Origin of the sequence: Xanthocytophaga agilis (assembly GCF_030068605.1) — a bacterium.
Taxonomy (GTDB): Bacteria; Bacteroidota; Bacteroidia; order Cytophagales; family 172606-1; genus Xanthocytophaga; species Xanthocytophaga agilis.
On the sequence record NZ_JASJOU010000001.1, the window covers coordinates 346,028 to 1,268,773 of the forward strand.

The 922,746-nt window shown below is 38.2% G+C and carries 791 protein-coding genes, 6 tRNA genes, 1 other RNA gene, 3 pseudogenes and 1 riboswitch (1 of these 802 running past the window's edge); of the genes and pseudogenes, 382 read left to right on the top strand and 419 right to left on the bottom strand.

What is annotated here, in order from left to right:
• Window positions 1–282 precede the first annotated feature (282 nt).
• From QNI22_RS01300 to QNI22_RS01310, 3 genes are all read right to left on the bottom strand, one after another.
• Window positions 283–3,087: a leucine-rich repeat domain-containing protein gene (locus QNI22_RS01300; RefSeq protein WP_314508790.1), complete on the bottom strand. Its 2,805-nt coding sequence runs from the start codon at window positions 3,085–3,087 to the stop codon at window positions 283–285.
• A gap of 238 nt (window positions 3,088–3,325) precedes the next feature.
• The gene (locus tag QNI22_RS01305; RefSeq protein WP_314508791.1) at window positions 3,326–3,949 is read right to left on the bottom strand and encodes a thioredoxin family protein; all 624 of its coding nucleotides are present in this window, start codon (window positions 3,947–3,949) and stop codon (window positions 3,326–3,328) included.
• Window positions 3,950–3,970: 21 nt separating this feature from the next.
• Complete coding sequence (locus QNI22_RS01310) at window positions 3,971–4,471, bottom strand: TlpA family protein disulfide reductase (RefSeq protein ID WP_314508792.1); 501 nt, start codon at window positions 4,469–4,471, stop codon at window positions 3,971–3,973.
• Between the two features lie 201 nt (window positions 4,472–4,672).
• Between QNI22_RS01310 and QNI22_RS01315 the strand changes: the two genes are divergently transcribed.
• Window positions 4,673–5,080, top strand: coding sequence for a response regulator (locus QNI22_RS01315; RefSeq protein WP_314508793.1), 408 nt, complete (start codon window positions 4,673–4,675; stop codon window positions 5,078–5,080).
• 450 nt (window positions 5,081–5,530) lie between these two features.
• On the opposite strand, the gene QNI22_RS01320 is transcribed toward QNI22_RS01315, so the two are convergent.
• Window positions 5,531–7,480 carry an SPFH domain-containing protein gene (locus QNI22_RS01320; protein WP_314508794.1) on the bottom strand — a complete coding sequence of 650 codons (1,950 nt, stop codon included), beginning with the start codon at window positions 7,478–7,480 and terminating at the stop codon, window positions 5,531–5,533.
• A gap of 419 nt (window positions 7,481–7,899) precedes the next feature.
• Between QNI22_RS01320 and QNI22_RS01325 the strand changes: the two genes are divergently transcribed.
• Entirely contained in the window at window positions 7,900–8,355 is a 456-nt protein-coding gene (locus QNI22_RS01325) for a GatB/YqeY domain-containing protein (RefSeq protein ID WP_314508795.1), read from the top strand.
• Between the two features lie 580 nt (window positions 8,356–8,935).
• Here QNI22_RS01325 and QNI22_RS01330 read toward each other — a convergent pair.
• Entirely contained in the window at window positions 8,936–9,829 is an 894-nt protein-coding gene (locus QNI22_RS01330; RefSeq protein ID WP_314508796.1) for an ATP-grasp domain-containing protein, read from the bottom strand.
• Window positions 9,830–10,023: 194 nt separating this feature from the next.
• Here QNI22_RS01330 and QNI22_RS01335 point away from each other — a divergent pair, with 194 nt between their 5' ends.
• Window positions 10,024–10,899: an RpnC/YadD family protein gene (locus QNI22_RS01335; RefSeq protein ID WP_314508798.1), complete on the top strand. Its 876-nt coding sequence runs from the start codon at window positions 10,024–10,026 to the stop codon at window positions 10,897–10,899.
• Between the two features lie 100 nt (window positions 10,900–10,999).
• Here the strand turns inward: QNI22_RS01335 and QNI22_RS01340 are convergent, their stop codons facing one another.
• On the bottom strand, window positions 11,000–12,628 hold the full coding sequence (locus QNI22_RS01340) for an NADP-dependent glyceraldehyde-3-phosphate dehydrogenase (RefSeq protein WP_314508799.1): 1,629 nt from the start codon (window positions 12,626–12,628) through the stop codon (window positions 11,000–11,002).
• A 290-nt stretch (window positions 12,629–12,918) separates the two neighbouring features.
• On the opposite strand from QNI22_RS01340, the gene QNI22_RS01345 reads away from it, so the two are divergent.
• The 3 genes from QNI22_RS01345 (at window position 12,919) to QNI22_RS01355 (ending at window position 15,318) form a co-directional block, all read left to right on the top strand.
• Entirely contained in the window at window positions 12,919–13,764 is an 846-nt protein-coding gene (locus tag QNI22_RS01345; protein WP_314508800.1) for a universal stress protein, read from the top strand.
• 360 nt (window positions 13,765–14,124) lie between these two features.
• Window positions 14,125–14,388 (top strand): hypothetical protein, encoded by a 264-nt coding sequence (locus tag QNI22_RS01350; RefSeq protein ID WP_314508801.1) that lies wholly within the window; start codon window positions 14,125–14,127, stop codon window positions 14,386–14,388.
• Between the two features lie 33 nt (window positions 14,389–14,421).
• Window positions 14,422–15,318: a diacylglycerol/lipid kinase family protein gene (locus QNI22_RS01355; protein ID WP_314508802.1), complete on the top strand. Its 897-nt coding sequence runs from the start codon at window positions 14,422–14,424 to the stop codon at window positions 15,316–15,318.
• A 250-nt stretch (window positions 15,319–15,568) separates the two neighbouring features.
• On the opposite strand, the gene QNI22_RS01360 is transcribed toward QNI22_RS01355, so the two are convergent.
• The 3 genes from QNI22_RS01360 to QNI22_RS01370 form a co-directional block, all read right to left on the bottom strand.
• Entirely contained in the window at window positions 15,569–16,093 is a 525-nt protein-coding gene (locus QNI22_RS01360) for a peroxiredoxin-like family protein (RefSeq protein ID WP_314508803.1), read from the bottom strand.
• A gap of 315 nt (window positions 16,094–16,408) precedes the next feature.
• Window positions 16,409–17,050: an RNA polymerase sigma factor gene (locus QNI22_RS01365; RefSeq protein ID WP_314508804.1), complete on the bottom strand. Its 642-nt coding sequence runs from the start codon at window positions 17,048–17,050 to the stop codon at window positions 16,409–16,411.
• A 16-nt stretch (window positions 17,051–17,066) separates the two neighbouring features.
• Complete coding sequence (locus QNI22_RS01370) at window positions 17,067–18,185, bottom strand: redoxin family protein (protein ID WP_313984097.1); 1,119 nt, start codon at window positions 18,183–18,185, stop codon at window positions 17,067–17,069.
• A gap of 149 nt (window positions 18,186–18,334) precedes the next feature.
• Here QNI22_RS01370 and QNI22_RS01375 point away from each other — a divergent pair, with 149 nt between their 5' ends.
• Both QNI22_RS01375 and QNI22_RS01380 read left to right on the top strand, forming a co-directional pair.
• On the top strand, window positions 18,335–18,673 hold the full coding sequence (locus tag QNI22_RS01375) for a translation initiation factor (protein WP_314508805.1): 339 nt from the start codon (window positions 18,335–18,337) through the stop codon (window positions 18,671–18,673).
• An 18-nt stretch (window positions 18,674–18,691) separates the two neighbouring features.
• Entirely contained in the window at window positions 18,692–19,237 is a 546-nt protein-coding gene (locus QNI22_RS01380; RefSeq protein WP_313984092.1) for a CopD family protein, read from the top strand.
• A 15-nt stretch (window positions 19,238–19,252) separates the two neighbouring features.
• On the opposite strand, the gene QNI22_RS01385 is transcribed toward QNI22_RS01380, so the two are convergent.
• From QNI22_RS01385 to QNI22_RS01395, 3 genes are all read right to left on the bottom strand, one after another.
• A complete protein-coding gene (locus QNI22_RS01385) occupies window positions 19,253–19,579 on the bottom strand; it encodes a cupin domain-containing protein (RefSeq protein WP_313997010.1) in 327 nt (108 codons plus the stop codon).
• Between the two features lie 127 nt (window positions 19,580–19,706).
• Entirely contained in the window at window positions 19,707–20,387 is a 681-nt protein-coding gene (locus tag QNI22_RS01390) for a metal-dependent hydrolase (RefSeq protein WP_314508806.1), read from the bottom strand.
• A gap of 143 nt (window positions 20,388–20,530) precedes the next feature.
• The gene (locus QNI22_RS01395) at window positions 20,531–21,589 is read right to left on the bottom strand and encodes an alpha/beta hydrolase-fold protein (protein WP_314508807.1); all 1,059 of its coding nucleotides are present in this window, start codon (window positions 21,587–21,589) and stop codon (window positions 20,531–20,533) included.
• Window positions 21,590–21,845: 256 nt separating this feature from the next.
• Here QNI22_RS01395 and QNI22_RS01400 point away from each other — a divergent pair, with 256 nt between their 5' ends.
• Together QNI22_RS01400 and QNI22_RS01405 are read left to right on the top strand one after the other, a co-directional pair.
• On the top strand, window positions 21,846–22,331 hold the full coding sequence (locus QNI22_RS01400) for a DUF4112 domain-containing protein (protein WP_314508808.1): 486 nt from the start codon (window positions 21,846–21,848) through the stop codon (window positions 22,329–22,331).
• A gap of 441 nt (window positions 22,332–22,772) precedes the next feature.
• The gene (locus QNI22_RS01405) at window positions 22,773–23,507 is read left to right on the top strand and encodes an SRPBCC family protein (protein WP_314508809.1); all 735 of its coding nucleotides are present in this window, start codon (window positions 22,773–22,775) and stop codon (window positions 23,505–23,507) included.
• Window positions 23,508–23,509: 2 nt separating this feature from the next.
• Here the strand turns inward: QNI22_RS01405 and QNI22_RS01410 are convergent, their stop codons facing one another.
• The 11 genes from QNI22_RS01410 to QNI22_RS01460 all read right to left on the bottom strand — a co-directional run bounded on the left by QNI22_RS01410 (window position 23,510) and on the right by QNI22_RS01460 (window position 33,943).
• On the bottom strand, window positions 23,510–24,934 hold the full coding sequence (locus QNI22_RS01410; RefSeq protein WP_314508810.1) for a DUF4932 domain-containing protein: 1,425 nt from the start codon (window positions 24,932–24,934) through the stop codon (window positions 23,510–23,512).
• Window positions 24,935–25,038: 104 nt separating this feature from the next.
• Window positions 25,039–25,785 carry a LytR/AlgR family response regulator transcription factor gene (locus QNI22_RS01415; RefSeq protein ID WP_314508811.1) on the bottom strand — a complete coding sequence of 249 codons (747 nt, stop codon included), beginning with the start codon at window positions 25,783–25,785 and terminating at the stop codon, window positions 25,039–25,041.
• 2 nt (window positions 25,786–25,787) lie between these two features.
• Complete coding sequence (locus QNI22_RS01420) at window positions 25,788–27,422, bottom strand: sensor histidine kinase (protein ID WP_314508812.1); 1,635 nt, start codon at window positions 27,420–27,422, stop codon at window positions 25,788–25,790.
• A 94-nt stretch (window positions 27,423–27,516) separates the two neighbouring features.
• Window positions 27,517–27,999: a hypothetical protein gene (locus QNI22_RS01425; RefSeq protein WP_314508813.1), complete on the bottom strand. Its 483-nt coding sequence runs from the start codon at window positions 27,997–27,999 to the stop codon at window positions 27,517–27,519.
• 39 nt (window positions 28,000–28,038) lie between these two features.
• A complete protein-coding gene (locus QNI22_RS01430) occupies window positions 28,039–28,686 on the bottom strand; it encodes a metallophosphoesterase family protein (protein WP_314508814.1) in 648 nt (215 codons plus the stop codon).
• A gap of 227 nt (window positions 28,687–28,913) precedes the next feature.
• Entirely contained in the window at window positions 28,914–29,330 is a 417-nt protein-coding gene (locus QNI22_RS01435; RefSeq protein WP_313984068.1) for a DUF2262 domain-containing protein, read from the bottom strand.
• 39 nt (window positions 29,331–29,369) lie between these two features.
• Window positions 29,370–29,771 (bottom strand): hypothetical protein, encoded by a 402-nt coding sequence (locus QNI22_RS01440; protein WP_314508815.1) that lies wholly within the window; start codon window positions 29,769–29,771, stop codon window positions 29,370–29,372.
• A 108-nt stretch (window positions 29,772–29,879) separates the two neighbouring features.
• Window positions 29,880–30,476 (bottom strand): NADPH-dependent F420 reductase, encoded by a 597-nt coding sequence (locus QNI22_RS01445; protein WP_314508816.1) that lies wholly within the window; start codon window positions 30,474–30,476, stop codon window positions 29,880–29,882.
• Between the two features lie 70 nt (window positions 30,477–30,546).
• Window positions 30,547–31,422: a pirin family protein gene (locus tag QNI22_RS01450; RefSeq protein WP_314508817.1), complete on the bottom strand. Its 876-nt coding sequence runs from the start codon at window positions 31,420–31,422 to the stop codon at window positions 30,547–30,549.
• 141 nt (window positions 31,423–31,563) lie between these two features.
• Complete coding sequence (locus tag QNI22_RS01455) at window positions 31,564–32,148, bottom strand: Crp/Fnr family transcriptional regulator (protein ID WP_314508818.1); 585 nt, start codon at window positions 32,146–32,148, stop codon at window positions 31,564–31,566.
• A 205-nt stretch (window positions 32,149–32,353) separates the two neighbouring features.
• Window positions 32,354–33,943, bottom strand: coding sequence for a hydrolase (locus tag QNI22_RS01460; RefSeq protein WP_314508819.1), 1,590 nt, complete (start codon window positions 33,941–33,943; stop codon window positions 32,354–32,356).
• 502 nt (window positions 33,944–34,445) lie between these two features.
• On the opposite strand from QNI22_RS01460, the gene QNI22_RS01465 reads away from it, so the two are divergent.
• The 3 genes from QNI22_RS01465 to QNI22_RS01475 all read left to right on the top strand — a co-directional run bounded on the left by QNI22_RS01465 (window position 34,446) and on the right by QNI22_RS01475 (window position 39,974).
• Complete coding sequence (locus QNI22_RS01465; RefSeq protein ID WP_314508820.1) at window positions 34,446–36,680, top strand: PAS domain S-box protein; 2,235 nt, start codon at window positions 34,446–34,448, stop codon at window positions 36,678–36,680.
• Window positions 36,681–36,803: 123 nt separating this feature from the next.
• On the top strand, window positions 36,804–38,957 hold the full coding sequence (locus tag QNI22_RS01470) for an alpha-L-fucosidase (RefSeq protein WP_314508821.1): 2,154 nt from the start codon (window positions 36,804–36,806) through the stop codon (window positions 38,955–38,957).
• Window positions 38,958–39,191: 234 nt separating this feature from the next.
• The gene (locus tag QNI22_RS01475; protein WP_313997152.1) at window positions 39,192–39,974 is read left to right on the top strand and encodes an MBL fold metallo-hydrolase; all 783 of its coding nucleotides are present in this window, start codon (window positions 39,192–39,194) and stop codon (window positions 39,972–39,974) included.
• A gap of 6 nt (window positions 39,975–39,980) precedes the next feature.
• Here QNI22_RS01475 and QNI22_RS01480 read toward each other — a convergent pair whose 3' ends face one another.
• Window positions 39,981–41,063 (bottom strand): winged helix DNA-binding domain-containing protein, encoded by a 1,083-nt coding sequence (locus tag QNI22_RS01480; protein ID WP_314508822.1) that lies wholly within the window; start codon window positions 41,061–41,063, stop codon window positions 39,981–39,983.
• A 226-nt stretch (window positions 41,064–41,289) separates the two neighbouring features.
• On the opposite strand from QNI22_RS01480, the gene QNI22_RS01485 reads away from it, so the two are divergent.
• Window positions 41,290–43,590 (top strand): GH92 family glycosyl hydrolase, encoded by a 2,301-nt coding sequence (locus QNI22_RS01485; protein ID WP_314508823.1) that lies wholly within the window; start codon window positions 41,290–41,292, stop codon window positions 43,588–43,590.
• Between the two features lie 72 nt (window positions 43,591–43,662).
• On the opposite strand, the gene QNI22_RS01490 is transcribed toward QNI22_RS01485, so the two are convergent.
• From QNI22_RS01490 to QNI22_RS01500, 3 genes are all read right to left on the bottom strand, one after another.
• On the bottom strand, window positions 43,663–44,916 hold the full coding sequence (locus QNI22_RS01490; protein WP_314508824.1) for a DUF4097 family beta strand repeat-containing protein: 1,254 nt from the start codon (window positions 44,914–44,916) through the stop codon (window positions 43,663–43,665).
• A 171-nt stretch (window positions 44,917–45,087) separates the two neighbouring features.
• Window positions 45,088–45,669, bottom strand: coding sequence for a hypothetical protein (locus QNI22_RS01495; RefSeq protein WP_314508825.1), 582 nt, complete (start codon window positions 45,667–45,669; stop codon window positions 45,088–45,090).
• Window positions 45,670–45,737: 68 nt separating this feature from the next.
• On the bottom strand, window positions 45,738–46,280 hold the full coding sequence (locus QNI22_RS01500; RefSeq protein ID WP_314508826.1) for an RNA polymerase sigma factor: 543 nt from the start codon (window positions 46,278–46,280) through the stop codon (window positions 45,738–45,740).
• A 198-nt stretch (window positions 46,281–46,478) separates the two neighbouring features.
• Between QNI22_RS01500 and QNI22_RS01505 the strand changes: the two genes are divergently transcribed.
• Complete coding sequence (locus QNI22_RS01505; protein WP_314508827.1) at window positions 46,479–47,360, top strand: sugar phosphate isomerase/epimerase family protein; 882 nt, start codon at window positions 46,479–46,481, stop codon at window positions 47,358–47,360.
• A 93-nt stretch (window positions 47,361–47,453) separates the two neighbouring features.
• Here QNI22_RS01505 and QNI22_RS01510 read toward each other — a convergent pair whose 3' ends face one another.
• On the bottom strand, window positions 47,454–48,302 hold the full coding sequence (locus tag QNI22_RS01510) for a sugar phosphate isomerase/epimerase family protein (RefSeq protein ID WP_314508828.1): 849 nt from the start codon (window positions 48,300–48,302) through the stop codon (window positions 47,454–47,456).
• 48 nt (window positions 48,303–48,350) lie between these two features.
• Window positions 48,351–49,151, bottom strand: coding sequence for a lysophospholipid acyltransferase family protein (locus QNI22_RS01515; protein ID WP_314508829.1), 801 nt, complete (start codon window positions 49,149–49,151; stop codon window positions 48,351–48,353).
• Window positions 49,152–49,487: 336 nt separating this feature from the next.
• Between QNI22_RS01515 and QNI22_RS01520 the strand changes: the two genes are divergently transcribed.
• Window positions 49,488–50,714 (top strand): 3-phosphoshikimate 1-carboxyvinyltransferase, encoded by a 1,227-nt coding sequence (locus tag QNI22_RS01520; protein ID WP_314508830.1) that lies wholly within the window; start codon window positions 49,488–49,490, stop codon window positions 50,712–50,714.
• 116 nt (window positions 50,715–50,830) lie between these two features.
• On the opposite strand, the gene QNI22_RS01525 is transcribed toward QNI22_RS01520, so the two are convergent.
• Complete coding sequence (locus QNI22_RS01525; protein ID WP_314508831.1) at window positions 50,831–52,105, bottom strand: sugar MFS transporter; 1,275 nt, start codon at window positions 52,103–52,105, stop codon at window positions 50,831–50,833.
• A 262-nt stretch (window positions 52,106–52,367) separates the two neighbouring features.
• Between QNI22_RS01525 and QNI22_RS01530 the strand changes: the two genes are divergently transcribed.
• The 5 genes from QNI22_RS01530 (at window position 52,368) to QNI22_RS01550 (ending at window position 63,937) form a co-directional block, all read left to right on the top strand.
• Window positions 52,368–55,691: a VCBS repeat-containing protein gene (locus QNI22_RS01530; RefSeq protein WP_314508832.1), complete on the top strand. Its 3,324-nt coding sequence runs from the start codon at window positions 52,368–52,370 to the stop codon at window positions 55,689–55,691.
• On the top strand, window positions 55,688–57,007 hold the full coding sequence (locus QNI22_RS01535) for a vanadium-dependent haloperoxidase (RefSeq protein WP_314508833.1): 1,320 nt from the start codon (window positions 55,688–55,690) through the stop codon (window positions 57,005–57,007). The genes QNI22_RS01530 and QNI22_RS01535 overlap by 4 nt, the downstream gene beginning before the upstream one ends.
• A 691-nt stretch (window positions 57,008–57,698) precedes the next feature.
• Window positions 57,699–60,776, top strand: coding sequence for a SusC/RagA family TonB-linked outer membrane protein (locus QNI22_RS01540; protein ID WP_314508834.1), 3,078 nt, complete (start codon window positions 57,699–57,701; stop codon window positions 60,774–60,776).
• Window positions 60,777–60,781: 5 nt separating this feature from the next.
• Window positions 60,782–62,407: a SusD/RagB family nutrient-binding outer membrane lipoprotein gene (locus QNI22_RS01545; RefSeq protein ID WP_314508835.1), complete on the top strand. Its 1,626-nt coding sequence runs from the start codon at window positions 60,782–60,784 to the stop codon at window positions 62,405–62,407.
• Between the two features lie 177 nt (window positions 62,408–62,584).
• Entirely contained in the window at window positions 62,585–63,937 is a 1,353-nt protein-coding gene (locus tag QNI22_RS01550; protein WP_314508836.1) for a Gfo/Idh/MocA family protein, read from the top strand.
• A gap of 49 nt (window positions 63,938–63,986) precedes the next feature.
• On the opposite strand, the gene QNI22_RS01555 is transcribed toward QNI22_RS01550, so the two are convergent.
• From QNI22_RS01555 to QNI22_RS01575, 5 genes are all read right to left on the bottom strand, one after another.
• Complete coding sequence (locus QNI22_RS01555) at window positions 63,987–64,700, bottom strand: RluA family pseudouridine synthase (protein WP_313984004.1); 714 nt, start codon at window positions 64,698–64,700, stop codon at window positions 63,987–63,989.
• Window positions 64,701–64,820: 120 nt separating this feature from the next.
• Window positions 64,821–65,681, bottom strand: coding sequence for a metallophosphoesterase family protein (locus QNI22_RS01560; RefSeq protein ID WP_314508837.1), 861 nt, complete (start codon window positions 65,679–65,681; stop codon window positions 64,821–64,823).
• Between the two features lie 226 nt (window positions 65,682–65,907).
• Window positions 65,908–66,792, bottom strand: a complete 885-nt coding sequence (gene cysM / locus QNI22_RS01565) for a cysteine synthase CysM (RefSeq protein ID WP_314509848.1) — start codon at window positions 66,790–66,792, stop codon at window positions 65,908–65,910.
• Window positions 66,793–66,963: 171 nt separating this feature from the next.
• Window positions 66,964–67,707 carry a GTP cyclohydrolase I FolE gene (folE, locus tag QNI22_RS01570; RefSeq protein WP_313983997.1) on the bottom strand — a complete coding sequence of 248 codons (744 nt, stop codon included), beginning with the start codon at window positions 67,705–67,707 and terminating at the stop codon, window positions 66,964–66,966.
• Entirely contained in the window at window positions 67,670–68,077 is a 408-nt protein-coding gene (locus QNI22_RS01575) for a 6-pyruvoyl trahydropterin synthase family protein (protein ID WP_314508838.1), read from the bottom strand. Before QNI22_RS01575 ends, folE begins: the two co-directional genes overlap by 38 nt.
• Before the next feature lie 335 nt (window positions 68,078–68,412).
• Here QNI22_RS01575 and QNI22_RS01580 point away from each other — a divergent pair, with 335 nt between their 5' ends.
• The gene (locus QNI22_RS01580; protein WP_314508839.1) at window positions 68,413–69,435 is read left to right on the top strand and encodes an adenylyltransferase/cytidyltransferase family protein; all 1,023 of its coding nucleotides are present in this window, start codon (window positions 68,413–68,415) and stop codon (window positions 69,433–69,435) included.
• Window positions 69,436–69,520: 85 nt separating this feature from the next.
• Here QNI22_RS01580 and QNI22_RS01585 read toward each other — a convergent pair whose 3' ends face one another.
• Complete coding sequence (locus tag QNI22_RS01585; RefSeq protein ID WP_419836218.1) at window positions 69,521–70,102, bottom strand: fasciclin domain-containing protein; 582 nt, start codon at window positions 70,100–70,102, stop codon at window positions 69,521–69,523.
• Between the two features lie 431 nt (window positions 70,103–70,533).
• On the opposite strand from QNI22_RS01585, the gene QNI22_RS01590 reads away from it, so the two are divergent.
• From QNI22_RS01590 to QNI22_RS01600, 3 genes are read left to right on the top strand one after another with little or no spacing between them, the layout of a single operon-like run.
• Window positions 70,534–71,928 carry a Gfo/Idh/MocA family protein gene (locus QNI22_RS01590; protein WP_314508840.1) on the top strand — a complete coding sequence of 465 codons (1,395 nt, stop codon included), beginning with the start codon at window positions 70,534–70,536 and terminating at the stop codon, window positions 71,926–71,928.
• 58 nt (window positions 71,929–71,986) lie between these two features.
• A complete protein-coding gene (locus QNI22_RS01595) occupies window positions 71,987–73,408 on the top strand; it encodes a putative oxidoreductase C-terminal domain-containing protein (RefSeq protein WP_314508841.1) in 1,422 nt (473 codons plus the stop codon).
• A gap of 12 nt (window positions 73,409–73,420) precedes the next feature.
• Window positions 73,421–74,593, top strand: coding sequence for a Gfo/Idh/MocA family protein (locus tag QNI22_RS01600; protein WP_314508842.1), 1,173 nt, complete (start codon window positions 73,421–73,423; stop codon window positions 74,591–74,593).
• 26 nt (window positions 74,594–74,619) lie between these two features.
• Here QNI22_RS01600 and QNI22_RS01605 read toward each other — a convergent pair whose 3' ends face one another.
• From QNI22_RS01605 to QNI22_RS01625, 5 genes are all read right to left on the bottom strand, one after another.
• Window positions 74,620–75,429 (bottom strand): hypothetical protein, encoded by an 810-nt coding sequence (locus QNI22_RS01605; protein ID WP_314508843.1) that lies wholly within the window; start codon window positions 75,427–75,429, stop codon window positions 74,620–74,622.
• Between the two features lie 27 nt (window positions 75,430–75,456).
• A complete protein-coding gene (locus QNI22_RS01610; RefSeq protein WP_314508844.1) occupies window positions 75,457–75,723 on the bottom strand; it encodes an osmoprotectant transporter permease in 267 nt (88 codons plus the stop codon).
• Between the two features lie 111 nt (window positions 75,724–75,834).
• Window positions 75,835–76,959 (bottom strand): hypothetical protein, encoded by a 1,125-nt coding sequence (locus tag QNI22_RS01615; protein WP_314508845.1) that lies wholly within the window; start codon window positions 76,957–76,959, stop codon window positions 75,835–75,837.
• Window positions 76,943–78,034, bottom strand: coding sequence for an ATP-grasp domain-containing protein (locus QNI22_RS01620; RefSeq protein ID WP_314508846.1), 1,092 nt, complete (start codon window positions 78,032–78,034; stop codon window positions 76,943–76,945). Before QNI22_RS01620 ends, QNI22_RS01615 begins: the two co-directional genes overlap by 17 nt.
• A gap of 77 nt (window positions 78,035–78,111) precedes the next feature.
• The gene (locus QNI22_RS01625; protein ID WP_314508847.1) at window positions 78,112–78,702 is read right to left on the bottom strand and encodes an LURP-one-related family protein; all 591 of its coding nucleotides are present in this window, start codon (window positions 78,700–78,702) and stop codon (window positions 78,112–78,114) included.
• Window positions 78,703–78,966: 264 nt separating this feature from the next.
• Between QNI22_RS01625 and QNI22_RS01630 the strand changes: the two genes are divergently transcribed.
• A complete protein-coding gene (locus QNI22_RS01630; RefSeq protein ID WP_314508848.1) occupies window positions 78,967–79,950 on the top strand; it encodes an alpha/beta fold hydrolase in 984 nt (327 codons plus the stop codon).
• Window positions 79,951–80,007: 57 nt separating this feature from the next.
• Here the strand turns inward: QNI22_RS01630 and QNI22_RS01635 are convergent, their stop codons facing one another.
• From QNI22_RS01635 to sucC, 4 genes are all read right to left on the bottom strand, one after another.
• Window positions 80,008–80,580, bottom strand: a complete 573-nt coding sequence (locus QNI22_RS01635; protein ID WP_314508849.1) for an AraC family transcriptional regulator — start codon at window positions 80,578–80,580, stop codon at window positions 80,008–80,010.
• 755 nt (window positions 80,581–81,335) lie between these two features.
• Window positions 81,336–82,925: a PepSY-associated TM helix domain-containing protein gene (locus QNI22_RS01640; protein WP_314508850.1), complete on the bottom strand. Its 1,590-nt coding sequence runs from the start codon at window positions 82,923–82,925 to the stop codon at window positions 81,336–81,338.
• Window positions 82,926–82,928: 3 nt separating this feature from the next.
• Entirely contained in the window at window positions 82,929–83,210 is a 282-nt protein-coding gene (locus QNI22_RS01645; RefSeq protein WP_314003599.1) for a hypothetical protein, read from the bottom strand.
• 917 nt (window positions 83,211–84,127) lie between these two features.
• The gene (gene sucC, locus QNI22_RS01650; RefSeq protein ID WP_313983960.1) at window positions 84,128–85,324 is read right to left on the bottom strand and encodes an ADP-forming succinate--CoA ligase subunit beta; all 1,197 of its coding nucleotides are present in this window, start codon (window positions 85,322–85,324) and stop codon (window positions 84,128–84,130) included.
• 384 nt (window positions 85,325–85,708) lie between these two features.
• On the opposite strand from sucC, the gene QNI22_RS01655 reads away from it, so the two are divergent.
• The 4 genes from QNI22_RS01655 to QNI22_RS01670 all read left to right on the top strand — a co-directional run bounded on the left by QNI22_RS01655 (window position 85,709) and on the right by QNI22_RS01670 (window position 88,477).
• On the top strand, window positions 85,709–86,170 hold the full coding sequence (locus tag QNI22_RS01655) for a YbjN domain-containing protein (RefSeq protein ID WP_314508851.1): 462 nt from the start codon (window positions 85,709–85,711) through the stop codon (window positions 86,168–86,170).
• 116 nt (window positions 86,171–86,286) lie between these two features.
• Window positions 86,287–86,934, top strand: a complete 648-nt coding sequence (locus tag QNI22_RS01660) for a M949_RS01915 family surface polysaccharide biosynthesis protein (RefSeq protein ID WP_314508852.1) — start codon at window positions 86,287–86,289, stop codon at window positions 86,932–86,934.
• 68 nt (window positions 86,935–87,002) lie between these two features.
• Entirely contained in the window at window positions 87,003–88,100 is a 1,098-nt protein-coding gene (locus QNI22_RS01665) for a UbiA family prenyltransferase (protein ID WP_314508853.1), read from the top strand.
• A gap of 71 nt (window positions 88,101–88,171) precedes the next feature.
• Entirely contained in the window at window positions 88,172–88,477 is a 306-nt protein-coding gene (locus tag QNI22_RS01670) for a hypothetical protein (RefSeq protein WP_314508854.1), read from the top strand.
• A gap of 108 nt (window positions 88,478–88,585) precedes the next feature.
• On the opposite strand, the gene QNI22_RS01675 is transcribed toward QNI22_RS01670, so the two are convergent.
• The gene (locus tag QNI22_RS01675) at window positions 88,586–89,851 is read right to left on the bottom strand and encodes an aminotransferase class V-fold PLP-dependent enzyme (RefSeq protein ID WP_314508855.1); all 1,266 of its coding nucleotides are present in this window, start codon (window positions 89,849–89,851) and stop codon (window positions 88,586–88,588) included.
• A 398-nt stretch (window positions 89,852–90,249) separates the two neighbouring features.
• Here QNI22_RS01675 and QNI22_RS01680 point away from each other — a divergent pair, with 398 nt between their 5' ends.
• Complete coding sequence (locus QNI22_RS01680) at window positions 90,250–90,579, top strand: tRNA-binding protein (protein ID WP_314508856.1); 330 nt, start codon at window positions 90,250–90,252, stop codon at window positions 90,577–90,579.
• Window positions 90,580–90,747: 168 nt separating this feature from the next.
• On the top strand, window positions 90,748–92,940 hold the full coding sequence (locus QNI22_RS01685) for a sodium-translocating pyrophosphatase (RefSeq protein ID WP_314508857.1): 2,193 nt from the start codon (window positions 90,748–90,750) through the stop codon (window positions 92,938–92,940).
• A 122-nt stretch (window positions 92,941–93,062) separates the two neighbouring features.
• Here the strand turns inward: QNI22_RS01685 and QNI22_RS01690 are convergent, their stop codons facing one another.
• Window positions 93,063–94,172, bottom strand: a complete 1,110-nt coding sequence (locus QNI22_RS01690; protein ID WP_314508858.1) for an RCC1 domain-containing protein — start codon at window positions 94,170–94,172, stop codon at window positions 93,063–93,065.
• A 1,146-nt stretch (window positions 94,173–95,318) separates the two neighbouring features.
• Entirely contained in the window at window positions 95,319–95,762 is a 444-nt protein-coding gene (locus QNI22_RS01695) for an OsmC family protein (RefSeq protein WP_314508859.1), read from the bottom strand.
• Window positions 95,763–95,931: 169 nt separating this feature from the next.
• On the opposite strand from QNI22_RS01695, the gene QNI22_RS01700 reads away from it, so the two are divergent.
• The gene (locus QNI22_RS01700; protein ID WP_314508860.1) at window positions 95,932–97,164 is read left to right on the top strand and encodes a hypothetical protein; all 1,233 of its coding nucleotides are present in this window, start codon (window positions 95,932–95,934) and stop codon (window positions 97,162–97,164) included.
• 1 nt (window position 97,165) lies between these two features.
• Here the strand turns inward: QNI22_RS01700 and QNI22_RS01705 are convergent, their stop codons facing one another.
• The 6 genes from QNI22_RS01705 to QNI22_RS01730 form a co-directional block, all read right to left on the bottom strand.
• Window positions 97,166–98,128, bottom strand: a complete 963-nt coding sequence (locus QNI22_RS01705) for an acyltransferase family protein (protein WP_314508861.1) — start codon at window positions 98,126–98,128, stop codon at window positions 97,166–97,168.
• Between the two features lie 108 nt (window positions 98,129–98,236).
• The gene (locus tag QNI22_RS01710) at window positions 98,237–101,698 is read right to left on the bottom strand and encodes a hypothetical protein (protein ID WP_314508862.1); all 3,462 of its coding nucleotides are present in this window, start codon (window positions 101,696–101,698) and stop codon (window positions 98,237–98,239) included.
• 5 nt (window positions 101,699–101,703) lie between these two features.
• Window positions 101,704–103,323 (bottom strand): glycosyltransferase family 39 protein, encoded by a 1,620-nt coding sequence (locus QNI22_RS01715; RefSeq protein WP_314508863.1) that lies wholly within the window; start codon window positions 103,321–103,323, stop codon window positions 101,704–101,706.
• Window positions 103,324–103,381: 58 nt separating this feature from the next.
• Window positions 103,382–103,885, bottom strand: a complete 504-nt coding sequence (locus tag QNI22_RS01720; protein ID WP_314508864.1) for a hypothetical protein — start codon at window positions 103,883–103,885, stop codon at window positions 103,382–103,384.
• 56 nt (window positions 103,886–103,941) lie between these two features.
• Window positions 103,942–105,552, bottom strand: coding sequence for a hypothetical protein (locus QNI22_RS01725; protein WP_314508865.1), 1,611 nt, complete (start codon window positions 105,550–105,552; stop codon window positions 103,942–103,944).
• A 74-nt stretch (window positions 105,553–105,626) separates the two neighbouring features.
• Entirely contained in the window at window positions 105,627–107,201 is a 1,575-nt protein-coding gene (locus tag QNI22_RS01730; protein WP_314508866.1) for a hypothetical protein, read from the bottom strand.
• A gap of 449 nt (window positions 107,202–107,650) precedes the next feature.
• On the opposite strand from QNI22_RS01730, the gene serA reads away from it, so the two are divergent.
• From serA to QNI22_RS01755, 5 genes are all read left to right on the top strand, one after another.
• Window positions 107,651–109,558 (top strand): phosphoglycerate dehydrogenase, encoded by a 1,908-nt coding sequence (serA, locus tag QNI22_RS01735; RefSeq protein ID WP_314508867.1) that lies wholly within the window; start codon window positions 107,651–107,653, stop codon window positions 109,556–109,558.
• Window positions 109,559–109,680: 122 nt separating this feature from the next.
• Window positions 109,681–110,622: an EamA family transporter gene (locus QNI22_RS01740; protein ID WP_314508869.1), complete on the top strand. Its 942-nt coding sequence runs from the start codon at window positions 109,681–109,683 to the stop codon at window positions 110,620–110,622.
• A gap of 83 nt (window positions 110,623–110,705) precedes the next feature.
• A complete protein-coding gene (locus QNI22_RS01745) occupies window positions 110,706–111,770 on the top strand; it encodes an aminotransferase class V-fold PLP-dependent enzyme (RefSeq protein ID WP_314508870.1) in 1,065 nt (354 codons plus the stop codon).
• A 217-nt stretch (window positions 111,771–111,987) separates the two neighbouring features.
• On the top strand, window positions 111,988–112,701 hold the full coding sequence (locus QNI22_RS01750) for a hypothetical protein (RefSeq protein ID WP_314508871.1): 714 nt from the start codon (window positions 111,988–111,990) through the stop codon (window positions 112,699–112,701).
• 680 nt (window positions 112,702–113,381) lie between these two features.
• Complete coding sequence (locus QNI22_RS01755; RefSeq protein WP_314508872.1) at window positions 113,382–114,524, top strand: metallophosphoesterase; 1,143 nt, start codon at window positions 113,382–113,384, stop codon at window positions 114,522–114,524.
• Here QNI22_RS01755 and QNI22_RS01760 read toward each other — a convergent pair.
• Entirely contained in the window at window positions 114,521–115,408 is an 888-nt protein-coding gene (locus QNI22_RS01760; RefSeq protein ID WP_314508873.1) for a diacylglycerol/lipid kinase family protein, read from the bottom strand. The two genes, QNI22_RS01755 and QNI22_RS01760, sit on opposite strands and share 4 nt — an antisense overlap.
• A 6-nt stretch (window positions 115,409–115,414) precedes the next feature.
• The gene (locus QNI22_RS01765) at window positions 115,415–115,876 is read right to left on the bottom strand and encodes an acyl-CoA thioesterase (protein ID WP_314508874.1); all 462 of its coding nucleotides are present in this window, start codon (window positions 115,874–115,876) and stop codon (window positions 115,415–115,417) included.
• Window positions 115,877–116,109: 233 nt separating this feature from the next.
• Between QNI22_RS01765 and QNI22_RS01770 the strand changes: the two genes are divergently transcribed.
• The 6 genes from QNI22_RS01770 (at window position 116,110) to arfB (ending at window position 123,654) form a co-directional block, all read left to right on the top strand.
• Complete coding sequence (locus QNI22_RS01770; RefSeq protein WP_314035792.1) at window positions 116,110–117,540, top strand: circularly permuted type 2 ATP-grasp protein; 1,431 nt, start codon at window positions 116,110–116,112, stop codon at window positions 117,538–117,540.
• Between the two features lie 91 nt (window positions 117,541–117,631).
• Window positions 117,632–118,585, top strand: coding sequence for an alpha-E domain-containing protein (locus QNI22_RS01775; RefSeq protein WP_314508875.1), 954 nt, complete (start codon window positions 117,632–117,634; stop codon window positions 118,583–118,585).
• A gap of 102 nt (window positions 118,586–118,687) precedes the next feature.
• Complete coding sequence (locus tag QNI22_RS01780; protein WP_314508877.1) at window positions 118,688–119,428, top strand: proteasome-type protease; 741 nt, start codon at window positions 118,688–118,690, stop codon at window positions 119,426–119,428.
• Between the two features lie 67 nt (window positions 119,429–119,495).
• Window positions 119,496–120,338 (top strand): transglutaminase family protein, encoded by an 843-nt coding sequence (locus QNI22_RS01785; RefSeq protein ID WP_314508878.1) that lies wholly within the window; start codon window positions 119,496–119,498, stop codon window positions 120,336–120,338.
• 483 nt (window positions 120,339–120,821) lie between these two features.
• Window positions 120,822–123,146, top strand: coding sequence for an OmpA family protein (locus QNI22_RS01790; protein ID WP_314508879.1), 2,325 nt, complete (start codon window positions 120,822–120,824; stop codon window positions 123,144–123,146).
• 109 nt (window positions 123,147–123,255) lie between these two features.
• Complete coding sequence (gene arfB / locus QNI22_RS01795; protein ID WP_314508880.1) at window positions 123,256–123,654, top strand: alternative ribosome rescue aminoacyl-tRNA hydrolase ArfB; 399 nt, start codon at window positions 123,256–123,258, stop codon at window positions 123,652–123,654.
• Window positions 123,655–123,669: 15 nt separating this feature from the next.
• Here arfB and QNI22_RS01800 read toward each other — a convergent pair whose 3' ends face one another.
• Window positions 123,670–124,719 carry a tetratricopeptide repeat protein gene (locus tag QNI22_RS01800; protein ID WP_314508882.1) on the bottom strand — a complete coding sequence of 350 codons (1,050 nt, stop codon included), beginning with the start codon at window positions 124,717–124,719 and terminating at the stop codon, window positions 123,670–123,672.
• A 145-nt stretch (window positions 124,720–124,864) separates the two neighbouring features.
• Between QNI22_RS01800 and QNI22_RS01805 the strand changes: the two genes are divergently transcribed.
• From QNI22_RS01805 to QNI22_RS01820, 4 genes are all read left to right on the top strand, one after another.
• On the top strand, window positions 124,865–126,106 hold the full coding sequence (locus tag QNI22_RS01805; protein WP_314508883.1) for a 3-deoxy-D-manno-octulosonic acid transferase: 1,242 nt from the start codon (window positions 124,865–124,867) through the stop codon (window positions 126,104–126,106).
• 158 nt (window positions 126,107–126,264) lie between these two features.
• A complete protein-coding gene (locus QNI22_RS01810; RefSeq protein ID WP_314508884.1) occupies window positions 126,265–127,452 on the top strand; it encodes an acyltransferase family protein in 1,188 nt (395 codons plus the stop codon).
• A 94-nt stretch (window positions 127,453–127,546) separates the two neighbouring features.
• Window positions 127,547–128,470: a ribosome small subunit-dependent GTPase A gene (gene rsgA, locus QNI22_RS01815; RefSeq protein WP_314508886.1), complete on the top strand. Its 924-nt coding sequence runs from the start codon at window positions 127,547–127,549 to the stop codon at window positions 128,468–128,470.
• A gap of 129 nt (window positions 128,471–128,599) precedes the next feature.
• A complete protein-coding gene (locus QNI22_RS01820) occupies window positions 128,600–129,562 on the top strand; it encodes a glycosyltransferase family 2 protein (RefSeq protein ID WP_314508887.1) in 963 nt (320 codons plus the stop codon).
• A gap of 5 nt (window positions 129,563–129,567) precedes the next feature.
• Here the strand turns inward: QNI22_RS01820 and QNI22_RS01825 are convergent, their stop codons facing one another.
• Both QNI22_RS01825 and QNI22_RS01830 read right to left on the bottom strand, forming a co-directional pair.
• Window positions 129,568–131,991, bottom strand: coding sequence for a TonB-dependent receptor (locus QNI22_RS01825; protein ID WP_314508888.1), 2,424 nt, complete (start codon window positions 131,989–131,991; stop codon window positions 129,568–129,570).
• Between the two features lie 135 nt (window positions 131,992–132,126).
• Window positions 132,127–132,567 (bottom strand): hypothetical protein, encoded by a 441-nt coding sequence (locus QNI22_RS01830; RefSeq protein ID WP_314508889.1) that lies wholly within the window; start codon window positions 132,565–132,567, stop codon window positions 132,127–132,129.
• A gap of 212 nt (window positions 132,568–132,779) precedes the next feature.
• Between QNI22_RS01830 and dcd the strand changes: the two genes are divergently transcribed.
• Window positions 132,780–133,304: a dCTP deaminase gene (gene dcd / locus QNI22_RS01835; RefSeq protein WP_313983875.1), complete on the top strand. Its 525-nt coding sequence runs from the start codon at window positions 132,780–132,782 to the stop codon at window positions 133,302–133,304.
• Between the two features lie 62 nt (window positions 133,305–133,366).
• On the opposite strand, the gene QNI22_RS01840 is transcribed toward dcd, so the two are convergent.
• The 5 genes from QNI22_RS01840 to QNI22_RS01860 all read right to left on the bottom strand — a co-directional run bounded on the left by QNI22_RS01840 (window position 133,367) and on the right by QNI22_RS01860 (window position 137,919).
• On the bottom strand, window positions 133,367–134,134 hold the full coding sequence (locus QNI22_RS01840; RefSeq protein WP_314508890.1) for a BamJ family beta-barrel-assembly machinery protein: 768 nt from the start codon (window positions 134,132–134,134) through the stop codon (window positions 133,367–133,369).
• Between the two features lie 59 nt (window positions 134,135–134,193).
• Complete coding sequence (locus QNI22_RS01845; protein ID WP_314508891.1) at window positions 134,194–134,910, bottom strand: BamJ family beta-barrel-assembly machinery protein; 717 nt, start codon at window positions 134,908–134,910, stop codon at window positions 134,194–134,196.
• 209 nt (window positions 134,911–135,119) lie between these two features.
• Window positions 135,120–136,046, bottom strand: coding sequence for an aspartate carbamoyltransferase catalytic subunit (locus tag QNI22_RS01850; RefSeq protein WP_314508892.1), 927 nt, complete (start codon window positions 136,044–136,046; stop codon window positions 135,120–135,122).
• A gap of 74 nt (window positions 136,047–136,120) precedes the next feature.
• Window positions 136,121–136,675 carry a bifunctional pyr operon transcriptional regulator/uracil phosphoribosyltransferase PyrR gene (pyrR, locus tag QNI22_RS01855; RefSeq protein ID WP_314508893.1) on the bottom strand — a complete coding sequence of 185 codons (555 nt, stop codon included), beginning with the start codon at window positions 136,673–136,675 and terminating at the stop codon, window positions 136,121–136,123.
• A gap of 221 nt (window positions 136,676–136,896) precedes the next feature.
• The gene (locus QNI22_RS01860) at window positions 136,897–137,919 is read right to left on the bottom strand and encodes an XRE family transcriptional regulator (protein ID WP_314508894.1); all 1,023 of its coding nucleotides are present in this window, start codon (window positions 137,917–137,919) and stop codon (window positions 136,897–136,899) included.
• Between the two features lie 213 nt (window positions 137,920–138,132).
• Between QNI22_RS01860 and QNI22_RS01865 the strand changes: the two genes are divergently transcribed.
• From QNI22_RS01865 to QNI22_RS01900, 8 genes are all read left to right on the top strand, one after another.
• The gene (locus tag QNI22_RS01865) at window positions 138,133–138,930 is read left to right on the top strand and encodes a PD-(D/E)XK nuclease family protein (RefSeq protein ID WP_314508895.1); all 798 of its coding nucleotides are present in this window, start codon (window positions 138,133–138,135) and stop codon (window positions 138,928–138,930) included.
• A 261-nt stretch (window positions 138,931–139,191) separates the two neighbouring features.
• Window positions 139,192–139,860 (top strand): AAA family ATPase, encoded by a 669-nt coding sequence (locus tag QNI22_RS01870; RefSeq protein ID WP_313983855.1) that lies wholly within the window; start codon window positions 139,192–139,194, stop codon window positions 139,858–139,860.
• 112 nt (window positions 139,861–139,972) lie between these two features.
• On the top strand, window positions 139,973–140,836 hold the full coding sequence (locus QNI22_RS01875; RefSeq protein ID WP_314508896.1) for a hypothetical protein: 864 nt from the start codon (window positions 139,973–139,975) through the stop codon (window positions 140,834–140,836).
• A 101-nt stretch (window positions 140,837–140,937) separates the two neighbouring features.
• A complete protein-coding gene (locus QNI22_RS01880; protein ID WP_314508897.1) occupies window positions 140,938–141,246 on the top strand; it encodes a hypothetical protein in 309 nt (102 codons plus the stop codon).
• A gap of 69 nt (window positions 141,247–141,315) precedes the next feature.
• Entirely contained in the window at window positions 141,316–141,684 is a 369-nt protein-coding gene (locus QNI22_RS01885; RefSeq protein WP_313983846.1) for a hypothetical protein, read from the top strand.
• A gap of 71 nt (window positions 141,685–141,755) precedes the next feature.
• Window positions 141,756–142,019 (top strand): hypothetical protein, encoded by a 264-nt coding sequence (locus QNI22_RS01890; protein ID WP_313983843.1) that lies wholly within the window; start codon window positions 141,756–141,758, stop codon window positions 142,017–142,019.
• A 108-nt stretch (window positions 142,020–142,127) separates the two neighbouring features.
• The gene (locus QNI22_RS01895; RefSeq protein WP_313983840.1) at window positions 142,128–142,535 is read left to right on the top strand and encodes a hypothetical protein; all 408 of its coding nucleotides are present in this window, start codon (window positions 142,128–142,130) and stop codon (window positions 142,533–142,535) included.
• Between the two features lie 90 nt (window positions 142,536–142,625).
• A complete protein-coding gene (locus tag QNI22_RS01900; RefSeq protein ID WP_313983838.1) occupies window positions 142,626–142,994 on the top strand; it encodes a hypothetical protein in 369 nt (122 codons plus the stop codon).
• Window positions 142,995–143,201: 207 nt separating this feature from the next.
• Here the strand turns inward: QNI22_RS01900 and QNI22_RS01905 are convergent, their stop codons facing one another.
• The 9 genes from QNI22_RS01905 to QNI22_RS01945 all read right to left on the bottom strand — a co-directional run bounded on the left by QNI22_RS01905 (window position 143,202) and on the right by QNI22_RS01945 (window position 155,516).
• Window positions 143,202–144,650 (bottom strand): S41 family peptidase, encoded by a 1,449-nt coding sequence (locus tag QNI22_RS01905; RefSeq protein WP_314508898.1) that lies wholly within the window; start codon window positions 144,648–144,650, stop codon window positions 143,202–143,204.
• Window positions 144,651–144,727: 77 nt separating this feature from the next.
• Window positions 144,728–145,915, bottom strand: a complete 1,188-nt coding sequence (locus QNI22_RS01910; RefSeq protein WP_314508899.1) for a helix-turn-helix domain-containing protein — start codon at window positions 145,913–145,915, stop codon at window positions 144,728–144,730.
• A 177-nt stretch (window positions 145,916–146,092) separates the two neighbouring features.
• Window positions 146,093–147,634: a hypothetical protein gene (locus QNI22_RS01915; protein ID WP_313983832.1), complete on the bottom strand. Its 1,542-nt coding sequence runs from the start codon at window positions 147,632–147,634 to the stop codon at window positions 146,093–146,095.
• A gap of 192 nt (window positions 147,635–147,826) precedes the next feature.
• Window positions 147,827–149,143 carry an ABC1 kinase family protein gene (locus tag QNI22_RS01920; RefSeq protein WP_313983830.1) on the bottom strand — a complete coding sequence of 439 codons (1,317 nt, stop codon included), beginning with the start codon at window positions 149,141–149,143 and terminating at the stop codon, window positions 147,827–147,829.
• Between the two features lie 51 nt (window positions 149,144–149,194).
• The gene (locus tag QNI22_RS01925) at window positions 149,195–149,839 is read right to left on the bottom strand and encodes a TetR family transcriptional regulator C-terminal domain-containing protein (protein WP_314035766.1); all 645 of its coding nucleotides are present in this window, start codon (window positions 149,837–149,839) and stop codon (window positions 149,195–149,197) included.
• A 516-nt stretch (window positions 149,840–150,355) separates the two neighbouring features.
• The gene (locus tag QNI22_RS01930; protein ID WP_314508901.1) at window positions 150,356–151,153 is read right to left on the bottom strand and encodes a LytR/AlgR family response regulator transcription factor; all 798 of its coding nucleotides are present in this window, start codon (window positions 151,151–151,153) and stop codon (window positions 150,356–150,358) included.
• A gap of 3 nt (window positions 151,154–151,156) precedes the next feature.
• Window positions 151,157–152,356: a sensor histidine kinase gene (locus QNI22_RS01935; RefSeq protein WP_314508902.1), complete on the bottom strand. Its 1,200-nt coding sequence runs from the start codon at window positions 152,354–152,356 to the stop codon at window positions 151,157–151,159.
• Window positions 152,357–152,370: 14 nt separating this feature from the next.
• Window positions 152,371–153,873 (bottom strand): sensor histidine kinase, encoded by a 1,503-nt coding sequence (locus QNI22_RS01940; RefSeq protein WP_314508904.1) that lies wholly within the window; start codon window positions 153,871–153,873, stop codon window positions 152,371–152,373.
• Window positions 153,874–154,349: 476 nt separating this feature from the next.
• The gene (locus tag QNI22_RS01945; protein WP_314508905.1) at window positions 154,350–155,516 is read right to left on the bottom strand and encodes a fatty acid desaturase family protein; all 1,167 of its coding nucleotides are present in this window, start codon (window positions 155,514–155,516) and stop codon (window positions 154,350–154,352) included.
• 644 nt (window positions 155,517–156,160) lie between these two features.
• Here QNI22_RS01945 and QNI22_RS01950 point away from each other — a divergent pair.
• From QNI22_RS01950 to QNI22_RS01970, 5 genes are all read left to right on the top strand, one after another.
• Window positions 156,161–156,415, top strand: coding sequence for a hypothetical protein (locus QNI22_RS01950; RefSeq protein ID WP_314508906.1), 255 nt, complete (start codon window positions 156,161–156,163; stop codon window positions 156,413–156,415).
• 1,145 nt (window positions 156,416–157,560) lie between these two features.
• Entirely contained in the window at window positions 157,561–157,875 is a 315-nt protein-coding gene (locus QNI22_RS01955) for a hypothetical protein (RefSeq protein WP_314508908.1), read from the top strand.
• Between the two features lie 147 nt (window positions 157,876–158,022).
• A complete protein-coding gene (locus QNI22_RS01960) occupies window positions 158,023–159,396 on the top strand; it encodes a hypothetical protein (RefSeq protein WP_314508909.1) in 1,374 nt (457 codons plus the stop codon).
• A 64-nt stretch (window positions 159,397–159,460) separates the two neighbouring features.
• A complete protein-coding gene (locus QNI22_RS01965; RefSeq protein ID WP_314508910.1) occupies window positions 159,461–160,504 on the top strand; it encodes a hypothetical protein in 1,044 nt (347 codons plus the stop codon).
• Between the two features lie 222 nt (window positions 160,505–160,726).
• Window positions 160,727–160,912: a hypothetical protein gene (locus QNI22_RS01970; protein ID WP_314508911.1), complete on the top strand. Its 186-nt coding sequence runs from the start codon at window positions 160,727–160,729 to the stop codon at window positions 160,910–160,912.
• Here QNI22_RS01970 and QNI22_RS01975 read toward each other — a convergent pair.
• A complete protein-coding gene (locus tag QNI22_RS01975; RefSeq protein ID WP_314508912.1) occupies window positions 160,901–161,155 on the bottom strand; it encodes a hypothetical protein in 255 nt (84 codons plus the stop codon). The genes QNI22_RS01970 and QNI22_RS01975 overlap by 12 nt on opposite strands.
• A 379-nt stretch (window positions 161,156–161,534) precedes the next feature.
• Between QNI22_RS01975 and QNI22_RS01980 the strand changes: the two genes are divergently transcribed.
• The 5 genes from QNI22_RS01980 to QNI22_RS02000 all read left to right on the top strand — a co-directional run bounded on the left by QNI22_RS01980 (window position 161,535) and on the right by QNI22_RS02000 (window position 165,532).
• Window positions 161,535–161,771: a helix-turn-helix domain-containing protein gene (locus QNI22_RS01980; RefSeq protein ID WP_314508913.1), complete on the top strand. Its 237-nt coding sequence runs from the start codon at window positions 161,535–161,537 to the stop codon at window positions 161,769–161,771.
• A gap of 65 nt (window positions 161,772–161,836) precedes the next feature.
• On the top strand, window positions 161,837–162,397 hold the full coding sequence (locus QNI22_RS01985; RefSeq protein ID WP_314508914.1) for a hypothetical protein: 561 nt from the start codon (window positions 161,837–161,839) through the stop codon (window positions 162,395–162,397).
• Between the two features lie 217 nt (window positions 162,398–162,614).
• Window positions 162,615–163,481: a DUF7003 family protein gene (locus tag QNI22_RS01990; protein ID WP_314508915.1), complete on the top strand. Its 867-nt coding sequence runs from the start codon at window positions 162,615–162,617 to the stop codon at window positions 163,479–163,481.
• Window positions 163,482–163,740: 259 nt separating this feature from the next.
• Complete coding sequence (locus tag QNI22_RS01995) at window positions 163,741–164,553, top strand: hypothetical protein (protein ID WP_314508916.1); 813 nt, start codon at window positions 163,741–163,743, stop codon at window positions 164,551–164,553.
• A gap of 205 nt (window positions 164,554–164,758) precedes the next feature.
• A complete protein-coding gene (locus tag QNI22_RS02000) occupies window positions 164,759–165,532 on the top strand; it encodes a hypothetical protein (RefSeq protein ID WP_314508917.1) in 774 nt (257 codons plus the stop codon).
• Between the two features lie 21 nt (window positions 165,533–165,553).
• On the opposite strand, the gene QNI22_RS02005 is transcribed toward QNI22_RS02000, so the two are convergent.
• Together QNI22_RS02005 and QNI22_RS02010 are read right to left on the bottom strand one after the other, a co-directional pair.
• On the bottom strand, window positions 165,554–165,832 hold the full coding sequence (locus QNI22_RS02005) for a hypothetical protein (RefSeq protein WP_314508918.1): 279 nt from the start codon (window positions 165,830–165,832) through the stop codon (window positions 165,554–165,556).
• Between the two features lie 27 nt (window positions 165,833–165,859).
• Window positions 165,860–166,138 (bottom strand): hypothetical protein, encoded by a 279-nt coding sequence (locus QNI22_RS02010; RefSeq protein ID WP_314508919.1) that lies wholly within the window; start codon window positions 166,136–166,138, stop codon window positions 165,860–165,862.
• A gap of 362 nt (window positions 166,139–166,500) precedes the next feature.
• On the opposite strand from QNI22_RS02010, the gene QNI22_RS02015 reads away from it, so the two are divergent.
• The 4 genes from QNI22_RS02015 to QNI22_RS02030 all read left to right on the top strand — a co-directional run bounded on the left by QNI22_RS02015 (window position 166,501) and on the right by QNI22_RS02030 (window position 168,158).
• The gene (locus QNI22_RS02015; protein ID WP_314508920.1) at window positions 166,501–166,920 is read left to right on the top strand and encodes a hypothetical protein; all 420 of its coding nucleotides are present in this window, start codon (window positions 166,501–166,503) and stop codon (window positions 166,918–166,920) included.
• A 159-nt stretch (window positions 166,921–167,079) separates the two neighbouring features.
• The gene (locus tag QNI22_RS02020; protein WP_314508921.1) at window positions 167,080–167,334 is read left to right on the top strand and encodes a hypothetical protein; all 255 of its coding nucleotides are present in this window, start codon (window positions 167,080–167,082) and stop codon (window positions 167,332–167,334) included.
• A gap of 269 nt (window positions 167,335–167,603) precedes the next feature.
• On the top strand, window positions 167,604–167,789 hold the full coding sequence (locus QNI22_RS02025; RefSeq protein WP_313979795.1) for a hypothetical protein: 186 nt from the start codon (window positions 167,604–167,606) through the stop codon (window positions 167,787–167,789).
• A gap of 78 nt (window positions 167,790–167,867) precedes the next feature.
• Window positions 167,868–168,158 (top strand): hypothetical protein, encoded by a 291-nt coding sequence (locus QNI22_RS02030; protein ID WP_314508923.1) that lies wholly within the window; start codon window positions 167,868–167,870, stop codon window positions 168,156–168,158.
• Between the two features lie 244 nt (window positions 168,159–168,402).
• Here the strand turns inward: QNI22_RS02030 and QNI22_RS02035 are convergent, their stop codons facing one another.
• Window positions 168,403–168,540, bottom strand: a complete 138-nt coding sequence (locus QNI22_RS02035; RefSeq protein WP_314508924.1) for a hypothetical protein — start codon at window positions 168,538–168,540, stop codon at window positions 168,403–168,405.
• A gap of 42 nt (window positions 168,541–168,582) precedes the next feature.
• Here QNI22_RS02035 and QNI22_RS02040 point away from each other — a divergent pair, with 42 nt between their 5' ends.
• Complete coding sequence (locus tag QNI22_RS02040) at window positions 168,583–168,780, top strand: peptidoglycan recognition protein family protein (RefSeq protein ID WP_314508926.1); 198 nt, start codon at window positions 168,583–168,585, stop codon at window positions 168,778–168,780.
• A 266-nt stretch (window positions 168,781–169,046) separates the two neighbouring features.
• Here the strand turns inward: QNI22_RS02040 and QNI22_RS02045 are convergent, their stop codons facing one another.
• Window positions 169,047–169,730: a porin family protein gene (locus QNI22_RS02045; RefSeq protein WP_314035720.1), complete on the bottom strand. Its 684-nt coding sequence runs from the start codon at window positions 169,728–169,730 to the stop codon at window positions 169,047–169,049.
• 1,218 nt (window positions 169,731–170,948) lie between these two features.
• Between QNI22_RS02045 and QNI22_RS02050 the strand changes: the two genes are divergently transcribed.
• Window positions 170,949–171,839, top strand: coding sequence for a bestrophin family protein (locus QNI22_RS02050; protein ID WP_314508927.1), 891 nt, complete (start codon window positions 170,949–170,951; stop codon window positions 171,837–171,839).
• A gap of 507 nt (window positions 171,840–172,346) precedes the next feature.
• On the opposite strand, the gene QNI22_RS02055 is transcribed toward QNI22_RS02050, so the two are convergent.
• The 7 genes from QNI22_RS02055 to QNI22_RS02085 all read right to left on the bottom strand — a co-directional run bounded on the left by QNI22_RS02055 (window position 172,347) and on the right by QNI22_RS02085 (window position 181,928).
• On the bottom strand, window positions 172,347–172,682 hold the full coding sequence (locus QNI22_RS02055) for a hypothetical protein (RefSeq protein ID WP_314508928.1): 336 nt from the start codon (window positions 172,680–172,682) through the stop codon (window positions 172,347–172,349).
• A 274-nt stretch (window positions 172,683–172,956) separates the two neighbouring features.
• On the bottom strand, window positions 172,957–176,457 hold the full coding sequence (locus QNI22_RS02060) for a chemotaxis protein CheB (protein WP_314508929.1): 3,501 nt from the start codon (window positions 176,455–176,457) through the stop codon (window positions 172,957–172,959).
• 1,096 nt (window positions 176,458–177,553) lie between these two features.
• Window positions 177,554–177,994 carry a response regulator gene (locus QNI22_RS02065; RefSeq protein WP_314508930.1) on the bottom strand — a complete coding sequence of 147 codons (441 nt, stop codon included), beginning with the start codon at window positions 177,992–177,994 and terminating at the stop codon, window positions 177,554–177,556.
• A gap of 121 nt (window positions 177,995–178,115) precedes the next feature.
• Window positions 178,116–178,928, bottom strand: a complete 813-nt coding sequence (locus tag QNI22_RS02070; protein WP_314508931.1) for an alpha/beta hydrolase — start codon at window positions 178,926–178,928, stop codon at window positions 178,116–178,118.
• Window positions 178,929–179,062: 134 nt separating this feature from the next.
• Window positions 179,063–179,416, bottom strand: coding sequence for a hypothetical protein (locus QNI22_RS02075; RefSeq protein WP_314508932.1), 354 nt, complete (start codon window positions 179,414–179,416; stop codon window positions 179,063–179,065).
• Window positions 179,417–179,472: 56 nt separating this feature from the next.
• Window positions 179,473–180,627 carry a transaldolase gene (tal, locus tag QNI22_RS02080; protein ID WP_314508933.1) on the bottom strand — a complete coding sequence of 385 codons (1,155 nt, stop codon included), beginning with the start codon at window positions 180,625–180,627 and terminating at the stop codon, window positions 179,473–179,475.
• Between the two features lie 752 nt (window positions 180,628–181,379).
• Window positions 181,380–181,928, bottom strand: coding sequence for a hypothetical protein (locus QNI22_RS02085; RefSeq protein ID WP_313979811.1), 549 nt, complete (start codon window positions 181,926–181,928; stop codon window positions 181,380–181,382).
• Between the two features lie 189 nt (window positions 181,929–182,117).
• Here QNI22_RS02085 and QNI22_RS02090 point away from each other — a divergent pair, with 189 nt between their 5' ends.
• Window positions 182,118–183,794 carry a glycerol-3-phosphate dehydrogenase/oxidase gene (locus tag QNI22_RS02090; protein WP_314508934.1) on the top strand — a complete coding sequence of 559 codons (1,677 nt, stop codon included), beginning with the start codon at window positions 182,118–182,120 and terminating at the stop codon, window positions 183,792–183,794.
• A 38-nt stretch (window positions 183,795–183,832) separates the two neighbouring features.
• Here the strand turns inward: QNI22_RS02090 and QNI22_RS02095 are convergent, their stop codons facing one another.
• The 4 genes from QNI22_RS02095 to QNI22_RS02110 form a co-directional block, all read right to left on the bottom strand.
• The gene (locus QNI22_RS02095) at window positions 183,833–184,465 is read right to left on the bottom strand and encodes a porin family protein (RefSeq protein ID WP_313979816.1); all 633 of its coding nucleotides are present in this window, start codon (window positions 184,463–184,465) and stop codon (window positions 183,833–183,835) included.
• A gap of 235 nt (window positions 184,466–184,700) precedes the next feature.
• Window positions 184,701–185,225 (bottom strand): hypothetical protein, encoded by a 525-nt coding sequence (locus tag QNI22_RS02100; protein WP_313979818.1) that lies wholly within the window; start codon window positions 185,223–185,225, stop codon window positions 184,701–184,703.
• A 112-nt stretch (window positions 185,226–185,337) separates the two neighbouring features.
• The gene (locus QNI22_RS02105) at window positions 185,338–186,069 is read right to left on the bottom strand and encodes a tRNA threonylcarbamoyladenosine dehydratase (RefSeq protein ID WP_313979821.1); all 732 of its coding nucleotides are present in this window, start codon (window positions 186,067–186,069) and stop codon (window positions 185,338–185,340) included.
• A 43-nt stretch (window positions 186,070–186,112) separates the two neighbouring features.
• Complete coding sequence (locus QNI22_RS02110) at window positions 186,113–186,847, bottom strand: TatD family hydrolase (RefSeq protein WP_314508935.1); 735 nt, start codon at window positions 186,845–186,847, stop codon at window positions 186,113–186,115.
• Between the two features lie 50 nt (window positions 186,848–186,897).
• Between QNI22_RS02110 and rnpB the strand changes: the two genes are divergently transcribed.
• Window positions 186,898–187,298, top strand: an RNA gene (rnpB, locus tag QNI22_RS02115) — RNase P RNA component class A.
• Between the two features lie 53 nt (window positions 187,299–187,351).
• On the opposite strand, the pseudogene QNI22_RS40255 reads toward rnpB, so the two are convergent.
• Window positions 187,352–188,998: pseudogene (locus tag QNI22_RS40255) on the bottom strand (GAF domain-containing protein); the annotation flags it as partial.
• Window positions 188,999–189,335: 337 nt separating this feature from the next.
• Here QNI22_RS40255 and QNI22_RS02120 point away from each other — a divergent pair.
• Entirely contained in the window at window positions 189,336–190,493 is a 1,158-nt protein-coding gene (locus QNI22_RS02120; RefSeq protein ID WP_313979827.1) for a sigma-54-dependent transcriptional regulator, read from the top strand.
• Window positions 190,494–190,630: 137 nt separating this feature from the next.
• A complete protein-coding gene (locus QNI22_RS02125; protein WP_314508936.1) occupies window positions 190,631–191,455 on the top strand; it encodes an SGNH/GDSL hydrolase family protein in 825 nt (274 codons plus the stop codon).
• Between the two features lie 49 nt (window positions 191,456–191,504).
• Here QNI22_RS02125 and QNI22_RS02130 read toward each other — a convergent pair whose 3' ends face one another.
• Window positions 191,505–192,371: a hypothetical protein gene (locus QNI22_RS02130; RefSeq protein ID WP_314508937.1), complete on the bottom strand. Its 867-nt coding sequence runs from the start codon at window positions 192,369–192,371 to the stop codon at window positions 191,505–191,507.
• Between the two features lie 111 nt (window positions 192,372–192,482).
• Between QNI22_RS02130 and QNI22_RS02135 the strand changes: the two genes are divergently transcribed.
• From QNI22_RS02135 to QNI22_RS02150, 4 genes are all read left to right on the top strand, one after another.
• Window positions 192,483–193,271 carry a helix-turn-helix domain-containing protein gene (locus QNI22_RS02135; RefSeq protein ID WP_314508938.1) on the top strand — a complete coding sequence of 263 codons (789 nt, stop codon included), beginning with the start codon at window positions 192,483–192,485 and terminating at the stop codon, window positions 193,269–193,271.
• Window positions 193,272–193,362: 91 nt separating this feature from the next.
• On the top strand, window positions 193,363–193,779 hold the full coding sequence (locus QNI22_RS02140; protein WP_314508939.1) for a DoxX family membrane protein: 417 nt from the start codon (window positions 193,363–193,365) through the stop codon (window positions 193,777–193,779).
• A gap of 79 nt (window positions 193,780–193,858) precedes the next feature.
• Window positions 193,859–193,987 (top strand): cupin domain-containing protein, encoded by a 129-nt coding sequence (locus QNI22_RS02145; RefSeq protein ID WP_314508940.1) that lies wholly within the window; start codon window positions 193,859–193,861, stop codon window positions 193,985–193,987.
• 159 nt (window positions 193,988–194,146) lie between these two features.
• The gene (locus QNI22_RS02150) at window positions 194,147–195,052 is read left to right on the top strand and encodes a DUF6929 family protein (protein ID WP_314508942.1); all 906 of its coding nucleotides are present in this window, start codon (window positions 194,147–194,149) and stop codon (window positions 195,050–195,052) included.
• Window positions 195,053–195,169: 117 nt separating this feature from the next.
• On the opposite strand, the gene QNI22_RS02155 is transcribed toward QNI22_RS02150, so the two are convergent.
• Window positions 195,170–195,904 carry a DUF305 domain-containing protein gene (locus tag QNI22_RS02155; RefSeq protein ID WP_314508943.1) on the bottom strand — a complete coding sequence of 245 codons (735 nt, stop codon included), beginning with the start codon at window positions 195,902–195,904 and terminating at the stop codon, window positions 195,170–195,172.
• A gap of 506 nt (window positions 195,905–196,410) precedes the next feature.
• On the opposite strand from QNI22_RS02155, the gene QNI22_RS02160 reads away from it, so the two are divergent.
• Together QNI22_RS02160 and QNI22_RS02165 are read left to right on the top strand one after the other, a co-directional pair.
• Window positions 196,411–197,472, top strand: coding sequence for a hypothetical protein (locus tag QNI22_RS02160; RefSeq protein WP_314508945.1), 1,062 nt, complete (start codon window positions 196,411–196,413; stop codon window positions 197,470–197,472).
• Between the two features lie 336 nt (window positions 197,473–197,808).
• Complete coding sequence (locus QNI22_RS02165; protein ID WP_314508947.1) at window positions 197,809–198,291, top strand: carboxymuconolactone decarboxylase family protein; 483 nt, start codon at window positions 197,809–197,811, stop codon at window positions 198,289–198,291.
• Window positions 198,292–198,707: 416 nt separating this feature from the next.
• Here QNI22_RS02165 and QNI22_RS02170 read toward each other — a convergent pair whose 3' ends face one another.
• The 3 genes from QNI22_RS02170 to QNI22_RS02180 form a co-directional block, all read right to left on the bottom strand.
• Window positions 198,708–199,661, bottom strand: a complete 954-nt coding sequence (locus tag QNI22_RS02170) for a rod shape-determining protein (protein WP_314508948.1) — start codon at window positions 199,659–199,661, stop codon at window positions 198,708–198,710.
• Between the two features lie 29 nt (window positions 199,662–199,690).
• Complete coding sequence (locus QNI22_RS02175) at window positions 199,691–200,356, bottom strand: hypothetical protein (RefSeq protein ID WP_314508949.1); 666 nt, start codon at window positions 200,354–200,356, stop codon at window positions 199,691–199,693.
• A gap of 834 nt (window positions 200,357–201,190) precedes the next feature.
• Window positions 201,191–201,673: an SMI1/KNR4 family protein gene (locus tag QNI22_RS02180; protein ID WP_314508950.1), complete on the bottom strand. Its 483-nt coding sequence runs from the start codon at window positions 201,671–201,673 to the stop codon at window positions 201,191–201,193.
• Between the two features lie 110 nt (window positions 201,674–201,783).
• On the opposite strand from QNI22_RS02180, the gene QNI22_RS02185 reads away from it, so the two are divergent.
• The 5 genes from QNI22_RS02185 (at window position 201,784) to QNI22_RS02205 (ending at window position 208,230) form a co-directional block, all read left to right on the top strand.
• Entirely contained in the window at window positions 201,784–202,743 is a 960-nt protein-coding gene (locus tag QNI22_RS02185) for a TIGR03885 family FMN-dependent LLM class oxidoreductase (protein WP_314508951.1), read from the top strand.
• 10 nt (window positions 202,744–202,753) lie between these two features.
• On the top strand, window positions 202,754–204,379 hold the full coding sequence (locus QNI22_RS02190) for an alpha-amylase family protein (RefSeq protein WP_313979872.1): 1,626 nt from the start codon (window positions 202,754–202,756) through the stop codon (window positions 204,377–204,379).
• Between the two features lie 47 nt (window positions 204,380–204,426).
• Complete coding sequence (locus QNI22_RS02195) at window positions 204,427–205,308, top strand: helix-turn-helix domain-containing protein (RefSeq protein ID WP_314508953.1); 882 nt, start codon at window positions 204,427–204,429, stop codon at window positions 205,306–205,308.
• A gap of 131 nt (window positions 205,309–205,439) precedes the next feature.
• On the top strand, window positions 205,440–206,399 hold the full coding sequence (locus QNI22_RS02200; RefSeq protein ID WP_314508954.1) for an aldo/keto reductase: 960 nt from the start codon (window positions 205,440–205,442) through the stop codon (window positions 206,397–206,399).
• A 574-nt stretch (window positions 206,400–206,973) separates the two neighbouring features.
• The gene (locus QNI22_RS02205) at window positions 206,974–208,230 is read left to right on the top strand and encodes a T9SS type A sorting domain-containing protein (protein ID WP_314508955.1); all 1,257 of its coding nucleotides are present in this window, start codon (window positions 206,974–206,976) and stop codon (window positions 208,228–208,230) included.
• Window positions 208,231–208,522: 292 nt separating this feature from the next.
• Here QNI22_RS02205 and QNI22_RS02210 read toward each other — a convergent pair whose 3' ends face one another.
• Both QNI22_RS02210 and QNI22_RS02215 read right to left on the bottom strand, forming a co-directional pair.
• Window positions 208,523–209,440 carry a helix-turn-helix domain-containing protein gene (locus tag QNI22_RS02210; protein WP_314508956.1) on the bottom strand — a complete coding sequence of 306 codons (918 nt, stop codon included), beginning with the start codon at window positions 209,438–209,440 and terminating at the stop codon, window positions 208,523–208,525.
• A gap of 11 nt (window positions 209,441–209,451) precedes the next feature.
• Entirely contained in the window at window positions 209,452–210,246 is a 795-nt protein-coding gene (locus QNI22_RS02215) for an SDR family NAD(P)-dependent oxidoreductase (protein WP_314508957.1), read from the bottom strand.
• 629 nt (window positions 210,247–210,875) lie between these two features.
• Here QNI22_RS02215 and QNI22_RS02220 point away from each other — a divergent pair.
• The 3 genes from QNI22_RS02220 to QNI22_RS02230 are packed head-to-tail and all read left to right on the top strand — an operon-like array spanning window position 210,876 to window position 212,861.
• Window positions 210,876–211,712 carry a hypothetical protein gene (locus tag QNI22_RS02220; RefSeq protein ID WP_314508958.1) on the top strand — a complete coding sequence of 279 codons (837 nt, stop codon included), beginning with the start codon at window positions 210,876–210,878 and terminating at the stop codon, window positions 211,710–211,712.
• Between the two features lie 28 nt (window positions 211,713–211,740).
• A complete protein-coding gene (locus QNI22_RS02225) occupies window positions 211,741–212,217 on the top strand; it encodes a DUF6896 domain-containing protein (protein ID WP_314508960.1) in 477 nt (158 codons plus the stop codon).
• Window positions 212,214–212,861: a DUF4291 domain-containing protein gene (locus QNI22_RS02230; RefSeq protein WP_314508962.1), complete on the top strand. Its 648-nt coding sequence runs from the start codon at window positions 212,214–212,216 to the stop codon at window positions 212,859–212,861. The genes QNI22_RS02225 and QNI22_RS02230 overlap by 4 nt, the downstream gene beginning before the upstream one ends.
• A 161-nt stretch (window positions 212,862–213,022) precedes the next feature.
• Here the strand turns inward: QNI22_RS02230 and QNI22_RS02235 are convergent, their stop codons facing one another.
• Window positions 213,023–213,391 carry a winged helix-turn-helix transcriptional regulator gene (locus tag QNI22_RS02235; protein WP_313979893.1) on the bottom strand — a complete coding sequence of 123 codons (369 nt, stop codon included), beginning with the start codon at window positions 213,389–213,391 and terminating at the stop codon, window positions 213,023–213,025.
• 208 nt (window positions 213,392–213,599) lie between these two features.
• Here QNI22_RS02235 and QNI22_RS02240 point away from each other — a divergent pair, with 208 nt between their 5' ends.
• On the top strand, window positions 213,600–214,202 hold the full coding sequence (locus tag QNI22_RS02240; RefSeq protein WP_313979894.1) for an FMN-dependent NADH-azoreductase: 603 nt from the start codon (window positions 213,600–213,602) through the stop codon (window positions 214,200–214,202).
• Between the two features lie 289 nt (window positions 214,203–214,491).
• Window positions 214,492–215,547 (top strand): GTP pyrophosphokinase, encoded by a 1,056-nt coding sequence (locus tag QNI22_RS02245; RefSeq protein WP_314508963.1) that lies wholly within the window; start codon window positions 214,492–214,494, stop codon window positions 215,545–215,547.
• Between the two features lie 138 nt (window positions 215,548–215,685).
• Here the strand turns inward: QNI22_RS02245 and QNI22_RS02250 are convergent, their stop codons facing one another.
• Window positions 215,686–217,719 carry a beta-L-arabinofuranosidase domain-containing protein gene (locus QNI22_RS02250; RefSeq protein WP_314508964.1) on the bottom strand — a complete coding sequence of 678 codons (2,034 nt, stop codon included), beginning with the start codon at window positions 217,717–217,719 and terminating at the stop codon, window positions 215,686–215,688.
• A 1,764-nt stretch (window positions 217,720–219,483) separates the two neighbouring features.
• Between QNI22_RS02250 and QNI22_RS02255 the strand changes: the two genes are divergently transcribed.
• From QNI22_RS02255 to QNI22_RS02270, 4 genes are all read left to right on the top strand, one after another.
• Complete coding sequence (locus tag QNI22_RS02255) at window positions 219,484–219,969, top strand: LexA family protein (RefSeq protein ID WP_314508966.1); 486 nt, start codon at window positions 219,484–219,486, stop codon at window positions 219,967–219,969.
• Between the two features lie 55 nt (window positions 219,970–220,024).
• Window positions 220,025–221,290 carry a Y-family DNA polymerase gene (locus QNI22_RS02260; RefSeq protein ID WP_314508967.1) on the top strand — a complete coding sequence of 422 codons (1,266 nt, stop codon included), beginning with the start codon at window positions 220,025–220,027 and terminating at the stop codon, window positions 221,288–221,290.
• Between the two features lie 1,094 nt (window positions 221,291–222,384).
• Window positions 222,385–222,885, top strand: a complete 501-nt coding sequence (locus tag QNI22_RS02265) for a hypothetical protein (protein WP_314508968.1) — start codon at window positions 222,385–222,387, stop codon at window positions 222,883–222,885.
• Window positions 222,886–223,380: 495 nt separating this feature from the next.
• On the top strand, window positions 223,381–223,902 hold the full coding sequence (locus tag QNI22_RS02270; protein WP_314508969.1) for a hypothetical protein: 522 nt from the start codon (window positions 223,381–223,383) through the stop codon (window positions 223,900–223,902).
• A 249-nt stretch (window positions 223,903–224,151) separates the two neighbouring features.
• On the opposite strand, the gene QNI22_RS02275 is transcribed toward QNI22_RS02270, so the two are convergent.
• Window positions 224,152–224,904: an SDR family NAD(P)-dependent oxidoreductase gene (locus QNI22_RS02275; RefSeq protein WP_314508970.1), complete on the bottom strand. Its 753-nt coding sequence runs from the start codon at window positions 224,902–224,904 to the stop codon at window positions 224,152–224,154.
• A gap of 95 nt (window positions 224,905–224,999) precedes the next feature.
• Between QNI22_RS02275 and QNI22_RS02280 the strand changes: the two genes are divergently transcribed.
• The 4 genes from QNI22_RS02280 (at window position 225,000) to QNI22_RS02295 (ending at window position 227,517) form a co-directional block, all read left to right on the top strand.
• Window positions 225,000–225,380: a winged helix-turn-helix transcriptional regulator gene (locus QNI22_RS02280; RefSeq protein ID WP_314508971.1), complete on the top strand. Its 381-nt coding sequence runs from the start codon at window positions 225,000–225,002 to the stop codon at window positions 225,378–225,380.
• A gap of 315 nt (window positions 225,381–225,695) precedes the next feature.
• Window positions 225,696–226,127, top strand: a complete 432-nt coding sequence (locus tag QNI22_RS02285) for a hypothetical protein (RefSeq protein ID WP_314508972.1) — start codon at window positions 225,696–225,698, stop codon at window positions 226,125–226,127.
• A gap of 205 nt (window positions 226,128–226,332) precedes the next feature.
• Entirely contained in the window at window positions 226,333–226,932 is a 600-nt protein-coding gene (locus tag QNI22_RS02290; RefSeq protein ID WP_314508974.1) for a DUF6794 domain-containing protein, read from the top strand.
• Window positions 226,933–227,061: 129 nt separating this feature from the next.
• Complete coding sequence (locus tag QNI22_RS02295; RefSeq protein ID WP_314508975.1) at window positions 227,062–227,517, top strand: DUF7878 domain-containing protein; 456 nt, start codon at window positions 227,062–227,064, stop codon at window positions 227,515–227,517.
• A 129-nt stretch (window positions 227,518–227,646) separates the two neighbouring features.
• On the opposite strand, the gene QNI22_RS02300 is transcribed toward QNI22_RS02295, so the two are convergent.
• The gene (locus tag QNI22_RS02300; RefSeq protein ID WP_314508976.1) at window positions 227,647–228,063 is read right to left on the bottom strand and encodes a hypothetical protein; all 417 of its coding nucleotides are present in this window, start codon (window positions 228,061–228,063) and stop codon (window positions 227,647–227,649) included.
• 482 nt (window positions 228,064–228,545) lie between these two features.
• Here QNI22_RS02300 and QNI22_RS02305 point away from each other — a divergent pair, with 482 nt between their 5' ends.
• The 3 genes from QNI22_RS02305 (at window position 228,546) to QNI22_RS02315 (ending at window position 230,161) form a co-directional block, all read left to right on the top strand.
• A complete protein-coding gene (locus tag QNI22_RS02305; protein ID WP_314508977.1) occupies window positions 228,546–228,812 on the top strand; it encodes a hypothetical protein in 267 nt (88 codons plus the stop codon).
• A gap of 70 nt (window positions 228,813–228,882) precedes the next feature.
• Window positions 228,883–229,308 carry a hypothetical protein gene (locus QNI22_RS02310; protein ID WP_314508978.1) on the top strand — a complete coding sequence of 142 codons (426 nt, stop codon included), beginning with the start codon at window positions 228,883–228,885 and terminating at the stop codon, window positions 229,306–229,308.
• Window positions 229,309–229,561: 253 nt separating this feature from the next.
• Window positions 229,562–230,161, top strand: a complete 600-nt coding sequence (locus QNI22_RS02315; RefSeq protein WP_314508979.1) for a hypothetical protein — start codon at window positions 229,562–229,564, stop codon at window positions 230,159–230,161.
• 102 nt (window positions 230,162–230,263) lie between these two features.
• On the opposite strand, the gene QNI22_RS02320 is transcribed toward QNI22_RS02315, so the two are convergent.
• On the bottom strand, window positions 230,264–230,866 hold the full coding sequence (locus tag QNI22_RS02320) for a CGNR zinc finger domain-containing protein (RefSeq protein ID WP_314508980.1): 603 nt from the start codon (window positions 230,864–230,866) through the stop codon (window positions 230,264–230,266).
• A 309-nt stretch (window positions 230,867–231,175) separates the two neighbouring features.
• Here QNI22_RS02320 and QNI22_RS02325 point away from each other — a divergent pair, with 309 nt between their 5' ends.
• Window positions 231,176–232,162 carry a TolB family protein gene (locus QNI22_RS02325; protein ID WP_314508981.1) on the top strand — a complete coding sequence of 329 codons (987 nt, stop codon included), beginning with the start codon at window positions 231,176–231,178 and terminating at the stop codon, window positions 232,160–232,162.
• Between the two features lie 247 nt (window positions 232,163–232,409).
• Window positions 232,410–233,297, top strand: coding sequence for a hypothetical protein (locus tag QNI22_RS02330; RefSeq protein WP_314508982.1), 888 nt, complete (start codon window positions 232,410–232,412; stop codon window positions 233,295–233,297).
• A gap of 173 nt (window positions 233,298–233,470) precedes the next feature.
• On the opposite strand, the gene QNI22_RS02335 is transcribed toward QNI22_RS02330, so the two are convergent.
• Entirely contained in the window at window positions 233,471–234,442 is a 972-nt protein-coding gene (locus QNI22_RS02335; RefSeq protein ID WP_314508983.1) for an NmrA/HSCARG family protein, read from the bottom strand.
• Window positions 234,443–234,559: 117 nt separating this feature from the next.
• Here QNI22_RS02335 and QNI22_RS02340 point away from each other — a divergent pair, with 117 nt between their 5' ends.
• On the top strand, window positions 234,560–234,940 hold the full coding sequence (locus QNI22_RS02340; RefSeq protein ID WP_314508984.1) for a winged helix-turn-helix transcriptional regulator: 381 nt from the start codon (window positions 234,560–234,562) through the stop codon (window positions 234,938–234,940).
• Window positions 234,941–235,029: 89 nt separating this feature from the next.
• Here the strand turns inward: QNI22_RS02340 and QNI22_RS02345 are convergent, their stop codons facing one another.
• Window positions 235,030–235,719 (bottom strand): LytR/AlgR family response regulator transcription factor, encoded by a 690-nt coding sequence (locus QNI22_RS02345; protein WP_314508985.1) that lies wholly within the window; start codon window positions 235,717–235,719, stop codon window positions 235,030–235,032.
• Window positions 235,716–236,765: a sensor histidine kinase gene (locus QNI22_RS02350; protein WP_314508987.1), complete on the bottom strand. Its 1,050-nt coding sequence runs from the start codon at window positions 236,763–236,765 to the stop codon at window positions 235,716–235,718. The genes QNI22_RS02345 and QNI22_RS02350 overlap by 4 nt, the downstream gene beginning before the upstream one ends.
• 156 nt (window positions 236,766–236,921) lie before the next feature.
• On the opposite strand from QNI22_RS02350, the gene QNI22_RS02355 reads away from it, so the two are divergent.
• Both QNI22_RS02355 and QNI22_RS02360 read left to right on the top strand, forming a co-directional pair.
• Complete coding sequence (locus tag QNI22_RS02355; protein WP_314508988.1) at window positions 236,922–237,545, top strand: hypothetical protein; 624 nt, start codon at window positions 236,922–236,924, stop codon at window positions 237,543–237,545.
• A 551-nt stretch (window positions 237,546–238,096) separates the two neighbouring features.
• Window positions 238,097–238,627: a hypothetical protein gene (locus QNI22_RS02360; RefSeq protein WP_314508989.1), complete on the top strand. Its 531-nt coding sequence runs from the start codon at window positions 238,097–238,099 to the stop codon at window positions 238,625–238,627.
• 468 nt (window positions 238,628–239,095) lie between these two features.
• Here the strand turns inward: QNI22_RS02360 and QNI22_RS02365 are convergent, their stop codons facing one another.
• Window positions 239,096–239,443, bottom strand: coding sequence for a DUF6896 domain-containing protein (locus QNI22_RS02365; RefSeq protein WP_314508990.1), 348 nt, complete (start codon window positions 239,441–239,443; stop codon window positions 239,096–239,098).
• A 245-nt stretch (window positions 239,444–239,688) separates the two neighbouring features.
• On the opposite strand from QNI22_RS02365, the gene QNI22_RS02370 reads away from it, so the two are divergent.
• The 4 genes from QNI22_RS02370 to QNI22_RS02385 all read left to right on the top strand — a co-directional run bounded on the left by QNI22_RS02370 (window position 239,689) and on the right by QNI22_RS02385 (window position 245,085).
• A complete protein-coding gene (locus tag QNI22_RS02370) occupies window positions 239,689–243,480 on the top strand; it encodes a DUF7619 domain-containing protein (RefSeq protein ID WP_314508991.1) in 3,792 nt (1,263 codons plus the stop codon).
• Window positions 243,481–243,711: 231 nt separating this feature from the next.
• Window positions 243,712–244,164, top strand: coding sequence for a hypothetical protein (locus QNI22_RS02375; RefSeq protein ID WP_314508992.1), 453 nt, complete (start codon window positions 243,712–243,714; stop codon window positions 244,162–244,164).
• A gap of 62 nt (window positions 244,165–244,226) precedes the next feature.
• Window positions 244,227–244,784, top strand: coding sequence for an ankyrin repeat domain-containing protein (locus QNI22_RS02380; RefSeq protein ID WP_314508993.1), 558 nt, complete (start codon window positions 244,227–244,229; stop codon window positions 244,782–244,784).
• Window positions 244,785–244,884: 100 nt separating this feature from the next.
• The gene (locus tag QNI22_RS02385; protein ID WP_314508994.1) at window positions 244,885–245,085 is read left to right on the top strand and encodes a hypothetical protein; all 201 of its coding nucleotides are present in this window, start codon (window positions 244,885–244,887) and stop codon (window positions 245,083–245,085) included.
• A gap of 453 nt (window positions 245,086–245,538) precedes the next feature.
• Here QNI22_RS02385 and QNI22_RS02390 read toward each other — a convergent pair whose 3' ends face one another.
• The 14 genes from QNI22_RS02390 to QNI22_RS02455 all read right to left on the bottom strand — a co-directional run bounded on the left by QNI22_RS02390 (window position 245,539) and on the right by QNI22_RS02455 (window position 254,947).
• Complete coding sequence (locus tag QNI22_RS02390; RefSeq protein ID WP_314508995.1) at window positions 245,539–246,051, bottom strand: hypothetical protein; 513 nt, start codon at window positions 246,049–246,051, stop codon at window positions 245,539–245,541.
• Between the two features lie 90 nt (window positions 246,052–246,141).
• Entirely contained in the window at window positions 246,142–246,771 is a 630-nt protein-coding gene (locus tag QNI22_RS02395; protein WP_314508996.1) for a hypothetical protein, read from the bottom strand.
• Window positions 246,772–246,786: 15 nt separating this feature from the next.
• Complete coding sequence (locus tag QNI22_RS02400) at window positions 246,787–247,209, bottom strand: DUF3592 domain-containing protein (RefSeq protein ID WP_314508997.1); 423 nt, start codon at window positions 247,207–247,209, stop codon at window positions 246,787–246,789.
• A gap of 57 nt (window positions 247,210–247,266) precedes the next feature.
• Entirely contained in the window at window positions 247,267–247,854 is a 588-nt protein-coding gene (locus QNI22_RS02405) for a toxin-antitoxin system YwqK family antitoxin (RefSeq protein WP_314508998.1), read from the bottom strand.
• 556 nt (window positions 247,855–248,410) lie between these two features.
• The gene (locus tag QNI22_RS02410; protein WP_314508999.1) at window positions 248,411–249,244 is read right to left on the bottom strand and encodes a hypothetical protein; all 834 of its coding nucleotides are present in this window, start codon (window positions 249,242–249,244) and stop codon (window positions 248,411–248,413) included.
• 396 nt (window positions 249,245–249,640) lie between these two features.
• Window positions 249,641–249,964: an ester cyclase gene (locus QNI22_RS02415; RefSeq protein ID WP_314509000.1), complete on the bottom strand. Its 324-nt coding sequence runs from the start codon at window positions 249,962–249,964 to the stop codon at window positions 249,641–249,643.
• Window positions 249,965–250,260: 296 nt separating this feature from the next.
• Window positions 250,261–250,623: a helix-turn-helix transcriptional regulator gene (locus QNI22_RS02420; protein WP_314509001.1), complete on the bottom strand. Its 363-nt coding sequence runs from the start codon at window positions 250,621–250,623 to the stop codon at window positions 250,261–250,263.
• 65 nt (window positions 250,624–250,688) lie between these two features.
• Window positions 250,689–251,117, bottom strand: a complete 429-nt coding sequence (locus tag QNI22_RS02425) for a hypothetical protein (protein WP_314509002.1) — start codon at window positions 251,115–251,117, stop codon at window positions 250,689–250,691.
• Between the two features lie 102 nt (window positions 251,118–251,219).
• Window positions 251,220–251,591, bottom strand: a complete 372-nt coding sequence (locus QNI22_RS02430; RefSeq protein ID WP_314509849.1) for a PEP/pyruvate-binding domain-containing protein — start codon at window positions 251,589–251,591, stop codon at window positions 251,220–251,222.
• Complete coding sequence (locus QNI22_RS02435; RefSeq protein WP_314509003.1) at window positions 251,543–252,391, bottom strand: PEP/pyruvate-binding domain-containing protein; 849 nt, start codon at window positions 252,389–252,391, stop codon at window positions 251,543–251,545. The genes QNI22_RS02430 and QNI22_RS02435 overlap by 49 nt, the downstream gene beginning before the upstream one ends.
• A 70-nt stretch (window positions 252,392–252,461) precedes the next feature.
• On the bottom strand, window positions 252,462–252,617 hold the full coding sequence (locus tag QNI22_RS02440; RefSeq protein ID WP_314509004.1) for a hypothetical protein: 156 nt from the start codon (window positions 252,615–252,617) through the stop codon (window positions 252,462–252,464).
• Window positions 252,618–252,679: 62 nt separating this feature from the next.
• Entirely contained in the window at window positions 252,680–252,850 is a 171-nt protein-coding gene (locus tag QNI22_RS02445; RefSeq protein ID WP_314509005.1) for a helix-turn-helix domain-containing protein, read from the bottom strand.
• 299 nt (window positions 252,851–253,149) lie between these two features.
• Window positions 253,150–253,953: a helix-turn-helix domain-containing protein gene (locus QNI22_RS02450; protein WP_314509006.1), complete on the bottom strand. Its 804-nt coding sequence runs from the start codon at window positions 253,951–253,953 to the stop codon at window positions 253,150–253,152.
• Window positions 253,954–253,984: 31 nt separating this feature from the next.
• Window positions 253,985–254,947 (bottom strand): SDR family oxidoreductase, encoded by a 963-nt coding sequence (locus QNI22_RS02455; protein WP_314509007.1) that lies wholly within the window; start codon window positions 254,945–254,947, stop codon window positions 253,985–253,987.
• Between the two features lie 472 nt (window positions 254,948–255,419).
• Between QNI22_RS02455 and QNI22_RS02460 the strand changes: the two genes are divergently transcribed.
• The gene (locus QNI22_RS02460; RefSeq protein WP_314509008.1) at window positions 255,420–255,860 is read left to right on the top strand and encodes a hypothetical protein; all 441 of its coding nucleotides are present in this window, start codon (window positions 255,420–255,422) and stop codon (window positions 255,858–255,860) included.
• Window positions 255,861–256,039: 179 nt separating this feature from the next.
• Window positions 256,040–256,564: a hypothetical protein gene (locus QNI22_RS02465; RefSeq protein WP_314509009.1), complete on the top strand. Its 525-nt coding sequence runs from the start codon at window positions 256,040–256,042 to the stop codon at window positions 256,562–256,564.
• Between the two features lie 11 nt (window positions 256,565–256,575).
• Here the strand turns inward: QNI22_RS02465 and QNI22_RS02470 are convergent, their stop codons facing one another.
• From QNI22_RS02470 to QNI22_RS02490, 5 genes are all read right to left on the bottom strand, one after another.
• Window positions 256,576–257,526: a UbiA prenyltransferase family protein gene (locus QNI22_RS02470; RefSeq protein ID WP_314509011.1), complete on the bottom strand. Its 951-nt coding sequence runs from the start codon at window positions 257,524–257,526 to the stop codon at window positions 256,576–256,578.
• Between the two features lie 457 nt (window positions 257,527–257,983).
• A complete protein-coding gene (locus tag QNI22_RS02475) occupies window positions 257,984–258,373 on the bottom strand; it encodes a DUF1398 domain-containing protein (RefSeq protein WP_314509012.1) in 390 nt (129 codons plus the stop codon).
• Window positions 258,374–258,451: 78 nt separating this feature from the next.
• Window positions 258,452–259,216: a helix-turn-helix domain-containing protein gene (locus QNI22_RS02480; protein WP_314509013.1), complete on the bottom strand. Its 765-nt coding sequence runs from the start codon at window positions 259,214–259,216 to the stop codon at window positions 258,452–258,454.
• A 66-nt stretch (window positions 259,217–259,282) separates the two neighbouring features.
• Window positions 259,283–259,786: a transposase gene (locus QNI22_RS02485; RefSeq protein WP_336620941.1), complete on the bottom strand. Its 504-nt coding sequence runs from the start codon at window positions 259,784–259,786 to the stop codon at window positions 259,283–259,285.
• A gap of 17 nt (window positions 259,787–259,803) precedes the next feature.
• On the bottom strand, window positions 259,804–260,031 hold the full coding sequence (locus tag QNI22_RS02490; RefSeq protein ID WP_314509015.1) for a hypothetical protein: 228 nt from the start codon (window positions 260,029–260,031) through the stop codon (window positions 259,804–259,806).
• A gap of 405 nt (window positions 260,032–260,436) precedes the next feature.
• Here QNI22_RS02490 and QNI22_RS02495 point away from each other — a divergent pair, with 405 nt between their 5' ends.
• Both QNI22_RS02495 and QNI22_RS02500 read left to right on the top strand, forming a co-directional pair.
• On the top strand, window positions 260,437–260,958 hold the full coding sequence (locus QNI22_RS02495; RefSeq protein ID WP_314509016.1) for a hypothetical protein: 522 nt from the start codon (window positions 260,437–260,439) through the stop codon (window positions 260,956–260,958).
• 164 nt (window positions 260,959–261,122) lie between these two features.
• Window positions 261,123–262,040 carry a TonB family protein gene (locus QNI22_RS02500; RefSeq protein ID WP_314509017.1) on the top strand — a complete coding sequence of 306 codons (918 nt, stop codon included), beginning with the start codon at window positions 261,123–261,125 and terminating at the stop codon, window positions 262,038–262,040.
• A gap of 276 nt (window positions 262,041–262,316) precedes the next feature.
• Here QNI22_RS02500 and QNI22_RS02505 read toward each other — a convergent pair whose 3' ends face one another.
• Both QNI22_RS02505 and QNI22_RS02510 read right to left on the bottom strand, forming a co-directional pair.
• Window positions 262,317–262,781, bottom strand: a complete 465-nt coding sequence (locus QNI22_RS02505; RefSeq protein ID WP_314509018.1) for a DUF3805 domain-containing protein — start codon at window positions 262,779–262,781, stop codon at window positions 262,317–262,319.
• Window positions 262,782–263,344: 563 nt separating this feature from the next.
• A complete protein-coding gene (locus QNI22_RS02510; protein WP_314509019.1) occupies window positions 263,345–264,190 on the bottom strand; it encodes a chromate resistance protein ChrB domain-containing protein in 846 nt (281 codons plus the stop codon).
• Window positions 264,191–264,651: 461 nt separating this feature from the next.
• Between QNI22_RS02510 and QNI22_RS02515 the strand changes: the two genes are divergently transcribed.
• Together QNI22_RS02515 and QNI22_RS02520 are read left to right on the top strand one after the other, a co-directional pair.
• Complete coding sequence (locus QNI22_RS02515) at window positions 264,652–265,476, top strand: helix-turn-helix transcriptional regulator (protein WP_314509021.1); 825 nt, start codon at window positions 264,652–264,654, stop codon at window positions 265,474–265,476.
• Window positions 265,477–265,545: 69 nt separating this feature from the next.
• Window positions 265,546–267,006, top strand: a complete 1,461-nt coding sequence (locus tag QNI22_RS02520) for a nitrilase-related carbon-nitrogen hydrolase (protein WP_314509023.1) — start codon at window positions 265,546–265,548, stop codon at window positions 267,004–267,006.
• A gap of 357 nt (window positions 267,007–267,363) precedes the next feature.
• On the opposite strand, the gene QNI22_RS02525 is transcribed toward QNI22_RS02520, so the two are convergent.
• Window positions 267,364–269,937, bottom strand: coding sequence for an ABC transporter permease (locus QNI22_RS02525; protein WP_314509024.1), 2,574 nt, complete (start codon window positions 269,935–269,937; stop codon window positions 267,364–267,366).
• Window positions 269,938–270,150: 213 nt separating this feature from the next.
• On the opposite strand from QNI22_RS02525, the gene QNI22_RS02530 reads away from it, so the two are divergent.
• The 3 genes from QNI22_RS02530 (at window position 270,151) to QNI22_RS02540 (ending at window position 276,314) form a co-directional block, all read left to right on the top strand.
• On the top strand, window positions 270,151–272,607 hold the full coding sequence (locus tag QNI22_RS02530) for a glycoside hydrolase family 95 protein (RefSeq protein ID WP_314509025.1): 2,457 nt from the start codon (window positions 270,151–270,153) through the stop codon (window positions 272,605–272,607).
• Between the two features lie 148 nt (window positions 272,608–272,755).
• Window positions 272,756–274,732: an alpha-L-arabinofuranosidase C-terminal domain-containing protein gene (locus QNI22_RS02535; RefSeq protein ID WP_314509027.1), complete on the top strand. Its 1,977-nt coding sequence runs from the start codon at window positions 272,756–272,758 to the stop codon at window positions 274,730–274,732.
• A 16-nt stretch (window positions 274,733–274,748) separates the two neighbouring features.
• Window positions 274,749–276,314 (top strand): glycoside hydrolase family 43 protein, encoded by a 1,566-nt coding sequence (locus tag QNI22_RS02540; protein WP_419836219.1) that lies wholly within the window; start codon window positions 274,749–274,751, stop codon window positions 276,312–276,314.
• Between the two features lie 107 nt (window positions 276,315–276,421).
• Here QNI22_RS02540 and QNI22_RS02545 read toward each other — a convergent pair whose 3' ends face one another.
• On the bottom strand, window positions 276,422–276,937 hold the full coding sequence (locus QNI22_RS02545; protein WP_314509029.1) for a hypothetical protein: 516 nt from the start codon (window positions 276,935–276,937) through the stop codon (window positions 276,422–276,424).
• A gap of 23 nt (window positions 276,938–276,960) precedes the next feature.
• Window positions 276,961–277,830 (bottom strand): tetratricopeptide repeat protein, encoded by an 870-nt coding sequence (locus QNI22_RS02550; protein WP_314509030.1) that lies wholly within the window; start codon window positions 277,828–277,830, stop codon window positions 276,961–276,963.
• Window positions 277,831–278,290: 460 nt separating this feature from the next.
• Between QNI22_RS02550 and QNI22_RS02555 the strand changes: the two genes are divergently transcribed.
• A complete protein-coding gene (locus QNI22_RS02555; RefSeq protein WP_314509031.1) occupies window positions 278,291–279,106 on the top strand; it encodes an XAC2610-related protein in 816 nt (271 codons plus the stop codon).
• 77 nt (window positions 279,107–279,183) lie between these two features.
• On the opposite strand, the gene QNI22_RS02560 is transcribed toward QNI22_RS02555, so the two are convergent.
• Entirely contained in the window at window positions 279,184–280,608 is a 1,425-nt protein-coding gene (locus QNI22_RS02560) for a serine hydrolase domain-containing protein (protein WP_314509032.1), read from the bottom strand.
• Between the two features lie 224 nt (window positions 280,609–280,832).
• Here QNI22_RS02560 and QNI22_RS02565 point away from each other — a divergent pair, with 224 nt between their 5' ends.
• Complete coding sequence (locus QNI22_RS02565; RefSeq protein ID WP_314509033.1) at window positions 280,833–281,630, top strand: hypothetical protein; 798 nt, start codon at window positions 280,833–280,835, stop codon at window positions 281,628–281,630.
• A 62-nt stretch (window positions 281,631–281,692) separates the two neighbouring features.
• Here the strand turns inward: QNI22_RS02565 and QNI22_RS02570 are convergent, their stop codons facing one another.
• Window positions 281,693–282,673 carry a GlxA family transcriptional regulator gene (locus QNI22_RS02570; RefSeq protein WP_314509034.1) on the bottom strand — a complete coding sequence of 327 codons (981 nt, stop codon included), beginning with the start codon at window positions 282,671–282,673 and terminating at the stop codon, window positions 281,693–281,695.
• 189 nt (window positions 282,674–282,862) lie between these two features.
• On the opposite strand from QNI22_RS02570, the gene QNI22_RS02575 reads away from it, so the two are divergent.
• From QNI22_RS02575 to QNI22_RS02585, 3 genes are all read left to right on the top strand, one after another.
• Entirely contained in the window at window positions 282,863–283,333 is a 471-nt protein-coding gene (locus QNI22_RS02575) for an SRPBCC family protein (RefSeq protein WP_314509035.1), read from the top strand.
• A 47-nt stretch (window positions 283,334–283,380) separates the two neighbouring features.
• Window positions 283,381–283,758, top strand: coding sequence for a SnoaL-like domain-containing protein (locus tag QNI22_RS02580; protein ID WP_314509036.1), 378 nt, complete (start codon window positions 283,381–283,383; stop codon window positions 283,756–283,758).
• Window positions 283,759–284,073: 315 nt separating this feature from the next.
• Window positions 284,074–285,063 carry a hypothetical protein gene (locus QNI22_RS02585; protein WP_314509037.1) on the top strand — a complete coding sequence of 330 codons (990 nt, stop codon included), beginning with the start codon at window positions 284,074–284,076 and terminating at the stop codon, window positions 285,061–285,063.
• Between the two features lie 407 nt (window positions 285,064–285,470).
• Here QNI22_RS02585 and QNI22_RS02590 read toward each other — a convergent pair whose 3' ends face one another.
• On the bottom strand, window positions 285,471–285,845 hold the full coding sequence (locus QNI22_RS02590) for a YbbC/YhhH family protein (protein ID WP_314509038.1): 375 nt from the start codon (window positions 285,843–285,845) through the stop codon (window positions 285,471–285,473).
• Window positions 285,846–286,264: 419 nt separating this feature from the next.
• On the opposite strand from QNI22_RS02590, the gene QNI22_RS02595 reads away from it, so the two are divergent.
• Entirely contained in the window at window positions 286,265–288,952 is a 2,688-nt protein-coding gene (locus QNI22_RS02595; protein ID WP_314509040.1) for a T9SS type A sorting domain-containing protein, read from the top strand.
• 50 nt (window positions 288,953–289,002) lie between these two features.
• Here QNI22_RS02595 and QNI22_RS02600 read toward each other — a convergent pair whose 3' ends face one another.
• On the bottom strand, window positions 289,003–290,529 hold the full coding sequence (locus QNI22_RS02600; RefSeq protein ID WP_314509041.1) for an FAD-binding oxidoreductase: 1,527 nt from the start codon (window positions 290,527–290,529) through the stop codon (window positions 289,003–289,005).
• 114 nt (window positions 290,530–290,643) lie between these two features.
• Here QNI22_RS02600 and QNI22_RS02605 point away from each other — a divergent pair, with 114 nt between their 5' ends.
• Window positions 290,644–291,003, top strand: a complete 360-nt coding sequence (locus QNI22_RS02605) for a superinfection immunity protein (RefSeq protein WP_314509042.1) — start codon at window positions 290,644–290,646, stop codon at window positions 291,001–291,003.
• 128 nt (window positions 291,004–291,131) lie between these two features.
• Window positions 291,132–291,205 (top strand) — tRNA-His (locus tag QNI22_RS02610).
• 183 nt (window positions 291,206–291,388) lie between these two features.
• Here the strand turns inward: QNI22_RS02610 and QNI22_RS02615 are convergent.
• The 3 genes from QNI22_RS02615 to QNI22_RS02625 form a co-directional block, all read right to left on the bottom strand.
• Window positions 291,389–292,243, bottom strand: coding sequence for a sigma-70 family RNA polymerase sigma factor (locus tag QNI22_RS02615; RefSeq protein WP_314509043.1), 855 nt, complete (start codon window positions 292,241–292,243; stop codon window positions 291,389–291,391).
• A 95-nt stretch (window positions 292,244–292,338) separates the two neighbouring features.
• The gene (locus tag QNI22_RS02620; protein WP_314509044.1) at window positions 292,339–292,809 is read right to left on the bottom strand and encodes a carboxymuconolactone decarboxylase family protein; all 471 of its coding nucleotides are present in this window, start codon (window positions 292,807–292,809) and stop codon (window positions 292,339–292,341) included.
• A 119-nt stretch (window positions 292,810–292,928) separates the two neighbouring features.
• A complete protein-coding gene (locus QNI22_RS02625) occupies window positions 292,929–293,810 on the bottom strand; it encodes a DUF3667 domain-containing protein (protein WP_314509045.1) in 882 nt (293 codons plus the stop codon).
• 151 nt (window positions 293,811–293,961) lie between these two features.
• Between QNI22_RS02625 and QNI22_RS02630 the strand changes: the two genes are divergently transcribed.
• The 4 genes from QNI22_RS02630 to QNI22_RS02645 all read left to right on the top strand — a co-directional run bounded on the left by QNI22_RS02630 (window position 293,962) and on the right by QNI22_RS02645 (window position 297,288).
• Window positions 293,962–294,303 (top strand): hypothetical protein, encoded by a 342-nt coding sequence (locus QNI22_RS02630; protein WP_313980066.1) that lies wholly within the window; start codon window positions 293,962–293,964, stop codon window positions 294,301–294,303.
• 268 nt (window positions 294,304–294,571) lie between these two features.
• Window positions 294,572–295,270 (top strand): DUF2306 domain-containing protein, encoded by a 699-nt coding sequence (locus QNI22_RS02635; protein WP_314509047.1) that lies wholly within the window; start codon window positions 294,572–294,574, stop codon window positions 295,268–295,270.
• 67 nt (window positions 295,271–295,337) lie between these two features.
• Window positions 295,338–296,207, top strand: a complete 870-nt coding sequence (locus tag QNI22_RS02640) for a hypothetical protein (protein WP_314509048.1) — start codon at window positions 295,338–295,340, stop codon at window positions 296,205–296,207.
• 193 nt (window positions 296,208–296,400) lie between these two features.
• Entirely contained in the window at window positions 296,401–297,288 is an 888-nt protein-coding gene (locus QNI22_RS02645) for a hypothetical protein (RefSeq protein WP_314509049.1), read from the top strand.
• A gap of 72 nt (window positions 297,289–297,360) precedes the next feature.
• Here the strand turns inward: QNI22_RS02645 and QNI22_RS02650 are convergent, their stop codons facing one another.
• From QNI22_RS02650 to QNI22_RS02670, 5 genes are all read right to left on the bottom strand, one after another.
• The gene (locus QNI22_RS02650) at window positions 297,361–300,291 is read right to left on the bottom strand and encodes a TonB-dependent receptor (RefSeq protein WP_314509050.1); all 2,931 of its coding nucleotides are present in this window, start codon (window positions 300,289–300,291) and stop codon (window positions 297,361–297,363) included.
• A 324-nt stretch (window positions 300,292–300,615) separates the two neighbouring features.
• Entirely contained in the window at window positions 300,616–302,487 is a 1,872-nt protein-coding gene (locus QNI22_RS02655) for an alpha-amylase family protein (protein WP_314509051.1), read from the bottom strand.
• Between the two features lie 15 nt (window positions 302,488–302,502).
• A complete protein-coding gene (locus QNI22_RS02660) occupies window positions 302,503–304,446 on the bottom strand; it encodes an ATP-binding protein (RefSeq protein WP_314509052.1) in 1,944 nt (647 codons plus the stop codon).
• A gap of 172 nt (window positions 304,447–304,618) precedes the next feature.
• Complete coding sequence (locus tag QNI22_RS02665; RefSeq protein WP_314509053.1) at window positions 304,619–306,226, bottom strand: mucoidy inhibitor MuiA family protein; 1,608 nt, start codon at window positions 306,224–306,226, stop codon at window positions 304,619–304,621.
• Between the two features lie 310 nt (window positions 306,227–306,536).
• Complete coding sequence (locus tag QNI22_RS02670; RefSeq protein WP_314509055.1) at window positions 306,537–308,087, bottom strand: acyl-CoA carboxylase subunit beta; 1,551 nt, start codon at window positions 308,085–308,087, stop codon at window positions 306,537–306,539.
• Window positions 308,088–308,285: 198 nt separating this feature from the next.
• Here QNI22_RS02670 and QNI22_RS02675 point away from each other — a divergent pair, with 198 nt between their 5' ends.
• Window positions 308,286–309,218, top strand: a complete 933-nt coding sequence (locus QNI22_RS02675; protein ID WP_314509056.1) for a Ppx/GppA phosphatase family protein — start codon at window positions 308,286–308,288, stop codon at window positions 309,216–309,218.
• A 53-nt stretch (window positions 309,219–309,271) separates the two neighbouring features.
• On the opposite strand, the gene QNI22_RS02680 is transcribed toward QNI22_RS02675, so the two are convergent.
• The 4 genes from QNI22_RS02680 to QNI22_RS02695 form a co-directional block, all read right to left on the bottom strand.
• Window positions 309,272–309,946, bottom strand: a complete 675-nt coding sequence (locus QNI22_RS02680; RefSeq protein WP_314509057.1) for a DUF2071 domain-containing protein — start codon at window positions 309,944–309,946, stop codon at window positions 309,272–309,274.
• A 21-nt stretch (window positions 309,947–309,967) separates the two neighbouring features.
• Window positions 309,968–310,804, bottom strand: coding sequence for a DCC1-like thiol-disulfide oxidoreductase family protein (locus QNI22_RS02685; protein WP_314509058.1), 837 nt, complete (start codon window positions 310,802–310,804; stop codon window positions 309,968–309,970).
• 59 nt (window positions 310,805–310,863) lie between these two features.
• Window positions 310,864–311,250, bottom strand: a complete 387-nt coding sequence (locus QNI22_RS02690) for a hypothetical protein (RefSeq protein ID WP_314509059.1) — start codon at window positions 311,248–311,250, stop codon at window positions 310,864–310,866.
• Between the two features lie 74 nt (window positions 311,251–311,324).
• A complete protein-coding gene (locus tag QNI22_RS02695; protein ID WP_313980094.1) occupies window positions 311,325–311,831 on the bottom strand; it encodes a GbsR/MarR family transcriptional regulator in 507 nt (168 codons plus the stop codon).
• 202 nt (window positions 311,832–312,033) lie between these two features.
• On the opposite strand from QNI22_RS02695, the gene QNI22_RS02700 reads away from it, so the two are divergent.
• From QNI22_RS02700 to ffh, 5 genes are all read left to right on the top strand, one after another.
• A complete protein-coding gene (locus QNI22_RS02700) occupies window positions 312,034–313,125 on the top strand; it encodes a hypothetical protein (protein ID WP_314509061.1) in 1,092 nt (363 codons plus the stop codon).
• Between the two features lie 78 nt (window positions 313,126–313,203).
• On the top strand, window positions 313,204–314,466 hold the full coding sequence (locus QNI22_RS02705; protein ID WP_314509063.1) for an NAD(P)/FAD-dependent oxidoreductase: 1,263 nt from the start codon (window positions 313,204–313,206) through the stop codon (window positions 314,464–314,466).
• A 106-nt stretch (window positions 314,467–314,572) separates the two neighbouring features.
• Window positions 314,573–315,901, top strand: a complete 1,329-nt coding sequence (locus QNI22_RS02710; RefSeq protein ID WP_314509064.1) for an amidohydrolase — start codon at window positions 314,573–314,575, stop codon at window positions 315,899–315,901.
• Window positions 315,902–316,241: 340 nt separating this feature from the next.
• On the top strand, window positions 316,242–317,735 hold the full coding sequence (locus QNI22_RS02715) for a sensor histidine kinase (protein ID WP_314509066.1): 1,494 nt from the start codon (window positions 316,242–316,244) through the stop codon (window positions 317,733–317,735).
• A gap of 260 nt (window positions 317,736–317,995) precedes the next feature.
• Window positions 317,996–319,318, top strand: coding sequence for a signal recognition particle protein (gene ffh / locus QNI22_RS02720; RefSeq protein ID WP_314509067.1), 1,323 nt, complete (start codon window positions 317,996–317,998; stop codon window positions 319,316–319,318).
• A gap of 211 nt (window positions 319,319–319,529) precedes the next feature.
• Here the strand turns inward: ffh and QNI22_RS02725 are convergent, their stop codons facing one another.
• The 4 genes from QNI22_RS02725 to porV all read right to left on the bottom strand — a co-directional run bounded on the left by QNI22_RS02725 (window position 319,530) and on the right by porV (window position 325,106).
• Window positions 319,530–319,943, bottom strand: a complete 414-nt coding sequence (locus tag QNI22_RS02725; protein WP_314509068.1) for a hypothetical protein — start codon at window positions 319,941–319,943, stop codon at window positions 319,530–319,532.
• Window positions 319,944–320,411: 468 nt separating this feature from the next.
• Complete coding sequence (locus QNI22_RS02730) at window positions 320,412–323,174, bottom strand: tail fiber domain-containing protein (RefSeq protein ID WP_314509069.1); 2,763 nt, start codon at window positions 323,172–323,174, stop codon at window positions 320,412–320,414.
• 126 nt (window positions 323,175–323,300) lie between these two features.
• Window positions 323,301–323,762 carry a T9SS type A sorting domain-containing protein gene (locus tag QNI22_RS02735; RefSeq protein WP_314509070.1) on the bottom strand — a complete coding sequence of 154 codons (462 nt, stop codon included), beginning with the start codon at window positions 323,760–323,762 and terminating at the stop codon, window positions 323,301–323,303.
• 48 nt (window positions 323,763–323,810) lie between these two features.
• Entirely contained in the window at window positions 323,811–325,106 is a 1,296-nt protein-coding gene (gene porV / locus QNI22_RS02740) for a type IX secretion system outer membrane channel protein PorV (RefSeq protein ID WP_314509071.1), read from the bottom strand.
• Between the two features lie 519 nt (window positions 325,107–325,625).
• On the opposite strand from porV, the gene QNI22_RS02745 reads away from it, so the two are divergent.
• Window positions 325,626–325,952 carry a hypothetical protein gene (locus QNI22_RS02745; protein ID WP_314509072.1) on the top strand — a complete coding sequence of 109 codons (327 nt, stop codon included), beginning with the start codon at window positions 325,626–325,628 and terminating at the stop codon, window positions 325,950–325,952.
• 207 nt (window positions 325,953–326,159) lie between these two features.
• Here the strand turns inward: QNI22_RS02745 and QNI22_RS02750 are convergent, their stop codons facing one another.
• Window positions 326,160–326,408 carry a hypothetical protein gene (locus QNI22_RS02750; protein WP_314509073.1) on the bottom strand — a complete coding sequence of 83 codons (249 nt, stop codon included), beginning with the start codon at window positions 326,406–326,408 and terminating at the stop codon, window positions 326,160–326,162.
• A gap of 14 nt (window positions 326,409–326,422) precedes the next feature.
• Between QNI22_RS02750 and QNI22_RS02755 the strand changes: the two genes are divergently transcribed.
• Window positions 326,423–326,674, top strand: coding sequence for a helix-turn-helix transcriptional regulator (locus QNI22_RS02755; RefSeq protein ID WP_314509074.1), 252 nt, complete (start codon window positions 326,423–326,425; stop codon window positions 326,672–326,674).
• A 1-nt stretch (window position 326,675) separates the two neighbouring features.
• Here the strand turns inward: QNI22_RS02755 and QNI22_RS02760 are convergent, their stop codons facing one another.
• From QNI22_RS02760 to QNI22_RS02830, 15 genes are all read right to left on the bottom strand, one after another.
• Window positions 326,676–329,093, bottom strand: coding sequence for an ABC transporter permease (locus QNI22_RS02760; RefSeq protein WP_314509075.1), 2,418 nt, complete (start codon window positions 329,091–329,093; stop codon window positions 326,676–326,678).
• A gap of 66 nt (window positions 329,094–329,159) precedes the next feature.
• Window positions 329,160–329,714: a rhodanese-like domain-containing protein gene (locus tag QNI22_RS02765; protein ID WP_314509076.1), complete on the bottom strand. Its 555-nt coding sequence runs from the start codon at window positions 329,712–329,714 to the stop codon at window positions 329,160–329,162.
• 26 nt (window positions 329,715–329,740) lie between these two features.
• The gene (locus tag QNI22_RS02770; RefSeq protein ID WP_314509077.1) at window positions 329,741–332,152 is read right to left on the bottom strand and encodes an FtsX-like permease family protein; all 2,412 of its coding nucleotides are present in this window, start codon (window positions 332,150–332,152) and stop codon (window positions 329,741–329,743) included.
• A 74-nt stretch (window positions 332,153–332,226) separates the two neighbouring features.
• Entirely contained in the window at window positions 332,227–334,713 is a 2,487-nt protein-coding gene (locus QNI22_RS02775) for an ABC transporter permease (protein WP_314509078.1), read from the bottom strand.
• Between the two features lie 43 nt (window positions 334,714–334,756).
• The gene (locus QNI22_RS02780; protein ID WP_314509079.1) at window positions 334,757–337,147 is read right to left on the bottom strand and encodes an ABC transporter permease; all 2,391 of its coding nucleotides are present in this window, start codon (window positions 337,145–337,147) and stop codon (window positions 334,757–334,759) included.
• Window positions 337,148–337,200: 53 nt separating this feature from the next.
• Complete coding sequence (locus QNI22_RS02785; protein WP_314509080.1) at window positions 337,201–339,654, bottom strand: ABC transporter permease; 2,454 nt, start codon at window positions 339,652–339,654, stop codon at window positions 337,201–337,203.
• An 87-nt stretch (window positions 339,655–339,741) separates the two neighbouring features.
• Window positions 339,742–342,132, bottom strand: a complete 2,391-nt coding sequence (locus QNI22_RS02790) for an ABC transporter permease (RefSeq protein WP_314509082.1) — start codon at window positions 342,130–342,132, stop codon at window positions 339,742–339,744.
• 73 nt (window positions 342,133–342,205) lie between these two features.
• Entirely contained in the window at window positions 342,206–344,620 is a 2,415-nt protein-coding gene (locus QNI22_RS02795) for an ABC transporter permease (RefSeq protein ID WP_314509083.1), read from the bottom strand.
• Window positions 344,621–344,734: 114 nt separating this feature from the next.
• Window positions 344,735–345,028 carry a hypothetical protein gene (locus tag QNI22_RS02800; RefSeq protein WP_313992609.1) on the bottom strand — a complete coding sequence of 98 codons (294 nt, stop codon included), beginning with the start codon at window positions 345,026–345,028 and terminating at the stop codon, window positions 344,735–344,737.
• 128 nt (window positions 345,029–345,156) lie between these two features.
• Entirely contained in the window at window positions 345,157–347,592 is a 2,436-nt protein-coding gene (locus tag QNI22_RS02805) for an ABC transporter permease (RefSeq protein ID WP_314509084.1), read from the bottom strand.
• Between the two features lie 173 nt (window positions 347,593–347,765).
• A complete protein-coding gene (locus tag QNI22_RS02810; RefSeq protein WP_314509085.1) occupies window positions 347,766–348,860 on the bottom strand; it encodes an efflux RND transporter periplasmic adaptor subunit in 1,095 nt (364 codons plus the stop codon).
• Window positions 348,861–349,002: 142 nt separating this feature from the next.
• Window positions 349,003–350,277 carry an ABC transporter permease gene (locus QNI22_RS02815; protein WP_314509086.1) on the bottom strand — a complete coding sequence of 425 codons (1,275 nt, stop codon included), beginning with the start codon at window positions 350,275–350,277 and terminating at the stop codon, window positions 349,003–349,005.
• 83 nt (window positions 350,278–350,360) lie between these two features.
• Complete coding sequence (locus QNI22_RS02820) at window positions 350,361–351,701, bottom strand: ABC transporter permease (RefSeq protein ID WP_314509087.1); 1,341 nt, start codon at window positions 351,699–351,701, stop codon at window positions 350,361–350,363.
• A gap of 88 nt (window positions 351,702–351,789) precedes the next feature.
• A complete protein-coding gene (locus QNI22_RS02825; protein ID WP_314509088.1) occupies window positions 351,790–352,317 on the bottom strand; it encodes a hypothetical protein in 528 nt (175 codons plus the stop codon).
• Window positions 352,318–352,379: 62 nt separating this feature from the next.
• A complete protein-coding gene (locus tag QNI22_RS02830) occupies window positions 352,380–353,108 on the bottom strand; it encodes an ABC transporter ATP-binding protein (RefSeq protein WP_314509089.1) in 729 nt (242 codons plus the stop codon).
• 530 nt (window positions 353,109–353,638) lie between these two features.
• Here QNI22_RS02830 and QNI22_RS02835 point away from each other — a divergent pair.
• Window positions 353,639–354,019, top strand: coding sequence for a hypothetical protein (locus tag QNI22_RS02835; RefSeq protein WP_314509090.1), 381 nt, complete (start codon window positions 353,639–353,641; stop codon window positions 354,017–354,019).
• Window positions 354,020–354,189: 170 nt separating this feature from the next.
• Here QNI22_RS02835 and QNI22_RS02840 read toward each other — a convergent pair whose 3' ends face one another.
• The gene (locus QNI22_RS02840) at window positions 354,190–355,041 is read right to left on the bottom strand and encodes a DUF1206 domain-containing protein (RefSeq protein ID WP_314509091.1); all 852 of its coding nucleotides are present in this window, start codon (window positions 355,039–355,041) and stop codon (window positions 354,190–354,192) included.
• Between the two features lie 663 nt (window positions 355,042–355,704).
• On the bottom strand, window positions 355,705–356,184 hold the full coding sequence (locus QNI22_RS02845; protein WP_314509092.1) for a PepSY-like domain-containing protein: 480 nt from the start codon (window positions 356,182–356,184) through the stop codon (window positions 355,705–355,707).
• 155 nt (window positions 356,185–356,339) lie between these two features.
• On the opposite strand from QNI22_RS02845, the gene QNI22_RS02850 reads away from it, so the two are divergent.
• Complete coding sequence (locus QNI22_RS02850) at window positions 356,340–357,371, top strand: nucleoside hydrolase (protein ID WP_314509093.1); 1,032 nt, start codon at window positions 356,340–356,342, stop codon at window positions 357,369–357,371.
• A gap of 220 nt (window positions 357,372–357,591) precedes the next feature.
• Here QNI22_RS02850 and QNI22_RS02855 read toward each other — a convergent pair whose 3' ends face one another.
• Window positions 357,592–358,065 (bottom strand): DUF3995 domain-containing protein, encoded by a 474-nt coding sequence (locus QNI22_RS02855; protein ID WP_314509094.1) that lies wholly within the window; start codon window positions 358,063–358,065, stop codon window positions 357,592–357,594.
• Between the two features lie 283 nt (window positions 358,066–358,348).
• Between QNI22_RS02855 and QNI22_RS02860 the strand changes: the two genes are divergently transcribed.
• Window positions 358,349–359,686 carry a DUF2268 domain-containing putative Zn-dependent protease gene (locus QNI22_RS02860; RefSeq protein WP_314509095.1) on the top strand — a complete coding sequence of 446 codons (1,338 nt, stop codon included), beginning with the start codon at window positions 358,349–358,351 and terminating at the stop codon, window positions 359,684–359,686.
• Between the two features lie 50 nt (window positions 359,687–359,736).
• Here the strand turns inward: QNI22_RS02860 and QNI22_RS02865 are convergent, their stop codons facing one another.
• From QNI22_RS02865 to QNI22_RS02885, 5 genes are all read right to left on the bottom strand, one after another.
• Entirely contained in the window at window positions 359,737–360,309 is a 573-nt protein-coding gene (locus tag QNI22_RS02865; RefSeq protein WP_314509096.1) for a cysteine hydrolase family protein, read from the bottom strand.
• A 40-nt stretch (window positions 360,310–360,349) separates the two neighbouring features.
• Window positions 360,350–361,615 (bottom strand): MFS transporter, encoded by a 1,266-nt coding sequence (locus tag QNI22_RS02870; RefSeq protein WP_314509097.1) that lies wholly within the window; start codon window positions 361,613–361,615, stop codon window positions 360,350–360,352.
• A 41-nt stretch (window positions 361,616–361,656) separates the two neighbouring features.
• Complete coding sequence (locus QNI22_RS02875; protein WP_314509099.1) at window positions 361,657–362,106, bottom strand: MarR family winged helix-turn-helix transcriptional regulator; 450 nt, start codon at window positions 362,104–362,106, stop codon at window positions 361,657–361,659.
• A 168-nt stretch (window positions 362,107–362,274) separates the two neighbouring features.
• Window positions 362,275–364,449, bottom strand: coding sequence for a type IA DNA topoisomerase (locus QNI22_RS02880; RefSeq protein ID WP_314509100.1), 2,175 nt, complete (start codon window positions 364,447–364,449; stop codon window positions 362,275–362,277).
• A gap of 167 nt (window positions 364,450–364,616) precedes the next feature.
• Window positions 364,617–365,600 (bottom strand): MBL fold metallo-hydrolase, encoded by a 984-nt coding sequence (locus tag QNI22_RS02885; RefSeq protein WP_314509101.1) that lies wholly within the window; start codon window positions 365,598–365,600, stop codon window positions 364,617–364,619.
• A 120-nt stretch (window positions 365,601–365,720) separates the two neighbouring features.
• Here QNI22_RS02885 and QNI22_RS02890 point away from each other — a divergent pair, with 120 nt between their 5' ends.
• Window positions 365,721–366,077, top strand: a complete 357-nt coding sequence (locus QNI22_RS02890) for a winged helix-turn-helix transcriptional regulator (RefSeq protein WP_314032186.1) — start codon at window positions 365,721–365,723, stop codon at window positions 366,075–366,077.
• A gap of 38 nt (window positions 366,078–366,115) precedes the next feature.
• Here QNI22_RS02890 and QNI22_RS02895 read toward each other — a convergent pair whose 3' ends face one another.
• The 3 genes from QNI22_RS02895 to QNI22_RS02905 all read right to left on the bottom strand — a co-directional run bounded on the left by QNI22_RS02895 (window position 366,116) and on the right by QNI22_RS02905 (window position 369,008).
• Window positions 366,116–367,066: a quinone oxidoreductase family protein gene (locus QNI22_RS02895; protein ID WP_314509102.1), complete on the bottom strand. Its 951-nt coding sequence runs from the start codon at window positions 367,064–367,066 to the stop codon at window positions 366,116–366,118.
• A 53-nt stretch (window positions 367,067–367,119) separates the two neighbouring features.
• Window positions 367,120–367,887, bottom strand: coding sequence for an isocitrate lyase/PEP mutase family protein (locus QNI22_RS02900; RefSeq protein ID WP_314509103.1), 768 nt, complete (start codon window positions 367,885–367,887; stop codon window positions 367,120–367,122).
• A gap of 125 nt (window positions 367,888–368,012) precedes the next feature.
• Window positions 368,013–369,008, bottom strand: a complete 996-nt coding sequence (locus QNI22_RS02905; protein ID WP_314509104.1) for a glycosyl hydrolase family 18 protein — start codon at window positions 369,006–369,008, stop codon at window positions 368,013–368,015.
• 218 nt (window positions 369,009–369,226) lie between these two features.
• Between QNI22_RS02905 and QNI22_RS02910 the strand changes: the two genes are divergently transcribed.
• A complete protein-coding gene (locus tag QNI22_RS02910) occupies window positions 369,227–370,321 on the top strand; it encodes a DUF695 domain-containing protein (RefSeq protein WP_314509105.1) in 1,095 nt (364 codons plus the stop codon).
• 137 nt (window positions 370,322–370,458) lie between these two features.
• On the opposite strand, the gene QNI22_RS02915 is transcribed toward QNI22_RS02910, so the two are convergent.
• The 6 genes and pseudogenes from QNI22_RS02915 to QNI22_RS02940 all read right to left on the bottom strand — a co-directional run bounded on the left by QNI22_RS02915 (window position 370,459) and on the right by QNI22_RS02940 (window position 380,400).
• Entirely contained in the window at window positions 370,459–372,621 is a 2,163-nt protein-coding gene (locus QNI22_RS02915; protein WP_314509106.1) for a xanthine dehydrogenase family protein molybdopterin-binding subunit, read from the bottom strand.
• Window positions 372,618–373,094 (bottom strand): annotated as a pseudogene (locus QNI22_RS02920) ((2Fe-2S)-binding protein). The gene QNI22_RS02915 and the pseudogene QNI22_RS02920 overlap by 4 nt, the downstream one beginning before the upstream one ends.
• A 42-nt stretch (window positions 373,095–373,136) precedes the next feature.
• On the bottom strand, window positions 373,137–374,240 hold the full coding sequence (locus QNI22_RS02925; RefSeq protein WP_314509107.1) for an alpha/beta hydrolase: 1,104 nt from the start codon (window positions 374,238–374,240) through the stop codon (window positions 373,137–373,139).
• A gap of 367 nt (window positions 374,241–374,607) precedes the next feature.
• Window positions 374,608–375,225, bottom strand: a complete 618-nt coding sequence (locus QNI22_RS02930) for a hypothetical protein (protein ID WP_314509108.1) — start codon at window positions 375,223–375,225, stop codon at window positions 374,608–374,610.
• 226 nt (window positions 375,226–375,451) lie between these two features.
• The gene (locus tag QNI22_RS02935; RefSeq protein ID WP_314509109.1) at window positions 375,452–376,849 is read right to left on the bottom strand and encodes an OmpA family protein; all 1,398 of its coding nucleotides are present in this window, start codon (window positions 376,847–376,849) and stop codon (window positions 375,452–375,454) included.
• 35 nt (window positions 376,850–376,884) lie between these two features.
• Window positions 376,885–380,400, bottom strand: coding sequence for an MBG domain-containing protein (locus QNI22_RS02940; RefSeq protein ID WP_314509110.1), 3,516 nt, complete (start codon window positions 380,398–380,400; stop codon window positions 376,885–376,887).
• Window positions 380,401–381,090: 690 nt separating this feature from the next.
• On the opposite strand from QNI22_RS02940, the gene QNI22_RS02945 reads away from it, so the two are divergent.
• Complete coding sequence (locus tag QNI22_RS02945) at window positions 381,091–383,496, top strand: glycoside hydrolase family 95 protein (RefSeq protein ID WP_314509111.1); 2,406 nt, start codon at window positions 381,091–381,093, stop codon at window positions 383,494–383,496.
• Between the two features lie 155 nt (window positions 383,497–383,651).
• Window positions 383,652–385,577, top strand: coding sequence for an alpha-L-fucosidase (locus QNI22_RS02950; RefSeq protein WP_314509112.1), 1,926 nt, complete (start codon window positions 383,652–383,654; stop codon window positions 385,575–385,577).
• Window positions 385,578–385,681: 104 nt separating this feature from the next.
• Here QNI22_RS02950 and QNI22_RS02955 read toward each other — a convergent pair whose 3' ends face one another.
• From QNI22_RS02955 to QNI22_RS02970, 4 genes are all read right to left on the bottom strand, one after another.
• A complete protein-coding gene (locus tag QNI22_RS02955) occupies window positions 385,682–386,458 on the bottom strand; it encodes a MerR family transcriptional regulator (protein ID WP_314509113.1) in 777 nt (258 codons plus the stop codon).
• Window positions 386,459–386,524: 66 nt separating this feature from the next.
• Complete coding sequence (locus QNI22_RS02960) at window positions 386,525–387,466, bottom strand: ketopantoate reductase family protein (RefSeq protein WP_314509115.1); 942 nt, start codon at window positions 387,464–387,466, stop codon at window positions 386,525–386,527.
• A 10-nt stretch (window positions 387,467–387,476) separates the two neighbouring features.
• Window positions 387,477–387,968, bottom strand: coding sequence for a MarR family winged helix-turn-helix transcriptional regulator (locus QNI22_RS02965; RefSeq protein ID WP_314509116.1), 492 nt, complete (start codon window positions 387,966–387,968; stop codon window positions 387,477–387,479).
• 2 nt (window positions 387,969–387,970) lie between these two features.
• Complete coding sequence (locus tag QNI22_RS02970) at window positions 387,971–388,468, bottom strand: GNAT family N-acetyltransferase (RefSeq protein ID WP_314509117.1); 498 nt, start codon at window positions 388,466–388,468, stop codon at window positions 387,971–387,973.
• Window positions 388,469–388,622: 154 nt separating this feature from the next.
• On the opposite strand from QNI22_RS02970, the gene QNI22_RS02975 reads away from it, so the two are divergent.
• Entirely contained in the window at window positions 388,623–388,988 is a 366-nt protein-coding gene (locus QNI22_RS02975; RefSeq protein ID WP_314509118.1) for a hypothetical protein, read from the top strand.
• Between the two features lie 425 nt (window positions 388,989–389,413).
• Here QNI22_RS02975 and QNI22_RS02980 read toward each other — a convergent pair whose 3' ends face one another.
• The 10 genes from QNI22_RS02980 to QNI22_RS03025 form a co-directional block, all read right to left on the bottom strand.
• The gene (locus QNI22_RS02980) at window positions 389,414–390,385 is read right to left on the bottom strand and encodes a glycosyltransferase family 2 protein (protein ID WP_313980293.1); all 972 of its coding nucleotides are present in this window, start codon (window positions 390,383–390,385) and stop codon (window positions 389,414–389,416) included.
• A 74-nt stretch (window positions 390,386–390,459) separates the two neighbouring features.
• Window positions 390,460–391,005, bottom strand: coding sequence for a DUF4199 domain-containing protein (locus QNI22_RS02985; RefSeq protein ID WP_313980296.1), 546 nt, complete (start codon window positions 391,003–391,005; stop codon window positions 390,460–390,462).
• Between the two features lie 82 nt (window positions 391,006–391,087).
• Window positions 391,088–391,666, bottom strand: coding sequence for a DUF4199 domain-containing protein (locus QNI22_RS02990; protein ID WP_314509119.1), 579 nt, complete (start codon window positions 391,664–391,666; stop codon window positions 391,088–391,090).
• Window positions 391,667–392,962: a dihydroorotase gene (locus tag QNI22_RS02995; RefSeq protein WP_314509120.1), complete on the bottom strand. Its 1,296-nt coding sequence runs from the start codon at window positions 392,960–392,962 to the stop codon at window positions 391,667–391,669.
• Between the two features lie 241 nt (window positions 392,963–393,203).
• Window positions 393,204–394,343 carry a glutathionylspermidine synthase family protein gene (locus QNI22_RS03000; RefSeq protein ID WP_314509121.1) on the bottom strand — a complete coding sequence of 380 codons (1,140 nt, stop codon included), beginning with the start codon at window positions 394,341–394,343 and terminating at the stop codon, window positions 393,204–393,206.
• 39 nt (window positions 394,344–394,382) lie between these two features.
• Entirely contained in the window at window positions 394,383–394,715 is a 333-nt protein-coding gene (locus QNI22_RS03005; RefSeq protein WP_314509122.1) for a hypothetical protein, read from the bottom strand.
• A 28-nt stretch (window positions 394,716–394,743) separates the two neighbouring features.
• Entirely contained in the window at window positions 394,744–395,118 is a 375-nt protein-coding gene (locus QNI22_RS03010) for a hypothetical protein (protein WP_313992716.1), read from the bottom strand.
• 723 nt (window positions 395,119–395,841) lie between these two features.
• Complete coding sequence (locus QNI22_RS03015; RefSeq protein WP_314509123.1) at window positions 395,842–396,903, bottom strand: sialidase family protein; 1,062 nt, start codon at window positions 396,901–396,903, stop codon at window positions 395,842–395,844.
• Window positions 396,904–397,072: 169 nt separating this feature from the next.
• Window positions 397,073–399,136, bottom strand: coding sequence for a BatA domain-containing protein (locus tag QNI22_RS03020; protein ID WP_314509124.1), 2,064 nt, complete (start codon window positions 399,134–399,136; stop codon window positions 397,073–397,075).
• Between the two features lie 197 nt (window positions 399,137–399,333).
• On the bottom strand, window positions 399,334–400,077 hold the full coding sequence (locus QNI22_RS03025; RefSeq protein WP_314509125.1) for an SIMPL domain-containing protein: 744 nt from the start codon (window positions 400,075–400,077) through the stop codon (window positions 399,334–399,336).
• 179 nt (window positions 400,078–400,256) lie between these two features.
• On the opposite strand from QNI22_RS03025, the gene QNI22_RS03030 reads away from it, so the two are divergent.
• Window positions 400,257–400,340, top strand: a tRNA-Leu gene (locus tag QNI22_RS03030).
• A 205-nt stretch (window positions 400,341–400,545) separates the two neighbouring features.
• Window positions 400,546–401,415, top strand: coding sequence for a subclass B3 metallo-beta-lactamase (bla, locus tag QNI22_RS03035; protein WP_314509126.1), 870 nt, complete (start codon window positions 400,546–400,548; stop codon window positions 401,413–401,415).
• Window positions 401,416–401,582: 167 nt separating this feature from the next.
• On the opposite strand, the gene QNI22_RS03040 is transcribed toward bla, so the two are convergent.
• Window positions 401,583–401,888: a DUF1877 family protein gene (locus QNI22_RS03040; protein WP_314509127.1), complete on the bottom strand. Its 306-nt coding sequence runs from the start codon at window positions 401,886–401,888 to the stop codon at window positions 401,583–401,585.
• A 180-nt stretch (window positions 401,889–402,068) separates the two neighbouring features.
• Here QNI22_RS03040 and QNI22_RS03045 point away from each other — a divergent pair, with 180 nt between their 5' ends.
• The gene (locus tag QNI22_RS03045) at window positions 402,069–402,533 is read left to right on the top strand and encodes a hypothetical protein (RefSeq protein WP_314509128.1); all 465 of its coding nucleotides are present in this window, start codon (window positions 402,069–402,071) and stop codon (window positions 402,531–402,533) included.
• 192 nt (window positions 402,534–402,725) lie between these two features.
• Here QNI22_RS03045 and QNI22_RS03050 read toward each other — a convergent pair whose 3' ends face one another.
• The 3 genes from QNI22_RS03050 to QNI22_RS03060 form a co-directional block, all read right to left on the bottom strand.
• Window positions 402,726–403,814: an alpha/beta hydrolase gene (locus QNI22_RS03050; protein WP_314509129.1), complete on the bottom strand. Its 1,089-nt coding sequence runs from the start codon at window positions 403,812–403,814 to the stop codon at window positions 402,726–402,728.
• A gap of 271 nt (window positions 403,815–404,085) precedes the next feature.
• Entirely contained in the window at window positions 404,086–404,610 is a 525-nt protein-coding gene (locus QNI22_RS03055; RefSeq protein WP_314509131.1) for a hypothetical protein, read from the bottom strand.
• A 56-nt stretch (window positions 404,611–404,666) separates the two neighbouring features.
• The gene (locus QNI22_RS03060; RefSeq protein WP_314509132.1) at window positions 404,667–405,188 is read right to left on the bottom strand and encodes a hypothetical protein; all 522 of its coding nucleotides are present in this window, start codon (window positions 405,186–405,188) and stop codon (window positions 404,667–404,669) included.
• A gap of 957 nt (window positions 405,189–406,145) precedes the next feature.
• Here QNI22_RS03060 and QNI22_RS03065 point away from each other — a divergent pair.
• Window positions 406,146–406,292 carry a hypothetical protein gene (locus QNI22_RS03065; protein ID WP_314509133.1) on the top strand — a complete coding sequence of 49 codons (147 nt, stop codon included), beginning with the start codon at window positions 406,146–406,148 and terminating at the stop codon, window positions 406,290–406,292.
• Window positions 406,293–406,495: 203 nt separating this feature from the next.
• The gene (locus QNI22_RS03070; RefSeq protein WP_314509134.1) at window positions 406,496–407,035 is read left to right on the top strand and encodes a hypothetical protein; all 540 of its coding nucleotides are present in this window, start codon (window positions 406,496–406,498) and stop codon (window positions 407,033–407,035) included.
• 27 nt (window positions 407,036–407,062) lie between these two features.
• On the opposite strand, the gene QNI22_RS03075 is transcribed toward QNI22_RS03070, so the two are convergent.
• Entirely contained in the window at window positions 407,063–407,863 is an 801-nt protein-coding gene (locus QNI22_RS03075; protein ID WP_313992743.1) for a helix-turn-helix domain-containing protein, read from the bottom strand.
• A 70-nt stretch (window positions 407,864–407,933) separates the two neighbouring features.
• Entirely contained in the window at window positions 407,934–409,349 is a 1,416-nt protein-coding gene (locus QNI22_RS03080) for an aldehyde dehydrogenase family protein (RefSeq protein WP_314509135.1), read from the bottom strand.
• Window positions 409,350–409,972: 623 nt separating this feature from the next.
• Here QNI22_RS03080 and QNI22_RS03085 point away from each other — a divergent pair.
• Window positions 409,973–410,494 carry a DinB family protein gene (locus QNI22_RS03085; protein WP_314509138.1) on the top strand — a complete coding sequence of 174 codons (522 nt, stop codon included), beginning with the start codon at window positions 409,973–409,975 and terminating at the stop codon, window positions 410,492–410,494.
• Between the two features lie 146 nt (window positions 410,495–410,640).
• On the opposite strand, the gene QNI22_RS03090 is transcribed toward QNI22_RS03085, so the two are convergent.
• The 3 genes from QNI22_RS03090 to QNI22_RS03100 are packed head-to-tail and all read right to left on the bottom strand — an operon-like array spanning window position 410,641 to window position 412,315.
• Window positions 410,641–410,871 carry a thioredoxin family protein gene (locus QNI22_RS03090; protein WP_314509139.1) on the bottom strand — a complete coding sequence of 77 codons (231 nt, stop codon included), beginning with the start codon at window positions 410,869–410,871 and terminating at the stop codon, window positions 410,641–410,643.
• 5 nt (window positions 410,872–410,876) lie between these two features.
• Window positions 410,877–411,761: a dihydrodipicolinate synthase family protein gene (locus QNI22_RS03095; RefSeq protein WP_314509141.1), complete on the bottom strand. Its 885-nt coding sequence runs from the start codon at window positions 411,759–411,761 to the stop codon at window positions 410,877–410,879.
• Between the two features lie 56 nt (window positions 411,762–411,817).
• Window positions 411,818–412,315: a cupin domain-containing protein gene (locus QNI22_RS03100; protein ID WP_314509142.1), complete on the bottom strand. Its 498-nt coding sequence runs from the start codon at window positions 412,313–412,315 to the stop codon at window positions 411,818–411,820.
• A gap of 100 nt (window positions 412,316–412,415) precedes the next feature.
• Here QNI22_RS03100 and pdxR point away from each other — a divergent pair, with 100 nt between their 5' ends.
• Window positions 412,416–413,834, top strand: coding sequence for a MocR-like pyridoxine biosynthesis transcription factor PdxR (gene pdxR, locus QNI22_RS03105; RefSeq protein ID WP_314509143.1), 1,419 nt, complete (start codon window positions 412,416–412,418; stop codon window positions 413,832–413,834).
• 29 nt (window positions 413,835–413,863) lie between these two features.
• Here the strand turns inward: pdxR and QNI22_RS03110 are convergent, their stop codons facing one another.
• Complete coding sequence (locus tag QNI22_RS03110; RefSeq protein WP_314509144.1) at window positions 413,864–415,345, bottom strand: serine hydrolase domain-containing protein; 1,482 nt, start codon at window positions 415,343–415,345, stop codon at window positions 413,864–413,866.
• Between the two features lie 89 nt (window positions 415,346–415,434).
• On the bottom strand, window positions 415,435–416,007 hold the full coding sequence (locus QNI22_RS03115; RefSeq protein WP_314509145.1) for a Crp/Fnr family transcriptional regulator: 573 nt from the start codon (window positions 416,005–416,007) through the stop codon (window positions 415,435–415,437).
• Between the two features lie 309 nt (window positions 416,008–416,316).
• On the opposite strand from QNI22_RS03115, the gene QNI22_RS03120 reads away from it, so the two are divergent.
• Together QNI22_RS03120 and QNI22_RS03125 are read left to right on the top strand one after the other, a co-directional pair.
• Window positions 416,317–416,493, top strand: a complete 177-nt coding sequence (locus QNI22_RS03120; RefSeq protein WP_314509146.1) for a hypothetical protein — start codon at window positions 416,317–416,319, stop codon at window positions 416,491–416,493.
• A gap of 126 nt (window positions 416,494–416,619) precedes the next feature.
• Window positions 416,620–417,108: an alpha/beta hydrolase gene (locus QNI22_RS03125; protein WP_314509147.1), complete on the top strand. Its 489-nt coding sequence runs from the start codon at window positions 416,620–416,622 to the stop codon at window positions 417,106–417,108.
• A gap of 365 nt (window positions 417,109–417,473) precedes the next feature.
• On the opposite strand, the gene QNI22_RS03130 is transcribed toward QNI22_RS03125, so the two are convergent.
• Window positions 417,474–418,325 (bottom strand): AraC family transcriptional regulator, encoded by an 852-nt coding sequence (locus QNI22_RS03130; RefSeq protein ID WP_314509148.1) that lies wholly within the window; start codon window positions 418,323–418,325, stop codon window positions 417,474–417,476.
• A gap of 227 nt (window positions 418,326–418,552) precedes the next feature.
• Here QNI22_RS03130 and QNI22_RS03135 point away from each other — a divergent pair, with 227 nt between their 5' ends.
• The 3 genes from QNI22_RS03135 to QNI22_RS03145 all read left to right on the top strand — a co-directional run bounded on the left by QNI22_RS03135 (window position 418,553) and on the right by QNI22_RS03145 (window position 421,042).
• Entirely contained in the window at window positions 418,553–419,122 is a 570-nt protein-coding gene (locus QNI22_RS03135; protein WP_314509149.1) for a lipocalin-like domain-containing protein, read from the top strand.
• A 202-nt stretch (window positions 419,123–419,324) separates the two neighbouring features.
• Window positions 419,325–420,065, top strand: a complete 741-nt coding sequence (locus tag QNI22_RS03140) for an SDR family oxidoreductase (protein WP_314509150.1) — start codon at window positions 419,325–419,327, stop codon at window positions 420,063–420,065.
• Window positions 420,066–420,130: 65 nt separating this feature from the next.
• Window positions 420,131–421,042 carry a helix-turn-helix domain-containing protein gene (locus QNI22_RS03145; RefSeq protein WP_314509151.1) on the top strand — a complete coding sequence of 304 codons (912 nt, stop codon included), beginning with the start codon at window positions 420,131–420,133 and terminating at the stop codon, window positions 421,040–421,042.
• A 38-nt stretch (window positions 421,043–421,080) separates the two neighbouring features.
• Here the strand turns inward: QNI22_RS03145 and QNI22_RS03150 are convergent, their stop codons facing one another.
• Window positions 421,081–422,088, bottom strand: coding sequence for an LLM class flavin-dependent oxidoreductase (locus QNI22_RS03150; protein ID WP_314509152.1), 1,008 nt, complete (start codon window positions 422,086–422,088; stop codon window positions 421,081–421,083).
• A 115-nt stretch (window positions 422,089–422,203) separates the two neighbouring features.
• Between QNI22_RS03150 and QNI22_RS03155 the strand changes: the two genes are divergently transcribed.
• The 3 genes from QNI22_RS03155 (at window position 422,204) to QNI22_RS03165 (ending at window position 424,207) form a co-directional block, all read left to right on the top strand.
• Entirely contained in the window at window positions 422,204–422,587 is a 384-nt protein-coding gene (locus QNI22_RS03155) for a winged helix-turn-helix transcriptional regulator (RefSeq protein ID WP_314509153.1), read from the top strand.
• A 405-nt stretch (window positions 422,588–422,992) separates the two neighbouring features.
• Window positions 422,993–423,262 carry a GlsB/YeaQ/YmgE family stress response membrane protein gene (locus QNI22_RS03160; protein WP_314509154.1) on the top strand — a complete coding sequence of 90 codons (270 nt, stop codon included), beginning with the start codon at window positions 422,993–422,995 and terminating at the stop codon, window positions 423,260–423,262.
• 192 nt (window positions 423,263–423,454) lie between these two features.
• Entirely contained in the window at window positions 423,455–424,207 is a 753-nt protein-coding gene (locus QNI22_RS03165) for a DUF72 domain-containing protein (protein WP_314509155.1), read from the top strand.
• A 51-nt stretch (window positions 424,208–424,258) separates the two neighbouring features.
• Here QNI22_RS03165 and QNI22_RS03170 read toward each other — a convergent pair whose 3' ends face one another.
• Both QNI22_RS03170 and QNI22_RS03175 read right to left on the bottom strand, forming a co-directional pair.
• Complete coding sequence (locus QNI22_RS03170) at window positions 424,259–424,600, bottom strand: GNAT family N-acetyltransferase (RefSeq protein WP_314509156.1); 342 nt, start codon at window positions 424,598–424,600, stop codon at window positions 424,259–424,261.
• Window positions 424,584–424,850, bottom strand: a complete 267-nt coding sequence (locus tag QNI22_RS03175; RefSeq protein WP_314509158.1) for a hypothetical protein — start codon at window positions 424,848–424,850, stop codon at window positions 424,584–424,586. Before QNI22_RS03175 ends, QNI22_RS03170 begins: the two co-directional genes overlap by 17 nt.
• Before the next feature lie 768 nt (window positions 424,851–425,618).
• Here QNI22_RS03175 and QNI22_RS03180 point away from each other — a divergent pair.
• From QNI22_RS03180 to QNI22_RS03220, 9 genes are all read left to right on the top strand, one after another.
• Window positions 425,619–425,990, top strand: a complete 372-nt coding sequence (locus QNI22_RS03180) for a response regulator (RefSeq protein WP_314509159.1) — start codon at window positions 425,619–425,621, stop codon at window positions 425,988–425,990.
• Window positions 425,990–427,987, top strand: coding sequence for a chemotaxis protein CheA (locus QNI22_RS03185; RefSeq protein ID WP_314509161.1), 1,998 nt, complete (start codon window positions 425,990–425,992; stop codon window positions 427,985–427,987). The genes QNI22_RS03180 and QNI22_RS03185 overlap by 1 nt, the downstream gene beginning before the upstream one ends.
• A gap of 33 nt (window positions 427,988–428,020) precedes the next feature.
• Window positions 428,021–428,473, top strand: coding sequence for a chemotaxis protein CheW (locus QNI22_RS03190; protein WP_314509163.1), 453 nt, complete (start codon window positions 428,021–428,023; stop codon window positions 428,471–428,473).
• Window positions 428,474–428,579: 106 nt separating this feature from the next.
• Window positions 428,580–430,721 carry a HAMP domain-containing methyl-accepting chemotaxis protein gene (locus QNI22_RS03195; protein WP_314509164.1) on the top strand — a complete coding sequence of 714 codons (2,142 nt, stop codon included), beginning with the start codon at window positions 428,580–428,582 and terminating at the stop codon, window positions 430,719–430,721.
• 165 nt (window positions 430,722–430,886) lie between these two features.
• Complete coding sequence (locus tag QNI22_RS03200) at window positions 430,887–432,158, top strand: TolC family protein (RefSeq protein WP_314509165.1); 1,272 nt, start codon at window positions 430,887–430,889, stop codon at window positions 432,156–432,158.
• 47 nt (window positions 432,159–432,205) lie between these two features.
• Window positions 432,206–433,057, top strand: coding sequence for a CheR family methyltransferase (locus QNI22_RS03205; RefSeq protein ID WP_314509167.1), 852 nt, complete (start codon window positions 432,206–432,208; stop codon window positions 433,055–433,057).
• A gap of 53 nt (window positions 433,058–433,110) precedes the next feature.
• The gene (locus QNI22_RS03210) at window positions 433,111–434,238 is read left to right on the top strand and encodes a protein-glutamate methylesterase/protein-glutamine glutaminase (RefSeq protein WP_314509168.1); all 1,128 of its coding nucleotides are present in this window, start codon (window positions 433,111–433,113) and stop codon (window positions 434,236–434,238) included.
• A 485-nt stretch (window positions 434,239–434,723) separates the two neighbouring features.
• Window positions 434,724–435,371 (top strand): DUF2911 domain-containing protein, encoded by a 648-nt coding sequence (locus tag QNI22_RS03215; protein ID WP_314509170.1) that lies wholly within the window; start codon window positions 434,724–434,726, stop codon window positions 435,369–435,371.
• Window positions 435,372–435,779: 408 nt separating this feature from the next.
• Window positions 435,780–437,834 (top strand): glycoside hydrolase family 97 protein, encoded by a 2,055-nt coding sequence (locus QNI22_RS03220; protein ID WP_314509172.1) that lies wholly within the window; start codon window positions 435,780–435,782, stop codon window positions 437,832–437,834.
• A gap of 347 nt (window positions 437,835–438,181) precedes the next feature.
• Here the strand turns inward: QNI22_RS03220 and QNI22_RS03225 are convergent, their stop codons facing one another.
• The 6 genes from QNI22_RS03225 to QNI22_RS03250 all read right to left on the bottom strand — a co-directional run bounded on the left by QNI22_RS03225 (window position 438,182) and on the right by QNI22_RS03250 (window position 445,946).
• Window positions 438,182–438,607, bottom strand: coding sequence for a hypothetical protein (locus QNI22_RS03225; RefSeq protein WP_314509174.1), 426 nt, complete (start codon window positions 438,605–438,607; stop codon window positions 438,182–438,184).
• Between the two features lie 251 nt (window positions 438,608–438,858).
• Window positions 438,859–439,422, bottom strand: a complete 564-nt coding sequence (locus tag QNI22_RS03230) for a dihydrofolate reductase family protein (RefSeq protein WP_314509175.1) — start codon at window positions 439,420–439,422, stop codon at window positions 438,859–438,861.
• Window positions 439,423–439,690: 268 nt separating this feature from the next.
• The gene (locus QNI22_RS03235) at window positions 439,691–440,224 is read right to left on the bottom strand and encodes a DUF1877 family protein (RefSeq protein WP_314509176.1); all 534 of its coding nucleotides are present in this window, start codon (window positions 440,222–440,224) and stop codon (window positions 439,691–439,693) included.
• Between the two features lie 114 nt (window positions 440,225–440,338).
• Entirely contained in the window at window positions 440,339–441,136 is a 798-nt protein-coding gene (locus QNI22_RS03240; protein ID WP_314509177.1) for a hypothetical protein, read from the bottom strand.
• A 477-nt stretch (window positions 441,137–441,613) separates the two neighbouring features.
• Entirely contained in the window at window positions 441,614–441,961 is a 348-nt protein-coding gene (locus tag QNI22_RS03245; protein WP_314509178.1) for a hypothetical protein, read from the bottom strand.
• A gap of 919 nt (window positions 441,962–442,880) precedes the next feature.
• A complete protein-coding gene (locus QNI22_RS03250) occupies window positions 442,881–445,946 on the bottom strand; it encodes a beta-L-arabinofuranosidase domain-containing protein (RefSeq protein ID WP_314509180.1) in 3,066 nt (1,021 codons plus the stop codon).
• A 450-nt stretch (window positions 445,947–446,396) separates the two neighbouring features.
• Between QNI22_RS03250 and QNI22_RS03255 the strand changes: the two genes are divergently transcribed.
• Window positions 446,397–446,852, top strand: coding sequence for a hypothetical protein (locus tag QNI22_RS03255; protein WP_314509183.1), 456 nt, complete (start codon window positions 446,397–446,399; stop codon window positions 446,850–446,852).
• A gap of 486 nt (window positions 446,853–447,338) precedes the next feature.
• Here the strand turns inward: QNI22_RS03255 and QNI22_RS03260 are convergent, their stop codons facing one another.
• The gene (locus QNI22_RS03260; protein ID WP_314509185.1) at window positions 447,339–448,265 is read right to left on the bottom strand and encodes a DUF808 domain-containing protein; all 927 of its coding nucleotides are present in this window, start codon (window positions 448,263–448,265) and stop codon (window positions 447,339–447,341) included.
• 425 nt (window positions 448,266–448,690) lie between these two features.
• Between QNI22_RS03260 and QNI22_RS03265 the strand changes: the two genes are divergently transcribed.
• The 7 genes from QNI22_RS03265 to QNI22_RS03295 all read left to right on the top strand — a co-directional run bounded on the left by QNI22_RS03265 (window position 448,691) and on the right by QNI22_RS03295 (window position 457,632).
• Window positions 448,691–451,399: a c-type cytochrome gene (locus tag QNI22_RS03265; RefSeq protein WP_314509186.1), complete on the top strand. Its 2,709-nt coding sequence runs from the start codon at window positions 448,691–448,693 to the stop codon at window positions 451,397–451,399.
• A gap of 30 nt (window positions 451,400–451,429) precedes the next feature.
• Entirely contained in the window at window positions 451,430–452,230 is an 801-nt protein-coding gene (locus tag QNI22_RS03270; protein ID WP_314509187.1) for a 3-keto-disaccharide hydrolase, read from the top strand.
• Window positions 452,231–452,793: 563 nt separating this feature from the next.
• On the top strand, window positions 452,794–453,513 hold the full coding sequence (locus QNI22_RS03275) for a hypothetical protein (RefSeq protein WP_314509188.1): 720 nt from the start codon (window positions 452,794–452,796) through the stop codon (window positions 453,511–453,513).
• Window positions 453,514–453,536: 23 nt separating this feature from the next.
• Window positions 453,537–453,887, top strand: coding sequence for a peroxiredoxin family protein (locus QNI22_RS03280; RefSeq protein ID WP_314509190.1), 351 nt, complete (start codon window positions 453,537–453,539; stop codon window positions 453,885–453,887).
• A gap of 282 nt (window positions 453,888–454,169) precedes the next feature.
• The gene (locus tag QNI22_RS03285; protein WP_314509191.1) at window positions 454,170–456,017 is read left to right on the top strand and encodes a MutS-related protein; all 1,848 of its coding nucleotides are present in this window, start codon (window positions 454,170–454,172) and stop codon (window positions 456,015–456,017) included.
• Window positions 456,018–456,219: 202 nt separating this feature from the next.
• Window positions 456,220–456,927, top strand: a complete 708-nt coding sequence (locus QNI22_RS03290) for a hypothetical protein (RefSeq protein WP_314509192.1) — start codon at window positions 456,220–456,222, stop codon at window positions 456,925–456,927.
• Between the two features lie 222 nt (window positions 456,928–457,149).
• Window positions 457,150–457,632, top strand: a complete 483-nt coding sequence (locus QNI22_RS03295) for a GNAT family N-acetyltransferase (RefSeq protein WP_314509193.1) — start codon at window positions 457,150–457,152, stop codon at window positions 457,630–457,632.
• A gap of 95 nt (window positions 457,633–457,727) precedes the next feature.
• On the opposite strand, the gene QNI22_RS03300 is transcribed toward QNI22_RS03295, so the two are convergent.
• Window positions 457,728–457,943: a hypothetical protein gene (locus QNI22_RS03300; RefSeq protein WP_314509194.1), complete on the bottom strand. Its 216-nt coding sequence runs from the start codon at window positions 457,941–457,943 to the stop codon at window positions 457,728–457,730.
• Window positions 457,944–458,128: 185 nt separating this feature from the next.
• Here QNI22_RS03300 and QNI22_RS03305 point away from each other — a divergent pair, with 185 nt between their 5' ends.
• Complete coding sequence (locus tag QNI22_RS03305; RefSeq protein ID WP_314509195.1) at window positions 458,129–458,479, top strand: hypothetical protein; 351 nt, start codon at window positions 458,129–458,131, stop codon at window positions 458,477–458,479.
• Window positions 458,480–458,550: 71 nt separating this feature from the next.
• Here QNI22_RS03305 and QNI22_RS03310 read toward each other — a convergent pair whose 3' ends face one another.
• From QNI22_RS03310 to QNI22_RS03320, 3 genes are all read right to left on the bottom strand, one after another.
• The gene (locus QNI22_RS03310) at window positions 458,551–460,947 is read right to left on the bottom strand and encodes a GH92 family glycosyl hydrolase (RefSeq protein WP_314509196.1); all 2,397 of its coding nucleotides are present in this window, start codon (window positions 460,945–460,947) and stop codon (window positions 458,551–458,553) included.
• 416 nt (window positions 460,948–461,363) lie between these two features.
• Window positions 461,364–462,101 carry an SDR family oxidoreductase gene (locus tag QNI22_RS03315; RefSeq protein ID WP_314509197.1) on the bottom strand — a complete coding sequence of 246 codons (738 nt, stop codon included), beginning with the start codon at window positions 462,099–462,101 and terminating at the stop codon, window positions 461,364–461,366.
• A 74-nt stretch (window positions 462,102–462,175) separates the two neighbouring features.
• Entirely contained in the window at window positions 462,176–463,066 is an 891-nt protein-coding gene (locus QNI22_RS03320) for a helix-turn-helix transcriptional regulator (protein WP_313982203.1), read from the bottom strand.
• 82 nt (window positions 463,067–463,148) lie between these two features.
• Between QNI22_RS03320 and QNI22_RS03325 the strand changes: the two genes are divergently transcribed.
• Window positions 463,149–464,147 (top strand): leucine-rich repeat domain-containing protein, encoded by a 999-nt coding sequence (locus QNI22_RS03325; RefSeq protein WP_314509198.1) that lies wholly within the window; start codon window positions 463,149–463,151, stop codon window positions 464,145–464,147.
• 108 nt (window positions 464,148–464,255) lie between these two features.
• Here QNI22_RS03325 and QNI22_RS03330 read toward each other — a convergent pair whose 3' ends face one another.
• Both QNI22_RS03330 and QNI22_RS03335 read right to left on the bottom strand, forming a co-directional pair.
• On the bottom strand, window positions 464,256–465,245 hold the full coding sequence (locus QNI22_RS03330) for an aldo/keto reductase (protein WP_314509199.1): 990 nt from the start codon (window positions 465,243–465,245) through the stop codon (window positions 464,256–464,258).
• A gap of 66 nt (window positions 465,246–465,311) precedes the next feature.
• A complete protein-coding gene (locus QNI22_RS03335; protein WP_314509200.1) occupies window positions 465,312–466,172 on the bottom strand; it encodes an AraC family transcriptional regulator in 861 nt (286 codons plus the stop codon).
• Window positions 466,173–466,419: 247 nt separating this feature from the next.
• Here QNI22_RS03335 and QNI22_RS03340 point away from each other — a divergent pair, with 247 nt between their 5' ends.
• Window positions 466,420–466,977: a hypothetical protein gene (locus QNI22_RS03340; protein WP_314509201.1), complete on the top strand. Its 558-nt coding sequence runs from the start codon at window positions 466,420–466,422 to the stop codon at window positions 466,975–466,977.
• Window positions 466,978–467,083: 106 nt separating this feature from the next.
• On the opposite strand, the gene QNI22_RS03345 is transcribed toward QNI22_RS03340, so the two are convergent.
• The 6 genes from QNI22_RS03345 to QNI22_RS03370 all read right to left on the bottom strand — a co-directional run bounded on the left by QNI22_RS03345 (window position 467,084) and on the right by QNI22_RS03370 (window position 471,734).
• The gene (locus tag QNI22_RS03345; RefSeq protein WP_314509202.1) at window positions 467,084–468,364 is read right to left on the bottom strand and encodes a hemolysin family protein; all 1,281 of its coding nucleotides are present in this window, start codon (window positions 468,362–468,364) and stop codon (window positions 467,084–467,086) included.
• A 222-nt stretch (window positions 468,365–468,586) separates the two neighbouring features.
• On the bottom strand, window positions 468,587–469,000 hold the full coding sequence (locus QNI22_RS03350; protein ID WP_314509203.1) for a hypothetical protein: 414 nt from the start codon (window positions 468,998–469,000) through the stop codon (window positions 468,587–468,589).
• Between the two features lie 192 nt (window positions 469,001–469,192).
• On the bottom strand, window positions 469,193–469,570 hold the full coding sequence (locus QNI22_RS03355) for a hypothetical protein (RefSeq protein ID WP_314509204.1): 378 nt from the start codon (window positions 469,568–469,570) through the stop codon (window positions 469,193–469,195).
• Window positions 469,571–469,724: 154 nt separating this feature from the next.
• Window positions 469,725–470,306 (bottom strand): hypothetical protein, encoded by a 582-nt coding sequence (locus QNI22_RS03360; RefSeq protein ID WP_314509205.1) that lies wholly within the window; start codon window positions 470,304–470,306, stop codon window positions 469,725–469,727.
• Entirely contained in the window at window positions 470,296–470,808 is a 513-nt protein-coding gene (locus QNI22_RS03365; RefSeq protein ID WP_314509206.1) for an RNA polymerase sigma factor, read from the bottom strand. Before QNI22_RS03365 ends, QNI22_RS03360 begins: the two co-directional genes overlap by 11 nt.
• A 200-nt stretch (window positions 470,809–471,008) precedes the next feature.
• On the bottom strand, window positions 471,009–471,734 hold the full coding sequence (locus QNI22_RS03370; protein ID WP_314509207.1) for a hypothetical protein: 726 nt from the start codon (window positions 471,732–471,734) through the stop codon (window positions 471,009–471,011).
• A 408-nt stretch (window positions 471,735–472,142) separates the two neighbouring features.
• On the opposite strand from QNI22_RS03370, the gene QNI22_RS03375 reads away from it, so the two are divergent.
• The 8 genes from QNI22_RS03375 (at window position 472,143) to QNI22_RS03410 (ending at window position 480,816) form a co-directional block, all read left to right on the top strand.
• Window positions 472,143–474,872 carry a TonB-dependent receptor gene (locus QNI22_RS03375; protein WP_314509208.1) on the top strand — a complete coding sequence of 910 codons (2,730 nt, stop codon included), beginning with the start codon at window positions 472,143–472,145 and terminating at the stop codon, window positions 474,870–474,872.
• Between the two features lie 92 nt (window positions 474,873–474,964).
• The gene (locus tag QNI22_RS03380) at window positions 474,965–476,011 is read left to right on the top strand and encodes a hypothetical protein (protein ID WP_314509209.1); all 1,047 of its coding nucleotides are present in this window, start codon (window positions 474,965–474,967) and stop codon (window positions 476,009–476,011) included.
• A gap of 61 nt (window positions 476,012–476,072) precedes the next feature.
• The gene (locus QNI22_RS03385; RefSeq protein ID WP_314509210.1) at window positions 476,073–477,206 is read left to right on the top strand and encodes a phytase; all 1,134 of its coding nucleotides are present in this window, start codon (window positions 476,073–476,075) and stop codon (window positions 477,204–477,206) included.
• A 320-nt stretch (window positions 477,207–477,526) separates the two neighbouring features.
• A complete protein-coding gene (locus tag QNI22_RS03390) occupies window positions 477,527–478,144 on the top strand; it encodes a hypothetical protein (RefSeq protein WP_314509211.1) in 618 nt (205 codons plus the stop codon).
• A gap of 295 nt (window positions 478,145–478,439) precedes the next feature.
• Entirely contained in the window at window positions 478,440–478,736 is a 297-nt protein-coding gene (locus QNI22_RS03395; RefSeq protein WP_314509212.1) for a hypothetical protein, read from the top strand.
• Window positions 478,737–479,211: 475 nt separating this feature from the next.
• Window positions 479,212–479,700 carry a hypothetical protein gene (locus QNI22_RS03400; RefSeq protein WP_314509213.1) on the top strand — a complete coding sequence of 163 codons (489 nt, stop codon included), beginning with the start codon at window positions 479,212–479,214 and terminating at the stop codon, window positions 479,698–479,700.
• A 227-nt stretch (window positions 479,701–479,927) separates the two neighbouring features.
• Entirely contained in the window at window positions 479,928–480,452 is a 525-nt protein-coding gene (locus QNI22_RS03405; RefSeq protein ID WP_314509214.1) for a P-loop NTPase family protein, read from the top strand.
• A gap of 145 nt (window positions 480,453–480,597) precedes the next feature.
• Window positions 480,598–480,816 (top strand): hypothetical protein, encoded by a 219-nt coding sequence (locus QNI22_RS03410; RefSeq protein WP_314509215.1) that lies wholly within the window; start codon window positions 480,598–480,600, stop codon window positions 480,814–480,816.
• A gap of 660 nt (window positions 480,817–481,476) precedes the next feature.
• Here QNI22_RS03410 and QNI22_RS03415 read toward each other — a convergent pair.
• The 3 genes from QNI22_RS03415 to QNI22_RS03425 all read right to left on the bottom strand — a co-directional run bounded on the left by QNI22_RS03415 (window position 481,477) and on the right by QNI22_RS03425 (window position 484,798).
• Window positions 481,477–482,010 carry a DinB family protein gene (locus tag QNI22_RS03415; protein WP_314509216.1) on the bottom strand — a complete coding sequence of 178 codons (534 nt, stop codon included), beginning with the start codon at window positions 482,008–482,010 and terminating at the stop codon, window positions 481,477–481,479.
• Between the two features lie 76 nt (window positions 482,011–482,086).
• Window positions 482,087–482,758: a response regulator gene (locus QNI22_RS03420; RefSeq protein WP_314509217.1), complete on the bottom strand. Its 672-nt coding sequence runs from the start codon at window positions 482,756–482,758 to the stop codon at window positions 482,087–482,089.
• A gap of 90 nt (window positions 482,759–482,848) precedes the next feature.
• Complete coding sequence (locus tag QNI22_RS03425; protein WP_314509218.1) at window positions 482,849–484,798, bottom strand: sensor histidine kinase; 1,950 nt, start codon at window positions 484,796–484,798, stop codon at window positions 482,849–482,851.
• A 168-nt stretch (window positions 484,799–484,966) separates the two neighbouring features.
• Here QNI22_RS03425 and QNI22_RS03430 point away from each other — a divergent pair, with 168 nt between their 5' ends.
• Together QNI22_RS03430 and QNI22_RS03435 are read left to right on the top strand one after the other, a co-directional pair.
• Window positions 484,967–486,661 carry a hypothetical protein gene (locus tag QNI22_RS03430; RefSeq protein ID WP_314509219.1) on the top strand — a complete coding sequence of 565 codons (1,695 nt, stop codon included), beginning with the start codon at window positions 484,967–484,969 and terminating at the stop codon, window positions 486,659–486,661.
• Window positions 486,662–486,996: 335 nt separating this feature from the next.
• Entirely contained in the window at window positions 486,997–487,422 is a 426-nt protein-coding gene (locus QNI22_RS03435; RefSeq protein WP_314509220.1) for a DUF6157 family protein, read from the top strand.
• Window position 487,423: 1 nt separating this feature from the next.
• Here QNI22_RS03435 and QNI22_RS03440 read toward each other — a convergent pair whose 3' ends face one another.
• Complete coding sequence (locus QNI22_RS03440) at window positions 487,424–488,065, bottom strand: DsbA family protein (RefSeq protein ID WP_314509221.1); 642 nt, start codon at window positions 488,063–488,065, stop codon at window positions 487,424–487,426.
• Between the two features lie 121 nt (window positions 488,066–488,186).
• Between QNI22_RS03440 and QNI22_RS03445 the strand changes: the two genes are divergently transcribed.
• Window positions 488,187–488,717 carry a hypothetical protein gene (locus QNI22_RS03445; RefSeq protein WP_314509222.1) on the top strand — a complete coding sequence of 177 codons (531 nt, stop codon included), beginning with the start codon at window positions 488,187–488,189 and terminating at the stop codon, window positions 488,715–488,717.
• A gap of 16 nt (window positions 488,718–488,733) precedes the next feature.
• On the opposite strand, the gene QNI22_RS03450 is transcribed toward QNI22_RS03445, so the two are convergent.
• The 3 genes from QNI22_RS03450 to QNI22_RS03460 all read right to left on the bottom strand — a co-directional run bounded on the left by QNI22_RS03450 (window position 488,734) and on the right by QNI22_RS03460 (window position 492,063).
• Entirely contained in the window at window positions 488,734–489,705 is a 972-nt protein-coding gene (locus tag QNI22_RS03450; RefSeq protein ID WP_314509223.1) for a leucine-rich repeat domain-containing protein, read from the bottom strand.
• A gap of 222 nt (window positions 489,706–489,927) precedes the next feature.
• Complete coding sequence (locus tag QNI22_RS03455; RefSeq protein WP_314509224.1) at window positions 489,928–491,535, bottom strand: peptide chain release factor 3; 1,608 nt, start codon at window positions 491,533–491,535, stop codon at window positions 489,928–489,930.
• Window positions 491,536–491,757: 222 nt separating this feature from the next.
• Window positions 491,758–492,063: a hypothetical protein gene (locus tag QNI22_RS03460; RefSeq protein ID WP_314509225.1), complete on the bottom strand. Its 306-nt coding sequence runs from the start codon at window positions 492,061–492,063 to the stop codon at window positions 491,758–491,760.
• A gap of 246 nt (window positions 492,064–492,309) precedes the next feature.
• Here QNI22_RS03460 and QNI22_RS03465 point away from each other — a divergent pair, with 246 nt between their 5' ends.
• The 12 genes from QNI22_RS03465 to QNI22_RS03520 all read left to right on the top strand — a co-directional run bounded on the left by QNI22_RS03465 (window position 492,310) and on the right by QNI22_RS03520 (window position 505,001).
• Entirely contained in the window at window positions 492,310–493,311 is a 1,002-nt protein-coding gene (locus QNI22_RS03465) for an AAA family ATPase (protein WP_314509226.1), read from the top strand.
• 65 nt (window positions 493,312–493,376) lie between these two features.
• Complete coding sequence (locus tag QNI22_RS03470; RefSeq protein WP_314509227.1) at window positions 493,377–493,979, top strand: hypothetical protein; 603 nt, start codon at window positions 493,377–493,379, stop codon at window positions 493,977–493,979.
• Window positions 493,980–494,016: 37 nt separating this feature from the next.
• Window positions 494,017–494,880 carry a DUF58 domain-containing protein gene (locus QNI22_RS03475; protein ID WP_314509228.1) on the top strand — a complete coding sequence of 288 codons (864 nt, stop codon included), beginning with the start codon at window positions 494,017–494,019 and terminating at the stop codon, window positions 494,878–494,880.
• Window positions 494,877–495,806: a BatD family protein gene (locus tag QNI22_RS03480; protein ID WP_314509230.1), complete on the top strand. Its 930-nt coding sequence runs from the start codon at window positions 494,877–494,879 to the stop codon at window positions 495,804–495,806. The genes QNI22_RS03475 and QNI22_RS03480 overlap by 4 nt, the downstream gene beginning before the upstream one ends.
• Window positions 495,803–496,819 carry a vWA domain-containing protein gene (locus tag QNI22_RS03485; RefSeq protein ID WP_314509231.1) on the top strand — a complete coding sequence of 339 codons (1,017 nt, stop codon included), beginning with the start codon at window positions 495,803–495,805 and terminating at the stop codon, window positions 496,817–496,819. The genes QNI22_RS03480 and QNI22_RS03485 overlap by 4 nt, the downstream gene beginning before the upstream one ends.
• Window positions 496,820–497,084: 265 nt before the next feature.
• Window positions 497,085–498,311, top strand: a complete 1,227-nt coding sequence (locus QNI22_RS03490; protein WP_314509232.1) for an OmpP1/FadL family transporter — start codon at window positions 497,085–497,087, stop codon at window positions 498,309–498,311.
• A 60-nt stretch (window positions 498,312–498,371) separates the two neighbouring features.
• Window positions 498,372–499,844: an SGNH/GDSL hydrolase family protein gene (locus tag QNI22_RS03495; RefSeq protein ID WP_314509233.1), complete on the top strand. Its 1,473-nt coding sequence runs from the start codon at window positions 498,372–498,374 to the stop codon at window positions 499,842–499,844.
• A gap of 76 nt (window positions 499,845–499,920) precedes the next feature.
• Entirely contained in the window at window positions 499,921–500,952 is a 1,032-nt protein-coding gene (locus QNI22_RS03500) for a vWA domain-containing protein (protein ID WP_314509234.1), read from the top strand.
• Entirely contained in the window at window positions 500,949–501,698 is a 750-nt protein-coding gene (locus tag QNI22_RS03505) for a tetratricopeptide repeat protein (RefSeq protein WP_314509235.1), read from the top strand. The genes QNI22_RS03500 and QNI22_RS03505 overlap by 4 nt, the downstream gene beginning before the upstream one ends.
• A gap of 15 nt (window positions 501,699–501,713) precedes the next feature.
• Window positions 501,714–503,879, top strand: a complete 2,166-nt coding sequence (locus tag QNI22_RS03510) for a BatD family protein (protein WP_314509236.1) — start codon at window positions 501,714–501,716, stop codon at window positions 503,877–503,879.
• A gap of 17 nt (window positions 503,880–503,896) precedes the next feature.
• Window positions 503,897–504,454, top strand: coding sequence for a Crp/Fnr family transcriptional regulator (locus QNI22_RS03515; protein WP_314509237.1), 558 nt, complete (start codon window positions 503,897–503,899; stop codon window positions 504,452–504,454).
• A gap of 97 nt (window positions 504,455–504,551) precedes the next feature.
• Window positions 504,552–505,001 (top strand): DoxX family protein, encoded by a 450-nt coding sequence (locus QNI22_RS03520; RefSeq protein ID WP_314509239.1) that lies wholly within the window; start codon window positions 504,552–504,554, stop codon window positions 504,999–505,001.
• A 243-nt stretch (window positions 505,002–505,244) separates the two neighbouring features.
• On the opposite strand, the gene QNI22_RS03525 is transcribed toward QNI22_RS03520, so the two are convergent.
• From QNI22_RS03525 to QNI22_RS03550, 6 genes are all read right to left on the bottom strand, one after another.
• Window positions 505,245–506,612 carry a GH1 family beta-glucosidase gene (locus QNI22_RS03525; RefSeq protein WP_314509240.1) on the bottom strand — a complete coding sequence of 456 codons (1,368 nt, stop codon included), beginning with the start codon at window positions 506,610–506,612 and terminating at the stop codon, window positions 505,245–505,247.
• Between the two features lie 103 nt (window positions 506,613–506,715).
• On the bottom strand, window positions 506,716–507,705 hold the full coding sequence (locus QNI22_RS03530) for a glycosyltransferase family protein (RefSeq protein WP_313980503.1): 990 nt from the start codon (window positions 507,703–507,705) through the stop codon (window positions 506,716–506,718).
• Between the two features lie 415 nt (window positions 507,706–508,120).
• Complete coding sequence (locus tag QNI22_RS03535; protein ID WP_313980505.1) at window positions 508,121–508,675, bottom strand: DUF502 domain-containing protein; 555 nt, start codon at window positions 508,673–508,675, stop codon at window positions 508,121–508,123.
• A 106-nt stretch (window positions 508,676–508,781) separates the two neighbouring features.
• Window positions 508,782–509,675 (bottom strand): 4-hydroxy-3-methylbut-2-enyl diphosphate reductase, encoded by an 894-nt coding sequence (locus QNI22_RS03540; protein ID WP_314509241.1) that lies wholly within the window; start codon window positions 509,673–509,675, stop codon window positions 508,782–508,784.
• An 81-nt stretch (window positions 509,676–509,756) separates the two neighbouring features.
• Window positions 509,757–510,458 (bottom strand): (d)CMP kinase, encoded by a 702-nt coding sequence (cmk, locus tag QNI22_RS03545; protein ID WP_313980510.1) that lies wholly within the window; start codon window positions 510,456–510,458, stop codon window positions 509,757–509,759.
• Window positions 510,459–510,894: 436 nt separating this feature from the next.
• Window positions 510,895–511,026, bottom strand: a complete 132-nt coding sequence (locus QNI22_RS03550) for a hypothetical protein (RefSeq protein WP_314509242.1) — start codon at window positions 511,024–511,026, stop codon at window positions 510,895–510,897.
• 504 nt (window positions 511,027–511,530) lie between these two features.
• Here QNI22_RS03550 and ade point away from each other — a divergent pair.
• Both ade and QNI22_RS03560 read left to right on the top strand, forming a co-directional pair.
• The gene (gene ade / locus QNI22_RS03555) at window positions 511,531–513,159 is read left to right on the top strand and encodes an adenine deaminase (RefSeq protein WP_314509243.1); all 1,629 of its coding nucleotides are present in this window, start codon (window positions 511,531–511,533) and stop codon (window positions 513,157–513,159) included.
• Window positions 513,160–513,388: 229 nt separating this feature from the next.
• Complete coding sequence (locus QNI22_RS03560; RefSeq protein WP_314509244.1) at window positions 513,389–513,913, top strand: sll1863 family stress response protein; 525 nt, start codon at window positions 513,389–513,391, stop codon at window positions 513,911–513,913.
• Window positions 513,914–513,982: 69 nt separating this feature from the next.
• On the opposite strand, the gene QNI22_RS03565 is transcribed toward QNI22_RS03560, so the two are convergent.
• Window positions 513,983–514,795 (bottom strand): alpha/beta hydrolase, encoded by an 813-nt coding sequence (locus QNI22_RS03565; RefSeq protein WP_314509245.1) that lies wholly within the window; start codon window positions 514,793–514,795, stop codon window positions 513,983–513,985.
• A gap of 179 nt (window positions 514,796–514,974) precedes the next feature.
• Between QNI22_RS03565 and QNI22_RS03570 the strand changes: the two genes are divergently transcribed.
• Window positions 514,975–515,853, top strand: coding sequence for an ester cyclase (locus QNI22_RS03570; RefSeq protein WP_314509246.1), 879 nt, complete (start codon window positions 514,975–514,977; stop codon window positions 515,851–515,853).
• Window positions 515,854–516,338: 485 nt separating this feature from the next.
• Here QNI22_RS03570 and QNI22_RS03575 read toward each other — a convergent pair whose 3' ends face one another.
• On the bottom strand, window positions 516,339–517,133 hold the full coding sequence (locus tag QNI22_RS03575; RefSeq protein WP_314509247.1) for an outer membrane protein: 795 nt from the start codon (window positions 517,131–517,133) through the stop codon (window positions 516,339–516,341).
• Between the two features lie 199 nt (window positions 517,134–517,332).
• Here QNI22_RS03575 and QNI22_RS03580 point away from each other — a divergent pair, with 199 nt between their 5' ends.
• The 4 genes from QNI22_RS03580 (at window position 517,333) to QNI22_RS03595 (ending at window position 519,254) form a co-directional block, all read left to right on the top strand.
• Window positions 517,333–517,677, top strand: coding sequence for a DUF4442 domain-containing protein (locus QNI22_RS03580; RefSeq protein WP_314509248.1), 345 nt, complete (start codon window positions 517,333–517,335; stop codon window positions 517,675–517,677).
• Window positions 517,678–517,828: 151 nt separating this feature from the next.
• Window positions 517,829–518,269, top strand: coding sequence for a GNAT family N-acetyltransferase (locus tag QNI22_RS03585; protein WP_314509249.1), 441 nt, complete (start codon window positions 517,829–517,831; stop codon window positions 518,267–518,269).
• 23 nt (window positions 518,270–518,292) lie between these two features.
• Window positions 518,293–518,772, top strand: coding sequence for a nuclear transport factor 2 family protein (locus QNI22_RS03590; RefSeq protein WP_314509250.1), 480 nt, complete (start codon window positions 518,293–518,295; stop codon window positions 518,770–518,772).
• 32 nt (window positions 518,773–518,804) lie between these two features.
• Window positions 518,805–519,254 carry a nuclear transport factor 2 family protein gene (locus QNI22_RS03595; RefSeq protein ID WP_314509251.1) on the top strand — a complete coding sequence of 150 codons (450 nt, stop codon included), beginning with the start codon at window positions 518,805–518,807 and terminating at the stop codon, window positions 519,252–519,254.
• A gap of 64 nt (window positions 519,255–519,318) precedes the next feature.
• Here the strand turns inward: QNI22_RS03595 and QNI22_RS03600 are convergent, their stop codons facing one another.
• From QNI22_RS03600 to QNI22_RS03620, 5 genes are all read right to left on the bottom strand, one after another.
• On the bottom strand, window positions 519,319–520,710 hold the full coding sequence (locus QNI22_RS03600; RefSeq protein ID WP_314509252.1) for a hypothetical protein: 1,392 nt from the start codon (window positions 520,708–520,710) through the stop codon (window positions 519,319–519,321).
• Between the two features lie 107 nt (window positions 520,711–520,817).
• On the bottom strand, window positions 520,818–521,150 hold the full coding sequence (locus QNI22_RS03605) for a hypothetical protein (protein ID WP_314509253.1): 333 nt from the start codon (window positions 521,148–521,150) through the stop codon (window positions 520,818–520,820).
• 27 nt (window positions 521,151–521,177) lie between these two features.
• A complete protein-coding gene (locus tag QNI22_RS03610) occupies window positions 521,178–521,387 on the bottom strand; it encodes a heavy-metal-associated domain-containing protein (RefSeq protein ID WP_314509254.1) in 210 nt (69 codons plus the stop codon).
• Between the two features lie 102 nt (window positions 521,388–521,489).
• Window positions 521,490–522,425 carry a cation diffusion facilitator family transporter gene (locus QNI22_RS03615; protein WP_314509255.1) on the bottom strand — a complete coding sequence of 312 codons (936 nt, stop codon included), beginning with the start codon at window positions 522,423–522,425 and terminating at the stop codon, window positions 521,490–521,492.
• Between the two features lie 44 nt (window positions 522,426–522,469).
• On the bottom strand, window positions 522,470–524,899 hold the full coding sequence (locus QNI22_RS03620; RefSeq protein ID WP_314509256.1) for a heavy metal translocating P-type ATPase: 2,430 nt from the start codon (window positions 524,897–524,899) through the stop codon (window positions 522,470–522,472).
• Window positions 524,900–525,118: 219 nt separating this feature from the next.
• Here QNI22_RS03620 and QNI22_RS03625 point away from each other — a divergent pair, with 219 nt between their 5' ends.
• Window positions 525,119–525,997, top strand: a complete 879-nt coding sequence (locus QNI22_RS03625) for a LytR/AlgR family response regulator transcription factor (protein ID WP_314509257.1) — start codon at window positions 525,119–525,121, stop codon at window positions 525,995–525,997.
• A 106-nt stretch (window positions 525,998–526,103) separates the two neighbouring features.
• Entirely contained in the window at window positions 526,104–527,201 is a 1,098-nt protein-coding gene (locus QNI22_RS03630) for a serine hydrolase domain-containing protein (RefSeq protein WP_314509258.1), read from the top strand.
• 130 nt (window positions 527,202–527,331) lie between these two features.
• Here QNI22_RS03630 and QNI22_RS03635 read toward each other — a convergent pair whose 3' ends face one another.
• The gene (locus tag QNI22_RS03635) at window positions 527,332–527,853 is read right to left on the bottom strand and encodes a helix-turn-helix domain-containing protein (RefSeq protein WP_314509259.1); all 522 of its coding nucleotides are present in this window, start codon (window positions 527,851–527,853) and stop codon (window positions 527,332–527,334) included.
• Between the two features lie 318 nt (window positions 527,854–528,171).
• On the opposite strand from QNI22_RS03635, the gene QNI22_RS03640 reads away from it, so the two are divergent.
• A complete protein-coding gene (locus QNI22_RS03640; protein ID WP_314509260.1) occupies window positions 528,172–528,978 on the top strand; it encodes a 3-keto-disaccharide hydrolase in 807 nt (268 codons plus the stop codon).
• Between the two features lie 32 nt (window positions 528,979–529,010).
• Here QNI22_RS03640 and QNI22_RS03645 read toward each other — a convergent pair whose 3' ends face one another.
• Complete coding sequence (locus QNI22_RS03645; protein WP_314509261.1) at window positions 529,011–530,339, bottom strand: hypothetical protein; 1,329 nt, start codon at window positions 530,337–530,339, stop codon at window positions 529,011–529,013.
• 138 nt (window positions 530,340–530,477) lie between these two features.
• Here QNI22_RS03645 and QNI22_RS03650 point away from each other — a divergent pair, with 138 nt between their 5' ends.
• On the top strand, window positions 530,478–531,002 hold the full coding sequence (locus QNI22_RS03650) for a DUF2911 domain-containing protein (protein WP_313992929.1): 525 nt from the start codon (window positions 530,478–530,480) through the stop codon (window positions 531,000–531,002).
• Between the two features lie 87 nt (window positions 531,003–531,089).
• Entirely contained in the window at window positions 531,090–532,247 is a 1,158-nt protein-coding gene (locus tag QNI22_RS03655; protein ID WP_314509262.1) for a LamG domain-containing protein, read from the top strand.
• 86 nt (window positions 532,248–532,333) lie between these two features.
• Here the strand turns inward: QNI22_RS03655 and QNI22_RS03660 are convergent, their stop codons facing one another.
• A complete protein-coding gene (locus tag QNI22_RS03660) occupies window positions 532,334–533,971 on the bottom strand; it encodes a serine hydrolase domain-containing protein (RefSeq protein WP_314509263.1) in 1,638 nt (545 codons plus the stop codon).
• Between the two features lie 154 nt (window positions 533,972–534,125).
• Entirely contained in the window at window positions 534,126–535,169 is a 1,044-nt protein-coding gene (locus tag QNI22_RS03665; protein WP_314509264.1) for a helix-turn-helix domain-containing protein, read from the bottom strand.
• Window positions 535,170–535,362: 193 nt separating this feature from the next.
• Here QNI22_RS03665 and QNI22_RS03670 point away from each other — a divergent pair, with 193 nt between their 5' ends.
• Window positions 535,363–536,406, top strand: a complete 1,044-nt coding sequence (locus QNI22_RS03670) for a phosphotriesterase family protein (protein ID WP_314509265.1) — start codon at window positions 535,363–535,365, stop codon at window positions 536,404–536,406.
• Between the two features lie 15 nt (window positions 536,407–536,421).
• On the opposite strand, the gene QNI22_RS03675 is transcribed toward QNI22_RS03670, so the two are convergent.
• Both QNI22_RS03675 and QNI22_RS03680 read right to left on the bottom strand, forming a co-directional pair.
• Window positions 536,422–537,441 carry a VOC family protein gene (locus QNI22_RS03675; protein ID WP_314509266.1) on the bottom strand — a complete coding sequence of 340 codons (1,020 nt, stop codon included), beginning with the start codon at window positions 537,439–537,441 and terminating at the stop codon, window positions 536,422–536,424.
• A 214-nt stretch (window positions 537,442–537,655) separates the two neighbouring features.
• On the bottom strand, window positions 537,656–538,999 hold the full coding sequence (locus tag QNI22_RS03680) for a Gfo/Idh/MocA family protein (protein WP_314509267.1): 1,344 nt from the start codon (window positions 538,997–538,999) through the stop codon (window positions 537,656–537,658).
• A 304-nt stretch (window positions 539,000–539,303) separates the two neighbouring features.
• On the opposite strand from QNI22_RS03680, the gene QNI22_RS03685 reads away from it, so the two are divergent.
• Window positions 539,304–540,239, top strand: coding sequence for a CPBP family intramembrane glutamic endopeptidase (locus QNI22_RS03685; protein ID WP_314509268.1), 936 nt, complete (start codon window positions 539,304–539,306; stop codon window positions 540,237–540,239).
• Between the two features lie 43 nt (window positions 540,240–540,282).
• On the opposite strand, the gene glpK is transcribed toward QNI22_RS03685, so the two are convergent.
• Window positions 540,283–541,758 carry a glycerol kinase GlpK gene (gene glpK / locus QNI22_RS03690; RefSeq protein WP_314509269.1) on the bottom strand — a complete coding sequence of 492 codons (1,476 nt, stop codon included), beginning with the start codon at window positions 541,756–541,758 and terminating at the stop codon, window positions 540,283–540,285.
• Between the two features lie 303 nt (window positions 541,759–542,061).
• Between glpK and QNI22_RS03695 the strand changes: the two genes are divergently transcribed.
• On the top strand, window positions 542,062–543,054 hold the full coding sequence (locus QNI22_RS03695; protein WP_314509270.1) for a 2-hydroxyacid dehydrogenase: 993 nt from the start codon (window positions 542,062–542,064) through the stop codon (window positions 543,052–543,054).
• 19 nt (window positions 543,055–543,073) lie between these two features.
• On the opposite strand, the gene QNI22_RS03700 is transcribed toward QNI22_RS03695, so the two are convergent.
• The 5 genes from QNI22_RS03700 to QNI22_RS03720 all read right to left on the bottom strand — a co-directional run bounded on the left by QNI22_RS03700 (window position 543,074) and on the right by QNI22_RS03720 (window position 550,247).
• Entirely contained in the window at window positions 543,074–544,558 is a 1,485-nt protein-coding gene (locus QNI22_RS03700) for a glycosyltransferase family 39 protein (protein ID WP_314509271.1), read from the bottom strand.
• 146 nt (window positions 544,559–544,704) lie between these two features.
• The gene (locus QNI22_RS03705) at window positions 544,705–546,489 is read right to left on the bottom strand and encodes an ABC transporter ATP-binding protein (RefSeq protein ID WP_314509272.1); all 1,785 of its coding nucleotides are present in this window, start codon (window positions 546,487–546,489) and stop codon (window positions 544,705–544,707) included.
• Window positions 546,490–546,709: 220 nt separating this feature from the next.
• A complete protein-coding gene (locus QNI22_RS03710; RefSeq protein WP_314509274.1) occupies window positions 546,710–547,363 on the bottom strand; it encodes a DUF2461 domain-containing protein in 654 nt (217 codons plus the stop codon).
• Between the two features lie 69 nt (window positions 547,364–547,432).
• Window positions 547,433–549,442 (bottom strand): (E)-4-hydroxy-3-methylbut-2-enyl-diphosphate synthase, encoded by a 2,010-nt coding sequence (ispG, locus tag QNI22_RS03715; RefSeq protein ID WP_314509276.1) that lies wholly within the window; start codon window positions 549,440–549,442, stop codon window positions 547,433–547,435.
• A 94-nt stretch (window positions 549,443–549,536) separates the two neighbouring features.
• Entirely contained in the window at window positions 549,537–550,247 is a 711-nt protein-coding gene (locus QNI22_RS03720) for an SDR family NAD(P)-dependent oxidoreductase (RefSeq protein WP_314509278.1), read from the bottom strand.
• A gap of 292 nt (window positions 550,248–550,539) precedes the next feature.
• Between QNI22_RS03720 and QNI22_RS03725 the strand changes: the two genes are divergently transcribed.
• From QNI22_RS03725 to QNI22_RS03745, 5 genes are all read left to right on the top strand, one after another.
• The gene (locus QNI22_RS03725) at window positions 550,540–551,277 is read left to right on the top strand and encodes an MlaE family ABC transporter permease (RefSeq protein ID WP_314509281.1); all 738 of its coding nucleotides are present in this window, start codon (window positions 550,540–550,542) and stop codon (window positions 551,275–551,277) included.
• Window positions 551,278–551,332: 55 nt separating this feature from the next.
• Complete coding sequence (locus QNI22_RS03730) at window positions 551,333–552,097, top strand: ABC transporter ATP-binding protein (RefSeq protein ID WP_314509283.1); 765 nt, start codon at window positions 551,333–551,335, stop codon at window positions 552,095–552,097.
• A gap of 37 nt (window positions 552,098–552,134) precedes the next feature.
• Entirely contained in the window at window positions 552,135–553,508 is a 1,374-nt protein-coding gene (locus QNI22_RS03735) for an MATE family efflux transporter (protein ID WP_314509285.1), read from the top strand.
• A 144-nt stretch (window positions 553,509–553,652) separates the two neighbouring features.
• Window positions 553,653–553,829 (top strand): DUF6728 family protein, encoded by a 177-nt coding sequence (locus QNI22_RS03740; protein ID WP_314509288.1) that lies wholly within the window; start codon window positions 553,653–553,655, stop codon window positions 553,827–553,829.
• A 48-nt stretch (window positions 553,830–553,877) separates the two neighbouring features.
• Window positions 553,878–554,237, top strand: coding sequence for an MmcQ/YjbR family DNA-binding protein (locus QNI22_RS03745; protein WP_314509290.1), 360 nt, complete (start codon window positions 553,878–553,880; stop codon window positions 554,235–554,237).
• A 10-nt stretch (window positions 554,238–554,247) separates the two neighbouring features.
• Here the strand turns inward: QNI22_RS03745 and QNI22_RS03750 are convergent, their stop codons facing one another.
• From QNI22_RS03750 to QNI22_RS03765, 4 genes are all read right to left on the bottom strand, one after another.
• Window positions 554,248–554,550, bottom strand: a complete 303-nt coding sequence (locus tag QNI22_RS03750) for a hypothetical protein (protein WP_314509293.1) — start codon at window positions 554,548–554,550, stop codon at window positions 554,248–554,250.
• Between the two features lie 72 nt (window positions 554,551–554,622).
• Window positions 554,623–556,128: a Do family serine endopeptidase gene (locus QNI22_RS03755; RefSeq protein ID WP_314509295.1), complete on the bottom strand. Its 1,506-nt coding sequence runs from the start codon at window positions 556,126–556,128 to the stop codon at window positions 554,623–554,625.
• A gap of 325 nt (window positions 556,129–556,453) precedes the next feature.
• Window positions 556,454–556,882: an Hsp20/alpha crystallin family protein gene (locus QNI22_RS03760; protein WP_314509297.1), complete on the bottom strand. Its 429-nt coding sequence runs from the start codon at window positions 556,880–556,882 to the stop codon at window positions 556,454–556,456.
• A gap of 312 nt (window positions 556,883–557,194) precedes the next feature.
• A complete protein-coding gene (locus tag QNI22_RS03765; protein ID WP_314509299.1) occupies window positions 557,195–557,932 on the bottom strand; it encodes an SDR family oxidoreductase in 738 nt (245 codons plus the stop codon).
• Between the two features lie 372 nt (window positions 557,933–558,304).
• On the opposite strand from QNI22_RS03765, the gene QNI22_RS03770 reads away from it, so the two are divergent.
• The 3 genes from QNI22_RS03770 to QNI22_RS03780 all read left to right on the top strand — a co-directional run bounded on the left by QNI22_RS03770 (window position 558,305) and on the right by QNI22_RS03780 (window position 567,266).
• Window positions 558,305–561,574 carry an AAA family ATPase gene (locus tag QNI22_RS03770; protein ID WP_314509301.1) on the top strand — a complete coding sequence of 1,090 codons (3,270 nt, stop codon included), beginning with the start codon at window positions 558,305–558,307 and terminating at the stop codon, window positions 561,572–561,574.
• Window positions 561,575–561,613: 39 nt separating this feature from the next.
• Window positions 561,614–564,949, top strand: coding sequence for an AAA family ATPase (locus QNI22_RS03775; protein WP_314509303.1), 3,336 nt, complete (start codon window positions 561,614–561,616; stop codon window positions 564,947–564,949).
• 76 nt (window positions 564,950–565,025) lie between these two features.
• Complete coding sequence (locus QNI22_RS03780) at window positions 565,026–567,266, top strand: AAA family ATPase (protein ID WP_314509305.1); 2,241 nt, start codon at window positions 565,026–565,028, stop codon at window positions 567,264–567,266.
• Between the two features lie 50 nt (window positions 567,267–567,316).
• Here QNI22_RS03780 and QNI22_RS03785 read toward each other — a convergent pair whose 3' ends face one another.
• From QNI22_RS03785 to QNI22_RS03800, 4 genes are all read right to left on the bottom strand, one after another.
• Window positions 567,317–568,504 carry a DmpA family aminopeptidase gene (locus QNI22_RS03785; protein ID WP_419836221.1) on the bottom strand — a complete coding sequence of 396 codons (1,188 nt, stop codon included), beginning with the start codon at window positions 568,502–568,504 and terminating at the stop codon, window positions 567,317–567,319.
• A gap of 143 nt (window positions 568,505–568,647) precedes the next feature.
• Window positions 568,648–570,792, bottom strand: coding sequence for a xanthine dehydrogenase family protein molybdopterin-binding subunit (locus QNI22_RS03790; protein WP_314509306.1), 2,145 nt, complete (start codon window positions 570,790–570,792; stop codon window positions 568,648–568,650).
• 2 nt (window positions 570,793–570,794) lie between these two features.
• Complete coding sequence (locus QNI22_RS03795) at window positions 570,795–571,256, bottom strand: (2Fe-2S)-binding protein (RefSeq protein ID WP_313980625.1); 462 nt, start codon at window positions 571,254–571,256, stop codon at window positions 570,795–570,797.
• Window positions 571,257–571,905: 649 nt separating this feature from the next.
• A complete protein-coding gene (locus QNI22_RS03800; RefSeq protein WP_314509307.1) occupies window positions 571,906–573,765 on the bottom strand; it encodes a glycoside hydrolase family 13 protein in 1,860 nt (619 codons plus the stop codon).
• Between the two features lie 242 nt (window positions 573,766–574,007).
• Here QNI22_RS03800 and QNI22_RS03805 point away from each other — a divergent pair, with 242 nt between their 5' ends.
• Window positions 574,008–575,648: a VWA domain-containing protein gene (locus tag QNI22_RS03805; protein WP_314509308.1), complete on the top strand. Its 1,641-nt coding sequence runs from the start codon at window positions 574,008–574,010 to the stop codon at window positions 575,646–575,648.
• A 76-nt stretch (window positions 575,649–575,724) separates the two neighbouring features.
• Here QNI22_RS03805 and QNI22_RS03810 read toward each other — a convergent pair whose 3' ends face one another.
• From QNI22_RS03810 to QNI22_RS03820, 3 genes are all read right to left on the bottom strand, one after another.
• Window positions 575,725–576,840: a J domain-containing protein gene (locus tag QNI22_RS03810; RefSeq protein ID WP_314509309.1), complete on the bottom strand. Its 1,116-nt coding sequence runs from the start codon at window positions 576,838–576,840 to the stop codon at window positions 575,725–575,727.
• A 76-nt stretch (window positions 576,841–576,916) separates the two neighbouring features.
• Window positions 576,917–578,020, bottom strand: coding sequence for a serine hydrolase domain-containing protein (locus tag QNI22_RS03815; protein ID WP_314509310.1), 1,104 nt, complete (start codon window positions 578,018–578,020; stop codon window positions 576,917–576,919).
• 138 nt (window positions 578,021–578,158) lie between these two features.
• Window positions 578,159–580,606 carry a T9SS type A sorting domain-containing protein gene (locus QNI22_RS03820; RefSeq protein WP_314509311.1) on the bottom strand — a complete coding sequence of 816 codons (2,448 nt, stop codon included), beginning with the start codon at window positions 580,604–580,606 and terminating at the stop codon, window positions 578,159–578,161.
• A gap of 412 nt (window positions 580,607–581,018) precedes the next feature.
• Between QNI22_RS03820 and sucD the strand changes: the two genes are divergently transcribed.
• Entirely contained in the window at window positions 581,019–581,894 is an 876-nt protein-coding gene (sucD, locus tag QNI22_RS03825; RefSeq protein WP_313992978.1) for a succinate--CoA ligase subunit alpha, read from the top strand.
• A gap of 1,003 nt (window positions 581,895–582,897) precedes the next feature.
• Here sucD and QNI22_RS03830 read toward each other — a convergent pair.
• The gene (locus QNI22_RS03830; protein WP_314509312.1) at window positions 582,898–583,764 is read right to left on the bottom strand and encodes an SDR family oxidoreductase; all 867 of its coding nucleotides are present in this window, start codon (window positions 583,762–583,764) and stop codon (window positions 582,898–582,900) included.
• Between the two features lie 344 nt (window positions 583,765–584,108).
• On the opposite strand from QNI22_RS03830, the gene QNI22_RS03835 reads away from it, so the two are divergent.
• Window positions 584,109–584,294, top strand: a complete 186-nt coding sequence (locus QNI22_RS03835) for a CsbD family protein (protein ID WP_314509313.1) — start codon at window positions 584,109–584,111, stop codon at window positions 584,292–584,294.
• A gap of 861 nt (window positions 584,295–585,155) precedes the next feature.
• Here the strand turns inward: QNI22_RS03835 and QNI22_RS03840 are convergent.
• The gene (locus QNI22_RS03840; RefSeq protein WP_314509314.1) at window positions 585,156–585,851 is read right to left on the bottom strand and encodes a YiaD family glycine zipper/OmpA-like lipoprotein; all 696 of its coding nucleotides are present in this window, start codon (window positions 585,849–585,851) and stop codon (window positions 585,156–585,158) included.
• A 622-nt stretch (window positions 585,852–586,473) separates the two neighbouring features.
• Between QNI22_RS03840 and QNI22_RS03845 the strand changes: the two genes are divergently transcribed.
• Window positions 586,474–587,103: a porin family protein gene (locus QNI22_RS03845; protein WP_314509315.1), complete on the top strand. Its 630-nt coding sequence runs from the start codon at window positions 586,474–586,476 to the stop codon at window positions 587,101–587,103.
• A 569-nt stretch (window positions 587,104–587,672) separates the two neighbouring features.
• Here the strand turns inward: QNI22_RS03845 and tamL (QNI22_RS03850) are convergent.
• Genes tamL (QNI22_RS03850) through QNI22_RS03860 form a run of 3 tightly spaced genes read right to left on the bottom strand, consistent with a single transcriptional unit; the run spans window position 587,673 to window position 595,267 of the window.
• Window positions 587,673–590,054 carry a translocation and assembly module lipoprotein TamL gene (gene tamL / locus QNI22_RS03850; protein WP_314509316.1) on the bottom strand — a complete coding sequence of 794 codons (2,382 nt, stop codon included), beginning with the start codon at window positions 590,052–590,054 and terminating at the stop codon, window positions 587,673–587,675.
• A 4-nt stretch (window positions 590,055–590,058) separates the two neighbouring features.
• Window positions 590,059–595,074, bottom strand: coding sequence for a translocation/assembly module TamB domain-containing protein (locus QNI22_RS03855; RefSeq protein WP_314509317.1), 5,016 nt, complete (start codon window positions 595,072–595,074; stop codon window positions 590,059–590,061).
• Window positions 595,075–595,084: 10 nt separating this feature from the next.
• Complete coding sequence (locus tag QNI22_RS03860) at window positions 595,085–595,267, bottom strand: hypothetical protein (RefSeq protein ID WP_313980655.1); 183 nt, start codon at window positions 595,265–595,267, stop codon at window positions 595,085–595,087.
• A gap of 333 nt (window positions 595,268–595,600) precedes the next feature.
• Between QNI22_RS03860 and QNI22_RS03865 the strand changes: the two genes are divergently transcribed.
• The 3 genes from QNI22_RS03865 to QNI22_RS03875 all read left to right on the top strand — a co-directional run bounded on the left by QNI22_RS03865 (window position 595,601) and on the right by QNI22_RS03875 (window position 597,404).
• Window positions 595,601–596,119, top strand: coding sequence for a hypothetical protein (locus tag QNI22_RS03865; RefSeq protein WP_314509318.1), 519 nt, complete (start codon window positions 595,601–595,603; stop codon window positions 596,117–596,119).
• A gap of 87 nt (window positions 596,120–596,206) precedes the next feature.
• Entirely contained in the window at window positions 596,207–597,013 is an 807-nt protein-coding gene (locus QNI22_RS03870) for an SDR family oxidoreductase (protein ID WP_314509319.1), read from the top strand.
• Window positions 597,014–597,155: 142 nt separating this feature from the next.
• Window positions 597,156–597,404: a hypothetical protein gene (locus tag QNI22_RS03875; protein ID WP_314509320.1), complete on the top strand. Its 249-nt coding sequence runs from the start codon at window positions 597,156–597,158 to the stop codon at window positions 597,402–597,404.
• 92 nt (window positions 597,405–597,496) lie between these two features.
• On the opposite strand, the gene QNI22_RS03880 is transcribed toward QNI22_RS03875, so the two are convergent.
• Window positions 597,497–597,835, bottom strand: a complete 339-nt coding sequence (locus QNI22_RS03880; RefSeq protein ID WP_314509321.1) for a response regulator — start codon at window positions 597,833–597,835, stop codon at window positions 597,497–597,499.
• Window positions 597,836–598,283: 448 nt separating this feature from the next.
• Between QNI22_RS03880 and QNI22_RS03885 the strand changes: the two genes are divergently transcribed.
• From QNI22_RS03885 to QNI22_RS03895, 3 genes are read left to right on the top strand one after another with little or no spacing between them, the layout of a single operon-like run.
• Window positions 598,284–598,556 (top strand): YtxH domain-containing protein, encoded by a 273-nt coding sequence (locus QNI22_RS03885; RefSeq protein ID WP_314509322.1) that lies wholly within the window; start codon window positions 598,284–598,286, stop codon window positions 598,554–598,556.
• A gap of 12 nt (window positions 598,557–598,568) precedes the next feature.
• Window positions 598,569–598,919 carry a phage holin family protein gene (locus tag QNI22_RS03890; RefSeq protein ID WP_314509323.1) on the top strand — a complete coding sequence of 117 codons (351 nt, stop codon included), beginning with the start codon at window positions 598,569–598,571 and terminating at the stop codon, window positions 598,917–598,919.
• Window positions 598,903–599,298, top strand: a complete 396-nt coding sequence (locus tag QNI22_RS03895) for a hypothetical protein (RefSeq protein WP_313980670.1) — start codon at window positions 598,903–598,905, stop codon at window positions 599,296–599,298. Before QNI22_RS03890 ends, QNI22_RS03895 begins: the two co-directional genes overlap by 17 nt.
• Here QNI22_RS03895 and QNI22_RS03900 read toward each other — a convergent pair.
• Complete coding sequence (locus tag QNI22_RS03900) at window positions 599,286–599,729, bottom strand: response regulator (protein WP_314509325.1); 444 nt, start codon at window positions 599,727–599,729, stop codon at window positions 599,286–599,288. The two genes, QNI22_RS03895 and QNI22_RS03900, sit on opposite strands and share 13 nt — an antisense overlap.
• 469 nt (window positions 599,730–600,198) lie before the next feature.
• Here QNI22_RS03900 and rpoN point away from each other — a divergent pair, with 469 nt between their 5' ends.
• The 4 genes from rpoN (at window position 600,199) to QNI22_RS03920 (ending at window position 606,791) form a co-directional block, all read left to right on the top strand.
• A complete protein-coding gene (gene rpoN / locus QNI22_RS03905; protein WP_314509326.1) occupies window positions 600,199–601,668 on the top strand; it encodes an RNA polymerase factor sigma-54 in 1,470 nt (489 codons plus the stop codon).
• A 108-nt stretch (window positions 601,669–601,776) separates the two neighbouring features.
• Window positions 601,777–603,255 carry a sigma-54-dependent transcriptional regulator gene (locus QNI22_RS03910; protein WP_314509327.1) on the top strand — a complete coding sequence of 493 codons (1,479 nt, stop codon included), beginning with the start codon at window positions 601,777–601,779 and terminating at the stop codon, window positions 603,253–603,255.
• Between the two features lie 102 nt (window positions 603,256–603,357).
• Window positions 603,358–605,268 (top strand): PAS domain-containing sensor histidine kinase, encoded by a 1,911-nt coding sequence (locus tag QNI22_RS03915; RefSeq protein ID WP_314509328.1) that lies wholly within the window; start codon window positions 603,358–603,360, stop codon window positions 605,266–605,268.
• A gap of 83 nt (window positions 605,269–605,351) precedes the next feature.
• Window positions 605,352–606,791 (top strand): hybrid sensor histidine kinase/response regulator, encoded by a 1,440-nt coding sequence (locus tag QNI22_RS03920; protein ID WP_314509329.1) that lies wholly within the window; start codon window positions 605,352–605,354, stop codon window positions 606,789–606,791.
• Window positions 606,792–606,819: 28 nt separating this feature from the next.
• Here the strand turns inward: QNI22_RS03920 and QNI22_RS03925 are convergent, their stop codons facing one another.
• Window positions 606,820–607,791, bottom strand: a complete 972-nt coding sequence (locus QNI22_RS03925) for a YihY/virulence factor BrkB family protein (protein WP_313993012.1) — start codon at window positions 607,789–607,791, stop codon at window positions 606,820–606,822.
• A 230-nt stretch (window positions 607,792–608,021) separates the two neighbouring features.
• Between QNI22_RS03925 and QNI22_RS03930 the strand changes: the two genes are divergently transcribed.
• From QNI22_RS03930 to QNI22_RS03970, 10 genes are all read left to right on the top strand, one after another.
• Window positions 608,022–608,177, top strand: coding sequence for a lmo0937 family membrane protein (locus tag QNI22_RS03930; RefSeq protein WP_313980682.1), 156 nt, complete (start codon window positions 608,022–608,024; stop codon window positions 608,175–608,177).
• A gap of 215 nt (window positions 608,178–608,392) precedes the next feature.
• Window positions 608,393–609,742, top strand: a complete 1,350-nt coding sequence (locus tag QNI22_RS03935) for a sigma-54-dependent transcriptional regulator (RefSeq protein WP_314509330.1) — start codon at window positions 608,393–608,395, stop codon at window positions 609,740–609,742.
• A 724-nt stretch (window positions 609,743–610,466) separates the two neighbouring features.
• The gene (gene kdpF / locus QNI22_RS40260; protein WP_390902227.1) at window positions 610,467–610,544 is read left to right on the top strand and encodes a K(+)-transporting ATPase subunit F; all 78 of its coding nucleotides are present in this window, start codon (window positions 610,467–610,469) and stop codon (window positions 610,542–610,544) included.
• A 37-nt stretch (window positions 610,545–610,581) separates the two neighbouring features.
• The gene (gene kdpA, locus QNI22_RS03940) at window positions 610,582–612,294 is read left to right on the top strand and encodes a potassium-transporting ATPase subunit KdpA (RefSeq protein ID WP_314509332.1); all 1,713 of its coding nucleotides are present in this window, start codon (window positions 610,582–610,584) and stop codon (window positions 612,292–612,294) included.
• Window positions 612,295–612,356: 62 nt separating this feature from the next.
• Window positions 612,357–614,429 carry a potassium-transporting ATPase subunit KdpB gene (gene kdpB / locus QNI22_RS03945; protein WP_314509333.1) on the top strand — a complete coding sequence of 691 codons (2,073 nt, stop codon included), beginning with the start codon at window positions 612,357–612,359 and terminating at the stop codon, window positions 614,427–614,429.
• A 77-nt stretch (window positions 614,430–614,506) separates the two neighbouring features.
• On the top strand, window positions 614,507–615,076 hold the full coding sequence (kdpC, locus tag QNI22_RS03950; protein ID WP_314509334.1) for a potassium-transporting ATPase subunit KdpC: 570 nt from the start codon (window positions 614,507–614,509) through the stop codon (window positions 615,074–615,076).
• A gap of 46 nt (window positions 615,077–615,122) precedes the next feature.
• The gene (locus QNI22_RS03955; protein ID WP_314509335.1) at window positions 615,123–616,232 is read left to right on the top strand and encodes a porin; all 1,110 of its coding nucleotides are present in this window, start codon (window positions 615,123–615,125) and stop codon (window positions 616,230–616,232) included.
• Window positions 616,233–616,332: 100 nt separating this feature from the next.
• Window positions 616,333–617,463 (top strand): sensor protein KdpD, encoded by a 1,131-nt coding sequence (locus tag QNI22_RS03960; protein WP_314509336.1) that lies wholly within the window; start codon window positions 616,333–616,335, stop codon window positions 617,461–617,463.
• Window positions 617,464–619,314 carry an ATP-binding protein gene (locus tag QNI22_RS03965; protein WP_314509337.1) on the top strand — a complete coding sequence of 617 codons (1,851 nt, stop codon included), beginning with the start codon at window positions 617,464–617,466 and terminating at the stop codon, window positions 619,312–619,314. It begins immediately after the preceding gene.
• Window positions 619,315–619,986: a DUF4240 domain-containing protein gene (locus QNI22_RS03970; RefSeq protein ID WP_314509339.1), complete on the top strand. Its 672-nt coding sequence runs from the start codon at window positions 619,315–619,317 to the stop codon at window positions 619,984–619,986.
• 75 nt (window positions 619,987–620,061) lie between these two features.
• On the opposite strand, the gene QNI22_RS03975 is transcribed toward QNI22_RS03970, so the two are convergent.
• Both QNI22_RS03975 and QNI22_RS03980 read right to left on the bottom strand, forming a co-directional pair.
• Window positions 620,062–620,523 carry a ferritin-like domain-containing protein gene (locus tag QNI22_RS03975; RefSeq protein WP_313980700.1) on the bottom strand — a complete coding sequence of 154 codons (462 nt, stop codon included), beginning with the start codon at window positions 620,521–620,523 and terminating at the stop codon, window positions 620,062–620,064.
• Between the two features lie 159 nt (window positions 620,524–620,682).
• Window positions 620,683–621,252: a hypothetical protein gene (locus QNI22_RS03980; RefSeq protein ID WP_314509340.1), complete on the bottom strand. Its 570-nt coding sequence runs from the start codon at window positions 621,250–621,252 to the stop codon at window positions 620,683–620,685.
• Between the two features lie 522 nt (window positions 621,253–621,774).
• Between QNI22_RS03980 and QNI22_RS03985 the strand changes: the two genes are divergently transcribed.
• Window positions 621,775–622,767 carry a YheT family hydrolase gene (locus QNI22_RS03985; RefSeq protein ID WP_314509341.1) on the top strand — a complete coding sequence of 331 codons (993 nt, stop codon included), beginning with the start codon at window positions 621,775–621,777 and terminating at the stop codon, window positions 622,765–622,767.
• A gap of 15 nt (window positions 622,768–622,782) precedes the next feature.
• Here QNI22_RS03985 and QNI22_RS03990 read toward each other — a convergent pair whose 3' ends face one another.
• Window positions 622,783–623,535, bottom strand: a complete 753-nt coding sequence (locus QNI22_RS03990; protein WP_314509342.1) for a sterol desaturase family protein — start codon at window positions 623,533–623,535, stop codon at window positions 622,783–622,785.
• Window positions 623,536–623,804: 269 nt separating this feature from the next.
• On the opposite strand from QNI22_RS03990, the gene QNI22_RS03995 reads away from it, so the two are divergent.
• The 3 genes from QNI22_RS03995 (at window position 623,805) to QNI22_RS04005 (ending at window position 627,013) form a co-directional block, all read left to right on the top strand.
• Window positions 623,805–625,259: an exonuclease domain-containing protein gene (locus QNI22_RS03995; RefSeq protein ID WP_314509851.1), complete on the top strand. Its 1,455-nt coding sequence runs from the start codon at window positions 623,805–623,807 to the stop codon at window positions 625,257–625,259.
• Window positions 625,260–625,282: 23 nt separating this feature from the next.
• A complete protein-coding gene (locus QNI22_RS04000) occupies window positions 625,283–626,299 on the top strand; it encodes an ion channel (protein WP_314509343.1) in 1,017 nt (338 codons plus the stop codon).
• Window positions 626,300–626,434: 135 nt separating this feature from the next.
• Window positions 626,435–627,013, top strand: coding sequence for a TlpA family protein disulfide reductase (locus QNI22_RS04005; RefSeq protein ID WP_314509344.1), 579 nt, complete (start codon window positions 626,435–626,437; stop codon window positions 627,011–627,013).
• 81 nt (window positions 627,014–627,094) lie between these two features.
• On the opposite strand, the gene atpC is transcribed toward QNI22_RS04005, so the two are convergent.
• Complete coding sequence (gene atpC / locus QNI22_RS04010) at window positions 627,095–627,343, bottom strand: ATP synthase F1 subunit epsilon (RefSeq protein WP_314509345.1); 249 nt, start codon at window positions 627,341–627,343, stop codon at window positions 627,095–627,097.
• Between the two features lie 87 nt (window positions 627,344–627,430).
• The gene (gene atpD, locus QNI22_RS04015; RefSeq protein ID WP_314509346.1) at window positions 627,431–628,993 is read right to left on the bottom strand and encodes a F0F1 ATP synthase subunit beta; all 1,563 of its coding nucleotides are present in this window, start codon (window positions 628,991–628,993) and stop codon (window positions 627,431–627,433) included.
• A gap of 232 nt (window positions 628,994–629,225) precedes the next feature.
• Between atpD and QNI22_RS04020 the strand changes: the two genes are divergently transcribed.
• Window positions 629,226–629,597, top strand: a complete 372-nt coding sequence (locus QNI22_RS04020) for a DUF2141 domain-containing protein (RefSeq protein ID WP_314509347.1) — start codon at window positions 629,226–629,228, stop codon at window positions 629,595–629,597.
• 52 nt (window positions 629,598–629,649) lie between these two features.
• Here the strand turns inward: QNI22_RS04020 and QNI22_RS04025 are convergent, their stop codons facing one another.
• Window positions 629,650–630,165, bottom strand: a complete 516-nt coding sequence (locus tag QNI22_RS04025; protein ID WP_314509349.1) for a TlpA family protein disulfide reductase — start codon at window positions 630,163–630,165, stop codon at window positions 629,650–629,652.
• 78 nt (window positions 630,166–630,243) lie between these two features.
• Window positions 630,244–631,458: a sensor histidine kinase gene (locus QNI22_RS04030; RefSeq protein WP_314509350.1), complete on the bottom strand. Its 1,215-nt coding sequence runs from the start codon at window positions 631,456–631,458 to the stop codon at window positions 630,244–630,246.
• 333 nt (window positions 631,459–631,791) lie between these two features.
• Between QNI22_RS04030 and hemA the strand changes: the two genes are divergently transcribed.
• On the top strand, window positions 631,792–633,066 hold the full coding sequence (gene hemA, locus QNI22_RS04035; RefSeq protein WP_314509351.1) for a glutamyl-tRNA reductase: 1,275 nt from the start codon (window positions 631,792–631,794) through the stop codon (window positions 633,064–633,066).
• Between the two features lie 65 nt (window positions 633,067–633,131).
• On the opposite strand, the gene QNI22_RS04040 is transcribed toward hemA, so the two are convergent.
• Window positions 633,132–633,518 (bottom strand): DUF6249 domain-containing protein, encoded by a 387-nt coding sequence (locus tag QNI22_RS04040; RefSeq protein WP_314509352.1) that lies wholly within the window; start codon window positions 633,516–633,518, stop codon window positions 633,132–633,134.
• Between the two features lie 251 nt (window positions 633,519–633,769).
• Between QNI22_RS04040 and QNI22_RS04045 the strand changes: the two genes are divergently transcribed.
• From QNI22_RS04045 to QNI22_RS04055, 3 genes are all read left to right on the top strand, one after another.
• Window positions 633,770–634,336 (top strand): RNA polymerase sigma factor, encoded by a 567-nt coding sequence (locus QNI22_RS04045; RefSeq protein WP_314509353.1) that lies wholly within the window; start codon window positions 633,770–633,772, stop codon window positions 634,334–634,336.
• Entirely contained in the window at window positions 634,336–634,845 is a 510-nt protein-coding gene (locus tag QNI22_RS04050; protein WP_314509354.1) for an anti-sigma factor family protein, read from the top strand. Before QNI22_RS04045 ends, QNI22_RS04050 begins: the two co-directional genes overlap by 1 nt.
• Before the next feature lie 164 nt (window positions 634,846–635,009).
• Entirely contained in the window at window positions 635,010–635,900 is an 891-nt protein-coding gene (locus tag QNI22_RS04055) for a DMT family transporter (RefSeq protein ID WP_314509356.1), read from the top strand.
• A gap of 98 nt (window positions 635,901–635,998) precedes the next feature.
• Here QNI22_RS04055 and QNI22_RS04060 read toward each other — a convergent pair whose 3' ends face one another.
• Both QNI22_RS04060 and QNI22_RS04065 read right to left on the bottom strand, forming a co-directional pair.
• A complete protein-coding gene (locus tag QNI22_RS04060) occupies window positions 635,999–637,159 on the bottom strand; it encodes an MFS transporter (RefSeq protein WP_314509357.1) in 1,161 nt (386 codons plus the stop codon).
• Between the two features lie 53 nt (window positions 637,160–637,212).
• Complete coding sequence (locus QNI22_RS04065) at window positions 637,213–637,605, bottom strand: VOC family protein (protein ID WP_314509358.1); 393 nt, start codon at window positions 637,603–637,605, stop codon at window positions 637,213–637,215.
• Window positions 637,606–637,710: 105 nt separating this feature from the next.
• Between QNI22_RS04065 and QNI22_RS04070 the strand changes: the two genes are divergently transcribed.
• The 5 genes from QNI22_RS04070 to QNI22_RS04090 all read left to right on the top strand — a co-directional run bounded on the left by QNI22_RS04070 (window position 637,711) and on the right by QNI22_RS04090 (window position 645,850).
• The gene (locus tag QNI22_RS04070) at window positions 637,711–638,460 is read left to right on the top strand and encodes a DeoR/GlpR family DNA-binding transcription regulator (protein ID WP_314509359.1); all 750 of its coding nucleotides are present in this window, start codon (window positions 637,711–637,713) and stop codon (window positions 638,458–638,460) included.
• Window positions 638,461–638,766: 306 nt separating this feature from the next.
• A complete protein-coding gene (locus QNI22_RS04075) occupies window positions 638,767–639,483 on the top strand; it encodes a hypothetical protein (RefSeq protein WP_314509360.1) in 717 nt (238 codons plus the stop codon).
• Entirely contained in the window at window positions 639,480–642,248 is a 2,769-nt protein-coding gene (locus QNI22_RS04080; protein ID WP_314509361.1) for a TonB-dependent receptor, read from the top strand. The genes QNI22_RS04075 and QNI22_RS04080 overlap by 4 nt, the downstream gene beginning before the upstream one ends.
• Before the next feature lie 45 nt (window positions 642,249–642,293).
• Window positions 642,294–643,403, top strand: a complete 1,110-nt coding sequence (locus tag QNI22_RS04085; protein ID WP_314509362.1) for a DUF4249 domain-containing protein — start codon at window positions 642,294–642,296, stop codon at window positions 643,401–643,403.
• 65 nt (window positions 643,404–643,468) lie between these two features.
• Window positions 643,469–645,850, top strand: coding sequence for a hypothetical protein (locus tag QNI22_RS04090; protein WP_314509363.1), 2,382 nt, complete (start codon window positions 643,469–643,471; stop codon window positions 645,848–645,850).
• Window positions 645,851–645,928: 78 nt separating this feature from the next.
• Here the strand turns inward: QNI22_RS04090 and QNI22_RS04095 are convergent, their stop codons facing one another.
• The 3 genes from QNI22_RS04095 to QNI22_RS04105 form a co-directional block, all read right to left on the bottom strand.
• Window positions 645,929–646,651, bottom strand: a complete 723-nt coding sequence (locus QNI22_RS04095) for a DUF4197 domain-containing protein (protein WP_314509364.1) — start codon at window positions 646,649–646,651, stop codon at window positions 645,929–645,931.
• 270 nt (window positions 646,652–646,921) lie between these two features.
• On the bottom strand, window positions 646,922–648,085 hold the full coding sequence (locus tag QNI22_RS04100) for a monodechloroaminopyrrolnitrin synthase PrnB family protein (protein WP_314509365.1): 1,164 nt from the start codon (window positions 648,083–648,085) through the stop codon (window positions 646,922–646,924).
• Between the two features lie 36 nt (window positions 648,086–648,121).
• Entirely contained in the window at window positions 648,122–648,538 is a 417-nt protein-coding gene (locus tag QNI22_RS04105; protein WP_314509366.1) for a hypothetical protein, read from the bottom strand.
• Window positions 648,539–649,126: 588 nt separating this feature from the next.
• Between QNI22_RS04105 and QNI22_RS04110 the strand changes: the two genes are divergently transcribed.
• Complete coding sequence (locus tag QNI22_RS04110; RefSeq protein ID WP_314509367.1) at window positions 649,127–650,137, top strand: methyltransferase; 1,011 nt, start codon at window positions 649,127–649,129, stop codon at window positions 650,135–650,137.
• A 34-nt stretch (window positions 650,138–650,171) separates the two neighbouring features.
• Here QNI22_RS04110 and QNI22_RS04115 read toward each other — a convergent pair whose 3' ends face one another.
• Window positions 650,172–650,930: a DeoR/GlpR family DNA-binding transcription regulator gene (locus tag QNI22_RS04115; RefSeq protein WP_314509368.1), complete on the bottom strand. Its 759-nt coding sequence runs from the start codon at window positions 650,928–650,930 to the stop codon at window positions 650,172–650,174.
• Between the two features lie 625 nt (window positions 650,931–651,555).
• On the opposite strand from QNI22_RS04115, the gene QNI22_RS04120 reads away from it, so the two are divergent.
• From QNI22_RS04120 to QNI22_RS04170, 11 genes are all read left to right on the top strand, one after another.
• On the top strand, window positions 651,556–654,693 hold the full coding sequence (locus QNI22_RS04120) for a SusC/RagA family TonB-linked outer membrane protein (protein WP_314509369.1): 3,138 nt from the start codon (window positions 651,556–651,558) through the stop codon (window positions 654,691–654,693).
• 17 nt (window positions 654,694–654,710) lie between these two features.
• Window positions 654,711–656,258: a SusD/RagB family nutrient-binding outer membrane lipoprotein gene (locus tag QNI22_RS04125; RefSeq protein WP_314509370.1), complete on the top strand. Its 1,548-nt coding sequence runs from the start codon at window positions 654,711–654,713 to the stop codon at window positions 656,256–656,258.
• A 56-nt stretch (window positions 656,259–656,314) separates the two neighbouring features.
• Window positions 656,315–658,594, top strand: coding sequence for a glycoside hydrolase family 20 protein (locus QNI22_RS04130; RefSeq protein ID WP_314509371.1), 2,280 nt, complete (start codon window positions 656,315–656,317; stop codon window positions 658,592–658,594).
• Window positions 658,595–658,704: 110 nt separating this feature from the next.
• Window positions 658,705–660,351, top strand: a complete 1,647-nt coding sequence (locus QNI22_RS04135) for an alpha-L-fucosidase (protein WP_314509372.1) — start codon at window positions 658,705–658,707, stop codon at window positions 660,349–660,351.
• Between the two features lie 53 nt (window positions 660,352–660,404).
• On the top strand, window positions 660,405–661,718 hold the full coding sequence (locus QNI22_RS04140) for a gluconate:H+ symporter (RefSeq protein ID WP_314509373.1): 1,314 nt from the start codon (window positions 660,405–660,407) through the stop codon (window positions 661,716–661,718).
• 116 nt (window positions 661,719–661,834) lie between these two features.
• Window positions 661,835–662,320: a RidA family protein gene (locus tag QNI22_RS04145; RefSeq protein ID WP_314509374.1), complete on the top strand. Its 486-nt coding sequence runs from the start codon at window positions 661,835–661,837 to the stop codon at window positions 662,318–662,320.
• 3 nt (window positions 662,321–662,323) lie between these two features.
• The gene (locus tag QNI22_RS04150; RefSeq protein ID WP_314509375.1) at window positions 662,324–663,439 is read left to right on the top strand and encodes a D-TA family PLP-dependent enzyme; all 1,116 of its coding nucleotides are present in this window, start codon (window positions 662,324–662,326) and stop codon (window positions 663,437–663,439) included.
• Window positions 663,440–663,526: 87 nt separating this feature from the next.
• Window positions 663,527–664,600 (top strand): dipeptidase, encoded by a 1,074-nt coding sequence (locus QNI22_RS04155; RefSeq protein ID WP_314509376.1) that lies wholly within the window; start codon window positions 663,527–663,529, stop codon window positions 664,598–664,600.
• Window positions 664,601–664,710: 110 nt separating this feature from the next.
• Window positions 664,711–665,193 (top strand): GNAT family N-acetyltransferase, encoded by a 483-nt coding sequence (locus tag QNI22_RS04160; RefSeq protein ID WP_314509377.1) that lies wholly within the window; start codon window positions 664,711–664,713, stop codon window positions 665,191–665,193.
• Window positions 665,194–665,715: 522 nt separating this feature from the next.
• Complete coding sequence (locus QNI22_RS04165) at window positions 665,716–667,239, top strand: peptide MFS transporter (RefSeq protein WP_314509378.1); 1,524 nt, start codon at window positions 665,716–665,718, stop codon at window positions 667,237–667,239.
• Between the two features lie 72 nt (window positions 667,240–667,311).
• Window positions 667,312–668,328, top strand: coding sequence for an ADP-ribosylglycohydrolase family protein (locus tag QNI22_RS04170; protein WP_314509379.1), 1,017 nt, complete (start codon window positions 667,312–667,314; stop codon window positions 668,326–668,328).
• A gap of 118 nt (window positions 668,329–668,446) precedes the next feature.
• Here QNI22_RS04170 and groL read toward each other — a convergent pair whose 3' ends face one another.
• A complete protein-coding gene (gene groL / locus QNI22_RS04175) occupies window positions 668,447–670,078 on the bottom strand; it encodes a chaperonin GroEL (RefSeq protein ID WP_313984504.1) in 1,632 nt (543 codons plus the stop codon).
• Between the two features lie 100 nt (window positions 670,079–670,178).
• Window positions 670,179–670,457, bottom strand: coding sequence for a co-chaperone GroES (locus QNI22_RS04180; protein ID WP_313984507.1), 279 nt, complete (start codon window positions 670,455–670,457; stop codon window positions 670,179–670,181).
• A gap of 336 nt (window positions 670,458–670,793) precedes the next feature.
• Here QNI22_RS04180 and QNI22_RS04185 point away from each other — a divergent pair, with 336 nt between their 5' ends.
• Window positions 670,794–671,510, top strand: a complete 717-nt coding sequence (locus QNI22_RS04185) for a hypothetical protein (RefSeq protein WP_314509380.1) — start codon at window positions 670,794–670,796, stop codon at window positions 671,508–671,510.
• Window positions 671,511–671,577: 67 nt separating this feature from the next.
• On the opposite strand, the gene secG is transcribed toward QNI22_RS04185, so the two are convergent.
• The 6 genes from secG to tamL (QNI22_RS04215) form a co-directional block, all read right to left on the bottom strand.
• Window positions 671,578–671,916, bottom strand: coding sequence for a preprotein translocase subunit SecG (secG, locus tag QNI22_RS04190; RefSeq protein WP_314509381.1), 339 nt, complete (start codon window positions 671,914–671,916; stop codon window positions 671,578–671,580).
• A gap of 40 nt (window positions 671,917–671,956) precedes the next feature.
• Window positions 671,957–672,742 carry a tetratricopeptide repeat protein gene (locus tag QNI22_RS04195; protein WP_314509382.1) on the bottom strand — a complete coding sequence of 262 codons (786 nt, stop codon included), beginning with the start codon at window positions 672,740–672,742 and terminating at the stop codon, window positions 671,957–671,959.
• Between the two features lie 94 nt (window positions 672,743–672,836).
• Window positions 672,837–673,334 carry an LptE family protein gene (locus QNI22_RS04200; protein ID WP_314509383.1) on the bottom strand — a complete coding sequence of 166 codons (498 nt, stop codon included), beginning with the start codon at window positions 673,332–673,334 and terminating at the stop codon, window positions 672,837–672,839.
• Window positions 673,335–673,695: 361 nt separating this feature from the next.
• Window positions 673,696–674,952: a sigma-54 interaction domain-containing protein gene (locus QNI22_RS04205; protein WP_314509384.1), complete on the bottom strand. Its 1,257-nt coding sequence runs from the start codon at window positions 674,950–674,952 to the stop codon at window positions 673,696–673,698.
• Window positions 674,953–675,072: 120 nt separating this feature from the next.
• Window positions 675,073–676,503: a tRNA (N6-isopentenyl adenosine(37)-C2)-methylthiotransferase MiaB gene (gene miaB / locus QNI22_RS04210; RefSeq protein ID WP_314509385.1), complete on the bottom strand. Its 1,431-nt coding sequence runs from the start codon at window positions 676,501–676,503 to the stop codon at window positions 675,073–675,075.
• Between the two features lie 240 nt (window positions 676,504–676,743).
• Window positions 676,744–679,212: a translocation and assembly module lipoprotein TamL gene (tamL, locus tag QNI22_RS04215; protein ID WP_314509386.1), complete on the bottom strand. Its 2,469-nt coding sequence runs from the start codon at window positions 679,210–679,212 to the stop codon at window positions 676,744–676,746.
• Window positions 679,213–679,309: 97 nt separating this feature from the next.
• On the opposite strand from tamL (QNI22_RS04215), the gene QNI22_RS04220 reads away from it, so the two are divergent.
• The gene (locus tag QNI22_RS04220) at window positions 679,310–680,068 is read left to right on the top strand and encodes an RNA methyltransferase (protein WP_314509387.1); all 759 of its coding nucleotides are present in this window, start codon (window positions 679,310–679,312) and stop codon (window positions 680,066–680,068) included.
• Between the two features lie 375 nt (window positions 680,069–680,443).
• Here the strand turns inward: QNI22_RS04220 and QNI22_RS04225 are convergent, their stop codons facing one another.
• The 7 genes from QNI22_RS04225 to QNI22_RS04255 all read right to left on the bottom strand — a co-directional run bounded on the left by QNI22_RS04225 (window position 680,444) and on the right by QNI22_RS04255 (window position 686,876).
• Window positions 680,444–681,145 (bottom strand): queuosine precursor transporter, encoded by a 702-nt coding sequence (locus tag QNI22_RS04225; RefSeq protein WP_314509852.1) that lies wholly within the window; start codon window positions 681,143–681,145, stop codon window positions 680,444–680,446.
• A 135-nt stretch (window positions 681,146–681,280) separates the two neighbouring features.
• Window positions 681,281–682,219 (bottom strand): ribonuclease Z, encoded by a 939-nt coding sequence (locus QNI22_RS04230; protein ID WP_314509388.1) that lies wholly within the window; start codon window positions 682,217–682,219, stop codon window positions 681,281–681,283.
• Window positions 682,220–682,279: 60 nt separating this feature from the next.
• Complete coding sequence (locus tag QNI22_RS04235; protein ID WP_313984530.1) at window positions 682,280–682,660, bottom strand: STAS domain-containing protein; 381 nt, start codon at window positions 682,658–682,660, stop codon at window positions 682,280–682,282.
• A 134-nt stretch (window positions 682,661–682,794) separates the two neighbouring features.
• Window positions 682,795–683,736 (bottom strand): phosphoribosylaminoimidazolesuccinocarboxamide synthase, encoded by a 942-nt coding sequence (locus QNI22_RS04240; protein WP_314509389.1) that lies wholly within the window; start codon window positions 683,734–683,736, stop codon window positions 682,795–682,797.
• Between the two features lie 91 nt (window positions 683,737–683,827).
• Window positions 683,828–685,006 carry an acetyl-CoA C-acyltransferase gene (locus QNI22_RS04245; RefSeq protein WP_314509390.1) on the bottom strand — a complete coding sequence of 393 codons (1,179 nt, stop codon included), beginning with the start codon at window positions 685,004–685,006 and terminating at the stop codon, window positions 683,828–683,830.
• A gap of 128 nt (window positions 685,007–685,134) precedes the next feature.
• The gene (locus tag QNI22_RS04250) at window positions 685,135–685,818 is read right to left on the bottom strand and encodes a tetratricopeptide repeat protein (RefSeq protein ID WP_314509391.1); all 684 of its coding nucleotides are present in this window, start codon (window positions 685,816–685,818) and stop codon (window positions 685,135–685,137) included.
• Between the two features lie 89 nt (window positions 685,819–685,907).
• Window positions 685,908–686,876 (bottom strand): vWA domain-containing protein, encoded by a 969-nt coding sequence (locus QNI22_RS04255; protein ID WP_314509392.1) that lies wholly within the window; start codon window positions 686,874–686,876, stop codon window positions 685,908–685,910.
• Window positions 686,877–687,082: 206 nt separating this feature from the next.
• Between QNI22_RS04255 and QNI22_RS04260 the strand changes: the two genes are divergently transcribed.
• The 7 genes from QNI22_RS04260 (at window position 687,083) to QNI22_RS04290 (ending at window position 689,503) form a co-directional block, all read left to right on the top strand.
• Window positions 687,083–687,171: transfer RNA gene (locus QNI22_RS04260), tRNA-Ser, on the top strand.
• Between the two features lie 27 nt (window positions 687,172–687,198).
• Window positions 687,199–687,273: transfer RNA gene (locus tag QNI22_RS04265), tRNA-Pro, on the top strand.
• A 105-nt stretch (window positions 687,274–687,378) separates the two neighbouring features.
• Window positions 687,379–687,467 (top strand) — tRNA-Ser (locus QNI22_RS04270).
• Between the two features lie 27 nt (window positions 687,468–687,494).
• Window positions 687,495–687,569 (top strand) — tRNA-Pro (locus QNI22_RS04275).
• Window positions 687,570–687,768: 199 nt separating this feature from the next.
• Window positions 687,769–688,854, top strand: a complete 1,086-nt coding sequence (locus QNI22_RS04280; protein WP_314509393.1) for a leucine-rich repeat domain-containing protein — start codon at window positions 687,769–687,771, stop codon at window positions 688,852–688,854.
• A gap of 164 nt (window positions 688,855–689,018) precedes the next feature.
• On the top strand, window positions 689,019–689,213 hold the full coding sequence (locus QNI22_RS04285; protein WP_314509394.1) for a hypothetical protein: 195 nt from the start codon (window positions 689,019–689,021) through the stop codon (window positions 689,211–689,213).
• A gap of 5 nt (window positions 689,214–689,218) precedes the next feature.
• Entirely contained in the window at window positions 689,219–689,503 is a 285-nt protein-coding gene (locus QNI22_RS04290; RefSeq protein ID WP_314509395.1) for a hypothetical protein, read from the top strand.
• 94 nt (window positions 689,504–689,597) lie between these two features.
• On the opposite strand, the gene QNI22_RS04295 is transcribed toward QNI22_RS04290, so the two are convergent.
• On the bottom strand, window positions 689,598–689,801 hold the full coding sequence (locus tag QNI22_RS04295; RefSeq protein WP_314509396.1) for a hypothetical protein: 204 nt from the start codon (window positions 689,799–689,801) through the stop codon (window positions 689,598–689,600).
• A gap of 153 nt (window positions 689,802–689,954) precedes the next feature.
• Here QNI22_RS04295 and QNI22_RS04300 point away from each other — a divergent pair, with 153 nt between their 5' ends.
• Window positions 689,955–690,254: a hypothetical protein gene (locus tag QNI22_RS04300; protein ID WP_314509397.1), complete on the top strand. Its 300-nt coding sequence runs from the start codon at window positions 689,955–689,957 to the stop codon at window positions 690,252–690,254.
• A gap of 21 nt (window positions 690,255–690,275) precedes the next feature.
• Here QNI22_RS04300 and QNI22_RS04305 read toward each other — a convergent pair whose 3' ends face one another.
• The 4 genes from QNI22_RS04305 to QNI22_RS04320 all read right to left on the bottom strand — a co-directional run bounded on the left by QNI22_RS04305 (window position 690,276) and on the right by QNI22_RS04320 (window position 693,284).
• Window positions 690,276–690,902 (bottom strand): response regulator transcription factor, encoded by a 627-nt coding sequence (locus QNI22_RS04305; protein ID WP_314509398.1) that lies wholly within the window; start codon window positions 690,900–690,902, stop codon window positions 690,276–690,278.
• Window positions 690,903–691,281: 379 nt separating this feature from the next.
• A complete protein-coding gene (locus QNI22_RS04310; protein ID WP_314509399.1) occupies window positions 691,282–692,154 on the bottom strand; it encodes a sensor histidine kinase in 873 nt (290 codons plus the stop codon).
• Window positions 692,133–692,633, bottom strand: a complete 501-nt coding sequence (locus tag QNI22_RS04315) for a hypothetical protein (RefSeq protein ID WP_314509400.1) — start codon at window positions 692,631–692,633, stop codon at window positions 692,133–692,135. Before QNI22_RS04315 ends, QNI22_RS04310 begins: the two co-directional genes overlap by 22 nt.
• A gap of 237 nt (window positions 692,634–692,870) precedes the next feature.
• Complete coding sequence (locus QNI22_RS04320; RefSeq protein ID WP_314509401.1) at window positions 692,871–693,284, bottom strand: hypothetical protein; 414 nt, start codon at window positions 693,282–693,284, stop codon at window positions 692,871–692,873.
• Between the two features lie 738 nt (window positions 693,285–694,022).
• Here QNI22_RS04320 and QNI22_RS04325 point away from each other — a divergent pair.
• Window positions 694,023–694,529, top strand: a complete 507-nt coding sequence (locus QNI22_RS04325) for an ExbD/TolR family protein (protein ID WP_314509402.1) — start codon at window positions 694,023–694,025, stop codon at window positions 694,527–694,529.
• Window positions 694,530–694,599: 70 nt separating this feature from the next.
• On the opposite strand, the gene QNI22_RS04330 is transcribed toward QNI22_RS04325, so the two are convergent.
• From QNI22_RS04330 to lhgO, 5 genes are all read right to left on the bottom strand, one after another.
• On the bottom strand, window positions 694,600–695,934 hold the full coding sequence (locus QNI22_RS04330; protein WP_314509403.1) for an NAD(P)H-dependent oxidoreductase: 1,335 nt from the start codon (window positions 695,932–695,934) through the stop codon (window positions 694,600–694,602).
• Between the two features lie 51 nt (window positions 695,935–695,985).
• A complete protein-coding gene (rfbC, locus tag QNI22_RS04335) occupies window positions 695,986–696,537 on the bottom strand; it encodes a dTDP-4-dehydrorhamnose 3,5-epimerase (RefSeq protein ID WP_314509404.1) in 552 nt (183 codons plus the stop codon).
• Window positions 696,538–696,633: 96 nt separating this feature from the next.
• Window positions 696,634–697,680, bottom strand: a complete 1,047-nt coding sequence (locus QNI22_RS04340; protein ID WP_314509405.1) for an NAD-dependent epimerase/dehydratase family protein — start codon at window positions 697,678–697,680, stop codon at window positions 696,634–696,636.
• A 69-nt stretch (window positions 697,681–697,749) separates the two neighbouring features.
• On the bottom strand, window positions 697,750–698,532 hold the full coding sequence (gene rfbF / locus QNI22_RS04345; protein ID WP_313984576.1) for a glucose-1-phosphate cytidylyltransferase: 783 nt from the start codon (window positions 698,530–698,532) through the stop codon (window positions 697,750–697,752).
• Between the two features lie 144 nt (window positions 698,533–698,676).
• Window positions 698,677–699,903 carry an L-2-hydroxyglutarate oxidase gene (lhgO, locus tag QNI22_RS04350; RefSeq protein WP_313984578.1) on the bottom strand — a complete coding sequence of 409 codons (1,227 nt, stop codon included), beginning with the start codon at window positions 699,901–699,903 and terminating at the stop codon, window positions 698,677–698,679.
• Between the two features lie 877 nt (window positions 699,904–700,780).
• Between lhgO and QNI22_RS04355 the strand changes: the two genes are divergently transcribed.
• The 5 genes from QNI22_RS04355 to tenA all read left to right on the top strand — a co-directional run bounded on the left by QNI22_RS04355 (window position 700,781) and on the right by tenA (window position 704,834).
• Window positions 700,781–701,593 carry a glutamine amidotransferase-related protein gene (locus QNI22_RS04355; protein ID WP_313984580.1) on the top strand — a complete coding sequence of 271 codons (813 nt, stop codon included), beginning with the start codon at window positions 700,781–700,783 and terminating at the stop codon, window positions 701,591–701,593.
• Between the two features lie 52 nt (window positions 701,594–701,645).
• Window positions 701,646–701,743, top strand: a riboswitch (TPP riboswitch).
• Between the two features lie 44 nt (window positions 701,744–701,787).
• Complete coding sequence (thiM, locus tag QNI22_RS04360; protein ID WP_314509406.1) at window positions 701,788–702,591, top strand: hydroxyethylthiazole kinase; 804 nt, start codon at window positions 701,788–701,790, stop codon at window positions 702,589–702,591.
• Window positions 702,592–702,679: 88 nt separating this feature from the next.
• On the top strand, window positions 702,680–703,303 hold the full coding sequence (thiE, locus tag QNI22_RS04365; protein WP_314509407.1) for a thiamine phosphate synthase: 624 nt from the start codon (window positions 702,680–702,682) through the stop codon (window positions 703,301–703,303).
• Window positions 703,300–704,109, top strand: a complete 810-nt coding sequence (gene thiD / locus QNI22_RS04370; protein ID WP_314509408.1) for a bifunctional hydroxymethylpyrimidine kinase/phosphomethylpyrimidine kinase — start codon at window positions 703,300–703,302, stop codon at window positions 704,107–704,109. Before thiE ends, thiD begins: the two co-directional genes overlap by 4 nt.
• Before the next feature lie 68 nt (window positions 704,110–704,177).
• Complete coding sequence (tenA, locus tag QNI22_RS04375; protein ID WP_314509409.1) at window positions 704,178–704,834, top strand: thiaminase II; 657 nt, start codon at window positions 704,178–704,180, stop codon at window positions 704,832–704,834.
• Between the two features lie 1,058 nt (window positions 704,835–705,892).
• On the opposite strand, the gene QNI22_RS04380 is transcribed toward tenA, so the two are convergent.
• The gene (locus QNI22_RS04380; RefSeq protein ID WP_314509410.1) at window positions 705,893–707,335 is read right to left on the bottom strand and encodes a hypothetical protein; all 1,443 of its coding nucleotides are present in this window, start codon (window positions 707,333–707,335) and stop codon (window positions 705,893–705,895) included.
• A gap of 358 nt (window positions 707,336–707,693) precedes the next feature.
• On the opposite strand from QNI22_RS04380, the gene QNI22_RS04385 reads away from it, so the two are divergent.
• Window positions 707,694–709,208, top strand: coding sequence for an APC family permease (locus QNI22_RS04385; protein ID WP_314509412.1), 1,515 nt, complete (start codon window positions 707,694–707,696; stop codon window positions 709,206–709,208).
• A gap of 3 nt (window positions 709,209–709,211) precedes the next feature.
• On the opposite strand, the gene QNI22_RS04390 is transcribed toward QNI22_RS04385, so the two are convergent.
• The 5 genes from QNI22_RS04390 to QNI22_RS04410 all read right to left on the bottom strand — a co-directional run bounded on the left by QNI22_RS04390 (window position 709,212) and on the right by QNI22_RS04410 (window position 713,923).
• Window positions 709,212–709,661 (bottom strand): thiol-disulfide oxidoreductase DCC family protein, encoded by a 450-nt coding sequence (locus QNI22_RS04390; protein WP_314509413.1) that lies wholly within the window; start codon window positions 709,659–709,661, stop codon window positions 709,212–709,214.
• Between the two features lie 112 nt (window positions 709,662–709,773).
• Window positions 709,774–711,069 (bottom strand): citrate synthase, encoded by a 1,296-nt coding sequence (locus QNI22_RS04395; protein WP_314509414.1) that lies wholly within the window; start codon window positions 711,067–711,069, stop codon window positions 709,774–709,776.
• 310 nt (window positions 711,070–711,379) lie between these two features.
• Window positions 711,380–712,162 carry a response regulator transcription factor gene (locus tag QNI22_RS04400; RefSeq protein WP_314509415.1) on the bottom strand — a complete coding sequence of 261 codons (783 nt, stop codon included), beginning with the start codon at window positions 712,160–712,162 and terminating at the stop codon, window positions 711,380–711,382.
• Between the two features lie 343 nt (window positions 712,163–712,505).
• Window positions 712,506–713,360: a DNA damage-inducible protein D gene (gene dinD / locus QNI22_RS04405; RefSeq protein ID WP_314509416.1), complete on the bottom strand. Its 855-nt coding sequence runs from the start codon at window positions 713,358–713,360 to the stop codon at window positions 712,506–712,508.
• A 110-nt stretch (window positions 713,361–713,470) separates the two neighbouring features.
• The gene (locus QNI22_RS04410) at window positions 713,471–713,923 is read right to left on the bottom strand and encodes a hypothetical protein (RefSeq protein ID WP_314509417.1); all 453 of its coding nucleotides are present in this window, start codon (window positions 713,921–713,923) and stop codon (window positions 713,471–713,473) included.
• Window positions 713,924–714,097: 174 nt separating this feature from the next.
• On the opposite strand from QNI22_RS04410, the gene QNI22_RS04415 reads away from it, so the two are divergent.
• Together QNI22_RS04415 and QNI22_RS04420 are read left to right on the top strand one after the other, a co-directional pair.
• Window positions 714,098–715,237, top strand: a complete 1,140-nt coding sequence (locus QNI22_RS04415) for a hypothetical protein (RefSeq protein WP_314509418.1) — start codon at window positions 714,098–714,100, stop codon at window positions 715,235–715,237.
• An 82-nt stretch (window positions 715,238–715,319) separates the two neighbouring features.
• Window positions 715,320–716,459: an acyltransferase family protein gene (locus QNI22_RS04420; protein ID WP_314509419.1), complete on the top strand. Its 1,140-nt coding sequence runs from the start codon at window positions 715,320–715,322 to the stop codon at window positions 716,457–716,459.
• A 763-nt stretch (window positions 716,460–717,222) separates the two neighbouring features.
• On the opposite strand, the gene mnmE is transcribed toward QNI22_RS04420, so the two are convergent.
• Both mnmE and QNI22_RS04430 read right to left on the bottom strand, forming a co-directional pair.
• Window positions 717,223–718,566: a tRNA uridine-5-carboxymethylaminomethyl(34) synthesis GTPase MnmE gene (mnmE, locus tag QNI22_RS04425; protein WP_314509420.1), complete on the bottom strand. Its 1,344-nt coding sequence runs from the start codon at window positions 718,564–718,566 to the stop codon at window positions 717,223–717,225.
• Window positions 718,567–718,648: 82 nt separating this feature from the next.
• Window positions 718,649–719,746, bottom strand: a complete 1,098-nt coding sequence (locus QNI22_RS04430; RefSeq protein ID WP_314509421.1) for a glycosyltransferase family protein — start codon at window positions 719,744–719,746, stop codon at window positions 718,649–718,651.
• 150 nt (window positions 719,747–719,896) lie between these two features.
• On the opposite strand from QNI22_RS04430, the gene QNI22_RS04435 reads away from it, so the two are divergent.
• Window positions 719,897–720,712: a 2,3,4,5-tetrahydropyridine-2,6-dicarboxylate N-succinyltransferase gene (locus QNI22_RS04435; protein ID WP_313984620.1), complete on the top strand. Its 816-nt coding sequence runs from the start codon at window positions 719,897–719,899 to the stop codon at window positions 720,710–720,712.
• Window positions 720,713–720,761: 49 nt separating this feature from the next.
• Here the strand turns inward: QNI22_RS04435 and QNI22_RS04440 are convergent, their stop codons facing one another.
• Window positions 720,762–721,652, bottom strand: coding sequence for a 3-hydroxybutyryl-CoA dehydrogenase (locus QNI22_RS04440; protein ID WP_314509422.1), 891 nt, complete (start codon window positions 721,650–721,652; stop codon window positions 720,762–720,764).
• A 661-nt stretch (window positions 721,653–722,313) separates the two neighbouring features.
• Here QNI22_RS04440 and QNI22_RS04445 point away from each other — a divergent pair.
• From QNI22_RS04445 to cobC, 6 genes are all read left to right on the top strand, one after another.
• Window positions 722,314–722,820 (top strand): YkgJ family cysteine cluster protein, encoded by a 507-nt coding sequence (locus tag QNI22_RS04445; RefSeq protein ID WP_314509423.1) that lies wholly within the window; start codon window positions 722,314–722,316, stop codon window positions 722,818–722,820.
• Window positions 722,821–722,895: 75 nt separating this feature from the next.
• The gene (locus QNI22_RS04450; protein ID WP_314509424.1) at window positions 722,896–723,366 is read left to right on the top strand and encodes a helix-turn-helix transcriptional regulator; all 471 of its coding nucleotides are present in this window, start codon (window positions 722,896–722,898) and stop codon (window positions 723,364–723,366) included.
• Window positions 723,367–723,439: 73 nt separating this feature from the next.
• Window positions 723,440–723,946 (top strand): bifunctional adenosylcobinamide kinase/adenosylcobinamide-phosphate guanylyltransferase, encoded by a 507-nt coding sequence (gene cobU / locus QNI22_RS04455; RefSeq protein ID WP_314509425.1) that lies wholly within the window; start codon window positions 723,440–723,442, stop codon window positions 723,944–723,946.
• 36 nt (window positions 723,947–723,982) lie between these two features.
• A complete protein-coding gene (gene cobT / locus QNI22_RS04460; protein ID WP_314509426.1) occupies window positions 723,983–725,032 on the top strand; it encodes a nicotinate-nucleotide--dimethylbenzimidazole phosphoribosyltransferase in 1,050 nt (349 codons plus the stop codon).
• A gap of 32 nt (window positions 725,033–725,064) precedes the next feature.
• Window positions 725,065–725,865, top strand: a complete 801-nt coding sequence (locus QNI22_RS04465; protein ID WP_314509427.1) for an adenosylcobinamide-GDP ribazoletransferase — start codon at window positions 725,065–725,067, stop codon at window positions 725,863–725,865.
• Window positions 725,850–726,410 carry an alpha-ribazole phosphatase gene (gene cobC, locus QNI22_RS04470; RefSeq protein ID WP_314509429.1) on the top strand — a complete coding sequence of 187 codons (561 nt, stop codon included), beginning with the start codon at window positions 725,850–725,852 and terminating at the stop codon, window positions 726,408–726,410. Before QNI22_RS04465 ends, cobC begins: the two co-directional genes overlap by 16 nt.
• Before the next feature lie 51 nt (window positions 726,411–726,461).
• Here the strand turns inward: cobC and QNI22_RS04475 are convergent, their stop codons facing one another.
• Window positions 726,462–726,692 (bottom strand): hypothetical protein, encoded by a 231-nt coding sequence (locus QNI22_RS04475; protein ID WP_314509430.1) that lies wholly within the window; start codon window positions 726,690–726,692, stop codon window positions 726,462–726,464.
• A 251-nt stretch (window positions 726,693–726,943) separates the two neighbouring features.
• Entirely contained in the window at window positions 726,944–727,927 is a 984-nt protein-coding gene (locus tag QNI22_RS04480) for an NAD(P)H-quinone oxidoreductase (RefSeq protein WP_314509431.1), read from the bottom strand.
• A 74-nt stretch (window positions 727,928–728,001) separates the two neighbouring features.
• Here QNI22_RS04480 and rbsK point away from each other — a divergent pair, with 74 nt between their 5' ends.
• A complete protein-coding gene (gene rbsK, locus QNI22_RS04485; RefSeq protein WP_314509432.1) occupies window positions 728,002–728,919 on the top strand; it encodes a ribokinase in 918 nt (305 codons plus the stop codon).
• Window positions 728,920–728,983: 64 nt separating this feature from the next.
• Here the strand turns inward: rbsK and QNI22_RS04490 are convergent, their stop codons facing one another.
• Together QNI22_RS04490 and QNI22_RS04495 are read right to left on the bottom strand one after the other, a co-directional pair.
• Window positions 728,984–729,613, bottom strand: a complete 630-nt coding sequence (locus QNI22_RS04490; protein ID WP_314509433.1) for a DUF1684 domain-containing protein — start codon at window positions 729,611–729,613, stop codon at window positions 728,984–728,986.
• Between the two features lie 7 nt (window positions 729,614–729,620).
• Window positions 729,621–730,076 carry a nuclear transport factor 2 family protein gene (locus QNI22_RS04495; protein ID WP_314509434.1) on the bottom strand — a complete coding sequence of 152 codons (456 nt, stop codon included), beginning with the start codon at window positions 730,074–730,076 and terminating at the stop codon, window positions 729,621–729,623.
• A 198-nt stretch (window positions 730,077–730,274) separates the two neighbouring features.
• On the opposite strand from QNI22_RS04495, the gene QNI22_RS04500 reads away from it, so the two are divergent.
• Both QNI22_RS04500 and QNI22_RS04505 read left to right on the top strand, forming a co-directional pair.
• Entirely contained in the window at window positions 730,275–730,997 is a 723-nt protein-coding gene (locus QNI22_RS04500) for a LytR/AlgR family response regulator transcription factor (protein ID WP_313984656.1), read from the top strand.
• A 16-nt stretch (window positions 730,998–731,013) separates the two neighbouring features.
• Window positions 731,014–732,204, top strand: a complete 1,191-nt coding sequence (locus tag QNI22_RS04505) for an acetyltransferase domain-containing protein (RefSeq protein ID WP_314509435.1) — start codon at window positions 731,014–731,016, stop codon at window positions 732,202–732,204.
• A gap of 707 nt (window positions 732,205–732,911) precedes the next feature.
• Here the strand turns inward: QNI22_RS04505 and QNI22_RS04510 are convergent.
• The 7 genes from QNI22_RS04510 to QNI22_RS04540 all read right to left on the bottom strand — a co-directional run bounded on the left by QNI22_RS04510 (window position 732,912) and on the right by QNI22_RS04540 (window position 742,964).
• Window positions 732,912–736,022: an efflux RND transporter permease subunit gene (locus QNI22_RS04510; RefSeq protein WP_314509436.1), complete on the bottom strand. Its 3,111-nt coding sequence runs from the start codon at window positions 736,020–736,022 to the stop codon at window positions 732,912–732,914.
• A gap of 102 nt (window positions 736,023–736,124) precedes the next feature.
• Window positions 736,125–737,213 (bottom strand): efflux RND transporter periplasmic adaptor subunit, encoded by a 1,089-nt coding sequence (locus QNI22_RS04515; RefSeq protein ID WP_314509437.1) that lies wholly within the window; start codon window positions 737,211–737,213, stop codon window positions 736,125–736,127.
• A 51-nt stretch (window positions 737,214–737,264) separates the two neighbouring features.
• Window positions 737,265–738,551 (bottom strand): TolC family protein, encoded by a 1,287-nt coding sequence (locus QNI22_RS04520; protein ID WP_313993261.1) that lies wholly within the window; start codon window positions 738,549–738,551, stop codon window positions 737,265–737,267.
• A gap of 247 nt (window positions 738,552–738,798) precedes the next feature.
• Entirely contained in the window at window positions 738,799–740,190 is a 1,392-nt protein-coding gene (locus tag QNI22_RS04525; RefSeq protein WP_313993264.1) for an ATP-binding protein, read from the bottom strand.
• A complete protein-coding gene (locus tag QNI22_RS04530) occupies window positions 740,177–740,866 on the bottom strand; it encodes a response regulator transcription factor (RefSeq protein WP_314509438.1) in 690 nt (229 codons plus the stop codon). The genes QNI22_RS04525 and QNI22_RS04530 overlap by 14 nt, the downstream gene beginning before the upstream one ends.
• A gap of 170 nt (window positions 740,867–741,036) precedes the next feature.
• Window positions 741,037–741,804: a zinc ribbon domain-containing protein gene (locus QNI22_RS04535; RefSeq protein ID WP_314509439.1), complete on the bottom strand. Its 768-nt coding sequence runs from the start codon at window positions 741,802–741,804 to the stop codon at window positions 741,037–741,039.
• A gap of 62 nt (window positions 741,805–741,866) precedes the next feature.
• Window positions 741,867–742,964 carry a Nif3-like dinuclear metal center hexameric protein gene (locus QNI22_RS04540; RefSeq protein ID WP_314509441.1) on the bottom strand — a complete coding sequence of 366 codons (1,098 nt, stop codon included), beginning with the start codon at window positions 742,962–742,964 and terminating at the stop codon, window positions 741,867–741,869.
• A gap of 344 nt (window positions 742,965–743,308) precedes the next feature.
• On the opposite strand from QNI22_RS04540, the gene QNI22_RS04545 reads away from it, so the two are divergent.
• A complete protein-coding gene (locus QNI22_RS04545; protein WP_313984675.1) occupies window positions 743,309–744,124 on the top strand; it encodes a glycogen/starch synthase in 816 nt (271 codons plus the stop codon).
• Window positions 744,125–744,210: 86 nt separating this feature from the next.
• Here the strand turns inward: QNI22_RS04545 and QNI22_RS04550 are convergent, their stop codons facing one another.
• Together QNI22_RS04550 and QNI22_RS04555 are read right to left on the bottom strand one after the other, a co-directional pair.
• Window positions 744,211–744,660, bottom strand: a complete 450-nt coding sequence (locus tag QNI22_RS04550; RefSeq protein WP_313984677.1) for a peroxiredoxin — start codon at window positions 744,658–744,660, stop codon at window positions 744,211–744,213.
• Between the two features lie 246 nt (window positions 744,661–744,906).
• Window positions 744,907–749,403 carry a hypothetical protein gene (locus tag QNI22_RS04555; protein ID WP_314509443.1) on the bottom strand — a complete coding sequence of 1,499 codons (4,497 nt, stop codon included), beginning with the start codon at window positions 749,401–749,403 and terminating at the stop codon, window positions 744,907–744,909.
• Between the two features lie 329 nt (window positions 749,404–749,732).
• On the opposite strand from QNI22_RS04555, the gene QNI22_RS04560 reads away from it, so the two are divergent.
• The gene (locus tag QNI22_RS04560; protein WP_314509444.1) at window positions 749,733–750,569 is read left to right on the top strand and encodes a hypothetical protein; all 837 of its coding nucleotides are present in this window, start codon (window positions 749,733–749,735) and stop codon (window positions 750,567–750,569) included.
• A 102-nt stretch (window positions 750,570–750,671) separates the two neighbouring features.
• Here the strand turns inward: QNI22_RS04560 and QNI22_RS04565 are convergent, their stop codons facing one another.
• From QNI22_RS04565 to QNI22_RS04605, 9 genes are all read right to left on the bottom strand, one after another.
• Window positions 750,672–750,806, bottom strand: a complete 135-nt coding sequence (locus QNI22_RS04565; protein WP_314509445.1) for a hypothetical protein — start codon at window positions 750,804–750,806, stop codon at window positions 750,672–750,674.
• Between the two features lie 124 nt (window positions 750,807–750,930).
• Window positions 750,931–751,632, bottom strand: coding sequence for a hypothetical protein (locus tag QNI22_RS04570; protein WP_314509446.1), 702 nt, complete (start codon window positions 751,630–751,632; stop codon window positions 750,931–750,933).
• A gap of 99 nt (window positions 751,633–751,731) precedes the next feature.
• Window positions 751,732–752,247, bottom strand: a complete 516-nt coding sequence (locus tag QNI22_RS04575) for a hypothetical protein (RefSeq protein WP_314509447.1) — start codon at window positions 752,245–752,247, stop codon at window positions 751,732–751,734.
• Window positions 752,248–752,442: 195 nt separating this feature from the next.
• Window positions 752,443–752,706, bottom strand: coding sequence for a hypothetical protein (locus tag QNI22_RS04580; protein WP_314509448.1), 264 nt, complete (start codon window positions 752,704–752,706; stop codon window positions 752,443–752,445).
• A 154-nt stretch (window positions 752,707–752,860) separates the two neighbouring features.
• A complete protein-coding gene (locus QNI22_RS04585) occupies window positions 752,861–753,580 on the bottom strand; it encodes a hypothetical protein (protein WP_314509449.1) in 720 nt (239 codons plus the stop codon).
• A 9-nt stretch (window positions 753,581–753,589) separates the two neighbouring features.
• Window positions 753,590–757,882: an AHH domain-containing protein gene (locus QNI22_RS04590; protein ID WP_314509450.1), complete on the bottom strand. Its 4,293-nt coding sequence runs from the start codon at window positions 757,880–757,882 to the stop codon at window positions 753,590–753,592.
• Window positions 757,883–757,912: 30 nt separating this feature from the next.
• Window positions 757,913–760,243: a fibronectin type III domain-containing protein gene (locus tag QNI22_RS04595; protein WP_314509451.1), complete on the bottom strand. Its 2,331-nt coding sequence runs from the start codon at window positions 760,241–760,243 to the stop codon at window positions 757,913–757,915.
• 14 nt (window positions 760,244–760,257) lie between these two features.
• Window positions 760,258–762,006 (bottom strand): hypothetical protein, encoded by a 1,749-nt coding sequence (locus tag QNI22_RS04600; RefSeq protein ID WP_314509452.1) that lies wholly within the window; start codon window positions 762,004–762,006, stop codon window positions 760,258–760,260.
• A 40-nt stretch (window positions 762,007–762,046) separates the two neighbouring features.
• Window positions 762,047–766,036, bottom strand: coding sequence for a T9SS type A sorting domain-containing protein (locus tag QNI22_RS04605; protein WP_314509453.1), 3,990 nt, complete (start codon window positions 766,034–766,036; stop codon window positions 762,047–762,049).
• 308 nt (window positions 766,037–766,344) lie between these two features.
• Here QNI22_RS04605 and QNI22_RS04610 point away from each other — a divergent pair, with 308 nt between their 5' ends.
• Window positions 766,345–768,459, top strand: coding sequence for a fibronectin type III domain-containing protein (locus QNI22_RS04610; protein WP_314509454.1), 2,115 nt, complete (start codon window positions 766,345–766,347; stop codon window positions 768,457–768,459).
• A 115-nt stretch (window positions 768,460–768,574) separates the two neighbouring features.
• Here the strand turns inward: QNI22_RS04610 and QNI22_RS04615 are convergent, their stop codons facing one another.
• From QNI22_RS04615 to QNI22_RS04630, 4 genes are all read right to left on the bottom strand, one after another.
• Entirely contained in the window at window positions 768,575–770,176 is a 1,602-nt protein-coding gene (locus QNI22_RS04615; protein ID WP_314509455.1) for a Na+/H+ antiporter, read from the bottom strand.
• A gap of 242 nt (window positions 770,177–770,418) precedes the next feature.
• Window positions 770,419–771,414 (bottom strand): aldo/keto reductase, encoded by a 996-nt coding sequence (locus QNI22_RS04620; RefSeq protein ID WP_314509456.1) that lies wholly within the window; start codon window positions 771,412–771,414, stop codon window positions 770,419–770,421.
• Window positions 771,415–771,526: 112 nt separating this feature from the next.
• The gene (locus tag QNI22_RS04625; RefSeq protein WP_314509457.1) at window positions 771,527–771,949 is read right to left on the bottom strand and encodes a c-type cytochrome; all 423 of its coding nucleotides are present in this window, start codon (window positions 771,947–771,949) and stop codon (window positions 771,527–771,529) included.
• Complete coding sequence (locus tag QNI22_RS04630; protein ID WP_314509458.1) at window positions 771,949–773,247, bottom strand: PQQ-dependent sugar dehydrogenase; 1,299 nt, start codon at window positions 773,245–773,247, stop codon at window positions 771,949–771,951. The genes QNI22_RS04625 and QNI22_RS04630 overlap by 1 nt, the downstream gene beginning before the upstream one ends.
• A 187-nt stretch (window positions 773,248–773,434) precedes the next feature.
• Between QNI22_RS04630 and QNI22_RS04635 the strand changes: the two genes are divergently transcribed.
• The 5 genes from QNI22_RS04635 (at window position 773,435) to QNI22_RS04655 (ending at window position 778,660) form a co-directional block, all read left to right on the top strand.
• Complete coding sequence (locus tag QNI22_RS04635) at window positions 773,435–773,806, top strand: winged helix-turn-helix transcriptional regulator (protein WP_314509459.1); 372 nt, start codon at window positions 773,435–773,437, stop codon at window positions 773,804–773,806.
• Window positions 773,807–774,087: 281 nt separating this feature from the next.
• The gene (gene fucP, locus QNI22_RS04640; RefSeq protein WP_314509460.1) at window positions 774,088–775,398 is read left to right on the top strand and encodes an L-fucose:H+ symporter permease; all 1,311 of its coding nucleotides are present in this window, start codon (window positions 774,088–774,090) and stop codon (window positions 775,396–775,398) included.
• Window positions 775,399–775,533: 135 nt separating this feature from the next.
• A complete protein-coding gene (locus QNI22_RS04645) occupies window positions 775,534–776,322 on the top strand; it encodes an L-fucose dehydrogenase (RefSeq protein WP_314509461.1) in 789 nt (262 codons plus the stop codon).
• 73 nt (window positions 776,323–776,395) lie between these two features.
• Window positions 776,396–777,421 carry a zinc-binding alcohol dehydrogenase family protein gene (locus QNI22_RS04650; RefSeq protein WP_314509462.1) on the top strand — a complete coding sequence of 342 codons (1,026 nt, stop codon included), beginning with the start codon at window positions 776,396–776,398 and terminating at the stop codon, window positions 777,419–777,421.
• A gap of 633 nt (window positions 777,422–778,054) precedes the next feature.
• Complete coding sequence (locus QNI22_RS04655) at window positions 778,055–778,660, top strand: phosphorylase family protein (RefSeq protein WP_314509463.1); 606 nt, start codon at window positions 778,055–778,057, stop codon at window positions 778,658–778,660.
• Between the two features lie 204 nt (window positions 778,661–778,864).
• Here the strand turns inward: QNI22_RS04655 and QNI22_RS04660 are convergent, their stop codons facing one another.
• Entirely contained in the window at window positions 778,865–779,164 is a 300-nt protein-coding gene (locus QNI22_RS04660) for a hypothetical protein (RefSeq protein ID WP_314509464.1), read from the bottom strand.
• Between the two features lie 320 nt (window positions 779,165–779,484).
• Between QNI22_RS04660 and QNI22_RS04665 the strand changes: the two genes are divergently transcribed.
• From QNI22_RS04665 to QNI22_RS04680, 4 genes are all read left to right on the top strand, one after another.
• Window positions 779,485–779,805: a hypothetical protein gene (locus QNI22_RS04665; protein ID WP_314509465.1), complete on the top strand. Its 321-nt coding sequence runs from the start codon at window positions 779,485–779,487 to the stop codon at window positions 779,803–779,805.
• A 263-nt stretch (window positions 779,806–780,068) separates the two neighbouring features.
• Window positions 780,069–781,907, top strand: a complete 1,839-nt coding sequence (gene glmS, locus QNI22_RS04670) for a glutamine--fructose-6-phosphate transaminase (isomerizing) (protein ID WP_314509466.1) — start codon at window positions 780,069–780,071, stop codon at window positions 781,905–781,907.
• Window positions 781,908–782,101: 194 nt separating this feature from the next.
• Window positions 782,102–782,800 (top strand): hypothetical protein, encoded by a 699-nt coding sequence (locus QNI22_RS04675; RefSeq protein ID WP_314509467.1) that lies wholly within the window; start codon window positions 782,102–782,104, stop codon window positions 782,798–782,800.
• A 165-nt stretch (window positions 782,801–782,965) separates the two neighbouring features.
• Window positions 782,966–783,565 carry a DUF3109 family protein gene (locus tag QNI22_RS04680; protein WP_314509468.1) on the top strand — a complete coding sequence of 200 codons (600 nt, stop codon included), beginning with the start codon at window positions 782,966–782,968 and terminating at the stop codon, window positions 783,563–783,565.
• Between the two features lie 63 nt (window positions 783,566–783,628).
• Here QNI22_RS04680 and QNI22_RS04685 read toward each other — a convergent pair whose 3' ends face one another.
• On the bottom strand, window positions 783,629–784,345 hold the full coding sequence (locus tag QNI22_RS04685) for a superoxide dismutase (RefSeq protein ID WP_314509469.1): 717 nt from the start codon (window positions 784,343–784,345) through the stop codon (window positions 783,629–783,631).
• 404 nt (window positions 784,346–784,749) lie between these two features.
• Between QNI22_RS04685 and QNI22_RS04690 the strand changes: the two genes are divergently transcribed.
• The 5 genes from QNI22_RS04690 (at window position 784,750) to QNI22_RS04710 (ending at window position 792,356) form a co-directional block, all read left to right on the top strand.
• Window positions 784,750–785,724, top strand: a complete 975-nt coding sequence (locus tag QNI22_RS04690) for an isopenicillin N synthase family dioxygenase (protein WP_314509470.1) — start codon at window positions 784,750–784,752, stop codon at window positions 785,722–785,724.
• Between the two features lie 68 nt (window positions 785,725–785,792).
• Complete coding sequence (gene chrA / locus QNI22_RS04695; protein ID WP_314509471.1) at window positions 785,793–787,025, top strand: chromate efflux transporter; 1,233 nt, start codon at window positions 785,793–785,795, stop codon at window positions 787,023–787,025.
• A 333-nt stretch (window positions 787,026–787,358) separates the two neighbouring features.
• Window positions 787,359–788,498, top strand: coding sequence for an acyl-CoA dehydrogenase (locus QNI22_RS04700; RefSeq protein ID WP_314509853.1), 1,140 nt, complete (start codon window positions 787,359–787,361; stop codon window positions 788,496–788,498).
• A gap of 182 nt (window positions 788,499–788,680) precedes the next feature.
• Window positions 788,681–789,601: a helix-turn-helix domain-containing protein gene (locus QNI22_RS04705; RefSeq protein ID WP_314509472.1), complete on the top strand. Its 921-nt coding sequence runs from the start codon at window positions 788,681–788,683 to the stop codon at window positions 789,599–789,601.
• A 202-nt stretch (window positions 789,602–789,803) separates the two neighbouring features.
• Window positions 789,804–792,356, top strand: coding sequence for a phosphoenolpyruvate carboxylase (locus QNI22_RS04710; RefSeq protein WP_314509473.1), 2,553 nt, complete (start codon window positions 789,804–789,806; stop codon window positions 792,354–792,356).
• A gap of 88 nt (window positions 792,357–792,444) precedes the next feature.
• Here QNI22_RS04710 and QNI22_RS04715 read toward each other — a convergent pair whose 3' ends face one another.
• From QNI22_RS04715 to QNI22_RS04725, 3 genes are read right to left on the bottom strand one after another with little or no spacing between them, the layout of a single operon-like run.
• Window positions 792,445–793,209, bottom strand: coding sequence for a phosphoglycerol geranylgeranyltransferase (locus QNI22_RS04715; protein WP_314509474.1), 765 nt, complete (start codon window positions 793,207–793,209; stop codon window positions 792,445–792,447).
• Entirely contained in the window at window positions 793,175–793,564 is a 390-nt protein-coding gene (locus QNI22_RS04720) for a hypothetical protein (protein ID WP_314509475.1), read from the bottom strand. The genes QNI22_RS04715 and QNI22_RS04720 overlap by 35 nt, the downstream gene beginning before the upstream one ends.
• A gap of 53 nt (window positions 793,565–793,617) precedes the next feature.
• Entirely contained in the window at window positions 793,618–794,025 is a 408-nt protein-coding gene (locus tag QNI22_RS04725; RefSeq protein ID WP_314509476.1) for a phage holin family protein, read from the bottom strand.
• A 396-nt stretch (window positions 794,026–794,421) separates the two neighbouring features.
• Here QNI22_RS04725 and QNI22_RS04730 point away from each other — a divergent pair, with 396 nt between their 5' ends.
• From QNI22_RS04730 to QNI22_RS04740, 3 genes are all read left to right on the top strand, one after another.
• On the top strand, window positions 794,422–794,811 hold the full coding sequence (locus tag QNI22_RS04730; protein WP_314004391.1) for a TraR/DksA family transcriptional regulator: 390 nt from the start codon (window positions 794,422–794,424) through the stop codon (window positions 794,809–794,811).
• 129 nt (window positions 794,812–794,940) lie between these two features.
• Window positions 794,941–795,546: an SMC-Scp complex subunit ScpB gene (scpB, locus tag QNI22_RS04735; RefSeq protein ID WP_314509477.1), complete on the top strand. Its 606-nt coding sequence runs from the start codon at window positions 794,941–794,943 to the stop codon at window positions 795,544–795,546.
• 243 nt (window positions 795,547–795,789) lie between these two features.
• Window positions 795,790–797,640 carry a pseudouridine synthase gene (locus QNI22_RS04740; protein WP_314509478.1) on the top strand — a complete coding sequence of 617 codons (1,851 nt, stop codon included), beginning with the start codon at window positions 795,790–795,792 and terminating at the stop codon, window positions 797,638–797,640.
• A gap of 70 nt (window positions 797,641–797,710) precedes the next feature.
• On the opposite strand, the gene QNI22_RS04745 is transcribed toward QNI22_RS04740, so the two are convergent.
• Window positions 797,711–798,853: a tetratricopeptide repeat protein gene (locus tag QNI22_RS04745; protein ID WP_314509479.1), complete on the bottom strand. Its 1,143-nt coding sequence runs from the start codon at window positions 798,851–798,853 to the stop codon at window positions 797,711–797,713.
• A gap of 432 nt (window positions 798,854–799,285) precedes the next feature.
• On the opposite strand from QNI22_RS04745, the gene QNI22_RS04750 reads away from it, so the two are divergent.
• The 3 genes from QNI22_RS04750 to QNI22_RS04760 all read left to right on the top strand — a co-directional run bounded on the left by QNI22_RS04750 (window position 799,286) and on the right by QNI22_RS04760 (window position 805,139).
• Complete coding sequence (locus QNI22_RS04750) at window positions 799,286–801,196, top strand: DNA topoisomerase IV subunit B (RefSeq protein ID WP_314509480.1); 1,911 nt, start codon at window positions 799,286–799,288, stop codon at window positions 801,194–801,196.
• Between the two features lie 71 nt (window positions 801,197–801,267).
• Window positions 801,268–802,362, top strand: coding sequence for a prephenate dehydratase (gene pheA / locus QNI22_RS04755; RefSeq protein ID WP_313984759.1), 1,095 nt, complete (start codon window positions 801,268–801,270; stop codon window positions 802,360–802,362).
• Between the two features lie 53 nt (window positions 802,363–802,415).
• The gene (locus QNI22_RS04760) at window positions 802,416–805,139 is read left to right on the top strand and encodes a DNA gyrase/topoisomerase IV subunit A (protein WP_314509481.1); all 2,724 of its coding nucleotides are present in this window, start codon (window positions 802,416–802,418) and stop codon (window positions 805,137–805,139) included.
• Between the two features lie 55 nt (window positions 805,140–805,194).
• On the opposite strand, the gene QNI22_RS04765 is transcribed toward QNI22_RS04760, so the two are convergent.
• From QNI22_RS04765 to xylA, 5 genes are all read right to left on the bottom strand, one after another.
• Complete coding sequence (locus QNI22_RS04765; protein ID WP_314509482.1) at window positions 805,195–806,715, bottom strand: 2OG-Fe(II) oxygenase; 1,521 nt, start codon at window positions 806,713–806,715, stop codon at window positions 805,195–805,197.
• Window positions 806,716–806,750: 35 nt separating this feature from the next.
• Window positions 806,751–807,152 (bottom strand): tellurite resistance TerB family protein, encoded by a 402-nt coding sequence (locus QNI22_RS04770; protein WP_314509483.1) that lies wholly within the window; start codon window positions 807,150–807,152, stop codon window positions 806,751–806,753.
• Between the two features lie 124 nt (window positions 807,153–807,276).
• The gene (locus QNI22_RS04775) at window positions 807,277–808,971 is read right to left on the bottom strand and encodes an AMP-binding protein (protein ID WP_314509484.1); all 1,695 of its coding nucleotides are present in this window, start codon (window positions 808,969–808,971) and stop codon (window positions 807,277–807,279) included.
• Between the two features lie 167 nt (window positions 808,972–809,138).
• On the bottom strand, window positions 809,139–810,053 hold the full coding sequence (locus tag QNI22_RS04780; protein ID WP_314509485.1) for a mechanosensitive ion channel family protein: 915 nt from the start codon (window positions 810,051–810,053) through the stop codon (window positions 809,139–809,141).
• 159 nt (window positions 810,054–810,212) lie between these two features.
• Complete coding sequence (xylA, locus tag QNI22_RS04785; RefSeq protein ID WP_314509486.1) at window positions 810,213–811,547, bottom strand: xylose isomerase; 1,335 nt, start codon at window positions 811,545–811,547, stop codon at window positions 810,213–810,215.
• Between the two features lie 413 nt (window positions 811,548–811,960).
• Here xylA and QNI22_RS04790 point away from each other — a divergent pair, with 413 nt between their 5' ends.
• On the top strand, window positions 811,961–814,336 hold the full coding sequence (locus tag QNI22_RS04790) for a TonB-dependent siderophore receptor (protein ID WP_314509487.1): 2,376 nt from the start codon (window positions 811,961–811,963) through the stop codon (window positions 814,334–814,336).
• A gap of 11 nt (window positions 814,337–814,347) precedes the next feature.
• Window positions 814,348–815,547: a PepSY-associated TM helix domain-containing protein gene (locus QNI22_RS04795; RefSeq protein WP_314509488.1), complete on the top strand. Its 1,200-nt coding sequence runs from the start codon at window positions 814,348–814,350 to the stop codon at window positions 815,545–815,547.
• A gap of 57 nt (window positions 815,548–815,604) precedes the next feature.
• Here QNI22_RS04795 and QNI22_RS04800 read toward each other — a convergent pair whose 3' ends face one another.
• Complete coding sequence (locus QNI22_RS04800) at window positions 815,605–816,585, bottom strand: zinc-dependent alcohol dehydrogenase family protein (RefSeq protein ID WP_314509489.1); 981 nt, start codon at window positions 816,583–816,585, stop codon at window positions 815,605–815,607.
• A 114-nt stretch (window positions 816,586–816,699) separates the two neighbouring features.
• Between QNI22_RS04800 and QNI22_RS04805 the strand changes: the two genes are divergently transcribed.
• Window positions 816,700–817,542, top strand: coding sequence for an AraC family transcriptional regulator (locus QNI22_RS04805; RefSeq protein WP_314509490.1), 843 nt, complete (start codon window positions 816,700–816,702; stop codon window positions 817,540–817,542).
• A gap of 276 nt (window positions 817,543–817,818) precedes the next feature.
• On the opposite strand, the gene QNI22_RS04810 is transcribed toward QNI22_RS04805, so the two are convergent.
• A complete protein-coding gene (locus QNI22_RS04810) occupies window positions 817,819–818,106 on the bottom strand; it encodes a hypothetical protein (protein WP_314509491.1) in 288 nt (95 codons plus the stop codon).
• A gap of 30 nt (window positions 818,107–818,136) precedes the next feature.
• Window positions 818,137–818,364 carry a hypothetical protein gene (locus QNI22_RS04815; RefSeq protein ID WP_313984778.1) on the bottom strand — a complete coding sequence of 76 codons (228 nt, stop codon included), beginning with the start codon at window positions 818,362–818,364 and terminating at the stop codon, window positions 818,137–818,139.
• A gap of 148 nt (window positions 818,365–818,512) precedes the next feature.
• Between QNI22_RS04815 and QNI22_RS04820 the strand changes: the two genes are divergently transcribed.
• Window positions 818,513–819,787: a hypothetical protein gene (locus QNI22_RS04820; protein WP_314509492.1), complete on the top strand. Its 1,275-nt coding sequence runs from the start codon at window positions 818,513–818,515 to the stop codon at window positions 819,785–819,787.
• 82 nt (window positions 819,788–819,869) lie between these two features.
• Window positions 819,870–820,415: a hypothetical protein gene (locus tag QNI22_RS04825; protein WP_314509493.1), complete on the top strand. Its 546-nt coding sequence runs from the start codon at window positions 819,870–819,872 to the stop codon at window positions 820,413–820,415.
• Here QNI22_RS04825 and QNI22_RS04830 read toward each other — a convergent pair whose 3' ends face one another.
• From QNI22_RS04830 to QNI22_RS04855, 6 genes are all read right to left on the bottom strand, one after another.
• On the bottom strand, window positions 820,416–821,768 hold the full coding sequence (locus QNI22_RS04830) for a HEAT repeat domain-containing protein (RefSeq protein ID WP_314509494.1): 1,353 nt from the start codon (window positions 821,766–821,768) through the stop codon (window positions 820,416–820,418). It abuts the gene before it with no gap.
• Window positions 821,769–821,799: 31 nt separating this feature from the next.
• The gene (locus QNI22_RS04835) at window positions 821,800–822,270 is read right to left on the bottom strand and encodes a gamma-glutamylcyclotransferase family protein (RefSeq protein WP_314509495.1); all 471 of its coding nucleotides are present in this window, start codon (window positions 822,268–822,270) and stop codon (window positions 821,800–821,802) included.
• An 81-nt stretch (window positions 822,271–822,351) separates the two neighbouring features.
• Window positions 822,352–824,451: a S9 family peptidase gene (locus QNI22_RS04840; protein WP_314509854.1), complete on the bottom strand. Its 2,100-nt coding sequence runs from the start codon at window positions 824,449–824,451 to the stop codon at window positions 822,352–822,354.
• Between the two features lie 161 nt (window positions 824,452–824,612).
• Window positions 824,613–825,113 (bottom strand): hypothetical protein, encoded by a 501-nt coding sequence (locus QNI22_RS04845; protein ID WP_314509496.1) that lies wholly within the window; start codon window positions 825,111–825,113, stop codon window positions 824,613–824,615.
• Window positions 825,091–825,594 carry a Panacea domain-containing protein gene (locus QNI22_RS04850; RefSeq protein WP_314509497.1) on the bottom strand — a complete coding sequence of 168 codons (504 nt, stop codon included), beginning with the start codon at window positions 825,592–825,594 and terminating at the stop codon, window positions 825,091–825,093. The genes QNI22_RS04845 and QNI22_RS04850 overlap by 23 nt, the downstream gene beginning before the upstream one ends.
• Window positions 825,595–825,741: 147 nt before the next feature.
• Window positions 825,742–828,474 (bottom strand): valine--tRNA ligase, encoded by a 2,733-nt coding sequence (locus QNI22_RS04855; protein WP_314509498.1) that lies wholly within the window; start codon window positions 828,472–828,474, stop codon window positions 825,742–825,744.
• A 479-nt stretch (window positions 828,475–828,953) separates the two neighbouring features.
• On the opposite strand from QNI22_RS04855, the gene QNI22_RS04860 reads away from it, so the two are divergent.
• Window positions 828,954–829,295 carry a hypothetical protein gene (locus QNI22_RS04860; protein WP_313984804.1) on the top strand — a complete coding sequence of 114 codons (342 nt, stop codon included), beginning with the start codon at window positions 828,954–828,956 and terminating at the stop codon, window positions 829,293–829,295.
• 18 nt (window positions 829,296–829,313) lie between these two features.
• Here QNI22_RS04860 and QNI22_RS04865 read toward each other — a convergent pair whose 3' ends face one another.
• Window positions 829,314–830,021: an SDR family oxidoreductase gene (locus tag QNI22_RS04865; protein ID WP_314509500.1), complete on the bottom strand. Its 708-nt coding sequence runs from the start codon at window positions 830,019–830,021 to the stop codon at window positions 829,314–829,316.
• A 348-nt stretch (window positions 830,022–830,369) separates the two neighbouring features.
• Here QNI22_RS04865 and QNI22_RS04870 point away from each other — a divergent pair, with 348 nt between their 5' ends.
• From QNI22_RS04870 to QNI22_RS04895, 6 genes are all read left to right on the top strand, one after another.
• On the top strand, window positions 830,370–831,485 hold the full coding sequence (locus tag QNI22_RS04870; RefSeq protein WP_314509501.1) for an AI-2E family transporter: 1,116 nt from the start codon (window positions 830,370–830,372) through the stop codon (window positions 831,483–831,485).
• Between the two features lie 93 nt (window positions 831,486–831,578).
• Complete coding sequence (locus tag QNI22_RS04875) at window positions 831,579–832,685, top strand: serine hydrolase domain-containing protein (protein ID WP_314509502.1); 1,107 nt, start codon at window positions 831,579–831,581, stop codon at window positions 832,683–832,685.
• Window positions 832,682–833,764, top strand: coding sequence for a sensor histidine kinase (locus QNI22_RS04880; protein ID WP_314509503.1), 1,083 nt, complete (start codon window positions 832,682–832,684; stop codon window positions 833,762–833,764). Before QNI22_RS04875 ends, QNI22_RS04880 begins: the two co-directional genes overlap by 4 nt.
• A complete protein-coding gene (locus QNI22_RS04885; RefSeq protein ID WP_314509504.1) occupies window positions 833,745–834,425 on the top strand; it encodes a LytR/AlgR family response regulator transcription factor in 681 nt (226 codons plus the stop codon). Before QNI22_RS04880 ends, QNI22_RS04885 begins: the two co-directional genes overlap by 20 nt.
• 199 nt (window positions 834,426–834,624) lie before the next feature.
• Window positions 834,625–835,386 carry a hypothetical protein gene (locus QNI22_RS04890; protein ID WP_314509505.1) on the top strand — a complete coding sequence of 254 codons (762 nt, stop codon included), beginning with the start codon at window positions 834,625–834,627 and terminating at the stop codon, window positions 835,384–835,386.
• A 317-nt stretch (window positions 835,387–835,703) separates the two neighbouring features.
• Window positions 835,704–837,701: a glycoside hydrolase family 97 protein gene (locus QNI22_RS04895; RefSeq protein ID WP_314509506.1), complete on the top strand. Its 1,998-nt coding sequence runs from the start codon at window positions 835,704–835,706 to the stop codon at window positions 837,699–837,701.
• 435 nt (window positions 837,702–838,136) lie between these two features.
• Here QNI22_RS04895 and QNI22_RS04900 read toward each other — a convergent pair whose 3' ends face one another.
• The 3 genes and pseudogenes from QNI22_RS04900 to QNI22_RS04910 all read right to left on the bottom strand — a co-directional run bounded on the left by QNI22_RS04900 (window position 838,137) and on the right by QNI22_RS04910 (window position 842,229).
• Window positions 838,137–839,030 (bottom strand): AraC family transcriptional regulator, encoded by an 894-nt coding sequence (locus tag QNI22_RS04900; RefSeq protein ID WP_314509507.1) that lies wholly within the window; start codon window positions 839,028–839,030, stop codon window positions 838,137–838,139.
• Window positions 839,031–839,190: 160 nt separating this feature from the next.
• On the bottom strand, window positions 839,191–841,560 hold the full coding sequence (locus QNI22_RS04905; protein ID WP_314509508.1) for an FtsX-like permease family protein: 2,370 nt from the start codon (window positions 841,558–841,560) through the stop codon (window positions 839,191–839,193).
• A pseudogene (locus QNI22_RS04910) lies at window positions 841,557–842,229 on the bottom strand (ABC transporter ATP-binding protein). The gene QNI22_RS04905 and the pseudogene QNI22_RS04910 overlap by 4 nt, the downstream one beginning before the upstream one ends.
• A gap of 270 nt (window positions 842,230–842,499) precedes the next feature.
• Between QNI22_RS04910 and QNI22_RS04915 the strand changes: the two are divergent.
• Window positions 842,500–843,774: a Na+/H+ antiporter gene (locus tag QNI22_RS04915; protein WP_314509509.1), complete on the top strand. Its 1,275-nt coding sequence runs from the start codon at window positions 842,500–842,502 to the stop codon at window positions 843,772–843,774.
• A 121-nt stretch (window positions 843,775–843,895) separates the two neighbouring features.
• On the opposite strand, the gene QNI22_RS04920 is transcribed toward QNI22_RS04915, so the two are convergent.
• The 3 genes from QNI22_RS04920 to QNI22_RS04930 all read right to left on the bottom strand — a co-directional run bounded on the left by QNI22_RS04920 (window position 843,896) and on the right by QNI22_RS04930 (window position 847,924).
• Window positions 843,896–846,094: an amylo-alpha-1,6-glucosidase gene (locus tag QNI22_RS04920; protein ID WP_314509510.1), complete on the bottom strand. Its 2,199-nt coding sequence runs from the start codon at window positions 846,092–846,094 to the stop codon at window positions 843,896–843,898.
• Window positions 846,095–846,120: 26 nt separating this feature from the next.
• The gene (locus QNI22_RS04925; RefSeq protein ID WP_314509511.1) at window positions 846,121–847,218 is read right to left on the bottom strand and encodes a glycosyltransferase family 4 protein; all 1,098 of its coding nucleotides are present in this window, start codon (window positions 847,216–847,218) and stop codon (window positions 846,121–846,123) included.
• 259 nt (window positions 847,219–847,477) lie between these two features.
• The gene (locus tag QNI22_RS04930) at window positions 847,478–847,924 is read right to left on the bottom strand and encodes a DUF2188 domain-containing protein (protein WP_314509512.1); all 447 of its coding nucleotides are present in this window, start codon (window positions 847,922–847,924) and stop codon (window positions 847,478–847,480) included.
• A 592-nt stretch (window positions 847,925–848,516) separates the two neighbouring features.
• Between QNI22_RS04930 and QNI22_RS04935 the strand changes: the two genes are divergently transcribed.
• The 3 genes from QNI22_RS04935 to QNI22_RS04945 all read left to right on the top strand — a co-directional run bounded on the left by QNI22_RS04935 (window position 848,517) and on the right by QNI22_RS04945 (window position 852,455).
• Window positions 848,517–850,292, top strand: a complete 1,776-nt coding sequence (locus tag QNI22_RS04935; protein ID WP_314509513.1) for a carbamoyltransferase family protein — start codon at window positions 848,517–848,519, stop codon at window positions 850,290–850,292.
• 140 nt (window positions 850,293–850,432) lie between these two features.
• Entirely contained in the window at window positions 850,433–851,398 is a 966-nt protein-coding gene (locus tag QNI22_RS04940) for a glycosyltransferase family 2 protein (RefSeq protein WP_314509514.1), read from the top strand.
• Between the two features lie 58 nt (window positions 851,399–851,456).
• Window positions 851,457–852,455 carry a glycosyltransferase family 9 protein gene (locus tag QNI22_RS04945; RefSeq protein WP_314509515.1) on the top strand — a complete coding sequence of 333 codons (999 nt, stop codon included), beginning with the start codon at window positions 851,457–851,459 and terminating at the stop codon, window positions 852,453–852,455.
• Between the two features lie 63 nt (window positions 852,456–852,518).
• Here the strand turns inward: QNI22_RS04945 and QNI22_RS04950 are convergent, their stop codons facing one another.
• The 5 genes from QNI22_RS04950 to QNI22_RS04970 all read right to left on the bottom strand — a co-directional run bounded on the left by QNI22_RS04950 (window position 852,519) and on the right by QNI22_RS04970 (window position 857,417).
• On the bottom strand, window positions 852,519–853,688 hold the full coding sequence (locus QNI22_RS04950; RefSeq protein WP_314509516.1) for a glycosyltransferase family 9 protein: 1,170 nt from the start codon (window positions 853,686–853,688) through the stop codon (window positions 852,519–852,521).
• Window positions 853,689–853,736: 48 nt separating this feature from the next.
• Window positions 853,737–854,312, bottom strand: a complete 576-nt coding sequence (locus tag QNI22_RS04955) for a D-glycero-alpha-D-manno-heptose-1,7-bisphosphate 7-phosphatase (protein WP_314509518.1) — start codon at window positions 854,310–854,312, stop codon at window positions 853,737–853,739.
• Between the two features lies 1 nt (window position 854,313).
• Window positions 854,314–855,630: a glycosyltransferase family 4 protein gene (locus tag QNI22_RS04960; protein ID WP_314509519.1), complete on the bottom strand. Its 1,317-nt coding sequence runs from the start codon at window positions 855,628–855,630 to the stop codon at window positions 854,314–854,316.
• A gap of 61 nt (window positions 855,631–855,691) precedes the next feature.
• The gene (locus QNI22_RS04965) at window positions 855,692–856,669 is read right to left on the bottom strand and encodes a glycosyltransferase (protein ID WP_314509520.1); all 978 of its coding nucleotides are present in this window, start codon (window positions 856,667–856,669) and stop codon (window positions 855,692–855,694) included.
• 322 nt (window positions 856,670–856,991) lie between these two features.
• Window positions 856,992–857,417 (bottom strand): PRC-barrel domain-containing protein, encoded by a 426-nt coding sequence (locus QNI22_RS04970; RefSeq protein ID WP_314509521.1) that lies wholly within the window; start codon window positions 857,415–857,417, stop codon window positions 856,992–856,994.
• Between the two features lie 529 nt (window positions 857,418–857,946).
• On the opposite strand from QNI22_RS04970, the gene QNI22_RS04975 reads away from it, so the two are divergent.
• Together QNI22_RS04975 and QNI22_RS04980 are read left to right on the top strand one after the other, a co-directional pair.
• Window positions 857,947–858,615 (top strand): DUF6766 family protein, encoded by a 669-nt coding sequence (locus QNI22_RS04975; protein ID WP_314509522.1) that lies wholly within the window; start codon window positions 857,947–857,949, stop codon window positions 858,613–858,615.
• A 232-nt stretch (window positions 858,616–858,847) separates the two neighbouring features.
• Window positions 858,848–859,321, top strand: coding sequence for a response regulator (locus QNI22_RS04980; protein ID WP_314509523.1), 474 nt, complete (start codon window positions 858,848–858,850; stop codon window positions 859,319–859,321).
• A gap of 70 nt (window positions 859,322–859,391) precedes the next feature.
• Here QNI22_RS04980 and QNI22_RS04985 read toward each other — a convergent pair whose 3' ends face one another.
• The 3 genes from QNI22_RS04985 to QNI22_RS04995 all read right to left on the bottom strand — a co-directional run bounded on the left by QNI22_RS04985 (window position 859,392) and on the right by QNI22_RS04995 (window position 867,830).
• Window positions 859,392–861,491, bottom strand: coding sequence for an OmpA family protein (locus QNI22_RS04985; RefSeq protein WP_314509524.1), 2,100 nt, complete (start codon window positions 861,489–861,491; stop codon window positions 859,392–859,394).
• Between the two features lie 158 nt (window positions 861,492–861,649).
• The gene (locus QNI22_RS04990; RefSeq protein WP_314509525.1) at window positions 861,650–863,797 is read right to left on the bottom strand and encodes a WG repeat-containing protein; all 2,148 of its coding nucleotides are present in this window, start codon (window positions 863,795–863,797) and stop codon (window positions 861,650–861,652) included.
• A gap of 424 nt (window positions 863,798–864,221) precedes the next feature.
• A complete protein-coding gene (locus QNI22_RS04995; RefSeq protein WP_314509526.1) occupies window positions 864,222–867,830 on the bottom strand; it encodes a TraB/GumN family protein in 3,609 nt (1,202 codons plus the stop codon).
• Between the two features lie 328 nt (window positions 867,831–868,158).
• Between QNI22_RS04995 and QNI22_RS05000 the strand changes: the two genes are divergently transcribed.
• Entirely contained in the window at window positions 868,159–868,551 is a 393-nt protein-coding gene (locus QNI22_RS05000; RefSeq protein ID WP_314509527.1) for a DUF3471 domain-containing protein, read from the top strand.
• 63 nt (window positions 868,552–868,614) lie between these two features.
• Here QNI22_RS05000 and QNI22_RS05005 read toward each other — a convergent pair whose 3' ends face one another.
• Both QNI22_RS05005 and QNI22_RS05010 read right to left on the bottom strand, forming a co-directional pair.
• On the bottom strand, window positions 868,615–869,301 hold the full coding sequence (locus QNI22_RS05005) for a DNA alkylation repair protein (protein WP_314509528.1): 687 nt from the start codon (window positions 869,299–869,301) through the stop codon (window positions 868,615–868,617).
• Between the two features lie 103 nt (window positions 869,302–869,404).
• Window positions 869,405–870,094, bottom strand: a complete 690-nt coding sequence (locus QNI22_RS05010) for an SIR2 family NAD-dependent protein deacylase (protein ID WP_314509529.1) — start codon at window positions 870,092–870,094, stop codon at window positions 869,405–869,407.
• Between the two features lie 92 nt (window positions 870,095–870,186).
• Here QNI22_RS05010 and QNI22_RS05015 point away from each other — a divergent pair, with 92 nt between their 5' ends.
• Window positions 870,187–870,738, top strand: a complete 552-nt coding sequence (locus QNI22_RS05015; RefSeq protein ID WP_314509530.1) for an HD domain-containing protein — start codon at window positions 870,187–870,189, stop codon at window positions 870,736–870,738.
• Between the two features lie 50 nt (window positions 870,739–870,788).
• On the opposite strand, the gene topA is transcribed toward QNI22_RS05015, so the two are convergent.
• Window positions 870,789–873,212 (bottom strand): type I DNA topoisomerase, encoded by a 2,424-nt coding sequence (gene topA, locus QNI22_RS05020; RefSeq protein ID WP_314509531.1) that lies wholly within the window; start codon window positions 873,210–873,212, stop codon window positions 870,789–870,791.
• Between the two features lie 394 nt (window positions 873,213–873,606).
• On the opposite strand from topA, the gene QNI22_RS05025 reads away from it, so the two are divergent.
• The 5 genes from QNI22_RS05025 (at window position 873,607) to QNI22_RS05045 (ending at window position 879,380) form a co-directional block, all read left to right on the top strand.
• Complete coding sequence (locus tag QNI22_RS05025) at window positions 873,607–874,113, top strand: SixA phosphatase family protein (protein WP_314509532.1); 507 nt, start codon at window positions 873,607–873,609, stop codon at window positions 874,111–874,113.
• A 146-nt stretch (window positions 874,114–874,259) separates the two neighbouring features.
• Window positions 874,260–875,621, top strand: coding sequence for a hypothetical protein (locus QNI22_RS05030; RefSeq protein WP_314509533.1), 1,362 nt, complete (start codon window positions 874,260–874,262; stop codon window positions 875,619–875,621).
• A 60-nt stretch (window positions 875,622–875,681) separates the two neighbouring features.
• A complete protein-coding gene (locus QNI22_RS05035) occupies window positions 875,682–876,083 on the top strand; it encodes a hypothetical protein (protein ID WP_313984885.1) in 402 nt (133 codons plus the stop codon).
• Between the two features lie 61 nt (window positions 876,084–876,144).
• On the top strand, window positions 876,145–876,810 hold the full coding sequence (rpe, locus tag QNI22_RS05040; protein WP_314509535.1) for a ribulose-phosphate 3-epimerase: 666 nt from the start codon (window positions 876,145–876,147) through the stop codon (window positions 876,808–876,810).
• A gap of 149 nt (window positions 876,811–876,959) precedes the next feature.
• Window positions 876,960–879,380: a TonB-dependent receptor gene (locus QNI22_RS05045; protein WP_314509536.1), complete on the top strand. Its 2,421-nt coding sequence runs from the start codon at window positions 876,960–876,962 to the stop codon at window positions 879,378–879,380.
• Window positions 879,381–879,397: 17 nt separating this feature from the next.
• Here QNI22_RS05045 and QNI22_RS05050 read toward each other — a convergent pair whose 3' ends face one another.
• From QNI22_RS05050 to QNI22_RS05060, 3 genes are all read right to left on the bottom strand, one after another.
• Window positions 879,398–880,480, bottom strand: coding sequence for a hypothetical protein (locus tag QNI22_RS05050; RefSeq protein ID WP_314509537.1), 1,083 nt, complete (start codon window positions 880,478–880,480; stop codon window positions 879,398–879,400).
• A gap of 22 nt (window positions 880,481–880,502) precedes the next feature.
• Window positions 880,503–880,709 (bottom strand): hypothetical protein, encoded by a 207-nt coding sequence (locus QNI22_RS05055; protein ID WP_314509538.1) that lies wholly within the window; start codon window positions 880,707–880,709, stop codon window positions 880,503–880,505.
• 62 nt (window positions 880,710–880,771) lie between these two features.
• Window positions 880,772–881,176 carry an SGNH/GDSL hydrolase family protein gene (locus QNI22_RS05060; RefSeq protein ID WP_314509539.1) on the bottom strand — a complete coding sequence of 135 codons (405 nt, stop codon included), beginning with the start codon at window positions 881,174–881,176 and terminating at the stop codon, window positions 880,772–880,774.
• A 147-nt stretch (window positions 881,177–881,323) separates the two neighbouring features.
• Here QNI22_RS05060 and QNI22_RS05065 point away from each other — a divergent pair, with 147 nt between their 5' ends.
• Both QNI22_RS05065 and QNI22_RS05070 read left to right on the top strand, forming a co-directional pair.
• Window positions 881,324–881,602 (top strand): hypothetical protein, encoded by a 279-nt coding sequence (locus tag QNI22_RS05065; protein WP_314509540.1) that lies wholly within the window; start codon window positions 881,324–881,326, stop codon window positions 881,600–881,602.
• Between the two features lie 202 nt (window positions 881,603–881,804).
• A complete protein-coding gene (locus QNI22_RS05070; RefSeq protein ID WP_419836220.1) occupies window positions 881,805–883,103 on the top strand; it encodes an amidohydrolase in 1,299 nt (432 codons plus the stop codon).
• Window positions 883,104–883,149: 46 nt separating this feature from the next.
• On the opposite strand, the gene QNI22_RS05075 is transcribed toward QNI22_RS05070, so the two are convergent.
• Window positions 883,150–883,833, bottom strand: a complete 684-nt coding sequence (locus QNI22_RS05075) for a hypothetical protein (RefSeq protein WP_314509541.1) — start codon at window positions 883,831–883,833, stop codon at window positions 883,150–883,152.
• A gap of 156 nt (window positions 883,834–883,989) precedes the next feature.
• Here QNI22_RS05075 and QNI22_RS05080 point away from each other — a divergent pair, with 156 nt between their 5' ends.
• Window positions 883,990–884,871: an EboA domain-containing protein gene (locus QNI22_RS05080; protein ID WP_314509542.1), complete on the top strand. Its 882-nt coding sequence runs from the start codon at window positions 883,990–883,992 to the stop codon at window positions 884,869–884,871.
• A 66-nt stretch (window positions 884,872–884,937) separates the two neighbouring features.
• A complete protein-coding gene (locus QNI22_RS05085; RefSeq protein ID WP_314509543.1) occupies window positions 884,938–885,861 on the top strand; it encodes a TatD family hydrolase in 924 nt (307 codons plus the stop codon).
• 73 nt (window positions 885,862–885,934) lie between these two features.
• Here the strand turns inward: QNI22_RS05085 and eutC are convergent, their stop codons facing one another.
• Window positions 885,935–886,693 (bottom strand): ethanolamine ammonia-lyase subunit EutC, encoded by a 759-nt coding sequence (gene eutC, locus QNI22_RS05090; protein ID WP_314509544.1) that lies wholly within the window; start codon window positions 886,691–886,693, stop codon window positions 885,935–885,937.
• 30 nt (window positions 886,694–886,723) lie between these two features.
• Window positions 886,724–888,106 (bottom strand): ethanolamine ammonia-lyase subunit EutB, encoded by a 1,383-nt coding sequence (locus QNI22_RS05095; protein ID WP_314509545.1) that lies wholly within the window; start codon window positions 888,104–888,106, stop codon window positions 886,724–886,726.
• 273 nt (window positions 888,107–888,379) lie between these two features.
• Here QNI22_RS05095 and QNI22_RS05100 point away from each other — a divergent pair, with 273 nt between their 5' ends.
• From QNI22_RS05100 to QNI22_RS05115, 4 genes are all read left to right on the top strand, one after another.
• Window positions 888,380–888,661 carry a transposase-like zinc-binding domain-containing protein gene (locus QNI22_RS05100; RefSeq protein ID WP_314000551.1) on the top strand — a complete coding sequence of 94 codons (282 nt, stop codon included), beginning with the start codon at window positions 888,380–888,382 and terminating at the stop codon, window positions 888,659–888,661.
• A 173-nt stretch (window positions 888,662–888,834) separates the two neighbouring features.
• Window positions 888,835–889,920, top strand: a complete 1,086-nt coding sequence (locus QNI22_RS05105; protein WP_314509546.1) for a sensor histidine kinase — start codon at window positions 888,835–888,837, stop codon at window positions 889,918–889,920.
• Window positions 889,921–890,086: 166 nt separating this feature from the next.
• Window positions 890,087–890,854: a LytR/AlgR family response regulator transcription factor gene (locus QNI22_RS05110; RefSeq protein WP_314000555.1), complete on the top strand. Its 768-nt coding sequence runs from the start codon at window positions 890,087–890,089 to the stop codon at window positions 890,852–890,854.
• A 32-nt stretch (window positions 890,855–890,886) separates the two neighbouring features.
• On the top strand, window positions 890,887–891,930 hold the full coding sequence (locus QNI22_RS05115) for a hypothetical protein (protein ID WP_314509547.1): 1,044 nt from the start codon (window positions 890,887–890,889) through the stop codon (window positions 891,928–891,930).
• 4 nt (window positions 891,931–891,934) lie between these two features.
• Here QNI22_RS05115 and QNI22_RS05120 read toward each other — a convergent pair whose 3' ends face one another.
• From QNI22_RS05120 to QNI22_RS05130, 3 genes are read right to left on the bottom strand one after another with little or no spacing between them, the layout of a single operon-like run.
• Window positions 891,935–892,510 carry a hypothetical protein gene (locus QNI22_RS05120; RefSeq protein ID WP_314509548.1) on the bottom strand — a complete coding sequence of 192 codons (576 nt, stop codon included), beginning with the start codon at window positions 892,508–892,510 and terminating at the stop codon, window positions 891,935–891,937.
• A gap of 19 nt (window positions 892,511–892,529) precedes the next feature.
• Window positions 892,530–893,132, bottom strand: a complete 603-nt coding sequence (locus QNI22_RS05125; RefSeq protein WP_314509549.1) for a hypothetical protein — start codon at window positions 893,130–893,132, stop codon at window positions 892,530–892,532.
• A gap of 10 nt (window positions 893,133–893,142) precedes the next feature.
• The gene (locus tag QNI22_RS05130; RefSeq protein WP_314509550.1) at window positions 893,143–893,589 is read right to left on the bottom strand and encodes a hypothetical protein; all 447 of its coding nucleotides are present in this window, start codon (window positions 893,587–893,589) and stop codon (window positions 893,143–893,145) included.
• A gap of 177 nt (window positions 893,590–893,766) precedes the next feature.
• Here QNI22_RS05130 and QNI22_RS05135 point away from each other — a divergent pair, with 177 nt between their 5' ends.
• From QNI22_RS05135 to QNI22_RS05150, 4 genes are all read left to right on the top strand, one after another.
• Window positions 893,767–894,108, top strand: a complete 342-nt coding sequence (locus QNI22_RS05135) for a VOC family protein (RefSeq protein WP_314509551.1) — start codon at window positions 893,767–893,769, stop codon at window positions 894,106–894,108.
• A gap of 20 nt (window positions 894,109–894,128) precedes the next feature.
• Entirely contained in the window at window positions 894,129–894,611 is a 483-nt protein-coding gene (locus QNI22_RS05140) for a protein-tyrosine phosphatase family protein (protein WP_314509552.1), read from the top strand.
• A gap of 147 nt (window positions 894,612–894,758) precedes the next feature.
• The gene (locus QNI22_RS05145; protein ID WP_314509553.1) at window positions 894,759–895,304 is read left to right on the top strand and encodes an RBBP9/YdeN family alpha/beta hydrolase; all 546 of its coding nucleotides are present in this window, start codon (window positions 894,759–894,761) and stop codon (window positions 895,302–895,304) included.
• Window positions 895,305–895,336: 32 nt separating this feature from the next.
• On the top strand, window positions 895,337–895,813 hold the full coding sequence (locus QNI22_RS05150; protein WP_314509554.1) for a nucleoside deaminase: 477 nt from the start codon (window positions 895,337–895,339) through the stop codon (window positions 895,811–895,813).
• Window positions 895,814–895,827: 14 nt separating this feature from the next.
• Here QNI22_RS05150 and QNI22_RS05155 read toward each other — a convergent pair whose 3' ends face one another.
• Both QNI22_RS05155 and QNI22_RS05160 read right to left on the bottom strand, forming a co-directional pair.
• Complete coding sequence (locus QNI22_RS05155; RefSeq protein WP_314509555.1) at window positions 895,828–896,232, bottom strand: hypothetical protein; 405 nt, start codon at window positions 896,230–896,232, stop codon at window positions 895,828–895,830.
• A 59-nt stretch (window positions 896,233–896,291) separates the two neighbouring features.
• Window positions 896,292–897,773, bottom strand: a complete 1,482-nt coding sequence (locus QNI22_RS05160) for a gluzincin family metallopeptidase (RefSeq protein WP_314509556.1) — start codon at window positions 897,771–897,773, stop codon at window positions 896,292–896,294.
• Between the two features lie 444 nt (window positions 897,774–898,217).
• Between QNI22_RS05160 and QNI22_RS05165 the strand changes: the two genes are divergently transcribed.
• Both QNI22_RS05165 and QNI22_RS05170 read left to right on the top strand, forming a co-directional pair.
• Window positions 898,218–898,694: a hypothetical protein gene (locus QNI22_RS05165; protein ID WP_314509557.1), complete on the top strand. Its 477-nt coding sequence runs from the start codon at window positions 898,218–898,220 to the stop codon at window positions 898,692–898,694.
• A complete protein-coding gene (locus tag QNI22_RS05170) occupies window positions 898,684–898,884 on the top strand; it encodes a helix-turn-helix transcriptional regulator (RefSeq protein WP_336620940.1) in 201 nt (66 codons plus the stop codon). Before QNI22_RS05165 ends, QNI22_RS05170 begins: the two co-directional genes overlap by 11 nt.
• A gap of 800 nt (window positions 898,885–899,684) precedes the next feature.
• Here QNI22_RS05170 and QNI22_RS05175 read toward each other — a convergent pair.
• The 3 genes from QNI22_RS05175 to QNI22_RS05185 all read right to left on the bottom strand — a co-directional run bounded on the left by QNI22_RS05175 (window position 899,685) and on the right by QNI22_RS05185 (window position 902,467).
• Window positions 899,685–900,377, bottom strand: a complete 693-nt coding sequence (locus QNI22_RS05175) for a hypothetical protein (RefSeq protein ID WP_314509558.1) — start codon at window positions 900,375–900,377, stop codon at window positions 899,685–899,687.
• 112 nt (window positions 900,378–900,489) lie between these two features.
• On the bottom strand, window positions 900,490–901,080 hold the full coding sequence (locus QNI22_RS05180) for a hypothetical protein (RefSeq protein WP_314509559.1): 591 nt from the start codon (window positions 901,078–901,080) through the stop codon (window positions 900,490–900,492).
• Between the two features lie 100 nt (window positions 901,081–901,180).
• Complete coding sequence (locus tag QNI22_RS05185) at window positions 901,181–902,467, bottom strand: carcinine hydrolase/isopenicillin-N N-acyltransferase family protein (protein ID WP_314509560.1); 1,287 nt, start codon at window positions 902,465–902,467, stop codon at window positions 901,181–901,183.
• Between the two features lie 611 nt (window positions 902,468–903,078).
• Between QNI22_RS05185 and QNI22_RS05190 the strand changes: the two genes are divergently transcribed.
• Window positions 903,079–904,527: an RNA polymerase sigma factor gene (locus QNI22_RS05190; protein WP_314509561.1), complete on the top strand. Its 1,449-nt coding sequence runs from the start codon at window positions 903,079–903,081 to the stop codon at window positions 904,525–904,527.
• Between the two features lie 264 nt (window positions 904,528–904,791).
• Window positions 904,792–906,729: a WG repeat-containing protein gene (locus tag QNI22_RS05195; protein ID WP_314509562.1), complete on the top strand. Its 1,938-nt coding sequence runs from the start codon at window positions 904,792–904,794 to the stop codon at window positions 906,727–906,729.
• Window positions 906,730–906,904: 175 nt separating this feature from the next.
• Here the strand turns inward: QNI22_RS05195 and QNI22_RS05200 are convergent, their stop codons facing one another.
• Window positions 906,905–908,239, bottom strand: coding sequence for a RagB/SusD family nutrient uptake outer membrane protein (locus QNI22_RS05200; protein ID WP_314509563.1), 1,335 nt, complete (start codon window positions 908,237–908,239; stop codon window positions 906,905–906,907).
• 12 nt (window positions 908,240–908,251) lie between these two features.
• Window positions 908,252–911,302 carry a SusC/RagA family TonB-linked outer membrane protein gene (locus tag QNI22_RS05205; RefSeq protein WP_314509564.1) on the bottom strand — a complete coding sequence of 1,017 codons (3,051 nt, stop codon included), beginning with the start codon at window positions 911,300–911,302 and terminating at the stop codon, window positions 908,252–908,254.
• 144 nt (window positions 911,303–911,446) lie between these two features.
• Here QNI22_RS05205 and QNI22_RS05210 point away from each other — a divergent pair, with 144 nt between their 5' ends.
• The 3 genes from QNI22_RS05210 to QNI22_RS05220 all read left to right on the top strand — a co-directional run bounded on the left by QNI22_RS05210 (window position 911,447) and on the right by QNI22_RS05220 (window position 912,998).
• Window positions 911,447–912,196, top strand: coding sequence for a DeoR/GlpR family DNA-binding transcription regulator (locus QNI22_RS05210; protein WP_314509565.1), 750 nt, complete (start codon window positions 911,447–911,449; stop codon window positions 912,194–912,196).
• Window positions 912,197–912,296: 100 nt separating this feature from the next.
• Window positions 912,297–912,464 carry a hypothetical protein gene (locus QNI22_RS05215; protein WP_314509566.1) on the top strand — a complete coding sequence of 56 codons (168 nt, stop codon included), beginning with the start codon at window positions 912,297–912,299 and terminating at the stop codon, window positions 912,462–912,464.
• Window positions 912,465–912,638: 174 nt separating this feature from the next.
• Entirely contained in the window at window positions 912,639–912,998 is a 360-nt protein-coding gene (locus tag QNI22_RS05220) for a DUF3027 domain-containing protein (RefSeq protein WP_314509567.1), read from the top strand.
• Window positions 912,999–913,034: 36 nt separating this feature from the next.
• On the opposite strand, the gene QNI22_RS05225 is transcribed toward QNI22_RS05220, so the two are convergent.
• Complete coding sequence (locus QNI22_RS05225; protein ID WP_314509568.1) at window positions 913,035–913,523, bottom strand: hypothetical protein; 489 nt, start codon at window positions 913,521–913,523, stop codon at window positions 913,035–913,037.
• 279 nt (window positions 913,524–913,802) lie between these two features.
• Between QNI22_RS05225 and QNI22_RS05230 the strand changes: the two genes are divergently transcribed.
• Window positions 913,803–914,393 (top strand): Crp/Fnr family transcriptional regulator, encoded by a 591-nt coding sequence (locus QNI22_RS05230; RefSeq protein ID WP_314509569.1) that lies wholly within the window; start codon window positions 913,803–913,805, stop codon window positions 914,391–914,393.
• A gap of 155 nt (window positions 914,394–914,548) precedes the next feature.
• Complete coding sequence (locus QNI22_RS05235) at window positions 914,549–914,944, top strand: RidA family protein (RefSeq protein WP_314509570.1); 396 nt, start codon at window positions 914,549–914,551, stop codon at window positions 914,942–914,944.
• A gap of 115 nt (window positions 914,945–915,059) precedes the next feature.
• On the opposite strand, the gene QNI22_RS05240 is transcribed toward QNI22_RS05235, so the two are convergent.
• Window positions 915,060–915,830: a hypothetical protein gene (locus QNI22_RS05240; protein ID WP_314509571.1), complete on the bottom strand. Its 771-nt coding sequence runs from the start codon at window positions 915,828–915,830 to the stop codon at window positions 915,060–915,062.
• Window positions 915,831–916,094: 264 nt separating this feature from the next.
• Window positions 916,095–916,310 carry a hypothetical protein gene (locus tag QNI22_RS05245; protein WP_314509572.1) on the bottom strand — a complete coding sequence of 72 codons (216 nt, stop codon included), beginning with the start codon at window positions 916,308–916,310 and terminating at the stop codon, window positions 916,095–916,097.
• A 138-nt stretch (window positions 916,311–916,448) separates the two neighbouring features.
• Between QNI22_RS05245 and QNI22_RS05250 the strand changes: the two genes are divergently transcribed.
• On the top strand, window positions 916,449–917,147 hold the full coding sequence (locus QNI22_RS05250) for an XAC2610-related protein (RefSeq protein ID WP_314509573.1): 699 nt from the start codon (window positions 916,449–916,451) through the stop codon (window positions 917,145–917,147).
• A gap of 419 nt (window positions 917,148–917,566) precedes the next feature.
• Here the strand turns inward: QNI22_RS05250 and QNI22_RS05255 are convergent, their stop codons facing one another.
• From QNI22_RS05255 to QNI22_RS05265, 3 genes are all read right to left on the bottom strand, one after another.
• On the bottom strand, window positions 917,567–917,923 hold the full coding sequence (locus QNI22_RS05255; RefSeq protein WP_313984967.1) for a VOC family protein: 357 nt from the start codon (window positions 917,921–917,923) through the stop codon (window positions 917,567–917,569).
• Window positions 917,924–917,961: 38 nt separating this feature from the next.
• Window positions 917,962–918,822, bottom strand: coding sequence for a helix-turn-helix domain-containing protein (locus tag QNI22_RS05260; RefSeq protein ID WP_314509574.1), 861 nt, complete (start codon window positions 918,820–918,822; stop codon window positions 917,962–917,964).
• A gap of 84 nt (window positions 918,823–918,906) precedes the next feature.
• Complete coding sequence (locus QNI22_RS05265; RefSeq protein WP_314509575.1) at window positions 918,907–919,425, bottom strand: hypothetical protein; 519 nt, start codon at window positions 919,423–919,425, stop codon at window positions 918,907–918,909.
• 259 nt (window positions 919,426–919,684) lie between these two features.
• Here QNI22_RS05265 and QNI22_RS05270 point away from each other — a divergent pair, with 259 nt between their 5' ends.
• Both QNI22_RS05270 and QNI22_RS05275 read left to right on the top strand, forming a co-directional pair.
• Window positions 919,685–919,903, top strand: coding sequence for a hypothetical protein (locus QNI22_RS05270; protein WP_314509576.1), 219 nt, complete (start codon window positions 919,685–919,687; stop codon window positions 919,901–919,903).
• Window positions 919,904–920,477: 574 nt separating this feature from the next.
• Window positions 920,478–920,867 (top strand): hypothetical protein, encoded by a 390-nt coding sequence (locus tag QNI22_RS05275; protein ID WP_314509577.1) that lies wholly within the window; start codon window positions 920,478–920,480, stop codon window positions 920,865–920,867.
• A 37-nt stretch (window positions 920,868–920,904) separates the two neighbouring features.
• On the opposite strand, the gene QNI22_RS05280 is transcribed toward QNI22_RS05275, so the two are convergent.
• From QNI22_RS05280 to QNI22_RS05290, 3 genes are all read right to left on the bottom strand, one after another.
• Window positions 920,905–921,405, bottom strand: a complete 501-nt coding sequence (locus QNI22_RS05280; protein WP_314509578.1) for a hypothetical protein — start codon at window positions 921,403–921,405, stop codon at window positions 920,905–920,907.
• A 119-nt stretch (window positions 921,406–921,524) separates the two neighbouring features.
• Entirely contained in the window at window positions 921,525–922,220 is a 696-nt protein-coding gene (locus QNI22_RS05285) for an ABC transporter ATP-binding protein (protein ID WP_314509579.1), read from the bottom strand.
• Between the two features lie 23 nt (window positions 922,221–922,243).
• Window positions 922,244–922,746, bottom strand: partial view of a DUF3526 domain-containing protein gene (locus QNI22_RS05290; RefSeq protein ID WP_314509580.1) — the final stretch only. Its footprint extends 865 nt past the window's final position; only the last 503 of its 1,368 coding nucleotides appear in the window; its start codon lies beyond the right edge, outside the window; its stop codon occupies window positions 922,244–922,246.

Consider the following 922,746-nt stretch of genomic DNA (forward strand, 5'->3'; position numbering starts at 1 on the left):
GATAGGAATGGTTTCATTGATGCAAAAGAATAATCTGATCAGATAGACGTTGTGTTAGATATATACGATTCAGAGTTATAAAATTTTCCATAAATTTTTTTGGGAGTTTTAAATCTCAAGAATCAATGTTGATATCTGCTTTCATTGTATCTGATTATCCTATAGGTATTTATAGAACAGAATAAGTTATCTGTTTAAACCAACAAAAATCAGTTTGAGCAAATATATTTCTGACAGAAGCCAGACATGTTGTTTCTACGTTTGTCTGGCTTCTTCTCTTTCTTAACGAAATTGACAGGATGGCATTCGTTCTTTTAGGATATCAAGATTTTCAACCCTATTTGTTTTTAATTCCAGAGATTCCAATGGGAGGGTTGAGAGGCTTAATGGAAGCTTGTGTAAATTATATTGAAAAATTACCAAATGTTTCAGATTTTTCAATTGGGCAATGGATTCTGGAATTTCAAGTATCTTACTATGGTAGATAGTCAGGTTTGTCAGGGATGTTATATGAAGCATCTCTTCAGGAAATGAAGTCAGGTGATTGCCTTTAAATGTGATTTTCCGGATGGTCGGTTGTACCTGCTGGAGTAAAGTATTGGCTTCCTCAGTTGTGAGAGCAGCTTTTAGCTCTAGTTCATTCGTTTTTGCAAGCCATTCAGGAGTGGTTTGTTCAATATAGAGCTGGCGACGGGGATCATTCGCATCTGAGTGTTCCATAAAGTAGTCGCCTGCAAAACAGTTTTTTATCACCTTTTCCTTTTTGAGCCAAACCAGAAAGGCCATAGACGCTGTATCCAGACCTGGAAATTCTTGTTGGTATTTGTAGATCTGAAAACGATTGTAACTATACCTGGATGTATCATCAATTATCTTTGCCTTGTGAGCAAGTGCCTGAAGAATTACTCCATCTGTTGTATTTTTCTTGATAAGCTGTCTAGCTTTGGCGCGAGTATCTGGATTATCTGAGGTTTTGGCAATGACCAGTAGATCTATAATCAGTTCAGCTGGTACACCTGTCGATTCAAGTAATTGTACTCCTAGTGCTTCATTGAGCGACTCCGGACTACGCAAAAGCTTCAGTACAGATTCGGTTGAATTATCTGCCCGCCCTTCTTCGGATAAGAGATACGGTTGTTCAACCTGATTCAGAAAGTCAGTCAGTTCTTTTTCGCTAAATAGAAAATAATTCTTTTGGGTATTTCCATTCTCCGGAAACTTAGGCGAGCTTCCGACCAGTATATGAGTGACTTTATCAGTTAATGAACTGCTGTACCCAATATTGGCTGCAGTCAGTTTGTTTTTGATATCTGTCTTTTTATAAGAAGTATTGCCCAGAATGGCTACTATATCTCCTGGTTTTAATGGTTTGTCTGACAGAGACTGGTACTTTTCATTAAACACAAATATGTTTTCAATTAGTGCCTGATGCATAGGGGCATAATTGATCGAAAAACCTTCAAAAAATACCTGTTGAGGCCGATTTTCCAGCCGTTCCTGATGGAAGTTATTTAGATACACATGCAGGTAAATTTTGCGCTTTTCCTCGTCCATATCCGAATGCTGGTTTTCTGCCAGATGTCTAAATGGATAAAACCAGTTAAAAATCTCAGGCTCCAGTTGTCTGGGTGCAAATTGTGTATCTGTGGCATGTGTGCTTACTTTCCATAATCGGGTAAGTTTGTACAAGTCGATTGATAAACGTTGAATGCCAGTTCTTGAAATTTCTATTGAGCCTAATTGGGTACACTGGCTAATAGTAGAGGGCAGACTTACAAGTTGTGGACTATCGGGTAGTTCTAAATTTGTCAGATTTTGCAGATTGCCGATGCTTTCCGGAAGTTGAGAAAATATACCGCTAAGAGTCAGAGACTGTAGTTTACTTAGTCTACCAATACTTTCTGGAATACGTTGAAGTGATTTTGGGGTTATCACTTTTAGCATTTCAAGGTTTTCACAGTCACCTATTGTATCAGGAAGGTCAATAAGTGTTTCATTTATATCAATTGTTTTCAGGTGTTTAAGTTTTCCTATTTCCGATGGTAAAGTGGTAAGTTTATTCTTATCGGTACTGAAACCGTGTATATAAAGTAATTCCAGGGAGTCGAGTCCGCCTATTTCAGAAGGTAGTTCGGTCAAATCACCAAGGTTAATATAGAGAGTTTTCAGCTTTTTGAGATTACCTATAGAAGAAGGTAGCGTTTCAATTGGATACCAATCTAGTTTCAGTTCTTCCAGATTGGCTAAGTTTCCTATTGATTCCGGAAAGGGCAGGACTTCTTTCGTTCCAGGCTTCAGCTTCAGTTTTCTTAACTTCTGTAGCTTGCCAATAGCAGGGGATATACCAAAAGGATCAGATTCCTCACTAGCCCACGAACCGGAACGTACTTCTATACTCTCAAGTTCGGTGAGTTCACCTATTACGTCAGGGATTGATTGAATAGGTAGGCGATTATTTATCTCTAATTCCTGTAATTTTTTTGAAAATGAAAGCTGGGCCGGAAAAGAAGGAAGTTTCGGATTTTCGTACAAAGAGAGTTTTGTAAGCTTGGGTAAACTTTTCAGAATCAACAGATCCTGAAGTTCGTCACATCCACCGATTTTAAGTTCTTGCAGAGAGGAAAGATCAGATACCAGTGACGGCAGCGAAGTAGCTTGAAAGGATATAATCCACAGTTTTCTCAATGAAGTGAGCCTTGGGAGTATTTCCGACAAATGTCCGTCATCCTTGAAACTCCTAAGGGTAAGTTCTTCGAGATTGGAGAGGTTGCCAAAAGATAACGGAAGTATACAGACAGCTCTGGATTCGATCTGAAGTTTTTTGAGATTTTTTAACTGTCCAATATCCTCTGGTAATGTAAGTAATTGCTCCGCACGATTAATTTCCAGTTCTTCCAGATTGACCAGTTGACCAATAGGAGGCATCTGCTTGCCTGTGTAACCAGAAATAGCCAGCTTGGTAAAATGAGTAATTTCCGGATAGATACTCTCCAGGTCCTGAGAAGAAGCTTTGGTAATAAGTCCTTTGTCATATTCATGAAGTAACTTATCCCGATCTTCCGTATAATAGGGTTTAATAGAATACATTGTATAGATGTCGTTACGTGCCTAAAATTTTAACCGAGGTATAGTCAATATCCTTGTGCTTACAAGTAACTAAAGTGTGAGATAAAATAAAGAGTAAGATGGTAGAAAATATAAGGAGGTAATATTGAGGCAAAAAATAGAGTTAGTTTACCAAAAGAGGGGAATTGGTGAAAATAAAAAAACAATAAAACCCAGCCTTCTACTGACTGGGTTTTGAAAAATAAAAAAGCAAATACCTTTAGGCTTTTTTCCATTTTATGCTACATCCGATGGCTTTGGCAGATGGAGTAGTAACAGCTTTGCCTTGAAGCAATTCATCCACTGCTTCTTCTACATATTTCTTGGTGGCTTGTGAGGCATCCTGGGAGTTATTGTCAATAGCTCCGATATAGGCCACTTTAAATTTATCGCCTTCTTTTTTTACCACAAAAACATGTGGGGTATTGGTAGCACCAAAGGTTTGGGCTATAGCCTGTGTTTCATCAACCAGGTAAGGGAATGCATATTTCTTGTCTTTAGCGCGTTTCTGCATTAGATCATAAGAATCTCCGGGAGAGATGCCTTGATCGTTGGGTTGGATAGCCAGTACAGGATAGCCTTTGGACGCATATTTCTGATTCAGTGCAATAATCCGTTCTTCATATAGCTTGGCTACCGGACAGGTATTGCAGGTAAAAGTGATGATATAACCCTTAACCTGAGAATTGCTTGCCAGAGAGATCATTTTGCCATCTACATTCTTTAGCGAAAAATCTTGTACTGTGTCACCTACTTTATAGCCAGCAGGAGCAAAGCGAGCACTGACAAGGCCTACTGCCAGGAGTAGCAGTAAGGCTAACTGAGTTTTGAAAATTGTTTTCATACAAAGTTGTTAGTTAGTGTGTTATAGATGAAATGATTGAATAATGGTTTCAAGTTCTCCGGCTTTCACTTCTTTTTCCATGAACTTCCGGACATTTCGGGATGTCTTGATAAATAATGTAGCTGGGATAGAACCAGACCATTCCGGAGAGATTTTATCAATCCAGGTATTGTAGTCTGTTTCGTTTAACAGATAGACAGAAGATTGTAACTTTCGTTTTTGGACAAAAGGGATTACTTTGGTCTGGAGGTCTCTTTTGAAGTCAAGGCTCACCAGCAAAACTTTCACTTTCTGATTGGCAAACTTTTTATGCACAGATTCTAATAGGGGCAACTCAGTCACACAAGGGCCACACCAGGTAGCCCAGAAATTAACTACATAGAGGGTGTCATTGTTCTGATGTATTCGTTTGTTTAACTGATCAAACTGAATTACGGGGACATGCTGACTCATAGCGGGTATCATCCATGCCAGAAAGAGCACCGTTAGCCAGAATGATTTGGGTTTATTGGTAATGGTCATAAGACAATTGTTTGCTAACCAATATACTAAGTACGTGAGAAATTGCAAATTGTTTACCGTTTTTGTGTAATTTATCAGGAGAGTCTGTACTCTGAGAAACGAATGACTTATCTTTGGGGTATTCATTTGTAGAAATATATTTGCTGCCTGGAGGTATGCATTTCAGAAATAGATAGTTTGACAGAACAAACCCCTGATACCATGAGACTAAAGAAGCCCTATATACTAATGCTGGAAGATGATCCGGATGACCGGATGATTACAGATTCTATTGCTTCACAACTGGAGGTTGACATACAGTTTCTCTACCTGACTTATAGTAACGAGTTGTTTTCTGCATTGGAATCTGGTGAGCAGCCTGCATTGATTATGCTTGATTACAATTCAAAACCACAGAATGGATTAGAAATATTGAAAAAGCTGAAGTCAAACCCAGCGTACCGATCCATCCCTGTGATTGTGCTGGGTGAAAGTGCCTCAGATCCACACATAGATGAATGCTATCAGTTAGGAGCCAATTCATTTATTCTCAAGCCAGGCACTTATGACCTTACAGTACACAAGATCCGCACATTTTTAGAATATTGGTTCCAGGTTGCAGAACTGTAAGCTTTGTTGATTCATCTTGAGGTTCTGCAAATGAATCTTATCAATACAAATGGTCTATCAATTGTCATCAATTCTCGGACAGTTCGGACAGATCAGACAGATCTAAAAAACATTTTATGAAACGATAAATTGTAAATTTTTTATATGTATTTGATTAAGGGTTAGTTATGGTAGCTTGATTTTTTAGTCAGTATTTCTATTATGGGTATGATGTCCTGTCTATGATTTGGTTATTTAAGTAATTTGTTGATTTTCAGTCTATTAGTGCGTTTTTTGTGCTCTACCTCTCCATAAAATGTTTTTTAGATCTATCTGATCTGTCTGAGAATGTTTGAGGGGTGATTTCTGCGAATAGAAAACAGAGGTTGTAGCATTGTATTATTATCAACAAAAAATCCGAAGCCTTTGGTGACTTCGGATTTTTATAATCTACTAATCTAGTTGATAGAATTAGATCTGAGTTGTTGGATCTTCTGGTTTTTGACTGCCATTGTGATGGTTGCCATTACCGTTCTGTTGTTTCTGAACTTGTTCCAGTAGTTGTAAACCCAGCAAACCACTGATTGGCCCACCACCCGAACCTTCTGCACCTCCATTGATCAGTACATCTGGAATGATCTTGATTCGGTCTCTGCCTATGGCTTCGGTTACCTTCAGTTTGGTGAAATTGTCACCACCCATCGCTTCAACGGCCAGTTTATACGCTTCCGCAGATGATTTACCAATAGCCAGGATCTTGGCTGCTTCTGCATCACCTGTTACACTGATCTTTTCTGCTTCTGCATTAGCCAGCATCTTCACTTTTTCTGCCTCTGCTTCCGCCAGTACTTTGGTCTTTTGAGCATCTGCATTGGCAATGGTTTTTAGTCGTTCGGCTTCCGCACCTGCCTGTATTTTAACACTGGTAGCTTCCCCTTCGGCTTTCTTTACAGATGCATCTGCAATACGTTGGGCAATCAATACACCCTGGTCGGCTTTTACAATTTCACGTTGCATATCCGCAATAGAGGTTTCTTTTTCCAGCTTCTGACGAGTTTCCTGAGCCAGTCGCTGAGTTTCAAAGGTCATCTTTTGTTCTTCTGCCAGCTTTCTGTCTGTCAAGGTTTTCATCAGGGAATCAGGTGGCACAATGTCACCAATCAGGGTGTCGACTCCAAACACGTTGTATTCAGCTAATACCTTTCCAATGTGTTGTTTGGCTGAATCCTGCCGTTCTTTCCGTGAAGTTAAGAAGTTGATTACATCAGCATCCTGAGCCGAGTTACGGAAGTAGTTACCAATGGTTGGTTCCAGCACCTGGCTTACCAGGTTATTCATGTTTCCGAAACGGGCAATTACCTTAGGTGCTTCATTGGTAGGAATATGAATGATCTGAGAAACGTCCAAGTTGAATGGGAAACCGTCTTTACTACGAACAGTGATGGTACTCAGGTTTTTATCCAATTGGTGTGACTCACTACGTGCTGACGCCCAGTTCAATACCAGGTTAGTAGTAGGTACTAGTTCAACACGCATGGTGTATTTGTTGATAGGGTACTTACCGGGTCCAAGTGGCTCAGCCCAAACACCTTTAAAGCCTTTGCCTACAATATTACCATGTTTGAATTCTGCTCCACTAAGGTCAGCGCCATCTTCACCATAATAAGAGATAACAACACCCACGTTACCGATAGGAATTTCGGTCATAAAGGTTTCTTCTATTTGGACAAACCAGGGGTTCAGGTTATAGGAACCTGCCAGAATTACCTGAGGCTGCAAACCGCGATTACCCCCATTTTGCAAAAAGGCATCTGCATCCTGAAAGTTGTTGTGGCCGTGTACATTTGATCCTGCAATTTGCCCGTCTCTCAGTGGCATACCATCCTGAGTAGTCACAATACCTACCTTGTTTTCATTAATGTGGGTGATGTCTGCCAGTTCCACTTCAAACAAAAATGCATTGATTCTATACGAACCTGCTGTAATATAAGCTGTCTGTCGACCTTTTTGACCATGATTGCGGATAAATTTTTCTGCATCCTGAAAAGAATCACAGTCTACACGGCGTGCCAGAATAGCACCTGTCGGAAGCTCGTTTCCATCTTTGGCGATAAGCAGACCAATCTTTCCGGGAGGAATAACTGTGAGTGGTTGTAACTTTACTTCATATTGCCATATCCATTTCCATAAGTGTAAACCTGGTGCCAGGGTTTGAGCCTGAAAGCCAGCTTCGCCGTTTACTGCAATGATACGTCCATCGGGTAAGGCTCGATTCTCGCCTGTCAATACAAATTTTTTGGTAACAAGACCAATACGGTCTTCAGGAACAATAACAACACCGAAAATTCTGAAGAAAAAACGGTAAAAGATCAGCAAAACGATAGGTATAAGCACCCACCAGAAAGCTAGTAAAAGGTTCATGAAATAATTGATTTAGTTAAAAATAGAGTGTGTAGATTCAATTGTGGAGAGTGTAGATTCAATAGAAATTGAATGTGGTGAAGGTTTTTAATTTTTGATGTAAATCTTCTAAAAAAGTAACCCAATTACAGGTTTTTATTTTTCAGAAACTGACATCGTAACTATAGACATAAAATTGTATATTCTGCTTCAGGTATACTATGTTGTTAATTAGTTATTTAAAGATGGAATAGGTAAGCAATTGGATAGGAATTAAGTATATTTTGGATGTGGAAGGTTTGAATGCAATAGTTTAATTGCTTTTTGGCTAAATGCAGAAGATCATCAGTACTGAAAAGATACTGTCTGGTGATAGATATTTTACTGTCAAACTGCTATACTTGCAGAAAAATAATGTTTATTAACTTACAGCTAAGTTTATGTCTCTCAAATCACAGATTGATAATGATATAAAGCAGGCTATGCTTGCCAAAGATAAAGATGCGCTTACAGCATTACGTTCTATTAAATCCCTGATCTTACTGGAAGAGACCAAAGAAGGCACTGTTGGAGGAGATCTTAAAGCAGAAGAAGAATTAAAGTTATTGACAAAGGCTGCTAAACAACGCCGGGAGTCTGCCGATATTTTCAAAACACAGGGACGTGAGGATCTATCCAGTAAAGAATTAGCCGAACTGGCTATTATCGAAAGATATTTGCCAAAACAGTTATCTGCAGAAGAACTGGAAGCTAAGGTAAAAGATATCCTGACTCGTGTGGGGGCCAAAGGACCTGCCGATATGGGCAAGGTAATGGGAGTAGCTACCAAGGAATTGGCTGGTCAGGCTGATGGTAAAGTGGTTTCTGAAACAGTGAAGCGATTGCTGGTACAATAGCGGAAAGAGATTACAGAACCTACGCTTTTTAAAGTGGAGGTTCTGTAATTTTGAAATAGCTCTATTTTCTCACATTTTGATTTATTTTTCTGCTTGTAGCTTCTTCATTTTTTGCTTGTCTATAGAGTTTATTTTTCCAAAGATCACTCTTCCTAAGCTTCTGCTTTTCTTTTGTCACACCATGGGTGATAACCCAAAAAGAGCACTTTTTTCCGATCCTTCCGCCACAGGCCAAAGGCTAACCCTTATTCTATCCCATATCTTTTCTAGAAATGACTTCTGTAAATAAAGTAAGAACATCTTCATAGAAGAAGAAACCCCTTTTTGTCCTTCTGAAAGAAACTTGTGACAAATAGAGCGACGTTTCCGACTGGAGAATAATTTTTTCTCTCAGAAAGTAAGCATGACACTATTTGTCACAAGTTTCTTTCAGAAGGACAGCGAGGAGGGTTTTAGGAGAAAAGAGAATTTTCCCTAAAACTCTCAAAAATGAAAAATTTATGAGACATGATAAGGATAAGAGGCTAACCTCGCATCAGAAAGAAGGCCAACGCACCTACATTCCCACACACAATTGAAGTTATCTTTGCTCTCTTTCTAATTGATCAATTTGGGTTTTGAGGGCTTGATAAAAATTTCCTGGGGCGTCGGGATGATAGGCCAGATATAAGAAAGGTTCGACTAGCTCTAACTCCATTAGCATAAATTGTCCGTCAACCATTAATCCATCGACTCGGGCATAAAGTGTTTTTGGGGCAAAGGCTGATAGGTAAGAGGCAGCTTTATCAATGTATGCTTGCTCCGGGTCAATTCGTTCAATGGTTCCACCAAAGAATTGTTGTACTCTGAAATCTCCAGCTTTGGGCTTTTTGAGTATGGTGTGACTATAAGATCCATTGAAGAATGTAAATGACCATTCTCCCTCATTGATCTCTTTCATAAATGGCTGAGCCAGGTAAGCCCCATTAGCAAGGAGTTCTCTAATTGTTGTTGCATCTTCCTGTGCGGATTCTTTTTGCAGTTTTATTGTGTTTCGTGACCCTCCACTGACACAAGGCTTAACAATAATCTGCCCGGAGTTTAACATATCAAATAATGAGGAAAGTTCGCCATTCCAATCCTTTTCCAAAAACACAGAAGAGATGATATTATAGCCAGCATCTGCTATCTGCTGGAGATAATGTTTGTCTATGTTCCATCGTACAATCTGATAATCATTGAGCAGCTTTATTCCCAGGCTTTCTATTCTGTCAAGCCAGGATTTGAATTCGTCAAACTTCTGATGATAATCCCATGGCATTCGAAGCAATGCAACATCATATACTGTCCAGTCTACCTCAGGATTGTCCCATATTTCATACTTAATGTCAAGACCTTTGCTCTGCAGAAATGGTAGCAAATCCTGAATCTCATCAAAGCCATTCGCAGCAGTATATTTAACTGAACCTTCGTAAGTAATAAATGCAATTTTCATTTATGAACAGAATGTAATTTAATGCTGGCACAAAGCTAATTCAAATTAGTTGCAAAAAATTGATATTTTCAGGCGATAAACACATTCTTATTCCAGCATCATGCTAGTTGATTCTATCAGTGAACCTTTGGATAATTTTGATTATCAAATCCTGAAAGTTTGCAAATGCTGTCTATTTCACTTTTTATACTTATATGAGCACCAAAAAAGAAGGCAATCAATATGATAAGATATTCAAAGAAAATCTGGAGTCTGTTACTCTGGCCCTGATTGAGAAAGTATTTCAGATTCAGGTAGCTTCCTATGAGATGATGTCACAGGAATTGCAACGTACACTTGAGCGAAAGCCTGACCAACTAATGAAAGTTACAGATAAACAAGGGGAAATCTTTTTATTACAGATCGAGTTTCAGCTTGCAGACGAACCGGATATGGTGTATCGGATGCTGGAGTATATGGGTATTCTGTCCCGAAAATACAAGCTGCCAGTTAAACAATATGTGGTTTTTCTCTCCGAACAGAAACCAACTATGGAAACGCATATTGAACAGGAAAATCTTACATTTTCATTTTATCTGGTCCAATTTTCTACCATTGACTATGAGCTCTTTCTCTCCTCAGATAAAGGTGATGAAGTGGTCTTTGCTGTATTAGGGAATTTTGGCAATACTACTCCTGAAACTGCGGCTAGTTTGATTGTACAACGATTAAACGAGACTTCAACTAGTAAAGTAGAACGGGATAAACACTTGCAACAATTAAGAGTATTGGCTAACTTGCGTAAACTAACACCCTTTGTAGAAATCATGATAGAATCTATATCCCAATATATCAAAGAAGAAGATGATATTCTCTTCAAAAGAGGTGAACAAAAAGGCGAAGAAAGAGGTCGTTTGGAAGGCCGTCTAGAAGGCCGTCTAGAAGGCCGTCTGGAGGGAAAACTGGAAGAGAAGACGGTTACTATTCTCAAATTTCTAAAAGATGGTATGCTGACTACTCAGCAACTGGCTTCTTATTTTGATGTAACAGAAGAATTTGTCGAAAGTCTACGACAAACTTTGGATAAGTAATGGTCAGATTCAAAGATTACTCAGATTCCATGCAGAATGATACTGAGGAATTGATGATAGGATTAAAAAAGGGGGCGAAAGTAACTTCGCCCCTTCGTTTTTAGAAAATATACTTGGTTGACAGAAACTTCGATTTATTGCTTTCTATGATGTCATTCAGAATAGCTTTGTTTTCGGTAGTTTCTTTGGTTGCCACCAATGTTCGGATTGAGAATGAACGCAAGGCATCTTCGACAGATAAAGTGCCCTCTGCCGAATCTTTGCGGCCTGTGAATGGAAATACATCCGGTCCACGCTGACACTGGGCATTGATATTAACCCGAGAGACCTGGTTAACCAATGGGTCAATCAGATTGGCAATCTGATCGGTGTTGGTTCCAAAGATACTTACCTGCTGACCATGATCTGACTCAATAATATAGTCGATAGGCTCTTCAATATCATCGAATGGTATAACCGGAATAATAGGTCCAAACTGTTCTTCCCGATACAGTTTCATATTTCTATTTACAGGGTACACTACTGCTGGATAGAAGAATGAACCTGCCTGTGCCCCTCCGTGTTCGTTGACTACCGATGCTCCATGCGCTTTGGCATCTTCAATACATTCAGTCAGATAGGCTGGTTTGTTTGGCTCTGGCAAAGGCGTAAGGTTGACTCCTTTTTCCCAAGGCATACCATATTTCATTTTGCTGATCGCATCGGACAGACGTTCCAGAAATACAGGCGCAATAGAACGGTGAACAAAAATCATCTTAATCGCTGTACAACGTTGTCCATTAAAAGACAAAGTGCCCAGAATACATTCTTTCACTGTCAGATCCAGGTCTGCATTTTTTAGAACAATCGCTGCATTTTTAGCATCCAAACCTAACACTGCCCGTAACCGGTTTACCTTTGGGTGCATTTTTTTGAGGTCATTGGCTACACGGCTGGAACCAATCAGTGTTAACACATTGATTCTTCCTGATTCCATTAGAGCAGGTACTACACTGCTACCACGGCCATAGATGGTATTTACCACACCTTTCGGGAAGCAGTCGCGGAAAGCTTCCAGCATTGGATAGTGCAACAATGAACCATGCTTTGGGGGTTTGAATAGGATAGTATTACCCATCAGAATAGCAGGAATCAGTGTGGTATAGGTTTCATTCAATGGATAATTGAATGGCCCCATACATAGAACTACTCCCAATGGAGAGCGACGAATCTGACCGATAATGCCTTGTTCGATTTTAAAACGGGAAGAGGCTCTGTCAATATCTTTGAGGCAGTCAATGGTATCGTAGATATATTCCACTGTCCGGTCAAATTCCTTGATAGAATCAGCCTGAGATTTTCCGATTTCCCACATCAGTAAGCTTACAACCTCCTGTTTTTTCTCAATCATACGGGCTGTAAACTTTTCCATACAGGCAATGCGTTCAGCTACTGACATGGTAGGCCATTCACCCCGACCATGGTTAAAGGCTTGTTCGGCTGCTTCCAGAGCCTCCAGTGCTTCTTTTTCAGTAGCAATTGGATAACTGCCTATCAGTGTACGTTTTAAACCCTCTGCTGAACGAATACAAACAGGAGAGTATACCTCACTGGTAGGGCCATCCCAACGACGTAATTCCCCATTAACCAGGTACTCTTTCTGGTTTACGAGGCTTTTCAATCGGAATTCTTCAGGGATTTGGTCTTCTTCGGGAAAAATGCTGGTGATTTGTGTTACAAAATCATTCATTGTTGTAAGATTGGATAAAAATAAACTGAATGAAAAGGTAGAATAAAAATTAACTTTTAAAATGAGAAAAAACAGGTGTTAAGGTGTCATATGATTTCAGAAAAAAATAAATTTAGAAATTATATTACTTCAATAATTCTGAAACCTTCTGACAGATTTTGGTTTCGATAGTGATTTTTCTACCTTTCAGAGACATTCTGGTAAGCGAATGTAATAAAAGTGCTTTTTCCTGTAACATATTTTTTCTTAAAATAATTTAATCGTTTATTAATCTCTCTCAATTTTTTCCAATGAAAAAAATATTAATTCCTACAGACTTTTCTGAACAGGCCAATAATGCACTGAAAGTGGCTATTCAGATTGCTAAAAAATGCGGTGCAGAGATTCATTTGCTGCACATTGAAGAATATGTCGGCAATGTAGGGTTCAGTGCTTTGGGGGATGTAGAAGCAGATTCTTCTGCAATGGATAAACTATTTATGTTGAAACTGTTGGAGGTAAACAAAAAACGAATGCTGGAATTGATTGATACCATTGATGATGAAGTTACCGTTTTTCACATGGTTGAGATTGGACAGATGTTTCGGTTAGTACGGGAATATGTAACAGGACAAGGTATTGATCTGGTAGTAATGGGAACAAACGGTGCCAGCGGATTCTCGGGTGCATTGATTGGTTCGAATACAGAAAAGGTAGTACGTCAGGTAGGATGCCCGGTACTGAGCGTACGTAATCTGCCAGAGGTGTTCGATATGAAAAAGATTGTATTTGCCACTAACTTTGATGGTGATCAGACAGTAGTGACTGAACAACTGAAACAATTCCAGACTATCTTTGGCGCACACTTATATTTGTTGTATGTAAACACCATTTTCTCTTTCTCGTCCAGCCGTACTATCCGGGAAAGGGTAACTCAGTTTGTTACTAAACACGGGCTGACAAACTATGAGTTTCATTCATATAATGATGAAACTGAAGAACGTGGTATCATTCACTTTGCAGATGAGGTAGATGCTGACGTGATTGCAGTAGCTACGCATGGTCGCACCGGATTTTCTCATCTGTTGTTGGGAAGTATTGCGGAAGATATCGTAAACCATGCTTTGCGTCCGGTTCTAACATTCCACCTAGGATAAGTTTTTTTATAAATTATCCTATAATATTACAGGCGTATTGCCAGAGAAACTTCCTGAAATATTGACTCAGGAAGTTTTTTTATTTTGGGGAAGCTAATTTATTTTCCCATGATAGGTATAATTGTTTGTATTATTCTCTTTGTATGTATTTCTCTGCCATTTCTTATGGATTATTTATCTGGAGTGAATACTACACCAGATAATAGAGAACTTGTCAAGAATTGTTTTATAGGCCTTTTGACCATTGTAAGTGTAGTAACACTAAATGACAATGCACTGGTATTTAGTTTTGTGTGGCTTTGTTGGATAATAGGCAGTGCTGATGCTGTTGAGACAGTTCATTTTCTAAAGAGATAAAATATGGAATATTGGATTTTGATTGCTTTTTTATGCCTCATTCTGAGTTCGTATATTTATGATTTTGTGAAAGGAAAATCCGCTATATATGTACAGGATTTAAAAGATATTTTATCTGTGAGTATACTTCTGGCAGGAATACTGATTTGGAGTATATTGGATAATGCAGCGCCTGGGACATATATACATGTATTACTTTCGTTTATGGTCTTAAGTGTATTAAGTGGGTATGAGTTTTCAGGAAGTTTATGGGAATTTAAGAAATAGTTATAAGTAGCTAGAAAGTTAAACAGGAAACCCTTGAAAAAGAATATTGTTTTTGTCGTCAATCCGCGGGCAGGTACCCGATCCAAAGCCAGGATTGAAGACCTTATCAATCTATATATTGATAAGCGGGCGATTGAGTATGATATAATCTATACCAAAGCCAAAAGCCATGCAACCGAGATTGCAGCTCAGGCTGCGAATGATGGTGCACATTGTGTAGTAGCAGTAGGAGGGGATGGAACAATGAATGAGACTGCTGCTGCATTAGTTGGTACACAGACTGCGTTAAGTATTATTCCTTTGGGATCAGGAAATGGATTAGCCCGACACCTGGGAATCCCGCTGAAAACGGAAAAGGCTATTCAGATGCTGAATACAGCCCGCGAAAAAATAATCGACAGTTGTACCTTAAACGGCCGTCCGTTTTTCTGTGTAGCAGGAACAGGATTTGACGCTTATATCGGATTAAAGTTTGATCAGCAAACACGTCGAGGGTTTCAAACCTATATAAAGACTACTCTATCAGAGTTTTTTAACTATCGCCCAGATCGCTATCTCATTACACTAAACGGATCAACATTTGATTCTGAATCCTTTCTGGTAAGTTTTGCCAATGCAGGGCAGTATGGCAACAATGCCTATATTTCTCCTGAAGCAGATATTACAGATGGACTAGTGGATGTATGCCTTATGCGTCCATTTCCGTCACCTATGGCCGTGCCACTGGGAGTGCAGTTGTTTGGCAAGACATTGCATACTTCTTCATATTTAAAAGTGATGCCAACTGCAAAAGCTATTATCGAACGTCCGGCAGATGCGCCTGTCCATATTGATGGTGAACCTATGATGATGGATGCTCGTTTGGAAGTGCATATCAAGCCTGGTAGTTTACGGGTATGGTTACCTGATCTGAGTAAGAGAGGATTCTGATTTTTAAGAAATTAGTGATTCTAATGTCTGTTCAATAAGTTCAACTGAAGAAAACTTCTGGTAGCCCTCTCTATCTACCCTTGGGATCTCGTGACAAGACCGGCAATCTCTGGCTTTGAGTGTATTTTTCACTCAGAAGGCAAGCATGGCTCTATTTGTCACGAGATTTTTTCAGAAGGACAAAAAGAAATAAGAAAGAAAGAGAAAACATTTCCAACGTTTGCGATGGCTAGTATAGGTTTAGCTGGGTCTAATGAAGTTGCTCTATTGCAAGATGATCGCCTATATAGGTGCCATAATGCACAATCTGTAATCTTCCTTTTTCATCAATAAGGAAGTCTGCCGGAATAGTATTGGTGTGACCGTCTTGTGAGATTTTTTCTTTATACAATTTCTGGCCTTTCATGGTTTTTCCCAGTATACCATTGAATATACTTTTCAATACTTTACCTGTTGACCGTTCTACACTATATAAGTGATACAACTTGTTTTCAGGATCTGCAATAAAGGTGAATGGATAACTTTGCTGAGAAAGATATTCTTTCATTTTAGCTTGAGTAGATTCATATACCAACCAGACCTTTATGTTATGTTTTGCAAAATGATCTGCTTTCTGAAGTAGCTCATGGACTCGCAGGTTACAAACCGGACATCCGGCATTACGCATAAAGGCAAGATATATTTTATATCCCTGCTGATGTTGCAGACTAACAGTATTTTGCCATATGTCAAGGGTGTTAAACAAGGGAGCTGACTGATTTTGAGAGAGTTTCATAAATAGTACTGATTAGTTTTGGAAAATAGAGAGCCTGCACAACTTTTGCAGATGCGTTCAGGAAATAATTATGAATATTGTATTAGTTTTTTAGTGCTCTGACAGCTTTATATAGGGCATAACTTATACTGGCAGTAATGCAGATAGGGCAGAGCCCAAAACGGAAAAAGAATAAAAGGAACTCCCGAATGTAGTGCTTCCTGCCGGACTGGTGAATACTTTGTACCGAAGGCGGTAAAGGACATGTTGTTTGTGTAGTCATTGTACTTTCTGGTATTTGAAAGTTAATACCAGTGTTCCATTTACAATCACCTCTTACAAACTATTTTCTTTTGAATATTTGCGGGCTTGTTGTAGACATTTGTATTTCTGGTTATCAAAAGAATGTGTGTTTTTATATCCCAACTGACGCATTAAGATCTCCCGTTTGAGTTCACTCAGGAAGATGCTGGACAGCATCTTGATGCAAGGTTTGGTAATCCGCATAAATATGCGTTTGATCAGATTTGCTTGAATATAGGAATCTTCCTGCTGTTCCAGCTCAGATAAATAGTCATCAGTTAGTGGAGCAGTTAGAGAGGATGCAGTTCGATGTGCTTCCCGTAACCGCTTGAGCCAGATATTGGAGGAAATGGAAAAAATATATGTTTTTAAAGAGCTGGTCAATTCGAATTCTTCTTTGGGGATCTTATCTAATAACACTAGAATAGCTTCCTGAAAAACATCTCTTGCATCATCAGAAGTCCCACTGTTCTTTTTCACAAAGTGCTCTACCATTGGATAGTAGAATGTATAGACAATATTAAAGGCAGCATTGTCACGTTCTTTAATTGCTGCAATGATTTCAATGTCCTGCATGGTGTGTTTTTTAGGGTTAATACCATTGAGTAAATGGCAATCACCCTGTCTGGCAAAAAATATTTTATTTTCTTTCCCAATATGTGCTCTGAAGCACATATTGGGAAAAAGGCTATTAATAGTAGCGGCCAATGAGATGATTATCAACAATGAGTCGTTTCAATTCCTGAGGATTGATTGGACCTTGTTTGGCATAGACAATTTTACCACCTGGCTCAACCAGTAATGTATAAGGTAAAGCTCCCTGCCACTTTGGATCAATGATATCAATCATCTTATATACATCTCCGGACTCAAAGATATAGTTAGTATTGGAAGCTTGTGTCTTTTTCAGGAAAGCCAGTGCTTTTTCTTTCTTATCTGGTTTATCCGCACTAATGGAAACAAACTCAAAATCCCGTCCCCGATACATACGATTTATCGAAATGAAGTCAGGGAACTCAGTAACACAGGGACCACACCAGGTAGCCCATACATTGATAAGACGTAACTTGTCAGAATCGTTCTTTACTAAAGCTTTTAAACCATCTTCTGTAATGGTTGCCAGTTTTACTTCTTCTTTGGCCCAGTCTTCAAATCCTTTGGTTACACCATCCCGTTTGTCCATCCATTTGACAGAACAACCAAATGTTTTGGTTTTTGCTACAGGTACGGGTTTCCCTGCCAGCATGGCTTCCAATGCATTCCGGGCGTCATCATTTTTGGGGGTACTCCCAGGTTTTTCGGAGTCATCTATGCGACCAGTATACTGCAGCTTGCGGGCTTTGTCAAAGATAAACACATGAGGTGTCGCTACTGCTCCATATGCCAGTGAGGTTTTCTGTGTATCACCATCGTAGAGATAGGGGAAGTTATAGCCTTTTTCTTTGGCACGTATTTTCATTTCTTCAAACGTATCACTCATGTCTGTATAGCCTAGCTCATCCAATCGGACGGATTTAGGATCATTTGGCGAAATAGCTATCAGTGCTACTCCTTTGCTTTTGTAATCAGCAGCCAGTTTTTTCACCCGGTCTTCATATGCTTGTGCAGTTGGACAATGATTACAGGTAAATACAACCACCAGAATAGGGGCATTAGCAAAGCTCTTAAGTGTATACGTTTTTCCATCTGTACCTGGCAGACTAAAATCTGGGGCTGATGCACCAATTTCCAGTGTATGCGGATCTGTAGCCAGTAAGGTGCCAGGTAGTAGTAATAATGCCAGAAGAAAGGTATAAAGTGACTTTTTCATATGATATCAGGTTGAGTTAGGGCTGTTTAAAGTACAAAACTTACTCTAAAATATTATAAAAAAGCTAGAGTTATAAGTTTTTTCCGGAAAAATGATAGCAGTTATTATTTTTGTGTCTGCTAGTTTTACAAACAGTTATTCTTTTGACCATGTCGAACAAACACAAAGGACGCGAAGGCGTTGTATATTCAACCAATGAGGATTTTGAATATACGTACAATCAGGATGAAGAAGCAGAAACTCTGGCTCCGGCTCAACAGAATTTAAAAGTATTGCTAGATAAAAAGGGACGTGCCGGGAAGCAGGTAACACTGGTTACAGGCTTTGTCGGAAAAGCGGATGATCTGGAGGTGTTAGCTAAGAAGCTAAAAACCAAATGTGGAGTAGGAGGATCTGTGAAAGATGGTGAGATCATGATTCAGGGAGACTTCAGAGATAAGATTGTGCAGGAATTACAGAAAGAAGGATATAAGGCAAAAAAACAATAAGGCACCTGTACCAAACGCATGCAATACGAACACCTCAAGGCTATTCATATTATTTTTGTGGTCAGCTGGTTTGCTGGCTTGTTTTATTTGCCTCGTCTTTTTGTATATCATACCGAGGCTAATCAGAAACCAGATCTGGAACGAGATATCATTCAGGCTCAGTTTCAGAAAATGGAACGGGTACTGTTTAATGCGATTATGGTACCTGCTATGTGGCTTACTGTATTATCGGGAGCAGGGTTAGTTTATTGGACCTGGTGGGATAGCTTTGCTGCACATGGCTGGTTGCATCTAAAACTGGCCTTTGTGGTAGGATTACTCGTTTATCATTTCTTTTGCCGCAAGCTGATCTACGAATTGCGTTCAGGCAAATTCCGGTTCTCCTCCCTACAACTACGACTTTACAATGAAGTTGCAACTATTTTTCTGTTTGCTATTGTATTTCTCGTTGTTTTGAAAAATACACTGGATTGGGTATGGGGAGTAGTAGGGCTTATTGCCTTTGCTGTATTGATTATGATGGCAGTACGAATTGTAAAAACAATCCGCGAAAAGAAGCAGTAATACTACTTCTTTTCACTACAACTTCTTAAAATCTTCCCGAACAGGATTGAACACATCAATCACATAACAAGGTGTAAGTGCTTTGCCAGAATGAACTACATTACTTGGTATAACCCCTACCTGACCTTCTTTTAATACCTGAGTTTTATCTCCTACAGTCATTTCCAGTTCACCAGATATTACTGTAGTAATCTGTTCCTGTGGATGGGAGTGAGGTGGCAGATGTTTGCCTTCTTCAATGCGAACGTAGGCAATGGTTATTTGGTCAGTGTGAATAAATTTAGCAAAGAAGCCATCAAAGATTGTTTTTTCAGATTGTGCGGAAAGGTCAATAAAGGACATAAAGCAATAAGTTAAAATAGTTTGTGATAGTTTTACAATGAAAATACCAACTGTAAAGTGGACCCCTAAAAAAAGAACTTACCATAAGCCGAAACTTACAATAAGTTCATAGAGTTAATGAAATGATTTATATTTCAATGCTTTCGCCAATTCCAGGCAGATGTAATTTTATGTTTGCTGAGGTGAATTGTTCTTTTGCATTAGCTGCATCAAGTTTGATAAAACCCCAGGTATCGTAGTGAACACCCACCACAGTAGTTGTCTCTACAAATTGAGCTGCTTGTATAGCATCTTCTATACCCATTGTCAGCACATCTCCGATGGGAAGGACAGCAAAATCCAGTTTTGCCCATTTAGCTACTAATGTCATATCTAGTGTAAGACCTGTATCACCACTATAGTAGAAGTTACCATCAGAAGTTTTTAGGGCAAATCCGCTGGCTACACCAGCATAGTTACCATCCTGAAAACTGCTGGAATGTTGTGCTCCAAACGCTTTTACGGTTCCAAAGTCGAAACTTACTTTCCCTCCTGGATTCAGGGGATGTACATTCTTTACACCTTGCTGACCAAAATAGGTGTAGAGTTCCCAGCTACCTACTATCGTTGCACCTGTACGATTGGCAATACTGACAGCATCCAGCATATGATCAAAGTGTCCATGGGATACAAATATATAATCAGCCTGTATCTGGTCCACCTGAATGTTTTTGGCCAGTTCATTGCCTGAAATGAAGGGATCAAATAAAATGTGTTTGCCACCTGCTACTACCGAGAAACAGGAATGACCATAATAGGTAAGTTTCATTTTAACAATTAGTTTGTTTTCTGGTTTCTAAAAAAGATTGTTCTTCTGCTTCAAAGAAAGAAAACTTTTTCTGGCTTACCATATTTGTGTTTTGTTTTTCTCTTACCTATTTCTATTTTCCCTGAATGTCAAGACCAAATACATCAGTTGATTTTTTTCAGTGAGGTTGGTTTCTGATTTGTTTCCTCATATACAACAGACATTTTTCCTGTTTCTTCTTTGAATGTGAATGTACCTTTCTGATTTTCATACATAAAAAATCCATTTTTGGTATAGGGAACAAGTTGTGTTGGGCTCTGACCTGATTTAAAATACAGCTTCTCATTTTGAACGAATACAGTATACTTTTCATTCGGTTCGCTTTCGAGGATATACGTTCCTGCATATTTTTGCAGTGTTTTGGCCGGTACTGCTATAGGTTTATATTTCTTACAATAAGCAAAGGCAATAGCATTTTGCATAACCTGAGCCAAGGCTGCACCATGCCCGGCATTGGGTGTAATGGCAGTTTCCAGGTCCAGTTGTTTACAGTTTTGTTTCAACAGGTATGCTTTGAATTTTTCGATATTAGCAGTAGTTTCATGTTCATAGGAACCAACTCCTACAAATACTTTACTTTTCAGGTCTGTATGACTGGCAAAGTATTTCTGAGCTGGTGCAAGTAATTCATTTCCGTTATTACCAGGTGCACCTATAAAGATCATATTAAACAATTCCGGATAGGTGAAAAGTACATAGGTAGTAAACATGCCTCCCAGCGAATAGCCATACAAAGCTTTGTTATCTGTTATACGATAGGTACTCTTTACAAAAGGCATTACTTCATCTGTAATAAATTTCAGAAATGCAGGTCCACCTGTAGAAGGGTTTAAGTCGCGAGACCGTTTGTTTGGACGATTACCATACCCAATTCCCACAATAAGAGGTTCTGTTGTGGTATAATCTTGCCGCAACATATTAAAGCAATTCATTGCAACGGTCATATTCCAATCCCCATCTGTCATATACAGGACTGGATAACTGATCTTAGAGGTATCATATCCTGGTGGAAAATGTATATAGATTGTAAAATCATCATTCACTTGTTTGGAATGATAATCCCAGTTGACAATTTCCTTTTCAATAAAGGGAGACGGTTTTTCGCTTACTAGTTGTGCAAATGCTGGTTGAGAAAGCAGTAGATACACTACTAGTATACCCATGAAAAAACTGAGTGAATATTTTGGTTGTTTTCTGGAGTGGTTCATAAAATCTGGTAAAATGAAATGGTTGGATGAAGAAAGGTAAGCAAAAAATAATCTATCTGGTTTACAGGATGTGATACCTGGTTACAAGAGTGTATGAATGTACTACTATCTGTTGGTACAAGTTTTGTATCTGTATTACTTTGAGTATAAGAGAGTAAAAGAGATTCTTTATAGCTTTTCGGTAACTAATTAACAAGAAATCAGAATGACTATGAAAACGACATATGTACAACCAGGAAAAGTAGTAAGGCACGTTCCGGAGCTTCAGTGGATTGAAACGACTGCTCACATCATGGATAATGCTTTCCGTATTCCGGGTACTACTATTCGCTTTGGCCTTGATCCTATTATCGGTCTTATTCCTGGGATAGGGGAGTTGATCACCTTTGGTATTTCCGGAATGATGGTATTGATGATGGCACGTCATGGGGTGAGCCGGAAAGTGGTACTGATGATGGCAGGAAATGTAATGCTGGATTCTATCTTGGGTAGTATTCCATTACTGGGTGACTTGTTTGATATTGGTTTTAAATCCAATCAACGTAACCTGAATTTGCTTAGAAAGCATTACCAAGAAGGAAAGTATCAGGGTAACGGTACGGGTATAATCATTATTGTCGCATGTATATTGCTAGCCTTTCTGTCATTTTTGATCTGGGCATTATGGAATCTGGGTGAATATATTTTCGGTCACTAATGATTGTAGGCTATCTGCGTTTTAAAACAGGCAAGTTTGCCAGTGAACGGAATTTTGTTCGTAAATGAAAAATAGCAATGGCGTTCCGTAATCTACTTTCAAATCATTTTTGACTGGAGTTCGAATCGATTTTGTGTTTGACCGGAATACCGATCACTTTCCAGAAATATTCGAATAATGGTCAATTTTGCGTTTGACCTGAATTTAGTTCAAACTTTTGTTTGACTGGAGTTCCGATTATTATTTTAGTTGCGCATACTTCACGTCAGGAATAAAAATGACGTTAAGTATGCGCATTGCTTTTTTAAGACATAAACCTCTCGAAAACCTTTTTATATAATTCCACATTAGAATAGGGAAGTGGCATTTATTTTTATGTAATCATACTGCTTCTTTCGTACCAGAAGTAACGTATATTCGTTTTTTAGTATAAACTGTAGAATGTATTTTAGTTGTATGATTCCTGTTGGACTTTGTTTAGGAGTATTGATGTCTATTGCTGTTGTAACAGAATGTCTGGAACATTCCACTGAAGCCTGTTCCGGATACATAGCTAATGTGGTAAAACCACTACCTATTTCTGATACAGAATCAGGTTGGAACCTGGAAAAAGATGCTAATCAGGTACAGATCTATGTGAAAGCTGCTTCAGGAGGTTCGTATAGACAGGTTAAGGCTGTTACAACTATCTCTACTACACTCAGTGGTATGGTGGCGCTGATCAAAGATGCTTCTGCTTCTCCTCGCTGGATGGATCGTGTGGTTAAATATGAAACGCTACAAAACATAAATGATAAGGATTGGTATACTTATGCCGAAATAGGCATTCCCTGGCCTTTTAAGAATGCGGATGTAATTACACACAATGTACTGACGCAGAGTACAGATGGAAAGGTGACTATAGACATTAAAAATGCCCCCTCCTATATAAAAAAATACAAAGACAAAGCACGTGTATTGCAGGCTGGAGGGAGCTGGGTGTTAACACCCGAAGAAAATGGTGTAAAGGTGGAGTATATTTTTCATGCAAAGCCAGAAGGTCTTTCCTTACCTGCCTGGTTGGTCAATTCCATCACTGTACAGAGCTTTCATCGGTCTATAGAACGTATGCGACACCTGGCTGAAATGCAGAAGTATAAAACAGCTAAACTGGAGTATATCAAACAACCTGTATAGGTCTATTGTACCGTAGTTTTAATGGTTGTGTAGGGTTTAAGTGTAATTCCTTTTCGACTTTTCAAGGGTGTCCGAACTTTCCATGCATAGTTTAGAATAAGCCGATTCTGATAACCTTTTACTAGTGGCAGAGTAAAATGTAGTTCAGTGTTCTGGGCTTTCCAACGTAGTGAATTTTTCTGCTGTGTTATTTCGAACTTCTGTTGCCGCGACTTACCATCTTGTTCAATGACTCTGATAATATCAAATGAAACCAGATTTTGCATAGATTCGGAAAATTGTATCTTGTAAGCTACTAAAGTATCTGAGATAGTTTGATTATCGAGATTGCAGTATGTTATGAGGGGTTTATTTATCGTACGCTGGAGTTTACCAAGACGTTTGAGTAATGCTGGATACAGATCTTTGATCCTTTGGCCAGATTTGCGATGTTCATACAGATTAATTAATTCCTGAGTAAACAAGGTGCTGGCATAAAATCCTCTTGTTTCATTCTGTAACGTCCAGTTGGTGCATACTTGTTTGGCTACTTCCGGGAAAAACTTCCGAATATAGATATCATATACAGCCCATGTCATGTATTCATTAAACGTGGCCAGACTATCTGTTTCATATCCACTTCCTGCATCCCAGACAGCATTATTGAAATTTTCTTTGAGTAATTGACGGTGATGATAGGTAACCGGATTTACAAATGCATGATCCAGTTCGGTAAACAACATATGAATTCCTGTAGCAATATCCTCTTTTGAGGCATTGTTTGCTGATTTTCCATTCAGAATAAAAGCTGGTAAGGTAATAAAGTCTGTTTGTACTCCATTGACAACCCGATGGCAATTCATACGCCCCACCAATGGTGACATTACAATGGCATAGTGTGCTGTGTTTTGTTCCTGACCAAATTCCTGTTCAAGGAAATGAAATATCTGTGTGTACTGTTGGGATTCCAGATATGTAGTAGCAAGTGTCTGATAATAGGGGAGATGTTTGGCATAGAACTCACGAAAATTCGTAACCTGGACAAAGTCGTTGATCAGATCCTTATTTTCCTCAAAAGCATTGTGTTCCTCAATGGTGCGAAAAACTACATTCCTGATCAGACGATTATTTTTATCTAGTGAAAATGCATAGGAGTCTGTCCGGAAACTTAGGTAGCTGTCCCATTTCTCGCGGGAATAGTTGGCTTTGACAAGTAAGGGATGACTGGCAAATGGTGCAAAATAGGCTCTGACTTCTTTGTAATAGTCTGAATGCTGTTCTACTTCCCAGGGATCTGTTTTGCCATATTCTGTCAGTGCCAGAATGATATTGGCTAGTTCGTAGGTTTCGGATAGCCTCACCAATTGATTATCTGTTGACTGGGCTTTGAGTACGATACTCTGTACGAAAAAAAAGAGCATAGGGATAGCTGCTGATAAAGTTTTCATCAGAATTTTGGTTTAGTATGATGTATAATAGTGGCTAATGCTTGCTTTGAGGATATGTAGTTCGCATTAGATTCGGAGATTTATTTAGTTAGATACTAGTATAGCTAGAACTGTAAGGCTTTTTTTACTTCTTCTTTTTTGCCTCGGGATACAGGGATCTCTTTGCCGTTTGTCAATAGCAGAAAATCACCATATTCTTTCTTCCAGCTTCGGATGTATTTTTTGTTGACCAGATGTGACTGATGACAACGAATAAAGCCATACTCCTTTAGAATGTCTTCGTACTCATAAATGGGCTTACAAACCAATAATTCTTCCTCATCTGTCAGAGAAAAGGTGGTGTAGTTGTTTGACGATTCACAACAAATGATGTCACTCACCCTGACAAAGCGCGTCTCTTTGGTGGTTGCCAAGGCTATACGCTGATCTTCCTTAACTTGTTGGGTTTTGAGCAGGTGCATCAGATTCTCCAGCTGCTGATTATGAACTTTTAGCTGACGTTGTTTCATAGCCCGTTGTACCGCCGATTGGAGTAATGTAATATCCACAGGTTTAAGCAGGTAATCCACTGCTGCAAACCGGAAGGCTTGTATGGCATGCTGGTCATAGGCAGTAACAAAGATGACCTCAAAATCATAGTGAGACAAACTTTGTAACAGATCAAAACCTGTCTGACCTGGCATTTGTATATCCAGGAATAACAGGTCAGGTTGGTGTTCATACAAAAGTTTTTTACCAGTTTCTGCATCCAGTGCTGTAGCACTTACTTCCACCTGTGGACAGTATTGAGCAAGCAGTGCTTTCAGGTTATCAAGATTGTGTTGTTCGTCGTCTATAAGTACAGCTTTCATAGTTATAAAAACCACTGGTAAAATGTAAGCGTGATAGAGGTACCTGTTCCTTGATTTGTATGAATGGAAAGGTCGATAGGTTGCTCCTTATTCAGCTTATTTAAAAGTGAAATTCGTTCCTTGGTAAGTTTTAGTCCATATCCTGTAGACAATTGTTCCGAAACAAAACCTTTTCCATTGTCTTGAAGCGTAATAACCATTGAATCATCCTGTTTGCTGACATCTATCTCAATAATACCTTGTGCATAAAGCGATGACACACCATGTTTGACAGCATTTTCTACCAGAGGTTGTAATAAAAGCGAAGGAATGCTGGTCTCATATAGGTTGATCTCTTTTTGAACGTTAATCTGATAGGAAAAACCAAACCGGAGTTTTTCCAGTTTCAGATAAGTTTCCAGCATCTGCACTTCTTCATATAGAGAAATGGTGTCTTTGTTGCTATTTTGAAGCGATTCACGTAAAAGCCTTGCAAAGTCAGACAGATACTCGTTGGCACCTTGTACATCTTGCTTGTTGATAAGCCCCTGTATAGAACCCAGTGCATTAAAGACAAAGTGTGGATTTAACTGTGCATAGATTGCTTTCAGTTCCAGTTGTACCTTTGTTTTGTTTGATAATTCCTGTTGTGTTCTTTGCTTTTGTCTGAGATAGAGAACCAAAGATGTAATAGCACCAAAAAATACAATGCTAAACATCCCTATAAAGACCCGGAACCAGGTAGATTGGTACCATACCGGAGCTACTTCAAATTGATAAGATGTAGTATGTTCAGGCTGAACTGTGTAGCGTATATGAATCTGATACATACCTGGGGGATAATCTTTGATCCATACAAAACTGTTATTATACTCATTTACTTGCCAGGGGATAAATACTGAACCATCCCGAATAACTTTATATTGTATCTGACTTTTGTCGTAAATGTTTGCTTCCAGTACTAAGATCAGGTTAGTATTTTTATAAGGTAAGACAACTTTGTCCGATAAAGATAGAGAGGTGTCAGTCGCTTTGCTCATCCATGGATATTGCAGTTTTCGTAAAAAGATATCAAAGTTGGCAGACGTATAGACTTTTGCTATTTGCGGACGAATAGATTCCCAGGAGATAAGGCTGGTTGCGACAATGTGATGCATATTCTCCTGGCGAACATCTATAATGAGTGTCTTACCCAATTGTGTTTTGTATCCACCCAGATAAGCCATCTGAGGAAGAGTTGATTCTTTGATCAGTACAGAATCTGTAAATGTACTTATTTGGCTCCAGGGTAGCAGAATGCGATTGCCAGGATATTCACTCAGTCTGTACTGATAGTTGTGAGCATTGGTAGGTGTCACCCCATGAAGGAAAAAGTGTGCTTGAGCTGTATCGAAAGTGGAGCGCGCAATAACTTTAGCCCAAAGCCGATCCTTCAGGAAAGCAGAATCTTTTGATAATATGTCGAAGTGTTTGCTGTTTTCATTTGTCACCCAGAAAGAGTTATTCTCTTTGCGGATAGCCAGAATGAGATCTACTTTAGAGGGATCTTCATAAATGCCTTCATTGTAACTCTGAGAGAACTCTCCCCAGGGAATCTGTGCATAGGTTGGAGTGATTAGGCACACTACAAAGAACAGGAATAGAAGTAGGTTTTTCATGCCGTTTGATTTCTCTATCAAAAATCGGCTTTTTTCTTTTATAAATCAGTGTTACTGTGAATCTGGTAGAATGGACTGTGAATTGAGAACTTCCTCATTTCATAAATGAATGTTCTGTTTTTTGCATTTCTGCAACAAGGGTCTTTTTAAAGTCTTGATAGATAGTGGGAGATCCTAAAACTGTCGTTGTATTTTTGTCAATAATCAACATGCTATCAGGATAACCACCCCAGTAATAACCATAGCCATAATGGTTTTCAAGCTTTATTTTTGTGGTATTGCCAATAAAGTAGATACTTTCTTCTTTGCATAGAATAGCCTGGAAATCTTCTTCAATGCGAGTATAACAAATGCCTAGAAAAGTTTTTTTTACGATTATTCTATTGTTTTCAATCTTAATTAATGAGTAAGGTGCAAGAAATGATATAAGTAAAATAAGCGTGTTATATATAACTAATTGTGTCAGATCAACATACTTTCTTAAAAAAAGGAAAGTAATAATTGAAAGGATAAGTAATAGATAGAATAGAAGAAGACCATCTATAGTGTTTCGACTCTTATATTGCAGTTGAATCATAAATATCCTGTTAATAGAGAAGTAATTGTAATGATAGTGTTATCCTTGTCGGTCTACATTCTTTTGGGTAATAAGTTCGAAGCTATCCAGGTTTAAAGCACATAAATTTCCATATTCACCAGCAGCCTCCCGCAATCCACGATAACACCCATTATCCAGAGGAAGTATGGGCTCCCTGTTCTTGATTGCCAGTGTGATTTCACTGAGAGAATGGATTGTATGTCCATGAACTACTTTACGTTGATTGAGAAATTCTTCATCTGGCAGAGGGGATTGTCGCATCCATAACATAGAATAGGTATCTTCCAATGGATCTGACGCCAAAAAGTTAAGACCTGCATGAACAAGGTAAAAATGATCTGTTTCGTAGTAATAGGGAAGTTCTATAAAAAAGTCTCTGTAAGGAGGAATAATTTCATCCAAACGGTCTGCCAGTAACATTTGCTCATGATTTCCCCGCAGAGGATATACTTCATATTGACTGGCACGCAACTGAATAATATAGTCAAGTACTTTGGTTTGCTTTGGTCCCCGGTTAATGTAATCACCCAGTAAAAATAGCTGATCGCTTTGGGTAAGGCCAATCTGATCTTCTACCAGTGCTCTGAATGTGTCAAAACATCCATGAATATCTCCAATAGCAAATCGTCTGCCTGCTTTTGTTTTTTTAACATAGGTTCCAGTCATGATTGCTCTGATGTTAGGTTAGTCTGGCAATAGGTGTATACTTGGTTTGCGCCTGTGTATCAGTTTGTAATTTATGGATTTGATTTGTTTTTTACATGTTATACTCCAGAATTTCTGTTTCGTTATAGTTCTTATCAGTCAAAATATAAGATGATAATTGTAGTTCACTATTTGATTTTATTATATCACTGACAGGAAAGGTTTTCATAAGAACATGGTTAAAATGTTTAACCCCATATTGTTGTTTGATCAATGTCACAGTTTTCGTTTACTTCTATAATAATACTGTGTCCCCAGAATGTATCTCCGTCATTGTAGAAGATCTGAAAGCTTAAATCCTGAAAGAAATTAATCCCATCGATCTGTATTCTGTTCACAAACTCTTGTTCTGAAATTGGATTTTCTTCCCAATCGTCTTCATCTTCCAGATAGCCTGGATAAAGTGCAAACAACTCTGCATCCAGTAGTTCCTTGTTGGATTTTACCCAATCCAGACGTTGTTCTATCTGAAGTGTATATTCTTCAAGATCAAACAATGCAGTTTCCTGTTCGTCAAAGGCAATACGTACCTGATTACTAAATATTAGTGCGTTCTTTTCGTAGCTTCCTAATTGCTGATTTAGTGTATATTCCTGTAAACTCATTGTAATTGATTTATTGGTAGATCTGTTCTGTAAATACATTCAGTCATTGAAATACTCCTCAGCATTTTCTGTAGAAGTCCATTCCTCCATATCTGGTAGTACTACCTTTTGCACAAACGCAAACAGGTTTTTATACTCACCACAGATGATATTCCATTGAGTATTATGAAATGAGGGATGATAATAGATGACATTCTCACAAATCTGATTGTCTTTGATTTCAAATCCTGCAAAGTCATCTCTGTCATGACGTCTGAGAATGGTTATGAGTTCCCTTTTAGCAGGATTTTCCAGTTGAAATCGTTGCGTAGCAAATGCAAATTCATCCAGTTGAGAGCAAAAGTGCCAGGGTTCAAAAGAGACCAGATTCTGGCCAACAAACCAGCGGAATGCATTGGGTAATAAGAGTCCGTTAGTTGTTTTGAATAAATGTGCATTCATAACCTGCTACTTTTTTTTAGAAAAAAAATATTCAGGCGGAAAGATATAAAAAATCCCATTTTGAATGTGGAAACGCTCAAAATGGGAGTAGAATAGGTATAAAAAGAATCAGGAGAATTTTAACAGGTTTTTAGCTGTGAACGGACCTCCAAATTGTTGCAGTTTGCCACCAACAGCTAGGGTACCTAAATCGATGCCTGCAAAACCCATTTTTGTAAGGAGATCTTCGATTTGAGCCTTAACTGAGGAGTTGTCACCTGAATAAAAAATAACTCTGTGTCCCGCGCCTTCCTGTGGATTTGCTGTTAAAAGTGCAGCAGGTAAAGTATTAAATGCCTTGATTACATGTGCATCAGGTATCAGGCTGGCAATTATTTCACTGGAAGTGGTATTGCCCAGATCCAATGGTTTAAACTCCGGAAAAGAAATAGCATTTGTGGCATCCAGCAGAATTTTACCCTTCCAGGATGATATACTTTTGATGACTTGTTCTGCTTTTTCCCATGGTACTGCCAGCAAGATAATATCTGCCTCGGCTGCTTCCTGTACGCTTCCGGCTCTTAGGCCTTTGCCTATCTGTTGTATAATACCTGTCAGCGATTCTGCTCCTTTGCTGTTGCTGATAACTACTTCATTGCCGGTTGTGACTGCATGTTTTGCAAATGCCTGACCAATATTGCCGGCTCCAATAATTCCGATTTTCATAAAAATAAAAATAGATATGTATGATAGGACTAGATCCCTCCTGAATAGAAGAGGAGGGATCTAAGTATAATTAATTGGTGTATTCTATTTTGCCGTATTTTCCAGCAAAGAAGTCCCGATAAGCTTCTGCTACTTCCAAACGGCTATTCATCACAAATGGACCTTCGGCTGCAATAGGCTCCTGATAAGGTTCACCACCGAACAAGATCAGATCTGCAACTTCGTTATGTATATTTGTGAAAGCCAGTGAAGTTCCTTCTTCAGAGAAAACAAGCAGTTCGCTGTTTCCATAGTCATTACCATCTATCTGTATTGACTGTGTTGGGATGAATGCAGCATATTCCAGACCTGATTCCGCTTCAAACTGAAATGTTCGACCAGGATTAATCCGGATGTGAAAGATAAATTGTCTGGTAAATGTGATTACAGGTGATATATGACCTTCATAGCTACCAATTAAAACACGAAGTTTACCAACATGATCTGTCCATTCTATCTCTGGAACATCCTGAGGCTGAACAGCCAGATAAGCTGGAGCTTCCGCTTTATTCTTTGCGGGTAAGTTTACCCAGAATTGCAGAGAATGTAATACCCCACCATTTTTTTGAAATTCCTGACTGAGATGTTCATCATGGATTATTCCATTGCCTGCTTTCATCCATTGAGCACCGCCTGCACTGACAATTCCATGATTCCCTTGACTATCGTAATGTTCTAGTTCACCACTGAATAAATAGCTGAATGTTGCAATTCCCCGGTGTGGATGAGCAAATTTTCCATTGGGTATTTCAGGAGTTTCTGGTTTTTGCTGGTAAGGATATACATGATCCAGAAAGACAAATGGACCAACTGCATCAACGTAGTAGTTAGGAACCATCCGATTGACTTGTAACTTACCAACAGTAGCCTGTGTACCGTTATAGGTAACAGAAATATTCTTTTTCATATAAGTGATAGTTTGTATCGATTGAACAATACAAAATTCGGGAATAGCTACCTCTTTATACTTGACAAAAGCCTGAAAATGCAATTGACATATGTCAACTACATTTTCAGGCTTTTGTCAAATGAAAATGGATAGAAAGACTTATTTATATAGTAGCCTTTTACGGATTCGGGTTAATGTTTCCGGGGAAATGCCTAAATAGGAGGCTATCATATTCTGAGGGAATCGCTGCAGAAATTCAGGATGGTTGGTAACAAAATCCTGGTATTTCTCTTCTGCATCCATTCCGATGGAAGCATGGATTCGCTTTTGGGTTGCAATGTGGTGCTTCATATCCAGTACCCGAACCATTTTTACAAATGCCGGAATTTCATTGAGTAATTGCTGGTAATGTTCCTGATTCAGCACCAGCAGTTCACAATCCTCCAATGCATCAATATTGTAAGGAGAGGGTGAAAGCATAAAAAAGCTTTCTCTGTCACCTATCCACCAGTTTTCGATACCGAACTGTATAATGGTTTCGTGTCCTTTGTCATTGACGGTATACATGCGCATAGAACCTTTGAGGATAAATGCCATTTGTTTAGCTACATCACCTTCCTGAAGGAAATATTGTTTCTTACGTAACTTTTTAAATGTAAAAGCCTGATGAACGATCTCAAATTCTTTATCTGTTAGGGACATTGAAGAATACTTCTCAACGTATTTCCGCAAAGCTTCATGCATACTAGTATTTTTGTAAAGTGCTTAGTGGACAGTAGTGTCCAACTGATAAGTGGTTTTCTAACGTAAATATAGAAAAATCTCTTTCGAATTTGAGGAATTCGGATTTGATAGGTGGTGGTATACTAAAGCAATTGCCCGAGAAAATCTGCCATTAATCTATTGTTGGCTGATTTCTTCGGGCAATACTATACTGGTATAGGTACTTTTACTGTACTTTGGCTAACCAAAGAGACGCATTCAGATGTAAGGCAGGATGAGAAGTGTATCCAGAAGGAACATCTCCTGACCAGCCGTTAAACAAATTGTCATTAGTATCTCCAGTTCCATCATCTGAAGGGGAGCTGTCACCTACAAACACAATACGTCCATTTCCATAGGTAGCCAACAAGGCCATTACACCTGTATTACCTCCTAATGTACTACTTGTACGCCAGAACAAACCTTGTACAGAAGAGTTATTGGAAGGATACAAAGTGGCAGTTGTGCCATTATAAAAGGCTAGCTTAGTAGCAGAACCTGCCGAACCATTCAATACAGCCTGAGCGTTTGTATTGGTTCCTGTATATACCTTTGTTGTAGGTTGTTCGCTGATATCTACTAAATCTACAACGAAACCAAATGGGTTACTGTTATTGATTCCATTATTTGTCATCATATCGTTCCATACACGAGGAGAGTCGTAGCCGTCTCCATCACGATCAGAAGGATTGTATCCATTGGGATCTGCTCCAGATATATTGGTACCCGTATGATCTGCAATCATCATCAATCCACCTCCATTTGCAATGAAATTCATAATAGCTGTTTTCTCTGAAGATGTAAACAACCGATTGGGCTCAATAACCATAAATACATCATAGTTACTCAGATCCTGAGCGTTAGAAGCATCTCCATAGGTGATAGCACCACCATTCGGCAAGGTTTCTACCAGATGGCCACGTTTTGCCAATTCTACTGCCCATGCTGACATACCTCCTTTCCAGTAAGTTTCACTGGTACTGGATGTGATGCCTGTATATGAAGGAGTAGGATACCGTTGTGCTTTGGTTTCAGTAGTAGATCCTCCTGTATAGATAGGCACACTTTCTGTACCATCTGCATCAATCTGCCAGTCTGCACTACCTGCATTTTCTCGCTTGGAGGCATCAAACAAGAACTTCTTGGCTGTAGTGCCACCACCTGTACCATTATCGTTGATGATAATGTCGTCAATGTTGATACGATTGCTGGAACCAGACAGCTTCCGGATCTCCAAACGAACGGTGCCTGATATATTTAAGGTAAACGTTTGGGTTTGTAGAGTTGAAGTTGTGGTTATGTTAGATCCTGTCTGGGTCCATGTACTGCCATTATTGACGGAATACCAGAGTCCCCATTGGCTACTTGCATCTGTTCCATAGGTGCCATGTTTAACGCTTACAGTACTGATCCCTGTTGTCACATTAAACAGCATGGTTATTTTACCTGTATTTCGTATACGTGCTGACCAGGAACCGCTTTTCAGATCTCCGCTTAGATTTCCAATCAGTGCATCATACAAATTCCAGGTGTTGCTCAGCAATGTCACATTGTCACCACTGGATGATCCGGTTGGAGAGACATCATAGGCTGTTTTGGGGCTTGTTGAACCTACCTCAAATCCTTGAGATAGAGAAACTGCTGCTGCTGAAACGATAGTCTCATCAACAGGCGCTTGGATACGGACCTCGTTTAATTCTGGAGTACAGCTGGTCACAATGAGACCTGCCAGAAGTGTAATGGCAAGCCCACGCATGGTTTGTGTTAATACGATCATAAATGATAGAGAAGTAAAAGAAAAAAATGAATAAAATATACTGTAGATTTTTGAGTATTTATGGTGTAAATATCTAATTTTTAGATGGTTATGTGTGTTATGGAATTGTTTATTTTTTGTGATATAATTATTTTTTCTTATCCTTTTATCTGATACTATAAGAAAATGGAAAAAAAAACAATTTACCCTTGCTGCACAAAAGTTATTAATTATAAATATCTGGTAATAAGGAGGTGAGGCAGATCCGGGAGGAAAGTCAGGTATCGATCTGATAAATTATTAAATGATGTAAAATAAACGTACTTTTATCAGTATCAGTCATTTAAAAGATCTTACCAAGGACTTTAATGCATAAGATGGATTGTGGGAATTTGGATGATTTTGGTCATCGTAAATACTGAAATAATTCTTTATCTATGCTATTATTTGACGATAACAAGGATTAATTCTACACCCGTTTATGCAGAAACATAGACGGATGCTGCATAGACTATTTAAGTAAATGGAAGGTCTGTTTAAAATTTTATTTGAATCGGCTCCAGAGGCGACTCTTGTCGTTACTACTTTAGGAGAGATAATGCTGGCTAATAATCAGGTAGAAAGATTGTTTGGATATACGAAAGAGGAGTTAATAGGAAGAGAAATCGAAATACTTTTACCTGTTGAGATGGTGGGCATGCATAAACTACATCGATTGGAATATGTAAAATCTCCCGGGCTGAGGGAAATGGGAAGTGGACGCGAACTGGCTGCTTGCCACAAAAATGGATCTGAACTATTGGTAGAAGTTAGCTTGAGTCCTTTGCAGCTTGAAAATGATGTGCTAATAGCTGTTGCTGTTCGGGATGTAACAGAACGAAGAAAATTAAATACACAACTAAAAATTAGCGAACAGCAGTTTAAAGGAGCTTTTGAATACTCTGCTGTTGGAATGGCCCTGGTATCCTTGGGAGGGAAGTGGATGCGTGTAAACAAGAGTCTTTGCCAACTGCTGGGATATACAGAAGAGGAGTTTCTGCTAACAGATTTTCAACAACTGACCCATGCAGAAGATCTGGAAGGTGATCTTCTATTAGTAGAAAAGATAATAAAAGGAGAAATTGACAGCTATCAGCTTGAGAAAAGATACTTTCATAAGAATGGTAATATAATCTGGGCGTTGCTAAATGTTTCACTTGTAAAAGATATACAAGGAACCCCTTTACATTTTATTTCCCAAATACAGGATATTACTGAGTGGAAACGTTCTGAACAATTACTACTTGAGCGGGATGCCTTACTTTCTAAGCTTTCTGCACAAGTACCTGGGGCAATTTTCCAGTATCAGCTTTTTCCAGATGGAACTTCTTCTTTTCCTTTTACCAGTCAGGGAGTACTAGATATTTATGAATTGACCTCGGAAGAGTTGAAAAAGAAAGGATCATTGGTAAGAGAACGACTTCATCCCGACGATTATGCAAGAACAATAGCTTCTATTCAGGAGTCCTTTCAGACCCTTTCTCTATGGTTACAGGAATATCGTGTGCTTTTACCCAAAAAAGGAATACGATGGATTCAAGGCAATGCAAAGCCTGAAAGACAACGGGATGGAAGCGTGTTATGGCATGGCTATCTTACTGATATAACAGAACGCAAAAAAACAGAACTGGCTCTGATAGAAAGTGAGCAACGTTGGCAATTTGCTTTGGAAGGCTCAGGTGATGGTGTTTGGGACTGGCATATACCCTCGGGGCAGGTTTTTTATTCCAATCGCTGGAAGAGTATGCTAGGATATGAAGCCAATGAGATTGGAGATCAAAGAGAAGAATGGACTACCCGTATACATCCTCAGGATCGTCTACCACATGATAGAGAGCTAAATAAATATCTTTCCGGAGAAGTTGATGTGTATATTAATGAGTATCGTATTCGTCGTAAAGATGGTACTTATCAGTGGATATTATCCAGAGGAAAGGTGATTTTGTATGATGAAAAAGGGAAGCCTGTTCGGATGATAGGCACTCTCTCAGATATAAGCTGGCAAAAGAACAAAGAGACTGAACTAACACAGGCGTTGAATATTGTAAACGAGCAAAACAAACGCCTGCTTAACTTTGCCTATATAGTTTCTCATAACCTTCGATCGCATACTGTCAATCTGGAAATGATGCTTATTTTTCTGGAAGACGAAAATATGCAGGATGAACGGGAACAAACGATAGGTTATCTGAATCGTATTTCCAAATCATTAAGTGAGACTGTTGGACACTTAGTAGAGGTAGTGGATATTCAGTCTAATCCGAATCAGCCACGTCAGCATCTGAACCTGAGAGATTATATTCAGAAAACTGTTTCTTCCCTCACAAAAGATATCAATATAAATAAAGTTAAAATTGTCAATAATGTTTCTCCTTTGGTATCAGTGGATTATAATCCTGCCTATCTGGAGAATATACTTCTAAACTTTATATCCAATGGTATACGCTATCGGCATCCGGAACGTGAACCTATCATCTCATTGGATGTTTTCTATGAAAACGAAAAACTGTTATTAAAAATTGGAGATAATGGAATAGGTATAGATCTGGAAGGAAACGGGAGAGAATTATTTGGCATGTATAAGACATTTCATGGAAATCCGGATGCAAAAGGTATTGGTTTGTTTATTACAAAGAATCAGGTTGAGGCTATGGGTGGAAAGATCGAAGTTGAGAGTAAAGTGGATGCAGGCACAACCTTCAAGATTTATTTTAGATGATAAGATTTGAAATGAACGATTCCTTTTTCTGAACTAGCATTTTTTGATAGATCACTATAGCATAACTTGGAGAATATCCCTTTCTCTCCTTACCTTGCTGTTGATCTACCCTCACTTACTTCTATGACAAAAAGGAATTATTATATTTTCTTTCTTTTATTCTTTTGTACTCTATATACTCATTCAACCTTCTCTCAGATTTCTCCGCAAGCTTTGAAGCAGTGGAAAGACCAGAAATACTCAATGTTTATTCATTGGGGAGGTATCTATTCTGTATTAGGAGGTGTATGGGATGGAAAGCCCATTGATCGGGGACTAAGTGAACAAATACAGGCACATGCTGGTATTTATAGTGATACCTATGCAAACGTTGCCAAAAAGTTTAATCCTATCTATTGGAATGCAGATTCTATTGCTCTACTTGCCAAAGAAGCAGGCATGCGTTCTATTGTAATCACATCCAAACATCATGATGGATTTTGTATGTGGAATACCCGTAGTACTGATTTTGATGTAGTAGATGCAACTCCTTTTAAGCGTGATGTACTGAAAGAGCTTTCTGATGCTTGTAAACGCCATGAAATCAGCTTTGGGCTTTATTTTTCACTCATAGACTGGCATTATCCGGAAGCATCCCCAATCTCCAGCCATAATTCAGATAGAATAACGCCTTCCCATCATGAATACAACAAACAACAGCTGACAGAATTGCTTACCAATTATGGTTCTGTCACAGAAATATGGTTTGACATGGGATCACAAAGTTTACAGCAAAGTCAGGAATTGCGGGAACTAGTACATAGACTACAACCTGACTGTATGATAGGAAGTCGTATCGGAAATGATATGGGTGATTTTACTGTAATGGGTGATAATCAGGAACCAGATTATGTAATTGAGGTGCCCTGGCAATCTCCTGCTTCCTTTTTTGATGAAACATGGGGGTATCGTTCCTGGCAGAAACGAGTTCCTTTGGAGGAGAAACAGAAAGAGAAGTTGACCAGTCTGATACGGGTAGTAAGTCGTGGAGGAAAGTATTTGCTGAATATTGGTCCAAAGGGAGATGGATCGGTTGTTCCTTATGAAAAAGAAGTTTTGTTGAAAACAGGGGAGTGGCTGAAAAAGAATAGTGAGGCCATATATGGAGTTAATCCAGATCCATTTCACACACCTTTTGAATGGGGTAGTGTAACATCCAGTTCTGATAAATTGTATCTGCATCTTCTTTCTCTACCCCAAAATAATACAATTGTTTTGCCTGGGCTTACAGGGAAAATAAAATCTGTTGAGGTATTAGGGAATAAAAAATACAAGATTAAACTGAGTTCTAAATCAGATGGTGTTGTTTTGACATTGCCAGAAGGATTGGATGTATCAAAAGAATTTCAGGTTATCGGAATAACATTTTCTAATGGATATAAAGTTGCTCCATTTCCTGTTACTAAAGAAATAAGACAAAACGAGATTGTGCTAAGCTCCACCAATGCATTTAAGCATTATAGCAACTCAGGTATTGATTACAATACACGTTATCTAAGCACCGTAAAAGAATCCTGGAATGTACAACCTGCAACTACAGGCAAATGGACACCTGTACTCTATTATAGTGCGGAAGAGAAAGGAAAGAAATTAGACATTCAGATTACTGATAAAACCCAGCAAATTACATTAGACGGTAGAGAAGTGGTGAAGTTACAGAATAATCTGACTGCTTTAATCTGGAGCCCACTCTATCTGGCTGGACCTTTCTATTCTGGAATTGAAGGGGTACATGGAGATGTAACCAAACTGACTACCACCGCAGCCTGGGAAAATAAACCCTGGACACCACAATCTGAATGGAAACAAGGAGAAACTTATACCATTCCCTCTGAATCCAGTACAGCCTGGTATGTATTACAGGAAATAACATCTGCTGAAGCTCAATCTCTTTTAATCCGAATAACCAGTGGAGATGCTGTACTGGTATTATTAAATGGAAAACAATTGCTGATTCATAATAATCCTGAAAAGGTTAAAAGTCTGGAAGATATGATCCTATTGCCGCTGCAAAAAGGAAAGAACCAGTTACTAATTAAACTATACAATTACTTTCAGAAAGAAATTCCATTTTCTTTAAGTGCTCAGATTCCACAGGAGTTGTATAAGTTGCCCTTACCTTCTGTATCTTTACAGGCAGGATCTATATATCCGTTTAGCTGGAAATGGCATCAACCTCTTTCGCCACATTATACCTTGATTGTTCCTAATCTTTCACTACAGTTGATAAAGCAATAGTATAGATTTTAATGCGATAATAGACTCTATTTTCATTTTGGTTTGTTTTACAGCAGAATCAGAAATGACTGTTGACATAAGGTTGTCACAAACAATACTTTTATTTAGGAAACGTTGAAACTAAACAGTCCCTATTGTCATTAGCTTAACTAGTAGGTTATATAATTTGCTAGTAATAGTAAGGACCATCTGGTTTGACTATTTGTCCAAAAAATAGTTTCTTTGTATATACATATGTCATTGTTTATTGCCTCTCTTAATTCTGGTAGCAATGGAAATTGTTACTATATCGGAAATGATACCGAAGCCATATTAGTAGATGCCGGGATTTCATGCCGGGAAACTGAACTTCGTATGGCTCGACTGGGATTATCTATGCAACAGGTAAAAGCTGTATTTATTTCACATGAACACTGGGATCATATACGTGGATTGCCTGTTCTGGCTAAAAAATACCATCTGCCTGTCTATATTACTCCACAAACAATGCAGCAAGCTGGTTTGTATGGTAAACGGTTAACTACTCTGCCCTTTCAGGCTCATCAGCCTATTCAGATTGGCGGATTGCAGATCACTGCTTTTCCAAAATTGCATGACGCAGCAGATCCGCATAGTTTTATTGTTTCCTATAATGATGTAACTGTTGGCATACTTACAGATATTGGTACCTGCTGCGATAATGTAGTTGAGTATTTTAAAAAGTGCCAGGCTGTATTTCTGGAGTCTAATTTTGATGAAGTAATGCTCGACAAGGGCGGATACCCTGCTTATTTGAAAAAACGTATCAGAAGTATGTATGGGCATTTGTCAAATGATCAGGCACTTGAACTTTTCAGAACATGTAAATCGTCTGATCTAACCCATGTGCTATTATCACATTTGTCAAAAAATAATAATAATCCATTGCTGGCAAAAGCATTGTTTGAAGCACATGCAGGTGACACAGAAGTTATTATAGCTTCCAGAGATGAAGCAACTGCTGTTTTTAAAATATCAGGTTCATCGGTACTGATTTAGATTGTTTCATCTGGAAATATTCAGGGTATAACCTTCTGGTAATTCCAGAAAAGAAGCATATTGTCGGGCTACTTCATGGAGAGACTGCTCCTCATTCTCTTTAAGACTACGGAATAAAGTAATATCTACCTGTACAGATGCTTTTCTCAGTGTTCGTTTCCATGTCCCTGTTATCTGTCCGTTTACAATCAATGTGTTGCTAAAGAGAATATTCCCCCTGGGTATTTGTGTTTGTTTGTCTGTGAGGACTTCCCGATTGGCATAACCAACAATATACTCATCGTAGTTAGGGAGCAGATATACTTTGGTTGATTCATCATTGATTGGAGATGCGGATTCTGCAAACCAATATGTTTGATTATCGATAGTTTCTTGTACCAGATTGGATTGTATCAACGCCAAACCTTTTCGTGCATCTGTGACAGATAATCCTGACCACCATATATAATCTTTTAGTGTAGCAGGACCATGACTGGTAAAATAACGTAAGCTAAGTTTAGCCAATGCTTCTTCTTTGGATAAAGGATTTACAAAAGGTGCACATTCAGTTAGCAACCTATATGTATGATGTTTTCCTTTTAATCCACCACTGCATACAATACCTTCCTGTTCTGCTTGTATCATAATGTGTGAAATTCCTTCCTGGGTCACAGATAATCCAGCCTCCTGTAAGGACAAAAGAAGTTCAGGACGGGTTTTTTGTTGATTACCTGTCAGAGTTTCTTGCAAGTGGTTAAGACAACGTTCCATAAAGGGTCGTTCCAAACCATATTTGCTACAATAAGGGGCATTCAGAGCCTTAACCTTATGTGATGTAATCGCTAAAATCCATTGTATATCTTCAGGTGTTACAAAATGCCAGGTAGGACGCATTATGTGTGTACGAATAATTCTGCCATCTGTTAATGCGGCATCTATGGCTTTATCTGTTATTGCCGGACAACGTTGTGCAATGGCCCATTTAGCTCCTGCATAATCCTGTGCCTGTACAGCTCCCAACCACTGTACAACTTCCTCTGGTTTGGTAAAGAATGAGGTTAGAAGTTGTTGATTATGAAGTCGGGTATGAATCAGATGGGTAGAGGTCATAAGCAAGGTTTTTGTATTTCTGATAAAGTTATATAGATATACAAAGAAAAGATGCATCAGTGACAATGTTATGTCAGCAGTTCAAAAGATATAAACTATTTTCTCATTGCATCTGAATTGACTAAAACCTGAGTTTGTTATCACATAGTTGAGGAAATTGTGTATAATTGAAAATGTTGTCAATTTTAAGACAGCTTTCTTATTCGTTCAATCCCGTACAACCTCAATGAAAAAAACGTTTATCTCGTTACTTATTCTGCTTCAATCAACAGCTTTTGCGCAGACAAAAAACACACCCAATTTAATTCCATTTGTAAAACCCATTATTGGTACACAAAAAATGGGACATACATTTCCAGGTGCAACCGTACCATTTGGCATGGTGCAACTGAGTCCGGATACTGACACACTGAGTTATGAAAAAAATGGAAAATACAATCCGGATATGTATCGGTATTGTGCAGGTTATCAGTATGATGATCGTACTATTGTTGGATTCAGCCATACACATTTCAGTGGTACCGGACATTCCGATCTGGGAGATTTTCTGATTATGCCCACAACAGGCGCATTGCAGTTAAATCCTGGCACAGCCAATAATCCGGCTGGTGGTTATCGATCTGCATTTTCACATGCAAATGAACTCGCTGAGCCTGCTTACTACAAAGTAAAACTGGATGATCATAATATCACTGCCGAGCTTACTGCCAGCAACAGAGTAGGTTTCCATCAATACACTTTTCCTGCATCCGATCAGTCACACATTATTCTGGATCTGATGGCAGGTATCTATAATTATGAAAATAAGAATGTATGGACATTTGTTCGGGTTGAAAACGATACGTTGATTACCGGATACAGACAAACTACAGGATGGGCGCGTACTCGTACGGTATATTTTGCCATGTCCTTTTCTAAGCCTTTTTATCAATACGGCAGTCAGAATAATTCCAAGAAGGAAGTATATCGCGGTTTCTGGGGAAGATTTGATCAGGCGCATAACTTTCCGGAGATGGCTGGTCGGCAGTTAAGAGCTTATTTTGATTTCAAAACGACAGAAGGGGAGAAGATCAAAATCAAGTTTGCATTATCTCCGGTAAGCACAGAAGGTGCTTTACGAAATATGCGGACTGAAATTCCTCACTGGAATTTTGATCAGGTAAAACAGGAAAGTCAGTCACTCTGGAACAAAGAATTAAGCAAGGTGACAGTTGAGATGTTGAATGCAGATGAAAAGATTAACTTCTATACAGGTGTGTATCATGCATTCCTGGGACCAACCACCTATATGGATGTAGATGGTTCGTATAAAGGATTAGACCAAAACATCCACAAAGCCAATGGGTTTACCAATTACACTACTTTCTCCTTATGGGATACCTATCGTGCGTTACATCCGTTGTTTAATGTATTGCAGCCCAAACGGAATGCAGATATGGTACAATCCATGCTGGCACATTATGACCAGAGTGTACATAAAATGCTACCTGTCTGGTCACATTATGCAAATGAGAACTGGTGTATGATTGGTTATCACAGTGTGCCTGTTATTGCAGATGCTATTATGAAAGGCAATGCTCCCTTTGATGCGATGAAAGCTTTGGAAGCTTGTGCTACTACCGCGCGTCATAAGAGTTTTGATGGAATTGGGTATTATATGGAACAAGGATATGTGCCAGATGACAAAAGTTCTTCGTCTGTTTCCAAAACGCTGGAATATGCGTATGATGACTGGTGTATTGCCCAGATGGCAAAAAAGCTAAATCGTATGGATTTGTATGAAGAGTTTAGCAAACGGGCATTAAATTATAAAAATGTCTACGATGCTTCTATTGGTTTTATGCGTCCTAAACTGAGCAATGGAAGTTTTAAGACCCAATTTGATGTATTAAGTACACACAATCAGGGATTCATTGAAGGAAATGCCTGGAATTATAGTCTATATGTGCCACATGATCCGGCAGCAATGATACAGATGATGGGAGGGGATAAACGTTTTATTCCTCATCTGGATTCTTTGTTTACGATGGATCTGCCTGATAAATTTTTTGCAGAAACTGAAGATATTACCCGGGATGGTATTATTGGAAATTATGTACATGGTAATGAACCTGCACACCATGTGGCCTATCTGTATAACTGGACAACTCAACCCTGGAAAACTCAGGATCGCATTCGTATGATTTTGAAGAAGATGTATCATCCAACACCTGATGGGCTAGGTGGAAACGATGATTGTGGACAAATGAGTGCCTGGTATATTTTTAGTTCGCTAGGCTTTTATCCAGTATGCCCTGGATCTGAGCAATATGCATTGGGTAGCCCAGCTGTTAAAACGGCTTCTATTCAACTGGAGAATGGAAAAGTATTCACTATTGAAGCTAAAAGCCAGAGTGATAAAAATGTATATGTACAAAAGGTTTTATTGAATGGAAAGCCTTTGACTCAGCGTTACATTACACATACGGATATACTGAATGGAGGTAATCTGGTATTTTATATGGCAAGTAAACCTGTGAAAAAATAGTAGTGAGTAAATAAAAACGGAGCAGTTATCTGCTCCGTTTTTAAGATTTTGTAACCTCTAAACCTATAACAATCAATCATTGATTTTAAAGTCAACATCTCCATAGCGGGAACTTACCCGGATGTTGCTGCCCGATGATTTACCAAAAGAACCTACATAATTTTTAGAACTGCCACTTTTTTCTACAGAGGTAAAATGTGCTCCTGATTCATTCCAGTCCAGATCCGCAAAGGAAACCTTGATATCAAAGTCAAAGCCTAAACTGGAGGGTATACGTAAGTCAATGTCGCTAAAGCTGCCATCTATGTCAAATGATTTAAAACCTTTGCCATTTGTTCCCATATCTACGCTGCCATATTTAGCCTTTACTTTCGCTGCTTGTATATTTCTAACTTCCAGTTCTGAAAAACTGCTTTCAATGGTTAGATTATTCCCTTCTGTAATCTCCATATTTGAATAAGAAGCCTTGATTTCTCCACTTTTGCAATAACCAATCCGTCCATCTCCAAACGATACCTTTACATAGTTGTCCGCATTATTGAGTTTTTCAGCTTTTAGACTCCCATAAGAGCATTGCAAATCACTTTTGCCATTGATATCTGCCACATAGGTATCCCCAAAAGAGTTTTTGATACGCAAAGGATTGTTACGTGGCATATTAACAGTATAGTTAATTTCAAAGCTTTGCTTGCCACCACTCCAGTTGTTCATATTGTCAAATTGAGTTTTTACCAGAATTTCGTTTTCGGATGAATTTTCATTGACAACAATATTTATTCTGTCTAATAATGTTTGTGCTTTGGATTCACTGGAAGATTTGGCTATCATAACCACATCGACAGATGCTTCTTGTTTATCCCAAGTGTTAATGTGAACTTTACCAAACTTATTTTCAATAGCCAACCTGTCGTTGGAACCTAACTTAAAGGTTTTGGAAAACTTTTTGGTTTTCTCCTCATCATATCGATGAGCGTATGTATCTCTATCAGAACTATGATTGGAGAGCGCCTCCTGTGTTGCCTCTGCTACTTCTCTACCCGCAGTGGCTACCTGATCACTTACATCCTGCCAGGTTTCTTCTTCAGCAAGGGTTTCTCCAACTCTTTGTGCTGCAATGCTCACATTTGTCCCAATCCGAATCCCAAGATCACGAAAGGTTGTGCCTATTTCTTCTCCAATAGCTCTCCAGTCTTTTTCCTGGCAATTTGTATTGGATCTGGATTTTCGTTTTGAAGTTTCTTCCTTCCTGTCCTGGGCATATGTATGCGTGCATACTCCCAGAATAATTAATAGTATAAACCAGCTGCTTTTCTGTTTGCGTCTCATCTTTTTAATTGTTAATTACTTAAGTGCTGAGAATGACCTCTAACTATTTGTTTCTTACTGTAAGACGCTGTGCATAAGCGCAGTATTCGTCTGTACGTTACCTCTGTTTTCATAGGATGCCTCAGGATAGTTTTGGCGCCTTGAATCTAAGCCTTCCAGCATCTGTGGTAATTATATACTGAGTGATTTGGGTTCTTTTCTTTGATTTTTATTTACACGCTGAAGTGTTTCAATTTGCTGCCTGATTATTTCTACCCGTAGTTGAAGGTTTTTAACCATCGCTGCTATAATTCGATCTTTATTGGGTTCTGTTACCAGTTCTTTTTTTAGATTTTTATAGGTTGAATCAAGTACAGCCAGATCTTCATTGAAATCATCCTTTAAACCTAGAGCCTCCACTTCTTTAGGATCAAGCAATGCCTTTTCTTCATTAATCAGACTTGTATAATAAGCCTCTGCCTGAGCTAATTCGGGACTAATCTGGGTTACGTTCAGATTTGCCGTTGCTACTCTGCCTTCTGGTGTGCCTTCTGCCGAATATCTGCCTAGTTGAAAGACACCATAACCCATTACAAATACTATGATAGCTGCAGCGGCATAGCGCATCATAGGTGTTTGAAACCACAACAGCCGTATCGATTTTTTTTCCTTTTCATTTAGTTTTTGTTCTATTCCTTTCCACAAATCAGAGCCAGGGTCGAATGTGTCAAATTCCTGCCGGTTGTTCCTGATAAATTGCTCTAGCTTACTCATAGAATTATTTTTTATAAGGGTATTTCTTGTTTACTCTTCTCTTTTAGAATGAATTAATATCTCTACGTTTATTTTTTAATTAGTTGCATTAATTTTTGTTTCGCTCTGCTATATTGTGATTTAGAAGTTGATTCGCTAATGTTCAGAATTTCTGCGATCTCTTGATGGTCATAGCCCTCCAGTAAGTACAAAGACAATACCACTCTGTAGCCTTCTGGCAATAATTGTATAGCATTACGAATTGTATCAATTTGAAAGTTCATCTCTTCTTCGTCTTCTGAATCATTTGTTTCTTCAAAATCATGTTCCTCAATCGATGACCATTGAACCCGTCTTTTACGAAGTACAGCTAAAGCCTGATTGATTACAATTTTCTTTAACCAGCTTCCGAATGTCGAATCTCCTTTGAAATTAGTTATATGCTGAAAGGCATTTAGAAATGCTTCCTGTAATGCATCTTCTGCTTCTGCATAGTTATTAGTGATTCGTATAGCAACATTAAACATTGCCTTAGAATATAGCTTATACACCTCATACTGAGCCTTTCGGTCACCGAGACGACACCGTTCAATAATCGGCTGATGAATATCATAGAAAACTTGCGCTTCCAAGTAGTCAGTATACGTGTTAGGTTTAGAGTAAGGTCTTGGATATAGAGTCTTTGACTAGTCTATAAGAATCTATATAGCTTTATTGTAATTACTTTCATCCAAAAGAGTAATAAAAGAAAATAAAGGTTGCATGGAGGTGAAAAAAAAATCTATATTTCTTTCGAATTGAATAATAACCTGATAAAATAGTAATTACATATGAAGAAATATCTATTGACTGTATTGCTGGTTTTCTCTGTTCTAAGTTTTTCAGTGGCTCAGAATACTGGAAAGAGTTTAAAAATGCAATTCTTTTGTCCTAAGTGGGGCGCTGAATCATTGTCATGGGAGGATTTTTGTAAAAAAGTAAAAGATGCAGGATATGATGGGGTTGAAGCGCCTTTTCCTGCAGAGGAAACAGAACGTAAAAAAGCTGTGGATGCCTTAAGGAAGTATGATCTGTTGTATGTTGGGATGATCTTTTACAATCCTGCTCCACAAGCACATCTGAAAGAGTATGAACAACAGATTCGCACAGTGGCAACTATGAAGCCTGTTTTTATCAATAGTCACACAGGAAAAGACTTTACTGCATTTGAACAGAATAAAGCTGTGATTGATGTTGCAGATAGAGTATCAAAAGAAATTGGAATCAAAATTATTCATGAAACACATCGTGGTAGATTTAGCTATGCGGCTAATGTTACAAAAAACTACTTGGATAAAATACCTTCACTAAGGCTAACACTGGATATCTCTCACTGGTGTGCTGTCCATGAATCTTATCTGGATGATCAGTCTGATGCCATACAAACTGTTTTAGAACGTACAGATCATATTCATTCTCGTGTAGGACATCCGGAAGGACCACAGGTTTCAGATCCTCGTGCCCCCGAATGGAAAGTGGCACTAGACAAGCATCTCGCCTGGTGGGACAAAGTGGTGGCTTTACACAAGCAAAAAGGCACACCGCTTACAGTTACTACAGAGTTTGGACCTCCAGGGTATTTACCAACCTTACCATTTACTAATCAGCCTGTTACCAGCCAATGGGATGTAAATGTATATATGATGCAATTATTGAAACAACGTTACCAATAAAATATCTTTTAAAACAAATACCCTCCTCATTATAGCTAATTACCTAGCGACATGTGGAGGGTATTGTAAAAGCTTTATAAAGCTATCTGATAGTTAGAACATTGGCTTAAGGAAGGCAATACTATGAGGAACTTGTTCTAACGAACGAGGTGACTCATCTTCAATATAGAAATGTTTGATGCCAATCTGACGAGCTTGTTTGATGATATCAGTAATGTTCAGATCTCCTTCTCCCAGAGTCATATCATTGTCGACATCCATTGTACCGAACTGATTTCCTGCAGTTCCTTTTTTACGATCCTTTACATGCATGGCTTTCCAGCGGGTAGGATATTTTTTCATCCAGGCTACAGGATTATGACCGGGGTGTTGTGTCCATAAAATATCCATTTCAAAGTTCACATAAGATGGATTGGTTCGGGTAATTATTTCGTCCATTAGATAGTGATCTTTGTAGGAACGAAATTCATAACCATGATTATGATATAATAGCGATAATTCATTTGCTGCCAGAGTTTTTCCCGCTTCATTAAATACTTTTACTGCTTTTTCGACATCCTGGATTGTAAATTCTGTACCATTATGGGGTATCCATGCACACATAACAGTTTTTACACCCAGTATTTTCGCTTCACTAATTACAGTTTTTAATTTTTCAGGATCTGCAAGCTGATCAAAACCTGCACCTGTTCCGGTAGGTTTGATTCCATATTCGTCCAGTATAGTTTTAAAAGATTTGGCATCCATACCATAATAACCAGCTACTTCACAATAGGTAATTCCCATATCCTTTACTTTCTGCATAGTGCCTTTTACATCTTTAGCAAACTGCTCACGAAAGCTATATAATTGTACACCCACTGGTGACTGAGCTTGGGATAAACTGCTAACTGTTAGGAATACCATAAAAAGTGCAACTATAAAACTTAGAGATTTGTGCATGAGACTGTTAAATAAGGAGTTAGTAGATTGTATATTTAAGTAATGATATTATTTCATCCATTTCATTTTTTCAACGGGCACTTCTTGTTCTATCAATTGACGAATGTGCTCGACAATGTCTTCTACAGATAAAGAGGGATCAAATCGTACAGGCTCTTTGAACCGAACAGATAACTGAGTATTTGTTTTTCGGAATATCAGTCCCTTTTTATCAAATGCCCTGCGAAATCCATTGATGACTACTGGTACCACAATTGGATTAAATTCTTTGATCATATGCGCTGTGCCTTTACGAATGGGAGCATAGGGACTGGTAGTTCCCTGTGGAAAGCTTACAACCCATCCTTCCTGTAATGCTTTGCCAATCCGATCCTGTCCACTAGTGTCTACATCTCGTTTCACCTCTTTGCCATTGGCCCTCCATGATCTTTCCACAGTGACTGCACCTGCAAGGCTTAGTAGTTTGGGTATAATTCCTTTATTCATTGTCTCATTAGCTGCTACATAGTAGCTCTTTACCCGTGGTGATAACAAATAAATAGGAACTTTGATATGATCTTTAAATCCCCATTTGACACTTGAAAAGATATGATAGAAGGCAATTACATCCGCAAAATACGTTTGATGGTTGGACAGAAAAAGGACATTATGTTCTGGTAAGTCCAGAAGGTATTCTGTGCCTTCAATGTGCATTTTATTAATGACTGCATAGCGCCAGTAAGTGGCTGCGCCTACAGCAGAAATCAATGTGCGTTTAAGAATCGTAAAATTTCCAAGTTCATCTTTGTCAAATAGGCCGAAAACATCGAGTTGATTTACTATATTTTTAGGACTAAGTTTAAGCTCCATAAGTTTGCAAAAAATGTAATTATAGGGATATAAACCTCTTTTGAAGTTGTAAAGTACAGAGTAATCTGGTTTTTATACAAATTATTTGATTTTTTATTTGGTGAGATAAAAAATCTACATTTTGAGGAGTTTTTTAAGGGTTCTCTTCCAACCTACAACCGGATTGTGTAAACTTGCAGAAAAATAAGCCTTATCAACAAGCTGATTACAGATCGTATACAGATCTTCCATTCTGTTATACCAGAAAGCAGAAATCACTGAGTACATGGATTTGTTATATCCTTTTTCATGTGCTCCGGATAAATAGATTTATTCTTCAATTTAATTTTAATTGACTTGGATTTCATTCGTTTACACCATCCTACCGGAAAGATTAACACAACTATTCAATTGGCATCTTCCAAAAGTGAAAGCAACCGATCACTGGTTATTAATGCACTAAGTGGAGGTAAAGGTACGTTAACTAATTTGTCTGAAGCTCGGGATACACAAACCATGCAACGCCTTCTTGCCAGTAATGACCAGATATGGGATGTACTGGATGCCGGAACGACGATGCGCTTTCTGACAGCCTATGCCGCCATTACCAATCAGGAGAAGATCATGACAGGCACTGCCCGTATGTGTGAACGACCTATCGGACTGCTTGTAGATGCTTTAAGGGTTTTAGGTGCTACGATTGACTATGTAAAACAGGAAGGGTATCCACCTATTCATATCAAAGGATTTCAGTTTTCAGGAAAATCCCATATTCAGATAAGAGGAGATGTGAGCAGCCAGTATATCTCTGCCTTGCTTATGATTGCTCCATTGTTACCTGAAGGGTTACAATTGGAACTGACTGGTGTGATAGGCTCTCGACCCTATATAGAAATGACATTACGTCAGATGGAAGCTTTTGGTGTATATCATGAGTGGAATGGAAATATCATTCGTGTGAAACCGCAAACCTATCAGCCTACCAGCTATCAGGTAGAGTCAGACTGGTCTGGGGCTAGTTATTGGTACAGCATTGTGGCTTTGGCAGAAGAAGCAGAAATTGAATTGTTGGGTTTGAAAGAAAATTCATTACAGGGAGATAGCCATATTGCCGAGATAATGGTGCCACTAGGCGTAACTTCTACTTTTACAAAAAGAGGTGTGCTTTTGAAGAAAATAACTGCTCAGCCTTCTATTGTAGTTGATTTTTCGGATTGCCCGGACCTAGCGCAAACAGTAGCTGTTTGTTGTGCTGCAAAAGGCATTGAAGCTGAATTTACAGGTATCGAGAGTTTAAAGATCAAAGAAACAGATCGGGTAAAAGCTATTCAAAACGAACTGGGAAAATTTAATGGTGAATTAATTGAAGTCGAAATCAATCATAAATATAAAATACCTAAGCCAGTTTTACAGGACAATCATACACCTGTACGCATCCATACCTACGATGACCATCGAATGGCTATGGCATTTGCACCCTTGGGTCTACAACGGGAAACTGTAATAGAACATCCCAATGTGGTAGTAAAGTCGTACCCAGGCTTTTGGGATGATTTGCGAAAAGCAGGTTTTGTAATTTCTTGAGTCTTCTCAATACCTCTGATTTTATCAGAGGTATTTTTATTTCTGGAGAAATAATCTGGAAATAAAAAAAGGTGCAGGTAAATTACCTACACCTTTTTGATTGGTTCCATTTTTAATTACCAACTTTTTTTCTTGTGACCTGCCAATGCATAGTAGAGAATGAACAAATAGCAGGGTATAACAAGCCAGTAGGCTTGTTGTGCGTTGAGTTTATCTGTAAGCTGGCCGTATAATAGTGGAAGTATTGCACCTCCTGCTATACCCATTACCAGAATGGAAGAGCCTAATGCTGTAAAAGAGCCTAATTTGTTGAGTGCTAAGGGCCATATTGCTGGCCATACCAAAGCATTAGCAAGTCCCATACCTGCTAATAAATAAATAGATATATCTCCTTTGGTAAAAAGTGCTCCTAAAGTAAAAACCACTCCAGAAACCGCAGAGATAACTAATGCCTTGTTCTGGGTCAGATATTTAGGAATGAGGAAAATTCCTGCAATATATCCAATTACCATTCCGCTTAAAGGATAGGCAGCAAGTTTGCTGGCTTCAGATAATTTATGTCCCCAGAATTGTCCATAACCTGCAATGGTATCACCTGCAATAACTTCTACACCTACATATAAGAACAAGGCAATAAATCCTAGAACCAGATTAGGGAATGATAATACAGAAGAGTGTGTATTTGCGGCTTCTTTTGACTCATTGTCGTCTGACTGATTTACTTCTGGCAGATGACTAAAATACACCATCATGGCTAAGCCTACCAATGCTGCTGCCATAATAGAATAAGGTAAGATAACACGTTGGGCTAACTCATCCAGTTGTGCAGCTTTTGCTACATCGCTCATTGTTTTTATCTGTGCTTCCAGTTTATCTGTATCTTTCATAAAGATACTTCCCAGGAGAAGAGGGCTTAGTGTACCTGCCAGCTTATTACAGATACCCATAATACTGATACGTTGTGCGGCACTTTCGATAGGACCCAGTACTGTAATATAGGGATTGGACGCTGTTTGTAAGACGGCAAGGCCGCTACCAACAATAAACAGACCTAGCAAAAAGACACTGTAAGTACGTGTAAGTGCAGCAGGAATAAAGACCAGCATACCAATACACATAACTAACAACCCCAGAATCATTCCTTTTTTGAAACCTGTTTTTTGTAAAACCCATCCGGATGGTAAGGCCATTACAAAGTAGGAGATGTAAAAGGCAAATGTGACAAGATAGGACTCAGAAGTATTTAACTCACAAGCTAACTTCAAGTATGGAATCAGGACACTATTTGTCCAGGTGATGAAGCCGAATAAGAAAAACAGAACGCCAATGATAGCTAATGGCAATGCATAGTTTTGCTTGGTTTTTGATTGTGCAGGGGCTACTGTTTGCATTGGCGGAGAAAATAATAGGGATGGTGAAACAAAATAATTCTTCGGGTGTATACCAAATATAGTTTTGGCTTCCTGCTTCAAATATAAAAAAATATTTTTTTATATAGCCTTTCTAGAGAAATAAATATTTGAAAGTATGCATTTGAAAATATTTATTTTAACTTTCTGTTCCGAAGCCTATAAGAGTATAAACCATACTCAATTTTACTTACACACATCACCGCTATTATACGAGCTGATCGAGCTGAATTCTGACTTACCTATGATTAGAAAAACTACAAATGCATTTCTCCGAAAACGCTTACCCATTACGTTGTTGTTTTGTCTGTGCTATGTAATACAAAGTTTTGCGCAAAACACTAAACTCTTTGAATCTGTATCTGCACAGGAAACAGGTATTACATTTAAAAACACAATTACTGAAAGCCGTACGGAAAATGCCCTGACTTATGAAAACCTCTATAATGGAGGAGGAGTTGCTATTGGTGATATTAACAATGATGGCTTAGATGATATTTATTTTATCTCCAATATGCAGTTGAATAAATTGTATCTGAATCTTGGAAACCTGAAGTTTAAGGATATTACAGACAAAGCGAAGGTAGGAGGGAGAAAAGGATGGAAATCAGGGGTAACCATGATAGATATTAATGGAGATGGTTTGTTAGATATCTATGTTTGTTATTCAGGTAAGAAGAACCCGGAAGAGCGGAGGAATCAACTCTTTATAAACAAAGGTGATCTGACATTTGAAGAAAAGGCAGCAGCCTATAAACTGGATGATCCTGGATACTCAACACAAGGTGCTTTTTTTGATTATGACAAAGATGGCGATCTGGATATGTTTCTACTGAATACCAATGTACAGGTGATACGTCAGTTAGAATTTGAACAAGCTCAAAAAACAACTCACCCGTATGCCGGAGATAAATTGTTGAGAAATGACAATGGAGTTTTTACAGATGTAACACTTTCTGCTGGTATCAAATCGAATGCTTTAGGTTTTGGTTTAGGAATTGCCGTTTCTGATATTAATAAAGATGGTTGGTTGGATATGTATGTGTCAAACGACTATATAGAGCCTGACTATCTTTATATTAATAATGGAGACGGAACATTTACTGATAAACTCACAGAATATATTCATCATATATCCTATTTCTCTATGGGATCTAATGTGAGTGATATTAACAATGATGGCTGGCCAGATATTTTTACGCTGGATATGCTTCCTGAGGATAACAATCGGCAGAAATTGTTGTATGGACCTGAAAACTATGAGCAATATGGATTGATGGTCCGACAAGGATTTTATCATCAGAATATGCGAAACATGCTGCAGCTAAATAATGGAAACGGCACTTTTAGTGAGATTGGGCAACTGGCTGGCATATCCAATACTGATTGGAGCTGGGCGCCTTTGTTTGCAGACTATGATAATGATGGCTGGAAAGATTTGTTTGTCACCAATGGATATTTCAGAGACTATACAAACCGTGACTTTCTGAAGTACAAAGGAGATTTTTACTTTCAAAAAGCAGTAGCCAAAGAAAAGGTGGATACATTTGAATTGGTTCAATCCATGTCTTCTACTCCGCTACATAATTATATATTCAGAAATGAACAGAACCTTCAGTTTTCAAATAAAAGCGAAGAATGGGGATTTGATGTAAAGAATTTTTCTAATGGAGCCGCCTATGCAGACCTGGATAATGATGGCGATCTGGATCTGGTAGTGAATAATCAGAATGAAGTAGCCTCTATTTATAGAAACCGTTCTGTAGAAAATGGATCAAAAAGCCGATACCTGAAAATAAAACTGAAAGGTGCTGGATTAAACACACAGGCTTTAGGAAGTAAAATATCTATATATGTAGGCAAAGACCTGCAATACTTTGAACAGATGCCTACCCGAGGATATCAGTCATCGGTAAGTCCAGTAATTCATGTGGGGGTAGGAGCAGCACAGCTTGTAGATTCAATTCGGATAGAGTGGCCTAGAGGAGGAGTAGAGTTACTAAAAGCTGTAAAGACAAATGATGTACTGGTAATTGAAGAAAAAAATCAGTCCAATATACGTGCTACCCTTTCTTCAGTGAAGCCAGTATTTTCAAAAGTCACATCCTTTATTCCCTATAAACACGAAGAATATGATATAAATGATTTCAAACGTCAACCATTATTGATGACTATGTTGTCACCCTGTGGTCCGGTTATGGCAACTGCTGATGTAAATCGGGATGGACTTATGGATGTATATGTTGGAGGAGGGAAAGAGCATCCTGGAAAATTATATGTACAGACAAAGAAAGGAGGATTTACAGAGTCTACTGGGTTAGTGTTAAAAGATGATGCTGAAAGTACAGATGCTGACGCTTTGTTTCTGGATGTAGATAGAGATGGAGATCAGGATTTGTTTATTGGCAGTGGTGGATATCATGATTATGAATCGTCTTCCAGTGTCTTAACAGATCGTTTATATCTGAATAATGGTAGTGGTAAATTTTATCGGGCTGTGAATGCTTTGCCAGAACTTAAAGTGAGTAAATCCTGTGTGCGGGCAGTAGACTTTGATAAAGATGGAGATTTGGATTTGTTTGTTGGTGGACGGGTTATTCCTGGAAAATATCCTCAGGCTCCTTCCAGCTTTATTCTACTGAACGATGGTAGAGGCGTCTTTTCCGATCAAACATCAGTTATTTTAGCCGGTTTACAGAGTATCGGTATGATTACTGATGCTGTTTGGATGGATCTGGATAAAGATCAGTGGCCGGATCTGGTTTTATCAGGAGAGTGTATGCCAATTCGTATATTTATCAATAAAGATGGAAAAGCGTTGGAAGAGACTACAAGTCAGTATTTTACACATGCTGAAAGTGGGATATGGAGTCGAATGGCAGCTGCCGATTTTGATAAAGATGGAGATTTGGATTTGATTATTGGAAATTTTGGCTTAAATAGCCAGCTACATGCCTCGGATAAAGAACCCATTACGCTCACATATAAGGACTTTGATAATAATGGTTCTGTAGAACCTATCCTAAGTGCCTATGTACAAGGAAAGCCCTATCCATTTGTGAGTAGAGATGAGTTATTAGATCAAATGTACAGTATGCGAAGAAAGTTTACGAATTATGCTTCCTATGCTGATGCACAGATTACAGACATATTTTCTTCAGAAGATCTCAAAAGTGCTAATACGCTGTCTGTAAATACTTTGGAAACTATCTACCTTGAAAATAAAGATGGTAAGCTGATCAAACACTCCTTACCCGTTGAAGCTCAATTTAGTCCTGTACATGCTATTCATATTATGGATTATAACGAAGATGGAAATCCGGATTTTGTTCTGACAGGAAATCAAAGTGCTATTCGCATTAGATTGGGAATGATTGATGCAAACTATGGTCAATTGTTTATGGGAGATGGCAAAGGAAATTTTACATACATTAATCAAATCCAATCAGGGTTAAATATAAAGGGAGATGTAAAAGCAACAAAAACTATTCAATTAGGTGGTATAACCTATCTCCTTGTTGGTATCAATAATGCAGAAGTGGAAATTTATCAATTAAGTAAACCATGAGTAAAAGTATTACCACCATTATTTGTATTTTAAGTATAGTTCATTTTGTATCTGCACAGAAGAAAGTATCTAACGAGTGGCTTATCAGTGATCTTACAGAGAATGTATTTCATCTGTCTGAAGTAATGTTACACGATGTAGCAAGTCCTCCTGCTGCCGGCCGTTTTTATGCCTATTCGCTTTTAGGGGCTTATGAAGTTGTAGCTGAAAGCAATAATACGTTTCCTGATATCTCACAGCAATTTCATAACAAACTAAAGTTTACACTGCCTTCAAAGCCTGCAGATTTATACCTGCCTTTTTGTGCGAACTATGCTATGCTGGAAGTAGGGCGTAACATTATGCCTTCAGGTTTTCAACTGGAAGCGAAACAAAAAGAGTTGATCGCCAAATACCAGAAAAAACTTAAGCTCAGCCAAACGCAGATTAATTCCAATAAAACCTATGCAGAGGCAGTTGCTATGCAGGTACTGGCATATGCCAAAAGTGACGGATATAATAAACTAAGTACCTATAAACGATATACACCCAATAAAGAAGAGGGACATTGGTATCCGACACCACCAGAATACATGGCTCCGGTTGAACCTTACTGGCCTACAGTCAGATCCTTTTTTACAGATTCCAGCAAACATTATTTTAATCCTGCTCGTCCTGCTTCCTTTTCAAAAGATCCACAAAGTTCTTTTTATGCCTTGATGAAGGAAGTGTATGATGTAACTAAAACTATGACACCTGAACAAAAGCAGATTGCTGCTTTCTGGGATTGCAATCCTTTTGCTGTGAGTTATTCCGGACATATGGCTATTGGATTAAAAAAAATATCACCAGGAGGACATTGGATGGGTATTACTGGAATTGTCTGTAAACAGAAGCAGGTACCAGTGGACTCTGCTATCTTAATACATACTATGGTTGCGCTGACACTGCATGATGCTTTTATCTGTTGCTGGAAAGAAAAATATACTAGTGATCGTATCAGACCTGAAACGGCTATTAATAAATACATAGATCCTGCATGGAGACCTATGTTGCAAACACCTCCATTTCCTGAGTACACCAGCGGACATAGTGTGGTTTCTGCTGCTAGTGCAGAGATACTTTCTTATTTTATTGGAGACTCATTTAGATTTACTGACACTTCTGAAGAGTATTTTGGTTTGCCTCCACGTAATTTCACTTCCTTTCGTCATGCCTCATCTGAAGCTGGAATCTCCCGCTTATATGGCGGAATACATTTTCGGGATTCCATTGAAGAGGGACAAAAACAAGGTAGTAAGATTGGAAAGTTTGTTTTAAGTAAATTAGTTCAGTAGGCGAGTATTGGATTGTATTTGCTGGAGTAGGTATACTTCCACCTATAGTATGAGGACCTATGGATAAGTGCTTTTGTTATCTTCAAGCATTTTATGTGTTTTGATAGGTAAAGTTTTGTAATTGATATACAATGGGTTATATTGGAAGTCCAATCTGTTCTCTCATAGTCATGTCGTTTTATAAAATGACAACCCTTAACAAAGGGGTTTCGGCTATCTGCTTTTGTATATGGTTCTGTTTCTACTATTAAATCTTTGGTAGGAAATATTAGAAATAGCATAATTCAAATTTAGCTTCTTTATTACATCCATTTAAAAGCACTCAAAAACTCATTTCTTAGCAGTTTAAAATAAGTTCTGCTTTGGTGGAGCTTCATTTTTGAGTATTTCTGTTTTGCATAGAAAGTTTGCTGTAAAATTTTAGTTTGTATTTTTTTGTTAATACGAAATAAAAATTATTTTTGTATTTCTGTAAGTATTAGTAATTTTTTTATATATGATATAATTCTTAGCTAGGATTGGATTTAATTTGTTTTAAAAATTTGCAACATCTTACTTTTACATGTACCAGTTATGTCAAATCAATGAATAAAAGTTTTTCAATCTAAACATTAAAGAATGAAGCAAAATTTGTCCTTTTCCTATTTTATTTACCCTAAATCCCTTCATTAAACACAAATCGAACAGCCCTATGAAGAAAAGTACCTACTCTTTTAGTTTTATTTTTCTCTTTTTTCTCTGCTGCCAGTTTGTCTGGGCTCAGCAGACGATTAAAGGAAAAATTACAAGTGATACCAAAGAGCCATTACCAGGTGTGAGTGTGGTAGTTAAAGGTACCACTAATGGTGTAAGCAGTGACGCAAATGGTAATTATACTATACAGGCAGATGGTAGTGGTACATTAGTATTTTCATTTATTGGATATACTACCGAAGAAATTGCTATTGGTAATCGCACTACAATAGATTTACAAATGGTGCCTGATGTAAAAGCATTAGGAGAGGTAGTTGTAACAGCCTTAGGTGTATCAAAAGAAGCACGCACGGTTGGATATGCAGTTACAACTATAAACGGAGATTTAATGACGAAAGCCAGAGAGACAAACGTTGGTAACTCACTGGCAGGTCGAATTGCGGGTGTGAACGTAAAGGGAACTAGTGGTGGTCCTGGTGGAACTGCTAAAATTCTGATGCGTGGTATGCCTAGTATGAACTCTGGAGGATCTCCATTGATTGTTATTAATGGTGTACCAATGGATAATACACAAAGAGGAAGTGCTGGTGAGTGGGGTGGTGCTGATGGTGGAGATGGACTTGGAAACCTTAACCCTGATGATATTGAGACCATGACTGTATTGAAAGGTCAGTCTGCATCAGCGTTATATGGTGCCAGAGCCTCAAATGGTGTAATCCTAGTTACTACTAAGAAAGGCAAAAAAGGAGATTTTGCTGTTGAATATAATATGAACTATTCAGCTGATAAAGCTTTGAATTATACTGATTTTCAGTATGAATATGGACAAGGTGTATTTGGAAGTAAGCCTACTACTATTGCCAATGCACAGGCTACCTCCCGAATGAGCTGGGGTGCCAAACTGGATGGTTCTATGATTACTCAGTTTGATGGTAAACAATATGCTTATTCTGCACAAAAGAATAATATCAAAAATTTCTATAGAACAGGTTCTAACTTTACTAACAGTGTATCTGTTACAAGAGGTGGTGATAACGGTTCATTCAGAGTATCTGCTGCTAACCTGGATAGTAAGGCTATTTTACCAAACAGTGGTTTAAGCAGAAAAACTATCAACGTAACAGTTGACCAGAATATTACTTCTAAACTGAGTCTCAGTGTAATGGCAAATTACATTGATGAGAAAGTGAGTAATAAACCTATTTTGAGTGATGGCCCATTGAATGGTAACAATGGTATGTTCCTGGCAACCAATATTGATGAGCGTATCTTAGCGCCAGGATTTGATCCAATTACAGGTCGGGAAGTTGAATTTACAGATGATCCATATGTTACCAATCCTTATTTTGTGACTAGTAAGTTTGTCAATGACGTAACTCGTAAGCGTTTGATTTCTATGATGTCAGCTAAATATCAGTTTGCTGATTGGATCTATGCTCAGGCACGTGTTGGCTATGACAATGCAAATGATCATATCTTTAAAGTCGCACCTTGGGGAACTGCTTATACAACAGATGCAAAAGGTAGCCTTGACGAATTGTCAAATGCACAACGTACAGAATTGAATGTGGATGGTTTGATTGGAATTAATAAAAATATAACTCCTGATTTCTCATTTGGGGCTTTACTTGGTGGTAATATTCGTCGTAATCAGTATGAGTGGGTTAAAGTAGGGGGGGGGCCTTTTGTATTGCCTTATTTGTATAGTTGGAGCAATGTTTCTGCCTACAATCGTGATTATCAATTCTGGAAAACAGAAGTACAATCTGCATACTATAACATTGATTTAGGATACAAAGGATTCCTGAACATAAGTACTACAGGACGATATGATACATATTCTACTTTGCCAAGTTCGAATCGTAGTATCTTTACTCCTTCTGTTACAGGAGCATTTGTATTTGGTGATTTAGTGAAGATACCTAAATTGGATTTTGGTAAGTTCAGAGCTTCTTATGCGGTGACAAGTGGTGAGCCCTCTACTGCTTACGGTACTAGCTTCTATTATGGAGTAGCTAATGCTATCAATGGTGTTCCTACAGGAAACTTTAGTATGACTTTCCCAAATACTAAACTAAAACCATTTACGAAGAACGAATTTGAACTAGGTTTGGAAATGAAGTTCTTTGGTGGTCGATTTGGATTAGATGTAGCTTGGTTTACTCAACAGACTCACAATGAGATCATGCCAACTAATTATAGCCCTTCAAGTGGTTATACAGATGGTTTTGTAGGTACAGGGTCAACTCAGAACAGAGGTTTGGAACTACAACTGACTGGCACTCCTGTTAAAAAGGAAAAATTTGCCTGGAATGTGTCCTTTAACTTAACTTCTGTTAAGAACAAAATTCTCCATACTGACGAAGGCAATACAGCAAGACCTTTGGGACAAAACCGTGCTACATTAGGAAATGCAATCACTGCTTTTGTTCCTGGATTAGCTGGTCCGCAAATCAGAGCATATGATTATAAATACAACAGTGATGGACAAATTATAGTAAATGCAGATGGTTTGCCAGTACAAGGTGAAATGAAAAATTATGGTACCGTTCTGCCTACATTATATGGTGGTTTAAACAACGAATTTACCTATGGTGGTTTTAACCTGGCTTTTCTAATCGACTATAACTATGGTAACAGTATATTATCTGCTACAGAAAATTATGCTTATCGCAGAGGGTTACACAAAGCTACATTAGTAGGTCGTGAAACTGGTATTACAACTGGTGTTTTAGAAGGGGGAGCTGCAAATACAAAAACCGCTACTGCTCAGGATTATTATACAGCTGTAGCTAATAACATAACAAAAATTAGTGTAGTAGACGGTGATTTTATTAAACTTCGTCAACTTACATTAGGATATACTTTACCTTCAAAATTAGTTGAAAAATGGCCATTAGTTCGTACAGTGAATATTTCATTGGTAGCACGAAATCTTTTCTATCTTATGAGAAGAGCATCTGATATAGATCCGGAAGCAACATTTGGAGCAAATCTACAATATGCAGGTATTGAAGGTACTAGCCTTCCTACTGCACGTACTTATGGTGTAAATTTGAACATAAAGTTTAAATAAGAATTATGAAAAGAACACTAATCGTTTATAGTTTACTTATAGGAATAGGACTTTTACAAATGTCTTGTTCGAAGAATTTTGATGATATTAACACAGATCCAAACAAAGCTACTGAAAGCTCTTTTGATCCGCAGTTGTTGTTACCATCCAGCCAATTTACATATGCGAACTCGACATATGGTTATAACTCCGGAATTTTGTTCCAGAGTATGTGGGTACAGATTCTAGCTTCTACTTCAACAGGAGGTGCAAACTATTATTCCAATGGGGATAAATATAGAATCTCCTCTAATACAAATTCTTACGTTCAAAGTATTTGGAGAGAAGGATACAAAGCTGCTAGTTATGCATATGAGATGGAACGTCAGACGAAGAATAATCCATTGTATCCAAATGTGAGTAAGATAGCCGTGATTATGCAGATTCAGAGTATAGCCACTATTTCTGATGTTTATGGTAATGTTCCTTATTCTCAAGCATTAAAGGCAAAAGAAGGAATTTTTACGCCCAAATATGATTCTCAGGAGAGTCTTTACAAAGCAATGTTGAGCAAGCTGGATTCTGTTGTCAGTAATCTTGATGTAGCTGGTGATAAGCCTGCTTATGATGCATTCGCTTATAAAGGTGATATTGCTAAATGGAAAAAGTATGGGTATTCACTAATGTTGAAGTTGGCTATGCGCTTGGTAAAAGCTGATCCAACAACAGCTAAAACTTATGCGGAAAAAGCAGTTTTAGGAGGAGTTTTTACAAGTGTAGAAGATGACGCATATGTGATGGGAGATAGACCAAATGGGTACAACAATGGCAATGCTGCTGCTTTGACTGTAACTGCGGATCTCTACGAGGTTCGTTGGAGCAAAACATTTATTGATTATTTAAAAGCTACTAACGATATTCGTTTATCAAAAGTTTCGGAAGTGCCTGCTAATGGCTTGCATGCAAACCAACGTACCTCTGATGGAAATTCTGACCCTGCTATTCAATTCGGCCTACCTAATGGTTATGATTTGAATGGAGGGGCAACTGATTTGACGAAGAGAGCTGATTACCCTGGTGAAACACCAGCAGTAATTACTCCTAAAGATACTACTGATCAACCAGCAGTACTTGGAAAATATTCACGCCCAACACCTGTTTATAGTAATCAGAGTGGTCCATTGTTTGTATTGACTTATGCAGAGGTAGCGTTACTTTTAGCTGAAGCAGCTGAACGTGGTTATACTGTAGGTGGAACTGCTGCTGATTTCTATAAAAAAGGAGTATCTGCGGGTATTCAGTCTTTGGCTAAATTTGGAACTACTGCTGCAATTTCTGCAACAGATGCAGATGCTTATGCAACTGCGCATCCTTTAAACTCAGGAACTGCCTTGCAACAAATCAATGAGCAATATTGGGTAGTAAATGGTACATTGATGAATTTTGTAGAGGCATGGAGTAACTGGAGACGTTCTGGATACCCAGTTCTGACCCCTATTAATTACACTGGTAACTTCTCTGGTGGAACTATCCCAAGAAGAGAACCTTATCCATCTAATGAGGTTACTCAAAACCCACAAAGCTATCAGGATGCTGTAAAAAGCCTGACTGGCGGTGATACGTGGACTACTCGTGTATGGTGGGATCAATAATAAGCTATTATGTGTAATTATAAAAAACGGACTAATCCTATAAAGATTTGTCCGTTTTTTTTACTAATATATTTTATTTTCAGGGTTTGAAGGAATAAAATACTTCTTTATTATACTTGAATAAATGCAAAATATTTTTAGAATTGTATAAATAACATTATTCTATAGTATTTCATTATGGATAGACGAAATTTTCTCAAACAATCTTCTTTTGCATTTGTCGCCGGTTCTGTACTTCAGCCCGACTGGGCTTCTTCTGATTATCAGGAGAAAGCAAATGTCCGTTTAGCCTTTATCGGAGTAGGATTACGTGGCCGAAATCATTTGCAGCAGGCATTATACAGGCCGGATGTGGAAATAACAGCTATTGCTGATATTGATCCTGCTGCTATTAAAGAAAGCAATCAGATGATTCAAAAGTCCGGTAGGAAGGCTGCTGCAGTCTATTCAGGAGAAAAAGATTTTGAGAAACTAGTACAACGTTCAGATATTGATGGTGTAGTAATATCTACTCCCTGGCAATGGCATACACCCATGGCAATTGCAGCCATGAAAGCTGGAAAATATGTAGGATTGGAAGTGCCAGCAATGGTCACATTGAAGGAGGCTTGGGATTTGGTAGAAACACACGAGAAAACAGGTACTCATTTGATGTTACTGGAAAATGTGTGTTATCGTAGGGATGTAATGGCTGTACTGAATATGGTGCGTCAGGGGTTATTTGGGGAGATGTTATATGCTCATTGTGGTTACGAACACGATTTGCGTCCGGTTAAATTCAATGATGGTAAACAACCTTATGGTGGAGGTGTAGAGTTTGGAGAGAAAGGATTAAGTGAAGCACACTGGCGCACACAACATTCAGTGGATCGGAATGGAGATTTGTATCCTACACATGGCATTGGCCCTGTGGCTGAATGGTTAAATATAAACAGAGGGAATCGTTTTATCCGGTTGAGTTCCATGGCTACCAAATCTCGTGGTTTGCATAAGTATATTGTAGACAATGGGGGTGAAAACCATCCAAATGCCAAGGTGAGCTTTAAATTGGGGGATATTGTCACTACCAGTATCCAGTGTCAGAATGGGGAAAACGTTGTCATTATACATGACACAAATTCTCCACGTCCGTATTCTCTGGGATTCAGGGCTCAGGGTACAGAAGGCATCTGGATGAATGACGGAAATCAAATCTATTTGGCAAAGGTAAGCCCTAAGCATGATCAATGGGAACCCTTTGCTGACTACCAAGCCAAATACGATCATCCGTTATGGAAAAGGTTTGAGAAAGATGCCGAGAATGCAGGACATGGGGGGATGGATTTCTTTGTATTGCGAACGTTTATCGAATCTGTAAAACGTAAGTTACCACCACCTATAGACGTATATGATGCTGTTACCTGGAGTGCTATCAGCCCATTGTCAGAGGAATCAATTAGTAAAGGAGGAAGTTTGATAGAGTTTCCGGATTTTACAAAAGGAAAGTGGAGCAATCGTAAGCCTGTTTTTGCTTTAAATGACGATTTTTAAAATACTATAATAAAAAACGCTGAAAAAGAACTTTCAGCGTTTTTTGTATCTAAACATTTTTTTCCAGTTGTTTAATTAATGCCTGCATATCCTTAGGATAGGGGGCTTCTACAGTTATCAATTCATCATTTAATAAATGAAATGAAAGAGAAAATGCATGCAATGCTACCCGCTGAATCAGGGGTTGTTCCTCTGTACCTTGTTTGAGATTGAATTTTCGTTTTATCTCTGACAGAAAAATCGGTGCACCACCATATTGAGGATCACATACAATCGGCATTTTGAGGCAACTCAAGTGAATACGAATCTGGTGCATACGACCTGTAACAGGTGCACATTGTACCAATGAATGTTTTTTATAGATAGCTAACGTATCAAAAAACGTCTCTGCTTCTTTGCCATTTTGTGTGTCAATTCGTACAGATCCATCTTTTAGTGGAAGGATAGGCAGATACACGTTTACGTTTTCAAGTGCCTCTGTGCCATGTACTACTGCATGATAGATCTTATCAACCTGCCGGTGCTCAAACTGCATAGATAAATGGCGATAGGCTTCCGGATTTTTAGCAAGAGCTAATACACCCGATGTTTCTTTATCAAGTCTATGACCTGCCTGTATATCCGAATGATAATTTTTGGCAATGCGCAGAATGCTGCTTTTATCGCCTGTCCGTTCGTCAAGGGTTGCTACATGAGGAGGTTTGTTGACCAGAATGTAATCGTCGTTTTCAAAGAGAACAATATCTTTAATACTTTGAATCATAGAGGGATTGTATTTCCTGCGATGAGGATTTTTTAATAAAACAAAAGATGGTGCAAATGTCCGTAAATATCAGGGGAATAGAAAATGATGTTATCAATAAATGATTCAGATATACTTGAGCTACATATATTTCCATGTTTCAGGAGTATATTCTTTTATCCATGTATCATTAATTACTTCTATTTCATGCTCATATTGATCTTTCCATCGTAATAGTACCATACTTCCTTCTGGAAAAGTCCCATTGTGCTGCCATTCCAATTCTGCTATTTTAACAGAGGTAGTAAAGCGGTTTTCATCTGGAACAGCCTGATACGAATGTCCTGTATGACCAAAGAAGTGATAAAAGGGTTTGTGATAGTCTAAAAAGTCCCGAATCTCCTGCATACCAAAATCCTTATCAAAAAAATGAAGAGAACAATCATGGGTAACTAGAATATCAATATGCGTAATTTGTTTACGAAGAGACTGTAAGGTTTGTTGTTCATATGGCTGAATAAAACGTTGAGTTCCGTTTGGACTCTTATTACCTCTATGGCCAATACGTCCTATACCTGCAATACTTATCTGTTGTCCTTCTTTTTCAAATTTCTGGATATGTCCAGTCTTGCATACATATATACGTTTGTAACAGTCGACAGGAAACCGCGACTCTGATGATTTTTGCTCTAGCCCATTCAGAAATTCATGATCTTCATGATTGCCTCTGACACATATAACATCACAGGACAATTCTTCGAGTAAAGAGGCTACTTCTGTTGATGGATGTGTGAAATAGCGACTAAAGCCTAATTCAGTTTCATCCCGTTGAGCGTGGCGGACTGTTGCTTTGTCAAATTTTTCGGGTTTCGGATAAATGCCCATATCCCCACATTGCACTATCAGGTCTAATTGTACGTTTCTTTCCTTCTGAAGTCGTGTAGCTAACTTAAGAGCTGGCAAAATTCTTCCATGCAGATCTGCAAATAATAAAATATTCATTTCACAAAAATACAATACTAAACTTTCAAAAAGTAGTTGGGTGTAAAATTGATAAGGAATGTAAGTGGGAGAATCTGAAGACGGAAAATTCAGAAGATGCTGAATGTATGATTCTATCGGAAGGGTACTATCCTAAAGTACTTATATAAGTTTGGATGAGGTTAGAACATATCCAAACTTATATAAGAGTGAGAGGTCAATTAGAATGTATGAAGTGTACAGACTATTAATTGGCAAATAAATCAGAAGATAAATAACGATCGCCCCGATCACAGATTACACAAACGATAACACCTTTGTCTATTTGTCCTGCTATACGTGCTGCAACTGCGGCAGCTCCACCTGCACTCATACCACAAAAAACCGCTTCCTTGCGAGCTAAGTGACGAGTCATTGTAGTTGCTTCTTCCTGTGAAACTTCCTGTACCTGATCTACACGTTCTCTATCAAATATTTTAGGAAGATATGCTTCTGGCCATTTCCGAATTCCTGGAATATTGGATTCATCTGTTGGCTGACAACCTATAATCTGTACTTTGGGATTTTGTTCTTTCAAATAGCGGGATACACCCATAATAGTACCCGTTGTGCCCATAGCGGAAACAAAATGTGTGATTGTTCCCTGGGTATCTTTCCATATTTCTGGCCCTGTGGTATGGTAGTGTGCATTCCAGTTGTCAGGGTTTCCAAACTGATTCAGTACAAAATATCCTCCTTTGGAAACCTGCTCATTAACATAGTCAATAGACCCTTCCATTGATTGTTCTTTGGGTGTTAAAATAACTTTTGCACCAAAAGCTTCCATTGTCTGTACGCGTTCTTTTGTTGCATTCTCAGGCATAACCAATTCGATTTCTAAATTGTACATACTGGCGATCATCGCTAATGCTATACCTGTATTTCCACTGGTTGCTTCTATAAGTTTTATCCCCGGTTTGATTTCACCTCTTTGCAATGCTCCGCTAATCATTCCCAGTGCTGCTCTATCCTTGACACTTCCTCCAGGGTTATGTCCTTCCATTTTGCCATAAAGCTTAACATTGGGATTCGGATTAATATGATTGAGTTCTACCAGGGGAGTGTTTCCAATTAAATCTATAATAGTAGCCATGATGCTTGACATAAACTTTATGTAGGATAGTTATGAGATTTAAAAGTCATAATCTTTCTCTACTATCTCTATAAGGATTTTAAGTGCAAAGCTAGGGATTTTTTTTTTGCAAAAAAAGAGGGACATAGTTTATTGACATGTCCCTCTGAAAGCTATGTGGAAGTTACTAGATTAAAACTCTGTTTTGAGTTCCAGATATTTAAGAAACTCAGTTTTAGTTGCTTCCTCTTTAAATTTTCCACTATAAAAAGCAGTAACTGTTGAAGATGTGATATCATTTACTCCTCTTGATGCAACACACATATGTTTGGCATCAATGACTACTGCAATATTTTCTGTTTGCAATACTTCTTGTAATTCACGTGCAATCTGTACTGTTAAACGTTCCTGAACCTGAGGGCGTTTAGCATAATACTGAACAATACGATTTAATTTAGATAAACCTACAACCTGACCACTTGAGATATAAGCAATATGTGCTTTACCAAAAATGGGAACAAAGTGATGTTCACAGTTGGAATAAAACGAAATATCTTTTTCTACCAGCATCTCACTGTACTTGTATTTATTCTCAAACAGTGTTACTGACGGCTTATTTTCAGGATTCAAGCCACTGAATATTTCCTTTACATACATTTTTGCTACCCGGTTTGGTGTACCTTTCAAACTGTCGTCTGTGAGGTCAAGGCCAAGTATATGCATGATTTCGCGAAAATGCTTTTCAATCAATTCAACTTTCAGATCATCATCTCTATCAAAGGCATCCGCACGCATAGGGGTATCAAAAGAGGTAAGGATGTGATCATCGCCAATCTCATCAATAGTCAGGTGGCTTACATCATGTATTTTTCCGCTTTGTAGATGTTGATGACTGTGATTATGCTGGGAATTCGACATAGTTTCGTTCGGTTTCATACAAAGTTACTTTTAAATCAAGTTGCGAGTCAATTTTTTCACGGAGAATATGCCAGATCACAATAGCTATATTTTCAGCGGTAGGATTTTTATGTTTAAATTCTTCTGTATCTACATTCAGGTTGCGATGGTCAAATTTGTCTGTTACATATTGTTTGATAATATCAGACAGGATCTTCATATCCATTACATACCCAGTCTCTGGGTCAGGCTCACCTGTGACTTTAACTATTAGTTCATAGTTATGACCATGGTAATTGGGATTATTGCATTTACCAAATACTTTGGTATTTTGTTCATCCGACCAGGCTGGATTGTGTAATCGGTGGGCTGCATTAAACTGTTCTTTTCGAAAAACACTTACTTTCATTCGCAGTAAAATAATCTGTTAATAGTGTATTGGCTGAGGAAGTGGTACTTATTACTATACTCAATAATAAGACCAAAGTATAGTGGTATTAGACTAATAACATAGGCCAGCTTCTTTTTGTTTAATTTATTTATTCCTTAGCATAAACCACTTATTCATCTAAATGTTTTGTAGTTACAAAAGACAAACTGCTTAGGTATCCGCGTGTAGAACGTGTAATAGCTGCTTTTCGTTCGGAAAACAAAGCGAATTTACAGAGTGATTGGCCTGTATATATTCTTTTGCTATACTTACGGTGTTATTTACTAACTATTTGTTCTACTCCTATCTTTATTATGAGCTCTTATTTATTCGAATACACTAGTTATAGTAACTTCTTTGAAAAGTATCAGATATCTCCTGCTGGAGTAGAACGTCTCCAATATTCCTGGAATGAACCTCATCGGTTTTATCACACAGAAAAGCATTTATCCTTTCTGATTGACAGAATTGAAAGATCTTCATTGTCAGAAGAGGACAAGGATAAGTTACGGCTGACAGCGTTTTTTCATGATGTAGTTTATGACCCGACCGCACAGGATAATGAAGAGCGTTCTGCTGAAATATTAAAGGAGATCACACAACATCCTGTTACAGAAGAAATAGTGGAGATGATTCTGGATACCAAGACCCATAAACCAAGAACAGAACTTTCCCGTCAATTTGTTGATTGGGATATGGCAGTTGTTTCGGATTCAGATTTTACGCAATTAATGGAATGGGAGAGAGGAGTATTTAAGGAGTTTCAATTTGTAGATTACAGCATGTATAAGATGGGACGTTTGGCATTGCTGGATGAGTGGACAAGAACGTATCCGAATAATAGCCAGAATCTCCAGAATCTAATGTCCTATCTGATGCATCACCGACCCAGAGTTGGTGTATATCCCGGTTCGTTTAACCCTTTGCATAATGGACATTTGAATATTCTGCATAAAGCAGAAAAAATATTTGATAAGGTGATAATTGCACAGGGAATCAACCCTGAAAAAGATGCACAGGAAACAAATATTACTCAATTGAATGTATTTAAATATAGACAAACTGAGAAGTTTCCTGGCTTGCTAACAGACTATCTTTCGAAAAAAGAGATTGATTGTGATATAACCTTGGTAAGAGGTTTGCGTAATGGAGACGATCTGGACTATGAAGTAAACCAGTTACGTTTTATGGAAGATATGAAACCAGATATCAAAGTGATTTTTATTCGTTGTGATAAGCAATTTGAACATATCAGTTCATCTGCAATCCGAAACCTTGAAAAAATAGGTAAGGGGCTCGGACACAAATATGTACCAAATGGAGGCTTGGTAAAGTAAATGAGAAGGATATTGAATGAAAAATCCTCCTGATGATAGACCAGAGAGGATTTTCATTCACCACAAACCTATACTAAACTATTTATTATTTAGGCATTACAACTGTATCTATTACATGAATCACACCATTTGACTGATTCACATCTGGAATAGTTACTTTTGACGTATTTCCCATTTCGTCTGTAAGAGCTATTCCTTTAGAGCCATCCATCATAGCCGTAAGAGTTTTTCCACTTACAGTTTTCCAGGTAGCTTTCCCATTGCCCTCTTTAATAGCCTTCATAATATCTTTGGATGTATATTTTCCTGCAACTACGTGGTAAGTCAATATTTTGGTAAGTTGATCTTTATTTTCAGGTTTTACCAGTTCATCTACCGTTCCTGCTGGTAATTTGTCGAAGGCGGCATTGGTTGGTGCAAAAACAGTAAAGGGTCCTTTACCTTGTAGTGTTTCTACTAAACCTGCCGCTTTTACTGCTGCAACCAGTGTTGTATGATCTTTTGAGTTAACAGCATTTTCTATTATATTTTTGCTGGGATACATAGCTGCACCACCTACCATTACTGTTTTCTCTGTTTTATTACCCATATTTTGAGCTGAAGTATTTACCATTGCGGTAATACATAATATTGCTGCTCCACACCATATTAACAATGACTTTTTCATAAGTTGGATTTGTTATTGCGTTGAAAATGAGATTTGTTTCTTTACTGGTTATACCAGTTGTTTGTGTTGGCCAACATGCATACCTACGAAAGCTCCATTGAGGTCGGATTTCACTGAAATCAAAAAAAATAAAAAAATATTTGTAGGTATACTATTCGCCAATGTTTTGGCCTTCTATTGGTTAAAACGGGATTTTATAATTTATTATAAAAATATTTAAAAAATAGTATGCAATCGATTGCATAATTTAATGTTTCATTTTACTTTTAGGGAGATAACATTGGGCTGGAATGGCTTCAATGATTAGTTTGGAACTTCTAGTATATCATATTGGCTTTGTTTCTATTTTTTGCAGAGATATACCCTTAATCTCTTGACTGAAGTGTGATTTTATCCAGTTATTATCAGACCACATTTAATCTTTACATAAAATGGCATCTGTAAGTGATGAATCTTCAGTGCAAAACCGACGCGACTTTTTAAAAAAGTCTGCGTTAGTTGCCGGATCTGCATTTTTTGCACCAACTATTGTTCCTGCATCTGTATTTGGACCGCATGCTCCCAGTAATCGCATCAATATTGGGTGTATCGGTGTTGGGCGTATATCCCGAGGCCATGATATGCCTGGTGTATGGAAATATGAGCAGGCCCGAATTATAGGAGTCTGTGATGTAGATAGTAAAAGGGTACAGGAAGGAAAACAACTGGTAGAAGAATACTATAGTCAGAAAAAGCCAAAGAAATATAAGGGTGTACAGACATATACAGATTATAGAGAGCTGTTGGCTAATAGAGATATTGATGCTGTTGTTATAAGTACCCCAGATCATTGGCATGCTTTGCCTGCTATTGAAGCCGCTATGGCTGGAAAAGATATCTATCTTCAGAAGCCAGCATCGCTCACTATCACAGAAGGCCGTACATTAAGTAATGTTATTCAGAAACAAAATCGTATTTTCCAAATTGGTAGTCAACAACGTTCTTCTCCACAGTTTCGCTATGCTGCTGAGTTAGTTCGAAATGGCCGTATTGGCAAGTTACACACTATATATGTGGGGTTGCCCGGAGATCCGTCTGGAAACGAAGAGCCTGAAATGCCTGTGCCGGCTAATTTGAACTACAACATGTGGTTAGGATCAACACCTGAAGTATATTATACAGAAAAACGCGTACATCCACATATAGGCTATGACCGGCCCGGATGGCTACGTTGTGAGCAGTTTGGTGCTGGAATGATTACAGGATGGGGATCCCATCATATAGATTGTGCACATTGGGCTATGGATACAGAATACACCGGACCTATCGAAGTTTCTGGGTGGGCTGATTTTCCAAGCGCTGGATTGTGGAATGTACATGGTAAATTTCGCACGGAAGCCTTGTATGCCAATGGAGTGCGAATGATCGTAAGCAATGATTTACCAAATGGCATCAAATATGAAGGGTCTGAAGGTTGGATTTTTGTAACACGTGGAAACTATACTGCAACAGCCAGTGATCCTGTAGTCAAAAGTGGCGAAGTAAAACCATTAGAAGCGAGCAACCCTTCTGTTTTATCTTCTGTCATTGGTCCGAATGAGATTCATTTATATGAGAGTAAAGACCATCATGGAAACTGGCTGGATTGTATCGTGAGCCGAAAACCTCCGATTGCACCCGTTGAGGTCGCCCACCGGTCCTGTTCTGCCTGCCTGATCCATCATATAGCCATGAAACTTAAACGTAAAGTTTTCTGGGACCCTGCTAAAGAACAGTTTATCAATGATGCAGAGGCTAATCTGTTACTATCCCGTCAGATGCGTGCTCCGTATCAGATCAAGGCGTGATCATAAAGTACACTGAATATACTTTTCTATTTTTGATCGTTAGTCACTTTACACCTGAATGAAGCATTTTACCAAAGAATTTTGGATAGTTGCGATTGCATTACTATGTGCATCCTGCAATACTACCCATACTGATAAACCATCTCAAAAAAGTGTGAAGTTAATTACACTCGATCCCGGACATTTCCATGCTGCATTAGTACAAAAGAAAATGTATGCAGCTATTGATTCAGTTGTATCTGTTTTTGCTCCAGATGGCCTGGATGTAGAAGAGCATCTGAAGCGTATAGACGGATATAATAGGCGGTCAGACGATCCTACCCATTGGAAAGAGTCTGTGTATACAGGTAATGATTACCTGGAAAAGATGCTGACTCAGAAGCCTGGTAATGTAGTAGTGATTGCTGGAAACAATGGCAAGAAATCTGAATATATACAAAAGTCAGTTGATGCGGGCCTTCATGTGCTGGCAGATAAACCTATGTGTATTGATTCAACAGGCTTTCAAAGTTTGCTCAAAAGCTTTGATGTAGCAGATCGTAATAAAGTATTACTTTATGATATCATGACAGAGCGATCTGAGATTACTACCATCCTACAGAAAGAGTTGTCACAGATACCGGACATTTTCGGAAAGCTGAAAACGGGTAGTGCGGAAGAACCTGCAGTGACCAAAGAAAGTATACATCACTTTTATAAATATGTATCAAGGAAAGCACTGAAACGACCTGCCTGGTTTATGGATGTAACTCAGCAAGGTGAGGGTTTGGTAGATGTTACAACCCATTTGGTGGATCTGGTACAGTGGGAATGTTTTCCTGAACAGGTTATTGACTATACAAAAGACATTCATGTGCTGAAAGCTCGTCGTTGGCCTACACCAATGACACAATCACAGTTTAGTGCTATTACAGGTATGACATCGTTTCCGGACTTTCTTAAAAAAGATGTTTCTGATAGTGTATTATCAGTTTTCTCCAATGGAGAAATCACTTACCAGATTAAGGGTGTATATGCTAAAGTTTCGGTGATCTGGAATTATCAGGCTCCGGAAGGTGCAGGGGATACACATTACTCTATTATGCGAGGTGATAAGGCAAATCTTGTCATTCGACAGAACAAAGAAGAAAACTATATTCCACAATTGTATATAGAATCGAGTAAAGGAACCGATCTAAATACATATGGAACAAGATTAACAAAATCATTTGAGAAAATCACGCAGAAGTACCCAGGTGTTGGATTACAAAAGCAGGGAGATCGATGGATAATCCAGATACCAGACACATACAGAATTGGTCATGAAGCTCATTTTGCAGAAGTAATGGAGCGGTTCTTACAGTATTTAAAAGATGGAAAGTTGCCAGAGTGGGAAGTGCCGAATATGAAAGCTAAATATTATACAACAACTACTGCTTTACAACTGGCTAAAAGGGATCAACCATCAAAATCTCTTTCTTTTTCTAACCCGAAGAAATAACCTCATGTTCTTATGACCAATAGACGCAAATTTATCAGGTATTCTTTGTCTACAGCTGCCGGACTATCCACTATTAGTGCTTTCTCTAAAGAACTGGCAAAGACAATGGAACTTACACCTTCTGGTATACAGGTGAATTATCAGAGGCATACACCTCTAGTGAAGCCTGAAGGTACTATTAAGTTCTCTGTAATCGGATTGAATCATGGACATATTTACGGGCAGGTAGAAGCCGTGACTAGAGGAGGGGGGCAATTGGTTTCTTTCTATGCGAAAGAGCCTGAGTTAGTTGCTGCTTTTGCCAAACGATACCCACAGGCAAAGCAAGCAAAAAGTGAAAAGGAAGTTCTGGAAGATAAATCTATCCAACTTATACTTAGCGCATCTATTCCCGTTGACAGAGCACCATTAGGGATTCAGGTAATGCGTCATGGGAAAGATTTTATGGTGGATAAGCCAGGTATTATAACCCTGGAGCAATTAGCTGAAGTGAGGAAGGTGCAGAAAGAAACGAAGCGTATATATTCCATTATGTATAGCGAACGGTTTGAAAATCCTGCTACAGTCAAGGCAGGAGAACTGGTCAAAGCAGGTGCAATAGGACAGGTTGTCCAGACAATTGGAATGGGACCACACCGAATCAATCTCAAATCTCGTCCAGAATGGTTTTTCGATCAGAAATACTATGGTGGCATTCTGTGTGATATTGCTTCTCATCAATGTGATCAGTTTCTGTTTTTTACAGGTTCGACAGAAGCCGATGTGGTATCATCCCAGATTGGCAATATACATTATCCACAATATCCGGCATTTGAAGATTTTGGTGATATGACACTTAAGGGAAATAGTGGTGCAGGCTATGTTCGGGTAGACTGGTTTACCCCCGATGGATTGAATACATGGGGGGATGGTCGGTTAACAATTTTGGGCACAGATGGATTTATAGAAATTCGTAAAAACACAGATTTGGCAGGAAGAAGTGGAGGCAACCATCTTTTTCTGACTGATCAGAAAGAGACTCGTTATTTTGATTGTAGTAAAGAACCTTTGCCTTTTGGAACACAACTGGTAAATGATGTTTTGAATAGAACAGAGACAGCCATGACTCAGGATCATTGCTTTCTTGCTACCGAGCTAACTCTGAAAGCACAGAAGCAAGCTCAGGTACTCAAAATAAGGAAATAATGTGATGAACCCTGATATATAACGTGTCAGGGTTCATCACATTGTGATTGTACAGATGTAAAGAGTTTGTTGAATTCTTCTTCCATTGCCATATCCTGATTCACCCGATTTAGTTGCATATTGCAACAGTTCCACCATCCAAATGTCATAATCTCCACTTTGGCATAATCGAGATTCTCAACGCTATTGTACTTGGTATAAAAGATTCGCATATATTGTTCCGGAGAACCATTGTTTTTTTTCTGTTCTTCGGCCATTGCCTTCCATGTTTCCAGTATTTGTGTGCTATCAGCAGATGCTAATGCTTCGGCATATTGCCTGCAACTTTCTGCATACTTGCTGTTTAACAAAACAGATGGATTTCGATTGGCTTCCAGAGTAAGTTTTCGAAGCTGGTAATCTTCGTCAAGTTCCTGCAAACGTGCTTTCTTTAGTTTGACCCAATAAGGAGTTTGAATTGGATTTAATTGCTCTAACTGTTTTCTCTTATCTGCATACTCCTTTTCTAGTTTAGATGTATTTTGGTCGAGTTGGCCTATATCCTGAGGCTTAAAAACTGTTGCTGATGTTGACAATAACGAACTGGCAGACCACAGTGTATAGGTATCTTTGAGTTGTGCTTCGGAATATTGCTTAGTTAAGTAGGTACCTTTATTCTGACAAAGTTCTGTATCCCATTGAAAAGTAGAAGTATCAGTGGTATTGGTAACACTATCTGTTGTTTCAACTGAGATCTGAGTGGTATCTGGTGTTGTTGTTGTTTCCTGAGAAGGATTAGTTGAAGTACAACTTCCTAAAAGGACGACTACTAAAAAGATAATTGAAATTCTACTCATTAGGTAAATGAAAATATGAAAAAATTATTAATTCCAGCGAGGCTTGCCAATGATTACAATCAGGAGGAACAAAAGATATACCAGGCCAGGCGCAGCCAGTATCCAGAGTATTGTAGCCGATCGTAACCATAATCCGATTAGTAATATACCTCCAATTCCCAGCAAAATCAATAACCACATCAGCATGTTGTCCAAAGATACAGAACCATCAGCGAGTCCAACAAAGAAGAAATAAAGGACTACGAGAGCTATCAGTGCATCAAAGCTCCAGAGTACCCATAAATAAGTGTTCATAGTGTATAAAGGTTGAAAGATCAATTAAGAGCTATCCTTTAATGAATAGTAATTTGTTCATTATCAGTTAGCTTCTCTATATTAGTAGCTCAATGAAACCAAGAGTAAGCATTACAGTTCATATTTTTCAAGCAATGGAACACCTATCTTATTGGTGATGAATTGAAGCACTTTATATACGATTCTTCTATGTGTTTTCAGATGATTTAGGTACACAGCAGAGTATTCAATTGATGGCAGTCCTCCCCGTAGGCGTTTAAAACCAGGAGCTCCTGAACTAAGGTTAAGTAACTTTCCTGAACGATATTTATACTCAAATATCAATTGAATGGCATGAATATATAACGCATTTTTTTGTGGAGCTTTCGTATCATAGCCAACCAAAGGAGAGGTGATCGTATTTTCTATCACAAAGAGTCCGGAAAAAGCCTTTAACTGATTATCTGAATTAATATACCCTTGGAAGTGAATAGCATCATTATCATACATTTTCTGAAAGTACTCAAGTGTAAACTGAGGATTATGTGGTGAATATTTTTCCAGATAAAGCTGATTATACAAATCCAATGCTTCGGATAGGTATTTTTTCATATCTTCATGAGAGACATACTGAAGCTTTTTGTTTTTAATAATGCGTTTGTCTTGTTTATTGTTATTATGACTAAGCCATTTTTCAAATGGGTCATCATACATATATACCTGCCGACTTCCAATAAGGTAATAGGTACTGTTTTGAAATTGCGTTAATAGATGTGAGTGCTGATATCTGTTAAGAGATCGAAAGATAATAGCATGTTCAGGGTATTGATCTTTCAGAAAATTTGTTAGAGCATCCAGATGCTCACCATTCCAGTCTGGATAAGGATTGGTAGAAAGAAGAAAATTATTGACATGAATATTTTTATTAATCTGTGCTGATTTGAGCCAGCCGGATATACCTTGTATCAGTAAGAGTAGAGGGAATTGCAATAGTTTGTTTTTAACCTTTCGGGTTAGCTCATCCTTTGCATACAATACATAGGCAGTATATGGCGAACAGACATATGAGTTATTCCATTCAGTATTATTTACAGATACTGGAAAATACAAATTGTCACTAACTTTTATAATTCGGATTTGTGTTTCTACATTTCGAATTAGTTGACTGGATGCATATGTTGAAAATAAAAGAGAAAACTTCTTAAGAACTCCTTCCGGAAGCGATTCTGGTAAAACCCATTCAATGTTCGTTTCCATTCCATTCAATGTCTCTTGTGGTTGCCTGAAGCCAGGTCATTCGTTTTATTAGCATGATATAGGTTACTTCCAATATACTTACAAATTGAAGCAGAAAGGGTAGAAAATCTTTTTTTCGAAAAATCACATCTTTTGCCTGCCTTACACGCTTAGTCAGAAGTTTTTGAGGGTATAAAAAAGCCATCGCACCTTTGACTGCATATTCAGCAGTGTTTTGTTGTATTTCAGTATCTGAATAAAGAAATGCATTAGCTAAGTCTGTATGGACCAAATGTGCTCCACTAGTTCCTCGTGGGTTACATTCGATAAACCAGGGTATATCATTTTGATCAATGATTATATCAAAACATAATTGTCCTGTATAGCTGATAGCTTCACCAAACAACTTTACCTTTTCATGGACATCTGGATGGTTAACTGGTTCAAAGAAAATTCCAGCCCCTTTCCCAACACGATACAAAGGATGGTAGGCTACATACGCTTTTAATTTGCCCTCATCCCAAATGGAATAGATACATATTTCTTTACCCTGAATGCGTTTTTGCGCTATCCAGTTTTTTTGCTCAGAATTGGTAAAGTATGTGTTTACCAGAGTTTTGTTACTAATGATCTGTCCTGCAAACCGGGAATAAACAGGTTTAAATACATAATTCTCACTTTTAGTCCAGGTAGTAAATTTATTTACTAATTCTGTTTCAGGTATGGGTAAGTATTCTTTTGCTACTTGAGTAAACAGAAATTTATTATGCAATTGATTCATTAACTCTATACCAGATGTCCAGACTTTACAAGGAAAACCATCTTTGAATGATGAGATATAGAATGCTTCTTCACAAGTTGGAATAAGGTGTGTAACCTGATGAGTTGTAATGATCTGTTGTAGTGTATCTGCAAATTCCTGAGGTGCAAATCTAGGAGAAGGTAGTTTAAAATAGTTGCTTACTGTATTACTCCATCTGCTCACAGGCAGTGTAAATGAATCTGCCATGATAACTGTATGCCCTTGACTATGAAAACTTCTGGCTAGTTCCATTGCTATGGGTGCACGTGCCCCTGTAATCAGAATGGTTTCCACAAATTGTTGTTATTGGCAATGAGAGTGTGAGTTAAATTGAAGAGAAGTATGGCAGGTTTATCCTGCCATACAAGAGGCTATTTTGTTTCTTTCAAAATCATATCAATGGCAATAGCACAAGATAGGATTGCTTTTTTGTGATCTTCGTTTTTCAATGGTACAGTAATGCTGACATTGTATTTATCTGCACTGGTAAATACTTCTTTGGCTAATCCTCCCCATTTTTTGCTGATAATTCCGATTTCATTACCATTCATATCTTTGATGCTGAAATTCCATGCCTTCCAGTCGCCGGTAATTTCAGCTATCTGTGTTTCGGTTGAATCAAAGATACGAAAGGTAGGTTTGAAAAACTTGAACTTTTGTTTGATAGTAGCAATGCTGGTACCTGTACCGTCTGTTACTGTTAGTTTAGACATAAAAAAAGTCCATCCTCTTGACAATGAAGCTTCTACTACATTATCAACATTAACAAAATCAAGCTTGAAAGGAAGCATGGCTTTGTTTACTAAGAGGCGCAGTAGTTTTTGTCCAAAAGAAATTTTTTGTAAAACGGCTCCAGTTGATGCACCTGATTCGTCAAATACTTTGTACTCGTTTTCGAATTTTAAGAAATTTACTTTTTCGTCAATAAAATAACTGTTGGTCTGGAAAAATTTTGTACTCATAATCTGGGTTTACTAAATAGTCCTACTCATAAGGCTTTTCGGTACGCCCCGTTTTTTTGAGTGATTGCTGGTCTTCACTTTATTTATTTGATAATAGATAAGTAATTTGATTTATTAGGTATTGTTTTTTAGCCAAATTTCGAAGAAATGATTGACATTAAAAATGATGGGTAAAATTAGTTATTGTTACTTCCATTCTTGATTCATTCCTTTGATAATTTGTATTGCACTTTTTTGTGTATTATCTGTGAGCCTTATTCTGCTATGAAAAAAATGATGTTTGCACTGTTTGTATTAATAAATAGTGTATTTGTTGTATCTGCACAATCGGATACCTTATCAGTTACATTGGAAAATGTACCTTATCCTTATCCGGTAAAGTTCCTTCCCTTGAAAATAGAAGATCAGGACCTGCGAATGGCGTATATGGATATCAAGCCTGTTGTAAAGGCAAATGGTCGTACAGTAATACTTTTTCATGGGAAGAATTTTGGCGGGTATTACTGGACTAGTGTGATAAAAGCTTTGATTGGAAAAGGGTTTCGGATAGTGGTGCCAGACCAGATAGGTTTTGGAAAATCATCCAAAGCATTCATTCATTATAGCTTTCATCAACTGGCTACAAATAACAAAAATCTTCTGGATACATTGGGAATTGAAAAAGTGACAGTGATGGGACATTCGATGGGAGGGATGTTGGCTACCCGTTTTGCGCTTATGTATCCTGATAAGGTAGAGAAGTTGGTTCTGGAAAACCCTATAGGACTAGAAGATTACAGAACCTTTGTACCCTATATGACAGCAGAAGAAGAGTATCAGAAGGAACTAAAAACTACGGCAGAAAGTGTAAAAAAATATTATCAGAACTCCTATTTCCCTGAATGGAAGCCTGCTTACGACTATTTGGTCGAAATAGGTGCAGGTGTAACCGGAAGTGCTGATTTTCCAAGGTATGCCAAAGTTGCTGCTCTTACGTATATGATGATTTATGAACAACCTGTATGTTATGAATTTAGCCAGTTAAAAGTTCCGGTGATTTTATTCATTGGTAAAGAAGATCGAACGATTGTAGGAAAAGGATTTATCTCTGATTCAGAGAAGGCTAAACATGGACAGTATCAGGTGTTGGGTAAAGAAACCGCCAAAAAAATCCCTAACTGCAAACTAATTGAATTTGATAATGTAGGACACATTCCTCATATTCAGATTGAAGCGACCTTTTTGAAATCTTTTCTGGAAACCATTTAAAGGATGGCCTAGATTATTTCATAACGGTTTTACAGGTAGAATTTATACTATAATCTCTTACTGAATCTGCTTCTTTACAGTAGCCTGATATTGGGAAGGGGAGAAACCAGTAGCTTTTTTGAAGTAGGTATTAAATGTGGTTTTTGAACTAAAACCTGCTTCATATGCTATGCCTAGCATATTTAAGTGATGATGTCTCTCAGAAAGCAATAAAGTTTTAGCTTCCTCTACTCTATATGTATTAATAAACTGATAGAAGTTAGTACCAAGTCCTTCATTGAGGACAAAGGATAGTTCATGGGAGGTAATATTCATTTTTGAGGCTAAATCTGGCAAGTCCAGATCTGAATCGAGGAATAGTTTTTCTGCCTGCATCCGATAGTGTAGTTCGATTTTTAATTGTTCCAGTTTTTCGGATGAAAGACGTTGGGTTTTATTAATGACAGGCTGCTCTGATTCCAGGATAATTTCATTAATGTATACTTGGTCCTTAGGTGGATAAGGAAAGATTTCTTCTTGTCGCAACGAAAAATACACAATGAAGTAGGTAGAAAGTAAATACCCTAAAGGTGTGAAAGCAGATATTATAGAAATCTTGAAAAATACTTCATTAAACCATAGCAGTACCATGCATACCAATATGAATAAGAAGTTTCTTAGCCATTTCAAATTAATGGATTCAGTGGTTGATGTTATCAGTTGTATATTCTTCTGATGTTTTAGTAATTTCCTGTATGCTAAAATCCAATATATTATTACTTGCACCTTTATGATGTAAAACATTACCAATCCAAAATACGGATTAGGAGGAATAGGTGAAGGGTGAGTCCATAAGTATAGCTTTGTGTCAGCGCTTTGAAACAGAAAGGGTAATTGATGTAACAGAAATAACAACCAGGGGATAAAGTGTAAAAAAACTATTTTGTTCAATTTTCTTCCAGGAGAGGTAAAGTTGACTATACTAAGATACAGGGACGGTGCCATAGCAAAGCTTAGAAGTTCTAAAACACCAATCAGATGAGGGTATTGCACATAGGTATTGAAATGCAAAAAAGGGCGGTCCAGAAGTGTACATCCAAAAGAAAATAATAATATACCAAGCCAGAAGTTGGCAAGTATATTGACTTTTCTGGGGTTCATAAAGGCCAGAAAAGAAAGCACAAATATACTGCCACATGTAAGAGTGTAAACTATACTATCCAAAGAGAAATTTGATTTGAGTAAGTATTACTTGTGGGATTTGTGCCTGAAATTTACAAAAATCAGATGGTATTTTTACTTGCTTACCCTAACTTTGTAGTATGAGTAAAAACTACAGACATAGGGTAAGTTCGTATAAACAAAATAGAGAATAGAAAAAAAGATCGACAGACAACCAATTTATATCATCTGGCAATTTCTTTTACAGGCTTTAGTTGATTATTGCGTTTTTCTGTTTTACGTAGGTAACTAAAAATTCCCAAGCTTACAATGCCAGTAAGTAACCAGAACAAATCTACTCCCAATACAGTATATTGTTTTGTAGAAAGTGCTTTTCCAATCCAGTCACCTGTTACAATACTATTAGACAAGGGTACTACTAAAGAGAGTATACCACCCATAAGCAAAGTAAAACGTGTTAAGCGGGACTCCGTTCTATAAAAGTAGCTGCAAATAGAAATAGCTAACCAGCCTCCAAAAAACAGGGAATTAACAATAGTAAATCTATTGCTCAGTTGAAACGGAACAAGTTGTTCTGAAATAAACAGAAGTGCTATAGCTGGATATAAACCAAAGCAAATAGCCAAATACCACATCGTTACTTTATGATGAAATCGTTTTTGCTGGTCTGTATATTCTTTTTTGTTGCGGGCCTCTTTCCAGATTAAAATCCCACTAATCAGAACAAAGCAGGTTAACAGTGCCAGGATGAAATAAATAATCTTTACTAGTATACCTCCAAAGGTGCCAAAATGTATTCTGCCAATTCCGAATAATACAGATTGTACATAGGTTTTATTACCAGGCATGGATTCTATTAACTTTTTACCATCTATTAAGCTGTACGAAACCAGTCCGTCTCCTGTAAAGCTTTGTGCATCTTTTAACATAAATGTTATATGTGCATCTTCCTTTTTATAGTGCTTTAAGCCAATCAGGTTAATCTCAAATCCAGGATATTCATGTTGTACTTTTGTTACAAATTGATTGATCGAAAGATGGTTGGATACAGTCTGGGCATTTTCTTTCAATACAATACCTTCATTTGGACGTATAGCACTAATCACTTTCTGTTGATTCCCTCCAAAAAATACGAGGACTGTTGGCAATAGAATAAGAATGGATAAAATATAAAATGCACCTGTGATTGCATATAGCAGTTGAAAAGGTAATCCTAAGATTCCTAATACTGTATGGGCATTTGTCCAGAGTTGCTTCCAGGAACCTTTTAGTGAGAATCCATAAAATTTGGTAACAATATTTCGCCAATGGATAAGTACGCCCGTCAGTGTGGCAAACAAAAAAAATAATGACACAAACCCTGCTATGTATCTACCTAGGCCCGGCAGTTGATCCAGGAAATGCAGCCTGTATAACGTTTCGCCAGTAGTGGTTTTAAGTTCTTTGCTAAACGCTTGGTTGACTGGTGAATAGGTTCCCCGAAAATGTTCTTCTTGGTGACTGGCGGTCTGAATATGCCCACTTACCCATATATCCGGACGCGTATAGGATGGTGTTGTTAAATACGTGTCATCACTCCAGTCAAAATTGGGAATGACACTTTTAACTTTTTGTAGTGTAGTGTCATAATCTATAGGTTTACCCGTATAGTATCGGGCTGCTGGATTTTCCCATTTGTAAAATTCATCCCGAAATAACGTGAAAGCTCCTGCAAAGAAAATGATATAAAGTGCTACACTGATTACAATTCCAGAAACTGTATGGGTATGAAATAAAATGTTGTAAGCTCGGTTAGGCAGACCAGAGAATTTCATAAGTTAACGAAGCCAAAAGGTTATACTTGAAAAGATACAGATAAGCAAAAGATAGACTCCCCATATTTTCCAGCCATTTTGTGCCAGAAAAGGGACAATCATCAAAATACCCCATAGCAGAAAGAGAGTAAATGTGGCTGTAAGCATTACTATATTTCTGTCAGGTAATATGGTGGCTAGAAAAAGATGAAAGGTGATGGAAACAAAATATCCACCCAATACCGCTGCAGATATTTTTAATGTCCGTTGTCCGGGTGTCGTCAGATATTCTTTTTTTGCTGGCATATGGAAAATCATGAATGAGATAGCTTATTTACTAAGTGACATAGTAGTTGCATCAGAGAAAGAATACAACTGTAAACTAATAGACTTATAATCAATCCACTTATCCATCCCCATTGCCAAACCCAGTTGCTTGTTCCTAGTACAATAAATATCCAGCTTATGAAGCCAGGAATTGAAATTTTGTAAAATGTTGAAGGATAATAACGGGAACCAGAATATTGTATCCAGATACCGAGGCTTAATAGAAAGAGTGTTATCATATAGTATCAGAAATATACGCAATATGTCCTTTGTTTAGAATTGATCCAAATTAAAAGAAGCATTTGTGAAAATTTATGCTGCAATGCACATATCCACCAGTAGTAAGACGTGCTTCTATACAAAAGTTTTTTAGTGAAGGCAGGATTGGGCAATCAATCCGTGAAGAACTTTTTTATAATCCAATCATTTGGATTTTTGAGTAGAGTTTTGGTCACTTTTCCAGTCTGCGCATAGTTCATTGCAAAAGACAACTTTGTGAAGGCAAGGCAGGCTTGCTGGTTGGCTGAGGAATTACGTATAACTCTAATCACATTTGGTTTTGACAAGAGTTTCGATCATTTTTGTGTTTGCGCTTAACTCACGGCAAATTATTTTCTGACCGGAACTCCGATCACTTTTTTGTCTTGCGCATAGTTCACCGCAAAACAAAATCTGATTGGAATTTACCGCACTAGCATATTTGTAGTGAATAATGTGTAACTAAACTTTAGCCATGAAGCACATCCCGTAACGGTGGGATAAATGCAAGATCCATTGTAAGTCTAGTACACATTGGGTTGGACATATAAGTCTCTATCCAAAATTAGGAGACACCTGTATAAAAACAGAAAGCCTCTTATCATAAGAGGCTTTCTGTTTTGGTATTATTAGTATGATTATACAGTCTTGAGCACATCTGTTACTCTTGCTGCTGCATCTTTTAACTGAACAGCAGAGAATACTTTCAGACCTGATTCATCAATGATACGGGCACCCTCTTCAGCGTTGGTTCCTTGCAGACGAACGATAATAGGTACTTTTATATCTCCGATTTTCTTGTAAGCTTCAACCACACCATTGGCAACACGGTCACAACGAACGATACCACCAAAGATGTTGATCAGAATAGCTTTTACATTTGGATCTTTCAGGATGATACGAAAACCTGCTTCTACTGTTTGTGCATTAGCTCCACCACCTACATCAAGGAAGTTGGCAGGTTCACCACCTGATAATTTGATAATATCCATAGTAGCCATAGCCAGACCAGCACCGTTTACCATACAACCTACGTTACCATCCAGTTTCACGTAGTTCAGACCAGACTGGCTCGCTTCGATTTCCAGAGGATCTTCTTCGTTCAGGTCACGCAGATCTGCATAGTTTGTATGACGATACAATGCGTTGTCGTCCAGGTTTACTTTTGCATCTACAGCTAATATCTTGTTGTCTGAGGTTTTCAACACAGGGTTGATTTCAAACATAGAAGAATCTGTTTCTACATACGCACGGTACAAAGCAGTGATGAATTTCACCATCTCTTTGAATGCTTCGCCTTCAAGACCTAAGCCAAAGGCTACTTTACGTGCCTGAAATGGTTGCAGACCAATTACAGGGTCAATCCATTCTTTTACGATTTTGTCAGGGTGATGCTCTGCTACTTCTTCTATATCCATACCACCCTCAGTACTTGCCATAATTACATTGCAAGACTTACCACGATCTAAAAGAATACTCAGATAATATTCTTTCGGTTCTGAAGGACCAGGATAGTATACATCCTGAGCAATCAACACCTTATGTACTTTTTTTCCTTCAGGGCCTGTCTGATGAGTAATCAACTGCATTCCCAGAATATTTTTGGCTTTCTCTCGTACCTCTTCAAAATTTTTAGCCACTTTCACTCCGCCTCCTTTTCCGCGTCCACCAGCGTGGATCTGGGCTTTTACTACATAGAAATTAGTGCCGGTTTTTTCGTGCAACTGACGTGCTGCTTCTACAGCCTCATCAGGAGTATTGACAACAATACCTTCCTGAACACGAACGCCGTAACTTTTCAGAATGTCTTTGCCTTGATATTCGTGAATGTTCATTATTGAATAACTAGTTAAAGGTTACAACTGATGGATTAAGAATTACAAAACTATATCAAATGGAGTGAAGCTTTACTGGAAAGTCTCGGCGCGAATCTAAACAATAATCATTTAGAAAGAAAAGCGAAGTTTTATTTTTCAGTTTACTGTAAAGCTGTTTCTTCCTATAAAGGCACAAAGATAGAAATACATTAATATGATTTTCAATCTGTTTACTTTTTCTCTTGTTGCCAACTAATGAATAGAAAATGATTAAAAAAATCATACTGGAAAAATAAAAAATGATAGATTCATACTTTCAATACTACTTATCCGTACAAGGGTAGCAGACACCAAAATATTACTAAGCCAAACCCATTATTCATACTTTAACTATTAGAACTTATGAGTGCAAATCCGCAATCTGTTAGCCCTCAAGTAGAGAAGGTTACTGAAATGATCCATCAATATGCAGAATCTGTTGGCTTAACACGCGAACAGGTATTTAATTCGGAAAAGAAAACCTGGCGCTGGCGTATCGGATCAGCCTATATTGATATCTTTATTCAGACTATCCGTTTTGAAAACGGAACCTCCCGTGATTATCTGCGCATTTTCTCTGCATTAATGCAAATTCCTGCCAATGATCTGCTGAAGTTTTATCGCCATCTACTTGAACTCAATGATTCAAAGTTAGGAGTGAAGCTTACTATCATGCCAAACAGCAACTGGGTATATGCTACCTATGAGCGGGATATTCGGGGTATGGATTATCACGAACTGGCAACTTGTATAGCCGATCTGGAATATTGGGCTGATTTACTGGATGATGAACTGAAAAATACATTTCCAAATTGGTCGAACTAATTTTTGCAACAAATAGACATTTTGTAAAACACCATTCTTAAAAAAGAGTGGTGTTTTTTATTGTATGCATTCTTGTATTTTTACGCTGTTTTTATCATCCTATTTTATTTCCGTTTATGAGACCATTATTTGTTGTGAGTATAGTCTTTCTGGCAACTATTTTTTTATGCAATGCCCAAATCCCTCAAACTCATTATGTAACAGTTAAAGATATCACAGCTAAAAAGATAAAATACAAAGGGAATTTTATTCAGGCTTTGAGTTGGGAAGACAAAAATGGTGAAAACCTGATTATACTCACCGAAACTGAAATGAAAGAGGGTAAAGAGGAAAAGGATGGAAGAAGTAAAGAATTATATGCTTTTCATTGTATTGATAAAAGTACCAATACTTTTCAGCAGCTTCGTCAAATCTACGATTTTGAGAAAGACTGCCCATTTGATGTAATGGTAGGGCATATTGCAGGATCGTTGTCTGTAACAGACCTGGACAAAGACGGCTTTGCCGAAATAACCTTTTTGTATACAGTAGGATGTAGAAGTGATGTAAGTCCCGATGTATTGAAACTGATGATGCTTGAGAATGGGGAGAAATACGCGATTCGGGGTCGGACTGTTTTATATGAAAATGGCTCACCTATGAAAGATTATGCTGAAACTCCTGCTAAAGTAGTAGATGCCTTATTCAGTAAAGCACCCAAAGCCTTTCTGGATTATGCGAATAAGCAATGGGAAAAGTTTAAAATAGTAAAGATGGGAGAGTAGTTACCCTTGTTAGTTTGGTAAAGAGCTTTCTGGTATTATAAAATCTGTTCATTTTTTAGTTTATACAAGTGAAGTCATCCCGTTTTTTTGCCTATCTGCAACTGATGCGCCCGGCTAATATTGTCACTGCAATGGCTGATATTTTAGCAGGGGTAGCAGTGGCTTGGTTTTCTCTATTTAGTAGCGAATATGGAAATATTGGAGAGTTTATTGGTGTTAAGATAAAGACAGAAGGGCCAGCTTCAGGGGTCTTTCAATCTATTGCCGAAAAATACTGGAAAGAGTTTTTTGTATTGGAGATGAATTATCTTTCTATCCTTTTCTTATTACTTTCAACTATTGGTTTATATGGAGGAGGAGTTGTATTTAATGATGTATTTGATGCAAAACTAGATGCTGTAGAACGGCCAGAACGTTCCATCCCTAGTGGGAGAGCATCTTTACGTGGTGCTACAATATTAGGAAGCGTTTTATTGATATTTGGGATTGGTTTCGCATTTTTGGTGTCACCATTAAGTGGTGTAGTGGCTATTTTGACGGCTTTCTGTGCATTACTCTATAACAAGATAGGCAAACATCAGTCATGGGGGCCGTTAAATATGGGTTTGTGTAGGGGACTAAATTTGTTTTTAGGCACGACCATTTTTTATCCGTTTCTACTTTCTTTCTTTCAATTTGAAAACTATCTCAAAGAAGAAAATATACTTATTGAAAGTTCTTCAATTATTTCTGGATTGCAAATAAATACTCCCAGTGTCGATAAATGGTATATCTGCCTTATTCCCATTATCTATATATCTGCTATTACCTCCGTGAGTAGAGGTGAAGTTCATGGGGGGAGTAAGAGGTCGTTTTATATTCCTTTCTTCTTATATGGGATCGTAATCCTATCTATTTGTGTATTAGCATTTATCTCAGGAACACCTCTTTGGCAAAGTCTTCCTTTTTTAGTATTTTTCATTTACCTGATATTTCCGCCATTAATTCGTGCTTATAATGATCCTCAACCTCGTAATATTGGGCTGGCAGTAAAGGCGGGTGTAATCTCATTAATTGTAATGGATGCTTCTATTGCGGCTGTATTTGCGGGAGGGATCTATGGGTTGATTGTACTGGTTTTACTTCCGTTATCACGTTTTTTAGCGAAATATTTTGCTGTAACATAATCGCAGGTACACTTTTTTAGATCTGATTACCCAAATCATACAAATCGGTGATCAGGTCAATGTAACTGCATATGAAAAAGAACTTTTTTGTAAAAGAATACCTCATTTCTTTTGATCATGAAAAGGCTATTACTGTTGTGCAAACATCCTCTATATCTACTATAGAAGTGGATTTTGAACAAATAGAAAAACAGCTTCCTATTGGATCAAAGATTAATCAGTCAACGGTACAGACAGTTGTCAAAGGAGATAAATTTATTGTTTATGGAGAATATTCCAGGATAGAACCTGAGTTCTCTGAACCTGCTGTTGCTACAGAGACTATTGAATTAAAAGAGGTTTTGGGAGATGAGACCATTCTTCCTTCTGTAAACTGATTATCAGTAGTTAATTATTAACTGGTGATGAATAATTGAGGGAATAAAAGTTAACTGTCTACTAAATGCTTTTATTCCTTTCCTATATAGGATTTGGGAAAAATAGTATCATCCAGCAATTTCTTGTAGTGCCTTTACAAATGTATCCAGTTCCTGAGTGGATGTATATACGTGAGGCGTTACCCGAATACCTGCTACTCCCGGACGATCAATGGCTACTGTAAAGATTTTGTATTTACTCATAAGCAGCTTGGCTAATTCGTCTGGTTTTTTGCCTTTGACATGTACATTAGCGATTGCACACGATCGTTGTGGATCAGCAGGGGTGTTCAGTACGATATTCGGATGGTTACGAACCTGATCTGTCCAATAACGTTGCAGATAACGCAAACGCGCTTCTTTACGCTGAATACCTATTTTTTCGTGGAAGCGTATAGCATCCTGTATAGCCAGATCTGTAGCTACCGGATGAGTGCCTGTGTGATTGAGTTTACGAATATCATCGTCTTTGAATCCCATATCGCCAAATAGTTGCCAGATACCTGGAATTTTTTCTTTTCTCACATAGAGAATACCTGCTCCCAGTGGTGTGCCCAGCCATTTGTGTAAACTACTACCATAATAATCACAACCCAGATCTGAAATCTTGAAGTCAAGGTGTCCAAAGGCATGGGCTCCGTCTACCAGCACCTCTACATTATGATGATGAGCCATATCTGCAATTTTACGAACAGGCAAAATCTGACCAGTAATATTTACAATCTGACATACCATTAACATGCGTGTTTTGCTGGTAATCATCTTCTCATACAGGCTTACTATTTCTTCGTCGGATTTGGGATGATTGGGAATGGAAACCAGTTTATTGACAATTCCATATCTACGTGCCTGTAGTGCAAACATGTCCAGCATGGCGCCATAATCCTGTTCAGCCATAATGACTTCATCTCCTGCCTTCCAGGTAATACCGGAGATAACAGTATCTAGTGATTCCGTTGTATTGCGGGTAATGATCAACTCTTCAGGTGTACATCCAAGCAAACGCGCTAATTCGTTCCGAGCTACAAGTTTATCGTCCGTCATACGTGTACGCATATAATAAGAGGAGACCGCATTGACCTGACGGATATGTTCTATGTATTTTTCCAGTACTTCTGTTGCAGCCAAGGAATAATATCCGTTTTCAAGCTGAATAAAATCCGGAGTTACTGTATAGCCTTTTCGTATTTGTCCCCAAAACTCTTCCTTCTTTGCCAGTTCTGGAGCAGAAAGATGCGTTACTTGAGCAAACGTATTTTCCCAGTTTGACAAGGTAAGAGATCCACTGATCCCTGCAACAGACTTTAGGAACTGACGTTTAGAAAGTGATTTCATATAAAGTTTGTCTGGATGACCATAAAAGAATTTGTGTAGGTAGAAGGAACGCTAAAAATAGAAAACGTTTTTTATTTCTTAAAATCATTGTCTGTAACAACCTAGTTTTTATCAATACATACATCGGGTTGAGTATCAATTAGCTAGTTTTTATTTGCCTTAAATAAGATTAAGAGACAGTGATTTTATAAGATGTATTATGTAGTATTTTATGAAAAAATAGAATTTTTCTTTTAAAACTTGAGTTGAATTCTATATTTTGCACAGAGACGGTGGAAATAAAGCCTGAATATCTTGTTTGCTTCAAAAAAATAGTATTTTAGGTTGAGTGATTAGATCATAAGTAATTGATTAGATCATCTTTTTTTCATAAACCTATATTAATTATTTGAGAAGAAATGATTTCATGGAATGATTTTGAAAAGATTGAAATGAGAGTTGGAACTGTGTTGGAAGCAAACGATTTTCCCAAAGCTAAAAATCCGGCCTATCAATTGGTTATTGATTTTGGAGAATATGGAGTCCGAAAAAGCTCTGCACAAATAACCAAATTATACGAGAAGGAACAGTTAGTGGGCAAGCAGGTAATTGCCGTTGTAAACTTTCCACCCAAGCAGATTGCCAATTTTATGTCAGAGTGTTTGGTACTGGGAGTAATTGGAGAGAGTAAAGAAGTGGTATTGTTACAACCAGACAGACCTGTGCCTAATGGTCTTCGGATTGCATAAGAATGAATAAAGCTAAGCGGCAGGAGAAGGTAGGATAGTGTATAGTTTCATGCAGGTAAGTCTGAATTAAAAATTGTCTTTGTGATAGATCAATAGTATTAGATATAACTATAGCAATACATTGAATTTTTTAATCAGTTCATAATTATCACTTTAACACTCTGTTTCATGAATAGTATTATTTACCTGATTCCTATTTTTGGTCTGCTTGGACTTCTCTACACATTTATTCGATCAGCCTGGGTTACAAAACAAGAGGCGGGCGATGCCCGAATGACAGAAATTGCTGGTTATATTGCTGAAGGAGCAATGGCATTTCTTCGGGCAGAGTGGAGAATATTGGGAATCTTTGCCATAATCGCTTCTGCTGGTCTGGGTATATTAGGAGCTTTTAGTGAAAATTCCAGTCCTATTATTGTTGGGGCTTTTTTAATAGGTGCATTTTTATCTGCTTTGGCAGGATATATAGGTATGCGTATTGCAACAAAAGCCAATGTACGTACGGCACAGGCTGCAAGGACAAGCTTGTCTAAGGCATTAGCAGTCTCATTTGCCGGTGGATCTGTAATGGGTATGGGTGTGGCTGGGCTTGCTGTACTGGGGTTGGGTTCATTGTTTATTGTGTTTGTATCTATATTTGGCGGTGTAGGCCCTGATGGAGTGATGAATCCTGAACGCATGAAGCTTGCACTGGAAGTGTTGACTGGTTTTTCATTAGGTGCGGAAAGTATTGCCTTATTTGCCCGTGTAGGAGGGGGAATTTATACCAAAGCTGCTGATGTTGGCGCTGACTTAGTAGGTAAAGTCGAGGCAGGTATTCCTGAAGATGATCCAAGAAATCCTGCAACTATTGCAGATAACGTAGGTGATAATGTAGGTGATGTAGCAGGAATGGGAGCCGATTTGTTCGGTTCATATGTAGCTACGGTGCTTTCTACAATGGTTTTGGGACAGGAAATTGATGTTAGTGATAATTTTGGTGGATTGTCTCCTATTCTTCTTCCTATGCTTATTGCTGGTTTGGGAATTGTATTTTCTATTATCGGCACATTTTTCGTTCGTATTTCTGATCAATCGCTAAAACCGGATGCTGTACAGAATGCTCTGAACTTAGGTAACTGGGGTTCTATCGTATTAACAGCAATTTCTTCGTATTTTCTGATTACCTGGTTATTACCCGAACATCTGGAATTACGTGGACATCAGTTTACTTCTATGGGCGTATTTGGGGCCGTAATTGTAGGGCTGGCAGTAGGAACACTGATGAGTATGATCACCGAATACTATACTGCAATGGGTAAACGTCCTGTTAAGACTATTATTCAGCAGTCTTCTACAGGCCATGCTACTAACATTATTGGGGGATTGTCTGTAGGAATGGAATCTACAACATTGCCTATGATTGTTTTGGCTGCTGGTATTTGGGGTTCTTATGAACTAGCTGGATTATATGGGGTAGCAATTGCAGCAGCTGGTATGATGGCTACAACTGCTATGCAGTTGGCTATTGATGCCTTTGGTCCTATAGCTGACAATGCTGGAGGGATCGCCGAAATGAGTGAATTACCCAAAGAGGTGCGTGAAAAAACAGATATTCTGGATGCTGTAGGAAATACAACCGCTGCAACTGGTAAAGGCTTTGCTATTGCTTCTGCTGCACTGACTTCACTGGCTTTATTTGCAGCTTTTGTTGGGATTGCCGGAATTACAGGTATTGATATTTACAAGGCAGATGTACTGGCATGTTTGTTTGTTGGAGGAATGATTCCTTTTATTTTTTCTTCACTGGCAATACGTGCTGTAGGACAAGCTGCTATGTCAATGGTAGAAGAAGTACGTCGGCAGTTTCGTGAAATTCCTGGTATCATGGAAGGGAAAGCTAAGCCTGAATATGACAAATGTGTAGCTATTTCTACACAGGCATCTATTCAGAAGATGGTAGCTCCAGGAGCGATTGCTTTAATCTCTCCACTAATAATAGGTTTTATTTTTGGACCTGAAGCTTTAGGGGGATTTTTAGCAGGTGCAACTGTAAGTGGTGTATTGATGGGAATGTTTCAGAACAATGCAGGTGGTGCCTGGGATAATGCCAAGAAATCGTTCGAAAAAGGTGCTGAAATTATAGTAAATGGAAAGCCAGAAATCTTCTACAAAAAGTCTGAACCCCATAAGGCCTCTGTAACTGGTGATACTGTTGGTGATCCTTTTAAAGATACATCTGGCCCATCCATGAATATTCTGATCAAACTTATGTCTATTGTAGCGCTTGTAATTGCTCCTTACATTGCTAAGGTTGATACTTCACATTCTGATAATGCAAAAGTGGAAGTTAAGAAAGAAATATCTGTTACGAAGAAATAACAGAAAATGAGTTCTACAGGATTTCTTAAATTTGTATATCATCATACTTCTGAAACAGCATACCTACTAACTTTAGAAAGTTAGTAGGTATGCTGTTTATCTGATTTTCAAGTAATTTATTCTTACTTGGCACTTATTTGATTTACTACAATTTTAGTATATGTAGTTACATAGTCTGAAGACAATCCTAATTGTCCATCTCCATTGTCACCAGTAGCCCAGAAAGTATTATCATTTGTAAGAGCTAAAGTGAAATATGCGCCTGCTGCTACTGATTTTACATCAGTTGCAACTTGCTTAGGTGTTGAAACACCTTCATAAGTTCCATCACCCAATTGCCCAGATCCATTATCACCAGTAGCCCAAAGCGTATTATCGTTCTTAAGAATCAAGGAATGATATCTACCTGCTGTTACCGATTTTACATTAGTTGCAACTTGCTTAGGTGTTAAAACACTTTCATAAGTTCCATCACCCAATTGTCCATCTCCATTGTTACCGGTAGCCCAAAGAGTATTATCATTTTTAACGATTAAAGAAAAATATCTACCTGCTGCTACTGATTTTACATTAGTTGCAACCTGTTTAGGCGTTGAAGTACTAGTAGTAGTTCCATCTCCTAATTGCCCAGATCCATTATCACCAGTAACCCAAAGCGTATTATCATTTTTAACGATTAAAGAAAAATATCTACCTGCTGCTACTGATTTTATATCAGTTGCAACTTGTTTAGGTGTTGAAGTACTAGTAGTAGTCCCATCTCCTAATTGGCCATAGTCGTTGTAGCCAGTAGCCCAAAGCGTATTATCGTTCTTAAGAATCAAGGAATGATATCTACCTGCTGTTACCGATTTTACATTAGTTGCAACTTGTTTAGGCGTTGAAGTACTAGTAGTAGTCCCATCTCCTAATTGGCCATAGTCGTTGTAGCCAGTAGCCCAAAGCGTATTATCGTTCTTAAGAATCAAGGAATGATATATGCCCGCTGCTACTGATTTTACATTGGTCATTACTAATTTAGGTGTTGAAGTACTAGTAGTAGTCCCATCTCCCAATTGGCCATATCCATTGTAGCCAGTAGCCCATAAAGAATCATTTCTTATAAGAAATGAGTGATATTCACCTGCACCAATTGAGGCCGTTACTTGAGGTTCTGGATCTTTAGAATCTTTACAGGAAACTCCAAAGAAAAGAATAGATAGTGATAAAAGAGAGAGAATTGTTTTTTTCATAGACATGTGAGTGTGTTTAGACAAATGAACTGGTTTCTTCTGCAAAATAGATTACAGAAATTAGTTTATCCAATTCTCAATCTGCAATTTGTCTCATTATCAGGGCTATAGTGTGTAAGTTTTGTGGAAGGAAATTGATTGATATGAATAAATTTTTCACGATAATCGTGAAAAATACCAATGTTGCTTTTAGGCGAAAGACGAAACGTTAGATTGGGAAAGCGAATCTTATAATAACGCATTTTTGATCTATACACCTAACTTTGTCGATAAAATCTTATTATAGGTTATTTTACAAACCTGTATGTATCTTATTGTATTTCTCGCTTATCTCTAAAATTAGTTCCTATACAAGGGCATTTTATTCTACTTTTCTGAAAAACGTACATATAAATGCTATAAAGTATATTAATATGCTTGGAATCAACATTTTCCTGAACTGTTTTACGATTTAACAGAATGCTAGAATCTATCCTCTCTTAGAGTAAAACTGTCTGATACTTTATTTTAAAATAACGTTAGATAGGAGTATAAGTACAGACTGATTCGTAGATAAAGAAGTTGTTTATAATAGCTTCTAAAGAAGTGAAGATGGTATATTTTATAGTGAGCCTCAATAGGCTATTCGTTGAGAAATAGGAGATGGTACAACAAGAGTTTTAGTTGTTAAAAAACTCCTTTGAATAACAGACTAGTTAGTTTTTTATTTAGAGATACAAGTTATGAGCATACTTTGATTCAATATTCTATTGAGCGAAATTATGCGCATAGGTAGGTTCATTTCCTATTATAGCTATTTTCTCTGTGAGGTTGGCCTTTGGTCTTGGGGAAGGTTAGGAGAGAAGGTGTCCTTTTGGGGTTATCACGCCGTGGCGTGACAAAAAAGTGACAAGGCGATAAGAAGAGAAATGTTCAGGACTATAAACAAACTTTGGATACAAGAAAGCAAAAAATGAAGAAGTCTGTGGAAGGATAATGAAAAGGCCAATAAACAACTTCAGGAAAATAGATTGCTTAAAAGTTAATCAGCGTCTATACTTTTTTCAAAAGCATAGACGCTGATTTTTTAAAACAAACTCTCATCTAAAATTTGGGATGATTCAGGTTTATTCACGAATAAATTATGCAGAAAAAGTAATATACTTCTTATACTGCTTTTTCTGCAACAAGAGATGCAGTCAATGTAATAGGTACACTTAAAGCTTTGGATACAGGGCAATTAGCTTTTGCATTCTGAGCAATTTCCTGAAACTTTGTATTATCAATACCTGGAACATTCCCCGTTAATTCCAGATGAATACCTTTTATCACGTATCCTCCATTTTCAAATACTAAATCCAGAGTAGCCTCAGTTGAGAGCTCTTCCGGAATATAGCCTTCTCCATTGAGTGTGGCTCCAGTTGCCATTGTAAAGCATCCGGCATGGGCTGCTGCAATCAATTCTTCTGGGTTGGTGCCAACGGTACCATCTTCTCCAAATCGAGTATTGAATGAATACATTTGTTGTTTTAAGGCACCACTTTGTGTGGTCAAATTACCTTTACCTTCTTTTAAAGATCCGTTCCAAACGGCAGATGCTTTTCTTTTCATAAGAATGGGTATTTAAAGGTGAGAAAAAATGAAGTGCTAAAATAAGCGTATAAAGCTGAATGTCAAGGGAAATAATGATAGAATACGAAGAGTTGACAAAAGAAGTCAAATTTAATTGGGTAATATTGTATCTTTTGCGAAAACACTGAGATCTAAAAACTAATTTCCATTGAAGCAACTCTTTAAAATTCTATTTTCTTTATTCCTGATACTCTGGATAGCCTTATTACTATACGTAAACATTCGATTGGGTTTTCTTCCTGAATTAGAGATAACACCAGATGGTGTGGTAAATCAGGATGTGTTGCACCAGCTTTATTTTTTAAAAAAAGAATTGCACAAGAATCAAGCCGGTGAGCAAATGCAACAATTGTATCCGGAAGGACTTCTCTTTATCAATTCCCTGTATGCACTTACCTGGTATGATCTGGTGAAAGATCTGAAGTATTCCTCACCATATTATAAAGAAGCAATACAGGAAATAGATTGGGTATTGCAACGTGTTCAGTCTGATGAGGCAAGATCTATCTTCAGTGAATCTCTGGAAATTGAGTATGGTGCTTTTTATACAGGATGGAGCAATCTTATATTGGGCAGAAAGTTGTTATTACTAAAGCCAGTAGACAGAAGTGCAGATGATATTCGATTATTCAAGTCCAAATGTGAACATATAGCTGGATTTATAAAAGATAGTGATACCCCTTTTGCCACATCCTACGCGAACCAGGCTTGGCCTGCAGATATGGTTATTTGTGTTACCTCACTGCCAATGTATGATCATCTATTCGAACCTAAATACCAATATGTGACCCGACAATGGATTAAGAAAGTACAGCAGCGGCTTGATACAGTAACAGGACTTATACCTCATTCTGTACATGCTCAAACAGGATATCCAGAAGAAGGAGCCAGAGGTTCTTCACAGAGTTTGATAAACTGTTTTTTGCCAGAGATTGATCCTGTATTCGCGAATAATCAATTTTTACATTATAAACAGTTTTTCCTTGATCGCCGACTAGGGTTGCCAGGTATTCGTGAATATCCTGAAGGAGAGTTTGGTATTGGTGATATTGATTCTGGTCCTGTGATTTGGGGAATTGGTGGGGCTGCTTCTGTTGTTGGACTACGTGTTATGTCTATTCACAATGAAAGTGATGTTGCAGTTGGTTTACGCAATAGTATAGAAGGATTTGGTGCGGGATGGACATCTGGCGATCAGAAAAAATATCTTTTTGGTGTTCTGCCTATCGCTGATGCTTTTATAGCTTGGGCTAATTCAGGTCCTGCTATAAAAGCATCTATGCTACCTGATTGGCGGAGGGATTTTTTGATCTATTCTACATTAACAAGTTTAGCGATTTATCCTTTGTTATATTGGATGTGGCGAAAAAGTACTAGATAGTTTATACTGTAACTGAGTTGCTTTTATTGGTGAATCTGATTTTTGAAGACAGTTTTTGTGAAGGCTGTTCAACAAATCTATATAGAAGATAAGACATTGTAACTGATATTGAAACAGCAAAGACTAAGGCAAAAAACTCAATATAGATATTATCTGTACGTTTTTTTACAATGCTGATGACAACAGAACCTGTCATTACATGCATTAGATACAAAGAATAGGATATATCACCTAGAAAAGTAAGCCATTTATTTTCAATTGTAAAATAGAATAAAAGCAACACAGAAATGATGCTGACAAAAAGGATTTCAATTGAACTAGTATAGATAAACAAAATGCAGACAAACGTCCAAACAATATATTCCCATTTGGGAATAATACGAGTATACCATTGAAATGTCAGAATTCCCATTAGAAATACAGGGATATGCGCAAAAAAGAAATCACGTGGAATGTCATGAAATAGTATTGAGAGTGCAAGCAATGAAATAACAGTAATAGATCTGATCCATTGGTTACCTATTAATAATGGATAAATAAGACCCAATAATACATAATATTGAAATTCAACACTTAAGGTCCAGAAAACAACATTTAGCCATTTTTCATGGAAAAAAGCGTTAAGATATCCCAGATGTAAAAGTAGTTGTTTCCAGGTGATTGTAAATTGGGCACTCGAAACTTTACTTAGTACGTAACTCAGGCAAATAATGAATAAAATATTGGCCAAATAAGGGGGATCAAGACGTATTATTCTTTTCAAAACAAATTTACCATAATAGTGGATCTTATACTTGGATTTATATAAAGAGAATGGAATTACAAATCCGGATATAACAAAAAACATTTGTACACCATATTGACCATATACAGAGATATATTTTAAAATAGTCCAGTTAGTGAGAAATTGTTCTGTGCCAATGAAATGGAATAAGACAACTGCCATAGAGGCAATAGCCCGCATGTTGTTTATAGAAAATAAATAATCGCTTTGCTTAGTCAACTTCGTATATAGATGAATCAATACAAAAGTAGCTCTGATTATACTCAGAGCTACAAAAAAGATAAAAAATTAACCTTTGAATAAATCAGGAATTAAAATACGGTCCAGGAAGCACATTGCTATAAGTACAAGGATAGAGTGTTTATAGTCGAATTGACCAGAGGTACGCGCATTGATATACTCAGGATCATAAGTGACATAGTTCAGCAGCATTCTTCGAATTTCAGGAAGTTTACTTTTTAAAACTTGCGTGTTTTCAATAATGCCAGCATCGTTAGGGCCTGCCAGATTTAAGAAGACATTCAAAAATTTCTCAAAGTTAGCAAAGTTGGCTGGTATCTGGTCAAATTGTTCAATCTTTTCCAGGTATTGAGTTGTTACAGAATCACTTGCTTTCAATGTTTGACCATTGAATACAAATCCTTCTTCACCTACAATGTCAGCTGTTTCTCTGCTATTTTCATCTACAACTACTTTCCGTTCTGCTGACAGTCCAAATGAAACTTCTGATTTATTATCCTGACGTATTTCATCTCGTTTTACCAGACGAATAGTATCGGAACCTTCTCCAAAACCAGCTTTAAAGCAATTATTATAATAAGACAATGTATCTTGTTTGCCAATAAAGCTTTCAAGCCAGTCAAACATACGACCTCCTTTTCCAAATGGAAAGAATTCGAAGGTATTGATACCTGTAAGATTACGATCCTGGATTGTTTTCTTTGCCAACATACCAGAATAGAACAATACAGTGCCGCAGATAAAGGTTGGAATTGCAAAGATAGCTCGTGCTTCTGTTTTGTTTACATAAGGAGATCCTGACTGGGCAAGTGATTTATAGAATTTGTCAAAGTCCTCTCCACGCAGTCGATCCAGAATCGTATTTAGATAATAGGGTGATACTTCTGGTTTATTACGCATTTCCTCAATTCCCATTACTTTGATATTAGCAATGCCTGAGGTAGCAAAATAATAGATAGCCTCACGTACCTGAGAGGATTTTAAGGTTACTTCCGCCAGTTTACCGGCTGACATTCGTAGAGAGCTTTGTTTGACCAGTCGCGGTGCATAACTTCCATCCTGTCCTCTTTCACGAGCTACCAGAAGCACATTGCAGGTACTACCTCCCACATCCGCACCAATCATCATATTGTCACCATAAAATGCTAATCCTCCTTTGCTGAGAGCATAGTTACAAACAGCTTCTGCTTCAGTGAGAGGCTGCTCAAGATTAGCTGTAGGTACATTGCGTATGGGTGTAATCTGAGCAATGTTTCCATACATAGTGTTATACAAACGCTGATCTTTTTTCGATAGGGCTCCTGGATATGACCAACGCATAACAGAAGGTGCATATTGATTCTCATATAACTCTGCACACATTGTTAGCCACAAGGTTTTCAAAAATCCTTCCTTACGATGCATACCTGCGTCATCATTTTCCCATTTCAGGCTATAGTACAGTTCGCCGGCATTGGTTCGCATAAAGGATTTTTCCATTGCCAGAACCCGTATATTAGGTTCGAAAATAGGTACTCCACCAGAAATTTCAATGGTTTCTTTACCCGGAACAACACTCAGACGATTATGTTGCTGAACCCAGGTCTTGAGTTGTCCATTCATGATGCTTTCATTCTGAAAGAAATACATTTCATGAAGGGATGCAAACTTGCTGTCTCCATTGAATGTTTCTGCTCCCATCAAAAACACACGTCTGTTTTTAAACGTAAAAGGTTTAACTACTCCATCTGTAGAATAGCTAAGACAAGAATTGTTTGATCCAAAATCAATACCAATTGTAGCCCGACGATTACGAATATATTCAGGTGTATGGGTGCCAGATAAGTCTTTAAATGTTTCTGTTGCATTTTTAACCATCAGATAACCGATTACCTGATCCGCTCCTCCAATATTTTTCCGGATTTCCAGACCTGCTAAAGGTTGGTTAAAACGGTATATTTCATATTTATGAAGATCTCCTGACTTGCCAATTGGATAATATACTAGTTTATCTCCCTCCAGACGTTTTTCTGGTAAACCATTGTCATTGATAAATTTGAATTCATCGGTTGTAATCCCTTCTCCATAGACAAATTGTTTTTTGTCATTGGTGATGATCTTCCAGGGATTTTCCCAGCGCTTAAAGAATGGGACTATCTTAATTGATGTATCATTGGCAGGGATTTCATTATATAAATAATATTGTTGCCAATGTTCAGAAATGAAATTAGGCCAGAGAATTACATGCTTCCCTGTATCCATTGGTTCAATCTTGTATTCACGTTCAATAGGGGTCATATGTTTATCACCTACATATAACCTGAAACGAACTTTGAGACGATACTCATTGGGTTTCAATTCAGCATAGATCTGATGAAAGTCTTTTTTGCCTTGTAGCAGATCTGCAAGATTATTCTGAAACAATAGAATAGCTGAACGACTCAGTGGTAATGGGAAGTATAAGTCTTCATTTCGGCTTAGATCCCTTGCTTTCAGATAGTGTACTGCTGCATTATCTAAAGGTTGAGTTTCATCTTCCAGAAAGAACTGAGACAGAGTTTCTGAATCCAGAAGTAATGATTTTGGATCAATTTCTACAGCTCCACTACCAGGATCATTCAGATAAAATACTCCATTAAGGAAATAATACCCTGATTTTACTGCAAATAGTTCCTGATAAGGCGCTGCAAAGTTTAATTCGCCATCAAGTGTTCCACTTTCTTCAATATTAGGAGCCTTAGCTTTTATATCCTGAGCAAATTTTTCCGTAAATTCCCGGAGACCTAGTAACGAAAGTGCTACTTTCCCCTGTCTGTTTTGATTAATTTTTTGCTCAAAAGAAGGAATCTTCGCAGCCATTGTCTTAACCAAAAGAAACAGTTTCTTCAGGTCATCTGCTCCAAGATTACCATATACCAAGGGATCATCAAACTTTCCATTTCTATACCAACCTATATCTCCCGAGTCAGGTAAATTAGTATAAGAGGCCGCTGGAAAAGCCAAAGAGTAAGGAGACGTTCCACCAATGAGCTTGCCATTGTAATAAATAAGCTGGACAGCAGGTTTTGCATTGGGATCATTTCTTGACAAAGAATCCGGTTCTGTCCACAGATCTGTATCATCAAAAAGCATCCTTCCCAGAGACGTTGGGATTGAGTACAGATCGTTAATGTTCTGTACATCCATAGGTAAAGGAGAGGCAATCTTGATTCGATTGGGAAATAATGCCATGCAGGCAATCAGACCTTTCCATTCTGCAATCAGGGAGTTATAAAATTTGATTAGCCCTGTTGTTTTTATATTGGGATCTTCCTGGGTGTATTTTAATGCAAACCCAAACAATCTGGCTCTAGCCCAGGGAGTAGGGACTCCCGATATCATAGTATTAAGTGTAACCGCATCAATTTCCTGAGTGGCTACATCCCCTGTTTGAATGCCTTGTATATACGGTTTTTGCTGGTCAAATTTATTCCATTTACCGCGATCTCCATTACGGACTTGGGAACTTTGAATTAATAACGATTTAGGCATAATGGCTATTGTTGATTTAATTCGTAAAGAAATACTGAACAGTTATTTTTCTCAACATACATATCTATACATTTTCCTTCGTGATTCAGAACATCTGCTATTAGATTTACTTCTTTTATATTTAATTTCTGGTTTTTATCATTTATTTTTAGTTGGACCTTTGGTGCTCCATATACTATAAACCATACCCTTTTCTGAGTTTTTAACGGTGCCAATGCACTAGAAATATTTTTCTTTAACTCAGCTATACTACTACCCTGTGGGTAAAAAAAAGGAATAAACTTATTAGGCATTTTCCATATATGTGAATAATAAGTTGTTTGGCCTTCCCATACCATACTATAAATTGTATCATTAGGTTGTGCTTTATCTTTAATAAATGCTAATCCTTTTTTTATATCATAAACTGCATTTACTAGTTTCAAAGGATGAAACAATTGGTCAAAGGAGTAATATACACTTGGGAAGCAAATCAGAAAGCTAATAACTAAAATGGTGAATCGATGCATCTGAAATTTCAAAATTTGTGTATTAATCCATTCTATTCCATAGCTTATAATTATAAAGAGTAATGGTGCCAAAAAGACTAAAAGACGCCCATGAAATGGATACTTATGCATTGACGATGCTACTAATGTCAAACAAAGTGATAAGATAATAATTGAAAATAAAGCTTTGTTTTTTTTTAGCAAGTGCTTTAATCCTATAAGTAAGATGATAAGAATAATTGTATGTTTTATAACAACATAAATACTTATAAATGACCAATTTATGCCAAGAGGGTATTCTAAGAAGTTATCAAGTCTGAAGAAGAACCATAAGATATCTTGCTTTGAAGTAATAGGCCAAGGCATAAAATATTCTTCCCAAAAACCAATCAGCCACGGTATCTTTGTCCCTTTGTTAATAAATAAAAGAAAGTTAATCAGAAAGCTAACTCCCCATAATGAACCCTGCAATAATAAGCCTAAAGCATTTTTTTTATTCCAATTGCGAAATATCCAGAAAGACTGAGTTATACCTATACTTGTTAAAATGAAAATAGCAGGATATGAAAACCACATACTTAAAGCTCCAATAATACCCAAAGCTAAATAAGAAGCTGTTTTATCTTGAAATGCATAACGAGAGACACTACTAATAAGAACAATTGTAGTAAGTAATTCAATAATATATTGTTTGACTTCAACAGAATGATAAATGACAGGATAGGCAAATGCTAATAAAAATAGACCTATTACGCTTGCCTTAAATTCTACCAGCTTTTTCAGAAGATTCCAGAATAACGGTAATGCTATAATTCCACATACTAAAGGAATAAAGCGTAATGAGAGTTCACTATATCCAAAAAGTTGACAGAATCCTTTTTCTAACCACCAAAAAAAGAGAGGCGCCTGCTGATCATAAATTAAAGGTGGTGAGGCTAGAGCCAAATAGTTTTTTGATAATAAGTTAACTGCTACACTTGTTTCATCAAGATACAGACCTCTGTTATAAAAGTAATGAAATAAACGAAAGAAAATCCCAGATAAGATAATGAACGCTGGTAAGTAACAGAACAGATTAAGCTTACTCTCTTTTTTAGTAAGTGAATAGTCTAGTGATGCTTGATGGTGTAACGTCAAGGTGTTAATTAATTAAATGATTAATATCAGGTAAATATACAGTTTGATTTTTTAGATCTTAGTCATGATTAGCATTATAACGTTTCATTATTATTGCATCTGGAGTATTAATCAGCATTTCTTCATTTGAATCCAACTCAAGCTCCTGTATTAACTTATCTTTTGAAGGACGAAGGAAGATAAACAGAATGATAACAAGGCCAAATACTGAGAGGAATGTATAGTTTCCAGTAAGGAAAAAAGCAATGATACTCAATAGTGAAGGGGCTTCCAGTAGTGCATAGCGAACAATCATTGCGGTTCCATAAGCTGATATTTTTTGGCTAAGACTGGCTTTTTCTTTTGCTTTTTTTAATAGAATAGTAAACAATAGAAATGCTGCTGCTAAACATGTCAACGCTACTAATGGTATAAGATATGTGAAAGTTTGCTTTAATTCCTCATTACCTGGCAAAGGCGAAGTCTGACCTATGTAAAAAGTCACAATTGCAAATAAAATCTGCCCCATCATTAATGCCAGATGGATAATAGATTGTGTCAGAAAATATTGTTTGGAGGTCATTTGTTGATTGGTCGTTATAAAACAAAGATTTATTTGAAAATACTATATTGTTTTAGTCATATGGGCTTACCAAATTGTATATGGTAGGCAGCAATCGTTTTCCCTCTCATGTACTTATCTATTTTTCCCCCATTATTTTGTATTGCTTTCAAAATAACATCTGTTTCACTTATATATGTATGAGTTACCTTACTTGATTCGATTTTTGCCGAAATAGTTGGGTTGGTTACAATCCATATAGATGACTGATTTTTCAATGTTGAAATAACATGCATATATTGTACTAATAGTTCTTCTTCATTTTTTGCAACTTGGGTTTCTTTTGTTAAAAAGTGATAGCTAAATTGATAATTATTAGCTTTGTCATAATAATTTAACCCGGCTTCTACACTGGATATACCCCATATTGCTGGAATATAAATATTTTCTTTTTTGTAATTCTTAGCTACAAATGATGCTCCTGCACGGTAATCTGCATAAATGGGGTAGGTTTCCGGATAAATAATATGTTGAATTGTGTTGAAAATAGGAGGGATAAGAAGTATAAATCCGATCAAGTAGATATACAAAGGTTTTCTATTTAAAAAAAGTGATATTCGATCAAAGCCACAACCTATTAATAGTAGAAAAGATGGTAGACTAAAAAGTATAAATCTTTCGTAAAATGGATATTTATGCAAAGCAGATGCTACCAGAGCTCCGAATAAAGGAAGTAGCAGAACTATAATAGCTTCCTTATCTCCTTTAATTAAGGAAATCGCTCCTATTAGAAAAAGTACAAATCCAATAAAGGATCCTAGACAAATAATAATGAGCTTACCATGACTCCAACTTATTCCTACAGGATCTTGCATGATAGATATACTAGTACGTACAAGCCAGATAAAGATTTGTTTAGACAATGGTAAAAAGCTACCCTGCCACATACCTACTAACCATGGAATAGCTGATCCGGGTTTTATAAAAAAGATATAGTTAGGTATAAAACTAATTATCCATAAAAAAAAAGCAGGTAGATGAGCCAATAGTAGTTTCCATTTTCTCTGAAAGATTAATTTTATACAAATAAGGTTGGCAATGCCTAATAATATGAAAAGAGAAGAATACGAGAACCATGTAACAAAAGCACCAATCAGTCCAAACCTTAGAATAGTGATAGTCCCCTCTTTTTTATAATAGTAGAGATATGATACATATAAGAGTACAGAAACAAACAGTTCTGTACTATATTGTTTAGCTTCTACTGAATGATAAATAGCGGGATAACTGAGAGCAAAAAGGAAAAGTGCTATCACTTTTCCTGGAAAGTATAAAAAATAATTTGTTAAATATTTAAAAAGAAAAATAGCACTTATTCCAAAAATCAGCGAAACTGCTCTTAGTGTATATTCACTTGGACCAAATAGTGATACAAGTGTCTTTTCCAATAATAAAAAACCTAGGGGAGCCTGCTGAAAATAGAGGAGTGGTGGTTGAAATAAATTTTTCCAGCCATCAGCAAGAAAGTTTATTCCTAAAAAAGCTTCATCACCCCATAAACTTCTATTATAAATGTAATGTATAATTCGTATGATTGATCCTAGTATACATATTGCAACCAGAAGACTTTGCTGTTGCTCTTGTATAGAGTTTTTAGAAATATGAGATTTTGTTTTGGTTAACAACATGTATTAAAGAAATTAGCATTTTGAAAAGAATCTCAAGATGTTATATCTACACTAATGCTCTTAGTAATGAAAAATTAAAAACTATATAGCTTAACAAGTGTATCATACATCCTTTTAATTAGCTTTTCACTTTTATTCGCAAATGCACCATCAGATGTTTCTTTGACAAATGTCTCTTTAAAACGGTCAAATGGACTGGTTAGGAAATTGACACTGAAATTGTGTCTCTGATACTCGCTACTCTTGGAGAATAACTTATTAAATTCAAATTTTCGCAGATCACGTACAGTCGTTGCACCAAACATTTCAGGATTATACATAAAACGCTCTCCTCCACCTGATGAACGCCATACCTGTCGTAACCAGCCTTCACGAAGTTCATCGTTAGAGAAACGGAAATGAAATAATCCCATATATTTTAATAGCGCATCTAATTCAACTTTTGTTATATCTTCATATCCGGTTATATTCTTGAGATCACCTCTTTGTGCTGATGCAAAGAAATCGGTATTATCTAAACCTACAAGGAAGGAAAAAGCAGTAAAGAGTGTTAATTTTTTAAGAAAAATATTGGATGCTTCATTTTCTGGCAGAAAGTCTTTGAAGTCCAGTTTCTGACTGTCATCAATAGAGCGGAAATAGTATTGTACACCACTTGCCTTATCATCTTTAATTTTTTGTAAATCCGCATCTGGATTTTTAAAGAAGTCATAGGCTGCAAAAGCACAGAAAAGTTCAATATAGTGAGAGTCGTTGCGTTGACGATTGCCACCTGTGATAGTATCTGGTTCTGCCTGTGGTGTAGTAAAATCATTGGTTGGGGTACCCAACATATAGAACTTCTGATAGGTACGGCGTACACTCAGGTCATCTTCATAAAACATCATAGCTGCCTGTGAATTCATTGAGAAGTTTTTGGAGTCGGCAACTATTTTCTGAAGTTCACGTGAATTCTGAGTAGGAGATATAAATGAGAAGTAGCTAGTTAACAAAGTTGCTCCAACAAAGAGTTTGTCCAGCGTTTTTCCCTGATGTCGTTTTCTGACAGCGGTATCCAGCGCAGCAGGCATAACAGGAATAGAGGATGCACCTGTACCTCCAAAAACAGATCCCATGATAAATAATTTCACACTGCCTGCTGTGTTAGCATTATATAACTCATCAATAAATGCAGACATGTTGCCACCTGGGTTTTTATTGACTTCATCAATAATAGCATGATACATTAACATAGAACCCAGATGGGTCTGAGCACGATAACCATGTTTAAGATCGAAAGCCTGAACATTATCAGTAAATAATAAGTTGGCCAGATCTCTCTCTGTTTCTGTTGCATAACTAGTCTTCGCTATACGTTGAAAACTGCTGGTTTCAGTGCGGGAATAGTCAGGTGAGAACTTATAAAAATTAATTTTTGCTGAAAAAAATGTATCAGCATGTGGGGTTTGAGTTTTGTTTTCTCCTTTTGTTTTTAAGTAAGCATCCACAAGTTCCTGTAAACGCGCAAAATTACCATTTTCCAGATCTGTATCCAGAGCCAGAAGGTTAATTTCGCTATTGTCAAACATGCCCATTGCACAAGTGTGAATGAATGCTTCCAGACAACGCATGCCTGTACCGCCAATGCCGATAATAAAGTATTTGTTCATAGAATGAATTAGGCGTTAGTGCTAAGTCGTTAATATTTTATATGATGTAATCTATAAATTCAATATGTTCTCTTTTTTACCTTACCTCCATAATTTTGCTAGTTGCTAGAAATAGATAAGAGTAGATAATCCTAGTTATATTATTTTTTTGAGTAATTTTGACTATCAAACTTTAAGCGGAATCCGTATGCTTCCTGATTCTGAATTTTTTTGTAAATATATTGTTTTGCTGATATAAGTGAATGTTTACGAAAAAACACTTTTACAGGTTTGGTTTGCACTTCTCCCGAGAATGAGAGAAATTGCCACTTGATTGGAAATCATACACTAAATGGAGTTTTTATCTTGAATAGATACTATTTTATTTTAGAATTATATAAAAAGTTAATTTATACATACCTCTTTTGCTGAATTAATACTTGGATTCCAATACATAACCAAAAACAATCATGGTTGAAATACCTACAAAAGAACAAAAGTACTTTATCATTGACTTTGACAGTACATTTACAAAAGTGGAAGCAATGGATGAGTTGGGAAAGATTTCACTGCAGGGAAATCCAAAGCGTGAAGATATTCTGCGTGAAATTCATCAGGTAACTGAATTGGCTATGAATGGGGATATTTCCTTTAGTGAGGCACTTCAACGCCGGGTTGACTTGCTAAAGGCACACAAAGATCATCTTCCTGAGTTAATTGCCGTTCTTAGTGGTAAAGTATCTGATTCTTTTGAAAGAAACCGTGATTTTTTAAATGAATTTGCTGATAGCATTCTGATTATTTCAAGTGGATTTCGTGAGTTCATCGTTCCCATTGTTACAGCTTTAGGTATCAAACCTGAGAATGTATATGCCAATACCTTTTTATTCGATGACAATGGAAATATTATTGGCTTTGATGCAGAAAACCCTCTGGCTAAAGATAAAGGCAAGCCAGAGTTAATGCGTAAACTTAATTTACAAGGTGATGTATATGTGATAGGAGATGGGTATACAGATTACGAAATCAAAGAAGCTGGACTAGCCAATCGTTTTTATGCATTCACCGAAAATGTAGAACGTGGCAAAGTAATTGCTAATGCAGACCATATTACACCAAGTCTGGATGAGTTTTTGTTTGTAAATAAGCTTCCTGCCAGTTTATCTTATCCTAAAAACCGTATTAAGGTTCTGCTGTTGGAAAATATTCATCCTAAAGCAAAAGAATTATTTCAGGAACAAGGTTTTACAGTTGAGATGGTAAAAGGTGCTCTGGACGAGGATGAATTAGCCGAACGTATTCGGGATGTAAGTGTATTGGGTATCCGAAGCAAAACTCAGGTTACCAAAAAGGTTTTAGAGAATGCCAATAAACTGATGTGTGTAGGAGCGTTTTGTATCGGGACCAATCAAATTGATTTGAAAGCTTGCCAGGAGAGAGGAATTGTTGCCTTTAATGCACCTTATAGCAATACCAGGTCTGTGGTAGAACTTGCGATAGGAGAAATGATTATTCTGATGCGTCAGATTGTTGAGAAAAGCAATAAGATGCATAGAGGGGAGTGGGATAAGTCTGCTATTGGAAGCTATGAAATCAGAGGAAAAAAATTGGGACTGGTAGGGTATGGAAATATAGGTACACAACTATCTGTTGTTGCAGAAGCATTAGGAATGAAAGTATATTATTATGACTTGGTTGAGAAACTTGCTTTAGGAAATGCACAACGTTGTAAGACATTGCATGAGCTATTGGAAATATGTGATGTGATTACCTTGCATACGGATGGTCGAAAAGAAAATGCCAATCTTATAGGAGCGAAAGAATTTGAACGCATGAAAGATGGCGTAATCTTCCTGAATCTGTCTCGTGGACATATTGTAGATGTACCGGCATTGGTGAATGCTGTAAAAAGTGGCAAAGTAGCAGGGGCCGCTGTAGATGTGTTTCCTTATGAGCCTAAAACCAATAATGAAGAATTTGTTAATGAACTAAGAGGTTTACCAAATGTGTTGCTGACTCCACATATTGGAGGTAGTACAGAAGAAGCTCAGGAGAACATTGCTAACTTTGTTCCTGGTAAACTACTGGATTTCATTAATAAAGGAAATACTTTTGGTAGTGTTAACTTCCCGAATATTCAATTACCAGATTTGAATGATGCACATCGAATGATTCATATCCATAGAAATGTACCAGGTATTCTAGCTCAGATCAATAGCATTTTGGCTAACTATCAGATTAATATCCGCGGACAATATTTGAATACACGTGAAGATGTTGGATATGTGATTACGGATATAGATAAAGCTTATAATAAAGAGGTAATTACTGAGCTTAAGAATATACCTCATACTATTAAGTTTAGAATGCTATACTAGGAGGTTTAGTCTCCTTCTCTCAAAATGACGGAAGGAGACAATTACTTTCTTGACTCGGTACTCTGTATCAGAAGATTTTTTAGGCTGAGATCAATCCGATTTTACCATACAAAAGTTTCTACATGACTGTTATTACAGCTCCTCAACCTACACGTATGCAAATCGTGTTGGCGTTGCTGGCGGTTTATATTATCTGGGGAAGTACTTATCTATTTATCCACTTCATGACAGAAATAATGCCTCCTCTGCTGATGTCTGGTATACGAAATGTAATTGCGGGAGGATTATTATATTTGTTTGCCAGATTTCGTTCGGGTGGTTCTGCTCCTGAATTTAAACATTGGCGTTCTGCCTCTTTATTAGGTTTTATGTTGCTGGCTGTGGCCAATGGAGGATTAGCCATTGCTTTGCGATTGATTCCTTCCGGAATAGGAGCTTTATTAACAGCTATGTTGCCTCTATGGATCGTTATACTCAACTGGCTTGCCTTTAACAAACAAAAACCTAGCATTTCTACCATTGTAGGTTTAGGCATTGGCTTGGTCGGATTCCTTGTATTGATAGGACCAACCAGTTTATCCTCAGGTTTGTCGCTCAATTGGATAGGGGTAGTTATTGTTATGATAGGTGTAGCTTCCTGGGGTACTGCTACTTTGCTTGCTCCACGACTGCCTTTACACCCATCGCAGCTACAAGCTACATCTATGCAAATGTTTGCTGGTGGGGTACTCTTATTGATCTTTAGCTTTGTCTATGAACAGCCAACACTAGCTATGTGGAATGATCTTACATCAAAGGCTGGCTGGTCTCTGGTTTATCTGATTGTATTTGGTTCTTGGATTGGATTTACTGCTTATGCCTGGCTTGCACAAAATGCACCCCCTCATATTACTTCCACCTATGCTTATGTGAATCCTGTTGTGGCGATGTTGTTGGGATGGACATTTGCTGGGGAAAAGTTGACTGATAAGTCATTAATTGCTGCTGCAATTATTATTTGTGCTGTTATTATAATTACCAGCCAGCGAAAGGCAAAAAAAGTTGTTGTTGAGCAACATAGATGATATTTTTTATTTCCTGGCCTCGAACTTATCTCATTTCTATTGCCAATATTTGTAATTTTATTATTATACACACTTACTGATCAATGCAAGTATTCTTCACTCCCGGTCCTGCTCAACTGTATCCTACATTCGAATCTCATGTACAACAAGCCATTCGTGAGCAGATTGGTTCTATTTCACACCGGAGCAAACAATTTCGTGGTATATACCAGTTTGCTGTAGAGCAACTTCGGGAACTGTTGAACATTCCTGCAGACAGAGCTATATTATTCTCAGGATCTGCAACTGAAATCTGGGAAAGAATTATTCAGAACTGTGCAGAGAAGGAAACTACTCATTTTGTAAATGGATCTTTCTCAAAGCGTTTTTATGAGTTTTCTGTTGAACTAGGTAAGAAAGCACAGAAATTTGAAGCTCCTTTTGGACAGGGTTTTGATATCACACGACATACAGTATCTGACTCCTCCGAATTGATCTGTCTGACACATAATGAAACAAGTTCCGGTGTTTCTATGCCATTAGCTGATATTCATTATTTTAAGAAAACATACCCAGGTAAGATTGTTGCTGTGGATGTCGTTTCTTCTGCTCCTTATCCAGATCTTGACTGGAGTCTTGTAGATACAGCATTCTTTTCTGTGCAAAAAGCTTTTGGCTTGCCAGCGGGGTTGGGTGTATGGATTGTGAATGAAACTTGTTTGCAGAAAGCCGAGCAGATGAAACAGCAAGGACAATATATTGGTACACATCATAGCTTGCCTTCTTTATGGAAAAACTATCTGAACTATGAAACTCCTGCCACTCCAAATGTTTTCGGAATGTATCTTTTGGGAAAGGTTGTGAAAGATATGAATGCTATAGGAGTACGGAAAATCAGGCAGGAAACAGAAGAAAAGGCTACTTTGTTGTATCAGTTCCTTGAACAAAGTGAAAAGTTTCGTCCTGCTGTTGAAAATCCCGCTCACAGATCTCAAACTGTGATTGTCGCAGAAGTAGAGAATCCGGCTGAAAAAATAGCTTCTTTGAAGGAAAAAGGATTAGTGATAGGAAGCGGGTATGGCGCCTACAAGGACAAACAAGTCCGTATTGCAAACTTTCCAGCTACTTCATTTGAAAATATACAGAAACTAATCAAAGAATTAGAATAATTAATTGCAGAGAAGTAACCAAAATATATTTACAGAAACGTATTTGTAGTGTAATTTTTGCCATATAATTGTATTTTTTGACTGCAATTATGAATAGGAACTGTGATTGTTAAACTTTTTGATTGTAATAAAAGTATAATCAAATTTTGAATTTAACAGAAATTTCTTGTAATTATGCGTCTGAATATCAGTTCGTTCTAAATTTAAATACATAGCGATGCTACCAGATCAAGAGTATAACCGGGATTCTGAACAAAACGAAGAAGCAAAAGAATATAGATTATATAATTATGATTATCCTTCTGAGAGTGATACAAGTTCATCGTATCAATCCGAAGAAGAAGAAGATTTTGTTTCCACTCAGGATTATTCTACTAAGTCTTCTAGTGAATTAGAGGATGAGAATGAGGATTTGCGGAAGGAAAATGATAATCTAAAATCATCTGCCGGAACATTAAAGACATTAGCTATTATTTTTGGTGTGCTGGCATTTGCAGGAATCGGTTACATATTATTTTCACACTTCAAGGCTCCGTTATTTGGCCCTATAGCTAAAGAACACAAAGAATTTGCAGCTCAGTCTGAAGAGTTGAAAAAAGCAAAATCCAAGGTAGATACTCTACAGAAAGCAAATGACATATTGGTTGAACAACAACCTGAAATAGAAGAAGGTGTATTTTTTGAGGTACAATTAGGTGCTTTTCAAGATTTTAGTTTAGATGACTATCAGGCTGAATTAGCTGCACTACGTCAGGAAGGTGATGCTACTCGTAAATTTACATTTGCGAAATTTCGTGATTATAGAAAAGCTGAAAAGTTAAAGAATGATTTACAGCGTATGGGAGTTACAGGCGCATTTGTTGTCGGAAGAATTAATGGGCAACGTGTAGAGGATATTAATGAGGCTATCAAAGCAAGTAAAAATCGATAGAGACATTCTAGATTGCTTAATTCAGTATACATATTTTTTTAGGAAGCCTGGTAAAGCCAGGTTTTTTTATGACCAAAAAGATTCATTTATTTTCTTATAAAAAAATAGAGAGTGTAGTGTGTCTATGTTTAAAAAGGATTTGATTACTGTTGAAATTATATATTTTTATTTTAGTGAAATATATTAAATATGGTAATTTTATCTATTTTTTTGCATGTCTTATTGAATAGTGCTGCCATTTGTTAGTTTTATAAAGATTCTTCAGTCTTGTGCAAGTATGTGGTTGTTACTTTAGTGGTTTTCTGAAAAGTATGGAAGACCCAATAAGAAAGATTTAAAAATATTTTCTTGTTGTGTGTGTGTTAATTTGAAATTTATTTTTTATAAAATGTGTCTTAATGTGTTGTTTTTCAGTTATGATAAGAAATTTGTATTAAAAAAAACTTTTTTTTGAGTTTTCTATAAATAAGTATTATTATTGGTTTGAAAGAGTAAGTTTTAGCCCGGAAGGCAATACTTTCTATGCTAGACGCTCTTTTAGGTTGCTCGTATTTAACTAATTAAAAAAGGTTATGGTTATACCATAACCTTTTTTGATTTTTATACATTCACAGAATGGTGAGGAATACATTTTGTGAATGTATTTGTTATTCTACCATGTCAATTCAATAAAATATATTATGCCTTTTGCTTTTTTACGGGATCGGGATTATTGGTATAGCAGACTGCCTTATTACAGTGAAACAGAACATAGATGGCAGCAACAAGAACCTCCTCAAAAAGATTTGTTAAGCCATTCTATATTGCTGATAGGAGATGCAGGGCATCCCAGTCTGGATGGAAAGGATCCTATACTTCATCTGATTCATGAACAACTCAGCATATACAAACAAGATCTTACCGTGATTTTTTTGGGAGATAATGTTTATCCTAAAGGACTACCAGATAAACATAGTGCATTGCGTAAAATCTCGGAAGACAGACTGACCGCTCAACTGGATCTGTTTAAAAATTTTGATGGAAGACTCATTTTTCTTTCCGGAAATCATGACTGGAATCGAGGTAGAGCAAATGGGTTTGAATACGTAACCAGGCAGGAAAAATATATAGAGAACTATACCAATAGAATAGATGTTTTTTTGCCTTCAAATGGATGTCCGGGACCGAAAACAATTAAGCTACATGAGAATTTGTATTTGATAGTGATCAATACCCAATGGTGGGTACAAAGAGGTTATAAGCCGATTGGGATTTCTGCAGGGTGTGAAGCCCAAAGTGAAATGCACTTTTATGAGTTATTAGAACAAGCACTAGAGTCGCTTGCTGAAAAACAGGTAATTATAGCTGGACACCATCCTTTGTTTAGTAATGCCTTGCATGGAGGTAGATTTACATTAAAGCATCATTTGTTTCCACTAACTGCTCTACATGGCAAATTGTATTTTCCGCTTCCGGTTGCAGGATCACTTTACCCTCTCTACAGACGCTTTTTTGGTGCATACGAAGATATGTCATTTCCTCCTTACAAACGAATGCGTCGTAAATTACTAAGTATAGTAAAGAAATACAGAAATATTGTTTATGCAGCAGGCCATGACCATAACCTGCAATATTTTCATCAGCATGATAATCACTTCATTGTAAGTGGGTCCGGGAGCAAAACATCCTTTGTGCACAAGGGTGGCAAAGCTTCATTTACCCATGCGCAAAAAGGATGTTTTCGTCTAGATTATTATAAGAACCAGGAATTATGGTTGCATGTCCTGGAACCTGCAAATAGCTATGCAGGCCATCAGGAGGTATTTAGAAAAAAGCTAAATTAAGGCACAATGATATGTAGACTGCTTGGATTAATATATACATCTACAGTTTCTGTAGTATCAATTGGTTCACCATCAATCTGAACTAATTCTAAATTCGGGTTGCTGATGGATGCTTTAGTACATTGAATAATTTCATAGTGCATAGACTGGTCTATATCACCTACTAGGAGACGATATAAGATTCCAACTCCTTCCAGCTTTGGAAATTCTTTGATAATGCATATTTCAAATAGTCCATCGTTGATAATTCCAGTAGGATTGATAGTTGCATTACTTCCAAAAGCATTAGCATTGGTAAATGCGATCATAAAGGCAGTACCTTCAAATTCACCATTATCAGTGACTACTTTGTATTGTTTAGGCTGGTAGTCAGTAAATTCTTTTACAGTATTCCAGGCATACGTTGTAAGACCTCTTCCTTCGTCTTTTGTAAACCTGTCTACAATGACTGCATTAAAACCTATATCTCCAATGTGTACACAAGGGAGTCCATTGATAGTAAGTGTATCAATGGTTTGAATCTGAAAGTTTTGGATTATGTGTAAGGCTTCTGTTATTTCCTGAGGAATCTTCAGGTCTTTAGATAATCCATTGCCTGACCCCAATGGTAAAATACCCATAGGAATAGTCTTCCCAATAAGTAGGTTTGCTACCAGGCTTACAGTCCCATCTCCTCCAACGGCGACCACTGCATCAGGATGTTCGTCTTCTATATATTTTAAGATGGCTTTTTGATCAGCTTTTTGATCACCTGTAGTTTTGTAGATGGAAAAGTCTATGTGTTCTTCATCACAAAAGACTTTAATAAGTAATTCGATTTCGTCCTTATCGATATTATCTCCTGAGATAGGATTAAATACCATAAGTAGTTTTTGAGGTTGCATGTAGAATTATTTGGTTTCGATAAACTTCTCGTGTTGTAAAAATTGCTCACGCCAGCTATCTGGTATAGCTACTGATTGATTGAGTTTATAGTTGTATGTAACCATAACTGTGCCACCCTTAGCTATGAGTTTTTTCTGTCCATCTTTTTCATTGACTATTACTTGTTCCAGTTCAAAACTTTTAGTACCTATATGGGTACAGCGAATATACAAATACGGCTCGTCTAAAAAGAAAAGCGGCAGAATATAGTCTACTGTATTACGTGCGATGATAACACGCGTATCGACATCCCGATAGGGAATCTGAAGTGTTTCATGCAAATACCGTAAACGAGCTTCTTCAAAATAAGTCAGATAGACAGCATTGTTTACATGCTTCATTTCATCCATGTCTGACCAACGCATTTGTATTTTCCAGCGAAAGCGAAAAGATGTCAGATAGTTTTCAAGCTCTATTTGTTGTGGCATAGTATTAAATTGGTGTCTGAAATATTGTTTGCTTTTGGATGGTTTTGATAGGGTTTTTATTTTATTTTTTGATTAATGACTTGGATATTGTTTCGAATAGTTGACTTAAATCAAAATTTCAATTATTATTCGCCAAGAAATCAGGTAGAGTATCTACTAGCTTACTTATAAGCAAAAAAGGTAATTTGGCCTGTCTATGATTAAAAATTCTAACCTTATTAATAATCAGTTATATGGCTTTTATATTTGATAACTACCATACAGAAGGTTTTTTTGATGAGATGTTTGAAGTAGATGGCAAGGTAAGACCCCACTATGAATATTTCAAACAACAGATTGAAAATTTGCCAAAAGGAGAACTGCTTCAACGTCAGCATGCTGCTGAGAGAACGCTGATGCAAATGGGGATTACTTTCAATGTGTACCATAATGGAGAAGGTACCGAACGTATAATGCCTTTTGACATTGTGCCACGCATGATACGGGCTGATGAATGGGCTCGATTAGAGAGAGGGTTGAAGCAACGTATTACTGCATTGAATTTATTTTTAGATGATGTATATAATGATCAAAAAATTCTTAAAGATGGAATAGTACCTCGTGAACTTGTAGAATCGTGTAAAGGCTATTTAAAGCCATGTGAAGGAATAAATCCTCCCAAAGGTGTGTGGTGCCATATTACAGGTACTGATCTGATTCGTGGAGATGATGGTACATTTATGGTGCTTGAAGACAACCTAAGATGTCCATCTGGTGTGTCATATATGTTGGAAAATCGTGAAATTTCGAAGCATTCATTCCCTGAAATTTTTGAAAGACTACGTGTACAACCTGTATCCAATTATCCAACACAATTATTGCAGATGCTGCAATACATCTCTAATAATCCCTCTCCGACAGTAGTTGTACTAACTCCAGGACGTTACAATTCCGCTTATTTTGAACACTCATACCTGGCACAGCAAATGGGAGTAGAATTAGTGGAAAACAATGATCTTGTTGTCCATGATGGTTATGTGAAAATGCGTACTACCAAAGGTTTTCAGATTGTAGATGTGATTTACCGCCGTATTGACGATAGTTTTTTAGATCCGAATGTATTTAATCCAGAATCATTACTGGGTATACCTGGAATATTTGAAGTATATAAAAAGGGTAGAGTTGCATTAGCCAATGCACCAGGGACAGGGGTGGCGGATGATAAAGTAATCTATGCTTACGTTCCACGTATTATTAAGTATTATTTGAATGAAGACCCCATAATCCCTAACGTTCAGACATATATTTGTGGGGAAGATAATGATATACAATATGTTCTGGAGAATATTGACAAATTAGTAGTGAAGGAAGCCAATGAAGCAGGAGGATATGGAATGTTGATTGGACCAAAATCAACAAAAGCCCAACAACGGTTGTTTCGGATGAAGATCAAACAGAACCCGCGTAACTATATTGCACAGCCGACTATATCTTTGTCTCGTGTACCTTCTATGGTTGAGAATCATTTTGAAGGCCGGCATGTAGATTTGAGACCTTATATTTTATATGGGGAAAATATTGAGGTGATTCCTGGTGGATTAACACGGGTTGCATTACGCAAAGGTTCGTTAGTTGTAAATTCCTCCCAGGGAGGTGGAAGCAAAGACACTTGGGTTTTGTACTAATCATGTCAGTTTCCGTTACTAACCATGGGCTGGAATAGATAGTCCATAGTTGTTTTATCATCTATACATTTTTTAACTGTACTTCTAATCAATGCTTTCAAGAGTCGCAAATTCTATCTACTGGATCAATCGTTATATTGAACGGGCTGAAAATTATGCCCGTTTTATAGATGTTAATTTTCATTTGATGTTTGATCTGCCACCGGAGATATCTGAGCAGTGGGCTCCTCTGGTTATAACAATGGCAGATGATAAGCTCTTTAAAGAATATTTTGATGTTCCTTCGCGTGATAATGTGTTGAGGTTTATGACATTTGATATGCGAAATCCCAATTCGATCATATCTAACCTGTATAATGCAAGGGAAAATGCCCGTACCATTCGGGAGACATTGTCAAAGGAGATGTGGGAACATATCAATAAATCCTATTTGCGTGTAAAGGAGGCTTCTCATCACCAGATGGATTTGCTGGCATTGCAAGAGTTTTACAAAGAAATAAAGATGGGAAGCCAGCTGTTTTTTGGTATTGTAGACTCTACTGTAACACGTGGTGAAGGTTGGCATTTCGGAAGAGCTGGGCGTTTTCTGGAAAGGGCTGACAAAATATCCCGTTTTGTAGATGTCAAGTATTTCATTTTGTTGCCAGATACAAATCTGGTAGGCTCTCCTTTAGATATTTTGCAATGGTCATCTGTGTTAAAATCTGCCAGTGCTTACAATATGTTTCGACAACAATACAAAGAGATAACACCTGCAAATATTGTTGAGTTTCTGGTTTTGGATAAATTGTTTCCTCGTTCTGTTTTGCATTCGTTATTGTATGCAGAGAGTTCCTTACGGGAGATTTCTGGAACTCCTTCCAGTATGCGTTACAGTAATGAAGCTGAGAAGAAACTGAGTCGTTTGCGTTCTGAAATTGAGTTTACTTCTGTTGACGAAGTTTTTGATAAGGGACTCCATGAGTTTATTGATACATTTCAAATGAAAAACAATGAGGTAGGAGAGGAGATATTTAACACGTTTTTTGCTATTAAACCCATTTAAAGGAAGTAATATAGTAATAACCACTTCTATTTTAGTAGTTTTGACAAGTAATTGTTTGAATATCAAACGTCTGGTACTAAGACAGATTTAATATTGAATTTTATGACTTTTTGTTTAGGTATAAAGGTAGAATCTGGATTAGTAGCAATTGCTGATACTCGTTTAACATCAGGAGCTGAATATTCTACAGGTAAAAAGGTCTCAGTACATCAGTTTGGCAAGCATTCTATGTTTATTATGACTTCTGGTCTCAGATCTGTACGAGATAAAGCTATCACCTATTTTGATGAAGTAATTAAAGAACAGGATCGGAAATTTAATAGACTATATAAGGCAGTAAATGCTTTTGGAGAACAGGTAAAGCGTGTTGCGGGTGAAGATAAAGATTCATTATATCAATCTGGGTTGTATTTTAATTTACATGCTATTGTTGGTGGACAATTAGAAGATGATGATGAACATAGGCTATTTTTATTATATCCGGAAGGAAATTGGGTAGAAGTTGGACCTGGAACCCCATTTGTAATCATCGGGAATACCAATTATGGAAAACCATTATTACATAGACAATTGCGGTATGAAACTTCAATGAGAGATGCTATGATGGTTGGCTTTCTTGCTTTTGATGCTACAAAAGTTAGTGTAAATGATGTAGATTATCCTCTGGATATTATTCTATACGAAAAAGGTAGCTTTCAGATAAAGGACTGCCGGCTTGAAAGAGAGGAATTAAAAGAAACATCAAAAACATGGAGCGAATTATTAAAACATGCAATAGGCCAGTTGCCAGACCAATGGGTAGATAGAGTTTTTGATATATGTGAACTACCCAAAGAAGAGTAATTGCTGGCACCTGATTCAAGTGGCTATTCTTTTTTTGTTGATCCGAAATTCCTGAACTGATCCTCTCATGCATTTTAAAGTTAACCACCAAACCTATTATACCTATTCAAAGATGGTTTACCTGGAGCCTCATATCTTATGTGTGCATCCTCCTACCTATCCTTATCAGGCAATTTTCAATTTTACCTTAAAAATAAATCCGGAGCCAGTTGTTTTCTCCCGGTCAAATGATATTGAAGGAAACTCTATTTATCTGGCTTGCTTTCAGGATCTGACAGATCATTTGTTGATTGAGACAGAGTTTGAGGTACAAACGCTTAGATCAAATCCCTTTGATTATGTATTATACCCCTTTGAAACCTGTAACTTGCCTTTTCATTATCCCGTTGACCTTCATCCTTTGTTAAAACCTTATTTAAAGCCTGAAACCAGAAATTCTAAAATAGAAAATTTTGCACTGGAATGTGTGGGAAAATCTCAACAAAGCACTTTGCGTTTATTAATGTATTTGACTGAGATTATCAATCAGGAGTTTGTGTACGAATATAACGAATTTGGACCTCCACGTAGTTCTGATGAAACATTACGACTAAAAAAAGGTTCTTGTCGGGATCTGGCGATTCTGATGATTGATATTTGTCGTGTATTAGGCATTGCCGCTCGATTTGCTAGTGGATATTATCTGGGTAATGGCACAGAAGAATCATATTTGCATGCATGGGTTGAAGTTTATCTTCCTGGAGCTGGATGGAGGGGATACGATCCTACAGAAGGCTTGGTTGTGGCTGATCAGCATATTTTGTTAGCTTCTTCCTCCTATCCCAATCTGATTGCTCCTGTTCAGGGAGTATTTCGTGGAGATGCCCGTTCCTTATTAAGGACTAAGGTTTCTATTCAACACCTCAGCTGAATGCAGTATAAATAAGCTTACATGTACTTAACCACTCTTTCTCGTATTTGTTTCTCACTACGAAATAAAAGTTAGTATGTTTTTACCAAGTAGCATTTAGTTCTATTGTATATGTAATATATCTGTACAAGTAAATGACCTAAGTATACTAATATTATTGTGTATATAGAGGTGATGATAATCTCTTTTCTTCCATACTTCCCAAAAAAATAATTTAAGGGTTACAAACTTGCCTGTTTAGAGAATAAAATATGATTTTATTTCTTTTATGTAAGAAATTTGTGATTTTTGCGATAATATGTTTTTTTGAAAGGAACTGCCTATATTTTATAAGGCAAGGACCCGGTTATCATGACAAAAAGCTATTTATAGGGAGTTTTCAATAAGTTGATTCTTGATTTAATTCTTTTACCCTCAGACTGAACTCTATTCAAAAGAATAAATGCTTTATTTGTTCTTTGATCTTTTATTATATTATTATACATGAAAAATCAATACTCGCTCAAACTTACTTCACTGCTTTTTTTGCTTTCCTTTTTAGGTTTTCAGGCTTTTGCTCAAAGTGCAAAGTCACTGGTTAAGAAAGGCGATAAAGCTCTTGACAAAGAAAATTACCACAAAGCTTTAGAGTATTACAAACAAGCTAATACAAGTAATGGAGAAAATGCTGATGCATACTTTGGGCTTGGTGTAACCAATCTGCTACTATTTAATAATAAAGAATCTCTTGATTATTTGCGAAAAGCAAGAGAATTGGACCCTGATGTTGATAAGCATTATTACTATTGGTTGGGAAGGGCCTTTCATGCTAATCTGCAGTTTGATTCTGCGGTTGCTTCTTACCGAGTATATCTGAACGATGAAATTGGAAAAAACGATAGTCGTCAGGATGCTGTAAAGACTCTTATTCTTCAGGCTGAATTTGGAAAGACATACCTTAGCAGTCCTGTTGATTATCAAATTGTCAACCTGGGTACTGAAGTTAATTCTGAATATTCAGAACATAGCCCTATGTTGACTAAGGATAAACAGACATTGTATTTTACATCTCGTCGTCCTGCTAATCCTTCTGAAATAACTCCCCGTGGTGATGGATGGGAAAATATATATACTACCAGCGGAAAAGGTAGTCACTGGAGTGGTGCTTCTTTGTTAACCGGACAGGTAAATGAAAGAAAGACACATACGTCCAATGTTCAGCTATATGATAATGATGAGAAAATGCTGGTTTATAAGTCGTCAAAATTTGGATCATTGTATGAGTCTGTATTAAATGGAGGAACCTGGTCAAAACCTAAACCTTTTGCCAAGTTCACCAATACACAGAAATTTGAGCCAGACGGATTTGTCATTAAAGATGGTAGTGTGGTATACTTTGCATCAAGTCTGGATAACAAAAATGGTAATCTTGATTTATGGATTTCCCGTCGCAAAGAAGAAGATACAACAAAATGGAGTGAACCTGAACGTTTACCTAGTATAGTAAATACAGATGCTGATGAAGATGCTCCATTTCTGTCTGAGGATGGGTTAACTTTATTTTTCTCCTCAAGAGGCCATGACAGTATGGGAGGGTATGATGTATATAAAACTACCTATGAGCCATTTACCCGTACATGGAGTAAACCAGTAAATATGGGATATCCAATAAATACTCCTGGAGATGATATCTATTTTATGACAGATAGCACAGGAAAAAATGGATATATTACCTCCAATCGTCAGGGGACTATGGGCCAGGAAGATATATATATGGTCAAAATGTATGATGATGTTGTAGTAAAAGGACAAGTTGTTATTAAAACTACAAAACGTCCTTTAGGTGATTATATTCTTAACTTTGATTCCCAACGAAAATTAGGTGTAAAAGGTAGTGCATTATCTGGTGCAGATGGTAACTATTCTTTGAAACTTCGTTCCGGACATACTTATACTGTAGAAGTAAGAAAACAAAATGGAGAAGTAGTATTGACAGATGATGTTGAGATTCCAATGGCAGAAGGTGAAGGTGCTGAAATAGTGAAAAATTTTGAGATAGATATTCCTGATACCATTCGTACTGCTGCCGGCCAGCGTATTGTACTGCAGAATTTAAACCTTGTTCGTGTTAAATATGTAGAGACAGATTCTCTTCTTATCAACGGAGAAGTAAGAGATAATGCTGGTATCCTGGCAGGGGTTCTTGTGGAGATCAGAGAGGAAAGTAGTAACAAACCTTTCCTGTCGACAAAAACAGATGCTAATGGAGTATATCACTTCGGATTTATACCAGGAAAACAAACAAACTATGTAATTGAGATTACTCAGAAGAATTACTTCCCATATTTGGTTGTATTAAATTATCCAAGTCCTGGCAATACGAATAAGTTTGTAACAGATCAGGATTTAACTTCTGTGGCATTGAATCAGGTGGATGTACGTTCTGTACTTACGTATGCATTCCCTATTGATATCAAAGAAGGAGCAAAAGCTGTATTGGGTGGAGTTTACTTTGATTTTAATAGTGCTGACCTGCGACCTGAAAGTAACTTTGCCTTGGATAAGCTATATGAGTTTTTAAAGCGTAACCCACGAATTATCATGGAGATAGGTGGTCACACAGATAATTTAGGTACAGCATATGTGAATAAATTTTTATCTCAGAAACGTGCTCAGGCAGTAGTTAATTATCTGATTAAAAAAGGTATAGATAAGAAGCGCTTGACTGCTGTCGGCTATGGATTTACACAACCTATCACTACAAACGATCACGAGTTGAATGGTCGGGATGTAAATCGTCGTGTAGAAGTGAAAATCCTGAGAAAATAAATAATAGTATTGGACATTGAATAAAAGTACCACTCAAAAGGTGGTACTTTTATTTTTGCCAGTAATGTATTTTAGTGGTATACTTATAAATTGATTAATTGAAATTTTAATGAAAGATTTATCATCTGAATTTGAGTTTGCTGCTGTACGTAGTAGCGGCCCGGGAGGACAGAATGTTAATAAAACTGCATCTAAGGTCGAGATTCGTTTTAATGTAGATAACTCCTCACTACTAACAGAGGTGGAAAAGCAGAAGATCAAAGAGAAGTTAGCCAATCATATTACCAATGATAGTGAGATCATTATTACGGCTCAGACAGATCGTAGTCAGCTAAAAAATAAAGAGACTGCTATTAAAAAGTTTTATAGACTTTTGGAGAAAGCTTTTGTGACTCCAAAGCCAAGAAAAGCTACCCAACCAAGTGCTGCATCTAAAGAAGTTCGTCGTGAAAAAAAGCGTCGCCAGGCAGATAAAAAAGCCCAGCGACAGAAAAGAGAATGGGAGTAAAAGGTATGTAACTACTTATTTTAAAGTTGGCCAGGTATAGTTTTTATTCCATGAATAGAAATCTTCAATTTCTTTGCCGTGTGAGCTGAGCCAGTCCTGAACTTCTTTACTTTGGTTACTTGCTTGTATGATATACATGAATGTAGTGACCATTGATTTTTTTTGCATCTCTGCAAAATAAGGAACATAGTATTGCCAGTAAAAACCTGTTTTTTTATCCTGATTAGACCCTAGCATAGAGAAAAAAGTATCCAGCTGAAAATTAAGTTTTTCAAGACCTGTAAGTTGTTTTTCTTCAACTTTTACTTCGCTACCCATAGTACCTAGTATAAATTCTGCAGCAAAAAAATCATTTTCTTTGGGTTTATCGCTGGATAGGTTTTTGAGTGCATCTACTGTAATGGTTATTTTTCTATTTTCATTTGATGCCGGTGTTAGAATTTCCTGCAATATCTGCCAGTTTTGTGCTGCTCTTTTGCTTTCAGGTTCCAGAATCAGCATTCGCATCAAAGCCAGCATGGCAGGGACTTTATTGGTTCTTAATAAGGTCCGGCCTATGATATTATGAGAGCCAGGATGGCTAGGTTCTAATACAATGGCTTTTTGAAAGTTTTCGAGTGCTTCTTCCTGTTTTTCTTGCTGAGCTAATGAAATTCCCTTATTAAAATACAGCAGATAATGATCTGGAAATTTTTTAATACCTTGATCATAGATCTTTATGGCTTCTTTTCCTTTGTCTAATTGATCAAGCGTATTGCCATACAAAACATATGTGAGTTGAAGCGTTGACTCATTCTGGCAGATTTTGATCAGTTTTTTAGCTATTTCTATTGCTTCTTTGCTTCGATTAAGTGAAGATAAGGAAAACGCTTTTTCATATAGAGCTGTGTAATTATCGGGTTCTTCTGTTAATGCCGCATCATACTTTTTAATAGCTTCTTCGTATCTTCCTTCATCATGTAAGGCAATCCCTTCTTTTAGAAATTGTGAGGCTTTCTGTGGATTCTGAGCTTTCAATGAAAAAATACTCAAAACAGATAAGAAAAGTATATAAGTATACTTCATATAGTATGCTTGATGTTTTTTACATGATGAAAAAGATGAGACTTTTCCATAAGCTATCTTTCTGTTTTTAGCTTTTAATTCTTCTGTAGATAAAGATTCAGAGAACATAGTATTTTTGCAGGCTAATTTGACTTCTTATTCAGTTATGATGCTTGTTTTCTATACTATAGGTATTTACTTAATGGGTGCACTTATCCGTATTGCTGCTTTGTGGAATAAGAAGGCTAGACAATGGGTAACGGGACGAAAAGACATTTTTTCAAGTTTACATGCATCTTTTGATGAAAACATCTATCCTATAGCCTGGTTTCATTGTGCTTCGCTGGGAGAGTTTGAACAAGCCCGACCTGTAATTGAAGGATTTCGAACTAAACATCCACACTATCGTATTTTATTAACCTTCTACTCACCCTCTGGATATGAAATACGAAAAAACTATGAGTATGCTGACTGGGTATTTTATCTTCCTTTAGACACAGGCAGTAATGCTAAACGATTTATTGAAACTGTCCGGCCTGCAATCGTATTCTTTGCAAAATATGAATTTTGGCATTATTATCTAGCAGAGCTGCGGAATCAAGCTATTCCAACTATACTTTTCTCTGCAATATTTCGTCAGGATCAGGCATTTTTTAAATTTTATGGTCAGTTTTTCAGGAATATGCTTACATGCTTTACTCATATCTTTGTTCAGAACACAAGCTCGCTGGCTTTATTAAAAGATATTGATTTAGAAAATGTTTCAGTGGCAGGTGATACTCGCATTGATCGAGTAAGTAAAATTGCAGAAACGAAGAAAGATATTCCATTGGCTGCAACATTCAAAGCAGACCAGCCGTTGCTGATTGTGGGAAGCGCCTGGCAGGGTGATCTGGATCTTTTAACAGGCTATCTGAATCAATATACTAAGCCACTTAAGATACTAATAGCTCCACACGAGATAAAAGAGGAAACTTTACAAAGTATTGAATCTGCCTTTACAAAAAAAACTATACGTTTATCAAAAGCTGTAGATAATTCTATTGCTACCTATGATGTTCTTTTAATTGATAGTATTGGCCTTTTGTCTTCTTTGTATCAGTATGGAGATTTTGCGTTTATAGGTGGAGGATTCTATGATGGGATTCACAGCATACTAGAACCTGCTGTTTTTGGAATGCCGATCTTTTTTGGACCTAATTATAAGAAGTTTCAGGAAGCATTTGATTTGATTGAAGAAGGTGGTGCATTTTCTGTTAAGAACACAGCTGAGTTTATTCCTATTTTTGAAAAGCTGTATTCAGATGCTACCTTACGAAAAGAGGTAAGTGATAGAGTACAGATGTATATTCGAAAAAAATTAGGAGCAACAGAGAAAATTCTTAAAGAAATAGATTTACTGTATTGAAGTATGATAAACCATTTAGATAAGTTATATATTTGTTTGTGAGGATATGTGCTGAATGTCAGGTTAATATATTGTGTTTCTATGTGTTATACCTTACAAGTTGATAATGCCAGCTGTAGTTTATTGTGAATTTTACAATAGTTAGAGACTGTTAACTAATGGTAAAAAAGTTGCTAAACACCACTACTTCAAATTCTGTCTCTACTCCGGTTGCTGTTTTTTTTCCAAATCTGAATGGTATTCGTTGTATTGCATCCCTATTAGTATTGTTCCATCATATGGAAATACTTAAGGCATTTTTTGGAATGAAAAACTTTTCCGAGAATATATTTATTGCCAGAATAGGAGGATTAGGAGTAGTTCTTTTCTTTGTATTAAGTGGTTTCTTAATTACATATCTTTTATTGGCTGAAAAACAGAAGCATTCCCATATAGCTATCAAGTCATTTTACATGCGTCGTATACTACGTATCTGGCCATTGTATTACTTGGTCGTTATAATTGCTTTTCTGGTTTTACCACGCTTCGAGTTTTTTTATATCCCATATTTATCTGATAATCTGTTAACCGATTTCTCTCTCAAACTTACCTTATATCTGCTTATTCTTCCTAATGTAGCTTCAGTAGTGACAAGTACTGTACCCTATGCCGGGCAGGCATGGTCTGTTGGTGTTGAGGAACAGTTTTATCTTCTATGGCCAATCATTCTAAGCAAAACACAGCACTACCTTGAGGTTTTATGTGCGATTATTGTAGTAATTGTAATGTTCTCCAATGGCTTTCTTGGAGATGGACTTATTACACTGGGACATTATCTACATATTTCGAATCCAGATTGGTATACTTTGGCTACTATTGTTACAAAATTTTTTAAGGACTTGAGAATTAGCTGTATGGCGATTGGAGGGATTGGAGCTTACCTATTATTTTTTAACAAAGAAGAGATTTTGAAAATTTTGTTTTCAAGAAGTGTTCAACTATTTATATATGTAGTCCTTATTCTTTTGTTACTACGAGGAACTTCAGTAAGCCAGGAGTTCTATGCTGTGTTATTTATTATTTTTATTATGAATATGGCTGCTAATACCAATCGTTTATTTAGTTTGGAAAACCCTATAATTAATTATTTGGGGAAAATATCTTTTGGGTTATATATGTGTCATAATATTGCAATTGTCATAGCAATTCGTGTTTTTCTGTACTTTTTCTCGACAGTGGATAATTTATGGCATCATCTGATCCTTACAGGGATGGTATTTAGCATCGCCATTATTATTGCGGCCTTATCATATCATTGCTTAGAAATACGATTTATGAAATTGAAGTTGTATTTTAGCCGAAGTTAGTCTTACTGCATTGTAAATGCTTACTGACAAAATCAGATACTTATTTCGCTTCCTTACTAGAATTCCCGACATTTGTGGCAAAAAAGAATAGCTAATGCCTCAAGGAATTGTAATGCGCTCAACCGGATCATGGTATGAAGTTCGTACGGATGACCATCAATTGTTAAAATGCCGTTTACGGGGAAAAATAAAGCTTAAGGATATTAAGATAAATAATCCTATTGCTGTGGGCGATAAAGTAGTATATGAGTATGAGCCAGGTCTTGCTACAGGGATCATTACTGAAATTTTACCAAGAGAAAACTATATTATTCGTCAATCAGTACACAAATCGGCATTTAGTCATATTCTTGCCGCCAATATAGATCAGGCTATTCTTATAGTTACTCTTACATTTCCTCGAACCTCGCTTGGATTTATTGACCGTTTTTTGGTCACAGCAGAGAGTTTTAGGATACCTACTATTTTGATCTTTAACAAAATAGACTTGCTTGAAGAGGAGGCCAGAGTAAACCAGAAAGAATTGATTGCTTTATATGAAGAATTAGGCTACAAATGTATTGAAACCTCAACCTTAGATAATATCAATCTTGATGAATTTCATGCAACAATCCGCCATAAGAAAAGTTTATTGTCTGGACATTCTGGAGTAGGAAAGTCGTCTTTAGTCAATAGTGTTAATCCCAATCTGAAACTGAAGACTAATGAAGTATCTACTTTTGCCAATAAGGGAGTACATACTACTACCTTTGCAGAAATGTTTGAGATAGAACCTGATACTTTTATTATAGATACTCCGGGTATTAAAGAATTGGGTTTGGCGGATATAGAATCATGGGAAGTCAGTCATTATTTTCCTGAGATGCGTGATTTACTTGGTGAATGCAAATACCATAATTGTACCCATACTCATGAGCCAGGTTGTGCAGTACTTGAAGCTGTAGAAGCAGGCAAGATTGCTGAAAGCAGATATATCAGCTATTTGAGCATGCTTCAGGGAGACGATAATCGTAAATAATCGCTTATTTCCTGTTATTTTTACAGGAAATTCATAAACTTTGTGTACAATGATAGTGGAAAGTAACTTTTGGTAAGGATTTTCGTAGTATAGAATACCTGTCTATTTAAAATCTCGCTCTTTTATCTTATGGAGCAGCCCCTGGTAACTGTAATCTGTCTGTGCTACAATCAGGAATGTTTTGTAGGAGATACTCTATTATCTGTATATCAGCAAACCTACTCTGCCATTGAACTGATAATTGTTGACAATGGAAGTACGGATGATAGTATATCCAAGATTGAAACTTTCCTGGAAATATGTCCTCATGCTATATTCATTCGGTTGAATACAAACCAGAATACAGCTATTGCTTTCAATCAGGCACTCAGTCACTCCTCTGGCAAGTATATCATTCACATTAGCGGAAATCATATTCTGGTCCCTCACAGAGTAGAAAGGCAATTAAATGCTTTTTCTAAATTGGATAAACGATATGGAATAGTCTATTCAGATGCTGAGTTATTAAATGAACAGCTTGATCATATTGGGTTCTGGTATGAAAGGAATAGTGAAAGCAAGCAACTCAATGAAGGAAATTCTGGAAATGTATATGCCTCATTATTCAGGAAAAAATATATTTGTAGTGCCTCTATGATGGTTGCCCGGGTAGTTTATGAAACCCTGAATGGCTATGATGAATCATTGGAGCATGAAGAGTTTGATTTCCAGGTTCGTTCTGCTAAAAAGTATTATTACTATTATCAGAACGAAGCCCTTACCAAAATAAGAATTTGTGGAGATATCCTGAATGACCGAAACTACATTCACGCTCATCTGCTATCTATATTAAAGGGATGCCAGCATGCCTATCGTCTGAATTCTTTTGATAAAGAAAATCAGGCACTAGCGATTTGCATACGTCGTTATTTACTTCAGGCCTTATTTACCGATAATCGGGAGCTTGTACATAAATTTGGACAACTTCTCTCAAAAATTACTGAACTCACCCGTTTAGACCACCTTTGGCTTGGTTTGGCCAAAAGCAGATTCCCTTTGTTTATTTTTTATCGTCAATATCTGCGGTTAAAAAAGCCTGTAGTTGTGTTTTAGCTCTACTAGTTGGATGTAAAAGGAATAACAACCTTGAAACTAATGTTTCTGCCCATATTATATACCCCTGTTCTCCCTGTAGCCATATTTGTATCCAGGTATTTCAGACGACTTTGATGTGACTGATAGGCTATATCAAATACATTATTTACAGATAAATAAATGGAACACAACGTTTGTCGTCTTTTTGTTGTTAAATCGCCACCAATACCTATATTGACGATTTGATATCCTGGGGTGCGTGTTTCTGTATTATATGCCTTCAAATAGTTATTCTGTGCCTGATATAATTCAAAATCAATGGTTGCATATAGATTTTGAAAGTATGAATGCCAACGATCTTTACTTACTTTTAACTGAGTAATCCATCGTGGTGCAGGCATAAAAGGTAAGTTTCTCCCATCTTCATTACTGGCAGATAGATTTTCTCCAAATACACTGGAGAAATTTTGGGTAATACTAAACCATCTAGCAGACTGAGGATTAAAAGTGGCAGTTGCTTCAATTCCTCGTAAGCGGGCATTGCCTTGAGTGTATCTGAATACAGGAATTGAACCTTGTACCAGTGAGTCAGTTCCATTCTGTGTTTGAACTCGTTCAGAAAATGTATAGTTGCGAATAGAGTTTTGGAAAAGGTTTACATCCACATACAAATTTTTGTTTTCATAGGTGAAGCCAATATCACCTTGATAGGCTACCTCTGGTATCGCTTTCAGATTACCTATTTCATAACGAAACGTTCCGGCATGAACACCATTAGAGGAAAGTTCCGGAACTGTTGGTGCACGAAATCCTCTGGATATATTGGTTCGTATCAGGAGTTGATCATTGATAGTGTAGACACCACCCAGACTGGCAGATATGTTTTGATATCTTTTCTCCAATCCACTGAATCTTTCAGAGTTTACTCCTTGTGGAGTAACCTGGAAGTTACCTGTAGAGTCGATATATAATTTGCCAATAGTAAGTGTCCTTGAATCATATCTTATTCCTCCACTGATTTTCAGTTTTTCAAAGTTGCGCTTACCAAATACAAAAAGGCCATTGTCAAATAGATTATAGTTTGGATATAATACCTGAAATCCATGGTTGTCTAATTGTTGATACATACCATTAGAACCTACATTTACTTCCCAAAGTGTAGTAGGAGCTAAATTGTATCGAATGTCATAATAATAAGTATGCAGATAAAGACTTAATTGAGACTGCCAGGGGCGGGTTACATCCCCATATTCATTTCGGCGATTTTGAGCATAACTGATAGTTGCAGAAAGCGAAGATTTATCGTTGAGATTGAATAGGCTGCTCCATGCGAGTTTACTATTTATAAGTTGCTGGGAATTATAGGGAATAAAACGTCTGCTCTTTAATTCTTCCTGAGTTACGGCTCTTGTACCTGTACTATCGTCTGGTAGAATAGTCGCTGTAGTAAAATGGCCGTTACTATCACGTGTGCCATTTATAATATTAAATTTTTGGAATGATCGTAGAAAGTAGATTCTGGAATAACCCCATTTTTTATTTAAACCTATAGATCCGTTAATATTGAAAGGCTCTGCAAAGTTAGAAGCATATACAATGCCATCATAACGGTTTCTATAGTTTTGAGAAGATTTTGTTGATGTATGCAAATGCCAGGTGACACCATTTTTATTTCCTGAAATTTGTACGGATGTTCCTATCAATCTATGATTGGTTTGATAATTGGTTAGTAAACGTCCTGTGATTTTTCCTTCTTCAACAGGACGTGGTGATAGCATAGATACAACGCCCCCTAATCCATCTGATCCATACATAAGCGAACCTGCTCCCCGAATGATTTCATAACGATCAATTGAATACTCGTCTATCTGAATACTATGTTCCTCTCCCCATTGATTATCTTCCTGGCGTACTCCATCATGCATAGTGATAACCCGATTAAATCCCAGGCCTCTGATAATAGGTTTGCTTAATCCTATACCTGTAGATACTTGTGACATGCCGGGTAGTTTAGCAACCGCATCTACTAAGTTGGTTGAGGATTGTTGCAGGAGCTTTGCTTGGCCAATAGCTACAATTGGGATAGGACTTTCTTTTATGATGGTTTTAGTAGATGATCCTGTTACAATCACTTCTTCTAGTGTTTGAGAGGTGCTTTCTATAACAAAGTTGATATTTTGATCACTTTGTATGTCTGCTTTGGCTAGAATAGTCTTATAGGATACACTACTGATCTGGATCGTGTAATAGCCTTTCGGAAGCCTGTTTATTCGATATTTTCCATTGGCATCCGTTGTTGCTCCAATCTGTAACTGTGGTATATAGATAGTAGCACCCACCACAGCTGTGCTATCATTCTGATGAATAATTGTTCCTTGTAGCGAATATTGTGCCCATGTGGTACAATAGCATAACGAAAGGATAAGGATAGTATATATTTTTTGCATAGATACGACAGATTGTTTTGTGGTATTCTGTTTAGTAGGGTGAATTTATTTCAGACAATGCTACTATTTTATCTTATGCAAATGTATATATTATTTTAATTAATTGAAAAATAATTTTAGGTGAGGCTAAATTTTTTATTCTGTGACTACTGCATTACGGATAATATAAATCATCTTTTCTGGGTCTTGGCTGTTAAGTATCAGTATACCACGGATTTTAGCAGGGCTTTCTGATTGTTTAACAGGGGATTGAGCTTCAACTTCAACTACTGTTTCGGGACCTCCTACACCACAGAAGAAACAAGCATTCAGTGGGAGAGAGGAGAGTGCAAAATGTTTTGACCAACGTGTTTGCTCAAATGGATAGATGTAGCCTGTTATTTCTACAGACTTTCCCTGTAATGCTTTAACACGGTCACCAAATTGTGGTGTGTAGTAATCATCCCGTAATCTGAATTTTACATCTGATAATATCTTCCACGTTTCTGAAGAAATAGAAGTATTATTCTGCTTGTTCTGGGCTTGTAACAAAGAGCAAATGCTAATAAAGATCAGAAGTAAGATTGATTTATGCATGTCTAAATTGTCAGAAGGGTTGATGAATGACAAATTTAGATATTATTTGCAATGATGTTGCAAATTTATTGATGCAAACAATTAACCAGATTTAAAAAATAGTAGATCGGGCAAAGAAAAAACATATGGCTTTTCATTACCTTTGACTGTTTTTTACAACCCATTTGATTACAGGTGGGTTTATTCTATATAATCTGCAATTTTACTTAATTATGATCCTTTCAGGGCTGGAAATCCGTAAGCAATTAAATAAAACCATCTTTATTGAGCCTTACAGTGAAACCCAACTTAATCCAAATAGTTATAATTTAAAATTACATCATGAGTTGTTGGTATACGATGGACCTGAGCTGGATATGCGGAAGCCTAATCCTGCAAGTAAATTGGTAATACCTGAAGATGGATTACTATTGGAGCCCGGAAAGCTTTATCTGGGGCGTACTATAGAACACACAAGAACAGATGCCTATGTTCCTATGCTGGAAGGACGTTCTTCCATTGGTAGACTTGGCTTATTTGTACATGTTACAGCAGGATTTGGGGATGTTGGTTTTAATGGCTTCTGGACATTAGAGATGTTTTGTATTCACCCATTGCGCATTTATGCAGGTGTTGAGATATGTCAGATTTTCTACCATGCTGTAGAGGGTGAATATGAAGTCTACTCTAGTGGGAAGTATCAGAATAATCAGGGGATACAACCCAGTTTGCTTTATAAAGATTTTGAAAAGAAATAAAATAAAAAAGCCTGTGACAATTCGATTATCACAGGCTTTTTTATAGCTATAGCAAAAGGTTATTATTTTTCTATTCCAAGTAATTCAACTTCAAATATAAGCAGGCTATTAGGAGGCATTTCTGCACCTCTTCCCTGATCTCCATAGCCAAGCTCTGGGGAAATGAAGACTTTCCATTTGGAACCTACTTTCATCATTTGCAGTGCTTCAGTCCAGCCTTTAATTACTTGTTGGACACCAAAAACAGCAGGTTCTCCTCTGTCTATAGAACTGTCAAATTTTTTTCCATCCAGAAATGTGCCTGTGTAGTGCACTTTTACCCGATCAGTTGGTTTTGGATAAGGGCCAGTCCCTTCTTTAAGAACCAGATATTGAAGGCCAGTTCCTGTTGTCACTACTCCTGGTTTTGTTTTATTTGCAGCTAAAAATTCATCTGCCATTTTTTTGTTTTCTACAGCTTTTTGTTTGTTTTTCTCTTCCATTTTCTGTCTCATAGATTGAAAATAGTTTTGAAGTATACCTACCGATTGCATTTCACTTAATAATAAAGTGTCTTTCTTTTCCAGTACGGAACGCAATCCCTGCAGTAATAATTCGGTATTTAATGAATCTATCGGTTGAGAGTTTACACTACTTCCTATGTTTACTCCAATCGAATAGCTTACTGAATCAAGATAATTTTTTAGTTGAGGCTTAGGTGGTGCTACAGGCAATGTTGCTTCTGTTTCTCCTTTGCCCTTTTTCTTCTTCTTGTCTTTTTTCTCTTTCTGGGCGTATGCAATTCCCGAAATCAGACTTAGTAATAATAACAGAATTGAAATTCTTCTCATAGCAGTAAAAGCAAAGTAGCACGACATTGCGTGCTACTTTGCATTAGTTTGTTTTAAAATTATTTTTTCCCTTTATATACTTTTAAAAGCTCAACTTCAAATACCAATACTGAATTTGGTTCGATACCACTTCCTGGAGGTGGCTGCATGCCATATCCTAATGAAGAAGGTACAAATAATTTATATTTAGAGCCTTCAGTCATCAGTTGTAAACCTTCAGTCCATGCAGGAATTACACCATTCAATGGGAATTTAGCAGCTTTGCCATGATCATAGGAACTGTCAAATTTCTTACCATTAGTCAACGTTCCTGTATAGTGTACTTCTACTGTATCTGTAGCAACTGGTTTTACGCCAGTACCTTCTTTGATTACCTCATATTGTAATCCGGAAGCAGTTGTTTTTACACCAGACTTGGCTTTATTGTCTGCCAGGAATTTCTCACCTGCCTTTGCGTTTGCTTCAAACTTTTTGTTTTGCTCTTTTTCTATATATGAGTTAATCATCATTTGCATTTGCATATCACTCATTTTTACACTGTCACCTTTCAATGCACTTAACATAGCACTTTGAAGTACTTCAAGGTTAAAAAGAGTATCGGCTCCATTGTCTTTAAAGCGTTTTCCCTGCATTATGCCTAGTGCGTAGCTAGCTGAGTCTTTGGCATTTTTCAATGAAACAGATCCAGAGCCGAATCCGGCTTTGTTGTTGTTACATGAAGAAAAGAACACACCACCCGCTAGCAGCATAATGGCGATCATATTATTTTTTTTCATTTAAAAGAAAGATAAAAGATATGGATTGATAATAGTCTTGATTTCTGTATAATATTTTCCCCGTAGCTATGAAGATGCCGCGAAATTACAGGATTTTTTCGATTATCCTCACATACGTGATGTTTTATCGGATATTTTGTAGCACTCTAAACGCATAGAAGGAGTGTTCTCATTCTATTTATGTGTTTATTAGAATGCAAATATCCTGTTTATTGATTCATTTGTGCCAGTAGGAATAACACTGCCATACGGACAGACACTCCGTTCTCTACTTGTTGCAGAATAATTGAATGTTGGGAGTCTGCAGCATCACTGGTAAGTTCTACACCCCGATTGATAGGGCCTGGGTGCATAAGAATAATCTCTTTATTTAGTGAATCAAGCAGTGCTTTATCTATGCCATAATAGAGACTATATTCCCGTAAGGAGGGAAAATATTTGATCTGCTGACGTTCTAGTTGTATACGAAGCACATTTGCCACATCACACCATTGCAAGGCTTTACGAACATCATATTCTACTTTAACACCTAATTCCTGAATATATTTAGGTATAAGCGTAATAGGTCCACAAACCATTACTTCTGCTCCTAATTTTTGCAGACAGAATATATTAGAGAGAGCAACTCGTGAATGGAGAATATCACCAATAATAGCTATTTTCTTTCCTTCCAGACTTCCAAGTTTTTCACGAATAGAGAATGCATCTAATAAAGCTTGAGTAGGATGTTCATGTGTCCCGTCTCCCGCATTGACTACATTAGCTTTGATGTGTTTGGATAAGTAATGAGGAGCTCCTGGACTAGAGTGGCGCATTACTATCATATCTACCTTCATTGCCAGGATATTATTAACTGTATCCAGTAGTGTTTCTCCCTTTTTTACAGAACTTCCTGAAGATGAAAAATTGACTACATCCGCAGATAATCGTTTTTCAGCTAATTCAAATGACAGGCGGGTTCTTGTCGAGTTTTCAAAAAAGACATTGGCAATAGTTATATCTCGCAAAGAAGGTACTTTTTTGATAGGGCGGTTGATTACTTCTTTAAAGGTATCAGCCGTTTCAAAAATCAGTTCTATATCCTCACGTGTGAGGTCTTTGATTCCAAGTAAGTGTCTGACACTCAGTGAAGGCATTGCGTTAATTATAAAGTTGTAATAAGAATTTATAAAGCAAACTATCTATTTTAAGACAAAGGACTGCGGATAGTTTATCCAGTTGTATCCTGAGTATCTACTAACCAGATGGCATTTTCTGTTGCCCCTTTCTCTGTCCATTCCACTAAAACACGTTGAGATAGAATGGTATTTACGTGTTGACCAACATAATGTGGCTCGATAGGCAAATCTCTGCTGTATTTTCTATCAATCAAGACCAGTAATTCCACCTTATGGGGTCTTCCAAATGCAATCATTGCATCTAGTGCTGCCCGTATTGATCTGCCAGTGAATAATACATCATCGATTAAAATGACCTTTTTGTTTTCAATAATAAAAGGTACATGTGTTGTATTGGCAAGAAGGGGTGTTTCCCGTCTGCGAAAATCGTCTCTATAAAAAGTGGTATCCAGATATCCGGTTGGAACGTTTTTACCTGTTAATTCCTGCAACTTGCTCTGAATGTGTTTGGCTAGAAAAACGCCTTTGGGTTGTAAACCAAGAATGACTGACTGCTCGAAAGTGTCATGATTTTCAATGAGCTGCTGGCACAAACGTGTGATAGTAATGTCCAGCAAACGACTATCTAAAATTAGTCTTTTAGGCATGGGGGTTGTAAATATGCCTGCAAAGATAAAAACGATTTCGGATTTCAGTTTCGCACATCGGAATTTTTTACATATTTTATGAAATGTATCTCATGGAGAATATGTTATGATTTTATCAAATATTAATCTTTATTCTCATAAATCTTTAATGTCTGAATAAACAAAAACCCCGTCTCAAAGAGCGGGGCTTTTGCGATTATTAGGTCATTCTCAGCAGATTTTTATCCAATTCGACGTTGTAATTCCTGTAATTGATCTTTCATTTTCGCTAGTTCCAACTCTACTTCATACAAGAATCCTTTAACTGGTTGCATATTCATATGAGCTTTTACCTTCCATATTTCCTTAACATCTTTGGTGGCAATAGAATATGTTGGGTAAATTGAATTATCTGATTGCAGGTAAAGCTTTTGTGAATCTTCTACATACTCAACTCGTTTCACTACTACACTTTCTTTAGTATCAGATACGACTACATACATTTCTCCACTTCTGATATCTCTCAATTTTTCTGTAAATTCACAAACCAGCCAATCACCCGTGTGTAGAGTAGGTTCCATACTTTGCCCTGTTACCTGAAAGGCTCGAAATGTGCCATTTCTAAACTCTACGCTAGGAATAGAAAAGGCTGGCAGATTACGAATGTATTCTGGTTCAACACATCCTTGCATATATCCGGCGGCAGCTTTAGTACTAACCATCAGTATATTATCAGTACCTTCCTGGTTGACTGTAACTGCAAATGGCTGAATAATACGCTCCGTTTGAGTGATAACACGTTCTACCACATTGCCTTTGCTTGTGTCTTTGTCCAGGCGTAATTTTTCATTTTCTCTTTCGAGTTCTTTCCGTTTGCGATATAGATCATCATTGGTTTCTTCAATTAACTCAATACGAGCCTTTAGCATATCATTTTCAGCCTGAATGCGTTGCCAGTCGCGATTAGTAGATTCGCCTGTTCCCAGAAAAGAGTTGGTTGACAGAATACGTTGTGCTGCTGGTGTAGGAGGGGTAGTATTTAGAAACATTTCACCTTCACCATGATATAACCATTGTTTATTAAGGTTAGGAAAAATTTCTACCAGCTTTTCCAATACTGCTGTGCTGGGCAGATTCTTTCCACTTTCAATCTGAGAAATACTGGATTGGGTAATCTCCAGCTTCTCTCCAAACTCTTGCTGATTTAAGCCTGCTGCTTTGCGCAATTGTTTAAAACGTTGCGCATATGTTGAAAAAGGTGTCATGTTATTATAATAAGAAGAAAGTTACAATGATATTTCTTTCGCTGTAGTAATAATTTTCGAATGCAATAATAATTAAAATAAATTATTTATTCCTATTTTTTAGTGATAAAAATTATTTTACCTCAAAAATAAGAAATTTTATTTTTGATTTTTATCTGTTTTAATTATATTTGCAACGGTTTAAATGGTTTGATTATAATAAAGCGAGATAATATGTTTATACCTGCTATTGCATCCAGACCTTCTGTATCTCAGTCCCTGGTGAAAGAATTGCGTAATGATGTATGTCCCAGACGTATATATGGTGCTTATGTTTTAGGATTGCCTACAGTGCCTACAGATAGTCAGTTGAGAGGTATTTACTTTGAGTATAAACTCACTGGTTCATGTGGTAAATCGGGGATTCCGCCTATAGAACCTCTGCAGAAAACAGGTAAGCGATATGTGGATTTTGAGCGGCTGGATGGACAGGCTCAATTTATACGAGAAGAACTGTTTCCTTATTATGGTATAGAAATACTGGATACGGATGTTGTGATCGCAACTGAGTTTACTCATCCTGACACAGACGAGATTGTTACTGTAAAATGCCGTCTGGATGTTTTGGCACGGGTAAATAATAAACTGGCAGTGATTGATATCAAGGCAACTGGAGACGTAGCAAACGGTGGATGGCGGAATCCGATAGGACTGGATCATACACAGGCTTATTTCTATATGTGGGCTTTATATCAGTCGAAGGAACTTAATAGCGAGGGTGTTATGCCTGAGTTTTATTATATAGTAGCAGACTGGTCTCCACGAAGTGATTATGAAGTAATTAAAGTAGAATGGAATAATGGAAGTTTCTGGGAAGTGCGTCATGCTGCAACAGAAGCATTTGATAAAATGAAGAGTATGGAAGAGCAGGGGTTTCCTGCCAGACCATCTTATCAACAGTGTCAATCTTGTCCATTCCAACATTCCTGTACAGATAAAAAACAGTTCAAAGAAGTAAAAGTAATCTGGTAAAAAATAGACACTTTATTTCTGAGCAGAAAATAGTTGACAACCTTCTCTTTTGTTATTTTTCATCCTTGTTTGAAAACTCCGTTAACTCTGTTGACGGAGTTTTTTTATTGTTATATATCATGTCTTATCACCTTATTTTATAAAGACCTGAAGTTGAGATGATAATAAATATCTTGAAAATAATTTTAATAATTATTTTGGATAATATAATATTTGATTATATTTGTACTGTAAATAATATCGCATATAACGAATAAAACTATGAATCTTATCACAATCATTGGCGGTGGTTCAGGTACAGGCAAGAGCTACTCACTACATAATTTAGGCAAAGATGCGGTTGTATTAAATGTTGAACGCAAAATGTTGCCCTTTCAATCCAAGGGATTGGTAAACGTACCAATCAATTCTACTTTCAAACTGTTTGAAGCAATTAACCGGTTACGTGATAATGATGAGTTTAGAATAATAATACTGGATTCATTCTCTGAATTCTGTGATATTCTTCTGGCTGAATGTAAAAATAAAGCTAAGGGGTTTGATGTATGGAACTTATATAACACAGAAATATTCAATTTGTTTCAGGCGTTGAAAAGCCTAAAAAACAAATATGTGTTTGTTGTAGGCCATACAGAAACTTTAATGGACTCAGATGGAGAAAGAATTCAGCGGTTGAAAGTAAAAGGAAAAGAGAATGAAGGGATGATTGAAAAGAACGCAACGTGTGTGTTCTATTCCAAAACTGTACGCAGACAGGATGGAAATGGAGTAGACTACAAGTTCATAACAAATACAGACGGGTATTTACCTGCTAAAACGCCATTTGGCATGTTTAAAGATTTTCTGGTTGAAAATGACCTTGCTGCAATTGTAAAGGTATACGACGCTTTCTATCATGAAAGTGCAATGAAACTGGCAGAAGCTGCCTGATTTGTGGTTGCGAATAGAGAGAAGTTTCAATAAGAAAACCAGAATATTTACTTCAAAAGATGTTTAACTTCCTTAATTTTTAAATTCTATGTTAGCAACTTCCATTCCAACTATGCCCCAAGAATCAGTACGTAGAGAACACTATGTAGGTATTTTGTTGGCGTATGTTGAAGCAATTAACCCAACCGATGCAGAACGTATTGAAATGGGTATTGTCACTCAGGAGTCACTGGATAGTGGTAGAACCAAACCTGTAAACTATCGTGAAGAAGATGGTCGATATCGAATTGACTTCTGGTTAAAAGGTAAAGATGAATCTGGGAAAGATGTACGGGTACGCCACTCTGTTTTTGTGAAAAATGAAGATGCTCGTCCATCGACAGTGGGTAATATCCAGGTAATTAATCAACAAGGGAAAACCGCTTACATCCCTCAGGTATTTTTCGAAAAAGGAAAATCTCCTTATGAAGATTGGTTTAGTGCTCCTTTTCAACGTGCACGTGTAGGAGAAGCAGAATTACTACACTTTGTAAATGCCTGGATGAACAAGAAAACAGAAGACAAAGCAGTTGTACTGGATTTTGCATCCATTTCTAAAGGAAACCTGAAACAATTGCACCAGATTCTGCAAAGTGATAAAGCTTCTTATGTGAAAATAATGCTGGGCGTACGTATTGCAGATGACGGACGTCGTTTTCAGACTGTATTTCCTCGTTTGGTTATGCCTTCATGGACAATAAACTATGAACGTTTGCATAAAGAATTGGTGAATTATTTGTCAAATGCCCAATCTCGTAATGATTATGGTGTTACTCCGGATATGGCGTATGACCGCAAATTATATCGCCTTCGTGTGTATGATGAAGTAGTGACGACAAGTAATTCATCTAACATGATGCATTCCAATATGCAGGAACCTATTTCACAGCTAGACCTGCCTATTACATCCATGCATGATGAAGACCTGCCTTTTTAAGTAAGATCTGATGAGAGGGTGAAATCTGGCAGGAAATTTATCAATAGATTTCCCCTCTCTCAACCAGCTATAGTACCTTATTATATTCATTTACTACAACTATGATTTCGAATAAAGATTTATATCTGGAAGAATACTATCAGAACGGCGCAGAGATAGCTATGTATCAGGAATTTGAAGCATGGCAGGCGTGGGAGGCATTGTTGAAATGGGCCGATGATCGTATTCGTCAATCTGAATCATTTTTTCTGGATTTAAGAGATGATTCTTTAGAACCTGTAGAAATAACGCCGGAAGATGAATTAATCAGTGAGGAAATGAATTGGTTTATGCGTGGAGACTCTGTTTCACAGGAAGGAAAGTCAATTCGTTTTTTGCCGGAAAATACCGGATGGCGTATACCTGCCTAAGGAAAGTGGTACTCTTTCAGATTTGATCTTTATCTGGTAGAAGGGATTCATTTTAAAAAAACAAACCATATGAATAGTAAAGTTAAGCAGTTATGGACGGAGGCATTGCTCAGTGGGGAGTATAAACAGGGATCTAAACGGCTTAGAGATAAAGAAGATCATTTCTGTGTATTGGGAGTATTATGTGATTTATATGTAAAACACCATACGGATTGCCGATGGAAGCCTATGGAAACCAAAAGTGGTTTTCGGATTGTCGGTAAACGTGAAATTCATTGGTGTGAAGACTATTTGATTGAGCCTGTAATGGAATGGGCTGGATTGGAAAAAAATAATCCGTTGGTAGAATATGACGGACAAAATATTTCTCTGGTAGCTTTGAACGATAAGGGATTACCATTCGAACAAATTGCCAGATTAATAAAACAACAGCTTTAGACTATAAAAAATGCTGGTTGCAATAGGTGGACCAGGTGTTTTTACAAATTAAAACAAAACTAATAATAGCCATGTACGTTGCTGAAAAGATCACTTGCCCTCATTGTGCCGGAAGTCGTACTGTTCAGATACAGGAACGCGAATTTGCTATCTGCGGTGTTTGTAGTGGCAGAGGGTATATTCAAAAGTATCAAAAACTTACTGCTGCTCAGATTTTTGGAATGATATGGCAGGAAGATACGAATACGGATGTTAAGTATGCTGTTAACAGTGGAGAAGGGGGAAGTTCGCAAGATAGAAATGATGATCGGAAAGGCGTTATTAAGAAGTCATAGGCCAGACAAAGGTGAGTAATAGATCGCTGATAGATTACTCAATAAAGGATGTGGTTTTATGTATTGATATATCCTGTTTTCAGTGTATTACTTTTCGATTTTTTACTGATGATTGAACTTACAACCCGCTATCCTTGTCAACGCATTACCCTTGACCCTGATTTTACAGAGATGGTTTTAGATAAAGTAATCCTCCTTTCACATATTTCTTATTTTGACTGGATTGATGATTTTATAAAAATCTATTTCTGTATTAAGATGACTAACCATAATGGACGGACTGAAAGTATCATATGGCATCCATTCAATGAAGTTTCTGTTGCAAATTGTTATCCTATTGCTGAGTATAATGAAGTAATCGAAATACCTGAATGGGCTATAGAAGCAGAAGTCTCATTGGTGAATACAGATCTTCTGACAGGAGATGAAGTTGTAGGTGTTTTTCTGGATTTTACTAAAGCACCACGCTCAGTGCAGGAAACAAACCGAGTTGATGTGAGTGCAGATGTATATTAAAATAGAAGTGGAATTGTGCAGGATTACATACACAAATTTAACCAATCCACTTATTACCCAAATTGAAAATAATTAAAACGTTAGAAAACTATGGCACTTAAGATTAAACGTAGATTAACAACAGAAACTATTGATAATCTGGCAACGACATTGCCGTTATATCTGACAGACGAGTTTAATATATGGTACTATGCTGTTTTGGATGAAAATACTGTGTTGGTAGTTTCATGTGATTCATGCCAGGTACAGACTTTTGATGAGACTTTTAATAGCAAATATTCCATAGATTTTGATGAATTGAAAAAATGTGATGCAGCTTCTTTTAATGAGGTATACTCACATACCAGAGAAAGATTAGTGGATGCTGACAGAAAGCTTCAGTCTTCTTTGGCTGTATCAAAGTCTACCTTTACAGAACTTTTCATTGAGAGTGCCGATCATTTACGTGCTGCCAGCTAATAATCAGATAGATTATTAATATAATACACAGTCCCATTGTATGTAGTCAGAGTAACATACAATGGGACTTTTTCTGTTTGTAAGCTTGGGAAGTGATAGCGATTGACTATGATTGTTTAAATGCTTATTGTTTTAGAATTTCAATAACCTTTTCCTAGACATTATCTGTACTTGTCTGAATACCTTCTATATTGTTGTTAATCATAGTTAATTACCATTTGATGAAAGCGAAGATTGTTTAATCAAATCCTGAGTAAATTGTAGTTCCCTGTCAGTATGATTAAGTATATCCTGAATAGAGGGTTCAATCGTATGATCTGGAATCACACCATGATCAGGATATGGATATCCTGAAACAGCCATATAATAAGCTAACATGGGAATCCCTACAATAAACTTACTGTGAGGTAATTTAACAATAATGAAGGTGCCACTGTTGTTTCCATAATAGCCTCCGCCTACTTCTTGTCCAATAAATGTAGCTCTCTGATGAGAGTGGGCTATTGTAGCAAACTCTGACGTTACCGAAAAGCTCCATCCATTCGTAAGGATATATAATTTACCCAAATAGGCATTTTGCTGGGGCTTCTGAACCTTCAGGTTTTTGTGATGTGTCCATAAATGTGGTCCATTTTTAGGTTTTTTGATTAGCATTTTTAGAATGCCGTAAAACTTAGGCATATCTGCATATTGTGCAAAGCTATATGAATGGGTTGGGGTCATTTCCAGACGGTCATAGTAAGGAAATTTTTCATCTGTCAGATAAGAATACAGTTGAGCTCCCCATCGGTCCAGGCCTCCTTCATTATCCCGCAAGTCAAGAATCAAATGTTGAATATTACGGGTTTTGAGTTGAGCAAAAGATTCCTTTAGAAATTGTTCATAATCATCTCCTTTTTGAGCTGGATAGAATACCTTGATACGTATAAGAGCCGTTTGATTGTCCAGAAATTTCAGCTGAAAGGTAGGTTCTTCTGGTTTGGGATGCTGTTTCTCAAATGCTTCAATCTGAGATACTGTTACTGCTGGAACTTCAAGAGATGAAGTAGTACTATCTGTTTTACGGCAAGTAATCTGAAAGGATGGGGACGAACCTATAAGGTTAGCATAATAAGCTGAAAAGCCTTGGTTTAATTCCAGATATCGGGTAGACCGATTGTTTCCATCTACGAAAATTTTTGTGAGTAATGAAGAAACAACTTCTGAAACAGGTTTGCCATTGATTGCAATAATTTCTGTTCCTTTAGCGACTGGAAGATTGCCTGCATAACTTTCCAGTACATATACCTTCTGCTGAGTAAAATAAAGCTGCCAAGGGAACAATTGATCTGTCGCGTAAAAATAACGAGTCGTCCACTTGCCATCCGGATGAAATTTTGTGTGACCACATTTGATCTGCGCAATAGCTGGAGTAAGAGTTTGATAGAATTCCTGATCAGTCATCTCTCGTTTAAAAGAATGTGACAGACTATCAAACATCTTTGTAAATGTTGTTGTATCTGTATAACGATACAAACCAGGATGTGCTTCTTTTAATGCTCTCTGGAAGACATCAAAATCTTCCTGCATCTGAGTGGGAGTTAGCTTTACCGTCTGAGCAAAGCTGGACAGGCATATGATTAGACCTATCCAGAAACAAAGGACCTTTTTTTGCATAGTTGTAAATAAGATTGTAGTAAAATGTGGTGCAAAAGTATATCCCCACTTAGTATTGATCGTCTGATCCGATAAATTCAGACAACTTCTTTGTATGATTTGATGTATTCAGACGGAGTTTGTCCGGTTATTTTTTTGAAAACAGCATTGAATGTGGCTTTGGAGTTAAATCCTGCTTCTCCTGAAATAGCTAATGTCGTCAAGTGTTTATACTTGGGATCAACAAGCATACGCTGTGCTTCTTTTACACGATATTCGTTTACAAAATCATAAAAGTTCTTTTCCAGGCGCTCATTGATAAGTTGAGACAATTGATGCCTGGAAATACCTGTTCGTTCCGCTAAATCCTGAATGGTGAGTTCTTGCCGCAGGTACAGTTTCTCGTTTTCCATCAAATGAGTTAACTGCTTAAGATAGGTATCCACTACATCATTAGTCAATGTCGATTTCTGGTATTTGTTTTTAGGTATTTCTTCTTCTGCTACAACAGAAATAGACACATCTTTTTTGGGTTCAGGCACATGGGTGACTGGCAATTCAAACTGGTTAAAAATGCGAGGCTGTGAGAGTGCTTTATAGCCAATCCAGTAAATTAAGGCTACAACACCAAGATAATGATAGCGATAGAGCTGGGTTAGCCAACCAATATTCCATTTTTTTGCATAAAAAATAATAACAGAGATAAGCATTACTGTTAAGACAAAAAGCAGAAGCTGACGAAGCCAGCGGAGGCGGATTTGAGTAATATCAGAGAATGAATTCAGAATACCCTGCTGGTATTTCTTTACTATAAATAAAGACAACGTTACATAAAACAGATGCAGGAAGTTGGTTAGTTGATTCAAAAAACCAAAATCGTCCTGTAGAGCTGCCTCAAAGTTATTCAGATAGGCACTTTTTTCTGCTGCCGATTTTGCATAATAAGGCAAGAGATAAAAGAAATAAACGATAAAGGGAACCAGATGAATACAGTCTGCTCTTTTCCAGATTGGTTTCTCTGAAGTTATTTTTCGGGTAAACAAGAAGAGTAATGGACCAAACAAAGAGGGTAGTAGCCAGGATATCTTACTCAGATGAGGAAAGCGAAGAAAAAATTCCCGATTGTCAAAGCCGACTAATAACGTTTGAATGGAAATTAGAAAAATTAATAACCCTAATAAACGACTTGCCAAAGGATTAACTCTTCGGGTTACCAGCAAAAAGGCTAACAGAAATCCTTGAGCAGCACCGGCAACAAGTAGTAACTGCAAGATTGTAAAAGGCATGCATACTATAGTTTTGTAGTGTAAAGGTAAAGAAAACTCTTTACTAAAAAAGAATAGCTGTTCCAGCTTGATTCAGCTAAAACAGCTATGTAATTAATCTGCTAAGAATGACCTATGTGAAAATCAATGAAATACTATGTGATTTATGAGATGATCCGCCTATACAAAATATATCAATTACTCTTGTCGGGTAGTCAGATTGGCATCGTAGGTTATTTTATTAAGATAAAATACTCTGCGTTTGCTGGAGCCTACCGTTCTTGCACCCTGGATCTCCTGTGTGCCCCAACTGATAAAGTATTTGTTATACCAGAAATCAATATTCACATCATCAGAGTCAATCACTTTATCTTCTTCAAAATTAGTCGCGATCTTAAATTTCTCTTTTTCTTTTAATACATCATTACCACGAATCACTTTGGTATGGATTTCTCCTTCTTCCGGATAGGTGAGAATAATTTTGTCCTGGTCAAAGGCAACTTCAACCATTTCCCGCAGATTATAATTAACTATATTCTGGATTTCAAAAGAGTTGTCCCAAAGTAGATTGCCTGATTTGTCAAAACCACATATCACAGCATGAGTATAGTGATACCCTTCAAATACACGGTCTCCATAACTTCTTCCTAAGTTTCCTATTGGAGCATAGGCATAGCCATACGAAGTACCTGAACGATACTGCGGGTAAAATGCTTCTGCAACAAGTATATACTGATCTGAAGTTTCGATAATATCATGCATTAGCAATTTATAATGCAATAACATTTCTTTTCCTTTCTGGCGTTTCTTTAAAATCCTTTCTTTGATTTTTTCCTGTCGGCGCGGCTTCATGAAATTAAAGAAGTTCTTAAAGTCATTAAATTGAAAGTATTTGATGTATTCCTGGTTATTCCCATTGAGTTTAGCCATGAATAACCCCTGAGAGTAAGGAAGGTTTTTATAGGCATAGTGTCCCATAATTAGCTTTTCCTGTTCGTTGAGGGATGTAATACGTCCTGTAATAAGACCTTTCTCTTTAGGACTTTCCAATGTCACATTCTGTACTACTTTACCTGAATAATCAAACGAGCGAACAGATAACTTACCATGATTACGTTCCTGCGTATAGATGAGTACATTACTGATACGTTGGTATGGATCAATCTGAATATGATTAAGCTCTGTACGGGGTTCATATAAAGCCGGTAATACACGCGTTCGTTTATCAAAGAAGTTGAATGTTAGCACAACAGGGCGATAATTCACTATTCCACCAATAAAAGCTGTATTACTTAATACCTTGAACTCTGTCATATAAATATAAGTCAGGGTATTACCATCCATCCATTCATGATCACCCGTTATCAGATCCAGTCGAAATATTTTAAACTTCTTCGAGTCTGGCTGAGCTAGTAAGACATAATAATAACTGGAATCCAGATAGGTGTTGACAGGTTCGAACAGGTGATCTACTTTGTATTGATTAGCCCATATCTGATGCAGTGTAGTATCATAACGAGTAATATTCCATACATTCCCATCTCTTCCCGACGGAAAGCGTGGTTGAGTAGATACAAGTAGTCCTTGTTTTTCTAAAGGTGTTACATCATAAATCAGATCTTCGTAATCGTCTTCTTTTAAGGGTAATTCTAATCGTAAGACCTGATTGAGCTGTGCTCTGGTAAGTATTGGATTAATCCAGGCTAGTAAAACAGCAAGGATAAGTATGCGTTTTTTCATCGGGAGTCTGGTGTATATGATTATAGATCATGTAAGCTGGTACTGTAAATGGATTTCTCCAGTGTTTTTATTACACTTAGTTAAGATACAAATAAGTTGTAAATTCCATATAAAAAATGGAAATATTTTACTGGAAAAACAGATGACCCCCGATGCAAAACTCTTTTATTGAAGCATTTATATAGTGTTAATTCAGATAGGTTGCCATAGCCATGCCGGACTGCTGGTGCGAACTACTGCCTTCAGTTGATTCAGCATGGAATACAATCCATAATACGTCCGGTTAATATATAAAGAATCTTTTGAACCACGTGCTACTTTTGATTCTCTTAATTCTTTTAGATTGGAAAGATATTCTGCATAATCATAAATAGACTGGAAATAAGCATCATCTCCAAAGTCAAACTCTTGGGTATGAAAAGGTTTGCCCAACAAGCCAATCATAGTAATAAATAAATCACTATAAAATTTTCGTTCCTGAGGCGTGTCTTGTTCGTGTAAAAATTCCAGATTAACAAAAACTTTATCACAGATAGCCGGGTCTTTCAGATTATCAGGATTGATCAGCGTGAAATAATTGCGGTAATAGTTTTCCGGAATCTCTTTGACACAACCAAAGTCGATAACACCCATCGTTCCATCCGGACGCATCAGAAAGTTTCCCGGATGGGGATCTGCATGTACTTTCCGTAGTATATGGACCTGAAAGTCATAGAAATCCCATAAGGCCTGACCTATTTTATTACGTACTTCCTGAGAAGGATTGGTTTTAAGAAAGTCGTCCAGGTGGAAACCTTCCAGCCAGTCCATAGTAAGTACCCTTTCGCTGGAAAATTCAGGATAGTAGGTCGGAAATACCAGACCGTTAATGTGGCCACAGGCTGTTGATATTTCTTGAGAACGTTGAAGTTCAAGTTGATAGTCTGTCTCTTCCAGAAGTTTCGTCTCAACTTCGTCCATATACTTATCTACATCTTTTTCATTCAGATTCATCAAACGGACAGCAAAGGGCTTAACCATTTTCAGATCTGACTTAACGCTTTGAGCTACCCCCGGATACTGGATCTTCACGGCCAGCTTTTTGCCATTTTTTGTAGCCTGATGTACCTGACCAATAGATGCTGCATTGGATGCGTCCATCGCAAACGTATCAAACAATGCTTGAGGCGCTTTGCCGAAGTAGCGGGTAAAGGTTTTGATTACTAATGGACCAGATAGAGGAGGTGCACTGTATTGTGCCATTTGAAATCGTTCAGAGTAGGCTTTCGGTAACAGATTGCGGTCCATACTCATCATCTGTGCTACTTTTAGTGCGCTGCCTTTTAATTCACTTAGAGTTTCATAAATATCAGCTGCATTGCTTTCATGGAGCTCATCACGGGATAGGTCCGGATTGATGGCTTTCTTTGCATAGTGCTTAATGTAGTTTCCTCCAACTTTAATACCTGTGGTAACAAACCGGGTTGCTCTTTCAACTTTGGTTGCTGGAATATTATTCTGCGATTTCATAGTGTAGGTTTGATTAATGACAAATGCCTGTTTTTACTACGTAGTCCGATCTTATAGTCCGTATCCTGCTCGCTGAGTCTGATAAAGGAATTTGCCAAAGTCAAACAATGTATCCAGTGCTGACTTACCAATAAAGTCAAACGATGTATTTACTGCTTTTTCTATAGCGGCATCTGTCAATTCATAACCAGCACTATTGTCTTTTACCCAAAAACGTAGTACAAATAAGGCTTGAACCCAGAATCCATCAGCATATCTTTCAGTCACAAATGGTCTGTTTACAACCTCTCCTGTATTACGACCTTCAGTAATTAGTTCATTTGCATATTCGGTAAATGCTCTCTTGAAAGGACTTAGCAGGGCTGTTTCCTGGTGTAGATGTCTGGTCCCTGCAGCAAACAGTACAAAACTCCGATGATTTTTCAATACCTCCACCCAGGTATAATAAAAGGAAAGAAGTTTTTCACGGACAGAATATCGTTCATACACTTCCTGGGAAATAGTTTGTTGTTTGGCTTCCTGAAAAAACTGGAGCCAGATATCTGCCTCTACTGCCTGTAGCGAATTGTAGATGGCATAAAAATCTTTTTCATCAATTCCGGCTAGTTTAGCTAAAAGATAGGGAGAAGGAGGGACCTTGCCATTTTCAAGAAGGTACTCGATATAGGTTTTTTGAATAAGTTCTTGGTTGTTCATAGAAGTAATGAGTCAGGTTTACAAAATAACCCAAAAGTCAGGTAAATGGTTTTGATTTAGGATGATAAATAGTTGAGTAACTATAGGTCACTCATCCTATCTGGTAGACGTATGGGTGTTGGATTTATTTTATTTCAACAACCTTCTTATTTGTTTGATATCTGACATTTCTACCTGTCTGTGTATTTTATTGCGATACATATTATTTTGTGTATAACTATGTTCATACAGACGTGTTGAACTGGTTTCAGTACATGATAAGTTCTGCGGTGAAGTCACCGCAGCGGAGATGTAGAAGTGTGGATCATGGTTGATTGAGTCAAAACAATTTTTGCCCAGAGTTTACCGCAAAATTGCTGATGAGTTGAATTCACCGCAAAAAAGTTTTTGCATAGAATTAACCACAAAATTGGTGTTTAAACGGAATTCACCACAAAAAATTTCATGCGCATAGTTCTGGTCAAAACAAAGATCCATAAAACTATGCGCATGTAGGGCTATGTTATGCTATACATGTTATTTTCCCATCCATTTCTTAAAATCCTGTACTTTTTCGCGGCTTACCAATATTTCTTTGTCAAGAATAGGTTTTAATACCAGTGATAACCTGTTACCGAAATAGGGTTGAATCTGGTCAACAGACTTATGGGTAACAAGCATTGCCCGATTAATTCGGAAGAAATGGGCTGGATCGAGTGACTGGGATATTTCATCAAGTGTATAATCTACCAGAAACTTCTGATTGGTGTGGGTTACAAAAAAGCTGTATCGTTCATCTGTAAAGAAATAGGCGATCTCGTTGGTTTCAATAGACAGATACCGTTGCCCTTGCCGTACCAGAAAACGTTTGCGGTAATCTTTAGCAGATTGCAGCTGTAGTTCGCGTAATAGTTTATCTACATTTAAAGTAACATTGGTTTCAGTACCTGCCTGAGTCATTGATGTTTTCAGATCCTGAAATTTTTTGAGGCTGCGCTGCAAATCTTCTTTCTGAATCGGTTTGAGCAGATAATCAATGCTATTTACCTTAAAAGCTTGTAAGGCATATTCATCATAGGACGTAGTAAAGATGACCGTACTATATACTTCTACCTGATCAAAGATTTCAAAACTTTGCCCGTCTGCCAGTTCAATATCCATAAATATCAGATCTGGCTTGGATGGATGGGTACTGTCATATTCTCCAAGCCAGGCAACCGTATCTTCAATGCTGTTGGTGACGCCAACAATGGTTAAAGAAGGATCAACCTCTGTCAGTAACTTTTGTAATTTGCGGACGGCTAGTTCTTCGTCCTCTACGATTAAGATATTCATAATTTATGGGAGAAAAAGCGGTAAAACAACAGTAAAGTAATGATCGTCACAAAGGATGGCAGGCTCGGTTATACCCGGTTTTCCTGCTCCTGCTTTGTTTCGGTTTAGCAATCGGTATTTGGCTGTAATATTGGTTAAGCCAACACCATTGGACGTATCCCTGTTTGAATCCGGTAAATGGATGGTTGCGCCGATTTTGCGCTGAAGGTTATTGCGTATCAACAGATTTGTTGCAGCTTGATCCTGCTGAATAAATAGTTCCAGCAGAAGAGGCTTTCTGTTTGAAATTACATTGTGCTTAACAGCATTTTCAACCAGCATTTGTAATGCCAGAGGAGGTAACCGATAGGTCATATATTCTCTATCTATCTCAATTTGCAGCTCAATACCAGCACGGTAACGGGTTTTAAGCAAATGGAAGTAGGATTCAATAAAATCCAGCTCAGTTGCTAGAGTTGTGAGTTCACCATTGCCTTCCTGGCCATTGTTTGTTTGCAGAAGATAGCGATATACTTTGGCCATTTCGTCTACAAAATGTTCCGCTTGTTGGGGTTCATCAGCGATCAATGATGACAGTGAATTGAGACTGTTAAATAGAAAATGGGGATTTACCTGATGCTTTAAGCTTTCATACTGACTTTGAAGAGTTACTTTTTCCAGCTCTTCACGTTCTAACGCATTTTCTCTCCACTTACGAAGCGAATAGACTGTTTCATCAATACCTACAGACAATATATTGAACCCCACATTATAGAGTAGAATCCGTGTGGTTAATCCTGGGGTATGTTGAAATCCAAACAGGTGAAAATAACTATAGATAAAAATTCCAACTACTAAATAAGAGGGTGTAACAAGAAAAAATACCAGAAACGTACGACCTGCGCGGGCTGCACTTTGATCCAATCCAGGGTATTGGCGAATAACCTTTTGGGTTAGAGTATCTAGTGTAAGTACACAGCAACCTGTCAGGAAATAGTTAAGAAGTGATGCCTGCAGAAATATTTTTCCATCAGAGAAATAGGCAGGACCAACCAGCCAGTAGGAAACCAATGGAATGAATACCATAGGCATTAATAAAACATGCCATCGCAAACCTTCTTTTTGCGTTACTGGTATCGTATTATGTACAGTAGCATTCTGCTGGTGTTTAGGTAAACGCCTGAATGGTAGTTTGGAGATGATATGTTTTAGTCTGGAGTTCATACTATACAGTGCCCTTATCGATTGCTTTCGAGAAGAGGTACGATTACTTCAAAATATTGATCATTTTCTATGATTTGTGGTTCACTTTTACATAATAACTGATACTTGGCTGCCAGATTAGCTAATCCAGACTGACCTGTTTCCAGGCGCATGGTTTTACGTTGTATATTATTTCGTACTCTCAAATGTCCGGGATCACTTGTTGTAATGCAGATAGTAAGAGGACGGCCCGGAAGCATACTATTATGTTTCATGGCATTGTCAATTAATGTTTGCAGAGTGAGTGGAGGTAATGTACGGTTTTTGTACGCCTCGGCTATGTGTTGCTCAATAAGAAGGCTTTTGCCATACCGGGTTTTTAATAAGCTGATATAGGAAGCAATAAAATTGAGTTCGGTTTGCAGTGTTACCAACTCACTATGTTCGCCATCAGGTTGAGATGATCTGCCTGTTTGTAAAAGATAACGGTATACTTTAGCCAGATCATCCACAAAATGTTCCGCTTGTTGGGTATCTTCACTGATCAAGGAAGAAAGCGAATTGAGACTGTTAAACAGAAAGTGTGGATTTAGCTGGCCCTTGAGTGTATCAAACTGGTGTTGTAGTTTCTCTTTTTTTAGTTTTTCAATTTCAACCTGTTGTTTTTGCCACATGGATAAGGCATAAAAATAACCATGTGCTATACAGAACAATAAATCAAAAATTAAACCTAACAGAATAAGAGTATACATATTATCGTGAGAAAACCGGACATCCAGTATGTCGATTTTACTAAGTACCCACACACTTCCAATTGCAGATATACTTGAAACAATTCCGGTTAACAACAACATGAACCCAATGCGAAGTACTGTAAAATGCAGGCTGGGATAACAATAGATTGCCAGTCGTACACTCAACGTTAACAAGGCTGCAATGGGAATATATAGGAGTGTTACTACCGCTGATCCTAGTGCGAGTAACAATCCATTGGTCCAGTAGCGGGGGCCAATAATCAGATGGTTGGCAATCGGTATAAAAACCAGTACGGCCAGTCCATGAAAGCCCCAACCCAGAGGTGAAATTCCTAATCGTGTCAGAGCCGGATTAGCCAGAGCTAGCCAACTAGCTGAATTAGTGGGGGTGTTGGATTTCCAGATCAGATTTGAGTTGAAAAGAAGAAAGGCTGCACACAGAAAGAAATCAAAGACTCCACCCAGAATAAGGATTGGACAAACTGTTTTCCACGAAAATTTTACGCCTGTCTGATGAAATAAACTATAGATCCAAACATCAAAAAAAGCAAGAAAGAAGGTAAGTATGCCTACTACCAGAAACAGGAAAGAAGTTCGTATCCACACCTGTTCTTTTTCTGACCAATAAGCCAATACTTTTCGTACTGCCACTGTGAGTATTATAATGGAAAACCAGTATAAAATGAATACCAGCAGAGTGCCGATAAGAAACAGGCTGGGTTGCTGAAAGTAGGACTGACCAATAAGGTAATAGTTGCCCAGAGGGAACAACACCGGCATCATGAGAAGGTGATACCTCCATTCTGCTTTGGAAAAGAAGCCAGGATGCAAACCTGCTTGTATCAATATGCTGAAGAGTTTCTGTGGAAAGAGTATATATGCACTAGTATCCAAAAATACTAACTCTTAAGCCAGATATCAGACCGATATTGGATGAATTGTCAAAAAAGATGTATGAACTGTAGAAGAGAGATTTGAATAGTAGTGGTTTTTTAGTCTACATATAATTGTCTGATTGAGAAAGTTCGGAAAAATAAAAATCGCTGGCGCAAAAATAGATTTTCATCTCTTGAAAGCTTACGTTGACAGCATTGTGAGCCTGCTACGAACTATATTTACTTTTATATAGCTATAAAAATCCGATTCACTGAGTCTGTCACCAGAAAAGTGAAAGGGGAGTAGCAGAATACTCACAAAGTGTTAAAAATGCTACGCCAGACTGATTATTTTCCGACGTGCGCAATATACCTGATTCAGTACTAAGCCAGTTTAATCAGAGGAAACGGCAATACGGTTGGTTGGACAGTAGTAGAAGGGACAAAGGCGTCCTTTCCCAGTTTGCGCAGCATCCGGTAGTGCGACTGAAGAGCAATGAAGAAGGTTTTATTTTCCAGATAGGGTAAACCAAATTCCTGTGCCGTGTGTCTGACAATGACCGAAAGAGCTGGGTAATGCACATGACAAATTTTAGGAAACAGGTGATGCTCAATCTGGCGGTTTAGTCCGCCACATAGAAAAGCTGCCAGTTTACTGTCAGGGGCAAAGTTGGCCGTAGTACGCAACTGATGAACCGCCCAGGCATCTTCCATATTGCCTTGTGCATTGGGTGTAGGAAAGTTGGTGCCTTCCACTACATGAGCCAGTTGGAAAACCAGACCCAGTGTGATACCTTCTATCAGATGCATAATCACAAACCCTAGCCCTACCTGCCACCAGGACAGATCCAATAGTACCAACGGGAGTACAATGAAGAAAAAATAATAGAGTGCTTTGTAGAAAAACAGATTAAAGTATTCCTTTCTGGGATGCGTATAGGAGTGTGCGCCAATGCGATGATGAAAGAACTTAAGATAGTCTTTACGCAATACCCACGAAAGGGAGGTTAACGAATAGAGAAAAAAAGCATACAGATGCTGGAAGCGTTGTAGCCTGTTTATCTTCTCTTGTGGATCTACTCGAATAAGTCCTGGTGCAATCTCGATGTCTTCGTCATGGCCTATTATGTTGGTATAGGTATGGTGAACCACATTATGTGTCAGATTCCATATATAAGGACTGGCTCCCAGCAGATAAAAACTTTTACTTAGTAGGTCGTTCACCCATTTATGACCCGAAAAGGCACCATGTACGGCATCATGAGAAACGTTGAAGCCAATGGTTGCTGCAAATATCCCCAGACCCCCCGCCATTGCCAGCATTGTCCATGCATTAAACTGACCAGACAGGATCAAACCGTATAGCAACAGATAACCAAGCAGAAAGAAAATAGACTTGAACCACATGGCTGTATTGGCATGTGAAGAAAGACTACGTGTTTTAAAATAAGTATCTACACGTTCACGGACTGTAGAGAAAAAGGCAGAATGGCTCTTGTCAATAAACTTGATTTTAGGCTGCCTGGCTTTGGTGAATTGGCTGCGTTCCATAGTAATAGAAGTATAATTGTAAACTAGAGTACTAACCTGGCAGAAATGAGAGAGCCTGGAAGGATTATAGTCAGTAAGGAAAAGAGTATTGACTTATCAGGCTTTGAGATAACTATCGGGTATTCAGAGTTTACAGTGAAATTATCATTCCTCACCAACACACGAAGAAAGATGTATGGAATTATGTATTTGCCAAAAACAGGCTTTATACGTTCTCTTGCAGGTTTTCGAAGAGGAATAAGACCAATAGTGCGTTAAACACCTATTTGCACAAATAGGTGTTTAACGCATAAAAGTGGGGAATTTGTATTGCCGTTTTGGGACTCTCAGAACTCTTGGAGTAAAAGAATGTTTTTTCTAACGTTATTTCTGATGCTGATTTCTCAATTGCCAATCGGCTTTCAGGTCATGGTTTTCTTTCCTGAATTTTCTATTCCTGATCATCCTACTCACAGGACTTGTAAAGCAGCAATGACTAGAAAAACAAATTTCCGTTTTTCCTGTAAAATCAGGAAATGAAACAATGTATTTTGTTGGTAATGTGTGATATATGCAAGATTGATTATGTAATATGTAATATTATTACGGTTAAATAAATATACCTTTATATTGAGTACTTACTTATAAACGTACTCACAAAATCCATGGATACACAAAACAATAATGGTGTAGCTAAATATCCTGCGGGTATAGCTCCTTTTAAAATAACTGGCGACTGGTATCTGCAAGCCAAAGCCCTTCAGCAGAGGTATCCTCAATTAACGGATGCTGACCTGAGGTTTCAGACAGGTAAGGTAGAAGAACTCCTTTGCCGTATAGTGACACGGCTCGATCAGACGCGCGAAGAGGTGATTGAGTGTATCAAAATAATTCAATCAGGCATTCCAATCAGACATTAACAGAAATAGCTACTATATCTATGAATAACTATCTGAACATAGGAGCAAGGTATAATGGCATTGATCTGTTGAACTAATTGGGAACTAATGGAAACATTACCCTTTTGATACATAGGCAGTAGGATAGAATAATATATAATTTCATGAGATGTAAACCATTGTAAATCGGTGCATTTAAGACAATCTATTATATTTTTATTTTCTTCCTGTTGCTTATATTCAATTAATCGATGAGGCTGTCCCGCTTATCCTTGAGAAAAGAAGTATATACTAAAACGGAAGCAATTTGTATCAGTATCTATTGCGGAACAGTGTGAGTGCAGTCGCTACAGAATTCAATAGAATCTGGCTTTGATCACTTGAGTTTTAGTAAGGAAGAGTACGCAGCCAGTAGAAAAGGTATCCCCACCTTTGTAGGTAAGAAACAGATTTGCCTGTATAAACAAGAATAGAACATCCTTCCTTGATTGACTTGAGGGTATACTATCCTCCAAAACCAGTAGTCCTATGTATTTGTTAGTCTAAATTTATAAGCTTCACTTATATTTTCTCTCACTTCCCGCAATTATAAATCTATAATCAAAACTATCCTTTCAAAATTGCAATAAATGGGGATAGATATGCCTGCTGTTACAAAATAACACTTCCCGTATATCCAAGAAAAATCATATAAATTTTATTTTTGCCATAAATTCTGCTTATTTCATTTGCACCTCTTATCGGTTTGGGTTATTTTTGCTTTTAGAGATTTACACCTGAGAAATGATCAAAATCAGGGGCTGGATTTTGACCAGTCTATTTACTTTTTTAGTGCTTCAAACCGTACAACTTTCATGAGAACCGTAAAATTATCCGTCGAAAAAGGTGTCCCTATTGGCCATTTATCCACAAAAAACACTTTATCTAAAAATCAACCCTTATCATTTTTAGTGCACACAAGTTTCTCACTTGTGAACAGTTTGTCAGTAATCGACTTATTTGTATCTGGTAGTACCCCTTTATTTTTCAATAATCCTCCAAGTATCCCTCGTCGACCGGGACACTAACCTGCCCTCCGCAAAAAAGTACAATTAATCAGTTGTACACCCTGCCTCTGCATTCTTTTCTGTTTTATTCTTTTTTTAATTCTCATCCAGGTATACACTATGGACGCATTGCGCCTATCCCAGCAACTAGAACAGCTACAAACCGAACTAGCCTGTTTGCAGGCAGAGGTCAAACGATTGGAAGCCCTATACATCCATCAGGCTACAGGTCAGACTACACGCATCACCATGGCCGAGGCCGAAAATCAACTGGGCGTTTCGCGCTTTCATATTCGCAGACTGATCGGAGCTGGTATCATTCAGAGTGGTCAACGCATTGGTGCTGGCAAAAACGCCAAGTGGACGTTTGACTACCAGGAGATTTTGCATCTGGTTAAAAACCCGTCGTTCCTCAACATCGAATCCGTTTCCTAAGAACAGGAAATCCTTTTATCGTTTCTCATTCCCAATGCCCAGTATTGATACTGGCTGCATTTGCCTGATCTAACCATCGGGTAGTGGAATGCTATTGTCTAAACCCAATTGTCTATTCATTCATCCACTCTTTGTTATCACACTTTTATGAAGTACACACTCATTTATCATGACCTGCTTGGACATTTTGACATCAGCATGAACGAACATGCACTGATGAGTCTGATCGATAATTTTTCTGCTCAAACGGGTTGGTGTTACGCCTCCAAAGTAGAACTGGGTAAAGCGCTTCGTCTAACCTCGCGCTGGGTGTTTGATGCCATTACCCGGCTAGAGGGCAAAGGATTGGTAGAAATAAATGCAGAATCCCGTTTTTTGCGTGCCTGTCCGGTTTGGAAAAAAGCAATACATCAGTGTCAGAATCAACTTCCTTTGTCTGAAACTGTACAGGGGTCAGAGGAATGGATACAGGCCATTCAGCAAAAAAAGCGCAGAGCTGTGCAATACAAACATCGGCAGGCTATGCAGGATGCACACAACCATGATGCAAACCAGGAAGACTCAGAAGGGTATGCAGAAAATGCGCAGCAGCCTATAAATACTTTTCCGTCTACAGCTGAAAAAACTTCAACGGTTGTGAATAGTTTTCCTATGCAGCAGGAAGAAAATTCCGTATCTGGTATGGACTATTCAATGAACGAATTTCATAACCTATATGAAGAGACTTCACCATTGCCTGTGAATAATTTTCGATCAGGGTATGAAGAGAATTCGCATCAGGATATGAAAACTATTCCATTTGCCTATGAACAGAATGCACACTATAATAACATATATAGTAACAGAAATAATAACAAGTATAAAAACAAAAATAATAACAATACAATAACAGAAAAAAGCGCATGCGCGCAAAGTTTTCAATTTTCAAATGAGCAGGAGATTTTTAAAAATGAACAAGCAGGGGAGAAGCTAGAAAATTTTTTGAAGAGCGAAGAACAGAACCAACCTGTTGTAGAAGCCGCTATAGTAACCCCTCCCCAGGTTGCGCCGGCCCCCTCCCCTAAGAAGGCTGCACAGATAGAAAATGCTATGCAAAACGTGCATAGCCTTAAAACCGATTCTAAGGCCACTCCAGTCGATCCGTGTCTTGTGCCTTGTCGAGAGGTCTATCTGCTATATTTTGGGGCTTACAAGTGGGTCTATGGGCGTGACGACAAGTTTCTTAAACAGGTCTTGGAACAGATCCGCTACAAGATTGCTGTACAGTGGCAGCAACCCACTATGAATCTGGCAGAGATTCCTGATGAGTCAGTGATCCATTCCTTCCAGAGCTTGCTGGAAATGATTCCTACCTGGTATCGCGACAATGGCTACACAGCACCCAACGATCTGAATCGTTTTTTTGAGAAGTACTATGCGGCTATTAAGTCAGGCAATGGAGGAGGAGCCCGTTCATCATTTGCTCCACCCAGAGATCAGGATGAGGAATATCTCCGTCTGATGCGTTTGTGTCGCGATTAATGCCTGAATACAAACTAATCAGCAGACAATTTTTTACTATTCAATAACCAGCTAATTTTTTATCATGTCCCTGATTCAACATCCGTCATCATCTGCCCTGCTGGGCAAGCAGTTCCAGTCTGTGAATCTGATTCAACAAGCTCAATCGCGTATTACAAACCTGCTCGAATGGCTGCAGCAAAACAACCTTCCGGCTCAACTGACCGTAGCCAAAAAATACCAGATCTATGCCCAAACGCTGATGGAAGGGCTGCAAGCTATTCCGCAACAAAGTGAAAGTTTGATTTACAATATGCAATCTCTGCAAGCGGACTACGGTGTACTCATTACCCAGATGTACAAGCATGCCAATGAGGAGATTGCCTCTCGTGCTCCGGCTCTGGAGGTGTTTGCCCGTACGCAAGGCGATGAAATCACCAATCGGCTTTTGTTTGTGCTCATCAAGTATTTTACCGAATCGATTACTGTCAAACAGTCGCTAACTGTGAAACAAACCACTGCCATGGCAAGTATGGTACAGGTAGACTTTCGGGATCTGTCACTGACCGATGTGCTGCTATGTCTTCGCAATACCCAGAGTGGCAAGTATGGGCAGCTCTATGAGTCGTTTGATTTTATCAAGCTGGGTGAATTTCTGCGAAAATACCGAAAAGAGAAGGAAGAGGTGAAAGCCCAGAAACACAAAGATCTGAAGTATTCACAGAGTTCAATCCTGTATGACATTGTAAGCAATCTGGACAAAGCCCCTGAACAGTTCAGAGAGCCTTTCCAAAGCCTGTCGGCTCAAAAGATTGCCCAAAAGTTGTCAACAGAACAGGATACCCACTCAGCCACACCCGACAGACCCGAGATAGGGGTAGACCTGGACGCAGTATTTGCAGAGGCAAACAAACCTACTTCCAAACTACCTCGACCCAAGCCATTGACAGAGAGCGAAAACCGCCAGCGAATTATGTCTGAGTTGACGCTGTATATGGACCATATGACCGAAGCGGAATACCTCTATTATGTGGATTACTATGAAACGTATCGACAACCCGAACTGGTCGAATGGCTCAAGGTAGAGTGGAAGAAGGTGCAGGAGAAACAGAAAACCAAAGCATCGTAAACAGGCTGGCAAAATGTCAATTCTAGCAACAATTATTCCGATACCCTGTAGGGGCAATCACGCCCAAACATTTCCCCTCCGAACGATTGGGAATATGCCAAACCAATGTAGGGGCGCACCTGCGTGTGCGCCCATGTTTCGTGCAGACCGTGTTTAGGTTTATAAACCAACATCGGGAAATGTAGGGGTGCCCCTTGCGGGTACCCGTGTTTCCGACAACGAATGTCTGGGATTAATCCGAAAGGTTTGTCTAATAAACCCAATCATTCGCGAATGGAAACCGGGCAGGGGCAAGCCCAGCCCCTACAGGATCGGAAATACACAAACGCGGTCTGTGGGAATCAGGGCGCACCTGTGTGTGCCATGTTTCGTGCAGACAATGATTGGATTGGCGAATTACCATTGTGAAATGTAGGGGCGATTGGCAGATCGCCCTGGTTCGTGCAGACACGGCATGGGATACATCCGAAATGATGGTCGGAATATCATAATCATTCGGCGGGGAATCAGGGCGATCTGCCAATCGCCCCTACGATATCGGATTGTCACAAACAGGGTTTGCCGGAAACCGGGCGCACACATGGGTGCGCCCCTACATCGGTTCGGAAAAATACCTATGTGTTGGATGGTAACAATCAGGTGATTTGCCATATGTGACCGGAGTTCCGGTCACACAGAAGAAATATCCGAAGTATGGTCAACACCCGTGATTGATCGGAACTATGGTCAAAATGGTAATCGCTGACTGAGTGAACAGAAAAATGTTCAGCAAACGAAGTGAACAGAAATCGAATCACTTTGTAAAATGACTGGAACTCTGTTCACTTTTGCGTTTGACCATACTTCCGGTCGCTTTTTGGTTTGACTGGAATACCAGTCGCTTTCCAGAAATATTCGAACTCTGGTCACTTTACAGAATGACCATACTTCCAGTCAAACTCTTGGCTGACCATAGTTCCAGTCACCAACCTGTTTGATCGTACTTCCGGTCAGCAGAAAACAAACAAATACACACGAAACCAGCCATACCATGAATCTAAAAGACATCGGCGAACGCATCCGCCTCTTTCGAATGGAAGTACTCAACCTCTCTCAACGCGAATTTGCTCAGCGCATGGGAGTAGCCCAGGGCAACCTATCCTCTCTGGAAAAAGGCCACCAGCTACCAAGTTGCTTCTTCCTGTGGTGCCTACATGCGACCTATCAGGCCAATGTGCATTGGCTCTTTACAGGAGATGGTGAGCCGGTGGTGAAAGCAAATAAATAAGTATTTCGTTTGTAAAAGCTTTATTTTGTTCTTTAATCAGTATTACCAAACTACAATCTTTAATTATGGAGGGACTTAAATTATGCCCACAAATTCATGAAGTGTTCTTTGATCAACATGAAGAATACAAGAAATACTTTAAGCCACTGGTTTCTATCAATCTTTCATTGGTAAATCCACAGTGGAATGGTCAACTATTTATTGTTTATTCGAATAATGATCCCTACTGTACTGCTGCCCAAGCACATATGAATACGTTTTGTCATCAAACAAAAGTGACATTTGATATTGTGGATGGGAAATATAAGTTTAAAGCAGATTTTGGTTATTTTCAGACTAATACTGATTGGAAAGAATGGCTTGAGATGGGAAATAAATCTTATAGTGAGTTTTTAACACAACAGGAAAGAAAACCTGCAAATCCTAAAAGATATATTCGCCAGTTTAATAAAATTCCTAAATGGATACAGATGAATGAAACGCCTCTAAACTCTCGTGGAGACAAAATGACCTTTATCTGTCAAATGAATTCTGGGGATATCATTAGCGATTATTGTGAAGAAGAGATATACCTGTTTTATGATGATTTTGACAAAGTTGCAGTACAGATACAACAGATAGATTAATCATCTGGAGGCTTGATATTTTAACTGTAACTAGTATAAGTATTTCTGTTTTTTGTCCTCTAGCGCCTACATGTGAACTTTCACATAAACCTGTATTGGTTAATAGCGGGTGAAGAAGGGAGCAAAGAACATTCTTGATGCATAGTGAGAAAATAGTTAGTCGAAAAGGTTCATATATTTACGAAGTACAACTTTTATAAAAGCACTTACAAAGACAATGACAGAACAGGAAATTCTGGATAAACTTGATAATAGCAGCATTGAATATTATGGTTCTTTTGTTCAACTCGGACATCCTTATTCTTTTTTGCTGGATACACGGCTGAATGTGTTTCGGGGAGATAATGATCGTTGGGCTATTGCTGTTGAAAAGCTTGGGTATAACCCCCGAGGAGAAGCCATTATTCTGGAGATTTACTACTATGGCAACTGCCTGATAAACCTTGGAAGTTATAATAATATACCCCTAAATGATTATGGTATTTATCCAATAGACATGGATAACTTTGAGGAGATAACTGACGGTGAAGCCTTGAAACCGGATGCGAAATTTTGGCTGGTTCGTGGACACCAGGTGCCATTAACCCATACAAAACAAGCGTATGCAGATGCCGGTATTGAATTGAAGGAATACGAACCTGATACAATTCGTGTAGAAGAGGCAGCCAGACTTGTGTTGTTAACAAATCGTGATTTGTTTCGTGCTACTGACAATGAACTTTATAAGTGCATTCCAGCAGATCTGAAAAAGATACTGGTGCTTAATGAGTGGTTTCACAAAGATTTCTTCCTAAACCTGTCCCCAACACTGTCTGACGAACATCTACGCCAAACCTATGAGTTCAACAAAAATCTGACGGGTCTGCCTGGAATAACTTTTGAAACTTTTGCTCAGGCACGTAGAATGCACGAAATACAGGCAAGTGAATTGGATAGGGAAGAATGGGAAACTAACAGACCTGGTTCGTATGAAACCTGGCAATTGATTGCAAAAGTAATTGTCACTAATGATCTCACACACTACAAGCCGACATTACAGCCCAATACACATTGGATACACTGGCCAGATTCTGGAAGTTTGTAAAAACACTGAAAAATAACAGTGAGTACGATAGGCCTAGCAGTAAATCGGCTGATGTGCATTGATGAGACATTAAAAAGTATAAACTTTGTCATAAGAATTGATCTAATATACTTGCTTGCTATATTATTAATTCCAAGTGAGCCACTGGAAGGAGTTGTTTTTTCAACAAATCAAAAAAAGCTAAAAATAAGTAGAGCAGATACAAAGTTCAAAGTTATAAAACGGGGAAATGCCTTCTTTTTAGAAAAGATATAGAATTATGTTGAGACTATTTTCAAAACCATTTTTGCATAGTTGTTTCTTTCTGGTTTTTACACTACTGATTTGTGAAGACACTCTGGCTCAGAGCAAGGACATTGTGAAACAAGAGAGCCACTTTGTAAAACTATATTCAAAGCTGAGTTCTTTTATCCAAACAGACTACGACAGCATTCAGTTTTATACCCATGTGTTTGAAAAAGAGTTTACAAGCTTTATAAAAAACAATCCGGCAACACTCAGTTATCCATTTACCAAACTCAGTGATAATCATTCCTGTGACATAAGAACTTCTGAAGATGGAAATTTCAGGATATACAGCTGGGACACCTGGACAGGTGGAACTATGCATGTGTTTAGAGAAATCTATCAGTGGAAAGCAAACGGCAAAGTATTTACAAAAATACCACACTATGAAGAAGGTGATGGAGGTACATCTTGCTCAAAAGTTTTTACAGTCAGCATTCACAACAAACCCTGTTATTTTGCCATTACGAATGCCACGTATTCAACGAAAGATGCCAGGCAATCCATTACCGCTTTCAGCATTGAAGGTAATCAGTTGGTGGATACTATGAAGGTTTTCAAGACGAAAACACAAAAGCTCAATAAGATAGATGTCGATTTTGACTTTTTCAGTGTAGTGGATCGACCTGAACGTCCCCTGGAATTAATTAACTACGACCACAGACAGAAAATAATCTATATTCCTTTGGTAAACGACAAGGGTCAAGTGACAAAGAAGAATCTACTTTACCAACTCAAAGATCGTTATTTTGAGTTCATAGGCATAGAGACAGGCATGCGGAAGTGATAGTGTATACATAACTTGGTCATGATGCAGACTGAAGAAACACGTTTGAGCTAAAAACAAGATCAGAAGAAGCAATTCCAAATTTGTATTAACAAACTGTAAATCTTTTTTATCAGAGAAATACCATTTCCAGTATCTGCCAAAAGATACCCAACAGGATTGCTCTTTGTGAAAAGTAATGGCAGACAAGATATACGTATATACGATGAAAAAGCCTACAGGTCCTTATCTCGAACAAAACTTTTACTACTCTAATCTTTCTCATACAGAAGCCTTTCGCCGATTGGTCTCAACCGTAATACAACTGGGTGCTAATTTTGGAGGAATAGGTGAAGCCCACCTCGCCCCAGGTATTCGGGATCAGCTTTTTGCAGGTATCCATGATCAGGTTTTGACTACGATAGCCATACAGGATTATACTACATTTGAAACATATCTGAATAGTCCGGATGTACTGCTTATTCAGCTGCTACTAACTGAAGCCAAAAGACACTCCTTCAAACAGAAAAGTCATGATTTAATTACCTGCCTGAGTGTATCTGAGCAGAGCATACCTCACTATAGTCATCCAGTAGCGATCTGGTCAGAAGATTTGATTTTTGATCCGGGAAGGCTTGCTCCATCCGAAAAAAGAAAAGAGGGTTTAGCTATATACGAACGCTTTAAAGAGATAATTGAACTCAGTTCACCAGATTATGCTGCTATTACTACCGAATACTCATTAGAAAATCCTGGTATGCTAAAAGATGGTCGGGAAAGTTATGCTTTTACTAACTTCTATATACGAACCAATTTTCTGGGAGAGATTACTTTACAGAAGATAAAAGACCTTTATAAAGATGCCTACTCGGAATCTGTGCATGATGGATTATATATTTCAACCACTTGCTGGTTAAATCCTGAACAAAAAGAAATAGACAGCGATGAAGCTAGCCAATTGTCGGTAAAGGTTGGGAAATATATCGGGAATGTGGAATAGTATTTTAATTACGAGATTCTATTACATTCCCACAAAACCCACATATTCAACCCCCTCAGCTTCCATGCAATTCATATTGGCCAGCAGACTATGTAAATCATTGATCAGGCGTTGTTCTCCATATTTTCGTTGTGAGGGCTTAACCGAAAAGTAATCTCCCCAACCTTCTGCATCTTTGATGTGTTTACCAAAATCGGGTTGCTCTTCCATTTTTTGTATCAACGTCTGTACTACCTGACGCATTTCTGTCAAAAGTGTCCAACCTCTATGATCTGTGTCATAGTTCTTATCCCAGTCCACTTTTGCTTGTTCTATCTGAACTTTGACTTAAGCAATTTTGACGGTATCATTTTCTTCTTCAGCCAGATAGAGACTATATTCCAGTTCGCCTGTATCGAGCATATAATTAGCTGGAGATCTCTTAAAGGCTGACAGGTCTATAGCAAGAATAGCTTCTACCTGTTTCAATCCATTTTCTCCAACCTCTCCCGAATGAAAAAAGGTAAATGTTTCACTTAGATCCGTATTCTTTTCTTCACACAGAGTAATCCTGTATTCCTTTTCTTCATCACGCGTTTTAGGCATTAAAAAGATATCGTATCCCATAGAGTTGAATTGTTGGTCAAGAGAGGTAAAATCATGTAGTAGTAGCTACAAAGTAGACAAAGACAACTCTATCCGCAAAGAGATTTTTCTGCTATCTTTTTCTGAATACAAACCAATTTGTTACCAATACTGGCTGGCTTAGGGTAACAGATTTGTATGTGGATGATAATCAGGCATGACCATAGATCGGATGATCCGAACTATGGTCAGTTTCATATTGTCCAAATCCCGATCTTTGTATCATCAATCCGGTCAGAAAAAGACAACGCAACCGCAACTTTTTACCCTGTCCATTCTTCTGTATCCGGATACTTTTTCATCTATTTTTTAACCATTTTTTTCATCTAACCCTTTTTAAAACTATGGCACTAAGTGTAGCCCTATTAACCTCACGAGCCGATTGTGACAAAGTCCTTAACGAGCTGTCAGACATCAAAGGCAATCTGGAATTCCGTCAGATCTCACTGACACGTAGTAAAGATAATGCAGCCGACAGAGCCTCTACCATCGACGCAGATCTGGCTGCTGCTGAAGCAGAGGTAGAATCGTTGATTTCGATTATCGCAGCCCTTCCTGAAAGCGCCACCAAAACCGAGATGGAAAACCGTAAGGTACGTGCCGACTATCGGTTGTTCACCTTACAGCAACGGAAGGCACAGTTTGGTACTACGGCTGTGATTTTGTATGAATCCGAGTTAGGAGAGATCGAACAGCGTTTGTCTGTGATTGATGGTTCCATGAACGACGTTACCGTTCGTAAAGCAGCTTTGCCAGCAGGCTAAGCGTAAGATTATACGCAGAGGCAGCGTAGATAATAGCCGTATAGAGAATAGGTTGGTGGTTTGGGGAAGCAGTTCGGTCATTGACCAACTGCTTCTTTTGTAACCGTTCTGTGTGTCTAGCTGCTTCTGGTTTGTTTCACCCTTTATCTATTTCGATGTATGAAAGTACTGATTTTGATTTCGGCTTTATGTTTTGTGGTGGGTTTGGCTGGTGGCTTGTTGGTAGAGCATCATTTCAATCCACCGGAAGTATACGAGTGTGAAGTGATTGACTACAGCCAGATTGAGCAGATTGTAGCTAAACAGGTTGCCAGTCATCCGGTACAGATGCTGGATGTGGAGAAGATCAAACATGTACGTCAGTTTACGTATGCGCCTGTATTTTGTGTGAGAGATACCTGTAAAGGGCCGTGAATTATTGTAGGAGCAATCACTGTGTAAGGGATTGTTTCTCTTTTTTTCTCAAAAAGACCCTCCTTTTTTGTCCTTCTGAAAGAATTTTGTGACAAGACCGGCGACCTTTCCGACTGGAGATTATTTTCTTTCTCATAACACAAACGCCACTCTATTTGTCACAAGATTCTTTCAGAAGGACAGGAACGAAAGAGTGATTCTTCCAAAAGAACAATCAGAGGAGGTGTTCCTTTCAGGAGGATAGTAGTATTACTTAATCTTAAAACCACATGGCAAAATCGATATACGACTATATCCAGTTTGTGCTAAACAACTGGAAAACTTCTACCCTTGGGCTCTTTACTTTTTCAGGATACCTGCTCTGGATGATCAACCGGATCGATACCCAATCGTTTGTATCGTTACTGGCTTTTATCTCTACCGTTGGATTCTTCTCGATGCGAGATCCTAAATAATACTTCAGAAGGCGAATAACCGTCCTCTGATTCTTACCCTTCTTACTTATCAGTAAACCTTTATCAAACTATACCAAAATGACTATTGCAACTACTGCCGTTCAACCAATTTGTGAATCAAATCTAGCTGTTGACAACATCTGTTTGACCCTTGCCAACGAACAGTTAGCCTTTGAGAAAAAGCTGCTTGAAAACGAAATCCAGCGCCTGCAATTATTGCTTGAAGATACCCAGCTACAGCTGGAAATGCTCAAAGAACAAAACGAGGAGCTGGAAGGTGAAAACCAGGATTTACATATGGAAGTATCTGAACTACAGGACGAAATCATTGACCTGATGGAAACAGTGGAAGATCTGATGGACGTGTAATCACTCAAATGATGAATCACTCAAACGATCATTCTGGTTGCTCAACGATCAGAATGATCCTTTTCCTCCAACATTCCTTCACCAGCTAAATCACCCAACCATGAAATTTCAATACTTAATCATTCACTGCACCGCTACACTCGCCGGACGCTGGGTATCTGCCGAAGACGTCAAAAAATGGCACACCAAACCCAAACCCTACGGCAACGGCTGGAAGCAAGTAGGCTACTCCGATCTGATCCTGTTAGATGGCTCCCGTCACCAGTTCGTCAAACACAACAACGACCAGATCATTGACTCCTTCGAGATTACCAATGGGGTAGCAGGTATCAACTCCATTTCCAGACATTTGTGCTATGTAGGTGGCCTGGACTCTTCCCATAAAGCACCATTGGATAGTCGGACGCCTCAACAGATCTCGACCATGCTCGATATAATAGGGGAGGTGTTAGGTTATGCACCCAATATCAAGATTGCCGGACATAACCAGTTTGATAACAAAGGCTGTCCGTCTTTCTTCGCCCCAACATGGCTTAAGCAGCTAGGTATTCCCGAACACAACATCGAGTGGCGCGATCCGTTTGGCTATGAACGGTATTTTAAGCAGGCCTGGAAGCGATAAACATGAGGACTTTGAGAGAAAAGTAAGATACAAGTAGCTTGGTGACCTACTTTTCTTTTGTACAAACATAACTGAAGAAGTCGGTGGAAGAAAATGTATCAGAACAATAAACAAACATAGGTAGCAAGATTTGTCAAAAATTAACCAGCGACTATACCCTTTTCAAAAGTATAGTCGCTGGTTAAAAGACCCACAGTATCATTCAGGATGGCTCATGTATCATGAGTATAAACAGATGCGTTGAAACCTGGCTGATATGTTGTGTGTTAAAAACCGAATCCTACATAAATCTGGAAGACGCTGTTTTTAGAGTCTCTTAGCAACCGACTGGCGTTGGTAGAACCATTCAGGCTGATCCCTCCATCTTTTCCTACCTCACGTAAACCATAGTTATAACGGAATCCCAGTGTAGCTCCCTTCAGATCAAAACCGAGACCTCCAGCCAGACCATAATCAATGCTATTGAATTTGTCTTTATTCAATTCGGTTACTCCATCTATCGATCCATCATCGTCTACATCTTTTATATTCACATTCGTCAGAAAGGCCGCGTACGGACCGGCGTGAATGTTGAGAGGGCCCAGATTTACCATCAACAGAATAGGTACCTGAATATATCCCAGGTTGAAACGGTACTTACCACTGCCCTGTAAAAAATTGCTATACTCGGTTTCAGAGCCCACCAGTGTATATAAAACCTCAGGCTGTATGGATAAAACTTCTCCTGCAATGGGTGCCTTTAGAAATACGCCTGCATTGAATCCGGGTTTAATCTTTTCGTCTCCGACTTCTGTTTTATAAAAGTTGGAAAGGTTAAGTCCCCCCTTGATCCCAAATTTTACTCCATCTGCTTCTTGTGCATAGGAATAGGTACTCACACTTAACAAGGCAAGCAAACTGAAAGTTAGATGCTTAAACGCCTGTTGTTTGATTGCAAAAAGATTTTTCATGCTGGTTGTGATTAGTTAGTATAAGTAAACTTAGTTGTTGTAGCGATTGATTGTATATCAGTCAGATCCTACAGCATATAGGTATGTTTCGTTTTACATACCTGGGCAATCTGTTTTCGCTTTACCTGTACCACAGTAGGCCATGCTGATAAAGTTTACGTCCATATCTATATCCTATTCCTTCTGTTGAAAACACATCTGCAGAAAGCAGGAACTTTATTTTCATACTGAGATCTCAGGAAAGCAAATCGAATGAGTCAGTGAGTACAAAATTTGTGAATTGCTACATAAGTGAGAGGGTGTAGTGTTGGGAGTATGCCAGTATGCATACTATTTCTTCCAAACATTGGTATTAGAAAAGAAAGTAAAAAAAGTTATCAGCATCGCAATAACTCTTTCTTGGGATTTTCTATGGACATTACTTTTATCTTATCTCATTTTTATCTCACATACTCTTCTGATTTTATAGAGTCCACGTAGAGAACCCATAGTGGCAGAAGTACTAGTAAAGACATACTATGCTAACAAAGAGAATCAACTACAGTTTGTCAGTTAGCTTTTACAACAAACGGTACAATATATATGTGATAAAACAGTGCCACCAAATCATCTGGTAATTGAGAATCAGTATTCTATGTGGTAAATACTTAAACTGATAAATAGGTGTTTTGTGCAGAAAGTCTTCTTTATACACTTTCTCTCAAAGAGTATATTGCGTTTTATGCTCAGATGACCACAATCGACAAAAATACATACTTGCGTAGGGTGTGGCAAATACCTATAATACACTTCTTTGGTACAAGTGATAGTTGTTTATATATGTTGAGGTACAGTTTTTACAGAGAACAGGTAAAATAATATGTAGATTTTTAGTCCGGAATTAATTTCTCATCAGAGACTTTATGCTACATGTTTTTTTGTTGAGAAAATTTTTGCAGTTATATCATATACTTTGTCTGCTTAACTTCTAACTTCAACAATCAGACATGCCACATATAACAGTATGATTATTTGAGTAGGAATACTATCTCAGATAAACCTGGGAAAAACTAACAACAAGACTAATTAAAAGCTTGTCGTAAAGTATGGAAATCTGGTATTCACTTTTTTTAGCGGGATTTTTGGCGATATCCTATCTTTATGAAGGTATTTATCGTATAAAGCTTACCTGATGTATTTTTTGATCCCATCTTTAAGAGCCATACCTGGAAAATCCTTATGTTGTTGAACAAACCAATCTCGCTGTCATATTTTATTAACCTCATTAAATATGATGCACTCATTATTGTACTTTATAGTGGTATTGCTATGGTTGTTCGCCATCACAAATACCTTCACTCTATTTCAATCCCCCTTCCCGTAGCCGCCATAATTGGTACATTGATATCTTTGTTGCTGGCATTCAGAATATCGCAGTCGTATGAACGCTGGTGGGAGGCCAGAATTATCTGGGGAGGGATTGTGAATGAGAGCCGTACTCTCATCCGTCAGGTAAAGCAGTTCTTACCAGCAGATCCGATGGCTAAAACCCATATGATCGACTTTGCCGAGCGACAGATTATCTGGGCGTTTGCCCTGGGAGAATCTCTCAGAAAGCTTCCGTTTTCACAAAAAGTAACTACTTATCTGAACAAACATGAATTGCAAAGCAACAACATTCCCAATCTGTTGCTGGATAAGCACTCCGAACAATGGCAATATGTAAGCAGTCAGTACAATCTGGACCCCAACAAACAGGTACAGCTTGATTCAACGTTGGTGAGATTAACCGATGCAATGGGAAAATGCGAGCGCATTAAAAGCACAGTTTTTCCAAAATCGTACAGTGTGCTAATCCGTTTTATCATTTATGTGTTTTTAACCGTTTTTCCTTTTGGTCTGGAAGAGGTTGGCGATATACCAGAAATTATATTATCCATATTGATTCCACTCCTTTTTATTATGATTGAACAGACATCCGTCCTTATGCAGGACCCCTTTGAGAATCGCCCAACAGATACCCCGGTTACAACCATCGCTCAAACCATTGAGATCAATTTAAGCGAGATGACTAGTTCGGTTATGATTCAAAAACAATCTCCTGTGGATAGCAGCTATTATATATTGTAAGAGTATACGATGCTGGCCAACTTAACAAGCAGACATAGTAAAAACACTTCTGTGAATAGGTATTACAAGCTATGATAGCAGTATATCCGGTATCTATTGTAAAAGAGCTGGTTATTCCGGAACGACTCAGCAGAGTATGCAGGCTACTCTATACAGTAAGCAGGGGTCAGTCATTGCAGCCTAGCTGACATTTTCTGGGAAGTGCCAGGCTATGCTTCTGGCATCAGCATGACTAGTTTGATAATCCAAGGATGTACAAGCTTTGTTGTACCCACCTGGCTTAAGCAGCTCCCGAACATACTATTGAGTAGAGCAATTCGTTTGGTGCTGAACGGTACTTTAAACAAGCCTGGAAGCGATAAATAAGAAAATAGCCTTAAGTAGCAGGTGTGCTATTTGTTGATATTCAGAGATTTATATTTTGTGGGTGGACAAATAGAAAAGCCTGTCAGACAATTGACAGGCTTTTCTATTTGTCTTTATACCATTTCTTTTTCGTTTTATATTTTACATAGTTCTTCGGTACATATCAATAGATAAATAGGCTTCCGAACTGATTCTGGTCATATCGTCGACTTGTCTTTGCTGGCAGGCATCAACCATTAAAGCTTGGGCACCTTCCAGTGCTGTAAGCAATCGTTTACGCGCCAAACAAGTTAACGATTCTTCGGGTTCCAGTGCAAATCCATTAATTGTATCACAAGCCGATCCGATAAGCGATTGCAGCGCAACGGGTGTATGAGCCTCTGACATATAGGGAGCCAGCTTTTCAATTTCTTCCAGAATAACTATCAGTGTCTTCTCGTTGTCTGTCCTAAAAGTAGGAGTATGGCGTGTATGCATATGGTTTGATAGTTTATATATGTAACAGTTTATTTATTCACTAATCTGTAGTTGTGGGATATCATAACAACCCGTCTATCTGTATTTTATTTCACTCTTTACCTTACTGTATACAAAGGATAAAAAATGATGCCATGTGTTTGTAATTTATTGTAAATCAGTTAAATCTATCTATAGATGACAGTTCTGTTTGCCATTTGTGAGCTTCATGTGTAAAGAAAAGCAATCCATAAGGATGTTTATCTATGTCAATGATAAACACTATTTTTACGTTTTACTCCGATTTGAAATACAGTCTGAAAATAGTGCCCTTGTCAAGTGAGCTCTCAACTTCGATTTTCCCTCCGGCAGCATATATCAGCTTTTTAACCAAATACAGACCAATGCCTTGCCCTTCTATGTGCTGCTCAATCCGATGGTAAAGTGAAAAGATTTGGGGTAGCTGTTCGGCATCCATTCCTTTTCCATTATCCTGGACAGTCAGGAGTTGAAATCCGGGCAGTGATTCGGTACGGATGAGAATTTCCGGTTTTCGGTTTACAGAACGATATTTAACTGCATTGCTAATCAGATTATAGAGGATGCTGCGAACACTCTTGCGTGATACTGTGATAACCGCAACCTGAAAGTCAGTTTTAATGGTAGCCTGAGTAGCATTTAGCTGATCAAGAATACTCAGACGAATGTCTTCGAATAATTCAGCCCAGTTAACCAAATCTTGTTGCTGGACTATCTGCGATTCCATATTGCCAATGTAAGCCAGTTCTTTTACCAAAGTCCTGAATCGTTTCAGTGCCTGCTCAATCATCTCATAAAACGAATGCTTTTCTTTGTCAGTGGTCTTGTTGTCCTGTAACAAAAGAATAAGCCCCTCAATATTAGCGAGCGGAGCCAGCAGATCATGAGATGCCGCATATACAAATGTGTCCAGCTCTGCATTGATGCGCAGCAGACTCTGATTGCTTACCTGAAGTTCTTCCTGTGTTTTCTTTAAATGGGAAATATCATAAAATGTAATAATGGCTCCGTCAACTTTCTGATCATTAAGGCGAATGTATGGAACGGTCATTACCTGATAATAATTACCTGTAACAGACTCTGCTTCCCTGACAATCGATTGCCCACTGGCAATAACCTTTTGTATATCAGTGAGCAAGGTTTCAAAGCGGATGTTGGTCGTAATATGGCCCAGAGGTCGTCCAATGTCACTCTCCCGCATATTAATGTGCTGGACAGCAGCTGGAGAGAATTTTTTAAGCCTTAGATCTGAATCTACAAATAACTGTCCATTCTGATTACTTCGAAAATAATTGTTCAGATCATCATTGAGTTCGGTAAGTTCGCGGATCTTAAGCTGATATTCATTATTAATCGTTTGTATTTCTTCATTGACAGATTGTTGTTCTTCGTTAGCGCTCTGCAATTCTTCATTGACAGACAGGAGTTCCTCATTAAAGGAAAGCATATTCTCTCTGGAAAGATCCAGCTTCTCATGCGCCTGCAGCAAGCGTTCCCGTGCATTTTTGAGTTCTTCTTCAAGATGGACAATATATTCCATGGTATGCTGCGAATGATGAAACTGTTCAACAGCATGTTGGGAAGAGGGGTGTTCTTCACGATCCGGTTGTAGTGTACTTTCTCTGAAAGCAGCTTCCTTATTCTGTTGTCTATCCGGACTGGGGTTGCTATGTGGCATTTCTTCACTGAACAGCACCAGCAAAGACTGCATATTTCGCTTATCCTTGATTTGTTGTAGCTTCAGGCGTACTGACCTGAAAGGCTCTGTGGACAGAACAATGCCTGTAAGAGTCACTTGTGCATGGGGTTGTTGACTCATATTGTTTATTCGGTGTAAGCCAGCACCAAAGGCAATTGCCAATGGCTCTGGTAACAACTCTGGCAATTGAAAGGTAAGAACTTTGGGTAATAAATATTTTTCTACCGGGCCAAAAGATTGTACTACCTGCATGGCTTCATTGATACATACAGCCGCCTGTCCGGATTCTTCCAGCAGTACCTGTGCAACGGCTTCTCCCAATTGTGGTTTCGGAAAGGCACTTTCACGTATAGAGCTTACAGCCAGGTTTTCAGGCAGATTTTCCGGTATTACTGGCAGCGAAAAATGACTCAGGCGCAACGGAGCCTGCTGCGTTTTCTGATAGATTTTCCATTTGCGGCTAACTTCCTGCACATAAGGCTTGAGGGTAGAAATAGACTCACTGGCTCCCAGAAATAAATATCCCCCCAGCTTCAGACCAAAATGCAACTGATAGAAAATCTTGTGTTGAAGCACAGAATTCATGTAAATCAAAAGATTCCGGCAACTGATCAGATCCATATGACAATAGGGTGGGTGAGTCCCTAAGTCATGATGCGCAAAGACAAGCATGTGTCGTAGCTGAGGTATAACCCGATAAGACTCTTCTTCCCTGACAAAAAAACGCTCCAGTCGCGAAGGAATCAACTGATTTTCGATACTGATCGGATATACTCCACGGGCAGCTACAGCCAGCGCGTTTTTGTCCAGATCCGTAGCAAAGATTTTCACATGCTGCTTCTGACCATGTCGCTCCAGATACTCCACAATCAGCATAGCAATAGAGTAAGCTTCTTCGCCTGTGGCACAGCCCGCCACCCATACTTTGATCTCATTCTGTGAGTGGGTAGTATCTGATTGATTATAAGTAAGTATAGAAGGAATCGTTTCTTTTTCGAGAATATCAAAAGCATCCGGATCACGAAAAAATGAGGTAACACTGATGAGAAACTCCTGAGCCAATACCTGAAGTTCCAAAGGATGAACTTTTAAAAAAGCCAGATAGGCGTCAGACTCAGCAAGATGGTGGTGAGCCATCCGTTTACGGATACGACGGAAGATGGTGGCACGTTTGTATCCGGAGAAATCAAACGGCAACTGATTTTTTAACAGATCCAGAATGGCTACAATGGTGTTTTCTTCGTTGATAAGCTTTTCTTCGCTGACGAGTATAAATGAGCTGTCGGGTGTAATGGTTGATACAATATCAGTAGATAAGGCAGCCTCTGTAAGAGATGAGTCAATGTCTGTCATTGTCTTATCGTCTTCGATGATCAGGTCAGGGTTTGCACCAATAGAATGAACTGGCTGCACCTCAGGCAAAATAGATGATAGTTGTTCTTTATCCTGGTTAGTTGTTTGCACCGGATTAGTTTCCTTGTCTTGCTCTATATAGCGCAGAATGGCCTCAGGCATAGCATGTGTGGCAAGAACCTTATCTACTATACCGGTAGCCAAGGCATGTGCAGGCATGTCCGGATACGCAGCTGTTACAGGATCTTGCACCAACACGAGACCCCCTGCTTTTTTTAATGCTATCACGCCTTTGCTTCCATCATTTCCCATTCCGGAAAGAATCACACCGATGGCCTTATTGCCCTGATCAGCGGCAAGTGCCTCAAAGAATGTATCAATCGTTCGATGGGGATATTTATGACCTTGTTTACTGATCAAAAATAGCTCTCCTCCCCGAATAGTCAGGTAATGTTGGGGTGGAATTACATATATTTTGTTCCGTTCTACTTTCATATGAGTCGTTACCTCATAGATAGACAGCTTGCTATGGACTGCCAATAGCTGTGCCAGATGACTCTGATGATCGGCAGACAAGTGCTGAATGATGATATAGGATACTTCATCCGGTAAGGTATGATCAAAAAAGTCGAAAATAGCCTCAATGCCACCGGCAGAAGCGCCCAGGGCAATAATATACTGACCTGACAGAGAAAAGAGTGGCATATGATTCTAATCGTTAGGATGTAACTACTAAGAATAGAGTTTCAGGACAATCAGCTGGATAGAATAGAAACAAGTTAAAGGGAATAAGGCTATGAGTTAAGTGACCACAGGTTCATATTCAGCAGTCTACAAGATTATGCACATACAAAGGATGGACAAAGACATAAAACGGATCAGGTTCATCAAGCAAAGCGGCAAACTTACACTTTGTATCCGGTTGTTGTGATCGAGCAGGTATTGAAATAAACTGACTCTCTTTTGCCGCTGCTTTCGTGTTAACTGGTTATATGAAAACAAATCAGACAACACAAATCCAATAGTTACAATATAGGTAATTAGTACGGACAATTAGTATACCTTACTGTCTGTACCTGACTAAAGCTATCGGACAGGAGCAGGAAAATATTCATTAGACATACTTGTTAGCGTCTGAAAACCCGTTTTGTGAAAATATTTTCTACCTGATTACGTGAAATACTCATTTGCACAAATAAGTATTTCACACACTCCGTCCCTAAAAAGTTACTACTCAATAGGTGTGAATAATGTAAATCGTTTTCAAAGATGTGTAATATATTCCTACCTCAGATACACCACCTTTGCACGATAGTTTTAAGAGTATATAATTGAAAATTACCTACGGCAAACTTCTGCTAACCACTGGTAACAATACACATACAAACCACTTAAGCCTAAACGTAAAAAAGAATCATGTCTTTTATCATCCGTATTCTACTAAAAAGAAAATACTATGATAAGCAATACCTATCTGCACTTTCCCTTCAGACCTCTGTTTCAACATGGTTGAAATAAACCGTTAAAAGAGTGAAAGTCGATCTGACAATTTTATAGTTGGTTTCAGATAAATGACTATATACTTGTTCAGACCTGAATACTAATTGTACTATACGTCTAACTGGATTACTCTAGTAATGTGAAAACACTATAGTTGATTTAGGTGAAAATGGTATTTAATCTGTGGGTCTATCTGAGCTATTCAGTGCAAAACACCTTCCTAGAGTAATAAAATAGAAAGATCAGACTATCTTAGTCTGATCTTTTTGTTGATTCCGGATATAGTTACTCTGCCCGGAATTTAGTTTACAACCGGTTGTTTACAAACAGACCAGTAGTCTAGAATTATTTTTACAAGATCTTTCAACTCTGTATACTCAAAAGGCTTCTCAAAAGCACCCTGGAGAGCAATAGTAGTATAGATATCTGTAATAACAGTATTTGAGATAGCATTGGACATAAACACAAATGGAATACTTTTGATTTTCATTTGTGTAAGCTCATCTACCCGCTTTTTAAATTCTACTCCATTTTCCATAGGAAGCATCATATCACAAATAATCAGAAATGGAATAGGAGTATTGTTTGCCAAATAGTCAAAAGCTGAATGGGTGTTGGTAAAATAGAGTCTTTCCTGAGGAGTATTTAACTCCTGAAAGATTTTTTCCATTATGAATTCCTCATCCTCATCATCATTAATGATCAAGATAGGACCACGGTGTAAGGTTTGCGGTAAGGCCATTTAAGATAAATTTATTGCTCGTATAACCATTAATGGACAATGCTGTAATAGGGTGCAGGCATGGATGATTTTGTACTATTACCCTGATCGTTTGATTATATACGGGAACATTCCAGCATAATTAAACACTGGTTTTAGAAACCTGAGACAGTTGCATTTCCATCCATTCAAAGACCTGCATGGCTACTTCTTCCCAACCTTGTTCGCCACAGATATAGTGTGAACGATTGGCAAACTCACGATATTCTACACGAAAGTTTTCATCTGTATAGGCTTTGCTGTTCTTTTCGACCAGTTCGTGTGGAATAATCTGATCTTCTTTTCCACTGATAAATAACAAAGGTACATGAGGGGTATCCAGTTCAATATATGCCGATGAGCCCAAACATCCTCTGAGTATATTGCGGCTGTCATGTGTAGCAGTTTCTTCATAGGCTAGTCTGGCATGCTGCTCACTCAATGTATTACAAAAGTTTTTATGGAAGCTTTCAACGGTTTGCTTAAAAGGTTGATCTCCTTTGAACGGATTGGTGATAGCTGCTACATTCTTAAAGAACGGCCAATCAAAGGTCATCATCATATTAGGTGCTACCGGACTGATAGCTATACCCAAACTTGCCAGATTCCGGTTAACAAAAATCTGTGTGAGCAATCCCCCAACGGAATGGCCAATGAGGATAGGCTTTTCGTTTATGTCTTCATTCAGACCACCTGCTGCCCGTATAGTACTTTCCATAGCAGAGATCACATCATCCAGCATCAAATCACCCAAACCAGCTGGAGGATTGGCACGTAATTGAGCAGGATCACCGACATGACTAGGCCAAGCGGGAGCTATACAGTTGAAACCACGTGCCGTAAAATACAAGATCCATTTTTCCCAGCTTTTGGGATTTTGAAACATACCATGAATAAATACAATCGTCTTTTTCATATAAAATGTATAAAAGAGGTAAGTGGTAAATTACTATGCGTGAGTGCTATAAAAATAAGCCAGATGCCTTCCTCAGAATACAGTATACATTGTTCAGATGCATATATACCCAGATGATTATATAGTCAGGTTGGTTATAGACTCATGGTAAAACTTTCGATAGAGGTATAGACCCTGGCTATTAAATTTACTAATAGCACAGGATCTTTTTCCTGCTCATTCTCATAGGTAGAGAGTCCCTCATCTACAGTCTCAAAGAAAAACAGCGCCTTATCCTTCATGATAAAGGCAAGGCTTTTCCCCTCAATGTCTAACCCGTTAATGAGTACCGTTGCATGCAGAGTAATAGTTCTCAGTTCATGACATACTGCAGAATCATCTGCTTTATGGAACAAACTTTTCACTTTGGGTAATAATTCAATGAGTTCTGCTTTAGACATGTTGAATCTCTGTTCTTTGGGCATGCGGGTTTTCGTTTGTGATGACAAACTTAGGTGCGTTTAATTGATAGAGGTATGTAAAGAACAGGATCTAAAGTAAGTTACTAACTAGCCGTTTGAGTGGCGAACTGCTCACGTTTTTCTTCCAGCCCTTTCATCAACTTCTCAAATGGGTCATTGAATTTGTAAATACCTTCTTGTTCTAATTGAGCTGCGATAGTTTCCAAATCGATTCCTAGCTCTGGTAAACGGGCAAGTAAGGATTCTGCTTGTTCAAGATTATCTTCCAGACGTATTACGGGCTTTCCATCTGCCCGGTAAATCTGTAACGTTTCCAACGGAACTGTATTAACTGTTTTGGGACCAATCAGTGATTCAACGTATTTGAGTGGGGAGTAGAGAGGGTTTTTATTACCTGTGCTAGCCCATAACAATCGTTGCGTGGCTGCTCCTTTATCCATTAACTCCTGAAAACGCATGGATGAAAATACTTCTTTATAAACGCGGTAGGCTGTTTTGGCACTGGCAATGGCTACCTGACCCAACATTTCCTGAGCAAGTGCTCCTTTTTCACCACCTGACTGGACTATCTTTTCCAATAATGGATCTAGTAGCAAATCAATCCGGGAAAGAAAGAAGCTGGCTACTGATGAAATGCCATCAATTGGTTTACCACTGGCGGCACGTGCTGCCAGTGCTGCTATGTATGTTTCGGCTACAGCCCGATAACGCTCCACACTAAATAATAAAGTGACATTCACATTAATGCCTTCGGTCAGAAGCGTTTGAATGGCAGGTAGTCCTTCTTCTGTCCCTGGTACCTTAATCATCAGGTTAGGACGGTTAACAGCTTTCCATAAACGTCTGCCTTCTTCAATCGTACCCTGTGTATCATGTACCAGCGTGGGGGCAACTTCCAGGCTTACATAGCCGTCGGTACGATTGTTATCCGGATCATTATACACAGGAAGAAAAGCATCACAGGCTCGTTGTACATCAGCTACAGCCATGGCTTCGTATATCTCTTTGGTCGTATGCTCCTGTTGAGTGAGCTGACGAATATCATCATCGTATTCATTACTGCCTGTCATAGCTTTTTCGAAGATAGCCGGATTAGAAGTCATTCCACGCAAACCGTCTTCATCAATAAGCCGTTGCAGATTGCCATCTCTCAGAAGCTGGCGGTTAATAAAGTCTAACCAGATGCTCTGACCTAGTTCATTGACCTGTACCAATGGATTTAACGTATTCTTTTTCATTTCATTTGTTGGATTTCATTACAAAAAGCTGGATATAGATTCTGCTATACCCATTTATTTTATTTTCTGCTATCGGGATAGTGAATAAACCTATAATAAATCAGCATTCCTTTCCTGAATAAATACGATTTTGAACACTGACCCACACAATGGCTTATCTCAAAACTATAGGTGAATTTTAAATGGAAAAGAGAAGTGAGAGAATGAGATTGACTGAAGCTGAAGAATAAAATTATGCATAACTATCTGTTATTCATAAATAAGCATGCCTGTTGCAACCTCAGGAATTTATTTTTACTAAAAGAGGACAGCGATAGGTTGAGGTATCTCTTCTGATTTTCTACCAAACAAATTCAGAAACGAGGCTGACAGACTTTTAAGGGAATAATTTGACGTGCTAACAGGAAAGAGGCAGGCAGAAAGTGATTTAAATTGTTTTAATCCCTATTAACATATTGTATCAACCAGGCAGATACTTTACCTGGTAGCAGCATTGTAAACTCTATTGTACCTAATTAAAAGTGAGATAATTACTGACAGTGAGATAATAAGGTACATATAGTGTCAGATCTGCCCCAATAATGACTTAGGTTAAAAAATGGTAATTTTGTTTCAACATAGTATTGACATTTGCCATTGTCTGTTTCAGATTCATACTGGCATGTGTACAGGATGAAATAGTACAGTTCTTTCAAATGAATTTAAAGAACTGTACAAACATATACGATCATGAAAGGTAATTCCCGCAGATATTATTCACTTGGATCGAAATCAAAATCCGCGCCATCATTCACACTAGGCGTCGTGCTTATATTCATCACGGTTTCTCCCTGACTGTTTTTGCGAATGACATAATAATACTTTTGCGTTTTTAATTCGTCTGCATGTGCATCACGTTTGAAGTTTTTACTGGGTGCACAGGAATAATAGCCACGCATAGTGCCTGATAGAGGGCGAATGGTAAATGTACCTTCGGACTCATTGAAGGTGACATTACCTGTATTGAAGGTAAATGCCTCCGTGCGACAGTTGTAACTCGTGGCTGCATTGATAACATAGAGTTCATATTTTCCATTGGGCTTGAAATAAAATACCATCCCTTGTTCAAATGCTTTTCCTCCATAGGACCCATCATAGTTTTCGAAGTCATTGAGTGAGAAAGAACCTCCAAATGCCCACTTCCCTTTTACATTGGAAGGAATAGAAGTTCCAGGACCTGGGTCGTCTGAGGAGTTGTTTTTGGTACATGCAGATGTAGCCAGCGTAAGTAAGGTCAGGAAATTTAAAAATAATTGTTTCATAGTGTAAGTGTTAAATGATTACTGAGCCAAATTTGCTGCCCAATGATCTTACTTGCACTGTTATTCGGTTGAATTGATAGTATTATTACATGAATTGAAGTGACTATGGGGAAATTGTAGCTAGTGAATTGCATTGAATATATCAATAGAATAGTTACCTTCGATTATCCGGATAATAGCTAATTGATCATGTCTGAATTCTTTTCAACTCAAAACAGAGCCCGATTTATTGAACAAATGTGCCAAAAGCCTCTTGATCTTTTGGTGATTGGTGGGGGCATTACAGGTGCAGGAATTGCATTGGATGCAGTGACACGGGGCATGAGAACAGGATTGCTGGAAATGCAGGATTTTGCAGCGGGTACATCAAGCCGGTCAACCAAGCTGATACATGGTGGATTGCGTTATTTAAAACAACTTGAAATTAAGCTTGTGGCTGAGACCGGCAGAGAGCGTAAGATTGTCTATGAGAATGGCCCACATATTACCAAAGCAGAACCTATGTTACTGCCTTTGGTAAAAGATGGTTCATTAAGCAAATGGAGTGCCTCGCTGGGACTGGCTGTATATGACTGGCTGGCGAAAGTTCCGGTATCAGAAAGAAGACGGATGTTATCTGTTGAGGAGACGAAGACGATGGAGCCATTGCTTGACAATAGTTCCCTAATTGGGGGTGCTCATTACTATGAGTACCGGACAGACGATGCCCGACTGACCATAGAAGTATTAAAAGAAGCAGTTGACAGGGGAGGGAGGGCCGTAAATTATATGAAGGTGATTGACTTCCTATATAAAGACAAAAAGATTGCCGGGGTTGTGGTGGAAGATCAGTTGACAAATGACAAACATGAAATATATGCTCAGGTAATTGTAAATGCTACAGGCCCCTGGGTAGATACGCTGGATGTATTGAATGATACAACAAAAGGAGAGAAACTGTATTTAACCAAGGGTGTACATATTGTAGTAGCACAATCCCGGTTGCCTATCCGGCAGGCTTTGTATTTTGATACACCAGATGGACGAATGGTATTCGCTATACCCCGTGCCGGCAAAACGTATATTGGTACTACAGATACTCCTTATAAAGGAGATACAGCGCATCCTCATATGACAAATGAGGATCTGACCTATCTGCTGAATGCTGTCAATCATATTTTTCCATCTGTTCAACTGGTAGCAAGTGATGTAGAATCACATTGGGTGGGGCTGCGGCCACTGATTCGGCAGACAGGAAAAGGTCCTTCTGAAATTTCCAGGAAGGATGAAATATTTCAGTATGAATCCGGGTTGATTTCAATTGCAGGAGGAAAGCTGACAGGATATCGGAAGATGGCAGAACGGATTGTGAATCTGGTAGCGATTCGTTTAAGGCAGAAGGAGGGACGTAAATTTACTGCTTGCCAAACACATAACTTGCCTGTATCCGGAGGAAATGTTGGAGGGTCAATAGGGTTTGAAAACTTTGTAAAGGAAAAGATGCAGCAAGGGGTTTTACTGGGATTAACTGCTGGTGAATCCGAAAAACTGGTGCGTATGTATGGGTCTAATGTGGGACAGGTATTTTCATACTTACAAAACTGGAAAGTGGAAAGTGCTGCTTATGGGCTGACACCTGTACTGTTTGCTCAGTTGCAATATGCATTGAATCATGAAATGGTTGTGACACCTGCCGACTTTTTTATACGACGTACAGGGGCTCTATATTTTCACATTGACTGGGTACGCAATTGGGAAACTGTTGTGTGGACGTATCTAATGAATGAATTGAAATGGAGCAAAGAAAAGGCTATAGAATACAGACAACAAATGCGAGAGTTGATTCAGGAGGCTGAAGGAGAGGCTCTGGTGAAGAATACCAAATGAGGAGTTATATAATACTACTATATAACTCCTGAAATAGATTACAATATTTTCAGACCCAGAGAAAGTTGATAAAGACCACCTTTGGGCTTTCCAAGATTTACCCGGTCCCAGTCTCCGGTTTCGGTAAATGAACCTTCATATCGTGCATCAATGGTAAACGATCCGAGATCCAGTCCTAAACCTGCCTGATAGCCCAGAACAGCTTTTTTATACGCTTCTTCTACAGAGCCTGTTTCTTTCAAAAAGTCTTTAACTCCTTCTCCATTCAGATTATAAGAGGCCATCGGTCCACCAAACACACGAATGTTAAATAGCTTGTTCTGAATCAATGTTAATCCGATCAGAACAGGGATATCTACATTGTATAATTTGAGTTCGTATTTACCTGACTTTACATCCGGATCTACGGATTGATTGATAGTGATGGAAGCACCTTTGGTAGAAAAGATACCTTCTGGCTGGATGTACAGGCGACCTACGTTAAAGCGAAGAAATAAACCGGCATTATATCCTAAACGATAATCTGCAGAAAAGTTGCGTGTGTCCCGTACCAGTGTAGAAAAGTTCACACCCGCTTTGGGACCGAATGTAAAGAACGGAGGCTTATCTTGTGCTTGTGTCAATTGGATACAGCCCAGAAAAAGGCTTACCAAAAATAGTTTTTTTAACATAATTGTAAGGGTTGTGTGTTGCAATAACGTCAGAATAAATAATAGATTGCATGAGCCGGAATGTTCTGAATCAAAAACTATACCTGTTAAATAAAAAAGCATAGAATGGGTATATTCCATTCCATGCTTTTTGTGGGCAATAACCAATAAGAAGTAAACAGATCTAGCTGTTAAAAATAAAATTGTGTTAGTGAGGAAGTTGTGCTATTTGATAGGACACTAAACTGAATAAAAGTTACTTAAACAGGCCTCCCAGTAAACCACCCAGTGGGTCTTGTTGATTCTTCTGTGTAGAAGGAGTGGATGTAGAATTGTTTCCCCCCATCATTCCACCTAATACAGAACCTAATAATCCACCACCTGCATTGCTTCCACCTCCCAGTAGACCGCCAAGCAATCCACCCAGATCTCCGCTCTTTACTTTCCCATTCAGCATATTTAAAATGATAGGAATTGCTATAGTGGCTATAGTTTGAGCTATGGCAGGTGAAATATTTAATTTACTGCTTAACTGAGATACGACAGTAGGAGCCAGACCATTCACTACAGGGCTGTTGGCATGGGTTTCTTCTCCTGAAAGTAATTCCTGAACTCCAGACATATCTCCGTTTTGTACCTGTTGCATCAGTGAATCCAGAATAGCATTACTGGTTACACCAGCTACTTCCTGTGTATTTACATTCAGACCTTGTACTGCTGGATTTTTAGGCAAGCTTTCCCCCAATTGAGACTGAGCCATTGATAATAATTCGTCAAACATAGTATTTTCGTGTTAGGTTATAAAAATAATACGATACTCAGTGACTGTATCCTTCTTCCATAATTGGCAGAAAGTACAGGATTTTTTTGACCAGAGTCAAACATATTCTTCTTTATTCGATAGGCCATCCAATCAGATCTCGGATCACAACCGACGCGCAAGTCATGCCAAATACAGCAGGCAGATACGATATAGTACCATAGGCTGATTTTTTAAACCGATTTCCGTCAGTATACATTAATGCCTGATCTACATGCTTTTCACGGGAATATACGGTTTTAATACCGGAATGGATACCAAGTCGTCGGAGTCGTTTGCGAACATCAGACGCGAGTCGGCAAATCCGGGTGTCTGCTATGTCTGCTACGCGAAGCTGGGTAGGGTCAAGTTTTCCTCCTGCACCCATAGAACTTACAATTCGCTGTCCTTGTTTGTAAGCTGTGCTTAACAACATGAGTTTAGGAGTAAGACTGTCAATGGCATCTACCACATAATCATAGTTGGAGTTAAGTAGAGAAACCATTTGATCTGGCTGCAAAAACTGTTTTTGTGTAAACAACTGAACTTCCGGGTTGATTTGCTTCATGCGTTCAGCCATAATATCTACTTTGTATTGTCCCTGTGTGGTAGCTAGTGCCGGGAGTTGTCGATTGCGATTCGAAGCCTCTACTTCATCTCCATCTGCAATCGTTAGTGTACCAACACCTGCCCTGCAAATAGCCTCTGCTGCAAAAGATCCTACTCCTCCCAGACCCACAATCAGCACATGGGCGTTTTGCAGTTTTTGTATGTTTTCGTCTCCAATCAGTAAAGTTGTTCTGGATAACCAGCTTAAATCAGACATTGTTGTATAAAATGGGTTTTAAAATAAAACAGGCCAGAGCATCTCATTTCTGAGATGATGTATATGTATGAGCTATTTCAGGAAATAAGTTTAATACTCTTGTGAAAATATCTTTAGTAAGTGCCTCAATGGAATTATTTAGAATAGAAGAAGCCATCTGATAAATCTCCTCTATTGTAATATACTTGTCATCTGTTTCCAGGAAAAAACGATCCGGTGGTATGACTTTCAGGAGTTGTCCAGCATTGGATGTTGTATGTAGTAATGCTGAACCTAATGAAAAGTAAAATCCATGATCTAATAACTGTGTAGCAATAGTGAGATTAGCATTGTATCCATGTACAATCCAGGTAACTGTACTATACTTTTGTTTTTTTAGTTGTATAAGTTCTGGAAATGCCCGTACACAATGAATCACAAGCGGTTTCTGGAGTTGTTCGGCCAACGAAATATGTTTGGTAAAGATCTCTATCTGCGTTTCTATTGTAGCCTGTGCGTTGCGGTCCAGACCCGCCTCTCCAATGAGTAATGCAGATGGTTCCTTTGCTTGTTTTTCTACATAGTGCCATTGTTCATCCAGATCCGGTAAATGCACATCCCAGGGGTGAATACCTACAGATATATATTCATTTATTTGCGATAAAGAATTACGTTCAGATGCCCGTACATTCCGAAATGCTATTTCGTTACGTTGCCTGGAGGAATGTATATGAAAATTGACAAACGGATATAGCATAGTTACCTCATTCTTTTGAACATTGTGGTGCAAGTTAGGCATTCGGTACAAAATATGTTTTATGATTGCCGTTTTCTATGCTATCTTTGCACTATGCAAGCCGTCCTATCGCTATTCTGTTTTGGCAGAGTGGAGGAAAGTCCGGGCAGCACAGAGCAGCGTACTTCCTAACGGGAAGGCTATGAACGGGCAACTGTTTATAGACAGATAGTGCCACAGAAAATATACCGCCAGATTCTGGTAAGGGTGAAATGGTGGAGTAAGAGCCCACCGCATGGATGGTGACATCAATGGCAGGGTAAACCTTACGCGCTGAAAGACCAAATAAGCTGGCGATGTAGGTAGTGCATACCCTGTACTACGTATGAAAGGGCTGCTCGCCCGAGTCAGTGGGTAGGTCGTTAAAGGCCAATGGTGACGTTGGTTCAAGATAAATGATAGGAGTCTGAATCTATTCAGAACACAGAACCCGGCTTACAGGCTTGCATAATTTTTACGTTGGTGTAGCGCTTCCACCATTTTCAGGTGAGCAAACGTAGCTGCAATACTTTGTCCTACCTTTTCCAGAAATTGAATCTCATGAGGCTCAAAGTAATGAAAAGAGGCTAGTTCCAATACACCTTCTTTGGTATGATTGGCAATCAAAGGCACCAGTAAGATAGAACGCGGTGTAGCATCTCCCAATCCGGAGGTGATGGCAGGGTAATCCTGAGGGACTTCCTTCATATAGATATATTCCCCTTCCTTCCAGCATTGACCTACTAGGCCAAAGGACTTATCAATCTGTTTCTGAATATACTTTTTCTTGTCAAAAGCAATACAGGCTTTCATTTCCAGTATATCTGTATCAGGCAGTTCTACAAAAATAGCTCCCTGGCATGCCCTGACGTACTGAATCAGTTCACGAAGTACTTCATGGCTTATTACAGTAATTTCTGCATTGCGTTGAAGAATCTCGGCAATTCGGGCATAACCTACATTTATCCAGTTTTGACGTGTTTCTTCTTCCTTAAGCAAACGTAATTGCCGGGTCAGATGCAACAGAGAATTATTCAGCTTATCTTTTGAAGATGCAACCACAATATCTGTTTCCAATTTTCCTTCTGAAATCTCTGTCAGATGCTGAGATGTTTGTTGCAGTCGGTCTACTACTTTGCTAAAACCCGCTAATAGTTTATTAAGAGAGTTATGATGCAAGGATATGGCTAATGAGGTATCAATGTTTCCCTCTGCTATATGTTGTGTAATAGTGGTAAGTTCCTGAATTGGTGTAACAACCAGTCGCTTGAATAGATAACTGCTTACTGCCAGCCCAATGATAGATAATGCAATCAATAGTATAAGAATACCTACTATCCAACGTATGGCCGTATGTGCATACTGATTCAGATCAGAGTTTATTGTAGCTATATCAGTTTGGATTTTCTGATATGTGAGGTTCATTTCCTTACGCAAGCCTTCATTTTCATCCAATCCTACTCTTTTTTCTATTTCTACAATTTTGAAGAACACAACTCCATAGGTTTCCAGAGCTGCTTTCACATGGTCGCCTATTTCTGGACTTTTACCGCCTGCAATGATACTATCTATTTTATTCTGAAATTTATTGAGCTGATACGCAAACGTTTTTACATAATGTTTGTCTTTACGTAAAAAGAAATCTTTCTCTTCCCTACGAAGCAGAAGCAAATCTGTTTTATCTGTTGGGAAATTTGCTTCTTCCACAAAATACACTGCAACACGCATTTGTCCTTCCAGTCCCATATCATTGAAACCTCTTTCCCGGTATAATTTTCCAACGGTTTCAAATGCAGTATTATAGCGGGCAAGATCCTGTTGAAGGGCAACCAGGGCAAGTTCATTCTTTTCAGACTGGCAAACACTAATTTTCTGAAGAATTTTGATAAGGCTATCCGACTCCTGTAAAATCTGTTGATTTTTATCGAAAAAAGTACTCTTGCCAGTTCTGATAAAAACTTCACTGTTAAAATCTTTGAGCAGAAAGTCTTTTTCTGCGCGTCTGGCTTCTCCTATCTTAGTAAGCACCTCCTCAATAGTAGTGCTGGCCTGATAACTTTGTTTCAGCTGATTAATTAAAAAGAACAGGGCGACAACAATACCTCCTATACTAATGCAGAGTATGGCTGCAATATAAACTTTAGAGCGAGCAATCCGGTTGAAACCGTGAAACATATAAACAGGAAGCGATACTAAGTATAATAATTTTAAAATCAGCTAATTATTAAATCTACAAAGAGGATATACATTATTCAAACAGTCCGTTGTTATCATATAAGCCAATGAAAATCAAACTTCTTTGATTTGTCTGATAAAGAAGAGGAATACCAGAGTTTACTGAAAAACTTACATATTTTTAGCTATAGTTCATTTAAAGAAGTAAAGGAACAATAAAGTAATTCTGCTGGGAGATAGGTACATGACTAACTTCTATTCAAAATATTATATATAGTTTTGTGTAGTTCAATTTTATCATTTGATTTGCTTTGTAACCTATTAAACATACTGATACATGCCCCGATTATTAATTATTGATGACGAAAAAAGCATTCGGTATACACTGAAGGAAATTCTCGAATATGAGAAATATGAAGTAGATGAAGCTCAGGATGGAGAAGAAGGACTACGCAAGCTAACTGAAAATCATTATGATGTTGCCTTGTGTGATATCAAAATGCCTAAAATGGATGGCGTAGAGGTACTAACCAAAGCAAAAGAGCAGGGCATAGATACACAGTTTATTATGATATCCGCTCATGGAACTATTGAAACGGCTGTAGAGGCTACCAAAAAAGGAGCCTACGATTTTATTTCCAAACCACCTGATTTGAATCGCTTACTGGTTACTGTGCGAAATGCCATGGATAAGTCATCACTAGTGACAGAAACCAAGGTGTTGCGTAAAAAAGTAAGCAAAGGATCTGATATTATTGGAGCTTCGGAACCCATACAACGTGTAAAAGAAGCGATTGAGAAGGTAGCCCCAACGGAAGCACGGGTATTGATTACCGGACCGAATGGAGCTGGAAAAGAGCTGGTAGCCCGTCAGTTACATGAAAAAAGCAATCGTTCTGGTGCAGGTCTGGTTGAAGTAAACTGTGCAGCTATCCCCAGTGAATTGATAGAGAGCGAGTTGTTTGGACATGAAAAAGGTTCTTTTACCTCAGCTGTAAAACAACGGATCGGAAAGTTTGAACAGGCCGATGGCGGTACACTTTTTCTGGATGAGATAGGGGATATGAGTTTGTCTGCTCAGGCCAAGGTATTACGGGCATTACAGGAAAACAAAATTACCAGAGTAGGAGGGGATAAAGAAATTAAAGTAAATGTACGTGTACTGGCGGCGACCAACAAAGACTTAAAAAAAGAGATTGCCGAAAACCGTTTTCGGGAAGATTTGTACCATCGGTTGAGTGTGATTCTGATACATGTCCCTTCTCTGGATGATCGCAAGGATGATATTCCGTTATTAGTAGATAAGTTTCTGGGTGACATTGCAGAAGATTATGGAACCGCTCCCAAACGAATTGATGCAGGTGCGCTTGCTTACCTGCAAAGTCTTTCCTGGAGTGGAAATATTCGGGAACTGCGAAATGTAGTAGAACGACTGGTGATTATGAGTGGCAATGAAATCAGTGAAGCAGATGCCAAAGCCTATACTGGTAAGTAAGCTGATGTAGTATTTAAAAGAAGTTATCAGGAATCCTGTAAAGCTGCCTTTACAGGATTTTTTATTGAGAGAAACTATAATTCTGGTAACTCAACCTCTTTATTGTCTATATTCACTAAACCTGAATAACAAGCCCTATGAAAAAGCTTTTTCTACTAATCTCTCTGTTTCTACTTTATACATCTTTTAAACCCAAAGAACTTACCTGGGTAGCCATTGGGGATTCAATTACGTATCTCAACGACCATCCTGACGAAACAGGCAATCGAATCACCAAAGGATACCTGACAGGAGTGACAGAAAAGCTTCCACATATACATGTCATCAATCAGGGACACAATGGGTGGACTTCCGGAGGTATTGCGGAATCATTAGACAAGCTGGGATTAGTAAAGGCTGATATCTATTCCATTTTTCTGGGCACTAACGACTGGTGGCGTGGTAGACTACTAGGTAAACTAAGTGATTACCAGAATAACACTGGCAATGGTACCGTCTATGGCTCCTTTCGTCTCATTACTAATAAACTACGTGAACTGAATCCACAAGCCAAAATTATTCTGATTACCCCAATGCAGCGGGGTGACTTTGTATATATCAATAATCCTAAGAACAATGCGTATGGTTCCTATAAGCCTAAAAACGAACAAATGCTGGAGCAGTTTGTCTGGGCTATTGATAGTATTGCAAAGGTAGAGAAATTTGCAGTGGTAGACTTATACCATCAGAAAGAACTGGATTTGAAACACATAGTACAATTTAAACGCTTAAAAGATCCTACTACAGGAGAGTATAAAAATTATCCATACCCAGAGTATATAGGTATACCCTACAATCCTGAAACAGACGAATATCCATATCCTGTACAATCCATTGATATGACCTACGATGGCCTACATCCTTCAGACAAAGGATATGAAGTTATCACCCGGATGTTGGTAGCGATTATGAAGAAGTATTGATAAAGAGTTTCCTTATCATTTTGTTGGCTTAGGAAAATGAATTTACAAATCATTCACAATCCGGATGGTAATACTCTCTAGGATAGGTTTTTATTGGGCGAAAAATTTGTTCAGAAGGGCAAAAGATAAAATCAAAGTGGATTTTACGATCAGGAATTTTTTTTGTGCAAATCATTTTCAATACAGAAGAAAAACGTAAGTCATTGTACCCGTCTTTATTTAAGTCTCTTATATCAATATTCATGAAATAGGGATCGTATATATTATCATCTTCATGCATATCTATAGTGTTAGGTATATCTATATCATCAGTAAGGGCGTCTCTGATTTTTCCCTTATGATACATATACAAATGATGACCTCCATTACCAAACCCTGTTACATAAGCTGTTAATAAGAAGGGATTTTTGTTCTTAAATACTGAAAAATACTTTAATGAATCACAATGATCCTGATAAAGTAATATCTTACCAGATTTATTAAGGATACATAGTATCTGTGGTGGATAAGAGCTGGACGATCCTCCGAAAAATTCAAAAAAAAGCATAAAGAATTTTTGATCACTTCCATATATCTTATGTTGTTCAAATGAAAGGATTTTTCCATAATCCCAGTTTTTAGGATAAATGCTTAATGTATCTCCATATTCTTGTGCGGAATAGATACACTCTATCTTTCTAAGAAAGTCAGATGTATCTTTAACCTGTAAATAGTAAGAAGCAGGATTGAAGTTTTGGAGTTCTGAGAAAAATAATGTATCAACTTCTTTCTGAGGAGGAGCTAGGGTTTCACAATATTTTAACGCAACTTTTGTCGATTGTAAAGATTTCTTAGTAGATGATTTTTCATCTGGCTTGGTTTGGGATGATTGACAGGATACTAAAATTACAAATAGGAATGGTATAAGTCGATACACTTTTTATGGGATTTTAAGGATAATAACTAACCTTGAAATATACTTGTTTTAATGCTGATTTCTGGTATTAGGTCTTTACTATATCTTTTTGTATTATCTTGAAACAAACAGATGATTACTATACGGTTACTGGAGGAAACAACAGACTTAAGCACACCCAGACGTGTCATGCGGTATGTGCTGGTGTATTGCTCAGAAGGAAGCATCAGGATGAATGTCGATGAAAAAAATTTTATTCTGCAAGCTGGAGACGTGATTACTATTACCTCAGGACAAATTCATGCTCTGCAAACCAATTCTTATACGAAAGGATATATCCTCGAATTTACTCTCGACTTCTTTTGCAAGGATGATCAGGATATTGAGCTGATCTTTCATAATGGTCTTTTCTGTCACTTTGCGATGAATGAAGTAATCCAGGTGGATAGGCGTATAACAGAAATGTATCTTCAAGCTATTCAGTATGAACTGGTTCGACAACCATATCAGTATTTTGTATCAATCCATAGTTATATCAAACTCATGCTGGTTGCGATCAACCGTGCCAAGGTGGAACGGGGTGATGAAATTTGGAAACCTGACGCCTTATTTCTTCGCTTTCTGGAAGCTGTTCGGAATAGTTTTGAACACAACTATACAGTTGCACAACTAGCCCAACAACTGGGTACTACAGAAATAAAACTCAACGAACTGGCTAAGCTGCATACTGGTAAGACTGCTCAAAGTGTAATATATGGATTGGTAACTTCGGAAGCTAAACGCTTACTCACCTATGAGAAGCTGACAATAAAAGAAGTGGCTTATAAACTTGGCTTCAATGATCCGTTTTATTTCTCCAATTTCTTTAAAAAACAAACTCAAATTTCTCCCTCCCAGTACAAGGAAACATATGCTTTGTAAAAAGTACATGATTTTCTGAAGATTCTCTATTCTTTTCAGATGTTGTCTCCTGCATCTTTGTATCGAATTCTATTATATACAGAGTCAGAAGATGAATACCTATCAGAATATAGCTGGTTTTTTAGTACGTATAGCATTGGCATCCGGATTTCTATCTGCTGTAGCTAGTCGCCTGAGTTTATGGGGTACAAATTCTTCTGGCTGGAGTGCCTTTGTAACTTATACCGCCAAGGTAAATTCTTTTTTACCCGAACGTCTTGCTCTCTTTCTGGCTATAATAAGTACCATAGTTGAAGTAGTTCTCGGCCTTTTGTTGCTGATAGGCTTTAAAACCCGTTGGGCAGCCTTCGGAGCCGCTGTGCTTTCCTTGTTGTTTGCTTTAGCCATGACATATTCCTATACCATCAAAGAGCCTTTAGACTATTCGGTTTTTGCTTTTAGTATGGGTGCTTTTTTGTTGAGCACATTGCCTGTGTACAAATGGAGTATAGATTCTTTATTCACCTAATCACTTTTATGAATATGAAAAATACAAGCACCAACATTCAGGATTATCTGGTACGAAGAGATACCAAAACCTGGCAACATTGGAAAATACTACTTTGAAAGAAGGTGATTATCTTTATACACCACCCAGTTTCAAACATTCCGTAACCAGTCAGACTGGTTGTACCTTACTACTAATCATTCCGGAAGAAGTAGAGATCCTTGTCTGAGTATAATAGAAGAGGATTTAATAAAGCCAGTATGGAGATCCTGTACTGGCTTTGGTCTAATAAGAAGTTATCTAAGGAAATGAAAGTAATTGGAGTAATAGTGAGAGTCAGATAATTATATCATTTATTTTTATGATATCACTAAGCCTGACTTGACAAATGAATTCAAATTTTAGGTTGCTGAAAACCCAGCTACTTGCTGATTTTCCATCAGGTTCATCCATCATCTTTTATAAAGGACAATTTTATATCATTGGGGATGATGCTACATGTATCCTGGTTCTTGATAGGTCTTATCAAAAAGTTGATTCAGTGCAATTATTTGAGTATCCGGATAAAAGAATTCCCAAAGCTCATAAAACTGACTTTGAAGGCGCTACTATACTGACTATTGATGGTATAGAGTATATTCTGATTGTAGGATCTGCTGCAACTGAACTTCGCAAACGAATATGTTTAATTCCATTGCTGAACAATAAGTTAGGTGTCAAAGCACAAACAACTCTTTTTTTTGAAACTCAGGTATTTATTAACAGAATCCAGGATCAGGGAATAAAGGAGATAAACATTGAAGGTGTTTGTACCATAGGCAACGAACTCTTATTGGGAAATCGCGGGAACAGAACAAATCCTACCAATCATATCATTATCACTAGTCAGAATTTTTGGGAACATCAGGAAGATGCCAAACTTAAGATTCTGAGTCTGATTATACCTGGCACTGATCTTCAGAATATAGTAGGATTATCAGAGCTTTGTTATATCGCTGCATCCGATTTGCTTTTAATCACACTGACAAGTGAAAATACAACCAATGCATATGATGACGGAGTTATTGGCGATAGCTACATAGGTTTGATTGAAAATGTAAGTGAACAGCTAAAAGATACTACACTAACAATCAATCGGATGGTTAACCTTTCACAAATAGATTCACGTTTTAAAAATGAGAAAATAGAAGGCATCTGTGTCGAATTTATTTCGTCATCAGATATCCTGATTCATTTGATTACTGATAATGATACTGGAGAGAGCCGATTGTTTACTCTGAAGTGTTTGTCTTAAAGACTATTTTCAATATTGAAATACATAGAAAGAGGGGTCTTTTCTCAAAGACCCCTCTTTCTATGTAATAACCTCATAAATGAAACGCTTATTCTTCTATTGGTAACAATAGAGAGATTATCTACTGGTCAACGTGTTATTTTCCAGTAAGGATTGGAATTGATTCACCTCATCCTGAAATGCTTCAACGGTATTTTTCGCTATTTGCTTTGTGGCCATATCCCTACCATGCTCAACTTCTGCCTGTGCTATATCAATAACTCCCTGATAAAGAGTCTTCATCAAAACTACAAATTCCTGATCTACCTCACCTGTCAACTCATCTTCGCTTATCTGCTGATCCATTTTTGTAAGAGTTTTGGAAACCATCTGAGAAAATTTATTGGTAGTGAATTGTTTGTTATCCTGTTTTTTGGATTGTTTTTCTATTTTTTGTGTATGTGCTGTTAGCCTGGACATCTGTTCTTCCATAGTCGCAACAATTTGTCTGGCTTTCGCTTTCAATACATTGTTTTTGCCTAGTTCTATTTCTATCTGTGCCATGTCGATGGCTCCTTGGTGAAGTTCCTTCATCAGTCCTGCAAAATCTTTGTCCGCATGGTTGTTTAATGTGATCTGCTGCATATTTTCCCTCATTTCCACTATAGCATCCGCTACCATTATCTCATCCTTGGACTGTGCTTGAGGCTGAGGTGTGGTGAGGTTTTCACGAGTATCTATTTTATGTGTTTCCACTGGAGTATTTTCCACATTTGTAGCTTCTCCATTGTTGGAATGAATGGATACAGCAAATATATAGAAGGAGGCAATAGAAAGTAGAGGGACACTCAGAGCCATTCGTAGAGTTTTCATATTCTTATAACATATTATTTAGGTTGTAACATAGGTAAACTGATACACAAGCTGTGATATAAGCTTTCCGGATGGACATTTGTAATATGACATAGCTTGTTCCATAGTTCGACGGAATGAAATTGTGTTCCGTTTCTTCTATAATGCTAAATAACTATGCCATAGAGAGAGCTGCTCTACTATTTCTGGAGACTTTTTGATAAACGGTTAGTTTTAGAAGGATTTTGGTTAGAGAAGAGTTATTTACCTTCTATATTTCTTGTGCATTAATATCTATGTTCTATTACTAGCTATGTTTTTTAGTCATATATCCTCTTGCTGTAACTCTTATTATATGAGTGAAAGTTATACCTGCTACTTCATTTAACGCTTTTAACTTTTAAATCTGAAAAACGGGTACTATCTGAAGATTAGAAAGATGACTGGAAAATAACTATCGGATAAGATGTAAATAAATATAGAAACTTTCAAATTCTCATTTAGGCTTAACAGTAAACTCTATTTTTATGCACAATACATACACCATTTACTTTAGAGGAATGATTCTACTAACTTTCTTTGTAATAGTTTGCTGCAAAAAAGGTGATGAACCCTCTATTTCTAATCCAGGTTCAGGGAGTGATTCTGTTATCATACAACCAACTGGCGTTTATGTGAGTGGCTATGAAGATAAAGGTTCTACTGCGGTTGTTAGCTATTGGAAGAATGGATCAATTACTAAACTGACAGATGGTTCCAAATATGGTTATGCGAGTGATATATATGTCTTAGGTAGTGATGTTTATGTTGCAGGTGTAGAATCCAATGGTAGCAAGAATGTAGGGAAATACTGGAAAAATGGAAAATCTGTAATCCTTACAGATGGCAAGTATACTGCTACTGTTAATTCTTTACTTGTATCAGGTAATGATGTGTATGTAGCAGGCGCAGAAAGCAACGGAACATTTGCTGTGGCTAAATACTGGAAGAATGGAAGATCCATTAATCTGAGTAATGGAATAACCAATGTTTATGCCCGTGATATTTTTGTATCAAATAAAGATGTATTTATAGTCGGTGACGAATATATCGGGAAGAAGTATGTTGCAAAGTATTGGAAGAATGAAATGGAGATAAATCTTACGGATGGAAAAAATAATGCCTTTGCAGAGGCTGTTTATGTAAAACAAAACGATGTGTATATAGCAGGTTATGAATCCAACGGATATTTTACTGTCGGTTCCTACTGGAAAAATGGTATTAAGGAAGAGTTAACAGATGGTACAAGAGATGCTTTTGCCACTGATATTTATGTTTCTGGAAATGATGTATATGTAACTGGCTATGAGTATTATGGAGATAAATCTGTTGCCAAATACTGGAAAAATGGTGTGGAAGTGCAGCTTTCAGAGAAAACTGGAAATGCATTTGCTACTGGGCTATTTATATCTGGTAATGACGTATATATTACAGGGAATAAGTTGAATGGAGCGAAATATGTGGCAACCTACTGGAAGAACGGAACAGAGGTAATGCTTTCAGATGAAGCATATGATGTAAAAACTACCTCAATTTTTGTTACTAAATAATAATACAAGAATAAAGAAATACTAGTTGTTTTTAAAAAAATATTCGAACTCTGTTCATGTTGAAGTTTGACTGGAGTTACGGTTGATTTTTCAGATCAACCGTAACTCCAGTCATTTTTTATTTTAACTGCACCTCCAGGTAGTAGAAATAAACTATTGGAATTAGTTCTTGAGTTTTTCCCGCTTATAGACAGAGTTTGAATAGGGTTGAACAAGCTTTTAAAATCACAAAGACACAAGAGTATTTTTTAGTTTTGTAAAAAGTAGAAATAATCTGTCACGTTTTTTCTTGCATACTGGTCATAAGTACAGATTTCATTTAAAACAAAAATACTTATGAAAACAAGAATTTCATTTCAGGAAGCTCCCAAAGGATTTATGGACGGATTAATGAAAACACATCTGTATCTGAAAAAATCAGGACTAGATGCCAAGTTGATTGAATTAATCAATTTCCGTGTCTCTCAAATCAACGAATGTGCTTATTGTCTGGATATGCACTACAAGGATGCAATTCAACTAGGTGAATCGGAGCAACGCCTTTACTCACTAGCTACCTGGAGAGAAACTCCTTACTATTCCAAAGCAGAAAGAGCTGCATTGGCTTATACAGAATCCTTAACCCGGTTGAATAATCATGAGTCGGCAGAAAAGGAGTGGGAAGAATTATCTATCTATTTCTCTACAACCGATATCGCCAACCTGACTTTAGCCATTACCCAGATCAATACCTGGAATCGGCTTAACCGTGCTTTTGGTACTGTTCCGGGCAACTATCAGCCAGGCGAACATGAAGTGGCTCCAGCCGTAGCGGTTTAAATAGATAACTATCAGCAGCAGGAATTATTTCCTGTTGCTGATTAGGTACCAACTAAAAAAGTGAAATATGTATAAAGTAAAAGCCGTTTTTAACCGTCTTCGAAGGTAGAAGAGTTAGCTTAATACATATGATTACCCGTTAGTATTCAATATCTTATCAACCTTGCTTATGCGACACATACTTGAAAAATTCAAAACAAAGATTTTATCTTGGTTAATCGGCTATCCAGGTATTATCCTTTTATTGATCTTATTAGGAGAGGTTTTGATGCGGATTCATCCTGTACCAGTTACTACAATGGTGGTTCTCCTGATAGGAGTACGTTTACTGGTGTTTCTTCTCACACCGTGGATAAACAAACATTTTCCCGTCTGGAAGTATATTTTATAAAATACTTCTCAAATTCCTGGATAGCCTAAATCATAAGATAAGGTTTGTAGGCTGTTGGTTGGGTAATTACCATTTTTAATCCATTGATAGTATCCAGTAAAGGACTTTGGCTAAGAGTATAGGAAATTTCCTGATCAAAGGTGAGTTGTTTCCTCATATATTCAAAAATCGATCCTCCGCCGGTATAATGAACTCCTTTGCTCATTACTTTTTCTAAATCTACTGAAGTTTTGACAGCTGCAAGAGTGTTCTGAATTTCAAGGTTGACAAAGGTAAAATAGGCATCCAGAATAGGTTGGATACTCTGAAAAGAGATTATTGTTGTACCAATTCTGAATTCATTTTTAGAAGAGATTGCCTTTAAATCCATTAAGATATGTTCTATATCTTTGTTGATAATAGGAACCTGGTAATTGCTGGAAAGATGATTGAGAAGGAGATTACTCAATGTTCGAATACCCATGCGGACACTTCCTACTGATACGGGAAATCCTTTAACAAACACAGAAATATCAAATTTACTGGCACCCCACTCAATCAGAATGAAGTCTTTCTTTTCGTGTAGTATATTCATTCCCAAAGCAGCACAGATATTCTGATAAATCATATATACCTCTTTAGCTCCTGCATGTTCTGCACTGTCTTTGTATGTTCTTTTTTCTGCTTCTGTAGCCTGAGTAGGTAGACTGAAAAAAACTTTGTATGATTTATAGGATCTATACCTATTTGCTAAGCCTTGTTTCAGTGCCAGCTTTATTAAATGCTCAAAGCCAATAAAGTCACTTATTGTGTAGTTAACTGGAGATACAACTATGCTTTCTTTGGTTGTACGTGTCGTATTGCCAATACCTGAAATTTTGTTTTCAACTGAATCAATAGAAAAATGGGCAGGTTCATTAAATATTAACTTGTTGTTATGAATAATTCGTAAATATTGGCTACCAGGATCTATACCGACAGTTTCAGAAAAAAAGGACATAATAGATTATTGGAGTAAGATGACAAGCTTTACTTGGTTTTAACTTTGTCTGGAAGATCATACAACTTAGAACTTTTAATTGTTCCATCCGTATTATATCTCACATGTTTGCCATATTGATATTTGGGCTTAAGCCGATCACTAAGCGTTTTTTCAAATTCAGGAGAAACAAGAGAATAGGTGTCTGTTAGCACTTCGTTTTTGTCATACAATCTCCAATTCTCTATTAACACTACTTTCTGGTTCAGAGTGTCTAGAGTACTTGTCATCTTTCGTACTCTGATAAGTGAATCTGTTTTTCCTTGTAAAAAAGCATCCTGGGCAATCATATTTCCTTTTTGATCGTATTTCCTTTCGATATGATATGCTCCAGTTTTCAAATCCAATGAATTTTTTTTTGGAAATGTGACGTACCATTCTCCTACCTCTACAAAGTTGTACATGGTACCTTGTTTTTCTACCAGGATTTTGCCATTTTCCACTTCATTTCCTTTTCTGTCATACAGAGTGATTCCTTTGACAAGCCTTCCCTTTTCTTTAATTATAGCTTTTTCACTTTCAGTTAATGATCTCTCATATAGAAGATACAATCCGTTAGGTGCTCCTTTGCTGCCTATCAATCCACAAGCATACAAAAACATGCAACATCCAATCAGGAAACATACTTTTGGGTAGTATAACAGATATAATTTCATATGTATAGGCTGGTTCAATGGCTCGTTCTTAACTCAAAGTTTGGTTAGCCATCTGTTAAATATGCAACAAAGATATATACGTTTATGGAAGATACATGTTATAAACCTGCAGATGAATTAATACAATTGCATGCAAAGACAACATGTATTCAGTATATGAAATAAATAATGGAAGTATATTGTAAACTAACAATTATCCTTAACTGTATGACACTTAAAATTTACTGCTTCTATATTCAAACCAAACTGGTTTTATTACTATTGTTCGTATTCATTGGATGCAAAAATGAATTCGGTAAAAGCAAAGTTGAGGTCGTTGACATCCAAAAGTCACTAAGGGAGATATCTGATATAGTTTAGAAAAAGTAGTGATAGAAACGTTCAGAAACAAGGCTTTAACTATAGAAAGTTGGCTCTGTACAAATACTCCTCCCCATCGTTTATCTTCCAATAGGGTTACTTAATTTTGATTCGTCCATTAAGAGTTTTAATAACATCCAAATACTTGAATTTCCATAGTTGGTTATACTTACTTTGAAGAATAAATAAAAACATATATTCCTGATATGATACTAGCAATTATTATTATAGCTTCCATTAGCTTCTGTTTTTTGTTAATTTATTATAAGTATCGTCAATACCAAAGGGTAAAGAACGATCCTGAAGCTTTAAAGAAATGGCAGAAAAAACACGAAAAATATGAAGCAATTGGTAGTGTTTTATCTGGTATTGGTTCCATATTAGAGATACTAGGTGCAATCTTTTTTTAATAACTGAGTTTCGGTCAGGAAAGATAGCTTTCAAATACAATATTTGTATTTGCATACTAATCTCTTAATTATATGCATCTCCCAACGAATGAAAGTCATCTCGTAACCAATACCAGTACTCTCCTTTGTGCTGATAAAGTGATTCCAATAACTCAGTAAAGCTTGTCGCAATAACAGGACAATTGCCCTTAAGTGCATGGGTTTCCCAAAAGCTATCATAACACCGACCTAATCTTTCCTGAGCCAGATCAATCGTAATATATTGAGAGCCGGATTCTCCAATAATAAACCAATTATAGCTTCTGTCATACTCTCCATCTGTTCCTGCAATAATCGGATTGGCTCTTACAAAATCCTGAGGAGCTACTATCTTCATCGAATAATTTTTATTCGGAAAGAGTTCTACTCCACCACAATGGGTATAAAATAGTATGACATCTTCTGGCAAAAGTATACCTTCAGGAGGTCGAGGGATAAACGATCTGTCCAGATAAATGCATTCTTTATCTTCTCTGATTTTAGTAAGTAATTCCAGGAATAGTTTCATACAGACAAAATAACTCACTTATAGCCAATTCCTCTAAACAAGCTGGCACTAAATTTTTGCATGGTAGGACATCTGTATGGTAATTTTTTACACTTAGCTCGTATACTGGAATGGCTTTAATTGGATACCACGCATCACACGAACAGTTTAAACCCAGTGAACTGCTCACTTATGTCTCTATGGCAGAACAGGCTGGATTTCAGGCAGTGAATTCATCAGACCATTTTTATCCCTGGAGTGAACGGCAGGGGCAAAGTGGGTTTTCTTTTGCCTGGCTAGGAGCGGCCATGAATACCTCTTCGCTTCCATTTGGTATGGTAGTGTCTCCGGGACCACGGTATCATCCTGCTGTACTGGCACAGGCTATAGCTACCTTATGTGAAATGTTTCCTGAGCGATTTTGGGTATCATTGGGTAGTGGCGAGGCATTAAATGAGGCTATCACAGGCGAACTTTGGCCTGCAAAGCAGGATCGAAATATACGCTTGAAAGAAAGTGTAGAGGTTATTCGTCAGCTATTGAATGGCGAAATGGTGCATTACAAAGGTTCGTTTACCGTCGAAAATGCAAAACTCTATACGCTTCCCAAAATTAAACCTTTGCTGATTGGTGCTGCTGTCACAGCTGAAACTGCCGGTTGGATGGGAGGCTGGACAGATGGGATAGTGACTATATCGAAGCCAATAGAAGAATTGAAAAAGACGGTTGACGCATTTCGCCAGAATGGAGGGGACGGGAAGCCTATGTATCTGAAGGTGCAACTATCCTATGCCCGTTCAGAAGAAGAAGCTTTGATGGGTGCCTATGATCAGTGGCGTACCAATATCTTTCAGGGAAATGTGTTGGGACAATTGCGTACGGTAGCCGAATTTGACGCGCTGGGTGAGTTGGTTAAACCCGAAGATCTACCCGACAAAATAGACATTTCTTCTGATACAGAATTTCATATTGAGAAAATACGTCAATACAAGGCGCTTGGCTTTGAAAGGATTATCCTGCACAACGTAAACAGAGATCAAAAAACATTTATACAGGATTTTGGAACAAAAGTCATCCCTCAGGTAATTTAAGCACTTAACTATGTTAGAACATCTCTGGTACAAAAACGCAGTAATTTATAGTCTGGATCTTGAATCGTTTAAAGATGGAAATAACGATGGAGTAGGGGATTTTGAAGGTCTTATCGAACGGTTGGATTATTTGCATGCATTAGGGGTAGATACAATATGGCTGGCTCCGTTTCAGCCAACTCCCAACAAAGACAATGGATATGATATTTCCGATTATTATGGTGTTGATCCCCGGCATGGTTCCTCGGGTGACTTTGTGAATTTTATGCATAAAGCCAGAGGACTAGGTATACGGGTTATCATTGACCTGGTAGTGAATCACACATCGGATCAGCATCTCTGGTTTAAAGAAGCTCGTGCTTCCAAAGACAATCCCAAACGGAACTGGTATGTGTGGTCTGATCATAAACCTTCCAACTGGAACAAGGGTATGGTGTTTCCAGGTGTACAGAAAGCTACCTGGACTAAGGACCCCAAAACCGGGTCTTATTACTTTCATCGGTTTTATGACCATATGCCCGACCTGAATACAGACAACCCTGAGGTGCGGGATGAAATCTTAAAGATCATTGGATTTTGGTTGCAGTTGGGTGTTTCTGGTTTTCGGATGGATGCCGTTCCGTTTGTGCTGGAATCTCCCAAGCCGGATGTTGACAGCACTACGCTACATTATGGCTATCTCAAAGAATTACGGCGGTTTCTGCAATGGCGAAAGGGAGATGCAATTTTATTGGGAGAAGCCAATGTGTTGCCAGAGGAAACGGTCAACTACTTTGGCGAGGCAGGTGACGGCATTCATCTGATGTTTAACTTCTTTGTGAACCAACATCTGTTTTATGCGTTAGCCTCAACTGAAATCGAACCTTTACAAAAGGCACTGGAAGCTACTCGTGAAATTAATCCGACTTCTCAGTGGGCGCATTTTCTTCGAAATCACGATGAACTGGATCTGGGACGGCTTACAGAGGAACAAAGACAGCGTGTGTTCCAGGAATTTGGTCCGGAAAAAAACATGCAGATCTATGACCGGGGCATTCGTCGCAGGCTCGCCTCTATGCTGGGCAATCGCCAGCAGATTGAGCTCGCTTATAGCCTGATGTTTACTTTGCCTGGCACTCCGGTAATTCGTTATGGAGATGAGATTGGGATGGGAGACGATCTGTCGCTGAAAGAACGTGAAGCTGTTCGTACACCTATGCAATGGTCCTCAGAAGGTCAAGCTGGGTTCTCTGATTCAGACAAAGAAGTAAAACCTGTAATTTCAGAAGGAATCTATTCGTATAAGCAGGTCAATGTGAAAGACCAGAAACGAGATCCCAATTCGTTGTTTAACTGGATGGCATTTATGATCCGCCTTCGGAAAGAATGTCCCGAGATAGGCTTTGGTTCCTGGGAGATCATTCCTGTAAAGCCTAAAGGTATTCTGGTGATGCGTTACGAATTCAAAGAAGAGATCCTGGTTTTTGTTCATAATTTCACTGCCAAAGGGGAAGAATTGGTTTTAACAACCCGGCAAGCAAAAACTCAACGGTTGATTGATCTAATTAATAAGGTGGAAAGTATTGCCGATGAGGACGGCAGACACACAATTATTCTCAACGCCTATGGGTATCGATGGTTTAGAGGAGGAGAATAAGGATTGCCTTTGACTTATTATTGTGTGAATTTTATACTTTTGTATAAATGAAAACACTTCATACTTTTCCAACCCTGGAATTAAACGACGACCTGAAACTAAAAGGTTTTAGGGTATATGAAGCTGCCCTATGCCAGACAGGCCATTCCATGTTTGGTCGTAGGCATTTCTATAAAATTGTATTAAGCACTGGCAAAACAGTAATCACCTATACTGACCGCAGTAGTGTTAAACTAGATGGTGTGTGCCTGTATTTTGCGAATCCACACATTCCTTATAGTGTTGACATTCTTTCTGGCGAGCCAGGAGGATATGCGTGCATTTTTACAGAAAACTTTATCAAGCCTCTGGAACGTTCGGAAATTTTGCTACAATCTCCCTTGTTTAAAGCAGATGGAAACCCTGCCTTTCGGCTTACTGAACAACAGAGGGTAAAAATTACCGGAATCTTTGAAAGCATGATAGCCGAACAGGCTACCAATTATGTATACAAGGCTGATTTGCTACGTAATTATATCCAACTGATTGTGCATGAAGCTTTGCGTATGCAACCAGAGGATTTTTCTATCCACTATCGAAATGCTTCTACACGTATCACTAATCAGTTTCTGGATCTGCTGGAGCGACAGTTTCCTATAGAAAGTATAACTTCACCCTTAATGCTAAAGACTGCCCAGGACTATGCGAACCAGCTAGCTGTACATGTAAACTACCTGAATCGTGCTGTTAAGGAAGAAACCGGAAAATCAACCACTACCCATATAGCAGACCGTGTCACCACTGAGGCTACAGTCTTGCTGCAGCATACAGACTGGAGTGTAGCGGAGATTGCCTATGCGCTGGGATTTGAATATCCTAATTACTTCAGCAATTTCTTTAAGAAGATGACAGGCAATATTCCCAAAGCTTACCGCACCCGTCAGGTTTGAAATTTATACTTTTCTGTTTGAATCGTTTACTTTGCCAAGAGAGGTTGTTTATACTTTTGCATCACTGGTTTTCATTGTAGAAGATGAGAATTCAGGACATATCAATAATGTGAAAACAACCGATCAAGACAATGGAAAAACGTAAATTAGGTAATGCCGGACTGGAAGTGTCAGCTATAGGACTGGGCTGTATGGGTATGAGTTTTGGGTATGGCAATATTGTAGACAGAAACGAAATGATTAAGCTGATACACTATGCCATTGAAAAAGGAATCAACTTTTTTGATACCGCAGAAATGTATGGTCCTTATGTTAATGAAGAATTGGTAGGAGAAGCCCTGGCTCCCTTTCGAGACAAGGTAGTCATTGCTACAAAGTTTGGATTCGAGTTCGATCCCAAAACCCACGAAAACAAAGGCATGAACAGTAGCCCGGAGCATATCCGCAAGGTAGTGGACGGATCATTGAAACGCCTGAAAACGGATGTGATTGATCTGTATTACCAGCACCGTGTAGATCCCAATGTACCCATAGAAGAGGTGGCAGGTGCAGTCAAAGAACTGATTCAGGAAGGTAAGGTAAAATACTTTGGTTTATCAGAGGCAGATGCAGACAGCATTCGCAGAGCCCATGCTGTGCAACCCGTGACAGCATTACAAAGTGCCTATTCGCTTTGGATACGTGGGGTAGAAAATGTAATTCTACCAACTTTAGAAGAGCTCGGTATTGGCTTTGTGCCCTATGGTCCGCTGGGTCATGGATATCTGACTGGTACTATTGATGCCAGTACTCAATTTAATAGCAACGATATCCGAAGCCAGCATCCGAACTTTTCAGAAGAAAACCGGAAAAAAAACCAGCAACTTGTTACGTTACTAACTGCATTTGCTGAAAAGAAAGAAATCACACCTGCTCAGTTGGCATTAGCTTGGGTATTACATCAGAAACCATCAATGGTTCCTATTCCTGGAACCACAAAACTACACCGTTTGGACGAAAACCTGGGAGCTGTAGATGTAGAACTGTCAGCTGAAGACTTAGCTGAAATCAGGCGGATCCTAACCTCTGTTAACGTTGTGGTTCCATATTAAAGGGAAAAAATCTCAAATTGACGAAGTGTCAGAAAAACCAAAAACACATCATATTGCCAAACAACTCGTGGCAATATGATGTGTTTTTGGTTTTTATATGGCAAAATGTGTATAGTAAAATAACTGATTAGTATTTCATTATACAGACAGATTACCCTCTTGTGAAGTTGAAGTAATATCAGATAATGAAGTTTTACCAATGACAGATTTCAGTTAGTAAGCCATAATCTGTAGTATTTTTGTGTATTTGAGCGACTATCTTGTCTAAATATCCAATACATATGAAACCTTAAAATGATAAAATGCAATTAATTGATTATCTGAAGAAATTATACTGAGGTAAAAAATAATTACCTTTTTCTTAGGGGTAATTCTCTTTTAGCCTGTTATACACATGAAATTGTTTCATTCCTGACAAATACTTTTATCTGCTTTGTTAGAAATGATAAACAAATCACTGCGCAACAGAGATGAAGATGCTGGCTACAAATAAATAAAGTACAATTTTACTTGTTTGCAGTCAGTCTATACCTGTTTTAACGCTTAGACCAGCTAGTTAAATCTGAGAATCCTTATGCAATTCACTTTTCTTTTACGGAAATGCGTTTCCGTTTTGCTATTGTTTTGCCCATTCTTATCTGTCTATGCCCAATGCACCTATACTTCTGTGGCAGGTGGAGGGAACTGGAGTGATCCCGCTACTTGGACTATTACAGGAAGTGGATGCAGCACAACTCCTTCCTCTACAAGTACTGTGATTATAGATTCACATGTCATCCTCGATCAGAATTTTGCAGTTTTGTCTGCTGGTTCCAGGCATGGATCGATTACTATTAATACGGGTGCTTCGCTGCAAGAAAGCTCTACTGCTCAGACTTTAAACTTTGGGGATGGAACCGGCTCTCAGCAACAGCGGTTAATAGCGAATGGTTTACTGAATGTGTCCAATGTGTTTTTTGATAAATCGGATGCTTTATTTACTGTACATTCAACTATTAAGTGTAATCTGACTGTTAACAATCAATCTACTATTACCATATCAGGTACTCAGCTTACTGTTGAAGGGAATTATAACTTTATCAATGGGAATATTGCCTCCGGAGGCAATGGTAAACTTCTTATTGTCGGTTGTGTTACAGGCTCCAATGGATTTTTGAATAGTTCTATCATTGCACCGCTGATTGTATGTGTTTTGAATCAGCCTACTACCTGTGGTACAGGTACCTGTAATGGAGATGTTCCTCTTAACAATGATCAGAATTGTATGCTGATGATGCCCGTTGACTGGTTATCATTTACCACTACCTATAATGAAGAAAAGAAATATGTTGTCTTGCAATGGGAAACTGCCAGTGAAGAAAACAACGCCTATTTTGTGATCGAGTATTCAGAAGACGGAATAAATTTTACATCTATTGGGCAGGTAATGGGTGCTGGAACCTCAACAGAGAAACACACCTACTCATACATGGATTCAAAGCCTTCTTATGGTACACACTATTATCGTATACGTCAGGTAGATGATACCAATATCTCCTCTTACTCGAAAGTAAATACTATCCGCATTTTTGCTGATAATGCCAGTCTGCATATGGTTTCCAATGGAAATGGCAGCTATACATTACAAATTTATGGTGCTGGAAATATTAAACAGGTACAGGTGTTTGATCTTTTAGGGCGTATCATTTATTCAGATCAGAGTCAGGCATCGGCAGAAGCGTCGTATGTAGAGAAGAGTATACCGCTGGCTTTCAGCAGTGCAGTGTATACAGTGAGAGTAGTGACAGATAAAGGGGCATTTTTCCGGAAAGTTGCTCTTCAGAACGAGTAATGTAATATGGATCTGGAAGGGTTATTTTATTTGTAGGTTTTACAGAGAATAAAAATAGGTGTAGTGGTTAGAAGAATTGGGTAAAATAAATTTGTCTTTACTCTTCTATCGTTTATTTTTTCTACAGACCCAAATGTAATTTATATGTCTCTATAAGTTGTGTTTCCTGGGTATCCATCTTAAAAGTAGTGTTTCTGCACGCAAGGTACATTACTCTACTCTATTGGCAAAATGTTGAGGTTATTCCTTTATTTTTTAGAGTATAATACCAATAGTAAAAGCTAATGATACTTCACTGAAAGGCTTGTCTAAATTCAGAGGGGGAGAGATTTGTCTTGTTTTTAAATAGCTTGCTAAATGATTGTGGGTATTCAAAACCAAGTTCATAGGCAATCTCATTCACTGAGAAGTCTGTAGTTGAGAGAAGTTCTTTGGCTTTGTTTATCAGTCGTTCATGGATATGTTGCTGCACATTGTTGCCCGTTAGTTGACGGAGCATATCGCCCAGGTAGTTGGGAGAAATATTCATGGCATCTGCAAAATATTTGACTGTAGGCAGTCCTTTGTCTGTCATTTTATTGTCAAAGTACTCGTTCAGGAGCTTTTCAAACTTTCCCAGTAATGTGTGGTTGGTGGCCTTTCTGACAATAAACTGTCTGTTATAATAGCGATTGCAGTAGGTGAGTAGTAATTCGATGTTGGAAATCACTACATCCTGGCTAAAATTGTCTATAGGTAAGGTATATTCTCTTTCAATCTGTTGAAAGATAGCTATAATAGATTTTTCTTCCTCTTCCGAAAGTATCAGTGCTTCATTAACTGCATATTCAAAAAAGCCATAATCCTTTATTTTCTGTGCCAGGGGATAGGTTCGTAAAAAATCCGGATGGATGTTGAGTAACCACCCGGATCTTGCCAGTACCTCTCCAGGTTCTAAAATGTTTACCTGTTTCGGTGCAAAAAAGGACATTACACCTTCATCAAAGTCATACATGGTTTGTCCGTATTGCAATTTGCCAGGACAATTCCTTTTCAGGGTGATTTGGTAATAACCAAAAATCAGACGTAAGCGGGAATCCAATGCTTGCTGCTCTATATCTTCGAACCGGACAATGCTGAACAAGGGATGCTTCGGCTTGTCTATCCTCATTAATTGATGGCTTTGGGTTATACTGTCGATATGTATGGTTTCTATGGGCTCTTTTTTCATCACATACTACATTACAGGTTCATTTTCTTTCTTTTGGTATTGGCAAAGGTTCTGGCAATGGTAGCATTGGGTATCAGGCTTATTAGTTTTACAGTCAGTGCATTGATACGTCCTGAAACATGGAATGATTTCTTCTTTTCCCACGCCTGTATCATTTCGATTGCTACCTGTTCTGCTGTTTGGGTGTAGGCATTTTCAGTTAATGTCTTGCCCCAGCTATTGTTATTGGCTGGTGTATTCATAAAATTGGTTGTTGTAAAACCTGGACTAAACAGCATTACCTGTACATGATAGGGTTTGCATTCTTCAGTAAGAGCCTCGGTAAATGAGCGCACAAATGCCTTTGAGGCTGCATAGGCTGCCATGTAAGGGCTTGGAAAAAACGAAGCCAGCGATCCTACATTAATAATTCCTCCGCTTTTGTTCGCTACCATATTAGGCAGAAACAGGCGACACAGAGCCACCAGTGATACATTGTTAAGTTCCAGCATATCCAGTTCGGATTGTAGGTTGTTATGCACAAACTCCCCACTGGAACCAATGCCTGCGTTATTGATTAGTAAATTTACGAATAAGTTTTTCTTTTTGCTTTCAACATACACAAAGTTAGCAGCATCCGGTTTACTCAGATCGGCCACAATGTAATGAGCTGTAATGCCATTTTTAGCTGTTATTTCTTCGCAAAGTTGTTTGAGTGCCTGTTCATTACGGGCTACTAACACCAAGTTGTGTTTCTTAGCTGCCAGTTGGTGTGCTAGAGCCTTTCCGATTCCGCTTGAAGCTCCTGTTAATAATGTTACTTGCATGAGACTGTTAGGTATTTGTACATGACAAAATTCCGAAAGTCTCTTATAAATAATCTATCCGGATTACGGATACTTGTGTTTAAAATGAGGATCTTGCTTTCTGTGCAAACTTTGCTGTATTGGTATGGATTTTTTGTTAAAGGGGATACTAGAAAATATGTTGTGAAAAACAGATTGTTTTTTTTCTCTAACTAATAATCTATGGCTTTAGGCAATGAAGATCAATACCTGGCAGATCATATCCTGATTCGCGAACTGATTTGATAATGTACCTGTAAACGATCGAGTACAAACTGTAATAACTTTGCAAGTAAACTAATGCTTAGTGAGATATAGCCAAATCAGCAGTTTATCCTTCGATTGCATTAGCATCCACAGATGAATAAGATAGATACTCAGATAATCTTCCGGGTCTGATAGTATACTAGTTACTGTTTTGTAATTTAGTAATAATTATAGAAGAAAGCACTTATTTGTTTTATGAAGTTAACTGGAATATTGAGTGGCAACTATGATCCCATACAATGAAAAGGTCTACCTTATTTGTGAACCTACCCGCTCCAGTGAGATTGAAGATCAGGCCATATCTTCTATATATGTTATAGCATTAGTAAATAAACACACACAACATGAAGTATAATCTGCATGCAAGATACTTACAAGGTGAGACTGTAGAAGTATGGAATGAGATAATTGCTTTGAAAGAAAAAATATTTACACCACCTTTTCGAGAAGTCGTTTTGCAGGTAGTCAATACAATGGTAGATCGCATAGTATACAATCTGGAACTGATTTATACTGAGTTACTAATAAAAGGCTATGTATTTGATAAAATGGGTGAAAATGGCTATGAAGATTGTTATGTAAAACCTGTGTTTTTTCAAAAGACAACTATAGATAAAACAGCTCTGGTTGTCGATTTACTTACTAAGTTGGAGCCTTTTGGCGTTCCTCCTCTTATCTTAATAGAACTTTACAAAAAAGTTAATATTGTTGATCTTAGGGGATATTTCCCAAATTTACGAAGCTATTTTCCACTAGATCCTCTCTATATTGAACCTATTGAAGTACTAATTGAGTTTGTAAACCATTATGATACAAACTATAATGATATAAAGGATACAAATTATATTCTTATCTCTCCTGATGCTTTGATTAAAGATAATATTAGTGGTGGAACAGGATATGGTATTACTATATCGGATAATATGGTGGCAGATGGTGATTTGATTGATTATGGAAAAGATATAACATTTGTTGAATACCTACGTCAGGTATTTCGGTGGGGAGGATTTCCCAATTTGGAATACATTGCCAAACCGAAAAAAGAACCTTCCAAACAAACATACTACTGGGGAGGAAAGCCTCTGGAAGATCCCAATAAATGGGATGTTAGCAAGGAAATAATCGATTACCAGATTATAGATATAGCAGTTGAAATTGCAAGCAAGACCTTGCCTATTTAATAAAGATTGTATATCACTACATTAGTAAATGAATACCCCGGAAAATGAATTAACCCGCTTAGTGGAATGGATACGACTTTATATACGTAAAGTAGAGGAAATTCATCTAACCTTCATAAAAACCTTTGAAATTACCTCACCTTTGTCAGCTTGGGTAGCCGGACAAATTCCCCAAATGGGATTTATACATGTTAATGGCATATTGTCCAGCTATCAATTTCATGGTATTGGATGTAGAGTTACTATCAGGAAGCAAACAATAGATTTTGATTATGGTAGAGATCATCGCACTGATGGATTTGATCCATGGAGGATCTTTTTGTTCTTACGTGATAAAACGAAAGATCCACTATCCACACTTTCAGTTAAAGAGCTGGAAACGCTTTTTGGTGTATTGGGAAAAAATGGAGTTATCCTAAAGCCAAGTATGTCACTCGGCTCACACTTGTATTATTTTAATTCGTACCTGGTACCCAACGAAACTAAAGTACCCACACACAAATGACACTTAAACTCAATTTATACACTGAAATAGAGAAAACTTTACCCACTACAAGCCGATATATTTTAGGTCAGTATAACCAGGATTCGATTATCGTTTATCAGGCTTTTAATGAAGCCATTGCTGCACGAGCTGTCAGAAACCAGAAACTTGGTGGAGGAGGTTTTAAGTTTGATCGAATGAGCTGGATCAAAACAGGTTTTCTATGGATGATGTATCGGAGCGGCTGGGCTTCCAAACCCAAACAGGAGCGAGTGTTAGCTATTCATGTAAAGCGGGATGGATTTGACAGCTTGCTGAAAGCTGCTGTGCATAGCTCTTATGTGGAGCCTATATATCAAACCCACGAAAACTGGCAGCAGCAAGTGACTAATTCAGAAGTAAGACTGCAATGGGACCCAGACCATGATCCCTATGGGAATAAACTGGAACGAAGGGCTATTCAACTTGGTTTGCGAGGAGATGCTTTAAGCCGTTATGCTTCAGAGTGGACAATAGGAATTGAGGATATAACAGATTTTGTCAAACAACAGCATGAACATGTCCTGGAACACGCTCTGGACAAATTACTAATCCCTGTTGAAGACATTTATCATGTTACAGATTCGGCTGTTTTTTCTAAATTGGGGATAGGGTTAGTCATATGACTAATCCTACCCTCATCGAGTTAAATTAAAAATGTTGTATTGTAGGGATAATCGATATGAAAAACCTCAGTACATTTCCTATTTCTAACTCCCTCTTCATGTTTTATAATTTAGCTCTTCGAATAAGTGGGTTGCATTAACTTAAGGAGATACCCATTTTATTACCGCATACTTTGTTTGATCTTTTCCCTGTGTTGACCTCCCCAGTCACTTAGTTCACGAAGTACGTTTTTTAAGGTTCGGCTGTAATCGGTTGCTTCATAAACGATGGTAACCGGTGTGGTTGGGTACACATTGCGTTGAATAAAATCATTCAGTTCCAGATCTTTCAGTTCATCGGCTAAGACCTTTGGAGATATACCCGTAACGGCATTCTGTATTTCGTTGAACCGCTTGGGGGATTGCACCAAGTTAAGGATAATAGCCAGCTTCCATTTGCCATTAAGGACATACAAAGCATCAAGTATATTATTGAGTGAACCGGCACATTCTTCTTTGCCAGGAATTGTATTTTGGATCATCGTTGCCATACCCAAAGATACGCACTTTCCTGAAAGTAAGCGCTTACCTTTGGGTAAGTACTATTCTTTGAATAGCTGTTCCCACTATTTTTGTCTGCACAACTGCAAAACAGATATGCTGCTTAGGTAACACGTGCTGATTTTAATTTACTGGTTGTACTATCAGAAATCAGTGCTTTTGTCTGGCAGAAGTCGGTAACATTTAATCAAAATTTTTATGAAACGTATCCTTCATTTAATTTCAAGTATTCAGGGCAATAAGTCTCACAGCTTGGAACTGGGCAATGCCATTATCGAAAAGGTCATTGAAAAGTATCCAGGTAGTACTGTAGAAGAAGTCAATCTGGTCGACCTGGATATTCCGCATTTAAGTCCAGCTACTTTGCAATCCTTATTTATTCCAGGAGACAAGCTAACGGCAGAAGACAAAGAGTTAATCCGATTTTCCAATGAGGCAGTCAATCAGTTAATGGCATCTGACATTATTGTCATTGGTGCCCCACTCTATAACTTTACCATTCACACATCCCTAAAATCCTGGATTGACCATATCACACGGCCTGGAATTACTTTTGGGTATACCGAAAATGGCCCTGTTGGTATGGTCACTGGCAAAAAGGTATATGTTGCGATGTCTTCAGGTGGCATCTATTCCGAAGGGCCGGGTAAAAACAACGATTTTGTAGCACCATACCTAAAAGCCTTCCTCGGGTTTCTGGGCATGACAGACCTGACAGTTTTCCGGGCAGAAGGTCTCAAAGTTCCGGGTGTAATGGAACATGCCATGGAAAAAGGGATCGCAAGTATTCATATTGATTAATGCGGTCACTGGTTTTCATTTCTGGTTATAGTGATACAGACAATTGTCACATTGACCATTTCCATATAGCAACACCTTCAGGTAATTAGCTTGAAGGTGTTGTTTGTGTTTTCTTACCTTGACAACCTTGACCGCTTTTGTAGTGATTTTTTTTATACAACATACGATGAATTTATGATGGGTTTTTGACAGGTTTTTAGTAAGATTGAGGCCCTGCATCCAGACAATACAGATTCAGGTGCTCAAATGTACGTTTTATCCGGAGCAGTGTACTTATGACATATATCTTATGGTAGAACATATAACCCAGCTTTTAGAAGACTACGACCAGAACAAAAGCCTCTATGAATCGTTTGAATCTGATGTGAAGAGAATATTGGAGACTTTATTTATCTCAGAAGATTTCCAGCCTTGCCCTCATTTGATTACATCGCGTGTAAAAGCAAAAAACAGTCTGCATAATAAACTTAAACTCAAGGGTGAGAAATACAAACAGATCGGTGATATTAAGGATATTGTAGGAATGCGCATTATTACGTATCTGCAGGACGATATTGACAAAATTGCCCAGAAGATTGAAGAGGAATTTGAAATAGATAGAGAAAACTCTCCTGATAAATCGGCTCAGGTAGAAGAAACGCTGGATCGGTTTGGGTACAAAAGCAGGCATTTTGTGGCAAGTCTGAGTTCGAGCCGATTGCAGGAACCTCATCTGAGTAAGTACAAAGGCCTACAGTTTGAACTACAGATCCGGACTATTCTGCAGCATTCCTGGGCAACTATGGAACATGATATTTACAAAGGCAGGCAAATTGCACCTTCTGCCAAACGGACATTTTATCGTATAGCTGCCCTGCTTGAACTGGCTGATATTGAGTTTGTCAAACTAAAAGAAGAAATACAACAGTATCAGAACCGTATAGCGACCGAATTAAAGTTAAACCAAACTTCTGGAGATATCCCTGTCAATCTGGCTTCACTGGAGGTCTTTATCAAGGAAAACGATGCCATTGCTCAGATTATCGGATATGCCATGGAACGTAATGGGTTTCATTTGTTTGGTGAAGAAGCTACTGTAATTGACGATATGGATATCTTTAACCTAAAGGTACTGGGCTTTACTACGCTGGCTCCTCTGGAAAAATTCATAGATGAGAACGTGGACGAAATAAAGCAGCTATTTGCTGACTATACAGATCCCCAGCGTCCAACAACAATGCCTGTCGGGCCATGGCAGTATCGCCTGAGCAAGACAGGTAGGGAAGATGATCGGCATTTTTCATTTAAGCGATGCTGGAGGCTGCTACTCGAAATTATCCAGGTTCTAAAATTTAGAAAAAAATAACAGTCTCTCATTAGTGTCCTTTCGGTAGGATAGAGAGAGGTATTTCCAGAACCAAGAGGATAAGAACGCGTTTCACCATAATGCTTCCTTATCCTCTTGATAACATTGCGTATTTGCTGCTTTCACAATGATATGGAATTACTTGGCAGTAACCGGAAACTGTGAAATCCGAAGAACGCTACATCCATATGGAATCAGGGTAATTTCCTCTTCCGGTCCTGTCTCCAGCCCGTAAATAACGCTAAAAGGAATTGGACCTGTCATATCATTGTAGATTCCCCACGAAGGAATTTTCTTCCCTTTGGTACGGATCAAGACCGGAGCATTGTCCAGATTCCACGGATAAACAGGCATTTGCTCTTTTTGTTCTACGCGAAATGCCTGTTCCAGTTCTTTGTCGTCCATTGCCAGCAGGGCATAATTCCAGTCTGATTTAGGTCTCACTTCATAATAGGTATCCCCATATACATCCGGATCTTTTGTATTTGTTACTTTATTCCACTGCTCTTCAATCCGTAAGGCATACGTCAACGGTCCGCGCTCTACAGAGATTGAGTTTTCATGCCAGCGATTTCGGAATATATGCATTGGTAATGTTAATTCCAGTACATCACCCGATTTCCATTCACGTGAGATCACCACAATCTGATTGCCATCCGCCTCACGGAGAGGCTTTCCATTTATAGAAATAGTAGCACGCTTACACCATTGTGGAATCCGCAGATGGAAAGGAAAAGATACTGCCTTTGTTTTCTTGTCCAGTGTAAGTTTGAACTGAATGTTTTCACGAAATGGATACTGTGTTTGTTCCTGTATAGTTACCTGTGTACCTTCTCCGACATACGCCTTTACTTCACTGGGAGCATACACAAGCGCTGCCAGCCCTTTATCTGCTGTAGCATACCATAAGTTTTGGGTAAATTTAGGCCAGCCCTGGTGCATATTTGACGTACAACAGGCAAATCCTGTCAGCAGACCATAACATACATCGGTGCCCTGATGATTGCCATCTTCCGCAAAGTTACGTATATACCGGGTTACCATTACCTGGTTGGCCTGCTGGAAATACTGGCGGTTCATGTAGTCATCGGTAGCTTGAGTAGGTAAGGCATTAAAGGCGACTTTTTCTAATTGATCAGCATAGCTGACCTGTCCGGTAACAGGTAGTATACTTTCCAGCGAAAACATCATTTCAACGGCTGAACAAAGCTCTGAACCTTGCGTAGGGTTGTTACCATGCAGGGTTTCATCCCCGCCATAAAGTCCATGTGCCAGTCCATTGTATTTTCGAAGGTCGGCAAAGCCTTTTGTTACAGACTCTGCATACTTTTGTTCGGGATGCTGCTGGTAATAAATGAGAGGTTCTTTCATACCTTGTGCCAGATTAACACAATGGATACTACTTTGCTGGCTTAACAGATTTCCTTCCAGAAAAGCAGTGGTATAGTCAAACGTTTGTTTATGCATGAGATCTGCCAGTTCCAGCAGAAAGCTTTCGCCGGTAAGATTATACAGCCAGTAGACCACCATAAGGTTATCACCTGCCCGATAGCGAGCCCAGAATGTCCAGCGATCCAGCGGCTGTGAAGGCAGTTGTTTCAACTGATACCGGAAATAACGGGTCAACATGTCAAGCACTCGTCTATCACTTGTTGCCGAATAGTATTGCTTTAATATTTTCAGTACCACCATTCGGGGCCACCAGTCCAGGCTGTTGTCACGTTGGATACCTGGTTCGTAAGGATAGTCTTTGGCAGGTCCGAAATTGCCATCTTCACGTTGTGACTGTATAGCCCATTCTACCCAGGGTTTGGTTTTGCTGATTAGTTCTTTGTCATTGAGAATATAGGCCAGAGGTAATAACCCATCAATCCAGTAAGGACCTCTTTCCCATTGATCGCCATCACCACCAAGCCACCCATTACGTTGACTCATCACCAGTGGATATAGCTTGTCCAACTGTCCAGTAGCTCCGTTTTTCTGTCTGAGAAGTATTTCCTTCAGCCAACCTTCGGCATGGATGGCTCCCAATGGTAGTTCCAGATAGGGATTGGGACGCAAGGGTGATCGGTTTTGGATGTAGATAACATTCGTCTTTTGCTGTGCTAGAGAGGGGAAGCTTGTTAAAATCAACAAGCCTGCAAAAAACAATACATAACGAATTGAATACATGGTTGTACGAGTATGAAAAATAGAAACGAACATTCACCACACAGATGATTTGCGAGACAATAGTAGTCTTTTATTAGATTTTCCTGTGACAGATTTTCAAATTTATATTTTGTAACCTGTTACAGAAGTTTATTCTGTAAATCTATTGTTCATTATTTACACTTTACAGATGATAAAATTAGTTTTTAGATGCAACTTTTTCGTTGTTTCAGGGAGGGCATGGTAAACGCTTATCGAATGTTAGTTATTATAATCCCATTCTTTATAATATGAATATACTCAAATATAGCATGCTACTAATTATTACTATAATAATTAGTAGCAACTGTAAAAAATACCCAATCAAGACTTGTAATTTGAATAGTCCAGTTAAAGACCTTATATGACTAAAAGACAAGTTGATACTTCGCATGCACGTGACCAAATACTTGAAATTAACTCGTATGATTACAAGGGGTGTACTATATTTGAACTTCTAAGTTACTGGCAAGGTGGCTTTAATGTTTGTTATTCATACAATTGATTTTTTTATCAAACTATCTGTAACCCACAAATGAGTGATAATTTAACTAACAAAATAGCTATTTATAAAAGATAATCAGCCATCTGAAAAAACATAGAGTCCTATGCAGGTTAGCTCTAAAGAGATGTATCTGGTCCATATTCAGACTAATAAGGGTACTTCTATCCAGTGGGTTGTGGTGCAGTATGATGAGGTAGTAGCAATGAGTTTCTACTTATAACCTTTCTAACACAAAAGGTCTGCAGATACATTTATGCCTTTTGCTTGCTACCTTCAATGAAAAGAAACTTTAGTTTTGACTCTTCGATTACAATTCAATCGGATAAAGGCTATTTTGATATACACAATAATTATTATATAAAAATTATAGCTATTGTAATAAGTACTGAGTCCTATCTGGAAATGAATTTTTTACAGAAACTCCGGTCATTGGGTACCCGTTTCGGATCCAGTAGAAATAAAGCTCGTTTTTGAAAAAAATCTTTTTTAGAGTTTAGTCCCCTGATAGCTTATGATTTTTCAGGACGCTTAGAAGAAATAGGTTTTAAAGACAAAGGAGATAATGATTATGACTGGCTTATGTCTGAGAAACATGCATCAATAGATTCACATCTCGTTTTCTGCTTTGAAAATCAGGAATATCTTCGGATTAATTGTAAAACCTGTTATTTCATAAGCTGACGCATGTCTGTTTATTGCTATTCGTGTTATAATCTTACTTGCAATGATTACATCCGATAGTATTATTGCAATACTTTATGTGTATACGCTGAAATGCCTGAGTGCTTAAGCTAGTAGGGTAAGAAATTTGGTCAGGCTTTGTTAGCAAATTGGTTATGCCCATAAAAGCAACCTTTTCAGATAGCCTACTTCTGTCTGAAAGCCTTTTACGGTTATCTGATAAAAGCTCTCCCCATAAGTAAACGCAAAACGCCTTTCAATTATCAACTCCCTGGCTAGCTTCTTATAGATTAGCTCATGGGCTAAGCCTACTTTATACAGGAAATCCCATAGATCTCACAGGCTATCTGCTTCATTGAGAATACGTTGATTCTCATATAGGATAATATTGTTCCAAACCTTCTCATCATCTTTACTAATATTCTGATAGTATAATGTAGATAAACAATAATTTTAGATACGTGTTGTAAATATTGTATTAAAAATTATTGTTTGTAATTATATTTATTGTTTACATTGCGTCTTGTATTCTTTTTTGGTATTAAATTTCTTTACTTCGTATGAGAGCGCTACAACTATCCCGCATTCAAAAGCTAGACATTCTGCCAGCTTCTGCCTATTCATTTCTTGAAGTCTATAAGCCATTGACCCAAACTCATACCAAGTTACCCATTTTCGAGTCTTTAATACCCTTAGGATACCCTTCACCTGCTGATGATTATATCGACAGGCAACTGGATTTGAATGATATGCTTATTCAGAATAAGCTGTCGACCTTTTATCTCAGAGTAGTAGGGGATAGTATGAAAGGGTGCGGGATTTTTAATAATGCGTTGATAATAGTAGATAAGTCAAAGCGACCCAAAGATGGCAATGTGGTACTGGCAGCCATCAACGGAGAGTTTACCTGTAAGCGATTGAAGATAGAAAACCGAAAGGTGTACTTATGTCCTGAAAATAAGGACTACACTGATATTCTTATTACTGAAGACATGAACTTCCTGCTGTGGGGAGTAGTCACCTATGCGATCAATCCTTTTTCCTGAATCATCCTGAGTTGTGTAATGGGTACTAACTGTAACTGCTAAAAGTACATTCTTTGTGTTCGGACTAATTGACGCTAATAATTTTTATGTAAGCTGCGAACGGGTGTTTAATCCTGCCTTAGACAAAAAGCCTATTGTGGTGTTGAGCAATAACGATGGCTGTATTGTTTCCAGGTCCAATGAAGCCCGCCAACTGGGCATTAAGATGGGAGCACCGTACTTTGAGGCAAAGCCCTTGCTGGATCAACACCAGGTAGCCGTTTTCTCAAGTAACTATGCCTTGTATGGGGACATGTCGCAACGGTTGATGAGCTTACTATCGACGTTCAGTGGTGAGGTAGAGATTTATTCGGTGGATGAATGTTTTGTAGGTCTTGAGGGGTTTGAGCAGTGGAATCTGCTTGACTATGGGCACCAGATCCGGGAAACTGTTTTGCTACACCTAGGGCTTCCTACCTGTGTTGGTATTGCGCCTACAAAGACGCTGGCGAAGGTAGCCAATCTTCTGGCCAAAAGACACTCTCAAAAAGATTCCTCAACTCAGGGTGTACTGCTTTTGGATACGGAACAGAAATGGAAAGAGGCTCTTACCAAACTACGGGTTGAGGATATTTGGGGAGTAGGGAGACAGTATGCTAAAAAGCTACATAGCTACCACATTACCAACGCTGCTGATCTGGCGAGAGTAAGACCGGCCTGGGCAAAAAAACATCTGGGAGGGATGATAGGGGAGCGGTTGATTGCTGAACTCAATGGGGTGTCCTGTCTGGAAATGGAATTGACACCTTCTACTAAAAAGAGTATAGTGGTTAGCCGATCTTTTGGTAGGGTGGTGACTACAGAAAGTGAACTTAGTGAAGCGGTAAGTGTCTATGCCAGCAAGGCTTCCGAAAAGCTGCGTATCGAGAAGACAATAGCCTCTGTACTTACAGTCTTCATTCAGTCTTCACGCTTTAAGGAAACGCCATTCTATGCCTCTATCAGCATTACGCTGCCCTCTGCCAGTTCGGATAGCCGTGTACTGGTACATTATGCCCCGGAAGGCGTAAAGCGTATTTACAAAGAGGGTATTGAGTATAAGAAGGCGGGTATCTTACTGGATGGGATTTGCCCTGCTCATAGCCAGCAAACAAACTTGTTTGACGAACGCCCATCCAATCCGGCTCTGATGGCGGTTGTTGACAAGATTAATGCACGCTGGGGAGCAGGGACGGTGTTTCTGGCATCGAATGGCACGACTCAGGCCTGGCAGATGCTTTCGACGATGCGAAGTAATCGGTTTACGACTAAGTGGAAGGAGATACCACTGGTAAAGGGCTAGACTTGTTGCTTACTCTGTCAATTTGACTACAAATTAGAAGGTTTGGGGTTTAGCTTCTTATGAATGCTAGTGGTAGTCAGATAATTACAGATGTAAAAAGTCGTAGTCCTTTTTGCTTGGTTAATAATTTGTGCAACCTCTACCTAGCTTAGATATTCTTTGGAATAGGTAAAAGAAGATTCCACGTGACAAATAGAGTCTTCTTTGGTATCTGAGAGGAAGTATTCTCCAATCGGAAAGGCCGTCGGTTTTGTCACAAGATCCTTTAAGGAGGACAGGCAGGGCGTGTTTGCTACAGAAGGAGAGTAAGGGGATGAGCATTCCTTACAGTAAGACAAAAGGAGAATGGTGCTACTTTCATGAGAGTAATAACAGACAATAGTAAAGGAAAGTGATCTTTGCAAGAGTACAAAACTATCCGATCTTCAAACCTCCTGAGAATCGTGTATTCGCGTTTTGGGCCAGTATTTTCTACAAATGCATGATTCTGGCGCGTTTCAGGTTACATACTTTTTAGAGGTCTGGGCGATTTGGTTCAGAAATGCGATTTAAGGCATGATAAATCGTTTATAAGCCATTTTCCGCTGTGAGTCGATTAATACCAAAACAATTGAACTGGTAGTTAAATCTATAGAAGGGAGTTTTGACAGGATAATCAATTAGGTAATTCTGCAGTTGTCAAAAAGGAAATCTTTTTAAACATTTTTAGATTGTTTACAATTGACCTGGTATGGCTACAAACAATACAAAAAGTATATGTCCTTTTTAATAAGGACATACTTATGGCTTGGCGTAAAAATCCGTTAGTGCGAAAATCTTGTATTATAAACCGGATTTTCGCACTAAATCAAGTATATATAGTAGCAAGTAGTTAGAGAGTGAACATCCCATTGTCGGTAGTCTTCTGGAAAGAGAGCATATTAGGGTTGTATAAAGGGTTATTGACAGCCGTCTTTTACAGGTCATACCTTTGCTACTTGAAAAGGGCATTACAAATGATGTATCCAGGTCATTGAGGAATACTAGTATTCCTTTTTCACATCTGTCCTAATCCATTACTATATGATTTCAACTCAATATATTCTGGTATCCTTATGAAAAACCTAAAGACCACCTTAACAACAACACTACTAGTACTACTATGCTGCCTGATATTTGTCGGATGTAACTATAGCAAAGGAGCCAAGAAAGATCTCCTCACAGGTTTGTCATTCAACTACAATGGGTTTATTGTGCAAGATATGGCATTGGTAGATCCAGAAAATAACCGCATGACTGACAATAAAGTAAAGTTAAACACAGAGATAGCTATCGTAGCGCTTGGGATAAATAACTATGGACTTAGGGATGGCAAGGCTTTTCCGGGAATGAGTTTATTGGTAACTGATACAAAGGGAACTACAGTGCTTAAAGCCGACGACCTGTTTTCTGGCGATCAGGGCCATCCACCTGCAGACGCTACTGAATTACGTGGAAAGATCACCATTGCACAACCCATGGCAGCCGGCCAAACCTATCACGTTAAATTACGTATTTGGGACAAGGTGAAAGCCGACAATGAGCTAAATGCCGAAACCGACCTGGTTGTACAATAAGTAATGATTTAACTTATAAGGTATACAGCGAATTAAACTGGCATCCCTATTTTATTTTGGAGGGTTTTAAGAGAATGATTTCTTTTCCCTTAAAACTTTTTTCGTATCCTTTTGCTCTTTTTTGTTCTCCTGAAAGGATCTTCCGCCACGGCGGGACACGTGTCACCAATAGAGTGTTGTTTCCTTTCTGAGAGAAATATGTATTCCAATTTCAAAGGCTGACGTTCTTGTCACAGAATTCTTTCAGACGGACAAAAGAGGGAGAGCAGACAGGGAGAAGTGTTCTTTTCAAGAAGAGGGAATTATCCATTCAAGACGGGAAGTGAATTTTGAGTGTTTTTTCGTTATTCCTGAAAAGATCCCGGACAGGATAAGGATAACATGCTAGCTATTACCAGAAAGCAATACTGACTTGGAAAGTGAGTCCGCTTCTGGAAATTCGGATTCTGAATTGAAACGAGCAGAGATAGAATACAAGCAAAGTAGCTAATAAGAATGCATAAACAGATTGAATATACATTTGTTGGAGATACTGAATTGCTTCGATTGGTAAAATCCGAATGGAAGGGATATTGCATTACATCAGTTGCAGATATTGAATACTGGATTAAGAAAACGTACCAGAAACCGGATACTAACTCAGAAATAACCGCAACATTTATTATTGACTTAGAGTATAATTTGGTTATCCATGACAGACATTCCGAACATGTTGTCTGTGCTGCTGGAGAAAATGTATTGTCTGCAGGCGAAATAACTTTTGTATTACTTAAAAACAAAACATACTTCATTAGTCAAATCACCAATCAATCCACAGGCTATTGCCCTTCACCTAAATCCTGGGATATGGTAAAATGTGCATTAGAAAAGATTAGAATTCCATTTCCGGATTTTTTTACAACTGCATTCGAATTCCGAATTTGTGGTAGCTGTGGTTGGATTAATGTAATCAAAGACAATTATTTTGTTTGCATCAATAATGAATGTCAAAATCAATTACCCCCTAATGAAAATTGAGTGCGTCAAGCTTATTTTGAGAGAAAAAATTATCTCCAAACTCCAATGTCACCGGTCTTGTCAAACCTGTCCCGCCGTGGCGGGAAGGTTCTTTCAGAAGGACGGAAAAGTGAGTCTTCGTTTCAGGAGAACGGGAAAGAGACTTTACACATAAAGACTTTACCTGTCCAAAGTTAAGATAGTCCAGCCCAATCACGAACAATACTTCAGTGCACAGACATGTTTTGTTTTTATAAGCTGTACAAAACCTTAAAAGGCATAATTACGCATGCCACCATCCACCACAGCTACCGTTCCGGTAATGTATTTTGCTCGTGGAGAGACAAGGAAAACGGCCATGTTAGCCATATCCTGAGGCTCACCGAAATCGCCCAACGGAATTGCCTGTTCCGCAAATCGTTGACGTTCCTCAACCGGAAAAAAGGGGCGGATGTTATTGGTATCAATCAGACCTGGCTGGAGGCAATTGACTCTGATGCCATACTTGCCTAGTTCACCCGCAAGTTGTTTTGACCAAGCCGTTACTGCAGCTTTGGCAATGGCTGATACATTCAACTGACGTAGTTCATAGGTGCTGGTGAGGTTGAGAATTGCTCCCTGCTTTCGTTCTATAAAATGTGGTATAAGCAGATGTGTTAACTTGCGGTGTTGTTCAAAGTCAAGCGTCATAGCGGCAATCCAGTCTTCTTCCTTCCCGGTAAGGGGTACAGGCCTGCTACGGCCTGCATTGTTTATCAGAATATCTACCTGCCCTAAATTGTCTAACGCTGCCCTGGCTATTTGCTGAGGTGCTTCTTTGTCTACAAAGTCTTGAACCAATAAAACAGGTTCTGTACCTCCTGAAGCCATGATATCTGATTTTAAATCGTTAAGCAACGCTTCGTTACGGGCAGTTGCCAGCACTTTTACACCTTCAAGGGCAAGCTCTCTGGCAATGGCTCTTCCTATACCCTGACTTGCTCCGCTTACAATAGCCGTTTTCTTGTTTAAATATAAGTCCATATTGCTGAAATTTTTGTTTTTTGCAATAGTAGGGCTTTGCGCGTATTTTTGATTTACCTGTAATGAATTGTGTGCTACTATAAAATTTGTAAGTAATGCCAGGCAGAAAAACAACCTCCACCTTTACCCGCAATGAGCAATGCATTATCAACTGCAACCTCACCTATGCGGTGCATATACTCAGCGGACGATGGAAACTGTTGATTCTTGATAAACTCAAACAAAGACAGATGCGGTTTAGTGAATTAAAGAAGGAGTTTTCCTATATCTCTGAGCGTATGTTAACCTTGCAGTTGCAAGCAATGGAAGAGGATGGCCTTCTGGAGCGAACTGTCTATCCGGAAGTGCCGCCAAGGGTAGAATACGAACTTACGGAAATGGCTATTGAACTGACTCCGATACTGGAGCATCTGAGCCAATGGGCAGAAAAGAACCGAAAGAAAGAAGCTGCTCACACACAGGCACAACAGCCTTAACAGGCATACAGAACAGGAGGGATAGAAACATATCTTCAGCAGAAATGATGCAAGTCTTTCTTCAATGCTGTCAGAATAAAAGTTTCTCTCTATTTATCCTCCTAAAAGGTCTTCCTGTCACGCCTTGACTTGGGCGGGAAGGTCTTTACTGGAGGCCAGGAAGAGTGTATTGATTTCAAAACAACAGATTATGGAGAGGTTAACATGCGCTTTCTTATGTTGACAACATAGATTGTTACTCCTGCCAGTGGGGTATTATCCTCTTCTAGATTGTAAAAGCGGATGAATCAATCCACTAAAAGAAGGAAGGAATATATGACTAAGTTTAAAGTACATCTCATTTTTATTGGTATTTTACTTTCTTCTCTGGAATGTTCCCCTTCAAAGAGAGAGTCATTTAACATTGATGTATTGATGCCTTTAAAATACACCAGCGTTCCCTTGGACATATTAGTTAATTTTCCCCAAAACTACAATGGCTTGAATATAGAGACTGAGGGGTACTTTATTGCTACATTTGAAGATTTGGCAATCTATAAATCAAAATTTGATTACTACTCTGATTCAAAGAACAAGGCTATCTGGATAAATTTTAATTCTGAGTTGAATTCAAACTTGGATGATACATGTAAGAAGCTAAACAGAAGATATGTAATCGTCAGAGGCAGATTTATTACAAAAAGTAAAGGCCATTTAGGTAACTATGTAGGAGAGGTTGACAATGTATATTATATTTCTAGTAACTAATTTTAAAATGTTTGTAGTAAGAGTCTGCTTTTAAGAATTATTTACCCTGTAAATACGAATCCTCACTCTGTTTATTAGTATGTATTTCTTCTTGAAAGTAAGGTTACTGCTTCTATTTATTGAAGGATTCCTGTGTTATACGAATATATTCAGCCAGCAAAATGATTTATTCTGTCCACCTAACTTAGATCAATGCCTGATTGAGATGAATAAAGTCGTCTCCGTGGAAAATAAAAATACCATACGTTCTTGTTCGGAAGATAGTCTGAGAAAACTTCAAAGCTACAAGAATAATTTGCTGGAAGCATACCATTACAGAGTTGACTGCGGTGTATTTGGAATCCTCAGGGAGAAAAAAGTTTATTTGAGAGAAGATATCTATCATTTTCTTTTACTAACGTTTCATAGGTATCTGAACGGGTATGAATTAGATACAGAAGGACAATTTGAGTATTATAATACAGTTTTTTTAAGGAAAGAAGAAGAACGAAAGCGAAGAATGGAGCAAGACACTATTAATGGTGTCTACATTCCGAAAGATTTACAGGATTGCTTTCGGGAGTTGGATAAAAAACTCACTGCAGAAGAGAAAAACCAAATTGCCAGCCTTGCCAGTGTAGATGATCTGATTGCGTACCACCGTGGTCTCGGAATGTGGATACGAAATGCATGGGGCTTATGGGGAGGATCTCGTCTTTTGAAATATTTTAAAGATACTGGTTTTGAGTTTGTGATGGCTGATGACTTATCAGTAGAAATACTAATAGGGTATTACAAATACCTACAGCAAAAAACAAAACCATAAATAGTCCCCTGTAAATAATTCCATCTTTCATGAAAGTTCCAAGTGGGCAAGACAATTACTATACTCTGTGGGATTTGAAGCTGGCCCGTATTCTTACTCCGATGTAACATGACGTTAACTTAATCCTTAATGAAAGTTCAAATGGATATGGTATTTACCTTCGAAATAACTACTATTCCTGAACATAAGGAATTACGCTATTATTGGGCTCATTTGGAAGGCTCACTTGCTATCTCTGTTGACAATGTACTCTTTTTTGAAGAGTCAGATATATGTTTGATTGAGTTAGCGAATGATATGCATAACTGGTTACTATCTGGTAAACTCAATACGCAGCCTGATTTTATTTATAAAACTGTTGATTACTATCTTGAACCAATCCTGATTTTTGAATATATCAATGATGACTATTATAAAATAGAATCGATCTGGCAAAAAACAGAACTGACACAACTGGTATCAAAAATTAGCATCATTACTGCATTTGAAACTTTTCTGAAGAATTTAGAGATAGAGTTGGCACAAAAGTTAACTATCAATTTAAATGAATTATTGCGCAATTTAAATCAAGAGGAGGAGAACTAGTGACGATATAATTGATTTTACTTTTTTGAGAATAAAATGTGTTTTCAAAAAAGGTATCTTCCAAGATACCGAATCCATAATTTGGTAGGTTAGAGCATATATTAATTAAGAGCATACACTAATAAAGGCTTATTCATACATAACCCTCCTTATAGCAGAAATGGCATTTACAAGGGAGATTCCTTCTGGCCCATTGGGCATGGATATAGTCAAAGATGGTTGCGTATACAGATCTAAAATTAGTAGAAAAGATGCATCCAAATCTGATTTAAACACAGGATTGAACTTTACTTCCTTTATCTCTTCTATTTCTATAAAACGAACATCCTGACTAGTATCAAAAAGCATAAATCGTCGGGAAGATAAAAGAATAGATTCATTATCAGTTGTTGTAAAATAGTATATTAGAAATTCATCGGTTGACAAGTCAATTCGTTTCAATAAATGTTCAATATCTACCTTATTATGAGTTTGCTCATCTATTTGGAATTGTGCTCTTCTAGCCGATATTCTTTTTAATGCTCTCTCTTTACCTATGTAATGCATACATCCGATTTATCATTTTACACCACTTGAGCCTATTGCCTCACTCACTTCTCGCCTTATTGTCAGCCAATACTACAGCAATCGTCAATAGGCTCAGGCAGGATTCGAACCTGCAGTACTACCCCGAATTTATATCCCGTTTGTATGGAAGTACAGTTTACGGCAACGTTCATATGGACACCAGTCCACTTCTGAGCTGTGTAAATATAGCGATTTAGCAGGTTGATTTGTGCTATATGTAAAATGAATTTTATAAAAGTAATGGATAAAAATATAGTCTGTTGTTTGTAGGTTGTATATTTGTTACATACTATCTACCATTGTATACTTATTCATAGAAGGAAACAGATAGCTTATACTACATGACAGAAAACGTTTATAATTCATTTGATGAAGATTTCTGTGGGTATCTGGAGTTTTATCTTACCGCAGCTTTTGAGCAGCGTAAAGATAAGATATTGAGGTCATTCTAGTGTGATGGAGTGGCAACAAAACCCTGGTACAAAGAGGAGGATAACCTGAACTATGTAGGATATGAAGCAATTCAGAAGAATCGAAAGATAATGACTGCTGCTTGGTTAGGTTCCAGTGGACAAGAAAGGTATGAAATGACAATTATCTTAGGTGAACTGGCTTTGGCAAGACATAAAGCAGGAGAGGACCTGATTGAGTGTGTGCCGGAGCTGGACAATACCGAATGGATCTATATTGATCCGGATAATAAGATTATTGAGATTACCCTACTCTGAGAAGCTTAGTAGGAGAAGAAGGGCCATTTTTCCCAAAATAAATAACGAAAACCACATATAAAACAATAAAATGGAAGAACTACACACGAAAAAGAAAACATTAACTCTCTATTCATTATTTGGTGTTTTGGTTGGAGTATTTGTAGTTCAGTATTTTTTTAGAGCTCCTGGGTTAGATAAACAATTACTAAACGCAGCCAGTGAGATCAATAAAACCTGCCCTGTCATGATTGACCAGGAAACTCGTCTGGACAACACATTTAGTACTTCTAAAAGCGACTTTCGGTACAATTATACTCTGGTTAATCGTAGTAAGGAAGAAATAGATGTGGCAGCCTTAGAAAATTATATAAAGCCTCCGTTAATCAAGAATATCAGAACAAATCCTGAAATGAGCCTTTTCCGGAATAATGAAATTACACTAACTTATACCTACAAGGATAAGAATGGCACATTTGTACTCAGTTTACCCATCAAACCCGAAGAGTATAAATAGGAAACTACTGAAAACAATATCAGTCTAGATCCTACAAATTTGTTATTGTCTTTCTCGGCATGGACTGTAGCATGCTTGTGATGAGTAAACTTCAACCCATTTACAATACAGGTGTACAGTCTATCCAATATGATTTCTCTTATATACTCGTAAAATACCTATCAGCCACCCTATCTATGGTAAGTGATTACGCACACCAGACCTACCTTATATATAGGCTAAATCCTTTTATTTTATTCCGATATTTATTCGTATGAAAGTTTTTATTCCACTTGTTCTTTTTTTCGTTTTTGTTATTCGTTGTGAGGCTCAACTATTTGCCTCCTATAAGCAAGGATATTATATCGATGCCAATGGGAGTGTTCATCAAGGCTTAATCAAAGCGGGTGCAGGTGATAACTTCCCTATAAAGTTTAAAGAAACTAAAGAGAGTAAGATGTTAAAATGTAAGCCTGACGATATAGCAGGATATGTAATAGATAAGGATTCATTTGCTGTAGTAAGAAATTTTGAAGTACCTTACTCGTTAACAGGTGCTATTATCGATGTGGCTTTTGCTAAGGTGATTAAGGTAGGGCGAGTAACTTTATATCAGAATACTGTTTTATTGGGTGCAGGCAATACCCAGGTTTCTATGGAAAGTTACCTCTTGAAGAAAGGCAATAATCTTGATATAGTCAGAGTACCCACTGGACCTGGGAGGTTTAAAAAACGACTATCTGAGTTCTTCTCTGACTTTCCCAAAATGAGCCAGCAAATCGAAAATGGAACGCTTACCTACGATTACATACTCATTATGGTCGACAACTATAATAAAGAGTTCAGTACTAAAACCTCCTCTGCAACTCCTTGACAGACTTCCCATTTGTAGCTTTCTGTCTGTTAACAATGTCATCTTTAGATAGTATCGTGTGTACGTTGTGTTGGTTCCCGAATGGTTCGTCTGAAAGAAATCTTATTTGTTTCGATGATACCATTCGAGTGCCTTTACATTACTGCCACACATTTGCATACTGCACCACTTTCGTTTGCCGTTTTTGGTAGTATCCAGAAACAGCCAGCCACATTTGGGACAGTTTTTTAAACGTCCTGTATCATTTTTTAGCAATAATTCATAGGCATCATATACAATAGGTGCCAATAGTACCCTGAAGTCTGCCTTTGGAAATTTCCACTCCCTCTTGATTTCGTTCGCATAAGATTCCAAAGCTACATAAGGTATATAGCTCTGTAACTGCGTATTCAGAAAAGACAGATGAGATGAACTGATTTTTTGGTGGGTGCTTCTGCGTAACAGCAGTGTATATACATGCTGTCTGAATGCTTTAACTTCTTCAAGGAACACCTGTGCTTCGTTTGTTTCTGCTTTCGCAACTACTTTTTCACACTCTTTTGGGTCTATGCACTTCATTCGCAGACACCAGTAGGCAAAATCACTCAAGTTTGCAAAATAGTCTGTAGCTGATTCTTCAGTCCAGGAGCTTACTGTGTTTACAAAGTCAAGGCACAGCCTTCCACCACAAAGAATAATTTCATCTATTTTATTGTTTTTTACCATCTATTTTTATTTTATTGGTAAAGTATTACCTTTACTATCTAAATTTGTTTTAAAGGTAAAGTTAGTAAAATACAAATGTGTAAACTGCTATGTATTAGGAATGTTTTGCTGTTGATTTGTTTCATTTATCTCCATCTGTCCTGTATGTATCAAACCAGCAACCCTTTACATAAAAGCAAAAAGCATCACATTATAGAATGCCCTTTCAATCCGGGGCTAGCCAGAACTGCTTATGCCACAGAACCTGGAGTAAAAAGACTTCCGGAATGGCTGAAAAAATGTCTCACCTCTTATCCGTAAGATAAAACAATGAAAAATGTATACATCTATATCGCGTTAACAGGCATGTTCCTCAATGGAATGGTTTGTCTGGGACAAAAGAAAGGCACTGAGTTTTCCTATTTTAATCTGGCAGTTCCCAAAGATACGCCTACAGTGTTTGCCAGTGGTATTATCTCCACTCATCACAATGAATACAATAGTACGTTTTCACCAGACGGTAATGTTATTCTTTACACCATTGCCAACAATACGTATTACAACCGGTTCTATACTATCTTTATCTGCAAAAGAATAAAAGGGCAGTGGACTTCACCAGAGATTGTTTCTTTCTCTGGGCAATACAGTGATGCAGATCCTTTCTTTACTCCAGACGGTAAGGGTGTTTATTTTATCTCCACAAGACCCGTTGTTGGAAAAGCGGTGAAAGAAGATTTTGATATCTGGTATGTCAGCTATCAGAATGAAACTTTTGGTAAACCTCAGCATCTGGGGAATCAGATTAATTCATCCAATGACGAATTATACCCCTCGGTTTCAGCAAAAGGAAACCTGTATTTTGCCACTGAAAATAAAAAGACTGGCTATGATCTGATGATTTCTGCTTATAAAAACGGACAATTCCAGAAACCTGTTGGTATAAGCGATTCGATTAATACAGACAATACAGAGTTTGATGCTTTTGTTGCCCCTGACGAATCCTATATTATCTATACGTCTATGGGTGGGAAAAACAATGTCGGAAGTGGAGATCTATATATCAGCTTTCACAAAGGCAACCAGTGGACTGCAGGTAAAAACCTCGGACACAACCTAAATTCCAAACATATGGATCAATGCCCTATGGTCTCTCCGGATGGAAGATTGCTGTTTTTTACAAGTTTCAGAGATTCACAACCGTATCACTTTGAGAAACCTGTTTCGACCAGTGCCTATCTGAAAATACTTAACTCCCCATTAAATGGCCTTGGGAACATATTCTGGGTAGACCTGCACATGGTATTGAATACCCTTTGACGACAAAGCTTGCAACATATACAATCAGACCTTTGGATGTGTATATAAACAGTGACGGTGGAGTATCAAACTTTGAAGACTATTTCCCATCCGTAAAATCAGGGTAGGACAGATCAAAGTCCAGACAATCATACAGGTGGAATAGGTAAAGCTAAAATTGATTGTAGAAAAGTAGCAATGTAGAGAATTCCTTTTATCTTGGAAGTGATGTCCTATTCTGGTAAATACTCTGAAAGGATTCTTTCTTATGACTCTTAGCGATTATACTTTCTCCTTACCCCCTCGCAAAGTACCTCTTTCTCGTAGTGTTGTTACTCTAGTAGGATTTCCAGTCATACAACTATTTATATGGGGCTGGATATGTCTTTGTCTGGTCTTTGTCCGGAATAGCCTTCCGGGCAATATGTTATTTAATCCTTCAGGAGCTAGTCGGATTGACGGTAAAGATTTTTACACCTATAAATATGCCTATACTAATGGGACACTAACCACTATTTCTAACAGTAAAATAAACAATAAGGATCAAGCGTATGCTCTTTATTATAGCTTCCATGCCAATAATCAACAATTTACAGGGATATTTTTTAAAGAGGGCGATAAGCCACTGCCACAGATAGGAGACAAAGTGAAAATATATTATAGAATGGACAATCCTATTGTTTCTTATGTGGTAGGTATACAAACTAGCTCAGTCAATCAGGAATGGCTTTTCATTAGTTGTCTTATGCTGCTCGTTGGCGTTGGCATACTCACTATTTATACAGTGTTTAATAAGAAAGAAGATTACCTGATGAAATATGGGCATCTTGCAGTGGGTAAGTTTAATCAGCAGATTGAAGACAAGAATAGTGATGGAGAGTTAAGTTATCGGGTGCAGTATAAGTTTATGGCCTTCGATAACCAATACTATTATGCTGAAGAAAATCGCTCTTTGCCTGCTTATGAAGAAGATGTAGTTATACTTTACAACGAAGGACACCCAAAAGATAATCTGATTCTTAAGGTACATAAGCTATATGAACAATATGATGTGAACTTTCAGCCACTGCCTGCTTCCTGGGACGAAGTATTTTATCACAGTGTGATTCCTGCTGGTGTAATTATCAGTCAGCTATTTTTATTTATTTCCCATTGATCTGAGGTTTAATTCATTTGGCTTATATGCTTTCTCTCAACTTCAAAATGAACCAAACTCATGATGGCTTTGATCATGAAGGTTATGATATAATTAAAAAAGAAAAGGTGAATTTTGAAATAAGATGAAGAGTTGTAGCCCAAAATCCACCTTTTCTGCATTCCATAATTATGTTATCCGAATGAAAGCTTTTGGCCCAGCCAGCCTGTAGTGCGCAGAAATTGTTCCCAGCTGAGGCTATCGGGGTTTATCTGGCGACTCCATAACAAGTCGCGATCTTTGCCAAAATACCCATATTCGACTGCGTACTCTGCCATTCCCAAAATCTCATCTACTAAAAGACTGTTTGAGCTAAAGTCTGGAAGATAATAAAGGAAGTTCTCCCGTGTGAAAGCTGAGCCATAGACAGCCTTCTTGCCTGTGATCCGGACAAACGTATCAACTATCTCGCGTGGTGAGATGATTTCACCAATTACCGGTAAAGATGCTCCGGCATAATGATCAGGATTCGAAAATATCTCCAGAACTGCAGGGCCAGTAGCCGTAAGGGGATCTACAAAGGGTGCGCGGAAATCCTCTGGTAAGTAAATTGGAAATACAAAGGTATTGTCCTTTACAACAGGAGTGTAAAATTCCGGTAAATTGGTGTAAAAGAAAGCCATATAGATAAACGAGCTTGTGATGGGAAGCGTGCGGATATATTGCTCAATATTGGCCTTGTCTGTAAAATGAGGGGCAAACTTCTTTCCCGCTGTAATCTTATCTACATTTTCCAAACTACTGAAGATAAGGTGCTGAACCCCTGCTTTATTAGCTGCATCTGCTAACTCTTTGCCCAATGTAAACTCATGAGTGGCTGGGGGCGGAATACCTGGTGTCATCATGAAAACTCCCTCCGAGCCTCGGAATGCTTCCACATATTCCTTTTTGTATCCCAGATCAAGTGGCAATCTTACGAGCTCAGCTCCTTGCCGGACCAGGCTAAGCGCCACTGGTGAGTCAACCCGACGGGTAATGCCACGCACACGATAACGCCCGCTTTGTAACAAAGTACGTGCAGCGCTGAGGCCCTGCTTGCCCAAAACTCCCACAATAGTAATTAGTGGTTTATCTTTTGTTTCGTTGTTGGTTACTTTAAATGCCATTCTTTTGGTATGTCTTTAGATGAAAAATACGAACTATAAAAATTATAGTTGCAAAACTATTTTTAGTGATTTACATTCGCAATAACTATCCAAATGGATAGGTGCAACATTAGCAGTATGAAAACAGAATGTATTGGTGATTATGTAAAGCTGAAAGGGGAGGTCTATCCTTGTACAATCAGCTTGGCTATGGATTTGATGGGAGGAAAATGGAAAGCCGTTATCTTGTACCATTTAAAAGATGAGGAAAAAAGATATAACGAACTTAGAAAAGAAATGCCCTCCGTTACCGAAATGACGTTGAGCCTGCAGTTAAAACAGCTGGAGAATGACGGCTTGGTTTCAAGAAAAGTGTATGGAAAGAAACCACCCATTAAAGTCATTTACAGCTTAACCGATTTTGGCAAAACCGTTATTCCTGTTTTAGAAGCGATTACAGCCTGGGGCAATCAGGTTGTCAGGGATAAAGGGGAGTTTGTTTCTGCCGGTCAGGTGTAAATTGGTGGATACGTAACATGAACCATCCCACATTTTAAGAAAAAGGATCTGATTTTCTTAAGAGAATCTAGATAGACTCAGGATCCATCTTATCGATTGGTAAGTAAACTCAGTAAGAGTTGTTTTCTTTCTCTGGCTATTGGTAGGGAAGTATTATTAACCATGGCTGTAAGTCCATTGATAGAAGCAATGTATTTACTCTGTACAAGGTAGGAGCGGTGAATCTGGATGAATTTTTCGGCGGGCAAGGTCTCCTGCAAACTTTTCAGGGTTTTGTGTACAATCATATGTCGGTTATCTCTGAAATATACCTGTACATAGTTCTGTAGGCTCTTCACATACGTAATCTCATCAATGTGTACCCTATGGTCAACTCCATCTTCCCGGAAAAATATAAACTGAGAGTCCTGGGGGTACATCAGCTCATACAATCGTTTTGCTTTGTGAACGGCTTTTGTGAAATCTTCTAGAAAAACAGGTTTTAACAGATACTCAATCGCATTTACTTTATACCCTTTCAGTGCATATTCCGAATACGCCGTTGTGAAAATAATCATAGTAGTATCATTGTTTACCAGTTCTGCAAATTGAATACCTTTGATTCTTGGCATTTCAATGTCCAGAAATATCAAGTCTACTTCTTTGTTTTTTATCAGATCCATAGCTTGAAAAGGATTGGCATAATCTCCTACACATTCGAGAAAATCAAATGCTTTGATAAATTCAAGTAATCCCTCTCTGGCAATTCGTTCGTCATCAATTACAATACATCGTATCATAGCTCTTCTTTACCGATTTGTTTTTCTAATGTAAGCTCTAGTCGTACTGAAAATAGTTCATTGTCTTCATTTATCATTAACTGGTACTGATCTGGATAGGCCAGTGTCAGCCTTTCTTCTGCATGCTTTAATCCTATACCTCGGGACTTTGTTTTTGCCACATTTTCATCAAAGGTATTGGTTATTTCAAAAGTCAGATTTCCCTGCAAATCTACCGTACAGTATTCTTTGATAAAATAGTCATTTGCCTGATTGGGCAATACATGCTTGAATGCATTTTCAACAAATGTGGCTAATACAAAGGGTACTATATACAACTCATTTTCCGGAATGTGCCATTCACAGGATATTTGCAGTTCTTCTGCATGTCTGTTTTTTTCCAGATCAAAGTACTCTTTCAGAAATATAATTTCCTGATCCAATGGAATTAGCTTTTTTTGTGACTCGTACACATAATAGCGTAGTATTTTACTGTATTGGGAGAGAAGGAGCAATGCTTCGTTTTGATCCTTTCGGATCAGAAACTGCAGGTTGTTCAGAATATTAAATGTAAAATGTGGACTAAGCTGGTTGCGCAGCAGCTTTATTTCCATTTCCAATGATTTTCGTTGCAATACCTCCAGTTCTTTCTCCCGTTCGAGGTACTGCTTGTATTTTTCAAACGAGTAATTCAGTCCGGAAACCATCGCACTGAAGGTAAACAAACCAAAAATCACAGCCACGCGGTCATTAGTAACTTCTTTTAATGTGCTTTCGGGAGCGGTAAGTGTCAGAATGAGATAGCCTTCGACAGATAGAGCAAAGGTGGCTACCAGACAGGATATTCCCATAACACCAAGAAAAGCAAGCGTATTCAGGTTTGCTAAAAAATGCTGAGCCCATTTTCCCGAAATATAACTCAGGTATACCCGTAATGTAAGGATCACACACGTTGAGTAACTAAATGCGGTAATGAATGATATCTCCTGATTGGCAAAAAGCTGGAGCAGGATGGCCAGAAAGAGGAACATCCAGAAGAAAATTGTTGCTTTATTCTTAAATTCCATAGGTAATGAAGAAAGAATGGACTGATGCAAAGTAGCACATATCTTTTAAGTTAGCCTCTACGGTTTGTCAACAAATACAGACAGTTGGTCAAAAGCCAAACCGAGCATGCAGGGCAATGCTATACCTTTGAGCCATCAACCAAAAAACAAAGCTTTATGAAAACTAATTATGTAATTGGATGGATTCTCCTGTTGACATCACTTGTACTAACTTCAACGGGAGCTTATGCACAAGAAAGTAAGCCCGGTCTGGTACTTAACATCGGACTTACCAATGGCTACAACCTGACATCCGGAAATAGTGTTGTAAAGAACTATTATAGTATTGGGGGCAGAATAAATCTGATCTTTAATGACAAGTGGTTTGTTGGCTATACTCAAAACGGAAGCATTGCCCCTGGAAATCTGGTAAAGAATGCTGGTTTTGAAAAATCAAGAATCTATGAGTATGCTTTGTCCGGAGGGCGAAAATGGAATTTGGGTGCTCAAACATATCTGAGAGGCAACTTAAATGCCGGGATCAGTGAGTTTAAAGTAAAAACGGGTTCCGGAAGTGAGTGGGATGATGATTTTTCAGATATTTCTACTTCGGCTGCTACTTCCTATCTGGCAGGAGCCGAAACTGCAATTGGCTTCAGGTTGAATAAATACCTGGCAATTGAGGCGGGTATGTATTACCGCAGGTATTTTAAAAATGATCAGTTAATCATTGCTACCGGAGATTTAAACAGTCTAGGTGTAACACTATCATTGGCAGGCAATCTTAATCTTACCAAATAAGCATTTCCAAAATACCAGATTCTGGTTTTTACATGCAGAGGTATCGTATCTTTTACCAGGCTACAATGATAGTAAGTTGTCACAGATTTCAGAAGTGGCTTTAGTGGATCTGAAATCGTAAAAAGAACAGCGTCTAAGCTTTTGAAAGAGCAAAAGGATGGAAATCTTTTTGCTCTTTCACTTTTTTTGTTCTTCTGAAAGAACTTCTGACAAATAGAGTAGGAGTAGGTGATCTCAACAAGCTCTATACTTTCTTGATAATGTATTTATTGTAATGTTTATCCACTATTGTTTCTTTATTCATATACATTAGGTTTTTCAATAGTTTACCCGTATTGTATTAGTTATCAATGGCTTATCATTACACATAATGTAGTTACTTCTGTGATAGTTATCTTCAATCAACTTTATTTTTTGGTTCCGATAAGGTCATTATGCCAATCATTGAAGGTAAGGCAATGAGAAAAGTAACATATACCAGCTGAAAATATCATATTTCATTAATCCCAAACATTGTGTCAATCTATTACCTTTGCCTGAAATCAAAACATATGATACGTCAAATCTCTTTATCACTATTAATTGTCGCCGCTCTATCTGCTGGCTGTCAGAATCAGAAATCAGACACCTCAACATCAGAGTCCCCAACATCCGACTCTTCATCCACTGTAAGTCAGGAACCAACAAATTCTGGTAAGCTTGAAACACGTCTCGGAACGGCAGGAAAAGCATTTACAAAAGACTCTGTTCTGTTATCCTTCACTGTAATCAATCATGCAGATAGTGCACAGCGTTTTTGCAAATGGGAAACTCCCTTTGAACCACGTCTGGGTAAATACCTTGAGGTAATGCATGAAAATGGAACTGAGGCTATATTCAAAGGAGCGATGGCCAGACGAGTAATGCCACCACCTGCTGAAGCCTATATCGAAGTTGCACCTCATGATAGTGTCCGGACCGTATTTAATCTGCCAGATAATTATGCAATCACAACCGGACAATACACAGTTAAGTACAGTGGTGGTGGTGTGAGTGGCCTTGATGCAGGAAATGAAATTAAAATCAAGATAAGTAATCCCTAACAGATTGCTGGTACTATAGTCTGTTCAGATTTGCGAAGCAGGAGGATACAAAAGCAGATCTTATACCCTTTTCAAAAAGTATAAGATCTGCTTTTGTATTATTTTGTATAAAATGATACCTGAAAATCGAAATGATGTATGTTTTACACAAGTAAACTAAGGCTCGTATACACAAAACAACCGCAAAGCGCTTGTTTACAAAAAAGACATTTTTAATATAGGTTACTTTTTTTCCTTGTTCAAGTTGTCGGAATATTGGAATTATCATTGCAAGTCCAATTTCTCCTACTTCATCTATTGCTTCAATGATATACTTTTGGAGCTTTATCAGTTTATGCATACTTTAGTAGTTAATTTCCACTTTCAGTATTGACTATCTTTAGATAGAATCTCTCACTCAGATCGTCCCATTCAAGTTTTTTGTCCACTTCGATCAGTTTCTGCAACAGAAACCATAGTTGTACAGGTTCAAGCCGGATAAGATTCCGTTGTCACATTGTTAGAAATTCTTTGTTGTAGAAGTCCATATAACCTCCATACAGAAAATCCATCGTGACGCTGGTTATACTTTCCGTTTATAAAGTTGAGATCAAAATTGATTATACCTTCTTGGCCTTCTACCAAACACCCAGTAGCACTGAATGCAAAACGGATACTCTGGTTTTCATCTAGAAATCCTTTTCGGGGAATCAACTCCTGGTTCTTTGCATAGATAAAATTTATGTCCCCAAATGCAGCTAGTAGGAGATCTGTTGCCTTATAGACCTTGGCTGAATAGTCTTCTATCAATGTGAGGATAGCCTTTTCGATTTCCATTACTTATCTGAATTTACAAAATGCATTCAAGGTGTTGTGGACTTGATGTTGTCAATATAAACAAATAGTCAGTCTTTTTACTTTCCGTATCATTCATGAGTAGCATGTTAATTTTCTATATTCTTATTTCAAATGTAAATTTCTCTTCTGATAGTTGTTAAACGTATTCTTAAAATAAAAGGGTATTAGATAATATATACAATGCCTTTTTATTAACTTTGTTTTCCTGCTTCTGTATTTAATCTATGCGTAAATATTTACGACTGTATTTCTTATCTGTATCTTTCTGTCTTGTCTGCACTTCAGTTCTTTGGGGGCAACAATATTCTTTTAAAAAGCAAATTGGTACCACCGTAACTATACACCCTAATGGAATTGCCATTGATAAGAATGGTTATATATATGTGACAAGCCGATGGGGGTCTGTCTCAAAATTAAATGCTGATGGAAGGTTATTATCTTTTTTCGGTAGAAAAGGGAATGGAGATGGTGAATTGAGTGCACCCAAAGGAATTGCTACAGACCAAAATGGATATGTATATATTGCAGATGTAGGCAATCATCGCATTCAAAAATTTGATAAGAATGGTAATTTTTTGATGAAGTTTGGCTCACTGGGTAGTCTGGCGGGGCAATTTAATAGTCCTCAGGCAGTATTTGTGGATAAGCATGATAATATCTGGGTGGCTGATACTAAAAATAACCGTATTCAGAAATTTGATAAAAACGGTAATTTTTTAATGAAGATAGGCCAGAGTGGCTCGGAAAATGGAGAATTTAATAATCCCGTTGATATAAATCTAGATGCTAACGGAAATATCTGTGTAGTTGATTCTGGGAACTTCTGCCTTCAGAAATTTGATCCAGAAGGTAAATTTTTGAAGAGATTTGGTTCGGATGTATCCGCTGGTGGTGCATCCGCAGTTGCTAGGAAGATAGTAACAGATTCCGAAGGAAACATCTGGGTAACAGATCGAAGCAAATTTTATGTTCGAAAGTTTGATGGTGATGGTAATTTGATTCAGGAGGTTGAATTGAAGGGAAGTAAATTATCTACGCCTATACCTGCATTAGAGATTGCTATTGATAGTAAAGGTCGTTTCTGGACTATGGATAGTTATAGTTCTATTTATGTAAATAATGCGAATGGCGATCTTTTGTTTACTCGTGGACTTAATACATTAGGAGATAATTCAGATGGCATCTTTGGGTTTGAGCCACGAGGTGTAACTACAGATATTTACAACAATATCTGGGTTACAGATCAGGAAAATAGCCGCATTCAAAAATTTGATAAGAATGGTAATTTTTTAATGAAGTTTGGCTCTCGAGGATCAGGAGATGGACAGTTTCAAGGACCGATCCGCATGGCTATAGATCGTAAAAACAATATTTGGGTTGTTGATTACAATAACTATCGTATTCAAAAGTTTGATGCCAATGGGAGATTTTTGCTTAAGACAGGCTCGAAAGGTTCAGGAAATGGACAATTTAATCAACCTTATGGCTTTGATTTTGACGAGAATGGAAATGTCTGGGTGACAGATATAGAGAATAACTGTATCCAGAAATTCTCTGCTGATGGTAAGTTTCTACAGAAGGTAAGATCTTATTTCTCTGCAGAGAATAGTTCATCTGAAACACAGTTTCTATACCCAAGGGATATAGAAATAGACTGGGAGGGGAATATCTGGGTTGCGGATCAAACTTATCGTATAACAAAATTTGATAAGAATGGTAATTTTTTAATGAAGTTTGGTTCTTCAGGATCAGGAGACGGACAGTTCGGATATGGACCAATCGAAGGTATAACAACTGATATGCAGAATAATCTTTGGGTAGCAGATTCATTCAATGGTCGGCTTCAAAAATTTGATCGTAATGGAAGATTCTTAACGAAGATAAACTTACCAGCTGGAATAGTAGTAAGAGATGTGGCAGTAGATAAATTTGGAAACGTTTTTAGTACCTCTTACTTTGATGTATTGATTTTTTCAACTGATGAGTTAGTTTCCTTTATAAAAGGCAGAGTGTATGTAGATGAAAACCAGAATTGTACCTTTGATGGAATAGATAAGCCACATTCTGATATCGTAATAACTACCCAACCAGGTCAATATTATGGTATTACAGACCAGAATGGAAATTATGAAATTGTAGTAGATACAGGTACCTATACAGTTAGCCCGGTCTGGGATACTCAAAAAGGTATCAGAATACAACCTACCTGTCCGGTTACCAACATTTCGCCTGCTATCACCCTTAACAAAGGAGATATGGTTACTAATATAGATTTTGCCAGCAAAGTAATCAAAACCCCTTATTTGATCAGTAGTGTAAGTTCAGATCGTCGTCGTCGTTGTTTTGCCAGTAATACAGTTATTAACTACTCCAATAGTGGGTATGCAGATGCTGTCAATGCGAAGATCTATATAAAGCTACCTCAGCATGTTGTGTTTAAGGCTGCTGATAAGCCATATACCATTGACAAAGACTCAAACTATGTCTTCAACATTGATACTATCAAAGCTAATCAGCCAGGTACGATACATATCATTGATTCAGTAGCATGTGTGGCTAATATAAGAGGTTTAACACAATGTACTAAAGTTTGGATCACCCCTTCCAATAATTATACCTTACCTGATGACTCTCGGTGGGATAAGTCGGATATTGTGCTGACAGGTAAGTGTATTGAAAATGGTAGGGTACAGATTGTGATTAAGAATATTGGTCAGGCAATGGCTGATAGTGCTGAGTTCAGGATATTGTTGAATGCTCAGTTAGCTTTTCGGAAGAACTATAAGTTAATAGTAGGCGATAGTTTGGTATTGAAAATTCCTGCGAATGGCAAAACGGTTCGTCTTGAGGCAGATCAAAGGCCCGATCATCCCCGTAAATCCCAAACCAATCTGACCATTGAGGGTTGTGTGGCTTCTAGCAGTGATGTAGTTAGCGAGGGGTATGTGGATGTGTTGCCTCAGGATGATGCAGAACCCGAAGTGGCTATACAGTGTATGCAAATCATTGACTCATTTGACCCAAATGATAAGCAGGTTAGTCCGGCAGGAACCCCTGGTTACCATTATACACCTACAAATACAGAATTAAAGTATACGATCCGCTTTCAGAATACAGGTACAGATTATGCCTATAATGTTACTATAATTGATACGCTGTCTGAGTATTTGGATATAGCTACTCTGCAAATAGGGGCTGTCTCTCATGCCTATAAATTGGATATTACTGGCAAAGGGCGTCCAATATTAACATGGATATTTCCTACTATCAACCTTCCCGACAGTACTCGTGATCAGGCTGGGAGTAATGGATTCATTCAGTTTACTATCAAACCTAAAACCAATCTGGCTGAAAAGACACATATTGAAAATTATGCTGATATCTTCTTTGACTACAATGATCCGGTACGTACCAATACTACTGCTAATGTGCTCTATGATGTACCTCCTGTGATAGCTGAAGAAAATAAGTTGGCTGAAAAAGGACTATTATTTTTGATCCCTACCATCAGCAACTTTACACCTGAACAGGCACAGGTGGGGGAACAGCTAACCATTACTGGTACTAATTACCAAACTGTATTATCCGACAATAGTGTAAAGATAAATGGTGTAAGAGCCTCTGTTGTGTCAGCAACAGAAACACAATTGATAGTGACTGTTCCTGCAGGAGTGACAGCAGGTAGGGTAAGTGTAACTACACCAGGTGGAACCGCTACCAGCGAGGCTGAGTTTGTGATGAAACCTACTGCTAATGAGCAACCCCAATGGAGTCGACCAATTGTGATTTCTCCAAACCCAACCGATGGACGGTTTACAATAGACTTCTCGAAGACAGCTGTTCAAATTCAGACTATTGAGATATACAATCACTTGGGACAACGGATCAGTTCACAAACCATTTCAAAAGGAAGTACTGGAAAAGAGGTAGACCTCTCATATAATGGAGCAGGAATATATTTAATTGTCTTCAAAACTGACAAAGGAAATTCTACCCGTAAGTTGATTATCAAATAGAGGCAGACTATGCTTTCGTTCAATCCCTAAGCCGATTTGTCAATGTTCAGCTTGGGTATTTTTGAATTTATTACTGCTTGTAAATACCATCTATAAATCACACAGTTCTTTATGTTTTAGAGATGGCCTAGCAATATAATTGTTCTGAAAATACCTTAGCTATGAGTGGAGCCCAAGGGACAAATGATAGCTTTCTGAAAATAGTTATTCTGTAGATTAGTCATAATCAAAATGAAATACAAGTTTGAAACTCCAGAATTTGGAATTAGTGCACAAGGCATTCACTTACTGAGAAACCGATACAATTACCAAACATATTCTTTCCAGGATATTGACACTATACAAATAGGCCAGGGACGATTAGTCAATAACTGGATTTTAATTTTTCTGATTGGCCTCGCTCTTACAGCGGGGGCATTATATTATATCTATAATCTGTATCTGGCTTTTATAGAAGAACGGGTATCCCATTTTTATGTAGAGCAAATTCTGATTCCGGTTCTTCCTTTGTTTGTAGGAATGTATTGTCTGTGGACTTCTCTGCGAAAAGGGAAGACCCTGACAATCCTATATAATGGAAAAACCAAATGCCTGCCTTTGGTCAGACTTGAAAAAAATAATCAATTGGAAGTCTTTCGTTGCTATTTGCACGAACAAGATTCTCTCAAAGGAAAGGTGGTATAAGAAAATTGTTTTGCTTCCCTTACTAGAGCAATGGTTTTCAATTTCAACACTACTTTCAATATATGATATTCCTGAGTGAAAAAGATAAACGAGATGGCCACAAGCTATTAGAGTCTATTCAGTGTAAGCAAATAGATAATGTCAAAGAGATGCTTGAGTCTGGAATAAGTCCTGTCAAGAAACAGAGTTTATTTCAATCTCTTGATTCGCCTTTGGTCTGTAGTGTACAAACCAGATCTCTAGAATTAGTTAAGTTGCTACTTGACTATGGGGCTCCGGTTAATGAGAAGGGAAAGAGAAAAACAACAGCTTTGGAATATGCCTGTTTTTTTGAAGAAGCGGAAATCGCAAAAGTTCTACTTGAACATAAAGCTGATATCATTTTTTTTAAAACTATCTATCAGGCGGACAGTGCTCTCTATTATAATAACGAGAAAATCATCAGGCTTCTAATGATTTATCAGGTTGATCCTATCCCTTTACTAGAAGCACATCATTATAGGCTAAGTTTACCTGTTCTAAATCTTTTGATTGAGGGTGTTGGTCATCGGGTTCCAAAGTATATTTTAGATTTTTGGGAGAGACTAAAGGCAACTGAAAGAAAATATGGAAAGTGCTGACCATCTCCTGACTTATAGGGATGATAATGTATCTGTTAGGGCAGATAAAATTGGGGGACTATTATAGAAAGAGTCCTAATTGTACATAAATAACCTACCCATGAAGCCATATTCTATTTTTCTGGTGATACTTTTTACCTTCGCCTCCTGTGATTGTCTGCAACGAGCCAATGGGGTTGTCCTTGATAGGCAAACAAAATTACCTGTTTATAATACAGTAGTCGCTCAGACAGAGAAGCCCGATGTAAATGATCCTGAAAAAGGCCGATCCTATACTGATACAAGTGGAACGTTTGAATAGATGATTTGGTCAAGGTTAGTTAAAGAGTGTCCAGATTTTTTGTGGCTTTATATTTTGCTACCAATGGCAATGAGAGTAAACTTAGCAGAATGATAAGTGTAACAGACAGGATATAAACAAGCGGCCTGTTTTTTAACGTTTTCATTAGTTAGTATAGCTTTGGGATGGTGGTATTGATTGTCGGAGTACAGCTTCTAAAAAATAAGTGGCAGATCTTGGATTCTCTCTGTTCTTTTTATGGCTTAAGTGCCTATGATATATATTTACATGATACAATCTGGCTGATTCATTCGAAGCTCTTCTTGCTTCATTTTCGATAGACTGAAATTTATAATGGAGGTTATTCTATAGTTCGATTACTGGAAGACCTACACAAAAAAAATTTGAACATTTATAATTGAACCCCCATTATAAAATCTGATATTCATGTATATACTCAAGTATAAGATCATTTTAATCTTTTCTTAGCTCATCAAATAAAAACTTGTTTAAATCATTGCTTATTGGGTATTCTAACTTATAATCATGCGTGTAGCTTAATACAGGTAAAAAGAATTCACAAATCTTGTTTCCCTTAATTTTTTGATAATAATACAAATAGGATACAGCTGGCTCAATAGCAGACTGTCGGAATCGTCTATCGTAGGATTTTCCCTGAAATGCACTATTAAGCAATATAGAATCTGTTATCAGATCTTCTCTGATCAATTTGTATGTCGTAGTATGTGATTTATCATCAAATACAGTCTGAACTAAAAATAATTGATACTCCTTCGCTACTTTACCCACAATCAGATATTTATCGCGTAGATTGTATAGTAAATAATTGTTTGTATCCAGTCTGTTTTTTACTATTTCTAAGGCATTTTTGGCCTCTGAGAGGACCAGAGGAGTTATGTATTGACTATTCTGGCTATAGGCACAAATACTAAAAGCAAGGGCACAAATGGAGAGTATTATTTTCATAGTAGTTGCTTGTACTAAGTAGATAAGTCACCTGGATTATTTGCATTTTGGTTAAGCATGTCAGATGTATAAGAATGAAACAAAATGATGCTAATAGGGACTCTTTTCTGTTTGAATACCCTCTGGAAGTAAAAATAACTTTGCATCGAGTTTTTGAGGCACTACTTCTGTAGCCACACTTTCCAGTATAAATTGAGGGTTTTCAATGACTAGTTTTAATGGTAAAGCATTAGCTTTTGAAATATATTCAGCCCAATTGCCAAGCTTGTGTTTGGTAAATAAATTCTTAGTTACTGATAATTTGGAGTTAAAATAGTATTTCTGAGTGCCACTCTTACAGGTTAATATTAATTCATCACAAGTATAACCCAAAACTTTTGCTACTCCTTTATTGATCTGGGCATTTAGTACAGAATCTGGATTTGTAGCTCCATCATTCCAGAATACAGCCTCTGAATTGGCCATTTTTGTATATAGCTTGTTGTCTTTGTTAACATAGAGTTGCCATTGTAACAGAGTACCATTCGCCGTTGTTTTGTAGCTGCCTCCCTTAATAAAATATTCGTACTTGTTTCCCATAAAAGTACTCCATTGCGTATCAGAAACTTGAGGGTTATTGCTTTTATAGGAATTTGTATAGGTTATTTTTCCTTCAAAGTCCTGTCCAAGTAAAATAATAGTTATAAGTAATGTCCAAAAAGTTAAAATTATCTTTTTCATACAGAATTAGTTTGATTACTTAGTTTTATGGGTATTCAAATAGTTAGTAGTATCCTCACCAAGAAACCGTCTGAGTTTTTCTTTATTGTTGATATTTAATGTTAATAAGGCAAGTGAAGGTTCTGATTTGCAAATTGTTACCGAAATGGTGTCACCAACCTGATAACGTTCATAGGTTTGATTACTTATTGCGGGTTTGTATGTATAGTTTTGGCCTTCTACTTCATATTCAATATCAATTCCCAAGCCTTTATAATCATGTTTATCTGTTACGAGCCCTGTGACTACTTGTAGATTTTCTAAAATACGCCTGTATTTATAGGATTGATACTTATCCCATAAAATGAAAATACCCTGTATCAATAGAAAAATAATAGCAGAGGCCAAAACTACTACTATAAATTTACCAAGTCCAGATGATTGTTTAGACTTTAACATTACACTAATTCTTTTATTTCTGCTTTTTAACTCTATGGATTAAAGATATGGATAGAGTTACTTCGTCACAAAATACTTGTAAATAAATGGATAAGAATAGGAGTAAAGTGTATCTTCTTTTATTCGAATGACTCCATATAAACGATGGCTCCCTAATTCGCTGGGTGTAAAGTCAATTGTTGCTTTACTCTCTTCAACCGGAACGGTAATTGTTTTAGAAATGAAAAAGTTTTGATCTGATTTTCCCAGAAATACAACGATGTTTTTTGTAGTATCCGAAAGAATGAGATTTAAGACAGCCTTTTGATTAAAAATAACAGTATCATTTCCTTGTAATACAACGGATCGATCTGTTCTTTTCTTTTTACCTTCTTTATCATATTCTTCATAAAGAAAACCTTGTTCATTCTGCTTCCATATAGTTCTGCGTCTTAGCATTTGGTTTGGATAATATTCTTCCATAAACCCATCCAATGCTCCATTCACCCGTTGTTCTTTGCGAATCAATTGATCTGAACTGTCAAAGTATAACTGAGTAATGGTGCTATCATTCAACTGTAGTCTTTCCGGACTCTTATGCCTGGTATTACATGAAATGGTGACCCATATTATAGCTACAGTGATATATGAAATCTTTTTTTGCATATGAACCCATATCTTATGGAATAACATGAACGTTTAATGCTCTCATTTATATACTTCTTAATACCTCTTTTCAGTAGTAAGATCAAAAAGCTCCAAATCAGTATACTGATAAATATAGTTGAGAAAAAAATAATTACCGATCCTTCCAACAGTTTCAGGTTATCTACCAGTAACATACCAAGCACCATGAATAAGATAGAAATTGTCATTGCTGACTTAACCACTCATTCATCACTCAATACATGGTCATCATATGCATACCCCAATATGATAGAAGCTATTGCTACAACTGTTACAAAAAATAAAATTAGTAAATAGTGTCTCATAGTTAGATTTATGCAATTGGGTTCAAAGAAGGAAATATTTTACTTCAGAAATGATTTTTGTACTCATAGAATGTTTGCTTCTATTTATAGTTTCTCTACAGAAGGTAGGTTCAGAGACTAGCTAGTCTGAAAAATAACTATTAACAAATTTGCTTCCAAAACCAGTAAATGAAAATGGATAGGGTTGCCCTATCCATTGATTGTATATACAACAAGCAAAGCGGGATATTCTATACTCCTGCTATATCATTAAAGTATACAATAGTACCATCAGGTGCCTGAGCTGTACCTACAAACTGATAGATGCTATCCACATCCACTAGGGTGTAAGTAACAGAAGCGTTGGTTACAGTGGTAGGTGTAGAGCTCAATGATTGTTGTACTGTAACTTTTGATACAACACCACTAGTATTGATAGCACCATAAAATTTAAAGTAATATCCCCCCTTCGCTATAGTTGCCAGGTATTGACCACATTTCTTACAACTTGTGGTACCACAAGCTGTACTAGCTACTGGAAGTATATCTACATACCATCCATCAGGGAGGTTGGATGAGCCTGTAGAGGCCAGATAAATAAAGGTAATAGAACCTGGCTGGTTGGTGTAGTTATAGATGTAACGCATACCCGCTGTTGGATTTGTTGGAGGCGTTCCATACAGATAGTCAGCAGGGATTACCCAAGTATTGCCTTGACAGGAATAATAATATGAACCTGCCCGACAAGAAGTACTTGGTGCAACGTATTTCTGTCCGTTTATTGGATTATCAGGGAAATGAAGTTCACAGGTAGAACTTCCTACAGAGCCCGTATTCCCGCTAGTAGGGCATTCTACTTGTTCATAAACAATATGCATCATTAGCGCGATTGTTTGTTCTCCTTCATATACCCATTCTACATTAGAGGTATAACAAGGTTTTTCAGTAGGGTCCTGCTCAACAGGGGTGATTAGGGAAGCTGCTTTCAGAGATGTTTCTTTTTCTGTTGGTTCTATGTCCTGATTAACACAAGACATCACAAAAACCATGAGCAATGGAATGAATACACGGATTACTTTTACCATACAATGTGGTTTACTTAAATGTTTGTTTTTGAGATTGGAAAAATGTAAAGGATTGATATTTAGTTAATTGACAACTTTTATTGTCGAAGTAACTAAATTGAGGCTATTTGAGGCGTGGCAATTTAATAAAAAAACAATTGCTACACAGTATATGACTATATTTTATGTAGAAAATAAAGAGATGCAATAGATAGGGAATAGATAAGGTGTTTTATTAATTTTAAGAGAAAGGTAAATTTGAATAAATTATGATACTCCTTGAAACAAATATATAGTATGCCGTCCTTTGCAAAGAGATGACTTTGTTATGACACAGAAAGATAATCTTTGTAGGTCTGAATATGAATGAAGTAGACAGAAAGAAGGGAGAGAGGCTCTTTTTATGGCTAACTCAAATCATTTTTGAGCTAGCTGCGTTAGAACAGTTGGGAAGGTATTGACACCCCAATGCTCATAGTATTTTCCGTTTTTAACTCTGACAATATCAATCACCTCGATGGTAATTTTCTTTCCTGTAGGAGCGATACCTAGCAAAGTACCTGTCTGTGTACCTGTGATTGTTTTTCGTGTGGTGACCAGATCACCTTCTGCTATTTGCTCATGTATAGTTACTTTCAGATCCGGAAATGCTGGTCTGAGGCCCTGCTTGAAGGTATACAACATCCCTTCTTTACCTGGCTTAGCTCCGGCCGGAGCGGAGTGGTTCACAAACTGAGCCATCCATTAACTGATTGGCTGCTTCCATATTTCCCTGCTCGATTACTTCTTTGTTAAAACGTATAACCACTGCTTTATTTTTTTCTGTTGATTGATTTGTGATTGAGATGGCATAACCAGAATGTTTGAAGTTGAAAGATTGCTTTCCATAAAGAATGCTGACAGAAGGATGCTTATCCCACAGGTCAGGGATACGATTGTTTTCATATAGACATAAAGTATACGTGATATATCATAAAAGTACGCCTATATGGAAAGGGTAGAGTAAGCCTATCGGTTCAATTTCTGGTTCAAAACGTTCAAAGTTGGTCCTGGTATTCTTTGGGGGTGATTCCATATATACGGCGAAAGGCTTTGGAGAAGCTGGAATGATTCTCATATCCTATTTCCAGCGATACTTCACTGGGTTTACTTTTTTTGCGGCGTAACAGATTTGCAGCCATTTCCATTTTCCGATCCAGCAACCACTTGTTAGGAGCCATATGGTAGACCTGTTCAAATATCCGTTTAAAAGTTGACAGACTCATATGACAGAGAAATACCAGTTTACTCAGCGTTATATTGGTGCTTATATTTGCTTGCATCACCTGCATTAGTTCAAAATTTCCTGATTGTTCTACTGGAACTCCAAAATGATAGGAGTCGTTGTGGTTGAGTTGCATAGAGATAAAAGAATAACTCGTGTACCTTCAATTTCATCATCTGGTTGGAAAGCGGAATGGTAGTGTCAAACAATAAGTTTGAGAGAGACTATATACTGGTTCAGATAGGCATCTTTTTCAAATAGTACATAGGGTCTTGAGTTTTCTGTCAGGGAAGTAAAGTTAATGGGATCTTTCTGTTGCTCTAAAAAATCATTCAGGACACTGTTGTCAAAAAAGATAAGAATACTATTGATGTGTCCTTTTTCTGCAAACCGTTGGGTTGTCAGATAGTTGCCCGCTGCCAGCAATAAGATTTGGTCAGGCTGTAAAGAAATCTTCTCCTGGGTGTAATGAATGATTTTTTCACCTTCCCAAATAAGGCTAATCATATTTTTTTTGAGCATGCTCCTGCCTTTTATGACAGGTACTCCAGACGAATACGGAACAATACTAATTTCTCCCTTTTCATCAGAGGGCTCGTAAAGAACATCCGGCAAAATTGTGTAATTCATAAAAGTCATCTATTCTGGTAAGGTACCATAGCTTTTGAATGTATATATTAAAACTTACCGCTCTTAAAGCTGGCAAAATTATAGGATAGGATATGTACCTTATCACAGAATTTCTATATATCCCTCTGTTCCGTTCACACGGATGCGCTGACCATCTTGGATACGTTTGGTAGCATTTACCATTACATTTCTTCTCTCAGGAGAAGCTAGTTCCTGTGTGATATCCACAAACAACCTTCCGCCAGCTACAGCCATCGGTCGGGGTGTTGTCATCTGCCAGAAAGACAATCCCAGGGGCTTCATTGGATCAGTCATCATTTGTTGGTGGCCTACTGATACATATACATGATTTTCGGAATCTGTTGCGTCAGGGATGGGAAATAAGGTAGTAATTTCCCGGCTCTGAACAATATAAAATGTATCATCTACCAGACACCATTCGATATCCTGAGGGTGGCCAAAATGGGCTTCGATCTTATGTCCGCGATATGCTCAAGCTGCAGAATGTGATCGTTCGTCAGCACTTGCTGGTTTTGGAGATCCAGCTCAATTTCCCGTTGTTTTGTACCTCCTGTTGGCAACGCATAGATAGCCAACTGCTTGTTGGATATTTTCGTGTTAGTAATCTGTCCATTACGTACCTTATATACATCTGCATTCACAAGGCCAGAGACCAGTGCCTCTCCCAGTCCGAAGCTGGCATCAATGGATACTACCTTTCTGTTGCCACTGACGGGGTTGGCAGTAACCATAATACCTGCTGCCTGTGGGAAAACCATTTTTTGGACTATTACAGAAAGATATACTGTATGGTGGTCGAACCCGTTTTGCAGGTGATAGGTAATAGCTCTCTCACTAAACAATGATGCCCAGCACTTACTGATGTGTTGTAAGATGGCCTCCTTCCCGATTATGTTCAGATAGGTATCCTGCTGACCCGCAAAAGAAGCCGTCGGTAAATCCTCTGCTGTGGCACTGGATCTAATAGCAAAGGCATTGTTTTCTCCAAACCTTGTAAGATGACGCGTAAGCCCTTCCTGAATTTTCTCCGGGATGGTTATTTCTTCGAAGGCTCTGCGAATTTCACTGCTATATTTATGGATTTGCTCCTGATCTCCCAGCTTCATAAGCGAAAGCTTAGCCAGTAATTCGCTGACCAATGGCGTTGCGTCAATAACTTTCTTGAACGCTTCTGTCGAAATACAAAAGCCGTCAAGTACACATATTCCTTCAATAAGGGAAAGTTCACCCAGATTTGCACCTTTCCCCAACAAGCAAGAACTTTGTTTTATCAATGTCCTCAAAACTAACTATATAAGAACTCATAATTTCTCCTGTTTACAATTATGGCATATTGAGTGTCTGAGTGGTTTCATTCATTACTTCAATGGTCTTCGAAAAGTAGGTTTCAATGATACCCATTTCCTCATCAGAAAATGAAGCAATGAGTTTTTCTGAATTTTCCCGGAATTCTTTATAAAGCGGTGCTAAAAGAGCCATTATATTTTCGGTGTTTGGCTCGATGAGTGCCTTCCCTCTGTCGTTTTCAGCAAATTTTCTTTTTACAGATCTTTCTTTTCAAACCTGTCTATTAAGCCTGTCACTGCACCAGTAGTGAGGCCTGTCAGCGTGGAGAACTCACCAGCTGTTATTTGCTCTTTCTCGATCAGAAAACCCAGATACTTATGATCAGTTCCTGAAAGACCTGCCTTTCGGGCAACTGCTTCGTGCATCTGAATGGAAGTTACGCATAGAGTTGACTCAGCTTTCGTACTCGTTTAGTTAGATCATTGTTCACTTTATATCTTACTAGTTAATTGTCTTAGTTGATAAGATAATATTTTTAGATGCTTCTATCCAAATATTTTTGGCAAATTTTAATTCTATGTGTCATCCGTTATGCAACAAGGTGAGGAGGCTGCTTGCAGAAGAATAGAGGAGAATTTCAGCGTTTTTGTGGCAAAATTGGATAGATGCTGGAATTAGATACTGTCCAACCAGGAAATACATTCACTAGGCAGAGAAGAGATTTTTATTGGGTACTATCGGAGTAATGAAGCAATGCGGTAGGTCTGATACCAAACTGTTTCCTAAAGGCAAAAGAGAAGTGTGAAAAGTCTTCAAAGCCTAGTTCATAATAGATATCACCCGGCTTGGCACCTTCGCTTTTGATACGGAAATAGGCTTCTTCCAGGCGTTTGCGGGTAAGCCAAGTGCCAGGAGTACTTCCAAAAATTTTCTGGAAATCTCTTTTAAACGTAGACAAGCTTCTGCCTGTCATATAGGCAAACCGGTCGAGGCTCACATTAAACCGAAAGTTGCGGTTCATAAACTCTTCCAGATCAATCTTGTCAGGTATCGCAAAGTTAAAAAGGATGTCCTTCAGTTCTGGGATGGTTTTTAATAAAATTAGAAGCAGTTCTTCCCGTTTTACATCTTCAAAGCCTTTCTCTATTTCTTCCTGTTGTGTGTAATATGGCTCAAGAGACTTTATATAACTTTGAAGTAGGGTACTATCAGGTAAGAACAAGAGTGAATTGGTATTTTGAGTGGAATATACATCAATGTCGTGCCGCTCAAGAAAATTCACCAGAAAAGGCTTTTCCAAGGTAATGACCACTTTTCTAAATACACTGTTGTTTTTGTGTTTGGTGTATCGAATGAGATGATTTTTCCGGGCGAGTAGTGGATCGCCCGGCTGTATGGTATAGGTATTTTGTCCATCATAGGCAATCATCGATCCCTCAAGCAGATACAAGAAGAAATGCTCGGTAATAAACTGCTCAGGAGAAATCTCTGGACCCAGATGACAGGAATGTATTTTATTGGAATTCACGGGTTTACATCATTATCTTTGGTAAAGATACTTAATTCATCATACTGTCCACACTAGCCAGTAAAGCTTCTTCCTTACTGCGAGGTTTCCAGTCTAGCATATCTTTGGCTTTCTGAATGGAAAGTGTAATGTAAAAATCCTGATCTGTATTTGGAAATGAAGCTACTTTTCCAGCATATTCCGGGCGTTCCTTACGGATTAGCTCGGCAACATCATAAAAGCTCATTACTCCCTCAGAAGCTGCCAGAAACCGTTGTCCTGCTGCTTGCGGATGTAACATAGCACGGATATGGATATCAGCTATATCCCGAACATCTACCACACCAAAGGTAAAGGAAGGACTGGCAGTGACTAAACCTCCAATGATACTTTTAATAACACCATCCAGCGAAGCAGAAGAGATGTCTCCGAGTATAGGTCCGAAAATACCGACCGGATTAATGACTGATAATTCCATTGCACCTCCTTCTCTCGCCATAAAATCCCAGGCTGCTTTTTCAGCTACAGTTTTGGATTTGATATAAGCCATGAGCGGAACATTGGGATCTGTCCAGTCCTCTTCTGTAAAAATGTGGTTTTTTTCCGAAATGCTATATCCAATGGCTGCAAAGGAAGAAGTAAGAACCACACGTTTCACACCTGCATTTCTGGCTGCTTTCAATACTCGTAATGAGCCTTCACGAGCAGGAATAATAAGCTCGTTTTCATCTTTCGGTTCTTCTGTTGTAAATGGAGAAGCCACATGCAATACATACTCACATCCCTTTACGGCCTCACTCCATCCGGTGTCATATAAAAGGTCGGCTTCATAAATGGATAAATTTTCAAAAGACTCTATACCGCCAGCCCTGAGAGCTTTTTCCAGTTCTTCTTTTTTACTGAGGCTACGTATGGTAGTGTTTACAGTATACCCTTGTTGTAATAATTGTAATAGAGTATGTATGCCCACAAATCCGGTGCCGCCGGTTACTAAAACTGTTTTATTGGTTTTCATAAGGTAACATTTGTTATACACTGCAAACTTCCTCATTTTAAACAAAACGGATTGTGTTTAAACGTTCAATATTACTGTGTTTAAAGGGCCATTGGTAATGTATTGGCTATCCTTCATAGATCTGTGTAATGCTAAAGTCTGTGGACTATTATATCATGTGTGGATTTCTGTTCAGATTATGACACTGTGTATTGTTCTATGCAAACAGCAAGAGGAAGAGTTTGTCTTTGGTGTTCGGGAGAAAATAATTTTTGCCCAGAGTTCACCGCAAATTTATCGGCATGTTGAATAAACCGCAAGTTTTATGTTTGACCTGAATTCACCGCAAAAATTTTCGTGCGCATAATTCTGGTCAAATCTTTTATTGTATAGAAATATGCTCATTGTAAGTGAAATTATGTAGGAATATAGTTTTTCTCGTATGGTTCGCGAGTTAGAGAAAATTGTTTGTAAATCTGAACTCAAATGGTGTATGTTAGTAATGTTTGAGTATGTATTAGCTAATAAGAAGAAAACATATCCTACACTGGATGAAGTCTTATCTATTTTTGTGGAAAATACAGGTTTACAAGTTCAGATTATTAAAACCTTTTCCAGTTCGTATAAGCTTTTACTTCCGGTTTCATCTGAGAGTATATTTCTTAAAATCGATGCAAATGAACTGCGCATCGAAAAAGGAGAGCCTGGTTTTGGCTATCTTTTCTACAGTTTCATCTATCAGGCCTTTGCGCTTACTAATCAACTGGGAGGAGGAACAGCTTTTCTACCTATTATCCGAAATACTGGAGAATGCGTCCTTTCACCAAATAATGCTGAAGAAATATTTGATTTCTTTGGATTAGACCCATACTTTGTAACCTGGGCTAAACAGCCTTATGAGGTAGCAAAAACAATGGAAGGATTTATTTGCTGATGAATAGTATTGTCTTTGCTAATTATCTGGATAAACAAAGTTACTAAGTGACTGCAGACTATCGGTTCTTAGAAACAATACATATAAGTTGTTGCTGTTAATATTACTTGTGGAAAAGTTCATCTTTCCTCTGCAACGATTTTCTTTTATCTTGTGTCTTTGTGAAAAACACATTCTCTATGTATCTTAAAGGACTTACATTACTGTTACTTGTACTTGCATTAGCTAACTGCCGAAGTGATTGTCCACCAGATGAAGAGCCTGTGATGAAGGCAACATTGCAGTGGTATGATACTACCACCCGGGAGTACAGGGATATGAGTTATTACAAGCGGATTTATGGACTCGGAGGGAATGGGAATGTAGTTGTGAGCGATAACTATGCGTATTTGCCTTTATCACTTCATGCAGATAGTGTGACGTATATTTTTGAACCCATCGACGGCCCAAACGATACATTGATTCTGTGTTATAGACGCGATTTTGGTCCCTATGAAGCAAATGAAGAACGATGTGGCTACGGTGCTGACTTTTCCGGAGGGTCTTATGTATATGGGGCCAAAGAACTAACGAGTGGTTTGAATGATACCCGTTACAGTGGCATTAGTCGAACTACTTTTGAGTATGGGGATGCTCAATATCGTGAGCGGATCAGGACTCACTCAGAGGTACGGAATATTTATGAGGTGGAGTTATATAGATAAGAAAGGGAAAATTACATTTTTCCCAACAGAGCTGCTACTACGCCACAGATGGCTTTTATAAGCAGCAATCCGTCAATAACAATCAGATAATACAAAATGGATCGGCGCTGGTGAAGTCCGTATACAGTCCAGAGAAGGGCCAGAAACGGAATCAGGTTCAATATCACCCTCATTCCTGGAAAATGACGTATATAGGCGACTACCAGAAAAGAAGCCAGCACCAGCACTGTTAAAGGAATCAGTATATAGAATAAAGTAGTTCGCAGTCCATATTGTACTACGAAGGTTTTCAACTGGTGGTTGGCATCGGATGCATAGTCTTTGATATCAAACATGATGCAGGTAAGAGAAATAAACAACCAGTTTTTGCAAAATAGCCAGACCCATATATCATTGACAGGATAGAAGGTATTGTATTCAATCTGGTAAAATAACACAGGAGCAACTGTGACCAGACCAGCCCATACCCATCCAATGATAAAGGGTTTGATCCAGCCATGTTGTCGGATGTGTAGCCGATGTCCAAATACGGGAAGCCATCCATAATATAATGCTGCCAGCAAAACAACTCCTGCTGCCATACCCAGACTGGAAAGGGGCAAGCGTAACACATTAGTCCAATGGCAAACCACAAGATAAGTACCAAGCCCTATCCCTAGTATACTAAACAGACGCTGACTGAAACGAACCCATTGCTGATGTTGTACATACCAGTTGGATCGTATGTTATCTGTATTGGAAAGGTTGCTGGTTATACAAATGGCGTTTCCTTGATAGGCATAGGTATAGTAGACAAGGGTGATTAGAAAGATACATACATAGTAGGGCAAAGGATTTAAGGGTAGCTCAAGTTGCATGTTTGCTTCTATGGAGAGAGCAACCGCATACAGTGCATAATGGTAGTTGCCAAAAAAAATGAAGTGAATGAGGTTTTGTCCTATTGATCTCTGTATTGCTAACATTTCCGGGAGTGGTGTAGCCACTTACTTCTGTTACTGTATATTCTATAATGCCGAGGGATAATTTATTAGGGGTTTAATGTATATACATTTTTCGTTCTAAGAAGGTTTTGTGCGATAAAAAATTTCTCATTCTATTGTATTTTTCTCATTTTAAGTATTGCAGAACTCAATGACACATATCTGAAACGGGACAAATAGACATGGATGTGTTGTGTATCACAAACTTTGCAACCAAAGTTTTATAAGTGTATTTATAGAGATTTCCTCAAAGCCTTTACACACCTTTGAACCATTCTAGACAGCTCCCTCTCTGATTTGCTTGTCGAAACAATCAGAAAGGGAATAGCACACAGCTATGTGCTATTCCCTTAATAGGATTTGACTGGTAGTATGACTCTCTCTGAAAAAATGGCAAATACCTTGCTAACATTTTTGAGTTGACCTACCTGTACTATTTTTATCCAGGAATTGTCTCTACCACTATTTCATTTTCTTGGGTATCATAATATGTACACGTCATTGTATCAAGGCGTACAAACCATTTTTCAATTCCTGTCTCTGCACAAACTTTGCAGAATGTATAGTAATCTGAGTGTCCCTGCTGGTGTAGCTTTAGTTCGTAACTGAATTTTTGTTTATCTGTTGTTAAGGCAATCGGTAACTTATCATACATGGGTTTGGATTGGGTTTGATAACCTTCTTTTCCGAAATAGTTGGTATGGCTATCTGTTACCCAGGTTTCGTAAGCAGTTACACCTAGTTGTTTGATTTCCTGAATATAGGCAGGGAAGTCGGCTCCACTTTTTACTTTAGTATGTGCAGATTTAACTTGTTCGACTGTAAACATGGTCTCTTTGTTTTATTGATTGAACATGTTACAAAGGTCAGACAAACAGGTATCCTGAAATTGTAAAAAATCGTTTTTCTAGAGCGTCCTTCTGAAATTTTCAGGAGTAGTTCCTGTAAATTGTCGAAAGTCTTTGATAAAATGCGACTGATCAAAAAACAGATGAGAATAGCCAATCTCTGTGAGCGACTTGGCATTATTTAGCGATTCAACAACGGCATTGAAGCGGACTATCGAAGCAAATTTCTTGGGGGTAGTGCCAACTTCTTTTCTAAAGCGTTTTTCAAGTGGACTTTGGCTGATACAGAGTTGTGTGTTTAGATCTGAGATCTTTATAGTTCCCTGTGACTGGTAAATAAGCTTCACTGCCTCCAGAACTAGTCTGTCAGGCTGGACGTCTTTGAGTTGTGATAACAGAAACTGTTCAACTATCTGTATACGTTGTGTATCTGTATGTGCCAATGCCAGCTTTTCTTCTGTTTCTGTAATGGTATACCGATTGAATATAACATCCAATGATACACTCTGCTGGAATAATTCATGAGCCGGACAATGAGTAAATGCACTAAGGCCAAACTCTGTAAAATAGACAAGAATAGTACCAATACCGGATGTATTTCTGAATAGTTTGAACCTATTCATCAGACCTGTAATACCTGCTGTGTTCAGATTGGTTTCAGTGTCTCCTTCGATAGAAAATAATTGTCCCTTATACTGAAATCCGATAACCAGACTGGTAGAAGGAAAGATTGTATAGGTGCTTTCCAAGGTGTTTTCAGACACTACAAAATACTTTATGTAGGGTTTGAGCCTGTCTGTTGGTATAACCTTGTTAAATTTCATGAGTATGCTGAACACTGATGGATGAAGAAGCTAAAGATATATGATTTTTTACACTAGCAGACAATTTTAAATAAGGTTGTTTTTAGGAACAAGTTCCACTAAATAAGATCTGAAATTAACTAGAGAGAGTAGCTTTTCTTTGACTCGATATAATCCTACAGACACAGCCCGATAAGTATTTCCATTGGCATAGCGAATCTGACCAACCGGTTCCTTTTTTTGTTGCAAAATACCTTGTTGAATGGCTTGAATATAGACCACAATCACAAATGTAATTAGTAAACTAATCTTGTGTGTGTCCTTAAAAGCTACTTGTTCCAAGTTGAATCCATTGGCCTTTAAGTGTTTAAAGCAATACTCTATTTTCCACCGTTTGCCATAATGCTTACCGACTCGTTTGTGTTTTACACGATTAGTCAACAGATAAATAAGCGCTTCATCTTTACTCTTATTCCGATATATCTCTAATCGATACTCTTGGCTTCCTAGCCTAAAGCACTTATGGGCATGGCCTTTCTTAAGTGCTTTTTTTTCTGATTTTTCATATGAATATCTTTGTAAATCAACCAGTTATGGTATATGCCTTTTTATAAGCGAATCACAAAGTCAATCTGGTTTTTACTCAAAATATCAAACCAGTCTTTGCCAATAAATTCCCGATCAGCCGTTAATAGTTTCCCTTTCAGATCAATGACGGCCAGGCTTTTGCGAACAAAGTTGATGCGTTCTTTTTCATTAAGTACGCCTTTGTGGGGATAAATCCGAAAATATACCGGAACGACTACGCCTTTTACCTCAGAGGTTAAGATCGACATATGCTAGGGATACTGACCAATTTTCTATTCGGTTGAGTCCGAAAAAATGCTCCGCTTTTCCCCTTACTAAACTTAATGCCCACACAAGCAAATCGATAAATAAGCAAAGATCCATAGCGCTCAAAAATGCGAAGCAAGAGTTTATATGTGTATGGCACGATACATCTGTCTTTCCTGTTAATAGGGAAAGCTCATCTTTGATTTTATATAAGCTTACACCTCGAACTGAAAGAATGCCACTTAAGAGCAATTCCACATTTTTTTAAGTAGATTTTGGGTATTTCCCTTCCAATCGACTAAGTTGGAATAATAGAGTCATCAGGAGTTTTTTGTTTGTTTAACCACTGCAAATTTCTCCTTTTTGACTTTTTTTACCCCTTTTTACATTTTGTCTAGTAGTATAAAATGAAAGATAAATACTTTCAGGTATGTCCTTCTGTGAACCGAATGGATTTGACCATATGGGATGCAGATCATAATTTGATAACAGAGCTAAGATATGATTATGGTACCTCAATAGGTATTGTTAATTTGGATGAGCAGGAATATTCATTTCAAAAGAAATCAAGAACAATAACCAATTTGTTGTGTAATCAATCAGTTAGTAGTGAGATACATTTTGTCTTTGACTATCCTTGGGAACGGTTTGCACATTTTCGGATGAATAATGAAACATTTATTTTAAAATATACCTTTTCTGGGGCAGGGATACGACTAGTAAAAGCTAATTCTTCTCTTGTTTTAATGATGAAATGGAAGTTATATGCAGAAGGAAAGGACAACTGGTTCATTCGTTTCTTTTTCAGAAAACGATATTATCTGGTTCAGATCGTAGATAAAACTATGGATAGATCTCAAATACTTCCATTGGTACTAATCTGTGCATATTGTATGCAGGTGTTCCTTCATGTATATTCTGATGAATGAAATTGAGACGGATCTTGAATCAGAAATTTTTCTTTTGATATATAGAACTGCCTCTGATTTTAAGATACTACATTCTTCTGTTGGGAATATCTATTTTATTATAACAAACTTTAGAACTTTATATATATTTAAGCATCTACACTATATACTCAATTCATAAATTTATGATATTCCTCAAAGAGGTTTGGTTACTTTTATGGTTATTCTTTATCTATACAACCGTTTTTGCACAATCCTACCCAACAAAACTGATAGCTCAGCTGGATACTATAATACAGGCAGATCAGCAGTATCGTAGTGTGGCAGCAAGGCAGTCCGCCAAAACTCCAGAAGAAGAAGCAATTCAGATGCAGAAACAAGGTGCTATTGACATTCTCAATATGGCTAAAATAGATAAGATCATTGCTGAATATGGGTATCCAGGAAAATCACTGGTAGGAGAGAAGTACCAATCTGTAGCTTTGATGGTGATTCAACACAATGATCCGGCAGCCAGGGAAAAGTATCTGCCTTTATTGATAGAGGCGGCAGGTAAAGGAGAGGTAAATGCATCATCCGTTGCGATAGTGATAGATCGTGCTAAAATAGATAAGGGAGAAAAACAAATTTATGGTTCGCAGTTGAATGAAACTAAACAGGGTATGAAACTGATGCCTATCGAAGACGAGCCTAATGTAAATGTACGTCGGGCAAAAGTAGGTTTGCCACCATTGGAAGTGTACCTCAAGCAATGGAATATTAATTACAAGCTCCCCACTACAACCAATCCTAATCCGACTGACTGGTATTATGTACCTGAAGCTCGTTCAGAGTCAGCTGTAGAACTCATAGGTGGCAATAAGGCTCTATACAGCAAACTCCTCTATCCGGCTAAGGCAAAAGAGAATAATATTTCCGGTTTTGTGACAATAGAGTTAACAATTGACAAAAATGGAATGCCTAAAAATCCAATAGTAGTTAAATCATTGGGCTACGGTTGTGACGAAGAAGCTCTTCGGATAATCAAAGAAGCCCGGTTTACCAATACCTCAGGGGAGGAGGCAGAAATGCGTATTCAGTTACCCTTTCCTTATGTCAAATAAGAGTAATGTCGTGACTGACTTTTTAGTATTGGCTTTCAGCCAATACTATCAGGATAGTGCTTTTGTTCTGAGAGATTTTTGGGTAGAATTAATGTAATTCTACTTTTAAGCTAGATTTTCAAGAGCATTATCAATATCAGAGAGATAAATCTGATCTGGTATCTCAACCTACCCATCATTTAATTGAGAATGAAACACCCTACATTCAGTATCATGGTATGAATGTAGGGTGCTTATCTCAATAATAGTATTTCCAGTGAATAAAATCTCTGAATATTAAGCCGCATTCAGCTTTTCCACAGACTGTTTCATGCGGATACTTTGGAGGATATTTTGAACAGTTTCCAGATCTGTTGAGTGTTGTTCGCATTTTTCTTGTTTGTGATCAACTGTAAATGTGCAGATAAACAGATTGTTACCTATACCTGTAATCCAGTAATATACAAACAGATCTCCATCATCCTGCTGAATATTTTTTCGGAAATGAGCACAGTCAAAATCGCCTAGCTGGATACGATTGGCTCCCTCGTTTTTTAGTACCTCATCCTGAATAAAAATAGAGGCAATGTCTTTGCTGGGGTTTCTACGTCTGGCTAAACGGAAAGGAATAATACGCAGATTACCAGTCCAAGAATTAGTATCAAAGAAGGCATAGGCACCATCTTCACCACAATCGTATTCTTCCCAGGAAACAGGAAGTTCCATGCTAAACCATCCATTTTCTGATGTGTAGGTCTTCATTGTAATGTATGCTGAGTTTATAAGTGATACATATACTCCTTGTTCACAATGGATTAGATACTTTGAATTTCCAAAGTATGAGATAGCAGACAGGCTATTTTCTGAAAGAAAGTTAGGAAATATATATAAAATATAAAAGAAATTATTGAATTTTTTGTGGTGGTATTGATAAGAGTGATGCGGATAGTTGCTTTACAGACCATTGCTTTATACAAAAGATGGCTGGTAGAGGATTAGTTTTGTGGTTATAGGGTATATAACAGATGCTGAGAAGCTTACTTTGGGATAAAGTTCAATATAGTGGCTAATAGAGTAATATAGGTTTCTGAGAACTTTCTATGTATCGCTCTATCTGTAGTAAAAAGCAGTCCCTTTGAAGAAGTGTAGTATGTTCTTACTTCCAGAATTTGGTACCTATTAAAAGTAAGGCTGACAAACTTTTATTTTTGTAATCAGAGCGGAGCAGATCTGATAAGTAGATATACCAAATTCTGTACTCCAAACCAACTTACTTCCTTCTATTCTGTAACAGAGGAGTAAAGTAGTAAACCTATAAAAAAATCTTACTTTTTATTGATTCTTTTCCGATATTCGGCTGGACTCTGATCTGTATATTTTCTGAAAATGCGTGTAAAATGGCTTTGATCCGAAAATCCAGTCAGATAAGCAATCTCAGCAAGAGAATGAGAGGAGCCTTGTAGCAAATCCATTGCCTTTTCAATCCGTAGTTTACGGATATACTCGCCAAAAGACAGATTGTTAAAATATTTAGAAAACTCACGCGATAAATAAGCCGGATGAATATTGAGTCCTTCGGAAATCTCTTTCAGGCTTAAACTCAAATTTGTATCAATCTGATCCTGGATAATTTCCTTTAGTTCTTTTGCCCATCCTGGCATTTTACCTGGATGTGATTTTTTTTCGTTCAGATAAGTATTGAATACCTGTAAAAAAAGTCGCTCGGTAGGAGATTGCGTATGTTTTTCTTTCTGTAAGTGTTTGGCCCAACTATAAAGTGAATCATAGATCAGCATTCCCTTTTCCAACAACTCATAGTCATCTGTAATATTAAACGCTAGTCCTGCCGAAATGGCCCATAAGCCTGATGCCTGAGCTGCGAGGGTATGATCATCTGTATCGGCTCCCCGAATAATAGGTGCAATGCTATGTAAAGCAGGGTCGGTAAGCTTGTATTTACTCAGAAAATAATCAAAGGTGCACTGGTCCTGGTAATGGGTAAACTCTGCTTCGGGAATGTCAAATGGAGTCGCATTCAGGTCTTGTGCCATTGTCTGAATTTGTTCATACGGAACAAAAATGAATTCAGCCTCCGGATCAATGAATCGCCTGATTAACCAAGGACAAGCTATACGATCTATTTTGGGGCGTTCACGGGTAATCCATTTCATATAATTTTACATTGGGTAGTAAGAAGTATCATTCTTCCAGAGGTCTTAAAGCTTTTTAAGTACTGGACTCATTCCATTTCCATAGCGTTCTAAGGTTTCAAAGGAAGTTTGTCCGCAAAGGTAAAGCCTTTCCCTAAACCTTACCAATACACCAGGGTGAAAAAGCAGGTTATTCGTTTTGTTAATGAAGCATAGATATTTGATTAAATAAGAGAAAGGACATAAAGTACTGGGATCAGTATTGGTAGTATATTCGTAGTTTGATAGTCACAATGCCAAAAAATATTGCATAGGAAGTATAGAATCAAATTAATCGTATAGAATGGTCTCTGTTTTTGTGGAATTTTGTGCATATTCCAATGTCAGCATTTGTCAAAGAACATACCATATAAGTGGACATCTAGTGCTACCCGTTCTGTCTGAAAAGAGTTATGCAAAATAATCTTATACAAATACACTGTATGCTTTCCTATATACAATATCAACCTTCTTCACTACTTGCCAGGTACATCGAATGCTACTGGATATTTAAGGTTCCTTTGATGGCTGCTTCGGTCGTTGAACGACTCATACCAGGCGGGAGAGTTGAATTGATGATTAATCTGGGACATTCCATGCATTTTCTGGCCAACGATAAGCTGGAACAGGGCGATCTGATTGATCAGGTACACGTTATGGGTCAGAGGAACCGGATTTATTATGCAAAATCAAGTGGGGAAATGTATATGTTGGGTGCTCGTTTTAAGCCGGGAGGGATTCATGCATTCACCAGATTACCTGCCAGTGAGTTGCTTAATCAGGTGATTTCTGCGGAAGACGTGTTGGGAGGTACACTCAAAGGGTGGAAGAACAGGTTACGAGAAAAGAAAACAGATGCAGAACAAATAGCATTATTGGATCTATTAATGCAGCAACTGGTTCAATATACTACTACTGAATGGAATGACTGTACTAAGATTATTGATATAATTCGTCAGGATAATGTACTATCTGTCAATGAATTATGTGACGAGAATGAGTCATACTACAAAAAGCTGGAAAGGAGTTTTCTGAAATATGTAGGCTATACACCAAAACATTATTACCGTATTGTTCGCTTTAACAAAGCCCTCCGGCAGATGCAATTTAACCAGAAGTCTCTCACTGCGATTTCGCATGATTGCGATTATTATGATCAGTCGCACTTTATCAAAGACTTTCGGCAATTTACTGGAACTACTCCCCGCCAGTTTCAGTCCGAAACTCATCATATTGCTGATTTTCTAATTAGCCAGCAACCTGTCTAAAATTTACAATTTTCTTTGTGTAAGGCACATTAGTTTTGACAACCGCTTAAACAACCTGTTTTTTCTGTCATGCTCTCTGTCAAAACACCAGTTACCCGTTTATCTTTTAGCTTACCCGTGATGGTTCTGGGGACTCTTATTTCCGGACTATGCTGGTATGTATCCTGTGGATTGTCTGGTGAGTATGGGTGGCTTCTCTGGATAGCGCCTGTACCAGTGTTGATTCTTTCATTTCAGACAAGTAAAGGAACTACTTTTCTGATAGCATTCACTGCCTATTTGATAGGAAGACTTAGCTGGTTTTCCTATCTGGAATCTGTGGCTACATTGATACCTGCCATTATTTTTACACTTTTATTTCCATTGGCTTTTGCTTGTATCATACTTATAAGCAGAATTATTGTGCTTCAGATAGGCTCCTGGTATACACTATTTGCCTTTCCTGTGTTTTTTACCACATTTGAGTTTTTATTTTCGATTTCTTCACCTCATGGAACAGCTGGAAGCATAGCCTATTCACAGATGAATATGCTACCACTTATTCAAATTGCTTCAGTTACTGGCATGTTGGGTATTACATTCTTTGTGACCTGTGTTCCTTCTGCCATAGCTGTAGGTTGGTTATATCATAAAGAGAAAGTTCAATTCAGATATATACTCAGTTTTTTAACTTTGCTTATTATCTCTGTTTTAGGATTTGGTGAGTTCCGATTGATCAGCATTCCCAGAACTCCTAAATTCAAAGCAGGATTGGTGTCATTGGATGAGAAATACCATTACGAACCGGGTCGGGTAGAGGCATCAAAAGAAATTAAGGCAGTTGAAAACTATGTTTTTCATATAGCAGAACTTGCCAGACAAGGTGCTCACATGATCGTATTACCAGAAAGAGCGATTAACATTCATACAGAAACCAATGCTGAGATACTGAGTCTCTTACAAGATGCTGCCAGACAAAATCAGGTGGGGCTGGTGATCGGATACACCAATCTGGTGCAAAAGCCTGAGACTAATGCCGCCTTAATTATTGATGTGACAGGCAATCTACTGAATCAGTACAACAAAGTTCATTTAATACCAGGGTTAGAAGGCCAGTTTATGCCTGGGAAAAATCCAGCTATTGTCAACTTTATGAGTAATCAGACTGGTATGGCTATATGTAAGGATCTCGATTTTACCAGATATATCCGAAAGTATGGGGTTGCTGGCATCTCTGTGTTATTTGTACCTGCATGGGATTTTACAGTAGATGATTGGCTTCATAGTCGAATGGCTATTTTGAGAAGCGTAGAAAATGGCTTTTCTCAGGTTCGGGCTGCACGTAAAGGAAGATTAACGATCAATGACGCTTATGGTAGGGTTACCAGTGAAGCAAATTGTGCCGATGGCCAGCAGGCTTTGCTGATAGGATCAGTTTCTATAGTAAGAATCCATACACTATATAGTCGGTTTGGAGAATGGTTTGGGGTGTTAAATGTGTTGGCTGTGATAGGGTTTATTTCTATCTATATGTATAGACGAAAGAGGTAGATCATTGTTTTTATGTAGAAGTATTTTGTTCTAATTCAGTACCACCCTTACCATCTGTAATAGAAGTCGCCAATTTCCAACTCTTGCCATCTGAAGAAATCAGTACATCCTATTTTTTGGCATAGGAAGCTTCCCATAAAATCTGAATTCCTTCCATCGTATATTGTTTTTAAAGGTCCGGAAGCACAAACCTATGAACATCTGTAAAAGAAAACAAAAGGCTACTACCGAGAAGAAAAATGATACGGATCTTCGTTTCTGGTAGCTTACCTTTTGATAACAACTTAATGAATATGAGCATTTTCCAGGATTTCTTTATGTTGGTTTAACATGTAGCCAACTACCCTAACAAAATATCTACTCAGTTTTTAGGGCCTTGACTGGGTTGGCCAGTGCTGCTTTTACAGATTGCAGGCTGATAGTTACTACGGCAATTACAAGAGCCAGTAAACCTGCCAAAGCAAAAATCCACCACTGGACAGATATATGGTAAGCGAAATTTTGCAACCACTGGTGTACACTATACCAGGCTATAGGAATGGCTATGGCAAAAGCGATACCTACCAACAATACAAAATCCAGTGATAACATGATAACAATAGTTCTAACAGATGCTCCTAATACTTTTCGGATGCTAATCTCCTTTATTTTACTTTCCGCAGTATAGGCTGCCAATCCAAATAGTCCCAGACAGGAAATAAAAATAGCCAGAAAGCTGAAGCAGTTGCCTAGTTTGCTTACTATCTGCTCACTTTTGTAAAGATTAGTATATTCCTGATCTGAAAACTGATAGGTAAATGGAAAATTAGTATTCAGACTTTTGTGTAATTTCTCCAAACCTGTAAGAACATCCGGAGTTTTGCCTGCTTCTACGCGTATCAGAATAGTTCCCCAGCGCATATGCTTATCCAGGCGCATTACAAGTGGATCAATAGTTTGATAGACAGAGTTGAAATGAAAATCCTTCAACACTCCGATGATTGTACCTTTATGAGAACCCCACCACAATGGCTGACCTATCGGATTTTGATAGCCCAGTTTTTGTAAGGCTGTTTCATTAATAAGATAGCTCACGGAATCTGTTCCAAAGTCCTTTGAGAAGTCACGACCTTCTTTTAACTGAAGTTTCATGGTTTCAACAAAGTCATACCCAACCGGTGTGTCTGAGAATGGAATAGTCAGATTCGGATCTTTGCCAGGCCAGCTAATATCTGTAGTATGATGTTCCATTACAGTAGGTGATTGGTGCATACGTGAAATACTCAATATCCCAGGTAGCTTGCTGGCTTCGGTTTTAAACAAATCATATTTCTGTATCAGTTCGCCCTCCATTGGAATATACAGAAGATTTTCTCTGTCATACCCCAGATTTAAGTGCTGGATATAGTTTAACTGGCGATGCATGACAATCATACCTATGATAAGCAGAATCGAAAGCGTAAACTGAAAGACAACTAGTCCTTTACGAAACAGGAATGATCCTGTATCAAATTTGAGCGTTCCTTTTAAAACACGTACTGGATTAAAAGAAGACAGAAAAAGGGCAGGATAACTACCTGCTATAGCTCCTGTAATAAATATAACTCCCAATAACGTAGTCCAGAAAAGAGGCTGAGCCAATGGAAGTGACAAGTGTTTGCTGGTAAGTGTGCTGAAAACAGGTAAGAGAATCATTACCAGGAAGAGTGCCAGTACCCCTGCTGTTATAGTTAATACCATACTTTCACTCAGAAACTGGATTATCAGAGAGGGGCGAAGTGCACCAATTACCTTACGAATACCTACTTCTTTAGCGCGTTTGGCTGAACGGGCTGTTGCTAGATTCATTAAGTTAATACACGCTATCAACAGAATGAAAAAAGCCACAAAACTGAAAATACGCACATATTCAATACGTCCACCATTTAACTGGCCATTTTTAAATACGGAATGCAGATATCTTTCGGAATAGGGTTGCAAACCAAGTTCTACCCGGAGTCCTTTTCGTTTTTCGGTGTATTGGTAAACAAAATCCTTGATTTTGGTTTCTACTTTATCCGGGTCTATTTCTGGTCGTAGTTGAATAAAGGTAGATGGACTGGTATTCGTCCAGTTGTGTACCCATTTATTTTCTTTTATGTAGGCTGTCCAACTTCTGAGAAAATCGAATTGTATGGATGATTGTGATGGAATGTTTTCAAAAACAGCAGTAACCAAAAGATCTTCCTTATTTTCAAAGCGAATAGGTTTTCCAATTGCTTGTTCAGGATTTCCAAAAAACTGTTCCGCCATCCGTCTGGAAATGGCAATACTACCTGGATCATTCAAAGCTGATACTATTGTTCCCTGAAGCAATGGATAACTAAACATGCTAAAAAAGTCAGACCCAGCAAACGAGCCTTCCATTTTTTGTATAGTATTGCCTGATTCTAAAGTAAATGTACGTACTTCTTCCATTCCTGTTGCAGATTGTATTTCTGGAATCACCTTTTTGAGTTCTTCTGCCAGTAAACCCTGTGTAAGATAGGAAGCTTCTGTTTTATCGACATAATATTGACGTTCAAATACCTGGTAGAGCTGGCTTTCATTTGCATGAAAGGCATCCATATCCAGCTCGTCCTTTACCCATAAGGCAATCATCAGACTACATGCCAAGCCAAAAGCTAGTCCCAGAATATTGATAGCCGAATAAGCTTTGTTGCGTACAAGGCTTCTAAAAGCGATTTTGAGATAGTTACGTAGCATAGTTGTAAAGGTAAAATGGATGCTATATTTAGAAATTGCCAGATGGTATTTTCTAAATTGCTTGATTGTCAGTCGCATCCATAAATGGTGGATACTAAGAAATTGGTTGAAATTGTTGCTCAAATCCTTTGCCAATACGCGTGCTTTGTTTGTAATTGGTTGATTGTTAGTAGATTGCGTATAGTCGTCAATAAATAGGATGTTCAAAGTCGGACACTTTGTGTTCATTTATGGGTAAAGGTGTTAAGTTTCTAATTTGTTATTTAAATAGTATTGTTTAGGATAATTCGTAGTTTTATTCAGGTGAAATAGTATATTTGCGAACCGCGGTTTTATGTGTCATTTGTACATGTGAAATTGTGTAAAAATGACACATTTGTGATTGTTTGTCTCATACTATCTACCTATCAGAACCATTTTATGAAACAACTACTTATTACCCTTCTATTTTTTACAATGACAAGTGGATTCTCACAACAATCGGGCTTAACTCTCTGGTATAAACAACCTTCGGGTGATGTTTGGGAAAATGCACTACCAATTGGGAATGGAAGGCTGGGAGGGATGGTATATGGAAATGTTCCGAAGGAAATTATTCAACTTAATGAGCATACCGTATGGAGTGGCAGTCCTAATCGCAATGATAATCCAGATGCGCTGGCTTCATTGCCTGAGGTAAGAAAGCTGATTTTTGAAGGACATTACAAGGAGGCAGAGAAACTTACCAATCAATCAATTTTAACCAAAAAGTCGCATGGACAAAAGTTTCAACCTGTAGGCAATCTGGAACTAACTTTCAATGGGCATGACAACTATACTAATTATTACCGGGAACTCGATATTAGTCGGGCAGTAACAAAAACTTCCTATACAGTAGGCGGAATTACCTATACACGAGAAACATTCGCCTCATTTCCGGATAGAGTGATTGTGATGCAACTGACAGCCAGTAAACCAGGCAGTCTTTCATTTTCGGCAGCCTATGCCTGCCCTCACAAAAGTTCGTCTGTGGTTACTACTGCATCCAACGATCTGGAACTTACCGGCGTTACCAGTGATCATGAAGGGGTAAAAGGTATGGTTAAGTTTAAAGGAATAACCCGAATTAAACTAAATGGTGGAACCCTTGCCAAAACAGATAGCTCTCTGATTATACAAGGTGCTAATTCAGCTACTCTTTTTATTTCTATTGGTACAAATTTCAACAATTATAAGGATCTGAGTGGAAATGAATCTAGACGGGTTGAAACCTATATCAATCAGGCTTATTCCAAATCGTTTGCCTCGTTAGTAAAAGCACATGTAGTTGCATACCAACAGTTGTTTAATCGGGTAAAACTGGATCTAGGGCCCTCCAAGGATAGTCAGGTTCCAACAGATGAACAGCTTAAGAATTTTCGGAATACCAACGAACCCGCGTTGGTTGTGTTGTATTACCAGTATGGACGCTACCTGCTTATTTCTTCCTCGCAACCGGGTGGACAACCTGCGAACCTTCAAGGGATTTGGAACAACAAAATGAGTCCCCCTTGGGATAGCAAATACACCATTAATATCAATACCGAGATGAACTACTGGCCAGCTGAGAAGACCAACCTGACTGAGCTACATGACCCTTTATTTCAACTGGTGAAAGAACTATCTGAAACAGGACAGGAAACTGCCCGTGTAATGTATGGTGCCAGAGGATGGATGGCCCATCATAATACCGATATCTGGCGAATCAACGGTCCGGTAGATGGTGCTTTCTGGGGCGTCTGGAATGCTGGAGGTGGCTGGTTGAGTCAACATCTCTGGGAGCATTATCTGTATACTGGGGATAAGGCGTTTCTGGAGTCCGTTTATCCTATTTTAAGAGGGGCATCTTTGTTTTATGTGGATTTTTTAGTGGAACACCCTAAATACCACTGGCTGGTGGTGGCTCCGGCTAATTCACCAGAAAATGCACCAAAAGCGCATGAAGGATCATCACTGGATGCAGGTACGACAATGGATAATCAGATTGTGTATGATGTGTTTAGTTCCACTATTCGTGCTGCCGAGATTCTAAATAAAGATGCTTCTTTTATAGACACATTGAAACAGAAACGCGGTCGTCTGGCCCCAATGCATATTGGTCAACACAACCAGCTACAAGAGTGGCTGGATGATGTAGATGATCCCAACGATCATCATCGCCATATTTCTCATTTGTATGGCTTGTTTCCATCCAATCAGATCTCACCTTACCGGACACCTGAATTATTTGCTGCAGCCCGTAATACACTTACACAACGAGGCGATGTCTCTACAGGCTGGAGTATGGGATGGAAAATAAACTGGTGGGCTAAAATGCTGGATGGTAACCATGCCTACAAACTGATTCAAAATCAGCTTACGCCACTGGGAGTTAATCCGGATGGTGGCGGAACATATACTAATCTGTTTGATGCTCATCCGCCTTTTCAGATTGACGGCAATTTTGGTTGTACCTCTGGTATTACCGAGATGCTGATGCAAAGTTCAGATGGAACTGTGCATCTATTGCCTGCTTTACCTGATGCCTGGCCAGGTGGTACTGTAAGTGGACTGAAAGCCAGGGGTGGTTTTGAGATTGTAAACATGGAGTGGAAGGATACCAAATTAGTAAAACTAGTAGTAAAGTCAATTCTGGGAGGAAACCTTCGTTTGCGGGTGCCTAATGAATTAAAGTTGAATAATGGAACGGGTTTAAATCAGGCTACAGGTAAGAATCCGAATGTGTTTTATCAGACGGAAGACACTCCTGCACCGATTGTTTCACCTAAGTCGACTATTGCACCACTTGCCTTAAAAGAAACTGTGTTATATGATTTGCCTACACAGAAAGGAGGGATCTATACACTGGTGAGTAAGTAACCTGTATTCTCAAATACTAAATGTAATGATCTTATAAATACATCTGTTTTATCTAATGAAAAGCCACTTATTTACTTTTACAATGAGAATAATACCCGAATCCTGCAAAAGCAGAACAAGCAAAAAGAGTAGAAGACTTGTACTGAGTATGATTGTGTATTTGGCTGTTTCCCTGACTGTATTAGCACAGTCTGCCAGACAACAAACCACATCCACAGGAAAGAAAATCAGTCCTACTTTATTCGGGTTGTTTTTTGAAGACATCAATTATGCTGCAGATGGCGGACTCTATGCCGAAATGATACAAAATCGTTCGTTTGAATACAGTCCGGCAGACCGTAGAGAGTGGCATTCGCTTACCAGTTGGGAATATATTACGCCTGTGTTTTCCTACGGTTCACTGAATGTAGAAACCAATAAGCCTATTCACCCAAACAATCCTCATTATGCTGTACTGACTATCGAACATGTAGGACAGCCAGGTGTAGGAGAGAATAGTAAGATTCCCGAAAACAAAGGTGTACCAGGTGTTGGAATCAAAAATCGTGGGTATGATCATATGGTTGTAAAAGCTGGAGAAAAGTATGCATTCTCTCTGTTTGCCTGCCAGTTATCAGCAACTCCGGTTGCACTTACCGTAAGTCTGCAGGACCCCAGAGGAAAAATACTGTCGGAAAGTAAGCTGACTGTTAATTCAAAAGATTGGAATAAATATACTGCTACTCTTACAGCTTCTGAACGAAGTGATAGCACATCTCTTGTTATTTTGGGTACTACGCAAGGAAAAGTAGGGATAGATATAGTTTCTCTTTTTCCGGAAAATACCTTCAAAAATCGTCAGAACGGACTTCGGGCTGATCTCGCTCAACTGCTTGCTGATATGAAGCCAGCCTTCATTCGTTTTCCGGGTGGTTGTCTGGCTCATGGAGATGGACTGGGAAATATGTATCGCTGGAAAAATACTATAGGGCCTATTGAACAACGGGTTGAACAACGAAATATCTGGGGGTATCATCAGACAGCTGGTTTGGGGTATTATGAATATTTTCAGTTTTGTGAAGACATTGGGGCAAAGCCACTCCCTGTATTGCCTGCTGCAGTCAGTTGTCAGAATTCTGGTGGTACATGGCGTATTGGAGGTACAGGCCAGAAAGCAATACCTATGGATGAAATGAAGGATTACATTCAGGAAGTGCTGGATCTGATTGAGTGGGCGAATGGGTCTGTTTCGTCTACCTGGGGAGCTAAACGGGCCGCTGCAGGTCATCCCAAACCTTTCAATCTGGAATTTGTCGGTATTGGAAATGAAGACAAGATCACGCCTGAGTTTGAAGAACGATTTAAGTTGATTTATGATGCTGTGAAAGCCAAACATCCTGAAATCACTGTTATTGGAACTGTTGGACCATTTCCGGATGGAGAAGACTTTACCAAAGGCTGGAAATATGCCAATAACCTGACTGTACCTATGGTAGACGAGCATTATTACCAGCAACCTGACTGGTTTGTCAGGAATCAGTACCGTTATGATGCATATGATAGAAAACAATCCCATGTATATCTGGGAGAATATGCTTCCTGGGGGAATAAGCTGAAAAATGCAATATCCGAAGCAATCTATATGACAGCTCTGGAACGAAATGGCGATGTAGTGGATATGGCCTCATACGCACCTTTGCTGGCTAAGAAAAATCATACTCAGTGGAAGACAGACATGATCTTCTTTGATAATGAAAAGGTTTGTTTGACTCCTAACTACTATGTGCAAAAACTTTTTACGGCTAACCAAGGCGACTACTATTATGATAAGATCGTTTCTAAAAACAGCAAAGATTCTACTTTGGCAGCTTCCTGTGTGAAAGATAGTAAAACAGGGGATATTATTCTCAAACTTGTAAATGGCGGAACTGCTTCTCAATCTATGAAGATAGACCTTTCAGCCTTTAAAAAGCTGGCTTCACAGGCAGAGCAGGTTGTGATCGCAGGTAGTGCAGAGGCTGAGAATACACTGGAAAATCCCCAGGCTATTGCTCCTGTACAATCTAAGATCAAGGTAAGCAAGTCTTTTCAATACAATGCACCTGCTATGTCACTAACTGTTATTCGAATCAAAACACAAAGCTGAGTCTTACCGAAAAATGATGAACAAATTTTTAGTTGTACTCTTTTTGCTTGTTTCACTTGGAGTAGTTGCTCAAACGAAGCAGGCTCACAACCCCATCTTGTTTGCAGATGTTCCGGATATGGCTATTCTTCGTGTAGGGAATACGTATTACATGAGTAGTACTACCATGCATATGAGTCCGGGTGTGCCAATTATGAAATCCACCGATTTAGTCAACTGGCAACTGGTCAGTTATGCTTACCAGACCCTAGCTGATATGGATGAATTAAATCTTACGAATGGAAAAAGTACGTATGGTCGTGGTTCATGGGCAAGTAGTTTGCGATACCATAAAGGAACTTACTATGTTACGACATTTGCGCAAACTACTGGAAAGACCTATATCTTTACGACAAAAGATATAGAGAAAGGTCCCTGGAAAGTAGCTTCTTTTGCTCCTTCCTATCATGATCACTCTTTGTTCTTTGATGATGATGGTCGTGTCTATCTGCTTTATGGAGGTGGCAAACTGCGACTGGTAGAACTCAATGCAGATGCTTCGGGTGTAAAGCCCGGAACAACCGAACTGGTTGTTATTGAAAATGCAAGTGCCCCAGCCGGAGAGACTATTGGTTTGCCTTCCGAAGGGTCACAACTATTCAAGGTCAACGGGAAATATTATCTGTTTAATATCACCTGGCCCAAGGGAGGAATGCGAACCGTTGTTATTCATCGGGCAGATAAGATTACAGGACCTTATGAAGGACGAGTAGGCTTACAGGATTTGGGAGTAGCTCAGGGAGGGTTGATTGATACACCGGATGGCAAATGGTATTCCTACCTCTTTCGTGATTTTGGTGCTGTAGGACGTATTCCATATTTGGTTCCTGTCACATGGGAAAATGGCTGGCCTGTGTTGGGAGACAATGGTAAAGTACCTGAGGTTCTTGACCTACCTGCCAATAAGAGCTTAATTCCAGGTATTGTAGCATCGGACGATTTTACACGTAAAAAAGGTGAGCCTGCATTACCATTGGTATGGCAATGGAACCATAATCCGGATAATACACTGTGGTCTGTCACGGAACATAACGGCTATCTGCGACTTAAAACGGGACGTATTGATTCTTCTTTTCTCTTGGCCAGAAACACACTGACACAACGAACCATTGGACCAGAATGTGCTGGTTCTACAAAGTTGGATGTCACTCAAATGAGAGAAGGAGACTTTGCCGGATTGAGTCTGCTACAGAAGAACTATGGTTTGGTAGGAGTTAAGGTTAAAGATGGAAAGAAAGAAATTGTTATGATTAATGCAGAATCTGGAAAGCCTGTTGAGCAACAAAGTATTCCACTTTTACAAAATACTATCTATCTGAAAGCTGATTGTAACTTTATCAACATGACTGATAGTGCACAATTTTATTATAGTCTGGATGGAAAGTTATGGAAGAAAATCGGACAACCACTAAATATGAAATATACACTTCCTCATTTTATGGGATATAGGTTTGGCTTGTTTAATTACGCTACCCGAATAACGGGGGGATATGCTGATTTTGATTATTTCCATATTGAGAATCAGATTGCAAAACATAATTAATACTTCAATTTTATTGAGGGAAATAAAAACATAAGTAGATGGAAGTTGCTTATTTCTATCTGCTTATGTTTTGGTGTTGGGTAGTTGATTAAAAGAATTATAATAAATCACATTAGAGGAAATAGTAGGGTTTGTTTACCATAGACTGGACTCATGTATTCAATGCGATCTGGAAAGTCCTGGCGTTGCCAGGGTGGATCAATAGGTACTGAGTTTATTTTTTGCCCGTCTAATGTCATCAAATACGCATCTAACTCGTCCTCAATCAAAACAAAATGCCCAATTCGCTCAAGCCAGGGATGACAGAATGCATGTTCATGTTGAACAGTCATTTTATTTGTAAGATTAAAAACTGCCCATTGATTGCCTGACCTAAAGAACAAAGTTTTTGTTTCTGGGATAAATAAAAAATCTTCTTCTGTGATAACTTCAGGACGATCTCGCCAGTCAAATTGAATCCTGACCATATCAGATATATTACTATTAGAATATCCTTGAACAGATACAAAAGAAGAGGCACAAACTTTGTCATTATTGTATACTTTTTCCGAACATAGTATATCTTTATCCAAATTTTCTAATGGATAGAGTTCATTTTGTATAATAAAAGCTAGTCCATTCATGTTTTTTCTTTGAAATAGTAAAATTATTCAGGAAAATGCTTACTCAAAAGTTGGTTGACTTCCTCGTCATAATCCTGAGTATACCCTAGTTCCAGTGCCATTTGAAGGTGTTCAAAAGCTTTCTCTCTTTGTCCTATTGCCAGTAATACAATACCCATGTTTTTATAGGCAAACGAGTTGGAACAATCGTTTTCCAGCGATTGGTTTATTAATTTATGGGCACGTCCATTATTACCTCGAAGATGTTCCAGATATCCATAATTGTTGAGTGGATAAGGTTCTTCTGGTGAAAGCCTGAGTGCTCTTTCGAAATATTCTTCTGCCAAAGAGAAATTCCCTGCTTTTGTAGCTTCAAATCCTATGTTATTCATCAACATCACATTGGTGTGATCGATTTGTAATCCCTTTTTATACCATATGATTGCTTCCTGTGGATTTTCCAGACTCGCGAAAATCCATCCTTTCGTCCATATCAAATCTACATTTTCCGGATTTGCCTTTAATAGATCATTTACAATTAGAAGAGCTTTTCTGTATTTCTTAACAGCAGGAAAAACTCTAAGTCCCAAGTATCTGTAGTCCGTATTGTTAGGGTCAAGTGCTAATAGAGTTTCTGTGTCGGAGGCTGCTTTCTCTGTTTCCTCCCTAGTTAGATAAATTGAGGCCCGATTATATAAAGCACTGGTTAGTGTAGCATCTAGTGAAAGGGCAGAGGTGAAGTTCTCTATGGCTTCTGGTAGCTGACACAAGTAATAATAAGCCATACCTCTTCTTTCATATGCCCAGGCATGAGTGGGATCTTCTTCGATTGCTTTGGTAAGATAGGTTATTGCTCTATGGAATTTGCTGTTGTTTAGAAAATTGAATCCAATCTGATAATAATCTTTTTTCATAAATTGTATAAAAGTAAAACACACGGTTATTTATATAAATATCATACAAAATGTGACTACCTGAGTTCGAAAAATCTCTTAATAGTATGCTTCTATAGTTATATTATTCATTATACAGTAACTTTATTGTGTGCTTTTTTCTATACAAAAGAGCTTATTGAACTGAATAATGTGCAAAAAACTTTTGCGATTAATTCAGCTCAATTACAAAACTTGCAGTTAATTTTATACAAAAAGTTTTTTTGCTGCGAATTGAACGTATAGACAAATTTGCGGTGAGTACTAGGCAAAAATAGTTTTGACTCCAATGCATCGCAAATTTAGTACTCATTCGTCAATGTAGTGAATTCACCTCGACAGATGATATGCGTTGAACTATGTTCAAGAAATAAAAATGGAAGATACTTTTATAAATAAATATGAACGTTAAATTGTTCATCAAGAGTGTAATCAATTTTGAATGAACAAGGTATTTCTATCTGTGTTTGGGCTTTTAATACTATTTTCTCAGTGTAGTAATGAGAACAAACAAAGTATTGCCAAGAAGGCACAATCAACTTCTTTTGTTAGAAAAGATACAGCTGAGTATCTTGATTCCTCAAAAACCGATAACTATCCATTGCCAAAGTCAGCGCCACTGCCAGTAAAAAAGGAAGTAGATGTAGAGGAACATATCGTTGATAGTACACAAATAGGAGAAAGAGGTAGCTTCAAATTAGATATAAGCCAAATTAGAAACCAGGACGATGAAGTCTTTGTAAAATTCAGCCTTTATCAACGAACGGAGGTAGGATGGCGGCTTAATCAAAAGAAGTTTATTCAAAAATCTAATATATCCAATCTGGGATTGATTATTTATGATTACAACAATGATGGATACAAAGATATAGCTTATAAAGTTGATGCAGCTGCCAGAGGAGCTAATGATATGCGAATTATATGGCTTTTTGTTCCAAAGACCAGCAAGTTAACTCCCATTAAAAACGCTAGTATTTTTCCTAATCTCCGTTATAATAAGGAACTTGATTGTCTGGACTCATGGGCTATTTATGGTGGGCCTTCAACCATTTTTTTGAAAATAGAGGGAGATTCTTTAAGAGAGTTTGCAGGTGTGGATTCATTTGATGGGTATAGAACTACCTATACAATAAATAAATCTGGTAAGAAAAGGATTCTGAAAAAAGAAAAAATCTATGAGGATGCCGTTTATATCCGATATTCAAATTATAATCCTTTGAAGGAATATACCTCTGCTTCAGATGGTAGCAAAGAATAAAGTTATTTATACCAGTTTATTCTTTGCTACCATTTTATCTTATCCTCCACTCGATAAACAACTACAGCAGAAACGGTTTAATCTTCTTTTTTAGGTGTAAGAATGCTGTTTAGTCCTATCACAAGTGAGCTAATATCTGTTTTGTTATTAACCATAACTATAAATCCGGTTTTTAATTCTGGATATATAGTAATATTTGATTGAAATCCCTCAGTGCTACCATTGTGCTGTAACATTCTGTAACCAGCTGGAAAGTTGACTATTCCCCAGCTAAGTCCAACACCGTTTTGAGTAATCTGGTGAGTAAGTGCAATAGCTGGATCTGTTTCATTGATTTGAGCTTCTATATAATGAAGTATATCTTTGACCGAAGCATATATACCTCCTGCAGGAATAAAAACGCCAAGTGATGAAAATGAAACTGCATTTCCGTTTTCACTATAAGGGTAGGCAGCATTCTTCTTTTGGGTTACCTGTAGTGTCGTAGTGATAGACTTCATTTTCAACGGTATTGCACAATATTTCTTCACCAATTCTACATAAGGCATTTTATATTCATTCTCCAGTATTTTTCCAAGTACCGCAAATCCCATGTTGGAGTATTCAAATTTGTATCCAGGTAAAGTGTCAAGTCGAATTTCATGCAGAGCTTGCCAAAGCATTTCTTCTGTGTAATTGCTGTAAGGTTCGAGTGGATTATACTGGATTTGCTTTTCAAAATTTCCCGGCAATGAAGGAAACCGGGCTGTATGATTAGCTAAATCACGTAATCTGACAGGAACGCCCTGATATTCCAGATTTGGAAAGCTAGCTTTAAGATATTTTCTTATATCGTCAGTCAAAGCCAGTTTGTTTTCTATAACTGCATGGGCAAGAATGGTAGCTGTAAATGTTTTTGTGATAGAGCCTATTTCATATTGTGTTTCATCTTTTGGTAAAGTACCTGTGCCTTTCTTTGTCTCTCCATAATGATACGTATACTGTTTTCCATTTTTAAATACTCCAATCGACAAAGCGGTTGCTTTTGGATTCCAAAAATATTCTCGGGCAATACTATCTATAGATTTATCCAGAAATGTTTTACCTGGATTATTGCTATTTACCTTAGGTGTGGTTGCAAGAAGCGTGGGAGGATGGTGATAAAATCCAAAAGTAGTGAACTTTTGCCGAGTGTTGACTTTCAATACCATCAGCATATCTCTGATACTAAATTCTGTATGGAAATATTTTCTTCCGTTGGCAGAGTCTGCTACAAGTATAGAACTGAGAATATTTCCATTGTTCTTTAAACCCCTCAGAAAACCTGTAAGTTGATCTTCTGTTATGTGGTTCGAAAAGGCTGTATCTGCAAATGAATAGATAGCTTTGAAATCGCTCCGGTTAAATTGAGCAACAATAGAATCCTTAACTGCCAAGTGAATAGACAGATTTCCTGTTTGAGGAAATACTTTACATAAAAAGAAAAAGCTAAATAGTAAGAACAGGATGAATTTCAGGTGCATATGTTTTCAATTTATTGTAGTTGGTTTGGGATAGATGAAGAAATAACTTCATTTGAGGAGTATAGATGCTCCTTTAGAGAAAAAGTTTTATCGGGAGATATTATATGATGGTAATTCTATAAACAGGACTACTATAGTAGGTATGTTAGGATTTTAAGAAACTACTTGATTGGAAAGTATATAAAGATGAAACTTGCATTTTATTTTTGCTAAGCTCTTATACTATGAATTATTGGATCAATTTCTTTTCGCCTGTAGTAGCATTTTTTGTACTATTTATGAATCTTTATCTTATTAGTTCGAGCTTATTACAAGTAGTATTCCTGAATATGGCTCAGTGTAGGGTAAAAAGTGTTACTATAGGTTCTTTTCCTTTAATCAAAAGAACTATTGGGGTAATTCCCATTAGGATAGGACTATTCTCTTTCAGTGCTGCTGTAGGGATTTACGGATATGATAATTCATCACCCGAAACAGAGACGGATACAGAAAAGTTGTTTTATACCAAACCAGCGTTTACAAGAGCTGCGCTTTTTGTACTTTCTCCTGTATTTTTTCTGATTCTCCTTCTTGTTTCATCGTTATACCTACAGAAAGTGATGGTTTATGTGAAACAGTTTTTTCGCTCTGTTTTTTTTCTGGATTCTGCAAAATCATTTCTGGAATATTGGAATCTGATGGTAGGTCGGAACCCTGTATGGCTTACAATAGGCTGGAACGTTTTGTTAGTCAGTGTTATGTTGACTTTCCCATTTTCTATAGTTCAGGGATATGGGGAGTTACTGAGAACTGATTTTAGTGAAAATAAATCTTTACAGGGGATCTTAAAGGTAATGGTAATAGTGTTTTTTTGGGTAGCTTTATTGTTTTCAATCTTTCTGGTACGGATCATCTGGTTTTCAGGAGGCTGGGCTGCTATTGGGTTTGTTGTTTTAAACTGGCTGATCTGTCAATTGGCTGTTGTATTGGTTCTCTGGCTGATTTTACTGCCCTTGACAAAGAAACAGAAAGTACTTGCCTGATGCGGAGCAGGCAATAACAATCACGAACAGAAAGATTAAGCGCAAGAATCAGAAGATACCATCTAGACTATCGCTTCCTTATTGTACTTGTCTCTGTACTCCAATGGGGACATGCCTGTGATTTTACGGAATACCTCCCGAAAAGCTTTTACATCTGAGTAGCCAACTTCATACATTACTTCATTAATGGTTTTGCGGGTAGTTTCAAAAGCCTTCTTGGCTGATTCAATTTTTACCCTTTGCAGATATTCAATAGGAGTATTGCCGGTAGCTTTGATAAATCTTCTGTCAAAGTTACGTCTACTGACGGAAAATCGTGAGGAGAGCTCTTCTACAGATAGTTTCTCATGAAGTTTACTTTCGATGTATTCCTGGGCTTTTATGACCATTTCGTCACCATGTAGTTTCTGACCTGTAAATATGACAAAGGCCGATTGGTTTTGCCTATCTATTTCAATCTGAAATACCTTAGAGCAGAAAATAGCTGTTTGGCGGTCATAATATTTCTCTATCAGATAAATCATCAGATTCAGGAAAGAATAGGCTCCTCCATTAGTATAAATGCCATTTTCATCTGTAATCAACCTGTCAGGTTGCAGATGTACATTTGGAAACAGATTTCTGAAATGGTCAGCGGCGGACCAATGGGTAGAACAACTTTTGCCATCCAGCAACCCCGATGAGGCAAGCAGAAAAGCTCCTGTACATATACTGGCAATGGCTGCCCCATTTTTATACTGCTTCTCCATCCATTCAATCAGCAATTCATTTCCAGCAACTGCCAGTTGATAGTTGTGATTCAGGGAAGGAATAATGATAAGATTGGTTTTGTCAATGGATGCAATGTGTCTATGTGGTCTGACTGCAAACAAGCCATCATAGTATTCTATTTCTTTGGATATACCTGCCAATTCAATAGTAAACAACGCCTGTCTGCCAGTTTCTTGCCAGTAGTCATTGGCTCTGGAGAATAACTTGTATGCCCCGACAATACTGCTCAGATTGCTTTGTCCTTCAGGAACCAGAATTGTAAGATGTTTCATTGTTTGTACTTGTATTTGAGATTAGACGCTATACTGTAAGACAATAAACCACTAATTATGCGAGGAAAGATAGAAGTTTATTCTGTCCAGATCAACCCATTAGAAAGTCCATTTTACACCCTGTACAAGTCTTATTTAGACAATACTTTTGTTGTGAGGAAATGTAAAACCCTTAAAACCAGAAAGAAAATGAATACATCTGATTTTACAGCTACCTTATGGGTAGACCATTCACCTGAAGAAGTATTTCGAGCCATCAATGCCGTTCATAGTTGGTGGTCAGAAGACTTTACAGGTAGTTCCGAAAAACTGAATGATGAATTTGAGGTCCGTTTTGAAAATGTCCATTATTCCAGACAGAAGCTGGTAGAAGTTGTTCCAAACGAGAAAGTAGTTTGGCTTGTCACTGATAGTAACCTTACGTTCCTAGAGGACAAAAGTGAATGGACAGGCACCCGAGTATATTTTGAAATTGCCAGACAAGGTTCTCAAACACAAATCCGCTTTACCCATGAAGGATTGGTTCCTGAAATCGAGTGTTTTAAGGCCTGTTCTGGTGGATGGAGCCAATATCTGCAATACAGCTTGCGGGATCTGATTACAACAGGAAAGGGACAACCGGGTTTTCCTCCTAAACCCAAAGAGCATGTAGCTTCTTAGTCCATTCTGAAAGAAAATTCAACTCATCTATATCACCTGAAAATTCTATGAAAACACAAACAATAGCACTAACCACAACAGAAGTAGCGGCACGATTTAACGAACTAGCCCAACAAGAAAAATGGTTTGAGATTCAGGACGAGCTTTTTGCTGAAAATGTTCAAAGTATAGAACCTACCACTGCCAGTTATTTGCAAGATGCAGAAGGAAAAGTGGCTGTACGTAAAAAAGGAGAAGATTGGGTAAGTAGGGTAGAGGAACTGCATAGTGCCTCTACAACTGCTCCTCTTATAAGTAGCAAGCATTTTGCTGTAGGCCGGCTGATGGATATTACCGTGCGAGGTATAGGAAGAATACAGATCGATGAAATCATGCTATATGAAGTAAAAGATGGCCAGATTGTAAAAGAGCAATTCTTTTATTAGTAAGCAGTAAATGTGGTAAGTTGCGATCCCATTTTCATTGGCTTCCTGAAAGGTACTTGTTATACGAATACTATCTGTTTTGTAAGAGTGAAAGACACTCCAATGCGAAAAAGTTGTTACATCTATAAAATATCCTTTAAGGAAATAATTGAAAAGGTTGGATAGTAACTTACCTTTTTGCTTTTTTGAGGTATTCACTGAATATGAGTAATGTTTGCCAATATGCCTGGCGATTGTTGAGAAGTAACTATACCTACTTCACTTATATACAAAAAAATAAGATACCTAAAAAATACCTCTATCATCAGTCTGACGATGACAAAAACAGAGTATGTTAATGATCTGATAGAAAGACTTGGGAATGAAAACCTGCGGCCGGGTCTATCTTTGCCTCCAGGGGTTATTTACCAATCAAGTTTAACCATTGCCAGTGAAGCACGGGATGAGGCTTATGAACTTGCAGACCCGGATTTTATTGAACCTTTGAAGATCCGACTTGAAAAGGAGAAGAATACGAGTACACGGATTGATATTATTCGACTACTTGTACGGATAGCGGATAGAGTAAATGATCATCCGATAGCTGATTATATACTGGCAACTGTTCGTCTTGAAAAGGTCAGATGGATACAAGATGTTGCATTGGAGTCTCTGGCTGAAAGCAAACTGGAGATTTGGAATGAAAAAGAATATCTTTTTGAACTGATACAACACAAACACTGGCGGATTAAAATGAACGCCTTAGATCTTCTCAAGACACTTGATTCAACCTATTCACCAAGAATTGAGGATTTTTGTCTGACAGCACTAAAATCTAAATCCACAAAGCCCAATGAGCTATCCTGGTTTTGTAATGTATTATACAGACATGGGTCTGACAAATCACTGGATGTACTCAAAGAGATTGCCAGAACAAGCGACAAATATTATATAGTAAATTCTGCGGCCAGTGCCATCGCAGCCATAAATGGTAAAGGAGAGCTTGCCTTTTTTGCGGAGATTCTTGAGACAAATAAAAACAACTATGTAAAATTAAACCAAACCAGCATTTTATGTCAGTTTGGTGATGATACTGTAGTTGAGCCATTAATTAAAAGATCCAAAGCTATTCTTTCCAAAGCACGAAAAACTTCTGTCACATATGTGGGTAGAGCTAAGCCAGAACTTGTACATATATGTGAGTTTTTACTGCAACATAGAAATACCAAGGTAGAAGAGTTTCTCTATCTTGTAAAAAATAAAAAATATAATATGATGGATGAAACAGAAAAGAAATGGTTTGATACACACATTACTTTTGTATGAGATAAAAAAATGACAGGGGACGTAAGAGCCTCCCTATTGGGATTACTGCCGGACGATTACCTGCATAGGGTTAGCTATTCAAGCTACTTCAATGAATGAAGCAATTCTACCTATCCAAATATGGAATTGTATCAGATTCTGGATATTCTTTAAGTAGTTAAGATATATCAGGGTTCTGATTAGACAAATTATATCGTGCTGTGTGATTAGGTGACAACTTAGAGAGGAATAGATCAGATTTCTGATTATTTTAAATAGGTATCAGAACATTGATGTGATTTCGAAACTATCAGACTTCTGATAAAATGCTCCAAGTCTCCAGATTTCTGATAGTTTATAAATATAACCTACATTTATGTTCTCTTTATTGGTAATATAGATAGGATAAAAAAATGGAAAATTAATTTCTACTTTCCATGAGTTAAACCAACAATTCTGCCATCCTGTGCATCTATAGCAATTTCAAATACCCCGCCCATAGTATCCTCGGGCAAAGTACCAAACAAAACCCAATAGTTCTCTATCTGATGAACCTCATAAGGCTTTTGTTTGGTGATTTCATCCTTGCCATAGATTTTAAATAATACTGCTTCCGCAATGGCAATAGCTGTTTCTTTATCGCGAACTATTGGAATAACTTGTGATAGTAAAGATCCTTTTCCTTGTTGCACATCAGTCAAAAACTTTCTGGCGTATTCCTTACCTAAAGTAGTATGTTTTGATTGGCAATGCCAGTTAATAAATACAGACAAAAAGCATAACAAGAACAATTGTAATTTCATAGTAACAACAGATTAGATAATACAGAAATAGTGGGTTTTGAGTAGAGTGTATTTAGTTGGAAATTCTCGTTAGACAGTCATTTTTTTACTTAGTACACATTGGTGACTTATACTTAAAAAAATATTTGCGTATCCGTTAGGTTTGTTTTAAAAATTTTTAAATTGACCTACTTTTTAAGCCGTATTTTTTAAGCTATGCGTATGTATACGCTTTACTTCCTTTTACAATGTAAGCTGTTTTATCAGATTTTGTCAATGGAAATAGCTACCTGTACTATTGTTTTTCTGTATTTTTTCTCCTATCTCAATTTTCGTACTTGTTATAGTTCCGGCTACATCAGCCATCAATATAGGAAACCACCTGCCCACTTAGTTCATAATATAGTCAATCCTTCACTTTTTAAACCTATTTTTTTCGTATGGGTAATTCTCCTCTCCAATTTCGAGTGGTACTTTTGTGCTTACTCCAGTTAGCTATTGTGCCTGCAATGGCACAGATTGTTTGGCCTTCAGGTCAATTGTTGCCTTCATTTCCTGCCCCTGCACAAACACAGGATTTGATTCTTTTACGGGAAACCTCTTCTACCTGGGAAGCAGAAGGCGGGTCGCTTGGCCACAATACTGGACGTCTGGAGACAGATGGCTGGCTTTGCCAAACCGGAATAGATTCTGCTAATCGGCATATGATTTATGGACCCTATGACACTAGTTTACTGGCAGGTCCCAATGTTGCGGAATTTCGTATGAAGACTGACAACAACACTGCCAACAATGATCCTGTAGTGGATATAGATGTCCGAAATGCTACAACAGGAGCTACTCTTGCTTTCCATACTATTACTCGTCAGCAATTTGCGATAGCAGGCGATTATGTCAATTTTACATTGCCCTTTACCTTGCCTGCTGATCATCAGTCTATTGAATTGCGGGTATACTGGCGGGGCACAGCTTATACAAAAGTGGACTGGGTTCGGGTACAGCAAAATAGCTCATCTGCTGAAATGTATCTGTTTGCATCCCTGAAAGGTATTGTAAACAAGACACAACCCCGTATCTTTTCCTACGAAGGAGATGCATTTGCTGAAGGACAATACACCTGGTTGCAGTCTTTAGGATTGAACTGGAATGAACCAGCCGATAAATGGAGTCTTATTACCAAATATCGTAGTGAACTGTCTGGATTAATCGTTTATGATCCTGCACAAACTCATACAATTAATCTGGCAACATTGCTGGCCAAAAATCAAAATGCTCTTATCGCTTCTCCAGCTTTATTGTCAAAATTGACAGTTGCACCCTATAATTTACCTATCTTACAGGACTTGCGTGGTCAATTTACCAGTAAGTTGCAGGTTTATCAGACCATTTATAACACCTACTGGCCTAATCTGGATCATCGTCTGCTGATTGGACTCAACCCAGATGTACATAAATCTGCTTTGCGCGAGTATGCAACAGCATTGGGTGCAGTGGTAATCTGGTTGGATCCGAATGTGGCTGCTGAAAGTACATTACTGAATAGCTTTTTGTCATCTATGCCAGCAGGTGCAAACTATATGGGATGGTGGCCTGAAGAGGCTCCTGGAGTGCAGAGAGCTTCACAGTATGGAATTGCAACAGTTGCCAGTGACTGGGCTACTAATCTGACATTGCATAGTGGTATGCCGAGAACAGTAAACACAAAGCCTATACCAGCAAAGCCTGTATTGAAAAACAAGATTTATGTAGCCTTTATCTTAAGCGATGGTGACAACCTTCAGTATGTAGAACACCTGATGCGTAAACTTTGGAATAATCCAGACAGAGGATCTGTACCTATAGGATGGACATTGTCGCCTGCTATGCTAGATGCTATGCCTGGCGCTCTGAACTATTATTGGCAAACCTCTACCAACAATGATAACCTGATTTCAGGTCCATCGGGTTATGGGTATGCTTATCCCAATAGTTTTCCAAACCAAACTGCCTTGGATCAGTTTGTATCTAAAACGGAAGACTACAATCGGCGGGCTGGTTTTCGGGTTGTGACTATATGGAATACCATTACAGGAGGCATCAATCAGAATGTAGGTGAAAGCTTTGCTACCTATGCTCCTTCGTTGCTTGGTCTAACCGCTCAGAATACAGGTGGTGGACTGACTATCTATAATCAGAGTCTTCCGGGAATGGCACTGTCCTGTAACTATTGTACTAATGAACAAGCCATGAAAGATCATATAGCGGTAGCGGCGTCTGGATGGAATGGTACGTCACCACGCTTTGCCATCATTCAGGCACAACCCTGGACAGATGTCAAACCTACCAACTTTAAGAATGTAGCCAATTCGCTGGATACAAACTATGTAGTAGTGCGTCCGGATCATATTTTCCAGCTGATTCGTGAAGCAAATAATCTTCCGGTTGAACCGAACCCAACAGGTCAGGATATTACTAACCTCTCAGGAACGGTTAGTGCTCAATACCAGACTAGTTCTCCATCAGGAGAAGAATACACAAAGTTGATTGATAATAAAAGTAATACCAAGTATCTCACATTCCATGCTTCAGGTTGGATACAGTACCAGGCACCTACCAGTTATGTGGTGAAAAGTTATACTATTACGTCTGCTAATGATTTCCCTGAACGTGATCCGTTGAGTTGGACATTACAGGCTTCAAACAATGGCAGCACCTGGACTACTATTGATACCAGATCCAATCAGGATTTTCCCAATCGGTTCCAGACCAGAGCCTTTCGCTTCAATAATAGTACTGCCTATCGGTATTATCGGTTTAATCTAGCCAACAATACTGGTTCTATATTACAACTGGCAGAAATTGAATTGTATGGGACAGCTTCCGCTGCACGTGTTGGAAAACAAGATGAGTTAGGGGTAATAAAGATGGTTTCTCTCTATCCCAATCCAGCTTCAAGTGAGCTGATTCTTACAGGAATAGATGAGGAGATGGAAGCAGGAGTTTACGACCTTTCCGGAAAATTGATCCTGAATAAAATAAAAATCTCCTCATCTCAACCTGTAATACCGATAAGATCACTGAAACCCGGAATGTATTTACTTAAAACAGAAGGAAAAGAAAATAAGATATTTAAGTTTGTGAAAGAATAATCTGATAGATAACTAAAAAAGACCTGGTTCAACTACCAGGTCTTTTTTAGTTATCTAAGTGTGGTTGTAGAGTCAACAGTTGACTTGGTGTTCTTGTACTGCTGGTAAAACTTATTCTGAAAGATCTCTTGGGGATCATACTTTAGTTTCTTTTGGAAGAACGTATCAATCATTGGATAGGTAGCCTTCAACTGGTTTTGTGTAGCATGTAATCGATAGGGAAGGTAGTAAGTGCCATTTAGCTTATGTGCTGCATCAATAAGTTCTTGTGTCAGATGAGTCATATCTTGTTCTGCTTCAGAGGTGAGGGGCTGATTAAAAAACATCACAAAGGCAAATACTTCTTCACGGGCATAGCGCAGATAGGTATCCTCATCTTTGTATACATTGCGTATTGTTACATTTAACAGATCGGCTTGGTGCTGAGGAATAATCTGCTGAAGTTGTTTAATAAACTGTCCAAAATTTTTTCGGGGTATAAAATATTCATGCAGAATATCTGTGCGGGTAGCAGATTGATTCAGATATAGAGCTGGACTTTCGTTCATAATCTGATTGCGGGAATAAGTATTGCCTGTCAGTGTTTTGGTAAAAAGTTTTTCAGATTGCCAACGTAATTCTTTGCCATAGTCATCATTGCGAGACCCTTCAAAAATAGATTGTTTTAATTTGGTGAAAGAAGGATCTGTCAATGGATAATCTTTTGTAGCGGGAGCTTTGTATTCAAAATAGTTGAGCATGGCTTTCTGGAGAAAATCTTTCTTATTTACATTCAATCTTCCATACACCATTCGTGCTTTCGGATTTTGATCAATGTATTTTTGGTATGAATCCAGATAGTCAGTCGCTGGAATTGTGATTCGTTGATAGGTGTATAATTCATTGGGAAGTGTTTGTAGCTGTACATCAATGATGATTCCGAAGAGTCCATATCCCCCCAGAACAAGAGAAAACAATTCCTCATTTTCAGTACGGCTACATGTCACTAACCTACCATCGACTTTTAGTAACCGAAAAGACTGTACTGTAGAGGCAATAGGAGGTTTGTTATGTTGCCAGCCATGACAGTTCACACTGATAGAACCTCCTACTGAAAAAGCATTGTCTGATTGCATGATCGAGACTGCTCTATTATAGTAATTTAAATAAGGAATTACTTCTGACCATAATGCTCCTGATCCAACAGTGAGAATGTTTGTTGTGGTATCCAATGTGAGAGCACGAAAAGGCAGCATATCAACTTGTATGCCATTAGGTGCAATCGTATGACCTCCCATGCTATGTTTAGCTCCAGCTATAGATACCTGAAGATGATTAGTTCTGGCAAAGGATAGTAATGAAATTAACTGCTGAATGGCAGAGTCAGCAGTAGAAGATACTAGGACAAGAGAATCTATCGGACTGTGATTAAGTCGGCTGACATCGTTGGTAAAGCCTTTCTCGGATGAAGAAAAACCTGCATCTGTGAAATACATATGTTTGGTTAAATGCAGGATGGGGCGAACAAGAAAAATTATCGCAATGATACTGAGCAGAAGAGGACTGTAACGAATGACCTTTTTTCGGGTTAATGGCATTGATCAGTGAGTAGTATGGGTATTGATGAAAAAAAAGTATTGAAGTAAACATTAATCCAAATTCATAAGAAGAAAGTAAATTGATGAAATTGATGTATTTTTGTAGGATTATCAATGTTCGAATACATGTTAGAGGCTGTTTCCTATATTTTCATCATCTACCTGTTTATCTATTTTATACCATCAGTTATTGGTTACAAAAAGCCAAATGCAAAGTGGATTATTGGCGTAAATGTGTTGCTGGGATGGACTGTGATCGGGTGGATCATTGCTATGATCTGGGCGGTAAGAAAGGAAAGCAAACCTGACAGATCTATAGAGGCGAATCAGAAACGAATAAACAAGGCTTTACAGGAACTGGAAGATAGCCATAAGAGAGGAGAGCTTTCAGATACAGAATACCAGATCAAGCGTAGAAAGATCATTTTTGGACCAGACGGAGAAATATCTGAAAAAATTGAGAAAACATCCTGAATACACTATCTTAATGTTTATTTACAACCTGCAGCCCGGCTTACTAAGTCGGGCTTTTTTATTTAAAAAAAATATTTGTCTACGCGAATAGGCTGCGCAGTAAGGCGTTTATTTTGTATCATCAAACGGTAAATGTAGTGTAGCGGAAGCATGACAGTGTGTGAAGCTGTCGGGGTGGGTTCGAGGCCCATCATTTACCCCAATGATCTTGTGTCGTAGTATAGGATTTCTTCGTACCCAAACACAACAGAGCTTATATGGTTGTTACCAAGATTAGACATTGAACGGTGTGTAATGCATCGGTTGATACCAAATAGTAGTACAAATACCTCAGATGGTTTCCCTCTGAGATATTTTTCTTTTTCAGAAATATACAACTTCGCTACTAATCTTTTTCTCTTATCCAGATATTTTTCAGTTTTTCGGGATCTATGATTATACTGATACGAAATATTTTTCCATTGTCAGGAGAAATACTCAAAACCTGACAAACTTTTAGTTGATCTCCTATATAATACAATATAGCAGGTTGGTGATTGATTTCTGTATACTGTGATGAAAAGTGAATATGGTATTTCTCATAGGTATACAGTAACAGATCGGACACAGCTGTATTGCCCGTGCAGATTTTCTTAAATACATTCAGATTTTTGCCTCCATCAGCTACAAAGACAATGTCTTCTGCCAGAAGGTTTTCAAGCATTTTCATATCTCTGGAGCGTATTGCTTCCACATATTTGTCAAGAATTCCATCTGGTACAGATTCCTTGTGTACCTTTTGTTGTGTAAGTAGGGTAGGGTTTATTTTGCTTTTGGCCCGACTGAGTAGTTTTCGCGAATTTTCAACAGTACTGGAAAGCAAGTCTGCAATTTCTTCGTGTGAATAATTGAATCCTTCTTTGAGAATAAATACAGCCCGTTCTTTAGGATTGAGTTGTTCCAATAAAATGAGTAGCGAATATGAAACAATGTCACTGAGGTTAATATTGGTATCAGCTCTTTCTGTGGCTATAGGTTCCGGAAGCGAATTGCTTTCACGAACCAGCTTCTTTTTCTTATTTTTTACATTAATAGATGTGTTGATGACACATCGGATCAGATATCCTTTTTCGTTCTGAATACCTTCATGCGGTGTGGTCAGATAAGAAGATAACACATCCTGTACAATATCTTTTGCATCTTCCCAGGAACCCAGAATGTTATAAGCATAGGGGAACAATAAATTGCGATAGTCTTTCATGGTATTATTACTAATGTTTGATAGATAAGAAAGTTTGGATTTCTCTATCAATAGATTCAATAAAAAGTGGAGTACCAGAATGTACTCCATTGAAATTATACAGTGACTAGTGCCTGATTGGGTTGATAGAAGCCAGGTACTGTACCGAATGTCTTGTTAATACGGTTCCAGCTATTGGTTAGAGATACTGCCAGAGCCAGGTCAGCAATTTCGGCTTTGGTAAAGAATAACAGTAGCTTTTCAAATAAAGCATCTGACACTTCTTCCTGACTAATGTTGGTTAATACTTCTGCTAATTCCAATACGACTCGTTCTTGGTCTGAAAAATAAGGAGTTTCTCTCCATACTATCAGCGAATATAAACGTTGTTCGGATTCACCTGCATGAATCGCATCTTTATGGTGCATATCTATACAAAAGGCACATCCGTTAATCTGAGATACGCGATAGGCAATCAGTTCGAACAAACGGGCATCCACAGTCGATCTTTTTAGATACATTCCTGATTTTAATAAACCTTCCATAAAACCTTTGGAGGCATCCTGAAATTCAATACGTGCAGTCATGGTCGTGATTGTTTAAGTGAATTTGTACTGATGACAAACCAGTCAGACAAAACGTGACAGACTTTTTTACTTTTTTTAGAACCAGAATTTTATTTAATCCAAATGGCTGGAAATAGTGTTTATCGGAAAGAATAATATCCAAACAGTGCAATCAGACAAAACAGAATAAATGTGATGGTATAACTAGCCAGGAGTAATCCAAATTTCAGACTTGTTTTAAAATAGTTTTGCCCATATACCCGCTTTAATGCAAAATACAAATAGAGCAGTATGCCTCCTGTAAAAGTGAGCATTAGAGTTCGGTTCAGAAAGGCCATACCTGCCAGCAGATACGAGCTGATAAGCATGTAGACAAGCAGTACTACAAAGACAAACGAATGAAAATGCAGGGAAAAAATAAGATGTTCCATGTAATATCGCCGCTGGCGCCAGTACAACATGGCCTGTATCAATCCATATAATGGCACCATTACGAAAAACAATTTGGGAAGTGTGGAATCAAAGAAGCTATCCCAGAACGCATCTTCCACTGTAATAATGTCATTTTCCTGATCTCTGGCTGCATAGTCTTCATCAATATCATGTTTTAGTTCTTCAAGTTCCGTAGAAGAGATTTCCTGCGAATCCGACTGGTATTGAAGGCGACTAGGTTTATTTACAGCAAGCATCAGAAAAGCCAGCAGACTTATGGTGAGATACATTCGCAAAGGAGGTATATATCGTGCTCGTCGTCCCTGAATATATTCAATGCTAAGGAATCCAGGCCGGAATAGGAGTGGTAACAGACTTCGAAATACTTTAGAGTCAAAAGAGAAATAATCTTCCAGAAATTCTTTCACCACCATGCCAAAAGATTCTACTTTAGGCTCTGTTGACTGTCCACAATCCGGACAAAACGAAAAGGTTGGTTTTAGTTCTGATCTACAATTGGCACAGGTGAGAGGCAATGGTAGTGTTTGGACTGTTTCAGTTTGTGTTGATGTTAAATCGGTCGCAGACATGGGTTTACGAAAAGGATAACATTGCTAAGTTACATAGTTTGGAAAAAATGTGTTAGCTTATGCTGAAAAATTATATTTTTTTCAGAAATTGCCTCCTCAGCAAACAATCCCATCGTTAAATTTTCGGCATAGTAGTGCCTTGTATAACTGAATGTTCCGTATTGTAAACCTTTTTCGAGCCAGCTTTTTAGCCGTTGCTTTGACGTTTATAATCGTCTTTCAGTCAAAAGCACAGCAAACCGCGCCAGAAAAAAAAGATGACAAGCCTGCTACAGAGCAAAAGCAGGAGAGTTCTTTCGGAAATGTTATGTTAAAACTGGGAAAAGGTTTAATGAAAGAAGTTTCCCGTCGTTTGAATCTGGAAGAGACAGAGATTATTACTGTTAAGAAAGAAACCTCTGAGGATGGTCGGGAAAAATACAGGGTAAATACAGGCAAATTCTCCTTCACCGTTCGGAAGAAAAACAAGCAGGATACTACAGGGCATAAATAACCTACTTTCTTGTTCGTTGTATTTATATATTTCCTCCCTATTGAATCCTTTCTACTAATATACCGTAGAAAATCTATACAGTTAATTACTTTCTATTCGTTTTTCGAAAGGTTACTTTTTTGTATTGCAGGCATAAAGGAAACGAATGTATAATTAGTTACATGGAGTAATTTTATATCTTTCCTAAGGATGCTTACTATTGGGCTTCTAATGGAACTAAAGATAGAGATATTCCAAAGCTCTTATGTCGCTCTAATAATTGCTTGTTTTGAAAACCTTACCCGATCAGAATAAATTATTTTCTTTCCAGAGTGTACTGGGTGCATTGCTACTGGCAGGTGTATTTGCCTTTTCAGTTCTTATGCTAACCAAAGTGTGGCCCTATATGTCTTATGAGAGAGGTGAGCACTTTCTCTCTACCAAAACAGATAGAGTGCTGGATAATCCCTGGTTTCTGGCTGGGTTTTATATACATATTACCAGTAGCCTATGGGTAATGGCAGGGGGGATACCTCAGTTTATTCCTGCGGTATTTAGAAGAAAGCCAGCGTTTCATCGCTGGACAGGAAAAATATATGTGTTTTCCATTTTGTTTCTGGCTGCACCATCCGGAATGATACTGGCATTCTTTGCCAATGGAGGTCTGCCTGCTAAGGTTGGTTTCTCATTGCAATGCATTGTATGGTGGCTTACTACTTTTACTGCATGGCAGGAAATTATGCAAAACAAATGGACTTCACATGTAGAATGGATGATTCGCAGTTTTGCTGTGACACTGGCTGCTGTTAGTTTACGTTCCGAAAGCTATCTGTTGTATTATTTCTTTGGCACAAAACCTATAGAGACGTATCTGACAGTTACCTGGTTATCCTGGACCGGAAACTTACTGATTGCAGAAATACTAATTCGCACAGGTATTGCCAAAAGGTTAGTTAACTCTTTTATGAATTTTAGTGAATATGCCTAAGGATCCTGTTTTATAAACCAGCTCATCAATCAGAAAACAATCTAACAAAGTTCAATACAATACACCTATGAAAAAATTGCCCTATGTTTTTTTAGTTCTGCTTCTGGCTGTTGCTGCTATTGTTGCCTGCAGTCGTACACAAAAGACTGATAAGACAACTTCAGCTCAGTTGCGTACACATAAAGAAGCTGTAGATACCTTGCGTGGTTCAGAAGAAGCTCAGGCTGCACAACCTGCGCAACCACTGGAAATTATACCAGAGAATAATTCTGAGGTATTAGCGTCGAATGACTTGTCCGCATTGTTTCATCGTACAGAAGAGTATGATGAACCCGCTGTCTACAATGGTTTTTATGGTACAGATCATTACCGGATTGAGATGTACTTTGCTTCTGTGACAAAGGATGCTATTCATCCCAATGTTTATCATATAGAAGGAAAGAGTCGCTACAAAAGAAATATCACCCCTTTTCATGGAGAAATTGTATTGGAGGAGGCTGTGCAGTTTCGTGATCCCAATATTTCTGAAGCAAACATGAAGGAAATGGAGATTAAGAATACCTACATGACACACGGAACATTCAAACTGCAGGAAGATTCTACGTTTACAGGTTCTGGTGTCTTTAGTGGCAAAGTAGCTATTGATTTTGCTACCAAAACAAACAATGGTATTCGTCAGTGGTATTTTTCAGAAACGAAAGAAGGTGCTCAGGGAGCAGGTTTCATATTTGATGGCAAATGGGTAAGTTACAAAACAGGGAAAAGCAAGCCTATTACCTGGGCGCGAGATATCTTTATGATTGCAGATGGCATTTTAAAAGATTTTAGCATAGGAGAGAGAGATGTGGAAATTAATCCCAAATATCGTAAACTAGGTTGGGACAACTTTTGGGAAAACGACGAATGGTGGAATGAAAATCCTAGTGCTAAATTGTAATACTACTTTAAAAACAAAAGAACTCATCTTTATTTGAAAGGATGAGGCTTTTTTGTTCTATAAAGGCCTAATAGATATCATTAGTCTGTATTTTTGATTAAAACAGAACTTCATGGTTACATTCATGACCTAGTGTTGTATATAAAGTATGCTATCAGCACAAATAGCCGAAACCTTTTATACATTATAGTTTATGGAAGTGAGACCTAAAACAGGAAGCTCATGTATATTTTTAATCTTATTGTTGTTACAGGCAGGAATGATCGCTTGTAACAGAACGTCAAAAAATGAGAAAGCAGCTTCAGACACACTTAGTGCAAATCAAGTAGTAACGGATACTTTATCGGTGCAAACCAGCAAGATCGAAGAAGAAGATAGTAGGCCACCAGCTAAACTGTTACTAGAAATTACTCCTCAAGAGTATCTGGACATCTTAGTGAAATATGATTTGTCTCCTTTATTTCTGAATGCTGACTACAAACCACAATCTGCTGTATATAATGGTTTTTATGGTACAGATCATTACCGGATTGAGATGTACTTTGCCTCTGTGACGAAAGATCAAAAGAATCCTACATTATACCATATCACAGGAAAAAGTCGCTATAAGAAAAACATAACCCCGTTTAAGGGTGAAGTAATAGTTGATACAGCTATGCAGTTTTCCAATTCAAACATCTCGCCTGAGAATACAAATGTGAAAGGTGTATATAAAACTACTGGAACATTCATTCTGCGGGAAGATTCTACATTAGCTGGTTCTGGGGTATTTAATGGTACTGTTTCCATAGAGTTTACTTTACTTACAGATAGTAATACTGAGTTTTGGTATTTGAATGAGATTGAGGAGGAAGAAGGAGCCGACCTGGTGTTTGATGGTGAATGGGTAAATTATAAGACAGGAAAAAGTAAATCCGTTATCTGGGCAAAAGATATCTATAGCATTGGCGATTCAATTTTGGAGGATTTCACCATAGGTGAGAGGGATGTGATGATCAACCCGAAATATCGCAAACTGGGCTGGGATAGTTATTGGGAAAATGCTGAATGGTGGAATGATAGCCCTCATGCCAAACTATGATAGATTGGATTCTATAAAAGAAAACCCTCATCTCTTTCTGAAAATGAGGATTTCCTTTTTGTCTCATACTCCTTAGTTAAAAGGGCCTGATCCTGCTCCTGGAGGCGGTCCCATGCCATCCATCGGCGGACCCATCCGTCTGTTTTGGACTCCAGGGAAACTACGCAGGTTGTAGGTGAAGGTTAACATGAAGTAGCGTTGCAATACCTGGGTTTGTTTATCCTGGATATAGGTTTCTGTGACGGTACGGCTAATGCTTGTATTTTGTCTAAGCAGGTCAAATACCGACAGCTTAAGTTCTCCAGCATTATTTTTCAAGAACTTGTATCCAATAGCCACATTCCAAAGCAAAAAGCTTTGATTATATCCACTACTTAATCCAGAGTATAGAGAATGATTTACGTCTGTATTGAATACCAGACCTTTCCATGGAAGCCAGTTTAATTTTACAGAAGATACCTGATAAAAATAATTACTGTTCTGTGTAGATTGAACGGTATTATTAACAATAGTATACGTCGCAGAATACGAAACCCGGAAGTCTACTTTCTGACTGATATTGCTGCTAAGTGTTACACCGGAGTTTAATCCATAGGTATTGGCATGGTTGATATATTGATTGTCATTACGGATAATAAGACCTGGAGTACTTTGGTAGGTTATTCCAGTATTGATATTGAAGTTACTTTTTAATAGCTCTACAGGTAACCCATATACAAAGAAACTACGTACATTCCAGGAACTAGCCATATTGACTGGACGTGATAACTGCGCTCCCTGCGACAGGAGTATTCCCTCTGCCAACAATGTGTCTGTTGAGGCTGTGAAAGTAGAAGTTGCAATGTAATTGGTTGTATAAGTAGCATTGGCGAAAACAAACATATTTTGCATAGTGCCTGTATTTACCTTGCCATAATGAAGCATGATACTATGTACATATTCCTGTTTCAGGTTAGGATTACCTGTAGTGACCAAAACGGTGTTGCTATTGTTGATTACATTTTGTAACTGCGAAATACTGGGTGTATTGGTAGATGTACGATAAAAGACCCGAAGGTTAGTGCTTTTAGTAAACCGATACTCAAGCATAGCTGTAGGCATCAGATTATTGAAGGTTTTATTTACTTTCAGATCTGTTGGAAATAGCTCCGAACTGTTCAGTGCTACACGCTGATAATTTGTACCTACAGAGAAATTATACTTGGCTCCCCGTAACCGATAACTCATACCTCCGCTTTGCGTCCAGGTTGTGTTTTTAAAATTATTAGAAAGAGAGGTATCCAGTATACTATAGGTCTTTGTGATTTCATTGAATGCATTGGTTTCTTTAGTTGAATTGCTGAGTGTATAGGAGGGATTGTAGTTAAACTCAAGTATACTTTTCTTACCTATAGGTTCGGTATAGGAAAATCTTGCTCCTAGCGTAGATCCATCTGAACGAGTGTCTGAGAGTTGATTGATAATCGCTGATGAGTCAGTGGTAAAGTATTGATTTTCTGAATATTGTTTATTCTGTCCTTTTTTGTCATTAAAATTGGTTGTGACAGCTACTGAAAATGTACGTCCTCTCTTTTGGAATTTATGTCTGAACAGAATTTCGTTGGTAAAAGTATATCCGTTATTTTTTGAGTTATAGTCAGTATAAACTTGTGTCAGTTGACTTTCGGGTGAGGCTGTCAGAGCTGATAAGAGACTACCTGAGTTATAGTTCTGCAAATTGAGTCGAGGGGTAATCAACAATGAGTTAGCTGAATCAATAGTATATTCAAATCTCAGATTGAAGCGGTGGTTGTAGTTGATACTATTAACCCGATTATTTTCGGTATAGGTATTGTTCGAAATAAAATATTGTTGTTCTGTTAAGCTATTGGTTGTATTGTTGGACTTGTTGAAAAAATAGCTACCTGTAATTTTTACTTTTTTACCCCATTCATCTGTATAATTCAGTCCAATAGAATTTGTCGTGTTCATACCACTTTGCTGACCAACCAGAAAGTTACTGGCACTATTTCCTCCACCTCCTCCACCAATGCCCCCACCTCCTCCGGCTCCACCACGTCCGCCCTGACCACCTCCACCACCATTGCCAGTACTAACTCCAAGGAGGTCTTGTGAAGAAAAATTTTGCTGATTGATGTTATTGGAAATTCCGATAAGAGAGAAACGCTGCTGATTCTGAAATCTGTGTATAGTTGCTCCTACAGAATAGCGTTCATTAGTGCCATATCCTGCATACATTTTACCAAAAGTTCCGTTCCGTTTATCTGATTTGGTCACAATGTTCAGCGTCTTCTGGGTTTGGCCATCATTGAAGCCTGTAAACTGAGACTGATCACTTAACTGATTATACACCTGAATTTTGTCAATTACTTCAGCTGGGAGGTTGCGTAGAGCTACGGTTGGGTCATCTCCAAAGAATTCCTTCCCATCTACCAGTACTTTTTTTACGTCTTCTCCATGAGCTTTTACTGTACCATTCTCAACTGAAATGCCAGGCATTTTTGTAACCAGATCTTCGGCTGTTGCATCCGGATGTGTTTTAAAAGAACCTGCATTGTATTGCGTTGTATCTCCTTTTTGTTCTACAGGATTGGGTTTAGCTTCTACCAATACATCTCTTAGCTTGATAGTGGCTTGCTCCATCTTGATCTTGTCAAGATTAAGGCTTTTGGTAGTAACAGTAATATCCTGTTCAATGGATTTGTATCCAACAAAACTGGCTTTCAGATGAAAGGTACCTGCTTCAGTCAGATGCAGAGTAAAAGCTCCTTTCTCATTGGTGATGGTTCCCTGTTGTTGCGTATTGTTTTTGCTACTGATCAGAACAACATTGACTCCTTCTACAGGCTTCCCATCTGTTGCGTCCAGTATTACTCCAAATACTTCATAATACACAGGTCGATTTTGTGCGCAAGCAAATTGTGTCAGAAGAACAAAGAAAATACTCAACAATGGGAGGGTAATAGTTCTTTGTGTTGCAGTTTTTTTGAGTTGAGTGTTCATTTATGAAAAATGTAAAATGTTGTTATGATTATTCCCTAATTGGGAGATTAGATAAGGGATTAGAATCTAAACATCTGAAGAAAATCTGAGGTCTATTTATAAAATGGACCAACTCAGGAAATGTCAAGACAAATAGAATAAATAGGTCTACATGCTGAGTTTAATTGGGTAGGATGAGCAAGAAAGGGTAGGGGAGTAAAAGAAAAGTTCCTATTTCCTTTGACCAGAATAGATGGGATAAAAAAATCGTTTGTGCTGCCAGATTATAATAAAAAAAGCCCCTGAATTTATATCCAGAGGCTTTTTAGGCAATCACTAATAAGGTTATTTTGACTCTTCTTTGATCTCAAAAATATATCCGGTTAAAGGTTCGAGCTCTAATGGAATACCTGCTTGTGCATTATTGGGATCTGTCACGTTTGCAGCATTGAATGAGACAGGTTTGTGGTCACCCAATACACATTTCAGATCATAGTTAGCTGTTGCTGACAACTCCATAGCTGCAAGGGCATTGGTTGGAATACGTACATTAATACGGCGTTTGAGACTTTCTTCAAAACTAACGATAACCAGTAATTTTTGATTTTCGGTAAAACGCAGATAACTATAGATTTTATGTTCTTCATAGCCAGCAGTCTTGCCACCATTGTTAGCAGCCTGTAAGTCATACAAGCCACCTTTACGGATTGCTTCACTGGTAGCACAGAAGTTAAGTAACTTTACATATTTCTCTCTGAGTAGTTGCTGAGAAGGTTCCAGTGTTACACCATCATAACGGTCTACACTCATCCAGTTCTGAAACTGAGGTACTCCCCAATAATCAAAAATAGTTGTTCTTCCATCATCACCACTAAATCCTTCCTCTCCCAAAGCTGGTTCGCCTACTTCCTGTCCAAAATAGACCATGACCGGACCTGAGTTCAATGTTGCACTTACTACCATTGCCGGGATACCTTTTTCTGGCTTTCCTGCAAAGAATTGAGAGGCAATTCGTTGTTCGTCATGATTTTCCATGAACCTAAGCATATGGTTATTGATTCCCTGCAGGTTTTTCCAGTTGGCAGAAATCAGATTGGCTGAGGTGCCATGTTGAATAACAGAACGTAGCGTATCATACAACCCTACTTTATCATACAGATAATCAAACTTTGCTTTATCAATATAGTTGTTGTATTCGTATGGATTATAGATTTCGGCAATAAATACAAGATCTTTGTTCGCTTCTTTGATTTGAGGAATTACCCATCCCCAGAATTCTGCCGGAACCATTTCTGCCATATCACACCGGAAGCCATCTACACCTTTTTTCGTCCAGAAGAGCAGAATATCACGCATCTTTTCCCACGTATTAGGGATTGGTTCAAAGTGTCTTGCCCGGTTATTGACAATATCCACTCCATAATTGAGCTTAATAGTCTCAAACCAGTCATTTACATGAGGACCGGGAGTAAACTGGTCATTGCCGGTTGCCTTCGCAGGCGTTTCATCAAAATGTCCATCTTTGGTTGGGTGGGGTAGATCTCCAAGCGCATGGTACTCATGTGGTACCCGAAAAGAAGTACCTGGCAGATAATAGAAGTTGTTTTTGGTATCAAAGATCTTGGATTTGTCGTCTCCTTCCCCTAAATCTTGCACACCTGTTGGTTTGGCATCAGAATGATAGGTGCGGGCTACATGGTTTGGTACAAAGTCAATGATAACCTTTAACCCCACTTTGTGTGTACGAGATACCAATGCCTCAAATTCCTGCATGCGTTTAGGTACATCCACTGCCAGATCAGGACTGACATCATAATAATCTTTTATCGCATAAGGAGAACCTGCACGACCTTTTACTACATCTGCATCATCCAGTGGTATTCCGTATTTGGTGTAATCAGTCATGGTAGCGTGCTCAATAACACCAGTGTACCAGATATGACTAAATCCCATTTTTTTTACCTCACCAAGGAGGCGTTCATTGATATCATTAAACTTCCCAACCCCATTTTCTTCCAGTGTGCCATATTTTTTGTTAACATGTTTGGTGTTAGTCAATAATCTGGTGAATACCTGATAAATCGTCAGTTTGTTGTCTGTTACTTCTTCTTTAAGCAAATTTTCGTCATTGGTATCCAGCATGGGTACGTCTTTTTTGGGTGAACAAGAAAGTAAGCCTGTAACTAATGCAGCAGTTAAAAATAGTTTCTTTTTCATAACAGTGGACTGCTTTTAATATTGTGGCGCCAAATTAGGAATTTTTATGTGGAATGTACTGCCTGCCCTCAATTTAGATTCCAGGGTAATCGTACCACCTAACTTTGCAACCGCATCTTTTACGATATATAAACCCACTCCTGTACTGTTGGGATGATTGCCAAGACGATAAAAAATGTCAAATATTTTCTGATGATGTTCTTCTGCAATACCCAGACCATTGTCTGCAATTGTAATCAGCGCTTCTTTGTCATCGGCTTGTACACTGAGTTTAATGTAAGGATTCTCTTTTGCTGGATCATGGTATTTGATGGCATTGGATATCAGATTATTTAATATAATTTCCAGACGTTTGGCATCTGAATAAAAAACATGAGTTACCTGACATTCTGTGATTTTTTCGATGTGTGTAGCATGCTCCATGAAAAGATGATTTTCCAGTGTTTCCTGAAGTAACTTGGGGAAGTCAATAGGTTCATGTTCAATTTCTAATCTTTTGTTTTTTGAAAAATCCAGAATATCATGAATGATGCGATCCAGTTTATGTAATGTTTTTTCCTGTAACAGGAAATACTCCTGAAGTTTAGTAGTATCAGTTTCTTTCTGAGCAATGTGAATAAGCCCCCTTACAGAAGCAATAGGTGCCCGAAGGTCGTGTGAGGTACGGCGAACAAAGTTGTCCAGTTCATCATTAAGACCTTTGAGTTCCTCATTCTGGAGATTAATGATCGTATTTTGGTCGGAAAGTTTGGTGTTGGCTATTTCAAGAGCCGTAAATGCTTGAGAATAATATTGTAACAGTAATAAAGCCTGACCCAATAGAAATACAAATAAACCAACCGAAATCAGATCCCCTGTTGCTATATAGCCTTTTGTATACAAAACATCATTGAGATACGCTAGAAAAACGGCAATATACCCTATCAGAAAAAAGAGACTACCAAGTGCTTTGATTCGAACGGCCTGAATGACAATAACCAATCCATAGATCATCATCAGTGCACCAACAGGGTAGAAGTAATCTATAAATCCAGTAAAGAATATAGTAGGTGTAACAAGTACAATGACGACACAGATACAAATGATTACACAGATAGATAGAAAGATTTTTTTTGGGAAAAGATCCGGGAAAATCGTTCGTATAAATAATGTAAAAACTAAGAATGGTAGGTAAAATACCAGATATTCAATACGTTTGAGTGCAAACCAGCTAATATGGGTAAAATAACGGATAGAATACTCGCCAGTTACCAGCACACGAATAACAATCAGGAAACAGAAAATGGAAAAATATAAAGCAGCATAGCTTTGTCTTCTGATGAGAAACAACCCCAGATGATAACAGGCCATCAATAAAATACCTCCTAACAACCAGAAGTCTGTTGCAATAGAGATATCTCTGAGATGCTCAATATCGGATATCAAGCCAATCTCGATCGGATATCGGAGTCCACCCTTGTCATGATAAAAGTTGTAAGCAACAATGGTGAGTTTAATAACTGTATCATTGGCAACAAAAGGAACAATGTCCGGTTTATATTCGGGTAAGGTTCGAGAACCAGCACTAAAGACATGTGCATTGTTGATGGTAATCTTGGTGGCAGTAGATATGATAGGTAGTCGCAAACCCAGAACACTGGATTTATAAGCTGGCGGAATACGGATTTGTAACCGGTAAATGCCTGTACCCTGACTTTTTATTTTTTGTCCTCCTACAGGTTGATTATTCCATGAACCAGGAACCTGTATGAAGGTATGAGTATCCGGATTTTTTTTGGATAATGCATCAAGCCAGATAAAATCCCATTCACCATTTAGTTTTACAGTACCATCGCTGGCAAAATTCCAGGTAAGAAGATCTAATGTTCCATGATGTGATTGTGGTGTGTGGATAGTGCGAGACAAACATCCTGTAAGAAGAATGCAGACAGGTAACACATATGAAAGAAATCGGATCATGGAGGGGCATGGCGATTTGTTATTTCCCTACTAAATATAGATAATTTTCTGATTCCCGGTAACCAACCGACAAGCGTTAATCACTTGCTGATCATATAAGAATAAAAAAATGGTACACTGGTATCAGACTCAACAGGATGTTTACAAAAACAACATCCTGTTGAGACGTAAATTATTGTAACCCGGTAACCTGTACATCCTGCGGATATTCTACTGTGAATTTAAATGGAATCAGGATTTCTTCTCCTGCTTTTATCTTATAAAACCACTCCAGATATTCCAGTTCATTCTTTTTGAGTGCATCTGTGTTTTCCTTATAAGTGGGTTCGAGTAGCTGAACCTTTATTTGTTCATTACCTGAAATAGGCAACTGGTCCCATACAACAATTTCTTCCTGTGTCTTTTTGTGGCTCTTAATTTTAATCTGGTACTCATAGACTAATACTTTGCGATTTTTGGTAAACAACTGGGTTTCCTTTTTTTCATATTTCTTTAGAAACTTATGCTCAATTTTAAAGCTTTCATCCACTCCCAGATAGGTCCAGAATTCTTCTGTCGGAGCAATAGTTTGCAATCGTGTAGTAGCTACAAAATGATTATCCAAAAAAACATTGGCTTCACCTGCAAGGAATGGAAAATCTGTTTCGTTGGTTACTTTAGCCTTCAAATAGGCAAATTGTGAAAGTTTTGGTACTGTTGAGTATTGAAAATGAGCTGAAAAATCTTCGATCAGAATACTTACCTGATGGTCTGAGTTGTCGGCTTTTATGGTATGCTTACCCGCAATCGAAAATACTACAGCTGTACTACCTGTTTCTGCCACAGCATTTATTGCTTCTATAGCTGGTATACCTGCAAATGCCACTTCTTCCTGTTCATCAGTATATCCACCTCCCCCATAAGCTACACTGGTTTCTTTGGTAGACAAATCCATCTTCTTGGCTCTTGGCATTGACATTACTGGTGGTGGATAAGGAGAATAGATATTTACCCGCCAGGGTGAAAGTTCAGGTTGATAGCCTGCTATTTGTGGACGGGCAGTAGAAAGTTTTAGTTCTGAGTCCAGCCAGTCCTCACCTGTTGTCTGATTGATGCGGGCATTGTAGGAAATTCTCATTTGTTTATTTTCTGTCACTACCCGAAGATCATATACCGGAACCCAGGATACACCAAATGCAATATAGGTAAGATATAGTACGACATTACCTGGTGCACTAACAGTTAGAGTTACCGCAACCTGATTTTTTATTTTGCGGTTTTTGACCCCTGATTGCTGCAACTGCCAGTTCAACTTTGTAATCTGATCATTAATATCTCGTTTGCTACGTTCAATCTTTCGGATTTCTTTATCAATTCCTTCCAGTTTTTGACTATAAAAGGTCATAATCTTTAACCACTTATCAGAATCAAGTTCTGTTTTGTCACTTTCTTCGGTGGGGGTAGTAATTTTAGTACTTATATTTTCCAGAAAGTTTTTTTCTTTTCCCAATCGGGATATAGCATCTTCCATATCCTGTCTCTGATCTTCCAGCTTTTGTTTTTCATCAAGCACTGCTTGTTTATCTACTTCCGGAACGTCTTCATAGGCAGTTTGAAATTTAACATTTCCAAGAGTAGCTTTTCCAGCACCATTTACCTGAATGCTGTTCTCGTCTATTCCCGGAAGATCATCAAAAATAAGTGTATGTTCACCTGCCTCCAGTTCTGCCTGACCTGTACGAGTCACAGAGGCCCGGTCTGTAAAAACAGTAACAGTGGTAATAGAAGACGTAAGTATCATAAATGGAAGAAATAGTGTGGATAGATTAGAACAGTAATCAGGTCAAGTACAGTTGTAATCGAAATCTTGATCAGACAATGATTGTTTTGGTATCGAACTTAGGATTATACAAACTGAAATTTGATCAAGATTTTGATTGCTTTTCAGAATTATCTAAATACCGATTAATAATTATTTTGATCGGTATTTAGATACGAGCTTTAATTAATCATTATTTGACTCATTCTCTTCTTCAATCAGAATAGTAATCTAATCAACTATCTCTGTAATAGTTCTTGCTGAAAACAGAAATAGAGATCATGGGACTTGTTTACAATGGAATATTACCGTGTTTCTTTTTAGGGAGCTTAGCTACTTTGTTTTCCAGCATGGCAAAGGCTCGCAACAATTTAAAGCGTGTTTGTTCTGGTTTAATTACCTCATCAATATATCCACGTTGAGCTGCCAGATATGGATTGGCAAATTTTTCAGTGTATTCTGCTACTTTTTCCTGTAGAGTTCCTTCCGGATTTTCAGATTCAGCAATTTCTCGCTTAAAGATAATTTCTGCTGCTCCTTTTGCGCCCATTACTGCAATTTCTGCTGTTGGCCAGGCATAGTTCATATCAGCCCCAATATGTTTGGAGTTCATTACATCGTAGGCTCCTCCATAGGCTTTGCGGGTAATAACTGTGATGCGAGGAACTGTTGCTTCACAAAAGGCATATAACAATTTTGCCCCATTAGTGATAATAGCATTCCATTCCTGGTCAGTTCCGGGCAAAAAGCCTGGCACATCTTCCAGGACGAGCAGGGGAATATTGAAACAATCACAAAAACGTACGAAGCGTGCCGCCTTGGTGCTGGCATGAATGTCCAGTACGCCCGCTAATACAGCAGGTTGGTTGCCTACAATACCAATGCTTCGTCCTCCCAGTCGGGCAAAACCTACTACAATGTTTTCGGCAAAGTTCTTGTGCACTTCGAAAAAACTTCCCTCATCAATGATGCCATCAATCACCTCCCGGATATCATAGGGCTGATTGGGGTTTTCTGGAATCAGATCTCCCAAAACCGGACGAAGTTCTCCATCTATGCTTTCATACGGCAAGAGTAAGGGATCATCTTCGCAGTTTTGAGGAATATAGCTTAGGAGTTTTTTTATGTGCTGAATGCATTCCAGTTCATTGGCACAGGCAAAATGTGTAACTCCACTTTTAGTACTGTGGGTACTGGCACCACCTAGCTCTTCAAAGGTTACTTCTTCATGTGTAACAGTCTTAACCACATTGGGACCTGTTACAAACATATACGAAGTGTTTTCTACCATTAGTGTAAAATCTGTAATGGCAGGAGAATAAACGGCTCCACCTGCACATGGGCCCATAATTGCTGATATTTGTGGAATCACACCAGACGCAAGTGTGTTGCGGTAAAAAATATCAGCGTAGCCTGCCAGTGATAATACACCTTCCTGAATACGAGCTCCACCTGAATCATTGAGGCCAATCACAGGAGCTCCATTCTGCATGGCCAGATCCATGATTTTACAGATCTTTTCGGCATGTGTTTCAGAAAGTGCTCCTCCAAATACAGTAAAGTCCTGAGCAAATACATATACCAGCCGCCCTTCTATAGTGCCATAACCTGTTACTACTCCGTCTCCAGGATATTGCTCTTTATCCAGTCCAAAATCTGTACTGCGATGGGTTACAAACTTGCCTATCTCTTCAAATGATCCATCGTCAACTAATAATGTTATTCGTTCACGAGCTGTAAGTTTTCCCTTTTTATGTTGTGATTCAATTCTTTTTTCGCCACCACCCAGCAGGGCTTCCTGATTTTTTCTTTCAAGGGTTTGTAGTTTATCTTGATGAGTCATGAATAAAAAAATATGAGTTTACAAAGTATAAAACGAGGGCTGAGATAAGCCTTTGACTGTAAGTTTATTAGTTAAATGTATTATCTCCGGTAATTTAGTTTGCATCAATGACTTTTTTACAATCTTTGGAGATACTATTTTTAATTCCGTATTTCCGCCCAAAATACAACTTTTCATTGGAAACAACCTAACAAAACTATGAATCGAGTAGCAGTTATTGATCTTGGCACTAATACATTTCATTTACTTGTCGCTGATATTTCTGAAGATAGGAAGATTATTCCGGTTCACGAACAGAAACAACCTGCCCGTATTGGTAAAGGTGGGATCAGTCAGGGGATTATCGCACCTGAAGCATTCGATCGTGGATTGTCTATCATCACTACCTATGCTCATAAGATTGCTGATCTGAACGTATCCAAGGATAACATTTTTGCTACAGGGACCTCTGCAATAAGAAATGCTCGTAATGGGGAGGAGTTTGTGCAGAAAATCCGAGAAGCCACTGGTATACAAGTAGAAATTATATCAGGTGACCGTGAAGCTGAACTTATTTATCATGGGGTGAGAGCTGCTTTGGAAATGGAAGAGAAGCCATCTCTGATTATTGATATTGGAGGAGGAAGTGTTGAATTTATTATTGGTAATGCAGACAAAATATATTGGAAACAAAGTTTCGAGATAGGTGGACAACGTCTGATGGATAAATTCATGCAGACAGATCCCATTTCTCCACAAAGTGTACAACGAATGTATGATTTCCTGAATGAAAAACTATTACCTCTTACCAATGCTATTCATCAGTATCATCCCAAAACGTTGATTGGATCTTCTGGAACATTTGATACTTTGGTAGAAATTCAGGCATTGCGAGATTGTAAATCATTCAGTTTGACAGATCATACCTCTTACGACTTACCAATAGAGGTGTTTCAGTCTCTTTTTCAGGAATTTGTTTCTAAAAATCATGAGGAGCGACTGGCTATTCCCGGAATGATCCCCTTGCGGGTAGATATGATTGTAGTAGCTTGTTGTCTGGTAGATTTTGTATTAAAAAAATATGAGATACATCAAATCAAAACTTCAACTTATGCTTTGAAAGAAGGTGTATTATTTGACCATCTAAAGTAAGTGATTAAAGAGGCAGGAGAATTCTCTTAAAAAATCCTCCTGCCTTTAATCACTTAACGGGCTTGTTCTGCTGCAAGCCATTTGTAATCAATTTTTTCTCTTACCTGAAATGCTCCTTCCAAACGGGCTGTCTCGAAGAAATTGGTTTGGAAGTGTGAGCAGTGAATCCATTCGATTGGCCATTTTTTCCGCATTATCTGGGTTTTATATACTGTGTTATTTATCATTGAATATGCTCTGTCTATCTGAGAAACTTCTTCATACAGATATGTATTTGTGATACAAGGTGTTTCTTCATCCAGAACATAGTTTAAAAACCTGTCATTCTGTTTTAGTGTAAGAAATTGTGGCGTTGCAATCAGTTCAGCCGTCTCCAGATTATAACTTGTAAACCATTTACCTCCCTGTGCAATCAAAGAGTTGTCTGTGAAAGAGCGAAGAAAATAAATCCCATGTTTTCTTCCTCCTGTATATGTTGCATCATCAATCAGTACCCGAAAGGCTACATGTCGGTAACTAAATTGAATCACAGAAGGCAAAAAGGTAGGATGCATATGTTTGAGCTGCACATTGACCATAGAAATTAAAGCACGGCCATTGTAATCTCTAAGATGTATTTTCCAGGGTATCTGCGATTCTATTTCTTTTTTCTCAACAGAAAAGTTAATCAGTTGCACATTGTGCAATTCACCCGTATAATGTATTGGAAGTTGCTTTAGAATATTCATAGTAGTAAGAGTATACTTGTATTATCTGATAAAGATCCAGAGTTCAGAAAGGGCTGTACTAAACAAAGCCACAGACCAGAGAAATAACCAATATATAGAGAGGTTGAGATAGCGAAGCCTTCGAAGATGTTCTGTATGCATCAGTAAACTACTGACCAGTACACTTCCCGCAAGCCAGAACACACTTGAATGATGAGTAAGGGTGTCAATCCATAAACCAGGAAGGAGTACCAATGTACCTATCAACATAAGAGTTGCTAATTGCCCCAGGTATTCTATTCTTTCCTGACCTTTTAAAATCACTATAGCAGTTATCATTTGTACCAGCCAGCCTGATCCACAAATCAGTAACATACTATAGCCTGAGAGTGAGGAGGAATAAGCAGAGGTTGAGATACCTAATTTCCAGGTAATAAGACTTGCAATTAGAACTCCAAAAATGATAAAAAGCAACCGATAAGAGAGATGAAAGTCTGGCTTACAGTCTATTCCTTTGTTTTCAGAAACAGTAGCCGTAATTACTCGACGATTATAGGAAATAAAACTATACAACTTTTGACAGAACCAACGAATGGGTTTACATGATAAAAATGTTTGAATAAACGGTAAACGTTGACTAAGAAGATAGGATAGAGCTTCTATTCCATATAGGGTTTTACCTCCTGATAGATCTACAAGTGGGATCTCATGCTTACTTCGGGTAAGGTCCATATATCTTTGGGCTTGGTCTGGCTCAAGTTCGCAGAAAGAGATACGATGTTCGGGAGCCAGAATACCCCACTTGACAAAACCCTTAGTATATGTTTGACACATAGGACAGCTGCTATCATATATGATAGCTTTTGAGATGGGTTTCATAGTTGCATGTATTTTATATGTTCAGAATAATTTGAAAGATATGGGTAAAAAATAATAATTCAGGTTGAACTGGAAGAAGAGTCTTTTGAATACAATAGTTGATAGGTTATAACCAGATAATAAAGTGCTGTAATCGCAGATAGTCCAAATAGAATAGCAAAAGAGATATCCTGTGAAAGAATATGTTGTGAGTATAAAAATCCAAAGCTACTTAAGGAGATAATAACCAGGAGCCAATACCAAAATAGCCGTCGGATAAATTGATGGTTGTTCCAGAATCTGATCGTACAGACTATTGCATTAATCACTTGCCAGATTCCAATAAAGAAAGAAAAGATAAGTCCTAAGAAGATTCCTGCAGGCTGAAAAGTAAGAAACGAAATAATGGTTACTACAACCAGAAAAACTTGTATGTAAAAGCCTATTAAGCGAATAGGAGACGTCATAGTTACTAAATTTTCAGTAAGAAATGAAAGTTTTGATTTTAAATAAACCCCGTTAAGAAACGGGGTCAGGAAACTTATTTTAATAGTTTCAGTAGCGTACTGAAAAACCAGTTTTCGTCGGCTTTAGTTAGGGTTTCCAATGTACTATCTGCCCGGGATGCTATCTTCTGAATATCCTGAATTGGCTTGATAAATGCTTTATATTCAGGATTATCTGGATTGCCTTCAACTTTTGATACATCTTCCAGAATACCAAATACAGGTTCAAGTTCTCTGCGACGACGCTCTTTAACTACTTGTTTGAACACTTTCCATATATCTTTTTCGGCACTGAAAAACTCTTTGCGTTCACCTGGTTTCAGTACTTTGAAAACCAGCCCCCAGTCAATCAAATCCCGTACATTCATATTTACATTTCCACGTGAGATCTGCAATTGTTCCATAATATCATCTGCACTAAGAGGTTCTGCACTTACCAGTAATAATGCATGTATTTGAGTCATCGTACGGTTAATACCCCATTGTGAACCCAAGGTACCCCATGCCTGGACAAACTTATCTTTTGCTTCTTGTAATTCCATGGGACAAAGGTATATTCTGTTTTTATACTTTCAAAATTTTTTGAAACATATTTATTGTCGATTTAGCTTATGATACAAAAAGTGTTTGACTTTCCTATGAAAAGCTTACCATTATTATTTTTTCTTCGTAACCTTGCCTGATACTCGTCCAAAATAGAGAAGAAAATAAACTATATACTATAAAATCAGAATTTTGATTATTATGAAATTTGTTCCTCAATTATTGTTTTTTACAAGCTTTTCCATTTTATGTAGTTGTGATAATTCTTCTAAAAAATCAGAAATATCTATCTTAGCAGACACTCTTGTAAATACTGATCCAATCAATAAAAACAAAGGTAATTTGGTAGATTATGATAAAGTCAAAGTGATAAAGTCTGTATATGTGACAAACCGAAATGGAATTGAGCTGAAAGACCAGCCTTCTGCGCAGTCTGAGACATTGGGACAGTTTGAATATGGGCAAAAGTTGGATGTGATCGAAGTAAAAGATAACTGGCTGGGTATTCTTAATCACCTGACTAGACGCTATGAAGAAAATGGAAAACAAGTTGAACGTACTGCCTGGGAGAAGGTCTATGTACAAAAAGAGTCAACAGGGGAGTTGTCAATGCTCAGTTTGGAAACAAAAGATCTGAATGTCATTACAGCTATCACTTTAAATGACAAAACAGAATATCTAACAAAGCCTAAGCCCTTGACCCAATATGTGACATTGGAACTGGTTGACAAAGCAACTTTTTTAGAGAAAAAAGGATCTGCTGTCAATTATTTTCTTACAGATACTACTCAGATTCAAAAAAAGAATGGCGTGATAGAACTGCCTTGTGAACAAACTACAAAACGTTTTGTAGACAAACCAGATGCAGAAGAGGATAGAGAAGTATATAGCTATGCTGGACAATATGAATCCTTAAAGCAATATGTGATAGAAGGTACATACTATGAAAGCTGGGATTATAAGTTTGTTGATAAACGTACTGGAAAATTAACACAGGAATTCGGAGGTTTTCCGTATATATCTGCAAACAAACAGTATGTTGCTTGCATCTATGCCAATCCTTATGAAAGTACGGGAGAATTTGAATTATACACTATTCGGGATGCTAACATTACGTCTATTGTAAAAGCATCATTTAAAAACTGGGCTCCTTCAGAGGATAATAGTAAGGAGATTTTTTGGGGGGCTGATGGTGCCTTATATGTCCGTATCCTGCATGAGAAGGCATACTTTACTGGAGATGAAAATATAAATGAATCATCCTATCAGTATCTGCGTATAAAAACATTATAATCAGGAAGAAAGTCATATGTTTTAAGAATTCAAAGATTAATTGTAGAAGCATATTCTGATTTCTGACTACTTTTGACCATGAAACAAACCCATGTTTGTATAATAGGTGCTGGTCCTGGAGGTAGCACAGCGGCTTTACAACTGGCAAAAGCTGGTATTTCCTGTACACTTCTGGATAAAGCTGTTTTTCCAAGAGACAAGATCTGTGGGGATGCTTTAAGTGGAAAAGTAGTGAGTGAATTAAGACGTATACAGGAAGATTTCCTTCCTGCAATTCATACACATACTGAATCTCTTCCTTCACAGGGTATTCATTTCATTGCACCTAATGAAAAATGGTTGAGCATTTCTTTTAAAAGTTCTGGGTCTTCCTTTACTAGTAGTACAACAAATTCAGTAGAATATTCAGGGTTCTCTCCAGGATACCTGATGCGGCGAATGGACTTTGATAATTTTTTAATTGAACAGGTAAAAAAGAATCCACTCATTGATTTTCGGGAAGGGGTAGAGGTAACTGACTACCAGAAAACAGAAACTGGTTGGATAATTACAGCTTCTAATCAACAATCTATAGAAACAAAACTATTGATTGTGGCGAATGGTGCACAATCCAATTTTACCCGTCACATTGCAGGGATTACTACTGAACCTAAGCATTTTTGTGCTGGATTACGTACCTATTATGAAGGAGTCGCAGGTTTAGACCCAAATGGTTTTATAGAGCTACATTTTTTGAAACCTTTTTTACCTGGCTATTTCTGGATATTTCCGTTAGCAAATGGATATGCCAATGTGGGGGTAGGCATGTTAAGCGATACAATCAGTAAGCAGAAGATTAACCTGAAGAAAAGCATGCAGGAATTAATCCAGACACATCCTGCTTTGCAGAAACGATTTGCTAATGCAAAACTTCAGGGAGAAATCAAAGGGTATGGTTTGCCACTGGGATCTAAACGTAGAAAATTATCCGGAGATGGATATATGTTGGTGGGGGATGCTGCACACCTGATTGATCCTTTTACTGGAGAAGGTATTAGCAATGCTATGATTAGCGGTCGCTGGGCTGCGGATCAGGCTGTGAAATGTATCCAAAAACAAGTGTATTCAGGTGATTTTCTGGCTGGCTATGATCAGGCTGTATATCGTCGTCTGGGAAATGAACTACGAATTAGTACCCGTATGCAACGATTGCTGGCATATCCCTCTTTATTTAATATGGTTGTAAATCGCGCGAATCGTAACCCGGCCTTAAAACAGTTGCTTTCCTCTATGTTTAATGACATAGACCTTCGTTCGTCTCTGCGAAGTCCCACATTTTATGCTCGGTTATTGTTTCAATAACGATCTGCCGCTTTTAAATACAAATCATTTTCTATAGCTTGGACATTTTGTAAGTATATACTTATAGAATGTCCTGTTTTATTTAGTGTAACAAACCATATTTTTTATGAAGAAAGTGTTGCTTTTCCTTCTTTGTGCAGACATGTTTCTGCCTGTATTTTCCCAAAAAATGGATGGAACAAATGCTAAAGTCAAAGCTTTTGTAGATAAGTCTTATGCCAGTTGGTATGAGTTGTATACCTATCTGCATGCTAATCCTGAGATTTCATTTCAGGAAAAAAAAACTATGGCAAAAATGGGAGCTTTGTTACGAGAAGCTGGATTTGAAGTAACTGAAAATTTTGGAGGATATGGAGTAGTTGGTGTATTACGTAATGGGAAGGGACCTACTATCATGGTGCGTACTGACCTGGATGCACTGCCTGTAAAAGAAGAAACAGGCTTACCATATGCTAGTAAAGTAATTATGCAAGAAGATGGAAGAGATGTAAGTGCTATGCATGCTTGTGGACATGATTTACATATGACTGTTTTTACAGGAACAGCACAGGCGTTATCTATGTCAAAATCAGAATGGAAAGGAACGTTGGTTTTTATTGGTCAACCAGCTGAAGAACGAAGTGGGGGAGCCATTGCTATGCTACGCCAGGGATTGTATGAGAAATTTCCTCGTCCTGACTATGTTGTAGGACTGCATGATCATGCAGCTATTCCTGCTGGCAAAGTTGGATATACTGAAGGACCTATGATGGCTAGTGTTGATGCTGTTGATATTACGGTAAGAGGTATCGGAGGGCATGGCGCTATGCCTCATACCACAAAAGATCCTATTGTACTGGCATCACAGATTGTACTGGCTTTACAGACTATTGTAAGTCGTGAAACTTCTCCTTTTCAACCCTGTGTAGTAACAGTAGGCAGCATTCATGGGGGAAGTGCCTATAATATTATTGGAAATGAAGTAAAATTACAACTGACACTTCGTTCGTTTGATGATAGTGTGCGTGTTCATACGATTGCTGCTATTAAGCGTATTTGCAATGGTACTGCCCAGGCTGCCGGCATTCCTGAAGATTTATATCCTGTAATCAAAATAAGAGATCAATACACACCTTCAAATATTAATGACGTGGCTTTAACCAAACGATTGGTAGGTGCTTTTCGGCAAGTACTAGGCAATGATAACGTTGTGAATACGCCACCAAGTACAGTAGGAGAGGACTTTGCCCGGTTTTCACGGATTGAACCAAAAATTCCTACCTGTATGTTTTGGCTTGGAGCTGTAGATCCGAAGAAGTTTGAAGAAAGTATGAAAACTGGTAAACAGCTACCTAGTCTTCACTCATCTACCTTTGCTCCTTTACCTGAACCTGCTATAAAAACTGGAGTAGAAGCTATGTCTTCCGCAGTGCTTGAATTGCTAAAAAGTAAATAAAAATAAATTGTATTTATCTGGTATAATACTTGTCTATAGATGGATAATGAGTGGTTTCATTCAAAATTCGTGTTTTTTTGAGTTTTTCTGATTTACCTTCTGGGGATGGAGCGTATAGATAACAAAGATATTTTCAAATATGCGTATATCGTTGAGCAACTGTAAGCTGAACTATCTTTTTGGAGTTTTCAGGAGTTATGTATCTATAGACTTGTAAGAAACTGGCAGTTGTTAGTTTTATATATCAGATAACTATGTAACTATTTTTATTATACTTTTTAGAATGGGCCACCTCCTGGATTATTTGCACGAACGTCTTCAACCCCACAGGGCTAAAAACATGACTTTAATGCATTCTTCTGAGGATGTATTGAAGTCATACCAGAATATAGAATATTCTAAAGTTCATGAGGTTTCTCATCCGTCCTATATTCAAAAACTGCGAAATGAAATAACAAGTCTGGAACAAGAGCGATTATTAGTCATTATTGACCAGTTAAAGCAGGAAAATGAATACCTTAAATATCTTCAACACCAGCGTACAAATCAGTTGATTGCTTGTATGGAAGGTATAATTTTAGGAGAAAGATCTGCTTTTCAGCTTCAGGAAATTCCAGAAGAAGATCCTTTTTTTGTTTTATTTGAGGCAGTGAGATTGTTACAGGGGAATATTAGTACTATTTGGGATGAACAAAAAGCACTTGCTGAGGAGTATCAGCGAGTCAGAGAAAAATCACAAAGGGAAGTTGAGACTCAAAAAATACACCTGAATGCTATATTGGAAAATAGTGATACAGCGATTGGTGTAATTAACACGGAGGGTATGGTAGTGGAGTATAATGAGCAGATGAATAAACTGTTTACTGCCAGGGATATACAACTTGAATATGGAGAACCTGTTTTGGCTTGTATTCCAGACTCATTAAAATCTGTATGGAGTAAACGGATTTCTGATGCATTGCAGGGTAAGGCAACTACATATGAAGATCATTTTTCGTGTAGAAATCACAATCTGGTGTACGAAATAAAATTTTTCCCTATTTATAAAGATTCAGAGATTTTAGGATCTTCTATCTTTATCCGCAACATTACTCAAACTGTAAAAACTTCCCAAAGGCTTCATATTCAGCAGGCAGAACTTCAAAAGGTAAAACAGGAGCTAAACCGGTTTGTATACAGTTCTTCTCACGATTTGCGATCACCTCTCACTTCCTTGTTAGGGTTGATTGCAGTTGCTAAAGATGAAAAAAACAGAGATGAAGTGATACACTATCTGGCAATGATGGAAAAGAGTGTATTGAAACTGGATGGCTTTGTACGGGAGATTATTGATTACTCCAAAAATTCAAATCTGGAGGTTGTCAGTGAGAAAATCCAGTTTGATACTATTATCAGTGAGATATTTGATGGTGTTGAACATATGGATAATGCTGATAAGATCAGAAAAGACATAAATATATCCGGAGAAGAGTGTTTTTTTTCAGATAGACGACGTCTGAAAATGGTTTTTAATAACCTTATATCCAATGCAATAAGATATAGTTATCTGCGCCGAAAAAATCCTTTCATTAAGATTAATATCAATATTAGTAAAGAAAAGGCACGTATTGAGGTAACGGATAATGGACAAGGTATCTATCCTCAACACCTGGATCGTATTTTTGACATGTTTTATCGGGCTACACAAACAAATGCAGGACCTGGATTAGGACTTTATATTGTGAAAGAATCCATTCAGAAATTGGGAGGCAACATCAAAGTGGAGTCAGCAGTAGGAGAAGGGACAACCTTCTTTCTGGAAATTCCAAATCTTTGTCCCTACTCTGAAAACTGAGAGAGAAATATATATAGAAAAATGCATACAAAAGGGAAAAATCTGTTTCATAAGTTACAGATTTTTCCCTTTTTTTATAATCCATGAAAATCAATTTGTCTTTTTATGTAAGTTTGCTGACTCTTTGCATGAGATAACTTTGATTATTGAGTATAGTATTTTATTTCTTTTGGAGAAGAAAAGGAAATCTATACCTTATTTTAACGTAATTTTGTAGTTCTAACTATTCATCGCTTACAGATCAATACATTTATTGACATATGTTTGAGAATTTATCCCAGAATATTAACCAGGCACTTCGGACGCTAAAAGGTAAAGGCCGGATCACAGATGTAAATGTTGCAGCCACACTGAAGGAAGTGCGTAAAGCCTTACTGGATGCCGACGTTAACTTTAAAGTTGCTAAGAGTGTAACCGATACCATTAAAGAAAAAGCACTTGGCCAAAAGATTTTAATTGCTGTTGAACCGGGCCAGATGTTGGTTAAGATTGTTTCTGATGAACTGACCGAGTTAATGGGTGGGCAAAAAGTAGATATTAATACCAAAGGTGATCCTGCCGTAGTACTGATGTCTGGTTTGCAAGGTTCTGGTAAAACTACCTTCTCTGGAAAGCTGGCTTTGTATTTGAAAAAACAAGGCCGTAATGTATTGTTGACCGCTTGTGATGTGTATCGTCCAGCTGCAATAGATCAGTTAAAAGTGTTGGGAGAGCAGATTGGGGTAGACGTATATGCAGAGCCTGAAAATAAAAATCCTGTACAAATTGCTCAAAATGCTATCAAGCATGCCAAAGCTACAGGGAAGAAAATAGTAATTGTGGATACTGCTGGTCGTTTAGCAGTAGACGAAGAAATGATGCGTGAGATTGAGGCGGTAAAGAAAGCTATTCAGCCTACTGAGACTTTGTTTGTTGTTGACTCAATGACAGGACAAGATGCGGTAAATACAGCAAAAGCGTTCAATGATCGGATCAACTTTGATGGTGTAGTACTAACTAAATTAGATGGTGATACAAGAGGTGGAGCTGCCTTGTCTATCAAAGCTGTAGTAGATAAACCTATTAAGTTTATAGGTACCAGTGAAAAAATGGATGGAATCGATGTCTTCTATCCTGATCGGATGGCAAGTCGGATTTTGGGGATGGGTGACGTTATTTCATTGGTAGAACGTGCACAACAGGCATACGATGAAGAAGAAGCACGCCGAATTAGCAAACAAATTCGTAAAAACCAGTTTAATTTTGATGATTTCCTGTCTCAGCTACAGCAGATCAAAAAAATGGGACCTGTTAAGGATTTGGTGGGTATGATTCCAGGTATGGGCAATATGCTGAAAGATGTTCAGATTGATGATGATGCATTCAAACCTATTGAAGCAATTATCCAATCTATGACACCTAAAGAACGGGCAAACCCTGAGATTTTGGATGCCAGCCGTCGTAAACGGATTTCTACAGGTAGTGGACGAAGCATTCAGGAAGTAAATAATCTGATGAAGCAGTTTGACCAGATGAAAAAAATGATGAAGATGATGAACCAGATGGATATGCGGTCTATGGCCAAGCAGGTTCGGAAAAAATAATTGGTTCAAGATAGAAATCATAAAGAAAGTTGCCCGTCTGAAAAGTCGGGCAACTTTCTTTATGATAGTTTAATATGATAGTTTAAACTGTATAGTATTAGGGACTTAACTTGATACAATGTCGAATGTTTGCATTATTCTGTGCATGATAGATATAAAAAAAGCGGTCATTATTTGATGACCGCTTTTGAATTGCAAGGGCTTGTTAACGTTAATTTACTTTTACAAGACGTTCAGTATTTGTTTCAATTTTGAACTTCTTACTTTGAGTTTCTTTGCCATTAGAAATTTCAAAAGTATATTCACCATCTGCCATTGTACTGAAGTCAAATGTACGAATATAGCCATTGTTAGTTTTTAAGGCTTCAGTGTATACAGACTCATTTTTCTGATTCTTAATTGTAATAAACAGCTTATTGTTTTGTGAGGGTGCAATCACTGTTTTGAATTTCATTGACTCTGGTAATTGAAATACCACAGCTTGTAAGGATGCAGAAGCTGCTGGTTCTGGTCCTGTTGCACCAAATGTTACTTGAGTGGCTGCTACTGCAATGGCTGCTGCTACTGTGAAAACGGCTTTACGGATTGCAAAACGGAAACGGTTGTTTTTTACTTGAGCGTTCATAGTTGTACTTGTTAAAGTGTTAGTTGTAGTTGAGATAATGTTAGAGAAATTGATGTTAGTTGTCATAGTTGTAAAGAATTCTTTCAAAAATTGTTTATAGTTTCTATAGTTGTTTGCGTTGATAAATACTTTTCAATTGATGTGCCAATCTATGAAAAGTGTGTTTTTAGCATAATTTAGAGGTTTTTATTTTTTTACTGTTTTTAAACCTGTCCGTTTTGCGACATATAACGTTCATTTTCGGACAAAACTTCTGATTTTTGTGTTGCTTACCTTCTATATGTAAGTAACTTGTTTTGAAAGTTTATGGGAAGAATGTCCTTCTGTAACCTGTATGGCTGATTTTATATGGAGAAAGGAAATCCTGTGCGATGAGAGGATTTTAAAGCGGATGAGTGATTACAGACTGACTACAAAAAACGGAACAAGTTTATAGCTTGTCCCGTTTTACTATTTTATGGCAAAAAATTACTTACTAGCTATCTTTTTATCGCTCTTTTCTATTTTCTCAATCTTATCCATTAACTGATTTAATCCGGATTCCAGTTTTTCCAGCTGTGCCCTTTGCTGATCAAGTGTACTCTGCTTTTCTGCTAATTGTTTTTGAAGAGCATTGATTTGTTCCTGTTGTTCTTTTATGGCTTGTATAGCAATAGTTGTAAAGGCTGAATAATTCAGAGATTTTTTACCATCGACTTCCTGTATCAGATCTGGAAATATCTTCTCAACTTCCTGTGCAATAAACCCATAGGATTTTGGTGATTCATCTGTGTTATGCAGATAATGATAACGGGTAGGTTGTAAACGCATGACATTAGGCATAACATGATTCAGTCGTTCAATATTCTTTTTCAGAGTGCGATCTGAAAAAGATTTGATAAGTCCGTCTGCACCATCCATATAGGATAGCAGTGTGTTGTTATGGTAAAAAGTCAGGTAATCCGTTTTTCCATTAGATGCAGCAGTAACTATTTCCCATTGCGATGTACCTGAAGAACTTTGAGCTTCCAGAATCAATCCTGCATTTCCAAAGCGGTTTCCCATTATATGAAGTTCACGTTCAGGATTGGATGTATTGATACCCAGACTACCATATCCAGTGGAACCTGATCCATATCTATAGTTTATAGTGACTAAAGGATCTGTACTTTGTCCATTATTAAAATTAAAATTAAATAGTCCATCTGGTTCTGTAGTTCCGTCATTATTAATCGTTTGATTTCTTCCATCCAGTTGCCAATATGTTGGATAGCTTGTACTCTTAAATATGGCTGAAGAACTTATATTATCTCCACTCAATGTTAATTGGACTGGGGGAATTCTACCTGCTGTGGAGGCAAATACCTCTAAAGACGTAGCTGGATTATTTGTTCCAATACCAACATTTCCTTTTCCCAGATTTGAATTAAAGATATTTGCTCCATTCTGTAACCATAATTCACTGGCATTTCCGGTATTATCAGGGGCTGATATCCAGTAACCACCCTGAGCATTATATTTCAGCACCTGGCCATCAGTTGGAGCTACCTTATCATACACAGGAATACTGATAATCTTAGTTGCGTTCCAGATTTGTTTGTCATTAAAAGCACTGAATGTATTGTTGGTTGTATTCAGTGTTAATGTTGCCTCATCTGCTTTGTACACCAGACCTGGAGTACCTGGATCTCCCTTGTCTCCTTTGGGTCCTACAGGTCCCATTGGTCCTTGTGGCCCAGTTGCGCCTGGTGCTCCTTGCTCCCCTCTATCACCCTTCGGGCCTGCTGGCCCGGCTTCACCTGGCGCACCCGGAGTTCCTGGATCGCCTTTTGCGCCAGGTGATCCGGCATCTCCTTTATCTCCTTTTGGTCCAACCGGCCCCTGAGGACCTGCTGCACCTTGTGCACCAGGATCTCCTTTTGTACCTGGTGTTCCCGGATCACCTTTGGGGCCAGCCGGTCCCATGGGTCCTGGATCTCCCTTATCACCCTTGGGACCGGCTGGTCCTTGTGGTCCAGGTGTACCACTGGTACTAGTTGTTTCTACTATAAAGTTAGGGTAGGTTCCGGTAACTGTGGTGACTCCTTTTCCAGTGATTGACACTACCTGATCAGGAGCAGTATTATTTATAGTTGTTCCTTCAATAGATATATATCTGCCAGCAGTATAGGTTGTTCCTCCTCCTCCAGTTCCAGGAGGGCCTTGCGGACCTTGTGGACCCTGGGGGCCAACCGGACCCGGATCACCTTTGTCGCCTTTAGGACCAGCAGGACCCATTGGACCTGCTGGTCCGGGTGTACCGCTGGTACTGGTTGTTTCTATTGTAAAGTTAGGATAAGTCCCACTAACAGTTGTGACACCCTTACCTGTAATTGTGACAATTTTATCAATACCTGTATTTTTGATTACATCACCTTCAATTGCAATACCATCACCTGCTTTATAACTTGTGCCGTTACCTGAACCTGCAGGACCTTGTGGGCCCTGTGGGCCAACCGGACCCGGATCTCCTTTGTCTCCCTTATCTCCTTTTACTCCTGGTGCTCCGGCTAGACCTTGCAATCCTGTATCTCCTTTGGGGCCAGCAGGGCCTGCGGGTCCCTGAAGACCAGTCGGCCCTTGTGGTCCGACAGGGCCAGTTGCTCCTGTATCGCCTTTATCGCCCTTAGGACCTGCAGGCCCAGGTGTACCAGTAGTGCTAGTTGTTTCTACTATAAAGTTAGGATAAGTCCCACTAACAGTTGTGACTCCTTTACCTGTAATGGTTACTACCTGATTGGGAGCCGCATTGATAATCGAATCATTTTTTATGGTGATCCCTTTTCCTGCTTTGTAAGAAATTGCATTGCCTGCTTTGTCCGCATACAAAGCATATGGAACAGATACTAACTGACTAATACCTGAGAGTGTGTAATTTGTGCCTCCTTCCGGATCTACTTCTACCTTTAGGAATAATGGATTTTTTTCCCAAGGTACAGTAGCAAGTGTACCTGTTGTTGGGCTACCTGTACCAATCCCTAACGTAAATAACCCAAAATCGTCTGTAACAGGCTGATGAGTCTCCACATATACTACAGTGCCATTGGTAGCTCCCTGCAAAATACTAAGCTGTATTCCAACAGTTTTGTTAGGAATAGGATTTCCGGATGCGTCACGGGCTATTGCCTGATAATTGACGCTTTTAGGGGCTTGTGCTAGTGAATAACCTGTTATAATCCAGAACAGTAATACTATGAAGCCTATTTTTTTCATTGTGTTTGTGATTTTTCTGAAATAGTACATTTTACTTTTGAGGTCAGGTGAAATCCTTTTCATCCTGAGAGTATCTCCGAGATGGAAGGCCTAAATGGATGTGACCGATTTCTGTATATTTCTGCTCTATTTTTTCATTACCTGAAATGAGTACAGACGTTTACCTGTTTTATCAAATGCATTGATAATAAAGATTGCCTCTGCTAGTGTTTCAAGGTTAATTGTAATCTGACGTTGAGGTTGATCAAACCGATGTCCAAAAACCTCACGACCCAATACATCATATACTTTATAGGAAGCTATTTTATCAGCGTTCTCCAGATAAAGTTTATCTGTAACAGGATTCGGATAATAGTTGAAGTTGTCTCCGAATTTTGCTACATCCGGTTGGATAAATCCCTGAGTCAAAATGTCATTTTGTGTTTTTATAACTGTAATCAAGGGTTCACCTACAGAATAAGTAAGTTGGAACGATCCGTTTTGTAGTTTTTGTCCACTTGCATTTATTACCTCAGGTTTAAGGTTTTGGCCGAATGTTACCTGGTAAGCCAATGCGCTTAGGAATATATAGGTGAATTTTTGATTCATATGCTATTTTAATTCAGAGTGTGAACGGGTATTTAATTATTCTTCGATTTATCTTCTTTTGATATGCTTATTTTTGTATTGTGGAGGACGTTGTTTCTTTGTATTGGGATTGCGCTTGTTTTTGTTTGTTCGTGTTTTATCCTCAGTTGGTTTGAATTCATCTCCGATATCCAGATGGAGTGAGAAACGAATTGTTTCGCCCAATGGATTGTTTTGCTGGAAAGGAACAAGGTAAGCCAGGTCAAGTCCTATACTTTTGAGTTGTGCCCCTGCTCCAAGAGATAAGTATTCTCTACCTCCCTTAGATGGTGATTCATAGAAATACCCCATCCGAAACATGAACATATCATTAAAAATATATTCGCCACCAACTGAAAACATGATTTCGTGTATTTCTTCACTAATTCCACCTGGTGCATCTGTAAATGAACCAAATACAGAACTCAGATAGGAGCGGTTCGGATCTTTACCATGTAGAATAATCGGTCTGCCATCTGCAGTTCGTTCTACTACACCATTTCTGGTTTTGTATACAGGAGGAGTTGGCACAAGCCATTTGTTAAGATCTACAGCCAGGTTGATCTGATTGAAACCTAATGTGAAACCAACCTGTGTACCTATCCGAAGATTGGCAGGCAAATAATTTTTTTGTCCAAATCCGTAGCTAATCTGTGTACCCATGTTGGATACTACAGCACCAAATGCAAATTGCACAGGGGTGCTTACTTCTGGAGGAGAGGTTCGAAAATACATTCCTAGATCTCCTGCTACAGCATTGCCTGCTTGACTGGAGACTCCATTACCCGTTGTTAAATTGCCATAAATATCAGAGTAAATGTATCTCAGTGTAGCTGCCATCGACAACACTTCAGACAGTTTTCGTGAGTATGTAGTTGCTATAGCAAACTCACGAGGTCTGAATTCACCAGCCCCTTGTCCGCTATTATCCTTTAATGATAAATTACCCAGATTAAAGTAGTTAAGGGCAACAGCAATAGCTTGTTTGTCATCAAGTTTGGTATAGGCTGATAAATAAGATACTGACATTCCGCTGAGTATACGACGAAGCCAGGGGGTATAAGATAAACTAATGCCTTTGTCTGTTTTGGTATATACAAGCTTTGCCGGATTCCAGTAGGTTGCATTTACATCCGCATTGGTTGCAGCTCCTACATCTCCCATTCCAGCAGCTCTGGCATCAGGAGCAATAGTAAGAAAAGGAACAGCTGTAGTGATAACCCGGTAAGAGGTATCTTGTCCATTCAAGACAAGTTGAGCATATGCCGAACTATTCACTATCAGGCAAAAAATGCTTATGATTACCTTGCTGTAACGCTGTTTCATGATCTTCAGTGATTATACACTTTGTTAGTAAGAAAAGTGGAAAAAATGTAATCACTGGTTGCATTTATTTGCAGCTCTGGTTTTTAAGTTGTTGATAGTGAATATGGTTTTTTATTGTATAGATAAGGGTTCTAATGTAAGAAAATGGCTATAAATAGTATTATTTATTTTTTGCCTGAAATTAAAATATGAAAAATTTTAAACCTTTTTTAAGGGTTTATATGTAAGGTTTATTCATAAAATGTCATAAAAACGCCATTTCTGTAGCCAAATAAAGTGTGTGAGGAAATTATAAAGGAAAAATTTTATTTTATAAATGTATAAAGGGTAATAGTAAATTTCTGTTTAAAAAACAATGCAAAATATTATTCTGATTTTTTGACTGGTAGTTTTGTGTGTTTAGAATAAAATTTGCATAAACAAAATTGTAGCAGAATATTTGTTTACTAATCGTAGGTTTGCGGTATCAATTCTCGAAAACCAATTAATAGAAACAAAGTTCAAAACAATAAAATAACTATGAAAAAAGTATTATTCACTCTGGCTGCATCTGTATTATTTACAACTATCGTTAGTGCAAACAACAATCCTAAATCTCCTGTATCAATGGCTGCTTACAAAACAGCTGATGCTGAAGGAGTAAAATTAGTTGTTGTGAACTCTGTTGCTGAAAACGTAACTGTAAAAATCAAAGATGCAAATGGGAGAGTGATTTTCACTGACGTGATTCGTAATGAAGAAAAATTCACTCGTAAATATGTATTTGCGCCTGAATTAAAAAATAATGATTACACAATTGAAGTAGCAAACAGTCAAGGTACTGCCAGCCAATCTGTAACGTTGTAAGAAATACATTTTGCCGGTAATAGAAAACACCCTTATCTGTGAATGATAAGGGTGTTTTACTTTTGAAGGTAGACAGATAGTAGTTAAAAGGGCACTGGTTTTATTCGAAAGTTAATGGATGTACTACGTATATAGGGGAACAGAGCAATAATAAGCAGGATACCTAGTATTACCCAACTAATCATTGCATAATAATCCATTGAATACCTAAGTTGAATCTGATTGTTTATGGTAGAAAAAAAGCAACTTATTGACAAACAGACCTGCCTGATCCTGAGCCATACCTGTTGTTTGGCCAATTTTCTGGTAGTGTAACAACCGTTCACTACTTAGGAGATTAAATAAATTGACTTGTTCCTGAAGTAGAGTATAATGGATTTGTTTTTCATACAATTGAAAGAAGTGAATCAGTGCCATGCTAAAGGTAAATCCAAAGAATCTGAATCCGATACCCATAGCTGAGATTGCTTGTGGCAGAACAATTTGGATATAGTGTACGAAGCTTATCCCGATTATTTCAGCAGAAACTGTTAGTTTCGTTTTTGCAGTATCTGAAACTGTGTCGGATGATCAAAGCCATGGAGTATTTACTGGAAATCGACAAACGAATCAGTGAAATTGCCTATCAGACAGGCTACAATAGCCTGTCTGCATTCAGCAATACCTTTTACGAATTAGTACACATGAGACCTATGGATTTCAGAAGTTCTGTCAATAGATAATCTATTCGACTTTTAATGATTCTGTTGGATTTTTTAATGCAGCTCGAATAGCTTGATATCCTACCGTAAGTAAGGCAATAAGACTGATGAAACTACCTGTCAATAAAAACATCCAGCCTTGAATAGAGATGTGATAAGCAAAATCCCGAAGCCATTGATGCATTACAAACCAGGCTACAGGTGTTGCAATAACAAATCCTAGCAGTACCAGTTGTAAGAAAGAGGACGAAACCAGGAATACAATATGAGATATACTTGCTCCCAACACTTTACGTATACCTATCTCTTTTATCCGCTGGTGTGCTGACAAGTGTGCTAACCCAAACAAGCCTGAGCAACAAATCAGGATGGATAGGATGGTCGCAATCCCTATAATTTGTTGCCAGCGTTGTTCCTGTATATATTCCTTAGCATTCAATTCGCTCAAAAAATGATATTCATATGATGCATCAGGCATGGCTTGCTTATAGATTTTCTCAAATGCCTGAAGTGCTTCCTGTTGTTTAAGTTTATCTATTTTTAACCAAATACCGCCAGTATATTCATTGCTCATAAATAATACCATGGGCTGGAGCTTTTCACGTAAAGAACCAGAGTGATAATTTTGTACTACTCCCACAATTACTAAGCTGCCTTGTCTGCGTTCAAAGTTTTGTAAAATTGTTCCAATAGGTTGTTTGAGCCTGGCTGCCTTTACAAACGCTTCATTCACAATTATATTTTGTGTTTTATCAGTCGGAAAAGAATTGGTAAAGTTTCTTCCTTCTTTAATTTTGATACCAAGCATAGGAATATATGCCTCATCAATGGACTGATAATGGCTTTTTATTATTTCAGAACCCACCCGAATATCGGTAGTCAGGCTACTAAATTCTTCACCAAATGAGATTTGTTGAATAGCAGGTACTTTAGCAATTTCATTCCTCAGGATAGTTTGTACAGTCTGGTATTCTCGATTGCCATTGATATGAGTACGTATAATTTGGTGAGGATTGTAGCCAAGGTCTTTGGTTTGGATGTACTCCATCTGATTGTAAAAGATGATGGAGGCAATGAGCAGAAATATCGCTAATGCAAACTGAAAGACAATGAGTGTTCTTCCTAACAATGAATTGCCTGTTACTTTTACTTTTCTATATAATACCTCAACAGGTTTAAATCCTGATAAGACAAAGGCAGGATAGAAGCCTGTCAGAAGAGTATTAATCAGAAAAAGCAGGCCAATATAGATATACAGTTGACTATCCAGTGTATCTGATAAAACAAGATGTTTTTCAGCTAGCTGATTAAACGCAGGAAGGGTTAGTTGTATCCATAAGGCAGAGAGTACAAAGGCTACTAGAGACAATAACATAGATTCACCCAGAAACTGGAAAATAATCTGATATTGACTTCCTCCGGTTACTTTGCGAATGCCTACTTCTTTAGCTCGCTTCAGAGAGTTGGCAATACTGATATTGACAAAATTACTGCTCGCCATCAGTAAAATGAGAGCAGAGATTCCTAAGAAAAGATAGGAGTAAATGGGTTTGCTACCATATAGAATTCCGCCTTCCACATTACCTGTGCCGTTGTTTAGAGGGTTGAGGTGGATATCCAGTATGTTTTGTAGTCCATACTGTATTTTGGGGTATTGGGTATGGTTTGTGGCAAGTTCAGATTGGGAGAGACGTGCATGAATCTTGTTGAATTTTTGACTGACTGTAGATAGATCTGCATTGGGGTGAAGCACAACGAAGGTACTGAGATAGGCATTTAACCAGGATGTGTCTTCAAATGAAACCTGCATATATTGAAATGGATGCAACAGATCAAACTGAAAGGATGAGTTATAGGGAGGATTTTGTATTACACCTGTAATCAGTAAGGGTTTGCCTATCTTCTGAAAAGACGGATCGGCATCCAGATACAAAGTTTGGCCAATGACATCTGTAGTATTAAAAAATCGAAAAGCAGTTTCTTCTGTAATAACAACAGAGTTAGCATTTTGAAGAACTGTTTGAGGATTTCCCTGAAGGAGTTTAAATGTAAAAACATCAAGGAAATTGGCGTCTACATATAAAGGGTGTAGTTTCAGTACTTTATCATTGGCTCGAACATCGGCAGATATGTCTCCTCCCATAACACGTACATAGGAATTTACTTCGGGTACCTGAGTTTTGAATGCAGGGCCTTGCACTTGTCCTGTGCCTCCGGTTATCTGTGTCTGATCGCCTTTCTCCTGAATAATAGATGTGGTTATTCTATATAATTGAGATTTTTTGGTATGGAAGTTGTCAAAATGACGTTCATCCTGAATATAAAGCACTGCCAGTAATACACAAGTAATCCCAATGGAAAGTCCCAGAACAGTAATTATCGCGTATAACTTGTTTCTCCAGATATTTCTGAAGGCAATTTTTAGATAATTCGTTAGCATGATACAGCGTGATCAAAATAGTGGCATACTGATAAAGCTGGATTTTATCGTACAAGGTTGTTGGATTTATTTTACAAGTAAACTTGTCAGACAAGGAGTTCTTTTTACAGATTCATTCCAAACGGACATTCCACCTGACATGTTTTTTACATTTTTAAAACCATTTTGAGTAAGCAAATAGCTTGCTCTTGGACTGCGATGGTTATGTGAACAGTATACTATAATTTCGCTGCTTTTGTATTTATTCAGTTCTCCTATTCGTTTATCCAACTCCTGTATTGGGATATTAATGGCTCCTTTGAGACGACCGAAATTCTCCTTTGCTTTGCCTGAGAATTCTTCCGGAGTACGCACATCCAATAAAATTACCTTGGGATTATTGTTCGTAATGTCACACAATTGATCTGGTGTAACATTTTGAAAATTGACAGATGATTTCAGTACCAAATCCATTCCGCAATGAGAACATTTTCCGGATTTAGTATATTCTTCTTTATCACAATCATACCCACAAGGAGAACATACATAGCTGGTTTCATTGGGTTGTATACTTGTCATACCAACGGATAGTGCTAAGAGAACTACCAGAACAAATAGTGATAGAAGTTGGGTTAGTTTCATAACTGAAAAGTTAGTGTGATTTTAAATCATTCACTTCGAAGTGACTTAACTGGATTAGACACAGCCACCTTTATCGATTGATAGCTGATTGTAAGCATAGCAATAAGTACCGATGTAATTCCTGCCAAAATAAATACCCACCAGGAAATACTTACCCGATAGGCAAAGTCCTGCAACCATAGATTCATTACATAGAAAGCAAGTGGAGTTGCCACAACCAATGCGATAAGTACTAATAGTAAAAAGTCTTTGGAGAGTAATGAAACAAGATCTGTGACTGAGGCTCCTAAGACCTTTCGTATACCAATTTCTTTTGTACGGGTATCTACTGCATAAGTCGCTAATCCAAACAAACCCAGGCAGGCTATCAGAATTGCCAGTATAGCAGCTATGCTAAATGACTGGATAAGTTTTTCTTCTTTCTGGTATTGTTGTTGAAAGTCATCATCCAGAAATTTATAATCAAGTGAGTACGCTGGAAATATTTTTTGCCAGGTTTTTTTGAGATGAGTTACTACCAAATCTGGATCATTTCCTGAATAACGTATAGCAAATACATTGATGGATGGGGTGACATTCATAATTACCGGACGAATAGCCTCTTGTAAGCCATGTTGGTGATAATCTTTTATCACTCCAATTACCTTTCCATTCATTCCTGATGCACTTAGTTTTTTATCCAGTGCATTTTGGGGAGTATTCCAGCCAAAAGCTTTCATGGCTGTTTCATTAATTAAATAACTCTCAACTGAATCTGCTTTGCTGTCTTGAATAAAATCACGTCCTGCAATGAGTTTTAAGCCAATTGTTTTTAAATAATCGTAATCAACCGGAATGTGCTCTACTAAAATGCCTTGTCCTTGAGCCAACCCCTCACCATAGGCAAACTGCCCATCCCATCCTGATCGGCCAGGTATGGCACGACATCCTGTTACTGAAGTAATACTACTTAGCTGGCTCAATTCTTTCTTGAAAGTTTCTGCTTGTTGATGACGTGCTGTCCATTGAACTTCTTTCATATCTACCACTACTATTTTATCTTTATCAAAACCGAGTGATTGAGTCTTCATAAAGGATAGCTGCTGCCAGATAATCAAAGTACCAATAATAAGACAAATTGACACGGCAAATTGGGTCACTACCAGGATTTTGCGAAGGAAGTTGCCTTTACTGGAATGAGTAAAGCTACCTTTCAGGATGGTAACAGGCTGATAATTGGATAGAATCCATGCTGGATAAAACCCTGTAAGAGGAATAAGTAGAATCAGAATGGATACCAGTAAAATCAGATTGTCAGGAGCTAACAGGGTACTAATTGTGAAATTTTTGTTTGTGAAGTAATTGAATGGTGATAAAGTCAGATAGGCAACAATAAGACTACAAAGTGTAGCTATGGTACACAACAAACCTGCTTCAATCAGAAATTGAACTATTAATTGTTTTTTATCTGTTCCCAATACTTTTTTAATACCTACTTCTTTTGCTCTTTCTATGGCTCTGGCAGTTGAGAGGTTGATAAAGTTCAGGCAAGCTATCAGAAGAATAAATATACCTATTGTGATAAATACATATACAGTTTGGATATTTCCTACTGTTCCTGCGGCCGAAGCTTTGCCGGAATAAAGGTAAATATCTTGTACTGGACGAAGGTAAAGAACTGTGTTAAATCCTGTGCTCTTGATAGCTTCCTTACCATAAGTCCCTACCAGATTTTTAATTTTATTCTCAAATTGTTTGCTGGTTACATTTGGTTTGAGCCGTACATAGGTGTTTACATTAATATCAAACCAGCCAGATGCATACTCATACTTGCAATCTTCTGGAAACATAGCACAAGTAGTTGAAAAAGATCCTACCAAATCAATTTTGAGGTGAGAGTGGCTAGGTAATTCCTTGAAGACACCTGTTACCCGATGAGGAATAGTATCATTGACCATCAGTAATTTACCCAATCCATTGCCTTTTCCAAAGTATTTTTCTTCTATTGCCTGACTGATAACTACAGTATAAGGTTCTTTGAGTGCTGTTTGTGGATTACCCACTTTCAAGTCATATCCGAATACATCAAAGAAATTTTCATCTGCAAATAGAGACGGTTCTCTTACATAGACATCCTTAAGTTTGATCATAGGGTTCCATGAACGTATGTAACAGACTTTTTCGACTTCCTCATATTTTTCCTGAAGTGTTCTTCCTACAGGCCATCCTGTCTCAGCTAACTCCATGCTGGTACCGTCAGGGGAGAGGGTTGTACTTTCAATCCGGAATGTCCTTTCTGCATGAGGTATAAACCGATCATAACTAAATTCATCCTTTACCCAGAGTGCAATCAGGAAGAATAAAGTAATACCAATTACTAATCCCGTAAGATTGATTAGTGTATAGGTTTTCTTCTTGCGAAAAAGTCGTAAGGCTATAGTTATATATCTTGTAAACATGTGAAAGAAAGGGACAATAGATAGATCCTAAATTCTTTTATGTAAAAAGCGGATGATAACATCCTCTTTTTACTCTATTCATCTCTCAGGCTGTGAACAGGATTGGCCAGTGCTGCTTTTATAGATTGATAGCTGATTGTTACAAGTGTTATAGCAATAGCTGCAATCCCTGCTACAACAAAGATCCACCAGGAAATATCAATATGATAAGCAAAGTCAGCGAGCCACTTATTCATTGCATACCAAGCAATCGGTATAGCGATGAGTAATGCTGAACAAACCAAGAGTAAAAAGTCTTTGGATAAAAGGGCTATAATCTGTTGTACAGACGCTCCTAGAATTTTACGTATACCAATTTCTTTGGCACGTTGCTGGGTGGTAAAGGCAATCAGACCAAACAAACCCATACAAGCAATGAAGATGGCTAATCCTGTTGCTGTATTGATAATAGTAGCTGTTTTCTGTTCACTTTCGTAAAATCCTGCAATAGCTTGATCCAGGAACATATACTCAAATTTTTCAGCAGGATATATTTCTTGCCATATGGCTTGTATTTTTGTCAAAGTAGGCTGAATTTCTTGTGCCTGCTTTCCTTTCGTGATAAGTCTTATATTGATTGTAGAGACATATCTGGTTTCACTCATTAAAAATACAGGCTGAATAGTTTTATGCAGGGGTTCAACATTAAAGTCTGCTACAACACCTATAATGGGTAATGGGTTATTTTCTCCATAATTGACAATTTCCCCGACTGCTTCTGATGGAGTTTTAAAGCCGAGGGCTTTTGCATAGTTTTCATTGATCAGGACTTCTCTGGCTGAGTCACTGGTTTGGATGTTTCTTCCTGCCAGCAGTTTTATACCATATAAGCTGAGAAAGTTTTCATCAATATTATGTCGTCCAACATTTATCTCAATATGTTTATTTCCTTTGTGGTAGGTGAGTGAAGAGGTATTATTGCCAGCAGTAACAACCGGACGTTCACTCTGACTGATTAATTGGATTTCAGGGATTTGTCTGAGTTTTGAGAGAAAAACTTCCTTTTTACGATGATTTTCTTTCCAGGGTATTCTGAAATAGACGATTTCATCCTTCTTGAACCCCATGTCTTTGGTAACCATGTAGTGAATCTGTGATCCCATTACAATGGTACCAATAATAAAAACTTGAGAAATGGTAAATTGGAAGATGATAAGCACTTTTCGTAAAGTAGCCTTTCGGGTTGATTTTCCTGTAGTTATATTTTTTAATGTCAATACTGGCAGATAGGAGGATAAGACCAATGCTGGATAAAATCCGGAGAGTAAGGTTGTGAAAACGATAATTCCTGCCAGAAAAAACAAAACTACTGGATTAAATATGTCAAGGGTGACACCAGAAGGTATAAATGATTTATAGATTGACAATAGAGTAGGGGTGATAATAATAGCCAAAAGTATTGCACAGAAGGTGATCAGGAATGTTTCACTTAGAAACTGTATAATCAGGCTAAAACGGGTACTGCCTAACACTTTGCGAATACCTATTTCCTTTGCCCGTTGCGCAGATTGTGCCGTAGCCAGGTTTATAAAGTTGATACAGGCAATAATCAGCAGAAAGGCTGCTACTCCTAGTGAACTATATAGAGTTGGCAAATGTGCTAAGCGTACGTAAACCCCATAATATTCTTTATTGAAATGAATATCAGAGATTGGTTGAAGAATAAATTCATCTTTGGCATCACGATTTTGAAATTTATTAGGAGAGTTGCTGGCATATTTCTTCATCAATGGCCTGAATTGTTTTTCAATCTGTGCAGTGGTTGTACCTTTACTCAGTTTAACTATCGCCTGAGAGGTAGAGTTGGTATTGGTCCACTGAGTGAGCCCTGCATTTTCATTCCATTTCGTTTTTTCGATAGTGGAAAATGAAATAAAATCTGTGAAGTGAAAATCCGTGTTTGCTGTCCATGCCTTGATTATACCGGATACAGTAACCGTTACTGTATCTTCATCATCTGCATAGATAAGCGAATGACCAATGATATTGGCAGGGTCTGTCGTGCCAAAGTATATCCTAGCTTTTGCTTCTGTCAGAACTACTTTGAATGGCTCCTTCAATGCAGAAGTTGGATCTCCTCCTACCCAGTCATAGTGAAATAGTTTAAAATAACCATCATCTGCTAGAATACTATTCAGAGAATTGGGATTTTTCCATTTCTGATCTGCCTCTATAACCTTGTTTTTTCCATTGGATTGAGGGACAATTACATAATCAATGGGTTTTACATGAAAAGGTGCTACGACTTCTAATCCAGTAAATTCTCTTCGCATAGCCCAGGGGATGGGAGCTGAAATGCCACTGTTTTTGTAGACATTATTAGCAATATTTATGTGAGAAACAACCCGGAAAATTCTGTCCTGATCTTTGTGAAATGTATCAAAGCTAAGCTCAAAACTTACCATCAGGTAAATGATCAAACAAGCACTAAGCCCAATCGCCAGCCCTGTTATATTGACAAGGGTATAGGTTTTTTGCTTGATTAGACTGCGAAAGGCTATTTTAAAGTAGTTAGAGAACATGGTGTATGGTTTTAAATACTTTAGTTTGGTGAGTAGAAGTTACTTATTCAGATCGGAGTGATTTAACCGGATTCTCTCTTGCAGCCTTAATTGCCAGAATGCTTACTGTTAGTAAGGCAATGGATATGACGACAAATCCTGAGATAAGGAAAAGCCAGCCTGATACAGCAAAGTGATAGGCAAAATTTTGCAGCCATTGTTGAATTGCATACCAGGCAATGGGTGTAGCAATTACAATGGCAATGACAACCAACTTTAGGAAATCAGTAGATAATAATGTTACAATACTTAAAACAGACGCTCCAAGTACTTTCCGTATACCAATTTCTTTGATTCGTTGTTCGGCCGTAAAAGCTGCTAATCCTAACAGACCCAGACAGGCTATCAGGATAGAGAGTATGGTAAAGACAAATAATACCTCTCCTTGTTTTTGTTCAGTCTGGTATTGTTTGGAAAAGTTATCATCCAGAAAATGAAAGTTCAAACGGGCTGATGGATCAAAGGCATGAAAGGTCTTCTCTATAAATGCCAGCGCCTGCTGCGTTTTGTCTGGCTGAATGCGCAGATAAATATTGTCTCTTTCTGATGGAGGAGGCATTTGGAGTACCAAAGGCTCAATTTTATGCTGGAGAGAGTAAATGTGAAAATCTTTGACTACTCCGATTACTTTTGCATCCTGTGTGTTCCCTTGATTATCTATAAAGTATTTCACTCGTTTACCTATAGGCTCCTGCCATCCCATTTTTTTGACTAGTGCCTCATTGACCAGAACGGCTTCCATCCGGTCGCTGATAATGTCTGGTGAAAAGTTTCTGCCTTTCAGGAGTTTGATTTCTAAGGTATGAAGAAAGTCGCTATCTACCAGAAATTTTTGTACAACTTGAGTGCTTGTAGGCATCTCTCCGTTTTGTTCGAAAAATATTCCATTGGTTCCAATGTTATTATTGCCAATAGGGTTACTGGCAGAAGCTACGGATTCTATTAGAGGGCTTTGCAGTAGTTGTTGTTTCAGTGCACTAACTTGTGTGCGAACTTCTTCATTGTCAATATGAAATGTAGTAACCTGATCTTTATTAAATCCAAGGTTTTTTGTAGATGTATACTGTAATTGCAGATAAATTACCAACGAACCTACAATCATGATAACAGTGGTTGTAAACTGAAACACTACCAGTGTTTTTCTGAGACTACTTCCTTTTCCAATTTTTGAAACCTGATTCTTGAGTGCTGAAACCGGATGAAAGTTAGAAAGTAGTAATGCTGGATAAATGCCACTTACTACACCTACCAACAGTGAAAATAAAATAAAAATACCGATGGTAGTTGCTACTCCAAACTGAGAGAGAATCAGTGTTTTATCTGCTAGCTGATTAAAATAGGGAAGAGCGATGTTTGCCAGTACAAAACCAATGATAGCAGCAATACCTGTAAACAGATTAGATTCTAATAAAAACTGTTGTACCAACTGAGCACGGGGAGAGCCTATTGCTTTCCGTACACCTACTTCCCGAACTCTTGTAGAAGATCTGGCTGTATATAAGTTGATATAATTGATACAAGCAATTACAAGGATTAGTACTGTCACCAGAATAAAGATGTAGATAGTTGTTATATCTCCATTGGGGCCAGCTTCATAATCCAGATGGGAGTGTAGATGGATGGATGTAAGGGGCTGTAATTCCATTCGGTAATCCAATGTTCCCATCTCGCCTTTCAGGTATTTGGGGTAAAAGCCTGATAACTTGGATTCTAGTGTTTGTACGTTAGCGTTAGGTTTCAGCAAAATATAGGTATATAGACTGAAATTTTGCCAGCCATCAGTCCAGTTAGTTGATAACGAACGAAGCGCACTAAATTGCAAATGTGAATTTGCTGGAATGTCTTCTATTACTCCAGTGACCAGATTCTCAAAGTTATTAGAGAATTGTATAGGTTGATTTAATGCTTTGGATGCATCGCCAAACAGTTTCTCGGCCAGGCTTCTGGTAATGACAATGGATTTATCATGTGTCAGAGCTGTTTTCGGATTTCCATAAAGAAATGAAATACTAAAAATGTCAAAAACCGAAGGATCTGCAAAATAAATATCATTTACTTCCAGTTGTTTTTCACCCAGATGGATAATACCGCCTCCCTCTGGTACAATACGAACAGTTTGTTCAATTTCCGGATACTCCCGTTTCAATGCTTCTGCAAAGGGTGCAGAAGTAGGAGCTAGTTTCAGATTTCCTCCTGGCCATTGTGCATAATGCACTACACGATAAATCCGATCAGCTTTGGTATGATACTGATCAAAACTTAATTCATCTGCCACAAATAATACCATTAACCATACTGCTGCAAATCCGATCCCCAAGCCTGCTATGTTGATGGTTGAAAATAGCTTATGGCGAATCAGGTTTCGCCAGGTTGTTTTAAGATAATTCTTTAACATAATGGTAAATGGTAAAACTTGAGAAAGAATTCTATTAATATGTATTGCTGAAATTATTCAGATCGTAATGCTTTTACTGGGTTTTGCAACGCAGCTTTTATTGATTGGAAACTGATTGTTAGAATGGCAATGGAAAACGCAATAATTCCTGCCAATGCAAAAATCCACCAGGATACCTGGATACGATAGGCAAAATTTTGTAGCCAATCATTGGCTACATACCAGATAATAGGTGTAGTAATAACAAATGCTATTAGTAGCAGTCTGACAAAGTCCTTTGATAGCAGAGCCAGGATTTGTTGAATGGATGCTCCTAATACTTTTCGGATGCCTATTTCTTTGGTGCGTTGTTCTGAAGTAAATGTTGCTAGTCCAAATAAGCCCAGACAGGCTATGAAAATAGCCAGAAAAGATGCCAGGGTGAATAACTGTGTGTATTGCTGTTCAGTCTGGTATTGTTTGTTATAATTTTCATCCACAAAGAAGTATTCAAATGGATTACCACTGAAGTTATCCTTATAGATTTTTTCCAGTTCTGCTACTTTAGACTGAATTTGAGGCGTTGTAAGACGAACTACAAAATATTTTCCGTTGTGTCGGGGATAGAAGATAACCGGATCGATCGGGGCTTGTAACGATTTGTGGTGATAGTCTTTGATCAGGCCAATAATTTCGTATTGTTTGTTTTCTCCCCATTTTATTTTCTTGCCTACTGCCTCTGTTGCAGATAAAAATCCCAATTCAAGGGCTGCTTTCTCATTAACTATAATTTTATCTACATCATCCCATTTCTTTTCACACTGTTCTGCAGTGAAATTTTCGCCTTTCACTAACTGTATACCAAACGTTTCGATGAAGTGCTCATCTACAATAGCGATAGAGTAGGACTTTTTTTCATCAAGTGGCCGGGGATTGAGTCGCGTAATACCATTTGCATTATAGTTGTACCAGTTACCAGGCATACAGCCAGGATTACTGTAGCTTTTTACATAAGGTAGTTGAGCTAGTTGATTTAAAAAAACAGTTGTGGTTTGTTTGAATGTTCCGTCCCTTTCTACATCTTCTACCTTAAAAGCAAGTAATTGCTCCAGATTCATACCCAGTTGAGTATTCTGCATGTATTGTAGTTGCCCAAACAAAATGATAGTAGAAGCAATCAGACCAATCGAGATACTAAACTGAAACACTACCAGCGACTTACGTATGAATAAACCTTTACCTGACTTACTAAATATGCCTTTCAAGGTTTGTAAGGGTTGAAAAGAGGATAGTACAAAAGCTGTGTAAGCTCCTGAAAAAAGAGAACCTGTAACAAGTAACGTAATTCCAAGTATCCAGAGCCATCCTTCTTGGATGGTATGTAGCGATAAGGGCTTTCCTATAACTGTATTAAACACATCCTGCACTATTACTACCAGCAGCAGAGCCAAAAGGAAGCCGCTTATATTCAGTAAGATAGATTCTCCTAAAAATTGCTGTATGAGTTGAGAGCGGCTAGCCCCCATTACTTTTCGTACTCCCACTTCTTTGGCTCGTTTCAGAGATCCTGCTGTGGAGAGGTTTATATAATTGAACCATGCAATAAATAAAATAAGTATAGCAATACCTCCCAAAAGATAGATGAAACCCAGGTTCCCTGTAGTAATGTAGTAGTCATTAAGTGATTGTGCCAGATGAATATTTTCTGCTGGTTGCAGGCGAAGTATTTCCTGATCAGTAGGTCGTAATTGCTTATTAAGAGTATTTATTTTTTGTTCAACTTTTTTATAGTCTGCATCTTCCTGCAATAGATAGAATATACTCATACATTGACTACTCAATCCATCCGGTTTGGCCCAATCATTTCCGTTCAGATTGGCAGGATTGACCAGTGTCTGCAACGATAATACTATATTGGATTGTAGATCCGAATTGGCTGGAATGTCTTTAAAGACAATACTCACTGTATAGTTGTGTTTGCCAAACTGATTATTTAGTGTCAATATTTTTCCAATTGCAGATTCTTTTCCAAAGTATTTAAGGGAATAGGATTCTGAAATAGCTACTGTATTTGGTTGATTTAATGAGTTTGATATACCTTGTACTATCGGAAAAGTAAATAGCTCAAAATAAGTACCATCTGCATACAATACATCTTCTTCTCTGAATAATTTCGGAGATGTGTTTTTGTCATTAGCTGAATAAGTGACAATACCAGTTCCCATGCCATTATTAGCGATCCTGCAATAAGACTGTATGTCGCTGATTCGGTCTTTTGAAATAGGAGCGAGGCCTGGTGGCAAAAAATCCCATGTTTCTGTCTTCCCTGTGCTACTTGCTTCATACAATGCTCTGTATAACCGAGGTAGCTTGGTATGGAATGCATTAAAACTCTGCTCAAAGCTTATGTATTCGAGAATCAATAAAAAAGTAGCTATACCCAGTGATAAACCTGAAATATTGATCAGAGAAAATGCTTTGTTTTTCCAAAGACTTCGAAATGCAATGGTAAAGTAGCTATGTAGCATAAGCAAAAGTAGTTGAAGGGTTGTTGATAAGAACCTAACCTCTTTCTATTGTTGGCAATTGATAGAGGTTGTTATTCACAATACAGGTTATTCAGATCGCAATGAATTAACCGGGTTGTCAAATGCGGCTTTCATTGACCGATAGCCAACAGTAATAAGAGCAATGAATAGGGTACAAACAATGGCGATTACAAATATTCCTGGTCCAATGGTGATTTTATATTTGAAGTCTTGCAACCAGTTGTTCATTATCCACCAGGCAATGGGTGCTGAAATTACAAAAGCTATTACTACCAGTCTGACAAATTCTTTCCCGAAAAGTCCCAGTATCTGTTGACTGCTGGCTCCCAATACTTTTCGAATACCAATTTCCTTTGTTTTCTGAACTGCCATAAATGAAACCAATCCATATAATCCTAACCCACTGATAAAAATAGCAATACCTGCAAATACCTGAATCAGATTAAACAAGGTGTCTTCCTGTTTATAAAAATTGCCGATACGTTCGTCAAGAAACTCGTACTGATAGAGAAAGTCGGGATAGGTTTCATTCCATATTTTTTCAATTTCAGGCAATAAGGTTTTAGTTTGAGCAACATTTATTTTAACAGCGCAATTATTATATCTATCTGCTTGAGACATAATACAGATCGGCTTAATATCTTCGTGAAAGGAGAGATTGTGAAAATCGTTGACTACACCTACAATACGTGCTGTCTTTCCCCATAATTCCAGATTTTTCCCGATAGCTTCCTGGGGTGATTTAAGATTGAGCCTTTTTATAAAGGTCTCATTGACCAGGTATTCACGGGTAGTATCACTTGGATAAATATTGCGTCCTGCTACCAACTTTATGTCGAATGTAGATAAATACTGGCTATCTGCAGGTCTTGTATATACACTTACATGCTCTGCTTCAGGACGATTGTCGTAGTTAAAATCTGTTTCGTTATTGTTTTCAGAGGCAGGTGCTTCAAAACATAAAGAGGCATTTTGAATACCTGCTATCTGGCTTAGCCGATTTCGCAACGAATTCATCTTCACTACATCTTCTGACGGAATCGAAAGCATGACTATGGCATCTTTGCTAAAACCCAGATTGGTTTGTTTAAAATAAAGCATTTGACTGGCAACTACAATAGTTCCAATGATGAGCATTTGGGAAATGGTAAATTGAGCTACCACCAATGTGCGTCTCAGTGAAAATCCACCAATCTGTTGTTGTGTTAATTTTCCTTTCAGAGCTAGAATAGGTTGAAAACCAGATAGAATAAGTCCAGGATATGAACCTGATAAAAATACGACAGTAATTGCAAGTAATGGAATGAATATAAGTAGTTGCGGATTTTCAACAAGATTTAGAGTAAGCTGAGTGCCAAACCAGTCGTTGACAGAAGGTAGGGCAAGCAGTGCCATTAGGTAAGCAACCAAAAATGCAAGAACAGTAACAAACCCTGTCTCTGCAATAAACTGCCAGAAGAGTTGAGTTCGTACACTTCCCAGTACTTTACGGATTCCGATTTCTTTAGAACGTTTTAGTGCCTGAGCCGTTGCCAGATTTACAAAATTGACACAAGCAGTGATAATCAGAAATACACCAATACAACCAATTGCCCATAAGTATTTCTTTTCAACTTTACCATCATACTTACTATCAAAATGAATATCTGCCAGTGGTTGCAGGTGATACTGAACAATCTTTGCATCTTTCTTGCTATGGTACTTTTGAATAAAAGCTGGAAATACTTTGGAAACTGCTTTTGGAGATGTATTGGGATTTAATCGTATAAAACATTGCATACCACTATACGTTGACCCCCACCGATCCTCTCTTTTTGTCATCCCATCAAAGTGTTTTTTCACAGTTTCATATGAGATATAAATCTCCGTCTTACGATCTGTGTTTTTGGGTAGATCTTTTAATATACCTGTGATTTTGCACTCTGTCCGGTTATCCAAACGAATGGTTTTTCCAATGGGATTATCCTCTGAAAAATATTTCTTAGCTAGTCGCTCAGTTAATAAAACACTGTACACATTTTGTAATGCTTGTTTGGCATTGCCCTGAACCAGAGGGAAATTCATAATGTCAAAATATTCCGGTTCTACAAATGAAATACCTTCGGACTCTGTAAATTTTTTGATTTGATTGTTGTCGCGTAAAGTAATCAGTTGTTCATCAAATGTAAGTACCCGGGCAACTTTATCTGCAAGGGCAACATCATTCCGAAATGCTTTCCCCAGTGGATTAGGAACACCTGGCGTGAAGTCTGGACCATCTGAGTTGAACTCTGTTACAATACGATAAATCCGGTCTGGGTTTTTGTGGAATGTATCAAAGCGCAGATGGTAGTAAACCAATGTAAAGATTAGCAGACTACAACAAATACCAAGTGCCAGCCCCAGCACATTGATGAATGTATAGGTACGATTTCGTTGCAGATTACGTAGCGCTATTTTGAAATAGTTGCGAATCATAGGAAAAGAGAGTCAATGTTGTATGAAGTACTAAAAAATAGCATGGTCTATTCTGTAAGACCATGCCTGACAATTATTCTGTACGTAATGATGTAACCGGATTTGCCAATGCTGCTTTGATTGCCTGAAAGCTGACCGTTAACAACGCTATTAGTAATGTAGTAACACCTGCTCCCACAACTATCCACCAGGACAAGTCTGTCCGGAATGCATATGTCTCCAGCCATCGATTGGTTGTATACCAGATAAAAGGAACAGAGACAACAAAGGCGATCAGAATCAATATGGCAAACTCCTTATATAAAAGTTGGAGTATTTCAGGGATGGAGGCTCCCAGTACTTTTCGTATACCTATCTCTTTCGTACGTTGGACTGTTGTAAACATGGCTAATCCAAACAATCCCAGACAGGCAACCAGTATAGCCAGAGAGGTGAAAAATCCAAATACCTGTCCAAACCGCTGATCAGCCTTATATTGTTCATTGAAATGTTCATTCAGGAAAAAATACTCAAACGGATTACCTGGGAAAAATTGTTTCCAGCTACTTTGGATAGAGGCAATAGAAGCATTGATCTGATTGGCCTCCAGCTTGATAGAGAAGTATCCACGTACATCCGGTATAAGGCGTATTACAAGTGGTTCATAGGTTTCGCGCAAAGATTGCTGATGGAAATTATCTACTATACCCACAATGGTATATACTTCTCCCCAAAAGTCGATCTGATTTCCAATTGCTTGTTTAGGATCTGTAAAACCTAGCTGCTGGATACCCATTTTGTTGAGCATAACCGCTTTGGGATCTGTACCGAAGTCTTTGGCAAAGTTACGACCTGCTACTATTTTCAGATCATAGGTTTTCAGATAATCATAATCCACTCCAATAACCCGATATTGTTTACCTTGTTTTTCGTCTGCACCATGCAACTTTATTCCACCTGCATTCCAGTCTACTGGTTGACCTGGAATGGTTGTAGATGCTGTTATGCTCTTGATGGTAGACTGACGCAATAACTCATTCTTAAATGCTTCCAGTTTACGCATGTACGTGGAGTCAGTACCGATAATAGGAGGATTGATAACCAGGGTCTGATCAATATTCATACCTAATTTCTGCTCCCGCATAAACTGAATTTGCCGGAATACGGTAGCGGTACCTACCAGCAAAAACAGAGAAGCTGCAAATTGAAACACAACCAAGCCTTTTCGTAAGGCAATTCCCTGACGGGTAGTTACCATGCGGCCTTTAAGAACGGCAACAGGTTTAAATGCTGAAAGTACAAAAGCAGGATAGAGGCCAGAGAAGAATGTACCTACAACTAACAATATCAATAGAGAGAGCCAGAATGTACCACTGATAAGCAATGAAATACTCAGATGTTGACCTGATAATGCATTAAATAAAGGTAGTACCAGAACAACCAGTCCCAGTGCCAGTATAACAGCCAAACCATTTAATAATGCAGATTCAAAAAGAAATTGTGTAACCAATTGAGATCGTTGTGATCCCACAGATTTGCGTACACCGACTTCTTTTGCCCGATTTATCGCTCTGGCAGTTGCCAGATTGATATAATTGACCCATGCAATCACAACTATAAAAAAGGCGATACCCAATAGTAGATATACTGTAGTCCCATCTCCATTGGCCTCGGCTTCCATCATATAGTGAGAATAGAGGTGGATGTCTTTTAACGGCTGAAGCAGATAGATTGCCGCTGAATTGTATTTTTTATGATCTTCTCCTGCCAGTTTGTCTACTACACCCGGAAACTTTTTTTCTAAGGCTTTGGGATCTGTTCCTGGTTTCAGTAACAGGTAACTGAGACAACCATCCCATTGCCAGGCTGTTTCGGGAGTATTGGGTTTAATCTGATTGATAAATGTTTCATAAGAAAGCAACATATCTGCTTTCAGGTGGGTATTATCCGGAAGATCTTTGAAAACCCCTGTAATTTTAAAGAGACGATCCTGATTCAATCTAAGATCCTTACCCATAGGATTGGTTGTACCGAATAATTTTTGAGCAAGAGACTCTGAAATGACAGCTGTATTGGGTTCTTGTAAGGCTGTCTTTGCATTACCGCTTAGTAATGGGTAAGAGAAAAGTGTAAAAAAAGACTTACTGGCAAAGTATACTCTTTCAATTTTAATGATATTCCCATCTCTATTTACAATTTTAGTCCCTGTTCTGACTAGCTTCACATAATCTTCTATTTCGGTGAATGCATCCTTAAAGGAGTTGGCTGCTGCAAAGGCTCCGGCGGCCCATTCTGTAGAAAGCTTTCCTTCATTGTAACGATCTTGCTTGATGCGGTATATACGGTCTCCCTTGGTATGAAAGTTATCGTAGCTTAACTCAAAGTCAACATATTGTAATATGAGCAGACAGGCGGCAATACCTATGGACAATCCAATGACATTTATAAACGAAAATGCTTTGTGTCGGGATAGATTCCGGATTGCGATGGTAATATAGTTCTTAATCATAAGTTGGTAAGTTGTAGTATGTTGGAAATTCTAAGATGTAGAATACTAACAATGTAAAATGAATGGGATTTGCTATTCTTATCTTACTATCCCAAAGACTTATTGTGAAAGATATTATTTCCCTGTCATGAGTTTTTGCTGAATGTGCAAATCATCCCGTTTTACAAAAGTGATAGGCACAAATTTCTGAGTTGGAGATCCAATGTAATAGAGGGTCCAGTCTTGGTCGTAATGCTGCAACATATGTCGGATACATTCTGCTCTGTCTATAACAGGTACATCACACTCATCCCAGTAGAATAATTCTATCCGATAATGAAGTTGTTGTTTCTGACCATTGATGCTTACTTCTATTTCAATCTCTTGTTTGCCTGGAGTGGAAGGGATAGGAATCGCTATATGTGCCATGTGTGGAGAGTGTTTAGTCTGGAAGAATTCATTCTATTTTGTCCAATATAAGTGCAGTGCCTATACTCCACTTATATCGGACTTAAGTTGTTTTATATATAGGCTTTACTCTGGATGTTAATCAGCCCTTATTCAGATCGAAGGCTTTTTATCGGATTAACGAGGGCAGCTTTGGCTGCACGATAGCTGAGTGTAATCCATGCAATCAACAGCGTAATAATGATGGCAATCACAAATGCTCCAACACCCATTGAAATACGATATACAAAATTGTCCAGCCAGTTGCTCATCAGATAATAGGCAACAGGAATAGCAAGGGCAAAGGCAATAGCAATTAGAATGATAAATTCTTTAGATAATAATCCAATGATATTAACTATTGAAGCTCCCAGCACTTTTCGGATACCGATTTCTTTTGTTTTCTGAACTGCTAGGAATGAGACAAGTCCATATAATCCCAGACAGGAAATAAAAATGGCTAGTGTAGCAAAAATTTTATAGGAAAGTGCCAATTGATTTTCCTGATGATAGTAGTGTTCAATAGTTTCATCAAAGAAATGTCCCTGAAACACATACGCACCAAAGTTCTTCTCCCATATAGCTTTTATCTGATCAACTGTCTGATGCAGGTGATTTGGATGTATCTTAACACCGGCTGTATAGAAGTTTCGTTTGGAGGCTATGATAACCATAGGTTTCATCTCGTCTCTTGCAGAATTGGCTTTAAAATCTTTTACAACTCCTACAATAGGTTTCCAGGATTCCCTACCCATACGTAAGGTTCTGCCAATGGCTTCCTGAGGGTCTTTTACTCCTAGTTTTCGGAGCAATGTTTCATTTACTACGATTTCTTTTGCTGTATCACTCTTAGAATATCCTTTTCCTGCTACAAACTTGAGCCCATAGGTTTTGAAGTAATCGTAGTCAGCATATTTAACGAAAGTATTAAAGTCTGCATCTGTAGCTGAATTGTTATAGGAAAAGTTGCGTCCCCAGTTGTTATTGGATGAGGGGGGATCATTGGCAAGACTGACTGATACTACAGCTGGATTTTGAAGCAATTCTCTCTTAAATCCTTCAAAATGAGTCCGATTCAGGCTATCATCCGGATTGATATTAACAACATAGACAGCTTCTTTGGTAAAACCGAGATCCAGATCCCGGATAAAATTCATTTGAGTAATGGCTATCAGTGTACCAATGATTAGAACCTGAGAAATGGAAAACTGGAGTACCACCAATCCTCTGCGTAATGGAATGCCACCAATATTACGGGTGGTAATTTTATTTTTAAGTGCTTGAGATGGTTCAAAACCAGATAAAATAATAGCTGGGTAAATACCAGACAACAAGCTAACAATAAGGGTGACCAGAATGATAAACGCAATGATAATAGGATTCTGAAGGAAAGGTATATTTTCTGGTACATTAGATATTTCACGTAGAAACGGAAGTGCCAGACGCGCCAGAATAATTGCCATAACCATTGCAAATATGACAATAAGAGTCGTTTCTCCCAGAAACTGTCCGATCAGTTGCAATCTGTTACTTCCCAATACTTTGCGTATTCCAACCTCTTTGGATCTGTTTACTGCCTGAGCTGTTGCCAGATTGATAAAGTTGATACAAGCCATTACCAGAATCAAAATACCAATAAATGAGAGTGTAAGTAATGTGCTTTTGCTGGTCATATGATCACCCAGATTTTCATACTGGGTATCAAAATGGTTTTCACTCAGTGGTAATAATCTGTGAATCGTTTTTGCATTGCCTGTATTAGAATAGTGTTTATCACTAAATTTCTGTAAGGCTTTCTCCAGATTGCTGACTGAATATTTTTCAGGAAGCAGAAGAAATACTTGGTGACTGCTGCTGGTGCTACCCCAGTTATCTTTTACATAGCCATGAGTAGGGGACGTTTTAAACGTTTCAAAAGAGACTAATACTTTAAATGGAAAGTCTGTGTTTTGAGGAGCATCTTCTATAACACCTGTCACTTTCAGTGTTATTGCATTGTCAAGTTTTAAATAGTTACCTGGAGCATCCTGCCATCTGGTAAAATACTTTTCAGCCTGGGTACGGGTAAGAACCACTGTGTTTGGATCCTTTAAGCTTGTGTAAGCATTGCCTATAAGCCATTGTGAGTCAAAAATGTCAAAAAAGGCAGGTTCTATAAAAACGACTCCGATATCTTCTATAAATTTCTTTTGGGAAAGATTATCTTCTGGCTGATTGCCGAGCAGTGTGATCTGACTTCCATAGATACTGTTTATAGAAGCTATTTTTTCGATTTGAGGCATATCCAATCGTAAAGCATCAGGTGCTGGGGTAGGAGCGCCCGGATTACGTCCTATATCGCCACTTGGATATTTTTGATCTGTTGCCAGTCGGTAGATCCGGTGGAAGTTTTTGTGGAATGTATCATAGCTTACTTCAAACTGCACAATGGTAAAAATTAACAGACATGCAGCAATGCCGATAGCTAATCCCAATATATTGATAATAGTATAGCCTTTACTGCGGAATATATTGCGTAGGCCAATGACGATGTAGTTTTTGAGCATAGGTTTGGAAATTGAAAGTGCACTCATCTCTACTTTGATAATGCCAATCCATATGCCAAAATGAAAAACGTACGTATTTTCTCTGTAAAGGGTACTATAAATAAAAACAGGTGTACGAATCTGAACGTAATTGTCCGTTTCCGTACACCTGAAAAATAAGGTTTTATATATTATTATCCGTTACTAGCAGCAGTTTCGCTTACTTTGATTTTATCTTCTTTTTTCACGCCGGATACTACCTCTATATTTATGCCATCTGAAATGCCTGTTTTAACAATGCGTTTTTCGAATTTCTGAGGAGCCGTTTCTACCTCTACAAACACACTGTCTTTCTTGAATTGTAACAGACTTTCTTTGATTGCCAGCACCTGATCTTTTTTGTCCAGAACAATATCTGCATTGGCACTATAGCCTGCACGAATGAATTCATTTTCTGGTAATACGACCCGTGCTTTTATCTGAAACTTGATAGCTCCTTCCTTGGTAATACCTTTTGGTGAGATATAATACAAGTTGGCCTGGTATTTTTTGTCTTCAATAGCACCAATCGTCATAGCTAACTCCATTCCTTCTTTGAGTTTAGCCACTTCGGCTTCGTCTACTTCTCCTTCAAAGATCAGGCTTTTCATGTCTGCTACCGTGGCAATGGTAGTACCTTCATTGAAGTTATTGCGTTCGATTACCGAAGTACCCACTTTCACAGGTACATCCAACAGCATACCGCTAATTGTTGAATAGATAATATTGGAAATTTCACTTTTGCGCAGTGAACTTCCACTTTTCAGAATATGTAACTGGTTCTCTGCTGCATCCACTGCCTGCTTCTTCAGATTGTAGTCCGACAGATAACGGCGGTACTCCTGTTCGGCTACTACTTTCTGATCATATAGCTGCTGAAATCTGTCAAACTCTTTTTTCGCTTCATTTAACTGAATTTTAGCTTGTTCGAGCGTATTTTCAGCCTGGTTAATATTGGCAAGGTTAGGAACAATCTTAATCTTGGCAATAGGCTGGCCTGATTTAACAGTTTGCCCTGCCTCTACAAATAATTCCTCTACGATACCTGAAACCTGTGGCTTTATATTTACTTCTTTCAGAGGTACGATAGAACCTGTTGCTATTGTTTTCTTCGTAATGCTGGTTACAAACGGTTTTTCTGTTTTATAGACTGTTGGAGTGGTCTTGGATTTATTATAAAAATAAATTCCCAGCCAGACAGATCCACCTACCACTATTAAACCTAAGATACTGTAAATGATGCGTTTCATAGTCACTGAAAATAGTTAATGGCTTGTCAAAGTTATCAATGAAATGGGTTGTCGAAATGATTAATTGATGAGTGGTTGAATGGGTCAATGATCTATCTAAAATCAGGTCTTTACTCTGGAAGGCCTGATTTTAGATAGTTGCTTATTCATCTCGTAACGCAACCACAGGATCTACCGCAGCAGCTTTGGTAGCTGGTACCATACCAATTAGGGCACCACCTATGATCAGAACAGCTGTAGCTGTAAGTGCCATTGTAAGATCAACTTCCGGATTAGCAAAAAATCCTCCTTCCGCATTATTCTTTTTAAGAAGGTAGTTAATACCTGCAATAATACCTGTACTGGCTAATAAACCCATATATCCGGCAACGGTGGTAATTACTATTGTTTCCTGTAAAATCATACTAATGATAGACCATGGAGTAGCTCCCAATGCTTTTCGAATGCCAATCTCTTTTGTTCGTTCTTTAACTACTATCAACATAATATTACCTACTCCAATGACACCTGCAATGATGGTGAATATACTTACAAACCAGCTGAAAGAGCGAATAATCATAAACAATCCCTGAACCTGCATGTATTCTTCCTCGACATTTGCTGAGCCGATTGCCCGAATATCATCTGGGTGTATACGATGTCTGCTCGCTAAAAGGCGTTTAATCTTTTGTTCTACACCTGCTGCCGGAACACCTTGTTTGGGGACAAAAGCAAACCAACCAATTTTATTAACCAGATTAAAAGTTTGCTGCAAAGCGGTATTACATACAAATATTTCTTTAGATGCCTGCATTACTTCTTCTGCCTGTGTACTTCGCATGGTATAGACACCAATTACAAGAAAGGGGATACCTCTGATCTTGATATACTTGCCTACTGGATTCTCGTCTTTCCCAAATAAAACATCCTTTACTGTTGTACCAATCACGGCTACTTTACGTCTATCCTGGATATCTTTTTCGTTGATGTATCGTCCCTGAATCATACTGTAAGGGCGTACCTTAAAGAAGTCCGGATAGTCGCCATATACTTCATACGAAGCACTTTTTTGCTCATACACTACAGCAAAGCTACCTCCCAGATTCAATCGCGGTGCTACTACTGCCAGTTCAGGAATATTGTTGCGAATAGCATCTACATCGTCATTGTTAAACTGAACAAATCGACCTGGCTGAAGACCTTTGTAGGCCATACTGGTGCGTTGACCCCAAACAAAAATGGCATTTTTGGCTACATCAAATTGCCCTTCTATGCCATTTTCAAATCCACGGCCACTTCCAAGCAGAATTACCAGCATACCAATACCCCAGGCAACACCCAATCCGGTAAGTATAGTGCGTAGTTTATTTTTGCGGATGGTAGAATAAATTTCCTGCCATTTGTCAATATCAAACATAACCAGCTCCTTTCTGTTCATTCCTATATAGGGAACGAGTTAACACTGGTAAAAACACGTTTATCATTTTATTTCTGAATAGAAGGGTAAGGGTAGGAAAGATACTAATCTGCTCGTAAAGCTTCAATCGGTTTGATATTCGCTGCCTTCATGGCAGGAAATAATCCTGCTAATGCACCTGCAACTACCAATACACCAATTGCAATAAAAATCAGATTGAGATTGACTACCGGATAGGTGAAATAACGAATCTCATTTTTAGCTTGTGTAATAAAATAACCTATGAGTTCAAGCATTCCAACACCTGCCAGGAATCCAAGATAACCGGCTACAGAGGTGATAATGATTGATTCCTGAATTACCAGACTCACAATAGAAAAGGGAGTAGCACCTATTGCTTTTCGAATCCCGATCTCTTTTGTTCGTTCTTTGATAATAATGAGCATGATATTGCTAACCCCCACAATACCGGCAATCAGGGTACACATGCTGATAAACCATACGAAAGCAGCAATGCCATCAAACAAGCCCATGAATCGTTCAAAGTTTTCTTCGTTGTTGTTAAGGTTGACTGCTTCTTCATCCTTAACATCAAACTGATGTTTACCAGCAAGTAATTGCCTCACCTTTCCTTGTACTTCGCTTACCCGGACGCCTTTTTCAGTAGTAAGGGCCATGGTATGTACACGATTATATAAGTTAAAGGTACTTTGCAGTGTCGTAATCGGCATAACCGAACGTTCTTCCAGTCGACCTTGTTCGGCTTTATTAGTAAAGACACCCACAACCTGAAAATAAATTCCTGCAACTCTATTGGAATCTGTTTTTTGGGTATTGGCAGTATTGGTTGTGGTAGTGGTTGTCTCTTCTTTCTTCTTTTCTTTAAGTACCATCACTTTAACATATTTTCCTACTACCTCATCCAGTGGCACATCTGCTCCAAATAGTACTTCTTTTACCCGTTTGCCTATCACCATCACCTTGCGACGTTCTTTCATATCCAATGGATTGAGGTTGCGACCTGCTGCGATTTTAGAACCATTAATATCCAGGTAATCGCGATTTACCCCATGTATCTGGTATGAGCCATTTTTATCTTTATAACTGATTGTATATTCACCCCAGAAAAATGTTCGAGGGGCCAGCTTTTCAACTCCATCAACCTGATAATTGATAGATTGAGCGTCATCATTGGTGAATATTACCTCACGACCTGGCTTCATTCCTTTATATGGAAGGGATGTTTTGCCACCCCAGATCCAAAGACTGTTTTTGGCTTCATCAGCAAATTCCCGTTCAATGCCATGCTGCATCCCATTTCCTGCACCCAGCAACACCACCAGCATAAATATCCCCCAGAATACACCAAATGCCGTCAATATCGTACGCAGTTTATTCTTGCTCATAGTAGCGAGAATTTCCTGCCATTTATCTAAATCAAACATAGAATACCTCCCTCTGACTCTTATGAAGGAAAGAGATTTTTAGATTTTATTTTGAAGAGTAGTAGATTGAAGAATGTAGATTAATCTATCAGGAGCCTTTACAGAGTTTGATAGATTCTTCGAATTTACGCACCATTTCCTGCACCAGTTTTTCGTCTTTGGTAGACAAACTCAAGGAAGTATTGTCGTCGTCTTTTTTATTACCTTTTTCGTCTTTCATGTTGAAAGAACCTGAAATAGAATTGTCATTGCCAAAGCCCATATCCATCTTCATTTTGTCTGGAGGGACATTGAGCATCAAGGTGTAGTTACCATCTTTTTCTTTTTTGTAACTTACCTTAGTGACGTCTTTTAACAACCAGTTGAGATGAAATCCCATTGAAAAGTTATCTTCTTTGTTATCTGTTACCACATTCATTGCCATCTGGCAATTGGTAAATTTAAAATCAGGCTTGGTTTCTTTTTCACCTGATTTTTTATTGTCTTCTTTTACTAATGTATTCAGCATTTTCTCCAGCCATTGTGTGTTTTTTTGTAAGGCAGGACTTTGTGCCTGAACAAATGAGGCTGATAAGAGAACAAATGCAAATGTGAAGAGAAAGAGTGTCGGTTTCATAGATGTAGTGTTTGTGATAGAAACGCTACAGGGTTTGTGAAGACCCTGTAGCTGGGTGCAGATTATTTAATAGCGGTTTCGATCGCAATAGCAGATTCGTGTGTGGCCATTTCATGAGCTTTACCATCACTGAGTATGAGTCCGTCTTTGAGGCGGATAACTCTGTCCGTTTGCTCTGCAATATCGTGTTCGTGGGTTACAATTATGACAGTCATGCCTTGGCGGTTTACATCTTTAAACAGTTCCATCACTTCATAGGATGTTTGGGTATCCAAGGCTCCTGTAGGTTCGTCAGCCAGAATTACTTTCGGTTTGGAGATAAGAGCTCTTGCAATTGCAACCCGTTGACGTTGACCACCTGACATCTCGTTAGGCATATGTTCAGCCCATTCCCGTAAACCTACTTTATCAAGGTATTCCAATGCCAGTTTGTTGCGTTGTTTGCGGCTGACTTTTTGATAGTACAAGGGCAATGCAACATTCTCCATTGCATTTTTGAACGAAAGCAGATTGAATGACTGAAATACAAATCCAATAAACTGATTGCGGTAGTAAGCGGCTTTGGCCTGTGATAAGTTTTTATCAATCAATTGTCCTGCTAATGAATAGGCTCCTTCATCATGGTTGTCCAGAATTCCCAGAATATTCAACATGGTGGATTTTCCAGAACCTGATGATCCCATTATTGATACGAGTTCTCCTTCCTCAATGGTTAGATCTATGCCTTTTAATACATGCATTTTGTTCTGTGCCAGTGAGTAGTACTTGTGGATGTTACGTAGTTTTATCATAGTCAGTAGTGTGATAAGACATGTATGTTAGACTATTTTTAGCTGCTGATTTATCCTTTATGGAAATAAAAAACTATGGTAACCCATTTTTAGAATAAATATTATGTAATGCAAGGTAGTGGGTTTACAATAGTGAAATTTTGTTTTTGGATAGACTGTTTTCTATTTGGATGACTGGTTAGAAAACAGGATGAAAAAACGATTGTGTTGGATGAGAACAGTATTTTATTGTCTGTTATTCCGATGAGATGCAAAAGCCACAATAAAGGTTGCACTAAAACCGAAATTTTTTTTAGAAAAGATGATTTTCGGTTGGAGAATATAGGTGAGTGGAAGCCTCCAGCCATATTTTATATTCTGACAGAGACATGGATTGAGGAAAGCTTATTTGTATCTGAAGGAACATTTGATTGAGTGAAAAATTATTTTTCTTGTGAATGCAGATAATTTCTGAAAAGAAGTGTCCATAAGAATACAATCATACATTCCAAAGTAAGAATAACTATTCACTTAAAATCCTTCTGACAAGAATGAAAACGATAACTACATTAACTCTTATCTTTAATAGTTTCCTGTTTGTAAATATGAATTGTGAAAAGGAATCTATGAATCCTGATCATTGTGTTAGAGGGACTGTCATTTATGATGCTTGTGCGGGTTTACGATTTGTCCAAATGGAGAAGTCTACGATTGGTACCACATGGCGCTATGGTAATAAAGTATGGGATAATGTAGTTGCTACAAATTTACCAGCTAATATCAGAACAGGTTCAATGATTTCTTTTGTCATTGAAAGACGAGCAAAAAGTTTTGAGGATGTTTGTAATAAAGATGATCTTAGGGCCTGTAATATGAATATCAGTTTGCCCGAAAAAATATACTGTGTTAAGAATGTAAATGGCTGTAAATGATTTTAACAACAGCCCTGCTGATTCTGATTTACCGTTCAGATTGACTTTTGTTTAATTGAGATCTGTTTCTAGGTGGATGATTAGAATATTTTATACTTTCCTTATGAATTGTATAAATAAAGAAGCCAGAGTACTCACCCTGGCTTCTTTGTTATTATGATTACTTTAATTTAAACAGCACTTAAGTCGCGGTATTTTGCTTTCACAAACATGTATACTCCATAGGCTACCAATCCTAACGCCACTATCACCAATAATATAGAGCCAAAAGGAGCTTGGTTTTCGATAAAGCTAAGTGCTTCTCCTGATCCACCTGCTTCTTGTGGGTTAGCTTCGATAGCTGCTCTAAATAAAAAGTACGAAATAATACAGATCACAACCCCTCTGGCGACATATCCAATTTTACCTGCTGTACGAAATATTTCTTTCGCTTTGGCTGATAGTGCTCCATCTTTTACTTTCTTGGCAAATTTTTCAGTATAGGCTTTGTAAAACTGATGAATCGCTTTACCAAAGAAAATAATTGCTGCTAACATTACAATCCATTTTCCTGCAGGTACTTCCAGTGCTTTAGCTACCATACCTTGTTGTGATGAACCACTATCAGATGTATTTCCATTTATGATAATTCGAATAGTATAATAGCAAAGTGAGGCATAAAATAAACCACTGATAGCATAACCAACACGAGTGATCATTCGTTTACCTGAACGATCATTACTTTCCGGATCTTTTATAGCCTGATAGAGTCGCCAGAAAGAATACCCCAGTAATCCAATTGCTATAAGTCCTAATAGAATATAGCCATAAGGTTGACCTGCCAGAAACTTGATAGAATCTTTTGTGTCTGCTTTCTCTCCTCCCAGATTAAATGCTGAAAGTGTGGTTAATATACCTGCCAGGCAGTAAACAACTCCTTTTGTCGCAATTCCAGCCCGAATAAGATTTTCTTTGATATCACGTGTGTGTTTCATTGCTGATCCGGACACTGACTGCATACCGATTGATTTTGTGTTAAACATAGTAGCTAAGTTTTAAAGTTTTCTTATGAGTTTGTGTATGAGATATTTATGATTTAGTGATGTGTATGAAAAAAGTGTACCTGTGCAATTGGACTGTGAAAGAGTGGTTATTTCTGTACCTTTTTACCCATAAACCTGTTTTTACAAGTTTATTGAGCATGAATGATCTAGTATGTTAAGACCTGATTTCGTTGGAAGAAGCTCAAATAAGAATGAGATAAGGCAGAAAAAATTTAAAAAGTTAGTAAGTCTATCGAATTGTCTTATTGGAGAGGCAAATGATTGAAGGGAGGTACTAGGTAGATTTTTTGTTATATTTCTTTGTCGGCTAACTGAAAGTATGGTTGGCTGATAAATTGACTGGTATTCGGATATTTCTAAAATGTGACTGGAACTCCAGTCACTGGCGAATATGAACATATTTCCAGTCAAAGTTAAAAATGAAAAGAGTTTAAATATTTTTGGAAAGTGACTAGTGTTCTGGTCAAAACAAAAAATGACTGGAATTCCAGTCATTTTTCAAAGTAATTTGATTTTTGTTCACTTCCCTTGTTGAGGTATTTTTTTCCGGTTGCTAATCTGTATATTACCAATCTGAATATAGTTCAGATATTTTCATCTTAGAGGAGTATACAAGAGGTGCATGATATGTATAGGCGTATTTTATCCTTCTTTCTGTTCTTTTTTATCTTTCTTATCCTTCTTTTTGACAAAATTTCCCTGAGCATCAAATTTCAGTTCTTCTTTAATCTGGTCTTTTTTAATCACGACTTCATATTCTTTTTTATTGTCTTTGCTCTCTTCCTGAAATTCCGTTTTGTCAATTTCGTAACCTGCATAGTTTTTCTTCACATAATCAATGATTTTAGCAGGAACCTGTGCTTTGCCAATGCGTTGTTTAGATTCTAACCAGGCACCTTCTGGTGAAAACTTTGCTTCTGCTTTTTTGTCTGATAACTTAAAGTCAGCTTCAAGTTTACCATTTTTAGTTTTCTTCCATTTGGTATCTGTGGCAGAAGGATATTTTTTCTTGAATGCAGTCATTACCGGACCTGGAACATCTTTCTCTGTCATGTCCTGAGCATTCGTAATTGTTATGCCGACAAATAGGGTAAATAGCAATAGGAAAGTTGTCTTTTTCATGTGTTGTATTGGTTTATGTGTTGTACTGTTTAGAGGTAAAAAGATGAATCAGAAAAAAATCGTTTGCAAATATTGAATATCTTTTGGGCAATTACCTGTTTTAAAGACAAAAAAATCGTTGAGATAGTTTAAAAATCACTGCTCCTATAACCCCTATGAAAAAACAAGTATGTCTTCTTTTTTTCTTGCTTTTAGCTTCTGTTATTACGTATGGCCAGAGCCAGAAAATAATTGGTGGAGGAAATACCGTTACTCCCCGAATGCGTGTCATTGTTGACAATGATTTTAGCGGTGATCCGGATGGCTTATTTCAACTTGCTCATCTAGTACTATCACCGTCTGTGGAAATTCGAGGCATTATTGGCTCACACCTTAGAGTAGGTGATGGGTTTGATAATTCCCAGACTCAGGCACAGAATGCAGCAGCCAAAGCAAAAGAACTATTAGGTGTAATGGGTGTAAAAAATAGATTTCCGATTGTAGCTGGATCTAATACTGCCATGCTTACGGATAGCACACCTGTAAAAAGTGAAGGAGTAGACTTGATTGTCAGAGAGGCTTTGCGAACAGATACAAAGTTACCCTTGTATGTACTTTGTGGTGCCGGCCTTACTGAAATTGCGTCAGCTTTACTCGCTTCTCCCCAAATAGCAGAGAAGCTAACTCTTGTATGGATAGGAGGGCCAGAATACACAGATATTGCATTACCACCACCTAATTATTCAAGTCCGGAGTATAATCTGAATATTGATATTGCTGCTGCACGAGTCGTTTTTAATCAATCACGTGTACCTATATGGCAAATACCCCGTAATGCCTATCGCCAGGCATTGCTTCCCTATTCACAATTGTTGCTCAAAGTAAAACCCCAGGGAAAAGTAGGAGGATATCTGGCTGGTGTATTGGAAACTCTAATGGTTCGGATTCAGAAATATGTAAACATTGGCGAAACGTATGTTTTGGGAGATAGCCCATTGGTATTGCTTACTGCCTTGCAATCTTCTTTTGAGGCCGATCCTTCATCAAGCGAATATGTAGTACGTATGTCTCCTGCCATTACTACACAGGGTGCTTATCAGTTTAACCATCAGGGTCGAAATATTCGTGTTTATACCCGATTAGATATCAATCTGATGTTTAATGATTTTTTTGCAAAGCTGGAATGGAATACACTAAATGGGAAATAGGTATTGATGTAGAATTACCAAAATTCTGATATTTTGTTCTTTCAATCAGAATTTCGGTAATACTCCGAGTCCATCAGTTTTTTGATAATAGATGAACTCTACCAGAAAACTGATGATTACCAAAGCCAAACAGAATTCTGATCAAAACCTGTTTTGACTAAAATATTTATTGAATAAAAATGATACCATATGGTAAAACAGATTTCTGATACATATCTGTTTAATAACGGATCTGCAGATAAATGTAAAATGCCAGTATCGCTATCAGCAAACAAAGAGGAGAATAAAGACGTGTGTCATAATAAGCAAATTGAGTGTGTCTGATCTTTTTAAAAAATCCTACATACTTAAAATCTCCCATAGCCCGTACTCCAAATACTATTGTAATAGCCAGATTGCCATAAATGCACCACCAGTCAGAAACAAAAAATGGAAATGTACCTTTATAAATAGGTTTAATAGCCCATATAGAGATAAACGAGGCTACCAATAGAGCCAATGCAACCACTAAGGTTGCTCCTATACCAGGTTTAAAAGCAAGTTCCTTATCAATTTCAGGGATAACGAGTGAAAGAAAATATTGATTAGGTTGAAACAGGCCTTTTACTGTCCAGTAGATATGTAGCAAGGAAATAATAAGAAATAAAGAGGCATTAATAGTTTTAGCCAAACTAAAAAGATTTATACTAGACATACTACAGCGTTTTGTGAAAAGTTAGGGGTATTGAAAAATATTTCACATACCTTCTACATTATTTTTTGTGCGTTAATCCTGCAATTAAGCTGATTTATAAAATATATTCGTAAAAAAACTGACTTTTTAGTATTATTTAGTCAGTAAGAATCTAGCATTGGATTTATTGAACTTGATTTTACTTTTTGGTAGTTGAGTATCCGGAATGAAGAAGTTATATCCTCCCTACTATTTTTTCATTGAATCGCATATCACTCTTACTTTTTCATAAACCCTAACCACCATGAAAACTATACTGATTGCATTGTTTTTTCTTCAGGCCACTTTTTCCTTTGCTGAGACTATTGCCGATGTCAAATTCAATAAGGGGTATGATAACATAGCCGTTAGCAAATCGTCTGATCTTGTACTCAAGCTAAACCTTCAGAAGGGTGTGCCTTACCAAGTCCTTGTCTTACAACAGGGTATCGACATAATGCTGATTCTGGCAGATGAAACAAATCCGAAAATACAGGAGATGGATTCACCCAATGGACGGTTTGGGTTTGAAATACTGGAGTTTGTACCCAAAGAGACCAAACTATTTACTTTAACGGTTCGTAAGTTTGAAGAAGAGACAAATGCCGACAAAGGAGTGATAAGCTTTTATATTAAAAAGTTTACTCCTAAAGAAATAGCGCTGAAAAAGCAAACTGAAAAGGAACTTGCCATTGAAAATACCAAAAATGTACTGACACTGGATATAGATCACTTTTGGGAGGCTTTTGACAAACTCAAAATCTGCAAAAACCATTGGGATAGTGTTATGTGTATCCAGAATCTATATCTGGACAAAGCAACCGATGGCCTAAAGGATTTCATAAGAGTCAGGAATTTTTCCGCTGAAGGATTCGTGAATACATTGACAAAACTACCCAAATACTATGCTTCCGTACGTCCATTTACCTATGAATCGAAAAAGTCAGAACCGCTAATACAAGAAGTATTTGATAAATTGAAGGATATCTATGGGAATTTTAAGCCTTTTAAGGTTTGTTTTGCTATAGGCATACACAATACAGGAGGAACTGTCTCCGATAGATTTATTCTGTTGGGAACGGAGATGATAACTGCCTGTAAATATGTGGATTTTTCAGAACTGGGAGACAATTGGAAACCAAGTGATACACAGAAAGAACCCAATATCCCACTTAGTATAAGAGGTATAGTGGCTCATGAATGTATCCATACACAACAGAAGAGTAAGTTAAGCCCCAATGCAGTAGTATGTAATCAGCTTAATTCCTGTATCCATGAAGGGGCTGCCAACTTTATTGGAGAACTGCTTACTGGAACAACAAATTATTCTGCTGTCAACGAATATGGAGATTCCCATGAGAATATGTTATGGGATGAGTTTAAGTCAACTTTGTGCAGTGGAAATGCTTCCAACTGGTTGTATAATGGAAATACTGTAAAAGATAGACCAGCTGATCTGGGCTATTACATTGGCTATAGAATTTCTCAGGCCTATTATACTAATGCTTCTGATAAGCGACAGGCCATCATCGATATTATTGATATGGATGATCCACTTACATTTCTGCAAAAGAGTGGATATGATCAACAAAAGAAAAACTAAAGCATAGCTTACTACTATCCTACTGATGTTTTGTGTGAGTGGATAGGGGCCTATACAGAGGCTTTTATCCACTCTTCAACTTTCAGGACTTCTGCTTGACGAGGAAAAATCTTTGTCATCAGAACCTGATGTACCTCAGCGTCTCGATCTTTACAAGCATCAGATAATACAGTTAACTGATAATCTTTATCAGCTGCTTCACGCACTGTTGACAACACAACGCCACTGGTAACTACTCCGGTGAGTACCAGATGCTGAATGCCTTGTGCACGTAATACAACCTCCAGATCACTACCTGTAAAAGCACTGAAGCGGCGTTTGATTACTGTGATTTCTCCGAATAGTGGCACAATAGATGGCTCTATTTTTAGCATATCTTCGGGATTAGTATTTGCCATTCGTTCTCTGGAAGCTGCAAAGCTTTTGTTCATCATGCTGATTTCAGGTGCTCCTGGCCGAAAGCCTACAACAACATAAATTACTGGAATAGTGTGCTGGCGAGCATGAGTAATGGCTTTGGCTACATTTGCAATCACAGGTTGTGAGTCTGGTAAGGAAGTAAGCAGCATTACCTGCATATCCATTACCAGAAGAGCTGTTTTGGAATTGACTTGTGTTGACATACAGATAGTAAATATTGGTTAAGAAATCTACAATATGGAGTTACGAATGCAAGGCTATCTCTGCAGAAGGTGCATCAACAGTTGGTGTAACGTCTGGTTTAAGCTTGGCTTTCTGCAACGAACGTATATGCAGTCCCCCAAGCAACAAAGCCAGAATGCCTTCTCCTAATACAGTTGCTTGTACACCAATATAATGAGAAATAGTTCCGATAAGTAATCCGCCAATAGGCAGAGCGCTGGAGTAAACCATTAGATACAGGCTGATTACACGTCCACGCATGGACGGAGTTACCTGAGTCTGTAAGATGGTATTGCTAATGGTCACCTGCGACATCATGCCAAAGGCCGCAAATGCAATGAAACAGAGTGCTAATGGATACCAGGAAGTATAGGCAAACAGAATCAGTCCGGCTCCCAGGATAAAAGTATTACGTGCCAGTATGGTATGGAGATCAGAGCCTGTCTTTAATGACGCCAGATAGAGAGCACCAATAAAAGCGCCAAGGCCAATTGCGCTATCTATCAGTCCAAAGGTAGAGGCTGTTCCTTGAAATATATCTTTCGCATATACAGGCATAAGTGTAGTAAAAGGTAATACTAGCAGACTTACCAGAGCCAGCATCAGGAGAACAAAGCGAATGGCTGGAGTCTGATTAATATACTGAAATCCTTCTTTTAGCTCGCCTAGAATATTTTTTGTATGGGATTGGACTACATACGGTGGTAATTTCATCAATAGGAGTGAGGTGATTACTGCAATAAAACTAAATGCATTGAGGCCAAAACAAACTACTTCACCCAGATTTTCAATTGCAATCCCTGCAATGGCAGGCCCCAGTAGCTTGGATAAGTTGACCATAGATGAATTTAAAGCCACTGCATTGGACAAGTCTTTTTTATCATCTACCATGTCATACACCAGTGATTGGCGTGCTGGCATATCAAATCCATTGATGATACCCAGTATAACACTGAGAGATATGATTTCCCATACTGCATACTTCTGAAAATATACTACAAGAGTAAGCAGTATAGCTTGTATCATAGACAGAACCTGTGTAAGCAGCAGTACCCGATAGCGATTGTAACGATCTGAGACAACACCACCAATAGTAGAAAAAACAGCAGAAGGAAACAGCGTTGCAAACACACTGACCCCCAGCATAAACTTTGACTGAGTTTGTGAGTAAACTATCCAACTGACAGCTGTCTTCTGCATCCATGTACCTAAAAGAGAAATAGATTGTCCTGTAAAATAAAGCCGGTAATTACGACTTCTGAAAGCATTAAAAGTATTTACGTTCATAGTTTATTAGTAGCTGGTTTGATTATTTATATAGATAATAATTAGTCATATTCCAGTAATTTTTTCAAGGGGCCTAGTGCTTGGCGTAAAACTTCCTGTTCTTCGGATGTACAGGTAGCATGTAAAGCATGACTTAACCATTCATCTCTCTCATTTCGGCTGGTATTTAATAATGCTAGTCCCCCTTCTGATAGAGTTATGGTAATCTTTCGTTTGTCTGTTTCTGAAGGAGTGCGGGTAATGTAACCCAGATCCGATAAATGATTCAGAATCTGTGACATAGATTGGGTAGTAACCTTTTCTATCCGAGCGATTTCACTGGGCAATAATTCTTTATGTTCATCAAGTAATCGTATCACAGATCGTTCAGTAAGGGATAATGTATCACGGGTCGGTGATTTGCTCCGTAACTTTTTCATAAGCCGGGTTACAACAGTTCGTAATTCGGTGGGAAGAGAACTCTCTTGTTTGGATGAATCTATCGTAGGCATAGTAATAAAGTAAACTTGTTAAGTTACTTTACAAATTTAATGTCTGAACTCAATGAATTCAAGAAGATTTTTATAGTTTAGAAAAAGATAAACACTACAAGATAAATGGATTGGGAAGATTGATTTTAGAGAAAGAAAATAAATAAAAAAAGGGTTGCAAGTTTCTACTTACAACCCAATATTAAAATCTGCCTGTAAAACTAGCTTACCTTCTATCTCTTCTTCAGATCCGGGAGTTCTCAGACCTTTGATCTTACCTGTTTTTCCTTTTGACAACAGATCGTAGATATGTTTGTCAGTTAATTTCTTGCCTAACACTTCAAACGGTATCTTAAATCCGCACACTTTAAAGTTTCCACATCCATATGCGCTATTACCCTTTTTCAGCAGATGTTCCTTGCATTTAGGGCATGTCAGAGCTTCAATGTTAATCTCTTCTTTGGGTTCTTTTGGCTTTTTCGGTTTGGCTTCTTTTTTTTCTGGTTCTTCTTCCTCGACAGGCGCTGGTGTAGGAGTTGCCGCAATGGCAATCTGTCGATATGCATTCCGTTTTACTTCATTGGTAAGGTCAATCACCATCTGGATCAGCTCTGCTTTAAACGTTTCCAGTTCATAGTCTCCTTTCTCAATCTGACGCAGTTTTTTTTCCCAGGTTCCTGTAAGCTCTGCACTTTTGAGAAGTTCGTTTTGAATTGTGTCAATCAGATCAATCCCCATTTGAGTTGCCAGCAGGGCTTTCTTTTTCTTCTCAACGTAATTACGTTTTATCAGTGTTTCGATAATATTTGCCCGTGTAGAAGGTCTGCCTATGCCGTTTTCTTTTAGAAGATCACGCATTTCTTCGTTTTCTACTTGTTTACCTGCTGTTTCCATCCCCCGAAGCAATGTTGCTTCTGTATAGGGTTTGGGTGGTGAGGTCTTTCCCTGGTGAATTCTGGGAGTATGTGGACCCGACTCCCCAACAGTAAAGACAGGCATCACGCGTTCTTCCTCCTCCTTTTTTTCGTCTTTATCTTCTTCTTTCTTCTCCTCGTCTGTTTTCTTGGCCTTGGCTTCATTAGCGTATACCTCTCGCCAGCCTGGTTCCAGAATTTGCTTTCCTGTAGCTTTGAATTCCACCTTACCCACCACACCCAATACAGTAGTATTTGAAATTTTACATTCCGGATAGAATACGGCAATAAACCGACGTGCTATCAGGTCGTATACCCGTTTTTCATCTGGAATCAAACCAGTAGGGAGCACATCTGTAGGAATGATAGCATGGTGATCACTTACTTTGTTGTTATCAAAAACAGTTTTAAGTTTAGGGATTGGACTAAGTAATAAGGGTGCTACAAGTGCCTGATAATATTGCATGCTGCGTAAAATACCTTCTACTTTGGGATGCAGATCTTCAGACAGATAGGTGGTATCTACCCGTGGGTAGGTAACAAACTTTTTCTCATACAGATTTTGAACGTGTTTGAGTGTAATCTCCGCGGAGAAACCATATTTTTTGTTGGCTTCCACCTGAAGGGCTGTAAGGTCAAATAACCGGGGATTTCCTTCCTTACCTTCCTTTTTCTCAAAAGAAGTAACTGTAAAAATAGGATTAGCCTGTAGGTATTCAAGGCCTTTCTGTGCTCGTTCCTGATTGTAAATACGTTCAATAGTAGCTGTAAATTCTACTTCACGATACAGCGTTTTTAATTCCCAGTAATCTGCAGATTTAAAAGCATTAATCTCTTTTTGGCGCTGAACCAGCATGGCAAGGGTAGGGGTCTGTACCCGACCAATCGATAAAACAGCCTTGCCATTACCAAATTTGGTTGTGAACAAGCGTGTAGCATTAATACCTAATAGCCAGTCTCCAATAGCACGGGCACTCCCGGCAGCATACAGATTATCAAACTGACTACTGTCTTTGAGATTGGCAAAGCCATCTTTAATAGCTTGTTCTGTCAGAGACGATATCCAAAGTCGTTTGACTGGAGCTTTGCATTTGGCTTTGTGTAGTACCCAGCGCTGTATCAATTCTCCTTCCTGACCGGCGTCACCACAGTTAATGACTTCTTCACAATCTTTAAGCAGGTTCTCAATGACACCAAACTGTTTCTGCACACCAGAGTTATCAATCAATTTAATTCCAAAGTTGGAAGGAATCATAGGCAGGGCTGATAGACGCCATGATTTCCATTCAGGTGTATAATCCTGGGGTTCTTTTAAGGTGCAGAAGTGTCCGAACGTCCAGGTTACCTGGTATCCGTTGCCTTCATAGTATCCGTCTTTGCGTTGCTTGGCTCCTATAACTTCTGCAATATCTTTTGCTACACTGGGTTTTTCTGCAATGCAAACTTTCATTCAATCAATGTGGTTTTTTCAACCTGGCAAAGGTCGCATTTTTTCAGGAAAAGGTGAAGGGGTGACTGAAATTAATCGATGGTATAAATAAGTTTATTGAGTTATGTCTAAACATAGGTTACCAAATATCCCTAACTTTTGTTTAGAGATATTTGGTCTTGATAAGCTTAATCTGGAAGGGCAAACCCTGTTTGTACCCATTCAAATCCTTTTCCTTTTTTGCGTACATGCCCTAATCCTGGCCAAGGTAAATGATAGGAAAACACCTGTTGTCGGCTCCTAGCAAGTTCTTCCAGTACGTTTTTACGGGTGGTTGCTGCAAGTCCAAAATCTGTGTCTCCATCAAATCCCCATTCCGGATGAGCAAATACCAGTACAGGAGAGTGTACCAGATCTGCTACATGTACAAGTTCTTGCCCCGCTGAAAATATTGTAGAGATTGTATGACCAGGAGTATGTCCAGGAGCAATTTTTAAAGTAAGGCAATTCAGTATTCGTGAACCATCTTCAAAAAGATGCAAATGAGGCTTTATTTTATCCAAAGTTTTTTTAGTCGTTTTTACAACCATAGTTTTCAATACCTCATCTTTCATTTTACTTTTGGAGAAGTCAGGACTTGGAGATTGCCAGAATTCATATTCCAGTCGTGATAAATGGATGTTGGCTGATGGAAATGCTAGTTCTCCATTTTTACCCAACAGGCCTCCCATATGGTCCGGATGACCATGTGTAATGACAATATCTGTAATCTGACTGGGCTGAATACCTGTTTTGGGCAGATTTCGCAATAACCATCCGGAAGAATCTCCCAAGATAGTACCACAGCCTGTATCCAGTAAAATAATCTTATCTCCAGACTTGATGATTAGTATATTCACACCTAAATCAGCACTATCTGGTAGAAAGTTTTCATCCAGTACCTGTTTTACCTGATTGGCTGGTACATCAGGGGCAAAGCTTGGTTGAACTTTTTTAAACAGAATATGTCCGTCTGTAACAACAAACAGTTCCAGTTTACCTAATGTAAAAGTATGAATACCATTGTTGACAGGTTGAGTAGCTTGTCTAATACCTGAGAATACAGAGGATACGGGTAAGGTTGCAGATAACCCCAGAAGGAGCCCTTTTTTGAGAATCGTTCTTCGGTTCATATTCTTTTTGATTCAAAAGTATTTTCTTTGTATCCATTCGTCAAGTATGCACTTTTTGGGTACCTACATACTAATTGTATACTATTGTTGAAAATCAGAATGATATTTTTTTGATTAATTATGAAAGATTCCAAACGAGAGAGTATTTGTTCCGTTGATTATGGATTTCAACGCATTGGGGGTAAGTACAAGTGCCGGTTGATCTGGTATATTCATACACATGGAATTGTACGGTATGGTGTTTTGCGACGAATGGTAAAAGGCATTACACCTAAAATGCTGACACAGACATTACGAGAACTTGAGGAAGATAAACTGGTAATTCGGACAGTCTATCATGAAGTTCCACCTAAAGTAGAATATTCATTAACACCAATAGCGGAAGAACTCATTCCATTTATCCAGCATGTAAAAGAATGGGCTGACAGACGTTTAGAAGAGTTAGATAAAGATATTGAACCTATCAGCTGTGACTAAGAAGCAGGAGAGAGGATTGTAAGAGGATAGTATTGATACTAGGGTATCAATACTATCTTTCCTGTACTCTGTCTGCTCTCCAGAAACTCATGGGCTTTTTTACCCTCAGAGAGTTTAAAAAGTGTGGGTGTGGAGATTTGAACATGTTTATTTTGTAACCATGCAAACAACTGCTTGGCTCTTCGAAGGCGTTCTTCTTTAGAAGTCAGATAGTTCCATAAATCTCCACCAATAATGGTCTGAGATTTCGCGATGATGTTTAATGGATTTCCTATTTCCAGTTTGCCACCTGCCAATCCAAAAAGCACTACTTTTCCCAATATTCGTGTCACCTGAAGGCTATCGTCCAGGGTGGTTCCTATACTGTCGTATACTACGTCCACACCTTGTGGAAATAGGTTCAATATTTTGGTCTTCCAGTCTTCTGAGTAGAGAAAAGCTTGATCTGCACCCAATAAAAGTGAAATCTCCCGTTTGTTTTCTGATGAGGTCATTCCAATAACATTGGCACCTTGTAGTTTACAAACCTGGAGTAACCATTGACCAACTCCACCCGCAGAGGCATGAATCAAAACGGTTTCGCCTGCTTTTATCGGATGGCTATCAGATGTCAAATACTGAGCAGTGAGTCCTTGCAACATACTTGCTGCTGCCGTTTCGAAACTCACATCTTCTGGTAGAGGAATAATATGATCTACAGGGACAGCTACTAGCTCTGCATTGGCAAATGGAACATCGGCAAAGGCAACTCTGTCGCCTGTTTTATACTCAGGATGGTTATTGGCATCTACTATAATTCCCGCCCCTTCATATCCATTGATATAGGGAGCTTGTCCCCGTAGAGGATATGTACCATTGCGACGCATCAGATCAGCAAAGTTCAGCCCGATGGCTTTCATTTCAACCAATACCTCATTGAATTTCGGACTGGGATTTGTAACTTCCTGATATACGAGAACATCGGAATTACCAAAAGTTGATAAGGTCAAAGCTTTCATTATAACACAGTCAGTTGCTGATGTTTTATTTACCAGCCAGATTATTAAAAAAGAATAGAAAAGGAGTTGTTTTGTTGTATAGAATGTATAGCTTCTTCTGCTCGCTTATGTATATACATTGCGGTAAAAGGTCCCATACTAACTCGTTTCACGCCTAGCTTTTGCAAATCTTCAAAGCTGGGTAGAGTTGGCATACACATCACATTAACAGGAAGTGTAGTAGCTTTTACTACTTCTGAGATATCATTTGATTGTGTAATACAGGGAACAAAAATTCCATTAGCTCCTGCTTCTTCATAACTTTTTAATCGGGAAAGTGTTTCCTTTAGAGCTGTTTCCATATCCAGGAGAAAACCATCTGTACGAATATTGAGGAATACTTTCATATTATTCCGGTTCAGATGATTGGCAATTGTGGAAAGAGTTTTTTGAAACTCATGAATGGATTGCAATTGACGGGTAGTCCCTGGAATGGAATCTTCCAGATTTATACCGGCTACGCCAATAGCATGGAGTTTGGTTATATTTTCAATTATACCATCAATCGTTCTGCTATATCCACCTTCCAGATCAACAGAAAAAGGGATTTTTACTGCCTCTGTGACTCTTTTTGCTATCAGAAAAAGTGTTTCAAATGGAATGTTTTCTCCATCTTCATAGCCAAATGTTTTAGCTATTGCCTGACTGGAAGTACCAATTGCTTTATAGCCATTTGCTTCAAAGAGTAGTGCACTATGTACATCCCATATATTTCCTAAAAGAAGAGGTGTAGAATTTTGATGGAGTTGTGAAAATGTGTCAAATGAGTTCATAAAAACAGGTCTTTATTTTGAATTGATTTTTACAAAACTACAGTGGCTCGTATGCATAGAATTGTACAAATCGGAACTCCTGGTTTTTTCACTACATAGTAAAGTCTACAAAATATTTTATGGATTCAATAAGCCGTTTGGAAAATGACATCCAACAATGAGCTGCTTCCTGTTGCATCACCTGGTAGCTGCCAGATCATAATGCCAGAAGCTTTTTGTTTGGCTAGCTTTGTTTTCCGTTTTATTGTGTTTCGGCCATTGTAATAGATAGTTCTCCCATCCGGCATTTTCCACTCATCTTTTGTGTCTGATCCCGAAAAAGACGATTGAATTTCGCTATAGTTCATACTGATAGCAGTCATACCTTCACCGTATCCATAGCCATAAAATGGAACTCCCAATGTCATTTTTTCTTTGGCTATTCCTCTGGTTTTTCCAAAATAACTCAGATCTTCTTCTGCATGAGCATAGGTCGAATGAGGACCTGGTTTGTCCGGACTCCACGGACCTGTACGATCATAACTCATTATGTTGACAAAATCGTATTGGGCTAGTGCTTTGTCTGTTAGTTGGTCTTTGTAATAGATTGCAATAGCAGCAGTGATGAGTTTGTTGTGTGTTCGTAAGGCAGTTGCCAGTTCGGTTACAAATGGCTCATAGTTTTCGTCCATATCTGCTCCTTCCAGATCTACATCAATACCATCCAGTTGATAGGTAAGTATCAAAGACACTAGTTTCTGGATCAGTAGACTTCTATTAGGGGGAGCTAACAGATGTCGGTATTGAAGATGTATACTACCTCCTCCAATGGAAAATAGTACTTTAACTTTTTGAGCATGTGCCTGTTCAACAAAAGAGGATACTCCGGAAAAATCCTGTATAAAGTTTCCCAGTGAATCCGGATTGATAAACCAGAGGTTAATGTGGGTTAATTTATCAAAAGGGACCTGAAGATTTAATTTTCCTGATGTATCTGTTTTGTAGGTGGCTTGTAAAGGGTAGTACCCAATGATTTTGAAGGATGATTTTGTAACTGTTTTAGAATTTTGAGCCAGTAAAAAAGTATGAGGAAATACTAAAGAAACAACTAATGGTAAGACAAGCAGGTGAATGAATTTCATGTATTGTTTGGTTGTAGATAATAAATGGGATTCAATAACTTAAGTAAAGTTAAAGGATGTAGTGAGAAGTATACTATTCCTCTTTATAAGATTTTTTGCAATAAGTCTAACCTGATAGGCTATTTAGCCAACAAAAGTATGATTTTCTATATATTTGGCCCTTCGCTGCCTATAACAGCAAATCAAAACTATATATAACTTATTATTAACACAGATACATGAGTTTTCAGGAAAGCTTTTTGGGGGCAATAAATGAATCTATACGTCAGTATACTACCTTTTGGAGTTGGTTTCAAACACAGGAAATGATATTCTTTCAAGTTGTGAAGCAACGGGAGAATATAGAAACAGATTTTTTTGAAAAGCTTTCTGAACAGTTGAATGTTTTTAATGAGAGTCTCTATTTTGTTGTTGGAATGCCAGATGAGGATACAGTTGAACTAATATTTACAGCAGATGGAATAATAAAAAATATTGTCTTTGTAGAAGAACTGGTTCAAAGTGCCCCTTTGATAAAAGGATGGAGGTTTACTGCATTGAAACCTGCTACAGATACCTCAAAGATTAATATCAAAATGGAAGAATTTGATTTTAATGAGGAAAATATCGGCTTCTATGCCAATGAACATCCGGAACTTCCGGATGAGATTGATATAACTGTTGTGTATCCCGATTTTGCGGAAGAGGATCGTCAGATGGTGGTTAACGGGATTTATATCTTTCTGGATAATGTGTTAGGCGAGTTAAATTTTGCCTGTATTATAGACCAGATAGATATTGTGAGGACACAGGAGGCTCAACAGGAGATTGTACCCATTTCTAAATTGAAAAGTTTTTTGGTCTGGAGAGAAAAAGAATTTGTTGAGAAATATGAAGGGGTAAGACGTAATACGGATAAAGACAACTATAGCATGTTGCAGGCCAAACTTGAAAATGGTAATATGTTATTGGCAGCTATCAATACAGACCTGTTGAAGTGGGATAGAAAGGCGTCTCATCCATGGATTATGAATGTTGAAATAGCCTATGATGGTTCAGAACTCAATGGTATGCCGGATGAGGATGCTTTTACACTAATGGAAGAGATTGAGGAAAATATTACAACCGAACTAAAAGATGCTGAAGGCTATCTGAATATTGGTAGACAAACAGCTGAAGGTACACGAAATATTTATTTTGCCTGCAAGGACTTCAGAAAGCCATCGAAAGTGTTACATGCTATTCAACAAGTCTATGCTGATCAGTCAGAGATGAGTTATGAAATTTACAAGGATAAATACTGGCAGTCATTTGAGCATTTTGTCAATGCCTGAGATGTATACTGTAGAAAGAAAATATGTCGGCATTGTTTTTTTAGTATTCTACGTGTCACATTACTGTGGCAGAATTTTGATCTCATACTTGTGTATAGAAACCCTGTATTCTTTGGATACAGGGTTTTTGGTTATAGTTATATCTCATCCAGTGCAAATGGTAATTTACGGATTCGTTTACCTGTCAGATCAAAGATGGCATTACAGAGGGCAGGGGCAAAAGGAGGAAGTCCTGGTTCTCCGACACCACCCGGTTTCTCATTATTTTCCATAATATGTACTTCTATCTCTGGAATATCGAGGATACGAGGCATCAGATAGGTATCAAAGTTTTTCTCTACAGTCATTCCATCCTGAAAGTGAATAGCATGTAAACAGGCTGCGCCCAGCCCCATAACAATAGCACCTTCTACTTGTGCCTTGATTATATCCGGATTAACATACCAGCCGCAGTCCATCAACGCGATTATTTTATCAATTTGTAGCTTTTTATCCGCATTTCGGGACACAATCACAATATGGCCAGCTATGCTTCCGAAACATTGGGTAATCGCTACTCCCCAACCTTTGGTTGTACGCGATTTCCAACTACTGACTGCTTCCAGTTTATCTATAAAAGCCTGGTAGCGATTTTCCAAAAGATGCCTTCTTCGAAAGTCCATAGGATCTTTTTGTGCTTTGTGGGCCAGCTCATCTATAAAACTTTCACAGGCAAATCCATTGGTTGAAGCATATACCGAACGCCACCACATGACAGGCATTGGCACCCGATTTCCTATACCTGCAAAGCTATAATGTGGGATTGATTTATAGTAGGGTTGTAACAATCCTTCTATTCCTCCTTTGTTGTACCCTGCAGGTTCAGGATCTGCATAAGGCGTTGAACTCCATTCCTGTCCAATCCATTGGGTAGAGGTAATAGTCTGGAATGCCATAATTTTTCCTTCTTTATCCAAACCTCCCCGACAGGCAAAAAAAGCTCCAGGACGAAACGGTCCTGCTATCATATCGTCTTCCCGTGTCCATACTACCTGCACAGGTGCATTGAGTTCTTTTGAGAGCAAGGCGGCTTCATGAGGATAATCTGTAAACGCTTTACGGCCAAAACCCCCACCCAGAAATGTCATGTGAACAGTTACATTTTCAATGGGTATGTTCATTCGCTGACTAAGATCTGCTTGTGTCCAGTTGGCTTCCTGTAAAGGGCCCCACACATCTATCCTGTTATCATGTACATGCACAGTGCAGTTGAGTGGTTCCATACAGCTGTGAGCCTGATAAGGTGTTTCGTATACTACTGACAATGTATCTGAAGCTTGCTTAAAGACTTTCTCAAACTGGGGCGATGGAGCAGGTTTTTTGAGATTCTGACGCATTTGTACTTCCATTTGCTCTGTGCTTACATAATCAAAACCTGTGTCATCCCATTCTACACGCAATACTTTGCGACCCTGCATGGCTGCCCATATCGAATTAGCAACTACAGCTACTCCTTCATACAAACTTCCAAATACAGCCCTTTGTACTTTGCACACATGTTTTACTCCTATTATTTTTCTTGTTTCTGTATCATCAAAACTTTTTACTTTCCCCCGAAACCGTGGATTTCGTTCAACGACGGCATAGAGCAGGCCTGGTAACTTTTTATCCAAACCAAAAACTGCTGTACCATTGACTTTAGAAGGAATATCATTACGAGGAAGAGGTTTACCAATAATGGTATAGTCTTTTCGTTCTTTTAGAGTTACATTGGAGGGAGGTTTTATTTTGGTAGCTTCTTCCACCAGTGAACCATAACCTGCTTTCTGGTTAGTCGGCTGGTGGTATACCTGTCCATTTTTAGCAGAACATTCTGTTACAGGTACATTCCATTGCTTTGCTGCTGCCATAATGAGCATTTGGCGTGCTGTAGCTCCCATCTTTAATAGTTGTTGACACCAGCCCCTTACCGAAAAACTACCTTCCTGTGGTTGTGGACCATACTTTTTGGGATTAGCTGATGCGGATACTACAGTGATCTGATCCATACCTACTTCCAACTCTTCTGCCAGGATTTGTGGAATGGTCTGCTGAGTGCCTTGTCCCATCTCTGACCGATGATTCATTAGCTTTATATCACCATTCGTATCTATGGATATCCAGGCTACCAGTTCAATTACCGAACTCGCGGTTTGTGAGTTTATCACTTTTACTGTGTGATCACAGCCTGAGATGTAGTAACCCAGCGTTAATGAAAGCGTTGAGAGCCCTGATAAACGGATAAAATCTCTGCGGGAAAAGGATTCTTGCTGGTCTTTCATTCTGTGGTTTGTTTTTTGGAAAAGGTGGCAGCTGTTTTAATGGCTTTTCGTATTCGGGTATAAGTGCCACAGCGGCAGATATGTCCCTGCATTGCCAGGTTAATATCTTGGTCCGTAGGATTGGGATTCTCTTTGAGAAAAGCCGCAGCTGTCATAATTTACCCACTTTGACAATAACCACACTGAGGTACTTGCTCTGTAATCCACGCCTGTTGTACAGGATGTGAATTATCTATTGATAAACCTTCAATGGTAGTTATTGGTTGGTCCGTTACTGCTGATACCGGAATAGAACAAGATCGGACAGGTGTTCCATTCAAATGGATTGTACAGGCTCCGCATTGTGCTATGCCACACCCAAACTTTGTTCCGGTCAAACCTACCAGATCCCGAATTACCCATAGTAGTGGCATAGCTTCCTCAGCCTCAATTGTATAACGTTTCTGGTTGATCAAAAGTGTGTAAGAAGGCATAGTAGATAGTTATAAAAGATACTTCTGAAAGTTGGATGTAGTTTAATTAGCAGGTTCAAACACAAGATGACGCTCAAAGAAAGGTAAGAGGCGCGAATAAAAGCGACCGTTTTCTGTCCAGGTCTTGTCCCAGGGATCACCCCGGTATTCTTCTGCTTCATGTTCTATACCGAGATCTTCCAGCTTTCTGCTGAATTCCTGATTGGAATATACATGTGCCTGAGTGGGATCGAATCGCCCCCAGTCAAACGCTATGCCCCTCATCGAACGTAGATTGGATGCGGATTCTTCTAGGGTAGCATCCAATAAAAAACCATCTTTTGTTTTCTTCGTGTTAGCTGTATGTAGCTTGGGTTCACCTTTTTCAGGTTCCATGAAGTAATCACAATAAAAAGGAGGACGATTGGGGTTCGGCAAAAATGCCTGACTGACCGTTATAAAGAGTTTTGAACGGCCATCACTACCAAGCTCATCGACTGTTTTGCACTGATATAATTTTTTCCAGTCCACCTGTACATAAGACCACGGAATCTGCCCTGATCCGGTAGCAACCGGATGTAATGCATACACCACACTGAAAAGATCCGCATGAACCATTGCTAGTTTCAGTGCTCCACGGCCACCCATGAAATCTCCTGCCAGACCCCGGCTATTCCGATGTGGAAGTGTTCTGAATCGTTTATCAACAAAGGGGACCAGTTCTTTGGTAATAAAGTCAAGCCAACGTCCGGAAATAGGAGAGTTTTCATAAATGCTTCCTGTAGTGGGAGTACTAAAGTCAGCAGCTACAAAAATGAAATCCTGAATCATTCCATTTGCTATACCTCGATCAAGTAGTTTAATCAAATTGCCATTTTTAAACAGTTTTTCAGCACTCCAGAAGATGCTATGAAAGTAATAAATTACCGGATATGATTTTTTGGAGGAGGCATATCCTGAAGGTAGATATACTTTGATAGTTCGGTTTGGGTCTAGCCCAATCCGGTTTTCTTTTAGAATCTCAGATGGGAGTTTTTCTGTTAGCAGAGTTCCTTGTTTTACTTCTGGAATCTGCAAAGAGGTAACTTTTGCGTTTGATTGGGCAAGTCCAGTGCTAATCAAGTCTGTAAAGACTAACAAAAAAATCAGAAATTTCAGATGTGCCATGTTATGAAAAGTTAGATTAGAAGAATCTTTGATGCGGCAATACTGATTATTCAGGATATAATCAAACCTGATTTACTATGTGCTGGTGTTGAATTGAAAGTACAAAGGAAAATAATCTGAAAAATAGAGGATTGACCACTTACATATGTGGGTATACCAAATACTGTATTTTATTGATTAGGAGAAATCGGGATTACCATCTTTATGATAATTTAAAAGCCACAGGAATTGGAGCATTAGATAATGAATCCTGCAAAGTGAGTATAGTAGAGGTAAACCTATGCTATACTCACTATATCAAAAATACTGATAGGCAGAAGTAAATGGTGATGTTTGGTAGTAGATATTTTGAATTAGGGAGGTCGACCTAGTTTGTGCCAATATAGTGGACAAAATCCAAACCTTCCAGATAGGATATCTTCCAGACCCCATTTTCTTTCTTAGCCTGTACCTTGTAATAAAAATCATTTCCCCAGGTCCATTGAAATGATGCCTGATCAGAGGACTGTTTCAGGTTAGTAATTACCAGTTTATTCCAGTATTCCTCTGGATTATCCTGACAATTACACCAAGCATTTACATCTGTTGAATAAGGAGACATATCGTTTTTGAGCCATTCTACTTTTCCTTGTTTCAGATCCTGGTCTATACGTGAGGCTATATTCTGGTAGTTTTTTAGGAAATCGTTTGAAAAGAATCCTGTTTGCTCCAGTGTTTTTATTCGTTCGTTCTGTGCATTCCAGTCGATACCGGAATAAAGCGAGTCAGACGTGGTTTTCGTAATAGGGGTGAAATCTTCAGCGATACCTTCCTTTTCATACCACTCATAGGTCTTTCTAATAAGAGCTGTTAACTCAATACTATCGGTAGCAATAGATGTTGATTGATTTACAGAATGATGTTCTTCTGATTGTTCAGATTGACTGCAATCAGTAAATACTAACAAAACAACTATAAATGTTGCGAAATACAGGTAGGATTTCATTGGTAAAACATGTTAGGTTTTGCAAGTACGGAATAGAATAGGAAATGTAGGTAATCAGATGCTGTAATTCTTTCAACGTATAACCAACTCTGGTAGAAATGTAAAAACAAAGCCTTAGTCCAATATACTATCAAACTAAGGCCTTGTTTTAAGAAATGATAAGGGTTATATAATCTGGGATCACTAAATAAGAGTTAACAGATAGTGGGTTATTGTGATATCGCACTTATTTGGTTTCTGGCGATTCTATCTCGATTTCTACGCGTCTATTTTTTCTTCTGTTTTGTTCAGACGTATTAGGAACCAGTGGTTGACTTTCTCCTGCTGAATCCACATTCATTCTGTTTCTGGCAACACCCTTTTGTGCAAGGTAATTAGCTACTAGGGTAGCACGTTTTTTTCCTACACGGAGGTTTACTTCTTCTGTACCCAGATCACAGGTATGTCCCACAATAGAAACGCTTAGTTCCGGATGGGCTAGCAGAATCGCTGCGACACTATCCAGGTGCGATTTCATACTTTCAGGAATTTCAGTTTGACCCAGTTCGTCAAATTCCATTGGTTCTTCTACAACCTGCTTTTCTTTATTGGTTATTGTCTTCTGAGAAGGTGATGGCGTAGTATTTGATGGAGTATTGGTTGGCTGATTCTGCGTTGTTTCCACTTGTTGTTCAGTAGTTTCAACCTTTTTATCTTCTTCCTGTGTTGTTTTCTGTGGTTGAGTTGCCGGAACATCGGTAGTCACAGCTTGTGGCTTATTTGCCTCTGTATCTGCATCTTTTGATTTACGTTTACCAAAGGTCAAACGAACCTGTACCCCAAATCCTGTTAGTTTTGGATTGCTTGCATACCCAGTGCTCAATACGCTGGATGTTTTTATTGCATTGACATTGGTTGATTCATATGAAACTAATGGCTGGTTATGTGCCCCTTTTCTCATATTGGTAAGACCATAATCCACATAGATTCCTGTATATAAACGCAAGACTGGAGAAAGTCTGAAACTAAGTCCTGTAGCTGCACTCAGTGTGGCAGTAGGTTTCAGGGATGTTTTGGTTGCGCTTTGCCAGTTATTTACAGACCCAAATCCGTGTTGTGGTAAATCGTGAACCTCTACATTAAAATCCGGATAATATCCGGTAGTAGTTATCTGGGCAGACTTTGTTTTGATAGTTGCATTAAATGGAAATATAATACGTGTACCTGCATCGATATACCATTGTGTTTTCTCTCCATCTGTATGATATTGTAACATAACAGGTATACCTACAGCCCAGAAACGTTGATCTTCTTTGTATCCTATCGTGCTTACATTGTATTGAAAGGCAGATCCTTCAGTATCCACCTGATAGGAAGAAAATACAGCACCATCTCGTAATGTTACTTTGGTAGCGTAATAACTACCGGAAATCCCTGTAAGTAATCCCCACTTTGATGCTAACGGAAATGTATAATTTACACCCAATGAAGCCCCTGGTTGTAACCGCACATTACTAGTAGGTAACGTATACTTCAGACCTTGTAACCCACCATTTAATTCAACTCCAAACTCCTGTGCACTGGCAGCAAAAGGGCTTGCCAGAAAAAATAACCAGGCTGATATCTTTATATATTTATATTTCATCGTTTTACTTTTTAGAGAATAGGAACTTTACTAATTTAGTTTACTATCACGTTTACGGTTGCTTTCTGACCGTCGTTCAGGATCAGTGTAACAATGTACATACCACTTACTAAAGGCATTGTTACCTGATTTTCCTGTTTTACAGAAGTTATCTGTTGTGCTACATTCCCTACAAGATTTGTGATAATCAGTTTGGCTCCCTGCAAAGCCGTATTTGTATAGTTGCAGGTAATGGTAACAGTTTCTCCCGGCCTGGATGGGTTTGGATAGACTTTAATACCACTGGCTACTGTACTACTACCTGTTAAAACAAGGGCACAAGATTGTACTGTATTTCCATTGTTATCGGTGGCGAGCACATAGTAAGATCCATTCAGCGTAGATGATTCATTATAGAAGTCTTCTGTTGCTCCAGCAACTGCTGCCCCATTTTTATACCATTGCCATGATACATAATTTCCACCTGTATTATCAAAGAAGATTACATCGTTCCAGTGTTGTCTTACCCGACCAAATAATTGATAGGTAAAATTGTTCTCTATAGGTTCTGCAGGAAAATGGTTTGCATCACCAGGCTGGGTAACAGTAACTATTGTGGATCCTTCATGAACAGGTGTCAGTATATCACCATTGATAGTAGCAATGTTGGTGTTAGTTATTATATAGTTTACAGGTAATCCACTGTTTGTAATGGCTGTTAGTTGCATTGGAGCAGCCGAACCATCACAGCCCACTGTTAAATCCTGTTGCCAGGTGATAAACTGTGGTGCTTTTGTGATAGTCAGCACATTTCCAGTATAGGTAATGATGTAATTAGCTCCTGCGCTGAGTGTATTCTGATTAATAGCATACACACCTGCATTTTCTCCTGAATCTCTGTTAAGGCTCCCTGAGAGTACACTGTTATTATCTCCATTTTTAAATCCGGAAACTATAAAAGTGAGAGCTGGATCTGCAGTTCCATATACTTTGCTTTGGGCATCAGCCGTAATCAGCAGAGAGGCCTGAGTAATAGTTAAGCTATTATCTGTGAGTGAGATACTATAATTATTTCCAGCGGAAAGGCCACCTTGTGTTATTGTATATGTGCCAACGTTTTCTCCTGTTACACGTGATAATGTACCTGTCAGAATACTAGCATCATCTCCACTAACAAATCCACTGGTAGTATAGGTAAATACAGGATCAGCTTCACCATATACTTTACTCTGGACATCAGCTACAATCTGAAGTGTGGCTTTAGTAATCGTCAAGGTGTTGGACGTATAGGCAATAGTATAGTTATTGTTAGTTACACTCAGCGTATTTTGATTGATTGTATAACTTCCTGCATTTTCACCAGTATTGCGGCTAAGTGATCCTGTAAGAATACTGCTATTGTCACTACCAACAAATCCGGAAGCTATATAGGTGAGCAGAGGATCAGATGTACCATATACTTTACTCTGTGAATTGGCGACAATAGTGATTGGTGCCTTTGTAATAGCCAGAGTTGCACTCTGATAGGTAATGTTGTAATTAGTAGACGTATAACCATTGGGTGTAATAACATAGTTACCCATAGTAATAGCACCCTGTGAAGTACCAGTATAGAAAAGGCTACCAGAAAGATTTGTAGTTGTATCTCCATTTACAAACCCACTGAATGTAACTCCATTGCCTCCCGTATAACCAGAACCGTTATAGGCGCGTGTATCATTGTTAGCAATAATGGTAAGTGGAGCCTTATTGATGGTAAGTGTAAATGTCACTTCCGGGGCTACATCATAGGTATTATTTCCCAGTTGACTACCTGTGATGGTTACAGTTCCTGCAGCTACTATTCTTATTTTCCATTTGTTTCCATCTGTCGCGTCCTGATAGGGGAGTGCTACACTGGTGTTGCTGGAACTATAGCTGACGACTAAGCCTGAACTGGTTGTTGCACCGGGTTCAAAATCTATATCTCCATACGTTTTGATAGTATTTGATGCGCTAATTGTCTGTGCAATTGAACCTGTATTTTCATAAGCTCCAATATCTATAAAGCTACCATCTGCATGATGGGTAATCCGGCTATTGCCTGCGAGATCATTACTGGTCACATTTAATCCAGGATACAGAGCATTCTTTCCTGCGTTCACCAGCGGACTACCCAGAATTACCTGATAGTTTCCTGTGGCAAAAGGAGCCGTAGCAAAGGAAGGGGCCAGGATAAATTGGGGATTCGTAGCACCATCCAACATATGTGTGCCAGAATTAGCAGTTATACCTTGAATTAAACTGTATTCATTGGTAAGAGTGCCTAGAGTAGTAATCCCCGAGCTATTGCCATACACAACACTATTGTAAATAGCCAGAGAAGAAGTATTATCTCCGTACACAGCTCCTGCTGTGGTAGCATTATTACCAGCAATAGTGGAATTGATCATAGAAACACTACTTCCATTTGCATATACTGCTCCACCAATACCTGTTGCTTTATTTCCGGAAAACAGCACATCTCTGAAAGACCATGTTCCTGCACCGGCAAAAATTCCACCACCATTTGTTCCGGAAGAGTTTCCTCTGAACTGCACCTTGTTTGCATTAACACCTCCATTGTTGCCACCATAAATAGCCCCACCGAAAGAGGTAGCGTTATTGGAATTGAAAGCAACATTTGTAAGGCTAGGTGTAGAATTTAAAAAAATATAGATGGCACCACCTACATCTGCGTTGTTATTCGTAAACGTAACAGATGTCAATGAAGGAGAAGAGTCGGAGTAGTTAGCCATACCTCCACCATTGGAGCTACTGTTGCTGTCAATAACGACATTTGACAAAACAGGGGAGCTACTGTAAATACAAAAAATGCCCCCACCCAAATTAGACGCATTGTTATTAGTAATAATCAGATTACTTAATAGTGGAGAAGCCGCGTTTGTCAGATACAACCCACCTCCATAATAACAGTAAACATTTATAGTGGAAACAGTAAGAGTTATAGCATTATTTGCATTTCCTCCTGTAATCGTAAAACCGTTTAATTCAGCACCACCAACTGTATTAACACCAAGAACAACGTGATAAGCATTATCAGAGGCATCATTGGTTGTACCAAGATCTCCACTCAAAATAGTGGAATTTGCTATATTGGTTAAATCACGGTTACTTACAGACATTTCAGTTCCTGCAAAACCACCATAGATTTTTACATCTGTGGGCAATTTGAATGTTTTGGCTCTATTGTCGCCGGAACCATCCACTGTATACATAGGGTAATAAGTTCCCCCTGATACCCAGATTTGCTTGACAGTTTCTGAAGTACCCGTATTCAATAGAGTGGCTACCTGAATAGCATTACCTAGTTCACCCATTGCATTGCCCCAGCTATCGCCAGTACCTGATGAACCTTTTTTAACATACAAAATACCATTGGCATCAGGTGTCTGTGCCCAGGTCGCAGTAGTAAGACCTAAAAAGGCAAGAAAACAGCATATATGAAGTTGAGGGTTCCATAATACAGATCGACACTGTAAATAAAAAAATAGAATAAATCGTTGAATAACAGATGGGTAGTGAAAAGACATAAGTAGGATTTTTCTCATTAATCAGACCTGGAAATTTTGTCGCAAATTATCGGACTGTCCAGCTAAAAAAAACGTAAAAATACCTGTGATATAACTTTTACAGATTTGAGGGAAAACAAAGGAGTGCAAATCTATTATACTTTAGATATAAAATCAGGGCTGGTCTGAATCCAAATGGACGATGTGTCTTTATTGGATGGTAGTAGTTTGGTTAGTTGTAGCCAAAAGTAGGAATGAAAGCCTTCTTTTATATATAAGTTATTTAAAATAAGTAGTAAATGAAAATGAAGTAAGCTTCGTAATTAGCAGGTTTGAGGATGGAAAAAATATTTAAATTTTGCGTTAAGTTCTTGATTGATTATATCAAAAATGAGGAATCTAAATACAGCTTTTGAGTATATTCTTCTTAATATTACAACTTGTTGGATAATTGTAAATAACCATTACTGATTTGAAATGTCTGTACTCACTCTGGTATACAATAGAAATTTTAGGGCTGATGATATTTTTACTATTTTGAATACTCCATACCATATTGACATATCTTTTACTTCTATGTATGGCGTATGAAAATATAGTTATCTGTCTCTTCTAAACCCTATAGTTAATACATTACTATTTCTTCGGCTTTGTCATTTTTGTTTCACAATTCATTCAATGATAGACATTTTCAAACAAATTCCTTATACAATGTTCTTACAAATAGGTAGAAAGTTCATCCTTTGCTTACTTTATGGATTATTTACAATTCATGTCTTTGGACAGTCTGATCATTTGCTTTGGTATAAACAACCTGCAGAGCATTTTGAAGAAAGTCTGGTTTTGGGCAATGGCAGAGTAGGAGCTACTGTTTTTGGTGGTGTAGCAACTGATAAGATTTACCTGAATGATGCTACATTATGGTCGGGGGAACCCATTCCACCGAATAAAACACCGGATGCTTACAAACACATTGCAGAGATTCGGCAAGCGCTTCAAAATGAAGATTATCGGCTTGCAGATCAACTGCAACGGAAAGTTCAGGGTAAGTTTTCCGAATCTTTTTCTCCGCTAGGTACATTAACTATAAACTGGAAACATGAAAACCAGTTTCAGAACTATTCCCGTCAACTGGACATACAAACTGCTGTTGCCAAAACTGTCTATGATATAGGTCAGACAAAGTTTACCCGTGAATATCTGGTTTCTTATCCGGATAAAATCTTTGCTATAAAGCTAAAAAGCAGCCAGCCCGGAAGAATAAATTTTGACATTCAGTTTAACAGTTTGCTTAAATACAAGCCAACAAGTAAAAACCAGATCTTACAGGTCGAAGGATATGCTCCTATCAAGGCTGAGCCCGGTTATCGGAACTTAAAAGACCCGATTCAATTTATAGAAGGGCGAGGTACCCGTTTTTCCGTACTTGCAGGCTTGAAAACTGCTTCAGGTAAAGTTATCACTACAGATAGTACACTAGGTGTCCGAAATGCAACAGAAGTTGTGATCTATGTTTCAGTAGCAACAAGCTTCAACGGATTTGATAAGAATCCTGCCACAGAAGGTCTCAACAATCATGAGATTGCTTTACAGCAGCTCAATCATGCAATGAAAAAGCCCTTTTCCCAGATCCAAAAAGACCATACTGCCGATTATCAACAGTTTTTTAACCGCGTTTCGCTGGATCTGGGAGGCTCAAATGTTTCTGAGCTACCTACTGATGAACGCTTGAAACGCTATGATACGGGTGAAGAAGATAAAAAGCTGGAGGTTTTATACTTTCAGTACGGACGGTATCTGCTTATCAGCAGTTCTCGTACCCCGGGTGTTCCAGCCAACCTACAGGGTATATGGAATCCCTATATGCAACCACCTTGGAGCAGCAACTATACCACAAATATCAATGTACAGGAAAACTACTGGCTGGCAGAGAATACCAATCTCTCCGAAATGCATCTGCCTTTAATGGGCTATATTAAAAACATAGCTGCTACAGGCAAAATTACTGCTCAACAGTTCTATGGAGTAAAGGGCTGGTGTCTGGCGCATAATTCAGATATATGGGCAATGACTAATCCAGTAGGTGATTACGGGCAGGGTGATCCGGGCTGGGCTAACTGGAACATGGGAGGTACTTGGATTGCTACTCATCTCTGGGAACATTACCAATTTAGCAAAGACATAGATTTTCTTAAGAACGAAGCATATCCTTTGATGAAGGGAGCGTCTCAGTTTTGTCTGGACTGGCTGGTTTCAGATAAAAATGGTAAGCTGATTACTTCTCCTTCTACCTCTCCGGAAAATCTTTACCTTACCCCGGATGGCTATGCAGGGGCTACTCTTTATGGGGGTACTGCTGATCTGGCCATGATTCGTGAATTATTTCAGCAAACGATTTCGGCATCTGAAGCATTACATTCGGATGAGGAGTTTAGAAATAGTTTGTCCAAAGCATTGGCTCAATTATATCCCTATCAGATTGGTAAAAAAGGTAATCTGCAGGAGTGGTATTATGACTGGGAAGATCAAGACCCCAAACACCGACATCAATCCCATCTGTTTGGATTATTTCCTGGTCATCATATTAGTCCTTCTCTTACACCTGATCTGGCCAAAGCCTGTGAGCGAAGTCTGGAAATTAAAGGAGATGAAACAACCGGATGGTCGAAAGGGTGGCGTATCAATCTTTGGGCTCGTTTGGGTGATGGAAACCATGCCTATCGGATGATTCGGGAATTGCTGCACTATGTAGAGCCAGATGCTATACGGAGTCGTAGTTCTAATAAAGGTGGTACCTATCCTAATTTATTTGATGCGCATCCTCCATTTCAGATTGATGGGAATTTTGGAGGTTCTGCTGCCTTTGCAGAAATGTTGGTCCAGTCCTCCGAAGATAAAATTCATCTTTTACCTGCTCTGCCAGATGTATGGAGTACAGGCTCTGTCAAAGGTATCTGTGCCAGAGGAGGTTTTGAAGTTTCTATTAGCTGGAAAGACAAACAACCTCTAACTGTAACAATTTTCTCCAAGCGGGGTGGTTCTACAACGGTAGTCTTTAAACAACAAACCAGAAAAATTACTCTTAAGCCAGGTCAGAACTTGCAAATAAACTGGTGATTGTTATTTACTGAGAAGCATATACTATTTTGTTCAAATCAAGTGTATTTTTGCTGCCATACCGGATTATCAGATTACTATTTAAGTACTGCAGGCATAGCTACTAAAAATACAGTTGCCGGTGATAGCTATTACCTGTAAAATTTCTTCTAACTATGAGAATACTCTTTTTTTCGGCCATTGCTGCTTTTATCTTTATTTGTTGTGCTTGTACTCCAAAAGAGCCACAGAGCCCGCCTTCCGGGTATGGAGCATTACCTTCTCCACAACAGATTGAATGGCAGCAAATGGATATGTATGCATTTGTCCATTTCACAATCAATACATTTACTAATAAAGAATGGGGATATGGTGATGAAGATCCTGCGTTATTTAATCCAACTGAATTCAATGCCGATAGTATTGTAGCTGCTGCAAAATCTGCAGGACTGACAGGTTTGATTCTAACATGTAAGCACCACGATGGCTTTTGTTTATGGCCTACCAAAACTACCACACATAATATTAGTAAAAGCAAATGGAAGGATGGGAAGGGGGATCTGGTGAAAGAGTTTTCGGAAGCTTGTAAAAGAGGCGGAATCCGATTTGGGGTATATCTTTCTCCTTGGGATAGAAACAATGCCAAGTATGGCGAACCTGAATATCTGGAGATTTATCGTGCTCAAATGAATGAATTGTTGACTCAGTACGGCCCTGTTTTCGAAATCTGGCATGATGGTGCGAATGGTGGTGACGGGTATTATGGAGGGTCTCGAAAAACAATTAAAATTGATCGTTCAACCTATTATAAGTGGACAGAAACTTGGGGTTTAGAGAAAAAACTGCAACCACAAGCTGTTATCATGAGTGACATTGGTCCGGATGTTCGTTGGGTAGGTACAGAAACAGGATTCTCCGGAGATCCTTGCTGGGAAACTTTTACTCCTGAAAGTGATAAAGATTCCTCCGAACCAGCTCCCGGACAGGTGCAATATTGGAAATCGCTGAATGGTACCCGCAATGGTCGCTATTGGCTACCTGCTGAAACAAACTTCTCTATTCGTCCGGGTTGGTTTTATCATACCAGTGAAGATGATAAGGTTAAAAGTTCCAATGAGCTAATGAACCATTATTTTGCGTCTATTGGCCATGGAACTACTATGTTGTTAAACATACCTCCAACACCTAAAGGATTGGTGCATCCTACAGATCAGGCTTCGCTGGCAGGTTTTGGGAAGCTTATCAAAGAGATGTATGCTGTTAACTACGCAGAGGGAGCAACCATAACCACCAGTAGTGTCAGAGGTGCTACTAAAGACTATGCTCCGGAGAATGTATTGGATAATAACCCTTTTACATACTGGGGTACAGAAGATACGGTAACAACTGGAGAATTAACACTTACCCTGAAAGCTCTTTCTACCTTTAGTGTTTTCCGGTTACGGGAAAATATCAAACTGGGACAACGCATTGATGACTGGGCAGTGGATATATGGGAAAACAATCATTGGAAAGAGGTTGGTAAAGGATCTGCTATTGGCTATTGCCGTCTGGTTCGTTTGACTCAGCCTGTGACTACACAAAAGGTACGTGTCCGAATCACAAAGTCAGCAGCAAGTATTTGTTTGAGTGATGTAGCTTTATTTAAAGAACCTGTACCTCTTGCAGAGGCAGTCGGGAAATCACAAAAAGGAATAGTTGATAAAAAGGGATGGACTACAGATGCAAAACTATCTGCTGCTATTGATAACAATGACCAGACAAATGTAAACCTGAGCATGGATGAGTGGAAAAAAATATCTTCACAGGGACTAACTGTTGATATGAAGAAGGCAGTGAAGATCAAAGCATTTACTTATCTGCCAGTGAGAGACAATGGATATGTAGATAAATTTAACTTCTATACCAGTCAGGATGGAAAACGCTGGGATTTACAAAAAGCAGGAGAGTTTTCAAACATTAAGGCCAATCCTATTTCACAGCGTGTTGATTTAGAGAAACCAGTTAGCGCCCGTTATTTCCGGTTTGAGCCATTGCATGTGATTAGGTCTTTTAATCAAAAAGAAGCGGTAGGAATTACAGAGTTGGGAATTATTGAGTAACCAAACATCCTAGGATATTTTACATATTGCCAGATTGAGTATCTCATAAGTGATACTCAATCTGGCAATTGTTTTTAGTGATTTACCCTATAATTGGTACCATACTACTCTTTTAACTGAGTTTTAGCAAAGTAGCTCATAGCTTTGCTCATAAATAATGCAAACTCGGGGTTAGGTTTCCCATTGATGACCGTATAGCGTTCATCGGTTACATACAACTTTCCTAACCCACTATAGGCTTCTGCTTGTTTATTGGGGTCATTTACAGTTCCCCAAAATTTACGGATAATAGTATAGTGTCTGATAATCTGTTTTTGTACCGATTCACTTTCAGGGTCCAGATGGAGCATGCTCACCAATATTTGAGTAATTTCTTCGCTCTCTGCCTTTAATTGCGTAAAATCTGCTTTACTCATCTGACGCAATGTTTTTTCAGATTGTTCCACTGCTTGTGCGCCCCATTTTCTTATCGCTTCATTTCTGTAGGCGTCTGCCTGCCCTTTGGCGAAGCCTGCATATAACTCATCGTCTGTTATCATCTGTTGTTTATCTTTTAGTTTTACAATTGTTTTATCAATCGTCAGGAGTAACTGAGTAAGACGAGCACGTCTGGACTTTAAAGATGATTTATGACCTTCAAGTGCTTGTACAAGGTCAAAATCAGGATTATCCAGGATAGTGCAGATTTCCTGCAAAGAGAAATCCAGTTCTTTGTAAAAGAGTATCTGCTGTAATCGTAGTAATTCCTTTTCCCCATACAATCTGTACCTGGCCTCAGTACGGATTGACGGTTTGAGTAATCCTATTTCATCGTACAGGTGTAGTGTGCGCACACTTACACCTGCCAGCTTTGCCAGTTTAGTAACCGAATATCGACTCATATGCCACCTGATTTATTGACAGATACAAACATACAGTATGACGTAAGGTAAGAGTCAAGTCTTTTTTTACTTTTTTTGAGGAAGGGCTTGCAAGCCTATTTCTGACTTTAGTAAAGTGAGTTCTCCCAGAAGTTGGGTCTCTCTTACAAATGATTCTTTATTCAATGTTTGGGCAATACGAACAATCTCAAAATTCAGGGTATCTATCTCCGTTGGGCGGTTATTTTTGATATCCTGAAGAGTAGAAATAAGTTGCCCATCTGAAAACCGACTGATCTGTAGAAGACCCTCTGTAACCTCATTGTATGGAAGGTCTATTCCTTTTGTGTTGGCAATAGCCAGACATTCCCTGATGACGCGCTGGGCTATTGCCAGAGCCTTTTCATTGCGGTGAAAAATACCATTATCGCTATCCAGCAGAGGACAAACAGAGTTGAACACACTGTTAATAATTGCTTTTTTCCAGATGACAGGCTGAATATTGGCTTCGACTCTGAAAGGAAAATAACTACTGGTAAGTTGATCTACAATGGATGATAAAGCACTGTCTTTATGCTGTATGATACCAATAGGAGAGACAGTAACTGGCTTGAAGCGGACTTGCCATTCGGAAATTACCTGACTTGTTGCAAAAAGCACACAACGGTAGATGTCCGGAAAGCCATTGGCCTCAAAGGGATTTTCTATACCTAATCCATTCTGGAGAATGACAATGGGTGAGTTACCTGTTTTTCCTTTGAGTTTTTGTGCCAGTTGCGTATTTCCGTATGATTTGTTTGTCAGAACAATAATACCTTTCAGTTCAGATAGATTGGATAAAGTTTCCACCTCAACGGAAGCTTCTACAATTGTTTGATCACTCAAAGTTACCTGAATAGTTTCTGTTGAACTAGAGCCTGTATCCACACTGCCCCGTAGCAGAATGACTGTCTTTCCCTGTTTTTTCAGAAATACAGCCAGGGCTTTTCCTATTGCCCCTGCGCCAATGATATAGATAGTCTGATTCATCTTTATCTGTTTAGGTAGTTGTTTTTCTTTTTTCAGTTATCTCCTGAGCTCTCTGAGAAAAGCTTTTCTTCTTTAATTGTTCTTCAACTTCGATAATTGCCTGCATTAGATTGTGCTGAGTGTCAGTAAGATCTGCAATGGCTGCCGTCATTATTGACCAGACAGGTTTCATTTGTTCCACCAGTTGTTTGCCCTTATTGCTCAATTGTATCAGTCGTTTTCGCTCATCGGTTTTGTCTCGTTTGGATTGGATGAGTTTCTGCTTTTCCAGTTCTTTTAACAAACTGATTGTGGAGGGATGTGTATATCCGATTTCTGCCGCAATCTCAACTACACTTAGGACTGTTCGGCTATGTAAGGCATACATGACAGGAAACCACTTAGGTTCAAAGTCGATCTGATGGGCTTTGTATATCTGCTGTCCATCTTTACGAATGAGTTCGCTGAGTCGTTGTAGTCTGCTTGCAATGGCTAATAAGCCTGCTTCATCTATAGTGCTCATAATCAAGCTTGATTTAAATGCAGGTGATAGAATAGTGTATCAACAGGCATAATCGGGAAATAGGAGGGAAGCGCTGATTTAAGTAATGGCTGAAATCCATTTCGTTCATAAAAACGCTGGGCTGCCCGTAGTACTTCTACTGTTCCAAGATAAAGATCCTTAATCTGGTGTTCTTTGCTGTATACAAACAGAATTTCCAGTAAGCTTTGGGCTATACCATAGTCTCTGCCTCTGTATTCCTTTTTGACAAACATTTTTCGAATAGCTCCAGCCTGATGGCTTGTGGCAATAAGTGCAATTGTTCCTACTAATTTATTCTCATCAAATGCACCCCAGAATCCACCGCCTGTATTGTGATAATAGGTTTCAATATCAAACAGGTCAGATTGAGCTTCCAAGGTGACAGGGATATTAAACTCCAGTTGCTGTATTGGCAGAATCAGTTCCTGAATCTGCCTGCAATGTTCGTTTTGTAACGGTTTGATGATGAACTTGTTCATAGACGTTTGTTTTTGTATAAATATATGTAGTTTCCTACGTACATGTATACGTAGTTGAAAAATATTTTTGTGAAACTTTCAGAAAACCGTCTATGGGCTAGGCTGTTGAGATATTTTTTGTAAATTCTTGTTACATGCTAAACAAATTGTAACAATGAAAGAGCTATTGTATTCAATTGGCTTGCTGGCCTCGGTTAGTATTAGTTTGGGCTGGCTTTTTAAACTTCTGAACTGGCTTGGCGCAGATCAATTGTTTACCTATGGATTTCTGGGGTTAGTATTGTTGTTTCTTCCATTACTGGCTATTGATCAGTTTAGTACAATGCTGGTTACAAATACAACAAATCAGATAAAGGTAGGATTGGGATTGGTTAGTGCTTTCTTAACGGGTATTGCTATTGTATGTAAACTGCTTAACTTACGAGGAGCAGACTTACTATTAATTGCAGGCACATTATTGTTTGCGTTTGACTTTTTACCATTTTTGTTTTTCCAGATGTACAAAAAGTCACTGAGGTAATAATACATTCTTGCTGATACTTTGAAGGTTCAGCGCTTCTGAGTATAGGCAATAGTATGGAAGAATATTGGAGAATGTTCTTTTGTTGTTTAAATACTGCATCCAAACTTTTCAGTATGACTTCCTTACTGGAGATGAGTTGGTCTATCTTCCCATAATTTCCATTAGTCTGCCAGAAAATATCTAATTGAAGCTTTCACTGCTATGACGTAGTAACTGGTGGATTGTTGTTTGTATTTCCCATGTGAACAGCAGTCAATGCTAATACAGGATACACATAGAGCCATAAAAAGTATCACGTACAGATAAATGAGGGGTATCCGGTGCTCCATCCGGGAATTCAGTAAGATGGCCTGATACTGAAGATAGATATTTTGCTGTGAGAATGAAGAATAAAAGGAATAGCTGTCAAACAGCTATTCCACTCAAAATCCTACTTTATCTGCAACCAGATAATCATTTGCCTTCTGTGGGTTGGATGTGGTGAGCATTTCGCCCAGAAAGCCTGCCAGAAAGGTTTGTGCACCTAGAATAATGGCTACCAGACCTACAAAAAACAAAGGTTGATCCGTAACGCTACGTACTGTTTTGTGCAGATACAGGTTGTTATAGGCTTTGTCGATAATAAGCCAGATGGCTACAATGGCTCCAAAGAGAAAAGAAAGTGAACCCAGAGTCCCAAAGAAGTGCATAGGACGTTTCCGGTAGCGGGTCACAAACGAAATTGAAAGCAGATCCAGAAAGCCAAAGACAAACCGTTCGAGTCCGAATTTAGTATGACCATATTTGCGGGGACGATGCTCTACCACTTTTTCGCCAATCTTTGAGAATCCACTCCATTTGGCTATTAAGGGAATATAGCGATGCATCTCTCCGTATACTTCTATGTTTTTGGTTACACGGCTATTGTAGGCTTTCAGGCCACAGTTGAAGTCATGCAACTGAATGCCGGAGATCCAGCGGGTTACACCATTAAATAATTTGGTCGGTATAGTTTTACTGATAGGATCATACCGTTTCTTTTTCCAGCCCGATACCAGATCATACTTTTGTTGAGTGATCATGGTATAGAGTTCAGGTATTTCGTCCGGACTATCCTGTAAGTCGGCGTCCATGGTAATTACTACATGACCCACTGCACTCCGGAAGCCTACATGCAATGCGGCAGATTTGCCATAGTTTCTGTTAAACTGTATGCCTTTAACTGCTGGATTCTTTTGTGAAATTTGTTGTATCACATCCCAGGAATCATCTGTACTACCATCATCAATAACAATGACTTCATAGGTAAACGCATTCGCTTTCATTACCCTCGCTATCCATTCGCAAAGCTCGGGTAAAGATTCAGATTCGTCCTTGGCGGGTATTACTACCGAAATTTGAGGTTTTTCAGACATTAATGCTGTAAATAAATGAATAATAAGAGAGTATATACATAGTTAACGTATAAGCTCTCTCATTATAGAAAGAATTATTGTAAAAATACATCACGATCTTTTTTCATGATAGCTCCAATAATAAGGGAGAAAATTACACCAATAATAGCATATAGTATTGGACTTATTATAAAGCTATAGGTAAACATAGCCTCTGTAAACGGACGAGATATTTCAATAGCCTGATCCACTTGTTCATCACTCATAGTTCCTTTTTCTTCCATTTGTCGTCTGGCATTATCAATTACTTTTTCTGCAAATGAAGAGTCGATTACCTTAACATACAGAGTAGTAAAGATTCCAGAAACAAGCCCCATAACTACACAAAGCAATGTCCCAAGCCCAATTGACTGTCCTAAACTTAAATATCCACCATTGTTTTGTCTGAAATCTTTTAAAGCTAAAATAATCGCTACAATTGGGGCTCCCCAAAAAAGTAGAGTGGAGAGATAACCTATTGCTTGATTAAAAGATAGTTCCGTAATATTTAAAATCGCACCAATTATTGTAAGTACCAGGCCTGCGTATAAACCATAACGAAGTGCATAAGGTACCGGAGATGGTTGTTGTGTTGTTTCCATAAAATCAGGGTAAGTGGTTTGTTTAGAAAATATATGTACTTACAAAGAAGTGAACGCTGTAAGGGTACGCTATTCTACAAACTTATTTCTTCTTTTTTACTTCTGTTTCCTGCTTTTGTGATAAGTGGTTTACATTTTTGCGCATGATTGCTGCAATCATCCCTATTACCAGAATTTCAATCCCTATATTTTTGACAAATGCTCCTCCTGGAAAGAAAATGGTATCAAATGGTGTAATCTGAGGGAGAGCTGCCAGTTGTGTTCGGATCATTTGCTGAAGTTGAGGACTTTTAGTAATCACATCGCTAGTGAGCCGTTGAGACATATCTTTTTGTAGATACAGAATAAAGTTTTTGAATACATCCGGATCCAGAAATACAACAATACCATAAATCACCAGACACATTAATAACGTACCAATGATAGCAGTTCCCATTCCGATTACAGCTCCTTCCCAGAAATGCAATACTCCATTTTGTTTTCGGTCTCTGAAATAGCCCATTGCATAAATGATACAAAGGAGGGTTATTATAATATCCAATGTACTTAAACGCGTTAAAGCAGGTTCTCCAACTTCATATTGGAGCACTAAAAAATAGGCTATTCCAGAAAGTCCGGCTACTGTACCAAATATTAACGCAATACGTAAATACGGATTCATTTATTTTGAATTACGAATTTCAGAATTCTGTCTGACAAGTTTTGCCTGTCCCTGATTAATCACTCCCCACACTTTCCCTTTAAAATTCTTGCCAATAAATGGAGTATTTTTAGATAAGGAACGAATGTCTTTATCTGTAAATGTCCATTCTGTATCTGTATCAAAAAGAGTCAGATTGGCAGGTTGATTTTCAGAAATTGAGATGGTTGGTAAGCCTAAAATATGACGTGGTTGTTTGCTTAGAAGTGCTATAAGTTGTTCGGAAGAAAGTTTGGTATTGTGTGTATTCAGAACAGCAAAGGCCGTTTCCAGTCCGATAATTCCAAAAGATGCCAGATCAAACTCAAGATTTTTTACTTCCACATCCAATGGATGGTGATCCGATACGATGGCATCAATGGTTCCATCTGCCAGACCTATCCACAACGCATCTATATCACTTTGTCCACGGAAAGGAGGATTTACCTTCAGGTTGGTATCAAACTCCATTAAATCGCCATCAGTAAAGGCAATCTGGTGTGCTGCAATATCGCAGGTTACCTGTAAGCCTTTTTGCTTGGCTTGACGGATTAATTCTACTGACTCTGCTGTTGAGATACAGGTAAAATGTATTTTGCCTCCTGTATATTCCAGAATACGCAGATCACGCATAATCATCATACTCTCAGCCATGCGTGGCATTCCCTTCATGCCTAACATTGTGGCTGGCAGACCTTCGTTCATGGTTCCAAACTTGGTGAGCAAGGTATCTTCCGGTCGGTTGATAAACAATCCCCCAAATGGCTGCATGTATTGTAGTACTTTCAATACCATGTCAGAATTCTGGAGAGGTTCATGACCATCTGAGAAAGCTATTACTCCAGCCTGATGCAAATCCATCATCTCTGTCAGATCTTTGCCGTGTGCATCGATGGTTACCGCTGCAATCGGATGAATTTTTACTGCATGGTTACTGCCTGTATGAGTTAAATAACTTACAGATCCTTTGGTCTGAATAATCGGTTGTGTATTGGGTAACAATGCGATTTCCGTAAAACCTCCCACTGCTGCAGCTTCCCGAACCGAACGCAAAGATTCTCTGTACTCATAGCCTGGATCTGGTGCAGAGACACGCATATCTACCCAGCCTGTTGAAACTTTCAAATTAGGCTGATCAATGGTAAGGTCTGTTTGTATACTGATCTGATCCGCAATCTGTGTAATGATTCCATTTTCAATAAGAATGCTTTTGGTCTGCCCGTTAAAAGGCGAAGCTGAATCCAGAATTTGGGCTGATTGGATGAGAATTTTTGTCATTGGGAGGGATAACGTTTTTTCCGCTGCAAAAGTAATGAAGGAAAAGGAGTTTACAAGGATGTACTAGTTTTTGATTTTTGCATTAAGTATAAATCACTTGATATTGAACAGCAAATGCAAAATATTTCTGTTAAACTCAATTCATCCCAATAACAGGATGGATAAAATATGCGAAGAAAAATAGCTTTTCCACTCAAACAACGTTGATGTGTGTTGTTTGAGTGGAAGGGAGGGTTTATATTTATACAATTACATGAGGTATAAATCGGCTCGTATTGTTCGTTACCAGTGTTGTATTTTCGCGAATACCGATACCGGCAGATTCCTGCCCGATGACCCACGAACCAATTACTGCATAGTTGCCTTCAAATTCAGGCAGTGGGTAAAACTCCTGAAAAATAAAGCCTTCTTCTCCATATTCTCCTTCTGTTTCCAGAATGGTGTTGCCATTTTCTACAATTTCCACATTAGCACCTTCACGGCTTAGTAAGGGCTTGGCTACATAGGTATCCCATGAGGCCGGTTTCTCAAAATAAGAGGGAAGCAGGTTGGGATGGTTAGGAAATAGCTGCCAGAGAATAGGCAAAATCGCCTTATTGGACAATATCATTTTCCAGGCAGGTTCAATCCAGAGTGTATGGTTTCTGTCTGTAACCAGATTTTTACCAAATTCTTCATGTACCATCCATTCCCATGGATACAGTTTAAAGATATTCTGCATGTCCACCTCCTGATTGTCGACAAAGGTCTGTGTCTTTGAATCCCACCCAATCTCGTCTATATAGATAAACTCAGTCACTAATTCTGCTTCGAGTGCACAGGCCCGGATATATTCTACCGTAGTCAGGTCTTCCAGTGAGTCTTTGATACAGGTAAAATAGATTTTTCCAGGCTTCAGATAGGATTTTACTGAACGAAAATAATCTACCAGCTTTTCATGAATCGAATTAAACTGATCTACTCCACGACGTACTTCTTCTGACCAGAAATATTGCACAATACCAGCCTCATACAAAGAGGTAGGGGTATCTGCATTGTATTCCAGCATTTTGGGAGGATGAATTCCATCATAAGCCAGATCAAATCTTCCGTATAGTGAGGGTTCATCGTTTTCCCAGCTTCTTTCTATTAATGGGATAACAGACGCCGGAATGTGAAACAGATGATAGAGGTTATGATCCATTACATATTGCACAGCTTCCAGACACATCTCATGCAGAGTATTGGTAGCTTTCTCCAACTGTTCAATTTGTAGATAGGTGAATTGATAATAAGCCGATTCGTCCCAATATTTTATACCTTCCAGCGAATGAAAACCAAACCCCAATGTTTCTACTTTGTTTTGCCAGAAGTTTCGTGGGGTAATTGCAATGCGTTTCATGTAGGTAATGTGTGGTGATACAAATAAATGATAACTCCCTTAACTTCGTCCTGAGCCTACACTAAAAGCAGATCTTCCGAATCCACCTCGTGAAATAGTCTGGCTTCTGGCTGTGCTGGAGTGAGGTGTTGAATACGATTCGTACCCTGTTGAACGATACACAGGACGACCTAATGTAGAAAGGAAATACAAACCTACAGGAGAAAATCCATGGTATCGATAAGGATGGTAAACGTGCGTATAGTGCGCATTTGTATCAGAACGGAGATACAAATGCGAGTTTTTTGCTGATTTGTCTTCTTTACTCGAACAGGCTGAAGCTGAGAGTACAGCCACAACTAACGCTATATTGATGAATTGGCTCTTTTTCATTTAGATAACTCTTTAGCAGAAAATGCTGTTATTGGTTTTCTGGAAGCGGATTTCCTGGTTTTAATGTAACATAGATATTGTATTCAGTTGGGACCTGTACATTAATAACGTCCCCGTCTGCATTTTCTGCTTCCTGTAATTGTAGGCCTAACGCTGGAATAGTATCCCGAACAACCTTGGTTCCGATGGCAACATTGTCTTTCCATATCGTATACGTAATCACCAGTTCGTCTTTGTCTGCAGAAATGTGATTAACCTGTACAGGCATTTCAATACTTGCCTTTTTATCTAGAGACGCTGCATCTCCTTCTTCTTCCGATTTACAAGAGGTAACCAGTAGTGTACTTGTGAAAATTGTAAAAAAGACCCATAGGCGTAATCCTGATTTTGAAATGGTTTTCATTGGGATAAAGTTACTTGGTTATTGATTGTCGACAAGCGTTGTGTTTTAGCTGAGCAGATATTCCTTTATGAATGAGATGCTACTTTGTAACCCATCTTTACCAGATAAATAATTTCAGCAAGGTAATTTATGAAAACAAAGATCATCCATCCTAATTTCTGGCTGTTCACATGATGGGGTGATTGGGATAGATGGATTAGGAAGAATTCAGCGATCTAAAATCAGCTTATAAAACTTTTTGAGCCTTTTATAACGTGTAGGTGGAGCATGCGTATAATTCTATGCACACAGCAAATGGAAGAAGCAGTTTGATTTATCTGGAAGAAAATAATCTTTGCCTGGAGTTTACCAAAAATTGCTGATGCGTTGAATTAACCGCAAAAAAGTTTTTGCATAGAATCAACCGCAAGTTTTATGTTTGACCTGAATTCACCGCAAAAAGTTTTATGGGTATAACTCAGTTCAAACCCTTGATTTGCATAGAAATATTCACGCTATAAGGATCTCTCAGGACAGGATCTTATTGGGTAATTAGGTGAGTTACGCTGGTTACATACAGTTATCCAATTGGTTACAAATATAAATACCTGTAAGTGAGGCCTGTTATACCGGTTATACTTGTTTTTTATACTCGTGAAAAGTAAGCCAGAGTCTACACTATTTTTAATGCATAGACTCATGGTTTATATTTTTCAGTTGATAAAGCTTTTTAATAAATGTTAACTAATCTACTTTCAATACCACATGTTTGATATTCTTCCGGTCATGGGTGTAAGTGATATGAACCAGTCCATCTGCACTCTGAATCACAGCAGGATAGCTAAACTCTCCTTTGGTTTCATCTTCCAGTTTATACACATCTGTCCAGTGAATACCATCTTTGGAAATAGCTGCATTGAGTTTATAACGGCCATTGAACCAGTTTGGTCCCTTTAGTAAGGGGTTATATATCAGTATATGGTAGCCGTTACGAAGAGTCACTGCATCTGTACCTGAGTTGGGATTGGGTACATCTATAGTGGATAATGGCTCCCAGGTAGCACCGTTATCATGTGACCATGTTTGCACAACTTTGTTCTGACGGCTACGACAAAGCAGTTGCAAGGTTTTATCCGAATGAACCAGGATACTCGGTTGAATAACCCCGAATGTATCACAGGCAATCGTGATTTTCTTCCAGTTTTTACCTTCGCTATCCGTCTTCTCCAAATGAATGTTCCATACTTTTTCATCTGCACTTTCTGTACTCGAAGGGTAAAGGATATCTCCATTCTTTAACTGCTCGGGTTTATTTTTAATAGGACCCAGCATTTCATTGGGTAATTTTTCGGCAGCAGACCAGGTTTTTCCATTGTCTTTGGAATATTTTACCATTCCCCACCAGTCACGGGGGGACTTACCTACTTTATAGAACAGGAATAGCTTGCCTGTTTTGGAACAGAATAATACAGGGTTCCAGCAGGGATAACGGAGTGTATCATTGATAATCCCATCGGCTACTTTCTCAGGTTTACTCCACTGATTGTTGACATTACGGGCAATCCAGATACATACATCCGGACTGCTCTCATAGGCTCCAGCAAACCAGGATGCCAGAATACTCTTATCTGGGAAACTAACTATTGTAGAGGCATGGCAGGCAGCAAAAGGAGGGTTGTTTAGTATAAATTCCTGGCTAACAAGAGTAGCTTTGGGTGATTTACTTTGGGAAGAAACAGAACTGTTGAAAACGAGGGAAAGAAACAGACTTTGTACTATAAAATAGGATGCTTTGGCAAAAAACATGTGATAAGGTAATTGAATAGAAACTAATTATGGTGTAATAGATTGGGAATAACTCAATATTGGGATCATGGGTGTATCTTCACAAGATATAAAGAATAAACCAGATCACAAACATTGTACAATTTGGTTTATTCTTTATACAACTTCTTATGCAGGAGATGAATAAAGCCTATCCTTTTACAAACCGGATAATCAGAATTTCAGCTAGTAAAAAGAATAAAGCTGCAATCAGGCAATATTTCCAGAAATTCTTTCCCTGACTTTCTGACTTGAACTCATTGACAAATTCGCCTTCGTTGAGTGCACTAAAGATTTGTACATTCTTATATCTGCCAAAGATTTGTTTCAACTCAGTAGGAGAGTAGCTATCAGGCTGAGATTCTTTCTTGTCGTAATTAAAGGCAAGTATCTTTTGCACTTTGCCATTCAGGGTAAGTTCATAATATCCTGCTTCTGCCAGTTGTTTGCTTCCTGTTTGCGAATTTTCCGGAATGTCGAACAATAACTGTTTTCCACTGATGCGTTGAGAAGGGATCAATTCCAGATTATCTCTTTTCAGATGAAAAACAGGTTCTTTGCCTGCTTCATTGATTTCAACTACTATACTTGGTTCCTGAAAGGAGAAAGAAAGACGTTCCTGTGATTTACTTAGTGCTGCAATTTTGTATAATATAGGTACAAAAAGAGCATGCTTTTGGAATGTGCTAAAATTGTCTGTGAGAGGAGATGCACACAGGTATACTTTGCCTCGTTGCACATCAAAACGACTTAAGAAGGGAGTTCCTGTTTTTAGACGCAGCAACGAACTGCCACGACCTGTCCATTGCCAGACCGGATTGGCTGCTGGCATTGCCATACGTTCTTTTTGTGTTGTATTTTCAAAGATTGACTCAAAAAATGGATTACGTGTATCCGGAGCATCAATCGCTTCAAATGTTTTATCTGGCGACGTTGTATTCTGAGGTGATGGTACACCTAATCGACTTAGTAATGACCCATAGATGGTACTATTGTTGGCAGGGCCTGGAAAAATAATCAAACTGCCACCTTTTTTCACAAAGGCTTCCAGTGAAGTTGGAAGAGAGCCGCTGAGGTCTGTAACACCGTCCAGAATAGCCAGATCTGCTGTATTCAGCAATGTAGGGTCAACATTCTGAGCATTGAGGCTACGAGCCTGAAATATAGTTTCGTTGCTGAAAAGGTTCTGGATATAATTACCGGTAGCACCTCCAAACATATGTACAATATTGATAGTTGGCGAGGCATTCAAGACAAAATAGAAGTCGTTATCAAATGTAACCGGAAAATCTTCAAAGGATATTCTACCTTTCTTCAAACCCCTTTCTTTTACCAGAAAATCAAATGCGGCTACCACAGAATTGTTGGCATCAAGGTTTACAGAAGACGAAGAAACCTGTTTTTCATCCAAGAAAAGCTTAACCGGAAGGTTTTTTACTGCATCCTTGCCCGTATTGACCAACCGTACATTCAACGTATTTGTTTCCATTTCTTTCACAAATGGAGTAGCTAACCACACAGAATCTACATACAAATTGGCTGTTTCTTCGGTTTGTACAGGTACAAGAAAAATACGGCTATTGGTATCAATTTTTAACTTATTGAGATCACCAACCGTGCTTTTCTGAAAGTCAGAAAACCATATAAACTGGTTTTGAGTGGAGGGAGAATTTCGTGAAAGCAGGTTGTTTTGCCTTTTGTAGATACTTTCCAGCGTCCGGGAAGTAGGAGAGAAGTTGATCTCTGTGAGACGATCTTTTAGTTTATCAGGAGTAGCCAGGTATTGATCCCGGCTCTCAAAGTCATTAGTAAGCAGTTGTATAGAGGGTGTCTTGGGTAGTGCACCCAGCAATTCATCCGCTTCATCTGTAGCCAACTGCAGATACTGACGTTTGCCTGTTTCGTTCTGCATACTCAGCGAATTATCCAGATAGATACCTGTATTTCCCTGACTAGACAAACTTTGTTGTTTGGGACTTTGGATAAAGGGTTGGGCAAATGCCAATACCAGAAATGTAATAAAGAGGATACGGGTTGCCAGAATAAGCCACTGCTTTAGTCTCCGAAACGAATTGGTACTTGTTTTTACCTCCTTCAGAAAGGCGACATTGGTAAAATATACCTTACGGGTACGGCGAAAATTAAACAGGTGAATGGCTATCGGGATGGCTACCGCAAACAGACCGAACAAAAATGAAGGATACAGAAAACTCATTTGGCAAATATAAGCGACGAGCGTAACGAATGAACAAATCTGACAGTTTTTTATAAAGAACGAAATTTTCGCTTTTGTGTTGAATTTTCAAAGCGTATCTTTTTCAATTTCACCTTTAGACTATCTCTCAATTGCCTGAAAATAAAAAAACTGACCGGAGTTTCGTCCGGTCAGCGTCAAGTTACAGAATTAGTTTCTTATTTAATGGAAAAAAAGGCCTGGATTTCGTAGCGGATCTTAATTTTCTTAAAATCAATTTCAGAACCTGTAGCATCTCCACCTTCCATTGCTACCTGTGATATCCTGTTCGACAAGTATGCTTGATTGTAAGGCATTGGCATACCTTCTGTATCTCCGGATTCATGTACTTCCAATACTCCACCTACTTGTTCGCCAATACTTTGTAGCAGATAACCCGCTTTTTCTTTAGCAGCCTGAAGAGCTTTTATCTTTAGCTCTTTACGGTATTCAGCCATTTTGGAGTGATTATACCGACCAATATTGACATTCTCAATGCCTTTGCCATCTACTTTGGAGAGGATGTTGTCAATCTTTGACAGGTCACTTACCTTTAATACATATCGTTTCTTTTCCAGAATATCCGTTGGCTTTTCCTTCTTATTAGTATACAACCACCAGTTTGGAGTGCCACCATATATGTTTTCAATTTGAAGATTTTCTTTCGCAATTCCTGCATCTTTTACTGCTTGCTGAAGTTGTTTTTCCAGCGTTTCGATAGCAACTTTTGTTTTATTGGATTTGTCTGTAAAATATTCTTTTAGTGAAATGTTGAAATAAATTTCATCCGGAATTACCTCCATTTCTGCACTGCCTGTAACTTCAATTTTTTTGACACAGGGTTGATTGGGTGTGGTTTGAGCCTGAAGCCTGGTTAATCCAATTAGAAAAAGCAAGCTGATTGCTAAATAGTTAACTTTCATAACTTTAAAAATAAGTGTATTGAGTGTGATGTCAGCTATTGTTACTGACTGTTGAATAGTATATTCATAAAAACCATACCATTTTTTTTGACCTCAGTAAATTTTATGAAAAAAATGATTAGCAGGTATTGGATTTAGGAAAATGCTCTATATTTGTACCACAAAATCCCTTGCTATCTGGCCACGTGGTGGAATTGGTAGACACGCTACTTTGAGGGGGTAGTGCCCGTTCGGGTGTGCTGGTTCGAGTCCAGTCGTGGTCACTACTAGAAATAACCTACTGAAAAACAGTAGGTTATTTTGTTTAAGGACTCTAATGAGGAATTCAGAGATGTGGCGTTACTCTGGATTGAAAATTCGTAACGGTGGCTTTATCCTGCCTATTTTTTAATTTGCTTCCTTCTTTTCAACCAATTCTAAAAACAACTGAATCCATACGACCTCAATTACCATCTCAACCTACATAATATGAATCTAAAAGTGATCTTTTTGTTATTTGGTCTTTCTTTGGCCTTTACAAATTCATTGGCTCAACAAGTAGAGGAACCTAAAAGTGTTCCTGCTGAATGGAGTAAGCCTTTTGCTCCCTTTCAAATTGCAGGTAACTTATATTATGTCGGTACATACGACTTGGCTTGTTACCTTATCACTACTTCGCAGGGAAATATTCTTATTAATACCGGACTTGCTGATTCAGAGCCAATCATCAAGGGGAATATCGAAACATTAGGATTTCGATTTTCCGATACCAAGATCTTATTAAACATGCAAGCTCACTATGATCATATGGGAGCTATGGCATCTATAAAAAAAGTAACCGGAGCGAAACTAATGATTAATCAGAAAGATGCCCCAGCAACAGAAGATGGAGGAAAGTCAGATTATGCATTGGGTGGTTCGGTAAGTACATTCGCACCTGTACAGGTAGATCGTCTACTGAAGGATGGAGACACCATTCAACTAGGTGAAATGCGACTGGTGATGCTCCATCATCCGGGTCATACCAAAGGGTCAAGTAGTTTTTTGTTTGACGTAAAAGATACAAATCGTTCTTATCGGGTACTGCTTGTCAATATGCCTACCATTGTTACAGATAAAGACTTTGCTGCAATACCTGAATATCCTGAAATTACCCAAGACTATGCCTATACCTTGCAGTCTATGAAAAAGTTGTCCTTTGATATCTGGTTGACTGCTCATGCAAGTCAATGTGACCTTCATCGCAAACACAAACCTGGACAGAGTTATAATCCCTCTGCTTTTATCGATAAAAAGGGATATAATGCCCAGCTTAACGAGTTGGAAAAGGAATTTCTCAAAAAGAAAAAAGGTAGCTAAGTTGGTTTACCGAATAAGCCGCACACATTATTCATCTGAGAGATTGCAGAAAATCTCTCAGATTTTCCCTACGACACTTATTTTGGTTAAGGAATAAAACGATGCATTCATTGCCTTCCCTTCTTATTATAGTCATTAAAAGGAATCTTGGCCTGTCTTATCTACCTCTAGACAACTAGTCTATACATTCCTTTTCCATTATCTGAGGCTTTTTTCAGAAAAGAGGTGAGGTTTTTGAACTGATTCAGCATATTATAAATATCATCGTTCTTCCATTTATAATGACGTGGGTAAATTTGCTGTTCAATATAATGTTGTGGATCAAACTCTTCTATCAGTATACTTTCCTCCAGTGACTCTAGTGTGTTGGCAATTTCCTTCACTTCTTCTGAATGATAAACATTCACTGGTCCCCAACCCATCTTGGTAACAATACGATGATTGGCTGTGATTGCTTTAAGTTGCAAATTCATACTCATAAGTAATGGGGCGATAATTAGTTAGGATTACAATGTCCATGTGGACTAGAATTAAAGCGGACAACGCTCTTAAAAATGAAAGGTCTGCTGAGGCAAAGTTGAACTAAAAAATTCAGATGAGGAAAAATACTTGTCTATCTTTGCCTATAAATTTTAACTATCATTTACCCACTAATGAAAAAGAATTTTTACCTATTTACTCTGTTCGTGTATGTTACATTCAGTTCCTTTAAAAGTGATACTACAGAACAATATCTGATTCGAAAATGGAAATTTGACGCAGAGGCTACTAAAAAAACAATAGAAAAAAGCTTTGAAGCAGGTTCAGATCCCGAAGCTGACAAGTTTGTTAAAGGAATGATAGATTATTTTTTAAACCGATTGACTGGTAGTACAACCGAATACCAGCAAGGAGGGATTTTACTCACAACATTAGTGGATGATCAGGCTACTAAAACAATAAAAGGATCCTGGAGAATAGATAAGAATACAAATGAACTTGTTCTAATTGAGAATAGTACTAAAAAACGCGAGGAGAGAGTAAAGATACTATCTATTTCCAATACCAGATTAGAGTTAGGGATAGATGGTATCACGAAAAAAGGACCATTGTCGATAATATATATAGCAACAGAATAAGTTACACCTAAATCCATTTTTAGCAGAACGCCCATTTCGCACAGGCTAAGTATGATCTAAGGTATATGAACTGCACTTCACAAAAGATATGAGTCATCTTGAATGTAGTCCGGCATAAAAAAACTACATTTGGGATGACTCATAAGTATCAACTTGCAGGGATGCCTGAATATCCAATGAGTGATTTTGTCTTTACTTCTTTTTCTGAAGAGAGGCAATACATGCTTTTGCAACTTTGTATTGGGTATCAATGACAGATTGATTATGCCCATGAGCCGCTCCCGGCACTAAAAAGTATTCTTTGTGAGGAGCTTTTAGCTTATCAAAATATGGTTTTGTGAGTTCTTGTGGTGTTAAGATGTCTGCTTCTCCTTGAATAATATATACAGGCAACTGAAAGGTAAGTCCATTCTTCATAAAGTCAACTGTAGCACTCATCGCTTTGATGCCAAGTTTTTTGTGTCCTACATAATTAATAAAAGAATAATCATCTCCATCTTCCCGGTTTCTGGCGTCTGTTTCATTATCGTATGCAGGGGCTAGCCTCCACCATGTATTGGGGGCAGGTACAGAATTCTCTCGTTCGTATTTTTTGATGATACGAAATAACTGTCCTGTATTTTTTGCATCATCATAAGGAGGAACACCTAGTATTGTGAGCTTATTGATAGATTCATTATCGTTTGCTTTCTGAGCAAGTTTGTATACCGTATGGTAGGCATGGACTAATGTCTCAGTACCATTTACTACTTGCGAATGTCCAATATAGGCGTAGTAAAGCTCTGGTTTTTTCAGAGCCATCGTAGCTCCCAACACAGATCCCCAGGAGGTACCTATCAATATGATTTTGGGTTGTTGAAGATGTTTAATCAGATATTCTGAAAGCTCAATACCATCTGCTGCCATCTGGTCAACGGTCAATGGATTGTTGATCCAATATTCTTCATCGTGTTGTTTGGGAGCATTTTTACCAAATGTCCTTCCTGCTCCTCTCTGATCCCAACTAACCAGAACAAAGTCTTTCTCCCATGCTCCATATATCGTATTATCATAAGCACTCATAACACTTCCCGGACCGCCATGTAAAAACAATATGACAGGTTTGGTACTATCCGCTCCATGAATGGTAATCCACTGTTCAATTCCGCCAATACGAACAAACTTTTCCTGATGAATAGATTTTGTTTTGGCAAAAGCTGGGACTGTAATAAATAAGATAGAAAGAGTAATCTGTATGGTTTTTGTGAAAAATCTGCTACTTTGGCTCAAATAGTATTTCATGTATTAATAATAGATTAGGCGGTATTTTGAGGGTTAGATTTAACTATTATGATCTGCTGATTTGATTAAAAAAAGCAAATCTATACCTATAATGTGATCTTTGCCAAAAAGTAACCTTATAGAGGGTTATTGGAAGTGTACTAGTAGTTTGGTTTACCAAAGAATTGGGTGAACATTTACGTTTCTTCAACTTACTTGAAAATCACAAACTGACAAACCTTCACTAGAGATAGAATATGTATATTCTTATAGTAGGTTCTGGATATAATTTTTAGACTGTCCAATAACCTGTTTTATGGGTTTGCATCTCTAGCCAACAGTCGATGATTATTTCATTATCCGGCTTACTCTCGTCATAGAAGTTAAAATCTGTAGCAGAAGAGATACTATGAATGTGGTATCTATCAGCTTCTTTTTTCAGGATTGTAATTTGATTCGAGTAAGTTTCTTCATGCCCATGATAATAAAAATTAGAGAAGTTATCATCTGTTTCTTCTGGAACTTCTTCAATGAGAAAGCTAAAACTTTTCCCAATAAAATTTTGATATTGTTCTTGGCTTAGTTTTGTCTGTAGTTCAATTCTTGGATGTATTCTTTCATCGCTATCTTCCTCTTCTTCTCTTATATTATCATTAGTTGGCTTCATAATTAAATCACCTGATGAAGTTACCCAGATGTTTAATAAATAGTAATTATCTCGGGGAGAAATTGAAAATTCGCCTTCTGTAATATTCCAAATCTCATCTCCATTAAATCTTTTTAAAGTTAATGTACCTATATTTTCTTTGTTATTCATATTCTGTTGTAAGAGCTTGTCTTAGTAAGTAGGGATTTGACAAATGTAAATTGCAGTTATTTATAATAATTTTTAACTCCTAGACCGATTGTCCAAAAGTATTTCGCCATTTCTAATTCATTTTTTATTTTTTTCTGTGCTACATCAAATTCTCCATGCTCCTTCATTTCTGATATCATTTGTTCTATATCTGCTTCTGTGGCATCTCTCCAAATCCCAACTGAAATTTCATGAAAAGCAAATGCATGGTTTGCCTCTGATAGGTCTACATACCCATTATTTCTTTCCGTTAGAAGGTTTACAAGTTTTATTGCTTCTGTTTCAAATGGTTTAATTCCAAATATTTCAGGCTGCGTTCTTTCCAGAAAAGGTCCGTATATGAATTCAATAAATTCAAGCTGATTATTCTTATCAAAATCTAATCGAAATTCGTAGTGGTCATATACCCATCGTTGCCCATCCTCTCTATCAGCTTTACCTATTATCCTTTCCACTTCATCTTTTGACCTACCTAGTTCCACTCTTCCAATAGATTCTATGTATATTCCTTCAAGTGGTATTAATTCGATTCGGATCATTATTATTTTGTATGTATATGTTGAACTAAAAAAAGATAAGTTAAAATCTATCATTAGAGGAATTTAAGAGAGAAAAAATATAGGTAAGGTTTCTTAATAGTAGATAAACAGGTGTTAAAAGTATACCTATTAAGCGGTCGTATACCAGTGAAAAAACATAAATTGGGTATCTGTCTCAATGTATATTTCAAATTGGCTCCAGTCAAATTGCGAAACGGACGTTTGTAGAATATTCTCCTTATTGAGAGGTGATAAAGCAAGAAATTCTTCTCTGGTTACAACTTTATTTTCATGTGTAATGACAACGGACTGACTACGGTGAAGATAGAAGCTTAGTAAATCGGGTTGTTCTGCGATGGGTTTATCAGGGTGAAAAGTAGAGTCACTATATCTGGGTCTTAACCACCAATCGGTGCTTCTTAAAATATCTTCTTTGGTATAAATTGAGAAATCAAGCCACTCTTATCTCAGATAAAGAAATCTGTTTATGAGTATAATTAAGGCTTCCTTCTGATCCTTAACCAGATTTTTATCTATTGACAGAATGGTAGCAATTTCGGTTTCGCTTTTGTTCAAATCAAGAATAGAAACCTGAACTGGTTTTGTAAAACCGTTCAATGCCTTATCTAAGTAGATCTCAATATCTTCAGTTATAAAATCCAGCACATTCATGTATAGTCGTTAGTACTGTTTGATCTGGCAAAGTTTAGGAAATATCTTCTGAAATGCCAAATCAATACGTATGATAACAACTCAGTTGGGGAATACCCAAAATGTTTATTGGATGCAAACAAAAAATAGGATAAATCCTCAAAGCTTACCTCCAGATATACTTCAATAGGTCTTCTTCTTTTCTTTATCAAATAGTAATATAGTTGCTCGTCAGGGTTTAATTATAAAGATGCGGCAGTTGGATGAAGTAATTGAGTGTCACAATAGTGCCAATTCCTGTGATTATTGTTAAAGATAGTAACTCGTGATCTCCAATCCTTTCAGAATCTGATGATGGATCAAATGGATGGGCAAGGTGAAATAGGTAAGATGAAATCAATGTTGGTGTTGTCTGTACTAAAAGATAGTAAAAAGCTGCCTATTCCAGAATAATGTGTTGCTTGTAATCTTTTTGAGACTGTAAGTATATTGGTATGCTGAAATATATCCTCAATCCGCCTTAGATAGGTATAAACATTTTGAAGGTGTGATAGTTGTATACTGTATTGCTCATATGTAAAAGGAGAGCCGCCAATACAATCACAACTATTTGGATAGTTGAAATAATAAGGCTATATACTAATAACCTGAAAACTATGGCAGCACAATCCAATGCTGAATCGGAAGAAGAATTTCGTTCAGAAGTTAAACAAACAAAGAAGCATTTAGCAAACCCTCCAGTTTCAGTTATCAGATTACTGACAGGGATTATTGCCCGTATGGAGGCAGAAGCCAACCGATTGCATGAGCATCCATATCTTCAATCTGAAGAGAATGCATCGGATTCTCCAACAGATTCATTATTACCCCTGACTATGCTGGAATGGACAGTATATAAGGATTTGAATGCTGTTATTGCTACACACAATGGAATTATTACAATATGTACAAATACACTTGCATCTATTTTAGCAGATCATACCTATAAGAGAGAAGAGGTTATTGAATTGTTTCATGAATTTGAACAGGCTATAAACCTGGAACCTGACTTTCTCAATGAGGCGAAGAAAAAGATGTTTACCAGAGAAATCCGTATAGATATGTTACGGAGGGTACTTTGTACAACGAAACTTGACAGTGAAACATGGTATAGGATATACAGAGATTTGCCAGATCTAATAGAGGGTTCTCTATAAAAGAGTCGTTTGACTTGAAAAGAAGTACTAAACCATAGAAGGGGATACCCCATAGGCTTTCTTGAATACATACGAAAAATGGGACAGATCTTCAAAACCCAGATCCAGATAAACATCAGAAGCTGTTTTCTTTTTCTCTTTGATAAGATAATAAGCTTCTTTCAATCTACGATGAATCAACCAGTGACTGGGTGTATCCTGAAACACTTTTTCAAAGTCCCGTTTAAAGGTTGATAAACTACGACCTGTAAGATAGGCAAACCGTTGCAGATCTACATTAAAATGGTAGTTCTGGTTCATAAAAGCTTCCAGATCTATTTTGCCAGGTTCTGAAAAGTCAAACAGAATATTCTTTAACTCAGGTTTTAGTTGTAAGAGCAGAAGCAGAGCTTCATTTTGCTTCACAGTCAGCAAAGCTTCGTTTTCTTTCTGAGTAAATAGTTGCTCATAGGCCCGTAAAGATTCCATATAACTAATCAATACTGGCACATGGGTCAGAGGAATAAATGCAGGTGTATTTACTGTCTTATCTGGTTTATACCCATACTCCAGATTAAACCTACGTAACGTATCCTGATCAAAATAGATACTGACAGAACGATACTCTCCATCTGCTGGTGGTTGTTTGGCGTATTTAGCCAACTGATTACGCCGACAAAAGTATATATCACCTTGCTGAAAGGACTGACGGGTAGTGATATCACTCATTTCCATACTACCGGACACAATATAACTGATAGTATGTTCGGGGATAAATTGCTCTCCAGCTCTGCTACGATGAAAATAACAGGAATATTGTATTGGTAATGTGGATGGCTTAGTACTCATAAAGAAAAAGTAATGTAAAGAAAATGGTTTACAAACGATAAATTGTCTGTAAACCATTCCGGAATAGTGTTTATTCAATAATGGTTTTAGGTTCCAGATAAGCTTCCAGGCCAAAGATACCATATTCCCGTCCAAGTCCAGATTGCTTAAAGCCACCAAAAGGCGCCATTGGATCATGTTTCAGACAGTTGATCAGTACCCGTCCTGCATGTAACTGCCCAGCAACTTGATGTGCCCGCTTCTCATCAGAGGAACTAACATATGCCTGCAATCCATAATCTGTGTCATTGGCTATCTCAATGGCCTCCTCTTCTGTTTTATATGAGATCACAGATAGTACAGGACCAAATATTTCTTCTCTGGCAATACGCATTTGGTTGTTTACATTCACAAACACAGTTGGTTTGACAAAGTTTCCTGCTTCAAGGCCTGAGGGCTGTCCAATACCTCCAGTTAGTAATTCTGCACCTTCTTCCAATCCTAACCGAATATAGGATTGTACACGATCATATTGCTTTTTGCTTACCAAAGGACCTACAGCGGTATCTGCGTCCTGTGGGTTTCCTACTTTCACGTGTTCAACTGTTTCTTTTACTAGTTTTTTTACTTCTTCCAGGTGCGTTTCAGGTACTAATAACCGTGTACCTGCCACACAGGCTTGTCCACTATTCATAAACGCTGCCTGAATCGCCAATGGAACAGCCGTTTCAAAATTAGCATCTTCCAGGATAATATTAGGTGATTTGCCACCCAGTTCCAGCGTAATTCGTTTCATGCTATCCGCTGCATTTCGGGCAATGGATTTACCAACCTGAGTAGAACCTGTAAATGAAATCTTAGCAATGTCCGGATGGCGACTGATTTCAGCGCCTACTACATCCCCACGACCATTTACAATGTTAAACACTCCAGCAGGCAAACCGGCTTCATGCAAACATTCTGTAAGGATCTGCGTTTGCAGCGCACTCATCTCGCTAGGTTTGATCACTGCGGTGCATCCTGCTGCGATGGCGGTCGATAATTTGTTAGAAATAAAACTATTGCTTGCATTCCAGGGTGTAATGATACCTACTACACCAACAGGTTCCATATGCACCTGTGATTGGCCTACAGTTCGTACTAGCTCTACTTGTTTTAGCGTCTCCATCGCACTTTGAATACTGTTTAGTGCATTGAGTGTACTCATTTTGGAGAATTGCAGCGTGCCCCCATATTCCCGAACCATCACTTCCGTAAGTTCATCCTGGCGCTTGGCTATTGCCTCATACATCTTTTGCAGATATTCCAAACGTTGTTCTTTGGTTGTCTGTGAGAAGGATTTGAAGGCAGCTTTTGCACTGGCAATTGCTTTACGTGTATCTTCTACATCACCGAGTTGGACAGTGCCAATTACTGTGTTATTGCTTGGGTTAATCAGTTCAGCAACTTCTGTTCCGTGTGGAGTTACAAAGGCTCCGTTTACATAGATTTTATCAATTGTTTTCATCGAGTTGATTGTTTTTGTTTCTACAAAAGTCGACAGATTATGCTGGGTTTACTTTGCTAAAAAGTTCAATGTTGGTTTGTTGTAAAGTTCAACTTCGATGCTTACATAGCTTTTAATCTTTGCTGGCGAATTTCCATAAACACGGAAAGTACTACCTTGTCTCATGTGAGGAAAAGGTCAGAAATTACACTTTTCCATGTCAGATATAAGGTTTTTTAGAGGGTTTGTTAAGGTAGAGGATTGAGTTTTAATGATTTAACTGCGCAGAGGCTCCTTTTACGAATAAAAGAAAAAAAGGTATATGTGTATGGTAATGAATAAATTATGACTTTACAAAGGGGGTATGAATGTAGTATCTTTGTATTGTTAGTCAAGCAGATATATCCTCAGATGTAAGTCTGATATAAATATAAAAATACGAATTTAGGTTGTAAGTGGTTTGTTACTGAAATTCTCCGAAGGTCTCCCTCGGAGAATTTTTGTTTTTAGAAGTGTAAAGTATTGTTTATCTATCAACAAATGATCAGATAAAACATTTGTTGTCGCAATTCCACCCATACTTTGACGGATACACACAGCATTCAATGAAGTAGAAATGGTGAACTTTGTGAAAAAAGATCACTATGATACCTGCATCAGAAAAAGATACACTTTATGAGGCATTGGCAGAAGCCTTTGAAGCCTTTATCTCAATGATTTCTCAATTTGATGAATCGGTTGTAAATACTGCTCCCTTTACTGGAAGCTGGACTCCAGCTCAGGTGGTTACACATATTTTGCTGGCTACAGATGGTCTTCCAGATAGCAAGATAACTCCGACAAATCGTGTGTATGATTCCTGTCTTCCTCAGATTCGTCCCTGGTGGGAGGACTGGAACCAAAAGTTTCAGTCACCTGAAAGCCTGGAACCAGACAGTCTCCCTCATGAAAAAAGTGAACTTATCACTGAACTAAAACGTGTGAAGGATAAAGACCTGGCTATTGTCAGAGAAAAAGATCTGACTATTATCTGTCAGGATTTTGAGCTGCCCGGCGTTGGGTATCTTACCCGGTATGAATGGCTCTGGTTTATCCAGATGCATTTGAAACGTCACAAATCTCAGTTGGAAAATATGGTAAACAGAAGTCTGGAGGCAGGAAGATAAGGTACAACAGTCCATAGCATCTCTTTTATTTAACGGCTATCCTCTTACAAATACTAAGGTCCTGAAGACCTGTCAATAATTGCCATATATACAAACAATCATTTCCTGGCCTTCAGGACCTTAGTATTTTAATTATTTCAATGGTATTATTTTAACTCTTCTATTGAAGCACCAAAGTTAATGTGCAACACATTTCCATTGGGTGTTACCAAGGCAGGAACAGATTTTACACCTGCTTTTTCGGCCTCTGTAACTTTTGATTTGTCTGTTCCTAGATGGACTACCTCAACTTGTTCAGAAGGAATAAGGGTTAAAATATCCTGTTCTGCACTTACACAAACAGGACAACCTGCATGATAAAAAACTGATTTTGGCATTTTGTTTACTTGTTAATTTGTGAAAGAATAGTTTTTAATTCTGCTGATTCAATATTTGTCAAGGGCTTTAACGGACTTCTCAGCTGTCCTCCGTCTTCTCCCAGGATGTTTAAGCCAGCCTGGATAGCTCTTGGCAATCCTTTGGATACGATAAATTTCAATAGGTCTAGTTGTTGATAGAAAACACGTTGTGCTTCAGCCAGGTCATTATTTTGAATAGTATTGTACAACTGCGTCGTTAATTCCGGTATCAGATTAGGAGCTGCGGTACACCAGCCGTTAGCACCTGCTGCAAAAGCAGCTAGGGCCAGCGGATTAGAGCCATTGTAAAAGGCAACATCTTCACCTAATTCCTTTCGTAAATAGTGCATTCGCTGTATATCACCTGTACTTTCCTTAATCATTGTCACATTGGGAATTTTCAGCAAACGTTTCAGCAATGCTGGTGACATATCTACCCCGCCGGTTGCCGGGTTGTTATATACCATGATAGGAATGGATAGTTTGGAAGCAACTGCATCATAATGTTGTACAATCTCATCATCAGTAAGTTTCCAGTAACTCATCGGGATAATCATTACTGCTGTGGCTCCTGCTTTTTCTGCAAACCGGGCATGATAAATGGTTTTATCTGTTGTAAGATTAGATACACCTACCAGAGTAGGTACTCGGTTTGCCACTTGTTGCATAGTAGCTTCTGTGACAGCCTCCTTTTCTTCGTCTGTCAGATAGGGTAATACACCTGTACTTCCCAAAGGAGCAATACCATGTGCTCCTGAAACAATTAACCGATCTACCTGTTTTTTGAACAAAGGAATATCAACTTTTTCCTGATTGTCAAAGGGAGTGATTGGGTAGGCTATTATGCCTTTGAATGAAATGGACTTCATTTGAAACGTTGTGGGTAAGGATAATAATTCTTGAAAAAGAAAGGTTTGTTCTTTGGTTACAGATCTCTTCCTTCTTCTTCACGAAGGGCAACACCCAGGTTTTGTAGTTGTGGAGCATTCTCACAGGCAATATATTTTGCAGGTTCTGTATCGCTCAGATTCTGGTGTCTGTGCCAGGCCCAGGATGGAATATAAACGGCATCACCTGTCTGCCATTCAATGCGTTCGTCTTCGATTTCGGTCCACCCTTTGCCTTCAAGCACATATAAGACTGTTTCGTAGGTATGGCGATGGCGGTTGGTTACTTGTCCAGGTAAGAGTCCGCCAATGGTCAGACTTACATTCTTACTGGGTAAATCTACAAAGTAAACAGGGTGTTTTCGTTCGGTTGAGAATTGATTATGCTCACCTGCATTCACTATATTCCTGTGAATAAGATGGGATGGCTTTACATATACTGGTCGTGCATAAGTTTTATGAAAATCCTTGGAGCTAAATTGTTTTTGTTCTTCCTGAATTTCCATTGCTGCTGAAGTTGTTTCTGGTTTAGTCATAGCAGAGTTTATTTTATGTTTTTTGCCTTATTGCCTTACAAAAATAGAGTACCTTTGGACTACTATACTGATACAGTTTTACTAAAAATAGATAGTCCAGATGCTTCGACCATGGAAATTAGAAATCCAGTTAGATTATACTGCTGAGAAGGCTATTTACCTCCAAATAGCTGATGCCATTATTGCAGATATACAATCAGGAAGAGTAAAAGGGGGGACGGCCTTGCCGGGGAGCAGGGCACTGGCACAGGAGTTGAAGGTAAACCGAAATACAATAGTGGAAGCGTTGAATGTACTGCTGACAGAGGAATGGCTGGTTTCTAAAGAACGAAAAGGGACTTTTGTGGCAGATACATTGCCTTCCCTTGTCAAAGATCCAGCTAGCAATTTCTCTGTTACTACCAAGGATAAAACACTGAATGTGTTTCGTATTAATTTTGATGATGGGCATCCGGATAGTAAGATTGCACCTGTGGCAGAACTAGCCAGAGCATACCGACAGATTTTTAACCGAAAAGCCCGGTGGCAGATGATGGGATATAGTAGCGAACTGGGGGATATAGAGTTTAGAAAATCAGTAGTCCAAATGCTTAATCACCAACGGGGAATGCAGGTAGATGAACATTCCATCTGTATAACCAGAGGTAGCCAGATGGCAATGTATTTAACAGCTCACTGTCTGCAGGAGAAGAACAAATACATTTTAGTAGAAAATCCCGGATACAAGCCTGCCTGGAAAGCATTTGAACAAACTGGTGCCAGGCTATTGCCTGTTCGGGTAGATCAGGACGGATTGGTTATTGAAGATGTAGTAGCGCACTTAAAATCAGGTAAAAAGATAAATGCTATCTATACCACACCACACCGGCAATATCCAACGACAGTAACACTAAGTCTTCAGCGAAGACTTGAGCTTATTCGGTTGTCTAATGTGTATGGATTTACGATTATTGAAGACGACTACGATAACGAATTTCATTTTGGATATCGACCTGTATTTCCATTATCAAGTTTTACAGAGCTAAAACACTATGTATATATTGGCACAATGAGCAAAGTAGTGGCTCCCGCACTGAGAATCGGATATCTGGTAAGTAACGACACTACTTTGATTGACAGGGTTGGATCTTTACGAAAAATTATAGATGTACAGGGTGATGTTATAATGGAGCAAGCTGTTTTGCAACTTATCAAAGATGGTACTATAAAACGGCATCTGCGAAAGGCAACCCATTATTACAAATCAAAAAGAGATTTTATGGCAGAGTTACTAAAAAAGTATCTGTCAGAGAAAGCCGATTATACTATTCCTGATGGTGGACTGGCTTTTTGGGTTGTTCCCAGAATGAAAGTAAACTGGGAACAGGTTTCTGCCCAACTTCAGACCAAAGGGATTAAAATCATTACACCTGACGACTACAGTTTTGATAGTTCTGTAAACGGTATTCGTTTAAGTTATGGTTCATTGTCAGAAGAAGATTTGGAAAGAGGAGTTCAAACGTTGGCCTTGTTACTTTGATGTTTCATGTCGCAATTTATCTGGATTAACTATGACGCAATAAGGTCAGATTTCCTGGCTTTGGTAAGCAGGATAAGTTGTCTGCATGCAATCAGTATATTCACTATGGCCACTATCCCCAACCAGATCATTATCTCAGGCATCATAAGAAAAATACCTTCCCAATGTAAAACCCTCCCAGATGCAAAAGCGATAAGGTGAGGCATGAATATCAACAGACAGCATGGTATCAATCGTAAGGAAAGAACGAACCAGGATCGCCATTTAGAGCCTTTTGAATAATTGACTATCCACTTGGAACTGCGATAAAGTCGGTAAATGCCCATTCCTAGTGCTATTCCTATAGCCAATATACTTAGCATCGCATACCCATTATTTGAAATACCAGATGCACCTATAGGTTGGTTGCGTAAAAGTGTGATTATTCCTTCCATAAATCCATGAAAATCCTGAAAAGCATTGATACCATTGTTACATAATACTACAATCCCATAGCCTTCCTTTGTTAACAATGTTTGCTCAGATTGGTATGTCCAGAGAATGCCACCATGAGACAGTTCTCCATTGTTGCCTGCTTTCCATCCCATGGCATAGTTACTTTTCACACCAGTAGGAGGGGTATGCAAGATTCTAATTCCCTTCGTGCTCAGTAGTTGTGTACTATCAATCGTTCCATTGTTTAGCTGCAACCTTAGCCAGTTAGACATATCATTTACTGTAGAAACCATTCCTGCTGAACCAGAGACAAACCAGTCTTGCTCTTCTTTAGGCAAAGAAGTGCCAAATAATGAGTAGTATCCCTTTGCCAGGTTGCCTCCCGTTTTTGTATAAAATTCCTGAGTATGTGTCACATTTACTGTATGATTCATATGTAGGGGATCAAAAATGTGCTTTTTCAGATAGTTTGAAAAATCTTCCTTGCCAACCACTTCTATCAAACGAGCCAGGATCTGGTAATTGGGATTGTAGTAGTGATATTTTTGTCCGGGATTATTAGTTAGATGTGCCTGCTGAAGATTTACCATTGCTCTTTCCAGCGAATGAGGCTGATCGAGTTTCATATCCGGAAAACCCAGATCAGACAAGCCACTGGTTTGGTAGAGTAGTTGCGCCACAGTGATTTTAGCACCTTCCGGATCGTTAATATGAAACGTGGGCAAGTAATGAGCAACCGGAAGAGTAAGGTTGATCTTGCCTGCATCTACCAGTTGCATTACGGCTAGTGCTGTAAAGGATTTGCTTAAGGATGCAATGGCAAAAGGTGTGTCACCAGTAATTATATGATTGCTAGTGGTTTGTCCATATCCTTTTGAGAAAAGTATTTTGTTTTTGTCTACAATGGCAACAGCTATTCCTGAAATATTGGTTTTTTGTAGATACTCCTTAATAAAGCTATCAATAGCCGTTGTATCAATCTGATCTGGAATATGTTGTGTTGGAGTAGCTAACGTAACTTGTATCAGATATAGCCAATAACTGAAAAAAAGAAATAGTGTAAGGTAGGTTTTCATAGGTATAGGTGAAAAAGAGTGTAGCTGCAAAATACACCTAAAAAAATGACGGATTTATATACATATGTAAAGAAATCCAGTCTTGGAAATTATAATAGGAGTTTCCTTCTGATACGACTTAACTGGGTAGGGGTGATGCCTAAAAAAGAGGCAATATGGTATTGGGAGATTTGTTGCTCTAAATCGGGATAGTTCTTCTGAAATTGTAAATAACGTTGATCCGCGTTAAGTACAACAATTTCTACTTCCTTCTTTTCATTTTCTACAAAATAATTTTCTGCAAACTTTCGGGCGAGCCTCTCCAAATCCGGATATAATGGATATAAACTACTAATGGTTATATAGTCAGCTTTTAGGATCTGACAATCGGTTAAAGCTTGCTGAGTAAACAGGCTGGGTGTACCCGTGATCAGGGAGGCATAACTACCAATTATAGATGGAAATGTGAAAAATCGTTTATTATACTCAGAACCATCCCTGGTTCGATGAAAGGCTCTTACCACACCCTTTTGTAAGAAAGCAAACTCTTTAGCTACTTGCCCCTCTTGAATATAATAAGATCTTTTTGATAGAACGGAATAGCTAAAATGAGATTGGATAGCCTGCCAGGTATGCTCATGAAGTGGAGAAATTGCATTCAAATAGGTTTTAAGTGATTCCATGAGGTTGTACCTGTCTTAAAAATAGCAAATGTAAAGTTGCACTTCTCAAAGTGTAATAAGTGAGATTATGTCTAACTTACCAAATTTTTTACAAATAACATATATCCTTACTTACTCGTATTTCTTCAGTTGGATTCGTTTATGGTAAGTAGATTGTTTGAACAAAAATGATAGCAACTTTTATAATTAACAAAAGATCTTGCTTCTATGTAAACTATTCTTTTTCGCAATCACCCTTTGTTTTGTTATTTTTTACCCTGTAGTGCTTTAGAATAATAGTAGATATTTGCTCCATTAATTTTAGCTGTTATGCAACAAAAAGAAATCAAGCTATATGAGAGATCTGTACCAGGATCTGAGAACTGGAATTGGACAGAAGACAAAAATGATCGGAACAGAGCAAATATTATGACGGTATATAATGTGGTAGATCCGACATTAAGCGTTTTTTACCTGACCCCGCAGTTACAACTGGAACTTCAGTGATTGTTTGTCCCGGAGGTGGATTTCACTTTCTGGCTATTGATCATGAGGGGACTATTATTGCAAAAGAGCTGATAAAGAAGGGAATTACTGTTTTTGTTTTAAAATACAAGCTATTACATATTTTTAGTGATAGCCCTTTCGAGGATATGCTTACAACGGAAGATCCTTCCGGTTATTCCACTTGCTATTGCAGATGGAAGACAAGCCATAACTTACGTCCGGCGACATGCTGAAGTGTATAAGATAGCTGTTGATCGAATTGGCATCATGGGCTTTTCTGCTGGAGGTCTGGTAGCTGCTGCTACTGCTTTTGAGTATACTGCAGAGAATCGTCCTGACTTTGTGGTTCCTGTATATGCCGACTTACCTGAATGGATACAAGATCCCATGCTCCCTAGTGCACCTCCCTTGTTTCTGGCTTGTACGCAGGATGATGAATTCGGATTTGTTACCCATGCCTTAAAACTATACACAAAATGGTATACAGCCCAACGTCCGGTAGAAATGCATCTATATACAAAAGGAGGGCATGGCTTTGGGGTAGGCAATATCGTTGATACTACTTACCAATGGCTTGATCAGTTGAGTAGATTGTTAGCTGTATTGGGAATGTAACCCGGAAATTTGTCATTGATCAGAACTATGTTCAATACGGAAAAATATCTAAACTATGGTCAAAATGACAATTGATGGCTGATTGATTGGGTAACTATCCATCAAGCAAAGCGACCTTGCTTCGAATCTCTTTACAAAATGACTGGAACTTTGTTCACTTTCAATTTTGACTGGAGTTCCAGTCATTTTTTGTTTTAACCGGAATACCAGTCGCTTTTCAGAAATATTCGAATAATGTTCACTTTTACCTTTGACCAGAACTCAGTTCAATTTTGAGAATGACCATACTTCCAGTTATCGGTATAGTCTCTTATGACCTTTGGTATATTTTCTATAACAAAAAAGATTTATGTAGTGCAGAGCTTTTACTGTAAGGGAATACTGTTCATTCTTCTGAAATCAGACGGGTTCATGCCTTTGTATTTTTTAAAGGCTCTATTCAGGTGGCTTTCGTCTGTAAAGTTAAACTCATAAGCAATCTCATTTATTCGCATGGCACTATGTAACAGTCTTGTTTCTACTAATCTCATTTTATAGTTGACTATATAGTTTTGCAAGGTGTCTCCTGTCTGTTTCTTAAAGTAGCGTCCTAAGTAATTAAGTGAAATATTAAAATGTTGGCTTAACTTATGTGCTTTCAGATTTTTGGGCTCGAAGATATTCTGCTGAATGTAATTTAGCATTTCTAGGATAGGTTCACCTGTTGATTCATTGATATTCTTAGGCAGTTTTAATGCAATATTTCTGGCAACAATCGTAATAATTGTATTAATGATTTGTTCAGATATACGATTGTAATAGAGCTGTTGATTAGTTTGTTCATTCAAAATACTCTCTACAAGCATAGCAATGAAAGGTTTGTCTACTTTGTTTTTTAGTATACAGCCAGGACGGTGACTGGCATTTTGCAGGATATATTCTACCTGTTTGACTATGTCTTTGTCTTTGCTGATATTATCCTTCACATACAATTCATTAAACCGTAGGAAAAAGAACGTTGTAGTGGTATCAATCACAAAGGAGTATTCATCCTGAGGTGTCAGTAAGAACAAGTTTCCCTTCCGGTAATTGAAGTGATTTTTATTGACAGTCTGCACACCTGTTCCATCAACGACATAAATCAGTTCAAAAAAGTTGTTACGCTTTGTTGTTCGGGTATAGCGTTGTAATTCCTTCCATTCGATTTCGTATTGCCTATATAATGTTGCTCCATGCATGGTTGTATAGTACAGAATAAGTGTAAAGTTTTACAAATCGCGAAGGATAGCAAATGTATACTTTTGTCTTAATAAAACTCTTTAACGATAAGAGAATTAGTAATCAGAAGAAGAGTAGAAGCTATAGCTGCTTTTTGAGAAATACTTATATGTATGAACAAAGATTGTTTCTGAGAACACTTTAATCAACCTATACTTCACTGGGTTTTAAACCACAAAAAAGCAACATGAACAAACTATTCACAGTGATTTTACTGTTTGTATCTGTATATTCTTCAATAGCTCAAACAAATAGCAATCAGGTAGCGAAAAAAGGAGAGAAGAAGTCTGTCGATGTATCAGTCTCAGAAGACCAGGATGCTGGGTTTCCTCTTGCCGGAACTTGGATGTTAAAGGCAGCACAGGTACTTCTTCCGGATGGAAGTCTGGTTACAGACACTGCCTATGGGAAAAATGCAAAAGGTGTTTTGATGATTGATTCCGACGGACAGTACTCCTTACAGATCTTTCGACCAGATCGCCCAAAGTTTGCCTCAGGGGATAAGAAGCGAGGAACACCCAAGGAATACGAATCTGCTCTTTTAGGAATTAGCACCCATATAGGGCATATCAAAATGGATACTGTGAATAAGGTATTGACGTTTCAGATTGACTATGCCGCCTACCCAAACTGGGAGAGTACAACGCAAGTCCGAAAGTTCAGACTTTTGAATGATGAATTGTATTATCAAGTACCATCCACTGTCGCTGCCGGAACAACTGCAGTGTCGGTCTGGAAACGTGTCAGAAAAAAGTAAAGCAAGAAAATAGGTTTGTTGGTTACTGATTTCCTATTTTCCTGGCATCATTTGTCAGAATTGGTTATTTCCCATTCATAAAAAACATTACTCCTTGAGAAACACCATTTCGACTACAACTTCTGCATTATTGGCTACTTTTTTATTTGTAATCGTTGTGACCTTTGCCTCATCACAAAATCAATAAAAAACGTAGAATACTATGGAACGTACATTGGAAGGTAAGGTCATTGCTATTACAGGGGCTAGTAGTGGTATAGGTGAAGCAACTGCATTGTTGCTGGCAGAAAAAGGAGCTAAGGTTGTATTGGGGGCACGCAGAACAGAACGTTTGCAAAGTCTCTCGGATCGTATTGAGGCAGCAGGAGGATCTTGTATCTGGTTAGAAGCAGATGTAACCCAGCGGAACGATCTCCAAAAGCTGGTGGATCTGGCTTGTGAACGGTTTGGAACACTGGATGTGATAATCAATAATGCCGGGGTAGGACAGTTGTCGCGTATAGATGAACTGGATGTAGAAGGGTGGGAGCAGATGATAGATGTGAATCTGAAAGGTGTATTATATGGAATTGCAGCCGCTATGCCTGTGTTTCTGAAACAAGGATCAGGGCATATAGTGAATGTAATCTCTACATCGGGAATTAAAATTGTTCCTACACAAGGTGTATATGCTGGAACCAAGAATGCAGTTCGTACTATCACAGAAGCGCTACGGCAGGAGTCGGCTGGACAGGTACGGGTAACAGGTATTTCTCCTGGATTTGTTCAGACAGAGATGCCCAATGCTATGAAAAATGTAACTATGAAAAATGCGATTAGAGATACTATGGAATCAATTGCCATTTCTCCTCAGGCTATTGCCCGAGCTATTGCGTTTGCGATTGAGCAACCAGCAGATGTAGAAATCGGAGACCTTGTCATTCGGCCTTCTGTACAGAATTGAGCGTATTATTGCCCTGTTAGGCTGGGGAAACTTCCTCCTTATATGTTATTGCTACTATTTCAATTATGAAAACAACCGCAGAACAACCTTATATTTTTGAGAATATCTCTGATCTGATGCGGCGCCTGGAGCAGCCTAAGCCTTTACACCCGTTGGTAGCATTAGTAAACTATGGTAGCATTAAAGTAAATGTGGCAGATGTTGGACAACGGTTTGGGTTAAATTTTTATAAGATTTCCTTTAAAACAGATTTCAAAGGACAGGTCAGGTATGGACAAGGATATTATGATTTTGAAGAAGGAGGATTGGCATTTCTGGCTCCCAACCAGATTGTTACTGCCTACGAACAAGAGAAAACATATGAAGGGTATACCTTTTTCTTTCATCCTGATTTTATCCGGAATTACCCGTTGGGAAAACGCATTCATACCTATGGTTTTTTCTCCTATGCTGTTTCTGAGGCATTGTTTTTATCAGAAAAAGAAAAAGAAACTATTAGGTCTGTTTTTAACCATATTGCATTGGAACTGGAAAACAATATTGATCAGTTTAGCCAGGATGTGATGATTTCACAGATAGAATTGTTACTCAATTATAGTAATCGGTTTTACCACAGACAGTTTCTTACTCGTAAAACAGTGCACAATGAATGGCTGGAACAAATGAATAGTTTTTTAGCTGATAGACTGGATAATGCGGTGTTGAGTGGTTTGCCCAATGCACAAGAACTGGCTGATTACTTGAAAGTGTCACCACGCTATCTGACAGATATGCTGAAAACACTAACAGGCCAGAATACACAACAGTATATTCATGGCCTGTTGATGGAAAAAGCCAAAGATCTGCTTAGCATCAGTCAACTGAGTATATCAGAAATAGCCTATAAACTGGGCTTTGAACATCCCCAGTCTTTTCATAAACTGTTTAAACAAAAGATGGGGATGTCACCTGTGGCATTCAGGCAGTCGTTTGAGTAATAATGTTGTTTTAATACAACTTTGTTTCTTTACATTCATCACAACTCTTGCATAATCTCAGCAAAAATCCGATAGGAGTTTAACCGATCCTCATGGTGGTAAATATGTGAGGCAACCATGATCTCATTTACCCCTGTTTGTTTCAGAAACTCAGTTGTTTGTTGTTTTACTGTTTCTTTGCTACCCACAAAAGTATATTTTAACATACGTTGCAGGGCAGGATCATGAGAAAGCTGGCGTAACTGAGGTGTCATGTCAATCGGTTCCTGCATGTAATCACTTTGTCCGGTAAGTACACCAACAATCAGACGGATTAATGTAGTAGAGATACGTTCAGCTTGCTGATCCGTTTCTGCCGCAATGACATTAATACAAGCAATAGTATACGGTTCCTGTAAGAATGACGAAGGCTTAAACTCATTGTAGTAAATATGCAGAGCTTCAAATAACTGGGCAGGAGCAAAGTGGCTGGCAAAAGCATAAGGTAATCCCAATTTGGCTGCTAGATGGGCACTGTCAGTGCTTGAACCTAGTATATAGATTGGTACAGAGACACCTTCTGCTACTGTAGCCCGAACTTTAGCACCTTTGTTATCTGATGAAAAATACTGCTGAATCTGTTTGATCTCTTCCGGAAACTGGTAGACAGATTGCATCCTGTCTGAACGGATAGCATGAGCTGTAACCTGGTCAGTGCCAGGTGCTCTGCCCAAACCTAGGTCAATGCGATCAGGGTAGAGAGAGCCAAGGGTGCCGAATTGTTCAGAAACAATAAGGGGAGAGTGATTGGGTAGCATCACACCTCCTGAGCCTACCCGTATTTTTTTAGTACCTCCGGCAATATGGCCGATTAGTACTGAAGGGGCTGAACTGGCAATACTTGCCATGTTGTGATGTTCAGCCAGCCAGAAACGTTTATAACCCAGCTCTTCGGCTTTTTGCGCAAGGTCAAGGCTTTTTTCGAATGTTTGGGCTGGAGAACTGCCATTGGCTACACTGGCTAGTTCCAATATAGAATAAGAGAGAGACTTTCGGTTACTTGTCATTTTTCACTGATTTGAAAAAAAGAAACTATTGCTCTTTAGTTACACAAAGGAACTAAGGTTAGTTCGGATTTGTAACCATTTATACTCTGATAGTGGTAACTTTGAAGTAACTAAAATGAATCGCGAAAAATTTGCCTACAGTTCCTGTCCACTTGTAAAAGCTATGACAGCCCTGGGTTCCAAGTGGAAACCAATTATTGTATGTGTAATCCGGGATAAGAAAGTCCGGTTTGGACAATTGGCAGCTATTATGGATGTCATCTCCAGAAAGGTACTTACTGACCAGTTGCGTGAACTGGAGGCCGATGGCATTCTGATTCGGGAAGAATTTAAGGAGTTACCACCTCGTGTTGAGTATAGTCTTACACAGAAAGGACTGGATCTGTTACCGATTTTTTCTTTGCTGGAAGAGTGGGAGACCAAATATGATCCACAATCAGAAGTGATACATTCAGTAGTCCATTCGTTACATGAACCTGTGCTTACCGAAAAGGACTAGTAATAAAGGACTAGTAGTGTCAGTCCTGCTATCTGGAAGTCTGGTACTCTCATTTGTTTGCTTTGTTTACAATGTGTTTGATTAAAGGAGTATTTGTATTCAACTTACCCTCGTATACATAGTTGTTTGTAAAAAGTGCACCTATGTAGTTTTCATCTCTGGGAAAATCTCCAACCTCTCCGAAGTAGGGATTTTTATTTAGCTTAACCTTGAGAGAACAAAAATCCCTGCTTTGAAAGATAGAGTGTATTAAAAAGTCAACTTGAGCAGATGAGATGGTTTGTCTGCTTACTTTTTGTTAGAAACAGAACCAGATTTCCAGCCAGTTAGTGTGGCATAGTTCTTTAGTAAGTAATGGCATAGTTTAATTAATAAACCATATTTACAATTTTAAAAAATACAACTATGGGACTTTTGACCTGGATTATTTTCGGACTTATAGCTGGTGCCTTGGCAAAACTGATTATGCCAGGGGACCAATCCAATAATTGGCTTACTACTATTCTATTAGGTATTGTGGGAGCCGTAATAGGCGGTTTTGTTGCATCTGCCATTGGCTGGGGATCTGTAGATGGCTTCAATTTCAGAAGTCTGCTCATCGCCATCGGAGGATCGTTGTTATTACTTTGGATATATGCGATGGTTGCCAAACCACGTAGCCGAACCAGAGTATAAACATATTTTACAACAAACAAGCCACTGAGTATCTACGGATACTCAGTGGCTTGTTTGTTTCTTATTTGATGCAAACTAGCAGCTTGTATAGAAAGAGAGATTTGATTGATACTTTAAGCTTGAGTTGCCACTAGATTCGACCAGAGCTTACAATATAAGTTTAAACCCAGTCAATAAGGAACATCAACCAGTATGAATGCAATCCCAAATCTATATATAGGCACCTCAGGCTGGAGTTACCGTTGGAAAGAACTATTTTACCCACCAGAACTACCGTCTGCAGACTATTTGCCTTACTACGCCACGCGATTTAATGCCACAGAAATTAATAGTAGCTTCTACCACTTTACCATGGCTAAAACCATTGAGAAATGGCTACATAGTACCCCTTCTACATTTCGGTTTGCGGCAAAATTGCATCAGGAAATTACCCATAAACGCAAGTTTGTCAATTGCGCCCAACCATTGGAAAAGTTTATGTCAAGTTATCAGCTAATGGGTAACCGACTGGGGCCAGTACTGATTCAGCTTGCATCGAGTTTTCACTTTGATAAATCTTTAACTGAAGATTTTTTTGCCATGCTGAGGGAAAAATATCCTACTCAGCCCTTTGCACTGGAAGTTCGTCATAAATCATGGTTTGTGGAGGACTCCCTGGACTTGATGTGGGATAGAGGAATCAGCTTTGTTATTTCAAGTGGTGGTAAGCGGTTTCCAGGTCTTGAAGTTGCTACTACAAATACTATATATATGCGTTTACATGGAGACGAGGTGTTGTATTCCTCTTCGTATTCTGATGAGAAGTTGGAAAAATATGCCCTTATGATCAAGGATTGGTTATTGGATGGGAAAGAAATCTGGGTGTTTTTTAATAACACTATTCAGGGACATGCTATCACAGACTCCAAGAGATTATATGGCATGATAGAAGAGCTTGCCAGATAGTTAATAGCAAACTCCCTACTGATTTGTAGCTAATGGGAGAGAGAATTACTATTACAAAACAGTTACTCCTAGTATTTGAAGCAGATGTGCCTTAATATGTTGCCAATCCTGATCAATAATACTATAGGAAGCCGAATTCCTTTTTGTTCCATTGTCTCTGACCATATCATTCCGGATAATACCCTCAAACTGTCCTCCAATCTTCTCAATAGCTTTTCTCGACCTTGTGTTAGTTTCATCTGTCTTGATATGGACTCTTTGAATGTCCAGATGTTCAAAGCAATAGTGTAAGAGGAGAAATTTACACTCGGTATTAATGCTACTTCCCCAATAGTCTGGATGCATCCAGGTAAAGCCTATTTCCAGCTTTTTGTGTTTAGGCTGAATATCCATATCGTGTGCTTCCTATTATTTGCTCCTTATAGAAAATAGTAAAGGGAAATTGGCTTCCACTTTCTCTTTCTTCCAATGCTGCTGGTAAGGTGGCTTTAAACTTTTCAGGATTAGCGAGGTCAAAGGGATAAAATCGCCAGATTTTTTCCTCAGATGCGAGCTTTTCCAGAGCATCAAAATGAGCTTTGTCTAACGAAACGAGTTCTACCGTCTGGCCTTTCAATACCAGAGGCGCTTTTATAAGATTCATATTCTTTAATTAATGATCTGACTCAGAAGGAGGATACTATACCACTTCTAAATACTACTGTTGAAATACAACACATAAACCTACTATTCTAGAAGATCTTTCAAAACTATCTTACTAAAAATTAGTAGAATAGTTTATACATTTTTAGGTTACATTTCGTAGAACTAATTATTGGAAACTCACTACATGTCTCTATATCCTGTAAGTTACGTACACATGTTGCCTAAATGAATATAAATCTGGTTTACTGAAACTCATATCTACAATAAATAGTATTGTTTGTAGATACTACCAAAACGAGTTGTTCTTTCCCCATTCTAGAAGCTATTCTTCGTTCAGTAGAAAAGGAGATATATCCGGTTGTTTCGAGTTTAGTAGGCTCATACTTCGCTAGTAGTCAATCTGTTTGTTTTCTTTCTATAAGAGTAGATTACAGTGAAATGAACAACCTCGAAGGCTGAAAAGCAAAAGAAAAAGTAGGAATTATGTGAATTTAGAAATTCCTTACATTTTATTCTGTTTATACAGAAAGCGGTAACAGGATGAATAAGCTTTTTTTTTAGATAAAAACGAATTCTGACCAGATGAAAAAAGAGCATACATTTATAAATAGGTATTGGATTGATACTTTTGCTTAAAACTATTACACTCAATAGATACAATGCATTTCTGAAAAGATTACCGTCTCTCTTTGCTCTACTTTTGTCTTCTGCCAGATCGGGATAAAAGATCTGTTATAGTGTAGCTTCAGTCAACTAGTGGAAGGGTATGAAAAAAACAGTACTTGTTGTGGAAGATTTCGCAAGCATTCGCGACTTCGTTTGTGAGATATTAGAAAAGAAGGGGTATCATGCTATTAAAACAACAAATGGCAATGAGGCTCTGGAAGTACTTTCTCGTCAGGCAGAGGATATAAGCCTTGTACTATCAGACTATAACATGCCTGAATGTACTGGGATGGAACTCTTAAAAAAGATCAAAGCCAATCCTGCAACTTTCCCTATTCCTGTTGTCTTTTTAACCACAGAATCAGATCCGGTCAAAATGCGTACGGCAAAAGATGCCGGCTTGGCGGCCTGGGTTAGAAAACCTTATAAAGCAGATACCTTCTTTGCCCTACTTGAAAATCTTTCCAGATAATGGATAAGAATCAGCAGCGGTTTGTGGCAGATGCACTTGATCTGCTTAACGAACTAGATGAAGGACTAATGCAACTGGAGGCAACTCCCTTTGCGACTGCGCCTCTTGAACAGGTTTTTCGTACGATGCATACGCTGAAAGGTGGTGCCAATATGTTCGGTTTTGATAATATTGGTCAACTAGCCCATCAGTTGGAGACTATATATGATTTTGTTCGACAAGGTAAGTTACAGGTTACAGATCGCTTAATCAGCATTACGCTCAATTCATTTGACAAAGTCAGATCTTTGTTACAGGAAAAGGATTGGGCAAAAATCACTCATGTTGATGCCTTAAAGGAACAATATCAAACTTCACTTGGTTTTCTTCAACAGCTTCAGGCAGACTCTCTGACTCCTTTCTCTGCAGTACTATCCAATGAAGGAATAGCAACCTATCTGATCCAAGTAAAGCCTACCATTGCTATTACAGAAGACGGTACACATCCACTAGTATTTATAGTTCAGGATATTGCAGATCTGGGGCCAACGTCGATTCATCTGGCAAAAAAAGACAATGGAGAAGTAGACTACTGGAATATTTGTATTAGCACAACGGTTCCACAGCCTGAACTGGAAAGCTATTTTATTTTCGTAGAAGATGAATCTAAGGTTGTATTTAAACACATTGCGTTTGGGAATTTATTGGAGGATGAGAAATTTTGTATCTGTGTAGAGAAATACTATCAGCATGAACTAAATCTGGAAGAATTGACAGCTATGGCAGGTCAGGTTTCGTCTCAGACTCCTGCTGTTTCTTTAGACGAAACCGAAACTGAAAGTGCGGGTTCTACTCAAAAAGGGGATTCAGATACGATTATCAAAGTAAGCAAACGTAAAATTGATGATTTGCTTAATCTGGTTAGTGAACTGATCATCCTGCAGGCTCAACTTTCTACTATCAACTCCCAGCTGAATACCCATAGCTTAAATCATGTAACTGAACAACTTGAACAGGTCACCAATCGACTGAGAGATACATCTCTGGAGATTGGTCTTGTACCTATTGAAACATTGGTTACCCGCTTTAAACGTCTGGTACGGGATGTTGCCAAAACTTTGGGCAAGAAGATAAACTTCCTCTCTGAAGGCACAGAAACAGAGATGGATAAAGATGTGATTGAGGTAATGGCGGAGCCCATAATGCACATCATCCGAAACAGTATTGATCATGGAATTGAATCTGTAGAACAACGAAGAGCATTAGGTAAGTCAGAGTATGGTTCGGTTAAGTTAAAAGCATTTAACTCCGGCGGATTTATACATATCCATATCAGCGATGATGGAAAAGGGATTAATCCTGAACGTGTGTTACAGAAAGCCATTGAAAATGGATTGGTTCAGGCCCATGAATCATTATCAGAAGAGGAAATCCTCAAATTTATTTTTCATCCTGGCCTTTCTACTGCTACCCATGTTTCGGATATTTCCGGAAGGGGTGTAGGAATGGATGTAGTCAGACAAAAGATTACTGAATTGCGGGGTAGTATTGCGATTAAAAATACTATTGGACAGGGTGTCAGCTTTCAAATTAAACTCCCTCTCTCTCGCTCTATTATCGAAGGATTATTGGTCAAAGTTGCACAGACCCATTATATAATCCCACTGAACCTGGTTGAACAGATCAATCGACTTCCCTATGAATCATTGAATCGGAACAATCATCTCAATAAGACCATTCGGGTAAATGAAGAGCTATTACCCATTTTTTCCCTTTCCCGGCAGTTTCACCAGGATAGGATTCCACCCAAAACCGCAGATGTCATTACTATACTGGCTAATGGCAGGAAAAAAGGATTGGTCGTAGACCGTACCGAAGGCAAAATCCAGGCTGTATTAAAACCTCTGGGTGAGGCATATCGACAACTGGATTTTATTGCAGGCAGTTCCATTTTGGGCGATGGTAGCCTGGCCTTTGTACTGGATCCGGATCGCCTTTTCCAATTAGAATCTATCTAATTCTTACTACATATACACTAAGTACATATACCCATGGAGGCAAAAGCGTATCTGACGTTTGTGCTTGGCAATGAGAAATTTGCCATAAGCGTAGACCGTGTACAGGAAGTGGTTGAGTTTGAGAAGGTTACTAAAGTTCCGAATGCTCCTGACTATATGCTGGGCATTATTAATCTTAGGGGCCGACTGTTACCACTGCTTGACACCAAAATGAAGCTGGGTTTACCCAAAACAGAAATCACTCGTAAAAGCCGGATCATGGTTTTGCTGATCCCCGGTATTGATGAGAAACAAATGGAAATCGGTGCTCTGGTAGATCTTGCTAGAGAAGTAGTTGAAATACGAGAAGATGAAACACAGGCAGCGCCTGAATTTGAAAACTATTCGACCAATGCCCCTATCAGCAGAATACTTAATAAACAAGGTGAGGTAACTATGCTCATGGATATTGAAAAGGTTTTCTCTTCACAAGATCTTACCCTCTAGTCAGACTATTAGTCTGAAGCATTACATATTACAGTCAATAAATTTAGAAATCAACCAAATAGCAAAAATCCGTGCTGCATGGCAGCATTGTTAAACAGACGCAACTATGATACAAAATCTACCAATTCGAAGCAAACTGATTCTTGCCTTCTCCCTGCTGATCCTGCTTATGGGGGTCATATTGAGTATTTCCTTTTTCCGCCTGCGCGAAATGAATCAGCGCATGGAAGCCATTGCCGATATCACTACCCGCAAGTTACAGTTGATAGGCCTGCTGCAAAATGATGTTACCGAAATTTCACGTGATCAGAAGAAAATCATCTGGGAAACAGACGATCAGCAGATGAATGATATTTCAAGGGAAATAACTAAAAATTTTGAGACCATGAAAACAAACATGGCTGAACTGGAAAAAGTAAGTGAAGGGCAGGCTGATGAATATATCAAGCAGTTAGTAGGCAAAATAGATGAATATTCTAAAATATCAGATGATATTGTAACACTTGCCACCAAAAATACAGAAAACAAAGCCAGCTCTCTTTCTGCCAATGAAGGATATGCAGAATATTCAAAATCCTTAGCCATTCTGGAGGAACTTATTTCAATCCTGAATGCAAGTGGAACCAAGGAGCAAATTAATCAAGCTGGACAGGTTCGTGATATGTTAACCCGGCTAGTGGGACAGGAAAAAACAATCATTCTGGCTGAAACCAAAGCTGAACGGGAAGTTTTAGCAAAAGAAACCGCTTTAATTGAACAAAAGCATGATCTGGCTACAGCTCGACTGTCTACTTCCCTTACAGGTGAAGCTAAAATATTGCTGGATCGGTATATGCTGCAATTCTCTAGTTTTTATGATACACACTCAGAAGCCATTAGTTTGGGAAGAGAAAGTTCCAACGATGTAGCTGCTGAACTAGCTAACGGACTGGCCGAACAAAAAGACGATGAAATTGATCAGGTATTGGATCAGATTGTTGCCATTATCAATACACAATTGGAAGATGACCGTCAGGATACCGATGAAATGTATATCAGTACATTGCTGACGATGAGTATTTCTATTCTGGTTGCAGTGGGGATTGCTGTGTTCAGTGCAGTATGGTTAATCAAAGATATCACAGCTTCCCTGAAGGTAGCCATCAATGCTATTAAGACCCTGGCTGCCGGTGATTTCTCTGCAGATGTAAAAACAGATAAAAAAGACGAGATTGGGGCTATGCTGATAGAACTTCAACACATGATCGAAAAGCTCCGTAACAGTGTAGATGTAGCAAAACGTGTTTCCAAAGGAGATCTGACCATTGATTTCAAAGCACAGAAAAACCATGGTGGAGATCTGGATGAAGCATTGGAACAGATGGTGCACAATCTGCGCGAAATAGCGACTACTATTTATAACGGTGCAGAAAATGTAGCCTCTGCCAGCCAGCAGGTTGCTGCTACCTCACAACAGATGTCACAAGGTGCCCAGGAACAAGCCAGTGCTACAGAGGAAGTATCCTCTTCTATGGAACAGATGGTAGCCAATATTCAGCAGAACACAGATAATTCACGCGAAACTGAACGCATCTCAAATAAAGCAGCCAACGATATTCAGGTTAGCATGCAGGCTATATCCGAGTCAGTAGAAGCCATTACTCTGATTGCAGAAAAAATCTCTATCATTGAAGAAATCGCCTCCAAGACCGATCTTCTTGCGTTGAATGCAGCAGTAGAAGCGGCTCGTGCTGGGGAACATGGAAAAGGATTTGCTGTAGTAGCCGCGGAAGTGCGTAAACTGGCAGAAAGAAGCCAGAAAGCAGCCACAGAGATCAATGAAATTTCTGGCAGAACCATGAAAGTAGCCAGAGAATCCAAAGAACTGTTTGTCAACATGCTGCCTGATGTGAAAAAGACAGCCGAACTTGTACAGGAAATTGCAGCTGCCAGCATTGAGCAAAATACAGGTGCAGATCAAATTAACAGTGCTGTACAACAGCTTTCACAGGTTACACAAGGGAATGCCTCTGCGGCAGAAGAGATGTCTTCTAATGCTGAAGAACTCAACAGCCAGGCTGAAGAACTTAAAACGGCAGTTAGCTACTTTAAGTTGGGGAATGCTGCAACCTTTAGAATACAGAGCAAGCGAACTAAACATACAAAGAGTTCGCATTCTGAAGGTGTTTCTACCTACCATGTAGGAGAATCCAAAGGTTTTGACCTCAAATTCGATGAGGTATCTGACCAGGGCTTTGCAGAGTTCTAAGTTACTTCTTGTTTATTAGTCTTATCCTGACAACTGTATTCTATGCAGCTGTCAGGGTATCTATTTATTCAGATATCTATTGGATATGTAATTGCCAGATGCATATCTCTAGTCTCATTTTATAATGCATTTATAAAACAGATCATTTGTGTATTTACTACCCTTATGAGACACCCCCGTCTTTTTAAAAATATTGCATGTAGTGGCATAGTGCTTTTGCTATGTATACAGGTCATAGCTCAGCAAACGCCTCCCACTCGTATTTCCTGGGATAGATTCCTGAATACAGTCATGCAACATCCTGATATAGTAAAAGAAAAAGAGAAAGTTAATCTGACCCGACTGGATATTGATGTAGCTAAAATTAAACCCGATCCAGAACTGGAATTTGGGAATGTTTGTGGTGATATCAGTGGCATCAACATGGCTCAACAATGGTATGTAGGCGTTAATTATACGATAGAGACAGGAAACAAACGCAAATACCGAATACAATATGCCCGAAGTTCAGTTCAACTGGAAGAGGCTGAATTTGAGTTGTTTGTCCTTGATTTTGCCCGGTCTGCATTAAAACAGTACTATCAGTGCTGGGTGTTAGAGCAAAAAATCAATCAGTTAAAACATTATCATCATCTTTTGCCTCCCATAAAGCCCGGCTCAGTATCTGATAGCCTGTCACACCTCCGTCAGTTGATTATGCTTGAGCACGATAAACTAGCATTGGCAGATGCACAACATCAGTACGAAGAAGCCATCCAGGCATTACAAGGATTTGTAGATTACCTGTATCCGGATAGCATGGTTCTTCCGGATACAGCTATCAATCCAGAATACATATTCTCCATGAATGATGTAAACCAACAGTATAGCATAAAGAACCATGCTGAGCTAAAGGTAAAGTCAATGATGGAACAAATGGCAAATGATGAATTACTCATGACACAACACAACCGGATTCCAGATATCTCTTTTTCATTGGGAAACAACTTCATAGCCAGAGCAACCAATCCGGAAGCGCCATCGCCTGCCTACAATGCCATTACAGCTACACTGTCTGTTCCACTTAAGTTCTCAAACATGAATAAATCAGAACTTAAAATCATACAGTATAACAAGGAGGCCGCCATGGAAGAGTTACGCAATGAATGGGATGAAAAAGAAGACGAACTTTCTGACCTGCAATATCAGCTCCGCCGACTTGATACCCGAATTAAGCATGTAAAGGTGCTGATAGAACATCAAACCTCCCTTGTTGAAAAAGTTGGAAAGATCAATCCTCTTTTGCTCGATGAAGAATACCAACGGTTGAAGCATTACCACCAGTTGTATTGGGAAAGTACTGAAAAACTAATTGGAGTACATCTGGATTTGTCTTTTATGACAGGGCGTTACGAAAAGCTGATTGGTTCTACTGTGGCTGGCATGCCTACTGATTAATGCTCTTTGTTTTAAAGTTATTAGTAAAACCTTCTTACGTGTTGTGTATGAATGTACTGGAAGAAAATCCCTATATACTGCAAATGGATACTGCTAGTTTTCAGCGGATTTCTGCTTATATAAGTAAAGAGTATGGAATCAAACTTCCTGAAAGCAAAAAGCCTATGCTTCAGGGAAGGCTTAATAAAAAGATCCGTAGTCTGGGAATGACTTCTTATAAAGAATTTATTGACTATATTTTCAGTGAAGAAGGTCGAAAACGCGAATTGTATAATGTAGTTGATCTGATTACTACCAACAAGACTGATTTTTACCGCGAATCTGCCCATTTTCATTTTCTTACCAACGAGTTTTTGCCTCGATACCAGAGCAAACGAGGCAGAAGCCCATTGAAAATCTGGTCATCTGCTTGTTCGACCGGGGAAGAACCCTATACGATCATTATCGAAATGGAGGAGTACAAAAAGCGGCATCCGGAATTTTCCTATAACTTGCTGGCCAGTGATATTTCCATTCGGGCATTACAGGCAGCCTATCAGGGAATATACGAGCAATCCAAAATTAGTTCTATTCCTTTAGACATACGGCGAACCTATTTTCTGCAAAGTAAAACCGATCCGCATGTATTTAGAATCAAACCCGTTTACCGGAAAAAGATTATATACAAAAGGATCAATCTTATGGAGGATTCCTTTGGTCTACTCAAAGCGGATTATGATATTATATTCTGCCGGAATGTACTTATCTATTTTAATAAACTAACTCAGGAGGAAGTTATTGGAAAACTTTGTCAGCACCTGCGACCGGGCGGATTGCTGTTTCTGGGACACAGCGAATCGATTCTGGGAATGCAACTACCATTGAAACAAATCAAGCCTACACTTTTCCAAAAAATATAGGGATTTTAGTAAGGCAAATCTAACCAGAGTATCTAAATACATACTATTTTCTAATGAGAAAGCTCAAAGTACTTATTATCGATGACTCTGCACTGGTTCGCCAGACCTTGACTGAAATCATTAACGCTGATCCGATGCTGGAGGTCATGGCAACGGCAGCAGACCCATATCTGGCTGCTCAAAAAATCAAGCAGTCCATTCCGGACGTAATTACATTGGATATTGAAATGCCTCGTATGGACGGACTTACCTTCCTGAAAGCACTCATGTCTCAGTATCCGCTACCCGTAGTCATCATTTCGAGTCTGACACAAAATGGAAGCTCACTGGCTTTGCGGGCACTGGATCTGGGTGCAGTAGAGATCATTGCCAAATCTGAAATCCGCAATACCAGACAATACCTGGAAGAATCCACCATCCGTATTACAGATACAATTAAGGCGGCTTCAATGGTTCATGTACGAAAACGAAGTATCATCCCTGTTGCTTCTACCAGTCAGATTGGTCCAGATCAAACTACTGCTAATCAATCTGGTTTAAAAAGCTCTAGTCATAAAAATACAGATACTGCTAACTCAAAGATATACAATACTACAGATAAAGTTATTGCCATAGGCGCTTCCACTGGGGGGACAGAGGCAATCCGCTTTCTACTGAAAAACATTCCTGCCAACTGTCCTGGTATTCTGATTGTTCAGCATATGCCTGCCGGCTTTACCCGTTCCTTTGCCGAACAAGTAAACACACTCTGTGATATCAATGTAAAAGAAGCTCGTGATGGGGAACGGGTCATGAGAGGCCATGCTTATATTTCCCCAGGTGACAGACACATGCAATTGGTGCGAAACGGTGCTCAGTACACTATACGGTTACGAGAAGGAGAGTTGGTGAACCGTCACAAACCTTCTGTAGATGTGCTATTTGATTCAGTGGCTCAAAGCGCTGGACAGAATGCATTGGGAATTATTATGACAGGTATGGGGAAAGATGGAGCCAGCGGATTATTAAAAATGAAAGAGGCAGGAGCAAGGACTATTGCTCAGGATGAAAGTTCGTGTGTTGTTTTTGGAATGCCCAAAGAAGCTATAAAGCTAGGCGCAGCCGATCAGATTATTAGTTTGACAGATCTTCCTAAAAAAATTCTGGCTCACTTTGGAACACCGTTTGTTTCATTACGTTAGTTATAGAAATGCATTGAAAACAGATAAGGGAAAAATTTCCTCTGTAAGGTAAAACTGCCCAAATCTATTCTGTTCTGGCTTTGGTATATTAAATCTGGATCTTTGTCTAGTTTTTAGACGAGGCTGAATATTTTGACCTACTTTTATACCACAAAACGTATTACTTATCTGAACAATTACAGATAGATAGTATAGATAGTAATACGAATTAATATCCGGAATGGCATCTAATGCCATTCGTGGAACCTACCACTACTAAAAACATCATTCAGGTTGGTCTGAACGTTTTTAGCACTACAATCATTGCTGTTTCTTTCGTAGAACAGGAGTAAAACCTATAAATCTAGACATTTCTACTATTTATTCTATAAGTCTACCAGATTTCATAAGGAGACAGTAGACAAGAAAGAGTTGTTTACAAATGTTGAAAACAACTAGTGTAACTATCTATATACCTATTTATGAGCCATAACTTGCATTTTTGGATGTGTTTTTCTGAATCAGGAAGAAAGGTGATTTTATCTGTTTTGTGCAGTGTTATTTTGAGTAATGGGATGGTTGTATGTAATCAGGCCATAGGACAGAATATAGCACAGCATGTGTCTCAGAATTCAGAACCTCAGATTATAGATACGGACCTAAACAGAATACAGGTAGACTCTGTAATTACCCCTGTTCAAAGGGCCAGTCCTATTGCTATTGCCACCTATAAGAAATCTCCAATATATATCAAAGTAACCTATGGCCAGCCCATGAAGCGAGGCAGGGAGATTTTTGGCAAGCTGGAACCCTACGGCCAGCTATGGCGTACCGGCTCAAATGAAGCCACAGAAATAACTACTACCCAGGATCTGCAGATTGGGAATAAAATATTAAAAGCAGGTACTTATACATTGTTTACTGTACCTGACAAAGACAAATGGAAGATCATTTTCAACAGTGAGCTGGGACAATGGGGTGCCTATACTTATGATCCGTCAAAAGATGTATTAACCACTGAGGTAAGTTCATCTAATGTCGATCACCTTTATGAAGCTTTTTTTATTGCATTTAGTCAGGCTCAAAATGGAGTTGAAATGATTCTTACTTGGGACAAAACGAAAGTAGTCATACCCATGACTTTTGTAAATTAAGAGACTATTCCAAAACCAGCCTATTCAAATCTTAAACATTCTAAAAGGATTACAAAATTTTAGGTGAATGAGAAAAGGAAGGGTGTCATTCAAAAGTTCAGGCAAATATAATATCAATAGCCAGGTTAATTGCCTGGCTATTGATATTATATCAACCTTAAATTGTTACTGCACTACATCTCGTTTCATAGACGTGCTAGTTTTCTGCTGTGAAAAGTGCACACATAAAATTTGTCAGTTCTCACTGATTGACAGTCTTTCGCATCCTCAACATCCGTTAGTGGTGATCTCTTTTAAAAAATGAGATTAATCTATCGCATTACCGGAAAAAGTTTATTTTAGCGCAATCATTTTTTACTGTCCTAAATACACTTAATCAGGCAACTAACTCATCCATTAGCCAGACATATGAAAAAAATCGCTTTTGCTTTGTTCTTGCTTTGTGGGTTTACTCCAATACTGCAAGGACAAAACAACAAACAAGTATATAGTGTTGTGGAAAAAATAACCGACAAGCACACTATACATGTCAAAGTCCCCTCTACAAATATCACTGAACATTCCTATTCAAAGCAGGATACAAACCTCGCTATCACAAGTCCTGATAAACTTTTAACAGTTTTATTGGGTTTGCGAAATGGAATTCCTACCTATTCTGTAAACTATAAAGGAAAGCTGATGTTGGAAGAGTCTCCTCTTGGACTGATAAGTACTATTGGAGACTTTAGTCAGTCAATGACTTTGGTCAGTAAAAAAGATTCCTCTATTGATAAGACATATACCCAAAGTAAGATTAAAAAATCTTCGGTGCACTACCAGGCAAATGAACTGACCTGTACCTATGTCAATTCCCAGAAACAACAGATACAAATTGTTTTTAGAGTAAGCAACAATGATATCGCCTTCCGGTATGTTTTACCTCTGACCGGTGAGACTGCCCGCTGTATTATCAAAAAGGAAACAACTGGTTTTAATTTCCCTGCATTTACAACGACTTTCTTAACCCCACAGGCTACTCCGATGATTGGCTGGAAGCAAACTAAGCCGAGTTATGAGGAAGAATACACCGTTGATTCTCCACTAGGAACTCCTTCAAAATACGGTTTGGGATTTACTTTTCCTGGATTGTTTCGTATTGGAAATCAGGGTTGGGTATTGGTTTCTGAAACAGGGGTAGGAAGTTCGTATTGTGGCTCCCGGCTTAGTGAAGGTACAAAAGATGGGTTGTTTACTATCGCTTTCCCTGAAAAAGGAGAAAATAATGGCATTGGAAACTCAGAGCCTGGTGTCGCTTTACCAGGAGAAACCCCGTGGCGAACTATTACTATAGGAGAAAATCTTAAGCCTATTGTAGAAACAACCATTCCTTTTGATGTTGTGGAACCGCTTTACAAATCATCTATGGATTACAAATATGGACGGGCAACCTGGAGCTGGATCATGTGGCAGGACAACAGTGCAAACTACCAGGATCAGGTAACATACATTGACTTTGCTGCAAAACTGGGATACGAATATGTTTTAATAGATGCCTTATGGGATAAACAGATAGGGTATGAACGTATGTCTGACCTATTGAAGTATGCGCAATCGAAAGGGGTGGATATCTTTTTGTGGTATAATTCAAACGGGTTCTGGAATGATGCTCCACAAGGTCCTAAACAACGAATGAACACATCGGTCTCACGTAAAAAAGAGATGCAGTGGCTAAAAAGCCTAGGTGTGAAAGGACTGAAAGTTGATTTCTTCGGTGGTGACAAGCAGGAAACTATAAAATTGTATGAAGATATTCTGAGCGATGCCAATGACTATGGTTTAATGGTTATTTTCCATGGATGTACACTTCCAAGAGGATGGGAACGTATGTATCCGAATTATGTAAGTAGTGAAGCTGTACTGGCTTCTGAAAACCTAATCTTTAATCAGCATTTTGATGATAATGAGGCTTTCAATGCCTGTCTGCATCCTTTTATCCGTAACACTGTAGGAAGTATGGACTTTGGAGGTACTTTGCTAAATAAACGCCTCAACCGTACCAATACGGGTGGAACAACTCGCAGAACCACTGATATTTTTCAGCTGGCAACGGCTGTACTATTTCAAAGCCCAATTCAGAACTTTGCGTTAGCACCAAACAACCTGACTGATGTGCCTGGTTTTGAGATTGATTTCATGAAGCAAGTACCCACATCCTGGGATGAAACCCTTTATATTGATGGCTATCCTGGTAAATATTGTGTACTGGCGCGTCGTCATGGAACAAAATGGTATGTGGTAGGTATAAATGCCGGAAAGGAAGCCTTAAAACTAAAACTAAATCTACCTATGCTAAAGAATTCGGAAGTAGCCTACTACACTGATAAAAAAGATGGGAAGTCAAGCCTGGAAAAGGCTCAGATAAAGCAAGCCGGAACTGTATCAGTTGAAATTCAGCCTCAAGGTGGAATAATTCTGACCAATTAAAATAGTTGAATTACTAGTCAAACCCAAACTGAACAGAGTTTTGGTCATTTTGTAAACTGATTTGAAGTAAAATCACTTCGCTTGCTGGATGATCGGAGAAAACTAATTTTTGAAACAAGTAAAGTCTGTGTAACAATCGATTAGGTCAAAGATATCATTCTTTGACCTGTTCGATTTTCCGATAGCTATCTCTCAGAATATGTCGAGGGAGTTGTAATGAATATACCGTTAAAACCTATTGTGTATTTATTGGTGTTAATGTCCATTACTTCGATATAGGTGTCATATAGCTTAAAGCAGCTTTGATTACTATTCATACTAACAAGAATATCTTCTACACCTGTACTCTATATAATAGTATCATTCCGGTCTAGCTTGGATACTTGCAATTCCCCATGTGTAAAAAAAACAGTAGCAGCGGAGTAAATGCTAAAACAAGTTATATGATCGGTTTGTACTATCCAATTTAATGTCAAGTCGGGAAGTGCCATACTAAATACTTTGTTTGCACAGCAAATATAAATAGAATCAGTATCGACTATAGCTGAGTGATCATAAACTCCTGTAGCACCACCAACAGCACATACAATAGCACTTTGATATAGTTCCTCATATTTGTAAACTTTAATTCCATGTTTGCTAGCCTGGTATAGTATCGAATCTTTGTCAGTATAAATAAAGTCGTATTGAAAAGAATTGTCGGCAGAGCCAGGTGTATACATTGAATCGTTTCGAACTTCAATTTTATACTTGTCATATTGAAAAGTCAGCATTGTATATTCTTTAGTTTATATGTTTACTTCAGTTTCAGTATGAACAGTTTTTAAAACTTTTTATCAGTCATTCTTGGAAGCGAAATAGCCCTTCTTAGGCATATTTTCTCGCCTTTTAGAATCCAGCCACTTATCGGTCATTTGTAATAACCATCCAGTATTTTTTAGTTTTCTACTTGGATTCTTAGTTCTGCCAGAAATGCCGATGGTAACTTATTCTTTGCTGTCTTATGGTTTCAAAAGTAGATAGTCTATACGGGTAGAAATTTTGTGAGAATGGTACCATTCTTATACGTAATGGAACTATCAAGTTCCAAAGATTTTTGTTCTTTGAAAATAGAAAGACCGTTGCCGATAGCAACAGGTCTTCTAAAAATATAGTATTCATCCACAAGGTTCTGACTGATTAGCGAACTTACAAATGCAGCACCACCATATACCATGATATCCTTCCCTGATTGGTTTTTCAGTGCCTGTATTACCTTTGCAACATCTCGATTTTCTACTTCGAGATTTCTGCCTTTGATGGTTGTTTGTGAGATACTGAAAACAATCTTTCGCATGCCTACCATTTGCTTTGCTAAAGGTTGTTCAGCGCTTTCAGGTTGATTGTCAAGTACATTTTCCCAGTGATTAATGAATGCGGGAGTCATTTTGCGTCCCAGTAAAATAGTATCACATGTATCTGCCAACTCGATCACTTGCTGAAAGATGCCTTCGTCACGTTTCCCGATCCACATCCAGTCCAATTCGCCATTCGGTCCGGCTACAAATCCATCCAGAGTCATTTGTACCTGCAGTTTTAATTTTCGCATAGAAGTGCTTCTTAAAAGTGTTTATCTTTTTCTATACAAAGATCTGAAGATAATCACTATCTGTATGAGTACAATTGCGACATCATAGGGGGTAATTTACGTCAAAATGTATTGAGAGTGTAAATTTTATCAATGGATATAATATAAGTAGCCTATAGTGCATATCTAAAATAGTGCATATCTAAATATGACTCTATGTCACTGAATATAGATTACAAACACAAATGAGCTGTAGAAACGGAATACTAAGTGTTCGAACTGTCGATTGTCAACCAACAAAGACGAGAATATAGTCTTTCTCAGTCTCTGCTTCTTTTATAATTGTTTTTAATTCTTCAAAGTCATCCAAAAGGTGTTGTTCATTAAACGCTAGGTTAGACGAATTGTCTGTGTGCCAACATGCAGGGTAAATACCATTGTCATTTAATTCCTTTGGGTCATAGTCCGAACTAAGATTTGCTTGTGAAATGCTATTCATGAATTCACTAAGTTTTGAAATTATGGGTATGTCCAGATAAGGAATGTAAAGTCCGCTTTCATAAAACTCAAATTGCTCTTCTGGTGTCATATTTTCAAGTTCTTCTTCTCCTAATGCTTGTTTAGGGGTAAATATTTCATTTATTAGATTGGTTGTTGAGTTATCTTTTCCTTTGGACAAAATATAGTCAAGTGCCATAAAAGAACCTTCAAATATTGAATAGCTTTTCGCAGAATCAATGTCAAAACCTTGGGTATTATTGGGGTTGTCTAATTGTTTAAAAGTGTCCTGTGACACCCTATAGAGTGTAGCTGATTGACTCATTGTGGTGGTTGCTTTAAAATAAATAGTATGTAAAGATTTGGATAGTGAAGCGAGATTCCTACCAATATGCTTTATAGGATATACAAAAGCTTGAACATGCACAGAATTAATAATTCAACTACCAATTTTTCCATAACGTTGATACTCTGAAAAGTAAAGAACTATTCTTTTCCCGTTTTTTATGTAAGGATAGAATAATTCGTATTGTCCGTTACGTGCACTAAACCAGACCTGGTCGAAATTTTTGAAAAAAACATTCTCCAGATATTCTCGTTCCTCTTGTGTTGTCTCTTGAATGAAGTCTTTTTTAACTGGACCTGTTTTGTCATTCTGGTCACGATAATAGTCACTAAAACCTAATAATACATGTGATTTATCGATACTGTCAGAAACTATTACCGAAACAGAAGGAAAATGTTTATCTGTCTTTGAGTATAAATCAAGAATGTCATCTGTTTGAATAATCCAACTTTCAGTAAAAGAATAGTTGAGAAGTTTATCTGACTTTTCCTTGTTGTTTTCAATGATTGATTTAGCTGTAGCAATCAGCATTTTTTCTTTCTTTTTAGAAGTTAGATAGTCTCCCCCAAGAAGAAGTCCAAATATCACTGGAAAACTTAGTGCGAAAATAAGTCCTACTTTTTTGCTCTTCTGTTTTATAGCATTCAACTCATCCTGATTGTGTTTTTCTGCAATTCTGGTCAGGTTGAACATTATATTGATAATAAGTGATCCGAACATTAAAGCCAGAATGCCGACCACACTTAAATAAAATGTCTCCGTTATGTTTTCTCTAAATATTTTCAGTTCAAAAACAGTTATCGAAATAAAAATGAATACCCAATATACCAATGATATTATTGAAACGATTCCAATTATGTTGCTTAGTCTTACTATTGCTTTATTGTTCATTTCGTCTTGTTTGTAGTTATTGTGTTTGTTTTTTTCTGTAGTCGTCAACAATTTAGGTATTATTGACGTTCAGCAAAGAGTTCAACCGAGCAATGAGAAATATGTTTTAAAACTTTTCTACTAGTTAAACTATCTGCTATTCTTCATCCCTTAAATTTGAATTCACATTTAGTCATCTTTTCCTGTCGTAAAGGTATATTTTTTGTTTTATTACTTTTCAGTTCTAAATATTTCAAAGTGAATTTGATTAGATAGGAAGATAAACCGTTTAGTAACCTTTAATAGGGGTAAAGAGAAAGAGAAAAGAGATAATAAGGGAGCCAAAAGACAGTTATAACGTGGCACTTTACAGGAAAGAGTGTGGTTATAGTTGTTGGTCAAGCGGGAAGTAAGGTGAATTATCCCGTCCAATCTAGACTGAATAAGGAGCTTGTCAGGAAGAGCTGTAAGTATAAAAAGGGTGTTCCAAGCACCCTTTTAATGCATTATGCAGGTAGGAAGTATATTCATAGCTTCAACATTTATATTGTAGTATTCAACATATTCCTGTTTTGACAAAGACTTACGCTTGTCAACATACACCTGGAATGTATCCGTATCATATTGAACAACAACCTTGCTCCTTAAAAGGTCAGATATAGAGCTTTTAAGGTTATCTACTTTTTTCTCAAAATCTTCCACACTTACCTTACAGGTTTTATTAATCTTTTCTCCAACAAGACTAATCTCATTGCCATCAATTTTAATGTCAGAACCATTAATATTACCATTGTTAATTTCTGCTAATGTAAGCCCGAAAATTCTTTCATAATAAAATGAGTTCATAAGCCATATAAGTAGCATCTTTATTAAGCGCAACCTACGCTACGTGTTGTAACACATGCTACAATCCTTTATACCTGGCTCATAGTATAAGTAACTCCTACTTATGTAATATTTTTGTGGAAAATCTCCTAGAAATTGGAAATCAGGTACTTCGATTTTGTTAAAAAGTGAGGTTATTCTAATTAATATATCGTTTAGATCACAAGTTGCACTTCCTTTTTGGGGTATGGATAGTAAAACTAAAACAACAAAGCTCAAGCCTGTAATACCAGCTGTAACTATAAGATAAACAGGGAGAATAATTAAGTTTTCTGCACAGCAAAAAGTATGTCACTACTGGTGTGGAGTAAGATGAGGTAGAACGCATTGAGTATGGTAAACAGTATGATAACATATTGAATCCTCTCTGTAAAAAATGATAGTAGAGGGCTATTGGCAAAGTATGATATTACTCATGTAAGGGAATATTGGCGCAGAAAATAGAAGAAAGTGTAGTGGTATTACTTACTATACTCAATGAATGTCATGAGATCATACCCAATCTAACTATGAGAAAAAGTTTGCCTGGGTTGCTTCTGATCCTTGATGTATAATCCCTCAAATTCAGTAAGGGAGTGTTTAACTATCCATTTTAAAGCAAAACTTCCTATTCAGGAGAAGACAGATATGTCTTAAATTAAAAGTAGTTTCATATAATTTAGTAAAAGGGCAAAGCAGATTTTGGACTGCGACTTTGCTTGTTTTTCAGCCTATAGCCATTGACTATATCCTTTAAAACAGACGCTCCAAAACGAGTCATTGAATTTTAAAAATTATACAAAACCACTTCAGGTATACATTCTATAACACTTAAAATAATCAAATGGTAGTATATCCGGTCAAAACGAAAGGTTGATTCTTTGTCAGGCACCAATCTCGCCTATTTTAACGTCACATCCAGATAAACAGAATGACGTCCGTATGTTTCATAAAAGGGTTTAAAAACTACACCATCAATAGTGAATTGTAGCTGCTTTGGATCGCCTTGTATAGACTTGCTTAAATCTTCAGCATCCAGGATTACTTTGTGCCAGTCCTTTCTTGCTTCAGGTTCCTGAGCTGCCAGCAATATCGGTCCATAAAATAAACTAGCTATATTCTGCTGATCCATAACCGGGTCGAGATGAAACTGGAAGGGCATTTGTAGTTCTATTGTATCTCCATCTTTCCAGGTGCGGCTTATTGTCAGGTAGCTGCCTGGCTTAGCCTGAAGCTTTTGCTCTTTGCCGTTAATTTTTACATTAAAACCTTTGGTAGCCCAGCCTGGTACCCGTACATTGATAGCAAATTTTCCATTACCCTTAATAGTCAGACGAGTATTATCTTCCTTTGGAAAGTTCGTTGATTGCTCCACTGTTATATTGCGTTCTTTCCACTTTAGTATTGAAGGTATGTATAGGTTGACATAAAGTGCCTGGTTGTCTTTGCTTTTAAAGTAGATTGAGTTTTGTAGTTTGGTACTACTCTCAATGGCTGTGCCATTGCAACAGGTAAATCCTGTCATATCCGCATTACCAAATTGTTTGACAGATCCTGGCCTGAGCGGTACGTGGTATGTATTGGCGGGGCTATCTTTGTCTACCGAAGCCAATATATGGTTATACAATGCACGTTCGTAATAATCCATGAACTCTCCCCGCTGATCAAAAAGAAACAGATCACTGGTTAGTTTTAACATGTTGTAGGTAGCGCACGTTTCGTTTTGTCCTTCGGATGAGAATCCATTTTCATATAGTGAGCCCGGCTGACTAATAAAACACTCTGCATTGGCAGGATTACGTGCACCTGCAACCCCTCCAATGCTATACATATAATCATTGACTGCCTTGTACCAAAAGTTATCAGCTATCTTGTAATATTCCGGATTTCGAGAAACACGATACATTTCGATACTTCCTACTATCTGAGGGATATGTTGATTGGCATGTAATCCACGGAACATATCTACATTTTTGGCCAAGCCGTGCGAATGATTTGTATCACCAAAGAACACCCGGATATTATCAAATAGCTGTGCTGTTTTAAGGTACTCCTGCTTACCTGTAATCCGGTACATGCGGGCCATTACTTCATTCATACCTCCGAACTCACCAGCAATGTAGGTATTCCACATTTTTATGAGTGTATCTGTTGGGACCTTACTCAAGCGGGCATATACCCAGTCTCCCATGCCCATTGCTGTTTCAAGAGCCTTTTTATTATGGCTTACTTCATATACATCCAGTAAGCCGGCCAGAATTTTATGCAAGGTATAGTATGGTGCCCAAATCTGGGTTTTCTGTCCGCCATACTTGGCTCCTTTTTCCAACATAATAAACTGATCGGGAGGATAGGCACTGATAAATCCTTTTCCCCAGTTCCAGTAATCGGTACGAATACCTTCATCGCTAAGATCCGAGTCGTAAGCTGATTTTCCCGGTCCATAGGGTACAGCTGTCGGATCAGCTATCTGTACACCACCTGGTTGCTTTGCCTTGCCCGATAATTGGGCTAAATCGTACAGGGTATTTACCATATACTCCATCTTTTGGGAGAAAATGGCTTGAAGGGATTTATCAAATCCTGTGCCTGCATAGGCTTGTGCAATGGCTGTAAGGTAATGCCCTGTGGCATGTCCTCTTAGTTTCGTGTCCTGACTATCCCATACTCCCAAAGGTGTTGCTCCTTCTGGTTGTTTCTGACCAAACGCATGGCGAAACATATAAAGAAAGGAGTTAGGATCGGTCTTGGCGAGTGTTTGTATAAACTTATCGCGATTTTCGAGAAACTTTGTTTCGTGTCCGGCAGGATCGCCTTTTAGTGAAACCTGGGCCAGATCAAAAGTTTCCAGTTTTAAGGCCGGTGTGGTAGATTTGCCAGCATCTTTTATGGTTACAAATGCCTTTGGCTGAAAATTTGTCCCTGCTACATGTCCAGTAACCGTATAAGTTCCAGGCTTACTAACTGCCGTATTATCGATAGGAGCAGGCCACACAACACGTACATCCGGACCTTTTCGGTTATTCTTGTACGTTCCTGGTACATGACTTGGTAATCTTGGCAGATTTCCTGTTTCTGTTTCTACTTTTACATCAGACACCTGAGTTAAATAGGCGGTATAAAGTTGGGCTTCTGTTGGAGAAAAATGTGGAAGGTCATCTTCTTTCTTGGTCGTCGTATTTACCGAACCTTCATTGAGACCCTTTTGGGCATTGCGATAAATGTCGGCAACCTGTTTGTTGGTCAATGGAACACGATAGATACGAAAATCGTGTATCAGAGCATTCAGATAAGGATCTGATGGTACGAGTGATTTTCCGATATAAAGTAGTTTTTCTTTTGTTTGCTTACCGAATACATCTGTTAATTCCATTGGAATATCTTTGGCTTCACTGACAGGCTTACTATCTACATAACTAATCATCGACTTTGACGGAATATCTATCACAACAACAAGATGAACCCACTTGTTCAGTTCTATAGTCGGAGAGGCAGCGCCTTTTTTAGTAGTTTTTTCTGTGATTATTACTGCCTGATACTCTTGTTGAGTAGTTGTGCCGGCAGGAGCTGCAAAAAAATGCCGGGTAGCATCCTTTCCAAAATCAAAAAAACGTTGGCCGGGTTGGTTCGAACGCAAATATATCCAGCCTGAGATGCTGATTGATTCCAGCTCTGTTAACGCTTCTCCAGGGATTGTAATAAACGTATTGTTCTCTCCTGAGAGTGACAAAACTTTTCCAAACCGATTGTCATTCACAAATTTGACTCCACTTCCTTGAACTTTGGCATGCAGATTATTTCGGGACCAATCTTTGACATCTCCATCAAATACATAGCGTGCAATTATTCCCGTTTCCCCTATCCCGTCCAATATCTGGTCTCCATTTTGAGCCTGAGTAGTGTTAAAACTCTGAGACAAAACAGTGATAAAGAGTGTGACACACAAGGATACTTTGTACATTTTCATATGTAAATCATTTAACAATAACCTTTTATCTATCTGGTAAAACCTGTTTTTTACTAACTATACAGAGTGATTAACTGGTTTTTTTTAGTTTAAAGCTGTACACAATAAAGAAGGAAACTCTTACAAAGCTGTGTATTCAATCTATAATATATTCACTGATATTTATTTATAAAACTAGGATGAATCTGAATGTTTTGATACGTTTATTTTAGCTACTAATTATAGGATATTAACATATATTCTGTACACAAAACAAAGTTGTTGTCTAAACTTCAACAAGTTTACATATCACTCAATTATTTTCAGTTAATCATTGACAGTCCTGTGGTTCTTGGGATAGTTTATATTGAGTTTATCAAGGTAGTAAGTAAAACATTCCAATGAGCTGTCTGGTATGGTTTTAGTTATTTCTTATGAATACTATCTTGTCAACCAAAATAAGCTATTCGTATGCGTTGGGTTATTGGTTTTCTTATTGTATTCAGCTTCTGGTCTTTTGTGGGATTGGAACAAAATGAAACACAGCTTAATTTTTCTCTGATGGAAAGGAGAGATGCTGCCTCTTTCAAGAGTTGGAAAAATGTAAAGAGTGGCTCTGAACTTCACTACAAAAAGTTTATAAGAGATGATTCCCTAGCAGATCCACACAGACACATCCTGTATGAATTCAGGTTTCCTAATTTAAAATCAAGTCAGAGATACAATATGGAAATAGTATCACTCAAAGGAAAAGATACGGTGTCTGTGACCAAAGGAAATCTGAAAACCGATGATGTCTCTCCGTATGTTTTTCAAGAATCTATGTATGGAATTGAGAAGCAGATAATTACATTGAATGTTGGTCGGTCATCAAAAATTACATTTACTGTATTTTTTGATATTGAAAATTTTGTGGGCGAAGGATAACTTGTCAACATTTCAATTTCAATTCCAGAAACCTATAAATTCTACTACTTACACTTATTTCATTTCCTTACTAGTACAATTAAGATTCAGAATGGGACTTGACTATACTTCGAATTACTTTATAAGATGGCTGTAATTTGTTCCCTTTTCTGTTTGACCTTAGTTCCGGTTGCTTTCTAGTTTGACTGTAATACCAGTCACCGACTTGCATAACCATACTTCCGATTGAAAGGCACACGAACAACTACGCAAAACAAAATTCAGTTATACTATGAAACTAAATGTATCGGTGAATGCACAATGCTGTAAAGGTGAGAGTTTCTTTCTTTGATACTCGCACCTTTTTTGCCTTTGAAAGAGTCCCGTAACAAATACAGTTTGTTACCTGTCCTACTATGAATTAATCAGATCATCTGATTAATCTTCAATGGTGTTTTTAGTACTTGGATGACAAAAAGATCTATATACTAAAAAAATAAATCTGAATCATTTCTGCTTACGAAAAGTCTTTCTGACCAACATCACAATCTTATCAATGATAAAGCCTAGCATAAGTCCGGCAATACCACAGGCCAATGCCTTGGCAAACCATGCGAGTATGGGTATTTTAGCTAAGGATTCCTCTAGAATGTGCAATAAATGACTGGTAAATGGAATCCCATGTGCAATGATTTCGGCTCCAACCCAGAGCATAGCTGCTGTACCTATATATCCTAAAAGTTGTAGGAAGTGTGGCATAAACTTTACAATGCCACGACCAAATTTTTGCATGGCAGGGCTATATTTATCTCTGGTCAGGCTTACGCCGATATCATCTGCTTTTACCAGTAATGCCACAAATCCATATACGGCAACTGTAATAAACATAGCTACAGCCAACATGACCACTATCTGATTTACTATCGATTGTCCAGTTACCTGACTATAGGCAATAGCAATAATTTCTGCCGATAGGATAATATCAGTACGAACAGCACCATTCACTCGTTCTTTTTCCAGTTGCTCTGGTGTAATGACTTTTGTTTCTTCTTGTTCTTCGGTATTGGTGTTATGAGATTTACTAAACAGAGAATGCACCTTTTCATACCCTTCAAAACACAAATAAGCTCCTCCTACCATCAAAATGGGTGTGATAGCCCAGGGAGCAAAATAGCCAAGTAATAAAGCCGCCGGACTTAAAATAAGTATTTTATTGATCAATGACTTTTTTGCAATCTGGTAGATGATGGAGAGCTCGCGGGACGGATCAAGGCCCACAACATACTTTGGGGTAACCGCTGTATCGTCAATCACAATACCGGAAACTTTTCCGGTTGTCTTGGCTATCTGAGTAGGTACATCATCTAAACTGGCAGCACTGGTCTTAACCAAAGCCGAAATATCATCTAATAAAGCAAAAAATCCTGAAGGCATCTTGTATAGTATTCACTTGGTTTGTGTCAAAAAAGTTGTCTTATGTCTACTTATACAACTTTAATGCCTCCCATAGTAAGTGAAGTTTACAGCTATTTTACTACAGAGTATACAGATAATACATTAGCCTCATCTAACACACTATCGGATTGGCACATTTCTTAACAGATAGCTTGTATCTGATAGCAAAATTGCCTGGCATAACCAGCGCCACCTCACAATGCTTCTCTCATATCAAGGTAAAAACAATCGCCTTGTTCTGTCTGAAAACATAACAGACAATGACACGTTTTTAAATAATCTCTTGTATTTTAAGGCGCCGCAATCCAATAGAGGGTCTGCTCATGATCTTTATAGGATGTGCATCTTTTCTAATTAGTCATTTGTACCATTTTCCAGACCATTTTACCCTCAATCCCAATTGTATGTTCAGAAACTATCTGTCCTTAAAGCTACTATCCATTGCATTAATGACCCTCATGACCACCGCATGCAGTGGGGATAAGGATACAAAAGAATCAGACCTGAAGCAGGTTAGCACAGGAAATCCTAAGCTTGATAAACTTAAACTACCTGATGGTTTCCGGGCAGAACATCTGTATAGTCCTTCGGAGAAGAAACAAGGTTCATGGGTATCAATGACTTTTGATTCCAAAGGTCGTATGATTGCTTCCGATCAGTATGGAAGTTTATATAGGTTACAATTACCGCCTGTTGGTGATACAGCTCAGCCAAAGGTAGAAAAGCTCATCATTGGGAACCAACCCGATACGATAGTTTCCATGGGGTATGCGCAAGGACTGCTGTATGCTTTTAACAGTTTGTTTGTAATGGTCAACAGCCGGGGAACAGCTAGTGATGAAAACAAAGAGTTTGATAAGCTGAGTGGCCTTTACCGACTCGAAGACACCGATGGCAACGATCAGTTTGATAAAATCACACTGATGAAGCAGCTCAATGGGGATGGAGAACACGGACCACACAGTATTAAACTTTCGCCTGACGGCAAGTCGCTGTATATAGTGGCAGGTAACTACACCAATGTTCCTGAAATGGATGCCTATCGGTTGCCCCACAACTGGCAGGAAGATAATATATTTCCCTTGATTAAAGATCCCAGAGGTCATGCCAACGACCGGATGGCGCCCGGTGGCTGGATTGCGAAGGTAGATCCCGTCACAAACCGCTGGGAGCTGATTAGTGCAGGATTTCGAAATACCTATGATATTGCTTTTGATGATCGGGGTGAATTGTTTGCTTATGACTCCGATATGGAATGGGACTTTGGTATGCCCTGGTATCGGCCAACCCGCATTCTGCATGTCACCAGTGGCAGTGAGTTTGGCTGGCGTACAGGCAACAGTGTATGGTCTCCGATGTATCCTGACAACCTGCCATCTATTCTCAATATTGGACAAGGCTCACCCACCAGTCTGGAATATGGCAGAAAGTCTCATTTTCCGGAAGTCTATCAGAAATCGTTGTTTGCCTTTGACTGGAGTTTTGGCATTATCTATGCAATTTCAATTGAACCCAATGGTGCTACTTATAATTCAAAAGGAGAAGAGTTTGTTTCCGGATCTCCCTTGCCTTTGACTGATGGTGTCTTTGGCCCGGATGGTTCTCTGTATTTTTTAACGGGAGGGAGAAGACTGGATTCGGATTTATACCGGATAAGCTATACAGATGCTAAAAACAAGCCAGCTGATAACACTGTGGTTGCTGAGTTAAATGAAGATACCCGATTACGAAGAAGCTTGGAGCAGTATCATGGAAAGCCACAGCCTGGTGCTGTAGAGGCTGCCTGGCCTAATCTGAAGCATAAAGACCGATATATTCGCTATGCTGCCCGCATTGCCATAGAACACCAGCCAGTAAGTGAGTGGCAGCAACGAGCCCTGAACGAGACTGATGCCCAAACAGTGATTGAATCCATGATAGCACTAGCTCGTCAGGGCAAAAAGGATACAAAGACTGCCGTGTTAGAGGCACTTATCCGCATTGACTACAGTAAATTATCTGAACAGCAGCAAGTGGATCTGTTACGGGCCTTTGAGCTGGTTTTTGCCCGGATGGGAAAGCCAGAAGGCAAAATAAAAGAAGAGGTAGTGAAGTATTTAAATCCGCATTACCCCGCTCAGACAAATACAGTGAACCGTTCACTGAGCAAGGTGCTGGTGTATATAGAGGCACCTGGAGCTGTAGAAAAAACATTGGCTTTGTTGGAAAAAGCAAAAGACGATGCTAGTGAGAAAACGGTAAGTAATTCTTCCGATCTGATCCTAAGAAATCCACAGTATGGATTAGACATTGCCGGAATGCTGGCTAAAGTACCACCTGCCCAACAAACCTATCTGGCTACTGTGCTGAGTACAGCAAAAACAGGCTGGACTCCAGAATTATACGAGAAGTATTTTGCCTGGTTTAAGAAAGCATTCGGGTATAAAGGTGGCATGAGCTATATTGGCTTTATCAATAAAGCACGTGAGTCAGCTTTAGCCAGTGTACCTAAAAATAAGTTTGAGCATTACAATAAATTATCTGGTGGGGATCTCATCACTCAGTCAGGGAATGAATTGGCTACTCTGGTTTCACCCAAAGGCCCCGGTAGAGACTGGAGTGTAGAAGAGGCCAAAGCTATTATAGACAGTGGATTAATCAATCGGAATTTTGAAAATGGAAAGAACATGTTTGCTGCTGTGCTTTGCCAGTCCTGCCATGCCATGCGGGGTGAAGGTGGAACTATTGGCCCTAACCTGACACAGTTAGGTACCCGGTTTTCTACAGACGATATGCTGGAGCATATCATTGATCCCAACAAAGAAGTTTCGGATCAGTATGCATCTACTGTATATACCTTGAAGGACGGCAGTTCTGTTTTGGGTCGCCAGACCAATGAAAATAAGAGTACGTTTTTTATTTCCCAAAACCCTTTTGCACCTGATGTAATCCGGGAAATTCCCAAAAAGGATGTGGTCAGTGTTAAAATTGCCCGTTCTTCCATTATGATGCCTGGATTAATTAACCGACTCAATCCGGAAGAATTGAAAGACCTGCTGGCTTTCCTGATGGCAGGAGGTAATAAAGAAAGTCCGGTATACACAAAAAATAACCAGACAGCCCAACGTAAATAGCCTTTATCCATTCTGAAAGCGACTAGTCCTATGATAAAAAGAATAAAACTACCTCTCTATCTGGCAACGGCTATCCTTAGTGTGTTGCTGGCTGGAATGGGTAAAACTCCTGTTTTTAGCCAAACTAAGACAGACAAATCAAGCCCGAAAAAAGATAAAGAGGGTTTTGTATCCATATTTGATGGAAAAACACTCAATGGTTGGGAAGGAGATGCTAGCTACTGGCGAGTAGAAAATGGGAGTTTAATAGGTGAAATCATACCTGACAAACCGTTGAAAACTAACTCATTTATCATCTGGCGAGGTGGAAAGCCTGAAGATTTCGAGCTGAAAGGGCAATTTCGGATCACAAAATCCGGTAACTCAGGCATTAATTACCGGAGTGAGCAACTGCCGCAAATTCCCTTCGCCCTCAAAGGTTATCAGGCCGATATTGATGGAAATAACCACTATACAGGTCAAAACTATGAGGAACGGGCCAGAACAACATTGGCTTACCGGGGTCAGAAAACAACTATTAATCCGCTGGAGCATCCCTCTGCAAATCTGTCGGATGATGTAGAAAACAATGCGTGGAAGGGTCTACATGTAACAGATTCGATTGGTACAGCAGCATCTTTGAAAAATGTCGTCAAAAGCGAGGACTGGAATGAGATTCGTCTGGTAATCAGAGGGAACCACCTGCAGCATTACATCAATGGGGTGCTCATCAGCGATGTAACGGACAATGACACGGCAAATCGTAAAATGTCAGGACTACTGGGGATGCAGGTGCATGTGGGTCCACCCATGAAAGTAGAATACCGTAATTTGAGGCTGAAAGGATTGTAAGCGAGCTACTATTTCCAGTTTCGTTATTCATAATCTGGTTGATGTAGCCAGAGATTTTCGAACATACTACTATATGAAAAGCCAATCTTTCATAGGATTGGCTTTTTATTTCTCTCTGCCTCTGATTATACTTACTTATTCAGTTTGCAATGCTAAATAAGCAGAACATCTGAAAATAGCTTGAATAAAATCCGAGCTTTGGCAGGTTATTTTAGAAGCAGGATGAGATAAAGCGAGTTACCTGTTGTGGAATGAATATTATCTATTAATACCTTGTTTCTTTTATGATAAAATTATTCTGATGTATAGTAGATATTTTGAAATTCTAGTTTGATTATAATGTCAATTAAAGCAAAAGGTATAGCTTTGGTTGATACTTCTCTTTCAAGAGTTATATATCACTATAACAAAAGATGAGTCATTAAGTTAATAGCTTTTCTGTTAGACATATTCATACAATAGCTGAAAATATATGAAGGGCGTATTTCTTTTTTCTTAGTATTTTAAATGTAGCTATTGTCTATAGCCAGAATGTCACAAATCCGCTACTCATTCAGATTCCGATGGGAAAGCATACTAGTGATAGCACATCAGATATACAGACACTGATGAGCTTTGATTCTAATACTGTTTGGAATAAAGCTTTTCCTGATTTGAAAAATGTTCCTAAAGACTTTGACAGTGTCAGAAGAGTATCTGAGTTTATCGATCACGGGCAAGTGATTTATCAGGCTTATAAACGGGGAGATATGCCTTTTTCATTCTTAAAGGGAGTTATTCAGAAATGGGGAGTAGATACCCTCAGTTGCACACCTGTTACTATTACTACTTACATAAGAGGTCTAATCGGAAAAAAACGAAATACCTGGTATTATATCCTGGATGAGGATGGGAATGGTGATTTAATAAATGACAAGCCCGTTAAATTAAAAAAAGTCTCCGGGACACTTTTTAGTGGTAAAGAACATGTTATTACATTTCAACGGTTTCAGGATGGTCAGATACAAACCTCTTCCACAAAGATTAAAGTATTAGATGTGCAAAATAATAATGGGGAATTTAGGAGTTTGAATTATCGGTATCTGGAAAGTAGGAAAGGGCTATTTACATATCATAACACGTCATATACTGTATTACTCTCCTCCAGGTTTCTGAGTGGTTTCAACTATAAATCTGAGCCACAGATTTTTGTTAAGAATAATAAGAATGGGATTACTGTAGGGCCTTTTAGAGAAGGCGATTATTCAATCTGGATTCTGATACTCTTTTTATTAAAGATGTAAAAAAGGATGGTGAGGTTATTACTTTGAGTAAAAATGCAAACTCAAGAAGTATTTCTTCTACCCAAAAAGGATATTTAGCCCCTTTATTTGCAGGAATGACTCTAAATCAGGATTCAATAAAATTGTCTGATTATAGAGGATCATATACATTACTATATTTTTGGAATTCTACCTGTGGCGCCAGTACTTTCCGATTGGAGGAAACAATTGTACCATTAGTAAATAAAATAAATTCTTCTCAGCCTAGACTAAAGGTTTTAGGAGTTGCTCTAGATTTTCCAGAGGCTGTTTCTTCTTATATAAAACAAAAAAAATTGACTGGCCTCAAATGGTTGCTTCTGCTAATAGCCCTATTAAAGAGTTATATAAAATAACTCATTATCCCACTATCTTCCTTGTAGATCCCAATGGGGTTATTGTTGAAAGCTTTTTAGAAGAATCAATTACTATTAAGGAAATATTGCTATTACATTTGAAAAAATGAGAATAATGCCCTCACCCTTCCCCGCAATAGAATCATTAGTTAAGATGAAAAATAAAGTTTAAACTAGTGGCCCTAATTTGAAACATGGTGCATGCATGCACCATGTTTATCCATTATACTCATTGCTATGCTGGATATAAAAAGTTAAAATTAACCAAAGTACATACGATCTATGGATCTATATCATCAAAAGATTGCTCAGTATCAGAGTACTCTTACAAAAACGGAAGCAGAATTAAGTCGTCTTTCTTTGCTACGGATAGCTGTTTTTCTGGCTTCTGCCATCGTTGTGGTTATACTGGCAAACAACAGGGCGTTAGCTCCACTACTCATTGTGGCTCCGATTTGTTTGGTTGCGCTGGGTATAATGATTAAACGTTACAATGCATTGCTTTATGTGAAGAAGCAAACAGCCTTTCTTAAAGAAGTGAATGAGCAGGAAGCTGCCAGGTCAAGCAACCGATTGTCTGATTTTCCCACAGGAGATATCTTTGTAAATAGAGAACATCCGTATGCTGCTGATCTGGATGTTTTTGGGAAACATTCCCTTTTTCAACTGATCAATCGGACAACAACCGAATCCGGAAGCATGCGTCTGGCTGAATGGCTATCCGAACCCGCTGCGAATACTATTATTCTGGAAAGGCAACAGGCTGTAAAAGAACTGACTCCAAAGCTGGAATGGCGACAGGACTTCCAGGCAGCAGGTATGCATCACCAGAATGCAAAAAGCGATTATGCCAAACTGCTTACCTGGGTAGAAAAACCAGAGGTATTGCTTCCTCATCGAACGAAACATTTGGTGACGGCAATTTCACTTGGTGTCCTGACTGCTGTTGCCACAATCTATGCACTGGCTAATATCTTTAGTTCGACAGCCTTACTGGATATGGTTCCTCTTCTAGTACTTCTGATGATCAATTTTTTTGTGTTAAAAAAAGTAGGACCTCTGGCAGAAGAGACTATTGACAATACACACCAGAATGTAAAAATATTGGCAGGATATCAGGCTTTGATTACCCGAATTGAAACAGAACAGTTTCATGCCCGACTGCTGGTTCAGCTACATTCTGTTTTTAGTCAGAATAACTATTCTGCCGCACAGGAAATCGACAAACTAAAAAATATACTGGATGTATTTAAGCTAAGAGGCACCAGAGCCAATCCGGTAGGAAGAAATCCTTTCTATACTGTCTATTTTAACACCTTCTGGCTGCTGGATATTTACCTGATCCTTCAGACAGAAAAGTGGAAGCACAAAAACAGAATTTTTCTTAAAGAATGGATTTCGTCTGTCAGTGAGTTTGAGGTTTTGAATAGTATAGCAGGTTTTGCTTACTCCAATCCTTCCTTTACCTTTCCTCAGATACAGGATGAACTCTATGTGATTGAGTTTACAACATTGGGCCATCCCTTACTACCTACTGAACGAAGAATTTGCAATGATTTTACTTTAAAGGGTAGGGGAGAGATTGCTGTTATTACCGGATCTAACATGGCCGGGAAAAGTACATTTCTGAGAACTGTTGGCCTCAATCTGGTTCTGGCTTTAATGGGTGCTCCCTGTTGTGCCCAATCCGGGCGAGTGTCTAATATGATGTTATTTACAAGTATGCGTACACAGGATAATCTCGAAGAAGGGGTATCTTCGTTTTATGCAGAGCTCAAGCGAATAGAACAATTACTGAAATTATTGGAGCAGCAGCAACCGTTATTCTTTTTATTGGATGAGATCTTTAAAGGAACCAACTCCCAGGATCGATATAGAGGAGGTGTTTCTCTAATCAGACAATTAAACGAACTCAATGCTTTTGGTATTATTTCGACACACGATCTGGAACTGGCAAAGCTAGCCGCCAACCATATGATTGTTGCCAACTACAGTTTCAACAGTGCCATTCGGGAAGGTAAAATGATATTTGACTATACACTTACTGAAGGGATTTGTACTGACTTCAATGCAAGTGAATTAATGAAGAAGAGTGGCATCCGGATTCTTTCAGATATTGAGCAGTTGTGAAGAGGTTAACTGCTCGAAAGTCGGAATTTACTTTATTTATAGGGCTTGTTTTGATTGTGCATGCTGGAATAAATAAATTATTTGTAAAGTTTAAAGTGCTACAGAAGCAATTTATTATCATGAAGATCATGTGATAATACTGAGGGAAAAATCGTAAAATTACCTAAAAAATCGTCTACTGACTTTTACAAAGTAACACTCAATGAAAACAGTCTCTACCAGCTATTTAACATCGAAATTGATGCGATATTTGTATTTCTTGGTTAGTATCCTATTACTTTCTTCTTGTAAGAAAGAAGAGGAGCCTGTCCTCTTATATCCCTCTATTTATCATACTAAAGAAATTTTTGTTACTTCTGATGTCCGTCTTTTTACAAAACAAGGTGAAGTAAAAGATCAAGCCATTATTACTGATTTTACAAATCGTTTTCATGAGCCTTGGGATTTTATTAAACCTAAGTCAGGGGTAGTTGCTTCTAGTGATAGAGATACTGTAAAGATTCTGGCAAAGGATAATGCTAAGATAGGTCGTTATGCAGGAAATTTTCATGTAGAGTTTCATGATAACATGATCTATTTTGTACCTCAGGATACTGCAAGATTTGAGGTAGATTACATGTATGAGTTAATGCTGGCTATTCAAAAATATAAGCCTTTGTACGAAAACAGATTCCCTGTTTCTACTTCATCAGGATATAAAACTATTGCTCAAAGTGTAGTAGGTAGCTACGCAAAGTATACTTCCAGCCAATTAACGTTTCCTATGCTTTCTTTTCTGCTTACACAACGTGGAGGGTATAGTTATTACTCAATAAGATATAATAATTCCTTTGACCCTACAGGATATAAAGCCTTGAATACAGGAGATACACTGGTTGTTCAGGAGTCTGAGTTGATATATGAAAAGTAAAGAGATCGTTTACTTATGTTTATAGGTAAATGTGCATCTAATCTAGTAAATAGCCCTTATACAACAAAAATAAGCTGGTTGTATAAGGGCTATTTACTGAAGCAGGCTGTATTAAGTCCCATGGTTTATCTTCATAAATTTGCAGAGAAGGCTGGAGCAGATCTTTGATTTGTCTTTTGAACTCATTTGACTGTAGAGACCACGTAAAAATTGAATGAGAATATGAATTTCAGAAATCCAACAATTAAGGATTTAGAACCGATATACCAGATTGAAAGTATATGTTTTCCTCCCAATGAAGCTGCATCCTTGGATTCTTTTTCAAAAAGACTTCAGGTTTTTCCTCAACATTTTTGGTTACTGGAAGATAAAGGCCAGCTTATTGGGTATATCAATGGCATGGTGACTGATAATCAAACAATTGTAGATGAGATGTTTGCTCAGGCAGAGTTGCACAATGACAATGGGACCTGGCAATCTATTTTTGGGATTGCGGTATTGCCAGAGTATAGGAATAATGGGTATGGGGGTAAATTAATCAATCTCCTTATTGAGAAAGTAAAAGAGCAAAACAGAACTGGCATTACATTGACCTGTAAAAAATACTTAATTCCGTACTATGAGAAATTTGGTTTTGCTGATTTAGGCATATCCAGATCCGTACATGGTGGAGAAATCTGGCATGACATGATATTGAAGTTTTGACTTTATAAATGGTGTGTTAGTTTATATAAATACAAGACAATTTGTAAACAACATGTTCTTGTACAGGATCAACCTTACTATTCTTCGTTCAGCAATTAGGATGATTTGTGAATATATCGACGCCAACCTGTAACGATTAAGTTTCCAGCTATAATTCCCAGAGGTACTCCTACCAGATGCCACATCAACATGCAAATTCCTGCTCCACAAGGACCTGATGATGTGCAAGCTTCTGCTGCAAGTGTTGAAATAATAAATGTAGACCCGAAAATTCCAATGAGAGTACCTAAAAGTGTATCTGTTTTTTTCATAGTTTGTGTATTGATACTATATATACGTGTACCAGATGAATGATAACCATTATTTTATCATATAACAATTTTTCTTCAAAATTCTTATTTACTATTCTGTTTCAGAGTATAAAGATCTTCTATATTAATAGTAAACAAGTAAATCGATTTGTAAGGATATACATGAATCGTCCCGAATGTTGGATATGAGTAAAACCCAAGCCTATGCTTTTGAAAATGTGGGCTTGGGTTTATTTTTGAGAACTATCTCTTTCTGCATTTCTTACTTGTCCCTTACATTATTCTACTTGTGGCTTCTTCATTTTTGCTTGTTTGCAAAGTCGGTTTATAATCCTGAACATTTCTCTTCCTATCGCCGTGTCACTTTTTTGCTTGCCCAAAAAAGTAACCAAAAAAGGGCACTTTTCTCCGATCCTTCCCCCCGCAAGGCCAAAGGCCAACCTCACGGAGAAAAGATTGCCTACGCACCTATACGACCAAACGCGATTGAAGGCATCACAATTCTCTTTGTAACTACTTTGTTTCTCTTTTTTTAAAGGATGTGATATTGTTTTCTCCAAAACTCGGGATGACTTATGTTTCCTTCTCCATCCATTTTTGCGAACTACTACTGTTTGTCTTTAGGTTTATTACCCATTTGTAATAATAAAGTTCCTCCATTTGTCACAGATGAAAATGGAATAAAAGGTGTTGAAAGTTGCTTTCCATTCAAAGAAAACGACTGTATGTAAAAATTCTCTTTATTATTGTTTCGAGCCTCTATCACAAACTGTTTTCCTTTATAGTATTTGTTGTTAAGCTTAATTACAATACGATCAAAAAGCGGGCTGCCTATTCCAAAGCTAGGTGTTGTTTCTGTGAGACCCTTTACATCAAACAGTCCCATACTAGCCATTACATACCACGCTCCCAGTTGTCCCTGATCCTCATCCTGCCCGTAACCATATCCGTGTACAGGCTCAGTTCCATAAAATTCATTGCAGATAGCTCGTACCCATTTCTGAGTCAGAGAAGGTTTTTCGGAATAGTTGAATAACCAGGAAATATGCAGATTGGGCTGATTGCCATGATTGTATAATCCTTCCAGACCGGCAAAGGCATCTATGGTCTTTCCTCCTCCGAAAACAGCTTTCTGCGAAACAGTAAAAATGCTGTCGAGGCGTGCATTGAATCGTTCCTTTCCAACTTTTGCAACCAGACTTTCGGGTTCATGAGGCACATAAAATGTATATTGCCAGGCATTCCCTTCCTGGAATCCACGCCATACCTGTGTTGGTTTGAAGTTGTCAATAAATTTTCCGTTGGCATATTTGGGGCGCATAAACTGTATCTGGGGATCATAAATTTTCTCCCAGGCTTTAGACAATGGCATTAACTTCGCATAATCGTTTTCCTTTCCCAGCAGCTTTGCCCATTGAGCAACAGCAAATGAACTGAAGGCATACTCAAGCGTGTGAGAGCCTGAGAAGCGCCAGGCTTCATCTGGGGCCGCCATTGTATCCAGGTGATTCACAAAGCCATATTTCACAAAGCGTTCTACATCCAGTTTGCCTGCACCTCTCGGGCGATTGTTTCCATCTATCTCATTTTTTAAAGATGCCTCATAAGCCATATTTACATCAAAATCCCGGATTCCACACATATACGCACTTGCTAATGTCAGACTGACAAAATTAGTACCTACCCCAGAGACATATCTGCTGTTGGCAATACCATCACCCAGCCATCCGGCATCTTTATAGACAAGCAACTGACTTTTGACAAACTCTGAATAATATTCGGGATAGGCCAATGCCCAAAGCTGAGTCAGGTTCCAGAATGCACCCCAGATTGCGTCAGTATTGTAATGATGATAGAGTGGGCGTTTGTTTTTATCGAGAGCAATCTGGCCTATGGTTCCATCATTTTTTGGATAGGCTCCATTGACATCACTTGCTAGTCCCCGACCCAGCAATGCGTGATACAAACCTGTATAAAATTTTACTTTGTCTTGTTTGTTAGGTGTTTCTACCTGAATGCGGCCCAGATAGGCATTCCATTTGGCAAGAGCCTGCATTTTTGCCTGATCAAAGGTAAGGGTAGGGGCTTCAGTCTGAAGGTTAAGTCGTGCATTTTCAATAGAAGTATAAGAAAGCCCTGCTTTGATTGTAATAGATTCATTGGCCTTAGTCGAAAAGGTTAGATATAAACCGGAACCCTCACCCACAATTTCTGTCTTGCCTGCTTGCTGCTCATTACCTTTAAACACGCCAACAGCCTCTGGCTTTTTATTAACAACCGCTGAAAAATACATACTCACTTCTGCTCCAGGCTGATATTTTTGAACGTACTCTGGCAGTGTGGTAACAAACCCTTCAATTCGTCCATCAGGTGTAATATATACCTTAGCATCTTTTACACGTCCGCTTTCTCCCTGGCGATTTCCAATATCAAATAAAATATGTGACTCTCGTCCTTCCGGAAATGTATACCGATGAAAAGCTACCCGCTCAGTAGATGTCAATTCAGCTTTTATACCATACTCTTTCAATACTACCGAATAGTAACCAGCCGTTGCGTGTTCATCTTTCCGGTCAAAAGCAGAACGATAGCCTTCCAGTGTACTTTCCAACTTTCCTGGAATAGTTTGTAGCTTACCAGTTATAGGCACAAAGACAATTCCGCCAATCTGAAACTCGTGAAAATTAGCAAAGCCCTCAATGGACTCATGCCTAAAATCATATCCGACTGCTTCCCATCCTGAATTATTACCATAATGTCCGTTGGTTGAAGGGGCGGGCTTAGCCATTCCAAAAGGAATAGCTCCAGGGGTAAAATGAAACCAGCGACAGTGTGCTGTCCCAATATTTGGATCAACAAACGAAGAGAAATCGGTTTGACTTGTTTGGGCTAAGGCACCATTGGAAAAGATTGCTACCGGAATAAGTGTTGTTACCAAAAATAGTGCAATTTGTTGAATGGTTGGTCTTCGACAGACCGATGAAATAAGATAGGTGTAGGACATGAGTTACTTAACTTTACTTAGCTGTTATGAATAGTTCTGTTCTAAGTACCCATCACATTGGGAACTTGGAAGTTTTATAGGATGCTTTCCTTTGATCAGTTTATTGATGTAGTTGTGGAGCAAGATAGTAAAATTCCGTGTTGTTTTTGAAGTAATCTACGAGTTGTGACGGAATAATTTTACACGTTTTTGTGTAATGGTTGTAGGAGATGGTTTTACAGCTGTAGAAATGTAAGCTAAGCACAACAAGTATTTTGAGCTTACTCTTTCTGTGCTGATGTAGTGAGTTTATCAGTTGCTTTGTAGATTATATCAGTATATTCTTCCTAAAAGAATAAAGCCTAACGAGTGTAGTTCTCGTTAGGCTTTATCGATTGAAGTAAAAATGGCTTGCTTATTGTACTAATACCTACATTTTACCATGCACTGATTCCTGTTTCAGGTGAATTATCATCACTGAAAAATTGACCTGTAGGGCCATCCGGACCAAACGTGGCAGCTTTTACTACTCTGGCAGCCGCATCGGGTATCGTGCCGGGACCGGAATGATGATTAAAATCGGTCGCAGTATATCCTGGGTCAACAGCATTTACTTTAAATGCAGTATCACGTAGGTCATAAGCCAATACGGTAGTATAGGCATTAAGAGCTGCTTTGGATGGAAAATAGCCGGCTAGTTTAACCTGGTAGTATTTCCATGCCGGATCATTCTGTAAGGTGATTGAGCCAAGACCTGAGGTAACGTTTACAATTCTTGGTTCAGAAGATAGCTTTAGCATATCAATAAATGCCTGGGTAACTGCTATAACCCCAAAGAAGTTGGTTTCAAAAACCTGTCTGATCAGGTTGATATCTGTTTCCAGTGCAGGTTGTGGCAAGATACCACTGACTCCTGCATTGTTAACCAGCACATCCAGCACTTTTGTTTTTTGACCAAGTATCTGGCGTGCTGCCTGTATAGATTCCAGACTATCTACATCAATCTGGATAGGCTCTACCTGAGTTAAACCTTCTGATTGTAACTGACTCACTGCTTGTTGACCTTTTTGCAGATTTCTGCAACCCAGATATACATAATATCCTTGTTGTAATAGTTGTCTGGCTGTTTCAAAGCCAATACTTTTGTTGGCTCCTGTGATGAGTACTGTTTTCATATGTTTGTCTTAATTTGAATAACAGTACAAAACTACAGTGTGTAACGTGCCCGGAAGTGACACATCCAACGGTATTACTGGTACATTTTACGGGTAGTGTCCCGATAGTCAGCGGGAGTAACACCTGTTTCGCGTTTGAAGAATCGATTAAAGTAAGAAGCATCCGAAAAACCCAGATCAAAGGCAATTTCCTTTAAGGAATCATTGGTATGAAAGAGCAGCCTTCTGGCTTCCAGTATCAGCCTATCATGGATATGTTTAATTGCAGGCCTTCCACTTTGCATTTTTACCATCTCACTTAAATGTCCCGCTGATAGATTGAGTAGGGATGCATAGTCACTTACCTCATGTAGTTCGCGGAAAGACTCATTGACTTTTGCCTGAAAGCTTTGTAAAACAGGCTTGTTCGCTGTATTATCTTCATCCGTAAATTGCTCTGTATACAGGCGACTCAGATACGTAAGCAATACTGTCAGGTAAGCAGCCAGCATGCGTTGCTGCCATTCACTGGGATGTAGGTATTCACTGGTGATCTTTGCCAAGATGTCTTCTACAAAAGCAGTATCTGTCTCAGTAAGTAACAGTTCATGACCGTTTCGGGGATTTTGGATCAATGGGAGATTACTTAAGGATGCATTTTCCTGAAACGATAAAAACTCAGTGGTAAAGGCAATGCCAGTACTCCATAAATGATCAATGCTATCTTTTACAATGACCTGGTGGGGTACAGTAAAGTAAAAAGCGTTGTGTTTAAGTACATAGGGTGTCATATCTATCCATTGGCGACCACCTGCTTTTCGAATAAAAACGAACAGATAATAGTCCTTGCGATGAGGTATCAGAAGTTCCGATTGATCAGGTAAAGTACCCTCAAAGTGATACATCCTAAAATGTTTGTTGGCCGTTACATCGTCTGGCTGTAAAGAATAAATGGGGACTTGCTGAATATCATTACCTAAATACATGGCTTGAATCTATTATTTTGTATCATTATGCAATTTGCTGTATAATTCAGGAAAAGTAAATACTTTTATTTAGTAGAACCCCATGTCGCTTAATCAGGAAGAACAGGAAAATGTATATCGGCTTTTATACTCAGGGCAGCTGGAAAGTATTCGATTGGGATTAAAGCTGGCAAAAACATTGCAGATAGATATTCAACCATTTCAAGCAGTTATCGAAAAACTCTATAAACGGGTCTACCCGAATAAAGATGCTTTCAGGGTTCCATTGGCTCAACAGATTAATAACCTTCATCAACTAAAAGAAGTGAAGATGCGCGACCCATATGATCCAGTTATCCTTAATCAGATTCTACATCTGAGCCAGCTTATTTCATTGGGTATATATAGTACAGATTTAACCGAAATTTCAGAAGAAATAGGTAAGCTCACTCAACTTGCTTGCTTATGTATAAGCGATACCCAGTTAAGAAATATCCCTTCTCAAGTAGGTCAGTTAACTCAATTACGCCTACTGGAGTTGCCAAATAATAAGTTGACAAGTCTTCCAAATGAAATAGGTAATCTGACTCAGCTTACTCAAATAGACCTATGTAACAATAATCTAACAACATTGCCTGAGCAGATAAGTAATCTAAAGTTAGTAGATACTTTATTTTTGCAGAATAATTATTTTGAGGAATTTCCTATTGGAATTACTCATATGTCAGGCTTGGGTATTTTAGATTTTTCAAACAATACTCTTTGTGACTTACCTCCGGAAATCGGTAACTTAACCCGGATAGATACTGTAATTCTGATTAATAATTGTCTGGAAACCTTACCACCTGAGATTGGAAAAATGACCAATCTGTATAAACTGGAGTTAATAGGTAATATACTTGTCTCTATACCTCCAGAAATAGGAAATCTGGTTCAGTTACAAGAACTGAATCTCTGTCAAAATCGTCTTACAAGCTTACCTGTTGAGATCCGTAATTTAAAAAGTCTGAAAAACCTGATTCTGAAAGATAATCCGATGAGTAAGGAAAGTATTACAGAAATCCGATCCTGGTTGCCAGATTGTTATGTTTTTTTTGAGTAGTAGCAAAGCCTGTTAAGTTGACCGATTTGCTGTTAGCTTTAGTATAAACACTGGCTTGGGCAGATGCTCGAGCCAGTGTTTAAAAAAGTTGAATTTTATTTACTCCAATCATTTATTTAAATCCTGCATAAATCTTTCAGGATAACGATTGCCAGAGACGATTCCTGCTGGCATAATAGCTTCAATGGTCTGTAAGTCCTCTGTGGTAAGCTGCACATTTTCAGCTGCACTATTTTCTTCCAGGTATTTGATGCGTTTGGTGCCTGGAATAGTAATGATATCATCCCCTTGAGCAAGCACCCAGGCAATAGCTAGCTGAGAAGGAGTGCAGCCTTTTTCTGCTGCCAGCGTTTTGATCTTTTCTACCAGTTCCAGGTTTTTATAAAAGTTCTCTCCCTGAAAGCGTGGCATATGTACACGATTGTCTTTCAAATCCTCGGGTGTTTTGAATTCACCAGTTAAAAATCCGCGACTCAGAGGTGAATAGGCAACCAGACCTATGCCTAGTTCACGAATCGTTGGAAGTACTTCCGCTTCAATCTCGCGGCTCCAGAGAGAATATTCAATCTGTAGAGACCTAATCGGATAAACACTTGCCGCTTTGCGAATGCTTTCAGCAGAAGCTTCAGACAAACCAATATATCGAACAATACCTTTTTGCACAAGGTCCGCTAGTGCACCCATCGTGTCCTCAATAGGAATAGTGGGATCTACCCGTGCAGGCGTATACAGATCAATGTAATCAGTTTTGAGACGCTGAAGACTAAACATAACCGCATTGCGGATGTAGTCAGGATGGGTATTTACTGGACCACGTCCCATTGATTTGTTAGGACCAGGAGCAACCATCTGACCCGTTTTTACAGAAAGAAAAGCTTTGTCCCGTTTACCTTTTATTGCCTGAGAGATGAGTTCTTCGTTATGTCCCATCAGGTAATAATCTGCAGTGTCCAAAAAGTTATGTCCGAGTTCCAGGGCTCTTTCGATGGTAGCGATAGATTCTTTGTCATCACTTTGTCCGTAGGCACCAGACATTCCCATGCAACCTAAACCTATTGCGGATACAATAGGGCCATTTTTTCCTAGTTTTCTGTTCATGATTTACGTTTTTAGTAATAGAACAAAGATCAGGAGAACAGTACAAAAGGAGCCGGACAAAACATATTAGTACCCTGACAAATCCTGAACAAAGATGTTGATGGTTTTACCAGTTACCTTTTTAAACAGACGGGAGAAGTATTCCGGATCATTGAAACCCAGATCATAGGCCAGTTCTTTGATAGAATGACTTTCTGAATAATACAGACGGCGTTTGGCTTCCAGTATGAGACGATTGGTGATAAATTCTTTGGGAGAAAGTCCGGAATAGTGTTTAACAATAGTATATAAGCTGTTGGTATTAAGCGTCAGTTCCTCTGCAATATTCTGTATTGGGGTATGGTCAGTGAGATTGTTTTCTACATAGAGTTTAAAAGAGATGTATTTGGATAGCTTTTCATCTACAGGACGTTTGTCTGTCGCAAAATAGGCAGTGTTGATCTCTGTTAACAGGCTATTGAGATGTGCAAGAATGAGTTCAGGATCTGTATCCATTTCGCGGAGTAATTCGCGTAGTAACTCAAAGATGGATTTTAGCCTTGCCGCCGCTGATGGAGTAAGATGGATCTTCTGGTTGTTGAGAGGATTGATCAGAAAAGGATAGTGTTTGGGTAACAGTGAAAGGCAACTTTCATCAAACCCGAGTTTGAAATAGTCGGTACCTTTTTGGCCAGATGGCAGCTGGTGAATCTGGTGAGGAAGGATGAATAGAAGTTGGTTGTTTTTTATTTCAAATTGTTGGAGGTCAACGCCGTGCTTAGTAAAACCTTCAATCATAAAGAAGAAAAAATAATGATTTTTGCGATGAGTAAGACCGTACTGGTTGGCAATTTCCGGAGAGAGATGTCCGAAGGTAGGAGAGATAAGGAGGATAGGAAGCCGGTGATTTTGTTTATAAAGAGTAAGAAGTGGTCCGATGTCCTGCATAGTCTTTTAGTTGATATTGATTACACGCCAAACAACTTTTTGTAATCCTCTGTTCAGTGTCTCCTGAAAATACGTAATTTCTCTTGTTGTTATTTAATCATGTTATATTATTAATTGGGGTAATGGAAGAAGGAAAATCATGAACTTCAAACGTTTTCATAAATAAATGATTCCTTACCTTGTACCCATTCTATATCTTTGAAAAGAGTTGCGACTTTTATTTAAAATTGCTAACTGTGTAATATCTATGAATACCATCTACAGAGTTTTGTTCATTACGTTGGGTTTATTGGTAATCCCACAAATTATTCCCAAGCCTCAACGTAATAATATTGCACAGAGACTGGTAGGAGAGTGGAGGTATAAAAGTACTATGTGGGATGATTCTGAATTGCTTCTGCGAAAGAATGGTACATTTTGTTTTCATGAACGAACTTGTTTGTGGGAGCATTTTACTGAAGGAGTATGGAAAGTAGATAAAAGAAGGATTCTTTTAACAAGCTATGATACCTATAAACCTGTTAAGCAGATTGCTATATCAACTGAAACTTCTATTGACTCATCTTCATCAACAGGTAAGTATAAAAAAGGTAAGTTTAAAGCCTCTATCAATCTTGAAAAAATCTACACTTTTAAAATTACAGGTCCAGATTTCACATCAAACATCTATTTTAATAATATCGCATTAACCCTCAAGAACGATACATTGTATTCTGATAATCAGGATATATCCTTGGGGAAGCGTACATTTAGTAGAATAAGGAAAGTGCCTGTATTTCCTATATTATCTTATGTGAAAGAGTGATATCTATTTTTCTTATCAGATATTCAATGTCTACGTACCTTCAATAAAGAACGATAGTAAGACTGTTCTTTATTGAAGTACATGTACATACTGTAGGACAATGTTATTATGTATTCTGGCTAACCAGCAGCTTGTCAATCCGGTTTCCATCCATATCTACTACTTCCAGTTTATAGGTATGCCAGGTAAAGACTTCACCTGTCTTAGGTATGCGACCTGCCAGATCAAGTATCAAACCTCCAACCGTATGAAATCCTGCTCTGTCTTCATCATCTACGTCATCTAGTTCAAAGTAATGAATGAATTCATCTACTGGTAGGCGGGCGTCAACCAGACAGGACCCATCTTCTCTGGTAACAATCCATTTTTCTTCTTCACTGCCTCCTGCACCTTCTCCAACCATTGCCATAAACAGATCTTGTAAGGTTACCAATCCCTGAACCGTACCAAATTCATCTATCACCACAGCTGCTGGAACCTGTGCATCTTTTAACAATTCCAGTATCCGAAAGGCATCCATGGATTCAGGAACAAATACAGGTTTAAGCATAACTTCTTCCAGACGGCTAAGCTTTTGCTGAATCAATGCATCCAGCAACTTTTTTGTACTTACCACTCCTTCTATCTGATCAATGTTTTCTCGTCCGATCAGGAAAACTTCCTGATCTGTTTCTGCTATGGTTTTGAGATTTGTCGCTAAGGAGTCTTCTATATCCAGCCAGATAAGGTCCAGTCGGCTGGTCATTACCGATCCCGCCTTCCGGTCTGAGAGATTAAAAACGCGTTCTACAATATCCTGTTCAATTTCCTCAAATATACCACTGCGGGTACCATGTCCAATCAGAGAGCGTATTTCGGCTTCAGTGACAGGTGCTTCTTCTGATGTCTTTACCTGAAATATAGTCAGAAGGAACTCTGTTGACTTACTTAATAACCAGACAAACGGTGCTGTAACTCTGGATAAGATGTCCATAGGACGTGCTACCAGCATGGCTATTTTTTCGGGTGCATTCATCCCGATTCGCTTGGGAACCAGTTCACCTACTACCAGTGAGAGATAAGTGATTAACAATACCACAAGTGTTAACGCAATAGTTTGACTATATGGTGCTAGCAGAGGTATTTTAGCGAACGTAGGTGCTAACATCTCTGCCATACTGGCCCCTCCAAACACACCTGTTACAATACCGATGAGAGTAATACCTATCTGCACTGTAGATAAAAAGGTATTCGGTTCACCTGCAAGTTTCAATGCAATACGGGCACCACTATTACCTGATTTAGCTGCCTGTTCCAAACGGGTTTTTCTTGAAGAGACAATGGCAATCTCAGACATAGAAAAAATGCCATTGAGGATAATTAATAAAAGTATGATAAGGAGTTCCATGTAGACATTTTATGAATGTAAATACTAATTGTAACCTCAGCTTTTTTGATTTTTTAAATTGTGACAGCTTTAGTGGGCTGAAGGAAATAAAATCAGGCCTGTTTTTTGAGATTGAAAAAAACAGTGATTGAGGCTAATTACTTTGAAATCAGAAACCAGAATAAAATATACCATGCTCCACATGGTATTGAGTGTGGAATACTAATTTAGTAAAGGAATACTTTATCCCAAAAGAGAGAAAGCCTTGGATTTAGGAGGAGGGGAAATTATATCAGGTTGGTGATCAGGGTAACAACATTCCTGATATACAGTTAATACCCGAGTAATTTCAGCACCATTTTCTGGTGCAATAACAAAAGAAGGTGCTATATATACATAATCAACTATCTTCTGAATATCTGAGTGTTCATCTGCCTCGTCATGTTCTGGGATTGCATTGATATGTCCCAGAAAGTTTTCGACAATCAGTTCTGCAAAACTTTCAATGTCATTTACCGACAAGTCTTCCTGAACGGATTGCACAATACGGGAATTACCTACATAAGCATCCGGCGAGTCGATACTGAAGTTTAACACCCATAGTGCTATCAAAAAACTGAGTATAGCTTTCACACTGAACTGTGAGCGTTTTTTCATTAAAGGGTTTACTTTTTTTACAAATATAGAGGAATTGTCTCAGGGGTTGTAACGTTGTTGTTTATATTTTATACGTTTACTGGTAGGTCTGTTCACAATATATGATACTTTCAACCAAATCACTCTGCTCCTTACTGCAGAGTGATTTGACAAAGGCTTACATAGTTGTAGTAATAGGAGTAATAAAAGACTTTACTTTATTGCCTTTTGTAAAATGTCTGTGTTTTTAACCAGTGACAAAAAGAATGCGGTACCCGACTGCAACCATTTCCCGGTAATACCCTCTGACGACATTGTTCCCTCATAAACCATACCCAGATCAGTAATTTCAAACTTTACATTCGGATAGTGAAAGCTCGTAGTTGTTACTAACAAACCTGCAGCATTTTGATCAGGACTATCCAATGTGGCTTTGTATCCGTTGGTTGATTTAGTTACATGAAAGACTATTCTTAAGGGTTTACCTTGTATTTGAAGTACCCCATTCCATTGCCCGGTCAGATCCTGACTATATAGTTTAGTGACGATCAGGAACAATACGATTGCTTGCAGAAGTGTTTTTGTTTTCATTGTTTGTGTTGTTTAAATGGATAGTTGTTAGTATGGAGTAGGATATACAGATGTATTTCTGTTTGTTAGAAGATATGGCTACAGTTGTCCCTATAGGGCATACTCTCCCTGCCGGATAACTAGTTATCCGGATCGTCAGTCTTGTATGATCTGTCTAATGAGTTTGAATATCAGATGGAGTGTTTGTTTTCAACTGATTCTGCAACGTTTCCAGTTCGCGTTTGCGGGTTTTGTAGAGAGTATGCTCCCAGCCTGTTGCGTAGTGTACCAGAGCCAGAAATATAAACAATACGACGGCTATCCAGATAGGCTTGTCACTTTCTAAGAGAGAAAACAACACCAGTATGCCAATTGGTACTATGTTCCATCTTCCCAAAATAGAAATATGTACCTGATAGGTGGCTACTGAAAGTGCATGCTCCATATCTCCCTGTATAGATCGATCAAACCGCTTGTTGCCCTGAATCCGACGGATACGGCTTATCAGTATATACAAACCACTAACCAACATCCAGGCTGCAAGTAGATACAGGGATATACTCGACTTATTGATACTGGCAATAAAGCAGCCACAGCCCAGGTTGACAATAATTAGCAGCAACTCACTGATCTGAGTAATATGAAACGCCTGCTGTTTTTTTTGCTGAATGCGTTCATATAGCGCCTGCTCGTTGATAGAGTAGAGAGGCTGATTATTTTGTAGATTCCAGATAGTCTTCATTTCATTAAAGTCCATAATCGTTTTTAACTTTTGTGATAAGCTGTTTTTTAATCCGGTTAATTCTGACTCCTACATTGGACTCAGTTATACCTACAATGCCTGCCATTTCCTTGTAACTAAAATCATCCAGTAGCAGTAAGGCAAGAGAACGGTCAATGGCATCCAATCGGGAGATCTGCTCATAAAGCCAGTCCAGCCGGTCATCTGTCTTGGGATTACTTTCCAGCAAAACTGACTCAGATATATTTGTCTGATCCAATGTTTGAGTCTGATTGTGCTTCCGTTCTTTGCGTACCCATTTAATCGCAATATTCAATGCAATACGATATATCCATGTTGTCACGGCTGATTCTTGACGGAACGCAGGAACAGAATGCCATACCTGAATCACAATCTCCTGAAAGAGATCTTCCTGATCCATTATATTAAATGCATAGGCTCTGACAACTTTAAAGATGACTCCTTTGTACTGTTTTAACCAGATTTCAAAAATATGCTTGTGTTCCTTTTCCGTCACGGCCGTGATAGTTTTGCTACTGTTTACACAATTAGTACTACTTACAGAAGCGTTTCTTACAAGGAGTAAAAAAATAATCATACTGCTTGTAGAAAGAAGCAGGAGTCAACAAATTTTCAGATTTGGGTAATAACTGCTGGGTCTATTTACTGGTAGATTGGAGGGGGCAAAGCTAACGCTGGTGGAAAGTAGGCAATACTCTAGTGAATAAACTGTCTATGATTCTTTGTCCAGTATTTTTTAATAAAATCCCATTTGTCTGAGAAGGTAGGAATGTGTTTGCTATAAGGTAGAGTTTTGTATAGTATATGGCCTTTGTCTTTGATTTTATAGATCTTTATTTGGCGAGGGCTTTCTTTTGGATTTTCATATTCGCATCCTCTTCCATCTATAAAGCCTATATCAATTAATTTAAAATCTACTATTTTAGACAGATAACTTTCCCAGTTATAATCGGCACAACCTGCTCGTGCGTATGAATAGAAATAGGGTGTGTTTTTTATTTGCTGAATGTCTAAATCACAATTTTCCAAAAATCTGTATTTCTTCGTCTTCTCATCGAACAAATAAGTTTCACACACGTTGGGAACATTTGCGAAGCCAAAAATCCGAATATCTTTATTCCCATCCCCATTGATATCTAATATATCTGCATAGAAATAATCTTTTCCAAATTTAATCAGAGTATCTCCCTTTAGAGTAGTTAATCCGAAAAAACGATTATTGGGAAATGAATATTTGATAAGTTTTTGACGATTTATGTTTAAAGTGTCAACTATGATTTCTTCTTTGGGTTCAGCAATAGTATTGGTCAACTGATTTTGTAAAACAGTGCTATCCTGTGGCTTTTCATTTGTGTTTTTATCAGAATCTGTGTGACAGGCAATTAAAAATAAAGTGACTAAAATGAGATAACAGTATTTCATGAATCATTGGATAGGTAGGGCAAATATATAATTTACATACTACATATTTCTTTACTTCTCTTGAATTCCATGGTATAACCTGATTCTTCTTCTATACTGTTGACTTGAAACAAGAGCCGCAGATAAAATTCTTCCTATACTTAGCTTCCTGATGACAATCCTCTATCAATAAGTGTAACTCATGCATTGAGAAGGGTATCCTCTTACATAACACTTTGGTAACATCTTCATTACAATTTGATATTACAAAGCAACATGCTGATTATTAGTTGTTTGTGTTAATTTGTAGCCTCTTTGTTGCTTTCTGTAATGTCTCTTGTTGCTTTTTTGTTTACGCTCTACGTGCTGGTTTGGTGAGGCATTGCTGCACTTTTGCAGAGTAATCATTTGTGGCAAACTACCCAAAGTATGAAAAAAAAATGTACATTCTTTATCCTTCTGTGGCTGTGTTGGTACGTAGGCGCAGCACAGGGAATTATCAAAGGTAAAGTAATAGATGACCAGAATAATCAGCCATTACCTGGAGCTAGTATCACTGTGGATGGAACCAATGCCGGTGCTTCAGCTAACCTGTCAGGCGAGTTTGAACTGAACGTATTTACTTCTGGTAAAGTTGACTTGAAAATATCTTATCTGGGGTATAAGCCTTCTATGGTTTCTGTTGAAGTTGTTTCGGGCAAAGTAACTACTGTCACTATTCCTCTTCGAAATGAGAGTTTTGAAATTCTTGGTGTGACCATTACAGGTCAGTTGCAAGGTCAGGCACGTGCCCTGAATCAGCAACGTACTGCAGATAATATTAAAAATGTGGTATCAGCTGATCAGATCGGACGATTTCCCGACCCTAACGCTGCCGAAGCATTACAACGAGTACCCGGTGTAAATATTGAGCGTGATCAGGGAGAAGGTCGTTATGTGTTGGTACGGGGATTATCGCCACAGTTTACCAATATCAGTGTAAACGGAGAGCAAATCCCTTCGCCAGAAGCCGGTGTACGATATGTGGCACTAGACGCGATTCCTTCTGACCAGCTATCATCACTGGAAGTCTCCAAGTCATTAACTCCGGATATGGACGGAGATGCCATTGGAGGATCTGTCAATCTGATAACTCGTACGGCCCAGAGTGGAATCACAACACTGAATGGTACACTGGCAGGTGGCTATAATAATCTGATGAAACGTGGCAACTGGCAGGGTTCCTTACAATATGGGCAACGATTAGGCAAAGAGGAAAAGCTGGGTGTGATGCTCAATATAAGCCATTATACCAACAATCTGGGGTCTGACAACTGGGAACGAGATACCCGTGATAATGTAGCTGAGCCGGAAGAGCATCGATTAGAATTACGGGATTATGAACTTACCCGTACCCGCTTTGGTTCCAGTGCTACTATTGACTACAAATTCAATCCAAACCATCAGGTATATGTACGTGGGCTATACAGCCGGTTTACAGACCGTGAATGGCGTCGCCGCTATGTATTTCTGCCAGCAGATGATGAGGTTGAACATATTACCAAAGATCGGTTTGAAGCCCAGTCCGTGACCAGTATCAATGTTGGCGCCAACCATTTATTTGGAAAGTTTACACTGGATTATGAAGGATCATATTCCTATGCTACACAGGATACTCCTTTTGACAATGAAGCAGGTTTTATTGCCAGCGATGTTGCCTCTGACATTACTTTCCAGACAGATTACCCTAGATTGTCTTCAGCCCATTACCTGGACAATACACTGTATTCATTTGACAGCTTCGAGACTGGACACACTTTTGCGAAAGACCGGAATATTACCGGAAAGTTCAATCTCGGAATTCCATATCAGTGGGGAGGCAATGGGGGTTTGATCAAGGTAGGTGGTAAAGTGCGATTTAAAGAGAAGAGTTATGCCATCACACAAAATAAATACGAAGCATTGAGTGATATTCCGGATCTGTCTTTCTTTGAAGGTGGTTTGTTGGATAAAAACTTTATAGGCAACCGATATCAGTTAAGCCCTAGCGTATCTATTCCTTCTTTTATTCGATACTTTAACGCTAATCCACAGAATTTTGAATTGCAGATTGAAGATAAAGCCGCTGATGAAGCACTGGAAAGCTATACTGCAACTGAAGATGTCTATGCTGGATATGCAATGGCTCGCCAGCAGTTTCGTAAGTTAATGGTGCTGGGTGGAGTTCGGTATGAACGTACGAATGTAAGCTATCAATCCAGCGATGTTGTATTTGCTCCCAATGGTGATTTGCAACAAATACTTCCTGTAAGTGGAAAGAGTAATTATGAGTTCTTTTTACCTCAATTACATTTTAAATACAGTGCTAACGAACTGACAAATATCCGCTTAGCGGGAACATTTTCTTATGCTCGTCCTAACTTTGACCAGATCATTCCTGCTCAGGAAGCTAGTCTGGAAGACCTGATTGCAACAGTAGGTAATGCCGTTTTACAACCTGTCAAGGCATTTAACCTTGACCTCTTAGCTGAACGATACCTGGGTACTATCGGTATTATTTCTGGTGGATTCTTCTACAAAAAGCTGGATAACTTTATCTATACCCGTCGGTTTACCGGAAGCTATCCGCTCAATTCAGCTACACCAATAGCTACGGATCTATTGATTACTCAGGTACAAAACGGTAAGACAGCAGATTTGTTGGGTGTAGAATTGGCTTATCAGCAAAATCTGAATTTCTTATCAGGTGCTTTGTCTGGTTTGGGTGTCTATCTGAACTATACCTATACTCATTCTTCTGCTATTGTACAGCGCAATGAGGCTCCGGAAACTGAAATGCTGAATCTGCCCGGACAGGCTGCCCATGTAGGGAATGTATCTCTGTCCTATCAATACAAGGGATTCAGTGCCCGTGCTTCCCTGAATTTCAATGGTCGCTACCTGTCTGCTACCGGAGCTACCCCCGCAGACGATATCTACGTGAAAGACCGCATGCAACTGGATGTGACACTTGGATATACTATTACGAAGCAATGGAGAGTCTTTGCAGAATTCATGAACCTGACCAATCAACCGTTTGAGACCTATGCAGGTACTCGTAATTTCACTACCCAACGTGAATTTTATGGATGGTGGACCCGCTTTGGAATCAAATTTAACATACTGGATAAAACAAAGTAATCCATTGATGCAGCATTGCCAGTTTGAGTGGTATCCATAAACTGACGATGCTGCAGACAATAGCCTATCCATAACTATAAACTGACAACTTTATGAATAAATATACCCGAGTAGGGTTGGCATTGCTAACCTGCGGGCTGTTGGCTGCCTGTGATAAACGCCACGACGATGTAGTAGAACCGATTTCACTGGAAAAATTTCCGAAACAAATTGTACTCAGTGATGAGGGCGATGGGGATATAGAAGACGAAGATAAAGTAAGCATTGGTATTGAACTGCTTAAGCAATATGACCCATCCGGTGAAGAGCTGGGAGGGATTGTGAACCCACTAAAAGAGGCAGTTACTGTGTCGTTTGAAATCAAAGATCTGGAAGGATTTAGTAAGCTGTCGGATTATGTGAAAGTAGGGAGGGCCTTCTATGAAATAGATGACTGTACAACTTCTGAAGATGAGTCTATAGATTTGAATTTTTCACTAGACCTGGCTACTGGTAAAGGTTCCGTTGTGTTTCCAGCCGGTGTAGAAAGTATTGAAATCGAACTGGAAACGGATGAAGACTTTTTTGATGACAAGACCCTCAACACAGAAAAACGTGGCTTTACTTTCGCATTGGCCGGAATAAGTGCTTCTACTGAAAATGTGGTTGTGAATACAGTCAATGAGTTTGCCTACCTGGTATTGGATGATGAAGCTGTTTTTGGTGAATGGGAAGTTGATGCCAGTGATGCCACTGAGTTTGCAGCCTTCAAAAACCTGTTTGGGTCATTTGATGAGTCCATCGCTAATCTGGAAAGCACAGATGTAGACAAGATTGAAATCGAAGTCGGATACGAAGGTTTTCAACTGAAAATAACCCTGAACGAAACCGAACCCGATGAGTGTGATGCATCTGAACTGGTTAACAAAGAAATTGAACTGGAAGGGGAGTATGGTGGAGATATAGAAGATCTATTTGCGACATTAAACGGTTCGCTGGAATTTTCAGAAGAAATTGAGCAGGAAGATGGAAAGGTTGTGGAGTTTACACTGGAAGGTGAATATGTCATTGATCCGGTAGATACTGAAAAATTAATACTGACGTTGAAGGGAGAGTATCTGGATGACATTCCTGAAACCATACTTCATCTGAAAAAATGATTCCCTGTATTTTTGATCGAAATTAGTTAAGTCATTTGTTTTTGATACTAGATAATAATCCATGAAATATATTTTCTTACCTGTAGTGCTGTTGTGTATGGCTTGCGGGTCCAACTCAAACCAAACCACAACATCTACCCAACCATCTGCAGATACTATACATACCTTTAGTCCAGTGTATGATACTGCAACAGTGATTCAGCCTGTTTATACTACTGATACTACTCTATATGATACAGACGATCCTGCCATTTGGATCAATCCAGCTAATGCCAGTGAGAGTTTGGTATTGGGGACTGACAAGAATGAAAACGGAGCGTTATATGTCTATAACCTGAAAGGAAAAATCATCGCTGATAAGGTAGTAAAAGGCTTGAAACGCCCTAATAATGTGGATATAGAATATGGTGTGATGATAGGGGGGAAGCTCACAGACATTGCTGTGGTGACCGAACGCCTTACCCATAAACTACGTGTGTATAGCTTACCATCCATGCAGACTGTAGATGGAGGTGGCTTACCTGTTTTTGAAGGAGAACCAGCTGATAACGAATTTCGGGATCTGATGGGAATTTCCTTGTACAAGAATCCTGCTAATGGAAAAATATATGCTATTGTTGGCCGGAAAACAGGCCCATCTAAAGAATACCTGTGGCAGTATCTGCTGGAAGATAATGGAAAAGGTCAGCTAAAAGCTACTCTGGTGCGTAAGTTTGGTACCTACAGTGGAGCTAAAGAAATTGAGTCTATTGCTGTAGATGATGCGTTGGGATATGTATACTATTCAGACGAAACTGTAGGTGTACGCAAGTATTATGCAGACCCGGATAAAGGAAATGACGAACTGGCTTTGTTTGCTACAACGGGTTTTAGTGGTGATCATGAAGGTATTTCTATTTATGCGGTAGATGATAAAACAGGCTATATACTGGTGTCAGACCAGCAGGCTGATAAGTTTCATATCTTTACTCGTGAAGGCTCCAGCAAGAATCCACATCGGCACCAGTTGCTGAAAGTAGTAAAAGTAGCTTCTCATGAGAGTGATGGCTCGGACATAACTGCATTGCCACTGGGTCCGGACTTCCCACATGGCTTGTTTATAGCCATGTCTGACAACCGAACCTTTGGATTATATTCCTGGGATTCCATTGCAGGTAAGGATTTAAAAAAAGCTGAATCCGTTAAACATCCATAGAGGAAGAATATTCCTCTCTACTCCTGAATGGAATGTTCTTCCTTCTATGTGAACGGATTACTCCCTTCTTATCCTCCAGAACGGAACACTCATACTTAGAAAGCCCTCTATTGTCCTCCTGAAAGGATCTTCAAGCCAATGCGGGACACATGTGACAAATATATTTGTGTTTGGTTTGTGAGTAAATAGCTTCAAGTACAAAAGCCGATTCTGTAAAGGGTCGGCTTTTTGTATAATACAAGCAACAGTATCTTTGCTTTTTATTTGCATTATCTGCTCTATCTTTGCCGAATAATACTTATACCTAATCTGAATTTGCAATGTTTTTAAGTACTGTGGTTATTGCCATTATTGCATTCATTATTGCCGTAGCAGGTTTTTTCCTTTATAAAAACTATGCATTTCGAAACGCAGGCAAAAAGATAGCCAACGCTCGTTATGAAAGAATAGAATCTCTCCATCACCAACTGGAAAATAAGCAAACTCCCTCTCCTGAAGAAATGCATAGATATGTTAGCAATCTGTTAACTCGTGAGATGACATTTTTGTTACTGAAGAAGTATAACAAGACCCAATTGTTTCCCAAAGAGTTTTATACGATTGAAAAAGCTGCCGCAAGTAATCTAGCAGGCTGGTTGGAGTTTCCAACAGAGTTGGATGCTTGTCCAGATGAACTGGAACATATAAAGCGAGTTATACTGAGTCTGTATGATGCTCAATCAGAAATGTATTATGAAGTATTTCGTTTCAGGATAAATCAACCTCACTGGGCTGCCAAAAATGGCTGGATGTTGGGAGTGGTTGGTCCATATTCAACTACCAGTCAGCCTTACGATCCTCCTCAGGCTACCTTTAGTCGCTTAAGCAAACTGTCTGATAATGTAACTCCTGAAGAGGAAGTGCAATGGGTGCATGAAACAATCTATAAAGCGCATTGAACTAGCTGAGTCCTACTATTTATTAAAGAATAAGAGATCAGTGGATGGTAGTTGATTGCATTATAAATAGACAAGTTCATATACTATTTCTCTGATGTTCTGATAGTGAGTAAGTTCATGAAAAAGTAAAATTCCGCATTTACCAGAATGACTTTCGGAGGATTAATACAATGTGTACGCCTGGTTATGGAAGTTTTGATTCTAACATAAGGCTATCGAGTATCTGTCTTCTAAAACCTAACCTTTGAAAATATCTTCTGACACATACTGTCAGAAGGATACTAATGTAAATACTATGTACAAAAATCAAAGTGGACTCGTTTCATATGATGCAAACGAAGTTGCAAAAATCAAGTTTGAAATCGAGGTAGGATGTAAAAGTATCTTTGTGGAAAGCTGGGAAGCGGCTATCCTGTTCTGTGAACAACAATATGATGCAGATCATACTCCTCCTACTGAAACACCAAGAGATGGATGTTGGATTTCCAATGATAGCTATATCACCATCACACCAACCGATGAGGTATCTGTGCGTAGTAAATACTCTGCCAAAGATGAGATACATATGTATCCGGAAGCCTTTGTCTTCTAGATAGAAAACAGAATAATACAATTTGACAATTCAAGAGCCTGCTTTAGCCTAAAAGCAGGCTCTTTCACTATTTTTTGGATGTGCATATTCCGAACAGATTCAGGAAAGGATGAAAAGAATGAACAATATAATAACCCAAGATAAGCTGGCTGATAATGGAAACCAGTTATCTGTCAATCAGGCCACTCTGGTATAATCCGGAAATAAGGTGAAAGCAATGGCTGACCTGGCTAATCATTCCTATATCAATCGCTATATAGTTGTTAAAACTACAGACTAGAAGAAGCCATTTAACTGGCTAAAACCAATCCTATTCTGGAAATGGGAGGGAACATAGAAGTAAGAGATGTTGTACCACTTGTAAGTAGTACTATCCAATAAATGATTGTTATTGAATGGTTTGTGTATTAGAGGTTACTTTTAAAAGCATCATTCATTAAATGAGGATTTATCGGCCACTCTGATCCTCCATTCTATGAACCATAATCTACTCTTTACACTATTACTGATAGCTTCTCCTGTGGTATCGGCGTTTCTGGCTAGTGTAGTTACATATAGATACCTAACCAGAGCCCAAAAGAGAGAATATCTCTATCAACACAGGTATGCTGCTTACAAGGAACTATCGTTTCAACTGATAGGGCTTAGAAAATACTGCCTGGATAAAATATCTGAAGGTGAATTAAATGCTTTTTATCATTCCTATACACTGGATATTGGTTCTGCTCAGTATCAGAATGAAATAGTTCATGTAGTAGAAACCAATGCTATGTTTTTGAGTAACAGTATTCAAACAATAGTACAATCTGTTGTAGATAAACTTTCACTTTTATGTAAAGCAGAAACAGTGATTTTAGGAATAGCAAATGAAAATGAAAAGCGAACCTATTATTCGTTTTACCCCATTGTACTTACAGAAATAGAAAAATGTCTCCAAGAGTTATCTGCAGAAATAGAGCTGTAATGACTGTAAATCAGAATATTAGGCATTGTTTTTTTGCGAGTAGTACTACCACCTCACTGTGGTAAATTGGTTTCGCTGTAGTTGCGAATAAAACCCTGTGTTCGTTGAATGCAGGGTTTTGCTTTTCTGCCACGTCAATCCTATAAGTATGTGTTTATTCTGAATGAGTAGTTATCTTTAACACCTTTTATCTGAAACGTATAGGATATTCTTCTTATAGAAGGTCTATGGATAATACTGAAATGCGAAAGGTAGTTATTGTTGGATGTGGAGGAGCTGGAAAATCTACTCTTGCAAGACAATTAGGACAGATTATACAGATTCCTATTATTCATCTGGATGCAGAATTCTGGCAGTCAGACTGTAAAATGCTATCCAGAGAAGAGGAAGCACAACGGCTGACACATATTCTAATCAAAGACCAATGGATCATAGATGGTAACTATAGTTCTACTATGGCAGTACGGTTTCAGGTGGCAGATACCATCATATTTTTAGAATTTTCTACTATTTTATGCCTTTGGCGGGTTATCAAACGATTCTTTCACTATTGGGGGAGTACTTGGCCTGATATGGCCGAAGGATGCCCTGAAAAATTAGACTGGGAATTTTTGATGTTGATTTTATACTACAAATACACAAATCGGCCTAAAGTAATCAAACACATAACAGAATTTGCTATACATTGCAGGGTGCTGGTATTTCACAAACATAAACAGGTTAGGCAGTTTTTGGCTGCTTTGGCCAAATAAAATTTTGTTTTGAATTAATGTTATACAACAAGCTTTGTAAGATAGCTACAAAAACCTGATAAAAACGGGAAAAATACCCTTTTATATGAGTATGTAAAGTGGTTACTTTGTTATGTTAATTTACCATACGTAGTTACATACACATATGCACCCAACTATTAAACCATTTGTATTTCTTGGGGGATTGGTATTGCTGCTGGCATGTGATGGAAGATTTGCTGATCAACAAATTAATAAAAGCAATTTATCTACGCTGACTGACTCTATTAAAGATAAGTTCTGCATACTACCAAATCATGATCTGATGGCTAACGCTAAAAATGTACCTGCAAAAGCAAGACCTACTATCATGCGACCACGATAAGCCAGGCAATAGTTTGTCTGATTACGATTAAGTAGATGTTGTTATAAAGTATAGCAAATACAAATGATTAGTTTCCTATCCTCTGAGTTCTGCCAGCTCTTTTAACTATCCTTCGCTGTTCTTCTTAATTTAAAGTTTGTGTTTATTGAAACAGATCTACTTTGTCTGGTAGCCCATGTTTTTTGCATTCTATTTTAAAAGGTAAGTAAATTGTAGCAGGATCTGCATGTTTTGGTTTGTGTCCTTGATGCTATAGAAATCGCAAGACCTTATTGGTATAAAACAAAAATTCTCCGAAAGATGCTTTCGGAGAATTTCAGTAACAAACCACTTACAACCTAAATTCGTATTTTTATATTTATATCAGACTTACATCTGAGGATATATCTACTTGACTTACAATACAAAGATACTACATTCATACCCCCTTTGTAAAGTCATAATTTGTTCATTATCATACATATATACCTTCCTTCCAGATTTATGGAGGAAATAAGGGCTTCATACATGTAATACTTTGTAATAGAACTAAATAGAGCTTTTTAGAGATACATAAAATTGATTGTTTTTCACAATTGTATGGTAACATATACAAAAATTTACCAAATATGTACATTGGATTGTACTGGTTTATGACGGGAGACTCTGAAAATGAGAGATTTATTTTTGGTCCGATACCGTAATTACTAACACTTTCGCCGTTACAAGTAGTTGCCCTACATGACGCTGGGTATGTTCAGCAGCATGGAAAAGCAGACCTATTACTGTAGAGGGAATCTGAGCTCTACCGACTCTGCGCACTTCTGTAAGGCTTTGTTCCTCTGTTATTCGCAATTGAGCTAAAGCCATTGTTAATTGTGTATCAAAAGCTTGTAATAGTGCTTGTGTAGTTGTGGATGGAGTAGGAGACTTGCCTTCCAAGGAAAGCGAATTTAATTGTTGTTCGGTCAGTGCTTGTCCTTTGGCATACGTAAACAACCTATCGAGTACTCCTGCCAGATGCTGGAGATGGAATCCAACAGATGCTACACCACCAGGACGTTCCCAAAGCAAGGTATCTGGAAAATCTTTTAAATAGGTATATAGTTCTTCCTGGGCTTGTAGAAGGGCATGAGCTACAGGCTGAAGCAAAGGAGGTATATTTGGTAATGGCCCTCTGAGCCATACTTCCGGATTTTGTATTGTATTGTTCATAACCAGCGATCAGAGATAATGGGCTAAATGTAAATATTTCCATCCTATCTGCAATGGATCACTAACCACTCGTTGATTAGATGTTTCCTAGCCAGTTGTGTTTATTAGCGAGTTGAATCGCCTCTACTTTGGAATGTACGTGGAGCTTCTGGTAAATATTCTCTGTGTGTTTACGGACTGTTTTGGAGCTTATAAATAATTTATCACCAATCTGCTGATAGGTAAGTCCTATAGCTATGTGTTCCAGAATTTCTAGTTCCCGTTTAGTTAGATCAAAACTTTGCGGTGTCAGAGTGGCTGCGGTTGATGCCGGAGGAGGGGCGTTTCTGAGCCATTGCAGAGTTTTCTGTGCAATGGAGGGAGACATAGGCGCGCCACCTTCTACTACTTGTTCAATGGCATCTACAATTCGTGCACTTTTTTCATCTTTTAACAAATACCCAGAAGCCCCTGCCCGTATCGCTTCAAAGATTTTATCATCTTCTGTAAATACAGATAAGATGATGATTTTAATATCAGGGAAATATTTTCGTATCAAGGCAGTTGCTGTAATGCCATCCATTGGCTCCATTTCAATATCCATCAGGATCACCTGTGGTAGTTCTGCTATATTTTTTAGCTTTTCAAGTACTTCACCACCATCATAAGCAGTAAACAAAATCTCTATTTCTTCAAAACATACCAGGTTTTGACTAATGGAACGGATCAGATACCTGTTATCATCTACTAATGCTATGCTTGTCCTCACTTGGTAACTAAGTTAATGAAGCTAAATGACAAAATTACATCAGACAGTAGTAGAATAAAATACGGCATTTACCGTATTTTATTCATTTGCTTATATGGTCATTGTGACCGAAACGGTAGTTCCCTGGTTAAAGGCAGATTGAAGTTCAAATCGTGCACCAATACTTTCTGCCCGCTTCTGCATATTTTGTAAGCCAAATCGTTCCTGAGCAACAGTTGAAGGCTGTATGGAAAAACCGACACCATTATCACCTATTTGCAGGATAAGTTCGTTATCTGTTGAGATGGATACATAAATCTGGATAACAGAAGCCTGGGCATGTTTGAGTACATTATTGAGCGCTTCCTGTACAATACGAAACAGATTTAAGGCATCTCCCGGTTTTAGAAGTGGATTTTTATGCAATAAGAATGTAAGTTGGCATACAGGTTTTTCATTGTAGCGAAACCGCTGATTGACATAATATTGTAGCCTTTTCACTAACTCTTCGGCAGTGATACTTTCTTTGTGAACGGCCCACATGGTATCCCGTAATAAATGCATGGTTTCGCGGGCATGGTTTCCTACCTCTTCGAGAGTGGGTTTCAGTGAGTTTTTTTCTTGTGTTTGCTCAGAATGATGGGCTATATAATCAAGATTAGAGATAATAAATGTAAGCTGTGAACCTACATTATCATGCAGATCCCTTGCAATTCGCTCTCTTTCTGACTGATACATTGTCTGCATTTCCAGTGCCCGAAGTTCTTCTTTCATTCGTTTGCCTTCTTCTTCCTTACCCTTTAGTATAGCTTCATAGGTGCGCTGTTGTTCCTTATTAATTTCAAGGAGCAGGTTTTCGTTTTTGCTTTTATATATTTTAAAGCGGTAAATTAATCCCATGCATAGTATAAAGACTTTACATACTACTGCAAATGGCAAGCCTTCAAAAAATATAGTTCTATGACTGATCAGATTATAGCTCAGTAACGTCTGACCAATTCCAATAACGATAAAAGGAAGAATCGCAACCAGATAAAAAAGGGCTGGTTTATAGCCTTGAATAATACGCCATATAACCAGGAGTACTATACTTAACACGATCAGTATAATTAATGTATTTCCAATTTGTAAAAGCAGATGATTGGAAATATGGTAAAACAAATAGACATAGATGCTAACTAGTAAGGCAAGGGTGGCGTACAATGCATATTGGATAAACACATATACACGCGAATGGGTTTGTCGACCAATAAAGAGATATAATTGCGAGAACTTAAGCAAGGCTGCTACTGTCAGAATAGAAAATAGCGGACGGGCTTCGCTACCTGTAAGCCAATCAGGACCTGTAGGAAAAAAGTAACGTATGATACCTTCCATCAGATACATCAGATACATAAACCCTAGTGTATAAATAGAAAAGTAAAGATAGGTTTGATCCTGAAATACCAGATATAGAAATAAACCAAACAAACTCATAAAGAACATAATTCCCCCGAACCAACCCCATGCTATCATACGTTGGTCATCTGCCTGATAAAATCTTTGTTCATCCCATAAAGTTATAGGGAGTTTTAGTAATCCTATTTTATTGCTTGCCCGAATATATACAGTGTAGTTAGTATTGGCTTGTAAATCTAGCGCAGTTATATAGTTACGATGATTGATGTGTCGCTTGTCCGATGCTAATTGCCAGCCCATAGGTCCCCACTGACCAACCAGATGTGTCTTATCTTTGACCAGAAAGATTTGAAGGTTATCAATGTAAGGAAAGTCTATTTCAAGAATCCATCGCCTGGTAGTTAGGCTTTTTACATGAAAACGTGCCCAGTGAACACCTCCTGCCCGTCCAAAATTTGGTACAATAGAAGAACTTGGAATAAAGGAAGAAGCTTTTTCAATAAGTAGACTGTTGATAGTAGCTGAACTACAAGCATTTGCATAGATGTAAACATTTTTATTCAGGAATATCTCATCGGTGGTGGGAGAAAGTTCAATATATGATTGCTGGCCATAAATAGAAAACAGGGCAAAGAAGAAGAGAAAAGGTAAATAATGTCTCATGCACAGTAAGTTATCTTTGGAGGAGCTTTGCTGAAAAATACGACAAATGCCGTATTGATATACGTATCGAAACTATATTTTTTTGTAGCAGATCTTCAAATGATCCCACCACTTACCTGATATAGTCTCTCAAGCAAATTTTAGTCTCTTAACTAACTTCCAATCGTTATGTTCTTATCATTACCTTTCAGAGTAGTGTGTGTTATCTGTGTGTTTTGTATTCAGAATGCCTTTGCCCAGCAACTGGAAAAAGAAGTCAAACAGGATGTATCCCGAAAGGCGGCCAGAGGGAAACTGAATGAAATTGTCAATCATGCCGATACCAAACAGATTGAACTTTCATTTGTGACTAAGTCAACCAACAAAAAAATTAAGTATGAAAGTTATTTTTTTGACTATGACCTCAACTTTATTAAGGAAGAGAATTCTGAAGATGAATTGGTAAAAGTGAAGAGAGGAAAGTTAAAGCGATACAAAGGAGATTCATACTCTGTTATTGGACTAGAAGCCAAAGCCGATATGTTTGGTAATGCTGTATTTAAACGCAAGGAAATTACCTATGGGTGGAACTGGATGAAGATGGGTTATAGCAAGAATGTAAGAACCCTGGATAAAATAAAGCCCAAAACAGATGATGGAAGTAAAATGTGGTTTTTTGATGCCTATGAAATGGATACCAAAGGGGAAGTGCTGGCATTGGTAGGAGAAAAGGATAAAAAAGATGCGGCTGCTCGCCTGAAAAACTTTAGTGTACTGCATGTAAACAAAGAGCTGGACATCTTGCATAAAATCGAGCTTCCGTTTGAGTACCTGCAATACCCTATCTATTTTGGTAGTGTGCAGTCTGATGAGAGCCATGATGCGGAAGATGTATTGACTGACTATGTGATTGTATTTGCACCAGCAGAAGGAGCAGGAATGAATAAAAGCAAAGGAGGGGCAGCCAACAACTATACACTGGTTCGCATCAATCCTGATGGTGTATTGGTGGATCGCATTGCATTCAACAGTAAAGGAAACGACTGGAAAATCGAAGGTATTTATCAGATTGGAGAAAGTCTGGTAGCCTATGGACCCTGTAAGGCCAAAGATATAACCGAATCATATTTTGATGCTTATAAAGACCCAGCCAAAATGGCTGAGATGGATAAATTCACCCATTTTCAGATGGTAGGATTAAAATCTAAAAGTGTTGGTTTTGTAAGCCTGTCTTCCATTGAAGATTTTGAGAAGAAAACCAAGACGCCTTCCAATCAGAAAGGACTAAGTTCCTACAATGGCAAACGGGTAGAGATTGCTGAGATGCGTACTGCTCCCAATGGGGACATGTTTGTACTGGCACAGGATTACAAACTAGAGCTACGGGATAAAGAACGGTTGTATGAAGATGCTTATATTTTTCATTTTAGTCCAGGAGGAGAGTTGAAAGCGAGTTATAGCATAGATCCTGAATCGAAAAAAGGTGGTTTGACAGGTGGAGGATTAACAGATGCACGACATTATCACTGTACATTAGGCCTGGTTTCAAACTCAAATGGAGATGTGGTATTATTATTAAAGTCTCCCCGTGTCATTCAGTCTGAGTCGAATACATCTACGTTCTTATCTACTGTCACCACAACCTCCTACTACTGGCCACGATATCAGATTCGTGCAGCCCGGATCAATATGGCAAATGCTTCGATCAGTGATGTAAAGATATTTGGCAATGACGACTATTATTTATTTGATGAATATGGCGATTCAGAAATAGTTATTAGAGAAGGTGGTACTGAAAACGGAACCGCTAAACTTATTGTGGTTTGTGAAGGCAGAAAGGAAAAGAAAATATGGTTAGGTAAACTGAATCCTGATAAGTTCTGATGAATAGAAAAAATACGACAAATGCCGTATGGACTTACAAAAGAAAAGTACGGTTCTTTGTTGGAAAGAATGAATAATTATCTTCTGCTCAGTTGAATGCAAAATGCCTGTTGTTCTTGCGACAGGCATTTTTTATTTTGCAGGGAATAATAGCAACCAAAAATAACTACCAACAACTATATATTACCAAAAATGGGTTGAGGCAATACATAAGTCGTTATCTTCCATTATACTGACAGATTCGATGCAATGAAAGCAATATTTAAAAGGCATTGGTTAGGTAATAGAATGTAGACTGTTGGTATCAAATACAACAACGATTATAAGATAATAACATGAGCAAAGAAATAAGTCATACAACGAACTATTTTGACACTTTTATTGAAGTAGCAGAAGATACCAAAGTTAGTTGTGGAACAATACCAAAATCAAAAGGTGGCAATAAAACAGTTGCTGAATGCCAATATGAGTTACTTATAAAGAACCCTTACAAGTTTACTTCTGATGATATCTTTTTTCAGGTTTTTGCAGAGAGAAATAACTTGACAGAGCAAGAATATGGAGAGGCAAGAAAAAACTTCTTCTCAAAGGGGCAGCCTTGCTTTCGCTCCTCGCCTTTGACTAAGACTTACGGATTTGGAGTTCACTCTAACAGCGAAGGTAAAGTAGCTATCTTTGGAATGGAAACAGAACTATACCAAAAACTTCAAAGTGACCCCAAGATCAAAAAGATAAAGGCAATGCGAACGTCTAAAAAATAAATCAACTGACAGGAGAAAGCAGTTGGTTTATCGTAAGATAAAGAGGTTCGAAATCTATATACCCACGGGTAAGCAGATAATTTTGCTTTTCTGTAAGTAAAAGAATAGTTGGGAACGTGGATACTCCCATTTCATTTACAATCTTGAATTCTTCTTTTGTTTTTCGTGTATAGTCGGGGTGGTACATCTTTTTGACAAATTCTTCTCCATCAATACCAAAAAGTTTTGCCAGTGGATGGTAAGTTGCATCTTCGTTCAGATCTTTGCCGTCGTAATAAAATGCTTCCTGCAAATGGTGGATAAAGTAAACAATATTCTCAGGTTGATAACTCTTGAATGTTGTGAGCGCAATACAGGGTTTTTCCGAGTTGAGAATAGCTGTGCCTGGTTCTAAAATATGCTGGACAAAGTTTTCGCCAAAAGGGACGCCTGTTTGCCTTTCTATTTCTTTATAGGCAGTTTTGAGATAGGGAGACACTTGACTGACTGTGCCTGCCTGATTCCCAATATACATACCTCCGGATAAAACTTCGAAGTGGATTTTATGATGAAGGGATTCAAAAAGTTTTTGTAAGATTGGTCCAAAACCATAACACCAGAAGCATAGCGGATCGTATATGTATAATATGGATGGAAGTTTCATAGGACAATAGGCAGGTATAGGTAATACAATAAAAAAATAGAGTCAACAGTACTCAATTATTCGCTGGAAAATGAAATAAAATACTCATTTTTACTTGCTTAAAAATAATTTTTGACTCCTCATGAAACCCCATATTTTTAGAAGTAGTTCCAAGTGGCAACTGATCTGCCTGATTGGATTGTTCTGTTTCTATAGTTGCAACTCAAAGCAATCCTCTGATGCACAGATACAAACGGAGCATTTAGATTCGGCTGTTGTTACTCGGGACACTGTTTCCAGAGATACTGCTACATTGATACCAAGCGAGGCTATAAAAGCCGATACAGTACCACAGGATGTTGTTAGTGCTCCAGACATAGCATGGGAAAAGAAATTTACAGGAAAGATTCAGGGATTTAAGTCACAGGCATTTGAGTTTGCCTTAGAATCTGAGTCAAGAGTTCAGATTCAGGTTAGAAATAAAAAGCAGGCTGTTTTTAAACTGTATCGTAAAACCTCAGATCTAAACGAGACGGTTGTAAAAGATGACACACATACATGGAAGGGAGAATTAGAAGAAGGAGACTATCAGCTAAAGGTTTTTCTCCCTCTGAAATTAGCCGCAAAGAAGAAAAGTGCAGATTTTGAGGTAACAGTAAAAGTACTGAAATAGGAGAGACCCTTCTGGGTTAAAATTCAAGATGGACTTTGGGTAATAATTCCGCCAGTCGGCTTTGATTGGTTTGGCTGATTGGATTTTCTGATAAGAAAATAACAATCAGTTGTGACAAGTCCTGTAGTGAAGCAGGAAGATAAATTAGTTCATTTTTGTCTAGTCCCAATGCCTGTAATCCTGTTAGTTGGTTAATCTCTCCGGGTATGTTTTTCAACTGGTTTCCATTGAAATATAATTCTTTCAACTGGCTAAGTTGAAATACTTCTTTGGGGAAACTGGTAAACCGATTGTTTGACAACATCAGTGACCGAAGTTCCCGAAGTTGAGAGATTTCAGCAGGAAGTTTTGATAACTGGTTATCACCCAGATAAAGTTCTCGTAACTGAACAAGAGTTAGAATTTCTTTTGGGAATACTTTGAACTGGTTATGTGACAACATCAACGATCTTAACTGAGTCAATGCCCCCAAATTGGCAGGAAGCTTTAGTATTTGATTATCTGCCAGATCCAGAACTTCCAGATTGGCTAGATTTAATACAGCCTCTGGAAAACTTGTAAAATTATTATGGGGTAATTCCAGCCTTTTTAAGGTAAAAACGGTTCCCAGCTCTATTGGTAGTTCCCGAAGCCGGTTTTGCCCCATGTTTAATTGTTCCAGTTTAGGAAGTGATAGCAATACATCAGGAAAAACGGTAAACTCGTTTTCATTGAGATTGATCTCGCGTAACAACTGGAGCTTGGCAAGTTCGGTGGGTAATGTAGTCAACTGATTACTATGTAAAATCAGTTTTTTCAGATTCAGAATCTTACCAATTTCTTTTGGTAACGTTGATAGCTGTTTGCCTGACAAATATAGTTCTTCTACTTCTAACGGATGTTTTAAAGCCTCTTCCAGAGAATGAGCTTCCTTATTAGGATTGGCAGCAATTACCAGTCCACAACTTAGAAAGAAGCTAACTACAAGAAAGAGACAAACATTTTTCATAAAGGTACTACATTTTGTCGCCAAAGTAATAAAAAAACAGACTCGGGAAGGTTGCTTTTTCCATGATTACCTACCTGGTAAGATTTTTGCCTGATAAATATTATCTCATCTACAACAAATAGGGAAATATGCAGAATAGGAAAGAATTCTGTTTTTCACTGATTACTATCAAAATGTAGTATGTTACAGAATTCTTTCCTGTTTAGATATTACTAGTGAATATTATTTGCGTTCCATATGTTCTGTAGTTGTGAACTCAGAAATAAAGTGAAACTGGATTTCGGGATTGTTTCGAATAGTCATATTTAGTTGCCACTCAGTTTCTGCCATATATACACGGTTATTGTCTTTATCAAATGCAATGTCTTTGGCTTTGATACGACAGAACGCATCCAATACCTCCAAATTCTCGGAAGTTAACCAACATGCTTTGTATACGTTCATAGGGATGAACCGACAGGAAGCTCCATATTCGTTTTCCAGACGGTACTGAATTACATCAAACTGAAGTTCACCTACTGTGCCAATAATTTTACGGTTACCAGGTTGCTGAATGAATAACTGAGCAACTCCTTCGTCTGTTAGCTGTTGTACGCCTTTCTCCAACTGCTTTGTCTTCATAGGATCTGTATTGATAACTTCCCGGAATATTTCTGGAGAAAAGCTAGGAATTCCTTTGAAGATCAGATCTTCACCTTCTGTTAGTGTATCTCCGATTTTAAAGTTACCTGTATCATACAAACCGATTACATCACCAGGAAAGGCTTCTTCGATTACTTCCTTGTCCTGAGCCAGAAAGGCATATGGGTTCGAGAAACGAAAGTTTTTATCCAAACGCACATGGTGGAAAAACTTGTTTCGCTCAAACTTTCCAGAGCATACCCGTAAAAAAGCAATGCGGTCACGGTGACGAGGGTCCAGGTTGGCATGAATCTTAAAGATAAATCCGCTGAACTTGTTCTCTTCTGGTGCAACAACCCGATTGGCAGATTCTCTTTCGTGTGGAGGAGGAGCAATACGGGTAAAAGCATCCAATAGTTCTTTGACCCCAAAGTTATTAAGTGCACTACCAAAAAACACGGGAGCCAGTAACCCAGCCCGATACATTTCGATATTGAACGGCTCATATACACCTTCTACCAGTTCTACATCTTCACGTAGTTGATTGGCTGCACGTTCACCTACTGTCTTGTCTAGTTCCGGGTCATTTAAATCCTGAATGGCTACAATGTCGTCTGAAATTTTTGTTTTGTTGGCACTGAATAAGTACAGACTTTTTTCATAAAGATTATATACTCCCTGAAAGTCACTACCCATTCCAATCGGCCATGCTAGTGGACGAGTACTGATGTGTAACTTCTGTTCTAGTTCGTCCAATAAATCAAAGGGAGGACGGCCTTCACGGTCCATTTTATTGATAAATATGATAACGGGTGTATCACGCATTCTGCAAACTTCCATCAGACGTTCTGTTTGTTCCTCAACGCCTTTTACACAGTCAATAACCAGAATTACACTATCCACAGCGGTAAGGGTACGATAAGTATCTTCAGCAAAGTCCTTGTGACCAGGTGTATCCAGCAGATTTACTTTACAGTTGTTATAATCAAACGACATCACGGAAGTTGCTACTGAGATACCCCGTTGCCGTTCGATTTCCATAAAGTCGGAGGCAGCCCCTTTTTTGATTTTATTCGATTTTACAGCCCCAGCAGTCTGAATAGCTCCCCCAAATAATAGACATTTTTCTGTCAGTGTTGTTTTTCCGGCATCCGGGTGACTGATAATGGCAAATGTTCTTCGCTTTTGTACTTCTTCTTTTAAAGACATGTATATTCGTATTTATAATTACTAGTTAAAAATTTTAGTAAGAAAAGGCATGAAAATCAACCTATAGGTTTTCTAAAACTTCCAGTTCTTTTTGAAGTATTCTTTTTCGTTGCTCAATCAAATAAAGATCTCCATAAGACCAATATTCTAATACATAATCGCTTAACTGACGTTTGATTACAATTTGTGTAAGCCTTTTTGTTTCACTATCGATTGTGCCAGTTAGTAAAAGCATATAGCTATTATTTCAAAATCAATCTCTTCAATTATAGTTAAACGAGTTTCTTCATTGGTAGAATTAATATCTGTATATACCAGATCTTCCTTCTTTACCTGGCTATCTTTTAACAATGATTTCCGGATGAACACTATTGCTTCATTATCTGGATTTTCTTTTTTCCAATCATAAAAGTTGCTGAAAGCATCACTACCTTCATCACTTCCAAAAGTGGCAAACTCATCAGACGTATCCCAGAAAAAATCCTCCTTTAATACTTGTAAAGCATCTGGATGAGCAATTTCTTTCATATAAAAAAAGTATCGTGAAAGACGTTAGATACTTGAGATTAACCAATGTTATTGAAATAGAAACTTATTATTTTTGGATAAGTAGTACTTCAAATTTGAAAATCAGCACCTGTCACCAAATGATTTGCAAAATTACGTCTATTCTATTGATTTGCTGCAATTATTTTTCCTGTATCTTGCAAAGATGATTGTTGGTAACCTTAAAAAAGGTGTTAATCTTTTACTTTTGATTCTGATACACTACAGATGTCTATATCTTCATCAACTACTCCCAGCGCACTAACCGAAAAAGTACAGGAGCAAAGCCTCTGGCTGGCTACTCTTACCTCAGAAGTAAATAAAGTGATTGTAGGACAGGCTAATATGGTGGAAAAACTTTTGATTGGTTTGTTGAGTGGGGGGCATATTTTGCTGGAAGGAGTACCTGGTCTGGCTAAAACACTGGCTATTAAAACACTATCATCGGCTATTCATGCCAAGTTTAGTCGTATACAGTTTACTCCTGACCTGTTACCGGCAGATGTGGTAGGAACTATGATTTATAATCTGGCACAAAACGAATTCTTGCCTAAAAAGGGACCAGTATTTGCTAATTTCGTACTAGCAGATGAAATCAACCGGGCTCCTGAGAAGGTGCAATCTGCTTTGCTAGAGGCAATGGCTGAAAAGCAGGTAACTATAGGAGATCAGACTTTTAAGCTAGATGAACCTTTTCTGGTACTGGCTACACAGAATCCAATTGAGCAAGGAGGAACCTATCCACTACCCGAAGCTCAGGCAGACCGCTTTTTACTGAAAGTTCTAATAAGCTATCCAGGTAAAGAAGACGAACGATTGATTATACGTCAGCACCAATTATCTGAGCAACAGAAAATTCAGGTTGTATTGAAACCTGAGCAATTACTAGAGGCTCGCCAAACTGTTAAAAGCATTTATATGGATGAGAAAGTAGAAGATTATATTCTGAATCTCATCTTTGCTACCCGTCAACCGGAATCTGTGAAATTGGAAAAATTAAAGCCTTTATTAAGCTTTGGGGCTTCCCCACGTGGAAGTATAGGCCTTACAATGGCTGCCAAGGCACACGCCTTTTTACAGCAAAGAGCCTATGTAACTCCAGACGATGTACGAGCTATTGTAGCAGAAGTGCTACGTCACCGTATTGGTTTGAGTTATGAAGCACAGGCCGAAAACATACTGCCTGACGATGTAATTCGGGAAATTTTAAATACTGTTCCAATGCCTTAACTAATAACAGCTAAACTGAAGAAGTTATTACCTTTGTTGGGTAGTTTTTAATTTTATTATTTAATATGACCTTTACTGCTGAAGAAATACGTAAGAATTACGAAGGTTTTTCGAATGAGAAGCTAATGCGGATTGCAACCGAAAATGCTGGTACTTTATCACCAGAAGTTGTGTCTATCCTGAAAGACGAATTGAGGAAACGCCATCTTATAGATGAACATATTGAGAGAAGTATTGCGATACAGGCAAAAGAATTGACAGAACAGGAATTGGAAGCTTTTATTAATTTAATAGAAACATTGCCTTGTCCAATCTGCTCAACAACATCACAAAGACTGAATCTGAGTTCTGTATTTTCTGTCACTAGCTTTATCATTATAACCCAATTCAAAGGTAAAAATGTAATTGCATGTCCTGATTGTCTTGTTAAATCATTAAGGCGTGCTGATACATCAACTTTTCTATTGGGATTATGGGGTATTCCTTGGGGAGTGATTCGATCTGTAAAAGCATTGGTAAACAACTCTATTTCCAGAAAAAGAGTCCATCAGCGTAGTCCATTAATGAAGGAATTTGTAAAGTTGAAGAAGGGTGAGATTGAAAGATGGAAGAATGATTCTACAAACTTATTGAATTTGATCAAGAAAAATAACGAGTATGTGGGATAATGATACAGTAATCATTAATTCAAAAATATAATCTGTTTTGATTACCACTGATCTTCTTAAAAAGGTTCAGAAACTGGCTTTTCGGGCCAGATATATTTCTGAACACCTGCTGGCTGGTCAGTACCACAGCCATTTTCGTGGTAAAGGAATGACATTCAGTGAACTGAGAAAATATCAGTTTGGGGATGATGTGCGCTCTATTGACTGGAATGTCACTGCCCGCTATCAGGAACCCTATCTGAAAGTGTTTCAGGAAGAGCGGGCACTAAATCTATTGCTGTTGGTTGATGTAAGTGCCTCAATGAACTTTGGTACATCTTCTCAATCCAAACGGGAGCTGGCGCAAGAACTAGCTGCTGTACTGGCACTGGCCGCACACCAGAATAATGATCAGGTAGGGTTGGTTTTGTTCAGCGACCAAGTAGAGCATCTTGTTCGTCCTCAAAAAGGGTATCAGCATATACTGCGTCTGATTCGAGATATGCTGGAACATAAACCTGTGGAGAAGAAAACCAATATAGCGGTGGCTTTGCAATTGGCAATGAGTCTGGTAAAGCAGAAAAGTATTGTTTGTATTATTTCCGATTTTGCTTCATCTGATTACCAGTCTTTATTACAACTGGCATCTGCACGACATGAGGTAATTGGACTCCATGTCTCAGATGTACGGGAAACGGAGTTACCCAATGTTGGGTGGCTGCCTGTACAAGAAGCAGAGACAGGTGCTAAAGCCTGGTTACCTACTTTTCTGAAAGGGACCCGAAATCAATACAACAATTTAGGTTTGCAACATATAAGAGATACTCAAGCTATATTTAAAAGTAGCAAAGCAGATTTGTTGCAGATTCATACCGGAGAAGATTATGTCGACAAGCTTCGAACTTTTTTTGTAACGAGATGAGTGAGTTAGTTTCCTCAATAGTAAAGCGTTTGGTATGTTTAACTGTATTGTTTCTGTGCGTATCAGGAATAGGAGGGACTTTCACAAACCTTAGAGCACAGAGTATTCAGACAAATATCTCTGCCAGACAAGTGTCTATAGGGCAGGTATTTTATGTTTCATTTAGTATAAAGGATGCAAAAAAGGAAGTTATAACTTTTCCTGTTATTGACTGGAAAGGAATATCAGTGCTGAAAGAAGTGACTAAAGACTCAATTAACACCAAAGGGGAAGTAATAGTAGTCGGTATATACCAGATGATAAGTCTTCAAGCTGGGGATTTTACATTACCTCCACAAACCGTTGTAGTCTCAAATAAGTCCCTTACATCCTCTGAAGTTTCAATACATGTAGAGTTACTTCCTGTAAATCAGCCTGATTTTCGAATTGAACCGATTGAAAAGGCTTCATCTGATTTCTCTGTCTGGATGCCTTCTGTTGTTTCAGGAGTAATTGTGGTGGTGTTGGGATTATTATGGATAGGCGGAAAAAAGATAAAAGATGCCTGGCCTTCAAAGAAATTAAATCCAAAGAAGGAAGCTCTAAGACAATTGCAGAAGCTTCCACAAGTATATTCAGGAACTGATAAACAATATTATGTACAACTTAATCGGATTTTGCATACATATTTGAGTAGTCAATTAGGTTTACAGACACCCTCTGTTTCAGTTAATGAATTAAAAAATAAACTAAAACATTACTCTATAGATTCAACAAAACTAACACAGTTGGAGAATTTACTGGAAAGACTGCAATATATACTCTATTCTTCTGATCCCATTTCTTTTTCTGACGCAAATTCTTTGCAGAAAGAAATACAGGATATGATTCAACAGCTTACATTGCATTCCAAACATTCAACATCTTTTTTGTCTGCAGTCTCTTGAATCCATTTGTTATCCCTTCTTTCGATCGTTTTGCGAATCCTGAAGCATTTGGGATTTTACTGATATTGCCATTGATATGGTTGATACAGGTATGGATTTACCGGAAACGGCAACCTGTCATAATCTTTTCCGGGGTGAAATCTCTAAAAACATTGGACTTTTTGATAGGTAAGACGTTCCGTCTTATTCCTGGATTGATACAAGTTATAGGGGCAGTATTTGTTAGTATTGCATTGGCCCGACCCCAGATACAGGAAAAGAGTCAGGAGAAACTTCCTCAGGAAGGAGTAGACATAATGATAGCCATGGATGTTTCCAGAAGTATGGAAGCTGAGGATCTGAAACCTAACCGCTTAGAGGCCGCAAAAAAGGCTGCTCAAGATTTTGTGGCAGCTCGATCGCGTGATCGTGTAGGCCTTGTTATCTATTCTGGAGAATGTATAACTGCCTGTCCACCTACTACTCAGCATGCACTGCTGCAAAATGTAATTCAACAAGTTGATTATCAGAATCTGGAGGATGGTACCGCTATTGGGTTGGGATTGGCCAATGCAGTAAATCGGTTGAAAGATAGTAAGGCTAAAAGTAAAGTTATTATTCTATTAACAGATGGGGAAAATAATGCTGGTTTTATTGCTCCGCAGACAGCCGCAGAAATGGCCCGGCAAAAGAAAATAAAAGTATATACTATAGGTGTTGGAAAAAACGGGCTGGCCCCTTTTCCTATGCATACCTTTGATGGTTCCAAAGCCTATCAGCAGGTTCCGTTTAGCATCAATGAAGATCTGCTACGCCAGATTGCATCACAGACAGGAGGAATATTTTATAGAGCTGATAGTCGGGAAAGCCTGCAACAGATCTATTCCGAAATCGACAGACTCGAAAAAAGTACTATAGAAGAAAGGATACAATATCGTTATACAGAAGTTTTTACTCCTTTTTTAGTATGGGCATTGATGTGCCTGACTATATCCTTTCTATTTCGCTTTGTCATCCTGCGAAGTGTATTATAGCTGTATTACTAGCATCCAAATAGCTAAATAATTCTCTATCAACTCTTTTTACCTTTTTTTTTGTTAGGGGATACTGACCCCTACCTTCTGCTATATCGAAAAATAGTATGCATGCATATTTTTTTTGATGAATTTGTATAATTTAATGTTTTTATTGTGTTATTTGTAAAAGAAAAGATCACACTGACGTAATGGAAATACCCATAACGGCATTTATTTTTTATGTAATCACTTTTTATACACCCAAAACAACTAAGCTAAGAACATGAAGAAAGTTTTCATGAGTATTTTTTTGATGGCTTCTTCTTCGTTTGCTTTTGCTCAGGGATTTCAAATTAATCTGCTGGGAACAAAGCAAACTGGAATGGCACATGCTGGAGCAGCATTGAAAACCGATGCATCAACGTTGGTATTTAATCCTGGATCCTCTGTTTTTCTGGAGGGAAACCAGGTCTATATATCAGGAAATGCCGCAATTATCAACAATTCCTTTCTTCGTGAAGGCGCTTCCAAAACAGAATATGCAGACAATGGGATTGCACCTCCTTTCAGTGCTGGTGTGATGTTTGGTCCTAAAGAAGGAAAATGGAAAGCCGGCCTTGCTGCATACACACCATTTGGTGGCCAAACAGACTGGGGAAAAAGCTGGAGCGGACAGATGGCATTGACTTCATTGGAATTACAGGCTATTTATTTGCAACCTACCTTCAGTTATAAGATAAGTGATAAATTGGGTATTGGAGCAGGATTCATTATCAACTTTGGACATGTTGATTTACAAAGAAATTTGCCAGTAACAGGATCTGCAGGTGGCACGGGATCAGCCCAGTTACAAGGCAATGGAATGGGATATGGTTTTAACGTAGGACTGTATTATCAGGCAACAGACGCTTTCTCTTTGGCACTGACTCATCGGTCAACAGTGAAAACAACAGTGGATGATGGGGACGCTATTTTTGATGTTTCTACTGCTTTATCAACTAGCTTTCCGCAGCCTAATACCTTTAAATCTACTCTAAATCTGCCTTCTACTACTACCCTAGGTTTGGGTTATAAGGCAACAGATAAGCTTACTCTGGCTCTGGATATTAACTATGTACACTGGAGTGTATATGATACATTGTCGTTTGATTACAAACAAAATACCCCACAGCTTCAGGATACTAAATCGCCAAGAAATTACAAAGATTCGTGGGCATTTAGATTAGGTGGACAGTATGGTGTAACCGAAAGACTAGCTGTGCGTGGTGGGGTAGGGTATGTATTAACTCCTATTAAAGATGGATATGTAACACCAGAAATTCCAGATGCAAACCGAATTATATTGACATTAGGACTAGGATACCAGATTACAGATAAATTCAGTATAGATGCTGCATTTATGTTTGAGGATTTGGAGAAACGTACTCAAACTAATATAGAAACTGGTCTGCAGGGTACTTATAAGACCTACGCTTACATTCCAAGTCTGGCTTTAGGTTATAAATTCTGATTATACATATTTTATTGTTGGTAAATCTGGATCAAAATCGTTCAATTCTGACTAATATCTATGAAAAATATAGTTAATTATTCTCTACTCACCCTAACTACAGCCTTTTTGTTTCAGGGATGTAAACCTGATCTGGATGTAGATGTTGCTGCAGCAAAAGGCAGTGCTGATTTTTCCAAATATGTCGCTGTGGGTAATTCACTCACTGCTGGTTATGCAGATGATGGGTTATATCTCTCAGGACAGCAGGCTTCCTATCCTAGTTTGATTGCAGCACAAATGAGTGAGGTTGGTGGTGGTACTTTTACGCAGCCTTTATTTACCTCAAAGCCTAATGGAACAGGTTATTTGACGTTAACAGGCTTTTCTTCTACAGGTTTGCCTGTATTGGAAACTGTAAGTACAGACCTTGCTGTAAGAGGAGTTACAACTCCTGACCCTGTATTGAATCCAAGTGGTGTTTTACTGGATAAATATACCGACCCTATCAATAATTATGGAGTGCCAGGTATACGTTTATCTGACATTGCAGATGCTAATTATTCCAGACGTAATCCTTTATATGAAAGAATATTGATGGATGGTGAGGTAGGAGTAAAGCCCTATCTGACAAAAGTAGCCGAGAGCCAGCCTACCTTTTTCTCCTGTTGGCTAGGAAATAATGATGTCTTGCAATATGCTGGTTCAGGTGGATTGGTTCCGTTAACTCCCGTTCCTGCTTTTCAGCAATTGTATGGAGTATTGATAAATACATTGACACAAAATGGTGCCAAAGGGGTTGTTGCCAATCTTCCTTCTGTTACCAGTGTGCCTTTGTTCAATACTGTCTTGGCTACGGTTTCTTCTACAGCTAAAGCACAGCTAAAATTAGCTCTTCAGGCAAATCCGAAGCTTCCAAATTTTGTGGTATGTCAGAGTGGTACACCTGATCGCATAGGTCAGACATCTCGCCCTGCGGATACCTTGCGTATTATACAGTTGCCAATAGATAGCTTGTATGGAGGTGGACAAGGACGTTCCTTACTGACTCTTTCTGTACGCAATAATCCAAGTCTACTCGGAATGCTTGGGCAACCTACTGGGGCCTACTGGAGATCTTTTGCTGCACAGAATGGGACAACTGTACAAAACATCATTGCCGCCTTTAAACTAGATACAACCCAGGCTTTTGGATTTTCCCCTAATAATCCTTTTCCGACAGGTTTAGTATTGGATGGGCGGGAGCAGGATGTAATCAACAGTTACACAACTCAATACAATAGTATTATCAAGGCAGCTGCTGAAAGTAAAGATCTGGCTTTTGTAGATGCTAATTCCTTTATGAAGCAAGTAAACGCTGGTTTGCTGGTAGATGGAATGGATGTGAGCGGAGCATTTATCAGTGGAGGGTTTTTCTCACTGGATGGAGTACACCTGACGCCTCGTGGATATGCGATTGCGGCCAATAAATTTATTCAAACTATTAATGCTAAATACAACAGCAAGATTCCACTTGTGTCAGTTGTAAAATATGCAGGTGTGAAATTTCCATAAATAGCACCAAATTAGTACTTTACCGACGGGTTCAGAATTACATTCTGAACCCGTATTTATTTTGGAACATATTTCTATGAATCTAGACTGGGAACATAGTGAGTATATCTATCTTTTACTAGGAATACCTCTCCTGTTTGGTATATTTCTTGGCTATCTGTTGTGGCGAAAAAGGAGTTTGAAGAAATTGGGGAATCCCCAGCAACTACAATACCTGATGCCAGATACCTCATATAAACAGTGGATACGTATGGGATTGTATCTAATACCTATTTTATGCTGTATACTGGCTGTTGTAAGTCCACGTTATCCGGAGACAGTTACAGCACCTGCAATACCTGTGGCAGATGTTGTATTTATGGTAGATGTATCTACCAGTATGTTTGCTTCAGATGTGGCTCCCAACCGACTAGAAAAGGTAAAACAGATTCTTTCCCAGTGTGTTGCCAATTTAGACAAATGCAGAGTTGGAGTTGTGTTATATGCAGGCCAGGCCTATCCATTTCTGCCATTTACAGAAGATATGAATGTTGCGGTTTCCTTCATTCCTGCGATCCAGCCCTCATTGATCTCTCAGCAGGGAACACAGCTAACAAAAGCTATGGAGATGGCAGGATATTATTTTAGTGATACATCCCGAAATAATCAGGTGATTTTTTTGTTTTCTGATGGCGAAAACCATGATAGTGAGTTCCTGAAATCAGTTGAGAAACAGGCAAGGAAAGGAATAATAATACATACAATTGGAGTAGGGACAGAAAATGGAAGTCAAATTATAGTGTCTGATGCATACGGAAGGAGTAGTGTGAAAAAGGATGCCACGGGTTTACCTGTTATTACCCGTTTGGAGCCAAACAATCTTCGTCAAATTGCAGAAGCTGGGAAAGGACAATTCTATCCGATATCCTCTACACAAGAAACCATACAATTCATTCAGCAACAGATTGAAGCTGCCAGATTATCTATCGGAAAACCTCCACAAATTACCGGATATACCTATCTGTTTCAATGGCTTGCAGGAATCTCGCTTGTCTGTATATTGCTGGACATGATACTTGGTGTTTTTTATAAATATCGCATACCTTCACCATTTTCTTCATACAAATGATACGGACATTGGTGTTTTTTCTGGGAATTGCTGTAGCTGCACCCTGGATAATTTATTTTTTCACAGGAAGGCCTGTTGGTGTATCCAGTGACAAACAACTTTTAGGACAAGGCAATGCTTTTTACCAGCAGGGAGAATATGGAGAGGCAGAAGTGAGTTTTCGTAAAGTTTTAGCCGGTAATCCTGAAATTTCAGAAGCAAAATTTTATCTGGGATTAAGCTTGTATCAGCAGCAACGATATGCTGAGGCTCTTCCTTATGTAAATACTAGTAGCCAGTTTTCTGGTAAATTTAAACCCCAAGCATTACACCTCCAGGGTAATATTTTGTTAAAGATGAGTCGATGGACAGAGGCTGCTTCTTGTTACCGGAATGAGTTGCTTTTGAGACCGGGTTATCAGCCTGCTCAAAAGAATTTATCCTATGTACTACAGAAAATAGCTGAAAGAATCCCAAAGAAAGATCCAATTCGAAATATAAATCAGATGCAAAAACAACAGGATCAGTCTATGAATAGAAGCGAAGAAGAGAAAGAGAATAATTCGTCTGACGATTCACAAAATCAGGATGCAAACCAGTCTAAAAGTAGTTCAAAAAATAATATACAATCTTCACAACAGCAATTAAATGCTTCAGATATGGAAAGTATGCTGAAACAATTGGATCAGGCTGAAAAACAGATCAGAGGCAGAAACTCAAAAGCCAGAGCACAGAAAACGGTACCATCTGATCAGAAAGACTGGTAAACTGAGTAAACATCTATGATTCAGAAAGAGATATTTTCTATGTATATATACCGTTTTGCCATCTTGTTATGGATGGTGGTCTTGTGTACTTTCTCTGCAATAGGGCAGGATGGGGGAGGAAAAGCTTTTTTACGTTGGGTGCCTTCTCAAAAGTCTGTTTATCAGGGTGAATCCTTTGTTGTAAAACTGCAGCTATATTATGAAGGCAATGTCTCTTCCCCTGAGGTATTTCCGAAACTATCTGTGGCGAATAGCTGGGCGCAGGAGATCAAACAAAGCCAGAAACCTGTACCCTTTCATGAGCAGATAAATGGGAAAACATATGGAGTTGTAGTATTGAAGAAATACCTGATCATACCTCAAAAATCGGGTATGCTTTCATTGCCAGCTTATGCTGTTACCATTAAACTGACTGTAGCTCCCAAGCCAGATGACTTTTTTCAGGTAGAACAAACAGTGGATCAGTCGTTAACTGCTCCTGAGTTATCATTTTCTGTAAAATCATTGCCCGAGCCAAAACCTGTAACGTTTTCCGGCGCAGTAGGAAAATTTTCATGGAAGGTCTTATCTGATAAGGATTCCCTGATTCTACAAAATCCAGTCTTGATTACATACAAAATAGCAGGGGTGGGGAACATTCCTTTTGTCTCTCTGCCTCTATATACATTACCAACAGGTTTGGAAGGATTTGAGATAAAAAGTACAGAAGAGCAATCTCTGACAGATAAAGGGCTCTCAGGAGGTAAAATCTTTACACAAACGATAGTCGGTGAACAAGCAGGTATATATCCGTTGCCTTTGGGATTTACTTATTTTGATCCTAGTCAGGAAAAATATATTTCCCTGACAGATTCTCTTCTTATTACAGTGAGGGATACAACGCAGAAGGCCAGGAGTCAGACCTCAACCCAATTACCAGATAGAAAAATTTCAGACAAAGGATTGCCCTGGGATACTCAACAACCCAATTTCAACCATATCCCACCATTTTGGAGATCAGATCTATATTGGCTTCTTTTTGTATTACCCTTTGGCGTTGTGATACTTGTGTGGGGATATAGTCAGTGGGATGCATACCAAAAACGTTCCATACACTATCCTCTTCAAAAAGCTGTTAAGGCTCTGCAACACTTGAAAAAGAAGGGAAACTCTCTCTCTGCTGAAACGGCTAAAGAGATTGAGACGATATTGTTTAGTTATTTTTCAGGACGTTATCAGCTTGAAATGGTTGACTGGCATCTGGAATATATAAATCGACTACTGGAGCAGTATAAGGTATCAAAAGCTGTCAGAGAAGAACTTTCGTTTGTATTGAAAAAATGTACTGAATTACGGTTTGCAAAGCATATAACTGGACAAGTTTTAGGGTCGTCAGAAATAACAGTCTCTCAGATTATACAAATACTAAAACAGATCGAAAAACAAAGTCGTCCTGACAATCGAAAGGAATTAGCAATAGGCTTTGTATTAATGCTATGGGTAATAGGAAGTAGTTTACTGGCTGCAATTCCTGAATCGCAATACAGACAAGCTGAAACCTATTATCAGAAGCAACAGTTTGATAGTACCATCACCATTCTAAACCACATAGTAAAGCAGGGTAATAAAGATAAAGTAGTTTATAGTAATCTGGCCAATTGTTATGTTCAAACAGGCAAAACAGGATTGGCAATAGCTAATTATGAAAAGGCCAGAGGAATAGAGCCTATGTATTCTGCAGCGATTCATAATCTGGATCAGCTGCGAAAAATGAAAAACCTGATCCCACCTGTAGAATCGCCCTGGCAACAAGCTGTAACTTTAGTGAACTTGAATCTAGTGGCTGGTGTATCACTTGGATTGATCTGGCTAGGAGCTGGGATTATACTACTATACATTCTCAGCAACATACGCAGGCAATGGCGTATAATAGGTTATGTATGTGTTATCTTGGGAATACTATCTGTTGTCTTTTTACGGCAAGTGGAGGTTTCGAGGCTCCGAAAAGATATGTACATTGTAATCGCTTCTACAAAAGGATATTATGCCCCGAATATAAAAGCACGAGAACTGGTACAGTTACCTGAAGGAGCCGCAGTCTCTAGAGAAGATTTATTTTCAGGATGGGCTAAGATTCGAATTCCGGATGGGCGAAAAGTTTGGGTAAATCAACAATATATCACAGGGGTAACTCCTTATTGAAAGCCGAGAAAACCTTTATGTTTGAAAAGCTACGACAACTTACTGGAATAACTACAAACAAATTGTCTTTTGATTGGGAAACAGAACAAGTTAGTTATAAGAAAGGAACTATTATAACACGACAGAGTGAAGTAGAACAATATATCTATTGGATAAAAGAAGGAAGTGTTAAGGTATCTGCCTTTGTTGACATAAAAGAATTTATACTGGACTTCTGGTTTGCTGATGATTTGTTTACCTCATTTGCTTCATTGATTGAACAAACTCCCTCTCAAACACAAATAACTGCTCTGACAGATGTAATCGCAGAACGAGTATCCTATACACAGTTACAACAGGTCTACAAACAATCTCATCAGGGAAGCGAAATCGGGCGGAGGATGGCCGAACGTATGTATGTTCATAAGACCCGAAAGGAAATAGAACTACTTACACTGACTGCTGAGCAGCGGTATGAAAAGTTGTTGGAACAATCCAGACGCCTTATCCTTGAAATTCCTGTTAAAGATGTTGCTTCCTATCTGGGTATATTGCCAGAAAGCCTGAGCCGTATACGAAGAAAGGTAATCTCATAAAAGTTCAGCTTTGAGATCTGCTTTTTCCTAACATAGGTTAGGTGATCCTTTTTGTGCATAGGACTACCTTTGTAAGGTAAACTAAACGCTAATTAAAATGAAACCTTTGATCGTTCTCTTTGTTGTTTTTGCTCTTAGTATAGGAATTATGTGGCTGGCGTTTTCCTCAATAAATTATATGCTGGCAGGAAGAATTGCGTTGGCTGCTATGTTAGTACTTACAGCTTTTGGGCACTTTAAATTTGTTGAGGGAATGGAGATGATGATACCGGATTTTCTTCCATTTAAACGCTTTTTTGTATATAGCACAGGGATATTGGAATTGCTTGCTGCTGTGGGATTACTTTTTGATTCTACTTTTGAGATTACAGGTTTATTGCTGATTATCTTCTTTGTATTAATCCTTCCATCCAATATTCAGGCAAGCATGCGTCATATCAATATTGAAAAGGGAACATTGGATGGGCCGGGATTGTCATATTTATGGTTTCGGGTGCCATTACAGATCTTATTTATCGGATGGACCTATTTTGTTACACTACGATAGTTAACTTACTTTTTCTCTGCTAATCCATAGGTTATTCCTATTTCCCAAAAAAAGTTTTTCAATAGATCCCATTTTTCAGAACAGAAATCGCCAAGCTGAACTTTAGGAGAATGTTCTTCATTTTGACATTCAAAACAGAGTTCTATAAAGGCAAATGCTTTATTGTGAGTGTTATAAAAACAATCTTGTGTCTGGGAGAATAGCATAGACTTGTGGTTTGCATTACTCGTCCTTTGTGATGATTTATTTTTGAACAGTTTGTACCAGTGATGCATTCGGGATGGTGGTTTGTTGCGAAATCCAGTCCCGATACCAGTAGCCAGAATCTTTGATAATACGTTGTTGGGTGTCAAAGTCTATATGTACTAATCCAAACCGGGGGCGATATCCTTCCGCCCATTCAAAGTTATCCATAAAAGTCCATACAAAATAACCATCAACCCGGATTCCTTCTTCTCTGGCTCGCAATACCTGTGCTATATGGTCTTTAAGATACTGTGTTCGTTTGGTATCATGTACACGATTATTTTCAACTTTGTCTGGAAACGCTGCCCCATTTTCGGTGACAAATATCTTCTTTACCCCTGGATAAGACGCAAATTTATGGAGCATTTGATAAATACATTCCGGATACACTTCCCAGCCCATAAGAGTAGGTTCAATACCGCGATTAGCGGCCTTTACCAGATCTGCATTGACAAAAGGCATCCACCAGGAATATTTGGCTACTTCGCGTGTGTAGTTCTGAATACCAATAAAGTCATATTCGAAGGGAAGTAATTTCTCATCGCCATTTCGAAAATACTTTTCGACCCTGTTTAAAAACGGCAGATCTTTTACAGGGTATCCCATACCCAATGATGGCTCTATATACAATCGGTTGAGCAAAGCATCTACACGTTGGGCTGCCTGTACATCACGAGGGGAGTTGCTGAATGGCGTTACATAGGAACAGGAAAATGTAGTGCCAACCTGTGCCTGTGGCTGATAATGCTTCACGATACGGGCTCCTTCTGCCTGACATAAAGCCGCATGATGCATAGCAGGAATAAAGTTCTTTAACCAGCGTTTGCCAGGGGCATGAATACCCAGAAAGTATCCAGCTCCTGTAAATACCATTGGCTCATTAAGAACCATCCAGTATTTTACGCGATCTCCGAAATGTTTCAGACAGATTTCACTATAATCCTTAAACCAGTCTACCACATGTCGGTTAGTCCAGCCACCTTTTTGTTCCAGCACGTGTGGCAAATCCCAGTGATACAGAGTAACCCAGGGTTCAATCCCTCTTTTAATACAACTATCAATCAGACGATTGTAGAAATCAATACCTTTTTGATTTACGTGTCCTGTTCCCTGAGGCATGATACGTGACCAAGCAATTGAGAAACGAAAATGCCGAATACCCAGCGACTGCATAATATCTAGATCGGCTTCGTATCTATGATAGAAATCACAGCTTATATTGGCTGTCTGGTTCAGATAGGTATTTCCTCTTTTATTGGAAAACGCATCCCATACAGATAATCCTTTACCATCTTCCTGCCAAGCACCTTCAATCTGATAGGCAGCTACTGAGGTTCCCCAATAAAAATCGTTTGATTGACTCACTATTTATTTTGTTAATAGAGAAAATACTCCCTCTGAAAACAGAAAGTGTATTTTCTCAGATACTATTCATTCTATTTCTGCCAAGATCAACCTCTATTACCTCTTATTTTACATGATTAGCAATTACCTGATCTATAATCTTTTCAGTGATATCCGGATAGCTAACAGGAATTGTTTGACCATATTTGAGCCACTCAGCTATTTTGGGTAAGTGTTTTTTCTTGAATTTCTTTATAACAGGTACACCCATTTTTTCCAGAGCCGCTGCATTGCAGTGCTGCTCATATTGATTTTTCATAGGGATAACCAATACTTTCTTCTTCAAAAACAATGCCTCCGCTGGAGTTTCGAAACCTGCACCACACAAAATACCTGTACTGGAAGTCATGCTTTTTATAAAACCATCATTGTTAACAGGTTGTATACTCACATTGTTTGTAACAACTGGCGTTTTGCAATGCTTGGAGAAAACTTCCCAGCGAGCATCAGGCAAACGGGTTAGCATATCCTGCAGATGTTCGTCATCATAGGATGGAAGGTATACTGTATAATGTCCATTGTCTGTAGGCTTCAGTTCCCGTATCTGCTGACGGATAACAGGTGTAAACGTATGATCATCATACGACTGAAAATGGAAGCCATACGCACTGGTAGTCGGTGCATAGGATTGTAACACTAGCTTACCAATAGGGTCTACTGTATCGGGTACAGGAGCTTTGGGAGATAGCACAGCTGACTGATGACTTAAGCCAATACACTCTTTTTTTCGAAGGCGGCAAGCCCAGGCGGTAACAGGTTCAAAGTCATTTAAAACCAGATCATAGGATTCTACAGGCACACTGCGTATTTCCTTGATAAATTGTTTGGATTTGGCCTGTTTGAAAGTCTTATATAAGTCTACTCCACCTTTCTTTCCAAAGACAAAGTATAATCCATGAAGTTTATATTTAATCTCATAAGGAAGAGATATATCTACCTGTTTTCCACTGACAAGCAGATCGACTTCTCCTTTTTTTTGTAATAAGGGTATAATATCCCTGGCACGGCTTAAATGTCCGTTACCAGTTCCCTGAATAGCATAAAGTATTTTCATAAGTTACTATATTAATATGAGATGGGTAAGTTAAAAAATACTGAAGTGTAGTACAAACATCGTTTGTAGCCGATATGTACGTTTTCCCTTTCTCATTGATGTTGTTTCACAATAAATAACCCCACAAGTGAATACACTTGCGGGGTTACGATGCAGGCTAAAAAATACAATCGAATGGGTTTTGATGTATCATAAAGTTTTACCCGCCTTTGGATGGCGTAATGCAGCATTCTGAAAAAATATACGATACAAGAACAAACGTTCCTGTACATACTGACGGATAAACATAAATAGTTTCATGGCATAGATACGTTTGCGAATACACGAAAGTACATTTCATATATGAAGTGATAATTGTCCAGACGTGAAGTTTATGTTAAGAATTACTCGGTTTACAAGCAATCTGTGTGCAACATTATTCGACTACTCCACCTGATACTATAAATTTCATAATAGCTGTAGCTGAGGTATTAAGCATTGTTACATTTTCCCGAGGGACAATATATAAATCGCCTGAGAAATTGTACGAATGGGGTAGGTATACAGCTACTTTTTCTTCAATACCCAGATCATCCAGATTTTGCTGTGTAATGAAACCAAGCTTATACAAAGAAGCTTCCTTATTAAGAAGTACCAGAACAGGCTGGTTGAATTTCTTTTTGTCTCCCACAAATGCTGAAATCAGATCTTTTAGGGAAGAGTAGATAATACGAACCAGTGGTAGTTTGGTGATTAGCTTTTCCAGTGAAAAGAAGATGGGTTTTACAATGAAAGAGGAGCCAATATAACCAGTTAATGTAAGCCCTGCCAGAACAATTGCCATCCCGACACCAGGATAGTGATCCAAAGGAAGCAGGTTATCAAGCCATTGGAAGGATGCTATCAACACATAAATAGTGACACCGATAGGGGCACAGAAAATCAGACCACGAACGAGATATTTAAATACAGCAGTAATGAGTCGGTTCATAAGGTGAAGGTAAGTGTTTGCAATGCTGCAAATAGAGACACAATTTTTTGCAAAAATAAAAAAGGCTTCACATTCGTAAAGCCTTTTTGTAAAGTGTAATTAGCTTTTAGTGTGCCATCATCGGAAGGTTTTCAATATAACGTGCTACATTTTCCATCAACCACATGGGCGTGGATGTAGCACCACAAATACCTACAGATTCCACATTATCAAACCATTCAACATTGAGTTCAGTTTCGTTTTCAATAAAATAACTGCGACTATTTTCAGATTGGCATACTCCGAAAAGAGCTTTTCCATTTGAACTCTTCTTACCACTTACAAATACAATTACATCATGTTCATGGGAAAACTTACGAAGTTGAGGTTCACGGTTTGATACTTGCCGGCATATACTATCATTGGCATCTAGCATTACATCCAGGCTAGCCTCAGGATTTATTTTTTGAATACGCTCTTCAATGCGATCTTTCATTTTATAAAATCCTTGTGTGCTTTTAGTTGTCTGACTAAACAGACTGACAGGTCGGGAAAAATCAATCTTATCCAGATCTTCTTCCGTAGTGATAACAATGGCTTTATCCTGTGTTTGACCGGTTAGACCAATTACCTCTGCATGTCCTACCTGACCATAAATCACAATCTGCCCATTCTCTTCTTCCATCTTGTCAAAAGCATGTTTTACCCTGTTTTGTAATTTCAATACTACAGGGCAAGAGGCGTCAATCAGTTCAATATTGTTTTTCAATGCCAATTCATATGTAGCAGGAGGTTCACCATGTGCCCGGATTAGTAATTTGCAGTCATGCAGTTCCTTCATCTGTTCACGGTCTATGATACGTAAACCTTTATCATGCAACCGTTTTACTTCCATACTGTTATGAACAATGTCTCCCAGACAATAAAGAACTTCGGCTGTTTCCATTTCATCTTCCGCCATTTGAATAGCATATTCTACACCAAAACAATACCCGGAATTTTTATCAATGGTCACTTTCATATGTAATTAAATAAACAGTTAATACTGTTAGTGGTAAAATGGAAGAATTGTAATCTTCTTTAAACGAATTTTTATGACAAATCAATGACTTTCCTTTTGTTCCTTTTCAATCATCTTACTGATCGCCAAATTTACTACAAATTCAATTTGTTCTTCTATCGTAATATAAGTAGTATCTAGCAAATACGAATCTGGTGATTGGACAAGTGGGCTTTCTTTGCGAGTAGTGTCCAACAAATCCCTGTGCTTCAGATTTTCAATAATATCTTCCAGATCCACCATATCACCTTTCGCCATTAACTCCTGCTGACGCCGATAGGCTCTCACGTTCATATCGGCATTCATAAATATTTTAAGTTCCGCATCCGGAAAAACTGTAGTACCAATATCTCTGCCATCCATAACAATCCCCCGTTTATGACCCACTTTTTGCTGTAATGTAACCAATGCCTTTCTGACCTCTGGTACTGCACTTACTTCACTGACCCGTTCTGAAATATACATCTTACGGATTTCTTCTTCAACATTTAATCCATTCAAATAAGTTTCACTGGCGTTGGTCTTTGAATTGTATTTAAACTGGATATTTATTTTTTGTAATGCTTCGTTAACCTGGCGGGGATCAGTAAGTGTGATATAATTTTGGTGAAAGTACAGCGTTACAGCACGGTACATTGCACCCGTATCAATATAGGCATATTTAAGCTTCTCGGCTACTTTTTTGGCGGTAGTACTTTTGCCGCAGGCTGAGTATCCATCAATGGCTACAATAATTTTTTTCATTTAGTAAGGGTAAAATACCTGAAAAGTTATTTACAGACTTTATCTGTTTGCAGGCAGAATGATTGTCTGTAAATAAAACAACACTGCAAATATAAAACCTCTTGGTTATAGAATGGCGTTTTATTAGAAGTTGTATAGAATAATTTTATAAGCTTTCAAAGCATCTTTTGTGTTGTAACGTTTCCTGTTTAGAGATCTATAGGTAGCGACTGATACTCCTTGAAATAGATATGTCGTGCTACAAAGTCTGTTTTTTTCTGCTTAGAAATCATACCATATCACTTCTTTTTATGGAATAGAAATAAAAAAGAAACGCAACCTTATGTGGGGTTGCGTTCTGCTTGAAGAGGAGTAATTATGTATTTTCAATATATAGTTTCGATGGAATGATTGCAAAAGAGATAATAGCCTGTAGCCTGAGATATGCTCTACAGTATTAGCGTCTATCGTGTTTCTTTCTGGTATGATCTACACTGAAGCTGCGTTTAGGCTGCCATGATTGTTGTGGAGGATGATAACAGGATGCCAGAATAGCACCTAAAATAGTCATAGCGATGATCTTTTTCATAGCTGTAGTAAATTGATTAAAGTTTTTTAGTTATGTTCTCTGTTCGTAGATACCATTAAGTGAGTAATGGTGACTCTGTTTTTCAATCTGTTGATGTAAGAATTAAACGCATGATGAATAACTAATTCTCTTAACGTTTCTGGTGTTTCCTTGGGCTTTTGAATGAATCTCTTGAGTGATCCTTTGGTGTCCAGGCTTTAATCAGTGGATTATTATAACGTGGAGCACAAGCTGCAAGGCTTATACTTATTATCAGGAATGTACAAAGCTTTTTCATGTTCCTATGGCTGGTTGATATTGTTTAAAATTGTTGAGGCTACTTACTAATTGGTTTGATAATCAGTTAGTTTGAGCCAATTTTTCTTTTTATTTTTTAATTCCATAACCTTGTTATAAGGTAACCAGCTAATCTTGTACAGGTTTATTTGTTTTCGGTTATATGTATGTTTTGTTTTTATTTGCTACATTATTTGACATTTAGACTCTATTTCGCTGATTTTTTAAATGAATACTTCAGATATAACAGGACAACTGGTTGATGTATGCCAGAAGAGAATTTACCCAGCCAGAATAGTTATTCAACATGGTAAAATTGCTGAGATAACTCCCATAGATTCAGCACCAGAGGTTTTTATAATTCCCGGTTTTGTGGATGCGCATGTACATATCGAAAGTTCAATGCTTACTCCCTCTCAGTTTGCTCGTCTGGCAGTGGTGCATGGTACGATAGCTACTGTTTCAGATCCTCATGAGATTGGAAATGTGCTGGGTCTGGAAGGTGTAAGGTATATGATTGAAAATGGTAAGATGGTTCCCTTTTATTTCAATTTTGGGGCTCCATCGTGCGTGCCAGCCACTATTTTTGAAACAGCAGGTGCCGAGATAACAGTGGATGATGTACAGGAGTTATTACAAATGGAGGAAATAAAGTATCTGGCGGAAATGATGAACTATCCTGGTGTATTGCAACAGGATGCTACTGTAATGGCAAAAATTGATGCTGCGAAAAAGGTAAACAAACCTGTGGATGGTCATGCTCCCGGATTGAGAGGAGAACAGGCATTAAAATATATAGAGGCAGGTATTAGCACTGATCATGAGTGTTTTACAGCAGAAGAGGCGTTGGATAAGCTGAAAGGAGGGATGAAAATACTGATTCGTGAAGGAAGTGCTGCAAAGAATTTTGAAGCATTGATTGGACTTCTGCCTGACTATCCAGACCAAATGATGTTTTGTTCTGATGACAAACATCCCGATAGCCTGGTTGATGGACATATTAATGTGTTGGCTGCTAGAGCGGTAGAGAAAGGTTGTGATGTGTTTGATGTCTTACAGGTGGCTTGTATAAATCCTGTGTTACATTATAAACTGGATTCGGGATTGATTCGGGTTGGAGATAATGCTGATTTGATTGTGGTACAAAACCTGAAATCTTTTAAAGTGCTTCAAACCTACATTAAAGGAAGCCTGGTTGCTGAGAATGGTCAGACGAATATTTCATCTTTCGAAAGTAAGATTATCAATCACTTTGATGTTTCTTTCAAGTCTCCTGACCAATTCCTTGTCAAAGATACCGGAAAACAGATTTTTGTGATAGAGGCCATTGATGGGCAACTTATAACAAATAAGCTAACCTATCCAACACTTGTACAAAATGGGTATATTCAAAGTGATGTTGAAAAAGATATACTCAAGATTGCTGTTGTGAATCGTTACCATGAAGCTCCTGCTGCCATAGGATTTATTAAGAATATGGGATTAAAAGAGGGAGCTTTAGCATCCTCAGTGGCACATGACTCACATAATATCATTGTAGTAGGAGTAGATGATGACTCCATATGCAAAGCTGTGAATCTAATTATTGAAGCCAAAGGGGGATTAGCTGGTGTGACCAAACACGAAAAACAGATTATTCCTTTACCAATTGCTGGTTTGATGACAGGGGTAGATGGCTATCAGGTGGCTCAGCAGTATGCGAATCTGGATTTGATGGCCAAAAAAATGGGCAGTACCTTATTATCTCCTTTTATGACATTATCTTTTATGGCATTGCTCGTGATTCCATCTTTGAAACTAAGTGATAAAGGTTTATTTGATGGAGATACATTTCAGTTTGTGCCAGTGGTAAGATAATGTTCCCTTATCAGATGTACCTGAAATATGTCGAATTGTGGAGAATATATCCCAGTTTGGATGAGTAAAAAGAGGAATTTGGTGTGGGTTATATAATGAGTATTGTCGTTTAATGTATTGGTATTCAATGAATTATTATTGAGTTTGAATTTGTACTGTCGTTTGTGCACACATTTTTTAGTAAAAGCTGTATTAATATTATTTTTTGATACACTAAACTATTTCAAAGATGAAAACGACAAAATTAACTTTTTTAGCTGTTCTGATGTGCCTTTTCACAATTAGTTTTACACTGCCAAGTTGTGAGTCTAAAACTGAGAGAGCGGCAGAGAATGTTGAAGATGAAAAAGAAGATGTACAAGAAGCACAGCGTGATGCACAAGGTAATGTAGCTGAAGAGCAAGCTGAACTAGACAGTGCACGGGTAGATCTGGCTGAAGCATGGATGAAAGAAAGAGAAGACATGAGGATGGAACTTCAGGAAGAACGTGTGAAACTGGATACAAAAATCAATGATCTGGAAACAGATATGAAAGCTGCCAAAGCAGATGCCAAAGAAGATTATCGTAAGGCAATTGCTGATTTGAGAGAAGAACGTCGTGAGATGGATGCTAAAACTGATCGTTTGCAAAATTCAACCAAAGCAAATTGGGAAGAAACAAAAGCAGATGTTCGTCAAACTGCTGATCGGGTAGAGGCTAAGTTGAAAAAAGCAGGTAAAGACGTAAAAGATTACTTTAAAGGTGATAACTAAGCAATTGTTATCTAGTTAAACTGATGCTGACCAGAAACCTGGTCAGCATTTTTTATTTTCAACACATTCTTATTTCGATTTTTTAGGTGGGTTTAGTACTTCCAAGGCTTTATAAACAGCCTGGTGAAGAATAGTAGCGTGATTCAGGTCTGGAAAATAGCCGAAGCTTACTTTTATATTTTTATTCTTTTGCAAAATTTCCACCAGGTTTTTTGCATCTCCTTCCATAATGGGACCTTCTTTGCCCACTGCTACATAGATATCCATTGGAGAAGCTGAGAAAATAGGTTTTATTGCTAGTAAGGATTCTTTGTCCCACCACAGGCTAGGACTTACAATAATATACTGAGTAAAAAGATACGGCTTTTTAAAGATTATTTCAGTTGCAAGCAAACCTCCTAATGACTGCCCAATCAGTGTTTTTGATGAGTTTGTATGATAGTTTTTACTGATAAATGGTTGTAGTTCCTTTTCAATAAACCCTAAAAACTTTTGTGAACCACCCGTAGTTGGAAAATCCTTTTTGTCTTTGGCGATTGTCGTTGGGAAAGTGAAATCGCGTCTTCTGTCTACATTGGCGATACCTACTACTATACTTGGAGGCATCATCTGCATCATGGTGAAAAACTGGACAAGTCCACAAATATGAACAAAGTCTTCATTTGCTGAGCCATCTAACAGATACATTACTGGGTAACGAGTTGTATCTCCATTTGAATAGACTTCCGGTAAATAAATATTGATAATTCTCTTTTCTCCCAGTTGAGAGGACTCTAATTCTATAGTTTGTCCCAATACAAAAGGCTTAGGGGCTGAAGAACTATTTTGTGCATGTAACGCAATTGAAAATAGAAAGAAGCTTAACAGGTAGAGTTGTTTCATAGATAATCAGTATAGAAATCAAGTTTTTAAGCAAATGTATCATTTTTTGTGAATGGACAGTAATGACCTTTTGTCAAACTGTTAGAGCTATCTTCTGTTAAATAGAAGAACAATGATTTTTTACAATTTTCTGCTTCTCTGCCCTGGTACATTTGTCATAGAAACAAGCCAATAGTATCATGAAAAATAACCAAATATGGATCTGCCTGCTTGGCACTATGTTGCTAACAGGGATAAGCACAGAAGCTCAATCCCCATCAAAAAAATCAATTAAACATACTAAACACAAGGAAGTTTCTATGACTACATCTGCAGCAAACAAAGAAGTGATACAAAGTTTGTATGAACACGGACTTAACCAGCGCAATCGCCAGGTATTAACCGCGTTGGTTTCAAGTGACTATACAGCAATAAGCGGTAAACGAGGTGTTGAAGGGTTTGAAGAAACTATTTTAGCTTTGCTTAAAGCTTTTCCAGATGCAAAGTGGGAGATGAGAGAATTAATCAGCGAAGGAGATAAGGTGGTGGTTAGGCAGTCTGTACATGGTACACAAACTGCTCCATTCCAGAATATAAAAGCAACCCGTAAAACCATTGAAACAAATGCTATCGTCATTTATCAACTGAAAGATGGAAAGATTATTAGCAGCCAGATATTGACAGACAGACTGGGATTCCTACAACAGTTAGGTGTATTGCCTGTTGATCTTTCAACTGTATCTGTAAAAGCTAAAAACGAACAGCAAGTTACTTTTATAGATAAATTTTTTGTCCCTAAGGCTGCCAAGGAGGAGTTTCATCAAAGAGTAGTAATAAACCGAAACTTTATCAAAGAACTCCCTGGATTTGTAAAGGACGTTGTGTATGAACACACGGATGAAAATGGAAATCTTTCGTGTATTACTGTGGCAACCTGGGAGAGTCAGCAGGCACTGGATCATGCCAAACAGGTTGTACAGGCAGAATATAAAAAAGAGGGATTTAACCCATTCGACATGTTTACACGTTTAGGAATTACCATGGATAGATCTGTTTATGAGGAAGTAGGAAGTAATTAAGAAGTGGGAGAATCTGTAGAGTTCTTATCTTGTTCCATAGTTTTTGGCAAGGCGGTCTAAATAAATAAACCTCCTCGTTGTCCTTCTGAAAGAAGCTTGTGGCAAGGTTAGCGGCCTTTCCCATTGGAAAATAATCTTTTCTCACAAACCAAACAGGGCTCTATTTGTCAAAAGTTTCTTTCAGAAGGACAAAAAAGTAGTAATACAAGGCAAAATATTCAAAAGATGGTCAACACAGATAATTGACCGGAACTATGGTCAAAATGGTAATCGAAGACCGAGTGATCGGGCAACTATTCAACAAGGTGAGTGAACAGAAATCGAATCACTTTGCTAAATGACCAGAACTCTGTTCACTTTTTATTTTGACCATACTTCTGGTCACTTTTCAGAAATATTCGAACTCTGTTCATTTTTATCTTTGACTGGTAGTCCGGTCATAACTGAAAACTATCCGAATGTCTGTCAAACAATTGTTCTCGAAATTATTGGCCCTGAAGAGTCAACGTAATACCTAATCGGAAGGTAATCTGTTCAATGTACGACTTGTATACATTGCCTACATGGTGTTCATGAACAACCTGACTTTGGGTATTGATAAATCGGGCAGTATAGGGAGTCGATCCATCTGCATTCGTTACCGGATGGTGATGATTTACCGGATCAGGATCTGCAGGGATATTGACATTCATATATCGTACAGACCCACCCTTTGTGTAATCTGCGGATAGATCTATCCAGAATCTTTCTGGAATTGCTTTCTTAAATACTGTACTTATATCCCATCGAACACCAGCCCCTAGGGTAGCAGCAAAGGCCCCATCCTTCAAAAGTGAGGTGTTTTCCAGGGGCTTACATCCATCTGTATCCTGAGGGTCAGGTATACTTAGATTTGTCCAGTAGTGGAAGTATCCTCCTTTGGCCTGTATATAAGGAATTATGCCTCCTGTTTGTATAAGATTTACCCTACTAACCAGCATGAAAGAACTAAAACTATTATTGACATTAACATCTACTTCTGTAGAAGACCCATCGCTGAACTGATACCTCTGATGTGTTTTCTGGCTGCCATAGCCATTAATCCCTATTTCTGCGCCAACAGAAAAAGGGGTATTAGGTAGTCTGTACATACCTTGGAGATTTAGCCCACCAGCATGTTTAATATACTTTCCCATGACACCCTGAGGGCGTGAATAATTCCCTTGTAACGACCATTCCATCTGAGCGGATGCAAATTGAAAAATGGCCAGAAAGAAAATAAGTAAAAATGGTTTTTTCATAGTATGCAAGTAGTTGAGTTGAAAGATAAGATATTGTAAGAGAGGGAATTGTGATGCAATCTTTAGAGCAAAATTCATGCTGAACTCATGTGGATATACTTCCTTATATGAGATTTATTTATATTTACTAGATTTTTTACTGGTAATACCTATTTTATTTAGATTACAGAAAAGCCTAACATAAAAACTTAGTGTTAGTATGAAGAAAGAATCGTTTAAAACCTGGTGTTTCCGTTTGTTTATGAACTGGTATCCTATGTACATGGGTACAGGCGGTAAGATACTGCGTATCTCGGGTGACTGGCAGGAAGTTAAGGTTCGTTTGCGTCGTAGTTTGTGGACATACAATTATGTAGGGACCATATTTGGCGGAAGCTATTTCAGTGCTTCGGACCCTTTTTATATGCTTATGTTACTTCATAATCTGGGTAAAGGATTTGTTGTATGGGATAAATCGGCTAGTATACGTTTTAAAAAGCCCGGTAAAACCACTCTATATGCTGACTTTTTAATCACACCTGCCATTTTAGCTGAGATCCAGTGACAGATACTTATTTCAGGTGAGATAGATTACTCGTTTGTTGTACACTGGAAAGACAAAACCGATAAGGTCTATGCAGAAATAGAAAGAAGTGTATATATTGCCGATAAACAGCATTACCTAAAAAAACAGGCTGCCCGTCAGCTTTCTGCTCATGAAAATCCAAATTCGTGAAGGTACCATAGATGAAGTACTTTCCGTTTATCAATCCATTCCTGAATTTCAGAATGCTCCAGCCAAAAAGGCTTATGAACAGCGTTTGTTTCATTCTAACCGATATCTGATCCTTATAGCCTGCAATTATACACAGCCTATTGGTTTTAAAGTAGGATATGAAAAGGATACAGATGGTTCGTTTTACAGTTGGATGGGGGGAGTTGCCAACGAATACCGCCGACATGGTGTTGCCGGGCAATTAATGGATGTAATGATACAGTGGGCTAAAGATCAAGGATACATAACTCTTCGCTTCAAAACACGTAATTGTTTCAAACCTATGCTGATCTTTGGCATAAAACGTGGATTTGATATTTATGGCATTGAACCCAGAGAAACACTGGAGGATTATAGAATTTTATTGGAAAAGAGATTATAAAAGGACAAACTACATACTTTTACATGAGTCAAAACCAACAAGTTATAGAAACCTTATATTCTTCTTTTTCCAGAAAAGATTATAAGGGAATGGCTGCCTGTTATCATCCGGATGCTACCTTTACAGATGAGGCTTTTAATCTGAAGTCAGCAAAAGAGATTGCTGCTATGTGGCATATGTTGATTGAGTCCGGAAAAGATATGCGCATGGAGTATAGAGATATTCAGGCTGATCAACAGACAGGTAAGGCACATTGGGAAGCCTACTACAGTTTTTCCAGAACAGGGAACAAGGTACATAATATCATTGATGCTACTTTTGAGTTTAAAGAAGGTAAGATTATCAGGCATCGGGATTATTTCAATTTCTGGAGATGGGCAGGCATGGCTTTGGGGATGCCTGGGAAACTTTTGGGATGGACTCCTCTGATCCGGAATAAAGTCCAGAGGACAGCCCGGCAAAATCTGGATAAATTTATAGCCAAACATCCTGAATACTCATAAGCTTTGTAGTCTTCTTTAACTATAACCACACTATGACTGATTATATAGAGGTAGTAAATGTTGTCCAGAATATCTTCATTGGTGCAGATGAACGAGACTGGCAAATGGTGCATGCTTCTTTTGCTCCCAGGGTATTATTAGATTATACATCTATGACAGGAGGCAAACCTACAGAACTAGTACCTGAACAAATCATTGATGCCTGGAAAGCATTATTACCCGGTTTTCAGGCTACTCAGCATCAGTTAGGAAATTTTAAGACTGTTGTACAAGAGAATAAGGCAGATGTGTTTTGTTATGGTACTGCCACACATTATCTGCCTAATCCCAGTAATCAAAATGTCTGGACAGTAGTAGGCACTTACTTATTTCAGTTAATCAAAAAGGATAATGAATGGAAAGTGAGCAGGATGAAGTTTAACTTTAAATACCAGGATGGCAATCTGGAATTACCCAAACTGGCAACTGAAAAAGTAAAATGATAAATCCATCCACTAGACATATAACTAGTGGATGGATTTATGCCTCTATATAGTAATCATAGCATCAATGATGCATCGAATGTTTGTTCATCATAAGCAGAGAAGGGGTCAGACGTATATATACCTGTGCTGAAAAAGGTGTCTTCCCATAGATACTTTCCAGTGTTTTTTCTGGCATATAAAGTGATCCCTGTATACCTGCGTTCACATTGGTATGCAGAAATGTATATACAGTGTAACTAACTCCAAGAGTAATGGCATGTACACTGAAGCGTTGATCTGCTAATAAAGGGTCTCCAGCATCTGCATCTAAACCAAGTTCTTCTGACGATTTTTGTACAAATTCATAACGCCCATAGGTTGCAAAACGGTTGAGTTGTAAATTGCTTTCTGCCAGCACAGAGTGCTCTTTATGATGCCCCCCCGCATCATTGAGCCCCCATACCAGGGATGATGTCCAATGGCTATTGGGATTCAGCATTTTGCTATGAATAACAGAGGCTGTAGTTCGTTTAATGTCTTCTGAAGGATGTAATTGTTCCGGACTTTTAATCCAGCCCTGTGAAAATTGCAGAGCAAAATTAGCTGTTGGGTTCATAGAAATCCGATAGCTGTAACTATCAAACCTGGGCTTGTCAAAATCATACCGATGCTCGTCAGGTTCACGACCTGTGAAACTGGAGCCTTCTACTTTGAACATCTTGTATCTCAATCCTACCGTTGCTACTCCAAATACAATGTGTGTTGCATCTTGCCAGTGGTGACTCAGCGGTGCATCCGGATTATTAAAAGCAGAAATACGGTGCATAAAAGCTGTTGGTCCAATAGCAGGTTCGCCCGGATATCCAATATAGCCAAACACATCCATATCCTTATTAATCATATGCGTATAGCCTACACTTACTTCTGAAAACAGATCATGCGGATGTTGCCTGTCAATCAGTGGTCTCCCTTGATACGATTCACCAGACTGAAAGAGTAGGGGATAACCATCATTTCCGAGAGTTAAGGGATCTAGTGACATCATCAAATGGAAAGAAAGAAGTCCTTTTTTGCCAATTTCCCGTTGAGCCATCCCCATAAACCAGTTAGGCGCATCAAACTTTTTGCCTCCCCGAATGTAATTATTGTTCAAATTCTGCCAGTTCTGACGCAGAAAGACACTTCCATGTATCATGTAGCTCCATTTTCCGGAATGTTTCATATAGGCATACATTGGCGTTGCATCTGGGAGCCAGGAGGTGCCTGAACCATTTCGGTTCATGGGAAGGTTTCTGGAAAACGAATGTGTCATGACTGGCATGTCTTCATGATGCATATGCTCTGTATAAGATGAATCCTTTTGACTATGGGATGTGCTATCATGTTTCATCCCTTCCATGTTGTGATGTTCATGTTGAGCAATAGCGGGATAGATGCCGAAAGTCAGCATTAGCATAAAAAATACTATTTTCATATTAATGGTATTAAATGGTGTTGAAGATCTGATTGGAATCGAAGCAGTTCAATGGTAGATAGAATAGCTTCATAGAATAAAAAATTGGGTCTCTGTCAGAGCTAGTATCAGATAATCAGCTTCCTGTATTGGAGATACAAAGGAAGAGAAGGGGTTTTATGTCTTGAACTAAAATGGAAGAATTTACCATTGTCATCAAGTGGAAATGCTGGATAAAAAAGGGAATAAAACGCACTGATTACATTCTGCTCTGAACGTGTTTCATACAATTGACTACGTGAAACTACCTTCCACAAAGCAGATAAGCTGTTGCAGTCATTGGTTGTTGAGCGACAAGTCTGTTGCGTATGGCATGGACATTCTCTGGTACAATTCTTCTGTGTTTCGGCTGGGAGCAGGAACGAGAGAAGAATCAATACCAGAGACGCTATGCTTTTCATATGGAGTGGTTTTTACAATTTTTTATTTTATATGGTCTCGCCTTTATATCCGGCTTTTCCCAAGGCTTCCGTTACTTGTTCAGCCTTTACATTTTCTGTTTCTACTTCTAACACCTTGTCTGGACTTGCCAGATCTACTTTCCATTTGTCTATGCCTTGTACTGCATTCAAATGTGGAGTTACTTTGGCTATACAGCCATCACATTTGATATTGGTTTTAAATTTTAGTGTCTTCATAACTTTAGTGAATTTGATACTACAAAGATAGCAGGAGATAGAAGGTATACTGTTATATAATTGTCGTTATCATGTGTATAATTTTGGTATAATAAACAAATATTAACACTGCCTACTGGTACATTCCTGTGTAACTAACTCTGTTTCAAAGGTTGCATGTTGAATATTCATATGTTCCAGTTCATGCCGGAGTTGCTTCTTGATCTGATCTGCTGCTTCAAAATCCGTATTGCTATCCAAAACCAGATGAGCTGTGAGTGCATTCTCAGTTGTGCTTATAGCCCAGATATGAATATGGTGTATTTTGTGAATACCTTTTATCTGTAAAGCTTTTGATTCTACCTCATCTAAATTAATGTCTTTGGGTACACCATCCAATGAAAGAATAATGCTATCTCGCAATAGTCCCCATGTGCCAATCAGAATCACAACAATTACAATAAAGCTGGTAATACTATCTACCCAGTACCAGCCTGTAGCAGAAATGAGTAAACCCGCAAAGACTACTCCTAACGATACCAACGCATCAGCTGCCATATGCAGATAAGCCCCTTTAATATTCAAATCAGTATGCTGACTTCGAAAAAAGAGAAATGCGGTCAATGAATTAATTAGAATTCCCACACCTGCAACAATTGCCACTTCACGGCCCTCAATGGGTTGCGGGTGATTTAGTCGCATGGCTGCTTCATAGCCAATGCCTCCAATTGCAATCAATAGGATAACTGCATTCAATAAGGCAACCAGTATAGTTGTTTTTCGATAGCCATATGTGAATGTATGGGTTGGCTTTACTTTGGCAAGACGAAATGCCAGGAGTGCTAATGCCAGACTGGCTACATCACTTAGATTATGACCCGCATCTGTAAGCAGAGCCAGTGATTTGGAGTATAGGCCCACCCCGGCCTCAATAACTACAAACGCCAAATTGAGCACAATACCTACCACAAAAGCTGTGTTTATATTGGTGATAGGGCCATGAATATGTCCATGATCGTGTGAATGACTGTGCCCGTTATGCGAATGTGTATGTGCCATAAGATGCAGTAGTAATGGTTGTAAAGTTGCGTACAATCAGGAATCTAATTTTTCCAGCGTAACCGAAGGCTATTGCTTACTACAGATACAGAGCTCAATGCCATCGCAGCTCCTGCAATCATGGGATTGAGCATATACCCATACAATGGATAAAGAATACCTGCTGCAACCGGAATACCTATCAGGTTATAGATAAATGCCCAGAACAGATTTTGCCGGATAGCATTGACTGTCAGACCGGATAAACGAATGGCTTGAGGGATACGTTGCAGATCGGATGAAATAAGTGTCATTTTGGCTACATCCATGGCAATGTCTGAACCTTTGCCCATCGCAATACTTACATCTGCCTGTGCAAGTGCCTGTGAGTCATTGATACCATCACCCACCATTGCCACAACTTTTCCCTGTTGTTGCAAGTCTTTGATAAAATCTGCTTTATCAGATGGCATTACCTCTGCCTTATAGTGCCGTATACCGACTTGTTTTGCTACTGCCTGAGCTGTATGTGCATTGTCCCCTGTGAGCATATAAATTTCAATGCCATTCTTTTGCAAACGACTGATTGCCTGAGAAGATGTCTTTTTAATTGTATCTGCAATAGCCAGAATAGCTAACAATGTGTTGTCTTCTGAAAAGAAAATTACCGTTTTACCTTCTTTTTGCAAAGTTTGGGATTGATCTTTTAGTGTAGAATCAGCAGAAATGGCATTTTCTTCCATAAAGCTTTGACTACCTATCCGATAGGTTTTGCCCTCATACATGGCTTCTACACCTTTCCCTGTGATACTTTCAAAAGAGTCCAGCGATACGGATTTGATGCCTTCTTTGCGTAACTTTCTTACAACAGCCTCTGCCAACGGATGCTCAGATTGTGATTCAATTCCCAGCAAAATGGATTTCTGCATATCAGATAATGAAGTGATTGAATGCATATCAGTCACTTCTGGCTTTCCTTCCGTAATGGTTCCGGTTTTGTCCAGCACAATAGCTGTAATTTTATGTGCTAGTTCCAGGCTTTCTGCATCTTTAATCAAAATGCCATTTTCAGCACCTTTACCAACACCTACCATAATGGCAGTAGGAGTTGCCAGACCGAGAGCACAAGGGCAGGCTATAACCAAAACGGTGACCAGCGCCAGTAAGCCTTGTGTAAGAGCATTGTCTCCTCCAAAGATTTGCCAGAGTACAAAGCTCAGCATAGCAATACCAATGACTACCGGTACGAAGATACCTGCAATTTTATCTACCAGTTTCTGGACAGGTGCTTTGCTACCTTGAGCTTCCTGTACCCGTTGAATAATGTGCGCCAGTAAAGTATCACTTCCTACTTTCTCTGCTATAAACCGAAAACTTCCTTTTTGATTGACTGTACCTGCCAGTACTTTTAACCCTTCTTTCTTTTCCACAGGTATTGGCTCTCCGCTGATCATGCTTTCGTCTACAAAGGAACTGCCTGATAGTACTAAACCGTCCACAGGTATTTTATCTCCTGGACGAACCAGTAATTTATCTCCAACTTGTACCTCACTGATAGTGATTGTTTGTTCCTGTCCTTCCGGAGTGATTCGGGTAACTTGTTTGGGTTGTAAACCAATGAGTTTTTTGATCGCAGAAGAGGTATTGGATTTTGCCTGCTCTTCCAGCATTTTTCCTAATAGAATAAAAACAATGACTACGGCAGCAGATTCAAAATATACATGTGAATGTAAACCTCTGTGATGGAAAAATTCGGGATACACTGTAGTGAATACACTAAATAGAAAGGCAATCCCAGTACTTAACGCTACCAGGGTATCCATATTAGCATTGCCATGACGAGCCAGTTTAAACGCATTCACAAAAAAGCTTTTACCAAATACAGACAATATAACTGCCGTTAATACCATCATAATCCAGTTGCCATAGGGAAAATCCATCCAGAACATCCCAATAACGACTACAGGTACGGCAAGAACCGCTGACCAGATCGTTTTGAACTTTAACGCCAGGTAATGCTTTTGTTGAGCCTCTTCCTGAATATTGCGACCTTCTGCCTGTTCCAATACCAGATCATAACCAACAGATTGAACCGCTTTACGGAGTTCCGCTGTGTCAAGAGTGCCTGGAATATATTCTACCTGCGCTGAGCCATTGGCATAGTTTACGGAAGCATTCACTACTCCTTTCTGAACCTTTAAAATACTTTCTACACTAATAGCACAGGATGCACAGGACATTTCCAATACAGGAAAGGTTTGTTTCAGTGTAGCTACATCATAGCCAAGATCCCGAATGGAACGTACAATTTGGGGAATGCTGTTTTTTTGCGGATCAAGGCCGACTTTCGCCCATTCATTATTTACATCTACGCTATGGTTTGTAATGCCATCAATTTTATCTAATTCCTGATCGACAAGCATTGCACAATGTTCATTGTCTACTCCAACCAATGGAATTTTAACAGATGTGGTATGTTGAGTTGTTGTTTCCATGACAGCTTTGTATCAACGTGTTGTTATGATACAAAAGTATACCTTCAATGCCTGAATAGTATTACATAATTTTCGGGAAGTATTGCAAGATTTTCGGTAAAGGTTTTATCAGTTAACCATTAGGCTTTAAAATAAACCTCTGATACAAAAAATTTCAACCACTTATTCTATGGATCTATTTTTGAAGGAAAGATAACAAATCCATTCTTTGCGATCAGCATGTTAGCCGCATCCATTTCTCAGATAGAGTATAAAGACAAATGGGTAAGAGCCATTATTCTACCCCTTATGTTATCCCTCCAGTTATATCTGGACTATAGTGAAGATTTTTGGGATTGGAAGTTGGCTTATTGCATAGGTGCAGATATTCTGACTGCTATTTTGGTTTGGGAGTTAATACGAACGGTTGTTTTACTATTAGACCGATATTATCCCTGGCAGAATGGTTTTCTGAAACGATTGTTACTCCAATTGCTGATAACTGTTCCCGTCTGTCTGGTACTTATTATTGGTATCACCTGGACGACTTACACATTTATTGTCACGCCACATGATCCCAATCTGTGGCTTTACTTTTATAAAATTGATTTGCCTGTTATTGTAATTTTGCTGTGTATGCTCAATTTTATTTATGTAAGCCTTTACTTTTATCGCTTCCACGAACAACAAAGTATTACCCTGCCATCCATATTGACAGATCTGACAGAGCAAAAACATGTTCGAAAACCAAAAACTGAAACTAATCGACTAATGATAAAATCAGGAAAGAAGGAATTAATTCTGGATATGTCGGAAGTTGCAGGAGCGTTTGTTACAGATGGAATTTGTTGGGTAGTAACTACAGAAGGAAAGAAATTGGTTGTGGATTGTTCGTTGGATTATCTGGAAGAAGCATTGAAAACTGGCAATTTCTTTCGGGCTAATAGGCAATTGATTCTTTCTCGTATGTTGGTAAAATCAATTCATTCAGATACATATGGAAAAATAAAAGTAGTGCTTAAAGAAGGTAGTGGAGTATCAGGAGAAATCTTTGTGAGCCGAACTAAAGCAGCAGAGTTTAGGAAATGGATAAAAGTGGATATAGCATTTCAGGGTTAAATGAATAGCATTTCAGTCAAAAAGTTGATTCCAAGTCTGGAAATGAAAGAATATGGATCTTGTTTTGAGTGGTCATTATTATTTCATTCACTCAAAACAAGTAACTATGAAAACGTATTTAATAAGTATTCTACTCCTTGCCAACTGTCTGGGTTGTAAAGAAGATGCTACCCAACCAATTGTGACAAACAATCCACTGACTTCTTCACTTGACCAGACAGTTCATAGCACAGTCGAAAAATATGCTTCTGCATCCAGTACCGGAGGATTTGTGATTGGAATCTTTCGCAATGACAGTACATTTATTTATCGGTATGGACACAGCAATAAGGAGACACATCAACTGCCTGATGAAAATACTATTTTTGAAATAGGTTCTATCTCAAAAACCTTTACTGCTGCACTTATGACTGATTTTACTGCTAGCCGGCAGATAAATCTGGAAGAGCCAGCCAGTAAATTTTTACCTCTTTCTTTTTTGGAAAAAAATGGAATTCAGGTAAAACTAAAAGATCTACTCAATCATAGTTCCGGATTACCCAGGTTGCCTGATGACTTGGCAAATGGAGCAAATACTCAAGAACCGTACAAACATTATGATAGTACGAAAGTATATGTATATCTGAAAAATAAACCATTGAAGAATACACCTGAAACAGTATTCGAGTATTCAAATCTGGCTTTTGGAGTTGCAGGGCTAATACTTGAACGAAATACAGGGAAAAGCTATGAACAACTTGTGGAAGAGAAGATAGCTATATCTCTGGGAATGAAGGATACAAAAATAACTTTGTCTGAAGATGAAAAGCTGAGATTTGCAAAAGGGTACGATGCGAAAGGTAAACCTGTAGCTTATTGGAATGATCTGAATGGGTTTAAGGGAGCAGGTGCATTGCGTTCTACTGTAAAGGATTTGTTAGTATATGCACAAGCAAATATAAACCCTGGCAATAATACAATAGGCAAGAGTTTCGCATTTTGTCATCAGATTACATCGACTTTAGATGACAAGAAAGTAGGTTTAGCCTGGTTTGAACTCACTATTAATGGTCATGCAGTATATGTGCATGACGGAGGAACAGGAGGTTTTACCAGTTTCATCCTTTTCTCAAAAGAGAAGAAAAGAGCACTGGTATTATTGGCTAATAACTCAACAGAAAACTTGAGTAGTGTGATAGATAGGTTAAGTAAATCGGTCTTTTGATTAAGAGCTGGACTTTACTGGCTACCCGAAAAGAAGATTTTTTATTAGAAAGCACTGCCAATTTGGAAGTGAAAGAGAATGCCTCATATGCATATATGAGGCATTAGTATTGGATTTGTATGGATGTGGTTTATACCTGATCCAGAGACTTACGTTTCTTTTCTTTCAACTGTTTGAAATGACTTGGTGTCAATCCTGTCACTTTTTTGAATTGATTGGAAAGATGTTGTACACTGCTATAGTGAAGTTGATCGGCTATTTCACTCAATGAAAGTTCATCATACATGAGTAGTTCTTTCACCTTTTCTATTTTCTGATTGATAATGTATTTTTCAATCGTAATACCTTCTACTTCTGAAAAAAGACTGCTTAGATAGCCATAGTCACGATTAAGCTGTTCAGCTATATAATCGGAGTGATTTACTTTTTGCAGATTATCATTTTCTGAATGAATCAGGGTAATAATTACTGTTTTGATACGTTCAATCATTTTTTGCTTTTTGTCATCCAGCAGTTCAAATCCTACTTCTTCCAATTTTTCTCTGAGTGACTGAGCTTGATTGACAGCTAATTCTTCCTGTATCTGTACTTCTCCCAACTGCATATCTATAGGATGTAATCCTTCTTCCTGGAGTACCTGTTGTACAACCATCTTGCAACGGTTGCAGACCATATTTTTTATATATAAAGTATTCATTGAAGGATTTTTTTACGTATTTCTATGTTACTGCATTATCCAATAGGATCAAGACGAATTAGTCAAAGATACAAAAAGCTATATTCAACAGAAGCAAATTTATATAGACATCTTCCTTGTTTTCTATCTTGTTTATAGTAAATAACATAAGATCAGAAAGTTTTGGTTTGACCCATTGCTTTTTTGAGTTGAAATTATGTAACATTGTGTACCTCACCTTTATACTATAGGTGTTTTGTTTCACTTATTCACCTCAAATCTTCTGTACAATCCATGAATGCTAAATTTTTACTGGCATTTGCCGTAACAGGAAGTGTATGGTTATCAGCCTGCAACTCTTCCACTAAGCATGATGAAAACACAACTGATACTGCTTCTGTAGCGACTAATGATACTACAGCAGTACTGACTGAAACAGCTTCTTTAAATAAACTTACCAGTGAAGAAGAAAGTCAGGGTTTTAAATTGTTATTTGATGGACAGTCCACCGCCGGATGGCATAGCTATCTGAAAGGAGATAGTGTAATTGGCTGGAAAGCAGAAGGAGGTATATTGGTGTGTCCGGGTAATACAGGAGCTGATTTGACCAGTAACGATGAATATGAAAACTTTGAACTTCGTTTTGACTGGAATGTAGAGCCTAAAGGCAACAGTGGAGTAATTTACAAAGTTATTGAAGACAAAAAGTATAAAAGCTCTTATGAGTCGGGTCCAGAATATCAGATTATAGATGACAATGGCTATCCGCCTTATATGGAAAACGGAAAAGAGATTCATATAACAGATAAGCAAAAGTCAGGAGCTAACTATGATATGCAGGCTCCATCAGCTTTCAAAGCCAAAGCACCTGGTGAATGGAACGAAGCAGTAATTATTGTAAATAAAAACCATGTGGAACACTGGCTAAACGGTGAGAAGGTAGTGGAATACGAGTATGGAGGACCTGAATGGAAGAAACAATTAGCTGTGAGTAAGTTTACTAAATGGCCTTACGCTACTCCTCACGCCAAAGGAAAAATAGCTTTCCAGGATCATGAACACAAAGTAGAATACCGAAATATACGCATTAAAATATTGTAAGTCCTGCAAACTATCTTTCAGACTCAGATAGATTACATAGCTGTCTGAGTCTGAAAATTTTCTTCAAATACGACCTCTCCATTCAATCTTTGAAGTTTGGTATAACGTATTGACCCCGTTCCCTGAAAACCATAATGAATCCCAACAATCCGAGTGGCGGCATTAGAGAATGAAGTTTCCAGTGCTTTTTTATCATTGATGAAAAATTGTACTTTTTTGTTCCTGCATTCCACTCTGACTTTTGTCCAATGACTCATATCACTTCCAAATCCTGACAAATCAGTCGTTTTGCCTTCCATAAACTTATCGCCTACCGACATATTCAAATCTGATACACAACCTAGGTTACTTAGCGGTATACTCATCATATCATTTTCCAGTAACAACATAATCTGTGAGAACTGACAAATCGCTGAGCCCTGGTTGTAGTTGCTTTTTACTTCTGTTTCAAAAATGAAATTGTCGTTAAGTATTCCTTTAAAGTCGCGAACATTCCGAAATATTACAAAAGGAGGTTGAGGTTGCATAGGTATGTGTTTAGCCTCGATCTGTACAGGCGACAATCCAAGTGTACCATTCTTTCTCGTTTCCCGTTCTGAAAAATAGACAGGAACAGGTTCCTGTTGAACAGCTACAATCCAACCATCTGATGGAATAAGCAAGTCATGTTCTTTAACAATCCGATCTCCTACTACAAGTTTTGCTTTAAAGAATCCAGGATAATAATAAATGGAAGTGTATTGATGTTTGTTTTTGGGAACCAGAACCCGTCGTTTAGGGTCCCAGGATTGCTGAATAAATACCGAATCAGTAGTAGCCGCAGTAGCATCATAGGTAAATACTACAGAATTTGGGATGCCTTTGGTAACAGGTTTACTAGTAAACGAGAATGGGGTCGAAGATTGGTTTTCTTTTTTTATGTCTGCTTTGGAAAACGTTTGGATAGTAAGCCAGCCTGCACCTGCCAGTAGCAAAATCAGACTGAATACCCCAATGCTCTTTGTCTGAAAACGTGGTTCTGTTTTGGGTGGGTTTATCTGTTGGGATATTACTTCAGTTTGAGGAACAGTAATACGAGGTTGTTCTTCCTGTATACTTTTTAGCTTAAACTCTCTCCAGTTTTCATACCCTACAAAGCTAGCCAGTGTATTAAGCGTGCTTAGATTAGGTAAACTCTCATATTTTACTTTTCCCCACACACGTTTCAATGTAGTAGGACTGAGGTTTATTTTTGTCTCTTCATAAATCTTTTCACTCAGTTCTGTAAAATCCTGATTTTTCCAGAACTCACTATTTCCCCAGCCTGTCTTTTCCTCAATCAGGTGTTTACACTTTTCAATAAGAACATCTTCCGATTGCATTGTTGTAAGGGTTTTGCCTTATCAAAGATACTATTTTTATGCTTGCACCAACTTGCACCAATTTGGAAAAGTGGTGAATGGCGCATTTGGCCCATATATGGAACCTTTGCACCATGTTTCATTTAAATCTAATCACACATGACAACCCAATTAAGAAAACACACACTGAGTGCCATCCTGTTTATGTTAAGCTTTATCACTATGGATGCATTTGCTCAAAATGACAAGCCACGTGAGAGTCCCCCAGCTACTGCAAGCGGAAAGGCTGGAAATAAAACCATTACCATTCAGTACAGTCAACCTGCAGTGAAAAACCGGGATGTCTGGGGTAAGCTGGTTCCTTATGGGCAGGTATGGCGTACAGGTGCCAATGAGACTACTTCTATTGAATTCTCGGATGATGTAACCATAGAAGGAAAACCTCTGGCTAAAGGAAAATATGCCTTGTTTACCATTCCAAATGAAAAAGAGTGGACGATCATTTTCAATAAAACTATTAAATGGGGTGCTTTTAGCTATAAACAGGAAGAAGATGTATTGCGAGTGAATGTGCCAGTAAAAAAATCCAAAAGCTTCACTGAGAGAATGACCTTCACTGTTTCCAATCAGGGACTTGTAACACTTAAGTGGGAAAATGCACAGGTAGATTTTACTGTGAAATGACTTCTTCTGCTTTCTTCTATAAACGAATGAAAGCAGAATTTTTACGTTGTTGAATCCGAAAATCTCAATCTCCAAACTACTACTTATATGAAAGCTATATATTTATTTCTAGGCTTGTGTTTGACATCGATGGTAGTATTTGCTCAATCTGAGAGCAAATCACGTTCAGGAGTCTCAAAGCAGAGAAAATCTATCTCTATCCCTATGCAGGCAGATCGCTGGGAGTTTGCACCTCAGAAGGCAGAATTTGTGACCTATAAAAATGTGCAAGGGATGAAGTTACTGCCTAAATCCGGACCTGTTGTATTGAAAGACTTTATATTCTCAGACGGAACTATTGAGTTTGATGTCGAGCAAACCGAATCAACTTTTGTGGGTGTATATTTCCGATGGCAGAATGCTATGGAATCTGAATTTGTATACTTACGGGCACAAAGAGTCAATAACGCCAAAGCAATAGATGCTATACAATATGCACCAATTATTGGGGGAGTAAACATGTGGGATATGCTACCTCTTTTTCAGGGACCCGCTTTGATTAAAGAAAAAGAGTGGAATCATATTAAACTGGTTGTTTCAGAGTTACAAATGAGAGTGTATGTCAATAACAACGCTCACTCCACACTTGAAATACCTCGTCTGGAAGGAAATACCAAACAGGGAACTATTGCCTTTGAAGGCCCAGCTGTTTATGCCAACCTTATTGTAAAGCCTGGAGAAATTGAAGGCTTATCAACTACAGAAGGTATTGATCTGACCAATCATGATTCCCGATATATTCGTTCCTGGGCCGTTACAAAACCTGATTCTCTTCCAATGGGAAGGGAATTACTTAATGTAAAGGCATTTCCTACAAAAGAGACCTCCTGGGAATCTATACAATCCGAAAGACAGGGTTTAGTAAATCTGACCCGTATGTATGGAAAGAGTGACTCTAGAAGATATGTATGGTTAAAAACTACCATTAAGGCAAAGTCAGATCTGATTCGGCAGGTGAGAATGGGCTTCAGTGATGAAGTTTGGGTAATGTTGAATGGCAATCCGGTATATGTAGATAAAAATCTGTATGGTGCCATCCTGATGAAACCTCCCTTTGGCAGATGCTCTATTGAGAATACATCTTTCACTTTACCTCTAAAGGCTGGTGACAATGAGTTGCTTATTGGTGTTGCCAATAGCTTTTATGGATGGGGAGTTATTGCCCGCTTTGACAATCTGGACGATATAGAACTGGCTGAAAAATAGTTTTATCCAGAGGCAGTTGTTATATGTTGCCTCTGGATAGTTTTCTTAGTTGTTGACAGGAATGGTAATGCCTCTAGACAAGAAATTTATTTTTCGAACCGGACATTTCGAAAATCGTCAGCACCTATAACAAAATGATCTATTCGATCTTTTTCTTTTCCTCCAAACTGAAAGATTGCCTGGTTATCAGGTGCATAAAAAGTATGTATTCTAATAGGAATGGTTTTGATGCGAATAATACCTTTAAAGGTGACGATCAAATTTTGCTTTTTGACTTTTACCTTCATTCGGCTATGTGTCTCTTTATTGGTGTAGATACCTGTATATTTCCTTAGTTCAGCCGTTTGCAGAATAGGAGAGGGATTCATTCGAAAGTGGGTAGTATCATTTTTGAATTTTTGGTGGAGTAAGACTTCTCCATTTTCCGAATGAGAGAACCAGATGTGAAGGTACAAATCTGGATCTCCAACTTTTGCCACAAAATGATTATTTCCAATAGCCATTAATTCGTGTAGGGACTTATTGGGTCTGAATGCCAGATATACTTTTTCATCTTTTATCAGAATCTGTCTGAATCGATAGCGATTTTTCTTACTGATGCCTTCATAGTTACTGAGTTTATCTTTAAAGAAGTTTTTATCGATAGAAAGAAATTGATAAGGTTTTCTAACTGTATCTGTAGGTTGAGATTGGATGTTGAGCATCAGATCTGCCAGAGCAAAGGCTTTTCTTTCTGTATCATCATAACGGGAACTATTTGCCAGGCAAATAATGCTTAGGTGTTTGTCTGGAAAACGTACCAGCGAAGATGTATATCTGTAATCATCACCTCCATGCCCAATTGCAGCATTATTGTGATACGAATGGATATTTAATCCAAATGCATAATGAATGGTATCGCCATTATTGAGTATGTAAGGAGTTTGCATGGTTGATATAAGAGCCGGATCTTTTTGGCCTAGTTGATTATGCCAAAAGTTTTCATTCCATAAGATCAGATCATCAACTGTCGTGATTAGATTGTGATCACCTACTATACCCCCATCTATAGGTGATTTTCGCTTGAATTTTGTCGGATGTTTACGTCTGGGTTGATAGGGAACAGCTCGTGTGGATGGTTCGCCAGATACTACATCATTAAAGAACGTATGATTCATCTGAAGAGGTTTGAAAATATACTGATCTGCAAATAATCGTAATGACATTCCACTAATCCTGTGTACAATCTCACCCAGTAATACATAGTTTATATTAGTATAGGCATGTTCATCGCCAGGCTTAAAATTCAGATCCTGTTGATTTGACATCAGAGAAAGCATGTTAGCTGTAGTATTGTATTTTTTTCGAATGTTTCCTTTCAGATTTATTTTGCCTGATAATACCGCCAGTACATATGCTTCCCGTAAACCACTCGTATGTGTGAGCAAATGTCTGACAGTCACTTTCTCTTTCAACTTAAATTCAGGAAAGAATTTGCGAATATCATCGTCAAAAGAGAGTTTACCTTCTTCTTCCAACAGAGCTATACACATGGCGGTAAACTGTTTGGCTACAGAGGCTACATTAAATGTGGTTTGAGGTGTATTGGGAAGATGCCGTTGGATATTTGCCATACCATATCCTTTGAGTAATAGCACCTTTCCTTCTAAAACTACTGCAACCGAACCACCAGGGCAATCTGATTTATTCCAGTCAGAAAAAATAGAATCAACTCTATGTTCCATAGTTTGGAACGTAAATGAAAATGTATTTTGAGAAATACAGGGGCATGAAGCGGCCAGAAACAAGAGCAAGAATAAGAGAGCTTTTTTCATTCGTTTTTTTGAGCGAAACAATAGAAACTCTCTTTTCAAATCTTCTCAAAACTGGTTTTGAGAGTTAATTTTTAACTTTTCTGATTTCAGACTGTATAAACTCCTTAGGTGTCATTTGCGTCATAAGTTTGAAAACACGTTGAAATGTTGCCTGAGAGCTAAATCCACAATCCAGTGCGATCCCTGAAATAGTCATGTGTTGATTTTCGCTAGCCAACAGGCGTTGTTTAACTTCATTAACACGATACTCATTTACAAACTCACTAAAGCCTTTCTGTAAATGTTGATTGAGAATAGATGAAACTTGTCTTGAATTTAGGGAAATATGATCTGCTAATTTTGCTACGGTGAGATCTGGGTCGAGATAAAGTTTTTCGCTTTCCATAGCTTCCTGCATTTTTTGTACACAAACAGCAATTTCATCAGGTGTTAATGTGTCCAGAGAAGAAGAACCTGCTTTGACGGTTTCAAGATACACTATTTTGGTACGATGATACCCTGCAAAGCTGATCCAATAAATGAGAATAACTAGTAAGACTTCTGATGGATAGTAATGGTTTTCATTGAAGGTTGGCCATACAAAAGGAGAAATTACTGTAACCACCCAAACAATACCTAGTATTAGCATTGCTATAATTAAAATTTTTATCCAGCGGAATTTTGATAACCTATCTGAAGAATCTTGTTGACGTATCAGTTTAACTGAGTAGAGTAAGTACAGCCAAAATATCAATACACTTAAAGGTTCTGCAATAACTGCCTGCCAATAATCTATTTTTTGAGTAAAAATACTTGAATGAATAAGTTGTGTTTTCTCCAAAATAAAATAGAGAATGAGAAAACAACGGATTACAAATTGTACAAGTACAGGAGCATAATACCAAACAATAGACTGAGGTGTTTTTTGTTGAGGATGAACGATTGCATAAACATACAGATACAAGCTGGGACCGAGGGCAAATATCAATGTGAACGGAAAAAGAGCAAAAAAGTAAGAATTTATACCTGAACTCCAGTTAAAAGTTTCAAATCCATTGTATACAAGCACAGCAATAAACATTCCTAATGCCTTGCTTTTTAGTTTATTTTCATCTTTTGAAAAAAACAAGATGATACTTACCAATAACCCCTGTATAGCACCAAATAAAATAAGTAAATTGATAAGACTTAGGTTTAGTGACATAACTATACTGGTTATCAGTCAAAAGGAGGGGAAAATATTGTGCTGGTAAGTAAAAATACGTAACTTGAATCAGAACCGAAAACGTACATTTTTCCAAACTCACTATAACTCTAATTCTATGAAAACGGTGACCCGACGCGAGTTTATACGAGTTTCTTCCGGAGTCCTTAGTGGATTACTAATTGCTCCATCTATTGCTCTCTCCTTACAACGAATACCCCCCAGAATTCAGTGTGTGACAACCAGCAAAGAGGCATCCTTTATGGGTGTGTCACTCATTCACGAGCATATTCTGGTGGATTTCATAGGAGCAGATAAGTATAATCCAAATCGGTGGTACAGGGATCAGGTCTTAAAGAAAGTGTTACCTTATTTGCAGGAAGTAAAAGCTTTGGGGTGTCAGACTATTGTGGACTGTACACCCGCTTATTTGGGAAGAGATCCTCTTTTGCTAAAATTAGTCTCACAGGCGACAGGAATACAGATTATTACCAATACAGGATACTATGGTGCCAGACAGAATAAATTTCTACCAGCTTTTGCATTTACAGAAACAGCAGATCAATTGGCAAGCCGATGGGTGCGTGAATTCAAGCGGGGAATTGATGATACAGGTATTAAACCTGGTTTTATAAAAATAGGAGTAGACCCGGAACCCTTATCGCCTATTCATCAGAAGCTGGTACAGGCTGCTGCACGTACACATTTAAAAACAGGAATGGTTATCGCTTCTCATACAGGACCTGCGATACCTGCTTTTGAGCAGATGGAAATATTACGAAATGAGGGGGTACATCCACAGGCATTTATCTGGGTACATGCACAATCTGAACCTGAAAAAGAAAAGTATATAGAGGCTGTAAATGAAGGAGCTTGGGTGAGTCTGGATGGATTGAGTGATCAGAATGTGGATGAGTATCTGCAATTGCTACGTTTTATGAAAGAAAAGCAATTATGGCATAGAACACTGATTTCACATGATGCCGGATGGTATCATCCAGGAGAACCTAAAGGTGGAGATTTTCGCCCCTTTACAACTATTCATAAAAAATTGCTTCCTCTGATGGCGCAGAATGGTTTTACGCAAGTTGAAATAGATCAGCTTCTAAAGATTAATCCTGCTAATGCATTTGCCATTCGTATAAAACCTTTGGTTAAATAAAAAAGACAAATGAATTCATTTGTCTTTTTTATTGCCACTCATTGTTTCTGAAGGCTGATTGATGTAAACTGTACGAGGTCCTTCTCTTCCGTCTTCTGCATACATCTCGCAATAGATTCCTTCTGGCGAATGTGTAATGGCTGTTATATAAGGGGTAGGCTTATTACGATAAATTAACCGGGAAGGACGGAGGTTAAATTCATAACCTTTAATGGCTGCAGCCTGATACGCAGGCTGAGGGTCTTTGTATAGAAATCCTATCTGTTCTATTCCAGGTCTGAACTGCATAGTATCCATTTTATGAACAGTGTTTGATGGAATGTTCAACGCCTCTGGAACTGCCATAATGAGTATATGGTCTCCTACTTTCATTTTGCAGTAAAGATTATTTCTCTTTAAAATTTCCCCATTATACACATCCTTAAAGAAGTTGATATTTTTTTCCAGATTCTCAACCAGCAACATCACATGGTCAATGCCATACAGTGTTTCCTGTGATCGTTCCCGATTACGTTGTATGATAACAATACGGGTGTATTCTGGCCCCCATATCATTGCAGCTTTGGACGATTCTCCTGGAATATCGACTTCAGTCGATATTACTTTTATACCTTGTGCTTCTAGTGACTTCAGTGAGTATTTAATACTTTCTGTGCGTAAGGCAAGCCAATGTACACCATAGGTAGGTGGTGTTTTTGCTGAGACTTTAACCGATGTCCGTTTCCAGCGGATAGGATCTTCCTGCATATACATACCCTGATAAGGCCCACGAGGTGAAATAGCTATAGAGGCTTGTTCTGGTCTTACTTCAAGATAGTCGATAAACGAAAGAGGATTTTTGTCTGGTCTTGCCAATGGCTTTGCCTGAAAGTGCTTGACAAAAAAATCTTTGGCTGCTTTAGGATCATTCACAAAATAGTGAATATTATCCAGCATGATTGGAGGTGTTTCCTGTTGATCTGTGGGTATAAAGGCACAGCAAATCAGTGTAAACACAGATAGCACGCCCAACTGATAAAGTCTTGGCAAAGACATAACGCAATGTCAGAGGTAGAAGTGGATAATATTTACCAGATAATTTGAAAGTATAGATTAGTCCAATATAATGCTAATGTAATAAATATTCATAAAAGTGTATACTGAACACTTCATTTAATTTCTTTTATTGGTAGTAAATCTGAAGTTTGGTAAACAAAAAAAGCCTCTTTTCCAAAGAGGCTTTTCATCTGGAAATATATAACGTATTGGTTTATAGTTCGAAACCAGAACGATATGTTCTCGTTACATATTGATTTAAATCTGGTGTTCCTGGAAACTGCATATTGGCAGAATCCCATGTCAGTTTTTGTCCTGGCATGCGTAAAGCCATTACTCCCAATAACATAGTTTCAGTAAGTGGACCTGCATAATCAAACGGACAATTAGCCTTGCCATTTCCTTTACAAGCCTCAGCCCAGTTGCGCTCATGACTCATTCCTACTCGTGGGAATAGTTGTTTGGGAGCTTTAAAATCCTGCATCTTTGTAGTTGGGAGCAGACGTGGCTTACTTCCATAGGTATCATGCATAAGTTTTCCTTTGCTCCCTATATAAAGTACACCACCTCCACGATCTATCTTTTCTTCAGGTAAAAGTTCTTTCGGTCTTTCTGGCAACAGTCCACCATCATACCAGGTCAAACGAACTGCTGGCATTTTACCTCTGGCTGCAAAATCATAATATACAATAGAGGCCACCGGATAGGTTTGTCCATTAAACTGAGAAGAAGAGGCTTCTACATGTGTGGGTGCTCCCAACCCTAGTGCCCATACAGGGTGATCTATCAGGTGAGCTCCCATATCACCTAATGCACCAACACCATAATCTACCCATCCTCTCCATTTAAATGGGTGATAGGCTGGATTATAGGTTCTTGGTTGAGCCGGTCCTAAAAATAGATCCCAATCCAATGAAGGAGGAGTGGCAGGAGCATCTGTAGGGAATGCGATACCTTGTGGCCAGATAGGTCGATTGGTCCATACATGGACTTCAGTAACTTTGCCAATCATATCTGCAGCAATAATCTCATTGATTAAGCGGGCATCGTCATTGGAATGACCTTGGTTTCCCATCTGGGTGACAATTTTAGGCATTGCCTTAGCTAATTTGGCAAGCTCCCGTGCTTCATGCAATGTATATGTCAATGGTTTTTGTACATACACATGCTTGCCAGCCTTCATAGCTGCTACTGTTTGTACTGCATGTAAGTGATCTGGAGTGGCAATTACTACTGCATCTATATCTTTTTGCTGCTCCAGCATTTTACGATAATCCTTATGGCGTTTAGCATTGGGATAGGTATCGTATGTTTTGGCTGCATACGCATCATCTACATCACATAATGCTACAATATTCTCGGTAGGTGCCAGATTGCGCAAATTAGCAGCTCCCATACCCCCTACACCAATCCCGGCAATATTTAATTTATCAGATGGAGGAATAAATCCTTTGCCTAATACATGCCTTGGTACAATCATAAATGAAGATGCTGCTAGTGCAGAATTTTTCAAAAACTTTCGTCTGCTGTTTGAGTGATCTGTTGTATTTTTTTTCATGAGTAAATGGAAGGGAGATAAACGTATGAATAGAAAAGTAATTAGACCAGGAAACTAATAGAAGATATCCTAATTAGTTTTACCTCATTTTGTCTTTGAAAAGTAAAAATATTTCACATTTTAATCAATGTTGTTAAAAAAATATTTCTATTTAATAATCTATCGGTTATACTTGGTTGATCGATTATTTGAGATTTATTCCAAAGAAAATGATTACTTTCTGCGCAAAATTCCTACTGTATATACATTCTAGGTATTCTATTCTTTAAAACCACTGTTTTTTTATTCAATACAATTTTTTCCTATGAAGAAAATTATACATTATCTTCTTACACATATTCGTCAGGATTTTACGCTAAGAACATATGGATTAGTTACCTTGTTTCTGATAGTTAGTATTTCTTTTAACTATTATGTTGATCTGGAGGATAGTATTATTGACAGCTATGTGGGGAGCCCACAACGTTACTTGTGGTATTTTCTTTTGTATAGCTTTTCCTATTATGGTACAATTGGAATTTTACGAATAACCGGACAGTTGTCTAAAAAGTCTCTCGATAAAAACTTTTGGGTATATAGTTTATTTGGAATGCTTGTTCTGAGCATAGAACCTGAATTTTCGTATTCCGTTGGTTCATATGTAAGCAAATTGGATAGTAGCTTATATTACTGGAATTATAAACTGGCACATGAATTAGCTCCATTGGTATGCACTTTGATTCCATTGGCTCTGTTTTATGTTTATTACCGTCCTCGGCCGGAAACTTTCTATGGCCTCACTTTTTATAAGGTTGATTTGAAACCTTATTTTATTATGTGGTTGATTATGATACCTCCCATTATCTGGGCCTCTTTTCAACCAGACTTTCTGGAGACCTATCCTACCTATAGATCTCCATTACCAGATGAACAGTTGGGTTTACCAAAGGGTGTATTGGCATTTATCTATGAACTGGCTTATGGCTCTGCATTTGTGATGACTGAGTTAATTTTCAGAGGTTTTCTGGTGATTGGCATTGCAGTAATAATTGGGAAGGAGGCAATTTTACCTATGGTTGTTACCTATGCGTTTTTGCATTTTGGTAAACCTTTGGGAGAGACTATCGGAGCTATTTTTGGAGGATATATATTAGGGGTTATTGCATTGTATAGTCGAAATATATGGGGTGGGGTAGCTATTCATTTGGGCGTTGCCTGGTTGATGGAAGTTGCAGCCTGGATTCAAAAAGGATTAAAGTGAAGCCTGCTTGTTTAGACAACTAACAGGCTTTCTCTTATGTTTCCTACTTAAACAGACGGGCTGCTTCTACTGCTTTTTGCCAGCCTTTATAGAGCTTAGTTGTTTCTGCAATTGGCATTTGAGGTGTGAAGGTGTTCTGAGCCTGCCAACGTTGGGCTATTTCATTGCGATCTTTCCAGTAACCTGTTGCTAAACCTGCCAGATAAGCGGCTCCAAGAGCAGTAGTTTCATTAACAACCGGACGAACAACCGGAACACCTAGCAGGTCACTCTGAAATTGCATAAGAAAGTTATTGGCTACAGCTCCTCCATCTACACGTAGGTTCTTTAATTCTATACCTGAGTCTTGTTGCATTGCATTGAGTACATCTTTGGTTTGATAGGCTATTGCTTCCAGTGTTGCCCGTACCAGATGTTCACGTTGTGTGCCTCGGGTCAATCCGAAAATAGCACCCCGGGTATCACTATCCCAATAGGGTGTACCTAAGCCAACAAAGGCAGGAACAACATAAACACCATCATTGCTGGCAAGTGAATACGCTTGTTTTTCACTATCGGAAGACTTCTGCAATATTCGCAAACCATCTCTCAACCATTGAATAGCTGAGCCAGCCACAAAAATACTTCCTTCCAATGCATACTCTGTTTTTCCTCCAATTCCCCATGCAATGGTTGTGAGCAGGCCATTTTGAGAAGAAACTGCCTTTGCTCCTGTATTCATTAGCATAAAACATCCTGTTCCGTATGTATTTTTAGCCATCCCTGCTTCAAAACAGGCTTGCCCGAATAACGCTGCCTGCTGATCTCCCGCAATACCTGCTATCGGAACTTCTTCTCCTCCAAAAGCAGCCGTTGTGTAGCCATATACCTCTGAGCAAGATCGGACTTCAGGTAATATAGATTCAGGAATTCCAAATAAACTCAATAACTCTTTATCCCATTGGAGAGTATGTATATTATACAGCATTGTGCGGGAAGCGTTTGTATAGTCTGTAACATGGGCTTTTCCACGTGTCATTTTCCAGACCAGCCAAGTATCAATTGTTCCAAACAAAAGTTCTCCATTTTCTGCCTTGGCTTTTGCTCCAGGTACATTGGTAAGAATCCACCGGATTTTACTGGCCGAAAAGTAGGCATCTATTAGTAATCCTGTCCTTTGACGTACAGCATCTGAATAGCCTTTTTGTTTCCACTCCTCACAAATACTAACAGTCTGCCTGGATTGCCATACAATAGCATGATATATTGGCTCTCCTGTATTCTTATCCCAGAGTAGAGTGGTTTCCCGCTGATTGGTAATGCCAATGGCTGCTATCTTTTTGGCTGTTAATTTGGAAAGTAACTCACCTATAACAGAACCAACTGAAGTCCAGATTTCATTGGCGTCATGTTCGACCCAACCTGGTTGAGGAAAGTATTGTTTGAATTCTTTTTGTGCAATGTGAACTATGTTTCCAGCTTGGTCAAAAGCAATGGCACGTGAACTGGTTGTGCCCTGGTCTATAGCAAGAATATACATATTTTGATAACAGGGTTTAAGTGTAATGTTGCTTAGTTTATATGGAAAACTGAGTAAATGAAATACGAGTGTTAGGTATATAAGGAGGGTAATATAAAAATATTATTTGTGTTTTAACGAGGATATATTGTAAATTAATTAGTGATAATGAGAAAGATTAGGACCAGAAATGATTTCTGTCAGAAAAGAAGAGGCGGGGATAAAGGAAAGTTTTTATAATTTGCAATGGGTTGATTATCAGTTTTTATTGATGGTCTAGGGCTTCTAATTATTTTTTTTCATACTATTTAATACAATACATCCATGAAAGTTGCTTTTTTTAGTGCGAAACCTTATGAGAAATCATTTTTTGAGGATGCCAATCGTTCCCGACATTATAGCTTGAACTATCTGGATATTCCATTAAACGTTCATACAGCTAATTTGGCAAAAGGAGCAGATGTTGTTTGCATTTTTGTAAATGACAAAGCGGATGCCAAGGTAATTAAAGTTCTTGGACAAAATGGTATACGATTAATTGCTTTGAGATGTGCAGGGTATAATAATGTGGATTTGTCTGCATGTAGAGAAGAAGGAATACAGGTAGTACGTGTGCCAGCTTACTCACCTTATTCGGTTGCTGAACATACTGTTGCCCTCATACTTACACTCAATCGCAAAACACATAGGGCGTACAACAGAGTGAAAGAAGGCAATTTTTCCTTAGATGGTCTAATGGGTTTTGATCTACATGGAAAAACTGTAGGTATGATAGGACTCGGGAAAATTGGATTGATTACCGCAAAGATACTCAAAGGATTTGGATGTAGAGTATTAGGGTATGACATCGCAGAAGATAAAGAAGCTAAACAAATAGGAGTGGAGTATGTTTCTCTGCAAGAGCTTTTGCATACTTCAGATATTATTTCTCTGCATTGTCCCTTAACTCCACAAACACATCATATCATCAATAAAGAGACAATCAGTCAGATGAAGAAAGGAGTCATGATTATCAATACAGGGCGTGGAGCATTGATTGATGCAAAAGCAGCTATCCGGGGTTTAAAAAATGAACATATTGGTTATATGGGTCTTGATGTATATGAAGAAGAGGCAGATTTGTTTTTTGAAGACTTGTCAGAAAAAGTAATCAAAGACGATGTGTTTATGAGACTATTGACATTTCCTAATGTGCTTATTACGGGGCATCAGGCTTTTTTTACCCAAAATGCTATGCATAATATTGCAGAAACAACTTTGCAGAGTATTCATGAGTATGAGCAAAAGCTTCCTTTGACAAATCAGGTAAAAGTTTGAGGTACATTGTGCCATAAACTCAATAGATCTCCATATAATAACAGGAAGTACCCGGAAATTCTTTCTTATCCACTATGATTGCTTTGTGTTTTAGCAAAAAGTCTATCATATACGTCTCTTCTGTATGAGTTGGGCCGGCATACTCATAGATGTGAGAAAATATAAGCCATACCTTTCCTTTTAGCTTTGTTAATTCGGCATCATATGCTGCATTCTGATCTCTATGGTTTGTTCCATAGATAAGAGGATTTGTTAATGTATCCCTTCTGGTTTTCTGATAAAACTCCAATCCTGGAATTGCTCCAGTATACACATAAATATGATCATTTGTTTTACTATGGGCTTTCACATAATCCAAAGTTTTATTGATTTCTTCTTTTGTAAAAGGAAATTTCACAGCCAGAGGCCCCAGAATGATCACAATAGGTACCAGCAGCAGCCATTCGGGTAATTTTTTGTAGGATGCATTAATCCATTCAAAGACCTCACACAAACTCAGTATATATAACAGGATTAGAAGTGGGACTAAATATAAAACCAATCTGTTGAAGAATGGATATAACTTCAAACCTGACAATAAGAGGTGAGTAAATAATGGAAAAAGAAGCAGATACAGAATAATGCAGTTTTTCTTTTTTAAAAGAAACCAAATTCCTGTAGTTGAAAGTATACATGGTATAGGCCATAAAGGAAAATAGGAGATAAGCTCACTATAGATTCCTTTTACAGTATTGAATAAGAAAATATAAAAGTTTTTAGAAAAGGGATTCAGAGGAAGAAAGGCATCTTTCCAGAATGTAACCATCAACTTTTGAGTTGGGTGATTATGTATAAACAATAGGTAATATGTTGCAAAAGAGGCTGTCCAGAACACAATAGGAATCATACTACGAAACTGTCGCTTCTTATAAATCTCCTGATGCATAATATATAATCCACAGGTAAATAAAATGATAACAGATACGTTCGAAAACCAGACTGCTATACAACCTGTTAGAGTATATACTATAAAAGATTTTGCTTTGTCTGACTGGAAGTGAAGAGTAGTGTGATAGATCAAAACACAAAAGAAGACATCTGTAGAATACTGTTTTACCTCATCTGAATATTTGATAAGAAAAAAAGAGATACTAAAAAATGTGGTTGCAGCTAAAGCAATCTTCTGATCGTTTGTCAGCTTATAAGTGAAAAGATAATAAAATGGGATAGATGCCAGAAAGCAGAGAAGTGGAAAAAGCCTTAATGCGTATTCATTATTGCCAAAGATGAGGGTATTTATTTTTTCAACGAACAGAAAACCTATGGGTGCTACCTGATCTTTATCAAGAGGTTTTAACAGTTGATTAAAGTCTTTTGAAACAATATTTACTGCAAGCATTGCTTCATCATACCAGAGACTTCTATTATAGAGGAATTGAAATATGGCCAGAAAGCAACCTATGAAAATGATACTGTAATAGGAGAGAATAATTGGAGAAAGGTTCTTTATAGAACGTAGGTTCATATAGGATAAGATCGTGATATATAAGCTAACATGCTACTTATAGAGAATAGTATAAATATTTTCTATAAGTAGCATGCTGCAATAATACATATTGAAAACGACCTTTTATAAATTGTCTGAATATAATCCAGAACAAATTAAGGAAACTATGCCATTGCTGTAGCTACATGGCTTTCCTGATGACGCCACATTTCCTGAAATACGTGACTACTTGTATACAGTTTGTCAAAGGATCCTTCATCTACAATGGATCCGTTTTGAAGAACATAGATATAGTCAAAGTAGCGCAGTAAGTGCAGACGATGCAGTGATGATATCACTGCTTTATCTGAAAATTCTTTGAAAAGGTTTTCATAAATCTTCACTTCTGTTCTTGGATCAATGCTACTTGTCGGTTCGTCCAGTAGTACAATATGGCTGCTTTGTGCTGCCAGAATACCTCGGGCTAGTGCCAGTCTTTGTTTTTGTCCACCTGAAATATTGACGCCTTTCTCCTGAATCATTGACTCTAGGCCATTCGGAAGGTTTTTAGCGACAGAAGCAAAGTGTGCTCCTTCGCAAACCTGCCATACTTCTTCCTTGGTGAATGGCAATCCCAGAGTGATATTATATTCAATGGTATTTTCAAAGATTTCAGGCTCCTGAGGGAATAAGGTCATTGTATTGGTCAATGTTCCCCATTCATTTTGATGATCTCCATTAATTGTAACTTCAAAGCCTGGCTCCGGCTCATACAGCCCACGCAATACTTTGAGCAACGTACTTTTACCACTTCCACTTTCCCCAATGAATGCTATACGTTGACCACGTCGTATCGTCAGATTAATATTCTGTAGTTTTTGTGGTGGTTTTTGCCCTTTTTGAATTACATTCTCCTGATGTGTAAAATTCAGATTAGAAATGTCTATTGTGTGCCAATAATCAGGCATTGCAACCTGGGCTTCCGGACGGTGCTGGTTTAAATAAGTCAAACTGATGTCTTTTGCTGTTTGAACGTCAGTATTGTATTGAATTACTTGAGTGTACTGGTAAGCAACATCATGAAAAACACTGGTGAATTGATTTACATACCCAAGAAGGGTTACAAGACCACCTACGTAGAATACTTCGCCCGGAGTCCAGTTTTGATAGACATATCCAACTGTAATAATTGCATATGTGACAGCAACAAGTGTATCTGCCGAAAACCATTTCCACTCATTTATAATTACATTGCGACGCAGGGGAGGAAGAAGATCTTTTACTTTGCTCATTAGCCCAGCCTCCATACTTTTTTCCAGTCGTAAGGTGATGACTGTGATAATGTTAGATAAACTGTCAAATAAAGTAGAAGAGACCACATGTTCTTTCTCATTCACCTCTTCCAGTGTTTTAATGAACGGCTTATCAAATTTGAAGATAATCCATACCGTAATAATTCCCAGTGCTACGCCAATTCCTCCAAATATGGGTGAAAAATAAAGCATCGCAGCAAAGGAAAATACGAATTTAGAAAGTGCATTCAGGTATTGAAATCCACCATCAAAGAAGTTTTTAAGTGCTTCGTATGCTTTACGGATACGATTGATAGTTGATCCACTATGGTGATCCTGATGCCATTTGATAGGCAAATGAAGTACCTGATGATACATTTCCTGTAGAAAGTTCCGGCTTAAGCTAAACGCCAGTTGCCGTTCCATAACACGCGCAGGGCCATGAAGCGACCATTGAAGGAGCTTTATCCCCATATACACTGCGGCATAAAAGCCTGCATACTCTAAAACACGTGTTTTGTCATGTTGGATTTTATTCACAAACCAACCAAAAAAGATTGGATTCAGGGCGTTGAGCAGGTTAGATAAGATAAACAACGCATAAATAACGAGAAAACGTTTCCGTTCCTGACGCGCATAGCTCCATGCTGTGCGAATGAGTGATAAATAAGGATTCAATTTGGATAATAGCTAGTTAATCTACAAAGAAAAGGATGGTTTATAAGACGTGTATGTAACGTGGTATATGACTTTTTAAAGTTACAAAATAAAAACGTGTCGGTTCTTCATTTTGTTACACATTTGTAGATATAGTTTTCAGGAAAAAATTACATTTCTGTAATTTAGTCTGAGCAAACAACCAGCTAGAATCCTTATTGGTAAAAATCGGGGAAATTAATTATTCAATGGAGGTTTTTAGAAAATCATTTAAAGGTTTGATTGCCTGAAATACCTCAATACAAGTATCCTTGAATGTTTTTTTACTGAGTTCTGCATCCTTAATCCTACATGAAACAGTAAAACTTTTTAGTTTAAGCCATTCAATATCAGGATGGTCAGAGGGATATCCTTTGGGTGCTGTTTTTAATTTTTCCTCTTCAGAGAAGTCTTTGAAGAAATTTTGAAAGGTTGTATTATTCACAATCTCATGAAGCTTATGCCCATTGTAGTCTATTTCCTGACGGATTTTTTTTAATTGTTCGGCTGGTGGCATCCAGAGTCCTCCTGCCAGAAAAGACTCACCCGGTTGAATATGTATATAATACCCTGGCCAAACCAGACTTTTATTAGCATTGGCAATCCAGGCACCATAGTGAGTTTTATATGGACTTTTGTCTTTTGAGAACCGAACATCCCTATAGATTCGGAATACACAGCTTTTGGCGTCTAGTTCTGATAATTCAGGTTCAAAAGGTGCCATAGCTGCCAGGATTTCTTTCACCAATTGAATAAATACTGAACGACTTTGTTCATATTCGTATTTATGTTCCTGAAACCATTCACGTGTATTGTTATCTTTAAGCTGATTGAGAAAGGTTAAAGCGGTTTGCATGAGTTAAGTGATAATTTATTTTTGGCAACAAACTAAATAGTAATCGAATAGAAATTGCTTTGAGAAATACTAAGCTTCAATAGTTTCTACTTCGTTCCATCGTCCATCTTCACGTATAAGTTCAATTAGTTCATCCAACGCTTTATCAGACGGAACATTCTTCTTCACCACGTTTTGGCCTCTATATAAGGTGATTTTTCCAACTCCTGATCCCACATATCCATAATCTGCATCAGCCATTTCCCCTGGTCCATTGACAATACAACCCATAATGCCAATTTTTATGCCTTTCAGATGATCCGTTCTTTTTCGGATCATAGCAGTTACATCCTGTAAGTCAAACAATGTACGGCCACAACTTGGACAGGAAATATATTCTGTTTTACTCATTCGAGTACGAGCCGCCTGTAAAATACCGAAGGCAGTCTGATTGAGAAACGAAAGCTTCTTTAAGAGATCTTCCTTAGAAGTCAGATGGGTTTTCTCCGTGCCCAGCAAAATACCATCTCCTAAACCATCAATCAACAATCCACCTGCATCTGTAGAGGCATACAACAACGTGTTTTCTTCATTTTCCTGATAGTCTCTTCGAATTATTACAGGACAGGTTATCTTTTCTTCCAGTAAAAAGAAAAAGAGTCGACGTAAGGCCGCCATTGCATGGGCATTCTCCGTCTTAATCCACAAAACTACAGTTGTATCTGTTTTTAGCAATTGAATAAACTCAGGCTGCCACTCCTTGTACGTCATCGTCACAAAGTTAAGCTCCGGATGTTTTTCTGTAGCTTGAAGATAGTCCAATCCATTAAAAAGAGGATAAGTATTTTGTTTATCTTCTATAGTCTGCCAGGTGGTTGCATCTAAAATCTGACGGGAACCATTGGCAATCATAAATGGAATGGGTTGTCTGCCTGCATATATATAGTCAGCTCCCAGATCATTCATTTTCCATTTATCGAGCAATGGAAGATAAAAGTGTCCAATTGATTTCAAATTATCCATCTGAACATCTGAAACCTGAGAAAAGTCTGCGATGACACGTGGTACATTTTGTCCACCAAAGTTTACTACTTCGTGTGAATGCCTGCGGAAATATTGATAAGGGTTGATAAGAGGTTCTGTAGGATCAATTGTAATCGGTTTGATCGGTTTTGCAGTTTCAGCTCTATGTGTATATCTGTCAATAAGGGCCTGGGCTACCGGGGCTTCCAATTCAGGAGCTTCCGTAAGAGAAACACGAACTGTATCTCCCAAACCATCTTCCAGTAAGGTACCAATGCCCACTGCAGACTTAATACGTCCATCTTCAGCTTCACCGGCTTCTGTTACACCCAAGTGCAATGGATATGGCTTAAGTCCTTCTTGTGCCAGTTTCTGTACCAGCAATCGATAGGCTTGAACCATAACCTGCGTATTGGAAGCTTTCATGGATATGACGATATTATAGTAATTCATATCTTCACAGATACGTAAGAACTCCAGTGCTGATTCCACCATACCCAGAGGTGTATCTCCATATCTGCTCAAAATTCTGTCAGATAATGATCCATGATTGGTGCCAATCCGCATAGCTGTTCCATATTCTTTACAGATCTTCACCAGTGGAATAAACTTCTCTCGTATACGTTCCAGTTCTGCCTGATAGGTAACATCTGTATACTCAATAGTTTCAAACCTTTTCTTATCTGCATAATTTCCTGGATTGATGCGTACTTTTTCTACCAGCCGGGCGGCTAATTCCGCAGCATTGGGTGTAAAGTGAATATCTGCAACCAAAGGCACTGTGTATCCGCGCAACCGGAGTTCACGTCGTATGTTACCCAGATTTTCTGCTTCTTTAATGCTGGGTGCAGTAATCCGGACATATTCACAGCCGGATTCAATCATCCGTATCGTTTGTTCAACAGAACCCATTGTATCCATTGTATCAATAGTAGTCATGGATTGTACACGAATAGGATAATCGCTACCCATTGGCACATCTCCAATATTGACAGTAATAGTTTTGCGACGTTTATATTCTGTCAGTGATTCGCAATACGAAGGATTGAGTATAATAGAATTTTGCTGTGATGTCATAGATTATTGAAAATAGTTACACAAAAATACAGAGGTTTTGTGTAGGTGCAGATACTTTCTGTAAAACGAGTTTATCGTTCAAAATGTTCAGAACTTAATTAATATCTCCCAGTTGAGGACGAAGTACTATGTCTTCCACAACCGTGTTTTTAGACAGGCAATGAGTACTATATATTGCTTCTGCAACATCTTCGGATTTCATAAATCGATCTGCTGGGAGTGAAGTTCCTTCCCAACTGGCTGTAAGAGTAGCTCCTGGTAGTATTGCTGTAACCCGTATCCCTTTGTCTTTAAGCTCTTCACGTAATACTTTAGTCATGCCATACAGTGCAAACTTACTAATGCTATAGGAACCTCCATTGGGATAAGCAATGATACTGGCGATAGAACACATGGTGAAAATATGTCCATCCTGTCGTTTGATCATGGAAGAAAGTAAGGCCCTGCTCAGGTAATAAGCAGAGTAGAGATTGGCATCTATCTGAGATTCCAGAGCTCCTTCTGGTTCATTGTAAACCTGACCCGGTACAAAAAAGCCGCTATTATTAACCAGCACATCTATAGGGCGGTTTAGCCAGTTAATAAATTCTGCAAATTGTAAAACTTGTTCCTTTTTTGACAAATCTGCACATTGCCAGAATAATTTATTTTGTGTAAAAGCAGATTCAAATTCTTCTTGTAAGGATAGCAAATCTTTTTTTGTACGTGCACAGGTAATTATATCAAAACCATTTGCTGCGAATTTCCAGATAATGGCTTTCCCGATACCTTTTGTGCCCCCTGTTACAATTAATAACCTATTCATAAAGTAAGAAAAAGCATATTTTGAGATCAATACCCCAAAGATAGAATATAAAAATGCATAATCCGTTGCTCTAGTGGAACAGTTATGCTTTGGTTTTCTTATTTTCTCTTTATTCCTTTGCCATGGTATTTTATAAAGCGAGGCTAGGAACAAAATAAAGGGTAAAAATTGTACTTTAGTTGTTGGAAAGTAAAGTGCATGTAAATAATTTATATTCCAAGCTATTGCCATTAGAGTTTTTTTTCAATTTTACGTCTCAATCATTCATTATTATTTCAAGAAATCGGTAGCTATGTATCTTCTCTCACAGTTTGGTAAGTATTGTTTGTTTATTGCTTCCATGTTCAGGAACCGTGAAAAATTCGGTGTATATGTATCCCGGATCTTGGATGAATGTATGTTGATTGGAATTGATTCTATTTTTATTGTAGTCATAGTCTCTACTTTTATTGGGGCTGTAACCGCACTGCAAACGGTATACAATCTGGTAAGTCCATTAATTCCCCTTACTATTGTGGGGGTGCTTGTTCGGGATACTACTATTCTGGAGTTGGCTTCAACCGTTATATGTATTGTATTATGTGGAAAAGTAGGATCTAATATTGCAGGTGGTTTAGGTACCATGCGTATTACCGAGCAGATTGATGCTTTAGAGGTAATGGGAATTAATTCGGCCAGTTATCTGGTTTTACCAAAAATTATTGCTGCGCTGATTACATTCCCAATGTTGGTAATTCTGGCTTCTTTTCTTTCCATCTATGGAGGGTATCTATCCAGTACTTTATCAGGATTAGTAACTAAGTCAGACTATATTTATGGGATCCGATCTGATTTCAATCCAGGTAATGTGCGTTTTTCTCTAATTAAATCGTTTGTATTTGCCTTTCTAATTTCTTCTATTTCTGCTTTTCAGGGATATTATACCAGAGGTGGTGCATTGGAAGTTGGACAGTCCAGTACTAAGGCTGTGACTAATAGCTGTATTGCTGTTCTGTTGGCAGATTATCTGCTTGCTCAATTACTATTGTGAGTAGATTTGAGAAAATATTTTTATGAGGTTATTCAAAACTATACTTTAAAGATAAATGATTGAAGTTGTTGATGTATCCAAGACATTTGGGGATAAAGTTGTACTAGATGGTATTAATGCCCGGTTTGATGATAGTAATACGAGTCTGATTATCGGGCAAAGTGGTCATGGAAAATCTGTATTACTGAAATGTATTGTGGGACTTATTCAGCCAGATAAAGGGAAAGTGTTATATGATGGTCGGGATTTTATCAGTGGTGATGATGATACTAAACGGGAAATTCGAAGAGAGATAGGTATGTTATTTCAGGGAAATGCTTTGTTTGACTCAAAAGATGTGGAAGGCAATGTGATGTTTCCACTGGATATGCTTACCTCAATGTCCAGGGAAGAAAAGCTGGAGCGGGTCAATTTTTGTCTGAAGCGGGTAGGACTGGAAAATGTAAATAAACGCATGCCTTCGGAAATTAGTGGAGGTATGCAGAAACGTGTAGGTATTGCACGAGCCATTGTCTTAAATCCAAAATATTTATTTTGTGACGAACCCAATTCCGGGTTGGATCCTTTGACTGCCATTAAAATTGATGAACTGATAGGTGAGATAACGGATGAGTACAAGATAACGACCATTGTGGTAACACATGATATGAATTCAGTAATGACCATTGGGGAGTATATTTTGTATATACATCGGGGTCGAAAACTCTGGCAGGGAAACAGTCAGACTATTACAGATACTACGTCACCAGAATTGCAGGAATTTATTTTTGCCAACCGATTATTGCGAGATGCCAATAATCAAAGAGCAAAAACCTCCTGATTGGAGGTTTTTTTGTTTTAGAATAAAACTACAAACTATGAATTTGACTATTTACCGTAAAGAACTTAAAGAAACTATCTATTTAGGAGTACCCATTATTATAGGACAATTGGGGAATGTGTTAATGGGAGTAGGGGACACCATTCAGGTTGGACGATTGGGAGCTTCTCCGGTCGCTGCTTCAGGGTTTGCTAACTCCGTGTTCTGGCTTATTTCAATTATTGGTATAGGTTCATTAATGGTAGTAGGTCCCCAGACAGCTACTGCAAAAGCTCAGGGCAATCAGGCTGAATGCAGACGTATTTTATTATCCGGATTGTATTTGGGTTTCTTCTGGGGTATTATCGTTGCTGGACTTTTCCTTCTTGTATCACAACATTTTGGTTTGTTCAATCAAAAAACAGATGTACAGGCATTAGCTACAGATTATAGCTTCTATGTGGCTTTTTCTGCGATTCCTTTGATGATATATGCTGCTTTGCGTCAGTTTACAGATGGACTTTCCTTTACACGGGTCACTATGATTATTACCTTATTGGGAACAGTACTGGATATTTTTCTGAACTGGGTGTTTATTAATGGTAAACTGGGAGTACCAGCAATGGGTTTGAATGGTGCTGGGATTACAACCATAATCTCCAGGACCGTTATGGCTATTGGACTTGGGATATATATTGTAAAAGATGAAATTTTTAAACCTTTTATCTCGGTACAGTCAGAAAATTCGTTGATGCCCTTACTGGTCAAACTGATACGTTTAGGATTACCGGGTGGCTTACAGTTATTTTTCGAAATAGCTGCTTTTTCATCTGCTACTTTTTTTGCGGGTTGGTTAGGGACATTACAACAGGCTGCACATAGTATTGCTCTCAATATGGCATCAGTTACTTATATGGTAGCAGCTGGATTATCATCTGCGGGTGCAATCAGAGTAGGGCAGGCTGTTGGACTTCGGGACCGGCATAAAATTATCCGTGCTGGAGCTATTACTGTATTTCTTGTTATTTTATTTATGGGTACAGCCTGTCTGACATTTTTGGTACTGGCTCGCCCCTTAACTTCATTGTATACGGATGACGTGGCATTGATGACAGTCACTGCCTCACTGGTTATCATTGCTGGATTCTTTCAGCTTTCTGATGGACTTCAGGTAACAGGATTAGGTATATTACGTGGAATTTCGGATGTAAATATTCCAACCTATATTACGTTAGTTGCCTACTGGATTGTTGGGTTACCTATGGCATACGTCTTTGCTTTTGTCTGGAAACTGGATATTCAAGGAGTTTGGTATGGCCTTTTTCTGGGATTAACTACCTCTGCTTTGCTTTTACTCAAACGTTTTTACAAACTGGCATCCACAACAGATTTTGAGTTTAAATCTGTGCCTCAGGAGATACTACATGGATAGAAGTCTATGCGTATATTAAAGATAATTATTGCATATTGGCCACTTTTTGTGTTCATTAGGACATTGATTTTCTGAACCATTTAGTGTGGGATCAGGTTTCCCAATTAGTACATATTCATTTCTCCTTCCAAATCATTTTGTGATATGAGTCGTTTAAAACATTTGCTGGATCTAAGCCCTGTGGTGTCTTATTGGTTTCGTAAGAAAGATCCAAATAATCGCCCAAACTTTAATCTTCGCATGATGCATGGTATTAATAAGATTTCTATGGTCATGTTTTTGTTGGGCTTAATCTTTATGATTGTTAAAAAGTTTCTGTAACAGATAGATCTTTGGTCTTGGCTGTCCTTCTTCTGTAATTTTCAGGTTATGAATCTTGAGTTTTTCCGTGAGTATTGTCTTTCTAAAAAAGGAGTGACCGAATCTTTACCTTTTGGTGAAGGTACTCTGGTGTTTAAAGTAATGGATAAGGTATTTGCTTTAACTGGATTTGATAGCCAACCTTTATCTTTTAATATCAAATGTGATCCTGAAAAGGCAATAGAATTACGGGAACAACATAGTTGTGTATTACCCGGATATCATATGAATAAAAAGCACTGGAATACAATTATAGCTGACGGATCAGTGAAAGACCAATTATTGCAGGAATGGATTGACCATTCCTATAACCTGGTTGTAAAAGCTCTGACTAAAGCAAAAAAGGAGGAACTCGCTGCTGTTGAATAATATAGATCTATTAATGAGCTACGTTTTTTGATACGTTTATTTTGCTTGAATCGCTTTCTGTTGAATGAGAAATATGATGTTTAGGATGCTTCGGTTTTTTATCTTCTACAAATAACATTTTCTCATGTAATACGTTAATAAAGCGATGATACATTCCAGGCTTATACTGTTTTAATTCTCGGTTTGTCGTAAGCATATGACGGTCAGTCGTGTTGACAAAAAGAACACTGACCAGAAAATAGATAAACAGGAATACAAATGAAGGGCCCAATATGAGTAGCAGCTTTATTTGTCTTTTGGAAAAATTTTTCATAGATGTATGATTCTAAAAACAAAGCCTCTGTTGGACACAACAGAGGCTTTAAAATTACAAATAAAATTCGGATTATTTTTCAAATCCATAAATAAGCTTCTGTGAACTATTAGGATATTTTCCCATTAGATTGACCATATCATCTGACTGGTTAATCGCTTTCAATAGTTCATCTACATTTTTAACAGGTTGATTATTAACTTTCATAATAATAAAACCTGGGCGAACACCTGCTTCACGAAGTTTACCAGTATAAATAGAAGCAACTTTTACACCAAATTCAACTCCTGCCTTCTTCTTATCCTCTGCTGATAAATTGGCAAATTCAACTCCCAGAGATTCCACAGCTTCGCTACGCTCTCTTTTCACGATAGCTGCATTGTTGGACAGACCTTTCAATGTAACCTTTACAGCGGTTTCACTACCTTTGCGGTTAACCAAAACATTGATAACATCTCCTGGACGATGACGAGCAATCTTTTCTTTAATGTCAGCAATGGTTCCGATTGAACTCTCATCAATTTTAAGAATTACATCGTTTTCTTTCAGACCAGATGAAGCTGCAGAGCCACCTGCAATCAAGCTATCCAAGAACACACCAGATTGGACTTTCAGACCATTTTTCTCAATAGCCTCTTTGTCTACCTGACCCAGTACTACTCCCAGGTAAGCTTGTTGTACAGAGCCATATTTCAGAATATCCTCTACTACTTTACTTACCAGATTAGCTGGGATTGCAAATCCATAACCAGCATAGCTACCTGTAGGAGAAGCAATAGCTGTGTTGATACCAATAAGGTCTCCGTTCAAATTAACCAGAGCTCCACCACTGTTACCAGGGTTAATGGCTGCGTCTGTCTGAATAAAAGATTCTACAGGAACACGGTTTGCTGCATCTCCTTGTAAGATACCAATGCTACGACCTTTCGCACTCACAATACCTGCTGTTACAGTAGATTCCAGTTGCAATGGGAATCCAACTGCCATTGCCCATGAACCGATCTTAACATTGTCAGAGTTGGCAAAGGCTAATTTAGGAAGGTTATTTGCAGCGATTTTGATAAGAGCAAGATCTGTATTAGGATCTGTACCAATTACTTTCGCTTTGAAGGAACGTTTGTCACTCAGGAAAACCTCCAGTTCATCTGCATTTTCAACTACGTGGTTGTTTGTTACAATGTAACCGTCTGAACTGATAATTACGCCAGAACCAGATGCTTTTTGAGGTCCTTGTGGACGCATTTCGAAATCACGAAAACGGCGGCCAAAGAATTGTTCAAATGGATCCATACCTTCCTGATCTTCTCTCTCTCCACGAGAAGCTACCTGACTACCAACAGTAGAACGGATGTTTACAACCGCAGGAACAACCGCTTCTGCTGCTGCCGAAAAGTCTCCCTGTGGATTTTCATTGCCAGAAACAACAGATGCATTATGATAGAAATCAGCTGCTTTCTCAATAAATACAGGTTTGTTTTCTCCACGATTAAAGCAGGCAAAACCGCCCAATGTTAACATGCTGCCAAGTATGGCAGCAACAAAGATTTTTGCATATTCTGCACTCAACAACTTTTTCATACTTCGGGATTTTTAGACTATTTGAGTTTTGTTAAATAATGTTTTTTGCTGCTATAATAACAAATTTCATGCGTGTCGGATTGTGTTGTCAGTGTTTTTTAACACAATTTAACTAAGCTTAACAATTATTTAGAACTAAGGTTTTGTGAATGGGTTTCAATTGCAATTATTACTAAAATTAACTAAAAAACTATGCTATGTGTTGCCTGAAATGAGTGTAATTGTGACAAGTGGTAATTAATGGTATTTAAACTATCTGTGTCTTAACATAGAAAAACCTTATGAAGGCAAACTTCATAAGGTTTTGATTGGAAAAACAGTTTGCTTATTTAACTGCAATAGATTTAGGTTTTACTTCTTCAGCTTTCGGTACAACTACTACCAGAACACCATTTTCATATTTCGCTTCGATATTTTCTGCGTTCACATTTTCTGGTAAAGTGAAAGATCTTTTGAAAGAAGAATAGTTGAATTCTTTACGTGTCCATTTTCCGTTTTCTTCTTTCTTCTCTTCTTTTTGTTCTGAAGAAATTGTCAATACACGACCATCCAGATTAATGTTGAAGTTTTCTTTATTTTGTCCAGGTGCTGCCACTTCCAATGTATATTCTGTTTCACTTTCATGGACGTTCACAGCTGGAATGTTGGAGCGATAATCTTGTCCTACAGAAGTATTGAAATCATTCAATAATTCGTTTAAAAGGTTTCTGTAAGGAAACACACTGGATGGTTGGTTGAATCTAACGAGTGCCATAGTTTTACTAGTTTTAAGTTATTTAGTTGAATGTTTTTTCGTTTTATGTACCCTTTTGTAATCAGGTACGCTAGGAATTATTCAACTTATGTACCAACAGGAAAAATCAATTGTTTTTAGCTATTTGGAAAGAAATTAAATGACAAAAAGTCTTGTTTTGATTCTGTTGCGTCTTTTTTTTGTGACATTATGTCTTTATTTGCTTTAGTTTGCCAGTCTATTATATATGTGTCCAGCTTTCCCCACATAAAAATATAGCCTTACGTATCGTACGTAAGGCTATATTTAGGTATAAACTTGTTTATTCTGCTTTTATCTGCGATTCATTGCTAGTAAGGCATCTTCGGGAGAGGATTTGCTCAAATCATAAATATATGCCGTCTGGCCAACATGAATCTCATAAATGTTATTTTCCAGAGCATGAATAAGGTCTGCAGCTACAACTTGAGGGGAGATACCATTTTCTCCACCTATCTCTTTAGAAAAATCTGTATTGACTAAAGGTGGCATAAGTTCAAAGACCTTAACAGAGGTGTTTTCAAGAGAAATCCGGATGGATTGAGAATATGAGTGTAAAGCGGCTTTACTTGCTGAATAGGTACTTAATTTATGATTGGGGACGAATGCTACTACAGAAGAGACTTGTACAATAGCTGACTCTGGTTGTTTTTTTAATATGGGCAATAATTTCTCATTCAGTCGTATGATAGAGAGATAGTTAGTAAGGATTTCTGCACTGGCATAATCAAATGTTTGAGTATTTTCAGAGAGATCATGTAAGTACGCTTTACCTGCATTATTAATGACCATATTCAATTGAGGGTATTCTGTCTGTAGTTCTGATACAAGTTTTTCTACATCTTCTTCTTTGCTGATATCACTTACAATAGGAATAACACCAGGTAATTGTTCTGCTGCATATTTTAGTCTGTTTTCATCTCTACCTGTAATAATTACTTTATTTGACTTTGATACAAATTGTTTGGCGATTTCAAATCCAATACCAGCACTTCCGCCTGTAATAAGGATTGTATTGTTTGATGTTTTCATTTTGTTGAGGGAAAGATATTTTGGTTAATATACTGATTGGTTTTATTTGTTGATTTGTTTCTTTTATTTGTTTGTTTTTTGGTTTTATTCTTTGTTTTTTTTCGTAAAATACCTATCAGTATATTTTATAATACAAACTAGTATTAAATAAGGTTCAGGTAGTTTGTTGTTTTTTTATTTATTAATTAAAAATACAATAAGGTTGATTTTTCCGTTGTTTGTTTAATATACTTATTGGTATATAAAAAGTATTTTTAATAGGGTTTTTATTACTGGAGGTAGCCAGTAGAAAAGTAACATGTAATTGAGAGTAGCGATTTAGTAGATTTTAGGAAAAGATTTATCTTGCTGTCGTCTATTTACTTTTAATGAATGAAAATTCTTCCATTACATTTACTTATTGGTGAGTCTCTGCATCAATCTGGCAATAGAATGTTATTCCCACTGCATCTGCCAGGAGTTGTTCGTTTTAATACATCACCACAACAACTAGCCAAACAGGTTGCCAGGGCGTTTCAGGACAAAGTGCTTAAGAAGGGGCTTTACGATCAGATTCTAAGCTATTTTAGTAATGAGGATCTGATACAGGATAGGTTGAATGTGAAGCTGGATGCCTCTGTTGATCAGTTGTTCCCAGAGCTTGAGCTTCCATTTGATATTTTTTATTTTCAGAATGAAGGTTTACAATTTATAGGATTTGTTCCCTTACTGAGTATTGAGTCTGTAGGAAAAACGCTTGAAGAACTTTATATAAATCTTTCGGAGAATATAAGATTGGAATTCATACGCAAGAAGCGTTTTCAATCTGTTGCTACATTAATAGCCACTCAGTGGTTTAGTGAGGTAAAGGTCCATCGTGTGCCAGTTGACCTTACATTCTATACCTTAGGAGAACTTGAAAAAATGGCCGAGGCTGGCAAGCAGCAGATTTTACCAGAAGTTGCACAAAAAATGAGTTCAGATGCCGGGACGTTGGTAGGATTAAAAAAAGAGTATGACCAATTAGCGTCTCTACTAAGTGGCTATTTGCGAAATAGTGTTGTAGTGGTAGGTAATTCAGGAAAAGGCAAAACTACATTGATTCGCGAATTTGTTGGAAAAAGAACTCTGCATGGATTGGGGAATGTAGCTGTTTGGGAAATTTCTGCAGCACAGTTGCTTCATCGGCTTACTTCCTTGGGTAGCTGGGAAGAATATCTGGCATACATGTGTAATGAACTGAGGACCAAAGGTGACCTGCTATATATTAGTAATCTGGCTGAATTATTTGAGGTTGGTCAGTATGTTGGAAACAGTATGTCGTTTGCAGATTATCTGCGTGATTACATAGCTAGGGGGGAGATTATTTTGATTAGTGAGTGTACACCTGAACAGATGACACAAATTGAGTTAAAGTCGCCCGGTTATACTGCACTATTTGCACAAGTAAAAATTGAAGAGATGTCTGGTCCTGTAATCCAACAGATTGTATTGCAGAAAGTTGCACTGGAAAGTCAAGCCAAGAATATCACTGTTGAAGAAATTGCTACAAAAGAAATTTTACGTTTACAGCAATGGTATAGCCCATATTCCGGATTGCCAGGAAAAACCATTCGTTTTCTAGAAGCATTACTTTCAGAAAAGGAAAAGTATTCAACCGTATCCAAATCAGATATTTATGCCCGTTTTTGTCAGGAGACCGGTATGCCTGAATTCATGATAAATCCGGATATTCCGTTGGATATTGACGCCATGAGCCAATTCTTTTATAAGAATATTTATGGTCAGGAAGATGCCATTCAGACAGTCCTGGATGTCTTGATTTCCATCAAAGCAGCTGTAATACGAAGGGGCAAACCATTGGCTTCACTATTATTTGTTGGACCCACAGGTGTAGGAAAGACAGAAATGGCAAAGGTGTTGGCAGAATTTGTGTTTGGCAATCGCCAGAAAATGATTCGCTTTGATATGAGTGAATATGCAGATTATCTATCCGTGTTACGACTTACAGGTGATCTTTATGCCTCGGGTGAGGGCTTGCTGACAGCAGCTGTCAGACGTGAGCCTTTTTCTGTATTGTTGTTTGACGAACTTGAAAAAGTACATCCCTCTTTCTACGATCTGTTATTGCAGATTCTTGGAGAGGGTCGGCTAACAGATTCAAAAGGCCGGGTGGCAGATTTTTGTAGCACTATTATTATTCTGACTTCAAATATTGGGGCTCGCAGTTATCAGGTTGGGACGGTTGGTTTTATAGAAACCAAAGCTCAGAAAGATACTGCCATATCTCATTTTCAGAATGAAGTACAGAATTTCTTCCGGCCTGAATTATTCAATCGCCTGGATCGGATACTGGCATTTGCTCCTTTGGAGAGATCTGTAATCCGACATATTGTAGATAGAGAAATAGCCATTCTGAAAAAACGGGAAGGTATCAATGGTCGTAACCTTGTGATCGATATAGCCAAAGATATATTGGACTACTTAGGTAGAGAAGGTTACAACTGGGCCTATGGAGCACGCTTTCTGCAACGGACCATTCAGGATAAGGTTGTAATTCCGCTATCTGGTCACCTGAATACATATGAGTTTCATGTGCCTCTGGAAATTTCCATAGAACTAAAAGAAAACGAACCTCATTTTCGGATCAATCGAAGAAATGAAACACAACTCATTGAGCAGGCAGTTGAGGTAAATTCAGAACTTACTGTTATTGAATTTACAAATGAAGTTACTAAACAACGACGAAATGCCATTACTATTCGTAATGGTAGTTACTATGCACATTTTATAAGCCGCCTTGATCAGTTGAATCGGAAACTGGCAAAACTAAAAGATAAAAGACAGGAGGAGAAATTCTGGAAGGATGATGTGCAGAGCAAAGTATATTATGAACTGATGGGAATCAGAGATGACTTTGATTCGATTATTCAGCAAATACAGGATATTGAAAGCGAAAATTTCCTTTTATTGAATGGAAATGAGGTAGATAGTTCGGAACTATACCCACTTTTTCAATCGTGGAAGAAAATGTTTCGGAGTCAGAAATTAAAGCTGGTTCAACTGGAGAATCCTGAATTCATGAAATGTATCATTGGAATTTATGGACATGCAGGAAGTGTGATGCAACTGACAGATATATACAGGAACCTGAGTCAGGAGAGAGGATATACTGTTCAGGCTTTTCAGATCTGGCATAATAACCAGGAGGTTGTATTTTCAAGTGACACATGGCAACGTTTTAGAACATATAACCTCTATGCAGACCTGAAAAAACAGCCTCTGACATATCTGCGATATTCCTATGATAAGCCTACAGACGATAATTTTGCTTTGGTAGGAGTTGAGCTTGAAGTAACAGGAAACTTGCCTTTTCTGTTTTTTAAAAGTGAAAATGGTAGACATAATGTGACAACAGTAACAGGTGAGGTTCGAAAATATCAGGTGATTGTATCCACTCAGCCTTTTGATAAGTTCAGGACTCCAGGAGGTATTCATCGGAAAAATTTCTTTGAAGGAGATAAACCTCGTCGTCACTATACACCCAAGGGTTTGCAGGACACTACCTATGAATTAACCACTAGTACCAATCAGTATGAGCAGGCATTGAGCAAGATTTTACAAGAACAGTTGGATACTGCTATTGATAGCTATCTGTTGTAAAGACCTTTTTCTTTTACTCTCCAGTTTTGTAAATTATACATGGCTAATCTTCACTTTGAAATACCTATCTGGGTTCAACATAAAAAAGAGCAATACATTATTCGTCCGCTGTTTCATTCGGAATGGTATGCAGCTGATGAACGGTATGAGAATGCTATTCGCAAACTTACTCAGCTTATCCGAAAGGAATTTTCACAATATAGAGTTGAGCGGGATAACTCGGATGAGTTGTTATGGCTTTTGTTTAATCCGGAATTCAAGTTTGAATCCATAGATTTTGATTTTAATTATGGGCAACGCTTTTTTAATGGAAAGTTGTCTGTTGCCTGGTTTGTACAGGGAGAGTATACAGTAGTATTATTGCCCGCATTTGGAAATTATCAGTTTATTTCCAGAAAACCCAATGCACGCAGATCTGATGTGATCGAAGAAGTAATACAACAAGTCCAGATCTATGCCCGCAAGTATACAAAGAAGAAAGATGAAGAGTTTATACTGGATGGATTTGCATCAGGCAAAGGTGAGTTTTGTACAACATTGGATCTACATATGTTTGTGCCAGGAGAAAAAATCCTTGGAGATACTAACAACCTGTTTCAACAGTTTTTTCGTAGTGAAATATCATTTGATGGCAGACGGGAAATTGTACGCGTAGGACACGATCTCAATGACTGGTATCCTACACAACTCAGCAGAGCATATTTTTCAGATTTGATAGTGGAACAGCTGAAAACTTTACTCTATAACCGGGAGAATATCCCTGTTGTACTGATAGGAGATCGTAAAGTAGGAAAAACAACGATTCTGCATGAAGTAGTATACCGACATGTGGAAGAACATGCCGACAAGCAATTATCTAAGCTGGATAATGTCTGGAATGTTGATCCTTCCCGAATCATTGCAGGGATGAGTATAGTCGGTGCCTGGCAACGACGCTTTGAAGCAATCATTCGCTTTGCTATGCATCCCCTTGAAAAGAATCCTCGCCAAGATAAGTTATATTTTACAAATATCGTGTCCTTGTTCAGAATTGGGAAGTCTTCACAGAACAGCATGACATTGAGTGATGTGCTGAAACCCTATCTTCAGGGACGTAGATTGCAGGTGATTCTGGAAGCTACTCCTGAAGAATGGGCAGTTGTCAGTGAACTAGATCGAGGGTTCACAGATTTGTTTAAGGTTATTCGTTTGTATGAACCAGATGAGACCACAGGACTGAAGATTATAAGCAAACTTCGTAACCAGCTTGAGCAGGAGCATCAGTTTGGTATTACGAATCTGGCTTTAGTTCGATTAATTGAACTTCAGAAACGCTTTCATATTTCCAGAGGTTTGGTTGGAGTAGTAGCGGAAAGTTTGCATCAATTGGCAACTAAATATGCTAAAAAAGAGATTGATGTACAGACGATCATAAGCGAATTTAGTAGTCAGACACATTTGAATGAAAGATTGGCAAATCAGGATATTCGTATTGGTCGTTCTGAATTTGCTGATTATTTGGCTGAACGCCTTATTGGGCAACCAGAAGCTGTAGATTGCCTTACAGATGTTTTGAATGTAATCAAAGCACAACTGAATAATCCTGAGCGTCCGTTTGGGGCGTTTTTGTTTATTGGGCCCACAGGGGTAGGCAAGACACAGGCAGCGAAAATTCTGTCCAGATATTTATTCACACATGAGGAAAGTCTGGTTCGTTTTGACATGAATGAATTCATTGATGATGACGCTGTAAATCGACTGGTAGGAGATTTTACCAATCCAGAAGGCCAGCTTACTACTAAAATTCGTTATAACTCCTTTTGTGTTCTTCTATTTGACGAAATTGAGAAAGCACATCCGGATGTACACAATCTGTTGTTGCAGATATTGGGTGAAGGGCGTCTGACAGATGCCTTGGGACGGACTGTCAGCTTTTGTAATACTGTTATTATCATGACGTCTAATCTGGGGGCAGAACGTGTTGGAAAGGAAATCAACCTGCAGCGCAGAGAGGATATCACGACACGGACATATGAAAAAGCCGTGCGTGATTTCTTCCGACCCGAGTTTATCAACCGTATTGACAGGATTGTATTTTTTCAGAAACTTACCTCACAACATATTGGGATCATAGCCTGGCTTCAAATCAAGGAACTGCTCAAACGACACGGTTTTCTGCGTCGTCATACTATTTTGAATGTTTCACCAGAAGTGCTGGAAGCTATTGCTCAAAAAGGATTTGATCCGGAAATGGGAGGGAGAGCACTGAAACGTCAGATTGAGAAAGAACTCACTGTATTGATTGCCGATAAGCTGGTACTGATTGCCCCTGACAAACCTGTTATTTTTAGTTTGTTTCACAGGGATGGTCAGTTTATGCCACATCTTACTCTGTTGGAACATATACCAAGAAACGAAACATCGGAACTGCCTAACCTGGAAAATCTTGAAATTACATTTGATTTGTTTGCTGAATTGTTGGAAACCGTAGAGGATATTAAAGAAGAGTTGCTGGAAATGGATCAGGAGAATAGTAGTCTGGTATATTCAACTGAAATGAATAAAGAAGCTTCCCAACTGATGTATTTTAAGGAATCGTTAACAGAGATAGACGCAAAGCTTACGAATATTCTTTGGGAGTATCAGGTTGGTAAGAAAATGAATATTGCAAAGACGGTTCTTCCGTTAAAGAGTGTTTCAGGAGTAAAAAAAATACGTAACTATGGTTGGAATGGCGAAGGAAAAGCATTCTTGACAGAATTATATAGTCAGCTGGAAATATCAGATTACTTTAATGAGATTCATGAATCTGCTGCCCGAATAGTAAACGAAACGAATGCTTTGTACTTCTATCTGTCACAGGACATAGCATGGCTTGATTTCAACCTTACTTGTTATGTAGAGCAACGACCTGGGCAGATTTTACTTCGTATAGCGTCTGCCGTTGAAAACTCAGGAAGTAATGAGATAGAATATATGGAGAAGATGTATAGGACAGTATTTGGACTTACAACAAAAGTAAAGCAGGAAAAAGGCTATATCTACCTACATATTCATGCTACAGGTGTATACCATCTGTTTCAGCAGGAAGTTGGATTTCACATGTTTTTTTCTTCTCATGAAACCTCTGTTCCTGTTGAAGTGTCTGTGTATCCAGTTGAAATAGGTTCAGACATAAATACCCTCATATATGAGATTGAAAAAGGAAGAAAATCTCCTGTTGATAGTGATGAACAATCTGTAAGTCACATTGTACGCCTATACATGCTGGGAGATGGTAAAATCAAACGTACACTCATTACGGATTTAAGGTCTGGTATTGTTCATAATAAAGACCTGACTTATCAGGAACTCAAATGGTTGTTTTATGCCAATACCATTACTCAGGATGAGTAAAGAGAACATATATATATGAAAGATTTGTTGCTGATTTTGTTTCAATTATCTTTTAGCGGATTCGCTACTACATTTTATGAAAATACTGGAGTTTCCATTACTGTGTCGCCGAATAGATGAAAATACCATACTGGGTCAGATTATAGGCCTGGATAAACAACTGGTGTCTGATGATATTCGTGGCCTTACTGGTGATTTTTCGGAATATATTGAAAAGCAACTTCAGCGGGGAGCATACTACGAACCAGAGATTCTGCAACCAAGCATTAAAACACTCAAACTGACTATACGTCCTCACTACCAGGAAAAACAGCGAATTTATCCTGTAAAAGAATCTATTGAGTTTCCGGTTTATGCTGTGCATGGAAGCAATGAACAGGGGTTTTTCGAGTGCTTTCTACCATTGCTAGATAAAAGTTTTTATTTCTATTCTGAAAAAGATCTGGATAAACTCATAGAGCACTTTGCCAAAGATGTACTTCACAACATGGATCCTGGCAAAATCTATAGTTTATTGCAAAGTTCTGCTCCATGGTTGGAGAGTGTTACTGTGAAAGTACCTAGGGTTGAACAGCCCAAAACTAAGGCAGATGATTTCTCACATCTCCAAATGCTGAACAGTGTAGCTGAGAGACTTCCTTATGCCAGAAAAAATACCAGGTTAGTCCTGGATGCGGCCTGGGAGAGGGGAGAATTTGTTGATAAGCTGATTTCTTTTCTGTTGACAGGAAAAAACAATGTTCTGCTTGTGGGTAATTCAGGTGTTGGTAAAAGTACCATTATCCATGAAGCTATTCGAAAAATACATCAGCAGGAGAAGTCACAGGAAGATTTCGAGCGTCATTCATTCTGGCGTACAACTCCTGCCCGTATTACTGCCAAAGCAAAATATCTGGGTGAATGGCAGGAAAACTGTGAAGAACTGGTCAGTGATCTGGTACATGCAAATGGTATTGTCTGGATTGAGAATTTTGTGATGCTGGCTCTGACTGGTGGAGAAGGACCCGAGGATTCTGTAGCTGCTTTTCTAACCTCATTTATCCGGCAAAAACAATTGCAGATGATAAGCGAAGTAACTCCTGAGCAATTAGATGTAATGCGTAAGCTTTTGCCTGGCTTTGTCGATCATTTTCAGATCTTGCCCGTGCAGGAGATGAATACGGCTACAATGTTAAAAATATTCGATTACTATACAGCACATGCTGAAAAACATCAAAAGGTTTCTTTTTCACATCAGGCTCTGGAAACAGTGTATATGCTTCTGGATCGATTTGTCCGTTATGAAAGATTCCCAGGTAAGGCCATTCGCTTTCTGAATCAGTGTGTGAATAAAGCGCTTCAGACCCAACAGTCGATTATTGATCCGCAGGTGGTTATCAAAAATTTTTCTCGCCAAACTGGTTTACCCGATATTTTGCTTCAGGATGACTTGCTATTGGATAATAAGGTGCTAAGAAAGCATTTCAGTGATCGCATTAAAGGGCAGGATCATATACTAGATAAAATTATTTCAGTGATCAAAGTATTTAAGGCCGGTTTAAATGATCCCAATAAGCCCATTGCTTCCATGATCTTTGCCGGACCTACCGGAGTAGGGAAAACGGCTACTGCTCAGACCCTGGCCGATTATTTCTTTGGTATTGGTCAGACCTATCAACCTCTGATACGGCTTGATATGAGTGAGTTTCAGCACCCTGGACAAATTTATCGATTGATTGGAGCTGAAGGCAAGCTGGTACAGTTTGTCAGAGAAAAGCCGTTTTGTGTAGTTTTATTGGATGAAATTGAAAAGGCGCACCCATTGATTTTCGATGCCTTGCTTACTGTGTTAGATGAAGGGATCTTAATTGATTCAACAGGACGGGTAACAGATTTCCGGAATTCGATCATTATTATGACATCCAATCTGGGTGCTTCGCAGCGTGGTTCTGTAGGATTTCGTAATTACCAGACAAATGATTTTGAGGCTGGTATCAAAGCCTTTTTTCGCCCTGAATTTTTTAACCGGATTGATCTCATACTGCCATTCTATGCATTGGATCAGAATACCATCCGTGAAATTACTTTATATGAACTGAGTCATATTGGGACGCGGGATGGTATTAAGAATCGTGGATTAAAACTTTCCTATACAGATGAGTTAGTCTATTATATAGCAGAGAAAGGCTTTGATAAAAAATATGGGGCTCGTCCTCTCCAGCGGGAAATTGAACGGTTGATCGTCGCCCCATTGGCTCGCTTGATTTTGCAGCGTCCAGAATTATACAATCAGGAGGTCTTGATCGGGTATGAGAAGGATTCAGTTGTATTTGTCTGATAGTTTATAATTTTTTCTTTGACGTCTTTTAAACAACTTCAAAGAAAAAATTACTCAAGTCGATTATATTCTTTCAGGATTTTGACCACTTTGTCCATAGGTAACGCTTCAATTACATGTTGTTCTTTACCTGTTGTGGTTTCGGCTTTAGTCATTGAGTTGATAATAGCTTCCTCTGTGGCTTCAATTACTGCCATAAATAGGGAAGACATGTAATCGTTGTGTAACAATGTAACAGTTTGGGTTGGTTGAGAGGGTTCATAGGGTATCCGAAGTGCTGGATCTGTAGAAAATGCTATGACATAATCGCCACTACCGTTGGCTGCAATTCCTCCGGTTTTTGCAAGTCCAAGCATAGCACGTTTTGCCAGACGTTCCAGATTACGGGCATCCAGTGGTGCATCTGTTGCTACGATGATCATACAGGAGCCATCTGAGTCCTCTGTTTTTTTCGTGTTTTGAGACTTGCTGTCACCAGGAGTTTTTCTGGATTCTTTCTCTTTTTTCAATTGTGGACTTAGGTAATATTGGTCAAGGCGCTCTCCTACAGGTGCACCTGCTATTTGTAATACGCCACCAAAGTTGGTTTGGACAAGGACGCCTACTGTATATCCTCCAACCGCTTGTGGTAGCATTCTGGAGGAGGTGCCAATACCTCCTTTGAATCCAAAGCAAACAGTGCCTGTGCCAGCTCCAACATTACCTTCCTGAACAGGTCCGTCTGTGGCTTTTTGAATTGCTTCCAGTACATGTGCTTTGGTGACATGTTTTCCACGAATATCATTCAGATAGCCATCATTCGTTTCTCCTATTACTGCATTTACTGATTGTACTTTCTCATTGCCAGCCTGGTCCAATGTATACTGAACAGTAGCTTCCATTGCTGTACCAACACTGAGGGTATTGGTGAGAATAATTGGTGTTTCCAGATTGCCCAATTCTGTTACCTGTGTACTGCCACTTAATTTTCCAAAACCATTGCCAACATAGACTGCTGCAGGTACTTTTTGCTGGAATATGTTGCCATCATGTGGTGAAATAGCCGTAACACCCGTCCGGATTGAGTTGTCTATATGTAAAGTCACATGTCCAACTTTAACTCCTTGTACATCCGTTATTGCGTTGTGGGTGCCTGTTGGTAGTATTCCGATCCGGATACCATATTCTCTTGCTCTTTTTCGTCCAGAAGAAGCTTGTTTGGTTTGGCTGTGCACTTGAACCAGGAATAAAGGGGTAATCAGGATGGCAAAACAAAGTCGCCTGGAAGATAGGCTATACACTATAAAATGAGAGTTGATGAAAATGGAAGAAGATCCTATAATCTAAAAATAAAAGTTGCCCTTTCTGAGTGTATTGTAATCAAAAAGGGCAACAAAACAAATTATGAAACTCCTTTCATTCCTTCCTGTTCTGCAAAAGGCTGGTTACGGAGTCGTTTGCCTGTAGCTTTGAAAAGGGCATTAGCAACTGCGGCTCCGGTAGGAGGCAAGGCCGGTTCACCCAAACCTGTGGGATCAATAGTATTTTCAACAAAATGCACTTCTACTTCCGGAATCTCATTCATGCGGATCAGACGATAGGTATTGAAATTAGATTGTTGGGGTGCACCATCTTTGAATGTCAGATTCGCGTACATAGCATGTCCTAGTCCGTCTACAATACCCCCCATTATTTGCTGACGTGCTCCACTTTTATTGATGACTACTCCACAATCAGCGGCTGCATAGATTTTCGTTAGTACTGGTTTCCCTTTTTGCATGACTACTTCACCTACCTGTGCAACATAGGAGAAGTGTGAAAAATAAACACTAAATCCTTGAGATACTCCTTTCTTTTTACCCCAACCTGATTTTTCGACTACCAGCAGAATAACAGATTTCATACGGTCAATATCGTACTTAATGGCACCTGTCGGAGATTTTTTTGCTTTGTCTAGTAACTCAAGCCGGAATTGTACCGGATCTTTTTTGGCAGCAGAAGCTACTTCATCCAGAAAAGCTTGTTCTGCAAAGGCCAGAAAGTTGGTAATAGGAGCCCTCCACGGACCTGTTGTGATTGGAGATTTATGTTCTACTGTATCAATGAGCAGATTCTCAACTGCTCCTGAGGGGAAGTTATCTTCACGGGTACAGTTGCCTGAATTCATCCCTACGCCTCGTAATTTGTAGCCAACCAGATTGCCTTGTTTGTCTAATGCTGCTTCAAAACGATAACGTACTGCCGGACGGTAACTGCCGCCTGTCATATCATCTTCCCGTGTCCAGATCACTTTTACAGGTGCTTTTACAAGATTGGATACTTCTACTGCTTCCAGTACATAGTCTGTTTTTAGCCGACGACCAAAACCTCCTCCCATACGCGTCATTTCAACAGAGACTTTTTCAGGAGCAATATTCAGTAGTTTGGCTGTTTCGTTGCGTGCGGCCTCGGGGGTTTGGGTTGAGCCTATGAGCTCTACGCTATCTGGTTTGACATGCGCAAAGAAGTTCATAGGTTCCAGTGGACTGTGCGAAATAAAAGGACACTGATATTCGCTTTTGATTACCTTGGCTGCATTCTTAAACGCCATCTCTACGTCTCCATCTTTTCTGCGAACAGTTGTATTAGTACTATTTAATAATTCTTCGAAAATACGATTGTGATCCGTAGTGCTTTCCAGATCACTTTCTTTTTCATACTCTATTTTCAGCGAATCAATAGCTTTCTTCACCTGCCAGGTTGATTTACCTACCACAGCCACATTGTTTTTAAAGGTAACTACATCGGTAATACCAGACATAGATTTGGCTGCTGTGGAATCTACAGATTTTAATTTCAAGCCAAAAGCTGAGGGGCGTTTGATCATTGCAAACAACATTCCCTCCCGATAGAAGTCTATTCCATACAGGGGCTGACCTATGAGAATCTTAGGATTATCAACATTTTTAGCTACCTGTCCAATGAGTTGAAAGTCTTTGACTTCTTTAAGCTTTACATCTGAAGGTACGGATAACTTAGCTGCTTCTGAAGCCAGTTCTCCATAACTTAGCTTACGCCCTGATGTATTATGAATAACCATCCCTTTTTCCGTCTTACATTCAGCTACTGGTACTTTCCATTGTTTTGCCCCAGCTTCCAGAAGCATCTGACGAGCTGTGGCTCCTGCTTTACGTAGTCTTTGCCAGGAATGTCTGATAGAACCGCTACCTCCTGCTACCTGTCGTTCAAATTTTTGGGTGTCGAGAGGTGCCTGCATCACGTTGACATTCTTCCAGTCCACATCCAGTTCTTCGGCAACAATCATAGGAAAAGCTGTTTTGATGCCTTGTCCTACTTCCGGATTAGGGGAGAAAATAGTCACAATACCATTGGGTGCAATAGAGAGATAACTGTTGAAATCAATAGCCCCAGCAAGAGTGCCTTCAGTTAGAATAGCTTGTGTATCTGCGCTGGCAGTGTTCCAGTTAAATCCCAGAAATAGCCCCCCACTCGTTGCTATTGCTAGTTTTAAGAAATTTCTTCGGCTAGGGTTAGGTAGAGTAGACATAGCTATTTGAGTTTAGTAGAGGCAAGTTTTACAGCTTCACGGATACGATGGTAGGTTCCACACCGACAAAGGTTACCTGACATTGCTACTTCTATTTCTTCCTCTGTAGGTTTAGTATTATGTTTTAGAAAGGAAGCCGCTGTCATTATCTGACCAGCCTGACAATATCCACATTGAGGTACATCTACTTCATCCCATGCCAACTGTACTGGATGGTCACCAGTAGAGGAAAGTCCTTCTATGGTTGTTACCTTTGCTGTACCGATAGCGGATACAGGTAATACACATGAACGGGTTGCCTCTCCATCCAGATGAATAGTACAGGCTCCACATTGAGCTATACCACAACCATATTTAGTACCTACTAGTCCTAAATGGTCTCTCAAGACCCATAAAAGAGGAGTTTCTGGATCAACATCTGCTTCATAATTGCGTCCGTTGACAAGTAGTTTGAAAAGTGCCATTGGTATAGTTAGGAGGTTAGTATAAACTAAATTACAAAAATTAGTGGATGGCTTATACAAATCTGGAGAGAAATTTATACAATTAAGTGAAAAGATGCTTTTGCTATAAGGTATTTGACTAAAGGAGGTATATCGGAGTTTGGTATTTAGATATGAGCAATAATGAAACAGCAGTTACTTAGCATCTTGTTAATTTACCCTTTATCAGTTTTTTGGTACATGTGTTCCCTCCCCTATAGGAGGGAACACATGTACCAAAAAACAAAAAATTTAAAGTAAGCTGAGTACAATTTTTGCTAGGGGGCTGCCTTTGTTTCTATGGAATACATCTATTTTTAATGATGAACCTCCCTAGTCAGACTGCTTCATCCTATACATAATTGAACTCACTACTTAACCTAACGAGAAGTATTAGCTGATACCTAAAAGAGTAATGAACTGAGTTCCGATCAAAATTCAATTTGCTGTGAGTTATGCACATAGAAAAAATGATCGGAACTCTGATTAAAATCAAAAGTGATTGAAGTTATGTTGAGAATCAAAACTGTTGTGTATAATGAGTAATCTCTCTGCCAATCAGTGTGGCTGCATTGTCTTTGCAAAAAGAGTTTTTGCTATGAATTATACACATATAGGATTGATTGTCCTCTCATTTTTTGAGTTCCAGTACCAAAGATGTTTTTGCCGGGACCTTTAGTGTAGTCAAATCAGAGAAGTTTTCTCCAGAAATAATATCCCTGGCTTGTTTAAAGGATTGCAACCGCTCTGAGAATCGTTTTGTTGAAAGGTTTTTTTCCTGAGAGCTACCATTGAGGATTACCATAACAGATTCATTTGCTGTATAGCGGAAGTATACATATACATTGTCTTCCGGTAAATAATGCATCAGCTTGCCTGTATGAATAACGGATTGCGTTTTGCGCCAGTCCAGTAGCTTCTTTATATGCTCATAGGCTTCATTTTGACTGGCATTACGTCCCTGACCGGTAAATGCATTGATCGGATCTCCAGGCCAGCCTCCGGGAAAATCTTTGCGTACATCAGGATGCACAGATCCATCTCCATCCATTAACAGCTCAGTGCCATAATAAAGCTGAGGGATACCACGTGTAGTTAACAGTAGTGTAATGCCAAGTTTAAACTTCTGAATATCTCGTCCAATACTTAAGAAAAAGCGTGTCAGATCATGATTATCGAGAAAGATTACATTGTTATTCGGATTGGGATAAATAAAGTCCTGCCCTAACAACATATAAAGCCGAACCAGGCCAGTATCCCAGTTTCCTTCTTCCTGTAGAGCCTGTATCACTGTACCATAAAACGGAAAGTCTGTCACTGAAGGAAGTTGAGTTACATATCCATCTGTGCCTTTAAAGCCTTTTTGCCAGTAAGCAGTCATTGGTACAGAGTTAATCCATGCCTCACCCACCAGGTTAAATTTGGGGTATTCGTTTTGTAAGGCTGCTGCATAGTTAGCCATAAATTCTTTATCAGGGTATGGGTAGGTATCCATACGTATTCCATCAATCCCCGCATATTCAATCCACCATAGGGAGTTTTGAATCAGATAAGTTGCAAATCTTGGATTGGTTTGATTGATATCAGGCATAGAGGGAACAAACCATCCATCTGTCATTTTACGTAAGTCAAATTGTGAGGCATAGGGATCTGATGGCGTGCCAGTTCTATAACTTGTAAGCATAGGTTCTTTTGCCTGTGAGTCATGTATCCAGTCTTTTTCCGGTAAGTCTTTCATTAGCCAGTGTTCAATTCCTATATGATTGGCTACCATATCCTGAATAACCTTCAATCCTGATTGATGGCTCTGATTTACAAAGCTGACATATTCCTCATTACTTCCGAACCGACGATCTACCTGATAAAGATCCGTAATAGCATACCCATGATAGCTTTCTCTGCGTTGGTTGTTTTCTAAAACCGGGTTTAACCAGATGGCTGTAACTCCAAGATTTTTAATATAGTCAAGATGATTGGAAATTCCTTTTAAGTCGCCTCCATGTCTGCCAAAAGGCTTGTTTCGGTGAGTTCCTTCATACATACCAGCTATGGTATCGTTTTGCTGATTTCCGTTAGAAAAGCGATCGGGCATGATAAGATAAAGCACATCTGCCGGACTAAATCCCTGGATACGATTGGTGGATGAAGATTTTGTTCGCAGTTCGTACTGATGGGTAAATGTTTTTTTGCCTATTTTAAAGACTATAGGTACTTTACCAGCTATAGCATCCGGGGAGATCTGGAGATTTAAAAAAAGATAATTGGGACTCTCAACTTTTTCAATGCCAGATAAGTTTACACCTTTATAAGATAGTGAAACTTGTGCCTGACCTATTCCAGGTCCGTGTACTAAAATCTGTAGTTCAGGATTTTTCATTCCTACCCACCAGAAGGCAGGTTCAACGTGCGACAGGGTTATTTTTTGTGCAAAGGCGGATGATGAAAAAATGACCCAGATAAAATAAAAACTCAAATGAGTAATAGTTTTCATATGTAAATATTTCTGGATAATAAATATAGGTTCAAAAGTACAAACAATTAGTACGAAAGCAAGAAGTTTAGTACAATTGGAAAGTGAATTGAGAATATGTTGATGTAGTTGAAATGTAAGGGTGAAAGGAAATTTCTGTGAAGAAGCTAATATGTAAGAATTTACGTGTAGAATGGTGGAAATAAAATAATGAAAGGTCTGTATTTGGATAGGAAAAATTAATATTGTATAAAGTGTTGATTATGAATGTAGAACAGGAGTTTAAACAGTTTGTGGAGTTCGGACATATTTTTGATAAGTCCACACGCAGAGAGTTGGTCCGCTATCTGAAAACAAAATTGTATGAACCGTCATCTTTGAAAGACAATGAGTTAGCTGTTACGGATTCTCAGGAAGGATGGATAACTGTTCTGGACAAAATTTTTACAGAAGACAAGCTTCTTCGGGTTACAGTAGGGAATGAAGCACTCGCTACCCAGATTATTCATGATACGCTTCTATGGATGCGTAGATCACAGAATGAGATCAACAAAAACAATCCGTGTCAGGAGGAGTTTGGGATGTTCCAATCCTGGAGAGATCGTCCTTTACGACTGTGGGCTGAAACCTGGTATCATCTTACAAACTTTCTGAAAGAGGCTTATACAAGAGAACAACTGGATGTTAGTTTTTATGAATATCATTTTGATCCGGTTTTCAGAGATAGGGAACGATTCTATAAAGAGATTGAAGGTGAAGGCGAAGATACTCATCCTGTTAACCGTTTGGTGAATGATTTACTCCGACAATGGGAGATACTATTGGTTCAGAAAAGTCTTCAGTATGAAATGCAGGAGATACAGGAAAAAATGCAAGCTTATAGTGAACTTTTATATGCTAAAGCCTCCGAATATGAAAAGATGGTTGACTTACTGGAACCCTTTGCTCAGGAAGTAGGGCGATTCTGGAATATGTCAAGAGGATTATGGAAACAGACCAACTTTGATGTATTACAAAAGTATCAGGAACTTTTGAAAAATGAAGATTCTATTAAGGAACTGGCTGATTTATTAGGGCGTATGAGAGAGGCACAGATTGAAATTGAGCATGAACAATATGAATATGCTATTGCTAAGGCTACCTACAGGCCTAGTCTGGATGAGTCAACTGAGATTGGTGGGGTTTATGAGAGTAATAATCTGAATTATCTTCTGCCTGCAGAGACTGTTTTGTTAGGTGATACAGAGACAGAAATGGCTTTTTACAAAAAATACATAGACAACGGATTATTAACTTTTCAGTTTCAGGGAAGAGAAATTGTAAAAGGAGAGGGGAGCGCTTCTGGAAATCGTGAACTGATACGACGCAAACACAAAGGTCCGTTTATTATTTGTGTAGATGCGAGCGCCTCTATGGAGGGGACACCGGAATATGTGGCTAAAGTCTGTTGTTTTGCTATTTTGCAAATGGCTGCACGGGAAAAACGAAGCTGTTATCTGATATCGTTTTCTACGAGCTTGCATACCATTAACTTACTGGAGTTGGAAAATTCCATGGACCAACTGGTCAAGTTTCTATCTATGACTTTTAATGGCGGTACTGACATCCATCCACCTATGTATGAGGCATTGACTATGTTGCAGACTCACAACTACAAAGAGGCGGATGTCCTAATGATTTCTGATTTTATTATGTATGAAATGCAAGACCCTCTGTTAAAGCGTATTCGTCAGGAACAACAAAAGGGAACCCACTTTCATAGTCTTACGGTACATACTGGTACTGATCCGAATATCCGGGTTGTGGAAGTATTTGATAATTACTGGATTTACAATCCGGAAAGTAAGGAGATTGGTCGGCAACTGGCAGTGGATTTACAAAAAATTAATCTTGGAACATCCTAAATATAGATCTCTTTCATAATACACTCATATCTAAGATAACGTCCTTTTGCCAGCAATATAGATAGGTACCTTACTCTTAAAATGAGAATGGATTACGCGCCATACGTTTTTGTTCTTGTTTAAATGCTTTCAATAACTCTCGCACATATACTGGATCTCTCAATATTTGTACTTCCTCCTTCAATTGTTTGATATACTTCTTGAGTACATTTACTTCTCGTTTTACATTGGCATCAAGGCGTTCTGGAGGCATACATAATTGAGAGTAAAGGGAGGGTACAAATGGATTGTCACCCATTTGGAGAGAGTATAATTCTGCTTCTAGTTCATCAATTTGTTCCTTTAGTAACTTGTTGTAATATTTCAATTGTTCATCTGGAAGAAGCTCAAAATCTCCATGATCTTTTTGTTTATATTCTAATTGCAATCGTAAAAGTTCAAAGAGGTCATCGTTTTCATATGCTTGGGTGATTCGTTGCATAATCAACGTTTTTCTTTCTTTTTCAAGTGCATCAGGTTCTCTGTCCGGATGGAATTCTTTAACCAGTTGCATATATACAGAACGTACTGTTTTAGTTATATTTTGTGCTTCCTGGCGTATTTTTTCTTCTTTAGCTATTTGTTTGGCTGTTTTTTTTTTGTTGGCCTTTCGTTCTTCCTCTGTAGCAGCTTCCTGTTCTATTTTGCGTTCATACGCTTCCTTAAAGGTATTGACATCACTAAAGTCTGCATCCTCATCCATATCAATGCCCATATTGGCAAACATTTCTTTCATCATTCCACCCGTTTCTTCATTGGCCTGTTGATTGTATTCGTCAAATGATTGTCCTTCATATTTTTCGAACAGGGGCTTCAGATCTTCATAACCTAAGTCTGCAATTAAGGGATATACCTGCGTGACAATGAACTCTGCCAGGGTTTCATTATCACGCTTCTTTAATACACCTGAGTCATGTACTTTATCAAGTGTCCAAAGGGATTGAATCTTGAGTTCTATTTTCTGTTTTTCCAGAGGAACCAAAAAATCGTTAACTTTTTGCTGAGCTTTTTCCAGAACAGTTTGTGTATTGGTAAGAGCCTGCTTGAGTTTATCAACTTTTTGCGAATAGTTGTTAAACTGTTTCTGGAGTTTGGATAATTGCTTTCCTTCTTTTGTCTGAATAGCAATTATATGTTGATTTTCTCTATCCATAGTTTTGTTAGTGATCTGTGCAAAAGTGAAACTTTGTGAAGTCTACTGAATTGGCTTTGATATTTTTTTACAACTATTATAGTTTGAGAGCTAGTTGTTCAAATACCTGTTCCCATCTGACATTTTTTCCGGGTTGTTTGCCCAGGCGGACAATGATCAGATTTTTGGAAGGATTGACATAAATGTATTGCCCATGAAATCCATTGGCTTCAAAATTACCTTTTTTTGTATTGGTAAACCACCACTGGTATTGATAATATGGCACACTTCCCTGAGTTGTGTCTATTTGAGTAGATTCTTCAACCCATTTTGCTGGTATCAATTGTTTGCCATTCCAGTTGCCTTTATGAAGATAGAGCCTTCCAAATTTAGCAAAGTCTCTTGCTTTGGCATTAATACAACAAAATGTCTTTTCAAGTCCGTTCTTCTTTTTATCAATACTCCAGGTGGCATCATACTCCATTCCAATAGGTTGCCACAATTTTTCATTCATGTATTCTGTTACATTTTTATGTGTAGCCCGCTCCAGTATTAACCCTAGCAACTGAGTATTGATGCTACGATAGGCAAATTGGGTTCCTGGCTCATAATCCATTTTCAGACGGGAAATGTATTTACGAAGATTACGACCATAATAAATCTTTGCAGCCATACCAAATGGTGAGTAATAGCTTTCATTGGCTTTAATACCTGATGTCATTTGTAGTAAATGGCGAATGGTAACTTTGTCAAAATCTTTTTTGTCTTTAAATTCAGGAATATAGGCTATGATTTTATCATTGACGCTATGAATGTGACCTTCAGAGATGGCAATTCCAATCAATGCCGAGGTGTAAGACTTTGCCATAGAGAATGAAGCTACAGTTGAGTTCTTTTCATACGCTCTGTAGTATTTTTCAAACAGAATAGAATCATTTCGGATGATCAAAAAGGCTACTGTTGGTGTATTTTCTAAGAGGCTATCCAGTGTTTGAAGCTTCATGTGCTGGAATGTTTTCTGACTCAAATGTTGTGCTTCAATAAAATGGAAAGGAGTAGGGCTTGCCGGAAGAGGACGAGAAGGAAATATCTTATAATCAGTGATATTGGAAAAGTTGTACCAGACAAACCTGCCAACCAGACAGGAGGTACAATTAAAAAAGATAATAACAAGTAAAAGACTTTTAACTATGTTGCGCATAGAGTAGTGAAGAGAAAAAAATAATACTGGAGAATAGTTTCAAACAGTTGAGTTTTCAAAAATAGAAATTTACTAAAAAATATCCCCCTTCCGAAACTTAATTCAGAAGGGGGGATCATATACAGAATAAGCGTTTACTTATTGTTTGACAATTTTCAATGTTTGTCTCTTATCTCCCTGAGCTACCTGCATCAGATATAAACCATTTGGCAGACGACTAGTATCTACAGGTAATAGACTATTATTTATTTCAGGGGTATATTGATGTGTATATACTTGTTGTCCCTTCACATCATACATTTTTACACTTACTTTTGCCTGGTCACTTCCCAAAAACAGTAAATTGAATTTGCCATCAGACGGGTTTGGATAGGCTGTAAGAATTTCAAATGCATCCGCTTTGTTTGCCAGAAGTTCTGAACTTTCACGAGCGGCACCACAGGCTGCACTGGTAGATGCTTTACTATTGAATTTACTTACTCCAGCACCATCTTTCCATGAGATTGTAGTAGTATTTGATCCTGCTACAGTGATTGTTGTAAAGTAGCTATATCCCGGAGGAGCTATAACACTGCCTTTTTGGTTTGTCTGGTATACTGACCAATCTACACGAACATTAAATGGATTAGGATTATTAATACGCCAGCGACGTAATGAGTCTGGTGATGCAGAGCAAACTGCTGCAAAGCCAAGAGAACTGATGTAATCAGGTGTAACAGCTACAGTAGCTATAGCTGCTTCGGCATTTACCAGCCCAGATCCTGTACGATAGTCAAATCCCTCATCAAATCCTGTAGAATTCGGATCATCCATATCTACTGCAGTATAAGATAGTGTACCTTTGATATGTTCAGGTGTAAGTCCCTGTGGGCTTCGGCTTGCTTCGATCATCAATGCCGCTACTGCAGCTGCATGAGGTGCAGCTGCTGAAGTTCCAAAGAAATTAGGCAGCGTGTCACTATCCTGAGGGCTATCCTCTTTAAAAAAAGTAGTATTTGTACCATCAACTGCTGTAATTTCTGGCTTGTTACGCACTACATAGCCTATTCTGTTTCCGTCAGTATCAAAAAAAGTCGGTGTACCACCTAGTGAAGAAAAGCTATTGATATAAGGTGGATTAACACCAAATGCAGGGGTATTATAATAGGCGGATGCTCCTACTGCTACTGCACCAGATGCATTGGCATGTCCTACCAGAGTAGAACTTAAGATACCTGGAATTTCAGGAGTAGTTAAATAAAAAGCACCATCACCAAAATTGACATATTTCAGTCTGTTGGGATCTGGACCCGCATATTTTACGATATATAGGTAAAATGTTTCTGTCGTAGTAGTATTTAAAGGGTTGTTAAAGTAACTGAATACCTCAACAGGATTTCCACTGGCAATATTATCACTTGCAGCACCTGCTATAATAGTACCTTGTGCATTTAACAGATAAATATCCATATCTGACTCCGCACCTACTCCTGAAGCTGAATAAAAAGAGTCATCCCATTGAAAAGAACAACGATAAGTACCTCCTTTAGGAATAAAGATAGGTTGATAATACCTGGCAGGATTTGTATACGCACCAAAGTTATGAGCTTCACCCAAATCACTTCCCATTGGAGATTCACCTGTGTTACGGAAATCGCTTTCATATGATGCACGTCCCTGATTACCGGCAGAAGAGAAATAGCTAACACCCTGAGCAGCAACTATATCAATCGCCTGAGCAATGATACCATCCTGAAAAAAAGGCTCGGCAAAATAAATAACGTCATCTGTGATTACTTTGCAGCCACTGTTTGCCAGACGAATAATCCCTTGAGCAAAATCTGCCTGACCATTGAAAGCTGTGTGGAATGCTAGTTCAGATCCTGGAGCTACATCGTGGATTAATTCTATCATAGCCCGTCCTTCGTCTGAGCCTCCGGATGTAATATCAGACAATACCTGAACAGGTTTGGTATGATTGTAAGGATTTCCTGGGCCTGGAAGGTCACCTGTCAGGACACCTTGTGCAGCTCCATTTAGATTATTATAGCTGTCAGATAGGACACCAATTTTTACTCCCAAACCGTCAACTCCATAGTTTTTCTTAGCAAGTGTACTGCGCATTGCTGAATCTGCCTGGCTGGTAGCAAGGCCAACGTTTTTCCAGGGTTTATAGGCAGGCATTACAAATTTTACGGAAGAAATTTGTTGCATTTCAGAGATAGCACTTATTGGAAGCAATCCTGAAATTACTCTGCCAAACATGCCTTTTATAATCATTCCTTTGGATTCAAGAATTGACTTTAAGGCTGCTGCATCTCCTTTAACTGTAATATCAACCACTACCTTGTTATCTACAACCTGTAAAAGCTGCTCGTTGGAAGGTATGGAAGTGCGTGCACTACTTTTACGTGCTGAAGAAGAGTAGGATTGCTCAAGCTCCAACAGATCAGATGTAACTTTTGTTTTTACTGGTTTAATGTTGGTTTTTACAGGCGTTTGCAATGTAGGATTACCTACAATTTGAGCTGATAATACGGATGGGGTTAATAGCCCAAGCAACGCCAAACAAAAAAATGCAAAGCGGTTTAGTAGTCTGTGTTTCATAAAAAAATAAGGATTTGTGATTCTTGTATATGAAAAAAGTTTAAATAATGGGGTTTTCAAAATTATTGCTCCGATTTTCGATGAATTTTTTATATTAATTACTGTATTTGGTTGATATACTGAAGTTTCTTGTCTCTTTTTGAATGGGCTTTGTGGGTTAATTGGTTGATTATCTGTTGTGTAGTAGGTAGAAGAGGATCTTTAACTGAGAGATGTAAGTTCTTTGGGAAAATCTCACTGATTTTTGAAGAGGTAGTTATCTATATCGCTTTTACTTGAAAGGGACAGTGTCTTTATATGTATCATAGCTATGATTTTGTAGTGCTTTTCTCTGAGGAAATATTTTTACTTCTCTGATTTCCTCCTATTTTTGCCCCGTCTTCATTATTCAACCTTAACTCAGCCGAATGTCATGAGTGTATTAGTCAATAAAAACTCCAAAATTATTGTACAAGGCTTTACTGGTTCTGAGGGTAGTTTTCATGCCCAGCAAATGATAGAATATGGTACTAACGTAGTAGGAGGAGTAACGCCAGGTAAAGGTGGCTCGACTCATCTGGAGCGTCCGGTATTCAATACAGTAAGAGATGCAGTAACTTCTACAGGTGCTGATGTTTCAATTATTTTTGTGCCTCCTGCATTTGCAGCAGATGCTATTATGGAAGCTGCTGAAGCAGGAATAAAAGTAATTATCACTATTACTGAAGGTATTCCTGTTAAAGATATGATTCCTGTAAAAGAATTCGTGAAAAAGAAAGGAATTACATTGATTGGACCTAACTGTCCGGGCGTTATCACTCCAGGAGAAGCTAAGGTAGGAATTATGCCTGGATTCGTTTTCAAATCAGGAAAGGTTGGCATCGTTTCAAAATCAGGTACATTAACATATGAGGCTGCAGATCAGATTGTGAAGGCTGGTTATGGTATTTCTACTGCCATTGGTATTGGCGGTGATCCTATCATTGGTACTTCAACCAAACAAGCAGTTGAATTACTAATGAATGATCCTGATACAGATGCTATTGTTATGATAGGTGAGATTGGTGGTAGCTATGAGCCTGAAGCTGCTCGCTGGATTCGCGAAAATGGAAATCGCAAACCTGTAATCGGATTTATTGCCGGACAAACTGCCCCTAAAGGTCGTCGTATGGGTCATGCTGGTGCCATTATTGGTGGAGCAGATGATACTGCTGAAGCAAAAATGCGTATTATGAGTGAATGTGGCTTGCATGTTGTTCAATCTCCTGCTTTGATTGGAGATACAGTTGCAAAAGTATTAGGTGCATAATCTTGTATTTATAAAGTAAATTGACTGCTTAAAGCCTGCTTGTGGTATGCCCGCAAGCAGGCTTTTTTATTGATATACCCAATAAATAATTCGATTGGGTATTAAATTCCACACAATTCCACAAAATAGTGAATGTAAAGGCTGTTTTTAGCCTGAAAACTGGTGGCATGAGGTTTTTAAATTACTAGGCATACAGAACAAAGTAGGAGGCTGGAAGGAGGAGGAGTGATTCAATCAATATAACAGCTGTTTACCATTTATTAGGTGGTGAACTAACAATTAGTAAGACAGATAAGAGTTCTTTTTAAGAACCTCAAAAATAATAAAGATTAGAGTGGGTTAGATTAAAAATAGACGGTGGTTTCGCTGAAAATAGTTGGTAACATTTACCAACTATTTTTTTTGCCTTCCCTTTTCAAAATATGTGGTTTGTTATATAGTAATTTGAGTAGTCAATTCTACAATTACCTGCCAAATCAATGGCTGAAAGGCTTTTTATTCTGAGGTATGTATTTTTCAATTATGTAAGAAATCTCAGAAAGAGGTTAGAAGATACATTAACCTTTTCTGTTTGATTTTCGTATAAAAAATAGTCATATAACAGATAAGACAATGGTACGCAGGCGATTACTTATATTATCAGCGATTTTACTTTTGATCTGGATAGCAGGGATGTTTGTATTTCATACTACCCTGGAAGGGTATTTACATATGTTTTTACTACTGGCTACAAATAGTGCCTTATTTTGTATAGTGCGAGAAGAGAAAGAGAAACGTGCAGATGAACAAATTGGGTAGTACTTTGTAGGAGAACAGGATTTTAACTTCAGTTCTAAAAAACATATAAAGGCTCACAAGCGAAATTGTATTTTTTCTGTGTTTTGCTTTACTTGCGAGCTATTCATTTAAAGATTAAACCCTTTACTATAACAAACCACTTTTTAGCACAAAAAAGCTGATCTTCTTTAAGATCAGCTTTTTTATATCCAAGGATAATACACTATTAGCTATTTACAACAGTTCCGCCATTTACATGTATTGTCTGGCCACTAATATAACTGCTATCCTTAGAAGCAAGGAACACATAAGCTGGTGCTACTTCGGATGGTTGACCTGCTCTGCCTAATGGAGTATCCTGACCAAATTTGCTTACTTTCTCTTTATCAAAGGTAGCAGGAATGAGAGGTGTCCATATTGGACCTGGTGCTACTGCATTAACCCTAATTCCTTTAGAGGCCAGATTCTGAGAGAGAGCTCTTGTAAACGATATAATTGCTCCTTTTGTAGAGGAGTAATCCAACAAAGTAGGATTGCCTTTAAATGCTGTTACTGAAGCCGTATTGATAATGGTGGCATTTTCAGACATAACGTTCAGAGCTGCTTTGGTGAAATAGAACATAGAAAATATATTCGTTTCAAAGGTTGCACTCAATTGCTCTTTCGTAATTGTCTGTATATCTTCCTGTGGATGTTGTTCGGCTGCATTGTTAACTAGAATGTGTAATTTTCCGAATCGTTCTACAGTCTGTTGAACTGCATTACGACAAAAGATCTCATCTCTGATATCACCTTGAATCAACAGGCATTGCTGACCTTCCTCTTCTATCATTTGCTGGGTGATATGGGCATCTTCGTTTTCTGTTAGATAAACAATGGCTACATGAGCTCCTTCACGGGCATAATGTACAGCTACTGCGCGACCAATGCCACTGTCGCCACCTGTTATCAAAGCTACTTTGTTGGACAGCTTACCACTTCCTTTGTAATCATTACGAATAACTTCAGGCTGTGGCTGCATCTCAGTTTCCAACCCAGGCTGGAAACTTTGTTCCTGTTTAGGAAAATGATTGGGATATTGATCAGTTGGCATAATATAAAAGTAAATTGGTTATATATATAGAAAGTACTTAATTCTAACAGGAGAGACGATAGTGTTGGACAAAGAATGGATTACTATTAACTGCTTTGCTATTTAGGTAAGTGGGGCTGATATCTGCAGTTAAAAACTTATGCCTTTTACCAGTTAGTTATTGATGTTTTTGGGTGTGCAAAAAAGGCAACAGAAGGATAGTCTTTTGGGTATTAGATCCCGATAAAAACAGTGCATATTGCAAGAAAAACCTCCTTATTCTGAGGCATGATTCTGGATATATATGTAGTATAATCAGTGATTTTAACACTGTATTCTACTTATCAACTTAAAATTATATCGTTATGAATAAGCTATCAATGAAAGGTAACTGGAACGAAGTAAAAGGAAAATTAAAGCAAAAATATGGTCAGTTAACGGATGATGATCTAATATTTGCTGAAGGAAAAGATGATGAATTGCTGGGTCGTCTGCAACAGAAGCTTGGTAAAACTAAAGATGAGATTCGAAAAGAAATTGCCGAATTCTGATAGGGGAGATCTAGTACATGAAAAGGGCCTGCTCATTATGAGCAGGCCCTTTTCATGTATAGACTTACATATTACTTGTGCTCTTTAGAATAGAGTCCACCGACCCATGTATTGGAATAGCATAATACAAAACCATAAAGCTATCTCACCGCTTATGCCTGACTCTGGAGCCAGGTTTTTGTGTCCTCGTAAGAGCCGAATGATTTACTACTATCTGAACTGGACATTGTTGTTCTGATAACCAATCCATTTACAGTGCATAATTTTTGAAAACGGCTCAAAGCTACTCTCTATGTTTTTTGATTTGTACATTGATTGCATAGAACATCATTTTTAGTTATGATACTAAATTTAGTCATATCGGATAAGCCTTCAATCATACCTGACATTTGTTATTCCTTTGCTGATGTAATGAAAGTATAACTCTGTTTAGTAGAGAGTTGCCTTGCTATAAGTTTCTGATTTATTGAATTAATAACCAATGTGATATAGTTAAAATACAGCTTTTTGTGTGTTATAATGATAAACAACAAACGAATGATAACAGATTGCTTGTTAGAAAGTAAATATCTGCGTTAAAAGTTAATTAATTGTGATCGCTACCACATATTTATGAGATAACTTGTCGCTCTATAGGTTGTTAATTATAGGTCTATATGCTTTTATTTTAAACAATTCCTTACAGTAATACCAAACTCAACATACTTAATGGTTGATCTCAGTGGGGAAGAAAAAAGGTAAACATAGCGTTTACATAACAAGAATACACAGCTCAATTCTTATATGTGAGATTAGTTGTGTAAAAAATAGAAAGGGAACCTATAGATAGGCTCCCTTTCTAATGAGGATAATATCAATTTATTATTTCAGACTTAAACTGCCGTCTTTAGCATCTTTTTTAAGGTCATCATTGGCAAACACTGCTACTTCTACACGTCGGTTTTGCTGACGTCCATTATCGGTATCATTGGAAGCAACGGGTTCAGTTTCTCCAAAGCCTCTGGTTCCCAAACGATCAGTGTCAACATTTAGTGATTTCAGGTACTTACTTACTGCTTTAGCTCTTTTTTCAGATAGTTTCAGGTTATAATCATCTGAACCAACATTATCCGTATAGCCATCTATCAGAATATTGGTGTCTTTGTATTTCTTTAATACATCAGCCATTTTCTGAATATTCTTTTTAGATTCGTCGCTTAGCTCGTCTGAGTTGAATGCGAACAGAATACCTGAATTGAAGGTGATTTTTATACCTTCTCCAACCCGTTCTATTTTGGCATTGTCAACTTCTTTGTTTAATTCTGCCGCTTGTTTATCCATATAACGTCCTATGGCGCCACCTGCAACACCACCAATTGCAGCACCAATTATTACCCCACCTGCAGTGTTTCCTGCTTTGTTTCCAAGTATGCCACCTACAGCACCACCTACAGCTACTCCTGCACCTGTCCCTATAGCAGTTCTTTTATTGTTACGAATTGTATTACAACTAAATAATAGAGATGCACCTAGTGCAATTGTCACAATCGATTTTAGATTAAGGGTTTGTCTTTTCATAGTTATAATTTTTAGTACTGCATATAGTTTTACAAAAAATATGCCTTTTTGTCTTATTGGAGCAACCTTGTATACTAAAATGTAGACCATTTATGTCAAAAATGTGGAGATTTCGGGACGAGCAAAACAAAAAAGATGGATTTCTGGAATGGAATGTCTTTTTGCTATAGATAGTATAGAAGATGGTAGATTTTACTACCAGATGTATTACCTAAACAGATGAGTTATGGACTCCATTTTTGTGAATTCTATTGCACTTATGTATTGTGTATCAGGGTTGTTGATTTGTATATACAATTACAAAGATGTGAAGAGTAATGTAACAAGACACGAATAAGTAGAATAGAAAATACTTACTACTAAACTGATCATTAAGTGAACTACTTTACTCAATATACTAAGGCGAATGAGAGCAGACTTTCATTCGCCTTTTTATTTTTAAAGCTCAGCTATTTGATGTATTCAGTATGTGTAGAGATCAGCGGGCAAAAAGTGGAGGATTTTCTGCAATCATACTGTGCCTTGTATTTTTTACTATCTGTATGTGCCGGGAATAATATTTGAGACTATAGGTATAAAATAAATTCAATTTAATTAATTTTTTATCTCAATTGTATTAACTATGAAAAAGGTACACTATGTAGGAGTAATTGCTATGTTACTTCTATTTTTTGCAACATCAGCAAGCTATGCACAAGCTAAATTTGGTATCAAAGGTGGAGTAAACTTATCTAATTTTTATTCCGGAGATGATGTTAGTGACAATAATCTAAAACCAGGATTTCAAGCGGGTTTATATGTGAAGGCTCCCATTATCGAAGATGTATTATTTATTCAGCCTGAGTTATTATATACCCGTAAAGGTGCTCAATCAACCTACAGTAATTTTATTCAGGGAAGCGGTAAATATCAGTTTGGATTAGGATATGCTCAGTTACCTGTTTTGTTAGGTGTAGATTTAGGAATATTTAATATTCACGCAGGACCTTATGTGGCTTATCTTACAGATGCTAAAGTAAAAGATGTCGATAATGATGGTAGTATTAATGGTGTAACAGATTTGAACCGGGACAATTTCAATTCGTTGGATTATGGGTTATCAGGTGGCATCGGACTGGATTTTGAAGCGGCTCAGATCGGATTGCGGTATGACTTAGGTCTGCGTGAGGTAGGGGCTTCAGGGCTAGCAGGTGAACTTACTAAAAACTATAAAAACAGTGCTATACAACTATATGTAGGCTTCCATTTTTAAGTATTGAATAAGTACTGAATTTTAATAAACAACCCTCGGTTCTTAAAACCTAGGGTTGTTTGCTGTTTGACCCATATAAAGCTGTTCAAATTAATAATTTATCATTGGTAATCATTAGTCGGGTGAAATTCAAACTAGGTTTGTCTTAAATAAATCATCTAGTAACTTTACCGTATACAATTTCTGTAACTTTTGTTTTATGCCATAATTTTCGCTGAAAGTATTGTAATATTAGAAACATAGTTACATATTTGAGCCAGAGACAGTGGATAGTGCAATCCAAAAACCTTGCAATCTGATTGATGTATCGTCAATCGTGTTTAAAGTTTATCCACGCATCACGAGCTTGTTCTTGACTAAGCGTACACTGCCTACCGGTCCAAATTGCAGTTTGATTTAAGAAAATCAATGTAGGACCGGTAGGCGTGTACGCATCGAGTTGAACAATCCCGTCCTAAGTATTGTACGAAGGTGATTGCATACTCTGTCTTTTTCACTGATTCTGATAGCATGTAAATACAAACGCCTGACATTGTGCCAGGCGTTTTGCTTTTGGATAAAAGATATAATTAGAATGGATATCCAATAGCTATATTAAAAATCAGGTTGTTACTACGCCATCTAGAATTGAAGATATTTACATTTTGGATCACCCAGCGGTTGTTTTCCGGCAAATAAGGTATTCGTAATGGGAATGCTGCATCTAGGCGGAGGACAAAGAAGCTAGCATCAAGCCGTAATCCCAAACCAGTACCTATAGCTATTTCTTTATAAAACCGATTCCAAGCAAATTCTCCACCTGGACGTGCGGTATCACTTCTAACCAGCCATATATTTCCTGCATCAGCAAAGATGGCACCTTTCAGATACCCAATAATACCAAAGCGATATTCGATGTTTGTTTCCAGTTTTATATCACCTGTCTGATCTATGAAATAGTTGGTATTGGTGTTTTGTAAGGTGCGAATATCAAAAGATCCAGGACCAACAGACCGTGCTCTGAATGCCCGAATACTATTGGAGCCACCCGAGCTGAATTGCTTTACATAAGGCATTGTTGTCGCATTACCATATGCAAAGCCTGCTCCTGCAATGAAACGGACTGCATACTGATTCTTGGAATCTATATCGTGATAATAACGCAGATCAACATCTGCTCTGGAGTATTGAGAATAGGGGCGACCTGCAATCTCATAAGCATTATCGGAGGCATTTTCCTGTGATTTAGCCAGGCGCTGAGTCAGGTAAGCAAGGTTACCTGAGAAGTCAAGACTTCCGGCGAAATAGATGTTATCTTTTTTGCGCTCATCTTGTTCACCTGTTTGGGAATTATAAGTAAATGTATAACGTGACCCTAATATAAACTGGTTACGTAAACTACGTTGTAAGTACGGATCATTTTGCAGGCGGCTCTCAAATAATTCAGATATGTTGCCTAATTGGAAAAAGGTGATATCTGCAGGGTAAAGTGTGTGATTTTTTTTTGCTGTCTCTCTCCATGAATAGCCATACGCAATATTTACCGAGTTAAGTAGGAAATAATCTACCCTGTTTTGCAGTTTAAACCCTACCTTCATAGTTGTTTGGGGCATATATCTGTGTGAAGAGTAGGGGATATGAAATGGCGAAATAAACCTTGGTATAGTGAGGCTGGCCTCACTACCTAGCTCGTATGCATTGACAGGACTTTGTTGTTTGGCATTGGCTTGTACCTCATAAGCTCCATTGATCTGAAACTGGAAAAGTTCTGCTCCTTTTAAAAAGTTTCGATTGATAAACGAGGCCGTTAGTGCTGGCCCAACAAAGCTATTAGATTTTGAGTTTATCTGAGCTTCAAACCGGAGTGATTTTTTTAATAGTGGGGTAAGTAATATACGCACCCGAAGCAGACTGTCTCCTTTAGGGGTAAACCGAATATTGACAAATTTAAAAACACCTAAGTCTGTGAGGCGACTTAAGGTGAGTTCATGATCTATACGCCGATATAAACTATCTTTGTGCAAATTGACAGAATTAAGAATAATTTCCGGACGGAAATCATTGCGACGATAGCGATATTTATATCCCTCAATAGTATCTGTTGCATACTTCCCACGTGTAGTGGAATCACGGGTGAGCTGGTACTGGTTAACGATTGTAATGGTATCAAGGCGATATACTTTTTTTGCTTGATCTGGTATATTTTCAAATCCCAAATATAAATCAACCTGTCTTTTGCCTACACTGCTGTCAGCATTAAAAATCAGGTAATTACTGCTGAAATAATAAAAGCCACTATCACGTACTGTTTCAGACACCCGTTTAATTTCTTTTTCCAATGTAGCCAACTTGTAGATGTCATTGGTTTTGAGAAGACTCTCTTTAGGGAGACCTGTTGATAAATTGCCATATATAGAGTCTAATTTTTCATAATGTATATCTCGAATTCGATAGGGTGGGGTTACAATGTAAGCAGTATAAGCAACCTCCGCTGTTTTCGTTTTTTTTGTAACAGCAAATTCTACATTGGCTTCAAAATATCCATTGTTTTGAAGGATAGTTTTAAGATTAAGAGAAGTTCGTTCTGGTGAAACATCACTTAAGAAAACAGGGGGGCGTCCTAGTTTTGTCTTTATAAAATTACGAAGGCCTTTTTTTTTCTTGGGAGTACCCGCAATATAATAAAACCACAGAGTTGGTCTCATACCCAAAAAGCTTTTATTGGGAGCAGGCTTCATCACTGCTTCCATCTCTGTTTCAAGTTGACCTCTATTGGGTATACCTCCATTGTGTTTAAACTTCAGATCAGCGCCTGTATATAAATATTTGCCTTCTGGAATAAAACGTGTACCTGTACAGGCTGTTATGGTTACTATCCATACTAGCAAACAGGAACGACTACATAAGAATTTACATAGACTTAAGTAAATAGAATCCTTTTGATGATACGTTGTATGAGGTTTGGGTTTCATTCGTTTATTCTGCTAAAGCTTTGGAAAACAACTCTTTGAACGAATTGTAATCTCTTACAAAAATAACTCCGGCTCCAGTTTTATATATCTGGCCACTGACGATGTCAAAATCACGTTTACGAAAACCTAATAATCGCAGTCTGCCATCTTCTGTCAGTTTATATTCAAGTTGCAGATCTCCTAAAAAGTTTGATAGATCTTGCTGGCTGGATGCTGGACTGCCTTCCAGGTTAACATTGCCTGTTACTTTCACTATTATGCGATCATTTAATAGGTTTTTAGATACACCTAATTCCAATTGGGTACGTCCTTGTCCAGACCCGGTAGTATAATCCTGGTATGAATTAACATCAAGTTCCAGTTCTACGCCCTGAATCCTGTTTGCTAATTGATTAAGTTGGTCAGTAAGGATTTTGCTGACGCTACTTCGCACATTCTCTTCAATTCCGGTTGAGGAACTTTCAAACGGATTGTCAGAAATAAATCGTTGTAAAATAAAGAGGGCAAATACTTGTTTATTTAAATCAGATTCACGGGTATTTATCTCCTGAAGGGTTGAGTATACAATACCGCCGATAGCATTTTGCTTATCTTGAGGCATGTCCAGTTTAAAACTGATTTCAGGTTTTAGTAAAACGCCTTTCAGATTTAGAATGACATAGAACGGCATTCGCTGTTTGGCCTGACTTAACCGCTGATCTGATACCTGGTTCTTTATTAGATCAGCTGCAGGTGCCTCCACAGTGTACGTTGCCTGAATATCCAGAGCAGCGTTCAATGGATCTCCTGTCCAGGTAATGCTACTATTCTTGTTGAGGGCAAACTCACGTTTTACCAGACCATAAAAGGATAAGGAGTATGTTCCGCTAAGTACTTGATAACGCCCTGTCAGATCCATATTACCACTAGGGTCCATGGTATAGCTGAGAGTAGTTTCTCCTTTGACTGAAAGTTTATCACCCGCTATTGGGTCTATAATAACATTTAAGGTACTGGAAGTATCTATCTCGATGTTGGTAGTAAGTTCGTATCCCCTCAATTCGCTTTTAGTTGTATCTTTTACCGCCTTCGACTTCATGCTTTGTATAAAAGGATCTTGTTCTGTCCCTATATCTACAAACCGAACAATTCCTTCACGTCCAGCTACTACGTCATCTGACTGAGGAACTATATATGTTAAATTGCTTCCACCTTCTACTTTGATATTGGCATTCACAATAGGCTTATACGAATCTCCTCTGATATTTATAGTTGTACTGGTTATAAGTTTACCATAGTACATATTATTATCTTCAGGTTTTGTATTTAATACCTGAAATTTATCAGCATTAATACGCAACTGTAGTTTGTAATAGGAGTAATCTTGAGTTAGGATATCACCATTGATAGAAATGTTATGGTTAACCTGATCCTGAATGGTAAACTTTTGAAAGTGTATGCCTTCTTCATCCAGTTTAATTGCCTGATTAGTAAGTTTAAATGGACTGTCTAGCATTTTAAGGTTAAAGGAAGTATTCTGAAAGACAAGCTCACCCTGTATAGCAGGCTTGGCTGTACTACCTTGAATCTTAAACTGACCTGTTGCATTTCCAGAAAGCTCTTTCAGCTGACTCTGAGCAAATGGATAAAATGATTTAAGGTTTAACTCTGTAATAGTGGCAGTAAAATCAATATTGTTTTCTGTTGCATTGGATAAATAAAATCCTTTTACATCCATTTTATTACCATTGCCAGTTAGATTTAAATCAACATCAAATCTTCCTCTTTCTTTTTGTTGAGCAAGTAAGTGTATATCTCCAACTCGCTGTCCCGTATAGGAAAAGTTATCAATATCTAAATCGGCCGTTATTTCACTGGTTTGCGCCTGATTTACCACACTCGCCTGTCCATTTAGTACACCACTTACAAAACTTGTATCCGAACGTACAATTTCTCCAAGAGTTTCCAGACGAAAGTTGGTGAAAGCAGCCTGCAAACTTGATACTTGGTTATTAACATTGGCAATAGAAAACTTTTGACCATTTTCTGTAAAGATCAGGTCTTTAAATAGCACCCCTGATTTACTGATTATAATATCATTGGACTCCGCTACCTGCCATGGATGATAGTTGAGTTTTACACTATCAGGAAAGAAGTGAAACGAGTATGAATTATTCGGCAGGCTATGAAAGTTGCCACCTAAAAGATACTTCTGTTTATTGACAGAATCTCGAATGATGAGTTGAGTCAGTAGGTTATTTTCTGCTGCCTTTGTTAATAATGATATATTTCTGATCAGAATGCTCGATTGTTTAATTTGCTCAACAGTAAAAATAGCTTTCAGTTGTTTGGGAGTAGACTCTACTAGAAAGAGTGCCGTGTCTATTTTAATCTCTCCATACTTTACACTATATACCTGTGCTTTGAGGTCAAGTTGTCCTTTACGGCTATCAAATTCCCCGCGGATTTCACCAGGTCGGAGCGAATCGACATCAGGAAGTAATATTTCAGTAAGCGCTGCTGTATTTCGGAGATTGAGAGCAAATTCAAAATTTTGAGGTTCAGATTCACTATAGGCAGGTGTGTTAGGGAGGGCATAATAACGAGTAAGGTGTTTTTCAAGTGCCCCATATAAACCACTCCAGTTTATATTTCCTCTGAAATACCCTGATAAAACATCTGAGTTGAATTTTATATCTGTTTTAGCTTTTGACTGGACAGAAACATATAAGAGAGAGTCAATGGTATAGATTTTACCTTTGCTGGCTACTGCAACCTGGCGTATATCTACATTACCATTGATATAATCTGCTGATTTAAAGTTGAGATCGGCTGTAATTCTGGCTCGGGTACTTAAATCCCGGTTAGTAAAATTTAGCTTTTGCCAGTTAGCTGTTTTCATATCTATGACAGCGACATAATTTGGGATCTCCTTTCGAAAGTCAGCACTTCCTATGAGACTGAAATTAAGGTTGGTATCTGCCAATGAAATGTTCGCTGCAAACTGTGATGGATATGCCAGACCATCGATCGCTATATTTTGATAGGTATATTTCTTATATTCAACTGACTGAATCCGTGTAATTATTTGAGTTTTCATATCTTTTAATGAAAACCCTGATCCATCTATGGTTGCTGAAGCTGTGAGATTACCAATGTCTTTATCTTGTTTGATAAGTTTGCCCAGAGCTATCTTGCGAGCTTTGACTCGCGCCTGATACGTTCCGTTTGAGAAGCTTTTATTTGTAGTAAGATGAGCGTTGGCAATGATGTCTCCTAGTGTAGTTTGAATCTGTGTTTTCGTTGAAATATTATGTACCGCTCCACTGATCGTTGATGTTAACTGAATATGCTGGGGTATTCGGATGCTTGAAGGAAGCATCGCAGGAGGAAGCAGCGTACGAATATCCAGAGCTGAGGTTTCAAATGGAAGAATCGCTAGTTGAAACGTGGTCCGGTCAATATCCGGAAGATTTCGTATATGACCACTGAGATTCAGTCGGGTGGTGGAAAATGTACTTGCCTGAAATTCTTTGATCGCTAAGTTTTTAACCTGTCCTTTTACTATTGTTTTAACATGCAGGGTTGTTTTTTCAGTAATACGTACAGGAATACTTTTAAGTAAGTCCGGCTGAAAATAAAGTAAATCCTTAACACTTAGTTTGCTTTCAGGAATTTGAATATCGAGACCCATATCAGGGTATGTTTGACTTAAGGTAGAAAGCGACTGAAATGTTGATCGGATATCCCCTTTTAGTACACTATTATCTGTTTGAACAAATAGATTTTCTGCTTCTGCCTGGGTATCAGTAAGAAGGACTTTTGTTTTTAGATTATGCAGTTTAAACCCACTCTTTTCCTGAAACTTGAGTGTATTGATAGTAGCAGCTATGGTATTGTTGTCGTATGCTATATCTTCTGCATCTATCTGAATATACGACAGTAACATATGAGCAAAATCAAATCCTCTGATTTGTTGAGGAGAATTAAAGTCATCATAAATGATATGGTTATCTGCCAGAGACAGATCCGCTAGTGTAACCTTCCAGCCACTTGCTGTATCTTTCGGGGAGGCATTGTTACCAGTAGTTTTTGTTTCAGCCTTCACTAATTTGCGCTCTTGGGCCTCTTGCTGATAGCGGACAACAGAATTTTTTAATGAAAAGGTGTTTAAATCCACTTTCTGTGTTGGAAGATCAATGGCATCCGCCTCAATTTCCGATGTACCGATGTCAGCTTTTAGGTTTAGACCACCAGACTGATCATAATATTTAATATGAAGATCTTCTAACGAAAGTGTTTTAAAGCTAAGAGCTGGGAAGGAAGATGAATTAGTTGTATCAACGGGTTGAGTGGCCTTTGTTTCAGCAGGCTTTTTAGAACTGCCGGATTCGAACAGTAAAGATGTATGTTGAATAGAAAGTTTGTCTACAGCATAAATTGATTTATTCAGATCCAACTCTTTGAACGATAAATCAAGGTTGCCCAAGTTAAGTACAAGATTTTGCTTACTTATATCATCTTTATAGGTTGCATATATATTCTTTAGATTTACATCATCAATTGAGAATTGCCATGGTTTACCTGTTGTATCTTCTTTCGCCACTGTAACCGAGTCAGAAAAAGCATTGATAATAAAATCAAAATTAAAACTACTATCAGGTAAAGTACGATTAACATGTCCTGTAAATTTTTCAAGTTCTACACCATTTATAGCAATGCTGTGACGGGTTAGTCCAAGCATATCAATATTTACTGCCAGTCTGTGACTGAATAACAAAGTATCCTTTTTCTGGTCTTCCACATATATATCTTCCAGGACAATCTTTTTTGGAAAAGCTACATTAACGCCACCTACTTCCACGCGTGACTTAATTTTTTTCTGCAAATATTCTGTAATCTGCGAGGTCAGATAAGTTTGAACAGATGGTATTTGTAAAACCAATACTAAAAGCAGAAGTATGACCAACACTCCTGAAATTGTCCATATTCCTGCTTTTAGTATTTTCTTAGCGATTCTGGATGCAGATAACTTTGTCATTATTTATGTTTCACTCCGAGGGTAATTGGTTTTTTAATTCTTTGGCTTTTTTCTTTTGTGTTTGATCTGGATTTACAGGAGCATCTTCATTGGTTTCATTATATCCTTTCTTTCCATTCATATTTACTTCTTCTGAGTGTGCAACGGCTTTCTTTTGAGAAGTCTTAGGAATATCTTTTCCGGTCTTTTTCATAAAAGTAATTGAAGTGATGATAAAAGAAACTAGCTGGCTAATTAATACAGTCTAAAAGTCTGTATCAAAAGAACTGTGCCTGATTGCCTTATAATGAGGCAGAAAGATCATCGTGTTGTGCTGTATGCTGTCTACAAAGTAGCTTGATGTGGAAGAATCGAAACAACTTTGAGGTGAAATAACAACAGGAGGGAGCATGAATCCAATGATTAAGCTTTTTATTCATACCGGAACATTATTTTAAGCTACCATTTTACCTGCAGTGTCAGTGAGCAAATAATCATTTTACATTTATCTTCCTATTTCTCAATACTTTATTGGTAAAACTTCCCCATGGACAATTTACGCAAATACCACACATCTCTCAATCGTTTATTGCTGGCTCAGATGTATCGGACAGAAGCCTATAAAAAAGCTTCAGAAGGTACTGTTGATATAAAGCTGAAGCGCCTTTTTAAAGATAATGCAAGAATTGGAAAAAAATTTATCGAAGATATTTCTTTGATGATCAATCCGTTGATGATAGCTGAGACTGAAGATACAGATTTACCAACTCATTATCAGCGTACATGGGAGGCTTTACCGGATATCTTATTTGGAGAAAGTAAAAATACTGTTTTGGATCAATATCTGGCAGGAGAGAATCTTTCTTTCCAGTTATATACAGAGGTATTGAGTTCAGAAACAGAATTTCCAGAGCTTGTTAGGGATGTGCTGCTGAGCCAACAGGAAATTATTCGTTATACAATAGAAGAAATGAAAGAGATGAAAGTAAGCAAGTTGAATCTTTTCTTTCGTAAATTTACTCAATTCAGACGCTTCTTTTTTCAGCGGAGAATTCAATTTCAATAAAATATCTGTAACATCTATTTACTAGTCCAAATCCTACCTTTCGTTTAGAGGGTATCTTTTGGCAAATTCACTATACATATTTACTCAATGACATCCATAACATTAAAAGGACAGGCTGCTATTGTAACAGGTAGTAGTTCTGGTATTGGTAAGGCTATAGCATTAGCTTTGGGAAAGGCAGGTGCTGATGTACTGGTAAATTATCATGGACATGCAGAGGAAGGGGAGCAAGTTGCTGAAGATATACGGGCAATGGGTGTAAAATCTATAGCTATCAAAGCCGATGTCAGTAAGGAAAATGACGTCAATGAGATGTTTGATCAGGCATTGAAAACTTTTGGGCGGATTGATATTGTGGTTAGTAACTCAGGAATTCAAAAGGATAGCCCATTGGTGGATATGACACTAGACCAATGGAATCAGGTAATAAATGTAAATCTTACGGGTGCTTTCTTATGTGCCCGCAGGGCTGCACAGGAATTTCGTCGTCAGGGGATAGATACATCCATTTCAAAGGCTGCTGGTAAACTGATATTTATGAGTTCTGTTCATGAGGTTATTCCCTGGGGTGGACATTGCAATTATGCCGCTTCAAAAGGTGGGATGATGTTATTTATGAAGTCTATCTCCCAAGAACTTGCCCCACATAAGATACGAGTAAATAGTATTGGACCAGGTGCTATTCAGACTTCAATAAATAAAGAAGTATGGACTGACAATGAATCCAAAGAAAAACTGCTGGAGTTGATTCCTTATGGACGAATTGGTTTACCTGAAGATGTAGGAAAAGTAGCTGTCTGGCTAGCTTCTGATGAAGCAGATTATGTTAACGGTACTACCATTTTTGTTGATGGAGGAATGACCCTTTACCCCGAATTTGCTGATAATGGGTAATACTATGTCCACTTTGGATCGTCTGTAACTTAAATCGAAAAAACAATGCCCTTTTCTGTATTGGCATGTTGTTTTATTGTAGGATATAGTAAGAATTGAAGGTTTTATCTCCAATTCATTTTATCAATCTAAAACTACGTTTATGGAAACCAATAAAGAAGCACAGGAAAATCCTGAGAATAAAAAATCTGTATTAACAGATAAAAAAGATGGAGTAGAGTTTAAAAAAGGGGATGACAGACCCGTTCAGAATTCTACACAGCAAGGTTTTGGCTTAGATGATGGGCCTAATCAACCATTAAGCAAAGAGATGCTTCACGATTTACAAGATGCTGGTCAGAGCGATCTGCAAAGACAACGTGAGGAAGAAAGAGCAGAAAAGAAAAAGTAAATCATAAAGATATAAAAAGGAAGCAGAATATATATTCTGCTTCCTTTTTATATAAAGAATCAGAGCTTTGTTACAAGTTCTGAGATTATCTCTTATTTAAGTAAATTCCGAATCGTCATAATGTTAATTGGTTTTTCAATAAACCAGTCCACACCAGCTTCAATTGCTTTTTCACGTAGATTATGCATAGCGCTTATCATAATAACTTTTCTATTTGCGCCATTTTTAAATTTATTTATATAGTCTACTCCCTGGCCGTCCGGGAGATTATTGTCAAGCAAAACTACATCAGGTTTTAAAGAAGATACCTTTTCAATCCCTTCATTGAGGGAGAAGGCGCATTCTACTGCATTAGAATCACTAACCAAAAGCTTCTGTAGTAATAGACAGATTTCCTTTTCGTCCTCTATAATTAAAACTTTCTTTTCCATTCGTGCATAATTTCATTCCTTAATGTTTATGTAAAAATCATGCCAGTTGTAGGATCAATAGAATGTAAGAGCTTAAAGTTAGAAAAAATAAAACTGTTAGAATCGAATTGTGTGAAAATGAATAAAAAAAGTGAATAAAGATTTGATTCCGAGAGTGGCAGTGGAAATAAGCTTTTGGGTAATTTTTAATTTCGCGGTACTGAGTATGACCCAAATGTAGAAACGTTTCTACATTTTCACTTATAGGCCTATCGCTACCAATTATGGTGTATTGACTATTACACATAAACTTATAAAACCCTCACAAAATCTACTGTAAAAATGTTTGTAGAAATGTTTTTGTCTATAAATAATTTTAAATCGAACAAGTTACTAAGGCTTTAAAGTGCAAAGTGGCATCTTTTTTTTACTTCTGCAGTTATTTATAACCTAAAAAACAAATAAGATTATGTCAAATAACGGTAAAATTTTCTTGGGAATTGTAGCAGCAGCAGCTTCAGGAGCCATCATCGGAATGTTATTCGCACCAGATAAAGGAAGTGGCCTTCGTAAAAAAATCAGCGAATCATTGAGTGATTGGACAGACGAAGTAGTAAAAGCTGTAGCTAAAAGCAAAGATACAATAAACTCTACAGTAGATAGAGCTAGTACAAAAGTGAAATCTGCCGTTGAAGAAGGTGCCAACTATGCAAATCACGCAAAATCCTCTTCAAACGTTTAGGAAGAAATTTCAATGAGTGTCAAAGACAAACTCGAAGATTCAATGGAGCACATAGAAGCGTATGTACAAACACGTTTCGAACTTGTGCTCCTGAATACTTCTGACAAGATCGCCCATCTTATCACTGATATTGTACTCTTATTTATCGTAGGTATCGTATCCTTGTGTATTGCACTTTTTGTGGGAATAGGATTAGCATGGTGGATTGGAGATAAGCTTCAGAATATGCCGGCTGGTTTTTTTATCGTTTCCGGAATTTACATTCTTTTGGGAATTATCTTATACATAGTGTCTAAAAAGACCATCAAAACTACATTTGTAAAGCAACTATTAAACTTGTGGAATCATGATAGGAAACATTGAAACAGATCAGGACTTTCTTAGTGAGAAAGAACGATTGGTCGCAGAAGCAGAAATGCACAAAGGCCAGATTAAACAGACTATAAAAACTTTAAAAGATGAAGTAAAACCCTCCAATCTTGCTAAAGATGTACTTGGAAGCAGTTTTACCCCTGAATTATTAAAGTATGGCGCGTGTATAGGATCTTTCGTCCTGGTAAATGCTTTGTTGCCACGTCGTACTTCCTGGCTGATCAAAGCTGTTGTTCCATTTATAGCAAATCGTTATTTAAGTAAATATATAGATCAGAACTACTATACATGGTCAAATCAGATTGTTGATCAGATTGATCATGCCGAAACTGAACGAAAGCTAAACAAGTCAATTGCTTATAATGATTGATTAATCATGGACCTTCTTGGTAATGTTACAGAGCCCAGCCAAAAATCACGAATAGATCTGATAAGATCTGTTAGTTTTGTATAGTCGCTGGGCTTTACTATGTAACTATTTGCCCCTAACTGATAGGATTCTTCTATATCCTTTTCTGCCTCAGACGTAGTAAAAACCAACACCGGAATAAAACGCCAGTCCGGATTGCTTTTTATCTCTTTTAAAGCTTGCCTTCCATCTTTTCGTGGCATATTCAAATCTAAGATAATCAATCCTGGAGTGAGGGATTCGTCATTTTGTTGCTTATAGAGGTGCTCCACTAACTCTACGCCATCCCGAAAGTAGATAACAGGATTAGGTATTTTTTCTTCCTGAAAAGCATTCTGCAATAAAAATCTATCATCGGCATCATCATCAGCAACAAGGATATAAGGATTCATAGAAACTAAATTTTGTAGAGGAATCTGCTCAAAATCTACATAATAATTTATCAAATAACTAAAGCCTCCACAAAATGGTTCTATATCCCTGTAATTATTCCCTTTCCCATTCTGATTCCGATACATTCAAGTTTAATTTTATAATCCTATATATTCTAGAATCACACTGAAAACAAAACAACTGATTATTAGTACTACACTTTCACTAAACTCCTGAAATTGTGTGGAATTTTTATGAAAATATTGTCAGAATCTGGTTAAAATATAGATCTTGTGGAATTTTTTCTACAGCCTATCTTGTTTTTCTACTAGCTGATTGACTACCATAATTTTTTATTTTCTATATAAGTATCACATTTTCAGGTATTTATCAAGGTTTTTACTGGATTTGTACACACTATATGATATTCTGGCCCAAGAGTTGGTAATATAAGGTAACATTCTCTTACTGACCTAATTTTTTATTACTATGCTTAAGCAAACTCAAGTTCAGAAACAAGGACTTCGCATTGCTCCTACACACATACAAATGCTAAATCTTTTGCATCTGTCAACTGATGAACTTGTTCAGCAGATCCAAAAAGAACTGGAAGAGAATCCAGCTTTGGAGGAAGGTGCCACTGTAGCAGAAGAAACAGAAAGTGATGTGGTAACAGATGAATTTGAAACTGATGACATGTATGAAGATACACCTGTAACTGAAGAATTGTATGACTGGGATAGTTTGGTAGAGGATGATTTACCTAATTATAAAACTCAGGTTAATAACTATACAGACCAGGAAGAATATTCTCGCCCTATACCTCAAGCAAAATCCTTCAGAGAAGAACTAAAAGATCAGATACATTTTCTACCTTTAACAGAAAGACAACAACAGATTGCAGAGTTTATTCTTGATTCTATTGATGATGATGGGTATTTGCGTTATTCTTCTGAAGATCTTGCCGATGACATCTCATTTTCGTTAAATGTTTTTATTAATGAAGAAGAAATAGAGTCTATACGCAAACTCATTCAACATCTAGACCCTCCGGGAATAGGTGCACGTGACTTACAGGAATGTCTTCTTCTCCAATTATCCAGACGTGAAACGGACGAAAATGTACTTCTGGCCTGCACAATCGTAGAGGACTATATGCATGAAATCGAAACTGGTAATTACGACAGAATTGTACGCTTACTAGGGTTAGATTATGAACGGATGCAAGAAGTTCTTAAACTTATTTCCTCTTTGCAGCCCAAGCCTATCTATAGTGATGCTGCGACTGCTTCAGTAAATGAATATATTGTGCCTGATTTTATCCTGCAGTACGAAAACGGTTCAATACGGGTGATTCTTAATAGTAAAAATGCCCCAGAACTTCGATTAAGCAGAGCAATGCTGGATATTGCTCAAGGAAAAGCCAAAACAGATAAAAGCACCTACCAATTTGTTAAAAATAAAGTTGATTCAGCCAGATGGTTCATTGATGCCATTCAGCAACGTGAAAATACAATGCTGAGTACAATGAACGCCATTTTGCAACTGCAATATGATTACTTTGTATCTGGCGAAATTGTTGACCTGAAACCTATGATTCTAAAAGACATTGCAGACATGATAGGTATGGATATCTCAACTATTTCAAGGGTTACCAGTACAAGATATGTACAAACTCCATTTGGAATAATTCCTCTTAAACAATTATTTACAGAAAAAACAATCCGTGAAGATGGTGAAGAGGTCTCCACTATGGAAGTTAAGGAAATGATCGCAGACATAATTGAAAACGAAGATAAGAATCATACTCTTTCTGATAAAGAGATTGTTGACCTATTGGTTTCCCGTGGCTATTCTATCGCCCGCCGGACAGTAGTGAAATACCGTGATCAGCTGAATATTCCTTCTGCGAAATTAAGAAAATGGACTGATGTAGGTAAACACAAATTGAGAATATAAATTAGCCATTTGTTACTTGCTGTATTTCAGATAGTCTGTTGTCTATACAGCACAATAAGTATATAAAGTACACATAATAACCAATCAACCTTTTTAACCTATTCTTGTATGAGCAAAATTCTGGTAATTGATGATGATTTAGACATTTGTTTGTTATTAAAACGTTTTCTGACGAAACACCAGTTCGATGTGCAGGTAGCAAACAATGGAAAAGATAGTCTTCAAATTTTGCAAGAATTTAAACCGGATCTGGTGTTAACAGATTTTAAACTGGGTGACATGACTGGTGGGGAAATCTTAACAAAGATTAAAGAAAAATATCCACATGTTCCTGTTATTGTTATTACAGGATATTCTGATATCAAGATAGCAGTTGATGTCATGCGTTTAGGCGCATTTGACTATGTGACCAAACCTCTTTTTCCGGATGAAATTCTGCTGACTGTGCGAAAAGCACTGGAAGACTCGCAAGACAAAACAACTCAGCAAACTGTTGCTCCTGTTGTAGAAGTTGGTAAAACGGAAGTCAATGGAGATAGTCTTGCTGAAAGTACCAAAAAGGGCAAAACTTTTCGCTTTAATAGTGAATATATTTTTGGGAATGATCCTGCCTCCAAGGAGCTTTACAGACAAATAGATCTGGTAGCTCCGACTAATTATAGTGTTATTATTTATGGTGAAAGTGGTTCAGGAAAAGAAGCTATCGCACGTGAGATACACAAGCGAAGTAAAAGACGTGATCAGCCCTTTGTAGCTATGGATTGTGGTGCTATTCCCCGAGATCTGGCTAATAGCGAATTATTTGGTCATGAAAAAGGGTCATTTACCGGTGCCTTAACTACTAAAATAGGACACTTTGAACAGGCAAATGGAGGGACATTATTTTTGGATGAGGTAGCGAATCTATCCTATGACGTACAAGTATCCCTATTACGTGTTGTACAGGAACGACGGGTAAAGCGTATTGGTAGTACTAAAGAGATACCATTAGATGTTCGCATCGTAGTAGCTAGTAACGAAAAATTGATGGATGCTTTTCGCCAAGGAAAATTCAGAGAAGATTTGTTCTACCGCTTTAATGAATTTAGTATTGATGTTCCTCCCTTGCGGGATCGAAAGGAAGATGTAATGACATTTGCGAATCATTTTCTGTTAAATACCAATGCTGAATTAGGTAAAAATGTCAAAGGTTTTAGTGATGATGTGATTGCTTATTTTATGAAATATCCTTGGCCAGGTAATTTGAGGGAGTTGAAAAATGTAATCAAACGGGCTACGCTTCTCACAGATGGGGATTATATTGAAGCTATAACTTTGCCTTTTGAGATTTCCAATTATTCAAAGCTGCAATTTATTGATGATAGCCCCGCTAGTTTACCAATACCTGAAATAGATATACATCCTGAAGTTAATTCTGTAAATGCATTATCCCGAAAAAATAGTTTGAAGGATGTTGCACATGGAGCAGAATATGAAATGATTCTCAATGTATTGAAACAGGTAAACTTTAACAAAAGTAAGGCTGCTAAAATCCTGGATATTGATCGGAAAACATTGTACAATAAATTAAAGATATACAATCTATAAAATAAAAGTTTTCCTGCACTAACAGTATTGCCAATGCACAAACTCTGTTAGTGCACTTTTATATATGCAGAATTATGAAATCTGCTCAATCCTTTACAGTTCATGCGCCTCACTTCTATTATTCCTGGTTCTCAGCTCGAATCTGAAATTCTTACAGAAGATGCTTTCCAGAGAATTATAGGGCTTTCCTCCACACTTATCCATATTCATGAAATACCAGATGTAAAGATCCTTTATGTAAACAAAGAGATAACAGAAATCTTAGGATATAGTTTGGAGGATTTAGAGACAATGAACAGATCATTGTCCGGGCTTTCTGATAATCTTTTTCCTGATAATTTTTCAGGCATTTTTGAAGAACTACCAGATGTTTGGCTTAGAGAGGGGACTATAAAGCATAAAAATGGAGGAACAAGATATTTAAAGACAAGATATACGATCTTAAAGAAGGCACACGGAACTGTTACTGAGATTCTGGGGTATTCAGAAGATATTACAGAGGAAAAGGTTCTGGTAGAAAGACTCAGACAACAAGAGTTGATTATGACTCAGGCTGAAGTCTCAATGAAATTTGGTAGTTGGGAATGGGACATTTCTACTAATAAGGTTGTATGGTCTAAAGGATTATGGGAAATCTTTGGTCAGGATATAGAGTTGTTTGAATTAAGTTATGATTCGTTTATCAGCCTGTTAGATTTCAGGGATCAAAAACGAATGACTGAATGCATTGCAAAATGTATGCAGGATCACAATCCATATCAGATAGAACATTCTATAATCAGGCCAGATGGTGAACGGCGGATCTTGATGGGTAAAGGCCAGCCTGTTTTTGATGAGAAAGGAAATCCAATAAAGTTTCTTGGAAGTGCTGCTGATATAACAGAACTACGCAATACAACCCGTCAATTGATGAATAGTGAAGCTTTGTTGAAAGAAGCTGAGTCCATCATGGGATACGGTAGTTGGGAATTGTGTCTGGATACAGGAAAGATGAGCTGGTCAAAAGGAATGTTTCAATTACATGAATTACCAGAAAATAACTTTCCTACAATATCTCTTGATGAGTATCTGCATCATTTTATCAGACAAGAAGATAGAGAGCGTATTAAAAATGCTTGCTTTGATGCAATTTCCAATCATCAAACTTTTCATATTGAGGCACAACTGATTACTGCTTCAAATCAGCAACGAACTGTAATTTTGCATGGAAGGCTAGGAGAGGATGAAGGTGAATTTCCTCGCCGGATAGTTGGTAGTATAAATGATATTACACAATTACGTACATATGAAGAAGAGCTGGAAGCTAAGATTCACGAACTAAATCATTCAAATCAGGAGCTAGAGCAATTTGCTTATATAGCTTCACATGATTTACAGGAACCTCTACGTAAAATTAGGGCTTTTGCTGAGTTTCTCCAACAACGTCTTGGATCAAAACTTACAGAAATTGAATTTGATTCTCTGGAAAGGATGCGGGAGTCTGCCAGACGTATGCAGGAGATGATTCAGACTTTACTGGAGTTTTCACGAATTGGACGGGTTCAGCAACCCTTTGATTCTATAGATCTTTCTCATACTCTGCAAAAAGTCCTCGAGGATCTGGATGAAAAAATAAATGATAAACAGGCTGTCATCCATGTAGGAAATTTGCCCGTGGTTAAAGCGGTAGATGCACAAATGCACCAGTTATTTTTGAATCTGATTGGGAATGCATTGAAATTTAATACTGCACAGCCTAGAATATCTGTTTCTACCATCTTAACACTGCATTCAGGGACTAAGAAATATTGGCAAATATCTATATCTGACAATGGGATTGGATTTGAAGCTGAATATGCTGAACAAATTTTCACTTTATTCAGACGATTAAATGCCCGTTTTGAATATTCTGGAACAGGCATTGGTTTAGCTATTTGCAAAAGAATAGTTGAAGGGCACGGCGGAGTCATATGGGCAGAGAGTACTCCTGGTAATGGGGCTACTTTTACATTTACTTTGCCTGTATTTGAGTGATTATATTAAATAGACAATAAGAAGATATTTTATTCATTACTTGTAAAAAAATCCTTTATGAAAGTAAAGGTACCACTTTAACAATGGAAACTATCCGTGTGTTGTTAGTCGATGATGATGAAGATGATTATTTATTAATGAAAAATTATCTGAGTGGTATACCAGATAAAAGCTTTACAGTTAGCTGGGCTTATCGTTACCAGGATGCAATTCAGAAAATTGCAGAGAAAAATCATGACATTTATATCTACGATTTCTTTCTGGGTGCTAAAAACGGTCTGGATCTTATTCGAGAAACCAAAGAAATTGATGAAGATGCTGCTATTATACTACTGACAGGTAAAGGCAATTCGGATATTGACAGAAAAGCGACAGAACTTGGAGCTATGGACTATCTGATCAAGAGTGAATTAGATAGTGAGAAAGTTGAAAGAAGTATCCGGTATTCCATTGAACGTATGTCTGCAATTCGCGCGTTACGTGAAAGTGAGCGTAAATACCGTAATATCTTTGATCAGTCTCAGGATTTTATTTTTCTAATGGATGATAAAGGAACAATATTAGATGTCAACTCAGCGGGGAGCCAGATTCTAGGATATAGGAGAGAAGAGTTTTTGGAGATGCAACTTCAGGATCTAATGGAAGAAACTGCACATAAGCGACAACTAAACGAGTTGCTCCAGAATAAAAAAGAGGTAAGTGAGTGGGAAGCTGTTTTTCTATCCAAAAGTCAGAAAAAGCTTTATTGCCTTCTTTCGCTGGGCCGCCCGTCTAACGAGGATAACAGTTACTATCAGGGCACACTGCATGATGTAACTGAAAAGAAAAGACTGGAACGAAATGCTACTCTGGCTGAAAAAATGGCTGCCAGTGGACGTCTGGTACGTACAATGGGTCATGAAATTCGTAATCCTTTGACAAATATTAATCTGGCTTTGGACCAACTGGAAGCTGAGTTAGTGGATGACTCCTTTTCTTTGTATACGGATATTATCAAACGTAATGTGAATAGGGTAAATGGTCTGATTACTGATTTGTTGAATTCGCTGAAACCTACGGAAGTAAGGCGTACATTTTACCCTGTCCATCAACTATTGGATGAGACAATTGATCTGGCAAAAGATCGGGCTCATCTGAAGAAGGTAACTGTGGTGAAACAGTATGAAAAGACTGAGTGTGATTTAAATCTGGATAAATCACTGGTATCAATAGCTTTACTGAATATCATTATTAATGCTATTGAGGCAATGTCAGAAGATATAGGTACACTAACTATCGGAACAGAAATTACAGATACCTACTGTCTTACATTCATAGAAGATAATGGAGTGGGTATAAAAGAGGAAGAACTGCAACACCTGTTTGAACCTTACTTTACAACAAAACAGGATGGTATGGGGCTTGGGCTTGCAGCAACACTGAATATTCTCCAATCACATGGAGCAACAGTAGATGTAGAGTCTGAAGTAGGTATAGGTACCAAATTTACTATCCGTTTTCCGAGAAATGAAAACCTGAATTAAGTTTAAAACTAAAGTTCTAAGAAAATCCTCATTTCTCAGCCAGAAGTGAGGATTTTTTGTTTTCATGATTAATGGTCTTCATCTCATTTGCTGAATGTTCTGTTTCTTCTTTTACAATAAAGACTGCATGCTTAGACGGCTCTATAGGTGTCCCAAAACATTGTGAGTAAACCTTTGTAAACTCTGCACCAAAATAGAGAATAATAGAGGAGTAATATACCCATAACAGAATTACGATAATAGAACCGGCCGCACCATATGTACTACCTACATCAGATTGACCGAGATAAAAACTTATCAGAAATTTACCTAATGTAAATAATACAGCTGTAAATGCTGCACCTATTAATGTGTCTTTCCAGCGAGGGTTACCATCCGGAAGTACTTTAAATATTATTGCAAACAGTGCTGTAATGACACAGATTATAAGAATGTAATTTAGAGCATATGCAATATAGAGTGTATAATCGGAGAATAGACGTTCTAACTGTTGGCTGAGAATATCTAAAAAAGCACTGACTATAAGAGATACCAAAAGTAAAAAGCCTAATGTAATAATAAGAGAGAAGGATAACAGGCGATTTTGAATAAACTTAAACCACCCTTGTTTGGGTTTAGCCTTGATAGACCAGACAGAATTTATAGAATCCTGAATTTCAATAAATACACCAGTCGCACTGAATATTAATGTCGCAATACCTATGATAGCACCCATATGACTATCTCCGGATATCTGTACATTTTTAATTATTTCCTGTATTTGCAATGCTGCACTTTTACCAATTACCGAATCTATCTGACCATAGATACGACCTTGTATAGCTTCCCTTCCATAGAATACCCCTAAGAGTGAGATCACAACAATTAGCAGAGGAGCTAGTGAGAAAACTGTATAGTAAGATAAAGAGGCACTAAGCTTCATCGCATTGTCATTTATAAAAGCATTGAAGCTACCTTTTAATACTGTCCAGAAGTTTTGAAAAAATTTTTTTACATGCATAGTTGTACTAGTAAGGTCATTCGGAATCTCAACTAATGCAAAGAAAAATTTCGTAACTTCTGGAAATGATTGATTTTGCTTGCGGATTGTAGAAAAACAGTCACAATTGTACCCTATCTACTGAATGGTTGAGTACTATACTAAGTGAGTTTATACTAAGAGAGTAATGGCATGATTCTTTGAAAATCTATGGTAGTAAAACAAACTGAATATACTAAACCTTATCAACCATGAGAAATTTATTGTATATCGTTGCCGTCATTTTATTGATTGGATGGCTTTTGGGATTTTTTGCATTTAGCCTGGGTGGATTAATCCATATTCTATTAGTAATTGCTGTAATCGCATTGATTCTGGCGGTTATTAGAGGTGCTGCCAGTGTGTAGCTGAGGTATATTTGTATTGAATCTTTTGGAATTACATATAAGGAAGATGTGTGAATTAGATGGAGTAAGAGTAAGATAATCTTTCTTTTGGCAAACAGCTTATATCACATAAGCTGTTTTTTGTTTTTAGAAATACAATACGTTGTTGGGCTTTTTAGAAAAGTTTGGTGAGCAAATAGTATACTTGCAGGCTTTTACTGAAATAAAGCTGTTGAATGATAAAGCCATCCCTATTAATTATTGATGATGAAGTAAAGCTGAGATCGTTATTGACACGTATTCTTGAGCTTGAAGGATATACTATCTGGCAAGCATCTACTGTACGCCAGGGTTTACAAGAACTGGAAAAACACACAGACGTCTTACTGATTTTAACAGATGTTCGATTACCTGATGGAGATGGAATAGATCTGTTACAAAAAGTAAAATCAAAATATCCAGATATAGAAGTTATTGTAATGACTGCCTATGGTACAATTTCAGATGGAGTGAAGGCCATGAAACTAGGTGCATTTGATTATATCACAAAAGGTGATCAGGATGAACAAATGCTTCTCACCATAGAAAAGGCTGTGGAAAAGGCTCAGCTTAGAAAAAAAGTCTCAGAGTTAGAGAGTAAGGTGAATACGCAAAGTGGTTTTGAGACCATTATTGGCAATGCACCTGCTATAGCTAATGCAATTAATATGGCCAGAAGGGTCGCTACAGCTGATACTTCTGTTTTATTGGAAGGCGAAACTGGAACAGGAAAAGAATTATTTGCACAGGCCATTCATCAAGCTAGCACACGAAAGGGAAAACCCTTTGTAGCTGTTAATTGTAGTGCTTTTCCCAAAGACTTGCTGGAATCTGAGATGTTTGGCTACCGGAAAGGTGCCTTTAGTGGGGCTGTATCTGATAAAAAAGGTTTATTTGAAGAAGCAGATACTGGTACCTTATTTCTGGATGAAATTGGAGAAATGCATACAGATTTACAATCTAAACTTTTGCGGGTACTGGAAACACAGACATTTACCAAATTAGGCGATACCAAACCTACTAAAGTGAATGTTCGAATTGTGGCTGCAACAAATCGTGATCTCAATAAAGAAGCAGAAAAAGATCATTTTCGTTTGGATTTATATTATCGGTTATCGGTCTTTAAAATCCTGATTCCAGCCTTACGTGAACGTAAAGAGGATATTCCTACTCTAGCTTTACATTTCTGCCAGTATTATGCTTTAAAGACTAATAAAAGAATCGATTCCCTGGCCCCTGAATTTATCAAACAATTGATGGGATATACTTGGAAGGGAAATATACGTGAATTAAAAAATATCATTGAACGAGCTGTTATCCTTTGTGACTTGGATCAACTTACAGAAGATCTGCTACCTATTGAAATTCTGTCAGATAAAACAGATAAAACTATCAACCATTCTGAAACATCTATTTCTGCAATTGAGAAGATTCATATCCAGAAAATTTTGTCCGTAACAGGTGGTAACAAACCAGAAGCAGCTAATTTACTTGGTATAGGTCTTACTACACTTTACCGAAAGATGCACGAATATGGTTTAGAATAACTCCATTGCTTTCTGTTAAAAAGCCCTGTAGATACTAGTATCTACAGGGCTTTTTTATTTCACTCCAATCCTGTTGAAAAATCTATTGTACAAATTTTATCAAACTCATTTTCCATTTTGAAAAAATAGCATTTTCAAAATGGAAAATCATAGCTCTGTAATTATTTCTGATTTGTGGTAAGTTATTGGTTTTTAATGAGTTGTTGTTTGTGTCTGGTTCTTATAGAGTAATGGCACTCCATTTGGCATAGGAGAGGAGACGATTCAATAGAAACTGAATCGAAATTAACTCTTAACAACACTCTTTTATGTCCCTTTTAATTCTGCTGTTCATTGTCTTTTTGCTTTGCCTGATAGGATTCTTTTTGTTCCACAAATCATCCAAGAGGACAACTTCAAAAGTTCCTGTTTCTAAGAGGTTGTCTAAACTTATTTTTAAAGGCTGAAAAGTCATCTTTTAGGCTGCACCTTCGCCTATTTTTCGGCCCATGGTCTCTGACTATGCCCCTCAAAATAGTCTTGGTTCGCTCTAAAATCTGCTCTTTTCGCCTCTTTAAAAATAAGTTACACAACCTCTAAAAACTATAAATCATAATCAGTTACTACTATGTCTGACGTTCTGATGATCATTCTCCTTGTTCTTGCTGGTTTGATCTGCTTCTGGCTATTCTTTAAATCTGTTGACTTTTTTGAAAATGTTTAATCTGTCAACCATCTCTACTTTATGATTGCCTTACTAATTATTTCTATTGTGGTTTTTGGGTATCTGTGTTATGTGCTCATCAAGCCTGAAAAATTCTGAGAATTTTTGTTTACGCTTATAAACTTTATACTATTCTATGATAAATGAATTGGCAGGAGTTGTAGTCATTTTCGCTGTTATTATTTTGACAGGCTACATCCTGGGTAAATATATAGCCAAAGTTTATGCAGGAGAGAAATCTCTGCTGGACTTTATGTCTCCACTGGAAAATGTGTTCTATCGCCTGTCAGGTATTGATCCAACACGGGAAATGACTTTGAAGCAGAATTTGTTTGCCCTGCTTACAATCAATCTTATCTGGTTTTTACTAGGTATGCTGGTATTAATGACACAAGCGTGGTTACCTCTTAATCCGGATGGTATTCCGAATATGTCTCCTCATCTGGCTTTTAATACTACTATCAGTTTTATTGTTAACTGCAATCTACAACATTATTATGGCGAGTCAGGGGTATCATACTTTTCACAGTTGTTTGTTCTGACGTTTTTTCAGTTTGTTTCTGCTGCGACCGGTATGGCTGCTTTTGCCATTCTCATCAATGGGCTACGTGATCGGACAACAAGTGATCTGGGGAATTTTTGGAATTACTTTATAAAAAGCATTACCCGTATCCTGTTGCCTATTTGTGTTGTGCTGGCTATTGTCTTTGTGATTAATGGTATGCCTGCCACATATGAAGGAAAGGAAACCATTCATACACTAGAAGGAGCCACTTTACCTGTGTATAGAGGACCTGTAGCTGCTATGCTACCCATCAAACACCTGGGAACTAATGGGGGTGGTTACTTTGGAGCAAACTCTGCCCATCCATTGGAAAACCCCAATTATTTTACCAACTCTGTTGAGTTGATCGCACAAATGATCATCCCTGTGGCGTTGGTGTTTGCCCTGGGTTTTTACCTGAACAGACGAAAGCTTTCCTGGATGATATTTGGTGTGATGACGATAGGCTTCCTGGCACTGGCTATTCCGACAATGATTGCAGAAACACAAGGCAACTCTGCTATTGCAGCTATGGGAATTAACCAGTCTCATGGCAATATGGAGGGAAAAGAAGTGCGCTTTGGTCCCGTTGTTTCCGGATTCTGGTCTATCGCAACAACCGTAATCTCAACCGGATCCGTAAATGGTATGCAGGATAGTTTAACCCCTCTTTCTGGCTTGAATGCATTACTGGCAATGATGATCAATGCTTTTTATGGTGGAGTAGGTGTAGGCTTCGAAAACTTCTTCATCTACCTGATTATTGCAGTATTTATATCTGGTCTGATGGTTGGACGTACTCCTGAAATGCTTGGGAAGAAGATTGAAGCACGGGAAGTAAAGATTGCTATGATCGTAGCTTTGTTATCTCCATTTCTGATTCTGGTTGGTACAGCTATGACAGCTTGGTTTGCGGCAAATAACGCAGCTTTAGTAGGATATGGTGGCAAAGAATCCTGGTTGTACAATCCTGGCTTCCACGGATTTTCGGATATACTCTATGAATTTACTTCCTCTAATGCCAATAATGGTTCTGGTTTTGAAAGTCTTGGTGACAATACTCCCTGGTGGAATATTACTACGGGTTTTGTCCTGATCCTGGGGCGCTATGTACCATTGATCGGGCCTGTAGTTATAGGAGGATTGATGGCTCGCAAGAAATTTATTCCAGAATCATCAGGTACCTTACGTATTGACACGGTAACCTTTGGAGTAATGATTATGGCTGTTGCAGTAGTGATTACAGCACTTTCATTCTTTCCCGCACTGGCATTAGGACCTTTAGCAGAATATTTCTCTATGTAATTGATTTTGTGAGAAATATATAACATATGTTCTGTTTGTAACTTATTGTTTATCAACAAAAAATGGCAACTAAAAATAAATCCGGATTATTCCGGAAAGAATTTATGGCAGATGCATTGAAAGAATCATTTGTCAAACTCAATCCTGTTACAATGATTAAAAATCCAGTTATGTTTACTGTAGAAATTGGAACAGTAATTATGCTGGCAGTATGTCTCAATATTCTTTTGACAGGAGATGCAAGTCAGGGATCAATTGGATATAACCTGGGTATCTTTATCATTCTTTTGCTTACACTTTTGTTTGCCAACTTTGCAGAGGCATTAGCGGAAGCAAGAGGAAAGGCTCAGGCAGAATCCTTACGAAAAACCCGTTCAGAGACCCCGGCTAAGCGTGTACTTTTGGTTGGAGATATTAAACTGAATGAAATTCAGGTAGTGAGTTCTTCTCAGCTTAAGAAAGGAGATATATTTGTATGTGATGCTGGAGATGTAATTCCTGCTGATGGTGAAATCATAGAAGGATTAGCTACGATTGACGAATCAGCTATTACAGGTGAATCCGCACCCGTAATTCGGGAAGCAGGTGGAGACCGTTCAAGTGTAACAGGCGGTACACTGGTGTTATCTGATCATATCAAGGTGAAGGTAACAACTCAACCCGGTGAAAGCTTTCTGGATAAAATGATTGCGTTAGTAGAAGGTGCAAGCCGCCAGAAAACTCCTAATGAGATTGCACTTACTATTCTGCTGGTTGGTTTTACACTTACCTTTTTACTGGTAACAGTTACACTCAAACCGTTTGCTGATTATGCACAGACTCCTATAACCATTGCTGCATTGGTATCTTTGTTTGTATGTCTGATTCCAACTACCATTGGGGGGCTCTTATCTGCCATTGGGATTGCAGGTATGGACCGAGCCTTACAGGCCAATGTAATTACCAAGTCAGGGCGGGCTGTAGAAACAGCTGGAGATATTGACACATTGCTTTTGGATAAAACGGGTACAATCACCATTGGTAATCGAAAAGCAACAAATTTTTATCCCGCAACAGGAATTGACAAGAGATTATTCATTGAACATTGCATGCTGAGTTCACTGGCTGATGAAACACCAGAAGGAAAATCAATTGTTGACTTGGCTGGTACTAGTTTAAATGGATCTGCATCAAGTAAAAAAGAACTACCGCAGGGTAGTCTATTGATTAAATTTACCGCAGAAACTCGTTCCAGTGGTGTAGATCTGCCTGATGGACGCAAAATTAGAAAAGGTGCTTTTGATGCCATTAAACGAATGGCATTACAGAGTGGAAATACTTTTCCAGTAGAAACTGAAAACACAGTAAGGGAAATAGCAGCTAATGGTGGTACTCCTTTGGTTGTTTCCGAAAATAGTCAGGTAATGGGGGTAATTGAATTGCAGGATATCATCAAACCAGGGATCCAAGAAAGATTTCAGCGTTTGCGCAAAATGGGATTGAAGACTGTGATGGTAACAGGTGACAACCCTTTAACAGCCAAATATATTGCAGAGAAGGCTGGGGTAGATGATTTTATTGCCGAAGCTACTCCAGAGCAAAAGTTAAGTTATATCCGTAAAGAACAAACTGGTGGTAAGCTTGTCGCTATGATGGGCGACGGTACCAATGATGCACCTGCTTTGGCTCAGGCAGATGTCGGGGTTGCTATGAACTCAGGTACACAGGCTGCAAAAGAAGCTGGTAACATGGTTGATCTGGACAATGATCCTACTAAACTTATTGAGATTGTTGAGATTGGTAAGCAACTACTCATTACTCGTGGTACACTCACTACCTTTTCTATTGCCAACGATGTGGCTAAATACTTTGCCATCGTACCCGCTTTGTTTATGGGATCGATCCCTGCTTTACAGGCTTTGAATATCATGCATTTGACAAGTCCTCAATCGGCTATTCTGGCAGCTGTGATCTTTAATGCTATCATTATCCCTTTTCTGATTCCTTTGGCATTACAAGGTGTGGAATATAAACCAATCGGAGCCAGTGCCTTGTTGCGCAGAAACTTGCTGATTTATGGGCTAGGAGGTGTTATTGTCCCTTTTATTGGAATTAAAGTCATCGATGTAGTGATTACACTGTTGGGAATGGCTTAAAGAGATTTTTTAGATTGGTAGACACATTAACACTGATCTGAACTTCCACTATTTTACATACTTAATGAACTTTATATATGTTATCGTACTTAAAACAATCTATCGTAATTACTTTCGTATTGTTTGTGTTTTTGGGTGGTATATATCCTTTATTTGTTGTAGGAATTGCCAGAGTCCTTGGCCCAAATGGGGGTAAAGGAGAAATCATCAAACGAGGAGAGAAAATTGTAGGGTTTGCTAATGTAGCGCAGCCCTTTACCTCTGACAAATATTTCAATTCGCGTCCTTCTGCTTTCAACTTTGATGCAACAAATGGCTCTTATGGCTCCAATGCTGGTCCATCTAATCCGGATTACCTGGCAACTGTTCAATCGAGAATACATACTTTTCTGGTACATAATCATGGAGTTAAAAAATCTGATATTCCATCTGAATTAGTTACAGCTTCAGGTAGTGGACTTGATCCTCATCTCTCTCCTGAAGCCGCTTATGTTCAGATTGCACGTATAGCTCAGGTCCGTAAGCTTTCACAAGACAAAGTCAAAGCATTGGTTGACGAACAAATGGAAGACCGTTTTTTAGGTATCTTTGGTCCTCGTCAGGTAAATGTCCTGAAGCTGAATCTCGCTTTGGATAACCTTAAATAATTTCTTATTCAGTTTTATTTTCTTACTTAAATTAAGACCAGTACAAATGAAAAAATGGATTGTGGCAGCTTGTTTGACTGCTTCAGTAGCTCTTGCTCAGGGACAGACTGTATTGACTACAGATAGTATTGAAATTGCTAAACCTAAGTTGACATTTAGTGCTTTTGCAGACATTTATTATCTCTATGATTTTAACCAACCTGAAAACCATGAACGTCCAGGTTTTGTATACGCACACAGCCGGCATAATGAGTTTTCTCTCAATAATGCAGTTATAGGGGCTGCCTATACTTCTGACGTCGTGAGGGGAAATATCGGATTGCACACTGGGACCTATGTACAGCGAAATTATGCTGCTGAAACAATAAATGGTTCGGAAGTACTTAAGTATATTTACCAGGCTAATGTTGGTGTTCGTTTAGCCAAAGGGCTGTGGCTGGATGCAGGGATCTTACCTTCACACATTGGATATGAGTCGGCATTATCTATTGATAATCCAACACTCACACGATCACTAATGGCTGATAATACACCTTATTACGAAACAGGAGCAAAGTTAACTTGGGATATCAGTGATAAACTGACCATTTCCGGACTGGTTCTGAATGGATGGCAGCGAATTGTTGAAACAGATCAGAATAAAGCCTTAGGTACACAAATTCAGTATAAACCTACTAAAGGTGTCTTATTGAATTCCAGTACGTTCTTTGGAAAAGAAGGGACCTATCGTTATTATCATAACTTCTATACCGTTCTTGATTTGATTGAAAAGGTTACCATTATTGCTGCTTTTGACATTGGCTGGCAGCAGCAACTAGATATAACTGGTAAAAAAGATGGCACCAAAACATGGTGGAATCCCAATCTGATGGTCAGATATAAGCCAACAGATAAAGTAGCCATCGGAGGCAGAGTGGAATATTATAATGATCCTAATAATATTATAATTGCACCTACTTCTTTGAATGAAGAAACGGTAGTGACGGGATTTAAGACATTTAGTCCCTCATTGAATCTGGATTATTTTCCGATAGAAAATGTAGCCTTACGAATTGAAGGACGATTGTATTCTGCCTCAAATTCTGTATTTGTAAAAGATAATCAGACTAAAAAGACAGATGGTATAGTTACAACCTCCATGGCATTTAAGTTTTAATCTTTAACAGCAAGAATACAGTCAGAGGAGATTTGTGTTCTCTTCTGACTGTATCTATCAGCCTTCTTTATACTCCATATTATAATATACTATTTTCATTATGCCTGAGCTAAGTCAGAATGAGTCTGCTGACCATTTTTTACAACTCATTCAGAAATCACGGAAAGGAAAATTTAAGCTCTACATAGGAATGAGTGCTGGTGTCGGAAAGACATACAGAATGCTTCAGGAAGCCCACCAGTTGATTCGTAGTGGTATTAATTTGAAAATCGGATTTGTAGAAACACACAACAGAGCAGAAACTGCTGCATTAGTTGGAGATCTGCCAACTATTCCCAGAAAAAAAGTATTTTATAAAAGTAAGGAACTGGAAGAAATGGACCTGCAGTCTATTCTAAATCAGCATCCGGAAGTGGTAATAGTAGATGAGCTGGCACATACCAATATTCCTGGTAGCAAAAATGAGAAAAGATGGCAGGATGTGGTTGATCTGCTTCAGGCTGGTATAAGTGTGATAAGTGCTGTAAACATCCAGCATCTTGAAAGCCTGAATAACCAGGTATATCATATTACCTCAATTGAAGTATCTGAAAGAGTGCCTGATCATGTACTGCGTATGGCGGACGAGATAGTGAACATTGATTTGCCTGCAGATGAACTTATTCAACGACTCAAGGATGGAAAAATATACCATGGTGCAAAAATAGCAGCTGCGTTATCCAATTTTTTTCGGTCTGAACAGATTTTACAACTTCGCGAACTGGCCTTAAAAGAGGTTGCCTATCAGGTAGAGAAGAAAATTGAAACAGAAGTACTAGGTCCCAATCGGCTGCGTCCAGAGAAGCTACTGGCGTGTATTAGTTCAAATAACGAAGGAGCACAGAAAATAATCCGTCAGACTGCCAGACTTGCCAGCTACTATGATGCCAGTTGGTATGTGGTGTATGTTCAGACTCCACGAGAAGATCCGGATAAAATTAAACTAGCATCCCAGCGTCATCTTATCAATAACTTTAAGATGGCAACAGAGATGGGAGCAGAGGTAATGCGGGTAAAAAATAAGAGTGTATCAGATGCTGTTTTAAACATTGCTTTGGAGAAACAAATTAGTTTTATCATTTTAGGTAAGCCTCATTTTAACCATTGGAATTTTGTTCTCAAGTCTACTTTATTACGAAATATGCTTCTGAAAACAGAATCCACACCTATTGATTTAATCATTGTATCCTAAATGAAAATAAAAACCAAACTGGTAGCAGGGATTGCTTTTTTATTTGCCTTATTCGTTATCATCGGTGGGTTGGGTGCATATTTTATTAAATTATTGTCTGATGAATCTGATCAGATTATTGAGGATAATTATGAATCTGTAGAGTACACCAAAGCCATGACGCAGGCATTAGATGAAATGAAAAGATACCATACCGAGTTTTTTTTCTCTCCTAATCAAGATAGCCTTATCAATCAGGTACGTGAACAGATGCTTAGACAGGCCATTGTTGTATTTGAAAAAAATCTGAAGAATGAGGAGGATAACATAACAGAATCTGGTGAAAAAGAATTAGTACAATCTCTCAGAAGTAACTATACACATCTGCTACAGCTGACTCAGTCTGCTACAAATAGGTCAACGCCCTCTGATTATTATTTTAATGAAATAATCCCTCAATATAAAGATCTCCAGAAGGATATTTATCAGATTTCAGAGGTAAATCTGCGTGCAATAGATCGTAAGAATAATAGTGCACAGGCTACAGCTCAAAAAGTATTGAGTTATATATCAGTGATTGGAGTTGTAGCCTTCATTGTATATTTCACTTTCTTTTTGAATTTCCCAGGATATATCGCAAATCCTATTCAGGAATTATCCCATAGTATCAGACTCCTTGCCAACAAGAATTATCAGCAACGTTTACATTTTACATCTAATGATGAATTTGGCGAAGTTGCTAGTGCATTTAACTCCATGGCGGAAAAGTTGGATGAGTATGAAAACAGCAACCTGGCTAAAATCCTGTTTGATAAGAAACGTTTGGATACTGTAATAAATAATATGCGGGATGCTATCATCGGATTGGATGAGAACTTACGCATATTATTTATTAATCAGGAGGCTACAAAGTTGATGGTAGTAAATTCTGAAGAAGTGATAGGGAAATATGCTCCAGATATAGCACTAACCAATGACCTGATGCGGAATTTAATTCAGGATCTTGTCACTGATGTAACTTCTGAAAGCCAAACTCCACTAAAGATTGTAGTGGACAATAAAGAATCTTATTTTACAAAGGATATTATTGATGTGGTGTTTGTGCGTACAGGTGAAACCAATTCACGCAAAATCGGTTATGTAATTGTTCTTAAAAACATTACTCATTTTCAAGAGCTAAACGTGGCCAAGACTAACTTCATTGCCACAATTTCGCATGAATTGAAAACTCCAATATCCTCTATCAATCTAAGTTTAAAACTGCTGGAAGATGATCGTATCGGAAGTATCAACGAAGAACAGAAACATATGATTGATAATATAAAGGCTGATACACAACGATTATTAAAAATTACCCGTGAGCTACTAGATTTGACACAGGTTGAGACTGGAAATATCCAGTTACATTTCAGGGCTACTAAGCCACAAGAGATTATTGATTATGCATATGAAGCTCTAAAGGCACAGATAGAACAAAAAGATATACAAATAGAGATTATTGCTGACTATTCACTTCCTGAATTATACATTGATCGGGAGAAAACGGCTTGGGTAATGATCAATCTTTTATCTAATGCAGTACGTTACTCATCAGAACAAAGCAGAATCATTATTAGTGCAATACAGAAAAATAAGAGTGTGGTTTTTTCTGTACAGGATTTTGGTAAAGGAATTGATAAAGCCTATCATGAGAAAATATTTGAACGGTATTTTCGGATTCCGGATCAAAACAATGGTTCTTTAGGAACAGGGTTAGGATTGGCTATCTCTAAGGAATTTATAACAGCACAAGGTGGAAAAATATGGGTGGAAAGTGAGCAGCATGGAAAAGGGAGCAATTTTTTGTTTACAATTCCGGTAACATTGGTATAAATGGCATTAATGTTACGTGTAGAATATAATATGATAAGCAAACCTGTTATGTCACCAACGGAAGAAGAAGATTTCTTCTGGAATGCAATTGAAAAATCTAATAGATCGCAAAGCTCTCACTGGAGTGATTATAATATTGAAGAACATCTTGAGAATCTGATTGGACTACTTTCGCATCATACCAAAGAAGAATTGATAATTTTTGAGAAGGTATTTCAGGAAAAGATGTATGAGCTTTATACCGCGAATATTGCCGAATTGTCAATAATTTTAGAAAATGGATATACAACTGAAGAGGGTAAAATTATTTTTGATGATTATATATCTACAGATGGTTTCATTTATTTCCGGTGCTGGCTTATATTAAAAGGAAAGCAGTTTTTTGAAGAAATCACAGAGGATATAAACGCTTTTATTAATGGAAAATATAGTTTTGATATAGGCGATACTTGGGCTGAAGGACTGTTATATGTTTCTGATGAAGCCTATTCTGCCAATCATGAGAATCAGGATAATTCAGAAATTCAAGATGCTGTAGCAAATTTGTTTCCAGATGTTATTCATTATGACTCATTAGATGGAGACATGGATGGAGTACCTATAGGAGGAGAAGACCTACAGGATACATACCCTCAACTGGTTAAAGAAATAACAGATTTAAGGAATAAGTAGTTAGATTTATAATAAAAATATGGTAGTTCATGCATTTATGGACTACCATATTTTTATTACTATCAATTATACAAATTAATAGGCTGCCTGGCTGGAACGCAGATATTGACTGATTGTGTCATGCGTTCTTTGGATACTATCCCGCTGCCGAAGCAGAGTTTCACGTAGACTTGCAGATACATTGTCTTCCAATGCGTCATCATACGCTTTAATAGCTGCCTTATCTCCAAATTCGCAAGAACTCAGAATAGATTCACGGTCTTTTCCTGTGAAAGCTGCTTTCAGATCCATCCATGCTTTGTGGATTTGTCCTGTAGCGGTAGTGCCTCTTTCTGGCTCACCACCTAATGTTGTTACTTCCTGTATTAAATCATTACGGAAGCCTCTGCTCTCATGGATAAGATTGGCAAACATGGCCTTCAAATCTACATCTTCAAATTCAACATCTTTCATGGCTCTTTCATAGCCTTCAATCCGATCATTCAAAATTTCTATAACGTCATTTAAAATAGAAATTGATTTTTCACTAGCTGACATAAAAAACTTTATTTAGGTTAATAATCAATACGTATTTATGTCTGTAATGCAAAAAATACATGCCATCTGGTTTTGAGGTTATCATAAAAAAGCAACAACCTACCTGTACATACAGGTAGGTTGTTGCTTTTTTATACTATATATGCGTCTAATAAGTCATTATGCCGTTTTTGGATTAAATACTTCCGCATCTGTGGAACCCAGGCCAGATTGGGTATTATAATCAGCAACAGAGCTTCCTAACGGTTTGCTTGCAGCTTCACCTACAGACATATCTACATAATTTAGATTTTCAATACGTTGCTCAATGTGATCAATCAGGAATGATGGACCATCAATTACGGCATTACGTTCTTTTACTTCAACTACTATAGGTCTATTCATGGCTCCTGCAATCATTGTCGGAATATAGATATACCGATTGTTTTCTTTGTGATCCATTGCATATCCACTGGCCTGTAGAATTGCATCCAGGCGATCTTGTCCTGTATCAGAATCTCCATAACGAACACTGGTATGCGAAAGTGTATTACGGTTTGCAAAGCGATAGATATCAACTGCAAGAGCTACACCCCAAAAACCTATGAATATCCATAAACGCCAGTCCAGACTAGTACTTCCTTTTTGCCAGTAGGACAAACCCATGAATAAACCGATGATGCCTGCCATGATTAAAGCGGAGAAAGCAACTCTCTTGGTTACTAAGGCTCCAATGTTTGTGTCTTTCATACTTGTAATTGTTATGATAAAAACATTTTTACTGTGAGAATTCGATTTGATGTAGAACTAATACAATATTAGATTCTTTTAATTTTTCTTAGAATTTGTTTATATCCTAAATATTGCGCTGTAAGGTTATCTAACTGTTTAGTAGTGCCTGGCCTGAAAAAATGGATACTTCACTAAGTTAAAGTATTCTTTTTTAAAGAACAAGTTTTCTTATAGTAAGATTGTTCCTTTAACATAAATACCATTTTTACCAGAATGGTGACCGTTGGAATGTGAAAATTTTTATAAATACTGGTAAGGTTTTAAAATGTGACCCTATTGAGAAGATTCAGTGTAAGAAAAAATGTAAGAAATAGACCTTTTTTCGTCATTTTTAAGTTAAAGAGAAATATCTATATTCATTTCTAAGTTAGTGATTTCGTATTCTTTCATAGTTAGTAGTGATTACATTTGAAATTACTTTTGATTTTTTGCGAAGAGTAAGAGAACTTTGCTATACTATTACCTGACAGAAGATGACTTATGCCGTATTTACAAGAGACAACCTATAGATCTCCCTTTTATCTATTTAATGGTCATTTACAGACGATCATCCCGGCTGTTATGCGAAAAGTGAATGGTATATCTTACTACCGAGAGCGTATAACTACTCCTGACGAAGATTTTCTGGATTTGGATTGGGCATTTGCAGAAAATAAAAGAAAAACAAAGCCCTCCCAATTAGCTATTATTAGTCATGGACTAGAAGGGGATAGTCAACGTCCTTATGTAACAGGGATGGTCCGTATGTTAACATCAGAAGGCTATGATGTGCTTGCATGGAACTATCGAAGTTGTAGTGGTGAAATAAATCGTCAGAGAAGATTCTACCATATTGGAGCTACCGATGATTTACACACGGTAGTTGAGTATGTAACTCAAATGAAACCAGAATATACAGAAATCGTTCTGTTAGGATTTAGTGCTGGGGGTAACATTACCCTAAAGTATCTGGGTGAACAGGGTGCTTTGCTAGCACCATTTATTAAAAAGTCGGTAGTTTTTTCAGTTCCTTTAGATGTGAAAACCAGTAGTGCTAAGATTTCGAAGCCTCAAAATTTTATTTATGAACAACGTTTTTTGCGCAGTCTTCGGAAAAAAATTCTCAAAAAAGCTGAGATTATGCCACAGGCGATTGATATAATGCCACTTCAGACTATTCGTAAGCTTAAGGAATTTGATGATGTATATACAGCTCCTCTACATGGATTTAAAGATGCAATTGATTATTACACTCAGAACAGTTCCAAGTTTTTTTTACAGGGTATTAAGGTTCCTACATTGATTGTCAATGCCATTAATGACCCCTTTTTATCGCCTGAATGCTTTGATCAGTCTCTGGTGACGAATCTTCCTAATGTATGGTTACAGATTACTCAGGCAGGTGGACATTGTGGGTTTATGTATCAGTCATTACAGAACACTTTTTGGTCTGAGACAAGAGCTTTGTCTTTTTTAAAGGAGTCTCACTTATAGAATCTAGAACCTATCTTATCTTTCTATAGATTGCTCTCTGTTTCGTTGAAATTGTTCCATATAATCCGGCGCAAGTGTACCAAATAATGAATCCCAAAACGTAGTGTAGAAACCAAAGTTGTATTGTTCATTTTGATGATGCTGATAATGAAAAGTAGCAGTAGCTATTTGTTTGGCTATTGGAATTCTAAGCCAATTGGCTGGAAATAATTCAACATTCATATGTCCTAGCATTCCAAAAATGACATTTAATGTCAGATACAGAATCACAGCATATAAATTGGCTGGAAACACTAATAATAAAATAACCCATAAACTTCCAAATGAAAACGTTTCAAAGGGATGCAACACAAAAAGATCAATAGGTTGAGGATTTGTGTACATATGATGTAGTTTATGCACTATTGAATAAAGGAAGGTTCGGTGAACAATATAATGCAGAAAGAACATAACTGCATCCATAGTTAGAATGAGTATAAGTGAATCTACAACAATGCGATAAGAGATACTTTCATCAAATTGTATGTATCCACGCTTCCAACATTCATAGCCTGCATAAGTAATAAGAGAATTGATAATAACGGAAGTTGAAGCCATTACAACTTCTTTCATAGTTAATGGATCAACTAATTTTGAGAGTTGTTTTGTCGAGAGCCCATATGCTAACCAGTTGCTGATAAGCAATGTCAATACAACAATAGTTACATTCTCAAACAAAAATAATCCAAAAGCTTCCCAACGAGTAATACTTTCCAAAAAGTGCAGCATAGGATAAAATAGTGAATAACGTGCTGTAAATTAAGTAGATTAGTTTGTTCAAATAAGCGCAGATTCTCTATTTTCCTTACAAAGCAGCTATTCTATGCGATTTTTTCCAGTCTTATTGTCTTTCTTTTCAGCATAATGAGAATGAACAATTTACAATATGACAACGTTATGAAGTCATTGAAAAAAAGTATTTTTGTAGTAGGCGAGCTTCTAAAATATACTAATGTTTTCTGCCTGTAAACTATTGTCTCTGATCTGATAACCGCATAATCCATCACATTTTGTACGCCATAGTTGATATTGAGACCACGGGAGGGCAGCCTGACCGTGACCGGATTACTGAAATTGCTATCGTTTTACATAACGGTAAAGAGATTGTAGAACGCTACGAAACACTGGTCAATCCAGGACGTTCTATTCCCTATGAAATTACTCAGTTGACAGGAATTTCTAATGAAATGGTACGGGATGCACCTCCTTTTTATGAAGTAGCCCGTAAGATTGTAGAACTTACCGAAGGTGCCGTTTTTGTTGCGCATAATGTACGTTTTGATTATTCTTTTATCAAGTCGGCCTTCAAGGACCTGGGATACAATTATCAACGAAAAACATTATGTACAGTACGAATGAGCCGAAAGTCATTTCCGGGTCTACCCTCATATAGTTTAGGCAAGTTGTGTCAGTCTCTTGGTGTTACTATTGAAAATCGCCATAGAGCAATGGGAGATGCTGAAGCTACTGCCGAAGTATTTGGTATGATAATGAATCAACACCAGATTACTGCAACTACTTCTGCTGATGTTGAAGATTGGCTTTCCCTCGAAGTTAAATCACAAACATTACCGCCTCGTATAACAAGAGAACAAGTTCTGGCATTACCTGAAGATACAGGAGTATATTATTTTCATGATGAGCATGGTAAAGTTATGTACGTTGGAAAGAGCATTAACATTCGCAAACGTATCATTCAACATTTTCAGATAGATTATAAGAGTCGTAAATCCATAGAGTTTAAAAACAACATAGCCAGCATTACCTATGAGTTGACAGGGAGCGAATTAGTGGCGTTATTATATGAATCGGATGAAATAAAGAAGATAAAACCGCGCTTTAATACTCAGCAAAAGCGATCACGCGCTGTGCCATTTTATGGAGTATACGAAGAAGCCGATAAAAATGGCTATATTAATTTGTATGTAGAAAGATTGTCTTCAGATAAAGAGCCCTTAACCATGCTGGATAATTGGGAAGATGCTCGCAACTTTTTGTATAATCGGGTTCAGAAGTTTGGATTATGTCTTCAGAAATGTGATTTACATAAGACCGGAGGGCCTTGTTTCAATTATCATATTCATCAGTGTAAAGGAGCTTGTGTAGGAATAGAACCTATAGACGAATACAACACGCGTGCACGAGCTGCCATTGAAAGTTTTAGTTTTCAAAATGAAAGCTTTTTTATAGTTGGAAGGGGCAGACATGAGGATGAAAAATCTGTTGTCTGTATTGAAAAAGGACGATACATAGGATTTGGTTACCTGGATACTTCTGTAGAAGAAGCAACACATGAAAACTTACGGGCAAGCATACGTAAATATCCCCACAATCAGGATATTCAACGTATACTTTGTAGCTATGTACGTACCAATCGATATGATAAGGTAATTCCCTATCAGTCGCTGTCTGTGAAAACTTTAGCAAATGATCCTGATTATTCTAATATGTAACCAGTAAATATTGAAAAGGATGTATGAGTAAACATCGGCGTAAACCCCACCTCAAAGAAGAACAACGAGAATTTGGATTCGGAAATAAACTTACTGACGCCACTACCAGACTAATTAACAAAGACGGAAGCTTTAATGTTGTTAGAAACAATAAAATATTAGGCCGTTACTATCTGGACCCTTATCATCGCTTTATTACCATGCGATGGCGTAAATTCTTTTTGATATTTCTGCTATTCTTCTTTGGCATAAATGGCGCATTTGCTATAGTCTATACCTTGTTAGGTTCTGAGCAGTTTCAAGGAGTGTCTAGTGCGGGATATTTTAGCAATTTCTGGGATATGTATTTTTTTAGCACACAGACATTTACCACTGTTGGATATGGACATATTGCCCCAATAGGTTGGTTGGCAAGTATGATCGCATCCCTGGAATCAGTGGTTGGATGGCTTTCATTTGCTATTGCAACAGGTTTATTATATGGTCGTTTTGCCCGGCCTCAGGCTCGCATATTATATAGTAAACATGCAATAGTTTCTCCATATAAAGACGGAATGGGCTTAATGTTTCGTATTGCCAATGCACGTAATAGTCAGCTCATTGAAGTTGAAACCGAGGTGATTCTTAGCCTGATTGATAAGGGAAATGGCAATGAAACCCCTCGACGAAAATATTACAATTTAAAACTGGAACTCAATCGTATTAGCCTACTTTCCTTAAGTTGGACAGTTGTTCATTCTATTACAGACTCAAGTCCATTATATGGTATAACATTGCAGGATTTAAAAGATTGTGATGCTGAATTTTGGGTTATGATTAAAGCTTTTGATGATACTTTTGCTCAGGTTGTATATCAGCGGACTTCTTATTCTTGTGATGAGATAACATGGGGTGCAAAGTTCAAACCAATGTATTCTCCAATTATAGGTAGCAGTAAAATTGCTCTGGAGCTTGATAAAATTAGCGAAGTTGAAAAAGTTGATTTGCCTGAGTTGATTTTCGAAGTAGAAGAGGAGGAAAGGGGAGTGTCTGATTTATGAGATACAGTTTCTGATAAGTACATTTCTTGCCGATAAAAGTCTACTATATATTCTCAGACATGTAACAATATATAGACTTGTGTATCTATATAAAAAAGTTTTGTTTCATATAAATCCCTTATCTAATTCTTTGAAATGAAAAAACTGTTATTGATTATTGCTGTCATTTTGATTCTTGTTTCAATAAAAGAAACTCAAGCATCTGTAAATTTTATAAATTCAGAGCCGTTGGATTCTGTTATGAGTGTACCTGCACCTCAATTTTCCCTAAAAGATATGAGTGGAAAGGTTGTTTCTCTGGCAGAGTATAGAGGAAAAGTTGTTGTACTGGATTTTTGGGCTACATGGTGTGTCCCATGTCGAAATTCATTCCCCGCAATGCAAATGACAATGAATAAGTATCAAAATGATAAAAATGTAATTTTCCTTTTTATTGATACACGTGAAAAATCTCCAAACTACCAATCATTGATAGGTCAATTTTTATCTGATAATCATTATGACTTCTATGTGTTGCTGGATGAGAAAGGTGCTGATGGAATTCAAAATAAAGTATACAAAACGTATCAGATTCCAGGTATACCAACTAAATTCGTAATAGATGGAAAAGGAATAATCAGATTCAAGAATATAGGCTTTGATATGAATAAAACAAATGAGCAAGTTGTAGAAGAACTTGCTGGACAAATTGAGATTGCCAAGACCACAGAATAGTACTGAATATGAATATTAGACCCACAAAAAAGAGGCTTGAATATATATATTCAAGCCTCTTTTTTGTGGGGGTCTGGTTATCTATTTACCAAGTATAGCTTCTGCCAGAACTGTTATTTTATTGTTTAGTACCTCAACAACACCACCATCAACTTCCCAGCTTTTTTCATCCTGATTTGTTCTGACTTTAATTTGTCCACGTTCAAGTGTACTAATCAGAGGTGCATGGTTGTTCAATACCTGAAAAGATCCTTTGGTTCCAGGAAAGGTTGCTGAAACAACATCTCCAGAAAACACAGTATGATCAGGTGTAATAATATCTATTTGCATATGGAATAGGCAGGTTTATATGTGAAAATGTGCAGTTGTTTTAATTTTCCTTTTCAGAAAATGATAACAAACTGCACAATATATAGTTTACTTGGCTTCTGCCAGCATTTTTTCACCTTTTGCAATTGCTTGCTCAATTGTTCCTACCAGGTTAAACGCTGATTCTGGCAGATGATCCAATTCTCCATCCATAATCATGTTAAACCCTTTAATAGTATCTTCAATGCTTACCAGCTCACCTTTCATACCTGTAAATTGCTCTGCTACGTGGAAAGGCTGAGACAAGAAACGTTGTACACGTCGTGCACGAGATACAGTTTGTTTATCTTCTTCAGATAATTCATCCATACCTAAAATAGCGATAATGTCCTGCAATTCTTTGTAACGTTGTAGAATTTCCTTAACACGTTGTGCTGTACGGTAGTGTTTTTCTCCTACGATTTCAGGAGTAAGAATCCGTGAAGTTGAATCCAGAGGATCTACGGCAGGATAGATACCCAATGCTGCAATCTGACGAGACAATACGGTAGTAGCATCCAAGTGAGCAAATGTGGTAGCAGGCGCAGGGTCAGTCAAGTCATCAGCAGGTACATATACCGCTTGTACAGAGGTAATAGAACCACGTTTGGTTGATGTAATACGTTCCTGCATAGCACCCATCTCAGTAGCCAGTGTTGGTTGATAACCAACCGCTGATGGCATACGTCCTAAAAGAGCGGATACTTCAGATCCAGCTTGAGTAAAACGGAAGATATTATCAATAAAGAATAGAATATCACGACCTTTTCCTGTACCATCTCCATCACGGAAGTGTTCTGCAACAGTTAAGCCAGAAAGCGCTACACGAGCACGAGCTCCTGGAGGTTCATTCATCTGACCAAAGATGAATGTAGCTTGACTTTTTTCAAGTTCCTGCTGATCTACTTTGGAAAGATCCCAACCACCTTCTTCCATAGAATGTTTAAATGCATCACCATATTTGATGATACCAGCTTCAATCATTTCACGGAGTAAGTCATTTCCTTCACGTGTACGTTCTCCCACACCCGCAAATACGGAAAGACCCGCATATGCTTTTGCAATATTGTTAATCAATTCCTGGATCAATACGGTTTTACCAACACCCGCACCACCAAATAAACCAATTTTACCACCTTTTGCATAAGGTTCAATCAGATCGATAACTTTGATACCTGTATAAAGAACTTCTGTAGAAGTAGACAGATCTTCAAATTTAGGAGCTGGACGGTGAATAGACAATCCCCCATCTGATTTTGGTTGAGGAATACCGTCAATAGCTTCTCCTACTACGTTAAACAAGCGACCTTTGATTCCTTCTCCGGTTGGCATTTCGATAGGTGTTCCTAAATCGATTACATCCAATCCTCGTTGCAGACCATCTGTACTTTCCATTGCGATAGTACGTACACGATCTTCTCCCAAATGCTGCTGACACTCCAGAATTACTTTAGTTCCGTTAGCTTTGGTTACTTCCAACGCATCCAGAATATTAGGTAAGCGACTGCCTTCTGCTTCAAAGCTTACGTCTACAACCGGACCGATTACCTGTGTTATTTTACCTACATTAACTTTTTTTGTCGAACCGGAGGCGGCTATGGGTACCTCTTGCGTTAGCGTTTCGTTTGCCATTTTGTGTTTTTTTATTGCGAAAAGTATGATGTAATTTCAGGGCGCAAAGCTACTGCATATTTCTTGTAATAACAAACCCTTTTAGTGCTTTGCTTGCCTTGTGGCGCATTTTTTTATTCTGTCTAACGTAAGAAGCTGTATTTTTTTGTTTGTAAGTTAAATTATTGAATCTGGCATGTATTTTTTCACGATCCTTTTTAATGCATCTCTTTTATTGATTAACCATTCATCTATGGAATCTTCAATACATATCACTGTATATAACCTTAGGAATACTCAGGGACATGTTTTATTGTCAGTTTTTAAATCCGAAGACGGATTTCCCAATAATCCTGCAAAGGCTGTAAAACTGGTGAAAAGTAAAATAACCGGAGATAAAGTAGAGATTGTTTTAGACAATATGCCTGTTGGAGACTATGCTATATCTGTAATGCATGATGAGAATGATAATGGTAAAATGGATACTGGAGCATTTGGAATACCTAAAGAGGGATATGGTGCTTCTAATGATGCAAAAGCTGTGTTAGGACCGCCATCCTATAAAGATGCTCATTTTGACCATCAACAATCAACATCTTTAAAAATAAAGATGAAATATTTCTAAGAGGGATTAATGGTTCTCTTTGAATCTTATTAAACCAAGGAAATAGCCTTGTTTATTTAATATAATTAAGTATAGCTTCAATTTTTGCTTCGCCATTAAATTGTTGTACTAACTCATTCTGACTATTGTATATATACACAGCAGGTAAACGGAGAACTCCATATGTTTGAAACAGAGTGTTATTGTCAACTTTATAGGCAGTAATAGGGGCTTTTAGTTTATACTTTTGCATAAACGCACGTATTTTAGGAATCTCATCCCAGGTAATCATCAGAAAGTTGGTGTTTACAAACCGATCTGTATACTTTTGAAGTTCAGTAGCTTCTGCTTGGCAATGTTCACAATCAGGGTGGAAAAAAAATACGATAGTAGGTCTGTTTTGTGGTAACTGTGATATTGAGATCAGCTTTTTTTCCAAGTCCATTACCTGGAAGTTCGGTAATTTGGGTTTTGTTTCAACTGAAGTTTGTTGGGCTGGTGAGTCCTCGTTTTTCTCTTGTGTTGAAGTACAGGCGCTGAAATAAGTCATTATAAACAAGAAGCAGAGAAGGCGAATGATGTGTTGCATGTGAGTTATAAATTTTTCAAAGATACTATTCTTAGATTGCTGTCTATATTGATAAATTTCAATTCTATTCAGTATAGATTAGATATTAAGTAAAATTCGGAATGTTGTACCTTTATTAGGTTCAGATGATTTTACAAAGATTTTGCCTTGATGGTAATTTTCGATTATTCGTTTTGCCAGTGTAAGTCCTAATCCCCAGCCTCTTTTTTTAGTGCTAAATCCTGCATCAAACACTTTTTTCAGATTTGCCTTAGATATCCCTTTTCCCGTGTCAGATATATCAATAACCCATTTATTTGACTGATTTCGTAAAGTAATGATAATTTCGCCACTTCCTCCGCTCATGGCATCCACTGCATTTTTACAAAGGTTCTCAATAACCCATTCAAATAAATGACGATTGATTTTGGCTGGAGCAGGATTAGGTGAATCAGAATCCAAATATAGTTTGACCTTACTAGAAATTCTGCTCTGCAGATAACTGATGATGTTATCTAAAATATCATGCAGGTTTTCTTCTGTTAAGGTTGGGACAGAACCAATATTTGAAAAACGAGCTGTAATCATTTCCAATTTATGAACGTCTTTTTCAAGTTCCGGAATTGCTTCATTATGACTGAATTGAGGGTCAGATTTAAAATATTCAATCCATGCCATCAGCGATGAAATGGGTGTACCTAACTGATGTGCTGTTTCTTTAGCTAGGCCAACCCACACCCGGTTTTGTTCGGCCCTACGAGAAGAACTGAAAGCAAGATAGGTCAGCCAGACAAATACACCAATTACACTAAGCTGAACATAAGGATAATATTGTAATTGGAACAATACATCTGAATTGCGATAAAAAATGCGTTGCTGAAGTCCTGCCAGATTAATCTCAATAGGAGGGTGCTGAGATTTCATTACCTCAAGTTCTTCATACATAATTTCCTTTTTTTCATCTTCTGTAGCTTTGGATGGAAAATTAATGTTGATAGATGATGCACTAGCTGTTGAAATAGGATTGTCATGATCATCTGTCACAATAGCTGGAATCATGTCATTCTTTTTGATAATTTGTTCTGTAATAAAATTGATTGCTACACCTTCATCATTATCACTATCTGTACTAGTTATAATCTCTAATGCCTTAGCGTAAAGTTCTATCTCCTGGCGTTCATGTTCTGCTAGTTTTTTTACAATATAATTAGTATAAAAGACAGAGGCACCTCCAATAAGTAAAGCAATCAGAATAGCAACTATCTTGGTTTGTGATTTGTCGTTGTAAAGATTGATCAGAAAGTTTTGTTTCATATCGCTTTAGCGTGAATTTATGGCAATTGAACCCTTTTGTCACACAATTGGTATATAGATATATATATTTGCCGATGACAAGATACTATTTTTAATACATCCAATGCTTCAAACAGGATTTTCTAAAGAAGCGAAGAATACAATCATTTTATTGTATTAATTATGCGGATTTAAGTATAAGAATTGCTTTTTTAGTAATTGTTTGTTATTTATAATAATTCTAAATTATACTAAAGAGTGATAAAGATCATGGTTTCTACTGACAAATCGTTTTCACATTGGACATTTTCATAGTAATTTTGCACAAGAATATTTAGAATTAGTACCTCTGCCATGCACCAACAATTTAAAGCCATCAGTATTTCACATCACACGGCTCCTATTGATGTTAGAGAACGAGTAGCGCTTGAAGAACAAGGATGCAAAAATCTACTTTTGCAAGCTCGTGAGGTGTTAGATATCGCCGAAATGCTGGTTTTATCCACCTGTAATCGTACAGAAATATATTACACATCAGCTGAAGACCGAAGCGAAGATATTATAAAACTTATTGGTATTCAGAAAGGTCTCGATGCTAATATGTATAAGCAATACTTTCAATCTTTTACTGATCACCAGGTAGCTGTTCGTCGTTTATTTGAAGTTTCTTTGGGAATTCATTCTCAGGTGGTAGGTGATCTGCAAATTACAAGTCAGGCCAAACACGCTTACCAATGGGCTGCTGATGTTAATATGGCAGGTCCTTTTGTACATCGTTTAATGCATGCCATTTTCTTTGCAAATAAACGTGTGGTACAGGAAACTGCGTTTCGTGATGGAGCAGCTTCTGTATCCTATGCAACAGTTGAATTGCTTGAAGATTTGACAACTGCATTGATTCAACCCAAAGTGTTGGTTGTGGGATTAGGTGAGATTGGAACAGATGTGTGCAAAAACCTGGCTGAAAATAAGCACTTTGAAGTTACTTTGTGTAACCGTACCCATATCAAGGCTGAAGAATTGGCTACTGAATTGAATTTCAAAGTTCTGCCGTTTTCCCAGGTTGAAGAAAAGATGCGTCAATATGATGTGATTATTAGTTCTGTAGCAAAGCAAGACCCTTTTATTACTCAGGCAATGATTAAGTCTTGGGATATTCTTTCCTATAAATTTTTTGTTGACTTGGCTGTTCCCCGTAGTATTGAATCAACCATAGAAGAAATACCGGGAGTTGTTCTCTATAATATAGATGAAATTCAAAGCCGTGCGAATGAAGCATTACAAAAAAGGATTATAGCAATAGCACATGTACAGGAAATTATTACAGAGGCGTTAAAAGATTTTTCAGATTGGTCAAGAGAGATGGCTGTTTCCCCAACCATCAATAAACTGAAAAATGCATTGGAACAGATCCGCCAAGAAGAGCTGGCACGTCATCTGAAAGGATTAACACCTGCAGAGACAGAAAGGATCGAACAGATTACCAAAGGTATAATGCAAAAGATTATCAAACTTCCGGTGTTGCAGTTAAAAGCTGCTTGTAAACGTGGAGAAGCTGAAACACTTATCGATGTGTTGAATGATTTGTTTAACTTGGAAGCTCAATCAGAAAGAGAATTATATAAATAAGGATAACGCCTATAAAAGCAAAAGGTCAACTAGTAGAGTTGACCTTTTGCTTTTATAGGAAAAACTTAAATATTTTCGTATTTGATTTCTTTTTTTGCTTCAGCTTCTTCTCTCTTTGCCATACGAAGTTCAAATGCATAAGATGTCAGTAAGCCTGCCCCTCCAAAAATCAGAATCATAGAGAAATAGGCTGCTTGAGATACAAGTGGTGTGATCTCATCCAGAAAATTGCCTAGCAAAATTCCTACTCCAGTCCCTATCAACAATAAAGCGATCCTAAGTGTAACAGAAGGATTTAACTGACCTTTAGGTTTATTAGTAAAAGGATCAATTCCTTTTTGAATCAAGGCCATTCGTTCTACATTCATGTAGTAGCGAATAAAGATAATCATTGTTATAATGCCAATAACACTGACAATTGGAACCATAAAGACGGCTACATCGGGACCCATAGTTGTAAATTGTGTTTAGATGAATGAATGTTTTCCTGTTTTCTGAACATAGGATGCAACAACATTCTGACAGGTTACAGAGAAAGCGAAAATTTTCTCATTTTTCTCGGAAGAACAAAAAAACTGCAATCTAAGCATAATGAAGCTATATTTAATAATGATATTTTTTTGAAAATGAGTGTTATATCTATTATTTTATTTTTTCAACCAAATAATGTAACCTTTCAGTTTATGTGTGCATCCAATCAGGTGTGAAAAGCAAATCGGACGATATAACCTTAATTGACAAGATCCTATTAGGTGATCAGACTGCATGTCGTGACCTGGTAGAACGCCACAAGGAGTATGCATTTACTATTGCATATCGAATTTTGCGAAATCGTGAGAATGCCGAAGAAGCTGCACAAGATGCGTTTATTCAGGCATTCAGAAATCTTGAATCTTTTAATAAGGAATCAAAATTTACTACATGGTTTTATCGTATTATTTTTAATGCAGCGTTAATGCTTAAGCGCAAGCAAAAAGATCAGATTGAAGATATTGAAACAGTTCATACATTAGCTGCAGAACAAACAGACAACGACTTTACAAAACGTAGAGAACAACAATATTATATTGAAAAGGCATTGGCACACCTGTCTTCGGAAGATGCTGGAATAATTATCCTTTTTTATTTGAAAGAACAATCTTTGGAAGAAATCGCTGAAATTACAGGAATGACATCCAGCAATGCAAAAGTAAGATTGCACAGAGCTCGTCAACGCCTGGCTTTGGAATTGGATAGTTTATTAAAGCGGGAAGCAAAAAATTTATTATGATGAAAAAGAACATACAACATCTGACGGATGATCAGTTAATGGATCTGGCTGATGCATTTTTGACCGAGGATGAAAAACAACAATATTTTGATCATCTATCTGTGTGTGAAGATTGTCAGGCACGATACCAGACATTTATTTCGATAAATGAACAATTGGCTTCAATGCCATTGTTACAACCATCTGTTGTATTTACAGAACGTGTTTTGGATCAATGGGATGAGATACGTTTGGCAGTACCAGATGTGAAGAAACGAGTGCGATTAACGCCATTTGTCTTTCTGGGCTTTATGAGTTTTCTGGTAATTGTGAGTATAATTTTGCTTTCAATATTCTCTGCATCCTCAGCAAATACAGTTCCTGTGGTTACAACTACTCATATGGTAAGAAATGTTATAGGAATAGGTATTCTTTGGGAAATTTTATTAGTTGTCAATGCCGTGCTTCTGCTTTGGTTATTTAATCAACGGGTTTTAGCACCTTTTTTTAGACATAGGGTGGCTGCATGAAGATAGCATAGTGGTTCTTCCAATAAAAACGGACTGTTCTAAAACAGTCCGTTTTTATTGGAAGAACTGATGAAAACTTTTGAATGTTAATGTTTTGCAGTTTCTTTGAGTGCAAAAGAAAAGGTATGCTTCATCTGAAGTTTTTAATCCATACAAAATCATAAATGACATATTTAAAACTTGTACTTGTTTCATTGTTTTGGGCAGGGGGATTTATTGCCGGAAAAATACTTGTGAATGGTGAGGTAGGACCTTATACTGCAGCAACCAATCGTTTTTTGATTGCATCCATTTGTCTGATGACAATTCTATATCAGGTTGAAAAGAGGTTTCCTAAACTTACCTTGAGGCAATGGTTGCTGGTTTTGGTTTTGGGACTTAGTGGTGTTTTCTTATATAATATCTTCTTCTTTAATGGGTTACGATACATACCCGCTAGCCGTGCTTCTTTAATTGTAGCTATTACACCTGCTGTAACTGCCTCATTAAGTGCTATTTTTTTTAAAGAGAGAATTACCCCGTTACGTTGGATTGGTATTCTAATTTCTATTGTAGGAGCAATGATTGTTATTTCACATGGAGAGTTGGTTTCTCTGTTGAATGGTGGAATTACTTTGGGGGATGTATTAATTTTTGGTTGTGTAATTACCTGGGCTATTTATACTTTAGTAGGCAAATTAGCTCTCGTGGATCTGTCTCCTTTGGTTGTTGCTGCTTATTCTTCTTGTATTGGCTTATTTACATTAGGTATTCTGGGAATTTCAGAAGGCGCATTACATTCTTTTACACAACTGAGCTGGCAATTATGGGCAGCTATTCTATTTATGGCAATTTTTAGTACTGCTTTGGGATATATATGGTTTTATGAAGGTGTACGATCTATTGGTCCATCACAGGCTGCTGTTTTTGGAAATCTGGTTCCTGTTTTTGCTGTATTGCTGGCTGTAATGATATTAAATGAAAATGTAGATGTTTATATGATAGGAGGGGGGCTACTTGTATTGGCAGGTGTATCACTTACTAATCGAAGGAATACTCAGGATAATGTTAAATAATAGAAACATTATTTAACATTATCCTGGTTGTAATTTTTACATTATATCATTTCATGTTCAACAAAATCATGCTGGTGGTAATTTGTTGAACATGAAAATTATTCTTTAGTATTCTTTTTTGCTAAAACTGATATCATAAAACTTAGAAATACAACAAGCAAAAGAGCCCATCGTAAGCCTATAGCTTCTGAGATCCAACCTATTAGTGGAGGACCGAACAAAAAGCCAAAGTAGCTTACTGTTGAAACGGCAGCAATTGCCATTCCTGCATTCATCGTTTTAGACTGACCGGCTGCACTATATACCAGTGGTACTACAGTAGCAAACCCCAAACCTGCACAAGCAAAGCCAATAATTACAAATGTAGGTTGTTGAACCAAAATAGCTAGCAATAGACCAAATCCAGACAGAATACCACTGATAATTAATGTTTTCTGGATACCCTGGCGATTGGTAAACCAATCGCCTCCAAAACGTCCTAGTGCCATAGCAAAAGAGAATGCTGTATATCCAGCCGTAGTCCAACCTGAATTAGCTGGCAGTAGATTCGTTAAATAAATAGATGACCAGTCAGCCATAGCTCCTTCGCCCAGCATCACACAAAGACCAATAATACCCAAACCAATTATTGTATTATCTGGCCTGACAAACACTGGGGTTGTTGGATCATAGTTCGTATGTGTTGTCAATAAAAAACGAGAGAAAATAATTGAAATGAGAATCGTGAAACTGCCTACAATACAAAAGTGTGTAAACAGATCAATATCCCACTGACGCATCAAGCCTCCTAAGCCTGCACCCACCATTCCCCCTACACTAAATAATGCATGAAAAGAGGACATAATGGATTTTGCATACATTTTTTCCAGATGTATAGCTTGATCATTTGCTGCAATATTTATCAGATCTCCACTTGCACCTGCAAATAATAAGGCAACCGCTAACATCCATGCTTCTGGAATTAAGGCTAGGCAAGGTATGACACAACTATAGATAACACTGGCTGTTACTACCACTGATCGACTTCCAAATCGGGAAGTAAGCCAACCTGCCAGAGGCATCACCAATATAGATCCGATAGGCATCCCCAGCAAAACTGTTCCCAATTCACCATCAGAAAGATGTAGTTGAACTTTAATAGCTGGTAAACGTGATGCCCAGGTAGCAAACATACTTCCTAAAACAAAGAAGTATACTGAGATAGACGTTCGGATTAAAGGAAGTGAAAACAGTCGGGAGGGAGTTGCTGTTATATTCATATATAAAGCTGACTTAGAACAGATACACAAATGTAAGGAGCTTTTATGGATAATCAGTTGGTAATCTCAATTCTATTATTTTCAGGATCAAGAACTATACTTTCGTAGTAGCCATCCCCTGTATATCGTGGTTCTCCAACTATTGGGTAGCCATCTTTTCGTAATAATTCTGTGTACTTATCAACCTCCTCCTTGCTGCCAACTGAAATAGCAAAATGAATCAATCCTTTATATTGTTTGAAAATATCATTTAGATTGTCTGGAATAGAAGGCATTTGCATCAATTCCAGCCGACTGCCTTGCTTAAAAGAAAGAAAGTATGATTGGAAATCTTTCGTATGATTATGATATTTTTCTCCGGAAGAAGTTCCGAAATAGGTAGAATAGAAATTTTTCATATTTTCTAGATCTGTTACCCATATTGCAATATGCTCGATGAATGCCATTGTTTGAGGATTTTTACGGTTATTTTTATTTTTAAATAATAAAATACCGCATAATATTGCATAAAAGCAATAATTTTATTAATTAATATTTTCAAAAACGCATATATGCTCAAAGAAGAAAGACATCAGTATATCTTACAAAAACTCCTGGAGAATCGTAAGGTGGTTTCACTAGAGTTACAAAAGGAATTACAGGTATCTGATGATACCATTCGACGAGATTTGCAGGAACTTGCAGACATTGGGCTAATAAAAAAAGTGCATGGGGGAGCTATTCCAAAGCCTAAGTTGCCATATGATGTGAATGAGAGACTCCATATTTCTCAAACAGAGAAACAAATTATAGCAGAAAAGGCTATTGACTTATTTTCTAATGATCAGGTAATTGTACTGGATAATGGCACCACAAACCTACTGGTCGCGAAGTTGTTGCCAACAACTTTGAAAGCTACTATATTTACCAATAGTTTACTGATCGCACAGGAACTGGTAACACACCCCGAAGTGGAAACCATAATGCTGGGAGGAAAAATTTTTAAACAAGCTCAGGCTGCAGTAGGAATAGAGACTATTGAGAGTTTAGCAATGATTCGGGCTGATTGGTGTTTGATAGGAGTATGTAGTATTCATCCAGAAATTGGAGTCACTTCTCAAAGCCGTGAGGAAAGCCAGGTTAAACGTAAAATGGTAGAGGTTTCTCAAAAGATAATAGCTACTGCAACATATGATAAAATGAACACAGCAGAAAATTTTCTTGTGTGTCCTACCGAACATCTTGATATCTTACTTACAGATGATAGAATTGATAAAGCCTTGCTAAAACAATATGAAGAAATGGATATTCATATATTATAGATAGAATTCGGGAACAAAGTTTCTTTGCATAAACTGTAGGAAAACTATTTTATCTGATTGAACTTGGATAATGGCATAAAAAGTATAGTATTAAAAGAGAGACTGTCGATTGAATAAAACTATTTATCTATTGATTTGGGTAAATGGTAGATTTATTTTTTTACTTTTTTGTGATTCATATAAAAGATATAAGGATATTATTTACCTTGCATATATAAACTCCACTCTTTAACAGTAGCTCTTCGGATAAAATACTGAAACAATAGTGATCCTACAGGATTCCAATATTCAAACACTACTACCTGAATGAAATATTTTACTGCCAGTATAGGTATATTGTACCTGTTTGGTATTCCTCTTTATGCCCAAAAAGCAGATACTTCTGCCAAAAAGGCTATCGCTTCTGCTGTGGAATTGTACCGGATATCTACGGAAGAATCACAGCATTTGTATAACGGGCCTGAGTATTTTATCTACGATTCTCGTTCAAAAGAACACCAGTTTTTTGAGTCAGACGAAATGGAGGCAGGTTCTGTCCATTACGATGGACAATTCTACCCAAACGTTCTGATTATGTATGATATTGTGAAAGATGAAGTCGCTATTGAACACCTTAACAGATATGATCAGATACAACTCCAAAAAGAAAAAGTAAGTTATTTTACTGTCTTAAATCATCACTTCATTCGTTTGGAAAAAGATAATACAGGATTGCGGACAGGCTTTTATGACTTATTGTATAATAAGAGATTAAAAGTGTTGGCACGTCGGATAAAAGAACGGGATGAGGTAATTGAGCAAATGAAGATAGTAGTAGAGTTTCCTGCCAAGAATTTCTTTTATGTTTACAAAGATGGTGTATATCATAGTGTGAGCAGGAAAAGTTCTGTATTACAATTGTTTGAAGATCAGAAAAAAGCTCTGCGTAAATATATTCGAGAGAACAAGCTCCGATTCAAAAAAGATCGTGAAAATACTATTGTTCAGGTTACTGCCTATTACGATCAACTAACCACTCCATGAAGAAAACATCTACTTATCTTTTGTTCTTTTTTTTCCTTTTGATACAGTCTGTTAATGCGCAGACAAAAACAGATAATGGAATAAATGGTAATTTTACCAATACTCCCTTCAGTCAATTTGTTAAGGAAATAGAATCCCAGAGCCCTTATTATTTTTATTATGATGCGGTACAACTTGATAGCTTTAAAGTTACGCTTCAGGTAACCAATTTACCTATTCAAAAAGTACTAGAACAAGTTTTCAGTGATACTGAGTTCAAGTTCTCGATTGACGCCCAAAAACGTATATACATTGCCCAGGATCGATTGATCATTACACGACTGCCTGCAGGATTATTTGATTCTACTCCAAGTGAGAAAACAGATGCAACAGCTTATGATATTCCAGATGAGGAACGGGAAGAAAGACTGTTGTCTGCAAGTGAAAATAAATTATATGAGATTGGAGTAAAAACATATAAACTAAAAGAAGGCAATGCGACTATATCCGGTTATGTACGCAATGCCAAAACCGGAGAACAGATCATTGGGGCAGCAGTATATCTGGAATCACCACAAATCGGGGTGGTTACGGATGCTCTGGGACATTACAGTATTACTTTACCAAAAGGAAAACATTTGCTTCGGATCAAGAATATTGGTATGCGTGATACCAGACGCCAGGTGATGGTTTATTCTGATGGAAAACTGGATATTGAAATGCTGGAAAGTGTAGTGGCTCTGAAAGAAGTGAAAGTACAGGCTGATCGTGATGTAAATGTTGCAGGCACACAAATGGGCCTGGAAAAACTCTCAATTAAAACCATGAAGCAGATTCCAACTGCATTTGGTGAAACAGATTTGCTTCGGGTAGTACTTACTCTACCTGGCGTAAAATCAGTAGGAGAGAGTAGTACAGGACTCAATGTAAGAGGAGGTTCAACATCTCAGAATCTGATTCTTTTTGATGATGCTACTGTTTATAATCCAGCCCATCTGTTTGGTTTCTTCTCTGCATTTAATCCAGATGTAATCAAAGATGTAGAGCTTTACAAAAGTAATATTCCTTCTAAGTTTGGTGGAAGACTTTCTTCTGTGTTGGATATTACAGGTCGGGATGGAAACAAAAAGAAATTTGTTGGCTCTGGAGGTATAGGTTTAATTACCAGTAGGTTGGCTTTGGAAGGACCTATTGTGAAAGATAAATCTTCTTTTATTCTTGGTGGTAGGTCAACCTATTCCAATTGGGTACTAAAAGCACTGGAAAATCCAAACTTTAACAAAAGTTCTGCTTCTTTTTATGACATCAATGCTCACATCAGTCATGAAATTAATGAAAAGAATAGTATATATCTGACTGCCTATTTGAGTAACGACCGTTTTCGGTTATTCGGAGATACCTTATATACGTATCGTAATATATTAGGTTCGCTAAAATGGAAACATACTTTCAATACGAAACTATATGGTGTGTTTAGTGGTGCCTATAGCCAGTATCAGTATGCTATCAGAGGAGAGCAAACTCCAACTACCGCTTTTGACCTGAACTTTGCAATTTATCAGGCGAATCTAAAAGCAGATTTTACATACCTTCTTACGGATAAACATACGCTGGAATTTGGAGCCAGTACAATCCGATACAAACTAAATCCTGGTTCTTATACTCCTTATGGTGAGGGATCATTGGTAATTCCGGATGTAATGGCTAATGAACAAGCACAAGAAAGTGCAATCCACATTGGTGATAAGTTTGAAGTTAGTCCTCGGTTACTGATTACGGCAGGAATTCGTTTTTCGGTTTTTAACTATCTGGGACCTAAAACAGTAAATACTTACGCTACAGGTTATCCAATTGAAACAGGTTATATGACAGGTACAAAAACATATGATGCTGGAAAAATTATTCAGACATATGGAGGCCCTGAGTATCGTTTGTCGGCTCGTTATATGCTTTCTGCTGATATGTCTTTGAAAGCAAGTTACAATACTTTGCGACAGTATATTCACTTGATTACCAATACAACAGTAGTATCTCCAACAGATATCTGGAAGCTGAGTGATTCTTATTTGAAACCCCAGTTAGGCAGTCAGTATTCACTGGGATTATACAAAAACCTGAGAGGAAGTACTATTGAGGTATCTGTAGAAGGGTATTATAAGGACATACGCAACTTCCTGGACTACAAAAATGGAGATTCTCTGATACTAAATCATCATATAGAAACAGCAGTCATTAATACCCGTGGTAAAGCATATGGTGTAGAGCTGATGGTAAAAAAGATGTCAGGTAAGTTGAATGGATGGGTAAGTTATACCTATTCTCGTTCCTTATTACGCGCAGAAGACAGAAGCTCGTCTGATGCACCAAATGATGGAAACTATTATCCAAGTAACTATGACAAGCCACACGACTTTACTTTAATTGGTAATTATAAATTTAGTCATCGGTTCAGTACTTCTTTGAACTTTACTTATAGTACTGGCAGACCTTATACACCACCTATTGGTAAATATATTCTGGAGGGAACTGAGAGAGTATTTTATGCAGAACGGAATAAATACCGTATTCCTGATTATTACAGAGTAGACTTTTCTATGAATATAGAAGGAAATCATAAAGTTAAAAAACTGGCCCATAGCTCATGGACATTGGCAGTTTATAATGTGCTGGGACGAAAAAATCCATATTCTGTGTACTTCATAACAAAAGGTGGATCAGTAAACGGGTATCAGCTTTCTATTTTTGGCAGGCCTATTCCTACAGTTACCTATAACTTCAGGTTTTAAGCAATAAGCTTTAGACAATCAATTGTATTCTTTATTGATAAATTCATGAAATCCATATTTGTTAAAATTGGTTTTTTTATTAGTGGAATAGTGATTTTGGGTGGATGTATAGAAACATTTGCTCCACCAGAGGTGACATCTAACAAAACTTTTCTGGTCGTGGATGGCTATTTGAATATTGGAGAAGGAAGTAGTATCATCAGACTAAGCTGGACAAAAAATCTTACAGATGAATCGGCTTGGACGTATGAACAGAATGCAGAGGTTGTGGTAGAAGGAGACAAAGGAAGCCGCTTTGTGTTTACAGAAGGAAGTGGAGGTGCCTATGTATTGTCACAACAGATATTTAATGAATCAGAAAATTTTCGATTAAGTATAAAAACTTCATCTGGAAAGGAATATCAATCAGATTATGTCCCTTATAAAAAAACACCTGCCATTGATAGTGTCGCTTACAAGGTGGCAGGAGATAGAAGTGGTGTTCAGGTTTATGTAAATACCCACGATAATACAAATCAGACAAAATTCTACCGATGGAAATTTGAAGAAACATGGCAATACCAAAGTGCTTTGATTTCTTCTATGGAAGTGCAGGGTGAAGATATTGTCTTTCGTACCGATGATATTCACAACTGTTGGAAAACTATGGCAAGTACTTCTATTTTGATAGGAACTTCAGTCAAGTTAAGTCAGGATGTGATTCAGGACTTTCCAATTACTTTTGTGAATGCTTCTACAAATAAGTTACTAATTAAATATAGCATACTTGTGAAACAGTTTGCTCTCACACAGGATGCATTTGATTATTGGACAGATTTGGCAAAGACAACAGAAGCTACAGGAGGACTTTTTGACCCTCAACCTTCATTAGTCACTGGCAATATTCATTCGATAACAGACAGTGATGATTTGGTTTTTGGTTTTTTTAGTGCTACCTCTATGGCGCAGAAAAGAATCTTCATTACACCTTATCTGGGATTTTATCCTACTTGCCTGCCTGTTGATACTTTGCCCAAAGCTGATGCAATCGCATCAGGGGATTTGATTATGACAGATTATGGTTATCCTGATGTCCAATATATTACTATTCCTCCATCATGTGGCGATTGCCGTCTACAGGGTGGCACTACTGTCAAACCTGATTTCTGGAGATAAGAAAACAACCTACTTGTTTTCATATATATATTTAAGATAGCCACTTATTTGTTAAATAAATACAAATGACGCCATTTACAAGATTCAAAAAGCTTATCTATGTTGTTTTGACTTTTATTCCAGCACTGGGGGTAGGGCAAACCGAGAAAGTTATTCAAACTCAGTTTACACAATATAGTTCGCAGACTTTACAAGAAAAATTATTTGTACATACAGATCGTCCGTTTTATCTGGTAGGAGAAACGATCTGGTTTAAAGTTTATGCAATAGATGGTGCTTCACATCAACCTCTGGATTTGAGCAAAGTAGCATATGTAGAGTTACTGGATAGAGAGAATAACGCAGTTGTACAAACCAAGCTTTCACTTGCTGATGCTAAAGGCAATGGAGCAGTTGTATTGCCTGCATCGCTGAATTCAGGTTATTATATGTTGAGAGCTTATACCAACTGGATGAAAAATTTCAGTGCAGATTATTATTTCGAAAAGCAATTAACAATTATTAATCCATTTGGATATTTGCCTGTTCTCTCAAAAGACAAGAAGGATACCGGTTATGATGTACAGTTTTTTCCAGAGGGGGGAGCATTGGTGGAAAATGTGGAAAGTAAAGTTGCTTTCAAAGTAAATAGTGCGGATGGAAAGGGCATTGATTGCATTGGCGCTATCTTAAATCAGAAGAATGATACGGTAGTACGTTTCTCTCCATTAAAGTTTGGTATAGGAAACTTTGTTTTTACACCGGCACCTGGCAATACATATCGTGGGATAATAAAAGACCAGATAGGTGAAGTTCAATCTTATCCCTTTCCTGTTGCTAAACCTAATGGCTATGTATTACGTGTATCAGAGTCCGGAGATAAACAACTTCAGGTTTCGGTTTCAACTGCAGGTGTATCATCACAGAAACTCTATATCCTTATACATACTCGGCAGGCTACAAAGTATGTGGATTCTCAATTACTCACATCAGGGAAGGTAACTTTTTATGTTGACAAAACAGCTTTAGGAGATGGGATTTCACACATAACTATTTTTGATGAAGAAAAAAGACCTGTAGCAGAGCGCATCTATTTCAAGCGGCCAATACAAAAACTGGCTATTGAAGCAAGCCTTGATAAAAAACAGTATACTACACGAGAGAAGATTGATCTAACCATATCTACCCAATCAGACTTGAAAACAGATCTTTCGGTGTCAGTGTATATGTTAGACTCACTTCAGACAATTGACCATCTGGACATTACAAGTTATATATGGTTGTCCTCTGATTTGAAAGGAACAATAGAGACTCCCCAATATTACTTTGAAAATGAAGGGTTAGAAGTAGACCAGGCTATGGATAATTTAATGTTGACACATGGATGGAGTCGTTTTAAATGGGATGAAGTCTGGAAAGACCCAAAACAAGATTATACCTTTGTGCCTGAGTATGGAGGACATTTTATTACAGGAAAGGTATTTCAGACAAAGACTGGGTTACCTGCAAAAAATATGAATGTGTTTTTATCTGCTCCAGATCGATATGTGCAGTTATTCGTTGCAAAAAGTGATTCTTTGGGGCGTATTCGTTTTGAAGTAAAAAATTTCTCAGGAGCTAAGGATATCATTGTACAAACAGATACCCGTAGGGACAGTATTTATCGGTTTGAGATAAATAGTCCATTTTCTGAAAAAATCTCTTCTCGTTCTTTATCCTTTCTGACTCTGGATAAGAGCTGGCAAAATCAGTTATTGACCCATAGCATCAATATGCAGACCAATAGCGTATTTTTCCCCAGAAAATCTGTCTCTTCATCCATAATAGATAGTTTAGGATTTTATGGTAAGCCTCATGAAAAATACTTTCTGGATGCGTATACTCGATTTCCTACAGTTGAAGAGGTGATGCGGGAGTACGTACCAGGTGTGATGGTACGAAAGCATAAAGGTAAATTTCATTTTTATGTATTTGACAAAATACGAAATACTGCCCCTTTCGATGAAGATCCTTTGATCTTACTGGATGGTATCCCTGTATTTGATACAGATAAAATTATGGCATTTGATCCATTGAAGATTAAAAAGCTAGAAGTAATAGATGGACGTTATTTTCTTGGACACCTTATGTTTAAGGGGCTTGTTAGTTATTCAACTTACAAAGGAGATCTGGCTGGGTTTGAGTTAGATCCTCATGCATTGGTACAAACATATGAGGGTATGCAGAATAAAAGAGAATTTTACACTCCAAAATATGATACCCCAGCAATGAAAGAAAGTCGGTTGCCGGATTTTCGTAATCTTTTATATTGGAATCCGGAAGTGCATACAGAATCAGATGGAAAGAAAAAACTTGATGTTTACTCCTCTGATCAGCAAGGGAAATATGTGGTAGTAATTCAAGGCATTACGTCGGATGGGAAAACAGGATATACTTACACAGCTTTTGATGTTAAAGGTGCATTATGAGAATAGCACCTATGACATCAGAATATAAAAAAGGCTCTTAGTATTACTCTAAGAGCCTTTTTTATTGATAGAGGTCGATTAACTTCCAAAAACTTTTTTCAAAATATCAGAAACACGTGCTGCCGGATCTTTACGAATTTTTAATTCTTCATCAGCAACAATAGTGAACATCCCTTTAAGTGCTTTATCTGTTGTATATTTTGTCAGATCTGTATTTACTTTCTTGACCATTGGCAATTTATTATATGTAGTAGTGATTTCAGTCCACAGACGAGTAGCGGTAGTAGAATCCAGTGCTTTCTTTATATGAGGTGAGAATGCACTTGCCAGCTTATCAGATGTTTTGGTCTTTAAATAGCTGGTTGCTGCATCATTGCTTCCTGTTAGAATGTTCTTAGCATCTGTAATTGTCATTGACGTGATTGCATTCAGAAAGATGGGGGCTGCTTCTTTTGCAGCTCCTTCAGCTGCCCGGTTTAATGTTAATTCAAATTGATCAACTTTTTTTCCTAAGCCAATTTCTCTGAGTTTGGTAGATACCTTTTGCACATCTTCAGGAAATGGGATTTTTACAACTGGATTTTTGTAGAAACCATCTGCTTTATTTAACTGGGTAGATGCATTTTTTGTACCTACAGACAAAGCTTCTTTCAGACCTTTTGCTATATCACTCTCAGATAACGATGTAGTACTACTGGTGACAGATGTAACTTTTTCTTTCAGTTTATCCAAGCTCAACTGTGCAAATGCACCTGTGAAAGTCAAAGTAGTGAGTAATGTGATTGCAATCTTTCTTTGCATGGTGAGTATAAAAATTAAAGAAACGGTGAAAACGCGGTAAAATTGAAATAATACTTTCAGCGATAAGTAGTTTGAGGTATCTGGAAATGAAGATATTTCTTTTAAAACGACCAAAATATTTTTTTAGTAGAAATTTTAGACCTTTTGTAGGAGTAAAATGTAAGAAATCCAGTTCATTTTATAGACTTCAGGTGGAAATAGGGAGAAAAAAAGAACCAGTGTATATACACAATAGTCCACTGGCTCTTTTATTATCTTATACTTGAATACTCAGTTTCTTGAAATATTTCTTCCAGATTCAGGTGCTTGAAAGTTAGAAATACAAATTTCAAGCATATCAATTTTTTGATTGGTTAGATTTAGAATATGAGTAAGTATATCTGTAGAGTAACCACCACTACCATGATTACGATGGGTATTTTCATTCGTGGTAAAGGTTAGATCTTGCTTCTTCGTATGTGCATAGGCTTCCTCTGCTATTTTTTTATGAGGCATACGAAAACTTTTCAGCAATCTGCAACAGGAACTGAGACTTTTAAGCGAGTCTAAAATTATACTATTAAATTCTACCTGACCATCTGCCAAACGACAGACTTTACTTACCATACTTGATTTATTCTCAAATTCGAGATATATGTTCCGCATTTCAGGGTGAATATAAGGCAAATAGGTTTCTTTAAAAATGCGGTACTCTTCATCCTGACAATCACTACTCCATAGGAGATGATCAAAGACAAACATAGGCATTTCTACTGCTCCAGGCCCTAAATATTCACGATTATTTAATATAATAGGATCGAAATAAAACCGGAGTTCATTGGCAAAGTAGGAGGGTGATACTTTTCGTCGAGCTATTACAATGCCTTCAATCACGTTTTCAAATAAGGCAACTATTTCCTGACATATTATTTTGAACTCTGGTGAACTAAGTGATGTAAGGTGGAGATTTCGCAGAAGAATAATGCAACGAACCAATGGCTCCATCGCTACTACTACACTCTCTATCAAAAATTGTTCATCCTGAGTTCCTGTATAAGTACGTCTGCGGAAATCTGTTGGGTTCCAAACTGTATAGTGCAATAATGTATCACGAGGAGGTAAACCTGATTTCTCTCCCATAAGATTCATTTTATCTTCCAGTTCTGGTATGATATTGACCGGTTCTACCTGATGCCTTTTTAAAGAACCCAGTAAAAAACCTATATCCCGAATAGCTGCATTAGCCTGATATTTATCAAATGTATGAATCTCATTCATTGATGGCATAATATCTACCAGCAATAATACAAGTTCAATAGTATCCTTTTTTTGATTAAGAAAAGGAAGTTTATGGATGAGTTGATCTGCTTTTAGAGGATCGAGATTTGAGATATATTCATTTTCCTGAGATAAAGACGTGACTGAAACCTCAACCGAAAAAGGCGCAGAATGCATAAAGGATGGTTTGGGATTAATATGGTTTTATGTATATTATTTTTCTGTCAGCCATTGATAACATTTTTCCAAAGAGCCAAATGTCTGTATCTGTAACTGACGGAATTGAGCCTGTGTATTTACCTTATTTACAGTTGCCTGAGCAAATACATCTTCTGCTACCAAAATAGCTATTTTTCGTAATCCCAATTTCTCAACTTCATCAAACCATACCCCACCTATATACTCCTGAAGTTCTTTTGCCAATACTTTCAGCTCAGACTGATCACTGATATGTCGAGTTAGATTTTCCTGTTTTATTTTTTCATTCATCACTTCACATCCTCTTTTCAAATCCTCAAACTTTAAGAAGCCCATCCATTTGGCAATGACTACTTTATCTGTTGGATCATAGGTCAACTTAATATATTTCTCATTGAGAATTGACTGAGTTTGTTTTGTTTTAAAATCCATGACTCTTGTTTTGTTTATATAAATGTAAAGGAGTAAAATATATGTAATTAACGTTTTTAGTAAAAATATATATTTTTTTGTTAATTGATGTTGGTTCTATTGTTTGGAAATTGTGAATGTTTTTTACGAAGAGTAATTTTCTTTGGAATAATGGGATAAATGAGCTAAAATATTAGTTAAGAGGGTTTTATCTATAATACATTCACTGATGTCTATTACAGCTGAAAGTTTAATGGCGTGGTTATTTTGTGTTTTTATGTGAAATACCAGATTGATATTTTATGTGTAATAAAAGATGTTTTTTTGTATGAGGTAAGGGTTGCCAAAACTATTTTAAGACAGGAAAGAAACCGGGTTTTAGAGCCAGCCAAGATTATTGTAAGGGGTATAGTCGGAGATCATGGGACAAAAAATAGATACAGAGGTGGCACAGAAGATGCTTTTGCATCTTATATAAAATAGTTTAGACAACTTCTTAAAGGGAATAGGGTTTTCATTCCTATTGGGTAGCAAGTTATTTCGTGTTGCATAGACGTTAATTGGACATAAATAGTATTCTTTAAATTTTAAATTCTAGGAGTATTTCAAATGATGGATCCATCAAAAATCATGCAGGTTGGGCTAGGTTTCTGGGCTTCAAAAACTCTACTAGCTGCTATTAAACTAGAATTATTTACCCATTTGGGTGACCATGCATATTCTGTAGATAAGATCAAAGAATCTACAGGGATTAAAGGAAATGCCGCATTAGATTTTCTAGACGCATTGTATTCTTTAGGTTTTTTAGAAAGAGAAGGTGTAGGGGCTTCCGCTATGTATAAGAATACACCAGAAACAGCTTTTTTTCTTGATAAAAATCGGCCAGCCTATATTGGCGGTTTTTTTGAGATGGCTAATGATCGGGAATACAGATTCTGGGCAGATTTAGAGGAAGGACTAACAACAGGATTGCCTCAGAATGAGATCAAACAAACCGGACTTGAGTCATTTACAGCTATTTATCAGCATTCAGTACGAGAGTTTACAGAAGCAATGACAAGTATTCAATTGGGCGGTTTCAGTGCTTTTGTAGACAAATTCGACTTTTCCAGTTACAATAGTTTATTGGATTTAGGTGGATCTGGTGCCACATTGTCTGCATTGGTTGCAGGAAAACATCCACACATGCATTGTATTAGTTATGATATGCCTGCCGTTGAGTTTCTGGCTAAGGAAACAGTACAGAATTTTAACCTTGAAGGACAAGTTACAATCCAAAGTGGTAACTTCTTTACTGATGAGCTACCCAAAGCAGATATGATTACGATGGGTAATATTTTGCATAGCTTTGATCTGGAAAAGAAAAAGTTATTGATTAAAAAATCGTATGAGGCTCTACCTGTAGGTGGTGCATTATGTATTATAGAACTAATTATTGATGAAGAAAGACGTCACAATACATTTGCCTTATTGATGTCGCTGAATATGCTTATTGAATCAGATGGGGGATTTAATTATACAATGTCAGACTTGGAAGGGTGGGTGAGAGAAGTTGGTTTTACAAGGACAGAAATTTTTCCTCTGGCTGGGCCAACAAGTGCAGCAATTGCCTATAAATAAAAATATAAAGCCAACCATTTGGTTGGCTTTTGTACTATAATATCTGAATACCACTATAACTGTATGGAACCAATAGAGGTGAGTCGGGTGGTAATTCAGTAATGAAATAATCTATTTCGGATAGATCCGCTATTTTCATCCGCATAACACTATTCATCTTTTCTGAAATTGCCAGTACTGCTATTTTGTCAGCAGCTTTTATCATTGCTTTTTTTGCCTGAATTGTTTCCCAATCAGAATCTGTTAGTCCTTCTCGGGCGTCAATAGCATTGGTTCCCATAATGCATAGATCTACATGTAATTCGGAAAGGCGTTGATATACCTCTCCACCAACACTCATTTGGCTATAGCGGGATATCTGACCACCGATTAGAATGATTTCCAAATTAGGCTTGTCTAAAAGCTCAACAGCTGTCAAAGGATTGAGCGTGACGAAAGTCGCTTTCAAATCAGAAGGAATGATCTTGACCAGTTCCCGAATTGTAGTACCTCCACCAATAAGGACCAGCATACCATCTTCTATTAATGGTAGCATTTTTTCTGCTATGATCTTTTTGCTGTTATGCGCATAGGTTTCCTGTAATTGCGATGTATGATGATAGGCTTTGGACATAGCACCTCCACGAATCTTTATGAGTTTACCCTCTTCTGCCAGATCATTGATATCTCGCCGAATTGTGTCTTCTGAAACATTCAACACCTGGGATAGTTCTGACAGCGACATTCGGGTGTGAATGTTCACTTGCTGTATAATCTGATCTTTACGCTCTCCTTTGAGAAAAATGACTGACATGAATGGTAAGTAAGCTTACAGAGTTAAATGTTTGGAAATGAAGATAATAGGTTGTTAGAGAGCCTTTAAGGAAAGCCTGTTCTAAGAACTTGTTAATATAGTAAACGAAAGTATACAATCTGTTAACTATCCAATATATGTATAGAAAGAAATATATGCAATCATTTTTGGTTGATTTATTTGCAAATTTTGCAATATTTTTTCGAATTATTGAGCAATTTCACTTGTATGTTGCATTTTAATCAGCTAGCTAGAAACAGTTTGAGATTTTTGTATGCTAACTAATACTTGTGAGAACCTTTTAGCTAAAGGGATATCTCTGCCTTTTAAGTGTAATAGCTAGAATTTGTGTCCTTTTACTACATTTTTTGATTGTAAGTCTATTCTTCTTTTCATTTTTAAAATCTTGTTGTATTTGTATTAAGTGGCAATTTTAAAAAATGCATATATAAAATTTTACTAAAATGTCGATTTTAAAAACAAGATCTGGATATTTAGTAAAAAAATAGCAATAAAATTTGTTTTATAATTTATTACTCCGATATTGTTGCAAAAATTGCAGAATAATGTTGCTTTTTTTGCAATATTATATTTGGAAACCCTTAACTATCCCTATTTAGTGCCTATGACTAAAAGTCTACACAGAAAGCCGATTCGTTGGATGTGGCTTCTGACCATCTTCTTTTTATTGACATTACCTGTGTTTGCACAACAAACCATTACAGGTGATGTAACGAATGTAACGGATAACACAGCATTGCCTGGAGTAACTGTTTCTGTTAAAGGTACAACTAATGGTACTACTACAGATGCCAATGGACATTATAGCATTAAAGTAAATGATCCAAATGCGACACTGGTATTTTCATTTATTGGATATGTTACAGAAGAGGTTGCAATAGGAGGGAGAGCAACAGTAAATATTTCTTTGGCTCCAGATATTCAGTCTCTGGGTGAAGTAGTAGTTACTGCATTGGGTATTGAAAAAGACAAAAAAGCAGTAGTTTATTCTGTATCAGAAGCTAAAGGAAGCGAGTTTACACAAGCTAGGGAAAATAACGTTGCCAATGCACTAACTGGAAAAATTGCAGGTGTAAATGCAACTGGCTTGTCAACAGGACCTGGTGGTTCGAGCCGTGTTGTGATTAGGGGAAATGGATCACTGACTGGTAACAGCCAGCCTCTCTATGTTATCAATGGTATGCCAATGGACAATAGCGTTCCTGGTGGAAGTTCAACGCCTAACGGATTAGGTACACGAAATGGGGTAGATCGTGGAGATGGGATTGCTGCTATTAATCCAGATGATATAGAGTCAATTTCTGTATTAAAAGGTGGAGCTGCTGCTGCGCTATATGGTTCAAGAGGTGCCAATGGGGTAATCCTGATTACAACTAAAAAAGGTCGTGCTCAGAAAGGGATAGGCGTTGAATACAATGGTACCTATACGATGGAAAATGTATCAGTATTTCCTGATTTTCAGTATGAATATGGTCAGGGAGATGGAGGGGTTATGCCTACTACACTAGCACAAGCTCAGGCAACTGGCCGTCGTTCATTTGGAGCAAAAATAGATGGTTCTACAAACTATGTAGCTGCTGATGGAAAGACACATCCTTATGTAGCGCAAAAGGATAATCTGAAGAATTTTTATCAGACTGGTACCACATTTACAAATACAATTGCCTTATCTGGTGGTAATGAATCTGTTGTCTATAGACTTTCATTAGCTGATTTGAATGCAAAAAGTGTATTGCCAACTAATACGTATAACCGCAAAACGGCTAACGCGAGTTTATCTGGCAAGCTGAGTAGCAAATTGCGATTTGAAGCTGTTGCACAATATAATCTGGAAAAAGGTACTAACCGACCTATTGCAGGTGATGCGTTGGGTAATCCAAACTGGATGCCTTATGAAGTGGCTAATACAGTGGATGTTCGTTGGTTAAAACCTGGTCATGATGCAAATGGAAATGAAATTTTGTGGAACGATGCGGGTATTGTAACAAATGGATATTTCTTTATCAATAAATTCAAAGAGACAGATACGAAAAACAGATTTATAGGCCAGGCTTCAATTTCCTATGATCTTCTAAAGAATTTGACTGTAAAAGGAAACATTACACGAGATTTTTATAACTATAGTTTTACTAGTATTATTCCTACAGGAACACAGTATGTGCCAAATGGTCAATATGATGGTATTAAATCTACTGTGTCTGAAACCAATAGCCTGTTAACGGCAAATTATCGTACGACACTTAACGAGAAGTTCGGTATTTCTGCTCTGGTAGGTGGTAACATTCTGGTGAGGAAATCTGATGATTATAACTACACAGGTGAACGGTTTATCATACCTTATTTCTATAGCTATGCTAACTTAGGAACTTCTTCTGCTGTACCCTATGCTGGAAATATGAGAACCAATTCTGTATTTGGATCTTTAGACCTTGATTATAAGAGCATAGTATTCTTGACAGCAACTGGCCGTCAGGATTGGTTTTCTACACTTAGTCCGGCAAACAACAGTGTCTTTTATCCTAGTATAGGAACAAGCTTTGTATTGTCAGATGTAGTTAAAATGCCGTCTGTTGTTGATATGTTGAAATTGCGTGCATCCTGGGCACAAGTTGGTGGTGGAGGTCCTGATCCGTATGCAATTAATCTGGCCTACGGAAATGTACCGAGTGCTAGTTCTGTACCACTGCAAAATGTGTATTCTGCTATTTCTGGTGCCTATGCTGTACCCAACGATATTCTTAAACCTTATACAAGTACAACTTTTGAAGTAGGTTTGAATACTCAACTTTTCCAGAATCGTTTAAACTTTGATATTACATTATATGACCGTAGGACTACTGACGATATTGTTAGTGTGCCTATCTCTTATGGTTCTGGTTATAATGTAGCTATTCTTAACGCAGGTAAGTTAAGTAACAAAGGTATTGAGTTAATGATTGATGGTACACCTATAAAGACTGATGCATTCAGGTGGAATGCGAGCTTCAATTTTGCCTATAATAAAAGCGAAGTTTTGAAATTAGCTGATGGCATTACTACTGCAAATATTGGTACTTCAGCCAATGGAAATGCTTTCATTAACAACCAGGTTGGTAAGCCTTTTGGTTCAATTTATGGGTATCGGATGCTTAAAGATGCATCTGGGAATATCATTTACGATACTAACTCAAATCTACCTATGCAAACTGATAATAATCAGTTTCTGGGCCAGGGAGTACCACCTTATACAATGGGATTAACCAATGATTTTAAGTATAAAAATTTCTCATTGAATGTATTGGTAGATGGTAAATTTGGTGGAAGTATTTTTTCTGTAATGGAAGTATATGCTACTCGCTTAGGCTTACTAAAATCTACACTACCTGGACGTGAGAATGGCTTAGAATTAAATGGTGTAACCAAAGATGGAGCTGAATATTCGTATACAGTGCCAGTGGCAAACTTACGTAGTGCATACTATAACAACATGAACAGATACACAGAGTTATTTGTACATGATGCTAGTTTCGTAAAGTTACGCCAGGTGATTCTTACTTATAACCTACCTACAGAGTTATTCAAACGCTTTGGAGTTCAAGGAGCTAGTATTTCACTGGTAGGCCGTAACCTTCTTATCCTTTATAAACAGACTGATAATTTTGATCCGGAACAAAGCTTGACTAATGGAGCTGCACAAGGAATTGAGTCGATTGGTTTACCACGTACCCGTTCATATGGTTTGAATCTGAGTCTGAAATTTTAACAAAAAACATGTTAACGATGAGAAAGTTAATTTTAAAATATAGTTCTATTTTACTGGTAACGTCTGGGTTGGTTTTCCTACCATCCTGTGATAATAACTTTGAAGCCATTAATACTAATCCAAATACAGTACCTGTCCTTACTCCATCACTTATGTTTAGTAAAGCATTATATGATGGAGCGGCTAATAGTGGAAATAAGGGAAGTTTGTTATTTGGTTTGATGCAGTATACTACTAGTTATAATGATGTAGAGGGCTTTGGATCAAAATATGTGGCTTCTCAAGTAAATGCTACTGGAGCAGTCTTTAACAATTCATATCCTACTCAGATTAACGAAATAGAAGAGGTTATTAAAGCTGTAAAAGTTGATCCTGCTAAAATCAACATGTATGCAATGGCTCGTATATGGCGAGTCTATTGCTTCAGTCGGCTGACAGATTTGTATGGGGATATTCCTTATAGTGAAGCTGCTCAGGGATATAATCTTAAAAACTATCAGCCAAAGTATGATGCTCAAAGTGCTATTTATGCGGATATGTTGAAGGAACTTGATGAAGCTGCTGCTGCTCTGGACCCAGCACAAACTTTGACATATGGTTCTTCCGATCTTATTTATGGAGGAAATGTTGGAAAGTGGAAGAAGTTTGCCTATTCCTTAATGCTTAGATTGGGTATGCGCCTTACCAAAGTGGAAGAAGCAACAGCACAAAGTTGGGTTACTAAAGCAATTGCAGGAGGTGTAATCAGAGACTATGCGGATATTGCTAAGATGAGCTATACAGCTTCTGGCCAGAATATCAATAAAAACCCTATTGCGTGGCAACTGCTTAATGATAATTATATCAGAGCGAATGGGGTTGACAATACAGAAGGGGGTAAATACCAGAAAGTATTTATTGATTCTCTAAAAGCGAATAACGATCCTAGATTAGGTGTTCTTGCTGTAGTATATGTAAACGGAGTGGCTAGTTCTGATGAGAGCATCCAGAAAGGAATGCCTGCAACCATTAATGGTACTAAACCAGCTGATTTTGTCACTTATTCAGAGCCAAAACAGACTACTGTATTACGTGTGGATGCACCTTTGTTGCTATTCACTGTGGCAGAGTCTGACTTTTTACTAGCTGAGGCAGCTTTGAGAAATTGGTATACAACGGAAACTGCCTCTGATTTATATGAAGCAGGAATTCGTGCTGCCATGAAGCAGTGGGACCTTATCAGTGGTATTGCCGATGTTATTGATCAAGGTAGAATCAATAGTTATGTAACAGCACATACGCTACATAGTAGTGCTTCTGTAGAAGAGCAAAAAGAACAAATATATAATCAATTCTGGCTGGGACTTTTCCCTGATGCGCAGGAAGTGTATAATAACTATCGTAGAACAGGCTATCCAGCTTTGGTTCCGAATGTATATCCTGGCAATGCAACTGGTGGTCAGATATTTCGTAGATTCCTCTACCCGGTTAGCGAACAAACGTTAAATCGAGCTTCTTACAATGATGCAGTAGCCAATCAGGGTGCTGATGATCTGATGACTAAAATTTGGTGGGATAAACAATAACACCTGCGACGTACACTGAATAAATTAAAAGAGTAAATAATTTAATAAGGATTAATATGCGATTTCTTTTCTTAACAGTAAGCATATTATTAGGGTGTTTAAATCAACTGTTGGCTCAGTCGGCTTTGCTGGCTGAGCCTCCTATTATCCCAATTCCGGTTTTGTATCAACAACATATCGGAACTTTTCAAGTTACAGCCAAAACCATTATTCTCTTCGATACATCTGTTGAGGACTCGGTTTATTCCTTCTTCCAGCAATCATTAACTATACTAACAAAATCTGCCTTGCCTATTCATAAAAAAGGTAGGGCAGATTATATAAAGTTCTCAATCAATCCTCAACAAATTACAGAACCTGAAGGATATTCTTTAGCTATTACTTCCAGTACTGTAGTCCTTGTCGGGCATGATAAAGCTGGATTGTTCTATGGTTTTCAGTCCCTTCTTCAATTATTCTCCCGGTCACTGATTATTCCTGCTTGCTTTATCAAAGATCATCCGCGATTTAGTTATCGGGGTATGCATCTGGATGTGAGTCGCAATTTTTTTCCTGTCAGTTTTATTAAAAAATACATAGATATACTGGCTTATTATAAATTCAATACTTTTCACTGGCATTTGACTGATGATCAGGGCTGGCGTATTGAAATCAAAAAATATCCTTTGTTGCAGCAAATTGCAGCATACCGAAACGAAACACTTATCGGACACAAAAAAGAACTTCCCCATCATTTTGATGGGAAAAAATATGGAGGGTATTATACCCAGAATGAAATCAAAGAAGTAATAGAGTATGCAACACAACGAAGTATTACCATAATTCCTGAAATAGAAATGCCTGGGCATGCCATGGCTGCCTTGTCTGCCTATCCACAGTATGGTTGTACAGGTGGTCCTTATTCCGCTGCAACTTTTTGGGGGATTTTTGATGAAGTATATTGTGCAGGAAATGATAGTACTTTTATTTTTCTGCAAAATGTACTGGATGAGGTTATTTCTTTGTTTCCCACTACTTACATTCATGTAGGGGGAGATGAATGTGTTAAGACAAAATGGAAATCATGTCCAAAATGTCAGAAACGAATCCAGATAGAGCATCTAAAGGATGAAGATGAGTTGCAAAGTTACTTTATCAAACGAATTGGAGATTATATATATAGTAAGGGGCGAAAGATTATAGGTTGGGACGAGATATTAGAAGGTGGTTTACCTCCTGATGCAACGGTAATGAGCTGGAGAGGAATAGAAGGAGGGATAGATGCAATCCGACAAAAGCATAATGCCATTATGACGCCAGAGAGTCATGTGTATCTGGATTACTATCAATCCTTATATCCTCAGGAACCTTTAGCTGCAGCGGGTTATACCCCTTTATCTAAAGTGTATGCCTATGAACCAATTCCTGCTGATTTCAGTCCAGAAGATACAAAATATTTGATAGGTATTCAGGGGAATATCTGGACAGAATATATGCCTACTTCTCAGAAAGTTGAATATATGATGTTGCCCAGAGCATTGGCTATTGCTGAACTTGCCTGGAGTAAATCGGAAAAAAAGAACTACTCAGACTTTTTGCGAAGAGTTAGAATGCACCAGGAAATTATGAAAACCAAAGGTATAAATTGTGCGGATGTGTTCGATGAAATTACAGATTCTGTTACAATAAAAACCGATCAACTTCCCATACTTCACTTGTCTACTTCTTCACCAAAATCAGAAATTTACTATACTCTCGATGGCTCAAATCCAAGTATTTCAAGTTTACTATATAAAGCTCCAATCGAAATTGTAAAATCTAGAACAGTCAGAGCTGCTGTGTTTTTTGAAGGAAAACAAAAGGGAAGGGTATTTGAAAAAGACTTTCATATCAGTAAATCCATTGGAAAACCTGTATCATTTACACCCACGCCCAAAGGAAATTACAAGCCTGTTAATAACCTGACAACTGTGAACGGGATAGTGGGTACAACCCGATACAATACAGGGGAGTGGGTAGGCTTTCAGGATACAAACGTAGAGGTCCAGGTTGATTTGCAAACCATACAAACTGTTTCTGACTTAAGGATTAATGTATTGGTATATCATTGGCAACGAATGTGGGCACCTATTCAACTTGTTTTTTCTGTTTCTGAGAATGGACAATCTTTTAAAGAGGTATATACTCATACTAACTTTCCTATCAACGGAATCAATTCAGTTCATGCAAGTCTACAACAACCTCTTAAAGCAAGATATATTAGAATCAAAGCTATTAACCCGGCTAGTATTCCTGCTGGAGAATATGGTGCAGGGGGAAGGCCCTGGTTGCTAGTGGATGAGTTTGAAGTCAATTAATCCTAAACTATTTAGAATGTATTTATATTTTAACTTATGTTAACTAGATGCTGAATCACTGATCAGTTTCTACAATTATTCAATTCACTTATTACCTATTTTAGTATTTTATGAGATTTTTCGGACTTTTTGGGATTTTGCTTTTTGTTTTCTGTGGTATTACCAACGCTCAGATAACAGGAGCCAATCTTAATAAACCAGAAAGAGAGGAGTGGTTAAAAGATGCAGGGTTTGGTATGTTTATTCACTGGAATATGGATGTACAGTTGGGCTTGGTAATCAGTCATTCTCTGGTAGGCGCATCAGAAGATTATATAGAAAGATATATTCACGAATTACCACAAACTTTTAATCCCACAGATTGGAATGCTGAACGCATGGTAATAATGGCCAAAAACGCAGGGATGAAGTATATCATGTTTACAACCAAACATCATGCTGGCTTTTGTATGTGGGATACCAAAACTACAGACTTCAACATAATGCATACTCCTTATCAGAAAGACATTGTCAAACAGTATGTTGAAGCCTGTCACAAATGGGGAGTAGCTGTTGGATTTTACTATTCGCCAGAGGATTTTGTATTTGCTTATCGTAATGGAATGAAGGATATAACCCGTGATGATCATTGGGAAAAAGCAAAACCATTTCAGGAGAAATACAAAGCATTTGTATTGGAACAATGCAAAGAATTAATGACTCAATATGGACAGGTTGACTTGTTTTTTATAGATAGTGACGTTTTACGGGAAGAAGTAAAACAAGCTATATGGAAATATCAACCGAATTGTTTAGTTACCAGAGGGGTCTTACCCACACCTGAGCAGCAGCTACCTGGAGAGACATTAACCACTGCCTGGGAAAGTTGTATGACGATGGGTACAGATTGGGGATACAAACCAACAAATGAACACTATAAGTCAGGAACGGAACTTATTGACATTCTTATCGAGTCTCGTGCAAAAGGAGGATCTTACCTGTTGAATGTAGGACCTACTCAGTGGGGTAATGTAAATGAAGGACAAGAAGGACGTCTAATGGAAATTGGAGCCTGGCATTTTATTAATCAGGAAGCAATACATAATGTTCGTCCATGGATTGTAAAAAATGAAGGTGATATCTGGTTTACCAAAAAGAAAGATGAAAATACAGTGTATGCTTACATAAGGAATATGCCAGAATGGCCACGTGGCGAACGAAGAAGCTTTGTATTAAAATCTGTGAAGGCAACTGCAAAAACGGAGATTAGTGTTTTAGGGCAGACAGGTAATGTAGTAGAATACCAACCTTCGAATAATGGAAAAGCAACTTTTGAGCAAACTTCGGAAGGATTAAAAATATCTGTAGTGCGTGCTCAACGCATTTATAATAACCATAAGTGGCCCAATCCGATTGTAGTTAAATTAAAAAATGTTGAACCTGCTTTAGAAACAGCACATTTTGGTACAGTAAAGGCTGAAAAACAGACAAATGGTAATTTAAAGTTAACTGCTAACCTGACAGCTTTAGGAAATGGCAAACAATTTCAGCTTGGATTTGAATACAGGCCTGTACAAAGTACACTGAACGAAGAGTTTAATGAAAAATGGACATCAACAGATGTATTTCCAGTTACTAAAAAAGGAATGCATAGTCTGGAAATTGTAAAAAGCAACATCGTTTCCTATGATGAGATAGAATACAGGGCAATATTGTATCAGGATGGTTTAAAGATAGAAGGTAATGTTTTAAAGATTAGTAAGTTAAAACTGGAATGAGTCTTTCCGCATTACCTGACTTATTAGAACAAATCACCTGTACCTGAATTGTAATGGCTGTACTTAGCGTTGTATTTTGTATTGCCCTCCTGATTATATTGATCAGCTGGGCTAAATTAAATGCTTTTATCTCTTTTTTGATTGTATCTGTTATTGCAGGGTTCCTGCTAAAGTTGCCACTAACGGGAATAGTGGGTGCCATTCAAAAAGGGATGGGGGATACTCTGGGATCATTGGTTGGTATTATTGTATTGGGAGCTATGTTGGGAAAGTTAGTAGCTGAAAGTGGAGCCGCCCAGCAAATTGCTTCTGTCATGATGCAGTTGTTTGGTCCAAAGAATATTCAGTGGGGACTTGTCTGCACAGGTTTCATTATTGGGATACCTTTGTTTTATAGTGTGGGTTTTGTATTAATGATCCCGTTAATCTTTTCAGTGGTCTATCGGTACAAAATACCTGCTGTATATATAGGATTACCCATGCTGGCATCTTTATCTGTTGCACATGGTTTTTTGCCTCCGCATCCTTCTCCGGCTGCACTGGTGAATCAGTTTAATGCCAATATGGGCTTAACCTTGATTTATGGATTGGTAATTGCTGTTCCTACTATTATAGTAGCCGGGCCGATTTTTTCAAAGACGTTGAAATCTATTCAAAATGAACCTTTGAAGGCTTTTGTGAAAGAAGAGAAAAACGAAAGATCGTTACCTGGAAAGGCAAATAGCTTTTTAACTTCTTTACTTCCTGTCTTTTTACTCGTTCTAACTATAACTCTTTCTTTTAGATTAGATCCTAATGGGATACCTGTACAAATAACAACTTTTATCGGTGAGCCTATCAGTGTAATGCTGATATCTGTGTTTGTTGCTACATTTAGTCTTGGTGTAGGGCAGGGAAGGTCTATCTCTCAGGTAATGCAGATCTATGAAGGTGCTGTTAAAGATGTTGCAATGATTATACTGATTATTGCTGGAGCAGGAGCATTGAAGCAGATTCTGACAGAAAGTGGTGTGAGTAAAGAGATTGCCGATAGTTTACAATATTTGTCTCTGCCTTCTCTGGTACTGGCATGGCTCATTGCTGCTATTATTCGGGTATGCATAGGTTCTGCCACAATTGCCGGACTTACAACTGCCAGTATGGTTGCTCCTTTGATTGTGCAGCAACATGTTAATCCAAACCTTATGGTGTTATCTATTGGTGCTGGTAGTCTGATGTTTTCTCATGTGAATGATCCTGGTTTCTGGATGTTTAAAGAGTACTTCAATCTTTCTTTAAAAGATACACTTCGCTCCTGGTCGCTGATGGAAACAATTGTTTCGTTTTCTGGGTTATTTGGTGTGCTTCTATTGGATAGTTTTCTCTAACTGATAATTAAAACGAATAGTTAAAAAATATTGATTCCAGTAAGGATTGAGTAAAATTTTTTCCTTTGCTTTGCCGACTTATACATTTTATTCTATTATTTATATTTTTTATTCCTATGCAGACAGATTTAATAACAGAAATGACACCTTCCCAAGCCTTTGCTAAGCTTGGACTATCTCTTCCTCCGGCACCACTACCGTTAGGAGTTTACAAACCTTATCTTATTGATGGAAAATATCTGTATGTGTCCGGACATGGACCTGTGCAGGATGATAAAAGCCTGATTATCGGTCGTATAGGCCAAGATATGGATATTGAGCAAGGTAAATTAGCTGCCCGACAAGTTGGATTGACTATTCTTTCCACCATTACAACACATGTAGGTAGCCTGGATAAGGTAAAACGGGTAATTAAAATTTTAGGTATGGTAAACTGTACTTCTGATTTCGAACGCCACCCGTATGTAATCAACGGTTGTAGTGAGTTATTCGCTAAAATATGGGGAGAAGAAAATGGCATAGGTGTACGTAGTGCAGTAGGTATGGGTACCTTGCCTGATAATATTCCAGTAGAGATTGAAGCGTTATTCGAACTGGCTTAAGACATGAGCAATGAACCATGGTATGTAATCAAGGATATTGACAAGCTGGATTCACCTGCATTGGTGGTATATCCTGATCGTGTAAAGCATAATATTGCTGTACTTAAAGATTTTGTTTCAGATACAAATCGTCTGAGACCGCATGTAAAAACGCATAAATCCATAGAAGTAACACAATTGCTTCTGGAAGCAGGTATACATAAGTTCAAATGTGCTACAATTGCTGAAGCTGAGATGCTGGCTATAGCTGGGGCAAAAGATATATTGTTGGCTTATCAACCGACAGAGCCTAAAATGCATCGGCTAATCCCTCTGATTCAACAATATCCCACTATTCACTTTAGTTGTCTGGTAGATAATACTGAGTCAGCCCGGATGATTTCAAATCTGGCGGATATTTCAGAAATCCAGGTATCTGTGTTTATTGATGTCAATGTTGGAATGAATCGGACAGGTATTTTACCTGATCAGGAAGCATTCAACCTATTTGAGAATTTAGCAGGTTTTTCAGGTACTAGACCACTGGGATTTCATGCATATGATGGACATATTCGTGAAACAGATCTTGAGGTAAGAAAACAATTATGTGCTGAGGCATTGCAACCTGTTTTGAATATATGTGATCAGCTTGAAATGAAAGGGTATGAAAAACCTGTGATCGTTGCAGGTGGAAGTCCGACATTTCCGGTTCATGCTGTAAATGAACGGGTCGAGTGTAGTCCTGGTACGTTTGTGTATTGGGATAAAGGATATCAGAGCTCGTTTCCTGAACAACCTTTTCTCACAGCTACCTTAGTTGTGACACGAGTAGTGTCTTTACCAAGTCCTTCTCATATTTGTGTGGATTTGGGACATAAATCTATTGCAGCTGAAAATGAACTTAACCGAAGAGTATATTTTCTTAATGCTCCTGATCTAAAACCTGTTGGGCAAAGTGAAGAACATTTAGTACTTGAAGCTGGTGAAGGACATTTTTATCAGGTAGGTGATGTCCTGTATGGACTACCTTATCATGTGTGTCCAACATGTGCTTTATATGAAAAAGCATATACAATCGAAAATGGAATACAGACTGATACCTGGAAAACAATAGCCCGTGATCGAAGTATTCATTATTAAGGTTTCTTTTTTACGAATATCAAAGGCTAAAAGGTCTCTCTTTTAGCCTTTTTAAATTGTATCAAAATTTTAAGATTGAGAAATACTATGTTTACAATAGATGCACACCTGGATTTGAGTATGAATGCCATGGAATGGAATAGAGATATCCGCCAGACAGTTGATACGATCCGGAAGCGAGAAATTGGTATGTCTGACAAGCCGGATCGGGCTAAGGCAACTGTATCGTTACCTCAATTACGGGAAGGAAATGTAGGATTAGTTGTAGCAACCCAGATTGCCCGATATGTTGCCCCTGACAATCCCCTTCCAGGTTGGAATTCTCCAGAACAAGCCTGGGCTCAGACCCAGGCTCAGGTTGCCTGGTATAAGGCTATGGAAGAGGAGGGACAAATGGTACAGATACATAATCTGGAATCACTGGAAGCACATTTGAAAGTTTGGAATGGAGAAGGAAGCACTGAAAAAAAGCCTATTGGGTATATTCTGAGCCTGGAAGGTGCTGATTCCCTTGTAACGGTTCAGCATGTGGAAAGAGCTTATAATTATGGACTTCGAGCCATCGGCCCCGCCCATTATGGACCAGGACGATATGCACAAGGAACGGATGCAACAGGAGGGCTTGGTACCAAGGGGCGTGAACTGCTCAAAGAAATGGAACGACTCAATATCATCCTGGATGCAACACATTTATGTGATGACAGTTTCTGGGAAGCTATGGATCATTTTCATGGAGCTATTTGGGCCAGTCACAATAACTGCAGGGCGTTGGTAAACCATAACCGACAATTCAGTGACGAACAGATTAAGGAGTTGATTCGCAGAGAGGCTGTAATTGGCGGTGCTTTAGATGCATGGATGATGGTACCTGGATGGGTGAGAGGAAAATCTACTCCTGAAAGTACAAATTGTAATCTGGAAGTGATGATTGACCATCTGGATCATATTTGTCAGTTGGCAGGAAATGCATTACATATTGGTATTGGTTCTGATTTAGATGGTGCATTTGGAAAGGAGCAATGTCCCTATGATCTGGAAACTATTGCAGATCTCCAAAAGATACCTGATTTATTGTTAAAAAGAGGTTATACTGATACGGATATTCAGAATGTGATGCACGGAAATTGGTTACGTTTTCTAAGGAGAGTATGGTCAAAATGAGTTGGTTTACCATTCTGGATTCTTATTAAATTCAGAATGGTAAAATTGACTATGCATGAAATACACTCTTATATTTACAGAGGTTTCATACTATTTATACTTTTTATATCGTGCTTACTTTTGATTTAGCTATCCTGGAACAAACATCGATTGTAAAGAATCTTTTATTGGAAGTGCAAAAATGGCTGTATGCCAGAGGATTGTCTCAATGGAATAATGCATTTTCCGATTACTGGATTCAGACAGAGATTTTGAATCAACATTTTTATATAGTAACACAAGGCACTACAATCGTAGCTACATTTCGTTTACTTACCAGTGACCCTGCTTTCTGGGGAGAAGACGATGCTTCTGCTTTATATTTACATACACTAGCAGTTGCAAGAACAGCTCAAGGTCAGAGTATAGGAACACAGATATTGGATTGGGTTACAGCTAAAGCCCAATCCGATAATAAATCTTTATTTCGATTGGATTGCTTAGCTAATAATCCGTTTTTAGTTAACTACTATGCAAAATATGGTTTTCAGTATGTACGCAAAAAATGGGTTCAGGAAAGTGAATATATATTGTATGAAAAAACTTTAAGTTAGTGTGGCTAAGTGATTAGTAATGAGTGTTTTGTTATGAGTAAAATTACCTGTTAAATAAGTTTTTTGATTTTGTGAAAGTAAAACTCAGAACTTGTCTGAAACTAGTTATGAGTTTATAATGAATCTTCTGCATATCTCCTTTTGCTTTCATATTTCTGCGAATTAGATTCTGTTGTCTCTCGAACATGATAAACGTACCTGGTCAGCCAGATTTTTATTGATTTATAATTCCAGTTGAAAAAATCTCCAGGTTAGAAAATTATTCGAACTGTTCTAATGCTCCACAATAGATTTGATCAAGTACTTTAAAAGACCAATTTCTTAAAAATGAGAATGTTAAGTATATGGATTTTCCTTTGGTATTCTGCAGTAAGACAAAATCTTATTATGACATTTGTCAAATTTTCGATTGTATTTATTGTAAAAGAGATAGTGTCTATCTTTTTTCACTAATTTTGGAATTGTTTTTGTTTATCTTCGAGTGCAAAACATACTTCATCTTTTAACCAAACAAATCAATTTATGGCATTATCCTCATCGGGAGTAGCAACCGCCACCGGAAAAGAAAAATTTACACATCCATCCGGGCTCTATGTATTGTTCTTTACTGAAATGTGGGAGCGTTTCAGTTATTATGGTATGCGGGCGATTTTAATTTTATTTATGGTGGCAGGTCCTGCAAAAGGAGGAATGGGGTTGGCTGATGCTGAAGCTGGTGCTATTTATGGTATATATACATCTGCTGTATACTTTTTGTCCTTACCTGGAGGATGGATTGCCGATAATTTCCTGGGTCAGAAAAAATCTATCTGGTATGGGGGGATTATTATAATGATTGGACATATTATCCTTGCAATTCCGGGTAGTGATGGTATTTTCTTTTTGGGCTTAGCTACTGTGGCCATTGGAACTGGTTTATTGAAACCTAATATTAGTTCTGTAGTTGGCGAATTGTATCCAGAAGGTGGAGCTCGTCGTGATGCGGGTTTTTCTATATTTTATATGGGGATTAATCTAGGTGGAGCAATTGGTATGCTAACCGTAGGCTATCTTGGTGAAAAAATAGGATGGCATTATGGTTTTGGGGCTGCTGCAGTGGGTATGCTTCTTGGTATAATCATTTTCAGAATTTTCAGCGAACAATATCTGAAGGAGTACGGCTTATTAAAAAAACAGGTGAAGAGTGAAGAAATACAAATAGAGAAAAAGTCATCTAACTCCTTAATAACTATTGTAATGGCTATTGTTTCTGTGTTGTTTTTAGCTATTCTTCAGTGGGCTGGTTATATCAACATATTTACAGCTACAGGTCTGGCACAATCAATGGGTATAATTATCGTTTCAATTGCTTTATTTTATTTCATCTTTATCTTTGTTGCAGGGGGATTAACAGGTATTGAGAAAAAGAGATTGTTTGTGATGTTTATTTTGTTTCTTTCCGCAGCAATCTTTTGGGCTGGTTATGAACAAGGTGGCTCTACTTTGAATACATTTTCACAACGTTATACAGATAGAGATATAGTAGGATGGGAGATGCCTGCAAGTTGGTTACAGGGACTTCAATCAATCTATGTTATCATGTTTGCTCCTATTTTTGCTGCAGTTTGGTTGTTTCTAAACAAAAGAAATATGAATCCCTCCGCTCCTGTTAAATTTGGAGTTGGGCTGGTTGTTTTAGGTGTGGGATTCCTGTTCATGGTTTTTGCTTCTCAAATTGTTATTACAGGTGCAAAAGCTTCTGCTTTATATTTGATTGTAGCTTATTTATTCTCAGTATTAGGTGAGTTATGTGTAAGTCCTGTTGGATTAAGTTTCTTTACCAAACTTGCTCCTCAAAGGTATGTTAGTCAATTAATGGGTATTTGGTTTGTGGCGACATCTTTAGGAACATTGATTGCTGGATTGGCTGCAGGCGTATTTGATGAGAAAAACGTAGCAAATATGCCAACTAATTTTATGTATATTGTCTATTTTACTGCTGGTTTTGGATTAATTATACTGCTCTTTTCTAAACAAATCAAAAAATGGATGGGAGGGGTTGAGTAAAGATTTTCATTTTGTTTTATATATGAGACCTTCACTACTAAGTGAAGGTCTTTATTTTTGAATATATCGTATATGAAGCATATTAATTTTCAAGATATTTTATTGGGTGTTGCCATTGGCGATGCGTTTGGTGCGGGTATTGAATTTATGGACAGGGATTGGATCAGAAATAATGTTGATTTCTCCAGATTTGTGAATGCCCGTTATCGTATACCTGCGACTGCTAACGAACCTGATATTTTTACCCGAAATTACACAGCGTGGGATTATACAGATGATACAGAAATGACATTAGGAGTAATTCATGCTCTGCTGTCTCATAAAGAGTTTACTCAGGATTTGTTGATAACTTATTGGACAAATGAATATTTGAAAGGTGTAAAGCAAAAAGGATATGGACGTAATGGTCATGGTTCTATGCGATGGGTATACAGTGGAGAGAAAACAATACGTGAAGTGAGAGATTTTCAACGAAATACAAACTACCCGGGTAATGCACCTGTTATGCGTGCTATTCCATTGGGATTAGTACCAGAAAATAAAATTAACTCGTTTGCTATCATCAATGCAAATGCCACTCATCCTCATTCCAAAGCTAGAGTTGCAAGTATTTTGATAGCTCGTGCTACATATTATCTTCTTGTAAAGCAAGGTACCTCTGCAGAATTAATACTCTATTGCTGGGAACATGTCAAAGGGTTAGATAGAGAAACAGATTTCTTATTACAAGATCTCAATAATCTACCAGGTCCTGAGCAATTATTGGAAGAACAATATCAAATTCTTTGTGGTCCTCAACCTATTCAGCCACCTCGGTTTCTTCCAGGTATCAAAGGTGTTCCTTCAGATGCAATGTTAACGGCAGGTTGTATTTTGTATATACTAAAATATGCCCAAAATACTTTTGATGGGTTAAAGCTTGCAATTAACCTCGGTGGAGATGTCGATTCGGTAGCTTCTGTTTGTACTGGTATTCTGGCTGGCAAATATGGACTGAGCACTTTACCTGAATTTATGATCGCCAATGTGGAGGGAAAAGCTATGATAGAATCACTGGCAGCTGACTGGGAAACTTGTTTTGGAATGTAGAAATATTAACGGGAATCTTACTAGTCAGCTACTATAGGAGCCCAAGATTCAAAAATATCATAAAAATAAACCCCTCCATTTTATATGGAGGGGTTATATGCAGAACATGATTGGTTGATTACATCATGCCGCCCATGCCACCATCCATTGGAGGCATTCCAGCTTTTTCTTTCTCAGGTTCTTCTGCAACTACACACTCAGTTGTGAGCAATAGAGCTGCAATAGAAGCTGCGTTTTCCAATGCCAGACGAGTAACTTTAGTTGGGTCAACGATACCTGCAGCGATCAGATTTTCGTATTTATCTTCACGAGCATTGTATCCGAAGTCAGCTTGTCCTTCGCGAACTTTCTGAACAACAACAGAACCTTCACCACCAGCGTTGAAAACAATTGTACGTAATGGAGACTCAAGAGCCAGACGAACAATGTTCACACCTGTTATTTCATCTTCATTAATAGTGTTTACTTTATCCAGAGCAGCAATTGCACGGATTAAAGCTACACCACCACCTGTAACGATACCTTCTTGTACAGCAGCACGAGTTGCGTGAAGAGCATCATCTACACGATCTTTCTTCTCTTTCATCTCTACTTCTGTAGCAGCACCAATGTACAGAATAGCTACGCCACCAGAAAGTTTAGCTAAACGCTCTTGTAATTTTTCTTTGTCGTAATCAGAAGTAGTAACTTCGATTTGAGCTTTGATTTGGTTTACCCGTGCTTCAATCGCTTCTTTTTCACCTTTTCCACCAACGATGGTAGTGTTGTCTTTGTCAATAACGATTTTTTCTGCCTGACCCAGATATTCCAGAGTAGCGTTTTCCAGTTTGTATCCACGCTCTTCAGAAATTACTGTACCATTTGTCAGGATTGCGATATCTTCCAGCATTGCTTTACGACGGTCTCCGAATCCTGGAGCTTTTACTGCTGCAATACGTAAGATTCCGCGAATTTTATTTACTACCAATGTAGCAAGAGCTTCACCGTCAACATCTTCAGCAATGATCAATAATGGACGACCACTTTGTGCAACACCTTCCAGAACAGGAAGAATTTCTTTCATTGAAGAGATTTTCTTCTCAGTGATCAGGATAAATGGCTTTTCCAGTTCAACTTCCATTTTCTCTGTGTTCGTCACAAAGTATGGAGATAGATAACCACGGTCAAACTGCATACCTTCTACTGTTTTTACTTCGGTTTCAGTACCGCGAGCTTCTTCAATAGTGATTACACCGTCTTTACCTACTTTATTCATCGCATCTGCAATCATGTTACCGATTTCGGCATCATTGTTTGCAGAGATCGTAGCTACCTGAGCAATTTCTTTGTTATCGTTAATAGCCTTAGATTGTTCTTTCAATTGAGCAACAACAGCAGCTACTGCTTTGTCAATACCACGCTTCAAATCCATTGGATTTGCACCAGCTGCTACGTTTTTAATACCAGCATTGAAAATTGCCTGTGCAAGAACAGTGGCAGTTGTTGTTCCGTCACCTGCTGAATCAGCAGTTTTAGAAGCAACTTCTTTAACCAACTGTGCACCCATATTTTCGATAGGATCTTTCAGTTCGATTTCTTTTGCAACACTTACACCATCTTTAGTGATAGAAGGTGCACCAAATTTTTTATCAATAATAACATTACGTCCTTTTGGACCCAGGGTTACTTTTACTGCATCAGCCAGAGTATCTACCCCTTTTTTCAAACGATCTCTTGCGTCAGTGTTAAAAAATATACGTTTAGCAGCCATAGTGCGCTTAATAGTTTAAGGTTAATGAAAGAATTGAATGGATGTCGAAAACAAAAGCTTTATTACTTAATTGAGTAATAAGTAGTATTTGTTGTTATACTTAGATAACTGCAAAGATGTCAGACTCACGCATGATCAGGTAGTCTTTGCCTTCAACGGTAATTTCAGTACCAGCATATTTACCGTATAGAACCGTATCGCCTACTTTTACAGTCAGAGGCTCATCTTTTTTACCGTTTCCTACGGCTACAATGGTACCTTTTTGTGGCTTTTCTTTCGCAGTGTCAGGAATGATAATACCAGAAGCTGTTTTTTCCTCAGCGGCAGCCGGTTCAACCAGAACACGGTCTGCAAGCGGTTTTACGTTAACGTTAGCCATATTTGTTTAAAAATTAAAAAAGGAATGTGAAATGGTTAAATATAGAAGCAATCTTTATTTGTTAAACCGCTTTAGCTATATCACTTTTAATGCCAATTATAGGTTTCTTCTACATTTCTACACAGAATTAATCATACTGGCACACTTTTGTTAATATTTTAGTAATAAGTATGACATTTTTTCTGACAAAGCTGACATGTGTACCAAAACTGACATGTCAGCTTGTATTTTCTGTCATATTTTGATAAATTAGGTTAACAATAAGCAAAGAGAATAGGTGCGGTATTACTCATCCTGTAGTAAAAAATAGAGAATCAAATAAATGAATCAACGCCTATGCAAACACTTTCTGCAAACTGGCTCACAGAAGGTCTTATAGACCTTGAGTACAAACAGTATGTTTTATTAGCTTATCTGAAACATGTACAGCAATGTTTTACTGAACAGAAACTGTATCCACAATTATCAGATTTAATTTTTCATTATCAGAATCTGAAAACGATTAAAACTGACAAAAAGCTTATCTACGAAAACTTTCCAAAGAAAGTTTCCAAAGCAGATTTTGAAAAATTACATCTTACGTATGAGAAGATTGTGCAAGATGATAAACTAATGGATGAATTAGAGGCGATTATGGAGTTTGCAATGCCTAAGTTGCAGGAGACATTGCATACGGGGAAAAGTGTATATGAGTTTATCGAAGAGAAGATGCAAATATCTCCTATTGGTTTGACTTCTTTACGAACAGATGAAGGATTTCTTTTTCTATATGAACATCTAACAAACGACACACGGGTGTACCATTACCAGATCTCCTTATTTGAAAATACGTTTGAAAAATACAGAGGTATACATACTTCTTATCTGGAAACAGTGCGGAAAAGTACATATATTACGTTTGAAAATCTAAAAGTGGAAATTTCGCGTAAACATCAGGTAATGGCTAATCCGGCAACTTATCTTATTGCTTCTCAGATTTCTTGTCCATTAGATGAGACAATGTTGCCCGTTGCCAAGCGACTATTGATACGATACATCACTACTGCAGCCTGAATAGATCATAAAAAGAAAAGCCTGGAATGTCTATATATCCAGGCTTTTCTTTTTATGAATATGTTTTTTATGGTTTTGCTGTATCCTGAGTTGCTGGTTGTGCCGCAGGTGCAGGTTGCTGAATAGCAGGAGCTGATTTTGTACGATTTCTTTTAATATTCACAGTTCCATCTTCATTGGTAGCCTGACTTGTAGGAGCAACAAATGCTGTAGAAAGAACCAGTGCCATGATTGCAATTGCAAAGCCCCATGTTAATCTTTCTAACAAATCAGATGTGCGTTTTACACCCATTAGCTGACTTGCAGCTACACCAGATGCCAAACCACCTTTAGGATTTTGTAATAAGATAACTGCTGCTAATAATACAGAAAGAAGAACAATGATACCAATAATAACCCAGAACATGTTTGTGTATTAGTTAAATATAAAATGTGATTGGTAATTTCTATAAATTTTTCAAATCTTCAATTCGGGATGCAAAGTACGATTTTTTTTGTGGAAATTTCAAGCTTAATTTTTCGTACATTTCAATTGCCTTGTCAATTTTGCCTTGTTTGATAAGAATATTAGCTAAGTTTTCACTAATAATCTCTGGTGGACGTGTACTTTTTTCTGATAAGTCACGGTCTGTAAACGCATCTTTTTCGCCTAAATTAAGTGTAGAGATACGAGGTTCGGATTTTATGAAGCTGTCTATAATATCTCGTTGCACACTTTTCTTTAATCGCTGACTAAACCGTTCAACAACAGCTTCATCTTCATTCAGACGCCCTAATTGTAATGCAGGTGTTTCTTCATCTGTTGAATCAAGAATTTTGAAACGATCATCCTGACGGGTTTTGATCACTGGCTCCAGAAGTTGATCATGCATGTATACACGTGATGATTCACTCATCAATGCATCTAACTCTGGAGTAGTTTTTTCCTGAGATTCTGGCTTGTTTGTATCAACTAATACCGTTGATGTTTCTTTTTGTTTTTCTGATTTCTCAAGAAAGTCTTCACCAATTAAAAGGTTTTTGAGTGTTTCACGATCCAGTGCATAGGTTGCTGCTTGTCGCAATTTTTGTGAAGCTAACATACTAGCATGCTCAAAATGACCTTGAGCTATAAGCATATATGCCAGTGAACAATATGGAAAAATTTTGGTTACATCTTCCAGTTTTTCCAGATCATCATCTGAAATACTATGCGGATTTTGTACTAATCGTAAAAAGGTATCTTTATTCACTGAATAAAAAGTTGGAAAAGCAAAGGCGAAGATACAGTATTTCTATTATAAACAGAAATAGACCTTTAAAACTTGAGCAAAACGTGTAATAAGATTACCAGTTTGCTACAGACTTATTAAATACATCATATACAATTCTATCAGAGATAGTAGTGATTAGACTACTTTCTACCTGTGATAAAGATGTACCCTGAGCGAAATCTTCATAGGCTGAAAATTGCTGATCAAAGTTTTGTTCTTCATCCTGATTATTGACGTATTTCACCTGTACACGCATTGTCAAACGTTGCAATGAAGCTTGTACCTGAGTTCCCTGATTTCCGGTTGGTGCAACAGGAGTTACTTCATATCCAACAATAGAACCTTCGATATGCAAATCGCTGGTTGTAGTAACTATTTTTAATGGCGTATTATTCTGATAATAATCGCGCATTCTTTCTGTGAAGGTTTGTGCCATATTTGCTGGCCCATTGCCTGCATTATTATAAAAGACATTAATAGAGATTGTTTTGACTTTAGAAAAATCCATTGTAGTTCCTGAAAATGAATAGATTTTACATCCATTTAATGGAACCAGAATAAGAGTTGTCAAAATTATAAAAAGCCTCTTACTGGAAAAGAGAATATGTGTAGAATACATAGACTTTAGATTGTTTTCTGAAAATCCGCTAATAATGTGCCAAATAATCAAAAGAGCATTGAAAAGGAATTGGTAAATACATAGATTATTAACAAGATGACTACACAAATGAAACTTAGTATAGATCCTCGTACAATAAATATCTTACGATTGTACTTCTTTAAAATGCCTATCAATAACGAGATAATCCCAACAATAAACAGAACACTTGTAACAAACAGCAAGAGTATGAGACTGATTTTTCCTATCATAATCCGAACTAGTAAAAAAATCAAAAATCCAGATGAATATAAGTGTAATAGTAAGAATGTACTTATTCGATATGGTATTGTTTGATTTTTCGATAAAGCGTTCGTTCTGAAATATTCAAATCTTTGGCCGCATATTTTCGTTTATTTCTGTTTTTTCGGAGTGCTTTAATAATCATCTCTTTTTCCTTTTTCTCAAGATCCAGAGAGTCGTCTTCCGTCTCATGCGAAATGTCTTCGATCCGCGCTAATTCAATTGCATCATCCTCTTCATTACCAGAATCCAGGTAAATGGGTTTGGGAGTAGGTGTAGAAGTTGCAAATTCAGGTTCCTCTTCAATATCCCGAAACAGATCAGCATGTTGTTTTATAACCTCCCGGTTTACATTTCCACCAGAAACAGTGTCATAGAACAACTTTTTTAATTCTGTAACATCTCGTTTGAGATCAAATAATACTTTGTATAAAAGTTCTCTTTCTGTAAAATTTTGTCCTTCGGTTCCTTTAAATAAGGTTGGAACTGATGAACCTTGCTCCTGAGGAATATAAGTGCGTAATTTTTCAGAATTAATATCCCGTTCAATTTCCAGTACAGAGATTTGCTCTACAAGATTTTTTAATTGACGAATATTACCCGGAAAGCGATACTGTTGAAGCAGCAGTGATGCATCTTCAGTGAGCGAAACGGGTTTAACCCGGTATCTTTCTGCAAAATCTGAGGCAAACTTCCTGAATAGAAGCACGATATCAGTTCCACGTTCACGTAAAGGTGGAACAAATATTGGAATTGTATTCAGACGATAATATAGATCTTCTCTGAAGGAACCTTTTTCTACAGCTTTAAGCAGATTAACATTGGTTGCTGCAACTACCCGAACATCTGTTTTCTGTACCTTAGACGAACCAACGCGAATAAAGTCTCCATTTTCAAGCACCCTCAACAAACGGGCTTGGGTACCAAGAGGCATTTCTCCTATTTCATCTAGAAAGATTGTACCTCCATTTACTGTTTCAAAGTATCCTTTGCGCGAATCTACAGCACCTGTAAAGGCTCCTTTTTCATGCCCAAACAGTTCTGAATCTATAGTGCCTTCCGGTATAGCACCGCAGTTAATGGCTATAAACTGGTTATGTTTACGACTGCTAAGTTGATGAATGATTTTAGAAAAAGATTCTTTTCCACTGCCACTTTCCCCTGTAATAAGTACTGTCATGTCTGTTGGAGCTGCTAGTGCCGCTTTCTCAATCGCTACATTTAACAGGGGAGAATTACCTATAATACCAAATCTCTGTTTTATACTTAGAATATCTATAGATGCCATTAATTCGTATAAATTAAAAAATGAATAAATGAGGCAAACCCAGGTGTGTACAACACACCTGGGTTTCTACCTTTTATTTACCAATTCCCTGCTGCAAAACGAGTACTCAACAGCGATTTATTAATCTATAGCTTCACCTAACAGGGTTGCATTGGTACAGTCGTTCACAAATACATTTACATAATCACCTTTTTTATAATGCTTTTTAGGAAATACAACCACTTTGTTTGCAGAAGTACGTCCTTGCAGATGATCTTCAGAGCGTTTTGATGTACCTTCAACCAAAACCTTATGTACTTTTCCCAAATCCAGTTTGTTGCGTTCCAGAGAACTTTTTTGCTGCATCTCAATGATCTCATTTAGCCGACGATTTTTCACTTCAGGAGAAATATCGTCAGCTAGTTTTTTAGCAGCAGGCGTATTAGGTCGCTCGGAATATGTAAACATATACGCAAAATCATATTTGACTATCTCCATCAATGATAGAGAGTCTTGATGTTCTTCTTCCGTTTCACTACAGAATCCTGCAATCATATCTGTTGAAATACCACATTCTTCACCCAGAATTCTGCGAATTGCAGCTATCCGATCCAGATACCATTCTCTGTCATAGGTACGATTCATTAATTGTAGCACACGAGAATTACCACTTTGTGCAGGTAAATGGATATACTTACAGATGTTTTCATACTTAGCCATTGTATGAAGAACCTCATCTGTGAAATCTTTTGGGTGTGAGGTAGTAAACCTTACCCGAAGATCCGGATGAATCAATGCCACCTGCTCCAATAGTTGAGCAAAATTGCATGTCTCTTTACTTTCTTCTGATGCTTTCCATTTATATGAGTCAACATTTTGACCTAACAATGTGACATCCCGATAACCTTGAGCGAATAAGTCTCTGGCTTCTGCTACGATGGAGTACGGGTCGCGGCTCCGCTCGCGTCCACGAGTAAAAGGAACAACACAAAAAGAACACATGTTATCACAACCACGCATGATAGAGATAAATGCTGTAACCCCATTGGAATTGAGACGTACTGGAGAAATATCTGCGTAGGTTTCTTCTCTGGAGAGAAATACATTTACTGCCTTTTGGCCTCCATCTGCTTCTTCTACTAAACGAGGCAAATCTCTGTAAGCATCAGGTCCGACTACCATGTCCACAATACGTTCTTCCTCCAGAAATTTGGACTTCAGTCGTTCTGCCATACAACCCAATACTCCAATCAGGGTTCCTGGGCGATTTTTTTTGACATTGGTCAGATGTTTAAGCCTATTTCTGACTTTCTGTTCTGCGTTTTCCCTAATAGCACATGTATTAAGAAAAATTACGTCTGCATTATTGAAATCAGAAGTTGTATCAAAACCTTGCTCCTGTAAAATAGAAGTAACTATTTCACTATCTGCAAAATTCATCTGACAACCATAACTCTCTATATACATCTTGCGAGAATTACCCCGATTTTCCTCTTTTGAGATACGGGGCATTTCACAAGCTTCTTTATCCGTTTCAGTTAGTATTTCCAATTGTTGAACAACTCTTTCCATACTCTTTATACAATAATATAATCCGTTGATTTAGTAGGTGTACTCTTTAACAATAATTCCTACATGAAGTTTCTGTATTTATCAGCAAAGGTAAAAAAAAAAAGTAAAAACTGACAGAATGGCAGGATTATTTGAGTGTAATCCGAGGTATTTACTTCAGGTTATTGATAGTTAATTGATTACCAGCTAATAAGGTTGAAAGATCACAGGAGTCATAGTCATACTGTTGAGTATGTTTTATCAAAAAGGATAACCAATACCGAAGTTAATAGTACTCTGTCCGGGTGCAAAAAAGGATTTGGGGCCAAATATTTTCGTAACAGCCCATCTATCCGCAGGACGTCGTCCTGGGTCATAAACTTTTGTTCCAAAATCAAAGCGAACAATCAGGAATGAAAAATCGAATCGTAATCCCATTCCAGAGCCTACTGCTATTTCTTTATAAAAACGATCAATTGCGAATTCTCCATTAGGTATAGTTTTGTCTTTTCGTAAGAGCCATACATTTCCTGCATCAGCAAAGAATGCAATACCTATGTTAAAGTTGCTGAATTTCACCAAAGGGGTTCTATATTCCACAGATGCTTCTAGAATAATATCACCGGGTTGTTCAAATTTATAGGTGTAGTTTCCTTTCGCATCAAGGCTATCTGGAGAAGAACCCAAGCCTAACCTTCTTGGAGACCAAGCCCTTATGCTATTACTACCACCTGCAAAGAAAAATTTCTCATAGGGTAATGTTCCTGCCGGTCCATAAGGATTGGCAAACCCTGCATTGATTCTAAATGCCCACATACTTTGCCGTCCGCGGGGAATAAAGAAACGGTAATCTGCGTTTAATTTTATGAATCGGTAAAATTGAAGTCCATCGCTTGTACTATCGCTTTGAGTAATCCCGATTAAGTCCCTCGCTTGTGGAACAAACAGAAACAAACCTCCACTTTCTGCAAACAAACGTAGATATTGTGCCTTTTGTCTCATGTTGTTACTGTTACTATAGGTGTAAGAGGCATTAATGCTGGAAACAAATGCCTTTTGAAATGCTCTCCACAATGTACTTCCTTCCTTTTTAAGATCAAGAATCTCATTCTTTAACGCCTCTCCAGCAGGGTTTTTAGTATAGTCAGAGAAAATCCTACTGATCTCCAGCACTGTAACATTGAATTGTTTTTGTGGTTGAGGCTGCCATAAATAGCTGAACGTTCCTTTAAATCCATATCGGCGAAAATCAGGGCGATTGGTTAGATTATAACCAACAGATACTCTGGTTTGTGGTAAATACGGACTAAAAAAATACTTAATCTTTCCTGGTATTAGTATTTGTGGAAAGGTTAGTGCAGAAGTAAGACTCAATTGCTGACTGCTCAATATATTATTGTTACCTTCACTAATAAAGCCAGCTACCCCTTCAACACTCCCTGTTGCACGCAGTTCAAATACTTCCAGTCCTCCAAAGATATTTCGAACCTTAAATATAGTGCTACCAAATGGGCCCGGATATCCGTTGGCAAGAGTTACTGTTCCTCCTGCCTCCACAGAATAGGAAAATCTGTCTAACGGACTGGCATAAATTCGGGCATTGAATTTACCTCCAGTTGTATCGTAATAAATATTTGCGAACTTGAAAATATCCAGATTGCCAAATAATTGTTGTGTTTCAATGGATTTTTGTTGACTATAGGGAGTGTGTGGCCGAATTAAGATTTTGCTATTTACTACTTTTCTGGAGAAACGATGGTTTCTAGAAAGATAATGAATACCATTAAATAAAATAGTATCTCTTTCGCCTCGGCCTCTGGTTGCTGCATCTTCTGTAAAGTATACATCATCAACTACATAGATTTTATGTGTAGATCCATCTGGTGGATTATTAATGATAGTTTTAAGAAAGATATAATTATTGCGTAAAGTTGAATCTATGTTTAGTGTTGAATCCGGAATAGTGTCCAGAACAACTTTGATGTATTGTTTACTAAAGCTATAGTATCCATTATCTTTCAGTAGTTTATCTATTCTATCTCTTTCTGCAAGGACTTTATCACCATCATATCCTTCATTAAGTTTGATATGCGTTTTCGGTGCATTTGCAGTAAGCAAGCTGTCTATTTTTATATTTGTTGTAACCCAAGTAGCTTTTCTGATAAAATATCGTTGATTTTCTGTAATAGAATAGGTGACTCTGGAACGTTGAAGTGTATCCGTAGTATATTCAAGGTGTACATTACTTCTAAAAAAACCTTTGCTTTGAAGGTAATTTTGCATTTGCTCTGTTGTTTTTCTAGCTAATGTTGAATCAAATGCAACTGGAGGCTCTCCTTTACGCATAAGCCAGTTTCCTTCAATGAGTTGCCGATTGAGACGGTTTAATTTTTTTTCATGTTTTCTTTCGATTCTGGCAATTTCGATAGAATCTGTTCCTGCAGCTCTCACTTTTTGCGTATACCGATCTTGTTCCTCATTGATTTCTTTCTCTACTTTTGCCTGATCATATGTTCTCAAACCTAGCCGATATAAATATAAATAAGGATAAATGGGTAAGTTAAGCCATCTTCGATTGGCTCTTTGTTTGTAAAAAGACTCCAATTCTGTTGCTGATACTTTTGTATTACCCTTTATATGTTGACTATATAACAAGGACTGGCCAGGTTTAATAACTTTTTCCTGTGAGACACACCCTGGAAGAACAAATAACCATACAGGTGATGTCAAAACAAGGAGATGATATCCAATTCTGAATATCGGATTTATAACAGAAAATACTATTTTCGAAGCTCGTAATTGCAAAATGATAAACAAATAGATTTTTATGCTTTCTCAAAAATGGACAAAATTGATTAAATCTCTGCAAGTAAAAAAATACCGCAAACTTGAACAATCTTTTGTGACGGAAGGTGGAAAGAGTGTTCTGGAATTAATACAATCCGATTACAAAGTAACAATTGTTTTAGTAACTGCACGATTTAAAGATGAAAACTCAGAAATATTGAGAAGCAAAAACTTTGCCGTTGAAATTGTGAGTGAAGAAGATTTGGAAAAGTTAGGCTCTTTCCAGAGTAATAATGCTGCATTAGCTGTGGCAGAGATGAAATCTAATCATATACTCATACCACAATCTAATGAAATCCTTCTTGCCTTGGATGGAATCCAAGACCCTGGTAATCTTGGTACTATTATAAGAATAGCGGATTGGTATGGTATTAAAAAGTTAATTTGCTCAGAGGATACCGTGGATTTTTATAATCCAAAAACGATAAGTGCCACAATGGGCTCATTTACCCGAACACAATTATACTACTGTAATCTAATTGATTATCTGGAGAAGTATAAAGCGGATGTGGTTTCGTATGGTGCGTTTCTTGAAGGAGAGTCTGTGTATCAAACACATTTCACTTCATCTGGTATTATTGTTATGGGAAATGAAGCGCATGGGATCAGACCTGAATTAGAATCTGTTATTGAGAAACAAATCAGTATTCCCCGTTTTGGAAGTGCTGAATCATTAAATGTAGCGATTGCAACCGCTATAATATGTGATAACTGGAGAAGATCTCTTCATAGAACTTAATTTTTATATTCGGTTTTTACCTGAGTTATCCAGCATTTAACTAGAGCTTTATCTTCCAAGAATGCATGCTGGATTTATAGTGAGTCATTTTATTCACAGAAAAAGTTTGCTGCGCATAGTTTTATGCAAGCAACAGTTTGCGGTGAATTCAGATTAGATTTTTTTTGTCGTGAGTTATGCGCAAAGTGAAAAGTGATTGGAATTCTGGTCAAAAATAAAATTGCAGTAAATAAAACGCAATCTATCAGCGTATAGGGAGGACGGCTTTGCCTTCTCTAAAAACGTTTTTGCATAAAACTATGCGCACGTAAAAAATCAACTTTATAGGAGACTCACATATAAATTTAGTATGAGTATTCTGTAAAATCTGCTAATTTAGTCTTCAGATTTAGAGTATAAATATTTGTCAATAATTATATGTGCAATATACAATCCCGGTGTAAGCAATAATGCCATGCTTACCTTATATAAATAACTATTAACACCTGTCGATAAAACCTGTGCAAAAGACCAGTTGCCAAATACATAGAATGCAATAAAAATAACTACATAACTATCTATTAACTGTGAGATTATAGTAGAACCTGTTGCCCGCAACCAGATTCTTTTACTTCCAGTGATATTTCTTAGATATTGGAAGACATAGGCATCAAGGAGCTGGCTTAGTAAAAAAGCAGCTATAGATCCTACAATGATATTGAGACCCTGACGGAAGATTTTTGAGAAGGCAAAATTGATATCAAAGTTGTTATCACCTTTATTTACGTCCAACCAGAATTGAGCAGGCGGTAAATGGGTAGAAACAAAAATAATCAGAAACCCATACGTAATAAGAATTGCTCCCAGATAACTTACCCGTTTTACACCTTTCGGTCCAAAATATTCATTGATGATATCTGAGGTAATAAATACAATAGGCCAGGGAAGTGCTCCTGCAGGCAAATTAAAATCTTGTTTGAAACTGCCTATTGGAATTTGGGCAGGAGGAAAACCAAATACGGATTCCAGTGAAAACATCTTTGCTCCAATGATTTCTGAGATAATTGCATTTGTAAGAAAAATGCCACTCAGAACCATAAAAAGATTTTGTTTTTTTTGTGTGTCAGGCTGAATTTGGGTAATGGTTTTCAAGGATCAGAGCGTATGTTCGACAATAAGAATAATAGTAAGTGGGAAATAATAGTTTACTAACTCTAAAAATACTAAAATGTTTTAATCAGCCAAAGATATAGTAGTCCCTTCTGTTGCAAGTTGTGTATTAGGGAAAATACTGCGAGCTTCTTCAAGTAATGGGGATAAGTCTTTGTAGCGTGCTGAAAAATGTCCTATCAGGAGTTTGTCTACATTGGCAAGCTTCGCTATTTTTGCAGCGTCATGTGCTGTACTATGATGAGTTTTTAAAGCTCTTTCTGCTTCTGAATTCATAAATGTTGCTTCATGATATAAGAGGTCAACATTATGGATCTGTTCTATAACAGGTTCATAATAAGCTGTGTCAGAGCAATAAGCATAACTAAGCGACTTTCTGGGTGAAAGAGTAAGATCGGAGTTATGGTAAAGGAGTGTACCATTCTCATCAAAAAGATCTTTTCCTTCTTTCAGACGTTTGATCTGATGAGGGGAAATATAGTCTGGCAATGTTTCTTTTTTGATTCTGCGTTTGCGTGTTTTTTCCTGGAATAAAAAACCTGTGCAGGGAATGCCATGGTTAAGTGGAATGGTGGAAACAGTCATCACATCATTTTCATATATAACCTGTTGGATAGGGTCTAACGCATGAAAATGAACTGTATAGATAAGCCATGTTTCGGAACATCGGAATTGGTTTGTAATAACATCAGAGAGGAGAGGAGGTCCATATAAATGTAGGTCTTCAGTGCGACCATTAAGATTCATGGTTGCTAACAGACCAACCAGCCCATAAAAGTGATCTCCGTGTAAATGGCTGATGACTATATGGTTGATACGATTGATTTTACACTGATACTTTAATAATTGAAACTGTGTTCCTTCACCACAGTCTATCAGAAAGTAATCTTGTTCTACCTGTAAAAGCTGCGAGGTGGGATATCGGCCAAAGGCGGGAGTGGCAGAACTGCTACCTAATATTTTTAATGTGAAAGCCAATGCAGTACTGAATAAAAGTTGCACAGAAAAAATAAATGAAGATTGCCTGTTTCGTTTACAGGCAATCACTTATAATCTGGAATTTTATTCAGTTTCTTCTTTACCAAATTCACTTTCTAACTCATGAAAGAAAACTGCATCAACTGCTTCTGGAGTGGTTGGAAGTATATGGAGTACACTTTCCAGTTGAGAAATCTTAATCAGTTTTTGTACATGGTCAGAAAGTCCTGTCAATACAAATAATCCTTCAGATTCTTTGCAGAGACGATTACCTGTAAGTACTGCACTTAGTCCTGACGAATCCATGTATTTGGTTTCAGACAAGTCCAGAATAATATTTTTATATCCTTCTGCATTGAACGTTACAAGTTCTGTTTTCAACAAAGGGGTCAGGGTTGCATCAAGTTTGCTTTCATGCAACTGAATTAATACATATTTTTCCTGTTTATCTAGCGTGAATTTCATTGGAATTCGATTGGTTTTTGATTGAGAGCAGGACAAGCAACGTCCAATCAAAAAGAGATTGCTTTAGCTATCAGTCGAACTTTACTAGGAATTATCATGCAAATTAACACATTTCGGAATAATATAAAAATCATTTAGAATTCACTAATTACACTATTTATGTGAGCTTCTATTCTGCTTTCAATACCATCTGTAGAAATGCGTTCGAATGGCTGGCCTGTCATCCTTTCAAATAGTTCCACATATCTGTCTGTTATAGTTTGTATCCAGGTATCAGACATTGCAGGGACAGTTTGTCCTTCTTTTCCTTGAAATCCATTGGCAATCAGCCATTCACGAACGAACTCCTTCGAAAGTTGTTTTTGTGATTCTCCTGAATTCTGTCGTTCTGAGTAGCCATCTGCATAGAAGTACCGGGAAGAATCCGGGGTATGAACTTCATCAATCAGGTAAATAGTTTCATCTATCTTTCCAAATTCGTACTTGGTATCTACCAGAATCAAGCCTCTTTCTGCAGCAATTTGTGTTCCTCTCTCAAATAAAGCTAATGCATATTTTTCAAGTTGAGTATAATCACTTTCTGAAACTATACCTCGTTTAATAATTTCTTCTCTGGAGATATCCTCATCATGACCTTCTTTTGCTTTAGTCGTGGGTGTGATAATAGGAGAGGGGAGTTTATCATTTTCTTTTAGTCCTTCAGGTAAGGAAACTCCACAAAGTATACGTTTTCCTGACTTATATTCGCGCCACGCGTGACCTGCCAAATATCCTCTCACAACCATTTCTACAGCAAAAGGCTCACATCGTAATCCAACACTCACATTAGGGTCTGGGACAGATTGTAACCAGTTAGGGAGGATATCAGACGTTTTTTGCAAAAAAAGTGCAGCAATCTGATTCAATACTTGTCCCTTGTATGGAATAGGGCGTGGCAAAATTACATCGAAGGCTGATATACGATCTGTAGCAACAACAACCATTTTATCATTAAAATAGTACACATCGCGTACTTTACCACGATAAAAGTCTGTTTGATTTTTAAATTGAAAGTAGGTTTCTTTTAAAGCGTACATAAAGGGTGTTCAAAATAATAAGGTTTTTAATTAGTTCTGACAAGTAAAAAATTTAAGGTCGACGTCTGCAAAAAAAGTTACAGAGATAGCTTTATAGTTTCTCTATAACCATAGCCGATGCACCACCACCACCATTACAGATACCAACAACACCAATGTTCGCATTTTTTTGCTGTAATACATTGGAAAGAGTAACCAGAATTCGTGCTCCTGAACAACCTAGCGGATGGCCAATAGCAACCGCTCCTCCAAAAATATTAATCTGTTCAGGAGCGATATTTAGCTTCTGCATATTACAGAGTGCAACTGCTGAGAATGCTTCATTAATTTCATAATAATCTACATCTTTCTCTGTAATGCCTGCTGCTTTTAGTGCTTTGGGAATTGCTAGGGATGGAGAGGTTGTAAACCACTCAGGTGCCTGTTCCGCATCCGCAAATCCCCGGATGCGTGCAATAGGTTTTAATCCTAACTCTGTTGCCTTCTCTTTACTTAGTAAAACCAAAGCTGCAGCGCCATCATTGATTGTAGATGCATTGGCCGCCGTCACAGTACCCTCAGAAGAGAATGCAGGCTTTAAAGAAGGAATCTTTTCAAAATTTACATTCTTATATTCTTCATCTTCATTGATAAGAATAGGTTCTTTGCCTTTTTGAGGTACAGCTACAGGTATAATTTCCTCTTTAAAATACCCTTTCTGTGTTGCATCTGCTGCTCTTTTATAGGATTGTATGGCATATGCGTCTTGTGTTTCTCTGCTAATATTTAATTCCCGTGCCATCATATCTGCGGCATTGCCCATAGCATAGTTGTGGTATACTTCCCAAAGTCCATCTTTTTGTAAACCGTCGATGAGTTTTCCATCACCATATTTATATCCAAATCGGGCTTTTTCAATATAGTATGGCACATTGGTCATACTTTCCATACCACCAGCAACGACAATATCGTTGATGCCCAACATAATACTTTGTGCAGCGAACATAACTGCCTTTGTACCTGAAGCACATACTTTATTTATTGTTGTACAAACCGTTTCGGGAGGAAGTCCTGCAAAGATTGCAGCCTGACGTGCTGGAGCCTGACCCAAATTAGCAGAAATAACATTCCCCATAAAAACTTCCTGGACCTGATTGGCTGCTATTCCTGCTTTTTCGAGAGCTCCTTTAATTGCAAATGATCCAAGTTGAGTGGCTGAAAAAGAGGATAGTACCCCGCCAAAACTACCTATTGGAGTTCGAACTGCTGAAACTATATATACTTCTTTCATAGAATAAGCTTGTTGATAATTTTTAAATACAATAAAATCTATATAGTTATAATGTATTTTACGGATACAAACCTAGACAATATTGATAGAAATGTGAAATGATAGTCTGATTTTCCTGATACTATAATTTACCAATCAGGTTTGGCATTATTGCTGGTTTTCTTTCCTTGCTTTTTTTGTTGCTGAATGTACTGTTTCTCTGCATCCTTCATTGCTTCCAGAAGTATATCTGCTTGTTCTTTGGACATACCCGTTTCGGCATAAGGATCTTGTTCTACCTGACTATTATTGGCACGTTCGGCATTGTTTTCGTTGTCTTCCCATTCCGGTTTGGGAGGATCGTGTGGTTTTGGTGCAGGGGTTGATTGAGGAATTGAATTTGTTTTAGGCTTGTTTTGTTGTTTGAGTTTTTCAGTCAGTTCATAATTATATCTGGCATCTTCATTTCTTGGATTTGATTTTAGTGAGTTGCGAAAACAGGTAGAGGCCCAATCATATCGTTTAGCGTTGTAGGCAAGTACACCTAATTGCTGCCATGCAAGTGACTTAACAGCTGGATGAGGTGATTGACAGGCTATTTGATATAACGCAGTTGCTTGCTTGGGCTTTTTCTGAATGAAATAACAGTGGGCTAGGTTTACCAGGACTTCTTCTTCTCCCACATTTAAAATCTCGTACAGATGTTTGTAGAATATGAGTGCTTCTTCATAGTTTCCCTGTTGGAAAGCTAGATTGGCCTGGTATTTATATTCACGTATTTCCCCCGATTTACTGAGAATATTCCAGTTCGGAAGCCAAGAAACTGCAAACACAATAAACCAGAATTTTGGAGAAAAAACCATAATTTAAACAATTGGTGAAATATGACGCTGATCACCGATACAAAAAACGAAAAATATCTTTATAAATGTATAGTAGTGACTGCAATCATAATATCAATAACCAATAACATTAATGCACAAATTAAGAAATAATAGTATTTATTAGAGGAAATATCAATTTTACGGGTGTCTTGTAAGTGTCCTTCAACTTTAGACACTGTAGAGGTTAAAGCCGGAATTTCATTTTGTATACGACTTAACTCAAAGTATTGTCCATTTGCATGTTGTGCTAATAATTGCAGGTGCTCGGCTTCAAGTCGAGTAATTACTGTTTTGCCCCCTGGTGTTTGTTTAAAACCGTTTGCTGTTGGTATTTTTCCTCCTGTTTTGGTTCCAACTCCCAGTGTAAATAATTTTAGTCCATCTTCTTCAATTTTGTGAGCGATATGTTCTGCCTCTTCTCCAAAATCTTCCCCATCGGTAATGAGAATAATAATTTTAGCCTGCTTTTGGGTTGAGGTATTTTTTTTGTCCTGATGTTGTTTTAATGCAAGGTTGAGCGCGGCTGCCAGATCTGTACTACTTTGAGTTACAAGATCAGTTCGTAATGTTTCAATAAATAATCGTAATGCATTTTGATCATACGTTAGAGGACATTGAACAAACGCTTCATTTGAGAAAATGATCAATCCAATGCGGTCTGATGAGAAGCTCGGAAGCCAGCGAGTTAATTCGTATTTTACTCTTTCAAGACGTGAGGGTGCAATATCTGTTGCATCCATTGATTTTGAAAGATCTACAACCAGATAAATATCTCTGCCAACAGCTTTTACTTCTTTGCGAAGAGTGCCAAAGGTTGGGCCAAGCAACCCAATCATAAGCAGACTAAAATAAATGAAGCGAATCATAGCCTTGGCTGCCAGACCACTTGTTGAACTGTGCATTTGTTTGGCCTTGCGGGTGGTTCTGATTACGTATAAAATATAGAAAAATATGAAAAGTCCAATGAGCCCATATTCCCACCAGGTAATCTCATAATACCAGTTCATGAAGTATATAAGTTTTTAAAGTAAGAACGTATTCTTGGCTGCAAAGGTATTCTAATTAACCGATTTTTATGAAGTAGAAAAAAAGTTAAAAAAATATTTTACTGACTTTCAGGTGATTAGTATTTGCTTTTGGACTTTTTTTATGGTTTTTATTGTGAAACGTTTGCGGAAGTGAAAATGTTTTCTTTATCTTTGCAGACCATTTCGGAGAGATGCCTGAGAGGCCGAAAGGAGCAGTTTGCTAAACTGTCGTACGTGTTAAAGCGTACCGAGGGTTCGAATCCCTCTCTCTCCGCTGGTTGAATTGGAAAAATCATAGTTTCGGGGTGTAGCGTAGCCCGGTTATCGCGCCACATTTGGGATGTGGAGGTCGTGTGTTCGAATCACACCACCCCGACTTTGATAAGCCACTCTATTTTCTCCTTGAGTGGCTTATTTCTTCTAATAAATAAAGGAAGAGAGGATTTTTTTAATTAAAAGGCTTATCTTTACAGGCTATTTTGGAGAGATGCCTGAGAGGCCGAAAGGAGCAGTTTGCTAAACTGTCGTACGTGTTAAAGCGTACCGAGGGTTCGAATCCCTCTCTCTCCGCTGGTTGAATTGGAAAAATCATAGTTTCGGGGTGTAGCGTAGCCCGGTTATCGCGCCACATTTGGGATGTGGAGGTCGTGTGTTCGAATCACACCACCCCGACTTTAAGCCGCTCTAAATATTTTATTTAGAGCGGCTTTTTATTTGTTCCTTCTTTAGCCTCCTGTACAATCAAAAGTTTACACCATCTTTGTTATTGATCATGATTGTAACCCAATTAATCTTCCACTGAATGTAAGATACAATCGTTGATGACTCAGCCATGCTGATCCCAATTAAAAAAGTTCTTAGAAAAATTATTATGTTATCAGAACATACTAACGAAGAGAAAGTACTGAAATTACTTCTTTCAGGAGATGAAGAAAACATTGTACTTGGACTTGAGATTGCCAAATCCTTAAGTCTCACTATTGGGAATATTAAAAAGGATATATCTGTATTGTTTGCCTGGCTGGAAGCCAATAGTCAACCCACTCCTGAAGTAGATACATTTGATGATACCTGGTTTCTGCAAAGACTACTAGATATACATTGTATTGAAGAAATAGATCTTGCAGGATACCATTTAAGAGAGATGCCCAGCCAGATTAAATATTTGTTTAATTTGAGAAAGGTATTTCTTAAGGGAAATAAAATAAGTCAGTTGCCATCTGAAATAGGTTGTCTTAAAAGGCTTGAAGAATTAAATGTATCTCTTAACCAATTAACATCTCTTCCTGTAGAAATTGGAGATTGTTTGAATTTGCAAAAGCTTTTGGTTAGTTCAAATCAACTAGTAAAAGTACCGAAAGAAATTGGTAATTGTATCAATCTCACCTGGCTTGACCTAACCAGAAACCAACTCCACTCAATACCAGACGAAGTGGGAAATCTGGTTAATCTTCAGGAACTACATTTATACAACAATCAACTGACTTCTCTTCCTGCTTCCATAGGGAATCTTGCTAAACTAAATAGACTTTTGCTGAGTTTAAACCGCTTACACTCAATACCACCTCAGATAGGGGAGTGTAGGCAACTCTCAATACTTTCTTTGTCAGACAATCAATTGATTTTTCTACCAAGAGAAATTGGTAATCTTACCTGTCTTACAGAGCTAGCAGCATTTAATAATTTATTGCAATATCTTCCTGTTGAGATTGGTAATTTGACTAATCTAAGGGAATTATTAGTGTTTAATAATAAATTGGAATCTCTTCCTCCAGAAATTGGTAATCTGATACATCTTGAATCGCTTTATATTAGTGATAATCCACTGCATAAAATCCCTGCTGAGGTTTGTAATCTTACCCATATGACCTACTTCAATATGGAAGGAATTGAAATACCTGCAGAGCTTGCAACACAACTAACAAAATGCCTTCCTGCCTGCCAGATTATTAAATAGAATTTAATAATCTGGCAGATATTTTATGTTTTGGGAGAAGTTAGTCTCTTGTAAGGAACTGATTTCATTTTTATTGGTAGTAAATTCATATTAATTTGATTTTGGATGAAATGAAGTAAAAAATTATATTTGAGTTTCTTTCTTTACTTTATACCACATTACTTATGACTGAAGATCAATTGTCTACACTTATTGAAAAACTGGATTTTATCATTGATAAACAAAGTAGGATAGAGGCTCGTCTGGAAAAGATAGAAGGAGACCTAGGTGGTGTGATACATGATATTAAAAAGATAAAAAAGCGGGTACGTAAAGAAAAAGGTGGGACAGATGAACTAAAGAAAAAGGCAAAAGAATAAATAGAATGGATGTACAGTTTAAATTATATAATACCATAGGGCAACCAACCTGGAAAATAGAACAGTATCAACAGACTGTTAAATCTCAGTATAAGCAACCTCTTCATGAAATCCAGGAACTCCTTTATCAACAAGGAGAAACCAATACGCAGATCAGCATCTCAATTGAAATTGATATTAAAAATGAAAGAGTTTTTCCGCCTATTATTACTATTGGTGATGGGACAGAGGAACAAACAATGAAATACCAAAGCCTTAAAAAGAAAATAGTAAGATTGCTTCCTGAATAGATTTTATAATTACAAACCAATCGAATTTGAAAAGACTCCACACATTATGCTTGTGTATGGAGTCTTTTTAAAACTTGTCGATATAAATAACTAATTAGTTGAGACGAGGATTTTGTTCAACCCAATGATGGCTATCCGGATAGATCTTATTTAATTCCCTAACAGAATTGAGTGCATCTTCTTTAGTACATGCATACATACCACATCCATAAAAATTTGTTGTCCTGGATTTCCATGCAATGCGATACAAATTTGGATTATCAACTACAAAATCAACATTTATTTCTTTTTTTTCCATGGATAGATTTTCCTTTCTTTAAAGTGATAACAAAATCTTTTCAGAAAAAATCCCAATTTATTCCAGATGAACTGGAAATGCTTAACAAAGAAAGGACTATATACATTTTCAATAAAAAAGATTCTATATTTGACCAGACAAAACTTTTTCCATATGACAAACGAGCAGATCTCAATCAATGATTTTATTGATACTCCTGAGGCAGTACATCCAAAAACACATATTGACCAAATCAAAAAAATGATACAGGATAAGTGGACCTCCAGTACAGATATACTGAATGCCACTTGTATTACTATTAGTTCAGAAGATTACAAAATACTGGCAGACGCCTTACTAAAGGACGGCAAGTGGGATGTTGATTCTGAAAAGGCTTCTGTGTTTTATCATGGTTTACAAGTCAAAAATGCTGATAGTATGAATTCTGGTGAATGTGAGATTGGTTATAGATAAGCATTTATTCTTTGACATCTTCTAAGATAGTATACCCAGTTCCATTGCATAGCGAGTGAGCTGACTTACGTTGCTAATATCCAGTTTTTTAAAGATGTTTTTTCGATGTGTTTTTACAGTATGTTCAGATATAAATAATTTTTCAGAGATAGCAGAACTGGTTGATCCAAGTGCAATAAGCCGGACTATTTCAATTTCTCTTTCACTAAGACGAAATGCATGCGGATCTGGTTCTGCTTCCATTCGTGCTTCTGCTTTAAAATCTCCGATTGTATCAAAATAAAACTTATTAATCTGCAACCGATCTAGAGCATTTAGCAATTCCTGGCTATTGCCACTTTTTAGAAGACATCCATCAATACCAATTTCAAATAATTGATTAATAAGTGACCTGCTGTTATACATAGTCAGAATCAGTATTTTGATGCTAGGATAATTCTTTTTGATCCATTTACTACATGTGATTCCATTCATACCTGGCATGTTAATGTCTACAATAACTATATCAGGTTTTACAACAGGTAACAACTGAAGCAAATCCTCTCCATTATATGCTTTGCCAACCACCTGGTGAATACCTGTTGATTCAAGTAAACTTACCAGAGAGTCTATCAATATTGGATGATCATCAGCTAAACAGATTTTCATAGACAAGTGGTGAGTTAAATGTGTTCGTATGAGGATAGTTCTGTGAGAGTATATTACATTATTTTATAGATTATTGCAAGTTTTCAGTATACAAAATACAATACAAATCATGTAATTCACTGACTATCTAGAATTAACTACGATTACAAATGTAGGAACTGCTTTTTTGAAGATCAATGTGACCTTGAATATAAGTAGTATAGAGTTGATGAGGAAATGTCAAAATATACTGGTATGCAGATCTGTACTATATATCTGCCGGAGAATAGGGCTGAAGTGATGTATAGATAGTATGAAATATACAAGTAAATGTGGAAATTATAGTTGTTTTTTTAGAATTAATTTTACTTCTGTTTATCTTATTTTTAATCGTTTTAGATTAAATAGAAAAAATTTGATTGATAGGGATTTCAATAATGAAGGTACTACCAAATTCTGGAGAGGAGTCAATGGTTACATGCCCTTGAAATCGTTCAGTACGAGAATAAATATGCTGTAAGCCAATACCTTTTTTTACTTGTCGGTTAATGAAACCTTTACCATTATCTTCAAAGATTATGCTTATATATTCTTTGGGTATTTGTGTGATTTCAATTCTGGCTTTTGTTGCGTGTGCATGTTTAAGTGTGTTGGCAAATAATTCCTGAATGATACGGTATATATTTAAACTTAATTCATCATCCAAAGGATCTGTGATATCAATTACTGTTTCAATGATAAGTTTTTGTGAATTAGTAATAGCTTCAACCAATTGTTCTATAGCTGCCTGGAAGCCACCATACTGTAGTAAGCCAGAATCAAGATCATGTGAAATTTTTCTGGTTTCACGGGCGGCTGCTTCTACCAATGAATGTATTTTTTGAATAAGTGTTGTTCGATTATCTTTATAAAAGGAGATTGAGTAAATATCAGATTTTTCACTGGCATGAAGTTGTTTTTCTTCGTGTTTGATTTCCTGATTTTGTAAGGTATCGATATATATTTTGAGAGTGGCTAAAAGACTACCCAAATTATCATGTAGATCTTCTGCGATTCGCTTTCTCTCTGATTCTCTCCCTTCAATAAGAGCATAGGCAGATTGTAGCTCTGCCTTTTTTAATAATTTTTCAATCTCCCGGAATTCAGCTTGTTTTCGATACAATTTGCGCTGAAATATGAAAGCAAAAAATATGACCCCTGACACTGTTAGTACAGTTGTAAGAGTACCAATAATAAGAATTAACAAATCTGTTACATTTGTTTGCTGAGCCATAGACCGTAGGCTATAATTATATTTTTTGTCACATTTGCAAATGATTGAATGATCCAGGCGTTATGAAAGATGCCAGAAGCTTCTTTAGAAAGGATTTTCCACCCTAAAAGATACGTAAAAAAAGATCCTGATGCATAGATAAGTATTCCGGCATTGATAAAAAACAATGGATGTTTTTCTACCATGATAGGTTCAGGCTGTTCATACAGTTTATAATAATAGACAAATCCAAGTACAATAAATACAAGAGCATTTATTGACCAGGCTACTTGATTAAATTGATACCAATCTCCTGTAAGTATTGTATGTAAAAGATTAAAGAGTATCAATATACCAAGTCCATACAGGTAGATAGGCTTTGCAGATAAAAGTTTGTAATAAAAAAGAGGTAAGAATACAAGTTCGATGAAAGCCAGTAGATGATATACTGGCATATTGTTGATGGTAAATTCTGCTGTAATTAGAGTAAAAAGTTTCAAGGCTGAAGAGATTAAAAAAAAAATCCTAAACCAAATAGCGGAATTATTTTTTTGCCTACCAGAATTATTGCTACAACTGGAAAAAGATCAGATATATCTGATATATTGGCAATCCAGATCGAAAATGTTTTCAGACTTACACTTAGTAAAGGAGAAATCATAGAAACTAGCATTGGTTCATTTATAAAATATTGTAATTCTGACTCTGACAAACTTGCCAGAGCCAGAAAGAAAAAATTATGCACCACCTCCACAGAGATTAGGACAGGGACGGCTGTTCCCTAATATGCCGTCATTGCCATCTGTTGTATCAGCTCTGGCTGCTGTTGTTCCTGGGTACACCGGATATAAGTCTGTACCATCTGTAAGGATAGGTATTAAAAAAATATCATCAACAGTTTGAGGACCACCATTAATCATTTGTACTGACCTGGCTTGATATGTACGTACTCCATCAATAGGAAGTGCAGGATTGGCTGCATTATAATCCTCAATTTTTTGCAAGAATTCTTTTATTTTTGTTAGCCCAAGAATATGTCCGCTGACAACTGTTGGATCATCTGGGTTCAGTCCGTTGTCATTAAAAAATGCTAACAAATAGGAGGCTGCTTGTGTAGGGGAAATGAAAGTTCCAATGGTATTGTTTGCCATGATTAAATGAATGTTAAATAATTTGATTGTTAGAATTCTTAAAATGGCTGGTGTAAATAAATTGATGATACAATCAAAGTTGATATTCTACTTGAAACTTGTCAATACCGCAAAATAGGTATTTTTAAGAGGCAGTTTTCTTTAAAAAGGACTGATTATTAGTGATCAAATTCAGAGTAATTCGTGCCTGGAAGAATTTGAACTGAATTTGTTGTTTTTGAGTGGGTGGAGACTAAATTTTTTTATAAATCTCACGTTTATGCAATACACTCAACTGAAGGGATTAAAGAAAAAAAGGGTTATAGTAATATGGGTTGAAATTTATGTATCTTATGCTGAAGCTTTAACACCTGAAATGGCATTAAAGTTAAAACGTGTAGATAAGGCGTCGGATTAGTGGGTTGAATACCTTCAATGAATAAAAAAAAGACGCAGATAAGATATCTGCGTCTTTTCTATTTTAGCCTCTAAAGCAAAATGACTAAAAAAGCGTTTCTTGATGCCAACGCTTAACAAAGAAAAGATAAATAGTAGACTTTTTCAGCCCTATTATACACGTAGGTCTTTTTTATCGACTGTTCGGTCAAATATTCGACAAATAATGGATGAATAGATATTTTTTTTCTATAATTCCTCAACAAAAAGAAAAAATAAAACTATTTATGGAAATGAATATTTTTTTGCATCCATGCTGTAGAATGTATTTGAAACGATTACTCACTATCAATTCTCAATTTTATGGCAGAGATATCCAGTACTAAAAATTCCCGTATGAAATCCGTTCGGATTGATATGACCCCAATGGTTGATCTGGCTTTTTTACTTGTAACTTTTTTTATGTTAACTACTACTTTCCTAAAACCAAAAATAATGAAGTTGACCATGCCAGAAAAATCTAAAGATAAAGAGGCTGCCGTTATGGATAAAGTTACTACAACCTTGGTCCTTGATAAAAATAATCAGTTGTATTACTATCAGGGTGCAGAGGATCCTCAGGTTTTCAAAACCGATTACTCTGCCAGCGGTTTGCGCAAACTAGCGCTTGAAATGGTCAAGAAAGGAGCTGCAATCCACAAAGATGCCATCTTTATTATCAAGCCAACAGAACAGGCATCTTATCAGAATGTTGTGGATGTGTTGGATGAGATGACAATTACCAATGTAAAGGTGTATGCTGTTCAGAAATTATACCCACAGGAGGTTGCATTGATTGATCAATACAAAGCGAAACATAATATCCGGTAGATGTAAATAAAAAAACGGATGTGCAACTTATACTAAGGGCACATCCGTTTTATAAAAAGTAATCTATATTCTATGCTGTTACTTTGATAGAAGCAGGAGGGAACTTGGCTAGTTGTTCTTTATAAAGTTCAACACTCAGTAAACCTTCTGGTAAAATCACATCATCAAAAGTAAGAACCTTATCTTTTGGAAGGTCTGTTTTCAAAATAGCACCTTCTGCAAGACCAATCGGCAATAGATTTTCCGCACGAGCTATATCATAATTTTCAGCTAAGCCATATGTCATATATTCTCCTAGTCCATCTAACTTTTCTCCAGATTTCAAATCTATTTTAGCTGTAGTTACAACTTCTACTGTTGGTGTGCCAATAGGAGCAAGATTTGCATCATTGAAAAGTACAGCCCGTGCCACTGTATTGTGAATTTCAAAATGGCACAAGTGATATGGAGTATAGAAGCAGTAAAGTGGTCCTTCTCCTAACTTGTACAAATTCAGGTAATGACGCATGGTTGGGTGTTCGTGTGTACCCAAAACAAAAACGCCCGGACCCGGAGCTGCACCAACTACATAATCTACAATTCCAGGACCAGCCAGCCACTCATCCAGATCATATAATTCAGGGAATAGTTTGGTGGTTTTCTCAATAGGAGTTCCTGCTTCCATTGTTGGACCAAACATACCTCGTTTGCCTACTTTCATTCCTGTTGCATTGGCAACACAAGCTTGTTCATATGAGATTTTGGTACCATCCGCAAATGAAGTTACCATTGCCGGATTCTGTCCCCATTTTTCTGCAAACCCTTTTTGTGTTGTAGGATTCCTGTAAGGATCATGTAGCCCTTTGATATTACCCAAAAGTACGGGACGTACACCAATTCCTTTTACAAACCGATAAAGGTTCATAATTACACCTGGCTGATCTCCATCTGCTACTGTATAAACAACACCTGCTTTGTCTGCATATGTTTTCAGAATAGAACCGATTGTTCCATCAACTTCCGCATTCATCAAAATGACATGCTTGCCGTTTTTGATAGCATGCATTACAACCCGTGCACCATATTCAATATGACCAGTTACTTCCATCACCGCATCTACCTGACCTGCTTCACATAAAAGAAATGGGTTGTCTGTTACTGAAAACTTTTTGCGGGATATTGCTTCTTCCAACTGAGCAGTAGTACCTACTTCTACAATATCAGATTCAGCAATTCCTGCCTCACGATAAGCTCGTTTGGCAGTTTCCAGTGTACGGTTGGAAATAGCTACCAGCTCCATTCCTTTTACAAACTGGCAGATTTGCAAAGCAATACCTCTGGCCATAAATCCGGCTCCTACCATAGCTACCCGAATAGGCTTCCCTTCGCTATGTCTTTTTTCTAATGCACTATCAACAATAATCATATAGAGAATTTTTATGGTTAAGACATTACACTTGATTTCTTAAAGACTTACTTATCCTACTGGAGCTAGAATAGTTTCATTATAATCAGCCCATGCAGCATCTTTGGCTGAAATAACTGTTGGAGTTATAGGCAATTGGATGCCAAATGCCGGATCATTCCAGCGAAGACCTCCTTCAGCACCAGGTGTATAGAATTGAGTAACCTGATACGTTACTTCTGTTTCATCTTCCAATGTTACAAAACCATGTGCAAAGTCTTCTGGTACGTATAACATTTTGTGGTTTTTCTCAGTTAGTTCTACTGCAATCCACTTTTTGTAGGTAGGAGAAGACGGACGAAGATCAATAATCACATCTAGAATAGCTCCTTTTGTACAACGTACCAGTTTTGTTTCCTGATGAGGAGACCGTTGAAAGTGCATTCCCCGAAAAGTACCTTTTACTTTATTATAGGAAACATTGGTTTGTACTACATTACCGTTCAATCCATGTTCTTCCATTTCGCGTTTACACCATGAACGGCCAAAAAAACCACGTTCGTCCTCTAATTTCTTGATTTCTAAAATAAAGGCTCCTTTAAGTTCTGTTTCTGTGAATATCATTAGCTGTGTAAGTTGGTTTATAAGTTGGTTTGCTTTAGAGTACAGATACAGGGAGTTTTACATCTGAAGAATATAAAACTCGCTGCGGTGTTCCAATTATTTTGCCCAGACAAGTTGACTGTCAATTAATTGCTTGTCCTGAAGTGTGTTCAGTACTTTTAAGCGCATTAGTTGAGAGTTACGGAAGTTGCCATCTGCAAAGCCCATTGCTTCCAGATTTTCTTTCAGTTCCTCAATGGTGTCTATCAATGTTCTTTTTACCTGGTGATTTGGTGCCAACTTTGCATACAAGTCAAAATTTACACGATAAGAACGTTTGTCCGGAGGTGCTTCCTGATTTATAGACACCTGAGTACCAGGAATAATCTGAGCTACTGCTTCTGCAATTTCTTTTACCTGATAATTCCAGACATTACTTCCTGTATTAATTGCTAAAAATTCACCTCCATTGGAAGCTGGACGTTCAATAGCCCATTCAATAGCAATTGCCATATCTTTCACGTTGATCAACGGTCTCCATGGTGTACCATCACTTAGTATCGTGATTTGTTTAGAAGTTACAGCACCTGCAACAAAATCATTTAAAACTAAGTCCAAACGAAGACGATTACTCATACCACATGCTGTTGCAAAACGTAGGCAAGTAATTGTAAAGCTACTGTCTGCTAGTGGTTTAAGATCACGTTCTGTGAATATTTTAGAACGAGCATAGGCTGTTAACGGATTTAATTCAGAATCTTCTGTTTTCGCACCTTCTCCACCTGCACCATATACACTGCAACTAGATGCAAATATAAATGATTTAACACCTGCTGCTTTTGCTTTTTCAGCCAGCGCAATGCTCGATTTATGGTTTACATCAATCGTTACCTCTTCATATTTGTTGCCCATTGGATCGTTAGAAACTGCTGCCAAATGGACAACCGCATCTACACCTTCCAGAATAGAAGCCGGAACGTTACGGATATCACCAAATAATTGTTCATCCAGTTTGCTTTCAGGTAGGAAATCGGCATTGGTTAAACAATTGGCAAAGTATGCCATATCATATCCAATCAATGTCGCTTGAGGAAATACACTACGTAGATGTGCTACTACTCCAGGACCTACATAGCCCATATTTCCAGTAATGAGGATTTTCATGTAAAGTAGATTGTTAGTAAGATTTGAATGATTGAACAGGTATTATGAATTGCTATATATAATAGACAACTATTGCCACACTTTCCAGGGAGCTTTCTTCTGATGCCACATTTCTTCCAGTACGACTTTATCACGAAGTGTATCCATTGGTTGCCAGAATCCTGTATGGCGATAAGCTTGCAGCTGACCATCTTCTGCTAATTTTTCCATAGGCTCACGTTCCCAGATTGTTGTATCATCTTTCAGATACTTAAAGATGCCGGGTTCCAATACAAAGAAACCGCCATTGATCCATGGAGCACCACCATCACCTGTTGGTTTTTCTTTAAATGAGTGAATAGAGGTGTCTTCATCTGTTAGTGTAAATGCACCAAAACGACCAGGTTGCTGAACAGCTGTTAATGTAGCTAGTTTGTTTCCTTTCTTATGATATTCAACCAGTTCAGTGATATTTACATTACTTACACCATCACCATAGGTAAGACAAAAACTACTATTACCTACATATTCTTCCACCCGTTTCAAACGACCTCCTGTCATTGTGTCTTCTCCTGTATCTACTAATGTAACCTTCCATGACTCTTTGGGAGTTCTATGAATAGACATAGTATTGGTACGCAGGTCAAAGGTAACATCAGAGTTTAACAGATAATAATCTGCAAAATAATCTTTTATAATATGTTGCTTGTATCCGCAGCAAATTACAAAATCATTAATTCCATGGTGTGAATAAATTTTAAGAATGTGCCAAAGAATAGGTTTGCCACCAATTTCAACCATAGGTTTTGGACGGATACCACTTTCTTCGCTGATACGAGTACCAAATCCACCAGCAAAAATAACTGCTTTCATAAGGGAATAGTTGTAAAGATGAGGTAGGGGTTTATGAAAAAACTAAAATAAATTCAAAAAAAGTCGTACAATTCCCCTAATCTTCTACTTACCAACTTCACAGCCAGAGGAAAAGATTTTACTAGTACAGTAACCAATAGTATATTAATTAAGGACGATCTCTTTTTTCTCAGAATTAAACCGTTGCAAAGCCATTTCTGCGACTGTTTTTCCTATCGAAAGAGAGGACGTGGCAGCAGGAGAGGGGGCATTACAAACATTTATGATATGCTTATCTTCTAAAATCATGAAATCATCGATCAAACCACCTGTTCGGTCGCAAGCTTGTGCCCGTACTCCCGCATTTCCTGGAATGAGATCATTTTCCTGAATTTCAGGGATAAGTTTTTGGAGTGCTTTAGTAAAAGCTGCTTTGGAAAAAGAACGATAATATTCTCCCAAACCGGTACGCCAGTATTTGGCTGCTACTTTACGGAATCCTGGCCAGGCAATAGACTCTGAAAAATCGCTCCAGTTAAAATCTGTTTTTTTATACCCTTCGCGTTTAAATGAAAATACAGCATTCGGACCAGCTTCAACACCACCTTTGACCATACGTGTGAAGTGAACTCCTAGGAATGGGAAATTAGGATCAGGAACAGGATAGATAAGTCCTTTCACCAGGTATTCTTTCTCTTTCTTTATTTCGTAATACTCTCCTCGGAAGGGGATAATCCGGACATTGATATTTTTGTGAGTGAGAGCTGCAATCTTGTCAGAGAATAGGCCAGCACAGTTGATAACCAACTTAGTCTCAAAGGTTTGTTTATCTGTAATTACTTCTGTTGAAGTGCTTCCAGGTTTAATATCCAGTACTTTTTGTTCATGCAGAATTTCGCCTCCTAGCTTTTTGAAAACTTCTGCATATTTATAAGATACGTCTGTATAGTCAATGATGCCTGTGTAAGGAACCCAGATTCCAGAAATGCCACTACAGTGTGGTTCATGTTCCCGAATCTCTGCCTGTGAAATTTTTCGGATATCTGTAAGTCCGTTTTGAATACCGCGATTATAGATATTTTCCAGTGCAGGAAGTTCTTCCTGGCTTGTTGCTACTATAATCTTGCCACACAGGTCAAATTTTATATCATTCTCTCTGCAGAACTCAAGTAGTTCATTGTACCCATTGATACAATTAGTAGCTTTTAGACTACCAGGTTTATAGTAGATGCCCGAATGGATCACCCCACTATTATTACCTGTCTGATGTTTGGCTAATTGCTTTTCTTTTTCAAGAAGAATAATTTTTAGGTCAGGTTTGTTTTTCTTTAGACGAAGTGCTGTAGCTAATCCTACAATTCCTCCTCCTACAACAAGAATGTCATATTTCATCGTATAGTAAATTAATTGTTTCTATGCTGGTTGGATATAGTCCGAGGTACAACCACGCAACTTTATAAGCCAGTATCCAAATGAATTTTTACAAGTCCGAATTTACTACTATGTATGATAATTACAAGTATTCATACGGGTAGCAATTGAAATGTAATTTATGGCGTTTTACTTTTCTTTAGTTGTATAATGGCTTTATATGTAAACATGAGTAATGACTATGAATAAGTAAGTATTTGTTTTTCAGTCATATTTTTTTTGTTTTGTCTGTTTATATTATTTTTTTATTGTATTATTTTTATTTATTATTTGATTTATCTGGAGTAAACAGAGAGTGAATTTCCTGAAAAAATAGTAAACGCTGCCTCAAAAAAATCTTGTTTTTGGAAAAATGAGACTTGCAAGTTTTCATAGAGTCTTCTATGTTTTGGCTACCAGTGTACTCATTAACTGGTAGCGATATTTCATTAGTTACTTTGTCTGCCATCTCTACATTTCTATAATAACTCTGCTAGAGTTTTATGTTGTGTCGGTACAACGTGTTTTCGCTGTAAGCTATTGATTACTAGTTTATTCGTTTGTTTAAAGCTTTTCACGTGAAAACTTTTTCTGTGGTTATAGTTATAATTATGTTAAGTGTTAATTTTAATTAATTTTTGGATAATATATGGATAAGTAATGGATAATAATAGGATTCGTTAGGATGGTAAAGATTTTCGATACAGTGTTATACAAATAGAATCGTTATTTACATGGAATAGTTGTACTTATGTTATATTTTTGTCGCTTTTGAGAAGCTTTTTTTCTGACTATGTGTTTATTTGCAAATAGTTCTGTCTTGATAATATTCTATAGTAAGTAAAAAATAATGAAAGATATGAGAATTGCTATTCTGGATTTGTATGATGGATCAGCCAATGAAGGAATACGGTGTATAAAAGAATTAATGTTATCTTTTGCTCAAACTACTACTGTAGATGTTTCTTTTACTATTTTTGATGTAAGACAGAAAAACGAAATACCTGATCTGAGTTATGATCTGTATATTTCTACAGGTGGTCCAGGTAGTCCTGTTGAAAGTGAAGGGACAGAATGGGAGCTTTTGTTTTTTGAATTGATGAATAACCTTCGTGATTACAACAGAAGATTTCCTGAACATAAAAAATACGTTTTTCTGATAAGCCATTCCTTTCAGATTTTCTGTCGATATTTTGAATTAGGTGTTCTCACTCAGCGTAAATCACATGCCTTCGGTATTTTTCCTGTGCATCGTACTGTTCATGGACTTCAGGAATTATACTTTGAAAATCTGGATGATCCATTTTGGGTGGTAGATAGCCGAGACTGGCAAGTAACACAGATTAATGAAATAAAACTGAAAGAGTGGGGTGGGCAGATTCTCTGTTATGAAAAGCTAAGACCTCTTATTGATCTGGAGCGGGCTGTAATGGCTATTCGTTTCGATGAAGCTTTCTTTGGAACGCAATTTCACCCTGAGATTGATGCGGCTGGTATGTTGCGTCACCTGGATACAAAAGATAAAAGAGAGATTATTATTGCCAACTATGGAATTGATAAGTATCATGAAATGATACGTTATCTAGCAGATCCGGATAAAATAGCATTTACTTATCAGACAATCCTACCTACATTTTTACGAATAGCCCTTCCTCATTCTATAGAATTGTGATATGATCTGAGGAAATATTTGTATTTCCATTCGTTTCGCTTACTTTTGGCATTGTCAACTTTAGGGGTGTCAGTATTTTTACTGACTGAGATCAAACCCTCACAACCTGATACTGTTCATACGGTCGTAGGAAAAAGTTGGATGCGGTTTTGTCATCCCCTGAGTTGTTATTTTGGACAAATAAACGGAATAACATGCAACTCAATCCGCATCAAATCTGGCGTGATATCCAGGCCATTCGATCTGCCCAACCTTTAATACATAATATTACCAACTTTGTGGTTATGAATACTACTGCCAATGCTTTACTGGCAATAGGTGCATCTCCAGCGATGGTGCATGCAACAGAAGAAGTGGAAGAGTTTGTTTCCATTTCACAGGCATTGGTTGTTAATATAGGTACACTGGATACAAATTTTGTGGGTGGAATGGAATTGGCAATGAAACAGGCACATAAACTCAACAAGCCCATCGTATTTGATCCGGTAGGAGTGGGGGCTACGTCTTATCGGAATAAAATCAGCACTCAATTAATCCAAGCTACACCACCTTCTGTCATTCGTGGAAACGCTTCAGAAATAATGGCTCTAGCCGGATTGGATGCTCAAACAAAAGGTGTGGATAGCATCTATGGGTCTGAATCTGCTCTGAATGCTGCGTATTTTTTAAGCAAGAAGTATAACTCTACAGTGGTTATCAGTGGAGCGACTGATTTTATTATACATCAGGATAATATGGTATCAACCGCTAACGGACATCCCCTTATGTCTAAGGTGACTGGAATGGGATGCACTGCTACTGCATTGATTGGGGCATTTGTAGCTGTTAATCCAAATTACTTTGAAGCTGCTGCTCATGCAATGGCTGTTATGGGAATAAGTGGGGAAATCGCAGCAGAGAAAAATCCATATCCTGGCAGTCTTCAGGTTAATTTCTTAGATACGCTGCATAAGTTAACAGGAGACGATATTCTGTATCGTTTGCAAGTAACATCATAAATAGGAAAGGTATTCCTGTGGTTATATCAATTATTATGTTAACTTACTATTTGGGTACTCTTATCGTATAGCCAGGGGAGAATAAAGTATGTCAAAATTATATTTAGTGACAGATAGTCTTATTTGTCAACAGGCAGGACACAATGTTGAATATGTGGTCGAGCAAGCGTGTAAGGCTGGTGTAAATTGGGTTCAGTTACGGGAAAAAGATCTGTCAATAGAAGATTTTATTGCCTTGGCTCATAAGGTGTTGGCTATTACCCAAATGTATAATGCTAAATTGATCATCAATGATCGAGTAGAGGTTGCTGTGGCAGTTGATGCAGATGGAGTACATATTGGACAAGACGATATGTCTTATACCCAGGCAAGAGAACTAATGGGCTATACAAAAATTATTGGTTTGTCTGTTAATAATCTGCCTGAGCTAACTACTGCCAATGCTCTGGATGTAGATTATGTAGGGATTGCGTCTATCTTTTCGACAACTACAAAACTGGACACAACCTCTGAACTTGGCGTTGAGGGGTTAAGAAGTTTGTGTACACAAACCAAACATAGTACATACGCTATTGGGGGGATTAATCAGACAAATATTCAACAAGTTATCCAAACGGGAGTAACTGGAGTTGCCGTTGTCTCTGCCATTTGTGGAACCGCGTCTCCGTATGATGCAACACGAACTTTAATTCAACTTATCGAAAACGCATGAAAATCTATAAACGTGTATTGACAATTGCTGGTTCAGACAGTGGAGGAGGTGCAGGCATTCAGGCTGATTTGAAAACGTTTGCTGCATTGGGGTGTTATGGGATGTCTGTTATCACTGCATTAACTGCTCAAAATACCCAATCAGTAAGTGCTATCTCTTCTGTATCTGCTGATTTTGTTGTTGCACAACTGGAAGCCGTTTTGACAGATATTGGTACAGATGCTGTGAAAATAGGAATGATTCATCGTGCCGATATTATTGAAGCGATTGCCGAAACGTTACAGGGATACCGAGTTAGAAATATTGTGCTGGACCCTGTTATGGTTGCTAAAAGTGGTGACAAGCTACTACAGGATGAGGCGATTGAAAGCCTAAAAAGATATTTACTTCCTATCGCAACTGTTATTACTCCCAACTTACCCGAAGCTGCTGTATTGACAGGTAAGAATATTCAGGATATAACAGAAATGAAAGAGTCGGTTATTGAACTGGCTCAGTTAACTCAGGGATATATTTTATTGAAAGGCGGACATCTGGAAGGTAATGAAAGTGTTGATATTTTATATCATGCACAAACTGACCAGTTAAGCACGCTTACCTCGGAACGTGTCCATACTGTTAATTCTCATGGGACGGGCTGTACTCTTTCGTCTGCGATTGCAGCTGGGCTGGCAAACGGATTGTCTGTATCTGAGGCTGTTGTTGCAGCTAAGGAATATCTGACAAATGCATTGAAAGCGGGTGCTGAATATACACTCGGATCAGGACATGGTCCGGTGCATCATTTCTTTTCATACTGGTCATAAAATAATTTTTAGCTATTGAAGTTCTCTCACATGCTTCATAGTAAACTCTTTTATTCTCTTAGTTTTATATGAGTACCTTTTCGGAAAGTCTTTGGAATAATAATCTGGATATTTACAACTTTATAACTAATACTGATTTTATCCAACAGTTATCTGATGGTTGTTTGCCGGAGGAGAAGTTTCGGTATTATATCCAGCAGGATGCTCTGTATCTGGCTGATTTTGGCAAAGCTTTAGCTCTTTTGGCTGTTAAAGCTACTGATCAGTCGCACATGTTACAATTCCTTCAGTTTGCTCAGGGGGCAGTAATCGTAGAAAAAGCCTTACACGAAAATTATTTTCGTTTATATAACATTACAGGGGGACCGGAAAAGATGCCTGGGTGCTTTGCCTATACTCATTTCTTAGTATCCACTACTGCTATTCAGCCATTGGAAGTTGGAGTAGCCGCCGTACTGCCTTGTTTCTGGATTTACCGGGAAGTGGGAAAGTATATACTGAAACATGCTGCTACTCCTAATCCTTATCAGCAATGGATTGATACCTATGCCGGAGATGAATTTGATACCCTGGTTACCCAAATGCTGGAAATTACCAATACTTTGGCAGCTCAAACAACAGATAGCCTCAGAGCCCAAATGCAGGAGGTTTTCAGGTTCTCCTGTAGAATGGAATGGACCTTCTGGAATGATGCCTATGTACTCAATGCCTGGAAGCCTGTCTGAGGTCTTCTGAGCTTGTTAAAAAGACTCCTGCCACAAAAGGTTGAATAGGTGATTTTGGAGGGATCTTGTGAAGCAGTAAGGACATAGATTACAGAAGCAATTCTTACGTGGCCTAAAGCCATCCAGTGAAGTAATAAAACCAAACGTTATGGGGGTATTGGGTCAAGGAAAGATGCTTTCTACAAGAAGCGGGGTAAACGTGGAAAGATAGGGGAAGGATTGGGGATAGATGTAACTACCTGACAATGAGACGGGGTGAGATGGGTCGTTTTTTTGGCCTGAAACACTTCCAGAAGATACAGAAAAAAGAGGAAACAGAGAGCTATATATACTATAAATAGAATAGAATATTTATATATATAATATAGAGAGAATCTTACCTCTCTTACCCCGCCTCATTGTCAGGTCCTTAATCTTACCCCAGATATTGCCCACATCCTACCCCGTCTTACCCCAAAAGAGAGAAAGTACAGTTTGAAGTGCTAAAAACACAATTATCTGAATCATGGATGGTACGGATTGAAAAAATAAAAGGTCAGGCATCTTCTGAACCAAACAAAATCAATTACCTACCAAAATGCCCATCTGAACTATGTAAGGTCTAACCTACACCATATCGGTCTTTGGTGTGGTCGTGACTGCCTCATGAGTGTGCCTAGCTTCCCACAAACCTGGTTTGAGATATATCCGATATTGTAAGTAAGCCGCCAATCGCCCATAATGCTATCTTTTTAATCTGTGACTAAAAAACGGAATGCAGTGAACTATGCGCAAAGAGGGTAATAGGGGAGGTCTAGCAGTCTTCAACAATGCCAGGCGAGGTGGTGGACACCTGGTAGTTTTGAACTCAATTTATTTATCCAGATAGATGCAAAAAGTTTATCTAGTGTGTCAATACGTTAGAGTCGGCAATAACAATGTGCCAGAATCGAGTTGTTTTAAGTTGTTATCCAAATTAATTTTTTCGTTATACTGGATAATGTTATCCGTTTTGTGGGTATTATGTTTTTGGATAATTAAGCTAAACTGCTTAATTCATATCAATTGCTTGGATCGTATCATTCCCGATCTAGTATCTTGGTTAGGTACATATCAACCTTTCTTTTGGTAATAAGCTTGCTGATATAAAAGAACAAGATGATCTTTAATACAAATACCATCGTAATTAATGAAACAGAAATATGTACATTCTTAAAGCCCAGCATACCATACACAGCCTGTAAGGCTGCATATAGATAAAATAGAGGAATAAAGAAAACTCTGGCAGATGGTGATGTATTGAAGAAATGTGAACTGAGTTTGCCAAAAAACATAGACATGGCAATTGAGGTAAATAATGAATAGATCAGGGTAGGCAGATTTTGAAAGTCTCCCAGATATACTAATCTGTCGCATAGAGATAGTATAAACAAAAGAACAGATACGATCAGAATTACTTTCATAACCGACAGAAAGAATTGATTACGAGAAGGATGTTGTTCTGTTGCTATACTTTCGGTATCCAGAATAAAATAAAGATAAAAGTATAAGACCGGGCCAATCAGATTCAGCAAGTCTGCAACAATCCAGGATATTCCTTTGAATTGAAGATAATGGTTTTTAAGATTGTCAAGAACGGCTGCATTACCTTGTAACTGAGCTATTTCTATATCTCCTAACATGCCTGACTCTATACTCCATTTGAGGGCAAACCATAAATAAAGAAAAAACAAACTAATCCATATTCCAATCCACCCACTCTGAAACTGCTCCAGTGTCGTCTTTATGATACTGCTTGCTAGATTGTCTACATACTTTTTTCCTCCCAGGTCTTCATCATAATAGTAAATCATGATCAATACCAGAATGATCAGGCTTTGAATCAGTGAGGCAATAGAAAGGCTAAGATAGTATCCCTTCTGTTGAGTCTCTATGATTTGGTCAGGTGGTGACAAAAAAGAAAGATATCCACCCTGTATACAAAAATATAGAACTACTCCTATCACAAAGACCAGACTTAGAGTTGAAAGTGCAAGAAGTAGCACCTGCCTTATCGAACAAAAGTTAATCCCAAAAAGGACAAATTCTTTGGGTGTAAGCTCTGAGTGTTTGGTGGCAGATGGGTGAATGGTATAATAATCTGAAAGGAATTTGTGCCAGGTACGTCCACTTTTGGCTCCTTCTTTAAATTCGGATAGTCCACCAACAGGCATTTGGTAATATTCACAGCAGTAGGCTTCTAATAATTCAATGCCAGGATAATTGCTGATTGGAACAGAGCTTTCAGCAATAGCATCCGGAAAATATTCTGTGTTTCGGATGCCGTTAAAAATATCTTCGAATCTTTTGGAATCAAACTCGCCGGTATATAATCCATAGTTGTTTGCAATGTATTGACGAAATTGTTTTCTGTTTTCAATGAGGTTCTTATCCTCTCGTAAAGAGACATGGAATTTTTTTTGCCAGATAGTATCCAGCAGGTGATAGTAAGCAGGTAGTTCTTTTACTTTAACAACAGGCATAAGGCGTTATAATGTCAAACCAATAGATAGGTAATGTGTCAATAAAAAATAGGCATTTAGTGTATTTTTCCAAATCTACTGAAAACTATCAGGAAAAAAGCCAAATAAAATATCAGCCAGGGTTTACGTGTGATTCTGAAAACGTTTAATGCTGTTTTTTCTTGTATAATAAGCTGTTTTTTAGGTTTTTACTACTTTTCTCTATCATGTGTAATCCGGATAAATATTCTGTTTTCCCTGCGGTTTCCCTTCTGTTTCTGTGTTAGGTTGGGAACAGATAACGTTTTTTGAGTGTAGCTATCCGATTGTAACCAATGGTATTCTGAACACCATTTATAAACCCTACCTCAGAAATAGTATGAAAACAGAAATCTCAACATCCCAAAAGAAAAGTTTCTTTCGAAAGAAACCTTTGTATCTGTTTGAACAGGATATAAAGAAAAATGAATTACGAAAAGTTTTAGGCAAATGGAGCTTGACGGCAATTGGTATAGGTGCTGTAATTGGAGGAGGTATCTTCGTTTTTACAGGAACCGCGGCACACTATCATGCAGGTCCGGCATTGGCTCTGTCGTTTGTGATTGCAGGCATTGGCTGTGTGTTTGCAGCTCTATGTTACAGTGAATTTGCCTCCATGCTGCCAGTTGAGGGTTCTGCCTATGCGTATGCTTACGGGACTGTTGGCGAACTATTTGCCTGGGTTATTGGGTGGGGCCTGGTACTTGAATATGCTATGGGTGCTATGACAGTGGCTGTGAGCTGGTCTGGCTATTTTGTAAAACTCGTTCACCTTCTTGGGTTTGACATTCCGTTTTGGTTACGGAATGATCCTTTTTCAGCCAATATATATGCTCAGCAGGCAGGACTGGAAAAACCGATGTTTGCCCTGAACTTACCCGCTTTGTTGATTGTATGGGTTGTGACCTATATTCTGGTGAAAGGAATTAAAGAAGCTGCCGGCGCTAACAATCTGATTGTGGTTTTGAAGGTCACTGCTGTTCTTTTTGTCATTATAGTAGGTATATTTTATGTTGTTCCCAGCAACTGGCATCCATTTATACCGGAAGCTACTGTTATTACTGGTGAAGATGGTACACCACGTCAGGCCTATGGATGGGGTGGTATAGTAAGTGGTGCATCTGCTATCTTCTTTGCATACATAGGTTTTGATGCGGTTTCAACTCAAGCCAGTGAAGCCGTTAATCCCAGGAAAGATATTCCTTTTGCTATCATTGTATCCTTAATCTTTTGCACAGTTCTTTACCTGCTGGTTTCCATTGTCCTGACAGGAATGATCAACTACAAGGAAATAGTGGGAGAAGCGTTAAAAGCACCAGTAGCCTATGCTTTTGATAAAGTTGGGCAAACGTGGGCTGTATATATTATTACATTTGCTGCCACAGCCGGATTGATTTCTGTGATGTTGGTGATGATGCTTGGTCAAACCCGGGTTTTTCTTAGTATGTCAAAAGATGGTTTATTGCCTTCATTTTTTCATTCGATTCATCCCAGATTCAAAACTCCCTGGAAAAGCACCTTACTGGTAGGGTTGATTGTCTCTTTGGTTGCTGCTTTGACACCCATTGATGTATTAGGAGAAATGACCAGTTTTGGTACTTTGTTCGCCTTTGCCATTGTATGTATCGCTGTCTGGTTATTACGTAAACGTGAGCCAGAGCGTGAACGTCCGTTCAGAGTTCCAGCCATCAATATCATAGCTCCTTTGGGATTGATCCTAAATACGATATTAATCTGGCAATTGAGTGCTTTATCAAAGCAGTTGGCTATTGGATGGCTTCTTTTAGGATTGATTATTTATTTTGGTTACGGACGCAAAAATAGCCATTTGAATAAGATTGAACTAAATGATTAGGTATTAGTCCAGAAAACGAGCTTTTAATTCAGGAGTAGGTATCATACAGCTTTCCTTTTGTCCGAACCATTTGTATCGGTTTCTGGCAATTAGTCTGTATCCCCAGTCGCGTATAGGTTTAGGAATTATAATTAGCCAGTAAAGCCATGACCAGATTCCCTTTAGTTTTTGGGCTAGTCTGAGAGCTGCTGTGGATTCTGTATAAAATCGTTCGCCAACCACTAACACCAGGGAATCAAATTGTTGTGTCGACAAATTGAATTTTTGAAGTAACGTTTGTCCTGTTTGAGATTGAAGAGAGGTGAATGTAAGCTGTGAGTTAGGTTTTTCATGATCCAGAATAAACTGAACAGCTCCATTGCATAGATTACAGACTCCATCAAATAGAAGTATTTCCTGATTAATAGTTAGAGAGCAGATATCAGTCGAAGCAGATTTTACAAGCGAGTCCATAGCAGAATAAGTAAAATGAAAATCCTGTAATATAAAAAAGCGTAATAAGAGATCTCTTATTACGCTTTTTTATAGGTAACGTATTCTATAGGTTTTTAGTTTTATGATCGCATTATTTAGCTGATCTGCTGTTGATGTCAAGGTAATCGCGCTTGGGATGACCTACATACACCTGACGTGGACGTCCTATTGGTTCTTTGGTTTCACGCATTTCTTTCCATTGAGCAATCCAGCCCGGTAAGCGGCCTAACGCAAACATAACAGTAAACATGTTGGTTGGGATACCCAAAGCACGATAAATGATTCCGGAATAGAAATCAACATTCGGATACAACTTGCGCTCAACAAAGTATGGATCTGTTAAAGCTGCTTCTTCCAACTGTTTGGCAATTTCCAAAACCGGATCATTAATACCCAATGAACTTAATACTTTGTCTGCAGCCTTTTTAATTATTTTAGCTCTTGGATCAAAGTTTTTGTAAACTCTGTGCCCAAAACCGAATAGACGGAAACCTGTTGTCTTAGCATTTTTTGCCATTTCAACATATTTTTTAACATCACCACCATCTGCTTTAATCTCTTCCAGCATTTCAATTACTTCCTGGTTAGCACCACCATGTAATGGTCCCCACAATGCATTGATACCTGCAGAAATAGAAGAATATAGACTTGCATGAGATGAACCAACCAGTCTTACTGTTGAGGTAGAACAGTTTTGTTCGTGATCTGCATGTAGAATTAAAAGTGTATTAAGCGCGTCTTCAATTACAGGATTAACTATATACTCTTCTACAGGTAATGCAAACATCATATGCATAAAGTTTGCACAATAGCTTAACCGGTTTTGAGGGTAGTTAACAGGATGTCCCATATGGTTTTTGTAAGCCCATGCAGCAATAGTTGGTAACTTTGCCATAAGCCGTACAATCGAAAGCCGCTCTTGTTCCGCTGTGACACTTCCCATAGATTCCGGATAAAACGCAGTCAAAGAACAAACCAATGCTGATAAAATTCCCATTGGGTGAGCATTTACCGGAAATCCATCGAAGATCTTACGCATATCTTCGTTTACTAGTGTATGAACTTTGATCTCATTAGTAAATGACTCAAGTTCTTTTTGGGTGGGAAGTTCACCATAAATAAGCAGATAAGCTACTTCCAGAAATGAAGATTGCTCGGCTAATTGTTCAATAGGATATCCACGATACCGAAGAATTCCTTCCTCGCCATCCAGAAATGTAATCGCACTTTTAGTAGCTCCAGTATTTTTATAGCCACTATCCAACGTAATAAATCCACTTTGGTCGCGGAGTTTCTGAATATCCAGAGCTTTTTCGTGTTCAGAGCCTTCCACTACAGGGAGTTGGTAAGTGCTGCCGTTCACGTGTAATTCTGCAACGTTTGACATAAATGTATTTAGCTAAGCAGTTAAAAAGAAAAACAATTTGTATGGAAAATATACGGCTAACAAGACTGTTGACATGCCAAATGTAAGGCAAAAAACAATATCTTATGCAATTAAAACCATACAAATCACTACCTGTAGCTAAAAAAAAGAGCGTAGAAACTGTTGTAATAATGAAAGGTTACCTTTTAATTATACAAATTGAAGCTTTGACGCTATAATTGTTAAAACATAGCTGGAAGAGGTTATTTTTTTGTGAGATTGAAAATCAGTTGGTTATTTTACAATTGGATCTTTAAAGCATTCTATTGTTTCAGATTATACCTTTACGAATAGCAAATTGTATAAGCGCATTAGAATTAGGACTACTTGTCTTTTCGAAGATATTGCGTTTATGTGTTGTAACGGTGTGGAATGAAAGGTTGAGGCGACAGGCAATTTGTTTGCTGCTCAATCCCTGGGCTACTAAATAAATAATTTCTTTTTCACGATTGCTTAGACGAATGTTTTCTTGCTTAAGAGATTTTTCAGGAAGGGTCAATATTTTTTGATCTCCATTTTCATCGGTCATAGTGGCTGTTACCCGGTTGTCAGACTTAAGGTGTGATATGTCTGATATAAACCAGATACCATATTCTGGATTTCCGGTTACATCTAATTGTAGCACAATGTCTTGTCGTAGCATCTGGATAAAAGATTCATTGTTTTTCTTAAACCTGAATGAAAAACTGCTACAACCATTGATTTTTCTTGTTTGAGATAAGCTCTGAGACATTTCTTTCTGTAAAGCCTGCAGTGTCCGTAAGGCATACAGGTCATCCGGATGAACAAAATTCAGAAAGTGAGTAAAAGGCAGGTCGGTATATAGGTTTTCATGATAGCCTGTTACCTTCTCAATACTTCCACCTGCACATATAATTTTACTTTGGGCGTGGTTTATCAGAAAGTAACAGCAAATTTCCCTGTTAATTAGAAAATGAGTCCAGGTTTTAAACTGAAAGACATTTGGAATACAAGATACTGGTTCTCTAAGTGGGGTGACTTCATATTCAACTCCCAGGCTGGCTTTTGCAGGCCGGAATTTTGTAGATAGCATAAACGTGAAGATGAGGGTGGTTTACAGAGAATCATACTGTTATAGGGGCTGGTTTTGTTGATAAGTTGCTCATTAAAAGACGGTTATTAGTCTTTAATTAATGAAACTGACTATATGTAAACATGCAACAATTTAGAAATAAATAATTATTTTACTTAATAAGATATACAGGGTGTTTTTACCCTTTATTTACCGTATTTTCCCCGTTTTATAATGAGGAAATACTCAGGATTTATTGTAGAGGAAGAAACCAGTGGTTGGTAACAGTAGGGAGTAGTGAGGCAAAAGGGCAAAGTAGAATCGTATATAAATCAAAATCCCCGCCATTTGGCGGGGATTTTGATTATTTCTTCTTTTGAGTATTCATTTTCTTCACTTCTTTCAGCACCTTTTTATTTTCATTTTCGAGCTTACGTTTTACTTTCTTGACATCTTCGGCGGCGGGAAGGCTTTCCGGAGTAATCCCTCTTTCTTCCAGCATTTTGCGAATAGCCTGATTGTTATCAACATGTTCTTTTACAATATCATTTTCACCATGTAAATCTTTCTCTACGACATTGTAACTTGTTAGCTCAATGGCAAAGTCTTTTGCCTTAATAGTTAAGGTAGGAAGAAAGTCTGCCAAAGGCCTGTTATCCGGGACATTTAGCTTTTTCTTCATTTCCTGAGTACTATACCCTCCAAAAAATGCTTTATCTCCTTCAGATCTAATATTGGAAAAGCCTTTATCATCCACATTTCTTTCATATAAGATGCCTGAAAGCTTTTTCTCGGATTTGGAAAGTTTATCCCGTGCGGCAACTCTCGAAATATCCAGTAGCCGTTGTTCTATAATTTCTTGTTTACGGGTCTGGACTGCATAGTACGTTTGTGCAAAGGCAATTTCGCTTTTGCTTGAATCTCCATTTTGGGTTACAAGGTAACAACCATATCGGGTTAAGGCAATATCTTCAAATGGAATAGTTTCACCAATTTCGTTTGTGGTGGTTCGTTCCACATTAACAAAATGGTTTGTGACTAATTCACCTGAGTTTTCACACGCATTTTTTGCCTTTTCTACTGTTTTTAAAAATATATTCCAGTCTTTATATCCAAATAGTTCCTGTAACTCCCGTGCGCTCCAGCATTCAATACCATGGATTTCCCTGCTTGCTGCTTCAAACTTTTCAAACAATTCGCGGATAAGTTCCTGTTTCATAGTGATTCTGAGTAAAAAGAAACGATTTATTTCAAAGAGAATTTGTACCAGTTCAATAAAGTTCGGAAAGATATTCTTTTTTATAAACTAAATTCCAAATTTCCTGTGGATTATTCTTCTGGTAACGTTTTTAAACCATCCCTGCCACTTTCCAAAGATTCTTTTTGTAAGAACACTTCTACAAGGTTTTTCACTACGATGATAATAAGAATAAGGGGTAATAGAATAGCTCCGGTTTTAAACCCAGCACCTGTATGTGCATACGTTCCTCCCGAAAACTGAATTATGGTCTGAATCAGTATATAGGTAGTACCCGCCAATAGTATTCCCATTATAAATCTGGCTGTACCCAAAGAAAAATAATGTTTGATTAGCCAGGTTAGGAGTAAGGTCAAAGAGGAGAGAAGCACTACTGTACCTAAAGCCCTGGGGAATGTTTTGAGATAAGAGTATTTATATATCCATACACCTATTTTTCCCAGAAGGTTGGGGTGTGCCAGAAGCCAGGCATCAAGGATTATAAGAATCAGTAATAAGCTATAAAAAATGAATTGGTTTCTCATGGTTTGAAGTTGATAGGATAGTTTTACTAAACGGTTTTAGAGGTTAAAAGTATACAATAATTTCACTTTCTACCCAATGAATGGTTACGAGTAGGAGGGCTTGATACACTAACAGTTTAGGAACCAGTTAGTTATTTTAAGATTGTATCAATTTGACAAACTACTTATATACTTATGGGCAGATGTATCTGCGTAACTTTATGGAGCTTTTGCTTTATAGTTACATGTGCTTTTTCTCAGGATGTGATTTATACCAGTAATGGTTCTGTGATTACTGGGAAGATTACCGGACTTGATGGTGACAAAATTAAATATGCAATGCCTAAAAATCCAGGGCCTGCTTATTCTATTGATGTAACAGATGTTTTGGTAGCATTTAACCAGAATGGAAATGTAATTACCTTCCCAATAAAAGATGGAAAATCCGAGATAACAGGTTTTCTAAATCCACCCTCTCACAAATCACATGACATTCTTGTGAAGATGGATAACAGTGTGATAGAGTGTGAGAATGTTTCTTTGGGAAAGAAAGATGTTCGTTTTCAGAAACTAGATGCCAAGAAGGGAAAAGAAGAAAAAATATCACGGGAAGATGTGGCTGTTATATTGTATAAAGATGGCCACCATGAATTTGGTGTTAATCCGGCACAAGCTACTGTTCCTATTCGAATGGCTAAGACTCAGATTGATCAGTTGACTGGAGTAGGCCAAAATATACATCTTAAAGAAGAGGCTAATGCCAATAAAGGAGAATCTACCCGGACTACCACAACAGACACCCATGATGAGATGGCTTTTCCTGGTGGTCCAGAGGAGTTTGAAAGCTTTCGGCAGAAGGCTATTTCAAAGGTCGACGAGTTTGGGAGATATATTGCCACTATAGTAGATCCTCGTACACCAGCCGACCAATCCAACTCAACCATTGATCTGGCATTTACCTTGTTTGTCAATGCAGATGTACGAGTTGAGGTTTCAAATGTGAATACAGGATCAAAAAACAAGTACAAAATTAAAGACTATTTGAAGAGACTGAAACTAAAGGGTGCAGATTATCAGGAAGTGGATGTATCGTATGCTGATATCGGATATGCTTCTGAGTTCATTAAAGGTCCGGATGGAAACTATTATGGGGTGGTATCATTTGTACAGACTTTTAAGGGCTTCGTAGATGGAAAAGTAGTTTATGGTGACATCACGCAACGTAATATAACAGTTATATTAAAGCTGTACGAAAAAGTAGTGGAAGGACAGGGAAAGAAAATGTGGGATGTATTTCTGGCTGATGTAGGGATTATAGAAACACGCAAGTTATAAAGGAGGTCTATTCAGTTGTAGATTGGTTTTGTGTAAATTTAGGCTAACTTACAAGGAGACTCTTTAATCTCCCTGTTCTGTTATGACATTGGTTAGTACTGAAAATTTATCTATAGATACTTCTTTACAAGAAAGACAAAGGCTACTGTCACTAGACTTCATGCGTGGATTTATTATGGTCCTGCTTATGTTGGAAGGCTCTCGTTTGTTTGATCATCTGCTGGAGTGGCAATCTGAGGGGTTATTTCACAATTTTATGCTGCAATTCACTCACCATCCCTGGCATGGACTGCGATTTTGGGATTTGATTCAACCAGGGTTTATGTTTATTGCAGGCACAGCACTTGCTTTTTCCATAGATGCACAACAAAGAAAAAGAATTAAATGGAAATCCTCTTTTTATAAAGTTGTAAAGAGATCCGGATGGTTATTTTTCTGGGGTGTCCTAGACTATGCTGTCAGGCCTTCGGGTTTGTCCTTTGAATTGTGGGATGTATTGACACAATTGTCATTCACAACTATTGTAACCTTCCTTGTTATCCAATGGCCTGTAATGTATCAATTGGCGCTAAGTGCAGCTATCCTACTGCTGACAGAGTTCCTGTATCGGTTTACCAACATACCAGGTTTTGACCAGCCATTTACGGATCAGCATAACTTTGGTAATTATGTGGATTTGCTTTTGATGAATAAAATAAACACAGGTGGATGGGTTGCTATCAATTGCATTCCGACAACTGTCCATACTTTATGGGGAGCAATGGCTGGTCGGGTTTTGCTATCAACTGAAAGTGATCATACTAAGATCAAAAAAATACTTGCAGGTGGAGTAATTGCTTTATGTATCGGCATCCTATTAGATTATACCACTACACCTGTTATTAAGCGTATTGCGACAAGTTCATTTGTTTGTGTATCTGGAGGATATTGCCTGATTGGTCTGGCGTTCTTGTATTGGTGGATTGATATATTAAAACATAGACGTTTTATATCTTTCTTTCTGATTGTTGGAATGAACTCTCTATTTATTTACCTTTTCTTTGAAATTGTGGGTAGTCGCTGGTTTAATGGCTATATAGAAGCAATTGTTGAAGGACTGATTGGACATATTTCAGGTATTACTTCTGTATTTTTAGGAATTATTGCCTCTATAGTTATATTTTTACTTGAGTGGAAAATGTGTCAGTTTCTCTATCGAAAGCACATATTTTTTAAAATTTAAAGGGATATACATAGCTGGTGATGCAGTGTGATCAGAGATTGCCTTTATAAGCTCACTCAAATTTTTTTCAAATGATCAATTGAAAATTCTGCTGCTTTAATCTGGGTCGGATCTACAAACCAGATACAGGTAATTATATCACTCTCAATGTTTTTTACAATCATTTCAGGACACGGGAAAGCTTCGCAATCATATATGAGCTTGACCTTATTTCCTACCTCAAATTTCTGTATCTGATTTCTTCTGATTTTGAGATGTTTTAGCAAACTTAATGCTGATGATGGCGCCTGTACCGGTCCACTTAATGAGTGTAAGTTTAAAGTGATTTTTATCGGTCTATGGATGGTGTATATGTATTCCATAATGTGGTAGTTAAAGGATGTAAAGAGGGACTTGGTATATTAGTTTTTACCCTTTACTGTATGTAAACAATATATAGATAATTTTTTTGATGTAGTATATGTTGATAAAAAAATAGGAGGTAACAGGAAAGCTATTGGGAAGGAAGGAGTTTACAGGCTGAAAAAATAGAGACGAAATAACTTCCATTCCCATAGGTAACAAAGAATTTAAAATTGAATGAAGAGTAGGATAGAAGGGATCGTTTTCTTGAAATTATGTATTTATATTTATTAATTTATATAGTATAAATATGTTAATTTATATCTTTATATAAAAATCTCACTATTAAGAGGAAAGAAAAAAGCCCAGAAATGGGCTTAACATGGTTTTATAGAAAATAGTAGGAGAGTAGTTAGGTGACTTACTTTCCAATACAGAACTTAGAAAATATATTGGAAAGTAGATCATCAGTTGTAATCTCGCCTGTTATCTGACCTAAATAGAATAAAGCTTGTCGGATATCCATTGCCAGCAAGTCCCCTGTAATCCCTTGTGAGAGACTTGACAATGCTTGTGAAAGAGAATCCTGTGCAAGCTTAAGGTTTTGGTAATGGCGTAGATTCGTAACAATAGTATCTGAAGCTTTATAGGCTTTTGTATGAATACTCCTGGTAAGAAGTTGTTTTAGTTCTTCGATTCCCTCTCCTGTAGTTGCAGATATGTAATGGACTGGCAGTGTAAACGTACTATGCTTCTGATCTGCTTTATTACCTACAAGCAAATATGGAATAGATAAATCGTTTATCTCTGTTAGTTCCTCTTCTAAATCGATTTGTGTTGTTTGTGATACATCAAATAAATAGATGATAATAGAGGCTTGCTTGAGCTTTTCCTTTGTTCTTTGGACTCCAATAGCTTCCACTGTATCTGTCGTGTTACGTAAACCTGCGGTATCAATGAATCTGAACCGTATTCCTTCAATGTGTATTTCATCTTCTATAAAGTCTCGTGTTGTTCCTGGAATATCAGAAACTATTGCTTTCTCCTCATTCAATAATGCATTTAGGAGGGTTGATTTACCTGCATTCGGTTTTCCTGCTATAACAGTAGGGACTCCATTCTTTATTACATTACCCATTTGAAAAGAATCGGTAAGCTTAGTTATTGTTGCTAATAACTCCTGTAATAGCTTCTGTAAATCGTCTCTATTGGCAAATTCTACATCTTCTTCACCAAAGTCTAATTCTAGTTCAATTAGAGAGGCAAAGTGTATTAATTGTTCTCTTAACGCTGCTATTTTTTTTGAGAAACCTCCTCGCATTTGATTTAATGCTGCATGATGTGAGGCTTCTGAGTCGGAATGAATAAGGTCTGCGATTGCTTCTGCTTGCGTTAAATCAAATTGACCGTTTATGAATGCTCTTTTAGTAAACTCCCCCGCTTCTGCTAATCTGGCTCCGTTTCTTATAAGTGCTTTAATGATTTTTTGAATGATAAATTCTGAACCATGACAGGAAATTTCGACGATATTTTCTTTCGTAAAGGATGTCGGTTCCTTGAAAACTGATATCAGAACTTCATCCAGAATTTCACCATTTTCTTGTAATGATCCATAATGGATTGTGTGTGAAGGTTGTTGACTAAGATCTTTCCCTTTAAATAGTGAATTTGTAATGGTGATAGCTTCTTTCCCTGATAAACGAATAACTGCAATGGCAGAAATACCGGGAGCTGTTGATAAAGCTACTATTGTATCTGTACGCATGTATATATGTTTAGTATTTAGTTACTATATAAATTAGTAATTTAATGAAAAAATATACTAAATATATTAGCAATAAAATTTCTTATAATTTACTAAAAATAGTAGTATAATAAGATGATCTAAAGTTAATAGTATTAGTATTTATATATAAGTCTGTTAGTAAACCTATAAAACCATCATAACAAACTTGTGAAAAGTTATAAAAACGAACCTGGGAAGAATAGGGAAGGAGTTCCTTCTCCCAAAAAGGCTCTTTAGCAACAACAAAAGGAAGCAAAAGAGCCAAATACTCGTAAAATTTAGTGGGAATTCTGTTTACTGTAGCCTCATTAACCTGATAGGGCAACAAACCTATATCAGCATTTTGAATATATCTAATAATATCCTGATGCCCAACATAGCGATCTATTCCAACTAAAGAAATAAAATTACATCCAGATACTTCTTCCACTAATCGCTTCCGAACAGATAACTGGCCAGCAAAACCAACAATAGTCAACTCAAAACGAGGATCTATTGAGTGGAGGTACTTTACTAAAGCTATAGCATTAAATATTCCATATGATTCAGCTATAGTTCCAGAATAAAGGAGACGATAGATACCCCGGCGGGGCCGAACAAGCACATCAGAAACCAAAGCAAATTTGTTTTCAATGATCCTAAACTTACTTCTTACAAAAGGCAATTCTTCTTTATAGGCGCGCTCAGCAATCCAATACTCATCAATGAAGGGGCGGGTCACTTGTTCGACAAAACGAACGCTATGAGCTAGAATATGCCTAACGAACGCCCTATAAGTGTTCGCGAACATTACGTTTGCGTAATAATTCTCCAATACATCATACACTAATAAAGAACCAAATATTATTTTGTAAGCACAGCTAACTATCAGAATATCAGGAGAGTTAACTATAACTACCTCAGGTTTTAGTTGAATAAGCTTTCTAAAGAAAGATATAGGAGCCAAAAATCTCCGCCCAGACAAACGTTCGAAATTAAATAACTCATGAAAAGCTATGTTTTTAGATCGAACACCCTTTTTTCCCAAAGAACCTACGATATGAATCTCATGTTTGTGACAAGCTAACAACCCAAGTCCCAGCTTTTCATACATTCGATGATCATCTACTGGTCTCAACACAGAACCAATCACAATTCTCCTTTTTGTATCTAATCTCATATATTCATAATCACTTACTAAATACTTAGTATTTTACTAAACAGTAAAAACTAAACTAAAAAATAAGCGAATCTAACGATAAGCTATATTTTTGCGGGAAGTTAAGCAGATATTTTACTTCTCTGAAACGAATCAACCCTAATTTATCAAATGGAAATCAAACAACTTATCGAAAGTGCCTGGCTAAACAGAGAACTTCTCCAACAACACGAGACACAAGTAGCAATTAGAACAATTATAGAAGAACTCGACAAAGGTATTCGTAGAGTAGCAGAACCTCAGGAAAATGGAAACTGGATCGTAAATGACTGGGTAAAAAAAGCAGTTATTCTATACTTTCCACTTCAACAAATGAAAGAAATAGAAGTTGGTCCATATGAGTATCACGACAAAATGGAGCTAAAAAGAGGTTACAAAGAATTAGGTGTTCGTGTAGTACCTCCGGCAGTAGCCAGATATGGAGCCTATATCAGCAAAGGAGTTATTCTGATGCCATCCTATGTAAATATTGGAGCATATGTTGATGAAGGAACGATGGTTGATACATGGGCTACAGTTGGAAGTTGTGCTCAAATAGGTAAAAACGTTCATTTAAGTGGGGGAGTAGGTATCGGGGGAGTCCTTGAACCTGTTCAGGCAGCTCCTGTAATCATTGAAGATGGTGCTTTTATAGGGTCTCGTTGTATTGTAGTTGAAGGAACACGTGTTCGCAAAGAAGCAGTACTGGGAGCAGGGGTAACGCTAACAGGTAGTTCTAAAATTATTGATGTAACAGGTCCGGAACCCATTACTTACGTTGGAGAAGTTCCGGAAAGAGCGGTTGTTATACCAGGTAGTTATACCAAAAAGTTCCCGGCAGGGGAGTATCAGGTTCCATGTGCCCTTATTATCGGACGCAGAAAAGCCAGTACAGATCTTAAAACATCCCTAAATGATGCCCTCCGAGAAAATAATGTAAGTGTATAAAAAATAATATAGTATAAATTAAAAGGCCTTTTCTCAAAGGCCTTTTTTGTTACTTCCTGAACCGATCAGCAACAACTAACTCTTTACTATCTTTAGACCATAGATAAAATCCCTTTCCTGTTTTACTACCTAAATGACCAGCCTGTACCATGTTAACCAACAAAGGACATGGAGCATATTTAGGATTGCCAAATCCTTCCTGCAAAACTCGTAAAATGGCCAAACAAACATCCAACCCAATAAAGTCCGCAAGTTGTAAAGGTCCCATAGGATGAGCCATACCTAATTTCATTACGGTGTCAATTTCTTCAACTCCTGCCACACCTTCAAATAAAGTTTCAATGGCTTCATTTAGCATAGGCATCAGAATACGATTTGATACAAATCCAGGATAATCATTTACTTCAACCGGTACTTTATCCAATCCTCTCGAAATATCCATAATAGAGGCAGTTACCTCGTTAGATGTAGAATATCCGCGAATTACTTCAACCAGTTTCATGACTGGAACAGGATTCATAAAGTGCATTCCGATTACCTGTTCAGGTCGCTGAGTGACTGAGCCTATTTTGGTAATAGAAATAGACGATGTATTGGTAGCCAGAATTGCTCCAGAGGGAGCTAGTTTATCAAGTTGTCTGAAAATTTCGAGTTTCACTTCTATATTCTCTGAAGCAGCTTCAACAACTAGTTCGGCATTGGCAACGCCATCCGCTACAGATGTAAATGTTTTAACTCTTTGCAGGGTTTCGTTTTTATCGCTCTCTGTCAGAAGCCCTTTTTTTATCTGGCGCTCGAGATTAACAGTAATATTCTGAATTCCACGGGCAAGAGCACTTTCAGAAATATCAATCAAGGAAACCTGAAATCCTTTTTGGGCAAAGACATGAGCAATCCCATTGCCCATAGTTCCACTACCAATAACAGCTATATTTTGCATTGAAGTATGTTTGTGAAGTAAAATCAACTCAAAAGAGGTATTATTTTTTAAATAAAACAACTCAGAAACATAATACACATATATGTTCGATCCATTCGTTTGTGTTGTAACAAAGTAGAAACATTCTTCTGTATGCGCTTTCAAAACTTTATTCGGAACCAATTATAATGCTCTATTTAACGACTTGCCTCACAATATGATCCACCATATAGTAGGTGCATCAAACAGGCAAAAAAATAATAGTCATCAACTCCTCTCATGGCTCAGATTTAGACAAACAACATAAGCCTACACCGCAGTTAGTTCGAACGAAAAACTCCATATAAGGTTTGAATGTTTGTCATATTAGAGTCTACACCTTACCAGATTCGCTGAAAACAAACATGTAACAATTAGTGATAAAATGCTATATCAGCTAACTCTTACTACCTTTGCAAAAAATTGAATATTCATTCAGCCTGAGTGTGGGAACACAATCATACCCTCACTAAACTTGAAAATTTATACTAAATGGATTTCTTTGTTAGTTCAACCTATTGATGACTGAATCATACTAATCTATTCTATACTAAAAGGACTAACTTAACTGCCTTTATAGTGTATCGATAAAGCCATACAGAAAACAGTTACAATGATATACCGAAAGTGAATAAGCACAGATATGAACAATAATTTAGAATCAGAAACTATTAAGAAGTTGAAATTACAAGCAAAGAAAAGTGAACAAGACACAAAAAAGTTATTTCAGAAGTGGAAAAAGCAACCGCCCCGGAATTTAGATATAGTAATACAGGAAATCCATGAGGAAGTGTTTGAAGTGACAGACTGTTTACAATGTGCTAACTGCTGTAAAACTACCAGCCCTATATTTTATGATAGAGATATAGATAGGATAGCCAAATTTCTAAAAGTAAAACCTAAGCAGTTTATTGATACGTATCTACATATAGATGAAGATGGAGATTATGTATTAAATCTGGCACCTTGTTCCTTTTTAAATGAAGATAATACATGTTCTATCTATCACCATAGGCCTGCAGCCTGTCGGGAGTACCCTCATACAGACCGTAAGCGGTTCCATCAGATATTAGATCTTACTCTTAAGAATACTTTCATCTGTCCCGCAGCCTATCAGATAGTTGAAAAATTAAAAACAGCGCTATCCTAACATCTATTTCCTTTTTTAAACTGCAAATATATATTTAAAAACCTATATTTGCAGAACTAAAATGCAGATGTATGTATGAATGATGTTATAAAAGCAATTATGGATATGAAAAATCTTACTCCTTCGCGTTTTGCGGATGAGATAGGAGTACCACGTCCCATTATTTCACACATATTGGCAGGCCGAAACAAACCTAGTCTGGACATGATACAAAAGATTGCCAGACGTTTTCCAGAACTAGGAACAGAATGGATATTAGATGAAACGAAATTACCCATTGGCATCTCCGAAATCACTGCAAGCATAGAAAAGACTTCCTCTGCTCAAACGAACCCAATCAATCCTCTTTCGGCAAATCCGTTCATTCCTCTTCTTACTAATACAATAACAGAGAATACTATCACAGAGGAGCCTCCTGTATCTATTCCCTCTGTCACCATCCCTTCACAAGCTGCTGTATCTCCTATAAATAATACAAAGAAGATAGAAAAAATACTGGTATTTTATACAGATAAAACCTTTGAAGAATATACTCCCAACCATTAAATCTATGAGGAAGTTGCGTTAACTACCAAATGTATCTTACCTTGCAGCTGAATATTCTACGTCAGCCTATACTATGTTATATTTTATAACAGGAGGAGAACGCTCCGGAAAAAGCCGCTATGCGCAAGAATTAGCGTTAAGCCTATCTACCAATCCTGTTTATGTCGCTACAGCCCGAAAATGGGATGAAAGTTTTGAGCAAAGGATTAAACGCCATCAGCAGGAGAGGGGTCCCGAATGGCAAAACATGGAAGAAGAGAAACACCTCAGCAAACTAGATCTATCTCAAAAGGTTGTAGTGATAGACTGTGTTACGTTATGGCTTACTAACTTTTACACAGATAACCAGTACGATTTGCATTTATCCTTACAGGAAGCAAAGGAAGAATTAACGCAACTGTTCAAAAAGAACAATACTCAGCTGATTATTATTTCTAATGAAATAGGTATGGGTGTACATGCTCAAACTGAAAGTGCCAGAAGATTTGTTGAACTCCAAGGTTGGACTAATCAATACATAGCTCGTCAGGCAGATCAGGTCACTCTTATGGTTTCCGGTATTCCATTAAAAGTAAAATAACGCCCTTACACGAATGGCAAAACATAAATTAATGATATGAAACAATTTAAAATAGATAATACAGATAAAAGAATTATATCACAAATTCAGGATAAATTAAATAACAAGACAAAACCCATTGGATCATTAGGTAAACTGGAAAATATAGTATCCAGAGTATGTCTGATACAACAAACACTAAGCCCAGAACTAAATAACCCACATATACTTGTATTTGCAGCAGATCATGGAATCACTCAGGAGAATGTGAGTAAATACCCCTCTGAAGTGACTCACCAGATGGTACTAAACTTCCTGCAGGAAGGAGCAGCTATTAATGTATTTTGCAGACAAAATGATATTACACTTAAAGTAATTGATGCAGGGATCAATGCGGATGTCTATAATACCCCCAAACTCATACATCAAAAAATGGGGAAAGGCACTCGCAACTTTGCCAAAGAACCCGCAATGACTGTTGATGAATGCAGCCTGGCAATCCAACTGGGGGCAACTGTGACACAACAGATTTTTCAGAAAGGCAGTAATATAGTTGGCTTTGGCGAAATGGGTATCGGAAATACATCTTCAGCAGCCGTTCTAATGCATAAATTCACAAATCTTCCTCTGAATGAATGTGTAGGTAAAGGCACTGGCCTTGATGCAGAACAAATGCAACACAAGTTACAGGTTCTTCAAAAGGCTGTCAATCACTATCCGGATATAAAAGACCCACTGGAAATAGTAGCAACCTTTGGCGGATTTGAGATAGCACAGATGTGTGGAGCCATGCTCCAGGCTGCAGAAAACAAGATGTGTTTATTGATTGATGGATTTATTGCCACAGCAGCACTGCTAAGTGCCAGCCAGTTTTATCCGGCTATTCTGGATTACTGTTTATTTTGTCATCAGTCAGCAGAAAATGGTCACAAATACATGCTGCACCATTTAAAAGCAGATCCTAGAATATTGAATCTGGATCTTCGGTTGGGTGAAGGAACGGGCTGTGCACTGGCATATCCTATTATTCAATCTTCCGTCAACTTTATGAATGAAATGGCTTCTTTCCAGAGTGCCGGGGTATCTACAGAGAAAACAGATAACTAAATTTAATTTTATAAATAAACAAAAATAAATTAATGAAAAAACAACTGCATTTGCTATTGGTCGCAGTTATGTTTTACACCAGAATACCGGTATCTTCCTGGATAAGCTATACAGAGCAAGCACAAAAAGAATCCTCAGTATATTTTCCTTTTATAGGATGGATCACTGCCGGATTTTCAATACTTGTATTTTTTGTTTCTCATCTGGTATATAGTGAATCTATCTCTCTGATTATAACGCTTATACTAGGCATTCTGCTTACAGGTGCAATACATGAAGATGGGTTTGCAGATGTATGTGATGGATTTGGAGGGGGCTGGACAAAAGAAAAGATACTGGAAATTATGAAGGATAGTAGAGTTGGTGTATATGGAGTGATAGGTCTGATAGGTTTATTTACCTTGAAATACACATTAGTAGATCAGTTGATTGATACTTTCAAGGCTTCAAATTTATACGTTCATTTGTTCTTTATATTTATACTGGCACATACATTAAGCCGTTTTACGGCTCTTACACTGATGTATACACACAGTTATGCAAGAAATACTCCTGATAGTAAGATTGAATCTATAGCCAGGCCATTATCAGCCAAGCAAGTATTGTTTGCATCTGTGTGGGTTATTATACCTTTTATACTATATATCTATCAAAGTACCAACCTGTATATTATGCTGCTTCCTATTCCTATCCTGTTAATCAAAATAGGGATTGGAAGATACTATCAAAAATGGATAGGGGGGTATACAGGGGATTGTCTGGGGGCACTCCAACAAGTAACAGAGATCGCTATTTACCTATTTTTTGCAGGAATACCATGGAAGTCATTCTGATTCGTCACACCAAAGTCCATAACCCAAGATCAGTGTGTTATGGTCAATCAGATATTGGGTTAGCTTCATCATTTGAAAACGAAAAAGATAGTATTCTTTCTAAACTTACCCTTACAGATCAATTCACTGTTTATAGTAGCCCTGCACAACGTTGTACCAGATTGGCAGAAACTATAACTTCCACATACAAAGTAGATACTCGTTTGCAGGAAGTAAATTTTGGAAACTGGGAAAATACTCCATGGCAGGATATTCCTCTACTACAACTAACACCCTGGATGGAAGACTTTGTGACAATACAGCCACCCAATGGTGAAAGCTTTCAGGATCTACACACCAGAGTAAAAGAATTTATCACAGAACTTCAACAAAACGACTTTGACAAGGTTATATTGATTACCCATGCTGGAGTTATCCGAAGTATACTTTGTGATAGTCTAGGAATTCCGCTAGTTAATGCGTTCAGATTAACTATTGATTATGGCTCACTATCAAAACTGATTTTTTCGGATTATCCTCCTCAACTAAAGTCTTTAAATCTATAAGGCCTATTATCTATTAAATTGTTCAGAGTCTGCTATAGGTAATCCGTCCTATTAATTGATATGCCGGAGCGCATATGCAATCTCAGACGGTAAATGCGTTCCAATATGAGCTACATCCAACAAACCATGTCTAACAGACATCTGACCGGTACGCCAATTCACACGCCGTTCATAATCCGGACATTTGCTACAGGTAAAAATAATCCAGTCACCTTCACGTTGAGACTGACACACATGCTGATTTGTCGACTGGTTGCCTAAATTAAACTGAAGATTCTCCATAACTCACAATCAAAATGATTAGTAACTATTTTCCGAAAGATGACAAAACACAAATCATCATACAACTCGCTTTTAATCAAAAAGTTACATAAGAATGCTTATTCTTTTCATCATCCTATATATTCTTTTTACGGTTAAAAAAGCATACCAGCAAAAAGATAAAAATCTTAGTTTAATAATTTACATTATGTTAAGTAACATGTTTTAAAATTACCTATTATATACTATACCTCTCCTTATTATAACTCTGCTTAGGTGAATGTGAGTACAATTTTACCCATGTGTTCACTGCTCTCCATTAACAGATGGGCTTTACTCACCTCCTCAACTGGAAACTCTTGATAAATTACGGGTTTTATTTTTCCAGAAGAAATTAATGGCCATATATGTTTCTCCAGGTTTTGAGCAATGGCTGATTTAAAAGCTATATCCCGGTTACGCAACGTTGATCCGGTAATAGTCAGTCGCCGTCTCATTACTTCAAGCAGATCAATAGTTGCCCCCCGTCCATTCATGACATTTATTAGCACCAATCGGCCATCATCTGCAAGTACTTGCAGATTGTCTGATGTGTAGTTCCCTCCAATCATATCCAGAATTACATCGACACCCTTTCCTTCAGTGCTATCCAGAATACGATCTTTAAAGCTTTCTTTTTTATAATTAATGGCTTTTATAGCTCCCAGTTCTTCACAAAAATGACATTTCTCTTCCGTTCCTGCGGTTACATACACAGTGCTACCCATGGTTGTTGCCATTTGTATGGCAGTAGTTCCTATGCCACTTGATCCTCCATGTACCAGTAAACTTTCAGCTGGCTTGAGATTCCCTCTATCAAATACATTGCTCCAAACTGTAAAGAAAGTTTCAGGTAAGGCAGCAGCCTCTACAAAATTCAATCCTTCCGGAATGGGCAAACATTGTACTTCTGGCACCATACAATATTCGGCATATCCACCACCACTTACCAATGCACACACGACATCTCCTACCTTAAAACGCCCCACCTGTGCCCCTATATACTCTACTATACCGGCAATTTCCAAACCTGGAATATCGACGGGTGCTCCTGCGGGTGCCGGATAATATCCTTTACGCTGTGCAATATCTGGTCTGTTTATACCAGCAGCCATTACTTTCACCAATACTTCTCCGTCACCAACTTCTGGCATGGAACGATTTACCACAGATAGTACATCAGGACCTCCGGGTTGTGTTATGACTACAGCTTTCATCTTAGTATGTGATTATATATTTGCTATATTGGCTCTAAAAGTACACCACTAGTTACTACTTAACATAATAATTAATGAAAAAGATTTTGGTTTTTGGAAGTTCCAATACAGATATGGTCATACAGGCCGAGCATCTTCCCTTACCAGGAGAAACAATACTAGGTGGTAAATTTACAATGCATGCGGGTGGAAAAGGTGCCAATCAGGCTGTAGCTGCCGCTCGTATGGGCGGGAATGTCACATTTATAGCTAAGGTGGGTAATGATCTTTTTGGACAACAGGCCAGGCAACAACTTATAAACGAAGGCATCACTACTGACTATATTATTACCGATCCTGATCATCCATCGGGAGTAGCTTTAATTACAGTAGATAACAAAGGTGAAAACTCCATTGTGGTTGCTTCCGGCTCAAATGCTACACTCTCTCCTGCTGATGTCTCTGGCGCTATTGAATTAATTAATTCGGATACGATAGTTCTGATACAACTGGAAATTCCGATTCCGACTGTTGAATATATTATTGAACAAAGCAACTCACGAGGGGCTCAGGTTATTCTAAATCCAGCTCCCGCAAATAGTTTACATAAAGAAATTTATAATTATTTACATTTATTAACACCAAATGAAACAGAGTTAAGCCTATTAACTAACACTATAGTTACAGATATTCCATCAGCGGAACAAGCCGCCCAGATACTTCATAAAAGAGGAGTAAAGAATATCATTGTTACTATGGGAGCGTCTGGAGCCTTCTGGTATTCGGGAACAGACTCTCAACTTATTCCAGCACCTAAGGTGGATGCGATAGATACAACAGGCGCCGGAGATATTTTTAATGGGGTGCTCTGTGTATTTCTGGCAGAAGGCTATTCACTACCCGAAGCGATTCACTATGCATGTCAGGCGTCTGCAATATCGGTTACCCGAATGGGAGCACAATCGTCTGCGCCTTACCGGGAAGAACTATTACCAGGTAAAACTTCTGAGTGAACAAGGAGTGAAAGAGGTATTACAAAGACACCTTCTCTCCTACTCTATTGATTCAAATTGCTATTTAATGTTCTCTGTAAACTTTCTCCCCTGCCTCTATTCTTACAGGAAGGCGGTTTTCAGCTGGAGTAATTGGGCAGGAATATTGGTCGCTGTAGGCACAATAAGGATTATAGGCTTTATTGAAATCAATCCAAACTATCTCATCATCAGAAATACGCATATCCATATAACGACCTGCGCCATAAGAACTTTCGTCTGTGGTGAGATCTGTAAATGGAACAAACAAATAATCCCTATACATCGGATTTCTCAACAGATCCATGCTTTGATACACAGTCAATATACAATCTTCACCCTTTACTTTGAAAACGAGTTTCCCATATACCCTATATACTGGCAATCGGGTTGTTGATGTCTTCATTTCAAAAGTCTTCTGCAATGTATCCCTAACTAGCTTTGCCTGTACCCGATATAGGGAATCTATAGGAAAATAGACCAATCCGGTAAAATCACTTCTCTCTTTTTTGGGAATGGGAGAATCTTTTCCTTTACGAAAATTCTTATCTTTGGTCTTTCGATCTTCCTGTATACACTTTTCATACTCACTCGTCTGAGCAGACACAGCACAATAACACCCCCACACTAAACATCCAACTAACCACCAAAGTCTTTGTTTTACTATTCTCTCCATTCTCTACTTACTTCCTTCTTGTATCTGCAATGCTTATCACCTTCCACCCTTTTTCAGATTTAAACAACTGAAATACATTTACTCCTTTGTGGCTAAATTTACCATCCAGGTAAAACTCATAGGGAGTCCAGGCAATGGCCAGGTTATCATCTACTTTGATATCGTATGCGAAAAGTCTTTCATCCCAGACTTCTTTGTGTGGTGTACCCACAGCTTTGGCAAAATCAGTGATACTTTCTTCCCGTAAAGCGGCTTTGCCTGTCTTCTTATCTACATAGGTTGTTTGCAGGCGTGCCCCTGAATAGAACACGCTTCTTACCATGGCACTATCTCCTTTGCGCATTCCATCAAATAGTTGTCCTATCACTTGCTTGATTTCGGTTTCTTCTTTTGAACCACTTGACTGAGCCTGTGCAAACAGACAAACTATAAAAAAGAGAAGTCCTAAAATTATTTTTGGCATATATTTCCTAGATTTGAAAAGATATTACGAATGGTATAAGGGTATTTTGCGCCCAATTTACAAATCTCTATGTAAAAAATAATATCCGTTTACATACAAATACCTCCGTATAACGAATTTTCTCTTTATAATTTTCAAATAGTAAGTTATTTGCTCTTAAGGACACCAAACTTACTATTGAATTGTATGACCGCAAATATGAAAGCACTTATTGTTGATGACGAACGCTTAGCTCGTAATGAATTACGCCGTTTACTGGAAAACTTTCCCAAAATTGAAATCATAGGAGAAGCCGCGAATGCAGAAGAAGCCTTGGACCTGGTAGACAAACTACATCCGGATTTATTGTTTCTTGATATTCAGATGCCAGGTAAGACAGGGTTTGAATTGCTGACGGAAATAGAAGGAAGTGTGCCTGACGTGATATTTACCACAGCCTATGATGAATATGCCCTGAAAGCATTTGAATACAACGCTCTCGATTATCTGTTAAAACCTATTGACCCTAACCGTCTGGCAGAAGCGATTAACCGACTGGAGGAAGACATTCGCCATGAGGAATTTAAACGGGAAAATGCTAAGTTACTCACTGCGGAAGATCAGGTATTTGTGAAAGACGGAGAAAAGTGCTGGTTTGTAAAACTAGGAAAGATACGGTTATTTGAGTCAATGGGTAATTATGTGAGACTGCACTTTGATGACCAGAAGCCATTGATATTAAAATCATTGAATGCACTGGATGAAAAACTGGACCCTCACTCCTTTTTTCGTGCCAACCGCAAACATATCATTAATTTACAGTGGGTCGAAAAAATTGAGCCCTGGTTTAGTGGTGGCTTGCTGGTTACACTGAAAGGTGGCGAGAAGATTGAGATCTCACGTCGGCAGGCTATTCGCTTTAAAGACATGATGAGTCTCTGATATACCCATCCAATCCATGACACAATCACAAGTACTCTCTCTCACAACTTCCCGAATCAGTAGTCTTGATGTGTTACGGGGTATTGTTATGGTGATCATGGCATTGGATCATACGCGTGAATATTTGTTGTTGAATGGATTTTATACAGACCCCACCAATCTGACAACAACAACTCCGATCTTGTTCTTTACGCGATGGATTACTCACCTGTGTGCTCCTACTTTTGTTTTTCTGGCAGGCACTTCTGCATTCCTGTATGGTTTAAGGAAAACAAAAAAACAACTGAGTCTTTTCCTTCTAACCCGAGGATTATGGCTCACAATACTAGAAATTACAATTGTAAATTTTGGACTTTGGTTTGATATAACTTTCTCAACTATTGTTTTACAGGTTATATGGGCTATTGGAATCAGTATGGTTATTCTGAGTGGATTGGTATTTCTACCTGTTATATGGATACTGGCACTTGCCATTCTGATTGTAGTTGGGCATAACCTACTTGATCCAATATCTTTTCCTTCTGGAACACCGGCTAGTTTTCTGTGGTCATTGCTACACCAGCTTAGCTTTAGGCCTCTAACTCCACACTTCAATTTTGGAATTCTTTACCCATTCTTATCCTGGCTGGGCATATTGCTCATAGGGTATTGTTTTGGAATATTGTATCGACCACAGGTGCTCTCTGCAACACGAAAAAAGATTCTGCTTCAACTTGGGATTGGTGCAATTGTCAGCTTTGTGTTGTTGCGGTTTCTAAATGTATATGGAGATCCTACACCATGGAAAATTCAGAAAGATACAGTATTTACGATTCTTTCATTCTTTAACGTTACCAAGTATCCACCTTCTCTGTTATATACACTGATTACCCTGGCACCCGGCATTCTTTTATTATCCGTATTGGAAGGCAAGGAGTTTCGGTGGACTTACTTTTTCAAAGTATATGGTAAGGTACCTTTGTTCTACTATGTTCTTCACTTTTATCTGATTCATAGCCTCTCAGTAGTTTGTTTGCTCGTACAGGGTTTATCCTGGCAGGAAATTAATTTTCAGAAAAACATGGCCGGAATCCCTCCTAATGTAGGGTTTTCGTTAGGCATTATCTACCTGTTCTGGATTGGTGTTGTATTGGTTCTGTATCCTGTATGTCGTTGGTATGGGCAGTTTAAAAGCCGTCAGACGACTGCCCTCTGGAGTTATCTTTAAAGCGATAGAACACCCCAAAAAGAAAACCCAGCCTCCCTCCTGCTACCCATTTCCGACCAGCATAACTAAACATATAGTTGTTATATTTCAGCAACCATGCATCCCCCACAGGCAGTGGCTGCACTAGAGATTTTTTGTTTGCGCATAGTTCACGGCAAAAGTTTTTTGAGCGTTATTCACCGCAACACTTTGCTTGCTGTGAATGATGCCAATTCTGTATAAACGACCACAGCCTGGACATATCCACTTCCTTATTGGAGGACAAAGAGAACTGTGACACGGCACAAAAATAGAATTCTTCTTCTAAACAAATAGTCCTTTCTCACTTTCTGGGTAAGGTGGGTAAGATGCAGGTAAGTTCCTGGGTAAGATTAACTGTCTGATAATAAGGCTGGGTAGGATGGGTAAGATTCGCTCTATATTATATATATATATTATTCTATTTATAGTATATATAGCTCTATATTCTCTTTTTTCTCTTCTATATAGAAAAGTTTCAGACAAAAAAAGCCACCCATTCTACCTCTATTGATTATCAAACAATTATACTTACCCAATAATCTACCCAGTCTGCCCAACTTACTCTGGTATGTAAACTTAATAGCTTCGCTCTTTGACCCAGTAGCCGTATCGTTTGGTTTTATCACGCCCCTAGGTCTCTTTAGGCCACTTGAGAATTGTTTCTATAATCATGCATTTTACCTTTCTCAGGCTACCTGTATAGCCACCGTATGTTTCTTTCGGTTAAACGCCCAGTATATAATTGGAAACACCAGCAATGTCAGAACGGTAGCCGTAATTAATCCCCCAATAATAACGATAGCTAGCGGCTTCTGTGATTCTGAACCGATACCCGTTGACACAGCAGCCGGTAAAAGTCCAATAGCGGCCATCATGGCAGTCATTACCACAGGACGAATACGGGATTGTACGCCTTCAGAGATAGCCTGTGTGATAGGCATTCGCTGTTTCAAATTGTTATTAAATACAGAAATCAAAATAACCCCATTTTGCACGCAAATACCAAATAAAGCAATAAACCCTACTCCTGCCGATATCCCGAAATTCATACCTGTAATATGTAGTGCCAGAATCCCTCCTATCAAGGCAAAAGGAACGTTAATCAGTACCAACCCTGCATCTTTGGCATTTCCGAAAGTAATGAACAACAGCACGAAAATGGCAGCCAGACTGATAGGTACAACTTCTGTTAATCGTTTCGTTGCCCGTACCTGGTTCTCAAACTCTCCAGTCCAGTGAATAGAATATCCTTTAGGTAAAGAAACTTTCTCATTTACCTTCTTTTCCGCTTCAGCAATGGTACTGCCCAGGTCTCTTTCCCGTACAGAAAACTTCACACCAATAAACCGCTTATTTATATCTCTGTACACAAAAGCAGGTCCGGTTAACGTTTGTACGGTGGCAATTTCACGCAAAGGGACTTTGGTGTTGTGCAGTGTGGGCACCATCAGCTTCTCAATATCTTCTTCACTCTGACGATATTCCTGAGGGTAACGGATACGGATATCAAAGCGCTTCTCCCCTTCGTATTTCATATTGGCAGTTTTGCCACCAATAGCCATCTCAATAACTGCTTGCGCATCGGCTACACTGACTCCATACAACGCCATCAGATGATCATGCAGCAGAATCTGCATTTCGGGTTGTCCTACATTGCGCAATATACCCGCATCCTTAATGCCCCGCACATCTTTGATTTGAGTTAATACTTCATCAGCCAGCTTATCCAAAGTCTCCAGATCATCACCAAATATCTTGACTGCATTGGAAGCTTTGAAACCCGCTACAGCCTCAGCTACATTATCCACTACAGGCTGAGAATAGTTATACAGGATGCCCTGGTATTGAGAAAGCTTCTTGTCCATCTCCCCTATCAGCTCATCTGTGGTAATATTGCGCTTCCATTCTTTCTTAGGCTTTAAGTCAACCTGAAACTGTAGAAAGTAAAAACCATTCGGATCTGTCCCATCGTTTGACCTGCCTGTTTGAGATAATACTTCATTTACCTCATCAAACTCACTCAGATCATGTCGAAGCGTTTTTGCCATTTCTACACTCTTCGGCAATGACATACTCATAGGAAGCTCAGCAGTTACCCATAATGCCCCTTCATTCAGTTGTGGCAGAAACTCAGATCCCAGCCAGCGGGCAGAAAACAATGTAACGGCTAAAAATACAGAAGCAACTCCTACTGTAATTTTCTTGTATCGGAAACACCACGTAAAGGCTCGGGTAATAGAGTTGTTAAAGAAGTTCACAAATGGATTATGACGCTCCCGCACATTCTTCTTTAGCAGGAAAGCACACAATACAGGTACCAGTGTTAAGGTAAAGAATAATGCACCTAGTAATGCAAATCCCAGCGTATAGGCAAGTGGTGAAAACATTTTACCTTCTACCTTCTGAAACGAGAATATAGGCAATAAGGCAGTGATAATAATTAGCTTGGAGAAAAACACAGCCTTACCCATCTCTGTACCTGTTTTTTTGATTAAACCAAGTTTGGAAAGCCTGTTAAACTTTTCCATTCCTTGTTTGTGAGCCAGATGGTCCAGTGAAACAAAGATCCCCTCCACCATGACCACTGCCCCATCGATAATAATCCCAAAGTCAACAGCACCTAGTGACAACAAGTTGGCACTCATCCCCTTTAATCGCAGACAGAAAAAAGCAAACAGCAAAGCTAGCGGAATAATGATTGACACAATCAGGGTGGTCCGCCAGTCTGCCATAAACAAAAATACAATTACCGTTACAAAGACAATTCCCTCAATCAGGTTATGCATTACAGTGTCTGTGCAATACTGCATCAGGTTATCCCGATCATAGAATGTCTTCATCTTCACATCTGCTGGCAATACCTTTTCGTTGAGTTCCGCGATCTTCTCTTTAACCAGCTTCAATACTTGTCCCGGATTCTCGCCTTTGCGCATAACCACAATGCCTTCTACCACATCATCGCGATCTCCCAATCCTACCTGTCCTACCCGTGGCTGATCGGACTCAATTACCTGAGCTACATTTCTGATCAGAATTGGAGAACCTTTCACATTGTCAATGATAATATTCTCAATGTCTGGTATGGATGTAAGAAGGCCTATTCCACGCACCACATATGCTTGTCCATTCTTTTCGATTACGTCCCCTCCTACGTTCAGGTTACTTCTGCTTACAGCCTGGTAAACCTCCAGCGGAGTGATATCATAGCGGGACAGTAATGTAGGGTTAATCTGTAATTCATAGATCTTTTCACGACCACCAAATGCCACCACATCGGCAACTCCTGGTACAGAACGTATTTGTCTGTCAATTGTCCAGTTCTGTAGCGTCAATAACTCGCGTGTATCTTTTGTAGGACTTTCCAGCACATACCGGAATATTTCTCCTGTGGGTCCGTAAGGGGGCTGTACTTCAGGGTCAACACCCTCTGGCAACTGTACAGAACGAAGCTGATTATTTACCTGCTGACGTGCAAAAAAGTCGTCTACATCGTCTTCAAAAATAATCTTCATCACAGACAGTCCAAACATGGTAATGGAACGCACATTGGTTTTGCGCTGTACGGAATTCATAGCCACTTCAACAGGAACCGTTACAAACCGTTCCACTTCTTCTGCACTACGGCCATTCCATTCGGTCACAATGATTATCTGTGTATTGGTCACATCCGGAAATGCATCCAGTGGTGTATTCAAAAAACTTATGATCCCGGCAATAGCCAGTATCCCTGTGATAAAGAAAGTAAAGAAACGGTTCTTGAGACAGAACGCGATACAGTTTTTAATAAATGCATTCATAGTTTATGAGGTAACAGACAGTTTCGCAAAGCACTGAGAATCAATCTATATATTAATTATCCTTATATTATCCAATTATTATCTATTAATTATCTAAAAATATCAATCATTTAAAGCATCATAGATAAACAACTGATTCTGGCTAACGACTTTCTCTGCTTCCTGTAGTCCAGATTGGATGTAAGCCATACTGTTTGCTTGCTTGTACAGCTCAACTTCTCGTGTTTCAATATTGTATCGGTCCTTAAAAACCATTACGAAATGCTTACTCTTGTCAAAAATTACGGCTGAAGAAGGGACAGAAAGCATCTGTTTATCCTCGTTAAAATGTAGTGTCACAGTTGCATTCATCTCTGGCTTCAAGGCATAATCCGGATTTTGCAGTTTCACTCGTACCTTCATCGTCTTTGTTTCCGGATCCAGAATGTTAAAAATACGGTCTACTTTCCCGTGGAATATTTTATCGCCATAACTAATGGTTTGTACATCGGCCTCCATTCCTACTTTTATGCGGGCAATGTCTGTCTCATAGACGTTTGCAGACACCCATACATCATTGATCTGCGCAATCGTGAAAATATTTTCGGCATTATCAGACCGTAACTGCATATCCCGGTTGATATGTTTTTCAATCACAAATCCGCTAATGGGCGCTTTTACCTGATATTCTGATTGCTTACCCAGTCCGTAGATTCTGAAGATTTCCTGAATACGATTCAATTCGGCTTGTGATTTTTCAACTTCTTTTCGTGCAGCAGTCACATCCCGCTCAGAGTTCAGTTTACTTTCAAATAAATCTTCTGCAACACGAAGATTTTTCTGGTCCATCAGAAGATCACTTTGGGCATCAATCATTTGTCTTTCATAGTCAGCTACTTCTCCGCTGCGTATCACTGCCAGAATCTGACCTTTTTCGACATAGTCACCTAATTCCGCATTCACATCCATTACATTCCCTCCTACCAGCGGAAATACCTCAACCAATTTGTTATCGTCTGGAGTGATTTTCCCAATCAGTTTTAGTTCTGCCTTTACAGGTTCTGTTTTCGCGACGGTTATTTTTACCCGTGATAACATGGTATCACTCAACACAAAAGTGGATTTCTCTTCTTTATGCTCCGGAGGGGATTGCTTGCAGCCAATAAGTCCTGTAAAACAAGACACCAATACGAAATAGATTCTCAGATTCATTGTATAGAATAATTAGATTAGACAATGTGACTTAACATAAGTTTTCTACTTTTAACGGAAGAGCTCAACTCCCACGACATAGTTTAACTCCTCAAAGGATTCAATACGGGCAATTCGCAATCGGTTTAGTTGCTCTATACTCTGGTTATAGGCTTCAAACAAGTCTACAAATTCCAGTAAGGACACATTCTGTTTCCGGAAGCTTGTCAGTACACCTGTATTTAATTGCTCAAACTGAGTCCTGAAGTTGGTATCTACCTTTTTGTATTCATCTTCTATCTGACGTAGCTTATTGAGTGATGCAGCCACTTCATTCCGTACTTCCAGTTGTTTGTTTTGCTGTTGCAATTGCATCATAGAAGCCTCACTCTTAGCCATTTTTATATTTCCCTGATTGCGGTTAAATACAGGTAGATCCAACCCTACTGTAAGAGCCAGATAATGAGGAATGTAACTACCTGCCTGGTCATAACTTGCACCAATGGATAAGTCAGGAATTGCCAGGCTCTTCTGAAGACGATAGTGCATTTCTGCTTGCTTTACCTGACTTTCCACTATATGCAGGTCTGACCGATTGGTGATGGCAAGATCTATCAGGTTCTGTGATTGTGTTTTCTGGAAATCATATTGCTGCATCATACTTTCATCCAGTATCGGTACAACCGGACGGCTTGTTTGCAGCAATAGCTGCAACTGAAGGTGTTCGTTTGCAATGGAAGCCAGCAACTGTGTCTTATCATTATTCAATTGATAGTAAGCAGCTTTCAAGCGCACTACATCTTTCAGAGAGATATTATTTTTATTGTATTGCGTCTCTAAAGCAGAAATAGTATTATCCAATACAGCAAGCTGATTCGTAAAACGTTCGATAGTTTGTGTAGAAAAAGCTATATGATAAAAGCTCCGACGCAACTCAAATTTCAGTGTACGTAACAGATCATAAAAAGCAAACTCAGACATTCGTGTGTTTTCTCTGGACATTGCTACTCTCTTATTTCGCTTACCTGCTAACACAACCAACTGCTGAATACTAAATGTTTTCTGTCCGGCTGATCCTACATCCAGTACTTTCCGGTTTAGGTTATTGTACAAGCTCCATTCAGTAGAAAGTTGTGGATTATCCCATAGCTTTGTTTGAGCCAATTGCGCTTTTGAGGCTTCGATAGCATATTTCTCTGCCAGTAATCGTAGATTCTGATTCAGAAAAATACTATCTGCCTGATTCAATGAGATACGAAGCGTATCCTGGGCTTGCACTACACCGATCTGTATAAAAAATAAACACAAAGAGATCCCTAGCCACCTGTCAGGCAGCTTTTTCCATTTCAGTACATTCATAAATTGAAATACAAGTTTGGCAGTTAGCCTCCTACTTTACTGGATTAGAGTAGGTTAGAAAATAATTAATCTAGATGGTAATTCTGTTTAGGTCAGATTAGCTGTATACCTGAAAGTCGAAAAAATACGGTTAATGGACACTTATTAACCGTATTTTGAAATCAACCGTTAGCAACAGGCGCTAATAGAATGAGACAAAAAAAGGATAGGAACCTTAAAATGGGCTTAAGAAAAACTTAAAAAAAACTTAAAATTGGTGTGGCAGTACTAATGAAAAAATATTAATCTGATTATCAGATACTTGATAAGATATAGTCCCTCCATGTGCTTCAATAATTCTCCGCACCATAGACAAACCTAATCCAAAACCTCTTTTTCCGCTGGCATTTTGCCCTCTGAAGAAGGGTTGAAAGATACGGGAAGTCTCTGTATCAGACAAAGGCGATCCTTCATTAAAGAATTGAATAAGAATCCGATCCTTTTGTGCGTGGATTAATACCTGAGCGGACTGATTATCAGAATATTTACAGGCATTTTCAATTAGGTTGACAAAGCTATTTTTCAGCATTAACCCCTGTCCCTGCACAGTCAGAAGAGTATCATCATCCGGAATTTCCTGAAAACCAACACTTACTATTGCCTGTGGTAAATGCATTTTTACATCCTCAACAGCCTCAAACAATAATTCATCAATACGAACACGTTGTGCATCTGCTTCCAGCCGGATCTTATCATACCTGGCCAGGAGCAATAAAGAGTTGGTGATGTTGGTGAGTTTATCCAGGTCTTCCTGCAAGGAAGCTAATAGGGCTTGGTATTCTTCTATTGAGCGGGATTTCTTACGAGCGGCCTCTAATTGAGCGACTAATGTAGCCAAGGGAGTTCTTAGTTCATGTGAGGCATGTTGCACAAAGTTTTTCTGGGTTTCAAAAGCCAATGACAGCCTGTCCAGCATGTAATTAAAATTTTGTGCTAATCGGTTTATCTCCTCATCTCTGTTCTCAATAGTTAATTTCTCCTGCAGGTTAGTCGCATTGATACGTGCAATCTTTTCATTCAGCAATTCGACAGGTTTGAATGTTTGCTGCACATAATAATAGCCAGCTACGCCTGTCAGAAGCATTCCCAGACTTCCAGCAATAGCAAGTGTATAAATCAGATTATTTAGTTTGCGTCTCCCGTATTTGTCATAGGCAGATGCAATGACCACATTGTTCTGGCCTTTTTCATTGTAAAATAACCCAATGATCTCACTTTCTTTGTCTGTATACTCAATCTTATGTTGTTCGCGGATGTGTTGCAGCAGTGTAGGAGAATAGTTTACCTTGTGATCATCTATACTACTGTAGATCAATCTGTTTTGAGGGTCAAATACCAGTACTTTTTCTTCGTATAATTTATTAATGGTGTTCTGATCAATTATTTTCAATATATCATTATCAATCTCCCGAACGTCAATCAGCAACCGGGCAGTATTGAGAGCCTTCTCTTCCAGGCGATCATAGAATTCTTCTTTTCGAAAAGAAGAATAAAATAAATAGGTTATTAAAGAAGTGATGAGCAGAATAATAGCTACCAACCCACTGAATAGTACAGCCAGTCGTACTTTATGCGGTACTATAATTTTATGCTGAAACATCTTTCAGATAATAGCCAAACCCCGGCTTGGTATGAATAAGTTTTCTATCAAAAGGTTTATCAATTTTATTTCGCAGGAAGCTAATATAGACTTCAATGGTATTTGTTCCTGTATCAAAATTCACATCCCACACTTTTTCAGCTATTTCCACTTTGGAGACTACCCTTCCATTTGCCTGAGCCAGTAATTCCAGCAGAGAAAACTCCCGCATGGTCAACTCTATCTCTTTACCTCCCCTTCTGGCTTTTTTTTCCAACAAATCAATCTGCAAGTCAGCCACCATTATTTTCTCTTCCAATGCTGTATGTTGTACAGACCGTTTCAAGAACACCTGAATACGTGCCAGTAATTCCTGAAAGTGAAAAGGCTTTACCAGATAGTCATCAGCTCCTGCATCAAAGGCCAGTATCTTATCATCCAGTTCGCCTAACGCAGTTAACATAATAATCGGTATATCCTTATTCTGTTGTCGAAACAATTTACACAACTCAAATCCATTCTTATAAGGCAGGTTCACATCTAATATAACCAACTGATAATCAATGCTTTTATATAGTCTCTCTGCGACAGTTCCATCAAAAGCTACCTGCACATCAAATCCGGAGTCTGTCAATGTTTCCCGAATATTTGCTGCCAGTTTGGGTTCATCTTCTGCCAGGAGGATTTTTGTATTCATAGTCTGGTAAAATTATGATGCTGCTTACATAAATTTATACAATCTGTAAAATCAGAATAATGTGTGTAAATCGCTTCAATCTATACTAGTTGACAAAATACGAATATACAGAAAACAAAAAAGCGGCAGATTATACTATAATCCTGCCGCTCTCATGTAAATTTCAAATATTATTGACGAAGATCTGCCATTATCTTTTTAGGTTTCTCAAGAGGCACTTCTTCTACATCGGCAAATACACGGCCGCAATGTTCACAAACAATAATTTTCTTCTTCTCACGGATTTCAACCTGACGTTGGGGAGGAACAATATTAAAGCAACCACCACAGGCACCACGTCTTACCAACACTACAGCTAAGCCATTTTGTGCATTGGAACGAATTTTAGTGTATGACCGTAGTAAACGATCTTCAATTTGTTCTGCCTGCTTTTCACGTTCAGCTATCAAACGTTTCTCTTCTTCTTGATTTTCAGATGTAATTACATCCAACTCTTTTTTCTTATTGTCCAGATCTTTCTTCCGTTCACTAAGCGTGTTTTGTACGCCCTGAATCTCATCTTTCTTCCGATTGATTTTGCTATTTGCTTCACCAATACGCTTATCAGAAAGCTCCATCTCCAGATTTTGTAATTCTATTTCCTTGCTGATGGCATCATATTCGCGATTATTACGCACATTCATCTGCTGATCTTTGTATTTGTTGATCAGCTTCTCTGCGTCTTTCTTAGCCAGTCGGTGTTGCTCGATTTCTCCATCCAGCACATCTATTTCCTTCTCAAATTTTCCGATACGTGTCTGATAGCCGGCAATCTCATCTTCCAGATCCTGAACTTCTTCAGGAAGATCACCGCGAATTTTCAGAATTTCGTCTAATTTGGAATCAATGGTTTGGAGATGGAGAAGAGCTTCGAGTTTTTGAGCAACAGTAAGTTCCATATATGATTATTAGAATTGGGATTGAGTTTAAGTCACTCAATTATCTATACAAATAGTATGCTTTACAGGTAAAAAACAGGGTTCGTAGTAGTTTCTGACAAATTGACCGCAATATTACTTATTTTTTTTGACAAATGCGCAAAAATTAAATCTTTTGTAAAAACTTCACTTTCATAATGTCCTATGTCTGCCAGCACGATACGTTTGTCGGCATCAAAGAACTCATGGTATTTGACATCTGAGGTAATAAATATATCTGCTCCAGCCCGGAGAGCATCATTCAATAAAAATATTCCGGCACCTCCGCATACAGCTACTTTCTGAATGGGCTTGTCACGTAAAGCAGTGTAACGGATACATCCGGTTTGCATTTTTGCTTTTAAGAAGTGTAGAAAAGCTGTTTCTGTCACAGGCTCTGCTAGGGTACCTATCGCACCAGATCCTACTTCCTGATTCTCATTTTCCAGGTTTGTGACGTAATAGGCAATTTCTTCATAGGGATGTGCTTGTCTCATAGCTGCCAGTACCTTTCCCACCAGATGAGTTGGAAACATGACCTCTATGCGATTCTCAGTTACTTCCTCAGGCTGATTGGCTTGTCCTATGTAAGGATTGGCTATTTCGTTTGGTGTAAAAGAACCTGTACCAGTCACCCGAAAGCTACACCCGGAATAGTTTCCAATTATCCCAGCCCCGGCACTGCTAAGTGCATCCAGCAAAACTTTCGTATCCTCTACTGGTACAAACACAACCAGCTTCTGCAAAGTTTGTTTTTTAGGAGATAAAATCTGAATATTCTGTAATCCCAGGCGTGAGGCGATATGAAAATTCACTCCATTGTGCACATTGTCCAGATTTGTGTGGGTAGCATAAATGGCAATATTATTCTGTATGGCCTTTACAATAGTTCGTCCAATATAATTAGTACGATTAATCTTTTTTAGTCCTTTAAATATAATAGGGTGATGGGCTATTACCAGATTGCATCCTTTGGCAATGGCTTCATCTATGACCTCTTCTGTAGTATCCAGGCTAATCAATATCCCTTTTACAGCATCTGCTGCATCTCCTACCAGTAATCCTGCATTGTCATAACTTTCCTGATAGGCTAGTGGAGCCCATGTTTCCATTATTTTTATTACATCTGCAATACGTGTCATCTTATAAGAATCCCTTGTTGGTTTAAATCCTGAAATAGTAAAAAATGTATTTACGGTTACGAGAAAAATATGTCCTCTCAACACTTATTTGTAAAAAATATTAGCCAAACATACATGTTTCCTTGGCCTTTTATTTATCCTTTTATTCGCTGATAAACAAACTAATTACACAAATTTTCACAAAAACAAACTGGCAATAATACATTGATTTTCATTCTGATAATACTTTTTTATCAGAATAATTGCCTAAAATGCAATTTTTTTTTACTATCTTTGCGTAAAATTTGTGTGGTTTAAGATTTTCTGCTCCTCCATTTTAGTTCATCATAACCTTCTTAAGATATATGAGCAAACTCCGAGTTCTTTATGTAGCTACCGAGATTAATCCCTTCCTCCAAACCTCTGAAGTTGCTGATTTTGTAAGAAGACTTCCTCAAGCCATGCAAGAGCGTGGTATGGAAATCCGAATATTAGTTCCAAGGTTTGGTTTAATAAATGAAAGGAAAAACCGGCTACATGAAGTAGTAAGACTTTCCGGTATCAACATTGCAGTGGGAGATGAAGAAAAGCCTTTAATCATTAAAGTAGCATCTATTCCAAATGCTAAATTACAGGTCTATTTTATAGACAACGAAGATTACTTCCATCGTAAATCTGTCTTCTTTGATAAAGACAATCGGTTCCATCCCGATAACGATGAAAGAGCTATCTTTTTCTGTAAAGGTGTATTGGAAACTGTAAAGAAACTGGGATGGTCACCTGACATTGTACATTGCAATGACTGGATGACTAGCCTGATCCCAATGTATTTGAAAACAACGTACAAAAATGATCCGATGTTTAAAAATACAAAATCTGTATTTACTGTGTATAACAGTTTCTTTACACATAAATTTGACGAACAGGATTTGTTGGAAAAAGTAAAAATGATGGATATCGAAGACGGTATGTTATCGTATCTGAAAACAGCCGACTATTCAGCATTTATTCGCACAGGGATGGCTTATGCAGATGTAGTGCTTAAAGCGGAAGAACGTTTCAATGACAAACTGACTCAGTTATTTGCTGAGTTCGATGAGAAGAAAATAAACTACATCGAACCCAATGAAGAAACATTCAGTGATTCCTACTATAACTTGTATAATGAGTTATTTAGTTAAGGTTTCTTTCCGAATAGACACTGGTAAAACAAAAAGACTCTGCTTATCCAAGCAGAGTCTTTTTGTTTTTATACCCTTATACTTCCTCAGTGTTTTAATTTGGATACAATCTCTTTCAGATTTAATCCTGTCGAAAAGAGATTCTCATACGCACCGGCAATCGCATGGTGTTTGTCCAGCAGATAGGTAGTTCGTCGGGTAAAGAAGGGCATATCCTTCGGCACCAGATCATAACTCTTACCTACCGTTCCATCCGCATCAGAGAGCAGTTCAAATGGCAACTTAAATTCTTCCCGAAACCGCAGATGGGTTTCAATGTCATCACGACTGATACCAATTACCTGAACATCCAGTTCTCTGAGTAAATCAAAAGTATCCCGAAAACCACAAGCCTGCTCTGTACAAACAGGAGTAAAATCCTTGGGATAGAAATAAAGAATGCAAGGCTTGAGCAGCATATCCTTGTACAAGGTAAACGTTTTACCTGAGGTAGAAGGCAATGTAAAATTAGGAGCTTTGTCTTTTATGTGTAACATGTAACAGTGTGCGTAAATAGTCGTTGAGATCGTAAAGTGGTTCAAATATCAGCAATCAGTTTTACGCATAGCAGTTAATATACTGCAAATCATTACATGATCAGAAAAAAACACTTTCCTATTCTATCATCCTACTGGTATGTATATTCAGCCTTATACTGCCTCATATTTTCTCTGGAAATAAAATAAAACTTCAAAACAATGATGTACCAAAGGATGCTTATATTGAAAATATCTGATAACTCTCTACAAACGTATCGTTATACTTTGGATGGAAGTTACCTGTCCTGAACCAGGAAGTACATATTTAATGGTGACCGGATAGCTTCCTTTTTCAAGATTGGTATAGCCCTTCACAGTTCGTAACCGTTCCCAGCCGGGTCCGGAAGGCACTTTAACGTCCAGATATCTCGCGATTGCCTTATTGGTAAGTTCGCTGTAATCCTGAAGCACATAGTAATCCAGGTAATACCCAAGTAGTATCTGCCCCCCCTGTGCAGCAGCATATCCGGCACTTACCTGATTGTCTGTCAGACGATAGGTTGATTGCCCGTTCATGTATTGCAGTTTTACCCCTTTTAATGGAGGAACACCCGTTTGGGCAGCAGATGGCCGGGATACAGTCACGGTGTTATCCAACGGATAGTGTTCATACAACAATGGATAGATCGTTTTACTGTACCAGTTGTTGTCAGGAGAAGCCTCTACCTGTACCAAAGGTTGTACAGTTCCGTTGCCTTTCATTTCGGCTTCGTCAAATGTTTCCTCTCCTGTCATTACTTTGCCTATCACCAGTGTATTGCCTGAAGCAATATCCAGTCGGTCCTGTCTGTCAGAAAGTGCATTAAACTTGTCTGCCAGTGTGTTATACATACTGGTACGGAAAGCACTTGCATACAGATTTTTCTCCACATTATTGACAGCAGTACCTTCCAGTGTATTGCTAGTCACCTCCACGGTATTATCACCTGAAACCTTCTCGGATGAGCTTCTTTTTACATTGGCGTCTACCGCTTCACTGGCCTGAGGAGTTTTGATCAGTGTCAGTTTGTATACAGTTGCATTTGTCAATGCCTCTGGAAGGGCAAATAACACAGTAGATTCACTTTTTTGATACGAAAGAGGAGATTCTACTATCGTACCGCTACCTGCTTCAAAACGGGTTGTGTATTTCCAGCTGGTTACATTATCTTTTTCGTCAAACAAATACGCTTGTCCCTTTTTCAGTTTGATGTATCCTTGACCGTGTTCTTTTTTATAGAGGTGATACTGATTCTTTACCGGATAGCTGTAGGCTATATTTTCTTCCGGAATATAATCAGGAGCTTTTCCCGTTACAAAGTTGCTTTCTTTCACTTCATAGTCAATCTGTCCATTCTCATCTTTCAGGGCTGTCCATCCACTTTGTTCCTTCTTTTCCCAGTGGATTTTTGCACGCACAATCAGAGAAGTTTCCTGAGGCAATGTTTCCGGTGTATTTAGTGCTACCACATCCATTCCTTCATTCCATTCCAATACAGCATTTACAACCTGTTTATTCTGGACGATCTTAATTTCATCTGTCACAATGCGGTAGGTATTCAGCTGATCCTGATTATTCATCATATTCAGTTCTGATCCTACCTTTGTATTGAATGATACCTGAGGAGCTGCAAACACACTCACATCCTGGCTGCTTGCAGCTGGTGAAATGTCAGCGATAACCTCAATATCTCCCAGTTCATTGCCAGGAGCAATAATTTCGCATTCTTCTCCAACAGTAAAGGTCAGATTCACTTTACCTTTGACCAGTCCACCCAGAATAGAATATTTTCCGGCTATACCACCCCGCATCCAGGTTGGATTAGGTAACTTTGCCTGAAGTAAAGCAGCTGCGCCCAAACTAATGATATCAAAGGATCTTTTTCTTTTTCCTACCCGAATGCCCACTTTACCGGAAAGGAAGATATAGGCCTGTCCGGAAGCATACCATCCATTCATCCCCAACGTGCCTGATCGTCCGCTACAGGTAGCTTTTTCGCCGTAGTTTCTCAGCATAACATCTGCCCCGCCACCGAGAGCGAGAGAAGCATAGAAAGGAGTTACCTCTACACTTTTGGCTACCTTGATATGTACACCCAGTGCAAACCCTTTTCCGGATGAAATAGCATTTTCATCCCGCATGAAGTTCAGATCTATATTATCAAACACTTCTGCCACTTCCGAAGGAGGTAAAGGCAGATCTTCTACTTTGGTTCCTATCATAAAGTAGGCTTTGGCAGTAGCGATATTTGCCATATTCACACCCAACATCTGGCTGGGACGTCCCACATAGATATACCAGTCCTGTGGATCCGCATGTATTACGATTTCTCCTATCAACCCATTGGCACCTGTACCCCGAATCACATTCTGCACATTCAGGTACCCCTTCATATTAGCATGTAACACATCATTGTCATTGTCAAACCGCATAGCCATGCTAACATAGAGCGGCACTGTGGTTTTGCCTTCGGCACCCCGTGCACGGGACTGTACAGCGGTAAAGAAGTAACCATCTCCCTTAAACTCTACATACCGCAATCCTCCTCCCTGATTAAAGGCCGCTTCCAGTGTTACATCCGCATTAAAGGCTTTGTCAGATCCGGTGATCAGTGTAACTCCAGCCATAAAGCCCAGCGAAGCAGTTGAATCCGGAACATAGGTAAACTCGGCTCCACTGTTGCGGGTTTCTGTATTGTTTGGGTTATTCTGTCGTACAGTATCCGCATTAACGACATTTAGTTTGGAATAATCGGGAACAAAGGCTTTAGGCCGTGTCATGTGATAGGACATTCCTCCCAGAATCCCTGTAATGCTCACAGGAGGAATCACAGGGATATTACCTGTAGGCACATACGCATCCAGATGCCAGTAGCGGTAGGTAGGCATGCTACCAAAGTACGCATTGATCTGAATCGGCTTTTTCATGATCTTCGACAAGGCAAAGGATATATTTCCTCTGAATCCATTGCCATAAACCGGGTCATCATCAAACAGTGTCAGTCGTCCCTCCAGATCAAAGGCAGTCACATGACAGGATACTGAGATATCACTTATCTTTACTTTATCAAATTCCCAATGCTGGGTTTTGGTTTTTATATCGCCATTGGTCTGAGTTCGTTCTTCTACTTTAGCCAACACCTGTACAAAAGTGCGTACCGATAATCCTTTATCGGATGAGTTCTGGGCTCCCATCAGGTTAAGTCCTACCCCAAGTCCCAGTGCAAATTGTCCCTGATAAATCCCAAGCCGGATGGAATCAATACTGACCGGAAACTTAGCCACCCGTGGTTGTGCAATAGTCTGTTTCTTACCTTCCGGGTCTGTAACTGTAATAGAATCTGGCATGGAGCCTGAACCAAACACACCACTCACCAGATAAGGCTTCTGGGTAGTTAGTCCCAGATTCTGGAAATCAATAGACTTTATTTGCAATAAACTTGTCGCTTCAATAGAAAGCACACCATGCAATAGTGCTGAAGGAATCAGTTTGCCATCTCTGGATTCTACCTTGATAGCACTCCCTTTCTTTAAGGTAAGCTTACCAGACCATGGCATGGAATATTCTTTATTCTTCAGAGTCGCCAGACTCATCGAATAGTCCGTAGATTTTTCGGTTTGTATCATCATGGCCTGATACCGTAAGGAATCCTTTCCCAGAAAAGGCACCTGCATGTTCCCAGCAAAACCACCACCAGTCAACCGATTATGTACAAGTTGCACTCCCAAACTATCCACCGAAAACGGCCATCCATCAGCAGACGCATTCAGTATATTTTTCAATCCAAAAAGACCAGACACTCCCAGTTCATCAATGAGCAGGTTACGGGCATTGGCACTGGCTCGTTCACCACGACTTGCCAGCTCTTTGGGTAATTTCACGACAACTTCCTGCAGATAAAATCCTCTCCACAAGGTGATATCTTCTCCATAGGCCTGCTGATAATCCTGCGGGAAACTAAAGCCGGGAGGATTGATGATATCACTCATATCTACTACTGCATTCACGACAGAAAATGAAAAGTCTTTAAGGCCTTTGATCTGAAAGGGTAAAATACTGGTTGAAATCATCATATTATTCAGATCAGTAGCATTCACAGCAAATGTGGCTGTAACGGCAGAAGGTGTATTATCCTGGCTTTCTGCAACATCCGGAATCAGCAATCCTTTGTCAAACGAAAAGATCCCTTTCAGATTAACAGACCGGAACCCATTGCAATCAAACTCTACATAGTTGCTGTTGTCAGACGGGATAGTCAGTGTAACATGCGAGCCGATATCAATGGAATGTTCTGAGACTAGTACCAGACGAGCCAGATTGGTAGATGCCAGACCGGCTGCATTGAATGCAAGTCCCCGGCCAGCAAAGGCGATAGGTTCTGTGGTACCAGGAATAGTGAGCATACAATAGGCTGTAAAGAACCATCCCCGTTCGTTATAGTAGGCGCTATCTATGGCTATCACATATCTGTTTTCGCCTACTGTTTTGACTAGTCCTACAGGTAGTTTGGTAAAATCTCCGGCTGTCAAGGTTTCTGTTGTGCGTCCATTTTCCTGCACAGCCTTACAAACCGCCAGAATTCGTTTATATAATGGAGAAACCAGCTTGCCTTTTATCTCAGGATGTTGAGCATGAAGTGTATCAAATTTCAGAAGGGAAATACTAATTAAAACAAAAGCGCAGACACATACCGAGAGATGTCCCGTTCGCAATTTTCGCATACAACGGTGAGTTTTTTCAGAGAGAATTCTTTTCAGAAGTGGTATTCAAAAGAAATAAAAAATAACAGGACGGGGCGTCAAGGAAATTTACAAACCTTACATGTGTAGGATTGGTGCATATTGTATCAGATCATCAAATTAGGACGATACCCAGCAATAATTTCATTCTTTTACATATGTAATTACAAGCCCCAATATTAATTACATAAATAACTCATAATCAATTATTTATACAACAAAAATTAAAGTAGACAATAGTATGTAAGCTCAGAAAAAAGAAGTATATTTACCTCATTATTCATGTAGCATTTACTACTTTTTCAACCACTATGGCTTATAAAAAATATACCACTGACAGTACCATTCGTAAATATAGATCAGAATACTATCGCCTGATGGCTGAAGAGGCGCGTCTCAATGAACAATTGCATCATATGCTCAAACGCATCCGAAAAATTGCACAAGATGAAAAGCAATCTCTTGCCAATCATATTCATTTAACAAACTTACTGGCCCAGGCAACTCAGCAGAAAGCGGAACTGGAAGCTCAACCAGCATCCAAAGAACGCAACAAGCAACTTAAAAAGGCTGAATCGGTATGGAAGGATCTCACGATTCAATACAAACGCAGCGATCTTCGTCTGGCTGTGCTTGACAGAAAAAAAGATAAGGACAATGCCGCTAAGTATATTTTAAAAGAGCTGAAACGGGATCAGGTGCGTATCCGTGCCAAAGCAGCCTATGACATCTGGAAGAAATCAGAACAGGCAGAGAAATATGAGTTTATGGACTTTGAAATGTTCATAGCATTGCATATTGTAAAAACACAGCAAAAGGCACTGGCTATTACCCAAACAGACGATGTTGCATCCGCCCCAGAGACGGTCTTAACTCAGAAGGAGCATTTTAATCAATCCGTAAATCAACCGATTACTCATAACGCATTTAGTACTATTACAGTAAAACCAACCTATAAGAAGGCATCAGCAACAAATGCCCGAAGCACCTTTGCAGCAATGCACTCAAGGCCACAACATGTTTTCAACAGTTTGTCAGGTATTTATTATCTCACAAGGCAGAGGGCATTTTCCGCCCCATACCAGGCTTTAAACAAAGCAGATAACACTCTGTATAATAACCAATTACGCCTTACAGCTTCATCATAGACTATAGGTATTTTTTATTTATTTTCCTGCTTACTTTTACTGAGCTGTCGGGTTGACTACCTGACAGGCGAGTATCATGTTATCAATGTAACTAACTTAGAATCACTTTTCGAAAACAGAAGCAACTGCCTTTCTGAGCCAGATGCCTTTACGAAGATTGCCAGCTGGAATTGTTTTTCCATCCGCACCCACAAACGGATGAGTCACTGTGCTCCAGATAGTATCTCTGCCTGCCATAAAACGAACCAGACGGCTTACCTGATTGCCACTGATAGAGACTATCTTGCATAAAAAAAGCCCTCGTTTACTAACGAAGGCCTATACTTATTTTCAAAAAATCTACTTAGCCTATTTGAACTGATTATATTTGATCAGATATCTCAAACTCAATCGGACAAGGGGTAATTGAAACATTGGTGAGTTGAGCGGATTCTATCGCTTCTTTTAAGCGCTTTGAGATGACAATTCCATAACGATGAATAGAAATAGCATCTATGTCTCTAAAATCGGGTTTCATTACAGCTCTGCGAAAACCCCAATCTCTCCAGTCCAAAGCGTCTTTTTTTTCTATTAGGTCATTGTAATCCTCTACTATTATTTCATCATCACTTATCCATTTATGTCGTATAAAATTATAATTACCAAAAGATGATTTTCCAAAATCTATATTTTGCTGGTACTTTTCTGTTAATAAATGCCAAACAAAATAAGGGTACTCCTTTTCATTCCATAGAACACTCCCTTCATAAAACTTTGTATTCGGAATAGCAAATTGTTCCAGTAATTCTTTGAATTGCTTTGAAACTGGATACATCAATCCAGCAGGAATATCTTTAATCCAACCATGCAAATCACATATAGCATGAATTTCTTCTGGTGGATGATCACCCACATATAAAGGAATCATACTATGAAAAGAGGTATCCTCTGGCATAAATTGCTGATAGTAAATAATCTTTCTATCTAAAGCATTTTGACTGGGGATATTTTCTGGGTTTAAATCAGGATAGATATAATTTATTGTTTCATCCCGGCCTCCGGTTTGTAAAATAAATCTTTTCATGTTCATTTCAACTATGATGCATTTAATAGGCTTCTCTATAAAAACATCAAGGCCATGCTTTACAAATAAGAATGGCCTTGAAAATAACAATAGCTGTGATTATTTTTTGACAGGAGGTAGTGAACGAGTTGCTTTGACTAATAACTCTTCTCCTTGTGGAGTAAAAGCATCGTATGGGCTTTCTCCTACCTGAATTAACAATCCATCGTGAATGCGTTCTGTTTTCAGTAAAGGATTAGCTTCTAAAGCTTCCATACCTCCTTGAAGTTCTAATTCCTCTTTTCCAAAGTACTGAAGCCAATTTAAACAGGTAAGATTTTTAGTGCGTAGTTCAAAACCGAAATTATTAAGAAGAATCTCATTGTATATTTCATTGAATCTACATAACGCAAAGTCACAAGAAGAGATTTGCCGCAGTAAACCGACAAAAATACTTAACAGATTATTTTTGTTGATATCTCTTTGTATTAAAATATCGCTCTTAATAGAGATAGAGATTGATGATAAATTGTAGTCCTGATTTATTATTATACAAGCGTTTTCATCTACATCATTATCAATTACAATTTGATAATACTTTTCATTTTTCTTATTTGAGTCTAAAACAGAAAGCAATTCTTGATCTATGAAAGAATTGATATTAGCACTTTTCCATGTTAAAGAGGAATTGGTATATTGTATTTTTTTGGATTTGGCAAATTATTGATTGACAAAATTTCCAATATTGGAAAAAATTTATCTTTTCCTCTAAAAGAATTTCCATTAACTAAAAACTTCAAATAAATATCATCTTTTTTCATAAAGTTATGTTTATATAGGCTTTTTCAAACCATTAGTATCAATATAAAAAATCTCAAAAAACCTCTTATCTCCATCAAATGGATCATTAATAATATTTTTATTACTTAATGCTATACTTTGTTTACTAAAAACGTATTCAATTTTAATGATTTTTGTTTTTGCTACCTCCTTAACGATCTGTCCATATCGGATGAGCTGAGCTAAGGGTTCTCCACTTAATAAACCATCAATATACTTCAATTCTACACCAACTATATGACTAGTTTGATACAAAAAAGCCCTTGTTAATACAAGGGCAGTATTAAGTGATAATTATCTATTTATGCCTGTAGGACTCTTTAGTAGTATCTCTATCAAAAAAATTATAAAATCTATTCATTTCTGTATCAATCATAAAAGTCAAAAACAAGAATAGAACTATATTTTCTTAAGAAGCATCATTCATCACTAATTCAATATTTTTCAAAATGTCATCACTTTGAAGATCTGTAAATTTTACCCCTATAATATGCTGATCTTCTATAGTTTGCTTTAAGCGCTCACTCACAACTATTTGTCCTTGCAAAGCAAACATATCATATATGATTCCTGGCTTAAAAAAGGCCTTAATCAGTTTTAAACCAGACTTTCGTTCCTTACGTTCTTGCTTATCTCTGAGCTTATAGCCTTCTATTGATATTATCTCTCCTGGTTTTAAGATTTCGTCTGGAATATTCTGCCCATATTTAAAAACGCCAAATACAGATTTATTATACTCTATATCTTCAAGTGTATTTTGGATAAAATGAAAGACATAATAAGAATGTTTTTGCCATTCATCATCTCGCACATATGCTTCATAGAAACGATGAGGAGGAAGAAGAAATGTTTGTTTCTCCAATATCCCTTTTAATTGCGGGGAAATAATTAAACAATATGCCCATGCCCGTCCCAACCCCCATGAATAAAAATCTCGCAGGCCTCTTACATGACCATCAAGTTCTCTATCGAATGGTAATTTTAATCTAATTAATTCGTTATTAGGCTCATAAAAATTATCAAAAGAAAACAAATTTTGATAGTAGTCTCTATCTACTTCCACATCATTTGTTTGCACTTCAAATGGATTATTATCAATAAAGTCTGAGTCTACTTTAAAGTAAATCATTGTCTAATATTAAGGTTGGTACAATTCATTTATTTTAATTCCATTCACGATACTTTTTTTGTTAATGTTGTTCTTCACATCACTTATTAAGGATTTTAGATTCTCATGATAGTTTTCTACTATATCTGCTATTTCGTCCTGAGTTAGCATCGCCGGATTTCTACCTGATAATATATCATTAAATGAGTCTTGTAGTTTTTTTGCAATATATTGATTATATGTATCATGAGAAGCATGGACTCCATTGGGTAATTCTTTTGTAAATTTTTCAACCCATATGCCATTTTCTATTCCATTAAAATCCAAACAATTGCTATTACAATGATTAAAATACCACTGTAACTCTGGAGAGTTTTCTAGTAATTCTTTAGGGATGATATGATGAGCTTCAAAACGGGTACTTAAGAAATCATTGATTGTTAAATTAGGATATCTCTTTTTGTATTCTTCATAAACCTGTTTCAGTTCTCTTTCAAATGGGTCGGTCAGTTCACTTATATTTCTAGCCAGTATAGTATTCATCTTATCTTTCATTGCTGTACGTAAAGCATATTCAGCCTTTGCCAATTCATCTCCACACTTACTGCATACAGCTTTCACTGCTTTCTTTATATTTCGTTTTGTTGCTTGTACAAAATCATCTGCTTTCGTCAGATACCAATCATATGTACTACTAACAGGATCAGTAAATCGCTCAGTTAATTGTATTTTCGGTGCAGCAATTTCAAGACTACTTAGATCTAGCAAGGGTGACTTAAACTTTGTATCTGCAGGCAGATTGGCTGTATTAAGTTTTTCAATAATTCGAAAAGCAATCCACTCTTCACATTCTGTTGTATTTTTACCCATCAGTACCAACAAACCTTTTGCACTTTCATCTGTGTATTTACCTAAGAAATCGTTAATACCCTGAAATACTTTTTTCATTTCTAAACCAGTCCGGTTACCTATTTTTATCCGACTTCCAATATCTTTATAACTATCAGCTATTTTAGAAAGAGTTTGCTTATCAACTTTTTTTAAAAGTGTAGTTACTATCTCCAAATCCGCAAAAGAAATTCGTAAAGATGTTCGGTTCTTTAGAACTTCCCAAGCTCTTACATCCAGATCGCCATTATCAAACTTGTTCAACAAATCGGCATTATTCTCAAAATCCTTTACAAATTCGTTAAACAGGTGCTCATCGGAAAACTTACTTTTTAGACTGGTCAATAGTTCACAGATAGTTTTTACCACCATTCCCTGTTGTCCAACCAGATAGGCATCAAATTGCTCTACTTTCAGATTATAGACTGTAGCAGAAGTATCGACAATAGCCACACTATCTACTGCAACTGCCTGGGCTTCTGGCACAAATACGGCACTGGAAGCGAGCATCACAGAAGCAACTGCCTTTCTGAGCCACATACCCTTGCGAAGATTCCCTGCTGAAATTGTTTTTCCATCCGCACCCACAAACGGATGAGTCACTGTGCTCCAGATAGTATCTTTGCCAGCCAAAATACGGACCAGACGGCTTACCTGATTGCGACTGATAGAGACTATTTTTTGCAGAGCAGTTTCGCCACTACATACACGTTGAGCTACTACCGTTTCCCCTACCTGCAAATCCCCTATTGGACGCGTTTGACCACTTTCACTTACCCATACGGGCGTCGAAGCTACAAAACAAAATCCGCCACTACAACCCAGATTCCCATTTCTATCTCGGGTAAGACCAAAACCATCAATAGGTTCCTGTGAATTAGGGGGCAGGATTCTGCCATCGGCTATCACCTCCACTGTCTCGGTGGGATTATCATTCATTCGTTTGGCTACCAGATCTCCCTTTGAGGTAATGGTAGCAAAATCTTTTTCTATATGGGTATTATCTACATATGAAAGCGTATAATCGGCTCCCGAGGAGTATACATGCAACTTGTTGCCCAGACCCTGCAGCCACTTTTTGCTGTTGCTGTAGGTATCCTTCAGCAAGCCAAATACACTGGACAGATTGGTGACCAGACGAAGACTTTTTCCGGAAATGTCTACCAGTGCTTCATTGCCATTGTCCAGTCTGGCAATGCCATATCCGTCTGCATCGGTCTGCACAGTACCATCAGCATCGGTTAGCAGGGTCTGTATACGGGTAGGACGAGTGGAATTGTCATCTGTCGGAACGTTTTCAATGACAGTATACGACTTGCCTGCTTTGTCAGTCACCACACTATGGCGCAGGCTACTCAACTCATGCAGTACCTGCCCCTCACTATTTAAGAGCTGAAAGTATTTTTTGGCATCACTCCAGCTGATACGCATAAAACCTTTGCCAAATACATAGGCACCACGTATGCCCGATGAAGCCACCCGTAAAGCTAATCCGGATGCTCTCAGTAGCTGACTAAACACATCCAGCTCATCAAGAAAATTCAGAAAAGCAGCAATTTTAGTCCCCTTGGTAGCCGCCAGAATGGGCACCACAAACGTAACTACATCGAAGGCAAAAGAACCTATCTTGGCACCTATCTGATAGGCATTGCAATCCACGCCATCACAGGTTACAAACATTTTCCAGAATGCTTCCACAATACATTTTCCCTGAATCAGGGCAAATCCCTCTAATTGCACCAACCCTCTGGCTACTGGATTGAGCTGATCTGTAGCCATATAGATCAGGTGTACAATATCCTTATTATCTCCTACACATTTGGCCATCAGCTTGGTGATTCCATCAAAAAAGGCTTTGATCTCCTCTTTTTCAGGCCAGTCTATGATAAAATCAGCAAAGCTGGCTGCCGTTCGGGGCAATGATTCGAGCAGATTGATAAATCCATTATAAAATCCACAGACAACGGCAAACTTGAATTGCGAAAAATCAATATCTGTAACACCAGCACTTACAAGCAATTTCTCCAAAGGTGTCGAAAAAGTAACCACAGATACACCGGTGAACTGAAATACGACATACAGAATATCTGTGTACTGTTCATGTTTGGGATTGTAATACTTTTCTGGAATTTTGGCATGAGAAATCAGATCAGCCCACATATTTACGGATTGTACAAAATAAAACCGATACATATCTTTGGCATAACTTCCCATGTCCCGTTCCCAGATAGTATTAATCAACAGTTTTCCCAGCTGATTTTTAGTGGCATAATCTACCTGTAACCCATTATTGAGTACCTGATAGCGAGCTTCTATGGTTGATTCCTTTGTAAAATCTATCCAGAATACCCATACCGAATTGGGCAAACTGGCTATATAATCATCAATGGCCTTCTTGTCTACCTGTGAAGTACGCCAATCTGTTGTGATCACCCGAACAGGCAACTGGGTATTCTCTGCCAGCAATTTGTTCAGATCCTGTTCATCGCTATCGAGTACCTTGGCAAAATCATAGACAAGCTTTCCGGTGTTCTTCATCAGATTTTGAGCAGGATTCTCACTACCTAAACGCTCCATTAACTTTCCCAAAAAGGATAAGCTACTTTTCGTACTTACAGAAAAATTAATCCACTGTTTGGCAATCACACCGTAATCTCCAAAACCAGACAAATACAACTCCGACCCAGCCAGAATATCGGCAACACTGGAACGTAACCACTCACTACGGTCTCCATTAAAGTCCTGCCACAAATCAACTTTTGGTTTTTTCACCTGCCAGGCACTCTTAAAAGCCCGATCCACCACGATTTCACTTTCTCCATAAATACTGGCAGAAGGTTTTGCTGGTCCATTGCCATCTGGTGTTATGGTAATAGCCGTGCGAATCAGTTCAATCCCAAACAATACAATTTTTTTTTCACCCGGATATTCCCGCTCCAGCAGTTGCAGGTGAGCAAACTGTAACGAACGAAATGTTTTTTCAATGAGTTTAGGATTATCTTTTTGTTTGTTCAGATCTGCCAGTGCCTTCATATCTACTTCCACTTCATCAGGCATATACATCTCAGGCAGGTAATATCTTCCGGTACATACAAATACCTTTACCTTATCCTGTTTCTTATGAAAGGCCTCCAATTGTTCTTCCACCTCTTTTCCTGCCTGTTCTGAGAAAAACCATTTTCCTGTATTAATAGGATTATCAGAAAGTAAAGGGACTTTACTATCTGACTTTCCTGCACTAAAGATGTATTGTCCTTTTCCATAGACTCCTTTTTTCTCCTGCTCGTGTGTATGTCGGAGAAAGTCTTCAAACTGTCTGAGTTCCTCTTTATAAAGGCTATCAGCAGGCAGGGTAAATGCCAGACAGGGATTTGTCAGAGCACTTATCCAGACACTAACAAATAAAATCAGTATTTCTTTTATGCGTAAAACCATATATATAAATACAATAGCATGAAGGCATTTCTATTTTGAAAAACTATTCCAGTAGGAATAGATGTATTGATTAATATTCTTCTGGATTTGCTGTTTGGCAATTTGTATTTGTTTCTCTTCACTGGTTCCATCGTCCTGGAGTTTCTTCAATGTATCTGCCAGTGTTTCAGAATTTTCAGTTACCAGCAAGGCCAGTTCTTTGCATTTTTTGCGGGTATCATAGACTTTATCCGCAAAACCATAAATAACTTTTGTATAGAAATACGCAATAGAAGCCTTTGCCAGCTTTCCAGCGTTAACAATGGATTCATCTTCTGTATTATCTGTAGAAATAGTGTTCTGACTTTCTCCAGCAAAGAAATATTTCTGACTCAGCGAAGCCGTATCTACATCGGTCAGAACCTCCTGTGTGGAAATAGCTTTTTCACTCAAAGACACATAAGAGGTTGTTATACTGTCTTTTTTGGCACTTGCCTCCTGTTTCAACTCTTTCAAAGCTTTCAATACAACAGAGGCAACGGCATTGCTTACTCCTGTAACATCAATTTCAGGCAATCCACCTCCAGGCACTTTGACAGGGTCTTTGCCACTTTCCACTATCCACTGATCTCCATTCTTGTCTTCGACAATCAGGGGTTTATCCAGTTGCTGAGGTATCTCCTGTGTACGAGCCGTGTAGGCTTTGCCTTTCTCATCTACCAGGGTCACCTTTCCATCTGATCCTACCTGAATGTCAGCAATGGCAATATTATCATAAAGCGCTATCTTATCGGAAAACTCGTAGTCTGCATACTTTTCCTGGTTTTCTTCCTGCTGTTTGGAAAGCGTTCTGGCCGAATCTCTGGCTGCCTGGTTGGCTAGGGTCTGATCTACCCACTCTTCAATCGGCATAGTCAGAAAGTAGATCGTTCCTCTGGTAACCTCACGGTTTTCATTCACATACACATTCTCAAACTTTACCCCAAAGCTGGCTCCTGCCAGAAACCCAACCGCTACCCTGCCCTCTCCACTGTAATATCCATCCTGACCATTGGCCTGTCTCACTTCCGTTAGGGTGATGTCCAGACTGCGGGCAGTGATTGATTCATTGACAAGCAGATTACGCAGCGGTTCTCCCAGTTGCTGAGCGGTCTGACTGGTCGAATCACCACACTGCACTGCTACTCTCTCTGGGGTTTTAAAAGTGGTAATGGCTGAGTACGGACCCATAAAGCCCTCTTTTTTTCCCTGAATACGGGCTTCGTATTCAGTATTGGCGGCCAGATCAAATACTTTTACATAGGCAGAATCTTTCTCCTCAATGCGGTTCCATTCATAGCCGTCTCCTTTCTTTTTATATTCGATCCGGTAGGAATCAAACTGAGCTGCATCCTGAGTCCAGCTCATCTGTGCCCGTCGATAGGTCTGGGCTTCTACTCGAAAGTTTTGTACCTGTCCCAGGGTAAAGGTGGCTTTGTTGCCTCCATACAAAAACGAACACACTTCACTGTATCCGTTGTTGCGAAAGGCATCTTTGCCCTCCTTGTCGATAGCCCGTACCCGCCAGACATACTCCATTGAATCAATCAGCATGGGTTCACTCAGCCCATAGACGAGTTGGGTAAAGTCGGTTCGGGTGGCAAAGATGGGAGTTGAAGTCTGGACTACATTGTTTATATTTCGCCCTTTGATACGGTTTTCATACAGCGAAAACTCATACTCAGTGTTGGCTGCCGAAGTGGGTGAAGCTGTATTGCGGGGCAACCACGAAAAGATAATCTGCTGGGGATCGCGGGCAGTGACCCTACTTCCACAGGCAGGTGTATTGATGAGCGGGGGTTCATTTTTGGAAAGAAAATACATGGCACAGCCAGCATTGGATACAGCCACATCCTGACGGCGGTAATCATAAGCTGTAAAGCAGAAGGTATAACTTCCTTCCGGCAGTGTCTTTGTTTTCTCATACTGATTCCGGTCCATCCCGATAAAGGTCAGGTTTCGGCTGTCGACATAAGCTGCCAGGTCGGCTCCTGACAGAATGGTTGGTGTGCCCGGCTCCAGGGTGATGGGCGGTGGCTGAAAGGAAGGCGCAGTCTGCAAAATCGTTTTGCCGTTGAGCTCTACCCGTAGCACCAGCCGAACCTGATATTCAGGCCGGGACAGATCACGCTGTAATACAATGACCCGGATTTTTTCATTGCCCTCACTGGCATAATCAGCCAGATTAAGCGAATAAGGAGGTATCAGCTGGGTTGTCAGCTGCAACGGCTGAATCTGCTGGCCTACTGCCGGAAAAGTCAGCAGGCTACAGACCAGCACCAGATACAGATACCTTATTTTTGTTTGTACTACATTCGCTTTCATGCGCTTGATATATCTCATGCAATATTCTTCTGTCAGAAGCTATAGGTATAGCTCGAGTTAATGGTCCATTCCGTATATTTTTTGGAAGCTGTGGTATTGCTTGTTCCGGTGTCTGTTCCGGCAAACTTCTGCATCCGGTTTATACCCAGCATAGCATTGTGTCGTCCGGCCTGCTTTTCCCCTCCTGCTTTTTTAGGACTATAACTTAGGCTTAGCCGGTTGTTCCAGACAGGTCCGGAAGAAGCACCATTGGCAGTGGTTTTGTTAAAGGAACTAGCCAGTGAACTACGCAAAGTTTTAGCCAGCAGACCTTTGGTAACGCTCAGGGTAGGTCCCCAGTAGAGACTGTTTACGGTGCTGGCATTGCTCAGGTAGTAGTTAAACGCTGTCGCCAGTGTCAGACTTTTGGGTGCCAGCGAATAGCTGTAGGCCACATTGCCTGTATAAAAGTCTGAAAGGTCATTGCCTTCTGCATACCCGGCATGGGTATTAGCCCGCTGATAGGACCCCATCAGCATAATGGACTGACGCTGGTTTTTGTCGCCAAACGAATAGGTGGCTGTACCACTGGACGTCTGAGTTACCTGATAATAGTTAAGGGTGTCAAGTGTATTCTTATAATACGGATCTAGCTGAGGCCGCATATTGGTGTAACTCGAAAAGTTGGAGTAGTTTCCGGCAAAGTTCCAGTTCTCGTTAGGGGCATAGGTGGCATTCAAAGCTCCTACTACCCGTTTGGTGGTGGCATTGCGGGTTTTGTCGAGATTGTTTTGCTGCAAACCGACATTGGCCGATAGGGTAAGTTTGTTCTGAAATAACTGCACGGCTGGCACAATGGTGATATTGCGCATATCGTTGTTGAAGTAATAAGCCCCTAATGTGGTATACTCAGGTGCAATGCGTTCGTACTTAACCTGCAGCTTATACCAGCTTCCCTGATACCCTACACTTCCGTTAAATGCATCATAATACCGCTGGGTAGAGTTCTGAGGCAATAGTCCCTGAATCAGGTTATGATTGGCAATTGCAACGGTGTCTATGGATTCTTTGTTTTTACGAATGTCTGTGTTCAATGCCGACAAGCCGTATTCTCCTTCGATAAACAAGGCAGAGGTAACTTTCACGTGGCCTCCCAGGCTCACAGCTATATTCTGCTGAGGGGTAATCTGACTCTCCGGCAATACAAAAGGCAGGGAGTTTATATCATCTTTCGCCTGGAACAGGCTGACTGTAACAGTGTTGCCGTTGTTGTCGTAGCCTACTTTGAATCCATACCCCATCCGTTTGTAGGAGGCTTCGGTATATTGTGTAGAATCCTGAAGATTATAGGATACAGCCTTTTTCAAACGGCCATACATGGCAGCAATCTTCCATTTGTCGGGAGTCACCTCTACACCTCCACCCAAGAAGGTATAGCCTGCCAGGGTATAAGGCGAAAAGGTCATGGAACTATACCCGATATAGGTTTTCACCCATTTGTACTGAGGGGCAAAGCTGAACTGGTTAAAGGGCTGGGTGAAATTGCCACCAGCATTGCTATAACTAAACGAAAGCGGCGCATTGTACCCAAACAAGTTCACATTGAGATTGCCGGACAAAAACCAGTTAAACGGATCACGACGGGCTTCGATGCTTTTGGCCGCATATCCGACAGCATTCAAATTCACAGAACCCGAAAGTTTGGCTCCTTTCTTGACGCCAATCTCTTCCAGGTTCTGTGCATTTATGACAAATGGAACAAAAAGCAGATATAGAATAAAGGGTATATAAAGGTGTTTCATCTACAATCGAAAATCAATAGTCAATCATTCACAGCCAGGCTTAGTGGTTTATAGAGAGTCGTATTTCACGGGCGTCATTGTCAGTAATGATTCTGACTATATACAACCCCGAAGGCACGTTTAGGGAAATGGATTCTGAAAGCTGAGAAGTACGATCCCATTTTTTCCGAAATTTTTCATTGCCCAGCAAATCGGTAATTGCCAGCATGATCTGTTGTTTTTTGATCAGTTCAGCACTAACGACAAACTGTCCGTCATTCGGATTGGGACTCACACTGAATTCTTTGATGATGTTGTAATCGGGAATCGGGACCGGATTTTGATTGGGGTCATAAGGAGCAATCACCAGTGTTCGGCTGATGGTATAGGCACAACCACCAAAGTAACCTGTCATCGAAACGGCATAACTGCCCTCTGAAGCAAATCGTATGGATGGAGAAAACATAGAGGTATCAATCCAATCGGCCATTGCACCAAAATCCCAGTGTACAGAATCCGGTTTGGGCAAGCTGATATCTTCCAGATACAACGTATCCAGTGCCTGCTGACTACTGGCTACGATAAAATCTACCACTGACTGATCGTTACGCAAGTTTACCACCGCTGTTCCACTCACACTACAGCCCTGGCTATCTTGTACTACCAGTTGATAGGTTCCTACTCCTACTGTCGAAAAAGAAGGATCTGACTGATAACTCACTCCATTATCTACTGAATACAGATAAGGTGGTGTTCCTCCACTGGCTTTTATCTCAATCAACCCTGTTGTTTGTCCATAACAAACAGGTGTAGTTTTTGCTGACAGACTCACTGATGCGACAGGCTCACTCAAAGTAGCCGATAGATTGATGCTACAACCGACTGCATCTACAATTTTTACAGAATAGGTACCAGCCGAAAGACCACTTACTGTTTCACTGTTGCTACTCATGCCACTCCACTGATAGCTGTAGGGAGCTACTCCTCCTGAGACAGAAAGAGAAATCAATCCGTCCTGACCTGATTTACAGCGGATGTTTTCTGTATATACATTGGCGACAATCGGTGCATATAAACTACTGATGCTTTCATTCAGACTAATACTACAGCCATTCTGATCCCGAACAGTGATCTGATAACTTCCCGCTGCCAGAGAAGAGAACGTAGGGGAACTCTGATAGCTGCCTCCATTGAGACTATAACTATAGGGTCCTACTCCTCCTGTTGCCTTTACTGTAAGACTGCCTGTAGCATCGCCTGCACAGATTACATTCTGCTTGCTCTCTAACTGAACACTTAGTTTCTCGCTGGTCTGGGTAAATACAACGGATTTGGTAACTATACATCCTCTACCATCTTTCACAGAGAAAATATGGGTGCCAGCAGTAATCCCTTCAATCAAAATTGCACTCTGGTATGTTCCTCCATCGATAGCATACTGATATCCATTGTAACTGGCTCCGTTTCCACCTGTAGCTGCAAAGGTGAGTGTACCGTTATTGCCTCCAAAACAGGAAATATTGTATCCATTGTAATCAGATACTGTATAACTAAAATCCAGTGCAGAAGCTGGAGCCGTAATAGAGAAACTGGAAGGATGAACGGTTATACAGCCACGTGCATCACGTACCCGAACCTGATAACTACCAATAGCAAGAGGTGTATTTTTATCAAATGCTGTCCAGGCGCCATTGTTCAGAGAGTACTCAAAGGTATAGGGTAATGTCCCACCTGTGGCGGTCATGTCTATAAAACCGTTATCTCCCAAACAAACAATGTCCTTCCGGCTTACAGTGGTCAGTTGAAGTAAGGCAGGCTCTGCAATACTGATGAGTGAACTAACTGTTTCACAATTGTGGCTATCCACTACCCGTAACTGATAGTTACCCTTATCCAGATTATTCACAGTCAATCCTGTCAGTGAAATCCAGCTGGCATCTGTGTCTCTCTTATAATATAAGGTATAGGGGGCAGTTCCTCCACTTAGAGTAGCTGTTATCTTTCCATCTCCCATTCCATAACAGGTAATGTCTGTCTTGCTGGAAGTGATTGCCAGAGGATTAGGTTGAGTAATGACAATAGTGGATGGATAGGTATAATTGTCCGAACAACCCGCAATCAGTCGGGTAACTATCAACTGATAAGTACCGGTAACTAAACCTGTCAGAGTTGTGTTACTGCTTTGAACGACCACAGCCCCATCTGCAACCCGTTTGAGGGTATACTGGTATTGTCCATTACCGCCCATCCCAGTTAAGGTAATACTACCAGTACTCCCTCCTGGGCAATCTACATTTTGGGTTGATAAAGTTGGAATGGGTATAGCAGCAGGTGCATTGATAGTAATAGGCTTATCGTCTCCACTACACCAAGTAGAGGCGGTACTCTCTTTTATACGAACAGAATAGTCATTCCCTGCAGCTAGTCCTGTAAATGTATAACTGGTGGCAGAAGTACCATACTTGCTATCTAGTAATACGCCAGCTTTTCGTATTTCATAATCATAACTACCCGAAACAGGCATATCAAATGTCCCATTAGACACACTGATGCCTGCCTGTACTTTCCCATCACCTGGCGAATTACACAAAGCAGCTATGCTTGTCAGACCAACCGTGATACGAGCCGGCTGTTTGATTACTACCGTTTGAGTAGCAGGTGACTGGTTACAGGCATCACTCACACTCACTACATAACTTCCTACCGGTAAATTACTGAAACTAACTCCACTACCTACCGTATTTACACTTTGGGTACGAATATCACTTCCATTCTGTATCCTATAGACAATCGGCACTCTGCCGCCTGTAGAATTAACATTAATACTCCCATCTGAGCCAGTATAACAACTCGCATTCACCCCACTTACTGTACCCAGACTCAGTACAGGGGTTTCGGGTATCTCTACATTATAGGTCTGACTACATACGCCATAAGTACTTCCTGGATTGGCCAGCCACAAAGTATACTTGCCAGCAGCAATACCGGAAATAGTAAAACTGCTGCCCGATGTTGTTCCAGAAGGCCCCTGAAGACAATCTTCTTTTTCTGGATGACAGGTAGTGGTATTACCAAATCCATCTCTTAACACATACAGATAAGAACCGAATCCACTTACATTCTGAATGCTAATACCTCCATTGGCTATACCTGGACATGCAGGTAAAACACTAATATCTGTAGCAGGGTTGGCAATTTCCGGCGGTAAAGGAGACAAAGGCAAAGACACTATCACCTGAGAAAAAAGACCTCCTTCTACTGCGCCTTTGGCCTTTACTCTAAACCGAATATCCTGATTGGCAGCCTTCCCTTTCATCCAGTTGAATATATCTGGTACATCTTTGTACTGAACATTGGTTATCTGACTAGTTGCAGGAAATGTATACCAGGTATTATTTCTGCCAGGAATATTGTATTCCCATTGATAGGTTAGTCCACTTAAATTCAACCAATCTATGTCTGCCTTTAATCGAATAGGTGTATCATAGCAATAATTAGTTCCTGAATCCTGATTTAAAATTACAGGTTTAGGAACCTGTAGCATAATAGATACATCTGCACCAAATGCATACGAACCATAAGAACATCCGGAAAGATTATGGTTATAATAATTTGCTCCACCAATAAAAGAATAAGAACCTAGACTGATAGAAGGCAAAGAAACCTGCCCTACCACCACAACACAATTTTGTACAATTTGTCCTCCTGATGATGTGAATGCAGAAGAATAGCGTAAAAAAATAGATTTATTTGTTACACTAATACTATTCTGGCTGGCAGATGGATTAGAAAAGCTAACATTCCCAGGACCATTGCCATAATAGGTAAAGAAACTTAATCCAAAACCATATTCCGGATTTGGAAGAGTGTTACCTGAAGACATCTCAAAATTAAAGCGTGTATTGGGACCAGGTAAAGAAGAGGATAACCCTGTAACTATTATTTTAGAATATGTTGGATAATCATAACCAGCTTTAGGAGTTACCTGAGAATAAATACAACTTATTTTAACAAAAAACATCAACAAAATGCAAGAATAAAACCTGCTCATAGTATCACAGTTAAAAGCAATTTATTTTGCTATTTACCAACATACTACTTCTTATTTTTTATACAAATCGACGTTTACCTACATATGTAATAATTGGGTTTCCTATATTTTATGCCCCTTTTCTGTGACCTCACTCCTGAAAAAAAACTAATTGGCAAGCCTCAAAACCAAATCATATTACACTGATTAAGAGAACTCTATACTTCTATTCTAATTTATTACATCCAGGTTACCTTTATACAGACCCTATTTTTACCGTAATCACTAAATCCGTCTATATTTGAAAGATATTACTGTAAGAACAAGGCATGCAAAAGTGTTACCCTATCTATCATTGTATTTTGTTTGTTAGCTTCCTTTTGTGGTTTTCCCAAAAAGGCAGTGCCCAGTCTACCTCATATGGAATCAAAGTCTTAGCCAATCCGCAGAAATCACAGGTAACCTTGCGATGGGCACCTACAGATCCTATTGTGTGGCAACTGGGGAATAAGTATGGCTATACCATTGAACGCTTTACCCTATCTGTGAAAGGAAAGGTAGAAGAACAGCTGGCTGGCAAAGGTAAAATGCTGACAACTACCCCAATAAAACCTTTACCTAGAGAGCAATGGGAACAACTGATTCAAAAGGAAGAGAAAGCGGAAGCAGTACACGAATTGTTGTATGGTGACCAGTTTTCCAGTGTCGACCCAACCAGCCCGTCTGCCATTCTGAAAAAGAGCCGTGAAATAGAGAACAGATTTGGTATGGCACTGTTTATCTGTGATCTGTCACCTCAGGTCGCGATTGCAGCAGGCCTTATGTGGGTAGATCAGAAGGTTTTGCCTGGTACCCGGTATGTATATCGCATCCGTTTAGCTCAACAACCGCCTAATCTGACAGTAGAACCTGGAGTTATTATTGTCAATCCGGAAGAACCACCCAAATTACCTATTCCGATACAGGTGCGTACTGAGTTCAAAGACAAATCTGTTACCCTAAGCTGGCCTGTATTTCTGCATCAGGGTATTTATACAGCTTACTTCATTGAAAAATCTACAGATGGCAAGACCTTCAAATCTGTTACCGACCTGCCATATGTTTCTACCAGTGAATCTGCCAATCCGGAAGAAGCATTTTTCGTTGACTCTCTGTCAGATAACCAGCAAACATTCTACTATCGCATCAAAGGGATTACCCCTTTTGGCGAAATAGGGCCCACATCTGAAGTAGTAAGTGGCAAAGGCAAAGAAGATCTGGCAGGAATGGCAATTATTGAAAACGCAAAAATCACCCAAAACCAATCTGTTACCATCACCTGGTCTTTTCCAGCAGAAAAACAAAACCAGATTCAGGGCTTTTTTTTGAGTCGCTCCAGTAAACCTGAAGGAAGTTATGTGGATGTCAATAAAAAAATCCTTCTTCCCAATCAAACTAGCTACACAGACAAACCAACCTCCAATAACAACTATTATCGGTTGCGAGTAATCGGCAAAGACGGCAAAGAATTAACCCAATCCTTTCCGTTTCTGGTACAGCTGGAAGATACGATCCCTCCACAGATTCCAACCGGACTCACAGGAACTATTGATTCGTTGGGTGTGGTAAAGCTTTCCTGGAATGCCAGCAAAGATGCAGATTTGCAAGGCTACCGTTTATTCAGAGCCAATAGTCTGCACGAAGATTTCATTGAACGCACACAATACATCTTAAAAAAGCCAGTGTTTACAGATACAATCAATCTGCAAACACTGACACAGAATATCTATTATCATATTGTGGCAGTCGACAAAAACTTCAACCCATCACTGGCATCTAAACCTTTGTGTTTAAAAAGGCCGGATATAGTGCCACCAGCACCGCCTGTGTTTACCCAGGCATCGCTTAAAAGTGATAGTGTATGGCTTCAATGGCAACCCAGTATCAGTGACGATGTAGTCACACATGAACTTTTCTGCCAGCTGAAAACAGATACAGTAATCAATCAAAAACATACTACCTACTGGAAAAGCCAGAAACGTCTGGTAGTACCAGGTCATATATTCTATGCAGACAAAGGACTGCTTCTCGGGCAAACATACCGCTATGTGATCCAGGCTTCGGATAGTGCAGGCAATACGGCAATGGCTATTTCTCCGGAAATCTGGTATGAGACAGGCGTCCGTCCAGCGCCAGCCAATATAAAAGGAGTAGCAGATCGAACGAAAAAGAGAATTCAGCTGGCCTGGAAATATCCGGCAACGAACTATGCTATTACCAAATGCATCATTTATCGTTCCACAGAAGGCGCACCCTTCCAGATCTATCAGACTCTACAGGGCAATCCGGAGCTTTTTGAGGATACCCTTTTGACAGTCAACACCCAATACCAATATAAGATCAAACTTTTCTTCCAGAAAGGAATCCAGTCACAACTCAGTGATCCGGTAAAAGTTGTCTACTAAAATCAAAAGCCCTTGCAGAAAGATAACTGCAAGGGCTTTTGATTTCTCCCGTCGCTGGCGTTATTCACCAATGACCTGTTCCCCACATATAGATAAAGATGGAAAACTCATTCTATTAACTCTTATACAAATCCATCTGTAAACGGCTCTCTTCCAGATCCAATTCATGCTCTATTTTGCGTAGAACCTCTTCGCTTGCACCTCCCTGCCGATGCAGCATTTTAATCACATCCCTTTCAATAGTTAACAACTCCAACTCAATGCCTGTAAACCGGTTGAAGATCTCCTCTACCGGATTGCCATGTTTCTCTAAAAAACCTTCCGGAAGTTCGGTATGTTGCAGACGATTGTATTTAATCTCATACTTGTTTTTGATCTTGGTAAGCAAGTCGTCTTCTGTCAGAGATAAATTTTCCTCGATATGAGTGATAGACGCAGCAATCATTTTCATACGCACCTGGTATTCCTCTTCCACAATAGAGTGTTTGGGCAGTTTCAGTCGCCGGATTACCCAGGGCAATGTAAGTCCCTGTACCAGTAAGGTAAAAATGATCACACTAAACGTCAGGAAGATAATCAGGTTTCTGTTAGGGAATGCCTCCCCGCTATCAGTCAGTAAGGGGATCGACAGGGCAGCAGCCATAGAAACTACTCCCCGCATACCTGCCCATCCGAAGATTACCAGATTTCGTCTGTCAAATGTTTCAGTTGTCCGAATACGCTTACTTAATATTCTGGGCAATGTAGCTGCGGGTACTACCCAGATAAAACGAACAATGACTACCACCAAACTCACTATGAGTCCATATATAATCAATTGTATCAGAGACCCATCCTCTATGCCACTGATAACATATTTCAACTGAAGACCCAACAAAATAAATATCAGGCCATTCAGAATAAAGACAACTACATCCCAAACAGCATACGTCTGAATCCGGGATTGAGTAGAAAATATCTCGCCAGACTGAAATGACAAATACAAACCTGTAGTTACAACAGCTAATACTCCTGATACATGAAAATGTTCGGCAATCAGATAGGATGCAAATGGGGTCAGAAAGGTAAGTGTAGTCTCTATGATAGAGTCACATACAAAGCGATGATGCACCTGAAACATAATATACCCAATCAGCAAGCCAATCCCTATGCCTGCCACAATTACCCAGACAAACTGTAATCCTGCATCTAATACTCCAAATGTTCCGGATATAATAGCTGCAAGTGCATACTTATAAGCAATCAGACCACTGGCATCGTTGACAAGGCTTTCTCCTTCCAGAATGGCAATGATACGGGGATTTAATCCCAAGCCTTTGGTTACAGAAGTAGCAGCCAGCGCATCCGGAGGTGACACAATAGCTCCCAGTAAAAAGGCGTGTGCCCAGCTAAGGTCTGGTATTACATAGTGTGCTACCACTCCAACTAATCCAGTAGTAAAAAATACAAGTCCAATAGCAGCCAGTGAGATAGAACGTATATTAGCTTTGAAGTCATGCCAACTGGTATTCCAGGCAGCGCCATATAGCAAAGGAGGCAAAAATATCAGAAAGACAATTTCCGGTTTTAAGGTAACCAATGGTAATCCTGGAATAAAACTGATTGTAAGCCCTGCCAATACCAATACAATAGGAAAGGGAAAATTGTACCGATAACTCAATAAAGCCAGAATGGTCACACCAAATAAAAGAAGTACAATAATCTCAAGATTCTCCATAGATGAATAGAAATAGACAAAATGATTTCGACCCTATCCTGTTCTGGAATGGGTGATAGAATGCAAATCTGAAAAGTGATTGAAGTACAAGTATACAGAAATATATCTGATTCCCGAATTATCAGGCTTTGCGGATAAACAAATTCGGGTAGAAATGTGGCTTTTCCATAAAGCCAAACACCAGTCCTTCCTCATAGAAAATGATAGAAAGACTGGTGTTTCAGACTAAAAATAAAGATATCTTATTTTACCAGTTTAATCTCAGCTACATAAGATGAAATCAATGCCACTTCTTCAGCAGTAAGCTCAACTGAGCCGGCTTTTGCATTCTGAACAGCCTGTTCAGCATTACGTGCTCCTGCCAATGCAATGGTGATACCTGGCTGTTGTAGTGTCCAGCGTAATACCAGTTGACTCAATGTTATACCTTTATCTTCTGCAATAGGTCGCATTTTATCCAGAGCATCATTGGTACGTTTGATATTCTCATCGGTAAAGAAATACAATCCTGCTCTGTGATCTCCTGCTTCAAAGGTATACCCAGGTTTCATTTTTCCGGTCAATAATCCTCTCTCCAATGGACTATACGCCAGAATAGATTTGGTGTGTTCCAGACAATAAGGAATCAGTTCTTTCTCAATATCCCGCTTTACCATGCTGTATGGAACCTGATTAGAAACAAGGGAGATGTATTTTTCTGCTTCCTGCATCTGGGCTGCATTGTAGTTACACACCCCTGCGTATCGTACTTTTCCTTCCTTAATCAGTTGAGCCACAGTTTCCATTGTCTCCTGGATCGGTGTAGTAGAATCAGGCCAGTGAATCTGGTACAGGTCTATATAGTCTGTTCCCAAACGACGCAGGCTATCTTCACATTCTTTGATAATACTTTCACGTCCGGCATATTTATAGATATCGATAGGTTGTCCCTGATTATTCTTGCTGGAAAAACCAAAATCACCTTTTGCCAGATCCCAGCGCATGCCATATTTGGTCACAATCTGCACTTTATCTCTGCGAATATCTTTAATAGCCTCCCCTACGATTTCCTCACTGGTTCCCTGTCCGTAAATTGGGGCTGTATCAATAGAGGTTACTCCCTGATGATAGGATTCAATAATTGCTTTCACGGCATCTTTCCGTTCAGTTCCTCCCCACATCCATCCACCCGCAGCCCACGCGCCAAATGTAATAACTGATAATTCCAGATCTGAATTTCCTAACTTTCTGTATTCCATGATTGATATGAATTAATGGTAATGATAGGGTTTGTCAAAAAAGCAATGCCAGACCTCTTTATATGCCTGAGATCTGGCATTAATAGTAGGAAGAAAACTTAAAATCAAACACTTACTTTTTAGCTGCACGCTGGCTTTTCACCAGAGCAGCCGGAACAGCATCTGCATTATTGGTGAAATCACTCCGGATGTAGGTCAGTACATCAGCGATTTCCTGATCTGTCAGAAACTCAAAGGATGGCATAGGATTGGCGTAATAATCACCATCGACCTCTACACCACTCAATCCATTCAAAAGAATGGTTACAAGTTTTTCCTTTGGCCCAAGAACAAAAGATGTTTTAATCAAAGGCGGGTTCAGATGAGGAACCCCACTCCCATCCACCTGATGACAGGTCAGACATTGCTGTTCGTAGATTCTTTTTCCTGCTGCCACAGGCGATTCAGTTGCCGCAGGTGTTTTTTGTTGTGCCATCACACACACAGATGCCAATCCCACAATACCAGCGAGTATACTCTTTCTCACACTTTTCATTATTTGCCTTTGTAAGTAATTTTATAAATAGTTCCTTTTACATCGTCAGATACATACAATGCGCCATCCGGGCCCTGAGCCAGTCCACAAGGACGATGCTGAGCCTGTCCGGGAGATTGCAGGTCTTCTGTTCCAGCAAAGCTGTCAGCAAATATTTCCCATTCTCCACTTGGTTTTCCATTTTTAAACGGCACAAAAGCCACAAAGTAACCTTTCTGTTTTTCAGGAGCTCTGTTCCAGGAACCATGAAATGCGATAAATGCTCCATTTTTGTATTTAGCAGGAAACATAGTACCTGTATAAAAAAGCAATCCATTAGGGGCCATATGGCCAGGAAATGCCACTACCGGGTCCAAGGCTTTTTCGCCACCTACTTTTTTACCATCCCCACCATATTCAGGTGCCAGAATTTTTTTCTTCTGAAACTGATCATAATACACATACGGCCATCCGCAATCATCGCCTTTTTTTACCGCATACATCGTTTCCGCAGGTAATTCAGCACTTTTCTTTGCATCATACATATCCGGATACAACTGAAACAGTTGGTCCCGTCCGTGCTGCATCACAAAAAGCTCATTACTGGCAGTATTCCAGTCCAATCCTACTACATTGCGAAGACCTGTTGCATAACGTACCCCATTTCCATATGTCTGATTTAATACAGATGCCTTAAATTGCCAGATTCCACCAGCCGAATCCAGAATAGGACAAGGAGTCATCCCTTTCGATCCTTTTGTACGGTCTTTTTCCTGACAAGCATTGGAATAGGCCCCGATATTTACATACAGATTGCCATTGTTATCCAATACAATCGATTTGGATTCATGCTGATGACGATTGATCAATCCTGTTACTATCTTTTCTGGTTTATCGGGATTAGTAACTTCACCATTGGCATTTAGTGTATACCGGAATACTTCCTCATTGGAAGAAGCATAGAGATAGTTACCTTTTATTGCAATTCCAGTACCTACAAAATCACCAAAGAACTTTTGCTGGTCTACTTTGCCATCTCCATTAGTATCTTCTAACATGGCGATTCCTTTTCCATCTTTCAGCTTGGCAAGCTTCACATAAACTTTCCCTTTTGGTGTAACCACCAGATGTCGGGCAGTTCCCAGGTTTTCAGCAACAATTGTAGCGTCAAAGCCTGCCGGAATCTTCAATCCGGTTTCTTTCTGCATCACCAGTTTCTCTTTTCCAGGCAACCCATCGTTCTTTCCGTTATCACGGAAACCTGAAAAAACTGATACGGCCAATACCAATGCACAGGCACGGAACATTGTTTTTTTCATAAATCTGTTGATAAAATGTATGTAAGGGTATAAACTAAAAAATGAAACAGAATAAGACCATATTTCCGCCATCAAATCAAAAATGTGTATCTTAGTCTCTGTTTCTCTTGAAACCTTAAAATAAAAACATCTGTTCCTCTCAAGCAACAACTCATACCATTAAGTATAACTCATAAAAAAATTAGTCATGGCAATACGAAAAACTACTTCAACCAACTTCATGAATCAGGCTTTTCTGGAAAATAAGTGTGCCCTTAATGAGCTGATTCATTTATTAAGTAAAAGATGGCTTACAGAAGTTCTTTTTAGTATAGAAGAAGGTAACAACCGTTTTTCAAGCTTAAAAGAAGATCTGCAACATATCAGTGATCACATTCTCGCCGACCGACTCAGGTTGCTGGAAGACTATGCACTTATTACACGAAAAAGTGTACAGGAAACCCCTCCCAAAGTGGAATATGCACTTACCGAACGAGGATATGAATTAAGCAACTTGCTGGATGGATTATGTGGATTTGCCGAAACAATATCGTTTGCTTCTGTTTCTCAGGATTCTTAATCGATGCTTTATCCCTACTATACTATATTCTCTGTTATTTTCTATTTCATCCGAAATATATACAATAGATTTGTTGTTCCCTGATTTTCAAACAGATTGATTGTAAGTATATTCTAGTCTTTTGCCTTAGCCATCGGTTTTAATTATTTTTTATAAAAGATTAAGAAAAAATTTAACGATTCTTAGTTAATAATGTACTTTATTTGCAGGAATAGAGTTAGTAAAGAGTACCAACCAAAAGGTAGACACTTATTTATCATTATTAACACTTGGAAATCTTTATGTGGAAAGAACAGAATGCACCCACAGCCGTTGTTTCTGATAACAGCCGACCCAACAAAACTCTCTCAGAATCGAGTACCAACACCTACCTGGTTCCGTTTATTCTAATGACCACTCTTTTCTTTATGTGGGGATTTGCACACAACCTTAATCCAATTTTGATTCCACATTTGAAGAAAGCCTGCCAGCTTACCGATTTTCAATCTGCCATGATTGATTCAGCCTTTTTTGTAGGCTATTTTGCTATGGCTATTCCAGCAGGTATAGTAATGAAAAAATATGGGTATAAAGCGGGTATCATTGGTGGACTCATTCTATTTGCCATAGGTGCATTCCTGTTTGTACCAGCTGCCAATGTTCGGATTTTCGGATTCTTCCTTACTGCACTTTTCATCATTGCCAGTGGACTTACCTTTCTGGAAACAGCTGCTAACCCATATGTTACTGTATTAGGAGAAAAAGAAGGAGCTTCTCAACGCATCAACCTGGCTCAGTCATTTAATGGATTGGGTGCATCCATGGGAGCCCTTATTGGTGGACGTCTGATTCTATCAGGCAAAAACCTGACAGATGCAGAGAAAACAACAATGTCTCCAGATCAACTCAACACCTTTCTGACAGAAGAAGCCAGTTCGGTAAAACTTCCGTATATAGTTATTGGCTTTATTGTATTAAGTATTGCTATTATTCTCTATCGTACCCGATTGCCTGAGATTAAAGAAGATGACCATGAAATTGACTTATCATCAGGCAAGAAAAGCATCTGGCGTCACAAACATCTGATGTGGGGAGTTTTAGCTCAGTTCTTTTATGTAGGTGGACAGGTATGTGTATCTAGTTTCTTTATCCGGTATCTGTATCAGACAGCACATATTGAAGAACAAAAAGCCTCTGATTATTTATCAGCTGCTCTATTGGTCTTTATGGTGGGTCGCTTTGTAGGTACCTTTCTGATGAAATATATAGCACCTCAGCGTCTGTTAACGATCTATGCAGTAATGAACCTGATTTTATTGACTGTGGTAGTGAGTTATGGTGGTATGATCTCTTTGTTTGCCCTTATAGGTGTTGAGTTCTTTATGTCTATCATGTTCCCAACCATCTTCTCTCTCAGCATTCAGTCGCTGAAAGAAGAAACCAAAATGGGATCATCCCTGCTTATTATGTCTATTGTAGGTGGAGCGATCTTCCCTCTTATTATGGGACATATCTCTGATATAAGTTCAATTCAGACAGCGTATATTGTTCCTCTACTGTGTTTTATTGTTATTTTCTATTTCGGCTGGAAAGGTCACAAAGTAAAAGCCTGACAAATATATAATACTCTATTTATAGCAGGATGTGTTACAAGCAGACAGATAGTTGTCATTGTTACACTTCCTGCTTTATTATTTATCAATCATTTTCTACTTTCGGATTTTTATTCCGCAATTTTTTAAAACCGTATGAATCTTCATTTAAAAGACAAAGTCATTATTGTTACAGGAGGAGCCAAAGGCATTGGAGAAGGTATTGTGCGGGTTCTTGCTCATGAAGGAGCTGTTCCTGTTATTGTAGGTCGCAACGAAGAAGACAACCTACAGGTACTAAATGATCTGTTAGCCAAAGGCCATAAAGCATTTCAGGTAGTAGCCGAACTTACACAACCTGCTGAATGCAAAAAAACGGTAGAGGCCGTACTGACAGCGTTTGGAAAAATCGATGGACTGGTTAACAATGCTGGTGTAAATGATGGAGTTAGTCTGGAGAATGGGAATTACGAAGATTTTGTAGCATCACTGCACAGGAATCTGATTCACTATTACCTGATGGCTCAGCATGCTTTACCAGCTCTGAAAGAGTCTAAAGGCTCTATCGTCAATATTTCATCCAAAACAGCCGAAACAGGACAAGGTGGTACATCTGCCTATGCGGCTTCCAATGGTGGTAGGAATGCACTGACACGCGAATGGGCAGTAGAGTTACTAAAATATGGTATTCGTGTCAACGCCCTGGTTGTAGCGGAATGCTGGACGCCCTTGTATGAGAAATGGATCAAAACACTGCCCAATCCGGAAGAAACGCTTCAGGAAATACAGGCCCGTATACCATTTGAGAACCGGATGACTACCTCTGAAGAAATTGCCAATATGGTAGTATTCTTGTTATCTGATGTATCCAGCCATACCACCGGACAACTTATCCATGTAGATGGTGGATATGTACATCTGGACAGAGCTATTCTGAAAATGTAATACTACACAAGCTAGTTCTACCTTAAGCATAGTGGAACTGGCTGCCTTATCATTTTATTTCTTTGCAAAAGCCGTGAAAACAATTGTTTTAAATCAGCCTGGCGAATTACATCTTACCTCACGGGATGTTGATGAGGTATTATCAGATAATGAAGCCTTGGTTCGTATACATCGGATAGGAATCTGCGGAACGGACTATCATGCCTATCGTGGAAAACAACCTTTCTTCAGCTATCCACGTGTATTGGGACATGAATTGGGTGCTGAAGTGGTAGCTCTTGGAAAATCTGTTGACACAAAGCAACTTGATATAGGAAATAAAGTTGCTGTAGAACCCTATCTGAATTGTGGACATTGTCAGGCGTGTCAGAATGGCAAATCCAACTGCTGTGAAAACCTCAAAGTAATGGGTGTGCATACAGATGGGGGCATGTGTGAGTATGTAAAAATTCCAGCCAATAAACTGCACCATTCAGCCCAGTTAGGTTATGAGCAACTAGCTCTAGTAGAAACATTAGGTATTGGTGCCCATGCCGTTCAAAGGGCCCAGGTTTCAGCCAACGACATAGTACTGGTTATTGGAGCTGGCCCTATTGGGTTATCGGTGATACAGTTTGCCAAAATTCAGAATGCTCAGGTAGCAGTTATGGATTTTAGTACGCAACGCCTTGAGTTTGCGAAACAAGCCATGCATACCGATTATAGCATTACAGCCACAACTGAATTTAACACAAATGATTTGCGAAAAGCGCTGGGAGGTAAATTGCCTACCGTTGTTTTTGATGCAACGGGTAATTCTCAGTCTATGATGAAGGCTTTTTCGTATCTGGCATTTGGAGGTAAACTTGTATATGTAGGTCTTTTTCAAGGAGATGTAACATTTTTCGATCCAGATTTTCATAGAAAGGAAGTCACACTTTTTGCCAGTCGTAACTCTCTGCCTTCAGATTTCAAAAACATCATTCAACAAATGGAAAGTGGTCAAATCAATACACAAGCCTGGCTCACACATCAGGCAGCATTTGAAGAGCTACCTTCTGTTTTTGAGACATGGCTTAACCCGGAATCACATGTGATTAAAGCAATGGTTGTAGTATGAGTTATAGTTAACATTATTTCTCCCAGATAAAGGTCCTGTTATACACAATATCTGCTTGATAACACCTCAATCCTTTACAGGCAAAATTCAGCCAATACCCCATCCAATACAGCGATAACGTTAAAAATTATCGCTGTATAAACTATGTCTATCTATGTTATCCTAAGTGTACTCATCTTTTGGTTCCCAAAGCTCAATACTGTTTCAGTCCAGATTGCGCACATGTACAAAATCAGTTTTCATCCGTCCTTTATCTGCCACCAGTAGTGACACTTTTCGCAGATCTCATTTTCCTAAAAAAAGAATTTGGCCAAAAATTAGCCGGATAAGAAAACACCAAATTTTGATAGCGATGGAAAGCATATCAAATTATCAGCAAAAACATCCAAAGATTTTTAGTAGGAAACCTGCTTTCAACATAGTTTAACTGACAGAATAAGAATATTTTTGAGGAAACAAAGCGATTTGTGATAAAGGCAGACCTGCAAAAGATCACAAAGCTGTCTGATAAACTACTATAATACAAGCAAATACTATAACATTAACTATGTCAAATACTATAACATTAACTATGTCAGGGATTGTGATATAGTGCATGCTACCATCACAGGAGATTGTTAAAACCAAACACGAATGATTGTAATTAATAAACACAAGGTATTCTCTATAGATACTGTCCTTTTTACCTTTGCTTTAGATTCTGAAGCTGCAGAAGTATTTGATGGATACACCAAGGTAATTACAGGTATTGGTAAGGTAAATGCAGCATACGAGCTTACCAAAGCTATTCAGAAAAACAGGCCAGCATTGATTATCAACCTGGGATCTGCTGGGAGTGCTCAGTTTCAAAAAGGCGAGGTCATTTGTTGTACACATTTTGTGCAGCGTGATATGGATGTAAGAGGGTTAGGTTTCCAAAAATATGAAACACCTCTCTCAGGCCTGCCACCCATTTTAGCGTACGGCTTGGAAATGGAAGGACTCAAAAAAGGTATTTGTGGTACTGGTGACAACTTTGAAATGGGGCACTTAGCTATTGATTACAATGTGGTGGATATGGAAGCGTATGCGCTAGCAATGATTGCACAAAAAGAGAATATTCCTTTCCTATGTCTGAAATATATCTCAGATGGCGCCAACGAAAACGCTGCTGATGACTGGACTGTACAGGTACATAAGGCAGCAGTGGCGTATGGCGAGATTCTTCAGATTAAAAAGGGAAAGATAGAAGTAGCGTAATCTCACTAGATTTACACTATTTACCCAATCAATGTAAAAAATCTTTTTTACTTAGCTTAGTAATAGAAGTGCTAGTTCTAAAGATATAGCAAGGTGGGAGAAGTCAAATCTCATCAATACTATACATATTATATTTAATCTCAAAAAACACACCACAATCAACTGTTTATTAATAAGTTATCAGACAACATCTAAAGTAATAATTTACCCATCCATACAAGGTTCTTCCATCTCTTCTTTTTCTAGAACAACTTCTCTATATTTAGAATGGTGTATCTGTTCCAGATCTTCTAATTCTAAAGTAATCAGTTCGTGACTATATAATGGAATAGAATAAGATACCCAGAATGAAACTACAACAGCCAGAATGGCAGCCGCTCCTGCAGGAACATTTACCTGTAGGGATTCTTCTATCCATGCGACTATACCTCCGGTAACAATACCAGCCAGTGTACCCACTGTGATTTTTCTCAGTGGCAAATTAGATTTTAGTGTAACTTTCATATAGAGTGGTGACTTGAATTATCTTCTGATTTACTTTTTGCCAGAGTTCCTACGCACAAAACACGCTCACTATCAACAACTTATCAAAATTAAGCTCTTCAGATTTAACCTTCAATACCCATTTCGGGGTATTTTATCTTTACAACACACTGATATACAACAAATTAGCCATCTATGGCTTTACAACTTGTCTAAAGTTCTTCTCTGTTTTATTTCATTGTCTAAACAGACAAATTTTAAGCTTTTTTTAATGCGTTATTTATGGAATTCTTTCTCCTTTTTTCTTGCTTTGACCTTCAAAATCATTGTTTTCACGCTTTATGCCACATTTAGTATTTTTAAAAGATAATCTACAATTCTATTTGTACACTGACTATACATTTGTAGGAATACGTCAGGACAAGATCTATTGGCATTTTATCAAACGGAAACCAGATGTAATTAAAGTATTGAATGAGATTGGCTATAAGGTAAGCCAATCTCATTCCAGAAAAACAATAAAGGAAACTTCATTTTTATTCTATACAAAAGTTCACATTACCGTTTTTGACCAACAAACACAGAAAGAGATTTGTGTGAAATCCAGTACATGGATTGGCGCATTAAATAAGCTACTTCCGGTTTTATCAGACGTTAAGTAGGCATCTTTTTTTGTATTCAGTCACCTGAATATCTTCTTTATCACCCCATTCTATTGAGCCCTTGTTTGGAACGAACTCTCTACGTTCACAGAAAAAGAATATCTTTACATCCAGAGTATGTATCATATAGGCAGTAAATAGCCTGGCTTGCTTTGTAAGGCCTGCTATTTCAAGCATCCTTTTAAGTCAGTTTACGTTTATAGAAATACAACTCATTTTTTAAACTTTTCCATTTTTAATTACTAAAACTTACTACTTTCATTATGTGCGGTATCGTAGCATACACAGGCTACAGACAGGCCTATCCCATTCTGATTAAGGGATTAAAACGTCTGGAATACAGAGGGTATGATAGTACAGGGATTGCCCTGTTAAACGAACAAAGCCTCAACGTTTACAAGAAAAAGGGTAAAGTCAGTGATCTGGAAGACTTTCTGGCAGACATCAATGTAAATGGAACCATTGGTATTGGTCATACACGCTGGGCTACCCATGGAGAACCTAATGATGTCAATGCCCATCCTCACTATTCTTTCAGTAAGAACCTGGCAATGATTCACAATGGTATCATTGAAAACTATAGTTCTCTGAAACAGGAACTGATCAATCATGGACATGAATTTCAAAGCCAGACAGATTCCGAAGTATTCATTCACTTTATTGAACATGTTCAGGAAAAAGTCAACTGTTCACTGGAAGAAGCGATCCGACTAGCTCTGAAGGAAATAGTCGGAGCCTATGCAATTGTGATTATGTCCAAAGACCACCCAAATACACTGTTTGCAGCCCGAAAAGGTAGTCCGCTGGTGATTGGTGTGGGAGAAAAAGAATATTTTCTTGCGTCTGATGCTACTCCTATTGTGGAATACACCAATGATGTAGTTTATCTCGATGACTACGAAATTGCCGTATTGTCAAGAGATAGTCTCACAATCAAAACCATTGAAGATGAGTCTATTGCCCCTTATATTCATACACTGGAGATGGAACTGGAGTCTATCGAAAAAGGGGGATATGAACATTTCATGTTAAAAGAAATATTTGAACAACCCCGTTCCGTGCATGACAGCATGCGTGGCCGTGTCAACTCAGCAACCGGACATTTGTTACTGGGCGGCTTACGGGAATATCTAAATAAGATGATTCATGCACGCCGTATTATCATTATCGGATGTGGGACTTCCTGGCATGCCGGTCTGGTAGCTGAATATATCTTTGAGGAATTTGCCCGTGTTCCGGTTGAAGTAGAATATGCATCAGAATTTCGTTACCGAAATCCAATCATCAATGAAGGAGATGTTGTTATTGCTATTTCTCAATCCGGAGAAACGGCTGATACGCTGGCAGCTATTGAGTTAGCCAAATCCAAGGGAGCTATAATCTTCGGTGTTTGCAATGTAGTTGGCTCTTCCATACCTCGTGCCACTCATGCAGGTGCATATACCCATGCAGGTCCGGAAATTGGGGTAGCCAGTACCAAAGCATTCACAGCTCAGGTGGTAGTATTGACTATGATGGGAATCATTCTGGCCAAAGCCAAAGGCACTATTTCTGAAACAGACTATCGTAAATTGCTGGTAGAACTGGAAACAATTCCCGAAAAAATCGAGAAGATTCTGAGCAATCACAAACAGATCGAATACATCAGCGATCTGTTCAAAGAAGCGCGTAACTTTTTATTTCTGGGACGTGGATATAACTTTCCTGTAGCACTTGAAGGGGCACTGAAATTGAAAGAAATTTCCTATATACATGCGGAAGGCTATCCGGCTGCAGAAATGAAACATGGTCCGATTGCTCTCATTGACGAAGAAATGCCTGTTGTTTTTATTGCGACCAAAGACAGTAGTTATGAAAAAATCGTCTCTAATATTCAGGAAGTAAGGGCACGCAAAGGACGCGTCATTGCAGTAGTGACAGAAAACGATAAACTCATCTCTCAAATGGCTGAGTTTATCATTGAGATTCCACATACTCATGAGGCTTTGATGCCACTGTTATCGGTTATTCCGCTGCAATTACTCTCCTATTATATAGCGGTAATGCGTGGTTGTAATGTGGATCAACCCAGAAACCTGGCAAAATCTGTTACAGTCGAGTAAAATAACTACATAAAAGCTTGATTATAAGGAACGAAAGTACTATACTTCGTTCCTTTTCCTTTTTAGACAGGTACTTCTGTGTTTGAAGATCTGTCATTTCTGAGCATTATTCATTATAAGATTACCACAAGCCACTTCCTGTACATTGGTGTTATCTATTCATTCAATTGCCGTCATGCTCACGGTAATAAGTCATGAAAACGTCCATACTTATTGTTTTACTAGCCTCTTGGCTAAACCAGCTTGAACTATCAGCTCAAACAAACGTAAAAAGCAAAAGAAAAAAGATTCCGCCTAAAGTAGCCATTCCTACAGAAGCTGTGCCTGCAGCTGTTCCAGAAGAAATTTTGTTAGGAAAGATCATAACTGATAAGATGACTATTAAAATTCATCGTATGATAGAGGTTCATCTGTCTGCCTGTCAGAAATGTGTAGGTACAGACCAGAATTACAAACCTAAACCCAGTCATAAGGTATTGTTGTTTGAGATTTCCCGTCGCAATCCCAACACCTATGAACTCAATGCACAGGTAGAAAACACAACCCCTCTCTATGCCCGGATTGTAGGGACAGACCATAAGGAATATCCATGTTATACTGTTCCATCACTGATAGAAATAGCCATGGAGCAGAAACAAGGCATTAATGAAGGAAATGCTAAAATATATTACCAGTTATTAGGTTCTGCACCTCCTCGTACCGAACAACGGGCATTTGCACTTGCTGTTGAGATGCCATCTGATGTACAACCGTTTGAACTAATATGGAAGAAGGAACAAATGTTAAAATGCACACTTAACATGCAGAATAACAAATTTACACCTGCCCCATCTCTTGCAGCAGATAAAGCTCCGGCTACTGACAGCAAAAAAGACTTTTCCTTGGCTCAATAACTGTCATCCATTCTGATCTGCTGTCAGAATGGATGATTTTATTTCTCCTATCTATGTAGTCTTCTTCTGGAACTTCTCTACCTTTGCAAATCCTTATGTCTAAACTTTTTTTTAGAGATATGAGGTTAGCTTCTAAAACGCAAAAATTAATTGTAATCAAATCGGATGCTAGTTGTTGGAAATACCTATATCAGCGATGACGTTGCTGAAAAACAGTTTGTTTGTGATCTGGAAAAATGTAAAGGTGCCTGTTGTACAGAAGGAGATCTCGGGGCTCCTCTGGATGAGGACGAATTAGCCATTCTTGAGAATATCTATCCTGTAGTTGCACCTTACCTGAGTGAAGAAGGACGAAAAGCCATCGAAGAGCAAGGCAAATGGATCAAAGACTTTGAAGGTGATTACTCAACTCCTACTATTGGAAACCGGGAATGCGCCTATGCTATTTATGATGCAAAAGGAGTATTAAAATGTGCCATAGAACAGGCCCATCTGGATGGTAAAATAGATTATCACAAACCTATTTCCTGTCATTTATACCCTATCCGCATCACTAAATATGATCAGTGGGATGCTATTAACTATCACCGCTGGCAAATATGCCATGCAGCCTGTCAATTAGGAGAATCGCTTAAAGTACCTGTATACAAATTCCTTAAAAATCCACTCATTCGCAAATATGGCGAAGCATGGTACTCAGAGCTGGAGCAGGAAGTACAGAATAGAGAAATAGAAAAAGCAATGCCAGTGAAGAAACGAAAGTAAATACTCTCAAAATAAAAATCCCGTATTCATACGGGATTTTTATTTTGTATAGCCTCAAAGGTATTACTTCTTCTTTGACTTTATACCCTCTGTATATCGTTGGTTAATGGCATTCCAGTTCAGTACATTCCACCAGCCAGTTACATAATCAGCCCGTTTGTTCTGGTATTTGAGATAGTAAGCATGTTCCCATACATCAATTCCAAAAACAGGATATCCTCTTTCAGCTTCAGGAACTACGTCCATCAATGGATTGTCCTGATTAGGAGTTGAAGTCACCGCCAGTTCACCTTTAGCCGTAACGATCAACCATGCCCAACCTGATCCAAAGCGAGTTGTAGCCGCTTTATTAAACTCTTCCTTGAACTTGTCAAAGCTACCAAACTTTTTATCAATAGCTGCAGTTAATTCAGCTGAAGGTTTATTGGTATTGGGAGCAGCCATAATAGACCAGAACATAGAATGGTTGTAGTGCCCTCCTGCATTGTTACGAACAGCAGCCGGATGTTTGCTCGCTGTTGCCAGAATATCTGCCAGACTCTGTTTTTCCAGAGGAGTACCAGTAATCGCTTTGTTCAGATTGTCAACATAGGTTTTGTGATGCTTGTCATGGTGTATCTCCATGGTCAACTTATCTATATGTGGCTCCAATGCATCAAATCCATAAGGAAGAGCTGGCAATGTAAAAATCTCTTTGGGCTCTACAAAAAATGATTTTGGAAGTAATAAACCCGCAAAACCAAGTAGTGCGGAATTGGAAAGAAAAACACGTCTGTTCATGGTTTGTTTCATTAAAAGTGATGTGTAAACGGCAAAAGTTTGTATGTATATACAATTATTTATTTATAATTAGCCTGTATTAAACCTACTACCATTTTCATGCCATCGTATGGAATAACAGAGTAAACCAAGAGCACTAAAAATCTTCAGAAACTTGCCAAAGCTATCGGATTTCCTGCAATAAATCATTCTTTCATTCATAAAATCTTTATTACTTTGCGAAAAGATAGCTACTGTTATATACAGGCTCTATTCCGCGCACTGTAATTACAGAAAACTGAATATATGGAATTATGATTCCCAATAAAGTATAACCCGTTGAGAAAACCCATAGTACAATTTCTGTATCTAACTGACTATCCGTTATTTTCGACACAACAAACAAAACCTAATTCATTTTTCAAATGAACGAAATCCTTTATTCGGAAATCCCCTCACTAGATCTGTCTGATTTTACATCCGGCGATCCTGTGCGCAAAGCAAAATTTGTTGCAGATCTGGGTGCAGCATACAATGCTATTGGTTTTGTTGCCATTCGTAACCACTATTTGACAGAAGAACTCTCAACTAAATTGTATGATACATTTCAGAAATTCTTCTATTCAGCAGATGAATTGAAAAAGAAGTATGAATTTCCGGAACTTCATGGTCAAAGAGGTTATATAGGAAAAGGTAAAGAGACAGCCAAGGGTTTCAAAACGCCTGATTTAAAGGAGTTTTATCATATAGGACAGCATGTAACAGATAATGATCCTGTTAAGGATGAATATCCTGCCAACATCTGGCCGGATGAATTTCCGGAACTGGAAGAAATAGGGCTTACAGTATATAAACAGCTGGAAAAAACAGGAATAACCATGTTACAGGCTATTGCTTTGTATCTAGGCCTGGATGAACACTATTTCGATGATAAAGTAAAAAATGGAAATAGCATTCTGAGATCCATACATTACTTTCCTATTGAAAATCCAGATGAAGTACCAGCAGATGCTGTACGCGCCGCGGCTCATGGAGATATTAATCTCATTACGCTACTAATGGGAGCCAGTGCAGAAGGATTACAAGTACTCCGCCGGGATGGGGCCTGGATTCCAATTACAGCCCTACCTGAACAATTGATTGTCAATGTTGGTGATATGCTGGATCGTCTTACAAATAACAAACTGAAATCAACAATACACCGGGTTGTAAATCCGCCTAAAGAAAAGATGAAAACATCCCGGTTCTCTATGCCATTCTTTATGCACCCCCGTTCGGAAATGGATCTGACTTGTTTGCCATCCTGCATTGATGAGGCACATCCTAAATTGTTTGCAGATATGACAGCAGGCGAATTTCTTAATGAGCGTCTTATTGAACTGGGCTTGAAAAAGAAATAGCAATCTGTATTACAGCTACCTATATATATTATTGGCTGTACTGAATTAAATACTAGAGCCGCTTACTAATGCTTGATATACGTCCTTCACTGAAACTTACTACTCCTCCCCATGAAAAAGTCAGGAGAATACGGTATTTTATCTTTCTGAAGGATGTATTTATATTAGCAATTACGGCTATGGGAGGACCTCAAGCCCATCTGGCCTTGTATCTGGAAGTGCTCGTTAAAAAAAGAGCCTATGTTACAGAAGAAGAATTAATGGAACTAACTGCACTGTGCTCTATTCTTCCTGGCCCATCCTCTACACAAACATTGACTGCCATTGCCTTTAAAATCGGAGGTCCTAATCTTGCATATCTCACCTTATTCGTATGGATTACCCCAGCTGTTGCTATTATGACCGCTGCGGCTTTATCCATCAATTATTTACAGGCGCATCAGATTTCGCTCGATTTTACTCACTTTATACAACCCATGGCAGTGGGATTTATGATTTATGCTGGGTTTCAGATTGGTCGTAAAGTCTTTACCAATGCAATGCGTGTAGGAATTGGTTCTGTAGCAGCTATATTAGGTCTGATATTTCAGTCCCCTTATATCCCACCCATTGTTTTGCTAATTGGGGGTATTACAACAGCAGTTCAGTTCAACAAACTTGAACGACAGGAACACAAAGATCCTCTTCAGATTCAATGGTCTAACTTTTTGCTCTGGCTGGGTATACTAGTAGTGGCAGCCATCATAGGTGGTATCACCCGTTGGCTACCTATACGTTTGTTTGAGAACTTTTACCGAAATGGGAGTCTGATTTTTGGAGGGGGACAAGTGCTAATCCCATTGATGTTTACAGAGTTCGTTCTCTTTAAGAAAAAACAATATCTCACTCAGGAAGAGTTTCTGTCCGGCTATGCTATTGCTCAGACAGTTCCAGGACCTGTTTTTGCCTTTACCGCCTTTATTGGTACACTTGCCATGCGTGATTATGGCATACCCGGACAATTAATAGGCAGTATGGCAGCTACAGCCGGTATATTTTTGCCTGGTACATTTTTGATATTCTTCGTGTACCGTTTCTGGAATCAGCTTAAGCAATACCGTGTAGTTCGAGCTTCTCTGGAAGGAATCAATGCCGCCTCAACCGGATTAATTGTGTCTGCTGTAATACCTATGTTTGAGCCATCAGCTGGTAATATTCTTGACATAAGTGTGATCGCTATTACATTTTTGCTTCTTACTTTCACTAAAATACCTCATCCTATTATTGTAGTAGTAGGGTTATTACTAGGATTTATTTTATAGATCTGTTTCAGATATATATTGAAGCAACTGACCCTACAAAGCGGAAATATTCAATTTCCGCTTTTTTATTTGTAAAGTTAAAAATATGCTATAAATTTATGACTACTTGACGGATAAATTGAACTTTATTTATAATTTATTTCAAAACAAGAGAATCACTAAAGGTATATAGGGTCTATACTTAGAAGATTTGAGGAAGATATAGCGGAAAAAGCCTACTAGCCTCAAAGAAAATGGTTGTATAGAACCAATATTATTTTTAAAAGCCTTCATCAAAATACAATTTACTAAAAATCAGACTTTTTAATGGAAAATACATTTATCTCCTCTCCTATCAGTTTTCACTTATCCGAAGAACATCTGGCTGTGCAGGCTGCAGCAAGAGATTTTGCACGTACAGAACTCTTGCCCGGAGTTATAGACCGTGATGAACACCAGATTTTTCCCAAAGAACAAATCCGCAAAATGGGTGAACTAGGATTTATGGGTATGATGGTTAGTGAACAATATGGTGGTGGAGGTATGGATACTATCAGCTATGTATTAGCGATGGAAGAGATTTCCAAAATTGATGCTTCCGCATCAGTATGTATGTCTGTAAATAATTCGTTGGTCTGCTGGGGCCTAGAGAAATTTGGAACAGAAGAACAAAAACAAAAATACCTGATACCTCTGGCTACAGGCGAACTTATAGGTGCGTTCTGTCTCTCTGAACCTGAAGCAGGTTCAGATGCAACTTCACAACGTACTACAGCAGTCGACATGGGTGACTATTATTTACTGAATGGCACCAAAAACTGGATTACAAATGGCAGTTCAGCTTCTGTATATCTGGTGATAGCCCAAACCTATCCGGAAAAAGGGCACAGAGGAATCAATGCACTGATTGTAGAACGCGAATCGCCCGGATTTGTAGTAGGTAAAAAAGAGAATAAATTAGGAATCAGAGGTTCAGATACACATTCTTTGATGTTTACCGATGTAAAAGTTCCTAAGGAAAACAGAATTGGAGAAGATGGATTTGGATTTAAATTTGCCATGCAAACCCTAAGTGGAGGGCGTATTGGTATTGCCTCTCAAGCCTTAGGTATTGCATCAGGCGCCTACGAGTTAGCTGTGGAATATGCCAAACAACGTCAGGCTTTCGGGAAACCTATTGCAGAGCATCAGGCAATTCAGTTTAAGTTGGCAGATATGGCAACACAGATTGAAGCAGCCCGCTTACTTTGTTTAAAAGCTGCCTATCTAAAAGATCAACACGCAGATTTTGCACGTGCAGCATCCATGGCCAAACTCTATGCGTCTCAGGTTGCAATGGACGTAACAGTGGAAGCAGTTCAGGTGCATGGTGGATATGGATATGTGAAAGAATATCATGTAGAACGGCTTATGCGGGATGCAAAAATTACGCAGATTTATGAAGGGACCTCTGAAATACAAAAAATTGTAATCGCACGGGATATTCTTAAATAGAAAATAAGTCATTATCTTACTTTTGGCCAATTTTATTACTACAATTTGTTTTTAAATTGTTTCTTTCGTAGAATTGTGCAAAATTAAAAAGGCGAGCACCACGAACTTTTTTTGTATATTATTCCTTTTTCATACAACTATTCACCGATATATCCATATTTTTCCAACCCAAGCACCTCTGTATGGAAGATTATAACAAGATTATTGAATCTCTTGGCATTAAATTTTTAAAAGCCAAAAACATTAAATTATTACAACCCATTCATGTAAGAAACTATTATGATGTAGAAAATACTATTATATTACTACACCAAGGTACATTATCTTACGGGCCTGATAATATAAAAGTGAGTGAAGGCGATATCTTATTTATTCCAGGAGGCAAGCTACTAAGCATCACATATGGATCTAATCCTACTACCATCACTAACGAAGAATTTGTCAGCAATAAAGAAAAATACTTTGCAGCCAATCGGGATATCGCCCGGATTGGAACACTGAGTGATTCTTTTTCGCAGGTTAGTTTTGAAGCCAAAGTATTTGACTCCGTAAACTTCTTTGCATCACTGGATATTCCTCCATTTATTATTTCTGGCGTTCCTGAACTTGTTCGGACTATTCAGGAGCTGGTAGCTGAACAACTTCAGGAATTGCCAGGAAAAGAACGGGTAACACAAATAAAAACAGACGAAATTGTAGTGGAAATTGTGCGGTATATATTGAAAAACCGTATGTTTGTAGAAAAGCTGGCAACCAACAGTACTTATTTCAAAGATCCTCGCCTGATAGATATATTCAATCATATCAAGATAAATCTGGGAGGCGATCTATCTAACAAGGTATTAGCTAATGTTGCCAATGTATCAGAAGATTATGTAGGGCAGTATTTTAAAATGCTGACAGGCATTAATCCTCAGGATTACATTGAATATCAGCGCATGGAACAGGCAGTAAAACTTCTGCGTACAACCAAGAAAAGTATTCGGGAGATTGGCCACGAGGTAGGGTATAAAGACACTGCATACTTCTGCCGCCGTTTCAAAATGATGTTTGGTATTCCAGCAGGTAAAATGCGTCGCCGGGAAACACTGATGAACATATAAGGGTTTTTACTTATTTACAGATACCGCTCTTACCCTAACAAACCTTCCTTACAACGGCCTTGGTATTATACCAAGGCTTTTTTTATTTTTAATTTGAATTATTGTAAAAAATATAAACCTGATATTTTACATTTGCACAAAAGAATATTTTATGAGTAAGTCCCACTAGCCATACAGGATTTCTACCTGATACTTACAACCCATGAATGATCAATATCAGAACGCTGTAGTTACCCGATACAATATCTTCAATAGCTTGTTTTTGAGTTTACCCTTCCGGAATATATTTCGGACAGGCACATTACTCCCTCTTCTTATACAGCAAAGTGAAGAAGGTCTTACTAAAGAACAAAGCCCCAAAGAGATTATTGAACATTTCTTTGATGAATTTCTGGAAGGATCCTCTCATAAAGAACAGATAAGTCTACTTTTCAACTTTATTCAATATATTGAACGACAAGTAGTTTTATTTGATTCTGTTGAAGATGCGGCATTCGACCAAATTCATGATAGAGAAGGAAAAGGATCTATCAACCATCTACTGAACCGCATAGATAACACGGCTATCCGGGAGAAACTCCTGGAAAAACTTTCTGATTATTGTGTACGGATTGTATTAACAGCTCATCCTACTCAGTTCTATCCCGGAAAAGTACTCACTATCATTAATGAACTGGAAAGGGCCATTCGTAGTAATGACTTTGGAGAAATCAATAATTTATTGCTCCAACTGGGAAAAACAGGCTTCATTAATCAGGAAAAACCAACCCCATTTGATGAAGCTGTAAGTTTAAGCTGGTTTCTGGAAAGTGTTTTTTACTATGCAATCCCACGAATTTTACTCAAATTAATCAGAGGTTTGCGTTTTAGTGTATATGACTGGCCTCATAATCAGCTGATAAGGCTGGGATTCTGGCCTGGTGGAGATCGTGATGGCAATCCTTTTGTTACTCCAGATATAACCTTAAAGGTTTCTCAACACCTTCGACGAACTGTTTTACGTTGTTATTACAGAGATATACGCCTTCTGAAAAGACGATTTACATTCAATGGAGTCGAAAGGCTTATTGCACTGGCAGAAGAAAAAATTAATAATAGCATTTACTATCCGGAAGAGGAAAAATATAATTCAGCAGAAGAACTTCTGGCCGACCTTTCAGAAGCCCGTCAGATTCTTATTCAACAACATGATGGGCTCTTCCTCGATTTGTTGGATGAGTTTATCTTTAAAGTACGTTTGTTTGGCTTCTATTTTGCAAGCCTGGATGTAAGACAAGACAGCAGAAAGCATGCAGCAGCCTGGAACGAACTGATTGCAGCTCAGGGAAAACTCAAAGAATACGAACAATTGAATGAAGCACAGAAGATTGACTATCTTCTTTCTTTACAGATTACCCCCCAACCAGAAGATGTCAAAGATGAAACCAGCAAAGACATCATTGGCTCTATTCGTACTATTCAGGAAATTCAGCAGTTAAATGGAGAAGCAGGTTGTCATCGATATGTCATCAGCAATTGCAACACTGCCTTAAATGTAATAGAAGTTCTCTCTTTGATAAAAACCATTCATCAGACAGATTCTATTCCAGTAGATATTGTACCATTATTTGAAACTGTTGGAGATCTGGCAAATGCAGGAGGTATTATGGAATTCCTGTATCAGCACCCCTACTACCGTCAGCACCTTACCAATAGAGGAAATCAGCAGACAATTATGGTAGGCTTCTCTGATGGAACAAAAGACGGAGGCTACTTACGTGCTAACTGGTCTATTTATCAGGCAAAAGAAGAACTAACTCGTATGTCGCGTCAATATGGTATCAAAGTGACCTTCTTTGACGGAAGAGGAGGCCCTCCAGGACGTGGTGGTGGAAATAACCACAACTTCTATGCGTCGCTAGGCAAAGGAATTGAAGACAAAGAAATCCAGTTGACCATACAAGGCCAGACAATTAGTTCCAATTACGGCACTGTAGCTACTGCTATGCATAATCTGGGAAAATTGTTTACAGCGGGACTCGAAAATCACTTATTCAAGGACACAGAACAAGATCTTAGCGACGAAGAAAAAGGCTTACTGGAAGAAATGGCGGAGATTTCTTATCATTCATACCTTGATTTGAAGAATCATCCAACATTTGTCCCCTATCTGGATAAAATGACACCACTCCGGTTTTATGGCCAAACCAATATAGGAAGTCGTCCAACCAAACGAGGTCAGGGAGATGCCTTACGTTTTGAAGATCTGAGAGCTATTCCGTTTGTAGGTTCCTGGGCACAAATGAAACAAAACGTACCAGGATTCTATGGGTTTGGAACAGCAATAGAGAAACTGAAGAAAGAAGGTAAGACAGAGGCGATGTTAAAACTCTATGAGCACTCTCTGTTTTTCAGAACGCTGATAGAAAACTCAATGCAGTCCTTGTCAAAATCTAATTATGCGGTAACCAAATATATGGCAGATGATCCTACCTATGGAGAACTCTGGCATAAGATGGAGGAAGAGTTTCAACGTACCTACAACCTGTTGTTAGAAATATCACAGTCTTCGACTTTGCTGGAAAGCAACCCCATTACTAGACAATCCATTACAGTTAGGGAACGGGTTGTATTGCCTTTGATTATTATACAACAATATGCGTTACAAATGCTCAATACAGACACAACCAAAAGTACAGAACAGACAGAAGCATACAATAAGCTGATTATACGTGCAATGTTTGGTATTATTAATGCGGCCAGAAACTCAGCATAAAGTAATCCATCCAAAACAAAAATGTCCTTTCTATATAGAAAGGACATTTTTGTTTCTAGTACTCAACAAAATATCTTTTAAAAACCGATTATTCAACGATGGCAGCTTGATTTAAAGCCTGTACCTGAGCAGCTATTTCGGGAAGCAAATCAGGATTTCTTTCGATACCATTGCCAACCACAATCAGATCAGCTCCTGCCTGCAAACTTTCAACAGCCTGAGCAGCAGACGTAATACCCCCTCCTACTATGATAGGTACATCCACCGAACGCCGAACTGTAGCAATCATCTGAGGGGAAGCTGTTTTTTGTGCGCCACTTCCAGAGTCAAGGTAGATTAATTTCATTCCCAGCATTTCTCCCGCCATAGCAGTACAAGCGGCCACATCCGGCTTGTCATAGGGAATAGGTGTCGTATTACTAATATAAGAGACTGTCGTTTGTTTTCCACTATCAATCAGCATATACCCGGTGGACAATATTTCCAGCTGACTTTTTTTCAGAATTGGAGCGGCAATTACATGTTGTCCAATCAGGTAATCAGGATTTCGTCCGGATATCAAAGATAGAAACAAAATAGCATCAGCTGACGGGTCAATATGCAGATTACTTCCGGGAAACAATACAACAGGGATAGAAGAATGTTCTTTTATACTTCGAATGAGTAGATTCATTCCCCCACCTACAATTAAGCTTCCCCCAATAAAGAAAAAATCTACACGATTTTCGATTGCACTCCGGATCAGCGTATGGCAGTGCACCGCATCTGTTTTATCCGGATCAATCAAAACTGCAAATGCTTTCTTGTTTGTCTTCCTGTTATGAATGAGTTTCTCTAGTACGCTGGGTGTCATTTTTTCTTAGTTGCTCGATTGCCTGAAAAAGTTTCTCTTTCGCAATCGCGATCAAAAATAGCGCAATTTGTTGTTTGATCAAACTTACAATGGCAGATTCACGTTTTACAGGTGCAGCGGGTAGGTTACGTTCTTCTTTTTCAAATGATAGCTGTGTGGTTTTATCTTTGCCTACAAGCACTCTTACAATCAGATAACCAGCCACTAATGTACCTCCAATAATTAAGGCATTCTTCCCTATCTTTCCTGCATTAGCCTTTAAATCACCTACCTGGTTTTCTATTGCTTTTTTATATTTTTCTGTAGCCCGATTTAAAGAAGCTTTTCGGTCAGCGATACTTGATTTTGTAGTCATAATACCCAATAATAAAAAGTTTTAAAATGGTTAATCCATTATATGTGAAAGTTCTATATCTCAGAGTTATTTCTGTATACATCATTTTCCAGCATCGCTTCGGTATTTCCCTCCGTATCTATCTTTTTCTTCTGCTTATCAAACATTCCAGATACTTTTCCTTCAATCTTTTGTTTCAGTTTCTCTTCACCAGATCTGGAAAGAATAGCCAACATTAAAATCAGATAGATCCCTCCTACTAGAAAATACCCCACAAATGTACTATTTAACCAGACATTTAATGCATTTGCAACACCCCAACTAAAAAATAATAACACAAATACGCCTAATATACCAATTATCAATCCCTGAATCAATCTGACTAAAGCAATTGAAACAGATTCCTCTATTTCAAGCTTAAATAACTCAAAACGAGACTCAATATACCGAAGTACGTTTTCCAGAATTTTGTCAATTGCCATCTTTAAAGCATAATAAGATTACACACGTTTTACCCTTCGCTCCAAGATATTCTTTCCATTGGCGTTTACCTTATATAGAAAAAGCGTATCAATGTAAGAATTGCGCCAAAAATGCAACAATTCTTATTCAAATCCAATCCGATAATATGAAGCGTGATAGGACTATAATTGAGATTTGAAAAAAATTATACATAAAAACAGTTATGACCCAAGCTGCCATTATAAAAATGCTTATTCAAAGCATCTGATGCGCAAAAAGTATTGTGCTTGTAAGAAAAAAAACAATTTTATTTTTTAGTAAAAAAGTGTAAATTCGCGCAAAATTTAGTTGGCCAGCTGCCTATTAAGTATCTAAACTACAATTATCTTCCATATAAAAAAGCAACGAGCAGCCCTATGAACAACGCCGAAGAAAAAATGCGCTACTCAGAAGACGAGTTGAGAGAATTTGAAGGTATCATTTCTCAAAAGCTGGACTTGGCTCGTAATGAGCTGAATTATATCAAAGATCAGCTTAGTAAGCGAAATGACAGCGGAACAGACAACACAACAGGAAGTTCCAAACTCCTGGAAGATGGGGCTGATTCAATGGAGAGAGAAAGCCTGAGCCAATTAGCAGCAAGACAACAAAAATTTATTCAACAACTTGAAAATGCCATGATTCGTATCAAGAATGGTACCTATGGCGTATGTGTTGATACAGGAAGACTTATTCCAAAAGAACGTCTCCGTGCTGTTCCTCATACACTTCATTCTATTGAAGCGAAACTGAGAAAATCCAACTAACCTATACGTTATTGATCTTGCAAGGCTTACTATGCTCACAATCGCTTTTGTGAACATAGTAAGCCTTGTGTTTTTCCAAAGATGCTTCGTATCTTTGTAGTATAGGTATCAAACTAAATATATTCCACTGTGAACTTTCTGCAAAACCATGTTGAAGCATTGATCTTCTGCTCGGCACAACCTATTAAGGTAGTAGATATACAACAATGTTTATCAGAAATGTTTGAGGCAAATATTCCGAAGGAAGACATCGAAAATGCCATTCAGGATCTGCTTCACAAGTATCAATCAGATGAATATACATTTGGTATCTATCACATTGCAGAAGGGTATCAGTTTCTTACTAAACCCGCCTACCAGGCCAGTATTGGTATATTGCTAAAACAATCCGCAAAGAAACGATTATCAACTGCCGCACTGGAGACAGTAGCTATAATCGCTTACAAACAACCTATCACCAAAACCGAGCTAGAACACATACGGGGGGTCAACTGTGACTATGCCATTCAGAAGCTACTCGACAAAGAACTTATTGAAATAATGGGAAAGGCAGAAACCTTGGGACGCCCACTCTTATATGGAACAAGCAAAAAATTTATGGAATATTTTGGAATTCAAAGCATGCGGGATCTTCCTCAACCTAAAGATTTTGTAACTACTGAAAACGAAATAAATCCGGAAATTGCAGCCCAGCTCCAGACACCAGATCACACAAAAGACGACTCTGCAAAATAATAGTTGCTATTGCACCTGATTACTATGAAATATAGATGGCTAGAATACACCATGTTAGTACTATTTCCGTCTTCTATCTATTTATTTTAACAGCATAAATAAACGAAAAAACATTTTATCAGAATAAAAGTCGTAACTTGCGAAAATTTTCGAATAGAAACAGGCTATTCTGTTTCTTACCATACAATAGAATACTATCAAGTACATTCATTTAGTTTAATACAGTAGTGATACTGCATGCACATGAGAAAAAAAGAGAATGCATCGGGGTCTTTTAGATCCCAGAAGAATGACAATCGCCCTTCTAAATCGTTTTCCAACAGAAAGTCTACTTCCAACCGCAATTCAAATGAGGAAGGACAACAATCTTTTGGCAAAAGAACCGAGTTTTCAGACAAACGTAAATCAACAGGCGGTTCTTCCTTTAAAGACCGTCGTTCCTCAAGCAATTTTAGCAACGACAAGCCTTTCAAAAAATCTTTTCGTAAAAGTGAAGAAGGCGATGATAATCGCAAAAGCTCATTTCGTAGAGGAGAAGAGAAAAAAGAGTTTGGTAAAAAACCATCCAATTTTCGCAAACGTAACGAAGGAGAATCAGAAAGATCTTTCAACTCAGACAAGCCCTTTAACCGCGAGAAAAAATCATTCGACCGTTCAGACAAACCTTTCAACCGGGATAAGAAATCTTTTGATAGATCAGATAAATCATTTGACCGCTCTTTCAAATCAGATAAGCCCTTCAATCGGGAAAAAAGAGCATTTAACAAGTCAGATAAACCGTTCAGCGATGAGAAAAAGTCGTTTGATCGCCCATCTAACTCTGACAGACCTTTCAATCGTGAGAAAAAATCATTCGATCGTTCAGACAAACCTTTTAATCGGGAAAAAAGATCGTTTGACAAGTCAGATAAACCGTTTGACCGTGAGAGAAAATCATTTGACAGATCAGATAAGCCCTTCAAAAAAGTATATCGCTCAGATGAAAGATCTGATGACAGAAGAGATAGAAACACATTTGATAAAACAGATAAGAAACCATACGGATCTAAGAAAACAGGTGCTTTTGGCGGCTCAGACAGACGTAAATCCTTTAATAAGGATATTTCTTCCGAAGAGATAAAGTCTGAACGTCAAAAAAGAGATAATTTTTCTGATAAATCCGAACAAAAGCCATTCCGTAAGACCAATAAAACAGATAATCGGAATGAACGATTTACAGGACAGAAATATCGTGCACCTAAAGAAGATCAAGAGGATACAGGAGCCTATGCATTTGAAGGAAAAAAACAAACTCCTCCAGAATACGATTTAAAAGGATTCGATAAAAGAAATAAAGGACGCGGAAAAAGCAAGAGCAAGACCAAACAGGATTCAATACCTGATGATGCTGATATTCGGTTAAACCGCTATATTGCCAATGCAGGAATTTGTTCACGTCGTGAAGCGGATGTATTGATTGAATCCGGAGAAATTAAGGTTAACGGCAAGGTAGTAAATGAACTTGGCTATAAGGTAAAACCAGGTGATATTGTAAAATATGGCAATCGTACATTGAGCCGTGAAAAAATGGTATATGTACTCTTGAACAAACCTAAAGACTATATTACTACCACTGAAGATCCGGAAGAACGCAAAACGGTAATGGAACTGGTAAGTAATGCCTGCCAGGAACGTATTTATCCAGTAGGCCGACTTGATAGAAATACTACAGGTCTCCTGGTACTTACCAATGATGGAGAACTGGCTGAAAAACTATCTCATCCATCCAATGAGATTCAGAAACTATATGAGGTAGAAATTGACCGCCCTATTACACCTGAAGATTATCAGGCAATCATTGATGGTGTAGAGTTGGAAGATGGTGTAGCCAAAGTAGATGATCTGGCAATAGTCTCTCCTGACAGAAAATTTATAGGAATTGCGCTTCATCTGGGACGTAACCGAATTGTTCGCCGTATTTTTGAACATCTGGGTTATAAAGTTGTAAAACTGGATAGAACGACATATGCAGGGTTGACGAAAAAGGACCTTCCACGTGGTCACTGGCGCTATCTTTCTGAGAAAGAAGTAATTCGCTTAAAATATTTTGTTTAATTAAAGAAAAAGCCATCTGATTTACAGATGGCTTTTTCTTTGTGCAGCAATTTGAACAAGTTGTATGTTATTATCTTCTCCTTATTTCAACAGGGGCAATATTAATAATCTGTTGCTTTTTCGTTGCCAGAGAATCCATAACCATCTGCCGGCGTCGATAAGTAATCCGCCGATTGAGTGCATCATACAAGAGGATAGTTTTTTTATCTGTGCTATCTACAGCTAATACAGCTTGTAATGATTCCATCTTAATACGCTCCTGCCCGGTAAGATCATAGCAAACAGCCAGCAATTCCGGTACATCCGGATACTTGACAAATCGTGTAGTTAGCTTCTCAAAATAAGGAGTAGCAGTCCAGTAATTTTTCTTTTCAAAGAATATTCTGCCCAATTCATAATTCAGATTATGTTGTGAGGTATCTCGTTTCAAAGATCTTTGAAAACAATAGACAGCACTGTCTGTTTGCTTGGATAGCCTATAAATTGATCCAAGATTATTATTGATCAGTACATTATTTGAATCTATTTTCAATCCTGCATAGGCATATTGTTTGGCAGTTACGAAATCCTTCTGCTTTGCATAGATCTCAGTCAATCGATTATATGCCTGGATATAATCTTTGCGGGTCTGTAAAGTTGTATGAAATAGTGAAATAGCCTGTGCTGTATCTCCTAATCCTGCCAACGCATTAGCCTCCCAATAATATACCTGAGGATCAAAAGGTGTCATCTGTTTGGCTTCTTTTAATGCATTCATTGCATTTGTATACTTTCCTTTGATGGCATACAATTGACCGCGAAGTAAATAAGCAGCTGCTGACTGGGCACCAAGCTTTTCAGATTGTATTGCATCCGCATAAGCCTGGTCTATCTTGTTTTGCAACAGATAAATACGTCCGCGCAATACATAATAACGTCCATAGGCTTCATTGGTGCTTCGGTATTCAATAGCCTTGTTAATATCCTGCAGTGACTCACCATACCGATGTGCCTGTTCATATAAAGCCGCTCTCCTGAAATAATAACTGCCATTACGAGGCTCATCTTCTATCGCATCTGTCAAGGCAGCCAGACTGGTTTGTATAACAGCCTGTTCTCCATTAGGCAATGGAGGTATCTTCAGCTCTTTCTGCTCTGCCGGACGACAGGCACTCAGTAAGATAATATATCCAAGCCATCTTCCGATCTTCCCATATGTAGACATTTCTTTCATTTTCTGGATAATAGCACAACTAGTACTGATTAATATATTTTCTTTTACAAAGTTGAGAAAAAGAACGGGTGTAAGCAACCTTACATCAACAGGTTTCAGAAACAAAATGTTCGCAAAACAAACCAATCACTTCACAGCTGTTAAAAACAATTTGGCAAACCACACAATAACATAACACAAACCATTCATAAACAACAACTTAACGCACAAAAAACAAACAACAAATCAATATAGCCCAGCAGAGTAGCCATATTTTTGTTCGTCATTAAAAAGAATAAGAGGAAAAGTTTTATAGAGGTAAACGAAATTTTTATTTAATTTTGCAAATAGCAGGCAGGTTCAAGATTCTCTCGAATGGCATATTTCCTAGAAAAGAACCTGCTTATACTAATAATCAGCCTATTAATTTTAACTATACACTAAGCAACCTATATGGCAACCCAACCACAGGCGTATACGGAAGACAGTATTAAATCACTTGACTGGCGCGAACATATTCGTTTGCGTCCAGGGATGTATATTGGCAAATTAGGAGATGGAGCTTCGCCTGATGATGGCATTTATGTTCTGGTTAAAGAAGTAGTAGATAATTCCATTGATGAGCACACAATGGGTTTTGGAAAAACTATCGAAATCGATGTTACAGAGAAGCGGGTCACTGTGCGTGATTATGGCCGTGGGATACCTCTGGGTAAAGTAGTAGATGTGGTTTCCAAAATTAATACAGGTGGTAAATATGACTCATCTGTTTTTCAGAAATCAGTTGGTCTGAATGGTGTAGGTACAAAAGCAGTGAATGCCCTATCTACCTATTTTAAAGTACAGGCGTTCCGGGATGGAAAAACCCGCTCAGCAGAGTTTGAGCGAGGTATTCTGAAAGTAGATGCTCCGGAAAGTGATACCAAAGAAAAAAATGGAACACTGGTATATTTTGAACCAGACGATACCATTTTTAAACACTACCACTTTATTCCTCAGTTTCTGGAAGAACAGATCTGGAACTATGCCTACCTGAATGCAGGCTTAACTGTTATCTTTAATAATCAGAAATACCATTCCCCAAAAGGATTGTATGATCTTCTGTCCAGAAAAATAGATGAAGAAAGCAGACGCTATCCAATTATTCATCTAAAAGGGGAAGACATTGAACTTGCATTGACTCACGGAAGTTCGTATGGTGAAGAATATTATTCATTTGTTAATGGTCAATACACCACACAGGGAGGTACTCATCTTCAGGCATTCAGAGAGTCATTTGCAGTCACAATACGCGATTTCTTTCAATCCAATAAGAAGAATTTTGAATTATCAGATATACGGGCCTCTGTTGTAGCGGCTGTTTCTGTACGAGTACAAGAGCCAGTGTTTGAATCGCAGACAAAGACTAAGCTGGGTTCGTTGAATATTGCTCCAGATGGAATGACCATGAAGAAGTTCGTGGACGATTTCATTAAGAAGAATCTAAATGATTACCTCCATAGAAACAAAGAAACTACAGCTGCTCTGGAAAAACGTATTCAGCAATCCAAGAAGGAACGCGAGGAACTGGCAGGTATACGTAAAATAGCCAATGAACGAGCAAAAAAGGCCAATCTGCATAATCGTAAGCTTCGCGACTGTCGTGTCCATCTTTCTGATGAAAAGAATGATAAACGTTTTGATACTACATTATTCATCACAGAGGGAGACTCTGCCAGTGGATCTATCACTCAGGCACGCAATGTAGATTATCAGGCAGTATTCAGCTTGCGGGGAAAACCTCTTAACTGTTATGGTCTAACCAAACGTGTTGTATACGAAAACGAGGAGTTTAACCTTCTTCAACATGCACTAGATATCGAAGATAGTTTGGATTCATTGCGTTATAACCAGGTAGTTATAGCCACAGATGCAGACGTCGATGGAATGCATATTCGTTTGTTATTGTTAACTTTCTTTCTGCAATTCTTTCCGGATCTGGTTAAGAAAGGACATATTTACATTCTGGATACTCCCCTATTCCGGGTACGCAATAAAAAAGAGACCATTTATTGTTATTCAGAAGAAGAAAAACAGGCTGCCATTCGAAAACTGGGAAATAAACCTGAAATAACACGATTCAAAGGACTTGGAGAGATTTCGCCAAGTGAGTTTGCCAGATTTATCGGTGAAGATATTCGTCTCGACCCTGTTATTCTAGAGAAGGAAAGCTCAATACATAAACTATTGAGTTACTATATGGGTAAAAACACACCAGATCGTCAACGGTTTATTATTGATAATCTTCGCATTGAAAAAGATTTCACAGAAGACGCACCTGCAACAGAAGAAATAAAAGAAGAGGAAGATACACTGGTGTCGTAGTTTTTTTGATGTCTCAACAAACTTAGCATGTAGGAATTTAATCATCTTGCTCACTCAATATTTAAGTACCCTTGCAAACTGATTCTGTAGAAACCGAATTACTCAAACTACGTTATACAATTGATAGTCTGGATGAACAGATCCTTCATTTGCTTAACCAACGACTGGATGTTGTAAAAAAAGTAGGAGAATTAAAGCGTGCCAATAATTCCATTATTTATCGTCCGGAACGTGAAAAATCAATTGTAGATCGTCTGACCCAACTAAGTAGTGGTTTACTCACACGCCCTGCCATTGAAGCTATATTTCAGGAGATATTTGCCGTTGCGCGGAATATTGAACTTCCTGAACGGATAGCCTATCTGGGTCCGGAAGGAAGCTTTACTCATCAGGCAGCCGAGAGCCGGTTTGGAGCGATTAGTGAATACATGGCAATGGGAAGTATCCGCTCTGTATTTGACTCAGTTGAAACAGAGAGAGCAAGATTTGGTATCGTCCCAATTGAGAATAATCAGGAAGGTAGTGTAATTGAAACAATTGATTTACTATCAGAGAAGGACGTAAAAATTGTAGCTGAAATTCTTATGCCTGTTCATTTTACCTTTGCCAGCAAATGTGATAAGCTAACAGATATTCGTCGTATTTATTCAAAGGATATTGCGTTCCGTCAGTGTCAGAAATTCCTCACAGATTACTTTGAAGGAATATCTGTAGAATACATTCCAGTTGAAAGCACATCAAAAGCTGCACGAAAGATCAGTGAAGAGCCTAATTCCGCTGCTATTTGTTCACATATAGCAGCCAAGCTTTACAATATACCGATTTTATTCAATAACATTGAAGATAGTCAAAGCAATGCCACCCGCTTCTTTATCATTGGGAAGAACTTTGTCAATCAGCGAAGTGGCAACGACAAAACTACTTTTGTAGTAAATCTTCCGGATAGTGATAAGCCAGGTAGCTTATTTCATTTCCTGGAAGAATTTAATAAACGAAATATAAATATCACCAAAATTGATAGTCGCCCGGTTCGCAATAAAGGGAAGTTTCAGTCATGGTTTTATCTTGACTTTGATGGGCATATTGATGATCAGTCTGTTCATGATATTTATACCCTACACCGCCAGCATATAAAATGGGTAGGGAGTTATGTTAAACTGGGCTGATAGATAATACTTACATATCAACCAGTTACATCTTAAAGAGAAAAAAAGCGCTAATGGATACGAACGATAACCACAAAGATACCGACCCGAAAGACACGGAACAGCAAGGAACTGAACAACAGGAAGCTACTGACTCCCAGGAAGTAACGGAGCAGCAGGAAAGTACGGAACATACTGAATCTGATAAACCTAATGTAGAGGATCTGTTACATGATAGTGAAGCTATTGAAGGTATGTACCAGAACTGGTTTCTGGATTATGCCTCCTATGTAATTCTTGAACGGGCAGTACCTTCTATTGAAGATGGTCTAAAACCTGTACAACGTCGTATTCTTCACGCCATGAAAGAAATGGACGATGGAAGATACAATAAGGTAGCGAATGTTATTGGACAAACCATGCAGTATCACCCACATGGAGATGCATCAATCAGTGATGCTATCGTAAATATGGGTCAAAAAGATTTACTTATTGATACACAGGGTAACTGGGGTGATGTTCGCACAGGGGACAATGCAGCGGCCTCTCGTTATATTGAAGCTCGTCTGAGCAAATTTGGTCTGGATGTTTTATTTAATGCAGATCTTACAGAATGGCAGCTTTCGTATGATGGACGAAAAAGAGAGCCTGTTACATTACCAGTAAAGTTTCCATTGCTTCTGGCACAGGGTGTAGAAGGTATTGCAGTGGGTTTGGCTACCAAAATTCTTCCACACAATTTCTGTGAACTGATTGAAGCCTCGATAGAAATACTTCGTGGACATACTCCCACTCTATATCCTGATTTTATTACAGGTGGTATGATTGACGTGTCGAACTACAATGATGGCATGAGAGGTGGAAAGGTTCGGGTTCGTTGCCATATTGAAGAGAAAGACAAAAAGACATTGTTGATTAAGGATGTTCCGTTTGGTGTTACAACTGCACAGCTTTGTGACTCTATTGTAAAGGCTAACGATTCCGGAAAGATCAAGATCAAAAAAGTAACTGATAACACAGCAAAGGATGTAGAAATTGAGGTTCAGTTACAACCAGGTACATCACCTGATATTACCATTGATGCCTTGTATGCCTTTACAGATTGTGAGGTATCTATTTCGCCTAATACCTGTGTTATTTTTAATGAGAAACCTGTATTCCTAGGTACAGGCGAGTTGCTCAGAATTTCTACGGAAAATACCAGAGAGCTGCTTCGGCAAGAATTGGTAATACGTAAAAGTGAATTACAGGAAAAGATTTTATTCTCATCTCTGGAGAAGATCTTTATTGAAAACCGCATTTATCGTAAGATTGAAGAATGCGAAACCTTCGAGGCTGTCATAGCCACTGTAGATAAAGGATTAAAACCACATAAGAAGAATTTTTACAGGGCAATTACAGAAGAAGATATTCTGCGTTTGCTTGAAATCCGCATTAAACGAATCTCCAAATATGATGGATTTAAGGCAGATGAGTTAATGCGGAGACTGGAGGAAGAATTAGCAGAAGTAGAAGATCATCTTAACAATCTGACACGTTATGCTATCAGCTACTTTAAAGAGTTGTTGAAAAAATATGGGAAAGGAAAAGAACGTAAAACAGAAATCAAGAGTTTTGAAGCCATTAAGGCTACAGTAGTTGCAGCAGCAAACCAGAAACTCTATCTGAATGCAAAGGATGGTTTTATTGGATATGGCCTGAAGAAAGATGAAAATGCTATTGAAGTAAGTGAATGTTCAGACATTGATGAGATCATTGTGTTTCGTCGTGATGGCAAATGCCTGGTAACTAAGATCCAGGACAAAGCGTTTGTAGGAAAAGATATTCTTCATGCTGCCGTTTTCAAAAAAGGAGACGAACGAATGGTTTATAACCTGGCCTATACCAATAGCCAATCTGGTATTACCTACGTGAAGCGCTTTCAGGTAATAGCCGTTACCCGCGACCGGGAATATGACCTGACCAAAGGTGGAGGAAAGATTGTATATCTTACAGCTAACCCTAATGCAGAAGCAGAAATCGTCTCTGTTAAATTAACAGCCAATTCTTCTGCCCGACTTAAAGTTTTTGATTATAACTTTGCCGACCTGGAAATAAAAGGCCGTGATATTCAAGGCAATATACTCACAAAGTATCCTGTTAAAGAAGTTAAGCTAAAAATTGCAGGAACTTCTACACTGGGAGGACTGGATATCTGGTATGACAGTACTATTGGACGTCTCAACACAGACGGAAGAGGTAAACATCTGGGTTCATTTGAAGGAGAAGACCGTATTTTAGCTATCTATAATGATGGTACTTATGAACTAACTAATTATGAACTTGTCAATCGGTATGACAATCTTTCATTCATTGGTAAGTTTGATCCAGAACGTATCATAACGGCAGTTCACTCAGATGGGAAGGACTTTTACGTCAAACGTTTCAAAATCGAAACAAGTACCATTGACAAGAAATTCTCTTTCATTACAGATAATAAAGGAGCCAAACTTATGGTCGTCACACTTGATCGCCAGCCACAAGTAGAGGTAATTGTCAAGAAAGAGAAAAACAAAGAGGAAACGGTAACCTACGATCTGGATGTAATTGGTGAACTTAAAGGATGGAGAGCGATCGGAAATAAACTAACCGCTCAGAAAGTTGTATCTATTAAACTACTAGCCTCCAAATCTTCGTACGATGTGGAAAAGAAGAATGTCGGTCTGGAAATTACCAATCCCGATAAAATAGAGCCTAAATCAGATGACACAGATAAAAACGAAGATGGCCCAGGAAATGGTCAGCTAGGAATGTTTTAACAACTACTATTTCATACTAAAAGCCCTTTATCTATAAAGTAAGGGGCTTTTTTAGTTATGATTCTTTCTGTATCCACTCAGGTAACTTCCATACATGAATTTTGCCATCATAGGAAGCACTTATCAGTTCGCCTTCGTCATTCAAAACCAGAGACTGAACAAAATTTTGATGGGTAAAAGTCAAAACAGGTTTCCTCTCAGATAAATCCCAGATTAGTACTTTATTATCCTCTCCCCCACTAGCCAGATAGCGATTATTTATCCATACTATAGTGCGAATAATTCCCAGATGAGCATGGAATGTATGAATAAGATGCCAATCTAATGAGTTGTTAGTATTTTGGCTCCAGATATGGACTTCTCCTATGTAATTACCGCTGAGTAGTTGGCAGGTGGCTTTATTATATGCCAAACAATGCACAGGTGCATTATCCTGTAAAGTAACCAGACAAGTACCTGTCTGATAGTCCCATATTTTAATCGTTTTATCTTCTGAACAGGATGCCAATAATGAATTTTCCAGCCACAAAAGATTCCAGATCCAGTCTGTATGTCCTGTCAATGTTTTCAGAATCTGCCCTGAGATAGTACCTATTCGAATCAAATTATCCCCTCCACTACTGGCAACTATCTGATGGTCTATTATACAAAGAGAAAGCACCAGTGCATTGTGCCAATAATATATTGCGTCCTGTACAAACCTACCATCTTCATGCAACTTCCACACTCGAATACTTCTATCTCTTGAACCAGAGACAAAACATCTTTCATCTATCTGAGACAAACACAATACAGAATTTGCATGTCCGGCCAAACGTTGTGTGCAATGTCCATTTACATCCCAGACTTTAATAAAAGTATCTCTCCCTCCACTGATCAGAAGGCCATTCGTGAACCACAATAGTTTCCATATATATCCCAGATGTCCCTCACTATAAGGCAATTCTAGAGAGGTTAGCTCTACTGGAGAAATCCGTTCGTACAAAATGTCACTTCGGAGTACAAACTTCTCTCCTGCAGTCAAAGCTTCACCTTCATGCCAAAGATTATGATCAAATACAATCAGATCGCCTTGCTGAGGGATATAAGAAGCCCAAACTTCAGATGTATCCTTAGATGTATAAAAAAGAGTTCTTCCACCTTCAAACTCACTGGCATCATTGAGATAAACCATGAAGGTGAGTTTAGACTGAACATTTTCACTACGATAATGGACCCCATCCAAATGACGATTAAAGTACTGCCCCTGCTGATATCGGCAATAACGTAGTCTATGATTTAGCTCTTTTAGTTGCCAGCTACCAGCCTCAGCATTGTCTGATTCAACAAAAATAGTTTCTGGTAAATAAGGTTTTACTTTCTCAAACAATTGACTAGCTAGTACAGCATCGTCCATTACCAAGCGGTCATTGTTACGATAGGATGTTGGATAATGCGTATTGGCTTCCTGAAAAGAGTTCTTTATCTGGTCAGAAAGCAGGATCTGGCATTCCTCCCTTGAAAAAAGCTGCCTGATAACAAAACAGGTATAGGATTGTTCAGGCAGCAATTCCACCATTTCGTTTAATACAGACATAGAGTAGTCTTACTTAAACAACAAACAACACATAACTATTTACCAAGTGCAGCTCCAAGCCGTTCCAGAAGCCGTTCTTCCAGTTTGTTTGTACCATGAAAGGAGTCTGCAATGGAAGTTGAGGTATCTAAAATCCGCTGCTTTAGCTTACGGGTAAGAAAATCCGGACGCTCTTCTACAAAATGCTCAAACTTTTCGAGGGCTTTTTCTGCTGAAGGCTTTTGTTCTACCAGCCAGTCAAAAGCAATTTCAATCTGAAAAGCAGCATCTGAGCCAAATTCGTCTTCTGTTGTTTCCAAAGATACCCATTCTTTCCTCACAATTTCACGCACTCGGGCAATCTCTTCAGGAACAATCTTTTCATCGGCTTTAGCAATAGCATAATACAAATAGGCCAGGCGTTGGTAAAACGTTTTCCAGGTTTGCTTCGTTGCCATAATTTTTACTTACGTTAATAAAGTGAAAATTTATACTGATCATGCAATCACGAAAAAATAATACCTTCTTACAAAAAAACCTGACATTTTGTGTCAGGCCCTTCTATAGAATCAGCTTTATACACTAACTTTTAGCTACTTCAGTATCACGCAACATCCGACGAATGATCTTGCCTACATTGGATTTTGGCAATTCAGTCCGAAACTCTATATGTCTTGGACATTTATACGCAGTCAGGTTTTCCCGACAATAGGCCTGAAGTTCTTCCACTGTCAGACTTGGATCCTTTTTCACCACAAATATCTTCACAGACTCTGTTGTTTTTGCATCAGGCACCCCAATAGCTGCGACTTCCAGTACTTTAGGATAGGATGCCACAACATCCTCTATCTCATTAGGATAAACGTTAAAACCAGAAACCAGAATCATGTCTTTCTTCCGGTCCACAATTTTAAAATAGCCATCATCATCCATAATGCCAATGTCTCCTGTCTTAAACCAGCCATCTTCCATTACTTTTTCTGTTTCGTCTGGCCTGTTCCAGTATCCTGGCATTACCTGAGGTCCTTTTGCCCATATCTCTCCTCTTTCTCCAATCACAGCATCTGTCCCATCATCTTTAACAGTTTTCATCTCCGTACTTGGGAATGGCAATCCAATAGTTCCTGCTTTAATGGTTCCATTGACACAATTGGAACTTAATACAGGTGAAGTTTCAGATAAACCATATCCTTCTGCGATCACTGTCCCTGTTACAGCCTTCCATTTTTCCAGAACAGCATTTTGTAAAGCCATTCCTCCAGCAGAAGCAATTTTCAGGTGACTGAAATTAACTTTGCTGAAGTCTGCATGGTTTAGCATACCATTATACAAGGTGTTTACCCCTGTAATCATCGTAAATGGATATTTAGAAATCTCTTTCAGATACCCTTTCATATCCCTGGGATTGGTAATTAACAGATTCATCATACCTGTTTTAAGTCCCAGGTTGGCATTTACAGTAAGAGAATAAATATGATAAAGTGGCAGAGCTGTTACAATAATATTTCGAGCATTCAGGTCCATTCCAGAACCCATCCAATGATAGGTTTGCTCAAGGTTGGCTATCATATTGCGATGAGTCAACATAGCGCCTTTGGATATACCTGTTGTCCCACCAGTATATTGAATGTAAGCCAGGTCTGTATTCTTAATTTCTACACGTTTAAATGTGTTCTGACTCCCTTTTGCCAATGCATCAGAAAATGCAACTGCCTCTGGCAAATGATAGGCAGGAACCATCTTCTTTATGCTTTTTACAACAAAATTGACGATTTGCTTTTTGGGGAATCCAAGCATATCACCAATGTTGGTAATAATCACATGTTTAATGGCTGTGTTTTTTATGATTTTCTCCAGATTGTATACAAAGTTGGCCACAATCACAATAGCCTTTGCACCTGAATCTTTGAACTGATGTTCCATCTCTCTTGGTGTATACAAAGGATTGGTGTTCACAACAATCAATCCTGCCCGTAAAGCACCATACATGGCAATCGGATATTGTAATAAATTTGGCATTTGAATGGCCACTCTATCGCCTTTTTGCAAGCCTATGCTTTGCAGGTAGGCAGCAAACTGTTGTGTCAAGGTGTCCAGTTCATGAAATGTAATTTGCTTGCCCATACACGTAAAGGCAGGACGATCTGAATATTTCTGAAAGGCCTCATCCATTAATTCGGCCAACGAGGTATATGCGTCAGGATTTATCTGATGAGGTACGCCTATCGGATAGTTTTTCAACCAGGGATATTTTGCTATTTCAACATTTGCTTCCATAGAACCCTAAAAAGATTTTGTTGTATTTTATCTAGTGAATAAAACAAAGATAAAAGAAAATTGGATGATCCAAAAAGAAACTAGTACAAATTACATATTCCAGAATATGTATTCTCAAGATCTCCATTCCAAATAAATAAAAATCATTGATTCATAAGCTCTTGGCTTTATGTGTCTGAATTGGATCTATTCAGGTCATTCTTGTAGCCCTTTGTTTTTTCCAAGAGGCTAAGTACAGCTTCGTTTTTCCATTCCACTGTGCGTACAGCCAGTGGAACACTGATGTCATGTTCATCAAAAATCCTTTTAATTCCCTTAACAGCTTCACTCATTGCCATAGGCGGACCCACTTTACCTTGATCGATCCAGAACCAGATCAAAAAAGTAACACCATTATCCCCAAAATTCTGATAGTGAAACTCAACATTTTTTCCCTCCTGCAGAAACGGTAAAGCAGTCATAAACTGTAAGGCAAGATCCTGTACCTTTTGTAGGTCTTCTTTATAGGAGATCCAGCCATTCAATTGCAGTCTCCTCTCATTACTTTTACTGAAATTGACGATAGGCTTCTGAAGAATATCCTTGCTGGGAATTTCTATTTCCTGTCCGGCAAAATTGTCAATAATCGTTGAACGAAGATTAATTTCTTTGACTTTTCCGAAATAGCCATTGGTCTCTACAACATCTCCAACCCGAATAGGTTGACGTATGGTAATAAATGTTCCGGACAAAAAATTAGTAGTCAGATCCTGAAAGGCAAGACCTAATGCGAGGCCAATAATGCCTGCACCAGCCAAGAGAGAAGTGACAGCTTTGTCTAACCCAAGAATGCTCAAAGCGACAAACATACCTGTCAGAATAATGGCCATACGAAAGACCTGGCTTAACAAAGCGACTAAAGAAGAATTGTCTGTAGTTCGCCCAATCAATCGGGATGCTAGCTTTTCAAGATAGCGTGAAAGAAAAATGAACAAGAGTAAAACAATCAGTGCTACCACCAGATTAGGAGATAGTGCAACAATATGTTTTAACCAGATAGTTATTTTCTCTTGTATCAAACGAATTGCTTCCCGTATTTCCATAGTGATTCAATCAGATTAGGTCTCTATAATTGTACGATTCTATTTGATGAAGTACAAAATTTTTCATCCGAAAAATAGTTACAAACCATAGATTAAAAACAAAACCCTCTGTCAGATATCTTTGACAGAGGGTTGTATATAAATTAATAAAGAACAATATTAACGGATATACTGATTAATCAGATTTTCGTATAGTTCTTGTTTTCCACTACGCTGCTCAGGTTCACCATGCTTAAAAGCAATCTCACGCAATGCATCCAGTGTCAGTTTGCCTTCTTCGTATGCTTTGCCATCCCCACTATCAAAAGAAGCATAACGCTGTTGACGCCATTTCCGGTAAGAAGATTTTTCAAGTATATCGTGAGCAATCAACAATGCACGAGCAAAAATATCCATTCCACCAATATGCGCAATAAACAAATCTTCAAGGTCTGTTGAATTACGACGTGTTTTGGCATCAAAGTTTACACCACCTGTTGCAAAACCTCCTGCTTCCAGAATAACCAGCATGGTTTCAGCCAGTTCGTTCAGATCATATGGAAACTGATCTGTGTCCCATCCATTCTGATAATCACCACGGTTAGCATCAATACTGCCCAACATACCCGCATCCGCAGCTACTTGTAATTCATGTGTGAAAGTGTGTCCTGCTAATGTTGCGTGGTTTACTTCCAGGTTTAATTTGAAATCGTTTTCCAGTCCAAAATGACGTAAGAAACCTATTACAGTTGCTGCATCATAATCATACTGATGCTTGGTAGGCTCACAAGGCTTAGGCTCAATATAAAACGTTCCTGTAAATCCTGCTTTACGCGCATAATCACGAGATGTTTGCAGGAAGCGCCCCAAATGTTCTGTCTCACGTTTCATATTTGTATTTAACAGAGACATATAGCCTTCGCGACCACCCCAGAACACATAACCTTTGCCACCCAATGCAATTGTTGCATCAATTGCATTCTTTACCTGAGTAGCAGCATGTGCCAATACCTGAAAATCAGGATTGGTAGAAGCTCCGTTCATATATCTTGGGTGAGAGAACAAATTTGCTGTTCCCCACAACAATTCTACACCAGAAGCCTGTTGTTTTGCTTTCAGATAGTCTACTGTTGTCGCCAGGTCTTTTTCTAACTGAGCAAAAGTTACTTCGTCTACAACATCTACATCATGAAAACAATAGAAAGGAGCACCTAGTTTAGTGATAAACTCAAATGCTGCATCTGCTTTATCCTTTGCACGACCAACAGGATCACTTTTGACATTCCATGGAAAGTCTTTGGTACCAGGTCCAAAAGGATCTCCACCTGTACCGCAGAATGAATGCCAGTATGCTACTGCAAATCGCAGGTGGTCTTTCATCGTTTTGCCACCTACCACTTGATTTTCATTATAAAATTTAAATGCTAGTGGGTTGTCTGAGTCTCTTCCTTCGAACTTAATCTGGGAAATTCCCGGAAAGTATTCTTTGTCTCCGAGCGTAACTTTAATAGACATAATACTGTGATCGTTTGTAAAGTGAAAAATAAACTATCCTGAATCCAAAATCTGCGGCTAGTTTACAAGCTTTTCGGCAGTTATGCAAATTATTAAGTGTTAAATAAACAATTAATTTTTAAAGAATTGTGAAAGAGGTTGTTATACTTATTCGAGCCCATATAGCAAATACGGATATAAAACGTTTAGCAGTCTCTATTCTATCTATCAGGAATCTAACTTCTCTTATCAGGAAATATGGACTCTTCTTTCTCCAATAAATGCTTATTTGGAAAAAATCTAAATAAAGATTGCAAGATATAAATTTATAGAGCATTTTTGCGACATATTTAGAAACAGTCTAAGTAAGTTTATTCTTTTCAAACTAGCAGAAAGAATACAAGGCAATCAACCATCCTAACACGTTTCACTTAATGAAAAAAACACAACTATTATTTTTATTTCTGATCAGTACGTTAACAGCAATTGCCCAAACAGGGAATATCAAAGGGAAAGTACAAACTAGTGATGGCCAAGCTGCGCCTTTTGTAACTGTCAACTTAAAAGGTTTAACCAAAGGAGCGACTACTGATCTTTCAGGAAATTATGAACTAAAAAAAGTTGCCCCTGGAGATTATACTCTTATTGTATCTTTTGTAGGCCTGGAGTCCAAAGAGGTTTCCGTTAGTGTTCAGGCGAACGAAACTACCAATCTGCCTGCCATTGTTCTGAAAGAAGACAGCAGACAACTAGATGAAGTGGTAGTTATTGGATCAAAACAAACCTATAAAGTTGATCAACCCTCTCAATCATTACGTCTTCAGACTCCACTAATTGAAACACCTCAGAATATACAAGTAATTACAGAAAAAGTTCTGGCAGATCAACAGGTGATAAGCATGAGTGATGGAGTAATCCGGAACGTAAGTGGGGCTACTCGTCTGGAACACTGGGGAGACATGTATACACGTATCAATGTACGTGGTGGACGAGCGTCTGCATTCCGCAATGGGATGAATATAAATTCTAATTGGGGCCCTCTGACAGAAGATATGAGTTTTGTAGACCATGTTGAATTTGTGAAAGGTCCTGCAGGTTTTATGATGTCCAATGGTGATCCTAGTGGTATTTATAATGTAGTAACTAAAAAACCTACTGGACGTAATTTTAATGGTGCTGCGTCTTTTACACTTGGTAGCTTTGATCTGTATCGCGGTACACTGGATCTGGACAGCAAACTGGACAAGGAAGGAAAAGTTCTCTTTCGTCTGAATCTGATGGGACAAACCAGAAACTCTTTCCGTCTGTATGATTTTAATAACCGTTACAGTCTGGCGCCAGTTATCAGTTATAAGATTGACGAGAATACAACCCTGACGGCTGAATATATTCTGCAACATGTATCTATGTCAAATATTGGTTCTCCTTACATTTTTGCAAAGAATGGATATGGAGGAACACCTATTGAGCTAACCCTGAATGATCCGGGTATTGATCCTACTAAAATCAATGACCACAACCTTACTCTTAATTTACAACATAAGATAGATGACAACTGGAAACTGACTGCACAGGCTGCCTATTTCAATTATCAGCAGGTAGGAAGTTCTTTATGGGCAGATGCTGCTACTGAAGACGGAGGTGTTATCCGTAGAGTAACGATTGCAGATGCTTCCAATATAGGGAAGTTCGGTCAGGTATTTATCAATGGGGATGTAACCACTGGATTTATTCGTCATCGTGTATTGGGTGGTCTGGATTTAGGAACAAAGGCATATCTGGGAGACTGGTATCAGTCTCACGCACTGGATACAGTTGGGGCTTATTTCAATATACACAAGCCATCCTATGGAAGTCCTGTCAATGGCTATCCTACTTTTGATCGCAGCAAAGGTATTGCGGAAAGAGCTGGCTTAGGAGCTTCCATCTCACAAAGATACACAGGTCTTTATCTTCAGGATGAATTAGGCTTTTTAGATAATAAAATCCGCCTGACACTAGCAGGACGTTATACATATGTAAAAGAAGTATCTTATGGAACACCTACCCAGGATGAAAAATTCACTCCCCGTATAGGTCTTAGTGGTTCTATTAATTCCGAAACTTCTGTTTATGCTTTATATGATCAGGCTTTTGTTCCACAAAGTGGTTCTATAAGAGGAGGAAAACAACCTAAACCAATTGCTGGAAATAACATTGAGTTTGGAGTGAAAAGAGACTGGCTCAATGGAAAATGGAACACAACATTAGCTTTATACAATATTATCAAAAATAACGAATTGACTCCTGACCCTACAAATACAGGTTCAGAACAATTCTCTGTACAATTAGGACAAACTCAAAGTAAGGGTATTGAATTTGACGTAAGAGGAGAACTCCTTCCTGGCTTAAACCTTACAGCAAACTATGCTTATACTGACTCTAAAATTACCAGAAGCAATAGTACAACAAATGGTGCCAGAGAGGGGGACGTTGTGCCTGGTTATGCAAAACACAATGCCAATGCATGGTTGGGATATAAACTTCAGAATGGTGCATTGAAAGGTCTTGGTTTATCAGCAGGCTTCTCCTATCAGGTAGATCGCACTACTTGGTCATGGGGAAGTCCAGGAGAAAAATCATTACCTGATTATTTCCGCCTGGATGGTGGTATATTCTGGGAAAAAGATAAAATCAGAATTACTGCCAATGCATTTAATATCTTAAATACATACCTTTACAGCGGTTCTTATTATGCCTATTACGATTATTACTACTGGCAAACTGAAGCCCCTCGCAATTTAAGACTTAGCCTTAATTACACATTTTAAACATTGATTACATGACCCTAAAAAAGATAATTGGTCAAGTACACCTTTGGCTCGGACTTTCGTCCGGGCTAATTGTTTTATTTCTGGGTATTACCGGTTGTATCCTGGCATTTCAACGAGAAATAGAAAATGCAACGCGACCGTATCTTTTTTCAAAGGTCCAGAATAAGCCCCTGCTTCCACCATCAGAATTGCGAAAAATTGCAGATGCTCAGTTGCCAGGAAAGAAAGCCCATGGCATCCAGTACGAACCAGGAAAATCTGCACATGTATCCTATTACAATGCAGATCCGGAGTATTACTACATTGTATTTATTGATCCCTACACAGGGAAAGTCCTAAAAACTAAAAATATGAATGAGGACTTTTTCCGGATAGTGATTATGGGTCACTTTTATTTGTGGTTACCGCCAAACATCGGACAACCCATTGTAGCCTCAGCAACGCTCATTTTTGTAGTATTGCTCATTACAGGTATAGTATTGTGGTGGCCAAAAAATAAAGCTGCAGCTAAACAACGTTTCTGGTTCAACTGGAAAGAAAATCTCAAATGGAAACGCAAAAACTATGATCTACACAATGTATTAGGGTTTTATGTGAGTTGGGTAATAATTTTTATTGCACTTACAGGACTGGTATGGGGCTTTCAATGGTTTGCCAAATCTCTTTACTGGACTACTTCCGGAGGAAAAGAAATGGTTCAGTTTTATGAAACTCTTTCAGATACTACTCAGATAGCCAATGCTCCTGCTACTCCAGCTATGGATCAGTTGTGGAGAAAGGTCAAACAAGATAATCCATCCTATACAGGCAGTATTGAGGTACATGTTCCAACAGAACGAAACTCTTCTATTGAAGTAGCGATGAATCCGGACCCTACCACATTCTGGCAGGCTGATTATCGTTACTATGATCAATATACGCTAAAGGAAATTCCTGTTACTCACGTATACGGACGATTACAAAATGCATCTGTTGCAGACAAAATCATGCGTATGAACTACGATATCCATGTGGGCGCAGTACTGGGATTACCTGGAAAAATAATAGCGTTTGTTGCCAGTTTGATCTGTGCCAGTTTACCTGTAACAGGCTTTTACATCTGGTATGGCCGCAGAAAGAAGAATGCCAAGGGGAATAAAAATTCAGAGAATAAACCTACTAGAAAGAATACACAGCCTAGACCATCCTTTGCAAAAGTCAACCACTAATAAAGAAAAGCGGCAACCAAAAATTGCCGCTTTTTACTTTTACAGAAAGAAATATTTTCAGATCTCAATTACAACCTTTCCATTATTTTGTCGATTTTCAAAGGCTATATAGGCATCTTCTATTGTTTGCATAGTATAATAAACAGGATCTACAGAGGGTATTAATAAACCAGTATCCGCCAATTGTGAAGCTTCTCTCAAAATCTCTCCATGATGTTTTCTGCCTATTCCTGTAATAAGAGGTAATAAAGTAAAAACTCCCGAATAGGTGGCTCCCCGAAAGGATAATGGAGCTAAAGTATGAGTTCCCCATCCTAGAATACTCACTACATGTCCGGTATATGTTTTAACAGCCTGAAATGAGGCATCCAGCGTAGTACCTCCTACTGTATCAAATATAATATCAAAGCCTTCTCCTTGTGTGTACTCCTGTAAATACTCATCTACAGGATAGTGAGTATAATCAATAAAGGTTGCACCCAAACTTTCCAGAAATGGCTTCTTTGCAGGCTTATCTGTAGCAAAAACATTAGCATCTTTGGCTTTAGCCAACTGCACTGCAATGGAACCCACTCCTCCAGAACCACCCTGAATTAATACATTTTTTCCATTTCCAACATTGGCTCTATCTACTAATCCCTCCCATGCAGTAATAAAAGCTAAAGGAAGAGCTGCTGCTTCTCTCATAGTTAAACGTTTAGGCTTATGAGCTAATAAGTCTGCATCTACCGCAGCATATTCAGCCAGTGATCCCTGAAGACCGGCAATTCCACCTGTCATCCCAAATACCTCATCTCCAAGTTTAAAAAGTGTTACCCCGTCTCCTACGGATTCTACAATACCTGCCATATCTATCCCTAAAATAGCCGGCAACTGAGTCTTTGCATGTGCAGCCTGTCCTGCCTTGATTTTCAGATCCAGAGGATTTACTCCACTTACTTTTATACGAACAAGTACTTGCCCTGCTGCAGGAACGGGGCGAACCAGCTGTTTTAAGGTGTAATTAGTGCTATACTCTTCCAGCACTAATGCTTGCATAGTTATTTGATTTTTAATTAACATAAAAGTATCCATATGTTTCTACTACAAAATTGTACAACTACTAGCTGTAAATCGTTGTACTTTTGTGTCATAAAGGTGTAATTTTATGTCATGAAGAAAGATACACTACATGAACCGTTTGAATTGGTTCTGAAAGATTTTATGAATGTGTGCTCAAAAGGGGAACATAGCCATAGTTTTTTTGAACTGGTCTATATACGGGAAGGTACTGGTCAGCAACGTATTAATGCGACCCATTTTCAGTATCAATCAGGCCACTTGTTTCTCCTTGCTCCGGAAGATGCTCATTGTTTTGATATTGAAACTCCAACGCAATTTTTCTTTATTCGCTTTAATACTATTTACCTACAAGCAGAAGCCAAACAGCAGGATCTACTTCAACGAATGGAATTGATCCTGCGTAATGCAAGTCATCAGCCAGGATGTGTTTTAAAGAATTCATCGGATAAGGCAGTTATCAGACCTCTTATGGAGGCATTAATACGGGAGCACCAGCAAAAAGATTTGTATCACAAAGAATTAATAGCACAATATGTCAATACTCTGCTAGTGATCGTGGCACGCAATCTGATGACAACTCTGCCTGAAAAAATAGATGAACAAAGCGAAAATAAGGTCATTACTATATTGCAGTATGTACAATCAAATATATATCATCCTGAAAGACTAAAAGGAGAATATATCAGCAAAGAGTTTGGAATTTCAGAAAGTTACTTAGGACGCTATTTCAGAAAGCACACTAATGAAACATTACAACAGTATATTCTAAATTACAAATTAAAGCTAATTGAAAATCGCTTGCTACATACTAACATGCGAATCACAGAAATTGCCTATGAGTTCGGATTCACGGATAAAAGCCATCTAAACAGATTTTTCAAAAAAAGTCGGGGAATAAATCCCAGTGATTACAGAAAAAATAGTAGGATATAATTGCTATTCTGCTAGTTGGCAGAAAGTAACTCTGTGAGAGTAGTTAGAACGTAATATTAGATAGTTACCCAACTTTAAAATATCCTATATCTCAGATTAGTAAAGAAAAATGTAATACATCTTACATATCTGTACCCACTCAAAAGAAACCTTCTTTTAATTATAAGCCACTTGCTATAATTCCCCAATCTGTAATCAGTAACTCTTTAAAGGGTTTGCCTTCTGGTAAGCTTTTGCTACTCTTTTCCCATTTCTCACCGTTGTCATCGTCAATTTTTACATTGAGGGGGAACCATTGCAGGAAGATTGCCAGTTGGCAAGTTGATTTGCACTTACAAACAAGTCATGTCTTTCTGTCCCTGCGAGAAAAATCCCATCTGAACAGGTCAGATCATTTATTACTGCTTGAGGTGGTAACCCATTATCACTTCTCACCCAGTTAGTAACTCTGTCTCTGGACGGATAGATTTTTCCAGCTGATGGTGTTAGCATCTGTTCCAAAACAAGATGAGGAAAAAAAGTAAGCAAAGGCCATACGAAATAGATCTTATACCAATATCTCATGGCTTTATATAGTTAATTGGTGTGTTCCAACTATCCACCTACCGGCTTGCGCGTCACAACAACAATACGGTCTTTTACCTCCTGTCGTTCGTCGCGCAATTGACGGAGGCGGGCATTAACAGCTCCTGTTTTCCAATCCGGCTCCTGAATGATTCCGTCTGTTACATTTTCTATATACAATTCATCTTCTACAATCTGCCGTTCAATTCGGATAAGAAGCTTGCGTAGCTGGTCTAATGACATTCGATCTAAATTCATATCTACTCTGGTAGTTTTTATGCAAAGTTAAGAACTGATATAGTAATTTGTATGTATTTCCTACATGAAATAATTATACCTGTTTTTGGATTTTTCGCTGGCTGGTCTGTGTGTAATTTTAATTTTGAAAGCACACGTCTGTCAGGCAATGAAACTCTTAGGTTATCTCCCATTCTTCTTCTTTATTACTGCACTTACTGTTATTCAGGCACAACAGGCGCCACTTGACACCATTACAGGGCCTGTAAATGAAAGAGCAGAGATCAAAGATGCACCTCGTGTATATATTGACTGTAAAAGTTGTGACATGTCTTTTATTCGTCAGGAAATTTCCTTTGTAAGCCATGTTAGAGATAGACAATTAGCTGAGGTACAAGTATTTATCACAGATCAGGTAAATGGTAGCGGAGGACATACCTATGTACTGGCTTTTACAGGTAAAGGGGTATATGAGGGAATCAATAATAAACTAACCTTTCATACTATTCAATCTCAGACAGGTAATGAGATACGAACAGGACTGAAACGTATTATCCAGTTGGGACTGGCCTCTTATGCAGCTCATACAGCCCTGGCAGACCAGATTAACTTGTCTTTCAAACCAGATACTACCATGCAGCGCAGAACTCCTGTAGACAGATGGAAAAACTGGGTAATGGAAGTGTATGGAGGAGGCAGTTTTAACAAAGAATCGCAGCAAAGTTCGCTGAATGTATACTATGGCTTACGTGCAGATAGAGTTACTGAAGAATGGAGAATTCGAAATAGCTTAAGCTTTAGTATTAATAATCGCCGTTTCTTAAGCGATAGTACATGGATTCATAGTGAGATGCATCGCAATACATATAGTGGATCTATTGTCAAAAGCATAAATGACCACTGGTCCGGGGGTGTATTCGTAGGGGTGACATCTTCTACCTATGACAACATCGCACTTAATTGTGGTATTGCTCCGGCAATCGAATATAGCTTTCTTCCATATAGGGAGGCTATGCGCAAAGAGATCACGCTGGTTTATCGCATAGGATATTCTCATAGAAATTACTTTGAAACTACACTCTATGAGAAAAACAAGGAGACAGTATATTCTCAGGTTTTGGAAGCAGCAGTACGATTGATGCAACCCTGGGGGTCTGTATCTGTGCAAGTCATGGGCACCAGCTTCTTGCATGATTTCAAGAAAAACCGATTAACATTTGATGGCGGAATCTCTATGCGTGTAGTTAAAGGGCTCTCAGTAAGCTTCAATGGTCGCCTTAATATTGTCCATGACCAGATTAACCTTCCCAAGGGAGATGCATCCCTGGAAGATATTCTGCTACAACAACGAACATTAGCAACTTCTTTTCAATTGTATAACTCCATTGGTGTAAGCTACACGTTTGGATCTATTTACAACAATGTAGTTAACTTACGTCTATAAAAGAAATAAACTCCTGATTATCAACTAAGAAATGAATTAAAATGATAGTTTTTTTCGTTATAGAATTATAACTTAATGAACTATGCACTTTATTATTTCTCTTGCTTCAGCTTTATTGCTTTGTATACAACTAGTTGCCCAGTCACCCAATTACAAAAGTCAATTACAAACAGTTGCTAAACAGGAAGGCGAGATATTTATTGCACTGGAGTATATGCATCCTGAGCGAAATAAGCCTTGCAGAATGGAAGATCTGTTTACCAATACTATAGCATTTAACAGAGATACGCTGGTAGTAGAATTTGATAATTACACCGAATCATTTTGTGAAGCAACAAATCTGGAAACCCAACTGACCTATCACATAAAACTTCGGGACATTGACCCATCCAAAATTATTCTCATGCAGCGAAAGTACAATCTGAAGAACAATAAGCTGCTGGAAGGCCCTCTGTCCTGGTATGAGTTGCAAATCAATACCAAAGGCGAACTGCCTCTGGTAAAGGAACAAAGCCATAAGGAAAGTCAGTTACGCAGGATCAATCAGTTTCGGATTATCTTCAAGACTCAGGAAGGAGCAAAAAAAGCATTGGTAGCTCTAAGAGAATTAACCAAAACGAGTAGCTAATTAAATTCGGATCTGTTTTCTCCTACTCTTTTTTAATTCCTTTAGCAATTCAGAAAGATTCTGTTGTTTAGCTGGCACTTTCGCAATTACTTCATTCTTTTTGTATTCATAATGATAACCAGAAACAGGTTTCTCATCAAAGTAGATATCATACTTTTGAGCCATTCGCCGAATTATAGGAGTTGCTTTTTTGGAATCAAGAACATACAACGCTTTCAATCGCCTCCTATCCTCTGAATCAAAATTTATGGGAGGCTGCGTTAGAAAAGCCTCCAGCTCTGAATAATAATCTATATCTTTTAAGGTACATAAAACAAAGGCGGCCTCTGTCTTATATAGTGAGTCTTCTTCAAAGAATTTCCGCAAACAAGGAATGGCTTTTTTATCTTGTGTCTTTTCCAACAATCGAATAATCATCTGCCTATAATCTTTATCTAACTCTTGCTTAGAATGTTTAAGGTTACATAATGCAGGAATCAGGAGATTATTGTCAACCAGAACGTTTTCCAATACCATCAATAAATTATCAAGGTATTCAGAGGTATCAGCTTTTTGGAGTTGTTCAAACAGAAAGGGAAAAGCAATTTTTTCCATTCCAATCATTCCGTTTCTGGCAATCATAGCAGAATAATACCAGTAGGAATAAGGAACAGGTGTTGTCTTTTGTAATAGAAATTTTGATAGTTGCCTGGCTTTTTCAATAGTATCTGAAATTTGTATTGTCTGTTTCCAAATACCAACTTCCTCAATACATTTACTTATTTCATAACGCAAATCTTCCAAGCCATTAAATCGATGTCCCTTTACAATCCAGAATCCTTCTTCTCTCATCATATCAAATAGTCCGAATCCGCCTGGATTTGTAACCTGATAGTATCGGTAACAGGTTGTGTTTTGAAACCAAATTACCCCACTACTTCCAATAATACTATCAGTCATAATCGTTTTTATCTTGTATGCAGTATCATAGTCACGAAGAAACAATGTGGAGCAATAATAAGGGTCTAATGAATTCCATCCATTCTCAGGTTTGCTTGTTTTTTGTTGACCATATTGTGAGGCCACATTATTCCAGTAATCTTCTGGGTGATTAAATGAAACAAAAAGGATAAGATGATTTACAGCAGGAAAACTAAAATGAATGTCCATATTTCTCACTTCCAGTGTATCTGTTAACATGAAATGTGCTTTATAGATTCTTTCAATAACTACCTTATCATCTCCCAAATAACGACCTTCTATCACTGCATCTGCCTTAAAACACATGTCAATAATAGATATAGATGGATGCAAATCTGCTTTTGCATCCTCTACTGATAGTATTAGCAACCATACAAGCAATATGCATCTCATGGTGTTTGATTGTTCATATACTAATGATAATTCATCCAATCTTATTCCGAAAAGACCTCAGATACTCCTGATATGAAATTGGAAACTCATTTGCTCTTGCAGCCTCTAATAACAAATTCACATAATCCATAGTTGGTTGAGCATACGATTTCTGTTTATCCTGCATCACATAAGTCCAGACATCCTCAACTGTTTTATACCCTCCCCCTTCACGAAGCTGAATGGTAACAGAAAGCCGGCCATAAATCTCCGGATAAAATTTATTGGCATCCATGGCAGCCAGCTCTGTATCACTGATGTTGTACAGTAATCCCCACACTTCTTCACCTGCAGCAGGCACTACATCAGCACCTCCCCGACTACGTTGTTCCAGATGGGTAGTAAATACAAGCTGATAGCTCTCAAGATAACCTGCTCCCAATAGTTCGGCATTGGGGCAAAGCTTTTGCATCTTTTCAGGACTGATGTTCGAGCCGTATGAAAAATAAAGGTTCTGTGACATACTCTTTTCAATATGATACAATAGAAAAGCCACTAACTGAATATGAAATGGAATTCAATCAGTGGCTCTCAGAAAATACAATTAGTCTTTTATACCTTCCAGTTTAAAGATAAAGGCATATTTAAATGCTGTCTCTTTGATTGCTTTAAAACGACCTGAAGCGCCACCATGACCTGCTTCCATATTGGTTTTCAATAACAATACATGATTATCTGTCTTCAACGTACGTAGTTTGGCTACCCACTTGGCAGGTTCCCAATACTGTACCTGAGAATCATGCAAGCCTGTTGTTACCAACATATTGGGATATGCTTTCTTCTCTACATTATCGTACGGAGAATAGGATAGCATGTAATCGTAGTATTCTTTCTCATTGGGATTACCCCATTCTTCATATTCTCCGGTAGTCAATGGAATGGACTCATCCAACATGGTAGTTACCACATCTACAAAAGGCACATCAGCAATGATGGCATTATACTTGTCTGGAGCCATATTGGCAACAGCACCCATCAACAAACCACCAGCACTACCCCCATTCGCATACAAATGAGAGGTTGACGTATACTTTTCTTTGATCAGAAACTCGGAACAGTCGATAAAGTCAGTAAAGGTATTTTTCTTTTTCAGCATTTTACCATTGTCATACCACTGACGTCCCATTTCCTGTCCACCCCGGATGTGGCAGATAGCAAACGCAAATCCTCTGTTTAACAAACTCAAACGAGCGACACTGAATGTAGGGTCAGTAGAATAGCCATAGGAGCCATAGGAATACTGATACAATGGAGCCTGTCCATTTTTCTCAAATCCTTTCTTGTAAACAATAGAAATAGGAATCTTTACTCCATCACGGGCGGTTGCATACACACGTTCGGTCACATACTCTTCTTTGTTATAGCCTCCTACTACCTCCTGTTGCTTCATCAACTTGGCTTCTTTGGTATCCATATTGTAATCAAACGTAGATGGAGGTGTAGTCATGGAAGTATAGCCATACCGCAGTACATCAGTATTGAAATCCGGATTGGTACTGGTATAAGCAGTATAGGCAGGCTCACCAAAGTTGATATAATGCTCTGCTTTGCTTTTTTGATTGATGACCCGAATATTGATCAATCCTTCTTTGCGTTCCTGTAACACCAGATGGTTCACAAATACTTCCAGTCCATCCAGATATACATCTGCACGATGAGGAATAACTTCTTTCCAGGCTGATTTATCAGCAGTTTTGCCTTCCGGAACTTCCATTAGACGGAAGTTTTCTGCCTGCCAGTTGGTGCGAACATAAAACTTGTCCTTATAATGTTCAATGTTGTATTCATGGCCATGTTCGCGAGTCAAAAATACGGTAAACTCGCCTGTAGGCTTACTGGCATCCAGCAAACGGTATTCCGTAGACACACCATTGTGGTCACAGGCAATGGCAATATACTTCTTGGATTTCATACGATACAGTCCCATATAAAACTGATCGTCTTTCTCTTCATATACCTTTACATCCGTTTTAGGGTCAGTTCCTAATACATGTCGCCATACCTGATACCCAAGCAATGTCTGCTGATGACGAATGATATAAAACAACGTTTTGTTATCAGCCGCCCACGCATAGCTACCTCCTTCTGTATTGGGAATAGCATCGGGATAAATCTCACCCGTCTTCAGGTTCTTTACTCTCAATATATAATTCCGACGACTTACTGTATCTTCTCCAAAAGCGATTAACTCCTCATTATCAGACACTTCCAACCCACCCAAACTATAATAGTTATGTCCATGACCTCTTTCGTTGGCATTGATGATCACCTCTTCAGGTGCAGACAGAGATCCTTTCTTTCTGCAATAAATAGGATATTCGCCACCCTTCTCAAAGCGTGTATAATAGTAATAGTTTCCATCCTTGTAAGGTACAGACTCATCATCTTCTTTGATACGGCCTTTGATCTCTTCAAAAAGTTTATCCTGTAAAACTTTGGTATCAGCCATCATGGTGTCTGTATAGGCATTTTCGGCTTCCAGGTATTTGATCACATTGGGATCTTCCCGTTTATTTAACCAGTAATAGTTGTCTGTACGGGATGCGCCATGTTTAGCTTTGACTTCAAAAGCCTTCACCTCTGCAATGGGAGGTTTTACATCAGGGAAATGGGGTGCAGATGTTTCAGTTTCTTTTTCTTTCATAGAGTTACATGCCATCAGGAGTAAAAGTGGCACTGCAAAAGTAGTTTTTTTCATTTGAGTTTTTAGTTGGTTATGATCGATGTGGTTTTACAAATAGTGAAAGATACTACCAAGGCAGACACAAACCATGATTTTAGTATGAATGGTATCAGAATAAAAGACTATTTATTACTTCCTTTTTCAGGAAACAAATATTTTACCACAGCAAAGAAGAAACCAGCTACATTAGCGGTCATAGAACCAATCAAGGCTAATACAATAGCATCACTGAGATGGAAATCCCAGGCTTTTGAGCCACTGGTTACAATGGCAGCTAATACAATAACGAGCCAGCTACATAACATCCAGAAAATACGTTGAGCATATTTTTTCCGCTCCTGTGTATCCTGCTTCTGATCTTCGTTAGCCAGGTTACGGGTATTATTCTCCAGAATAAGCCGCTGCTGCTCCAGAATATGAATCTCACGCTGAATATTCAATTTCAGCCGTAAATCTTCATTCTCAATACGCAGTCGTTCGATATTTACTTCTCTTTGTGCTTTTTCGTAGGAAGCTATTTCTTCTTCTGAGAGGGAATTGGCATCAGCCAAAGACTTGGATTGCTCTTCCTGTTTGAGTTTGTCCTGTAAGGCCAGCAGATCAATGGGCTTCTTTGTTTCCAAGCGAATTCAGTTTTTGAACGAAATATTCTTTGATGTACTCTTCGTTGATGTCTTTGTTGCTGGGAATATTTTTTACACTGCCATATTGCTCATAGATCTTATACCAGGGAGTGCCTTTCTCATGTGTCAGATTAGAAAGAGCAATAGCAGACAGATCAGAGTAGACATACCAAACCACATCCAGAATCTGTCGGGCAGTTTCGTCATCTATGCCTGATTTAACTACAGGGGTATTGAAATTAGGCATGGGCTCTGTGATGGTATTGTTGCCAAAGTGTCGGAATGCCTCATATACCGAAGGAATAACCGGCCCATACCGCCAGGCTTCAATCATTTCATTAAAAAGTCGCTGATTGGTGGTGGCCAGATACCAGCCATAGGCAAAGTACATGAGTTTTTGCAGCTTCATGGGAGAAAGGGGTTTATTGTCGGCTTTTCCTTTCGCTAAAAAATAATTTGCTATAGCTGCAGATGAATACATAGGTATAAATTGGTTTACAGTAAAGTTACAGCATGGTTTTAACTTTATCAAGCCCAATAACATCCCTTATCATGTGTAATGATTAGATATAGAAAACAAAAAAGCCCTGTATGATACAGGGCTTCCTTATTAGTATAGTTATTAGGCTTACTTCATCTTACGCAAGCTTTCCAGTCTCTCTTCTAATGCTTTGATTTTCGCTTCCGCATCAGCCAGCTTTTTGCGTTCGGTTTCAACAATCTCCGGCTTGGCATTAGCAACAAAACGCTCATTACCAAGCTTTTTCAGTGTTGTTTCTCTGAAACCTTGATTATATTCCAGATCTTTCTGTGCTTTCTCAATCTCTACCTCAACATCTAGCTCCTCTTCTAAAGGAATGAAACATTCATCTGTCTTTACAATAAAGCTTAATGCACCATCAATTTTAGTATTTGTAAACGTTAGTTCAGACACATTGGCTAGTTTCTGAATTAGCTTTCCAAAACGTGTATATGCTCCTTGATTTTGTGTACGCACAACTAGTGGAAGTGATGTCTTAGGAGACATACCTCTATTATTTCTAGTATTTCGGATCTGAGAAATTATCTCCTGAGCAATTGCACCGTCTTCGACAATATCATTATTTGCATTTTCTAGTTTTGGATAGGCAGCAATACAAATGCTATCACCATCTTTTCTCTCTGAAAGTGTCTGCCAGATTTCTTCTGTAACAAAAGGCATAAATGGATGCATAACACGAAGAACCTGATCAAACAGTTCAGCTGTTTCTTTGTATACAACACTACTGATCTTTTGACCAAATTCAGGCTTTATCATTTCCAGATACCATGAACAGAAATCATCCCAAGCCAGATTGTATACAGTTAGCAATGCATCGGAAATACGATAGTCAGCAAAATAACCCTCAATTTCAGCTAACTTCTGATTAAACCGGGCTTTGAACCATTGAATAGCAATCAAATCTTCAGCAGTAGCCTGCAGAGAACTGTCAACATTATTATCTAGCTCCCACCCTTTTACCAATCGAAAAGCATTCCAGATTTTATTATTGAATCTACTACCCTGATCACAAAGTTTAGATGCTAAGACATCATTACTCTTATCTGCCAAAAACGCAGCGATCACTTCCGGATCGTTGGACTTTGGTACTGGAGTATCAAAGATCAGGTCATTACCAGCAGGTGAACTAAACAACAAACCCGTACGCACTCCATCTGCCCCATAACGCTCCATTAAAGCAATTGGGTCAGGAGAGTTACCTAACTGTTTCGCCATCTTGCGACCATACTGATCACGAATAATCCCTGTAAAGTATACATTTTTAAATGGCGCCTCATGACGGTATTCATAACCGGAAACAATCATCCGGGCTACCCAGAAGAAAATAATATCCGGACCTGTTACCAGATCATTGGTTGGATAGAAATACTGAATATCTTCGTTATTGGGATCTTTTAATCCATCAAACACAGAGATTGGCCATAACCACGATGAAAACCATGTATCCAGTACATCCTCATCCTGAGATAGTTCTTCTACAGCTAAACCAGGATATTGAGTCTTGTATAGATTAAGTGCTTCTTCATTATTTTTGGCTACTACAAAGTTACCCTGTTTATCATACCAGGCCGGAATGCGCTGCCCCCACCATAGCTGACGCGAAATACACCAATCCTGAATGTTCTCCATCCAGTTGCGATAGGTATTTTTAAAACGGGCAGGATGAAATTGAATGGTATCATTCAACACGTTTTCCAGCGCAGGTTTTGCCAGTTCATCCATCTTCAGCCACCACTGCAAGGATACTTTGGGCTCTACCACCGTATCAGGATTGCGCTCCGAATATCCTACATTACTCTTATATTCCTCTATTTTTTCCAGATAACCAGCCGCTTCCAAGTCTTTGGCAATCTGCTTACGAATCGTAAAACGGTCCTTGCCTACATATTCTGCAATGCCAGATCTTTCATTCAATGTTCCATCATCATTCAGAATGTCAATCACTGGCAAATCATATTTCTTACCCAGTTCGTAGTCATTCAGGTCATGGGCTGGAGTTACCTTTAAGGCACCTGTACCAAAATCCATTGTCACATATTCGTCCGCTATTACCGGAATCTCCCGATTAACAAATGGTACAATCACCTTCTTACCATGTAAATGAACATACCGTTCATCGTTCGGATTTACACAAATGGCAGTATCAGCCAGAATCGTTTCCGGACGAGTGGTTGCAATGGTAACAAAGTCTGATGCAGAACCAGCAATCGGATATTTTATGTAATACAGCTTTGACTGACTTTCCTTGTGAATAACTTCCTCATCTGAAAGAGCAGTCTTTCCTTTAGGGTCCCAGTTTACCATGCGATAGGCACGATAAATCTTTCCTTTATTGTACAGGTCTACAAAAACATCAATAACCGCCTCTGACAAAGAAGGTTCCATTGTGAAGCGAGTCCGATCCCAGTCGCAGGAGGCACCTAGTTTCTTCAACTGTTCCAGAATGATTCCTCCATATGTCTCTTTCCATTCCCAGGCATATTTCAGAAACTCATCACGGGTAATACTTTTTTTGTCAATCCCCTTTTCACGTAACATTCCTACTACTTTGGCTTCTGTAGCAATAGAGGCATGATCTGTACCTGGCACCCAGCAAGCTTCTTTTCCCTGCATACGTGCTCTACGCACCAAAATATCCTGAATGGTGTTATTCAACATATGTCCCATATGTAATTTCCCTGTCACATTAGGGGGAGGAATCACAATACAGTAGGGCTCTTTTTCAGGATTAGGTTTGGCAGCAAAAAATTTATGCTCTAACCAATACTGGTACCACTTGTCTTCAACATTCTTAGGATCGTAGGTCTTTGCTATTTCCATGATAGTATTTAATAATCAATGTACTGTGCTTTACGTTCTACATATGGTGTATCTGTACCATTGAATAATTCAGAAAGCAAAACGTGAATTGGGGTGCAAAATTAGTGACTGTTAGCCGGTATTCAATAGCGGGCATTATTTTTTCGGAAAATTTCCGGGAAATTAGTTGAAAACCCGTAACTTAATAGCTTTAAAAATCTTTTCTTTCATTTTTTGGATCGAAAGAGAGTACTTATTCAGAGGTGGTCTAAACTAATTTATAAAGGCTACAAAGGCATCTTTTGTGCTGCGTCTTCATCTATTTTTCGGCCTATAGCCGCTGGCTATGCCCCTCAAAATAGTTTCGACTCGCTACAAAATCTGCTCTTTTCGCTTCTTTAAAGTTAGTTCAGACCACCTCTAACACTGGAAAACTATACAGCGGAGTATATCCGTATGGACTTGTAACCAATAACCACTTGTAACTCTTCACTTTCGTAATGCTTTTATCATCCCGACAGACCCGTTTTTTCTTTCTGATGTACATCTTGTTACCTTTTGTTACCGGCCTGGGCCACATATGGCAGGGAGCTACATTTCTTGGAGGAGCCTACCTGTTTGTGACCATCCCTTATAGTATAGCTTACCTGACACTGAGACACCTTTCCCGCATCAGCATTCTATTGTTACAGGCACTGGGAGCATTGATGATGATTGTCATTGCGGCAGACCTGTATCAGCAAGGTAATCAATGGATTCCCTACCTGCTTGTGCTTACTGCCATTCTGAATGTCTATGTTTTCTGGTCTGGCAACAGAAAGAAGGTTGGCAGTGGTCAATAAATATTTGCTATTCAAGTATTATGATTGAGGATTAGTAGCCCAAACCGTAGCCTCTGTTACAAACCCTCTGTCATTCATCTGCAGCATGCTTACAATGGTATGCGCAATCTCAATCGCCTCCAACTTGGACGGACTATGAGGACGTACTTCCATGCCTGAGTTACTAACAAAGTTAGTTTGTACCTCACTGGGGTTTACCAGCATAACCCGAATATTGTTCTTCCGAAATTCCTGTCTCCAGCACTCTGTCATCCCTTTTAGTGCAAACTTGGTTGCAACATAAGCTGTTCCACCTGCAAATCCATTTAACCCGGCTGTGGATGAGATATTGACGATATTACCATAATTTTTTGAGACAAAGTGTTTAACACTTTCCCGGCCAGCGATCATCGCTCCTACTACATTGGTAGCAAGCAACTCCTGAAATTTTTCTGTAGATAAGTCTGCCAGCTTCGAAAAATAACCATAAGCAGCATTGTTAATCAAAACATTGTAGTCGCCAAATTCACGTATCACTGTTTCAACAATCCGTTTTACATCCTCTTCCTTGCTAACGTCGCCTTGAATGGGGAATGCGCCGGATTCTTTGGCAGCTTCATGTAAACGGGTATCATTCCGTCCACAAATAGCTACCTGAGCCCCTAGTGATACCAATTGTTTGGCAGTTTCCAGTCCAATACCTGAACTACCACCTGTAATCAATACTTTAGCCTGTTGTAAGTTCATACATCAAAAAGATAGTGTGTACAAATCAAAAAAGTTATGGTAAGAATTTTCTCAATGTCAGTATACAACTTAGTTAGGCATTCAACAGTTCACAGGTATCATTTTTTTACTTATTCTGTGCCTATTCTACACAAGGAAAATATAGTATGCATACCACTTTTATTAAAACCATAGCCTGTATTAAAAATATAATCCTGCCTGCCAGTTTACACCGTTTTCAAAATTTATAACCTGTCATTATCAATATAAATCCATTAAATATCTCAGCCTGTTCCGATAAATTTCTGTATTTATTGCATATTTGACCAACAAGCCTCTAAAGTATTTTTTTCATTTCAACCTTTATTTATGTCGAGTCCCTATACCCGAAAGCAACGCAAAGGAGCCATGCTGGTTCTAATTATCCTATTGTTTTGTTTTCTTGCCTATGCCCTACGTGGTTTTATTACTTCCTTTTTTGGAGCATTAATCATTTACACATTGTTTCGTTCCTGGCATCAGAAACTGGTAGAGCAGCGCAAATGGAAACCAGCCTTAAGCACTACCATAATTCTGATTGTCTCTTTCCTGCTTATTATTCTACCTGTTGGGATTGTAGTATATCAGGTTGCTAATCAGGTTGTGCAGCTTGTGAAAGATCCGACAGTGGTTACAGGTATTATAGCCAAAATCCAGCATTATCCACTTTATCAAAAGTATGTAGATCCCCAGCTATTACAGGATCAACTGAGCCGTATAGGCCAGGTAGCTGTGAATATTTTCGGCACAACCCTCAATGGTCTAGCCAATAGTATAGCTACGATTAGTGTTATGTATCTGATCCTCTACTTTATGTTTGCTCATTACAAAGCCATGGAAACCTGGCTTATGCAGTATTTGCCCTTCAGCCCGAGAAACTCTTATCAGTATGCGGATGAATTACGAAATATCACTTACAGCAATGTGATTGGCTCCGGCATTATTGCTGTGATCCAGGGAGCTTTGGTAGGCCTTGGCTTCTGGCTATTTGGCATTCCCCAGCCTTTCTTTTATGGAACTATTGCTGTATTTGCCTCTTTTATTCCAGTAATAGGGTCTGCACTTATTTTTATACCAGGCAGTCTATTTGCTCTTGCCAGTGGTGAAACAGGTCACGGTATCGGATTATTGTTATGGGGATTCATTCTGGTAGCCAATATTGATAATGTACTACGGATGGTCCTGAACAAGAAAATAGGTGACACTCATCCACTCATTACGTTTCTGGGCATTATTGTTGGCCTTCCGATTTTTGGCCTAACCGGATTGGTGATTGGCCCCTTACTACTCTCCTTCTTTGTTTTGTCTGTACAAATGTATACCCGCAACTATCTTTCCAAACCTGCATCCGAAAAAGAATTAGAGATCAAGATAGTCAAAGAAGAATCGGAAAAAAGTCCTCAGAATCCATCTGACCGCAAAGAAGATACAGACACAAATAAATAATTGGCAGAAAGATTACCCCGACTTGCCGATTCCTTTTTAGTGGAGTATGTTATCAGACTAATTTTAGTCTAACAACATACTCCACTAACTACCATGAAAAATATACTCTGTTGTCTTTATTTGCTTTTATTTTATCCTGCATCCGGACAGACACTCAAAAAAGAATCTATCCAAAACAAGGCCTGGACTAAGGCAACCCGATATGCCAGACAATATGTTGATTCACTGCAACATGCACAAGATATTCCAGGTATATCTGTGTGTGTAGGGAATGCAGATAACATTTTGTGGGCGGAGGGATTTGGTTTAGCAGATCTGGAGACACACCAACCTGTAACTATCCACTCCAGATTTCGGTTGGGTTCTGTTTCTAAATCACTCACTTCGTTTGCTATAGGCAAGCTGATCGAAGAAAAGAAACTTGATCTGGATATCGCAATCCAGAACTATGTCCCTTCATTTCCTGTCAAAGCCTATCCATTTACAGCCCGGCAACTGGCTACTCACACATCGGGTATTCGTCATTATCGGGCTAGTGATCCATTATCCTGCCTTCAACGTTATGCAACAGTACTGGAAAGTCTATCTATCTTTAATAAGGACAGTCTTTTGTTTAAACCTGGTACAGCCTATCAGTATTCTACCTATGGGTATTCATTACTCAGTGCCGTCATTGAGGGGGCTAGTCATCTGGATTATCTCACATTTATGAAACAAGCCGTCTTTGATCCACTGAATATGGCAGAGACCTGTGCTGATTACAGTGACAGCATTGTGGCAAATAGGGTACGTTTTTATGAACATACTCATGGAAAACGGGTCAATGCCACTCAGGTCGACAATAGTTACAAGTGGGCAGGAGGAGGAATGTTGTCTACCTCCACAGATCTGGTCAGGTTAGGCAGAGAGTTTTTGCATCCTACGCTTCTTTCCCAAAAAACACTAGATTTACTCATCTCTCCACAATTACTTCTGGATGGAACCAATACACACTATGGAATGGGATGGCGTATTGGGACAGATGCTCAAAATCGCAGAATTATTCACCATGGTGGTTTAATTGATGGAGGCAGAGCATTTCTGCTGATTTATCCGGAACATAATCTGGTTGTAGCCATTCTGGCAAATATGAGTGGAGTTACTATTAACTTACCAGAAGTGGAAACCATTGCCCATTATTTCTTCACAGCAAACCGATGAAAAAATCAGCTATTATTCTGCTTCACCTGGGTTACTGGCTTTTATATATTTTCTTGTTCAGTTTTCTGTTTATACTTTCAGAGACAACTAACCAGTCTGCATTTGAACATTGGGATGATTGGATAGCAATTCTGTTACTCGCCTTTCTGAATGGACTTGCCAGTTTTTATACATTTTACAACTGGTTAGTTCCTCACTACCTGGCTAACCGGCAAATTAAGCAATTCATAGGATTGGGAATAGGCGTATCCATTGGAATTTCACTTGTTCTAACCATTGTAGTTTCACTGGCGATAAATGTTCTTATCTATATATTCCTACATGAAATATGGTTTATTACCTTTCCACCAGAGTCATGGCCTGTTCTTATTATTGGCTTTACATTCCTTGCATTGATAAATGGTATCATCAGCACTGTGATGAGAGGTTTTGTCACCTGGTATGGAGAAATTCATCTGAAGGAAGTAACTGCTCATAAAACCCTACGTACAGAGTTTGCCCTCTTAAAAGCACAGCTCAACCCACACTTTTTGTTCAATACCCTCAATAACATTGATATCCTGATCGGACAGGATGCAGTAAGGGCATCTTTGTACCTTACCAAACTATCAGATATGCTACGTTTTGTTCTATATGATACCCAGGCAGACCAAATTCTTCTAACTCAGGAACTAGAGTACATTCAAAAATACATTGAACTACAAAAACTCCGTACTACAAATGAAAAATATGTAGCTTTTGAGATTGATGGACAACCCAACAAAATCCAGATACCGCCGATGCTTTTCATACCTTTTATTGAAAATGCATTCAAATATGCATCCAATAAAAGGGTATCTGAAGCCATTTCTATCCATATTAGCATTACTCAAACACATATTCACTTTAGATGTATCAATGTTATTGATCTGAATGATCCGGTATCACGCAATTACAGCGGTCTTGGACACGAACTGATTCGTCAGCGACTTCTATTACTATACCAGGAAAAATTCAATTTAGTAACTCATGTAATTGACCATCACTACTATGTTTATTTGGATTTACCCATAAAAGCTTATGAACTGTCTGCTCATTGAAGATGAACCTCTGGCTATGCTACGATTAAAGGAATATATTCAACGAATTCCATTTCTTCGCCTTTGCCATGCAGTAGACAATAGTATGGAAGCCATTCTACTATTGCAACAAGAATCTATTGATCTGGTGTTTCTGGATGTAGAAATGGATGGATTTTCGGGCATTCAACTCCTGGAAGCTTTACCCAAACGACCCGCAGTAATTCTGACAACTGCTTATGATCAGTATGCTCTTAAAGCTTTTGATCTACAGGTTGTAGACTATCTGTTGAAACCCTATACTTTTGATCGCTTTCTCCAGGCTATATCACGTGTTCCTCCCCCAAAACAGGCAGAAATCCTCAATCCATTTTTATTTGTAAAAACAGAATACCGTCTTCAGAAGGTTGCTTTTGAAGAAATCAAGTACATAGAAGGTATGCGTGATTACAGACGTATTCATTTAGATCAGGAAACAATTATGACACTGGAGACCTTTGGGGAATTAGAACAACGACTACCTCAGCAACAGTTTTGCAGAATTCATAAATCGTATTTAGTGGCACTAAATAAAATTGAATCAGTTGAACGGGATCGTATCCGGATTTCTAAGGCACTACTTCCACTTTCAGAAACATATCGCCATCAGTTTTACGAACGAATTGGTCGAAACGGCAAATGAAAACCTTAGCAAAGAATCAAAAAACAAAACCTACTAAAGCAACAACTTAAACATAAAATATATACTATTATACTACTAAACACTTAGTAAAGCAACAAAATATCACACTTAATACTTTAGAAAATACAGTATTTCGCATAACTATTTTCAGTATCTTTAAAGAAAAAAGAACAGATTCTCAACCAATATTCACTCTTTAATGGCAAGACACACAACAACCTCTGCAATACGTAAATACAGATCAGAATACTACCGTCTAATGGTAGAAGAAGCACGTCTCAATGAGCAGCTTCATCATATGCTCAAACGCATCAGGAAAATTGCACAAGATGAAAAACAATCTCTTGCCAACCACATTCATTTAACAAACTTACTGGCCCAGGCAACTCTGCAGAAAGCTGAACAGGAAGCTCAACCTGTCTCCAAAGAACGAAACAAGCAGTTGAAGAAAGCTGAGTCGGTATGGAAGGACATTACTATTCAACACAAACGTAATGATCTTCGTCTTGCGGTATTGGACAAGAAAAAAGATAAGGACAATGCAACTAAATATATTCTCAAAGAACTGAAACGTGATCAGATACGTATTCGCGCAAAGGCTGCCTATGCTATATGGAAACAACTTGAACAGACTGAACAATACGAGTTTATGGACTTTGAAATGTTCAAGGCTCTCCATTTTGTCAAAACCCAGAAACAAATAGCCTCAAATCATTCTCATTCTACCAGATCCACTAGAGATGGAGACTCTTCTATCAGTCCCAAGACTCAGCCATCTGTTGAAGTAACACACTCTGCAATAACTGTGTATTCACGTGGTGAAAGACAACTAACTTCATATGTGTCTGTTTCTCCACGTATATATTCTCCTTGTATTCTTAGTAAGCGAGAAGTCTACTCTGTTGCTGCACCGTTTGTTCGAGGGAGCAAGAGTGAGTCAGTATCAGACTTGTGTCTCTGATAAGACCTAAAAAATTTATTCAGTTATTCCAAAACAGATTTGCACTCTACTGCCAATCTGCAAGTAACCTATTGCCTTCACTGAATGATTTTATTCTTATTTTTTAATACTATCTAATACTTTTTTAACACTATCTATTCCCTAAACCAAGCCTTCTCAAAATATTTCATAGATTTATCCCCAGTCTGCTCCAGGTATAGCTGGGATGATTTTTTATAATTTATTTACTACATCACACTGTGTATCTGGAAACGGATTCCATTGTATGGGATTATCAATACTATCCTTTTTTATAAACCGTTTACACTTTCTTTTTTATGAAAAAAACAAACCTGGCTCTGCTTTCGCTATTTGGCCTGGGACTTTGTTACCCTTTTACTTTGTACGCGCAAAAGAATAAAACCTTTCAGCTTTTATCCCCCAATAGCACCATTCAGCTTACGGTTGAGGCAGGAAAAAAAATGCAATGGAGCGTAAAGCATGGTTCCGAGTCAATTATTGAACCATCTCCTCTATCATTAAAGCTGGCAGGTGGAGAGGTTTTGGGAGATGCAGCAAAAATCACATCCTCTAAAACAACCAAAATCAATCAGCAGATTAATGCACTTAACTACAAAAAAGATATAGTTCCAGATCAGTATAATCAGCTGGTCCTAAACTGTAAGGGAGGCTTTGGAATCATTTTCAGAGCGTATAACGATGGAGTTGCCTATCGCTTTTTTACCACACGGAAGGATTCGCTGACTATTGAAAACGAAGAAGCGGGGTTTCATTTCAGAGAGGATTATCAGGTATACATTCCGTATGTAAATGATGCCCACAACAACGATGTTTTTGAAACTTCTTTTGAAAATAATTACCAGCACATTGCTCTTTCAAAAGTAAAAAAAGACACACTGTCTTTTGCCCCTATTCTGATTGAACTGCCCAATAATAAGAAGGCTGTTATTACAGAAGCAGATTTGGAAGAATATCCGGGTATGTTTCTGCAAACAAGTCAGCAAGGATATGCTCTGCAAGGGAAGTTTGCTCCTTATCCTCTGGAAGAAAAGAAAGCCGGACATAACAACCTCCAGGCCTATGTTATGAAACGGGCTAACTACATTGCCAAAACTGCTGGTTCCCGTAGCTTTCCCTGGCGTACAGTGATTATCAGCGCCACAGATACAGAATTACTGAACAATGACATGGTCTATAAACTGGCATCTCCATCCCGTATAAAAGATCCCTCATGGATTAAACCAGGCAAAGTGGCCTGGGACTGGTGGAATGACTGGAACGTTACCAATGTTAATTTTCAGGCAGGCATCAACACAGCTACCTATAAGTATTACATAGACTTTGCAGCCAGGCATAAAATCGAAAATATTCTGTTGGATGAGGGCTGGGCAGATAGTCAGGATATTATGAAAATTGTTCCTGAAATCAATCTTCAGGAGATTGTGGATTACGGCAAAAGCAAAAATGTAGGTGTATGGTTATGGGGAGGCTGGCTGCCTTTGGATCAGAAAATGGATCTGGCACTAAGTACCTATTCCAAAATAGGAATCAAAGGATTTAAAATCGACTTCATGGATCGGGATGATCAGAAGATGGTAAACTTTTTTTATCGTTTTGCTCAGAAAGCAGCAGAACACAAAATTATGTTAGACTATCATGGTGCCTATAAACCTACTGGATTGCAACGTACCTATCCCAATGTACTGAATTTTGAAGGAGTACGGGGCTTGGAAAATGTGAAATGGTCCAACACGGATTTTCCTCTGTATGACTGCACTATTCCATTTATCCGTATGATAGCAGGACCAATGGACTACACTCCCGGCGCAATGATCAATGCTAACAAAGGCAGTTTCAGGGCGATTAATTCCAGTCCGATGAGTCAGGGAACACGCTGTCACCAACTGGCGATGTATGTAATCTTTGAATCTCCATTTGAAATGCTTTGTGATAATCCAACCAACTATATGCGGGAAGAGGAAAGTACACGATTTATTACTTCAATACCTACCACCTTTGACCAGACGGTAGCTTTGGATGGGAAAGTATCTGAGTATTGTGCCATTGCCCGCAAAAAGAAAGATACCTGGTATGTAGGCACAATGACCAACTGGACACCTCGTGATATCTTACTGGATCTTTCGTTTCTGGGAGCAGGAAACTTTGAGGCTGAAATCTTTAAGGATGGAGTTAATGCAGACCGAAATGGTATAGACTATAAACGGGAAGTGATTAAAGTATCTTCAAAAGATAAACTCAAGATACACATGGCAGGTGGTGGTGGCTGGGCAGCGCGGATTTATCAAGCGAAATAAGCATTCAGACTTTTTTGGGGACTTTGTTTTATAAAACCAGCGTCTATTCTTTTAAAAAGAGTATAGGTGCTGGTTGATTTTTTACTGATTTCCCTACAAGAGTTTGCTTATTGTCACTTTCATTATTCTGTTTGTGCATCCTCTTTGTTACATTAGTTTATTATCTCTTTCTTCACTCTTCCTACCATGTCACTTTCTTTGCTTGCCCAAAGAAAGTAACCAAAGAAAGGGCACTTTTTCCCGATCCTTCAGCCCACAAGGCCAAAGGCCAACCTCGCGGGAAAAAGATTGCTAACGCACCTACACCACCTTTCGTGATTTAAGTGCTATCTGCTCTCTTTGTAACATCTTTGTATGGCTATATATTTCAGTTAAATCCTTTTCCTCAAAATTTGGGATGATTCATGTTTGCATTCAGGATATTCCAAATACCTTTTACACAGGCTCAAGAGGAATGTAGACTTCTTTTACTAGCCTGGAATATACCACTAGGGCAGGATTAGACATAAACACCTCAAATCCAAATAATTCAGCAATTTTATATCCACTATCAGGTAACCATTGATCATGAAAAATCTGTAAAGCGCGAAAGGTGTCCCGCACCCCTCCTCTGACTTTAAAAACAGCATATTTCCCTCCGGAGATAGTTATTGTCTCTGTATTTTTTGGTATAGCCTGTTCTTTTGAAATACTGATACAGGTGCCATATCTATCCTGATGAGGATAAATCAGCCCCAGCATTCGGGTATCAGAAGTGAGCATATCATGTGCATCGGCAAAGCATAAAATGTCTTTAAACGATTGCTGAATTAAGGTTTCATCCTGTAATGGTGCATTGATAAAAATGCCTCTCATCTCTGCAATCTTTTTGATTTCTACTTTCAATGTCTTTTTGCTGCCACCTTCTGCATACACTATTTTTTTTGAATCTATCAGTCCTTTTAGATGGAAAGATTCCTTACGGATAATTACCTGTTGCTGGTGTTGTACTTGTCGCATTTTTTCAGCAGAGATGCCGAAATAGCTCTTAAAAGCTCTGGCAAAAACAGCAGGTGAAGAAAATCCACATTCATAGGCAACTTCTGTAATAGATTTCTGTCCATACACAATCAGGTAATGTGCCGCAGTTTCGAGACGCATACGGATTATATACTGCTTGGGTGATTCACCCATTGCCTGTTTAAATAACTTCTGCAGGTGAAAGGGAGAATAGTTTGCTTTCTCAGCCAATACCTCCAATGATATATCATTGTTCAGATTCTTAAGAATGTAATTGATTACAGTCTCTAACCGCTGTTTGTGTTCTTTGGAAATATCTTTTGGTAACATAACGTATTGGCTATGATGCAGGCAGTATACTCCTGCTATCTTCAATGTAGGAAAATTTACTATATCAGACACCAGGAAATGCTTCAATATATAGAAGTCCTTTACCCAAGAAGGAGCCAACTGAAGCTATACAAGCTAGTTATATCCAAACAGTTCTGCGTTATTCATAGACAAGAGCTTGCCGGGTCGAAATCGCAATTGCAGAACGAGCAGGAATACGGCTTGCCAGCCATCCAAATAGCAGTGTTACCACAAGTGTGATTAAAAATCCGGGAATGCTAAAGGCATAGGCAAGAATAGAGTTTTGTCCCAGCATCAGATTTCCAAAAAATAAAGCTGCCAGTTGACTCAATGGATAAGCTATAATCAACCCCAATAAAACACTCATGATACTAATCAAAAATCCTTCTCTGACAAACAAACTATAAATCTGTGCAGAGGTCGCTCCGATAGCTCTCATAACTCCAATTTCACGGGTACGTTCCCAGATATTGATACCAGTAGCAGAGGCCATGCCTACAGCACTTACTACCAATACTAGAAAGGAGAGTATAAGAATGTTCGTAAGAATAATATTTAAATGAGCATAAATGATTCTTACCCGTTCAGCCTGAGACATTACATACACTACATTGAGATCAGAAGAACTGATAGCACTTTCAATTTCTCTTTTTAGGGCCATTACCTGATCGTATCTGTTTTCTTTTGCCACAAATACCAATGTATTAATCAGATGGGAAGGATTTACCAAATTATCATAGTGTGCAATGTCCAGATAAATTTTAGGTTTCTCAAATTGTTCGGCGATACCAACCAGAGTCACATGACAGATCTTGTTTCCAATAGTTACATCAAAAGAAGAGCCTATTTCAGGATGGTTGTATAACGCCCATGCCTGCTGATTAATTACTACTTCTACTTTTTTGCTTACCTGCAGCCATCTTCCCTGAAGTATTTTCATATGTAATCGCTGTGTTTTGGCAGGCAACGCTACGATACCAATACCTTTAGTTGTCGCAATTACTTTTGATTGAATCTCTCCTCTGCCTCCTACCCACATCTCAATGGTTTTTACATTAGTGAGTTTTTGAAATGGCTGTAAAGCTTTCTGACGGGAAACTGGCTTATCCAGCACAACCTGTACATCATACCGTAATTCATCTTTTTGCCCTTCCAGCAGATTCCATAATGATTGTCGGACATTAAACCCTGTACAAAAAATTGCAACACCCAGTGCCATTGTCAATACAGTTACCACTAATCTCCGCTTACTTCGTTGTGCATTGCGTATAGCCATTATCCATGCTTCGGATAATTTTAACCGTCTTACTATAGCGTAGCTATTCCATTTTGATTGTTGAACAATGCCATAATCACTTAATGCTATTCGAATTGCTATCTTTGTACCCCGAACAATCACTCCTAACGAAAGAAGAACAGGTAGAGATAAGCTAAGCAGTAGTAGATACAAGTACACCTGTATAGGAACTGTCTTTGTCAGAATATCAAAATTAAGCTTGCCAGCTACAAATCCTGCAAATGCCTGGCTTGATACAGAAGCCAAAGGAATGGCAATCCCACCAGCCATAGCACCTATCACCAAAAGGACAAAGATATACATTCGAAAAATATGAAAACGTGAAGCGCCTATAGCTTTCAAAATTCCGATTTGTCGGACGTGGCTGACCAACATAGAACGGACCAACTGTGATACCAACACTGCTCCCATCAGAAACGCTAATAATCCGATGGCTCCAATAAGAAACAACAATGTGTTTAACTGCCATTGATGTGGATGTTCATTGAATCTGGGAATGTCAATAGATTGAACTGTTACACCTGATCTTTGTAATACATCTGTTAGCAAATGTACTTTCTGTTCAACCTCTTCTGCAGAATGCACATTTCTGAAACGCACAATGATTCGCCGATGTGTAAGTAAACCTGTTATCTGCTGATACGTTTGGGGATCAGTATAAGCATAAATGAAAGCATCTTGAGTAGCCGGTGCCTGTCCTGGATCAAAACATATCCCACTAACCTTGACTGTCTTCACTGAACTACCGATTCGTACATTCACTATTGATCCATTTCGAATTACAGACACATTTTTACCATCCCTTTCTATCAAAACGGATCCCTTTTCAGGAGTTGCAGCTCCTTCCTGATGAAAAATTCTGGCAAGTTTTATATCTGAAAAATCATCTACACTGTACAACCATAATGGTATCCATACATTAGACCGAACTTCAATACGGTGTAGGGAAAAATCACGAAATTCAGCACTTTCTATTTCTGGTAAACTAAGTAAACGGCGTGTATCCTGTTTATCAAAATCCGAAGAGGTAAATACAGCATGTGCAGGTAGTGTCCGCAGGTAGTTTTCCTGCAAATCATGCGTCAAAATAACATAGGCTATGCCTACCGTTCCGACACCCCATATACCTAGTAGCAACGCAAATACAACAGTCAATGAGCGTTTTGGACTATAAGTCAAATCACGGACTGCTTTTATTAGTTGTATATTCATGCTATAATTTCGTTGACAGTAGGTGTGACAATTTCTCCATCTGCTAACCAGATTGTACGCTGATACTTCAAGGATGTATCTTTTTCGTGTGTTACAACGATTACCGTTTTGCCATTTTGAGCTAACTCCTGAAAAATCTGATGAACAGAGGCCGCTGTTTTGCTATCAAGGTTTCCCGTAGGTTCGTCTGCAAGAATCACAGGTGGATCGTTCGCCAATGCCCGGGCAATGGCTGCACGCTGCTGTTGTCCTCCGGATAAAGAAGCAGGCATTTTATCTGCCTGATCTGCAATCCCAACCTGTGTTAAAAGTGTAATAGCCCTTGTTTCCCGCTGAGATCGGGGAATTACATTGACAAACTCCATAGCAAGCAGCAGATTTTCACAAATGGTAAGAGTAGGAATCAACTGAAAGAATTGAAACACGATTCCTATATTCTTTCCACGCCATCGTGCCAGTTGATCTTCGTCCAGCTCATTGATTTGCGTATCATTGATTCTGATGATCTATCCCTGCAATCATATTGAGCAAAGTTGACTTCCCACTACCCGATTTACCTACAATAGCCAGATACTCTCCTGACTGAATAGTCAGAGAAATAGTTTTCAATGCTGTATAAGATCGTTCCGAAGAATGAAATGTTTTGGTGACACCTTCCAGATATATCATTGTCTATTGTTGTTTGTATTGCACAAACATAGATAGCACGGCTACCAAACTCTTTGCATTTCCTGGCAATCACTTTGCATTTCTTGTGATTGATTTTCGACTCTGCAACTCAGGCAATAGAGAGAATCTCTCAATATGATTTTCAGCATTTAGTTACTTTTCCGCATCATCTCCTATATATTGCAAACCATACCATACTACCACACAAAGCAACCTACATTTACAATCAGGTAGAAGATCACAAAACAGATTAAATGTAGATAGTATCATATGGAAAACTACAGTGTAGTCCTGTTCATTCTGGCATTAATGATTGGGCTTTCTGCCATAGCAGACAAAATAAAACTCCCCTATCCTATTTTATTAATTGTAGCAGGAATTGCTATTGGCTTCATTCCTACCCTACCCGAAATAGAGTTAGACCCTGAGATTATTTTCCTGTTGTTTCTGCCTCCATTACTATATGATGCCGCCTTTAACATCCATTTTTCGGAGTTTAAGACACATCTGAATACCATCAGCACTTTAGCTATTTCACTGGTATTTCTGACAGCGTCAGGTATTGCGGTTGTTGCCTATTACCTCATTCCGGACATGACATGGTCTCTGGCCTTTGTATTGGGTGCTATTCTGTCCGCAACAGATGCCGTAGCTGCTATCAGTATTACCAAAGGCTTGGGGCTGTCATCCAAGACCAACACCATTCTGGAAGGGGAAAGCCTGGTCAATGATGCCTCTGCGCTTGTTGCCTATCGTTTTGCTGTAGCATCTGTAACCGGAGCTACCTTTGTTTTCTGGAAAGCTTCACTGGAATTCTTTATCTTAATGGCAGGTGGATTACTGGTAGGTTTTGTTATGGGAAAACTATTAGCGTTTATTTTAAAACGGGTACATCAAAATATGCTGGTAACAATCAGCTTTATGTTGCTGATGCCTTTTGTTACCTACCTTATTGCAGAAGAGTTACATGTCTCAGGAGTGATTGCAGTGGTAATTCTAGGGTTGGGTATATCCCGGTTTAGTAATAAGGTATTTCCTCAAGACCTAAAACAACAGTCCAAGAATATCTGGGATATCATTATCTTTTTGCTCAATGGACTTATCTTTATATTTATTGGCTTACAATTTCCATATGTAATTAAAAGTATAGAAAAGAGCCAGATATGGATTTACATAGGCTATGCGTTTGTAATTACTATTATCACACTACTCTTACGAATGGCGAGAGTGTTTATGCAGCAACGACACCTGAGTAAAGCTTTTCTTTACAAAAAATGGAGAATTACTGAACAAGCATTGCTTGATTTCAGTACCAGTCTTATCATTAGCTGGTCAGGAATGCGAGGAATTGTTTCGCTGGCAATTGCCATTGGATTGCCTTTAACGCTTCAGGACGGGAGTCCGTTTCCATTACGCAATCCTATTATCTTTATTTCTGTAGGAGTGGTTTTGTTTACACTTATCGGACAGGGACTTACTTTGCCCTGGCTTGTGAAGTGGGTATTACGAAAAGACTCTACCAAAGCAGAAAAAACTATCAGTTAAGATTCTAACCAGGATGTTCCATAAACAATTCTACCCTTTTACTATCACTATCCATTCTAATAGTTAGCAAAAGAGTAGAATCATATGTCCTTTCAGAAAATGTAAACTAACTTAATCCTTATTATTTCACAATAATCAGTCTCCACTCCTTGTTCGTATTATTCCAGTTGACGCCTATCATGTTGTCTGCCCCATGTCTGGTTATCTCCAGATCAACAAAGCTGTCACCTATACGTAACTTTTTAATTTCGATAGATTGCAGGTATTCTGGTAAAATAGGTTTATGAAAGGATACTTCTTTGCGAAGAGGAGAAATCTTAATCTGTAGAACAGATTTTAAAAACATATACACTGCACCTACAGACCAGGCTTGAGGTGAGCAGGCAACCGGATACGCAGTAGGTCCTTCTCCAGCTCTACGATCCATCCCACAGAATAATTCGGGAAGACGTTGCAGATTGATATACAAAGATGCATCAAAGAGTCCCGACATGAGCTGCAGAGCTTCCGCTTCAAAACCATATTTTGCCATACCATTGGCAATCAGAGCCACATCATGAGGCCATATAGAACCGTTGTGGTAGGACATTGGATTGTAACGAAATTCCTGTGTAGACAGAGTACGTATTCCCCATCCGCTGAACATATCCGGAGCCATCAGGGTTTCTACCAGCTTTTTTGCTTTGGAACGATCGGCAATGCCCGTAAACAGTACTTGTCCCGCATTGGAAGTTTTCACCTTACAAGGCCTTTTCTGTCCATCCAGGGCCAGTACATAACAATTGAGGTCTTTATCCCAAAACACTTCATTAAATTTCTCTTTCAGCGCTTTCGCCTCGTTTTTCCAGGTTTCAGCCTGCTTAGGTTGATCCAGTATTCTGGCAAGATTGGAAGCATGCAGTTTCGCTCCATATACATAGGCTTGTACCTCGCACAAGGCAATGGGCGGATCTGCCAATTGTCCATTGCTATGAAAAACAGAATCAAAACTATCTTTCCATCCCTGATTTGTCAACCCATTTTTTGCCTTATGCTGATATTCCACAAAACCATCATCATCAATATCTCCATACTGATTGATCCAGTTAATGGCATTTACAATATTAGACCATATTTTTTGTATGGTTTCCAGATCACCTGTTCTGTCATAGTATTCTCCAGCCAGGATAACAAAAAGAGGTGTTGCATCTATGGTACCATAATATTGTTTAAAAGGAACTTCATTCAATGCTACCATCTCTCCATCACGGGTTTCATGCAATATTTTTCCAGGTTCTGCATCTGTACTTTCATTTAATGTATTTGCCTGATTGGCAGCCAAAAAGAAGAGTACATCCCTGGCCAGGTCCGGAGCAGCCCATAATACTTCTAATGCAGTTATAATTCCATCCCGTCCAAAAGCTGTATTATACCAGGGTACACCCGCATAGGGATATTTTCCATAAGGAGTCTGTGACATCAGTGAAACCAAGTCGGCCTTGGAACGACTGATCCAGTGAGTAAACTGCCCATTAGACGTCTTGATAACCGGAAAGTACGCTTTGGTTTTTATCAGATCAGGTTCTACCTGCTTGAGGGCTTCATTAAAATCTTTCTTCTCCGTATGTTCGTTTCCAGCCTCAAATGTTATGGAGTAATGCAGGCTAACTTTCTTTTTAGGATGCAACAAAAACTGAAAAGTCACCTCTCCTTTCTCAAAACCTGAAATTTTATCATAGGCATCACTAAAAGCAATGTCTACCCGTCTCAATATATCATCCAACCCCTGATAGGACATGCGCAAACTGCGGTTGTCAGGATATTCATAGCCATATAATAAACCGCGTTCCTGACGTCTTAGTCCTCTTACCTCAAAGATATCTTTAAAGTCACTCCCTAGCTCTATTGACAAATCTATTCGGCAAACCTGTGCATTGTAATTTTCTATTTCTATCTTCTCATAAAACACCCCGTACCGGATCAACTGGCTTCTGCCAATATGAATAGTTCCATGGTGCATGGTATCTCCATCTATCGATACCATCTCCGGATTGGTCAGATCGACAGAAAGAATTTCGTTCTCTTCTTTTACATTAGAGCTAAGAACAATGGGTTTCAGATTATTTATTTTTAAACCCAGACGGTTTATATACCGGGTATCCCGATGATAAATACCCTGAACGGCGTCGCCCTGACCAACAATATCACCTGACCGGTTAAAGATGCCAAATGTTTCACAATGATTGAGTACCTGCGTACGGTCATCCAGATTGACACTCTCTGCCGTAATATAATATTTGTCTTCGTCAGATGATTGAGTCTGATTTTTGTCTGTAATCATAGGTAACTACGTCTAGTTAGTGAATATTAACTGGCTTGTTTTGTTTTATAAGTATTTAGTATCTTTTCCATTTCAGTAGACATGTAGATACGTTTTCTCTTTTTTGGTATCATTCTTTCAAACAAGTGGAGATAACTTTCTGCCATAATTCCTGCACTAAACCGACTCTCGAACGTTCTACGAACCAGCTTACGATCCAGAAGGTCTATTTGATTTAATGCCTTTACAGCCTGTCCAATTGTATTTACAACAAAACCACTCTCTCCATGATCAATAATTTCAGGAACTGATCCATTGTTGAACGCAATTACAGGAGTACCACAAGCCATAGCTTCAATCATAACCATCCCAAAAGGTTCAGGCCAGTCTATAGGGAACAATAAGGCTTTGGCGTTTCCCAGAAATTCACCCTTTTGTGCTTCACCAATTTCTCCGATAAACTCGACATGGGGCTGATCCATCAATTTTCGGATATGTTTTTGATAATAGGGTTGGTCAGCTTTATCAATTTTGGCAGCCATCTTTATTTTTATGCCAGCTTTTCTGGCAATTTCAATAGCACGATCAGGTCTCTTTTCAGGAGAGATTCTTCCGATAAAAGCCACATAATCTCCTTTACCCTCTCCTTTGTTATATAGATCTAAAGGTAATCCATGGTAAACTGTCCCAGCCCAGCAAACATCCTTCAGTGGTTTTCGCTGTGAATCTGAGATAGATACCAGTGGCCGATCCTTAAATTTATTATATACATATTGCAGATCAGGCAGATCCAATCTGCCATGTAGTGTGGTAATGCATGGCTTACCTAATGTAGCCGAAAAAGGAAAATGCAGATAGTCGTTGTGAAAATGCAGGATATCAAACTCTTCCGCTCTTTCCATAACATCCTGCATCTGTATGATATGGTGCGCAATGGGATCTTGTATTCCGGGGTTTAACCGCAATGCTTCATCAATATGGCTCACTAACCTGGCAGATGTGTTTGAATCGCCTGTGGCAAATAGAGTAACCTCATGTCCCTGTCTGATTAATTCTTCTGTTAAATATGAAACAACTCGTTCTGTTCCTCCATATAATTTAGGCGGCACCGACTCATATAAAGGAGCTATTTGTGCAATTTTCATAGTGTGAAAATAGGTTTAAGTAAAGAGTATTATTTAGCTACCCACCCAACCAGTTACTCTTCAGGTAAAGCCTGTACAGGTATATATCAAACCGAGGCAAAACTAGATATTAACTATAGAAAGGACTGGTTTTTAGCTAGCTATCCATACTAGTATCTACGCACTAAATGATTCCTTTATTTGTCCTTACTTTTTCTTTACTGGCAAGTTGATTCCGGATAGCTTCTATACAATTTTACTTGCCTATCCTGACATCAGATTATGCCTGAGAATTCTGGTTATTGGGATTATAGGATATTCTTTTTTGTACCTTACCATTTTTACCCTGAATAGTAAGTGATGCATTATTTTTACGGGCTTCATCTTTGCCTATCTGTATAGCTTCCTGCTTGGTAATTACGACCTGTTCTACTTTATCTTCTCCTTCTTTTTTAACAGCCCATTTATTGTTTTCATAGGGAATTACATATCGATCTTCTCCATGTTTCTTGACATCGGTAATTTTGGAATCCTTTGCTTTACTTTTGATTTCAATGTCGTGATTCACAGCCCAATCTTTTGCGCGACTAATAGCCGTTGCAATAGCAATTCCTTCTTCCATATGTCTGTCTTCCAGCAAGGCATTCGCAATTTCCACTGCTTTGTTCCTTACTTTGACTGGTAGGTTCTTCATCGAAACCGGATAATTAGTTTTTGACCATGGCATAGCTTTCTCTTATTAAGGATTATCGTTTCAACCATTTTATTGTTACACAAACCACAAGTGTGAAGAAGTTTTTTTTCCACTTCTATTATCTGTGTCCCAAACTTTTACAAAGACTTTTAAAATTACATGCCATTGAGGTTATACATGTCTTTTTCATGTATAGAATACACTTGTGTATACACATGCCAAAAATAGGTTTGTTAGTTTTTTTGATCAACTAACCACCCAGCAGAGTAAACCCTTACTCTCTTTGGGAAATTAATTACCCAATAACAAACTAAAATCAGCTGTTGATCAGACTCAAAAACACTATTTTCTACTCATATACAGTCAGTTATCGACTAGTGTGAAAGGTTGTTAGTTTGTAGAATCAGAAGTGAAAAAGCAAGGAAAATCTATGCTGACAGCAGATCTAAAGTCATGTTTATTTTTCAGGGACAATGGATGGTCTATACTTCTCAAAATCAGTATTTATTGTAATGAAAAAGCGGCTCTTCCGTCTACTACTTGCAGGCACATTATCTTAGAGACACTTCTCTGATTTACTCCATGCTATGGAATACTTTTTTCTTCTACTTCCAAATTTTTTCTCATGTATACTTTAGGTATTAATGCAACTTTTCATGATTCGGCAGCCTGTCTAATCAAGGATGGCCAATTATTGGCTGCCGCAGAAGAAGAACGCTTCACACATATCAAACATGGAAAAAGACCAATTCCTTTTTCTACCTATGAACTACCCTTTCATGCTATTGACTATTGTCTCAAAGTAGCAGATATTCATTTGAATGATGTGGATCATTTTGCCTATTCGTTTGATCCTTATGAGCTGTTGCCGGAACAATATAGGAATGTGTCTGTTATTCCGATACCTCTCCATACTCATTTGGATAAGCCTTCCAATGAGTGGGAATCCGAATGGGACCCTTTGTTTTTATCTCTTATCATTAATGCACCAGAACAATTACGAGACGGATATCCCCATCATTTACAAAAACGTTTCCAGGGTGCCCTGATAGACAGAAGCAAATGGCATTATGTAGAGCATCATATTGCCCATGCAGCCAGCGCATTTCATGTATCTCCCTATCAGAGTGCAGCAGTAATGACGTTGGATGGACGCGGAGAAAAAGCTACTACAACCTATAATCACGGTATAGGAAACGAGTTGACTCGCATAGGCCAGGTAAATATGCCCCACTCACTGGGTTTACTATACGAACGTCTGACAACTTATCTGGGATTTCTCCATTCTTCCGATGAATACAAAGTAATGGCACTGGCTTCCTATGGAAAACCTGTCTTTGTGAAAGACTTTGAAGAGATTATTCAACTGGAAGGAAATGGACAGTATCAAATCGTCAACGAGAATTTTATAGAACGTTTTGGTCCTGCCCGTTTGCGACACGAACCTTTCACCGAACATCATTTTAATCTGGCACATTCCTTACAGAAGGTATTGGAAAACACAGTCGTAAATCTGGCAGACTGGCTATATGAACAAACTCAGGAAGAGAATCTTTGTATGGCAGGTGGTGTAGCACTAAACTGTGTGATGAATGCCCGCATTCGGGATAAAAGTAAATTTAAGCGACTATGGGTTCAGCCGGCTTCCGGAGATGCAGGAACTGCGTTAGGAGCAGCCATCTGGATAGATACCCAACAACGCAAGGCAACAGAACGTACATTTGTCATGGATCACGCCTATTGGGGTCCTGATTTCTCAGATGATGAGATAGAGAAATTTCTACAGTGGACAAAAACTCCCTATCGGAAGTTGCATAATGTGGCCGAAGAAGTAGCCGACATGCTGGCAGAGGATAAGATTATTGGCTGGTATCAGGGAAGAATGGAGTTTGGTCCCAGAGCACTGGGAAGTCGCTCTATCCTCGCCTCTCCTATTAATGCCTCTATGCAGGCACGGCTCAACGAAGTAAAAGATCGGGAGGACTTTCGTCCTGTAGCGCCTGTAGTATTGGAAGAAGATGCTCCTGACTGGTTTGTAAATGCTTATTACTCACCTTATATGCTTTTCATTTATGATGTACAACCTGATAAAGCAGACAAAATTCCGGCAGTTCGGCATGTAGATGGGACCGCACGCATTCAGACTATCAATCAGCATCAACATCCTTTGTATTATGAACTGTTGCAAGCTTTTAAAAAACGCACAGGAGTTCCAGTATTAGTGAATACATCTTTCAATACACTGGGCAAGCCTATTGTGTGTACCCCACGTGATGCAGTTGAATGTTTTTGGGGTTCTCCTTTTGATGCATTGGTGATGGGATCGTTCTTACTTGAAAAGAATCCTCAATCCATCTATGATCAGGCAGAAGAATTATCCAGTGTGTCAATAGGTGTTTAAGAGGTTGTCGGGAAATATTTTATAAAGATTGCAAAGACAGCAATTTGGGTACAAGATTTTTTCTGCTTTTAAAGATCAGCTATTTCAGTTTCTACATATAACTGAAATAGCTGGTGAAATCTGCAAAACCAGTTTACACTATGAAGATCTCCGTTGTTATCCCTACTTACCAACGTCCCAATTTACTTAACACCTGCCTGGAAGCATTATTACGGCAGACTTTTTCCAGCGAATCTTATGAAATCATTGTTGTCAGTGATGGACCTGATGATTCTACAGCACAAGTTGTTCAAACATGGCAGAAAAATTCAGCAGTAACTATTCACTTTTTATCCTTAACCTATAAAAGAGGGCCTGCAGCTGCACGCAATCTAGGTTGGCGAAAATCGCATGGAGAGTTGATTGCATTTACAGACGATGATTGCATCCCAGATACCAATTGGCTAACTAAAATCTGGGAAACTTACAAAGGAGAAGAAGTAATAGCTTACTCAGGCCGGGTTGTTGTTCCTGTATCACAAGATCCTACAGACTATGAACTTAATACAGCAGGGTTGGAAACAGCAGAATTTGTGACTGCCAATTGCATTTGTAGTAGAATGGCTTTGGTAAAAGTAGGTGGTTTTGACTCTCAGTTTTCTACTGCATGGAGAGAAGACAGCGATCTGGAATTTAAGCTACTCGAAAACCATATTCCAATAAAACAATTACCTCAGGCTATTATTGTACATCCGGTTCGTAAAGCACCTTGGGGAGTAAGCTTAAAAGAACAAAGGAAGAGCATGTTTAATGCATTGTTATACAAAAAGTTTCCTCGCTTATATAGACAAAAGATACAACCAGGTCCTGTCTGGCACTACTATCTGATCATTTTCTGCTTTCTGGGATTATTTTGTGGAATGCTGACAAATAGTTCGGGACTAGCGTTGTTGTTTCTGGTTGGATGGATAGGATGTACAGGATGGTTTACCTGGAAACGACTGTCTCGTACGTCCAAATCCTTCTGGCATGTAAGCGAAATGATTGTGACATCTGCACTGATACCTTTTCTTTCTATTTACTGGACTTTGTATGGAGCCTGGCGTTATCGGGTCCTGTTTTTTTAGTTCTTACTTAAAAGCTTCTATTACATAGACTTTTACAACATATGCATTATTCAAAGCTATGAAAATTCCGCAAAACGAAGTTCGGAAAATAATCATTTTCCGGGCCTTACAACTAGGTGATCTTCTATGTGCTATACCTGCTATCCGGGCTTTACGGCAGACATATCCTCAGGCGTCTATCACACTGGCCGGACTTCCATGGGCTAAAGCATTGGTAGAGCGGTTTTCAGAATATTTTGATAACTTCATCTCTTTTCCTGGCTATCCAGGCCTTCCCGAACAAATCGTTCAACCAACAGCATTTACCTCTTTCCTGGCAGAGGTACAAGCTGAAAAATTTGACCTGGCATTACAAATGCAGGGAAGTGGCACGCTTGTTAATCCAATGATCGAACTATTTGGAGCTCGTTATACAGCCGGATTCTGCGTCAGCCATGATTATTGCCCTAACAAAGAATTATTTCTGGAGTATCCTAATTATGGACACGAAATAGAACGCTACATACGGCTTATGAACCATCTTGGCATCGAAGAAAAAGGCTTACAGCTAGAGTTTCCTTTGTCAGGTAAAGATTATGAAGAATTTGCAGAACTCAATCTCCCTCTCGATCCAATGCATTATGTATGTATTCATCCCGGATCACGGGGTTCATGGAGACAATGGCCGCCCAAATACTTTGCAGAATTGGCAGAATATTGTAAGAGACAGGGTTTTGAGGTAGTCATAACAGGAACTAAAGATGAATTGCCTATAGTAGAAGAAGTCATGAGCCATATGCAAACCCAGGCTATTAATGTGGCAGGTAAAACCAGTTTGGGTAGTATCGGCGTATTGATCAAAAATGCCTTTGCTTTGATTTCCAATTGTACAGGAGTTTCACATATAGCCTCCGCCTTCCAGACAAAAAGTGTGGTAATCAGTATGGATGGAGAGCCTGAACGCTGGGGTCCACTGGATAAAAATATCCATCATACGATTGACTGGACAAAAACCTTTGATTTCGGGATTGCACGTGTCGCTACAATCAGCTTATTCGAAGAAGTGACATTTGAATAACAATCACGTAGTTGCCGTTACAAGATTGTGTATTGTTAAAGCTTTGACCCAAGACAGACGGATTTAAAACCCATTTTGATAGGATCTTTCATAAAACAAAGAACCTACCAGAATAGGCTCTAAAAAGACAGGATTTGCAAAAGAGGGTTCCAAAGCTGGAACTGCTATGAGCGATCTGATATGCTTTATTACCTCTTCAGGCTCTGGCATTGGCACTACATTATCATATATCAGTTGATGTACATATTGAAGCACCTCATTTTTACTTCGTAAATCTTCAGGAACTTCAAAAGGCAATACCCGATGAGGAACTTTCCAGGGTGTATGTTGTGGATTGGTCTGCGCATACAAAACTACCACAGGTGTGCCTACTGCCGCTGCAATATGTATAGTACCAGTATTAACCGATACCACAACAGGTGCCATTTTGATAAGCGAAATAAACTCTTTTAGAGACAGCAAACCAGCTAGAGAAAAAGCATTTGGGCCTATTCCTTTTGCCAATTGATCAGTCAGTTCTTTTTCAGCCAGTGTACCTGTCAACAAAATCTGATACTCCAATTCTTTTTGTATTCGTCTTCCTGTATCGATCCAGCGTTGTTGTGGGTATTGACGTTTAAGTTCACTTACACCAGCATGCAGAACCAACCAGGGTTTAGTAAGATCAACTCCAGCATCAGACAACTTTTCTATGGCACTTGAACGATTATCATCTGAAACAACAAGCGACAATTGGTCATTAGTTGTTGTGAGACCGACAGATGCTACAAGTTCGAGATCACGCTTTACCTGATGACGGATAAAGGAATAAGGTTCTTTTTCTGGTATCCAATCGCTTAACAGATGATAAGGATTCTCGCGACAATAGGCTAACCGTAAAGGGATTCCAGCTAAATAAGCCAGCATAGCTGCAGGCAAGGGATTCTGGCTAAACACCGTAAAGAGTATAGCCCCATCAAATTTTCTTTTCTTTAATTCAGCAATAACTTCAAAAAATTGATTGGAGTCCGGAACGCGTTCATTCTTAACCCAAGGCAGATCATACATAAGTACTTCATCTATTTCTGGAAGTAAACCAGCCACTCCGGCAGCTATAGAAGAAGTAAGTACTGTAATTTTACAATCCAATGTCTCTTTCACTGCCCGGATAGCAGGAGTAGACATTATGAGATCTCCCAGATTATCAGGTCGAATGATCAACACATTCCGGCACTCCAACCATTTATTTTTCATTTTATCAATTGCTATATAAAGAATAAGGCTTGTTAAAACGTGTATGAGTTACTTATAAGAGGTAGTCTGACTCGTTAAAATATAAGAAACCGCTTCTCTGAAGTCCTTTGCAGTGAATTCAGGTGTACGTTCTGGTGTGAGCACCCATTCCGTTTCATTTCCGTTATCAATCAGGATAGTATGACATCCAGCCGCCTTTCCAGCCTCTATATCATGTAGGATATCTCCAATCATCCAGGATTCTGACAGGTTTATATCAAAATCCTTCGCAGCCTCAAGCAACATACCAGGCCTGGGTTTTCGACACTCACATAAAATAGCATAAGCACTCACTGCCCCATCAGGATGATGGGGACAAAAATAAAATCCATGTACTGTCACTTCTTCCGGACTTAACAGATGTTTAATCTTTGTCTTCACATCCTCTAACGATTCGATAGTAAAATGTCCATGAGCCACTCCTGCCTGATTGGATATAACAATCAGTAAAAACCCTTTAGCTGCCAGTTCCCGCAACCCTTCCTGAACACCGTCCAGCAAGGAAATTTTAGAGGGATCTACATTATAAGGGATATCCTGAATCAATGTTCCATCCTTATCCAGAAAAATGGCTCTGTGCTGCATTTTATCCACCTATTATTAAATCTGCATCTAATAATTGTTCGGCTCGTTCAGTCAGTACCGTCTGTGGTCTTCCGGCAGCCTCATACGTTCTATATATGACTTTGTTATATAAATCAGATACTTCTTCTGCAACCTTCGCCCAGGTAAATAAAGTGTTAACCCGTTCAATAGCATTTTTCTTCATTTGTTGTAAAAGCTCCGGATCGCAAATCAACTGGCTCATCTTTTCTGCTAATGCATCTGGATCATTTGGAGGAACCAAAAAACCTGTTTCCCCATCTGCCACACTGTACTTGATTCCACCCACCTGTGATCCGATCACCGGTGTACCACATGCCATTGCCTCCAGAGGAGTAATGCCAAAAGGTTCATACCAGGGTGTAGAAATGAACACATCTGCTGCTGAATAATAATGTTTTAACATATCTCGGCTTTTACGTCCGGTGAAGGTAACCTGTAACGAAACGCCTTCTTCCTGAGCAACATGCTGCAATCGCTTGATTTCAGGACATAGTTCAGGATCAGGTAAATCGGATTCTCCTCCTACAATAACCAATCGGACAGATTGCTGACACTGTTTTATCCTACTTAAGGCTCTAATTACGTTATCGACACCTTTACGAGGTACCATACGCCCTAATTGCAGAAATATGATTTCATTTTCTTTTAACCGCAGAATCTGTCTGGCCTTTTTTTGTTCAACAGGATAAAAGTCCTGAATGCTAAATCCACAAGGAATTACGGTTGTAAGTTCGGGATATGCTGAATAATAATTTAATAAGTCGCTTCTGTCTTGAGGGCATTCTGCAATAATGTGGTCAGCCTCATGTACAATCTGTTCCTCAATACGAATTCTTTCTTCTGGGAAATGATCCTGACTGCCCTGATATAGTTTACGGATATACCCCAATGCATGAAAAGTAACAACAAATGGTATTTGCAAAAGTTTTTTTAACTGAGAAGCTACCAGTGAAGAGGTCCAGAAATTAGCATGTATCAATTGATAGTTAATTTTATGCTCGAGAATAAACTCATACATATTCAGAGAGAACTCTGGCATATATTGAAGCAATTCCTCTTTCGGAACTACATCTACGGGGCCAGCCTGTATATGGATCACCCGAACACCAGGCATCCAATCAACAACTTCTGGAAATCCAGGATCTTCCCAACGCGTAAAAACATCAATTTCATATCCTATGCGGGCTAGATGTTTGCTCAGTTCAGCAACGTATACATTTTGTCCACCACTGTCTACTCCTCCTAATGTCGCCAATGGAGAAGCATGTTCGCTAATAAATGCTACTTTCTTTTTCATAAAAAACAGGTTGTAAGCTGAGTATAAAAAATGAGACTGAAAAATGGATCTGAGTAAACGTTTAGATCTCAATCATTTGAGAAGAATAATGTTGTTGAAGTACTTTGTGAAATACTCTGGTCCAATCTTCTGTAAAGCGTCGGATGTCAAACCGCTCTTTTGCGGTTTGCTGCCCATTCAAGCCAATTTGACGGGCATGTTCCGGATCTTGCAACAAACGCTGCATGCATTCAATAAGAACAGAAATATCTGTATGTATATAGCCGTTTATGCCATTCTTAATGACAGCTACCATTTCGGTAGTAGCCAAACCCACAACAGGTATCCCCAATGACATAGCTTCACACACAGCAAGTCCCAGACTGGTATAGCGAATAGGATTAAAAAAGAAACGATACTGGCTAATAAATTCCGGAAGTTGCGGATGCAGTACCTCTCCCAATCCTACACTCTCTGTACCCATGCCCACCAGATCAAGTGGGATATGTTTACTTACTTCCTGAAAAATATCCCATCCACAGATACGTCCCCGTAAGGGAAGATTATTGATTACCACAATGCCTTTATTCAGATGGCCTGAATATACAGCGGGGGCAACTGTTACTCCATGCTCTATCACCTCTGTTCTTGTTGCATTATCCCACATCAAACGATTGAAGTGAGTAACATGAACTACTAGTACATCCGGATCAGCTACTACATGGCGTGTATTGGTCGGATGCTGTCGGGGCGGATCATGTTCCAGATAGATACGGGGAAGCTTTCGTTGTTCAGGTGACAAAATCTCGTACTGATCTATCAGATAATTCTGATTGGTCTGAAAAAGTATACAGTCAAACGATAGTGTTCGAACTTCTTCAGCATACACTTCGTGTACATTGTCACCAAAGGGAAATGTCTCCCCTCTCCCAACATACCCTTCTGATTTTGCTTTGTTTACAGGAATGTAAATATCAAAATCGCCCTGAGCTAAATAATACAAATAACTACCGTGAATGTGCCAGGTAAAAATTGCAGGTCTTTTGAGAGTACTATTCATGCGTGTTAATATAAAATATAGTCAATGCACAAATGAAAACATAATGCCACTTGTCAGAAGTGCTGTCAGTCCTCTTCTGCAATAATGTCAGAAGAGAAGTGTTGACTTTTTTATACAGTTGTACAAAACCAACAAAAAACACACTAGCCACTAATAAAATCATCTGTATATCAAAAACATACTACAGATTTAAACTAACAGAAATATAATTTTATCCACATACAAAACAACTCTCTATAAGAAAACCAATTACAAGAACACAAAATAAAACACCTCTGGCTTTATAAAGCCAGAGGTGTTTTACTAACGATCTTACAATTGTTTACGGATAAAATGCACGTGATGAAAGTTGCCAGTATTGATTTACCTGCCCATAATATGTATCATCACTATTGGTATTAGGCCAGTGATCTTTGTCAAATCCCGGAGAGTCTTTTACATATTCCTTACTTCTATCCAAAATAAAGCGCCTGCGAATGCCATCAAGAATCAGCTCTGCAAAAGGAATGGCAAATAGCTTGCCTCCAATTCCTAAAAATGATCCCGATTCTAATACTGCATATTCGATTTTACCCGTCTGAATATTGACCATCAGATTTTGAATTGTTCCTAATTCTTTATCTGCTCTATTAAATACATTATCTCCAATAATAGAAGTAGCTGTTAATCGCTGCACTGGAATATTGGCGTCTGATCCTTCATGGTTGATACCGGTGCGATTATCAGCTTCATAGCTTCCAATAGCCATAGTCACCTCCTTAATTAAAGTGTAACAAAATACAAAAGGCTACCTATGTGGTAGCCTTCGGTTAATCTTTTGTTCTTTCGCTGGCATTACCCAGTTCAAGTAAATGAGGATATATTCTCAGGTCTGACTTAAGAAAATGGATCTTTTTCATTAGAAAATGACTCTTACTTTTAGATACATTTCTTCTTACTTCTACAAGATGAATAATCTTAAACCAGCCACTCCTTTTAAATTATCTCTCCTTTCTCAGACTAACATCTCCAATAGATAAATTTCTGTACCAGACAGACTTAACAGCCCTAGTAGGTGTAATCGAGTATATATCCTTTATACAACTTACTAAATTGTGGTATTAATTACCCTGGCATGCAGAGAAAAGGTAACTTGATCTAATAAATTTATGTATGCCAGACTCTATTCTACGATATAGATTGATTAATGCCTCTTTGTATTTATCCATAATCCGCTTCTGGCCAGATATTTTTCTAATAAATTGAGTACAACAAAATATTTACAATCATTTTTTTATATGGCATTCAACAATCATTCGTTCTGGTACCGCAACGGGCTATCTCTTGTGTTAGTAACTCTATTTTTACTATTTTGGCTGGGACAAGTCTTTACAGGCTGGCACTCTAATAACCAGGCACTAAATGAAGCTGGTGCCACTCCCCTGTCTCTTGCAGATTATCTATCTAGTGGACACTTCATATCTGCCACATTTGAAAATTGGGAAAGTGAGTTTTTACAAATGGCCGCCTATGTGCTCCTTACTGTCTCCCTACGACAAAAAGGTTCTTCAGAGTCTAAAAAATTAGACGAAGAGGAAGACGTTGATCGTCAGCCAACACCATCTTCGGAAGCCCCTTGGCCTGTCAGAAAAGGAGGAATCTGGCTAAAACTCTATAAGAACTCTCTCAGCCTGGCATTTTTCCTTTTATTTCTATGTTCTTTCACTCTCCATCTTCATGGAAGTTACTTGAATTACAAAGATGAACAAGCTCAAAAAGGACTCCCGGCAGAGCCATTACACAGTTATTGCTTTGATAGCCAGTTCTGGTTTGAGTCATTGCAAAACTGGCAAAGTGAATTTCTGGCTGTTCTGTCTATTGTTGTATTAAGTATTTATCTCAGACAATATGGCTCTCCAGAATCAAAACCCGTTGATGCTCCTCATAGCCAAACCGGCAAAGAATAAGAATGAACGAAAACCATTTCTTATTCTCGTTCTAAGTTAACATAACAATGTATATAAAAACCACTTTTAGTCTATACATGTTTACTAGCTCTATCAAGCATTATAGGATAAAAATGTATAGGCAAGTAAAATTCATTTTCAGCTGTGTTTCATATACTTGCTGCAACTAAATAGGGAAAATTCACGTAAAACCATCTAGTAACCAATACAGGTAGCTAAGCCTGTTTTTAGCATGAATAGTACAGAACATATACATATTTTGATTGCAGAAGATGACGATGATGATGTTTTTATGTTGGAAAATAGTCTCCGCGAGCAATTTCCCCACTGGCAGTATACGTTCTTTACAAACGGCCAAGAGCTTTTAACTTATTTATCTTCAAAAACACACCATACAAATGCATTTCCAAGAAGTAATGGGGAAAGTGTTTCTGGTATAATCTCTCTGATTATATTAGACATCAATATGCCGCGAAAGGATGGTATTCAAACAGTAAAAGAAATTCGTCAGTTGCCTGCCTATGCGATGGTCCCTGTCGTTGGATTTTCTACGACCAATTCTTTATTACAGGTAGAGGAATTTATTAAACAGGGTGGTAATAGCTTTTTACAAAAACCCGATAACTACAACGATTTTCACCAATTGGTTGGACAGCTTCCATTGCTCATCAATCAGGCATCTTCTACCAGCGGCAATCAACCCTGATGCCAATTAAATAGCCCTATACGTACGCTTTACAGCGTATAGGGCTATTAGACCTAGTATAATATCTGATTTACTTTTTAAGAATAATAAATTCTACACGACGATTTTTCTTGCGGGAAACTTCTGAGGCATTACTTGCCAGAGGCTGAGTACCACCATATGCCTTGTATTGAATGCGTTCGGATGCTATCCCTTTGGATTCAAGATACTTTTTTACAGCAAGGACGCGGTTTTTAGATAACTCTATATTAAGCATAAAGTCTCCTTGATTATCAGTATGTCCTTCCAAGCGTACTTCCATTTTAGGATTTTCTTTCATCACAGTAGCTACCCTATCCAATTCGGCAAAAGAAGGTTCCAGCAAATCAAATTTTCCCTGTTCAAACATAATGTTGTTCAACACAACTGCTTTTCCAACTTCCAGATTAGCTATATCCAGTTTATTAGCAAGTGCAGGTGGCTCTGTTCCTGTTTTACTCAGGTAGATATCCTTTCGAATCTCTTTGTAAACAGAATCTTTTTCCAGCTTAATTTCGTCGGTAGTTTGTGTGTAACCAGGTGAATTTACCACTAAAGCATATATTTGTTTTAGTGGTAATACCATTTTATATTCCCCTGTAGCTGTGTTAGCAGAGGCTTTCCCAGATTCTCCTTTCTGATTCTTGGGACTGTACTGCAACTCTGCCCCGATCGGTTTCTTAGTTTGTGCATCATAGACATTGCCATATACCAGAGCAACAGGATCAGGCTGTAGCTGCTTGGTTAGCTCAACTCTAAATATATCGTTTCCTCCAAATGAGTTCTTAGCAGATACAAAATAGGCATAATCACCTGATGCAGGTAGGGTAAAGTATCCATCCCATGCATCTGAGTTAATAGCAGGTCCCAGATTCTGAGGTTCACTCCACCTGGTCCAGCTTTCATCTAGTCGTCTGGTGACAAAAATATCCATACTTCCGTAGCCACTCAATCCAGGAGTAGAGTAATACATAGTCACTCCATCAGAGGCAATGAATGGAGAAGTCTCTGCATCAGCAGTATTAATTACACCTCCCATATTTCTAGGCTCACTCCATACTCCATTGGATTGCAGAAACGAAACATAAAGATCTTTTGAACCATAGGAATCTTCCCGTTGTGCAGTCATTACAAGCACCTGACCATTCTGCGCCAATGAAAACTCAGCAAAATCATTGTCATTGTAATATTTCTGAATCTGAACCTGTTCAGGAAATCCCCACAACTGTCCGTTTTTCCGTGTTACAGACAAGCCTTTGTAGAGTTTGATTCGGTTTGTATCCTGTTTGTCACGTCGATAAATATTGTTTAGCAGCATGGTACTTCCATCTGGAGTAATCGAGAACGAAGAATTGTGTTCAGGCGTATTAATAGGACTTGGCATACGACGAGCAATACCAAAAGTTTTGGCAGCGGTTAGTTCTGCATACCATACATCCTGGTTATCGGGTTGTTCGGGACGAGTAAAATACAAGGTTTTTCCATCTGGGGCTATTACAGGACAAATCTCTTCATAAACAGAATTTACCCCCCTACCCAGATTCTCTCTTTTTAGTTCTTTTGGGGTATCCGGACTCAGGTTAATCTGAGCCTTAACCGGAGTGGAGAGAGAAGAAATTGCTACAGCATCTATTTGATTCCAGCCAGGAATACGACTTGTTTTCAACACAATTTTTAAGGATGCTACAACAAAGGGAGTTTCTTTTATGAAGACATTCAGCATACGCCCTACTACAGGAAGTGTATCTTTTGTATTGGTATATAACAAATATTCTTTGTCATTGCTATCATACCCATAAATGCGGGTAATACTACCTGCGTTGAAATTTTCTGCGACAGCGATCTGCTTAATCTTCATAGGCTTGGTATAGCCTACCTTGATCCATTCTTCAGTAATATTAGCTTCAGTGGAAGGAGACCAGGCACAAGCACTATTCCCAAAATTAGGCAATTTGCTGGGTTTGCCTAGGATTTGCTGTGCACCATATTGTTTAGGAGTTTTCGCATGCACCAGTTCAGAAGAAAATCCAATAACTCGTGAAGCCCATTGTACTTGTTGGGCTAAAGCTGTACCCATACCAAAAGAGAATAGCAAAATCACACAGATAAGCCGGGCTCCCTTGCCAAAGAATGATCGATAATGTTTTCTCACAGTTGTAAGCGGGTATACAATGTACTTAAATGAGTGTAAAACACTATTCTGATTTCCAGATACCAATTAGTTGTTTTACAGAAATCAGAATTAGCAAAGATTCCTTTGTATCAACCTCTTGAATTTTTATAATTCAATCTAAAATTAGAGTTATACTTCTAAGGCTGATAAACAAACTTTTGTATGGGTGATTCTATACCTGTGATATAAAAATTCTTGGACGAATTAAAATACAATCTATCATAGATAACCGGCAGCACATCATATCCTTTGTTATCAGATAAGCCTAATTTATTATTTTTTCCTAACATAACAAACCCATTATCATTATCTGCCACAAGATCATATCTGGGAGGAAATATCTCCCTGCCAGAAGCATCAGCCAAACCTTTTTTTCCATTCAGACTGATTGTATATCGCCCGGTAGGCTGCCAGTTTACCCCATCATAATTACATTTTAAAATCTCTTTTCCAGCCTTTGAAGCCAATCCCCATTTGCCATTTTTCTTTACAGGAGCAGCTCCATGTTCAAATTGCCCGACAGCTTCATAATTGGGTTGAATGACCAATTCTTCTGCTTTATTGATAAAGCCCCATTTTCCAAGAATCTTCACAGCAGCCATATTTTCAGAGAAATTACCTATGCCTTCATAGCGGTTTGCGATCCGAAGTTTACCATTCTTATCTACAAAGCCATATTTGTTTTTCATCTTTATTCCAACCCTCTCATTTTTCATCACCAACAATTCTTCATATAAAGGAGAAGGTTTTAGAATTACTCGCCCCTGAAGATTTATCAATCCTTTATTTTTCTTCTGAAATACTGTCAAAACGCTATCTTCTGTAAAGTCAGAGATATAATCATATTGCACAGGTATCACCTCTTTGCCACGTGAGTTCCAAACCCCATATTTTCCCTTAGCAATAACTCTCAGATAATTATGAATAGGTTCTACCATATCCGCCTCTATCAGCATTTCTTTCGTCAGAATCGAAATCAATCCGGAACGGCCTCCTGTATAATATTGTGCGATGTATTCATTGACAATCCGCAAGTTATCAAATACTGGTTCGATAGCCCAGGAACCACGAAGATTGACCAAACCTACCTGCTTTTGCCTGTATGCAACAGCATACAGATTCTGAATATCTCCTAATTGTGTAAATTTCTGATCCCCAACAGGTTGACCTGTAGCATCAAGCAATTGCCAGAGAGTATCTTTTCTGGCAGTAAACATACCATAACGTTGCACCCGAACAGTATCGTATTGAGCGGGAACAATGGTACGATTGGCTTTATTTAATACTCCCCATTTACCATTGGACTGCACCCGAAGCAACAATGTAGCTGTATCAATGTCTATCTTCTGATATTGTAAGGGAATCATCATATTACCTTTGGAGTTAATTACACCATAAGCGTCTTTTTCCCGAACAATAGCCATTTCCTTTACAAATGGCTGAATTTCATCATACAACGGCTGAGTAATACGTCCCCCCTTTTCATCCAGCAAACCAACTTTTCCTTCAATCTGATAACTGTATAAAACCGGATGTACTGGTCGTACATCCTCGTATTCCATAGTCAAAATAGTTTGTTGTTTCTGATCTACCACCTTCCATTGAATAAAAGGTAAAAGATCATAGGTATGTGTAGATTTTTTGACAATATCCCGATAAGCAGGTTTTACAACCATTTTTCCTGCTGCATTCACAATACCCCATTTTCCATTCACTTTTACACAAGCCAGTTCAGCATCAAACTCTTTGATATTATCGTATTTTCCGCCAAACAATGACTTTCCAGAAGCATCGAAAGCCTCCCAGCGTGCGGATTGATCTTTTCCAATAAATAGCTGAAAGTTGGAATGCCGAATGGCAGAAAAATTCAAAGGAATAATAACCTTACCAGCCGGGTCAAGTAAACCGAAACTTACTTTATTGCTTTCGCCTTTACCACTAAGTTCTATACCCGCAATAAAATACCGATAATTTGGCTCTGGAGTAAAATACTGATATTGGGGAGAAACAATCTGGTCTCCTTTTTCATTTATCAGCCCATGCAACAATTGTGTATCATTCCCACGAACAGTTACAACAGCTAATCCGTTTCGAAAAATACTAATATTGGAAAAGGATTTTTTTGTCAGGAATTTGCCACGAGTATTAATCAGATACCATCCCCCTTTCCAGATAACCCGGGCAGAACCATTGCTAAAAGGAAATGCCTGATCAAACTGGGCAGGAATTACATACTTACCTTCTGCATCTTTGTAACCATATAATCCAGATGGATCTTTTGCCACAGTGGGAATATTATCAGCAAAAGCATTAGAAGAAACAATAAAACAAAGTATAAAAACGAATCTCAAGAAATAACTAGTCATAGTCCACAAAAATACACGATAATCCCCAGTTTCAAAATAGAGTGGTACCTGTTCAGCCCTCATTTTCTTAGCATTACCCAAATCTATCTGGAAGATTTAACGTCAAAATGTAAAAATAGTATGCCACTCATCATATAACTTATACTGGGAGTACTAGTTTTGAGTATTATAAGCTATCCTACAACTAGCCTATATACGAAAATAAAAACGTAGTGTTGATATAAAAGTACTCTAGTGTATGTAATAGATTTAAAACAGACATCATAAATTTTCTTTTCTTTAAATAAAAAACGCCATAGATCATAAATCTATGGCGTTTTTTGTATTAGTCAATAATGTTACCTTATTCCAGCAAGGACGACACCTCCATCGAAATATCATCTCTATGTTCTTCCAGTTTCAGATCTCGCAGTGCTTTTGCAAACTGTTCTGTTAATGATTTTCCTTTACGAATTTTCTTTTCTGTCATTCTTACCAATGAAGCCTCTGTATCTATTTGTTTTTCGTTTAGCGGTTGCAAACCACTGATAGCAATATACCATTCATCATTTTCAGACTTCTTGTATTTGTAGAAATATACATATCCTTTTTTAAGGCTATATCCGGTCACTTGTTTATTTATAAAAACCAGCGTATCTGTTGCAGTACTATATCCTCTTTGCTGATACAATAAACTTCGGGCAATCAACTCCTGTGAAGCATATCGTTTCGGAAATTTATCCAATCGGTTGATGCTTTGTAGCTTTGTATACAAAAGTGCCCTGTATTTGTTATCTGAGGCTAATTGTTCAAGCAAGCTATCAGATACATTCTGTTTGTTTTTCAACAATACTTTCACTACCTCAATTACCGTTGAATTATCACTGGATTGTAGTAACCGCCCAAATAATCTGTCAACGTTTTTATTCTGATCCCGGTATGGAGCCAGCAAAGTGGCAAAATTGGTTAATCCAGAATTAGTGTCTCCCTCATATTCATAATAGGAATCCTCATCTTCAGATTCTTCAGCCATTTTCCGTTCTTCCTCCTGTGCAAAATGTCTTTTGGTGGCAATACGGGCATCATAAATCATTTGTCCCAGATACGAGTCGTAGGTCTTGGAATTAACAAAACTACTATCAACTAACATAGCCAGTGTACCATATACCGGATCTCTGTAATCAGACAAGGAAGCCAGTTTCAACAGATCAGGAAAAAGATGTTTTGTCAAGGCAAGTGAATCCCGTAACGGATAAAATAATCCATTAAGATCTGTTTGGGAATTAAAAATGGGTGGCTCATTTAAAACAATCTCTTTAAAAACAGTATAAGCTTCCTGAGTCTTTTGTAATGTTAAGGCATTGAGAATAGCATATTGTAATGTAGTAGTATCATTTGTATTCTGATAGGCAGATTTCAGAAAAGGTAAAATTTGTGGATGGTGCAATGTACCTAATTGTCCTATCAACAATCGTTTAGTATCCAGATAGCCTTTTTCTTTGGCATTGGCCTGTTGAATAAGTTGAATCAGACGAGGCGCATCGCTGTCCTGAAATTCCACATAATGAATAGATTCTTTTGCTTTTTGCCGTGTCTCCACATTTTTACTTGTGAAATCATCCAGAAATTCATTTGCCTTACTTACATACAATGATTTTCCTACAGGATCTCCTGTTGGAGTAAAGCTATCAAAGAAGGTCTTTATAAAAGCAGTCTGTCCCTGTAACGTATCTGAAACAGCACTTAGGGTATATAAAATCCGGTTACGTTGCACCAATTTGTATAACAGGCAACGGGAACTATTGGTATCCTGTAATACGATATATACTCCTGAGGCATCATTCAACACAGTTTTCTCTTTTTTTCTAACAATCTTCCCTGCAACAATCCCCTGTAACTCAGACTCCAGAAATTTATTTTCATTGCGAAAGCTATAATACTTGGGAAACTTCTGATAAGCTACTGTTATTTCTTCTCCTGAAGCAGGAGCTCTGAAAGTCAACATCTTCTCTACTACTCTGTAATCTTCTTCTTTCGGGCTAATTTCCGGCATATAGTCTTCATACAGGTTTTTAAGTTTCTCTCCTTCCCCTGGTTCACTCCCTTTAGGAATCTTCACAGAGAAACGTAAAGTTGTATCTGTATAGGCTTCCAAGGCACCTTGTGAAAACTCTTTAAAAGCAAACGAACTGAAGAACTTATCAACTGTCTTTCTATCTTTTTTATAGTTTCCGGATATGATATAATAGTGTGTTCCTTTCAAAAGGAACCTTGTCACATTGTTGGTTCCATATTTTGTTTTACTTATAACTTCCAGACAAGGATATCCTTTGTAGGTAGATAATTTGCGGGATACTGTCTTTTTGATGAAATCGGAATTCAGAAAGCTTTCTTCTATGATGCTCAGATCCGTTGTATCTTCTTCCAACGTTCGCAACTCGTTAACGTTCTTCTGAAGTATCATATAACTATTTCCGGTAATCTTGTCCCAAGCTTCCCATTCATGTAATATGCTGGCATCTGTATGTTCATTTGATACGGGAACATGGGGAAGATTTACCTGAAACCCTCCGGTTGATGGTGTATAGGGAAGCCAGCTTGCAGCGTTTATTTCTTTTAACTGAATAGAACTAAAAAATCTGTCAGCTTCTTTTCCTTCAATATAATCTCCATTACCACTCATTTTAAAGATAAATACCTCAAAAGGAGTTATCAGGATCTGATATCGCTGCATATCGCCACGTCGTGAACGATTTTTCACATTAAACCCCTGATAACCATTTTTCGTAACAGGAGTTTTAGACAATATTTTTCCAGGGATATGTTCATACAACAGGCTATCTACACGATCAAGCACTTGTTCAGGTGTTTGTCCTAAAAATAGCCCATTTGTTTTAACCCGGCTCACAGCATAGTAAGCACCATTAGCTAAGTCTGCATATTGTCGTTGTGCAAGTGGGTTGGGAGTGGAAAAGTCATATAATTTACCTGGCATCTCTACCTGAAACCAGCCATCATCTGATACTTGTCTGGAAAATTCTCTATCAACACGCAATTTTTCAATCTGATCTTTCTGTTCGCTGTCCCGTTCTCCCATTTTTATGGGTTTCACTGTATATCCGGCTTTACGAAGCATATTAATTAATCCTCTATCACCAGGCAGGTGAGCAGCTCCTACTCCAACAAATAAACTGGATTTCTGAATAATAGAGTCAATAGAATGAAACATATTCTCATTCCTTTTGTAAAGGAATTTCTCCAGAAATGCGTCCGATTGATACTGCTTCCGGGATAATGAATCTAACAAATCCAGATTTCCACTCCGATATGCATCTGTCAGTACATGGGGTTGTAGCATCCGATAATCATCCTCATCTACCTCTCTGTTTCGTGTTTTCTTTTGCTTCATCTCTTCTGCCATATCTTTCAGCGCTTCCAGAACCAGTTGTTCAGACTCCCTAAAATTCTCTACACCAGTAGCCCGTTTGCCTAATCTCTTGCCTACCTGATAAATATACAGATCCAGAAAAGTGTTTTCCTCAAAATCTTCCATATCCATGTAAGACCTGTACAGCAATTGATTCAACATCTCCGGATCATAAGATAAGGCTGCCTGCAGTAATTTCTTATAATCTGAAATCGTAAACTCGTCTGATGACAACCGGCCATTTTTACGCTTATACTGTTCAGAGCGGGCTTTTTGAAAAATAGACTGAGTATAATCATCCTGCATTTCATCTGGATTTGTTTCCAGAGCAACTACTTCAGCATTGCGGATAGAAGTATAAAAAGCATCCCCCAGATGAAAGGCCACTTTAGAGCTTACGTGCATGGTTCCAAACAGATAGGAAGGCTTCTGAAGATTCTTTCCCGATATTTCCCAAAGTAACCCCTGATACTTAACTGCTGAACTTTGTGCAAAGGAATAAAAACAAGTCAACCCGATAAGAGCAATACTCAGATAAATTCTCATGATAACAGATAGTGAACAATATACAAAGGTAACGTTTATTCCCCTGAAAATGTACACGTTGTAATATTTAAAGAGAAATATTATTCCTTTCTTCAAGGCTGATTTCCTATCTATTTAAAATAATCTGATACGAGCACAGCAATCTATCAGATTCATTTTTTATTCAAATACCTACGAGACAATCCCTTACACCTTTGGCAGATAAAATATACCGCTTGTATAGATTTAAAACTATTCTTAAGAGAAAGAGAAGAAACAAAACATAATTTATTTATATTTCAACACACATTTATCCAATCCTCTTATTCACCTAAACCCTTTTTAAACTATGCAAGTACTACGCATTCTAACTATTTTTGTATTTTTTCTAGCTGTATATGCTACTTCTGTTGCCCAGTCTTCCGGAAATAAACCAGACGATAGCAAACCTGATAGTGTTGCCATTCTTCAGGAGTATGTTGGCACTTATAACGTAAAAGGAAACAATGATTTCAGTAAAGCGATTGTCACATTGGAGGGTGGCAAATTGTATGGACACACAGATACTCAGACCCAGGTTATGCCTCTCAGTCCTACAAAAGTACCTGATGTGTTTTCTATTACCTCTCCAGATAACTCTGTCGATGTAACTGTCACTTTTCTGAGAAATGAGACAAAGAAAGTATCCAGTATCAAGATCTATTACAATGGACTGGAAACCAGAGGGGAAAAAGAAAAATAAGTATGAATAGAATTAAAATATAAATCCAAGGCTACTACAATCAAAAACAGGTAGCCTTGGATTTTAGCAATTTCCACCTATATGTTTTAAAGCCTCTCGCTTGCTTAGGTTCGACATACATTGTACTGAAACAAAATCCCGAACTACTTCAGGATTTGTATATGCATATTCGCGTAGAGCCCATCCAATTCCTTTTTGAATAAAAAATTCTTTTGAATCAGCACGCAGACGGATCAGATCAAACAACAATTCCTGATCAGTCAGCTTTTTGTATTTCCGTTGAAAAGTTATAGCTACTCGTTGTAACCATGTGTTCTCAGAAGCAATCCATTGATAAGCTATAGTATGCATTTTCTCTGGAAAATAGCGAAAGTAAGGCGCTACCAGCCCTGAAGAAACAGCATCAACAGTATCCCACCAGGATCGTTGTATAATCATTTTTTCGATTAGATCAAGAGAACTTTCCTGTCGATAATAGTTACAGGAAGCAGCCAGGTCTATGGCAAAATACTGGAGTTCCCGCTCAGTTTGCTGCCATAGTTCAGGCAAAATTGTTTCCAGATTTACCTTCGTTGGTAGTCCATACTCTCTGATAAACTGCTTATCAAGTATTCGCCGTTGTGGATGTTTGATTCCAAAAAATTCAAACTGATTTCTCATATACTGGCTCATAGCCTGAGCATATGCAGTGTTCCTCTGTTTCTGATAGCGTTCTGTCAATGGATAGATATATCCTTCAAAAATATCCATGTAATAATTATGATTGTCAGCAAAAGAAAACAGGACTACACACTAAATAGGTTATAGCCCTGTCGAATTTAACTTTACATTTACGATGTCACTATCAGTAGAGTTATTTGCTCATTAGCTCTTCTACCAGCTTGGTTACACCTTCACTTGCTTTCGCCTCAATCAGGTGCAGATTAGGACGTGGAGCAACATAAGGCATATTAAGATCTATGACATATTTAGGAACTTCAATAGGTACATAGTCGATTAGACCTGCAGCCGGATACACAACCAAAGAGGTACCAATCACCATAAATATATCTGCTGACAAAGCCTGAATTACAGCTTTTTCTATTAGAGGTACTGCTTCTCCAAACCATACAATATCCGGACGCAACTGCGATCCTTTCTCACAGGTATCTCCTAGCTTAATTTCCCATCCATCCATCTCATAGACAAGTGAAGGATCAACTGTACTGCGTGATTTAAATAGTTCTCCATGCAAGTGCATTACCTTAGTCGATCCGGCTCTTTCGTGCAGGTTATCTACGTTTTGTGTTACAATAACCACATTATACTTCTCTTCAAGCTTAGCCAATCCATAGTGAGCCGCATTAGGCTCTACGGTCTTAGCTTGTTTCCGGCGTTGATTGTAAAAATCAAGCACCAATCCAGGATTACGTTTCCATCCTTCAGGGGATGCTACAGACATAACATCATGTCCCTCCCATAATCCGTTGGAATCTCTAAATGTAGCAATTCCACTTTCTGCACTGATTCCGGCACCGGTCAGTACAACAATTTTCTGTTTCATAGTATAGGTGTGTTAAAAATACAGGCAGAAGACCTACCTTTGGATTACAAATATCGGTAATTATTTCTTGAATAACTTCTTTGTCTAAGTGTATGTTTTTTACAGAAGAGATCTACTATAAGGCAATGAATTTTGCCGGAGAAGCACACCATGCTCAGTTTATGCCAGGAAGTACAATTCCATATGTCACTCATCTGGCTAATGTCTGTATGGAAGTAGTCACTGCACTGACATATTCATCCAGTCACTCTTTGAATGGAGACTTACTGGTTTGTAGCGCCCTGTTGCATGATGTACTGGAAGATACACCTGTATCATATACAGAAGTAGAGGCCCTATTTGGGACAGAAGTAGCAAAAGGAGTTGCAGCACTGACACGTAATACATTATTACCAGAAGCAGAACAGATTCCAGATAGTTTGCAGCGAATTCTAAGACAACCTGTTGAAATTCGAATGGTAAAAATGGCAGATCGCATAGATAACCTGCGCCAGAATCCACTACTGTGGTCTAACTCTCAACGAAAAGCCTATCAGAATGAGGCACAATTAATATTAAAGACGCTAGGAGGTTGTAATCTCTATCTTGAAGAACAACTAAAGAAGAAAATCAATTCTTACAACCAATATCTTGAGGTAGTATAACCAGAATCAATGAAAATTCACTGATTCTGGTTTAAAGAGTCTAAAATGATTTATTTCTTCGTCTTGGTAGACTTTTTGGAAGTTGATTTCTCGCCAGCAGCTTTTGTTGTCTTTGTGGCTGCTTTTGTTGTTGTTTTTGCAGCAGCGCCTTTCTTGGCGAAACGACCTGTTTTAGGCTTGCTATCAGCTTCTTTTGCCAATTCAAGACATTCTTCCAGGGTCAGACTTTTTGGATCTTTGCTTTTCGGTATTTTTATATTCTGCTTACCAATAGCAATATAAGGTCCAAAACGGCCATTCAAGATCCTCACATCCGGATTGCCTGGAAATTCCTTTATCGATTTTTCAGCATCTGATTTTCGTTTTGCCTGAATAATCACAATAGCTCTTTCATCATCTATGCTATAGGGATCATCTTCCTTGCCCAACGAATAGTATTTGCCATCGTGCTGGATATAAGGACCAAACTTGCCAATAGCTACTTTCATTACTTTGTCTTCATAACTACCAATTTCACGAGGAAGCTTAAATAATTCCAGTGCTTCTTCTAGGCTCAACCGTTCCATAAACTGGCCTTTTTTCAGACTGGCAAAACGTGGCTTTACATCATCCTCCATTTCTCCAATCTGGACATACGGTCCAAATTTGCCAAGTTTTACTGAAACAGGCTCACCTGTTTCCGGATGTGTGCCCAGCGAGCGTGACTTGCCAACAGAAGATCGTTGTATCTCATCTGTATTCTCAATCTTGCGATGGAAGCCATCATAGAACTTTTCCAGCATTTCTTCCCAGATCATTCGACCCTGCGCAATCTCATCAAAATCCTTCTCTACAGTAGCTGTGAACTTAAAATCTATAACATCTGGAAAGTATTGTACCAGAAAGTCATTCACAATCATTGCTACGTCGGTTGGGAACAACTTAGCTTTTTCTGCTCCAAATATTTCTTTTTTTGAATCTGTACTAATACTATTGTTCTTCAGCGTAATCTCTCTATACGAACGCTCTTTTCCATCACGATCTTCTTTCACCACATATCCCCGCTGCTGAACAGTAGAGACAGTTGGAGCATACGTAGAAGGACGTCCAATACCCAACTCTTCCAGCTTCTTTACCAGACTCGCTTCTGTATACCGTGCAGCAGGACGAGAAAAACGTTGAACAGCTTTCATATTATCCAGTTGCAATTGTTGACCAATCGTCAACGGAGGAAGCATTGCTTTGTTTTCCTCATCGTCCTCATCAGTAGACTCAATATACACTCTTAGGAAACCATCAAACTTGATTACTTCTCCTGTGGCGATCAGTTCTTCTTTTAAGACTCCATTGGCAGGTGAATTAATAGAAATAGTAGCTGTTGTCCGTTCTAACTGAGCATCTGCCATCTGAGAAGCAATTGCACGTTTCCAGATCAGTTCATACAAACGTTGCTCATCCCGTGAATCATTGATTGAACTAACACTAAAATCAGTTGGACGAATAGCTTCGTGTGCTTCCTGAGCTGAGTCTGATTTAGTTTTGAAACGGCGTGTTTGTAAGTATTGCTTACCAAAGCTATTTGTAATTTCAGTTGCTGCTTTTGTCAAAGCCTCTTCGGACAGATTGGTTGAGTCCGTACGCATATAGGTAATTTTACCAGACTCATACAGTTTCTGAGCAATCATCATTGTTTTGGAAACCGAGAAATATAATTTCCGGCTTGCTTCCTGTTGCAATGTAGAAGTGGTAAATGGAGGTGCAGGTGTACGTTTTGCAGGTTTGGTCTCCAGATTTTTTATCTTGAAAACTCCATTCAGGCATCGATTCAAAAAATCCAGTGCATCTGCTTCCGTGTCAAAATTTTTAGGTAATTCCGCGACTAGAGTCTTCCCTTTTTCTACCTGAAATAAAGCTGAAACCTTATAAGAAGATTTTGTTTCAAATCCTTCAATCTCACGTTCCCGCTCTACAATCAACCGCACTGCTACCGATTGTACCCTTCCCGCTGACAATCCCGTTTTGATTTTCTTCCAGAGCACAGGTGATAATTCATATCCCACTAAACGATCCAGAATCCGGCGTGCCTGTTGGGCGTTTACCAGATCCAAGTCCAGACTTCTTGGTGACTGAATAGCATTTAGAATGGCATTTTTAGTAATTTCACGAAAAACGATTCGTTTGGTTTTATTTTCCTGTAAGTTCAGAGCTTCTTTCAAATGCCAGGAAATAGCCTCCCCTTCCCGGTCATCGTCAGTTGCCAGCCACACTACCTCTGCATCTGCTGCTAATTGCTGCAACTGATTAACCAGGTCCTTTTTATCATCGTTAATCTCGTAAGTAGGCCGAAAATGATTTTTCACATCAATGGCTATTCCTTTCTCAGGCAAATCACGCACATGACCAAAACTTGATCTTACAGTGAAATCTTTTCCCAGATACCCTTCAATCGTTTTGGCCTTTGCGGGCGATTCTACAATGACTAAATTTTTGGTCATACTCAATTTATTTCGTTATATATTTATATATTTTCAGGTATTGGGTAATGATGAAATTACCAGAAATTTATGGTACCTGTGTTTACTAAATAATCAGGCTAACACCAAAAGGAACCATTAGGTTTACATCAATGCAGCATTAAAACAACGTAAAATACCTGAAATCCAACAATAAATTTAAAGCTTATTTTTTTTGAATGCCAAATTTGCACAATTTCCGTTAAAACATCTATGGTAGAACATATCTATGTAACTACCAGACTTGCAATATTTTACACTATATATATATGACAAATACAGCATTTGGGGAAACATCTTTCTGCATAAAAATTTTAATGCAAGATTTTTCTCATTTGAAGGATATTGTATTACTTGGCGTTCTGTTTCAGACTTTATGAATAAACATCTTTTTATTGTACGGCATGCCCAGGCAGTTTCTGGGGCAGCTGGTCAGCGTGATTTTGACCGTGAATTATCCTCATCTGGAGTCATTGAAGCTTGTAAAATGGGAGGGCATCTAAAAAAACTGGGAGTCAGTCCAGATCTGCTTTTTGCCAGTCCCGCAATACGAGCCCTTTCAACAGCTCAATATATGGCAGAGCAGTTAGGATATGATACGGAAAAAATAATTGTTGAGAATGCGTTATATGAAGAATATGCCCTACAATCTTTCATTGAAATGATAAGTGCTATTCCAGAAGATAAAAAATCCGCTATGGTTGTAGCACACAATCCCAAACAAACTTATCTGGCAGAATATCTCACACATGATGATATAGGAAGCATACCAACAGGTGGAGTCGTTCATGTAATCTTTGAAAACCAACGATGGGTAGAAATTACAGGTGGTTCCGGAAAAATGGCATGGTTTGAATATCCTGAAAAATTAAATAGCTTATAAGCTACAAAAAAGGAAGCGATTCTTTCACACATTATCCCATTTACTAGTCAGGTAAGTAATGCATCGTATTTACCTGACTGGTATTATTGCAAATATCAGCTATTTTAGTAAACTACAACTATTCAACAAATCTACTATCTCACTTCATGGTACGACAATCTTCTTCACGATCGATTATTCACTACATAGCCTCTGCCTTCCTGGTATATGGAACATTTTCCTGTTCCAGTGATCCTACAAACTTTGTCGTTGAATCCAAAGATCTTACCCCTTTTCATACCCAATATGTAGCCAAATCAGAAGCTCCTGTGGCTTCGGATTCTATCTCTGTATACATAGATTATTCCAAAGGGATGCATGAAGGAATGATGTCCTCTATGGATTTTATCAAGGATTTACTGACGATTGTGAATAGTCCAAAAACTGTTTATTTCAAGGCAGGCACAAATGATATTCCACCCAGAATCAATATTAATGCTACCGAAAATATTCCCTGGAACATAAGCAACTATACAGAAACCCGTTCGGTACTTGATGAGCCTATCCGTCAGATCACCCAGGATAATCGCACTGCTGTATTTATTACAGACTTCGAACTGGTAAAAGGCAAACAGGAATTGCAGATTGTACAAAATGGAAAAACATTCCGCACTAGCATCGACATTTCTACCTGGGCAGTGAATGAGTTTGAAAACTGGCTGAAACAAGGCAATGCCATTGATGTGTTTGCTCAACCATTCACCAAACAAAATTCCTGGGTACCTCAAACCCAGACCCAGCACATTTATATTCTGGTATTTACACCCAAAGCACTGATCCATGAACCTTCGGCATTGGTTAACCGTCTTCAAGAGAAACAAGGTCGTTTAAAACATTTTCGGTTTTCAGCAGAAGATATTGCGCTAACAAACAAATACAAAGACAAAGCGAATGAAGGTGGAGCAACTGAAAATGCTGTACCGGATATGGTACAGGTAAATTTCCCAATCTTTGAATACTATATGTTCAAGCAAAAAGATTTGTTTAAAATTCCTGAGTACAGCGAAAAAGACACTCGTTTTCTGAAAAATCTGTTTCTGGCAAATGCCCCTGTAAATTATCCGGATCTGCAACTGGAAGCAAAAGTATATGATATTACCAGCGAGTACCAGAACTACTATGACGCAGTGAATCCGGTAGAGGGTGAAAAACCTAAAAAATACAGTTATAACGCGCCAGGTGCATCTGATGACATTTTTGTATTGGATTTTGATACAAAGAAAAAAGAGGTTGGTTTAAAACTACACGAAAACTTTACAGGTGTAGAATTTCGTACGCTTTACAAAGTGGATGTATCTATCAAAGAAGCCAAACCACAATTTGATAACAATCTGCTATCTTCACTGAAATGGACAGATGCCCGTGGATTTGAGGTTCCTTCTTTAGCCAGCAGCCTCACAGAAGCGTTGTCACGCATTAACCTGAAAGATAGGGTAGTCTATACTTATTATGTAGAGCTGGAAAAATAAAATCACAGATTTAGAAAACTATTGATTGCTATTTCTATCACTTCACTCTTACACTAAACTATGCTTCTTGCTCAAATTATTACGATTCGGAATCCTCGTCAGTTAGAAGATCTGGCAAGTGAAACATATATGTTTGCTGCCATTGCAGCTGTTATTTTTATCGGATTATCCTGGGTTGTAGCCAATCTGATCAAATGGGAAGGCGGAAAAGATCCTCAGGATGCAGGCAAACGTCGTGCTGCTTTTTTTATCATCTGGTTTGTAGCAGGTGCAGCCTTCTTTTTGTACAATATGTTTGTCGTTTCGGATAAAATTGCACCAAACCTGCAATCTAAATTTTCTCAGGTAAACTATATCAGTACAGCCATTGTTTTCGTGGTTTATATCATTCTGGGTTTTGTATTAAGCAAACTGATGAAAAATAGTAAATACGGAACCATATTTCCTTCTTCTAAAAAGTAACAATATGGCTTACCTGGCATATCAATTAGTAAATGTGCCGGTAAGCTTAATTATTTGACTTATGCATTTTATTGCTCCTTCTTTGCTGGCAGCAGACTTTACCAATCTGCAACGTGATGTAACCATGGTAAACCAGAGTGAAGCAGACTGGCTCCATTTTGATGTAATGGATGGTGTATTTGTACCCAATATCTCGTTTGGTTTTCCTATTCTGGAAGCAATTCGCCCTTATATTCAAAAACCTATTGATGTTCATTTAATGATCACTCAACCTGAACGGTATATTGAGTCTTTTGCCCAGGCCGGAGCTGATCACATCACCGTTCATTATGAAGCATCCACCCATTTGCATCGTACACTGCAGCAAATCCAGGCTGCTGGTTGTCAGGCAGGTATTGCCTTAAATCCGCATACTCCTGTACATCTGCTCGAGGAAATTATCACAGAGGCTGATATCATTCTGATTATGTCTGTAAATCCAGGCTTTGGAGGGCAAAAATTTATTCAGCGTACCTATGAAAAGGTAGCACATTTGAAAGACCTTATTCTGCGTCGTAATGCCAAAGCAGTAATTGAAATTGATGGAGGAGTTAACCTTGAGAATGCACCTTATTTATTATCTGCAGGAGCGGATGTATTGGTAGCAGGCAATTTCGTATTTAGTTCTTCTGATCCAATTGCAACTATTCACAAATTAAAACATGCTTCCTTACCGAAAATAGTATAATATTTTCAAGTAAAATCTCACATGTTGTAATTTCCCTGTATTATTGTTTGTAAGTCCGATAGATTTTTTGTCAGTTTGAAACACTGATCTATTGGCTTTTACTGTAATTCCAACACTTGGTCTTGTCCTGCATCATTTTGTCTTTGCGAATGCGTCTGTTCTTTTTTCTTATCTGTTTTTTATCTGGTCTGCTACTGGTACAGAACGCAACCGCTCAACACACACAAATCAAAGGATGGATTAAAGATACACTTGATAAACCAATACCAGGCGCTACCATTCGTTTGGAAAATCTGCATCTAGGCTCTTCTTCTGACGAAAACGGATACTTTCAGTTATCAGATATACCTGCCAACAAGGATCTAGTATTACAAATTCGGTCTATTAATCATCAGGAAAAACGACTTACACTTCAATTACGCTCAGGTGAAATAAGAGAGATAACTATTGTGCTTGAAGCTGCAGTTCAGAAGCTCAATGAAGTAAAGGTTACTACCCGAAATGACCAACGAATGCAGGTTAGTATAGTACAAATCAAACCTCAGGATGTCAAAACATTACCTTCGACTTTCGGAGACTTTAATAAGATTCTGGCAACCCTGCCAGGAGTAGTTAGTAACAACGAACTTTCTTCTACCTATTCAGTGCGTGGTGGAAACTATGATGAAAACCTGATATATGTAAATAATATTGAAGTATACCGCCCCTTTCTTGCCAGGTCAGGCCAGCAGGAAGGCTTAAGCTTTGTCAATCCCGACTTGGTGAAAAGCGTTGAGTTCTCCTCAGGTGGCTGGCAAGCCAAATATGGAGATAAGCTTTCCTCTGTGATGAATGTAGCTTACAATGAACCTACACAAACCAAAGGATCTGTTACACTGGGATTGTTGGGAGGCTCACTACATACAGAAGGTACTGCCTTAAAAGAAAAACTAAGCTATACAGTAGGGGTACGACGCAAACAGTCGCAGTACCTGCTGAACACACTTGAAGTGAAAGGTGAATACTTACCTGCATTTACAGATATACAAGGTTATTTCAGGTATGTCCTAGGAAATAAAAAGACAGATTCTCTTGCTCCCAAATCTGAGATAGGTCTATTACTTTCCTATGGTCGTAATCGCTATCTCACCCGACCTGTAAGCCAAGAAACAACCTTTGGTACATTTTCACAACAACTCAGACTGTATGTAGCCTATGCAGGCCAGGAGTTGCTCAACTATGATCTGGGACAAGGTGGTCTTAAATTTACCCATCGTCCCAGTGATAAGCTAACACTGAATTTTATTGGATCTGCAATGAATACCAGTGAGCGTGAGTTCTATGATACAGAAAGTGCTTATCGGCTGTGTGAAATAGATCTGGATCCTAGTTCTCCAACCTACAAACAATGCATAGGAACTGTTGGAGTAGGCAGTGAATACAAATATGCCCGAAACCAACTCAATGGCAGAATACTATCACTGGAACATCGGGCAACTTATGAAATGAACCCTCGAAATCGCATTGAATGGGGTATACGTTATAACCGGGAATCGTTCACAGATGAACTCAATCAGTATTCCTTTGCTGACTCAGCGGATTATGCTATGTTCCGGGATACTCTTTTTACTCATCTTGCACTATCTTCCAATAGATGGAATGGCTATCTGCAACACTCGTATTCCAAAGACAATCAACACACACTGACCTATGGAGCCCGTATTGGCTACTGGTCTGTAAATAAGCAGTGGCTGGTAAGTCCGTCGATTCAATATGCATTTACACCCAACTGGGTAAGAGAAACAACATTACGATTTGCAGCCGGCATTTACAGGCAACCTCCCTTATACCGGGAGTTACGTGACCAACTGGGACATCTCAATCTGAATCTGAAGGCACAAAGTTCACTCCATCTTATTGCAGGTATGCGACAGACCGTTCAGATGTGGGGACGTGAATTTGTTTTCAACTCTGAACTGTATTATAAAAATCTCTGGGATGCGGTTGCTTATGATGTAGACAATGTCAGATTACGGTATTATGCCAATAATGATACCCGCGCATATGCTGTAGGGGCAGATTTTCGGTTTAGTGGCGAATTCATCAAAGGAGCAGAATCCTGGTTCAGTCTGGGTATTATGCAAACCAAAGAAGATCTGGGTTTTGATCAAACTGGTTATGTGCGTCGTCCAACAGATCAGCGTGTTACGTTGGCTGTATTCTTCCAGGATCATTTGCCAGGCAATCCTTCATGGAGAGTATATCTCAATACCATTGTAGGTACTGGATTACCATTTGGCCCACCTAAAAATCTGAACTATCGTTCAGCTCTTCATGCCCCACCCTATCGCCGACTGGATATTGGATTTTCAAAGATTATTGCTTTTGGCTCAACAAGCAAAGGAATTGGCAAATTTGGAGATTCTATCTGGATAGGAGCAGAATTGCTTAATGCCTTAGGAGCAAGAAATGTCATGTCATACAACTGGGTTACAGATGTCAATGAACGTCAGTATGCAGTACCGAACGCACTTTCAGCCCGTTTCCTTAATTTTCGGGTGATTGTGAGAGTAAAAGATCCTAAAAAATAGAATACTGCTCTTATTTATCAGACAGCCTTGGGATATTTTTGTAACCAATATGATGAGATTAAATACAGACAATAAGCACTTATCAGAATCGACAAAACATGTATTAGCCGTTCTGTAATAGTTTCTGCGCTGTTCGTAAAATTCAAATCCAAGAACTTCCGATGTTCAGAGCTACACCCTTTCTGAATTCCATAGATTAAATCTACAATACTACCAGTGAAAGTAGTTACATATAAAAGTCTATATGGATTAGTCTCTGTATATGTCCGTTCTGAATCCGTGTAACAGTTGGAAAACTCTATAGTTCCGCTTACATTAAATGTACTAATGGTAGGACAACTCCCTACCAATCCCATTAACAGAAGTATCACATGCATTCTTTTTTGAGCATAGATAAGTCCAATCCATATCACTGCATACAACAGAAAAAGAAAAAGTGCAAACTTATACTCCAGTAATCTTTCTATACCTAAACAAAAAAACAGAGAAACTACAAGCATCCATCCTATGAGGATTATCCCACAAAAAAGATAAAAAAGCCTGACTCGATTATTTAGTTTAGCTAGTAAAATGTCGGTCACTATTATCTTATCGTTCATTTTATGCCTCCAATCTAAACTCATACCAATAGAGATCAGGACGAATACAATAAAATGCATTTGGAAGATAAGGCTTTTACCTATAAGTAAAGGATTGGCAAACCGATATACCTCATTACTATCACAACTACTATACTTCTGAAATATCAGGTTCAGTGCACTCACACCATATGGTGCTATCTCTAGCTTCCTGTGATGATCTGTGGAGTTTATTACTCTGGTATCACATCTGATAAAAAAACCAGAGTTTGTTACTTTACTTGTAACAGATGGAAAGCCCAGCCATATACATAAGAATAAAAAGATTTTCTGCTGTTTGTTTATTTGCAGACGCATTAGGAATAAGTATCCCAAAAACAAAATAGCATAGCCACTTACATATATAATCTTTCCCAGATTACCCCAAAGTGCTTCAAGAACAAAACTAACAGTGTTCCAGACTAATAATAAAAACACTATCAATAAACTATAAAGAACAACAGAGACAATAAACCTTATCATTATAAAACATATTTTTCGGAAATTACCAATTTAGGGTTAACTTTAAAAATACAGTTAACTCCTGAGCAATTTCACCATGTTCTGATAATTCCGGATGGCCGCCACAGCCTTTGTTCCGGCTTTTTGTGAAGAAATATTTGTACACCTGCTTATCACCTTTGGAATTCACATAATCGACAACATCAGTCAGATACTTTTGCTGCACAACCGTTAACGCTTCATTAGCCATAGGACTAGTCAGACAGACGATACTTGCCTTCGGATATTTGCTCCGTATAGTACCCAAAAACTTCACATAAGCACTGCAAAAGGCGGTCGAATCCTGAATACCATCATTTTGACCCAGACAAATAATAACTGCATCTGGCGTATAGTTTTTAAAATCCCAGCATTGGCTCGCTGGTTTACTTTATCAAACACCTGTGGCATAACAATATCCATATTACAACAACTGTGGATCAATCCAATACCTGATACAGATGTCAGATGCCATTGTGCATTCAGTTCACTGGCGGTACGTGGACCATACGCCATATATGCATTGTGCAGATCATACCATTGATTTTTATCACAAAGAATTTCAGACACATCACTAACTGTGCCACAGGTAATTGAGTTTCCGATAAATTCCAATTTACGAACTGGCTTTGCAGGAAGAGTCAATACATCTTCACACAACAATCCAACCAATTCCAAATACCCAATGCCTCATTCCGTGCTTTTACAGATTGTGATCGTATGTGTACCCTTTGAGAGATTCTCTGCCACACGAATAATATCTGTTTTTCCTTTCATCTGCAATCATATAGGAGCCTTGTCATCAATCACTATAGCCAGGTAATTATGATTATTGCCCCACAATACTTCATCATTCAAAATAACATGACAAGCGGTTCTCTGAAACCGGGCTTTCCATACACTCCAGCAGCCCAGAACCTCGGCGTTGAAGAATTAGAAAAATCGATTCGTCCTGTGTATTGTATATTGACATTGTCTGCTCTGAAAAATTTCGTTTTGGACTTTTTGGTGTTCTTCTGCGCAATACATATATTCACAAAAACAAGAGAAGCAGAAAATAAAATTCCAATAAAATCAGGTTTGACAAATAGAAATATCGTATAAATACTTTTAAACCAATATTCAATCCAAGCTTAATGAAATTACCGCCAACTATAGAGAATTCATAGAGGATGTTTTTGTATCTGAATAAACTAGTGTCGGAAAGAGATAAAAAAGTGCAACTATGCTTCTGTATATTTTATGGCAGCAAATTTCAATTTAGTGAATATAATTACCAGACCTTTTTCCTAACCAAACAAAACCAATGAAGAAAACAATTTTACTAACCCTATTAAGTGGAGCAATGGCATTTCAAGTGTCAGGCCAGACCTATAAGGGCCATGTTGAAAGCATGGCTGACCAGATTGAACAAAAAGTAGTCAGTTACCGTCGACACTTTCACCAGAATCCCGAATTAAGCAACCGGGAATTTAAAACATCAGAATTTGTTGCTGAAAAATTAAAATCTCTAGGATTAGAAGTAAAAACAGGAGTAGCTAAAACAGGCGTAGTAGCTATTCTGAAAGGGGGAAAACCAGGTCCGGTGGTAGCATTGCGAGCCGATATGGACGGGCTACCTGTACCAGAAAGAGCACCTCTTGAATTTGCTTCAAAAGTAAAGTCAGAGTATAATGGACAGGAAGTACCTGTCATGCACGCCTGCGGACACGATACACATATGGCGATGTTGTTAGGAGCTGCAGAGATCCTGACCAGTATGCGTAAAGACATCAAAGGAACTATTAAATTTATTTTCCAGCCAGCAGAAGAAGGAGCACCACGTGGAGAAGAAGGCGGAGCGAAATTAATGATCAAAGAAGGTGTACTGGAAAACCCTAAAGTGGATGCCATCTTTGGTATTCATATCAATGCGCAAACAGAAGTAGGTAAGATCAAATACCGTCCGGAAGGCACAATGGCAGCTGTAGACATCCTGAATATTACAGTGAAAGGCCGTCAATCACATGGAGCCTATCCCTGGTTGGGTGTTGATCCGATTGTTGTTTCTTCTCAGATTATTATGGGATTACAAACCATTGTGAGCCGTCAGATAGACCTAACCAATCAGGGAGCTGTTGTTACAGTAGGGTCGCTGCATAGTGGAGTACGTAGCAATATCATTCCGGAAGAAGCCAAGATGGAAGGAACTATACGTACGCTAGATGCCAATATGCAGAACTCCATTCATGAACGCATTACCCGAACTGCTACAAATATTGCGGAAAGTGCAGGCGCAACAGCAGTTGTAGATATCCATCGTGAATACCCGATTACATTCAATGACAAAGAACTGACAGAAAAAACAGTTCCAAGTCTGGTTAAAGCAGCTGGTAAAGACAATGTTTCTTTAACCAAAGCAGTAACAGGTGCCGAAGATTTTTCTTTCTTTCAGGAAAAAGTACCAGGTGTTTTCGTCTTTGTCGGAGGAATGCCTAAAGGCAAGAATGTACTGGAAACAGGAGCACACCATACCCCGGATTTCTTTATTGATGAAAGCGGCATGAAAACAGGTGTAAAAGCCTATTGCTTTATGGCACTGGATTATATGGAAGCCAAAAAGTAAAGTAATAATACCCAGTTCAGACTTCAGGCCTGAACTGGGCATCCGACTAATTCATTAAAAACACAAATCCCCAGGATACATTAAATACATTAAGCTTTTGCTTAAATGAAGAATTATCATCCTTAATATTTGCCGTACTAGTTATATAATCAATTCCTATCTTAAACTGGGCTTTATCAGACATTTTTAAACGAATATTTGACCCCATATTCAATCCAAAACTAGCCTGAGATGAAGAGGATGTATAATCTGAGTGGCTCTGATCAGGATAGGTAAGTGTAAAACTTGGGCGTTTGACAAATAAGAATCCACCTACACATTTAAAATCAATGTCAATATAACGAGTAGGGATGGTAATATAAGGTCCGGTCATCAGATACAACGTACGCCATGGTTTTGCATCTGAAATCTTAGGCTTTCCAGAAAAACCACTTACATACATATCGCCATCCAAGGCATTGGTAAAGCGTCCTGCTGTGAGTCCAAAGCCTGCGTTATGGCTTCCAAACACTACGCGTTCCAGCTGCATATTCAGACCAGTTAAAGCAAACCCATCTCTCTGGCTAACGGATTCGCTTAGCCCAAACTTTCCTACACCACGACTAATACCCAGCCCTAAGGAAATATAACTTCTTTTATTGGCTCTTAGGCTATCTTTATGTTGCTGAGCAACAAGTAAATGAATAAATGAACTAGAAACTAATAGTAGTAAAAAGATCTTTTTGCACATAAAAACGTTAAAAATTGAGTGTGTTAGTTGTTAATAAAGCTGTAGAAAACTTATAGCAATTTTGCTGCCATACGGAAATAGTGATTAAAATCATTTTAAAATTCTTTTAAAAAAGAACAGATTTACGAACCTTTGCCCTCCTAACAATTGAAGCATATGTCCACGTATCAGGCAGATATTATACAGGTCCATGACCTTCTGAAAAAATGGCTGCATGGCAGCACAGATGCCAAAGGAAATGAATGGCTAAAACAAAAAATTGTAACTCTGAGTGAACCTGTCACTCTCAAGGATTTTTATCTGGCGTTTGGTCTTGCCCCCCGTATGGTTGGCAGACTACCTTTACAACTCAGTCCGGAAGATTTAAACATAGCACAGCAATTGCGAAAGGGCCTTACCCCTATTCAGTGGACTACAGAACAGGCGGCCCGTATTTTAATCTTACTCATGCTTCCTCACGATAACAAAGAGGAATATATAAAAGCACTGGATCAATTATTTACCACAGCAGAAGTAGGCGAACTTACAGCATTATATCTGGCACTTCCCCTACTCCCTCATCCGGAAGCATTACGTTTTCGGGCATCAGAAGGGGTACGAACCAATATGAGTGTTGTCTTCAATGCTCTAGCTCTGGATAATCCCTATCCTATGGAGTATATGGATGAAGCCGCCTGGAACCAGATGGTACTCAAATCCGTATTCATTGGTAGTCCATTGCATCGCATTCAGGGGTTAGATCAACGTGCCAATGCTACATTAGCCCGTATCCTTCGTGACTTTGTCCATGAACGTTGGGCAGCAGGACGTCCGGTTACACATGAAGTATGGCGAATCATTGCCCCTTTTGTCGATGATGCAGTATTGACAGATGTAGAACATCTGTTTGAAAAAGGAACAGAGACAGAACAGCAGGCAGCTGTTTTGCTTTGTATGCAGGGCAATCATATTTCGGCTAAGTCACTGGCACTATCCAAACGACCGGATCTGGTTGAGCAAATTAAAAACAAAGAACTTACCTGGGATACATTACGCTGATATCAAGCTAACATCTGTAGAAAATTGTAGTATTTATATATCTATCATTATTCAAAAATAACCAAGATGGACACACAGAATCTGATTTTCATAGATCCACATATTCATTGTATTTCACGCATTACAGATGACTACGAGGCCTTGCGTGCCAATGGGGTAGTCGCAGTCATTGAACCAGCATTCTGGCTGGGTCAACCTCGTACAGAGGCTGGCTCTTACAAAGACTATCTGAGTATGCTGGTAGGATGGGAACGGTTTCGGGCAAGTCAGTTTGGAATCAAACATTATTGTACAGTAGGTTTAAACTCCAAAGAAGCTAATAACGAATACCTGGCTGAAGGCGTGATGGAATTATTGCCTCTGTTCGCAACCAAAGAAGGGGTAGTTGGCATTGGAGAAATCGGATATGATGATCAAACACCTCTGGAAGACAAATACTATCGTCTTCAGTTGGAACTGGCTAAAGAACTGGATTTACCAGTACAGATTCACACTCCACACAGAGATAAAAAAGCAGGCACAGGTCGTAGTATGGATGTATGTATCGAGCACGGCATCGATCCATCAAAAGTGATTGTAGACCATAACAATGAAGAAACTGTAAAAGAAGTGTTGGATAGAGGCTTCTGGGCTGCATTCAGTATTTATCCTTCTACCAAAATGGGTAATGAACGTATGGTAGAAATCGTCAAAAAATATGGTTCTGAACACATTATGATCAACAGTGCTGCAGATTGGGGTATTTCAGATCCGTTGGCAGTACCTAAAACAGCAGCATTGATGCTTGAAAGAGGCATTTCGATTGAACAAGTTAAGGATGTAACCTATAACAATGCACTGGCAGCCTTTGGGCAAAGTGGTCAAATGAAAGAAGAGGATTGGTTGCAGGATACAAACATTGATCAACGTGAACGTTTTAACGGAAACTCCGTACTACGTGGTGGTCGTGATCCACGTGTAGAAAAGCTATCTAATAACATTATTAGATAAGCGAAATACACCTTACCATTTGGTTGAAGGATCAATTAAATCTTCAACCAAATGGTAATCCCTCCACCCTACCTCAATCCAGCAATTTCCCCTCAGATAATTCCATTTCATCTTTGAGGTTTACTCCACTGATTTGTTTGATTTTCATTTGATTGAGTAAATAATAGATTTTCTCTGCAGCCAGAGGATAATGTAAGCCAGCAGGTCGGATATTAGAAATACAGTTCCGGCTTTCATCTGTAAGCCCAGGCTTGGGCTGAAAAGTCAGATATGCACCCATACTATCAGGAGAAGAAAGTCCAGGACGTTCTCCAATCAGTATCAACGTCGTTCTTGATTTCTGCAGAAAACCTATTTCATCAGCAATAGCTACCCGTCCCTGTTCTACTATACAGACGGGAGCTAAAGTCCATCCCTTGTCTACTAATACAGGAATCAATAATGACAATACAGGGACTACATGCTGATTAATAGCACAGGCAGAAAGACCATCCGCAATGACGATACTTAAATCATTTTCTGTGGTATTTTGTGCAATTAACTTTTGTTTGGATACAGCTGAAAGTTTTCGTCCCCAATCGGGCCGCTGCAGATATTGCTGCCTGTTTTGTGCCTGACTGGTAAGAAGTATGCCTGGAACAAACTGTTGAAGATCTTCACTCAGTTGTTGTGCATTGAGTGCTGAATAGACAGCATCTCGTGCCTGTGCATGGTCAGCCTGAAAAGCCAGCAGGACATCTGTAGGTAGACTATGTCCTGTGTGCCCCAAAGCAATACGAGCAGTTGTAAACTGACGTAATCCTTTCCAGGAATCAGAGGTAACTGAACTCATTAGTAATGTTTAGAAAGAATTATAGAATAGCTAAGCAGTACCCAATTCGGCCAATAACTGATGTCGATGTGAAATAGTCTGCAGTTGCAACTTCTCATCAAATATATTCATACGAATCAACCAGTCTTCAAATTCCGGAGCAGGTCGTAACCCCAGAAGCTTACGAACATACAATGCATCGTGAAAGGAAGTACTCTGGTAATGCAACATCACATCATCTGCACCCGGCACACCCATAATATAATTGCAACCTGCAGTACCCATTAATGTCAATAATGTATCCATATCATCCTGATCTGCCTCTGCATGATTGGTATAACAAATGTCGATTCCCATAGGCAATCCCAGAAGCTTTCCACAAAAATGATCTTCCAGGCCAGCACGTATAATTTGCTTTCCATCATATAAATACTCAGGTCCAATAAAACCCACTACAGTATTTACCAGCAATGGATTAAAAGCTCTGGCAACAGCATATGCCCGAACCTCACAGGTTTGTTGATCAACCCCATGGTGAGCATTGGCTGACAGACTACTCCCCTGTCCAGTTTCAAAATACATGACATTAGTTCCTACAGTTCCTCTGTTTAACGACAAAGCTGCTTCATACCCTTCCCGAAGCAGTGCCAGATTAACACCAAAAGAAGTGTTGGTTGCCTCTGTTCCTCCAATAGACTGAAAGACCAAATCTACTGGAGCGCCTTTCTCTATCGCCTGAATAGTAGTAGTGATATGACTTAATATACACGATTGCGTTGGAATATCGAACTGCGTTCGGATAGAGTCAATCATTTCCAGCAGTCGAATCACAGTAGGTATATTGTCTGTTGCTGGATTAAGCCCAATTACTGCATCTCCATTACCATATAATAAGCCATCCAGAATGCTGGCTGCAATTCCTTTGTAATCATCTGTGGGGTGGTTAGGCTGTAACCGGGTTGAGAAATGACCTTTTAATCCTATTGTATTCCGAAATTTAGTTATTACCTCACACTTAGCAGATACCGTAATCAAATCCTGCACTCTCATTAATTTTGAAACAGCAGCGACCATCTCAGGAGTAATTCCTGCAGTAAGGTTATTCAGGACATCGGTAGTCACCTGATCAGAAAGTAAATAATTGCGAAACTCCCCTACAGTCAGATGTTTTACAGACGAAAAAGCATTCATATCATGCGAATCCATGATAAGCCGAGTCACTTCGTCTTCTTCATATGGAATCACATGCTCTGTTAGAAAAGTAGGTAAAGGCACATCAGCCAGAGCCATTTGTGCAGCTACACGTTCCTGAGCACTTTCTGCTGCAACTCCTGCCAGATAATCTCCGGATCTTGCTGGTGTTGCTTTAGCCAACAAAGTCTTCAGATCTGGAAAATGATACTTGTAATTATGTATGGTTTGGTGGTAAGACATAACCTAGATCAGACATTTTAATAATTCAATCTATCAAATTCATTGTGGTTTTCCAAATACCGTTACACTTAAAGTCTCCTAATACTGTTCACCAAGTATAGAATTAGTTCACCTAGAAATTCTGACAATTGACACAACTTTTTATGCACATCGCTTTTAACTGATTTCACGAATAAAAAATTGAATGTAAGTTGCATACATGTCATAAAAACACATTACATCAAGAGTACGTTTTTTATTTTTAAGAGTCGTTATCTTCACCGTTTCAAAGTTATGGATTGTCCAAAATGTAAATCAGAAAACTTCATGAAAGATGGCTTTGTAGGAGGCCGCCAGCGTTTTCAATGCAAGACTTGTGGGTATCGTTACACTGTAAAACAGAAATCTACTGCTAAACCAGTTGAAATGAAATTACAAGCTATCAGAATGTATCAGGAAGGACTTGGCATGCGTGCGATTGCTCGTGTATTGCAGGTTAATCATGTCAGTGTACAGAACTGGATTAAGAATTTAGATATGGATATTCTTTCAAGCCCTAGTTTGAAACAAGCTTAACTTACACCTATTTTTTATAGATGAAAACGATGTCCGGAACACCTGCGGGCATCGTTTTTTGTTATACAGGAGTTTCATTTGCACAAAAAATGAATACATACATATGGCAAAGTGCTATAATTTCCAGAACTTTACATTCGAAAAAAATACAGTAATATCCATCTTCTTCATATGTGAAAAAACAACGGGATTTATTGACCTACAGCCTTCTCTGGCGGTTACTTAGCATAGCCATCCTGGCAGAAGGCATATATCTGGTGCTGGATCTAATTTTTAGTCTTCGGTATCGAAATTACCAGATACAATGGTTGTGGAACAGATATCTGTTGTATTTTGTCCTTGCATCCTGTATTATTTTGGGTACCCACTATATCCAGAGACTTTTAAATATCCGTTTCCCCTGGGATAAATCTGTGCGGATTCGTTTTCTGGTCCAATTCTTCAGTTATACACTCTGGGTTCTACTTCTATCTACAGTTATCCGTAATGGAATATTCAAGCGCATAATTTACTCTTCTTCCATGTTTATCAATCTGGACGATGAAATTATTATTAATAGCGTAGCAACCTTCACAGTATTGGCCATTGTATCTCTTGATCTGGGCGTATTCCTTTTAAATAAATGGAGGTATTCTCTGGTACAAATCGAACGATTTAAGAAAGAAAACATTGAGTTTCATCTTGAGATGCTCAAAACTCAGGTTAACCCTCATTTTCTGTTTAATAATCTCAATACACTCTCTTCTCTGATTTATACCAATCAGGATACAGCAGCCGAGTTTGTACGACAACTGGCTAAAGTGTACCGATATGTGTTGGAAAACCGTACAAAAGAACTGGTCACACTTCAGGAAGAACTCAACTTTCTACAATCCTATATCTATCTGATGGATTTGCGATTTGGCAATAATCTTCGCATTCACACCCAATTGCCTGACTCTTTGCATACATATGCCATTGCCCCTCTTACCCTTCAGATGCTTATTGAAAATGCGATTAAACATAATATAGTCTCACAGAAAAAACCGTTTGAAATTCGTATCTTTCAGGAGCAATCCTATCTGATCATACAAAACCCTTTGCAGCTAAAACCAGTAAAGGAATTTTCATCACAAATCGGACTGAAGAATATCCGAAGCAGATACCGCTTTATTACAGACCAGGCAGTCGAAATCATTGACGATGGAATTCATTTCACTGTAAAAATTCCTCTGCTGGAAGGCAACTATAGCTTTACAGAACAACCCGCTATATTATAATCTCTTATAAAAGCGTTATACTACACTAGTGAGTTTGTTTTTATTATGATGCATCAATGTAGCAGATTTGTCTTATTTATAGAACAAATACAGCAAATCCAAGCTACTGTTCAAATTTTCACAAAAGCATTGTAAGTTTGCGACATTTAGCCAGTTATTGATTGTGATGAAAGTATTAATTATTGAAGATGAGCCGCTGGCTCAACAGGAACTGAAACGATTGTTACAACGATGTCAGCCTCAGACAGAGGTGCTTGACTGCCTTGATTCTGTAGAAGATAGTGTAGCATGGCTTCAGCAGGGCATACAACCTGACCTGATATTTATGGATATTCGTCTTTCTGATGGATCTAGCTTTGAAATATTTGACCAGGTAGCGGTATCAGCACCTGTTATTTTTACAACAGCTTATAATGAATATGCTCTACAAGCTTTTAAAGTAAACAGTATTGAATATCTGTTAAAACCCATCGAAGAAAAAGCATTACAAGCTGCATTGGAAAAGCTAAGTAGCTTAAAGAAACATTTTGCAGCAGCCAATACCCAGGTATCGATTCAACAACTGAAACAATTATTAAAAATTGAGAAGCCTGAATACAAAGACCGCTTTGTTATTACGGTTGGAGACAGAATACGGCACATTGCCAGCGATCAGATAGCCTATTTCTTTGCTGACGACAACACTGTATTTCTGGTTACGCTGGATCGAAAGAAATATGTAATTAACTTTACATTGGATGAACTGGAAGCACTGATTGATCCCAAGGAGTTTTATCGTGTCAGCAGAAAATATATGGCACACATTCAGGCTATTGTGGAGGTAAACCGGTATTTCAATAGCCGACTTAAAGTGACACTTACGGCCTGTGATGACGATGAGATCCTGGTGAGCCGGGCGCGTGTTCCCGGGTTTTTGGAATGGATGGGCGAATGATGTGTTTATGCCAAACTATATATCAAAATCACATGGAACGCTGGATTGCAATTAAATTGGTATTACCTATCCGGCACCTGGCTTTCCTATTGCTGATATTACTTTCAGGATGTCATCAGGTTACTATCATAGTAAAAAAGATTCCTCCCAATACACCTCCAGGCTCAGCTATTTTTATATCCGGCAATTTTAATTTCTGGGATCCCGGGGACCGAAATTACGCCTTAACGCTGAATCCAAAAGATAGTACCTATTCTGTTTTATTACCCACAGGTAGTGGGGCAATCGATTATCGATTCACCAGAGGAGACTGGACAACAGTAGAGGCAGACTTATGTGGAAATCCGATAGAAAACCATCACTTACGTTACCAGAAAAGTGACACTATACAGCTAGAAATTCCGAGTTGGAAAGATCTGGGACCTACTCATTGTGATGAAGTAACCTTTATTCTCAACAAAATCCCTCAACAAACACCTCCCGATGCTAAGCTGTATGTAGGAGGAAGTTTCAACAACTGGCAGGCAGCAGATCCACAGTTTCAACTGAAAAGAAACAACAAAGGTCAGTATTACATCCGACTGCACAAATTGCTTACAGGAATTGAATACAAGTTTACACGGGGCAGCTGGGAAGCGGATGAAGTCGATGAAGTGGGTAATTCTATATCTAATCACTCCTTTGTGTTTGGCAAACAGGATACTGTATTGGTTGATATTACAGGTTGGAAAGATCAGTTTTCCTCTGTACAGAATGGCGAATGGATTACATTACTCCTTACCGTACCTAAGACCACACCAGATGGAGACAGAATCTTTGTCGCTGCCAATTTTAACAACTGGAATCCACACGATATGCGTTATGAAATGCGCTGGATCAGAAACTGGACTTATACCATCAATCTACCTCGAAAGCGTAGTCACATCGAATACAAATTTACCCGTGGTGACTGGTCAACTGTAGAAACAGACAAATATGGCAACCCACTGGAAAACAGACGATTTACGTATGGCAATATGGATACTTTACGTTTAGATGTACAGGCTTGGGAAGATCTGGTAAATGATAACTTATAGCATGCTATCCAGCCATGCCCAAGTCGATTACTTTCCAAAGTAACTGATCTTTAATCACTACTTCTTTTTGGGCGACTTTATCTTTAAAGCTCAGTCTTTCTACAAAAAAAGTAAAAACTGACCGCTTGCTGCCATAGTAATCCTGCTCACCATTGTACTGAATAATAATACTGCCAGAAACATCCGTAAGAATTCTTTGGGGCTTAGGTGTATTAGTTATTATGATATCTGTACAAATAGATGACAAATTGCTTTCTCCTTTATTAAATACCTGTAATTCAGCAAACACTCCAGCAGATAGCACCTTATCTGTACTTATACGGATTTGAAAGCAACTGTCCTGATATTCAGATAGTGAGTTTTTCCTCAAAAAATCAGCAATATCTATTTTTAATACATATTGCTGATCAATCAGTTTATAATAGTTCCCAACACAACCAATGGCCTCATCCCCTTTTGTTGTATCCACTCCAGCCAAACAATTTGTATATGGATGTAAATTAGGTGTCTGAAGAGTTTCTTTTGTGCCACAAGAGAAACAACATACTATCAGGCCTGTAATCCAGAAATACGCATTCATGATTAACACATGTTTTTGATTAGAGATCTTTTCGTGTTCCTACTCTTCTTTCCAGAATAACATTCAATCCTCCACTTACTACACCAGCCCCATTGAAACCCATACCTGGAATGTATCGGGTATCTTTTCTGGCGTTATTATAGAAAACCGTTCTTGCCTGAAAAGACATATTCCATTTATCTCCCATAGGTACACGCCACAATATTCCTATCTCCACACCAGGAATGAACGATTGTAGCTCCGGCAAAGTAGTTAATGTAGTATCTCCATAGTATTCGCCTTCCATAAAAAAGGTGGCTTTATCACTATACAAGCTACCTACAGCCTTCACAGACCATACGAATCGGTTACTAATGCGACTTTCAAAACCTGCTTTTAATGAAAAACCGCTGGACCGATATTTCTCATCTGTACGATTAGTCCATGCGATATAGGTATATCCTGGCACAGCACTGAAGAACCATCTGTGTGAGAGCGGGATAGTAAGGGAAGGTTCTATAATCACAGCAGGTCTCAGATACATAGCAGATGTTACCATCTTGGATATATCAATACCTATCTTCACCGAAGAATGCATATCCTGAGCTATTCCGGCTACTGGGAATAAACTTAGGATTGCCAATAAAATACATCTACTTTTTCTTGTAAAGTGTAACAGCATAAATATTCTCTATAGGTCCCCAGTTTGATACATTATCACGATATTCTGCATAACCATATGAAAAAGTAGTACGGCTAGCCCGGTAGTAGTGGGAATCACTTACAACATGTGTGGTATCATTGCTTCCCGAAATAACATAATCTCCAGTAAAGTCAGCACCATATCCGCAGCGACTTTCATCTCCTTTGTATGGCCCGAAATCACGATTATAACACAGAATAAGTGTATCAATAGTGCCATCCATCCCTTCAAAAATATAAGTAACACTATCTGCATGAAGCGATAAGGGCAGATACGCCACTGTATCACTTATTACCACATCACCTTTACCACCCAAACCATAAATTCTTTTAAACTGGGCTGTTCCCTGATAAACATAGGGATCAGCAGGATCTTCAAATCGGACTACTGTTTTCATCACAGGTTCCTCATCTGGGGGACATTCGCTTCGACAATTGAAAAATAACAGTCCAACAACCAAAATTAGTAATAGTATATTGCGCATAAAAGGGCATTTTCACTCATGACACATGTTCATTAGAAACAGTTGCATACAAATCAAATAAAATCTACAGTTTATATACACAACTTATATATGGAATTTCGTACCATTGTAATCAGAAGTAGCAACATTTCAGCTGCTGCAGAATTTTACAGCAAACTAGGGCTTATTTTTGAGTATCATCAACATGGCAATGGAGCTTTTCATTATGCCTGTACACTCAAAAATATTACCTTTGAAATCTATCCTCTACTAAAAAATCAAACTACAGCAGATACCTCCACACGACTTGGCATTGCTATAGATAACTTTGATGTAGTACTTACAGCATTCTCTCCCGAACAAATCCTAAAAGCACCTCATCTAACCGAATGGGGTGAACTAGCCATTGTACAAGACCCGGATGGCAGAAAGATAGAAATTTACAGAACCTAATACATTTACAAACAAGACCTATGTTTACACGAATATACTGGATAGAAACTATTCATACAGGAAGCATTGGCATTATGCCCCGACCAAGAGGAAATGAAGATCTGGAAAGTGAAATTCTATATCTTGCCGAACAAGATGTGAAGATGTTGGTCTGCTTGCTTATGCCTTCAGAAATCAGAGAATTAGGCTTGCAAAAGGAAAAGGAATTGTGTGAAAAGCATCAAATCTCCTTTCTGCATTTTCCTATTCCGGATCGTTCTCTCCCAGATAGTTTGCGGCAAGTACATCAACTGATTGACCAGGTAGAACAAACATGTCTTGAAGGCAAGAAAGTAGTTTTTCACTGTCGGGGTGGCATTGGTAGAGTGACACTTATGGCAGGAGCTATTCTGCGAAAAACAGGACTTGCATCAGAAGACATAGTAAAGAAAATTAGTCAAATCAGAGGACTTCAAGTACCTGACACTGAAGAACAGGCAGAATGGCTGAGAAGGTTTAAGTAGATACACTTAACCAACTATTTGTGAATACATTATATCTTAATACCTCACGCACTCTCCGAAATAAAAAATCAGTCCTTAATTTTTCATTTCTTTTAGTAAGTTTAGCTCCGGACAAAACTGGTATTACATAATTTATCCATACAACCTATGAACTTTCAATCTACCATTCTAATCACTCCTGGTTTGGGGAATTCAGGAGAACAACACTGGCAAACTCTCTGGGAAAAGCAATTCTCTGACTTTAAACGTATTGAGCAAAAAGACTGGGATACACCCGTTTGCAGTGATTGGACAAAAGTGATAGATGAAGTTGTAATGCAATATGATCCGGCAAATGTTATTCTGGTTGGACATAGCCTGGCCTGTACAACCATTGCATCCTGGGCAAAACAGTACAACCGTAAAATAAAAGGTGCCTTACTGGTTGCTCCCAGTGATACGGAAGCACCTACTTATCCTGCTGGAACTACAGGATTTACACCTATGACCTTATTTCGATTGCCGTTTCCAAGCATCGTTGTCACTAGTACCAATGACTACTATGTTACGCTGGATCGAGCTACTCAATTTGCAGATGCCTGGGGAAGTGAACTGGTGGTAATTGGAGAAGCTGGACATATAAATGTAGCAGCAGGCTTTGGCGAATGGCCAGCCGGATTAGAGATTCTGAGAAGACTCGACAATGGTCTTTAATTTGTCAAAAGATTCACACAAACAACCTGACTATGAGTATACCCAATCCTGATTTTATGCGTGAGGCAATACAGCTCTCGTTAAATACAATGCGTAATGGCAACGGTGGCCCTTTCGGAGCCGTGATTGTCAAAGATGAACAGATTATAGCCAGAGGTTACAACCGTGTGCTGGAGACCAACGATCCTACTGCTCATGCCGAAGTAGTAGCGATTCGGGAAGCCACACAAAGTCTAGGAACATTTGATCTGGAAGGATGTGAGATCTATACAAGCTGTGAGCCCTGTCCCATGTGTCTAGGCGCTATCTACTGGTCACATATCAGTAAAATGTATTATGCCAATACAAAAGCCGATGCGGCAGCTATCGGCTTTGATGATCACTTTATCTATGACGAACTGGATAGAGATCCTGCCCATCGCCGGCTACAAAGCCTTCCACTATTACGGGAAGAGGCTATTCGTGCTTTTGAAGAATGGGCTACCAAAACAGATAAGCAACGCTATTAAAAGGTTCATTCCTCTTAAAACAAGGATTGTATACGGCGGCGTTTGATTACACGCTGCCCTTTTTCATTGATTTCAACCTGATGAGTAGCTCTGGGTTGTGGATTGTTTTTCAAACCATCCAGCTGATTGTTTGCAATAAGTGTTTTTACAAAGTTCCTTACACCATCTATCGCTTCAGGAGAGGCATTCCCTCCTTCAATCTGCTTTATCTTATTGTGATTATCTACTGATACCCAAAGTGTAACAGGAACAGTTGCATACAATGCATCTCCCTGATCATCTGCCACAGGTTCCAATGCATTGGCCTGCACTTCCAGTTTGCCGTTATCCTGCATTACAGGAGTTCCCTGCAGATCAAAACCTTTATGAGAAAGCTCTTGACGTAAATGTGATTCGGCAACTAAACTATGTGCATTCATACCTTTATTAAAGTATTGTTATCTGAAAAAAGAAATGCCCTTTACAGGGCATGTTCTATTTAACAAGTAAAACCACAATCTATACGAATCCTTCGTAAGATCACGCTACCGTTTTCTTCGCGTAGTTCATGAGTATAGGTTTCGTGTGTATCAGGTGCGTTAGGGCGTGTTATCGCCATACCCCGATTCTTCTTATTTGTGATAGAATCTATTTTTAGACGCCCTCTGCGTAACAGATCCTCTACAAAACTTTTGGCTGTATCTTCATGAGACGGCATATCCAGTGATCCCATACTTAATGCAGCTCCAGCTACTTCAAATCGACTGGTAGCTATTGCAGCATGGACTACAATTTCATCTACGCCCAAATCATACTCTTTTACAGACAAATTCATTTTAGGTAGCTCAGTAGCATCATTTTCATTTCCATCTGCCATACTTCTGGGTTCAGTAATGGCAGTAATGGTTGTAGTAGCAGGAGATAAAATTCCATGACGCACAAAAGCACTTCGCAATGCCTGTCCATAATTGATAGAAGCAAACTGAAGGTTCGCAGCCTGGATCATATTTACAGCTATCTGGCTAAAAAAGGCTGGAACCACAGCCGCATTTCGAATAGCAGTTACCAGAATTTTTCCCATATCCAGACTTACCTGCAACAAATTCTCTTCATCCTGATCTGTTCTCAGCTTAAACATGCCAGCCAGTCCTTCAAAGAAAGCACCTGTAAATACACGGGAAAAGGAATGTGGTTCGGAAGTTAACGTATTCGCAGGGCCAGAAGACGGAATGGTATTAGGATCACGATAGAAAAACGAATTAACAGCATTACGCAAACAATCAGCGTCTACAGCAGTTGGAAAGTCCTGACGAATAGCCCAACCTAGTTGTTCTGCCAGACGAGACAACCGGGAAGACCGATACAAATTGCCATCCGTTTCACCCAACACCGCAATACGCAGGCTTTGCAATTGCAAGGCACACAAAATAGAACTTATATCCCCAAAAGATTCATGAAAAGCGCCAGCTTCAATACTGGCAGCATCCCATAGCTGAGGTTTGATAGCATCCAGCACGGCATGACCCTGTTCGTGGCAAACAACATCCGGACTTTCACAGGAAAAGACGGTACGTCCGGCAACAGTAGCATGAAAGAACTTCAATCCAACCCGATCATAATAGGCATTCAGATCAACACCAAAGTCCAAATCAATTGGTAGTGTCTTTCCCATTTGCCAGGTAATACCCGGCAGCAATTTTCCCCAATAGTCAGATCCCCGACGTAAAGCACTGGCAGTATTCCAGTATCGGAAACCAGCAGTACCAGGTGGATATACTTTGGCAGAAGGAGCCTGTCCATGAATGGTGGTAGGCAAAGGTTTGGAAGATAGCTTGGGAGCATTTAACTGAATCAGTTGTCCTCCATTTGGCTGATTTCCTGAACCGGGATCTTGTGTCCATGCGGAGATCTGATGAGAGAGAAGATGTTCACCTTTCTGAGGCAATACTTCTTCTGAAACTTCTTTTTCCTGGGATAGCATAAAATGACAGGTTTAAAGATGTGTGTTATAGTGGAAATAATAAGTTTTATGGCAGCAGAAAAAATCATACTGTGCCATCACCCTATTGCAACCAGTTCTAAACCGAGTCTTTGCTGACAAGCTGGTAGATATTTATCAAATGTATCAAACAAACATCTGACAATCAATACTTTTTCATAGAATAATCAGATAACGGACTATACTGAAATAGTAGTATGTAACACATCTGAAATATTGCTTGCATAAGAATAAAACTGCTTATGATAAACAGAACATAGTAATATATGCCGCATCAAACTTACTCTCTGTTTTAATCTCAGCCCTCTCAAAAGGATGAACCAGACAAAATGTAAAGAAAATTTTACATTTTGTCTTTTAAAATTTGTTTTATGTAAAATAAACTTTACATTTATCTAACTATACTTTACTAACTTATTCTATACTATGAACACACGATTTTTATTTCCGCATTCTTTTAAACTAGTAGGCTGGATATTACTTATCCCAGCTCTGGCTTTGTTAGTATTATTGTATTTCTTCCAAGTTGACCTTCCCCTAATAGAATTACCTGTTTTATCACTTATTGAATACCATGATGATAAAACAACATTTTTTAATTGGACTTATAAGAATGAGTTAAATGATGAGATTATGGCTGCTACCTTTATTATAGGAGCTATACTGGTGGCATTTTCAAAGGAAAAGATTGAGGATGAGTTTATTTCCAAACTTCGTCTGGAATCCCTGTTATGGGCTACCTATATCAATTATGCACTTCTGCTTCTTTCCATTTTGTTTATTTATGAGGCTGCGTTCTTTGATGTGATGATATGGAATATGTTCACCCTTCTGATCATTTTCTTGTTACGATACCATATTATCCTTTACTTTAGCGCCAAAGTCTCCTATCATGAAAAATAACCTAAAAGTAGAAAGAGCTATTAAAAACTTCACGCAAGAAGATTTAGCGAAGCAGGTAGGAGTAAGCCGTCAAACGATAAATGCGATAGAACTCAATAAATATATTCCTTCTACTACGCTGGCTCTAAAAATTGCCAGAACCTTTGAGAAGAAAATTGAAGATATTTTCTTTCTGGAAGAAACAGATTAACCTACAATGAGGCTAAAAGGTGTATCCTAAATACACCTTTTTTATTTTTTAGATTGAAGTTTATGTATAGTATAATCTCTCCATAACTTTAGTTGCTCTTAGCACTATATGAGCTCTATTCACAGCTTACTTTTTGTATTTATACTCGTTCTACTCCTATCTTATACAACTGGATCAGAACATTCTACTCATACATCATCCTCTGATTCAATTTCATCATCTAGTAATTCTGCTACGATTAATAGTAAAGTAGGTTTCTTTCTGGATGACTGGCAACCCAAACCATCATGCCATCAGATAGACCGACTACAATCACTCAAATAGTAACAGTGGATGCATCTGAAGTTATTAGCAGAATTCCTTTGGCTGTGTTTGGTGTGAACAGTGTTAGTGGAATAATGTACTTGACCCTACTATGTTAAGAAGCGTTTGTTCTCTACATCCACACATCATACAGTTTCCAGTTACGCAAACAGAATATTGTAACTATCTTCCTCATCTATCTGACTGGTCTCTCTCAGATATACAGCAATCATTAAATGAAGATTTTAATGGTGAAGAAGTTATGCTTTACTGCTGCCCATGTGGAGATCGGTATTGTCCTGGAATAGCAGTAAAAGTCACTATAGAGGACGATTATTTCATATGGTCTTTTGACGAAGAAAATCTGCTCCAATTTCGATTTCATCAACAAGAATATTGAAAGGTCTTCAGGTCTTATTTGAAAGGAATCTTATAGTAAAAGACTTATCTCTTGGTTTTAATGTATTACGCAAATCATGACTATCTGTAAATCTATGTTAGTTACCACCCTTTATTATTCCTGCTCTCTTCAACTCTCCTAGTGTAATTTCTGTCAACAAGTTCTTCTCTATCATATAATATAAAATCATCTTCAGAATGTATTTGCTTCTTTTAAAATAAGGAGTTTCGGAAAACAATTTCGGGTTATCCTTTAAGTAAACAAAAGCTCTTCGAATGCAATGTGCAGTAGCATCGTATTGTTGGGATTGAAAGAATGCCACTACATGATGTACATAAGTAACATACTCATAATAAATCTTATTTCTTTTTAAAGCCCCTTCTGGTAATAGAGTATTGAGACTACGAATTTGAGAGATAATATTCAACTCGTCTTCCTTCTCTTTTTCGATTACCAACCAATCATCTATTGTCTGGCCTTGTTCATCCGTCTCCAACTCATAATATCCAATGGGCTTCAGATTTCTAGCCCATACTTTTGCTGTATCATCAACATAAATCCCAATCCGGGTTCGGATAACCAAACGTTGCCAGAAATAATGGTTGAAAACAAAATCGTGTTGATCAAAGGCCAGCTTTAATTCTTCCTTTGCAAACCCACCAAATGATGCAATATCTCTTTCCTTCCATGTTTCGTCTATCCATGTCTGACAGCCTTCCATTGCGACATTGACAAGTTCATATTTCTCAGACAGTTCATTCAGGTATTGTTGGATAGATTCAAAGTCCATTTTCATTCACTAGAGATAACTATATTATTTCTGGGAGAAGCCGAATGTAAAAAACCGGAAGTTATAAAACAGATGGATGTAAACAAAAATCGGGCTTTTCTGGATGCGTATCTTACCAACTTTGCGGATATGCATCCAGAAAAGCCCGGAATACTAACAACGAGATAATTCCAAGCCAAATAAGAACTGTTCTTTTTTTAATTCGAAATCTGCTTGGAAGCCATTGCCTGGGTTGAAATTTCATCCCAGTTGATATCCATTGCGTGACTGCAACAAAAAGGATCAATAGCAAGACAATAAAAACAATGGGGAAAACCATAAATATCAATCCAACTGCTATTGTTTCATAAAACCTCCAGTTATCTGAATACCATCTTGTCCATAATACGGGCTCCAAGCCAGCATACTCTATATAGGTGTTCCACTCCTGTTCAGAAGAAAATTGTTTTAAGTCGCCATTAGTTTCATTCACAACCATATAGCCTGGACCTCCAACAATTACAATATGGTTTTTATAAAAGTACCAGGAGCGAATGCCATATATAGATTTGTGAGACTTAGGAAGAATCAGTTCCGTACCACCACCTGCATCATACATTAAAGTACCTCCAGGTGCCTTATGTTGCCAGTCGGCCACTCCAAAAGCAGATACATTGAGGATTGTAAAAAAGAAAGTTACTATCAGAATAAAAGATATACGCATAAATACTATACAAGAAGTATCCTACAACCAAACAATCACTGACAAATACGCTTTGTTTACAAAATACAGGAAAATCATTGTTGGTTGTGTACTACTGTCCTTATCTTTTTATTCTGCTAAGCATTTCCCTGCTTCTGTTATAGGTTACGGGGAATGTCTGGGAAGGGTCTACTATTAGTTTTTGGTACCGCTCTATAGCTACAGAAGGCTTACTTTCCACCATATCACAGTAAGCAAGCATTTCCAGAATGAAGTTTTTGTATTTGACATCATTCCATGCCTTATTTAGTAATGCAACGAGTAGCTGTGAGGCAGAATGTATCCGCTCATCATCATATTGTTTCACATAGTATCCATTTGGAAGACTAAACCAATACTCCCACATCTGGCCATTTGTATGTTGATTATTGGCATCTTTGATTAATTGTATTCCTACTTCAAGCAGAGACAATACCAAAGCACTATCAACCTTAGTTGTATTGCTATTATTTAATTCAGAAATATACTTCGTAACAGTAGTGGAAACGCCCTTCTTTCTGATCTCAGACATGATAGTTTCTTTCCTGTATAAAGGATGGCTTTGAACATAGGATTGATAAGCAAACGAAACAGGAAAATGATCAGCAAGCATTTCCAGACGATATCCTTTTGCTAATTCTTTTTTCAGATCTATTTCATACACATGACTATAATTATGGAACAGATAGACATAAATCTTCCCGCGCTTTAAATCATACACATTTGAATATTGGGTCGACAAAGCTCCTTCCTGATGGGTTTCGTTCAGAATGTCCCTAAGAAAGGGCACAGATAGAGATTTAGCAGAGGAGAGCATTCGTTCAGCAATATCGTATCTTCCACAAGAGTAGTTATGGGTAGGCACATTTAAAATATCAAAGTTGGTATTAATCTGATAAATTCCTGTCTTTTTGACTTTTGCACCTACATGTATCACTACCGAAGCTCCCGTTGCATCTGCAAGTAATACCTGAGAGGTTGCCGTATAGTCGTGCTTCTCCAGGAATGCCAATGCTTCATCTACTGTTTTGCATTTGCTAATGATTTCAAAAAAGAGGTCTCCATTGTAAGGATTCTTTAACTGATATTTAGCAGCATCTATACTATACTGAGCTGTATAGTCATAAAATAATCCATACTCATTCATAGCTGTGGCTATCTGTAGGTCTGGTGCACCAAAACAAACAGATCCATACCTTTCCTTTGATGCAGGATTAAACCAGATTCGTATAAATGGCGTGTAATCGTCTTCATTGGCAGCCGCATATGCTTCACCATGCATTGCACAGGAAAGTATAGTACAAGCCAAAGACATTTGACTAATGAACATGCAGTAAATGAGCAGACAACAAAGTATACCTTTTTTCATATTCGTAATACCATAGTAAAATCCAGTAATGTAATGTCTTAGGCCCAAATGCTGTGCCAATACTCAAAATGTACTATTTAACCATGCAAAGGCTTATATAGACTTACTACTGTGTTCGAAGGCGCACACAGTAGTATCCGGTAACGAACAATTGAATAACCTTAACATGCTTTGCGGCGTTACTCAAATGCCCAGATTTTGAGCAGCACCATATCTTTTAAAATCCTTAAAATTGAAGAAAGAAGGAAAAAGATAAATCTGTCAGTCATATTACGACTTTTGTAGAAACCAGAGATAATTATATCTCCATCATAGTATGTATGATTAATTATACACCTATTATTTGCACCAATTGAGTATAAACGGATACAGATCGACCAGTGTTAAAGCTTTTTGTTCCTGATGTAACTAGATTGGTTCTCTGTCAAACTCTTTGAATCGATAAAATCTTGTTTGAATAGAAGGCAGGTTTAATTTTGTATTAAAGCACGTCAAAGTAGAACAAAGTTTTGAGTTAACAGAATGATAATATCCTGGTCTCATAAAAATATTTTTTCCAATTAACTGCAACCCTTTCTAAAAAAAGCATCATTTCAATCAACGGTCTTGATATGAATGATACAACAAAAAGTTTTTGGGGTATTGCCTATAAGCGGAATATCGCCAAAATGATTGGTGTTTGCCTACGATATACACAAAACAGGCAGATTGCTGAAGATTTAGCCCATGATGCCTTTATGGTTGCGATGGATAAGTTTTCAACATACACAAACAAAGGACCTTTTGAGGCATGGTTGAGGCGTATAGTTGTCAATGTAGCACTGCAATATCTACGTGAACGGAAGAAATATAATCCGCTGGAAATACGAATCGACACTACCCTTCTGCCAGATGCTACACCATTATTGGAAATATACGAAGACAATCTCTTACAAGACTATAGCAATGTCGCCGAGGCCGATCTGTTAAACATCATTGGTCATTTGCCAGAACATCACAGACTGGTGTTTAATCTATACGTCATGGATAACTATACCCATGCACAGATTGGAGCACAGTTAGGCATCAGTGAGGGCACATCCAAGTCGCATCTGGCAAGAGCCAGAAAAAAAATTAAGGAACTGTTAGTTACAAAAACTGGGGAAAAAACCAGGAGAAAACATGCATTCTGGTTCTTTTTACTTTCCTATAAATTATGGGGTGTAGATTTCTTTTGTAAACAGCAGCTAGGTAGTTTAGCTATATCTCCTCAAAAAACGTCCTCATTTCAAACAGAAAATTTCAGAAACGTTTATAATCCACAACATATATCCTCTCCCACTATACCTAAGCTGTATTGGAATATAAGCACAGGTTCCATCATTACGGTAAGCATAGTCGCTATCTCTGTACTGCTTTCTTATTCAGATAGTCAGCCTAAAACTCCTGTAAAAGTTGAGAACCCTGTTGCAATAGCTAGTGGAAATATCCCTGATTCTGTTTCCAGTAACTATATGGTCAATCATTTTTCTAATACAAAAACTGCCACCATTTCAGAAAATGCCATCATACATACTGAAAACAGTAAACCTATAGAAAAAATGAGACCATTACACACATTAGGACTATTACTCATCCCGGCTATTAGTTTGGATTCCACAGCCTTGCAGCATACAATCTCTGATTCATTGAAAAATCAGAAGATACCTTCTGTTAGTGTTGTAGAGCCTCCAACAATTATCCAGCAAGAAAAACCTGCTACCAAAACCGGAAAGGAAAGATTATCGGGAACTTTCTATGCTTCAAAACTATCCTGGTCGCCAGCCGACAGAGGTCTTATCTTAAAGGGTAGTAATGTAAGGGTAAATATGAACACGCAAAAATTTAAGGGAGATGGCACCTTTTCGTTTATTAATCACATCGACTATCTGGTGGTAGATGGAACACCCATGAAGCTTGATCAAACGATTGAACTATCAGATAAAAAATATCAGTTAAATGAATTATCTGAACAGGAAATAGCAAAAAAATATGGAGATAAAAAAATGTCTGTGGTTGTAGAGATTTCACTTGCTGAATAATAAATAAAAATTCCAGACAAACATCTAATGGCAACACGATGTTTGTCTGGAATTTTGTACTAAAGTCGTACTAACTAAAGCTGTTCCTTTCTCATCTGACTGCTAACCACGTTCCCATCTACTATTCTCATAACCAAAATTTCTTTTCTCAGTACACAGAGACAATTTCCTATCTTATTGTTACCTCCCTCTATAAAATTACAATCCTCCCTACCAATAATCTGTAACTCTCTTACGTTTCACAAAAAACGTATATCTTCTACTATGCTCAGACTATTCATCTTATTAATAGCGGGTGCCTTAGCTTTAGGATTATTGGTCTCTCCCACACCTTTGATTATAAAACCTATTAAGGCAGGAGCCTCCTTGTTTCCAGTGAAAATAGATGAACTCTGGGGATTTATAGATTTACAGGGTGAACTAGTCATTCCAGCGCAGTTCAAACAGGCTGGCCCATTTAGTGAGGGACTGGCTCCTGTCCGATCTCAGGGACGATACGGCTATATAGATGTTCAGGGGAAATATGTTATTCCACCTATATACGACTATGCAGTCCCATTTGCTAATGGTCGAGCAGTTGTCTATAAGAATGAAAAAAAATATCTCATTGATGCTGCTGGCAGGATTTATTTTGAGCATTCCTATAAAGACTGGAACTTTGCTTCAGAGCAGTACCCTAATCTTTTTATTGTCACTACCTTTACCCAAAAGCAAGGTGTAATCGACATCACAGGCAAGCTGGTGATTGATACTATCTATTACCAGATACGGAAGTTTTCAGATGGTATAGCAGTTGTGATAGGGCTGGAACAGACGCAGAGTGCTCAACAAAAAACAAGGGAAAGATATCCGTTTGGCGTCATCAATACCAGTGGCAAAATAATTGTTCCCTATGACAAATACAGATACATTCCGCAATTCTATAATGGATATAGTATTGTAAGGCTATATAATGATTCCCCAAAGACTAAAGCCGGATTTGAAGGCATTATCGACACTACTGGAAAATTGAGGTTTGTGGTACCTCCTACTCATACCCTTTCTGCGTCTCCTTCATTCTCAGAGAACCTTACCTCTATTTTCATTGAGACAGAAAAAACGGGCCATTATGCAGCAGGAGGAATAGTTAATGCCGATGGAAAAATTTTATTCATGGATCCAAAGTTTGAACTCATTCTCCCCTTTTGTAACAACCGCAGTTTTGCTCGAATAAACGAACAATGGTTTATGATTGACAGCACGGGCAAAAAAATCACACAAACACCCTTTCGTCGAATACTAACAGATGGCTTTACGGAGAATTTTGCATTGGTCGAAACAGGACAAGGAATAACAGCTATAGATACCAATGGCACCATTCTATTAACTCCCAAAGTTGTAAAATATGACCAAGCCTATTACAAAGACAGTGTATTATATCTGGAAAAATGGCATCCCGATTTTCGTATCGGTTATTGGGATTTGAAAACTAATACAGTAGTACCAGCTTCTTTTAAATGGGTCGATTATACGAAAGGCTTTGCACAAGGATTGTTGAGAACAGGAACGGAAGGAAGAGAAAACTATGTAAACCAAACAGGAAAGGTAGTCTGGCAGGAGAAGGAGAACAGATCAAATAAATCATCTAGCCAACACTTCAATATCGATTATATGAAGTCAGGTTACTTTTATATAACAAAGAATCCTCAACCTGATGAAAGGAGTGAATATGAAGAAATCGCATCCAGCTATACACATCCTGGAGATTACTTTTTCACTACCAATACTTTTACAATGAAAGTGATGCCAGAAGCTAAAGCTGCTTTTGCAAAAAAATATGAGGGTATTACATTATATATAGCCAATACCCAGTCAGATCCTGTCTTTTTTGAACTACAGGATGGTCGTTTATCTATTAATCTGCAAGCCTTGGACGAAAAAGGGCAGTGGCGAGACATTGAGTATTTACCGAAGAGTAGATGTGGATATAGCTATCATACTATACCTCTAAAAGGACACAACTATTGGGAGTTTGCCATTCCTCAATATGAAGGAGAATTTAAAACTTTGTTACGGGCAAGACTCGAATATAAACACACAGAAGGGCAAAAAAATTTAGAGGTGATGTATAGCAATACTTTTGAAGCAAGTATTAATCCTGCACAATTTTGGCGCAAACAAGGGCATATTCCAATTGGCTTAGTTGGTTTGAATGAAGAATAAATCTCATGTAACTCAACATCTGTTGTATTTACTCAATCTTACACAACTTGCAAAGCCTCACTTTTTCATCTAACGGCTTGATTTCTTCCATGTCTGTAACAATAACCATAGCAAATCATACTAAACACAAAACTGCAGGAAGTACTCCTGCAGTTTTGTAATAGATCTCTTCTACTTATAGTGTTGGATCATCAGGAGTGTTCAGGTTATTTTGCCGTTCTTGTAATGGGAACGGGTAATAATTGCGGGATCTTTCAAATGTGATAGGAACAGGTACTACATCATCCGGAGGAGCAGGACGATCAAACCGACGACTGTCTTCCAGACGCAGACCACTCAGGTACAGTTCCGAACTCCGTTGTTTGTATATTTCTGTAAGCAGGTCATCCGTTGTCACCGGACCTGCATAAGCGGCCAATCCTGCGTGAATACCAAAAGGATCACCAGAGGTTTGCGTTCTTACGGCATTGATCTGTTCTACAGCCTCATTGAGATTTCCACTGCTACGTACAATAGCTTCAGCAATGATCAGCTTCATCTCATCAGGAATATAAGCCGGAATAGGTTGATCTATAGCCGTTGCAAATCCTTTCAGCCCTACAATGGCATCGTCCTGAAAACTAGTCTTATCAGTTGTAAAATAGAAACTGACACGCTGATCACCAGATTCTGTGAATGCAGTTGGAAGTCCGAAATTATCACGTGCCGCATAATTTTTAGCTATTTGCACCTGGTTATACAAAGGATTGGGAGCCAGATTGGTATAAATAAATCGGGAGGCAACAGTTTGAGACACAGAATTAGCAGCTGCAATAGCATCGGCATAATTGCCTGCCATGAGTGAATAGCGGGCCAGATATGCCTGAATTGTATTGGGCAGATCAAATTCCGTACCTGTTACACGTGTAGTGAATTCAGTAGAAGGAGGTGTCATAGCAATAGTCTCGGCCGCTTCTTTCAACAACGATATAGCCTGATCCAGCAATTCATCACGAGTCTGAAAAGGAGCACTGCCTGTGATGCTGGTTTGTGAAATACCATAGGTAAAGGACTGTGCAAGACTTCCCAGACACATAGCCTTCATCAGTTGAGCATGTGCGGTTACTCCACTCAGCATAGTTGGATCAGAAGACAATACAGAAGGTGCATTCATAATAATATCTTCTGCCATAGCCATTACACGCAAAGGCCGTTGCCAAAGTGACAACACATTGCCATTGAAGTTTGGCAATGCACTCCCCCCCTGATCTATCTCAATGATATTGGTAAAGGTAGTGATACCCCGTAACTCCCTGGCGGTGGTTCCGGGTGTCAAAATGATAGACTCCAGTGCCAGTGTAGAATAGACCTGGCGCATCCCTACACTCAATGTGATTAATCCATCCCTTGAGTTTACTACCTGCTGATCTGTAGGACCATTTACGTTTTCGATATCCAGCGAACATGCAGAGACTGCCCATATAAGAATAAAGGCTACTAATTTTGTATATACAGATAATCGGATTTTCATAACATAAGCGATTTAGAATTTAACATTTACCCCAATAGCATAGGTACGTGGAATAGGAACCTCCACAAAGTCAAAACCCCGCACAGCATTGGTTTGTCCGGCAGCGTTGGTTTCCGGATCATAGCCACTATAGTTGTCAATAGAAAGCAGGTTACGCCCGGCGACAAAGATTCGCATGCCCTGAATGCCCAAAACCTTTGGCTTGAGTGAGTACGATACAGACAACTCACGCAACTTCACAAAACTTCCATCCTCAATCCAGTTTTCAAAAATACTGAACAACGCAGCACTGGTACCTTTTGGCACTTCACCTCTCAACTCAGGTTCATATCCTTTCAACCCACCATAGAGATCACGGTCACCTACCCGCTTGGTAAAGTTAAAAATGTCATAACCCAGCATGCCGTCCCATTGCATACGGAAGGAGAATTGTTTCCATTCCACCTCGTTGATCCAGCTAATAATATGTTTGGGATTGGGATTGCCTATAACTTTGGACAATACTGTACCTGTGGGTTGTCCATTATCATTACGGCCTACAGTATAGGTACCATTGGCTCCTTGGGTGCCTAATTCACGCTGGGGCAGTCCGGCAGCAGTGAGCAACAGGCTCCCGTCTGCATTACGAGCGAAGAATGTACTGTAAAAAGCACCGAGCGGATACCCGTTTACAGCTGCCACCTGTCCGAAACCACCTGCAAAAGGCAGCACACCATTACCTTCTACCCCATTGACTACATTTTTATTGTGTGTATAGCTAAACGTAGAATTCCATTTTACGGCTTTTGTTTGCAATGGTACCAGTTTGAGTTGTATTTCAAAACCTGAATTGGTCATGGTACCTACATTGATGAATCGGTTATTATACCCTGAAGAAGGAGCCAGTGTTCGATTCAGAATCAGGTCTTTTACATCTTTCTTAAAATGGGAGAACTCTATTCCGATACGATCTTTTACTAAGGCCAGATCAACGCCAAACTCAAATTCTGTTTGCCGTTCGGGCTTCACATCAAAATTTCCTAATGTAAGTGGAGCTGTATATCCTATCAGTGAGCCAACAGAAGCAGAAGCATAATTTGTAAAGCGATCATAGGCACCAATGGCAGTAAGGTTACCCGATTGCCCCCAGGCCGCACGAATCTTAAATGAGGACACAACATTTGCAAGATTATCCTTCCAGAATTTCTCTTCGGACAGAATATAGGAACCACTCACTTTTGGAAAGAACTGCCATCTATTGTTTACTCCATATACAGACGAACCATCTACTCTGGCAGCACCTGTGATGAATAATTTCTGTGCAATGCCAAATGTCTGTTGAACAAAAGCACCCATAATAGCCCGTTCGGTGCGTGTTTCACTGGCTACAATATTGGAACCATTGTTGATCGTTTCGCCAAATGTGCCTAACTGCTGTGCAGTAATCCCTGTCAGATAGGAACGGTCATATTGTATAGTACCACCCAGCCCAGTTGTCGATTCGAGCCAGTCAGCAATATGAGTCTGATAGGAAAGGTTCAGATCATTATTGATTTGAAACACATTGAGATCACCCCGGCGTGCATATCCCTGATTATATGTGGGGGTTGTGTTATTAGGAGGAATATACCCTTGAGCAACCTGAGAATATGTATCTATACCCAGTGTATAATTTAATGATAGTCCTGCAAAAGGAGTAATCACTAACTGAACATCTCCAATGTAACGGCTTATCCGCTGGCTGAATTTGAATCGGTTAATAGCTTCCAGCGGATTGGTTCTACGTACGACCGAAGGTGCAGTAGAAGGATAAATGCCAGTAGCAGGGTTCGGGTCAGGATTAATAAAGTTGTTGGCAAAGATAAATCCGGTAAGCGCTCCATATGCTTCATTGATCCCACCATTGGGTACTTCATGGCTAGTGCTGTAGGTATAGTTAGAACCTATTGACAAGCTTGCCTTCTCCCCAAATCGTTGTTGAATACGAAGACGCGCTCCATTTCGGGAGAAGTCAGTCTTATCAATAATACCCTGATTGTACAGATTAGATGCCGAAAAGAAATATTGCGTACTTCCGGTTCCTCCTGATACTGACAGGTAATTTTCTGTACCAATACCTTTGCGGAATATCTTGTCCTGGTAATCATACCGTTCCACGGGAACTGTTGTCAGATCACTGGCCGTAGTATTAGTAAAACGAAACGGAACCGTATTATATGGAAGCGTTTTGCGTATCTCGTTCATTCGAAGCTGTGTAGAAAATTCTACCTGAGGCTTGCCTTCCTTTCCGCGTTTGGTAAATATCTGTACTACCCCATTATTGGCCCTTGAACCATAAATAGCTGCAGCTGCAGCTCCCTTAATTACTTCGATTCGTTCGATGTCACTGGGGTTAATATCTACCAGACGATTCTGCGCATATCCACCAAGATCAATAATTTCAGGCGATGAGTTATTCACAATAACCCCGTCTACAATATACAAGGGATCAGACGATCCTACAATTGTACTGGGTCCGCGCAACCGAATACTGATTCCCCCCGCCGGATTACCTGAGTTCTGTGTGATTTGTGCTCCCGAAACCTTACCGGTAAGCAACTGATCAATAGAAGTAGAAGCAGTAGAAGGAAGATTACTTACCTGTACAGTAGAAATAGCATTTCCCAGTTGTCGCTTACTGGTAGCAACTGAAGTTCCTGTCACTACAACCTCATCAAGGGCAAGATAATCTTGTTTTAGCTGAAGGGTAACTGTACTACTACCTCCAGCATCTGCCTTTATCTGTGCTGTTGTATTCTGATACCCTACAAAGCTGGCCTGAATGGCAACGGATTGTCCGGTTGCATTGGAAATAGTCAGAGAAAACTGTCCGTTGGCACCAGATAGTGTTCCTCTGCCAGATCCGATAACAACAACAGAGGCGCCAGGAATAGGCTCACCTGCCAGATCCGTCACGGTTCCTTTCACAAGGTGTTCGGAGGAAGTCTGGGCAGTTACTTTTTGGGCCAGAAGCCCCATAACGAATACAAGAAAGACTGCTTTTAAATGATACAGCCTGTTGAACCATCGTAAATTTAGGTACATAAGTCAGGTTGGATTAGGTAATAAAAGTATGACATTTCTAAAATATCGAAATAAATTGCAATAAACAGAAGTGAAACGCAGAATATTTCCTCAAATATTGAATTATATTGCAAATAGTATATTATTTAGTAGATATATACATCTATGCTTAAAGAAGAACGTCATCAGCATATTCTCAGTGAGCTGAATATTCGCAACAGAATTCTACTGACAGATATTGCGCAGAAACTCCAGGTTTCAGAAGATACTATACGCAGAGATTTAAAAGAATTGCATGAAGAAGGGAAACTTAAAAAAGTACATGGTGGCGCAGTAGCAAAATCATTCAATCCTTTTAGCTTTCGTGAAGAAGAAATTTATGACCGGGCAAACAAATTGCTTATTGCCGAAAAAGCCTGTAGATTAATTAAGGATGGACAAGCCATTCTTATTACTGGAGGAACAACCAATCTGGAGCTTATCAGCTTACTTCCTAAAAACCTGCGGTGCACTTTTTTTACACCCAGTTTGCCTGTAGCGATGCAACTCGCTCAGTTTCCTACTATTGAAACCATTTTAATAGGTGGTAAACTCTCTCCTGATGCTATGGTTACAACTGGAGGTGAAGCCTTTAACTTGCTTAACAGGCTTAAAGTAGACTTATGTTTTCTAGGCACAGGTCATCTGGATGTTAACTTTGGCCTATCAGAGTTTGACTGGGAAATTGTGGAATTAAAACAAGCCCTAATCCGCTCTTCCCGCAAGATTATATCTCTTACCTTATCAGCCAAAATCAACTCTATCCAACGTTACAAGGTCTGTGATCTGAGTGCCATTCACATGTTGATTACCGAACTTGATCCTTTTGATGAAAAGTTGACACCATTTCGCATGTCAGGGTTAGATATTTTATAACATGTATACTATAGCCTTCATAGTGTATAGCATTTTAATAATTTACTTTTTGTTGTGCTAAGATATATATCAGAGTCTTTAGGTAGTAAAGAGAAAGATAATGAATGAACCCTTAGAAGTATTTATTGGCCTTCACTGCATTGAACCATTTTGTGGCTTTGCAGGGCACTTACTACTTCCCTTCAGTCAATATCAGGATAAAACACAGTTACTTATAAAGAATCTTGTAAATCCGGAATGGTGCATTGAGACTATTTCAGCTGCCTGACGATTATCTCTAAATGATATTTTCCTGACAGGGTCTTTTGAAGACAACAAGCACAATGATCGCTATCTCCAAAAATTAACTGGTCTGAAACTGATTTCTATTACTTATCGGAACAAAACAGATCTGACACTATTCTTTGAGAACACCTATCAGCTAGATATTTTCACACAAGGCGTGTCTTTTCCTGTTTTGGAAGTGTATAGCCAAACCAATGATACAATAGAAAACTGTATAGTTCTTCATACATCCGGTAATTGGACCAAATACAGTTTAGACGAATTTACAGATGTAGATAAAATAGCTGATGCACACGCAGAAAATTGTGCAAATCGCTGGAAGAAAACACTTCCTCCAAAGGCATTCGATAACCATTGTAGAGATTGTACTTATTTTCTCCCCAACAGTGGCAGATTTTACTTTTGGGATTTTGGACTTTGTAGCAATGGTAAATCTATCTTTGATGGAAAGGTCGTCGGAGTGAAAAACAGTTGTGAATACTTTGATGATACACTCAATCCATATAAGGAAAATTGAGTCAAACATTCATCAGTTATTTCTTTACCTACTAATCTACAGATCTAGTTCATTAGCCAGATCCATATATTTTTCCAGGTATTCCGGATTTGACCTGTAATTACCAAGCCCAACTGTATCAAATTCATCTAATTTACTTCTTCTTTTTACTCCCAGATAAGCTAAAGCCTGGTTAATTGTCTTGATATTTTTGTCAACAAGTACTTTGTTTGTATAAACATTTGCATACTGTTTTCCCATACCACCAAAGTAATCCGTTTCAATCAAAGCAAAAATTGGATCTTTTTGTTTGGAAATTTGCTCCATTAAATGAGCTAGAACATTTTCCGAAGGAAGATAGTCAGCATCGTTTCTATCCAGGAAACCAGTTATTCCAAGCTTTACCTGCCAATACGCAGAAAAATAGCTATCTATAAAGAACATTGTAATTGTCTTATCTAATCTGACACCGAGCAAATCAAAGGATTCTGCCAGAGATATATCGTAGTCTCCTTTCAAGAGGATAGCTGTTATATGATGTCCCATTATAGTTTTCTTATTAACGATTTTCAGTTTTTACTAAACCTTGTTGTTGATCCTTCAGGTATTCCTATTATACTTTATCAGACCTTTGTTTCCAAGATATAAGATTTTTTTAATTAAGTCGCAGCAGTGCTTCATTCCCGTTACGTGTCTTTTCAGTAATATCTTATCCATATCTCAATAATTGAGATAGATGTTCTTGATAAACTTTCCAGGTTTCAAAGAGAGTAACTTATGTTTTTACAGTTGACAAACAATAACCCAACCCATTATCTTTACTCAATGATATATGATTCTCTGATCCATTACATCCAGGAACGTTCGCAAAGCCCTCTCACTTCATCTGACATTGCTTTAATCCGGGAGTCTTTTGTCTACAAAAAATTACGGAAAAGGCAGTTCTTTTTGCAGGAAGGAGATATTTGCAAACACTTTGGATTTATCGTAAAAGGAGCCATGCGGCAATATACGGTAGATCAGAAAGGTTCTGAACATAATATCCAGCTGTATATTGAAAATTGGTGGGCATCAGATAGAGAAAGTTTCTGGAAAGAAAAGCCTTCCATCTATGCTATTGAAGCATGGGAAGAAACAGATTTGCTCTTACTTCCGAAAGCAAACGGGTACTATGAACGAGTCAATGCGATCCCGGCTTTTAATGAGATGCGAATTAAACTGGATGATAACAATTCCATTGCTTCACAAAGACGACTGCGGGCCTCTATGTTTGATACAGCAGAGAAACGGTATGAAGAGCTAACCCTACGCTATCCTGAATTTATCCAACGCTTTCCGCAACACATAATAGCCTCCTATCTGGGTATAACCAAAGAAACCCTTAGCCGTATACGAAACCAATCGGCAAAAAAATAATTCCAACTTTTAATAAACGGACGTTGACATAGATCAACGTTTTTTTTTGACCTACCTCATCGTCCTCCTTACGATTTCAAATACAATTTTGTACCACCGATGATCTGGTTCGCAACTATTTCAGTAACAGACACTACAAAATTCTAAAAACACATATGGACAAGAAATCTGTTAATCCCTGGACATGGCAGGATAACTTTAGTTTTTCACAAGCTGTTGAAACAACTGGCAGTTCACAAATATTGTATTGTGCAGGACAAGCCTCTATCAGTCCGGAAGGTAAGCCATTGCATGCAAACGATATGAAAGCGCAATTAACATTAGCACTTAATAATCTGGAAGCTGTATTAACCAAAGGAGGCTACCATTGGACCAATGTCATCCGTTTGGTAGTATATACAACTAACTTCGACCTTTTATTCGAAAATTATGCACAACTTGAAGAAAGATTGAAACAGGCAAAACCCAAACCTATTATAAATCTTTTAGGAGTCAACCGCTTAATATTTCCGGAATTATTGGTTGAAATAGAGGCAACGGCGGTGAAATAACAGATTATTTATAGAAAATAGCTGGTAAAAATTATGGTAGGATAATATAAAGGCAAAATCAAATTCTAATGTCTGTCATGTTAATTTTTGTATCATATCGGACTTTGCAAATATGTTAAACTCTTTTCCATAGCAGAAGCAGAATAACTTCAGTCTTAGAATATGATTCGATAACAAAGTCTGCACCTGGATTCTCATCAATAAATTCAAGATCCTTTGTAAGTGTTCCACCAGCTTGTATATGTAAATAAATTTCTCCTTCATCAATATCTAATCTGTACTTCTTTGAAAAAGGCATTGGCAGAATAGTAGAGCAATCACTTTTAAAAGAATATTTTGATGAAAAATTCCATGAACAATACTTATTAGAGCCAGATGGTAATCTATGTAGTATCAATCTATCTGCCCCTGTATCTGATAGAACTGTTATATACCATCGACCATTCAAAGTGGAAGTTAGTTGATCTTCTAATGCATCTCGATTTCTCTTTAATCTTTTGAATGATTGCTTAAATAATTCATGTTCTACACGATGATATCCCAACTTACCCCATTCACATTCTCCCTGAATTATTAGTGTATCAGTTGGAGTAATAACGCTAGTAAAAAAGGTAAAGTGTTGCTCACATTGTTGAGGAAGGCTCCTGGCTTTTTGCAAGAAATCATTACAAAGTTTTATTTGCTTGTGATTTAACTTAACATGCCAAACACTATCCGTTCTGTCTCCATAATAATAATTAGGAAGTAATTTATCAGCCCATGTCTGTCTATCTTTACAATAAACTCTAAGCTTGTGGCGAATTACATCTTCATCGCCTACTAAAAAGGTAGACTGGAAAGAAGCATCTAGAGATATTTTTTTGAGAAATATTTTTTTACCAGACACATTCCTTTGGGGCTGCAACAAACTACAGGAACACAACAAAAGCAGAGGTATAAATTTCATCATAAAGAAGTGTCCACGTTTTACTTCGTTGCTTAAAATATTTAGAACTTCAAAATTAATCAGGATAGTGAGAGAAATTTTTACTCATATCTAAAACTTCAATCTATTTATTTTCTCCATTTGTTAATGTTATAAGATCTATAAAAAAATGAAGCACAGAACTCTCTTTAAATAAAAAAGCTTCAGCTTTGTGTTTACAGATTATTATTGTTCAACAATTTCCTTTACCCAGGCCAGTTTATCCAGATTAGGCGTTTTGAGATCTTTGGCACCATAACTATTTAAGTCAAGTGTACCCTGATCGTCATGTAGGATCACAATTACATTAGGTCGGTCAACACTTTTAATTTGTGCAAATAAATGAATAGAACTAACTATTGTAAGTAGGATACCAATACAAACTGTTACTCTTTTTTTCATCAATGTGGCAGAGATTAAAATTATTTTTGATTGTAAATGATATTGGGCTTTAGTGAAATTTGTTTTCTCTGGTAAACTAATCGCATTTAGTAATCTTCAACAGAAGAAGAGACACACTCTATAACCAAGGTACTTGTAATGAGAAAAAAGCTATTGATGTTGATGATTTTGATCTGTGGTTGTTCAACAAAACAAGAATCAAAGTTACTAAATACAGACTCAGCTATTTCTATAGTAGAACCGCAGCATGTTTATGATTCTCTTTCAACAAAAGAGTGTGAGCATTTGAATCTATCCAAAAGCTTTAACATTAAAGTAAATTTCAAGCGCTATAAAAGTATGAAAGAAGAACAGGACTCTTGTATTGTTAAATTATTCCTGACAAATAAGATAACAAAGAAATTAGTTGACAGTATATCTATACTTTCTCATTTTTACTTTAGTGATACGTTTATGGATTGTAAGAACGTTTTGTCATACTCAACAAGACAAAATATTGAGAAAGATATAGTAGATAATTATTATGGAGATATAGTAATCGCAGACTTAAACTTTGACAACAAAGAAGATATCGCAGTAATTAATGATTCAGGAGGCAATGGAGGAACATTCTATAGTTATTTTATTCAGACCCCAAATCAAAAGTTTATTCCAGAAAGATTCCTTACCGATTCAATGATTTATTTTCCAACAAAAATAGATTATAAAACGAAAACTTTAGTGACATATGTCCATGCTAGCGTTTGTGAGATGGGGGAGAATATTTATCAGCTTGACAAAAATACAGGCAAATGGGATAATAAGGCTCATAAATTGATAAATGTATGTAACAAGTAATAGTCCAAATTATAAAACAAGATAAGTAGTTAAACAGACTTGTTATAATGGGTAGATTATCTCAAATTTATACATCAGCCAGTTAAAGGACAAACACAACTATTTGCAGTAGTATGAGCTTATTCTTTTTATCTACTACCCAACTTCCTAAAAAAATGCTCACTATAGTTTGTGTCAATTGGATATACTTTTTGTAATCGCAATTCCCAGAAGTTATTTTTTCAGAAACTTTATAGTACCTACAACAAGCAAAATACAACTATTTAAAGAGACCGCTCCCAAGTCGAATTAAGACCAATAAACTATTTTCTATGCATCTTTAAAAAATTTAAAAGCCGGCGTTATAGAAGCCGGCTTTTAGTATTAGTATTAAGTTCTTATAGATCCATAGGTTATGGAATATTTCGAATAAACACTATCTATACCTTTGTCACCAAACCCATTGTAGTACCCTCCAAATCTTTAAACCAGGCAAATTGCTTTCCATTAGGGAGTGTTACCGGACCAACCAGTTTTTGTCCACCTGCAGCTATAATTCTGTCTAAATGTGAACTGATATCATCTACCTGTATATATACAATCACATAATTATGCGGTTCGTGTCCCAATGCTGTAATCTGTCCCTGAATGCCTTCCAGAGAACCAGTGTTGAGTAGATTAGCAAATGGGATACCAGAGGGTGTCCAGCCAAATAAGCTTTGGTAGAATGTAGTTGTTTTGTCAAGGTCTTTACAACCAATATCAAAAAATACTACAGGGTGGGTTGATTCTGTCATATGTCAGTAAGGGTTTAAGTAACTATTACTGAACAAAGTTAGTCCGGATGGCTGGCAATAAATTGTAAAAATGTTTCCTTGGGAAGAGGAATAAAATTGGGACTGTATCGGATTTGGGAGTATTTTTGGCAAAGCAAACGATACTGACCTGGAGTCATACCCGTTCGGACTTTGAAATCCTTGATAAAATGTGCCTGATCGTAGAACGAATGTAATGAAGATAGAAACTGATGTGGCTGATTGGCTATAGCAGTCAGGTGCTGTCCAAAACGTATAATCCCTTGCATGTTTTTGATTGGAGCTCCAAAATACTGAATAGCATCTGCCCTTAACTTCTTTCGTGTACAACCCAATGTAGCACAAATTTCCGCTACAGTATTGTTGGTTATAGCTTTGCTTAAATAATGAATCTTTGGAAGCGATAGAAAATCCTTACCTTCAAGTCTGCCAGTAAAATACGCTTCTATTAATTCAAAACCTGTCTGTAAATCTGTAAATTCCAACAATCGTTCTCTCAACGTAAATATATCTGATTCAGCCCAATAGGTAGCACATAGTGCCTGGCTGTTGGTTTCAACTACAGGTACACGAGAAAAATAAGGCAACATACCGGGCTTTATGCCAATTACATATAGAGATATGACACCTGGATTTTCTAATGCAAACGGATGTTCATGTTTTCCATTAATCCAGATAGCAGGTAAATGTTCTTTTGAAGGTTCTGTATTATAGGGATCAGAGTTAAAAAAATTGGCACCTATATTAATTACGATTGTCTGATATACTCGCTGAAGCGCAATCCCTGTACCCAGTCCGTTCAGATGTACAATAGAACCAACAAATTCTTTCAGAATGCCTTTTGGAATATATGTAGTGGATGTACTCGTTTGCGTTTTCATACAGAAGGTAACTATATAGAGTACAACATCTATTAAATAACCTACTCTGGTAAAACTACAAAAAAGTGTTATTCTATGCCAATATTATTCTATATCAACTACTTCCCATTCTCCTTGTGGTTCTTTCTCAACTACTATCATCAGTTCTATAATTTTTCTCTCCCCCTTTACAATCAGGCTAATAGTGGCACTGCCATATTCACCACTTGAATCTCTTGCCTTCTGAATTCCTCCAACAGGAGCTATTACAAAACCCTGAATGACTCCTATTTCTTCTTTTAATGCCGTATTGTTTATTAGATAAGATTTTGTAACCTTATAGGCATCTGAAAATAAAAGATTGATAAAAAGGAGAGCTTGTACTAATAGAACAAACACCAGAAAACCTATTGCAACCCTTGCAGCTTTTACATTTGTAAACTTTTGTTCATGTTGATTTTCTTTTATTTTATAAATAAGAAACCCGATTAATCCAAAAACCAGAAAGAACCATCCTAAATAGACACTTTCCCAAAAGAAATAAACGGATAGAAGTCTACATAAACAACCGTACAGGATTAGTACCAAAGCAAGTCCAAACAGTATTTTTGTAAATGTATTCATTTGAATGCTTTTTTATTGTACACTAGCGTTACATCATTTCCCATAGATACGCCAAGTCGACATCAGGTATCCTCTTCACAAAGTTTTTTAAGCAAAAAATCAACTCCTGCGTAAATAGACTGAGTATGGTAACTCTTATTTTGCAGAACAATAAAACAGATATGCATACTATGCCTGAAAATATCACGGAGTTATTACATTGGTTCAAAGAACGTACAGAATCCTTCTGGAATGCAGATCTAAATGTAAACTCTGATGAATGCTTGTGAAAATTGGATACGAGGTGCCAAATGGATTGGAATGGATGAAACACAGATTGATGAAATTAAAAAAGTATGCAATCCGGTTTACACCTGACTATCGTGAATTTTTAAAGATTCTCCATACCATTGACAGAAAAGAAGTGACTTGCGATACAGGCTCTTCCGAAAATGGTGAAGAAGAAATTACAGAAGAAAAGCCTTTTTTCTATACCTAGTTCACAGATGAACAGTAAATCCGGAGCAGATTGGACAGGCCTTACCGGACGGTTTTGGAAGATATCAAAGGTATAAACGGAGTATGGATAAAATCCGGGAGCAAACGTCCTCAATCAGAACCTGCCAAAGAAGCCATTTTTGCTGAATGATACAAACAGGCCCCCTACCTTACTCCCACTGGCAAGTCACAGATTTATGGTAAGTGAACCCTGTCAGGCAGGTAATCCTGTACTTTCTGTCTAGGAATCATATATTATTTTATACGACTGGGATCTGAGAAGTTATTTGTTGCATGAACAAAGATCATCTAAACAAGGTAGTCGTCTAGAATTTATTATAGCAAGTGTGTTGTTTATTGGTTTTCTGATATTGGTTTACTCTACTCGCAGCTTGAGGTCTACCAAAGAAAAAGTATTACACAGTCAATCATTGTAGTATAAATTGCTGTTCTATTAGAATAGGCTTTCCTATTATATTTTTGGTATATCTGCAAAAATTATAAGTTTACAGTTAGCTATCCAGATAACATGTATCTGAGCAGAAATTACTAACCCCACCAAAGTCTATAATCTTATGTGTGAAAATACTTCTCAAATAAAGTTTTGTACCTGCATTGTTACATCTGAAGGAACACCAGATCCGAAAAACACCTATATGTGGGTATTGTCACGTCTGGTAGGGCTTAAAAAAGAACACCTTATTGGAAGAGTTATGGGTCCAACCCAGGATCTGGGCAGTGGGATTACTGCAGAGACGATTGCACAGCTACTAAATGAGGGCAATTGTTTTGATTTTGATTATACACCCTCCAAAGATGACACTCTAAACATCAGTATTAGATCAGATAGCTATCAGTACTTTACACTGATATTTAGAGGTCAAAAATGGGAAGAAGGCAACAATCCATCTTTTATCAGCATAAAAGAGCAGATTGCAAAAGGTATGTTGGAGATTAAACCATAAGTAAACTACTTTTCTGTAGGTAGTATTGAAAAGTAGCTTACCACTCACTTTTTAGAATATAGCCTTTGTCTGTTATATACCAATGTTCCGTTTTTTTAATCTTTCGTTGACTTTCCAAAATCTTTGCCTTTTGAAAAATAGGTTCATAGTATTCGATCAGGACTTTTCTTCTCTCCTCACTTTCAAAGCTTAGATCGGCAAACAGGTCTGTGGACTTGCATTCTTTACAACTTGAAATAATGCTTTTGTAAGTAATTTGCTCATGGATCTTGTTAAATGTAATCAGGATATCTTTTACATAGTTCCCCTGAAAATGCTTAAGTATAATAACATAAAAATTACCTGTTACCTTCATCCCAAACTCTCCTCTAAATATACTTTGGCCTTTAAAGAACGAATTATCCAGTTTAACATACTGTTTTATCGCTTTTACGGATATGAGATGATTCTCCTGTACAGCTTTAACAAATGCATCAAATGTCTCTGGATCTTCTCTACTTCCAGCCTTGATCTGAAAGCTAAAAATAGTGAAGAACATACTTAGGCAGGTATAAACTAATGTACGTCTCATTATTAAATGATGTTATTGTTTAAACCAAGTATAAGGCAAATAATTGTCTTAGAAAGATAGATAAAACAAAACATTTTATTACCCAATTATACCGTTTGCAAATACAACTGCTCTAATTCGGTTGCAGAGATATCTCTGGAATCAATCACAGAAACCAAATGTCCCTCCTTCATAATTCCGATACGATGGGCTACTTCTTTGGCACGGAATATATCATGTGTAGCCATCAGGATGGCTGTTCCCCGCAGCGATAGTTCTTTTAGGATTTCAGAAAATTCATTGGAAGCTTTCGGATCAAGCCCACTGGTAGGCTCATCAAGTAGTAATACCTTTGCTTTTTTGGCAATCGCAATGGCAATTCCAACCTTTTGCCTCATCCCTTTTGAATACCCTCCTACCCGCTGACTATGTGCTGTTGTTTGTAAGCCTGCCTTGGAAAGAAAGCCCGATAGTTCTTCTCTTGAATAACGAAATCCGGCCAATTGAGAGAAAAATTCAAGATTTTCAATTCCGGTTAGATTGCCATACAGCATTACTGTTTCAGGGATATAAGCCAGATACTTTTTGGTTTCAGCTGTATTTTGTGTCACTGAAATATTATCGATATTTGCCTGACCACTACTAGGTTCTATAAAACCCAGAAAACAATTGATAGTAGTAGTTTTACCTGCTCCGTTCTGACCCAATAAAGCAAATATTTCGCCAGCTTCAATAGTCAAATTTAAGTTGTGGAGAGCAATATAGTCTCCGTATTTTTTAGTGAGATTTTTAGCAGTAAGCATATAATTTGTTTACAATGAATAATTTACTGATAATGCACATTGCGTTCCAATGGTCTTCTGAAATTAATCCCAGCCCAGACCACACAAATAACACAGATGCTAAACACAGGAATCAGGACCGAACTCCAGCTGACAGATACCTTATCCTGAAAATACGCAAGCGGAAATGCCTTCCAGTTTTCATCTGCAATGGCAAAGTCTGTAAATATTTTCGGATAGAAATACAAACGTTTCTGTTCATGAAACTTTTCCACTTCTTCTATAAAGTTCAAGTGATTAGCCATATCTGATTGACTCAGATGATTAAAGTTCTGCTGTGTATGAATCGTAGGCACAAACAAACCAATAATCGAACTGGCTGTCTCCCGTTTCCGAAGTTTTGTTTTCAAATCTGTTGCATGCACAGCAGCTTCATCATCTCCCATCTGTTGCATGGCATAATACCAAAGCCAGCTATAGTCTTGACCTTCCGGATGTTTGTATCGGTTAAATTGCGGATAATGCTTCTGGAATTTTTGTATGGTTG

Coding starts and splice junctions, on each gene's coding strand:
- QNI22_RS04600 (WP_314509452.1), bottom strand. CDS start 762,006: ATGAAACACCTTTATATACCCTTTATTCTATATCTGCTTTTTGTTCCA.
- QNI22_RS04705 (WP_314509472.1), top strand. CDS start 788,681: ATGGAAGATTATAACAAGATTATTGAATCTCTTGGCATTAAATTTTTA.
- pdxR (WP_314509143.1), top strand. CDS start 412,416: ATGCTTCGACCATGGAAATTAGAAATCCAGTTAGATTATACTGCTGAG.
- QNI22_RS03290 (WP_314509192.1), top strand. CDS start 456,220: ATGAAAACAGTCTCTACCAGCTATTTAACATCGAAATTGATGCGATAT.
- QNI22_RS04240 (WP_314509389.1), bottom strand. CDS start 683,736: ATGTACGCTTTAAAAGAAACCTACTTTCAATTTAAAAATCAAACAGAC.
- QNI22_RS02230 (WP_314508962.1), top strand. CDS start 212,214: ATGACACTTAAACTCAATTTATACACTGAAATAGAGAAAACTTTACCC.
- QNI22_RS03675 (WP_314509266.1), bottom strand. CDS start 537,441: ATGTCTTTGCCAAGACTTTATCAGTTGGGCGTGCTATCTGTGTTTACA.
- chrA (WP_314509471.1), top strand. CDS start 785,793: ATGCTTGATATACGTCCTTCACTGAAACTTACTACTCCTCCCCATGAA.
- QNI22_RS03510 (WP_314509236.1), top strand. CDS start 501,714: ATGATTCAGAAAGAGATATTTTCTATGTATATATACCGTTTTGCCATC.
- QNI22_RS01425 (WP_314508813.1), bottom strand. CDS start 27,999: ATGATTCAACTGCAATATAAGAGTCGAAACACTATAGATGGTCTTCTT.
- QNI22_RS04490 (WP_314509433.1), bottom strand. CDS start 729,613: ATGGAGAGAATAGTAAAACAAAGACTTTGGTGGTTAGTTGGATGTTTA.
- QNI22_RS03325 (WP_314509198.1), top strand. CDS start 463,149: ATGTCGCTTAATCAGGAAGAACAGGAAAATGTATATCGGCTTTTATAC.
- QNI22_RS02775 (WP_314509078.1), bottom strand. CDS start 334,713: ATGTTCTCTAACTACTTTAAAATAGCCTTTCGCAGTCTAATCAAGCAA.
- QNI22_RS04635 (WP_314509459.1), top strand. CDS start 773,435: ATGGCAATACGAAAAACTACTTCAACCAACTTCATGAATCAGGCTTTT.
- QNI22_RS03410 (WP_314509215.1), top strand. CDS start 480,598: ATGCACCCAACTATTAAACCATTTGTATTTCTTGGGGGATTGGTATTG.
- QNI22_RS01875 (WP_314508896.1), top strand. CDS start 139,973: ATGCCCCAAGAATCAGTACGTAGAGAACACTATGTAGGTATTTTGTTG.
- QNI22_RS03745 (WP_314509290.1), top strand. CDS start 553,878: ATGAATCTTGAGTTTTTCCGTGAGTATTGTCTTTCTAAAAAAGGAGTG.
- QNI22_RS04310 (WP_314509399.1), bottom strand. CDS start 692,154: ATGGCTCAGCAAACAAATGTAACAGATTTGTTAATTCTTATTATTGGT.
- QNI22_RS04685 (WP_314509469.1), bottom strand. CDS start 784,345: ATGAACAGACGTGTTTTTCTTTCCAATTCCGCACTACTTGGTTTTGCG.
- QNI22_RS05275 (WP_314509577.1), top strand. CDS start 920,478: ATGTGTGAAAATACTTCTCAAATAAAGTTTTGTACCTGCATTGTTACA.
- QNI22_RS03115 (WP_314509145.1), bottom strand. CDS start 416,007: ATGGAATCACTTAAAACCTATTTGAATGCAATTTCTCCACTTCATGAG.
- QNI22_RS01510 (WP_314508828.1), bottom strand. CDS start 48,302: ATGCACAAATCTCTAAGTTTTATAGTTGCACTTTTTATGGTATTCCTA.
- QNI22_RS02410 (WP_314508999.1), bottom strand. CDS start 249,244: ATGGTAAAAGTAATCCGTGTATTCATTCCATTGCTCATGGTTTTTGTG.
- QNI22_RS03120 (WP_314509146.1), top strand. CDS start 416,317: ATGCAACAAAAAGAAATCAAGCTATATGAGAGATCTGTACCAGGATCT.
- QNI22_RS04805 (WP_314509490.1), top strand. CDS start 816,700: ATGAAGAAAGATACACTACATGAACCGTTTGAATTGGTTCTGAAAGAT.
- QNI22_RS05010 (WP_314509529.1), bottom strand. CDS start 870,094: ATGAAACAGAAAATTGTTGTACTGACCGGTGCCGGAATCAGTGCAGAA.
- QNI22_RS02685 (WP_314509058.1), bottom strand. CDS start 310,804: ATGAAACCCATCTCAAAAGCTATCATATATGATAGCAGCTGTCCTATG.
- QNI22_RS03775 (WP_314509303.1), top strand. CDS start 561,614: ATGGCTAATCTTCACTTTGAAATACCTATCTGGGTTCAACATAAAAAA.
- QNI22_RS04305 (WP_314509398.1), bottom strand. CDS start 690,902: ATGAAAATCTGTTTAGCTGATGATCATCCAATATTGATAGACTCTCTG.
- QNI22_RS01770 (WP_314035792.1), top strand. CDS start 116,110: ATGGCTTTTATATTTGATAACTACCATACAGAAGGTTTTTTTGATGAG.
- QNI22_RS04115 (WP_314509368.1), bottom strand. CDS start 650,930: ATGTCAGTCATTTTTCTCAAAGGAGAGCGTAAAGATCAGATTATACAG.
- QNI22_RS02690 (WP_314509059.1), bottom strand. CDS start 311,250: ATGACGTCTCCTATTCGCTTAATAGGCTTTTACATACAAGTTTTTCTG.
- QNI22_RS05255 (WP_313984967.1), bottom strand. CDS start 917,923: ATGACAGAATCAACCCACCCTGTAGTATTTTTTGATATTGGTTGTAAA.
- QNI22_RS01960 (WP_314508909.1), top strand. CDS start 158,023: ATGAAGTACACACTCATTTATCATGACCTGCTTGGACATTTTGACATC.
- QNI22_RS02335 (WP_314508983.1), bottom strand. CDS start 234,442: ATGGCATTTAAAGTAACCAACAACGAAACAAAAGATAAACCACTAATT.
- QNI22_RS03430 (WP_314509219.1), top strand. CDS start 484,967: ATGTTCTTATCATTACCTTTCAGAGTAGTGTGTGTTATCTGTGTGTTT.
- QNI22_RS02710 (WP_314509064.1), top strand. CDS start 314,573: ATGAAGAAAGTGTTGCTTTTCCTTCTTTGTGCAGACATGTTTCTGCCT.
- QNI22_RS02650 (WP_314509050.1), bottom strand. CDS start 300,291: ATGAACACTCAACTCAAAAAAACTGCAACACAAAGAACTATTACCCTC.
- QNI22_RS01995 (WP_314508916.1), top strand. CDS start 163,741: ATGTTGAGACTATTTTCAAAACCATTTTTGCATAGTTGTTTCTTTCTG.
- QNI22_RS01405 (WP_314508809.1), top strand. CDS start 22,773: ATGTATTTTAGTTGTATGATTCCTGTTGGACTTTGTTTAGGAGTATTG.
- QNI22_RS05085 (WP_314509543.1), top strand. CDS start 884,938: ATGGACACACAGAATCTGATTTTCATAGATCCACATATTCATTGTATT.
- QNI22_RS03425 (WP_314509218.1), bottom strand. CDS start 484,798: ATGAGACATTATTTACCTTTTCTCTTCTTCTTTGCCCTGTTTTCTATT.
- QNI22_RS03185 (WP_314509161.1), top strand. CDS start 425,990: ATGGATAAGAATCAGCAGCGGTTTGTGGCAGATGCACTTGATCTGCTT.
- QNI22_RS04530 (WP_314509438.1), bottom strand. CDS start 740,866: ATGAATACAAAAATCCTCCTGGCAGAAGATGAACCCAAACTGGCAGCA.
- QNI22_RS04500 (WP_313984656.1), top strand. CDS start 730,275: ATGAAAGCACTTATTGTTGATGACGAACGCTTAGCTCGTAATGAATTA.
- QNI22_RS03975 (WP_313980700.1), bottom strand. CDS start 620,523: ATGTCAGCTAGTGAAAAATCAATTTCTATTTTAAATGACGTTATAGAA.
- QNI22_RS03740 (WP_314509288.1), top strand. CDS start 553,653: ATGAGTCGTTTAAAACATTTGCTGGATCTAAGCCCTGTGGTGTCTTAT.
- QNI22_RS02455 (WP_314509007.1), bottom strand. CDS start 254,947: ATGAAAACCAATAAAACAGTTTTAGTAACCGGCGGCACCGGATTTGTG.
- QNI22_RS01720 (WP_314508864.1), bottom strand. CDS start 103,885: ATGACCTCCAAACAATATTTTCTGACACAATCTATTATCCATCTGGCA.
- QNI22_RS03960 (WP_314509336.1), top strand. CDS start 616,333: ATGCCTGAGCTAAGTCAGAATGAGTCTGCTGACCATTTTTTACAACTC.
- QNI22_RS05050 (WP_314509537.1), bottom strand. CDS start 880,480: ATGATAAGGTTTATTGTCTCTGTTGTTCTTTATAGTTTATTGATAGTG.
- QNI22_RS02595 (WP_314509040.1), top strand. CDS start 286,265: ATGGGTAATTCTCCTCTCCAATTTCGAGTGGTACTTTTGTGCTTACTC.
- QNI22_RS02205 (WP_314508955.1), top strand. CDS start 206,974: ATGCAATTCACTTTTCTTTTACGGAAATGCGTTTCCGTTTTGCTATTG.
- QNI22_RS03350 (WP_314509203.1), bottom strand. CDS start 469,000: ATGAAAAAACGCTCACAGTTCAGTGTGAAAGCTATACTCAGTTTTTTG.
- QNI22_RS03170 (WP_314509156.1), bottom strand. CDS start 424,600: ATGGATATTCAGCCTAAACACAAAAAGCTGGAAATAGGCTTTACCTGG.
- QNI22_RS02990 (WP_314509119.1), bottom strand. CDS start 391,666: ATGAATCCGTATTTACGTATTGCGTTAATATTTGGTACAGTAGCCGGA.
- QNI22_RS02870 (WP_314509097.1), bottom strand. CDS start 361,615: ATGAACGTAAATACTTTTAATGCTTTCAGAAGTCGTAATTACCGGCTT.
- QNI22_RS01690 (WP_314508858.1), bottom strand. CDS start 94,172: ATGAAAAAAACAATTCTCTCTCTTTTATCACTATCTATTCTTTTCTTT.
- QNI22_RS02790 (WP_314509082.1), bottom strand. CDS start 342,132: ATGATTCGCAACTATTTCAAAATAGCGCTACGTAATCTGCAACGAAAT.
- QNI22_RS03190 (WP_314509163.1), top strand. CDS start 428,021: ATGGAGGCAAAAGCGTATCTGACGTTTGTGCTTGGCAATGAGAAATTT.
- QNI22_RS01635 (WP_314508849.1), bottom strand. CDS start 80,580: ATGGTACTGCTATGGTTTAATGAAGTATTTTTCAAGATTTCTATAATA.
- QNI22_RS01365 (WP_314508804.1), bottom strand. CDS start 17,050: ATGTGCTTCAGAGCACATATTGGGAAAGAAAATAAAATATTTTTTGCC.
- QNI22_RS01480 (WP_314508822.1), bottom strand. CDS start 41,063: ATGACCTCTACCCATCTGATTCATACCCGACTTCATAATCAACAACTT.
- QNI22_RS03245 (WP_314509178.1), bottom strand. CDS start 441,961: ATGAACTCATTTTATTATGAAAGAATTTTCGGGCTTACATTAGCAGAA.
- QNI22_RS03550 (WP_314509242.1), bottom strand. CDS start 511,026: ATGAAAAAGATCATCGCTATGACTATTTTAGGTGCTATTCTGGCATCC.
- QNI22_RS01330 (WP_314508796.1), bottom strand. CDS start 9,829: ATGAAAATTGCATTTATTACTTACGAAGGTTCAGTTAAATATACTGCT.
- QNI22_RS03195 (WP_314509164.1), top strand. CDS start 428,580: ATGATACAAAATCTACCAATTCGAAGCAAACTGATTCTTGCCTTCTCC.
- QNI22_RS01965 (WP_314508910.1), top strand. CDS start 159,461: ATGTCCCTGATTCAACATCCGTCATCATCTGCCCTGCTGGGCAAGCAG.
- eutC (WP_314509544.1), bottom strand. CDS start 886,693: ATGAGTTCAGTTACCTCTGATTCCTGGAAAGGATTACGTCAGTTTACA.
- QNI22_RS04890 (WP_314509505.1), top strand. CDS start 834,625: ATGGCAAGACACACAACAACCTCTGCAATACGTAAATACAGATCAGAA.
- QNI22_RS04390 (WP_314509413.1), bottom strand. CDS start 709,661: ATGGACTCGCTTGTAAAATCTGCTTCGACTGATATCTGCTCTCTAACT.
- QNI22_RS03700 (WP_314509271.1), bottom strand. CDS start 544,558: ATGAACCTACGTTCTATAAAGAACCTTTCTCCAATTATTCTCTCCTAT.
- QNI22_RS02565 (WP_314509033.1), top strand. CDS start 280,833: ATGAATTATTGGATCAATTTCTTTTCGCCTGTAGTAGCATTTTTTGTA.
- QNI22_RS03415 (WP_314509216.1), bottom strand. CDS start 482,010: ATGAACAATACAATACAAAATCCGGAAGTATGGCTCAGAGGGCCATTA.
- QNI22_RS05180 (WP_314509559.1), bottom strand. CDS start 901,080: ATGCGTATATCTTTTATTCTGATAGTAACTTTCTTTTTTACAATCCTC.
- QNI22_RS01780 (WP_314508877.1), top strand. CDS start 118,688: ATGACTTTTTGTTTAGGTATAAAGGTAGAATCTGGATTAGTAGCAATT.
- QNI22_RS01825 (WP_314508888.1), bottom strand. CDS start 131,991: ATGCAAAAAATATATACTATCCTTATCCTTTCGTTATGCTATTGTACC.
- QNI22_RS03470 (WP_314509227.1), top strand. CDS start 493,377: ATGACCTTTACTGCTGAAGAAATACGTAAGAATTACGAAGGTTTTTCG.
- QNI22_RS03100 (WP_314509142.1), bottom strand. CDS start 412,315: ATGACTAAACCAGAAACAACTTCAGCAGCAATGGAAATTCAGGAAGAA.
- QNI22_RS03200 (WP_314509165.1), top strand. CDS start 430,887: ATGAGACACCCCCGTCTTTTTAAAAATATTGCATGTAGTGGCATAGTG.
- QNI22_RS05130 (WP_314509550.1), bottom strand. CDS start 893,589: ATGAAAACAGTAGTCCGATTTGAAGATCCTGCTGATCCCTATGTTTAT.
- QNI22_RS04570 (WP_314509446.1), bottom strand. CDS start 751,632: ATGAAAAGATTTATTTTACAAACCGGAGGCCGGGATGAAACAATAAAT.
- QNI22_RS01395 (WP_314508807.1), bottom strand. CDS start 21,589: ATGGGTATACTAGTAGTGTATCTACTGCTTTCTCAACCAGCATTTGCA.
- QNI22_RS02700 (WP_314509061.1), top strand. CDS start 312,034: ATGAAATTTGTTCCTCAATTATTGTTTTTTACAAGCTTTTCCATTTTA.
- QNI22_RS01540 (WP_314508834.1), top strand. CDS start 57,699: ATGAAGAAAAGTACCTACTCTTTTAGTTTTATTTTTCTCTTTTTTCTC.
- QNI22_RS02085 (WP_313979811.1), bottom strand. CDS start 181,928: ATGAAACAATTATTTTTAAATTTCCTGACCTTACTTACGCTGGCTACA.
- QNI22_RS03015 (WP_314509123.1), bottom strand. CDS start 396,903: ATGTTTTTTGCCAAAGCATCCTATTTTATAGTACAAAGTCTGTTTCTT.
- QNI22_RS03505 (WP_314509235.1), top strand. CDS start 500,949: ATGATACGGACATTGGTGTTTTTTCTGGGAATTGCTGTAGCTGCACCC.
- QNI22_RS02910 (WP_314509105.1), top strand. CDS start 369,227: ATGAGTTTTCAGGAAAGCTTTTTGGGGGCAATAAATGAATCTATACGT.
- QNI22_RS04465 (WP_314509427.1), top strand. CDS start 725,065: ATGAAAAAACAACTGCATTTGCTATTGGTCGCAGTTATGTTTTACACC.
- QNI22_RS01595 (WP_314508841.1), top strand. CDS start 71,987: ATGAAGCATTTTACCAAAGAATTTTGGATAGTTGCGATTGCATTACTA.
- QNI22_RS05270 (WP_314509576.1), top strand. CDS start 919,685: ATGCTTGTGAAAATTGGATACGAGGTGCCAAATGGATTGGAATGGATG.
- QNI22_RS04555 (WP_314509443.1), bottom strand. CDS start 749,403: ATGCGAAAATTGCGAACGGGACATCTCTCGGTATGTGTCTGCGCTTTT.
- QNI22_RS03095 (WP_314509141.1), bottom strand. CDS start 411,761: ATGAAGTCCATTTCATTCAAAGGCATAATAGCCTACCCAATCACTCCC.
- QNI22_RS02810 (WP_314509085.1), bottom strand. CDS start 348,860: ATGAAACGCATCATTTACAGTATCTTAGGTTTAATAGTGGTAGGTGGA.
- QNI22_RS03795 (WP_313980625.1), bottom strand. CDS start 571,256: ATGGCACTTTTCAAACTACTTGTCAACGGACGCAATTATGAAGCAGAT.
- ffh (WP_314509067.1), top strand. CDS start 317,996: ATGTTTGAGAATTTATCCCAGAATATTAACCAGGCACTTCGGACGCTA.
- kdpF (WP_390902227.1), top strand. CDS start 610,467: ATGATTGCCTTACTAATTATTTCTATTGTGGTTTTTGGGTATCTGTGT.
- dcd (WP_313983875.1), top strand. CDS start 132,780: ATGATCCTTTCAGGGCTGGAAATCCGTAAGCAATTAAATAAAACCATC.
- QNI22_RS03965 (WP_314509337.1), top strand. CDS start 617,464: ATGAAAATAAAAACCAAACTGGTAGCAGGGATTGCTTTTTTATTTGCC.
- QNI22_RS02860 (WP_314509095.1), top strand. CDS start 358,349: ATGAAAACTATACTGATTGCATTGTTTTTTCTTCAGGCCACTTTTTCC.
- QNI22_RS02315 (WP_314508979.1), top strand. CDS start 229,562: ATGAAAGTTTTTATTCCACTTGTTCTTTTTTTCGTTTTTGTTATTCGT.
- cobU (WP_314509425.1), top strand. CDS start 723,440: ATGTTATATTTTATAACAGGAGGAGAACGCTCCGGAAAAAGCCGCTAT.
- QNI22_RS02140 (WP_314508939.1), top strand. CDS start 193,363: ATGAATACCTATCAGAATATAGCTGGTTTTTTAGTACGTATAGCATTG.
- QNI22_RS03235 (WP_314509176.1), bottom strand. CDS start 440,224: ATGAGTCAATCAGCTACACTCTATAGGGTGTCACAGGACACTTTTAAA.
- QNI22_RS02265 (WP_314508968.1), top strand. CDS start 222,385: ATGAAAAACCTAAAGACCACCTTAACAACAACACTACTAGTACTACTA.
- QNI22_RS02180 (WP_314508950.1), bottom strand. CDS start 201,673: ATGAAACTATTCCTGGAATTACTTACTAAAATCAGAGAAGATAAAGAA.
- QNI22_RS03130 (WP_314509148.1), bottom strand. CDS start 418,325: ATGCATGGAGCAACATTATATAGGCAATACGAAATCGAATGGAAGGAA.
- QNI22_RS04055 (WP_314509356.1), top strand. CDS start 635,010: ATGACATATTTAAAACTTGTACTTGTTTCATTGTTTTGGGCAGGGGGA.
- QNI22_RS03050 (WP_314509129.1), bottom strand. CDS start 403,814: ATGAAATACTATTTGAGCCAAAGTAGCAGATTTTTCACAAAAACCATA.
- QNI22_RS04660 (WP_314509464.1), bottom strand. CDS start 779,164: ATGAAAGTTACACTAAAATCTAATTTGCCACTGAGAAAAATCACAGTG.
- QNI22_RS04775 (WP_314509484.1), bottom strand. CDS start 808,971: ATGGAAGCAAATGTTGAAATAGCAAAATATCCCTGGTTGAAAAACTAT.
- QNI22_RS01885 (WP_313983846.1), top strand. CDS start 141,316: ATGAATAGTAAAGTTAAGCAGTTATGGACGGAGGCATTGCTCAGTGGG.
- QNI22_RS05100 (WP_314000551.1), top strand. CDS start 888,380: ATGGATTGTCCAAAATGTAAATCAGAAAACTTCATGAAAGATGGCTTT.
- QNI22_RS05045 (WP_314509536.1), top strand. CDS start 876,960: ATGCGTCTGTTCTTTTTTCTTATCTGTTTTTTATCTGGTCTGCTACTG.
- secG (WP_314509381.1), bottom strand. CDS start 671,916: ATGTTCTGGGTTATTATTGGTATCATTGTTCTTCTTTCTGTATTATTA.
- QNI22_RS04435 (WP_313984620.1), top strand. CDS start 719,897: ATGGAAATCAAACAACTTATCGAAAGTGCCTGGCTAAACAGAGAACTT.
- QNI22_RS02440 (WP_314509004.1), bottom strand. CDS start 252,617: ATGGCTCTTTTAGCACCGCTTTATAAAGAATTCCGGGAAAATTCAGAA.
- QNI22_RS03930 (WP_313980682.1), top strand. CDS start 608,022: ATGAGAAATTTATTGTATATCGTTGCCGTCATTTTATTGATTGGATGG.
- QNI22_RS02415 (WP_314509000.1), bottom strand. CDS start 249,964: ATGGCTCAGTTTGTGAACCACTCCGCTCCGGCCGGAGCTAAGCCAGGT.
- QNI22_RS05280 (WP_314509578.1), bottom strand. CDS start 921,405: ATGTTCTTCACTATTTTTAGCTTTCAGATCAAGGCTGGAAGTAGAGAA.
- QNI22_RS03010 (WP_313992716.1), bottom strand. CDS start 395,118: ATGAAAACCATTTCAAAATCAGGATTACGCCTATGGGTCTTTTTTACA.
- QNI22_RS01490 (WP_314508824.1), bottom strand. CDS start 44,916: ATGAGACGCAAACAGAAAAGCAGCTGGTTTATACTATTAATTATTCTG.
- QNI22_RS04090 (WP_314509363.1), top strand. CDS start 643,469: ATGACGCCATTTACAAGATTCAAAAAGCTTATCTATGTTGTTTTGACT.
- QNI22_RS04610 (WP_314509454.1), top strand. CDS start 766,345: ATGCAAAAGTGTTACCCTATCTATCATTGTATTTTGTTTGTTAGCTTC.
- QNI22_RS04080 (WP_314509361.1), top strand. CDS start 639,480: ATGAAGAAAACATCTACTTATCTTTTGTTCTTTTTTTTCCTTTTGATA.
- QNI22_RS02235 (WP_313979893.1), bottom strand. CDS start 213,391: ATGGCAACGATGATCCAAAATACAATTCCTGGCAAAGAAGAATGTGCC.
- QNI22_RS04955 (WP_314509518.1), bottom strand. CDS start 854,312: ATGCAGCACAGAGCCATTTTTCTGGATAAGGATGGAACATTGATTCAG.
- QNI22_RS02120 (WP_313979827.1), top strand. CDS start 189,336: ATGCCCCGATTATTAATTATTGATGACGAAAAAAGCATTCGGTATACA.
- QNI22_RS01410 (WP_314508810.1), bottom strand. CDS start 24,934: ATGAAAACTTTATCAGCAGCTATCCCTATGCTCTTTTTTTTCGTACAG.
- QNI22_RS01550 (WP_314508836.1), top strand. CDS start 62,585: ATGGATAGACGAAATTTTCTCAAACAATCTTCTTTTGCATTTGTCGCC.
- QNI22_RS04865 (WP_314509500.1), bottom strand. CDS start 830,021: ATGAACTTACAACAGGCTAAAGTATTGATTACAGGTGGTAGTTCAGGT.
- QNI22_RS02065 (WP_314508930.1), bottom strand. CDS start 177,994: ATGGCCTTACCGCAAACCTTACACCGTGGTCCTATCTTGATCATTAAT.
- QNI22_RS02340 (WP_314508984.1), top strand. CDS start 234,560: ATGAAAACAGAATGTATTGGTGATTATGTAAAGCTGAAAGGGGAGGTC.
- QNI22_RS04720 (WP_314509475.1), bottom strand. CDS start 793,564: ATGACTACAAAATCAAGTATCGCTGACCGAAAAGCTTCTTTAAATCGG.
- QNI22_RS01955 (WP_314508908.1), top strand. CDS start 157,561: ATGGACGCATTGCGCCTATCCCAGCAACTAGAACAGCTACAAACCGAA.
- QNI22_RS01980 (WP_314508913.1), top strand. CDS start 161,535: ATGAATCTAAAAGACATCGGCGAACGCATCCGCCTCTTTCGAATGGAA.
- QNI22_RS02480 (WP_314509013.1), bottom strand. CDS start 259,216: ATGAAATTTAACAAGGTTATACCAACAGACAGGCTCAAACCCTACATA.
- rpe (WP_314509535.1), top strand. CDS start 876,145: ATGCATTTTATTGCTCCTTCTTTGCTGGCAGCAGACTTTACCAATCTG.
- QNI22_RS04975 (WP_314509522.1), top strand. CDS start 857,947: ATGGCATTCAACAATCATTCGTTCTGGTACCGCAACGGGCTATCTCTT.
- QNI22_RS01900 (WP_313983838.1), top strand. CDS start 142,626: ATGGCACTTAAGATTAAACGTAGATTAACAACAGAAACTATTGATAAT.
- QNI22_RS04960 (WP_314509519.1), bottom strand. CDS start 855,630: ATGAAAAAGAAAGTAGCATTTATTAGCGAACATGCTTCTCCATTGGCG.
- hemA (WP_314509351.1), top strand. CDS start 631,792: ATGCACCAACAATTTAAAGCCATCAGTATTTCACATCACACGGCTCCT.
- QNI22_RS04875 (WP_314509502.1), top strand. CDS start 831,579: ATGAAAAATATACTCTGTTGTCTTTATTTGCTTTTATTTTATCCTGCA.
- QNI22_RS03375 (WP_314509208.1), top strand. CDS start 472,143: ATGAAAAAAAAATGTACATTCTTTATCCTTCTGTGGCTGTGTTGGTAC.
- QNI22_RS03685 (WP_314509268.1), top strand. CDS start 539,304: ATGAAGAAAATTATACATTATCTTCTTACACATATTCGTCAGGATTTT.
- QNI22_RS02445 (WP_314509005.1), bottom strand. CDS start 252,850: ATGCACGAAGCAGTTGCCCGAAAGGCAGGTCTTTCAGGAACTGATCAT.
- QNI22_RS01340 (WP_314508799.1), bottom strand. CDS start 12,628: ATGAATGATTTTGTAACACAAATCACCAGCATTTTTCCCGAAGAAGAC.
- QNI22_RS02170 (WP_314508948.1), bottom strand. CDS start 199,661: ATGTCCTTTTTTTCTGAAACTGTCGGTATAGATCCTGGTAGCCAATAT.
- QNI22_RS03055 (WP_314509131.1), bottom strand. CDS start 404,610: ATGAATAACAAAGAAAATATAGGTACATTAACTTTAAAAAGATTTAAT.
- QNI22_RS02490 (WP_314509015.1), bottom strand. CDS start 260,031: ATGTCGATCTTAACCTCTGAGGTAAAAGGCGTAGTCGTTCCGGTATAT.
- QNI22_RS05065 (WP_314509540.1), top strand. CDS start 881,324: ATGATTATTGCCCCACAATACTTCATCATTCAAAATAACATGACAAGC.
- QNI22_RS04895 (WP_314509506.1), top strand. CDS start 835,704: ATGAAAAAAACAAACCTGGCTCTGCTTTCGCTATTTGGCCTGGGACTT.
- QNI22_RS03305 (WP_314509195.1), top strand. CDS start 458,129: ATGAGTAAAACCCAAGCCTATGCTTTTGAAAATGTGGGCTTGGGTTTA.
- QNI22_RS02020 (WP_314508921.1), top strand. CDS start 167,080: ATGAAAGTACTGATTTTGATTTCGGCTTTATGTTTTGTGGTGGGTTTG.
- QNI22_RS05205 (WP_314509564.1), bottom strand. CDS start 911,302: ATGTACCTAAATTTACGATGGTTCAACAGGCTGTATCATTTAAAAGCA.
- QNI22_RS02835 (WP_314509090.1), top strand. CDS start 353,639: ATGAAAACGATAACTACATTAACTCTTATCTTTAATAGTTTCCTGTTT.
- QNI22_RS02735 (WP_314509070.1), bottom strand. CDS start 323,762: ATGAATCAAAAATTCACCTATATATTCCTAAGCGCATTGGCTTACCAG.
- QNI22_RS04540 (WP_314509441.1), bottom strand. CDS start 742,964: ATGACACGTATTGCAGATGTAATAAAAATAATGGAAACATGGGCTCCA.
- QNI22_RS01605 (WP_314508843.1), bottom strand. CDS start 75,429: ATGAGTAGAATTTCAATTATCTTTTTAGTAGTCGTCCTTTTAGGAAGT.
- rfbF (WP_313984576.1), bottom strand. CDS start 698,532: ATGAAAGCAGTTATTTTTGCTGGTGGATTTGGTACTCGTATCAGCGAA.
- QNI22_RS03920 (WP_314509329.1), top strand. CDS start 605,352: ATGGAAACTATCCGTGTGTTGTTAGTCGATGATGATGAAGATGATTAT.
- QNI22_RS02985 (WP_313980296.1), bottom strand. CDS start 391,005: ATGGAAACAACACAACAACCATCTCCGGTACCTTATGCACTTCGTTAT.
- QNI22_RS03320 (WP_313982203.1), bottom strand. CDS start 463,066: ATGTATTTAGGTAATGATATTCAGCAAGTCCCCATTTATTCTTTACAG.
- tamL (WP_314509316.1), bottom strand. CDS start 590,054: ATGAAACCCAAACCTCATACAACGTATCATCAAAAGGATTCTATTTAC.
- QNI22_RS01830 (WP_314508889.1), bottom strand. CDS start 132,567: ATGCATAAATCAATCTTACTTCTGATCTTTATTAGCATTTGCTCTTTG.
- QNI22_RS03220 (WP_314509172.1), top strand. CDS start 435,780: ATGAAAAAAATCGCTTTTGCTTTGTTCTTGCTTTGTGGGTTTACTCCA.
- QNI22_RS01940 (WP_314508904.1), bottom strand. CDS start 153,873: ATGATGCCGGTGTTGTTCCCTCTGGGCAACTATTACCTTATTGGTCAG.
- QNI22_RS03515 (WP_314509237.1), top strand. CDS start 503,897: ATGTTTGAAAAGCTACGACAACTTACTGGAATAACTACAAACAAATTG.
- QNI22_RS01800 (WP_314508882.1), bottom strand. CDS start 124,719: ATGAAGTATACTTATATACTTTTCTTATCTGTTTTGAGTATTTTTTCA.
- QNI22_RS02465 (WP_314509009.1), top strand. CDS start 256,040: ATGTATCTTAAAGGACTTACATTACTGTTACTTGTACTTGCATTAGCT.
- QNI22_RS02575 (WP_314509035.1), top strand. CDS start 282,863: ATGAATACATCTGATTTTACAGCTACCTTATGGGTAGACCATTCACCT.
- QNI22_RS04535 (WP_314509439.1), bottom strand. CDS start 741,804: ATGGAACTTACTGTTGCTCAAAAACTCGAAGCTCTTCTCCATCTCCAA.
- QNI22_RS02960 (WP_314509115.1), bottom strand. CDS start 387,466: ATGAATCAGACTATCTATATCATTGGCGCAGGGGCAATAGGAAAAGCC.
- QNI22_RS01385 (WP_313997010.1), bottom strand. CDS start 19,579: ATGTCCTTTATTGACCTTTCCGCACAATCTGAAAAAACAATCTTTGAT.
- QNI22_RS04295 (WP_314509396.1), bottom strand. CDS start 689,801: ATGGAAAAAAAAGAAATAAATGTTGATTTTGTAGTTGATAATCCAAAT.
- QNI22_RS04795 (WP_314509488.1), top strand. CDS start 814,348: ATGACCCTAAAAAAGATAATTGGTCAAGTACACCTTTGGCTCGGACTT.
- QNI22_RS01600 (WP_314508842.1), top strand. CDS start 73,421: ATGACCAATAGACGCAAATTTATCAGGTATTCTTTGTCTACAGCTGCC.
- QNI22_RS04510 (WP_314509436.1), bottom strand. CDS start 736,022: ATGAATGCATTTATTAAAAACTGTATCGCGTTCTGTCTCAAGAACCGT.
- QNI22_RS03670 (WP_314509265.1), top strand. CDS start 535,363: ATGAAAACGGTGACCCGACGCGAGTTTATACGAGTTTCTTCCGGAGTC.
- QNI22_RS04285 (WP_314509394.1), top strand. CDS start 689,019: ATGACTGAAGATCAATTGTCTACACTTATTGAAAAACTGGATTTTATC.
- groL (WP_313984504.1), bottom strand. CDS start 670,078: ATGGCTGCTAAACGTATATTTTTTAACACTGACGCAAGAGATCGTTTG.
- QNI22_RS04060 (WP_314509357.1), bottom strand. CDS start 637,159: ATGAATATAACAGCAACTCCCTCCCGACTGTTTTCACTTCCTTTAATC.
- QNI22_RS03815 (WP_314509310.1), bottom strand. CDS start 578,020: ATGCGCAACATAGTTAAAAGTCTTTTACTTGTTATTATCTTTTTTAAT.
- QNI22_RS05160 (WP_314509556.1), bottom strand. CDS start 897,773: ATGCTATCCCAGGAAAAAGAAGTTTCAGAAGAAGTATTGCCTCAGAAA.
- ispG (WP_314509276.1), bottom strand. CDS start 549,442: ATGACATCACAGCAAAATTCTATTATACTCAATCCTTCGTATTGCGAA.
- QNI22_RS02535 (WP_314509027.1), top strand. CDS start 272,756: ATGATTGTGTATTTGGCTGTTTCCCTGACTGTATTAGCACAGTCTGCC.
- QNI22_RS01840 (WP_314508890.1), bottom strand. CDS start 134,134: ATGAGAAGAATTTCAATTCTGTTATTATTACTAAGTCTGATTTCGGGA.
- pyrR (WP_314508893.1), bottom strand. CDS start 136,675: ATGCCTAAAAGACTAATTTTAGATAGTCGTTTGCTGGACATTACTATC.
- QNI22_RS04595 (WP_314509451.1), bottom strand. CDS start 760,243: ATGAGATATATCAAGCGCATGAAAGCGAATGTAGTACAAACAAAAATA.
- QNI22_RS04120 (WP_314509369.1), top strand. CDS start 651,556: ATGACTAAAAGTCTACACAGAAAGCCGATTCGTTGGATGTGGCTTCTG.
- QNI22_RS01335 (WP_314508798.1), top strand. CDS start 10,024: ATGAGCACCAAAAAAGAAGGCAATCAATATGATAAGATATTCAAAGAA.
- QNI22_RS01450 (WP_314508817.1), bottom strand. CDS start 31,422: ATGAAAAAGAATATTTCTGTTACCTATAACGGTACACAGGCTACTGTT.
- QNI22_RS03460 (WP_314509225.1), bottom strand. CDS start 492,063: ATGAAAGAAATTGCTCATCCAGATGCTTTACAAGTATTAAAGGAGGAT.
- QNI22_RS02945 (WP_314509111.1), top strand. CDS start 381,091: ATGTTCTTACAAATAGGTAGAAAGTTCATCCTTTGCTTACTTTATGGA.
- QNI22_RS04560 (WP_314509444.1), top strand. CDS start 749,733: ATGGCTTATAAAAAATATACCACTGACAGTACCATTCGTAAATATAGA.
- QNI22_RS02470 (WP_314509011.1), bottom strand. CDS start 257,526: ATGTTAGCAATACAGAGATCAATAGGACAAAACCTCATTCACTTCATT.
- QNI22_RS02905 (WP_314509104.1), bottom strand. CDS start 369,008: ATGAAATTCATTCACCTGCTTGTCTTACCATTAGTTGTTTCTTTAGTA.
- QNI22_RS03970 (WP_314509339.1), top strand. CDS start 619,315: ATGGCATTAATGTTACGTGTAGAATATAATATGATAAGCAAACCTGTT.
- rsgA (WP_314508886.1), top strand. CDS start 127,547: ATGCCTCAAGGAATTGTAATGCGCTCAACCGGATCATGGTATGAAGTT.
- QNI22_RS03165 (WP_314509155.1), top strand. CDS start 423,455: ATGAATGCAATCCCAAATCTATATATAGGCACCTCAGGCTGGAGTTAC.
- QNI22_RS04870 (WP_314509501.1), top strand. CDS start 830,370: ATGTCGAGTCCCTATACCCGAAAGCAACGCAAAGGAGCCATGCTGGTT.
- QNI22_RS01930 (WP_314508901.1), bottom strand. CDS start 151,153: ATGAATATCTTAATCGTAGAGGACGAAGAACTAGCCGTCCGCAAATTA.
- QNI22_RS01645 (WP_314003599.1), bottom strand. CDS start 83,210: ATGCCAGCAAAAAAAGAATATCTGACGACACCCGGACAACGGACATTA.
- QNI22_RS01990 (WP_314508915.1), top strand. CDS start 162,615: ATGACAGAACAGGAAATTCTGGATAAACTTGATAATAGCAGCATTGAA.
- QNI22_RS03915 (WP_314509328.1), top strand. CDS start 603,358: ATGCGCCTCACTTCTATTATTCCTGGTTCTCAGCTCGAATCTGAAATT.
- thiM (WP_314509406.1), top strand. CDS start 701,788: ATGCAACTCAATCCGCATCAAATCTGGCGTGATATCCAGGCCATTCGA.
- QNI22_RS02395 (WP_314508996.1), bottom strand. CDS start 246,771: ATGAAAAAGATAATTTTAACTTTTTGGACATTACTTATAACTATTATT.
- QNI22_RS02125 (WP_314508936.1), top strand. CDS start 190,631: ATGAAAAAGCTTTTTCTACTAATCTCTCTGTTTCTACTTTATACATCT.
- QNI22_RS03465 (WP_314509226.1), top strand. CDS start 492,310: ATGTCTATATCTTCATCAACTACTCCCAGCGCACTAACCGAAAAAGTA.
- QNI22_RS02090 (WP_314508934.1), top strand. CDS start 182,118: ATGTCTGAATTCTTTTCAACTCAAAACAGAGCCCGATTTATTGAACAA.
- QNI22_RS01585 (WP_419836218.1), bottom strand. CDS start 70,102: ATGAAAAAGTCATTGTTAATATGGTGTGGAGCAGCAATATTATGTATT.
- QNI22_RS03270 (WP_314509187.1), top strand. CDS start 451,430: ATGATAAAAAGAATAAAACTACCTCTCTATCTGGCAACGGCTATCCTT.
- QNI22_RS01680 (WP_314508856.1), top strand. CDS start 90,250: ATGATTTCATGGAATGATTTTGAAAAGATTGAAATGAGAGTTGGAACT.
- QNI22_RS02770 (WP_314509077.1), bottom strand. CDS start 332,152: ATGTTTACAAGATATATAACTATAGCCTTACGACTTTTTCGCAAGAAG.
- QNI22_RS02185 (WP_314508951.1), top strand. CDS start 201,784: ATGGCTTTAATTGGATACCACGCATCACACGAACAGTTTAAACCCAGT.
- QNI22_RS02805 (WP_314509084.1), bottom strand. CDS start 347,592: ATGCTCAAAAACTACATCGTCATTGGCCTACGCAATATATTCCGCAGT.
- QNI22_RS01420 (WP_314508812.1), bottom strand. CDS start 27,422: ATGAAAAACCTACTTCTATTCCTGTTCTTTGTAGTGTGCCTAATCACT.
- QNI22_RS02350 (WP_314508987.1), bottom strand. CDS start 236,765: ATGGAATTTAAGAATAAAGCAACAATTTTCTTCTGGATGTTCCTCTTT.
- QNI22_RS01360 (WP_314508803.1), bottom strand. CDS start 16,093: ATGAAACTCTCTCAAAATCAGTCAGCTCCCTTGTTTAACACCCTTGAC.
- cysM (WP_314509848.1), bottom strand. CDS start 66,792: ATGGCTACTATTATAGATTTAATTGGAAACACTCCCCTGGTAGAACTC.
- QNI22_RS01530 (WP_314508832.1), top strand. CDS start 52,368: ATGATTAGAAAAACTACAAATGCATTTCTCCGAAAACGCTTACCCATT.
- QNI22_RS02025 (WP_313979795.1), top strand. CDS start 167,604: ATGGCAAAATCGATATACGACTATATCCAGTTTGTGCTAAACAACTGG.
- QNI22_RS05145 (WP_314509553.1), top strand. CDS start 894,759: ATGAACTTTCAATCTACCATTCTAATCACTCCTGGTTTGGGGAATTCA.
- lhgO (WP_313984578.1), bottom strand. CDS start 699,903: ATGAAATATGACATTCTTGTTGTAGGAGGAGGAATTGTAGGATTAGCT.
- QNI22_RS04800 (WP_314509489.1), bottom strand. CDS start 816,585: ATGCAAGCATTAGTGCTGGAAGAGTATAGCACTAATTACACCTTAAAA.
- QNI22_RS03880 (WP_314509321.1), bottom strand. CDS start 597,835: ATGGAAAAGAAAGTTTTAATTATAGAGGACGAAAAGGAAATCTGTCTA.
- QNI22_RS01775 (WP_314508875.1), top strand. CDS start 117,632: ATGCTTTCAAGAGTCGCAAATTCTATCTACTGGATCAATCGTTATATT.
- QNI22_RS04480 (WP_314509431.1), bottom strand. CDS start 727,927: ATGAAAGCTGTAGTCATAACACAACCCGGAGGTCCTGATGTACTATCT.
- QNI22_RS02400 (WP_314508997.1), bottom strand. CDS start 247,209: ATGTTAAAGTCTAAACAATCATCTGGACTTGGTAAATTTATAGTAGTA.
- QNI22_RS03720 (WP_314509278.1), bottom strand. CDS start 550,247: ATGAATAGGTTATTAATTGTAACAGGGGGCACAAAAGGTATCGGGAAA.
- QNI22_RS01785 (WP_314508878.1), top strand. CDS start 119,496: ATGCATTTTAAAGTTAACCACCAAACCTATTATACCTATTCAAAGATG.
- QNI22_RS04475 (WP_314509430.1), bottom strand. CDS start 726,692: ATGGAGAATCTTCAGTTTAATTTAGGCAACCAGTCGACAAATCAGCAT.
- QNI22_RS03655 (WP_314509262.1), top strand. CDS start 531,090: ATGAAAGCTATATATTTATTTCTAGGCTTGTGTTTGACATCGATGGTA.
- QNI22_RS01890 (WP_313983843.1), top strand. CDS start 141,756: ATGTACGTTGCTGAAAAGATCACTTGCCCTCATTGTGCCGGAAGTCGT.
- QNI22_RS03895 (WP_313980670.1), top strand. CDS start 598,903: ATGATAGGAAACATTGAAACAGATCAGGACTTTCTTAGTGAGAAAGAA.
- thiD (WP_314509408.1), top strand. CDS start 703,300: ATGAAAATCTATAAACGTGTATTGACAATTGCTGGTTCAGACAGTGGA.
- QNI22_RS03955 (WP_314509335.1), top strand. CDS start 615,123: ATGAAAAAATGGATTGTGGCAGCTTGTTTGACTGCTTCAGTAGCTCTT.
- QNI22_RS03840 (WP_314509314.1), bottom strand. CDS start 585,851: ATGAAAAGACAAACCCTTAATCTAAAATCGATTGTGACAATTGCACTA.
- cobT (WP_314509426.1), top strand. CDS start 723,983: ATGAAACAATTTAAAATAGATAATACAGATAAAAGAATTATATCACAA.
- QNI22_RS01810 (WP_314508884.1), top strand. CDS start 126,265: ATGGTAAAAAAGTTGCTAAACACCACTACTTCAAATTCTGTCTCTACT.
- QNI22_RS02625 (WP_314509045.1), bottom strand. CDS start 293,810: ATGTCTGCGACCGATTTAACATCAACACAAACTGAAACAGTCCAAACA.
- QNI22_RS04965 (WP_314509520.1), bottom strand. CDS start 856,669: ATGAATAGTACTCTCAAAAGACCTGCAATTTTTACCTGGCACATTCAC.
- fucP (WP_314509460.1), top strand. CDS start 774,088: ATGTGGAAAGAACAGAATGCACCCACAGCCGTTGTTTCTGATAACAGC.
- QNI22_RS02885 (WP_314509101.1), bottom strand. CDS start 365,600: ATGAACCGAAGAACGATTCTCAAAAAAGGGCTCCTTCTGGGGTTATCT.
- QNI22_RS04205 (WP_314509384.1), bottom strand. CDS start 674,952: ATGGCATCTATAGATATTCTAAGTATAAAACAGAGATTTGGTATTATA.
- QNI22_RS03150 (WP_314509152.1), bottom strand. CDS start 422,088: ATGACAAGTAACCGAAAGTCTCTCTCTTATTCTATATTGGAACTAGCC.
- QNI22_RS03175 (WP_314509158.1), bottom strand. CDS start 424,850: ATGAATCTTATAAAAGCGCCTCTGGTATTGAAAGGCCAGACGGTAGAA.
- QNI22_RS03620 (WP_314509256.1), bottom strand. CDS start 524,899: ATGGAAACAACAACTCAACATACCACATCTGTTAAAATTCCATTGGTT.
- QNI22_RS01415 (WP_314508811.1), bottom strand. CDS start 25,785: ATGAAAGCTGTACTTATAGACGACGAACAACACAATCTTGATAACCTG.
- QNI22_RS03205 (WP_314509167.1), top strand. CDS start 432,206: ATGAATGTACTGGAAGAAAATCCCTATATACTGCAAATGGATACTGCT.
- QNI22_RS03500 (WP_314509234.1), top strand. CDS start 499,921: ATGAATCTAGACTGGGAACATAGTGAGTATATCTATCTTTTACTAGGA.
- QNI22_RS02765 (WP_314509076.1), bottom strand. CDS start 329,714: ATGAAACTAACCCAACTTCTATCACTATTTGTTCTGGTAGTTCTCTTA.
- QNI22_RS02045 (WP_314035720.1), bottom strand. CDS start 169,730: ATGAAAAATCTTTTTGCAATCAAACAACAGGCGTTTAAGCATCTAACT.
- QNI22_RS04395 (WP_314509414.1), bottom strand. CDS start 711,069: ATGTCAAACGTTGCAGAATTACACGTGAACGGCAGCACTTACCAACTC.
- QNI22_RS02705 (WP_314509063.1), top strand. CDS start 313,204: ATGAAACAAACCCATGTTTGTATAATAGGTGCTGGTCCTGGAGGTAGC.
- QNI22_RS02585 (WP_314509037.1), top strand. CDS start 284,074: ATGACAAAAACAGAGTATGTTAATGATCTGATAGAAAGACTTGGGAAT.
- QNI22_RS04835 (WP_314509495.1), bottom strand. CDS start 822,270: ATGTCACAGAACCTTTATTTTTCATACGGCTCGAACATCAGTCCTGAA.
- sucC (WP_313983960.1), bottom strand. CDS start 85,324: ATGAACATTCACGAATATCAAGGCAAAGACATTCTGAAAAGTTACGGC.
- QNI22_RS04320 (WP_314509401.1), bottom strand. CDS start 693,284: ATGGCAAACAATACCATTGGAACTTTCATTTCCCCTACACAAGCAGCC.
- QNI22_RS02875 (WP_314509099.1), bottom strand. CDS start 362,106: ATGCCTACGATAGATTCATCCAAACAAGAGAGTTCTCTTCCCACCGAA.
- QNI22_RS03075 (WP_313992743.1), bottom strand. CDS start 407,863: ATGAGTACTAAGCCATCCACATTACCAATACAATATTCCTGTTATTTT.
- QNI22_RS02385 (WP_314508994.1), top strand. CDS start 244,885: ATGAAGCCATATTCTATTTTTCTGGTGATACTTTTTACCTTCGCCTCC.
- QNI22_RS03805 (WP_314509308.1), top strand. CDS start 574,008: ATGAATGTAGAACAGGAGTTTAAACAGTTTGTGGAGTTCGGACATATT.
- QNI22_RS04790 (WP_314509487.1), top strand. CDS start 811,961: ATGAAAAAAACACAACTATTATTTTTATTTCTGATCAGTACGTTAACA.
- QNI22_RS04840 (WP_314509854.1), bottom strand. CDS start 824,451: ATGAAAGAAAAAGAAACTGAAACATCTGCACCCCATTTCCCTGATGTA.
- QNI22_RS01525 (WP_314508831.1), bottom strand. CDS start 52,105: ATGCAAACAGTAGCCCCTGCACAATCAAAAACCAAGCAAAACTATGCA.
- QNI22_RS01745 (WP_314508870.1), top strand. CDS start 110,706: ATGCAAGTATTCTTCACTCCCGGTCCTGCTCAACTGTATCCTACATTC.
- QNI22_RS01695 (WP_314508859.1), bottom strand. CDS start 95,762: ATGAAAAGAAAAGCATCTGCCGTTTGGAACGGATCTTTAAAAGAAGGT.
- QNI22_RS02855 (WP_314509094.1), bottom strand. CDS start 358,065: ATGTCTAGTATAAATCTTTTTAGTTTGGCTAAAACTATTAATGCCTCT.
- QNI22_RS02285 (WP_314508972.1), top strand. CDS start 225,696: ATGACTAAGTTTAAAGTACATCTCATTTTTATTGGTATTTTACTTTCT.
- QNI22_RS02880 (WP_314509100.1), bottom strand. CDS start 364,449: ATGAAAGTTTGCATTGCAGAAAAACCCAGTGTAGCAAAAGATATTGCA.
- QNI22_RS02510 (WP_314509019.1), bottom strand. CDS start 264,190: ATGAAATGGATTACCCGTGAACGCCCCAAAATAGATCGTATAGCTTGT.
- QNI22_RS05095 (WP_314509545.1), bottom strand. CDS start 888,106: ATGTCTTACCACCAAACCATACATAATTACAAGTATCATTTTCCAGAT.
- QNI22_RS03260 (WP_314509185.1), bottom strand. CDS start 448,265: ATGCCTTCAGGATTTTTTGCTTTATTAGATGATATTTCGGCTTTGGTT.
- QNI22_RS03135 (WP_314509149.1), top strand. CDS start 418,553: ATGAACAAACTATTCACAGTGATTTTACTGTTTGTATCTGTATATTCT.
- QNI22_RS02200 (WP_314508954.1), top strand. CDS start 205,440: ATGGAAAAACGTAAATTAGGTAATGCCGGACTGGAAGTGTCAGCTATA.
- QNI22_RS02620 (WP_314509044.1), bottom strand. CDS start 292,809: ATGACTGCACGTATTGAATTTCAGGATGCCTCCAAAGGTTTTATGGAA.
- QNI22_RS01390 (WP_314508806.1), bottom strand. CDS start 20,387: ATGAAACTTACCTATTATGGTCATTCCTGTTTCTCGGTAGTAGCAGGT.
- QNI22_RS05005 (WP_314509528.1), bottom strand. CDS start 869,301: ATGGATATTTTTGAAGGATATATCTATCCATTGACAGAACGCTATCAG.
- QNI22_RS03810 (WP_314509309.1), bottom strand. CDS start 576,840: ATGGATAGAGAAAATCAACATATAATTGCTATTCAGACAAAAGAAGGA.
- QNI22_RS04085 (WP_314509362.1), top strand. CDS start 642,294: ATGAAATCCATATTTGTTAAAATTGGTTTTTTTATTAGTGGAATAGTG.
- QNI22_RS03580 (WP_314509248.1), top strand. CDS start 517,333: ATGAAGAAAGAATCGTTTAAAACCTGGTGTTTCCGTTTGTTTATGAAC.
- QNI22_RS01655 (WP_314508851.1), top strand. CDS start 85,709: ATGAGTGCAAATCCGCAATCTGTTAGCCCTCAAGTAGAGAAGGTTACT.
- QNI22_RS01805 (WP_314508883.1), top strand. CDS start 124,865: ATGATGCTTGTTTTCTATACTATAGGTATTTACTTAATGGGTGCACTT.
- QNI22_RS02050 (WP_314508927.1), top strand. CDS start 170,949: ATGTTGTTGAACAAACCAATCTCGCTGTCATATTTTATTAACCTCATT.
- QNI22_RS02040 (WP_314508926.1), top strand. CDS start 168,583: ATGCTCGATATAATAGGGGAGGTGTTAGGTTATGCACCCAATATCAAG.
- QNI22_RS04340 (WP_314509405.1), bottom strand. CDS start 697,680: ATGAAAATCCTCATTACTGGAAATATGGGCTATGTAGGTCCTGGAGTA.
- QNI22_RS04495 (WP_314509434.1), bottom strand. CDS start 730,076: ATGCCAAAAATAATTTTAGGACTTCTCTTTTTTATAGTTTGTCTGTTT.
- QNI22_RS02135 (WP_314508938.1), top strand. CDS start 192,483: ATGATTACTATACGGTTACTGGAGGAAACAACAGACTTAAGCACACCC.
- QNI22_RS02645 (WP_314509049.1), top strand. CDS start 296,401: ATGGAAGTGAGACCTAAAACAGGAAGCTCATGTATATTTTTAATCTTA.
- QNI22_RS01485 (WP_314508823.1), top strand. CDS start 41,290: ATGAAAAAAACGTTTATCTCGTTACTTATTCTGCTTCAATCAACAGCT.
- sucD (WP_313992978.1), top strand. CDS start 581,019: ATGAGTGTATTAGTCAATAAAAACTCCAAAATTATTGTACAAGGCTTT.
- QNI22_RS05185 (WP_314509560.1), bottom strand. CDS start 902,467: ATGAAAAAAGGTATACTTTGTTGTCTGCTCATTTACTGCATGTTCATT.
- QNI22_RS02995 (WP_314509120.1), bottom strand. CDS start 392,962: ATGACAAAAATTCTCATCCAATCAGCCCAAATTCTGGATTCAGCTTCG.
- QNI22_RS01580 (WP_314508839.1), top strand. CDS start 68,413: ATGAGCTCTTATTTATTCGAATACACTAGTTATAGTAACTTCTTTGAA.
- QNI22_RS05075 (WP_314509541.1), bottom strand. CDS start 883,833: ATGTGCAAAAAGATCTTTTTACTACTATTAGTTTCTAGTTCATTTATT.
- QNI22_RS02210 (WP_314508956.1), bottom strand. CDS start 209,440: ATGAAAAAAGAGCCCATAGAAACCATACATATCGACAGTATAACCCAA.
- QNI22_RS05260 (WP_314509574.1), bottom strand. CDS start 918,822: ATGAAAACGCAAACGAGTACATCCACTACATATATTCCAAAAGGCATT.
- dinD (WP_314509416.1), bottom strand. CDS start 713,360: ATGAAACAGGAACTTATCCGCGAATTGTTTGAAAAGTTTGAAGCAGCA.
- QNI22_RS01435 (WP_313984068.1), bottom strand. CDS start 29,330: ATGAGTTTACAGGAATATACACTAAATCAGCAATTAGGAAGCTACGAA.
- QNI22_RS05070 (WP_419836220.1), top strand. CDS start 881,805: ATGAAGAAAACAATTTTACTAACCCTATTAAGTGGAGCAATGGCATTT.
- QNI22_RS04565 (WP_314509445.1), bottom strand. CDS start 750,806: ATGGCAGGCAGAGATACTATCTGGAGCACAGTGACTCATCCGTTTGTG.
- QNI22_RS04385 (WP_314509412.1), top strand. CDS start 707,694: ATGAAAACAGAAATCTCAACATCCCAAAAGAAAAGTTTCTTTCGAAAG.
- QNI22_RS02965 (WP_314509116.1), bottom strand. CDS start 387,968: ATGAGCACTATAGATGAAGCAGGCTTATTAGCCATTGCAAGCAGACTA.
- QNI22_RS04850 (WP_314509497.1), bottom strand. CDS start 825,594: ATGTATTCATCTGCAGCTATAGCAAATTATTTTTTAGCGAAAGGAAAA.
- QNI22_RS03155 (WP_314509153.1), top strand. CDS start 422,204: ATGAATCGCGAAAAATTTGCCTACAGTTCCTGTCCACTTGTAAAAGCT.
- QNI22_RS03625 (WP_314509257.1), top strand. CDS start 525,119: ATGTTAGCCGCATCCATTTCTCAGATAGAGTATAAAGACAAATGGGTA.
- QNI22_RS03980 (WP_314509340.1), bottom strand. CDS start 621,252: ATGAAAGACACAAACATTGGAGCCTTAGTAACCAAGAGAGTTGCTTTC.
- cobC (WP_314509429.1), top strand. CDS start 725,850: ATGGAAGTCATTCTGATTCGTCACACCAAAGTCCATAACCCAAGATCA.
- QNI22_RS04170 (WP_314509379.1), top strand. CDS start 667,312: ATGAAGCATATTAATTTTCAAGATATTTTATTGGGTGTTGCCATTGGC.
- QNI22_RS04330 (WP_314509403.1), bottom strand. CDS start 695,934: ATGATTATTGTTGATAGTGCATTAGAAAAAAGACATAGCGAAGGGAAG.
- QNI22_RS04065 (WP_314509358.1), bottom strand. CDS start 637,605: ATGGCATTCATCGAGCATATTGCAATATGGGTAACAGATCTAGAAAAT.
- QNI22_RS01860 (WP_314508894.1), bottom strand. CDS start 137,919: ATGACACCTTTTTCAACATATGCGCAACGTTTTAAACAATTGCGCAAA.
- QNI22_RS03865 (WP_314509318.1), top strand. CDS start 595,601: ATGGACAATTTACGCAAATACCACACATCTCTCAATCGTTTATTGCTG.
- QNI22_RS02355 (WP_314508988.1), top strand. CDS start 236,922: ATGAAAACTAATTATGTAATTGGATGGATTCTCCTGTTGACATCACTT.
- QNI22_RS01910 (WP_314508899.1), bottom strand. CDS start 145,915: ATGCCTTTTACAATCTTGCAGTTACTACTTGTTGCCGGTGCTGCTCAA.
- QNI22_RS04180 (WP_313984507.1), bottom strand. CDS start 670,457: ATGGCTAACGTTAACGTAAAACCGCTTGCAGACCGTGTTCTGGTTGAA.
- QNI22_RS03760 (WP_314509297.1), bottom strand. CDS start 556,882: ATGGCACTCGTTAGATTCAACCAACCATCCAGTGTGTTTCCTTACAGA.
- atpC (WP_314509345.1), bottom strand. CDS start 627,343: ATGCAAATAGATATTATTACACCTGATCATACTGTGTTTTCTGGAGAT.
- QNI22_RS04900 (WP_314509507.1), bottom strand. CDS start 839,030: ATGTTACCAAAAGATATTTCCAAAGAACACAAACAGCGGTTAGAGACT.
- QNI22_RS01575 (WP_314508838.1), bottom strand. CDS start 68,077: ATGAAAGTAAGTGTTTTTCGAAAAGAACAGTTTAATGCAGCCCACCGA.
- QNI22_RS03875 (WP_314509320.1), top strand. CDS start 597,156: ATGGAAACCAATAAAGAAGCACAGGAAAATCCTGAGAATAAAAAATCT.
- QNI22_RS02420 (WP_314509001.1), bottom strand. CDS start 250,623: ATGCAACTCAACCACAACGACTCCTATCATTTTGGAGTTCCAGTAGAA.
- atpD (WP_314509346.1), bottom strand. CDS start 628,993: ATGGCAAACGAAACGCTAACGCAAGAGGTACCCATAGCCGCCTCCGGT.
- QNI22_RS02665 (WP_314509053.1), bottom strand. CDS start 306,226: ATGATACTTACGTCTTCTATTACCACTGTTACTGTTTTTACAGACCGG.
- QNI22_RS03300 (WP_314509194.1), bottom strand. CDS start 457,943: ATGAAAAAAACAGATACACTTTTAGGTACTCTCATTGGAATTTTCGGG.
- QNI22_RS02975 (WP_314509118.1), top strand. CDS start 388,623: ATGAAAGAGCTATTGTATTCAATTGGCTTGCTGGCCTCGGTTAGTATT.
- QNI22_RS02560 (WP_314509032.1), bottom strand. CDS start 280,608: ATGCACCTGAAATTCATCCTGTTCTTACTATTTAGCTTTTTCTTTTTA.
- QNI22_RS05035 (WP_313984885.1), top strand. CDS start 875,682: ATGCTTCTTGCTCAAATTATTACGATTCGGAATCCTCGTCAGTTAGAA.
- QNI22_RS04655 (WP_314509463.1), top strand. CDS start 778,055: ATGATTGTAATTAATAAACACAAGGTATTCTCTATAGATACTGTCCTT.
- QNI22_RS04630 (WP_314509458.1), bottom strand. CDS start 773,247: ATGAAAAAAACAATGTTCCGTGCCTGTGCATTGGTATTGGCCGTATCA.
- QNI22_RS03330 (WP_314509199.1), bottom strand. CDS start 465,245: ATGAACAGAAAACTAGGAAAAAATGGCCCTATTGTATCCGCAATAGGT.
- QNI22_RS03990 (WP_314509342.1), bottom strand. CDS start 623,535: ATGCTGCACTTTTTGGAAAGTATTACTCGTTGGGAAGCTTTTGGATTA.
- QNI22_RS04280 (WP_314509393.1), top strand. CDS start 687,769: ATGTTATCAGAACATACTAACGAAGAGAAAGTACTGAAATTACTTCTT.
- kdpB (WP_314509333.1), top strand. CDS start 612,357: ATGGCAACTAAAAATAAATCCGGATTATTCCGGAAAGAATTTATGGCA.
- QNI22_RS01375 (WP_314508805.1), top strand. CDS start 18,335: ATGTCGAACAAACACAAAGGACGCGAAGGCGTTGTATATTCAACCAAT.
- QNI22_RS03630 (WP_314509258.1), top strand. CDS start 526,104: ATGAAAACGTATTTAATAAGTATTCTACTCCTTGCCAACTGTCTGGGT.
- QNI22_RS05080 (WP_314509542.1), top strand. CDS start 883,990: ATGTCCACGTATCAGGCAGATATTATACAGGTCCATGACCTTCTGAAA.
- QNI22_RS04105 (WP_314509366.1), bottom strand. CDS start 648,538: ATGGATTTTAAAACAAAACAAACTCAGTCAATTCTCAATGAGAAATAT.
- QNI22_RS03090 (WP_314509139.1), bottom strand. CDS start 410,871: ATGCCAAAATCAGTTTTTTATCATGCAGGTTGTCCTGTTTGTGTAAGT.
- QNI22_RS03215 (WP_314509170.1), top strand. CDS start 434,724: ATGTGTTTTTCTGAATCAGGAAGAAAGGTGATTTTATCTGTTTTGTGC.
- QNI22_RS03455 (WP_314509224.1), bottom strand. CDS start 491,535: ATGTCTTTAAAAGAAGAAGTACAAAAGCGAAGAACATTTGCCATTATC.
- QNI22_RS04935 (WP_314509513.1), top strand. CDS start 848,517: ATGTATACTTTAGGTATTAATGCAACTTTTCATGATTCGGCAGCCTGT.
- QNI22_RS04930 (WP_314509512.1), bottom strand. CDS start 847,924: ATGCCATGGTCAAAAACTAATTATCCGGTTTCGATGAAGAACCTACCA.
- QNI22_RS04515 (WP_314509437.1), bottom strand. CDS start 737,213: ATGAATCTGAGAATCTATTTCGTATTGGTGTCTTGTTTTACAGGACTT.
- QNI22_RS02815 (WP_314509086.1), bottom strand. CDS start 350,277: ATGAACAGAAAGGAGCTGGTTATGTTTGATATTGACAAATGGCAGGAA.
- QNI22_RS02215 (WP_314508957.1), bottom strand. CDS start 210,246: ATGCAAGTAACATTATTAACAGGAGCTTCAAGCGGAATCGGAAAGGCT.
- QNI22_RS01725 (WP_314508865.1), bottom strand. CDS start 105,552: ATGTTGTTAACCAAAACAAAATCTCATATTTCTAAAAACTCTATACAA.
- QNI22_RS02095 (WP_313979816.1), bottom strand. CDS start 184,465: ATGTTAAAAAAACTATTTTTGGTAAGCCTTTTTCTGGGCTGTATCCAA.
- QNI22_RS03020 (WP_314509124.1), bottom strand. CDS start 399,136: ATGAGTTTTCTGTATCCTTCATTTTTGTTCGGTCTGTTTGCGGTAGCC.
- QNI22_RS02070 (WP_314508931.1), bottom strand. CDS start 178,928: ATGAAAAAGACGATTGTATTTATTCATGGTATGTTTCAAAATCCCAAA.
- QNI22_RS03925 (WP_313993012.1), bottom strand. CDS start 607,791: ATGCATGTAAAAAAATTTTTTCAAAACTTCTGGACAGTATTAAAAGGT.
- QNI22_RS03340 (WP_314509201.1), top strand. CDS start 466,420: ATGAATACCATCTACAGAGTTTTGTTCATTACGTTGGGTTTATTGGTA.
- QNI22_RS02370 (WP_314508991.1), top strand. CDS start 239,689: ATGCGTAAATATTTACGACTGTATTTCTTATCTGTATCTTTCTGTCTT.
- QNI22_RS01555 (WP_313984004.1), bottom strand. CDS start 64,700: ATGATTCAAAGTATTAAAGATATTGTTCTCTTTGAAAACGACGATTAC.
- QNI22_RS04940 (WP_314509514.1), top strand. CDS start 850,433: ATGAAGATCTCCGTTGTTATCCCTACTTACCAACGTCCCAATTTACTT.
- QNI22_RS01495 (WP_314508825.1), bottom strand. CDS start 45,669: ATGAGTAAGCTAGAGCAATTTATCAGGAACAACCGGCAGGAATTTGAC.
- QNI22_RS03635 (WP_314509259.1), bottom strand. CDS start 527,853: ATGGTTGTACAACAGGTACTCCAGGAAGAAGGATTACATCCTATAGAT.
- QNI22_RS03250 (WP_314509180.1), bottom strand. CDS start 445,946: ATGAAAATGTACAAAGTATCCTTGTGTGTCACACTCTTTATCACTGTT.
- QNI22_RS02320 (WP_314508980.1), bottom strand. CDS start 230,866: ATGGTAAAAAACAATAAAATAGATGAAATTATTCTTTGTGGTGGAAGG.
- QNI22_RS02160 (WP_314508945.1), top strand. CDS start 196,411: ATGCACAATACATACACCATTTACTTTAGAGGAATGATTCTACTAACT.
- QNI22_RS02930 (WP_314509108.1), bottom strand. CDS start 375,225: ATGAAATCCTACCTGTATTTCGCAACATTTATAGTTGTTTTGTTAGTA.
- QNI22_RS05195 (WP_314509562.1), top strand. CDS start 904,792: ATGCTCAGACTATTCATCTTATTAATAGCGGGTGCCTTAGCTTTAGGA.
- QNI22_RS03540 (WP_314509241.1), bottom strand. CDS start 509,675: ATGAAAGTGACCATTGATAAAAATTCCGGGTATTGTTTTGGTGTAGAA.
- QNI22_RS05210 (WP_314509565.1), top strand. CDS start 911,447: ATGCTTAAAGAAGAACGTCATCAGCATATTCTCAGTGAGCTGAATATT.
- QNI22_RS02980 (WP_313980293.1), bottom strand. CDS start 390,385: ATGTCTGAAAAACCTCAAATTTCGGTAGTAATACCCGCCAAGGACGAA.
- serA (WP_314508867.1), top strand. CDS start 107,651: ATGGTTGAAATACCTACAAAAGAACAAAAGTACTTTATCATTGACTTT.
- QNI22_RS02165 (WP_314508947.1), top strand. CDS start 197,809: ATGAAAACAAGAATTTCATTTCAGGAAGCTCCCAAAGGATTTATGGAC.
- QNI22_RS04110 (WP_314509367.1), top strand. CDS start 649,127: ATGATGGATCCATCAAAAATCATGCAGGTTGGGCTAGGTTTCTGGGCT.
- QNI22_RS02500 (WP_314509017.1), top strand. CDS start 261,123: ATGATATTCCTCAAAGAGGTTTGGTTACTTTTATGGTTATTCTTTATC.
- QNI22_RS03160 (WP_314509154.1), top strand. CDS start 422,993: ATGGGACTTTTGACCTGGATTATTTTCGGACTTATAGCTGGTGCCTTG.
- QNI22_RS04005 (WP_314509344.1), top strand. CDS start 626,435: ATGAAAAAACTGTTATTGATTATTGCTGTCATTTTGATTCTTGTTTCA.
- QNI22_RS02640 (WP_314509048.1), top strand. CDS start 295,338: ATGAAAAAATTGCCCTATGTTTTTTTAGTTCTGCTTCTGGCTGTTGCT.
- QNI22_RS02970 (WP_314509117.1), bottom strand. CDS start 388,468: ATGAACAAGTTCATCATCAAACCGTTACAAAACGAACATTGCAGGCAG.
- QNI22_RS02250 (WP_314508964.1), bottom strand. CDS start 217,719: ATGTATTCAATTCGTTATGTATTGTTTTTTGCAGGCTTGTTGATTTTA.
- QNI22_RS02850 (WP_314509093.1), top strand. CDS start 356,340: ATGAAAAAACAAGTATGTCTTCTTTTTTTCTTGCTTTTAGCTTCTGTT.
- QNI22_RS04440 (WP_314509422.1), bottom strand. CDS start 721,652: ATGCAAAATATAGCTGTTATTGGTAGTGGAACTATGGGCAATGGGATT.
- kdpA (WP_314509332.1), top strand. CDS start 610,582: ATGATAAATGAATTGGCAGGAGTTGTAGTCATTTTCGCTGTTATTATT.
- tenA (WP_314509409.1), top strand. CDS start 704,178: ATGAGTACCTTTTCGGAAAGTCTTTGGAATAATAATCTGGATATTTAC.
- QNI22_RS04220 (WP_314509387.1), top strand. CDS start 679,310: ATGCTTTCTCAAAAATGGACAAAATTGATTAAATCTCTGCAAGTAAAA.
- QNI22_RS04730 (WP_314004391.1), top strand. CDS start 794,422: ATGAACAACGCCGAAGAAAAAATGCGCTACTCAGAAGACGAGTTGAGA.
- QNI22_RS01610 (WP_314508844.1), bottom strand. CDS start 75,723: ATGAACACTTATTTATGGGTACTCTGGAGCTTTGATGCACTGATAGCT.
- QNI22_RS03800 (WP_314509307.1), bottom strand. CDS start 573,765: ATGAAAACTATTACTCATTTGAGTTTTTATTTTATCTGGGTCATTTTT.
- QNI22_RS04140 (WP_314509373.1), top strand. CDS start 660,405: ATGGCTGTACTTAGCGTTGTATTTTGTATTGCCCTCCTGATTATATTG.
- QNI22_RS02950 (WP_314509112.1), top strand. CDS start 383,652: ATGAGAATACTCTTTTTTTCGGCCATTGCTGCTTTTATCTTTATTTGT.
- QNI22_RS03870 (WP_314509319.1), top strand. CDS start 596,207: ATGACATCCATAACATTAAAAGGACAGGCTGCTATTGTAACAGGTAGT.
- QNI22_RS03780 (WP_314509305.1), top strand. CDS start 565,026: ATGAAAATACTGGAGTTTCCATTACTGTGTCGCCGAATAGATGAAAAT.
- QNI22_RS03725 (WP_314509281.1), top strand. CDS start 550,540: ATGTATCTTCTCTCACAGTTTGGTAAGTATTGTTTGTTTATTGCTTCC.
- QNI22_RS03910 (WP_314509327.1), top strand. CDS start 601,777: ATGAGCAAAATTCTGGTAATTGATGATGATTTAGACATTTGTTTGTTA.
- QNI22_RS04145 (WP_314509374.1), top strand. CDS start 661,835: ATGCAGACAGATTTAATAACAGAAATGACACCTTCCCAAGCCTTTGCT.
- QNI22_RS03750 (WP_314509293.1), bottom strand. CDS start 554,550: ATGAAAAATTTTTCCAAAAGACAAATAAAGCTGCTACTCATATTGGGC.
- QNI22_RS02715 (WP_314509066.1), top strand. CDS start 316,242: ATGACTTTAATGCATTCTTCTGAGGATGTATTGAAGTCATACCAGAAT.
- QNI22_RS04860 (WP_313984804.1), top strand. CDS start 828,954: ATGCTTTTATCATCCCGACAGACCCGTTTTTTCTTTCTGATGTACATC.
- QNI22_RS03640 (WP_314509260.1), top strand. CDS start 528,172: ATGAATGCTAAATTTTTACTGGCATTTGCCGTAACAGGAAGTGTATGG.
- QNI22_RS02060 (WP_314508929.1), bottom strand. CDS start 176,457: ATGCCACTCTTTTCTCTGTCAGGTCAGTATATTATTGCCCTGGGCGCT.
- QNI22_RS02555 (WP_314509031.1), top strand. CDS start 278,291: ATGAACAAGGTATTTCTATCTGTGTTTGGGCTTTTAATACTATTTTCT.
- QNI22_RS04380 (WP_314509410.1), bottom strand. CDS start 707,335: ATGCCTGTTGTTAAAGTAAAAGAACTACCTGCTTACTATCACCTGCTG.
- QNI22_RS02300 (WP_314508976.1), bottom strand. CDS start 228,063: ATGCATTACATAGGTAAAGAGAGAGCATTAAAAAGAATATCGGCTAGA.
- QNI22_RS04325 (WP_314509402.1), top strand. CDS start 694,023: ATGGCAGAGATATCCAGTACTAAAAATTCCCGTATGAAATCCGTTCGG.
- QNI22_RS04995 (WP_314509526.1), bottom strand. CDS start 867,830: ATGAGAATTTATCTGAGTATTGCTCTTATCGGGTTGACTTGTTTTTAT.
- QNI22_RS01475 (WP_313997152.1), top strand. CDS start 39,192: ATGTCATTGTTTATTGCCTCTCTTAATTCTGGTAGCAATGGAAATTGT.
- QNI22_RS02940 (WP_314509110.1), bottom strand. CDS start 380,400: ATGTCTTTTCACTACCCATCTGTTATTCAACGATTTATTCTATTTTTT.
- QNI22_RS04505 (WP_314509435.1), top strand. CDS start 731,014: ATGACACAATCACAAGTACTCTCTCTCACAACTTCCCGAATCAGTAGT.
- QNI22_RS01300 (WP_314508790.1), bottom strand. CDS start 3,087: ATGTATTCTATTAAACCCTATTATACGGAAGATCGGGATAAGTTACTT.
- QNI22_RS01630 (WP_314508848.1), top strand. CDS start 78,967: ATGAAAAAAATGATGTTTGCACTGTTTGTATTAATAAATAGTGTATTT.
- QNI22_RS03285 (WP_314509191.1), top strand. CDS start 454,170: ATGGATCTATATCATCAAAAGATTGCTCAGTATCAGAGTACTCTTACA.
- QNI22_RS04765 (WP_314509482.1), bottom strand. CDS start 806,715: ATGTCTGTATTAAACGAAATGGTGGAATTGCTGCCTGAACAATCCTAT.
- QNI22_RS03885 (WP_314509322.1), top strand. CDS start 598,284: ATGTCAAATAACGGTAAAATTTTCTTGGGAATTGTAGCAGCAGCAGCT.
- QNI22_RS01705 (WP_314508861.1), bottom strand. CDS start 98,128: ATGCGGGCTATTGCCTCTATGGCAGTTGTCTTATTCCATTTCATTGGC.
- QNI22_RS03040 (WP_314509127.1), bottom strand. CDS start 401,888: ATGAATTTGCAACTTAAAGCAATCACAGCCAATCATCGTATTGTTACC.
- QNI22_RS02345 (WP_314508985.1), bottom strand. CDS start 235,719: ATGATACGATGTATTGTAATTGATGACGAACGAATTGCCAGAGAGGGA.
- QNI22_RS01790 (WP_314508879.1), top strand. CDS start 120,822: ATGAAAAATCAATACTCGCTCAAACTTACTTCACTGCTTTTTTTGCTT.
- QNI22_RS02550 (WP_314509030.1), bottom strand. CDS start 277,830: ATGAAAAAAGATTATTATCAGATTGGATTCAATTTTCTAAACAACAGC.
- QNI22_RS03570 (WP_314509246.1), top strand. CDS start 514,975: ATGAAAAATAACCAAATATGGATCTGCCTGCTTGGCACTATGTTGCTA.
- QNI22_RS02290 (WP_314508974.1), top strand. CDS start 226,333: ATGAATAAAGTCGTCTCCGTGGAAAATAAAAATACCATACGTTCTTGT.
- QNI22_RS01460 (WP_314508819.1), bottom strand. CDS start 33,943: ATGATCGTATTAACACAAACCATGCGTGGGCTTGCCATTACACTTCTG.
- QNI22_RS03310 (WP_314509196.1), bottom strand. CDS start 460,947: ATGTCCTACACCTATCTTATTTCATCGGTCTGTCGAAGACCAACCATT.
- QNI22_RS04545 (WP_313984675.1), top strand. CDS start 743,309: ATGAGCAAACTCCGAGTTCTTTATGTAGCTACCGAGATTAATCCCTTC.
- QNI22_RS05000 (WP_314509527.1), top strand. CDS start 868,159: ATGCAAGTACTACGCATTCTAACTATTTTTGTATTTTTTCTAGCTGTA.
- QNI22_RS03000 (WP_314509121.1), bottom strand. CDS start 394,343: ATGAAACGCATTGCAATTACCCCACGAAACTTCTGGCAAAACAAAGTA.
- QNI22_RS04000 (WP_314509343.1), top strand. CDS start 625,283: ATGAGTAAACATCGGCGTAAACCCCACCTCAAAGAAGAACAACGAGAA.
- kdpC (WP_314509334.1), top strand. CDS start 614,507: ATGTTATCGTACTTAAAACAATCTATCGTAATTACTTTCGTATTGTTT.
- QNI22_RS04255 (WP_314509392.1), bottom strand. CDS start 686,876: ATGAACTGGTATTATGAGATTACCTGGTGGGAATATGGGCTCATTGGA.
- QNI22_RS04445 (WP_314509423.1), top strand. CDS start 722,314: ATGAACAATAATTTAGAATCAGAAACTATTAAGAAGTTGAAATTACAA.
- tal (WP_314508933.1), bottom strand. CDS start 180,627: ATGAAAAAGAATACGTTAAATCCATTGGTACAGGTCAATGAACTAGGT.
- QNI22_RS01640 (WP_314508850.1), bottom strand. CDS start 82,925: ATGAAATTCTCTGGTCTGCCTAACCGAGCTTACAACATTTTATTTCAT.
- QNI22_RS02475 (WP_314509012.1), bottom strand. CDS start 258,373: ATGTTTACAGTCGAACAAGTTAAATCTGCACATACTAAAGTAAAAAGT.
- QNI22_RS01455 (WP_314508818.1), bottom strand. CDS start 32,148: ATGCATGAAGCTTTGCGGAAATACGTTGAGAAGTATTCTTCAATGTCC.
- QNI22_RS03710 (WP_314509274.1), bottom strand. CDS start 547,363: ATGCAAACCGCTTTAACCTTTCTCAATCAGCTTAAAGATAACAATACA.
- QNI22_RS04290 (WP_314509395.1), top strand. CDS start 689,219: ATGGATGTACAGTTTAAATTATATAATACCATAGGGCAACCAACCTGG.
- QNI22_RS01975 (WP_314508912.1), bottom strand. CDS start 161,155: ATGGCAAATCACCTGATTGTTACCATCCAACACATAGGTATTTTTCCG.
- QNI22_RS05230 (WP_314509569.1), top strand. CDS start 913,803: ATGATATATGATTCTCTGATCCATTACATCCAGGAACGTTCGCAAAGC.
- QNI22_RS04885 (WP_314509504.1), top strand. CDS start 833,745: ATGAACTGTCTGCTCATTGAAGATGAACCTCTGGCTATGCTACGATTA.
- QNI22_RS02405 (WP_314508998.1), bottom strand. CDS start 247,854: ATGCAAAAAAAGATTTCATATATCACTGTAGCTATAATATGGGTCACC.
- QNI22_RS03005 (WP_314509122.1), bottom strand. CDS start 394,715: ATGAAAAAGAGCCAATTCATCAATATAGCGTTAGTTGTGGCTGTACTC.
- QNI22_RS03575 (WP_314509247.1), bottom strand. CDS start 517,133: ATGAAAAAACCATTTTTACTTATTTTCTTTCTGGCCATTTTTCAATTT.
- QNI22_RS03650 (WP_313992929.1), top strand. CDS start 530,478: ATGACAACCCAATTAAGAAAACACACACTGAGTGCCATCCTGTTTATG.
- bla (WP_314509126.1), top strand. CDS start 400,546: ATGAATCTAAAAGTGATCTTTTTGTTATTTGGTCTTTCTTTGGCCTTT.
- QNI22_RS03985 (WP_314509341.1), top strand. CDS start 621,775: ATGCCGTATTTACAAGAGACAACCTATAGATCTCCCTTTTATCTATTT.
- QNI22_RS03735 (WP_314509285.1), top strand. CDS start 552,135: ATGAATTTGACTATTTACCGTAAAGAACTTAAAGAAACTATCTATTTA.
- QNI22_RS01845 (WP_314508891.1), bottom strand. CDS start 134,910: ATGAAAAAAAATAATATGATCGCCATTATGCTGCTAGCGGGTGGTGTG.
- QNI22_RS03730 (WP_314509283.1), top strand. CDS start 551,333: ATGATTGAAGTTGTTGATGTATCCAAGACATTTGGGGATAAAGTTGTA.
- QNI22_RS02680 (WP_314509057.1), bottom strand. CDS start 309,946: ATGAATATTCTAAAGCAACTTCCAATACATTATACGGGTGAATTGCAC.
- QNI22_RS01760 (WP_314508873.1), bottom strand. CDS start 115,408: ATGCAACCTCAAAAACTACTTATGGTATTTAATCCTATCTCAGGAGAT.
- QNI22_RS03695 (WP_314509270.1), top strand. CDS start 542,062: ATGAAAGTTGCTTTTTTTAGTGCGAAACCTTATGAGAAATCATTTTTT.
- QNI22_RS01345 (WP_314508800.1), top strand. CDS start 12,919: ATGAAAAAAATATTAATTCCTACAGACTTTTCTGAACAGGCCAATAAT.
- QNI22_RS02220 (WP_314508958.1), top strand. CDS start 210,876: ATGAAGTATAATCTGCATGCAAGATACTTACAAGGTGAGACTGTAGAA.
- QNI22_RS01670 (WP_314508854.1), top strand. CDS start 88,172: ATGAAAAAGAACTTTTTTGTAAAAGAATACCTCATTTCTTTTGATCAT.
- QNI22_RS05285 (WP_314509579.1), bottom strand. CDS start 922,220: ATGCTTACTGCTAAAAATCTCACTAAAAAATACGGAGACTATATTGCT.
- QNI22_RS01820 (WP_314508887.1), top strand. CDS start 128,600: ATGGAGCAGCCCCTGGTAACTGTAATCTGTCTGTGCTACAATCAGGAA.
- QNI22_RS01905 (WP_314508898.1), bottom strand. CDS start 144,650: ATGCAAAAAAAGGTCCTTTGTTTCTGGATAGGTCTAATCATATGCCTG.
- QNI22_RS03440 (WP_314509221.1), bottom strand. CDS start 488,065: ATGAAACTTCCATCCATATTATACATATACGATCCGCTATGCTTCTGG.
- QNI22_RS02915 (WP_314509106.1), bottom strand. CDS start 372,621: ATGAAAGACCAGCAAGAATCCTTTTCCCGCAGAGATTTTATCCGTTTA.
- QNI22_RS03835 (WP_314509313.1), top strand. CDS start 584,109: ATGAATAAGCTATCAATGAAAGGTAACTGGAACGAAGTAAAAGGAAAA.
- QNI22_RS04970 (WP_314509521.1), bottom strand. CDS start 857,417: ATGGCTATTGGAAGCTATGAAGCTGATAATCGCACCGGTATCAACCAT.
- xylA (WP_314509486.1), bottom strand. CDS start 811,547: ATGTCTATTAAAGTTACGCTCGGAGACAAAGAATACTTTCCGGGAATT.
- QNI22_RS02515 (WP_314509021.1), top strand. CDS start 264,652: ATGCTTTCCTATATACAATATCAACCTTCTTCACTACTTGCCAGGTAC.
- QNI22_RS03450 (WP_314509223.1), bottom strand. CDS start 489,705: ATGAAAAATGTTTGTCTCTTTCTTGTAGTTAGCTTCTTTCTAAGTTGT.
- QNI22_RS01440 (WP_314508815.1), bottom strand. CDS start 29,771: ATGAATGCACATTTATTCAAAACAACTAACGGACTCTTATTACCCAAT.
- QNI22_RS02570 (WP_314509034.1), bottom strand. CDS start 282,673: ATGAAACATCTTACAATTCTGGTTCCTGAAGGACAAAGCAATCTGAGC.
- QNI22_RS02255 (WP_314508966.1), top strand. CDS start 219,484: ATGAGAGCGCTACAACTATCCCGCATTCAAAAGCTAGACATTCTGCCA.
- QNI22_RS04585 (WP_314509449.1), bottom strand. CDS start 753,580: ATGATTTACTTTAAAGTAGACTCAGACTTTATTGATAATAATCCATTT.
- QNI22_RS01470 (WP_314508821.1), top strand. CDS start 36,804: ATGACAAAAAGGAATTATTATATTTTCTTTCTTTTATTCTTTTGTACT.
- QNI22_RS05120 (WP_314509548.1), bottom strand. CDS start 892,510: ATGAATGCGTATTTCTGGATTACAGGCCTGATAGTATGTTGTTTCTCT.
- QNI22_RS03600 (WP_314509252.1), bottom strand. CDS start 520,710: ATGAAAATAGTATTTTTTATGCTAATGCTGACTTTCGGCATCTATCCC.
- QNI22_RS03560 (WP_314509244.1), top strand. CDS start 513,389: ATGAAAACGACAAAATTAACTTTTTTAGCTGTTCTGATGTGCCTTTTC.
- QNI22_RS01755 (WP_314508872.1), top strand. CDS start 113,382: ATGCCTTTTGCTTTTTTACGGGATCGGGATTATTGGTATAGCAGACTG.
- QNI22_RS02000 (WP_314508917.1), top strand. CDS start 164,759: ATGAAAAAGCCTACAGGTCCTTATCTCGAACAAAACTTTTACTACTCT.
- QNI22_RS05215 (WP_314509566.1), top strand. CDS start 912,297: ATGAATGAACCCTTAGAAGTATTTATTGGCCTTCACTGCATTGAACCA.
- QNI22_RS03595 (WP_314509251.1), top strand. CDS start 518,805: ATGACTGATTATATAGAGGTAGTAAATGTTGTCCAGAATATCTTCATT.
- QNI22_RS04645 (WP_314509461.1), top strand. CDS start 775,534: ATGAATCTTCATTTAAAAGACAAAGTCATTATTGTTACAGGAGGAGCC.
- QNI22_RS03590 (WP_314509250.1), top strand. CDS start 518,293: ATGAGTCAAAACCAACAAGTTATAGAAACCTTATATTCTTCTTTTTCC.
- QNI22_RS04680 (WP_314509468.1), top strand. CDS start 782,966: ATGCTAGTTGTTGGAAATACCTATATCAGCGATGACGTTGCTGAAAAA.
- rfbC (WP_314509404.1), bottom strand. CDS start 696,537: ATGATATTCACAGAAACAGAACTTAAAGGAGCCTTTATTTTAGAAATC.
- QNI22_RS02825 (WP_314509088.1), bottom strand. CDS start 352,317: ATGAAACCGACACTCTTTCTCTTCACATTTGCATTTGTTCTCTTATCA.
- QNI22_RS02780 (WP_314509079.1), bottom strand. CDS start 337,147: ATGTTAAAGAATTATCTTAAAACAACCTGGCGAAACCTGATTCGCCAT.
- QNI22_RS01895 (WP_313983840.1), top strand. CDS start 142,128: ATGATTGAACTTACAACCCGCTATCCTTGTCAACGCATTACCCTTGAC.
- QNI22_RS03445 (WP_314509222.1), top strand. CDS start 488,187: ATGAAACCCCATATTTTTAGAAGTAGTTCCAAGTGGCAACTGATCTGC.
- QNI22_RS04825 (WP_314509493.1), top strand. CDS start 819,870: ATGCACTTTATTATTTCTCTTGCTTCAGCTTTATTGCTTTGTATACAA.
- QNI22_RS02100 (WP_313979818.1), bottom strand. CDS start 185,225: ATGTTTGACGAATTATTATCAATGGCTCAGTCTCAATTGGGGGAAAGC.
- QNI22_RS04410 (WP_314509417.1), bottom strand. CDS start 713,923: ATGAGAAACCAATTCATTTTTTATAGCTTATTACTGATTCTTATAATC.
- QNI22_RS02800 (WP_313992609.1), bottom strand. CDS start 345,028: ATGGCACATATAGCGATTCCTATCCCTTCCACTCCAGGCAAACAAGAG.
- QNI22_RS01560 (WP_314508837.1), bottom strand. CDS start 65,681: ATGAATATTTTATTATTTGCAGATCTGCATGGAAGAATTTTGCCAGCT.
- QNI22_RS03210 (WP_314509168.1), top strand. CDS start 433,111: ATGAGAAAGCTCAAAGTACTTATTATCGATGACTCTGCACTGGTTCGC.
- QNI22_RS01430 (WP_314508814.1), bottom strand. CDS start 28,686: ATGACTGGAACCTATGTTAAAAAAACAAAAGCAGGCAGACGATTTGCT.
- QNI22_RS02580 (WP_314509036.1), top strand. CDS start 283,381: ATGAAAACACAAACAATAGCACTAACCACAACAGAAGTAGCGGCACGA.
- QNI22_RS03025 (WP_314509125.1), bottom strand. CDS start 400,077: ATGAAAGTTAACTATTTAGCAATCAGCTTGCTTTTTCTAATTGGATTA.
- QNI22_RS03360 (WP_314509205.1), bottom strand. CDS start 470,306: ATGGACTTTAATGAAATGAAGACTATCTGGAATCTACAAAATAATCAG.
- QNI22_RS04750 (WP_314509480.1), top strand. CDS start 799,286: ATGGCAACCCAACCACAGGCGTATACGGAAGACAGTATTAAATCACTT.
- QNI22_RS02155 (WP_314508943.1), bottom strand. CDS start 195,904: ATGAAAACTCTACGAATGGCTCTGAGTGTCCCTCTACTTTCTATTGCC.
- QNI22_RS03295 (WP_314509193.1), top strand. CDS start 457,150: ATGAATTTCAGAAATCCAACAATTAAGGATTTAGAACCGATATACCAG.
- QNI22_RS04830 (WP_314509494.1), bottom strand. CDS start 821,768: ATGAGATGCATATTGCTTGTATGGTTGCTAATACTATCAGTAGAGGAT.
- QNI22_RS02675 (WP_314509056.1), top strand. CDS start 308,286: ATGAATCGAGTAGCAGTTATTGATCTTGGCACTAATACATTTCATTTA.
- QNI22_RS03355 (WP_314509204.1), bottom strand. CDS start 469,570: ATGAAAACAAAAACACTTCTGCAAGCAATCGTATTGTTCCTGATCGTC.
- QNI22_RS05165 (WP_314509557.1), top strand. CDS start 898,218: ATGAACACACGATTTTTATTTCCGCATTCTTTTAAACTAGTAGGCTGG.
- QNI22_RS04420 (WP_314509419.1), top strand. CDS start 715,320: ATGACATTGGTTAGTACTGAAAATTTATCTATAGATACTTCTTTACAA.
- QNI22_RS04770 (WP_314509483.1), bottom strand. CDS start 807,152: ATGGCAACGAAGCAAACCTGGAAAACGTTTTACCAACGCCTGGCCTAT.
- QNI22_RS03085 (WP_314509138.1), top strand. CDS start 409,973: ATGATACCTGCATCAGAAAAAGATACACTTTATGAGGCATTGGCAGAA.
- QNI22_RS02540 (WP_419836219.1), top strand. CDS start 274,749: ATGAACAAATTTTTAGTTGTACTCTTTTTGCTTGTTTCACTTGGAGTA.
- QNI22_RS04915 (WP_314509509.1), top strand. CDS start 842,500: ATGGAAAACTACAGTGTAGTCCTGTTCATTCTGGCATTAATGATTGGG.
- QNI22_RS02175 (WP_314508949.1), bottom strand. CDS start 200,356: ATGAAATTATATCTGTTATACTACCCAAAAGTATGTTTCCTGATTGGA.
- QNI22_RS02725 (WP_314509068.1), bottom strand. CDS start 319,943: ATGAACGCTCAAGTAAAAAACAACCGTTTCCGTTTTGCAATCCGTAAA.
- QNI22_RS01945 (WP_314508905.1), bottom strand. CDS start 155,516: ATGGAACGCAGCCAATTCACCAAAGCCAGGCAGCCTAAAATCAAGTTT.
- mnmE (WP_314509420.1), bottom strand. CDS start 718,566: ATGCGTACAGATACAATAGTAGCTTTATCAACAGCTCCCGGTATTTCT.
- QNI22_RS05250 (WP_314509573.1), top strand. CDS start 916,449: ATGAGAAAAAAGCTATTGATGTTGATGATTTTGATCTGTGGTTGTTCA.
- QNI22_RS05015 (WP_314509530.1), top strand. CDS start 870,187: ATGTTTTTTACAGAAGAGATCTACTATAAGGCAATGAATTTTGCCGGA.
- QNI22_RS03845 (WP_314509315.1), top strand. CDS start 586,474: ATGAAAAAGGTACACTATGTAGGAGTAATTGCTATGTTACTTCTATTT.
- miaB (WP_314509385.1), bottom strand. CDS start 676,503: ATGGAAAGAGTTGTTCAACAATTGGAAATACTAACTGAAACGGATAAA.
- QNI22_RS02505 (WP_314509018.1), bottom strand. CDS start 262,781: ATGAAGACCTACACATCAGAAAATGGATGGTTTAGCATGGAACTTCCT.
- QNI22_RS02330 (WP_314508982.1), top strand. CDS start 232,410: ATGACTCTTAGCGATTATACTTTCTCCTTACCCCCTCGCAAAGTACCT.
- QNI22_RS04125 (WP_314509370.1), top strand. CDS start 654,711: ATGAGAAAGTTAATTTTAAAATATAGTTCTATTTTACTGGTAACGTCT.
- QNI22_RS01465 (WP_314508820.1), top strand. CDS start 34,446: ATGGAAGGTCTGTTTAAAATTTTATTTGAATCGGCTCCAGAGGCGACT.
- QNI22_RS05135 (WP_314509551.1), top strand. CDS start 893,767: ATGGAATTTCGTACCATTGTAATCAGAAGTAGCAACATTTCAGCTGCT.
- QNI22_RS02030 (WP_314508923.1), top strand. CDS start 167,868: ATGACTATTGCAACTACTGCCGTTCAACCAATTTGTGAATCAAATCTA.
- QNI22_RS04550 (WP_313984677.1), bottom strand. CDS start 744,660: ATGTTACACATAAAAGACAAAGCTCCTAATTTTACATTGCCTTCTACC.
- glmS (WP_314509466.1), top strand. CDS start 780,069: ATGTGCGGTATCGTAGCATACACAGGCTACAGACAGGCCTATCCCATT.
- QNI22_RS02655 (WP_314509051.1), bottom strand. CDS start 302,487: ATGAAAAAGAAACTATTTTTAACTGCTGCATTAGTTACAGGCTTACTT.
- QNI22_RS03385 (WP_314509210.1), top strand. CDS start 476,073: ATGAAATATATTTTCTTACCTGTAGTGCTGTTGTGTATGGCTTGCGGG.
- QNI22_RS04760 (WP_314509481.1), top strand. CDS start 802,416: ATGGATACGAACGATAACCACAAAGATACCGACCCGAAAGACACGGAA.
- QNI22_RS04300 (WP_314509397.1), top strand. CDS start 689,955: ATGACAAACGAGCAGATCTCAATCAATGATTTTATTGATACTCCTGAG.
- glpK (WP_314509269.1), bottom strand. CDS start 541,758: ATGTATATTCTTGCTATAGACCAGGGCACAACCAGTTCACGTGCCATT.
- QNI22_RS03790 (WP_314509306.1), bottom strand. CDS start 570,792: ATGTCTACTCTACCTAACCCTAGCCGAAGAAATTTCTTAAAACTAGCA.
- QNI22_RS02760 (WP_314509075.1), bottom strand. CDS start 329,093: ATGCTAACGAATTATCTAAAAATTGCCTTCAGAAATATCTGGAGAAAC.
- ade (WP_314509243.1), top strand. CDS start 511,531: ATGAATACTTCAGATATAACAGGACAACTGGTTGATGTATGCCAGAAG.
- QNI22_RS01740 (WP_314508869.1), top strand. CDS start 109,681: ATGACTGTTATTACAGCTCCTCAACCTACACGTATGCAAATCGTGTTG.
- QNI22_RS04400 (WP_314509415.1), bottom strand. CDS start 712,162: ATGCTATCTACAAAATTCCGGCCTGCAAAAGCCAGCCTGGGAGTTGAA.
- QNI22_RS03615 (WP_314509255.1), bottom strand. CDS start 522,425: ATGGCACATACACATTCGCATAACGGGCACAGTCATTCACACGATCAT.
- QNI22_RS04745 (WP_314509479.1), bottom strand. CDS start 798,853: ATGAAAGAAATGTCTACATATGGGAAGATCGGAAGATGGCTTGGATAT.
- QNI22_RS03395 (WP_314509212.1), top strand. CDS start 478,440: ATGTACAAAAATCAAAGTGGACTCGTTTCATATGATGCAAACGAAGTT.
- QNI22_RS04155 (WP_314509376.1), top strand. CDS start 663,527: ATGTTTACAATAGATGCACACCTGGATTTGAGTATGAATGCCATGGAA.
- QNI22_RS03225 (WP_314509174.1), bottom strand. CDS start 438,607: ATGCTGACTTTTCAATATGACAAGTATAAAATTGAAGTTCGAAACGAT.
- QNI22_RS03435 (WP_314509220.1), top strand. CDS start 486,997: ATGAGCAAAGAAATAAGTCATACAACGAACTATTTTGACACTTTTATT.
- QNI22_RS05150 (WP_314509554.1), top strand. CDS start 895,337: ATGAGTATACCCAATCCTGATTTTATGCGTGAGGCAATACAGCTCTCG.
- QNI22_RS02600 (WP_314509041.1), bottom strand. CDS start 290,529: ATGCCATTAACCCGAAAAAAGGTCATTCGTTACAGTCCTCTTCTGCTC.
- QNI22_RS03145 (WP_314509151.1), top strand. CDS start 420,131: ATGAAAACAACCGCAGAACAACCTTATATTTTTGAGAATATCTCTGAT.
- QNI22_RS01315 (WP_314508793.1), top strand. CDS start 4,673: ATGAGACTAAAGAAGCCCTATATACTAATGCTGGAAGATGATCCGGAT.
- QNI22_RS03755 (WP_314509295.1), bottom strand. CDS start 556,128: ATGAAAAAGTTGTTGAGTGCAGAATATGCAAAAATCTTTGTTGCTGCC.
- QNI22_RS04225 (WP_314509852.1), bottom strand. CDS start 681,145: ATGGTTCTGAGTGGCATTTTTCTTACAAATGCAATTATCTCAGAAATC.
- QNI22_RS04945 (WP_314509515.1), top strand. CDS start 851,457: ATGAAAATTCCGCAAAACGAAGTTCGGAAAATAATCATTTTCCGGGCC.
- QNI22_RS01515 (WP_314508829.1), bottom strand. CDS start 49,151: ATGGAGCTTAAACTTAGTCCTAAAAATATAGTAAATCAACTCGATGTT.
- QNI22_RS02545 (WP_314509029.1), bottom strand. CDS start 276,937: ATGAATGGACTAGCTTTTATTATACAAAATGAACTCTATCCATTAGAA.
- QNI22_RS04905 (WP_314509508.1), bottom strand. CDS start 841,560: ATGAATATACAACTAATAAAAGCAGTCCGTGATTTGACTTATAGTCCA.
- QNI22_RS05110 (WP_314000555.1), top strand. CDS start 890,087: ATGAAAGTATTAATTATTGAAGATGAGCCGCTGGCTCAACAGGAACTG.
- QNI22_RS05025 (WP_314509532.1), top strand. CDS start 873,607: ATGAATAAACATCTTTTTATTGTACGGCATGCCCAGGCAGTTTCTGGG.
- QNI22_RS01870 (WP_313983855.1), top strand. CDS start 139,192: ATGAATCTTATCACAATCATTGGCGGTGGTTCAGGTACAGGCAAGAGC.
- QNI22_RS05245 (WP_314509572.1), bottom strand. CDS start 916,310: ATGAAAAAAAGAGTAACAGTTTGTATTGGTATCCTACTTACAATAGTT.
- QNI22_RS02010 (WP_314508919.1), bottom strand. CDS start 166,138: ATGGGATACGATATCTTTTTAATGCCTAAAACGCGTGATGAAGAAAAG.
- QNI22_RS02590 (WP_314509038.1), bottom strand. CDS start 285,845: ATGAAATTACAATTGTTCTTGTTATGCTTTTTGTCTGTATTTATTAAC.
- QNI22_RS02660 (WP_314509052.1), bottom strand. CDS start 304,446: ATGATCCGATTTCTTTCATATGTGTTACCTGTCTGCATTCTTCTTACA.
- QNI22_RS03490 (WP_314509232.1), top strand. CDS start 497,085: ATGAAGAAAGTTTTCATGAGTATTTTTTTGATGGCTTCTTCTTCGTTT.
- QNI22_RS04020 (WP_314509347.1), top strand. CDS start 629,226: ATGGAATCTTCAATACATATCACTGTATATAACCTTAGGAATACTCAG.
- QNI22_RS03820 (WP_314509311.1), bottom strand. CDS start 580,606: ATGAAACACAGACTACTAAACCGCTTTGCATTTTTTTGTTTGGCGTTG.
- QNI22_RS04165 (WP_314509378.1), top strand. CDS start 665,716: ATGGCATTATCCTCATCGGGAGTAGCAACCGCCACCGGAAAAGAAAAA.
- QNI22_RS02035 (WP_314508924.1), bottom strand. CDS start 168,540: ATGGGAAGAGTCCAGGCCACCTACATAGCACAAATGTCTGGAAATGGA.
- QNI22_RS02380 (WP_314508993.1), top strand. CDS start 244,227: ATGATATTCCTGAGTGAAAAAGATAAACGAGATGGCCACAAGCTATTA.
- QNI22_RS01915 (WP_313983832.1), bottom strand. CDS start 147,634: ATGAAAAAACGCATACTTATCCTTGCTGTTTTACTAGCCTGGATTAAT.
- QNI22_RS03565 (WP_314509245.1), bottom strand. CDS start 514,795: ATGAAACAACTCTACCTGTTAAGCTTCTTTCTATTTTCAATTGCGTTA.
- rpoN (WP_314509326.1), top strand. CDS start 600,199: ATGCTTAAGCAAACTCAAGTTCAGAAACAAGGACTTCGCATTGCTCCT.
- QNI22_RS03605 (WP_314509253.1), bottom strand. CDS start 521,150: ATGAAAAGCATAGCGTCTCTGGTATTGATTCTTCTCTCGTTCCTGCTC.
- QNI22_RS03045 (WP_314509128.1), top strand. CDS start 402,069: ATGAAAAAGAATTTTTACCTATTTACTCTGTTCGTGTATGTTACATTC.
- QNI22_RS03660 (WP_314509263.1), bottom strand. CDS start 533,971: ATGGAACATAGAGTTGATTCTATTTTTTCTGACTGGAATAAATCAGAT.
- QNI22_RS05190 (WP_314509561.1), top strand. CDS start 903,079: ATGAATGATACAACAAAAAGTTTTTGGGGTATTGCCTATAAGCGGAAT.
- QNI22_RS05170 (WP_336620940.1), top strand. CDS start 898,684: ATGAAAAATAACCTAAAAGTAGAAAGAGCTATTAAAAACTTCACGCAA.
- QNI22_RS01535 (WP_314508833.1), top strand. CDS start 55,688: ATGAGTAAAAGTATTACCACCATTATTTGTATTTTAAGTATAGTTCAT.
- QNI22_RS03520 (WP_314509239.1), top strand. CDS start 504,552: ATGAAACCTTTGATCGTTCTCTTTGTTGTTTTTGCTCTTAGTATAGGA.
- QNI22_RS04050 (WP_314509354.1), top strand. CDS start 634,336: ATGAAAAAGAACATACAACATCTGACGGATGATCAGTTAATGGATCTG.
- QNI22_RS02270 (WP_314508969.1), top strand. CDS start 223,381: ATGCATAAACAGATTGAATATACATTTGTTGGAGATACTGAATTGCTT.
- QNI22_RS03400 (WP_314509213.1), top strand. CDS start 479,212: ATGAACCATAATCTACTCTTTACACTATTACTGATAGCTTCTCCTGTG.
- QNI22_RS04095 (WP_314509364.1), bottom strand. CDS start 646,651: ATGCAAAGAAAGATTGCAATCACATTACTCACTACTTTGACTTTCACA.
- QNI22_RS02110 (WP_314508935.1), bottom strand. CDS start 186,847: ATGCCTAACTTGCACCACAATGTTCAAAAGAATGAGGTAACTATGCTA.
- QNI22_RS03110 (WP_314509144.1), bottom strand. CDS start 415,345: ATGAAAACCTACCTTACACTATTTCTTTTTTTCAGTTATTGGCTATAT.
- QNI22_RS01675 (WP_314508855.1), bottom strand. CDS start 89,851: ATGAAATCACTTTCTAAACGTCAGTTCCTAAAGTCTGTTGCAGGGATC.
- QNI22_RS01445 (WP_314508816.1), bottom strand. CDS start 30,476: ATGAAAATCGGAATTATTGGAGCCGGCAATATTGGTCAGGCATTTGCA.
- QNI22_RS05055 (WP_314509538.1), bottom strand. CDS start 880,709: ATGGCTAATGAAGCGTTAACGGTTGTGCAGCAAAAGTATCTGACTGAT.
- QNI22_RS02925 (WP_314509107.1), bottom strand. CDS start 374,240: ATGGCACATCTGAAATTTCTGATTTTTTTGTTAGTCTTTACAGACTTG.
- QNI22_RS04980 (WP_314509523.1), top strand. CDS start 858,848: ATGAATAGTACAGAACATATACATATTTTGATTGCAGAAGATGACGAT.
- QNI22_RS03070 (WP_314509134.1), top strand. CDS start 406,496: ATGGCAGCACAATCCAATGCTGAATCGGAAGAAGAATTTCGTTCAGAA.
- QNI22_RS04355 (WP_313984580.1), top strand. CDS start 700,781: ATGAGAATTGCTATTCTGGATTTGTATGATGGATCAGCCAATGAAGGA.
- QNI22_RS02225 (WP_314508960.1), top strand. CDS start 211,741: ATGAATACCCCGGAAAATGAATTAACCCGCTTAGTGGAATGGATACGA.
- QNI22_RS04615 (WP_314509455.1), bottom strand. CDS start 770,176: ATGGAGAATCTTGAGATTATTGTACTTCTTTTATTTGGTGTGACCATT.
- QNI22_RS03390 (WP_314509211.1), top strand. CDS start 477,527: ATGTTTTTAAGTACTGTGGTTATTGCCATTATTGCATTCATTATTGCC.
- QNI22_RS02310 (WP_314508978.1), top strand. CDS start 228,883: ATGGAAGAACTACACACGAAAAAGAAAACATTAACTCTCTATTCATTA.
- QNI22_RS04135 (WP_314509372.1), top strand. CDS start 658,705: ATGAGATTTTTCGGACTTTTTGGGATTTTGCTTTTTGTTTTCTGTGGT.
- QNI22_RS04950 (WP_314509516.1), bottom strand. CDS start 853,688: ATGAAAAATAAATGGTTGGAGTGCCGGAATGTGTTGATCATTCGACCT.
- QNI22_RS04235 (WP_313984530.1), bottom strand. CDS start 682,660: ATGAAATTCACGCTAGATAAACAGGAAAAATATGTATTAATTCAGTTG.
- QNI22_RS04740 (WP_314509478.1), top strand. CDS start 795,790: ATGAGAAAAAAAGAGAATGCATCGGGGTCTTTTAGATCCCAGAAGAAT.
- QNI22_RS04855 (WP_314509498.1), bottom strand. CDS start 828,474: ATGGAAATAGCAAAGACCTACGATCCTAAGAATGTTGAAGACAAGTGG.
- QNI22_RS03770 (WP_314509301.1), top strand. CDS start 558,305: ATGAAAATTCTTCCATTACATTTACTTATTGGTGAGTCTCTGCATCAA.
- QNI22_RS02325 (WP_314508981.1), top strand. CDS start 231,176: ATGAAAAATGTATACATCTATATCGCGTTAACAGGCATGTTCCTCAAT.
- QNI22_RS02695 (WP_313980094.1), bottom strand. CDS start 311,831: ATGGAATTACAAGAAGCAAAAGATAAGTTTGTCCAGGCATGGGGTACC.
- QNI22_RS02955 (WP_314509113.1), bottom strand. CDS start 386,458: ATGAGTCGATATTCGGTTACTAAACTGGCAAAGCTGGCAGGTGTAAGT.
- QNI22_RS02280 (WP_314508971.1), top strand. CDS start 225,000: ATGCCAGGCAGAAAAACAACCTCCACCTTTACCCGCAATGAGCAATGC.
- QNI22_RS03335 (WP_314509200.1), bottom strand. CDS start 466,172: ATGCAGGACATCGGACCACTTCTTACTCTTTATAAACAAAATCACCGG.
- QNI22_RS03765 (WP_314509299.1), bottom strand. CDS start 557,932: ATGAAAACATCAAACAATACAATCCTTATTACAGGCGGAAGTGCTGGT.
- QNI22_RS04725 (WP_314509476.1), bottom strand. CDS start 794,025: ATGGCAATTGACAAAATTCTGGAAAACGTACTTCGGTATATTGAGTCT.
- QNI22_RS03480 (WP_314509230.1), top strand. CDS start 494,877: ATGAGTGAGTTAGTTTCCTCAATAGTAAAGCGTTTGGTATGTTTAACT.
- QNI22_RS01590 (WP_314508840.1), top strand. CDS start 70,534: ATGGCATCTGTAAGTGATGAATCTTCAGTGCAAAACCGACGCGACTTT.
- QNI22_RS02745 (WP_314509072.1), top strand. CDS start 325,626: ATGAAAAAAGTATTATTCACTCTGGCTGCATCTGTATTATTTACAACT.
- QNI22_RS04920 (WP_314509510.1), bottom strand. CDS start 846,094: ATGATTACAGACAAAAATCAGACTCAATCATCTGACGAAGACAAATAT.
- QNI22_RS04715 (WP_314509474.1), bottom strand. CDS start 793,209: ATGACACCCAGCGTACTAGAGAAACTCATTCATAACAGGAAGACAAAC.
- QNI22_RS04100 (WP_314509365.1), bottom strand. CDS start 648,085: ATGCATTCTGCGCCTTTTTCGGTTGAGGTTTCAGTCACGTCTTTATCT.
- QNI22_RS04430 (WP_314509421.1), bottom strand. CDS start 719,746: ATGAGATTAGATACAAAAAGGAGAATTGTGATTGGTTCTGTGTTGAGA.
- QNI22_RS02015 (WP_314508920.1), top strand. CDS start 166,501: ATGGCACTAAGTGTAGCCCTATTAACCTCACGAGCCGATTGTGACAAA.
- QNI22_RS03855 (WP_314509317.1), bottom strand. CDS start 595,074: ATGACAAAGTTATCTGCATCCAGAATCGCTAAGAAAATACTAAAAGCA.
- QNI22_RS02495 (WP_314509016.1), top strand. CDS start 260,437: ATGAAAGATAAATACTTTCAGGTATGTCCTTCTGTGAACCGAATGGAT.
- QNI22_RS03495 (WP_314509233.1), top strand. CDS start 498,372: ATGAAAAATATAGTTAATTATTCTCTACTCACCCTAACTACAGCCTTT.
- QNI22_RS02105 (WP_313979821.1), bottom strand. CDS start 186,069: ATGTCTGATTTAAGCTGGTTATCCAGAACAACTTTACTGATTGGAGAC.
- QNI22_RS02150 (WP_314508942.1), top strand. CDS start 194,147: ATGAATTCAAATTTTAGGTTGCTGAAAACCCAGCTACTTGCTGATTTT.
- QNI22_RS01935 (WP_314508902.1), bottom strand. CDS start 152,356: ATGAACTCCAGACTAAAACATATCATCTCCAAACTACCATTCAGGCGT.
- QNI22_RS04780 (WP_314509485.1), bottom strand. CDS start 810,053: ATGGAAATACGGGAAGCAATTCGTTTGATACAAGAGAAAATAACTATC.
- QNI22_RS01380 (WP_313984092.1), top strand. CDS start 18,692: ATGCAATACGAACACCTCAAGGCTATTCATATTATTTTTGTGGTCAGC.
- QNI22_RS03255 (WP_314509183.1), top strand. CDS start 446,397: ATGCGTTGGGTTATTGGTTTTCTTATTGTATTCAGCTTCTGGTCTTTT.
- QNI22_RS02820 (WP_314509087.1), bottom strand. CDS start 351,701: ATGTTTGATTTAGATAAATGGCAGGAAATTCTCGCTACTATGAGCAAG.
- QNI22_RS05175 (WP_314509558.1), bottom strand. CDS start 900,377: ATGGACTTTGAATCTATCCAACAATACCTGAATGAACTGTCTGAGAAA.
- folE (WP_313983997.1), bottom strand. CDS start 67,707: ATGAAACCGAACGAAACTATGTCGAATTCCCAGCATAATCACAGTCAT.
- QNI22_RS01865 (WP_314508895.1), top strand. CDS start 138,133: ATGTTTATACCTGCTATTGCATCCAGACCTTCTGTATCTCAGTCCCTG.
- QNI22_RS02195 (WP_314508953.1), top strand. CDS start 204,427: ATGAAAACACTTCATACTTTTCCAACCCTGGAATTAAACGACGACCTG.
- porV (WP_314509071.1), bottom strand. CDS start 325,106: ATGAAACAGCGTTACAGCAAGGTAATCATAAGCATTTTTTGCCTGATA.
- QNI22_RS04820 (WP_314509492.1), top strand. CDS start 818,513: ATGAAACTCTTAGGTTATCTCCCATTCTTCTTCTTTATTACTGCACTT.
- QNI22_RS02845 (WP_314509092.1), bottom strand. CDS start 356,184: ATGAAAAAGACAACTTTCCTATTGCTATTTACCCTATTTGTCGGCATA.
- QNI22_RS01625 (WP_314508847.1), bottom strand. CDS start 78,702: ATGAGTACAAAATTTTTCCAGACCAACAGTTATTTTATTGACGAAAAA.
- QNI22_RS01970 (WP_314508911.1), top strand. CDS start 160,727: ATGTCTGGGATTAATCCGAAAGGTTTGTCTAATAAACCCAATCATTCG.
- QNI22_RS01325 (WP_314508795.1), top strand. CDS start 7,900: ATGTCTCTCAAATCACAGATTGATAATGATATAAAGCAGGCTATGCTT.
- QNI22_RS02390 (WP_314508995.1), bottom strand. CDS start 246,051: ATGAAAATAATACTCTCCATTTGTGCCCTTGCTTTTAGTATTTGTGCC.
- QNI22_RS04710 (WP_314509473.1), top strand. CDS start 789,804: ATGAATGATCAATATCAGAACGCTGTAGTTACCCGATACAATATCTTC.
- QNI22_RS04675 (WP_314509467.1), top strand. CDS start 782,102: ATGAAAACGTCCATACTTATTGTTTTACTAGCCTCTTGGCTAAACCAG.
- QNI22_RS04150 (WP_314509375.1), top strand. CDS start 662,324: ATGAGCAATGAACCATGGTATGTAATCAAGGATATTGACAAGCTGGAT.
- QNI22_RS05225 (WP_314509568.1), bottom strand. CDS start 913,523: ATGGGACATCATATAACAGCTATCCTCTTGAAAGGAGACTACGATATA.
- QNI22_RS05235 (WP_314509570.1), top strand. CDS start 914,549: ATGGACAAGAAATCTGTTAATCCCTGGACATGGCAGGATAACTTTAGT.
- topA (WP_314509531.1), bottom strand. CDS start 873,212: ATGACCAAAAATTTAGTCATTGTAGAATCGCCCGCAAAGGCCAAAACG.
- QNI22_RS01880 (WP_314508897.1), top strand. CDS start 140,938: ATGATTTCGAATAAAGATTTATATCTGGAAGAATACTATCAGAACGGC.
- QNI22_RS04525 (WP_313993264.1), bottom strand. CDS start 740,190: ATGTTTCAGCATAAAATTATAGTACCGCATAAAGTACGACTGGCTGTA.
- QNI22_RS01925 (WP_314035766.1), bottom strand. CDS start 149,839: ATGAACAACCAAGAACTTATTCAAAAAACCTATATCGAGTACCTTCTT.
- cmk (WP_313980510.1), bottom strand. CDS start 510,458: ATGAAAAAAATTATTGTAGCCATTGATGGATACTCAGCCTGCGGCAAA.
- QNI22_RS02530 (WP_314509025.1), top strand. CDS start 270,151: ATGAAACAACTACTTATTACCCTTCTATTTTTTACAATGACAAGTGGA.
- QNI22_RS03860 (WP_313980655.1), bottom strand. CDS start 595,267: ATGAAAAAGACCGGAAAAGATATTCCTAAGACTTCTCAAAAGAAAGCC.
- QNI22_RS01850 (WP_314508892.1), bottom strand. CDS start 136,046: ATGCCTTCACTGAGTGTCAGACACTTACTTGGAATCAAAGACCTCACA.
- QNI22_RS04690 (WP_314509470.1), top strand. CDS start 784,750: ATGAACGAAATCCTTTATTCGGAAATCCCCTCACTAGATCTGTCTGAT.
- QNI22_RS01685 (WP_314508857.1), top strand. CDS start 90,748: ATGAATAGTATTATTTACCTGATTCCTATTTTTGGTCTGCTTGGACTT.
- QNI22_RS01710 (WP_314508862.1), bottom strand. CDS start 101,698: ATGCCTAAATCGTTATTAATTCAAAGTTCCCAAGTCCGTAATGGAGAT.
- QNI22_RS03315 (WP_314509197.1), bottom strand. CDS start 462,101: ATGAAAACAGTACTCATCACAGGAGCCAACAAAAGTATTGGCTTTGAA.
- QNI22_RS04815 (WP_313984778.1), bottom strand. CDS start 818,364: ATGAATTTAGATCGAATGTCATTAGACCAGCTACGCAAGCTTCTTATC.
- QNI22_RS02245 (WP_314508963.1), top strand. CDS start 214,492: ATGGTAGAACATATAACCCAGCTTTTAGAAGACTACGACCAGAACAAA.
- QNI22_RS04810 (WP_314509491.1), bottom strand. CDS start 818,106: ATGAGATATTGGTATAAGATCTATTTCGTATGGCCTTTGCTTACTTTT.
- QNI22_RS04590 (WP_314509450.1), bottom strand. CDS start 757,882: ATGGTTTTACGCATAAAAGAAATACTGATTTTATTTGTTAGTGTCTGG.
- QNI22_RS04185 (WP_314509380.1), top strand. CDS start 670,794: ATGCAAACACTTTCTGCAAACTGGCTCACAGAAGGTCTTATAGACCTT.
- QNI22_RS03935 (WP_314509330.1), top strand. CDS start 608,393: ATGATAAAGCCATCCCTATTAATTATTGATGATGAAGTAAAGCTGAGA.
- QNI22_RS02795 (WP_314509083.1), bottom strand. CDS start 344,620: ATGATTAAGAACTATATTACCATCGCAATCCGGAATCTATCCCGACAC.
- QNI22_RS01505 (WP_314508827.1), top strand. CDS start 46,479: ATGAAGAAATATCTATTGACTGTATTGCTGGTTTTCTCTGTTCTAAGT.
- QNI22_RS02730 (WP_314509069.1), bottom strand. CDS start 323,174: ATGAAAAAAATAGGCTTCATAGTATTACTGTTCTGGATTATAACAGGT.
- QNI22_RS02360 (WP_314508989.1), top strand. CDS start 238,097: ATGATACGTCAAATCTCTTTATCACTATTAATTGTCGCCGCTCTATCT.
- QNI22_RS02190 (WP_313979872.1), top strand. CDS start 202,754: ATGTTAGAACATCTCTGGTACAAAAACGCAGTAATTTATAGTCTGGAT.
- QNI22_RS01920 (WP_313983830.1), bottom strand. CDS start 149,143: ATGAAATCGCAGAATAATATTCCAGCAACCAAAGTTGAAAGAGCAACC.
- QNI22_RS02605 (WP_314509042.1), top strand. CDS start 290,644: ATGTTCGAATACATGTTAGAGGCTGTTTCCTATATTTTCATCATCTAC.
- QNI22_RS04450 (WP_314509424.1), top strand. CDS start 722,896: ATGAATGATGTTATAAAAGCAATTATGGATATGAAAAATCTTACTCCT.
- thiE (WP_314509407.1), top strand. CDS start 702,680: ATGTCAAAATTATATTTAGTGACAGATAGTCTTATTTGTCAACAGGCA.
- QNI22_RS01545 (WP_314508835.1), top strand. CDS start 60,782: ATGAAAAGAACACTAATCGTTTATAGTTTACTTATAGGAATAGGACTT.
- QNI22_RS02750 (WP_314509073.1), bottom strand. CDS start 326,408: ATGGGTATCGGATTCAGATTCTTTGGATTTACCTTTAGCATGGCACTG.
- QNI22_RS04070 (WP_314509359.1), top strand. CDS start 637,711: ATGCTCAAAGAAGAAAGACATCAGTATATCTTACAAAAACTCCTGGAG.
- QNI22_RS01750 (WP_314508871.1), top strand. CDS start 111,988: ATGCTACCAGATCAAGAGTATAACCGGGATTCTGAACAAAACGAAGAA.
- QNI22_RS02520 (WP_314509023.1), top strand. CDS start 265,546: ATGCTCTCTGTCAAAACACCAGTTACCCGTTTATCTTTTAGCTTACCC.
- QNI22_RS04040 (WP_314509352.1), bottom strand. CDS start 633,518: ATGGGTCCCGATGTAGCCGTCTTTATGGTTCCAATTGTCAGTGTTATT.
- QNI22_RS01320 (WP_314508794.1), bottom strand. CDS start 7,480: ATGAACCTTTTACTAGCTTTCTGGTGGGTGCTTATACCTATCGTTTTG.
- QNI22_RS03380 (WP_314509209.1), top strand. CDS start 474,965: ATGAATAAATATACCCGAGTAGGGTTGGCATTGCTAACCTGCGGGCTG.
- QNI22_RS03830 (WP_314509312.1), bottom strand. CDS start 583,764: ATGCCAACTGATCAATATCCCAATCATTTTCCTAAACAGGAACAAAGT.
- QNI22_RS03230 (WP_314509175.1), bottom strand. CDS start 439,422: ATGCGAAAATTAAAACTGCAGGTACAAATGACTCTGGATGGATTTGTA.
- QNI22_RS05030 (WP_314509533.1), top strand. CDS start 874,260: ATGGTACGACAATCTTCTTCACGATCGATTATTCACTACATAGCCTCT.
- rbsK (WP_314509432.1), top strand. CDS start 728,002: ATGAAAAAGATTTTGGTTTTTGGAAGTTCCAATACAGATATGGTCATA.
- QNI22_RS02630 (WP_313980066.1), top strand. CDS start 293,962: ATGTTCCGTATTGTAAACCTTTTTCGAGCCAGCTTTTTAGCCGTTGCT.
- QNI22_RS03265 (WP_314509186.1), top strand. CDS start 448,691: ATGTTCAGAAACTATCTGTCCTTAAAGCTACTATCCATTGCATTAATG.
- QNI22_RS02240 (WP_313979894.1), top strand. CDS start 213,600: ATGAAACGTATCCTTCATTTAATTTCAAGTATTCAGGGCAATAAGTCT.
- QNI22_RS04245 (WP_314509390.1), bottom strand. CDS start 685,006: ATGAAAGAAGTATATATAGTTTCAGCAGTTCGAACTCCAATAGGTAGT.
- QNI22_RS03140 (WP_314509150.1), top strand. CDS start 419,325: ATGGAACGTACATTGGAAGGTAAGGTCATTGCTATTACAGGGGCTAGT.
- QNI22_RS01660 (WP_314508852.1), top strand. CDS start 86,287: ATGAGACCATTATTTGTTGTGAGTATAGTCTTTCTGGCAACTATTTTT.
- QNI22_RS02785 (WP_314509080.1), bottom strand. CDS start 339,654: ATGCTACATAGCTACTTTACCATTGCATTTCGAAGTCTTTGGAAAAAC.
- QNI22_RS02055 (WP_314508928.1), bottom strand. CDS start 172,682: ATGCATACACGCCATACTCCTACTTTTAGGACAGACAACGAGAAGACA.
- QNI22_RS01310 (WP_314508792.1), bottom strand. CDS start 4,471: ATGACCATTACCAATAAACCCAAATCATTCTGGCTAACGGTGCTCTTT.
- QNI22_RS02375 (WP_314508992.1), top strand. CDS start 243,712: ATGAAATACAAGTTTGAAACTCCAGAATTTGGAATTAGTGCACAAGGC.
- QNI22_RS01730 (WP_314508866.1), bottom strand. CDS start 107,201: ATGAACAAATACTTTATTATCGGCATTGGCGGTACAGGCATGCGTTGT.
- QNI22_RS05115 (WP_314509547.1), top strand. CDS start 890,887: ATGGAACGCTGGATTGCAATTAAATTGGTATTACCTATCCGGCACCTG.
- QNI22_RS04880 (WP_314509503.1), top strand. CDS start 832,682: ATGAAAAAATCAGCTATTATTCTGCTTCACCTGGGTTACTGGCTTTTA.
- QNI22_RS01350 (WP_314508801.1), top strand. CDS start 14,125: ATGGAATATTGGATTTTGATTGCTTTTTTATGCCTCATTCTGAGTTCG.
- QNI22_RS03405 (WP_314509214.1), top strand. CDS start 479,928: ATGGATAATACTGAAATGCGAAAGGTAGTTATTGTTGGATGTGGAGGA.
- QNI22_RS05140 (WP_314509552.1), top strand. CDS start 894,129: ATGTTTACACGAATATACTGGATAGAAACTATTCATACAGGAAGCATT.
- QNI22_RS03180 (WP_314509159.1), top strand. CDS start 425,619: ATGAAAAAAACAGTACTTGTTGTGGAAGATTTCGCAAGCATTCGCGAC.
- QNI22_RS04665 (WP_314509465.1), top strand. CDS start 779,485: ATGCCACATTTAGTATTTTTAAAAGATAATCTACAATTCTATTTGTAC.
- QNI22_RS02670 (WP_314509055.1), bottom strand. CDS start 308,087: ATGACTCATCAAGATAAACTACAAACCCTTGAAAGAAAAAATCAGGAA.
- QNI22_RS03370 (WP_314509207.1), bottom strand. CDS start 471,734: ATGAAATACTGTTATCTCATTTTAGTCACTTTATTTTTAATTGCCTGT.
- QNI22_RS03585 (WP_314509249.1), top strand. CDS start 517,829: ATGAAAATCCAAATTCGTGAAGGTACCATAGATGAAGTACTTTCCGTT.
- QNI22_RS03610 (WP_314509254.1), bottom strand. CDS start 521,387: ATGAAGACACTAAAATTTAAAACCAATATCAAATGTGATGGCTGTATA.
- QNI22_RS02365 (WP_314508990.1), bottom strand. CDS start 239,443: ATGGAAATCGAAAAGGCTATCCTCACATTGATAGAAGACTATTCAGCC.
- QNI22_RS02615 (WP_314509043.1), bottom strand. CDS start 292,243: ATGAAAGACTATCGCAATTTATTGTTCCCCTATGCTTATAACATTCTG.
- QNI22_RS03080 (WP_314509135.1), bottom strand. CDS start 409,349: ATGAAAACAATTGATAAAATCTATGTAAACGGAGCCTTTGTAACTCCA.
- QNI22_RS02840 (WP_314509091.1), bottom strand. CDS start 355,041: ATGTTTAACACAAAATCAATCGGTATGCAGTCAGTGTCCGGATCAGCA.
- QNI22_RS01950 (WP_314508906.1), top strand. CDS start 156,161: ATGGATACACAAAACAATAATGGTGTAGCTAAATATCCTGCGGGTATA.
- QNI22_RS02275 (WP_314508970.1), bottom strand. CDS start 224,904: ATGGACTTATATTTAAACAAGAAAACGGCTATTGTAAGCGGAGCAAGT.
- QNI22_RS01400 (WP_314508808.1), top strand. CDS start 21,846: ATGAAAACGACATATGTACAACCAGGAAAAGTAGTAAGGCACGTTCCG.
- arfB (WP_314508880.1), top strand. CDS start 123,256: ATGAAAGATTTATCATCTGAATTTGAGTTTGCTGCTGTACGTAGTAGC.
- QNI22_RS04925 (WP_314509511.1), bottom strand. CDS start 847,218: ATGAAAATTGCACAAATAGCTCCTTTATATGAGTCGGTGCCGCCTAAA.
- QNI22_RS03890 (WP_314509323.1), top strand. CDS start 598,569: ATGAGTGTCAAAGACAAACTCGAAGATTCAATGGAGCACATAGAAGCG.
- QNI22_RS01615 (WP_314508845.1), bottom strand. CDS start 76,959: ATGGAAACGAACATTGAATGGGTTTTACCAGAATCGCTTCCGGAAGGA.
- QNI22_RS02900 (WP_314509103.1), bottom strand. CDS start 367,887: ATGAACTCATTTGACACATTTTCACAACTCCATCAAAATTCTACACCT.
- QNI22_RS04620 (WP_314509456.1), bottom strand. CDS start 771,414: ATGGAATACAGAAAGTTAGGAAATTCAGATCTGGAATTATCAGTTATT.
- QNI22_RS05155 (WP_314509555.1), bottom strand. CDS start 896,232: ATGAATGCACATAGTTTAGTTGCCGAATCACATTTACGTCAAGAGCTT.
- QNI22_RS02425 (WP_314509002.1), bottom strand. CDS start 251,117: ATGAATTACACAATTTTGCCGGATGTTCTTTACGAGCCCTCTGATGAA.
- QNI22_RS01985 (WP_314508914.1), top strand. CDS start 161,837: ATGGAGGGACTTAAATTATGCCCACAAATTCATGAAGTGTTCTTTGAT.
- QNI22_RS04025 (WP_314509349.1), bottom strand. CDS start 630,165: ATGCAACACATCATTCGCCTTCTCTGCTTCTTGTTTATAATGACTTAT.
- QNI22_RS04625 (WP_314509457.1), bottom strand. CDS start 771,949: ATGAAAAGTGTGAGAAAGAGTATACTCGCTGGTATTGTGGGATTGGCA.
- QNI22_RS04605 (WP_314509453.1), bottom strand. CDS start 766,036: ATGAGCAGGTTTTATTCTTGCATTTTGTTGATGTTTTTTGTTAAAATA.
- QNI22_RS02890 (WP_314032186.1), top strand. CDS start 365,721: ATGAAAGATTCCAAACGAGAGAGTATTTGTTCCGTTGATTATGGATTT.
- QNI22_RS03275 (WP_314509188.1), top strand. CDS start 452,794: ATGGGAAAGCATACTAGTGATAGCACATCAGATATACAGACACTGATG.
- QNI22_RS04130 (WP_314509371.1), top strand. CDS start 656,315: ATGCGATTTCTTTTCTTAACAGTAAGCATATTATTAGGGTGTTTAAAT.
- QNI22_RS03645 (WP_314509261.1), bottom strand. CDS start 530,339: ATGCAATCGGAAGATGTTCTTATTGAAAAGTGTAAACACCTGATTGAG.
- QNI22_RS04415 (WP_314509418.1), top strand. CDS start 714,098: ATGGGCAGATGTATCTGCGTAACTTTATGGAGCTTTTGCTTTATAGTT.
- QNI22_RS03345 (WP_314509202.1), bottom strand. CDS start 468,364: ATGGAACTCCTTATCATACTTTTATTAATTATCCTCAATGGCATTTTT.
- QNI22_RS03535 (WP_313980505.1), bottom strand. CDS start 508,675: ATGAACCGACTCATTACTGCTGTATTTAAATATCTCGTTCGTGGTCTG.
- QNI22_RS04075 (WP_314509360.1), top strand. CDS start 638,767: ATGAAATATTTTACTGCCAGTATAGGTATATTGTACCTGTTTGGTATT.
- QNI22_RS02460 (WP_314509008.1), top strand. CDS start 255,420: ATGTTAGTAATGTTTGAGTATGTATTAGCTAATAAGAAGAAAACATAT.
- QNI22_RS02865 (WP_314509096.1), bottom strand. CDS start 360,309: ATGTCAACACAAGTCAATTCCAAAACAGCTCTTCTGGTAATGGATATG.
- QNI22_RS03680 (WP_314509267.1), bottom strand. CDS start 538,999: ATGAAAAAAAATACAACAGATCACTCAAACAGCAGACGAAAGTTTTTG.
- QNI22_RS02935 (WP_314509109.1), bottom strand. CDS start 376,849: ATGAAATATAAATATATAAAGATATCAGCCTGGTTATTTTTTCTGGCA.
- QNI22_RS04030 (WP_314509350.1), bottom strand. CDS start 631,458: ATGAAACAAAACTTTCTGATCAATCTTTACAACGACAAATCACAAACC.
- QNI22_RS02295 (WP_314508975.1), top strand. CDS start 227,062: ATGAAAGTTCAAATGGATATGGTATTTACCTTCGAAATAACTACTATT.
- QNI22_RS01370 (WP_313984097.1), bottom strand. CDS start 18,185: ATGAAAAAGTCACTTTATACCTTTCTTCTGGCATTATTACTACTACCT.
- QNI22_RS02830 (WP_314509089.1), bottom strand. CDS start 353,108: ATGATAAAACTACGTAACATCCACAAGTACTACTCACTGGCACAGAAC.
- QNI22_RS05200 (WP_314509563.1), bottom strand. CDS start 908,239: ATGAAAATCCGATTATCTGTATATACAAAATTAGTAGCCTTTATTCTT.
- QNI22_RS01765 (WP_314508874.1), bottom strand. CDS start 115,876: ATGCCACAACAAATAGAGCTTGAAAACTATCTGACATCTTTTCGCTTT.
- QNI22_RS05265 (WP_314509575.1), bottom strand. CDS start 919,425: ATGAATACATTTACAAAAATACTGTTTGGACTTGCTTTGGTACTAATC.
- QNI22_RS04520 (WP_313993261.1), bottom strand. CDS start 738,551: ATGAATGTACTGAAATGGAAAAAGCTGCCTGACAGGTGGCTAGGGATC.
- QNI22_RS03900 (WP_314509325.1), bottom strand. CDS start 599,729: ATGAATCCTTATATCCTTGTTGCTGATGATGATGCCGATGATAGATTT.
- QNI22_RS03060 (WP_314509132.1), bottom strand. CDS start 405,188: ATGATCCGAATCGAATTAATACCACTTGAAGGAATATACATAGAATCT.
- QNI22_RS03530 (WP_313980503.1), bottom strand. CDS start 507,705: ATGAAAATACTTTATGCTATTCAGGGAACTGGTAACGGACATTTAAGC.
- QNI22_RS01305 (WP_314508791.1), bottom strand. CDS start 3,949: ATGAAAACAATTTTCAAAACTCAGTTAGCCTTACTGCTACTCCTGGCA.
- QNI22_RS03240 (WP_314509177.1), bottom strand. CDS start 441,136: ATGAACAATAAAGCAATAGTAAGACTAAGCAACATAATTGGAATCGTT.